The 901,641-nt window shown below is 75.1% G+C and carries 872 protein-coding genes, 12 tRNA genes, 14 pseudogenes and 2 riboswitches (2 of these 900 cut by a window edge); of the genes and pseudogenes, 366 read left to right on the forward strand and 532 right to left on the reverse strand.

Going from position 1 to position 901,641, the window contains the following annotated elements; all coding sequences use genetic code 11:
- A protein-coding gene (locus tag ACWIZO_RS01350; RefSeq protein WP_448640767.1) for an IS30 family transposase crosses the window boundary here: on the reverse strand, window positions 1–527 show its beginning. The gene continues 730 nt to the left of window position 1, outside the view; 527 of the gene's 1,257 nt are visible here — the first part of the coding sequence; its start codon is at window positions 525–527; the stop codon falls past the left edge of the window.
- Between the two features lie 128 nt (window positions 528–655).
- Between ACWIZO_RS01350 and ACWIZO_RS01355 the strand changes: the two genes are divergently transcribed.
- The gene (locus ACWIZO_RS01355; RefSeq protein WP_448640768.1) at window positions 656–1,459 is read left to right on the forward strand and encodes a transposase family protein; all 804 of its coding nucleotides are present in this window, start codon (window positions 656–658) and stop codon (window positions 1,457–1,459) included.
- Between the two features lie 375 nt (window positions 1,460–1,834).
- On the opposite strand, the gene ACWIZO_RS01360 is transcribed toward ACWIZO_RS01355, so the two are convergent.
- Together ACWIZO_RS01360 and ACWIZO_RS01365 are read right to left on the reverse strand one after the other, a co-directional pair.
- Window positions 1,835–2,029: a hypothetical protein gene (locus tag ACWIZO_RS01360; RefSeq protein WP_448640769.1), complete on the reverse strand. Its 195-nt coding sequence runs from the start codon at window positions 2,027–2,029 to the stop codon at window positions 1,835–1,837.
- A 115-nt stretch (window positions 2,030–2,144) separates the two neighbouring features.
- On the reverse strand, window positions 2,145–2,999 hold the full coding sequence (locus ACWIZO_RS01365; protein ID WP_448640770.1) for a toll/interleukin-1 receptor domain-containing protein: 855 nt from the start codon (window positions 2,997–2,999) through the stop codon (window positions 2,145–2,147).
- Between the two features lie 660 nt (window positions 3,000–3,659).
- Here ACWIZO_RS01365 and ACWIZO_RS01370 point away from each other — a divergent pair.
- Window positions 3,660–3,809 carry a hypothetical protein gene (locus tag ACWIZO_RS01370; protein ID WP_448640771.1) on the forward strand — a complete coding sequence of 50 codons (150 nt, stop codon included), beginning with the start codon at window positions 3,660–3,662 and terminating at the stop codon, window positions 3,807–3,809.
- A 34-nt stretch (window positions 3,810–3,843) separates the two neighbouring features.
- On the opposite strand, the gene ACWIZO_RS01375 is transcribed toward ACWIZO_RS01370, so the two are convergent.
- Complete coding sequence (locus tag ACWIZO_RS01375; protein WP_448640772.1) at window positions 3,844–5,082, reverse strand: IS110 family transposase; 1,239 nt, start codon at window positions 5,080–5,082, stop codon at window positions 3,844–3,846.
- 467 nt (window positions 5,083–5,549) lie between these two features.
- Here ACWIZO_RS01375 and ACWIZO_RS01380 point away from each other — a divergent pair, with 467 nt between their 5' ends.
- Window positions 5,550–6,365, forward strand: coding sequence for a transposase family protein (locus ACWIZO_RS01380; RefSeq protein ID WP_448638242.1), 816 nt, complete (start codon window positions 5,550–5,552; stop codon window positions 6,363–6,365).
- Between the two features lie 103 nt (window positions 6,366–6,468).
- Window positions 6,469–7,597, forward strand: a pseudogene (locus ACWIZO_RS01385) (IS30 family transposase).
- Here the strand turns inward: ACWIZO_RS01385 and ACWIZO_RS01390 are convergent.
- A complete protein-coding gene (locus ACWIZO_RS01390) occupies window positions 7,495–7,791 on the reverse strand; it encodes a transposase (RefSeq protein WP_448640773.1) in 297 nt (98 codons plus the stop codon). The pseudogene ACWIZO_RS01385 and the gene ACWIZO_RS01390 overlap by 103 nt on opposite strands.
- A gap of 60 nt (window positions 7,792–7,851) precedes the next feature.
- On the opposite strand from ACWIZO_RS01390, the pseudogene ACWIZO_RS01395 reads away from it, so the two are divergent.
- A pseudogene (locus ACWIZO_RS01395) lies at window positions 7,852–8,334 on the forward strand (integrase core domain-containing protein); the annotation flags it as partial.
- Here ACWIZO_RS01395 and ACWIZO_RS01400 read toward each other — a convergent pair.
- From ACWIZO_RS01400 to ACWIZO_RS01415, 4 genes and pseudogenes are all read right to left on the reverse strand, one after another.
- A complete protein-coding gene (locus ACWIZO_RS01400) occupies window positions 8,331–8,714 on the reverse strand; it encodes a RipA family octameric membrane protein (protein ID WP_448642913.1) in 384 nt (127 codons plus the stop codon). The pseudogene ACWIZO_RS01395 and the gene ACWIZO_RS01400 sit on opposite strands and share 4 nt — an antisense overlap.
- Window positions 8,710–8,844: a hypothetical protein gene (locus tag ACWIZO_RS01405; protein WP_448643019.1), complete on the reverse strand. Its 135-nt coding sequence runs from the start codon at window positions 8,842–8,844 to the stop codon at window positions 8,710–8,712. Before ACWIZO_RS01405 ends, ACWIZO_RS01400 begins: the two co-directional genes overlap by 5 nt.
- A 105-nt stretch (window positions 8,845–8,949) precedes the next feature.
- Window positions 8,950–11,277, reverse strand: a complete 2,328-nt coding sequence (gene fxsT / locus ACWIZO_RS01410) for an FxSxx-COOH system tetratricopeptide repeat protein (protein ID WP_448640774.1) — start codon at window positions 11,275–11,277, stop codon at window positions 8,950–8,952.
- 239 nt (window positions 11,278–11,516) lie between these two features.
- Window positions 11,517–12,759: pseudogene (locus ACWIZO_RS01415) on the reverse strand (IS256 family transposase).
- A gap of 1,321 nt (window positions 12,760–14,080) precedes the next feature.
- On the opposite strand from ACWIZO_RS01415, the gene ACWIZO_RS01420 reads away from it, so the two are divergent.
- Window positions 14,081–14,416, forward strand: coding sequence for a histone-like nucleoid-structuring protein Lsr2 (locus ACWIZO_RS01420; protein WP_448640775.1), 336 nt, complete (start codon window positions 14,081–14,083; stop codon window positions 14,414–14,416).
- Window positions 14,417–15,182: 766 nt separating this feature from the next.
- Here the strand turns inward: ACWIZO_RS01420 and ubiG are convergent.
- A complete protein-coding gene (gene ubiG, locus ACWIZO_RS01425) occupies window positions 15,183–15,968 on the reverse strand; it encodes a bifunctional 2-polyprenyl-6-hydroxyphenol methylase/3-demethylubiquinol 3-O-methyltransferase UbiG (protein WP_448640776.1) in 786 nt (261 codons plus the stop codon).
- 401 nt (window positions 15,969–16,369) lie between these two features.
- Between ubiG and ACWIZO_RS01430 the strand changes: the two genes are divergently transcribed.
- From ACWIZO_RS01430 to ACWIZO_RS01445, 4 genes are all read left to right on the forward strand, one after another.
- Complete coding sequence (locus ACWIZO_RS01430; RefSeq protein ID WP_448640777.1) at window positions 16,370–17,140, forward strand: TIGR04222 domain-containing membrane protein; 771 nt, start codon at window positions 16,370–16,372, stop codon at window positions 17,138–17,140.
- Window positions 17,141–17,300: 160 nt separating this feature from the next.
- Entirely contained in the window at window positions 17,301–18,395 is a 1,095-nt protein-coding gene (locus ACWIZO_RS01435; protein ID WP_448640778.1) for a serine hydrolase domain-containing protein, read from the forward strand.
- 319 nt (window positions 18,396–18,714) lie between these two features.
- Window positions 18,715–18,786 (forward strand) — tRNA-Arg (locus tag ACWIZO_RS01440).
- 278 nt (window positions 18,787–19,064) lie between these two features.
- Window positions 19,065–19,295: a hypothetical protein gene (locus ACWIZO_RS01445; RefSeq protein ID WP_448640779.1), complete on the forward strand. Its 231-nt coding sequence runs from the start codon at window positions 19,065–19,067 to the stop codon at window positions 19,293–19,295.
- A 40-nt stretch (window positions 19,296–19,335) separates the two neighbouring features.
- Here the strand turns inward: ACWIZO_RS01445 and ACWIZO_RS01450 are convergent, their stop codons facing one another.
- Window positions 19,336–20,019: a TIGR04222 domain-containing membrane protein gene (locus ACWIZO_RS01450; protein ID WP_448640780.1), complete on the reverse strand. Its 684-nt coding sequence runs from the start codon at window positions 20,017–20,019 to the stop codon at window positions 19,336–19,338.
- Between the two features lie 114 nt (window positions 20,020–20,133).
- Here ACWIZO_RS01450 and ACWIZO_RS01455 point away from each other — a divergent pair, with 114 nt between their 5' ends.
- Window positions 20,134–20,802, forward strand: coding sequence for a class I SAM-dependent methyltransferase (locus ACWIZO_RS01455; RefSeq protein WP_448640781.1), 669 nt, complete (start codon window positions 20,134–20,136; stop codon window positions 20,800–20,802).
- Between the two features lie 85 nt (window positions 20,803–20,887).
- Here the strand turns inward: ACWIZO_RS01455 and ACWIZO_RS01460 are convergent, their stop codons facing one another.
- Window positions 20,888–22,762 (reverse strand): FAD/NAD(P)-binding protein, encoded by a 1,875-nt coding sequence (locus ACWIZO_RS01460; RefSeq protein ID WP_448640782.1) that lies wholly within the window; start codon window positions 22,760–22,762, stop codon window positions 20,888–20,890.
- A gap of 43 nt (window positions 22,763–22,805) precedes the next feature.
- Window positions 22,806–23,072, reverse strand: a complete 267-nt coding sequence (locus ACWIZO_RS01465; protein WP_448640783.1) for a putative leader peptide — start codon at window positions 23,070–23,072, stop codon at window positions 22,806–22,808.
- Window positions 23,073–23,113: 41 nt separating this feature from the next.
- Between ACWIZO_RS01465 and ACWIZO_RS01470 the strand changes: the two genes are divergently transcribed.
- Complete coding sequence (locus tag ACWIZO_RS01470) at window positions 23,114–23,605, forward strand: NADPH-dependent FMN reductase (RefSeq protein WP_448640784.1); 492 nt, start codon at window positions 23,114–23,116, stop codon at window positions 23,603–23,605.
- Between the two features lie 11 nt (window positions 23,606–23,616).
- Here ACWIZO_RS01470 and ACWIZO_RS01475 read toward each other — a convergent pair whose 3' ends face one another.
- The 5 genes and pseudogenes from ACWIZO_RS01475 to ACWIZO_RS01495 form a co-directional block, all read right to left on the reverse strand.
- Window positions 23,617–24,078: a hypothetical protein gene (locus ACWIZO_RS01475; RefSeq protein ID WP_448640785.1), complete on the reverse strand. Its 462-nt coding sequence runs from the start codon at window positions 24,076–24,078 to the stop codon at window positions 23,617–23,619.
- An 82-nt stretch (window positions 24,079–24,160) separates the two neighbouring features.
- Window positions 24,161–24,970, reverse strand: a pseudogene (locus ACWIZO_RS01480) (LLM class flavin-dependent oxidoreductase); the annotation flags it as partial.
- Window positions 24,967–26,205 (reverse strand): LLM class flavin-dependent oxidoreductase, encoded by a 1,239-nt coding sequence (locus tag ACWIZO_RS01485; RefSeq protein ID WP_448640786.1) that lies wholly within the window; start codon window positions 26,203–26,205, stop codon window positions 24,967–24,969. The pseudogene ACWIZO_RS01480 and the gene ACWIZO_RS01485, both read right to left, overlap by 4 nt.
- Entirely contained in the window at window positions 26,198–27,025 is an 828-nt protein-coding gene (locus tag ACWIZO_RS01490; RefSeq protein WP_448640787.1) for a DUF1684 domain-containing protein, read from the reverse strand. Before ACWIZO_RS01490 ends, ACWIZO_RS01485 begins: the two co-directional genes overlap by 8 nt.
- A gap of 191 nt (window positions 27,026–27,216) precedes the next feature.
- A complete protein-coding gene (locus tag ACWIZO_RS01495) occupies window positions 27,217–29,607 on the reverse strand; it encodes a serine hydrolase (protein WP_448640788.1) in 2,391 nt (796 codons plus the stop codon).
- A 203-nt stretch (window positions 29,608–29,810) separates the two neighbouring features.
- Here ACWIZO_RS01495 and ACWIZO_RS01500 point away from each other — a divergent pair, with 203 nt between their 5' ends.
- From ACWIZO_RS01500 to ACWIZO_RS01515, 4 genes are all read left to right on the forward strand, one after another.
- Complete coding sequence (locus ACWIZO_RS01500) at window positions 29,811–31,136, forward strand: sensor histidine kinase (RefSeq protein ID WP_448640789.1); 1,326 nt, start codon at window positions 29,811–29,813, stop codon at window positions 31,134–31,136.
- A complete protein-coding gene (locus ACWIZO_RS01505; RefSeq protein ID WP_448640790.1) occupies window positions 31,133–31,816 on the forward strand; it encodes a response regulator in 684 nt (227 codons plus the stop codon). Before ACWIZO_RS01500 ends, ACWIZO_RS01505 begins: the two co-directional genes overlap by 4 nt.
- Window positions 31,817–31,916: 100 nt before the next feature.
- Window positions 31,917–32,525, forward strand: a complete 609-nt coding sequence (locus ACWIZO_RS01510) for a TetR/AcrR family transcriptional regulator (protein WP_448640791.1) — start codon at window positions 31,917–31,919, stop codon at window positions 32,523–32,525.
- Window positions 32,526–32,530: 5 nt separating this feature from the next.
- On the forward strand, window positions 32,531–34,714 hold the full coding sequence (locus tag ACWIZO_RS01515) for an MMPL family transporter (protein ID WP_448640792.1): 2,184 nt from the start codon (window positions 32,531–32,533) through the stop codon (window positions 34,712–34,714).
- 46 nt (window positions 34,715–34,760) lie between these two features.
- Here ACWIZO_RS01515 and ACWIZO_RS01520 read toward each other — a convergent pair whose 3' ends face one another.
- Window positions 34,761–35,531, reverse strand: coding sequence for an SDR family NAD(P)-dependent oxidoreductase (locus tag ACWIZO_RS01520; protein WP_448640793.1), 771 nt, complete (start codon window positions 35,529–35,531; stop codon window positions 34,761–34,763).
- A 136-nt stretch (window positions 35,532–35,667) separates the two neighbouring features.
- On the opposite strand from ACWIZO_RS01520, the gene ACWIZO_RS01525 reads away from it, so the two are divergent.
- The 3 genes from ACWIZO_RS01525 to ACWIZO_RS01535 are packed head-to-tail and all read left to right on the forward strand — an operon-like array spanning window position 35,668 to window position 37,671.
- The gene (locus ACWIZO_RS01525) at window positions 35,668–36,084 is read left to right on the forward strand and encodes a hypothetical protein (RefSeq protein ID WP_448640794.1); all 417 of its coding nucleotides are present in this window, start codon (window positions 35,668–35,670) and stop codon (window positions 36,082–36,084) included.
- On the forward strand, window positions 36,005–37,120 hold the full coding sequence (locus tag ACWIZO_RS01530; protein ID WP_448640795.1) for an alpha/beta fold hydrolase: 1,116 nt from the start codon (window positions 36,005–36,007) through the stop codon (window positions 37,118–37,120). Before ACWIZO_RS01525 ends, ACWIZO_RS01530 begins: the two co-directional genes overlap by 80 nt.
- Before the next feature lie 2 nt (window positions 37,121–37,122).
- Complete coding sequence (locus tag ACWIZO_RS01535; protein ID WP_448640796.1) at window positions 37,123–37,671, forward strand: N-acetyltransferase family protein; 549 nt, start codon at window positions 37,123–37,125, stop codon at window positions 37,669–37,671.
- A 27-nt stretch (window positions 37,672–37,698) separates the two neighbouring features.
- Here ACWIZO_RS01535 and ACWIZO_RS01540 read toward each other — a convergent pair whose 3' ends face one another.
- The 3 genes from ACWIZO_RS01540 to ACWIZO_RS01550 form a co-directional block, all read right to left on the reverse strand.
- A complete protein-coding gene (locus ACWIZO_RS01540; RefSeq protein WP_448640797.1) occupies window positions 37,699–39,336 on the reverse strand; it encodes an ABC-F family ATP-binding cassette domain-containing protein in 1,638 nt (545 codons plus the stop codon).
- An 84-nt stretch (window positions 39,337–39,420) separates the two neighbouring features.
- A complete protein-coding gene (locus tag ACWIZO_RS01545; protein ID WP_448640798.1) occupies window positions 39,421–40,542 on the reverse strand; it encodes an adenylate/guanylate cyclase domain-containing protein in 1,122 nt (373 codons plus the stop codon).
- Window positions 40,543–40,559: 17 nt separating this feature from the next.
- Window positions 40,560–40,685: a hypothetical protein gene (locus ACWIZO_RS01550; RefSeq protein ID WP_448640799.1), complete on the reverse strand. Its 126-nt coding sequence runs from the start codon at window positions 40,683–40,685 to the stop codon at window positions 40,560–40,562.
- A gap of 215 nt (window positions 40,686–40,900) precedes the next feature.
- On the opposite strand from ACWIZO_RS01550, the gene ACWIZO_RS01555 reads away from it, so the two are divergent.
- The 6 genes from ACWIZO_RS01555 (at window position 40,901) to ACWIZO_RS01580 (ending at window position 48,569) form a co-directional block, all read left to right on the forward strand.
- The gene (locus tag ACWIZO_RS01555) at window positions 40,901–41,842 is read left to right on the forward strand and encodes an ATP-binding cassette domain-containing protein (RefSeq protein ID WP_448640800.1); all 942 of its coding nucleotides are present in this window, start codon (window positions 40,901–40,903) and stop codon (window positions 41,840–41,842) included.
- Entirely contained in the window at window positions 41,839–42,594 is a 756-nt protein-coding gene (locus ACWIZO_RS01560; RefSeq protein WP_448640801.1) for an ABC transporter permease, read from the forward strand. The genes ACWIZO_RS01555 and ACWIZO_RS01560 overlap by 4 nt, the downstream gene beginning before the upstream one ends.
- Window positions 42,595–42,640: 46 nt before the next feature.
- Window positions 42,641–43,438, forward strand: coding sequence for an ankyrin repeat domain-containing protein (locus ACWIZO_RS01565; RefSeq protein WP_448640802.1), 798 nt, complete (start codon window positions 42,641–42,643; stop codon window positions 43,436–43,438).
- Window positions 43,439–43,569: 131 nt separating this feature from the next.
- Complete coding sequence (locus ACWIZO_RS01570; RefSeq protein ID WP_448640803.1) at window positions 43,570–47,517, forward strand: multifunctional oxoglutarate decarboxylase/oxoglutarate dehydrogenase thiamine pyrophosphate-binding subunit/dihydrolipoyllysine-residue succinyltransferase subunit; 3,948 nt, start codon at window positions 43,570–43,572, stop codon at window positions 47,515–47,517.
- Window positions 47,518–47,531: 14 nt separating this feature from the next.
- Window positions 47,532–47,714: a DUF6104 family protein gene (locus ACWIZO_RS01575; protein WP_448640804.1), complete on the forward strand. Its 183-nt coding sequence runs from the start codon at window positions 47,532–47,534 to the stop codon at window positions 47,712–47,714.
- A 141-nt stretch (window positions 47,715–47,855) separates the two neighbouring features.
- Window positions 47,856–48,569, forward strand: coding sequence for a metal-dependent hydrolase (locus ACWIZO_RS01580; protein ID WP_448640805.1), 714 nt, complete (start codon window positions 47,856–47,858; stop codon window positions 48,567–48,569).
- A 33-nt stretch (window positions 48,570–48,602) separates the two neighbouring features.
- Here the strand turns inward: ACWIZO_RS01580 and ACWIZO_RS01585 are convergent, their stop codons facing one another.
- Window positions 48,603–49,823 (reverse strand): NAD(P)-dependent malic enzyme, encoded by a 1,221-nt coding sequence (locus ACWIZO_RS01585; RefSeq protein WP_448640806.1) that lies wholly within the window; start codon window positions 49,821–49,823, stop codon window positions 48,603–48,605.
- 73 nt (window positions 49,824–49,896) lie between these two features.
- Between ACWIZO_RS01585 and ACWIZO_RS01590 the strand changes: the two genes are divergently transcribed.
- Window positions 49,897–50,502 carry a dTDP-4-dehydrorhamnose 3,5-epimerase family protein gene (locus ACWIZO_RS01590; RefSeq protein WP_448640807.1) on the forward strand — a complete coding sequence of 202 codons (606 nt, stop codon included), beginning with the start codon at window positions 49,897–49,899 and terminating at the stop codon, window positions 50,500–50,502.
- Here the strand turns inward: ACWIZO_RS01590 and ACWIZO_RS01595 are convergent.
- Window positions 50,499–50,876 carry a S24/S26 family peptidase gene (locus ACWIZO_RS01595; RefSeq protein ID WP_448642914.1) on the reverse strand — a complete coding sequence of 126 codons (378 nt, stop codon included), beginning with the start codon at window positions 50,874–50,876 and terminating at the stop codon, window positions 50,499–50,501. The genes ACWIZO_RS01590 and ACWIZO_RS01595 overlap by 4 nt on opposite strands.
- 54 nt (window positions 50,877–50,930) lie before the next feature.
- Here ACWIZO_RS01595 and sodN point away from each other — a divergent pair, with 54 nt between their 5' ends.
- From sodN to ACWIZO_RS01625, 6 genes are all read left to right on the forward strand, one after another.
- The gene (sodN, locus tag ACWIZO_RS01600; RefSeq protein WP_448640808.1) at window positions 50,931–51,335 is read left to right on the forward strand and encodes a superoxide dismutase, Ni; all 405 of its coding nucleotides are present in this window, start codon (window positions 50,931–50,933) and stop codon (window positions 51,333–51,335) included.
- Window positions 51,336–51,534: 199 nt separating this feature from the next.
- Complete coding sequence (locus ACWIZO_RS01605) at window positions 51,535–51,924, forward strand: VOC family protein (RefSeq protein WP_448640809.1); 390 nt, start codon at window positions 51,535–51,537, stop codon at window positions 51,922–51,924.
- A gap of 85 nt (window positions 51,925–52,009) precedes the next feature.
- Window positions 52,010–52,699, forward strand: coding sequence for a phosphatidylserine decarboxylase (locus ACWIZO_RS01610; RefSeq protein WP_448640810.1), 690 nt, complete (start codon window positions 52,010–52,012; stop codon window positions 52,697–52,699).
- Between the two features lie 9 nt (window positions 52,700–52,708).
- On the forward strand, window positions 52,709–53,536 hold the full coding sequence (gene pssA / locus ACWIZO_RS01615) for a CDP-diacylglycerol--serine O-phosphatidyltransferase (protein ID WP_448640811.1): 828 nt from the start codon (window positions 52,709–52,711) through the stop codon (window positions 53,534–53,536).
- The gene (locus ACWIZO_RS01620; protein ID WP_448640812.1) at window positions 53,533–54,018 is read left to right on the forward strand and encodes an N-acetyltransferase family protein; all 486 of its coding nucleotides are present in this window, start codon (window positions 53,533–53,535) and stop codon (window positions 54,016–54,018) included. The genes pssA and ACWIZO_RS01620 overlap by 4 nt, the downstream gene beginning before the upstream one ends.
- A 45-nt stretch (window positions 54,019–54,063) precedes the next feature.
- Window positions 54,064–54,846, forward strand: coding sequence for an HAD-IIA family hydrolase (locus ACWIZO_RS01625; protein ID WP_448640813.1), 783 nt, complete (start codon window positions 54,064–54,066; stop codon window positions 54,844–54,846).
- Window position 54,847: 1 nt separating this feature from the next.
- Here ACWIZO_RS01625 and ACWIZO_RS01630 read toward each other — a convergent pair whose 3' ends face one another.
- On the reverse strand, window positions 54,848–55,321 hold the full coding sequence (locus ACWIZO_RS01630; RefSeq protein WP_448640814.1) for a hypothetical protein: 474 nt from the start codon (window positions 55,319–55,321) through the stop codon (window positions 54,848–54,850).
- A gap of 82 nt (window positions 55,322–55,403) precedes the next feature.
- On the opposite strand from ACWIZO_RS01630, the gene ACWIZO_RS01635 reads away from it, so the two are divergent.
- Both ACWIZO_RS01635 and ACWIZO_RS01640 read left to right on the forward strand, forming a co-directional pair.
- Window positions 55,404–56,438 carry a diacylglycerol/lipid kinase family protein gene (locus ACWIZO_RS01635; RefSeq protein ID WP_448640815.1) on the forward strand — a complete coding sequence of 345 codons (1,035 nt, stop codon included), beginning with the start codon at window positions 55,404–55,406 and terminating at the stop codon, window positions 56,436–56,438.
- Window positions 56,439–56,759: 321 nt separating this feature from the next.
- Window positions 56,760–57,008, forward strand: a complete 249-nt coding sequence (locus tag ACWIZO_RS01640; protein ID WP_446757051.1) for a WhiB family transcriptional regulator — start codon at window positions 56,760–56,762, stop codon at window positions 57,006–57,008.
- A gap of 76 nt (window positions 57,009–57,084) precedes the next feature.
- Here ACWIZO_RS01640 and ACWIZO_RS01645 read toward each other — a convergent pair whose 3' ends face one another.
- Window positions 57,085–58,584: a sensor histidine kinase gene (locus ACWIZO_RS01645; protein WP_448640816.1), complete on the reverse strand. Its 1,500-nt coding sequence runs from the start codon at window positions 58,582–58,584 to the stop codon at window positions 57,085–57,087.
- Window positions 58,585–58,855: 271 nt separating this feature from the next.
- Between ACWIZO_RS01645 and ACWIZO_RS01650 the strand changes: the two genes are divergently transcribed.
- Entirely contained in the window at window positions 58,856–59,185 is a 330-nt protein-coding gene (locus ACWIZO_RS01650) for a GNAT family N-acetyltransferase (protein WP_448640817.1), read from the forward strand.
- 9 nt (window positions 59,186–59,194) lie between these two features.
- Here the strand turns inward: ACWIZO_RS01650 and ACWIZO_RS01655 are convergent, their stop codons facing one another.
- Window positions 59,195–60,769 carry a WS/DGAT/MGAT family O-acyltransferase gene (locus ACWIZO_RS01655; protein ID WP_448640818.1) on the reverse strand — a complete coding sequence of 525 codons (1,575 nt, stop codon included), beginning with the start codon at window positions 60,767–60,769 and terminating at the stop codon, window positions 59,195–59,197.
- Between the two features lie 187 nt (window positions 60,770–60,956).
- Here ACWIZO_RS01655 and ACWIZO_RS01660 point away from each other — a divergent pair, with 187 nt between their 5' ends.
- Window positions 60,957–61,772 (forward strand): esterase/lipase family protein, encoded by an 816-nt coding sequence (locus ACWIZO_RS01660; protein ID WP_448640819.1) that lies wholly within the window; start codon window positions 60,957–60,959, stop codon window positions 61,770–61,772.
- A 65-nt stretch (window positions 61,773–61,837) separates the two neighbouring features.
- On the opposite strand, the gene ACWIZO_RS01665 is transcribed toward ACWIZO_RS01660, so the two are convergent.
- A complete protein-coding gene (locus tag ACWIZO_RS01665; protein WP_446757056.1) occupies window positions 61,838–62,062 on the reverse strand; it encodes a biotin/lipoyl-binding carrier protein in 225 nt (74 codons plus the stop codon).
- A gap of 130 nt (window positions 62,063–62,192) precedes the next feature.
- Window positions 62,193–63,242 (reverse strand): biotin carboxylase N-terminal domain-containing protein, encoded by a 1,050-nt coding sequence (locus ACWIZO_RS01670; protein ID WP_448640820.1) that lies wholly within the window; start codon window positions 63,240–63,242, stop codon window positions 62,193–62,195.
- Window positions 63,243–63,418: 176 nt separating this feature from the next.
- On the opposite strand from ACWIZO_RS01670, the gene ACWIZO_RS01675 reads away from it, so the two are divergent.
- Window positions 63,419–63,493 (forward strand): 50S ribosomal protein bL37, encoded by a 75-nt coding sequence (locus ACWIZO_RS01675; RefSeq protein ID WP_014377707.1) that lies wholly within the window; start codon window positions 63,419–63,421, stop codon window positions 63,491–63,493.
- A 150-nt stretch (window positions 63,494–63,643) separates the two neighbouring features.
- Here ACWIZO_RS01675 and rsrA read toward each other — a convergent pair whose 3' ends face one another.
- A complete protein-coding gene (rsrA, locus tag ACWIZO_RS01680) occupies window positions 63,644–63,979 on the reverse strand; it encodes a mycothiol system anti-sigma-R factor (protein WP_446757058.1) in 336 nt (111 codons plus the stop codon).
- The gene (locus ACWIZO_RS01685; RefSeq protein ID WP_448640821.1) at window positions 63,976–64,692 is read right to left on the reverse strand and encodes a sigma-70 family RNA polymerase sigma factor; all 717 of its coding nucleotides are present in this window, start codon (window positions 64,690–64,692) and stop codon (window positions 63,976–63,978) included. Before ACWIZO_RS01685 ends, rsrA begins: the two co-directional genes overlap by 4 nt.
- A 228-nt stretch (window positions 64,693–64,920) precedes the next feature.
- Between ACWIZO_RS01685 and ybaK the strand changes: the two genes are divergently transcribed.
- The gene (gene ybaK, locus ACWIZO_RS01690; protein ID WP_448640822.1) at window positions 64,921–65,475 is read left to right on the forward strand and encodes a Cys-tRNA(Pro) deacylase; all 555 of its coding nucleotides are present in this window, start codon (window positions 64,921–64,923) and stop codon (window positions 65,473–65,475) included.
- Here the strand turns inward: ybaK and ACWIZO_RS01695 are convergent.
- Both ACWIZO_RS01695 and ACWIZO_RS01700 read right to left on the reverse strand, forming a co-directional pair.
- Entirely contained in the window at window positions 65,447–66,928 is a 1,482-nt protein-coding gene (locus ACWIZO_RS01695; protein WP_448640823.1) for a fused MFS/spermidine synthase, read from the reverse strand. The two genes, ybaK and ACWIZO_RS01695, sit on opposite strands and share 29 nt — an antisense overlap.
- Before the next feature lie 76 nt (window positions 66,929–67,004).
- Window positions 67,005–67,751, reverse strand: a complete 747-nt coding sequence (locus tag ACWIZO_RS01700) for an SOS response-associated peptidase (RefSeq protein ID WP_448640824.1) — start codon at window positions 67,749–67,751, stop codon at window positions 67,005–67,007.
- Between the two features lie 184 nt (window positions 67,752–67,935).
- On the opposite strand from ACWIZO_RS01700, the gene ACWIZO_RS01705 reads away from it, so the two are divergent.
- From ACWIZO_RS01705 to ACWIZO_RS01720, 4 genes are all read left to right on the forward strand, one after another.
- Window positions 67,936–69,399 (forward strand): NAD-dependent succinate-semialdehyde dehydrogenase, encoded by a 1,464-nt coding sequence (locus tag ACWIZO_RS01705; RefSeq protein WP_448640825.1) that lies wholly within the window; start codon window positions 67,936–67,938, stop codon window positions 69,397–69,399.
- 42 nt (window positions 69,400–69,441) lie between these two features.
- Window positions 69,442–70,722, forward strand: coding sequence for a 3-phosphoshikimate 1-carboxyvinyltransferase (gene aroA, locus ACWIZO_RS01710; protein WP_448640826.1), 1,281 nt, complete (start codon window positions 69,442–69,444; stop codon window positions 70,720–70,722).
- A 116-nt stretch (window positions 70,723–70,838) separates the two neighbouring features.
- Window positions 70,839–71,735, forward strand: a complete 897-nt coding sequence (rsgA, locus tag ACWIZO_RS01715) for a ribosome small subunit-dependent GTPase A (RefSeq protein WP_448640827.1) — start codon at window positions 70,839–70,841, stop codon at window positions 71,733–71,735.
- A 14-nt stretch (window positions 71,736–71,749) separates the two neighbouring features.
- The gene (locus tag ACWIZO_RS01720) at window positions 71,750–72,181 is read left to right on the forward strand and encodes a VOC family protein (RefSeq protein ID WP_448640828.1); all 432 of its coding nucleotides are present in this window, start codon (window positions 71,750–71,752) and stop codon (window positions 72,179–72,181) included.
- Here the strand turns inward: ACWIZO_RS01720 and ACWIZO_RS01725 are convergent.
- Together ACWIZO_RS01725 and ACWIZO_RS01730 are read right to left on the reverse strand one after the other, a co-directional pair.
- Complete coding sequence (locus tag ACWIZO_RS01725; protein ID WP_448640829.1) at window positions 72,178–72,468, reverse strand: hypothetical protein; 291 nt, start codon at window positions 72,466–72,468, stop codon at window positions 72,178–72,180. The genes ACWIZO_RS01720 and ACWIZO_RS01725 overlap by 4 nt on opposite strands.
- Window positions 72,469–73,802: 1,334 nt before the next feature.
- Window positions 73,803–74,339, reverse strand: coding sequence for a DUF2087 domain-containing protein (locus ACWIZO_RS01730; RefSeq protein ID WP_448640830.1), 537 nt, complete (start codon window positions 74,337–74,339; stop codon window positions 73,803–73,805).
- 54 nt (window positions 74,340–74,393) lie between these two features.
- Between ACWIZO_RS01730 and ACWIZO_RS01735 the strand changes: the two genes are divergently transcribed.
- Both ACWIZO_RS01735 and hisN read left to right on the forward strand, forming a co-directional pair.
- Window positions 74,394–74,570 carry a DUF2795 domain-containing protein gene (locus ACWIZO_RS01735; RefSeq protein ID WP_448640831.1) on the forward strand — a complete coding sequence of 59 codons (177 nt, stop codon included), beginning with the start codon at window positions 74,394–74,396 and terminating at the stop codon, window positions 74,568–74,570.
- 22 nt (window positions 74,571–74,592) lie between these two features.
- Window positions 74,593–75,444, forward strand: a complete 852-nt coding sequence (hisN, locus tag ACWIZO_RS01740; protein WP_448640832.1) for a histidinol-phosphatase — start codon at window positions 74,593–74,595, stop codon at window positions 75,442–75,444.
- Window positions 75,445–75,517: 73 nt separating this feature from the next.
- Here the strand turns inward: hisN and ACWIZO_RS01745 are convergent, their stop codons facing one another.
- The gene (locus tag ACWIZO_RS01745; protein ID WP_446757070.1) at window positions 75,518–75,712 is read right to left on the reverse strand and encodes a hypothetical protein; all 195 of its coding nucleotides are present in this window, start codon (window positions 75,710–75,712) and stop codon (window positions 75,518–75,520) included.
- Between the two features lie 345 nt (window positions 75,713–76,057).
- Here ACWIZO_RS01745 and ACWIZO_RS01750 point away from each other — a divergent pair, with 345 nt between their 5' ends.
- Window positions 76,058–76,351 (forward strand): hypothetical protein, encoded by a 294-nt coding sequence (locus ACWIZO_RS01750; RefSeq protein ID WP_448640833.1) that lies wholly within the window; start codon window positions 76,058–76,060, stop codon window positions 76,349–76,351.
- Window positions 76,352–76,369: 18 nt separating this feature from the next.
- Here the strand turns inward: ACWIZO_RS01750 and ACWIZO_RS01755 are convergent, their stop codons facing one another.
- The 4 genes from ACWIZO_RS01755 to ACWIZO_RS01770 are packed head-to-tail and all read right to left on the reverse strand — an operon-like array spanning window position 76,370 to window position 80,103.
- Window positions 76,370–77,764, reverse strand: coding sequence for an FGGY family carbohydrate kinase (locus ACWIZO_RS01755; protein ID WP_448640834.1), 1,395 nt, complete (start codon window positions 77,762–77,764; stop codon window positions 76,370–76,372).
- A complete protein-coding gene (locus tag ACWIZO_RS01760; RefSeq protein ID WP_448640835.1) occupies window positions 77,761–78,264 on the reverse strand; it encodes an XdhC family protein in 504 nt (167 codons plus the stop codon). Before ACWIZO_RS01760 ends, ACWIZO_RS01755 begins: the two co-directional genes overlap by 4 nt.
- Before the next feature lie 43 nt (window positions 78,265–78,307).
- On the reverse strand, window positions 78,308–79,096 hold the full coding sequence (locus tag ACWIZO_RS01765) for an alpha/beta fold hydrolase (RefSeq protein ID WP_448640836.1): 789 nt from the start codon (window positions 79,094–79,096) through the stop codon (window positions 78,308–78,310).
- Entirely contained in the window at window positions 79,093–80,103 is a 1,011-nt protein-coding gene (locus ACWIZO_RS01770) for an aldo/keto reductase (protein ID WP_448640837.1), read from the reverse strand. Before ACWIZO_RS01770 ends, ACWIZO_RS01765 begins: the two co-directional genes overlap by 4 nt.
- A gap of 99 nt (window positions 80,104–80,202) precedes the next feature.
- Here ACWIZO_RS01770 and ACWIZO_RS01775 point away from each other — a divergent pair, with 99 nt between their 5' ends.
- Window positions 80,203–80,727, forward strand: coding sequence for a hypothetical protein (locus tag ACWIZO_RS01775; protein WP_448640838.1), 525 nt, complete (start codon window positions 80,203–80,205; stop codon window positions 80,725–80,727).
- Between the two features lie 16 nt (window positions 80,728–80,743).
- Here ACWIZO_RS01775 and ACWIZO_RS01780 read toward each other — a convergent pair whose 3' ends face one another.
- Together ACWIZO_RS01780 and ACWIZO_RS01785 are read right to left on the reverse strand one after the other, a co-directional pair.
- The gene (locus ACWIZO_RS01780) at window positions 80,744–81,523 is read right to left on the reverse strand and encodes an aldo/keto reductase (RefSeq protein WP_448640839.1); all 780 of its coding nucleotides are present in this window, start codon (window positions 81,521–81,523) and stop codon (window positions 80,744–80,746) included.
- Between the two features lie 41 nt (window positions 81,524–81,564).
- Window positions 81,565–82,386: an alpha/beta fold hydrolase gene (locus ACWIZO_RS01785; protein ID WP_448640840.1), complete on the reverse strand. Its 822-nt coding sequence runs from the start codon at window positions 82,384–82,386 to the stop codon at window positions 81,565–81,567.
- A gap of 94 nt (window positions 82,387–82,480) precedes the next feature.
- On the opposite strand from ACWIZO_RS01785, the gene ACWIZO_RS01790 reads away from it, so the two are divergent.
- Both ACWIZO_RS01790 and ACWIZO_RS01795 read left to right on the forward strand, forming a co-directional pair.
- Window positions 82,481–83,890 (forward strand): cystathionine beta-synthase, encoded by a 1,410-nt coding sequence (locus ACWIZO_RS01790; RefSeq protein ID WP_448640841.1) that lies wholly within the window; start codon window positions 82,481–82,483, stop codon window positions 83,888–83,890.
- Window positions 83,887–85,044 carry a cystathionine gamma-synthase gene (locus ACWIZO_RS01795; protein ID WP_448640842.1) on the forward strand — a complete coding sequence of 386 codons (1,158 nt, stop codon included), beginning with the start codon at window positions 83,887–83,889 and terminating at the stop codon, window positions 85,042–85,044. The genes ACWIZO_RS01790 and ACWIZO_RS01795 overlap by 4 nt, the downstream gene beginning before the upstream one ends.
- Window positions 85,045–85,105: 61 nt before the next feature.
- Here ACWIZO_RS01795 and map (ACWIZO_RS01800) read toward each other — a convergent pair whose 3' ends face one another.
- The 12 genes from map (ACWIZO_RS01800) to ACWIZO_RS01855 form a co-directional block, all read right to left on the reverse strand.
- Window positions 85,106–85,876: a type I methionyl aminopeptidase gene (gene map, locus ACWIZO_RS01800; protein WP_448640843.1), complete on the reverse strand. Its 771-nt coding sequence runs from the start codon at window positions 85,874–85,876 to the stop codon at window positions 85,106–85,108.
- Window positions 85,877–85,889: 13 nt separating this feature from the next.
- Window positions 85,890–86,078 (reverse strand): ferredoxin, encoded by a 189-nt coding sequence (locus ACWIZO_RS01805; protein WP_448640844.1) that lies wholly within the window; start codon window positions 86,076–86,078, stop codon window positions 85,890–85,892.
- Window positions 86,078–87,355, reverse strand: a complete 1,278-nt coding sequence (locus tag ACWIZO_RS01810; RefSeq protein WP_448640845.1) for a cytochrome P450 — start codon at window positions 87,353–87,355, stop codon at window positions 86,078–86,080. Before ACWIZO_RS01810 ends, ACWIZO_RS01805 begins: the two co-directional genes overlap by 1 nt.
- Window positions 87,356–87,473: 118 nt before the next feature.
- Window positions 87,474–87,761: a GNAT family N-acetyltransferase gene (locus ACWIZO_RS01815; RefSeq protein WP_448640846.1), complete on the reverse strand. Its 288-nt coding sequence runs from the start codon at window positions 87,759–87,761 to the stop codon at window positions 87,474–87,476.
- 86 nt (window positions 87,762–87,847) lie between these two features.
- Window positions 87,848–87,921: transfer RNA gene (locus ACWIZO_RS01820), tRNA-Met, on the reverse strand.
- 100 nt (window positions 87,922–88,021) lie between these two features.
- A complete protein-coding gene (locus ACWIZO_RS01825) occupies window positions 88,022–88,960 on the reverse strand; it encodes an ABC transporter permease (RefSeq protein ID WP_448640847.1) in 939 nt (312 codons plus the stop codon).
- Window positions 88,960–90,165 carry a quaternary amine ABC transporter ATP-binding protein gene (locus ACWIZO_RS01830; protein ID WP_448640848.1) on the reverse strand — a complete coding sequence of 402 codons (1,206 nt, stop codon included), beginning with the start codon at window positions 90,163–90,165 and terminating at the stop codon, window positions 88,960–88,962. Before ACWIZO_RS01830 ends, ACWIZO_RS01825 begins: the two co-directional genes overlap by 1 nt.
- Before the next feature lies 1 nt (window position 90,166).
- Window positions 90,167–91,117, reverse strand: coding sequence for a glycine betaine ABC transporter substrate-binding protein (locus ACWIZO_RS01835; protein WP_448640849.1), 951 nt, complete (start codon window positions 91,115–91,117; stop codon window positions 90,167–90,169).
- A gap of 138 nt (window positions 91,118–91,255) precedes the next feature.
- Window positions 91,256–92,164 carry a TauD/TfdA dioxygenase family protein gene (locus ACWIZO_RS01840; RefSeq protein ID WP_448640850.1) on the reverse strand — a complete coding sequence of 303 codons (909 nt, stop codon included), beginning with the start codon at window positions 92,162–92,164 and terminating at the stop codon, window positions 91,256–91,258.
- Window positions 92,165–92,205: 41 nt separating this feature from the next.
- Entirely contained in the window at window positions 92,206–92,295 is a 90-nt protein-coding gene (locus ACWIZO_RS01845) for a putative leader peptide (RefSeq protein ID WP_448640851.1), read from the reverse strand.
- A gap of 113 nt (window positions 92,296–92,408) precedes the next feature.
- Window positions 92,409–93,389, reverse strand: a complete 981-nt coding sequence (locus ACWIZO_RS01850; RefSeq protein ID WP_448640852.1) for a Gfo/Idh/MocA family protein — start codon at window positions 93,387–93,389, stop codon at window positions 92,409–92,411.
- Window positions 93,386–94,507 (reverse strand): glycosyltransferase family 4 protein, encoded by a 1,122-nt coding sequence (locus ACWIZO_RS01855; RefSeq protein ID WP_448640853.1) that lies wholly within the window; start codon window positions 94,505–94,507, stop codon window positions 93,386–93,388. The genes ACWIZO_RS01850 and ACWIZO_RS01855 overlap by 4 nt, the downstream gene beginning before the upstream one ends.
- A 276-nt stretch (window positions 94,508–94,783) precedes the next feature.
- On the opposite strand from ACWIZO_RS01855, the gene ACWIZO_RS01860 reads away from it, so the two are divergent.
- The 7 genes from ACWIZO_RS01860 (at window position 94,784) to ACWIZO_RS01890 (ending at window position 101,021) form a co-directional block, all read left to right on the forward strand.
- Window positions 94,784–96,862 carry a GAF domain-containing protein gene (locus ACWIZO_RS01860; RefSeq protein WP_448640854.1) on the forward strand — a complete coding sequence of 693 codons (2,079 nt, stop codon included), beginning with the start codon at window positions 94,784–94,786 and terminating at the stop codon, window positions 96,860–96,862.
- Window positions 96,859–97,545 carry a response regulator gene (locus ACWIZO_RS01865; protein WP_448640855.1) on the forward strand — a complete coding sequence of 229 codons (687 nt, stop codon included), beginning with the start codon at window positions 96,859–96,861 and terminating at the stop codon, window positions 97,543–97,545. Before ACWIZO_RS01860 ends, ACWIZO_RS01865 begins: the two co-directional genes overlap by 4 nt.
- Before the next feature lie 105 nt (window positions 97,546–97,650).
- Window positions 97,651–98,025 (forward strand): hypothetical protein, encoded by a 375-nt coding sequence (locus ACWIZO_RS01870; protein ID WP_448640856.1) that lies wholly within the window; start codon window positions 97,651–97,653, stop codon window positions 98,023–98,025.
- 164 nt (window positions 98,026–98,189) lie between these two features.
- The gene (locus ACWIZO_RS01875; RefSeq protein ID WP_448640857.1) at window positions 98,190–99,323 is read left to right on the forward strand and encodes a flavin-containing monooxygenase; all 1,134 of its coding nucleotides are present in this window, start codon (window positions 98,190–98,192) and stop codon (window positions 99,321–99,323) included.
- A gap of 11 nt (window positions 99,324–99,334) precedes the next feature.
- On the forward strand, window positions 99,335–99,748 hold the full coding sequence (locus tag ACWIZO_RS01880) for a four-helix bundle copper-binding protein (protein ID WP_448640858.1): 414 nt from the start codon (window positions 99,335–99,337) through the stop codon (window positions 99,746–99,748).
- A gap of 45 nt (window positions 99,749–99,793) precedes the next feature.
- Window positions 99,794–100,597 (forward strand): DUF4389 domain-containing protein, encoded by an 804-nt coding sequence (locus ACWIZO_RS01885; RefSeq protein ID WP_448640859.1) that lies wholly within the window; start codon window positions 99,794–99,796, stop codon window positions 100,595–100,597.
- Window positions 100,598–100,607: 10 nt separating this feature from the next.
- Window positions 100,608–101,021 (forward strand): hypothetical protein, encoded by a 414-nt coding sequence (locus tag ACWIZO_RS01890; protein ID WP_448640860.1) that lies wholly within the window; start codon window positions 100,608–100,610, stop codon window positions 101,019–101,021.
- Between the two features lie 319 nt (window positions 101,022–101,340).
- Here ACWIZO_RS01890 and ACWIZO_RS01895 read toward each other — a convergent pair whose 3' ends face one another.
- The gene (locus ACWIZO_RS01895) at window positions 101,341–102,078 is read right to left on the reverse strand and encodes a GAF and ANTAR domain-containing protein (RefSeq protein WP_448640861.1); all 738 of its coding nucleotides are present in this window, start codon (window positions 102,076–102,078) and stop codon (window positions 101,341–101,343) included.
- A gap of 443 nt (window positions 102,079–102,521) precedes the next feature.
- On the opposite strand from ACWIZO_RS01895, the gene ACWIZO_RS01900 reads away from it, so the two are divergent.
- Window positions 102,522–102,824, forward strand: a complete 303-nt coding sequence (locus ACWIZO_RS01900; protein ID WP_448640862.1) for a hypothetical protein — start codon at window positions 102,522–102,524, stop codon at window positions 102,822–102,824.
- 539 nt (window positions 102,825–103,363) lie between these two features.
- Entirely contained in the window at window positions 103,364–103,753 is a 390-nt protein-coding gene (locus ACWIZO_RS01905) for an ATP-binding protein (RefSeq protein ID WP_448640863.1), read from the forward strand.
- 189 nt (window positions 103,754–103,942) lie between these two features.
- On the opposite strand, the pseudogene ACWIZO_RS01910 reads toward ACWIZO_RS01905, so the two are convergent.
- The 4 genes and pseudogenes from ACWIZO_RS01910 to ACWIZO_RS01925 form a co-directional block, all read right to left on the reverse strand.
- Window positions 103,943–104,236 (reverse strand): annotated as a pseudogene (locus ACWIZO_RS01910) (ANTAR domain-containing protein); the annotation flags it as partial.
- Complete coding sequence (locus tag ACWIZO_RS01915; protein ID WP_448640864.1) at window positions 104,169–104,582, reverse strand: GAF domain-containing protein; 414 nt, start codon at window positions 104,580–104,582, stop codon at window positions 104,169–104,171. The gene ACWIZO_RS01915 and the pseudogene ACWIZO_RS01910, both read right to left, overlap by 68 nt.
- 183 nt (window positions 104,583–104,765) lie before the next feature.
- Entirely contained in the window at window positions 104,766–105,389 is a 624-nt protein-coding gene (locus ACWIZO_RS01920) for a response regulator transcription factor (protein WP_448640865.1), read from the reverse strand.
- Entirely contained in the window at window positions 105,386–106,513 is a 1,128-nt protein-coding gene (locus ACWIZO_RS01925; protein WP_448640866.1) for a sensor histidine kinase, read from the reverse strand. The genes ACWIZO_RS01920 and ACWIZO_RS01925 overlap by 4 nt, the downstream gene beginning before the upstream one ends.
- A gap of 86 nt (window positions 106,514–106,599) precedes the next feature.
- Between ACWIZO_RS01925 and ACWIZO_RS01930 the strand changes: the two genes are divergently transcribed.
- From ACWIZO_RS01930 to ACWIZO_RS01940, 3 genes are read left to right on the forward strand one after another with little or no spacing between them, the layout of a single operon-like run.
- Window positions 106,600–106,890, forward strand: a complete 291-nt coding sequence (locus ACWIZO_RS01930) for a hypothetical protein (protein ID WP_448640867.1) — start codon at window positions 106,600–106,602, stop codon at window positions 106,888–106,890.
- Between the two features lie 24 nt (window positions 106,891–106,914).
- The gene (locus tag ACWIZO_RS01935) at window positions 106,915–107,598 is read left to right on the forward strand and encodes a hypothetical protein (RefSeq protein WP_448640868.1); all 684 of its coding nucleotides are present in this window, start codon (window positions 106,915–106,917) and stop codon (window positions 107,596–107,598) included.
- Between the two features lie 26 nt (window positions 107,599–107,624).
- Window positions 107,625–107,948 carry an antibiotic biosynthesis monooxygenase family protein gene (locus tag ACWIZO_RS01940; RefSeq protein WP_448640869.1) on the forward strand — a complete coding sequence of 108 codons (324 nt, stop codon included), beginning with the start codon at window positions 107,625–107,627 and terminating at the stop codon, window positions 107,946–107,948.
- Window positions 107,949–108,210: 262 nt separating this feature from the next.
- Here ACWIZO_RS01940 and ACWIZO_RS01945 read toward each other — a convergent pair whose 3' ends face one another.
- Window positions 108,211–111,117: an AfsR/SARP family transcriptional regulator gene (locus ACWIZO_RS01945; RefSeq protein WP_448640870.1), complete on the reverse strand. Its 2,907-nt coding sequence runs from the start codon at window positions 111,115–111,117 to the stop codon at window positions 108,211–108,213.
- Window positions 111,118–111,184: 67 nt separating this feature from the next.
- Between ACWIZO_RS01945 and ACWIZO_RS01950 the strand changes: the two genes are divergently transcribed.
- From ACWIZO_RS01950 to ACWIZO_RS01970, 5 genes are read left to right on the forward strand one after another with little or no spacing between them, the layout of a single operon-like run.
- Window positions 111,185–111,514: a hypothetical protein gene (locus ACWIZO_RS01950; protein WP_448640871.1), complete on the forward strand. Its 330-nt coding sequence runs from the start codon at window positions 111,185–111,187 to the stop codon at window positions 111,512–111,514.
- A 37-nt stretch (window positions 111,515–111,551) separates the two neighbouring features.
- Window positions 111,552–112,262 carry a hypothetical protein gene (locus ACWIZO_RS01955; RefSeq protein WP_448640872.1) on the forward strand — a complete coding sequence of 237 codons (711 nt, stop codon included), beginning with the start codon at window positions 111,552–111,554 and terminating at the stop codon, window positions 112,260–112,262.
- A 5-nt stretch (window positions 112,263–112,267) separates the two neighbouring features.
- Window positions 112,268–112,873 (forward strand): hypothetical protein, encoded by a 606-nt coding sequence (locus ACWIZO_RS01960; RefSeq protein ID WP_448640873.1) that lies wholly within the window; start codon window positions 112,268–112,270, stop codon window positions 112,871–112,873.
- Window positions 112,870–113,814: an NAD-dependent epimerase/dehydratase family protein gene (locus tag ACWIZO_RS01965; RefSeq protein ID WP_448640874.1), complete on the forward strand. Its 945-nt coding sequence runs from the start codon at window positions 112,870–112,872 to the stop codon at window positions 113,812–113,814. The genes ACWIZO_RS01960 and ACWIZO_RS01965 overlap by 4 nt, the downstream gene beginning before the upstream one ends.
- The gene (locus tag ACWIZO_RS01970; RefSeq protein WP_448640875.1) at window positions 113,807–114,259 is read left to right on the forward strand and encodes a hypothetical protein; all 453 of its coding nucleotides are present in this window, start codon (window positions 113,807–113,809) and stop codon (window positions 114,257–114,259) included. The genes ACWIZO_RS01965 and ACWIZO_RS01970 overlap by 8 nt, the downstream gene beginning before the upstream one ends.
- A gap of 134 nt (window positions 114,260–114,393) precedes the next feature.
- Here the strand turns inward: ACWIZO_RS01970 and ACWIZO_RS01975 are convergent, their stop codons facing one another.
- Entirely contained in the window at window positions 114,394–114,975 is a 582-nt protein-coding gene (locus ACWIZO_RS01975; protein ID WP_448640876.1) for a helix-turn-helix domain-containing protein, read from the reverse strand.
- 76 nt (window positions 114,976–115,051) lie between these two features.
- Here ACWIZO_RS01975 and ACWIZO_RS01980 point away from each other — a divergent pair, with 76 nt between their 5' ends.
- The 13 genes and pseudogenes from ACWIZO_RS01980 to ACWIZO_RS02040 all read left to right on the forward strand — a co-directional run bounded on the left by ACWIZO_RS01980 (window position 115,052) and on the right by ACWIZO_RS02040 (window position 125,508).
- On the forward strand, window positions 115,052–115,987 hold the full coding sequence (locus tag ACWIZO_RS01980) for an NAD(P)/FAD-dependent oxidoreductase (RefSeq protein ID WP_448640877.1): 936 nt from the start codon (window positions 115,052–115,054) through the stop codon (window positions 115,985–115,987).
- A gap of 49 nt (window positions 115,988–116,036) precedes the next feature.
- Entirely contained in the window at window positions 116,037–116,312 is a 276-nt protein-coding gene (locus ACWIZO_RS01985) for a hypothetical protein (protein ID WP_448640878.1), read from the forward strand.
- 175 nt (window positions 116,313–116,487) lie between these two features.
- Complete coding sequence (locus ACWIZO_RS01990) at window positions 116,488–117,240, forward strand: DUF4389 domain-containing protein (RefSeq protein ID WP_448640879.1); 753 nt, start codon at window positions 116,488–116,490, stop codon at window positions 117,238–117,240.
- A gap of 220 nt (window positions 117,241–117,460) precedes the next feature.
- Window positions 117,461–118,543: an NAD(P)-dependent alcohol dehydrogenase gene (locus ACWIZO_RS01995; protein WP_448640880.1), complete on the forward strand. Its 1,083-nt coding sequence runs from the start codon at window positions 117,461–117,463 to the stop codon at window positions 118,541–118,543.
- Window positions 118,540–119,412: an SDR family NAD(P)-dependent oxidoreductase gene (locus ACWIZO_RS02000; RefSeq protein ID WP_448640881.1), complete on the forward strand. Its 873-nt coding sequence runs from the start codon at window positions 118,540–118,542 to the stop codon at window positions 119,410–119,412. The genes ACWIZO_RS01995 and ACWIZO_RS02000 overlap by 4 nt, the downstream gene beginning before the upstream one ends.
- 64 nt (window positions 119,413–119,476) lie before the next feature.
- Window positions 119,477–120,376 (forward strand): ABC transporter ATP-binding protein, encoded by a 900-nt coding sequence (locus ACWIZO_RS02005; RefSeq protein ID WP_448640882.1) that lies wholly within the window; start codon window positions 119,477–119,479, stop codon window positions 120,374–120,376.
- A complete protein-coding gene (locus tag ACWIZO_RS02010) occupies window positions 120,373–121,176 on the forward strand; it encodes an ABC transporter permease (RefSeq protein WP_448640883.1) in 804 nt (267 codons plus the stop codon). Before ACWIZO_RS02005 ends, ACWIZO_RS02010 begins: the two co-directional genes overlap by 4 nt.
- Before the next feature lie 124 nt (window positions 121,177–121,300).
- The gene (locus ACWIZO_RS02015) at window positions 121,301–122,107 is read left to right on the forward strand and encodes a DUF4386 domain-containing protein (protein WP_448640884.1); all 807 of its coding nucleotides are present in this window, start codon (window positions 121,301–121,303) and stop codon (window positions 122,105–122,107) included.
- Between the two features lie 228 nt (window positions 122,108–122,335).
- Complete coding sequence (locus ACWIZO_RS02020) at window positions 122,336–122,704, forward strand: SRPBCC family protein (RefSeq protein WP_448640885.1); 369 nt, start codon at window positions 122,336–122,338, stop codon at window positions 122,702–122,704.
- A 53-nt stretch (window positions 122,705–122,757) separates the two neighbouring features.
- Window positions 122,758–123,054: pseudogene (locus ACWIZO_RS02025) on the forward strand (SidA/IucD/PvdA family monooxygenase); the annotation flags it as partial.
- A gap of 984 nt (window positions 123,055–124,038) precedes the next feature.
- The gene (locus ACWIZO_RS02030) at window positions 124,039–124,173 is read left to right on the forward strand and encodes a hypothetical protein (RefSeq protein WP_448640886.1); all 135 of its coding nucleotides are present in this window, start codon (window positions 124,039–124,041) and stop codon (window positions 124,171–124,173) included.
- A gap of 296 nt (window positions 124,174–124,469) precedes the next feature.
- Complete coding sequence (locus ACWIZO_RS02035) at window positions 124,470–125,087, forward strand: hypothetical protein (RefSeq protein WP_448640887.1); 618 nt, start codon at window positions 124,470–124,472, stop codon at window positions 125,085–125,087.
- Window positions 125,053–125,508, forward strand: a complete 456-nt coding sequence (locus ACWIZO_RS02040) for a hypothetical protein (RefSeq protein ID WP_448640888.1) — start codon at window positions 125,053–125,055, stop codon at window positions 125,506–125,508. Before ACWIZO_RS02035 ends, ACWIZO_RS02040 begins: the two co-directional genes overlap by 35 nt.
- A 319-nt stretch (window positions 125,509–125,827) precedes the next feature.
- Here ACWIZO_RS02040 and ACWIZO_RS02045 read toward each other — a convergent pair whose 3' ends face one another.
- Window positions 125,828–126,235 carry a four-helix bundle copper-binding protein gene (locus ACWIZO_RS02045; RefSeq protein WP_448640889.1) on the reverse strand — a complete coding sequence of 136 codons (408 nt, stop codon included), beginning with the start codon at window positions 126,233–126,235 and terminating at the stop codon, window positions 125,828–125,830.
- Window positions 126,236–126,347: 112 nt separating this feature from the next.
- Here ACWIZO_RS02045 and ACWIZO_RS02050 point away from each other — a divergent pair, with 112 nt between their 5' ends.
- Window positions 126,348–126,731 (forward strand): ArsR/SmtB family transcription factor, encoded by a 384-nt coding sequence (locus ACWIZO_RS02050; RefSeq protein WP_448640890.1) that lies wholly within the window; start codon window positions 126,348–126,350, stop codon window positions 126,729–126,731.
- Between the two features lie 290 nt (window positions 126,732–127,021).
- Here the strand turns inward: ACWIZO_RS02050 and ACWIZO_RS02055 are convergent, their stop codons facing one another.
- The 6 genes from ACWIZO_RS02055 to ACWIZO_RS02080 all read right to left on the reverse strand — a co-directional run bounded on the left by ACWIZO_RS02055 (window position 127,022) and on the right by ACWIZO_RS02080 (window position 133,681).
- A complete protein-coding gene (locus ACWIZO_RS02055; RefSeq protein ID WP_448640891.1) occupies window positions 127,022–127,630 on the reverse strand; it encodes a GNAT family N-acetyltransferase in 609 nt (202 codons plus the stop codon).
- A 103-nt stretch (window positions 127,631–127,733) separates the two neighbouring features.
- The gene (locus tag ACWIZO_RS02060; protein WP_448640892.1) at window positions 127,734–130,988 is read right to left on the reverse strand and encodes a heavy metal translocating P-type ATPase; all 3,255 of its coding nucleotides are present in this window, start codon (window positions 130,986–130,988) and stop codon (window positions 127,734–127,736) included.
- Window positions 130,989–131,088: 100 nt separating this feature from the next.
- Complete coding sequence (locus ACWIZO_RS02065) at window positions 131,089–131,586, reverse strand: N-acetyltransferase family protein (protein WP_448640893.1); 498 nt, start codon at window positions 131,584–131,586, stop codon at window positions 131,089–131,091.
- A 33-nt stretch (window positions 131,587–131,619) separates the two neighbouring features.
- Window positions 131,620–131,742: a hypothetical protein gene (locus ACWIZO_RS02070; RefSeq protein ID WP_448640894.1), complete on the reverse strand. Its 123-nt coding sequence runs from the start codon at window positions 131,740–131,742 to the stop codon at window positions 131,620–131,622.
- A gap of 115 nt (window positions 131,743–131,857) precedes the next feature.
- Window positions 131,858–132,091, reverse strand: a complete 234-nt coding sequence (locus ACWIZO_RS02075) for a heavy-metal-associated domain-containing protein (protein ID WP_448640895.1) — start codon at window positions 132,089–132,091, stop codon at window positions 131,858–131,860.
- Between the two features lie 105 nt (window positions 132,092–132,196).
- On the reverse strand, window positions 132,197–133,681 hold the full coding sequence (locus tag ACWIZO_RS02080; RefSeq protein ID WP_448640896.1) for an MFS transporter: 1,485 nt from the start codon (window positions 133,679–133,681) through the stop codon (window positions 132,197–132,199).
- A gap of 178 nt (window positions 133,682–133,859) precedes the next feature.
- On the opposite strand from ACWIZO_RS02080, the gene ACWIZO_RS02085 reads away from it, so the two are divergent.
- From ACWIZO_RS02085 to ACWIZO_RS02110, 6 genes are all read left to right on the forward strand, one after another.
- Window positions 133,860–136,583 carry an ATP-binding protein gene (locus ACWIZO_RS02085; protein WP_448640897.1) on the forward strand — a complete coding sequence of 908 codons (2,724 nt, stop codon included), beginning with the start codon at window positions 133,860–133,862 and terminating at the stop codon, window positions 136,581–136,583.
- A gap of 78 nt (window positions 136,584–136,661) precedes the next feature.
- Window positions 136,662–137,093 carry a hypothetical protein gene (locus ACWIZO_RS02090; RefSeq protein ID WP_448640898.1) on the forward strand — a complete coding sequence of 144 codons (432 nt, stop codon included), beginning with the start codon at window positions 136,662–136,664 and terminating at the stop codon, window positions 137,091–137,093.
- A gap of 29 nt (window positions 137,094–137,122) precedes the next feature.
- Window positions 137,123–139,843: an AAA family ATPase gene (locus ACWIZO_RS02095; protein ID WP_448640899.1), complete on the forward strand. Its 2,721-nt coding sequence runs from the start codon at window positions 137,123–137,125 to the stop codon at window positions 139,841–139,843.
- Between the two features lie 114 nt (window positions 139,844–139,957).
- Window positions 139,958–140,428 (forward strand): hypothetical protein, encoded by a 471-nt coding sequence (locus tag ACWIZO_RS02100; RefSeq protein WP_448640900.1) that lies wholly within the window; start codon window positions 139,958–139,960, stop codon window positions 140,426–140,428.
- A gap of 56 nt (window positions 140,429–140,484) precedes the next feature.
- Window positions 140,485–141,783, forward strand: a complete 1,299-nt coding sequence (locus tag ACWIZO_RS02105) for a flavin-containing monooxygenase (protein ID WP_448640901.1) — start codon at window positions 140,485–140,487, stop codon at window positions 141,781–141,783.
- Between the two features lie 322 nt (window positions 141,784–142,105).
- Window positions 142,106–143,707, forward strand: a complete 1,602-nt coding sequence (locus ACWIZO_RS02110; RefSeq protein WP_448640902.1) for a molybdopterin-dependent oxidoreductase — start codon at window positions 142,106–142,108, stop codon at window positions 143,705–143,707.
- 162 nt (window positions 143,708–143,869) lie between these two features.
- On the opposite strand, the gene ACWIZO_RS02115 is transcribed toward ACWIZO_RS02110, so the two are convergent.
- The 3 genes from ACWIZO_RS02115 to ACWIZO_RS02125 are packed head-to-tail and all read right to left on the reverse strand — an operon-like array spanning window position 143,870 to window position 148,373.
- Window positions 143,870–145,237: a DJ-1/PfpI family protein gene (locus tag ACWIZO_RS02115; RefSeq protein ID WP_448640903.1), complete on the reverse strand. Its 1,368-nt coding sequence runs from the start codon at window positions 145,235–145,237 to the stop codon at window positions 143,870–143,872.
- Between the two features lie 26 nt (window positions 145,238–145,263).
- Window positions 145,264–146,379, reverse strand: a complete 1,116-nt coding sequence (locus ACWIZO_RS02120) for a flavin-containing monooxygenase (RefSeq protein ID WP_448640904.1) — start codon at window positions 146,377–146,379, stop codon at window positions 145,264–145,266.
- Window positions 146,376–148,373, reverse strand: coding sequence for a multicopper oxidase domain-containing protein (locus ACWIZO_RS02125; protein ID WP_448640905.1), 1,998 nt, complete (start codon window positions 148,371–148,373; stop codon window positions 146,376–146,378). The genes ACWIZO_RS02120 and ACWIZO_RS02125 overlap by 4 nt, the downstream gene beginning before the upstream one ends.
- Window positions 148,374–148,552: 179 nt before the next feature.
- On the opposite strand from ACWIZO_RS02125, the gene ACWIZO_RS02130 reads away from it, so the two are divergent.
- Entirely contained in the window at window positions 148,553–151,780 is a 3,228-nt protein-coding gene (locus ACWIZO_RS02130; RefSeq protein ID WP_448640906.1) for an AfsR/SARP family transcriptional regulator, read from the forward strand.
- Between the two features lie 82 nt (window positions 151,781–151,862).
- On the opposite strand, the gene ACWIZO_RS02135 is transcribed toward ACWIZO_RS02130, so the two are convergent.
- The 6 genes and pseudogenes from ACWIZO_RS02135 to ACWIZO_RS02160 all read right to left on the reverse strand — a co-directional run.
- A complete protein-coding gene (locus ACWIZO_RS02135; protein ID WP_448640907.1) occupies window positions 151,863–152,675 on the reverse strand; it encodes a hypothetical protein in 813 nt (270 codons plus the stop codon).
- Window positions 152,676–152,719: 44 nt separating this feature from the next.
- Complete coding sequence (locus tag ACWIZO_RS02140) at window positions 152,720–153,604, reverse strand: ABC transporter ATP-binding protein (protein WP_448640908.1); 885 nt, start codon at window positions 153,602–153,604, stop codon at window positions 152,720–152,722.
- Between the two features lie 33 nt (window positions 153,605–153,637).
- Window positions 153,638–154,639, reverse strand: coding sequence for an alpha/beta fold hydrolase (locus ACWIZO_RS02145; RefSeq protein WP_448640909.1), 1,002 nt, complete (start codon window positions 154,637–154,639; stop codon window positions 153,638–153,640).
- Window positions 154,640–155,175: 536 nt separating this feature from the next.
- On the reverse strand, window positions 155,176–156,000 hold the full coding sequence (locus tag ACWIZO_RS02150) for an HD domain-containing protein (protein WP_448640910.1): 825 nt from the start codon (window positions 155,998–156,000) through the stop codon (window positions 155,176–155,178).
- A gap of 274 nt (window positions 156,001–156,274) precedes the next feature.
- Window positions 156,275–156,712 (reverse strand): hypothetical protein, encoded by a 438-nt coding sequence (locus ACWIZO_RS02155; protein ID WP_448643020.1) that lies wholly within the window; start codon window positions 156,710–156,712, stop codon window positions 156,275–156,277.
- Between the two features lie 225 nt (window positions 156,713–156,937).
- A pseudogene (locus tag ACWIZO_RS02160) lies at window positions 156,938–157,243 on the reverse strand (hypothetical protein); the annotation flags it as partial.
- Between ACWIZO_RS02160 and ACWIZO_RS02165 the strand changes: the two are divergent.
- A complete protein-coding gene (locus ACWIZO_RS02165; RefSeq protein WP_448640911.1) occupies window positions 157,193–159,919 on the forward strand; it encodes a helix-turn-helix transcriptional regulator in 2,727 nt (908 codons plus the stop codon). The pseudogene ACWIZO_RS02160 and the gene ACWIZO_RS02165 overlap by 51 nt on opposite strands.
- Before the next feature lie 187 nt (window positions 159,920–160,106).
- Here the strand turns inward: ACWIZO_RS02165 and ACWIZO_RS02170 are convergent, their stop codons facing one another.
- The 5 genes from ACWIZO_RS02170 to ACWIZO_RS02190 form a co-directional block, all read right to left on the reverse strand.
- Window positions 160,107–162,335 (reverse strand): hypothetical protein, encoded by a 2,229-nt coding sequence (locus ACWIZO_RS02170; RefSeq protein WP_448640912.1) that lies wholly within the window; start codon window positions 162,333–162,335, stop codon window positions 160,107–160,109.
- The gene (locus tag ACWIZO_RS02175) at window positions 162,335–162,730 is read right to left on the reverse strand and encodes a helix-turn-helix domain-containing protein (protein WP_448640913.1); all 396 of its coding nucleotides are present in this window, start codon (window positions 162,728–162,730) and stop codon (window positions 162,335–162,337) included. The genes ACWIZO_RS02170 and ACWIZO_RS02175 overlap by 1 nt, the downstream gene beginning before the upstream one ends.
- A gap of 333 nt (window positions 162,731–163,063) precedes the next feature.
- Window positions 163,064–163,137 (reverse strand) — tRNA-Met (locus tag ACWIZO_RS02180).
- An 84-nt stretch (window positions 163,138–163,221) separates the two neighbouring features.
- Window positions 163,222–166,161 carry a UPF0182 family membrane protein gene (locus ACWIZO_RS02185; RefSeq protein ID WP_448640914.1) on the reverse strand — a complete coding sequence of 980 codons (2,940 nt, stop codon included), beginning with the start codon at window positions 166,159–166,161 and terminating at the stop codon, window positions 163,222–163,224.
- A gap of 337 nt (window positions 166,162–166,498) precedes the next feature.
- Window positions 166,499–167,524, reverse strand: coding sequence for a YlbL family protein (locus ACWIZO_RS02190; RefSeq protein WP_448640915.1), 1,026 nt, complete (start codon window positions 167,522–167,524; stop codon window positions 166,499–166,501).
- A 192-nt stretch (window positions 167,525–167,716) separates the two neighbouring features.
- Between ACWIZO_RS02190 and ACWIZO_RS02195 the strand changes: the two genes are divergently transcribed.
- Complete coding sequence (locus ACWIZO_RS02195) at window positions 167,717–169,111, forward strand: zinc-dependent metalloprotease (RefSeq protein WP_448640916.1); 1,395 nt, start codon at window positions 167,717–167,719, stop codon at window positions 169,109–169,111.
- Between the two features lie 64 nt (window positions 169,112–169,175).
- Here ACWIZO_RS02195 and ACWIZO_RS02200 read toward each other — a convergent pair whose 3' ends face one another.
- Window positions 169,176–169,769 (reverse strand): M48 metallopeptidase family protein, encoded by a 594-nt coding sequence (locus ACWIZO_RS02200; protein WP_448640917.1) that lies wholly within the window; start codon window positions 169,767–169,769, stop codon window positions 169,176–169,178.
- 376 nt (window positions 169,770–170,145) lie between these two features.
- On the opposite strand from ACWIZO_RS02200, the gene ACWIZO_RS02205 reads away from it, so the two are divergent.
- The 3 genes from ACWIZO_RS02205 to ACWIZO_RS02215 all read left to right on the forward strand — a co-directional run bounded on the left by ACWIZO_RS02205 (window position 170,146) and on the right by ACWIZO_RS02215 (window position 172,891).
- Complete coding sequence (locus ACWIZO_RS02205; RefSeq protein WP_012950213.1) at window positions 170,146–170,298, forward strand: DUF5679 domain-containing protein; 153 nt, start codon at window positions 170,146–170,148, stop codon at window positions 170,296–170,298.
- A 155-nt stretch (window positions 170,299–170,453) separates the two neighbouring features.
- Window positions 170,454–171,572, forward strand: coding sequence for a ThiF family adenylyltransferase (locus ACWIZO_RS02210; RefSeq protein ID WP_448640918.1), 1,119 nt, complete (start codon window positions 170,454–170,456; stop codon window positions 171,570–171,572).
- Window positions 171,569–172,891: an ABC1 kinase family protein gene (locus tag ACWIZO_RS02215; protein WP_448640919.1), complete on the forward strand. Its 1,323-nt coding sequence runs from the start codon at window positions 171,569–171,571 to the stop codon at window positions 172,889–172,891. Before ACWIZO_RS02210 ends, ACWIZO_RS02215 begins: the two co-directional genes overlap by 4 nt.
- A gap of 166 nt (window positions 172,892–173,057) precedes the next feature.
- Here the strand turns inward: ACWIZO_RS02215 and ACWIZO_RS02220 are convergent, their stop codons facing one another.
- The 4 genes from ACWIZO_RS02220 to ACWIZO_RS02235 form a co-directional block, all read right to left on the reverse strand.
- Window positions 173,058–173,222, reverse strand: coding sequence for a hypothetical protein (locus ACWIZO_RS02220; RefSeq protein ID WP_446757140.1), 165 nt, complete (start codon window positions 173,220–173,222; stop codon window positions 173,058–173,060).
- Window positions 173,223–173,289: 67 nt separating this feature from the next.
- On the reverse strand, window positions 173,290–173,637 hold the full coding sequence (locus ACWIZO_RS02225) for a WhiB family transcriptional regulator (RefSeq protein ID WP_448640920.1): 348 nt from the start codon (window positions 173,635–173,637) through the stop codon (window positions 173,290–173,292).
- A 142-nt stretch (window positions 173,638–173,779) separates the two neighbouring features.
- On the reverse strand, window positions 173,780–174,163 hold the full coding sequence (locus ACWIZO_RS02230) for a hypothetical protein (protein ID WP_448640921.1): 384 nt from the start codon (window positions 174,161–174,163) through the stop codon (window positions 173,780–173,782).
- Window positions 174,164–174,355: 192 nt separating this feature from the next.
- On the reverse strand, window positions 174,356–176,398 hold the full coding sequence (locus tag ACWIZO_RS02235; protein WP_448640922.1) for an ATP-dependent helicase: 2,043 nt from the start codon (window positions 176,396–176,398) through the stop codon (window positions 174,356–174,358).
- Window positions 176,399–176,602: 204 nt separating this feature from the next.
- On the opposite strand from ACWIZO_RS02235, the gene ACWIZO_RS02240 reads away from it, so the two are divergent.
- From ACWIZO_RS02240 to ACWIZO_RS02250, 3 genes are all read left to right on the forward strand, one after another.
- A complete protein-coding gene (locus ACWIZO_RS02240) occupies window positions 176,603–176,866 on the forward strand; it encodes a mycoredoxin (RefSeq protein WP_446757144.1) in 264 nt (87 codons plus the stop codon).
- A 122-nt stretch (window positions 176,867–176,988) separates the two neighbouring features.
- Complete coding sequence (locus tag ACWIZO_RS02245) at window positions 176,989–177,672, forward strand: ANTAR domain-containing protein (RefSeq protein ID WP_448640923.1); 684 nt, start codon at window positions 176,989–176,991, stop codon at window positions 177,670–177,672.
- A gap of 116 nt (window positions 177,673–177,788) precedes the next feature.
- The gene (locus tag ACWIZO_RS02250; RefSeq protein ID WP_448640924.1) at window positions 177,789–178,331 is read left to right on the forward strand and encodes a uridine kinase; all 543 of its coding nucleotides are present in this window, start codon (window positions 177,789–177,791) and stop codon (window positions 178,329–178,331) included.
- 83 nt (window positions 178,332–178,414) lie between these two features.
- Here the strand turns inward: ACWIZO_RS02250 and nudC are convergent, their stop codons facing one another.
- The 5 genes from nudC to ACWIZO_RS02275 form a co-directional block, all read right to left on the reverse strand.
- Window positions 178,415–179,374: an NAD(+) diphosphatase gene (nudC, locus tag ACWIZO_RS02255; protein WP_448640925.1), complete on the reverse strand. Its 960-nt coding sequence runs from the start codon at window positions 179,372–179,374 to the stop codon at window positions 178,415–178,417.
- Complete coding sequence (locus ACWIZO_RS02260; protein WP_448640926.1) at window positions 179,371–180,753, reverse strand: M16 family metallopeptidase; 1,383 nt, start codon at window positions 180,751–180,753, stop codon at window positions 179,371–179,373. Before ACWIZO_RS02260 ends, nudC begins: the two co-directional genes overlap by 4 nt.
- A complete protein-coding gene (locus ACWIZO_RS02265) occupies window positions 180,750–182,060 on the reverse strand; it encodes a M16 family metallopeptidase (protein WP_448640927.1) in 1,311 nt (436 codons plus the stop codon). Before ACWIZO_RS02265 ends, ACWIZO_RS02260 begins: the two co-directional genes overlap by 4 nt.
- A 402-nt stretch (window positions 182,061–182,462) precedes the next feature.
- Window positions 182,463–183,350 (reverse strand): DUF2510 domain-containing protein, encoded by an 888-nt coding sequence (locus ACWIZO_RS02270; protein WP_448640928.1) that lies wholly within the window; start codon window positions 183,348–183,350, stop codon window positions 182,463–182,465.
- A gap of 67 nt (window positions 183,351–183,417) precedes the next feature.
- On the reverse strand, window positions 183,418–184,821 hold the full coding sequence (locus tag ACWIZO_RS02275) for a M20/M25/M40 family metallo-hydrolase (protein WP_448640929.1): 1,404 nt from the start codon (window positions 184,819–184,821) through the stop codon (window positions 183,418–183,420).
- 46 nt (window positions 184,822–184,867) lie between these two features.
- On the opposite strand from ACWIZO_RS02275, the gene ACWIZO_RS02280 reads away from it, so the two are divergent.
- Window positions 184,868–185,704, forward strand: coding sequence for an alpha/beta fold hydrolase (locus ACWIZO_RS02280; RefSeq protein ID WP_448640930.1), 837 nt, complete (start codon window positions 184,868–184,870; stop codon window positions 185,702–185,704).
- Window positions 185,701–186,201 (forward strand): GNAT family N-acetyltransferase, encoded by a 501-nt coding sequence (locus ACWIZO_RS02285; RefSeq protein ID WP_448640931.1) that lies wholly within the window; start codon window positions 185,701–185,703, stop codon window positions 186,199–186,201. The genes ACWIZO_RS02280 and ACWIZO_RS02285 overlap by 4 nt, the downstream gene beginning before the upstream one ends.
- A 9-nt stretch (window positions 186,202–186,210) precedes the next feature.
- Here ACWIZO_RS02285 and ACWIZO_RS02290 read toward each other — a convergent pair whose 3' ends face one another.
- The 12 genes from ACWIZO_RS02290 to ACWIZO_RS02345 form a co-directional block, all read right to left on the reverse strand.
- Complete coding sequence (locus tag ACWIZO_RS02290; protein ID WP_448642915.1) at window positions 186,211–186,804, reverse strand: IS630 family transposase; 594 nt, start codon at window positions 186,802–186,804, stop codon at window positions 186,211–186,213.
- Window positions 186,801–187,208: an IS630 transposase-related protein gene (locus ACWIZO_RS02295; RefSeq protein WP_448640932.1), complete on the reverse strand. Its 408-nt coding sequence runs from the start codon at window positions 187,206–187,208 to the stop codon at window positions 186,801–186,803. The genes ACWIZO_RS02290 and ACWIZO_RS02295 overlap by 4 nt, the downstream gene beginning before the upstream one ends.
- Before the next feature lie 81 nt (window positions 187,209–187,289).
- Window positions 187,290–190,601: a UvrD-helicase domain-containing protein gene (locus ACWIZO_RS02300; protein ID WP_448640933.1), complete on the reverse strand. Its 3,312-nt coding sequence runs from the start codon at window positions 190,599–190,601 to the stop codon at window positions 187,290–187,292.
- 119 nt (window positions 190,602–190,720) lie between these two features.
- Window positions 190,721–193,909 (reverse strand): ATP-dependent helicase, encoded by a 3,189-nt coding sequence (locus ACWIZO_RS02305; protein ID WP_448640934.1) that lies wholly within the window; start codon window positions 193,907–193,909, stop codon window positions 190,721–190,723.
- A gap of 139 nt (window positions 193,910–194,048) precedes the next feature.
- Window positions 194,049–194,576, reverse strand: coding sequence for a dihydrofolate reductase family protein (locus ACWIZO_RS02310; protein WP_448640935.1), 528 nt, complete (start codon window positions 194,574–194,576; stop codon window positions 194,049–194,051).
- A gap of 60 nt (window positions 194,577–194,636) precedes the next feature.
- Entirely contained in the window at window positions 194,637–194,933 is a 297-nt protein-coding gene (locus ACWIZO_RS02315; protein WP_448640936.1) for an MGMT family protein, read from the reverse strand.
- Window positions 194,926–195,513 carry a TIGR03086 family metal-binding protein gene (locus ACWIZO_RS02320; RefSeq protein WP_448640937.1) on the reverse strand — a complete coding sequence of 196 codons (588 nt, stop codon included), beginning with the start codon at window positions 195,511–195,513 and terminating at the stop codon, window positions 194,926–194,928. The genes ACWIZO_RS02315 and ACWIZO_RS02320 overlap by 8 nt, the downstream gene beginning before the upstream one ends.
- A gap of 131 nt (window positions 195,514–195,644) precedes the next feature.
- Window positions 195,645–196,805 (reverse strand): adenylyltransferase/sulfurtransferase MoeZ, encoded by a 1,161-nt coding sequence (gene moeZ, locus ACWIZO_RS02325; protein ID WP_448640938.1) that lies wholly within the window; start codon window positions 196,803–196,805, stop codon window positions 195,645–195,647.
- Between the two features lie 83 nt (window positions 196,806–196,888).
- A complete protein-coding gene (locus ACWIZO_RS02330; RefSeq protein WP_448640939.1) occupies window positions 196,889–198,529 on the reverse strand; it encodes a hypothetical protein in 1,641 nt (546 codons plus the stop codon).
- Window positions 198,526–199,440 (reverse strand): ABC transporter ATP-binding protein, encoded by a 915-nt coding sequence (locus ACWIZO_RS02335; protein WP_448640940.1) that lies wholly within the window; start codon window positions 199,438–199,440, stop codon window positions 198,526–198,528. The genes ACWIZO_RS02330 and ACWIZO_RS02335 overlap by 4 nt, the downstream gene beginning before the upstream one ends.
- A 147-nt stretch (window positions 199,441–199,587) precedes the next feature.
- A complete protein-coding gene (locus ACWIZO_RS02340; protein WP_448640941.1) occupies window positions 199,588–200,523 on the reverse strand; it encodes a DUF3152 domain-containing protein in 936 nt (311 codons plus the stop codon).
- Between the two features lie 365 nt (window positions 200,524–200,888).
- Window positions 200,889–201,998, reverse strand: a complete 1,110-nt coding sequence (locus ACWIZO_RS02345) for an alpha/beta fold hydrolase (protein WP_448640942.1) — start codon at window positions 201,996–201,998, stop codon at window positions 200,889–200,891.
- Between the two features lie 68 nt (window positions 201,999–202,066).
- Between ACWIZO_RS02345 and ACWIZO_RS02350 the strand changes: the two genes are divergently transcribed.
- Both ACWIZO_RS02350 and ACWIZO_RS02355 read left to right on the forward strand, forming a co-directional pair.
- The gene (locus tag ACWIZO_RS02350; RefSeq protein WP_448640943.1) at window positions 202,067–202,708 is read left to right on the forward strand and encodes a TetR/AcrR family transcriptional regulator; all 642 of its coding nucleotides are present in this window, start codon (window positions 202,067–202,069) and stop codon (window positions 202,706–202,708) included.
- A 116-nt stretch (window positions 202,709–202,824) separates the two neighbouring features.
- Window positions 202,825–203,061 carry a DUF3107 domain-containing protein gene (locus ACWIZO_RS02355; RefSeq protein ID WP_446757165.1) on the forward strand — a complete coding sequence of 79 codons (237 nt, stop codon included), beginning with the start codon at window positions 202,825–202,827 and terminating at the stop codon, window positions 203,059–203,061.
- A gap of 84 nt (window positions 203,062–203,145) precedes the next feature.
- Here ACWIZO_RS02355 and ACWIZO_RS02360 read toward each other — a convergent pair whose 3' ends face one another.
- Window positions 203,146–203,796: a ferritin-like fold-containing protein gene (locus ACWIZO_RS02360; RefSeq protein ID WP_448640944.1), complete on the reverse strand. Its 651-nt coding sequence runs from the start codon at window positions 203,794–203,796 to the stop codon at window positions 203,146–203,148.
- Window positions 203,797–203,857: 61 nt separating this feature from the next.
- Here ACWIZO_RS02360 and ACWIZO_RS02365 point away from each other — a divergent pair, with 61 nt between their 5' ends.
- Genes ACWIZO_RS02365 through ACWIZO_RS02380 form a run of 4 tightly spaced genes read left to right on the forward strand, consistent with a single transcriptional unit; the run spans window position 203,858 to window position 208,966 of the window.
- A complete protein-coding gene (locus tag ACWIZO_RS02365) occupies window positions 203,858–205,954 on the forward strand; it encodes a DEAD/DEAH box helicase (RefSeq protein WP_448640945.1) in 2,097 nt (698 codons plus the stop codon).
- 15 nt (window positions 205,955–205,969) lie between these two features.
- Window positions 205,970–207,145, forward strand: a complete 1,176-nt coding sequence (locus ACWIZO_RS02370; RefSeq protein ID WP_448640946.1) for an outer membrane protein assembly factor BamB family protein — start codon at window positions 205,970–205,972, stop codon at window positions 207,143–207,145.
- A 43-nt stretch (window positions 207,146–207,188) separates the two neighbouring features.
- A complete protein-coding gene (locus tag ACWIZO_RS02375) occupies window positions 207,189–208,103 on the forward strand; it encodes an alpha/beta fold hydrolase (RefSeq protein WP_448640947.1) in 915 nt (304 codons plus the stop codon).
- Complete coding sequence (locus tag ACWIZO_RS02380) at window positions 208,100–208,966, forward strand: oxygenase MpaB family protein (RefSeq protein ID WP_448640948.1); 867 nt, start codon at window positions 208,100–208,102, stop codon at window positions 208,964–208,966. The genes ACWIZO_RS02375 and ACWIZO_RS02380 overlap by 4 nt, the downstream gene beginning before the upstream one ends.
- On the opposite strand, the gene ACWIZO_RS02385 is transcribed toward ACWIZO_RS02380, so the two are convergent.
- From ACWIZO_RS02385 to ACWIZO_RS02405, 5 genes are all read right to left on the reverse strand, one after another.
- Complete coding sequence (locus ACWIZO_RS02385; protein ID WP_448640949.1) at window positions 208,963–209,826, reverse strand: RecB family exonuclease; 864 nt, start codon at window positions 209,824–209,826, stop codon at window positions 208,963–208,965. The two genes, ACWIZO_RS02380 and ACWIZO_RS02385, sit on opposite strands and share 4 nt — an antisense overlap.
- Before the next feature lie 36 nt (window positions 209,827–209,862).
- Window positions 209,863–210,720, reverse strand: coding sequence for a PHP domain-containing protein (locus tag ACWIZO_RS02390; protein ID WP_448640950.1), 858 nt, complete (start codon window positions 210,718–210,720; stop codon window positions 209,863–209,865).
- 35 nt (window positions 210,721–210,755) lie between these two features.
- The gene (locus ACWIZO_RS02395) at window positions 210,756–211,409 is read right to left on the reverse strand and encodes a PH domain-containing protein (RefSeq protein ID WP_448640951.1); all 654 of its coding nucleotides are present in this window, start codon (window positions 211,407–211,409) and stop codon (window positions 210,756–210,758) included.
- A 6-nt stretch (window positions 211,410–211,415) separates the two neighbouring features.
- Entirely contained in the window at window positions 211,416–211,571 is a 156-nt protein-coding gene (locus tag ACWIZO_RS02400) for a hypothetical protein (protein ID WP_448640952.1), read from the reverse strand.
- A gap of 127 nt (window positions 211,572–211,698) precedes the next feature.
- Entirely contained in the window at window positions 211,699–212,322 is a 624-nt protein-coding gene (locus tag ACWIZO_RS02405) for a DUF6758 family protein (protein ID WP_448640953.1), read from the reverse strand.
- Between the two features lie 80 nt (window positions 212,323–212,402).
- On the opposite strand from ACWIZO_RS02405, the gene ACWIZO_RS02410 reads away from it, so the two are divergent.
- Window positions 212,403–212,855 (forward strand): NUDIX hydrolase, encoded by a 453-nt coding sequence (locus ACWIZO_RS02410; protein ID WP_448640954.1) that lies wholly within the window; start codon window positions 212,403–212,405, stop codon window positions 212,853–212,855.
- Window positions 212,856–212,894: 39 nt separating this feature from the next.
- On the opposite strand, the gene ACWIZO_RS02415 is transcribed toward ACWIZO_RS02410, so the two are convergent.
- Window positions 212,895–213,401 (reverse strand): MaoC family dehydratase, encoded by a 507-nt coding sequence (locus ACWIZO_RS02415; protein WP_448640955.1) that lies wholly within the window; start codon window positions 213,399–213,401, stop codon window positions 212,895–212,897.
- Between the two features lie 132 nt (window positions 213,402–213,533).
- Here ACWIZO_RS02415 and ACWIZO_RS02420 point away from each other — a divergent pair, with 132 nt between their 5' ends.
- Both ACWIZO_RS02420 and ACWIZO_RS02425 read left to right on the forward strand, forming a co-directional pair.
- Window positions 213,534–214,022 (forward strand): hypothetical protein, encoded by a 489-nt coding sequence (locus ACWIZO_RS02420; protein WP_448640956.1) that lies wholly within the window; start codon window positions 213,534–213,536, stop codon window positions 214,020–214,022.
- Window positions 214,019–214,972, forward strand: coding sequence for an MFS transporter permease (locus ACWIZO_RS02425; protein WP_448640957.1), 954 nt, complete (start codon window positions 214,019–214,021; stop codon window positions 214,970–214,972). The genes ACWIZO_RS02420 and ACWIZO_RS02425 overlap by 4 nt, the downstream gene beginning before the upstream one ends.
- Before the next feature lie 13 nt (window positions 214,973–214,985).
- Here the strand turns inward: ACWIZO_RS02425 and ACWIZO_RS02430 are convergent, their stop codons facing one another.
- On the reverse strand, window positions 214,986–215,279 hold the full coding sequence (locus tag ACWIZO_RS02430) for a WXG100 family type VII secretion target (RefSeq protein ID WP_448640958.1): 294 nt from the start codon (window positions 215,277–215,279) through the stop codon (window positions 214,986–214,988).
- A 453-nt stretch (window positions 215,280–215,732) separates the two neighbouring features.
- Here ACWIZO_RS02430 and ACWIZO_RS02435 point away from each other — a divergent pair.
- Together ACWIZO_RS02435 and ACWIZO_RS02440 are read left to right on the forward strand one after the other, a co-directional pair.
- Window positions 215,733–217,613: pseudogene (locus ACWIZO_RS02435) on the forward strand (FtsK/SpoIIIE domain-containing protein); the annotation flags it as partial.
- 758 nt (window positions 217,614–218,371) lie between these two features.
- Window positions 218,372–219,709, forward strand: a complete 1,338-nt coding sequence (locus tag ACWIZO_RS02440) for an FtsK/SpoIIIE domain-containing protein (RefSeq protein ID WP_448640959.1) — start codon at window positions 218,372–218,374, stop codon at window positions 219,707–219,709.
- Between the two features lie 8 nt (window positions 219,710–219,717).
- On the opposite strand, the gene ACWIZO_RS02445 is transcribed toward ACWIZO_RS02440, so the two are convergent.
- From ACWIZO_RS02445 to ACWIZO_RS02460, 4 genes are all read right to left on the reverse strand, one after another.
- The gene (locus ACWIZO_RS02445; RefSeq protein WP_448640960.1) at window positions 219,718–220,230 is read right to left on the reverse strand and encodes a DUF6912 family protein; all 513 of its coding nucleotides are present in this window, start codon (window positions 220,228–220,230) and stop codon (window positions 219,718–219,720) included.
- Window positions 220,231–220,326: 96 nt separating this feature from the next.
- A complete protein-coding gene (locus ACWIZO_RS02450; protein ID WP_448640961.1) occupies window positions 220,327–221,760 on the reverse strand; it encodes a WS/DGAT/MGAT family O-acyltransferase in 1,434 nt (477 codons plus the stop codon).
- 75 nt (window positions 221,761–221,835) lie between these two features.
- Window positions 221,836–223,128: an AAA family ATPase gene (locus ACWIZO_RS02455; RefSeq protein WP_448640962.1), complete on the reverse strand. Its 1,293-nt coding sequence runs from the start codon at window positions 223,126–223,128 to the stop codon at window positions 221,836–221,838.
- Window positions 223,128–223,976: an SAF domain-containing protein gene (locus ACWIZO_RS02460; protein WP_448640963.1), complete on the reverse strand. Its 849-nt coding sequence runs from the start codon at window positions 223,974–223,976 to the stop codon at window positions 223,128–223,130. Before ACWIZO_RS02460 ends, ACWIZO_RS02455 begins: the two co-directional genes overlap by 1 nt.
- 240 nt (window positions 223,977–224,216) lie before the next feature.
- Between ACWIZO_RS02460 and ACWIZO_RS02465 the strand changes: the two genes are divergently transcribed.
- Complete coding sequence (locus tag ACWIZO_RS02465; RefSeq protein ID WP_448640964.1) at window positions 224,217–224,543, forward strand: helix-turn-helix domain-containing protein; 327 nt, start codon at window positions 224,217–224,219, stop codon at window positions 224,541–224,543.
- A 2-nt stretch (window positions 224,544–224,545) separates the two neighbouring features.
- Here the strand turns inward: ACWIZO_RS02465 and ACWIZO_RS02470 are convergent, their stop codons facing one another.
- Window positions 224,546–225,115, reverse strand: a complete 570-nt coding sequence (locus ACWIZO_RS02470) for a hypothetical protein (protein ID WP_448640965.1) — start codon at window positions 225,113–225,115, stop codon at window positions 224,546–224,548.
- Window positions 225,116–225,201: 86 nt separating this feature from the next.
- On the opposite strand from ACWIZO_RS02470, the gene ACWIZO_RS02475 reads away from it, so the two are divergent.
- Both ACWIZO_RS02475 and ACWIZO_RS02480 read left to right on the forward strand, forming a co-directional pair.
- Window positions 225,202–225,897 (forward strand): hypothetical protein, encoded by a 696-nt coding sequence (locus tag ACWIZO_RS02475; protein ID WP_448640966.1) that lies wholly within the window; start codon window positions 225,202–225,204, stop codon window positions 225,895–225,897.
- A 138-nt stretch (window positions 225,898–226,035) separates the two neighbouring features.
- Window positions 226,036–226,620, forward strand: coding sequence for an Rv3235 family protein (locus ACWIZO_RS02480; protein WP_448640967.1), 585 nt, complete (start codon window positions 226,036–226,038; stop codon window positions 226,618–226,620).
- An 87-nt stretch (window positions 226,621–226,707) separates the two neighbouring features.
- Here the strand turns inward: ACWIZO_RS02480 and secA are convergent, their stop codons facing one another.
- Together secA and ACWIZO_RS02490 are read right to left on the reverse strand one after the other, a co-directional pair.
- Window positions 226,708–229,857, reverse strand: coding sequence for a preprotein translocase subunit SecA (gene secA / locus ACWIZO_RS02485; RefSeq protein ID WP_448640968.1), 3,150 nt, complete (start codon window positions 229,855–229,857; stop codon window positions 226,708–226,710).
- Between the two features lie 78 nt (window positions 229,858–229,935).
- Window positions 229,936–230,637, reverse strand: a complete 702-nt coding sequence (locus ACWIZO_RS02490) for an SDR family NAD(P)-dependent oxidoreductase (protein WP_448640969.1) — start codon at window positions 230,635–230,637, stop codon at window positions 229,936–229,938.
- A gap of 43 nt (window positions 230,638–230,680) precedes the next feature.
- Between ACWIZO_RS02490 and ACWIZO_RS02495 the strand changes: the two genes are divergently transcribed.
- On the forward strand, window positions 230,681–231,076 hold the full coding sequence (locus ACWIZO_RS02495; protein WP_448640970.1) for a pyridoxamine 5'-phosphate oxidase family protein: 396 nt from the start codon (window positions 230,681–230,683) through the stop codon (window positions 231,074–231,076).
- Window positions 231,077–231,086: 10 nt separating this feature from the next.
- Entirely contained in the window at window positions 231,087–231,710 is a 624-nt protein-coding gene (locus ACWIZO_RS02500) for a GNAT family N-acetyltransferase (RefSeq protein ID WP_448640971.1), read from the forward strand.
- Between the two features lie 44 nt (window positions 231,711–231,754).
- On the opposite strand, the gene hpf is transcribed toward ACWIZO_RS02500, so the two are convergent.
- The 13 genes from hpf to ACWIZO_RS02565 form a co-directional block, all read right to left on the reverse strand.
- Entirely contained in the window at window positions 231,755–232,441 is a 687-nt protein-coding gene (hpf, locus tag ACWIZO_RS02505) for a ribosome hibernation-promoting factor, HPF/YfiA family (RefSeq protein WP_448640972.1), read from the reverse strand.
- A 79-nt stretch (window positions 232,442–232,520) separates the two neighbouring features.
- Window positions 232,521–233,303: a ComF family protein gene (locus ACWIZO_RS02510; protein ID WP_448640973.1), complete on the reverse strand. Its 783-nt coding sequence runs from the start codon at window positions 233,301–233,303 to the stop codon at window positions 232,521–232,523.
- A gap of 132 nt (window positions 233,304–233,435) precedes the next feature.
- Complete coding sequence (locus ACWIZO_RS02515) at window positions 233,436–235,148, reverse strand: LpqB family beta-propeller domain-containing protein (RefSeq protein WP_448640974.1); 1,713 nt, start codon at window positions 235,146–235,148, stop codon at window positions 233,436–233,438.
- Complete coding sequence (gene mtrB / locus ACWIZO_RS02520) at window positions 235,145–236,893, reverse strand: MtrAB system histidine kinase MtrB (RefSeq protein WP_448640975.1); 1,749 nt, start codon at window positions 236,891–236,893, stop codon at window positions 235,145–235,147. The genes ACWIZO_RS02515 and mtrB overlap by 4 nt, the downstream gene beginning before the upstream one ends.
- Window positions 236,894–236,900: 7 nt before the next feature.
- Window positions 236,901–237,608: an MtrAB system response regulator MtrA gene (mtrA, locus tag ACWIZO_RS02525; protein ID WP_448640976.1), complete on the reverse strand. Its 708-nt coding sequence runs from the start codon at window positions 237,606–237,608 to the stop codon at window positions 236,901–236,903.
- Window positions 237,609–237,739: 131 nt separating this feature from the next.
- On the reverse strand, window positions 237,740–239,236 hold the full coding sequence (gene ahcY / locus ACWIZO_RS02530) for an adenosylhomocysteinase (protein ID WP_448640977.1): 1,497 nt from the start codon (window positions 239,234–239,236) through the stop codon (window positions 237,740–237,742).
- Between the two features lie 452 nt (window positions 239,237–239,688).
- Entirely contained in the window at window positions 239,689–240,564 is an 876-nt protein-coding gene (locus tag ACWIZO_RS02535) for a GmrSD restriction endonuclease domain-containing protein (protein WP_448640978.1), read from the reverse strand.
- An 85-nt stretch (window positions 240,565–240,649) separates the two neighbouring features.
- Entirely contained in the window at window positions 240,650–241,825 is a 1,176-nt protein-coding gene (manA, locus tag ACWIZO_RS02540) for a mannose-6-phosphate isomerase, class I (protein WP_448640979.1), read from the reverse strand.
- A 97-nt stretch (window positions 241,826–241,922) separates the two neighbouring features.
- A complete protein-coding gene (locus ACWIZO_RS02545) occupies window positions 241,923–242,975 on the reverse strand; it encodes a cation diffusion facilitator family transporter (protein WP_448640980.1) in 1,053 nt (350 codons plus the stop codon).
- Entirely contained in the window at window positions 242,972–244,114 is a 1,143-nt protein-coding gene (locus ACWIZO_RS02550; protein ID WP_448640981.1) for an SIS domain-containing protein, read from the reverse strand. Before ACWIZO_RS02550 ends, ACWIZO_RS02545 begins: the two co-directional genes overlap by 4 nt.
- Window positions 244,111–244,341 (reverse strand): Trm112 family protein, encoded by a 231-nt coding sequence (locus tag ACWIZO_RS02555; protein ID WP_448640982.1) that lies wholly within the window; start codon window positions 244,339–244,341, stop codon window positions 244,111–244,113. The genes ACWIZO_RS02550 and ACWIZO_RS02555 overlap by 4 nt, the downstream gene beginning before the upstream one ends.
- The gene (locus ACWIZO_RS02560) at window positions 244,338–245,699 is read right to left on the reverse strand and encodes a phosphomannomutase/phosphoglucomutase (protein ID WP_448640983.1); all 1,362 of its coding nucleotides are present in this window, start codon (window positions 245,697–245,699) and stop codon (window positions 244,338–244,340) included. Before ACWIZO_RS02560 ends, ACWIZO_RS02555 begins: the two co-directional genes overlap by 4 nt.
- A gap of 136 nt (window positions 245,700–245,835) precedes the next feature.
- Window positions 245,836–246,186 (reverse strand): DUF3499 domain-containing protein, encoded by a 351-nt coding sequence (locus tag ACWIZO_RS02565; protein ID WP_446757219.1) that lies wholly within the window; start codon window positions 246,184–246,186, stop codon window positions 245,836–245,838.
- A 197-nt stretch (window positions 246,187–246,383) separates the two neighbouring features.
- Here ACWIZO_RS02565 and ACWIZO_RS02570 point away from each other — a divergent pair, with 197 nt between their 5' ends.
- Complete coding sequence (locus ACWIZO_RS02570) at window positions 246,384–246,851, forward strand: metallopeptidase family protein (RefSeq protein ID WP_448640984.1); 468 nt, start codon at window positions 246,384–246,386, stop codon at window positions 246,849–246,851.
- A 58-nt stretch (window positions 246,852–246,909) separates the two neighbouring features.
- On the opposite strand, the gene ACWIZO_RS02575 is transcribed toward ACWIZO_RS02570, so the two are convergent.
- The gene (locus tag ACWIZO_RS02575) at window positions 246,910–247,842 is read right to left on the reverse strand and encodes a hypothetical protein (RefSeq protein ID WP_448640985.1); all 933 of its coding nucleotides are present in this window, start codon (window positions 247,840–247,842) and stop codon (window positions 246,910–246,912) included.
- Between the two features lie 87 nt (window positions 247,843–247,929).
- Here ACWIZO_RS02575 and ACWIZO_RS02580 point away from each other — a divergent pair, with 87 nt between their 5' ends.
- A complete protein-coding gene (locus ACWIZO_RS02580) occupies window positions 247,930–248,958 on the forward strand; it encodes a hypothetical protein (protein WP_448640986.1) in 1,029 nt (342 codons plus the stop codon).
- Here the strand turns inward: ACWIZO_RS02580 and ACWIZO_RS02585 are convergent.
- Both ACWIZO_RS02585 and ACWIZO_RS02590 read right to left on the reverse strand, forming a co-directional pair.
- Window positions 248,933–249,841, reverse strand: coding sequence for a hypothetical protein (locus tag ACWIZO_RS02585; protein WP_448640987.1), 909 nt, complete (start codon window positions 249,839–249,841; stop codon window positions 248,933–248,935). The two genes, ACWIZO_RS02580 and ACWIZO_RS02585, sit on opposite strands and share 26 nt — an antisense overlap.
- A gap of 201 nt (window positions 249,842–250,042) precedes the next feature.
- On the reverse strand, window positions 250,043–250,312 hold the full coding sequence (locus ACWIZO_RS02590; RefSeq protein ID WP_448642916.1) for a WhiB family transcriptional regulator: 270 nt from the start codon (window positions 250,310–250,312) through the stop codon (window positions 250,043–250,045).
- A 305-nt stretch (window positions 250,313–250,617) separates the two neighbouring features.
- On the opposite strand from ACWIZO_RS02590, the gene cofD reads away from it, so the two are divergent.
- Genes cofD through rfbA form a run of 3 tightly spaced genes read left to right on the forward strand, consistent with a single transcriptional unit; the run spans window position 250,618 to window position 253,514 of the window.
- On the forward strand, window positions 250,618–251,571 hold the full coding sequence (gene cofD, locus ACWIZO_RS02595) for a 2-phospho-L-lactate transferase (RefSeq protein WP_448640988.1): 954 nt from the start codon (window positions 250,618–250,620) through the stop codon (window positions 251,569–251,571).
- Window positions 251,561–252,619, forward strand: a complete 1,059-nt coding sequence (locus ACWIZO_RS02600) for a coenzyme F420-0:L-glutamate ligase (RefSeq protein WP_448640989.1) — start codon at window positions 251,561–251,563, stop codon at window positions 252,617–252,619. Before cofD ends, ACWIZO_RS02600 begins: the two co-directional genes overlap by 11 nt.
- A gap of 28 nt (window positions 252,620–252,647) precedes the next feature.
- On the forward strand, window positions 252,648–253,514 hold the full coding sequence (rfbA, locus tag ACWIZO_RS02605) for a glucose-1-phosphate thymidylyltransferase RfbA (RefSeq protein WP_448640990.1): 867 nt from the start codon (window positions 252,648–252,650) through the stop codon (window positions 253,512–253,514).
- A 101-nt stretch (window positions 253,515–253,615) separates the two neighbouring features.
- Here the strand turns inward: rfbA and ACWIZO_RS02610 are convergent, their stop codons facing one another.
- From ACWIZO_RS02610 to ACWIZO_RS02635, 6 genes are all read right to left on the reverse strand, one after another.
- Window positions 253,616–254,578, reverse strand: a complete 963-nt coding sequence (locus tag ACWIZO_RS02610; RefSeq protein WP_448640991.1) for a DNA-3-methyladenine glycosylase family protein — start codon at window positions 254,576–254,578, stop codon at window positions 253,616–253,618.
- Between the two features lie 25 nt (window positions 254,579–254,603).
- On the reverse strand, window positions 254,604–255,374 hold the full coding sequence (locus ACWIZO_RS02615; protein WP_448640992.1) for an SDR family NAD(P)-dependent oxidoreductase: 771 nt from the start codon (window positions 255,372–255,374) through the stop codon (window positions 254,604–254,606).
- Window positions 255,375–255,397: 23 nt separating this feature from the next.
- On the reverse strand, window positions 255,398–255,862 hold the full coding sequence (locus ACWIZO_RS02620; protein WP_448640993.1) for a DUF2304 family protein: 465 nt from the start codon (window positions 255,860–255,862) through the stop codon (window positions 255,398–255,400).
- Window positions 255,859–256,659 carry a glycosyltransferase family 2 protein gene (locus tag ACWIZO_RS02625; RefSeq protein WP_448640994.1) on the reverse strand — a complete coding sequence of 267 codons (801 nt, stop codon included), beginning with the start codon at window positions 256,657–256,659 and terminating at the stop codon, window positions 255,859–255,861. Before ACWIZO_RS02625 ends, ACWIZO_RS02620 begins: the two co-directional genes overlap by 4 nt.
- A gap of 332 nt (window positions 256,660–256,991) precedes the next feature.
- A complete protein-coding gene (locus ACWIZO_RS02630; protein ID WP_448640995.1) occupies window positions 256,992–258,092 on the reverse strand; it encodes a mannose-1-phosphate guanylyltransferase in 1,101 nt (366 codons plus the stop codon).
- Window positions 258,089–259,117 carry a glycosyltransferase family 2 protein gene (locus tag ACWIZO_RS02635; protein ID WP_448640996.1) on the reverse strand — a complete coding sequence of 343 codons (1,029 nt, stop codon included), beginning with the start codon at window positions 259,115–259,117 and terminating at the stop codon, window positions 258,089–258,091. Before ACWIZO_RS02635 ends, ACWIZO_RS02630 begins: the two co-directional genes overlap by 4 nt.
- Before the next feature lie 187 nt (window positions 259,118–259,304).
- Between ACWIZO_RS02635 and glf the strand changes: the two genes are divergently transcribed.
- Both glf and ACWIZO_RS02645 read left to right on the forward strand, forming a co-directional pair.
- Complete coding sequence (glf, locus tag ACWIZO_RS02640) at window positions 259,305–260,492, forward strand: UDP-galactopyranose mutase (RefSeq protein WP_448640997.1); 1,188 nt, start codon at window positions 259,305–259,307, stop codon at window positions 260,490–260,492.
- Window positions 260,493–260,560: 68 nt separating this feature from the next.
- The gene (locus tag ACWIZO_RS02645; protein ID WP_448640998.1) at window positions 260,561–262,528 is read left to right on the forward strand and encodes a glycosyltransferase; all 1,968 of its coding nucleotides are present in this window, start codon (window positions 260,561–260,563) and stop codon (window positions 262,526–262,528) included.
- A 120-nt stretch (window positions 262,529–262,648) separates the two neighbouring features.
- On the opposite strand, the gene glfT1 is transcribed toward ACWIZO_RS02645, so the two are convergent.
- The 10 genes from glfT1 to rfbB all read right to left on the reverse strand — a co-directional run bounded on the left by glfT1 (window position 262,649) and on the right by rfbB (window position 276,351).
- A complete protein-coding gene (gene glfT1, locus ACWIZO_RS02650; RefSeq protein WP_448640999.1) occupies window positions 262,649–263,590 on the reverse strand; it encodes a galactofuranosyltransferase GlfT1 in 942 nt (313 codons plus the stop codon).
- Window positions 263,587–264,357, reverse strand: coding sequence for a galactan export ABC transporter ATP-binding subunit Wzt/RfbE (gene wzt, locus ACWIZO_RS02655; RefSeq protein ID WP_448641000.1), 771 nt, complete (start codon window positions 264,355–264,357; stop codon window positions 263,587–263,589). The genes glfT1 and wzt overlap by 4 nt, the downstream gene beginning before the upstream one ends.
- On the reverse strand, window positions 264,354–265,187 hold the full coding sequence (gene wzm / locus ACWIZO_RS02660; RefSeq protein ID WP_448641001.1) for a galactan export ABC transporter permease subunit Wzm/RfbD: 834 nt from the start codon (window positions 265,185–265,187) through the stop codon (window positions 264,354–264,356). Before wzm ends, wzt begins: the two co-directional genes overlap by 4 nt.
- A 98-nt stretch (window positions 265,188–265,285) precedes the next feature.
- Window positions 265,286–266,227 (reverse strand): glycosyltransferase family 2 protein, encoded by a 942-nt coding sequence (locus ACWIZO_RS02665; RefSeq protein WP_448641002.1) that lies wholly within the window; start codon window positions 266,225–266,227, stop codon window positions 265,286–265,288.
- Entirely contained in the window at window positions 266,224–267,549 is a 1,326-nt protein-coding gene (locus ACWIZO_RS02670) for a lipopolysaccharide biosynthesis protein (protein ID WP_448641003.1), read from the reverse strand. The genes ACWIZO_RS02665 and ACWIZO_RS02670 overlap by 4 nt, the downstream gene beginning before the upstream one ends.
- Window positions 267,550–267,858: 309 nt before the next feature.
- The gene (locus ACWIZO_RS02675; RefSeq protein ID WP_448641004.1) at window positions 267,859–271,041 is read right to left on the reverse strand and encodes an LGFP repeat-containing protein; all 3,183 of its coding nucleotides are present in this window, start codon (window positions 271,039–271,041) and stop codon (window positions 267,859–267,861) included.
- On the reverse strand, window positions 271,038–271,580 hold the full coding sequence (locus ACWIZO_RS02680; RefSeq protein ID WP_448641005.1) for a hypothetical protein: 543 nt from the start codon (window positions 271,578–271,580) through the stop codon (window positions 271,038–271,040). The genes ACWIZO_RS02675 and ACWIZO_RS02680 overlap by 4 nt, the downstream gene beginning before the upstream one ends.
- Before the next feature lie 41 nt (window positions 271,581–271,621).
- Window positions 271,622–274,246: an N-acetylmuramoyl-L-alanine amidase gene (locus ACWIZO_RS02685; protein WP_448641006.1), complete on the reverse strand. Its 2,625-nt coding sequence runs from the start codon at window positions 274,244–274,246 to the stop codon at window positions 271,622–271,624.
- Between the two features lie 225 nt (window positions 274,247–274,471).
- Window positions 274,472–275,359, reverse strand: a complete 888-nt coding sequence (gene rfbD / locus ACWIZO_RS02690; protein WP_448641007.1) for a dTDP-4-dehydrorhamnose reductase — start codon at window positions 275,357–275,359, stop codon at window positions 274,472–274,474.
- Window positions 275,356–276,351 (reverse strand): dTDP-glucose 4,6-dehydratase, encoded by a 996-nt coding sequence (rfbB, locus tag ACWIZO_RS02695; protein ID WP_448641008.1) that lies wholly within the window; start codon window positions 276,349–276,351, stop codon window positions 275,356–275,358. The genes rfbD and rfbB overlap by 4 nt, the downstream gene beginning before the upstream one ends.
- A 183-nt stretch (window positions 276,352–276,534) precedes the next feature.
- On the opposite strand from rfbB, the gene ACWIZO_RS02700 reads away from it, so the two are divergent.
- The 5 genes from ACWIZO_RS02700 (at window position 276,535) to ACWIZO_RS02720 (ending at window position 281,432) form a co-directional block, all read left to right on the forward strand.
- Window positions 276,535–278,106, forward strand: coding sequence for an LCP family protein (locus ACWIZO_RS02700; protein WP_448641009.1), 1,572 nt, complete (start codon window positions 276,535–276,537; stop codon window positions 278,104–278,106).
- A gap of 140 nt (window positions 278,107–278,246) precedes the next feature.
- Window positions 278,247–279,047: a TIGR03089 family protein gene (locus ACWIZO_RS02705; protein WP_448641010.1), complete on the forward strand. Its 801-nt coding sequence runs from the start codon at window positions 278,247–278,249 to the stop codon at window positions 279,045–279,047.
- A 42-nt stretch (window positions 279,048–279,089) separates the two neighbouring features.
- Window positions 279,090–279,899, forward strand: a complete 810-nt coding sequence (locus tag ACWIZO_RS02710; RefSeq protein ID WP_448641011.1) for a CoA transferase subunit A — start codon at window positions 279,090–279,092, stop codon at window positions 279,897–279,899.
- Window positions 279,896–280,564 carry a CoA transferase subunit B gene (locus ACWIZO_RS02715; RefSeq protein ID WP_448641012.1) on the forward strand — a complete coding sequence of 223 codons (669 nt, stop codon included), beginning with the start codon at window positions 279,896–279,898 and terminating at the stop codon, window positions 280,562–280,564. Before ACWIZO_RS02710 ends, ACWIZO_RS02715 begins: the two co-directional genes overlap by 4 nt.
- Window positions 280,565–280,610: 46 nt before the next feature.
- Window positions 280,611–281,432, forward strand: coding sequence for a DUF1028 domain-containing protein (locus ACWIZO_RS02720; RefSeq protein ID WP_448641013.1), 822 nt, complete (start codon window positions 280,611–280,613; stop codon window positions 281,430–281,432).
- A gap of 393 nt (window positions 281,433–281,825) precedes the next feature.
- Here the strand turns inward: ACWIZO_RS02720 and ACWIZO_RS02725 are convergent, their stop codons facing one another.
- The 3 genes from ACWIZO_RS02725 to purE form a co-directional block, all read right to left on the reverse strand.
- Complete coding sequence (locus ACWIZO_RS02725; RefSeq protein WP_448641014.1) at window positions 281,826–283,952, reverse strand: DUF6541 family protein; 2,127 nt, start codon at window positions 283,950–283,952, stop codon at window positions 281,826–281,828.
- 320 nt (window positions 283,953–284,272) lie between these two features.
- Window positions 284,273–285,445 carry an acyl-CoA dehydrogenase family protein gene (locus ACWIZO_RS02730; protein ID WP_448641015.1) on the reverse strand — a complete coding sequence of 391 codons (1,173 nt, stop codon included), beginning with the start codon at window positions 285,443–285,445 and terminating at the stop codon, window positions 284,273–284,275.
- A 9-nt stretch (window positions 285,446–285,454) separates the two neighbouring features.
- A complete protein-coding gene (purE, locus tag ACWIZO_RS02735) occupies window positions 285,455–285,979 on the reverse strand; it encodes a 5-(carboxyamino)imidazole ribonucleotide mutase (protein ID WP_448641016.1) in 525 nt (174 codons plus the stop codon).
- A 206-nt stretch (window positions 285,980–286,185) separates the two neighbouring features.
- Between purE and ACWIZO_RS02740 the strand changes: the two genes are divergently transcribed.
- From ACWIZO_RS02740 to pseI, 3 genes are all read left to right on the forward strand, one after another.
- Entirely contained in the window at window positions 286,186–286,851 is a 666-nt protein-coding gene (locus ACWIZO_RS02740; RefSeq protein ID WP_448641017.1) for a hypothetical protein, read from the forward strand.
- A 75-nt stretch (window positions 286,852–286,926) separates the two neighbouring features.
- Window positions 286,927–287,394, forward strand: a complete 468-nt coding sequence (locus tag ACWIZO_RS02745) for a hypothetical protein (protein WP_448641018.1) — start codon at window positions 286,927–286,929, stop codon at window positions 287,392–287,394.
- The gene (gene pseI, locus ACWIZO_RS02750) at window positions 287,391–288,446 is read left to right on the forward strand and encodes a pseudaminic acid synthase (RefSeq protein WP_448641019.1); all 1,056 of its coding nucleotides are present in this window, start codon (window positions 287,391–287,393) and stop codon (window positions 288,444–288,446) included. The genes ACWIZO_RS02745 and pseI overlap by 4 nt, the downstream gene beginning before the upstream one ends.
- A 35-nt stretch (window positions 288,447–288,481) precedes the next feature.
- Here the strand turns inward: pseI and ACWIZO_RS02755 are convergent, their stop codons facing one another.
- Together ACWIZO_RS02755 and pseB are read right to left on the reverse strand one after the other, a co-directional pair.
- On the reverse strand, window positions 288,482–289,609 hold the full coding sequence (locus ACWIZO_RS02755; RefSeq protein ID WP_448641020.1) for a DegT/DnrJ/EryC1/StrS family aminotransferase: 1,128 nt from the start codon (window positions 289,607–289,609) through the stop codon (window positions 288,482–288,484).
- 4 nt (window positions 289,610–289,613) lie between these two features.
- Window positions 289,614–290,627: a UDP-N-acetylglucosamine 4,6-dehydratase (inverting) gene (pseB, locus tag ACWIZO_RS02760; RefSeq protein ID WP_448641021.1), complete on the reverse strand. Its 1,014-nt coding sequence runs from the start codon at window positions 290,625–290,627 to the stop codon at window positions 289,614–289,616.
- A 67-nt stretch (window positions 290,628–290,694) separates the two neighbouring features.
- Here pseB and ACWIZO_RS02765 point away from each other — a divergent pair, with 67 nt between their 5' ends.
- Complete coding sequence (locus tag ACWIZO_RS02765) at window positions 290,695–291,426, forward strand: cytidylyltransferase domain-containing protein (RefSeq protein ID WP_448641022.1); 732 nt, start codon at window positions 290,695–290,697, stop codon at window positions 291,424–291,426.
- A 1-nt stretch (window position 291,427) separates the two neighbouring features.
- Entirely contained in the window at window positions 291,428–292,936 is a 1,509-nt protein-coding gene (locus ACWIZO_RS02770; RefSeq protein WP_448641023.1) for a GNAT family N-acetyltransferase, read from the forward strand.
- Window positions 292,937–293,009: 73 nt separating this feature from the next.
- Here ACWIZO_RS02770 and ACWIZO_RS02775 read toward each other — a convergent pair whose 3' ends face one another.
- Window positions 293,010–294,221: a 5-(carboxyamino)imidazole ribonucleotide synthase gene (locus tag ACWIZO_RS02775; protein WP_448641024.1), complete on the reverse strand. Its 1,212-nt coding sequence runs from the start codon at window positions 294,219–294,221 to the stop codon at window positions 293,010–293,012.
- Between the two features lie 283 nt (window positions 294,222–294,504).
- Window positions 294,505–295,203 (reverse strand): SGNH/GDSL hydrolase family protein, encoded by a 699-nt coding sequence (locus tag ACWIZO_RS02780; RefSeq protein ID WP_448641025.1) that lies wholly within the window; start codon window positions 295,201–295,203, stop codon window positions 294,505–294,507.
- Between the two features lie 138 nt (window positions 295,204–295,341).
- On the opposite strand from ACWIZO_RS02780, the gene ACWIZO_RS02785 reads away from it, so the two are divergent.
- Complete coding sequence (locus ACWIZO_RS02785; protein WP_448641026.1) at window positions 295,342–295,902, forward strand: GtrA family protein; 561 nt, start codon at window positions 295,342–295,344, stop codon at window positions 295,900–295,902.
- A 12-nt stretch (window positions 295,903–295,914) separates the two neighbouring features.
- Here the strand turns inward: ACWIZO_RS02785 and ACWIZO_RS02790 are convergent, their stop codons facing one another.
- The 4 genes from ACWIZO_RS02790 to ACWIZO_RS02805 form a co-directional block, all read right to left on the reverse strand.
- A complete protein-coding gene (locus ACWIZO_RS02790; protein ID WP_448641027.1) occupies window positions 295,915–298,875 on the reverse strand; it encodes an AAA family ATPase in 2,961 nt (986 codons plus the stop codon).
- Complete coding sequence (locus tag ACWIZO_RS02795) at window positions 298,872–300,038, reverse strand: exonuclease SbcCD subunit D (RefSeq protein ID WP_448641028.1); 1,167 nt, start codon at window positions 300,036–300,038, stop codon at window positions 298,872–298,874. Before ACWIZO_RS02795 ends, ACWIZO_RS02790 begins: the two co-directional genes overlap by 4 nt.
- 84 nt (window positions 300,039–300,122) lie before the next feature.
- Complete coding sequence (locus ACWIZO_RS02800) at window positions 300,123–300,752, reverse strand: PH domain-containing protein (RefSeq protein ID WP_448641029.1); 630 nt, start codon at window positions 300,750–300,752, stop codon at window positions 300,123–300,125.
- A 31-nt stretch (window positions 300,753–300,783) separates the two neighbouring features.
- Window positions 300,784–301,626, reverse strand: coding sequence for a biotin--[acetyl-CoA-carboxylase] ligase (locus tag ACWIZO_RS02805; protein ID WP_448641030.1), 843 nt, complete (start codon window positions 301,624–301,626; stop codon window positions 300,784–300,786).
- Window positions 301,627–301,723: 97 nt separating this feature from the next.
- Here ACWIZO_RS02805 and ACWIZO_RS02810 point away from each other — a divergent pair, with 97 nt between their 5' ends.
- From ACWIZO_RS02810 to ACWIZO_RS02830, 5 genes are all read left to right on the forward strand, one after another.
- On the forward strand, window positions 301,724–303,349 hold the full coding sequence (locus ACWIZO_RS02810) for an acyl-CoA carboxylase subunit beta (protein WP_448641031.1): 1,626 nt from the start codon (window positions 301,724–301,726) through the stop codon (window positions 303,347–303,349).
- Window positions 303,350–303,351: 2 nt separating this feature from the next.
- Window positions 303,352–303,681: an acyl-CoA carboxylase subunit epsilon gene (locus ACWIZO_RS02815; protein WP_448642917.1), complete on the forward strand. Its 330-nt coding sequence runs from the start codon at window positions 303,352–303,354 to the stop codon at window positions 303,679–303,681.
- Window positions 303,678–304,286: a Maf family protein gene (locus tag ACWIZO_RS02820; protein ID WP_448641032.1), complete on the forward strand. Its 609-nt coding sequence runs from the start codon at window positions 303,678–303,680 to the stop codon at window positions 304,284–304,286. The genes ACWIZO_RS02815 and ACWIZO_RS02820 overlap by 4 nt, the downstream gene beginning before the upstream one ends.
- 195 nt (window positions 304,287–304,481) lie before the next feature.
- The gene (locus ACWIZO_RS02825; protein ID WP_448641033.1) at window positions 304,482–305,822 is read left to right on the forward strand and encodes an acyltransferase family protein; all 1,341 of its coding nucleotides are present in this window, start codon (window positions 304,482–304,484) and stop codon (window positions 305,820–305,822) included.
- A 111-nt stretch (window positions 305,823–305,933) separates the two neighbouring features.
- Window positions 305,934–307,694, forward strand: coding sequence for an acetyl/propionyl/methylcrotonyl-CoA carboxylase subunit alpha (locus tag ACWIZO_RS02830; protein ID WP_448641034.1), 1,761 nt, complete (start codon window positions 305,934–305,936; stop codon window positions 307,692–307,694).
- A 109-nt stretch (window positions 307,695–307,803) separates the two neighbouring features.
- On the opposite strand, the gene ACWIZO_RS02835 is transcribed toward ACWIZO_RS02830, so the two are convergent.
- The 3 genes from ACWIZO_RS02835 to ACWIZO_RS02845 form a co-directional block, all read right to left on the reverse strand.
- Window positions 307,804–310,170 carry a reprolysin-like metallopeptidase gene (locus ACWIZO_RS02835; protein WP_448641035.1) on the reverse strand — a complete coding sequence of 789 codons (2,367 nt, stop codon included), beginning with the start codon at window positions 310,168–310,170 and terminating at the stop codon, window positions 307,804–307,806.
- Between the two features lie 92 nt (window positions 310,171–310,262).
- Entirely contained in the window at window positions 310,263–311,990 is a 1,728-nt protein-coding gene (locus ACWIZO_RS02840) for a reprolysin-like metallopeptidase (RefSeq protein ID WP_448641036.1), read from the reverse strand.
- A 95-nt stretch (window positions 311,991–312,085) separates the two neighbouring features.
- Complete coding sequence (locus ACWIZO_RS02845; protein WP_448641037.1) at window positions 312,086–313,492, reverse strand: NAD(P)H-quinone dehydrogenase; 1,407 nt, start codon at window positions 313,490–313,492, stop codon at window positions 312,086–312,088.
- A 116-nt stretch (window positions 313,493–313,608) separates the two neighbouring features.
- Here ACWIZO_RS02845 and ACWIZO_RS02850 point away from each other — a divergent pair, with 116 nt between their 5' ends.
- Both ACWIZO_RS02850 and ACWIZO_RS02855 read left to right on the forward strand, forming a co-directional pair.
- Complete coding sequence (locus tag ACWIZO_RS02850; protein ID WP_448641038.1) at window positions 313,609–314,067, forward strand: gamma-glutamylcyclotransferase family protein; 459 nt, start codon at window positions 313,609–313,611, stop codon at window positions 314,065–314,067.
- A 180-nt stretch (window positions 314,068–314,247) separates the two neighbouring features.
- Window positions 314,248–314,892, forward strand: a complete 645-nt coding sequence (locus tag ACWIZO_RS02855; RefSeq protein ID WP_448641039.1) for a class I SAM-dependent methyltransferase — start codon at window positions 314,248–314,250, stop codon at window positions 314,890–314,892.
- On the opposite strand, the gene meaB is transcribed toward ACWIZO_RS02855, so the two are convergent.
- The 6 genes from meaB to ACWIZO_RS02885 are packed head-to-tail and all read right to left on the reverse strand — an operon-like array spanning window position 314,889 to window position 324,120.
- Complete coding sequence (gene meaB / locus ACWIZO_RS02860; RefSeq protein ID WP_448641040.1) at window positions 314,889–315,908, reverse strand: methylmalonyl Co-A mutase-associated GTPase MeaB; 1,020 nt, start codon at window positions 315,906–315,908, stop codon at window positions 314,889–314,891. The genes ACWIZO_RS02855 and meaB overlap by 4 nt on opposite strands.
- A 47-nt stretch (window positions 315,909–315,955) precedes the next feature.
- Window positions 315,956–318,163: a methylmalonyl-CoA mutase gene (gene scpA / locus ACWIZO_RS02865; protein WP_448641041.1), complete on the reverse strand. Its 2,208-nt coding sequence runs from the start codon at window positions 318,161–318,163 to the stop codon at window positions 315,956–315,958.
- A complete protein-coding gene (locus ACWIZO_RS02870; protein ID WP_448641042.1) occupies window positions 318,160–320,079 on the reverse strand; it encodes a methylmalonyl-CoA mutase subunit beta in 1,920 nt (639 codons plus the stop codon). The genes scpA and ACWIZO_RS02870 overlap by 4 nt, the downstream gene beginning before the upstream one ends.
- Before the next feature lie 39 nt (window positions 320,080–320,118).
- Complete coding sequence (locus ACWIZO_RS02875; RefSeq protein ID WP_448641043.1) at window positions 320,119–321,381, reverse strand: amidohydrolase; 1,263 nt, start codon at window positions 321,379–321,381, stop codon at window positions 320,119–320,121.
- Window positions 321,378–322,583, reverse strand: a complete 1,206-nt coding sequence (locus ACWIZO_RS02880) for a glutamate--cysteine ligase (RefSeq protein ID WP_448641044.1) — start codon at window positions 322,581–322,583, stop codon at window positions 321,378–321,380. The genes ACWIZO_RS02875 and ACWIZO_RS02880 overlap by 4 nt, the downstream gene beginning before the upstream one ends.
- Before the next feature lie 55 nt (window positions 322,584–322,638).
- A complete protein-coding gene (locus ACWIZO_RS02885) occupies window positions 322,639–324,120 on the reverse strand; it encodes a hypothetical protein (protein WP_448641045.1) in 1,482 nt (493 codons plus the stop codon).
- 119 nt (window positions 324,121–324,239) lie between these two features.
- Here ACWIZO_RS02885 and ACWIZO_RS02890 point away from each other — a divergent pair, with 119 nt between their 5' ends.
- The 5 genes from ACWIZO_RS02890 (at window position 324,240) to ACWIZO_RS02910 (ending at window position 329,649) form a co-directional block, all read left to right on the forward strand.
- Window positions 324,240–325,052, forward strand: coding sequence for a purine-nucleoside phosphorylase (locus tag ACWIZO_RS02890; protein WP_448641046.1), 813 nt, complete (start codon window positions 324,240–324,242; stop codon window positions 325,050–325,052).
- Window positions 325,049–325,864 (forward strand): NAD-dependent epimerase/dehydratase family protein, encoded by an 816-nt coding sequence (locus tag ACWIZO_RS02895; RefSeq protein WP_448641047.1) that lies wholly within the window; start codon window positions 325,049–325,051, stop codon window positions 325,862–325,864. Before ACWIZO_RS02890 ends, ACWIZO_RS02895 begins: the two co-directional genes overlap by 4 nt.
- On the forward strand, window positions 325,861–327,486 hold the full coding sequence (locus tag ACWIZO_RS02900; protein ID WP_448641048.1) for a phospho-sugar mutase: 1,626 nt from the start codon (window positions 325,861–325,863) through the stop codon (window positions 327,484–327,486). The genes ACWIZO_RS02895 and ACWIZO_RS02900 overlap by 4 nt, the downstream gene beginning before the upstream one ends.
- Window positions 327,483–328,181 (forward strand): haloacid dehalogenase type II, encoded by a 699-nt coding sequence (locus tag ACWIZO_RS02905; RefSeq protein WP_448641049.1) that lies wholly within the window; start codon window positions 327,483–327,485, stop codon window positions 328,179–328,181. The genes ACWIZO_RS02900 and ACWIZO_RS02905 overlap by 4 nt, the downstream gene beginning before the upstream one ends.
- Window positions 328,182–328,368: 187 nt before the next feature.
- A complete protein-coding gene (locus ACWIZO_RS02910; protein WP_448641050.1) occupies window positions 328,369–329,649 on the forward strand; it encodes an IS110 family transposase in 1,281 nt (426 codons plus the stop codon).
- Between the two features lie 301 nt (window positions 329,650–329,950).
- On the opposite strand, the gene ACWIZO_RS02915 is transcribed toward ACWIZO_RS02910, so the two are convergent.
- The 3 genes from ACWIZO_RS02915 to ACWIZO_RS02925 are packed head-to-tail and all read right to left on the reverse strand — an operon-like array spanning window position 329,951 to window position 331,660.
- A complete protein-coding gene (locus ACWIZO_RS02915; RefSeq protein WP_448641051.1) occupies window positions 329,951–330,844 on the reverse strand; it encodes a Gfo/Idh/MocA family protein in 894 nt (297 codons plus the stop codon).
- Between the two features lie 2 nt (window positions 330,845–330,846).
- On the reverse strand, window positions 330,847–331,470 hold the full coding sequence (upp, locus tag ACWIZO_RS02920; RefSeq protein WP_448641052.1) for a uracil phosphoribosyltransferase: 624 nt from the start codon (window positions 331,468–331,470) through the stop codon (window positions 330,847–330,849).
- A 22-nt stretch (window positions 331,471–331,492) separates the two neighbouring features.
- Entirely contained in the window at window positions 331,493–331,660 is a 168-nt protein-coding gene (locus ACWIZO_RS02925) for a hypothetical protein (protein ID WP_448641053.1), read from the reverse strand.
- An 81-nt stretch (window positions 331,661–331,741) separates the two neighbouring features.
- Here ACWIZO_RS02925 and deoC point away from each other — a divergent pair, with 81 nt between their 5' ends.
- From deoC to ACWIZO_RS02945, 4 genes are all read left to right on the forward strand, one after another.
- Complete coding sequence (gene deoC, locus ACWIZO_RS02930; RefSeq protein ID WP_448641054.1) at window positions 331,742–332,752, forward strand: deoxyribose-phosphate aldolase; 1,011 nt, start codon at window positions 331,742–331,744, stop codon at window positions 332,750–332,752.
- Window position 332,753: 1 nt separating this feature from the next.
- A complete protein-coding gene (locus tag ACWIZO_RS02935; protein WP_448641055.1) occupies window positions 332,754–334,199 on the forward strand; it encodes an aldehyde dehydrogenase family protein in 1,446 nt (481 codons plus the stop codon).
- Window positions 334,199–335,065, forward strand: coding sequence for an aldehyde dehydrogenase family protein (locus ACWIZO_RS02940; RefSeq protein ID WP_448641056.1), 867 nt, complete (start codon window positions 334,199–334,201; stop codon window positions 335,063–335,065). Before ACWIZO_RS02935 ends, ACWIZO_RS02940 begins: the two co-directional genes overlap by 1 nt.
- A gap of 228 nt (window positions 335,066–335,293) precedes the next feature.
- Window positions 335,294–336,799, forward strand: a complete 1,506-nt coding sequence (locus ACWIZO_RS02945; RefSeq protein WP_448641057.1) for a hypothetical protein — start codon at window positions 335,294–335,296, stop codon at window positions 336,797–336,799.
- 258 nt (window positions 336,800–337,057) lie between these two features.
- Here the strand turns inward: ACWIZO_RS02945 and ACWIZO_RS02950 are convergent, their stop codons facing one another.
- The 10 genes from ACWIZO_RS02950 to ACWIZO_RS02995 all read right to left on the reverse strand — a co-directional run bounded on the left by ACWIZO_RS02950 (window position 337,058) and on the right by ACWIZO_RS02995 (window position 349,021).
- On the reverse strand, window positions 337,058–338,566 hold the full coding sequence (locus tag ACWIZO_RS02950) for a DEAD/DEAH box helicase (protein WP_448641058.1): 1,509 nt from the start codon (window positions 338,564–338,566) through the stop codon (window positions 337,058–337,060).
- A 274-nt stretch (window positions 338,567–338,840) separates the two neighbouring features.
- Entirely contained in the window at window positions 338,841–339,917 is a 1,077-nt protein-coding gene (locus tag ACWIZO_RS02955; RefSeq protein ID WP_448641059.1) for an adenosine deaminase, read from the reverse strand.
- 112 nt (window positions 339,918–340,029) lie between these two features.
- On the reverse strand, window positions 340,030–340,833 hold the full coding sequence (locus ACWIZO_RS02960) for an ABC transporter permease (protein WP_448641060.1): 804 nt from the start codon (window positions 340,831–340,833) through the stop codon (window positions 340,030–340,032).
- Window positions 340,830–341,735, reverse strand: coding sequence for an ABC transporter ATP-binding protein (locus tag ACWIZO_RS02965; protein ID WP_448641061.1), 906 nt, complete (start codon window positions 341,733–341,735; stop codon window positions 340,830–340,832). Before ACWIZO_RS02965 ends, ACWIZO_RS02960 begins: the two co-directional genes overlap by 4 nt.
- 139 nt (window positions 341,736–341,874) lie before the next feature.
- Window positions 341,875–343,161, reverse strand: a complete 1,287-nt coding sequence (locus tag ACWIZO_RS02970) for a thymidine phosphorylase (protein ID WP_448641062.1) — start codon at window positions 343,159–343,161, stop codon at window positions 341,875–341,877.
- Window positions 343,158–343,562, reverse strand: a complete 405-nt coding sequence (locus ACWIZO_RS02975) for a cytidine deaminase (RefSeq protein ID WP_448641063.1) — start codon at window positions 343,560–343,562, stop codon at window positions 343,158–343,160. Before ACWIZO_RS02975 ends, ACWIZO_RS02970 begins: the two co-directional genes overlap by 4 nt.
- A complete protein-coding gene (locus tag ACWIZO_RS02980) occupies window positions 343,562–344,848 on the reverse strand; it encodes an ABC transporter permease (protein WP_448641064.1) in 1,287 nt (428 codons plus the stop codon). The genes ACWIZO_RS02975 and ACWIZO_RS02980 overlap by 1 nt, the downstream gene beginning before the upstream one ends.
- Window positions 344,845–346,086: an ABC transporter permease gene (locus ACWIZO_RS02985; RefSeq protein WP_448641065.1), complete on the reverse strand. Its 1,242-nt coding sequence runs from the start codon at window positions 346,084–346,086 to the stop codon at window positions 344,845–344,847. Before ACWIZO_RS02985 ends, ACWIZO_RS02980 begins: the two co-directional genes overlap by 4 nt.
- On the reverse strand, window positions 346,083–347,720 hold the full coding sequence (locus ACWIZO_RS02990) for an ABC transporter ATP-binding protein (RefSeq protein ID WP_448641066.1): 1,638 nt from the start codon (window positions 347,718–347,720) through the stop codon (window positions 346,083–346,085). Before ACWIZO_RS02990 ends, ACWIZO_RS02985 begins: the two co-directional genes overlap by 4 nt.
- Window positions 347,721–347,962: 242 nt before the next feature.
- The gene (locus ACWIZO_RS02995) at window positions 347,963–349,021 is read right to left on the reverse strand and encodes a BMP family lipoprotein (RefSeq protein ID WP_448641067.1); all 1,059 of its coding nucleotides are present in this window, start codon (window positions 349,019–349,021) and stop codon (window positions 347,963–347,965) included.
- A gap of 189 nt (window positions 349,022–349,210) precedes the next feature.
- Here ACWIZO_RS02995 and ACWIZO_RS03000 point away from each other — a divergent pair, with 189 nt between their 5' ends.
- Window positions 349,211–350,668 carry a D-alanyl-D-alanine carboxypeptidase family protein gene (locus ACWIZO_RS03000; protein WP_448641068.1) on the forward strand — a complete coding sequence of 486 codons (1,458 nt, stop codon included), beginning with the start codon at window positions 349,211–349,213 and terminating at the stop codon, window positions 350,666–350,668.
- 31 nt (window positions 350,669–350,699) lie between these two features.
- Here the strand turns inward: ACWIZO_RS03000 and ACWIZO_RS03005 are convergent.
- The 4 genes and pseudogenes from ACWIZO_RS03005 to hisC all read right to left on the reverse strand — a co-directional run.
- Window positions 350,700–351,674: pseudogene (locus tag ACWIZO_RS03005) on the reverse strand (YihY/virulence factor BrkB family protein); the annotation flags it as partial.
- Between the two features lie 92 nt (window positions 351,675–351,766).
- Window positions 351,767–352,339, reverse strand: a complete 573-nt coding sequence (locus tag ACWIZO_RS03010; RefSeq protein ID WP_448641069.1) for a 2'-5' RNA ligase family protein — start codon at window positions 352,337–352,339, stop codon at window positions 351,767–351,769.
- Window positions 352,336–353,358 (reverse strand): tryptophan--tRNA ligase, encoded by a 1,023-nt coding sequence (gene trpS / locus ACWIZO_RS03015; protein WP_448641070.1) that lies wholly within the window; start codon window positions 353,356–353,358, stop codon window positions 352,336–352,338. The genes ACWIZO_RS03010 and trpS overlap by 4 nt, the downstream gene beginning before the upstream one ends.
- Window positions 353,359–353,373: 15 nt before the next feature.
- Complete coding sequence (hisC, locus tag ACWIZO_RS03020; protein WP_448641071.1) at window positions 353,374–354,552, reverse strand: histidinol-phosphate transaminase; 1,179 nt, start codon at window positions 354,550–354,552, stop codon at window positions 353,374–353,376.
- Here hisC and galE point away from each other — a divergent pair.
- On the forward strand, window positions 354,551–355,507 hold the full coding sequence (gene galE / locus ACWIZO_RS03025) for a UDP-glucose 4-epimerase GalE (RefSeq protein ID WP_448641072.1): 957 nt from the start codon (window positions 354,551–354,553) through the stop codon (window positions 355,505–355,507). The genes hisC and galE overlap by 2 nt on opposite strands.
- Before the next feature lie 62 nt (window positions 355,508–355,569).
- Here galE and ACWIZO_RS03030 read toward each other — a convergent pair whose 3' ends face one another.
- Window positions 355,570–356,886, reverse strand: a complete 1,317-nt coding sequence (locus ACWIZO_RS03030; protein WP_448641073.1) for a hemolysin family protein — start codon at window positions 356,884–356,886, stop codon at window positions 355,570–355,572.
- Between the two features lie 440 nt (window positions 356,887–357,326).
- Complete coding sequence (locus ACWIZO_RS03035) at window positions 357,327–357,908, reverse strand: hypothetical protein (RefSeq protein WP_448641074.1); 582 nt, start codon at window positions 357,906–357,908, stop codon at window positions 357,327–357,329.
- A 1-nt stretch (window position 357,909) separates the two neighbouring features.
- On the opposite strand from ACWIZO_RS03035, the gene ACWIZO_RS03040 reads away from it, so the two are divergent.
- Window positions 357,910–358,266: a CAP domain-containing protein gene (locus tag ACWIZO_RS03040; RefSeq protein WP_448641075.1), complete on the forward strand. Its 357-nt coding sequence runs from the start codon at window positions 357,910–357,912 to the stop codon at window positions 358,264–358,266.
- Window positions 358,267–358,327: 61 nt separating this feature from the next.
- On the opposite strand, the gene ACWIZO_RS03045 is transcribed toward ACWIZO_RS03040, so the two are convergent.
- The 5 genes from ACWIZO_RS03045 to ACWIZO_RS03065 all read right to left on the reverse strand — a co-directional run bounded on the left by ACWIZO_RS03045 (window position 358,328) and on the right by ACWIZO_RS03065 (window position 362,822).
- Entirely contained in the window at window positions 358,328–358,843 is a 516-nt protein-coding gene (locus ACWIZO_RS03045) for an endonuclease domain-containing protein (RefSeq protein WP_448641076.1), read from the reverse strand.
- A 526-nt stretch (window positions 358,844–359,369) separates the two neighbouring features.
- Window positions 359,370–360,593, reverse strand: coding sequence for an NADP-dependent isocitrate dehydrogenase (locus ACWIZO_RS03050; RefSeq protein WP_448641077.1), 1,224 nt, complete (start codon window positions 360,591–360,593; stop codon window positions 359,370–359,372).
- A 53-nt stretch (window positions 360,594–360,646) separates the two neighbouring features.
- Window positions 360,647–361,600: a malate dehydrogenase gene (gene mdh, locus ACWIZO_RS03055; RefSeq protein ID WP_448641078.1), complete on the reverse strand. Its 954-nt coding sequence runs from the start codon at window positions 361,598–361,600 to the stop codon at window positions 360,647–360,649.
- A 53-nt stretch (window positions 361,601–361,653) separates the two neighbouring features.
- Window positions 361,654–361,953, reverse strand: a complete 300-nt coding sequence (locus tag ACWIZO_RS03060; protein WP_448641079.1) for a DUF3017 domain-containing protein — start codon at window positions 361,951–361,953, stop codon at window positions 361,654–361,656.
- Entirely contained in the window at window positions 361,953–362,822 is an 870-nt protein-coding gene (locus tag ACWIZO_RS03065) for a bifunctional methylenetetrahydrofolate dehydrogenase/methenyltetrahydrofolate cyclohydrolase (RefSeq protein ID WP_448641080.1), read from the reverse strand. Before ACWIZO_RS03065 ends, ACWIZO_RS03060 begins: the two co-directional genes overlap by 1 nt.
- Window positions 362,823–362,970: 148 nt before the next feature.
- Here ACWIZO_RS03065 and ACWIZO_RS03070 point away from each other — a divergent pair, with 148 nt between their 5' ends.
- The gene (locus tag ACWIZO_RS03070; protein WP_448641081.1) at window positions 362,971–363,600 is read left to right on the forward strand and encodes a hypothetical protein; all 630 of its coding nucleotides are present in this window, start codon (window positions 362,971–362,973) and stop codon (window positions 363,598–363,600) included.
- Window positions 363,601–363,659: 59 nt separating this feature from the next.
- Here ACWIZO_RS03070 and ACWIZO_RS03075 read toward each other — a convergent pair whose 3' ends face one another.
- The 9 genes from ACWIZO_RS03075 to ACWIZO_RS03115 all read right to left on the reverse strand — a co-directional run bounded on the left by ACWIZO_RS03075 (window position 363,660) and on the right by ACWIZO_RS03115 (window position 373,292).
- Window positions 363,660–364,295 carry a pentapeptide repeat-containing protein gene (locus tag ACWIZO_RS03075; protein ID WP_448641082.1) on the reverse strand — a complete coding sequence of 212 codons (636 nt, stop codon included), beginning with the start codon at window positions 364,293–364,295 and terminating at the stop codon, window positions 363,660–363,662.
- Complete coding sequence (gene purH, locus ACWIZO_RS03080) at window positions 364,295–365,869, reverse strand: bifunctional phosphoribosylaminoimidazolecarboxamide formyltransferase/IMP cyclohydrolase (protein WP_448641083.1); 1,575 nt, start codon at window positions 365,867–365,869, stop codon at window positions 364,295–364,297. The genes ACWIZO_RS03075 and purH overlap by 1 nt, the downstream gene beginning before the upstream one ends.
- Window positions 365,866–366,474: a phosphoribosylglycinamide formyltransferase gene (purN, locus tag ACWIZO_RS03085; protein ID WP_448641084.1), complete on the reverse strand. Its 609-nt coding sequence runs from the start codon at window positions 366,472–366,474 to the stop codon at window positions 365,866–365,868. The genes purH and purN overlap by 4 nt, the downstream gene beginning before the upstream one ends.
- A gap of 137 nt (window positions 366,475–366,611) precedes the next feature.
- Window positions 366,612–367,808 carry a cell division protein PerM gene (locus tag ACWIZO_RS03090; protein WP_448641085.1) on the reverse strand — a complete coding sequence of 399 codons (1,197 nt, stop codon included), beginning with the start codon at window positions 367,806–367,808 and terminating at the stop codon, window positions 366,612–366,614.
- 128 nt (window positions 367,809–367,936) lie between these two features.
- Window positions 367,937–369,277 carry a hypothetical protein gene (locus ACWIZO_RS03095; protein ID WP_448641086.1) on the reverse strand — a complete coding sequence of 447 codons (1,341 nt, stop codon included), beginning with the start codon at window positions 369,275–369,277 and terminating at the stop codon, window positions 367,937–367,939.
- A gap of 315 nt (window positions 369,278–369,592) precedes the next feature.
- Window positions 369,593–370,471: a succinate--CoA ligase subunit alpha gene (sucD, locus tag ACWIZO_RS03100; RefSeq protein WP_448641087.1), complete on the reverse strand. Its 879-nt coding sequence runs from the start codon at window positions 370,469–370,471 to the stop codon at window positions 369,593–369,595.
- A gap of 34 nt (window positions 370,472–370,505) precedes the next feature.
- A complete protein-coding gene (gene sucC, locus ACWIZO_RS03105; RefSeq protein WP_448641088.1) occupies window positions 370,506–371,666 on the reverse strand; it encodes an ADP-forming succinate--CoA ligase subunit beta in 1,161 nt (386 codons plus the stop codon).
- Window positions 371,667–371,838: 172 nt separating this feature from the next.
- Window positions 371,839–372,201 (reverse strand): cobalamin B12-binding domain-containing protein, encoded by a 363-nt coding sequence (locus tag ACWIZO_RS03110; protein ID WP_448641089.1) that lies wholly within the window; start codon window positions 372,199–372,201, stop codon window positions 371,839–371,841.
- Window positions 372,198–373,292 (reverse strand): hypothetical protein, encoded by a 1,095-nt coding sequence (locus ACWIZO_RS03115; RefSeq protein ID WP_448641090.1) that lies wholly within the window; start codon window positions 373,290–373,292, stop codon window positions 372,198–372,200. Before ACWIZO_RS03115 ends, ACWIZO_RS03110 begins: the two co-directional genes overlap by 4 nt.
- Before the next feature lie 163 nt (window positions 373,293–373,455).
- Here ACWIZO_RS03115 and ACWIZO_RS03120 point away from each other — a divergent pair, with 163 nt between their 5' ends.
- A complete protein-coding gene (locus ACWIZO_RS03120; RefSeq protein ID WP_448641091.1) occupies window positions 373,456–374,379 on the forward strand; it encodes an esterase/lipase family protein in 924 nt (307 codons plus the stop codon).
- A 66-nt stretch (window positions 374,380–374,445) separates the two neighbouring features.
- Here the strand turns inward: ACWIZO_RS03120 and ACWIZO_RS03125 are convergent, their stop codons facing one another.
- On the reverse strand, window positions 374,446–375,030 hold the full coding sequence (locus ACWIZO_RS03125) for a cysteine hydrolase family protein (RefSeq protein WP_448641092.1): 585 nt from the start codon (window positions 375,028–375,030) through the stop codon (window positions 374,446–374,448).
- A gap of 273 nt (window positions 375,031–375,303) precedes the next feature.
- Between ACWIZO_RS03125 and ACWIZO_RS03130 the strand changes: the two genes are divergently transcribed.
- Complete coding sequence (locus tag ACWIZO_RS03130) at window positions 375,304–376,143, forward strand: M23 family metallopeptidase (protein ID WP_448641093.1); 840 nt, start codon at window positions 375,304–375,306, stop codon at window positions 376,141–376,143.
- Window positions 376,144–376,323: 180 nt separating this feature from the next.
- On the opposite strand, the gene pcrA is transcribed toward ACWIZO_RS03130, so the two are convergent.
- The gene (gene pcrA / locus ACWIZO_RS03135) at window positions 376,324–378,621 is read right to left on the reverse strand and encodes a DNA helicase PcrA (RefSeq protein ID WP_448641094.1); all 2,298 of its coding nucleotides are present in this window, start codon (window positions 378,619–378,621) and stop codon (window positions 376,324–376,326) included.
- Between the two features lie 275 nt (window positions 378,622–378,896).
- Between pcrA and ACWIZO_RS03140 the strand changes: the two genes are divergently transcribed.
- Complete coding sequence (locus ACWIZO_RS03140) at window positions 378,897–379,205, forward strand: chorismate mutase (protein ID WP_448641095.1); 309 nt, start codon at window positions 378,897–378,899, stop codon at window positions 379,203–379,205.
- Between the two features lie 74 nt (window positions 379,206–379,279).
- On the opposite strand, the gene ACWIZO_RS03145 is transcribed toward ACWIZO_RS03140, so the two are convergent.
- Window positions 379,280–379,687: a YybH family protein gene (locus ACWIZO_RS03145; RefSeq protein WP_448641096.1), complete on the reverse strand. Its 408-nt coding sequence runs from the start codon at window positions 379,685–379,687 to the stop codon at window positions 379,280–379,282.
- A 155-nt stretch (window positions 379,688–379,842) separates the two neighbouring features.
- Between ACWIZO_RS03145 and ACWIZO_RS03150 the strand changes: the two genes are divergently transcribed.
- From ACWIZO_RS03150 to ACWIZO_RS03160, 3 genes are read left to right on the forward strand one after another with little or no spacing between them, the layout of a single operon-like run.
- Window positions 379,843–380,412 (forward strand): carboxymuconolactone decarboxylase family protein, encoded by a 570-nt coding sequence (locus tag ACWIZO_RS03150; protein ID WP_448641097.1) that lies wholly within the window; start codon window positions 379,843–379,845, stop codon window positions 380,410–380,412.
- The gene (locus ACWIZO_RS03155) at window positions 380,409–381,281 is read left to right on the forward strand and encodes an RNA polymerase sigma-70 factor (protein WP_448641098.1); all 873 of its coding nucleotides are present in this window, start codon (window positions 380,409–380,411) and stop codon (window positions 381,279–381,281) included. The genes ACWIZO_RS03150 and ACWIZO_RS03155 overlap by 4 nt, the downstream gene beginning before the upstream one ends.
- 29 nt (window positions 381,282–381,310) lie before the next feature.
- Complete coding sequence (locus ACWIZO_RS03160; RefSeq protein WP_448641099.1) at window positions 381,311–382,045, forward strand: PIG-L deacetylase family protein; 735 nt, start codon at window positions 381,311–381,313, stop codon at window positions 382,043–382,045.
- Window positions 382,046–382,187: 142 nt separating this feature from the next.
- Here the strand turns inward: ACWIZO_RS03160 and ACWIZO_RS03165 are convergent, their stop codons facing one another.
- Together ACWIZO_RS03165 and ACWIZO_RS03170 are read right to left on the reverse strand one after the other, a co-directional pair.
- Window positions 382,188–382,850: a response regulator gene (locus tag ACWIZO_RS03165; RefSeq protein ID WP_446757330.1), complete on the reverse strand. Its 663-nt coding sequence runs from the start codon at window positions 382,848–382,850 to the stop codon at window positions 382,188–382,190.
- Window positions 382,847–384,097, reverse strand: a complete 1,251-nt coding sequence (locus ACWIZO_RS03170) for an ATP-binding protein (RefSeq protein ID WP_448641100.1) — start codon at window positions 384,095–384,097, stop codon at window positions 382,847–382,849. Before ACWIZO_RS03170 ends, ACWIZO_RS03165 begins: the two co-directional genes overlap by 4 nt.
- Before the next feature lie 169 nt (window positions 384,098–384,266).
- On the opposite strand from ACWIZO_RS03170, the gene ACWIZO_RS03175 reads away from it, so the two are divergent.
- Window positions 384,267–385,139 carry a PspC domain-containing protein gene (locus tag ACWIZO_RS03175; protein ID WP_448641101.1) on the forward strand — a complete coding sequence of 291 codons (873 nt, stop codon included), beginning with the start codon at window positions 384,267–384,269 and terminating at the stop codon, window positions 385,137–385,139.
- The gene (locus ACWIZO_RS03180; RefSeq protein ID WP_448641102.1) at window positions 385,132–385,431 is read left to right on the forward strand and encodes a hypothetical protein; all 300 of its coding nucleotides are present in this window, start codon (window positions 385,132–385,134) and stop codon (window positions 385,429–385,431) included. The genes ACWIZO_RS03175 and ACWIZO_RS03180 overlap by 8 nt, the downstream gene beginning before the upstream one ends.
- 63 nt (window positions 385,432–385,494) lie before the next feature.
- Here the strand turns inward: ACWIZO_RS03180 and ACWIZO_RS03185 are convergent, their stop codons facing one another.
- The gene (locus ACWIZO_RS03185) at window positions 385,495–386,079 is read right to left on the reverse strand and encodes a dienelactone hydrolase family protein (RefSeq protein ID WP_448641103.1); all 585 of its coding nucleotides are present in this window, start codon (window positions 386,077–386,079) and stop codon (window positions 385,495–385,497) included.
- Window positions 386,080–386,142: 63 nt separating this feature from the next.
- Here ACWIZO_RS03185 and ACWIZO_RS03190 point away from each other — a divergent pair, with 63 nt between their 5' ends.
- Window positions 386,143–386,874: a helix-turn-helix transcriptional regulator gene (locus ACWIZO_RS03190; RefSeq protein WP_448641104.1), complete on the forward strand. Its 732-nt coding sequence runs from the start codon at window positions 386,143–386,145 to the stop codon at window positions 386,872–386,874.
- On the opposite strand, the gene ACWIZO_RS03195 is transcribed toward ACWIZO_RS03190, so the two are convergent.
- The 5 genes from ACWIZO_RS03195 to guaB all read right to left on the reverse strand — a co-directional run bounded on the left by ACWIZO_RS03195 (window position 386,843) and on the right by guaB (window position 391,880).
- Window positions 386,843–387,292 carry a type II toxin-antitoxin system VapC family toxin gene (locus tag ACWIZO_RS03195; protein ID WP_448641105.1) on the reverse strand — a complete coding sequence of 150 codons (450 nt, stop codon included), beginning with the start codon at window positions 387,290–387,292 and terminating at the stop codon, window positions 386,843–386,845. The two genes, ACWIZO_RS03190 and ACWIZO_RS03195, sit on opposite strands and share 32 nt — an antisense overlap.
- Entirely contained in the window at window positions 387,289–387,585 is a 297-nt protein-coding gene (locus ACWIZO_RS03200; protein ID WP_448641106.1) for a hypothetical protein, read from the reverse strand. Before ACWIZO_RS03200 ends, ACWIZO_RS03195 begins: the two co-directional genes overlap by 4 nt.
- A gap of 70 nt (window positions 387,586–387,655) precedes the next feature.
- Window positions 387,656–389,218 carry a glutamine-hydrolyzing GMP synthase gene (guaA, locus tag ACWIZO_RS03205; RefSeq protein ID WP_448641107.1) on the reverse strand — a complete coding sequence of 521 codons (1,563 nt, stop codon included), beginning with the start codon at window positions 389,216–389,218 and terminating at the stop codon, window positions 387,656–387,658.
- Window positions 389,218–390,369: a GuaB3 family IMP dehydrogenase-related protein gene (locus ACWIZO_RS03210; protein ID WP_448641108.1), complete on the reverse strand. Its 1,152-nt coding sequence runs from the start codon at window positions 390,367–390,369 to the stop codon at window positions 389,218–389,220. The genes guaA and ACWIZO_RS03210 overlap by 1 nt, the downstream gene beginning before the upstream one ends.
- A gap of 2 nt (window positions 390,370–390,371) precedes the next feature.
- Window positions 390,372–391,880 carry an IMP dehydrogenase gene (gene guaB / locus ACWIZO_RS03215; protein ID WP_448641109.1) on the reverse strand — a complete coding sequence of 503 codons (1,509 nt, stop codon included), beginning with the start codon at window positions 391,878–391,880 and terminating at the stop codon, window positions 390,372–390,374.
- A 232-nt stretch (window positions 391,881–392,112) separates the two neighbouring features.
- Here guaB and ACWIZO_RS03220 point away from each other — a divergent pair, with 232 nt between their 5' ends.
- Window positions 392,113–392,511 (forward strand): DUF5319 family protein, encoded by a 399-nt coding sequence (locus ACWIZO_RS03220; protein WP_446757338.1) that lies wholly within the window; start codon window positions 392,113–392,115, stop codon window positions 392,509–392,511.
- Window positions 392,512–392,707: 196 nt separating this feature from the next.
- Here the strand turns inward: ACWIZO_RS03220 and ACWIZO_RS03225 are convergent, their stop codons facing one another.
- Window positions 392,708–393,439 carry a LuxR C-terminal-related transcriptional regulator gene (locus tag ACWIZO_RS03225; RefSeq protein WP_448641110.1) on the reverse strand — a complete coding sequence of 244 codons (732 nt, stop codon included), beginning with the start codon at window positions 393,437–393,439 and terminating at the stop codon, window positions 392,708–392,710.
- 243 nt (window positions 393,440–393,682) lie between these two features.
- Between ACWIZO_RS03225 and ACWIZO_RS03230 the strand changes: the two genes are divergently transcribed.
- Window positions 393,683–393,982 carry a WhiB family transcriptional regulator gene (locus ACWIZO_RS03230; protein ID WP_075013352.1) on the forward strand — a complete coding sequence of 100 codons (300 nt, stop codon included), beginning with the start codon at window positions 393,683–393,685 and terminating at the stop codon, window positions 393,980–393,982.
- Between the two features lie 247 nt (window positions 393,983–394,229).
- Here the strand turns inward: ACWIZO_RS03230 and groL are convergent, their stop codons facing one another.
- Window positions 394,230–395,870: a chaperonin GroEL gene (groL, locus tag ACWIZO_RS03235; protein WP_448641111.1), complete on the reverse strand. Its 1,641-nt coding sequence runs from the start codon at window positions 395,868–395,870 to the stop codon at window positions 394,230–394,232.
- A gap of 150 nt (window positions 395,871–396,020) precedes the next feature.
- Window positions 396,021–396,329, reverse strand: coding sequence for a co-chaperone GroES (gene groES / locus ACWIZO_RS03240; protein WP_089402145.1), 309 nt, complete (start codon window positions 396,327–396,329; stop codon window positions 396,021–396,023).
- Window positions 396,330–396,511: 182 nt separating this feature from the next.
- On the opposite strand from groES, the gene ACWIZO_RS03245 reads away from it, so the two are divergent.
- Window positions 396,512–397,720 carry a THUMP-like domain-containing protein gene (locus tag ACWIZO_RS03245; RefSeq protein WP_448641112.1) on the forward strand — a complete coding sequence of 403 codons (1,209 nt, stop codon included), beginning with the start codon at window positions 396,512–396,514 and terminating at the stop codon, window positions 397,718–397,720.
- Here ACWIZO_RS03245 and tsaD read toward each other — a convergent pair.
- Genes tsaD through ACWIZO_RS03275 form a run of 6 tightly spaced genes read right to left on the reverse strand, consistent with a single transcriptional unit; the run spans window position 397,710 to window position 401,331 of the window.
- Window positions 397,710–398,744, reverse strand: coding sequence for a tRNA (adenosine(37)-N6)-threonylcarbamoyltransferase complex transferase subunit TsaD (gene tsaD / locus ACWIZO_RS03250; protein WP_448641113.1), 1,035 nt, complete (start codon window positions 398,742–398,744; stop codon window positions 397,710–397,712). The genes ACWIZO_RS03245 and tsaD overlap by 11 nt on opposite strands.
- Window positions 398,741–399,190, reverse strand: a complete 450-nt coding sequence (rimI, locus tag ACWIZO_RS03255; protein WP_448641114.1) for a ribosomal protein S18-alanine N-acetyltransferase — start codon at window positions 399,188–399,190, stop codon at window positions 398,741–398,743. The genes tsaD and rimI overlap by 4 nt, the downstream gene beginning before the upstream one ends.
- Window positions 399,187–399,825, reverse strand: coding sequence for a tRNA (adenosine(37)-N6)-threonylcarbamoyltransferase complex dimerization subunit type 1 TsaB (tsaB, locus tag ACWIZO_RS03260; RefSeq protein ID WP_448641115.1), 639 nt, complete (start codon window positions 399,823–399,825; stop codon window positions 399,187–399,189). Before tsaB ends, rimI begins: the two co-directional genes overlap by 4 nt.
- A gap of 11 nt (window positions 399,826–399,836) precedes the next feature.
- Window positions 399,837–400,247 carry an NUDIX domain-containing protein gene (locus tag ACWIZO_RS03265; protein ID WP_448641116.1) on the reverse strand — a complete coding sequence of 137 codons (411 nt, stop codon included), beginning with the start codon at window positions 400,245–400,247 and terminating at the stop codon, window positions 399,837–399,839.
- Window positions 400,244–400,693 carry a tRNA (adenosine(37)-N6)-threonylcarbamoyltransferase complex ATPase subunit type 1 TsaE gene (tsaE, locus tag ACWIZO_RS03270; RefSeq protein ID WP_448641117.1) on the reverse strand — a complete coding sequence of 150 codons (450 nt, stop codon included), beginning with the start codon at window positions 400,691–400,693 and terminating at the stop codon, window positions 400,244–400,246. The genes ACWIZO_RS03265 and tsaE overlap by 4 nt, the downstream gene beginning before the upstream one ends.
- Window positions 400,690–401,331 (reverse strand): uracil-DNA glycosylase, encoded by a 642-nt coding sequence (locus tag ACWIZO_RS03275; RefSeq protein WP_448641118.1) that lies wholly within the window; start codon window positions 401,329–401,331, stop codon window positions 400,690–400,692. Before ACWIZO_RS03275 ends, tsaE begins: the two co-directional genes overlap by 4 nt.
- Before the next feature lie 60 nt (window positions 401,332–401,391).
- On the opposite strand from ACWIZO_RS03275, the gene ACWIZO_RS03280 reads away from it, so the two are divergent.
- Entirely contained in the window at window positions 401,392–401,991 is a 600-nt protein-coding gene (locus ACWIZO_RS03280) for a TIGR04222 domain-containing membrane protein (protein ID WP_448641119.1), read from the forward strand.
- 3 nt (window positions 401,992–401,994) lie between these two features.
- On the opposite strand, the gene ACWIZO_RS03285 is transcribed toward ACWIZO_RS03280, so the two are convergent.
- The 9 genes from ACWIZO_RS03285 to ACWIZO_RS03325 form a co-directional block, all read right to left on the reverse strand.
- The gene (locus tag ACWIZO_RS03285; protein ID WP_448641120.1) at window positions 401,995–403,215 is read right to left on the reverse strand and encodes an alpha/beta fold hydrolase; all 1,221 of its coding nucleotides are present in this window, start codon (window positions 403,213–403,215) and stop codon (window positions 401,995–401,997) included.
- The gene (gene alr / locus ACWIZO_RS03290) at window positions 403,215–404,354 is read right to left on the reverse strand and encodes an alanine racemase (RefSeq protein WP_448641121.1); all 1,140 of its coding nucleotides are present in this window, start codon (window positions 404,352–404,354) and stop codon (window positions 403,215–403,217) included. Before alr ends, ACWIZO_RS03285 begins: the two co-directional genes overlap by 1 nt.
- Window positions 404,351–405,805 (reverse strand): NAD(P)H-hydrate dehydratase, encoded by a 1,455-nt coding sequence (locus tag ACWIZO_RS03295; RefSeq protein ID WP_448641122.1) that lies wholly within the window; start codon window positions 405,803–405,805, stop codon window positions 404,351–404,353. The genes alr and ACWIZO_RS03295 overlap by 4 nt, the downstream gene beginning before the upstream one ends.
- Entirely contained in the window at window positions 405,802–406,197 is a 396-nt protein-coding gene (locus ACWIZO_RS03300; RefSeq protein WP_448641123.1) for a holo-ACP synthase, read from the reverse strand. The genes ACWIZO_RS03295 and ACWIZO_RS03300 overlap by 4 nt, the downstream gene beginning before the upstream one ends.
- 141 nt (window positions 406,198–406,338) lie before the next feature.
- Window positions 406,339–408,213 (reverse strand): glutamine--fructose-6-phosphate transaminase (isomerizing), encoded by a 1,875-nt coding sequence (gene glmS / locus ACWIZO_RS03305; RefSeq protein WP_448641124.1) that lies wholly within the window; start codon window positions 408,211–408,213, stop codon window positions 406,339–406,341.
- Window positions 408,214–408,390: 177 nt separating this feature from the next.
- Window positions 408,391–409,734: a phosphoglucosamine mutase gene (gene glmM / locus ACWIZO_RS03310; protein ID WP_448641125.1), complete on the reverse strand. Its 1,344-nt coding sequence runs from the start codon at window positions 409,732–409,734 to the stop codon at window positions 408,391–408,393.
- A gap of 11 nt (window positions 409,735–409,745) precedes the next feature.
- Window positions 409,746–410,165 carry a 30S ribosomal protein S9 gene (gene rpsI, locus ACWIZO_RS03315; RefSeq protein WP_448641126.1) on the reverse strand — a complete coding sequence of 140 codons (420 nt, stop codon included), beginning with the start codon at window positions 410,163–410,165 and terminating at the stop codon, window positions 409,746–409,748.
- On the reverse strand, window positions 410,162–410,605 hold the full coding sequence (gene rplM, locus ACWIZO_RS03320; RefSeq protein WP_446757356.1) for a 50S ribosomal protein L13: 444 nt from the start codon (window positions 410,603–410,605) through the stop codon (window positions 410,162–410,164). The genes rpsI and rplM overlap by 4 nt, the downstream gene beginning before the upstream one ends.
- Window positions 410,606–410,827: 222 nt before the next feature.
- Window positions 410,828–411,328 carry a beta-class carbonic anhydrase gene (locus ACWIZO_RS03325; RefSeq protein ID WP_448641127.1) on the reverse strand — a complete coding sequence of 167 codons (501 nt, stop codon included), beginning with the start codon at window positions 411,326–411,328 and terminating at the stop codon, window positions 410,828–410,830.
- A 163-nt stretch (window positions 411,329–411,491) separates the two neighbouring features.
- On the opposite strand from ACWIZO_RS03325, the gene moeA reads away from it, so the two are divergent.
- From moeA to ACWIZO_RS03340, 3 genes are read left to right on the forward strand one after another with little or no spacing between them, the layout of a single operon-like run.
- Entirely contained in the window at window positions 411,492–412,685 is a 1,194-nt protein-coding gene (gene moeA / locus ACWIZO_RS03330) for a molybdopterin molybdotransferase MoeA (protein WP_448641128.1), read from the forward strand.
- Window positions 412,682–413,152: a cyclic pyranopterin monophosphate synthase MoaC gene (moaC, locus tag ACWIZO_RS03335; RefSeq protein ID WP_448641129.1), complete on the forward strand. Its 471-nt coding sequence runs from the start codon at window positions 412,682–412,684 to the stop codon at window positions 413,150–413,152. Before moeA ends, moaC begins: the two co-directional genes overlap by 4 nt.
- Entirely contained in the window at window positions 413,149–413,643 is a 495-nt protein-coding gene (locus tag ACWIZO_RS03340) for a MogA/MoaB family molybdenum cofactor biosynthesis protein (protein ID WP_448641130.1), read from the forward strand. The genes moaC and ACWIZO_RS03340 overlap by 4 nt, the downstream gene beginning before the upstream one ends.
- A 140-nt stretch (window positions 413,644–413,783) precedes the next feature.
- Here ACWIZO_RS03340 and fdhD read toward each other — a convergent pair whose 3' ends face one another.
- Window positions 413,784–414,611 (reverse strand): formate dehydrogenase accessory sulfurtransferase FdhD, encoded by an 828-nt coding sequence (fdhD, locus tag ACWIZO_RS03345; RefSeq protein ID WP_448641131.1) that lies wholly within the window; start codon window positions 414,609–414,611, stop codon window positions 413,784–413,786.
- A gap of 41 nt (window positions 414,612–414,652) precedes the next feature.
- Between fdhD and mobA the strand changes: the two genes are divergently transcribed.
- Together mobA and ACWIZO_RS03355 are read left to right on the forward strand one after the other, a co-directional pair.
- Window positions 414,653–415,255, forward strand: coding sequence for a molybdenum cofactor guanylyltransferase (gene mobA / locus ACWIZO_RS03350; RefSeq protein ID WP_448641132.1), 603 nt, complete (start codon window positions 414,653–414,655; stop codon window positions 415,253–415,255).
- A 29-nt stretch (window positions 415,256–415,284) separates the two neighbouring features.
- Window positions 415,285–415,947, forward strand: coding sequence for an NAD(P)-binding oxidoreductase (locus tag ACWIZO_RS03355; RefSeq protein WP_448641133.1), 663 nt, complete (start codon window positions 415,285–415,287; stop codon window positions 415,945–415,947).
- Between the two features lie 7 nt (window positions 415,948–415,954).
- Here ACWIZO_RS03355 and truA read toward each other — a convergent pair whose 3' ends face one another.
- The 37 genes from truA to rpsL all read right to left on the reverse strand — a co-directional run bounded on the left by truA (window position 415,955) and on the right by rpsL (window position 439,175).
- Entirely contained in the window at window positions 415,955–416,749 is a 795-nt protein-coding gene (truA, locus tag ACWIZO_RS03360; RefSeq protein ID WP_448641134.1) for a tRNA pseudouridine(38-40) synthase TruA, read from the reverse strand.
- A gap of 61 nt (window positions 416,750–416,810) precedes the next feature.
- Window positions 416,811–417,191 (reverse strand): hypothetical protein, encoded by a 381-nt coding sequence (locus tag ACWIZO_RS03365; protein ID WP_448641135.1) that lies wholly within the window; start codon window positions 417,189–417,191, stop codon window positions 416,811–416,813.
- A complete protein-coding gene (rplQ, locus tag ACWIZO_RS03370) occupies window positions 417,188–417,883 on the reverse strand; it encodes a 50S ribosomal protein L17 (protein ID WP_448641136.1) in 696 nt (231 codons plus the stop codon). The genes ACWIZO_RS03365 and rplQ overlap by 4 nt, the downstream gene beginning before the upstream one ends.
- A gap of 149 nt (window positions 417,884–418,032) precedes the next feature.
- The gene (locus ACWIZO_RS03375; protein WP_106275278.1) at window positions 418,033–419,109 is read right to left on the reverse strand and encodes a DNA-directed RNA polymerase subunit alpha; all 1,077 of its coding nucleotides are present in this window, start codon (window positions 419,107–419,109) and stop codon (window positions 418,033–418,035) included.
- Between the two features lie 162 nt (window positions 419,110–419,271).
- Window positions 419,272–419,898, reverse strand: coding sequence for a 30S ribosomal protein S4 (gene rpsD / locus ACWIZO_RS03380; RefSeq protein ID WP_091108653.1), 627 nt, complete (start codon window positions 419,896–419,898; stop codon window positions 419,272–419,274).
- A 35-nt stretch (window positions 419,899–419,933) separates the two neighbouring features.
- Window positions 419,934–420,341 carry a 30S ribosomal protein S11 gene (rpsK, locus tag ACWIZO_RS03385; RefSeq protein WP_012950456.1) on the reverse strand — a complete coding sequence of 136 codons (408 nt, stop codon included), beginning with the start codon at window positions 420,339–420,341 and terminating at the stop codon, window positions 419,934–419,936.
- A gap of 99 nt (window positions 420,342–420,440) precedes the next feature.
- On the reverse strand, window positions 420,441–420,821 hold the full coding sequence (gene rpsM / locus ACWIZO_RS03390) for a 30S ribosomal protein S13 (RefSeq protein ID WP_012950457.1): 381 nt from the start codon (window positions 420,819–420,821) through the stop codon (window positions 420,441–420,443).
- Window positions 420,822–420,835: 14 nt separating this feature from the next.
- Window positions 420,836–420,949: a 50S ribosomal protein L36 gene (rpmJ, locus tag ACWIZO_RS03395; protein WP_012950458.1), complete on the reverse strand. Its 114-nt coding sequence runs from the start codon at window positions 420,947–420,949 to the stop codon at window positions 420,836–420,838.
- 73 nt (window positions 420,950–421,022) lie between these two features.
- Window positions 421,023–421,244, reverse strand: a complete 222-nt coding sequence (gene infA, locus ACWIZO_RS03400; protein WP_012950459.1) for a translation initiation factor IF-1 — start codon at window positions 421,242–421,244, stop codon at window positions 421,023–421,025.
- A gap of 254 nt (window positions 421,245–421,498) precedes the next feature.
- Entirely contained in the window at window positions 421,499–422,302 is an 804-nt protein-coding gene (gene map / locus ACWIZO_RS03405; protein ID WP_448641137.1) for a type I methionyl aminopeptidase, read from the reverse strand.
- A 70-nt stretch (window positions 422,303–422,372) separates the two neighbouring features.
- On the reverse strand, window positions 422,373–422,963 hold the full coding sequence (locus ACWIZO_RS03410; RefSeq protein ID WP_448641138.1) for an adenylate kinase: 591 nt from the start codon (window positions 422,961–422,963) through the stop codon (window positions 422,373–422,375).
- Window positions 422,964–422,971: 8 nt separating this feature from the next.
- Complete coding sequence (gene secY, locus ACWIZO_RS03415; RefSeq protein ID WP_448641139.1) at window positions 422,972–424,282, reverse strand: preprotein translocase subunit SecY; 1,311 nt, start codon at window positions 424,280–424,282, stop codon at window positions 422,972–422,974.
- Window positions 424,283–424,462: 180 nt separating this feature from the next.
- Complete coding sequence (gene rplO / locus ACWIZO_RS03420) at window positions 424,463–424,906, reverse strand: 50S ribosomal protein L15 (RefSeq protein WP_448641140.1); 444 nt, start codon at window positions 424,904–424,906, stop codon at window positions 424,463–424,465.
- 13 nt (window positions 424,907–424,919) lie between these two features.
- Window positions 424,920–425,099, reverse strand: a complete 180-nt coding sequence (gene rpmD / locus ACWIZO_RS03425; protein WP_089402117.1) for a 50S ribosomal protein L30 — start codon at window positions 425,097–425,099, stop codon at window positions 424,920–424,922.
- 1 nt (window position 425,100) lies between these two features.
- Entirely contained in the window at window positions 425,101–425,715 is a 615-nt protein-coding gene (gene rpsE / locus ACWIZO_RS03430) for a 30S ribosomal protein S5 (protein WP_072919083.1), read from the reverse strand.
- A gap of 40 nt (window positions 425,716–425,755) precedes the next feature.
- Window positions 425,756–426,163 carry a 50S ribosomal protein L18 gene (gene rplR / locus ACWIZO_RS03435; protein ID WP_446757372.1) on the reverse strand — a complete coding sequence of 136 codons (408 nt, stop codon included), beginning with the start codon at window positions 426,161–426,163 and terminating at the stop codon, window positions 425,756–425,758.
- On the reverse strand, window positions 426,163–426,702 hold the full coding sequence (rplF, locus tag ACWIZO_RS03440; protein ID WP_448641141.1) for a 50S ribosomal protein L6: 540 nt from the start codon (window positions 426,700–426,702) through the stop codon (window positions 426,163–426,165). The genes rplR and rplF overlap by 1 nt, the downstream gene beginning before the upstream one ends.
- A gap of 14 nt (window positions 426,703–426,716) precedes the next feature.
- Window positions 426,717–427,121, reverse strand: a complete 405-nt coding sequence (rpsH, locus tag ACWIZO_RS03445) for a 30S ribosomal protein S8 (RefSeq protein ID WP_446757374.1) — start codon at window positions 427,119–427,121, stop codon at window positions 426,717–426,719.
- A 143-nt stretch (window positions 427,122–427,264) separates the two neighbouring features.
- A complete protein-coding gene (locus ACWIZO_RS03450) occupies window positions 427,265–427,450 on the reverse strand; it encodes a type Z 30S ribosomal protein S14 (protein ID WP_446757375.1) in 186 nt (61 codons plus the stop codon).
- A gap of 19 nt (window positions 427,451–427,469) precedes the next feature.
- Complete coding sequence (gene rplE / locus ACWIZO_RS03455; RefSeq protein ID WP_448641142.1) at window positions 427,470–428,054, reverse strand: 50S ribosomal protein L5; 585 nt, start codon at window positions 428,052–428,054, stop codon at window positions 427,470–427,472.
- 2 nt (window positions 428,055–428,056) lie between these two features.
- Window positions 428,057–428,398, reverse strand: coding sequence for a 50S ribosomal protein L24 (rplX, locus tag ACWIZO_RS03460; protein WP_446757377.1), 342 nt, complete (start codon window positions 428,396–428,398; stop codon window positions 428,057–428,059).
- 2 nt (window positions 428,399–428,400) lie between these two features.
- Window positions 428,401–428,769 (reverse strand): 50S ribosomal protein L14, encoded by a 369-nt coding sequence (gene rplN / locus ACWIZO_RS03465; RefSeq protein ID WP_073421359.1) that lies wholly within the window; start codon window positions 428,767–428,769, stop codon window positions 428,401–428,403.
- 220 nt (window positions 428,770–428,989) lie between these two features.
- On the reverse strand, window positions 428,990–429,289 hold the full coding sequence (gene rpsQ / locus ACWIZO_RS03470) for a 30S ribosomal protein S17 (protein WP_446757378.1): 300 nt from the start codon (window positions 429,287–429,289) through the stop codon (window positions 428,990–428,992).
- Window positions 429,286–429,519 (reverse strand): 50S ribosomal protein L29, encoded by a 234-nt coding sequence (gene rpmC, locus ACWIZO_RS03475; protein WP_446757379.1) that lies wholly within the window; start codon window positions 429,517–429,519, stop codon window positions 429,286–429,288. Before rpmC ends, rpsQ begins: the two co-directional genes overlap by 4 nt.
- Window positions 429,519–429,935: a 50S ribosomal protein L16 gene (rplP, locus tag ACWIZO_RS03480; protein WP_014377986.1), complete on the reverse strand. Its 417-nt coding sequence runs from the start codon at window positions 429,933–429,935 to the stop codon at window positions 429,519–429,521. The genes rpmC and rplP overlap by 1 nt, the downstream gene beginning before the upstream one ends.
- Window positions 429,936–429,938: 3 nt before the next feature.
- Window positions 429,939–430,856, reverse strand: a complete 918-nt coding sequence (gene rpsC, locus ACWIZO_RS03485; RefSeq protein ID WP_448641143.1) for a 30S ribosomal protein S3 — start codon at window positions 430,854–430,856, stop codon at window positions 429,939–429,941.
- Window positions 430,856–431,335, reverse strand: coding sequence for a 50S ribosomal protein L22 (rplV, locus tag ACWIZO_RS03490; protein WP_448641144.1), 480 nt, complete (start codon window positions 431,333–431,335; stop codon window positions 430,856–430,858). The genes rpsC and rplV overlap by 1 nt, the downstream gene beginning before the upstream one ends.
- A gap of 28 nt (window positions 431,336–431,363) precedes the next feature.
- Window positions 431,364–431,645 (reverse strand): 30S ribosomal protein S19, encoded by a 282-nt coding sequence (gene rpsS / locus ACWIZO_RS03495; RefSeq protein WP_448641145.1) that lies wholly within the window; start codon window positions 431,643–431,645, stop codon window positions 431,364–431,366.
- Between the two features lie 23 nt (window positions 431,646–431,668).
- Window positions 431,669–432,502, reverse strand: coding sequence for a 50S ribosomal protein L2 (gene rplB, locus ACWIZO_RS03500; protein ID WP_204691742.1), 834 nt, complete (start codon window positions 432,500–432,502; stop codon window positions 431,669–431,671).
- Between the two features lie 71 nt (window positions 432,503–432,573).
- Window positions 432,574–432,876, reverse strand: coding sequence for a 50S ribosomal protein L23 (gene rplW / locus ACWIZO_RS03505; RefSeq protein WP_446757384.1), 303 nt, complete (start codon window positions 432,874–432,876; stop codon window positions 432,574–432,576).
- A complete protein-coding gene (gene rplD / locus ACWIZO_RS03510; RefSeq protein ID WP_448641146.1) occupies window positions 432,873–433,691 on the reverse strand; it encodes a 50S ribosomal protein L4 in 819 nt (272 codons plus the stop codon). The genes rplW and rplD overlap by 4 nt, the downstream gene beginning before the upstream one ends.
- Window positions 433,688–434,353, reverse strand: coding sequence for a 50S ribosomal protein L3 (rplC, locus tag ACWIZO_RS03515; protein WP_448641147.1), 666 nt, complete (start codon window positions 434,351–434,353; stop codon window positions 433,688–433,690). Before rplC ends, rplD begins: the two co-directional genes overlap by 4 nt.
- Window positions 434,354–434,369: 16 nt before the next feature.
- Window positions 434,370–434,675: a 30S ribosomal protein S10 gene (rpsJ, locus tag ACWIZO_RS03520; RefSeq protein WP_014742859.1), complete on the reverse strand. Its 306-nt coding sequence runs from the start codon at window positions 434,673–434,675 to the stop codon at window positions 434,370–434,372.
- 169 nt (window positions 434,676–434,844) lie between these two features.
- Entirely contained in the window at window positions 434,845–436,038 is a 1,194-nt protein-coding gene (gene tuf / locus ACWIZO_RS03525; RefSeq protein WP_446757387.1) for an elongation factor Tu, read from the reverse strand.
- A gap of 91 nt (window positions 436,039–436,129) precedes the next feature.
- Window positions 436,130–438,229, reverse strand: coding sequence for an elongation factor G (fusA, locus tag ACWIZO_RS03530; protein WP_448641148.1), 2,100 nt, complete (start codon window positions 438,227–438,229; stop codon window positions 436,130–436,132).
- Between the two features lie 99 nt (window positions 438,230–438,328).
- Window positions 438,329–438,799, reverse strand: a complete 471-nt coding sequence (rpsG, locus tag ACWIZO_RS03535) for a 30S ribosomal protein S7 (protein WP_073421335.1) — start codon at window positions 438,797–438,799, stop codon at window positions 438,329–438,331.
- 1 nt (window position 438,800) lies between these two features.
- Window positions 438,801–439,175: a 30S ribosomal protein S12 gene (gene rpsL / locus ACWIZO_RS03540; RefSeq protein WP_012950487.1), complete on the reverse strand. Its 375-nt coding sequence runs from the start codon at window positions 439,173–439,175 to the stop codon at window positions 438,801–438,803.
- Window positions 439,176–439,820: 645 nt separating this feature from the next.
- Here rpsL and ACWIZO_RS03545 point away from each other — a divergent pair.
- The 3 genes from ACWIZO_RS03545 (at window position 439,821) to ACWIZO_RS03555 (ending at window position 442,302) form a co-directional block, all read left to right on the forward strand.
- On the forward strand, window positions 439,821–440,786 hold the full coding sequence (locus ACWIZO_RS03545) for a hypothetical protein (RefSeq protein WP_448641149.1): 966 nt from the start codon (window positions 439,821–439,823) through the stop codon (window positions 440,784–440,786).
- A gap of 178 nt (window positions 440,787–440,964) precedes the next feature.
- Window positions 440,965–441,195, forward strand: coding sequence for a hypothetical protein (locus ACWIZO_RS03550; protein ID WP_446757390.1), 231 nt, complete (start codon window positions 440,965–440,967; stop codon window positions 441,193–441,195).
- A 63-nt stretch (window positions 441,196–441,258) separates the two neighbouring features.
- Complete coding sequence (locus ACWIZO_RS03555) at window positions 441,259–442,302, forward strand: LLM class F420-dependent oxidoreductase (protein ID WP_448641150.1); 1,044 nt, start codon at window positions 441,259–441,261, stop codon at window positions 442,300–442,302.
- A 223-nt stretch (window positions 442,303–442,525) separates the two neighbouring features.
- Here ACWIZO_RS03555 and ACWIZO_RS03560 read toward each other — a convergent pair whose 3' ends face one another.
- From ACWIZO_RS03560 to ACWIZO_RS03600, 9 genes are all read right to left on the reverse strand, one after another.
- On the reverse strand, window positions 442,526–446,431 hold the full coding sequence (locus ACWIZO_RS03560) for a DNA-directed RNA polymerase subunit beta' (RefSeq protein WP_448641151.1): 3,906 nt from the start codon (window positions 446,429–446,431) through the stop codon (window positions 442,526–442,528).
- Window positions 446,432–446,526: 95 nt separating this feature from the next.
- Complete coding sequence (gene rpoB, locus ACWIZO_RS03565; protein WP_446757393.1) at window positions 446,527–450,036, reverse strand: DNA-directed RNA polymerase subunit beta; 3,510 nt, start codon at window positions 450,034–450,036, stop codon at window positions 446,527–446,529.
- A gap of 655 nt (window positions 450,037–450,691) precedes the next feature.
- Window positions 450,692–451,087 (reverse strand): 50S ribosomal protein L7/L12, encoded by a 396-nt coding sequence (rplL, locus tag ACWIZO_RS03570; RefSeq protein WP_448641152.1) that lies wholly within the window; start codon window positions 451,085–451,087, stop codon window positions 450,692–450,694.
- A 16-nt stretch (window positions 451,088–451,103) separates the two neighbouring features.
- Window positions 451,104–452,504 carry a 50S ribosomal protein L10 gene (gene rplJ, locus ACWIZO_RS03575; RefSeq protein ID WP_448641153.1) on the reverse strand — a complete coding sequence of 467 codons (1,401 nt, stop codon included), beginning with the start codon at window positions 452,502–452,504 and terminating at the stop codon, window positions 451,104–451,106.
- A gap of 275 nt (window positions 452,505–452,779) precedes the next feature.
- Window positions 452,780–453,499, reverse strand: coding sequence for a 50S ribosomal protein L1 (gene rplA, locus ACWIZO_RS03580; RefSeq protein ID WP_448641154.1), 720 nt, complete (start codon window positions 453,497–453,499; stop codon window positions 452,780–452,782).
- Window positions 453,500–453,632: 133 nt separating this feature from the next.
- A complete protein-coding gene (gene rplK, locus ACWIZO_RS03585; RefSeq protein WP_446757398.1) occupies window positions 453,633–454,064 on the reverse strand; it encodes a 50S ribosomal protein L11 in 432 nt (143 codons plus the stop codon).
- Between the two features lie 102 nt (window positions 454,065–454,166).
- Window positions 454,167–455,072, reverse strand: a complete 906-nt coding sequence (gene nusG, locus ACWIZO_RS03590) for a transcription termination/antitermination protein NusG (RefSeq protein ID WP_448641155.1) — start codon at window positions 455,070–455,072, stop codon at window positions 454,167–454,169.
- A 44-nt stretch (window positions 455,073–455,116) separates the two neighbouring features.
- Window positions 455,117–455,668 carry a preprotein translocase subunit SecE gene (gene secE / locus ACWIZO_RS03595; protein ID WP_448641156.1) on the reverse strand — a complete coding sequence of 184 codons (552 nt, stop codon included), beginning with the start codon at window positions 455,666–455,668 and terminating at the stop codon, window positions 455,117–455,119.
- Between the two features lie 150 nt (window positions 455,669–455,818).
- A tRNA-Trp gene (locus ACWIZO_RS03600) sits at window positions 455,819–455,891 on the reverse strand.
- Window positions 455,892–456,237: 346 nt separating this feature from the next.
- On the opposite strand from ACWIZO_RS03600, the gene ACWIZO_RS03605 reads away from it, so the two are divergent.
- On the forward strand, window positions 456,238–457,482 hold the full coding sequence (locus tag ACWIZO_RS03605; RefSeq protein ID WP_448641157.1) for a pyridoxal phosphate-dependent aminotransferase: 1,245 nt from the start codon (window positions 456,238–456,240) through the stop codon (window positions 457,480–457,482).
- Window positions 457,483–457,587: 105 nt separating this feature from the next.
- Here the strand turns inward: ACWIZO_RS03605 and ACWIZO_RS03610 are convergent, their stop codons facing one another.
- From ACWIZO_RS03610 to ACWIZO_RS03640, 7 genes are all read right to left on the reverse strand, one after another.
- Complete coding sequence (locus tag ACWIZO_RS03610; protein WP_448641158.1) at window positions 457,588–459,009, reverse strand: M1 family aminopeptidase; 1,422 nt, start codon at window positions 459,007–459,009, stop codon at window positions 457,588–457,590.
- Window positions 459,006–459,434 carry a MaoC family dehydratase gene (locus tag ACWIZO_RS03615; protein WP_448641159.1) on the reverse strand — a complete coding sequence of 143 codons (429 nt, stop codon included), beginning with the start codon at window positions 459,432–459,434 and terminating at the stop codon, window positions 459,006–459,008. Before ACWIZO_RS03615 ends, ACWIZO_RS03610 begins: the two co-directional genes overlap by 4 nt.
- A complete protein-coding gene (locus tag ACWIZO_RS03620) occupies window positions 459,431–459,877 on the reverse strand; it encodes an FAS1-like dehydratase domain-containing protein (protein WP_448641160.1) in 447 nt (148 codons plus the stop codon). Before ACWIZO_RS03620 ends, ACWIZO_RS03615 begins: the two co-directional genes overlap by 4 nt.
- Window positions 459,878–459,909: 32 nt before the next feature.
- Window positions 459,910–460,074 carry a 50S ribosomal protein L33 gene (rpmG, locus tag ACWIZO_RS03625; protein ID WP_369202751.1) on the reverse strand — a complete coding sequence of 55 codons (165 nt, stop codon included), beginning with the start codon at window positions 460,072–460,074 and terminating at the stop codon, window positions 459,910–459,912.
- A gap of 106 nt (window positions 460,075–460,180) precedes the next feature.
- Window positions 460,181–460,254, reverse strand: a tRNA-Met gene (locus ACWIZO_RS03630).
- Window positions 460,255–460,298: 44 nt separating this feature from the next.
- A tRNA-Thr gene (locus ACWIZO_RS03635) sits at window positions 460,299–460,371 on the reverse strand.
- A 95-nt stretch (window positions 460,372–460,466) separates the two neighbouring features.
- The gene (locus tag ACWIZO_RS03640; protein ID WP_448641161.1) at window positions 460,467–462,953 is read right to left on the reverse strand and encodes a putative bifunctional diguanylate cyclase/phosphodiesterase; all 2,487 of its coding nucleotides are present in this window, start codon (window positions 462,951–462,953) and stop codon (window positions 460,467–460,469) included.
- Window positions 462,954–463,550: 597 nt separating this feature from the next.
- Between ACWIZO_RS03640 and ACWIZO_RS03645 the strand changes: the two genes are divergently transcribed.
- Complete coding sequence (locus tag ACWIZO_RS03645; RefSeq protein ID WP_448641162.1) at window positions 463,551–463,994, forward strand: pilus assembly protein TadG-related protein; 444 nt, start codon at window positions 463,551–463,553, stop codon at window positions 463,992–463,994.
- Window positions 463,995–464,051: 57 nt separating this feature from the next.
- On the opposite strand, the gene ACWIZO_RS03650 is transcribed toward ACWIZO_RS03645, so the two are convergent.
- Window positions 464,052–464,133: transfer RNA gene (locus tag ACWIZO_RS03650), tRNA-Tyr, on the reverse strand.
- A gap of 91 nt (window positions 464,134–464,224) precedes the next feature.
- On the opposite strand from ACWIZO_RS03650, the gene ACWIZO_RS03655 reads away from it, so the two are divergent.
- The 3 genes from ACWIZO_RS03655 (at window position 464,225) to ACWIZO_RS03665 (ending at window position 467,074) form a co-directional block, all read left to right on the forward strand.
- Window positions 464,225–464,716 (forward strand): YajQ family cyclic di-GMP-binding protein, encoded by a 492-nt coding sequence (locus ACWIZO_RS03655; protein ID WP_446757408.1) that lies wholly within the window; start codon window positions 464,225–464,227, stop codon window positions 464,714–464,716.
- Window positions 464,717–464,807: 91 nt separating this feature from the next.
- On the forward strand, window positions 464,808–465,506 hold the full coding sequence (locus ACWIZO_RS03660; protein ID WP_448641163.1) for an ABC transporter ATP-binding protein: 699 nt from the start codon (window positions 464,808–464,810) through the stop codon (window positions 465,504–465,506).
- Entirely contained in the window at window positions 465,503–467,074 is a 1,572-nt protein-coding gene (locus tag ACWIZO_RS03665; RefSeq protein WP_448641164.1) for a DUF6297 family protein, read from the forward strand. Before ACWIZO_RS03660 ends, ACWIZO_RS03665 begins: the two co-directional genes overlap by 4 nt.
- 49 nt (window positions 467,075–467,123) lie before the next feature.
- On the opposite strand, the gene ACWIZO_RS03670 is transcribed toward ACWIZO_RS03665, so the two are convergent.
- Window positions 467,124–468,479 carry an aminotransferase class V-fold PLP-dependent enzyme gene (locus ACWIZO_RS03670; protein WP_448641165.1) on the reverse strand — a complete coding sequence of 452 codons (1,356 nt, stop codon included), beginning with the start codon at window positions 468,477–468,479 and terminating at the stop codon, window positions 467,124–467,126.
- A gap of 122 nt (window positions 468,480–468,601) precedes the next feature.
- Here ACWIZO_RS03670 and ACWIZO_RS03675 point away from each other — a divergent pair, with 122 nt between their 5' ends.
- Window positions 468,602–470,383: a putative bifunctional diguanylate cyclase/phosphodiesterase gene (locus ACWIZO_RS03675; protein ID WP_448641166.1), complete on the forward strand. Its 1,782-nt coding sequence runs from the start codon at window positions 468,602–468,604 to the stop codon at window positions 470,381–470,383.
- A 67-nt stretch (window positions 470,384–470,450) separates the two neighbouring features.
- Here ACWIZO_RS03675 and htpX read toward each other — a convergent pair whose 3' ends face one another.
- The gene (htpX, locus tag ACWIZO_RS03680; RefSeq protein WP_448641167.1) at window positions 470,451–471,326 is read right to left on the reverse strand and encodes a zinc metalloprotease HtpX; all 876 of its coding nucleotides are present in this window, start codon (window positions 471,324–471,326) and stop codon (window positions 470,451–470,453) included.
- A gap of 202 nt (window positions 471,327–471,528) precedes the next feature.
- On the opposite strand from htpX, the gene ACWIZO_RS03685 reads away from it, so the two are divergent.
- Window positions 471,529–473,472 (forward strand): 2-oxoacid:acceptor oxidoreductase subunit alpha, encoded by a 1,944-nt coding sequence (locus ACWIZO_RS03685; protein ID WP_448641168.1) that lies wholly within the window; start codon window positions 471,529–471,531, stop codon window positions 473,470–473,472.
- The gene (locus ACWIZO_RS03690) at window positions 473,469–474,581 is read left to right on the forward strand and encodes a 2-oxoacid:ferredoxin oxidoreductase subunit beta (RefSeq protein ID WP_448641169.1); all 1,113 of its coding nucleotides are present in this window, start codon (window positions 473,469–473,471) and stop codon (window positions 474,579–474,581) included. The genes ACWIZO_RS03685 and ACWIZO_RS03690 overlap by 4 nt, the downstream gene beginning before the upstream one ends.
- 58 nt (window positions 474,582–474,639) lie before the next feature.
- Here ACWIZO_RS03690 and pdxR read toward each other — a convergent pair whose 3' ends face one another.
- Window positions 474,640–476,034: a MocR-like pyridoxine biosynthesis transcription factor PdxR gene (gene pdxR, locus ACWIZO_RS03695; protein ID WP_448641170.1), complete on the reverse strand. Its 1,395-nt coding sequence runs from the start codon at window positions 476,032–476,034 to the stop codon at window positions 474,640–474,642.
- An 84-nt stretch (window positions 476,035–476,118) separates the two neighbouring features.
- Between pdxR and ACWIZO_RS03700 the strand changes: the two genes are divergently transcribed.
- Complete coding sequence (locus ACWIZO_RS03700; protein WP_448641171.1) at window positions 476,119–476,778, forward strand: pyridoxamine 5'-phosphate oxidase family protein; 660 nt, start codon at window positions 476,119–476,121, stop codon at window positions 476,776–476,778.
- A 174-nt stretch (window positions 476,779–476,952) separates the two neighbouring features.
- Here the strand turns inward: ACWIZO_RS03700 and ACWIZO_RS03705 are convergent, their stop codons facing one another.
- The 19 genes from ACWIZO_RS03705 to ACWIZO_RS03795 all read right to left on the reverse strand — a co-directional run bounded on the left by ACWIZO_RS03705 (window position 476,953) and on the right by ACWIZO_RS03795 (window position 499,026).
- Window positions 476,953–478,131 (reverse strand): PQQ-dependent sugar dehydrogenase, encoded by a 1,179-nt coding sequence (locus ACWIZO_RS03705; RefSeq protein WP_448641172.1) that lies wholly within the window; start codon window positions 478,129–478,131, stop codon window positions 476,953–476,955.
- A gap of 56 nt (window positions 478,132–478,187) precedes the next feature.
- Window positions 478,188–479,246 carry a polyprenyl synthetase family protein gene (locus ACWIZO_RS03710; RefSeq protein WP_448641173.1) on the reverse strand — a complete coding sequence of 353 codons (1,059 nt, stop codon included), beginning with the start codon at window positions 479,244–479,246 and terminating at the stop codon, window positions 478,188–478,190.
- A complete protein-coding gene (nuoN, locus tag ACWIZO_RS03715) occupies window positions 479,246–480,790 on the reverse strand; it encodes an NADH-quinone oxidoreductase subunit NuoN (RefSeq protein ID WP_448641174.1) in 1,545 nt (514 codons plus the stop codon). The genes ACWIZO_RS03710 and nuoN overlap by 1 nt, the downstream gene beginning before the upstream one ends.
- Window positions 480,790–482,481 carry an NADH-quinone oxidoreductase subunit M gene (locus ACWIZO_RS03720; protein ID WP_448641175.1) on the reverse strand — a complete coding sequence of 564 codons (1,692 nt, stop codon included), beginning with the start codon at window positions 482,479–482,481 and terminating at the stop codon, window positions 480,790–480,792. The genes nuoN and ACWIZO_RS03720 overlap by 1 nt, the downstream gene beginning before the upstream one ends.
- 61 nt (window positions 482,482–482,542) lie before the next feature.
- Entirely contained in the window at window positions 482,543–484,447 is a 1,905-nt protein-coding gene (gene nuoL, locus ACWIZO_RS03725) for an NADH-quinone oxidoreductase subunit L (protein ID WP_448641176.1), read from the reverse strand.
- Between the two features lie 15 nt (window positions 484,448–484,462).
- The gene (gene nuoK, locus ACWIZO_RS03730; protein WP_073421291.1) at window positions 484,463–484,762 is read right to left on the reverse strand and encodes an NADH-quinone oxidoreductase subunit NuoK; all 300 of its coding nucleotides are present in this window, start codon (window positions 484,760–484,762) and stop codon (window positions 484,463–484,465) included.
- Window positions 484,759–485,586, reverse strand: coding sequence for an NADH-quinone oxidoreductase subunit J (locus tag ACWIZO_RS03735; RefSeq protein ID WP_448641177.1), 828 nt, complete (start codon window positions 485,584–485,586; stop codon window positions 484,759–484,761). The genes nuoK and ACWIZO_RS03735 overlap by 4 nt, the downstream gene beginning before the upstream one ends.
- Window positions 485,583–486,257: an NADH-quinone oxidoreductase subunit NuoI gene (nuoI, locus tag ACWIZO_RS03740; RefSeq protein ID WP_448641178.1), complete on the reverse strand. Its 675-nt coding sequence runs from the start codon at window positions 486,255–486,257 to the stop codon at window positions 485,583–485,585. Before nuoI ends, ACWIZO_RS03735 begins: the two co-directional genes overlap by 4 nt.
- Window positions 486,250–487,761, reverse strand: a complete 1,512-nt coding sequence (nuoH, locus tag ACWIZO_RS03745) for an NADH-quinone oxidoreductase subunit NuoH (protein ID WP_448641179.1) — start codon at window positions 487,759–487,761, stop codon at window positions 486,250–486,252. Before nuoH ends, nuoI begins: the two co-directional genes overlap by 8 nt.
- The gene (locus ACWIZO_RS03750; protein WP_448641180.1) at window positions 487,758–490,265 is read right to left on the reverse strand and encodes an NADH-quinone oxidoreductase subunit G; all 2,508 of its coding nucleotides are present in this window, start codon (window positions 490,263–490,265) and stop codon (window positions 487,758–487,760) included. Before ACWIZO_RS03750 ends, nuoH begins: the two co-directional genes overlap by 4 nt.
- On the reverse strand, window positions 490,262–491,590 hold the full coding sequence (gene nuoF, locus ACWIZO_RS03755; RefSeq protein WP_448641181.1) for an NADH-quinone oxidoreductase subunit NuoF: 1,329 nt from the start codon (window positions 491,588–491,590) through the stop codon (window positions 490,262–490,264). Before nuoF ends, ACWIZO_RS03750 begins: the two co-directional genes overlap by 4 nt.
- Before the next feature lies 1 nt (window position 491,591).
- Window positions 491,592–492,692: an NADH-quinone oxidoreductase subunit NuoE gene (gene nuoE / locus ACWIZO_RS03760; RefSeq protein ID WP_448641182.1), complete on the reverse strand. Its 1,101-nt coding sequence runs from the start codon at window positions 492,690–492,692 to the stop codon at window positions 491,592–491,594.
- A 73-nt stretch (window positions 492,693–492,765) separates the two neighbouring features.
- Window positions 492,766–494,088, reverse strand: coding sequence for an NADH-quinone oxidoreductase subunit D (locus ACWIZO_RS03765; protein ID WP_448641183.1), 1,323 nt, complete (start codon window positions 494,086–494,088; stop codon window positions 492,766–492,768).
- A 10-nt stretch (window positions 494,089–494,098) separates the two neighbouring features.
- On the reverse strand, window positions 494,099–494,836 hold the full coding sequence (locus tag ACWIZO_RS03770) for an NADH-quinone oxidoreductase subunit C (protein WP_448641184.1): 738 nt from the start codon (window positions 494,834–494,836) through the stop codon (window positions 494,099–494,101).
- Window positions 494,833–495,513 (reverse strand): NuoB/complex I 20 kDa subunit family protein, encoded by a 681-nt coding sequence (locus tag ACWIZO_RS03775; protein WP_448641185.1) that lies wholly within the window; start codon window positions 495,511–495,513, stop codon window positions 494,833–494,835. Before ACWIZO_RS03775 ends, ACWIZO_RS03770 begins: the two co-directional genes overlap by 4 nt.
- Window positions 495,514–495,528: 15 nt before the next feature.
- Window positions 495,529–495,891 carry an NADH-quinone oxidoreductase subunit A gene (locus tag ACWIZO_RS03780; protein WP_106275325.1) on the reverse strand — a complete coding sequence of 121 codons (363 nt, stop codon included), beginning with the start codon at window positions 495,889–495,891 and terminating at the stop codon, window positions 495,529–495,531.
- Window positions 495,892–496,055: 164 nt separating this feature from the next.
- Entirely contained in the window at window positions 496,056–497,330 is a 1,275-nt protein-coding gene (locus ACWIZO_RS03785) for a geranylgeranyl reductase family protein (RefSeq protein ID WP_448641186.1), read from the reverse strand.
- Window positions 497,331–497,382: 52 nt separating this feature from the next.
- On the reverse strand, window positions 497,383–498,057 hold the full coding sequence (locus ACWIZO_RS03790) for a phosphoribosyltransferase (RefSeq protein ID WP_448641187.1): 675 nt from the start codon (window positions 498,055–498,057) through the stop codon (window positions 497,383–497,385).
- A gap of 249 nt (window positions 498,058–498,306) precedes the next feature.
- The gene (locus ACWIZO_RS03795) at window positions 498,307–499,026 is read right to left on the reverse strand and encodes a demethylmenaquinone methyltransferase (RefSeq protein ID WP_448641188.1); all 720 of its coding nucleotides are present in this window, start codon (window positions 499,024–499,026) and stop codon (window positions 498,307–498,309) included.
- A gap of 35 nt (window positions 499,027–499,061) precedes the next feature.
- Here ACWIZO_RS03795 and ACWIZO_RS03800 point away from each other — a divergent pair, with 35 nt between their 5' ends.
- The 3 genes from ACWIZO_RS03800 to ACWIZO_RS03810 are packed head-to-tail and all read left to right on the forward strand — an operon-like array spanning window position 499,062 to window position 501,879.
- Entirely contained in the window at window positions 499,062–500,333 is a 1,272-nt protein-coding gene (locus tag ACWIZO_RS03800; RefSeq protein WP_448641189.1) for an isochorismate synthase, read from the forward strand.
- Entirely contained in the window at window positions 500,333–500,953 is a 621-nt protein-coding gene (locus ACWIZO_RS03805; RefSeq protein WP_448641190.1) for a class I SAM-dependent methyltransferase, read from the forward strand. Before ACWIZO_RS03800 ends, ACWIZO_RS03805 begins: the two co-directional genes overlap by 1 nt.
- Window positions 500,954–500,994: 41 nt before the next feature.
- Window positions 500,995–501,879 (forward strand): DNA polymerase beta superfamily protein, encoded by an 885-nt coding sequence (locus ACWIZO_RS03810; protein WP_448641191.1) that lies wholly within the window; start codon window positions 500,995–500,997, stop codon window positions 501,877–501,879.
- Between the two features lie 8 nt (window positions 501,880–501,887).
- Here ACWIZO_RS03810 and menD read toward each other — a convergent pair whose 3' ends face one another.
- Both menD and ACWIZO_RS03820 read right to left on the reverse strand, forming a co-directional pair.
- Window positions 501,888–503,564, reverse strand: a complete 1,677-nt coding sequence (gene menD / locus ACWIZO_RS03815; protein WP_448641192.1) for a 2-succinyl-5-enolpyruvyl-6-hydroxy-3-cyclohexene-1-carboxylic-acid synthase — start codon at window positions 503,562–503,564, stop codon at window positions 501,888–501,890.
- Entirely contained in the window at window positions 503,561–504,520 is a 960-nt protein-coding gene (locus ACWIZO_RS03820) for an o-succinylbenzoate synthase (RefSeq protein ID WP_448641193.1), read from the reverse strand. The genes menD and ACWIZO_RS03820 overlap by 4 nt, the downstream gene beginning before the upstream one ends.
- 41 nt (window positions 504,521–504,561) lie before the next feature.
- Here ACWIZO_RS03820 and ACWIZO_RS03825 point away from each other — a divergent pair, with 41 nt between their 5' ends.
- Complete coding sequence (locus ACWIZO_RS03825; protein ID WP_448641194.1) at window positions 504,562–505,725, forward strand: AMP-binding protein; 1,164 nt, start codon at window positions 504,562–504,564, stop codon at window positions 505,723–505,725.
- Window positions 505,725–506,597 carry a 1,4-dihydroxy-2-naphthoate polyprenyltransferase gene (locus tag ACWIZO_RS03830; protein WP_448641195.1) on the forward strand — a complete coding sequence of 291 codons (873 nt, stop codon included), beginning with the start codon at window positions 505,725–505,727 and terminating at the stop codon, window positions 506,595–506,597. Before ACWIZO_RS03825 ends, ACWIZO_RS03830 begins: the two co-directional genes overlap by 1 nt.
- Window positions 506,598–506,604: 7 nt before the next feature.
- On the opposite strand, the gene ACWIZO_RS03835 is transcribed toward ACWIZO_RS03830, so the two are convergent.
- Together ACWIZO_RS03835 and ACWIZO_RS03840 are read right to left on the reverse strand one after the other, a co-directional pair.
- Window positions 506,605–506,916 carry a DUF4229 domain-containing protein gene (locus ACWIZO_RS03835; protein ID WP_448641196.1) on the reverse strand — a complete coding sequence of 104 codons (312 nt, stop codon included), beginning with the start codon at window positions 506,914–506,916 and terminating at the stop codon, window positions 506,605–506,607.
- A gap of 29 nt (window positions 506,917–506,945) precedes the next feature.
- Window positions 506,946–507,350 carry an Lrp/AsnC family transcriptional regulator gene (locus ACWIZO_RS03840; protein ID WP_448641197.1) on the reverse strand — a complete coding sequence of 135 codons (405 nt, stop codon included), beginning with the start codon at window positions 507,348–507,350 and terminating at the stop codon, window positions 506,946–506,948.
- Between the two features lie 136 nt (window positions 507,351–507,486).
- Here ACWIZO_RS03840 and ACWIZO_RS03845 point away from each other — a divergent pair, with 136 nt between their 5' ends.
- Complete coding sequence (locus ACWIZO_RS03845) at window positions 507,487–507,699, forward strand: hypothetical protein (RefSeq protein ID WP_448641198.1); 213 nt, start codon at window positions 507,487–507,489, stop codon at window positions 507,697–507,699.
- Window positions 507,700–507,853: 154 nt separating this feature from the next.
- On the opposite strand, the gene ACWIZO_RS03850 is transcribed toward ACWIZO_RS03845, so the two are convergent.
- From ACWIZO_RS03850 to ACWIZO_RS03915, 14 genes are all read right to left on the reverse strand, one after another.
- Complete coding sequence (locus tag ACWIZO_RS03850) at window positions 507,854–508,183, reverse strand: hypothetical protein (protein WP_448641199.1); 330 nt, start codon at window positions 508,181–508,183, stop codon at window positions 507,854–507,856.
- A gap of 126 nt (window positions 508,184–508,309) precedes the next feature.
- On the reverse strand, window positions 508,310–509,254 hold the full coding sequence (ccsB, locus tag ACWIZO_RS03855; protein WP_448641200.1) for a c-type cytochrome biogenesis protein CcsB: 945 nt from the start codon (window positions 509,252–509,254) through the stop codon (window positions 508,310–508,312).
- Window positions 509,244–510,890: a cytochrome c biogenesis protein ResB gene (gene resB / locus ACWIZO_RS03860; protein WP_448641201.1), complete on the reverse strand. Its 1,647-nt coding sequence runs from the start codon at window positions 510,888–510,890 to the stop codon at window positions 509,244–509,246. The genes ccsB and resB overlap by 11 nt, the downstream gene beginning before the upstream one ends.
- The gene (locus ACWIZO_RS03865) at window positions 510,887–511,702 is read right to left on the reverse strand and encodes a cytochrome c biogenesis CcdA family protein (RefSeq protein ID WP_448641202.1); all 816 of its coding nucleotides are present in this window, start codon (window positions 511,700–511,702) and stop codon (window positions 510,887–510,889) included. Before ACWIZO_RS03865 ends, resB begins: the two co-directional genes overlap by 4 nt.
- Window position 511,703: 1 nt before the next feature.
- Complete coding sequence (locus tag ACWIZO_RS03870) at window positions 511,704–512,294, reverse strand: TlpA family protein disulfide reductase (RefSeq protein WP_448641203.1); 591 nt, start codon at window positions 512,292–512,294, stop codon at window positions 511,704–511,706.
- On the reverse strand, window positions 512,291–512,923 hold the full coding sequence (locus tag ACWIZO_RS03875) for a histidine phosphatase family protein (RefSeq protein ID WP_448641204.1): 633 nt from the start codon (window positions 512,921–512,923) through the stop codon (window positions 512,291–512,293). Before ACWIZO_RS03875 ends, ACWIZO_RS03870 begins: the two co-directional genes overlap by 4 nt.
- Window positions 512,923–514,305 (reverse strand): glutamate-1-semialdehyde 2,1-aminomutase, encoded by a 1,383-nt coding sequence (gene hemL / locus ACWIZO_RS03880; protein WP_448641205.1) that lies wholly within the window; start codon window positions 514,303–514,305, stop codon window positions 512,923–512,925. The genes ACWIZO_RS03875 and hemL overlap by 1 nt, the downstream gene beginning before the upstream one ends.
- Entirely contained in the window at window positions 514,302–514,832 is a 531-nt protein-coding gene (locus tag ACWIZO_RS03885; protein WP_448641206.1) for a hypothetical protein, read from the reverse strand. The genes hemL and ACWIZO_RS03885 overlap by 4 nt, the downstream gene beginning before the upstream one ends.
- Window positions 514,833–514,842: 10 nt before the next feature.
- On the reverse strand, window positions 514,843–515,844 hold the full coding sequence (gene hemB / locus ACWIZO_RS03890) for a porphobilinogen synthase (RefSeq protein WP_448641207.1): 1,002 nt from the start codon (window positions 515,842–515,844) through the stop codon (window positions 514,843–514,845).
- Window positions 515,841–517,370 (reverse strand): uroporphyrinogen-III synthase, encoded by a 1,530-nt coding sequence (locus ACWIZO_RS03895; RefSeq protein ID WP_448641208.1) that lies wholly within the window; start codon window positions 517,368–517,370, stop codon window positions 515,841–515,843. Before ACWIZO_RS03895 ends, hemB begins: the two co-directional genes overlap by 4 nt.
- Before the next feature lie 91 nt (window positions 517,371–517,461).
- Window positions 517,462–518,400 carry a hydroxymethylbilane synthase gene (gene hemC / locus ACWIZO_RS03900; RefSeq protein WP_448641209.1) on the reverse strand — a complete coding sequence of 313 codons (939 nt, stop codon included), beginning with the start codon at window positions 518,398–518,400 and terminating at the stop codon, window positions 517,462–517,464.
- Complete coding sequence (locus ACWIZO_RS03905) at window positions 518,397–519,761, reverse strand: glutamyl-tRNA reductase (RefSeq protein ID WP_448641210.1); 1,365 nt, start codon at window positions 519,759–519,761, stop codon at window positions 518,397–518,399. Before ACWIZO_RS03905 ends, hemC begins: the two co-directional genes overlap by 4 nt.
- A complete protein-coding gene (locus ACWIZO_RS03910) occupies window positions 519,758–520,432 on the reverse strand; it encodes a redox-sensing transcriptional repressor Rex (protein WP_448641211.1) in 675 nt (224 codons plus the stop codon). Before ACWIZO_RS03910 ends, ACWIZO_RS03905 begins: the two co-directional genes overlap by 4 nt.
- Before the next feature lie 253 nt (window positions 520,433–520,685).
- Entirely contained in the window at window positions 520,686–520,940 is a 255-nt protein-coding gene (locus tag ACWIZO_RS03915; RefSeq protein WP_448641212.1) for a glutaredoxin family protein, read from the reverse strand.
- Between the two features lie 333 nt (window positions 520,941–521,273).
- On the opposite strand from ACWIZO_RS03915, the gene ACWIZO_RS03920 reads away from it, so the two are divergent.
- From ACWIZO_RS03920 to ACWIZO_RS03930, 3 genes are all read left to right on the forward strand, one after another.
- Window positions 521,274–522,101 carry a sigma-70 family RNA polymerase sigma factor gene (locus ACWIZO_RS03920; protein ID WP_448641213.1) on the forward strand — a complete coding sequence of 276 codons (828 nt, stop codon included), beginning with the start codon at window positions 521,274–521,276 and terminating at the stop codon, window positions 522,099–522,101.
- A gap of 130 nt (window positions 522,102–522,231) precedes the next feature.
- A complete protein-coding gene (locus ACWIZO_RS03925) occupies window positions 522,232–523,395 on the forward strand; it encodes a DUF5667 domain-containing protein (protein ID WP_448641214.1) in 1,164 nt (387 codons plus the stop codon).
- Window positions 523,396–523,482: 87 nt separating this feature from the next.
- A complete protein-coding gene (locus ACWIZO_RS03930) occupies window positions 523,483–524,391 on the forward strand; it encodes an HAD family hydrolase (RefSeq protein ID WP_448641215.1) in 909 nt (302 codons plus the stop codon).
- A 142-nt stretch (window positions 524,392–524,533) separates the two neighbouring features.
- Here the strand turns inward: ACWIZO_RS03930 and ACWIZO_RS03935 are convergent, their stop codons facing one another.
- From ACWIZO_RS03935 to proC, 5 genes are all read right to left on the reverse strand, one after another.
- On the reverse strand, window positions 524,534–525,442 hold the full coding sequence (locus tag ACWIZO_RS03935) for a lysophospholipid acyltransferase family protein (protein ID WP_448641216.1): 909 nt from the start codon (window positions 525,440–525,442) through the stop codon (window positions 524,534–524,536).
- Window positions 525,435–526,553, reverse strand: a complete 1,119-nt coding sequence (locus ACWIZO_RS03940; RefSeq protein ID WP_448641217.1) for an NAD-dependent epimerase/dehydratase family protein — start codon at window positions 526,551–526,553, stop codon at window positions 525,435–525,437. Before ACWIZO_RS03940 ends, ACWIZO_RS03935 begins: the two co-directional genes overlap by 8 nt.
- Window positions 526,554–526,563: 10 nt before the next feature.
- Window positions 526,564–526,662 (reverse strand): 30S ribosomal protein bS22, encoded by a 99-nt coding sequence (locus tag ACWIZO_RS03945; RefSeq protein ID WP_012854759.1) that lies wholly within the window; start codon window positions 526,660–526,662, stop codon window positions 526,564–526,566.
- 261 nt (window positions 526,663–526,923) lie between these two features.
- Entirely contained in the window at window positions 526,924–527,265 is a 342-nt protein-coding gene (locus tag ACWIZO_RS03950) for a helix-turn-helix domain-containing protein (protein WP_448641218.1), read from the reverse strand.
- Between the two features lie 251 nt (window positions 527,266–527,516).
- A complete protein-coding gene (gene proC, locus ACWIZO_RS03955) occupies window positions 527,517–528,335 on the reverse strand; it encodes a pyrroline-5-carboxylate reductase (protein WP_448641219.1) in 819 nt (272 codons plus the stop codon).
- Window positions 528,336–528,421: 86 nt separating this feature from the next.
- Here proC and ACWIZO_RS03960 point away from each other — a divergent pair, with 86 nt between their 5' ends.
- Complete coding sequence (locus tag ACWIZO_RS03960) at window positions 528,422–528,991, forward strand: type 1 glutamine amidotransferase domain-containing protein (protein WP_448641220.1); 570 nt, start codon at window positions 528,422–528,424, stop codon at window positions 528,989–528,991.
- Window positions 528,992–529,009: 18 nt separating this feature from the next.
- Here ACWIZO_RS03960 and ACWIZO_RS03965 read toward each other — a convergent pair whose 3' ends face one another.
- The gene (locus tag ACWIZO_RS03965; protein ID WP_448641221.1) at window positions 529,010–529,837 is read right to left on the reverse strand and encodes a hypothetical protein; all 828 of its coding nucleotides are present in this window, start codon (window positions 529,835–529,837) and stop codon (window positions 529,010–529,012) included.
- Window positions 529,834–530,796 (reverse strand): Ppx/GppA phosphatase family protein, encoded by a 963-nt coding sequence (locus tag ACWIZO_RS03970; RefSeq protein ID WP_448641222.1) that lies wholly within the window; start codon window positions 530,794–530,796, stop codon window positions 529,834–529,836. Before ACWIZO_RS03970 ends, ACWIZO_RS03965 begins: the two co-directional genes overlap by 4 nt.
- A gap of 74 nt (window positions 530,797–530,870) precedes the next feature.
- Here ACWIZO_RS03970 and ACWIZO_RS03975 point away from each other — a divergent pair, with 74 nt between their 5' ends.
- The 4 genes from ACWIZO_RS03975 to ACWIZO_RS03990 all read left to right on the forward strand — a co-directional run bounded on the left by ACWIZO_RS03975 (window position 530,871) and on the right by ACWIZO_RS03990 (window position 535,784).
- Window positions 530,871–531,692, forward strand: a complete 822-nt coding sequence (locus tag ACWIZO_RS03975; RefSeq protein ID WP_448641223.1) for a hypothetical protein — start codon at window positions 530,871–530,873, stop codon at window positions 531,690–531,692.
- A gap of 93 nt (window positions 531,693–531,785) precedes the next feature.
- A complete protein-coding gene (locus tag ACWIZO_RS03980) occupies window positions 531,786–533,975 on the forward strand; it encodes a bifunctional MFS transporter/dTMP kinase (RefSeq protein WP_448641224.1) in 2,190 nt (729 codons plus the stop codon).
- Window positions 533,976–533,979: 4 nt separating this feature from the next.
- Window positions 533,980–534,804 carry a class I SAM-dependent methyltransferase gene (locus ACWIZO_RS03985; RefSeq protein WP_448641225.1) on the forward strand — a complete coding sequence of 275 codons (825 nt, stop codon included), beginning with the start codon at window positions 533,980–533,982 and terminating at the stop codon, window positions 534,802–534,804.
- A 44-nt stretch (window positions 534,805–534,848) separates the two neighbouring features.
- Window positions 534,849–535,784: an alpha/beta hydrolase gene (locus tag ACWIZO_RS03990; protein ID WP_448641226.1), complete on the forward strand. Its 936-nt coding sequence runs from the start codon at window positions 534,849–534,851 to the stop codon at window positions 535,782–535,784.
- Window positions 535,785–535,822: 38 nt separating this feature from the next.
- On the opposite strand, the gene ACWIZO_RS03995 is transcribed toward ACWIZO_RS03990, so the two are convergent.
- Window positions 535,823–536,824, reverse strand: coding sequence for a helix-turn-helix domain-containing protein (locus ACWIZO_RS03995; RefSeq protein ID WP_448641227.1), 1,002 nt, complete (start codon window positions 536,822–536,824; stop codon window positions 535,823–535,825).
- An 81-nt stretch (window positions 536,825–536,905) separates the two neighbouring features.
- On the opposite strand from ACWIZO_RS03995, the gene ACWIZO_RS04000 reads away from it, so the two are divergent.
- Both ACWIZO_RS04000 and ACWIZO_RS04005 read left to right on the forward strand, forming a co-directional pair.
- Window positions 536,906–537,118 carry a hypothetical protein gene (locus tag ACWIZO_RS04000; RefSeq protein WP_448641228.1) on the forward strand — a complete coding sequence of 71 codons (213 nt, stop codon included), beginning with the start codon at window positions 536,906–536,908 and terminating at the stop codon, window positions 537,116–537,118.
- A 10-nt stretch (window positions 537,119–537,128) separates the two neighbouring features.
- On the forward strand, window positions 537,129–537,350 hold the full coding sequence (locus ACWIZO_RS04005) for a DUF3072 domain-containing protein (RefSeq protein WP_073421249.1): 222 nt from the start codon (window positions 537,129–537,131) through the stop codon (window positions 537,348–537,350).
- Window positions 537,351–537,534: 184 nt separating this feature from the next.
- Here the strand turns inward: ACWIZO_RS04005 and ACWIZO_RS04010 are convergent, their stop codons facing one another.
- Together ACWIZO_RS04010 and ACWIZO_RS04015 are read right to left on the reverse strand one after the other, a co-directional pair.
- Window positions 537,535–538,215, reverse strand: a complete 681-nt coding sequence (locus ACWIZO_RS04010; RefSeq protein WP_448641229.1) for a winged helix-turn-helix domain-containing protein — start codon at window positions 538,213–538,215, stop codon at window positions 537,535–537,537.
- Window positions 538,212–539,420, reverse strand: coding sequence for a sensor histidine kinase (locus ACWIZO_RS04015; protein WP_448641230.1), 1,209 nt, complete (start codon window positions 539,418–539,420; stop codon window positions 538,212–538,214). The genes ACWIZO_RS04010 and ACWIZO_RS04015 overlap by 4 nt, the downstream gene beginning before the upstream one ends.
- 222 nt (window positions 539,421–539,642) lie before the next feature.
- Between ACWIZO_RS04015 and phoU the strand changes: the two genes are divergently transcribed.
- Entirely contained in the window at window positions 539,643–540,302 is a 660-nt protein-coding gene (gene phoU / locus ACWIZO_RS04020) for a phosphate signaling complex protein PhoU (protein WP_446757490.1), read from the forward strand.
- Here the strand turns inward: phoU and ACWIZO_RS04025 are convergent.
- From ACWIZO_RS04025 to mshA, 6 genes are read right to left on the reverse strand one after another with little or no spacing between them, the layout of a single operon-like run.
- Entirely contained in the window at window positions 540,299–540,877 is a 579-nt protein-coding gene (locus tag ACWIZO_RS04025; RefSeq protein ID WP_448641231.1) for a mycothiol transferase, read from the reverse strand. The two genes, phoU and ACWIZO_RS04025, sit on opposite strands and share 4 nt — an antisense overlap.
- A complete protein-coding gene (locus ACWIZO_RS04030; protein WP_448641232.1) occupies window positions 540,874–541,644 on the reverse strand; it encodes a phosphoglyceromutase in 771 nt (256 codons plus the stop codon). Before ACWIZO_RS04030 ends, ACWIZO_RS04025 begins: the two co-directional genes overlap by 4 nt.
- Window positions 541,645–541,668: 24 nt before the next feature.
- Window positions 541,669–541,971 (reverse strand): hypothetical protein, encoded by a 303-nt coding sequence (locus ACWIZO_RS04035; protein WP_448641233.1) that lies wholly within the window; start codon window positions 541,969–541,971, stop codon window positions 541,669–541,671.
- 42 nt (window positions 541,972–542,013) lie between these two features.
- Window positions 542,014–543,645, reverse strand: a complete 1,632-nt coding sequence (locus ACWIZO_RS04040; RefSeq protein WP_448641234.1) for an MFS transporter — start codon at window positions 543,643–543,645, stop codon at window positions 542,014–542,016.
- Window positions 543,642–544,247 (reverse strand): YbjN domain-containing protein, encoded by a 606-nt coding sequence (locus ACWIZO_RS04045; RefSeq protein WP_448641235.1) that lies wholly within the window; start codon window positions 544,245–544,247, stop codon window positions 543,642–543,644. Before ACWIZO_RS04045 ends, ACWIZO_RS04040 begins: the two co-directional genes overlap by 4 nt.
- Window positions 544,248–544,277: 30 nt before the next feature.
- Window positions 544,278–545,615: a D-inositol-3-phosphate glycosyltransferase gene (mshA, locus tag ACWIZO_RS04050; protein WP_448641236.1), complete on the reverse strand. Its 1,338-nt coding sequence runs from the start codon at window positions 545,613–545,615 to the stop codon at window positions 544,278–544,280.
- 86 nt (window positions 545,616–545,701) lie between these two features.
- Here mshA and ACWIZO_RS04055 point away from each other — a divergent pair, with 86 nt between their 5' ends.
- Entirely contained in the window at window positions 545,702–546,469 is a 768-nt protein-coding gene (locus ACWIZO_RS04055) for an SDR family oxidoreductase (protein WP_448641237.1), read from the forward strand.
- A 198-nt stretch (window positions 546,470–546,667) separates the two neighbouring features.
- Window positions 546,668–546,967, forward strand: a complete 300-nt coding sequence (locus ACWIZO_RS04060) for a GNAT family N-acetyltransferase (protein ID WP_448641238.1) — start codon at window positions 546,668–546,670, stop codon at window positions 546,965–546,967.
- An 87-nt stretch (window positions 546,968–547,054) separates the two neighbouring features.
- Here the strand turns inward: ACWIZO_RS04060 and ACWIZO_RS04065 are convergent, their stop codons facing one another.
- On the reverse strand, window positions 547,055–548,056 hold the full coding sequence (locus ACWIZO_RS04065) for a UDP-N-acetylmuramate dehydrogenase (protein ID WP_448641239.1): 1,002 nt from the start codon (window positions 548,054–548,056) through the stop codon (window positions 547,055–547,057).
- 59 nt (window positions 548,057–548,115) lie between these two features.
- On the opposite strand from ACWIZO_RS04065, the gene ACWIZO_RS04070 reads away from it, so the two are divergent.
- Genes ACWIZO_RS04070 through ACWIZO_RS04080 form a run of 3 tightly spaced genes read left to right on the forward strand, consistent with a single transcriptional unit; the run spans window position 548,116 to window position 550,085 of the window.
- Window positions 548,116–548,973 (forward strand): class I SAM-dependent methyltransferase, encoded by an 858-nt coding sequence (locus tag ACWIZO_RS04070; RefSeq protein ID WP_448641240.1) that lies wholly within the window; start codon window positions 548,116–548,118, stop codon window positions 548,971–548,973.
- A 20-nt stretch (window positions 548,974–548,993) separates the two neighbouring features.
- Window positions 548,994–549,830 carry a spermidine synthase gene (locus tag ACWIZO_RS04075; protein WP_448641241.1) on the forward strand — a complete coding sequence of 279 codons (837 nt, stop codon included), beginning with the start codon at window positions 548,994–548,996 and terminating at the stop codon, window positions 549,828–549,830.
- Between the two features lie 51 nt (window positions 549,831–549,881).
- The gene (locus ACWIZO_RS04080) at window positions 549,882–550,085 is read left to right on the forward strand and encodes a PspC domain-containing protein (RefSeq protein ID WP_448641242.1); all 204 of its coding nucleotides are present in this window, start codon (window positions 549,882–549,884) and stop codon (window positions 550,083–550,085) included.
- 16 nt (window positions 550,086–550,101) lie between these two features.
- On the opposite strand, the gene ACWIZO_RS04085 is transcribed toward ACWIZO_RS04080, so the two are convergent.
- From ACWIZO_RS04085 to murD, 9 genes are all read right to left on the reverse strand, one after another.
- The gene (locus tag ACWIZO_RS04085; protein ID WP_448641243.1) at window positions 550,102–550,386 is read right to left on the reverse strand and encodes a DUF2516 family protein; all 285 of its coding nucleotides are present in this window, start codon (window positions 550,384–550,386) and stop codon (window positions 550,102–550,104) included.
- 167 nt (window positions 550,387–550,553) lie between these two features.
- Window positions 550,554–551,282 (reverse strand): hypothetical protein, encoded by a 729-nt coding sequence (locus ACWIZO_RS04090; RefSeq protein WP_448641244.1) that lies wholly within the window; start codon window positions 551,280–551,282, stop codon window positions 550,554–550,556.
- Window positions 551,279–551,845, reverse strand: a complete 567-nt coding sequence (locus ACWIZO_RS04095; RefSeq protein ID WP_448641245.1) for a helix-turn-helix domain-containing protein — start codon at window positions 551,843–551,845, stop codon at window positions 551,279–551,281. Before ACWIZO_RS04095 ends, ACWIZO_RS04090 begins: the two co-directional genes overlap by 4 nt.
- A gap of 68 nt (window positions 551,846–551,913) precedes the next feature.
- A complete protein-coding gene (locus tag ACWIZO_RS04100; RefSeq protein ID WP_448641246.1) occupies window positions 551,914–552,879 on the reverse strand; it encodes an asparaginase in 966 nt (321 codons plus the stop codon).
- Window positions 552,880–552,974: 95 nt separating this feature from the next.
- Complete coding sequence (locus ACWIZO_RS04105; protein ID WP_448641247.1) at window positions 552,975–553,541, reverse strand: RsiG family protein; 567 nt, start codon at window positions 553,539–553,541, stop codon at window positions 552,975–552,977.
- Window positions 553,538–554,671 carry a CAF17-like 4Fe-4S cluster assembly/insertion protein YgfZ gene (ygfZ, locus tag ACWIZO_RS04110; RefSeq protein WP_448641248.1) on the reverse strand — a complete coding sequence of 378 codons (1,134 nt, stop codon included), beginning with the start codon at window positions 554,669–554,671 and terminating at the stop codon, window positions 553,538–553,540. The genes ACWIZO_RS04105 and ygfZ overlap by 4 nt, the downstream gene beginning before the upstream one ends.
- The gene (locus ACWIZO_RS04115; protein ID WP_448641249.1) at window positions 554,668–555,123 is read right to left on the reverse strand and encodes a Fur family transcriptional regulator; all 456 of its coding nucleotides are present in this window, start codon (window positions 555,121–555,123) and stop codon (window positions 554,668–554,670) included. The genes ygfZ and ACWIZO_RS04115 overlap by 4 nt, the downstream gene beginning before the upstream one ends.
- A 76-nt stretch (window positions 555,124–555,199) precedes the next feature.
- Window positions 555,200–556,528 (reverse strand): hypothetical protein, encoded by a 1,329-nt coding sequence (locus ACWIZO_RS04120; protein ID WP_448641250.1) that lies wholly within the window; start codon window positions 556,526–556,528, stop codon window positions 555,200–555,202.
- Window positions 556,512–557,876 carry a UDP-N-acetylmuramoyl-L-alanine--D-glutamate ligase gene (murD, locus tag ACWIZO_RS04125; RefSeq protein WP_448641251.1) on the reverse strand — a complete coding sequence of 455 codons (1,365 nt, stop codon included), beginning with the start codon at window positions 557,874–557,876 and terminating at the stop codon, window positions 556,512–556,514. Before murD ends, ACWIZO_RS04120 begins: the two co-directional genes overlap by 17 nt.
- A gap of 130 nt (window positions 557,877–558,006) precedes the next feature.
- Between murD and nhaA the strand changes: the two genes are divergently transcribed.
- A complete protein-coding gene (gene nhaA, locus ACWIZO_RS04130) occupies window positions 558,007–559,356 on the forward strand; it encodes a Na+/H+ antiporter NhaA (protein ID WP_448641252.1) in 1,350 nt (449 codons plus the stop codon).
- A 345-nt stretch (window positions 559,357–559,701) separates the two neighbouring features.
- Window positions 559,702–560,397 carry a hypothetical protein gene (locus ACWIZO_RS04135; RefSeq protein WP_448641253.1) on the forward strand — a complete coding sequence of 232 codons (696 nt, stop codon included), beginning with the start codon at window positions 559,702–559,704 and terminating at the stop codon, window positions 560,395–560,397.
- A gap of 4 nt (window positions 560,398–560,401) precedes the next feature.
- Here ACWIZO_RS04135 and ACWIZO_RS04140 read toward each other — a convergent pair whose 3' ends face one another.
- Window positions 560,402–561,325 carry an NAD-dependent epimerase/dehydratase family protein gene (locus tag ACWIZO_RS04140; protein WP_448641254.1) on the reverse strand — a complete coding sequence of 308 codons (924 nt, stop codon included), beginning with the start codon at window positions 561,323–561,325 and terminating at the stop codon, window positions 560,402–560,404.
- A gap of 129 nt (window positions 561,326–561,454) precedes the next feature.
- On the opposite strand from ACWIZO_RS04140, the gene ACWIZO_RS04145 reads away from it, so the two are divergent.
- A complete protein-coding gene (locus tag ACWIZO_RS04145; RefSeq protein ID WP_448641255.1) occupies window positions 561,455–562,144 on the forward strand; it encodes a TetR/AcrR family transcriptional regulator in 690 nt (229 codons plus the stop codon).
- Here ACWIZO_RS04145 and ACWIZO_RS04150 read toward each other — a convergent pair.
- The 3 genes from ACWIZO_RS04150 to ACWIZO_RS04160 form a co-directional block, all read right to left on the reverse strand.
- The gene (locus ACWIZO_RS04150) at window positions 562,141–563,841 is read right to left on the reverse strand and encodes a DUF885 domain-containing protein (protein ID WP_448641256.1); all 1,701 of its coding nucleotides are present in this window, start codon (window positions 563,839–563,841) and stop codon (window positions 562,141–562,143) included. The two genes, ACWIZO_RS04145 and ACWIZO_RS04150, sit on opposite strands and share 4 nt — an antisense overlap.
- Complete coding sequence (locus tag ACWIZO_RS04155; RefSeq protein ID WP_448641257.1) at window positions 563,838–564,374, reverse strand: FABP family protein; 537 nt, start codon at window positions 564,372–564,374, stop codon at window positions 563,838–563,840. Before ACWIZO_RS04155 ends, ACWIZO_RS04150 begins: the two co-directional genes overlap by 4 nt.
- 74 nt (window positions 564,375–564,448) lie before the next feature.
- Window positions 564,449–564,673 (reverse strand): hypothetical protein, encoded by a 225-nt coding sequence (locus ACWIZO_RS04160; RefSeq protein ID WP_448641258.1) that lies wholly within the window; start codon window positions 564,671–564,673, stop codon window positions 564,449–564,451.
- On the opposite strand from ACWIZO_RS04160, the gene ACWIZO_RS04165 reads away from it, so the two are divergent.
- Window positions 564,663–565,406 carry a DUF4184 family protein gene (locus ACWIZO_RS04165; RefSeq protein ID WP_448641259.1) on the forward strand — a complete coding sequence of 248 codons (744 nt, stop codon included), beginning with the start codon at window positions 564,663–564,665 and terminating at the stop codon, window positions 565,404–565,406. The two genes, ACWIZO_RS04160 and ACWIZO_RS04165, sit on opposite strands and share 11 nt — an antisense overlap.
- 103 nt (window positions 565,407–565,509) lie before the next feature.
- On the forward strand, window positions 565,510–566,769 hold the full coding sequence (locus ACWIZO_RS04170; RefSeq protein WP_448641260.1) for a PP2C family protein-serine/threonine phosphatase: 1,260 nt from the start codon (window positions 565,510–565,512) through the stop codon (window positions 566,767–566,769).
- A 134-nt stretch (window positions 566,770–566,903) separates the two neighbouring features.
- Here the strand turns inward: ACWIZO_RS04170 and ACWIZO_RS04175 are convergent, their stop codons facing one another.
- The 7 genes from ACWIZO_RS04175 to ACWIZO_RS04205 all read right to left on the reverse strand — a co-directional run bounded on the left by ACWIZO_RS04175 (window position 566,904) and on the right by ACWIZO_RS04205 (window position 572,020).
- Window positions 566,904–567,965 (reverse strand): IS110 family transposase, encoded by a 1,062-nt coding sequence (locus ACWIZO_RS04175; RefSeq protein WP_448641261.1) that lies wholly within the window; start codon window positions 567,963–567,965, stop codon window positions 566,904–566,906.
- A 254-nt stretch (window positions 567,966–568,219) separates the two neighbouring features.
- Complete coding sequence (locus ACWIZO_RS04180; RefSeq protein ID WP_448641262.1) at window positions 568,220–568,513, reverse strand: DUF1416 domain-containing protein; 294 nt, start codon at window positions 568,511–568,513, stop codon at window positions 568,220–568,222.
- Between the two features lie 2 nt (window positions 568,514–568,515).
- The gene (locus ACWIZO_RS04185; protein ID WP_448641263.1) at window positions 568,516–569,349 is read right to left on the reverse strand and encodes a sulfurtransferase; all 834 of its coding nucleotides are present in this window, start codon (window positions 569,347–569,349) and stop codon (window positions 568,516–568,518) included.
- 36 nt (window positions 569,350–569,385) lie between these two features.
- On the reverse strand, window positions 569,386–569,820 hold the full coding sequence (locus ACWIZO_RS04190; protein WP_448641264.1) for a DUF4395 domain-containing protein: 435 nt from the start codon (window positions 569,818–569,820) through the stop codon (window positions 569,386–569,388).
- Between the two features lie 147 nt (window positions 569,821–569,967).
- Window positions 569,968–570,417, reverse strand: coding sequence for a thioredoxin family protein (locus tag ACWIZO_RS04195; protein WP_448641265.1), 450 nt, complete (start codon window positions 570,415–570,417; stop codon window positions 569,968–569,970).
- A gap of 49 nt (window positions 570,418–570,466) precedes the next feature.
- Window positions 570,467–571,156, reverse strand: a complete 690-nt coding sequence (locus tag ACWIZO_RS04200) for an LmeA family phospholipid-binding protein (RefSeq protein WP_448641266.1) — start codon at window positions 571,154–571,156, stop codon at window positions 570,467–570,469.
- A gap of 3 nt (window positions 571,157–571,159) precedes the next feature.
- The gene (locus ACWIZO_RS04205; protein WP_448641267.1) at window positions 571,160–572,020 is read right to left on the reverse strand and encodes a hypothetical protein; all 861 of its coding nucleotides are present in this window, start codon (window positions 572,018–572,020) and stop codon (window positions 571,160–571,162) included.
- Between the two features lie 258 nt (window positions 572,021–572,278).
- Between ACWIZO_RS04205 and ACWIZO_RS04210 the strand changes: the two genes are divergently transcribed.
- The 6 genes from ACWIZO_RS04210 (at window position 572,279) to pstB (ending at window position 578,297) form a co-directional block, all read left to right on the forward strand.
- Window positions 572,279–573,046 carry a winged helix-turn-helix transcriptional regulator gene (locus tag ACWIZO_RS04210; protein WP_448641268.1) on the forward strand — a complete coding sequence of 256 codons (768 nt, stop codon included), beginning with the start codon at window positions 572,279–572,281 and terminating at the stop codon, window positions 573,044–573,046.
- Window positions 573,043–573,993: a mycothiol synthase gene (gene mshD / locus ACWIZO_RS04215; protein WP_448642918.1), complete on the forward strand. Its 951-nt coding sequence runs from the start codon at window positions 573,043–573,045 to the stop codon at window positions 573,991–573,993. Before ACWIZO_RS04210 ends, mshD begins: the two co-directional genes overlap by 4 nt.
- A gap of 238 nt (window positions 573,994–574,231) precedes the next feature.
- The gene (pstS, locus tag ACWIZO_RS04220) at window positions 574,232–575,356 is read left to right on the forward strand and encodes a phosphate ABC transporter substrate-binding protein PstS (RefSeq protein WP_448641269.1); all 1,125 of its coding nucleotides are present in this window, start codon (window positions 574,232–574,234) and stop codon (window positions 575,354–575,356) included.
- 118 nt (window positions 575,357–575,474) lie between these two features.
- Window positions 575,475–576,413 carry a phosphate ABC transporter permease subunit PstC gene (pstC, locus tag ACWIZO_RS04225; protein WP_448641270.1) on the forward strand — a complete coding sequence of 313 codons (939 nt, stop codon included), beginning with the start codon at window positions 575,475–575,477 and terminating at the stop codon, window positions 576,411–576,413.
- Complete coding sequence (gene pstA / locus ACWIZO_RS04230) at window positions 576,413–577,492, forward strand: phosphate ABC transporter permease PstA (protein WP_448641271.1); 1,080 nt, start codon at window positions 576,413–576,415, stop codon at window positions 577,490–577,492. The genes pstC and pstA overlap by 1 nt, the downstream gene beginning before the upstream one ends.
- Window positions 577,493–577,517: 25 nt before the next feature.
- Window positions 577,518–578,297: a phosphate ABC transporter ATP-binding protein PstB gene (gene pstB / locus ACWIZO_RS04235; protein ID WP_448641272.1), complete on the forward strand. Its 780-nt coding sequence runs from the start codon at window positions 577,518–577,520 to the stop codon at window positions 578,295–578,297.
- Window positions 578,298–578,441: 144 nt separating this feature from the next.
- Here pstB and ACWIZO_RS04240 read toward each other — a convergent pair whose 3' ends face one another.
- A complete protein-coding gene (locus ACWIZO_RS04240; RefSeq protein ID WP_448641273.1) occupies window positions 578,442–580,691 on the reverse strand; it encodes an LCP family glycopolymer transferase in 2,250 nt (749 codons plus the stop codon).
- Between the two features lie 188 nt (window positions 580,692–580,879).
- Between ACWIZO_RS04240 and ACWIZO_RS04245 the strand changes: the two genes are divergently transcribed.
- A complete protein-coding gene (locus ACWIZO_RS04245) occupies window positions 580,880–582,127 on the forward strand; it encodes a hypothetical protein (RefSeq protein WP_448641274.1) in 1,248 nt (415 codons plus the stop codon).
- Between the two features lie 21 nt (window positions 582,128–582,148).
- On the opposite strand, the gene ACWIZO_RS04250 is transcribed toward ACWIZO_RS04245, so the two are convergent.
- Both ACWIZO_RS04250 and ACWIZO_RS04255 read right to left on the reverse strand, forming a co-directional pair.
- A complete protein-coding gene (locus ACWIZO_RS04250; protein ID WP_448641275.1) occupies window positions 582,149–582,580 on the reverse strand; it encodes a DUF2795 domain-containing protein in 432 nt (143 codons plus the stop codon).
- Between the two features lie 44 nt (window positions 582,581–582,624).
- Complete coding sequence (locus tag ACWIZO_RS04255) at window positions 582,625–582,834, reverse strand: DUF2945 domain-containing protein (RefSeq protein ID WP_448641276.1); 210 nt, start codon at window positions 582,832–582,834, stop codon at window positions 582,625–582,627.
- A 327-nt stretch (window positions 582,835–583,161) separates the two neighbouring features.
- On the opposite strand from ACWIZO_RS04255, the gene ACWIZO_RS04260 reads away from it, so the two are divergent.
- From ACWIZO_RS04260 to ACWIZO_RS04290, 7 genes are all read left to right on the forward strand, one after another.
- Window positions 583,162–583,956 (forward strand): siderophore-interacting protein, encoded by a 795-nt coding sequence (locus ACWIZO_RS04260; protein WP_448641277.1) that lies wholly within the window; start codon window positions 583,162–583,164, stop codon window positions 583,954–583,956.
- 148 nt (window positions 583,957–584,104) lie between these two features.
- Window positions 584,105–584,833: a response regulator transcription factor gene (locus ACWIZO_RS04265; protein ID WP_448641278.1), complete on the forward strand. Its 729-nt coding sequence runs from the start codon at window positions 584,105–584,107 to the stop codon at window positions 584,831–584,833.
- The gene (locus ACWIZO_RS04270; protein ID WP_448641279.1) at window positions 584,830–586,440 is read left to right on the forward strand and encodes a sensor histidine kinase; all 1,611 of its coding nucleotides are present in this window, start codon (window positions 584,830–584,832) and stop codon (window positions 586,438–586,440) included. The genes ACWIZO_RS04265 and ACWIZO_RS04270 overlap by 4 nt, the downstream gene beginning before the upstream one ends.
- Window positions 586,430–587,161, forward strand: coding sequence for a PaaI family thioesterase (locus ACWIZO_RS04275; protein ID WP_448641280.1), 732 nt, complete (start codon window positions 586,430–586,432; stop codon window positions 587,159–587,161). Before ACWIZO_RS04270 ends, ACWIZO_RS04275 begins: the two co-directional genes overlap by 11 nt.
- Window positions 587,158–587,883, forward strand: coding sequence for an inositol monophosphatase family protein (locus ACWIZO_RS04280; RefSeq protein ID WP_448641281.1), 726 nt, complete (start codon window positions 587,158–587,160; stop codon window positions 587,881–587,883). The genes ACWIZO_RS04275 and ACWIZO_RS04280 overlap by 4 nt, the downstream gene beginning before the upstream one ends.
- 46 nt (window positions 587,884–587,929) lie before the next feature.
- Window positions 587,930–588,838, forward strand: coding sequence for a sulfate adenylyltransferase subunit CysD (cysD, locus tag ACWIZO_RS04285; protein ID WP_446757541.1), 909 nt, complete (start codon window positions 587,930–587,932; stop codon window positions 588,836–588,838).
- A gap of 187 nt (window positions 588,839–589,025) precedes the next feature.
- Entirely contained in the window at window positions 589,026–591,008 is a 1,983-nt protein-coding gene (locus ACWIZO_RS04290) for a hypothetical protein (RefSeq protein ID WP_448641282.1), read from the forward strand.
- A 39-nt stretch (window positions 591,009–591,047) separates the two neighbouring features.
- Here ACWIZO_RS04290 and ACWIZO_RS04295 read toward each other — a convergent pair whose 3' ends face one another.
- Window positions 591,048–591,296, reverse strand: a complete 249-nt coding sequence (locus ACWIZO_RS04295; protein ID WP_448641283.1) for a hypothetical protein — start codon at window positions 591,294–591,296, stop codon at window positions 591,048–591,050.
- A 100-nt stretch (window positions 591,297–591,396) separates the two neighbouring features.
- Between ACWIZO_RS04295 and ACWIZO_RS04300 the strand changes: the two genes are divergently transcribed.
- Window positions 591,397–592,707, forward strand: coding sequence for a sulfate adenylyltransferase subunit 1 (locus ACWIZO_RS04300; protein ID WP_448641284.1), 1,311 nt, complete (start codon window positions 591,397–591,399; stop codon window positions 592,705–592,707).
- Window positions 592,708–592,732: 25 nt separating this feature from the next.
- Here the strand turns inward: ACWIZO_RS04300 and ACWIZO_RS04305 are convergent, their stop codons facing one another.
- The 5 genes from ACWIZO_RS04305 to ACWIZO_RS04325 form a co-directional block, all read right to left on the reverse strand.
- On the reverse strand, window positions 592,733–593,563 hold the full coding sequence (locus ACWIZO_RS04305; RefSeq protein WP_448641285.1) for an FAD binding domain-containing protein: 831 nt from the start codon (window positions 593,561–593,563) through the stop codon (window positions 592,733–592,735).
- A gap of 73 nt (window positions 593,564–593,636) precedes the next feature.
- Window positions 593,637–594,140 (reverse strand): (2Fe-2S)-binding protein, encoded by a 504-nt coding sequence (locus tag ACWIZO_RS04310; RefSeq protein WP_448641286.1) that lies wholly within the window; start codon window positions 594,138–594,140, stop codon window positions 593,637–593,639.
- A complete protein-coding gene (locus tag ACWIZO_RS04315) occupies window positions 594,140–596,416 on the reverse strand; it encodes a xanthine dehydrogenase family protein molybdopterin-binding subunit (RefSeq protein WP_448641287.1) in 2,277 nt (758 codons plus the stop codon). Before ACWIZO_RS04315 ends, ACWIZO_RS04310 begins: the two co-directional genes overlap by 1 nt.
- A 441-nt stretch (window positions 596,417–596,857) precedes the next feature.
- Window positions 596,858–597,031 carry a hypothetical protein gene (locus ACWIZO_RS04320; protein WP_448641288.1) on the reverse strand — a complete coding sequence of 58 codons (174 nt, stop codon included), beginning with the start codon at window positions 597,029–597,031 and terminating at the stop codon, window positions 596,858–596,860.
- A gap of 90 nt (window positions 597,032–597,121) precedes the next feature.
- A complete protein-coding gene (locus ACWIZO_RS04325) occupies window positions 597,122–597,541 on the reverse strand; it encodes an ATP-binding protein (RefSeq protein ID WP_448641289.1) in 420 nt (139 codons plus the stop codon).
- Window positions 597,542–597,744: 203 nt separating this feature from the next.
- Here ACWIZO_RS04325 and ACWIZO_RS04330 point away from each other — a divergent pair, with 203 nt between their 5' ends.
- Window positions 597,745–598,164 carry a hypothetical protein gene (locus tag ACWIZO_RS04330; protein ID WP_448641290.1) on the forward strand — a complete coding sequence of 140 codons (420 nt, stop codon included), beginning with the start codon at window positions 597,745–597,747 and terminating at the stop codon, window positions 598,162–598,164.
- Between the two features lie 18 nt (window positions 598,165–598,182).
- Here the strand turns inward: ACWIZO_RS04330 and hrpA are convergent, their stop codons facing one another.
- Window positions 598,183–602,157: an ATP-dependent RNA helicase HrpA gene (hrpA, locus tag ACWIZO_RS04335; RefSeq protein WP_448641291.1), complete on the reverse strand. Its 3,975-nt coding sequence runs from the start codon at window positions 602,155–602,157 to the stop codon at window positions 598,183–598,185.
- A 248-nt stretch (window positions 602,158–602,405) separates the two neighbouring features.
- On the opposite strand from hrpA, the gene ACWIZO_RS04340 reads away from it, so the two are divergent.
- Entirely contained in the window at window positions 602,406–602,927 is a 522-nt protein-coding gene (locus ACWIZO_RS04340; RefSeq protein ID WP_448641292.1) for a MarR family winged helix-turn-helix transcriptional regulator, read from the forward strand.
- A complete protein-coding gene (locus ACWIZO_RS04345; protein WP_448641293.1) occupies window positions 602,924–604,831 on the forward strand; it encodes an MDR family MFS transporter in 1,908 nt (635 codons plus the stop codon). The genes ACWIZO_RS04340 and ACWIZO_RS04345 overlap by 4 nt, the downstream gene beginning before the upstream one ends.
- A 103-nt stretch (window positions 604,832–604,934) precedes the next feature.
- Here ACWIZO_RS04345 and ACWIZO_RS04350 read toward each other — a convergent pair whose 3' ends face one another.
- The 3 genes from ACWIZO_RS04350 to ACWIZO_RS04360 all read right to left on the reverse strand — a co-directional run bounded on the left by ACWIZO_RS04350 (window position 604,935) and on the right by ACWIZO_RS04360 (window position 608,945).
- Entirely contained in the window at window positions 604,935–606,104 is a 1,170-nt protein-coding gene (locus tag ACWIZO_RS04350) for a zinc-dependent alcohol dehydrogenase (RefSeq protein WP_448641294.1), read from the reverse strand.
- Complete coding sequence (locus ACWIZO_RS04355; protein WP_448641295.1) at window positions 606,101–606,571, reverse strand: hypothetical protein; 471 nt, start codon at window positions 606,569–606,571, stop codon at window positions 606,101–606,103. The genes ACWIZO_RS04350 and ACWIZO_RS04355 overlap by 4 nt, the downstream gene beginning before the upstream one ends.
- 76 nt (window positions 606,572–606,647) lie before the next feature.
- Complete coding sequence (locus ACWIZO_RS04360) at window positions 606,648–608,945, reverse strand: putative bifunctional diguanylate cyclase/phosphodiesterase (protein WP_448641296.1); 2,298 nt, start codon at window positions 608,943–608,945, stop codon at window positions 606,648–606,650.
- A 125-nt stretch (window positions 608,946–609,070) separates the two neighbouring features.
- Here ACWIZO_RS04360 and ACWIZO_RS04365 point away from each other — a divergent pair, with 125 nt between their 5' ends.
- On the forward strand, window positions 609,071–610,864 hold the full coding sequence (locus tag ACWIZO_RS04365; RefSeq protein ID WP_448641297.1) for an acyl-CoA dehydrogenase: 1,794 nt from the start codon (window positions 609,071–609,073) through the stop codon (window positions 610,862–610,864).
- 51 nt (window positions 610,865–610,915) lie between these two features.
- On the opposite strand, the gene ACWIZO_RS04370 is transcribed toward ACWIZO_RS04365, so the two are convergent.
- From ACWIZO_RS04370 to ACWIZO_RS04380, 3 genes are read right to left on the reverse strand one after another with little or no spacing between them, the layout of a single operon-like run.
- Window positions 610,916–611,329, reverse strand: a complete 414-nt coding sequence (locus tag ACWIZO_RS04370; protein WP_448641298.1) for a Rid family detoxifying hydrolase — start codon at window positions 611,327–611,329, stop codon at window positions 610,916–610,918.
- On the reverse strand, window positions 611,326–612,099 hold the full coding sequence (locus ACWIZO_RS04375) for an IclR family transcriptional regulator (RefSeq protein WP_448641299.1): 774 nt from the start codon (window positions 612,097–612,099) through the stop codon (window positions 611,326–611,328). Before ACWIZO_RS04375 ends, ACWIZO_RS04370 begins: the two co-directional genes overlap by 4 nt.
- Window positions 612,096–612,755: a PfkB family carbohydrate kinase gene (locus ACWIZO_RS04380; protein WP_448641300.1), complete on the reverse strand. Its 660-nt coding sequence runs from the start codon at window positions 612,753–612,755 to the stop codon at window positions 612,096–612,098. The genes ACWIZO_RS04375 and ACWIZO_RS04380 overlap by 4 nt, the downstream gene beginning before the upstream one ends.
- Here ACWIZO_RS04380 and ACWIZO_RS04385 point away from each other — a divergent pair.
- Complete coding sequence (locus tag ACWIZO_RS04385) at window positions 612,730–613,071, forward strand: GntT/GntP/DsdX family permease (RefSeq protein WP_448641301.1); 342 nt, start codon at window positions 612,730–612,732, stop codon at window positions 613,069–613,071. The genes ACWIZO_RS04380 and ACWIZO_RS04385 overlap by 26 nt on opposite strands.
- 74 nt (window positions 613,072–613,145) lie before the next feature.
- On the opposite strand, the gene ACWIZO_RS04390 is transcribed toward ACWIZO_RS04385, so the two are convergent.
- Window positions 613,146–613,307, reverse strand: a complete 162-nt coding sequence (locus tag ACWIZO_RS04390; RefSeq protein WP_448643021.1) for a hypothetical protein — start codon at window positions 613,305–613,307, stop codon at window positions 613,146–613,148.
- A 237-nt stretch (window positions 613,308–613,544) separates the two neighbouring features.
- Between ACWIZO_RS04390 and ACWIZO_RS04395 the strand changes: the two genes are divergently transcribed.
- Together ACWIZO_RS04395 and ACWIZO_RS04400 are read left to right on the forward strand one after the other, a co-directional pair.
- On the forward strand, window positions 613,545–615,023 hold the full coding sequence (locus ACWIZO_RS04395) for an MFS transporter (RefSeq protein ID WP_448641302.1): 1,479 nt from the start codon (window positions 613,545–613,547) through the stop codon (window positions 615,021–615,023).
- Window positions 615,024–615,125: 102 nt separating this feature from the next.
- A complete protein-coding gene (locus ACWIZO_RS04400; protein ID WP_448641303.1) occupies window positions 615,126–616,172 on the forward strand; it encodes a YihY/virulence factor BrkB family protein in 1,047 nt (348 codons plus the stop codon).
- A 108-nt stretch (window positions 616,173–616,280) separates the two neighbouring features.
- Here the strand turns inward: ACWIZO_RS04400 and ACWIZO_RS04405 are convergent, their stop codons facing one another.
- Complete coding sequence (locus ACWIZO_RS04405) at window positions 616,281–616,988, reverse strand: hemerythrin domain-containing protein (protein ID WP_448641304.1); 708 nt, start codon at window positions 616,986–616,988, stop codon at window positions 616,281–616,283.
- A 147-nt stretch (window positions 616,989–617,135) separates the two neighbouring features.
- On the opposite strand from ACWIZO_RS04405, the gene ACWIZO_RS04410 reads away from it, so the two are divergent.
- Window positions 617,136–618,317: an acyl-CoA dehydrogenase family protein gene (locus tag ACWIZO_RS04410; RefSeq protein WP_448641305.1), complete on the forward strand. Its 1,182-nt coding sequence runs from the start codon at window positions 617,136–617,138 to the stop codon at window positions 618,315–618,317.
- 58 nt (window positions 618,318–618,375) lie between these two features.
- Here ACWIZO_RS04410 and ACWIZO_RS04415 read toward each other — a convergent pair whose 3' ends face one another.
- Window positions 618,376–619,275, reverse strand: a complete 900-nt coding sequence (locus tag ACWIZO_RS04415; protein WP_448641306.1) for an ABC transporter substrate-binding protein — start codon at window positions 619,273–619,275, stop codon at window positions 618,376–618,378.
- A gap of 121 nt (window positions 619,276–619,396) precedes the next feature.
- On the opposite strand from ACWIZO_RS04415, the gene ACWIZO_RS04420 reads away from it, so the two are divergent.
- The 7 genes from ACWIZO_RS04420 to phaZ all read left to right on the forward strand — a co-directional run bounded on the left by ACWIZO_RS04420 (window position 619,397) and on the right by phaZ (window position 626,903).
- On the forward strand, window positions 619,397–621,151 hold the full coding sequence (locus ACWIZO_RS04420) for a phosphatase PAP2 family protein (protein ID WP_448641307.1): 1,755 nt from the start codon (window positions 619,397–619,399) through the stop codon (window positions 621,149–621,151).
- Window positions 621,148–621,753, forward strand: a complete 606-nt coding sequence (locus ACWIZO_RS04425) for a hypothetical protein (protein ID WP_448641308.1) — start codon at window positions 621,148–621,150, stop codon at window positions 621,751–621,753. The genes ACWIZO_RS04420 and ACWIZO_RS04425 overlap by 4 nt, the downstream gene beginning before the upstream one ends.
- Window positions 621,750–622,853, forward strand: coding sequence for a lysylphosphatidylglycerol synthase transmembrane domain-containing protein (locus ACWIZO_RS04430; protein ID WP_448641309.1), 1,104 nt, complete (start codon window positions 621,750–621,752; stop codon window positions 622,851–622,853). Before ACWIZO_RS04425 ends, ACWIZO_RS04430 begins: the two co-directional genes overlap by 4 nt.
- Complete coding sequence (locus ACWIZO_RS04435) at window positions 622,850–623,470, forward strand: phosphatase PAP2 family protein (protein WP_448641310.1); 621 nt, start codon at window positions 622,850–622,852, stop codon at window positions 623,468–623,470. Before ACWIZO_RS04430 ends, ACWIZO_RS04435 begins: the two co-directional genes overlap by 4 nt.
- The gene (locus tag ACWIZO_RS04440) at window positions 623,470–624,120 is read left to right on the forward strand and encodes a phosphatase PAP2 family protein (RefSeq protein ID WP_448641311.1); all 651 of its coding nucleotides are present in this window, start codon (window positions 623,470–623,472) and stop codon (window positions 624,118–624,120) included. Before ACWIZO_RS04435 ends, ACWIZO_RS04440 begins: the two co-directional genes overlap by 1 nt.
- Before the next feature lie 160 nt (window positions 624,121–624,280).
- Window positions 624,281–626,038 (forward strand): PHA/PHB synthase family protein, encoded by a 1,758-nt coding sequence (locus ACWIZO_RS04445; protein WP_448641312.1) that lies wholly within the window; start codon window positions 624,281–624,283, stop codon window positions 626,036–626,038.
- Between the two features lie 25 nt (window positions 626,039–626,063).
- A complete protein-coding gene (phaZ, locus tag ACWIZO_RS04450) occupies window positions 626,064–626,903 on the forward strand; it encodes a poly(3-hydroxyalkanoate) depolymerase (RefSeq protein ID WP_448641313.1) in 840 nt (279 codons plus the stop codon).
- 15 nt (window positions 626,904–626,918) lie between these two features.
- On the opposite strand, the gene ACWIZO_RS04455 is transcribed toward phaZ, so the two are convergent.
- The 5 genes from ACWIZO_RS04455 to ACWIZO_RS04475 form a co-directional block, all read right to left on the reverse strand.
- Window positions 626,919–628,295 carry a neutral zinc metallopeptidase gene (locus tag ACWIZO_RS04455; protein ID WP_448641314.1) on the reverse strand — a complete coding sequence of 459 codons (1,377 nt, stop codon included), beginning with the start codon at window positions 628,293–628,295 and terminating at the stop codon, window positions 626,919–626,921.
- Window positions 628,296–628,398: 103 nt separating this feature from the next.
- Window positions 628,399–631,062, reverse strand: a complete 2,664-nt coding sequence (locus ACWIZO_RS04460) for a putative bifunctional diguanylate cyclase/phosphodiesterase (protein ID WP_448641315.1) — start codon at window positions 631,060–631,062, stop codon at window positions 628,399–628,401.
- A gap of 121 nt (window positions 631,063–631,183) precedes the next feature.
- Window positions 631,184–632,140, reverse strand: coding sequence for a hypothetical protein (locus ACWIZO_RS04465; RefSeq protein ID WP_448641316.1), 957 nt, complete (start codon window positions 632,138–632,140; stop codon window positions 631,184–631,186).
- Complete coding sequence (locus ACWIZO_RS04470) at window positions 632,137–632,430, reverse strand: hypothetical protein (RefSeq protein WP_448641317.1); 294 nt, start codon at window positions 632,428–632,430, stop codon at window positions 632,137–632,139. The genes ACWIZO_RS04465 and ACWIZO_RS04470 overlap by 4 nt, the downstream gene beginning before the upstream one ends.
- Window positions 632,431–632,435: 5 nt before the next feature.
- Window positions 632,436–633,056, reverse strand: coding sequence for a hypothetical protein (locus tag ACWIZO_RS04475; RefSeq protein ID WP_448641318.1), 621 nt, complete (start codon window positions 633,054–633,056; stop codon window positions 632,436–632,438).
- 391 nt (window positions 633,057–633,447) lie between these two features.
- On the opposite strand from ACWIZO_RS04475, the gene ACWIZO_RS04480 reads away from it, so the two are divergent.
- From ACWIZO_RS04480 to ACWIZO_RS04515, 8 genes are all read left to right on the forward strand, one after another.
- Window positions 633,448–633,900 carry a nuclear transport factor 2 family protein gene (locus ACWIZO_RS04480; protein ID WP_448641319.1) on the forward strand — a complete coding sequence of 151 codons (453 nt, stop codon included), beginning with the start codon at window positions 633,448–633,450 and terminating at the stop codon, window positions 633,898–633,900.
- A gap of 58 nt (window positions 633,901–633,958) precedes the next feature.
- On the forward strand, window positions 633,959–634,606 hold the full coding sequence (locus ACWIZO_RS04485) for a sugar O-acetyltransferase (protein WP_448641320.1): 648 nt from the start codon (window positions 633,959–633,961) through the stop codon (window positions 634,604–634,606).
- Window positions 634,603–635,208 carry a TetR/AcrR family transcriptional regulator gene (locus ACWIZO_RS04490; protein ID WP_448641321.1) on the forward strand — a complete coding sequence of 202 codons (606 nt, stop codon included), beginning with the start codon at window positions 634,603–634,605 and terminating at the stop codon, window positions 635,206–635,208. Before ACWIZO_RS04485 ends, ACWIZO_RS04490 begins: the two co-directional genes overlap by 4 nt.
- Before the next feature lie 57 nt (window positions 635,209–635,265).
- Window positions 635,266–635,736: a hypothetical protein gene (locus tag ACWIZO_RS04495; protein WP_448641322.1), complete on the forward strand. Its 471-nt coding sequence runs from the start codon at window positions 635,266–635,268 to the stop codon at window positions 635,734–635,736.
- A gap of 90 nt (window positions 635,737–635,826) precedes the next feature.
- Window positions 635,827–636,597: an MFS transporter gene (locus tag ACWIZO_RS04500; protein ID WP_448641323.1), complete on the forward strand. Its 771-nt coding sequence runs from the start codon at window positions 635,827–635,829 to the stop codon at window positions 636,595–636,597.
- A complete protein-coding gene (locus ACWIZO_RS04505) occupies window positions 636,594–637,043 on the forward strand; it encodes a helix-turn-helix transcriptional regulator (RefSeq protein ID WP_448641324.1) in 450 nt (149 codons plus the stop codon). Before ACWIZO_RS04500 ends, ACWIZO_RS04505 begins: the two co-directional genes overlap by 4 nt.
- Window positions 637,044–637,048: 5 nt before the next feature.
- On the forward strand, window positions 637,049–637,459 hold the full coding sequence (locus ACWIZO_RS04510) for a VOC family protein (RefSeq protein ID WP_448641325.1): 411 nt from the start codon (window positions 637,049–637,051) through the stop codon (window positions 637,457–637,459).
- A 112-nt stretch (window positions 637,460–637,571) separates the two neighbouring features.
- A complete protein-coding gene (locus tag ACWIZO_RS04515; RefSeq protein ID WP_448641326.1) occupies window positions 637,572–639,965 on the forward strand; it encodes an ATP-binding cassette domain-containing protein in 2,394 nt (797 codons plus the stop codon).
- A 67-nt stretch (window positions 639,966–640,032) separates the two neighbouring features.
- Here ACWIZO_RS04515 and ACWIZO_RS04520 read toward each other — a convergent pair whose 3' ends face one another.
- From ACWIZO_RS04520 to ACWIZO_RS04545, 6 genes and pseudogenes are all read right to left on the reverse strand, one after another.
- A complete protein-coding gene (locus ACWIZO_RS04520) occupies window positions 640,033–641,583 on the reverse strand; it encodes a hypothetical protein (RefSeq protein WP_448641327.1) in 1,551 nt (516 codons plus the stop codon).
- 209 nt (window positions 641,584–641,792) lie between these two features.
- Entirely contained in the window at window positions 641,793–641,921 is a 129-nt protein-coding gene (locus ACWIZO_RS04525) for an ANTAR domain-containing protein (protein WP_448641328.1), read from the reverse strand.
- Between the two features lie 162 nt (window positions 641,922–642,083).
- Window positions 642,084–642,302, reverse strand: a pseudogene (locus ACWIZO_RS04530) (GAF domain-containing protein); the annotation flags it as partial.
- A complete protein-coding gene (locus ACWIZO_RS04535; protein ID WP_448641329.1) occupies window positions 642,236–642,517 on the reverse strand; it encodes a hypothetical protein in 282 nt (93 codons plus the stop codon). The pseudogene ACWIZO_RS04530 and the gene ACWIZO_RS04535, both read right to left, overlap by 67 nt.
- Window positions 642,518–642,731: 214 nt before the next feature.
- Window positions 642,732–643,145 (reverse strand): VOC family protein, encoded by a 414-nt coding sequence (locus tag ACWIZO_RS04540; RefSeq protein ID WP_448641330.1) that lies wholly within the window; start codon window positions 643,143–643,145, stop codon window positions 642,732–642,734.
- On the reverse strand, window positions 643,142–643,768 hold the full coding sequence (locus ACWIZO_RS04545; RefSeq protein WP_448641331.1) for a dihydrofolate reductase family protein: 627 nt from the start codon (window positions 643,766–643,768) through the stop codon (window positions 643,142–643,144). Before ACWIZO_RS04545 ends, ACWIZO_RS04540 begins: the two co-directional genes overlap by 4 nt.
- Window positions 643,769–643,884: 116 nt before the next feature.
- On the opposite strand from ACWIZO_RS04545, the gene ACWIZO_RS04550 reads away from it, so the two are divergent.
- From ACWIZO_RS04550 to ACWIZO_RS04565, 4 genes are all read left to right on the forward strand, one after another.
- The gene (locus ACWIZO_RS04550; RefSeq protein ID WP_448641332.1) at window positions 643,885–644,982 is read left to right on the forward strand and encodes a FecCD family ABC transporter permease; all 1,098 of its coding nucleotides are present in this window, start codon (window positions 643,885–643,887) and stop codon (window positions 644,980–644,982) included.
- A gap of 50 nt (window positions 644,983–645,032) precedes the next feature.
- Window positions 645,033–646,064 carry a FecCD family ABC transporter permease gene (locus ACWIZO_RS04555; protein WP_448641333.1) on the forward strand — a complete coding sequence of 344 codons (1,032 nt, stop codon included), beginning with the start codon at window positions 645,033–645,035 and terminating at the stop codon, window positions 646,062–646,064.
- Window positions 646,061–646,888: an ABC transporter ATP-binding protein gene (locus tag ACWIZO_RS04560; protein ID WP_448641334.1), complete on the forward strand. Its 828-nt coding sequence runs from the start codon at window positions 646,061–646,063 to the stop codon at window positions 646,886–646,888. The genes ACWIZO_RS04555 and ACWIZO_RS04560 overlap by 4 nt, the downstream gene beginning before the upstream one ends.
- Window positions 646,889–647,002: 114 nt before the next feature.
- Window positions 647,003–647,986, forward strand: a complete 984-nt coding sequence (locus tag ACWIZO_RS04565) for an iron-siderophore ABC transporter substrate-binding protein (protein ID WP_448641335.1) — start codon at window positions 647,003–647,005, stop codon at window positions 647,984–647,986.
- Window positions 647,987–648,116: 130 nt separating this feature from the next.
- Here the strand turns inward: ACWIZO_RS04565 and ACWIZO_RS04570 are convergent, their stop codons facing one another.
- Window positions 648,117–649,085: an ABC transporter substrate-binding protein gene (locus tag ACWIZO_RS04570; RefSeq protein WP_448641336.1), complete on the reverse strand. Its 969-nt coding sequence runs from the start codon at window positions 649,083–649,085 to the stop codon at window positions 648,117–648,119.
- A gap of 239 nt (window positions 649,086–649,324) precedes the next feature.
- On the opposite strand from ACWIZO_RS04570, the gene ACWIZO_RS04575 reads away from it, so the two are divergent.
- Window positions 649,325–650,254 (forward strand): siderophore-interacting protein, encoded by a 930-nt coding sequence (locus tag ACWIZO_RS04575; RefSeq protein ID WP_448641337.1) that lies wholly within the window; start codon window positions 649,325–649,327, stop codon window positions 650,252–650,254.
- A 608-nt stretch (window positions 650,255–650,862) separates the two neighbouring features.
- Here ACWIZO_RS04575 and ACWIZO_RS04580 read toward each other — a convergent pair.
- Complete coding sequence (locus ACWIZO_RS04580) at window positions 650,863–651,288, reverse strand: hypothetical protein (RefSeq protein ID WP_448641338.1); 426 nt, start codon at window positions 651,286–651,288, stop codon at window positions 650,863–650,865.
- A gap of 31 nt (window positions 651,289–651,319) precedes the next feature.
- Here ACWIZO_RS04580 and ACWIZO_RS04585 point away from each other — a divergent pair, with 31 nt between their 5' ends.
- The 3 genes and pseudogenes from ACWIZO_RS04585 to ACWIZO_RS04595 all read left to right on the forward strand — a co-directional run bounded on the left by ACWIZO_RS04585 (window position 651,320) and on the right by ACWIZO_RS04595 (window position 652,254).
- On the forward strand, window positions 651,320–651,769 hold the full coding sequence (locus ACWIZO_RS04585) for a PGPGW domain-containing protein (RefSeq protein ID WP_448641339.1): 450 nt from the start codon (window positions 651,320–651,322) through the stop codon (window positions 651,767–651,769).
- Between the two features lie 151 nt (window positions 651,770–651,920).
- Window positions 651,921–652,022 (forward strand): annotated as a pseudogene (locus ACWIZO_RS04590) (YnfA family protein); the annotation flags it as partial.
- Window positions 652,023–652,038: 16 nt separating this feature from the next.
- Window positions 652,039–652,254 carry a YnfA family protein gene (locus tag ACWIZO_RS04595; protein ID WP_448641340.1) on the forward strand — a complete coding sequence of 72 codons (216 nt, stop codon included), beginning with the start codon at window positions 652,039–652,041 and terminating at the stop codon, window positions 652,252–652,254.
- A 50-nt stretch (window positions 652,255–652,304) separates the two neighbouring features.
- Here the strand turns inward: ACWIZO_RS04595 and ACWIZO_RS04600 are convergent, their stop codons facing one another.
- On the reverse strand, window positions 652,305–652,739 hold the full coding sequence (locus ACWIZO_RS04600; protein ID WP_448641341.1) for an ester cyclase: 435 nt from the start codon (window positions 652,737–652,739) through the stop codon (window positions 652,305–652,307).
- Window positions 652,740–652,922: 183 nt separating this feature from the next.
- Here ACWIZO_RS04600 and ACWIZO_RS04605 point away from each other — a divergent pair, with 183 nt between their 5' ends.
- The 3 genes from ACWIZO_RS04605 (at window position 652,923) to ACWIZO_RS04615 (ending at window position 654,500) form a co-directional block, all read left to right on the forward strand.
- Entirely contained in the window at window positions 652,923–653,348 is a 426-nt protein-coding gene (locus tag ACWIZO_RS04605; RefSeq protein ID WP_448641342.1) for an ArsR/SmtB family transcription factor, read from the forward strand.
- Window positions 653,345–654,106, forward strand: coding sequence for a cation diffusion facilitator family transporter (locus tag ACWIZO_RS04610; RefSeq protein WP_448641343.1), 762 nt, complete (start codon window positions 653,345–653,347; stop codon window positions 654,104–654,106). Before ACWIZO_RS04605 ends, ACWIZO_RS04610 begins: the two co-directional genes overlap by 4 nt.
- A gap of 142 nt (window positions 654,107–654,248) precedes the next feature.
- Complete coding sequence (locus ACWIZO_RS04615; protein ID WP_448642919.1) at window positions 654,249–654,500, forward strand: tyrosine-type recombinase/integrase; 252 nt, start codon at window positions 654,249–654,251, stop codon at window positions 654,498–654,500.
- 15 nt (window positions 654,501–654,515) lie between these two features.
- On the opposite strand, the gene ACWIZO_RS04620 is transcribed toward ACWIZO_RS04615, so the two are convergent.
- The 6 genes from ACWIZO_RS04620 to ACWIZO_RS04645 form a co-directional block, all read right to left on the reverse strand.
- Window positions 654,516–654,588: transfer RNA gene (locus ACWIZO_RS04620), tRNA-Lys, on the reverse strand.
- Between the two features lie 602 nt (window positions 654,589–655,190).
- Window positions 655,191–655,703 (reverse strand): hypothetical protein, encoded by a 513-nt coding sequence (locus ACWIZO_RS04625; RefSeq protein ID WP_448641344.1) that lies wholly within the window; start codon window positions 655,701–655,703, stop codon window positions 655,191–655,193.
- 524 nt (window positions 655,704–656,227) lie between these two features.
- Window positions 656,228–658,174, reverse strand: coding sequence for a glycosyltransferase family 2 protein (locus tag ACWIZO_RS04630; RefSeq protein ID WP_448641345.1), 1,947 nt, complete (start codon window positions 658,172–658,174; stop codon window positions 656,228–656,230).
- A 337-nt stretch (window positions 658,175–658,511) separates the two neighbouring features.
- Window positions 658,512–658,634, reverse strand: coding sequence for a hypothetical protein (locus tag ACWIZO_RS04635; protein ID WP_448641346.1), 123 nt, complete (start codon window positions 658,632–658,634; stop codon window positions 658,512–658,514).
- A 186-nt stretch (window positions 658,635–658,820) separates the two neighbouring features.
- Window positions 658,821–659,684, reverse strand: a complete 864-nt coding sequence (locus tag ACWIZO_RS04640) for a hypothetical protein (protein WP_448641347.1) — start codon at window positions 659,682–659,684, stop codon at window positions 658,821–658,823.
- Between the two features lie 28 nt (window positions 659,685–659,712).
- Window positions 659,713–660,555: a DUF2231 domain-containing protein gene (locus ACWIZO_RS04645; protein WP_448641348.1), complete on the reverse strand. Its 843-nt coding sequence runs from the start codon at window positions 660,553–660,555 to the stop codon at window positions 659,713–659,715.
- Window positions 660,556–660,791: 236 nt separating this feature from the next.
- Between ACWIZO_RS04645 and ACWIZO_RS04650 the strand changes: the two genes are divergently transcribed.
- The 4 genes from ACWIZO_RS04650 to ACWIZO_RS04665 all read left to right on the forward strand — a co-directional run bounded on the left by ACWIZO_RS04650 (window position 660,792) and on the right by ACWIZO_RS04665 (window position 663,946).
- The gene (locus tag ACWIZO_RS04650) at window positions 660,792–661,259 is read left to right on the forward strand and encodes a GtrA family protein (RefSeq protein ID WP_448641349.1); all 468 of its coding nucleotides are present in this window, start codon (window positions 660,792–660,794) and stop codon (window positions 661,257–661,259) included.
- Between the two features lie 95 nt (window positions 661,260–661,354).
- The gene (gene wrbA, locus ACWIZO_RS04655) at window positions 661,355–661,957 is read left to right on the forward strand and encodes an NAD(P)H:quinone oxidoreductase (protein WP_448641350.1); all 603 of its coding nucleotides are present in this window, start codon (window positions 661,355–661,357) and stop codon (window positions 661,955–661,957) included.
- Window positions 661,958–662,110: 153 nt separating this feature from the next.
- Window positions 662,111–663,589 carry a metallophosphoesterase family protein gene (locus tag ACWIZO_RS04660; RefSeq protein WP_448641351.1) on the forward strand — a complete coding sequence of 493 codons (1,479 nt, stop codon included), beginning with the start codon at window positions 662,111–662,113 and terminating at the stop codon, window positions 663,587–663,589.
- A 24-nt stretch (window positions 663,590–663,613) separates the two neighbouring features.
- Window positions 663,614–663,946, forward strand: a complete 333-nt coding sequence (locus ACWIZO_RS04665; RefSeq protein ID WP_448641352.1) for a hypothetical protein — start codon at window positions 663,614–663,616, stop codon at window positions 663,944–663,946.
- A 126-nt stretch (window positions 663,947–664,072) separates the two neighbouring features.
- Here the strand turns inward: ACWIZO_RS04665 and ACWIZO_RS04670 are convergent, their stop codons facing one another.
- A complete protein-coding gene (locus tag ACWIZO_RS04670) occupies window positions 664,073–664,738 on the reverse strand; it encodes an AMIN-like domain-containing (lipo)protein (RefSeq protein WP_448641353.1) in 666 nt (221 codons plus the stop codon).
- Window positions 664,739–664,929: 191 nt separating this feature from the next.
- Between ACWIZO_RS04670 and ACWIZO_RS04675 the strand changes: the two genes are divergently transcribed.
- The 11 genes from ACWIZO_RS04675 to ACWIZO_RS04725 all read left to right on the forward strand — a co-directional run bounded on the left by ACWIZO_RS04675 (window position 664,930) and on the right by ACWIZO_RS04725 (window position 671,229).
- Window positions 664,930–665,002: transfer RNA gene (locus ACWIZO_RS04675), tRNA-Glu, on the forward strand.
- A gap of 17 nt (window positions 665,003–665,019) precedes the next feature.
- A tRNA-Asp gene (locus tag ACWIZO_RS04680) sits at window positions 665,020–665,093 on the forward strand.
- Window positions 665,094–665,119: 26 nt separating this feature from the next.
- A tRNA-Phe gene (locus ACWIZO_RS04685) sits at window positions 665,120–665,193 on the forward strand.
- Between the two features lie 214 nt (window positions 665,194–665,407).
- Entirely contained in the window at window positions 665,408–665,659 is a 252-nt protein-coding gene (locus tag ACWIZO_RS04690) for a helix-turn-helix domain-containing protein (RefSeq protein WP_448641354.1), read from the forward strand.
- Between the two features lie 369 nt (window positions 665,660–666,028).
- A complete protein-coding gene (gene rpmD, locus ACWIZO_RS04695; protein ID WP_448641355.1) occupies window positions 666,029–666,889 on the forward strand; it encodes a 50S ribosomal protein L30 in 861 nt (286 codons plus the stop codon).
- A gap of 37 nt (window positions 666,890–666,926) precedes the next feature.
- Window positions 666,927–667,310 carry a hypothetical protein gene (locus ACWIZO_RS04700; protein WP_448641356.1) on the forward strand — a complete coding sequence of 128 codons (384 nt, stop codon included), beginning with the start codon at window positions 666,927–666,929 and terminating at the stop codon, window positions 667,308–667,310.
- A gap of 4 nt (window positions 667,311–667,314) precedes the next feature.
- A complete protein-coding gene (locus tag ACWIZO_RS04705; RefSeq protein ID WP_448641357.1) occupies window positions 667,315–667,842 on the forward strand; it encodes a hypothetical protein in 528 nt (175 codons plus the stop codon).
- 162 nt (window positions 667,843–668,004) lie between these two features.
- Window positions 668,005–669,117 (forward strand): IS630 family transposase, encoded by a 1,113-nt coding sequence (locus ACWIZO_RS04710; protein WP_448641358.1) that lies wholly within the window; start codon window positions 668,005–668,007, stop codon window positions 669,115–669,117.
- Window positions 669,118–669,517: 400 nt separating this feature from the next.
- Window positions 669,518–669,844 carry a hypothetical protein gene (locus tag ACWIZO_RS04715; RefSeq protein ID WP_448642920.1) on the forward strand — a complete coding sequence of 109 codons (327 nt, stop codon included), beginning with the start codon at window positions 669,518–669,520 and terminating at the stop codon, window positions 669,842–669,844.
- Between the two features lie 201 nt (window positions 669,845–670,045).
- Window positions 670,046–670,273 (forward strand): hypothetical protein, encoded by a 228-nt coding sequence (locus ACWIZO_RS04720; RefSeq protein ID WP_448641359.1) that lies wholly within the window; start codon window positions 670,046–670,048, stop codon window positions 670,271–670,273.
- 476 nt (window positions 670,274–670,749) lie between these two features.
- Window positions 670,750–671,229, forward strand: coding sequence for a GNAT family N-acetyltransferase (locus tag ACWIZO_RS04725; protein ID WP_448641360.1), 480 nt, complete (start codon window positions 670,750–670,752; stop codon window positions 671,227–671,229).
- A gap of 1 nt (window position 671,230) precedes the next feature.
- Here ACWIZO_RS04725 and ACWIZO_RS04730 read toward each other — a convergent pair whose 3' ends face one another.
- Both ACWIZO_RS04730 and ACWIZO_RS04735 read right to left on the reverse strand, forming a co-directional pair.
- Complete coding sequence (locus ACWIZO_RS04730; RefSeq protein WP_448641361.1) at window positions 671,231–672,247, reverse strand: glycosyltransferase; 1,017 nt, start codon at window positions 672,245–672,247, stop codon at window positions 671,231–671,233.
- A gap of 110 nt (window positions 672,248–672,357) precedes the next feature.
- A complete protein-coding gene (locus ACWIZO_RS04735; protein WP_448641362.1) occupies window positions 672,358–673,080 on the reverse strand; it encodes a phosphodiesterase in 723 nt (240 codons plus the stop codon).
- Window positions 673,081–673,295: 215 nt separating this feature from the next.
- Here ACWIZO_RS04735 and ACWIZO_RS04740 point away from each other — a divergent pair, with 215 nt between their 5' ends.
- Window positions 673,296–673,496 carry a hypothetical protein gene (locus tag ACWIZO_RS04740; RefSeq protein ID WP_448641363.1) on the forward strand — a complete coding sequence of 67 codons (201 nt, stop codon included), beginning with the start codon at window positions 673,296–673,298 and terminating at the stop codon, window positions 673,494–673,496.
- Window positions 673,497–673,588: 92 nt separating this feature from the next.
- Here ACWIZO_RS04740 and ACWIZO_RS04745 read toward each other — a convergent pair whose 3' ends face one another.
- The 5 genes from ACWIZO_RS04745 to ACWIZO_RS04765 all read right to left on the reverse strand — a co-directional run bounded on the left by ACWIZO_RS04745 (window position 673,589) and on the right by ACWIZO_RS04765 (window position 679,910).
- Window positions 673,589–675,097: a class I adenylate-forming enzyme family protein gene (locus ACWIZO_RS04745; RefSeq protein WP_448641364.1), complete on the reverse strand. Its 1,509-nt coding sequence runs from the start codon at window positions 675,095–675,097 to the stop codon at window positions 673,589–673,591.
- Window positions 675,097–676,074, reverse strand: a complete 978-nt coding sequence (locus tag ACWIZO_RS04750) for a phosphotriesterase family protein (RefSeq protein ID WP_448641365.1) — start codon at window positions 676,072–676,074, stop codon at window positions 675,097–675,099. The genes ACWIZO_RS04745 and ACWIZO_RS04750 overlap by 1 nt, the downstream gene beginning before the upstream one ends.
- Window positions 676,075–676,174: 100 nt before the next feature.
- On the reverse strand, window positions 676,175–677,746 hold the full coding sequence (mftG, locus tag ACWIZO_RS04755) for a mycofactocin dehydrogenase MftG (RefSeq protein WP_448641366.1): 1,572 nt from the start codon (window positions 677,744–677,746) through the stop codon (window positions 676,175–676,177).
- The gene (locus ACWIZO_RS04760) at window positions 677,743–679,047 is read right to left on the reverse strand and encodes a class I adenylate-forming enzyme family protein (protein WP_448641367.1); all 1,305 of its coding nucleotides are present in this window, start codon (window positions 679,045–679,047) and stop codon (window positions 677,743–677,745) included. Before ACWIZO_RS04760 ends, mftG begins: the two co-directional genes overlap by 4 nt.
- On the reverse strand, window positions 679,044–679,910 hold the full coding sequence (locus tag ACWIZO_RS04765) for an MBL fold metallo-hydrolase (RefSeq protein WP_448641368.1): 867 nt from the start codon (window positions 679,908–679,910) through the stop codon (window positions 679,044–679,046). Before ACWIZO_RS04765 ends, ACWIZO_RS04760 begins: the two co-directional genes overlap by 4 nt.
- Window positions 679,911–679,969: 59 nt before the next feature.
- Between ACWIZO_RS04765 and ACWIZO_RS04770 the strand changes: the two genes are divergently transcribed.
- Window positions 679,970–680,512 (forward strand): hypothetical protein, encoded by a 543-nt coding sequence (locus tag ACWIZO_RS04770; protein ID WP_448641369.1) that lies wholly within the window; start codon window positions 679,970–679,972, stop codon window positions 680,510–680,512.
- A 62-nt stretch (window positions 680,513–680,574) separates the two neighbouring features.
- On the opposite strand, the gene ACWIZO_RS04775 is transcribed toward ACWIZO_RS04770, so the two are convergent.
- A complete protein-coding gene (locus ACWIZO_RS04775; protein WP_448641370.1) occupies window positions 680,575–681,966 on the reverse strand; it encodes a M23 family metallopeptidase in 1,392 nt (463 codons plus the stop codon).
- Between the two features lie 231 nt (window positions 681,967–682,197).
- On the opposite strand from ACWIZO_RS04775, the gene ACWIZO_RS04780 reads away from it, so the two are divergent.
- Together ACWIZO_RS04780 and ACWIZO_RS04785 are read left to right on the forward strand one after the other, a co-directional pair.
- Window positions 682,198–683,262, forward strand: a complete 1,065-nt coding sequence (locus ACWIZO_RS04780) for a Glu/Leu/Phe/Val family dehydrogenase (RefSeq protein ID WP_448641371.1) — start codon at window positions 682,198–682,200, stop codon at window positions 683,260–683,262.
- 186 nt (window positions 683,263–683,448) lie between these two features.
- Window positions 683,449–683,670 (forward strand): DUF3073 domain-containing protein, encoded by a 222-nt coding sequence (locus tag ACWIZO_RS04785; RefSeq protein ID WP_446757602.1) that lies wholly within the window; start codon window positions 683,449–683,451, stop codon window positions 683,668–683,670.
- Window positions 683,671–683,729: 59 nt separating this feature from the next.
- Here the strand turns inward: ACWIZO_RS04785 and purM are convergent, their stop codons facing one another.
- Both purM and purF read right to left on the reverse strand, forming a co-directional pair.
- A complete protein-coding gene (purM, locus tag ACWIZO_RS04790; protein ID WP_448641372.1) occupies window positions 683,730–684,791 on the reverse strand; it encodes a phosphoribosylformylglycinamidine cyclo-ligase in 1,062 nt (353 codons plus the stop codon).
- An 11-nt stretch (window positions 684,792–684,802) separates the two neighbouring features.
- On the reverse strand, window positions 684,803–686,356 hold the full coding sequence (purF, locus tag ACWIZO_RS04795) for an amidophosphoribosyltransferase (RefSeq protein ID WP_448641373.1): 1,554 nt from the start codon (window positions 686,354–686,356) through the stop codon (window positions 684,803–684,805).
- Between the two features lie 130 nt (window positions 686,357–686,486).
- Between purF and ACWIZO_RS04800 the strand changes: the two genes are divergently transcribed.
- Window positions 686,487–686,825 carry a hypothetical protein gene (locus ACWIZO_RS04800; RefSeq protein ID WP_448641374.1) on the forward strand — a complete coding sequence of 113 codons (339 nt, stop codon included), beginning with the start codon at window positions 686,487–686,489 and terminating at the stop codon, window positions 686,823–686,825.
- 33 nt (window positions 686,826–686,858) lie between these two features.
- Here ACWIZO_RS04800 and ACWIZO_RS04805 read toward each other — a convergent pair whose 3' ends face one another.
- On the reverse strand, window positions 686,859–687,494 hold the full coding sequence (locus ACWIZO_RS04805) for an MBL fold metallo-hydrolase (RefSeq protein ID WP_448641375.1): 636 nt from the start codon (window positions 687,492–687,494) through the stop codon (window positions 686,859–686,861).
- Complete coding sequence (locus ACWIZO_RS04810) at window positions 687,494–688,579, reverse strand: S-(hydroxymethyl)mycothiol dehydrogenase (RefSeq protein WP_448641376.1); 1,086 nt, start codon at window positions 688,577–688,579, stop codon at window positions 687,494–687,496. The genes ACWIZO_RS04805 and ACWIZO_RS04810 overlap by 1 nt, the downstream gene beginning before the upstream one ends.
- Before the next feature lie 217 nt (window positions 688,580–688,796).
- Here ACWIZO_RS04810 and ACWIZO_RS04815 point away from each other — a divergent pair, with 217 nt between their 5' ends.
- Complete coding sequence (locus ACWIZO_RS04815; protein WP_448641377.1) at window positions 688,797–690,227, forward strand: OFA family MFS transporter; 1,431 nt, start codon at window positions 688,797–688,799, stop codon at window positions 690,225–690,227.
- Window positions 690,224–690,367, forward strand: a complete 144-nt coding sequence (locus tag ACWIZO_RS04820; protein WP_448641378.1) for an MFS transporter small subunit — start codon at window positions 690,224–690,226, stop codon at window positions 690,365–690,367. The genes ACWIZO_RS04815 and ACWIZO_RS04820 overlap by 4 nt, the downstream gene beginning before the upstream one ends.
- 185 nt (window positions 690,368–690,552) lie before the next feature.
- Here the strand turns inward: ACWIZO_RS04820 and ACWIZO_RS04825 are convergent, their stop codons facing one another.
- The 8 genes from ACWIZO_RS04825 to purB all read right to left on the reverse strand — a co-directional run bounded on the left by ACWIZO_RS04825 (window position 690,553) and on the right by purB (window position 698,267).
- Window positions 690,553–690,942 carry a sterol carrier family protein gene (locus tag ACWIZO_RS04825; protein ID WP_446757609.1) on the reverse strand — a complete coding sequence of 130 codons (390 nt, stop codon included), beginning with the start codon at window positions 690,940–690,942 and terminating at the stop codon, window positions 690,553–690,555.
- Window positions 690,943–690,944: 2 nt separating this feature from the next.
- A complete protein-coding gene (gene purL / locus ACWIZO_RS04830) occupies window positions 690,945–693,290 on the reverse strand; it encodes a phosphoribosylformylglycinamidine synthase subunit PurL (protein ID WP_448641379.1) in 2,346 nt (781 codons plus the stop codon).
- Window positions 693,287–693,958 (reverse strand): phosphoribosylformylglycinamidine synthase subunit PurQ, encoded by a 672-nt coding sequence (gene purQ / locus ACWIZO_RS04835; protein ID WP_448641380.1) that lies wholly within the window; start codon window positions 693,956–693,958, stop codon window positions 693,287–693,289. The genes purL and purQ overlap by 4 nt, the downstream gene beginning before the upstream one ends.
- Before the next feature lie 11 nt (window positions 693,959–693,969).
- A complete protein-coding gene (purS, locus tag ACWIZO_RS04840) occupies window positions 693,970–694,209 on the reverse strand; it encodes a phosphoribosylformylglycinamidine synthase subunit PurS (protein ID WP_446757612.1) in 240 nt (79 codons plus the stop codon).
- 135 nt (window positions 694,210–694,344) lie between these two features.
- Complete coding sequence (locus ACWIZO_RS04845) at window positions 694,345–695,220, reverse strand: DUF559 domain-containing protein (RefSeq protein ID WP_448641381.1); 876 nt, start codon at window positions 695,218–695,220, stop codon at window positions 694,345–694,347.
- A 127-nt stretch (window positions 695,221–695,347) separates the two neighbouring features.
- The gene (locus ACWIZO_RS04850) at window positions 695,348–696,100 is read right to left on the reverse strand and encodes an alpha/beta fold hydrolase (RefSeq protein ID WP_448641382.1); all 753 of its coding nucleotides are present in this window, start codon (window positions 696,098–696,100) and stop codon (window positions 695,348–695,350) included.
- Window positions 696,100–696,960, reverse strand: coding sequence for a phosphoribosylaminoimidazolesuccinocarboxamide synthase (locus ACWIZO_RS04855; RefSeq protein ID WP_448641383.1), 861 nt, complete (start codon window positions 696,958–696,960; stop codon window positions 696,100–696,102). The genes ACWIZO_RS04850 and ACWIZO_RS04855 overlap by 1 nt, the downstream gene beginning before the upstream one ends.
- The gene (gene purB, locus ACWIZO_RS04860) at window positions 696,960–698,267 is read right to left on the reverse strand and encodes an adenylosuccinate lyase (RefSeq protein WP_448641384.1); all 1,308 of its coding nucleotides are present in this window, start codon (window positions 698,265–698,267) and stop codon (window positions 696,960–696,962) included. The genes ACWIZO_RS04855 and purB overlap by 1 nt, the downstream gene beginning before the upstream one ends.
- Window positions 698,268–698,374: 107 nt before the next feature.
- On the opposite strand from purB, the gene ACWIZO_RS04865 reads away from it, so the two are divergent.
- Window positions 698,375–699,835, forward strand: a complete 1,461-nt coding sequence (locus ACWIZO_RS04865) for an AI-2E family transporter (RefSeq protein WP_448641385.1) — start codon at window positions 698,375–698,377, stop codon at window positions 699,833–699,835.
- A 110-nt stretch (window positions 699,836–699,945) separates the two neighbouring features.
- On the opposite strand, the gene purD is transcribed toward ACWIZO_RS04865, so the two are convergent.
- Together purD and rsgA (ACWIZO_RS04875) are read right to left on the reverse strand one after the other, a co-directional pair.
- Complete coding sequence (gene purD, locus ACWIZO_RS04870; RefSeq protein ID WP_448641386.1) at window positions 699,946–701,208, reverse strand: phosphoribosylamine--glycine ligase; 1,263 nt, start codon at window positions 701,206–701,208, stop codon at window positions 699,946–699,948.
- A gap of 52 nt (window positions 701,209–701,260) precedes the next feature.
- A complete protein-coding gene (gene rsgA, locus ACWIZO_RS04875) occupies window positions 701,261–702,217 on the reverse strand; it encodes a ribosome small subunit-dependent GTPase A (protein ID WP_448641387.1) in 957 nt (318 codons plus the stop codon).
- 180 nt (window positions 702,218–702,397) lie between these two features.
- Between rsgA (ACWIZO_RS04875) and ACWIZO_RS04880 the strand changes: the two genes are divergently transcribed.
- Complete coding sequence (locus ACWIZO_RS04880) at window positions 702,398–703,438, forward strand: glycerophosphodiester phosphodiesterase family protein (RefSeq protein WP_448641388.1); 1,041 nt, start codon at window positions 702,398–702,400, stop codon at window positions 703,436–703,438.
- Window positions 703,439–703,544: 106 nt separating this feature from the next.
- Here ACWIZO_RS04880 and ACWIZO_RS04885 read toward each other — a convergent pair whose 3' ends face one another.
- On the reverse strand, window positions 703,545–704,834 hold the full coding sequence (locus ACWIZO_RS04885; protein ID WP_448641389.1) for an adenylosuccinate synthase: 1,290 nt from the start codon (window positions 704,832–704,834) through the stop codon (window positions 703,545–703,547).
- Between the two features lie 67 nt (window positions 704,835–704,901).
- Here ACWIZO_RS04885 and ACWIZO_RS04890 point away from each other — a divergent pair, with 67 nt between their 5' ends.
- The 3 genes from ACWIZO_RS04890 to ACWIZO_RS04900 all read left to right on the forward strand — a co-directional run bounded on the left by ACWIZO_RS04890 (window position 704,902) and on the right by ACWIZO_RS04900 (window position 707,490).
- Window positions 704,902–705,516 carry a hypothetical protein gene (locus ACWIZO_RS04890; protein ID WP_448641390.1) on the forward strand — a complete coding sequence of 205 codons (615 nt, stop codon included), beginning with the start codon at window positions 704,902–704,904 and terminating at the stop codon, window positions 705,514–705,516.
- Window positions 705,517–705,634: 118 nt separating this feature from the next.
- Window positions 705,635–706,684 (forward strand): ABC transporter permease, encoded by a 1,050-nt coding sequence (locus ACWIZO_RS04895; RefSeq protein ID WP_448641391.1) that lies wholly within the window; start codon window positions 705,635–705,637, stop codon window positions 706,682–706,684.
- Entirely contained in the window at window positions 706,681–707,490 is an 810-nt protein-coding gene (locus ACWIZO_RS04900; RefSeq protein WP_448641392.1) for an ATP-binding cassette domain-containing protein, read from the forward strand. The genes ACWIZO_RS04895 and ACWIZO_RS04900 overlap by 4 nt, the downstream gene beginning before the upstream one ends.
- Before the next feature lie 75 nt (window positions 707,491–707,565).
- Here the strand turns inward: ACWIZO_RS04900 and ACWIZO_RS04905 are convergent, their stop codons facing one another.
- The 9 genes from ACWIZO_RS04905 to clpB all read right to left on the reverse strand — a co-directional run bounded on the left by ACWIZO_RS04905 (window position 707,566) and on the right by clpB (window position 717,715).
- Window positions 707,566–707,712, reverse strand: coding sequence for a GPGG-motif small membrane protein (locus ACWIZO_RS04905; protein WP_446757625.1), 147 nt, complete (start codon window positions 707,710–707,712; stop codon window positions 707,566–707,568).
- A 106-nt stretch (window positions 707,713–707,818) separates the two neighbouring features.
- Window positions 707,819–708,223 (reverse strand): DUF3151 domain-containing protein, encoded by a 405-nt coding sequence (locus tag ACWIZO_RS04910; RefSeq protein WP_448641393.1) that lies wholly within the window; start codon window positions 708,221–708,223, stop codon window positions 707,819–707,821.
- A 3-nt stretch (window positions 708,224–708,226) separates the two neighbouring features.
- Window positions 708,227–709,261 (reverse strand): class II fructose-bisphosphate aldolase, encoded by a 1,035-nt coding sequence (gene fbaA, locus ACWIZO_RS04915; protein ID WP_448641394.1) that lies wholly within the window; start codon window positions 709,259–709,261, stop codon window positions 708,227–708,229.
- Window positions 709,262–709,352: 91 nt separating this feature from the next.
- The gene (locus ACWIZO_RS04920; RefSeq protein ID WP_448641395.1) at window positions 709,353–710,750 is read right to left on the reverse strand and encodes an FAD-binding oxidoreductase; all 1,398 of its coding nucleotides are present in this window, start codon (window positions 710,748–710,750) and stop codon (window positions 709,353–709,355) included.
- A gap of 175 nt (window positions 710,751–710,925) precedes the next feature.
- Complete coding sequence (gene pyrE, locus ACWIZO_RS04925) at window positions 710,926–711,528, reverse strand: orotate phosphoribosyltransferase (RefSeq protein WP_448641396.1); 603 nt, start codon at window positions 711,526–711,528, stop codon at window positions 710,926–710,928.
- 132 nt (window positions 711,529–711,660) lie between these two features.
- A complete protein-coding gene (locus ACWIZO_RS04930) occupies window positions 711,661–712,344 on the reverse strand; it encodes a fasciclin domain-containing protein (protein ID WP_448641397.1) in 684 nt (227 codons plus the stop codon).
- A gap of 131 nt (window positions 712,345–712,475) precedes the next feature.
- On the reverse strand, window positions 712,476–714,152 hold the full coding sequence (locus ACWIZO_RS04935; RefSeq protein ID WP_448641398.1) for a molybdopterin-dependent oxidoreductase: 1,677 nt from the start codon (window positions 714,150–714,152) through the stop codon (window positions 712,476–712,478).
- 66 nt (window positions 714,153–714,218) lie between these two features.
- Window positions 714,219–714,920 (reverse strand): hypothetical protein, encoded by a 702-nt coding sequence (locus ACWIZO_RS04940; RefSeq protein WP_448641399.1) that lies wholly within the window; start codon window positions 714,918–714,920, stop codon window positions 714,219–714,221.
- A 209-nt stretch (window positions 714,921–715,129) separates the two neighbouring features.
- Window positions 715,130–717,715, reverse strand: a complete 2,586-nt coding sequence (gene clpB, locus ACWIZO_RS04945; protein ID WP_448641400.1) for an ATP-dependent chaperone ClpB — start codon at window positions 717,713–717,715, stop codon at window positions 715,130–715,132.
- A 202-nt stretch (window positions 717,716–717,917) separates the two neighbouring features.
- On the opposite strand from clpB, the gene ACWIZO_RS04950 reads away from it, so the two are divergent.
- A complete protein-coding gene (locus ACWIZO_RS04950) occupies window positions 717,918–718,391 on the forward strand; it encodes a MarR family winged helix-turn-helix transcriptional regulator (protein ID WP_448641401.1) in 474 nt (157 codons plus the stop codon).
- A 126-nt stretch (window positions 718,392–718,517) separates the two neighbouring features.
- Window positions 718,518–718,955 (forward strand): OsmC family peroxiredoxin, encoded by a 438-nt coding sequence (locus ACWIZO_RS04955; protein WP_448641402.1) that lies wholly within the window; start codon window positions 718,518–718,520, stop codon window positions 718,953–718,955.
- 136 nt (window positions 718,956–719,091) lie between these two features.
- On the opposite strand, the gene ACWIZO_RS04960 is transcribed toward ACWIZO_RS04955, so the two are convergent.
- From ACWIZO_RS04960 to ACWIZO_RS04970, 3 genes are all read right to left on the reverse strand, one after another.
- Window positions 719,092–720,762: an MFS transporter gene (locus ACWIZO_RS04960; RefSeq protein ID WP_448641403.1), complete on the reverse strand. Its 1,671-nt coding sequence runs from the start codon at window positions 720,760–720,762 to the stop codon at window positions 719,092–719,094.
- A gap of 119 nt (window positions 720,763–720,881) precedes the next feature.
- Window positions 720,882–721,361, reverse strand: a complete 480-nt coding sequence (locus ACWIZO_RS04965; protein WP_448641404.1) for a MarR family winged helix-turn-helix transcriptional regulator — start codon at window positions 721,359–721,361, stop codon at window positions 720,882–720,884.
- Between the two features lie 144 nt (window positions 721,362–721,505).
- A complete protein-coding gene (locus ACWIZO_RS04970; protein WP_448641405.1) occupies window positions 721,506–722,291 on the reverse strand; it encodes an IclR family transcriptional regulator in 786 nt (261 codons plus the stop codon).
- 210 nt (window positions 722,292–722,501) lie between these two features.
- On the opposite strand from ACWIZO_RS04970, the gene ACWIZO_RS04975 reads away from it, so the two are divergent.
- The 5 genes from ACWIZO_RS04975 (at window position 722,502) to ACWIZO_RS04995 (ending at window position 728,872) form a co-directional block, all read left to right on the forward strand.
- Complete coding sequence (locus ACWIZO_RS04975) at window positions 722,502–722,711, forward strand: hypothetical protein (RefSeq protein ID WP_448641406.1); 210 nt, start codon at window positions 722,502–722,504, stop codon at window positions 722,709–722,711.
- A gap of 99 nt (window positions 722,712–722,810) precedes the next feature.
- Window positions 722,811–724,361, forward strand: coding sequence for an FAD-linked oxidase C-terminal domain-containing protein (locus ACWIZO_RS04980; protein WP_448642921.1), 1,551 nt, complete (start codon window positions 722,811–722,813; stop codon window positions 724,359–724,361).
- Complete coding sequence (locus tag ACWIZO_RS04985) at window positions 724,361–725,632, forward strand: FAD-binding oxidoreductase (RefSeq protein ID WP_448641407.1); 1,272 nt, start codon at window positions 724,361–724,363, stop codon at window positions 725,630–725,632. The genes ACWIZO_RS04980 and ACWIZO_RS04985 overlap by 1 nt, the downstream gene beginning before the upstream one ends.
- Complete coding sequence (gene glcF / locus ACWIZO_RS04990; RefSeq protein WP_448641408.1) at window positions 725,632–726,978, forward strand: glycolate oxidase subunit GlcF; 1,347 nt, start codon at window positions 725,632–725,634, stop codon at window positions 726,976–726,978. The genes ACWIZO_RS04985 and glcF overlap by 1 nt, the downstream gene beginning before the upstream one ends.
- An 88-nt stretch (window positions 726,979–727,066) precedes the next feature.
- Window positions 727,067–728,872 (forward strand): L-lactate permease, encoded by a 1,806-nt coding sequence (locus tag ACWIZO_RS04995; protein ID WP_448641409.1) that lies wholly within the window; start codon window positions 727,067–727,069, stop codon window positions 728,870–728,872.
- A 135-nt stretch (window positions 728,873–729,007) separates the two neighbouring features.
- Here ACWIZO_RS04995 and ACWIZO_RS05000 read toward each other — a convergent pair whose 3' ends face one another.
- Genes ACWIZO_RS05000 through dnaK form a run of 5 tightly spaced genes read right to left on the reverse strand, consistent with a single transcriptional unit; the run spans window position 729,008 to window position 733,829 of the window.
- Complete coding sequence (locus ACWIZO_RS05000) at window positions 729,008–729,505, reverse strand: MarR family winged helix-turn-helix transcriptional regulator (RefSeq protein ID WP_448641410.1); 498 nt, start codon at window positions 729,503–729,505, stop codon at window positions 729,008–729,010.
- A complete protein-coding gene (locus tag ACWIZO_RS05005) occupies window positions 729,502–729,975 on the reverse strand; it encodes a heat shock protein transcriptional repressor HspR (RefSeq protein WP_448641411.1) in 474 nt (157 codons plus the stop codon). The genes ACWIZO_RS05000 and ACWIZO_RS05005 overlap by 4 nt, the downstream gene beginning before the upstream one ends.
- The gene (gene dnaJ / locus ACWIZO_RS05010) at window positions 729,972–731,195 is read right to left on the reverse strand and encodes a molecular chaperone DnaJ (RefSeq protein ID WP_448641412.1); all 1,224 of its coding nucleotides are present in this window, start codon (window positions 731,193–731,195) and stop codon (window positions 729,972–729,974) included. The genes ACWIZO_RS05005 and dnaJ overlap by 4 nt, the downstream gene beginning before the upstream one ends.
- Before the next feature lie 43 nt (window positions 731,196–731,238).
- Window positions 731,239–731,961 (reverse strand): nucleotide exchange factor GrpE, encoded by a 723-nt coding sequence (gene grpE, locus ACWIZO_RS05015; protein ID WP_448641413.1) that lies wholly within the window; start codon window positions 731,959–731,961, stop codon window positions 731,239–731,241.
- On the reverse strand, window positions 731,958–733,829 hold the full coding sequence (gene dnaK / locus ACWIZO_RS05020) for a molecular chaperone DnaK (RefSeq protein ID WP_446757648.1): 1,872 nt from the start codon (window positions 733,827–733,829) through the stop codon (window positions 731,958–731,960). The genes grpE and dnaK overlap by 4 nt, the downstream gene beginning before the upstream one ends.
- A gap of 590 nt (window positions 733,830–734,419) precedes the next feature.
- Between dnaK and ACWIZO_RS05025 the strand changes: the two genes are divergently transcribed.
- The 3 genes from ACWIZO_RS05025 to ACWIZO_RS05035 all read left to right on the forward strand — a co-directional run bounded on the left by ACWIZO_RS05025 (window position 734,420) and on the right by ACWIZO_RS05035 (window position 739,228).
- Window positions 734,420–736,714 (forward strand): heterodisulfide reductase-related iron-sulfur binding cluster, encoded by a 2,295-nt coding sequence (locus ACWIZO_RS05025; RefSeq protein WP_448641414.1) that lies wholly within the window; start codon window positions 734,420–734,422, stop codon window positions 736,712–736,714.
- A 207-nt stretch (window positions 736,715–736,921) separates the two neighbouring features.
- Window positions 736,922–737,893 (forward strand): DUF389 domain-containing protein, encoded by a 972-nt coding sequence (locus tag ACWIZO_RS05030; protein WP_448641415.1) that lies wholly within the window; start codon window positions 736,922–736,924, stop codon window positions 737,891–737,893.
- Between the two features lie 45 nt (window positions 737,894–737,938).
- Window positions 737,939–739,228: an MFS transporter gene (locus ACWIZO_RS05035; RefSeq protein ID WP_448641416.1), complete on the forward strand. Its 1,290-nt coding sequence runs from the start codon at window positions 737,939–737,941 to the stop codon at window positions 739,226–739,228.
- On the opposite strand, the gene dcd is transcribed toward ACWIZO_RS05035, so the two are convergent.
- Window positions 739,194–740,837 (reverse strand): dCTP deaminase, encoded by a 1,644-nt coding sequence (gene dcd / locus ACWIZO_RS05040; RefSeq protein ID WP_448641417.1) that lies wholly within the window; start codon window positions 740,835–740,837, stop codon window positions 739,194–739,196. The two genes, ACWIZO_RS05035 and dcd, sit on opposite strands and share 35 nt — an antisense overlap.
- A gap of 150 nt (window positions 740,838–740,987) precedes the next feature.
- On the opposite strand from dcd, the gene ACWIZO_RS05045 reads away from it, so the two are divergent.
- The 5 genes and pseudogenes from ACWIZO_RS05045 to ACWIZO_RS05065 all read left to right on the forward strand — a co-directional run bounded on the left by ACWIZO_RS05045 (window position 740,988) and on the right by ACWIZO_RS05065 (window position 748,433).
- Entirely contained in the window at window positions 740,988–743,834 is a 2,847-nt protein-coding gene (locus ACWIZO_RS05045; protein WP_448641418.1) for a S8 family serine peptidase, read from the forward strand.
- Window positions 743,835–743,968: 134 nt separating this feature from the next.
- On the forward strand, window positions 743,969–744,547 hold the full coding sequence (locus ACWIZO_RS05050) for a PAS domain-containing protein (protein WP_448641419.1): 579 nt from the start codon (window positions 743,969–743,971) through the stop codon (window positions 744,545–744,547).
- A gap of 1 nt (window position 744,548) precedes the next feature.
- A complete protein-coding gene (locus tag ACWIZO_RS05055) occupies window positions 744,549–745,499 on the forward strand; it encodes a methyl-accepting chemotaxis protein (protein ID WP_448641420.1) in 951 nt (316 codons plus the stop codon).
- A 1,202-nt stretch (window positions 745,500–746,701) separates the two neighbouring features.
- Window positions 746,702–748,307 (forward strand): annotated as a pseudogene (locus tag ACWIZO_RS05060) (sensor histidine kinase); the annotation flags it as partial.
- 52 nt (window positions 748,308–748,359) lie between these two features.
- A tRNA-Gly gene (locus ACWIZO_RS05065) sits at window positions 748,360–748,433 on the forward strand.
- Window positions 748,434–749,269: 836 nt separating this feature from the next.
- Here the strand turns inward: ACWIZO_RS05065 and ACWIZO_RS05070 are convergent.
- Together ACWIZO_RS05070 and ACWIZO_RS05075 are read right to left on the reverse strand one after the other, a co-directional pair.
- Complete coding sequence (locus ACWIZO_RS05070; protein ID WP_448641421.1) at window positions 749,270–751,603, reverse strand: M20/M25/M40 family metallo-hydrolase; 2,334 nt, start codon at window positions 751,601–751,603, stop codon at window positions 749,270–749,272.
- Complete coding sequence (locus ACWIZO_RS05075) at window positions 751,600–752,553, reverse strand: CPBP family intramembrane glutamic endopeptidase (RefSeq protein ID WP_448641422.1); 954 nt, start codon at window positions 752,551–752,553, stop codon at window positions 751,600–751,602. Before ACWIZO_RS05075 ends, ACWIZO_RS05070 begins: the two co-directional genes overlap by 4 nt.
- Window positions 752,554–752,857: 304 nt before the next feature.
- On the opposite strand from ACWIZO_RS05075, the gene ACWIZO_RS05080 reads away from it, so the two are divergent.
- From ACWIZO_RS05080 to ACWIZO_RS05100, 5 genes and pseudogenes are all read left to right on the forward strand, one after another.
- Window positions 752,858–754,033: a sensor histidine kinase gene (locus tag ACWIZO_RS05080; protein ID WP_448641423.1), complete on the forward strand. Its 1,176-nt coding sequence runs from the start codon at window positions 752,858–752,860 to the stop codon at window positions 754,031–754,033.
- Window positions 754,030–754,683: a response regulator gene (locus ACWIZO_RS05085; RefSeq protein ID WP_448641424.1), complete on the forward strand. Its 654-nt coding sequence runs from the start codon at window positions 754,030–754,032 to the stop codon at window positions 754,681–754,683. The genes ACWIZO_RS05080 and ACWIZO_RS05085 overlap by 4 nt, the downstream gene beginning before the upstream one ends.
- A gap of 41 nt (window positions 754,684–754,724) precedes the next feature.
- Window positions 754,725–755,537 (forward strand): annotated as a pseudogene (locus ACWIZO_RS05090) (transposase family protein); the annotation flags it as partial.
- Between the two features lie 348 nt (window positions 755,538–755,885).
- Window positions 755,886–756,539 carry a TOPRIM nucleotidyl transferase/hydrolase domain-containing protein gene (locus ACWIZO_RS05095; RefSeq protein WP_448641425.1) on the forward strand — a complete coding sequence of 218 codons (654 nt, stop codon included), beginning with the start codon at window positions 755,886–755,888 and terminating at the stop codon, window positions 756,537–756,539.
- A gap of 63 nt (window positions 756,540–756,602) precedes the next feature.
- Window positions 756,603–756,974 carry an SDR family NAD(P)-dependent oxidoreductase gene (locus tag ACWIZO_RS05100; protein ID WP_448641426.1) on the forward strand — a complete coding sequence of 124 codons (372 nt, stop codon included), beginning with the start codon at window positions 756,603–756,605 and terminating at the stop codon, window positions 756,972–756,974.
- 29 nt (window positions 756,975–757,003) lie between these two features.
- On the opposite strand, the gene argG is transcribed toward ACWIZO_RS05100, so the two are convergent.
- Window positions 757,004–758,452: an argininosuccinate synthase gene (argG, locus tag ACWIZO_RS05105; protein ID WP_448641427.1), complete on the reverse strand. Its 1,449-nt coding sequence runs from the start codon at window positions 758,450–758,452 to the stop codon at window positions 757,004–757,006.
- Between argG and ACWIZO_RS05110 the strand changes: the two genes are divergently transcribed.
- Entirely contained in the window at window positions 758,445–759,050 is a 606-nt protein-coding gene (locus ACWIZO_RS05110; RefSeq protein WP_448641428.1) for a pyridoxamine 5'-phosphate oxidase family protein, read from the forward strand. The two genes, argG and ACWIZO_RS05110, sit on opposite strands and share 8 nt — an antisense overlap.
- Before the next feature lie 52 nt (window positions 759,051–759,102).
- On the opposite strand, the gene ACWIZO_RS05115 is transcribed toward ACWIZO_RS05110, so the two are convergent.
- Complete coding sequence (locus ACWIZO_RS05115; RefSeq protein ID WP_448641429.1) at window positions 759,103–759,915, reverse strand: sulfurtransferase; 813 nt, start codon at window positions 759,913–759,915, stop codon at window positions 759,103–759,105.
- Window positions 759,916–759,962: 47 nt separating this feature from the next.
- Here ACWIZO_RS05115 and ACWIZO_RS05120 point away from each other — a divergent pair, with 47 nt between their 5' ends.
- From ACWIZO_RS05120 to ACWIZO_RS05130, 3 genes are all read left to right on the forward strand, one after another.
- Window positions 759,963–760,781, forward strand: a complete 819-nt coding sequence (locus ACWIZO_RS05120; protein WP_448641430.1) for a putative protein N(5)-glutamine methyltransferase — start codon at window positions 759,963–759,965, stop codon at window positions 760,779–760,781.
- Window positions 760,782–760,842: 61 nt separating this feature from the next.
- Window positions 760,843–761,289: a universal stress protein gene (locus ACWIZO_RS05125; protein ID WP_446757671.1), complete on the forward strand. Its 447-nt coding sequence runs from the start codon at window positions 760,843–760,845 to the stop codon at window positions 761,287–761,289.
- A complete protein-coding gene (locus ACWIZO_RS05130) occupies window positions 761,286–762,995 on the forward strand; it encodes a GAF domain-containing protein (protein ID WP_448641431.1) in 1,710 nt (569 codons plus the stop codon). The genes ACWIZO_RS05125 and ACWIZO_RS05130 overlap by 4 nt, the downstream gene beginning before the upstream one ends.
- A 74-nt stretch (window positions 762,996–763,069) precedes the next feature.
- Here ACWIZO_RS05130 and ACWIZO_RS05135 read toward each other — a convergent pair whose 3' ends face one another.
- The 4 genes from ACWIZO_RS05135 to ACWIZO_RS05150 all read right to left on the reverse strand — a co-directional run bounded on the left by ACWIZO_RS05135 (window position 763,070) and on the right by ACWIZO_RS05150 (window position 765,990).
- Window positions 763,070–763,690 carry a response regulator gene (locus ACWIZO_RS05135; RefSeq protein ID WP_448641432.1) on the reverse strand — a complete coding sequence of 207 codons (621 nt, stop codon included), beginning with the start codon at window positions 763,688–763,690 and terminating at the stop codon, window positions 763,070–763,072.
- A gap of 96 nt (window positions 763,691–763,786) precedes the next feature.
- Complete coding sequence (locus tag ACWIZO_RS05140) at window positions 763,787–764,815, reverse strand: type III polyketide synthase (RefSeq protein WP_448641433.1); 1,029 nt, start codon at window positions 764,813–764,815, stop codon at window positions 763,787–763,789.
- Window positions 764,816–764,855: 40 nt separating this feature from the next.
- Window positions 764,856–765,638: a class I SAM-dependent methyltransferase gene (locus ACWIZO_RS05145; RefSeq protein ID WP_448641434.1), complete on the reverse strand. Its 783-nt coding sequence runs from the start codon at window positions 765,636–765,638 to the stop codon at window positions 764,856–764,858.
- 10 nt (window positions 765,639–765,648) lie between these two features.
- On the reverse strand, window positions 765,649–765,990 hold the full coding sequence (locus tag ACWIZO_RS05150; protein ID WP_448641435.1) for a DUF3140 domain-containing protein: 342 nt from the start codon (window positions 765,988–765,990) through the stop codon (window positions 765,649–765,651).
- Between the two features lie 93 nt (window positions 765,991–766,083).
- Between ACWIZO_RS05150 and ACWIZO_RS05155 the strand changes: the two genes are divergently transcribed.
- The 10 genes from ACWIZO_RS05155 (at window position 766,084) to ACWIZO_RS05200 (ending at window position 772,780) form a co-directional block, all read left to right on the forward strand.
- Window positions 766,084–766,683, forward strand: coding sequence for a DUF6328 family protein (locus tag ACWIZO_RS05155; RefSeq protein WP_448641436.1), 600 nt, complete (start codon window positions 766,084–766,086; stop codon window positions 766,681–766,683).
- Between the two features lie 33 nt (window positions 766,684–766,716).
- Window positions 766,717–767,898 carry a PfkB family carbohydrate kinase gene (locus tag ACWIZO_RS05160; protein ID WP_448641437.1) on the forward strand — a complete coding sequence of 394 codons (1,182 nt, stop codon included), beginning with the start codon at window positions 766,717–766,719 and terminating at the stop codon, window positions 767,896–767,898.
- A 127-nt stretch (window positions 767,899–768,025) separates the two neighbouring features.
- Window positions 768,026–768,166 (forward strand): hypothetical protein, encoded by a 141-nt coding sequence (locus tag ACWIZO_RS05165; protein WP_448641438.1) that lies wholly within the window; start codon window positions 768,026–768,028, stop codon window positions 768,164–768,166.
- A gap of 178 nt (window positions 768,167–768,344) precedes the next feature.
- Window positions 768,345–768,983: a TetR/AcrR family transcriptional regulator gene (locus ACWIZO_RS05170; protein ID WP_448641439.1), complete on the forward strand. Its 639-nt coding sequence runs from the start codon at window positions 768,345–768,347 to the stop codon at window positions 768,981–768,983.
- Between the two features lie 71 nt (window positions 768,984–769,054).
- Window positions 769,055–769,480, forward strand: a complete 426-nt coding sequence (locus ACWIZO_RS05175; protein ID WP_448641440.1) for a hypothetical protein — start codon at window positions 769,055–769,057, stop codon at window positions 769,478–769,480.
- Between the two features lie 102 nt (window positions 769,481–769,582).
- Window positions 769,583–769,768, forward strand: coding sequence for a hypothetical protein (locus ACWIZO_RS05180; protein WP_446757682.1), 186 nt, complete (start codon window positions 769,583–769,585; stop codon window positions 769,766–769,768).
- Between the two features lie 46 nt (window positions 769,769–769,814).
- Window positions 769,815–770,189 carry a LapA family protein gene (locus ACWIZO_RS05185; RefSeq protein ID WP_448641441.1) on the forward strand — a complete coding sequence of 125 codons (375 nt, stop codon included), beginning with the start codon at window positions 769,815–769,817 and terminating at the stop codon, window positions 770,187–770,189.
- 170 nt (window positions 770,190–770,359) lie between these two features.
- Window positions 770,360–772,204 carry an acyl-CoA dehydrogenase gene (locus ACWIZO_RS05190; protein ID WP_448641442.1) on the forward strand — a complete coding sequence of 615 codons (1,845 nt, stop codon included), beginning with the start codon at window positions 770,360–770,362 and terminating at the stop codon, window positions 772,202–772,204.
- A 127-nt stretch (window positions 772,205–772,331) separates the two neighbouring features.
- Window positions 772,332–772,589: a hypothetical protein gene (locus ACWIZO_RS05195; protein WP_448641443.1), complete on the forward strand. Its 258-nt coding sequence runs from the start codon at window positions 772,332–772,334 to the stop codon at window positions 772,587–772,589.
- Window positions 772,589–772,780, forward strand: a complete 192-nt coding sequence (locus ACWIZO_RS05200; protein WP_448641444.1) for a hypothetical protein — start codon at window positions 772,589–772,591, stop codon at window positions 772,778–772,780. The genes ACWIZO_RS05195 and ACWIZO_RS05200 overlap by 1 nt, the downstream gene beginning before the upstream one ends.
- 64 nt (window positions 772,781–772,844) lie before the next feature.
- On the opposite strand, the gene ACWIZO_RS05205 is transcribed toward ACWIZO_RS05200, so the two are convergent.
- From ACWIZO_RS05205 to ACWIZO_RS05230, 6 genes are all read right to left on the reverse strand, one after another.
- Window positions 772,845–773,450, reverse strand: a complete 606-nt coding sequence (locus ACWIZO_RS05205) for a response regulator (RefSeq protein WP_448641445.1) — start codon at window positions 773,448–773,450, stop codon at window positions 772,845–772,847.
- Window positions 773,447–774,640 (reverse strand): sensor histidine kinase, encoded by a 1,194-nt coding sequence (locus ACWIZO_RS05210; protein ID WP_448641446.1) that lies wholly within the window; start codon window positions 774,638–774,640, stop codon window positions 773,447–773,449. Before ACWIZO_RS05210 ends, ACWIZO_RS05205 begins: the two co-directional genes overlap by 4 nt.
- Window positions 774,641–774,696: 56 nt before the next feature.
- The gene (locus ACWIZO_RS05215; protein WP_448641447.1) at window positions 774,697–775,509 is read right to left on the reverse strand and encodes an ABC transporter permease; all 813 of its coding nucleotides are present in this window, start codon (window positions 775,507–775,509) and stop codon (window positions 774,697–774,699) included.
- Window positions 775,510–775,534: 25 nt separating this feature from the next.
- Window positions 775,535–776,485, reverse strand: a complete 951-nt coding sequence (locus tag ACWIZO_RS05220) for an ABC transporter ATP-binding protein (RefSeq protein ID WP_448641448.1) — start codon at window positions 776,483–776,485, stop codon at window positions 775,535–775,537.
- Window positions 776,486–776,655: 170 nt separating this feature from the next.
- Window positions 776,656–777,510 carry an MFS transporter gene (locus tag ACWIZO_RS05225; protein WP_448641449.1) on the reverse strand — a complete coding sequence of 285 codons (855 nt, stop codon included), beginning with the start codon at window positions 777,508–777,510 and terminating at the stop codon, window positions 776,656–776,658.
- A gap of 11 nt (window positions 777,511–777,521) precedes the next feature.
- A complete protein-coding gene (locus ACWIZO_RS05230) occupies window positions 777,522–778,028 on the reverse strand; it encodes an MFS transporter (protein WP_448641450.1) in 507 nt (168 codons plus the stop codon).
- Between the two features lie 254 nt (window positions 778,029–778,282).
- Here ACWIZO_RS05230 and ACWIZO_RS05235 point away from each other — a divergent pair, with 254 nt between their 5' ends.
- The 3 genes from ACWIZO_RS05235 to ACWIZO_RS05245 are packed head-to-tail and all read left to right on the forward strand — an operon-like array spanning window position 778,283 to window position 781,946.
- Entirely contained in the window at window positions 778,283–779,035 is a 753-nt protein-coding gene (locus ACWIZO_RS05235) for a 3-hydroxybutyrate dehydrogenase (protein WP_448641451.1), read from the forward strand.
- Window positions 779,035–781,050, forward strand: coding sequence for a helix-turn-helix domain-containing protein (locus tag ACWIZO_RS05240; RefSeq protein ID WP_448641452.1), 2,016 nt, complete (start codon window positions 779,035–779,037; stop codon window positions 781,048–781,050). Before ACWIZO_RS05235 ends, ACWIZO_RS05240 begins: the two co-directional genes overlap by 1 nt.
- A gap of 20 nt (window positions 781,051–781,070) precedes the next feature.
- Window positions 781,071–781,946, forward strand: coding sequence for a 3-methyladenine DNA glycosylase (locus tag ACWIZO_RS05245; protein ID WP_448641453.1), 876 nt, complete (start codon window positions 781,071–781,073; stop codon window positions 781,944–781,946).
- A 112-nt stretch (window positions 781,947–782,058) separates the two neighbouring features.
- On the opposite strand, the gene ACWIZO_RS05250 is transcribed toward ACWIZO_RS05245, so the two are convergent.
- The 5 genes from ACWIZO_RS05250 to ACWIZO_RS05270 are packed head-to-tail and all read right to left on the reverse strand — an operon-like array spanning window position 782,059 to window position 786,959.
- Window positions 782,059–783,204, reverse strand: coding sequence for a branched-chain amino acid ABC transporter permease (locus tag ACWIZO_RS05250; protein WP_448641454.1), 1,146 nt, complete (start codon window positions 783,202–783,204; stop codon window positions 782,059–782,061).
- Window positions 783,201–784,085, reverse strand: coding sequence for a branched-chain amino acid ABC transporter permease (locus ACWIZO_RS05255; RefSeq protein ID WP_448641455.1), 885 nt, complete (start codon window positions 784,083–784,085; stop codon window positions 783,201–783,203). Before ACWIZO_RS05255 ends, ACWIZO_RS05250 begins: the two co-directional genes overlap by 4 nt.
- The gene (locus ACWIZO_RS05260) at window positions 784,082–784,903 is read right to left on the reverse strand and encodes an ABC transporter ATP-binding protein (RefSeq protein ID WP_448641456.1); all 822 of its coding nucleotides are present in this window, start codon (window positions 784,901–784,903) and stop codon (window positions 784,082–784,084) included. Before ACWIZO_RS05260 ends, ACWIZO_RS05255 begins: the two co-directional genes overlap by 4 nt.
- The gene (locus tag ACWIZO_RS05265) at window positions 784,900–785,700 is read right to left on the reverse strand and encodes an ABC transporter ATP-binding protein (protein ID WP_448641457.1); all 801 of its coding nucleotides are present in this window, start codon (window positions 785,698–785,700) and stop codon (window positions 784,900–784,902) included. The genes ACWIZO_RS05260 and ACWIZO_RS05265 overlap by 4 nt, the downstream gene beginning before the upstream one ends.
- 47 nt (window positions 785,701–785,747) lie before the next feature.
- Entirely contained in the window at window positions 785,748–786,959 is a 1,212-nt protein-coding gene (locus ACWIZO_RS05270) for a substrate-binding domain-containing protein (protein ID WP_448641458.1), read from the reverse strand.
- Between the two features lie 177 nt (window positions 786,960–787,136).
- On the opposite strand from ACWIZO_RS05270, the gene ACWIZO_RS05275 reads away from it, so the two are divergent.
- A complete protein-coding gene (locus ACWIZO_RS05275) occupies window positions 787,137–787,967 on the forward strand; it encodes a tyrosine-protein phosphatase (RefSeq protein WP_448641459.1) in 831 nt (276 codons plus the stop codon).
- A 79-nt stretch (window positions 787,968–788,046) separates the two neighbouring features.
- Here the strand turns inward: ACWIZO_RS05275 and ACWIZO_RS05280 are convergent, their stop codons facing one another.
- The 3 genes from ACWIZO_RS05280 to ACWIZO_RS05290 all read right to left on the reverse strand — a co-directional run bounded on the left by ACWIZO_RS05280 (window position 788,047) and on the right by ACWIZO_RS05290 (window position 792,600).
- On the reverse strand, window positions 788,047–790,122 hold the full coding sequence (locus ACWIZO_RS05280) for a diguanylate cyclase domain-containing protein (RefSeq protein ID WP_448641460.1): 2,076 nt from the start codon (window positions 790,120–790,122) through the stop codon (window positions 788,047–788,049).
- Window positions 790,123–790,614: 492 nt separating this feature from the next.
- Window positions 790,615–790,749 carry a hypothetical protein gene (locus tag ACWIZO_RS05285; RefSeq protein ID WP_448641461.1) on the reverse strand — a complete coding sequence of 45 codons (135 nt, stop codon included), beginning with the start codon at window positions 790,747–790,749 and terminating at the stop codon, window positions 790,615–790,617.
- 141 nt (window positions 790,750–790,890) lie between these two features.
- Window positions 790,891–792,600 carry a putative PEP-binding protein gene (locus ACWIZO_RS05290; RefSeq protein WP_448641462.1) on the reverse strand — a complete coding sequence of 570 codons (1,710 nt, stop codon included), beginning with the start codon at window positions 792,598–792,600 and terminating at the stop codon, window positions 790,891–790,893.
- A 191-nt stretch (window positions 792,601–792,791) separates the two neighbouring features.
- Between ACWIZO_RS05290 and ACWIZO_RS05295 the strand changes: the two genes are divergently transcribed.
- From ACWIZO_RS05295 to ACWIZO_RS05310, 4 genes are read left to right on the forward strand one after another with little or no spacing between them, the layout of a single operon-like run.
- Entirely contained in the window at window positions 792,792–793,559 is a 768-nt protein-coding gene (locus tag ACWIZO_RS05295; protein WP_448641463.1) for a DeoR/GlpR family DNA-binding transcription regulator, read from the forward strand.
- Entirely contained in the window at window positions 793,556–794,581 is a 1,026-nt protein-coding gene (locus ACWIZO_RS05300; protein ID WP_448641464.1) for a 1-phosphofructokinase family hexose kinase, read from the forward strand. The genes ACWIZO_RS05295 and ACWIZO_RS05300 overlap by 4 nt, the downstream gene beginning before the upstream one ends.
- Before the next feature lie 18 nt (window positions 794,582–794,599).
- On the forward strand, window positions 794,600–796,732 hold the full coding sequence (locus ACWIZO_RS05305; RefSeq protein WP_448641465.1) for a PTS fructose transporter subunit IIABC: 2,133 nt from the start codon (window positions 794,600–794,602) through the stop codon (window positions 796,730–796,732).
- A gap of 55 nt (window positions 796,733–796,787) precedes the next feature.
- Entirely contained in the window at window positions 796,788–797,048 is a 261-nt protein-coding gene (locus ACWIZO_RS05310; protein WP_204692040.1) for an HPr family phosphocarrier protein, read from the forward strand.
- Window positions 797,049–797,178: 130 nt separating this feature from the next.
- Here ACWIZO_RS05310 and ACWIZO_RS05315 read toward each other — a convergent pair whose 3' ends face one another.
- The gene (locus ACWIZO_RS05315) at window positions 797,179–797,646 is read right to left on the reverse strand and encodes an SRPBCC family protein (protein ID WP_448641466.1); all 468 of its coding nucleotides are present in this window, start codon (window positions 797,644–797,646) and stop codon (window positions 797,179–797,181) included.
- Window positions 797,647–797,773: 127 nt separating this feature from the next.
- Between ACWIZO_RS05315 and ACWIZO_RS05320 the strand changes: the two genes are divergently transcribed.
- Entirely contained in the window at window positions 797,774–798,973 is a 1,200-nt protein-coding gene (locus ACWIZO_RS05320; protein WP_448641467.1) for an FAD-dependent monooxygenase, read from the forward strand.
- Window positions 798,974–798,994: 21 nt separating this feature from the next.
- Here the strand turns inward: ACWIZO_RS05320 and ACWIZO_RS05325 are convergent, their stop codons facing one another.
- Genes ACWIZO_RS05325 through pdhA form a run of 3 tightly spaced genes read right to left on the reverse strand, consistent with a single transcriptional unit; the run spans window position 798,995 to window position 802,603 of the window.
- On the reverse strand, window positions 798,995–800,482 hold the full coding sequence (locus ACWIZO_RS05325; protein ID WP_448641468.1) for a dihydrolipoamide acetyltransferase family protein: 1,488 nt from the start codon (window positions 800,480–800,482) through the stop codon (window positions 798,995–798,997).
- 4 nt (window positions 800,483–800,486) lie between these two features.
- Entirely contained in the window at window positions 800,487–801,467 is a 981-nt protein-coding gene (locus ACWIZO_RS05330) for an alpha-ketoacid dehydrogenase subunit beta (protein ID WP_448641469.1), read from the reverse strand.
- On the reverse strand, window positions 801,464–802,603 hold the full coding sequence (gene pdhA, locus ACWIZO_RS05335; RefSeq protein WP_448641470.1) for a pyruvate dehydrogenase (acetyl-transferring) E1 component subunit alpha: 1,140 nt from the start codon (window positions 802,601–802,603) through the stop codon (window positions 801,464–801,466). Before pdhA ends, ACWIZO_RS05330 begins: the two co-directional genes overlap by 4 nt.
- Before the next feature lie 218 nt (window positions 802,604–802,821).
- Between pdhA and ACWIZO_RS05340 the strand changes: the two genes are divergently transcribed.
- Together ACWIZO_RS05340 and ACWIZO_RS05345 are read left to right on the forward strand one after the other, a co-directional pair.
- Window positions 802,822–803,319: an Lrp/AsnC family transcriptional regulator gene (locus ACWIZO_RS05340; protein WP_448641471.1), complete on the forward strand. Its 498-nt coding sequence runs from the start codon at window positions 802,822–802,824 to the stop codon at window positions 803,317–803,319.
- Window positions 803,320–803,419: 100 nt separating this feature from the next.
- Window positions 803,420–804,424 carry a M42 family metallopeptidase gene (locus tag ACWIZO_RS05345; RefSeq protein WP_448641472.1) on the forward strand — a complete coding sequence of 335 codons (1,005 nt, stop codon included), beginning with the start codon at window positions 803,420–803,422 and terminating at the stop codon, window positions 804,422–804,424.
- On the opposite strand, the gene ACWIZO_RS05350 is transcribed toward ACWIZO_RS05345, so the two are convergent.
- Window positions 804,414–804,668, reverse strand: coding sequence for a DUF3253 domain-containing protein (locus ACWIZO_RS05350; protein ID WP_448641473.1), 255 nt, complete (start codon window positions 804,666–804,668; stop codon window positions 804,414–804,416). The two genes, ACWIZO_RS05345 and ACWIZO_RS05350, sit on opposite strands and share 11 nt — an antisense overlap.
- A 54-nt stretch (window positions 804,669–804,722) precedes the next feature.
- Here ACWIZO_RS05350 and ACWIZO_RS05355 point away from each other — a divergent pair, with 54 nt between their 5' ends.
- Complete coding sequence (locus ACWIZO_RS05355; RefSeq protein WP_448641474.1) at window positions 804,723–805,241, forward strand: hypothetical protein; 519 nt, start codon at window positions 804,723–804,725, stop codon at window positions 805,239–805,241.
- 125 nt (window positions 805,242–805,366) lie between these two features.
- Here the strand turns inward: ACWIZO_RS05355 and ACWIZO_RS05360 are convergent, their stop codons facing one another.
- The 3 genes from ACWIZO_RS05360 to ACWIZO_RS05370 form a co-directional block, all read right to left on the reverse strand.
- On the reverse strand, window positions 805,367–805,828 hold the full coding sequence (locus tag ACWIZO_RS05360) for a hypothetical protein (RefSeq protein ID WP_448641475.1): 462 nt from the start codon (window positions 805,826–805,828) through the stop codon (window positions 805,367–805,369).
- A gap of 85 nt (window positions 805,829–805,913) precedes the next feature.
- Window positions 805,914–807,245: a serine hydrolase domain-containing protein gene (locus ACWIZO_RS05365; RefSeq protein WP_448641476.1), complete on the reverse strand. Its 1,332-nt coding sequence runs from the start codon at window positions 807,243–807,245 to the stop codon at window positions 805,914–805,916.
- A gap of 14 nt (window positions 807,246–807,259) precedes the next feature.
- A complete protein-coding gene (locus tag ACWIZO_RS05370) occupies window positions 807,260–807,577 on the reverse strand; it encodes a DUF3817 domain-containing protein (protein WP_448641477.1) in 318 nt (105 codons plus the stop codon).
- A gap of 105 nt (window positions 807,578–807,682) precedes the next feature.
- Between ACWIZO_RS05370 and ACWIZO_RS05375 the strand changes: the two genes are divergently transcribed.
- A complete protein-coding gene (locus tag ACWIZO_RS05375) occupies window positions 807,683–808,237 on the forward strand; it encodes a hypothetical protein (protein ID WP_448641478.1) in 555 nt (184 codons plus the stop codon).
- On the opposite strand, the gene ACWIZO_RS05380 is transcribed toward ACWIZO_RS05375, so the two are convergent.
- Both ACWIZO_RS05380 and ACWIZO_RS05385 read right to left on the reverse strand, forming a co-directional pair.
- Complete coding sequence (locus ACWIZO_RS05380; RefSeq protein ID WP_448641479.1) at window positions 808,206–808,583, reverse strand: DUF2568 domain-containing protein; 378 nt, start codon at window positions 808,581–808,583, stop codon at window positions 808,206–808,208. The two genes, ACWIZO_RS05375 and ACWIZO_RS05380, sit on opposite strands and share 32 nt — an antisense overlap.
- A 126-nt stretch (window positions 808,584–808,709) precedes the next feature.
- Window positions 808,710–809,876, reverse strand: a complete 1,167-nt coding sequence (locus tag ACWIZO_RS05385) for a C40 family peptidase (protein ID WP_448641480.1) — start codon at window positions 809,874–809,876, stop codon at window positions 808,710–808,712.
- Between the two features lie 35 nt (window positions 809,877–809,911).
- Window positions 809,912–810,000, reverse strand: a riboswitch (cyclic di-AMP (ydaO/yuaA leader).
- A 215-nt stretch (window positions 810,001–810,215) separates the two neighbouring features.
- Here ACWIZO_RS05385 and ACWIZO_RS05390 point away from each other — a divergent pair.
- Together ACWIZO_RS05390 and ACWIZO_RS05395 are read left to right on the forward strand one after the other, a co-directional pair.
- Window positions 810,216–810,440, forward strand: coding sequence for a hypothetical protein (locus ACWIZO_RS05390; RefSeq protein WP_446757722.1), 225 nt, complete (start codon window positions 810,216–810,218; stop codon window positions 810,438–810,440).
- Between the two features lie 50 nt (window positions 810,441–810,490).
- Window positions 810,491–811,309, forward strand: a pseudogene (locus tag ACWIZO_RS05395) (YhjD/YihY/BrkB family envelope integrity protein); the annotation flags it as partial.
- A gap of 41 nt (window positions 811,310–811,350) precedes the next feature.
- Here ACWIZO_RS05395 and ACWIZO_RS05400 read toward each other — a convergent pair.
- Window positions 811,351–813,873, reverse strand: a complete 2,523-nt coding sequence (locus ACWIZO_RS05400) for a transglycosylase domain-containing protein (protein WP_448641481.1) — start codon at window positions 813,871–813,873, stop codon at window positions 811,351–811,353.
- 103 nt (window positions 813,874–813,976) lie between these two features.
- The gene (locus tag ACWIZO_RS05405; protein WP_448641482.1) at window positions 813,977–816,028 is read right to left on the reverse strand and encodes a HelD family protein; all 2,052 of its coding nucleotides are present in this window, start codon (window positions 816,026–816,028) and stop codon (window positions 813,977–813,979) included.
- Window positions 816,029–816,143: 115 nt separating this feature from the next.
- Between ACWIZO_RS05405 and ACWIZO_RS05410 the strand changes: the two genes are divergently transcribed.
- Entirely contained in the window at window positions 816,144–817,160 is a 1,017-nt protein-coding gene (locus ACWIZO_RS05410) for a zinc-binding dehydrogenase (RefSeq protein ID WP_448641483.1), read from the forward strand.
- A 3-nt stretch (window positions 817,161–817,163) separates the two neighbouring features.
- Here the strand turns inward: ACWIZO_RS05410 and ACWIZO_RS05415 are convergent, their stop codons facing one another.
- The 5 genes from ACWIZO_RS05415 to ACWIZO_RS05435 form a co-directional block, all read right to left on the reverse strand.
- On the reverse strand, window positions 817,164–817,829 hold the full coding sequence (locus tag ACWIZO_RS05415) for an acVLRF1 family peptidyl-tRNA hydrolase (RefSeq protein ID WP_448641484.1): 666 nt from the start codon (window positions 817,827–817,829) through the stop codon (window positions 817,164–817,166).
- Window positions 817,830–817,839: 10 nt separating this feature from the next.
- Complete coding sequence (locus ACWIZO_RS05420; protein ID WP_448641485.1) at window positions 817,840–819,054, reverse strand: MFS transporter; 1,215 nt, start codon at window positions 819,052–819,054, stop codon at window positions 817,840–817,842.
- Between the two features lie 180 nt (window positions 819,055–819,234).
- Entirely contained in the window at window positions 819,235–821,049 is a 1,815-nt protein-coding gene (locus ACWIZO_RS05425) for a phosphoenolpyruvate carboxykinase (GTP) (RefSeq protein ID WP_448641486.1), read from the reverse strand.
- A gap of 360 nt (window positions 821,050–821,409) precedes the next feature.
- Window positions 821,410–821,937, reverse strand: a complete 528-nt coding sequence (locus tag ACWIZO_RS05430) for an SRPBCC domain-containing protein (protein WP_448641487.1) — start codon at window positions 821,935–821,937, stop codon at window positions 821,410–821,412.
- The gene (locus tag ACWIZO_RS05435) at window positions 821,934–822,275 is read right to left on the reverse strand and encodes an ArsR/SmtB family transcription factor (RefSeq protein ID WP_448641488.1); all 342 of its coding nucleotides are present in this window, start codon (window positions 822,273–822,275) and stop codon (window positions 821,934–821,936) included. Before ACWIZO_RS05435 ends, ACWIZO_RS05430 begins: the two co-directional genes overlap by 4 nt.
- Before the next feature lie 73 nt (window positions 822,276–822,348).
- Between ACWIZO_RS05435 and ACWIZO_RS05440 the strand changes: the two genes are divergently transcribed.
- Both ACWIZO_RS05440 and ACWIZO_RS05445 read left to right on the forward strand, forming a co-directional pair.
- Window positions 822,349–822,600 carry a hypothetical protein gene (locus ACWIZO_RS05440; RefSeq protein WP_448641489.1) on the forward strand — a complete coding sequence of 84 codons (252 nt, stop codon included), beginning with the start codon at window positions 822,349–822,351 and terminating at the stop codon, window positions 822,598–822,600.
- 78 nt (window positions 822,601–822,678) lie between these two features.
- Entirely contained in the window at window positions 822,679–822,921 is a 243-nt protein-coding gene (locus ACWIZO_RS05445; protein ID WP_106281135.1) for an acyl carrier protein, read from the forward strand.
- A 129-nt stretch (window positions 822,922–823,050) separates the two neighbouring features.
- On the opposite strand, the gene ACWIZO_RS05450 is transcribed toward ACWIZO_RS05445, so the two are convergent.
- The 5 genes from ACWIZO_RS05450 to ACWIZO_RS05470 all read right to left on the reverse strand — a co-directional run bounded on the left by ACWIZO_RS05450 (window position 823,051) and on the right by ACWIZO_RS05470 (window position 827,067).
- Window positions 823,051–823,932: an IS5 family transposase gene (locus tag ACWIZO_RS05450; protein ID WP_448641490.1), complete on the reverse strand. Its 882-nt coding sequence runs from the start codon at window positions 823,930–823,932 to the stop codon at window positions 823,051–823,053.
- 93 nt (window positions 823,933–824,025) lie between these two features.
- Window positions 824,026–824,679, reverse strand: a complete 654-nt coding sequence (locus ACWIZO_RS05455) for a DsbA family oxidoreductase (RefSeq protein ID WP_448641491.1) — start codon at window positions 824,677–824,679, stop codon at window positions 824,026–824,028.
- A gap of 28 nt (window positions 824,680–824,707) precedes the next feature.
- A complete protein-coding gene (locus ACWIZO_RS05460; protein WP_448641492.1) occupies window positions 824,708–825,724 on the reverse strand; it encodes a cation diffusion facilitator family transporter in 1,017 nt (338 codons plus the stop codon).
- 145 nt (window positions 825,725–825,869) lie between these two features.
- On the reverse strand, window positions 825,870–826,247 hold the full coding sequence (locus ACWIZO_RS05465) for an FKBP-type peptidyl-prolyl cis-trans isomerase (RefSeq protein ID WP_448641493.1): 378 nt from the start codon (window positions 826,245–826,247) through the stop codon (window positions 825,870–825,872).
- 73 nt (window positions 826,248–826,320) lie between these two features.
- Entirely contained in the window at window positions 826,321–827,067 is a 747-nt protein-coding gene (locus ACWIZO_RS05470) for an SDR family oxidoreductase (RefSeq protein WP_448641494.1), read from the reverse strand.
- 69 nt (window positions 827,068–827,136) lie between these two features.
- On the opposite strand from ACWIZO_RS05470, the gene ACWIZO_RS05475 reads away from it, so the two are divergent.
- Window positions 827,137–828,846 carry a glycoside hydrolase family 13 protein gene (locus ACWIZO_RS05475; protein ID WP_448641495.1) on the forward strand — a complete coding sequence of 570 codons (1,710 nt, stop codon included), beginning with the start codon at window positions 827,137–827,139 and terminating at the stop codon, window positions 828,844–828,846.
- On the opposite strand, the gene ACWIZO_RS05480 is transcribed toward ACWIZO_RS05475, so the two are convergent.
- Entirely contained in the window at window positions 828,830–830,110 is a 1,281-nt protein-coding gene (locus tag ACWIZO_RS05480; protein WP_448641496.1) for an MFS transporter, read from the reverse strand. The two genes, ACWIZO_RS05475 and ACWIZO_RS05480, sit on opposite strands and share 17 nt — an antisense overlap.
- A 124-nt stretch (window positions 830,111–830,234) precedes the next feature.
- Here ACWIZO_RS05480 and ACWIZO_RS05485 point away from each other — a divergent pair, with 124 nt between their 5' ends.
- Window positions 830,235–831,464: an MFS transporter gene (locus ACWIZO_RS05485; protein ID WP_448641497.1), complete on the forward strand. Its 1,230-nt coding sequence runs from the start codon at window positions 830,235–830,237 to the stop codon at window positions 831,462–831,464.
- Between the two features lie 66 nt (window positions 831,465–831,530).
- Here the strand turns inward: ACWIZO_RS05485 and ACWIZO_RS05490 are convergent, their stop codons facing one another.
- On the reverse strand, window positions 831,531–832,790 hold the full coding sequence (locus tag ACWIZO_RS05490) for an acyl-CoA dehydrogenase family protein (protein ID WP_448641498.1): 1,260 nt from the start codon (window positions 832,788–832,790) through the stop codon (window positions 831,531–831,533).
- Window positions 832,791–832,925: 135 nt separating this feature from the next.
- Between ACWIZO_RS05490 and ACWIZO_RS05495 the strand changes: the two genes are divergently transcribed.
- Genes ACWIZO_RS05495 through ACWIZO_RS05505 form a run of 3 tightly spaced genes read left to right on the forward strand, consistent with a single transcriptional unit; the run spans window position 832,926 to window position 834,768 of the window.
- Window positions 832,926–833,720 (forward strand): DeoR/GlpR family DNA-binding transcription regulator, encoded by a 795-nt coding sequence (locus ACWIZO_RS05495; protein ID WP_448641499.1) that lies wholly within the window; start codon window positions 832,926–832,928, stop codon window positions 833,718–833,720.
- The gene (locus ACWIZO_RS05500) at window positions 833,717–834,088 is read left to right on the forward strand and encodes a DUF4406 domain-containing protein (protein WP_448641500.1); all 372 of its coding nucleotides are present in this window, start codon (window positions 833,717–833,719) and stop codon (window positions 834,086–834,088) included. The genes ACWIZO_RS05495 and ACWIZO_RS05500 overlap by 4 nt, the downstream gene beginning before the upstream one ends.
- Window positions 834,085–834,768, forward strand: a complete 684-nt coding sequence (locus tag ACWIZO_RS05505; RefSeq protein WP_448641501.1) for an NUDIX domain-containing protein — start codon at window positions 834,085–834,087, stop codon at window positions 834,766–834,768. The genes ACWIZO_RS05500 and ACWIZO_RS05505 overlap by 4 nt, the downstream gene beginning before the upstream one ends.
- On the opposite strand, the gene ACWIZO_RS05510 is transcribed toward ACWIZO_RS05505, so the two are convergent.
- Window positions 834,747–835,760, reverse strand: a complete 1,014-nt coding sequence (locus tag ACWIZO_RS05510) for an extracellular catalytic domain type 1 short-chain-length polyhydroxyalkanoate depolymerase (protein ID WP_448641502.1) — start codon at window positions 835,758–835,760, stop codon at window positions 834,747–834,749. The genes ACWIZO_RS05505 and ACWIZO_RS05510 overlap by 22 nt on opposite strands.
- Window positions 835,761–835,833: 73 nt before the next feature.
- On the reverse strand, window positions 835,834–837,813 hold the full coding sequence (locus tag ACWIZO_RS05515) for an acetoacetate--CoA ligase (RefSeq protein ID WP_448641503.1): 1,980 nt from the start codon (window positions 837,811–837,813) through the stop codon (window positions 835,834–835,836).
- An 86-nt stretch (window positions 837,814–837,899) separates the two neighbouring features.
- Between ACWIZO_RS05515 and ACWIZO_RS05520 the strand changes: the two genes are divergently transcribed.
- From ACWIZO_RS05520 to ACWIZO_RS05530, 3 genes are all read left to right on the forward strand, one after another.
- The gene (locus ACWIZO_RS05520) at window positions 837,900–838,295 is read left to right on the forward strand and encodes a DUF2237 family protein (RefSeq protein WP_448641504.1); all 396 of its coding nucleotides are present in this window, start codon (window positions 837,900–837,902) and stop codon (window positions 838,293–838,295) included.
- A 9-nt stretch (window positions 838,296–838,304) separates the two neighbouring features.
- Window positions 838,305–838,844, forward strand: a complete 540-nt coding sequence (locus ACWIZO_RS05525; RefSeq protein ID WP_448641505.1) for a glutathione peroxidase — start codon at window positions 838,305–838,307, stop codon at window positions 838,842–838,844.
- Between the two features lie 148 nt (window positions 838,845–838,992).
- Window positions 838,993–839,706 (forward strand): mycothiol-dependent nitroreductase Rv2466c family protein, encoded by a 714-nt coding sequence (locus ACWIZO_RS05530; RefSeq protein ID WP_448641506.1) that lies wholly within the window; start codon window positions 838,993–838,995, stop codon window positions 839,704–839,706.
- Between the two features lie 15 nt (window positions 839,707–839,721).
- Here the strand turns inward: ACWIZO_RS05530 and ACWIZO_RS05535 are convergent, their stop codons facing one another.
- On the reverse strand, window positions 839,722–840,714 hold the full coding sequence (locus tag ACWIZO_RS05535) for an EamA family transporter (RefSeq protein WP_448641507.1): 993 nt from the start codon (window positions 840,712–840,714) through the stop codon (window positions 839,722–839,724).
- 136 nt (window positions 840,715–840,850) lie between these two features.
- Here ACWIZO_RS05535 and ACWIZO_RS05540 point away from each other — a divergent pair, with 136 nt between their 5' ends.
- The 9 genes from ACWIZO_RS05540 to ACWIZO_RS05580 all read left to right on the forward strand — a co-directional run bounded on the left by ACWIZO_RS05540 (window position 840,851) and on the right by ACWIZO_RS05580 (window position 851,202).
- Entirely contained in the window at window positions 840,851–841,219 is a 369-nt protein-coding gene (locus tag ACWIZO_RS05540; RefSeq protein ID WP_448641508.1) for a hypothetical protein, read from the forward strand.
- Between the two features lie 43 nt (window positions 841,220–841,262).
- Window positions 841,263–842,042 (forward strand): thioesterase family protein, encoded by a 780-nt coding sequence (locus tag ACWIZO_RS05545; RefSeq protein WP_448641509.1) that lies wholly within the window; start codon window positions 841,263–841,265, stop codon window positions 842,040–842,042.
- Between the two features lie 67 nt (window positions 842,043–842,109).
- Window positions 842,110–843,006, forward strand: coding sequence for a mechanosensitive ion channel family protein (locus ACWIZO_RS05550; protein WP_448641510.1), 897 nt, complete (start codon window positions 842,110–842,112; stop codon window positions 843,004–843,006).
- Window positions 843,003–843,554: a hypothetical protein gene (locus ACWIZO_RS05555; RefSeq protein ID WP_448641511.1), complete on the forward strand. Its 552-nt coding sequence runs from the start codon at window positions 843,003–843,005 to the stop codon at window positions 843,552–843,554. Before ACWIZO_RS05550 ends, ACWIZO_RS05555 begins: the two co-directional genes overlap by 4 nt.
- Window positions 843,555–843,629: 75 nt before the next feature.
- Window positions 843,630–845,240 (forward strand): carboxyl transferase domain-containing protein, encoded by a 1,611-nt coding sequence (locus ACWIZO_RS05560; RefSeq protein ID WP_448641512.1) that lies wholly within the window; start codon window positions 843,630–843,632, stop codon window positions 845,238–845,240.
- A 73-nt stretch (window positions 845,241–845,313) separates the two neighbouring features.
- On the forward strand, window positions 845,314–847,302 hold the full coding sequence (locus tag ACWIZO_RS05565; RefSeq protein WP_448641513.1) for an acetyl/propionyl/methylcrotonyl-CoA carboxylase subunit alpha: 1,989 nt from the start codon (window positions 845,314–845,316) through the stop codon (window positions 847,300–847,302).
- Between the two features lie 31 nt (window positions 847,303–847,333).
- A riboswitch (SAM riboswitch) is annotated at window positions 847,334–847,448 on the forward strand.
- A 42-nt stretch (window positions 847,449–847,490) separates the two neighbouring features.
- Window positions 847,491–848,783: a bifunctional o-acetylhomoserine/o-acetylserine sulfhydrylase gene (locus ACWIZO_RS05570; protein WP_448641514.1), complete on the forward strand. Its 1,293-nt coding sequence runs from the start codon at window positions 847,491–847,493 to the stop codon at window positions 848,781–848,783.
- Window positions 848,783–849,865 (forward strand): homoserine O-acetyltransferase MetX, encoded by a 1,083-nt coding sequence (gene metX / locus ACWIZO_RS05575; protein ID WP_448641515.1) that lies wholly within the window; start codon window positions 848,783–848,785, stop codon window positions 849,863–849,865. Before ACWIZO_RS05570 ends, metX begins: the two co-directional genes overlap by 1 nt.
- 83 nt (window positions 849,866–849,948) lie before the next feature.
- Window positions 849,949–851,202, forward strand: coding sequence for a threonine aldolase family protein (locus tag ACWIZO_RS05580; RefSeq protein ID WP_448641516.1), 1,254 nt, complete (start codon window positions 849,949–849,951; stop codon window positions 851,200–851,202).
- Here ACWIZO_RS05580 and ACWIZO_RS05585 read toward each other — a convergent pair.
- The gene (locus tag ACWIZO_RS05585) at window positions 851,093–851,680 is read right to left on the reverse strand and encodes a gamma carbonic anhydrase family protein (RefSeq protein ID WP_448641517.1); all 588 of its coding nucleotides are present in this window, start codon (window positions 851,678–851,680) and stop codon (window positions 851,093–851,095) included. The two genes, ACWIZO_RS05580 and ACWIZO_RS05585, sit on opposite strands and share 110 nt — an antisense overlap.
- Window positions 851,681–851,718: 38 nt before the next feature.
- Between ACWIZO_RS05585 and ACWIZO_RS05590 the strand changes: the two genes are divergently transcribed.
- Window positions 851,719–852,753 carry a uroporphyrinogen decarboxylase family protein gene (locus ACWIZO_RS05590; RefSeq protein ID WP_448641518.1) on the forward strand — a complete coding sequence of 345 codons (1,035 nt, stop codon included), beginning with the start codon at window positions 851,719–851,721 and terminating at the stop codon, window positions 852,751–852,753.
- Window positions 852,754–852,798: 45 nt separating this feature from the next.
- Window positions 852,799–853,425: a YdeI/OmpD-associated family protein gene (locus ACWIZO_RS05595; protein ID WP_448641519.1), complete on the forward strand. Its 627-nt coding sequence runs from the start codon at window positions 852,799–852,801 to the stop codon at window positions 853,423–853,425.
- On the opposite strand, the gene ACWIZO_RS05600 is transcribed toward ACWIZO_RS05595, so the two are convergent.
- The 12 genes from ACWIZO_RS05600 to ACWIZO_RS05655 form a co-directional block, all read right to left on the reverse strand.
- Window positions 853,343–854,821 (reverse strand): APC family permease, encoded by a 1,479-nt coding sequence (locus tag ACWIZO_RS05600; RefSeq protein ID WP_448641520.1) that lies wholly within the window; start codon window positions 854,819–854,821, stop codon window positions 853,343–853,345. The two genes, ACWIZO_RS05595 and ACWIZO_RS05600, sit on opposite strands and share 83 nt — an antisense overlap.
- 25 nt (window positions 854,822–854,846) lie before the next feature.
- Window positions 854,847–855,875, reverse strand: a complete 1,029-nt coding sequence (locus ACWIZO_RS05605) for a C40 family peptidase (RefSeq protein ID WP_448641521.1) — start codon at window positions 855,873–855,875, stop codon at window positions 854,847–854,849.
- 167 nt (window positions 855,876–856,042) lie between these two features.
- Window positions 856,043–856,516, reverse strand: a complete 474-nt coding sequence (locus ACWIZO_RS05610; RefSeq protein WP_448641522.1) for a hypothetical protein — start codon at window positions 856,514–856,516, stop codon at window positions 856,043–856,045.
- Between the two features lie 126 nt (window positions 856,517–856,642).
- Window positions 856,643–856,945, reverse strand: a complete 303-nt coding sequence (locus tag ACWIZO_RS05615) for a hypothetical protein (RefSeq protein ID WP_448641523.1) — start codon at window positions 856,943–856,945, stop codon at window positions 856,643–856,645.
- Between the two features lie 147 nt (window positions 856,946–857,092).
- On the reverse strand, window positions 857,093–857,806 hold the full coding sequence (gene npdG, locus ACWIZO_RS05620) for an NADPH-dependent F420 reductase (protein WP_448641524.1): 714 nt from the start codon (window positions 857,804–857,806) through the stop codon (window positions 857,093–857,095).
- Between the two features lie 63 nt (window positions 857,807–857,869).
- The gene (locus tag ACWIZO_RS05625) at window positions 857,870–858,556 is read right to left on the reverse strand and encodes a TetR/AcrR family transcriptional regulator (protein WP_448641525.1); all 687 of its coding nucleotides are present in this window, start codon (window positions 858,554–858,556) and stop codon (window positions 857,870–857,872) included.
- Complete coding sequence (locus ACWIZO_RS05630; RefSeq protein ID WP_448641526.1) at window positions 858,553–859,368, reverse strand: enoyl-CoA hydratase; 816 nt, start codon at window positions 859,366–859,368, stop codon at window positions 858,553–858,555. The genes ACWIZO_RS05625 and ACWIZO_RS05630 overlap by 4 nt, the downstream gene beginning before the upstream one ends.
- A 5-nt stretch (window positions 859,369–859,373) precedes the next feature.
- Window positions 859,374–860,486, reverse strand: coding sequence for an acyl-CoA dehydrogenase family protein (locus ACWIZO_RS05635; protein WP_448641527.1), 1,113 nt, complete (start codon window positions 860,484–860,486; stop codon window positions 859,374–859,376).
- 111 nt (window positions 860,487–860,597) lie between these two features.
- Window positions 860,598–861,809 carry an acyl-CoA dehydrogenase family protein gene (locus tag ACWIZO_RS05640; RefSeq protein ID WP_448641528.1) on the reverse strand — a complete coding sequence of 404 codons (1,212 nt, stop codon included), beginning with the start codon at window positions 861,807–861,809 and terminating at the stop codon, window positions 860,598–860,600.
- A gap of 45 nt (window positions 861,810–861,854) precedes the next feature.
- Complete coding sequence (locus ACWIZO_RS05645; RefSeq protein ID WP_446757767.1) at window positions 861,855–862,667, reverse strand: enoyl-CoA hydratase/isomerase family protein; 813 nt, start codon at window positions 862,665–862,667, stop codon at window positions 861,855–861,857.
- Between the two features lie 28 nt (window positions 862,668–862,695).
- Complete coding sequence (locus ACWIZO_RS05650) at window positions 862,696–863,490, reverse strand: enoyl-CoA hydratase/isomerase family protein (protein WP_448641529.1); 795 nt, start codon at window positions 863,488–863,490, stop codon at window positions 862,696–862,698.
- Window positions 863,487–864,533, reverse strand: a complete 1,047-nt coding sequence (locus ACWIZO_RS05655) for an LLM class F420-dependent oxidoreductase (RefSeq protein ID WP_448641530.1) — start codon at window positions 864,531–864,533, stop codon at window positions 863,487–863,489. The genes ACWIZO_RS05650 and ACWIZO_RS05655 overlap by 4 nt, the downstream gene beginning before the upstream one ends.
- A gap of 278 nt (window positions 864,534–864,811) precedes the next feature.
- On the opposite strand from ACWIZO_RS05655, the gene ACWIZO_RS05660 reads away from it, so the two are divergent.
- Together ACWIZO_RS05660 and ACWIZO_RS05665 are read left to right on the forward strand one after the other, a co-directional pair.
- Window positions 864,812–866,107, forward strand: coding sequence for an acyl-CoA dehydrogenase family protein (locus ACWIZO_RS05660; RefSeq protein WP_448641531.1), 1,296 nt, complete (start codon window positions 864,812–864,814; stop codon window positions 866,105–866,107).
- Entirely contained in the window at window positions 866,104–867,462 is a 1,359-nt protein-coding gene (locus ACWIZO_RS05665) for a phosphotransferase family protein (protein ID WP_448641532.1), read from the forward strand. Before ACWIZO_RS05660 ends, ACWIZO_RS05665 begins: the two co-directional genes overlap by 4 nt.
- Before the next feature lie 330 nt (window positions 867,463–867,792).
- Here the strand turns inward: ACWIZO_RS05665 and ACWIZO_RS05670 are convergent, their stop codons facing one another.
- Window positions 867,793–869,181 (reverse strand): metallopeptidase TldD-related protein, encoded by a 1,389-nt coding sequence (locus tag ACWIZO_RS05670; protein WP_448641533.1) that lies wholly within the window; start codon window positions 869,179–869,181, stop codon window positions 867,793–867,795.
- A complete protein-coding gene (locus ACWIZO_RS05675) occupies window positions 869,178–870,692 on the reverse strand; it encodes a TldD/PmbA family protein (RefSeq protein ID WP_448641534.1) in 1,515 nt (504 codons plus the stop codon). The genes ACWIZO_RS05670 and ACWIZO_RS05675 overlap by 4 nt, the downstream gene beginning before the upstream one ends.
- 80 nt (window positions 870,693–870,772) lie before the next feature.
- Between ACWIZO_RS05675 and ACWIZO_RS05680 the strand changes: the two genes are divergently transcribed.
- Window positions 870,773–871,162, forward strand: a complete 390-nt coding sequence (locus ACWIZO_RS05680; protein ID WP_448641535.1) for a hypothetical protein — start codon at window positions 870,773–870,775, stop codon at window positions 871,160–871,162.
- A gap of 29 nt (window positions 871,163–871,191) precedes the next feature.
- Entirely contained in the window at window positions 871,192–872,001 is an 810-nt protein-coding gene (locus tag ACWIZO_RS05685; protein ID WP_448641536.1) for an MBL fold metallo-hydrolase, read from the forward strand.
- 4 nt (window positions 872,002–872,005) lie between these two features.
- Here the strand turns inward: ACWIZO_RS05685 and ACWIZO_RS05690 are convergent, their stop codons facing one another.
- The 3 genes from ACWIZO_RS05690 to ACWIZO_RS05700 all read right to left on the reverse strand — a co-directional run bounded on the left by ACWIZO_RS05690 (window position 872,006) and on the right by ACWIZO_RS05700 (window position 874,345).
- A complete protein-coding gene (locus tag ACWIZO_RS05690) occupies window positions 872,006–872,485 on the reverse strand; it encodes an SRPBCC family protein (RefSeq protein ID WP_448641537.1) in 480 nt (159 codons plus the stop codon).
- On the reverse strand, window positions 872,482–872,838 hold the full coding sequence (locus tag ACWIZO_RS05695) for an ArsR/SmtB family transcription factor (RefSeq protein ID WP_448641538.1): 357 nt from the start codon (window positions 872,836–872,838) through the stop codon (window positions 872,482–872,484). The genes ACWIZO_RS05690 and ACWIZO_RS05695 overlap by 4 nt, the downstream gene beginning before the upstream one ends.
- Before the next feature lie 211 nt (window positions 872,839–873,049).
- A complete protein-coding gene (locus ACWIZO_RS05700) occupies window positions 873,050–874,345 on the reverse strand; it encodes an amidohydrolase family protein (RefSeq protein WP_448641539.1) in 1,296 nt (431 codons plus the stop codon).
- Between the two features lie 81 nt (window positions 874,346–874,426).
- Here ACWIZO_RS05700 and ACWIZO_RS05705 point away from each other — a divergent pair, with 81 nt between their 5' ends.
- The 3 genes from ACWIZO_RS05705 to ACWIZO_RS05715 all read left to right on the forward strand — a co-directional run bounded on the left by ACWIZO_RS05705 (window position 874,427) and on the right by ACWIZO_RS05715 (window position 876,564).
- Window positions 874,427–875,119 (forward strand): DedA family protein, encoded by a 693-nt coding sequence (locus ACWIZO_RS05705; RefSeq protein ID WP_448641540.1) that lies wholly within the window; start codon window positions 874,427–874,429, stop codon window positions 875,117–875,119.
- 150 nt (window positions 875,120–875,269) lie between these two features.
- Window positions 875,270–875,938 (forward strand): HAD family hydrolase, encoded by a 669-nt coding sequence (locus ACWIZO_RS05710; RefSeq protein ID WP_448641541.1) that lies wholly within the window; start codon window positions 875,270–875,272, stop codon window positions 875,936–875,938.
- Window positions 875,935–876,564: an alpha/beta hydrolase family protein gene (locus tag ACWIZO_RS05715; RefSeq protein WP_448641542.1), complete on the forward strand. Its 630-nt coding sequence runs from the start codon at window positions 875,935–875,937 to the stop codon at window positions 876,562–876,564. Before ACWIZO_RS05710 ends, ACWIZO_RS05715 begins: the two co-directional genes overlap by 4 nt.
- Before the next feature lie 73 nt (window positions 876,565–876,637).
- On the opposite strand, the gene ACWIZO_RS05720 is transcribed toward ACWIZO_RS05715, so the two are convergent.
- The 9 genes from ACWIZO_RS05720 to ACWIZO_RS05760 form a co-directional block, all read right to left on the reverse strand.
- Window positions 876,638–877,663, reverse strand: coding sequence for an SRPBCC family protein (locus ACWIZO_RS05720; RefSeq protein ID WP_448641543.1), 1,026 nt, complete (start codon window positions 877,661–877,663; stop codon window positions 876,638–876,640).
- Window positions 877,664–877,760: 97 nt separating this feature from the next.
- Window positions 877,761–878,618, reverse strand: coding sequence for an FAD binding domain-containing protein (locus tag ACWIZO_RS05725; RefSeq protein WP_448641544.1), 858 nt, complete (start codon window positions 878,616–878,618; stop codon window positions 877,761–877,763).
- Between the two features lie 28 nt (window positions 878,619–878,646).
- Window positions 878,647–881,145 (reverse strand): xanthine dehydrogenase family protein molybdopterin-binding subunit, encoded by a 2,499-nt coding sequence (locus tag ACWIZO_RS05730; protein ID WP_448641545.1) that lies wholly within the window; start codon window positions 881,143–881,145, stop codon window positions 878,647–878,649.
- On the reverse strand, window positions 881,142–881,645 hold the full coding sequence (locus tag ACWIZO_RS05735) for a (2Fe-2S)-binding protein (RefSeq protein WP_446757785.1): 504 nt from the start codon (window positions 881,643–881,645) through the stop codon (window positions 881,142–881,144). The genes ACWIZO_RS05730 and ACWIZO_RS05735 overlap by 4 nt, the downstream gene beginning before the upstream one ends.
- A 228-nt stretch (window positions 881,646–881,873) precedes the next feature.
- Window positions 881,874–883,100: an MFS transporter gene (locus ACWIZO_RS05740; protein WP_448641546.1), complete on the reverse strand. Its 1,227-nt coding sequence runs from the start codon at window positions 883,098–883,100 to the stop codon at window positions 881,874–881,876.
- 52 nt (window positions 883,101–883,152) lie between these two features.
- Entirely contained in the window at window positions 883,153–884,466 is a 1,314-nt protein-coding gene (locus tag ACWIZO_RS05745; RefSeq protein WP_448641547.1) for a GAF domain-containing protein, read from the reverse strand.
- A 184-nt stretch (window positions 884,467–884,650) separates the two neighbouring features.
- The gene (mftF, locus tag ACWIZO_RS05750) at window positions 884,651–886,099 is read right to left on the reverse strand and encodes a mycofactocin biosynthesis glycosyltransferase MftF (RefSeq protein ID WP_448641548.1); all 1,449 of its coding nucleotides are present in this window, start codon (window positions 886,097–886,099) and stop codon (window positions 884,651–884,653) included.
- The gene (locus ACWIZO_RS05755) at window positions 886,096–886,635 is read right to left on the reverse strand and encodes a cysteine hydrolase family protein (RefSeq protein WP_448641549.1); all 540 of its coding nucleotides are present in this window, start codon (window positions 886,633–886,635) and stop codon (window positions 886,096–886,098) included. The genes mftF and ACWIZO_RS05755 overlap by 4 nt, the downstream gene beginning before the upstream one ends.
- A 58-nt stretch (window positions 886,636–886,693) precedes the next feature.
- Entirely contained in the window at window positions 886,694–888,205 is a 1,512-nt protein-coding gene (locus ACWIZO_RS05760) for a purine-cytosine permease family protein (protein WP_448641550.1), read from the reverse strand.
- Between the two features lie 58 nt (window positions 888,206–888,263).
- Between ACWIZO_RS05760 and ACWIZO_RS05765 the strand changes: the two genes are divergently transcribed.
- The gene (locus ACWIZO_RS05765; protein ID WP_448641551.1) at window positions 888,264–889,028 is read left to right on the forward strand and encodes a DUF427 domain-containing protein; all 765 of its coding nucleotides are present in this window, start codon (window positions 888,264–888,266) and stop codon (window positions 889,026–889,028) included.
- A gap of 31 nt (window positions 889,029–889,059) precedes the next feature.
- On the opposite strand, the gene mftE is transcribed toward ACWIZO_RS05765, so the two are convergent.
- Window positions 889,060–889,743 carry a mycofactocin biosynthesis peptidyl-dipeptidase MftE gene (gene mftE, locus ACWIZO_RS05770; protein ID WP_448641552.1) on the reverse strand — a complete coding sequence of 228 codons (684 nt, stop codon included), beginning with the start codon at window positions 889,741–889,743 and terminating at the stop codon, window positions 889,060–889,062.
- Window positions 889,744–889,752: 9 nt separating this feature from the next.
- Window positions 889,753–891,003, reverse strand: a complete 1,251-nt coding sequence (locus ACWIZO_RS05775) for a multidrug effflux MFS transporter (RefSeq protein WP_448641553.1) — start codon at window positions 891,001–891,003, stop codon at window positions 889,753–889,755.
- 79 nt (window positions 891,004–891,082) lie between these two features.
- On the opposite strand from ACWIZO_RS05775, the gene ACWIZO_RS05780 reads away from it, so the two are divergent.
- Window positions 891,083–891,571, forward strand: coding sequence for a pyridoxamine 5'-phosphate oxidase family protein (locus tag ACWIZO_RS05780; RefSeq protein ID WP_448641554.1), 489 nt, complete (start codon window positions 891,083–891,085; stop codon window positions 891,569–891,571).
- A gap of 94 nt (window positions 891,572–891,665) precedes the next feature.
- Here the strand turns inward: ACWIZO_RS05780 and ACWIZO_RS05785 are convergent, their stop codons facing one another.
- The 6 genes from ACWIZO_RS05785 to mftA form a co-directional block, all read right to left on the reverse strand.
- Window positions 891,666–892,499, reverse strand: a complete 834-nt coding sequence (locus ACWIZO_RS05785; protein WP_448641555.1) for a mycofactocin-coupled SDR family oxidoreductase — start codon at window positions 892,497–892,499, stop codon at window positions 891,666–891,668.
- Between the two features lie 24 nt (window positions 892,500–892,523).
- Window positions 892,524–893,351, reverse strand: coding sequence for a mycofactocin-coupled SDR family oxidoreductase (locus ACWIZO_RS05790; protein ID WP_448641556.1), 828 nt, complete (start codon window positions 893,349–893,351; stop codon window positions 892,524–892,526).
- An 11-nt stretch (window positions 893,352–893,362) separates the two neighbouring features.
- The gene (locus ACWIZO_RS05795) at window positions 893,363–894,199 is read right to left on the reverse strand and encodes a mycofactocin-coupled SDR family oxidoreductase (protein ID WP_448641557.1); all 837 of its coding nucleotides are present in this window, start codon (window positions 894,197–894,199) and stop codon (window positions 893,363–893,365) included.
- Between the two features lie 362 nt (window positions 894,200–894,561).
- Entirely contained in the window at window positions 894,562–895,794 is a 1,233-nt protein-coding gene (mftC, locus tag ACWIZO_RS05800) for a mycofactocin radical SAM maturase (protein WP_448641558.1), read from the reverse strand.
- Entirely contained in the window at window positions 895,791–896,114 is a 324-nt protein-coding gene (gene mftB / locus ACWIZO_RS05805) for a mycofactocin biosynthesis chaperone MftB (RefSeq protein ID WP_448641559.1), read from the reverse strand. Before mftB ends, mftC begins: the two co-directional genes overlap by 4 nt.
- A 10-nt stretch (window positions 896,115–896,124) precedes the next feature.
- Entirely contained in the window at window positions 896,125–896,265 is a 141-nt protein-coding gene (gene mftA, locus ACWIZO_RS05810) for a mycofactocin precursor MftA (RefSeq protein ID WP_448641560.1), read from the reverse strand.
- Window positions 896,266–896,399: 134 nt separating this feature from the next.
- Here mftA and mftR point away from each other — a divergent pair, with 134 nt between their 5' ends.
- Window positions 896,400–897,071 carry a mycofactocin system transcriptional regulator gene (mftR, locus tag ACWIZO_RS05815; protein ID WP_448641561.1) on the forward strand — a complete coding sequence of 224 codons (672 nt, stop codon included), beginning with the start codon at window positions 896,400–896,402 and terminating at the stop codon, window positions 897,069–897,071.
- 28 nt (window positions 897,072–897,099) lie between these two features.
- Here the strand turns inward: mftR and ACWIZO_RS05820 are convergent, their stop codons facing one another.
- Entirely contained in the window at window positions 897,100–898,317 is a 1,218-nt protein-coding gene (locus ACWIZO_RS05820; RefSeq protein WP_448641562.1) for a cysteine desulfurase-like protein, read from the reverse strand.
- 168 nt (window positions 898,318–898,485) lie between these two features.
- On the opposite strand from ACWIZO_RS05820, the gene ACWIZO_RS05825 reads away from it, so the two are divergent.
- Entirely contained in the window at window positions 898,486–900,012 is a 1,527-nt protein-coding gene (locus ACWIZO_RS05825; RefSeq protein WP_448641563.1) for a VWA domain-containing protein, read from the forward strand.
- An 18-nt stretch (window positions 900,013–900,030) separates the two neighbouring features.
- On the opposite strand, the gene ACWIZO_RS05830 is transcribed toward ACWIZO_RS05825, so the two are convergent.
- Entirely contained in the window at window positions 900,031–900,966 is a 936-nt protein-coding gene (locus ACWIZO_RS05830) for an oxidoreductase (RefSeq protein ID WP_448641564.1), read from the reverse strand.
- Between the two features lie 229 nt (window positions 900,967–901,195).
- Between ACWIZO_RS05830 and ACWIZO_RS05835 the strand changes: the two genes are divergently transcribed.
- Window positions 901,196–901,641 carry the 5' portion of an SRPBCC family protein gene (locus ACWIZO_RS05835; protein ID WP_448641565.1) on the forward strand. It continues 16 nt past the right edge of the window, so the window shows 446 of its 462 coding nt (coding positions 1–446); it begins with the start codon at window positions 901,196–901,198; its stop codon lies beyond the right edge, outside the window.

The following is a 901,641-nucleotide window of genomic DNA, read 5'->3' on the forward strand; positions in this document are numbered from 1 at the left end:
TGGCTGATCCGCATGGACTCATCGTCGGAGAACTCCACCCGCAGCCGGCGGGCGATCTGCTCAGGACTCCACTGCAGCCGCTCGAGCTTGTCGGCCACCCAATCGCGTAACCGCGGATGCACGACCAGCTTGGCCGGCTTGGGCCGGCGGGCCCGGGCATCGGCGCGGGCCTGGGCCAGGGAGGCCCGATAGCGACCCCGCGGCCTGCGGTTGAGGCAGCCACGGGCCAGTTCCCGGCTGATCGTCGAGGGACTTCGGCCCAGTCGTCGGGCGATCTCCCGAACGCCCAGACCGGCCGCTCGGTGCAGCGAGATCTCCTCCCGCTCCCCCAACGACAGAGAGCGGCCAGTCGGCTCGGCCACGGTCATCGGCGGCATGCCGCCAGCCTCAATGAACCAGCGCATCCCGGTTCTGCGGTCGATGTCGACCGCCGCGGTCGCCGCTTCGGTCGAGGACCCGGCGACGATCAGCCGCCAGAACCGCCGACGCAGCTCCATCGGCAGTGGAACAGCCCCGGTCACGCCCATCGACAGCACCTCCTCCCACCGAGGTGTTGCGACGACTCCTAGAACTCACGGTTGTAGAAAAGGGCGCGGGCTCTCGGGGTGAAGATCGTCTCGCCAAAGGCCGATCTCCACTTCCCCGGGAGCCCGCTGTGCCTCATCGTGCCAGCCTGGACGTGTCCGCCGCGGTGTTGAAGGCGGTGACCAGCTGGATCGCCCGGCACCGCCGGCGGCCCGGAACCCGTCCCGCGCAGCGGGCCGGCACGGTGCACGCCCAGGTCGCCCTCGCCCTGCGCTGGCTGCGCCACCGCCTGGATCTGCGCACGCTCGCCGGCGACTCCGGCCTGAGCATCGCCACCGCCTACCGCTATCTGCACGAAGCACTCGACGTGATCGCCGCGCGCCTACCCGAACTGCACGACGTCCTGGACCGCGCGCACGCCGCCGGGCTGCCCTACGTGAGCCTGGACGGCACGCTCATCGCGACCGACCGGGTCGCCGCCCGCGCCGACCGAGGACATCACCTCTGGTACTCCGGCAAGCACCACGCCTTCGGCGGCAACGTGCAGGTCATCTTCGACCCGACCGGCTTTCCGCTGTGGGTCTCCGCCGTCTGTCCCGGCTCGACCCACGACCTGACCGCCGCCCGCGAACTAGTGTTGCCCGCGCTGTACCCGCACGCTGCCCGTGGACTGCCGGGGCTGGCCGACAAGGGCTATACCGGCGCCGGTGTCGGCATCCACGTTCCGACCCGCCGCCAGCCCGAGGGCCCGCTGCACACCGACAACCGCTGCTACAACCAGCTGCTCACCGCGCTGCGCGCACCGACCGAACGCGGCAACGCCCTGCTCGGCCGCTCGCGCGCCCTAGACCGCGTCACCGTCTGCCCGCAACGCATCAGCGTCATCGCCGCTGCTGCACTTGTCCTGACCTCACTTGACTGCGGAAGCAAGTGAGAAAACCTCAGTGTCGGCGGCCGCTACGTCACTTGGCCGGCAGCGCCGCTCTCTGGATGGGTGAGGGCGACATACCTGGCGTACTGGGTCGCCGCCGCGGCGTGCCGATCCATCTCTTGATAGCTCTAGCCGAGCATCTCGGCCATGAGCGGAGCAGGTACCTCGGCGACGAGTCCGCGGAGGGCGGCGTTCCGAGCGCCCAGGAGGCTGATTCTGAGGCTGCGGAGTCGATCCATGAGGGTTTGCGGGTGCACGTGCCGACCCGCCCGGGTGCTAGGGAACAGCCACGGCTGTCGCCGTGGTTGCCGGTGCTTAGGTTGGGACGGTGAGCTGAGGTTTGAATCCCGGAACCGCTGCTGGGATACCGGGCCGGTGTCAGGCGGCGGGTCCGAGGGTGACGGTCTGTCCGAGCTTCTCCAGTTCGTGGAGGACTTTGCGGATGCGGTGCTCGCGCGAGCGTCGGCGGTGGGCCCAGTCCGGTCCTACGTTGGCGTAGTCGACGCCGTCGTGGACGACGTGCCAGTACGCGATGAGCAGTTCGTGGCGGGTGGCCGCGATCGCCTTGGCCACCCCCCGGGTAGCCTGGTTTCACCGACCATCACGCGATGGCCCCTCTGACCGCTGTGTTGGCGGCCGTTGCGCTATGCAAGTCCTCACCTACCGACATGCATACTCAATAGTGCAGTCAGGGGACAATGATTCCCTCTGAGTATACATTTCGCTCGTTGACTTTCACTTCGAATGCGCGGATTATCAACAACTCGGTCATATACCTGACGCCTATCTGCACGGAGGTGAGTCGATTTCCATCTATGAGCTGGAATCTATACCACACACTGCGGTGCAAAAGTCGCTGACCAGAGCTCCGAACCTCCACTTCGGATCCGGTAAGCCTGTGGCCATCCACTGACAAGAAGTGGGCACCCGTGTGCAGAGTTCGATAATGAACCAGGTACTGGTCATGGCGGAGAGATATCATTAAGGCCCGAGTGCGCCGGTCGCTATGCTTGATCTGCACTCTAGCCGATTGCCCTAGTTGCCCGCTCAGGATCAGCTCTGCCCCAGTGATGACCTTCTTGATGTCGCTTGGGTAATCTTCGTGTCGCAGCCGTACCGCGGGTTGAAGATGGAGCTCGGCGAGCGTTTCAGGAAGTTCATCTGGGGCGGGCATCCCCGTATCCTCGAGCAGAACTGGCATTATCGGTATGTTGCGACTGAGGGCAGTTTCTAGTTCATGCCGAACATAATCTCGCTCGTTCTTCAGACGCGTCCGTCCGGACGCACGGTCGACGGGGTTCCACTTGCCCCCAATCACCGCAAGGACGAGGATTCCGCGATCGATGGGACGGTTGACGCCGGCTATAAAGTCCTCGATCTGCTTTACAAAGTTTACTCCCGGTTCCACGGCTTCAGTGTCGAAGAATATGGTCCAGTCGTGACAGCGAGCAGAAAGAGTTGCATGCAGCCTCCCCGCCTGGTCCTTTTCCGCTCGCCGATAGCTGATGAATACGTCTTTGCCCGCCGCTGAGGAGTTGCTCATCGCTCTGGAGATAGGGGCACGCGTGAAGCATCACCTACTGCATCACTGTTATCCGTTGCAATTGTCTGATGCTTCGCAATATCCACCAGCCCCCACGCCAGCGCCACCTAAGCCTGTCCCAGGGTGGTCTCGAAGAACACCGTCCCCGTTGTGAATCACGGTGGTGCCGTGCTCTACCACCCGGCTGGCCGCGCCACCACAGCTAGGAGCAGCAATCAGAGGGGATGCCAGGGCAATAAGCACAACTATTGCCCTGGTGTGACCAGGCTGCTTCATCGGTTCACCAACCTCTCGGTCATGGCAGCAGCGGGAGCCTACCCCCGCGTGGATAGAGTCACTACCCCTTATTGCGCCGCCTGGATCGTGGACGACGGTTGTATTCATCACCCAGTTAGCACATGGCCCCACCGGCGGCCACGAGCCTTCCGCGCCTCAGTTCCAGCACTTGCTGGCGGAGATGATGGGCCCCAAGCGTCACGGCGCCGTCACGTCCACGCCGCGATCGTCAGGACGCGCCTGGGGGAGGCGGTGTGTGACGCGGCCGAGCGGTACCGAGTTCAGCGGAGGCTCGGAACTGACGGGGCGACGGTAGTCGCCGCGGAGTTGTGCCGGTGAAAGTTGTCCTCGTGCTCGGGCCGGTGGGACCAGTTCGATTTCGCTGTGCAGACGTCGGTGGTTGAACCAGTCGATTTACCCGGCCACGGCGATCTCGAGGTCGTCGATGCTCTTCCAGGGGCCGAGGCTGCGGACCAGTTCGTCCTTGAGCAGCGAGTTGAAGGCCTCGGCCAGAGCGTTGAAGCTGAGGTGTGAATGCCGGAACCGCTGCTGGGATGTCGGGCCGGTGTCAGGCGGCGGGTCCGAGGGTGACGGTCTGTCCGAGTTTCTCCAGTTCGTGGACGAGCTTGCGGATGCGGTGTTCGGGTGAGCGTCGGCGGTGGGCCCAGTCCGGTCCCAGCTCGGCGTAGTCCACGCCGTCGTGGACGACGTGCCAGTAGGCGATGAGCAGGTCGTGGCGGGTGGCCCCGATCGCCTTGGCCACGCCGCGGCGGCTGCGGATGTGGGCGTGGTGGGCAGCTAGATAGGTGCCCTTGGTGCGGGCGGCGGCGTGTGCGGCCTCGGTCAGCGCGGTGCGCAGGGCGACCGAGCCATGCCGAGTGCGCCCGGATCTGGGCCGGCCGCCGGAGCTGTTGTTGCCCGGGCAGATGCCGGCCCAGCTGGCCAGGTGCGCGGCGGTGGGAAAGACGCTCATGTCGGCTCCGCACTCGGCCAGCAGCATGAGCGCGGTGCGCTCGGAGACGCCGGGGATCGTGGTCAGCCGCCCGAGGATGGGACGAAAGGGCTCCGCGGCGGTGGCCAGGAGGGCGTCGAGGTCGGCGATCGCAGCGTCGAGGAAGTCGATGTGGGCCAGCATCTGGGCGGCCAGCAGCCCGTGGTGCCCGGTCCGGAACCGCCCGGCCAGCGCCTGCTGCAGGGCGGGGATCTTGGCCCGCAGCCGGCCGCGGGCCAGCTCGGCCAGCACGGCCGGATCGGACTGGCCAGCCACCAGCGCCTCCAGCATCGCCCGCCCGGACTTGGTCAGCAGTCCCGAGGCGACACTGGTCAGCTTGATCCCGGCGTCCTGGCACACCTTCTCCAGCCGCTGGATGACCCGGGTGCGCTCCTCGACCAGCGTGCGCCGGTGCCGGGTCAGGTCCCGCAGTTCCCGGATCGGCGGGGGTGGGACGAAGCTGGGGCGCACCAGCCCGTGCTCGATCATCTGCGCGATCCACGCCGAGTCGGCCACGTCGGTCTTGCGGCCGGGGACGTGGTGCAGATGTTCGGCGTTGATCAGCCACACCTCGAGCTGGTCTTCGAGCAGGTAGTAGACCGGTTTCCAGTACACCCCGGTCGATTCCATCCCGGCCCGGCTGATGCGGTGCTCGGCCAGCCAGTCACCCAGCGCGCAGATCCCCGCCGTCGTGGTCGCGAACGTGCGGGTGGCTTGCTCCTGCCCCCGCCTGCCGCGGGCGGGCACCCGGACCGTGGCCACCACCGTGTCCCGGTGCACGTCCAACCCCGCGCAGCGCTCCACCAAAACGTCCATGCCGGCCTCCTCCCCGACGGGCACGTCGCCCCGGGGAGGCCTGCCATCGAAGAGTCTGAGGTTCGCGCTCGCAGCAGCAGGACAGGGTGCCTCAAGCCTCCACGCCACACTCCTATGCGGGTTCGCGGCACCAAGCAATCACGGCGTCTGACCGAGGCGACGGCCCACCGATTCTCATCCGGCAGGGTGGGCCACGGCCACAACCACTCCTATCAAGCCACGCGGCCACCGGGCGGAAACCCGGCGGGGCCGCACATCGCTGGACAAGCCACCGGCCGCAGCCGGGGCAGCGAAGAAACGAGCGAACCCCGCCGGGCGCCTCTCATGCTGGCATTGAGGTTTTCTCACCAGCTTTGACGGCTTGACTTGTGTCGTCGCTCGTGGCGGCCGGGTCTCAGGAAGAGGGCGCGGACTCTCGGGGCGAAGATCGTCTCGCCAAAGGTTCTCCTCTTCCCCGGGAGCCCGCTGTGTCTCATCGTGCCAGCCGCCATGCCCACTTGGACGTGTCCGCGCCGATCCTCCAGGCCGTCACCGGGTGGATCGCCCGCCACCGTCGCCGCCCCGGAACTCGACCGGCGCAGCGGGCCGGCACGGTGCACACCCACGTCGCCCTCGTGCTGCGCTGGCTGCGCCACCGCCTAGACGTGCGCACCCTCGCCGGTGACGCGGGCCTGAGCGTCGCCACCGCCTACCGCTACCTGCACGAAGGCCTCGACGTGATCGCCGGACACTCGCCCGACCTCCAGGCCGTGCTCGCCGAGGCCCGAACTGTCGGGCTGCCCTTCCTCTGCCTGGACGGCACGCTGATCCCGACCGACCGGGTGGCCGCCCGCGCCGAGCGTGGCCATCACCTGTGGTACTCCGGCAAGCACCACGCCTTCGGCGGCAGCGTGCAGGTCCTCTGCGACCCCGGTGGCTTTCCGCTGTGGGTCTCTGACGTCCGGCCCGGCTCGACCCATGATCTGACCGCCGCCCGCGAGCTGGTCCTGCCGGCGCTGTACCCGCACGCCGCCCGCGGGCTGCCGGTGCTGGCCGACAAGGGCTACACCGGTGCCGGCATCGGAGTGCACGTCCCGATCAAGCACCACCCCGACGGGCCGCTGCACACCGACAACCGCTGCTACAACCGGCTGATCACCGCACTACGCGCACCCGCCGAACGAGGCCATGCCCTGCTCGGCCGCTGGCGCGCCCTCGACCGGGTCACCGTCAGCCCGCACCGCATCGGCGCCATTGTCGCCGCCGCATTGGTGCTCATCTCACTCGACCGCGGAACCAGGTGAGAAAACCTCATTGACGCGAAGAAAGCCGAGGTGGACTCAACCGGTCAGCGCAACACCTTCTCGATCATGGAGGTGTGCGGTGGCGAAGCTGGGCCGGCCGGGCATGAGCGACGAGTCTCGCGCGCAGTTATGGGGGATGTGGGCTGCAGGAAAGTCGTTCAGCGAGATCTCGAGGGCCATCGGCTATCCGCCCGGCTCCATCTTCACGGTGATCAAACAAACCGGGGGCTACGTTCCGGCGCCGCGTAAGCGCCGGTCGGATGCGTTGACGTTGGTCGAGCGCGAGGAGATCTCCCGCGGGCTGGCCCGGAAGGAGTCGGTGCGCCAGATCGCCCGCACGCTCGGCCGGGCTGCCTCAACGGTCAGCCGGGAGATCGCCGGTAACCGCGGCCGGCGCACGTACCGGGCGGTGGATGCCGATGACCGGGCCTGGCGGCGGGCCCGCCGGCCCAAGGCCTGCCTGCCGGCGCGCAATCCGGCGCTGCGGGCCTACGTCGCTGCCAGACTCGGCGAGGACTGGTCGCCCGAGCAGATCGCCGGTGTGCTTGCCAGAGACGCCCCGATCGGGACCGGAGTCCGGGTGTCGCACGAGACGATCTACAAGTCGCTGTTCGTGCAGTCCCGCGGCGTGCTGGCCAAAGAGCTGCAGAAACACCTGCGCAGCGGGCGTCCGACCCGCCGCAACATCCACCACACCGTGACTGGCCAGTGGCGCTCCCAGATCAAGGACGCGGTGTCGATCCGCGAGCGCCCCGCCGAGGTCGCCGACCGGGCCATCCCCGGGCACTGGGAAGGCGACCTGCTGCTGGGCCGGCACTGGAGCCAGGTGGCGACCGTGGTCGAGCGGGCGACCCGCTTCACGGTGCTGGTTGCCCTTGACGGCCGGGACATGACCACGGTGAGCGCCGGCCTGGCCCGGGAGATGACCCGGCTGCCCGAGCAGGTCCGCAAGTCACTCACCTGGGACCGCGGCATGGAGCTGGCCGACCGACAGGACCGTCACGGTCACTACCGGCCTGGCCGTCTACTTCGCCGATCCCCGCAGCCCCTGGCAGCGCGGCACGAACGAGAGCACCAATCGGCTGCTGCGCCAATACCTGCCCAAGGGACAAAGCATGGCGCACTTGACTCAGAACGATCTGGACGCCATTGCCGCGAAGCTGAACTCCCGGCCCCGTAAGACCCTCGACTTCGACACTCCCGCCGATAGGCCCGCCGCACTGTTGCGCTGACCGGTTGACTTCACCGCCGCGCTCTTCAAGATGGCATTTGCCCGGCGCAGCTCGCGGACCTCACGTTCGAGCTCGGCCAGCCGAGCGGCGTCACCGGTTGTCTTGCCCGGCCGGTGGCCCTCGTCGATCTCGGCCTGGATGACCCAGTTGCGCAGCGTCTCGGAATTGATACCCAACTTCTCACCGATCCGCATAAACGCCCCCGACCGGGTGGCCGGGTCACGCCGTTCTGGGGAATGAGAGCCTCCATCAGACCCGGTACGGGACACAACGCCCACCGCAACCCCAAGCTCGGTACCGCGTTCGTGCACACCGTGCTCGACGACCACAGCCGGGTCGCCTACGCCGAGATTCACGACGACGAGACCGCTGCCACCGCCGTCAGGGTGCTGCGTCGAGCGGTGGCCTGGTTCGCCGCCCGGGGCGTCACCGTGCAGCGGGTGCTTTCTGACGACGGGTCGGCCTACGCTCCCGCGCCGTGCGGGACGCCAGCCTCGAGCTGTGCATCAGGCCCAGCGGACCCGGCCCTACCGGCCGCGGACCAACTGCAAGATCGAGCGCTCTCACCGCACACTGGCCGACGGCTGGGCCTTCGCCCGGATTTTCCTCAGCGAGTCAGCCCGCCGCGAAGCCTTGCCGGCCCGGCTTCACGAGTACAACCATCACCGGCCCCACACCGCGATCGGGAACCGACCCCCAATCACGCGCTGACCAACCTCTTTGGGCAGTACAGCTAGACAAGCATGACGATGATGAAGCCGACCAGGTAGGTGGCGGCGAATAAGACTGGGATCCACTTTTCGATGTGGCTGAGCGGCCAGTACTTCGTGCGGTCCTTGCCCTCGCCGAGTGCCGTCCATTCCGCGCGCCAGTACGGCGAAGCGGGAAGTCGTTCCTCTAGCTGTCCGATCACCTGGTACTTTGCCGTGTTAAGTTGCCGATAGGAGCGGAGCAAATAAAACCAGGCGCCGCACTCGCCGAGCAGTGCGATTACCGGGAAAACCAGCAGCCCGGTGGCCGCCTGCTGCTGGATCTGCAGGAAGACACCGATGAGCGTGAACACGGCGGTGTTGAGAGTCAGGAAGAAAGTGTTGGTCAGCGCGCGCCGGGCGCTAATTCGGTCGGGCCATTTCCACGTACGTCTTGTATTGCTCGAGGATGGCCGCCCGGTACTTGTCGGCGGGCTCATTGTAGCTGTCGGCTGAGATGGCCGCGTTCCAAAGGTCCTTGCCGTCGGGGTCAGTCACGTCGTCTCCGTCGATCCCTCGCTACTCTCCTGTCCTGATGGCCTCAAGGAGTCCGAGGATCCGTGCGCATCGATCCATCTCTGTAGCTCGTCGGCCGCGGCGTAATTACCCAACGCGCGGAGGTCGATGGCGAGGTTGTTCGCCGAGGTCAAGGTGTGGGGGGTGATTGTCGCCGAGCACCCGCCGATACCGCTCAAGGGTGTTCTGGTTCAGGTCCTGGGCGGCGGCGTACTCCCCGAGATTGCGCAGGTCAAGGGCGAGGTTATTCGCCGAGATCAGGGTGTAGGGGTGATTGTCGCCAAGCACGCGCCGGTAACGTTCATAGGTATCCTGGTGCATGTCCCGGGCGGCGGCATGCTCACCCAGCGCGGCCAGGTCGAGGGCGAGGTTGTTCGCCGAGGTCAAGGTGTCGGGGTGGTCGTCGCCGAGCACCCGCCGGCACCGCTCAAAGGTGTCTCGGTCCAGGTCCCGGGCGGCGGCGTACTCCCCGAGGGCGCGCAGGTCGCCACCGAGGCTGTTCGCCGAGGTCAAGGTGTCGGGGTGATTGTCGCCGTGCACCTGCCGTTTCCGCTTGAGGGTGTCCTGGTTTAGGTCCCGGGCGGCGGCGTACTCCCCGAGGGCGCGCAGGTCGTTGGCGAGGTTGTTCGCCGAAGCCAGGGTGTCGGGGTGGTCGGGCCCGTGGCGTTGTCTCTTGAGCTGGTAGGCGCGCTCGAACAGAGGGCGGGCGGTGCGGGGTTCGCCGCGGGTCTGCAGATAGCTCGCGGCGCTGACGAGCAGCCACCAAGCGTCGTCCTCGATGCCTTCCATTGGCCGGGTGGCGCCGGTGAGGGCCAATACGTGGGGCAGAAGTTGCCGCCAGGCTGGCCAGACGGCCGGGTTGTTCCACACCTCGCCTGAAAGCGCTACGACGAGCAATTGGGCGGCTGCGTATCGCGGCTTGGGCAGTTCAGGGTCGGCGCCGGGGCGAGAGCCAAGTAGCGTGGTCACCAGCCGGTGGATCACCTGGATGCTGTCGGGGCCCAGACGAATTAATGCGCTACGGCGCAGCAACCCGATTAGATCGGCCATACCAAGCGGATCGGCCGCGGCCTGGGCCAGCGGCTTGGGCAGCAGGTCAGCGTGGGCGGTGAAAAGGGTCAACGGAATCGGCTCGGGCGCCAGCTGAGCGACCAGGGTGAGCAGCTGGAGTCCGGCGGGAGTGTCGGCGGCGAGCCGGTCAAAGGCCAGGGTGAGCGACGTCGCCAGCGGCATCGGATAGCCGGGCGGGAGGCCGCGGGCGAGCACCTCATTGGCGCGCTCGGCCAGCAAGCACAGGTAGTCCTCACCCCCGGTGCCGGTCTGGTTCATGAAGGCCGCCGCCTGGGCCAGGGCCAAGGGCAGATCATCGAGGGCGTTGGCGATCCGCTCGATCAGGTCCGGTGTCAGCTCGGGCGCCTGAGAGCGCAGAAAGCTCACCGACTCGCCGCGGTGGAATGCCTCGATCGACTGCGGTTGGGCCAGCGCCTGCCAGCCTGGGTTTCGGGAGGTGATCAGCATGTGGCCGGCGCCACCAGGAAGGAACGGGGCCAGCGCGGTGGGGTCCTCGGCATTGTCGAAAATCAACAGCCAGCGCTCCCGCTGCCGCAGGTCGCCGAGCAGACGCGCCAGCGCCATCGGGACCGGGTCGGTGGCGGCGGCCAGGCCGAGGCCGCGGGCGAGCTCGGTCAGCCGCTCGGCGATCAACGCCGGATCCTCAGCTGACACCCACCAGACGGTGTCGTAGTCCCCACTGAAGCGATGGGCGTACTCCACCGCCAGCGTGGTCTTGCCGACCCCGCCCGCGCCGTGCAGCGCCTGGACCCCACCGGAGCCCCTTACGCGCAGAGCCTCCCGCAGGTCGGTCAGCAGCTCCTCGCGGCCGGTGAAGGCGCCGTTACGGGCCGGCACGTTCCAAACCCGACCGGCCGCACCGCTGCTGTGAGACGACTGCACCTGCATTAACGCCTGATAGAGCTTCTCGCTCAGCTCCGGCGGGCTGGTGACCGTCGCCGTAGTCAGCCCACTCTCCAGCAGCCGGGCCCGGAAGGCCGCCTGTCGCTCGGGATACTTGGGTTCAAAGAACAGCTCCGCATCGCCAGGCGTCTTCGCATCGAGCAGGAACACCAGCCGGGGCATCCCCGCCGCACTGGCCTCCTCAAACTCCAGCTCGGTGTAGCAGACCTCGGGCATGTCCCGGACCGGCGTGCCGTAGCGGAAGCCGACGATCGCGACGTAAACATCGGTGGCGCGCACGGCCTCCCGGGACACCTGCGCCGGGCTCTTCTCCTGGGCGGTGAAGTAGTCCATGTCGGCAACCACGTCCCCGGCTCGTAACACCGCCTGCTCGGCCGCCCGGATGAAGGAACGGTCGGTCGGCAGGCGGCGCAACTCCGAGGTGTGGCTCAGGAACACCATCCGCCGCCTCGACACGGCGTACAGCATCGCAGTCGTTACGTCGCGTCGCCCACGCCCGCCGCACGGTGTCCGCAGGCGCATCCGATCACCACGCCCGGTGCCGATCCGCTGGCTAGGGTGGACGCCCGGTGTTCTGGGGGGACGCGGTCAGCGAGGGCACGGCGAAGGACCTCTTCATCAGCTATAGGTCAAGTCCCGGGCGGGGTGTTTGGCGGCTACCGCGGGATCGTTCTGGTCGGTCAGGCGCTGAGCACCCGAATGGTCACCTCCTCAGTGGTCTCGTCGGTGTCCTCGACCGGCCGCAACCGGCAGCGGGCGAGGACGTCGAGATCCAGGTAGCGGCGGCATTCGGTCCATTCGTCGTGCTGCTCGGCCAGCACCGCTCCGATCAGGCGGATGAGGGCGTCGCGGTCGGGAAAGATGCCGACCAAGTCGGTGCGCCGGCGGATTTCCCGGTTGGGCCGCTCGCTGGGGTTGTTGCTCCAGATTTGCCGCCACACCTCCTTCGGGAAGGCCGTGAAGGCCAGCACCTCGGCCCGCGCCTGCTCGAGGTGCTCGGCCACCCGCGGCAGCTTGTCGGCCAGCGCGGCCAGCACGTGGTCGAACCTGGCGTGCACGGAGGCGGCGTCGGGCTGTTCGTAGACCGAGTGCAACAGCGCCCGCACCCAGGTCCAGGCCTTCTTCGGGCAGACCGGCATCAGGTTGGCCGCGTAGTGGGTGCGGCAGCGCTGCCAGGCCGCACCCCGCAGGGCGGCGCCGATCGTCTCGACCAGCCCGCGATGCGCGTCGCTGGTCACCAGCTGGACCCCGGTGAGGCCGCGGGCGGTCAGGTCGCGGAAGAACCCGAGCCAGCCGGCGCCGTCCTCGGCGGAAGTGACCTGCAGCCCGAGGATCTCCCGGTGCCCGTCGTCGTTGACGCCGGGGGCGACCAGGGCATGCACGTTGACCACCCGGCCGCCCTTGCGGACCTTGAGCACCAGAGCGTCAGCGGCGACGAATGTGTACGGCCCGGCATCCAGCGGTCGGTGCGGAAGGCCGCGACCTGCTCGTCGAAGTCCTTCGCCATCTCGCTGACCTGCGACTTGCTCAGCCGGGTAATCCCCAGCGACTCGGCCAGGCGCTCCATCCGCCGGGTGCTCACCCCGAGCAGGTAGCAGGTCGCCACCACGGTGGTCAGCGCCCGCTCGGCCCGGCGGCGGCGCTCGAGCAGCCAGTCGGGCAAGTAGGCCCGGCCCACAGCTCGGGAATCGCCACGTCAAGGGTGCCGGCGCGGGTATCGAACTCCCGAGGCCGGTAGCCGTTGCGGACGTTGGTGCGCGCCTCGCTGCGCTCGCCGAAGACGGCGCCGCAGACCGCGTCGGCCTCAGCGGACATAAGCGTGTGGATGAACGTGGTCAGCATCTGACACAGCCGATCGGGGTTGGCCTGGGCCAGTTGCTCGTGAATTAACTGGGCAGGATCGATACTGCTCGGAGCGGGCATCGCGTCGAACTCCTGAAGGACTGTGAGAGGTCATTCAGAAGATCACGCGGTGGCCGCCTTGACGTCCCTCGGCCCGCTGCTCACAGGGCCGTCGCACACCACCCTGGTGGACGACACTCCTGAGGCTCTGACGCGCGTCCTGTGACCGGCTGAGCAACACGTGGATGAGCGCCAGACATGGCCGGTGCGGCCGCGTCAACTTCTGCTCGATCCGCCATGCCAAGGCGGCCGGCGGCCCGGTCGACCTGGAGCGGCCAGTGGCTGCGGAAGGCGTGTAGCAGGCCGGGGCGCGCGGCGCCTGTTTGGAGCACGCCGGTTTGGTGCCTGACCGGATGCTCGTGTCCCCTGCCCGCCGCGCGGTACAGAATTGGGAACAGACCGGCGCCGCACTGTCATCAAGAGCTCCCCCGCCGGCCGGGAAGCATCCGTAGCATAGCTCTCGCGTGCAACATCCGTGCAACATGCAGCGGCACAATGGGGTCTCCAGGGGCCTCCTGCGGGTAGTGCCGGTCGCATGGCGAAACGGTAAAGATACAGGTTAGTCGGCGAATCGCCCGCTGGGAGGGCTCGCATAGCGGCCTAGTGCGGCGGTCTTGAGATCCTCTGCCTCTAACGACCTTCGATCGATTCGCTCGCGGCCGAGATGTCGCGAGCGCGGTCATGAATACCGTCTAAATCGGGCTTGAGGCCGGAGCCGCGGATCGCCTGTTCCAGGGCTGCGACGACCTCCTGCTCTGCCCGAACGCACGCTCGACCTCCTTAGTACTGCAGCGGCAGTTACGGCGGGGCCTGTCCGCGGGCGCGGTAGTGGGCGGCGCGGGCCTGGGCCTGGCGTCGTCGGCGCCACCAGGACCAGTCCGCGGCATGGTCCAGATCGGGTCGCGGTCTGCGGATGAGCGTGTTGAGCAGGCGTCGGAGCTGGGGCACGGTCAGCGCGATGAGTTGCTCGGTTCCGGCTGCAGACCCCCTTTTTCCGCGGTGGCGCGAGCGGCGGATAGATAGGCGTGGACCAGCATCGCCATGGTGATTTGCCCAGGCGGTGTAGTCACGCACCTAGTAGGAGGTGGGCGTGGATGTGCGCATCGAGCCACTGGCATCTCGCGGACAGGTTTATGTCAAGGGCCTAGTTCATCACGGAGGCCTCCCGGAGGAGGCAGCGGGAGATTTCCGAGTGGTCTCTCCTATTCACAGCGTGAGCTGTGAGGACGATGCGTATAGTCGTCGCCACCCTGAGCACTTTCCTCACCGCATGGAGTGATACAGGTCGCACGACGGATTTATGGCCTTGACTGATCAGCGGATACGCGGATGATCGCGGCTTATGGCTACCAAGACTTCCGTCGTCCTCATCGACGACCTGGACGGCGAGAGCCCCGCCGACACCACCGTCAGTTTCGCCCTAGACGGTAAGAGCTATGAGATCGACCTCTCGGACGACAACGCCGCCGAATTCCGCGACGCTCTGTCCAAGTACGTCTCGGCGGGTCGCAAGTCCGGCTCGACGAGCAAGGACCGGATTGCTGTTCGTCACACGACCACCGACTCGATCGACCCCGCGGCCGTCCGAGCATGGGCCAAGAGCCAGGGCATCGACGTCTCTCCGCGCGGTCGCATAAAGAGCGAGGTGATCGAGCAATTCCGGGCCGCCGGCAACTGATGGTGGGGCGAGCCGCCTCTGAGTGCTTGCTCACCATCTGACGCCTTTCTCAGGAGCAGGCGACCTTTCAGAGGGCTGAAGGTGGTTACCCGCAGCCCCGTGTCGACGTCAGCTCAAGTGACCTGGTGCCCCCTCTCTGTGCCGTCGCCACAGGCCACCGACGCGAGGCGTGGTCCCGTCCGAGCGGAGGATGCCGGGAGGCGATGCTGCCCGGCCACATGACGTCCGGGCCACTCGAGTCACATTCCTGTCGGCTCCCCGTAACCGGCCCCATCCGGCTGCCGCGGGTTGGGGGAAGGGTGGGCCGCAGGCCCATCCCGTAGGGACGCGACAGCGCCCTTCCGGCGACCCGCGGCAGCCGGCACGCTAATGGCCGGGGAGCGGTCGCCCGCCGCCGCGAAGGACGGCGGGACGTGTCCAGCGAGTCGACGCGCACCGCGGTGCTCAGGGTCTCATGGCCGGCGGCCGGCATGCCTCTGCTTTTGATGGCCTCGGGGATGGCCGCCGCCCGACCCGGCCTCCAGTCCGCACAGAGTCCGCAAGAGGTCCGTTTCTGGCCGATGGTGATCAACTACCGCCGACGCTATTCGCGCAGTTCAGCGCCGGAGTCCCAGAAGTCCGCACAGGTCAGCGAGGCGTTTCGAATCATGTCGGGGATGACGCTAAGTGCTCCCCATCAAGGCCGCGGATGCCCTGTGTCCGTGCGTCTCCCTCAACGGCCCATCAGGGACAGCCCGGCGGGATGGGCGGGTAGGGCGTCTTGCCGTTACGTCTTCCCATCCCGGGTCGCGTGGCCCATGTAGGAGACCCACCGAGTCCTCGTCTGCCCGAAGTCGAGTCGTCGGCTCAGCTCCCCGTAGGAGATCCGTCCCCGTGCGGCTCGCCTGAAGTTGAGGACCACGCCGACCGGGTTCTTGGCCCGTGGCCCCAGTCCGACCGTCTCGTGCAAGCGCAGTCCATGGCGTGTCAGCGTGGCGGCGAGTTCTCTGGGCTTGATGAACATGTCCCACGTATGCAGGGGCGTGTCGAGGATGCGGGTCGCGCGCCAGTCCTGCATGACCTTGATTCCCAGTAGCTTGCTGACTGGTGTGCGGTTGACCGTGTCGAACAGGTAAAGCCCACCCGGCTTCAAGGCGCGAGCGGTCTCACTGATCACCTGATCGAGGTCGTTGACGTGCTCGAGGACGTCGCAGCAGTAGGCGAGGTCAAACTCCGCGTCCTGCACCGGGAGGTCCTCTCCGGCGCCGACGCGGTACTCGATGTCCCATCGGCGGTCGGCGGCGTGGCGGCGGGCGGTTTCCAGCGACGGAGCCGAGGGGTCGACGCCCACGACCCGGCAGCCCAGACGGGCGAACTCCTCGGCGAGGAAGCCACCGCCGCAGCCGATGTCCAGAACACGCAGTCCCGTGGGGTCACGTTCGAGCTTCGCCAAGACGGCGATGAAGTAGCGCAGGCGTGCCGGCGTGACGCTGCCGTGCAGCATGTTCAGCGGGTCGTTCTCGTCCCACCATCGGTCCGCGTGCCGGTTATAGATGTCGTTGTCGATGGTCATCGCAGCTCCTGTCGTGCACCGAGTGCCGCGCTAGACGATGTCGACGTCTGGCACCTCCGTGCACGCGCCGTGGGTGTCGAGAGGAAGGGCCGGTGCGACCGGCTTCCGTCCACGGGCGTCATCTGTACGCGTGAGGCGTCACTGGCGCGTCACGGTCACGTCACCAGGGGTCTGCAGGGGTCGGCGCACCAGCCTCCGGGCTTGCAACCGAAGGAGCGCGCCGACCGGCATGAGGCCAGCGAGCGCCGGCGGGAACGGGTGCATTGCCGGGCTCCGATCGCTGGCCTGGGCGACCGCCGGCAGCAGGCGGTCGCCAGCACCACAAAGAACGCGGCCACGGCGATTCATGCAGCAGAGTTCTGTGGGCGATGCACGCCTAAAGCGTCGTCCGCGTTCAAAAGGTGGTCGTCGACGCCACGACGCGGGAGGTCACGCCTGCGAACGTCGTCTTTCGACCACGGGCAGCGCATGACATGGTTCCTCCACCCGCGTGGCTCCATCCGCTCCTCGACCCAGGGACGACGGACATGACCGGAACGCGCCCTTTGGATGTGTACGAGCTGGCCTACCTCGCCGCCGGGCCGCGCCGGGCCGCAGAGGTCGCCGTGATCGCCCTGATCGAGGCCGGTGTCTTGCGGGCCAACCGCACGACCGGGGAGCTCATCCTCCTGCAGCGCCGCCCGTGCTCGGACTTGGAGGCGGCGGTGGTGGACGCCGTGGGATCCCGCGGGCACCGCCTGTTGGGCGCGGTGTGCTGGCGGCTGCGCGACGACGTGCGTCTCACCGGCATCGGTCAGTGCCTGAAGGAGGAGGGGTTGCTCGTCCGCAGGGCCGCTCCCGAGTCGCTGCGGCGCCGGTGGTGGACGGCGGTGTGCCTGAGCGGCGCCGGTCGGCGCGTGCTGCGGCAGCAGCGCCGCCAGCTCGACGCCGCCCCGACCGATGCGCTGCGGGTCGCCCTGTCCGGCCCGGCCGCGATGCATGACCGTGGCCTGTACGTCGTCCTGTTCGACCCTCCGCACCTCACCTTGGCGCGGCGGCTGCGGTGGGGCACGCCCGCGGCGCTCCCCGCCGGAGGCTACCGCCACGGCGATGCGGCGTATCTCGCCGGTGGTGCGTTCAGCGGCGGTGGGGGCTTCGACTGCGGCGGCGGCGGTGGGGACGGCGGCTGCTGAACCGGTCAACACTGGCCGATCCACCGCCGTAAGGAGTGCTGTGGGGATGCTGCGGGCCGCCCGCCCGGCGAGGTGCCGTCCTCGCCGAGTCCGGGCAGCCATGAGCGGCGGATGTCGGCAGCGTGGTCGTGCGCTTCTCGGCGCCCTCGTCCTGGTCACGGTGCTCGCTGCCTGCACGCCCACGGCCGGATCCCCTCCTCCGGTCGCCACCGGTGCGGATGACCTGCCTAGTGATCTGGCCAGTCGTGTCGTGCGCAGTGAGGACCTGCTCGAGCGCACGCTGTCCCCGGACGAGCCGGGCTGTTCGGCGGCGGTGGGCGTCGAAGGAGAGGTCGTGTGGGCCGCCGCCCGCGGAACAGCTGACCTGGCGACGGGACGGTCCTTGACACCGTCCACGACGTTCGACATCGCCTCGGTGTCCAAGCAGTTCACCGCCACCGCGGTGCTGCTACTCGTTCAGGAGGGCCGCCTGAGCCTGGATGATCCGCTGTCCCGCTGGATGCCGGACCTGCCTGCATGGTCGAACGAGACCACCATCGACCAGCTGCTGCACCACACCAGCGCGATCCCGGACTACACCTCCCGGCTGGCCGCCGGCCACGAGTTCACCGAGCGGACCAGCCAGGAGCAGGCGATCGCCGTGGTCGCCCGGATCCAGTCCCTCGACGACCGGGTCCGCGGGAGGTTCGAGTACTCCAACTCCAACTACCTCCTGCTGGCCGAGGTCGTTCAGCATGCGGCGCAGCTGCCCCTGGCGGAGTTCGTGCGCACGCGGATCTTTGAGCCCCTGGCCTTGGACATGGTTCTCGACCCCTATGGCGCCAGCCCCGACAACACCGACCAGTCCTCGGCGCGCAGCTACCAGACCGCCCCTCCCAGCGGAGCCTGGGAGCCGGCCGGGTCCCGCTGGGAGCAGGTCGGCGACGGCTCGATCCAGACGACACCCACGGAGCTGGTGCGCTGGGCCGACAACTACCGCACCGGCCGCCTTGGCGGCGGCCAACTCCTCGACGCCCAGCTGAACACCACCACCGCGGCTGGCTCTGACGGGGACCGGTACGCGGCCGGCATCGTCATCACCCGAGACGGCGCGTTGACGCACAACGGTTTCTGGGCCGGGTTCACCACGGCGTTCGACGTCTCCGCCGACCGCCGCACAGCAGTCACCGTCTCCTGCAACGGCATAGACCCTCGATCAGGCCCCGACATCGAGGCGATGATCGAAGAGCTACGAGTCGATTGGTTCACGGCCTGAACCGCGGACGCGCACCCGGTGCCTCGTGGGGACCGGCGCCGGTGGCGGGCGCCGGTGCCCACAAGGCACCGGTGCGGACAACATCCGGGCTGGGTAGGCCCGTCGTCGACGGCACGGGCTCGGCGTCGCATTGCCGGACCGCTGCGTCCCCCGGCGTTCAGTCGCACAGCGATCATGAGTCGACTGGCGTCGCGCCATGGGTCTGCCCTCTCGGGCAACACTGGGGCAACACGAGGTCCGTCTAGCGCCATCGATGGCCATCGGCAGTCAAGAGCCGCTCAGGCCGCTGACCTGCGAGAACAGCTAGCAATTGGCATCTGCCAACGACGGTCATTCCTCGTCCTCCCGCTCTCCGGAGGCGGGTGCGCAGGTTCGAATCCTGCCGGGGGCACTTCGTGGAACGCCCGGTCGGGGCGGTGGGACGCCGTCCCGCTGGGCGTCGCCTCGGTCGACGATCTCGGCCTCGGGCAACAGCAGCGGCGCGCGCGGCCGCTATCGCCTCGGCCACCTCGTCCAGCCGGTCGCCGAACAGGTGCCCGTACCGGTCCAGCGTCATCGCCGCGGGGACGGCACCGACCTCGCTCCCTCGGGTGAGGCGGGCCGTCCGTGCATGGCCCGCCGGCTCCCCTGCCCGGATCGTTCCCTCCCCACGGGCGGAGGAGGACGGCGATGTGGCTGTGGAACGACTGGACCGATGCGCTGCAGCTGTGGCTGGCGGTGACCGCGGTGGCGGTCCTCCTGCTGGCCCTGGTCGCTGCCGTGGACCGGTGTGCGCCTCACCGGGCCGCAGCGGATGACGACGACGCGGGCCTGACCGCCGAACTGCAGCGTGGGTGCGCCACCAGCCACGTCCGGCCAGCAGCGTCCCTCGGCTCCGAGGTCGAGGGCACACGCAGCTGAGCCGGCAGCCACTGCCGACCTGGAGGAACTCGCGTCCGTCTCAGCACCCGCCGCCGGCACCGCCACCGCCGGCGCCGCAGTCACCGCCATAACCGCCCCCGAGGCCGCCCCAGTCGGCCGCGGCCCACCCTGCTCCGGCGCCGTGAACCCACGTTGCGGAGCGGCTCCGGCGGCCCTCGCGCCCGCTCGACTCCGGGTCCGCCGGTGGATGCGGCCGAGGAGCTGCGAGGACGACCGCCCGCAGCAGCTCGCCGTCCGCCCACGTCCGAGGCCCACCCAGTGCCACCGCGTGGGCCTCGGAGCGCCCGACGAGCGTCGAGTCGGACCGGAGGCGGCGGAGGGCGCGCCGTCCGGCCCGGGTCAGTCCGACGGCCGTCCAGGGCCACTCCCCTGTGGCGTCGACGCCGCCGCGCCGGGAGACCAGACCGGCCTGCCGGAGGCCATCGGCGAGAGCGACCAGCCGGGCGTCGGTGCGCACCCGCCGGACGACCCCGTCGAGCGACCGGCGGGCGTGCGGCTCTGCTGCGTCGAGCACGGCGGCCTCGACGGGGTGTCGGGGGTGGGGGTCGACCACGTGCACCTCGGCGATGGACCGGAAGACCCGCAGGCGCCCGGCCTCGATCAGGGCCACCACCGCGGCGTCGACCACCCGGCGCGGCCCGCCGGCCAGGAGGGCGACCTCGTACAGGTCGGAACCGAGGAGGGGGACGTGCGCTCCGGTCATGCCGTCGTCCTTGCTCGAGGATCGGATGCCGCGTTCGGGCACACGATCTCAGGAACCACCGCGTCCCGGAGCGACGTACACGCCGGCTCTGATCGGCCTCTAGCCTCGGTCCTCGTGTCCGACCCGGTCGAGCAGCCCGCGGACCTGCACCGCGTTCGGGCGTCCTACGACCGGGTGGCTGACAACTACGTCGCGATGGGGATCGGTGACCTGGCGCCGTCCCCGTGGCTGCGCGCCGCTCTCGGTGCGTTCGCCGAGGACGTCCGCGCCCTCGGTCCGGTGCTCGACGTCGGCTGTGGCCCGGGAACGGTCACCGCCCACCTGGCGGGGCTGGGCGTCGACGTCTCCGGTGTCGACCTGTCGCCGCGGATGATCGCGCACGCCCGCCGGCTGCACCCCGGACTGCGGTTCGCCGTCGCCTCCGCCACTGAGCTCGACCTGGCCGAGGCATCCCTCGGTGGCGTGCTGGGCTGGTGGTCGCTGTTCAACCTGCCTCGCCACGTGCTGCCCGACGTGCTCGCCTCGTTCGCCCGGGCGCTGCTCCCGGGTGGGCAGCTCCTGCTGGGGATGCACGTGGGCGACGGCGACTTCGATCGCACCGAGGTCTACGGCGAGCCCGTCACCTGGACGACCCACCTCTGGCGGCCCCGGCAGCTGGCCGCCCTGCTCGCCGGGGCCGGCCTGCAGCCGGTCGCCGAGCTGCGGCTGCCGCCGCCTGCTGCGGATCCGTCGGCCCTTGCTCTCCCGGGTCAGGTGGTCCTCGCCGCGCGGCGGCCGGGCTGACCCCGGTCCGACCGGTTCGACCCCCGATCCGGCTCAGCGGTCGGTCGAGCGCGGTGACGACCTCACAGGAGCGTCGGCGGGTCCGTCACGAGGCCACCTCCACCGCGGCCTGCGCCGGGGCGAGCTCCTGCCAGAGCGCGCGGGCGAGCGCGTCGTTCTGCCGGAAGAACGGGGCGTTGGTGCCCGGTCGGGCGAAGGCCGCGACCTGCGCGCCGGAGGTCCAGTAGCCGGCGGCGAACAGCCGGGGGTGCGGGACGCCCGCGGCGTCGACCACGCGCTGGGCGGCATCGACGTGCAGCCGGCCCCCACGGCCCCTGCCGGCCGCCTCGTCGCGCTGCAGCAGGCCGCTGACCAGCGGGTCCGGAGAGACGGCGACGTCGGGGGCGGGCAGCCGCGCCTCGACCAGGGCGCGGGCCTCGGTGACGCCGTCGACACTGGCCGACGTCGCCCGGAACAGGCCGGTGGAGGCGTCGAGGTCGATCTGCACGTCGCCGCCGAGGAAGCGGACGACGCCGGCCTCGGAGAGCGCGACCAGCTCCTCCAGCCGCGGTGCCGGCGGACCGCTGGCCAGGTAGCTGAACAGGTTCATCCACCAGCCGGCGACGTCCTCGGCCTCCGAGCGCGGGGTGAGCCGGCCGGTGGCGGCGAGGGTGGCCACCGTGCCGTGGCAGAACAGCAGCGCGGTGAAGACCGCGGCGTCCGGGCTGTGGGCCGGGTCCGCGGCGCGGGCGAGGTCGGCGCGGACGTGGGCCCGCAGCCACTCCTGCAGCTCGGCGGCGTCGCCGAACCGCCGGCCGGCCAGCGGGCGGTTCCGGGCGGGCAGGTCGAAGCGGTCGGCGGGGTCGGGGACGGCCTGCTCGACCAGCGCGTCCACGCCGTCCGGGTCGGTGGCGAAGCGCTCGGCGAACTCGTCCCAGGCCATCCGCGTCCGCTCCGGGTGGGCGCGGAACAGCTCGGTGTGGTGCGCCCACGCGAGCTCCCGCTCGATGACCGGCGCGAGGTCCACGCGCAGGTCCAGCTGTCCCGGGCCGAACGCCTCGTCGATCGCCGCGGGGGTGAAGAAGCGCAGCGGGACGGGCGGGCCCGGCCAGACGTAGCCGAGCTTCGCCCGGTAGGGCACCCCGCGGCGGGACCCGACGTGCAGCACCGGCTCGCGCCCGGAGGCGAGGTAGCGCAGCCGGCCGTCGTCGCCGCGCTCGAACTCCCCGCCCCGGCCGCTGGTGAGCAGGACGACGAGGTCGACGAACGCCAGCCCGGCGCCGCGCACGAGGACGTCCTCACCGGGCCGGAGCACCGAGAGGTCCAGGTCGGCGGTGTAGCCCGGCGGCACGTAGGTGAGCCCGCGGGCGGCGGCCCAGCGCTGCGTGGCCCGCTCGGTGGTGGTGGGCCGGGCGTCGAGGTGGCCCTGGGCCAGCAGGACGACGTCGGCCGCGAGCACCCGGCCGTCGGCCAGCACGACGTCGGCGCCGTCCGGCCGGGGCCGCACGTCGACCGCCTGCTGCCGGTGGCGGTGCACCCGCACCTCCGGCTCGCCGGCAGCCACCACCTGCTCGAGGACCCAGCCGAGATAGGCGTTGACCAGCGGCCGGGACGGGAACGACGTCGGGGTCAGCCGCCGTGCCTCGGCGCCGACCGGGTCGGCCTCGGGCAGCATGCGGCCGACGCGCTCGACCCACTGCCACAGCGTGGTCCCCTCCCCCACCGGCCCGTCGACGACGACGGAGCGGTCGGGCAGCACGGTGACGTCGGCGACGAGCGAGTTGGCCCACAGCAGCCGCGGCTGCTCGGCCCGCCAGACGCGGCCGCCGCCCGGCGGGTGCGGGTCGACCAGGTGGACCTCGAGCGGCCGGCCGTCGCGCAGCTCGACGGCGTTGGCGACCAGGCGCTCGAGCACGCCGACGGCGGTCGGGCCGGCGCCGACCACGCACAGGACGGCGGGACGGGGAGACGGGAGGGTCATGAGAGGGGGACTCCAGGCCGGGACGTCGCGGGAGGGACGGCGGTCAGCAGGCCGGGCACAGGGCGCTGCTGGTGCGGAGCAGGTCGATGTGCCGGCGTCGCGACAGGACCGGTCGGCGCACGCGTCCCCTCCTCTCCTCACCCGGGACCAACAGCGGGCCCGCGCCCGGCCTTCCCGGGGTCACCGGGGATCTCCGCCCGCCGCGCCCAGGGCCGGCGAGGGGACACGGGTCGTCGACCGGCTGCCAGCGGCCCTGCCGGCGCGCGGAGCCGACGCGTGACCGGTCCCGACCCTGCCGAGTGAGGGGCATACCCGTCGAATCCGATCGGGATGGGTAGTCCACTGTGTGGCATGGGCACGATCGCCGTCGTCGGCAACCCCAAGCCCCGTTCCCGCACCCGCGCGGCGGCCGAACTCGTGGTCGAGCGGCTCACCGGCGCCCCGCCGGACGTCGTGGTCGACGTGGTCGACCTCGGTCCGGGCCTGCTCGGCTGGGGCGACCCCGCGGTCGGCGCGGCGGTCGAGGCGCTGACGGCCGCCGACGTCGCCGTCGTCGCCAGCCCCACGTACAAGGCCACCTACACCGGGCTGCTCAAGCTGTTCCTCGACCAGGTCGGCACCGGCGACCTGGCCGGCGTGGTCGCCGTCCCGCTCATGCTCGGCGGCGGGCCGACCCACCACCTGGCGCCGGAGCTGCTGCTCAAGCCGGTGCTGGTCGAGCTGGGCGCGACCGCGCCCACCCGCGGGCTCTACCTGGTGGAGAAGAGCTGGGACGACCCGGCGGCGCTGGACCCGTGGCTGGCCACCGCCGCGCCGCAGGTGGCCGCGGCGCGGCGGCGCTGAGGGGACAGCCGTCAGGGCAGGGGCGCCAGGCCCAGGTGGTCGCGCAGCGTCGTCCCCTCGTAGTCGGCGCGGAAGACACCGCGCTCCTGCAGCAGCGGGACGACGGAGTCGACGAAGGGGTCCAGCCCGCCGGGCACCAGGTGCGGCACGAGGATGAAGCCGTCGCTGGCGTCGGACTGCACGAGGTCGTCGATCTCCGCGGCCACCGTCTGCGGGCTGCCGACGAACGACTGCCGGCTCTGCACCTCGATCATCAGCTCGCGGATGGAGCAGCCCTTCTCCGCGGCGAGCTCGCGCCACTGCCGCGCGGTGGCCAGCGGGTCGCGGTACATGCGCACCTGCGCCCGGCCCTGGGCCACGTGGGTCTCCCCCACCAGCGGGTCGACGTCGGGCAGCGGGCCGTCGGGGTCGTAGGCGGACAGGTCGCGGTTCCACACCTGCTCGAGGAACCGCAGCGCCGTCTGCCCGGACACCTGCTGGCGGCGGATCTCGTGGGCGAAGCTCCGCGGCCTCGGCGTCGGTGGCGCCGACGACGAACGTGGCCGCCGGCAGGATGAGCAGCTGGTCGGGCGTGCGCCCGTACTTCTCCAGCCGGCCCTTGACGTCGCGGTAGAAGGCCTGGCCGGCCTCCTTGGTGGCGTGCCGGCTGAAGATGGCGTCGGCGGACGACGCGGCGAACTCGCGGCCCTCCTCCGAGTCGCCGGCCTGGAAGACGACCGGCCGGCCCTGCGGGCTGCGCGGCACGGAGAACTGCCCGGCGATGTCGAAGTGCGCGTCGGAGTGCGCGAACGCGCCCGGGTGCGGGTCGCGCAGGAAGACCCCGGACTCCCTGTCGGCCAGGACCTCGTCGCCGCGCCAGGAGTCGAACAGCTCCCACGTGGTCTGCAGGAACGTGCGGGCGCGCTCGTAGCGCTGGTCCTGCGGCAGGAAGCCGCCCCGGCGGAAGTTCTCGCCGGTGAAGGCGTCCCACGAGGTGACGACGTTCCAGGCGGCTCGCCCGGCGGTGAGGTGGTCGAGGCTGGCGAACTGGCGGGCCACCTCGAACGGCTCGTTGAACGTCGAGTTGATCGTCCCGGTCAGGCCCAGCCGGTCGGTGACCGCGCCGAGGGCGGCCAGCACGGTGAAGGTGTCCGGCCTGCCGACGACGTCGAGGTCGTAGATGGCCCCGTTCTGCTCGCGCAGCCGCAGCCCCTCGGCGAGGAACAGGAAGTCGAGCCTCCCCCGCTCGGCGGTCTGCGCGAAGTGCACGAACGAGCTGAAGTCGATCTGGCTGCCCGAGGCGGGGTCGCTCCAGACGGTGGTGTTGTTGACGCCCGGGAAGTGCGCGGCGAGGTGCACCTGCTTGGTCACGGTCTCTCCTGTCACGCGACGGTGGCGTCGTCGCGGGCGTAGCGGTTGGCCGGGCGCGGCAGGCCGAGCAGCCCGCGCAGCGTCCCGGCCCCTGCCCCGGCCTCGTACCCGGTGCGGAACGCGCCGCGGCGCTGCAGCTCGGGCACCAGGCCACGGGTGATGGCGGTCAGGTCGTGCGGCAGCGCGCCGGGGCGCAGCCGGAACCCGGTGAGCCCGGCGGCGGCCCACTCCTGCAGCAGGTCGGCCAGGTCCGCCGGCGTGCCGGTGAGGACGACCGCGTCGCTGCGGTACTCCGCACCCGCCCGCTCGTCGAGGCGCTCCCTGCGCGCGCGGGCCGCGGCCGCGTCGTCGTCGACGAAGACGACGACGTCGCCGAAGAGGTGCACCCGCTCGCCGGCACGGCCCACGGCCTCCTGCGCCTGCCGCACCTCGGCGACGATCGCGCGGGCGTCGTCGGCATGCCGCGGGGTGACGAAGCCGAGGTCGGCGGACGAGGCGACCAGCTCGTACGGGATGCGCTGGTGCGCCAGCGCCGCGACCAGCGGCTGGCCCTGCGGCGGGCGCGGGGTGATCGAGGGGCCCTTGACCGAGAAGGAGCGGCCCGCGAAGTCGACGTAGTGCAGCTTCTCGCGGTCGACGAACCGGCCGGTGGCGACGTCGCGGATCTCCGCGTCGTCCTCCCAGCTGTCCCAGAGCCGGCGGACCACCTCGACCCAGTCGGCGGCCTCGTCGAACGCGTCGCGCAGCACCTGCTGCACGGCCGGGTCGTCGCGGTCGACGCGGGTCAGCTCGGGGAACTCGCGCCGGCCGAACAGCCGGGCCTCGTGCTGCGCCAGCGACACGCGCACCTGCACGCCGGCGCGCCCGCCGCTCACGAAGTCGAGGGTGGCGATCGCCTTGGACAGGTGGAACGGCTCGGTGTGGGTGACCAGGGCGGTCGGCACCAGGCCGATGTTCCGCGTGAGCGGGGCGACGCGGGCGGCGACGAGGACGGCGTCGAGCCGGCCGCGCACCCGGTCGGTGCGGTCGTCGGGCCGGAACCGGTCGTCGGACTGCAGCGCGAAGGAGTCCTCGAGGGTGACCAGGTCGAGCAGGCCGGCCTCGGCCTCGCGCACCAGGTCGGCCCAGTACCCGGCGGTGAACAGCTCCGCCGGGCGGGCGTCCGGCTCGCGCCAGGCAGCGGGGTGCCAGCCGGCGCCGTCCAGGGCGACGGCCAGGTGTAGGTGGCCGGTGTGCAGGGGGTCAGGCACGGGAGGCCTCCAGCCGCTCGTACGGGATCCGCTCGCCGGCCTCCACGGCCACGGGCAGCCGGTTCTCCGCGGGCGGCAGCGGACAGGTGGCCAGGTCGGTGTAGGCGCACGGCAGGTTGGTCGCCCGGGTGAAGTCCAGGGTGACCGAGCCGTCGGGGCCCGGCACGCCCAGGGACAGCGACCGGTTGGCCGCGTAGGTGGTGACGCCGCTGGTGGCGTCGGTGAACAGCACCATGAGGCTGCCGGGCTCCTTGCCGGGGAACGCGGTGAGCGCCAGCGGCTGCCCGCCGAGCTCGAACTCGACGCGGCCGGGGGCGTCGTAGACGTGCAGCAGCCCGTCGACCGCGGCGCCCACCGTGGTCGGCCGCGGCTCGTCGAACGGGACGTAGCGGCCGGGGACGACCCAGCGCGGGTCCGGCTCGTAGGCCGGCGTGCCGCGGAAGCGGGCACGCAGCGGGTTGTCCGGGTGCCGCGGGCGCAGGATGTCGTGCCCGCCGCGCTTGGCGATCTCCAGCACGGTGTCGCCGCAGGTGGCCAGCACGCCGCCCCGCTCGGGGACGACGCCGAAGGAGTGCCGGCCGGCCAGCGGGACGCCGTCGAGGGCGATCTCCTCGCCGGGGTCGAGGACGACCTCGACGCCGTCCGGCCCGGTGGACCAGGCGCCAGGCACGCCGTCGAAGCGCCGGGGGTCGCCGGTGAGCCAGTGCAGGGCGGTGACGGCGAGGAAGCCGTGCGGGTCGGCCAGCCGGGCCTCGTGCTGCCGGTGCCAGTCGGCCCAGGCGCGGGCGAAGACGTCCCGGTCGGGAAGGGTGGTGGTCATGACGCTCCTCGGACGGTGACGGCGGGGGCGCGGCGCGGGCTGCCCACGGGCATCACGATCCCACCGGCGGGACGACCACCGGCGCGTCGACCGCTCGTCGGGCAGCTCCCACCGGCGGCCCGGGCGCCGTGTCGGGACGGGCGAGCTCGTGCACGGTCGCTCCGGCTGTCGCCGCCTCCGCGGGACGGGCGTCACGAGCCGCTCCGCCGGGCCGCAGCGGCGGTCGGGACCGGTCGCGCGCGCCGGCCGGCCGGGCGCCCCAGCGCGCGGAGCCCGAGCAGCAGGTCGAGGACGGCCTTGACCAGCGAGAAGGCGATCCCGGCGAGCACCAGGCACAGGAGGTCGGGGGTGGAGCCGAGCAGCAGGGGGACGGTGAACGGGGAGCCGAGCAGCAGGGTGCCCAGTCCCACGAACACCCCGAGGTACAGGGCTCCGGCGAGGAGGACGTCGAGCACGACGGTCGGCGCGAGGGCGCCCCACCGGCCGCGGCGGGCGGCCCGACCGGGCAGGGACGCCGCCCACCTCCGCCGGCGCCACAGCGACCACCCCATCGCCGCGAGGGCCAGGACCGTGGCGGCGTCCACGACGGCGTAGGTCCACCCGAATGCCCGGCTCGGGTCCGCCGCGGGCAGGCCGGCCAGCGCGTGCAGGCCGGCGCGGTAGGCAGCGGCCGGGTCGGTGAGGAACCCATTGCGGGCGGTCAGGACGACGAGGGCCTGCCCGGTGTCGGGCAGCAGCCCCACGTCGGCGTGGAACCCGACCTCGTCCCCGCCGTGGGCGACCACCCGGTGCCCGCCGACGCTGCCGATCCCCCACCCGAGGCCGTAGGACGCCGTGTCCTCGGCCGCGGCGCCGGGCGGCGTCGGCACGGCCGCGGTGTGCATGGCGCGCAGGCCGGCCGCGGAGACGACCCGGCGCCCCTGCCAGGTGCCGTCCCCGAGCTGGAACCGCAGGTAGGTCGCCAGGTCGTGCGCGGTGGAGACCAGCTGGCCGTCGGCCAGCGCGCCGTCGTACCACCGCGCGTCCTGGCCGACGCTCAGCCCGAACCAGACCGTCGACCCCTCGGGCAGGCCGTCGGCCGCCGCGTCGGCGAGCCGGACGGAGCTGTGCGCCATGCCGAGCGGCGCGAACACCTCGTCCTCGACGTAGTCGCCGAAGGACCGCCCGGACACCCGCTCCACCAGCAGGCCCAGCACGGCGTAGTTGAGGTTGCAGTAGTGGAACGCGTCGCCGGGCCGGCTGACCGGCTCGACGTCCGCGGCTCCGGCGACCCGCGCGCGCAGCGACAGCCGCGGGTCCGCGTAGACGTCCAGGCCCGCCTCGGTGGGCAGCCCGCTGGTCTGCTCCAGCAGGTGCCGCACCGTGACGACGGCGGCCGGGTCGGCGGTGCGGAAGCCGGGCAGGTAGCGGGCGGCGGGCGCGTCGAGGTCGACCAGCCCGCGGTCGGCCAGCTGCACGACCGCCAGCGCGGTGACGGTCTTGGTGACCGAGCCGATGACGAACGGGGTGTCGCCGTCGATGCCGGGACCCCAGCCCCCGGTCCGCACCCGCCCGCCGTCGACGACCGCGTAGGACGCCACGGGGACGGAGGACGCCGCCAGCTGGGCCCGCACCCGCTGCTCCACGCCGGTGGGGGCCACGCCGCCCGCCGGGGCGGCGGAGGCCGCCGCTCCCGGGAGGAGGACCAGCGCGCCCGCCACCCCGGCCACCACCCCAGCCGCCGTCGCGCGCGCCAGCCCGGGCAGCGTCCCGGCCCGCGGCGCGCGGCGGCGGGGCGCCGTGCCCGCCGCGGGCCGGCGGGGAGACCTCCGGTCGGCGAGGACCCACACGGCCGCGGCGAGCACCCACACCAGCGCGAACACCCAGCCGTCCGCGCCGTCGCCCACCCCGTCGTCCCGGAGGAGGAGCCCGCCGAGGTTGACCAGGGCGTGGAAGACCCCCGCGATCAGCAGGGAGGAGCCACGGCCGCGCTCCACGGCCACGCCCAGCACCACGGACATCGCCACGCCGGCGAGCACGAAGGCACCGGCCACGACCACCCCGCGCGCGAGGACCTGCACGTGCCAGGCGGTCCACAGCAGGCCGACGACCGTGCTGGCCCCCAGCACGGGGAAGCGGCGGCGCAGCAGCGGCTGGAGCAGGCACCGCCAGCCCAGCTCCTCGCCGCACGCGCCCAGCAGCGCCAGCGAGGCCACGACCGCGAGCGGAGCGGTCAGGTCGCGCAGCGGCAGCACCTCGACCGGCTCCCCCAGCACGGCGCGGACCCCCACGTACGCGAGGAGGACGAGGGCCACGGTGCCCGCGACCGGACCCAGCCGGCGCACCGTGGCGGCGCTGCTCCCGCGGACGGTGGCCGCCACCAGGCTCCGCAGGGGCGGGGAGACCGCGAGCACGGCGGCCACCGCGATCGAGGGCGCGAACTGCACGAGGCTCCAGGCCTGGGGGGAGGACCCGGTCGCGTCCGCCACGAGCTGCAGCGCGCCCGCGGCCGGCAGCGCGACCGCGCAGAACAGGACGACCGGCCGCCACGCCCACCGGTCGCCGTCCCGGCCGGTCGGTCCGGGCACCTCGCTGGCCGCCATCGCGCTCTCCCCTCGCCGGTGTCCCGCTCGGGACGGCCCCGGACGCTAGGAGCGGCGGAGCCGGGTGCGCGTCACCCGGCGGCGGGGTCCTCGACCTCCCCCGGGGAGGGCACGGCGAGGTCGTGCACCCGACCCGGGGAGGAGGCCGGGTGTCGTCCTGGAGGAGGACGCCACGGGCCCGGCCCGGCCCTACCGTGGCGGCCGTGGCGCACTCCCCCGCCCCCGCGCGACGGATCCCGCCCCGGCTCGCCGACGTCGCCCTGACCGGAGCCGTCACCGTGGTCACCGCGGCGCAGCTGCTGGCCGCACCGGCCGCGGTCGCGGGCCAGCGGCCCGTCGACGCCGGCGCCTGGGCACTGGCCGCGCTGGCCGCGCTGCCGGTCCTGCTGCTCCGGCGGCGGCCGTGGACGGCGATGGCGCTGACCTCCGCCGGGGTGGTCGGCTACAGCCTCCTGGGCTACCCCGAGTCGATCTCGGGCTACGGCGTCCTCGTCGCGCTCTACGGCGTGGCGGCGCGGTACCCGCGGCGGATCTCGCTGGGGGCGGTCCCGCTCGTGCTGGCGGGCATGGTCGTCTTCACGTTCTCGTGGCCGCAGGGGTACACCCTCAACGACGTGCTGGCCGACCTGCTGGTGACCGGCGCCATGTGGGCCCTGGGCGACGCGGCCCGGACGCAGCGGCGGCAGGCCCGCGCCCTGGCCGAGCGGGCCCGGGAGGCGGAGGCGAGCCGCGAGGCGCACAGCCGCGAGGCCGTCGTGCACGAGCGCCTGCGGATCGCCCGCGAGCTCCACGACGTGATGGCGCACAGCATGAGCGTCATCGCCGTCCAGGCCGGCGTCGGCCGCCACGTCATGGACCGCGACCCCGGGACCGCCCGCCGGGCGCTCACCGTCGTCGAGGACACCAGCCGCCGCACCCTGGCCGAGATGCGCCAGCTGCTCGGCGTCCTCCGCGTCGACGACGTGGCCGCCGACGACGTGGCCACCGACGGCAGGGCCACCGATGGCAGGGCCACCGATGGCAGGGCCACCGACGGCAGGGCCACCAGCGGCAGGGCCACCGGCGACGGCGCCGCACCGGCGGGCTCGGCGGCAGGAGCAGCGACCCGCACCCCCCAGCCGGGGCTCGACCGGCTCGAGGAGCTGCTGGCCACGGCCCGGGCAGCCGGGTCCGCGGTCACGCTGTCGACGTCGGGGACGCCCCGGCCGCTGACCGCCCAGCTGGACCTGGCCGCCTACCGCATCCTGCAGGAGGCGCTGACCAACGCCGCGAAGCACGCCGGCCCGGCGACGGTCGAGGTCGCGCTCACCTGGCGCGAGGACGGCCTGCTGATCGAGGTGGACGACGACGGGCCCGGGCCGGCGAGCGGTCGGCCCGGCGGCGGCTACGGGCTCGTCGGCCTGCGCGAGCGCGCCGCCTCGGTCGGCGGGCACCTCGAGACCGGGCCCGGACCGCGCGGCGGCTTCCTCCTCCGCGCGAGGCTGCCGCTGCACGTGCGGCCGGCACCGGCGCCGCAGGGCCTGCCGTGACCGTCCGCGTGCTCGTCGTCGACGACCAGGAGCTGGTCCGGGCCGGCTTCTGCGCCCTGCTGCGCGACGACGGCCTCGAGGTCGTGGGCGAGGCCGGCGACGGGCAGGAGGCCGTCGAGCTGGCCTGCGCCCACCGCCCCGACGTCGTCCTCATGGACGTCCGGATGCCGGTGATGGACGGCATCGAGGCCACCCGGACGATCCTGGAGCGCTGCCGGGCCGACGACGGGAGCCGGCCGCGGGTCCTGGTCCTCACCACCTTCGACCTCGACGACCACGTGTTCGCGGCCCTGCGCGCCGGCGCCTCCGGCTTCCTGCTCAAGGACACCCGGCCGGTCGAGCTCCTCGCCGCGGTCCGGGTCGTCGCCCAGGGCGACGCGCTGCTCTCCCCCGCCCTCACCCGCCGGCTCATCGCCGAGTTCGCCCGCGGCCCCGACCCCTCCTGGCGGCCGGCCACGGTGCGCCTCGACGGCCTGACCGACCGGGAGGTCGACGTCCTGCGGCTGGTGGGAACCGGCCGCAGCAACCAGGAGATCGCCCGCGAGCTGTTCGTCACCGAGGCGACGGTGAAGACCCACCTGGGCCGGGTCACGGCCAAGCTGCACCTGGGCAGCCGCGCGCAGGCCGTCGTGGTCGCCTACGAGAGCGGCCTGGTCAGACCCGGCGCGCCGCGCACCTAGCCCCGGCCGCAGGGCCGCCGGCCGCCGCTGTGGGCGACACCACCGACCGGTTCGGTCGGTAGACCGACCGATACGGTCGGCCCGCCGTACGGTGGACCCCGTGGGACGACCCTTCCGGCAGCAGGTCGACGAGGGCATCCTCGACCGCGCCGCCGCCCTCTTCGCCCGTCGCGGCTTCACCAAGACGTCCGTGCAGGACGTCGCGGCCGCCGTCGGCCTGTCCAAGGCCGGGTTGCTGCACCACTTCCCCTCCAAGGACGCGCTCCACGAGGCCGTCCTCGCCCAGGCCGACACGTTCGGCAAGCAGGTCCTCGACGAGGTGCGCGACCTCCCGGCCGGCGCGGAGCGCGACCGGCGCGCCGTGGAGGTGCTGGTCGACGTCGCCCTCGCCCACCCCGGCCTCGTCGCCCTGCTGCTCGCCCCGGTCACCCGGCTCGAGGGCACCCGTATCGATGGCGTCGACGACCCGGACACCTCGGTGCCCGAGCTGGTGCTGCAGGTCTTCGGCGTCGACCGCGAGGCCACCGAGCCGCAGCGACTCGTCCGGGTCCTCGGGGCGCTGGCCGCGCTCGCCGTCCTGACCCTCGCGGCCCACGCCGAGGACCGCACCACCGCGTGGCGGCCGCACGTCGTCGCCACCTGCACCGACGCGCTGGGCCACCGCCGCCCCGGCGCCGCCCTCCCCACCCCCGACCAGGCGGAGGCCTGATCAGCATGGCTGTGTTGTTGTCCCGGCTCGGCGCCTCCTCGCACCGGCACCGGCTGTCCGTCCTCCTCGTCTGGCTCGTCGTCCTCGTCGCCGGTGGCGTCGGCGCGGTCACCCTGGCCGGCGAGACCACCAACTCCTTCTCCATCCCCGGACAGGAGTCGACGACCGCGCTCGAGCGGATCGGCGAGGAGTTCGGCGTGGGCGGCGGCGCCAGCGCCCGGGTGGTCGTGCAGGCCCCCGACGGCGCCCCCCTGACCTCGCCGGAGAACGCCGCCGCGGTCACCGCGCTGGCCGGCGAGCTGGCGCAGCTGCCAGGCGTCGCGTCGGCGACGAACCCGCTGGACCCGGCGGCGCCCACGGTGAACGCCGACCAGACCACCGGCTACAGCACCGTCACCTACGACGCCGCGCCCGGCGAGGTCACGCCCGAGGAGCAGGACGCCCTGCTGACCGCCGTCGACGACGCCCGGGACACCGGGCTGACCGTCGAGGTCGGCGGCGAGGCCGTCCAGGAGCCGCCGCACGTCGGGGGTCCCGCCGAGGCGATCGGCGTCGTCGTCGCGCTCGTGGTCCTCGCCGTCACCTACGGCACGCTGGTGATGGCCGGGCTGAACCTGCTGACCGCGCTGGTCGGCGTGGGCATCGGGGTCCTGGGCATCACGATCGCCACCGGCTTCACCGACCTGTCCTCGACGACGCCGACGCTGGCCGCGATGCTCGGCCTGGCCGTCGGCATCGACTACACGCTGTTCATCGTCACCCGCTTCCGCCAGGAGCTGCGCCGGGGCGCCGACGTCGGCACCGCGGTCGCCGTCGCCACGGGCACCGCGGGCTCGGCCGTGGTCACCGCCGGTCTCACCGTGGTCATCGCGCTGGTCGGCCTGTCGGTCGTCGGCATCCCGTTCCTGACCCAGATGGGCGTGGCCGCGGCCGCCACGATCGTCGTCGCCGTCCTCATCGCCCTCACCCTCGTGCCGGCCGTCCTCGGGTTCCTCGGGCACCGCGCGCTGCCGAAGCGGCACCGGCCCACCGCGGTGCGGCACGGGCTGCACGAGGCCCCCCGACGCGGCTTCCTGGTCGGCTGGGTCGGCACGGTCACCCGCCACCGGGTGCCGTCGCTGTTGCTCGCGGTGGCCGCCCTGGCGATCGTCGCCGTCCCGTTCTTCTCGATGCAGACCACGCTGGTGCAGACCCCCGCCAGCGACAGCACCCAGGCCCGCGCCCAGCAGCTGCTCGCCGACGGCTTCGGCGAGGGCGTCAACGGCCCGATCACCGTCCTGTTCGAGGGCGACGGCGCGGCCGAGGCCGCGGCCGGGGTCAGCGGCGCGGTCACCGGCCTCGACGACGTTGCGCTGGTCACCCCGCCGGTGCCCGACGCCGACGACACCGCGGCGCTGCTCACGGTCGTCCCGCGGTCCGGTCCCACGGACCCGGCCACCGAGCAGCTCGTCGCCGACCTGCGCGACCTGCTCGCCGGCACCGACGGGGTCCAGGCGTCGGTGACCGGCCAGACCGCGGTCAGCGTGGACGTCGCGCGGAGCCTGGACGAGGCGATGCCGGTCTACCTGGCGCTCGTGATCGGCCTGGCGCTGGTCCTGCTCGTGCTGGTCTTCCGCTCGCTGCTGGTGCCGCTGGTCGGCGTCCTGGGCTTCGTGCTCACCATCGGCGCCTCGCTCGGGGCGACGGTCGCGGTGTTCCAGTGGGGCTGGCTGGCCGACGTGGTCAACCTCGACGCGACCGGGCCGCTGATCAGCCTCACGCCGATCCTGGTCATCGGCATCCTGTTCGGCCTGGCGATGGACTACCAGATCTTCCTGGTGTCGCGGATGCACGAGGCGCACGCGCACGGCGCCTCGCCGCTGGAGGCGATCCGCACCGGCTTCCGGCAGGCGGCGCCGGTCGTCGTCGCGGCCGCGCTGATCATGTTCAGCGTCTTCGCCGGGTTCGTCCCCGCCGGCGAGGCGACCATCAAGTCGATCGCCTTCGCGCTGGCCGCCGGCATCCTCTTCGACGCCTTCGTCGTCCGCATGGTGCTGGTGCCGGCGGCGCTGGCGCTGCTCGGCCACCGGGCGTGGTGGCTGCCCCGCTGGCTGCGCTGGCTGCCCGTCCTCGACGTGGAGGGCGCCGGCCTGCAGCGTCCGGTCGCCGCCGAGGACCGGCCCGAGATGGTCGGCGCCGCCCGGCGCTGACCCCGCTCCCCGGGGCCCCGCCGTGCGCGGGGCCCCCGGGGCGGCGTCAGCTGGTGAGCATGCCGCCCTCCACCGGGATCGTCGTCCCGGTGACGTAGCCGCCGGCGTCGCTGACGAGGAAGACGAGCGCGGCGGCCAGCTCCATCGGGTCACCGGGCCGGCCGGCGAGGACGCGGCCCATCTGCTGGTCGAGGTAGCCCTCCGGGTACTGGTCGGTCATCTCCGAGGCGAAGAAGCCCGGGGCCAGCGCGTTGACCCGGATGCCCTTGCGGCCGGTCCACTGCTGGGCCAGGTCGCGGGTCAGGCCGATCAGCCCCGCCTTGCTGGCCGCGTAGGCCGCCTGCGGCAGCCCGGCGGTGGTCAGCCCCAGCACGCTGGAGATGTTCACGATCGAGCTGCCCGGCTGCATGACCCGTCCGCAGGCCTGCGCCATCCAGTAGCAGCCGTTGAGGTTGACGTCGATGACCTGCCGGAACTCCTCGGGCTTCTCCCGGGTGGCCGGCGCCGCGGTGCCGATGCCGGCGTTGTTGACCAGGACGTCGACCCGGCCGAACTCGGCCATCGCGGCGTCGACCAGGGCCTGGCAGTCCTCCACCTGCGCGACGTCGGTGCGCACGGTGATCGCCCGGCGTCCGGCCGCCTCGACCGCCTCCTTGGTGGCGGTCATCCGATCCTCCCGCCGGGCGCCCAGGGCGACGTCGGCCCCCGCCTGCGCCAGCGCCCGGGCGAACACCACGCCCAGCCCCGAGGACGCTCCCGTCACGATCGCCACCCGGCCGTCGAGCCGGAACATGTCCAGGACAGTGCTGTCCGCCACGAGTGCACTCCTTCTGTCGGTCCCTCTGTCGGTCCCCCCGACTCCACCGGGACCGTAACCGTGGTGTGGGGTGTATCACCGGCCGGGCGGGTAGGGAGCCCCCGTCAGCCGGTCCGCACACGGAGGAGGTCCGTCCATGACGTCGGGGACACCGTCGGGGTCGCCGCAGTGGCGGCAGGCGTTCGACGCCGTCGAGCGCCGCGTCACCCCGCACGCGGACAACCTGGTCCGGACGCCGGGATTCGCCACCGGCGTCGCCCTCGCGCGCCGCGCGCAGAACCTCGCCCGCGACGGCGCCCGTGGGGTGTCGGCCCGCGCCTGGCACCTGCTCAACCTGCCGGCCGGCACCGACCTGGCCCGCCTGCGCGCCCAGATCGGCGCGCTCGACCGGGAGGTCCGGCGGCTGACCGTGCAACTGGAGAACGAGCGGCGCCGACCCCGCGCCGCTGCCGACGCGACCCCGGAGGAGCCCGATGCCGACGGCGCCCAGCCCGCAAGCAGTCCTCGACCGCGTCCGGCGCGACGTCGAGCGCAACGCCCTCAGGGCACGTAACGGCATCAAGCTCGTCGCCGGCGTCGACCGGCCCGGCGTCGGGCTCACGCCCAAGGACGTCGTCTGGGAGCGCGGCCGCACGCAGCTGTGGCACTACCGCAGCGACAGGGTGCGGTACTCCCCGCCGCTGCTCGTCGTGTTCAGCCTGGTCAGCCGCAGCTACATCCTCGACCTGACGCCGGGCAACAGCTTCATCGAGCAGCTGCTCGACGCGGGCTTCGACGTGTACATGGTCGACTGGGGCGAGCCGGACGCCCGCGACGCGCAGAACCGGCTCGAGGACTACGTCGACGACTACATCCCCGCCGCCGTCGAGCGGGTGCGGGAGATCTCCGGCGCCGACGAGGTCAACCTCTTCGGCTACTGCTTCGGCGGCGACCTCTCCCTGCTCTACGCCGCCCACCACCCCGACGCACCGGTGCGCAGCCTCACCGTCCTCGCCACCCCGGTCGACTTCACGCAGATGGGCCCGATGGCCGACGTCTTCCGCGGCGGTCTCGAGGTCGACGACGTCGTGGACGAGGACGGCAACGTGCCGCCGCGGGTGGTGGTGCAGGGCTTCAAGACCCTCACGCCCACGGCCGAGGTCACCCGCTACGTGACGCTGTGGGAGAAGCTCTGGAGCGACGAGTACGTCTCGGCCTACCAGGCGATGACCGGCTGGTCGGACGACCACATCCCCTTCCCCGGGGCGGCCGCGCGCGAGACGGTGCAGATGCTCGTGCGGGACAACGGGATGGTCACCGACCGGCTGACCGTCGGCGGTGACCGGGTGCACCTGTCCGACATCCGGTGGCCGTTCCTGACCGTGCGGGCCGACCGGGACCACATCGTGCCGCCGGACGCGACCGCGCCGCTGATCGACCTGGTCGGGTCGGAGGACAAGCACGAGCTGCGCCTCAAGGCCGGCCACATGGGCCTGGTCGTCGGCCGGACGGCGGCGAAGACGACGGTGCCGGAGATCATCGACTTCCTCCGGCGACGCAGCGACGAGAGCGCGCCCGGCCCGGCGGCCGGGCAGGAGGAGGACCAGTGACGGTGGAGGTCCTCCAGCTGCAGGAGGCGCACGGCGACGCCCTGCTGCGCTTCTTCGGCGGGCTGCCCGAGGGCGACCTGACGTTCATCGAGGAGGAGGTCACCGACCCCGACGTCGTCCGGTCGTGGGCGACCGGGAAGGCCGGCGGCCGGCGGTGGGTGGCCGTGGACGGCGACTCCGGCGAGGTGGCCGGCTACGTCGCCGTCCGCCCGCTGACCGGCTGGTCGTCGCACGTGGGCGAGGTGCGGCTGGTCGTCTCCCCGACCCGGCGCGGCTCGGGGCTGGGCCGGCAGCTGGCCCGCCTCGCCCTGGTGTCGGCGGTCGGCGACGGGCTGGCCAAGCTGGTGGTCGAGGTGGTCGCCGAGCAGGGCGCGGCGCTGGCGCTGTTCACCGACCTCGGCTTCACCGGCGAGGCGCTGCTGCGCGACCACGTCCGCGACCGCGAGGGGCAGCTGCGCGACCTGATGGTGCTGGCCCACCACGTCGACGAGACCTGGGCCGGCATGGCCACCGTCGGCCTGGACGAGGCGCTCGGCCAGGACCTGAGCTGACCTGCGCAGGCGCCCCCGCAGGTCGGCTCACCCTCCCGTGACCCGGCCGCCGTCGACGGCGATGCGGCGGGTGGTCGCGACCGCCTCGAGCATCCGGCGGTCGTGGGTCACCAGCAGCAGCGTGCCGGGATAGGCGGCCAGCGCCGACTCGAGCTGCTCGATGGCCGGCAGGTCCAGGTGGTTGGTCGGCTCGTCGAGCACCAGCACGTTGACCCCGCGGGCCTGCAGCAGCGCCAGCGCCGCGCGGGTGCGCTCGCCCGGGGAGAGCGAGGTGGCCGGGCGCAGCACGTGCTCGGCGGTGAGGCCGAACTTGGCCAGCAGGGTGCGCACCTCGGCGGTCGGCCAGTCGGGCACCTCCGCGGCGAACGCGTCGAGCAGCCGGCGCTCGCCGACGAACAGCCCGCGCGCCTGGTCGACCTCGCCCAGCCGCACCGCCGGGCCGAGCGAGGCGCTGCCCGAGTCCAGCGGGACCCGCCCCAGCAGCGCACCCAGCAGCGTCGTCTTGCCCGACCCGTTGGGCCCGGTGATGGCCACCCGGTCGCCCCAGTCGACCTGCAGGCTCACCGGCCCGAGCGTGAACCCGCCCCGCCGGACCACGGCGTCGCGCAGGGTGGCGACGACGGCCCCGGCGCGCGGCGCGGCGGCGATGGTCATCCGCAGCTCCCACTCCTTGCGGGGCTCCTCGACCACCTCCAGCCGCTCGATCCGCCGCTCGGTCTGCTTGGCCTTCGCGCCCTGCTTCTCCGCCGTCGCCCGGTTGTGCGCCGTGATGAACTTGTCGGGGTCCCGTCGCTTCTTGACCGCGTCCCGCACGCCCTTGGCCAGCCAGTTGCGCTGCATCCGCGCCCGGGCCTCGAGGTCGGCCCTCGTCTCGGCGTACTCCTCGTACTCCTCACGCGCGTGCCGGCGGGCCACCTCCCGCTCGGCCAGGTAGGCCTCGTACCCGCCGTCGACCACCCGGACCAGCTGCTGGGCCAGGTCGAGCTCGACGACGCGGGTGACCGTGCGCGACAGGAACTCCCGGTCGTGGCTGACCAGCACGATGCCCGCGCGGTTGCCGGCGACGAAGGCCTCCAGCTGCTCGAGGCCGGCCAGGTCGAGGTCGTTGGTCGGCTCGTCGAGCAGCAGGACGTCGTGGCGCGACAGCAGCAGCGCGGCCAGCCCGACCCGCGCCGCCTGGCCACCCGACAGCGAGGGCATCGGCGCGTCCGGGTCGACGCCGGGAGCGACGTCGACCAGCACCTGACCGAGCCGCTCGTCGAGGTCGGCGCCGCCGAGGGCCAGCCACCGCTCCAGCGCCTCGCCGTAGGCGTCGTCGGCACCGGGCCGGCCGGCGGTGAGGTCCTCGGTGGCGGCGTCCAGGGCGGCCTGCGCGGCGGTGACGCCGGTGCGGCGGGCCAGCGCCGCGGCGACGGTCTCGCCCTCGCGCCGCTCGCGCTCCTGCGGCAGGTGGCCGACGGTCGCCGTCGGCGGGCTCAACGCGATCGAGCCGGACTCGGCCGGCAGCTCGCCGGCCAGCGTGCGCAGCAGGGTGGACTTGCCGGCGCCGTTGACGCCGACCAGCCCGACGACGTCACCGGGGGCGACGACGAGGTCGAGGTCGGAGAAGAGGACGCGGGCTCCGTGGCCGGCGGCCAGGCCGCGCGCGACGAGGGTGGCGCTCATGAGGTGCTCCCGGGAGGACGGTCGGATCCAGACGACGTCGGTCTCGGGGCTCACAGCACGGGGCCACCATAGCGCGCGAGCGGCTCAGCCGTCCTCGTCGTATCCGGGGTCCGCGCCCTCGAACAGGCCGCCCACGTCGTCCTCCGGCCCAGTGGCCAGCACGTCGTCGGTCAGCTCGTCGAGCATCTCCTCCAGGGCGTTGTCGTCCTCCCGCGGCGGCCGGCGCTGCACCAGCCACGGCTGCAGCTGCTCGTAGCCGCGCACCGAGACCCGGCGCAGCGGCCGCACGCGGTAGCCGTGCAGGCCGCGCAGGTGACCGGCGAGCACGCGGTCGACCAGCACCGTCCCGGGCCGGGCCACCGAGGTCAGCCGGCTGGCCAGGTTGACCACCGGCGAGTAGACGTCGCCCAGCCGCGTGAGCACCGTGCCGTGGGCGGCACCCACCCGCAGCGGCGGGCGGTCCTCGGTCTCCCACGCGTCGGGCAGGGTCAGCCCGATCTCGACGGCGTCGACGGCCGAGGCGGCGGTGTAGAGGACGCCGTCGCCGACGGTCTTGACGACCCGGCCGTGCGAGCGGGCGATCACCTCGGTGGCCGTCGCCTCGAACGCCTCGACCATCGCGCCGAGCTCGCGGCCGTCCATGCCGCGCGAGCGGGCGGTGTAGTCGACCAGGTCGGCGAAGCCGACGGCCAGCTCCCGCCGGTCCCCCGGCGCGTCGGCCGACAGCAGCCGGTCGACGTTGGCCGCCAGGTGCCGGCGCCACACGTAGTCCTGGGTGCGGGTCAGCAGCGGCAGCAGCACCTCGGCGGCGGCCACGGCGTCGGCCCTCCCGTGCTCCCGGGCCTGCCGGGTGAGGACCTCGGCGAGCATGTCGGTCTGCCAGTCGGCCAGCCGCGACAGCGCCTGCGCGGTGGCCCGGGCGATCGAGGCCTCGGTGTCGGCGTCGACGAAGCCGGAGTCGATGAGCGCCGTGAGGGTCCCCAGTGCCCCGACGTCGGCGAGGGTGAAGGCGGGGTCGTCGTCGGCGACGTCGGGGAACCCGAGCGCCCGCCACAGCCGCTGGGTGCGCTCGGGCGGCATGCCGGCGGCCTCGGCGACCTGCAGCCGGGTCAGCCGGCGCGGCCCGCCGAGCAGCAGGCGCTCGAGCGCGTCCCGGATCGCGGAGTCCGGGTCCCGTCCGGGAGGGTCCGTGCCGGGAGCGTCCATGGCGGCCGGACCGGCGGTCAGTCGGTGGCGTGCACGACGGGCTCGCCACCGACTGACCGCCGGCCCGGCCGCCGGGGACCGCCCGCGCGGAGGGAGGGGACGGAGCCGTCCGTGCCGACCACGATCGTCCGGTAGGCGCTCACGGCGCGACTCTAGTGACCGGCGGACGGCACCGTGCCGCCGGTCATGCCGTCTCGGGGACGTCGCGGGAACCGCCCGGGGAGGGCGTGTCGCGGCTGCCGGAGCTGCCGTCCGCGGGGCCGCGTGGGCCAGGATGGCCGGTGCACGGGGGTGGACGACGAGGGGAGACAGGGCAATCGCGACCACGGCCAGCGACGCGGCCGGTCACCGCGGACCCGTGCGGGTCGAGGTGTCGGGCCTGACCAAGAGCTTCGGTCCCGTGCGGGCGGTCGCCGACCTCGGCTTCACCGTGGAGCCGGGCGCGGTCACCGGTTTCCTCGGCCCGAACGGAGCAGGCAAGACCACGACGCTGCGCATGGTGCTCGGCCTGATCACGCCCGACGCCGGCACCGCGACCTTCGACGGCGCCCCCTACGCGGCGCTGCCCGACCCGGTGCGCACCGTCGGCGCGGTCCTCGAGACCGCCTTCCACCCCGCCCGCTCCGGGCGCGACCACCTGCGGGTCTACTGCCGCGCCGCGGGGCTGCCCCTCGCTCGCGCCGACGAGGTCCTCACCACCGTCGGCCTGGCCGCGGCCGGCCGGCGCCGCGCCGGGGGCTACTCCCTGGGCATGCGGCAGCGGCTGGCCCTGGCCACCGCCCTGCTGGGCGACCCGCCGGTGCTGGTGCTCGACGAACCGGCCAACGGCCTCGACCCCGAGGGCATCCTGTGGCTGCGCGGCTTCCTGCGGCACCTGGCCCACGGCGAGGGCCGGACGGTCCTGGTCTCCAGCCACCTGCTGGCGGAGATGGAGCAGACCGCCGACCGCGTGGTCATCGTGGGCGCCGGCCGGCTGGTGCGGCAGGGCTCGATCGCCGAGCTGCGCTCCGGCGCGCACGGCGCCGGCACCGTGCTCGTGCGCAGCCCGGAGGCCGGCCGGCTCGCCGCCGTGCTCGCCGACGCCGGCCTCGACCCCTCCCGCGGCGAGGACGGCGTGGTGACCGTGACCGGGTCGACGCCGGCCGAGGTCGGCGCCCGCGCCTTCGCCGCGGGGGTGGAGCTGCACGAGCTGCGGGCCGAGACCACCGGCCTGGAGGACCTCTACTTCCGGCTCACCGCCGGGCAGGAGCAGTTCGCCGCCGGCTCCCCCACCCCGACCCCCGAGGGAGCCGCGCGATGACCGGGCTCGTCCGCGCCGAGTGGACCAAGCTGTTCACCACGCGCGTCTGGATCGGCCTGCTGGTCGGCGCCTGCGTGCTCGTCGCCGGGTTCAGCATCCTGTTGACCGCCTTCGCCGGGAACGCCCGGAGCCCGGTCCCCTCCGTCGGCAGCGACGTCTACGAGCAGCTGGCCTTCGCCACCAGCACGAACGTCGTCGTCCTGTTCCTCATCCTCGGCGTCATCGGGACGACCCAGGAGTACCGGCACCGGACGGCGACACCGACGTTCCTCACCACACCTCGCCGGGGCCGCGTGGTGACGGCCAAGCTGCTGGCCTACGCGCTGGCCGCCGTCCCGCTGGCGCTGGTGGTGCTGGCCGTCAACGTGCTGGTCGTCTACGTCGCCGCCGGCGCGCGCGGCGCCGTGCCCGACCTCGACGGGGACGACCTCCGCGTCCTGCTCAGCAGCGGGCTCGCGCTGGTGGTCTACGCGGTCATCGGGGTGGGCATCGGCGCCCTGCTGCGCAACCAGGTCGGGGCCATCGTCGGCGCGCTGGTCTACCTCTACGTGGTCGAGCCGATCATCCGGCAGATCCCGGCCACCGCCGCCGCATACAAGTGGATGCCGGGCGGCGGGCTCGAGGCGCTGACCGCCACCCTGCAGGCCCCGGACCTGCTCGGGCCCGCCGCTGGCGGCCTGTTGTTGCTCGGCTACGGTCTGCTCACCGCCCTGCTCGGCACGGTCCTCGCCGTCCGCCGCGACGTGGTCTGAGCCCGGGCGCCGCACGGAGGACGGGGGACCCCGGATGACGACCCGCATGACCGCGCCGCGCCTCGCGCGGCTGGTGGCCGCCGGCGACGTCGCCGGGGTGCGGACGGCGGTCGCGGACGCTCCTCGACTCCTGACCGGCACGGTGGAGCACGCCGGCGAGACCGGCTGGACGCCGCTGCACCTGGCCGCGGCAGCCGGCCGGGAGGACGTCGTGCGGGTCCTGGTCGGCGCCGGTGCCGACCTCACGACCCGCACGGAGTCCGGGCGCACGCCGCTGCACGTGGCCGTCGAGCACGCCCCCGGGCTGGTGGACGTGCTCGGCGAGCTGGGCGCCGTGCCGGACGCACCGGCCGCGGCCTCCCTCGACGACGCCCGCCGGCTGGCCCGCGAGCTCGACGCCGGCGCCCCGCTCACCGACCCGGCCAGCGGCCTGGACCTGCTCACCCTCGCCGCGGCCGGCGGCGCCGCGCAGACCCTGCGGCTGCTGCTCGACCGCGGCGCCGACCCCGACGGCGGCGCGCTGGCGGCCGCGGCCACCGTCCGGCGGGCCGACCTGGTGCGCGTGCTGCTGGCGGCCGGCGCGTCGGTCGACCGGCGCGACCCCGACACCGGGCGCACGCCACTGCACGAGGCCGTGTCGGCCGGCGCGGGCGGCGACGCGCCCGAGGTGGTGCGCGTGCTGCTGGCCGCCGGGGCCGACGTCAACGCCACCACCAGCGACGGCGCCAGCGCCCTGGACATCAGCCGGGTCGCCGCAGCCCGCTCCCGGCGCGACGACGCAGGTCGGGCGCGGGCCGTGGACGGCCTGGTCGACCTCCTGGTCGCCTCCGGCGCCACGGATTGACCCACTGCACCGACGGGCCGCGGACCCCCTCCTGGCGCCCGCGTTCCGCCGTTCGGCCCCCACCGACGGGCGTAGACTCCGGCCCCGGCTCAGAGACGTCCACCGACGACGACGAAGAAGGCACCCGACCCGTGTCACGCGACAACTCACCCCGGCCGTCCACCACCTCCTCCTCCTCCGCGGTGGCGGGATTCGGCACCAACGAGTGGCTGGTCGAGGAGATGTACCAGCAGTTCCTCGCCGACCCCTCCAGCGTGGACCAGGCCTGGCACGAGTTCTTCGCCGACTACCGGCCGGGCAGCCCCGTCGCCGCCAGTGACGACCGCGAACGCGGCTCCGCCACGCCGACCGACGACACCACCCCCGCCCCTGCCCCGGCCGCTCCGGCCTCCGGCAACGGGTCGGCGAACGGCGCGGCCCCCGCCGCCCGCCCGCAGCAGCCCGCCCCCGCGGCCGCCGCCACCTCCCCCGAGCGCCCCGCCGTCGCCGACGCCGCCGGCTCGGCCACCCGGCCCAGCAGCCCCGCCGTCGCCCCGGGCGCGCCGGAGCCCGCCCCGCGGTCCACCCCCGTCGCCGAGCGGACCGAGGCCACCGTGGTCGGCCGCGCCGCCGACCGCGCCGACCAGCAGCGCGCGGCCTCCCCCGCGGCCGCGCCGGCGCCTGCGCCGAAGGCCGCCCCGAAGGCAGGCCCGAAGGCCCCCGAGACCCCGGCCGCCGACGGGCCGAAGCGGACGCCGCTGCGCGGTGCCGCCGCCAGCGTCGTGAAGAACATGAACGCCTCGCTGACCGTGCCGACGGCGACCAGCGTGCGCTCGGTGCCGGCCAAGCTCCTGGCCGACAACCGCATCGTCATCAACAACCACCTCAAGCGGGCCCGCGGCGGCAAGGTCTCCTTCACGCACCTGATCGGCTACGCGCTGGTCCGGGCGCTCGACGACTTCCCGGAGATGAACGCCTCCTTCACCGAGGTCGACGGCAAGCCGACCCTGGTGCAGCCCGAGCACGTCAACTTCGGCCTGGCCATCGACCTGCCCAAGTCCGACGGCACCCGCTCGCTCGTCGTCGCCTCCATCAAGGCCGCCGAGACGATGGACTTCGCCCGGTTCTGGGCCGCCTACGAGGACGTCATCCGCCGCGCCCGCGCCGGCAAGCTGACGCTGGAGGACTTCTCCGGCACCACGATCAGCCTGACCAACCCGGGCACCGTCGGCACGAACCACTCGGTGCCGCGGCTGACCGCCGGCCAGGGCGCGATCATCGGCGTCGGCGCCATGGAGTACCCGGCGGAGTTCCAGGGGATGAGCCCCCAGTCGCTCACCGAGATGGCGGTCAGCAAGATCATCACGCTGACCTCCACCTACGACCACCGGATCATCCAGGGCGCGCAGTCCGGTGACTTCCTGCGCCGGCTGCACCAGCTGCTGCTCGGCGAGGACGGCTTCTACGACGAGGTCTTCCGCTCGCTGCGCCTGCCCTACGAGCCGGTGCGCTGGATGCCGGACGTGCGGATCAGCCGCGAGGGGCAGATCGACAAGGAAGCCCGGGTCATCGAGGTCATCGAGGCCTACCGGCGCAACGGCCACCTCATGGCCGACACCGACCCGCTCGAGTTCAAGGTCCGCAGCCACCCCGACCTGGACATCCTCCAGCACGGCCTGACCCTGTGGGACCTCGACCGCGAGTTCCCGGTCGGCGGGTTCGCCGGCGAGCGGACCATGCCGCTGCGCGACATCCTCGGCGTCCTGCGCGAGTCCTACTGCCGCACCGTCGGCGTGGAGTACATGCACATCACCGACCCCGAGGAGCGCCAGTGGCTCCAGGAGCGCATCGAGGTCAAGCACGCCCAGCCCGACCGTGAGAAGCAGAAGCACGTGCTCGGCCGGCTCAACGTCGCCGAGGCGTTCGAGACCTTCCTGCAGACGAAGTACGTCGGCCAGAAGCGGTTCAGCCTCGAGGGCGGTGAGTCGCTGATCCCGGTGCTGGACGAGGTGCTCATCGCCTCCACCGACCACGGCCTCGACGAGGTCGCGATCGGCATGCCGCACCGCGGTCGGCTCAACGTGCTGGCCAACGTCCTCGGCAAGAGCTATGCGAAGATCTTCGGCGAGTTCGAGGGCAACATCGACCCCGGCACGGTCCAGGGCTCCGGCGACGTCAAGTACCACCTGGGCACCGAGGGCACCTTCCGCAACCCCTTCCGCGCGGACGCCGAGATCGGCGTATCGCTGGCGTGCAACCCCTCGCACCTGGAGACGGTCAACCCCGTCCTCGAGGGCATGGTCCGCGCCAAGCAGGACATGATCGACAAGGGCGAGGGCGGCTTCACCGTCCTGCCGGTCCTGCTGCACGGTGATTCGGCGTTCGCCGGTCAGGGCGTCGTCCAGGAGACGCTGAACCTCTCGCAGCTGCGCGGCTACCGCACCGGCGGCACCGTGCACGTCGTCGTCAACAACCAGGTCGGGTTCACCACCAGCCCGGCCGCGGCCCGCTCGAGCCTGTACTCGACCGACGTCGCCCGGATGATCGGCGCCCCGGTCTTCCACGTGAACGGCGACGACCCCGAGGCCTGCATCCGCGTGGCCCGGCTGGCGGTGGAGTACCGGCAGGCGTTCCGGAAGGACGTCGTCATCGACCTCGTCTGTTACCGCCGCCGCGGGCACAACGAGGGCGACGACCCGTCGATGACCCAGCCGCTGATGTACGACATCATCGACCGCAAGCGCTCGGTCCGGAAGCTCTACACCGAGGCGCTGGTCGGCCGCGGCGACATCACGCTGGCCGAGGCCGAGGAGGCGCTCAAGGACTTCCGCGACCAGCTGGAGCGGGCCTTCGCCGAGACCCACGACGCGCGCGACTCCTCCAAGCCCCAGCCGGTCATGGACCCGCGCACGGCCGAGCAGTCGACCGTCGAGACGGCGATCACCACCGAGGTCCTCAAGACCATCGGCGACGCCCACGTCTCCTTCCCGCAGGACTTCACCGCGCACCCGAAGCTCAAGCGCATGCTCGAGCGCCGCGCCGCGATGACCAGCGAGGGCGGGATCGACTGGGCGATGGGTGAGCTGCTGGCCTTCGGGTCGCTGCTGGTGCAGGGCGTCCCGGTGCGGCTGGCCGGCCAGGACTCCCGCCGCGGCACCTTCGTGCAGCGGCACGCCGTGCTCATCGACCGCGACTCGGCCGCCGAGTACACGCCGCTGGCCCACCTCGCCGAGCAGCAGGCCAAGTTCTTCGTCTACGACTCGCTGCTCAGCGAGTACGCCGCGCTCGGCTTCGAGTACGGCTACTCGGTGGCCAACCCCCAGGCGCTGGTGCTGTGGGAGGCGCAGTTCGGCGACTTCGTCGACGGCGCGCAGATGGTGATCGACGAGTTCATCAGCTCCGGCGAGGCCAAGTGGGGGCAGCGCTCCGGCGTCGTCCTGCTGCTGCCGCACGGGCTGGAGGGCCAGGGCCCCGACCACTCCAGCGGTCGCATCGAGCGGTTCCTGCAGCTGTCGGCGGAGAACAACATGACCGTCGCCAACTGCACGACCCCGGGCAACTACTTCCACCTGCTGCGCCGCCAGGCGCTGTCGGACGTGCACCGGCCGCTGGTCGTGTTCACGCCGAAGTCGCTGCTGCGGGCCAAGGCGGCGGTCAGCCCGGTCTCCGCGTTCACCGACGAGGGCTTCCAGCCGGTGCTGGGCGACCCGGGCGTGGGCGGCGAGCCGCTCGACGACGGCGCGGTCCGCCGGGTGCTGCTGTGCAGCGGCAAGGTCGCCTACGACCTGCTGGCGCAGCGGGAGACCGCGGGCACCACCGACACCGCCGTCGTCCGGGTCGAGCAGCTGTACCCGCTGCCGGCCGAGCAGATCCGCCAGGCGGTCGGGCGCTACCCGAACGCCACGGACCTGGTGTGGGTGCAGGAGGAGCCGGCCAACATGGGCGCCTGGTCGTTCATGGCCCTCAACCTGCCCGAGCACCTCGACGGGCGGACGCTGCGCCGGGTCAGCCGCCGCGCGTCGGCGAGCCCGGCCGTGGGCTCGGCGAAGGTGCACGAGGCGGAGCAGAAGGAGCTCGTCGCGCAGGCCTTCGCCGGCTGACGGGGGCACCGACCGTGTACTCCACCGACCGCGGGCTGGAGGAGCTGGCCGACCGGCGGGGCGAGGAGCAGGTGAGCCTCGCCTGGCTGGCCGACCAGCTCCAGGCCTTCGTCGACGAGCACCCCGACTTCGAGGTGCCGGTCGAGCGGCTGGCCACCTGGCTGGCACGCGGCGGCACCGACGACGTCGACGAGTGACGGCGATGATCAGGTGACCTGATCGTGGAGCGTCCTACCCGACCGTGGAACGTGAGGGAGGACGCTCGATGATCAGGTCCCCTGATCGTGGCGCCGGTGCGCCTCCCCCGCGGGCCCGGTGCGGGGAGAGACGCTGCGTGGGTGCTCGGTCACTCGCACGCCCTGTCCGGTCTGGCCGCCGGCGCGGCGACCCTCCCCTGGGCGCCGGTCGAGGGCGCCGTCGGCCAGGTCGCCTGGGTGGCCGCCGTCGGCGGGTTCTCGATGCTGCCCGACCTCGACCACAGCGGCTCGACGGTCTCCGACATGTGGGGCCCGGTGACCGACGTCCCGTCCGGGGCGGTCGGCCGGCTGGCCGGCGGCCACCGCTGGGGCACCCACGACGCCCTGCTCGCGCCGATCGCCTGCGGTGCGCTCGCGCTGGCCGCGGCGAACCTGTTCTGGTCGAGCCTGCTGGTGATGGCGCTGGCCATCGGGCTGGGGCTGCGGGCGCTGCACTTCGTCATCCCGGGCCGGGCGGAGAACACCGTCGTCGGCAACCTGGTGCTGTCCTGGGGCGGCGCCTGGCTGCTGCTGGCCGACACGCCCCAGCCGACGTGGCTGCCGTGGGCGGTCGCGCTCGGCGTCCTCACGCACATCGCCGGGGACCTGATCACCACGCAGGGGGTGCCCGTCCCGCTGCTGTGGCTGCTGCGCCGCAGGCGGCTGGCGCTGACCCCCATGCGCACCGGGACGACGCTGGAGAAGGCGGTGCTGGCGCCGCTGTTCCTCGGCGTCGCCGTGTGGTTCGTCTACGCCAACACCGGCGCCCACACGCTCCTGGACCCCTACCTGCAGGCGCTGCGGGACCTCGGCTGAGCCCGGCCGCGCCGGGCGGGTGAGGGGCCGTCCTCACACGGTGACCTGCTCCTCGCGGGCGCAGCCGGCCACGGCCTCGGCGACCGCGGTGGCCACCCGCCGGTCCAGGGGGCTCGGGACGATGTACCCCGCCGCCAGGTCCTCGCCCACGACCCCGGCGATCGCCTCGGCCGCCGCGATCTTCATCCGCTCGGTGATCGCCGTGGCGCGGGCGTCGATCGCGCCGCGGAACACGCCGGGGAAGGCCAGCACGTTGTTGATCTGGTTGGGCAGGTCGCTGCGGCCGGTGGCCACCACCGCCGCGTACCGGGCCGCCATCTCCGGGTCGACCTCGGGCGTGGGGTTGGCCAGCGAGAACACGATGCAGTCCGGCGCCATCGCGGCGATCGCCGCCTCGGGCACCGAGCCCCCGGACAGGCCCAGGTACACGTCGGCGCCCTCCAGCGCGCCGACCATCGTGCCCGCGTAGCCGCTCCGGTTGGTGTTCTCCGCGACCCAGCGCTTGATCGGCGTCAGGTCCTCGCGGCCGGTGTGGATGACGCCCTTGGAGTCGGCGACGGCGAGGTCGCCGACCCCGGCTCCCAGCAGGATCTTGGTGCAGGCCACGCCGGCCGCCCCGGCGCCGGAGACGACGACGCGCAGGTCGCCCATCTGCCGGCCGGTGACCCGTGCGGCGTTGCGCAGCGCGGCCAGGACGACGATCGCCGTCCCGTGCTGGTCGTCGTGCATGACCGGGATGTCGAGCCGCTCGCGCAGCCGGTCCTCGATCTCGAAGCAGCGCGGTGCGCTGATGTCCTCGAGGTTGATGCCGCCGAAGGACGGCGCGATCGCCGCGACGGTCTCGACGATCTGGTCGACGTCGGTGGTCGAGAGCACCACGGGCACCGACGACAGCCCGGCGAACTCGCTGAACAGGCAGGCCTTGCCCTCCATGACCGGCAGCGCCGCGGCCGGGCCGATGTCGCCCAGCCCGAGGACGGCGGTGCCGTCGGAGACCACCGCCACCACGCGCGGCGCCCAGGTGAACCGGCGGGCGAGCTCCGGCTCGGCGGCGATGGCGCTCGACACGCGGGCGACACCCGGGGTGTAGGTCAGCGCGAGGTCCTCCCGCGACTCGATCCCGCGGGTGGGCCGGACGGCGAGCTTGCCGCCCTCGTGGACGCCGAAGGCCGGGTCCTGCGCGAAGCGATCGACCGCAACGGCCTGCGGGACGCGGTCGGCACTGTCCCCGGCGGTGTCCGTCTGTGCACCCATGGGTCGGGAAGGTAGTCCTGTCCACCGGGTCGCCGCCCGGCACCGCCGCGGCCCGCTCGCTACCGTGCCGCCCGTGGAGATCCGCGAGCTCGCCGTGCCGGACGGCTACGTGCTCGACCTGGTGCCGCACGGGGACGACCGCGGTCGCTTCACCGAGTGGTACCGGGCCGACGTCCTCGCCGCCGCCACCGGGTGGGCGCTGCCGCTCGCGCAGGCCAACCACAGCGTGTCCGCCCGCGGGGTGCTCCGCGGCGTGCACTTCGCGCTCGTCCCGCCCGGGCAGGCCAAGTACGTCTACTGCCCGGCGGGCCGGGTGCTCGACGTCGTCGTCGACGTCCGGGTCGGCTCCCCGACGTTCGGCGCGTCCGACGCCGTCGTGCTCGACGCCGAGCGTCCCCGCGCGGTGTTCCTGGCCGAGGGCCTGGGCCACGCCTTCCTGGCCCTGGAGGACCGCTCCTCGGTCACCTACCTGGTCTCCTCGGGGTACTCCCCCGGCCGGGAGTTCGGGATCTCGCCGCTGGACCCCGACCTCGGGTTGTCGTGGCCGGCCGACGTCGAGGTGCGGCTCTCGGACAAGGACCGGGCCGCACCGACGCTGGCGCAGGCCCGCGAGCAGGGCCTGCTGCCGACCATGGAGCAGTGCGCCGCCCGCTACGCGCAGCTGCGCGCGGGCGGCTAGGAGAGCCCGCCGGGGTCCGGCGGCGGGGGTCCGACCCGGCCGGGGCGGGGACGCAGCCGGACGACGACGCGGCCGACGGCGACCGCGGGCCCGTAGGCGCGGCTGTCGTCGGTGACCAGCGGGTTGTCGCCGACCACCCAGACGCCGCCGTCGTCGAGGACCCGCTGCACCCGCTTGACCACGAGCAGGTCGGGGCGGGACGGGAAGCGGGCCAGGACGACGTCGCCCGGCCGCGCAGTCCCGGGGCGCGACCGGCGCACCAGCAGCCGGTCGCCGTGCCGCACGGTCGGCGTCATGGACGGGCCGCTGACCCGGGCCAGCACCCAGGCCGAGGGCAGCCCGGGGACCCCGCGCTCGGACGTGTCGGGTCCCATCACCGCGAGTAGGGTCGCAGACGACCAGATCCCGTGACACCGAGAGGCAGGGACATGCTGTTCAGCCGCCTGTTCTCCGCCGTGGAGGCCACCGCGCACTGCGACCTCCCGTGCGGCGTGTACGACCCGGCCCAGGCCCGCATCGAGGCGGAGTCCGTCAAGGCCATCCAGGAGAAGTACCAGGGCAACGAGGACCCGGTCTTCCGGATGCGCTGCGTGCTCATCAAGGAGCAGCGCGCCGACCTCGCCAAGCACCACCTGTGGGTGCTGTGGACCGACTACTTCAAGCCCCCGCACTTCGAGAAGTACCCGCAGCTGCACGAGCTGTTCAACAAGGCCACCAAGCAGGCCGGCGCGGCCGGTGGCAAGGGCAGCATGGACCCCGCGGAGGGCCAGAAGCTGCTCGACTACATCGCCGAGATCGACAAGATCTTCTGGGAGACCAAGGCCGCGGCCTGACGAAGGACCCCCGTGCCCCCCACCGCTCGCAGGCTCGCGGCGGGGCCCTGCACGGGGCCGTTCCAGGACGTCACAGACGGCAGCGGCCGGCGGGCACCTCGGTGCCCGCCGGCCGCTGCCGTGCACGGGCCCGGCGACGAGTTCCGGCGGCCCGTCCGGTCTGCACCCCGACCGACCCCCCGCACCCCCAGGAGACCCGATGGCCGTCCGGCTCAACCCCTACCTGCACTTCGCCGGCAACGCGCGCGAGGCGATGGAGTCCTACCGCTCGCTGTTCGGCGGGCAGCTCGACGTCATGACCTTCGGTGACGTCGGCGGGGGCGGCGACGAGTACCCGGCCGACGGCGTCATGCGCGCCTTCCTGCGCACCGGGCACGGCCTCGAGCTCATGGCCTCCGACGGCCACGACCCGGACGCCGGCGGACCGGACACGGTGTCCCTGTCGCTGTCCGGGGACGACGCCGAGACCCTCACCCGCTGGTCCGAGGCGCTCGCCGAGGGCGGGCAGGTCGACGTCCCCCTGGAGGAGCAGGTGTGGGCGACACCTTCGGTCAGGTCACCGACCGCTTCGGCCTGCGCTGGCTGGTGAACATCGCCACCCCCGCCGGCTGAGGGACCCCGCGGCCCGCCGGCGGCGGTTCGCGCTGACTGCGGCCCGGTACCGTCTGACCTCGATGCGTATCGACCCGGCCGGGTGGCCGTTCATCACCGGGCCCCTGGCGCCCGCCGCCGTCCTCGCCGCCGCCGGACGGGCCGCCGGACACCGCCCCGGACACCGCGCCCTCCGGCTGGCCGCCTGGCCGTTCCTGGCCCTGTCGGCCTACATGGCCCTGTTCTTCCGCGACCCCGAGCGGGACTGCGACCGCGTCGAGCCGCCGTCCGACGTCGTCCTCTCCCCTGCCGACGGGATGGTCATGGTCGCCGGGGAGCCCCAGGAGGGCGTCGCCCCGGAACCGGCCCCCGCGGGTGGCTGGCAGCAGGTCAGCGTCTTCCTCTCCGTGGTCGACGTGCACGTCAACCGCTCCCCCTACCGGGGCGAGGTGGTGGAGAGCTCCTACCGCAGGGGCAGCTTCCTCGCGGCCTACCGGGCGGAGTCGGCGCACCGCAACGAGCGCAGCGAGCTGTGGCTGCGCGACGGCGACCGGACGCTCGTCGTCCGCCAGCTGGTCGGCGCGCTGGCCCGCCGCATCGTCACCCGCACCGGCGTCGGGCAGCACCTGGCCACCGGGGAGCGGTTCGGCCTGATGAAGTTCGGGTCGCGGATGGACGTCTTCCTGCCGGCCGAGTGCACCCTGACCGTGCGCAAGGGGCAGCGCGTGCGCGGCGGCGAGACCGTCATCGCCCGCTGGCCCGCCGCCGGCTGAGGGGTCCCGGTGCCCAGTTCTGCCTCCGGCTCCGGCCGGCCCCAGACGCGGCGCACGGCCACCGTCGAGTTCGTGCGCGGCTCCGTGCGCGGCTCCCGCCGCCGCGCGCTGGCGACCCTGCCCAGCCTGTTCACGCTGGGCAACATGATGTGCGGCTTCGCCGCCATCCTCGTGTCCATCCGCGGCCAGTACACCCTCGCGGCGGTCCTCATCGGCCTGTCGGTGCTCTTCGACATCACCGACGGCGCGGTGGCCCGGCTGGTGGGCGCGGTGAGCTCCTTCGGCCTGCAGTTCGACTCCCTGGCCGACCTCGTCTCCTTCGGCCTGGCCCCGGCCCTGCTCGCGTTCACGCTGTTCTCCCAGGGCCGCGACGAGTGGGACCCGCTGGGCTGGGTGATCTGCTTCCTCTGGGTGGCCTGCGCGGCGATCCGGCTGGCCCGGTTCAACACGACCATCGACCCGACGGCGGACAAGCGGTACTTCACCGGGATGCCGAGCCCCGGCGCGGCCGGGGTCGTCCTGGCCTCGGTCTTCGCCTTCGGCGACCAGATGCAGGGCCGCGACCGGCTGTGGGTGCTGCTCATCGTCGCCGTGCCGGCGCTGCTCATGGTCAGCACCATCCGGTTCCGCTCGTTCCGCTCGCTGGTGAGCCCGAGGAGCGGGCGCCCCTACGGCCTGGTCGCCGCGGCGCTGGCCCTGGTGATCGGCTTCGCCACCGTCCCGGTGGTCACCGGCTGCCTGCTGGCCTACGGCTACCTGCTCGCGCCGGTGCTGGTGCCCCTGGTCTCGCCGCTGGGCCGGCTGGTGCCCGAGCGGGTCCGAGAGGCGCTCACGTGACGGTCCGCCCGGTCGAGCCCGACGACGTCGCCGCCGTGGTGGACCTGGTGCGCGAGCTGGCCGAGTACGAGCAGGCCGCGCACGAGGTGCGGCTCACCGAGGAGCAGCTGCACACCGCGCTGTTCGGCGGCTCCCCGGCCCTGTTCGGGCACGTCGCCCTCGGGCCGGACGGCGCCGTCGTCGGGGTGGCGCTGTGGTTCCTCAACTTCTCCACCTGGCGCGGCACCCACGGCGTGTACCTCGAGGACCTCTACGTCCAGCCGCGGCACCGCGGCGCGGGACTGGGCCGGGAGCTGCTGCGCACGCTGGCGGCCACCTGCGTCGAGCGCGGCTACGACCGGCTGGAGTGGTCGGTGCTCGACTGGAACGAGCCCGCCGTCGGGTTCTACCGGGCCGCGGGCGCCGTCCCGATGGACGAGTGGACCGTCTTCCGGCTCACCGACCAGGCACTCTGCGACGTCGCCGCCGACCGCCGTCCCTGAACCTCCCGCCCGACGCGCACCGGGCCGGTACGGCAGGCTGGCGGCGTGAGCACCGAGCGTGCGCCGGCCGAGTGCTGGCTGACCGACATGGACGGCGTCCTCGTGCACGAGGGGCTGGCCCTCCCGGGGGCCGCCGACTTCCTGGCCCGCCTGGTCGACACCGAGCGCCGCTTCCTCGTCCTCACCAACAACTCGATCTTCACGCCGCGCGACCTGGCCGCCCGGCTGGCGCGCTCCGGGCTGCAGGTACCCGAGGCGTCGATCTGGACCTCGGCCCTGGCGACGGCGGACTTCCTGTCCGGCCAGTTGCCCGGCGGCTCGGCCTACGTGATCGGCGAGGCCGGCCTGACCACCGCGCTGTACGAGGCCGGCTACACCCTCACCGACACCGACCCCGACTACGTGGTCCTGGGCGAGACCCGCACCTACTCCTTCGAGGCGATCACCCGCGCCATCCGGCTCATCGGCACCGGCGCGCGGTTCATCGCCACCAACCCCGACGTCACCGGCCCCTCGCCGGAGGGGCCGCTGCCGGCCACCGGGTCGGTCGCCGCGCTGATCACCGAGGCCACCGGCGCGAAGCCCTACTTCGTCGGCAAGCCCAACCCGATGATGTTCCGCAGCGCCATGAACCGCATCGAGGCGCACTCGGAGAGCACCGTGATGATCGGGGACCGCATGGACACCGACGTCGTCGCCGGCATCGAGGCGGGCCTGGACACGATCCTGGTGCTCACCGGGTCGACGACCGCGGCCGACGTCGCCCGGTTCCCGTTCCGCCCGGGCCGGGTGCTCGACTCGATCGCCGACGTCGTCGGCCTGGTGTAGCTCAGCGGTCGGAGAACGCCAGCCGCGCCTCGGGCGTCATCAGCAGGTACAGCTCGGCGACGGCGAGGGCGATCAGCGGGATGCCCAGCAGCGGCTGCTGGCCGGGGAAGGCGGTGCTGTAGCCGAAGAGCCCGAGCAGGATCTGCAGGGCGACGACCGGCCCGCGCGACCACGACGCCACCCGCCGCAGCCCCGCGGCGGCCACGGCGAGCGCTCCGCCGAACAGCCCGACGTAGACGACCTCGGCCAGGGCCCGGCCGACGCTGTCGGGCGAGCCGGTGAGGGTCAGCCACAGGACCACCAGCGCCGCGCCGAGCAGCAGCGCGGCCTCCACCGCGGCGACCAGCGCGGCCCGGCGGACCGCGGCCGGCGCCTCCCGTCCGGGCCGGCGGGCAGGGCGGGACGAGGGTGCGGCGGCTCCGCCGAGGAGCCGCTCGGCGCGGCTGGGGCGCCGCGCCCGGTCCTCGTCCGTCACACCGGTGAGGCTACGCGTCACCGGCCACGCCACGGCCGTCCGCGCCGGTCAGCGGCCATCCGCGCTGGTTAGCCTGACCGTCATGCGTGCGCTCGTGGTGGCCAACCCCGCGGCGACGACGACGACCGGGCGGGTGCGTGACGTCCTCCTGGGCGCCCTGGCCGGCGAGCTCAAGGTCGACCTCGCGGAGACGACCCACCGCGGTCACGCGCGCGAGCTGGGCCGGCAGGCGCTGGCCGAGGGCGTCGACGTCGTCGTCGCTCTCGGTGGCGACGGCACCGTCAACGAGGTGGTCAACGGGCTGCTGTCCGACGGGCCGGGCGCGCACGTCCCCACGCTGGCCGTCGTCCCCGGCGGCTCGACCAACGTCTTCTCCCGCGCGCTGGGACGCTCGCGCGACCCGGTCGAGGCCACCGGCGAGATCCTCGCCTCGCTGCGGTCCGGCCGGACGCGGCGGGTCTCGCTGGGCACTGCCAGCGCCACCGGCACGAGCGGCGCGACGCTCGGCGGCGGGGACCCCGCGGTCGCGTCGGCCCGCGCCGCGACCGACGCCGCGACCGACGCCGCGGCCGGCGGGGGGTGGACCGAGCCGCGTTGGTTCGTCTTCGCCGCGGGCATGGGCTTCGACGCCGACGTCATCGCCCGCGTGGAGGCGCAGCGGGCCCGCGGCCGCCGGTCCACCGGGTCCCTCTACGTGCGGGAGGCCGCGCGCACCTTCGTGCTCGGTCGCGAGCGGCGGCGCCCCGCCATGACCCTGTCCCTGCCCGGCGAGCCCGACCTCGACGGGCTGTTCCTCTGCCTGGTGTCCAACGTCAGCCCCTGGACCTACCTGGGGTCCCGGCCGGTCAACCCGAGCCCCGAGGCGTCCTTCGACGCCGACCTCGACGTCTTCGCCCTCGGCCGCACGGGCGTGCTGCGGATGCTGCACCGCGCGCGACAGGTCCTGGCCCGCCGGCCCGACGCCCGCGGCCGGGGGGTGCACCGCCGACACTCCGTCGCCGGGCTGACCCTGACCGCCTCGCGCCCGCAGGGCTGGCAGCTCGACGGCGACCACCTGGGCACGGCGACCGGTCTGCACGTGCGATCGGTGCCCGCCGCCCTCTCCGTCGTCGCCTGAACGACGGACCTCCCCACCCCCACCGCTCGCCGCGGGGCTTCTAAGCACGCCGCCCCGACCGTGTCAACCACCCAGGGGGTGTCGAGTGGCGGCCCTAGCACGCGCGTGGTGAGGTTGCTCACGAGGGGTCGAGACAGGACCTCCGTGCGCTTGACACGCGTCCCTCAGGTGAAAACATCGCGGGAGGAACGCAACCTGCCGGTAACAAGCGGCGGGTGGTCGCTGGAACGAGGCGCTGGGGAACCGGTGTCGCCTGCGCGAGCGGCCCGACGTCAGCGATCTGCAGCACCGACCGTAGCCGACACCGAGGAGTACACCGACATGGACTGGCGCCACCGCGCGCTCTGCCGGGACGAGGACCCCGAGCTGTTCTTCCCCATCGGGACGACCGGCCCCGCCCTCGTGCAGATCGAGCAGGCCAAGGCGGTGTGTGGCCGCTGTCCGGTCGTCCAGTCCTGCTTGGACTGGGCGCTGAGCGCAGGCCAGGACTCCGGCGTCTGGGGCGGGCTCTCCGAGGACGAACGGCGCGCGCTCAAGCGCCGTCAGTCCCGCGCCCGCATCCGCGCCTGAGCCCCACCACACAGCACGCGCCGACGACACGAGGCCGGTCCCCCGACGGGGGACCGGCCTCGTGTCGTCGGCGAACCTACCGCCGGGGTCTCGCGGCGCCGGGGACGTCGAGGACCACCTCCGTGCCGGGCCGCCCCGGGCCCGGCGGCTGCGCCGGCGTCGTCATGCGCAGCGAGCCCCCGAGCTCGCTGGTGACCAGCGTCCGCACGATCTGCAGGCCCAGACCGTCGCTGGCCGCCGGGTCGAAGTCCCCCGGCAGCCCCTGCCCGTCGTCGCGCACGCGCACCACCAGGTCGTCGCCGTCCCGCTCGGCCACCAGCTCGATCGAGCCGGGCTGGCCGTCGGCGGGGAAGGCGTGCTCGGCGGCGTTGTGCAGCAGCTCGGTCACCGCCATCACCAGCGGCGTGGCGGTCGCCGCCGGCAGCTCGCCGAAGGCGCCCACCCGCCGCGTGCGCGCCGCCGGGCCGATCGAGGTGAGGTCGCCGAGCATTGGCAGCACCCGGTCGAGCACGTCGTCGACGTCGACGACGTCCTCCCGGCTGCCGGCCAGCGTCTCGTGCACGACGGCGATCGAGGCCACCCGGCGCACCGACTCCTCGAGCGCCGCGCGCGCCGCCGGCTCGGTCATCCGCCGCGCCTGCAGCCGCAGCAGCGCGGCCACGGTCTGCAGGTTGTTCTTCACCCGGTGGTGGATCTCCCGGATGGTGGCGTCCTTGGTCAGCAGGGCCCGGTCGCGGCTGCGCAGGTCGGTGACGTCGCGGACGAGCACCAGGGCGCCCTCCTCGGCCCCGGGTGCCTGCAGCGGCAGCGCCCGCACCAGCAGCGTGGCCGTGTCGCCCTCGACGTCCACCGGGTCGGGGAACCGGCCGCCCACCGCCGCGGCGATGCCCGCCGCGGCCGCCTCGCCGGCCACCCGGTCGGCGGCCGCCGTGCGCGTCAGGTGCGCCAGGTCGGCGCCGACGAGGTCGCCGGTCACCCCCAGCCGCCGGTAGGCCGACAGGGCGTTGGGGCTGGCGTACACGGCGCGGCCGGCGGCGTCCAGGCGCACGAGTCCGTCGCCGACGCGTGGGCTCATCTCGCCGCCGAGCAGCTTCTCGGGCGGGAAGGTGCCGGCCGAGACCATCAGGCAGAGATCCGCGGCGATGTCGAGGTAGGTCAGCTCCAGCGTCGACGGCGAGCGCGTGACGGCCAGGTTGGTGTCCTTGGCCAGCACGGCGACGACGACGCCGTCGTGCCGCACCGGGATGACCTCCCGGCGGCGGGGGTTGGCGCCCGACCAGTCCGGGTCGCCCTCGGTCACCGGCCGGCCCTCACGGTGCGCCACGCGGAACGGGTCGGCCTCGGGGCCCTCGACCTCGCTGCCGACGAGGTCCTCGGGCTGGCTGGTGGGAGCGGTGAGCGGGCGCACCTGGGCCACGCACCACCAGGCGCCGGTGCGCAGCGGGACCCAGAGCGTGAGGTCGGCGAAGGCCAGGTCGGCCAGCAGCTGCCAGTCGGCCACCAGCCGCCGGGCGTGGTCGACCTGCGAGGGGGCGGTCGCCGAGCCGCGGTGCAGGCGTTCGGAGAGGGTGCTCATCGTGCCCCGAGGGTAGGTTCCTGCCCGCAGGGTCCCGCCGCGAGCCTGCGAGCGGCGGGGGGCGCGGAGGTCCTCTCTCCAGGCTGGCCACCCCTGGCTCTCCCCTCCCCCGCTCCGCCTCCCGTGACCGTCGAGGACGCCGCGCCCGCCGACTTCCCGGCCGTCGCGGCACTCACCGTCGGCGTGTACCGCGACGAGGGGCTGGCCTCGGACGCCTACCTGCCGCAGCTGGCCGACGTCGAGGGCCGCGCCCGGGCGGGCGCAGCTGATCGTGGCCCGGGCGGGCCGTCGCGTGGTCGGCGCGGTGGCCCTGGTCCTCGAGGGCGACTTCGGCGAGATCACCGAGTCCGAGGACGAGGCGGCGTTCCGGATGCTCGTCGTCGACCCCGGCGTGCGCGGGCGCGGCGTCGGGGAGCTGCTGGTCACCGAGTGCCTGGCGCGGGCGCGGGCGGCCGGCAAGCGGCGGGTGGTGCTCTCCACCGACCCGGTGATGACCGCGGCGCACCGGCTCTACGCCCGGCTCGGCTCCACCCGGCTGCCCGGGCGCGACTGGGCGCCGCGGCCGGGCATCGACCTGCTGGTGGACGCGCTCGACCTCTGAGCGGCCCGCTCAGCTGCGGGCGCGGGCCGCTCCGCTGCGGGGCCGGGCCGGACGGCGGGGCGCGGGGGCGGCCGGCGGGGCGGCCGGCGGGGCCTCCGGCGGCGCCACGCCCGCCGCGGCGGCGAGGGCGTCCAGGTCGTCGAGGACGTCGCCGAGCAGCACGTCGACGTCCGGCAGCAGCTCGGCGCACGAGACCAGGCCCCAGTCGAGGCGGTCGAGGTAGCTCTGCACCGTGATGTTGAGGCCCTGGCCCTCGATGATCGTCGAGACCGGGTAGTAGTGCTCCAGCCGCGCGCCGGCGGCGTAGAGCGGAGTGCGCGGGCCGGGCACGTTGGAGATGACGAGGTTGCCCGGCGTCAGCCGCGAGCCCAGGCGCAGCCGGGCGGCGAGCCGCATCGCCCGCGCGAAGACCGCCGGCGGCGGGAACTCGGCGAAGTCGGTGAGCCGCTCGGCGGGGAGCGCGGAGAACAGCTCCTTGCTCGTGGACATCGCCTCGTGCACGCGCCGGACCCGCTGGACCGGATCGGGCTCGTCGGTGGGCAGGACGGCCGAGAGCATCGACACCCGGTTGGTCCAGCGGTCGGTCTCCTCCCCGGTGCGCACCGAGACCGGGACGAGCGCCACGAGCGGGTCGGTGGGCAGCGCCCCGCGGCGGTCGAGGAAGATGCGCAGACCGCCGGCGCACGCGGCCATGACGACGTCGTTGACGGTGACGCCGAGGGCCGACTTCACCTGCTTGACCACGTCGAGCGACGTCGACCGGATGGCGAGCTTCCGGTGCGGGGTCACGGGCCCGTTGAACGGCGTGCGCGGCGGCCGGACGCTGGGCAGCGGTGGCGGCTGGTCGGGCTCCTCGGGGCGGGAGCGGCCGAGGTTGAGCACCGTGCCCAGCGGGCCGCGCAGACTCCGGCGGACGTCGTTGGCGGCCCGCACCAGCACCGGGTTGCGCGTCGCCCGGCCGATCTCCCGGGCGCTCCACGCGGCGAGCAGCACCCCGCGCGCGGGCTTGCGGGCCAGGCCGAGCGCGCCGCGGGCCAGCATCTCCAGGTCACCGGGCGGCCGCTCGGGCGTCCACGGCTCGGTCTCCGGCGGCACGGTGCCGCCCTCGGGACGGTCGTCGAGCATCAGCGTCATCAGCTCCACGCCGGATGCCCCGTCGATCGTGGCGTGGTGGACGATCGTCAGGACCGCGAACCGGCGGTCGGCCAGGCCCTCGATGACGTAGGACAGCCACAGCGGCTTGCGCCGGTCCAGCGGCCGCGACACCAGGCGGGCGGCCAGCGCCGCGAGCTGGTCGTCGGTGCCCGGCGGCGGGACGGCCGTGTGCCGCACGTGGAAGTCGAGGTCGAAGGCGGGGTCGGCCACCCAGTACGGGTGGTCCAGGCCCAGGGGCACCTCGGCCAGGCGCCGGCGCAGCGGCTCGAGCAGGTGCAGCCGCTGCTGCAGCTGGGCCCGCCACGCGTCATAGGGCCGGTAGTCCGGGTCGTCCGGGCGGGAGTAGACCGACAGGCTCGAGACGTGGCCGAACTGCGCGGAGGTCTCGAGGTGCAGGAACGTCGCATCGAGCCCCGACAGCTGCTTCATCGTCCCTGCCCCCTCGCGTCGGCGGCGGGGACCACGGACCGCGCCCCACCGGCGACACGCCCCGGGTGGCCCCCGGAGTGTGCAGGAGTGTGCCAGGAGTCACACTCCTCCGTGCGAGACGGGCGCCCGGGCACCTGGAGGTGGGTGCCGCGCCGTCCCGGCACACGGACGGAGACGAGGACACGACATGGGCACAGCGCCACCGCTCCACCGGGCACCGGCCGGGGACGCTCCCCCGTGGACCGGCGCCTCCCCGGTCGCCGCGCTGCTGGCGGCGCAGCGGCCGTGGCGGGAGATGGCCGCCCTCCTGCGCTCCCCCGTGTGGCGCGGACGGGACGTCCCGGACGGCGGCGGCCTGCCGGTGCTGCTCGTGCCCGGCTTCCTGGCCGGCGACCCGTCGCTGTCCGTGCTGGAGCGCTGGCTGCGCGCCCGGGGCTACCGGACGTGCGCCTCGCAGATCCGCGTCAACGTCGACTGCACCCGCGCGGCGGTCGAGCGCCTGGAGCGCCGCCTGCTGGAGTTCACCGACCGGACGGGGCGGCCCGCGGCGATCGTCGGCCAGAGCCGGGGCGGGCTGTTCGCCAAGCTCATGGCCGTGCGCCGGCCCGACCGCGTCAGCGGGATCGTGACGCTGGGGAGCCCGAACGTCGACCACATGGCGATCAACCCGCTCGTCGCCACTCAGGTGCGACTGGTCGCCGCGCTGGGCACCGCGGGTGTCCCGGGCCTGTTCCACGACGACTGCCTGCAGGGCGGGTGCGCCGGCGAGCTCGCCGAGGAGCTGGACCGGCCCTTCCCCGCCGGCGTCCCGTACGTCTCGGTCCACTCGCGCAGCGACTGGGTGGTCGACTGGCACGCCTGCGTCGACCCGGCCGCCGACAACGTCGAGGTCGACTCCAGCCACATCGGCATGAGCGTCCACCCGGGGGTCTACGGGATCCTCGGGCAGCGGCTGGCCGAGCTGGCCGGGCGGACCCCTGCGCGGCTCGGCGGAGCCGGCTGACGGAGCCGGCTGACGGAGCCGGCTGACGGAGCCGAGCGGCCTGGGCGTGCCCTGAGCCGCGCGGCTCAGCCGTCGACGACGGTGGCGATGAGGTCGCCCTCCTGGAGCACCTCACCCTCGACCACGTGCAGCTCCTGCACGACGCCGGCGAGCTCGGTGAGGACGGGGATCTCCATCTTCATCGACTCGAGGATCACCAGCGTGTCCCCCGCGGAGACCTCGGCACCCGGCGCGACCAGGACCTTCCAGACGCTGGAGACCATCTCGGCGTGGATCTCCTCGACGGCCACGGACCACTCCTCTCCGACCGGGAGCCCCATCCAAGCAGGCGGCCCCACCCGGCTCCTGTCCTGAGCAGGTGGCTCCCGTGCCGGGTTTCGCCGCGGGCCGCGTCCTCTCCGGTGGGGGTAGAGCCCTCCGTCAGCTCCCGGGTGCGCAGTCCCCGTCGGCCAGCCGGTCGAGCACCGCGCAGACCTGCGCGCCGTCGTGCGGGACACCCGTCTCCGGGAGCCCGGCGAGGGCGGCGCCGGCGGCCCGGGCGGCGGTGGCGGTGTCGGCGGCCCCGGCGCTCACGGTGGCCAGCAGCGCGTCGTACCAGCCGTCGAGGCGGTCGCCGGGGTCGTAGCCGCTGACCGCCACGACCTCGGTCTGACCGGTGGCGCCGCGCAGCCGGCCGGAGTCCGGCAGCGGGCCGGTCACCCGGCCGGCCCGTCCGGGCGGCAGCGTGGCGCGCAGCTGGACGGCGACGGCGGCGCGGGGAGGGTGGTCGTCACGGACCCGCTGGCGCGGCGCGCGCTCCCCGGCGGCGGCGGCCAGCGCCAGGTCGACGGCGTCGACCCGGTGCGCCCGCTCCAGGACCGACACGTCGAGGGAGAAGCCGGCCGCGACCTCGCCGAGCTCGCCGTCCTCGGAGACCCCCACGGTCACCAGCCCCCGCCAGCCCACCTCGGCCAGCCGCTTGGCCCCCGGCGGGACCTCCCCGCCCGGATCGGGCGTCCAGGAGACCCGGGCGATGCCCGCGGCGCGGTCGCGGGCCACCGGCGTGGTGAACTGCAGGCCGTCCTCGGTGACCAGGGCGAGCAGTCCGTGCTCGCTGGCCGGCTCCACGCCGTCGCCCCCGAGCCGCTCCAGCACCTCGGCCGGCGGCCCGACCCAGGTCAGCCCGGCGGCGGTCACCTCGCCGGCCAGGGCGGCGTTGCCGGCCAGCGCCGGTGGCACGGGCAGGACGGCGGCCACGCCGCTGCGGCGGGCGGCCTCGACGATCCGGTCGACGGCCAGGTAGGACTCGGTGGCCGAGGCCGGCCCGAGCAGCACCGCGTCGTCGGCGAGCCGCACGTGGCGGGCCGACCGCTCGGCCTCGGAGTAGACGGCCACCGCCTTGACCCCGAGACGGGTGCAGGCAGCGACCACCGCGCAGGCGGCGGGCCCCCGCCCCGCCACGAGCACGCTCTCGATCCCGTGCTGGCCCACGTCCGTGCGTCCTCCCGTCCGGTGCCGGGGTCGCCTCTCCCGGCCTCCCTGCATGGTGCTCCTCGGGACTGACACCCGCCGCACCGGCCGGGGGCGACTCCCCCGGCTGTGGGACCCTGGAGGCAGACCCGGCGGTCCCCGCCGACCCACCCGACGACGAGGAGAGGAGGGCAGCGATGTCCAAGCGTGGACGCAAGCGGCGCTCCCGCAAGGGGAACAAGGCCAACCACGGCAAGCGCCCCAACGCCTGAACCCACGAGCGCCTGAACCCACGAGCGCCTGAACCCACGAGCGCCTGAACCCACGAGCGCCTGAACCCACGAGCGCCTGAACCCACGAGCGCCTGAACCCACGAGGCCCCGCTCCGGAGATCCGGAGCGGGGCCTCGTCGTGGGGCTCCCTCAGTCCTCGGACCAGTCGGTCCGCACGACCTCGGTGCTCACCTGCTCGACGCTGACGTGCGTGCCGTCCTCCTCGAACGAGACGGTGGTCAGCTGCATCTTGATGCGGTCCTTGAGGCCGATCGGCGGCTTGTCCCCGCCGCAGCGGCGCCGGACGAGGGCCTTGAACTCCTGCTCGATGCCGAACTCCCGCAGGCACCCCGAGCAGTCCTCGAGGTGCTCGGCGATGACCGCGCGGCGGGCGTCGTCGGTCTCGTGGTCGAGGAACTCGAAGACGTGGGACAGGACGTCGTCGCACGAGGAGATCTCGGCCGGGTGCTCCTGCTCGGCGCTCACGACCCGGCCCCGTCTCCGGCGCCCGCGCGGACGAAGCCGCGCTCGCGGGCGTAGTCGGCCAGCAGCTTCTGCAGCCCCCGCCGGCCGCGGTGCAGCCGGGACATCACCGTGCCGATGGGCGTGCCCATGATCTCGGCGATCTCCTTGTAGGCGAAGCCCTCGACGTCGGCGAGGTACACCGCCAGCCGGAAGTCCTCCGGCAGCTGCTGCAGGGCGTCCTTGATGTCGGAGTCCGGCAGGTGGTCCAGCGCCTCGATCTCGGCCGAGCGCAGGCCGCTGGAGCTGTGCTCCTCGGCGGCGTAGAGCTGCCAGTCCTGCACCTGGTCGGTGGGGTACTGCTGCGGCTGCCGCTGCTTCTTGCGGTAGCTGTTGATGTAGGTGTTGGTCAGGATCCGGTACAGCCAGGCCTTGAGGTTGGTCCCCTCGGCGAACTGGTGGAACGCGGAGTAGGCCTTGACGAACGTCTCCTGGACCAGGTCCTCGGCGTCGGCGGGGTTGCGGGTCATCCGCAGCGCCGCCGGGTAGAGCTGGTCGAGGTAGGGCAGCGCGTCGCGCTCGAACCGGGCGTCGCGTTCGGCGCGGGTCTCGGCGACCTCCGTGCGGCTGCCGCCCTCGCGGGCCTCGGGCACGTCCACCGGAGCCCCGACGGCCCGTCCCTGCGGGGTCTCGACGGGCTCGACGGCGGGGCTCCCGCCCGCGGACTCCTCAGGCACCGACCGTCCTCTCTGCGGCGCCCGGAGGCGGGCGACCACGTCGGACGATCCTAGTCGCGCGGCGTCGGGACGGCCCGGGGGCCGCCGGTGCGGAGCGCGCGTCCGCGCGCTCGAGACGGTGCTGCTCACGGTCCCTGCAACCGCGCCGGCGACGGCGCGCATTCCCGGGCCGGCCGCTCGGCGGAACTCGACGGCGACCGCCCGGCGACGTCGCTACGCTCCCGGCCCGTGGCGGCGACCCCCGCGGTGCGGGCCCTGGAGCGGGCGCGGGTGGCACACACCCTGCACCCCTACGACCCCGAGCACCCGAGCGACCAGGGGCACGGCGAGGCGGCGGTGGCCGCGCTCGGCGCCGATCCGCGGCGGGTGTTCAAGACCCTGGTCACCCGGGTCGACGGTGCGCTGACCGTGGCCGTCGTCCCGGTCAGCGGGAACCTGGACCTCAAGGCGCTGGCGGCGGCAGCGGGCGGGCGGAGGGCGGCCATGGCCGACCCGGCCGACGCCGAGCGCACGACCGGCTACGTCGTCGGCGGGATCAGCCCGCTCGGCCAGCGCAAGGCGCTGCCGACGGTGGTCGACGAGTCGGCGCTGGCGTTCCCCACGGTCATGGTCAGCGCCGGCCGCCGCGGGCTGCAGGTGGAGCTGCCGCCGGCCGACCTGGTCCGCCTGACCCGCGCCCGCACCGCCCCCATCGCCAGAGGACCCCTCGCCCCCACCACTCGCGAGCTCGCGGCGGGTCCCCGCGAGGGGCCGACTACGACCCGGGGGCGGCGTAGGGGGTGAGCAGTTGGTCGACGGGGGCGGCGTCGTCGGTGAGCACCTGCGCGTCGCCGGCGAAGGCGGCCACCTCCTCCTCCGGGGCGACCTGCCAGGTCGAGCCCTGCGCCCGCAGGGCCGCGGCGAGGGCGTCGGTGTCCAGCGGCCGGGCCGAGGCGACGGCGACCAGGTTGCCGCCGTCCTCCCCGGCCAGCACCGGCGCGCGGGCCAGCAGCAGCACGTGCGGCCACACCTGGCGCATCGTGGCCAGCTCCGCGCGGACGAAGGCCAGCGGCGGGTGGTCGATGAGGTTGGCGACGTAGACGCCGTCGTCGGTGAGCGCGCGGTCGACCAGCTCCAGCGCCTCCACCGTGGTGAGCTGCCACGGCACCGACAGCCCACCGAAGGCGTCACCGACGACGAGGTCGCGCTCCCCCGCCGGCTCGGCGGCCAGCCCGACCCGCGCGTCGCCGACCCGCACCTGCAGGTCCGGCGAGGTCTGCAGGCCCAGCTGCGCGCGGTCGATCCCGACCACGCCGGGGTCGACCTCCAGCACCCGGCTCTGCGTGCCGGGCCGGACCGCGGCGAGGTAGCGCGGCACGGTGAGCCCGCCCCCGCCCAGGTGCAGCGCCGACAGCGGCTCCCCGGCCGGGGCCGTCGCGTCGGTGACGGCGGCGACGGCCTGCACGTACTCGAACTCCAGGTGCGTGGGGTCGGCGAGGTCGACGTAGCTGTGCCGCAGCGTGTCGAGCAGCAGCACCCGTCCGGTCGCGCGCTCGGGATCGGCCACGACGCGGGCGCAGTGGTAGGCCGTCTCCTCCTCGCACGGCGTCGGGGCCACCGCCGCCAGCAGCGTCCCGCCCACGGCGAGCAGCAGCAGCGCCGCCGGCAGTCGGCCGGCCGACCCCGACGCCCGGCGGCGCAGCAGGACGAAGACGGCGACCCCCGCGACGGCGGTGACCAGCCCGGTGCCCACGAGGATGCCGCTGCTCGGGAAGACGGCGATGAGCAGGAACCCGGTGACGAAGGTGGCCGCGATCCCGCCGAGGGTCCCGATGCCCGACAGCCGCCCGACCACCGAGCCGGTCTCGGCCAGGCTGGCCAGCTGCAGCTTGACCACCATCGGCGGCACCGCCGAGAGCAGCGACGCCGGCACCACGATCGCGACGGCGGCCAGCAGCAGCACGCTGCCGGCGTCGGCGCCGGTGAGCAGCGACCCGGCGAAGCGCACCAGCGGCAGGACGGCGACCACCAGCGCGCCGCCGGCCACCAGCAGCGGCGCGATCAGCTGCCGCGGGTCGCGGCGGTCGGCGGTAGCGCCGCCGGCCCACGCGCCGGTGGCGATGGCGGCCAGCGTCAACCCGATGACGGCGGTGTTGGTCTGCAGGGTGATGCCGACGTAGGGCGCGATCAGCCGCAGCCCGACGATCTCGAGCACCAGCACCGCACCGGAGGCCAGGAACGTGACGCCGGCGGCCACCCAGCCGGGCAGCGCGGCCCCGGTGGCGGGCCCGGTGGTCTCCGCGGCCCTCGCGCGTTCGCTCAGGGGACGCTCCTCAGAAGAGCGCCGGCTGGTCGGCGGGGGCGCTGGTGCCCTCCACGCGGGTCAGCAGCTCGGCGCCGTTGTTGCGGACGTTGTTGACCGCGGTGCCCACCGGGCGCAGCTCGAGGGACTCGACCAGCTCCGGCGGGGTCGGCTCGGCCAGCGTCTCGACGTCGTCGCGGGCCGGGTCGAGCCAGTCGGCCCACCGCTCGCGCGGCAGCACCAGCGGCATCCGGTCGTGGATCTCGGTGAGCGCACCGGTGGCCGGGGCGGTGACCACGGTGCAGGTGTAGAGCCGGTCCTCCCCCTTGCCCCAGACCTCGTAGAGGCCGGCCATGGCCAGCACCGACCCGTCGGCGGGGGTGATGAAGAACGGCTGCTTGTCCGGCGCGTCGAGCCTCTTCTGCCACTCGTACCAGCCGTCGGCCGGGACCAGGCAGCGCCGCGACCGGGCGGCCGAGCGGAAGGCGGGCTTCTCGGTGAGCGACTCGACGCGGGCGTTGAGCAGCCGGTTGCCCACCGAGACGTCCTTCGCCCACGAGGGCACCAGCCCCCAGCGGACGCTGCGCAGCTCGCGGTGCCCGGCGCCGGTGGGGCTGCCCTCGGGGTCGCGCTCCCGCTTGGTCCGCACCACGTAGACGTCCTTGGTGGGGGCGACGTTGTAGTCGGCCGGCAGCGGCGACTGCCCCTCGGCGGGCACCGCCTCGAACTCGACCACGAGGTCCTCGGGACGGCGGGTGGCGGCGTAGCGACCGCACATGGCTGGTCCTCCCGGCTGGTCGGCGTCGACGGGGTCGGTCCGGACGGGGCGCCCGGTACGGCCCCCGTCCGACTCTAGGGGCGCCCACCGACACGCGACCGGGGAAGGGCCCCCGCGCCCCCCACTCCTCGCAGGCTCGCGGCGGGACCCTGCACGGGGGCCGTCCAGGAGCGAGGATCGACCCGTGACCGCTACCCAGAACCCCCCGCACGAGCAGCCGAAGACCGCCAGCGACTCGGCCGAGCGCCGCTACGCGACGGTCAACCCCTTCACCGGCGAGACGGAGGAGGAGTTCGACTTCACTCCGACCGAGGAGATCGACGGGATCGTCGGCCGGGCGCACGCGGCCTACCAGGAGTGGCGGCAGCGGTCGGTCGAGGACCGCGCCGCCGTCGTCCGCCGGGCCGCCGAGCTCATGGACGAGCGCCGCGACGACCTCGCCCGGCTCATCACCACCGAGATGGGCAAGCGGCACGAGGAGGCCACCGGCGAGCTCTTCCTGTGCTCGATGATCCTCAAGTACTACGCCGACAACGGCCCCGGCTTCCTCCGGCCCACGCAGATCACGCCGCTGATGGGCAAGGGCGAGGCGGTCGTGGAGACCCAGCCGATCGGCGTCCTGCTGGCCATCGAGCCGTGGAACTACCCCTTCTACCAGGTGGTCCGCGTGGCCGGCCCGAACCTGGTGCTGGGCAACACCGTCATCCTCAAGCACGCCGAGATCACCCCGCAGTGCGCGGTGGCCATCGAGCAGCTGTTCACCGACGCCGGCGCCCCCGAGGGCGTCTTCACCAACACCTTCCTGCGCATCGCCGACGTCGAGCAGGTCATCGCCGACCCCCGCATCCAGGGCGTGACACTCACCGGCAGCGAGCGGGCCGGCAGCGCCGTCGGGGCGCTGGCGGGCAAGTACCTGAAGAAGTCGGTGCTCGAGCTCGGCGGCAGCGACCCGTTCATCGTGCTCGACGCCGACGACCTCGGCGCCACGGTCAAGGCCGCGACCATGGGCCGGATGCAGAACACCGGCCAGGCCTGCACCGCCTCCAAGCGGCTGATCGTCACCGAGGAGCTCTACGAGCCCTTCGTCGAGGGCCTCAAGCAGGCCTTCGGCACCTTCTCCCCCGGTGACCCGGCCGACCCCTCGACGTCGCTGGCCCCGCTGTCCAGCGAGCGCGCCGCGCAGGACCTGCACGCGCAGATCCAGGACGCGATCGACAAGGGCGCCACCGTGGTCGCCGGCGGGAAGCGGCCCGAGCACCCGGGCGCGTTCGTCGAGGCCACCATCCTCACCGACGTCACCCCGGAGATGCGGGCCTTCCGCGAGGAGCTGTTCGGCCCCGCGGCCGTCGTCTACAAGGTGAAGGACGCCGACGAGGCGGTCGCGCTGGCCAACGACAGCGACTTCGGCCTGGGCGCCACCGTCATGAGCAGCGACCTCGACCGCGCGCGGGCGGTGGCCGAGCGGCTCGAGGCCGGCATGGTGTGGATCAACCAGCCGACCGGCTCCTCCCCCGAGCTGCCCTTCGGCGGCGTCAAGCGGTCGGGCTACGGCCGCGAGCTCTCCGAGCTGGCGATGTTCGAGTTCGCCAACCGCCGCCTGGTGCGCACGGTCCCGGTGAAGAAGGCCGACCGCCCGCTCGGCGGCTGAGCGGTGGGCGGTGCGGTGTCGCGGGCCGGGCAGGATGGACCCGTGACCCAGGTCTGGACGACGCCGCACCGCCCGGCGCCCGTCGACGCCGTCGTCCCCCTGCCCGGGTCGAAGTCGATCACCGCCCGGGCGCTGGTGCTGGCCGCGCTGGCCGACGGGCCCGGCCGGGTCGTGCGGCCGCTGCGGGCCCGCGACACCGACCTGATGGCCGCCGGTCTGCGGGCGCTCGGCGTCGGCATCGCCGACGACGGGGACGACTGGCTGGTCACCCCCGCGGAGCTGCGCGGGCCGGCCGAGGTCGACGCCGGGCTGGCCGGCACCGTGCTGCGGTTCCTGCCGCCGGTCGCCGCGCTGGCCGACGGCCCGGTCCGGTTCGATGGCGACCCGCGGCTGCGCGAGCGGCCCAACGCGGGGCTGATCGCGGCGCTGCGCGACCTCGGCGTCCGGGTCGACGACGGCGGGCGCGGCCGGGCGCCGTTCACCGTGCACGGCACCGGCGCCGTCCGCGGCGGGGCGGTGACCGTCGACGCGAGCGAGTCCTCGCAGATCGTCTCCGGGCTGCTGCTGGCCGCCGCCCGCTTCGGCGACGGGATCGACCTCGCCCTGGCCGGCGGGGTGCCGTCGATGCCGCACGTGGAGATGACCGTCGTCGCGCTGCGCGAGCACGGGGTGGACGTGGACGCCACCGAGCGCGGGTGGCGGGTCGCGCCCGGACGCGTCGCACCACTGAACCGGGTGGTCGAGCCCGACCTGTCCAACGCCGCGCCGTTCCTCGCCGCCGCGCTGGTCACCGGCGGGCGGGTCACCGTCCCCGACTGGCCGCGGCTCACCACCCAACCCGGGGCACAGCTGGAGCGGCTGCTGCCGCTGATGGGCGCCGAGGTCGAGCGGACGCCGGACGGGCTGCGGGTCACCGGCACCGGCCGGATCGCCCCGCTGGTCGCCGACCTCGGCGAGGTGGGTGAGCTGACGCCGGTGCTCGCGGCGCTGTGCGCGCTGGCCGACGGCCCGTCCCGGCTGACCGGCATCGGTCACCTGCGCGGGCACGAGACCGACCGGCTGCAGGCCCTCGACGAGGTGCTCAGCGCCGTCGGCGCGCGGGTCGAGCAGCTGCCCGACGGTCTGGTGGTCACCCCCGGGCCGGGGCGTCCGGCGCTGGTGGACTCCTACGGCGACCACCGCATGGTGCACGCCGCCGCCGTCCTCGGCCTGGCCGTCGACGGCGTCCGGGTGTCGGGGCCGGAGGCGGTGACCAAGACGCTGCCGGACTTCCGCGAGCGCTGGGCCGGGATGCTCGGCGCGACCGCCGGGGTGGGCTCCTGAGCCGCCGGCACGACAGCCGGTCGGACGAGGACGACGTCCGGGTCCGGCCCAACCGGCGCGGGTCGCGGCCGCGCACCCGCACCCGCCCCGCGCACGCCGACGCCGTCCCGGGGCTGGTGGTCGCGGTCGACCGCGGGCGGATGACCGTGCGCGTCGAGGCGCCCGACGGCGGCCCGCACGAGGTCACCGCGATGCGCGCCCGCGAGCTCGGCCGGCACGGCGTCGTCGTCGGCGACCGGGTGCGGCTGGTCGGCGACACCACCGGCCGGCCCGACACCCTGGCCCGCATCGTCGTCATCGAGGACCGGACGACGTCGCTGCGCCGCACCGCCGACGACACCGACCCCACCGAGCGGGTGGTCGTGGCCAACGCCGAGCAGCTCGTCGTCGTCACGTCGGTGGCCGACCCCGACCCGGCGCTGGGCTTCCTGGACCGCTGCCTGGTCGCGGCCTACGCCGGTGGGCTCGAGCCGCTGTTCTGCCTGACCAAGACGGACCTGGCCAGCGCCCAGCCGCTGCTCGACCGCTACGCCGGCCTCGGGGTCGACGCGGTCCCGATGTCGCGCGAGACGCCGCTGGACCCGCTGCTCGAGCGCCTCGCCGGGCGCACCAGCGTCTTCGTCGGGCAGTCCGGGGTGGGCAAGTCGACGCTGGTCAACCGGCTGGTGCCCGAGGCCGACCGGGCCATCGGCGACGTGAGCAAGGTGGGCAAGGGCCGGCACACGTCGTCGTCGGCGGTGCTGTTCGACCTGCCCGGCGGCGGCACGATCGTCGACACCCCGGGCATCCGCTCGCTCGGGCTGGCGCACGTGACCGCCGACGACGTCGTCGGCGCCTTCGAGGACCTCGCCGAGGCCGCCGTCGACTGCCCGCCCGGCTGCGGGCACTCCGCGCAGGACCCCGACTGCGCGCTCGACGCCTGGGCGGCAGCCGGGCCGCCGGGTCGAGCCGAGCGGCTGGCCAGCGTGCGGCGGCTGCTCGACGCCGTCGGCCAGCTCGGCCCCGGCTATTGAACGAGGAGGTCTCCGTGGAACAGCAGGTGCACGTCGTGACGCTCGCGACGGCCGACCTCGACGCGGCGCGGCGGTTCTACGTCGAGGGGCTGGGCTGGACGCCGCTGCTCGACGTCCCCGGCGAGATCGTCTTCTTCCAGATCGCGCCCGGCACGGTGCTCGCCTTCTTCGAGGCGGGCAAGTTCGCGCAGGACCTCGGCAGCGGCCCGGCGCGGCCGGCGGTCTCCGGCGTGACGCTGGCCCACGACGTCGGTGACCGCGACGCCGTCCGGACGCTGGTCGACGCGATGACCGCCGCCGGCGGCACGGTCCTCACCGCGCCCGAGGAGGGTGCCTTCGGCGGGGTGTTCCACGCGCTGGTGCGCGACCCGAACGGCGTCGTCTGGGAGGTCGCGCACAACCCCGGCTGGTCGGTCGACGCCGACGGGACCGTGCGGCTCGGTTAGCGCGGCCGGTCCCGGAACAGGACGTCGGCGATCGGCTCGTCCGCCGCCTCGATCCGCACGTCCGGGCCAGGTCCGAGCGACTCCGGGTCGTCGACCCCCACGCAGACGCCCGTCGCCCCGTCCAGCCGGACCCGGTGGACGTCGGGGCAGGGCCCTCGGGCCGCTCCGGACTCGCGCTCGTCGACCTCCGGGGAGCGCAGCAGCGGGCAGCACCCGCAGCGCGGCTCGTCGGACGGGGTCGGGCGGACGAGCGCCTCCCAGGCCGGCCGCCCACCGGCGTCGGACACGTCCGGAGTGTGACCCCGCAGGCCGGCGCGTGTCCCGCGAGGAGTCGTGCTCTGCCCACAGGTGTGGGCAGAGCACGACTGCCCACGCAGGGGGGTGCGCCGTCGAGTCGGCATGGCACGGGAGGCCGCGGGGACACGGGGACCCGCCCCTCGACCTCAGCCGTCGCGGCCGGCGTTCTCCACCGTGAGGTCCACGAGGCGGACCGTGTCCAGGAGGACCAGCCCCCGACGAGGACCGCCACGACGGCCAACGCCACCGCCGGACCGCGGAGGGCTCGGGCCACGGCCCGGACCACGGACCTGCTGCCGGCACCTCGCCGGCCGGTGGCGGACCACCCGTCCTGCGGTAGCTGCCGTGCGGCGTACGGCGCGAGGCGGTCGAGGTGGCGGACCGGCGACTCGTGCGCGTGGGTCACCACGTCCTCCGTCGTGAGCTCCGGCAGGTCCGCAGGGGGCGGCGCCGGGACCCGGGCCGCCTCCGGGGCCGACCGCCGGCGCCGGTCGGCGACCACCGCCACGCCCGCGGGGACGGCGACCAGCGCGCCGAGGAGGAGCACCGAACCCACGGTCCGGTCCGGGTCCACCGCCTGTCCGCCGAACGGGGGCCCGAGCGCCCAGACGAACCGGGGAGTCGCCGACCTCTGGGTCCCCGCAGTCGACCTCCGCGTGGTGGCGGTGCCCGTCGTGACCCACCCAGGTCACCCCGCAGCCGCCCTCCCGGTCGTTCGACACAACGGTCGCCTCGGCGGTGTACCCGGTCAGCACCAGCCAGGCCCAGCCGGCCACCCAGAGCGCGGCCAGCCCCAGGCCGAGCCTCGGCCACACGCGGACCCGGCGAGGGGACCGCGGCGGAACCGCGGCGTCGGGGGCCTGCCGCGCGACACCCCGCTGCAGCAGCTGCACCACCAGTCCGGCGTCGTCGTGGTGCAGCAGGAGCCGGGCACGGCTGTCCGACGGGAGCAGCAGCTGCAGGGCGGCGTCGTCCGCCCGGGCCTGGCGCTGCCTCGGCTCCACGACGGCGGACAGCACCCGGGCGCCGGCGAGGTCGACCGGCCCGGAGCCCCGGCCGTGCCAGACGAGCACGTGCGGTGACATCGTCAACCGGCCGCGTGCGAGCGGGCCGCCGTCGACCTCCAGCCGCGCCCGGCACCGGGTCGCCGCACCCACCTGCACGCTCGCCCGGCGGCGCCGCGCCGCCCGCGCCCGCCAGGTGGCGGCGAGCACGCCGACGACGACCCCTGCCAGCGGGATGAGGAGTTCCACCACGACCCCTCATCGGCAGGTCGCGTGCCCGACCGGAGCCGTGTGGCCCGAGCCGCCCCCGGACGGGGTCCTCAGACGTCGACCCAGCCGCCGGAGCGCCAGTACAGCCCGGCCGCGCGGGAGAGCAGGCCCTCGTCGACCAGGTAGCGGCGCAGCGCCGCGGTGTCGGGGTGCCAGACGGCCAGCAGCGCGTTGACCTCGCGCTCGGGGTAGCGGACGCCGACGTCGAAGACCCGCACCAGGTGCTCGAGCACGACCCGGCGCTTGCTCTGCTGGGCCGGGATGGACACCAGCCGGCCGTCGCGGACGAACGCGGCCAGGACGCTGGACTCCGCGGGGTCCTCCGACAGCGGCTCGGGCGCCGGCGCGGCCTCGGCGGCGGCCCGCGCCGCGGCGCCGAAGCGGTCGGTCAGCAGCTCGAGGGTGTGCCCGTCGCGGCGCACCAGCCCGCCGCGGGCGAGCCGGCGGGCGGCCAGTGCGACGTCCTTGAGCGCCAGCCCGGAGGCGTCGGCGACCTCCTCGATCGTCCCGGCGCCGAGCGCCAGGGCCGCCACCACCCTCAGCCGGGCGGGGTCGGCCAGCAGCCCCGCGATCCTCGCCGCCTCCACGCCCGCGACGGTATCCGCGCATCGAGCCACGTGGGCGGGGGTAGGCCGACCGGCATGGTGAGCCCCATCGACATCCAGAAGGCCCTCAAGGGCATGGACTACCCGGCCAGCAAGCAGCAGATCCTCGAGCACGCCAAGGGCGGCGGCAAGGACGTGCTGGACGCGCTGGAGAAGATCGACGACCGGGAGTACGAGGGTCCCAGCGGGGTCAGTGCGGCGGTCTTCGACTGACCGCCCGCTAGGTTCGGTGCCCATGACACCGGGCCGGGACTTCACGGGGGACATGCACCTGGCGCACGTCCTCGCCGACCAGGCGGACTCGATCAGCATGGAGCGGTTCCGGGCGCTCGACCTCACGGTCGAGACCAAGCCGGACCTCACGCCGGTCACCGACGCCGACCGCGCCGTCGAGGAACAGCTGCGCACCACCCTCGCGCGGGCCCGCACCCGCGACGCCGTCCTGGGCGAGGAGTTCGGCGTCACCGGGCACGGCCCGCGGCGCTGGGTCCTCGACCCCATCGACGGGACGAAGAACTTCGTCCGCGGGGTGCCCGTGTGGGCGACGCTCATCGCGCTGTTCGACGGCGACGAGGCGGTCGTCGGGCTGGTCTCGGCGCCCGCCCTCAACCGCCGCTGGTGGGCGGCCAAGGACGTCGGTGCGTGGACCGGCCGGCGGCTGGAGTCGGCCACCCGCTGCCGGGTGTCGGGCGTCTCCGACCTCGGCGACGCGAGCCTGTCGTTCTCCAGCCTCTCCGGCTGGGAGGAGCGCGACCTGCTCGACGGCTTCCTCGACCTCACCCGGTCGGTGTGGCGGACGCGCGGCTACGGCGACTTCTGGAGCTACGTGCTGCTGGCCGAGGGCGCGGTCGACGTCGCCTGCGAGCCCGAGGTGTCCCTGTGGGACCTCGCCGCGCTCGACGTCATCGTCCGCGAGGCCGGCGGCCGGTTCACCGACCTGTCCGGTGCGGCCGGGCCGGCCGGCGGCAGCGCGCTGGCCACCAACGGCCTGCTGCACGACGCCGCGCTGGCCCACCTGCGGCCGTCCCAGCCGGTGGCCCGGGCGGCTGACGACACCCAGGCGGCGGACGGCGACGGAAGCGCCTGACGCCGACGGCCCCTGACGACGACGGCCCCTCCCCGGGATCCCGGGGAGGGGCCGCCGTCGTGTGCGGGTGGGTTCAGACCGTCGGGGTCGTGCCCCCGGTGCCGCCCGTGCCGCGCCCACCGGAGAACCGGCGGCGCGCGTCGTCGATCCGCGCCCTCGTCTTCGGGTCCTTCGCCAGCTGCTGGGCCCGGGTGGTCACCTGGCGGAGCGCCTGCTGGCCCTTGGGACTGCGGGCGAACTGGGCCACCTTGTCGAACACCGACGCCATGTCGCGTTCCTCCTCTCGCCGGAGCCCTCGCCGGGCCCCGCTGCTGGGTCAACGGTCCCCGGACCACCGCCGTTCCACACGCTCGGCGGCACGGGCGGCCGACCGGTGTCACCACGGCGTCACCACGGCGTCACGGGCCCTGGGAGGACGCCCCTCCCGAGGTCATGCTGAACGCGATCCGCGGGGACGGCCGCGGTGCAGGCCGGTCGCCCTGGTCACGGGTGTGGCGGGCGGTCTCGTGGCGGTGCCAGCGAGCCTGGTGCTCGTCGCGGATCCCCTGCCCGAGTACCTCGGGGATCCGGGCTACCTCGGCGGCCCGACCCACCCACCGACCTGGCCCCGCTCATGGACGTCCAACTGGTGGCCCTCGCCCTGCTCGCCGCAGGACTCCTGGCGGTGGGGACACCAACCGCCGTGGGGCGGACGCTCCTGGCGGCGGCGGCCGGGCTGGCCACCGCGCTCGTCACCGGACTGGGCAGTTCGTGGCTGTACGGCTCCACCGTGCCGTCCGCGCCTCGGGGGGTGGCGGTCCGGGTCCTGGCCCTGGTGGTCGTCGGGGGCCTGGCCGCCACGCCGGTCCGGTACCGGCTGCGGCAGTGGCTGGTCGGCGTCGTCCGCCGCAGGCCCCGCCCCACCTAAACCCACCGCCTGGCGGGTTCAGGCCTCGCGCCAGCGGCTGGCCGCCTCCTGCAGCCCCGGGTCGGTGCGGGGCTCCACCACCCGGCCGGGCTCCTGCCGGACCGCCACGGCCGTCCCGGTGCCGCGCGCGGCGAGCAGGGCGGCGCCGACGGCCGAGGCGCTGCGCAGCGGCAGGTACCGCACCGGGACGCCGAGGACGTCGGCGAGGAGCTGCTGGACGACGGTCGAGCGCCCGCCCCCGCCGGTGAGGACGACGGGACCGCCGCCGCCGAGCAGGTCCGCCGCCGCGGCGACGGCGAACACGACACCCTCCACCGCGGCGCGGGCGAGGTCGGCGCGCGTGGTGCCCACGGTCAGCCCCGACCAGCTCCCCCGCGCGTCCGGGCCGGCCACCCCGCCACGCTCGCCGGTCAGGAACGGCCGGAAGACGACGCCCCCGGCCCCGGCCGGCACGCCCGCCGCGACCTCGAACAGCTCGGCGTCCCCGAGGCCCAGGACCCGGCCCACCCACGACCAGGCCAGGCCGGCGTTCTGCAGCGCGGCCATGCCGTACCAGCCCTGTCCGGTGTCGGCGTAGGAGTGCACGACCGGGTCCGTGGCCGGTGCGGGCCGCCACCCGGGCCGGAGCAGCTGCGCACCGGTGCCGAGGTTGACCTGGACGCCGGTCCGCGTGCCGGCCGCCAGCAGGGCCAGCGGGGTGTCCGCGCCGCCGACGACGACCGGCACCTCGGCGCCGGGCAGGTCGGCGGCGGGCAGGTCGGCGGCGCCGGCCACGGTCGTCCCGGGGACGACGGCGGGCAGCAGGCCCGGGTCGATCCCGGCGGCCGCCGTGGCCGCCGTCGACCAGCGGTCGCCGGGGACGTCCCAGAGCAGGGTCGCCGAGGCGTCGCTGCGGTCGGTGCGGCGCCAGTCGGCCCCGGGCAGGAGCATGGCGCGCAGCGCGTCCTTGGGGAGCAGCACGCCGCCGGCCCGCGCCAGCAGCTCGGGCCGGCGCGCGCCCAGCCAGGCCAGCAGCGGCCCGGTCATGCCGGGCACCAGCGGGTTGGCCAGCGCGGCGCAGTCGGCCGCGGGGAGCTCCCGCCACCGCTGCAGCTCGGCAGCGGCCCGCTGGTCGGGCCACAGCAGCGCCGGGGCGAGCGCCGTCCCGGCGTCGTCGACCAGCACGGCGCCGTGCATCTGCCCGGACAGCCCCAGCCCGCGGACGGTGGCGCCGCGCAGGGCCGGTGCCACCTGCTCGAGCGCGGCGTCCAGAGCCGCGCGCCACGTGCCGACGGCGGTCTCCGCCCAGCCGGGGTGCGGCCGGTCGACCGCGTAGCCGGCCTCCGCCTCCGCGACGGTCGCGCCGCCGGCGTCGAGCGCGACCAGCTTGAGCCCACTGGTCCCGAGGTCCGCGCCGAGCAGGACGTCGGTCACCGGGGGTGGTGGGCGAAGCCGCCGCTGCGGCCGTTGCGGTCGGCGAGGAGCCCGGCCAGGGTGCTCAGCGCGATCTCGGCCGGCGCGCGGGAACCGATGTCCAGCCCGATCGGCCGGTGCACCCGCGCGACCTCCTCGGGCGGGACGCCGAGCGCGGCCAGTGCGGCCACGTGCGGGCCCTCGTGCCGGGGGTTGCCCATCACGCCCACCCAGCGCACCCGGCGGGCCAGCGCGTCGCGCAGCACCTCGCCGAGCTCGGGGCGGTGGTGGTCGGTGACGACGACGTCGGCGTCGGAGAGGTCCTCGGTCAGGTCGTCGAGAGCGACGACGCCGGCCCCGCGGGACGGATCGGGGTCGAGCAGCACCGTGCGGAAGCCGAGCTCCGGTGCCCAGCGCTGCAGCACCTCGGCCACCGGCGAGGCGAAGACGGCGACCAGCACCCGGCCGGTGGGCGCCTCCGCCGGCGCCCCGTGCGCGACGCCGCAGGTCGCGTCGGTCACGTGCCCGCCGGTGCCGTGCTCATGGGTGACCTCGCGAGCTCGGTCACGACGCCTCCCCCAGGAAGCCGACCAGCGCCGCGGCGAAGGCCGGCGCCCGCAGCGCGGTCGAGTGGTCGCCGGGGACGACGGTCACCCGGGCACCGGGGATGGCCGCGGCGAGCACCTCGGGACGGACGGCCAGCGGGTCGGCGTCGCCGGCGAGGACGAGCGTGGGGGCGGTGATGGCGGCCAGGTCCGCGCCGTGGACGTGCACCGCCCGGGCGTGCGCAGCCAGGGCGCGCCGGTCGGCGTTGAGGGCGTCGGCCAGCCGGCGGTGGAAGACGGTGGCGGGATCCCGCACGTCGGCGACGTCGGCGGCCTCCAGCGCGGCGGCCAGCCCGGCCATGAGGACCGAGCGGCGCTCGAGGCCACCGGGCTCGACGAACGCGGCGCCGGCACCGCAGACCACCAGCCGGCGCACCCTCGCGTCGGTGGCCGCGGTCAGCATGGCGACCGTCGCCCCCATCGAGTAGCCGGCCAGGTCGAAGGAGTCGTGGCCGAGCGCGTCGGCCACCCGCCGCAGGTCGTCGGACATCCTGGCCTCCCCGTAGGCGGCGGGGTCGTGCGGCTTGTCCGACCTGCCGTGCCCGCGGGCGTCGACGCCGACGACCTCCCGCCCGGCCGACAGCAGGGCCGCGACCGCCCCGGTGCCGACCCAGTTGAGCCGGGTGTCGGCGACGAAGCCGTGCTGGAGGTACACGGGCGGCAGGTCACCGGCGGCGCCCCACCGGTGCACGGCGACCTCGACGCCGTCCGCGCCGGGCACGCGCAGGGTGCCGGTGGAGACGGTCACGCGGCGCGCTCGGGGCTGTCGCCGTAGGCGTAGGACGCGTCGACGTACCGGCCGCCCTGCGCGACCCCCGGCGGGGCGATCTCGCCCAGGCGCGCCAGGTCGGCGTCGGAGAGCCGCACGGCCGCCGCGCCGACGTTCTCCTCCAGGTATGGGCGCCGCTTGGTGCCGGGGATCGGCACGACGTCGTCGCCCTGCGCGAGCACCCAGGCCAGCGCCAGCTGCCCGGGACTGACGCCCTTCTCCTCCGCCATCGCCCGGACGGCGTCGACCAGCCGCAGGTTGGCGGCGAACGCCTCGCCGGTGAAGCGCGGGTGGCCGCGGCGCCAGTCGTCCTCGCCGAAGTCCTCCGGGCTGCGGATCGCCCCGGTGAGGAAGCCGCGGCCCAGCGGGCTGAACGGCACGATGCCGATCCCGTGCTCGCGGGCCACGCCGAGCACCTCCGCCTCCAGGTCGCGGGTCCACAGCGACCACTCGCTCTGCAGCGCGGCGACCGGGTGGACGGCGACGGCGCGGCGGATCGAGGTGGCCGAGGCCTCCGACAGCCCGAGGTGGCGGACCTTGCCCTGCTGCACCAGCTCGGCCATCGCGCCGACGGTGTCCTCGATCGGCACCCTGGGGTCAACCCGGTGCTGGTAGTAGAGGTCGATCACGTCGACGCCGAGCCGGCGCAGGCTGGCCTCGGCGCGGGCGCGCACGTTCTCCGGGCGGCCGTCGATGTCCATGCCGCCGCGGTCGTTGCGCGACAGGGAGAACTTCGTCGCCAGCTGCACCTCGTCGCGGCGGCCGCGGATCGCCTCGCCGACCAGCTCCTCGTTGTGCCCGTCGCCGTAGACGTCGGAGGTGTCGAGGAAGGTGACGCCGAGGTCGAGCGCCCGGTGGATCGTCGCGACCGACTCGTCGCGGTCGGCCGTGCCGTACATCTGGCTCATCCCCATGCAGCCGAGGCCGAGCGCGGAGACGACGAGGCCGTTCCGGCCGAGGGTGCGGGTACCGACGGGAGAGGTCATGCCCGCATCCTCGTCGCCGCGCGCGACACCCCGCCACCGCCCGGTTGTGCCCCGGGCCGACCGGGTAGCCGCCCCGGACAGCGACCTCCGGGAGGACCCATGAGCTCGAGCCCGCCCCGCCGCCGTACCGCCCGCCTGCTCGGCCTGGCCAGCCTGGGCCTGGGCACCTCGATGCTCGTGGACCCGGCGGGCGTCGCCCGGTTCGCCGGCGTCGACGACTCCCCCGTGGCCCTGCCGGTGGTCACCGCCGTCGGGGCCCGGGAGCTGGCGCACGCCGCCGGCCTGCTCGCCGGCCGGCCCGGGTGGGCCTGGACCCGCGTCCTCGGCGACGCCGTCGACCTGACCGTCCTGGGCACGGCACTGCAGAACCGGCGCGGGGAGCGCGAGCGCCGGCTGCGCTCCGTCGTGGTCGGCGCCTCCGCCCTGGCCGTGCTGGACCTGCTGACCGCGCTCGCCTCGCGGCGCGCCCGCACCACCGCGCCCGACCTCACGCCGGTGACCCGGCCGAGGACCGGCCTGGTGGCACCGCTGGTCGACGTCCGGGCGGCGCTGGCCGGCGAGCCCCGGCGGCCGGTGGCCCCGCGGCCCGACGTCCCGGCCGAGCGGATGCCCGACGCCCCGTAGGCGCGCCCGCCCGCGGTCAGCGCCTGGCCAGGCCGTCGATCCGCGCCACCTCGTCGTCCGACAGGGAGAGGTCCCCGATCGCCAGGTTGGCCCGGATCCGCTCCGCGGTCGCCGACTTGGGGATGACGACGACGCCGTGCTCGACGTGCCAGCGCAGCACCACCTGCGCCGGGGTCACGCCGTGGGCCTCGGCGACCTCGCGCAGCACCGGGTCGGCGAGGTCGGTGTTCGTGAACGGGCTGTAGCCCTCCAGGACGACGCCGCGCTCCCGGTGCCCGGCCTCGACGGCGGCGTCGTAGCGCGACGGCGCCCAGCTGACCTGGTTGACCGCCGGCCGCACGCCGCTCGCCTCGGCGAGCCGGTCGACCTGGTCCAGCGAGTAGTTGCTGACGCCGACCGCCCGGGCCCGCCCGGCCTCGCGGGCCTCGACGAAGCGCTGCCACAGGTCCTCCCCGGCACCCCCGGGCGGCCAGTGCACCAGCCACAGGTCGACCGCGTCGACGCCGAGCGCGTCGAGGGACGCCGTCAGCGTCCGCTCGGCCCGGCCGGCCTCACGGGGCGGCAGCTTGGTGGTCACGAAGACCTCGTCGCGGTCGACCCCCGAGTCGCGCAGCGCCCGCCCGACCTCGGCCTCGTTGCGGTACATCGTCGCGGTGTCCAGGTGCCGGTACCCGGCGTCGAGGGCGGTCCGGACGGCGTCGTAGCACCCGGCGCCGGTCATCTGCCAGGTGCCGAAGCCGAGCAGGGGCATGGCGCCGCCGCCGTCGAGCGGCACGGTGGGGAGGCTCGCGGTCACCCCGCTGCCCTGCCCGTGCCCGCCGGCGGCGACACGTGCCCTCAGCGGACGGACCCGGTCAGGAACCCGTCGACCACCGTCGCCAGCTCCGGAGCGGTGGCGACGTCGTAGTGGGTGCGCCCCGGCAGGACCGCCAGCCGGGACGCCGGGCGCCCGGCGCCGTCCCAGCCGGGGTCGCGCAGCCCGCCGCCGAGCAGTCCGTAGAACTCCGCGGCGTGCGCCGGCGGGACGCTGTCGCAGTCGCCGTAGGCGAGGAGCACGGGGGCGGTGATCGCGCGCACCTCGTCGCTCCAGTCGTAGGGGGTGCGCAGCAGGTCGCCCGTCTTGTCCATGAGGGCCGGGAACGCGTCGACGTCGGGCGCCACGGCGGCGTAGGCGTCGTACACCGGCGACTGCCGCATCCACTCGAACCCGGCGCTGCTGACGCCGGCCATCCCCTCCAGGACGTCGGGCAGCCAGCCCTCGCGGCGGCACGGCGCCGCCACCACGACCAGGCGGCGCACCAGCTCCGGGTGCCGGATCGTGGCGCGCAGGCTCACCCCGCCGCCGAGGGAGTAGCCCATCAGGTCGACGGGCCCCAGGTCCAGGTGCCGCACGAGGGCGGCCACGTCGTCGGCCAGGACGTCCCAGGAGAAGGGCCGGTCGACGTCGGCGGTGCGGCCGTGCCCCTGCGGCTCGACGGCGACCACCCGCCGGTGCGCGGCCAGCCGCTCCAGGACCCCGCCCCACGCCTCGACCACCCCGAAGCCGCCGTGCACCGCCACCAGCGGGGTGCCGCCCTCCCCCAGGCTCCGCCAGTACGCCCGCACGCCGCCGGTCACCGGTGCGTACCCCTCGTCGACCCGCAGGCCCGTCGTCGTCATGCGGGGTGGGACGGCCGGACCCGCCGGAACTCATCGGAGGTGGTGGGATGGGAGAGGTCGAAGGCGCCCGTCCGGGCCCCGGCGAGGAGGTCGCGTGCAGTACGTCGAGAACGTCATCGAGCTGGTGGGGAACACCCCGCTGGTCCGGTTGACGTCCGTGACCCGTCACCTCGGGCCGGACGCGCCGCTGGTGCTGGCCAAGGTCGAGTACCTCAACCCCGGCGGCTCGGTGAAGGACCGCATCGCCGTGCGGATGGTCGACGCCGCGGAGGCCAGCGGCGCGCTGCGGCCCGGCGGGACGATCGTGGAGCCGACCAGCGGCAACACCGGCATCGGTCTGGCGCTGGTCGCCCAGCAGCGCGGCTACCGCTGCGTCTTCGTCTGCCCCGACAAGGTGGGCAAGGAGAAGATCGACGTGCTCAAGGCCTACGGCGCCGAGGTGCACGTCTGCCCGACCGCCGTCGACCCGGCCGACCCGCGCTCCTACTACTCGGTCTCCGACCGGCTGGCCCGCGAGACGCCCGGCGGGTGGAAGCCCGACCAGTACGCCAACCCGGCCAACCCGCGGTCGCACTACGAGAGCACCGGTCCGGAGATCTGGGCCCAGACCGAGGGGCGGGTGACCTGCTTCGTCACCGGCGTCGGCACCGGCGGCACGATCAGCGGCACCGGCCGCTACCTCAAGGAGGCCTCCGGCGGGCGGGTGCGCGTGGTCGGCGTCGACCCGCAGGGCTCGGTCTACTCCGGCGGCACCGGGCGGCCCTACCTGGTGGAGGGCGTGGGCGAGGACTTCTGGCCCGACGCCTACGACCGCAGCATCGCCGACGAGATCGTCGCCGTCAGCGACGGCGACTCCTTCGCGATGACCCGGCGGCTGGCCCGCGAGGAGGGGCTGCTGGTGGGTGGATCGTGCGGCATGGCGGTGGCCGGCGCGCTGCGCGCCGCCGAGCGCCTGACGCGGGACGACGTCGTCGTCGTCCTCCTCCCGGACGGCGGGCGCGGCTACCTCGGCAAGATCTACAACGACGACTGGATGGCCGACTACGGCTTCCTCGAGCAGGCCACGCAGGGCACCGTCGGCGAGCTGCTGGCCCAGAAGGGCGGGGCGACGCCGGAGCTCGTGCACACCCACCCGAACGAGACGGTGCGCGACGCCATCGACATCCTCCGCGAGTACGGCGTCAGCCAGCTGCCGGTGGTGCGCGCCGAGCCGCCGGTGACCGCCGGCGAGGTCGTCGGGTCGGTCGAGGAGAAGACGCTGCTCGACGCGCTGTTCGCCGGGCGGGCCAGCCTCGCCGACCGGGTGGAGCGGCACATGTCCCCGCCGCTGCCGATCATCGGCTCCGGCGAGCCGGTCAGCGCCGCGGTGGCGGCCCTGGGGACGGCGGACGCGCTGCTCGTGCACGAGGAGGGCAAGCCGGCCGGCGTGGTCACCCGGCAGGACGTGCTCGGGCACCTGGCCGGCACGTCCTCCGCGGCACCGGCCCCTACCGTCGGGGCATGACCTCCTCGGCCGGCTCCCCCGGCTTCAACACCCGCGCCATCCACGCCGGGCAGGACCCGGACCCGGCCACCGGCGACGTCGTCGTCCCCCTGCACCTGGCGACGACCTTCAAGCAGGACGGCGTCGGCGGCCTGCGCGGGGGCTACGAGTACGCGCGCAGCGGCAACCCCACCCGGACGGCGCTGCAGGAGGCGCTGGCCGCCCTCGAGGAGGGCCGGACCGGGCTGGCGTTCGCCTCCGGCCTGGCCGCCGAGGACACCCTGCTGCGCACGGTGTGCCAGCCGGGCAGCCACGTCGTCCTCGGCGGGGACGCCTACGGCGGCACGTTCCGGCTCATCTCCCGGGTGGCCTCGCGCTGGGGGGTGGAGCACACGCCGGCCGACCTCAACGACGTCGACGCGCTGCGGGCGGCGATCCGTCCGGAGACGCGGCTGGTCTGGTGCGAGACGCCGACCAACCCGCTGCTCAACGTCGCCGACATCGCGCTGGTCGCCGAGGTCGCGCACGACGCCGGTGCGCTGCTCGTGGTCGACAACACCTTCGCCTCGCCCTATCTGCAGCGGCCGCTGACCCTCGGGGCCGACGTCGTCGTGCACTCGACGACGAAGTACCTGGGCGGGCACTCCGACGTCGTCGGCGGCGCGCTGGTCGTCGGGGACGACGAGGAGCTCGCCGAGCAGCTGGCCTACCACCAGAACGCGATGGGCGCGGTCTCCGGTCCCCTGTCGGACTGGCTGGTGCTGCGCGGCATCAAGACCCTCGGCGTCCGCATGGACCGCCACCAGGACAACGCCGGGCGGATCGCCGAGCACCTGCTCGCCCACGACGCCGTGTCGCGCGTCCTCTACCCGGGCCTGCCCGACCACCCCGGGCACGACATCGCGGCGAAGCAGATGTCCGGCCCCGGCGGGATGCTGTCGTTCCGGCTGGCCGGCGGCGAGGAGGCGGCGCTGCGGGTGTGCGAGCGGGCCCGGCTGTTCACGCTGGCCGAGTCCCTGGGCGGGGTCGAGTCGCTGATCGAGCACCCGCACCGGATGACCCACGCCAGCGCGGCGGGCTCCCCGCTGGAGGTGCCGGCCGACCTGGTGCGGCTCTCGGTGGGCATCGAGGACGTCGAGGACCTGCTCGCCGACCTCGACCAGGCGCTGGGCTGACGGCCCCCGTGCAGGGGCCCGCCGCGAGCCTGCGAGCGGTGGGGGGCACGGGGGTCCTTCCTCACCTCCGTGCGGTGAGGATGCGGGGGCCGTCGTCGGTGACCGCCACGGTGTGCTCGACGTGCGCGGCCCGGCTGCCGTCGGCGCTGCGCAGCGTCCAGCCGTCGGCGTCCACCCGGTAGTCGTCGCTCCCGCCGGCGAGGAACCACGGCTCGATGGCGATGACCAGCCCCGGGCGCAGCGGCAGCCCGCGGCCGGGCCGGCCCTCGTTCGGCACGGACGGCGGCTCGTGCATGGACCGGCCCACGCCGTGCCCGCCCTGGTCGGTGTTGATGCCGCAGCCCCCGGCGCGGCCGACCGCGCCGATGGCGGCCGAGACGTCGCCGACCCGGTTGCCGACGACCGCCGCGGCGATCCCGGCCGCCAGCGCGCGCTCGGTGGTCGCGACCAGCTCGAGGTCCTCCGGCCGCGGCGTGCCCACCGGGAAGGTGGTCGCGGAGTCGCCCACCCAGCCGTCGAGGGTGGCCCCCGCGTCGACGCTCAGCAGGTCGCCGTCCTCGAGCTCCTGGGTCGTCGGGATGCCGTGCAGCGCGACGTCGTTGACCGACAGGCAGACCACCCCGGGGAACGGCGGCGTGGTGGACAGCGGCGCGTAGCCGAGGAACGGCGAGCCGGCACCGGCGTCGGCGAGCACACCGCGCGCGACCTCGTCCAGCCGGGTCAGCCGGACACCCGGTGCGGCGGCGGCACGGACGGCGGCCAGCACGTCGGCCACGACCGCCCCGGCGGCGCGCATCGCGTCCAGCTCCCCCGGCGTGCGCAACTCGATCACCGGCGTCCTCCACCTACCCCTCGACGGACAGCGCTCCGGTCGGGCACTGCGCGATCGCGTCGCGGACGGCGGAGTCGTCGTCCGGCTCCTCCTGCAGCACCCGCACCGCGCCGTCGTCGTCGTCGACCTCGAACACCTCCGGCGCGAGCAGCTCGCACTGCCCCGAGCCCACGCAGATCTCGCGGTCGGCGGTGACCCGCATCAGCGCAGCCCGGTCAGCCGCGCCGGGAGGTGCTTGAGCCCGTTGACGAACGACGAGCGCAGCCGGTCGGGCGGGCCGGTCACCTCCAGGTCGGGCAGCTGGTCGAAGATCGCCCGGAAGGTCACCTGCAGCTCGCGGCGGGCCAGGTGGGCGCCCAGGCAGAAGTGCGGCCCCTTGGACCCGAAGCCCACGTGCGGGTTGGGGTCGCGGCCGACGTCGAAGCGCTGCGGGTCGGCGAAGACGGCCGGGTCGCGGTTGGCGGCGTTGTAGAACAGCAGGAACTTCTCCCCCGCCGTGAACCGGTGCCCGCCGACCTCGCCGTCCCGGGTGGCGGTGCGGCGCATCCAGGTGACCGGGCTGACCCAGCGCACCACCTCCTCGACGGCGGTGCGGTCCAGTGACGGGTCGGCGGCCCACCGCGCCCACTCCTGCGGCCACTCCGACAGCGCCAGCAGGCCCTGGGAGATCGCGTTGCGGGTGGTCTCGTTGCCGGCCACCAGCAGCAGGATGAAGAACGACGCGATCTCCTGGTGCGTGAGCCGCTCGCCGTCGACCTCGGACCGCACCAGCGCGGTGGTGAGGTCGTCGCGGGGGTCGGCGACCCGCTCGGCGGCCAGCCGCTCCATGAGCGCGGCCATCTCCATGCCGGCGGTGAGGAAGGCGGTCAGCGGGTCGTCGTCCTCGATGAGGTCCGGGTCGCCGCCGGAGAGGATGACGTTGGACCGCGCGAGCACGCCGGGCCGGTCCTCCTCGGGGACGCCCATCATGTCGCAGATGACCCGCAGCGGGATCGGCGCGGCAAGGTCGGTGACCACGTCGATCACCCCGCCGTCCGCCTCCGCCGTCGCCCGCGCACGGGCGAGGACGTCGTCGACCACGGCGCGGACGGAGTCCAGCGTCCGCTCGAGCATCCGCGGGGTGAACGTCTTGGACACGATGCGGCGGATCTTGGCGTGCCGAGGGTCGTCCATGCTGATCAGCGAGCCGTAGAACTCGTGCAGCTCGGCGGGGACGTCCTGCATGGACACCGCGCCCTGGCCCGAGCAGAACAGCGCCGGCTGCGAGCTGATCGCCTCCAGGTCGGCGTAGCGGGTGACCGCGTGGTACCCGGGCCCGGCCGGGATGCCGGGCAGGTCGGGCTCGGCGAAGAAGGCGAAGGGCTGCTCGGCGCGCAGCCGGTCGAGTGCCGCGTGCCGCTCCTGCGCCGGGCGGACCCACCAGTCCCGGTCGGAGAGGTCGACGGTGGAGAGGTCGACGTCCTCGGGTGCGACGGTCACGGGCGGGCCTCCAGGGTCGGGCGGGGGAACGGTCAGGCCACGCTAGAGACCACGCCCTGTGACCGGCAACACACCCCGTCGTCAGCGCCCCGAGCGGGCGACAGCCGCCCCCCGGGTGTCAGGAGCTGTGGTCGACCAGGTCGCCGTACTCCGGGTGGCGCTCGATCCAGCCGCGGACGAACGAGCAGCGCGCCACGACCCGGCCGCCCTTCTCCCGGACGTCGTCGAGGGCGGCCCGGACGAGCTTCCCGCCCAGGCCCGACCCCTCGGCGCCGGGGTCGATCTCGGTGTGGGTGAAGACCACCTGCTCGCCGTGGCGATGGTAGGCGGCCAGGCCCAGCAGGCGGTCGCCGTCGCGGATCTCGTAGCGCTCGGCGTCCGGGGCGTCGTGCACGGTCGGTTCCATGCCGTGCGCCAACCGCCGCGGCGCCCGGGCTGTTCCGGACACACGACGAGGGCCCCGGAGCGGGTGCTCCGGGGCCCTCATGCCAGTAGCGGGGACAGGATTCGAACCTGTGACCTCTGGGTTATGAGCCCAGCGAGCTACCGAGCTGCTCCACCCCGCGTCGGTGAGACCGACTGTACACGCTCCCGCGCGCCCCCTGGGCACCGGCCGGACACCGGCCGACCCCGGCCCTCGGGAGGGCCGGGATCCGCCGGTCGTCCTCAGGCGGCCGTGCGCGCGCCGGCCGCCGCCGGCTCCTCCGCCCGCCGGCCCGGCTGCTCGGCCGCGCCGCCGGAGGGGACCCGGCGGGTCCGGGCCCGCAGCAGCCGCGACAGAGCCGTCGGCTGGCCGAAGGCCGCGGTGAGCCGGTCGAGGAAGATCGCGAGCAGGACGACGGCGAGGCCGCCCTCGAACCCGGAGGCGACGTCGAGCTGGGTCACCGCCCGCACCACCACCGCGCCGAGGCCGGCGGCGCCGAGCAGCCCGGCCGTGACGACCATCGACAGTGCCAGCATGATCACCTGGTTGACGCCGGCCATGATCGACGGCAGCGCGAGCGGCAGCTGGACCTCCCGCAGGACCTGACCGGGCCGGGCGCCGAAGGCGTGCGCCGCCTCGACGACCTCCCGGTCGACCTGCCGGATGCCCAGCTCGGTCAGCCGGACGCCGGGCGGGATGGCGAACAGGATGGTCGCCACGACGCCGGGCACGACGCCCACGCCGAAGAAGAAGACGGCCGGGATGAGGTACACGAACACCGGCGTCGTCTGCATGAAGTCCAGGACCGGCCGGACGGCGACGCTGAGCGCGCGGTTGCGGGCCGCCAGGATCCCGATCGGCACCCCGATCGCCGTGGCGATCACCGCGGCCACGAGGACCAGCGCGAGGGTCTGCATCGTCTCGGTCCACAGCTCGAGGGAGATCACGAGCAGGAACGCCACCACCGTGTAGACCGCCAGCCCCCACCCGCGGACGACGAGCGCCACGAGCGTGAAGACGGTGAGCCACACGACGGGCGGTGGGGTGACCAGCAGGTCGGTCAGGCCGTCGACGAGGGCCGACATGACCGTCGAGACGGCGTCGAACAGCCACGGCACCGTGGCCAGCAGCCAGTCGATGAGGTCGGCTACCCACCGGCCCAGGGGGATGTGCGGGATCATCAGCCCTCCCGTCGTGCGGGGACGGCGGCGAGCGCGTCGAGCACCGCCGCCCGTGGCACCACGCCCAGCAGCCGCCCGTCGTCGTCCACGACACCCAGCGGCACCGGGTGCCGACCGACGAGGTGGACGAACTCGACCAGCGGGCGGTCCGGCGCGGTGGTGGTGTAGTCGCCGACCAGTTCGCGCGGGCCGACGGCCGTCCGGCCCTCCTGGCGCGCCCGGGCGAGCAGGTCGTCGCGCGCCACGCCCGCGATGCGCCGGTGGTCGTCGAGGACGTACACGCCGTTGGCCTCCGCGGCCCCGAGGGCGCGCAGCACCTCCCCCGGGGACTCGCCGAGCCGGGCGGTCATCCGCGGCTCGCGCAGCAGGTCCCCCGCGGTGAGCACGCGGGTGCGGTCGACGTCGGAGGTGAAGTCGGCGACGTAGGCGTCGGCGGGCGCGGAGATGATCTCCGGCCCGGTGCCCAGCTGGACCGTGCGCCCGTCCTTGAGCATGAGGATCCGGTCGCCGAGCCGCATGGCCTCGTTGAGGTCGTGGGTGATGAAGACGATGGTCTTCGACAGCTCCGACTGCAGCCGCTCCAGCAGGTCCTGCATGTCGCGGCGGATCAGCGGGTCCAGCGCGGAGAACGGCTCGTCCATGAGCAGCACCTCCGAGTCGGCGGCCAACGCGCGGGCCAGGCCCACGCGCTGGCGCATGCCGCCGGAGAGCTGGTCGGGCCGGGCGTCGGCCCGCTCGAGCAGCCCCACCGTCTCCAGCGCCCAGTCCGCCCGCTCGCGCTGCTGGGCGGCCGGGGCACCGCGCACCTTGAGCGCGTAGGCGGCGTTCTCCCGCACCGTGCGGTGCGGGAGCAGCGCGAAGTGCTGGAAGACCATGCTGATCTTCTCGTTGCGCACCGTGCGCAGCTGCGCGTCGTCGAGGGCACGCAGGTCGCGGCCCTCGACCTCGACGGTGCCGGCGCTGGGCTCGATCAGCCGGTTGAGCAGGCGGACGAGGGTGGACTTGCCCGACCCCGACAGGCCCATGACGACGAACAGCTCCCCGCGCAGGACGGAGAAGCTGACGTCGTGGACAGCGAGGGTCGCCCCGGTCCGCCGCTGGATCTCGTCACGCCCGAGACCCTCGCCGGCCAGCCGCAGCGCCTCCTGCTCGCGCGCCCCGAAGACCTTCGTCAGGCCCGAGACGCTCAGCACGGGCGGCGTCACGTCAGCCGACCCACTCGTCGATCTGGTCGCCGTGGTCGTCGACCCACTGCCGGGCGACGTCGGTGACCTCCTCGCCGTCGACGTCGACCTGCTTCTGCATCTGCTCCATCTCCTCGACGGAGATGCGCAGGTCGGTCAGCAGGCCGGCGAACTCGGGGGCCTGGTCCTGCAGCTCGGTGCTGGCGGCGATGTTGGCGCTGTACGACGGCATGGCGCAGGCGCCGTCGCCCTCGGGGGCCAGGCAGCCCTCGGTGTAGGGCGTGGGCTCCTCGAGCTGCACCATGTCGTACTGCGCGAAGACCGCGTGCGGGTGGTACAGGTACAGCACGATCGGCTCCTCACGGCTGTAGCTGTTCTCCAGCTGCGCCAGCTCGGCCGCCTCGCTCGCGACGACGTGCTCCAGGTCGATCCCGTAACCCTGCAGCCGCTTGGTGTTCTGCTCGGTGGTGATGTAGCCGGGGTCGGCGTCGTAGAACTTCCCGCCCAGCGCGTCGGCGTAGTCGTTGAGCTGGGTGACGCTGGTCAGCCCCTCCAGCGGGCCGCCCGGCGCGACGGCGTAGGCGGGCACGAACCAGCCCTGCGCGGCGTCGCCGTAGGTCTGCGACACGATCTCCACCTCGTCGCTCGCGCTGTCGGCGAGCTCCTGCTGGTTGGGCAGGGCGACCTCGGTCAGCAGGTCGATGTCACCGCGCTGGGCACCCGCCCAGGCCGCGGCCGGGTCCAGCTGCGTCGTCTGCAGCGACGCCACACCCAGCTCCGGGTGGTCGGAGGCGATCTCGCCGATGATGGAGTTGGTCAGGCCGGCGGCCGTCCAGCTGAACTGGGCGGTCTGGACGGTGATGCCGTCGGCACTGCCGGCGTCCTCCTCGGCGCTGCACCCGGTGACGGTCGCGGCGAGGAGGGCGGCCAGGGCCACCGCGGATGCGCGGGGACGGATCGTGGTGCGCAGCATGAGGTCTTCTCTCGGTGTGGCGCCGGGTGCGTGCTCACCCGGCGGGTGGTCGTGCGACGAGGCGCAGGCCCCCTCGGAGGGGACCTGCGCCTCGCCGTGCGGTCAGTTCTCGGGTACGAGCGTCGTGCAGGTGCCCGGTCAGGCGCCAGTCGGGCCGATCGGCCGGTCACCCCGGAGCGTGATGCGGTGCATGACCCGCCGCTGGTCGCCGTAGTCGCGGTTGGCGTAGTGCACGGTCGAGCGGTTGTCCCACATGACGACGTCGCCGACCGACCACCGGTGCCGCACGATGTGCTCCGGCTTGGTGATGTGCGCGTAGAACAGGTCGAGCAGGTGGCGGCTCTCGGCGTCGGAGACGTCCTTCAGGTGCGACACGAAGCCGGGGTTGACGAACAGGCCCTTGCGGCCGGTCTCCGGGTGCACCCGCACGACCGGGTGCTCGATCGGGACGAGGGCCTGGAACTGCTCCCCCTCCCACTTCGTCCGCTCCTCGCGCTGCGCGAGGTAGTAGCCGAACTCCCGCGTGCCGTCGTGCACCGCGACGAGCTGGTCGGCCAGGCGCCGCACCGGCTCGCTGAGCGACTCGTAGGCCAGCTCGAGGTCGGCCCACTGGGTGTCCCCACCGGTGGGCGGCAGGACGACCGCCCGCAGGACCGAGCCCAGCGGGGGGCGGCGCACGAAGGTGACGTCGGTGTGCCAGACGTCGGCGAAGCCGCCCGTGGAGCTGTCGAGCGCGTAGATCTCCGGGTGCTTCTCGTCGACGCCGGGGACGACGGGGTGCGACTCGGTGACCTCACCGAGGCGGCGGCCCAGCGCGATCTGGCCGTCGGGGTGCAGGTCGTGCTGGCCGGAGAAGAACAGCACCTTGTACTCGGCGAGGGCGGTCCGGATGGCGCGCACCTGGTCGTCGGTGGCCCGGCTGAGGTCGACGCCGTGGACGCGGGCGCCGATGGTCGGCTCGAGGCGCTCGAGGTCGAGACCGGCCGGTGCGGTGGCGTGCTGGACGAGGGGGGCGATGGTGGTCGTGGCGGCTGCGAGCAGGGTCATCTGAGGGCTCCGGGAACTGGGTGGCGGGTCTGGACGGACGTTCAGGCCGTACAGAGCGCGCTCGCGCACCGCAGCAGGTCGACGTGCCGGCGCTCGGCGAGCGCAATCCGCACAATCCCGACCAGGAACATGGGGATTACCGTAGCGTGCACCGGCGCCGCCGCGTCAGCGGGTCCGCGCGCGTCCTCGGCAACGGCACTCCGGGACTCCCCGGACCCCCCGCGCCTCCCTCCGGCCGACCTCTTCAGTCCCCGGCCGGCAGGTCCACCTGGACGCCGTCGCGCGCGGCCCGGTCGGCGGCGCAGGCGAGCGCGTGGCTGCGCAGCGCCTCCTCGTAGGGCACGCGGACCCGGGGCGCCCGGCCCGAGAGGACGTCGACGAACTCACGGTCCTCGGCGGCGATCGGGTCCTGGTCGGAGCGCACGACCTCCTCGCCGTCCGCCGTCACGATCCGCAGCTCGTGGTCGGTGAGCCCGCGCTCGGACACCTCCACGACCAGGCCGTCGGCCACGGCGTGCAAGGCGACCCGGTGCCGCCAGCCGAGCACGCGGGCGGAGGAGATGCTGCCCACGGCCCCGGAGCGGAAGCGCAGGAGGGCGCCGGCCGCGGCGGCGACGTCACCGGCTCCCCCGTCGGCCGCCTGCTCGGCCGCCACCACGGTTCCGACCTCGCCGACCAGGTGGCGGGCCAGGTCGAACAGGTGCGTCGTCTGCTCGACCACCTGACCGCCCGACCGCTCCCGCTGGGTCCACCACGGCACCCTCGGCGTCCGGTCCCACCAGTAGCCGGTGACCAGGTGCGCGGGGGCCGCGGCGAGCAGGTCGGCGGCCCGCTGCACGACGTCGAGGTGGCGCCAGTGGTACCCGGCCGCGGTGGCCAGGCCGCTGCCGGCCAGTCGCGCGGCCACCGCCTCGGCGGCCGGGAGGTCCGCCGCGAGCGGCTTCTCGACGAAGAACGGCAGCCGGCGGTCGATCGCCGCCGTCTCCAGCGGCCCGTGGGCGAACGGGGGGACGCACAGCCAGACGGCGTCGAGGTCCTCGGTCGCGAGCATGGCGAGCCCGTCGTCGTGGGCCCGCGCCCCGTAGCGGGCGGCGGTCTGCCCGGCCCGGTCCGGATCGACGTCGGCGACCGCCACGACCTCGACGTCGGGGAAGCCGGCCAGCGCCTGCAGGTGCAGCCCGGCGATGAAGCCGGTGCCGACGCAGCCGACCCGCAGCGCCCTCACTCCCGGCCCCCACCGGCCGGGCGCAGCGCCGACTCGTACACCGCGAGCGTCTCGGCGGCCATCCGCTCGCGGCCGAAGCAGGTCAGGTAGCGCTGCCGTCCGGCGGCGCCCTGACGGCGGCGCAGCCCCGGGTCGGCGAGCAGGTCCCCGATCGCGGCTCCGAGGGCGGCCGGGCGGGCCGGGGGCACGAGGACGCCGGTGACCCCGTCGTCGACGGCCTCCGAGCTGCCGATCACGCGGGTGGCGACGACGGGCAGCCCGGCCTCCATGGCCTCCAGCACGACCAGCGGCAGGCCCTCGTGCCGCGACGGCAGGACGAACACGTCGGCCGCCGCCAGCAGCAGCCGGGCATCGGGGCGGTGCCCGGCGAACCGGACGACGTCGGCGACACCCAGCCCGGAGGCCTGCTTGGCCAGGGCCTCGCGCAGCGGGCCGTCGCCCAGCACGACGACGGCCAGGTCGGGGAACCGCGCGACGAGGTCGGGGACGGCGTCGACGAGGTGGCACTGGCCCTTCATGTGGGTGAGCCGGCCGACGGTCATCACGACGGGCTGCCGCGGGTCCAGGCCCAGGACCTCCCGGGCCGACGGCCGCTGCGTCCGCACCCGGACGGGAGCGATCCCGTTGAGCACGGTGGTGAACCGCTCGGGCGGCACCCCGATCCGCTCGTAGGTCCGGCGCAGCGCCTCGGAGACCGCGATCAGCCGGTCGACCGGCTCGACGGCCACGTGGTAGGCCCGGCGCTTGCGCGGCGAGGACAGCAGGTAGGGCAGGTGCTGCGTCTGCACGACGGCGCGGCAGCCGGCGGCGCGGGCGAGGCGGACGCCGTCCCAGTTCTCGGCGCCGGTCCCGACGTGGCAGTGGAAGACGTCGGCCGGGTGTGCGGCGAGGAACCGCGACACCGTGGGGCCGAACGCCGGGTCGCGGGGGGACGGCAGGCCCAGCGTGCGGGCGCCCAGCGCGGTGGCCCGGTCGAGCAGCCACCGGGCCCGGGACGTCGCGCGGCCCATCAGCGACACGTCCATCGACCCGGCGAACGAGGCGACCAGGTCGAGGACGTGTGCGCCCATCCCCGAGGGGTCCGTCGACGGCGTGTACAGGCACAGGGAAGGCGACACCCACCCTCCTCGCGGTCCGGGTCCCGGCGTCTCCGGGAGCGGCCGAACCTACTGGCTCGGCGCGCGCACGGCACGGCGTGGAGCTGTGGGAACCGGTGCCCACCCGTCGGGCGCCCACCCCGCACCGCGACAGCACCCGCTCCCGGCCCCCGAGGGGCCGGGGGCACGGGCAGGTGCACACCCCGCTCCGGTCCCAGGCTGCAGCGCCGGCGCCGATCAGGAGACCGCGGCCCCGAGTACGGTCGGCTCAGCCGACCGTTGGGTGGTGGGGCCGTGGTGGGTGCTGCCGATGCCCGTGCCGATGCCCGTGCCGATGCCCGTGCCGATGCCCCTGCCGGTGACCGGCCGGGGACGCCCGGGTTCGACGCCCTGGTCGGGGCGGTCGACCTCCTCCCCTTCGGGGTCGCCCTGCTCACCGAGGACCTGCGCACGCTGCACGTCAACCCGGCGGGCTGCGCCCTCGCCGGCACCGGACCCGACCCGCCGGGAGGTGCGACGACGCCGCCGCCCGCGGAGCTCGCCCGCCCCGGCGGCGCGACGGCTCCCGACGGCGACGGACGACGGGGGGTGGACTCCTCCGACACGCCGGTCGACGTCGAGGGGCGACGCCTGCTCCTGCGGGTGTTCCGGGACGTCGCCGAGGAGCGGCGCGCGGTCCGCGAGCTGGCCTCGCTCAGCCACGTCGCGGCGCGGGTGGCGATGGCCGAGTCGCTGGAGGCCACCCTCGAGACGGTCGCCATCTGCTTGCTGGAGTCCACCGGGATGAGCGGCTGTGCCGCCATCGTCTTCGACGGTGAACCGACCCGCCTGCGGGTCGCCGGGACCGCGGGCCTGCCGGCGGACTACGCCGCGCGGTTCCAGCGAGCTCTGGCAGCCGGCAGCGAGGTCCTGCCGGCGGTGTCGGCCTGGCGCAGCCGGCGCACGATCGTGGTGGACCGCACCCGCGACGAACCCGTCCTCCGCACGATGGAGGACCTCGACGGCGACCTGCCGTGGCGCAGCATCGCCTCCGTCCCGATGATCGCCCGCGGCCACCCGGTCGGTGCCATCAAGACGTTCTGGCCGGGCCCGCCGCCGGACGGCGACGGACTCCGCTTCCTCGCCGCGGTCGCCGACCAGGCCGCCACGGCCGTGGACAACGCCCGGCTGCTCGCCGACGCCGCCGCGTCGTCCCGCCGCGACGAGGGGCTCATCGCCGCCGGGCTGACGCTGGCCTCCGAGTTGGCCCTGCCCGCGGTGCTGACCACGATCGTCGAACTGGCCTGCGACGTGGCCGACGCGCAGTACGGCGCCGTGGGGGTGCTCGGCTCCGACGGTCGCCTCGAGGACTTCATCACGCACGGCATCCCCGGGCAGCAGCGCGCCGCGATCGGACGCCTGCCCATCGGCCGGGGCATCCTCGGCGCCCTGATCTCCGACGCCCACCCCATGCGGCTGACCCGCATCCAGGACGACCCCCGCTCGGTCGGCTTCCCGCCGCACCATCCGCCGATGACCTCCTTCCTGGGCGTGCCGATCACCGTGCGCGGCCGGGTCTACGGCAACCTCTACCTCACGGAGAAGCGCGGGGAGTCCCCGTTCACCGACGACGACGAGCGCGCGGTGGTCACCCTCGCCGCACAGGCCGGTGTCGCGATCGAGAACGCCCGCCTGTTCGACGAGGCGCAGCAGCGACTCGCGCTCGAGGCCCGTCACCGCCTCGCCCGTGAACTGCACGACTCGGTGTCGCAGGCGCTGTTCTCCATGACGCTGGAGACCCGGGGGGCACAGCTGCTGCTCGAACGCGCCGGCCTGCCCGCCGACGGCCCGTTGGGCGAGCGGCTGGCCAACCTGCGGCAGCTGACGCAGGGCGCGCTCGCGGAGATGCGGGCGCTGATCTTCGAGCTGCGCCCGGAGGCACTGCGGGAGGAGGGTCTCGCCGCCGCCCTCCGCAAGCAGGCGGAGGGGATCAGCGCGCGCAGCGAGATCGCCGTCGAGGTCCGCCTGCCGGCGAGGCGCATCCCCCTGTCCGGCGACGTCGAGGAGCAGGTCTACCGGCTGGTGCAGGAGGCCCTCGCCAACGTCGCGAAGCACTCCGCGGCGCACCGTGCGGTCGTGCGGCTGCGTCGCCGGCGCAACGGGCACGAGCTGCTGGTGGAGGTGACCGACGACGGCGTCGGCTTCGACGCGTCCACCTCCCAACCCGGCCACCTCGGCCTGCGCACCATGGCGCAGCGGATGGAACAGCTGGGTGGCTCCCTCCTGGTGGACCCCCGTCCCGGACGAGGCACCCGGATCTCCGCCACCATCCCCCTGTCCCCCGTCAGGACCCGGATGGCGCCAGCTGCCGGGACGCCGGACGAGGGCCGGCGATGACCGCACCCGGAGCGGGCGCGGACCCCATCCGGGTCTGCCTCGTCGACGACCACGCGGTGGTGCGGCGCGGACTGCGCGGCTACCTCGAGCTCGTCGAGGACATCGAGGTCGTCGGTGAGGCCGCCGACGGACACGCAGCGCTGGAGATGGTGGCCGCGCTGCTCGCCGGCGGGAGGGCCCCGCACGTGGTGCTCATGGACCTGCTGATGCCGGGCACGGACGGGGTCACCGCCACGCGGCTGCTCACCCAGCGCTACGACGGGATCGCCGTCGTGGCCATGACGAGCTACAGCGAGGTCGACCGGATCCGCAGCGCCCTGGAGGCCGGCGCCTCGGGGTACCTGCTCAAGGACGCCGAGGCCGACCAGGTCGTCGACGCCATCCGCCAGGCCCAGCGCGGGGAGATGCCGCTGGGACCGGCGGTCGCCCGCCAGCTCGCCCGTGCCTTCCGGACACCCGGTCGAGCGGCACGCGACCCCCTCACCGCCCGCGAACACGAGGTCCTCGTCCTGCTCGCGGCTGGGCTGTCGAACCGGGAGATCGCCTCCCGTCTGTCGATCAGCGAGCGCACCGCCCGCACCCACGTCAGCAACATCCTGGACAAGCTGGGGTTGCGGTCCCGCACCCAGGCGGCGCTGTACGCGATCCAGCACGGCCTGACACCCGCACCCCCGTCCGCCTAGACCGGCCTCGGCCGTTCCGCCCTGCCGCGGCAGGACATCGCGCCGATGACGGCCGCCCCGGCGAGTGGTGGGCTCGTCTGCAGGCTCTCCGGTCCAGGGGGCAGCGTGAAGGTGCTGATCGCCGCTCGGGACGTCCGCGTCCGTCGGGCACTGTCCAGGCTGTTGGAGCTGGACGGCGGCCGGGTCGTCGGCGCCACCGCCGCGCTGGGCCTGCTGCCCGAGCTGGACGACCAGGTGGATCCCGACCTGGTCGTCCTGGAACTGGACCGGCGGGAGGACCCGCGGGACCTCCGGGTCGTCGGGGAACTCGTCCGTCGGGGACGGGCGGTGATCGCCGTGTCCAGCGGGTCGACCCGGAGTGCCGCCGTCCTCGCCGCGGGTGCACGGGCGTGTCTGGAGAAGGACTCCGACTTCCCCGACCGACTCGCCCAGGTGGTCCGGGCGGTGGCCGGACCCCTGCCGTCCCCTCCTCCCGCGTGACGGCCGGACGGGTCCGACGGCGGGACTACGTCAAAGATCCCCCTCCGGTCCGGTCATCCCGCCGATGCCCTGGCTGCCGACCGACCCCGAGACTGCCGCTGGACGCCGCGGCGGACCCCAGATCGCGAGGACCGCTCCCATGCACTGACCTGCGGAGGGCCGGCATGACGCAGCAGACCCGCGGTCCTCGGGACGACCCCTCCCCCGACCGGCTCGTGGACGTGGTCGTCGTCGGTGCGGGACAGGCCGGCCTCGCGATGGCGTGGCACCTTGCCCGCCAGGGTCTGCGGTTCGTCGTCCTGGAGGCCGCCGGGGACGTGGGCCGGTCCTGGCGCGACCGGTGGGAGTCGCTGCGCCTGTTCACCCCGGCACGGTTCGACGCCCTGCCCGGCATGGCCTTCCCCGCGCCCGCCGACACCTACCCGGGCAAGGACGCGGTCGCCGACTACCTCCGGGCCTACGTGGCCGCCTTCGACATCCCGGTCGCCCTGGACAGCCGCGTCCTCCGCCTGGACCGGACCGCGGAGGGGTTCGAGCTCCGGACCGCCGACACCGTGTGGCGGGCCCCGCAGGTGGTGGTCGCCACCGGACCGTTCCAGGTGCCCGCCGTGCCACCCCTCGCGGCAGGACTGGACCCCTCGGTGACCCAGGTCCACAGCGCGGCCTACCGCCACCCCGCGGGGCTGCCGGACGGACCGGTGCTGGTCGTCGGCGCGGGCAATTCCGGCCTGCAGATCGCCGAGGAACTGATCGGCGCGCGCCCGGTGGACGTCGCGGTGGGCACCAGCCTGCCGGCGCTGCCCCAGCGGATCCTGGGCCGGGACCTGTTCTGGTGGCTCACCCGCCTCGGCGCGATGCGGGTTCCCGCCACGTCCCGGCTCGGCCGGCGGATGCAGGCGCGCGGCGAGGTCGTGATCGGCACCGGCCGCGAGCGGCTGCACCAGGCCGGGGTCCGGTTCCGCCCGCGGCTGACCGGCGCCGAGGGGCGCACGGTGCGCTTCGCCGACGGCAGCACCCTCGACGTCGGCGTCGTCGTCTGGGCGACCGGCTACCGCAGCGACCACAGCTGGATCCAGGTGCCGGAGGCGTTCCGCGACGGACGGATCGTCCACCGGCGCGGCGTCACCGACGTCCCCGGCCTGTACGTCCTGGGCCTGCCCTGGCAGCACACCCGCGGCTCGGCCCTGCTCGGCTTCGTGCACGAGGACGCCGCCCACCTCGCCGAGCACATCCGCGACTCCGGCGGCAGCCGACGCACGGCGCCGGCGGACATCCGCAGCCGTCAGCCCTACCCCTGAGGAGAACCGCCATGACCACGACCATCACCGCCCAGATGCTCGACACCTACCCGAAGGACCTCGGCGGGGTCGACCGGGAGCGGATGCGGGCCTGCATCGACGCGTGCGCCGAGTGCGCCGAGGCGTGTACCGCCTGCGCCGACGCCTGCCTCAGCGAGGACATGGTGGCGGAGCTGACCAAGTGCATCCGCACCTGCACCGACTGCGCCGACGTCTGCACCACCACCGGCCGGGTGCTGTCCCGCCACACCGGCTACGACGCCGACCTGACCCGCGCCGTGCTCGAGGCCTGCGCGACCGCGTGCCGGGCCTGCGGTGACGAGTGCTCGCAGCACGCGTCCATGCACGACCACTGCCGCATCTGCGCCGACGCGTGCCGCCGCTGCGAGCAGGCCTGCCGCGACCTCATCGCCGCGCTGGGCTGACGGACGACGGCGGAACCCGTGGTGGAGCCGAGAGAGGAACGAGCCGTGACAGAGAACCGAACCACCTATCCGGTCCGCGTGGACGCGTCGGAGGACGCCGATGCCTCCCGGGGGCTGTGGCTGGTCAAGTGGCTGCTGCTCATCCCGCACTACGTCGTGCTGGCCTTCCTGTGGCTGGCCTTCTGCGTGGTCGGCGTGATCGCGTTCTTCGCGATCCTGATCACCGCGCGCTACCCGCGCGCCCTGTTCGACTTCAACGTCGGCGTGATGCGCTGGAGCTGGCGGGTGCACTACTACGGCTACGGCGCCAACGGCACCGACCGCTACCCGCCGTTCACCCTCGCCGACGTGCCGGACTACCCCGCCCACCTGGACGTGCCCCACCCGGAGCGGCTGTCGCGGGGCCTGGTCCTGGTGAAGTGGCTGCTGGCCATCCCGCACTACCTGGTCCTGTCGGTCTTCGTCGGGGGCGGCCTGTGGCTGACCACCCGCAGCGCGTCGGACAACGGCTGGGACGACTGGAGCGCCGGCGGCGGCCTGGTCGGCCTGCTCGTGTTCATCGCCGCGGTCGTGCTGCTGTTCACCGGCCGCTATCCGCGGCCGCTGTACGACTTCGTCCTCGGCATGGACCGGTGGGCGCTGCGGGTGGCGGCGTACGTCGGGCTGATGACCGACCGGTACCCGCCCTTCCGCCTCGACCTGGGCGGCCCGGACCCGGGCTCCGTCCCGGCGGTGCCGCCGCCCCCGCCGCCGTCACCGGCGGGAGCCCCGGCCGCACCCGGCGGCCCGCCGTCCCCCTCGGCGGCCACCCCGGGTGCGACCGGCCCCGCCGTCGGCATCCGCGGATAGCCCCTGGCGGGTGGTGCCGAGCGCTGGCCCCGGTAGCGGCGACCCGATCGACCGGGTCACCGCCGCCGGGGTCACCGTCGCGGTCCCGGTGTCCGGGGCCGGTGAACCCGACGGCCCGCCACCCCCGCCACCAGGTGAGCAGGCCCGAGACACCGAGGGCGAGCACTCACGTGGTGACCGTCCGGCCGGCCTCCTCGCCGAGGCCGACCAGCGCGGAGACGCCTACGCCCAGCAGGACCAGCCCACGACCGCAGCGGCAACTGCCGCCGTCGTCATCAGCGGGCGCCGCTCCACCGCCGCCGGTGCGCCCCACGGCAGCGGCAACGGTGTCCGCCACGCGCTCCTCCCCCCGCAGATCCTCCGGGAGCACTGCACTCCTCCTGTCATCGCCGAGCCGCGTCGGCACCCGGGCCGCACGGTGTGACCAGCCGCCGATGAGCGTGCTCTGCGGACGAGCGACAGGCGTCCTCCGCACGACCGAGATTCCGCGCCCCGCATGGCCTGCAGGTAGGCGCTGAGCTGCTGTGGCTGGCGGCCGACGCCGCCGGAGCGCGGCTGCGCGACGTCTTCCCGGACACCTGGGCCGAGCATCACGCCGACTGGGCGGCCACCGACGCAGCGCGCATCCACTCCGCCGACCAGCCGCGGCCGGACGGCTGTCGTCTCTGTCCGTCCAACCCGTCGGAGGGCATCGTCACGCCCGCCTCCTGACCTGCTGCACGGCTGCTGGGGCCGCTCCGACGTCAGTCCCTGTCGCCGCGCTGGACCTCGTCGACCAGGTCTGCGGCGATGTCGCGCAGCTTGCGGTTGTTCAGCTGGGACTCCTTCGACAGGAGATCGAAGGCCGCGTCGGCGGACATGCCGGGGTGGCGGGCCATGAGGATGCCCTTCGCCTGGTCGATGACCGCCCGCGAGTCCAGGGCGCGCTGCAGGTTGGCCGCCAGGGTCGCGGTGCTGGCGTAGACACCGGCGTTGGCCACGGCCACCGCCGCGTAGGAGGCGAACGCGGTGGCCAGCTCCTGCTTCGCCTCGTCGAACGGGGTGTCGTCGGCGCCGTAGACGTTGAGCGCCCCGATCGTCTGGCGCTGCACGGGCAGCCCGATCGACATGGTGTGCCGGACGCCCTTGCGGGCGGCGGCCCGGGCGAAGTCGGGATAGGTGGGGCTGTGGGCGGTGTCGTCGATGGTGATGGTCGTGCCGGAGGTCGCGGCGTCCATGCACGGGCCGAACCCGGCCTCGTACTGGCGCTCGTCGAGCTGGGCGGCCAGCGGTCCGGTGAAGGCCGCGCTGGCCACCTCTCCGTCTCGCAGGAGGGTGACCGACACATCGGCCGCACCGGGGATGGTCTGCTTGGCCAGCTCGGCCACCCGCTCGAGGGTCGCCGACAGCGGCTGCTCACCGAGCATGATCTTGCTCAGCTCGGCGAAGGCGGCACGGGGATCGCGCGGCGGTTCGATGTCGCCCGGATCAGGCGCGGACACGGCGGTCTCTGCTCTACGACGGACTGCGGGGTGACACCTCGCGACAGTCCAGGAATGGCGTCACCGGTCGTCCACGAGAGGACGACGGGGACGAAGAACCGGGCCGAGTCCTGCAGCGTCCGGGGTCCGGCCATCGGAACGGCGCCAACTCGCCGTGATCGTGTGACCGCCTGGTCGCTCCACCCTACGCGCACGCGGTGCATGAACGTCCGCACCGGCGCCGCCCGATCAGCCTGTCCGATGGAGACGTCGAACAACTGGTCCCAAGCCGCAGCAGAGCGCACCTGGCCACGAGAGCTGCTGCCCGGCCGGGCGGCCGGGCGGAGGACTCACAGCCCAACAGCAGGCCTCGGCTCACCCCCATCCGCCGGCGCAGCGCCCCTCGGTGCCTCGACGACCCGACGACCCGACGACCCGACGACCCGACGACCTCGAGGTTCCCGGTGCCTCCCTTCACTGCGCCCGCCTGCCCGCTGACCGTGATCGCCTGGCGGCTGGGGGCCCTCACCGTCACCGACCTGTGGTGGCGCTACGCCGAGCTGGGCGGGAACCGGCCTCGTGCCGCGCTCGTCGAGTACCTCGCCGGCATCGCCGCCTGGCCAGCCTCCGAGCACAACGCCCTCATCCACGCCCTCAACGAGTGCCTGTGGGACCTGGGTCACCCGAGCATGGCCCCCTACCGGGAGCTGCCGAACGCCCGGCCCTCGACGGCCTCGCAGACCGAGGGATCGGCTGAGACCCCGTAGCTCGTCCAGCGCCGCCACCGGTGTCGGCATCGGCACCGGTGCCCGCACTCATCTGGGCGGGTACCCGGCGGAGCGGCTGCCAGCCCGATCACGCCTGACCGGGCGGTCGAGTGTGCCCGGCCGCCGACGGGGGTACCTGACCGGGCGCAGGACCGGTCCTGTTCTCTCAGCGGGTTTGGCGTTGACCGTTGCGGCCGGCCACGGTGGCCGAGGCAGTCGCCCGCCGGTTCCCGTCCCGGCCCGCGCTCGCGCCCTGCCGGTGACGCCACTCACGTGGGCTGTCGCGAGGCACATCCAGCGGCCCATGCCGATCCCCGCGGGATCGAGGTAGGTCATGGAAACGTCCGGTAAGCAGCCCGCCGGCCGCTCCCCCGCCCGACGCGGCCTCCGCCGGTGAGCGCCGGAGGCGCCGACGCGGACGGGGCCCGAGCTCACGGCCGACAACGCCCGTACGCCGGATCCCGCTTCGGAGATCCGAAGGCACTGGCATGAGCCCGGCGTGGGGGCAGGAGCCGAGGCCGGAACCGGGGAGCGATCCCATGCTCGGGCACTGGGTGCCGGCCGGCCCGGCCGACCTGACCGCCGACCGGCGACGGCTGGCCGCCGCTCTGCACGACGGCGCCCGCCCGCCCGGCACCGAGGAGGGCGCCGTCGAACGCCTGCTGCTGGCCTACGAGGAGCTGGTCTCCAACGCGCTGCGACACGGCCGCAGCCCGGTCGAGGTCACCGTGACCGGCAGCGACACGTCCTGGCTGCTCGAGGTCAGCGACGCCGCGGCTGACCGGCCGCCCAGCCCTGCCATCGGCCGCGATCCGGCGAGGGGCGGCCTCGGGCTGTACCTGGTCGCCCGACTGTGCGACGCACACGGCTGGGCGATCGACGGGGACCGCAAGATCGTCTGGGCGCGTATCGACCACACCCCTCACTGAGACCCGGACGGCGGCGCGGATCCGGACGGCCCCGTCAGCTCCCCACCGCCGCCGCTGCGCTGGCCCCGGGGCGCCCCGGCGCCGGTGACACAGCCGCCTGGGCCTACCGGAGGGGAACTCGCCGGTGTGCACCAGGTGGTCGGCGATGTCCCGCAACTTCCGATTCGTCTTCATCGACGCCTGGGCAAGCAGCTGGAAAGCCTGGTCAGGCGTGATCTTGTACCGCTCGATGAGTACCTCTTCGGGCTGATCGATCACCGCACGGGACTCCAGTGCGGCCTGCAGGTTGTCGGCCAGGTCCCGCGCTCGCTGGTAGGCGTACAGGTTGCCGGCAGCGACCGCCGCGTACGGGCCGAACCGAGTGGCGACCGCCCGGCTGGCCTCGTCGAAGCCCTGGGGCTTCGGGCGTGGATGTTCAGCGCGCCCGTGACTGTTCGTCCTCGTCGATGATGAGCGGCATCGACAGGGGGCTGAGGTCGCCACGCTCGGCCGCGCGCCCGACGTAGTCCGGCCACCGGGTCTCGGTGCGGGTGTCGGCGATCTCAGTCAGCTCGCTGGTACGGGCGGTGTGCAGGCAGGGTCCGTGGCCGCATTCGTCCTGCGTCTCGTCGAGGTCAACAGCGCGCTGACCGGTGTGCACCACCGTGGTGGGCTGCTCCTCGACCAGCAGCAGGACCGACGTCTCCGGCTGGCCGGGCATCACCGACTTGCTCAGGTCGACCACCGTCTGCAGCAAGCTGTCATCGACAGCTCCCGCAGGGACAACCGGCTCAGGCGCTCCAGCGCCTGAGCGGCGTTCGCGGGCCGCGGGGTCTTGGCTGCTGGCCACGGCACGGCCTCCGGTCTTGACCCGCTCCGCAGACCCGCCCCACCGGGGGGCGGCGGAGCGGCTCCGCGGCGTGCCGTCCTCCCGGCCGGCCGGGAGAACGGTCCTCCCGCGGGCGCCGTCGAGTTCGAGGGCTCAGCGCTGCCCTTCGCGTCCGTGTATGGCGGCGGAACTCCGGGCCACCGGCTACGGCCGGGCGATCCCGTGCTGGTAGGCCCATCGGACCGCCTGGGCGCGGTCGCGCGCCGCGGTCTTGGCGAAGATCCGGTTGACGTGCGTCTTGACCGTCGCCTCGGCGACGACCAGCCGGGTGGCGATCTCGGCGTTGGACAGCCCGTCGGCGATGAGCGCGAGCACCTCGGTCTCCCGGTCGGTGAGCGGCGGCGGGCGGTCTCCGGCAAGGCCGTGCAGCACCTGGGCCTGCACCTGCGGGTCGAGCAGCACCTGCCCGGCGTCGGCGGCGGCGACGGCGCGGGCGATCTCGGCCATCCCGGCGTCCTTCGTCAGGTAGCCGCGGGCACCGGCGCGCAGGGCGGCCAGGACGGAGTCGTCGTCGGCGTAGGTGGTCAGCACCACGACCTCGACGTCGGGGTGGTCCCGGCGGATCCGGCGGGTGGCCTCGACGCCGTCCATCACCGGCATCCGCAGGTCCATCAGGACGACGTCGGGCCGCCGTTCGGCGACCTGGTCGAGCGCCTGTGCGCCGTCCCCGGCGACGCCGACGATTTCGACGTCGTCGACCAGCTCGAGCAGCGCCGTCAGCCCCTCGCGCACCAGGCGCTGGTCGTCGACGACCAGGACGCGGATCACGCCGGGACCTCGAGGCGGACGTGGAACCCGTCGTCGACCGGCCCGGCGTGCAACCGCCCGCCCAGCAGGGCCGCACGCTCGGCCAGGCCGGACAGGCCGTGCCCGCCGCCGGTCTCGTGCAGGGCGGCCCGCCCGTGACCGCCGCCGTCGTGGACCTCGACCACCGCGCCGTCGGGCCGCCAGTCCAGCTGGACGTGCACCGGAGCGCCGGCCGCGTGCTTGCGGGCGTTGGTCAGCGCCTCCTGCACGGTGCGGTAAACGGCCAGCGACGCCTCGGAGGCCAGTGGCACCGGCTCGCCGCGGACGTCGAGGGTGCACCGCGTCCCGGTGGCCGCCTCGTGCTGCGCCAGCAGCTCCGGCAGCGCGTCGGGTCCGGGCACGACGTCCCCCCGCAGCGTGGAGACCGCCTGCCGGGCCTCGACCAGCCCGCCGCGCGCCAACTGGTGCGCGCGGGCCAGCCCCCCCGCGAGGGGGTCGGCGGCGCGCTCGGCCCGGACAGCGAGGGCCTCCAGCTGCAGGACCAGCGCGGACAGCGTGTGCGCGAGGACGTCGTGCATCTCCCGGGAGATCCGGGCGCGCTCGGCGAGCGCGGCGGAGGCCTTCTCCGCCTCACGGCTGCGTTCCAGCTGTTCGACCAGGCGGTCGGCCCGCGCGCGCTGCTCCTGCTCACCGCGCAGCAGCAGGCCGAACAGGAAGAACAGCGCCGCGCCACCGGTCACCACGGTGATGAACACCGCCGCGTTGGGCGCCTCCAGCGCGAGTACGACGTCGAAGAGGAGGACGCTCACCGCGGCGACGGCCACGGCCGGGCGGCGCGGCAGCCGCAGCGGTGCGTAGGCCACGCCGAGGTAGAGCCCGATGCCGCCGGTGCCGGTCGGGTCGCCGTGCCGGGCGGCAGCCGAGGCCACGGCCATGACCAGCAGCAGCGCCACGGTGATCCGGACCGGCGCGTCGAACCACAGCAGGAAGACCAGCGCCGCCGCGGCGTAGACCGCCACCGACAACGTGACCACCAGGGCGTCGCCGGAGGTCCCGAGCCCGACGCTGCTGCCGGCGTTGGCGACCACCACCAGCGCGACGACGGCGAGCCCGACCGGCAGGACCCACCGCCGCTGCCCGTGCACGGGCGCCAGTCTCCACCCACGGGTGGACGCCGAAGACCCACCCACGCGCCGACGATCCGACCGCCCGGCGGCGGCACCGTCTGCGCATGCTCGCCGCAGCGCAGGACCTCAACCTCGCCGTCCGCTTCGGACTGGAGCTGGGCCTGCTGGCCGTCGTCGCCGTCGCCGCCCGGCGAGGCGCCCGGTCGCGCACCGGCCGGCTGGCCGCCGTCGTGCTGGTCCCGGGCGCCGTCGCGGTCGGCTGGGTGCTGCTCGTGCACGGCGCCTCCGTGCCGCAGCCGGTGCGGGTCGCCGCCCAGCTGGGCGCCCTCGCCCTCGGCCTCACCGCCGCGCTCGCCGTCGGCAACGCCGCGCTGCTCGCCGTCTGGAACCACTGACACCCCACCCCGAGGAGGACCGCCGTGCACACCACCGCCCCCAGCCCCGTCGCCGTGGCTCACCCGAACGCCCCCGCGGTCGCGGCCGCTGCCTACGTGCTGTCCTGGATCGCCGGGCTGCTGCTGGCGCCGGCCGCACCCGGGCACGACGCGCCGCCCGCGCAGATCGCCGGCTTCTACGCCGACTCCGGACCGGCCGTGGTCTCCTCCGCGCTGCTCGTGCACGGCACCGCCGGCCTCGCCCTCGCCGGGCTCGCGGTCGGGATCGCCCGGGTCACCGCGGTCCGCGGCGGGCTACGCCGGGCCGTGGTCGGGATCGGCCTCGCCGCTGCAGCGCTGTCCCTCCTGCAGTTCGCCCTCGCCGTGGCCGCGGTCCTCGGCGAGCACGCCGCCACGACCAGCCGCACGCTGCTGCTCGCCATCGACTCCGTCGACGTCCTGAAGATCGCCCTGCTCGCGGCCTTCGCCGCGGTCGCGACCACCGCCGCGGCGCGAGCCGGCGCCGCGCCCCGCTGGCTGCAGATCACCGCAGCCGTCCTCGTCCCCCTGCTGCTGGTCGGCAGCGCGGCGCTGGTCGACGTCGACGCCCTGATGCCGGTGCTCGAGGTCTCCCTGCTGCTCCTGCTCGCCTGGGCGGCCGCGACCGGCTACCTCGTCGCCCGCTCCGCCCGCCCGCACGCCGGGCCCCAGCCGGTTCCCACCGCCTGACCACGACCGCGCACGAGGAGGACTCCATGAGCTTCGCGACCCTGATCAACTGCTTCGAGGTCGCACCCGAGCAGGACCAGCGCTTCCTGCAGCTGTGGCGGCAGGCCGACGACCTGCTCCGCGGCAGGGGCGGCTACCGCAGCACGCGCCTGCACAGGGCGCTCGGCCCGCAGGCCCGCTTCCGCTACGTCAACGTCGCCGAGCTCGACTCGGTCGAGGCATGGCAGTCCGCCGTCAGCAGCCCCGAGTTCACCGCGATCGCCGCCCAGATGGCCGACTTCTCCCCCTCCCCCGGCCTCTACACCGTGGAAGTCACCCACAGCACCGCAGAGCAGGAGCAGGACCGGTGACCCCCGACGTCTGCCGCAGGCACCGGAGTCGGCCGTCCCCGCCGACCCGGGCAGCCCTCCCCGCGCAGCCCGGCGCTCCATCGACGCTGGTGGTCACCTGTTGGTCGAGCCCCGGGACTCCGGATCAGCGATCTGACGCGGGACATGGACACCCTGCGAGCAACGCGTCATCCGGGTCGATGACGTGGGTGCCGACGGCCGGTGGCCGTAGTCCCCCCTGACGACCGGCGTGGTGGCATCGACCACCTGGCGTCACAGGCGGTCAGCAGTTCGCCAGGTCCCCGAGCGCGGTGGCCGCCAGCGCGTGCACCTCGCGGTCACCGGCGGTCTCCGCGGCGTCGTGGATGGCTTGCAACTCCTCCCGGGCGCCGGGTTCGCCGTCCTCGGCGCGCACGGTGGCTCGCAGACAGGCGGCCAGCGCGGCCCCCTCGCCGGCGCCGGACTCGCTGTACCAACGGTGAGCAGCCTCCAGCAGGTCCCGGGCCTCCGCTCGCTCGCCGGCGCCGCGGAGGACCTCGGCCTGGGCCACCTGGGCCAGTGCGAGCAGCCGCCGGTCTCCGGCGAGCTGCGCGCCGGCCACCGCCCGTCGCAGTGTGTCCGCCGCGCCCGGGTCGCCGCCGTGGTGCTGGGCGCGCCCCAGCTGCACGCGGTGCAGCGCGGCCGCCCCGCCGAACCCGAGGCGGTCCGCGGCCTCCGCGGCGTGCCCGTGGTGCCGTGCAGCATCCGCACACCGCTTCTCGGCGTGCGCGATCCTGCCGAGCGCGCCTTCGGCGTGCAGCAGCGCCCAGGCGTCGCCGATCGGCCGCAGGATCCCGATCGCCTCCTCGCAGGCCGCACGGCCTCCGGCCGTGTCACCTAGCGCCAGCGAGGCGAACGCCGCCAGCAGACAGCTGCCTCCCTCCTCCCAGGTGGCGCCGGCGGCGGCGTAGGCGTCCCGGCAGCGCGCGAGGTCGGCCAGGGCCTCACCCGCCCGGCCCTCCTGGGGCAGGACGAAGCCGCCGTACCAGCGGGCCAGGACGGCCAGTGAGGTGTCGTCCTCAGCGAGGGCGGTGGCTCGGTCGAGGAGGGTGCGGGCGGCCGTGAGGTCTCCCGACATCGCCTCCGACCAGCTCTCGAGGAGCAGCGCCGTCACCTCGAGGCCGCGCGGCGGCTGGTCGACGGCGAGGCGGGCGGCGCGCAGCCGGGCGGCCGCGGCCGCGTCGTCGAGCACAACCCAGGCCCAGCCGAGGTCGACCGCGATCTGGAGTCCCGTGCAGGGCTCGGTGGTGCGGGTCCGGTCCAGGGCGGCGTCGATCGTGGCCCGCTCGGCCGCGGTGGCGGCGACCCGGGCGGCCTGGTCCGGACCGCGGACCGTTCCGGCGACGGTGCTCGCGAACTGAACCGTCCAGGCGACCAGTGCGTCGGCCGCGGCACCGGCCGCGCCTGCCTCGGCCGCGCGGTCGGCGGCGAACGCTCGGACGCTGTCCAGCAGGCGGTACCGCGTTCCTGCGGTCGCGTCGGGGTCCGCGGTGATCAGCGAACGGTCGACCAGGCGGTCGACGACGTCGATGGCGGATCCGGGGGGAACGCCGAGTCCGCTCAGGACATGCTCGAGCGCCGGCAGGGTGGCCCCGCCGGGGAACTGGGCGAGGGCCCACAGGCCGCGCTGGTCGTCGGGGAACAGCAGGTCGTAGCTCCAGGACAGGGCCGCGGTGAGGGTGCGCCGGCGCTCCGGGCGGGTCGACGTCGGGTCGGCCAGCAGCGTGAACCGGTCGTCGAGCCGCCGGGCGATCTCGGGCACCGTCATGATGCGGGTCCGCGCCGCGGCGAGCTCGATCGCCAACGGCAGGCAGTCCAGGGCGCGGCACAGCTGCGCCACGGCCGGCGCGGTCTCGCCGGTGAGCGCGAACGACGCCCGCCGCTCGGTGGCCCGCTGGGCGAACAACGCGACGGCGTCGGCCTCCGGCAGCGGGTCGAGCGGGTGGACCAGCTCGGCGTCGAGCCCGAGTGGCCGCTGGCTGGTGGCCAGCACCCGCATCCGCGGGGCGCTCTGGAGCACTGCGGCGACCAGCGACGCGACGTCCTCCGCCAGGTGCTCGCAGTTGTCCAGCAGCAGGAGCATGTCGGCTCCGCGCAGGGTCGTGGCGACGTCTCCGCGGGAGCCGTCCACTTGCGGGAGGGCGTCCGAGATCGCGTCGGGCAGTTCGTCGGCGGTGCGGACGCCCTCCAGCCGGACCAGCCAGGCACCGTGCGGGGCGGCCCCCCGGCCGGCGGCCTCCAGGGCCAGCCGGGTCTTGCCCACGCCTGCGGACCCCACGACGGTGACCAGCCGGTGGCCCTTCAGGGCCGTCAGCAGCGCAGCCAGCTCGTCGACGCGGCCGACGAGCGGGCCCGCAGGCACCGGGATGTTCCCGTGGCGGCGCCCGACGGGCTCAGACGTGACACCGGGCGAGAGCGCCGGGTCGTGCGCCAGCACCCGTCGCTCGAGGGCCGCCAGCTCCGGGCCCGGGTCCATGCCGAGTTCGTCGGCCAGGACCCGGGCCACCCGGCGGGAGGCCGCCAGCGCATCCGCCTGACGGCCGGCCCGGTAGAGCGCGGTGATCAGCAGCGCCCACAGCCGCTCGCGCAGCGGGTGGACGGCGACCAGGGACTCCAGTTCGCCCACGAGCTCCCCCGTGGCCCCGAGAGCGAGACGTGCGGCGAACTCGTCCTCGAGCAGCCGCAGCCGGGTCTCCCCCAGGCGGACCCGGTGCGGGAGGACCCAGTCCGCCGCACCCGCCGCGGGCAGCACCTCGGCGCCGAACAGGGCCAGCCCCTCCCGGCAGATGACCGCCGAGGCAGCGGGGTCCCCCGCCGCCAGCAGCGCGGCGCCCTCCTCCGCCAGCCGGAGCGCGCGCACCGCATCGACCCGGCCCGGGTCGATGGCGAGCGTGTAGCCCTCCGAGGCGCCGATCAGCGCGGCCGGGTCGCCGAGTGCCCGGCGCAGCTGCGACACCTTCGCCTGCAACGTGTTGAGCCGCGTTTCCGTCGTACCGGGCCACAACTCCTCCACCAGCCGCTCGGCGCGGACCGGACGGCCGGCATCCAGCGCCAGCCGCACCAGCAGCTCCGTGGTCAGGCCGCTGGGAACGGGAGCCGGCACCCCGTCGCGCCGCACCTCCACCCGGCCCAGCACCGCGACGGTGAGCACCCGGCGAGCCTAGAGCCGTCAGCCCGTCGTCAGCGGCTCGTCAGCGCTCTCGTCGACGCTTCCGTGCATGGCAGCTACCAGCAACCCGGAACAGCTCATCCGGGATCTCATCGCGGACAGCGCCGGCGCCACCGACGCGATCCTCGAGGCCGCCACGACTAGCCAGGACCCGGCCGTGCTCGTCGGAGCCGCCCTGGTCGCCCCCGGCCGGTCGGCGCTGCTCGCCCGAGCTGCCGCCTCGGCCAGCCGCCTTCGCGATCGGCAGTTGGTCGCCGTCGCGACCGCGCACCTACGCGGCGACGGCGACCGCGCTCTCCTGCTGGCCCGCGACCACTTGGCCGAGCACCCCGACTCCCTGCTCGTCGCGCACATCGCCGCGCTGGCCGCCCAACGCTGACCACCCGCTCCCTCCACCGGACAAGGAACCGCTCGCCATGACTCCTCGCCGCACCGCGGTGCTCATGATCACCGCAGCCGTGCTCCTCAACGTGGCCTTCACCGGCCTCGGGTCCGTCTTCGACTACCCCGACGTGCTCAAGCAGCCCGCCGGCGACGTGCTGGCTTCCTTCCGGAACTCCCAGACCACGGTCACCGCCTGGTTCCTGGCCCTCGGGTTTGGCGCCGCACTTCTGGCCCCCGTCGCCGTGGGCGTTGGCCGGCTGTCGACATCACGGCCCATGCGATGGGCGGTTCCCGTCGGTATCGCCGCCGCCCTCGTCCAGGTGATCGGCCTGCTCCGCTGGCCGTTGCTGGTTCCCGGCTGGGCCGCGACCGCTGCCGGCAACGACCCGGTGGCCGCCGCGAATGCCCGCGCCGCGTTCGGCACCGCCAACCGCGTGCTCGGCAACCTGATCGGCGAGACCGGCGGCTACCTCCTCACCGCGGCCTGGACGCTGCTCGTCCTCGCCGCGCTGGGCACCGCGTTCGCCGGCCGCTGGTTCGTCGCCCTCGGCTCGGTGTCGGCCGCCCTGGTCTTCGCCGGAGTTCTGTCCCCGCTGGACCTGCCCTTGATCGACACCGCCAACTTAGCCGGCTACGTGCTGTTGAGCGTGTGGCTGATCGCCTTCGCCGTCGTCCTCATCCAGCGGCACCGCCGCCGGTCCACCGTCCCCGTCCAGCCGGCCACTGCCGGTGTCAGGAGCTGACCACCATGACCACCAACCAAGCCTCCCGAGCCACCCGACCGTCACACCTGCGCAGCTGGCTGATCTGGACCGCCGGGTTCCTCGCCTTTCCGCTCGCCGGGCTGGCCGGAACCGGGGTTGCCGGCCGCGTCGACAGCCCCGTCGCGGCGCTGCTCGGCGGCACCGTCGCCGGCCTGGTCATCGGCGTCGGACAGACACTGGCCAGCCGGGGCCGACTCGACATCCGCCGGTGGGCACCGGCCACCGCGACCGGCATGGGTATGGGGCTCCTCCCGGGCGCCGTCACCGTCGGCTACGGCACCTCCCTGGCCGACCTGGCGCTGATGGGCGCACTCACCGGTCTCGTCCTCGGGCCCGCGCAGGCCCTGGCCCTGCCCCCCAAAACCCGCCACCGCTGGACATGGGCCGCCGCGATGCCCGCCCTGTGGGCGCTGGGCTGGACCACCACCACCCTCGGCGGGATCGCCGTCGACAACCAGTTCACCGTCTTCGGCGCCTACGGCGCGATCACCTTCTCCGCCCTCTCCGGGATGCTCCTCCTCCGGCTCCTGCCCGACCGCACCGCGGCCGACTCCCCCGTGACATCGACACCGAGCGAGGCACGCGCATGACCACCGCACCGCGACACGTCATCTTCGGCACCGGCGCGATCGGCCTGGCCACCCTGGACGCGCTGCGCCGTCGCGGCAAGACCGCTCGGCTGATCAACCGCTCCGGCGCCGCCCGCGTCCCTGACGACGTCGAGGTCCTCGCCGGCGACGCCCGCGACCCCGCCTTCACCACCGAGGTCGCCCGCGGAGCCGACGTCGTCTACCAGACGCTCAACCCGCCCTACCCGGAGTGGACCGCGCAGTTCCCCCTGCTGCAGGCCGGCGTGCTCGCGGCCGCCGAAGCCGCCGGCGCCCGGCTGGTCAGCATGGAGAACGTCTACATGTACGGGCGCCCCGCCGGGCGTCCGCTCACCGAGGACCGCGCCTACAACGCGCACACCAAGAAGGGACAGCTCCGCGGCGCGATGGCCCGCGAGCTACTCGCCGCCCACGACGCCGGACGCGTCCAAGTCGCGATCGGCCGCGCCTCGGACTACTTCGGCCCCCGCGGCGGCGCCCAGTCCAACCTCGGCGACCGCCTCTTCCCAGCCGCACTGGCCGGGAAGACCGCCGCCGTCCTCGGCGACCCCGACCAGCCGCACACCTACACCTACATCCCCGACATCGGCGAGGGCCTGGCCGTCCTCGGCGAACACCCCGACGCGCCAGGGCAGGTGTGGCACCTGCCCAACGACCCCGACACCCGCACCACCCGCGAACTGGTGGACATCGTCTACCGGCAGGCCGGGCGCTCCCGCGGCAAGGTCCACGCGATGCCCGCGCCACTGCTACGCGCCCTGGGCGTGGTCAACGCGACCATGCGCGAACTGGTCGAGATGCAGTACCAGTTCGACGAGCCCTTCATCGTCGACAGCAGCAAGATCTCCAACAAGCTCGGTGCCGAGGCCACCCCCGTCGAGCAGGCCCTCACCGACACCCTCGCGGAGTACCGCGATGCCTGAGAACGAGACCGGCTGGCCGATGGGCATGACCGACCGGAACCTCTCCGACCGGCCGATGATCTTCAACCCGCGGGGCTTCCTCGTCGCCATCCTCACCGACGCGGACGAGGCGGATCGGGCCGTCGACGCGCTGGGGTCGGCCGGGTTCGCCGACCGCAAGCTGCGTGTCTACACCAGCCAGGAGATCCTGGCCGACCACGACCTCTACAGCGCCCAGTGCAGCGTGCCCCGTCGCGTCGTCGGTGCCCTCACCGATGACCAAGGGACCATCGCCCTGTACTTCGGCTACGCCCGCGACGGCCGCTCGGCGCTATGGATCCAGGTCGACGATGACGCCGAGGCCAACCGCGCCATCCGTGGCCTGGCCGACTTCGACACGCTGCACATCCGGCACTACGGCCACCGCAGCCAGACCGACTTCCATCTCCGCCGCCCCATGTCGTGACCCGTGCGATGAGAAGCAGGCCGCCTTCGAGTCGTCGTTGAGAGCGCCGTCGCACCGCTTGGTCCGGCAACGCTGCACGGACCCAAGCGAGTGCTGAGCTCAGGGTGGATAAACGGAATGGCGTGTCAGTGTGGCTACGCATGCCCCGCCTTGGCCCGGACGTGCATCCGCTCGCCCTGTTCTCCGAACAGGCTCAAGACCTCCGCGGACTGGGCCCCGGTGCTGCCGAACCAGTGCGGCACGTGGGTGTCGAACTCGGCCACCTCACCGCGTCCGAGGACAAGGTCCTGCTCGCCGAGGAGGAGCCGCATGCGACCGGTCAGGACGAACAACCACTCGTGGCCCTCATGGGTGCGCAGTTCGGGCTCGGCGGTCGAGATGGGGATGAGGATCTTGCGGGCCTGGATGCCGCCGGGCTGCTGCGTGAGCGGGATGACGGTCCGCCCGCGGGCTCGGTGCGGCTTGAGGCGAAGGCGCGGGTCGGCGACCTCGGGCGCGCCCACGAGGTCGTCCAGGGGTACGCGGTAGGCCTGCGCGAGCGGGAGCAGCAGCTCCAGGCTCGGGCGTCGCTGGCCGGTCTCCAGCCGGGACAGGGTGCTCTTCGAGATGCCGGTCGTCGCCGCGAGACCGGTCAACGTCACCCCCCGCCCGGTGCGCAGCCGTTTCAGCCGCGGCCCCACCTGATCGAGCGCCGCCGCGATTGCCGTGGTGTCCACGCACCCATCCCACCGCGATTCCCGGAAACAGGGACGTTTGTTGTCGCGCCGGTGATGCCCCCGCCAGCCTTCCGGCATGAGCGATTACGACGTAGTGGTCATCGGCGGCGGCGCGGCCGGGCTGTCCGCAGCGCTGGTGCTGACCCGCGCCCGCCGCCGCGTTCTCGTGGTCGACGCCGGAGCGCCGCGCAACGCCCCCGCCACGCACATGCAGGGATTCCTGTCCCGCGACGGCCTGCCGCCCAGTGACCTCCTGGCCCTCGGACGGGCGGAGGTGACCGGCTACGGCGGGGAGATCCTGCCCGGCACCGTCAGCGAGCTCGTGCGGTGCGGCACCGCCGGGTTCTGGGCACTCCTCTCCGACGGCCGGCGGATCTCGACGCGCCGACTGCTCGTGATCACCGGCCTGCGAGACGAACTGCCCGACATCCCCGGATTGCGGGACCGGTGGGCGCGCGACGTGCTGCACTGCCCGTACTGCCACGGCTACGAGGTCCGGGACCAGCCCCTCGGCGTCCTCGGCGGTTCACCCGACGCGGTCCGCTACACCCACATCGTCCGCCAATGGGCCGACGACGTCGTCCTCTTCACGCAGACCGGCAGCCTCACCGCCGCCGAGCGAGCGCAACTGGTGGCCCGGGCCATCGGGATCGTCGAAGGCCCGGTGAAGCAGGTGCTGGTCGAGGACGACCGGCTGTGCGGCGTCGAACTCGACGACGGGCGCGTCGTCCCGCGGACGGCGCTGTTCGTCCCGCCGCGGTTCATCCCCAACAACGACCTGCTGGTCGGCCTGGGCTGTGCCCTCGACGAGAACGGCTGGGTCACCACCGGTCCCCACGGGTCGACCAGCGTCGGCGGCGTCTGGGTCGCCGGCAACGTCGCCAACCCGCGCGCCCAGGTCATCACCGCCGCCGGCGAAGGTTCCGCGGCCGCCATCGCCATCAACGGCGACCTCGTCGATGAGGACGTCCGCGCCGCCGTGCACGCCTTCACCACCGGCGCCGTGGTCTGAGACCCACCCCGCCGACCCGCACCCCAGCGTCTCGACCCCAGGAGCACCCATGTCCGACCGTTCCCCGATTCCCGCGTCCGCGCCGATCGCACCGCCGAGCAAGCACCAGCTGGCGCTGATGATCTGGCTGGCCGTCTTCCCCACCCTCACCGTGCTCAACCTGGCACTGGGCGACTGGCTGACGACGCTGCCACCCCTGCTCCGCACCTTCGTGCTCGCCACCGTCGCGGTGCCGATCGTTATCTACGGGCTGATGCCCCAGCTGCATCGGCTGCGGGTCCGCCTCACCAGCCGGCGGACCATCTCGCGCGGGAGGATCCGGTGACCGCCGTCCAGGCCGGGGATGCGGGGCCGCGGCTGCCCCCCTTGACACCCGTTCCGGCCGCGAGGAGCGTCCCCGACGCCACCTCACGTCGTGAGGTGCGCATGCAGCGGGGGCGCTCCACCGGCACTCCGGCGTTCGCCGGGATAGTCACGAGCCGATGGGCGGAGAGGTCGTCATGACCGAGTACCGCCCGTCCTACCCCGTGCGTGTGGACGGGGCCGCCGAGCCCGAAGCCGTCTCCCGCGGGCTGTGGCTGGTCAAATGGCTGCTGCTGGTGCCGCACCTGGTCGTGCTGCTGTTCCTGTGGCTGGCGTTCTACGTGGTCGGCATCATCGCGTTCTTCGCGATCCTCATCACCGGCCGCTACCCGCGGGCGCTGTTCGACTTCAACGTCGGCGTGCTGCGCTGGTCCTGGCGGGTGCACTACTACGGCTACGGGGCGCTGGCCACCGACCGGTACCCACCGTTCACGTTGCACGAGGTGGCGGACTACCCGGCGCACCTGGACGTCGCCTATCCCGAGCGGTTGTCCCGCGGACTGGTCCTGGTCAAGTGGTGGCTGCTGGCCATCCCGCAGTACGTGATCGTCGGCGTCTTCGTCGGCGGCGGCCTGTGGTTCGGCGCGCACGGGCAGCACAGCAGCGACGCGTGGGCGGCCGGCGGGCTGGTCGGGCTGCTCGTGCTCATCGCCGGCATCGTCGTCCTGTTCACCGGCCGCTACCCCCGCCCGCTGTACAACTTCATCCTCGGCATGGACCGCTGGGCGCTGCGGGTGGCCGCCTACGCCGCGCTGATGACCGACCGGTATCCGCCGTTCCGGCTCGACCAGGGCGGCACCGACCCCGGCTCCCCGGCGGTCCCCACGGCCCCGCCACCTTCCGGGGTGCCGGGCGGTCCCAGCCCGGTGGCTCCGGCGCCGGTCGCCTAGCCGACATTCCATCGGGCGCCAACCTTGTCGGCCGGCTAGGGACGGCCTTCCACCCCGGCACCAGACCAGGCGGGGCGCCCACTGATCCGTCCCTTCTTCCGGACCCGCAACCGTTCTGACGGTTCCAGCATCGTGGCTCGACCACAGCGGCACAGCGACTTCGCCCTCCAGCGCGCCACCTCCCGAACGACCCGGTCAACGACGAGAGAAGACGGTCCCGATGGCGACCACGCAGTCCAACCCGCTCACCGACCCGCCCGGCACAGCCGGTGGCCGCCTGACCATGACGTCGGTCGTCCAGGACCGCTACGGCCCCGCCCCCGAGGAACTTCTCCGCGTCGCACAGATCGAGCGGCCCACCATCACGGACGATGAGGTCCTCGTCCGGGTCCACGCCGCCAGCGTCGACCGCGGCACCTGGCACATCCTGGCCGGGCTGCCCTACCCCATCCGGCTGGCCGGCTTCGGGGTGCGCCGTCCCAAGTACGCCAACCCGGGACGGAGTCTGGCAGGAACGGTCGAGGCGATCGGGACCGCTGTGACCCGCCTCGCAGTGGGCGAGGCCGTGTTCGGTGTCGGCGACGCCACCTTCGCCGAGTACGCCCGCGCCCGACCGGACAAGCTGGCCGCCAAGCCGGTGAACCTCACCTTCGACCAGGCGGCCGCCGTACCCGTCTCCGGACTGACCGCGCTGCAGGCCGTCCGCGACCACGGACAGGTCCAGGCCGGCCACCAGGTGCTCGTCATCGGCGCCTCCGGTGGGGTCGGCAGCTTCGCCGTCCAGATCGCCAAGGCGTTCGGGGCCGAGGTCACCGGCGTGTGCAGCACGGCGAAGATCGACACGGTCCGGGCGTTGGGCGCCGACCACGTTCTCGACTACACCCGGGAGGACGCCACCGACGGCAGGCACCGCTACGACGTCGTCCTCGACACCGGCGGCAACGGCCGGCTGTCCCGGCTGCGCCGCGCGCTCACCCCGACCGGACGGCTGGTCATCGTCGGCGGCGAGACCGACGGACGGTGGCTGGGTGGCAGCGACCGCCAGATCCGGGCCACGCTGCTCTCGGCGTTCATCGGCCAGAAGCTCGGCACCTTCCTCGCGTCGGAGAACGCCGCTGACCTCGACGCCCTGTGCGAGCTTCTCGAGGCCGGCTCGATCACCCCCGCCGTCGACCGGACCTACCCGCTGACCGGCGTCGCCGCAGCCATCCGTCACCTGCTCGACGGGCGCGCCCGCGGCAAGCTCGTCGTCTCCATCGCCCCCACCACGACCCCCACTCCGGACGCGGGCAGCGCGGCATGACCGAGAACCGGTCACGGCGGATGATCGGGAAGACGGTGCTGATCACCGGCGGTACTGGAGGCATCGGCAAGGCGACGGCCCTCGGCCTGGCCGCGCTCGGCGCGCACGTCGCTGTCACCGGCCGCGACCCCCAGCGGACTGAGGACGCCGTCCGCGAGATCCGTGCCGCCGGCGGCGGACCGGTGGACGCGTTCATTGCCGACCTGTCCGCCCAGTCCGAGGTGCGGCGGGTGGCCGGCGAGGTGCTCGGGCGCCTGCCCCGCATCGACGCGCTGGTCAACAACGTCGGGGGCTACTGGAACACCCGACACCTCACCGCGGACGGGCTCGAGCGCACCTTCGCCCTCAACCATCTCGCGCCGTTCCTGCTCACCAACCTGCTCCTCGACCGGCTCAAGGACAGCGCCCCGGCCCGCGTGGTCAGCGTCGCCTCCAACGCCCACAAGCTGGGCCGCATCGACTTCGACGACCTGCAGGGCGAACGCAGCTACTCCGGCGCTCGGGCCTACAACCAGTCCAAGCTCGCCAACGTCCTGTTCAGCTACGAGCTGGCCAGGCGACTGGAGGGCTTCGCCGTCACCGCCAACGCCCTGCACCCGGGCATGGTGCGCACCGGCTTCGGCGCCGAAGACCCCGCAGGCACCCAACGCATCTTCGTCCCGCTGCTGCGGCCGTTCATGAAGTCGACGGCCCGAGGGGCGGTCACCTCCATTCATCTGACCTCGTCCCCTGAGCTGGCACAGGTGAGCGGCCGGTACTTCGTCAGCAGCACAGCCACGAGGTCCTCCCCGGGCAGCTACGACGAGGCCGTGGCTGCGCGGCTCTGGCAGGTCAGCGCCGAACCGGCCGGGCTCACCGCGACCGGCTGACCCACCCAGCGGCACTCGGCCGACCCCCACACCGCCCATCAACCCGACGTCAGCGAGTTGGCACATGATCACCATCGAAAAGCTCACCAAGCAGTACGGCAGCACCCTCGCCGTCGACGACGTCAGCTTCACCGCCTCCCCGGGCCGGGTCACCGGGTTTCTGGGACCGAACGGGGCCGGGAAGTCGACCACCCTGCGGATCATGGTCGGGCTCACCCGGCCCGACGCCGGGAGCGCCACCATCGCCGGGCGCCGCTACGCGGACCTGCCCAACCCGGGACTCGAGGTCGGCGTCCTGCTGGACGCCTCGGCCCAGCACGCCGGCCGCACCGGCCGGGAGATCCTCACCCTGGCCCAGCAGTTCCTCGGACTGCCCCGGGCCCGCGTCGAGGAGATGCTGGAGATCGTCAGTCTCACCCCGACCGAGGCGTCGCGTCGGGTCGGCGAGTACTCCCTCGGGATGCGTCAACGGCTTGGGATCGCGACCGCCTTGATCGGTGACCCCGAAGTGCTGATCCTCGACGAGCCCGCCAACGGCCTGGACCCGGCCGGGATCCGGTGGATGCGTGACCTGCTCCGCGGCTACGCCAACCGCGGCGGCACGGTCCTGCTGTCCTCGCACCTGCTCCACGAGATCGAGGTCATCGCCGACGACATCGTCATGATCGGGCTCGGCCGCATTGTCTCGATGGGCGCCAAGACCGACCTACTCCACCAGGCCGGCACCGTCGTCGGTGCCGCCGACCTCCTCGCGCTAGAGCTCGCCCTCACCCAGCGCGGGCTGACCGCCACCACCTCCGACGGCTCGACGCTGCACACCGATGCTGCCGCCGCCCTGGTCGGGCAGGTCGCCTTCGACGCCGGCATCCCGCTCACCGAGCTCCGGGCCGCCTCCAGCGCCGGTCTCGAAGACACGTTCCTTCAGCTCACCGCCGGCACCCAACGCGAAGGAGCCCCGGCATGACCGCCATCACAGCAGGCCGGGTCGGCATCCCTCGCGCGACCGTCAAACCGATCCCCCTGACCCGGATCATCGCGGTCGAGCTCCGCAAGATGTTCGACACCCGCTCGGGGTTCTGGCTGATCGCCAGCATCGCGATCACCTCACTGCTGGCCGCGGGCGGCGTCATCCTGTGGGCACCCGACGGGGGCCTCACCTACTCGACCTTCGCGACCGCCATCCGGTTCCCGGTCGTCATCATCCTGCCGCTGATCGCCATCCTGGCGGTCACCAGCGAGTGGAGCCAACGCACCGGACTCACCACGTTCACCCTGGTCCCACACCGCAGCCGCATCATCACCGCCAAGGCCATCTCCTCAGTCGGCATCGCCATCGCCGCCATGGTGCTGGCGTTCGCGGTCGGCGCCCTCGGGAACCTGGCCGGCGCCGCCATCAGAGGTACGGCCCTCGTCTGGGACGTGAATGTGACCCAGTGCCTGTACTACGTCCTGGGAATGGTGCTGAGCCTGCTCACCGGCTTCATGCTCGGAGTGCTCTTCCGGGCCTCGATCGGTGCGGTCGTGGCCTACTTCGTGCTGACCTTCCTCATCCCCACCGTGTTCGGACTGCTGGCCAACTCACAGCAGTGGTTCCACACCCTGCAGCCCTGGGTCGACATCCAGTTCGCCCAAGCCGGACTGTTCCTCTTCGCCCACGCCCTGACCGGCCAGGAATGGGCCCACATCGCCGTCACCGGCATCACGTGGCTGCTCATCCCCCTGCTGATCGGCCTCCGTCTGGTCATGAGGTCCGAAGTCAAGTAGAGGCAGGGCGAGGTCATCTCATCGGTCACGTCCGCATGACTCCCGACCTGACCCACCGCACGGCGTTCGCCAGCAGCGGCACGAGCCGCCTGCACACCGCGCACCACCACTTTCGAAGGTGACCATGACCGCCACCGCGCACACCCCGGCCGCCGCACCAGCCGCGAGGAACCCGATGAGGGGCCGAGCCCGCCTCGCCGGCGCGCTCTACCTGCTCACCTTCGTCTCGATCCCCACCCTCGGGCTCTACAACCCCATCCGCGATCACGCCGACTTCATCCTGGGAGCCGGAAGCCAAACCGGCGTGCTCTGGGGCGCCCTCACCGAGGTGATCGTCGGCGTTGCCGGCATCAGCACCGCGCTCGTGCTGTTCCCCGTGCTCAAGCGGCAGAACGAGTCCGCCGCCCTCGGCCTGGTCGCCGCCCGACTCGTGGAGACCACGCTCATCTTCGTCAGCGTCACGAGCCTGCTCACGATCATCACCCTGCGCACCGACGTCGCCGGAACCGCCGGCGCGGACAACGCCTCCCTGACCACAACCGGGCACACCCTGCTCGCGGCCTACGACCGGACGTTCCTGCTCTCGCAGAGCCTCATGCCCGTCTTCTGCGACCTTCTCCTGGGCTACCTGCTCTTCAGGTCCCGCCTGGTACCGCGCATCCTCCCGATCGTCGCGTTCGTCGGCGCCCCGCTGCTGCTCGCCTCCGACATCGCCATCTTCTTCGGGGTCTACGACCGGGTGGCGCTCCTCGCCGGGCTCGCCGTGATCCCGGTCGCTGCCTTCGAGCTCTCCGTCGGGATCTGGCTGCTCGTCAAGGGCTTCAACCCCGCCTCCCCTGTGTGGGCGCGACCGAACACCGAGGCCGGAATTCCCGCCCCCAGGACCGGTCACCCCCAACTCGACGAGCGGGGCTCGGAACTCGTCCGATAGCGAGCCGACCACGGCCGCTGCCGCACGGCACGCCCGCGCGGCTTCGGGCCGCGTCCCTCCCCCATCGACGCAGGGCCCGGTCGGCCCACCGGGGCCCCGCGTCGGTCTCGGGGAGCGGGGTGCCGGGACGGTCGGCCGCCACCCCGGACACCGAGCCGAGCTGGGATGCAGGACGCGCAACCACCGCCGTTCCAACCCGACCCACCGCATCCCCACCGGAGGCCCAGCATGCGCACCATCACCCGCAGCGTCGAACTCGACGCCACCCCACAGCAGGTGTGGGAGGTGCTGACCGACGGCCGCGCACACGCCGACTGGAACCCGTTCATCACCAAGATGGACGGCGCCCAGGAGGTCGGCCGGCGGATCGAGGTCCGCATCGCTCCGCCCGGCGGCAAGCCGATGACCTTCCGTCCCACAGTCACCCACGTCGACCCGGCACACCACCTGGCGTGGCTCGGCCACCTCCTCCTGCCCGGACTGTTCGACGGGGCGCACTCCTTCACCCTCGAGCCGCTGCCCGACAACCGCACCCTGCTGACCCAGAGCGAAACCTTCCGTGGCCTCCTGGTGCCCCTCGCGGGCGGTCTCATGTAGCGCACGGAAGCGGGTTCCGCCGCGATGAACGAAGCGCTGCGTCAGCGGCTGGCTCAACGGCATCCGTGGACGCCCGACAGGTAGTCGTGGCCACTGGACCGTTCCAGACGCCGGTCGTCCCTGCGCTGGCCCGCCAGCTGCCGCGGGACGTGTTCCACCTGCACAGCGCGGACTACCGCAATCCGACCCAGGTGCTCGGCGCCGGCCGCGTGCTCGTCGTCGGCGCCGGCAACTCCGGCCTGCAGATCGCGGCCGAGCTCGCCGCCACTCAGCCGGGCACCGTCGCGGTCGGCTCCGGCCGCTGGAGCTGCCTCAGCGGATCTTGGGCCGCGACCTGTTCCTGTGGCTGACCCGGTCGGGACTCTTGACCGTTCCGTCGCACAGCCGCATTGCCCGCCGGCTGCGCAGCCTCCTTCACCGACGGCGGCACCGCCGAAGTGTCCGCCGTCGTGTGGGCCACTGGCTACCGCAGCGACTACCACTGGCTGCACGTGCCCGGTGTCGTCGACGATGGACAGGTCCGGCACGAAGCGGGCGTCACTGACGTCCCCTGCCTGTACTTCCTCGGTCTGTCATTGCAGACCTGCCGGAGCTCAGGGCTCGGCTTCGTCCCGGTCGGGGACCGCGCCGGCGTCGGGCCGCAGGTGACCGACGTCTCCATGCGACTGCTCGCGGATCCTTGCGCATACGACAGGGGCCCTCACAGTCACTGTGAGGGCCCCTGTGCCTTAGTAGCGGGGGGACCGGCCGAACCACCGCTCTCGCTGTTGAACCTCGACCGTTTCCGCAGGTCGCAAGCCCCTGCCTACGCATCTGCACACCCCCGTGGTAGTTCGTTTCCAGGTCCACCGTCCGGGACCTCGGGATACGGGAACGATCATGCCGGTGACGCCGGACAGTGATCTCGACGCCGCGAGCCCTCGGACTGGGCCGGCCGACTGCCGACGGCCTGGACCCGGACACCCCGCAGGTGCACAGCGCCGCCTACCGCAACCCCGCTCAACTGCCCCGAGACGGCCGAGTGCTCCTCGTCGACGGCAACTCCTGCGACGGGTGTAGGGCTACGTGGCGTTAGCGCCCTCGGCGGCCGCCCCACACAGCGACTCCAACACCAGCCGAGCGGCCAGCACCAGCTCAGATCGAACCGGAGGTCACCCCCAGCAACACGCCGACGACCGCGACGTCGCTGCCGGGGCGGTGGCCGCCACGGTGCAGCAGGCGCAAGCCGGGAACGGAGCGCTGCCCAGGCGCATGAGCGGATGCGCGCCCACGGCGAACTGCTCGCAGCGCTGGCCGAGCAGGTGCTGGCGGTGACCGCCTAACGCGACCGCGACATGGTCGAGCTACTGCATGCCCGGCCGCGGCCGAGCAACCGGGCGCTCGCCGCGGAGCTGGGCATGAGCCGGCAGCGGGTCGACCAACTCGCCCGGCACGTCCAGCCCGGAGGCCGGGCCCGCCGCGACCGGTGACCGTCGCCGAGGCGGACCGGTCGGGCTCGCCTCCGCCCGCTCGGTGATTCCCAACGCGCTGTTGGTGGACCGTCGCCAGCCCAGCACCAGGACCGGCTGGCGGCGCACGGTCGTGCTGCAGCACCCTGCTGCACGACCGTCGGCAGGGTGTCGGCGCCGGCCAACGCGCGCGTGCCCCCTCCCGGGCCGGTCGGCGCCGGAACCCGCGGCCGGGCCGTCACGGCCCCGCCGCCGCCACCCCGGGTGCCCGGCGCACCGGCCGCTACTTGTCGCACCCCACCGCCAAGATCACCGGCATGGCCACCGTGGACCCGCCCGAGCCGCCTCCCGGCCCCTGGCGGTGGGAGCGCGTCACTCCCGGTGCCCTGGAGCGGCGACGTCATCCGGTCGCCGGGCGCGATGACGACCACGCCGCCCGCACCGACGCCGGACCGCGCGGCTGGGGCCTGATCGGCGCCGACGGCCGACCAGTCCTGCTGCACGACGCCGGCTGGGGCACCGTCGACCTGGGGGACGGCCTCGGCTTCCGCCCCGATCACCCGATCGCCGCACTGTTGGCCCGCGCCTGGGAGATCCCCCAACTGGAAGCCGCGCTCGCTCACGCCCGAGCCGGCGTCGACGACGTCGAGGAGCTGCGCGCCCTGGCCCGCCGGCAGGCCGCCGATCTGGCCGAGGCGCACGCCCGCCACGAGCAGCTCACAGCGGCGCTGCGCGAGGCACGCAGCTGGGCCTCGCTGTTGGCTGACACGTTCGGCGTTCCGCGCGCACCGGGCTCGGGCCACCACCGGACTGGCTGCTCCCCGCGACGGGACAGCCGTGACCGCGCCGCACCAGCTCCCGGCCGACCGCCTCCGCACGGTGCTGGGCCAACTGGCCGACATGACCACGGCAGACCGCGAGGACCTGCTCCATGACGGGCTGGCCGCGCTGCACGAGTTGGAACGTCGTCTGGGCGAGACGCGGGCATCGCTGCGAACCGCCGAGGAGGTCGTGGTCCGGCAGCGGGAGCTGCTGGAGACGGCGACGGAGCTGATTGAAGAGGCGCGGCGCTGGGCGCGGTCGCTGTGGGACGACGAGCCCGCCTCGGAGGAGCCGGTGATCCTCAACGAACCTGAGCTTGCGCCGGCCTGGCTGACTACCGACGGCCCCCGCCACACCCGGCCGCCGCAGAGGACGCAACACAAGCAGCCACACGGCGCCGGGCCGGGCGCGGCCGCGCGCGGGCTGCGGCTGGCCGCTCTGCGCCGCGCACTGGACGACATCCAGAACGCGTGGGGGCCACTCAGCGCCGAGGACCTGCACACCGCCGCGGAGCAGCTGCCGAACCGCGGGTAGCCCGGGAGCGCCAGCCTCGGCCCCGATGAGAGCGTCGCCCCCGGCTGCCGTGGCCACGCTCGCTGTCCGGCCGCCATCGGCTGGGCAGGCCGGGCTTCGGTGCCCCACACCTGGCAGCCAGGTACGCAGTTCGGATCCCCACCGCAAGCGGTGGCCGCGACGCCAACCGACCACAGGCTGCGGATCGCCGTGGTCACCGCCGGCGCCGTCCTCGAGTCGGACGACGGCGGGCAGACCTTCACCGATGTACTGAGCGGCTGATCCGCCGGGCGCCGCGGCCCCGCCTCGACGGATGTCGAGGCGGGGCCGCGGTGACCGGTCAGCCGAGGGAGCCGATCAGGTCCCGGCAGGCGGCCTCGCACCGGCGGCACGCCTCGGCGCAGACCCGGCAGTGCTCGTGCATCTCCGCGTGCTGGGCGCATTCGTCGCCGCACGCCTTGCACGCCGCCGCGCAGGCCTCGAGCACCGCCCGGGTGAGGTTGGCGTCGTAGCCGGTGTGCCGGGACAGCACCCGGCCGGTCGCGTCGCAGACGTCGGCGCAGTCGGCGTTGGTGCGGATGCACTTGGCCAGCTCGGCGACCATGTCCTCGCTCAAGCAGGCGTCGGCGCAGGCGGTGCAGGCCTGAGCGCATTCGAAGCACGCCTCGATGCAAGCAGTGAGCCTGCTCTTGTCGATCCCGCCGAGGTCCTTCGGGTACGTGTCGAGCATCTGAGCAGCGACGGTCATGTGAGCCTCCTCGGGTCGGCGGCCGGCGACCGGTGCCACCAGGGGAATCCCGCCGATAACTCCCGCATACCCGTACGGATGTCACCTCAATGTGCTGGGGTACGAAACCACCGTGCGCGAGTTGAACCACGACCACCCGGTCGACCCCGCCCGGGTGGCCGCAGCGCGTTCCCGGCTGCCGTCCGCGGCCGATGCCGAGCGGATGACCTCCCTGCTCGGCCTGCTCGCAGACCCCGTGCGCGCCCGGCTGCTCTACGCCCTCGACATCGCCGAGGAGCTCTGCGTCGGGGACCTGGCGATGGCGCTGGACGTGAGCGAGGACCAGGCCGGCTACGGGCTGCGGGTGCTACGCAGCGCCGGCCTCGTGAGCCGGCGGAAGGCCGGCCGCGTCGCCTATTACCGCCTGGCGGACGGCTTCCCGGCCGCCCTACGAGAGCACTGCCTTCGCCGACTCATCGAGCTGACCCGTACTCCGCTCGACGACGATGACGCCTGAAGCGGCGAGACATACACCGGCTGCGTACGCCGAGCTCAGCGGGCGGGCGCGCATCCAGCGAGGACGTCGCGTCCGCTCACCTGATGTCCCGCGGGAGTTGAGCCAGGCAGCGACAGTGACGAGGGCAGCGTGGATGGCCAGGGTGATGCCTCCGAGCATCGTTGGGTGGTGGAGGACAGGCCCATGAGGCGCCACAGGGGCGGTCACCGGCCGTAGGCGCCGTAGACGTCCGGCGACGTCTCCTGCGACAGGGTGGTGAACTCAACGGCATCCGTGCGCCCTGATGCGCGTCAGGTGTCCGTCCGGCAGGGTTCGCGGCGCATGAGCCAGGTGCGCGGACCATCGTCCGGTAGGTCGACGACGCAGGTCACCGTGAAGCCGAGGCGTCGGTAGAAGCGGACATTGGCCTCGGCACTGGTCTCCAGGCACACCGGCGAGCCGTTGCGGTCGGCGCGGTCCAGGCCGGGAGCCAGGGCCGCCGTCCCCAAGCCATGCCCCTGCTGGTGCCGCACGACGCCGACGCTGGCCAAGAGCACGTGCTCCTCGGTCGGCCGATGCGGCGCCAGCACCGCCTCGGCCGCGGCCGCAGCGGCCGCCCGGCTGCCGGCCAGCTGAGCGGTCGCAGAGCCGATCTCGGCCCAGACGTGCTCGGGGACCGCGGCGCCGGGCAGCCAGACGACGACGGTCGCCAGGCCCTCGGAGGTGGTGCCGATGTCCACGTGCCCATACGGCAGGGCGACGGAACCCAGGTCGAGCCGGAACAGCTGGCACAGTCGCCGGGCGTGGTCGTCGGCGTCGACCGTCCACCGGGTCCAGGGGTAGTCGGTGAAGGCATCGGCCAGTACTTCGGCGGCGGCCGGGACGTCGTCGGGCCCGGCCGGACGTACGTGCAGTGTCATCCGTTCCTCGGTCTGCGCTGGTGCCCTGTGGCCCGTCGGATCGGTCGTCGCGCGGCAACCCCCGCACGCCGATGTAGGCGTGCGGGGGTTGCCGGGCGGGGGCTCAGGTGGCCTGGACGGTGAACGGCACGGTGATCACCTCGCCGTCGGCGAGCCGGAACTGGGCCCACAGCCGGTACGTCCCGGCCGTGGGGAACTCGGCGTGCACGTCGAGCTCGGGTCCGAACGTCTGCCCGGGCAGGGCGAAGACCGGTCGGCCCGATGCGTCCTGGACCTCGGCGTGCTCGTGGGCGAACGTCTGCCCGTCGGCCCGCATGACCACGACGTGGCCGGCGGCGGCGAGGTAGGGCTGCAGGTCGTCGAGCGGCCGGCCCGTTTCGGCGTCGGTGAGCGAGAAGGCCAGGTCGCTGGCTCCTCCGACCTCAGTGTCCCCATCCAGCTCGACCCGGACGCCGTCGACGACCACGGTGCGCGTGCCGGCGGTCAGCACCACCGGCACCGGCGCGCTGCCGGCCACGGTGACCACCTGCCGCTGGTGGACGTCGCTCATGTCGCCCTGCCGCCGGAACTCGGTGTTGACGACGTACCGGCCCGGAGTGGGAAAGGTGACGTCGACGGCGAGCTGCCCAGGTCGGCCGGTCGGCTCCGGGTGGACGTGCGCGAACGTGCCCAGGTCCTCGCGGGTGGCGATGAGGTGCATCCACGCCTCATGGCTGCGCGTGAGGTCCTGGATCGGCTCGCCGGAGGAGGCATCGACGATGGTGGCGACGACCCGCGTGGGCTCGCCAGGCCGCACCCGCGCGGGCAGCTCGAGCCGGACCTCCACCCCCTCGTCGGCGGCCTCGGTGGGTGGCACCTCGGCGGTCATCATCTCGCTCATCACCGGGCGCATCGGCATGCCGGTGCCCTGCATCCAGGCCAGCGTGCCGTTCATGCCACGCTCGGCGAACTCCATCCGGCTCACCGCGGTCAGCCCGGTGCCCAGCGCCAGCGCGACGACCGCGATCCCGGCCAGGTAGGCGTACTGACCGATGCGGGCGCGCAGCGGCGGGTGCAGGATCTCGCCGGCGGTCGCCGGGCGCCGGAACCGGCGCAGCCGCAAGGCGTTGGTGACCACGCTGACCGAGCTCATCGCCATCGCCGCCGACGCCAGCACCGGGTCCAGCAGCAGGCCGTTCCACCAGTACAGGGCGCCGGCGGCGACCGGGACGAGCAGCAGGTTGTAGATCCCGGCCCAGGCGAGCCCGGACTTCATGGTGGTCACGGTGCGCCGGGACAGGGCGATCGCTGAGACGATGCCGCGCAGGTCGCCGCCGACGAGGGTGACGTCGGAGGCGGCGATCGCGACGTCGGCGCCGGTCCCGATGGCGATGCCCACGTCGGCCGCACTGAGGGCGGCAGCGTCGTTGATGCCGTCGCCGGCCATCGCCACGACGTGGCCCTGCTCCTGCAGCCGGCGCACCTGCGCCGCCTTGTCCGCCGGCAGCACCTCGGCGAGCACGTGGTCGATGCCGACCTGCCCGGCGATCGCCCGCGCCGTGGCGGCGTTGTCACCGGTCAGCATCCACACCTGGATGCCGAGCGCTTCCAGCTGCGCCACGGCCTCGCCCGACTCGGGCTTGATCGTGTCGGCGACCGTGAGCACCGCGGCCGCGGCACGGTCGACCGCGACGAACATCGGCGTGCGGCCGGCCGCGGCCTCGCCGTCGGCGGCGGCCTGCAGCGGGGTGACGTCGACGCCGCGGGCGGCCATCAGCGCGGCGTTGCCCACCAGGACGTGCCGGTCGCCGACGCCGGCGTCGATGCCGTGGCCGGGCACGGCGTCGAAGGAGCGCAGCGCCGGCAGGACCAGCCCGCGGTCGGTGGCGGCGGCGACGATCGCCTCGCCGACCGGGTGCTCGCTGCCGGTCTCGGCAGCGGCGACCAGCGCCAGGACGTCGTCCCCGGTCCACCCACCGGTGGGGGTGATGCCGGTGAGGGCCGGCCTGCCGCGCGTGATCGTGCCGGTCTTGTCGAGGACGACGGCGGTGACCCGGCGGGCGGTCTCCAGCGCGTCCCCGTTGCCGATGAGGATGCCGAGCTCCGCGGCGCGGCCGGTGCCGACCATGACCGCGGTCGGCGTGGCCAGGCCCAGCGCGCACGGGCAGGCGATGATCAGCACCGCGATCGTCGTGGTGATCGCCATCGTCAGCCGGCCGGGGTCCGGGCCGAGCAGCGCCCACGCGAGGAAGGTGGCCGCGGCCAGCCCGAGCACGATCGGGACGAACCAAGCCGAGGCCCGGTCGGCGAGGCGCTGCAGCGGGACCTTCGCGCCCTGCGCGTCCTCCACCAGTCGGACGATCTGCGCGAGCGCGGTGTCGGTCCCGACCGCGGTCGCCCGGAAGACCACGGTGCCGGTGCGGTTGATCGTGGCGCCGATGAGCTGGTCGCCGGCCGCCTTGTCCACCGGCAGGCTCTCCCCGGTCAGCATGCTCTCGTCGACCGCGGTGGCGCCGTCGGTGACGACGCCGTCGACCGGCACCTTCTCCCCCGGCCGGACCCGCACCAGGTCGCCCACGACGACCCGCTCGACCGGGACGTCGACCTCGGCGCCGTCGCGCAGCACGCGGGCCGTCTTCGGCGCGAGGCCGACCAGGGCGGTGATCGCCGCGGCGGTCTGCTTCTTCGCCCGGGCCTCCATCCACCGGCCAGCCAGGACCAGGGCGAGGATCACCAGCGAGGTCTCGAAGTACACGTGCAGCGGCAGGCCCCACCGCTCGGCGGCGGCCGGCCACAGGGTCACGAACGCGCTGTAGCCGTAGGCCACGCCGGTGCCCAGCGCCACCAGGGTGTTCATGTTCGTCGAGCGGTGCCGGGCGGCGGCCCAGGCCGCGCGGTAAACGTCCCGGCCGGCCCAGAACTGCACCACGGTGGCGATCACGAGGACGGCCGGCATCAGCCAGTCCATCGTGTCGAGGTACAGCGGCACGTACATCAGCACCATCAGCCCGAGGCCCACCGCGAGCGTGATCTGCCACCTGCGCCGGAGCGAGGTCAGCCGCGTCTCGTCGTCGCGACCTCCGGTCGCCGTCTCGGGGCCGGCGTCCTGGTCGGCGGGCCGGGTCTCCCGGCGCGGGGTGGCGGTGTAGCCGGCGCGGGTGACCGCGGCGGTCAACTCCTCCAGCCCGACCTGTGCTGGGTCGAAGCGGACGGTGGCGACCTCGGTGGCCAGGTTGACCTCAGCGGCGGCCACGCCGTCGACCCGGTTCAGCGCCTTCTCCACCCGGCCGACGCAGGAGGCACAGGTCATGCCGGCGATGTCGAGGGTGCAACTGGCGGTGGCCTCGGTCGCCGCAGGGGGCGGCGCGGTCGTCGTCATCGCGGATCTCCTGGTCGAACGAGGTTCTGCGAGGTGACCGATGGTCGGCCGCGGGTTCCCGGCTCGGACCGGGAAAACCGCCGGGTTCCCCGGACCGCGGTCAGCCCCGGGCGGCCGCGTCCGCGTAAGCCGCGGGGGTCCACGCGGCCAGGACCTTGTGCCGGAGGGTCGCGCCTAGGCGGCGGTAGAACCTCTGCGCGTCGACGTTGTCGACCTCCATGCCCCAACGGATGAGCAACTGCTCGGGCGCGGCCAGCCCCGCGAGCGCGGCCATCAGCTGACGGCCGACACCGGCGTCACGGTGGCCGGGGCGCACGTAGAGGTCGTCGAGGTTCAGGACGTCGCCACCGGTCCACAGGTGCAGCTGCCGGACAGCGGAGACGTAGCCGACGGCCGCGCCGCGGCGCTCGGCCAGCAGCACGATCACCTCGGGGCGCTCGAGCAGCGCCCGCCACTGGGCGTCCTGTACGTGCACGTGTGCGGTCTGGTCCTCGTGTGCGGCGATCTCGGCCACCATCGCGGCGACCTCGGGGGCGTCGGCCGGGGTGGCCCGGCGGATCGGAACGGCGGGTGCGGCGGTGGTCGGGGCGTCGGTCATCGGGGAGCTCCTCGCGGGGTGGGGCGGCGGACGTCAGCCGCTGCGGCGGCGGCGCGGACGGCGGCGCGCGGCCGGCCGGGCGAACCGGTGGGTGCGGGCGTCGTGGAGCAGTTCGGCCTGGCGGGCCCGGAAGAGCTCCTCGTAGAGCAGGTTCACGGCGGTGCGTCCCTTCCGTGGGGCGGGCTCGGTGGTGGAGGACGGAGGGCCGGGCGTCAGGACCGGCCCGGGCGGCGGCGGGACGGGCCGGTCGCCTCCCGCCACCGCAGGGCCATCACGGGACGAGGGAGTAGCCGGCCTCGTCGACCGCGGCGGCGATGTCGGCGCGGTCCAGCGGTGCGGAGGCGGTCACCGTCACCGTGCCGGTGGCCAGGTCGACGGTGACCGACTCGACGCCGGCCACGCCGGAGATCTCCTCGGTGACCGCCCGCTGGCAGTGCGCGCAGGTCATGCCGGTGACGGTGAAGGTGGTCGAGCCGACGAATGTGCGGGGCGTGTTGGACAGCACAGGAACTCCTCGGGGTGGTGGTGTCGGTGACGAGAGTCGGCGTGGAGGTGGATCGCTCTCACCGGGAAGATCGCCGGGATCTCCACCGGGATCGCCGGGGAGTGCTCAGTGGCCGTGGCCGTGGCCGTGGCCCGCGGCCCCGGCAGTCGGCCGGCCACCGGGCACGGCGAGTGCGGTGAGGACGAACAGCGCGACCAGGACGCCGGCGGTGGCGGCGAAGGCGCGGCCGTAGCCGTTGATCAGGCCGGCGGAGGTGGCGAGGTCCCCGGCGACGGCGGTGAGCCCGGCGACGCCGAGGGCGGCGCCGATCTCGTGTCCGGTCATCATCAGCCCGCTCGCGACACCAGAGCTCTCGCCCGGCACGTCGCTCATCGCGGCGACCGCGATCGCCACGAACATCGGCCCGACGCCCGCACCGACCAGCAGGAACCCGGGCAGCACGTCGGCGGCGTAGGAGGTGCCGCCGGCGTTCACGGCCAGCAGGAGCACGCCGCCGGCCATGACGACCAGGCCGCCGAGGATCAGCGTGCGGGCGCCGACCCGGCCGATGACCTTCGACGCAACGGCGGCGGCGAGGGTGATCGCGGCGGCCAGCGGCAGGAACTGCAGGCCGGCCACGACCGGCGAGGCGCCGACGATGTCCTGCAGGTACAGCGAGGTCAGGAAGATGGCGCCGACCACCACACCGGTCACGCCGGCCATGACCGCCGAGGCGGAGACCAGCGACCGGATGCGCCACGTCGCCGGAGGCACGAGGGGATCCGCGGCCCGGCGCTCGAGCCGGGCGAACAGGGTCAGCAGCACCGTGGCGGCGGCCAGCGCGGCCCAGGTGCGGGGCGCCGCCCAGCCGGCCGAGCGGGTGGCCTCGATGCCGAACACCAGGGCCAGCAGCCCGCCCACCAGAGTGAGCGCGCCCGGCACGTCCAGGCGGCGCAGCGCACCCGTCTGGGAGGCGCCTCGCGCCACGGCGCGCAGGGTGCCGAGGACGACGGCGACGCCGATCGGCACGTTGATGAAGAACACGGCCCGCCAGCCCAGCGCGCTGGTCAGCGCCCCGCCGAAGAGCACGCCGGCGGCGATGCCCAAGCTGCCCACGGTGCCCCACACGCCCAGGGCCGTCTGCCGCTGCTTGCCGGCGTAGACGGTCATGATGATCGACAGCGCCGCGGGGGTGAGCAGCGCAGCGCCGGCTCCTTGTGCGGCGCGGGAGACGATCAGCATCCACGGGGCCTGGGCGAGCGCGCTGGCCAGGGAGGCGGCGGTGAACAGACCGACGCCACTGAGGAACGCCCCCCGGCGGTTGAGCAGGTCCGCGATCCGGCCGCCGAGCAGCAACAGACCACCGGAGAGCAGCACGTAGGCGCTGACGGTCCACTGGTAGTCCGCGGCCGAGAGGTGCAGGCCGCGGCTGATCGACGGCAGAGCGACGTTCACCACGGAGACGTCGAGGATCACCATCACCTGCGCGGCGATCATCAGACCGAAGACGGTCCACGGCCGGCGCGGCTCGTCGAGGGGAGGCGCGGTCGGGTGGGCTGACGGGTGCGGAGAAGCGGGCGCCACCGGTCCGGCGGCGGAGTGGGTCGACATGGGTCTCTCCTGGGTGAGCAGGTCCGGATGTGCCTGCTCACCGTCTTGCGTGGACGGGATCGGTCGCGCCGGTGATCCCGCCGGGATGGGCTGCTCGCGCGGGCGACGACGTCGTCCGGCCGGACACCGCGCGGGGAAAGCGGCACGGTTCCGTCCCCGAGCGCACTAGGGTCTCGGCGTGCTCTCCGGCCGGGACCCCGAGCGCGCAGCCATCGCCGCACTGGTGGACGAGGCGTGGGCCGGCCGGGGCGGGGCGCTGGTGCTGGTCGGACACCCAGGCGTGGGCAAGTCGGCGTTGCTGGCCGACGCGGTCGCGCGGGCCGACGGCATGACGGTGCTGCGCACGCAGGGTGTGGAGTCGGAGTCCCCGCTGGCGTTCGCCGCGCTGCAACGCCTGCTGCGCCCGGTCATGGCCGCCGGCGCGCACCACCTGCCGCAGCCGCAGGCCCGGGCGCTGCGGGCGGCCTTCGGCGAGATCGACGACGGCCCCGGCGACCGCTTCCTGGTCTTCCTGGCCGCGTTGAGCATCCTCGCCGACGCCGGACAGCAGCGCCCGGTGCTCGCCGTCGTCGACGACGCCCACTGGCTCGACGACGCCTCCGCCGCGGCGCTGCTGTTCGTGGCCCGCCGGCTGCAGGTCGAGCGGGTCGCCCTCCTGTTCACCGCCCGCGACGCCGACGTGCGCACCTTCGACAGCGGCGACCTGCCCCGCCTCTGCCTCGGCGGCATCGACGCCGACGCCGCCGGTGAGCTGCTCTCCGCCCGCACCGGGGTCCCCGTCCCCCCGGACGTGCGTGACGCGCTGCTCGCGAACACCGGGGGCAACCCGCTGGCGCTCGTGGAGCTCGCCGAGGTCCTGACCCCCGAGCAGTTGTCCGGCCGGGTGCGGTTGCCGGCCCGGCTGCCGCTCACCGAGGGCGTGGAACGCGCCTTCCTCGACCGCTACCGGCGGCTGCCCGAGCCGGCGCGGACGATGCTGCTCGTCACGGCCGCCGACGACTCCGGCCGGGCGCGGGTCGTGCGGCGGGCGGCTGCCTCCCTGGGAGCCGGAGAGGACGCCCTGCAAGTGGCCGAGCGCTCGGGGCTGCTGCAGTTCCGCGACGCCGCCGTCGACCTCCGGCATCCGCTGGTGCGCTCGGCTGTGTACGGCGCCGCCACCAGCACCGAGCGCCGCCGGGCCCACCGGGCCCTGGCGGCCGTACTGACCGGTCCCGACGAGGCCGACCGGCGCGCCTGGCACCTCGCCGCCGCCGTCGAGGAGCCGGACGAGGCCGTCGTCGCCGAGCTCGACGCCGCCGCCGAGCGGGCCCTCGCGCGAGGGGGTCTGGAGGCGGCCGCGTCCGCCTGGGAACGCGCCGCCGAGCTCTCACCGGCCGGGGACGACCGGGCCGGGCGGCTCTACGCCGCGGCCCGCTCGGCCTGGCTGGCCGCCCAACCCGCCCGGGCCCGGGCGCTGGTCGACGCCGCCGCGACGCAGGCCCGCGACGCGCTGCGGCTCGCCGACGTCCTCCGGCTCCGGGCTCGCATCGAGTGGAACACCGGCTCGTTGCACGCCGGGCAGCGGATGGTGCTCCAAGCGGCCGCCGAGGTCGCCCCGCACGATGCCCAGCGGGCGCGGGAGATGGCCATGTTCGGCGCGGCGCTCGCCGCGTTCGGCGCACGCTCCGGCAGCGCCGTCGTCCCCACCGCCCTCGTTCCCCGGCCCGGGCCCGACGCACCGGTGCGCGCCCGGTGCTTCTCCGACCTGCTGCACGGTCTCGACGCCGCCGTCCACGGCGACTGGCAGCTGGCGATGCCGCCGCTGGAGGAGGCCTTCGCCCTCGCCGAGCGCCTGGCGGAGGAGGACCTGGACCTGCTGCCCAACCTGGGCATCGCGGCGATGTACCTGGGTGACGATGCGCTGACCCGGCGCTACCACGAGCAGCTGCTGACCCGCGCCCGCAGCACCGGCGCGGTCCTGATGATCCTCTACTCGCTGGCCCGGCTCGGCTTCGCGGAGGTGTCCACCGGCCGGTGGACCGCGGCTCGCGCCGCGGCCGCCGAGGCGCTGCCGCTGGCCGACCAGTCCGGACACCGGGGGCTGGCCGCCCTGCCGACCGCGTGGCTGGCGTTGGTGGCCGCGCTGCGGAGCGATGAGGCCGTGCACCGCTACCTCGCCGACGCGGAGCGGATCTGCGCCGACCATCCGCTCGGCATCCTGGCCGAGGTGGTGCCCGACGTGCTGCGCTGGGTGCGCGGCGTCCGCGACGCGGCCACTCCCGCCGCCGCGCTGCACCAGCTGGAGCAGATCCGCCATCCGATGACCCGCCGGCTGGCCGCCACGGACCGCATCGAGGCCGCCGTGCGAGCCGGCCGGCCGGAACAGGCCCGCGCCTGGGTGGATGAGCTGGCCGGCTTCGCCGAGGCCACCGGTTCCGCCTGGGCCTCCGCCGTGGCCGAGCACGGTCGAGCGCTGCTCACCGACGGCCCCGAGGCCGAGCGTCACTTCGAGCAGGCCCTCGCCGCGCACGCCAAGACCGAACGGCCGCCCGACCGGGCCCGCACCCAGCTGGCGTACGGCGCCTTCCTACGCCGCTCCCGCCGCCGGATCGACGCCCGGCCCCACCTGCGCGCCGCCCTGGAGACGTTCGAGGACCTCGGTGCGCAGCCGTGGGCCGAGCGCACCCGGCAGGAGCTGCGGGCCTCCGGCGAGACCGCCCGCCGTCGCGACGCCTCCACCGTCGTCGACCTCACCCCGCAGGAACTGCAGGTGGCCCGGCTGGTGCGGCAGGGGCTGGCCAACCGCGACGTCGCCGCGCAGCTGTACGTCAGCCCGCGCACCGTCGACTTCCACCTGCGCAACGTGTTCGCCAAGCTCGGCGTCAGCAGTCGCACCGAGCTGGCCGCCCACCCACTGGACTGACGCCCGCGCAGGCGGCCGGAACCCACCCGGTGGTCTCGCCGGTGTGGCGGGAGGCGGGGAGTTCGTAGCGTCCGGAGGATGCGGAGCAGCCCGTGGACGCCGGTCCGAACGGCGATCGACCCCTCCGCCGTCGTGACGCTGGTCGCGGTGCAGCTGCGGCTGCGGGCCGGCGCGGATCCCGGCGCCTTCCCGACCTGGATCGACCGGATCCGCCCGGAGCTCGCCCGCACCCCGGACCTCGTCGGCTACGCGTTCCGGCTCACCGGCGGTGCCCTGCGGGTGGTGTCGGCCTGGAGCCGCCGGGCGTCCCTCACCGCCTTCGAGCGCGGCCCCTTGCACGCCGCCGCCAAGAACGAACTCGCGGCGCTGCTCCACCCCCCGGCGGTCGCGGTGTGGAGAGCCGCGGGAGGCGACCTGCCACCGGCCTGGGGCGACGTCCGCCTGCGCCTGGCCGCCGCCGACCGACGGACGCGCACGCGGCTGGCGGGCAGCCAGCACCTCGGCCCGTGAGGCCCGCGGCGCTCGGTACGGTCGGCGCCGTGCTGGCCGGACGGGACGCCGAACGTGGGCGGATCACCGCCCTGCTCGACGGGGCGCGCGCCGGCACCGGAGGTGCCCTGGTGGTCCGCGGCGTCGCCGGAGCCGGCAAGTCGACGCTGCTGACCGAAGCGGTGGACGCCGCGGCGGACATGCGGGTGCTGCGCACGTCGGGTGTGGAGTCGGAGTCGCCGCTGGCCTTCGCCGCGCTGCAGCGGCTGCTGTGGCCCCTGCGGTCCCTCCTCGCCGGGTTGCCCGCGCCGCAGCAGGCCGCGCTCGGTGCCGCCCTCGGCGAGGCCGCCGGGGAGGGAGAGCGCTTCCTGGCCTTCCTCGGCACGCTGAGCCTGCTCGCCGACGCCGCCGAGGACTCCCCCGTGCTGGCCGTCGTCGACGACGCCCACTGGCTCGACGACGCCTCGGCCGCAGCGCTGCTGTTCGTCGCGCGCCGACTGCAGTCCGAGCGGGTGGCCCTGCTGTTCGCCGCCCGCGACGGCGACGCCCGCCGCTTCGACGCGCCCGACCTGCCCGCCGTCGTCCTCGGCGGCATGGCCGGGGCGGACGCGGACGCGGTGCTCTGTGCCCGGGCCGGTACCGCGGTGGACCCGGCGGTGCGCGACCGACTCGTGGCCACCACCGGCGGCAACCCACTGGCACTGGTCGAGCTGGCCGGGGTGCTCACCCCCGAGCAGCTGGTCGGGCGGGCGCCGCTGCCCATCCAGCTGCCGCTGACCGGAGGGGTGGAGCGGGGCTTCCTGGACCGCCACCGCCGGCTGACCGACCCGGCGCAGCGGCTGCTGCTGCTGGCCGCGGCCGACGACACCGCCAGGCTGACGGTGGTTCGGGCCGCCGCCGAGGACCTCGGGGCCGGCGACGACGCCCTCGACGAGGTGGAGCGCGCCGGGCTGCTGCGCGTCGACGGCGACGTGCTGACCCTCTACCACCCGCTGGTGCGCTCGGCGGTCTACCGGGCCGCGACCAGCGCGCAGCGCCGCGCGGCACACCGCGCGCTCGCGGCGGCGGTCAGCCCCGACGCCGACCGCCGGGCCTGGCACCTGGCCGCGGCCGCCGACCGGCCGGACGACACCGTCGTCGCCGCCCTCGACGGCGTCGCCGAGCGCGCCGCCGCCCGCGGTGGTCACGAGGCCGCGGCCGCCGCGTGGGCCCGCGCCGCCGAGCTGACCGCCGGCGGCGCGGCCCGCGGCCGGCGGCTGTACGCGGCCGCGTCGTCGGCCTGGCTGGGGGCGCACCCCTCCCAGGCCACGGCGCTGGCCGCCGCCGCCGCGGCCGAGCCGCTCGAGCCCTGCCTGCGGGCGCAGCTGCTCCTCCTGCAGGGGCAGCTCGAGTGGAACACCCGCTCGCTCGACGACGGCTACGACCTCGTCCTGCAGGCCGCCCAGGTCGCCGCGGGCGGCCTGCAGGACGAGGTGATGGCACAGCGGCTGGCCATGCTGGGCGCGTCGCTGTCGGCGTTCGGCGCCCGGTCGGCCCGGCAGTTCGACTTCACCACGCTGGTCCCCGAGCCCCCGGGGGATGCTCCGGCACCGGTGTGGGCCGCCTTCCACCTGCTGCATGGTTTCCGGGCGCTCGCAGGTCAGGACCACGCCGCCGCGGCCGGGTCCTTCCGCCGCGCGTTCGCGCTCACCGACGCCGACCCGCTCGACGACGACCACGTGCTGCAGCCCAACCTCGCCATCGCGGCGTGGTTGATCGACGACGACGAGCGCGACCTCCGGCTGCACCAGCAGCAGCTCACCGCCGCTCGCCGCGCCGGGGCGCTCAACATGGTCGAACACGCCCTCACGCGCGGCTTCTTCGCGCAGATCGCGACCGGGGCGTGGGCGAGGGCGGCCGCCGCCGCGGCCGAGGCGCTGCCCCTGACCACGGCCACCGGTCACCCCGGCCTGACCGCACTGCCGACCGCCGAGCTCGCCCTGGTCGAGGCCCTGCGCGGGGACGCCGCCGCGGATCGCCACCTCGCCGAAGCCGCTGCGACCCGGAACGAGCACCCGGTCGGGATCACCGACAGCCTGGTGGTCGACGTGTCGCACTGGGCCCGAGGGCTGCGTGCGGCTGCACAGCCGGCCGGCGCCGTGCACCACCTCGAGCAGATCGGCGGCCCCGGCCTGCGGCGGATGGCCGCTCTGGACCTGTTCGACGCCGCCACCCGCGGCGGCCGCCCCGACGTCGCCCGCGCCTGGCTGGGAGAGTTGGAGCGGTTCGCCGCCGGGACCGGCTCGCCGGCGGCCACCGCGGTCGTCGAGCACGGCCGGGCCCTGCTCGCCGACGACGGGGAGGCCGAGGCCCACTTCCTGCGTGCGCTCGCCGCGCACGCCGGGTCCCCGCGCCTGCCGGACCGGGCCCGCACCGAGCTGGCGTTCGGCGAGCACCTGCGTCGCGCGCGGCGCCGCGTCGACGCCCGGGAGCACCTGCGCACCGCGCTGTCGCTGTTCGAGGAGCTGGGCGCGACCCCGTGGGCCGAGCGGGCCGCGCAGGAGCTGCGCGCGTCCGGGGAGACCGCCCGGCGCCGCGACGTCTCCACGGCCACCGAGCTGACCGCCCAGGAACGGCAGGTCACCGCCCTGGTGCGGCAGGGCCTGTCCAACCGGGACGTCGCCGCGCAGTTGTTCGTCAGCCCACGCACCGTCGACTTCCACCTGCGCAACGTCTTCAGCAAGCTCGGGGTGGCCTCCCGCGCCGAGCTCACCGCCCTCCCCCGGGACTGACGCCGCTCCTGCCGGGCCGCTCGGGGACCCCTGAACCCGGCGGTTTCACCGGCGTGACGCCTCCGCCCCGCTCCTAGCGTCCGGCGCAGACCCACCCCGGACGGAGGAGCCCTCATGACCAGCAGCGCCGCGACCGCGTCACCCGTCACCCGCCGCGCCCTCGGCCTGAGCGGCGCGCTCTCTCGCCGCTGGCCGACCGCGCTCGGCGCGGTCGGCGCCGCCAACAGCTTCGTGCTCGTCGCGCAGCTGCCCCAGCCCGCGCAGGCCTGGTTCAGCGGCTGGAGCGTGCTGCTCGCCGCGGTCGTCTACCTCACCTGGGGTACGGCTCGCGGCGACCTGGGGAACCGGCGGCTGCTGACCGCGCAGACCGCGGCCGTGCTCGGGTTCGGGGCCGTCGCGATCGCCGCGGTCGCGGTCGACTTCGACGTCGCGCGCTTCGTGCTGGCCGCCGGCTGGCTCGCCCACGCCGCCTGGGACGTCGCCCACCACCGCCTCGGCCGGGTCGTGCCCCGCTGGTACGCCGAGACCTGCCTGGTCGCCGACCTCACCATCGCCGCCGCGTTGCTCACCGTCGGCCTCGGCTGACCGCCCCGCCCGTCCGCCTCCCCCACCGTCCTCCCTCACGCCTGCCAGGAGTCGTCATGCCCACCCCTGTCCCCACCGACCGGTCCCTCGACGTGCTCGTGATCGGCGCCGGCCAGGCCGGTCTCGCCGTCGGCCACCACCTCGCCCGCCGTGACGCGGACTTCCTCCTGCTCGACGCCGGGCCCGAAGTCGGCTCCTCGTGGCGCTCGCGGTGGGACTCGCTGCGGCTGTTCAGCCCCGCCCAGTACGACTCGCTGCCCGGCCTGCCGTTCCCCGCACCGGCCGGCACCCATCCGAGCAAGGACGACGTCGCCGACTACCTGGCCGGCTATGCGCGGCACTTCGCCTTGCCGGTGCAGCAGAACTCCCCGGTGCTGCGGCTGCACCGCAACGGCGACGGCGGCTTCACCGCCACCACGCCGAGCGGGACGGTGCGCGCGCAGCAGGTCGTCGTCGCCACCGGGCCGTTCCAGACCCCGCACATCCCCACCCTGGCCCAGCAGTTGGACCCGGCGGTACCGCAGCTGCACAGCGCCGAGTACCGCAACTCGACCCAGGTGCCCGGCGCCGGCCGGGTGCTCGTCGTCGGGGGCGCCAACTCCGGCCTGCAGATCGCCGCCGAGCTCGCCACCACCCAGCCGGTCACCGTCGCCGTTGGCACCCGGCCGACTGAGCTGCCCCAGCGCATCGCCGGCCGCGACCTGTTCACCTGGCTGGACTCGGTCGGGTTCTTCACCGTGCCCACGCACACCCGCATCGCCCGCCGGCTGCGCGCCCGCGGTGACCTGGTCATCGGCACCCGCACCCGCGACCTGCGCCGCCGCGGCATCGAACTCCGGCCCCGGCTCACCGGGATCACCGGACGCACCGCCCGTTTCGCCGACGGCACCACCCTCGACGTCGACGCAGTCGTGTGGGCCACCGGCTACCGGGCCGACTACTCCTGGCTGCACGTGCCCGGCGTGGTCGTCGACGGGCAGGTCCGCCACACCGCCGGCGTCACCGACGTGCCTGGGCTGTACTTCCTCGGGCTGCCCTGGCAGACCTGCCGCGGATCGGCGCTGCTCGGCTTCGTCGGCGCCGACGCCGCCACCCTCTCCGACCGCATGACCGCCGACGCGCGCCGGCCGGGGCTGCAGGGCCAGTCCGCGATCCGGCGGTTTCACCGGCGTGACACCTCCCCCGCGTTCCTAGCGTCGACCCCGACCTGCCGAAGGAGGCACCGATGCCCACCGCGACCCTCGCACCCGCAGTCGACCCGCGCACCGGCGCGCCGCCGACCCCGCCGGCCGGCGTCTCCCCGCTGGTCCGGACGTTCCTCCTCCGCTACACCGCCACGCTGCTGCCGCTGCTGACCGCTGTGCTCGCGCTCGAGTTCGGCTGGGGACTGTTCGGCGGCAGTTCCTGGCCGACCACCGCGGCCGCCGTGACCGGCTGGGCGCTGGCCGTCGCCGCCTGGCTCCGCCACTGCAACTGGTCGGCCGGCGCCGTCCTCGCGACCAGCGCAGCGCCGGCCGCCGTGCTCGCCCTACCGGCCACGGTGGGCTGGCTGTCACCCGCCGGGCTCGTGCTGTGGGGACCGGTGAGCACGCTGCTGGCCGCGGCGCTGGCGATGGCCACGCAGATGCCCGCCTCGGCCGGCCCCTCCGCCTGACCATCCCGACCGAGGAATCCACGATGACCGCACACCGAACCTCCCGTCCGCGGATCGGCCTGCTCGCCGGGCTCCTGGCAGCCGCTGCCGGCGAAGTCACCGCCTCCGCCACCCGCCGCGGCCGCTCGCCGTCGTCGGGGCTGGCCCGCGGCCTGGTCGATGCCTCTCCCGCGATGCTCGTCGACGGCGGCGTCGCCCTCGTCGGCCGTGCCGACAAACCCGGGCTGGCCGTGCTCGCGGCCGGCGCCAGCGGGCTGGCCGCGGCCGCCGGGGGACGCCTGGCCGGCCGCCGGCCGTTGCTGGGCGCCGCGGCGGCGGGCATGCCGCACGCCCTCGGCGGCTTTCTCGCGCTCCGCCGCGGCGACGCCTCCCGGCAGGACACCGCCGTCGCGGTCGCCGCCGGTGTCCTGGTGTCCGCGACCGCGGTCGCCCCGATCCGGGCGCGCCCCCGCGCGGCGCTGACCGTCACCGCGATGGCCACCGGCGCGGCCGTCACCGCGGACCGGCGTGCCCGTCGCCGCGCTGCCACCGCCCTGCGTGGCCGCGTGCAACTGCCCGCGCCCGCGCGGCCGCTGCCGCCGGTGCCCGCCGCCGACACAGCACCGCGGCCCGGCGTCGCCTCGCTGCTCTCGGCGCCCGGGGAGATGGTCGTCATCGACATCACCGTGCCCGAGCCACGGATCGACCCGGACACCTGGCGGCTCGAGGTGGACGGCGAGGTGGAGAAGGCCCTGTCCGTCGATCTCGACCAGTTGCTGGCGTGGCCGCTGGAGGAACGCGACCTGCTGATGGTCTGCGTGCACAACCCGGTCGGCGGCGCTCGGATGGGCTGCGCCCGCTGGACCGGCATCGGCCTGGCCGACCTGCTGGATCGAGCCGGGGTCACCGACAACGACGGATGGCTGATCGCCGAGGCCGTCGACGGCTACACCAACGTGCTGCCCCTCGAGGCCGCCCGCACCCACGGCTTCCTCGCCGTCGGCATGGCCGGACAGCCACTTCCCCGCGAGCACGGCAGCCCCGCCCGACTGCTGGTGTCCGGCCGGCACGGCCAGGACGGCAACCTCAAGTGGCTCCGGCGGATCACCGTCACCGCGGAGCCACCGTTGTCGTACTGGGGCTCCCGCGGTTGGGTCGATGGCACCTACCCGGTGCACCCGGCGTCCCGCATCGACAGCCCCGGGACCCGCTCCCGGGTCGAACCCGGCGAGGTCACCGTGCGCGGCTACGCGTGGGCGCCGCCGGTCGGCATCGACCTCGTCCAGGTGCAGATCGACGACGGCCCGTGGATCGACGCCACGCTCGGCATCGACCTCGGCCCGGACGCCTGGCGTCCCTGGACGGCCGGCTGGACAGCGACGCCGGGCCGGCACCGGCTGCGCGTGCGCTGCCGGACCGCGGAAGGTCAGTGGCAGGAGGAGACCGTCACGACACCGTTCCCCCACGGGGTCCGCGGTATCCACGCCGTTCCCGTCTACGTCGGCGGCAGTGCGCTCCGGTCGTTGACCCGGCGGCTGACCACCGAGGCCACGACCCGTCTGAGCTGGGCTGCGCGTAGCACGGCCGCGTGGCGGAGCCAGAGCGCAGCGGGCCGGACGGTCGACCTGTGTGGCAAGCGCCCTTGATCGTGGCCGTCCCGTGAGCAAGGTCGAGGCGGGGGTGACCTCGCCGGACACGTTGCCGGCCTGTGCCGGCTCCGGTTGCGTCCGACCGCCTCGCGGCTCGGAGGCTCGGTGAGGACGGCCCGCGGCCAGCGGGGCCGGGCTCGCCGCAGCGAGGCGACGAGCTCAGCGCCCGGCCCGGGTGAGCCGTTTGGGCCGGGCGGTGACGACCGGGCCGGTCAGCCCGAACGCTCCCCGCACTGCTCGCGGCAAGCGTGGGATGTGGTCGTAGTCGATGCCGCCCCAGGGCGGTCGCGGGTCGTAGTCGATGGCCCGTTGCACCCGGCGGGCGGTGGCCTCGTCGGTCAGGCGGGCCGCGAGGTGCAAGGCCATGTCGATGCCGGCCGACACCCCGGCGGACATGATCAGGTTGCCGTCCTCGACCCATCGGCGCTGGTGGTAGGTGGCGCCCAGGTCCTCGAGGATCCCGGAGTAGAACCAGTTGGTCGTGGCCTGGCGCCCCTCCAGCAGCCCGACCGCGCCGAGGATCAGTGAGCCGGTGCACACCGAGGTGACCAGCTCGGCCGAGGCGGCGGCGGACCGCACGTAGTCGCGGACCAGCGGGTCGCTCATCGCACGGATCGTGGGGATCGCGCCGCCGGGCACGAGCACGATCGCCGGGTGCGGGACCTCCTCGAACGTCCGGTCGGGCACCACCGACACACCGGCGTCGGTGGGCACCGGCTCGCGGCGCGCCCACACGGTCACGGGGCGGTAGCCCGGGACGAGTCTCTGCAGCATGGTGAGCACCTGCAGCGGGCCGACCATGTCGAGCACGGTGAGCCCCGGGTAGAGCATTAAGGCGATGAGCCGCTCGTCCCGCGCGGGTCCGCCGGTGGGGGCGCCGTCGGGGTCGCGCAGCGTCCGAGCGAGTTCGTCGTCGGCCGGATCCGGTCCCACCCGGCCGAACGGAGGCTGCGGGTCGTACTCCGCGGACAGCTGCCCCAGCCGGGCGACGGCCCTTCCGCGCAGCCGGGCCAGCAGGGTCAGCGCCAGGTCGATGCCGGCCGTGCCGCCGGCCGCGGTGTGCAGCCGGCCGTCGACCCGCCACCGCTCGGAAGAGCCGAGCGCACCCCCCAGCTCCTCCAGCGGCTCCCGGTAGGCCCAGTGGACGGCCGCCCGCTCGCCGCGCAGCAGGCCTGCCGCGGCCAGCACGAGAGCCCCGTTGCCGGTGGAGCCGACCACGTCCGCCCCGGCGGCGGCCGAGCGGACGTAGGACAGCAGCGCCTCGTCCCCCGCCGCGGCGAGGGTGCTCGCGCCTCCGCCGGGCACGATCACCGCCCACGGGTCGGGGACGTCGGCGAAGGTGGCGGCCGGCACGAGCTGCAGCGGCGTGTCGGTGGCCAGGGGCTCGGCGCGCTCACCGACCACGACGGTGCGGTAGCGCGCCCCCCCGATGCCGGGCGTCTTCAGCACCGTGAGCGGACCGATCAGGTCCAGCGGCGTCATGCCGGGGTGGACCGGGAACGCGAGGACCTTCTCGTTGCCGGGCATGGCGGTCTCCTTCCGGTGCTCGGCGGTCAGTTCCGGACAGGCGGCGCCGCCTGGGCATCAGGCGCATCCCGCGGCCCGGGCACGTGCACGCTGTTCCTCGCGGCGGCGTCGACCACGTGGGCGGCGTCGTCGGCGACGAAGCCCAGCAGTGCCGAGCCGCGGGTGTGCTGCCAGGGCAGGCCGAGGAAGTACAGCCCGGGGACCTCGGTGATGCCGCGGGAGTGGACGACGCGGCCGTCGTCCAGCACGCCGAGGACGTCGATCCACGAGTAGTCGGGCCGGTAGCCGGTCGCCCAGACGACGACGCCCACCTCCCGGCTGGTGCCGTCGGCGAACCGCACGGTGCGGCCGGTGGCGTCGACCAGCCGCGGCCGGAGCCGCACGCCGGCCCGCTGCAGGCCGCGCCGGCTGGTGCCGATGAGGAGGAACTCGCCGCGGCTCTGCATGCGCCGCCCGAGCCGCGAGCCGACGGTCACCCGCATCAGGCCCAGCCTCGTCAGCCACCAGAACAGGTCCCGACCGAGCAGCCGCTGCGGCAGCGCCGGGTAGGTCGAGCCGACCGACAGCTCTACCGGCCGGGTCCGGGCCAGCTCCTCGGCGATCTGGAAACCGGAGTTGCCGCCGCCGACGACGAGTACGGGCCCGTCGGGCAGCGTCTCGGGGCTGCGGTAGGCGAAGCTGTGCAGCTGGGTCACCGAGGCGTCCAGGCCGGCGGCCAGCGGCGGGACGAACGGGGCCTGGAACGGTCCGGTGGCCACGATGACCTGCCGGGCGGTGTACGTCCGGTCGTCGGTGCCGAGCCGGAACCCGGTGTCGGTGCCCTGCAGCCGGGTGACCCGCGCGTCCAGCTGCACCGGCAGGTCGAAGGCTGCGGCGTAGTCGCGCAGGTAGTCGGCGACCGCCTCCTTGTTCGGATAGGTGCCGGCCGGCGCCGGGAAAGGCAGGCCGGGCAGCGCGTCGTGCTCGGCCGGGGTGAACAGTCGCAGTGACTCCCACCGGGTGCGCCAGGTGTACCCGAGTTCTGCCGCGGCCTCCAGGACCAGGAAGCGCAGCCCCCGCTCGCGCAGGTGCCAGGCGGCGGCCAGGCCGGCCTGCCCGCCGCCCACGACGACGATGTCGTACGGCCGGTCCGGGGCGGTCACGACGTCGCCGCCCGGTCCACGGTGAAGCTGAACATCATCCCGGCGTGCATATGCTCGGCGATGTGGCAGTGCGCCATCCACAGGCCGGGGTTGGTGACGTCGAGGAGGAGGTCGACGGTCTGCCCGGTCGGGATGAGCACGGTGTCCTTCCACACCAGGTTGGGCTCGGGCGCCCCGTCTCGGGCGAGGACGAGGAAGCGGCCCGCGCCGTGGATGTGGAACGGGTGGTGCATGGGGTGGTCGGAGTCCATCTCGTTGACCAACCGGATCTTGACCCGCTGCCCGGCGGTGAAGTGCCAGTCCACGGGGAGCCCGTCGCGGCCGGCGGTGCGGTCCAGCAGCTTCCAGCGCACCGTCTCGGTGGTGGTGGCCCGGTTCATCTCGGCCATCCCGTCCTCCCACTCGATCCCGTCGGCGGTGGCGGAACCGTGGTGGTGGGCGTGCCCGTGCGCGGCATCGTGGTCGCTCGCCGACACCTCCTGGGCGGCGGGATCGTGGCCCACGTCGTGGCCCATGTCGTGGCCCACGTCGTGGCCCATGTCGTGGCCGACGGCGGCGCCGGTCGGGGCGGTCGGGGCGGTCGGGGCGGTCGGGGCGGTCGGGGCGGTCGGGGCGGTCGGGGCGGTTGCCATCAGCTTCATGCCGCACTTCGGGCAGCGCCCCGGCTCGTCGCCGACCACCTCCGGGTGCATCGGGCAGGCGTAGGTCGCCGGGCCGGCCGCCGCGGGCGCGTTCGGGTCGTCCATCTCCGCGACGATGGCGAGGGTCTCGTCCGGCGGCGCGGCCAGCCACGGGGCGAGCTGTTCCCGCTCGGCGGCCAGCTCGGGTGCGGTTCGCAGCACCCCGAACTGCTCCCCAAGCGGCGGCTCGGCGACCGCACCGGAGACGGTGATCACCGCCAGCCGGTAGGTGCGGTCCGGGGTGCGGTGCTCCAGCGCGAACTCCCCCGCCCGGTCGAACAGCAGGTCGACGACGGCCCGCTCCGACGGAGCCAGCACCACGTCGTCGATGAACTCCTCGTGCTCCACCCGGCCGCTGTCCCCGCCGACCAGCTTCATCCGCGCCCCCGGCACCCCGACCCGGAAGACGCGGCTGTTCGCGGTGTCGACCAGCCACAACCGGACCACCTCGCCGGTCTTCGCCGTCAGCGCCGGGGCGGTCTCCCCGCCGGTCAGCATCAGGTTGCCGTAGCGACCCATCGCCGCGTAGTTCGTCTCCGTACCGCTGAACGGGGCGATCACGCCGTCCTCGAGCAGCAGGTCGTCGAGGGTCAGCACGACGTCGCGGTGCGCCGGTGGCCAGTAGTCCGGGTCGGCCGGGTCGACCAGGATGCAGCCGTAGAGGCCCAGTTCCTGGGTGACGTCCTCGCGGATGTGCGGGTGGTACCAGTACAGCCCCGGGTCGGGGAACTGGATGCGGTAGGTGAACTCCCCACCCGGCGGGATCGGCGCCTGGGTCTCATGCGGCACCCCGTCGAAGCGGTTCTCCAGCCGCAGCCCGTGCCAGTGCACGGTGGTGTCGAGATCGGTGCCGTTGGTGACGTGCACGACGACCTCCGAGCCTTGTCGCACCTTCAGCGTGGGGCCGGGGATCGAGCCGTTGTAGCCGAGCATCCGCACCGTGCTGTCGCCCAGCCGCTTGGCGACCGGGCCGGGTCGCAGGTACAGCTGGTCGCCGTCGGCGAGCTCGAGCACTCCGGGCCGGGTGGCCTCGGGCAGGTCGGTGAGATCGGTGGAGAAGACGGTGGTGTCCACGGGAGGACCCCCCATGCGGGTCGGGTAGGGATGCGGGGTGCCGTCGACCGGGTCGGCGGCGTAGCCGGCGGCGGAAAGGGCGGCGGTGAGCGCGGCGGGGGCGGCCGAGCCGCTCACCCGAACTGTCTGCGTGGCCAGGTCCGCCTGGAGGGTCCGCACGCCGGGGACGTCGCTGATCCGGGCGCTGACCGCCCGCACGTCCCGCCGGGAGCGCATGCTCGGCACGCGGACCACGATCACGGCGCCTCCTCGTGCGGGTCGGTCGGTGCCCACCGTGCCGCTGGGCGCTGTCCGTCCGCTGTCCGGTCGCTGACCACCGCGCTGCGGCGGCCGGTACGCGGGTCCGTTGTGCCGGCGTCGCAGCACGGCCGAGAATCGGCGGACGTCGGCGAGACGACCTCGTCCCGGGAGGGCGGTCCATGCAGATCCGCGTCCTCGGGCCGGTCGAGGTCCTCGTCGACGGGCACGCCCGCCCCCCGCCTGCAGCCGGGGAGCGGGAGTTGCTCGCGTTGCTGGCCCTCGCCGCCGGCCGCGTGGTCCCCGTGCCGTCCCTGGTCGACGCGCTGTGGGGCGAGCAGCTGCCGGCGAATCCGGGCAACGCGTTGCAGGTGCGGGTGTCCAAGCTGCGCCGCGCCCTGACCGCCGTCGGCCTCGGGAACTCGCTCCTCACCCGCCCGCCCGGGTACCTGCTCGACGTCGACCCGCTGTCCGTGGACGCACTGCGCTTCACCGATCTGGTCGCCGCAGCCCGCGCGGTCGCCAGCAGCGATCCGGACGCGGCCGCCAGGCGCTACCGGGAGGCGCTGGCGCTGTGGCGGGGGGCCCCGCTGGCGGAGTTCGCGGAGACGAGATGGGCCGGGCCGGAGGCGGCCCGGCTGACCCGGCTGCAGCTGGCGGCCCGGGTGGAGCTCGTCGACGTGGAGCTGGCCGCCGGCCGGCACACCGAGGTGCTCGGCGAGCTCCAGGCACTCACCGCCGTCCATCCGCTCCACGAGCCGCTGCACGCCCGCCTGGTGCTGGCGCTCTACCGCGCCGGCCGGCAGGCCGACGCGCTGGCGGCCTACCGCCGCGTCCGCGCGGTGCTCGACGCGGAACTCGGCCTTCACCCCGGCGCGGAGTTGCGCGGTCTGCAGGAGGCGATCCTGCGCCAGGACCCCGACCTGCTGCCCCCCGCCCGGGTCACTGCGACGCCGCTCGGGCCCCCGCCGTCGACGCGCTCCCCGGCGCCACCGGGGCGGCGGCTGCCGCCCCGGCTGACGTCGTTCCTCGGGCGGGACGCCGACCTGCACCGGGTCGGCGAGCTGCTGGGCAGCGCGCGGCTGGTCACCGTCACCGGCCCGGGCGGCGTCGGTAAGACCAGCCTCGCGCTGGAGGCGGCACGGGCCGCCGCGGGCCGCTTCCGTGACGGGATCGGGTTCGTGCGGCTCGGCGGCGTCGCCGATCCCGTCCAGGTCCCGCGGGCGGTGCTGGCCGCCCTGGACATCCGGGACGTGGCCACGGCGACCGCGGAGGACCAGCTGCTCGGCCACCTGCGGGACCGCGCCGTCCTGCTCGTGCTGGACAACTGCGAGCACCTCGTCGACGCCTGCGCGCTGCTCGCCGAGCAGCTGCTCGAGTCCTGCCCGCGCGTGCGGCTGCTGGCCACCAGCCGCGAGCCGCTCGCCGCCCGCGGCGAGGTGCAGTGCGCGGTCGACCCGCTGCCCGTCCCACCCCCGACGGCCGACGGGGCGGAGCTGGCCGGCAGCGCCTCCGTCCGGCTGTTCCTCGACCGGGCGAGCGGCGTCCTGCCGGGCTTCGAGCTCGACGAGGAGAACTCCTCCGCGGTCGCCGGCATCTGCCGGCACCTCGACGGCATGCCCCTGGCCATCGAGCTCGCCGCCGCCCGCGTCGCGGCCCTGCCGCTCGACGAGCTCGCCCGGCGGATGGGCGACCGCTTCGCCCTGCTGACCACCGGCCCGCGTACCGCGGAGGTCCGGCAGCGCACGCTGCGCGCCACCGTCGACTGGAGCTACCAGCTGCTCACCGAGCCCGAGCAGGTGCTGCTGCAGCGGCTGTCGGTGTTCCGGGGCAGCTGGACGCTCGACGCCGTGCAGGCCGTCGCCGGCGGCGAGCCGTTGACGCCGGCGGCCGTCGTGGACCTGCTCGGCCGGCTGGTCGACCGGTCGCTGGTCGTGGTCGACCGCACCGGCGCCCGCTACCACCTGCTGGAGACCATCCGGGAGTACGCCGCCGAGCGCCTGGCCGAAGCAGGCGAGACCGACCGGCTGGCCCGGGCGCACGTCGCCTACCTCACCGACCTGGCCGAGCGGGCCGAGACGGAGCTGCGCGGCGACGGGCAGGCCCGGTGGCTGCCGCGGCTCGCGCTCGAGCGGAACGACATCGACGCCGCGCTGGCCTGGTGCACCGCGCACGCGGACACCGAGCCGGACGCCGGACTGCGGCTGGTCGCGCCGCTGGGCTGGTACTGGTACTTCGCCACGCGTCCGGACGGCGGCCGGCGGGTCGCCGCCGTGCTCGCCGCCGCACCCGGCGGCACACCGGAGGCGCGGGCGCGGGCGCTGCAGGCGCTGGCCGTCGCCGCCCGCCCCGGGGCGTGCATCGTGCACCCCGACGCCGCGTGCGCCGCCGCCGCCGGGCAGAGCCGGGGACTGTTCGTCGAGCTCGGCGACGCGTTCCGCGCCGCGCTGTCGGACACGCTGCTCGCCGTCGAGGCCATCGGCAGCGACGATCCGGCCGAGGCCTTGAGCGTCCTGGCCGCGGCCGAGCGGGAGTTCACCCGGGACGGCGACGCCTGGTGCGCGGCGCTCGCCGACTTCGTCCGGCTGGAGCTGCACGCCGGCACCGGCGACCTGGACGCGGCCACCGCGGTCGGTTCCCGGGCGCTGCTGGCGTTCCGGGTGCTGGGCGACCAGTGGGGTGTGTCGGCCATCCAGTTCCACCTCGGCATGGCCCTGTACCGCGCCGGCCGCCTCGAGCAGGCCCTGGAGATGTACGACGGGGCACTCGCCAGCGTCCGCGACGTCGGGCCGGCCAACACCGTCCAGTACGCCCTCGCCGGCGCCGGGCACGTCACCCTGCTGCTCGGCGACGCCGACCGGGCCGGGCAGCTGTTCGCCGAGTCCCACGAAGTCGCCCGCCAGCTCGGCGCCGCGGGCAACCCGCGGGCCGCGGTCGGCGAGGGACTGCTGGCCCGCGAGCGCGGCGACGCTGCCGCCGCCTGGGAGCGGCTGACCTTCGCGCAGCAGCTGCTGGCCGGGTTGACCGAGCCGGAGTGGACCGCCGCCGCCCTGGTCGGCCTCGGCCACGTCGCCGAGGCCGACGGTGATCTCCCCAGCGCCGAGTTCTCCCACCGCCGGGCGTGGCAGACCGCACCCGGGTACGCCGCCGCGCTGGACGGGCTCGCCTGCGTGGCCGCCGCGCGCAACGACGCCGAGGCAGCGGCCCGGCTGCTCGGCGCGGCCGCGGCCTGGCGGCAGCGTCGGCACCGGCCCGCCGGCCGGCTCGAGCGGGCCGACGCCGGCCGGGCCGAGAAGGACGCCCGCGCGGCCCTGGGCGACAGCGGGTTCGACGCGGCATACCGAGCCGGCCGGGCCGAGCCCGACACCGTCCTCGACGACGACGCCGACGGCGTGCCCGCGCGGCGCTGAACCGGCTCCGACGACGGGCAGTTCCCTCCGTCGGCCGGACGGCTCGACCCCCGGAGGGAACCGCCTGGTCGCGCGGTGGGCGCTACGCATCGCGCCGGCGCAGCAACACCGCCGCGGCGACGAGCACGGCCGCGGTGTAGGTGGTGAACAGTCCCCATCCCAGCCACGGCGACACAGGACCGGTCGCGGGGCCGGTCTGGAGGATCGCCATGCCGGCATTGCTGGGCACGTACGGCGTGATCGAGGGAGCGAGCAACCCCACCAGCGGCAGCACGAACAGGAACCCGAACACCGCCGCCAGCGCCCCGGCGGTGCTGCGCACCAGCCACCCGAACGCCGTGCCGAGCACGGCCGAGACGGCGAGCACCAGCGCCGACCCGACGATCGCGCGCGGTACACCGGGCTCGGACAAGGAGATGGACACGTCCACGCCGGCGAGCACCGCCTTCGCGGCGATGAAGGCCGCGAGCACGGCGGCGAGCGTCGCGGCGAACGTCGCGACCGCGGCCACGGCGGCCTTGCCGGCCAGCACCGGCAACCGGGACGGCACGGCGGTGAACGTCGACCGGATCAGGTCGCTGCCGTACTCGCTGCTGACCAGCACGACGCCGAGGGCGGCGATGAGCAGCTGGGTGAAGCTGACGCCGCTGAGCGCGCCGCCGGTGGCATCCGCGGTCGCGCCGCCGGAGCGGTCGCCGGCCAGGGCGAACGTCAGCGCAGGTGACACGCCGGCCACGGTGAGGCTCGCGACGGCGGCGGCCAGCAGCCACCAGGTCGAGCGCGCGCTGCGGGCCTTGATCCACTCGGCGGCCAGGACGCGGCGGCCGGTGACGCGGACGCCGTCGCGCGCCCGCACGGGGGAGGACGCCGGGGAGGTCCTCGCAATGGTGGTCATGCTGCGCTCCGGAGGTCGGGGCGGTCGTCGGCGGCCGCCCGGTACTAGGTGTCGTGCTCGGTCATCGCGAGGTAGGCCTCCTCGAGGGAGGCGTGCCGCGGGGTGAGCTCGGTCAGCAGCAGCCCCGCCGCCAGGGCGGTCTCCGCGATGTGCGTGCTCGTGGTGCCGGTGACCGACAGGATGTCGGGGCCGTCGGGGCGCACGAACGCCCCGCCCGCGGTCAGCAGCCGGGCCAGCTCGGCGGCGTGCGGGCTGCGCACGTGGACCTGCCCAGAGGCCGACGCGGTCATCTCCTGCATCGACACGTCGGCGAGCAGCCGGCCGCGGCCGAGGATGACCAGCTGGTCGGCGGTCTGCTCCATCTCGCTCATCAGGTGCGAGGAGACGAACACGGTCCGCCCTTCGCCGGCGAGGTCCCGCAGCAGCTGCCGGATCCACCGGACGCCGTCGGGGTCCAGGCCGTTGACCGGCTCGTCGAGCAGGATCACGGCCGGGTCGCCGAGCAGTGCGGCGGCGATGCCGAGGCGCTGCGCCATGCCGAGGGAGAACCCGCCGACCCGCCGGCCGGCCACCTCGGTCAGCCCGACCAGGTCCAGCACCTCCTCCACCCTGCCGCGGGGCAGGCCGTGGGTGGCGGCCAACGCCCGGAGATGGGCGACGGCGCTGCGGCCGGGATGGGCGGCGCGGGCGTCCAGCAGCGCCCCGACCTCCCGCAGCGGTGCGGGGTGCTCGGCGTAGCGCCGGCCGGCGACCAGCACCTCCCCGGCGGTGGGCCGGTCCAGCCCGAGGACGGTGCGCATCGTGGTGGACTTGCCGGCCCCGTTGGGGCCGAGGAAGCCGGTGACGCGGCCCGGGTGCACGGACACGGTCAGGTGGTCCACGGCGGTGGTCCGGCCGTAGCTCTTGGTGAGGTCGCGGATCTCGATCATCACTGCTCCTCCGGGGCGGCGGATGGCGGTCGGTCAGTTCGGCGGGAGCGTCGTGCCGGTGCGGGCGGCCCGGACGACGTCGTCGATGGCCTGCGCCGACTGCTGGGCGCCGGATGCCTCGTCCAGCAGGCCGGCGTGCGCGGCGTCCGCCTGGCGGTGACTGCTGTTCGTCGACAGCGCGGCCATCCGGTCCTGCGCGTCCGCCCAGTCCGGATCGGCGTCGTGTCCGGCAGCGGTGAGCACCACCGGCGGCGTGTTGCCGAGAGTGATGAGCTCCTGGGCCTGGTTGAACAGCGCCGGCATGGTGGCGGCTTCGTCCACGGTGTTCCCCCAGCGGCGGGGGCTGCCGGCGAACGCCGCGTACTGGCTCGCCGCCGGCTCGGGCAGCGCGGACCAGAAGGATTTCGGGAGCAGGCGGCCGACGCCGAGGCGGGCGAGGCTGGGCACCAGGGCGACCGGGCCGGGCGGGCCGGCGTGGGTGGTGCCCGTGGCGGTCCGGTAGGGGCTGGTGGCGTCGAGCAGGACCATCCCGGCGACCTGCTCGGGGTAGCGGGTGGCGTAGACCATCGCGTAGTCGCCCCCGATGGAGTGCCCGACCAGCACGTACGGGCCGTCCTCGCCGGCGCGACCCAGCAGGGTGTGCAGATCGCTGGCGGCGGCACCCCCGTCCTGCGGTGCGGAGGCGTCCTCGCTCCATCCCTGCCCGGCGCGGTCGTAGGCGCAGACGCGGGTGCTGCCGGCGACGGGCGGCGCGATCCGGGCCCAGCCCGCGGAGAACCCACCCAACCCGCTGATCAGCACCACGGTCGGACTGCCGGAGCCGGTGCAGTCCAGGTGCAGCCGGTGGCCGCCGACGTCGTAGAGACGGCCGGGCATCGCGTAGGTGCGCTGATCGGAGGCCAAGCCGACGGTCTCGACGGCGCCGCCGACGGCTGCCACGGCCATCACGACCACGACCGGGTGGAGCAGCCACCGGCCGCTGCCGGCGGCGAGGGAGCGGCGCACCCGGATCCCCATCCACACGGCGAGCGCCACCAGCAGCGGCGGCCACCCAACTGGCGGCGGTCAGCGCCGCGTCATCCGGAGTCGTCACCAGCAGCGCCAGCCCGGTGGCCCCGAACGCGGCGGCCGGGATCCAAGCCCACCGCTGGGGCTGGGACGTCATGCGGGCCGACAGCACCGCCAGCATCACCCAGCCGACCGCGGAGCCGAGCAGCGCCGACCCGGTGATCACGGCCTCGGAGCGGCCGCCGAACACGAGCAGGGGAAGGACGGCGGCCAGCACCGTCCCGGTGAGCAGCGATCCGGCAATGACCCGGCGGATGGGGCCGGTGCACGGCCGCGGGTCGGTGGCGGCCGGCCCGCCGGCGGGGGCCGGGGGTCGTGGGGTCGCCTGGGTGGCGGTGGCCATGAGGGTTCCTCTTCAGCGAGGTATGTGGGTGGTGCAGGTGTCGAACCTGTCGGCGACCCCGGGCGGTCACCCCGGTGGATCCGCCGGGATCGCACGCACGGTGGGACCGGCGGTACTCCCCGGCCGTGGGCGGCTGACGCGATCGCGGCGGAGCGGCAGGTCAGCCACGGAAGGGCGCGAGCCTGATCGCGAGGTCGAAGGCGCCGTAGCGGCGCAGGAACTGCACCCGCCCGCGAGGCACCCGGGCGGCCTCGGTGCGGCACGCGGTGGTGAACTCGCCCTTGAACCCGAGCCGGGGATGCTGGTCCACCACTGCGGCGAGCAGGTCCGGGGGCAGCTGCCAGGAGCGCAGGCCGACGACGTCGAGACCCGCGCCGGCGGCCAGCAGGTAGGCCTCGGGGCCACGCGCCGGCGGGACGCCCGGACTGAGGTGCAACGTGATCGCGGTGCGCATCGTCTCGGTGGCGGCCGCGGGCAGGCCGACCTCCTCGGCGACATCCCGCGCGATGCGGGCGCTGTTGCGGGTGAAGTCGACGTCCTGGTCGCTGGTGGGCAGGCCGGTGTCGTGCAGCAGCGCTGCGGCGAACAGCAGCTCCGCGTCGACGGTGAGCCCCTCCAGCGCGCCGAGGGCGGCACCGAACGCGAAGGTCCGGTAGGAGTGGTTGAGCAGGGCGGGACTGAGTCGGTGCCGCGCCTGCTCGACGGCGGCCCGGGTGAGCGCCGAGCTCGGCGGAACCAGCAGTGAGGGTGCGACCCGGGCGCGGCGGCCGGAGTTCAGCCGGACCAGCATCGACAGGCGACCGGCCGCGTTGGCGGCGTGGGTCCGGGCCACCGGAACCAGCAGCGCACGGCGCTCGGCGCCAGACAGCTGGCCACCGGTGCGCTCGACCCAGTCGAGGGTCCCGAGGTCTGCGACGGCGGCTTTGCCGCCGGGCCGGACGGGCGTCGGACTGGAGCAGGACCGGTCGTACGTGGTGTTGTACATGACGGCTCCTTCGCGGCGAGGGACCGGCTCGAACGCTGTCGACGACCGGTGGTGCGGCGTCGAGGACGCTGCTGGAGCCCGCTGTCGCGGCGCTGTCGAAGCGCTGACCACGGCAGACAGCCGCCGCGGGGTTCGCGCCGACGGTGGAAACGGCCGCCGCGGCGGTGGGTGCGGTGGTGGGCATCATGCGGCCCTCCTGGTCGGCTGGGGTTGACGGCTGGCGTCGAGCGTCGACGGCGATGGCGCGGCTCGACCCGGTGGTTTCGCCAGGAGCTCAAGAGGAGGGGAGGACGCCGACCGCGACCGCGACGGCGACGAGGCCGGCGGCAACGAAGTCGACGGCGGCGCAGAACGGCGGCCACCAGCGGGTGCCGGCCACGAAACCGGTGCGGTGCTGCCACGTGTCCTTCACGCCGTGGCCGGCCAGCCCGGCGACGATCAGCCAGGCCGATCCAGGCACCGCGGCCGTGGCGACGACCACGAATGCTGCAGCGACGACCGTCTCGACGGCCAGGACATGCCGGCGTCCGTCGGCGACGGCGAAGCCGACGTAGACCGCGGCGATCAGGGTGAGCCCGAGGGCGTAGACGGTCGCGGGGGCGATCCAGAAGAAGGCGAACGGGGAGGCGGCCTGGATGACACCGACGACGACGCCCCAGGCCAGCGGGCCACGCAGGCTGCGGCGGGTGGGGGTGGTCGGGATGCCGGTCATCGGGTCTCCTGCTGGGCGGTAGGGGTCGGCCTGGGATGGATCGAGGATCGCCGCCATGCGCAGGACTCGGACCGGTGATCTCACCGGGTTCGGCAGCCCGTGGCAGCCCGTGGCGGCCCCTGAGCGCCCCGGCCCGCGCCCTCGACGGCGATGCTCAGGGCGGAAGGTGTAGCCGGCCTTCTCGACGGCCGCGGCGATGTCCGCGCGGTCGACCGGCCGGGAGGCGGTGACCGTGACGGTGCCGCTGACCGGGTCGACGGTGATCGACGCGACGCCGTCGAGGTCGGCGATCGCCGCGGTGAGCCGATGAGGGTGCGCGGCGTGCCGGAGAACACGAGCGCTCCAGGGACAGCTGGGGTGGTGCGACGGTCGGTGAGCAGACCCGGCGCACCAGGGCCCGTGCTCACCACGCGATGCGTCGGGCTCACCGCGGGGTCGAATCCCCGGAGCCCGGCTCGTGAGATCGGTACCGTCCGGGCCGTGCTGGCCGGGCGGGACGCCGAGCGCGCCGAGATCGCCGCGCTGCTCGATGCCGCCCGCGCCGGAACCGGGGGCACCCTCGTCGTGCGCGGCGTGGCCGGGTCGGGCAAGTCGGCCCTGCTCGCCGACACCGTCGCCGCAGCGGCGGGGTCTGCACCGTCGGGGCTGCGCGTGCTGCGCACGTCGGGTGTGGAGTCGGAGTCGCCGCTGGCCTTCGCCGCGCTGCAGCGGCTGCTGTGGCCGCTGCGCGGGAAGATCGGCGCGCTCCCGGCGCCGCAACAGGCGGCGCTGCGGGCGGCGCTCGGCGAGGCCGAGGGCAACGGCGACCGGTTCCTGACCTTCCTCGGCACGCTCAGCCTGCTCGCCGACGCCGCCGACGACGCCCCCGTGCTCGCCGTCGTCGACGACGCGCACTGGCTCGACGACGCCTCCGCCGCGGCGCTGCTGTTCTGCGCCCGCCGGCTGCAGGCCGAACGGGTCGTCCTGCTGTTCGCCGCCCGCGACGGCGAGGCGCACGCCTTCGACGCGCCCGACCTGCCCAACCTCGCCCTCGCCGGCGTGACCGGTGAGGACGCCGCCGCGCTGTTGGCCGCCCGCGCCGGCCACACGGTGGACCCGGCGGTCCGCGACTACCTGGTCGCCGCCACCGCCGGCAATCCGCTCGCGCTCGTCGAGCTCGCCGACGCCCTCACCGGCGACCAGCTGGCCGGCCGGCTGCCACTGCCAGCGGAGCTGCCACTCACCGGCGGAGTCGAACGCGGGTTCCTCGACCGCTACCGGCGACTCGGCGGGCCGGCGCAGCGGCTGCTGCTGCTCGCCGCGGCCGACGACACCGGTCGGCTGACCGTGGTCCGGGACGCCGCGGACCACCTTGAGGTCGGCGACGACGCCTTCGACGAGGCCGAGCGCGCCGGGCTGCTCCGGCCGGACGGGGACGCGGTCACCCTGTTCCACCCGCTGGTGCGCTCCGCGGTCTACCGGGCGGCGAGCAGCACGCAACGGCGGGCCGCCCACCGGGCGCTGGCCGAGGTGCTGGCCGCCGACCCGGACCGGCGGGCGTGGCACCTGGCCGCGGCCGCTGGCCGTCCCGACGAGCAGGTCGTGGCCGCGCTGGACGACGTCGCCGTACGTGCCACCGGTCGCGGTGGCCACGAGGCCGCCGGCGCCGCCTGGGCCCGCGCCGCCGAACTGACCGCCGCCGGGCCGGCCCACGGCCGCCGGTTGTACCGGGCCGCGGCTGCAGCGTGGCTGGGCGCGCACCCGTCCCGGGCGGCGGCGCTCGCGGCCGCCGCCGCGGCCGAGGTGACCGAGCCGCTGCTGCACGCCCAGTTGCTGGCGCTCCAGGGGCAGATCGCCTGGACGACCGGGTCGCTGAACGACGGCTACGACCTCGTGGCGCAGGCCGCGCGGGTCGCCGGCGACGTCGACCCGGCGCTGGCGCAGCAGCTGGCGGTGATCGCCGCGGCCCTGGCCGTGTACGGCGCCCGCTCCCCGCGCGCAGTGGACCCGGCCGGGCTGGTGGCCGCCCCCGCACCGGACGCCCCGCCCCGGGTGCGGGCCGCCGCGGCCCTGCTGCACGGGTTCACGGCCGCGGCCCGCCGCGACTGGACAGCCGCGGCGGACTCCTTCGGCGACGCCTTCGCACTGACCGACGCCGACGTCCGGGACGACCACGTGCAGCGCAACCTCGGCATCGCCGCCCTGGTCATCGGCGACGACGAGCGCGGACTGCGGCTGCACGAGCAGCTGCTGACCATCGCCCGCCGCACCGGAGCGCTCGCCACCGTCGAGTACGCACTGACGCGCGGCGTGCAGATCCAGCTCGCCGTGGGCGCCTGGGCGCAAGCGGCCAGCGCAGCGACAGAGGCGGTGCGGCTGGCGACCAGCACCGGCCACCCCGGGATGATTGCGCTCCCGACCGCGCAGCTCGCCCTGCTGGCGGCCCGCCGCGGCGACGACGACGCCGAGCGTCTCATCGACGAGGCGGCCGGCATCCGGGCCGCGCACTCCGGCGGGGTCACCGACGTCGTCGTGGTCGACCTGCTGCACTGGGCGCGGGGCCTGCGCGCCGCCCGGCAGCCCGCGACCGCCCTGCACCACCTGGAGCAGATCACCGAGACCGGGGTGAGCAGTCTGGCGGCGCTCGACCGCCTGGAGACCGCCGTCCGGGTCGGTCGGGACGAACTCGCCCGCGCGTGGCTGAGCGAGCTGGCGGCGTTCGCCGCCGGCACCGGCGCCCCGGCCGCGGTTGCCGTCGTCGAGCACGGCCGCGCCCTGCTGGCCGAGGGCCCCGACGCCGAGGAGCACTTCCGGCGCGCCCTGACCGCGCACGCCGACTCCCCGCGCCGGCCCGACCGGGCACGCACCGAGCTGGCCTTCGGTGAGCTGCTGCGCCGCATCCGACGCCGGATGGACGCCCGCGAGCACCTGCGCGCCGCGCTATCGCTGTTCGAGGACCTCGGCGCCACTCCGTGGGCCGACCGCGCCGCCGCCGAGCTGCGAGCCTCCGGGGAGACCGCCCGCCGCCGCGACGTGTCCACCGCCACCGACCTGACCCCGCAGGAACGCCAGGTGGCCGCGCTGGTCCGGCAGGGGCTGTCCAACCGGGACGTCGCCGCGCAGCTGTTCATCAGCCCACGGACCGTCGACTTCCACCTGCGCGGCTGCTTCGCGAAACTCGGCGTCACGTCGCGCGTCGAACTGACCGCCCTGCCGCTCGACGCCTAGCTTCCGCTTCGATCCACAGCCGGGCTCGCCAGGCACCGGCCCGGAGCCGTGCCTGATGCTGCTCGTGGCCCGCGGGTGGGCGTCGTCCGCCTCCTCGCGCCAGCTGTGGCGTCGGCGTGCCGCGGTTCGCGGTCGAGGAGGGGCATCAACGGGGTCGTGACCGCGACAGCATCGCACCGCCCGTGGCTCATGCACCGAGAACGACGCCTCGCCGCTCCGCGTACCGCGCCAGGGACTGACGGCAGACCACGCGCGGGCCCCCGGCCAACCCCGCGACCTCCTCGAGATGACCCTTCTGCACCAGGTCCTCAACGACGAGCAGCGGCACGTCCAGCCGCGCGGCGGCGACATCGACCGGAACCGTCCGGGCCTGCAGCTGGCGGCGGCGCCGGTGCTCGTCGCGCAGACGGCTGACGTCGCCGGGGGTGAGCCGGATGTCGCCGCCTCTCACCTTCTGCAGGCCGGTGACGCGCACCTCGCGCATCAGCGCGTAGAGCTGGTGGTAGCTCAGTTCGAGGTCGCCGGCGAGCTCCTCGATGGTGGGGTTGTCGGCCGTCCACTGCCGGTAGATCTCGACGTCCGCGGCCGGGCACATCCACACGTCGCGGCGTCCTCGGCGGACCAGCCGACCGCCGGGGATGACGCCCTCGGCCAGCCGGCGGCGGGCGGTGGTGACGCCGATGTCCAGGGCACGGGCGACCTCCTCGGTGGTCAGCAGCGCCTGCCCGCTGTCGGTGCGGGGCTCGACGAACCAGCCGCGGGCCGCCAGGGTGGCGTAGATGTAGCGCTGCCGGTCGCGCAGCGGGTTGCCGCGGCCGAACGTCTCCCGCCGGCCCGTGGACACGAGCAGGCAGCCCCCGAGCTGGTCGTCGATGAGGGCCTCGATCGCGTGGGTGACCGGCAGCCAGGCCCGCAGGTCCTCCTCGGCTCGGGCCGGGCGCCGCAGGTAGGCGGTGGCGTGCACGTCCTCGCCGGCGGCGTGGCCGATGTAGCGGCGGGCGAGCACCGGGTCGACGCCGGCGTCCTTGAGGTCAGTGGCGAGGTAGGCGCGCAGCTCGTGCGGCGTGATGGTGCCGTACAGCTCGGTGTCGATCTCCGCGGCGACGATGGCGGTCTTGAGGGCCGCGCGGTGCGCGGACTGGCCGCTACGGTCGGCGGTGCGCAGGCCGGGGATCAACCGTGCCCCCAGGTCGACCTCGCCGGTGACCGGGTCGGTGTGGAACGCCTCGATCACCGCCCGGATCACGTCCATGACCTGGCGGGGCAGCCGGATGACGCGGTTGGAGACCTCGTTCTTCATCCGGTCCTTCTCGTCGGCGACGACGATCTGGCCGCCGACGCGGACGAGGAACGGCTCGCCGCCCTGCCGGTCGAGCACGATGGCGCCACCCAGGTCCGGGCCGAAGTCGAGGACGTCACCCACGTGGGGGCCGAAGCCCTCGCTGATCCGCACCCCGAGCAGCCGCTCCAGCCACATGGTCAGCTGGTGGACGACCGGCAGGTGGGCGGCGATGCGGCCGAACAGCGCCAGCGGCGCGTGCGGGTTCTTGCTGCGCCGGGGCGGCGCACCCTCCGGGTGGACCGCGGCGATGCCCTGCATCGGCTTGCCGGTGAGCTCGATGCCGTTGGCCTCGGCGAGGTTGAGGATCATCTTCAGCACGTTGAGCTCGTTGCGGGCGGTGGTGGCCTGGTTGCCCTTGCGCGCCCCGACGGCCCTCCGAGCCCGCCCGTGGGCGGCCCGCAGCTCGTCGACCCGGATCCGGACCTGGCCGTCGAGCGGGTCGCAGTGCCAGCTGGGCAGCAGTCCGCCGGTGTACCACCGCTTCACGGTCGACCGGGAGGTGCCCGGCAGTGCGGCGGCCTCGGTGAGGGTGATCTCGGTATGCCCGTTCAGCTCCGGCCACGGCTCCAGCTGAGGTATGTCGACGGCGTCCAGGGCGGCCAGGTGGGCGGCGAGCTTGCCGACGAGCTCGTGGGTGAGGGCCTCGATCACCGACACCTGGTGCCGGGCGAGGAAGGGCTTCAGGTCGTTGTCGATCACCGCGACGACCGCCGCGCGCCGCTCGGGCTGCCCGGAGCGCTGCCGGTCGTGGTGGTGCACCAGGAACGCCTCGGCGACCTCGTCGAACCGGTGCCCGTAGGCGGCGGTCGGTCCGGCCCACCAGTGCGCCGGGGTCCGGTCGCCGAGGGCGAGGGCGGTCAGCGCCGGCGGGGGTCGGCTGGTGCGGTAGCCGGCCGGGTCGGGCAGCGGGTGTCCGGCGGCCAGTGCCCACTCGCCGTCGGCGTACCAGCGGCGGACCGCGGTCTCGTGGGGGTCGGTGAACTGGCGCGTCTGCTTGCTCCCCACCGCGATCGGCAGGCTGACGGTCCACTGGCCGTCCGGGCGCTGGACGACGCCCTTGCGGGGGCGGCCCATCAGGCGGCCCGCCCGTTGCCCAGAGAGGCCACCAGGCCGGCGTTGACCTTGCGCAGGTGAGCGACGTCCTCGCGGAGCAGCTCGATCTCCCGGTGCAGCGCGGCCTCCTCCGCGCGCAGGGTGAGAAGCTCGTCGTGGTCGGCGTCGCGCTCACGCTCGGCGCGGCGGCGGGCGATCACCGCCTCCGGCTCCCCGTCGGCGACCTGCTCGGCGGTGAGGAGCCCGGCGGCGAACAGCGCCGAGGCCGGGATGTAGATGGTGCCGGTCGGGTCGCCGGGGTCCTTGCCCGCGCCGGGCAGCCTCCCGTCCTCGACCCAGCGGCGCAGCGTGTCGACGGACTCGTTGATCAGGTCGGCGGCCTCGCGCAGCGTGTAGCGCTGGTCGTCGGCGGTCATCGCTGGTGGTCCTCCCACCGGCGCATGGGCATCGCCGGCCGAGCGGACCGTCAGCAGGCGGGCGCGGTCGGCAATCGAGCTGGAGAAGGGGTGGACCACCCGGTGCCCTGGGCTGCGCAGGGATGCCCACCCCGGGTGGGCAGGCGGGGCCGTGGAGAGCGTGGTCAGCGGTGGGTGGGCAGGGCTGGGCAGCGTCGGCCTGCGTAGGCAGGGGTGGTCCAGCCGATCGGGAGAGTCCGGAAATCCGTCCGGAAACCGGCCCGCAACGCAGCGAAGGCCGGCGCGATTGCGCCGGCCTTCGCTGTCAGGAACCGATTTCCGGACCCTGGTGAGTAGCGGGGGCAGGATTCGAACCTGCGACCTCTGGGTTATGAGCCCAGCGAGCTACCGAGCTGCTCCACCCCGCGTCGGTGGGACCACCATACACCAACCGAGCGCCTCCCTGCCGGGCCCCACCGCTCGCCGGCGGCGGGACCCGGCAGGGGCCGGGCTCAGCCCGTCGGCTGCGCCGCCTGCGCGGCCCGGTAGGCCTCGACGGCGGCCTGCAGCCGGGTCAGCGCCTCTCCCTGGGCCGCGAAGTCGCCGCTGCGCTGCGCGTCGGAGAGCGCCTGCAGCGCCGCGTCGAGCTCGGCCACCGCGGCGTCGAGCCCCGGCGCCGGTGTCCCGCTGTCCGCCGGTGGCGTCGTCGGTTCGGCCGGGGTCGTCGGCTCGGCGGGCGGCGTCGTCGGGGTCGTCGGCTCCTGGGTGTCCGGCGTGCTGCCGGCGTCCCCGCTGTCGACGGCCGTGTCCCCCGCACCGGGGCCGAACACCTGGTCGAGCGCGTCGGACAGGGTGTCGGCGTAGCCGACGCTCCCCCCGTAGTTGACCAGCACCTTGCGCAGCAGCGGGAAGGAGTTCTCCCCCGTCCCCTCCACGTACAGCGGTTGGACGTAGAGCAGCCCGTTGCCGCCGATGGGCAGGGTCAGCAGGTTGCCGAACACCGCCTGGGAGTTGCGGCTGTTGAACAGCGTCAGGTCCTGCGCGACCTCGTCGTCGGTGTTGAACGACTGCTGCACCTGCTGCGGTCCGCGGAAGGGCGTGTTGCCCGGCAGCCGCAGCACCTGGATCTGGCCGTAGGTGCTCGGGTCGCTGGACGCCGAGATGAACGCCGACAGGTTCTGCCGGCGGAAGGCGTTCAGCGCGCTCGTGATCTGGAAGGTGGCGTTCGGCTCGTTCGGGCGGGCGGCCAGGATGTAGTACGGCGGCTGCGCCTCCTCGGTGTCCACGGTCGGGTCGGCCGGCACCGCCCACCGGTCGTTCTGGTTGTAGAAGTCCGTCGGGTTGCTCACGTGGTAGCGGGTCAGGACGTCGCGCTGCAGCTTGAACAGGTCCTCCGGGTACCGGACGTGGCTGACCAGCTCGTCGCTCATGGACCCGCGCGGCTCGATGACGCCGGGGAAGGCCGCCCGGTAGGCCTTGAGCACCGGGTCCTCCTCGTCCCACTCGTACAGCGTCACCTCGCCGCTCTGGGCGTCGACGGTGGCCTTGACCGAGTTGCGGATGTAGTTGAACTGCTCGTTGGGGAGCGCGGTGGTCCCGGTGCCGGTGAGCGCGTCGGAGGCGGCCTCACCGAGCTCCATGCGCTCGGAGTACGGGTAGGCGTCCGACGTCGTGTAGCCGTCGAGGATCCAGGTGACCCGGCCGTCGATCACCGCCGGGTACGGGTCGCCGTCGACCTCCAGGAAGGGCGCGGCCTTCTCCACCCGCTCGCGCGGGTCACGGACGTAGAGCACCTTCGAGGCGTCGTTGACCGCGCCGGAGAGCAGGAAGTTGCGCTCCCGGTAGTAGATCGCGAACGTCAGCTGCCGGAAGAAGCTGCCGATCGCGACGCCGCCCGCGCCGTCGTAGGTGTTGTTCACCTGGCCGTCCGAGCCGTCCTCGGGCCGGTCGAACTCCCGCGGCGCGGCACCCTCGGGGGCGCCGACGACGGAGTAGTCGTCGATGAGCTCGCCGTAGTAGATGCGGCCCTGCTCGACCGGGATGTCCCCGACGGTGGGCAGGTCGCGGCTGGTGAAGTTCGGCTCGCCGCCCTCCTGGCCGGTGACCACCTGGTTGGCCGGCGCGGCCACGAAGCCGTTGCCGTGCGTGTAGACCGTGTGCCGGTTGATCCAGGTGTCCTGGTTCTCCGACAGGCTGCCGCTGTCGAGCTCGCGGACGGCGACGACGTAGTCGCGGGTCTGCCCGTTGATCGTGTAGCGGTCGATGTCGAGCTTCTGGGGGAAGCCGTAGACGTTGCGGATCTGCTGGCGCGCGGTGAACGTGCCGGAGAGCACGTTGGGGTCGAGCAGCCGCGCGTTGGGGATCGTGGCGTCGTCGGCCCGCAGCTGGGCCAGCGCGGCGGCGGTGTCGACGTCGTCCCCGGTGGTCTGCTGGGCGAAGTCGACGTAGTCGACGTCCGAGAGCCCGTAGGCCGCGCGGGTCGAGGCGATCGCCCGCTCGATGTAGGCGGCCTCGCGCTGGTCGGCGCTGGGCCGGACGACGAACTGCTGCACGATCGCGGGGTAGGCCACGCCGATCACCAGGCTGGACAGCAGCAGCAGCACCAGGGCCGCGGCGGGCAGCCGGAAGTTCCGGACGACGACGTTGGCGAAGAAGGCCACCGCGCAGAAGGCCGCCGCGAACACGAGGATCGTCTTGGCCGGCAGCAGCGCGTTGACGTCGGTGTAGCTGGCGCCGCTGAACAGCTCCCCCCGGTCGGAGTAGACCAGGCTGTAGCGGTCGAACCAGTAGGCGATCGCCTTGAGCGCCACGAACAGGCCCAGCAGCACCGAGAGCTGCACCATGGCCGCGCCGGTGAGCTTCTGCCCCGGCGTCTGCAGCCGCAGGCCCCCGAACACGTAGTGGGTGAGCAGCGAGCCGATCAGCGCCAGCAGCACGATGGCGAAGCCGAAGCTGATCAGCAGCCGGTAGAAGGGGTACTCGAAGACGAAGAACGACAGGTCCAGGCCGAACTGCGGGTCGGTCTGGCCGAAGGGCCGCGCGTTGCGGAAGGTCAGCCAGGTCTCCCAGCTGCCCTGCGCGGTGAAGCCGGCGAACAGACCGACGACGACGGCGACGGCGGTGAGCACCAGGGTGCGCCGGGGCTCGAGCGACTGGCGGTAGCGCTCGAGGTTCTGCTGCTCCAGCGACATCGGCCGGAACGCGGGGCGGAACCGGTAGGCGAGGTGGATCGCCAGCGCGGTGAGTCCACCGGTGGCGACGCCGGCCACCGCGAACAGCAGGGCGCGGGTCTGGAGCTCGGTCCAGAAGACCTCGGTGTACCCGGTCTCGTCGAACCAGAGGTAGTCGACGTAGACGTTGGTCAACGTCCCGATGGCCGTGAACAGCACGAGCAGCACGGCGATGGACCCGATGACCACCTTCGCGCGCCGCGACAGGGTCGGCACGGACACGGGGGGCCGCATGGCCACGAGCGGTCTCCTTCAGTGACGGGTGCGGCGGTGCACCGGGGTGCACCGCCGCGGTGGGGCGACCGCGGTCCTGGCGGTGCGGTCTCGCTGAGCGGTCGTGCGGTGTCGGACGTCCGGTCGGCACGGGCTCCGGTCCGGCCCGGCTCCGGCGGTGTCGCCCCGACCAACGTCCGGCGCGGCACCGGGTTCCCCGGGAGTCCCCTGCCGGCCGACAGCTTCCCCCAAGCCGCCGGGTGCACGTCGGGCGGCCGTCGTCGCGGGTGCCGTCGGGGGTGCCGTCGCGGGCCGGGCGGCGGCCGGACGCCGCGGGCCCGCGGTCTCAGCAGCCGGGGGGCGTGCGCCCCTCGCGGAGGTCGCCCAGGGCGGTGAGGGCGTCGTCGAGGGTGCTGACGCGGGCGAGGGTCAGCCCGGGCTGGGGCGCGGCGAGGGCGTCGGCGCAGTTGTCGGCCGGCACGAGGAACAGCTCGGCGCCGATCCCGGCCGCCGCGACCATCTTGAGCTGGATGCCGCCGATCGGGCCCACCGTGCCGTCGGCGTCGATGGTGCCGCTGCCGGCGACCACCGCGCCCTCGGTCAGGTCGGTGTCGCCCACCAGGTCGAGGATGCCGAGGGTGAGCATCAGGCCCGCCGAGGGGCCGCCGACGTCGGCCACGTCGATGTCGACGTCGAAGGGCGCCGAGGGCTGCTCGACGACCGTCACGCCCAGCACCGAGCCGTCGCGGTCGGGGGCCTGGGCGGTGGTCACCGTCGCCGTCGCGGGCTCGCCGAGCCGGGTGTAGGCCACCTCGACGGGGGTGCCGCCCGGGATGGCGGTGAGCACGGCGGTCAGGGTGGCGTTGTCCGGCGTCGGCCGGCCGGCGACCGACTCGATGGCGTCGCCCTCCTCGAGCACGCCGTCCGAGGGCGAGTCCTCGCCGGAGACCCCGCGGACGACGATCTTCTCCGGGTAGCCCAGCTCCCCCAGCGCGGCGGCCTCGGCCGACTCCTCGGAGGTGAGGAACGCCTGGCGGTTGGCCTGCTCGATCTCCTCCTGGGTCTGGTCGGGCGGGTACACCGACTCCTCGGGGACGACGCTGACCTCGTCGTCGAACCAGCCGCGGACCGCCTCGACCAGGCTCAGCCCCGCGCGACCGACGCCGACGGTGGTCAGGTTGAGGTTGCCGCTGGTGTCGTTGCGCTCGCGCCCGCGCACGGAGATGACCGGGTCGCCGTCGATGTCCCCGAGGGTGTTGAACGTCGGTCCGGGCACCTGGGCGACGTAGGGCACCGGCAGGGCGGCGCCGAGGACGCCGGCCACCAGCAGCAGCACCACACCGACGGCGAGGACGGCGATCCGACGGGTCACGACCGGCCAGCTTAGGAGAAGGACCTCCCTGCCCCCCACCGCTCGCACGCTCGCGGCGGGCCCCTGCACGCAGGCCGCCCTGCCACCCACCGCTCGCGCCGGGCTCTGCAGCGGGTCGGCCGTCCGCCGAGAGCGGACGGCGGGGCCGCCGATCCGGCCGCGACGGGGTGATCACGCGTCTACCGTGGGGGCATGAGCGACCTGCCGTTCGGCTTCGGGATGCCCGACCGCGACCCCGAGCGCCGCGACCAGCCGGGCTCGAACCCCGCCGACCCGTTCGGCTTCGGCGCGCTGTTCGGCGCCGGCGGCGCCGGGAGCGGCACCCCCGAGGACCTGCTGGGCAAGATGCCGCTGTTCGCCGAGCTCCAGAAGCTCATGAACTGGTCGGGCGGCCCGGTCAACTGGGACCTCGCCCGCCAGGGCGCGATCAGCACGCTGGCCACCGGCACCCAGCCCACGTCGGAGGCCGAGCGGGCCGCCGTCGCCGAGGCGCTGCGGCTGGCCGACCTGTGGCTGGACCAGGCCACCGACCTGCCCTCCGGCGTCGAGCGCACGCTGGCCTGGTCGCGCGTGGAGTGGGTCGAGCAGACGCTGCCGGCCTGGAGCGCACTCATCGACCCGCTGGCGGAGAAGGTCGTCGCCGCGATGACCAGCGCCCTCCCGCAGGAGGCCATGGCGATGGCCGGGCCGCTGGCCGGGATCATGGGCCGGATGGGCGGGCTGATGTTCGGCGCCCAGGTCGGCCAGGCCTTCGGCCGGCTCGCCGGCGAGGTCCTCACCGGCACCGAGGTCGGCCTGCCGCTGGCCCCGGCCGGCGCCGGCGCGCTGGTGCCGCAGAACGTCGCCGCCTTCGCCGAGGGGCTGGACCGGCCGGCCGACGAGGTGCGCCTGTTCCTGGCGCTGCGCGAGGCGGCCTCGCTGCGGCTGTTCGCGCACGTGCCGTGGCTGCGCCAGCAGCTGCACGACGCCGTCCACGCCTACGCCCGCGGCATCACCATCGACCGGGAGGCGATCGAGCGCGGGCTCAACGACGCGATGGGCTCGATGGGCGGCGGCTTCGACCCGTCGAACCCGGAGAGCATCCAGGAGCTCCTCGGCAGCGGGCTGCTCGAGCCGGAGGAGACGCCGGAGCAGCAGATGGCGCTGCGCCGGCTGGAGACGCTGCTGGCGCTGGTCGAGGGCTGGGTCGACGCCGTCGTCGCCGCCGCGGCCGGCGAGCGGCTGCCGGGTCACGACGCCCTGGCCGAGACGATGCGCCGCCGTCGGGCCTCCGGCGGCCCGGCCGAGCAGACCTTCGCCACGCTCGTCGGCCTGCAGCTGCGCCCGCGCCGGCTGCGCGACGCCGCCACGGTCTGGGGCGCGATGGCGCAGCGCCACGGCGCCGCCGAGCGCGACCGGCTGTGGTCGCACCCCGACCTGCTGCCCACCTCCGACGACCTCGACGAGCCGCTGGACTTCGTGGCCCGGCAGGGCGTCGACGACGAGCTGCGCCAGCTGACCGCCGACGACGCCGGGGAGGCCCGCGACGCGGGCCCGGCCGACGGCTCGGACGAGCCGTCCGGCGACGGGGACGACGCCGCCCGCTGAGCCCGGCGCACGCGCTCGGATCGGCCCTCCGTGAGGCGGGCGGCACCGGGCCCGGCCGTCGCCCTCAGTCGACGAGGTCGCCGGCTGCGTTCCCGCCGTCGGCGTCCGCCCCGTCGGCGCGGGCGGACTCCACGCCCTCGAGGAAGCCGCGGGCCCGCTCGGCGCGCGGGTAGCGGGCCACCAGGGCCCAGAACCGGGCGTCGTGGCCGGGCTCCAGCAGGTGGGCCAGCTCGTGCACCAGGACGTAGTCGACGACGTACTCGGGCATGGTGCGCAGCCGGCTCGACAGCCGGATGCTGCCGTCGGCGGGCGTGCAGGAGCCCCACCGCCGCTGCTGGTTGCCGACCCACCGGACGCTGGTCGGCCGGGCGACGCCGTCGAGGTGCGCCGCCGACAGCGCCCGCGCCCGCGTCATCAGCTCGTCGTCCCCGCCCATCGAGCGCCGGCGGCGCTCCTCGCGGGTCTGCAGCTTGGCCACCATCTGGGCCACCCACCGCCGCTCCTCGGCCGGGGTGAAGGCCGCCGGGATGAGCACGATCGTCCGGCCGGACTCCCGGTAGGCGGTCACCGTCCGGCGCCGGCGCGCGCTGCGGCGCACCTCGACCGGCCCCGGTGCGGAGAGGGGGCCGGACGGGGAGTCGGAGGTCGCGCCGCGCACGACTGGACCGTAGTTGCCGCCACCGGCCGGTGCGGCGGCGGGAGCCACCCGCACGGGTACGAGTCGCACGGACGGTGGACAGCCGCGGTCCGCCTCCCATGACCCCGTCCACAGTGCGGCGGGCCGATCGGTGCAGGTGGCGGGCGCGCGCCGGGCGGGGACGGCGCGGCGTCCCCGGCCCGTCCCCTGGGAGCGCACAGCGACACGCCGCCGCGTCCCCACGTGTTCCCCAGGGCCGTCCACAGGCTGTGGGCACACGGCCGGGGCCCGACCGCCCGTCGTACCGGGGCCCGTCGGACCACCCGGGTAGCGTTCCCCGACGACGGCGGCGGCCGGGGACGGACGCCGAGCGGCCCGACGACGAGGAGGAGGCACCGTGGCGGAGAGCTACAACGGCTACTGCGTGAAGTGCAAGGAGAAGCGGGACTTCGACGGCGAGGTCAAGGTCAGCGAGTCCGGTCGCCGGATGGCACAGGGCACCTGCCCGGTCTGCGGCACGAAGATGAACCGGATCCTCGGCAAGGCCTGAGGGAGGACCCTCCTGCCCGCCCGCTCGCAGGCCGCGGCGGGCCCCTGCAGGAGGGCGACACGGCGGCGTCCCGCACTGCAGGACGCCGCCGTCGTCGTCTCCGGACCTGTGGACAGCGCCGGCACGCCGGCCCCCTCCCCTGCCACCCTGCCCCGGTGTCCGACGCCCACCCCCTCCTGCCACCCGGCACGCCGCTGCTGCAGCGCGAACCCGACGCCCTCCAGGTGGGCGGTGTCGACGGCGCCGACGGCCTGCTGGTCGGCGCCGACCCGGCCACGGTCGCCGGCCTGCTGCGCGGCCTGGACGGCCGGCGCGCCCAGCGGGTGGTCCTCGCCGACGCCGGCGCGGCGGGTCTGGACCCCGGCTCGGTCGGCGAGCTGCTCGACCGGCTGCGGGCCACCGGCACGCTGGTCGACCTCGAGGCCGCCGACCTGCTCGCCGCCGACGCGGGGCCGGCTGCCACCGCCCGCGCAGCCACGGAGCTGCCCGCCGCCCGCGACCGCGCCGGCTCCTCCCGCTGGCACGCCCGCCGTGCGGCGTCGGTGGTGGTCGAGGGCGCCACGCGGGTCGGCGTCCCGGTGGCGGCACTGCTCGCGGCCAGCGGGGTGGGGCGCGTCGCCGTCCGCGACGAGGGCGCCGTGGCCGCCGGGGACGCCGTCGTCGGTGGGCTCACCGCCGCTGACGAGGGCCGCCCGCGACGCCAGGCCGCCGCGGACGCCGTCCGCCGTGCCAGTCCGCTCACCGACCTGCTGCCCCTGCCGCCGGGCGCCGTCCCCGACCTCGTCGTGCTCTCCCGGCCCTGGTCGGCCTCCGACCCGCTCGTGGCCGGGCTGCACGACGCCGGGGTGGCGCACCTGGTCGCGACCGTGCGCGGCGAGACCGGCGTCGTCGGGCCGCTGGTGGTGCCAGGGGTGACCAGCTGCCTGCGCTGCGCCGACCTGCACCGCCGCGACGCCGACCCGCGGTGGCCCGTGCTGGCCGCACAGCTCACCGCCGCCGCGGTCGTGCCGAGCGGCGCCACGCTCACCTGCTGGGCCACCGCGCTGGCCGCCGCGCAGCAGGCACTGGCCTACCTCGACGGCAGTGGCAGCCCGGCGGCGCTGTCCGCCGTCGTCGAGCTCCGCCCGCCCGACCTGGCGCCCCGGCTGCGCCGGTGGCCGCCCCACCCCGGCTGCGGGTGCACCGGCCCCGACCCGTCACCGGCTGCCCGGGCGCACGGGACACCCGGTCCCGCCAGCGGCCCGAGCGCTGCGCAGGGGACAATGGCACGGTGAGCGACGACGCACGGGGGATCCCCAGGGGCTCGATCTCGCGCACCGCGCGACTGGCCTCGCTGCCCCTCGGTGCGGCCGGGCGCGCCACGCTGGGCATCGGCAAGCGCCTGTCGGGTCAGCCACAGGAGGCCGTGACCGCCGAGCTGCAGCAGCGCACCGCCGAGCAGCTGTTCGCCGTGCTCGGGCAGCTCAAGGGCGGCGCGATGAAGCTCGGGCAGACGCTGTCGGTCTTCGAGGCCGCGGTGCCCGACGAGGTGGCCGCGCCCTACCGCGAGGCGCTGGTCAAGCTCCAGGAGGAGGCGCCGCCGATGCCGGTGCGCACCGTGCACGCGGTGCTCGCCCAGCAGCTCGGCGGTACCTGGCGCACCCGGTTCCGGGAGTTCGACGACGCCCCGGCCGCGGCCGCCAGCATCGGTCAGGTGCACCGCGCCACCTGGCGCGACGGCCGTGAGGTGGCCGTCAAGATCCAGTACCCGGGGGCGGCCACCGCGCTCATGGCGGACCTCAACCAGCTGGCCCGCTTCGCCCGGTTGTTCGCCGTCCTCTTCCCCGGTCTGGACGTCAAGCCGCTGATCGCCGAGCTCAAGGCGCGGGTGGTGGAGGAGCTCGACTACGGGCTCGAGGCCGACGCGCAGCGGCAGTTCGCCGCGGCCTACGCCGGCGACCCGCTGATCGTCGTCCCGCGGGTGGTCGCCAGCGCGCCCAAGGTCATCGTCTCCGAGTGGCTGGAGGGCCTGCCGCTGTCGCGGGTGATCGCCGAGGGCACCCCGGAGCAGCGCGACCGCGCCGGGCACCTGATGGCGGTCCTGCACTTCTCCGCGCCGCAGCGGGCCGGCCTCCTGCACGCCGACCCGCACCCGGGCAACTTCCGGCTGGTCGACGGCGACCGGCTGGGCGTGATCGACTTCGGCGCCACCGCCCGGCTGCCCGACGGACTGCCCGAGCCCATCGGCCGGCTGGTGCGCTGGGCGCTGGAGGGACGCGCCGAGGACGTCCTGGCCGACCTGCGCACCGAGGGCTTCGTCCGCCCGGGCGTCCAGGTCGACGCCCAGGGCGTGCTCGACTACCTGCGGCCGATGCTCGAGCCGATCGAGCGACACGGCTTCCGCTTCACGCGCGCGTGGATGCAGGACCAGGCCGCCCGCCTCGCCGATCCGCGCAGCGAGGCCAACCGGCTGGGCCGCCTGCTCAACCTGCCGCCGGCCTACCTGCTCATCCACCGCGTGACGATCGGCTCGATCGGCGTGCTCTGCCAGCTCGACGCCGCCGCCGACTACCGCAGCGTCTGCGAGGAGTGGTTGCCCGGCTTCGTCGCCTGACCGCGACGCCGAGGAGGCCGGGTCCCGGACGCACCGGGAGCGTCCGGGACCCGGCCTCGGCCGGTGCGGGGGTCGGCCCCCGCGGATCGGGTCCGCAGGGACGGCCCCTGCGGACGGCGGCGCTGCCTCCACCGGGCGCGTGCGCGCGGTGGGGGCAGCGGGTCCGCTACCGGACGGCGGCGCTGGCGCGCGCGGCACGCCGGGTGGCGTACTCCGCGCGCCGGGTCCACCGCCGGGCGGCGAGCAGCCGGCGCGCGCGGGCGGCGGCGTCGGCCTCGGCCCGCAGCTCGCGCAGCCGGGTGGTGGCGAGCTCGTACTCGTAGGTGCTCATCTCGGTTCCTCGGTGCTCGGCGGGTGGAGAGCCCGCGCGGTGTCAGGATGTCGGATGCCGGCCGCGGCTACGCCGCGACGACCTTGCGGGGCCGGCCCCGCGGGCGCTTGCGCGGGATGACGACACCCCGCTCGAAGATCTCGCCGCCCCAGACGCCCCAGGGCTCGCCGCGGTCGAGCGCGCCGGCCAGGCAGGCGTCGCGGACCGGGCAGTCGCCGCACAGGACCTTGGCCTGCTCGAGCAGCGCCGGGCTCTCGGCGAACCAGAGGTCCGGGTCGTCGGACCCGCGGCACGGCAGGGTCCGCCGCACCGGTGCCGGGGCCAGCGGTGGGCGCGGGGCCCTCGGGGTGGCGCCGCCGGTCCGGGGGAGCCCGGGTCGGCGGTGGGACGTCGGGCGGGCGATCGTCTGCTGCACTGCCGCTCCTCCTCGTACTCGTCGTGTGCGCGGCCGGCGGGGGCCCGCCGACCGGGTGGTCGGGGCCGGGTGCCGCGAGAGACGAAGAGGCCGCGGATCCCGGGTTCGGGTTCCGCGGCCTCGAGGAGGACCGGACGAGCGGCTAGCTCTGCGGTCTCCTCGGGGGAGGGATCCCGAGGGTGGTGCTCGTGGTGGGCTTCGGGTCGGTGGTGGTACGGAGGACGCCGGTGCGGTCACCGATACCGAAGACGTCGGTTCCGATGACGGCGGTGCCGAGGACGTCGGTGGCGGTGAGGCCGGCGGTGGTGAGGCCGGCGGTGGGCAGACCGGTTCCGTGCACAGCGACGCCGGCGGCCGCGAGGCCGGTCCCGGTGAGGGCGAACGGCGTCATGGACCGGACGACGGTGTGGCGCGGGCGAGCGGACGGCCTGACGCCACCCAGCGCACCTGCCTGCGGCGCACGCACGGTGAGGGCACCCGGGCCGGAGACCCCGGCGGGGGTGCAGATCCACGAGGTGTCGATCATGGGTACCCCTCCTCCCGGGGTCGGAGCCGGCGGTCGGGCCGGGCTCGGTCTGGCGCGCCCGAGGGGTTCCGCCAGGCGCAGATCGGACAGTAGGGGCGGTCACGGATCCGGCGCAACGCAATTAACGGCGCCGTCCTCCACCCGCGGGACTGGTCCACCCAGCCCCGCCCCGCCGGCACTCGATGTGAGCGGTCAACTGCTGACGGTCGCGAGCACGTCCTCGCCGTAGAGCTCGAGCTTGCGGGCCCCCACACCCGGCAGCCCCGACAGCTCGCGCAGGCTGGCCGGCCTGGCCTCGGCGATGGCCTGCAGCGTTGCGTCGGTGAAGACGACGTAGGCCGGCACCGACGCCGCCTGCGCGGCGCTGCTGCGCCAGGCGCGCAGCCGCTCGAACAGCTCCCCCGCCTCACCGTCGAGGACGACCTTGACCTTCTTGGCCTTCCGCGGCACCGGCGCCGCCGACGGCGTGGACCCGGGCACCAGGCCCTCGAGGAAGCGGCTCCGGGGACGCGGGCGCCGGGCACCGGGGTTGCGGACCAGCGACCAGGACAGCGTCAGCTGCTCGCGGGCCCGGGTGACCGCGACGTAGAGCAGCCGGCGCTCCTCCTCCACCGCCTCGGGCCGCGACAGCGACTGGGCGATCGGCAGCACGCCGTCGACCAGGCCGACGACGAACACCGCGTCCCACTCCAGGCCCTTGGCCGCGTGCATCGAGGCCAGGGTGACCCCCTGGACGGTGGGCGCGTGCTGGGCGTCGGCCCGCTCCGCGAGGTGCGCGACGAAGCGCGGCAGGTCGACGGTCGGGTCCTCGGCGACCAGGTCGACGGCGAGGTCGACCAGCGCGGCCAGCGACTGCCACCGGTCGCGTGCCGCACCGCCGGCCGGCGGCCGGTGCTCGACCCAGCCGGTCGAGGCCAGCACGTCGCGCACGGTGGGCACCAGCGCGCCCGGCTCGCTGCCGCCGGCCGCCGCCCCGCGCAGCAGCACGACGGCCTCGCGCACCTCGGGCCGCTCGAAGAACCGCTCGCCGCCCTTCAGGACGTAGGGCACCCCGGCGTCGGCGAGCGCCGACTCGTAGACCTGGGACTGGGCGTTGATCCGGAACAGGACGGCGATCTCGGCGGCCGGCGTCCCCGCCTCGACCAGGGCGCGGCAGGCCTGCGCGACCGCGGCGGCCTCGGTGGGCTCGTCGGGGTGCTCGAAGAAGCGCGGAGCGGGCCCCTCGGCGCGCTGACCGAGCAGTCGCAGACCCGGCAGCCCCTTCCGCGGCGGCGCCTGGCCGATCAGCTTGTTGGCCAGCGCGACCACCTGCGGGGTGGACCGGTAGTCGCGCTCGAGCTTGACCACCTCCGCGTCGGGATAGCGGTCGGCGAAGCCGAGCAGGTGGTCGGGGTCGGCGCCGGTGAAGGAGTAGATGGTCTGGTTGGGGTCACCGACCACGCACACGTCGGCACGCCCGCCGAGCCAGGCGTCGAGCAGCCGCTGCTGCAGCGGGTTGACGTCCTGGTACTCGTCGACGACGAAGTACCGGTACTGCGCCCGCACCTGCCGGGCGACGTCGGGGTGCTCCTCCAGCGCGAACGCGGTGACCAGCAGCAGGTCCTCGAAGTCCAGCGACCCGTCGCGCTGCTTGGCCGACTCGTAGGAGGCGTACACCCGCGCCACGGCGTCCGCCTCGAACGGCGGCTCCCGCCCCGCCGCCTGCGCCCGCTTGGCGTAGTCCTCGGGCGTGGCCAGCGTGGTCTTGGCCCACTCGATCTCGCTGGCGAGGTCGCGCAGGCTGGTGCGGTCGGTGGTCAGCCGGTTGCGGGTCGCCGCCGAGGCCACCACGCGCAGCTTGTTCTCGATCAGCGGCGGCAGCGGCCCGCCGAGCACGCGCGGGGCGAAGTAGCGCAGCTGGCGCATCGCCGCGGCGTGGAACGTGCGGGCCTGCACGCCGCCGACACCGAGGCCGGCCAGCCGGGTGCGCAGCTCCCCGGCCGCCCGGGCGGTGAAGGTCACCGCCAGCACCTGCTCGGGCACGAAGGCGCCGGTGTGCACGCCGTAGGCGATCCGGTGGGTGATGGTGCGGGTCTTCCCCGTCCCGGCGCCGGCGAGGATGCAGAGCGGACCCGTGACCACCTGCGCCGCCGTCCGCTGCTCCTCGTCGAGACCGGCCAGCACCGCCTCGGCGCCGGCGGCGGAGGGCGCCGGAGACCCGGCGGCACGTCCGGGTGCGTCGGCTGTCCGCGGCATGCGGGGTCCCTCCAAGTGGTGTGCGGGCGGGCGGTCGCGCGACCGTCCCCCGAGTCTCCCAGCCGGGGACGACACCCGGCGGGGACACCCCGGGCCTGGGGACGGCGGGGTGCGTGGGGACGGGGAAGGTCCGCCGCGGTCGGGGTGTTGCCCTGCCCGGGACGCCGTGCGCCCCGCACCCACCGACTGCCTGGAGGACCCCGAGTGACTGCCGCACCCGCCGCCGTGACGATGTACACCACCACCTGGTGCGGGTACTGCGTGCGGCTGAAGAAGCTCATGCAGATGGAGGGCATCACCTACTCCGAGGTCGACATCGAGCGCGACGAGGCCGCCGCCGACGTCGTGATGAACGCCAACGGGGGCAACCGCACGGTGCCGACCCTCGTGTTCGCCGACGGCAGCGCCCTGACCAACCCCAGCATCGACCAGGTGAAGGCCCAGCTGGCGCAGCAGCCCGGCGCCTGAGACGGCGGGTGGTGCACGGTCACCGACCCCCGACGGTGCATCATCGACCCTCGGCGGGTCGAGACCGTGCCCCCCGACCGTCCCCGGCCCGCCCGGCCGGACCAGCCCCGGGAGCCGCTGCCGTGACCTCGGACGCCGCGCACCTCACCGCCGTCGACACGCCCGGTTCCTCCCCCGGTGACCCGGCGGACCGGCCGGCCGTCCTCGTCGCCCGGACCGGTCGCGGCTGGAGCGTGTTCGCGCCCGGCCGCGCCGAGGACGTCGGGGACCTGCTGGAGGGCATGTCCCTGGCCGACCTCGTCGCCGAGGAGCTGGGCGCCCCCGCCGAACCCGACCGCACCGCCCGCCGGGCGGCCCGCGGCCCGGCGGCCGACGAGATGGCGGCCGACCCGCACGAGGCCCGGATCGCGGCGCTGGAGCGCACCGTCGCCCAGCTCGAGCACGCGCTGGCCTCGCGCGTGTTCACCGAGCGGGCCATCGGCGTGCTCGCCGAGCGGCACACCACCACGCCGCGCGCGGCGTTCGAGGCGCTGCGGGCCCAGGCCCGGTCCTTCGGCCGCCCGGTGCACGAACTCGCCCGCGAGGTGCTGGCGACGCTGGAGCGGCTGCCGGGCGACCCGCCGCCAGCCGCACCCGTCGCGCCGGCCGGTCCCGCAGCGGCCGCTCCCGCACCGGCCGCTCCCGCACCGGCCGCCGAGACGGCGACGACCGCGGTACCGCCCGCACCGCGACGGACCGCCGGCCGGCGGGTCGAGCGCGGCAGCAGCCGGCCGGGCCCGGCGTCGCCCGCGGACGGCCGCCGCTGAGCGGTCCGCAGCCGCTGACCCCGGGCGCGCTGGCCCAGCGGCTGGCCGCCCTCCTCGCCGACGTCGAGCCCCTGCCCGGGGCCGCTGCGCTGCGGGTCGCCGTCGACGGCCCCGACGTGGCCGCGCCGGTCGACATCGCCGCCGCCGTCGCCGGGCGGCTGCCCGTCCTCGGCCGGCCCGCGGTCGTCGTCCCCGCTGCCGGGTTCCTCCGGCCGGCCTCGCTGCGCCTGGAGCACGGCCGCACCGACCCCGACGCGCGCTACACCGACTGGCTCGACACCCGGGCGCTGGCCCGCGAGGTGCTCGACCGGGTGGGGCCGGGTGGTCCGGGCGAGTACCTGCCCGTGCTGTGGGACGTCGAGCGCGACCGCGCCGCCCGCGCCGGTTACCGGCCGGTGCCGCCCGGCGGGGTGCTGCTCGTGCCGGGGGCGCTGCTGCAGGGCGTGGGGCTGGCCTTCGACGTCGTGGTGCACCTGCGGGTGGCGCCGGCCGCGCGCCGCCGGCGGTTCCCCGCGGAGCAGGCGTGGGAGCTGCCCGCCTTCGACCGCTACGACGACGAGGTCGACCCCGCCGCGCTGGCCGACGCGGTGGTGCTGGCCGACCGGCCCGAGCACCCGGCGCTGGTGCTGCAGAACCGGTGGGCCGCGCCGCCGCGGTGATCAGGTGACCTGATCCTGGCGCGTCCTCCCTCACGGTGGGCGGTGAGGGAGGACGCTCGACGATCAGGTGGGCTGATCGTGGCTCAGCCCAGGTCGCCGGCGATCCAGCGGTCGATGATGTGCCGGGCGATCGACACCGGCGGCGGCAGCGCCTCGGGACCGCGGCCGGCGGCGAGCTCCTCACGGGTCCACCAGCGGGCTTCCTCGATCTCCGTGGGGTCCAGCCGCAGCTCCAGGTCACCCTCGGCCCGCGCGACGAACCCGAGCATCAGCGACTGCGGGAACGGCCACGGCTGGCTGCTCACGTAGCGGATGTCGGTGACGGCCAGGCCGACCTCCTCGGCCACCTCCCGGGCCACCGCGCCCTCGGCGGACTCACCGGGCTCGACGAACCCCGCGAGGATCGAGAACCGCCCGGGCGGCCACACCGCCTGGCGGCCGAGCACGCAGCGGTCGCCGCCGTCGTGCACGAGCATGATCACCGCCGGGTCGGTGCGCGGGAACAGCTCGGTGCCGGTGACCGGGTCGCGCTGCACCCAGCCGGCCCGCTCGATCGTCGTGGGGGCACCGGACACGGGGCTGAACCGGGCGCGCTCGTGCCACTCCAGGATGCCGATGGCCTCGGCGAGCAGACCGGCGTCGAGGTCCCCGAGGTCGGCGCCCACCTCGCGCAGCCCGGTCCACAGGTCCACCGCCCGGCCGTTGACCGTCAGCGCCCGCTCCCCCCGGACTGCCGCGTACGGGACGCCGTCGGCCTCGCCGAGGTACACCGCCCCGACCGGCAGTTCCGGCTGCTCGTCCCACACCAGCGCCGGGCCGCCGTCGGTCTCGACGACGGGCACGGCGCGCCGCTCGTCGACGGTGAGCACCCGCACCGGGCGGCCCCCCGTCGGGTCGGGCAGCGACCGCGCCAGGTGCGCGCGGTCGTGCGCCGAGCGCGACAGCACCGGCACCGCACCGGTGGTCGTCCGGGTGCCGGCGGGCCAGCTCTCCCGGGTGGGCGTCACGTCGTCCGGCGTGCTCCCGCCGGGCGGGACGCTCATGCCGGCTCCGGTGCCGTCGCGGCGGCGCTGGCGGTGACGTCGACCGGGCCGAGGGCGCGCAGGGAGTCGGTGACCCGCTCGGCATCACCCACGATGACGCCGGTGAGCGCGGCCGGGGCCAGGTAGCGCCGCGCGGCCTCCTGCACCTGCTCGACGGTGACCTCGGCCAGCGCGCGCTGGTGCTCGGCCAGCCACTCGGCGGACAGACCCGACCCGGCCAGCGCCGAGAGCGTGCTGGCCAGACCGGCGTGCGTCGCGGTGGACAGCGCCATGCTCCCCAGCACGTAGCGCCGCGCGGCGTCCAGCTCGGCCTCGGTGACCGGCGCCAGCGCCATCCGGCCCAGCTCGGCCCAGGTCTCCAGGAACGCCGGGCCGGTCACCTCGGTGGCGACGTCGGCCTCGACGAGGAACGAGGACGCGGCGGCGAGGTGGTCGACGGTGCTGCGCGGGCTGTAGGAGTAGCCGCGCCGCTCGCGGATGTTTTCGACCAGCCGCGAGGAGAAGTAGCCGCCGAAGACCATGCCGGCCAGCCGGACGGCGGGCAGGTCGGGGTCGGTGCGGCCCGGGGCCGGTCCGCCGAGGCGGATGTTGGACTGCACCGCGCCGGGCCGGTCGACGACCTCCAGGTGCCCGGGCGCCAGCGTGGGAGCCGGTGGCGCGCCGGCCGCGGCGCCCTCGCCGGCCCACTTCCCCAGCGCGTCGGCGACGGCGTCGGTGGCCCGGCCGGCGTCGAGGTCGCCGACCAGTACCAGGGTGCTGCCGGTGGGCAGCACCCGCTCGCGGTGCAGCCGGCGCAGCGCGGCCGCTCCGACCCTGCCGACCAGCTCCGGCGTCGGCAGCTGGGCGGCGTAGGGGTGGGTGCCGTAGCGGCGGGCGGCCAGCGCCGTCCGCGCGATGACGCCGGGCTGGGAACGGGCGATGGCGATCCGCTCGGCCACGCGGTCGCGCTCGGCGTCCACCCGGTCGGTCGGGTAGGCCGCCTGTGTGAGCACCTCGGCGAGCACGCCGAGGACCGGCGCGAGCCCCTCGGACAGCAGCGTCGTGGAGAGGAGCAGCCGGTCGGGGTCGGCGGCCACCGACAGCTCGGCGCCGTGGCCCTGCAGCAGCTCGGCGATCCCGGTGGCGTCGTGCTGCGCCGTCCCGAGGAGGACGGCGCCGGAGAGCACCGACGCACGGGCGGCGTGTTGGGCGGCGCCGCGCGGGGAGGTGGCGGCGAAGGGCACCCGCAGCCGCAGCTCGACCAGCGGGACGCCGGGCCGCGGGACGACGACGACGGTGAGCCCGCTGGGCAGCGTCGTCGTCGCCACCTCCGGCACCGGCTGCGGGCGGGGTTCGCCCAGCGGCGGGACGAGGTCGAGGTCCAGGACCGGCGCGCTCACCGGGTACCCCCGGTGGCCCGCAGCTCCAGCACCGCGGCGGTGCCGGGATCGAGCCCCTTCGCCGCCGCCTGCACCTCGTCGGGGGTGACCGCGGCCAGCCGGGCGGCGATCTCCCCGGCCAGCTCGGCGCGGCCGTGCACCAGCTCCGCGGCGGCGAAGCCCAGGGTGCGGCCGAGCACCGAGTCGGCCTCGCGCAGCAGCTGGGCGCTGGTCCGGGCCTGCACCCGGGCCAGCTCCTCGGCGGTGACGCCCTCGGTGACCACCCGGGCGATCTCCTCGTGCACCGCGCCGAGGACGTCCTCCACCGGCACGGCGGCGGGGTGGTGCACCTGGGTGGTCAGCAGGGTGGCGTCGCGGACGTCGAACGGGTCGCCGAAGAGGCCCACGTAGCTGCTCTGCGCCACCGCCAGCCGGTCGTCGTGCACCAGCCGGCGCTCCAGCCGAGAGGCGTCGCCCTCGCTGAGCAGCTCGGCCAACAGCACGGTGCCGAGGTAGGTGTCGAGGTCGCCGACCGGGTCGGGCACCCGCCAGCCGAGGGCGACGGCCGGTGCGGGGGCCAGCCGGTCCTCGACGACGCCCGAGCGCACCGTCGTCGGCGAGGGCTCGCCGGTGACCGGCGTCGGCGGCACGTCGCGCGCCTCGACCGCGCCGAACCAGCGGCGCACCGACCGTTCGGTCTCGCCGACGTCGAGGTCGCCGCCGATGCACAGGACGGCGTTGCCCGGGGCGTAGTAGCGGGAGAAGAAGTCGGTGGCGTCGGCGACGGTGGAGCTCTCCAGGTCGACGAAGGAGCCGTAGCCGTCGTGGGTGTTGGCGAAGCTCTCGAAGGCCAGCTGCGGCAGCTGCAACCAGGGGAAGGCGCCGTAGGGCCGGTTGAGCACGTTGACCCGGATCTCCTCCTTGACCACGTCGATCTGGTTGCGGAGGTTCTCCTCGGTGATCGCCGGCGCGGCCATGCGGTCGGCCTCGAGGAACAGCGCGCGCTCGAGCGCCTCGGCCGGCAGCGCCTCGTAGTAGTTCGTGTAGTCCTGGTGCGTCGAGCCGTTGAACGTGCCGCCGGCGGCCTGCACCAGGCGGGCGTGCTCCATCTTCGGCACGTGCGCCGAGCCCTGGAACATCACGTGCTCGAAGAGGTGGGCGAAGCCGGTGCGGCCCTCCGGCTCGTTGCGCATGCCCACGTCGTAGAAGACGGTCACGGCGACGACCGGCACGCTGCGGTCGGGCGCGAGGACGACCCGCAGCCCGTTGTCCAGCGAGAAGCGCTCCACCGGGTGCCGCAGGATCAGGTCGGCCCCAGCTGATGTCACGGACCGACCCTAACCGCGCCGGACGACGCCCCGCCGGGCGGTCGGGGGACGGAGCCGGGATCAGGTGACCTGATCGTGGCGCGTCCTCCCCCACGGTGGGCGGTGAGGGAGGACGCGCTGCGGTGAGGGAGGACGCGCTGCCGTGAGGGAGGACGGGCGGCCGGGGCCGGGTGGCCGGAGTCGGGCTCAGCGCGTCGATCGAGCTCGGTGCCGGGGCCCGTCCGCCTGAGCGAGCGAGACGTGGGCGCGCCGAGGGCCTCCGGAGCACGGGGCCGCGTCCGGAGGCGAGGCGCCCTGCGGGGCCGTGCCCGGGGACGGACCCGCGGGGTCCTCGCCGGGTGCGGCGGCACGGCTCAGCGCAGGCCGGGACGGCACGTGGGCGCGGGGCGGAGGACCGCAGTGTCACAGCACGTCGATGTCGCCGACGACCCGGTCGATGACCCCGTAGAGCTCCGCGTGGGTGTTGGGGATCGAGAGGTAGAGCAGCGCGGGGTCGGGACGGCCGACGTCGACCACGACCAGCGCCGCCCGCTCCCCGGTGGAGTCGTAGCCCTCGACGTCCCAGCCGAGCTGGAACTCGATCAGGTGCGCGGCGTGGCCGTCGACGGTGAGCGCCTCGTCGCGGAGCACCTCGCGCTCGTTCGGTTGGGGGTAGTAGGACGCACGGACGGTGTCGGCCAGCGCAGTGACGGTGGCCTGCTCGCTGCCGGGGCCGGTCCAGCCGAAGCCGTCGGACACCGGACCCGAGGTGCACTGGGCGATGAAGATGCCGGCCGGGGTCTGCTCCTGGGTGGTGAAGTACTGCCCGGCGATCGTGCGGGTCTCGGTCATCGGGCCGAGGTCGTACTCGTACCAGCCGGTGCCGAGGAACGGGTAGGAGATCCCGGAGTCCTCGTCGACGATCCGCACCGTGCCCGGCGGGAACGTCGTCCCGGCCGACGGGGAGCTCGCCACCGTGGGGTCGGTCGTCGTCGCCGTGCCGCTGCGCCCCGACAGGCCCACCACCAGGGCGAGGACGACCACGGCCACCACGGCGAGCACGCCACCGCCGACCCACCAGGCGGCGCGGCGGCGCGGCGGGGCGGCGACGGGCGGCCAGGGCGCCGCGGACGACGGCGGCTGCGGCGGCTGCGGCGGCGCGGCCACCGGCGTGTGCACCGCGACGCCCGGGCCGGCCGGCGTCGTGACGTCCGACCAGCCCGCCCCGTCCCACCAGCGCACCATCCCGGCGGCGCCGTCGGGATCGGGGTACCACCCCGCGGGGGCGCTCGGCTGTCCGGGTCCGGTCACGCGGTCAGGCTAGGTCCCGGCCGGCCCGTTCCCCGGCACCCGCGTCGCCGCGGTCCCCCGTCGTGGGTCAGCGAGCCGCCAGCTCCCGCCACAGGTGCGCCGCGGCCTCCGCCCCGCGGTACAGCATCGGCAGCAGCACCCGCTCGTTCGGCGAGTGGATCCGGTCGGTGGGCAGCCCGGCGCCGAGGAACACCAGCGGGGCACCGAGCACCTCGACCAGGTCGGCCTCGGGGCCGCTGCCGCCCTCACGGGTGAACAGCACGTCGTCCGGGGCGGTGTCGAAGGCCTGCCCGATCGCGCGGAGCAGGGCCGCCGTGTGCGGCGAGTCGAGGTCGCTGGCGCACGGGGCGACGCCGCCGGGCGGGGTGTGCACCTCGGCCTCGATGCCCTCGGGCAGGTGCTGCTCGACCCACTCGCGCAGGACCGGGCCGACGTCGCCGGGCCGCTGGTCGGCCACCAGCCGGAAGGTGAGCTTGGCGTGCGCCTCGGCCGGGATGATCGTCTTGTGGCCGGGGCCGGTGTAGCCACCCCACACGCCGTTGACCTCGGCGGTCGGGCGGGCGCCGATGCGCTCCAGCGTGCTGAAGCCCTCCTCGCCGGCGGTGGCGCGGGAGGCGGCCGGCCCGGCGAGCCACGCGGCCTCGTCGAAGGGCACGCGGCCCATCAGCTCGCGCTCGCGGTCGGTCAGCGCGCGCACCTCCTCGTAGAAGCCGGGCAGGGTGACCCGGCCGTGCTCGTCGTGCAGCGCGGCGAGCAGGGACGCCATGGCGTGCAGCGGGTTGGGGACGGCGCCGCCGAACGAGCCCGAGTGCAGGTCGACCGCGGGGCCGCGCAGGGTGATCTCGGCGTCGGCCAGGCCGCGCATGGCGACGACGGCGCTCGGGACGTCCGGCGCGGCCATGCCGGTGTCGCTCACGACGACGACGTCGCAGGCCAGCCGGCCGGCGCGCTCGCGCAGCAGGTCGGCGAAGTGCGGGGAGCCGGACTCCTCCTCGCCCTCCACCAGCAGCTTGACCGTGACGGCGGGGGTGTCGCGGCCGGTGGCCGCCAGGTGCGCGCGGATGCCGAGCAGGTGCATCGCGACGTTGCCCTTGTCGTCGATGGCGCCGCGGGCGTGCAGCTCCGGGCCGTCGGGACCGTCGACGCGCACGGGCTCGAACGGCGCGTGCTCCCACAGCTCGAGCGGGTCGACCGGCTGCACGTCGTGGTGGCCGTAGACCAGGGCCACCGGGGCGCCGTCGTCGGCCGCCGGCCACTCGGCGTAGACGGCCGGGGCCCCGGCGGTCTCCCACACCTCGACGACGGGGAAGCCGGTGCGCCGCAGCGCGGCGGCCAGCCACCCGGCGCTGGCGGCGACGTCGGCGGCGTGCGCGGGGTCGGCGGAGATCGACGGGATGCGCAGCCAGGCGTCGAGGTCGGCGTGCAGGTCGTCGAGGTGGGCCTGCACGAAGGCGCGTTCCGGGCTCGTCACGGTCGCCGACGGTAATCGTGGACTTCCACCGGCTAGGTTCCGGCCCATGGCCGGAGAGCTGTTGAGAGTGGACGTCGGCGACCTCAGCTTCGACGTGCGGGCCGACGGACCCGAGGACGGGCGGCCGGTGCTCCTGCTGCACGGCTTCCCCGAGACGTCGCTGTCGTGGGCGGCGGTGACGCCGCGGCTGACCGGGGCGGGGCTGCGCACCTACGCGGTCGACCAGCTCGGCTACTCCCCCGGCGCGCGGCCGCTCGACGTCGACGCGTACGCGCTGACGAACCTCGCGCAGGTCACCGCCGACCTCATGACGGCCATGGCCGTCCCGGTGGCCGACGTGGTCGGGCACGACTGGGGCGCCAACGTCGCCTGGGCGCTGGCCGCCTGGCACGAGGACCGGGTGCGCTCGCTGACCGCCGTCTCGGTGCCGCACCCCACCGCGTTCACCGCGGCCTGGCGCAGCGACCCCGAGCAGAAGGAGCGCTCCGCCTACATCCGGCTGTTCTGGCAGGAGGGCAAGGCCGAGGAGGTGCTGCTGGCCGACGACGCCCGCCGGCTGCGGCGCATGTTCGGCGACGCCGTGGACCGCGAGGCCGTCGACGAGTACGTGGCGGTGCTGTCGGCGCCGGGCGCGCTGACCGCGGCGCTGAACTGGTACCGGGCGATGAGCTCGGCGACGCCGGTCGACGACGTTCCGGTGCCGACCACCTACGTGTGGAGCGACGGCGACATCGCGATCGGCCGGATCGCCGCCGAGGGCTGCGCCGAGTACGTCAGCGGCGACTACCGCTTCGTCGAGCTGGCCGGCGTCAGCCACTGGATCCCCGAGCAGGCCCCGGACGAGCTGGCCGCCGCGATCCTGGACCGCGTCGCGTCGACGTGACCGTGCGGCTCCGCGTCCCGATCCCGGAGGACGCCGGGACCTGGGCGGACCTGTTCGACGACGCGGAGGTCATGCGGTACGTCGGTACCGGCGAGCTGCGGGACCGGGCGTGGTACCGGGCGTTCGTGCAGCGGCAGCGCGAGCTGGCGGAGAGCACCGGCCTGTGCCTGTTCACGGTCCTCGTCGGCGAGCAGGTCGCCGGGTTCACCGGCGTCCAGCCCTGGACCCAGCCGTGGGGACCCACCGGGGTGCCGGAGATCGGCTGGCGGCTCGGCCGCCGGTTCTGGGGGCAGGGCACCGCGACGACGGCGGCGCGCACGGTGCTCGACCGGGCGCGGGCCCTCGCGGTGCCCCGGGTGGTCGCGCTGGTGCACGCGGACAACGCCGCCTCGCGGGCGGTCGCGCGCAGGCTCGGCCTGACCGAGGAGACGTCCCTCCGGACGCCGTCCGGCGCACCCGTCGTGCAGTACGGCACGGCGCTGACCGCGCCGTCCTGACAGCGGTCTTCAGGTGGTTTGGTGGGTGGAGTAGCCGGCATGGGCGAACCAGCCAGCGGCGTCGGTGGCGGTGACCGCGGCCAGCGCCACGGCGATGGCCGCATCCAGGGCCGCGCGGGTGCGCGCGCCGGCGGCTTTCACCAGGGCCTTGATCTTGCTGAACGCCTCCTCCACCGGAGAGAAGTCCGGCGAGTAGGCGGGCAGGAACACCAGCCGGCAGCCCGCGGCCTCGACCAGCGCGCGCATCCGCTCAGGCTTGTGCGCGCCGACGTTGTCGACCACCACCACCTGCCCGGGCCGCAGCGCCGGCAGCAGCACCCGCTGCAGATAGGCGGCGAACACCGCCGCGGTCGTACCGCCCTCCACCGTCATCGCCGGGCTCATGCCCGACAACGCCAGCCCGGTGATCAACGTGGTCACCGCACCGCGATTACGCGGCACCGCGCCGCGCGCCCGAACCCCGCGCACCGCCCGCGCGCGGCGGCGGGTCATCGAGGTGTGAGTGCCGCACTCATCGACGAACACCAGCCGGGCCGGATCGGTGGTGGCCACCTCGCGGTGCCACCGAGCGCGCGCGGTCTCGTCGCGCTCGGTGGCGCTCAGGCTTTTGACTTCAGCGGCCGACCCGGCCGCCGCCGCCGCCCGGTCGGCGTCAGCGCCTGATCCGGCTCGTCGGGCGGCAGCGCGGCGATCGCCCGGGACATCGTCGCCGCCGACACCACCACGCCCCGCTGGCTGGCGAAGGCGCTGACATGCTCGGCCAGGGTGGCATCGGCCGCCGCACCCAGCCGATCCGGCAGCCAGGCCTGCAGCTGCTGCTTCTTCGCCGGCACCGGCCCGTGCCGCTGCGCGGTCGGGGCCAAGCTGCCGGTGTTCCGCCGCCGAGCCAGATATCGGCCCACGGTGTTGACCGACACCCGGAAGGTCACTGCCGCCCGCTCTTGGGTCATCCCGCCATCGACTGCGGCAACAACCCGCTCACGCAGATCCATCGAGTACGCCCGCATGCCTCAGGCCTACTCCACCAAGCAACCAGCACACCGCTGTGAGGCCCGCGCCCGCACCACGCCGTCGGGCAGCGGGCCGCGTCACCCGAGTTCCGGGTCCTCCTCCGGCGGCGGGGGCAGCACGTCGTCCGGGGGCTCCTCGGGCAGGTCCTCGCCGGTGACGAGCGCGAGCAGGCCGGCCTCGTCGAGCAGGTCGACCGGGCGCACGGTGACGCCGGCGGCGACGTGGTGGAACCCGGCGCTGACCCGCTCGACCGGGACCCCGGCCAGCCGCGACCAGCCCAGCCGGTAGGCGGCCAGCTGCACCGCCGCGGCGGCCAGCTCCGCCCCGGACGGCGGCGGGCCGGTCTTCCAGTCGACGACCTCGAAGCCGCCGTCGCCGTCGTCGAAGACCGCGTCGATGCGGCCGCGCAGGGTCAGCGGGCCCAGCGGCGTCTCGAACGGCACCTCGACCTCGACCGGCTGCCGGTCGGCCCACGGACCGGCGAGGAACGCCTCCTGCAGGGCGCCCAGCGCGCCGTCGGGCGGGGCGCCCTCGTCGCCGGAGCCGGGCAGCTCGTCGAGGTCGAGCAGCCGCGCGGCGCCGAAGCGCTCCTCCAGCCAGGCGTGGAAGGCGGTGCCGCGGCGGGCCAGGGGCGCGGGCGCGGCCGGCAGCGGCCGGCGCAGCCGCCGCGCCAGCCCGGCGGGGTCACGGCGCAGCGCGACCAGCTCCGACACCGACAGGTGGCTGGGCAGCGGCACCTCGACCGTCGGCCGGGCGGAGCGCCGGCGCTCGCGCAGCAGCAGGTCGGCGTCGCGGACCCAGTCGGCCACCGCCGGGTCGCCGGTGCCGAGGACGGCGGCGGCGTCCAGCGGGTGTGGTGGGGTCGCGGCCACCAGCTCGGCGGCGGCGGTGAGCGCGCGGCGGCGGGGCGGGGACAGCGGGTCGGCCGGCCACACCCCGACCGGCCACTCGTCCAGCGCCGGGTTGGTCGCCCCCTCCTCCGGCCGCTCGGCCCAGGCGACGACGACGCCGGCGCCGGCGGCGCACGCCCGGCGGACGGTGTCGAGCAGCACCGAGGGGCCGTTGGGCCGGACGCCCTCGCGCCACCAGCTGCCCGAGCAGACCAGCAGGTGCTTGGCGCGGGTGACCGCCACGTAGCCCAGGCGGATCTCCTCGGCCGTGCCGAAGTCCTTCCACGCCTCGACGTAGTCCTCGAGCGCGGCCCGCACCGCGGCCTGGTCGCCGGAGCCGGGCACCGGCAGGCGCAGCTGCGGCAGCTCGGCGCGGTCGGTGGTGCGCAGGTCGACCGGGACCGCGCCGGGGTCCTTGACCCACGAGTCGGCGGTGTCGGTGCGCGCCGGGAACTGGTCGGCGGTCATGCCGGGGACGGCGACGACGTCCCACTCCAGGCCCTTGGCCGAGTGACCGGTGAGCAGCTGGATCGACTCGGGGTCGACGGCGACCTCGCCGGGTTCGAGCCCCCGCTCGCGCTCCTCGGCGTCCTTCAGGTAGCCCAGGAACGCCGGCAGCGAGGGCAGCTCGGCCAGCTCGGTGAACTCGGCGGCCACGCCGTGCAGGGCGTCGAGGTGCGCCCGCGCCGCGCCGGGGCTGACGCCGGGCGCGCTGGCCAGCTCGGTCTCCAGGCCCAGCGTGCGTGCGACCTCGTCGACCAGGTCCGGCAGCGGGTCGCCCAGCCGCCCGCGCAGGTGCGCCAGCTCCGCGCCCAGGCGCCGCAGCCGCCGGTGGGCCACGGCGGAGTAGGCCGACGGGTCGCCGAGGTCGTCGAGCGCCTCGACGATGCTGCCGCGCTCGGACGGCCGGGCGGCGGGGTCGTCGTCCTCCCGGGCGGCCCGGCGCGAGCGCACGAGCACCCGGGCGCGGGCCTCGAGCGCGGCGAGGTCGCGGGGGCCGATCCGCCACCGGGCGCCGGTGAGCAGCCGGCCCAGGGCATCGCCGGCGGTCGGGTCGACGAGCACGGTGAGGGTGGCGACGACGTCGGAGACCTCGGGCACCTCGAGCAGCCCGCCGAGGCCGACCACGGTGACCGGCAGCCCGCGGGCGCGCAGCGCGGCGGCGATGCCCGGCAGCTGCTTGCGGGTGCGGACGAGCACGGCCGTGGTGGGCGGGCGGCCGTCGGGCCGCGGCGGCAGCGCCGGGTCCTCGCCGCGCCAGCAGGCGGCCAGCCGGTCGGCCAGCGCCTCGGTCTCCTCGGCGACCGTCGGGTACAGCCCGGCGGCGACCAGTCCCGGGCCGGCCCCCGGTGCCGGGGTGAGGTCGGGCAGCGGCACCTCCGGGGCGGGCAGCAGCCCGGCGACGGCGTTGGCGACGGCGAGGACGGCGCCGTCGTTGCGCCAGCTGGTGGCCAGGGTGAGCCGCTCGGACCGCCGCCCGCGGACGCCGGGGAAGGTGCGGTCGAAGCGCTCGATCGTGCCGGCCGAGGCGCCGCGCCAGCCGTAGATCGACTGGCGCGGGTCGCCGACGGCGAGCACCGCGTGCCCGCTCGGACCCCCGAACAGCGCCTCCAGCATCCGCAGCTGCCCGACGCTGGTGTCCTGGTACTCGTCGAGCAGCACCACCGGCCAGCGGGCCCGCTCGCGGCGCCCCACCTCGGGCGCGGTGACCGCGACCCGGGCGGCCAGCGCCACCTGGTCGGAGTGGTCGATCGCGCCGGCGGCCCGCTTGCGCGCCTCGAAGGCCTCGACCAGCGGCAGCAGCGCCACGCGGGCGCGCTGGCGGGCGAGCATCTCCCGCACCGGCGCGTACGGGCCGCGCTTGCCCTTGGCGTCGGGGTAGCCGGCGATCCGCCGCTCCAGCTGCGCGGTCCACGCCCGCAGCCGGTCGGCGGTGACGTCGTGCTCGCCGAGCTCGCCGGCCAGCGCCAGCACGTCCTCGACGGTGGTCAGCGGGCTGAGCGGGACGTCGTCCATGTCGCCGGTCCAGCCCGAGACGACGGAGGACGCCTGCCCCCAGCACATGGCCGGGCCGAGGACGCCGGCGCCGGGCTCGACCCCGATCCGCAGGCCGTGCTCGGAGACCAGCGACGCGGCGTAGCCGTGGTAGGTCGACACCGTCGGCGCCGCCACGGCCAGCTGCTCGCACAGCGCCGGGTCGGTCTCCGGGTGCCGGGCGAGGGCCGCCAGCCGGATCCGGATGCGCTCGCCCAGCTCGCTGGCGGCCTTGCGGGTGAAGGTCAGGCCCAGGATCGCGTCGGGCGCGACCAGCTCGTTGGCCACCAGCCAGCAGACGCGGGCCGCCATCGTCTCGGTCTTGCCCGACCCGGCGCCGGCGACGACGACCAGCGGCCGGTCGGCCGGCGCGGACACCACCCCGGCCTGCTCGGGCGAGGGCGCGTAGGACAGCCCGCAGCGGGCGGCGACCTCGGCCGGCGTGAGCAGCCGCCGCTCGCGCACCGGCTCGGGTGCGGTCCCGAAGAGCTCGTCGTCGAAGGACAGCTGTTGGAGGACCCCGTTCCCCCCTCCGCTCGCGCGCTCGCGAGGGAACCCTGAACGGGGCCTCGTGCCTCGAGGACTCACGAGGTGACCTGCCGGCCGCGCTCGTGCAGCGGGCAGCTGCGCCGCGCGGGGCAGCGGGAGCAGTGGCTGCCGGTGCGCACCTCGAAGGTGGCCGCGCCCATGCCGTCGCCGACGCCGGCCACCAGCTCCCCGGCCCACGTGTCGTGCACCGGCACGCCCCCCGGCAGCGGCTCCTGCGCCTGCTCCTTGGCCTTCGAGCCCGACCCGACCTGCAGCAGTGACGCCCCGCCCGGCGCGTCGCCGTGCTCGCCGAACCCGCCGGCCGCGACGGCGACCTGGTAGGCGGCCAGCTGCCCGTGGCCGTCGACGTCCTTGGCCGGCGACCGGCCGGTCTTGAGGTCGACGACGACCAGCCGCCCCTGCCCGTCGCGCTCGAGCCGGTCGACCTGGCCGCGGATGCGCGCCCGGCCGACGGTGACGTCGAAGTCGGCCTCGGCGGCGACCAGCTCGCGGCGGTTGGCCGCGTGCCACCGCAGGAAGCGGTCGAGCATGTCGCGCGCGGCCACGCGCTGCCGCTGGTCGGCCCAGCCGGGGCCGAGGGCGAGGACGTCGAGCTCGGCGGCCAGCGCGGCCGGCGCCTCGGCCGGCGGCAGCCCCTCGGCCACCCGCTGGGCGACGGCGTGCACCGCGGTGCCGACCGTGCGGGTGGCGTCGGGCGAGGCCTCGGCACCGACCGCGCCGAGCACCCACTTCAGCGGGCAGCGCTGGAAGGTCTCGATCGCCGACGGGCGCACCCGCACCGGCTCGCCGTCGGGCACCAGCGGGGCGTCGTCGGACACCGGCGCGAGCCCCCACCAGTCGGCCGGGGACGCACCGGGGACGCCCTCGTCGGCCAGCCGGCGCAGCACCGCGGCGGCCGCCGAGCGGCGCGCCGGCTCGGTCTGCGGGTCGCTGACCGCCCGGCGCAGGTCGGCCACCAGCGCAGGCAGCCGCAGGGAGCGCGGCAGCGGGGTCAGTGGCCGGCCCTCGTCCGGCGGGGGGACGACGAGGTCGAGGAAGCGGGAGGCCGTGGCCCCGGAGTCCGGGCCGTCGAGGGCACCCTCGACGGCGGTGACGACCAGCCGGCGGCGGGCGCGGGTGGCCGCGACGTAGAACAGCCGCCGCTCCTCGGCCAGCAGCTGGGTGCGCCGGTCGACCACGGTGCCGTCGATGCCGGCGACCCGCTCGACCAGCAGCTCGGTGCCCAGCAGCGTGCCGCGGTCGCGCAGGTCGGGCCAGACGCCCTCCTGCACGCCGGCGACGCAGACGACGTCCCACTCCAGGCCCTTGGACGCGTGCGCGGTGAGCAGCCGCACCGCGTCGGGCAGGCCGTCGCGCGCCGCGCCGGCGACGCCGGGCAGCTCCTGGGCCGCCAGGTGCTCGACGAAGGCCCCGACGGTGGCCGAGGGCAACCGGTCGACGAAGCCCGCGGCGGCGTCGAACAGCGCCACGACGGCGTCGAGGTCGCGGTCGCCCACCGCTCCGGCGGCCCCGCCGGCGGCGCTGGCGCGGGCCCACTTCGCGGCCAGGCCGCTGCGCTGCCACATCGCCCACAGCACGTCCTCGGCCGAGCCGTCGCGCGCCAGCGCCACCCGGCCGGCGGCCAGGACCGCCGCGACCCGCCGGGCCGGCCGGGACACCGGCTCGGGCAGCTCCTCGAGCAGCAGCTCGTCGGCCAGCGCGGTGGCCAGCGGTTCCCCGCGCTCGTCGGCGTCCACCCCCCGCTGGGCCTGGGCGACGCGCACCGCCCGGCGCAGCCGGCGCAGGTCGAGGACGGTGGCCCCGCCCAGCGGGGAGGCCAGCAGCGCCTCGGCGCCGGGCTCGTCCAGCGACAGCGCGCCGGGCTCGGCACCCCGCGGGGGCAGCAGCGCGGAGAGCGCGGCGAGCAGCGGGGCGACGGCCGGCTGCGCGGCCAGCGGGACGTCGTCGGCGGAGACCTCGACCGGCACGCCGGCCGACGTCAGCGCGCGGCGCAGCGGACCGATCGCCAGTGCGGTGCGCACCACGACGGCCATCTGCGACCACGGGACGTCGTCGACGAGGTGCGCGCGACGCAGCACGTCGGCGACGTAGGCGGCCTCGATGCTGGCCGAGCCGAACACGTGCACCTCCGCGGCGCCCTCCTCGGCTCCGGGGACGGCCTGCAGACGGCGGTGCTCCCACGGCCCCGGCAGCGCCTCGGCCACCCGCCGGCTGACCGCGAGCAGCCCCGGCCCGGAACGCCGGCACACACCCAGCGACAGCCGCGGCGCCGGCCGGCCGTCGACCCTGCGGAAGCGGTCGGGGAACTCGACGATGCCGCGGGGCTCGGCGCCCCGGAAGGCATAAACCGCCTGGTCGGGGTCGCCGACGACGACCAGGTCACCCCCGCCGCCGGCGAGCAGCTCGAGCAGCTCGACCTGGGCGGGGTCGGTGTCCTGGTACTCGTCGACGAACAGCCAGCGGGCCCGCTCGCGCTCGTGGCGCAGCAGGTCGGGGTCGTCCTCGAGCTCGGCGATGGCGGCGCGGACCAGCTCGGCGGGGTCGTAGCCCGAGGCGTCTCCCCCGCCGGCGGTGGAGAAGGCGGTGACCGCCTCGTACTGCTCCAGGAACGCCGCCACGTGCGGCCACGCCTCGGTGCCGGTCTCCCGGCCCCAGGCGGCCAGCAGCTCCGGGTCGACACCCCGCTCGGTGGCGCGCAGCAGCAGGTCGCGCAGCTCCCCGCGGAACCCGGCGGTGGCCAGCGCCGGCAGCAGCGACGCCGGCCAGTGCACCGCGCCCTCCCCCGCGAGGTCACCCCGGAGCAGCTCGGCGACGACGGCGTCCTGCTCGGCGGCGGTGAGCAGCCGGGGCGGCGCCTCGCCGCGCAGCAGCGCCGCCCGCCGCAGCAGACCGTAGGCGTAGGAGTGGAAGGTGCGGGCCAGCGGCTCGCGGATGGTGCGGTCGACGCGCGCGGTGATGCGCGTGCGCAGCTCGGCGGCGGCCTTGCGGCTGAAGGTCAGGACCAGGATCTGCTCGGGGTCGACGCCGCGGTCGATGCGCGCGGCCACGGCCTCGACGATCGTCGTCGTCTTGCCGGTGCCGGGGCCGGCGAGCACCAGCAGCGGGCCGCCGGCGTGGTCGGCGACGGCCTGCTGCGTGGGGTCGAGCCGAGGACGCCGCACCGGCGCCGGCGCCGTCTGCACGAGCCGGTACACCGGCGCTGCCTCGTCCCCCCGCAGTGCCACCCCTCGATGAGACCACGCGGGCCCGACAGCTCGGGGAGCTGCTGGTCACGCCCGCGCGCACGGACCGCGGTGTGTGCACACAGCGCGGGCGGGGGACGCCGCCGGCAGCGGCACGTGCACACGGCGCCGTCCGGCCGGCTCAGTACCGGACGCGGTACCAGTGCTCGCTCTCACCGGGGAGGCGGTCGAGCAGCACCGGCGTCCCGCCGGGGTGGTCGAACACCCGGACGCCGTCGCCGAGCAGGACCGGCGCGAGGAACAGCAGCACCTCGTCGAGCAGCCGGGCGTCGACCAGTTGCCGGGCGACGTCGGCCCCGAGGACGTTGACGACGCCGTCCCCGGCCGCCTCCCGGGCGAGGTCGACGGCGCGGTGCAGGTCGTCGGTGGCGGTGACCCCCTCGAGCGGCTGCGCGGCCGGCCGGTGGGTGAGCAGGACGACCGGGCCGGACCACTGCCCGCCGAAGGCGCCCTCCTGCTCGGTGCCGCGGTTCGGGTCGTCGCCGCCGAAGGTCCGGGCACCGACGAGCAGTGCGCCGACCCGGGCCAGCAGCCGGTCGGCGGTGGGGTTCGGCGCCGCCAGGTGCGGCGTCAGCCAGGACATGTCACCGCCGGGACCGGCGATGAAGCCGTCCAGCGACGCGGTGGCGGAGTAGAGCAGGGTGGCCACGGTTCCTCCCGGTCAGGCGGTCACGACGACAGACCGCCGCGGGTCCGCCGACTCATCGGCTCAGGGCCAGCCGACGGCGGCGAGGTCCACCCGGCCGTCGCGGACCGGCACGCCCTCGCCGGCCAGCAGTTCCAGCTGGCGGACCCGCACCGGCTCGGCGCAGGTGCCGTCGGCGCGCAGCACGCGGTACCAGGGCACCGCTCCCCCGCCGGTCGACAGCGCCCGGGCCACCCGCCGCGGGCCGACGCCGACCAGCCGACCGATGGCGCCGTAGGTGCTCACCCGGCCCGGCGGGATCGTCTCGACGACGTCGAACACGGCCTCGTCCACGTCGGCCGGGTCGGCCGGTTCACGCACGGCGGCCGAAGCGCGCCAGCAGACGGACCTGCGGCGGGGCGCCCTCGGGGACCTCGACCGGCGGGTCGAACAGGCCGGGGACGCCGTCGGCAGGCAGCCGGTCGGCGAGGGACCCGGCGGCGCGCACCAGCGCCGGGTCGAGCTCCTCGTCCCCGCCGGTGGCGCGGGCGAGGTCCCAGGAGTGCACGCTGAGGTCGGCGGTCAGCTCCTCGACGTACTCGTGCGCCGGCGTCGGTCCCCGGGAGAGGTGCACCGTGCCGGTGAGGTCCCCGGCCGCGGCGACGGCGGCCAGCGCCTCGTCGGCCACGGCCTCCCACGCGGTCAGCGGATCGGGGGCCAGCAGCGCGTCGGTCCCCGCGGGCACCTGCGCGGCGACGTCGTCGAGCGGCTCGCCGGCGAGCAGGCCGGGCACCCAGTGCGCCTCGCCGACGAGGTGGGCGACGAGGTCGGCCACGGTCCAGCCGGGCAGCGCCTCGAGGTCCCACTGACCCGGCTCGACGGCGTCGACGCGGTCGGTGAAGGCGGCCTGGGCGCGCTGGAAGAGCTCGAGCAGCTCGGTGGCATCGGGAGGTGCGGTCACCCGGACAGTCAACACAGCCGCCGGGGGCCCGGCACCCGCGAACGGGTGCCGGGCCCTCGGTGAGCGCCTGGAACGGCCCCCCGCAGGGCCCCGCCGCGAGCGTGCGAGCGGTGGGGCGAGGGGCTCCTTCGTCAGTAGGTGGGCAGCGTCTTGTCGATGCGCGTCGCCCACGCCGTCACGCCGCCCTGCACGTGCACGGCGTCCTTGAACCCGGCGTTCTTGACCGCGGCGAGCACCTCGGCCGAGCGGACGCCGGTCTTGCAGTGCAGCACGATCGGCTTGTCGTTCGGCAGCTCGGACAGCGCCCGGCCGGAGAGGATCTCGTCCTTCGGGATGAGCTTGGCGCCCGGGATCGAGACGATCTCGTACTCGTTGGGCTCGCGGACGTCGATGAGCTCGAAGTCCTTGCCCGCGTCCATCATGTCCTTGAGCTCGTCGACGGTGATCGTCGAGCCCGCCGCCGCCTCCTGGGCCTCGGCCGAGACGACGCCGCAGAAGGCCTCGTAGTCGATGAGCCCGGTGATCGGCTCGCCCTCAGGGTCCTTGCGCACCTTGATCGTGCGGAAGGTCATCTCCAGGGCGTCGTAGACCATCAGCCGGCCGAGCAGCGTCTCGCCGATGCCGGTGATGAGCTTGACCGCCTCGGTGGCCTGGATGGCGCCGATGGTGGCGCACAGGACGCCGAGCACGCCGCCCTCGGCGCAGCTCGGGACCATGCCGGGCGGCGGGGGCACCGGGTAGAGGTCGCGATAGTTCGGGCCGTGCTCGTTCCAGAAGACCGACACCTGGCCGTCGAAGCGGTAGATCGAGCCCCAGACGTAGGGCTTGTCCAGCAGCACGCACGCGTCGTTGACCAGGTAGCGCGTGGCGAAGTTGTCGGTGCCGTCGACGATGAGGTCGTACTCACCGAAGATGTCCAGCACGTTGTCGCTGTCCAGCCGCGTCTCGTGCAGCCGGACGTTCACCAGCGGGTTGATCTCCTTGATGGAGTCGCGCGCGCTCTCGGCCTTGGACCGGCCGACGTCGGACTGGCCGTGGATGATCTGCCGCTGCAGGTTGGACTCGTCGACGACGTCGAACTCGACGATGCCCAGGGTGCCCACGCCGGCCGCGGCCAGGTACATGAGCACCGGCGAGCCCAGACCGCCGGCGCCGACGGCGAGCACCTTGGCGTTCTTCAGCCGCTTCTGCCCGTCCATCCCGACGTCCGGGATGATCAGGTGGCGGCTGTAGCGGCGGACCTCGTCGATCGACAGGTCGGCGGCGGGCTCCACCAGGGGTGGCAGGGACACGCTTGACTCCTCGGGTCGCGACCAGCGGCCCCAGCAGGGCCGGCGTTCGTGCGGGTAACAGCGTCCCAGGCCGGCCTGTTCCCTCAGCCGCGGAGGTCCCGGCGGGCGTAGCTGGCGATCCCCACCACACCCAGGACGGCGGCGACGAGCAGCATCCCGACCGCGCCGGCGACGTCCACCGGCTCGGCCGGCACGGCCGCCAGGTGGGCGAACGGGGAGACGCCCCGCACCCAGGACGGCCAGCCGAAGGTGTCGGCGAACACCAGGAGCAGGTAGCCGCCCGCGGCCGGCAGCACCCCGACGGCCAGCACCGCCGAGGGCAGCCACCCCAGCGCCAGCAGGGCCGCACCGAGACACAGCAGCGCCACGGGCACGACGTCCAGCGCGCCGCGCAGCGCGTCCCCGAACCCGAGCCCGGCGCCCACCCAGGTGGCACCGGCCCAGGTGGCCGCGCCCGCGGCCGCGGCCACCACCACGGTGCCGACGGCGACGGCCGCGGCCTCCGCGCCGGCCCACCGCACCCGGGACACCGGCCGGGAGTACAGCAGCGTCAGCCGGGAGGCCGCCTCGTCGGCCGCGAGCCCGGCGACCCGCCCCGCGGCGTAGGCGCCCACCGGCACGGCCAGCAGCGAGAACAGCGACGCGGCGTAGCCCTCCACCGACGCCAGCCGGGCGAAGCCGGCCGCGGCGGCCATCTGCGCGAAGACGGGGTTGTCCCGCAGGAAGTCCAGCATCGCCGTGGCGAGCAGCCCGATGAGCAGGAAGTAGGCGCCCACGCCGAGTGACCAGGTCACCGTCGCGCGGCGGGTGCGGTGCACGGCCAGACCGGGCAGGGACCGCAGCAGCCGGCTCGGTGACCGCACCCGGTCGCGCCCGCGCCACCGCCCGGTGCCGACGTCGCGCGACCGGGCCGCCGCCAGGGCCAGCACGGCCGGGACGGCGACCTGCGCGGCCAGCACGAGCAGCGGCGCCGCGCGGTCCCCGGCGTACGGCGCCACCCGCGCCACCAGGCCGAAGGGGCTCAGCCACTGCAGCCAGGACAGGGCCGCCACGCCGTCGCCGACCATGCGGGCGAGCAGCGCCGCGAGGAGCAGGGCGACGCCGAGCCCCGAGGCGGCGCGGCGCTCGGACAGCAGCTGCCCGGTCAGCACACCGAGGGCGCCCCCGGCCATCGCCGTCCCGCCGACCAGCGCCCCGAACAGGACCGTGCCCGCCGGCGCGGCCCCCGCGAGCAGCAGGCCGACGACCAGGGCCACGCCCACGACCGCGCCGGCCCCGAGGACGACGGCCAGCGCCCGCCCCACCAGGGAGGTCAGGCGGACCCGCCCGGCGAGCAGCAGGTCGGCCCGCCCGGCGTCCTCCTCGCCGCGGGTGACGCGGGTGCCGGCGAGCACGGCCCACACGCCGGCCAGGACGGCGAGCACCGTGCCGGTGCGCCAGACGGTGAAGCCGCCGGGGTCGTCGAGGGCCACCGGCGGGCCGAACAGCGTGCGGATGGCCGGGTTCTCCGCGAGCGCGGTGAGGGAGTCGGCGCCGACCGCGCCGCTGAAGGTGCTCTCGTACTCCGCGGCGACGAAGGCGGCCAGCCCGCCGCAGACCACGGCGACGACGACCGTGCCGCGGCGCAGCTCCCGGACCAGCCCTGCGGTGACGGCGGCACCGGCCCGCGGGAGCGCGGGCCGCGACGGGGCCGGCGCGGTGCGCGGCGGGGTCCGGGTGGTCACGCCGCGGCCTGGCCGTAGTAGTCGAGGAAGATCTCCTCGAGGGTCGGCTCCCGCACGTCGAGGCGCACGACGTCGGCCTCGCCCAGGGCCCGCAGCACCGGACCGGGCGGGCCGGTCAGCGCCAGGGTGAGCTGCAGCGGCGACGTCCACCGGACGTCGGACACCCCCGGCAGCCCGGCCAGGGCGGCCAGCCCGGGCGCCGGGCCGGCCAGCTCGACGGTGACCTCCGAGCGGCGCAGCCGGCGCAGCTCCTCGAGTCCGGCGACCTCGACGAGGTGCCCGTGGCGCAGGATCCCGACCCGCGTGCACACGGCCTCGACCTCGGCCAGCTGGTGGGAGCTGAGGAAGACGGTCTGCCCGCGCTCGGCGGCCTCGGCGATGCACCGGCGGAACTCCCGCTCCATGAGCGGGTCGAGGCCGCTGGTGGGCTCGTCGAGCACCAGCAGCGGCGCGCGTGTGGCGAAGGCGGCCACCAGCGCGACCTTCTGCCGGTTGCCCGTGGAGTACGTCCGCGCCCGCTTCCCGACGTCCAGGGCGAAGCGCTGCACGAGCTCCTCGCGGTAGGCGAGGTCGGTGCCCGGGCCCACGCCGGCGAGCAGGTCGAGGCACTCCTGGCCGCTGAGGGCCGGCCACAGGGCGACGTCGGCCGGGACGTGGGCCAGGTGCCGGTGGGCGCGCTCCACGTCGCCCGCCGGGTCGCCGAAGACCTCGGCACGGCCGGCGGTCGGCCGCAGGAGGCCCAGCAGCAGGCGGATGGTGGTGGACTTGCCCGCGCCGTTGGGGCCGAGGAAGCCGAACACCTCACCGGCGGGGACCCGCAGGGACAGGTCCACGACCGCCTCGGTGTGCCCGAAGCGCTTGCCGAGGCCGTCGAGGAGCACGGCGGGCGTGGTCGCGGCTGCAGTGGCCATGGCGCTCCCATCGGGCCGCCGGGAGCACCACTGCCGGGCGGACGTCCCGGCGCACCGGCAGCGCAGCGTAGTCCGGTGCGCCGGCGCCGGGGAGTCCCCGCGGCGCCGGAACCGGTCCGCCCCGGAACCGCCCTCGGCGCCGGGCCGCTACGGGAAGGGCCAGGCGTTCCTGGTGCAGCCCTCGAGACCGAGCGTCTGCTGCTGCATGACCGGCGCGGGCCGCCCCGGGCCCGGGCAGGACCGGTGGCCGTTGCCGAGCGCGTGGCCCACCTCGTGGTTCACCACGTACTGCCGGTAGGTCGCGACGTCGCCCTCGTAGTCGGGGACGGCGGTCTCCCAGCGGGCCAGGTTGATGACGGCGCGCTCGCCGTAGCGGCAGGAGGTGTACCCGCCGGTCCCCACGCCCGGGCACCACCGCTCCATGCTCCCGGGGCTGACCAGGCTGACCCGGAACTCGTACTCGCCGGCCGCGGCCTCCTGCTCGCCCACCCGCTGGAAGGACATGCGCCCGCCGCTGCCCCACGAGCGGGGGTCGCCGAGCGTGGCCTCGACCGCGGCGGCGAAGGTCGCCCCGTCGACGCCGATGCCGTCCTCCACCTCGACGACGAAGCGCTGGAGCGGGCCGCTGCCCTGGACGGCGGAGGTGCCGGGGACGACCGTCATGGAGCCGGCGCCCCGCTGCACGTACGTCGCCGCGGCGGGGCCCGCCGGGATCTCGGTCGGGCCGGCGTCGCCCTCGGCCGGTGCGGTCGGCGAAGCCGAGGTCGGCGTCGTGCCGCCGGCGGCATCCTCGTCCGCGGGGACCTGGCCGCCGTCGGCCGTGGCCGCGGGGGCCGGCTCGCTGCCCCGGGCGGGGAGGACCAGGTCGACCAGCGTCAGCACCGTGGCGACGGTGAGCAGCGGGATGGCGTAGGCGCGCCACCCGTGCCGGGCGACGAACCGGCGCAGCCACCCGGCGCGCCGGCGCGGCGGCGGCGGGTGGGGGCCGGTGGACCGCGGCCCGACGTCCGGGCGGACGGCGACCGGGTCGCGGCGGGCGACCAGCGGCCCGGCCGGGCGGGACCGCGCCGGCGGGCGGCGCACGAACGGCCGGTCGGGCAGGTCCCGGGAGACCGGACGCCGTCCCGGCGGGGGCGGGACGCGGGGCAGGCCACCGACGGGCTCGGGACCGGGCCACGGCTCCGGACCCGGCCTGGGACCCGGCCTGGGACCCGGCCTGGGACCCGGCCTGGGACCAGGCCTGGGCCGGGGACCGGGCTCCGTGCGGAGCGGCCGGCCGGGGTGCGGTCCTGCCACGCGCGGCCTCCTCACCGGTGCGGCCGGGGCTCGGGGCCGCGTCTCGTCCTGCCGGTTACGCAGGCGGCCGGGGCCGTCACCGCGCGTCCACCGGTCAGGTTCTCACGGCTCACCGGGCCGGGCCGGCACCCGGGTCGGAGGCACGCCGTCGGTCAGCCGGCCCACTCCTCGACGGCCGGCGCGCCCCACGGGGTGACCGCCGCCGTGTTCCCCGCCGTGTCCCCCGCGGTGTCCCCCGCGGTGTCCTCGAGCAGGCCGAGCACCGCCCGCGCCGTCTGCTCGGGCGCCTCCAGCATCGCGACGTGCCCGACCCCCTCGAGGACGAGCAGCCGCGCGTCCGGGACGGCGGCCGCCAGGCGCGGCGCCAGGCGGGGGTCGACCAGGCGGTCGCGGTCGCCCCACACCACCAGCGTCGGCACGCGCAGCGCGCGGGCCAGGCGCCAGGCGTTGGCCCGGCCGATCCGCAGGTAGGAGGTGATCAGCCCCCGCATGCTGCGGACCAGCGCGCGGTTCGCCCACGCCTGCGCCGTCCGCTCGCGCATCTCCTCGACGGCGGCGTCGAGCCGCTCGGGCGGGACCCGCCGGGGGTCGCCGAAGCACACCTGCAGCATCCCGCGCACCGACTGCTCCGGCGTCACCCCGGCCAGCCGCCGCTCGGCCAGCGACGGGACGCCGGGCAGCAGGACCAGCAGCAGCGCCCGCCCGAAGGCCTGCGGCACGCGGTGGACCGGCATCGCCGGGGAGATCAGCGTCAGGGAGGCGACGAGGTCGGGCCGCCGGGCGGCGACGAGCAGGGCGACCAGCCCGCCGAGGCTGTTGCCGAGCAGGTGAACCGGCCGGCCGGCGGCCTCCCCGGGCCGGGCCCGGACGTGCTCGAGGACCTCGACCACGGCCCGCACGTGCCCGCGGACGGAGTACGAGCCGTCCGGCGGCGGCGAGGAACGCCCGAAGCCGGGCAGGTCGATCGCCCAGCCCTCGCAGCGGACGGCCAGCAGCGCGGCGAGGTCGGTCCAGTTGGTGGACGCCCCGCCCAGGCCGTGCACGTACAGCGCGCGTTCCCGCGGCCCCCCGGGCGGACCGACCCACGGGGTGCCGCGCACGTACACCGAACCCCCCTGGACGGCGACGTCCTCCCCCGGCCAGGCCGGGGGAGGGGGGTCGGTCGAGGGCAGCGCCGCCGCCGACAGCCGCGCGGTGGACGACGGCGCGACGGTCGGGGGCGCCAGGGCTCGGCGGGTGCGCGTGCGGGAGGCCTCGGGCACCCGGCGACCGTAAGCCAGGCCGTCGACGTGCGTGCACGCGGTGACCCGCCGGTAACATCCCCGGCGCCATGCAGCCCTCACGCCCGGTCCCCGTCCGCCGCACCTCACGGCTGCCCCGGGGTGCCCGGCGACTGCAGCTGCTCCAGGCCGCGCAGGAGGTGTTCGTCGCCCACGGCTTCCACGCCGCGGCCATGGACGACATCGCCGACCGCGCCGGCGTCAGCAAGCCGGTGCTCTACCAGCACTTCCCCGGCAAGCGGGAGCTGTACCTGGCGCTGCTCGAGCAGCAGGTGACCGAGCTGACCGACCGGGTGCGCGAGGCGATGGCCGGCACCGAGGACAACCGGCAGCGGGTGCACGGCGCGGTGGGCGCGTACTTCGACTTCGTCGACGCCGAGGGCGGGGCCTTCCGGCTGGTCTTCGAGTCCGACCTGCGCAACGACGACGACGTCCGCGCGCTCGTCGACCGCGGCAACCGGGCGTGCGTGGAGGCGATCGCCGAGGTGATCGCCGGGGACACCGGCAGCTCGCCGGAGCAGGCGCACCTGCTCGCCTCCGGGCTGACCGGGCTGGCCGAGACGAGCGCCCGCTGGTGGCTGGCGCACAAGGGCACGCTGCCGCGCGAGGAGGCGGTGTCGCTCATGTCGTCGCTGGCCTGGCGCGGCATCTCCCGGTTCCCTCGGGTCGAGGGTGAGCCCTCCGCCGGCTGAGCGCCGCCGTCGGTCCTGCCGGGCCGTTCGCTGTCGGCGCACCTGCGCGGCGGGGCCGCCCGGCCGGCCCTGGACTAGCGTGGTCGGCAGCCGTGCAACCCGAGGAGGCATCCCGCGTGGAAGTCAAGATCGGTGTCCAGCACTCCCCCCGGGAGCTGGTCGTCGACAGCCCGAAGACCCCTGAAGAGATCGCCGCCGACGTCGCCGCTGCCATGGGCGGCGCCACCAAGGACGGGTTGTTGACCCTGGAGGACGAGCGCGGGCGCCGCGTCCTCGTCCCGGTCGACCGCATCGCCTACGTGGAGATCGCCCAGGCCGACCAGCGCCGGGTGGGCTTCGTCGCCGGGGCCTGACCGCCGAGCACACGTCAGGCGCCCCCTCCGTCCGGCGGAGAGGGCGCCTGACGCGTGTCCGGGGACCGCTCGCGCGGCCCTCCCTCAGGGGTTGAGACCCAGGGTGCGCATGCGCTCGGTGTGCGCGGCGGTGATCCGCTCGACCAGCCGGCCCAGGCCCGACAGGTCACCGGTGCCGCTGACGATGAGCCGGGCCAGCTCGTCGCGCTCGGCGACGACCGCCTGCGACCGGGAGATCGCCTCCCCCACCAGCCGCCGCCCCCACAGCGCCAGCCGGCCGGCCAGCGCCGGCTGGGCGGCGATCGCGGCGCGCACCTCCCGGACGGCGAAGTCGGCGTGGCCGGTGTCGGCGAGCACCTCGAGGATCAGCGACCGGTCCGGCTCGGGCAGGAACCCGGCGATCTCGCGGTGGAAGTCGGCGGCCAGCCCGTCGCCGACGTAGGCCTTGACCAGGCCCTCGAGCCACGTCCGCGGGCGGGTGCCCTCGTGGAAGCCGTCGAGCGCCCGCACGAACGGCGCCATCGCCCTCGCGGGGTCGGCGCCCAGCTCGGTCAGCCGCCGGGTCAGCCGGTCGTGGTGGCCGATCTCGGCGGCGGCCATGCGGGCCAGGGCGGCGTGACCGGCCGGGGTCGGCGCCATCCGGGCGTCCTCGGCGAGCCGGTCGAACGCCGTCAGCTCGGCGTAGGCCAGCACGCCGAGCAGGTCGACGACGGCTCGGGTCTCGACCGTGGTCACGGGACACCTCCGGGGAGCGGCTCGGCCGCGCCCGCCTCCCCCGGGCGGGACGGGTCGCGGGGTGTCCCCGCGCGCGGCGACCGAGGCTAGCCGCTGCGCGCGCTACCATGGGAACAAGCGGGCCGCCAGGCTCGCTGGTATCTGTGCGCTGACGACCGCCCCGCGACGCCCCGAGGAGTCATCCCGGGCGAGGGGCCGTCCCCGGGAGCCCACCCGCTCCGCTGGCCGCGTCGGCGCTGGAACGCACTCCCGCGACACCCGACCGCGGAGCGCCCGGCGACGTGGACGTCGCCCCGGCCGCTCCCCCAGCCGACCAGAGGCGAGACCACTGACCTCCACCGAGAGCACCCCCACCGAGAGCACCTCCGCTCAGGGCACCTCCGCTCAGGGCACCTCCGCTCAGAGCACCCCCGCTCAGGGCACCCCCGCTCAGAGCACCCCCACCGAGAGCGCTCCCACCACCCCCGAGCTCGACCACGCCGAGACCGGCGCGCCGGCCCCCGAGCAGCTCGAGCAGGCCGTCGAGGCGCTCGGCGGCGCGCCCGTCGAGGAGACCGCGCCGCTGTTCAGCGACTTCGACGTCCACCCCGACGTCGTCGCGGCGCTGGCCGAGGCGGGCATCACCCGCACCTTCGCCATCCAGGAGCTCACCCTCCCCCTGGCGCTGGCCGGCCACGACCTCATCGGGCAGGCCCGCACCGGCACCGGCAAGACCCTCGGCTTCGGCGTCCCGATGCTGCAGCGCGTCGTCCCGCCGGCCGAGGGCGGCGACGGCGTCCCGCAGGCCCTGGTCGTCGTCCCCACCCGCGAGCTGTGCGTGCAGGTCGCCCGCGACCTGGCCACCGCCGGCAAGAAGCGCGGCACCCGCGTGCAGGCCATCTACGGCGGGCGCGCCTTCGAGCCGCAGGTCGCCGCGCTGCAGGCCGGCGTCGAGGTCGTCGTCGGCACCCCGGGGCGGCTGCTCGACCTGGCCCAGCAGGGCCACCTGATCCTCGGCAAGGTCCGCGTGCTGGTCCTCGACGAGGCCGACGAGATGCTCGACCTGGGCTTCCTGCCCGACATCGAGCGGATCCTCGCGATGGTCCCGACGCAGCGGCAGACCATGCTGTTCTCGGCCACCATGCCCGGCCCGATCGTGACCCTGTCGCGGTCGTTCATGACCCAGCCGACGCACATCCGCGCCCACGGCAACGACGAGGGCTCGACCGTCCCGCAGACGACGCAGTTCGTCTACCGGGCGCACAACCTGGACAAGCCCGAGCTGCTCGCCCGCGTGCTGCAGGCCCGCGGCCGCGGCCTGGCGATGGTCTTCTGCCGCACCAAGCGGACCGCGCAGAAGGTCGCCGACGAGCTGGTCGACCGCGGGTTCGCCGCGGCCGCCGTGCACGGCGACCTCGGGCAGGGCGCCCGCGAGCAGGCGCTGCGCGCCTTCCGCAGCGGCAAGGTCGACGTCCTGGTCGCCACCGACGTCGCCGCGCGCGGCATCGACGTCACCGGCGTCAGCCACGTCGTCAACTACCAGTGCCCCGAGGACGAGAAGACCTACGTGCACCGGATCGGCCGCACCGGCCGCGCCGGCCGCGAGGGCGTCGCCGTCACGCTGGTCGACTGGGACGACATCCCGCGCTGGCAGCTGATCAACAAGGCGCTGGACCTGGAGTTCACCGACCCGCCGGAGACCTACTCGACCTCGCCGTGGGTCTACGCCGACCTGGACGTGCCCGAGGGCGCGACCGGCCGGCTGCCCCGCGCCCAGCGCACCCGCGAGGGCCTCGACGCCGAGGTGCTCGAGGACCTCGGCGAGACCGGCAAGCGCACGAAGGGCGCCGGCCACGGTGCCGGCCACGGTGCCGGCCACGGTGCCGGCCGTGGCCCCGCCCGCGAGGAGCCGCGCGAGGGCGGCGACCGCCCCGCCCGCTCCCGCCGTCGCACCCGCGGCGGGGCCGGCAGCCAGGCCGGTGAGGTCGGCAGCCCCGCGACCGACGCGGACGCCCCCGTCGCCGACGGCCCCGCGGCGGACGGCGCGGACCCGGCCAAGCCGCGCCGGCGCCGTCGTCGCCGCGGCGGCGCCAAGCGCAGCGGCGGCACGGGCGAGACCGGCGGCTCCGACACCGGCTCCGACACCGGCTCCGGCGGCGACTCCGAGTCCGCCGCCTAGCGTCGTCGTCCGCCGGTGGCGCCGCGCTCCCCGTCGCTGCGTCCTCCGGCGCTGCGTCCCCCGCCGCTGCGGGTGTGGGTCTGGACCGCGGCCACGCTCGCGCTGGTCGTCGTCGCCACGCTGCTGTGGCGGGGGTCGAGCGTCGCCGCCACCGACAGCACGACGGCGCCCGTGCCGAGCGTCCCCGACACCGCCCCGGCCGCGCAGCTGACCCAGGCCTGGTCGGCCGACGCCGGCGCTCCCCTGCCCCGGCGGGTGGTCGACGGCGGCCGCGTCCTGGTGCCCGATGCCCACGGGTTCCGCGCGCTCGACGCCAGCACCGGCGAGGAGGCCTGGCACTACCGTCGGGCCGACGCGCGGCTGTGCGACGCCACCGCGGTCGACGGGCTGGTCGTCGCCGTCTTCCGCACCCACGACCGCTGCGACGAGGCGCTGGCCCTGACCGCGGCCACCGGCGTGCGGGCCTGGACGCGCAACCTCAGCCTGCGCGGCGACGCGACGCTGGCCGGCACCGACCAGGTGGTGCTCGCGTCCAGCCCGACCGGGATCGTCGTGCTGGATCCGGTGGGCGACAACGTCCGCTGGCGCTACGCCGCGCCGGAGGGCTGCCGGCTCACCGGCTCCGACGTCGGCAGCGCCGGGGTGGCCGTGCTGCAGCGCTGCGCCGGCTCGGCCGCGGTGCAGCTGCGGCTCTTCGACGGGTTCTCCGGCCAGGCCCGGTGGAGCCGCGACCTCGCCGTCCCCGAGGGCGGCACCGTCGCGCTGGCCGGCGCCGACCGGCTGGTCGACGCCGTCGTCGGCGACACCCTGCTCGTCCACCGCCCGGACGACGGCGCCCTGCTGCAGGAGCTCCCCCTCCCCGCGGCCACCGGGGACCCGGCCGGGGAGGTGCTGCACCAGACCGGGGCCGGCGACCTCGCGCTGGTGTGGGCCCGCGGCACCGTCCGGGCGCTGGACCCCGCCACCGGCGCACCGGTGTGGCAGCTGCCCGCCCTCGGCCTGCCGTCGGCGACCGACCAGTCGCGGACCTGGGTGCCCGAGGAGGACGGCTTCGTGCTGCGCGACGTGGCCACCGGCGCCGAGCTGGGCCGCTCGGCCGTCGACGGCGGCCTGACCCCGGGCGGGCGGACCTCGGTGGTCGGCCCGGTGCTCGTGTACCGCCTGCCCGACCGGGTGGTCGGGTACTCGTGACCGGAGGCGGCGCGGCCGGCCGTCGCGCGGTTCACTGGGGACCATGGTCCTGCCCGGGAGCCCCGACACGCCCGCTCTCCTCGTCGCCGTCGCCCCCGACGACCTGCGCCAGCTCGCCGACCACGACGCGACGCCGCGGACGCTGCCGGGCCGGACCGGTCCGCTGGCCGCCCTGGACACCGGCGGGGAGGGGCCGCGCGGCACGGTGCTGATGGTGCCCGGGTACACCGGCAGCAAGGAGGACTTCGCCCCGCTGCTCGCCCCGCTGTCCGCATCGGGCCACCGCGTCGTCGCGATCGACCAGCGCGGGCAGTTCGAGTCGCCCGGCCCCGACGACCCGGCCGCCTACTCCGTCGCCGAGCTCGCCGCCGACGTGGTCGCCGTCGCGCACCTGCTGCGGGGGGAGACCGGGCCGGTGCACCTGCTCGGGCACAGCTTCGGCGGCCTGGTGGCGCGCGCCGCCGTGCTCGCCGATCCGGGAGCCTTCCGGTCGCTGACCCTGCTGGGCTCCGGGCCCTCGCGGCTGACGGGCCCGCGCGCGGACCTGCTCGAGCACCTCGGCCCGCTGCTGGACTCCGGCGGTGTCCCGCTGGTGCACGCCACGCTCGAGGAGCTGGCCATGACCGACCCGCGCGCGCAGGCGGTGCCCGAGCCGACCCGCGCGTTCTACGCCCGCCGGTTCCTCGCCACCGGCGCCGCCGGGCTGCGCGGCATGGCCGACGCGATGACCACCGAGCCCGACCGGGTCGCCGAGCTGGCCGCGACCGGGGTGCCGGTGCTGGTCGTCCACGGCGAGGCCGACGACGCCTGGACGCCGGCCGCGCAGGCGGAGATGGCCGCCCGGCTCGGCGCCCGTCACGAGGTGGTCCCGGCGGCCGTCCACTCCCCCGCCATCGAGAACCCGCCGCGCACGCTCAAGGTGCTCGAGTCGTTCTGGTCCTCCGTGGGCGCCCGGTGAGCGGGGGGCGCCCGTCGGCCCGCGACTGGACCGACGAGGAGGACCGGCTGGGGTTCTTCGGGCCCGACAGCGTCACCTGGCGGGTGCACGCCGACCCCGTCTACAGCGTCGGCGGGCTGCGCGCGCTGCTGCTGCAGGCCCTGCACCCGGTCGCGATGGACGGCGTCGCGCGGAACTCGGTGTTCCGCGAGTCGCCGTGGCAGCGGCTCACCCGCACCGCCGAGTACGTCGACACGCTGACCTTCGGCACCCGCCGCGAGGCGATGCGCGCCGTCCGGCGGGTGCGCGGACTGCACCGCCGGCTGGGCGGCACCGAGGAGACGACCGGCCGCGCCTACCGGGTCGACGACCCCGACCTGCTGCTGTGGGTGCACTGCTGCGAGGTCGACTCGCTGCTCGACGTCGCCCGCCGCGCCGGCGTGGTCACCGACGCGGAGGCCGACCGCTACGTCGCCGAGCAGGTGGTGGCCGCCGAGCTCATCGGCATCGACGCCGCCGACGTGCCCGACTCGGTCGCCGCGCTGGCCGCCTACTTCGACCGGGTCCGCCCCCAGCTCACGGTGACGCCGGCGGCGCGGGACGCCTGGCGGTTCGTCGTCGTCCCGCCGATGCCGGGGTGGGTGCAGCTCCTGACGCCGGCCCGGCCGGCCTGGGGGACGCTCGCCTCCCTGGCGGTGGCGACCCTGCCGGCGTGGGCGCGCAGGCTCGGCTCGCTGCCGGGGCTCGCGGTCACCGACACCGCGGCGACGGCGGCGCTGTGGGCCTTCCGCACCGGGGTGCTGGCGCTGCCGACGCGGGCCCGGCTCTCGCCGATCGTGCGCGCCGGGTTCGACCGGACCGCGGCCGGCGCCGAGAGCGCCTAGGAAGGGGTCGACGCCTCGTCGTCGTCGGCCGCCAGGAAGCTCCACGGCTCGCGGGCCGGCGTCGCCGCCCGGCCGGGCGGGCAGCTGGCCCGGAAGTCGCACCAGCCGCACTGCCGGCCGGGCACGGCGGGGAACGCCTCGTCGGCGGGGACGCCGTCCTCGAGGGCCGTCGTGGCGACGGTGATGTCGGCGGCGACGTCCTCGGCCCGCCGGACGTGGTTGGCCAGCGATCGCTCGGTGTGCTCGAAGGCGGCCACCGTGCCGCTGGGCAGGTGGTGCAGCTCGACCCGGCGGCACGGCCGGCGCAGCGTGCGCTGGACCCCGAGGACGTAGACGGCCAGCGCCGGTGACCCGCGCGCCTCGTCGTCGGTGCTGGGCACCCGGCCGGTCTTGTAGTCGACGACGACGAGCTCGTCGCCGCGCTGGTCGATGCGGTCGACCCGCCCCGACAGCGCCAGCCGCTGTGTGGTGGCCGCGACCTGCCGCTCGGTGCCGACCGGCTCGGCGTCGGGGTCGAGGCCGGCCACGTAGTCGGTGAGCCAGCCGGCCGCGCGGGCCCGCCAGCGCCCGGCCTGCTCGCCGTCGCGGAAGCCGGTGGCCGACCAGACGCCGTACAGCAGCTGCCGGGCGGCGCCGGCGGTGCGGCGCTCGCGGGTCAGCTCCCACCACGACCGCAGCGCCGCGTGCACCGCCGAGCCGACGGTGTTGTGCGCCCACGGCGGGCCCTTGGGCGGCGTCGGGCGGTCGACGTAGGCGTAGCGGTAGCGGCGCGGGCAGTCGGCGAAGGTGGCCAGCTTGCTCGGCGTCGCGGGGAAGAGTCGCTGCGGCATGCCCGGCATCTCCAGCTGCGCGCCTCCCATGTCCGTCACGCTAACCGGCGGGGCCGACCCCCGGCGTCAGCCGGTGAGCGGCGCGCTGCCCGTGCCGGCGGCCAGCAGCGCCTCGTACTGCGCCGGGTGGGTGGTGCAGACGGCGATCGGCGTCGTCTTGTTGGTGCCGTGGTAGTCGCTGGAGCCGGTGGTGAGCAGCCCGAGCTCGCCGGCCAGGCCGCGCAGGTGGTCGCGCTCGGCGGGGCCGTGGTCGGGGTGGTCGACCTCCAGGCCGAGCAGCCCGGCGCCGGCCATGGCGGCGATCGCGGCGTCGTCGACCACGCGGCCCCGCCGGGTGGCCAGGCCGTGGGCGAACACCGGCACGCCCCCGGCGGCGCGGACCAGCCGGATCCCGTCGAGGACGTCGGTGTCGGCCTTGGCGACGTGGAAGGGGCTGCGGTGGTGCAGCAGGTCGGCGAAGGCCTGGTCGACCGACCCGACGACGCCGGCCTCGACCAGTGCGCGGGCGACGTGCGGCCGGCCGACCACCCCGCCGCCGCTGGCCGCGACGACCCGCTCCCAGGCGACCGGGTAGCCGGCGGCCGCGAGCGCGTCGACGATCCGCTCGCCGCGGCTGAGCCGCTCGGCGCGCAGCCGGGTCAGCTCGGCGCCCAGGCCGGGGTGCGCGGGGTCGAACAGGTAGGCCAGCAGGTGCACGCTGACCGGCGGCCGGTCAGCCGCGAACCACCGGCAGGACAGCTCGAGGCCAGGGACGACGGTCAGGCCGGCGGGCCGGGCGGCCTGGGCCTGCGCCCACCCGGCGGTGGTGTCGTGGTCGGTGAGGGCGACGACGTCGAGGCCGGCGGCGGAGGCGGTGGCCAGCAGCTGCGCGGGCCCCTCGGTGCCGTCGGACACCGACGAGTGGGTGTGCAGGTCGATGCGCATCGGCGTCCAGCGTCCCCCAGCTCCCGCCGGGGCGCTCAGCCCGGCGCGGGGCCGTCCTCGCCGAGGGTGCCGGCACCGGGGATGGGCTGGGTGTCGTACCGGCCGCTCCGGCCGCCGCCGGGCGGCTCGGCGTCGCCCTCGTCGTCGCCGGACACCGCGCTCCCCCGGTCGTGGCCGAACAGCAGCGCGCTGACCTGGTGGTAGAGCCGGTCGGCCCGCGGCAGGAAGGTGATTTGCGAGAGCGCCTGCTGCTGGCCGGCCGACTCGAAGCGGAAGGTGCCGTAGCCGAGCAGCTGCCCGAGCAGCGTCTCCTTCCAGGTCAGGTCGGTGATCCTGCGCAGTGGCAGCAGGGTGACGGTGCGGGCGACGATCCCCGAGGTCAGCAGCACGCGGCGGCGGGTGACGATGAAGTGCCGCATCCACCACTCACCGGCCCGCAGGGCGAAGGACCCGAGTGCCCAGGCGACGACGAGCACCCCGACGGTGGCACCGACCCGGTTGTCCGGGTCGAGGGTGAGCACCCACAGGCCTCCGAGGAGCACCGGGAGGCGCTTGGCCGCCGGCTCCAGCAGCACCGCCCAGTGCCGGCGGGTGGCCACGACGGCCTCCTCGCCGGGGAGGAGGTACTTGGCGGCGTCCTTGGCCCACCGCGGCGGGTGGCCGTCGGCCGCGCGCGCCGGCCCGGTCACGGTCGCCTAGCCGAGGGAGCCGATGAACGAGGCCAGCGAGGAGGCGGCGTCGCCCAGGAACTGGCCGGCGTTGCGCACCACGTCGGCCGAGGCCTCCGGCTGCTTGATGACGTAGAAGACGACGAAGGCGATGGCCAGCCAGACGAGCACCTTCTTCAGCACCGCCACCTCCGGGGATCGGCTCGGACCCGCGGACGCAGCGCCCACGCGGGTCGGCCCGGAGGCCGCCGCATGCGTAACACAGGCCCCAGCGGCCCCCGACCGGACACGCCGGGGCGGACCGGTCCGTTCACTCCCCCGGCAGCAGGTGCTCGCTGGGCGGCCCCAGCGGCAGGTCGGGGTAGAGCCGCTCGCGCAGGTCGAGCAGCTCCATCTCCTCGGCCAGGAGCCAGCCCGCCGACATCGGCCACATGACCAGCCACAGCCACACGCCGTAGGCCTCGCCGACGAAGGCGGCCCGGTCGTCGGCGGTGGGCACGGCCCACAGCGGCGCGTGCTGGCCGGCGGCCTCGACCGACGCCGAGGAGGGCCCGGTGATGACGTCGCCGGGGTCGAGGCCGGGCAGGCCGGCGTAGCCGCAGCCGACCCCCATCCCCGGCTCCTCGGCGACGAGCACCAGCTCGGCCGACCCGCCCAGCGGTGCGGGGCCGGCGCACCCGACGACGATGGCCCGGGCGCCGGGCTCGCCGCCCCAGGCCAGGCCGGTGACCGACCAGCCCGAGGGCACCGGGTCGGGCACCCACGCGGGCACGCGGGCGTCGGCGGTGACCGCGGCGATGGCGTCGTGCGCGATCAGGGCCGTGTGGTGCAGGGGCGTGACGGCGCCGTGGACGTGGCACCAGGCCTGCGCGGAGTCCCCGGGACGCACCACCAGCGGCTCGCCGCAGCGGGGGCAGACCGGGGAGGCGCTCATCGGGTCACACCGTCCTGTCACCGCGGGCCTACGTCAAGCGCAGGACGGCGCCCTCCGGCGCGCCGCCGTACCCTGCGCGCGTGCCCGCCTCCCCCGCCGGCGACGCCTGCCGCGCGCCCGCCGTCCCCGCGCTGCCGGTGCAGGCCTGCGTGGGGGCCGTGGTGCTCGACGACGCCGGCCGGCTGCTGCTCGTGCGCCGGCGCAACGCCCCCGGCCGCGGGCTCTGGTCGGTGCCCGGTGGGCGGGTGGAGCCGGGCGAGTCGCTGGCCGAGGCCGTGGAGCGGGAGGTGCAGGAGGAGACCGGACTGGCCGTCCGCGCCGGCGAGCCGGTCGGGCGCATCACGATCCCGGGCGACGGCGTCGTCTACGACGTCGTCGACCTCGTCTGCACGCTGACCGGGGCCCCCGCCGAGCCGGTGCCCGGCGACGACGCCGACGCGGTCACCTTCGCCGACGCCGCCGACCTCGACCGCCTGGCCTGCACGCCGGGCCTGGTGGCGACACTGCGCGGCTGGGGCGTCCTGCCCGGCTGAGCCGGCGTCCGCAGCCCGGTCGGGGCCCCACCGGGGCGGTCAACGGGCGGCCGGCTCCGGACGACCCGGCTGCTCGCCGCCGCGGGCCTCGCCGTAGGAGCGCTTGGGCACCATCACCTTGCGCCGGAAGACGCAGACGACCGTGCCGTCCTGCTTGTAGCCGATGGTCTCGACGTGGACGACGCCGCGGTCGTCCTTCGACCTCGACTCGGTCTTGTCCAGCACCGTCGTCTCGCCGTAGATCGTGTCGCCGTGGAAGGTCGGCGCCACGTGCCGCAGCGACTCGATCTCCAGGTTGGCGATGGCCTTGCCCGACACGTCCGGGACGCTCATGCCGAGCAGCAGCGAGTAGACGTAGTTGCCGACGACGACGTTCCTGCCGAAGTCGGTGGTCTCCGCCGCGTAGTGGCTGTCCAGGTGCAGCGGGTGGTGGTTCATCGTGATCAGGCAGAACAGGTGGTCGTCGTACTCGGTGACGGTCTTCCCGGGCCAGTGCTTGTAGACCGCCCCGACCTCGAACTCCTCGTAGTACCGACCGAACTGCATCTGCGCGCTCCCGACGTCGTCGTGGGGTGGTCGGCCACGGCAGCGCGCACGGGCCGCCCCGGCACCGGAGGCCAGTTGCCACGACGCGCGCCGGTGACCCAACCGGACGGCCGCCGATCCTACGATGCCCCGGTGGTCCAGTCCTCCCGCGCCGCAGACCCCGCGGAGACGGAGGTCGTTCCGCTGTCCCCGGCCGGCCGCCGCGCCCGCCTGGCCGCCTCGGCGGTGGTCCTCGCCCTCCTGCTGGCCGGCACGGTGTGGGGCACCGACGACTCGTTCCCGTTCGGCCCGTTCAAGATGTACTCGACCCGCGCCTCGACCGACGCACCGGTGGTCTCCACGCGCGTCGTCGGCCTCACCGGCGACGGGGAGGAGGTGCGCCTCTCCGGCGGCGAGGTCGGCCTGCGTCGGGCCGAGTTCGAGGGTCAGCTGCCCCGCCTGGTCGACGACCCGTCGCTGCTGGCGCTGGTCGCCGACGCCTACGCCGAGCACCACCCCGGCGCCGAGCCACTGGTGGCGGTGCAGGTGGTGCAGCGCCGCTTCGAGCTGACCGACGGCGAACCCACCGGCGAGTGGACCGACCGGGTCCTCGTCGACCAGGACCTGGAGGTCGGCCCGTGAACACCCACCCGCCCTCGGCGCCCGAGCCCGCCGCCCCGGTCCCGGCTCCCGCCGGCACGGCCGGCCAGGGTCTGCCCGGCGCGGTCTCCCGGTGGTGGACCCGGCCGGTCCCGCTGGCGCGGATCGCGGTGTTCCGCACCATCGCCTACCTGTTCGTCCCGGTCGACGTCTTCCTCACCACCGCCTGGGTGAGCGCCCACGCGGCCGTCCCGACCGCCTACTACCAGCCGCTGCTCATCGGCCGGCTGCTGCCGCTGCCCACCCCGACCCCCACCGTCGTCCACGTCGTGCAGTGGGCGCTGGTGGCCGCCGCGCTGGCCGCGGCCACCGGTCGGGCACCCCGCCTGCTCGGCACCGCGGTGTTCGTCCTCTACCTCGAGTGGATGGTCATCGCGATGAGCTACGGCAAGGTCGACCACGACCGCATCGCCTACCTCGTCGCCCTCGCGGTGCTGCCCACGATCGGCGTGGCCCGCTGGCGCGACCGCCGGTCCTCCGAGGCCGCCGGGTGGGCGATGGCCGCCGTGCTGGTGACCGTGGTGCTCACCTACTTCCTGGCCGCCTGGGCCAAGATGCGCTTCGGCGGCTGGGACTGGGCGACCGGGGCCACGCTGACCCGCGCCGTCGTCCGCCGCGGCACGTTCCTCTCCGACTGGACCCTGGAGGTCCCCGGCCTGCTCATGGCGCTGCAGTTCGCCATGCTCGTGCTGGAGTTCGCCGCGCCGCTGGTGCTGCTCGTGTGGTCCGACCGGGCCCGGGTGGCGCTCGTCGTCTTCCTGCTCGGCTTCCACGTGGTGGTCTACGCCGGCGTGACGATCGTCTTCCTGCCGCACTGCGTCGCGATCCTGTCGATCCTGCCGTGGGAGAGGGCACCGGAGGCGCTCGCGGCCCTGCGCCGGCGGCTGGACGCCGGGCGGGCCACGGTCGGCACCGCGGCCCCGCCCGGCTGACCGCCGCGGGCGCTCAGAGCAGGGCGCCGATCCGGGCGGCCACGTCGGCCTCGTGCTGCTGGTAGGAGCCGGCCACCTGCGTGAGCAGGCCGCCCATGCCGGTCAGCGCGTCGGTCACCCCCTGCGCCGACAGCCGCCACTGCTCGTACAGCGAGCTGAACTGCACCGCCGCCTGGCTGTCGGTCCACCCGTCGAGCACCGAGGTGTTGACGTTGCTGGAGAGGGTCGCGTGCCGGGACGCCGCCTCCGCGGCCTCCGCCTGGCACTGACCGGCCATCGACTGCAGGGTGGCGATGTCGACCTTCATGGTTCCTCCTGTCCGTCCCGGGACCTCCCCGGTGGCGACGCAGGTTAGGCCGCGCGGAGGCCGGAGCCGCCCGGTCGTCCACAGCCGGTCCGGTGGTCCACAGGACCCGCCCGGCCCGCACCCGGGACCGCTCCCGCCCGCCACCGTCGGCGGGTGCCCGACGCCTCCTCCACCGCCCCTCCCCCCGCCGAGCTGCGCTGCTGGACCGTCGTCGGCCCCGGGGGCGCCGTCGACGTCGAGGTCGAGGCCGCGGACGACACGCGACTGGGTGTGGTGCTCCCCCTGCTGACCGCGACGCTCGGCGTGCCGTCGGCGGCACTCTGGTCGGGCACCACCCGGCTGGCCGAGGAGTCGTCCCTGGCCGATCCCGCGCTGGCCCACGGCGCCGTCCTCGGCCTCGGCCGGCCGGTCCCCCGCTCCGGCGGGCCGGCGCAGAGCCCCCTGGAACTGCACGTGGTCGGCGGCCCTGCGGCCGGCACCACCGTCCCGCTCGTCACCGGGCGGCACGTGCTCGGCCGCGGCGCCGGTGCCACGCTGTCCCTCCCCGACCCCGGCGTCTCCCGGCGGCACGCGCAGCTCGACGTGGGCGCCGGCGGGATCACCGTCACCGACCTGGGCTCCACCAACGGCAGCAGGCTCGACGACACCGACCTCGACGCCGGTGCGCACGACTGGCCCTCCGGAGCCGTGCTCCGGCTGGGCGCCAGCTCCGTGGCGGTGGCCGGTCCGCGGGACGGCCCGGTCGGTCTGCGCCCGGGGCCGGGAGGACGGTGGCTGGTCTCCTCGGCCCCACGGCCGGACACGGGACGTCCCGACGTGGAGGTGCAGCTGCCCGGTGCACCCGCGGAGGTCCCCCGGCGCCGGCTGGCCTGGATCGCCGTCCTGCTCCCCGCGGTCGCCGGCGCCTCGCTGGCGTGGCTGCTGTCGGCACCGTCGTTCCTCGCCGTCGCGCTGCTCAGCCCGGTCGTCGCCGTCGGCACCTGGGCCTCGGACCGGTGGAGCGGATCCCGCAACGGGCGGCGGGCGGCGCGCGTCCACGCCGAGGAACTGCAGGCGGCGCGGAGCTCCCTGGCCGAGGCCGTGCGCGCCGACGTGCGGCTGGCCCGGCGGGCCTGCCCCGACCTCGCCGCGCTGACCGCGGCCGCCCGCCGCAGGACCAGCCTGCTGTGGCACCGCGGTGCGGCGGACCCCGGCGCCCTGGTGGTCCGCGTCGGCACCGGGCCCGGGCCCTCCCGGGTGTCCCGTGTCGAGGACGGCCGTCGCGTGGCCGAGCCGGCCGCCGACCTGCCGGTGACGGTCGACCTGGGGAGCACCGGCGGCCTGGGGGTGACCGGGCCGCGCGGGCCGGCGCTGGGCGTGGTGGCCGGGGTGCTCGCCCAGCTGGTGACCCTGTCCCCGCCCGGGGACGTCGACGTCGCGGTGCTGACGACGGCCGACCGGCTCGGCGACTGGTCCTGGACGCGCTGGCTGCCGCACGTGGTGCCGGGGTCGGTGCACGTGCGGCCGGTGGAGGAGGCGGCCGCCGCCGCGGCGGACGCCGCCCTGCTGTCCTGGCTCGGCGGACTGGCCGGACAGCCCGGCCGGCCGGTCCCGGCGGCGCCACACCCCCGCGCCCGGAGCCGGCTCGTCCTGGTCGTCGACCGGCCCGTGGACCCCGTGCTGCGGGCGGCCCTGCGCGGCACCCGGGACGCCGGCGTGGTCACCGTGGGCCTCGCCGGGGCGGTGGAGCAGCTCGCCGGGAACGCCGACGCCGTCCTCCGGGTCGGCGGGGAGACCGGCGACACCGGGCTGCTGGACCTGGGTGCGGCCCGCCGGGCGGAGCTGCTCGTCGACCGCCTGCCGCCCGGGGTCGCCGGACGCCTGGCGCGCGACCTGGCCGCGCTCGCACCGGTCCGGCCGGCGGCGGCGCTGCCGGCTGCGGTCCGGCTGCTCGACCTCGCCGACGGGGAGCCCGCCGGCGCGGGCGTCCGGGTGGACTGGTCGCGGAGCCGCTCGTCGCTGCGCGCCCGGCTGGGGATGACCGCGGACGGCGTCGCGGAGGTCGACCTGTGCCGCGACGGGCCGCACGCCCTCGTGGCCGGGACCACGGGCTCGGGCAAGTCCGAGCTCCTGCGGACGCTGGTCGCCGGTCTGGCGCTGGCCCACCCGCCCGACCGCTGCTCCTTCCTCCTCGTCGACTACAAGGGGGGCGCCGCCTTCGCCGAGGCGGTGTCGCTGCCGCACACCGTCGGCGTGGTGACCGACCTCGACGCGGCGGCCACCGCCCGCGCCCTGCGGTCCCTCACCGCCGAGCTCACCCGCCGTGAGGCGCTGCTCGCCGCTGCCGGCGTCCCCGACGTCGCGGCGCTGCCCCCGGAGGTGGAGCTGGCGCGGCTGGTGATCGTCGTGGACGAGTTCGCCGGCCTGGCCGAGGAGCTCCCCGACTTCGTCTCCGGCCTGGTCGGCATCGCCCAGCGCGGCCGCTCGCTCGGGGTCCACCTGGTGCTGGCGACGCAGCGGCCCGGTGGCGTCGTCTCGCCGGAGATCCGGGCCAACTGCTCACTGCGGCTGTGCCTGCGCACCACCGACGAGGCCGACTCCCGCGACGTCCTCGGCACCCCGGAGGCCGCGATCCTGCCCGTGGACCGCCCCGGTCGCGGCTTCCTGCGCCTGGGCGGCGCGCGACCCGTGGCCTTCCAGGCGGCCTGCGTGGCCCTCGGCACGGCCGAGCGGGGAACCGGCCCGGGCGTCCGCCGCTGGACGTGGCCCGTGCCGCCGGCGGCACCGGTCGTGCGGTCGGCGACGGGTGGCGGCCCCGGCGACCTCGCCCGGATCGCCGCCGTCACCACCGAGCTCGCCGAGCGCACCGGCCTGCACCGCCCGCACCGGCCGTGGCGCCCGGCGCTGCCCCGCCGGCTCGAGGCCGCCGACCTCGCGCCCGCCGCGCCACTCCCCGGTGACCTCTCCCTCGGCGACCTCTCCCCCGGCGACCTCTCCCCCGGCGGCACGGGCGCTGCGGCACGGCCGCCCACGCACCTGGTCGTCGGGCTCGTCGACCACCCCGAGCGGCAGTCGCAGGAGCCGCTCGTCCTCGACCTGGCCCGCGGCGGTGGGTGGCTGGCCGTGGGCGGCCCCGCAGCGGGCGCACCACGCTGCTGCGGACGCTCCTGGCCGAGGCGGTCGGGCAGCTGGCGCCGGACCGGCTGCACGTGCACGTCCTCGACCACGGTGGCGGCGCGCTCGGGGCGGTGGCCGCGCAGCTCCCGCACACCGGGACGGTGGCCGGCGCCTCCGCCGCCCTCCGCACCGTGCGGCTGCTGGCCCGGCTCGCCGAGCAGACCGCCGCGCGCCGGGCCGACCCCGCTGCTCCCGGCCCGGCGGTCCTCCTCCTGGTCGACGGCGTGGAGTCGCTGACCGCCCAGCTCGACGAGGCGGTCCCCGGCACCGGGTCGGCCGAGTTCCTCCGGCTGGTCCGCGACGGCGCGGCGGCCGGGCTCACCTGCGTCATGACCGCCGACCGCGCGGTGCCAGGAGGGCGGCTGGCCGCGGCCGCGGGGACCCGGCTGGTCCTCCCGCTGCCCGACCGCGCCGACTACGCCGTCGCCGGCATCCCGGTGCGGTCCGTCCCCGGCAGCCGGCCCCCCGGGCGGGCCCTGCTCGGCGAGGAGGCGCGGGAGTGCCAGCTGGCCCTCCCCCGGCCGCTGCGGCCGGCCGCGTCGACCGGGACGGACGCACCTCCCCCGCTGCGCATCCCGGAGCTGCCGGCCGACCCGGAGCTCCCGACGACCCCACCGGCGCCGGCCGGGGCCCCGGCTCGCCTCCCCGAGGCCCTGCCGGTCGGCCCCGGCGGCGACGAGGGAACGGTGCTGACCGTCGACCTGCGCCGCACCGGCGGGCTGCTCGTCGTCGGCCCGCCGGGCAGCGGCCGGACCGCCACGCTGCAGGCCCTCGCCACGAGCGCGGCCGCGGCCGGCACGGCCGTCCTGCGCGTCACCCGCGGCCGGCGCGCCGTCCGCGGTCCGGCCGGCGCGCGGACGCTCACCGCCGACGACGTCGGGGGCTGGCGGGCGTGGCTCGAGGAGCTGGACGGCCGGCCGGGTGCCGTCCTGCTCGACGACGTCGGCACGCTCGCCGACTCGGCCGTGCTCGCGTCGATGGCGTCGGCCGACCTGGGTGACCGGGACGTCGTGGTCCTCGCGGCCGGCACCGCCGCGGAGCTGTCGGGCGTCTTCCGCGGTCCGGTGGCCGACCTGCGCCGGGGCCGCAGCGGGCTGCTGCTGTGTCCCGGCCCCGGGGACGCCGACCTGCTGGGCGTGCGGCTGCCCCGTACACCGGTGCCCGTCCGTCCCGGGTCGGGTTGGCTGGTCACCGCGGGCGCCGCCCAGCGGGTGCAGGTCGCCCGCCACCGCGAGCCCCTCCTCGTCGCCGGCCGGGACGAGGAGGCCGCGTGAGCTCCCGCTCAGAGCAGCTCGAGCGCCGGGCCGATCTCCTGGTTGGCGTACCAGGCCAGCTCGTGCCCCTCGGCCTGGTCGACGGCGAACTGGGCGTCGTCGCTGCCGAGGTCGGCCTCCAGGACGACGGCCACGGCCGCGCGCACGTCCTCCTCGGCCTCGGCGCCGTCGACGTGCGCGCTGGCCACGTCGCCGAGCGCGACGTCACCGGTGACCCGGACCGCGCCCGGGTCGGTGTCCGCGTCGTCGATCGGCTCGACCGCGGCGTCGGGCACGTCGACGGCGAGCACGACCCGCCGGCGCGCCGCGGTGGGGTCGACGTCGATGAGCCGGAGGCTGGCCCGGGCCGCGGCCAGCAGCGCCGCGTACTCCAGCTCCTCGACGTCGGCCCCGGCATCGCTGAGCGCGTAGTACTCCCGCAGCCGCGGGGTGACCGCGAACCCGGTGTGCGGCCCGGGGAGCCGGCCCTCGTCCACGAGGGTCCGCAGGACGCTCGTCGTCGCCGGCAGGTAGATCCGCACCCGGCCGCTCCCTTCCTCGATGAGGGGACGACGGTAGTCCGCCGCCGCCCCGCGGCCCGGAGCGCCTCGGCTGTGGCCCCGGACGAGGACGCGCCGTCAGCGCACGGACTCGGTCAGCGCGCCGACCTCCTGCTCGAACAGGTCGGCGAGCACGTCGACGTCCCCGACGCCGTCCCGGTCGGCGTTGAACCCGACGTGGACCCGGCCGTCGTAACTGGTCATCCCGACCGCCAGCCCCTGGCCGCCCACCAGGGGCACCACCGGGAAGACCTCGAGCATCCGGCTGCCGGCCGCGTAGAGGGGCACCTGCGGTCCGGGGACGTTGGTGACGACGAGGTTGAACACCCGCCGCGACAGGCCGCGGGCCGCGCGGGCACCGAGGGCGTGCAGCGTCGGCGGGGCGAAGCCGGTGAGCGCGACGAGGCTGTCGGCCCGCACCGACCGGCCCGAGTCGGTGAGGCTGCGCATCGCGTAGCCCAGGCGCGCCAGCCGCACCCAGGGGTTGGGCTCGCCCACCGGCAGGTCCACCAGGTGGGCCGCCACGCTGCTGCCCGGTTGCTCCCGCTCCGTGCCCGACACCGACACCGACACCGGCACCAGCGCCCGGACGGCGGTCGAGCCCAGCACCGGCTCGCCACGGGAGAGCAGCCAGTCGCGCAGCGCCCCGGTCAGCACGGTGAGCAGGACGTCGTTGAGGGTGCCGCCGTGCGCGCGGCGGATCGCCTTGAGGTCGTCGAGGTCGGCGCGCGCGACGGCGACCCGCCGCTGCGTCCCGGCCCTCCGGTTGAGCGGGCTGTGCGGAGCGGGGACGACGGCCGAGCGCGCGGCGCGCACGAGGCCCCCGGTGGTGTTGCGCAACCGGGCCGCGGTCGAGCGCAGGTCGCCGACCGCCGACCAGGCCGTCTCGACCACCGCCGTCGGCCGCTGCACGTACTCGGCGACGGCGTCCGCGACCAGCTCGACGCGGCCGGGCACGCGGCGAGGCGCCCACTGGTCACCGGCCGGTACGCGGGCGGCGCGCCGGAGGTCGCCGCCCGCCGGGTCGTCACGGGTGGGGTCCTCGCGGGTGGGGTCGAGCAGCACCTGGGCGATGTCCACCGCTCCCAGGCCGTCGACGAGCGCCGGATGGGTCTTGGTGACCACCGCGACCCGCCCCTCGGCGAGCCCCTCGACCAGGTAGACCTCCCACAGCGGGCGGGTGCGGTCCAGCGGGCGCGAGGTCACCCGGGAGACGAGGTCGAGCAACTGCGCCTCGGTGCCCGGACGCGGCACCGCCGAGCGCCGGACGTGGTAGGCCACGTCGAAGTCCGGGTCGTCGGCCCAGACGGGGTTGGCGAGGTGCCCGGGCACCGGCACGACGCGCTGTCGGTAGCGCGGCACCAGGGGCAGCCGGGCCGCGATGAGGGCCGCGAGCGCGTCGAGCCCACCGTCGACCGGCTCGAGGACCAGGACACCGGCGACGTGCACCGGGGCCCCGGCGTCCTCGAGGTACAGGAACGACGCGTCCAGGGTGCTCAGCCGCTCGGTCATCGTCCTCCTCCGGCTCGGGGCCCACGCTACGTGGGGCGCCGGGCCGGGGGCGGCCGTCGGGTCCGGCGCCCGGGGTCACCCGGCGCGCCGCCGGGGCCGCCGACGGCCGGCTGCGGGTTCGGGGACCTGCGCCAGGGCGGCGGCCAGCGACCGCAGCCCGGTCCGCAGCGGCGATGCGGGCGCCACCTCGGCGAGGGTCCGGCCCGAGGCGAGGGCGGCGTCGGTGGCACGGCGGTCGGCCGGCAGGAACGCGCGGACCTCCCGGCCGGCGAAGCGCCCGAGCGCCTCGCCGATCTCCCGCCGCGGATCGCCGGGTACCGGGCCGCGGCGGACCTGGTTGACCACCACGGCCGGCTCCACCTCCGGCAGGAGGTCGCGCAGCTGACCGAGCGCCCGGATGGTCCGCTGCAGCGCCACCGGGTCGGCGCCGCTCACGCAGAGGACGACGTCGGCCGACTCGAGCACCGTCACGGTCGCGCCGTTGCGGCGGGGCGCGGCGGTGTCGAAGGACAGCTCCTCGTCCTCCTCGAGGTTGAAGGCGCAGTCGACCACCGTGAGGTCGGCCGACCGGCGCGCCTCGTCGAGGACCGCGGCGACCGCCCGGGGGCGCAGCTCCGGCCAGCGGTCGGCCCGCGCCAGGCCGGTCAACACACCCAGGTGCGGCCGCACCGACCAGGCCAGCCGGCCCAGCGCGGACCCGTCCAGGGTGCCCGCGGCCGCCTGGCGTGCCGCTCCGGCGAGCCCCGGGGACTCGTCGAGCAACCCGAGCACCTGCGCCACGACGCCGCCGTAGACGTCGGCGTCGACCAGCAGCGTCGGGACGCCCAGCCGGGCGGCCTCGTCGGCCAGGCCGACCGCGACCGTCGTCCGGCCGGGGGCGCCGGTCGGGCCCCACACGGCGACCACCCGGCCGCCCGGGGGACGCCGGTCGTCCGGCCTGGTCCCACCCACGTGCGGGGCGGGTAGGGCGGCGCGCGGGTCGGCAACGTCCCGACCGGCCGGCGCGCCACCCGCCACGGCCTCGCGCAGCGCGCGGACGATCTCCTCGGGAGCGGCGTCGGCGGGCAGGACCGTGGGGACGCCCAGTGCCCGCAGCCGCTCGCCCGCACGCTCGTCGTCGGGGTCGACCAGCCCGACCACCGCCACCCCGGCGGCGGCGAGCCGGGCGACCGCGTCGGCATCGAGCCGGCGGAGGTCAGCCGACAGCAGGGCGGCCTGTGCGGTGCCCGTGGCGGCGGTGGCCAGGAGGTCGGAGGCGTCGACGCAGCGGCGGACGACGGTCACGCCGTGGTCGACGCGGTCGAGGGCGCCGACGAGCGCGGACTCCCACGCGGCGCCGGTGACGGCGGTGACGACCTGCAGCGCCATCAGGCCGTGGGTCCGGCCGGCGTGCCCGGCACCGGCGGGGCGGCCTGTGCGGACGGGGTCGCCACGGACGGGGTGGTAGCGGACGGGGTGGTAGCGGACGGGGTGGTAGCGGACGGGGTGGTAGCGGACGGGGTCGCTGCCGACGGTCGGGGCGAGGCCGGCGCCGACGGACCGGCGCCGCTCGCCGCAGCGCCGGCCTCGCCGTCGACCGACCCGTGCACGACGACGACCAGCGGCCGGCCGCCGATCGCGCCCAGCACCCCCGGCGCCTGTGCGGCCGGCACGGCGACGACCACCTGGACGGTGGTGGTCGCCGTCGACAGCACACCCTCCGTCCGGCCGCTCACCGCCTGCACCGGTGCCGCCGCGACCACCGGGACCACGCCCTCCCCGGTCGTGGTACCGGCCGGGTCGGTGACGCCGTAGACGTCGACCACCTGCCCACGCACCAGGCCGGGCGGCACGTACCCGGCCTGGACCGGCAGGGCGACCTGCACGAGCTCCTCGGGCTCCTCCAGCGCCGTGCGGGGCAGCAGCTCCCCCGCGCGCACCGCTCGCGCCAGCGTCCGCCCGGCCGGGTCGGTGCCGGTGGAGAGGTAGGAGCCCGCGGCGTCGCCGAGCCGCACGTCGACGGCGACGAGGTCCCCGGGGTCGAGCTGGGTGCCCGCCGCCAGGTCGCCGGCCACGGACCACACCGGCACGGTCGCGTCGGCCGCCGTCACCACCCGGGCGCCCAGGAGCACCGAGCCTAGGACGAGCAGCACGCCGAGCACCAGTCGCAGGTCCAGCCAGCGCGGCGGACGCACCCGCCGCGGCACCGGGCCGGCGACCCCCTCAGCGCCCGTCACGGGGGCAGGGGCCGTGCGTGTGGCAGCGCTCACCCGGCGCTCCTCCCTGCGTGTCCGGGGCTCCCCGGACGCCCACCGTCCCGGCGGGCGCGCGTCCGACCGGCGGGTGTGCGCGGTCGGATGCAGATGATGCGGTACGGACGCGGTCGCGTGCACCGACCGTCCACACGTTCGGGTGTGGACAGGATGCGCCCGGGTGAGCGTCGTCCTGACAGACTGGCGGCAACGGACGGAGACCCCATGCCCTCACCGCGCTTCCTGACCCTCGACGACGTGGCCGAGGTCCTCAACGTCTCGTGGTCGCAGGCGTACGCGCTCGTGCGGCGGCGGGAGCTGATCGCCATCCAGATCGGTGGCCGCGGCCAGTGGCGGGTGGAGGTCGACGAGCTCGAGCGGTTCATCCAGCAGAAGTACGCCGAGGCCCGCGCCGGCGCGGTGCCCGCGCCCGACGAGCTGGCACCCGAGGGCGACGGTCCCGACGGCGGCGGCCCGGGCGGGCAGCCCGACGGCGAGCCGGCCGCAGCGTCGCCGGGCCGGGCCCCGGCGCGGGGACGTCGCCGCAGCTGACGTCAGGCGGCGCCGGGCGCCAGCGTCCGCACGACCGTCACCGCCCCCAGCACCACCGCCCGCACCCGGCGGACGGCGGCCGGCCGGCGGAAGTCGTCGGCCGCGTGCTCGGCCAGCTCGACGAAGTCCGCGCCGACGCGGTCGAGGGTCCCGGTCAGCACACCGCCGTCGTCGAGCACCAGCGCCACCGCACTGCGGTCCCGCACCAGCCCGCGCAGCGCCCGCCGCAGGTCCACCGCCGCCCGCACCCGCGACGCCGGCTCCGGCGCCGCTGTCGTCCGCACCAGCCCGGTCACTGCGAGCAGGGCCGGCAGCGACACCAGCACCTCCCGCCCGGCGTCGTCCTCCAGCAGCAGCCAGTCCGGGCCGCACCCGGTCAGCCGTCCGGCCACCTCCCCCGCACCCCGACAGCGCAGCGACACCCGCGCTCCCAGCGCGCCGGCGAGCCGCTCGGCCAACCGGACCGCGCCGGTCTCCGCCCGCGCCCGTGAGGGCAGTTGGGCCCACTCCTCGGCCGCCTCGGCCTCCTCGAACTCCGCCTGCAGGTCGGCGAACAGCTGCTGCCAGCGCATGCCCGAGAGCCTAGATCCACATCGTTCCTTGCGTTTGCACGCGTTTGCTTGCTTCAGTATGCCGTCCGCTTCGACGAGGAGGTTCCGTGTCGGTACGTCGACTGGTCGGCACGACGGTGGTGATGACCGCGGTGGCCGTGGTCCTGCGCCTGCTCAGCCCCGACCTGGCGTGGGTGACCGCGGGCAGCGGTGGCCTGCAGCGGGCCGTCGACGCCGCCGCGCCGGAGACCCTGCTGCTGAGCGCGGTCGCGGCCGTCGCCTGGCTGGTGTGGGCCTGGGGCGCCCTCGGGCTCGTCCTCACCGCGCTGTCCGCGTTGCCCGGACTGGCCGGCACGGTCGCCCGCGCCGTCCTGCGCGGCGTGCTGCCGGCCTCCGCCCGTCACGCCGCCGCCCTGGCCCTCGGCGTGGGACTGGCCACCGCCCCGGTGCTGACCGCCTGCACGACGGCGTCCCCGCCGACGGTCGCCGTCCGGACCGTCGCGGTCACGAGCGCCGTCCCCGACTGGCCGGCCGCGCCCGCGACGGCGCAGCCGGGTCCGTCCACGACGGCCGGGCCGATCCCGCCCGACTGGCCGGCCCCGCAGCCGGGTGACCACGTCGTGCTGCGGGGCGAGTGCCTGTGGTCGATCGCCGAGGCCGACCTGCGAGCCCGGACCGGTCTGGACCCGCGTGACCGCGACGTGGCCGCGGCCGTGGCCCGGTGGTGGGCGGCCAACGCCGACGTCATCGGCCCCGACCCCGACCTCCTGCTGCCCGGCCAGGTGCTGCGCCCGCCGTCCTGACGCCCCGCGCACAGCCCGCCCGCACAGCCCCGCCCACCGCACAGCCCACGCCCACCGCACAGCCCGCGACCCGCCACCGTGCGGCCGCTCCCCCGGCCCGCGTCGTCCCGTCCTCCGACCCGACCCCGGGAAGCTCCCGTGACCGCACCGGCACAGCCCGCCGCCCGTCCCTCCGCCGTTTCCGCCGCACCGGCCGCACCCGCCGTCCCGGCTCCGCTCCGGACGCTGCGGCTGGCGGTCGTCCCCGCCCTGCACCCGGCCCTCGACGGTCCGGCCGTGGCGCTGGTCGACCCGTCCACGCCGCCACCGCGCCCGCCGCACCGACCCGGTCCCCGCCCGACACCGCCGGGGCAGCGCCGGGTGCCCGTGGACCCCTTCGGGCCGGCCTGGTCCGTGCGGGCCGACCTCCCCGACCCGCGCGCCGCCGGCCGCCTGCTGCTCACCACCACGCTGGAGGCCCTGGCCGGCCGGCGGCCGCTGTCCCAGGTGCAGCGGCTGACCTCCCCCGGCGTGCACGCGGCGCTCGTGCAGGGCCGGCGGCCGACCTGGTGCCGGGAGGGGACGGCGCCGCTGGTCCTGGGGCCGGTGCACGTGTGCGAGCCGGTCGACGGCGTGGCCGAGGTCAGCGCGGTGGCACGGCGGGCCGGGCGGGCGCACGCGGTGGCCGCCCGCCTGGAGGGCGTCGACGGGCGGTGGCGCTGCACCGCCCTGTCGATCGGGTGAGGGACCTGGTCGCGCCCATGCCCCGCGGACAGCCGCGCCCCGACGACCCGGTCGGGTCGGCGGGGCGCGGTCGCCGGAGCGAGGGCCTCAGCGGCCGGCGACTCCGTGGCACACCTTGTACTTCTTGCCCGATCCGCAGGGGCACGGCGCGTTGCGGGCCGGCTCCTTGGTGCCGGTGACCGTCGCCGTCTTCGCCGCCTTGGCCCGGCCGCTCTCGCCGGGTGAGGCGTCCAGGCTGGGCGCCGAGTAGCTGAGGCCCTCGGTGCGGTGCGGCTCGTCGAGTCCCTTGACCGCCAGCTGCGGGCCGGTGCCCGATGGCGCCGGCGCCTCCTCGGCCGGAGCGGCGGGCGCAGCCGGGGCGGTGTTCCGAGCGGCGTGCCGACCACCCGGCCGGTTCGCCGGAGCACCGGTCGAGCGCCGGGCAGCGGGCTTGCCCGCCGGCTTGGTCACCGACACCGCAGCCGCGGACGGTGCGGCGCCGTCCCCGTCGACAGCAGCGGCGCGCTCGGCGGCAACCGGCTCAGCAGCAGGCTGGGCAGCAGCAGGTCCGGCGGTCGGCACGGCAGGAGCCGGCGCGGCCTCGGGCGCGGACGTCGCGGCCTCGGCCGCCGCGCTCTCGGCCGCTGCCCTCGCCGCCGCGGCCTGGCGGGCGAGCACGCGAGCGGTGCCCTCCTGCGCGGCGGCCAGCGCCTTGGCCTCGGCCTCGGCCTGCCGGGCCTGCGCCTCGGCGTCCTGCTGCTCCTTGGTCTTGACCTCCAGGTTGAACAGGAAGCCGACCGACTCCTCCTTGATGCCGTCGAGCATCGCGTTGAACATGTCGTAGCCCTCGCGCTGGTACTCCACGACCGGGTCGCGGTTGGCCATCGCGCGCAGGTGGATGCCGGCCCGCAGGTAGTCCATCTCGTAGAGGTGCTCGCGCCACTTGCGGTCCAGCACGCTCAGCAGCACCCGCCGCTCGAGCTCCCGCATGACCTCCGAGCCCAGCGCCGACTCGCGCTCCTCGTAGGCGTGGTGGGCGTCGTCGAGCAGCTCCCGCTTGAGCACGTCGGCGCCCAGCGAGGCCTGCTCGCCGTCGGCGACCCGGTCGAGCAGCTCCGGCACGCCGAACCCGACCGGGTAGAGCGCCTTGAGGCCGGTCCACAGCTGGTCGAGGTCCCAGTCCTCGGCGTAGCCGGTCTCGGTGGCGCCGTCGACGTAGGCGGAGACGACGTCGTCGAGCATGTGCTGCACCTGCTCGTGCAGGTCCTCGCCGTCGAGGACCTTGCGGCGCTCGTCGTAGATGACGGTGCGCTGCCGGTTGAGGACCTCGTCGTACTTGAGGACGTCCTTGCGGACCTCGAAGTTCTGCTGCTCGACCTGGGTCTGGGCGGAGCGGATGGCGCGGGTGACCATCTTCGACTCGATCGGCTGGTCGTCGGGGACGCGCAGCGTGGTCATCATCGACTCGAGCATCGGGCCGTTGAAGCGGCGCATGAGGTCGTCGCCGAGGGAGAGGTAGAACCGCGACTCCCCCGGGTCGCCCTGCCGGCCCGAGCGGCCGCGCAGCTGGTTGTCGATCCGGCGGCTCTCGTGCCGCTCGGTGCCCAGCACGTAGAGGCCGCCGGCCTCGGTGACCTCCTCGTGCTCGGCCCGGACCTGGTCCTTCGCCGTCGCCAGCGCCTCGTCCCAGGCGGCCTCGTACTCCTCGGGCGTCTCCGACGGCGAGAGCCCCCGGGCCCGCAGCGCCTCGTCGGCGATGAACTCGGGGTTGCCGCCGAGCTGGATGTCGGTGCCGCGGCCGGCCATGTTGGTGGCCACGGTGACCGCGCCGAGCCGGCCGGCCTGCGCCACGATGTGCGCCTCGCGCGCGTGGTTCTTGGCGTTGAGCACCTCGTGCGGGATGCCCTTGCGGACCAGGAACGTCGACAGGACCTCGGACTTCTCGACGCTGGCGGTGCCCACGAGCACCGGCTGGCCGGCCTCGTGCCGCTCGGCGATGTCGTCGATGACGGCGTCGAACTTGGCCTTCTCCGTCTTGTAGATGACGTCGGAGCGGTCCTCGCGGACCATCGGCCGGTTCGTCGGGATCGGGACGACGCCCAGCTTGTAGGTCTGGGAGAGCTCGGCCGCCTCGGTCTGGGCGGTGCCGGTCATCCCGGAGAGCTTCTCGTAGAGCCGGAAGTAGTTCTGGAGGGTGATCGTGGCGAGCGTCTGGTTCTCGTCCTTGATCTTCACCCCCTCCTTGGCCTCGATGGCCTGGTGCATGCCCTCGTTGTAGCGGCGCCCGGCCAGCACGCGGCCGGTGAACTCGTCGACGATGAGCACCTCGCCGTTGCTGACGATGTACTGCTGGTCGCGGTGGAAGAGCTCCTTGGCCTTCAGCGCGTTGTTGAGGTAGCCGATCAGCGGGGTGTTGACCGCCTCGTAGAGGTTGTCGATGCCGAGCTGGTCCTCGACGAACTCCACGCCCTCCTCGGTGACGGCGACCGTGCGCTTGGCCTCCTCCACCTCGTAGTGCACGTCCCGCTCCATCAGCGGCACGATCCGCGCGAACTCCACGTACCACTTGCCGGCGGTCTCGGCCGGCCCGCTGATGATCAGCGGGGTGCGGGCCTCGTCGATGAGGATCGAGTCGACCTCGTCGACGATCGCGAAGTGGTGACCGCGCTGGACCAGGTCGGCCTTGCTCCAGGCCATGTTGTCGCGCAGGTAGTCGAAGCCGAACTCGTTGTTCGTGCCGTAGGTGATGTCGGCGGCGTACTGCTCGCGGCGGTGCGCCGGCTTCTCCCCGGAGAGGATCGTGCCCACCGACAGGCCGAGGAAGCGGTGCACCCGGCCCATCCACTCGGCGTCGCGCTTGGCCAGGTAGTCGTTGACCGTGACCACGTGCACGCCCTCGCCGCTCAGGGCGTTGAGGTAGGCCGGCAGCACGCCGGTCAGGGTCTTGCCCTCACCGGTGCGCATCTCGGCGATGTTGCCCAGGTGCAGGGCGGCGCCGCCCATGAGCTGCACGCGGAAGTGCCGCTGGCCGAGCGTGCGGGTGGCGGCCTCCCGGACGACGGCGAAGGCCTCGGGCAGCAGCTGGTCGAGGGTCTCGCCGTCGTCGATGCGCGCCTTGAACTCGTCGGTCCTCGCCCGGAGCTCGGCGTCGGTGAGGTCGGAGACGTCGTCCTCCAGGGACTCGATCGCGTCGGCGATCCGGTCCAGTCGTCGGAGGATCTTGCCCTCACCGGCTCGGAGGATTCTCGAGAACACCACGCCACCAGCGTAGGCGGGGCACGCACACCTCAGCGGTCCCGCGCCGCCGGACGGCGGTGCGGGCTGCGGGCCGGGGCCTCAGCGGCGCACGAGTCGCCGCTCCCGGGGGTCGAGGACGACCTCGCGGGCTCCCTCGCGCAGGCCGTCGAGCACCGCCGCCACGACCTCCTCCTGGTCGTGCCCCGCGGGCAGCCGGGGCGGGGTGCCGGCGAGCGCGCGGTCGACCAGCCCGGTGTCGACGTGCGGCGGCCGGACGTCGAGCACGGTGATCGAGCGGCCGCGCAGCTCCCGGCGCAGCACCGAGGCCCACGCCGAGAGGGCCGCCTTGCTCGCCGAGTACTCGGCCATGCCCAGCGTGGGCGCATCGGCGACGATCGCCGACAGCAGCACGACCGCCCCGCCGTCGGTCAGGTGCGGCAGCGCGGCCCGGACGAGGCTCATCGGCGCCAGCGTGTTGACGGCGAAGAGCTCCTCGGTGACGGCGTCGTCGGCGACGGCGGCCGGGCCGAAGGCCACCACGCCCCACGCGACGACGACGGCGTCCAGACCGCCGAGGGCCTCCGCGGCGGCGTCCACCGCGTGGCGGACGGAGTCGACGTCGACCGCGTCGGCGGGGAGTGCCGGAGCGCCGCCGAGCTCTCCGGCCAGCGCCTGCAGCCGGCCGTCGTCCCGACCGGTCAGCGCCGGCCGGGCGCCGGCCCCGGCCAGCGCCCGCGCGAGCGCACCGCCCAGCACGCCCGTCGCCCCGGCCACCAGCACGCGCGCACCCGCCAGATCCACGTCGCGCCGGTGCCCGCGACGCCGTCGACCTAACCTCGTCGGCGTGGCCCACGACCTGCACGATCTCGGTCCGGAACTGCTCGCCTTCCTCCTCGCCGAGCGGCACCTGGCCACGCTGACCACGCTGCGCGCCGACGGCAGTCCGCACGTCGTGCCGGTCGGCGTCACCTACGACCCCGACACGCGCACCGCCCGGGTGATCACCTCCGGGAGCTCGGCCAAGGCCCGGCACGTGCGGGCCGGGCAGGCGCGGGTGGCGGTCTGCCAGGTCGACGGCCGCCGCTGGCTGACCCTCGAGGGGACGGCGGTGGTACGCGACGACCGGGCCGCCGTGGCCGACGCCGAGGCCCGCTACGCGCAGCGCTATCGCACCCCGCGGGAGAACCCGGCGCGGGTGGTCATCGAGATATCGGTCGACCGAGTGCTGGGCAGCGCGTGACCATCAGGGCATGACCGCTTCTCGGCCCCGTCCGGAGGCTCGTCGCGAGCGTGCGAGCGATGAGAGGGACGGGGTCCTCTCTCTGACCGGCGTCGACCTGACCACCGAGGTGGTGCGCACCCACCGGCTCGTGCTGCGGCCCTACCGGTCCGACGACGCCGACGCCGTGTTCCGCGCCTGCCGGGATGCAGAGACCCGGCGGTGGCTGCTGGCCCTGCCCGAGCCGTACACCCACCAGGCGGCCGAGGACTTCGTCACGAGGACCTCGCCCCGCGGGCGCGCGGAGGGCCGCGACCTGTCGTGTGCGATCGAGGCCGACGGCGGGCTGGTCGGCTCCTGCGGCCTGCACCACCTGGACGACGGGCGCCGGCTCGGCCCGGAGGTCGGCTACTGGGTGGCGCCGTGGGCCCGCCGTCGGGGCTACGCCACCGAGGCGGCGCGGGCCCTGGCCGACTGGGCGCTGGAGCGGGGCGCCCCGCGGGTCCACCTGCTGGCCGACGTCCGCAACGGCACCTCCCAGGCGGTCGCCGAGCGGGCCGGCTTCGTCCGCGAGGGCGTCGTCCGCTCCTGCCTGTCCTACCGCGACGGCACCCGGGCCGACGCCGTCCTGTTCGGCCGGCTGCCCGGTGACTGACGGGCACGGGCCCGGCCCGGTCGGGCCGGGCCCCTGCCGCGGTGTCAGCGCGGGACGGCCGCGGGCTCGGCCGCTTCGGCGGAGGTGCTGTGCTGCTCCCCCAGCGGGGGCTCGACCAGACGGATGAGCCCGTAGTCGAAGGCGTGCCGCCGGTAGACGACGGTCGGCCGGCCGGTGTCGGCGCACTGGAAGAGGAAGAAGTCGTGGCCCACGAGCTCCATCTCGAGGAGGGCCTGGTCGACGGTCATGGGGACGGCGGGGTGGTGCTTCTCGCGCACCACCCGGCCGGGCAGGTGCTCGTCGAGGTCGCTGACCAACGGCTCGCCGTCGACCTGCTGCTCGAGCGCGGGGTCCGGCGCGGCGGCCACGGGCTCGGGCTCGGCGGAGGGGCCGGTCACCCGGACGCTGGGTGGGGTGCGCCGGCCGTGGTGCACGCGCCGGCGGTCGTTGGCGCGGCGCAGCCGGTTGTCGAGCTTGCCGGCGCTCAGGTCGAGGGCGGCGTAGAAGTCCGGCGCACAGGCCTCGGCCCGGACCACGGGGCCCTTGCCCCGCAGGGTGATCTCGACGCGCTGGCAGTTGGCCGCCTGCCGGGGGTTCTTCTCGTGGAACAGCTCCACGTCGATGCGCGACAGCTTGCCGTCGAACCGCTCGAGCTGGCCGACCTTGTCCTCCACGTGCTGGCGGAAGTGCTCGGGGACCTCCACGTTGCGGCCACGGACCACGATCTCCATCAGACCTCCCGGTCGTCGGCGGGTGTGACCAACACCACGCTAGTCGCTGCCGGATGACTGCGACAGTCGATCAGGTCGCTCACGGAGGGTGATCGGCGCGCGTCTCCGCGTCCGTCCGGGGAGTTCCCGCCGACTGCGCTCCCCGACCCTCCCGGGGAGTGGCCGCCACCACCGCGGCGAGCACCGGCGCACCGCCGGCCGGTGGTCCGGTGGCCAGCGCGGCAGCCGCCTCGGTGAGCGTCGCGCCACTGGTGAGGACGTCGTCGACCAGGACCAGCAGCGCCCCCGGCGGCGGCTCCGGCCCCGGCCGGCGCAGGAACGTGCCGGCAAGGTTGGCCCGGCGCTCGGCCACCGAGAGCCCGGCGGAGTCGCGGACGCGGCCGGTGCGGGCCAGCAGCGGGGCCAGCCGGGCGGGGACCCCGACGGCGCGCAGCTCGCCGACGGCGACCGTGGCCAGCTCGCGGACGTGGTCGCGGCCGCGGGCCCGCAGCGACGCCCGGCTCGGCGGCACCGGGACCAGCAGGACCGGCCGTGCGGGCACGACCGCGGCGCCGGCCGCGGCGGCCAGCGCGAGGGCGGCGCCGAGCGGACCGGCCAGCTCGGACCGCCCCCGCTCCTTGAAGGCGATGACCGCGGCGCGCACCGGTCCGGCGTAGTCGCCGGCGGCCACGGTCGGCGGCAGGCCGCGGGGCACCCGGCGGGGCGTGGCCACCCGCGGGGAGCCCAGCAGGCGGGCGCACCGCCGGCACAGCACCGATCCCGGCACCCCGCAACCGGCGCAGGTGCGCGGGAGCACGACGTCGGCCAGGGCGGCGGCCAGTGCGGCGCCGTGGGCGCGCACCTGCGGCTGCCCGGCTCCCACCCGCCCAGCCTGCGGTCCGTGCCGGCCCGGGCGGCGGCTCACCGCGGATCTGTGGACACCGGGCTCCGCCGTCGACCGCGGCCCCTGGGTTCCACCCTGCCCCTGCGGAGGTGGGGCAGCGGGGTCCTCGGATCAGACCGGGTAGAACGGCTGGTCGCCGGGCACCGGCTGCTGGCCGCGGATGAGCGTCGCCCAGGTGCCGCCCGACAGCTGCCACACCGTGCCGCCGGCGCTGACCAGCGGCAGCTGACTGGGTGCGGCGGCCAGCGCCGTCGGCGGGCTGGGCAGCCCGGAGGTGGGCACCTCCGACAGCCCCCACCCGTCGACCCCGACGACGTAGGGCACCACGCCCTCCTCGGCGTCCCCGGCCAGCACCATCAGGCTGCCCGCCGTCGGCCAGGCGACGTCGACGACGGAGCCCAGCGACGGCGCCACCTCGCGCAGGTCGCGCAGGGCCACCGGACCCTCGTCGGAGCGGACGACGGTGCCGACGAGCAGCGCCGAGCGGTCCGCCCGGCTCACGAGCACGGCGGCGCGCACCCCGTCGGGCGAGAGCTCCAGCGCCGTCGCCCGACCCTGGCCCTGCAGGGTCGGGACGTTCACCGGCTGCGGGGAGCCGCTCGCCGGGACGCGGACCACCGCGCTCTCGTCGCGCACGACCCAGAACTCCGGCCGGGTGGCCGCGACCGTCGGCGCGGAGAGCCGGGCACCGGCGAGGATCGGCGTGAGCTCCCCGCCGTACGGGCCCGACAGCAGCGTCGTCGTCGCGCCGGTGACCGCCGTGCCGACCATCGAGGTCAGCGCGCTGGTGCGCGGATCGGCCGACACCGCCGCCGCGCTCAGCCCGTAGGCGCCGGCTCCGGCCGGGCCGGGCGCCGGTGACCTGTCGCCGGTCATGAGCCGGCCGGCGTCGAGGTAGTGCCCCTCGGCGTCGGCGGGCGCCGCGTCGGGGTCGAACCCCGCCCAGTCGTCGGTGCGCTGCACGGCGGGGACCCCGTCGGCCGCCAGCGGCTCGCCGTTGGCCCGGATCTCCACCGAGCTGACGCCCTCGAGCTGGTCGAGCGTCCACACCAGCTGGGCGCACAGCAGCGGCAACTGCGCCGCCGGCACGTCGCGGAGCCCGGCGAGGTCGACGGTGACCATGGCGCCGGCGATGGTGACGGCACGGGTGAGGGTGACGCCGTCGAGGGCGTTGCGGACGCCGGCCGCGAGGGCAGGGGACGGGCCCTCCAGCAGCCGCTGCACCAGCGCGGTCGGCTGCGCCTCACCGGTGAGCAGGTAGTGCGGGTCGGGCACCACCCGCTGCCCGGTCGGGTCGACGAAGTAGGCGGCGCGCTCGTCGTAGAGCCGCTCGAAGTCGGGCACGAGCATGAGCAGGCCGTCGGGCGGGTTGGTGATCCGCCACTCGCCGTCGACCTCGACCAGGGTGAAGTCGCGGGTGTAGAGGTCCCCCGCCGAGCCGGTGAAGACGCCGCGGGTGTCGACGCTGCCGACCAGGTCGCCGGTCACCACGATGGTGCCGGCGTCCGCGTTCACCGTGGCGTAGTCGGGACCGATGAGGGTGATGCCGGCCTCGTCGGACCAGGTGTCGGCGGCCTCGGGGGTCAGGTACTCCTGGGCCACCGGGTGCCCGCCCACCGTGCTGGCCGCGGCGTCGATGAAGCCGCGCACGACCTCCTCGGGCAGGGCGCCGCTGAGCGGCTCCTGCGGCTCGATGCCCACCTGGCCGGCGGGCCGGGTCGGCGCCTCGGTGATCTGCACCGGGGCCGACCCGGTGGGCACCGTCGAGCAGCCGCTGAGCAGGACGAGCAGCAGCGCGGCCAGCACGGGCGTTCCGCGGCTCACGGGCGGACCCTCGGCCGGCGCACGATCGTCGGCCGCAGCGGCAGCGGCGAGCCGGTGAGGTCGGCTCCGGCGGTGAGCGGCAGGGTGAGCCGGAACTGCGCACCCAGCCCCGGCTGGCCCCAGACCTGCAGCCAGCCGCCGTGCAGCCGGGCGTCCTCGAGGCTGATGGACAGGCCCAGGCCGCTGCCGCCGACCGTGCGGACCCGCGAGGGGTCGGCCCGCCAGAACCGGTCGAAGACGTGCTCGGCCTCGGCCGGGGACAGGCCGACGCCGTGGTCGCGCACCGTCACCGCCGCCGCCGACCGGTTGGCCACCAGGGTCACCTCGATGGGTTCGCCCGCACCGTGCTCGACGGCGTTGCCGATCAGGTTGCGCAGGATCCGCTCCACCCGGCGGGCGTCGACCTCGGCGACGACCGGGCCCGGCGGGCAGGTCACCGTGAGCTCGCAGCCGTGCCGCGTGGCCAGCGAGGTCATGCCGTCGACCACGCGGCCCACGATCGCCCCGAGGTCGGCGGGCTCCCAGTCGAGGACGGCGGCACCGGCGTCGTACCGGCTGATCTCCAGCAGGTCCGACAGCAGCCGCTCGAAGCGGTCGAGCTCCTCGTGCAGCAGCTCGGCCGAGCGGGCGACGTGCGGGGGGAAGTCGCCGCGGGACTCGTGCAGGACGTCGGCGGCCATCTGCACCGTGGTCAGCGGCGTGCGCAGCTCGTGCGAGACGTCGGAGGTGAACCGCTGCTGCAGCTGGGAGAGCCCCTCGAGCTGGGTGATCTGGCGCTGCAGGCTGTCGGCCATCGCGTTGAAGCTGGTGGCCAGCCGGGCCAGGTCGTCCTCGCCGCGCACGGCCATGCGCTCCTCGAGCTGCCCCTCGGCCAGCCGCTGTGCCGTGCCGGCGGCGCGCCGCACCGGGTCGACGACCAGCCGGGTGACCAGCACGCCGATCCCCGCCACGAACAGGGTCAGGGCGATGCCGCTGATCGCCACGGTGCTGCGGATGAGGGAGAGCGTCTCCTGCTCCTGGTCGAGCGGGAACGCGTAGTACAGCTCGAGCCGGCCGACCGAGGAGGCCCCGCCGGGCACCGGGGACCCGACCAGCAGGGTCGGGTGGGGCTGTCCGGCGTCGTTCGGCACCATCGCGTACTGGCTGTACTGGGCGCCGCCGGCGACCCCGGCGCGCAGCCCCTCGGGCAGCGCCGGGTAGATGCCCGGCCGGCTGACCGCGGGCGGCCGCTCGGTGTCCCCCGTGCGGTAGACCATGACGACGTCGAAGTCGCCCGCCGACCCGCCGCGGGTGAGCAGCTGCTGCACCGTGCGGTCGAGGGTGGCGCGCACGCTGGCGGCGTCCCCCGCGGCGATGCCCACCACCTCGGTCTGGGCGTAGACCACCCCGGCCTGGGCCTGGTCGACCGCGGCCTGCTCCTTGACCGACAGCAGCTGGGTGCGGATCTGGCTGAAGAGCACCAGGCTGACGATCACCACGACCGTGCCGGCGACGACCATCGTGATCGCACCGATGCGCACGTGCAGCGACGACCGCCAGGCCGAGACGGCGCCGGCCACCGCCTGGCGGGCGCCGCGGCGGGCGTGGGCCACGCTGCGACGCAGGCCGCGCCGCAGCGGGCGCGGGTCCTGCGGCCGGCCGGAGCGCGGCGGGACCGTCGTCGGGCCCCCCGCGGGCGCGGCGACCGTGGAGCCGCCGGCGCCGCCGACACCACCGGTCGGCCGCGCCTGGTCGGTGGCACTCACGGGCGGCTCACGGCGGTCCCGCCTTGTACCCCACGCCGCGCACCGTCAGCACGATCTCCGGCTTCTCCGGGTCGCGCTCGATCTTGGCGCGCAGCCGCTGCACGTGGACGTTGACCAGCCGCGTGTCGGCGGCGTGCCGGTAGCCCCACACCTGCTCGAGCAGCAGCTCGCGGGTGAACACCTGGCGCGGCTTGCGGGCGAGGGCCACCAGCAGGTCGAACTCGAGCGGGGTCAGCGCGATCGGCGTCCCGTCACGGGTGACCTGGTGGGCCGGGACGTCGATCTGGACGTCGCCGATGGACAGCGACTCGGCCTGCCCGGTCTCCCCGCGGCGCAGCTGGGCGCGCACCCGGGCGACCAGCTCCACCGGCTTGAACGGCTTGGTGACGTAGTCGTCGGCGCCGGCCTCCAGCCCCTGGACGACGTCGATCGTGTCGCCCTTGGCGGTGAGCATGACGATGGGGACGCTGGACTGGGTGCGGATGTCCTGGCAGATCTGCAGGCCGTTGCGGCCGGGCAGCATCAGGTCGAGCAGGACGATGTCCGGCCGGGTCTGCTGGAAGACCCCGAGCGCCCGGTTCCCGTCGGACACGAAGGCCGGGTCGTACCCCTCCCGCCGCAGCACGATGCCGAGCATCTCGGCGAGGGCGGCGTCGTCGTCGACGACCAGGACACGGCCGCGGCTGGGCCCGTTGTGCGGTGCGGTCGGTGGCACGGGCCCATTCTGCGCGACGCGCGCCCGGAAACGCTCCGCCCCGCCCGAGGAATGCCCCGGGCGGGGCGGAACGCGGGTTCAGGCCCCCTGCAGGTCCGCCGCATGTGTGCCAGGCGTGGGGGGTGGTCCTCTCAGTAGCGGTAGTGCTCGCTCTTGAAGGGCCCCTCGACGGGCACGCCGATGTAGTCGGCCTGCACCTTGGTCAGCTCGGTGAGCTTCACGCCGAGCGCGTCGAGGTGCAGCCGGGCCACGTGCTCGTCGAGCTTCTTCGGCAGGACGGTCACGCCGGGCGTCTGGCCCTCGTAGGCGGCCCGGTTGGTCCACAGCTCGATCTGGGCCAGCACCTGGTTGGAGAACGAGGCGCTCATGACGAAGCTCGGGTGCCCGGTGGCGTTGCCGAGGTTCAGCAGCCGGCCCTCCGACAGCAGGATGATCGTGTGGCCGTCGGCGAACCGCCACTCGTCGACCTGCGGCTTGATCTGCGTCCGCTCGATGCCCGGGGTGCGGGCGAGGCCGGCCACGTCGATCTCGTTGTCGAAGTGGCCGATGTTGCCGACGATCGCCTGGTGCTTGGTCTGCCCGAGCTGCTCGGCGGAGATGATGTCGCGGTTGCCGGTGGCCGTGATGATGATGTCGGCCTTGCCGATGACCTCGTCGAGGGTGGTCACCTCGTACCCGTGCATCGCCGCCTGCAGGGCGTTGATCGGGTCGATCTCGGTGACGATCACGCGGGCGCCCTGGCCGCGCAGCGACTCCGCGCAGCCCTTGCCGACGTCGCCGTAGCCGCAGACGACGGCGACCTTGCCGCCGATCATCACGTCGGTGGCGCGGTTGATGCCGTCGATGAGGGAGTGCCGGCAGCCGTAGAGGTTGTCGAACTTGCTCTTGGTGACCGAGTCGTTGACGTTGATCGCCGGGAAGAGCAGCCGGCCGTCGCGGGCCAGCTCGTAGAGGCGCATGACGCCGGTGGTGGTCTCCTCGGTGACACCGGCGATGCCCTGCCCGATCCGGGTCCAGTAGCCGGCGTCGGCGGCCAGCGAGCCGCGCAGGACGTCGAGGATGACGCCGTACTCCTCGGAGTCGGCCTCGGTGGTGTCGGGGACGGCGCCGTCGGCCTCGAAGCGGGTGCCCAGGTGCACCAGCAGGGTGGCGTCACCGCCGTCGTCGAGCAGCATGTTCGGGCCCACGACGTCGCCGGACTCGTCGCGGAACTCGAACAGCCGCTGCGTGCACCACCAGTAGTCCTCGAGCGACTCGCCCTTCCAGGCGTAGACCGGGACACCGGCGGGCGCCTCGGCGGTGCCACCACTCGACTCGGGGCCGACGACGATCGCGGCGGCCGCGTGGTCCTGGGTGGAGAAGATGTTGCAGCTCACCCAGCGGACGTCGGCGCCGAGCGCGACGAGGGTCTCGATGAGCACGGCGGTCTGCACGGTCATGTGCAGCGAGCCGGCGATGCGGGCGCCGGCGAGCGGCTGCGCGTCGCCGTACTCGGCGCGCAGCGCCATGAGGCCGGGCATCTCGTGCTCGGCGAGGCGGATCTCCTTGCGGCCGAAGCCGGCGAGGGAGAGGTCGGCGACGCGGAAGTCGCCGTCGGTCAGGACGCGGGTGCCGGTAGAGGCGGTCATGTCGCTCCAGGGTCGATGCCCGTGCTCGGTGCCCCGCCGGGGCCGGCGGGCGTACGGGTCACTGAGGTGAGCGAGCATGCCGAGGCTTCGGCGGGGCTCGTGCCGTCGTCCAGGATACGCGGGGTCCGGCCCGGACCCTCCCCGGCGGTGGTCGACCCGCGGTCAGGACCGGGCGCCGGGGCCCGGGGCGACCACCCGCACGCCCACCTGCTCGTGCGTCGAGGGGTGGGCCAGGTACGCCACGGTCGTGCGGTCCGGTCCAGCCACTCCTGCCGGGCGCGGTACTCGTGCTCCTCCCAGCCGGCGTGGTCGAGGAACTCGTCGACGAGCAGGACCGAGCCGGCGGCCAGCCGGGGCCCGACGTGGCGGGGCACCGCCGCGGCCGAGGAGTACCGGTCCGAGTCGACGTGCACGGAGTCCACCGGGCCGGCCCGCCCGCGTGGCGCCCCCGGCTACTCGCAGCCGACGCCGTCCCCGTCGCGGTCGAGGGCCGCGTTCCAGCCGGGGTCGCCCTCCCGGATCGGGGCGGCACCGGCGGCGCGCACCGCGGCGCAGTCGGCGTACGGATCGGCCGGCGCGGCCGGCGGGACGCCCGGCGGCTCCTGCTGGGCCGGCGACGGGTCCCGGGCGGGGAGCGGCTCACCCGGGCAGGTGGTGAGCACCGCGGACGCCGCGTCGCGCTCGGCGGCGGTCATCCACAGGCCGTAGGTGAGCTTGACGGCGACCTGGCGGGCGACGTAGGCGCAGCGGTAGGAGCGGTTCGGCGGCAGCCAGGTCGCCGCGTCGCCGTCCCCCTTGCCCTGGTTGAGCGGGCCGTCGACGGCGAGCAGGTTGAGCGGGTCGTTGGCGAAGGCGACGCGGCGGTCCGCGTCCCACCGCCGGGCGCCCTTCTGCCAGGCGTCGGACAGCGCCACCACGTGGTCGATCTGCACCGCCTCGCTGGTGCCCTCACCGCGACGGAAGGCGATGGTGCGCCCGGAGTAGGGGTCGGCGAGGGTGCCGGTGCGCACGACGCAGTCGCGGGTGCCCGGTTCGAACGTCTCGCCGGTGAGGTCGCGGGCCAGGACGTCGTTGCGGGTGTCGCAGCCGTTGCGGTCGGTGTCGGCCCACCCGTCGCCGAACCGGTCGCGCGCGTAGCCGGTGCGCGGCGCCCGGCCGTGGACCTCGACCGAGGCCAGCGCCTCCAGCGCGCTGCCGCTGACCGCGACGGGAGGGACGGCGTCCCCCGCCGCGCCGGCCGAGGAGCCGTCGAGGTCCGTGCAGCCGGCGCCCAGCACGGCGACCAGGCCGAGGGCCAGCGTACTCGTCAGCGCCGTGCGGAGGGACACGGTCGACGCTACGTCCGGCGCCGCGGGCGACCGGGCCGCGACACGCGCCCCGGCGCCGGGTGTCAGCGGCGGCCGGTCGCCGTCGTCAGCGGATGTTGGTGGTGGCCCGGTACAGGACGGCGGGGCCGCGGGCGGCGACCGGGACCCCGGCCGGGACGAACGCCGACTGTCCCCGCTCCAGGACCACCTCGTCGTCGGCGCCGGCCAGGACCGCGCGCCCCTCGGCGCACAGGACCACCTGCGGGCCCCGGGTGGTGAACGGGCCGGCCTGCTCGTCGAGCTGGGCGCGGGTGAGGTCGAAGTCCTCCACCGGGACCGGGTAGCGCAGCCCGCCCGGGCCGAGCACGGGGTGGATGACCGGGATCCGGCCGTCGGAGAAGTCGAGCACCTCGATGAGCGCGGCGAGGTCGACGTGCTTGGTGGTCAGCCCACCGCGGAGCACGTTGTCCGAGCTGGCCATGACCTCCACGCCCGCCCCCGAGAGGTAGGCGTGCAGGTTGCCCGCGGGGAGGAAGACCGCCTCACCGGGCGCGAGCTTGAGGTGGTTGCACATCAGCGAGATGACCACGCCCGGGTCGCCCGGGTAGGTCTCGGCCAGCGTCGCGGCCCACCGGTAGGTGTTGATGAACTCGGGGTCGTGCGCGGCGACGAAGTCGGCGGCCCTCCGCGCGACGACGTCGACCAGGTGCGTGCGCCGCTGGCCCGACAGCGCCAGCAGCTGCGGGATGGCCGCCTGCAACCCGCCACGGGCCAGCGCGGCGATCGTCGGCTTGAGCTCGGGCAGCTGCAGCTTGGCCAGGCAGTGCAGCGACTCCTCCACCGGCCGGAAGCCGCAGAGGGCCTCGAAGGTGCTCAGGGCCAGGAGCAGCTCGGGCTTGTGCCACGGGTCCTTGAAGGTGCGGGCCGGGTCGTCGTGCCGCACGCCGGCGGCCTCCTCGGCGGCGAAGCCGGCCTGGGCCTGCTCCATCGTCGGGTGTGCCTGCAGCGACAGGGGCGTGTCGGCGGCGAGCACCTTCATGAGGAAGGGCAGCCGGTCGCCGAACCGCTCGACGACGGCCCGGCCGAGCAGCCGCTCGGGCTCCTCGGCGATCGCCTTGTCCAGCGGCCGCCCGTCGGCCAGCACGCTGGGCTCGTCGGGGTGCGCCCCCATCCAGAGCTCGGCGTGCGGCCGCTCGGCGGGACTGGGCTGGCCGAGCAGCTCGGGGATCACGGTCCTGCTGCCCCACGGGTAGAACCGGACCGAGCTGGTGAGCTGCCACATCAGGGCGAGGCTACTGGCGAGGTGGGCACAGGAGAACTGTCGTCCTCCTCACCGGCCCAGGGGATCCCCCGAGTGGGTCCACCTCGCGTGATCCTCGCTACTCGACGACGGCGGTCGTGGCTCCCGAGCGCGCGGGGTCCGGCGGGCGCCGCAGGTCCGGCTCGAGGTAGATGACCCGGGCGATCGGCACGGCCTCCCGGATGCGCGCCTCCGCGGCGTCGATGGCGCGGGCCACCGCGCCGGCGGACTCGTCGTGCCGGACGGCGAACTTGGCCGCGACCAGCAGCTCCTCCGGGCCCAGGTGCAGGGTGCGCATGTGGATCACCGATGTGGCGCCGTCGGCCTCGAGCGCCGCGACGATCCGCCGCTGGTGCTCCGGGGTCGCCGACTCCCCGATCAGCAGGCTCTTGGTCTCGACCGCCAGGATCGCCGCGACCACGACCAGCAGCAGGCCGATGGCGATCGTGCCCAGCCCGTCGAAGACCGGCTCGCCGGTGAGCGCGGTGAGCCCGACGCCGAGCAACGCGAACAGCAGGCCGAGCAGCGCGGCGGTGTCCTCGAGCAGGACGACGGGCAGCTCGGGGGCGCGGGCGCGGCGGATGAACGTCCAGTAGCTGACGCCCGGCGCCTTGACCGCGCCGGTCTCCTTGACCGCCGTCCGCAGCGAGAAGCTCTCCAGCGCGATCGCGACGAGCAGCACGCCGATGGCCCAGACCGGCGACTCGAGCTCCTCCGGGTGCTGCAGCTTGTGCACGCCCTCGTAGACGGCGAACAGGCCGCCGACGCTGAACAGCACGACCGCGACGAGGAAGCCGTAGACGTAGCGGTCGCGGCCGAAGCCGAACGGGTGCTGCGGCGTGGCCTCGCGCCGCGCCGTCCGGCCGCCGATCAGCAGCAGCACCTGGTTGCCGGAGTCGGCCACCGAGTGGATGGCCTCGGCCAGCATCGACGAGGCGCCGGTCACCAGGAAGGCGATGAACTTCGCCGCCGCGATGCCGAGGTTGGCGCCGAGCGCGGCGATGATCGCCTTGCCGCCGCCGTGTCCCCCGCCGTGACCCCCGCCGTGACCCCCGCCGTGGTCCGCCCCGTGCCCGTCGGGGGCGGCCGGGGACGTCGTGGCGGGTCCCGCGTCCGCCCGGTCGGCGCTCATCTGTTCAGGGCCCTCTCCTGGTCGAGTGCCAGCGCCAGGTAGACGGCGCCGAAGTCGGCCACGGCCAGCTGGCGCGCCAGGCGCGGCAGCCGTCCGTGGCGCTCGGGGTCCCCGTGCTCGGCCAGCCCGCTGACCGGGACGTTGCCCGCCGCGGCGGTGCGCAGGACCTCGGCCATCGCCTCGGCGGCCGACCGGGGCTCGCGCTCACCCCCGCCGTCGTGGTGCGCGGCGTCGGTGTCGCGGATGGTGATCAGCCGCAGCCGGCGCCCCGCGTCGTCGGTGCGGTCGCGGAAGAAGTCGTCCTCGTCGTGCGGGGCCAGCGGTCCGCCGAGCACGGCGCGGGCGGCCACCCGCTGGTCGGGGAGCCGGAAGCCGCTGGTGGGCAGGCCCGCCAGGGTGGCCAGCTGGTCGGCGAACCGGGTGGCCGCGGTGTCGGCCAGCGGCCCCTCCGCCACGACGACGGGGAGGGAGTCGAGCAGCTCCAGCGCCAGGGTCTTGGCGGGGTTGACGAACGACTCCCGCGCGGGCCCGCACTCGGCGGCCACCTCGTCGAGCGCCGCGGCGACCGCCTCGCAGTCGGCGGCGCTGTGTCCGACCAGGCCGAGGTCGGTGGCCAGGCGCAGCAGCGGGGTCAGCAGCGACCACAGCGTGGTCTGCCGGACCCGCGAGCGCGGCAGCGGGACGTAGGGCATCCGCGCCGTCGAGCAGGCTGCCCGCAGCGGGGCGTCGTCGGCGCCGATGCCCAGCAGCGACACGCCGCGGCGGGCCGCCTCGTAGGCGGGTGTCACCGCGTACCGGCCCGCGCCGGTCCGGGTGGCGACGACGGCGATGTCGGTCGGGCCGGTCCACACGGGCAGGTCCGGGCCGGGGACGACGTCGACGGTGACCGGGCTGGACGGGCCGAGCAGCGCGCGCAGCACCGAGGCGGCCACCGCGCCCTCGCGCCGGGCCACGATGACCAGCCCGCGCGGACGCCCCGCGGAGGTGATCCGGTCCAGCCCGGCCTCGTCGGTGAGCCGCGCGGTCTCGCGCACCTGGGCACCCGCCCCGGCGACGGCCGGCAGCAGGCCGCGCGGGTCGCGGGTGCGCAGCGCGTCGAGGTCGTCGAGGACCTCCTCGGCCAGCTCGGGCGAGGTCACGGCGCCGCCGTCCCCCCGCCGTCGCGGTGCCGCGCCTCGTCCAGCAGCAGCACCGGGATGCCGTCGCGGACCGGGAAGGCCCGGTCGCACGTCGTGCACAGCAGCTCGCTCGCCGCCTCGTCGACGGTCAGCGGGCTGTGGTGGGTGTCGGGGCAGGCGAGGATCTCCAGCAGCGCCGGGTCCAGGCCCAGCGGCCCCCGGGTCGTCGGCTCCTGCGGCGTGCTCATGCGCGCACCATCTCCAGCACCTGGTCCCTCAGCCGTTCCATCCGCGCCCGGTCGGGCGCCTCCACGTTGAGCCGCAGCAGCGGCTCGGTGTTGCTGGCCCGCAGGTTGAACCACGAGCCGTCGGGCAGATCGACGGTCAGCCCGTCCAGCTCGTCGACGGTCGCGTCCTCGGCCTCGAACGCCTCCCGGACGGCGGCGGTGCGGCCGGCGGCGTCGTCGACGGTCGAGTTGATCTCCCCGGAGGCGGCGTAGCGGCCGTAGGCGGCGGTCAGCTCCGACAGCGGGGCGCTCTGCTCACCGAGCGCGGCGAGCACGTGCATCGCGGCGAGCATGCCGGTGTCGGCGCGCCAGAAGTCGCGGAAGTAGTAGTGCGCCGAGTGCTCGCCGCCGAAGACGGCGTCGGTGCGGGCCATCTCCGCCTTGATGAAGGAGTGCCCGACCCGCGTGCGCACCGGCGTGCCGCCGTGCTCGCGGACGATCTCGGGCACCGCGCGGGAGGTGATCAGGTTGTGGATGACCGTCGTCCCGCGACCCTTGGCCAGCTCGCGGACGGCGACCAGCGCGGTGATCGCCGAGGGGCTCACCGGCTCGCCGCGCTCGTCGACGACGAACACCCGGTCGGCGTCGCCGTCGAAGGCCAGGCCGATGTCGGCGCGCTCGCGCACGACGGCCTCCTGCAGGTCGACCAGGTTGGCCGGGTCGAGCGGGTTGGCCTCGTGGTTGGGGAAGGTGCCGTCCAGCTCGAAGTACAGCGGGACGACGTCGAGCGGCAGGCCGGCCAGCACCACCGGCACGGTGTGCCCGCCCATGCCGTTGCCCGCGTCGACGACGACCCGCAGCGGCCGGCTGCGCGAGAGGTCGACCAGGGAGCGCAGGTGCTCGGCGTAGGCCGGCAGCAGGTCGCGCTGGGTGATCTCGGCGGTGCGCGCGGGCACCCGGTCGTAGGAGTCGCGCTCGGCCCACTCGCGGACGGTGACCAGGCCCGACTCCTGGCCGACCGGGGCGGCGCCGGCGCGGCAGAGCTTGATGCCGTTGTACTGCGCCGGGTTGTGGCTGGCGGTGAACATCGCGCCGGGCACGTCGAGGCGGCCCGCGGCGAAGTAGAGCAGGTCGGTGGACCCCAGCCCCGCCTCGACGACGTCGACCCCGCGGGAGAGGACGCCCTCGGCGAAGGCGCGCGACAGCGGGACGGACGAGGGGCGCATGTCGTGGGCGGTGACGACGGCGGTGGCGCCGCTCTCGGTGGCCACCAGCTCGGCGAACGCGGCGCCGATGCGCCGCGCGTCGTCCTCGTCCCACTGGTCGGGGACCACACCCCGCACGTCGTAGGCCTTGATGATCGCCGACAGGTCCGCCACTGCCCACCCTCGTCCCGACTGACCGGGCGCTCGGCTGCGCGCGGTGCCGGTCGACCCTAACGGCGGGCCGGGGAGGGTGGCACGGCGGCGCGGACCGGATCCGTCCGCCGGGGGACGGTGCCGCGCGGCGCGCGGCTCAGGTGATGTCGGGCAGGACGCGCAGGTGGCCGCGGCGGGTGCCGCGGCCGTCGTCGGCCGGCGGCCGCGGGGGCTCGGGACGGGCGGCCTCGCGGACGGCGTCGGCCAGCGCGAGCAGGTCGTCCCCGGTCGGGCCGGAGTCCTCGACGTCGATCTCGTGCCGGACGACCTCCCAGCCGCGCGGCACGGTCAGCCGCCCGGCGTGGAACTCGCAGAGGTCGTAGCTGTGCGGCTCCGAGAAGGTCGCGAGCGGGCCGACGACGGCGGTCGACTCCGCGTAGACGTAGGTCAGTGTCGCCGCCGCCGGTTGCGCGCAGCCGCTGCGCGAGCAGCGACGTGACTGCCTCACCACCGGTTCCTCACGCAGGGCACAGTAGCCGCGTCCCCCGGCTGTCGGCGACAGGCGCACCGGCCGGTCGTCCCTCCGATCCCATCCTCACCACCCATCCAACCCGACGCCCCCGGGCACTCCGGCACCGGGTGCGCGGCCGGCCGGGCGGCGGACCGGCTGCCCTCGCCGCCGGTGGGCCGTACGCTCGCCCCGCCATGAGCCGACCCGACCGCCGCTCCTCCCGCTTCCGCCGCGACCGGCACGGCCGGGGCCTGCGCGGACGCCTCGTGCCCGGTGACGTCCCGCTCTCGCGCAGCCGCGCCGAGCAGTTCGACGACCTCGTGCTCGACGCCGTCGAGGACCTCGAGCGCCGCTGGGAGCGGGAGCTGGCCGGCGTCGAGTTCGCCGTCGAGGACGTGCCGTGGGTCGACCACACCGACCCCGACGAGGTGGTGCTCGACCCCGACGTCCTCGACGACGGCACGGTGCCGCTGGCCCGGGTGCTGCCGGCGCACCGCGAGGACGGCCGGGAGGTGCCGGCGCGGATCGTCGTCTACCGGCGGCCGCTGGAGATCCGGGCGCACGACCGCGACGACCTCGCCGACCTGGTCCGCGACGTCGTCGTCGACCAGGTCGCGGTGCTGCTGGGCCGCGACCCGGAGGAGATCGACCCCACCGCCTGACGAAGGACCCCCTCGCCCCCCACCGCTCGCGGCGGGCCCCTGCGAGCAGGCCGTTCCCTCACCTCGCCACCGGGCTGCCGAGCTCGGCGGCCATCGCGCGCGCCTCCTCCAGGCGGGCGCGGGCGAAGGCGGCGTCGAGGCCGTCGCCGCGGTCGGACCGGGTCAGCCGGGCGACGAGCTGCTCGAGGGCCACGGCGTGCCAGAGCAGCCCGACGTCGGGCTCCTCCCACCCGGCGGTGCGGGCGAGCACGACCTCGCCGACCTGGGCGCGGTCCTGCGCGTCGGGGGTGGTGGCCCACAAGGTCAGCAGGTCGCGGTGCCGGGGCGCGGGGCGCACGCCGGACCACTCGAGGACCACCAGCCGGTCCTCCCCCTCGGTGCCGGCCGGGTCGTGCGGGGGGACGTCGATCACGGCGTTGGCCGCGCGGAGGTCGCCGTGGCCGGCCTCCGACAGCGGCAGCTGCGCCGCGGCGGCGCGCACCGCCCGCAGCTCACCCAGGCGCACGCCGCCGCGCAGCAGCCGGCCGGTGCCGCCCACCGTGGCCCGCGCCCGGCGCAGCGCCGGGCCGGCGGGCGGCGCCCACGGCTGCCCGGGCGGGACCGGCAGCGGCGCGATCCGCACCGCCGCCTCGACCGCGGCGGCGGTCCACCGCGGCCCGCCCGAGGGAGCCGGGTGCACCCGCCGGGACAGCAGCCAGCGGCCGTCGTCGGCGGCGGCCAGCACCTCGGGGACACCGACCTGCCGCTCCTCGGCCCAGCGCCGGCCGCGCAGCTCGGCGCGCAGCCGCCGGCGGCCGCTCTCGGTGACGGCGAGGTCGAGGACCCGGTCGGCGAGCACCCCGTGGACGACGCCGAGCCGCGCGGTGTGGTCGGCGACGGCGACCACCGGCTGGTCGACGCCGAGCTCGGCCAGCAGCGAGGTCACCCGCTCGCGCATCCCCGCCGCCGGGCCCGACGGCCCCGGTGCTCCTCCCGCTGCGCTGCCGGCCACCCCGGGATGGTGGCAGGAGCCCCGGGCGCCCGCACGCACCTCCCGCCTCCGGCGGGCCGGGGCGCCGCTCCTGGGATGCTGGCGGGGATGGACTCCCCCGCGCCGGTCGCCGCCTGGGTCGTGCTCGGCGTGGCGCTCCTGGCGCTGGCCGCCGTGGCCGCCGGACTGCTGCTGACCCGCCCCCGGCGGCCGGCGGGCGAGGCGGTCGGCGACCGCCCGGAACCGCCGCCCCGGCCGCCCGCCCGCGCGCACTGGGCGCACTGGGCGCACGACGACCTGCCGGCGTTCGCCGCGGCACCGCCGGGCACCCCGGCCGTCCCGGAGGCGGAGGCGCCCGGCCCGCCGGAGCCGCCGGTGCCGGCCGGGCCGGCGACGCCGGACCCCGCGGGCCGGGCGGTGGCCGGGCTGACCGCCGCGGCGCTGGCTCTGGTGGCCGGGCTCGCCGGGCTCGCCCTCGCCGCCGGGGACGACCCGGCGGGGCGGGCCGCACCGGCCGCGACGGCGTCCGCACCGGCACCGCGCCCGTCCCCACCGGCGCCCGCGCCGCCGACCGCACCCCCCGACCTGCCCGCCGTCCCGGCCGAGCCGCTGCCCGGCGAGCAGGGCGCCGGAGCGCTCGCGGCGCGCTCGGTGCCGCTGGGCGACGACGGCGTCACCGCCCGGCTGGCCCTGGGCGGTCTGGTGCTCGAGCACCGGGCGGTCGGCGTGACGGTCACCCGCCCGTCGGTGAGCGTCACCGTGGGCCCGGACGGGACGGCGCTGGCGCACCTGCGGCTGCCCACCTGGAACTGCCTGGGCACGACCGCGCCGCCCGACCCGCCGGCGGCCGGCTGCACCCCGACCGGGGTGGAGTACGCCGACCTGCCCACGCCGGCGCTGGGCGTGACCCGGGACGGCGGCGCGCTGCGGCTGACCGGGCGCTTCCCCACCTACACCCGCCCGGCCGGGACGCCGGCGGCCTACACCGGGCAGGTCTACCCGCTGACCGTGACCGTGGCCCCCGCGACGGCACCGGAGGACGGCGAGGCACCGGCCGAGGGCGCGCTGTTCCTGGGGACCGAGCGGGCGCAGGCCCTGCCCGACCGCACCCTCAGCCGGATCCGCGACGCCGGCTGACCGGCAGCTCCGGCAGGAGGCCGGCCGCGCGGTCGACGACCCCGCGCAGGACCCGGCCGCGGCCCTCGACCGCCAGCCCGACCGACGGCGCGCCCGGCTCGGTCCCCAGCCCGCCGACCGCCGACCAGCCCCACCACGGCAGCCGGTCGTCCCCGTCGAGCAGCGTCAGCAGCCCCGCGCGCAGCCGGCCGTCCTCGTGGACGGTCGCCACCTCGACCCGGCCCAGCGCGGCGTGCAGGCGGGCGGCGGCGCGGACGAGGTCCCGTGCCCGGCGGTCGCGCTCGCCGGCCAGCAGCGCGGGCAGCACCCGGTCGACGTCGCGGGCGTCGCGGCTGCGCACGACCCGCCCGCCGTCCAGCGCGCCGTCGTCCAGGCCGTCGACCAGGCGGGTGCTGCGGGCGGTCGCCAGCCGCGCGTCGGGCCGCAGCCGCACCAGCGCCCGCACGGTCGGGTCGCCCATGGGCAGGCCGGCCAGCCGCAGCCGCCAGGGCCGGCGCAGCGCGGTGAGCACGCCGAGGACCCCGGCGGCGAGCCGCTGGGCGGCGTCCTCGTCGCGGGCCAGCAACCGCGCGGGGGGCCGCCCACCGGGCACGGGCAGGCCGTCGCCGGGCAGGGTGGCGGTCACCACCGGGCCGGCCGTGGCCAGCGCCAGCAGGGCGAGCGCGTCGGGCCGCCCGGACCCGCGCGGCTCCACGACCACGGCCACCGGCAGCAGGCGCGGCCGGCGGTGCGCCGACTGCACCGACAGCACGGTGGTGAGCCACGGGGCGGTGGCGGTGACCGGGGCGGCGAGGGTGCGCGCGAGCGGCACGGCGGCCCGGACCTCGGCGGCGACGCGCGCCCGGCCCACCGCGACCCGCGTGTGCCTGTCCCCGTCGGTCACCGGGTCATCCGACCACACGCTCCCCCGTCGTCCGGGTGGTGCCGGAGGACGCCGCAGCCCCCGACGGCGGGGCCGTCGGGGGCTGCGGGGGGGGGTGGACTCGTGGGTGCGGTCGCACGTCGGTGTGTCGAGGTGCCCGTCAGGCCCCGTCCCGGGCCCCGCCCCGAGCTCGCGAGGGGTGGGGAGGACGGGGTCCTTGCCTCAGATGGCGCGGCGGCGCAGGCGGCGGCGCTCCCGCTCGGAGAGCCCGCCCCAGATGCCGAACCGCTCGTCGTTGGCGAGCGCGTACTCGAGGCACTCGGCCTTGACCTCGCAGCCGGTGCAGATCTTCTTGGCCTCGCGGGTCGAGCCGCCCTTCTCGGGGAAGAACGCCTCGGGGTCGGTCTCGGCGCACAGCGCCTGCTCCTGCCACGCCTGCGCATCGTCGGCCAGGACCGCACCGAGCATCCCCATCAGCCCCTGGTCGGGCATCCCGGCACTCCGGGGAGCCCGATCCGTCGCGCTGACGTAGTCGCTCAGCCACGAGACCTCTGCCATGACGATGCGTCCCCTCTCGCTGTCGTCCCCGGCGCGGGTCCCCGGGTCCGCCCCGGGCGCTCCCGCGCCTCACACCGGTCGGAATTACACGCGTGTCGTTGCCCGAGCGTCAACTCAGCCCGGTGTAGGCGCCAGGCCACACCAGCCCCACCCGTCACGGCTCCTTCGTCACATCTCGTGCCCCCGCCCGACACGCCCGGGGAACAGTGGACAACTGCCCATCGGGCACGATGACTTTCGTGGAGATCGTCGTCCTCGCCGGAGGTGTCGGGGGCGCCCGTTTCCTCACCGGCCTGCGGGCCGTCGCCCCGCCGTCGTCGATCACCGCGGTGGTCAACACCGGCGACGACGTGACCCTGCACGGCCTGCGCATCTGCCCCGACCTGGACACGGTCGTCTACACCCTCGGCGGCGGCATCGACCCGGTCCGCGGGTGGGGCCGGGCCGGGGAGTCTTGGACGGTCAAGGAGGAGCTGGCCGCCTACGGCGCCGACCCGGCCTGGTTCGGCCTGGGCGACCGCGACCTGGCCACCCACCTGATCCGCACGCGGATGCTCGACGCCGGCTACCCGCTCTCCGACGTCACCGCCGCGCTGGCCGACCGCTGGCAGCCGGGGGTGAGCGTGCTGCCGATGAGCGACCAGCGGGTGGAGACCCACGTCGTGGTCGACGACCCCGACACCGGCCGCCGCGGCGCCATCCACTTCCAGGAGTGGTGGGTGCGCCACCGCGCCGAGCCGCAGCCGCACGCCTTCGTGCAGGTGGGTGCCGAGCGCGCCCGCCCGGCGCCCGGCGTGGCGGAGGCGTTGGCCCGCGCCGACGCCGTCGTGTTCGCGCCGTCGAACCCGGTCGTGTCGATCGGCACGATCCTCGGCGTGCCCGGCCTGCGCGACGCGCTGCGCGCCACCCCCGGGCGGGTCGTCGGCGTCTCGCCGATCGTCGGCGGCGAGGTCGTGCGCGGCATGGCCGACCGCTGCCTGCCGGTGCTCGGCGTCGAGGTCAGCGCCGAGGGCGTCGGCCGCCACTACGGCGCCCGGTCCGACGGCGGGCTGCTCGACGCCTGGCTCGTCCACACCGGCGACCGCGCGCAGGTGCCCGGGGTCGACGTCCGCGCCGTGCCGCTGCTCATGAGCTCGCCCGAGGCCACCGCGGAGATGGCCCGCGCCGCACTGGACGCCGCTCGTGTCCGCTGACCCCGGGGGCGGGCTGCGGGTCCTGCCCGTCCGTGGGCTGCCGGAGTTCTCCCCCGGCGACGACCTCGCCGCCGCGATCGCCGCCGCCGCCCCCTGGCTGGCCGACGGCGACGTCGTCGTGGTGACGTCCAAGGTGGTATCCAAGGTCGAGGGCCGCCTGGTGCCGGTGCCGCCGGGCGCCGACCGGGAGACGGTGCGGCAGCGGGCCATCGACGAGGAGACGGTGCGGGTGGTGGCCCGCCGCGGCCCGCTGAAGATCGTCGAGACGCGGCACGGGTGGGTCGTGGCCGCCGCCGGGATCGACGCCTCCAACGTGGCCGGCGACGCGCTGGTGCTGCTGCCCGAGGACGCCGACGCCTCGGCCCGCGCCCTGTGCGCGCGGCTGCTCGACCTCCTGGGCGTCGAGGTGGCCGTCGTCGTCAGCGACACCTTCGGCCGGACCTGGCGCGAGGGGCTCACCGACGTCGCGGTCGGCTCGGCCGGCATCCCCGCGCTGGTCGACCACCGCGGCGCCGTCGACGCGCACGGCAACCGGCTGGAGACCACGCAGGTCGCCGTCGTCGACGAGCTCGCCTCGGCCGCCGACCTGGTGAAGGGCAAGCTCGACGGCGTGCCGGTGGCCGTCGTCCGCGGGCTGGTCCTGCCCCGGCCGGACGACGACACCGGCACCCGCCCGCTGGTGCGCCTGGGCTCCGGCGACCTGTTCCCCTACGGCAGCCGCGACCTGCTGCCCAGCCGGGCCCCGGCCGCCGACCTGGTGCCGCGGCCCGGGGACCGCGAGGCGGTGGCCGAGGCCTTCCGGGTGGCCAGCGCCGCGCTGCCGGAGTTCCCCGTCGTGCTGCGGCACGGCGGGGAGGGCGACGGCGCCGTCGACGTGCACCTGCCCGAGCGGGCCACCACGACCGCGGCACTCAACCTCGGCGCGCTGATCGGCGCGGTCGTCGTCCAGCTGCACGCGGAGGGCTGGGCGACGCGCTGGGAGCCGGTGGGCACGCCCGGTGGCTCCTCACTCGTCGGGAGGTTGTGGCTCGGCTCGCCCCGGGCCTGACACCCGCGACTGGGTAGCGTCCGCCGGCATGCGGGGGATCATCCTGGCCGGGGGGACGGGCAGTCGGCTGTTCCCGATCACCCAGGCGGTCAGCAAGCAGCTGATGCCGGTCTACGACAAGCCGATGGTGTACTACCCGCTCTCGACGCTGATGATGGCCGGCGTCCGCGAGGTGCTGGTGATCACCACGCCCGCCGACCAGGCCGCCTTCCGCGCGCTGCTGGGCGACGGAGGCCGGCTCGGCATGCGCATCGAGTACGCGGCGCAGGAGCGGCCCGAGGGTCTGGCGCAGGCGTTCCTCATCGGCGCGGACTTCGTCGGGGACCAGGCGGTGGCCCTGGTGCTCGGCGACAACATCTTCTACGGCGCCGGCCTCGGGACGGCGCTGGGCCGGCTGCCCGACCCCGACGGCGGGCACGTCTTCGCCTACCACGTGGCCAACCCGGCCGACTACGGCGTCGTCGAGTTCGACCGCGACGGCCGGGTGCTCTCCATCGAGGAGAAGCCGGCGCGGCCCAAGAGCTCCTACGCCGTCCCGGGGCTGTACTTCTACGAGTCCTCGGTGGTCGAGGTGGCCCGCGCGATCACGCCCAGCGCGCGCGGCGAGCTGGAGATCACCGCGGTCAACGAGCACTACCTGCACCGGGGCCGGCTGACCGTCACCGTCCTCGACCGCGGCACCGCGTGGCTGGACACGGGGACCTTCGCCTCGCTGCGCCAGGCCACGGAGTTCGTCTCGGTGGTCGAGGAGCGGCAGGGCCTCAAGATCGGCTGCATCGAGGAGGTCGCCTGGCGGCAGGGCTGGCTCGACGACGCCGGCCTGCGCCGCGCCGCCGAGCCGCTGGCCAAGAGCGGCTACGGCGACTACCTGCTGGGCCTGCTGGACGGCCGCTGAGGGGCGGCCACGATCAGGTGACCTGATCGTGGCGCGTCCTCCCGCACGGTGCACGGTGAGGGAGGACGCGCTGCGGTGAGGGAGGACGGGGTCCGGGGCCCTCAGAAGCGGCGGTAGTTGGTGGGCGCCGTCCGCGGGCCGCGCCGGGGCGGCATGCTCCCGCCGACGTGCAGCAGCCGGACCACCCGCTGCCGGTGCCCGCGCCAGGGCTCGAGCAACTCCATCATCCCGTCGTCGTCGGTCTTCCGGCCGGCCAGCGACCAGCCCACCAGGTTCTTGAGGTGGTAGTCGCCGTAGCTGACGGTGTCGGGGCAGCCGTGGGTGCGCTGGACGACCTCGGCCGCCGTCCACACCCCGATGCCGGGCACCGTGCGCAGCTTGCGCTGCAGCGTCGGCGAGTCGCAGCCGCCGTCCGGCTCGAGCGCGTGCGCCACCGAGGCGACGTGCAGCAGCGCCCGCCGGCGGGCGCCGTCGAGGCCGCAGCGGTGCCACTCCCAGTCCGTGATCTCCCGCAGCCGGCGCGGCGAGGGCAGCACCCGCATGCCCGCGGGCGCGGGGCCGGGCGCCGGGTCGCCGGCCAGCCGCAGCAGCGCCCGCCACACCCGGTGCGCCTCGACGACGGTCACCTTCTGCTCGAGCACCGCCGGCACCAGGGCGTCCCAGGTGCGCCCGGTGCGGCCCAGCCGCAGGTCGGGCGTGCGGCGGGCGATCTCGCGGACCAGCCGGTGGCAGTCGGGGTCGAAGCCGTCCGGGCAGTCGTCCGCGCCGAGCCAGCCGGGCACCGCCGTCCCGGCCCACTCCGCGCCCGGCCCCCACGCCTGCACGTGCACCTCGCCGCCGCGGCACGTGATGCGCACCGTGGCCGGCCCGCACGGCGTGGTGGTCGTGCGCCACACGGCGTCGCCGTCCCACTGCATCGCCGGGTCGCCGGCGCTGCGCTGGTGCGGACGCAGGACCGCCCTCAGGTCGAAGCGCCAGTCCGGCCGCCAGCAGTCGGTGAAGTCCGCGCCGTCGAGGGGAGGCGCGGGTGCCGGCGGGGTCGGGGCCGGCGGTGCAGCGGTCACGCGGGTCTCCGGGGACGAGCCAGGGTCAGCGGGGGGCCATGCGCAGTGCGCCGTCCATCCGGATGACCTCGCCGTTGAGGTAGCCGTGCTCGACGATGGCGAGCGCGAGCCGGGCGAAGTCGTCGGGGCGGCCCAGCCGCTTGGGGAACGGGATGCCGGCGGCCAGGGCCTGGCGGGCCTCCTCGGGCAAGCTGCCCAGCAGCGGGGTGTCGACCAGGCCCGGGGCGATGGTGCAGACCCGCACGCCGACGCTGGACAGGTCGCGCGCCGCCGGCAGCGTCATGCCGACGATGCCGCCCTTGGACGCGGAGTAGGCGACCTGGCCGATCTGCCCGTCGTAGGCGGCGATCGAGGCGGTGTTGACGACGACGCCGCGCTCGCCGTCCTCCTCCGGCTCGGTGGCGGCCATGGCGGCGGCGGCCAGGCGCAGCACGTTGAAGGTGCCGACCAGGTTGACCATGACGGTGCGCAGGAACGGGTCGAGGTCGTGGGGCGTGTTGCCCTTGCCCACCGTGCGCTGCGCCCAGCCGATGCCCGCGCAGTTGACCGCGACACGCAGCGGCCGGTCCTTCGTCGTCGCGTCGGCGACCGCGGCGGCGACCTGGCCCTCGTCGGTGACGTCGGTGCGGACGAACGTGGTGTGCCCGCCCAGCTCGGCGGCCAGCGCCTTCCCGCGCTCCTCATTGAGGTCGACGATGGTCACCGCGGCGCCGCGCGCGGCCAGCGCGCGCGTGGTGGCCTCCCCGAGGCCCGAGGCCCCGCCGGACACGACAGCTGCGACGTCGAAGCTCTGCATGGCGGTGTTTCTACGGCACGGGCTCAGGACACCCGGTGACCGGCCTCACCCGAGGGCACGACGACGTCGGCGACCGCGGGGACGGCGGCGGCCGCGGTCGCCCCGGCGGCGTGCCGGTGCTGCGCGGGCCCGCGAAACCCCGGCGCCACGCCCAGCCCGATGCGCGCCTCGGCCTCGGCGAGCGCGACCTGCCGGGCGAGCCGGACCAGCCGGGCCTCCTGCTCGCGGAACCGGACGCCGGTGCTGCCGACCAGGTAGATGAGCACCAGCGCCAGGACGTAGAGGAGCAGGTCGGTGCCGCGAGTGACCCCCACCGCGTCGGCCGCCCACTGGGTGGCGTCCGGGAAGATCACCGCCAGCACGCCGGCGACGAGGGTCGCGCCGGCGAAGAGCTTGCGCCGCGCCTGCCCACGCAGCGACGCCCGCGAGCGCAGCGACAGGTACACCGCCAGCACGAGGGCCGGCACGAGCAGCCACTTGATGATCACGACCGGCCTCCGTGGCTGATCCGGTGGGCGATCGTGTCGGCCAGGATGTTGACGCTGTTGAGCAGCGGCTGGCCCTTCGCCCGCGAGTAGTCGGTGTAGAGGATGTGCACCGGGTGCTCGACGACGCGCAGGCCGGGGCCGGTCAGCTGCTCCTCGAGCTCCGAGGCGTAGGCCATCCCGGTGTGCGAGAGCCGGATCCGCGCGGCGACGTCCCGGGTGATCAGCCGCAGGCCGTTGTGCGCGTCGGTGAGCTGGGTGCCGGAGCGGCGGTTCATGACCTTGGTGGCCAGCCGCAGGATGAGCTTGCGCAGCGGGCTCATGGTGGTCTTGGAGTCCAGGAACCGCGACCCCATGACGACGTCGTAGCCCCCGCGGATCCGCTCGATCATCGACAGCAGGTCCTCGAGCTGGTGCTGGCCGTCGGCGTCGAAGCAGGCGATGTAGCGCGCGTCGGTGAAGCGCAGCGCCGCCTCGTAGCCGGTCTGCAGCGCACCGCCGGCGCCCAGGTTGACCGGGTGGCTGATCCGCAGCGCCCCGGCGGCGTCGATCTCCTGGGCGGAGGTGTCGGTGCTCGCGTCGTCGACGGCGATGACCGCCAGGCCGGCCTGCACGAGCTGCTCGATGACGCCGCGGACGACGGGCGCCTCGTTGTAGACGCGGACCACCACGACCGTGTCGTCCCACGGGCCCGCGGGCTGCCCCTCGGGCCGGCCGGCCTGGGCGAGGTGCAACTGGGGCGCGGTGCCCAGGGGCTGCGCCTGGTCCCCGTGCCCTCGCTCACCGTGCCCGTGCGTCATCGCCCGGGATGCTAGCTCCCCCGCCGTCGCGGGTCCGCGGGACGGGAGTGACCGGGTGGCTGCCAACTGCTGCTCCTCGGAACGGGTGGCGCTCGGCGCCCGGTCCTCGGCGAGGAGCGGCGCGAGCGTGTGGCCGGACGGGGGCGGCGACGGGCACGTGTGGCTCACGCGCACGAGGGTCTCCGTCCGGGTGCGCCCCGCCGTCCGGTGGACGCGGCGACGCGGCTGCGGCCACGGTAACGGCCCGACCGGCGCGCGCGGGGACGTGCGCGGGGTGGGTGTGACGGAAGGGTCACCCGCGCCGGGTGCACCCGGACGGACGGCGGGCGCCCTCAGCTGTAGCGGGCGCCGAACCGCTCCTCGACGGCGGCCAGCAGCTGCTTGACGCGCTCGGCGACGCCCACCGGGCAGACCATCGTCACGTCGGCGGTGGCGACGACGACGCTGTCGCGGACCCCGACCAGGGCCACCACGTGCCCCGGGTCGTCGCTGAAGACGATGTTGCCCGCGCTGTCGAGCGTCACCGCGAGCCCGGCGACGGCGTTGCCGTCCTGCCCGGCCAGGGTCTGCGCCAGCGCCGGCCACGAGCCCACGTCGAGCCACTCGGCGTCGAGGTCGGCGACGAGCACCCGGCCGGGCTCGGTGGCGGCCGGCTCGAGGACGGCGTAGTCGACGCTGGTCTTCGGCAGGGTCGGGAACACCTCGGCGAGGACGGCGTCGCGCGCCGGCCCGGCGGGCGCGGCGAGGACCTGCGCCAGCCCCCCGGCGGTGGCCGGCAGGTGCTCGGCCAGCGCCTCGAGGACGGTGCGGGCCCGCCACACGAACATGCCGGAGTTCCACAGGTACTCCCCCGACGCGAGGTAGGCCTCGGCGGTGGCGCGGTCGGGCTTCTCCTTGAAGGCGGCGGCCTCGGCGACGCCGGGCACGCCGGCCGGGGCGCCGCGGCGCACGTAGCCGAAGCCGGTGGCCGGCGCGGTGGGCCGGATGCCGAGGGTGACCAGCGCCCGCGGGCGCCCGGCCAGCGCGTCGTAGGCCGTGCCCAGCGCGGCGGCGAAGCGCTCGACGGGGCGGATGACGTGGTCGGCGCTGACGACGGCGAGCTCGGCGTCGGGGTCGGCCTCGGCCACGAGCGCGGCGGCCAGCCCGACGGCGTTGGCGGTGTCCCGGGCCACCGGCTCGAGCACCAGCCGGTCCGGCCGCAGCCGCGGGAGGGCGGCCTGCACCTGCGCGCCGTACCGGGCGGCGGTGCACACCCAGATCCGCTCGGCGGGCAGCACGGTCTCCAGCCGGGCGAAGGCCTCGGCCAGCAGGCTGTGCGCTCCGCCGCCGTCGGCGTCCCCGACGACGTCCAGGAGCTGCTTGGGCCGCGCGGCGCGCGACAGCGGCCACAGCCGGGTGCCCGAGCCGCCGGCCATGATCACGGCGTGCCTCATGCGCCGGCCCTCCGGCGCACCCGGGCGGCGCGGCCGACGTCGTCGGCACCCCGTCGGCCGCGGCCGACGTCGTCGGCACCCCGTCGGCCGCGGCCGACGTCGTCGGCACCCCGTCGGCCGTGGCCGACGTCGTCGGCACGGCGCTGGAAGCGGGCACCGGCGGCGACGCGGCCGCTGACGTAGGAGACCAGCATCCGGGCACCGAGCCCAGCCCGGAGCGCACCGCGCAGCGGCGCGTGCCACCGGCCGGGGTACTGACCGGCCAGGTAGCGCAGGGCGCTGGTGTGGTGCACCCGCTGCATGCGGTGCGGCTCGCGCCGGGTGGCGTGGCCGCCCTCGTGCACGACGACCGCCGACGGCGCGTAGACGTGCAGGTAGCCGGCCCGGCCCAGCCGCTCGGCGAGGTCGACGTCCTCGAAGTACATGAAGTAGCCGGGGTCGAAGCCGCCGACGGACCAGAACGCCGCGAGGTCGACGAGGAAGCAGGAGCCCGACAGCCAGCCGGCGGTGCGCTCGCGCGGGGCCTCCCGCTCGCGGCGGTAGCGCGCCGTCCAGGGGTTGGCCGGCCACGCCCAGCCCAGCAGCGCGTGCCCCGCGCCGGTCGACAGCCGCGGCAGGTCGCGCGCCGACGGGTACAGCTCGCCCTCGGGGGTGCGGATGGCCGGGCCGACGGTCGCCGCGCGGGGCCAGCGGGCGGCGACGGCGAGCAGCTCGTCGACGGCGCCGGGCTCGAAGCGGACGTCGGGGTTGGCCACCAGGGCGTACCCCTCCGCCGCCCCGGCCAGGCCCGCGTTGACCGCCGCGCCGTACCCGACGTTGCCGCCGGTGCGCAGCAGCCGCACCTGCTCGTACCGGGCCGCGACGTCCTCCGGGACGCCGTCGGTGGAGCCGTTGTCGGCGAGCACGACCTCGACCGGTGACGTCGTCGCGTGCGCCAGGGAGGTCACGAACCCCTCGAGCGCCTCCCCCGGCGAGTACGTCACCGCCACCACGCGCAGTGGTCGGGCAGCAGCGGAGGGGGGCACGGGGTGACTGTAGAGGCGGCGCTCCCCTGGCCTGCGTGGGCGCCACCCGTCGGGGTGAGCCGCCGGAGGCGTGCCCGACGGGCCCGGTGGGACCGGTGGGACGAGGGGGACGGGCCCGTCACGAAAGGCGCCGGACACCCCCGCTCGGACCGGAGCGGGAGGAGCCGCGCCGGTACAGTCGCGAGGCGTGACCTCAGCCCGTCCTGACCTCGTCGTCGTCGGTTCCGGCTTCTTCGGCCTGACCGTCGCCGAACGGGTGGCCAGCCAGCTGGACAAGCGCGTGCTCGTCCTCGACCGTCGCGACCACATCGGGGGCAACGCCTACTCCGAGCCGGAGCCCGAGACCGGGATCGAGATCCACCGGTACGGCGCCCACCTGTTCCACACGTCCAACGAGCGGGTCTGGCAGTACGTCAACCAGTTCACCGAGTTCACGAAGTACCAGCACAAGGTGTACTCGATCTACGCGGGCAAGACGTACTCGCTGCCGATCAACCTGGCCACCATCTGCCAGTACTTCGACAAGAGCTTCTCCCCGTCCGAGGCCCGGGCGCTGGTGGCCGAGCAGGCCGGCGAGATCGACACCGCCGAGGCGCAGAACCTCGAGGAGAAGGCGATCTCGCTGATCGGCCGACCCCTGTACGAGGCGTTCATCCGCGGCTACACCAAGAAGCAGTGGCAGACCGACCCCACCGAGCTGCCCGCCGCCGTCATCGCCCGCCTGCCCGTGCGCTACACGTTCGACAACCGGTACTTCAACGACACCTACGAGGGCCTGCCGGTCGGCGGCTACACCGCGTGGCTGCAGAAGATGGCCGACCACCCCAACATCGAGGTGCGCCTCTCGACGGACTGGTTCGACGTCCGCGACGAGCTGCCCGCCGACGTGCCGACGGTGTTCACCGGGCCGATCGACAAGTACTTCGACTACGAGGCCGGGGAGCTCGGCTGGCGCACGCTGGACTTCGAGACCGAGGTCCTGCCGATCGGCGACTTCCAGGGCACCTCGGTGATGAACTACGCCGACGAGGACGTCCCCTTCACCCGCATCCACGAGTTCCGGCACTTCCACCCGGAGCGGGACTACCCGGCCGACAAGACGGTCGTGGTCCGCGAGTACTCGCGCTTCGCCGAGACCGGCGACGAGCCCTACTACCCGATCAACACGCCCGAGGACCGCGCGAAGCTCGAGCGCTACCGCGAGCTGGCCAAGAAGGAGGCCGCGGAGCGGCGGGTGCTCTTCGGCGGCCGCCTGGGCACCTACAAGTACCTGGACATGCACATGGCCATCGGCTCGGCCCTGTCCATGTTCGACAACCGCATCCGCCCGTTCTTCGACGAGGGCGGCGCGCTCGACGGCCGCCTCGACGACTGACCGCCTCGACGACTGACCGCTTCGACGACTGACCGCCTCGACCTCGACGCAGAGGACTGATCTCCCCCATGACGACGACCGCACCCCAGGTCTCCGACGCCCCGGTCAAGCCCGACACCGTCAGCGAGCCGGCGGACACGGACCTCACCCCGGACAAGGCGGTCACGCTCGTCCAGCGCGTCCTGATGCCGCGGCCGGCCGACCCGCTGAAGGTCCGCAGTCTCTACCTCGACGAGGAGAACGCCTCGGCCCGCGTCCGGCAGGACGGGCGCCACTCCGGTGCCATCGCCGCCGGCGACGAGGTCTCCTTCGCGACCTACTTCAACGCCTTCCCGGCCAGCTACTGGCGCCGGTGGAGCGTGCTGGGCTCGATCGTCCTGCGCGTGACGGTCTCGGGCACCTGCCGGATCGACGTCCACCGGTCCAAGGCCGACGGCGAGTCGATGCACGTCACCGGCGTCTCGCACGAGGGCGACGAGGAGCGCACCGTCGAGTTCGAGCTGGACCTGGCGCCGTTCATCGACGGCGGCTGGTACTGGTTCGACGTCACCGCCGAGAGCGACACCGTCGTCCGCGAGGCCGGCTGGTACGCCCCGCAGGCGCCGACCGAGGAGCCCCGGCTGGCCGTCGGCATCTGCACCTACAACCGCCCGGTCGACGCGCTGGCCGCCGCCCGCGCGCTGGTCGAGGACCCCGCGGTGCTCGACATCCTGTCGCTGGTCACCATCGCCGACCAGGGCAACAACCACGTCAAGGACGCCGTGGGCTACGCTGAGGTCAGGGCGGCGCTGGGTGACCGGCTGCACGTGGTCGAGCAGCCCAACCTCGGCGGCAGCGGCGGCTTCGCGCGCACCATGCACGAGGCGTTCACGCGCAGCGACGCCACCCACGTGGTGCTGCTCGACGACGACATCATGATCGAGCCGGACAGCCTGCTGCGCGCGCGGGCGTTCGCCGCCTACGCGAAGAGCCCGATGCTCGTGGGCGGGCAGATGCTGGCGCTGCAGAACCGCTCGGTGCTGCACAGCATGGGTGAGATCGTCGACCGCGAGACCTTCTTCTGGACCAACGCGCCCAACACCGAGTACCACCACGACTTCGGCAAGAAGACGCTGCGCGAGTCGCCGGACCTGCACCGGCGCATCGACGTCGACTACAACGGCTGGTGGATGTGTCTCATCCCCAGGACCGTCGTCGACTCGATCGGCATGCCGCTGCCGGTGTTCATCAAGTGGGACGACGCCGAGTACGGCCTGCGTGCGTTCGCCGCCGGCTTCCCGACCGCGTCGTTGCCGGGCACGGCCATCTGGCACCTGTCCTGGGGCGACAAGGACGACGCCAGCGACTGGCAGGCCTACTTCCACATCCGCAACCGGCTCATCGCCGCGGCGTTGCACTCGCCGCACAAGCACGGCGGCAAGTTGTTCCGCGAGATGCTCCGGGCCGACCTGCGGTTCCTCATCAACCTGCAGTACTCGACGGTCGAGCTGCACCACCTGGCCTACCGTGACTTCCTCGCCGGCCCGGAGCCGCTGTTCAGCGGGATGCCGCGATCCGTGGTGAAGGCGCGCGAGGTGCGGACCACGCACGCCGACGGTCAGGTGCTGCCCTCCTCGGCCGACCTGCCCCTGCCCTCGATGCCGACGGCGAAGGCGGTGCGCTTCCGCCGCATCCCGGTCAAGCCTCTGCAGATCGGCAAGACCCTGGTCAAGGCGCTGGCGCACAACGCCCGGCCGGTCGACCCGGAGAACCTGGAGACGCCGCAGCTGAACCTGGCGTTCCAGGACGCCCGCTGGTTCCTGCTCTCCCGGCTCGACAGCGCCACCGTGGGCACCGCCGACGGCCGCGGCGTCACGTTCCGCCGTCGTGACCCGGCGACCTTCCGCCGGCTCGCGGCCACCTCGGCGCAACTGCTGCGCCGGATGTCGGCGGAGTTCCCGTCGCTGCAGCGCCGCTACCAAGCGGCGGCCGGCGAGCTGACCTCGATGGACCGCTGGAGCGAGGCGTTCGAGGAGTGGGGCTACACCCGCGTCTGAGGAAGGACCCCCTGCGCGGCCCCGCCACCCGCAGGCTCGCGGCGGGGCCGCGCAGGGGGCCGGAAGTGGAGAGGGCCCCGCACCGGTCTCCGGTGCGGGGCCCTGTCGTTCCTCCCGGCGTCAGGGCCGGGTCAGCCGCTCCCGTCGGCCGGCGCGGGTCAGCCGGCGCCACTCGCGCCAGCCCGCGGGGTCGCGTCGGGAGACGAGGAAGAACCAGCCGAAGCGGACCGTCTCCAGAGGCCGCAGCCAGCGCATGCCGGGCTGGGCCATCAGGTAGCCGCGGTTGCGGTACGTGAAGTACCGCTTGACCTCGTTGGCCGGGTACTGCGCCGACAGACGGCCACCGAGGATCGGCGCGAACTCCGTCGTCCCCTCGGGGTGCAGGTAGGTCGCCTGCGGGCAGGTGCCGAACCGGAGGCCGGCGCGCAGGAGCCGCCGGTGGATCTCGGTCTCGTCCCCGCGGAAGAACAGCCGGTGGTCCGGGACGCCGACGACGTCGAGGGTCTCGGCGCGGAACAGCGCGCCGTTGAACAGCGAGGCGTAGCCCGGCAGCAGGTCGAGGCCGGCGAAGTCGCTGCGGCGGCGGCGCCAGGTCAAGCCGCGGCGCAGCGGGAAGGCCAGCCGTTCGGGGTCGGCCATGTCGGTGACCAGCGGGCTGACCTCCGCCAGCCCGTGCCGCTGCGCGGCGTCGAGGAGGGTGGCCAGCACCGTGCCGTCGGCCGGCCGCCCGTCGTCGTCGGCGCACCAGACCCACTCCGCGCCGATCGCCAGGGCGTGCAGCATGCCGTAGGCGAACCCGCCGGCTCCGCCCAGGTTGCGCCGGCTGGGCAGGTGGGTGGCCGGCAGCCCGCTGGCCGCGACGACGTCGACAGCCGACTGGTCGGGGCCGTTGTCGACGACGACCACGAGGTCGACCGGCCGGGTCTGCGCGGCGATCGCGGCGAGACTCTCGGCCAGCAGCTCCCGCCGGTGGCGGGTGACGACGACAGCGACGACGCGCTGCCCCGCGGCGGGGTCGGCCGGAGGGACGGACTGCGGCGAGGTGCGGGCCGCCGCCGTCACGCCGGCAGGCCCTTGTAGGCGCGCAGCACCTCGTTGAGCTCGCCCTGCTGCTTGATCTGGCCGTGCTCCATCCAGATCGCGGTGTCACACAGTTCGCGGAGGAACTCGTCGGAGTGCGAAGCGAAGACCAGCAGCCCCGAACGCTCGACGAGCTGCACCAGCCGCTGCTTGGACTTCTCCAGGAAGGCCGCGTCGACCGCGCCGATGCCCTCGTCGAGCAGCAGGATCTCGGGGTCGATGCTGGTCACCACTCCGAGGGCCAGGCGCACCCGCATCCCGGTGGAGTACGTGCGCAGCGGCATGCGCAGGAAGTCGCCCAGCTCGGTGAAGTCGGCGATGTCGTCGACCCGCTGCTCCATCTGCTTGCGGCTCATCCCGAGGAACAGGCCGCGGATCATGATGTTCTCGAGGCCGGAGATCTCGGGGTCCATGCCGACACCGAGGTCGAACACCGGCGCGACGCGGCCGCGGATCTCGGCGACGCCGCGGGTGGGCTCGTAGATGCCCGACAGGAGGCGCAACAGGGTGGACTTACCGGCGCCGTTGTGGCCGACCAGGCCGACCCGAGCGCCGTGCTGGAGGTCGACGGTGACGTTTCGCAGGGCCTCGATGACCGGCACCTTGCTGCCGCTGTCGATGTTGCCGCCGACCAGACCCATGACGGTCTTCTTCAGCGAGCGGCTCTTGGCGTCGAAGATCGGGAAGTCGACGCAGGCGTCCTTGGTCGAGATGCCGATCGAATCGGGGATGCTGTCGGACACGCTCACACCCAGTAGGAGACGCGGGACCGGTAGCGGCGCAGGACGAGCATCGTCAGCGCCCAGCCGGCCACGGTGATGGCGAGGACGACCACCCAGTACCGCAGCTGCTGGTCCTGGCCCAGCAGCGGGCGTCGGATGATCTCCACGAAGTGCAGGAACGGGTTGAACTCGGCCAGCCGCGCGCGTTCGGCGATGGCGGGGTTCGGGCTGTCGATCAGCTCGTCGTAGACCCAGACGATCGGTGTCAGGAAGAAGGCCAGCTGCACGACGCTCTGCGTGATCGGCAGGATGTCGCGGAACCGTGCGGTGATGACACCGACGGCCAGCGCCACCCACGCGCCGTTGACGGCCAGCAGGAGGAAGGCCGGAACGGCGTAGACCACCGTCCACTTCAGCGGCTGCGGGAAGACCAGCAGCATGACCAGGTAGACGATCAGGTTGTGGGCGAAGAACAGGGTCTGGCGCCACACCAGCCGGTAGACGTGCACCGACAGCGGGGACGGGAGGTGCTTGATCAGCCCCTCGTTGGCGATGAACACCTCGGAGCCCTCGGAGATGCAGCCGCTGATGAAGGCCCAGACGATGAAGCCCACGAGCACGTGCGGCAGCAGCCGCTCGAGCGGGATGTCGAACAGTCCCGAGTAGAGGATGCCCAGCGCGATGGCGGTGACCGCCATGCTGATGGTGATCCACACCGGGCCGAGGACCGAGCGCCGGTAGCGCTGCCGGATGTCCTGCCAGCCCAGGTGCCCCCACAGCGACCGCTGCTCCCAGCCGCGCCGCAGGTCGACCACGGCCGCGGTGAACGTGCGTCCGGCCGGTTGTGCGAGTGCCACGCTGGTCCACGCTACCTGCGCGCCCGGGACCGGCCCGCCACCGCTGGGGTCGGCGGGACCGGTGGGACGGCCGTGACGGCGGAGCCGGCTCACCCCCGTCAGGAGGGCGTCCGGCCCCCGGCTGACAGGCGCAGCCGGCGGACCTCCTGGCCGATGCCACGGAGGCCGTGGCCGAGCAGGGTCCGGACGGCGTCCGGGCGACGCCTGCGGACGGCGGCCGGCAGGTAGGTGAGCGCGTGCAGCCGCGAGGAGGTGTGCAGGCGGGCCGCGCGGGCGGCGCGGTGCCAGCCCAGGCGGTCGAGCTCCTCAGCGGCGGTGAGGAAGAACCGACGCTCCTCGTCGAAGCGGGTGCCGTCCAGGGCGCGCCAGGAGGAGTCGCTGCCCGAGTGCCGGCGGTAGGCGAAGCAGATCGTGGGGTCGTACACGAGCGTCTCGCCGCGCATGAGCAGGTCGAGCACCAGCTGCAGGTCCTGGACCACGTGCAGCCCCGGCCGGAAGCCGACCTCGCGGATCTTGGCGACGTCGAAGCACAGCGCCGGGAAGTAGAGCCAGTTGCCGCGCAGCAGGCTGCGGGCCAGGTCCTCGCCGCCCATGACCGTGCGCTGGGCGAGCTTGGGCTGGTACAGCCGCTTCTTGGTCTCGTCGACCAGCGTGCGGACCTCGGTGCCGTGCTCGTCGATGACCTTCACACCGGGCTGGATGACCGCCGCCGTGGGGTGCGCCGCCCGGGCCGCGGAGACGACGGCGACGTACTCGGGCAGCATCAGGTCGTCGGCGCCGAGGATGACCACGTCGCGCTGGCGCGCCAGGTCGATGCACTTCTCGTAGTTCTTGTTGGCGCCCAGGTTGACCTCGTTGCGCAGGTAGGTCACCCGGTCGTCGCCGAGGGCGCCGAACCACTCGGCCACGGTGGGGTCGGGGTAGCCGTCGTCGACGACGGTCAGCGTCCAGTCCGGGCTGGTCTGGGCCTGGACGCTCCGGACGGTGGCCCGGAGCATGTCCGGGTCGCCGTAGAACGGGATCATGATGTCGAGCGTCAACGGGGCTCCTCGTGCGGGGTGCGGTCGGGGACGGGGGCGGCCGGCTCGCGGAGCGCGAGCCGCACCAGCCCGTACGGCGAGGTCAGCTCGTGGACGGCCAGCGTCGTCGCGGCCACCACGGTGGTCACCAGGACGATGCGTCCGGGCGAGTCGCCCAGCAGGAGCAGGCCGGTGGCCTGCGCGACGGCGGCCAGCGCCACCAGGACGATGAGCACCCGGTCACGCCGGGCCAGGCTCATCATGATGTGGACGTGCACCAGGGCCAGCAGCGTCATGGCCACGGCCAGCGGCGCGGCCAGCGAGTAGGCGCCGGCGTAGGCGGCGCCGAAGACGCCGGTCACCAGCGACGCCGGGGCCAGTGCGATGGCCACCGCCACGACGCCACCGGTGACCACGGTCGCGGCCATCACCAGCAGCGCGGGCCGGCGGACGCTCAGGCCCGCCTCCAGCCGCGCGGTGACCTTGGGCAGCAGCACCAGCGCCAGCGCGGACGGGCCGTAGAGCGCGATCTTGCCCAGCAGCGCGGCCGACGCGTACAGGCCGGCCTCGGTGGCGCCGAGCGTCACCTTGCCCACCAGCAGGTCGACGTTCGTGAGGGAGGCGAAGGCGGCCAGCGCCACCAGCGCCGTCCGCACGTCGGGCAGCGGCGGGGTGTCGCCGTTGGCGGTGCGCTCGCGCCGGCGACCGGCGAGGAGCACCAGGCCGGCGACCGTCGCGACGACCATGGCGCCGAGCGCGCCGACGACGCCACCCAGCAGCGCCAGCGGTACGAGGAGGAGCGGCCGGAAGACGCCCATGGGGCCACCGAGGACGGCGGCGACGACGCCGAACTGTTCGCGCCCCTGCCGGGCGCCGAGGCCCACGTAGAGGCCCATGCCCAGCACCAGCCAGGCTGCCCCCACCAGCCACACCCACGCCGAGGTCAGGTCGAGGACGGCGACCGCGGCGGGGGTGCCCAGGACCAGCAGCGCCAGGATGCCGGCCTGGACCACCGCCATGCGCCGGGCGACGGCGCGGGCGAGCGCACGCGCCCGGTGGCCCTGCCCGCGTGCCTCGAGGGCGGCGGTGTCGCGGGCGAGCGCGGCCTGGACCCCGGTGGCGGGCATGAAGGCGATGGTGGCCAGCCCGGTGATCGCGCTGACCTCCGCGAACTCCGCCGGCGTCAGGAGCCGGGCGGCCAGCACGTAGTACAGGTAGTTGCCGACGTGCCCGGCGAGCGAGCAGACCAGCAGGACCAGCCCCGAGCGTGCACCCGCCGACGTCAGCACGGCAGGCAGCCGGGAGCGGGAGCTCACCGGGGCGCCGCCGTGGGTCTCGCTCACCGCGTGGAGCACCCCATCTCGCACCTTCCCTCTCTCCCCGGCCCGTCGCCGAGACCGGCCACCACGACCTCGAGTGGTCGGTGACCGCGGCGTCCACCCGGACGCAGGAGTCCTCCGGGTTCCGGGCTCGGTGCCGGTCTCGGGACAGCGAGGAGCCGGCACGGTCGCAGACCGCCCGCGGAGCGCCTGCGACTCTAACGGCCGACGGGCTCCCCCGCCCGGTCCCCCGGTACCTCGGGACCCCGTCAGCCCCACGCGCCGCGCCCGTCCCACCCGGCCGGACGCCCGGCGTCCCACCGGGTGGGACCGTCAGCCCGGCTGGACCTCGACGGCGCCGTCCCGGACGACGATCCGTCCGCGCTGGAAGTCGACCTGCCCCGTTCCGTCCCTCACGTACTGGTCCCCCACGGGTTCGCCCAGGCTGCCGGTGGGGCCGCCGGCCGAGACCCAGGCGTCGAGCACGTCGTTGCCCATCCGCCGCGCCACGCCGGTCGAGGTCCAGTACAGCGCACCTCCGGTGAAGCGCTGGACCACGCCGCCTCCGAGTGCTCGCTCGTCCGACGTCGGCGCACCCAGCGCACCGGACAGCCCACCGGCCGCCGACCAGGCCGCTCCGATGCCGCCGCGCACCGGGTGCGCGCCACCGGCCGCCGTCCAGTAGATCGACCCGCTCTGGAACCGCTGCACCTGCGCTCCGCTGACGGTCGACTCCTCGGCCATCGGGAAGCCCAGCGGCCCACCGGGACCACCCGCGGCCACATACGCGTCGCGCAGCCGGGCGCTCACCGCCCGCCCCCCGGTGGCCTCCGACCAGTACACGGTGCCGCCCACGAACGCCTGCGACCGCCCCGGGCCGGCGCCGACCTCGTCCGACGTCGGCGCACCCAGCGCACCGGACAGCCCACCGGCCGCCGACCAGGCCGCTCCGATGCCGCCGCGCACCGGGTGCGCGCCACCGGCCGCCGTCCAGTAGATCGACCCGCTCTGGAACCGCTGCACCTGCGCTCCGCTGACGGTCGACTCCTCGGCCATCGGGAAGCCCAGCGGCCCACCGGGACCACCCGCGGCCACATACGCGTCGCGCAGCCGGGCGCTCACCGCCCGCCCCCCGGTGGCCTCCGACCAGTACACGGTGCCGCCCACGAACGCCTGCGACCGCCCCGGGCCGGCGCCGACCTCGTCCGACGTCGGCGCACCCAGCGCACCGGACAGCCCACCGGCCGCCGACCAGGCCGCTCCGATGCCGCCGCGCACCGGGTGCGCGCCACCGGCCGCCGTCCAGTAGATCGACCCGCTCTGGAACCGCTGCACCTGCGCTCCGCTGACGGTCGACTCCTCGGCCATCGGGAAGCCCAGCGGCCCACCGGGACCACCCGCGGCCACATACGCGTCGCGCAGCCGGGCGCTCACCGCCCGCCCCCCGGTGGCCTCCGACCAGTACACGGTGCCGCCCACGAACGCCTGCGACCGCCCCGGGCCGGCGCCGACCTCGTCCGACGTCGGCGCACCCAGCGCACCGGACAGCCCACCGGCCGCCGACCAGGCCGCTCCGATGCCGCCGCGCACCGGGTGCGCGCCACCGGCCGCCGTCCAGTAGATCGACCCGCTCTGGAACCGCTGCACCTGCGCCCCGCTGACGGTCTCCTCGTCGGTGACCGGGAGCAGCAGGGGCCCGGACTCGCCGCCGGACCGCACGTAGGCAGCCAGCACCCCGCCGTGGACGGCGACGGTCTGGGAGCTGGTCAGGCGGTAGAGGACACCGCCCTGGAAGTCCTGGCCGATCTCCCCTCCGGGCAGCCGGCGCTGGTCTGCGATGGGCAGTCCGAGGAAGCCGGTCGGACCTCCCCGCGCTGCGAACCCGCCCTCGAGCGCGTCCAGCACAGCATGACCCTCGGTGGCCGGTGACCAGTGGATCGTCCCTCGCTGGAACTCCTGGACGACGCTGGTGCCGCCGGGGACCAGCCCCTCAGGTCCGACCGGGTACCCGAGGTCACCGCCGGCAGCCCCCAGCCGCCGGTAGGTGGCGAGCACGCCGCCACGGACCGGCTGGGCACCGGTGGAACCAGACCAGTAGAGGGATCCACCCTGGAAGTCCTGGACCCGTCCGACGCCGTCGCCCGCCGGCAGTTCCCCGCTGACCGGGAACCCGAAGACGCCGGCGTCAGCCCCGAGCGCCGTCCACGTGGCGAACATGCCACCTCGGATCGGCTGGGCACCGGTGGCCGGCGACCAGAGGATGCTGCCGCCCTGGAACCGCTGCACCCGGCCGACGCCGTCCGCCGTGGACAACTCACCGGTGGTCGGGAACCCGAAGACGCCCGTGTCGGCGCCGAGGCCCGCCCAGGTGGCGAGGACGGCCCCGCGGACGACCTGGGCACCGGTGGCCGGGGCCCAGTAGATGGTGCCCCCCTGGAACTGCTGGAACCGGCCGACGCCGTCAGCGGTCACGACCTCCTCGCCGACGGGGTAGCCGAGGAGGCCCGTCTCCCAGCCGGACTCGGCCCACTTGCCGCCGATGCCGCCGCGCAGGACGTGCGCACCAGAGGCCGGCGACCAGTAGATGGAGGCCTGCTCGAAGTGCTGCAGGCAGCCTCCCGCCACCAGGCCGCAGACGGGCTCCGCCAGCGGGGCACCGATCGACGCCGGGCCCATCCGGTAGTAGGCCGCGGAGATCTCGGCCGTCCCGGCGTCGTGGGTGGAGCCGAACCAGTCGGTGTAGTAGTTGTAGAAGTTCCGGTTGCCGTAGGCGGAGCACCCGTCACCGGTGCCGTAGCCGGCCCGCAGCGCTGCCGTGTTGGGCTGGTAGGGCGTGTAGGTGTAGAGGCCGGCCGTGGCCTGGTTGAGGATGAAGACCGACGAGCTGCCACAGGCGGAGTTCGGGTTGTAGAGGATGGTGTTCCACCGGCCGGGGAAGTAGTTCCGTGGCCTGGCCGCGTACTCCTTGAACCGGTGGGCCGCGCTGTACACCTGGTTGGAGAAGCCGAAGTAGAGGCTGTCGCAGGGCGCGGTGTCCGGGCAGGCGTAGCCCGTCGCCTTCTGGTACTTCGTCGCGTTCGGTGACGTGGTGGTGACCAGCCCCTGCTCCTTCTGCACCAGCACCAGCAGCACACGCGGGTTGATCCCACAGGCCTGGCCGACCTCGGCGATGATCGCGGCAGCCGTCTCACCGGCCTGCCCGTCGTAGAACCCGCAGTGGGCGTCGGCGGCTCGGTCGGGAGTGTTCTGGGTGTAGGCCCGCAGGCACGGGCTCCCGTCCGAGCCGGTGCGGCAGTTGGCGCCCTTGAGGTCCAGGAAGCGCTGCACGTCGGCGGTCGACATGGACCAGCCGTCGAAGAACACGGCGTCGCTGATGATGTCGCCGGGCTGGAAGCGTGAGAGGTCGGCCGTCTCCTCGAGGCGGTCCCGGTCGCCGGACAGCGTCACCGTGAGCAGGAGGGCCAGGACGGCGAGAACACCTGCCGAGGTCAGCAGGCGGGTCCGGGCCCTGCTCACGGGATGACGACCTGCACGTCGGCACTGGAGCCGGAGGACCCCTCCGAGCGGTAGTCCAGCCGAGCGACCCACGTGCCCGGGGCGAGCCGGTCGACCGGCACCGACAGGAGGGCGCAGGCCGTCGACTGGGCGTCCGCGAAGGCCTCACCCTCGACGCTGACGTCGGGCCGGCCGGCGTGGCTGAGCACGAGCACGCAGCGCCCACCGTCCTCCACCAGAGCGGGGACGAAGCCCGACACCTCGACGGCGGCGCTCGCCGGCGTGACGGCGGCGTAGGTCACGAAGACCTCCCGGTCCGGACCGGGCCGGACTCCGGCGGGCGAGTCCGTGGCCACGTCGGTCGGCTCCGCGTCGTCGGTCGGGCCGGCGCTCGGGGACGACGCCGTCCCCGTCGCCCCCGTCGGCGCGGCCGCCGGGGAGGTCGACGCCGGGGAGGTCGACGCCGGGGAGGTCGACGACGGGGACGGCGCGGCGGAGGAGTCGTCCGGTGCGGAGCCCGAGGAGGAAGAGGAGCAGCCGGTCAGCACGAGGGCGGCCACGACCGCCCACCCGCCCCCAGCGAGCGAGGTCCTCCGCGTGGTCACCCGTACACCACCGTGGTGCGCCCGGTGGCCGCCGTCCAGGTCACCGTGCCGCCCTGGAAGCGCTGCAGCACGCCGCCGGTCGTGGCGGTCTCCCCGCTGGTCGGGTAGCCCAGCCGGCCCGAGAGCCCGCCGGCGGCCGACCACGCCGCCCCGATCCCACCGCGCACCACGTGCGCCCCGGTCCCGGCCGACCACCAGATCGAGCCGCTCTGGAAGGTCTGCACCCGCCCTGCACCGTCGGCCGTGGCCACCGCCTCGCCGGTCGGCAGACCCAGCACGCTCCCCGGACCGCCGGCAGCGGCGTAGGCAGCGGCGAGGTCGCCGGGCACCACGTGGGCCCGCGTGCCCGCCCAGTACACCGACCCGCCCTGGAAGCGCTGCACCCGCCCGGCGTAGCCAGGGGTGTCCTCCTCGCCGCTGGTCGGGTAGCCCAGCGGGCCCAACAGCCCGCCGGCGGTCCGCCAGGCGGCACCGATCCCACCGCGCACCAGGTGCGCCCCGGTCCCGGCCGACCAGTACACCGAGCCGCTCTGGAAGGTCTGCACCACGCCTCCCCGCTCGGTCGGCGTCTCCCCCGACGTGGGGAACCCGGCCGGCCCGGCGGCACCCCCGGAGGCCGTCCACGCGGCCAGGACCCCGCCGTGGAGCGGATGGCCCCCGGTGGCGGCCGACCAGTACACCGACCCGCCCTCGAAGTGCTGGACCCGGCCGGCGACGCCCCTCGTGTCCTGCTCGTCGGTGACGGGGTAGCCGAGCACTCCCCCGGTGGCACCGACGGAGTGCCACGCTCCGGCGACACCCCCGCGGACGACGTGCCCGCCGGTGGCGGCCGTCCAGTAGATCGCGCCGCTCTGGAACTCCTGGACCCTGCCCCGTCCGCCCGGGGCGTCGGTCTCCTCACCGATCGGGAAGAGGAGCGGCCCGCTCGGTCCGCCGGCTGCGTCGAAGGCACCCAGCACCCCGCCCCGGACCACGTGCGGACCGGTGCTGGCCGACCAGTAGACGGCGCCCCGTTCGAAACGCGACACCGCGCCGTCGGAGGCGGCCTGCTCGTCGACGACCGGGTACCCCAGGGTCCCGGCCTCGGCGCCCAGGGAGAACCAGTGCCCGGCGATGGCACCGCGGACGACGTGCGCGCCGGTCTCGGCGGTCCAGTAGACGAAGCCCCGCTGGAACTCCGCCCGCACACCCCGGCCGTCGGGCAGCACCCTCTCCTCGACGGTCGGCGCCCCGAGCGACGCGGGGCCGCCGGCACGCTGGTAGGCACTGAGCACCCCGGCGCGGACGAGCTTCACCCCTGTCGCGGGGGTGTAGTAGAGGTTGCCGCCCTGGTAGGTCTGCCAGATGACACCGGCCGACTGCTGCTCCGGGCCGGTCTTGGCGCCCAGCAGCGCACGCAGTGCGGGGTCGGAGTCGTAGCGCTGGGTGATCTGCGGTGTGGTCGCGGCCAGCGCCGCGGCGACCTTGGTGCGGATCTCGGGCAGCCGGGAGTAGCCGTACCGCCCCGGGCAGGCGGTGTTGCCGACGTCGCGGTGACCGAAGACGGTCGGGAGCGTGATCGTCGTCCCGGCGGGATACCGGGAGGTCCCGGACCCGCCACCGGTCAGCTGGGTGGTGCCGGTCGGGTTCACGCCGTACAGCGAGAACTTCCACGCGATGACGGCGGCGACCGAGTCGACCATCGCCTGGGGGGTGTCGACGACGTCGTAGTTGCCGATCATGGAGACGCCGAAGGTGCCGGTGTTCCACCCGCCGGCGTGCGCGCCCACGACCGTGCTCGCCAGGCCGCCCTTGCGGCCCTCCCACAACCGGCCGAACCGGTCGACCAGGACGTTGTAGCCGATGTCGCCCCAGTCGTTGGTGACGGCGTGCGTGTAGTAGATGCCGCGCAGGATGGCCGGCACCTCGTCGGCGCCGTAACCGTTGCCCGAGGCCGTGTGATGCAGGGTCGCGGCCTTGATCGTCGACGCGTACTGCGGCGCCCACGTCATCAGCTTCTCGTCGGCGCCCCACTGGGCGCGTGAGTACACCGGCGGCATGGCCAGCGCGGCCTCGGCCGTGTCGGTGATCTCCGGGTCCTGCGGGCCCGAGTCGGCCGCGCTCTCCCCCGGGTCCACCAGGCTGAGCTGGACGTCGGTGGGCTGGGCTCCGGAGCGGGTCACCAGCTCGGCCTCCACACCGTGGCTCGGGCCGGTCCACAGCGGGGAGGTGCCGCCGCGCCACCCGGACCGGTCGCTGCCGGGATCGGGCGTGGCGTCCTCGGTCCCGGTCTCGGTCCACTCGCCCCAGTCGCCGTCCTCGTCCTGGACGCGGACGTTGACCACCGTGTCCGTCACCGCGGGGTCGTAGGCCCAGTTGACGCTGACCATCGAGAACTCGTCGAGGTCGGTCTGCCGGACGGTCAGGGTCGGCGTGGTGTCGCCGACGCCCACGACGGGGTCGGTCGTCCCCTGCTGGACGTCGGCCTCGGGCGCCGGCGCGTCGACCGAGCCGAGCGTGACCTCCTCGGCGGTGACCTCCACCGGGACGGGCTCGGGCGCCGGCTGGGCGTAGACGGGCAGCACGAGGAAGGTCCCGGTGAACGCGACGAAGGCGGTGGATCCCGTGATCAGGCGGCGCAAGGGGTGAGTCCTCCGGGGTACCGGCGCCCGGCCGCCCCGCGGGGACGACCGGCTTTCCCCCGGAGGATCGACGTCCCGGCTGCGGGGCCCGGTGCTCCGACACGGGTTCGCGCCTGTGAGCACGTCCCACCCGTCACACCCACCGCAGCCACCCCGGCGGAGGCGAACCGGTCGGTCACGGCCGGGCGGGCGCGGCCGCGACGGCCGGGTGGGACCGGACGGGGCTCAGCCGAGGCCGGGCACCGCCAGGGACAGGGCGGCGCGCCACGGCCGGGGCGCCGGGAGGCCGGCGGCGAGCCAGGCGCTGCCGTCGAGGACGGAGTACGCCGGCCGCGGCGCCGGCCGCGGGAAGTGCTCGGTCGTCGTCGGGGACACCAGCGCGGGATCCGCGCCGAGCTCCTCGTAGACGGCGCGGGCCAGGCCGAACCAGCTGACCGCGCCGGCGTCGGTCCGGTGCAGCACCGCCGGGGCCGGCTCCTCCCGCTCCCCCACCGCGACCAGCCCGGCGGCGAGGCCGGCCGCCCAGGTGGGCGAGCCGACCTGGTCGTCGACGACCGACACCGGGGCGCCGGCGGCGGCGCGGCCGGCCATGGTGCGCACGAAGTTGGCCCCGTGCCGGCCGTAGACCCAGGCGGTGCGGACGACGGTGGCCTCCCCGCCGGCCGCGGCGACCGCGCGCTCGCCGACCGCCTTGCTGCGCCCGTACGCCGAGCGCGGCGCCAGCGGGGCGTCGACGGGGTAGGGCTCGGTGGCGGAGCCGTCGAAGACGTAGTCGGTGGAGACGTGCACCAGCCGCCCGGCACCGGCCAGCTCCTGCGCCAGCCAGCCGGGCGCGTGCCCGTTGACCACGGTGGCGGTGTGCTCGTCGCTCTCGGCGGCGTCGACGGCGGTGTAGGCGGCGGCGTTGACCAGGACCGCCCGCCGCCCCGCCGCCCGCGCACCGCCCAGCCAGTCGCGGACGACCCGGCGGACGCCGGCCTCGTCGGTGAGGTCGAGCCGGTCGCGGCCCAGCGCGGTGAGCGCGTCGTCCGGCCGGCCGGCCAGCAGCGCCGTCAGCTCCCGGCCGAGCTGGCCGTGCGCGCCGGTGACCAGCCAGGCGGTGGGGACGCTCACGCGCGGGCCGTGGCCGCGGCGGCCTTGAGCGGCTCCCACCAGGCGCGGTTGTCGCGGTACCACTGCACGGTGAGGGCCAGCCCCTCCTCGAAGGGCATCCGGGGCGCGTAGCCGAGCGCGGCGGTCCTGGAGTAGTCGACCGAGTAGCGCAGGTCGTGCCCGCCGCCGCGCGGGTCGACGATCGGCTCGACGTAGCTCCAGTCCCGGCCGGTGGCCTCCAGCAGCTTCGCGGTGAGCTCGCGGTTGGACAGCTCCCGGCCGCCGCCGATGTTGTAGAACTCGCCGGCCTCCCCCCGCTCGAGCACGAGCTGGATGCCGCGGCAGTGGTCGTCGACGTAGAGCCAGTCGCGGACGTTGGCCCCCTCGCCGTAGAGCGGGACGGGGAGCCCGTCGAGCAGGTTGGTGACGAACAGCGGGATGACCTTCTCGGGGAAGTGGTAGGGCCCGTAGTTGTTGCTGCACCGGGTCACCGAGACGTCCAGGCCGTAGGTCCGCGCGTACGCGCGGGCGAGCAGGTCGCCGCCGGCCTTGGCCGCCGAGTAGGGCGAGTTCGGCTCGAGCAGGGTGTCCTCGGTCCAGGAGCCCTCGTCGATCGAGCCGTAGACCTCGTCGGTGGACACGTGCAGCACCCGGCGCACGCCGTGGCGCACCGCGGCCTCGAACACCTGCTGGGCGCCGAGCACGTTGGTGAGGACGAACGCCGAGGCGCCGGTGATCGACCGGTCGACGTGGGACTCGGCGGCGAAGTTGACGACGACGTCGTGGCCGGGCAGGGCGGCGTCGAGATCGGCCGGGTTGCAGATGTCGCCGCGGACGAAGCGGTAGCGCGGGCTGCCGGCCACGGGCGCGAGGTTGGCCGGGTTGCCGGCGTAGGTGAGCTTGTCGAAGACGGTCACCTCGACGTCCTCGTAGCCGGCGTAGCCTCCGGTGAGCATCGTCCGGACGTAGTGGGAGCCGATGAAACCCGCTCCTCCGGTCACGAGCACGCGCATGGCCGCATCCTGCCGCCGGCCGGCACGCCGGGCATCCTCCGCCGGTGTGACGTCTGTGCCGGGTGGGGTCGGGCGCGACTGGGCGGGCGGCCGGTGCCAGACGGGCACCGACGCCGGCGAGACGGAGCGTTCCGCCGTGTCGCGGGCCCGGCGCGCCCCCCGCTCGCCCCTAACCTCGGTCCCGTGAGCCGAGACCGCAACGAGCACGGCGGCGCCCCGGGCCGGCCGCTCCCGGCCCGGCTCGACCCGCGCGCCGGCCGCGCCCCCCGCTCCGACCGCAGCCAGGACGCCCCGGCCGACGGGGCCGGGCGCCGCGCCCCCCGGGAGCACGCCGACCGCGCGCCGGGCCGCCGCCCCGTCGTCGTCGCGCGGGCCGCGGCCGCCGTCCTGTCGGTCGTGCTGCTGGCCGGCAGCGGCTGGGGCTGGTACCTCGGGCGGGTCGCCGAGGCCACGGTCAACCGCACCGACGCCATCCCGACGGCGGGCAACTCCGACGCCGGGGACGCCCCCGAGGCGATGAACATGCTGCTGGTCGGCAACGACAGCCGCGCCGAGCTCACCCCCGAGCAGCTCGCCGAGCTCGACGCCGGCGAGGACTCCGGGATCAACACCGACACGATGATCCTGGTGCACGTCCCGGCCGACGGGTCGCGCGCGTCCTTCGTCTCGTTCCCGCGGGACTCCTACGTGGAGATCCCCGGCTACGGCATGGACAAGCTCAACGCCGCCTACGCGCACGGCTACGCCGAGGTCGACGACTCGGCGACCGAGGAGCAGCGCCAGGCCGGCGGCGCGCAGCTGCTGGTGCAGACGATCAGCCGGCTCACCGGCCTGCAGATCGACCACTACGCTGAGGTCGACCTGCTCGGCTTCTTCCAGCTCAGCAGCGTCGTCGGCGGCGTGGAGGTCAACCTCTGCGAGGCCGTCGACGACTCCGCCTACTCCGGCGCGGTCTTCCCGGCAGGCGAGCAGGTCATCGAGGGCGCCGACGCGCTGCGCTTCGTGCGGCAGCGCCACGGCCTGCCCCGCGGCGACCTCGACCGGATCGTCCGCCAGCAGGTGTTCCTCGCCGGCGTGCTGCGCAAGATGCTCTCCGACGACGTGCTGCTCGACCTGGGCACGCAGCGGGAGCTGGTCGAGGCCGCCTCGCAGTCGCTGACCATCGACCGCGACCTCGTGCTGCTCGACCTGGCCCAGCAGATGCAGGCGGTGACGGCGGGCAGCATCGAGTTCCAGACCGTGCCGATCGTCGGCGACGACCGCGACGAGCAGGGCCGCTCCATCCTCCGGCTGGCCGACGAGGACACCCTGCAGGCATTCTTCGCCGAGCTGTCGGCCGAGCCCGAGGCGGCCGCGCCCAGCACGACGGAGGCACCCGCGGCCGTGGCGCCCTCGGACGTGTCGGTCGAGGTCTACAACGGCTCGGGGGTCTCCGGCCTGGCCGCCGAGGCCGCGGCGTCCCTGGAGGACGCCGGCTTCACCGTGACCAGCACCGGCAACGCCGACAGCAACGACTACGCGCGGACGACGGTCCGCTACGCCTCCGGTGACGACGCGCTGGCCGCCACCGTGGCCGCCGCCATCCCCGGCGCGGCCACCGAGGAGAGCAGCGACGCGAGCTCGGGGACCGTGCAGCTGGTGCTGGGCGAGGACTTCAACGGCGTCGGCCAGCAGACCACCGAGCAGGCTCCCGCCCCCAGCAGCGCGGCCGAGGAGACCCCGCGGACGGCGGCCGACACCTCCTGCATCAACTGACGAAGGACCTCCCTGCCCCCCGCCACTCGCAGGCTCGCGGCGGGGCTCTGCAGGGAGGCCGTTCCAGCACGTCACCACGCTCGGCGCGGGCCCCTGCGAGGGGGCCGTTCCAGCCGGTCACCTGCTGGGAGGCTGGGGGCATGCCTGCCTCCCCGCGGACGCCCGCGGACCTGCTGGCCGCGGCGCTGCGCCGCGAGCCGGCCGCGCCCCTGATCACCTCCTACGACGACGCGACCGGTGAGCGGGTCGAGCTGTCGGGCACGACGCTGGCCAACTGGGTGGCGAAGACCGCCAACCTGCTGCAGGACGAGTTCGACGTCGGCACCGGCAGCACCGTCGCCGTCGCGCTGCCCGTGCACTGGCAGACCGCCGCGGTGCTGCTCGGGGTGTGGAGCTGCGGGGCCGCCGTCCTCGACACCGCGGCCGAGGACGACGGGCGACTGGACGCAGCCGACGTCGTCCTCGCCGCGCAGGACCGCCTCGCCCCGCTCGACGACCAGGACGTGCCCGAGCTGCTGGGCCTGTCGCTGCACCCCCTGGGGCTCGGCATGACCAGCTACTCCGGCCCGGCCCGCGACTTCGCCCTCGAGGTCCGCGCGCACGGCGACGTCTTCACGCCCCACGTCCCCCCGGACCCAGCCGCGCCCGGCCTGCTCGCCGGCGGACTGGAGCTCACCCTCGGCGGGCTGGCCGCCGCAGCCGCCGAGCTGGCCGGGCGGCTGGGCATCACCGCCGGCGACCGGCTGCTGGTCGACGGGCGGACGGCGGCCGAGGCCGGTCCGGTCGCCTGGCTGCTGGCCCCGCTGGCGGCCGGCGCCTCCCTGGTGCTGTGCCGCGACGCCGATCCGACCGCGCTGGGGAGCCGGGCGGCGTCGGAGCGGGTCACCGCTACGCTCGGCCTCCGGATCGAGGGCTTCCGCGAGCTCGGCCGTCCCGCCTGAGGGACCGGCCGGGCCGCCTCAGGGACGGACGGTGGTCAGCTGATGGACAAGGTCGTCGCGAGCGCGCGGGAGGCGGTGGCCGACATCGGGGACGGCGTCACCCTCGCCGTCGGGGGGTTCGGGTTGTGCGGTGTGCCGATCAAGCTGATCGACGCGCTGCTCGAGCAGGGCGCCTCGGAGCTGACCACGATCAGCAACAACTGCGGCGTCGACGACCAGGCCCTGGGCGTGCTGCTCTACGCCGGGCGGATCACCCGGACGATCAGCTCGTTCGTCGGGGGCAACAAGGAGCTGGCCCGCCTCTACCTGTCCGGCCAGCTGTCCGTCGAGCTGACCCCGCAGGGCACGCTCGCCGAGCGGCTGCGCGCCGGTGGCACCGGCATCCCGGCGTTCTACACCCCCACCGGGGTGGGCACCATGGTCGCCGACGGCGGCATCCCGGTGCGCTACGACGCCGACGGCAACGTCGTGGAGACCTCCCGGCCCAAGGAGATCCGCGAGTTCGACGGCCGGCAGTACGTGCTGGAGACCGCGCTGACCGCCGACTTCGGCCTGGTCCGCGCCGCGAGGGGCGACCGGCACGGCAACCTGGTGTTCGCCGAGTCGGCGCGCAACTTCAACCCGCTGGCCGGCATGGCCGCGCGGATCACCGTCGCCGAGGTCGAGGAGCTCGTCGAGCCCGGCGAGATCACCCCCGAGGACGTGCACCTGCCCGGGGTCTTCGTCGACCGGGTGGTCGTCGTCGGCACCGAGGGCAAGGGGATCGAGAACCGCACCACCCGACCGCGCACCGACCGCTCCGCCGCACCGGCCGCCGCCGGCGACGAGGCCACCGAGGGGGACGCCCGATGAGCCTGACCCGCGACCAGCTCGCCGCCCGCGTGGCCCTGGAGCTCGAGGACGGCCAGTACGTCAACCTCGGCATCGGGATGCCGACCCTGGTGCCCAACTTCGTGCCCGACGACGTGCACGTGGTGCTGCACTCGGAGAACGGCATCCTCGGCGTGGGCCCCTACCCCTTCGAGGGCGAGGAGGACCCCGACCTGATCAACGCCGGCAAGGAGACCGTGACGATCCTGCCCGGGGCCAGCTTCTTCGACTCCTCGCTGAGCTTCGGCATGATCCGCGGCCAGCACCTCGACGTGGCCGTGCTCGGCGCGATGCAGGTCAACCCCCGCGGCGACCTGGCCAACTGGCTCATCCCCGGCAAGATGGTCAACGGCATGGGCGGCGCGATGGACCTCGTCCACGGCGCCCGCACGGTGATCATCATGATGGAGCACGTGGCCCGCGACGGGTCGCCCAAGCTGGTCGAGGAGTGCACCCTGCCGCTGACCGGCAAGGCCTGCGTGGACCGGGTGGTCACCGACCTGGCCGTCGTCGACGTCACCGGCGAGGGGTTCGTGCTGCGCGAGGTGGCACCCGGCGTCACGCCCGACGAGGTGGTCGAGAAGACCGGCGCCCCGCTGTCCGTGCCCGGCGACGTCCCGACGATGGCGCTGCCGGCCACCGTCTGACCGCGGCCACCCTGACCGCGGCACTGGCCACGGCACCGCTCCCCCGGTGACGTTCTCGGTCGTCGCCCGCGACCCGCTGACCGGCGAGATGGGCATCGCGGTCTCCTCCTGCATCCTGGCCGTCGGCCGTGCGGTGCCCAGCGCCCGGCCCGGGGTGGGTGTCGTGGCGGTGCAGGCGCGCAGCCCGCGCGGCCTCGGCAACGTGCTGCTGGGCGGGCTGGCCGAGGGCACCGCGCCGGCGGTCCTGGTGCGGCGGGCCGCGCACGCGGCCGAGGACGCCGACCGGCAGCTCGCCGTCCTCGGCGCCTCCGGCGAGGTGGCCGCCGACACCGGGCCGGGCTCGTTCCCGGTCAGCGGCCACCTCGTGGGCGCGGACTGGAGCGTGCAGGGCAACATGCTCGCCTCCCCCGGCGTGCTCCCGGCGATGGCGCGGGCGGCCGAGGCCACGTGCGGCCCGCTGCCCGACCGGCTGCTGACCGCGCTCGCCGCCGGCCAGGACGCCGGCGGCGACCTGCGGGGACGGCAGTCGGCCGCGCTGCTGGTGGTCAGCGGCGAGCCGGCCTCCGAGGAGGACGACGGCGTGCGGGTGGACCTGCGCGTCGACGACTCCGGCGACCCGGTCGCCCAGCTGCGGGTGCTGCGCACCCTGCAGCGCGCCTACGACGAGCGCGACTACGAGACCCTCGCGCTGTTCGCGCCGGAGGGCGCGCGCGACCTCTACGCCGCGCTGGCCGCGTCCCGCCGCGGCGACCGGGTGGCCGCGCGCGCGGCCCTCGAGGCCGTGCGGGCCCGCCCCGGCTGGTCGGCGTGGCTGGCCGCCATGGCCGGGGACGCCCGCCTGTCGGCGGTCTCCCGGCTGCTCGGCTGAGGTGGCCGCCGCTGCGCGCGCTGACGTCTCGACCGCGGACCTCCCGACGTGCAGGACCGTCGTGCGCCGTCGGCGGGCGCCCGTCCCCACCGCCGTCCGGGTGGTGGCCTCTCCACGGCACGGCGGCAGCGCCGCCGTGCCGTGCGGCTCCGCTCGGGGAGACACCGTCGGGTCCCGGTCCCCGAGCCACCTCGGCGTCCCCGGGGACTGCCGCTCCCGACTCGACGACGCCAGGCTGCCTGGTCGGCCGGCTCCGGTGGGCGATGCCCCTCCGCACGGAGCCGAGGAGTGACCTGCCCGCCAGGAGAGCGGGATGCCGCCGTTCCCGCAGGCGTCGCAGGAGGACGGCTTCGTCCCCGGGACCGCGACCGCACCGCTCGACCGGCAGTCCGATCAGTCGACGTCGCCCGGATCGGCGCAGGCCTCGTCATCGGACGGGGGGACGGCGTCGTGCAGCTCCACCTCGTAGATGGTGGCTCCCTCGTTCGTGAAGACCGGCCGCAGGGACCGGGAGTCCGCGAGGTCCTCCAGGCCCGGCACCCGGTGCATGGTCGGGAAGATGAAGCCCTCAGCGACGTAGACGTAGCGGATCCGGTAGTCCTCGACGATCCTCCGGACCTCGGGGTCGGAGTCGATGCAGTCGAACCTGAACAGCACGGTCCGCTGGGGGGCTCTCAACGGAGGGTCGTCGGGGTTGACGATCGCCTGGCCGAACATGGGCCGGATCCCGTGGAGGGCCCACATCCACGCGGAGCCGTCGCCCGGGTCGTTCATGACCGTCTGTCCTGGCTCCGCCAGACCAGCCAGCACGTCCATGGCCTCCAGTTCACCAGGAGTCACGGAATCACCTGATCCGAGCGCGAACTTCTGCTGCAGGCGGTCGTGGTTGTACGCGGCGTAGAAGCCGCCCGTGAGCAACCCGAAGGAGGCCAGCACCACGGCGAGCGCCACGGCGGGACGTCCGACGGAGCGCGGGACACGCACACGACGCAGGACCGTCGTCAGTCCCTCGGCGACGACGATGAGTCCGTTCGTGCAGATGACCGCGAGCCCGAGGACCGCGAGCGCGGAGAAGCGGAACCGATCGTTCCACCACGGCCCGGTGAGCACCGCGACCAGAGGGCCCTCGTAGGCAGCCGCGAGCACCAGGAGCACGACGAAGACGGCACTGGCCAGGAGCCACCAGGCAGCGCTCGCGAGTCGACGCACGCCGGCCAGCCCGACGACGAGCAGGACCACCAGCCAGACCTGCGGATAGGCCGCGAAGTAGTTGAACGTCAGCAGCTCACCCACCGCAGCGCCGGGAGACTGCACGGCCGGCCAGTCGTAGGCGACACCGGACCCACTCACCGCGAGGGTGGACGCGATGGCCGGGAGCGACAGGAGCACGGTCGTGCCGGCCACCACGCCCAGGGGCACCAGGTCGGTGCGCAGTCGGTGGGGCTCACCGATCCACCGTTGGACCAGGTAGGCAGCGGCGAAGACGGCGGCAGCCAGTGCTGCACTCGGGTGGACCGCCAGCAGTCCGGTGGCACCCAGAGCAGCGAGCAGGCCCGCAGCCGGGGAGTGCTCCCGCACCACGGCCGTCCAGAGAGCGAGGAAGGCGGGCACCAGCGCCACCCCCAGTGCGAACGGCCAGATCGGTCCTCGCCACATCAGGTCCGTCGGGAAGGCGGCGATGCTGATGGCGACGAACGGGACCACGACGGCATGGGTCGGCAGGCGCAGCTGCCACAGCACGGCTGTCAGACCGAGTACGAGCACGGCGGGGATGAGGGCGACCAGTGCGTTGGTCGCGACCACGGTGCCCACTCCGAGGTCGACCGGCAGTGCGGCGAGAGCGTGGAAGGCGATGGGGTAGTACGTGTCACCGCGTTCGAAGTGGTTGACCGCGCCGATGGCGGCAGGATCGGCGTCGAGGGTCTCACTGATCCACTGCACGGCGTTGACGTGGAACAGCACGTCGAACTCCTGGTTGATGCCCGTCAGGCCCCCCATGCCCCAGACGGCGACCCCGGCGGCCACGACGCCCGCGACCAGGGGGGACGCGACGGCGAGCACGGCCGCCCGTGGCGGTGTGTGGACCTCCTCGGTCCGCGCCCATGGCAGACGCTCACCGATCGCCGAACGGGTCACCGCCCACCGGATCCCGTAGACGACAGCGGCCGACACGGCGACCAGGACCCAGAACGAGACGGCCGTCCAGGCCAGTCCCGTGGCCGTCGTCAGGCGGCTGAGCACGGCGACGAGACCGAAGGTGATCGCCGGGCCGGCCGTGACCGCCAGTACCCGGCTGGTGCCGGCGGCCAGGCCGACGACCAGCCCGGGAAGGACCAGGTGGACGAGCGTGACGAACAGCGGCGTCAAGCTAGAGAGGAACAGGACAACCCTCCAGGGTCTCGGGCGAGCGGCCCCACAGCCCACCGCGCAGAGGCCCAGCGCCATGGCATCCCCGGCCGGTCCACGGCACGAGCCGACCATGACGGCGCGGAGACGGCGCGGGATCTCGGCCGTGTGCACGTGCGCACACGGTGGGGATCGGCCACCAGGTTAGCTCCGAGATGGGTGGTCGGAACGCGACCGTACGGCGATGTGCACACCCGGTCACACGCGCCACACGCGCTCGCTCCGTGAGGACCCCGACCGCCGGACCCGCGCGGCGCCGGCCCGGGCCGGTCCCGGGCCGGTCATGTCCCGCCTGCGCTCACCTCTCCGTCCCGGGTGCTCCTGCGTCGCGACGGGACGGCGAGGTCCCCGAGGTCCCGGACCGCTCACGGACGGTGGGGGTCCGACAGCGACCGTCCGCTCGACGCTGGTCGGGATGGCCGGACACCACGGTCTCAGCGCAACAGCGAGCGGGCGATGACCATGCGCTGGATCTGGTTGGTGCCCTCGTAGATCTGGGTGATCTTGGCGTCGCGCATCATCCGCTCGACCGGGAAGTCCTGCGTGTAGCCGGCCCCGCCGAAGAGCTGGACGGCGTCGGTGGTCACCTTCATGGCGACGTCGGAGGCGAAGGCCTTGGCCGCGGCGCACAGCCGGCCGAGGTCGGGGTCCACCTTGCCGCCGTCGTGGGCAGCCTCGCCGCGGGCGGCGGCGACGTAGACCAGGTGCCGGGCGGCCTCGATCTGCATGGCCATGTCGGCGAGCATGAACTGCACGCCCTGGAAGTCGCTCACGGCCTTGCCGAACTGCTTCCGCTCGCGGGTGTACTCGACGGCGGCGTCCAGCGCGCCCTGCGCGACGCCGACGGCCTGCGCGCCGATGGTCGGGCGGGTGAAGTCCAGCGTGCGGAGCGCGGTCTTGAAGCCGGTGCCGGGCTCGCCGATGATCCGGTCGGCCGGGACGGTGCAGTCGGTGAAGTACAGCTCGCAGGTGGGCGAGCCCTTGATGCCCATCTTCCGCTCCTTGGGGCCCACGGCGAACCCGGGGTCGTCGCGGTGCACGACGAAGGCGGAGATGCCGCCGGCCCGCTCCTCCGGGTCGGTGACGGCCATGACCGTGTACCACTCCGACACCCCGGAGTTGGTGATCCAGGCCTTGGTGCCGTTGAGCACCCAGGTGTCGCCCTCCAGCCGGGCGCGGGTCCTCATGGCGGCGGCGTCGGAGCCGGCCTCGCGCTCGGACAGCCCGTAGCTGATCATCGCGTCGCCCGCGGCGATCGAGGGCAGCACCTGCTGCTTGAGGTCCTCCGACGCCGACAGGATGATCGGCATCGACCCGAGCTTGTTGACCGCCGGGATGAGCGAGGCGGAGACGTCGACCCGGGCGACCTCCTCGATGACGATGCAGGTGGCGATCGCGTCGGCCCCCTCACCGCCGTAGGCCTCGGGGATGTGCGTGGCGTGGAACCCGGCCGCCGTCAGCGCCTTCTGCGCCTCGATCGGGAAGCGGGAGTCGGCGTCGACCTCGGCCGCGTACGGCGCGATCTCCCGCTCGGCGATGTCCCGGACCGCGGCCCGGACCGCGTCGTGCTCCTCGGTCAGCTGGTAGAGCCCACTCGTCGTACTCACGAGTGGATGCTAGGACGTCCCAACACCGCCGGGGCCACCGGCGAGCCGATCGCGCAGCGCGGCGTCGCGGGCGACGACGGACCCGGCGAGGTCGGCCTGGAACCGCTCGACGGCCGCCCGCAGCTCCGGGTCGGCCGCGGCCAGGATGCGCACCGCCAGCAGGCCGGCGTTGCGCCCGCCGCCGATCGACACCGTCGCCACCGGCACGCCGGCGGGCATCTGCACGATCGACAGCAGGCTGTCCAGTCCGTCGAGCCGGTCCAGCGGCCGCGGGACGCCGATGACCGGCAGCGGTGTCGCCGCGGCGAGCATGCCGGGCAGGTGGGCCGCCCCGCCGGCGCCGGCCACGAGGACGCGCAGGCCGCGCCCGGCCGCGGTCGCGGCGTAGTCGAGCATCCGGTGCGGGGTGCGGTGCGCGGAGAGGACGTGCACCTCGTACGGGACGCCGAACTCCGCCAGCGCCTGCGCGGCCGGCTCCATCGTGGGCCAGTCGGAGTCGCTGCCCATCACGACGCCGACCAGTGGCTCGCTCACCTCGGTGCTCCTCGGGGAAGGCGGACGCCGGGCCGGTCGCGGCGGGCAGCGCAGCGGGCCACCTGGCGCCACCGTATCGAGCGGGTGCCGGCAGCTCCATCGCGGTGGCCGGGGCGGGTGGGATCCGTGTGACCGGTGGTGCGGGCGCGCCGTCGACCGCCACACAACGAGCGCGATGTCTCTGCGTGGTCATTACGCTGCGATCTGTGAGCAACGCCGTCGCCGAACGACGGAGGGACGACCTCCGTGAGCTGGCCCGGACCTACGCCGCCGACGCGCGGGTCCGCACGGTCGCCGTCGTCGGCAACAAGCCGATGACGCCGGACGCGGAGCGCGTGGCGGCCGTCGACGGATCCGACCTGGTCATCCGGGTGAACGGATTCCGGCTGGACGACTCCGCTGGCGAGGTCACCTACGGCCAGCAGGCGCACGTCGTCTTCTTCAACCGGGCGCTGCGCGCCACCCCGTGGTTCTTCGCCGGCTACCAGGACCGGCTGCACCTCATGGTCGAGCCCGGACGGTTGCACTGGGAGCCGGAGCAGGTGCCGTCGTGGTGGCCGGCCGACCTGGGGCACCTGCACGTCGCCAATGACGACCTCACCATCCCGCTGTCCGAGGACCTGGGCCTCGACTCCCGGGCCGAGGGGCTGTGGTCGACCACCGGGACCATGGCGGCCTGGTGGGCACGCACGACCTTCCCCGCCGCCCACGTCCACCTCGCCGGGTACTCCTTCGTCGACGATCCCGGCCAGACCCGCTGGGCACACGCCTCCGGCGACGACTGCATCGTCGGTCCCGAGCACCGCATCGCCCTGGAGTCCCGGCTGATGCACCGCTGGGCGGCCACGGGCTCCGTCACCATCTGGCCGTAGGGCGGCCGCGTTCGACCTGCCCGCGGTGACCGCCGCGGGCTCCGCAGGACCTGAGGGAGACAGACCATGAGGGCCATGCGAACGAGGCTCACCCACCGCATCAGCCGCTCCATGGCCTGGCGGATCGAGGAGCAGACCTCCGCGACCTTCGCCGGCCTGCGGGGGCACGTCGATGCGCTGGCGGACACCGTCCACCGGCTCGAGGACACCGTCCGCGGGCTCGCTGACTCCGGGGAGCACCTCGACAAGCGCCTGGCGGAGCTCGAGCGCCGGGTCGACGACGTCGCCCGTGAGAGCTCGTGGTCGGCCAACGAGCTGGCCCGGCTGGCTCCGCAGGCCGCGTCGTTCGAGGTCCGCCTGGAGCAGAAGGCCCGGCCGGTGGTGCTGACCGGCGCCCTCGAGGACCTGCCCGAGAGCCGCCTGCTGGTCGACGTCGTCCGGGAGGAGCACGCACGGGTGCGGGCCCGGCTGTCGCTGGTGTCCGCCTACGAGGAGCGGCTGCGGCGACTCGAGGCCCAGGCGGCCGCCCGGGCCTCCGCATGAGCCACTTCGGCGCGCTGCTCGGCGGCACCTCCCCCTGGGTGGTCGCCGAGCTGTCGGGGAACCACGACGGCAGCCTCGACCGGGCACTGGCGACCATCGACGCCATCGCCGCCACCGGCGCCCAGTCGGTCAAGTTCCAGACGTACCGCGCCGAGTCGATGACCCTGGACTCCGACGCCCCGCCCTTCCGCATCCGCGCGGGCCACGAGCTGTGGGGCGGGCGGGGGTTGTTCGACCTCTACCGCCAGGCCGGGACGCCCTACGAGTGGCACGAGCAGCTGTTCGCGCACGCCCGCGCCCGCGGCCTGGTGCCGTTCTCCAGCCCCTTCGACGGGACCGCGCTCGAGCTGCTGGAGTCGCTGGACTGCGGCATCTACAAGATCGCCTCGGCCGAGCTGGTGGACCTGCCGCTGATCCGCGCGGCCGCAGCGACCGGCAAGCCCCTGGTGCTGTCCACGGGCATGGCCACGCTGGCCGAGGTGGAGGCGGCACTGTCGGCGGCGCGGAGCGCGGGCTCGGGCGACCTGCTGCTGCTCAGCTGCACCGCCGCCTACCCCGCGGACCCCGCCAGCAGCCACCTGGCCAACATCGCCGTCCTCCGCCAGGCATTCGGCCTCCCCGTGGGGATCTCCGACCACACGCCCGGCATCGGCGTGCCGGTCGCCGCGGTGGCGCTCGGCGCGGTCGCCGTCGAGAAGCACGTGACCCTCGACCGCAGCGGTGGTGTGGACGCCGCCTTCTCACTCCTGCCGGAGGAGCTGGCGGCCCTGGTCCGCGAGTGCACGGCGGCGCGGGCGGCCACCGCGTCCGGCCCCCGCTTCGGCGTGCGGCCGGGCGAGGAGGACACCGCCCGGCTGCGGCGCTCGCTGTGGGTGGTCGAGGACGTGCGCCCCGGGGACCTCGTCGGCCCCCGCACCGTGCGCGCGCTGCGCCCCGGCGGCGGACTGGCCCCCGCGCACTGGGACGACGTCGTGGGCCGGCCCTTCGCCCGCTCCGTCCGATGCGGGCAGCCGCTGGCGTGGGACCTGCTGGGGGCTCCCGCCGAGGACTGAGCCGCGCCGGGCCGCGCCGGCCCCCACCGAGCTCCTCAGGCGCCGAAGAACCCGCGCACGAGGTCGCAGACGCGGTCGACCTCGCCGTCGGAGAGGCCCACGTACAGCGGCAGGGAGATCTCCTCCCGGTACCACCGCTCGGCCACCGGGCACTCGCCGCGGCGGTGACCGAGGTCGGCGAACACGGGGTGCCAGTACGCCGGCACATAGTTGACCTGCACCCCGATGCCGTGGGCCCGCAGGTGCTCGAACAGCGCACGGCGGTCCTGCTCGGGCACGCGCGCCGGGTACAGGTGCCAGGCCACGTCGGCGTCGGCCGGGCGGTGCGGGATCCGGACCTCGGGGAGGTCGGCCAGCGCCGCGTCGTAGCGAGCCGACAGCTCCGCGCGGCGGGCGACGAAGCCCCGCAGCCGCCGCAGCTGGCTCGAGCCCAGGGCACACAGCACGTCGGGCAGCCGGTAGTTCAGGCCGAAGGCGTGCACCTCCTGGTGCCACGGCCCCTCGTCGGGCCGGCGCTGGTCGGCCGGGTCCCGGACCAGCCCGTGGTTGCGGAAGGCGGCCGCCCGGGCGAGCAGCTGCGGCGAGGGACTGAGGACGGCGCCGCCCTCGGCGGTCGTGAGGTTCTTGGTGGCGAAGAAGCTCAGCGTCGTCAGGTCGGCGAGCTCTCCCACGTGGCGGCCACGCCAGGAGGTGCCGACGGAGTGGGCGGCGTCCTCGAGCAGCAGCGCCCCGGCGTCCCCGGCCACCCGCCGCAGGGCGTCCATGTCACCGGGCAGGCCGGCGTAGTCGACCGACGTCACCACGGTGGTCCGCGGTGTGACGGCGCTCGTCGCGGAGGCGGGGTCGAGGCAGCCGGTCACCTCGTCGACGTCGGCGAAGACCACCCGCGCGCCGAGCAGGGCCGCGGTGGCCGCGGTGGCCACGAACGTCAGCGGCGGGACGACGACCTCCGAGCCCGGTCCCACGCCGGCAGCCGCGTAGGCGGTGTGCAGCGCCGCCGTCCCGGAGGTCACCGCGACCGCTGGCACGCCCCCGCAGGCCGCGGCCACGTCGGCCTCGAAGGCCGTCACCGCCGGGCCGGTGGTCAGGTAGGGCGCGGTGACCGCCGCGGCGACGGCGGCCACGTCGGACTCGTCGACCGACTGGCGGGCGTAGGGGAGCACGGGATCAGTCGAGCTCGTCGAGGACCGTCTTCAGCTCCTCGACGGTGAGCAGCAGGTCGTTGGTGTCCGAGCGGTAGGCGAACCCGTCGGGCATCTGCGCACCCGCCGGTGGCTCGTAGCCCCAGCCGGCGAGGTACGGCGTGATGACGTACCGGTCCTCGGTGCGGATCGTCCGGCGGGAGTCGTCGGCCGCGATCATCTCCTCGTGCAGCTTCTCGCCGGGGCGGATGCCCACCTCCACGGTCTCCGACCCGGGAGCGATGGCCTCGACGAGGTCGACCAGCCGAGTGCTGGGGATGCGCGGCACGTAGAGCTCCCCGCCGCGCATGATCCGCAGCGAACCCACGACGAACTCCACCGCCTGGGGCAGGGTGATCCAGAAGCGGGTCATCCGCCGGTCGGTGACCGGTAGCGGCCGGCCCTCCGCGGCCAGCCGGCGGAACAGCGGGATGACGCTGCCCCGGCTGCCCATCACGTTGCCGTACCGCACGACGCTGAAGCGCGTCTCGTGGTGTGCGGCGTAGTGGTTGGCCGAGATGAACAGCCGGTCGGCGCACAGCTTGGTGGCGCCGTAGAGGTTGATCGGGCTGGACGCCTTGTCCGTCGACAGCGCCACGACCTTCCGCACGCCCGCGTCGATGGCCGCCTCCATGACGTTCTCGGAGCCGTTGACGTTGGTCCGGACGTACTCGACGGGGTTGTACTCCGCCGTGTCGACCTGCTTGAGCGCAGCAGCGTGCACGACCACGTCCACCCCGTGCATCGCCCGCCGCAGCCGCTCGCGGTCGCGGATGTCCCCGATGAACCACCGCAGCCTCGGGTCGTCGTGGAACTGCGCCCGCATGTCCGACTGCTTGAGCTCGTCCCGGCTGAACACCACGATCCGCTGGGCGCCCAGGTCCAGCGCCCGCTGGACGAAGGCCTTGCCGAAGGAACCGGTACCGCCCGTGACGAGGACGGACGTGCCCTCGAGGGGGTTGCTGAAGGCGTCCCGCAGGGAGACGTCGCTCTCGCTCATCGATCCGGAGGGTACGCGCTACGTGACCGGTCGGAGTCGCCCGGGGCGGGGCGGGCAGGATGGTGCCGTGCGTGTCACCGCCGTCGTCCAGGCCCGCACGGGCTCCACCCGCCTGCCCGGCAAGGTCCTGCGCCCGCTGGCCGGCCGGCCCGTGTTGAGCTGGGTCCTGCGTGCCGCCGCCGCGTGTCCCGGCATCGACGAGGTGGTCGTGGCGACGACGACGCTGCCCGGGGACGATCCCGTCGCGGAGCTGGCCCGCGCCGCAGGGGCATCCGTCGTCCGCGGGCCGGTCGACGACGTGCTCGAGCGCTACCTGCGCGCCCTGGACGCCTCGCCCGCCGACGCGGTGGTGCGGCTGACCGCGGACTGCCCCCTCCTGGACCCCGACCTGCTCGGCGCGGTGGTCGCCGCGTGGCGGGCGGCCCCGGACGCCGCCGACTACGTGGCGACGACCCTGGTCCGCACACTCCCCCGCGGGCTCGACGTCGAGCTGGTCACGGCAGCGGCGCTCCGCCGGGCCGGCATGGAGGCCCGGGACCACCACCGCACGCACGTCACCTCCTACGTGTGGAGCCACCCCGACCGCTTCCGGCTCACGGGGCTGGTCGTCGCCCCGGCCGCGGACGACCTGCGGATCACCCTCGACACCCCGGAGGACGCCGCCCTGATCGAGGCCCTCGTCGAGGTGGTCGGCGACCGCGCACCGTCGTGGCGGGAGCTGGTCGCGGTCCTGCGCGAGCGGCCCGAGCTCGCGGCGCTCAACGCCGCCGTCGTCCAGAAGACCCTCGCGGAGGGTTGAGGTGACGCGGCTGGCGCTGCTCCGGTGCGACGCGGTGGTCACCGGAGGGGTCGGCCACCTGGTGCGCTGTCTCGCCGTGGCCGAGGCGGCGCGGGAGGCCGGGTGGGACGTGGGGCTCGTGGGCTCGTTCGAGGTCCCGCTGGCGGCGGCGCTCGTGACCGGGACGGGTCTGCCGGTCCTCGCCGACGGGAGTGAGCCGCTCGAGACGACCGCCCGCCGGACCGGGGCGCAGGTCGTGCACGTCGACCACTACACCGCCGCCTGCCCACCGCCCGGACACGGCCACCCCGGCGAGGTGGGGTTCCTGGTCAGCTCGGTGCAGGACGGGCGGTGGGGCCGGCGCGGCGCGGACGTGGTGCTGGACGCCTCCCCCTCCGGCCGGGTCACCGCCTCGGTCGTCGGCGCCCGCGTCCGCCTCACCGGCCCCCGCCAGGCACTGGTGCGCGCGGACGTGCGCACCCGGCCGGGCACCCGCGAGCCCACCCGACGGGTGCTCGTCGTCGCCGGCGGGACGGACGCCGCCCGGATCCTGCCCGCGCTCACCGCCGTGGCCACTGCGGCGGTGGACGGATCCCCGGACGACCAGCCGTACGAGGTCCTCGTCATCGACCCGGCTGCTGCCCCAGCGGGGTGCCGGGACAGGCTCGGCGTCGTCTCCCGGCCACCCGGGCCCGACCTCCTCGACCTGGCCGCCGGCTCGGTGCTGGTGGTGACCGCCGCCGGCACCACCACCTCCGAGCTGGCCGTGATGGGCGTGCCGATGGCCGTCGTCCAGGCGGTGGACAACCAGGCGGAGACCTACCGGGACCTGGTCGCCTCCGGCGCGGCCCTGCCGCTCGGGACGGCCACCGGGCTGTCCCGCGACCGCGACCGGCTCGCCGCCGACCTGCGGGGGGTCCTCGGGGACACCGACCGGCTGGCCGGGCTGTCCGCGGCGGCCGCCGCCCGGGTCGACGGACGCGGCGCGGCACGGTTGGTCACGGCGTGGGACGCGGTCTGGGAGGGCCGGGCGAGCGACGCCGACCGCGGGTGGTGGGTGACCCCCGCCCGCCCGGCGGACAGCGGCCTCCTGCTCTCCTGGCGCAACGACCCCGTGACCCGCGCCCGGTCGATCACCACTGCCCCGGTGCGCCCGTCCGACCACGCGGCGTGGTTCTCCGCCGTCCTGGCCGACCCGGACCGCCACCTGCTCCTCGTCGGCTCCGGTGGGCAGCGCGTGGGTACGGTGCGCTTCGACCGGGTCGACGCCGGCACGTGGGAGGTGTCGCTCACCCTCGCGCCGGAGTCCCGGGGCCGCGGGCTCTCCGGCACCGTCCTGGCGTGCGGAGAGGAGCACCTGCTGGCCCACGGCGGCGGAGGTGCCCGTCTCGCCGCCCGGGTACGGCAGGACAACGCGGCCTCGCTGGCGCTCTTCCGCCGGGCGGGGTACGGCCCGGCCGACGCCCGGACGCGCGCCTCCGGTGGCGGTGACCACCACGGTCTCCACGTGCTGACGAAGGACCTCGCCTGAGGAGGCGGTCGGGACACCGGTCGACGGCCGGTCCGCGTCCCCGCTGTCCCCGGGCGGGTCGGTCCGGCGCTCCTCAGTGCTCCTGGGCGAAGGCGAACGCCGGGTCCACGACGCCGTCGGCCAGGTAGCGGGCCGCGGCGACCGCCCGCGCGCGGACCTCCTCGAGGTCCTCCCCCAGCGCGGTGACGTGCCCGAGCTTGCGGCCGGGGCGCTGGCCCTTGCCGTACCAGTGCAGCTTGACGTCGGGCCAGTGCGCCATCAGGTGGTGCACCCGCTCGTCGGTGCCCGGGCCGTCCCAGCCGGCGGCCGCGGCCCGGCCCCCGAGCACGTTGGCCATGACCACGACCGGAGCGACCATCGCCGTCGAGCCCAGCGGGTAGTCCAGGACGGCGCGCAGGTGCTGCTCGAACTGGCTGGTGCGCGCGCCCTCGATGGTCCAGTGCCCGGAGTTGTGCGGGCGCATGGCCAGCTCGTTGACCAGCACGCCGTCGCCGACCTGGAACAGCTCGACGGCCATGACCCCCACGACGCCGACGCGGTCGGCGATCCGCACGGCCAGCTCCTGGGCGGCCAGCGCGCCGTCCTCGTCCAGCCCCGGAGCGGGCGCGAGCACCTCGGTGTTGATGCCGTCGCGCTGCACCGTCTCCACCACCGGCCAGACGGCGACCTGGCCGAACGGGGAGCGGGCCACCAGCACGGCCAGCTCGCGCACCAGCTCCACCCGCTGCTCGGCGAGCAGGCTGCCGTGCGCGGCGAGCAGGTCGGCGGCCTCCTCGGCGGCGTCGAGGACGAACACGCCCCTGCCGTCGTAGCCGCCCCGCGGGGTCTTGACGACGACCGGCCAGCCGGTGGTCGCGGCGAAGCGCGCCAGCTCCTCCTGCGACCGCACCTCGGCCCAGACCGGCTGGGGCTCGCCGGCCGCGGTCAGCGCCCGGCGCAGGACGAGCTTGTCCTGGGCGTGCACGAGCGCGTCGGGGCCCGGGGCCACCCGCACGCCGTCGGCGGCCAGCGCCCGCAGGTGCTCGGTCGGCACGTGCTCGTGGTCGAAGGTGACCACGGTGGCGCCCTCGGCCAGGGCGCGCAGCGCGTCGAGGTCGCGGTGGTCACCGAGGCGGACGTCGGCGGCGACCAGCGCGGCGGACTCGGCGGGGTCGGTGGCCAGCACTCGCAGCGACTGGCCGAGCGCGATCGCAGCCTGGTGGGTCATCCGGGCGAGCTGCCCACCCCCGACCATGGCGACCACGGGCAGGCCGGTCCGCGGGTCAGTCGGTGCGGGCGCCAACACACCGAGAGGTTATCCGGGCCGTCGTGCAGCACCATCGGCGACTCCGACTGCCGGCACCGGTCCTGCACCTCTTCGTGCACGACGACTCGATCACGCCGACCCGAGGACGGGCGTCATCAGGAGGGCCTCGGTCACTCGCGTGTCCGGACCGGGCCGCACCGCAGCGCCGAGCGATCTCGGCGGTGCCCCGCGGCTGGTTGCTCGGTTCGCCTCCAGCGGTCAGCGTCCGTGTTCCGCACCGGCTCCGGCGGCGTTCCGCGTCGACCAGGTCCGACCCCCGCGCTCAGCGCATGCCGACCAGTTCCGCGCGCAGGCGCCGGCCGACGACGTCGGCGACCTCCTGGGTCGGGTGGACCCCGTCCGCCGAGGTGCCGGGCGCGTAGGCGCCGTCGACCGAGATCCCCTGCCACGGGTCGACGTGACGCCACCCCTGCGCCGCGGCCAAGTCCTCGAGCTGGCGGTTGAGTGCCAGCGCCTGGGCCGGGTCCGCGTCGAGGGGCGGGATCGCCGAGAGCAGGACCCGCGCGACGCCCACCGTGGCCACGATCGCCCGCAGGTCGTCGGCGGTGACCTCCCAGGGCAGGCGGAAGAGGTCGTTGGTGCCGGCCAGGACGACCACGACGTCCGCGGACGAGGGGACGACGCCGGCGCGCATGTCCTGGGTCGTGGCGCCCGGGACCGCCCAGCCGCCCTGGAACTCCAGCGGCGGACCGAGCGCGGCGGGCAGCCACGAGCGGGTCCCCGGGACCGCCGTCCCCTCGATCGGCAGCGAGCCGGCAGTGATCGAGTCGCCGACGACCGTGAAGGTGAGGGGCGTGTCGACGGTGGCGGGAGCCTCCGCCGGGCCGGGGTCGGCCGTCGCGCCGGTCGACGGGCTCGGGGTCGCCGAGGAGGACGCGCTGCCGGCCGGGCCGGTGCCGTCGTCGGCGTGGGACCGGGTGCAGCCGGCCGACAGGGCCACCGCGAGGACCACCGCCGTCACCAGGGCCGCCCTCCCCCGACGGCCCGCTCCCCCCATGCGCCCAGTATCACCGCCGCCGGCCCCGGACCACGGCCGACCCGGGGACCGCCCGCCGCGTCTCGCGGGAGGACCGGCCGCGGGTCCGTACAGTCGTCGGGCGTGCCCCTCCTGCCGGCCGTCCGCCGTCGCGCCGGGACCACCTGGCGACTGCTGCTCAAGGAGCTCTCCGCCTTCGGCGTCGTCGGGAGCGCGTGCTTCGTCCTCGACCTCGGGCTGTTCCAGCTGCTCTACGCCCACCTGGGCGTCGGCGCGGTCACCGCCAAGTTCTCCTCGACGGTCGTGTCGATGACCGTCGCCTACTTCGCGCACCGGCACTGGTCGTTCTCCCACCGGGCGCGGACCGGCCTGCGCCGGGAGTACTCCCTCTTCGTCGTGGTCAACGGCCTGACGCTGGCGCTCGGGCTGGCCCTGGTGGCCCTGGTGCGCTACCCGCTGGGCCAGGAGAGCGCGCTGGTCCTGCAGGTCACCAACGTCGCCTCGACGGGGCTCGGGACGCTGATCCGCTTCCTGTCCTACCGGCGGTGGGTCTTCGTCGCCGCGGACCACCCGGCGGCCCTGTCCGCCACCCCGTCCCCAGCCCCGGCGGACGCCGCGGCCGGGCCGGCCGAGCGGGCGGGGCACCAGGCCGGCGTCCCCGGTCGGGCGCTGCCCGGGCTCTGAGCCGCCGCCGGCTCAGCCGGCCAGGCGCGAGCCCGACCGCCCGGCGACCACCTCCAGGCGGGTCGGGACGCGGGTGCGCAGCTCCTCGAGGTGGCTGATGACGCCGACCGTCCGGCCGCCGCGGCGCAGCTCGTCGAGCACGGTCATCACCGCGTCGAGCGCCTGGGCGTCGAGCGTGCCGAAGCCCTCGTCGACGAAGAGCGTGTCCATCTGCACCCCGCCGGCCTCGGCGGTGACGACGTCGGCGAGCCCGAGGGCCAGCGCGAGGGAGGCCATGAAGCTCTCCCCGCCGGAGAGGGTCTTGGTGGGCCGGCGGGTGCCGGTGTACTCGTCGAGGACGTCGAGGCCGAGCCCGCCGCGGGCGCCGTGGCGGCCCATCGCGTCGCTGTGCAGGAACGTGTAGCGCCCCCGCGACATCTCCTGCAGTCGCCGGCTGGCCACCTCGGCCACCTGCTCCAGGCGGGCGGCGAGGACGAAGGACTGCAGCCGCATGCGCAGCGTGTTGGCGCCGCGGCCGCCCACGAGGTCGGCGAGCCCGCCCACCTGCTCGGCGCGGGCGCGGCGCTCGGCGAGCTCGACCTCGGCGGCGACCACGTCGCCGGCGAGCCCGTCGAGGGCGTCGGCGCAGCGGCGGGCCTGGTCCAGGGCGGTCACCGCCTCCTCGCGGCGGGCGGTCAGCTCGGCGCAGCGCGCCTGCAGCGCCGCGACGTCGGGCCGGTCGCCGAGGTCGGCGAGGTCGGGGTCGGCGAGGGTGGCGGCCAGCACCGAGCGGGCCTCGTCGTGCTCGCGCAGACGCCGGTCGAGCCCGGCCAGCTCGCCGTCGGCCAGCAGGGCACCGGCCGCGTCCAGGACGTCGTGGAAGCCGGCCGCCGCGGCGCGCGCCTGCGCGGCGGTCCGGGCCTCGGTGGCGGCGGCCAGCGCGCGGTGCTCCTCGTCGGCCGCGGCGACGGCGGCCTCGCACCGCTCGGCCTGCCCGGCCAGCCGGTCGACCCGGGCGCGCAGGTCGGCGTCCTCCCCGCGGGCGGCGTCGAGCCGGGCGGAGAGCTCCGACAGCGCGTCGGCGCGGGCCGCGCGCTCGGCGGTGCACCGCTGCAGGGCCTCGCGGTCGGTGGCCAGCGCGGCGACGGCGGCGTCGCGCCGGCCCTCGGCGGCGGCCAGCGCCCGGCGCGCCTCCTCGGCACCCCCGGCCAGCCCGGCGACCGCCGCCCGCTCCGCGCGGGCGCGGGCCGCGTGCTCGGCGAGCTCCGCGGCCGGCCGGTCCCCGGAGCGCTCCCGCAGGACGGCGAGCTCCCGCTCGAGCTCCTCGACGGCACGGCCGGCCGCGGTGCGCCGCTCGTCGGCGGTGTCGACGGCGGCGCGGGCGCGCTCCTCGTGCTCGGCGGTGACCGACGCGCCAGCGGGCACCGCGGGGCGCGGGTGCTCGGTCGAGCCGCAGACCGGGCAGTCGGCGCCCGCGCGGAGCCCGGCGGCCAGCTCGGCGGCCATCCCCTCGAGCCGGGCGGTGCGGACCTCGACCAGCCGCTCGCGCGCCGCCAGCCAGGTCAGCCGCGCGGCGTCGGCGTCGGCGCGCCCCCGCTCGAGCCGGCCGGCAACCGCGGCGGCGCGGGTCGCGGCGTCCAGCGCGGCGCGGACGGCCTCCTCGGCCGCGGCCAGGGCGGGCAGCCGCGCCACGGCGGCCTGCGCGGTGTCCAGCGCGGCCTGCGCGGCGGCCACGCGGGCCGGCTGCTCCTCGACGGCCCGGACGCCGTCGGCGCAGCGGGCGGCGAGCCGTTCGGCGGCACCGGCCAGCCGGGCGACCTCGGTGGTGAGCTCCGCGGCCCGGCCGGCCTCGGGCAGCAGGACCCCGGCCGCCGCGGCGGCGTCGCGCAGCTCCCGGGCGACCGCGGCGTCGGCGTCGCGGCCGCCGGAGACCGCCGCCCAGGCGGCCGCGGCGGCTCCCCGGCGCGCGGTGGCCCGCTCCGCGGCCAGGGCGGTGCGGCCCGCCGCCTCCAGCACGTCGCGCAGCGCCTCGGCGCGGCGGCCGGCGTCGGCGCGGGCCCGCAGCGGCGCCAGCTCGGGCTCGCGGGCGGAGAGCCGCTCCCGCTCGGCCCGGGCGCGGTCGCGGCGGGTGTGCCGGTCGGCCAGCGCCCGCGCCGCGGCCAGCTCGGCGTCGACGCGGGCGTTCGCGGCGGCGGCGTCGTCGGCCCGGGCCGCGGCGTCGGCCTGCCGCTCGGCCGCCCGGGCGCGCACGCCGCGCACCCAGGCCTGCACCGAGGCGCCGGGGTGGGCACCGACCAGCTCCGGCGCGAGCTCCTCGGGCACCTCGACGTCGGCGATCTGGGCGACCCGGTGCAGCAGCGTGCTCACCCGGTGCCGGTCGGCCCGCAGCGCCTCCTCGGCGGCCCGCCGCTCGCCGGCCAGCCAGTCCTCCGCGCGGGCGAACCGGTCGACGTCGAACAGCGTGCGCAGCAGCCTCCCGCGGTCCTCGGGCTCGGCGCGGAGGAACCGGGCGAAGTCGCCCTGGGGCAGCAGCACCACCTGGCAGAACTGCTCGGCCGACAGGCCCAGCCGCACGCGCAGGTACTCCGAGCCCTCGTCGATGCGGGTGCTGACCGGCTCCCAGGTGCCCTCGCGCCACCGCTGCACGACCAGCCGCGCCTGCTCGGTGGTCTCGCCGGCGCCGCGCTTCTTGGGGCGGGTCTGCTCGGGCCGGCGGGCGACCAGCAGCCGCTCGCCGGCGAGGGTGAGCTCGCAGGAGACCTCGGTGCGGGTGCCGGCGTCGGCGTGGTCGCTGCGCAGCCGCCGGGCCTCGCCGCGGGCGCCGGGCACGGTGCCGTAGAGGGCGAAGACCACCGCGTCGAGCAGCGTCGTCTTGCCCGCCCCGGTGGGGCCCCACAGCAGGAACAGCCCGTCACGGGCGACCTCGTCGACGTCGACGGTCTCGGTGCCGGCGAACGGGCCGAACGCGGTGATGGACAGGGAGTGCAGCCTCACCGGGTCAGCTCCTCGCGGGCGGCCGCGCCCAGCGCCCGGACCAGCAGGTCGCGCTCGGCCGCGGTGGCGCCCACCCCGCCGCGCACGTGCGCGACGAACTCCCCGGCCACGTCGAGGTCGTCGCGGCCGCGCAGGCGTTCCTGGTAGCTGCGGCCGTCGCCGGCGCCCCCGCCACCGGTCCACTCCAGGTGGACGCAGTGCGCGAAGCGGGCGCGCAGCTTGCGCATCGGGTCGGCCGGGCGGACGTCGTCGGTGAGCCGCACGGACACGAAGGCGTCCTCGGCGGGGGCGTGCGCGGGGTCGGCGAGCAGGTCGTCGAGGGTGCCGGTGAGGACGGCGAGCGGCCGGGGCGCCGGCAGGGGCACCGGGCGGACGCCGGCCAGCCCGGCGGCGTCGAGGTCGACCAGCCACACCTGCTTGCCCTGCCCGGCCTCGCCGAAGGAGTAGGCCATCGGCGAGCCGCTGTAGCGCAGCCGGTCGGTGAGCGACTGCGGCCGGTGCAGGTGTCCCAGTGCCACGTAGTCGACGCCGTCGAACACCGACGCCGGCACCACCTCGACCCCGCCGACGCAGATGTCGCGCTCGCTGTCGCTGGCCACGCCCCCGCCGACGAAGGCGTGCGCGAGCACCACCGAGCGCGCGCCGGGGCGCAGGAACAGGTCGGCCCGCACCCGGTCCATCGCCGCCCGCAGCACCGCCTCGTGGCTGCGCGCCGCGTCGTCGCCCCGCCCCCCGAGGCCCAGTTCGTGGCGGGCGATCTCCGGCTCCAGGTAGGGCAGCCCGTAGACGGCGACCTCGCCGTGCGCGTCGGCGAGCAGCACGGGCTCGTCGAGCCGGGAGGTGGCGGCGCGCACGTGCAGGCCGGCCTTGGTCAGCAGCCCGGAGAAGGTGCCCAGCCGGCGGGCGGAGTCGTGGTTGCCCGGGGTGAGGACGACAGTGGCCCCGGCGCCGAGCAGCCGCTCGACGACGCGGTCGAGGACTGCCTGGGCGTCGGCCGACGGGACCGCCCGGTCGTAGACGTCACCGGCGACGACGACGGCGTCCACGCCCTCGGCGGTGACGACGCCGGCCAGCCCCGACAGCACCGCCTCCTGCTCGGCGAGCAGGTCGGCACCGTGCAGCGACCGCCCGATGTGCCAGTCGGAGGTGTGCAGCAGCCGCATGGGTGCGCAAGGTAGGTCGGGGGGCCGACAGAACCGGCCAGGCTCGCCGTGACCGATCGGTCACACCCTGCCTCACCGGCCCGGTCAGTACGGGGAGGTGGAGTGCCCCGGCGCCCGGTGCCAGCCGGAGGCCCAGCCGTCGTGCGGGTCGGCGTCGTACGGGTCGGCGTCGTACGGGTCGGCCTCGTACGGGTCGGCGGACCGGCCGGCCTCGTGCGCCCGCCGCTCGTCGTCCTCCTCGATCAGGTGGTGCAGCAGCGCCGCGGTCCCCTCGACGTCGGGCACCCGCTCGAGGACGAGGGCACCGCCGTCGCCGACCGACTCGACGGTCAGCGTCCCGGAGCGGGTGAGCCGCTGCCGCAGCGTCTGCCGGAAGGAGACGTCGGTGACGCGCGACAGCGCGACGTCGCGCCCGCGGCGAGAGCGGACCCCCTCGCGGGAGAGCAGCCGGCGCGTGGTGAGCACGTGGTGGGTCGTGCGCCAGCGCAGCAGCGGCCCGGCGACGAGGACCGCCAGGGCGCCCAGCGCGACGGCGAGCAGCGTGAGGCGCAGTGCGCCCTGTTGGGGGCCGGGCGGGACCAGCGCGGCCAGGTAGGAGCCCGCGCCGACGACGACGAGGGACCGGACGACCGGCCAGAACAGCGTCGTCCAGTGCGGGTGCAGGTGGACGACGACCTCCTCGTCGTCGACGAGGAGCTTGTCGGGGTAGGGCACCCCGCCAGGATGACCGAGGGCGGGCCGCCGGTCAGGCTCCGCGCGGGCGTGTTCGCACGTGCTGGACGTCGCCGCTGGCGAGCTCGACGGTGCCGGCGCCGGTGCGGACGACCAGCCGGCCGTCCCAGTCGACGGAGGTGGCCGTGCCCGACAGCGTCGAGCCGTCGGGCAGGCTGACGGCGACCTCCGCGCCGACGGTGGAGCACCAGGCGAGGTAGTCGCCGGCCAGGCCCGTGGCCACGGGGTCGCCGAGCGCGGCGGTCCAGGCGAGGTAGCGCCGCTCGAGCGCCCGCAGGTAGGCCAGCAGCACCGGCGCCCGGTCGACCTCCGCGCCGGTCACCTGCGCCAGCGAGGTCCCGGTCGGCGGGAGCTCCCCGGCGCGGGTGGACACGTTGAGCCCGGTGCCGACGACGACCGCGGTGCCGCTCACCTCGGCCAGGATGCCGGCGAGCTTGGCGCCGTCGGCGGCCAGCAGGTCGTTGGGCCACTTGAGCGAGGTGCGCACGCCCGTGACCTCCCCCACGGCCTCGCCCAGCGCGATGCCGGCGAGCAGGGGCAGCCAGCCGCGGCGGGCGGCGGGGACGTCCGGGCGCAGCAGCACCGACACGGTCAGCCCCGCCCGCGGCGGGGAGGTCCAGGTGCGGGCCAGCCGGCCGCGCCCGGCGGCCTGGTGCTCGGCGACGAGGACGACGCCCTCGGTCCCCTCCTCGTCGGCGGCCCGCTCGGCGAGGACGGCGTTGGTGGAGCCGACCTCCTCGACGACCTCGAGCGCGCGCCACAGCCGGCTGTCGCGGGTGAGCGCCGCCTGCAGCGCGGGGCCGTCCAGCGGCGGGCGGTCGAGCTCCGACCAGCGGGCGGAGGACGCGTCGGTCACTCCCCTACGCTACGGCCGGTGACCGGGCCCGCGAGGGCACGGGCAGCAGAGCAGTGCCCGCACGAGCCGGGCCGACGAGCGCCAGCGAGGAGAACCCGTGAGTGCGGCTGAACTGGAGAGCGCCGGGGAGACCCCGTCCGGCGACGTCGACGTCCACACGACCGCCGGCAAGCTGGCGGACTTCGAGCGGCGGGTCCAGGAGGCCACGCACGCGGGCTCCGAGCGGGCGGTGGACAAGCAGCACGCCGCCGGGAAGATGACCGCCCGCGAGCGGATCGAGGCGCTGCTGGACCCGGGCTCGTTCACCGAGCTCGACGAGTTCGCCCGCCACCGCTCCAGCAACTTCGGCATGGAGTCCAAGCGGCCCTTCGGCGACGGCGTGGTCACCGGGTACGGCACCGTCGACGGGCGCCCGGTGTGCGTCTTCTCCCAGGACGTCACGGTCTTCGGCGGCAGCCTCGGCGAGGTCTACGGCGAGAAGATCGTCAAGGTCCTGGACCTGGCCGTGCGCAACGGCTGCCCGATCATCGGCATCAACGAGGGCGGCGGCGCGCGGATCCAGGAGGGCGTGGTCTCCCTCGGCCTCTACGGCGAGATCTTCCGCCGCAACGTGCACGCCTCGGGCGTGATCCCGCAGATCTCGCTGGTCATGGGCGCCGCGGCCGGCGGCCACGTCTACTCCCCCGCGCTCACCGACTTCGTCGTGATGGTCGACCGGACCAGCCAGATGTTCATCACCGGCCCCGACGTCGTGAAGACCGTGACCGGCGAGGACGTCAGCCTGGAGGAGCTCGGCGGCGCCCGCACGCACAACACCAAGTCCGGCGTCGCGCACTACCTGGCCGAGGACGAGGCCGACGCGCTCGACTACGTCAAGGCGCTGCTGTCCTACCTGCCGAGCAACAACCTCGACCCGCTGCCGGCTCTCGAGGTCGCCCCGGCCGACACCACGACCGACGGCGTCACCGACGACGACCGCGAGCTCGACACGTTCGTCCCGGACTCGGCCAACACCCCCTACGACATGCACACCGTCATCGAGCACGTGCTCGACGACGGCGAGTTCCTCGAGGTGCAGCCGCTGTTCGCGCCCAACATCGTCGTCGGCTTCGGCCGGGTCGAGGGGCGGCCGGTCGGCGTCGTGGCCAACCAGCCCACCCAGTTCGCCGGCACACTCGACATCGACGCCAGCGAGAAGGCGGCCCGCTTCGTGCGCACCTGCGACGCCTTCAACGTCCCGGTGCTGACCTTCGTCGACGTCCCCGGCTTCCTGCCCGGCACCTCCCAGGAGTGGGAGGGGATCATCCGCCGCGGCGCGAAGCTGATCTACGCCTACGCCGAGGCGACCGTCCCGAAGATCACCGTGATCACCCGCAAGGCCTACGGCGGCGCCTACGACGTCATGGGGTCCAAGCACCTCGGCGCCGACCTCAACCTCGCCTGGCCGACGGCGCAGATCGCCGTCATGGGCGCCCAGGGCGCGGTGAACATCCTCTACCGGCGCGAGCTCGCCGACGCCGACGACGCCGAGGCCCGCCGCGCCGAGCTGATCACCGAGTACGAGGACGCGCTCCTGTCGCCCTACATCGCCGCCGACCGCGGCTACGTCGACCAGGTGATCCGCCCGTCGGAGACCCGCGTCGAGATCACCAAGGGGTTGCGCCTGCTGGCCAACAAGCGCCAGACGCTGCCGCCCAAGAAGCACGGGAACATCCCGCTGTGACGATGACACCGTCGTCCTCCGGACGACACCGCGGCCACGAGGAGTCCCCGGCCCGCGCGGAGCCCACTCGGCCGCTCGTCGGCGACCCTCCGGGCCCCGCTCCTCGCGGCCAGGAGCCGTCACCTGGGACGCCACCGCTGCTGCGGGTCGTCACGGGCGAGCCGACCGACGAGGAGCTCGCCGCGCTGACCGTCGTCGTGGCCGCGCTGTCGCGGCGCCGGCCGCGTCGCCGTCCGGTGCCGGTCGGCGCGTGGGCCTCGCACGCCGACGCCCACCGCCGGCCGCTGCAGCCAGGGCCCGGCGGCTGGCGCGCCTCCGGGAGGCCGGCGTGAGCGTCGACCGCCGGCTCGTGCTGGCGTCGGCCTCGCCGGCCCGGCTGGCGCTGCTGCGCCAGGCCGGCCTGACCCCAGAGGTCGTGGTGAGCGACGTGGACGAGTCGGCGGTGCGGGCACCGCGGGTGGCCGAGCGCGTGGCGCTGCTGGCCGCGGCCAAGGCGAGCGCCGTGGCCGGCCGCGAGACCGACGCCCTGGTCGTCGGCGCCGACTCGCTGCTGGAGTTCCGCGGGCAGGCCATGGGCAAGCCGGCCGACGCCGCCGAGGCGCGCGAGCGCTGGCGGCGGATGTCGGGCCGCGCCGGGGTGCTGCACACCGGTCAGGCGCTGTTCGACGTGCGCGACGGCGCCGTCCAGGCGCGCGACGTCGTCGTGACCTCGACCGTGGTGCACTTCGCCAGCCCGAGCGCCGCCGAGGTCGAGGCCTACGTCTCCACGGGCGAGCCGCTGGCGGTGGCCGGCGCCTTCACCCTCGACGGCCTCGGCGCCCCCTTCGTGCGCCGGGTCGAGGGCGACCCGGCGGCCGTCGTCGGGCTGTCCCTGGCGGCGCTGCGCGAGCAGTTGGGCCGGCGCGGCCTCGCGGTCACCGACCTCTGGCGGCGCTGAGCGGGCCGAGCGCCGCCCGCGCGTCCACAACGCCTCCCACGGAGTTGGTCACAAGCCGCCAACAGGTCGCCGCCGAACACGCCGCGCACCGTCATTGCTCAACGTAACGGTGTCATTACTGTTCCGGCCGTGGAGTCAAGGACTGCTCACCAGGAGCTGAAGGCGGGTCCCCGCCGTCTCGAGAGCATCCGGGTGATGCGTGGGGTGGCAGCGCTCGCGGTGGTGTGCGCCCACGGCGTGGACCTCGTCGAGTCGCAGCCGCACCTGGGGCCGTCCCGGATCGCCGGCCTGGGCCACCTGGGCAACTCCGGGGCCATCGGCGTGGACCTCTTCTTCGTCATCAGCGGGTTCGTCATGGCCCTCTCGGTGGCTCGGATGTCGGGGGCCCGGGACGCACGCCGCTTCCTCGTCCTGCGGTGGCTGCGCGTCGCGCCGCCCTTCCTCGTGGCCTGCGCGCTGCTCATCTGCCTGCACACCTTCGTCGGCCAGCCGTACCCGCTGCCCTGGCAGGCGGCGGCCAACGCGACGCTGTTCGTGCCCGTCGTGGACCAGGTCGCCTACACCCTCCCCGTGCTCGACGTGGGCTGGACGCTGTCCTTCGAGTTCACCTTCTACCTGGGCGTCGCGGCGCTGGTCCTCGGCGGCCAGGCGCGACGGGCGTGGCTGCTCGTCCCGGCCCTCACCGGGCTGGTCGCCGTGGGCGCGGTGCTCGCCCCCTCGGCCTTCCTGCTCCGCTGGGTGACCAACCCGATCATGATCGAGTTCGCCTTCGGGATCCTCGCCTACTGGCTCTGGGACCGCGGCCTGCTCGAGCGGGTCCGCCCGGTCTGGTGGGCCCTGGGCGCCATCGCCGGCGGCGTCCTCGTCGCGGAGGTCGTGGTCGGCTACGGGGGCGCGTCTGAGGCAGGGACGGTGCTCGACGGCTCCGGCAGCACGCTGCGCGTGCTCGTCTGGGGGATCCCGGTCCTGTTCGTCTTCCTCGCTCTCCTGCCGTTGGGACGGTCGGAGGGGATCTCCCGCGCCGGACGGCTCGCCCGGCACCTGGGCGACAGCTCCTACTCGCTGTACCTGGTGCACATGTCGGTGTTCGGCTTCCTCGGCGCGCTGCTGAGCCGGCTGCCGGCCCTGCCGGTGGCCGACGTGCTGCTGCCCCTGAGCGTGGCCGTCGCCGCGGTCGCGGGCTCGCTCTTCCACCGCTGGGTCGAGGTCCCGATCAACGCGTGGGTCCGCGACCGGACGTCCCGCCGGACCGGGCCCGCCCCGGCTCGCCAGCACGCGGTCGGGCAGCCGGCCGTGCCGGCCCCCGTGCCGCTCGCCACCCAGCGGCTCGTGCTGACGGCGCAGCGGGAGGGCGCGTGGCCGCCGCCCGCGCGCCCGGCCGTGCCCGCCCAGCCGCAGGTCCCGTCCGCGCGGGCGAGGTCCGGTGGCGCACACCGGGCCGCCGAGGCCGCGCAGCGCCGGCCCCGCGTGGAGGCCCACCCGGTGCACGGGTCCCGGCCGGCGGCATCGCTCCCGCTGGGCGCGCCGAGCCGGTGACGCGCCGGCGCGGACGCCTCCTCCCGGGCGTTCCGGGGACCGGACCTGCCGGGAGCGGTCGGCCCTCCGCTGGCTAGAGTCCGACCGGTTCGTCTTCGAGGGAGAGCGCCGGTGCAGAAGGTCCTGATCGCCAACCGCGGGGAGATCGCGGTCCGCGTGGCGCGCGCGTGCAAGGACGCCGGGCTCACCAGCGTCGCGGTCTACGCCGAGCCCGACCGCGACGCCCTGCACGTGCGGGTGGCCGACGAGGCCTTCGCCCTCGGCGGGACGACGCCGGGGAACTCCTACCTGGTGATCGACAAGGTCATCGACGCCGCGCGGCGTTCCGGCGCCGACGCGGTCCACCCCGGCTACGGGTTCCTGTCGGAGAACGCCGGCTTCGCCCAGGCCGTCATCGACGCCGGGCTCACCTGGATCGGCCCCTCACCGCAGGCGATCCTCGACCTCGGCGACAAGGTGGCCGCGCGGCACATCGCCACCCGCGCCGGCGCTCCCCTCGTGCCCGGCACCAAGGACCCGGTGGGCGGCGCCGACGAGGTGGTCGCCTTCGCCGAGGAGCACGGCCTGCCGGTGGCCATCAAGGCCGCGTTCGGCGGTGGTGGGCGCGGCCTGAAGGTGGCCCGCACCATCGAGGAGATCCCCGAGCTGTTCGACTCCGCCGTCCGGGAGGCCGTGTCCGCCTTCGGCCGCGGCGAGTGCTTCGTCGAGCGGTTCCTCGACAAGCCGCGCCACGTCGAGGCGCAGGTCCTGGCCGACACCCACGGCAACGTCATCGTCGTCGGCACCCGCGACTGCTCGTTGCAGCGGCGCAACCAGAAGCTGGTCGAGGAGGCCCCCGCACCCTTCCTCACCGACGAGCAGCGGGCGCGCATCCACGAGTCGGCCAAGGCCATCTGCCGGGAGGCCGGCTACCACGGTGCCGGCACCGTCGAGTACCTCGTCGGCACCGACGGGTCGATCTCCTTCCTGGAGGTCAACACCCGCCTGCAGGTCGAGCACCCGGTCAGCGAGGAGACCAGTGGCCTGGACCTGGTCCGCCAGCAGTTCCGCATCGCCGACGGCCTGCCGCTGGAGGTCACCGAGGACCCGACCCCGCGCGGGCACAGCATCGAGTTCCGCATCAACGCCGAGGACGCCGGCCGCAACTTCATGCCCGCCCCCGGCCCGGTGACCCGCCTGGAGATCCCGCAGGGCCCCGGCGTGCGGTGGGACTCCGGCGTCGAGACCGGCGGCGAGGTGGCCGGCGCGTTCGACTCGATGCTGGCCAAGCTCATCGTCACCGGCGCCAGCCGCACCGAGGCCCTGCAGCGGGCCCGCCGCGCGCTCGACGAGCTCGTGGTCGAGGGGATGCCGACGGTGATCCCGTTCCACCGCGCCGTGGTGCGCGACGAGGCGTTCACCACCGAGCCGTTCACGGTGCACACCCGCTGGATCGAGACCGAGTGGGACAACCAGGTGCCGCCGTACGCCGCGGCCCCGGTCGAGCAGGGCGAGGACGAGCCGCGGCAGACCGTCGTCGTCGAGGTGGGCGGCCGCCGGCTCGAGGTGTCCCTGCCCGCCGGCCTGGCCGCCGGCGGGGGTGCGCCGGCCGCCGCCGGGGGCGCCAGGCCGCGCAAGCGGGGCTCCGGGCACGGCGGGTCGGGCGCCTCCGGCGACTCCCTCACCTCGCCCATGCAGGGCACGATCGTCAAGGTCGCCGTCGAGGAGGGCGCACTGGTCGAGGCCGGCGACCTCGTCGTCGTCCTCGAGGCGATGAAGATGGAGCAGCCGATCGCGGCGCACAAGGCGGGCACCGTGACCGGCCTGTCGGCCGGGGTGGGCGCGAGCGTCACCAGCGGCGCGGTCATCTGCACCATCACCGACGCCGAGTAGACAGCCGCCGACGCCGAGTAGACAGCCGCCGACGCCGGGCGGACAGCGGCAGGCGTCGGGGCCCGTCACCGCGTGGTGACGGGCCCCGCGTGCCATCCGGGCGGTGCGGTCAGGAGCCGCGGACCTGCCCGGTCCTCGCCGACCAGTACAGGCCGCCGCCCTGGAAGCGCTGGGAGACGTCGCCGTTCGACAGCGTGACCGGCTCGGCCACCGGGTAGCCGAGATAGCCGTTCTCCCAGCCCAGCTGCCCCCACCGGGCCCGGATGGCCCCGTTCACCGGCTGCGCGCCGGTGGCCGGCGACCAGTACACCGAGCCGTTCTGGAAGTGCTGGTAGCACCCACCGCTGCGCAGCCCGCACACCTCCCCCGTCACCGGATAACCCAGCCAGCCGTTCTCCCAGCCCAGCTGCCCCCACCGGGCCCGGATGGCCCCGTTCACCGGCTGCGCGCCCGTCCCCGGCGACCAGTACACCGAGCCGTTCTGGAAGTGCTGGTAGCACCCACCGCTGCGCAGCCCGCACACCTCCCCCGTCACCGGATAACCCAGCCAGCCGTTCTCCCAGCCCAGCTGCCCCCACCGGGCCCGGATGGCCCCGTTCACCGGCTGCGCGCCGGTGGCCGGCGACCAGTACACCGAGCCGTTCTGGAAGTGCTGGTAGCACCCACCGCTGCGCAGCCCGCACACCTCCCCCGTCACCGGATAACCCAGCCAGCCGTTCTCCCAGCCCAGCTGCCCCCACCGGGCCCGGATGGCCCCGTTCACCGGCTGCGCGCCGGTGGCCGGCGACCAGTACACCGAGCCGTTCTGGAAGTGCTGGTAGCACCCACCGCTGCGCAGCCCACACACCTCCCCCGTCACCGGATAACCCAGCCAGCCGTTCTCCCAGCCCAGCTGTCCCCACCGGGCCCGGATGGCCCCGTTCACCGGCTGCGCGCCCGTCCCCGGCGACCAGTACAGGGAGCCGTTCTGGAAGTGCTGCCGACAGCCGCCGTCGCGCAGGCCGCACTGTTCGCCGATGACCGGGGACCCGAGCCAGCTGCTCGATCCACCCAGCCGCCGGTAGGCCGCAGCGATCGCGGACTCGGCGACCGGACCGCCCGGCGACGTCTGCACCGTGACCGTCGCCCCTGACGCGGACGTGCTCGTGACGCTGAGGGAGAAGACGCCGCCGAGCGGGACGGGGCTCCCGGCCGGCAGCACGGACCGCTCGTCGGACTCCCAGTCCGCCTGGATCGTCGGGGTGCCGTCGAGCAACAGCGACGTGCTGCTCGTGGGCCCCGGCCCGTCGACGCGCACGAGCACCCCGGCCTCCAGCCCGGCGCTGAGGACGGGATCGGACAGCCAGCCGTCACGGCCCACCGCGGCCCGGTACTCGACCCAGTACCGGGTGCTGCCGGCCGTCAGCGCCAGGACCCGCACCCCGCTGCGGGCGCCGAGGGGAGCGAGGGTGTAGGTACCGCCGCTCCCCGAGGCGGGGACCACCTGCTGCGCCGACGGCGGCAGGGAGCCCAGCCGGGCGGCCTGCGGGGCGTTGAGCGAGCCCACCTGGTCCCAGGAGACGCCCATGACGTCGTACGGGTCCCGGTACTCCACCGTCCGACACGGCGTCGCCTCCGGCGAGCCGTCGCACTGCAGGGACGACGAGTGGCCGAGCCCGAAGTTGTGCCCGAGCTCGTGGGCGATGACCGAGGCCCTGGTGTCCTGCACGTAGAGCAGGCCGCCGGCACCCGTCCCCGAGCCGATCGTGCCCAGACCGTAGGCGCAGGAGGGCGTGTGGGCCGGGACGTAGAGCAGCAGGTGCTCGCCCGGGCCGCCGGCCCAGCCCACGGCCGCGGCCACCTCGTCCCAGAGGGCGAAGGGGGTGCGGCAGTCGGCGGTCGTGGGGATCCAGTCGCGCCGGCCGGTCACCGCGACGGTGACCGCGCCGTCGGTCTGCTCGTTCCAGAACCGGCGGACCGGCCCGTCCACCGCGGCCACGACGTCGGCGAGCGTGGTGCCGTCCCGTGGCGCACCACCGGGCTGGACCATCACCACGGTGACGGCGTCGGTCGTCGGGGCGGTGGCCTGCGCCGTCCCGGCGGGGGCGACCACCTGGGCGTCGAGGACGTCGCGGGCGGGGGCCAGCCCCTGCTCGACGACCCCCTCGTCGCGCACCGCGGCACCCACGGTGACCTCGACGGTGGCCCCCACCTCGAGATCGGCGACGTCCTCGGTGGGGACGCGCACCGACGCGCCGTCCTCGGGGTCGATCCAGCTCAGGAGGGTGTCCTCGGCGCCCGCGCCGGCAGTCGGTCCGGCGTGCTCGGGGTCGGCGAAGGCCTGGACCAGCTCGCCGACGACGACGTCGCCGGCGACCCCCTCCGGCGCCGGGTCCTCCGCCGCGGCCGGACCGGCGAGCAGCACCGGGGTCAGGACCGCGGTGGCGGCCGCGAGGGCGAGCAGCCGCGGGGACCGCGGACGGACGGCGAGGGGCACGGGTCTCTCCAGGTCGGGGGGTACCGATCTCCTCATCGGCGGGCCCGGCGCCGGACTGGACCCCGGAGGCCGCGGCTGCACCCGTCCGGGCGTCAGGGGCGGCGGCGCAGCAGGGGCAACCGGCGGGCGGCCAGCGCCGTCCCGCCGACGCCGAGCAGGCCGCCCGCGGCCAGCGCCGGGGTGGTCCAACCGGGGCTCGCGGGGGCCGTGGCGGCGGCCGCGACCGGCGCGGCGACGGGAGCGGGGACCTCGGTCGCGACCGTGACGGACGGCGCCGCGGGCGCGGGCGCCGGCGGCTGCGCGGTGTCCGCGGCCGGCGACGGGGCGGCCGCCGGCACCGGGGCCGAGGCCGTGGGGACGCCGGCGCGGGCCGGCGCGCCCGGGAGCACCGAGGGCGCCGGGCCGGCCGGCGTCGGGGCGGTGCCGGCGACCGCGGCGCCGCTGACCACGGTGACCGTCGCGCCCTCGGGGGTGACGGCGTCGACCGTGACGGTCAGCTCCCCGCCGGCGACCGTCACCGGGACGCCGGGCCGCAGGGCGGCCTGCAGGTCGCCGTCCCAGCCGGCCGCGGGCGACGGCGTGCCGTCGAGCAGCAGCGAGGTGTCGGGCAGCGCACCGCCGCGGTGCAGCAGGACGCCGCTGTCGAGCCCGTAGCGGTTGTCCGAGGCCAGCCAGGCGTCCCGGCCGACGGCGGCGCGGTACTCGAGCCAGTAGTCGGTGCCCTCGGCGTCGGTCAGCCGCGCCGCGCGGGTGCCGCTGCTGCTGCCGAGCGGGGTGAGGGTGACCGTCTGGGTGCCGGTGCCCGCGGGCACGGTCCGTGTCGCGGCGGCCGGCAGGACCCCGAGGCGCGCGGCCTGGGCGGCGGTCAGGCTGCCGACGCGGTCCCACGAGACGCCCATGACGTCGTAGAAGTCGCGGTAGGCGGCGGTGCGGCAGTCGGCGTCCCCGCTCGTGTCCTCGGTCGTGCCGTCGCACTGCAGCCCGCTGGAGTGGCCGAGCCCGAAGTTGTGGCCCAGCTCGTGGGCGATGACGGCGGGCAGGTCGTCGCGGACGTAGAGGCGGCCGCCGGCCGTCGTCCCGGAGCCGACCTGGCCGAGGGCGTAGGAGCAGCCGGGCAGGTCCTGCGGCTGGCTGCTGACGTAGAGCATCAGGTGCCGGCCGGGGCCGGGCCGGAAGCCGACGCGGGCGGCGGCCTCGTCCCACAGCGCGGTGGGGTCGGTGCAGCCGGCGGTGGTGCGGATCCAGTCGTGGGCCTCGGTGACCCCGACGGTGACCGCGCCGCCGGTCTGCTCGGACCAGAACCGCGCGACGGGGTCGTTGACGGCCGAGACGACCGACGACAGCGCCGTGCCGTCGGGCGTGCCGCCCTGCGGGACCACCATGACGACGGTGACCTGGTTGGTGACCGAGCCGGCCGGCACGGGGGCGGCCGTCGGGGCGGGCTGGACGACCTCGGTGCCGAGCACCTCGCGGGCCGGCTCGTAGCCGTCCTCGACGGCGGCCTGGTCGGTCTGGGTGCCGCCGACGGTCACCGCGACGGTCGCGCCGGGCTCGATGCCCTCGACGTCGTCGGCGGGGACGCGCACCGAGGTGCCGTCCTCTCCCTCGACGAGGGTCAGCGGCTCCTCGTGCGACTCACCGGCGTGCTGGCCCTCGATCGAGGTCTCCGGCCACACCTGGACGAGCTGGCCGGTGAACGTCTCGCCGGTGGTCTCGTCGGCCAGCGCCGACGACGCGAGCGGGCCGGCGCAGAGCGCGAGCACGGCACCGGCGACGGCCAGGGACCGCGACAGGCGGGCGGGGACTCGGGGCGCTGACATCTCCCCCGACATCGGCGGGCCGGCGTCCCGTGCGCACCATCGGGGACCCGTCCGTCACACCGGACCCGCCCGCCCCGTCCCGGGCGTCCCACCCGTCACGCGAGCGCGTCGGCCCCCATCAGTCGCCGGCCGGCCTCGGTGATCGAGCCCGACAGCGACGGGTAGATCGCGAAGGTCTGCGCCAGGTCGCTGACGGTCAGGCCCTTGGTCACCGCCAGCGCGATCGGCAGGATCAGCTCGCTGGCCCCCGGCGCCACGACCACCCCGCCGACGACGACGCCGGTGGCCTTGCGGGCGAACAGCTTGACGAACCCGGCGTGCAGGTCGCTCATCTTGGCCCGCGCGTTGGTGGCCAGCGGCAGCCGGACGACGTCGAGGTCGTGGCCCTCGGGCAGCGTCTTCTCCTGCACGCCGACGGTCGCGATCTCCGGGTGGGTGAAGACGTTGGCCGCCACGGTCTTCAGGCGGATCGGCTGCACGGCCTCGCCGAGGGCGTGCCACATGGCGATGCGGCCCTGCATGGCCGCCACGCTCGCGAGCTGGAAGACGCCGGTGACGTCGCCGGCGGCGTAGACGCCCGGCACGTTGGTGCGCGAGACCCGGTCGACGACGACGTGGCCGGACTCGCGCAGCTCGACCCCGCAGGCCTCGAGGTTGAGCCCGGCGGTGTTGGGCACGGTGCCCACGGTCATCAGCGCGTGCGAGCCCTCGACCGTGCGCCCGTCGGTGAGCTCGACGAGCACGCCCTTCTCGGTGCGGGTGACGGCCGCCGCACGGCCCCGCTCGGCGATCCGCCCGCCGCGGGCCTGGAAGACCTCCTCGAGCACCTCGGCGGCGTCGGCGTCCTCCCCGGGCAGCACCTGGTCGCGGGAGGAGACCAGGGTGACCGGCACGCCGGCCTCGAGGTAGCCGGAGGCGAACTCCGCGCCGGTGACGCCCGAGCCGACGACGACGAGGTGCTCGGGCATCTCCTCGAGGTCGTACACGTCGCGCCAGTCGAGGATCCGCTCGCCGTCGGGCTCGGCCCCGGGCAGCACGCGCGGGTCGGCGCCGGTGGCGATGAGGACGACGTCGCACTCGAGGGTCTCGGCGACCCCACCGTCGGCGTCGAGCACCTCGACGCGGTGCTGGACCAGGCCGCGGACGTCGTCGGCGAGCCGGCCCTGACCGGCGACGAGGCGCACGCCCTCGGCGGTCAGCCGGGCGTGGATGTCGGCGGACTGGGCGACCGCGAGGCCCTTGACCCGGTGGTTGACGGTGGCCAGGTCCAGCCCGACCGTGCGCAGGTCGGTGCCGCGCAGCCCCAGGACGCTGGAGTCGCGGACCGAGGTCATCGTCCCGGCGGCGGCGATGAGGGTCTTCGACGGGACGCAGTCGGTGAGGACGCTGGCCCCGCCGAGTCCGTCGCGTTCGACGACGGTGACCTCCGCACCGAGCGAGGCGGCCACCAGCGCGGCCTCGTAGCCGGCCGGGCCGCCACCGATGATGACGATGCGGGTCATGGCGCTCTCCTGCGTCAGGGGGTCGTGCTGTGCCCCTCATCCTCCCAGCCGTCGGCGCCGGAGTCGGGCAACTCACGGGTCGCGCGGGCCACACCGGCCCGTAGGCTCGGTCGGCGATGGGTCTCTACGCCGCCTACGGGTCCAACATGGACCCCGACCAGATGCAGCGCCGCTGCCCGTCCTCCCCGCACGTGGGCACCGGCTGGGTGCGCGGCTGGCGGCTGACCTTCGGCGCGGAGGAGTACGGCTGGGAGGGCGCGCTGGCCACCCTGGTCCCCACCGACGACGACTCCCCCGGCGTGTTCGTCGCGCTCTACGACCTCACGCCCGCCGACGAGCAGGCCCTCGACGCCTGGGAGGGCGCCGACTCCGGCCTGTACCGCAAGCTCAACCTGGGGGTGCACACCCTCGGCGGCGACGTCGTCGCCTACGTCTACGCGCTGGACGCCTTCGAGGGCGGGCTGCCCTCGGCCCGCCACCTGGGCGCGATCGCCGACGCCGCGGAGGCCGCCGGCGCCCCGGCCGACTACCTCGCGGAGCTGCGCGCCCGCGAGTGCCGCTCCACGGGGGCCTAGCGTCTGGCTCACCGCTGCCCACGGCAGGACCCGGGGACGCCACCCGGGGAGACCGGGCGGTGTCGGCCGGATACGTTCCTGGCCATGAACACCGAGGCCCGGAACGCCGGAGTCGCACCACCTCGGCAGGTGCCGTCCGCGTCCCTGGCGACACGACTGCGCGCGCGTGTCCCGCCGTCCGTGCGACAGGCGGTCCTGAAGGTGCTCAACCAGCCCTGGGACCTGGAGCGGGCAGCCGGTCGGCACGCGTTCCGCACCAGCGCCGAACTCGTGGCCACGTCGATGCCGCTGGCGCGCGTGTTCCGGACCCCGTTCGCGGTCCTCGACCACGCGCTGGCGGCCGCTCCGCCGACCGGCCTGGTGGCCGAGTTCGGCGTGCACTCGGGATCGACGTTGCGGCGGATCGCCCGCGCCCGCTCCGGCGCTCACGGCTTCGACTCGTTCCAGGGGCTGCCCGAGGACTGGCGTCCCAGTCACCCCCGGGGGACCTTCGCCCTGAGCACGTTGCCCTCCGTCGGCGACGCCGAGCTGCACGTCGGCTGGTTCGAGGAGACGCTGCCTCCCTTCCTCGAGGGCAACGACCAGCCAGCGGCGCTCCTGCACCTCGACGCCGACCTGTACTCCTCCACCGCGACGGTCCTGACCGCCTTGGCGAACCGCATCCGGCCGGGCACGGTGCTGCTGTTCGACGAGTACCTGAACTATCCCGGGTGGGAACAGCACGAGCACCGGGCGTTCACGGAGTACGTCGAGCACACCGGTGTCCGGTTCGACTACATCGCCTACAACAGCCGGGGCCAGCAGGTAGCGGTGCAGATCCGCTAGCCGCCGGGACGGCGACCCGTGCTGTCCCGGGGGTCGGCGAGGAAGGTCTCGAGCAGCCGGCGGGCGGCCAGCGCGGGGGTCAGCTCCCCGGCCAGGACGGCCTCCTCCAGCTCCGGCGCCGACGACCGGACGCCGGGGTGGGCGCGCAGCCGGTGCTCGAGCCCGTCGCGCACCAGCTGCCAGGTCCAGCGCACCTGCTGCCCGCGGCGCCGCTCGTCGAACGCCCCCGAGGCGCGGGACCGGTCCTGGTGCTCGACCAGCTTGGCCCACACCTCGGCCAGCCCGTCGCCGGTCAGCCCGGCGCAGGTCAGCACCGGCACGTCCCAGCCGCCGGGGGTGGGGCCGCGCAGCATCCGGATCGCGCCGGCCAGCTCGCGGGCGGCCTTGCGCGCGTCGCCGGCGGCCGGCCCGTCGGCCTTGTTGACGGCGATGACGTCGGCGATCTCGAGGATCCCGCGCTTGATCCCCTGCAGCTGGTCGCCGGTGCGCGCGAGCGTGAGGAACAGGAAGGAGTCGACCATCTCCGCGACGGTCACCTCCGACTGCCCGACGCCGACGGTCTCGACCAGCACGACGTCGTGCCCGGCCGCCTCCACGACGACCATCGACTCGCGCGTCGCCTGCGCCACCCCGCCCAGCGTCCCGGCGGTCGGCGCCGGCCGGATGAAGGCGTTGCGGTCGACCGCCAGCCGCGCCATGCGGGTCTTGTCGCCGAGGATCGACCCGCCCGAGCGCGCCGACGACGGGTCGACGGCGAGGACGGCGACGCGGTGCCCGGCCGCGGTGAGGTCGACGCCGAGTTGGTCGATGAACGTCGACTTGCCCACGCCGGGCACGCCGGAGATGCCGACCCGGCGGGCGTTCCCGGCGTGCGGCAGCAGCTCGACCAGCAGCTCCTGGGCGCGCTCGCGGTGGTCGGCGCGGCGCGACTCGACCAGCGTGATCGCGCGGGCCAGCGCCCGGCGATCGCCGCCCAGGACCCCCTCGACGAGCGCCGGGACGTCCGGACCCGGCATCAGTGGCCCATGCCGTCAGTGACCCATGCCGTCAGTGACCCATGCCGTCAGTGACCCAGGCGCGAGGACAGCGTCGTCAGCAGCTCCTGCGCCGCCTCGGCGATGACCGTGCCGGGCGGGAACACCGCGGCGGCGCCCATCTCCCTCAGCGTCGGCACGTCGTCGGGCGGGATCACGCCGCCCACCACGACGAGCACGTCGTCGGCGCCGAGCTCGGCAAGCGCGTCCCGCAGCGCCGGCACCAGCGTCAGGTGGCCCGCCGCCAGCGACGAGACCCCGACGACGTGCACGTCGGCCTCCACCGCCTGCCGGGCGACCTCCTCCGGCGTCTGGAACAGCGGGCCGACGTCGACGTCGAAGCCGAGGTCGGCGAACGCGGTGGCGATGACCTTCTGCCCGCGGTCGTGGCCGTCCTGACCCATCTTGGCGACCAGGATGCGCGGCCGGCGTCCCTCGGCCTCCTCGAAGGCCTCGGTCATGCGGCGGGTCTCCTCCAGCGGGCCCGAGCGGCCGGCCTCCTCGCGGTACACCCCGGAGATGGTGCGCACCTGCCCCGAGTGCCGCCCGTAGACCTGCTCGAGCGCGTCGGAGATCTCCCCGACGGTGGCCTTGGCCCGCGCCGCGTCGACGGCGAGCTTGAGCAGGTTCGCGTCCAGCGAGGAGTCGCGGCGTCCCTCGGCCGCCGCGCGGGCGGCGTCGGTGAGCCGGCGCAGCGCCTCCTGCAGCGTCGAGGCGTCCCGCGACGCGCGCAGCTCCTCCAGCTTGGCCTTCTGCTGCGCGAGCACGTCGGCGTTGTCGACGCGCAGCACCTCGATCGCCTCGTCGGCCTCGACCCGGTACTTGTTGATGCCGATCACCGGCTGGCGGCCGGAGTCGATGCGCGCCTGGGTGCGGGCGGCGGCCTCCTCGATGCGCAGCTTCGGGATGCCGTCGTCGATGGCCTGTGCCATCCCGCCGTGCTCGGCGACCTCCTCGATGTGCGCCCAGGCGCGGCGGGCCAGGTCGTAGGTCAGCTTCTCCACGTACGCCGACCCGCCCCACGGGTCGATGACCCGCGTCGTCCCCGACTCCTGCTGCAGCAGCAGCTGGGTGTTGCGGGCGATGCGCGCGGAGAAGTCGCTGGGCAGCGCGAGCGCCTCGTCGAGGGCGTTGGTGTGCAGCGACTGGGTGTGCCCCTGGGTGGCGGCCATGGCCTCCAGGCAGGTGCGGACGACGTTGTTGTAGACGTCCTGCGCGGTCAGCGACCAGCCCGAGGTCTGCGAGTGGGTGCGCAGCGACAGCGACTTGTCCTGCTGGGCACCGGCCTCCCGCATCAGCCGGGCCCACAGCAGCCGCGCCGCCCGCAGCTTCGCGACCTCCATGAAGAAGTTCATGCCGATCGCCCAGAAGAAGCTCAGCCGCGGCGCGAACACGTCGACGTCGAGCCCGGCGTCCTTGCCCGCCGTCACGTACTCCACCCCGTCGGCCAGCGTGTACGCCAGCTCCAGGTCGGCCGTCGCCCCGGCCTCCTGCATGTGGTAGCCGGAGATGGAGATCGAGTTGAACCGCGGCATCTCCTGCGAGGTGAAGGCGAAGATGTCGCTGACGATCTGCATCGACGGCTTCGGCGGGTAGATGTAGGTGTTGCGGACCATGAACTCCTTGAGGATGTCGTTCTGGATGGTCCCGGCCAGCTGCTTCGGGGCGACCCCCTGCTCCTCCGCGGCGAGGACGTAGAGCGCCAGCACCGGCAGCACCGCGCCGTTCATGGTCATCGACACCGTCATCCGGTCCAGCGGGATGCCGTCGAAGAGCTGCCGCATGTCCAGGATCGAGTCGATCGCCACCCCGGCCATGCCGACGTCGCCGACGACGCGCGGGTGGTCGGAGTCGTAGCCGCGGTGGGTGGCCAGGTCGAACGCGACCGACAGGCCCTTCTGCCCGGCGGCGAGGTTGCGCCGGTAGAACGCGTTGGACTCCGCGGCGGTGGAGAAGCCCGCGTACTGGCGGACCGTCCACGGCTGGGTCGTGTACATCGTCGGGTAGGGGCCGCGCAGGAACGGCGGCAGGCCCGGGTAGGTGTGCAGGAAGTCCAGGCCGGCGAGGTCGGCCGGGGTGGCCAGCGGCGGGACGGCGATGCCCTCCGGCGTCTCCCAGGTCGCCTCCTCGACGCCGTGGCCGGTGACCTCCTCGAACCGCTTGGCCCAGTCGGCCACGCCGCCGCCGGCCGCGGGGCGGCCCAGCTCGACGCTGCCGAAGTCGGGGATCCCGCTCATGCCCGCACCTCCACCTGCTGGTCGTCGCCCTCTGCGCGATCGAGGCCCACCTGGTCGTGCACCGTCCGGAGGACGTCGAGTGCGTCGCACCCGGCGTACACGTACCCGTCGACGCCGTCCACACCCAGCGACGGCCGGCCAGCGAGCCAGACGGAGGTGGCCCCGGCGGCGCGCAGCTCCGCGGCCAGGGCCGCCGCGGACTCCGCGTAGTCGCCGTCGGTGCCGCAGATGCAGGCCACGGTCGTCCCCGCCCCGGCGAGGCCGGAGGCGCCGTCACCGGCCGGGGTCTCCAGGCCGCCGGCCTGGAACAGGTTGCCGGCGAAGGTGGCCCGCGCGGTGTGCCGGGCCACCGGGCCGATCGTGGCGAGGTACACGCGCGGCCGGGTGGGGGCGGCGTCGGCGCGGTCGCGCAGCTGCTCGTACTCCTGCGCCGCCCGCACGCGGGGCAGGCCACCGGTCGGGTGCAGGTCGGCGGCCGGCTGCCGCTCGGGAAGCTTCTCGGCCAGGTGGGGGAACTCGCTGACGCCGGTGATCGCCTCGGAGCGCTTCGCCAGCCGGCGCGACCGCTCGTCCCACGCGGACGCCAGGCGGTCGCGGACCAGCCCGGACGACAGCGCCGCCGCCAGCCCGCCGGCCCGCTCGATCTCGGTGAACCACGCCCACGCCGCCTGGGCCAGCGACTCGGTGAGCGACTCGACGTACCAGGAGCCGCCGGCCGGGTCGAGCACGCGGGCCAGCGACGCCTCCTCGACCAGCAGGCTCTGGGTGTTGCGGGCGATCCGGCGGGAGAACGCGTCGGGCAGGCCGAGGGCGGCGTCGAAGGGCTGCACGGTGACGACGTCGGCGCCGCCCACGCCGGCGGCGAAGCAGGCCACCGTCGTCCGCAGCATGTTGACCCAGGGGTCGCGCCGCGTCGTCATCACCGACGACGTCACCGCGTGCTGGCGCATGGCCCGGGCGTCGGCGGAGGCGCCGCTGACCTCGCCGACGCGGTCCCACAGCCGGCGGGCGGCGCGCAGCCCGGCGATGGTCGTGAACTGGTCGGCCGAGGCCGACCAGCGGAACTCGAGCGCGGCGCACGCCTCGTCGACCGACAGCCCGCCGTCGGTCAGCGCGCGCAGGTAGGCGACCCCGGCCGCCAGCGCGCAGCCCAGCTCCTCGACCGCGGTGGCCCCGGCGTCGGCGTAGACGGTGGCGTCGACGACGACGGTGCGCCAGCCCGCGGGGGTGCGCCGGACGAGGTCGGCCAGCCCGGCCAGGTCCTGCTCCTCGCCACCGGCGGCGTGCACGCCGAGCGGGTCGAGGCCCAGCGAGCCGCCGGGCGCGAGGTCGGTGCGGTCCCCGACCAGCGACAGCAGCGCCTCCGCGGCGGGCAGCCCTCCGGAGACCGACACCGGCGCGAGGTCGAGGTAGACGTCGGAGAGCACGTCGCCGAGCGCGTCCACGGGGACGGCGCCCTCCCCCAGCACCAGCCACAGCGAGGTGACGCCGTTCTCCAGGTCGGCGGCGATCGCCTCCCGGGTCACCGCGACGTCGGGGTGGGCGTGCCGCTGCCGCACGTCCCAGCCGGCCGGGACGTCACCGGCCGCCGTGCCACCACCCGAACCCGCCCGCGACCCGCGGACGAACGGCGCCAGCCCCGGCACGCCGACCGCCGTCGGCAGGTCGCCGGCGTCCTCGGCGGTGTAGAGCGGGGCCACGCTCACCCCGGTGGCCACGGTGCGGCGCAGCGCGTCCTCGACGGGGTCGGGCAGCTCCTCGCGGCCGGCCTTCCGCAGCACCCCGGTGACCAGTTCGCGCCATCGCTCGCGGCCGGCCGGCGGGAACCCGGCGGCCAGGGACAGCTCGTCGGGCACCTCGTGCTCGGCGGGCACCTCGTCGTCACCCGGTGTCGCTGGCTGCGGAGTGGCGTTCATCGTCGAACTCCCGGCGTCGGCTCTGGGTCCAGGGACGTTCTACCGCCGTTCGCCCGGCCGTGGGCGGGCGGGGTGTCCCGGGGACGGCGGTCCGGCGGCCGGGCCGGTGCTCCCGGCGTCGGCGGCCAGCGCCTGCAGCGCGGCGCGCACCATCAGCCGGACGCCCACGCCGATGGCGCGCTCGTCGACGTCGAAGGTGCCGCGGTGCAGGTCGAGCGGCTCCCCGCCGCCGTGCGTGCCGAGCCGGGCCAGGGCGATCGGGACGACGTCGGCGAACCAGCCGAAGTCCTCCCCGCCCATGCTCTGCGGCGCCGGCCGCACGCCCTCGGGGCCCACGGTGCCCAGTGCCGCGGCGCGCAGCAGGGCCACCGTGCGCGGGTCGTTGACCACCGGCGGGACGCCGCGCACGTAGTCGACCGCCACCTGCGCGCCGGTCGGGGAGGTGACCCGCTCGACCAGCCGCCGCACCCGGCTCTCCGCGCCGGCCCACTCCTCGCGGTCGAGGACGCGCACGGTGCCGCGCAGGGTGCCGCGCTGGGGGATGGCGTTGGCCGCGACCCCGGCGTTGACCGCGCCCCACACCAGCGACATCCCCGCCCGCGGGTCCACCTGCCGCGACAGCAGCCCGGGCAGGTCGGTGATCAGCCGGCCGAGGGCGTCGACCAGGTCGACGGTCAGCTGCGGGCGGGCGGTGTGCCCGCCGGGCCCGGTGAGGACGACGTCGACCCGGTCGCAGGCCGCGGTGATCGAGCCGGTGCGCAGCCCCACCGCCCCGACGGGCGTGGCCGGGTCACAGTGCAGCGCGAACGCCCGCGACGCGCCCTCGAGGACGCCGGCCTCCACCACGTGCGCGGCCCCGCCGGGCACGGTCTCCTCGGCGGGCTGGAAGACGCAGCGCACGGTGCCGGGCAGGCCGTCCAGCTCCGCCAGCGCGAGCGCGGCGCCGAGGACGACGGTGGTGTGGACGTCGTGGCCGCAGGCGTGGCACATGCCCTCGCGCGTGGAGGCGTAGGGGACGTCCTTGAGGTCGGCCAGCGGCAGCGCGTCGATGTCGGCCCGCAGGACGACGGTGGGGCCGGGCCCGCCGCCGACATCGACGACCAGCCCGGTGCCGCCGGGCAGCCGCCGCGGGGCGAGCCCGGCCTCGGTGAGCCGCTCCTCCAGGTGGGCGGTGGTCTCCACCTCGGCGTAGGCGATCTCGGGGTGGGCGTGCAGGTGCCGGCGGACGCCGACGAGCTCGTCGGACCGGTCGGCCACCCACGCGTCGAGGCCGGCGGCCAGCTCCTCGGGGGTGCGGGTCATGCGGCGTGCCCGCCGGCGCAGGCCGCCGGGCCGGGGACGGGGCCGTCCGGAGAGGTGGCCGGGCCGTCGTCGGGCAGACCGTCGCGCAGCTCGCTCAGCAGGCCGTCGACGACGGTGCGCAGGTCGCCGCCCGCCGCGAGCGCGGCGGCGCGCTGGCGCTGGTAGGACGCGCCGACGGCGAGGACCCGCTCGACGCCGGCCAGCTCGGCCTCGCAGCCCAGCCGCCGCGCGGTGGGCGTGAGGTCCTCGGCGAGGTCGAGCAGCGCCTGGCGCACCGGGCGCACGGTGGCCTTCTCGTCGACGATGACGTCGGCGTCGAGGCCGTAGCGGGCCGCCCGCCACTTGTTCTCCCGCAGGATCCAGCTCGGCGGGGTGGGCAGGGTGTAGCCGCGGTCGAGCTGGGTGTCGAACTGCTCGACCAGGCACTGCGACAGCGCCGCCACCACGCCGATCTCCTCGAGCGTGGGCAGACCGTCGCAGATGCGCAGCTCCACGGTGCCGAAGCCGGGGTGCGGGCGGATGTCCCACCACACCTCGCGCACGCTCTGGACGGAGCCGGTGGCGATCAGCGTCTCCATGTAGGTCTCGAAGGCGGCCCAGTCGCGCAGCTGGTGCGGCAGCCCCGCGGTCGGCATGGCCTCGAAGACCTTGCTGCGCGCCGACGCCAGGCCGGTGTCGCAGCCGACCCAGAACGGCGAGGAGGCCGACAGGGCGAGGAAGTGGGGCACGTACTGGGTGAGCGCGTTGACGATCGGCATCGCCTTCTCCGGCGCGCGGACGCCGACGTGCACGTGGACGCCGAAGATCTGCAGCCGCCGGGCCAGCCACTGCATGCGCTCGACCAGCTGCAGGTAGCGCTCCTTGGGCGAGATCAGCTGGGTCTGCCAGTCGGTGAACGGGTGCGTGCCGGCGCACAGCAGGCCCAGCCCGCGGCGGTCGGCGGCGGCGGCGACCTCGGCCACCGTGCCGGCGAGGTCGGCGGTGGCCTCCTCGACGGTGGTGCACACGCCGGTGATGACCTCGACGGTCGACTGGAGCAGCTCGTGCTTGGCCTTGGGGTGCTCCTCGGCGCCCTCGGGGCGGATCTCCTCGAGGATCTCGACGGCCCCCGGCGACAGCTCCCGGCTCTCCCGGTCGACCAGCTGCAGCTCCCACTCCACACCCAGGCTGGCGCGCTCGGAGGAGGCGAAGGGGATCTGCACGCCACGAGGATAGGGACGACCGCGCCCCACCACCGCCCGGAACGGCGCGGACGGGTCAGACGGCGGCCAGCTGCGGTTCGGCGTCCGCCGGCCGGGCGAGCTGCACGGCCGCCGGCACCCGCCCGATCACCGCCGCGACCGCCCGGCGGCCGTAGCGGTCGGGGTGGACCCGCACGCAGCACAGGTCGCGGCTGACCACCGAGACGCCGGCGCCGTCGTCGGTGGGCAGCACCGCCTCGACCCGCGACCAGGGGATGCCGTGCACGTCGCCATCGGCGTCGCGGTGGGCCAGGCCGTCGTCGGAGACGACGAGCGCCACGCGGGCCGCCGGGTCGAGCAGCCGCCGGTGCAGGGGCGGCCGGAACAGCGTCCCGGCCGGGAGGTCCGGCAGCGTGCCGCACAGCGGACGGCGGACCACCCGGGGGTCCGGCCCGTCCCAGGCCGCGGTGTCGGGCACGGCCAGGACGGCGGTCGGCTCCGCGCGGCGCAGCGCCGCGGTGACCTGCGCGGGCGTGGTCGCCCGCCAGGCGGCCAGCGTGGCGGCCGGGGACCGGGAGGGCAGCCCGACCGCGGCGCAGTAGGCGGCATCGGCCAGCTCGGCGCCGGCGGCGTCCTCCTCGTCGAGCTCGGCCTCCAGCCCCGCGACGGCGTGGGCGACCTCCTGCGGCGTCGGGCCGTCGGCGCACAGCTCGGCGAACGTGTGCCACAGCAGGTCGGCGACCTCGGCGTCACGGCCGGAGCGGGCGTCGACGACGACGGCCACCTCGCGCCGGTCGGCGGCGAGGTCGAGGGTCAGCGAGTCGACGGCGTAGGAGAGCCCGCGGGTGTGCCGGGCCCGCTCGCGCAGCCGCTCCTTGGCGACGTCGATCCCGACGGCCAGCGCGACGTCGCCCGGCCGGTCGGTGGCCAGCAGCAGCCCGACGCCCGGTGCGTCGGTGCGGGTCCACACCGGGCCGTCCTGCGGCCGCGGGGCCGGCACCCGCCGCAGCGGCCGGGGACCGTCCGGCAGCGGCAGCCGCAGGCCCTCGGGCAGCGGGCCGTGGCACCACAGCGCCGCGTTGCCGCGGACGAACCAGCGGGCGGCGTGCGCCCGCACGGTCTCCTCGGTCAGGTGCTCCGGGCCGGGCCCGGCCGACACGGTCAGCCCCGGCCCGGTCAGGCCGTAGCGGGCGGCCCAGAGCGCGCTGACCGTCGAGGAGCCGGTGCCGCACCCCTCGGCCTGCAGGACGCCGGCCTCGGCGGCCAGCCGCTGCGTCGGCAGGTCGGCCAGCGCGCGGCAGATGCCCTCCAGGAACGCCCGGACGGCGGCCGGGCGGCCGGTGGCGAAGAACGCGGTGCTGTCGACGTCGGTGACGGCGTTGCAGCGCAGGTGCGTGCGGGGCAGCGCGGCCATGGCGAGGTGCTCGACCAGGTGCGTGACCTCGATCGTCGCGAACGTCTCGTCGCGCAGCCCGACCCCGAAGACGAGCGCAGCGGTCGTGCGCTGCGGTCCGGCGGCGGTGAAGACGGGGACGCCGTCGATCTGCGTTCGCTGCACGGCGGTCATGGTCGCGGCCGGCCGGCCCGCTCCCCCGGGCCGACACGCCACCCGGGGCGACTGGGGCGGGTGAGCCCGGTCGCCGTCCCGGGCCCGGGGTCCTGCGTTAGCGTCGCCCGGTGAGCGCACCCCCCGCCGGGACCGACCCCGACGCCCTCGCCCGCATCGCCGCGGCCGAGCTGACCTCGGCCCTGGGCGGGGGCCACGACGTGGCCGTCGTGATGGGCTCGGGCTGGGCCCCCGCCGCCGACGCCTTCGGCGAGCCCGCGGCCTCGGTCGGTATCGGCGACCTGCCCGGCTTCGCCGCCCCCACCGCCGTCGGCCACGGCGGGCAGGTGCGGTCGGTGCGCGTCGGCGACCGGCGGGTGCTGCTCTTCCTCGGCCGCACCCACCTCTACGAGGGCCGCGGCGTCGAGCCGGTCGTGCACGGCGTCCGCACCGCCGCCGCGGCCGGCGTGCGCACCGTCGTCCTGACCAACGCCGCCGGCGGCCTGGACCCGGGGCACCGGGTGGGCCAGGCGGTACTGATCGGCGACCACCTCAACCTGACCGCCCGCTCCCCGCTGGTGGGGGCGACCTTCGTCGACCTCACCGACCTCTACACCGCGCGGCTGCGCGCGCTGGCCCGGTCGATCGAGCCGGACCTGACCGAGGGCGTCTACGCGGCGCTGCCCGGGCCGCACTACGAGACGCCGGCCGAGATCCGCATGCTGCGCACCCTCGGCGCCGACCTGGTGGGCATGTCCACCGCGCTCGAGGCGATCGCCGCCCGCGCCGCCGGGATGGACGTGCTGGGCCTGTCGATGGTCACCAACGCCGCGGCCGGCATCACCGGGGAGGAGCTCGACCACGCGGAGGTGCTCGCCGCGGGCAGGGCGGCGGCCGGCGGGCTGGGCCGCTTCCTCGTCGAGTTCGTCGGCCGGCTGCCGTGAGCGGCCCGGTCCTGGTCACGGGCGCGGCCGGGCGCATCGGCACGGTGCTGCGCGAGGGGCTGCCCGAGCGGGGCTGGCCGGTCCGCAGCCTCGACGTCGTCGTGATCGCCGAGCCGCGGCCGGGTGAGGAGACCGTCGTCGCCGACGTCACCGACCTCGGTGCGCTGACCGCCGCCACGCAGGGCGCGGCCGCCGTCGTGCACCTCGGCGGCCTCTCCGGCGAGTCCACCTGGTCCGCGATCGCCCACGCCAACATCGAGGGCACGTACTGCGCGCTCGAGGCCGCCCGCCGCGCCGGCGTGCGCCGGGTCGTGCTGGCCAGCAGCAACCACGCCACCGGGTTCACCGGGCGCCCGGCGTCCGGCCCGCTCGGGGAGCACGACGGCCCGTCGCGGCCCGACACGTACTACGGCGTGTCCAAGGTGACCATGGAGGCGCTCGGCTCGCTGTACGCCGACCGCTACGGCCTCGACGTCGTCTGCCTGCGCATCGGCACCCAGGCCCCCGAGCCGCCGACGACGCGGGCGCTGGCCACCTGGCTCTCCCCGCGCGACGCCGTCGCGCTGGTCGACGCCGCACTGCGCGCCCCCTCGCCGGGCTTCCGCGTGGTGTGGGGCGTCTCGGCCAACACCCGCGGCTGGTGGGACCTCACCGGGGCCCGGTCGCTCGGCTACGAGCCGCAGGACGACGCCGAGACCCATGCCGCGGCGCTCACCGCGGCGCACGGCGAGCCCGACCCGGCCGATCCGGTGCACGCGCGGGTGGGCGGGGAGTTCACGCTGCCCGACCACGACGCCGAGGAGCAGGCGTGAGCGTGCTGGACGCCGCCCGCGCCTGGGCCGCCGCCGACCCCCACCCCGGTGACCGCGCCGAGGTCGAGGCGCTGGTCGCGGCCGGTGACACCGCCGAGCTCGGGCGCCGCTTCTCCGGGCCGCTGACGTTCGGCACCGCCGGGCTGCGCGGCCCGCTGCGCGCCGGGCCGGCCGGCATGAACGCCGCCGTCGTGACCCGGGCCGCCGCCGGGCTCGCCGCCTGGCTCACCCGCGCCGGGCACGCCGGCGGCGGCGTGGTGGTCGGCTTCGACGCCCGGCACCGCTCCGACGAGTTCGCGCACGTCTCCGCGGCGGTGCTGGCCGGCGCCGGGTTCGCCGTCCAGGTGCTGCCGCGGCCGCTGCCGACGCCGGTGCTGTCCTTCGCCGTCCGGCACCTCGGCTGCGCCGCCGGGGTGATGGTGACCGCGAGCCACAACCCGCCGCAGGACAACGGCTACAAGGTCTACCTCGCCGACGGCGCGCAGCTCGTCCCGCCGGCCGACCGCGAGATCGAGGCCGCGATCGCCGCCGTCGGCCCGGCGCGGGAGGTGCCGACGTCCGACGACTGGGTCACCCTCGGCGACGACGTCGAGGCCGACTACGTGGCGGCGGTGGTCCGGGCGCTGGACCCCGCGCAGGTGCCGGCGATCGTGCGGCAGGGGGTGACCGTGGCCTACACCGCGATGCACGGCGTCGGCGCGGCCACCACCCGGGCGGTGTTCGCCGCCGCCGGGTTCGCGCCGCCGGTCAGCGTGGCCGAGCAGGACGTCCCCGACCCGGCGTTCCCGACCGTCGCCTTCCCCAACCCGGAGGAGCCCGGCGCGGTGGACCTGCTGCAGGAGCTGTCCTCCCGCGTCGGGGCCACCGTCGCGATCGCCGAGGACCCCGACGCCGACCGCTGCTCGGTGGTGGTCGACGGCCGGCAGCTCACCGGCGACGAGGTGGGCGGCCTGCTCGCCGACTGGCTGCTGCGCCGCGGCGTGCGGGGCACGTACGCTTCGTCGCTGGTCAGCGGCTCGCTGCTGCACGCGCTGACCCAGGCGCACGGCGTCCGGTTCGCCGAGACCCCGACCGGCTTCAAGTGGATCATCCGCGCCGGCAGCGACGACGAGCCGCTGGTCTTCGGGTACGAGGAGGCGCTGGGCTACGCGGTGACGCCCGCGGTCGCGCGGGACAAGGACGGCATCTCCGCCGCCCTCGCCGTCGCGCTGCTGGCCGCCGAGCTGAAGGCGACCGGCCGCACCCTGGTCGACCGGCTCGACGAGCTCGCCGTCGAGCACGGGCTGTTCGCCACCGGCCAGCTGTCGGTGCGGGTCGAGGACCTCTCGGTCATCTCCGGCGCGATGGCCCGGCTGCGCGCCGCCCCGCCGACGCGGCTGCTCGGCCGGGAGGTCACCGCGACCGACCTGCTGCACGAGGACCCGCCGGTCGACGCCGTCCGGCTGCTCGGCGACGGCGTCCGCGTGGTCGTGCGCCCCAGCGGCACCGAGCCCAAGCTCAAGGCGTACCTGGAGACCGTCGTCCCCGTGCACGACGACGCCGGCGTCATCGCCGCGCGCGGCCGCGGCGAGGACGAGCTCGACCAGCTGCGCGCCGAGATGGCCGCCGCCCTGGGGGTGTGACCGTGGAGGTGCAGGCACTCGTCTTCGACGTCTTCGGCACCGTCGTCGACTGGCGCGGCGGGGTCGCCCGGGAGGCGGCCCGGCTGCTCGGCCCGGACGTCGACGCCGCCGCGTTCGCCGACGCGTGGCGGGCGCGCTACCAGCCGGCGCTGGACCGGGTGCGCTCCGGCGAGCGGCCGTGGACGGTGCTCGGCGCGCTGCACCGCGAGTCGCTGCCCGAGGCGCTGGCCTCCGTCGGGGTCGACGGGGTGACCGGCGACGTCGCCGGCGAGCTGGTCCTGGCCTGGCACCGCCTCGACCCGTGGCCCGACGCCGTCGCGGGGCTGACCCGGCTGCGCCGCTCCCACGTCCTCGCACCGCTGTCCAACGGCGGGGTGCGGCTGTCGGTCGACCTGGCCCGCCGCGCCGGCCTGCCGTGGGACCTGGTGCTCGGCGCGGAGGTCGCCGGCCACTACAAGCCCGACCCGGAGGTCTACGACTCCGCGCCGCGACTGCTCGACGTCCCGCCGTCGGCGGTGTGCATGGTCGCCGCGCACACCGACGACCTCGCCGCCGCCCGCGCGCGGGGCCTGCGGACCGCGTACGTGCACCGCCCCGACGAGTTCGGCGGGGACCCGGTCCCGCCGGCCGCCGACCCCGACGCCGACCTGTCGGTCGCCTCGTTCGAGGAGCTGGCCACCACCCTCGGCTGCTGAGCGCGTAGTAACGACTTGAGCGGTGGAGGTCTGAGACATCCCCCTGATGGGGTCGACGGGCTTGGTGTCCCAACCGCATCAGGAGGATGTCGTGTCCAACGGTAGTGTCCGTCGGCTGTCGCGTGGTGACCGTCGGCGCAACGAGAGGCTGGCCCAACTGAGGGCGGTGGTCTCCCGGGAGTCGGCGGTGTTGGCCTTCGATCTGGCCGCAGACAAACAGGTCTGCGCGCTGTGCGACTCCGACTCGGCGGTGATCGCTCGGCGCACGATCCGCGCGAAGGCCTGGCAGCTGTCCGAGGCGGTGGCCTGGGGGCTGGCCCAGGCGGCCGCGGCGGGTTTCTCCTCGGTCGTGGTGGCCTGTGAGCCGACCGGTCACCGATGGCGGGTGCTGGACCAGATCGCCGATCAGGCCGGTGTGCGGCTGGTGTGCGTGCAGCCGCTGCTGGTCGGCCGGGCCCGGGAGGCGGAGGACTTCACCCGGAACAAGAACGACGACTCCGACGCGGTGATCATCGCCCGGCTGGTCACCGAGCTGCGCTGTTACCTGCCCGAGCGGGCCGAGCCGGCCTGGGCCCGGCTGCGGCACCTGGGCGCTCGCCGCGCCGGCCTGGTGCTGGCCGCCGGCGCGGCCGGCGCGCAGGTCCGTGACCTGCTCGAGTGCGCCTGGCCGGTGGTGTTGGGCGCGGCGGTCGAGCCGCTGGAGTCGGCCAGCTGGCGGGCCGCGGTGACCGTCGTGCTCGACCGGGTGGGCGACACCGGCGATCTGGGTGTGATCCGTCGGTCGGGTTGGTCTCGGTTCGCTGCCGCGGTCCGCCGCGAACTGCCGCGGCAGGGCACCGCGCGCTGGCACTCGCCGATCGTGCGGGCGGTGTTCGCCGCCGCCACCGACCCGGCCCAGGCCGGTCTGGGGGTGGCTGAGCAGCGCGCCGGGGCGCTGGAGCGGGTCCGCTTCGCGTTGGAGGACTTGGCTCATGCCCGCGCCGAGCTCGCCGTCGTCGAGGCCCGGATGCGCGCCGTCCTCGACGCCTTGGGGCTGACCGAGCTGGTCACCAGCATTGTCGGGCTCTCCGCGGTCGGCGCGGCGGCGATCCTGGCCGAGACCGGCGACCCGCGCCGGTTTCCCAGTGCCCGCGCGCTGGTCAAGCACGCCGGGCTCTGCCCGCGGGACAACGCCTCCGGCGGCTACCAGGGCAAGACCGCCATCAGTGGCCGCGGTCGGGCCCGGCTACGGCTGGCCGCCTGGCGGGCGATCTTTCCCGCGCTGCACCACAACCCGGTGCTGGCCGCCCGCTACGCCCACCTGGTCGGCCGCCCCGACCGGCCGCTGACCGACGCCCAGGCCCGGGTCGCGGTCGCCGGCAGCCTGCTGCGCCAGCTGCACGCGGTGATCACCACCGGCACCCCGTGGGATCCGGCGATCGCCGCCGGCACCACCCGCGCCGCAGGGGAGGCCGTCCCGGCAGCTTGAGCGCCTGCTGGTCACGGGCGGGGCGAGCCCGCATGCGCGTCGGGATCACATCCCGCAAGGGACCCTGGGCAGCCCCGCCCGTCTCCTATCAAGCCCGGATGAAGGCTGTCGGGAACAACCCGCTTGACGCTACGTAGGGCCGGAGACGGGCACCGGGCACCGCCCGCAGCAGCGCACACCTACCACCGAGATCAGCTCGATCGGGACACCGGCCGAGCCACCCCACCCTGCCCGCACCACCCCAACCCCGGACTTGACCTCGACCTCATAGGTTGGTCCCTGCCGGTCGAGGCCCGCGGGGTCAGGCGGGCACGGTCTCCCGGCAGCCGGAGGCCAGCGCGCGGGAGGCGGCGGCGAGCACGACGACGACGTCGCGGGCGAAGCCGACGTCGAGGGCGGAGGTGCCGCCGGTGAGCGCCGCCTGGGTGAGCTCGGTGACCGCCGCGCGGTGCGCCTCGACGACGGCCGCGTCGTCCCGTTCGGGCAGCAGCACCAGCCGGCCCGCGTCGCCGTGCACGGTCACCTCGACGCCGCCGGCCATGGGCGCCACCGTCGACGACAGCGTCACCGTGCTCGACGCCCCGGAGGCGTGCCGCAGCACCAGGTGCACGGTGTCCCCGCGGCCGGCGCCGGCCTGCACCGAGACGACGGGGCCCAGCGCCGGCACGAGCAGCCCGAGCGCGTGCGGGCCGACGTCCCACAGCGCGCCGTGCTCGCGCCGCCAGGCCGTGTCGAACGGGCTCCCGGCCAGGGACCCCAGCCAGCTGACGGCGCCGCCGGCCAGCGGGGCGCGGGCGGCCTGCTCCAGCCAGGTGGCGGTGTCCGGGCGGAACCGGTCGGTGAAGAACACGACCGAGGCGACCCCGGCCGCGCGGACGGCGTCGACCACCCGCTCGGCGTCGGCGACGGTGAGCCCGATCGGCTTCTCCAGCAGCAGGTGCCGGCCCGCCGCGGCGGCGCGGACGGCGAGCCCGACCTGCACGTCGGGCGGGACGGCCACCGACACCGCGTCGACGTCGGCGAGCAGCGCGTCGAGGTCGTCGGTGCCCGGGACGTCGAACTCCGCCCCGGCGGCGGCGGCCTTGGCGGCGTCGCGGCCCCAGAACGCCACGAGCTCGGCGTCGTCGGCCCCGGCGAGGGACGTCGCGTGCACCCGAGTGGCCCAGAACCCGGTACCGAGGACGGCGAAGCGCACGGTCAGACCGCGCCGAACTGGCGGTCGCCGGCGTCACCGAGGCCGGGGACGATGTAGGCCTTGTCGTCGAGCCCCTCGTCGACGCTGGCGGTGAACACCCGCAGCGGCAGACCGCTCTCCTCCAGCCGGGCCAGCCCCTCGGGCGCGGCCAGCGCGCACAGCACGGTGATCTCGGTGGCGCCCCGGTCGGTGAGCAGCGTGCAGCAGTGCACCAGCGAGCCGCCGGTGGCCAGCATCGGGTCGAGGACGAAGACGTGGCGGCCGACCAGCGACTGCGGCAGCGAGGCCATGTAGGCCTCGGGCTGGAAGGTCACCTCGTTGCGGGCCAGCCCGACGAAGCCCATCTGCGACTCCGGCAGCATCCCGTGCGCGGTGTCGGCCATGCCCAGCCCCGCCCGCAGCACCGGGACGATCAGCGGCGGCGCGGCCAGCCGGTAGCCCGTCGTCGCGGTGACCGGCGTGCTGATCGGCTCCTCGGCCACCGCCAGGTCGCGGGTGGCCTCGTAGACCAGCATCTGGGTCAGCTCGCGCAGCGCCGCCCGGAAGGCGGCGTTGTCGGTCCGCTCGTCGCGCATCCGCGACAGCCGGGCGCGGGCCAGCGGGTGGTCGACGACGGTCAGCTGCACGCGCGCCACCGTATCGGTCGGCTCACGGGGCCACGGCCAGGAAGAGGAACCCGGCCAGCAGGACCAGGTGGACGACACCCTGCAGGCCCGTGGCCCGGCCCGGCACCACGGTGAGCACCGCGACGGCCAGCGCCGCGACCGGCGCGACCGTGGTCCAGGCCAGCAGGGCCGGGCGGGTCGTCGTCGCCATGCCCCCACGCTTCCACGCGCGGGGGTGAGCCCCGGGTGACCGCGGTCCCGGAGGAGCCGGTCGCCCAGGGAGAATGGCCGCATGACCCACGTGCTCGACCCCGGGACGCTGGCGGCCGGGACCCGGCCCGGCCCGGGGTCCGGGACGGCGTTCGACGACGTGACCCGCTCGGACGCCACCCTCCGCGCCTTCCTGCACGGCCTGCCCGGCGTCGACCAGGTCGGTGCCGAGCAGCGCGCCGCCACCCTCGGCACCCGCTCGATCAAGACCACGGCCAAGGCCTGGGCGATCGACACCGCCATCTCGATGGTCGACCTGACCACCCTCGAGGGCGCCGACACCCCCGGGCGGGTCCGCTCGCTGGCCGCCAAGGCACGCCGCCCGGACCCCACCGACGCCTCCTGCCCGCCCGTGGCCGCCGTCTGCGTGTACGGCGACCTCGCCGGCGTCGCGGAGGAGGCCCTGGCCGGCACCGGCATCAAGGTCGCCGCCGTGGCCACGGCGTTCCCGAGCGGCCGGGCGAGCCGGGCGGTCAAGCTCGCCGACGTCCGCGACGCCGTGGCCAACGGCGCCGACGAGATCGACATGGTCATCGACCGCGGCGCCTTCCTGGCCGGCCGCTACCTCGACGTGTTCGAGGAGATCGTGGCCGTGAAGGAGGAGTGCGCGCGCGTGGACGAGGACCCGGCGCACCTCAAGGTCATCCTCGAGACCGGCGAGCTGGTCACCTACGACAACGCCCGCCGCGCCTCCTGGCTGGCGATGCTCGCCGGCGCCGACTTCGTCAAGACCTCGACCGGCAAGATCTCCCCCGCCGCCACCCTGCCCGTGTGCCTGGTGATGCTCGAGGCGGTCCGCGACTTCCGCGCCGCCACCGGCCGCCAGGTCGGCGTCAAGCCCGCCGGTGGCATCCGCACCACCAAGGACGCCGTCAAGCACCTGGTGCTGGTCAACGAGACCGTCGGCGCCGACTGGCTCTCCCCCGACTGGTTCCGCCTCGGCGCCTCCAGCCTCCTCAACGACCTGCTCCTGCAGCGGCAGAAGCTGCGCACCGGCCACTACTCCGGCCCCGACCACGTGAGCGTCGACTGACATGAGCCAGCTCTTCGAGTACGCCCCCGCCCCCGAGTCCCGCTCGATCGTCGACGTCGCGCCGTCCTACGGCCTGTTCGTCGACGGCGAGTTCGTCGACGGCTCCGGCGAGACCATGAAGACGGTCAACCCGGCCACCGAGGAGGTGCTCAGCGAGATCGCGGTGGGCACCGAGGCCGACGTCGACCGCGCCGTCAAGGCCGCCCGCCGCGCGTTCACCCGCGTCTGGGGGCCGATGCGCCCCGCCGACCGCGGCAAGTACCTGTTCCGCATCGCCCGGCTCCTGCAGGAGCGCGCCCGCGAGTTCGCCGTCCTGGAGTCGCTGGACAACGGCAAGCCGATCCGGGAGTCCCGCGACGTCGACGTGCCGCTGGCCGCGGCGCACTTCTTCCACCACGCGGGGTGGGCCGACAAGCTCGCCCACGCGGGCCTGGGCCCCGACCCGCGGCCGCACGGGGTGGCCGGCCAGGTCATCCCGTGGAACTTCCCGCTGCTGATGCTGGCCTGGAAGGTCGCCCCGGCGCTGGCCACCGGCAACACCGTCGTCCTCAAGCCGGCCGAGACCACCCCGCTGACGGCGCTGCTGTTCGCCGAGGTGTGCCGGCAGGCCGACCTGCCCCCGGGCGTGGTCAACATCGTGACCGGCGCCGGCGACACCGGGCGGGCCGTCGTCGAGCACGAGGACGTCGACAAGGTCGCCTTCACCGGCTCGACCGAGGTGGGCCGCTCGATCGCCCGCGCCGTCGCCGGCACCCGCAAGGCGCTGACCCTGGAGCTCGGCGGCAAGGCGGCCAACATCGTCTTCGACGACGCCCCGGTCGACCAGGCCGTCGAGGGCATCGTGCGCGGCATCTTCTTCAACCAGGGCCACGTGTGCTGCGCGGGCTCGCGGCTGCTGGTCCAGGAGAACGTGCACGACGAGGTGGTCGCCTCGCTGCAGCGGCGGATCGGCACGCTGCGGGTGGGCGACCCGCTGGACAAGAACACCGACGTCGGCGCGATCAACTCCGCCGAGCAGCTCGCCCGCATCCGGGAGCTCTCCGACGTCGGCGAGGCCGAGGGCGCGCACCGCTGGCAGCCCGCCTGCGAGCTGCCCGACCGCGGCTGGTGGTTCCCGCCGACGGTGTTCACCGGGGTCTCCCCCGCCCACCGCATCGCCCGCGACGAGGTGTTCGGGCCGGTGCTGTCGGTGCTCACCTTCCGCACGCCCGACGAGGCGGTGGCCAAGGCCAACAACACCACCTACGGGCTGTCGGCGGGCATCTGGACGGAGAAGGGCTCGCGGATCCTGGCGGTCGCCGACCGGCTGCGCGCCGGCGTGGTGTGGGCCAACACGTTCAACCAGTTCGACCCGACGTCGCCCTTCGGCGGCTACAAGCAGTCCGGCTATGGCCGCGAGGGCGGCCGGCAGGGCCTGGCCGCCTACCTGAAGGGGGCGTCCTCCTGATGACCGACCGCCTGGCCGTCCGCAAGACGTCCAAGCTCTACCTGGGCGGGGCCTTCCCGCGCTCGGAGTCCGGCCGCACCTACCCGGTCACCGACGCGCGTGGGGCGTTCCTCGCCAACGCCGCGCAGGCCTCCCGCAAGGACGCCCGCGACGCCGTCGTCGCCGCCCGGGCGGCGTTCGGGAAGTGGTCGGGGGCCACCGCCTACAACCGCGGCCAGGTGCTCTACCGGGTGGCCGAGGTGATGGAGGGCCGGCACGCGCAGTTCTGCGAGGAGGTGGCCGCCGGCGAGGGGGTCTCGGCCGGTCGCGCCCGCGCCGTCGTGGACGCCGCCGTCGACCGGTGGGTCTGGTACGCCGGGTGGACCGACAAGCTCGCGTCGGTCCTGGGCAGCGCCAACCCGGTCGCCGGGCCGTTCTTCGACTTCTCCCTGCCCGAGCCGACCGGCGTGGTCGCGGTCCTCGCGCCGCAGCGCTCGTCGCTGCTGGGCCTGGTCAGCGTGCTCGCACCGGTGCTCGCCGCCGGCAACACCGCCGTGGTCGTCACCTCGCGGGACCGGCCGCTGCCGGCCGTCACCCTCGGCGAGGTGCTGGCCACCAGCGACGTGCCCGGCGGCGTGGTCAACCTGCTCACCGGCGACGCCGCCGAGCTGGGCCCGTGGCTGGCCGAGCACGACGACGTCGACGCCGTCGACCTGACCGGCGCGCCGCCGACCCATGCGATGGAGCTCGAGCGGCTGGCCGCCGGGAGCATCAAGCGGGTGCTGCGCCCGCCGGCCGAGGAGGCGGACTGGGCCGCCGACCCGGGCCTCACCCGGATGACGGCCTTCCTGGAGACCAAGACGGTCTGGCACCCGATCGGGCTCTGACGGCCCTCCTGCAGGGACCCGCCGCGAGCTCGCGAGTGGCGGGGGGCAGGAGGGTCCTTCCGCTGGGACCCGATCGACTGGTGACCGGCCCCGTGCCGCGGCTCACCGCGACCGACGCGTGGCTCACCGGCCACCACGCCGACCGTGACGCGCCCGTCCCGGCGTGACCGGCGGCGTGGCAGCGGCTCCCCGGGTCGCGGTCACCGGTGGACCCGGCAGGATGGGCGCGTGGCCAGGCCCAGCATCGTCCCGATCGCCCTCACCGTCGACGACCGCACCGGCTACACGCTGTGGGCTCCGCCGTGGGAGGAGGACGGCGAGGAGTGGCAGGCCTTCCTCGGCACCTCCGAGGGCGAGACGGCGACGGTCCACCTCTTCCCCACCCCGGCCGCGCTGGCCGCGTTCTGCCGCACCAGCACCGACCACGACCTCGCCGACCACCCGGTGTGGCCGGTCGTCACCGGGCTGGGCGCCGCGGACCTGACCCCGGACGACGACCACCGCTACGACCTCGACGGCGTCTACGACATCGCCGCCGAGAACCCCGACCGCTGGGCGGTGGAGGAGCTCGCGGCCACCATCGACATCGTGAGCCGGCTGGCCGAGTGCCTGGACAGCGCCGGCCCCGACGAGGACGACGCCGCGCCGGTCACCCGCGACACCGACACCGCGGACGACGACACCGCGGACGACGACACCGCGGACGACGACGAGGAGACCGAGTTCCCGGCGCTGGCCGAGCTGGTGGCCCGCCCCGAGATCGGCTCGTTGGGCCTGGGCGTGGACGCGTTCGTCGGCCGCTCCGGCGAGGACGCCTGGGTCGGTGTGGGCGGCGCCCTCGACGACCTGTGGGAGGACGTCCTCGAGGAGCTCGCGGCGCACCTGGACTGGACCGGCGCCGGCACCACGACCCTCGAGGCCTACCCCTCGGTGGCCGAGGACGAGGACGACCTCGACGACGAGGACGACACCGCGGACGACACCGAGGACTCCGAGGACTCCGAGGAGGACACCGGCCCGACCGCCGGTCCGCAGCGGACGGTCGCGCTGGGCTCGGACGGCTCGGGCAACCGGCCGGCCGCGGGCTCGACCGCGGCCGCCCCGGCGGAGGCCGCGACCGCGGGCGTGAGCACCATCCGCGGCGGCAGCCGGATCACCGCGACGCCGGCCGCGGTGGCCGCAGCGGCGGAGTTCTGGGAGGCCGTCGGCATCCTGCCGGTGGAGATCGTCGTCCCCGAGGGGGCCGGGGTCACCCTGCGCTGCTACGTCGAGGACGTCGCCCGCTTCCTCGGCCGCGACGGCGAGGTCTTCCTGTTCGACACCCCCACGGACCTGGCCCGCTTCTGCGCCGGCGACGAGCGGCACGACCTCACCGAGATCGCCTCCTGGCCGGAGGTGGCCGACACCGACACCCTTCCGCTGCCGGCCGAGCAGGACCGCTACGACCTCACCGAGCTGTCGGAGGTGCTGGGCGAGGTGGCCGGCGGCGCCGGCGGCCTGGTCGACCACCGGGTGTTCGCCCAGCCCGTCGAGGGTGTCCGGGACGTCGCCGAGTACGCCGGGCTGCGGCGGGTCGACGAGCTGCTCGCGCCCGGCGCGCCGCTCGGCCGCGCGGTCGCCCGCGCCGAGGCCGACCCCGGCGCGCCGCTGGCCGCCGAGGACGCCGCCGCACTGCGCACCGCGTGGGACGAGGTCGTGACCCAGGTCGAGAGCGCGCTGGTCTTCCGCCACTGAGGTCCGGCCCTCCACCCACGCGCCGGGGTCGGCGCTCGGGGTGGAGCGGGACGCCCGGACCCCTGTCCCCGGCATCGTCGTGCTCTGCCCACCGTGGTGGGCAGAGCACGACGATGCCGGGGGGTCCTGCCGGCTGGGGACGCACAGCGGCCGGCCCCGGGGACCCCGGGACCGGCCGCTGGTGCCGTGCTGGAACGGCCCCTCCTCAGGGTCCCGCGCCGAGCGTCAGCCAGGTGCGGGGGCGGAGGGGTCCTTCGTTCAGTCGCGCGCCGGCGTCGGGCGGTCGGGCCGCCCGCCGCGGGAGCCCTCGCCGGGGCCCCGGGACCGGTCGCCGTGGGGACGGCGCGGGCGGTCACCCTCGCCAAGGGGACGCCGCGGGCGGTCGCCGTCCCGGCGGGGACGGTCGCCCTCACCGTACGAGCGACGCGGCCGCTCGCCGTCCCGGCGCGGACGCCGGCCGCCGGGACCGCCGTGCGGGCGGCGCGACTCGCGCGCCGGCCGCTCGACCGGCTCCACCGGCACGCCGCTGGCCACGAGCTCGGCGATCGAGGCGTCGCCGGGCCGGACGCGGTCGACCCGCGGGTCCACCTTGGCCTGCCGGAACCGGCGCTTGGCCTGCCCCACCTGGTCGGGCAGCAGCAGCGAGACGACGACACCGGCCGCCCCGGCGCGGGCGGTGCGGCCCGAGCGGTGCAGGTAGGTCTTGTGGTCGGCCGGCGGGTCGTAGTGCAGCACCAGCGAGACGTCGTCGACGTGGATGCCGCGGGCGGCGACGTCGGTGGCGACCAGCACGGGGCTGCGGGCGTCGGTGAACGCCTCCAGCGCCCGGCGGCGCGCCGACTGCGGCAGGCCGCCGTGGATGGCCTCGGCCTTGATGCCGACCGCCTGCAGGTTCTCGGTCAGCCGGTCGACGCCGAGCTGGGTGCGCGCGAAGACGATGGTGCGGCCCGGACGGGCGGCCAGCTCCTGGGTCAGCGGCACCTTGTCGCGGAAGGCGATGCTGTAGGCGAGGTGCTCGGCCGGCGGCGCCTCGCCACCCGGGCGCTTCACCTCGTGCCGCGCCGGGTCCGTGAGGTAGCGGCGGACCAGGGTGTCGACCTCGCCGTCCAGGGTGGCCGAGAACAGCAGCCGCTGGGCGTCGGGGCGGGTCTGGTCGAGCAGCTCCTGCACGACGGGCAGGAACCCGAGGTCGGACATGAAGTCCGCCTCGTCGACGACGCTGACCTCCACCTCGGCGAGGGTGGCCTCGCCCTGGGCGATGAGGTCCTGCAGCCGGCCGGGGGTGGCGACGACGACGTCGACGCCGCGGCGCAGCTGGGTGATCTGGCGGTACATCGAGGCGCCGCCGTAGACGGTGGCGAACTGGACGCCGGTGGCCTGGCCGAGAGGGGCCAGGTTGTCCGAGACCTGCTGCGCCAGCTCGCGGGTGGGCACGAGGACCAGCGCCCGCGGGGCACGCGGTCCGCGGCGGGCGGTGAGGCCCATGCGGGCGAGCACCGGCAGGCCGAAGGCCAGGGTCTTGCCCGAGCCGGTGGCCGCCTTGCCCAGCACGTCGCGCCCGGCGAGCGCGTCGGGCAGCACGGTGGCCTGGATCGCGAACGGGGAGCGGATGCCGCGCCGCTCGAGCGCGGTGACCAGCTGCTGGGGCAGACCCAGCGCGGCGAAGGAGGGCCCGGTCGGCTCGTCGGCCGGCTCGGGGGTGGTCGGGATGTCGATCGAGGGGTCGATCCGGGTGTCGATGGCGTCGACGGGGTCGAACGAGGACATGCGGGTGTGGGACTCCGATACAGCTCGGGCGCGTCCCGTGGCGGTGCGCGGGCGCCACCCCATCGAGAGGGTCGGCGTCCTCACTGGCGATCCCGGGCGTCGGGGACGCGACGGATCTGCACGGATGCGCTCGTGCCCGGACGGACCGTCCGGGAGGATGACCGGCGAGTGCCGGTACGTCAAGGGTAGCAGCGGTGATCAGCTCGTGATTCCGGCGAGCGCGGTGTCCGTGGTCACCGCAGCTCAGGAGGCTCGGGAGCGGCTCGGGAGCGGCTCAGGAGCGCAGCGCCGCGAAGCCGGGCCGCACCACGTCGTCGAGCAGCCGCGCGCGCTCGGCGTCGTCGGCGAACGCCGCCGCGAGCGCCCGCTCGGTCACCGTCTGCACGTCGCCCCACCCCCAGCCGCAGGTGGCGGCGACGGCGGCCAGTTCGCTGGTCACCGAGACCCCGCTCATCAGCCGGTTGTCGGTGTTGACGGTGACCGCGAACCCCGCGCGGTGCAGCCGGCCGACCGGGTGGGCGGCCAGGGAGGGGTAGGCGCCGGTCTGCACGTTCGACGACGGCGCGACCTCCAGCGGCACCTGCGCGTCGAGGACCCGCTGCGCGAGCGGCCCGAGCGGGCCCTCGCCGGGCACCTCGTCGGCGATCCGCACGCCGTGACCCAGCCGCTCGGCGGAGGCGCCGTCGAGGGCGGCCCGGATGCTGTCGACGCCGGCGGCCTCCCCGGCGTGGATGGTGCGGTGCGCCCCCGCCCGGTCGAGCAGCGCGATGGCCCCGGGGTGCCGGTCGGGCGGGAAGCCGATCTCCGGGCCGGCGAGGTCGAAGCCGACGACGCCGGCGTCGCGGTACCGGACGACGAGGCCGGCGACCTCCTCCCAGCGGTCGGCCTGCCGCATGGCGCACAGCAGCGTGCCGACGCGGATCGGGGTGCCTGCGGTCGCGGCCTCGGCGCTGCCGGCGGCGAACCCGTCGAGGATCGCCTCCACGGCCTCCTCGATCGGCGTCCCGCCCGCGGTCAGCAACTCGGGGGCCATGCGGACCTCGGCGTACACGACGCCGTCGGCGGCCAGGTCGAGCGCGCACTCGCGGGCCACCCGCCGGACCGCCTCCGGCCGCTGCATCACCCCGACGGTGTGCGTGAACGTCTCCAGGTAGCGCACCAGCGAGCCCGAGTCGGCGGCCTGCCGGAACCAGCGGCCCAGCTCCGCCGCGTCGCCGGCGGGCAGGTCGCGGTAGCCGGTCTCGTCGGCGAGCTCGAGCACCGTCTGCGGCCGCAGCCCGCCGTCGAGGTGGTCGTGCAGCAGGACCTTGGGGGCGCGGCGGATCGAGTCGGCGTCGAGCGGTGCGGGCACCCGGCCATTGTCGCCGTCGCCGCCCGCAGCCACGCCGAGTGGTCGGTCGTGGCCGACCGTCACGGCGTGTCCGCCTGGGTCAGGCGCCTCCGCGGGCGGTCGCGGCGCGACCTCACCCCTCGCGGTCCTGCCAGCGGAAGGTCAGGACGCACAGGACCAGGCCGGCGACGCACCAGGCGCCGAGGACCAGCGCCACCCGCCCGAGCTCCCACGAGCCGGCCGCCTCCTGCGCGGCCAGCGCGTCGGGGAGGAACACCGACCGCAGGCCCTGGGCCAGCCACTTGACCGGGAAGACCGAGGCGACGTCGCGCAGCCAGCCGGGCACCTGGTCCAAGGGCACGAAGACGCCGGAGACGAACTCCAGCACCAGCGCGATCGGGGTGACCGTCGCCGACGCCGACCGGCCGTTGCGGGCCAGCGTCGAGACGGCGATGCCGAGCAGCGTGCACCCCGCGGCGCCGAGCACCGACACCCAGGCGAAGGTCACCCAGTCCGCCCCGGAGGGCAGGTCGACCCGGTACACGAGCACGCCGACCAGGAGCAGCAGCGCGATGGTCGCCACCGCCACGGCGAGGACCTGCACGACCTTGCCGGCGAAGTAGGCGCTGGCCGGCAAGGGCGTGCCGCGCAGGCTCTTCAGCGTCCCGTCGGAGCGCTCGCCGGCGATGTGGATCGCCATGTTCTGCAGGCTCGCCCCGACGATCCCCGCGGTGATCACGCCGGCCATGAAGTACTGCGGGAAGTCGACGCCCGAGCCGAGGTCGTAGTCGAGCGCCGCGCCCAGGGCCAGCAGCAGGATCACCGGGAAGGCGAGGGTGAACACGACCGACTCGCGCTGGCGGAAGAACTCCTTGAGCTCCACCCGCGCCCGGGTGCCGTAGACCCGCGGCAGCGACGGCAGCGGCGGGGCGCTCACGAGCGGTCGCCGATCATCTTCAGGTACACGTCCTCGAGGGTGGGCCGGGCGACGGCCAGGTCGGGCACCTCGCCCGGGAAGCGCGCGGCGAGGTCGCGGACGAACGCCGTCGGCGTCGCCGTCTCGGCGGTGCGCCGGACGCCGTCCTCGGTCCAGCTGACGACGGCGGGCGCGGAGCCGCGTCCGCCGAGCGCCGTCGGGACGGCGACCTCCGCCAGTTGGCCGTGCGCGAGGACGCCGACCCGGTCGGCCAGCGTCTCGGCCTCGTCGAGGTAGTGGGTGGTGAGCAGCATCGTGGTGCCCAGGTCGCGCAGGGAGCGGATCAGCGCCCAGAACTGCCGGCGGGCCTCGGGGTCGAAACCGGTGGTGGGCTCGTCGAGGAACAGCAGCCGCGGCCGGCCGACGATGCCCAGCGCCACGTCGAGCCGCCGCCGCTGGCCGCCGGACAGGGTGCGCCCTCGCGCGCCGGCCTTCTCCGTCAGGCCGACCAGCTCGAGCACCTCGGCCGGGTCGCGCGGGTCGGCGTAGTACGACGCCCGCGCCTCCAGCAGCTCGCGCACCGACAGCTGGCTGTCCCCCGCGCCGTTCTGCAGCACGATGCCGAGCTCGGCCTTCCACCGGCGCCCGCCCCGGGCCGGGTCGACGCCGAGCACCCGCACCGCGCCGCCGTCGCGCCGGCGGTAGCCCTCGAGCACCTCGACCGTCGTCGTCTTGCCGGCGCCGTTGGGGCCGAGCAGCGCGAAGATCTCCCCGCGGCGGATGTCGAGGTCCAGCCCGTCGACGGCGGCGCGGTCGCCGTAGCGCTTGACCAGCCCGCGCACGGAGACGGCGGCGTCGGGGTCCAGCGGGTCGCCCGGTCGCGGCCGGCTGTCGGCCGCCACGGGCACGGGCGCGCTGCTCACGGGGACACAGTGTCCCCCTGCCCGCGCCGGGAGGGGTCCGCACCCCCGGCGCCCGCTCGTCGCGGCGAGATCTGCACAGTGGCGGCCATCAGGAGCCGGGAGTCCACCACTGTGCAGATCTCGCGGGACGGGTCCGGGCTCAGACGGTGATGCGGTCCAGGACCAGGGGCAGCGGCTCGTCGCCGGTGTCGACGCCGATCGCGCCCTCCAGCGCCTCCAGCGCCCGCGGGATGCGGGCGGCGTCGTCGGTGTGCAGCTCCAGCAGCGGCCGGCCCGCGGTGACCTGCTCCCCCACCGTCGCCGTCCAGGTCACCCCGGCCGCGGCCGAGACCGGGTCCTCCTTGCGGGCGCGGCCGGCGCCCAGCCGCCACGCGGCGACCCCGAGCGCGTAGGCGTCGAGCCGGGTGAGCGTGCCGGTGGCGGGGGCGGTCACCACGTGCCGCTCGGCCGGCTGCGGGAGCGCGGCGTCCGGGTCGCCGCCCTGCGCGGCGATCATCCGGCGCCACACGTCCATGGCCCGGCCGTCGCGGAGGGTGTCGGCCGGGTCGACGTCGTCACGTCCGACGCCGGCGAGCATCTCCCCCGCCAGCGCCAGGGTCAGCTCGACGACGTCGGCCGGGCCGCCGCCGGCGAGCACCTCCACCGACTCGGCGACCTCGACGGCGTTGCCCGCGGCGCGGCCCAGCGGCCGGTCCATCGCCGTCACCAGGGCCACGGTGTGCACGCCGGCCGCCTCGCCCAGGCCGACCATCGTGCGGGCCAGCTCGCGGGAGGACGCGGGGTCCTTCATGAACGCGCCCGACCCGGTCTTGACGTCGAGCACCAGCGCGTCGGCGCCCTCGGCGATCTTCTTGCTCATGATCGAGCTGGCGATCAGCGGGATCGACTCCACGGTGCCGGTGACATCGCGCAGTGCGTAGAGCTTCTTGTCCGCCGGCGCCAGGTCCGCACCGGCCGCGCAGATGACCGCGCCGACGTCGCGCAGCTGCGCCAGGTAGGCCTCCTCGTGCACGTCCGCGCGCCAGCCGGGGATCGACTCTAGCTTGTCCAGCGTGCCGCCGGTGTGCCCGAGGCCGCGGCCGGACAGCTGCGGCACCGCCACCCCGCACGCGGCGACCAGCGGTGCCAGCGGCAGCGTGGTCTTGTCGCCGACGCCACCGGTGGAGTGCTTGTCGGCGGTCGGCCGGCCCAGCACGGAGAGGTCCTTGCGCTCGCCGGAGTCGATCATCGCCTGTGTCCAGGCGGCGAGCTCGCCCGGCGACATGCCGCGGAAGAACACCGCCATGAGCAGTGCGCTGACCTGCTCGTCGGCCACCACGCCGCGGGTGTAGGCGTCGACCACCCAGCGGATCTGCTCCTCGGTGAGCGTCCCGCCGTCGCGCTTGGCGCGGATGACGTCGATGGCGTCGATGACGTCGAGGGTCACCGGGCGGCCCGCACCAGGTCGTCGGGGCCGAACGCGTCGGGCAGCACCTCGCGCATCGGCACGATGCCCAGCGACACGGTCTCGAGGAGCATGTCGGCGCCGCCGTGCTCCCACAGCAGCTGCCGGCAGCGTCCGCAGGGCATGAGCGGCTGCCCGTCCCCGCCGACGCAGGCCACGGCCACCAGCCGGCCGCCGCCGGTGCGGGCCAGGTCGCTGACCATCCCGCACTCGGCGCACAGGCCCAGGCCGTAGCTGGCGTTCTCGACGTTGCAGCCGGTGACCACCCGGCCGTCGTCGACCAGCCCGGCCACGCCGACGGGGAAGCGCGAGTACGGCGCGTAGGCGTGCGTCATCGCCTCCCGGGCGGCGCTCCTCAGCGCCGCCCAGTCCACGTCCTGCACTAGTGCTCCCCTCGTCGGTAGACCAGCCCGTCGGCCTTGGGCATCCGCAGCCGCTGGGAGGCCAGCGACAGCACCAGCAACGTGGTCAGGTGCGGGGTGAACGACACCAGGCCCGGCGGCAGCTCGTCGACGGTGAGGAACCCGACCAGCGAGGCCGCCGCGACGACCGCGGCGATGCCCGCGGGCAGCAGCCGGCCGCGCAGCGCCTGCACCACCGCGATGACCGCGAGCAGGATCGCCACCAGCAGGAACAGCGCGACGACGGCGGAGCGGCTGCGCAGCTGCAGGGCGTCGGTGAACCCGAACAGGGCGGCTCCGGCGGCGAGCCCGCCGGGCCGCCAGTTGCCGAAGATCAGCGCCGCGAGGCCGATGAACCCGCGCCCGTTGACCTGCCCCTCGCGGTAGATGCCGGCGATGAACACCAGGAAGACCCCGCCCAGGCCGGCCAGCGCGCCGGAGACGAGGACCGCGACGTACTTCAGCCGGTAGACCGGCACGCCCAGCGAGTCGGCGGCGGCCGGGTTCTCACCGCACGAGCGCAGCCGCAGGCCGAACGCCGTCCGCCACAGCAGCAGGTAGGACGCCGGCACCAGCAGCACGGCGACGAGGGTGAGCAGGCCGACGCCGCTGGTCAGTCCGCGCAGGATGCCGGCGAGGTCGCTGACCAGGAACCAGTGCCGGCTCTCCAGCGACCCGAGCAGGTCCGGCCCGGACGAGAGCACCGGGACGGAGAACGTGGGCGGGTCGCCCTTCACCGGCGGGGACTGGGTGACGCCGCCACCGGCCGCGTTGTCGGTGTAGAGCAGCTCGGAGAGGAACCGCACGATGCCGCCGGCGAGGATGTTGATCGCCACACCGGAGACGACGTGGTCGACGCCGAAGGTCACCGTGGCCACCGCGTGCAGCAGCCCGCCGACCGCGCCGAACACCAATCCGCCGAGGACGGCGGCGCCCCAGCCCCACTGGTAGCCGGCGAACCCGGCCCCCCAGGTGCCCAGCACCATCATCCCGTCGAGGCCGATGTTGACCACGCCCGCGCGCTCGGCGAACAGCCCGCCGAGCGCGGCCAGGCCGATGGGCACCGCGAGCAGCAGCGCCGCGGCGATGGTCGAGGAGCTGGTCAGCGCGTCCTGGCCGCTGACCATGCGCACCACCGAGACCAGCAGCAGGATGCCCAGCAGCAGCCAGGTCAGCCGCCGGGCCCGGCCGCCGCCGGTGAGCAGGTCGGTCAGCGGGCCGCGGCCGGAGCGGGTCCCGCTGCCGGGAGGGGCTGCGACGGCGCTCATGCCCCGGTCTCCTGCCGCTCGTCGGTGCGCTGTCCGGCACCGGTGGACGTGCTGACGCCCGCGCCGGTGCCCTCGCCGGTCGGCGCCCCGACGCCGCCGGTGCTCTGCCCCGGCCCGGTGCTGCCGTCGCCGGCGACCGCGGCGGCCGGGGCCGACCCGCGTTCGGCCGAGCGGCGGGCCACCCGGCGGGCGACCTCGTTGGCGACGACGACGGCGAGCACGATCGTGCCCTGGATGATCGTCACGACCGAGGCCGGGAAGTCCTGGATCTGCAGCGGGACCAGCGCCCGGTCGAGGAAGGCGAACAGCAGCGCGCCGAACGCGATGCCGATCGGTTTGTTGCGGCCGAGCAGGGCGACGGCGATGCCGAGGAAGCCCAGCCCGGCGGTGAAGTCGGTGGTGTAGGCGTGCGTCGAGCCGAGCAGGTCGGGCATGCCGATCAGCCCCGCGACCGCGCCCGAGAGCAGCATCGTCTTGACCACCATGCCGCGGGAGTCGACGCCGCTGGCGCTGGCCGCCGACGGCGACAGTCCCGCCGCCCGCAGGTCGAAGCCGAAGCGGGTGCGGTTGAGCAGCACCGCGACGGCGACACCGACGACGACCGCCACCAGCAGGAAGCCGTAGAGCTGCCGCGGCGGGTTCGCCAGGCCCAGGGCGCCGAAGACGCCGTTGAGGCTGGGCATCCACCCCGACTCGGGGATCTCGGCGGTGCTGATGATCGAGGCGCCCTCGGCACTGCCCCGCAGCGGGCCGGTGAGCAGGAACGACGCGATGCCCAGCGCGATGACGTTGAGCATGATCGAGCTGATCACCTCGCTGACCCCGCGGGTCACCTTGAGGACGGCGACGACGGCCGCCCAGATCGCGGCCACGGCCATCGCCACGACGATGATCAGCAGCACGTGCAGCGGCCCGGGCAGGGCGACGGCGGCGCCGACGCCGGCGGCGAGGACGGTGGCCAGCCGGTACTGGCCCTCGACGCCGATGTTGAACAGGCCCATGCGGAACGCGATCGCCACGGCGAGGCCGGCGAGGAACAGCGGCACCGCCCGGTTGAGGACGACGACCACGGCGGTCATCTGCTGGCTCGGGGTGTCGCCGAAGTCGACCATCACCGCGAACACCCGGACCGGGTCGACCTGCAGCGCGGCCATGACCGCCGAGGAGAGGACGACCGCGACGACGACGGCGAGGACCGGCGCGAACAGCGCGAGGCCGACCCGGCGGAGGACGATCACGCCGCACCCGCCGTCGTCCGGGCGCCGGTCATGTGGCCGCCGAGCTCCTCGGGGGTCACCGCCGACGGGTCAAGGGTGGCCACCAGCCGGCCGCGCAGCATGACATGCAGGGTGTCCGACAGGCCGATGAGCTCGTCGAGGTCGGCCGAGACCAGCAGGATCCCCATCCCCTCCGCGCGGGCGTCCTCGAGCAGCCGCCAGATGGCCCCCTGCGCGCCGACGTCGACGCCGCGGGTGGGGTGCGCGGCCAGCAGCAGCCGCGGCCGCGCGCTCATCTCCCGGCCGACGATCAGCTTCTGCTGGTTGCCGCCGGACAGCGCGACGGCGAGCGTGTCCGGCCCGGGGGCGCGGACGTCGTACTCGCGCATGATCCGCTCGGTGTCGGCGCGGGCGCCGCGGCGGTCGATGAAGGGTCCCTTGACCGCCGGGGGGCGGGTCTGGTGGCCGAGGATGCGGTTCTCCCACAGCGGGGCGTCGAGCAGCATGCCCTGGCGGTGCCGGTCCTCGGGGATGAAGCCCAGGCCGGCCTCGCGGCGGGCCCGGGTGCTCCACGCGGTGATGTCGTCGTCGCCGAGCAGCACGGTGCCGGCGGCCAGCGGGCGCAGCCCCATGACGGCGTCGACGAGCTCGGCCTGGCCGTTGCCCTCGACGCCGGCGATGCCGACGACCTCGCCCTCGCGGACGGTGAGGCTGACGTCGTCGACCGGCGGGCGGCCGGTGGGTGCGGCGACGGTGACCTCGCGCAGCTGCAGCACCGGCGTCTCCCGGACCGTCGAGGTGCGGATCTCCGGCGAGGGCAGCTCGCTGCCGACCATCATCTCGGCGAGCTGACGGGCGGTCGTCGTCCTCGGGTCGGCGGTGCCGACGGTGGTGCCGCGGCGGATGACGGTGATCGCGTCGGCGACCTTCCGCACCTCGTCGAGCTTGTGGGAGATGAACACGACCGTCAGGCCCTCGCGCTTGAGCTCGGCGAGGTTGCCGAACAGCTCGTCGACCTCCTGCGGGACGAGGACGGCGGTCGGCTCGTCGAGGATGAGGATGCGGGCGTCGCGGTAGAGCACCTTGGCGATCTCGACCCGCTGCCGGTCGCCGACGCCGAGGTCCTCCACCAGGTCGTCGGGGCGCAGGCCCAGGCCGTAGCGCTCGGAGATCTCGGTGATCCGGCGGCGGGCGGTGGCGCGGTCGAGCCGGCCGCCCCGGGTCGGCTCGCTGCCCAGGACGACGTTCTCCAGGACGGTGAAGTTGTCGGCCAGCATGAAGTGCTGGTGCACCATGCCGATGCCGGCGGCGATCGCGTCGGCCGGGCTGCGGAAGGACACCTCGCGGCCGTCGAGCAGGATCTGACCCTCGTCGGGGCGGTGCTCGCCGTAGAGGGTCTTCATCAGCGTCGACTTGCCGGCGCCGTTCTCGCCCACGATGGCGTGCACCTCGCCGCGGCGGACGCGCAGCTCGATGTCGCGGTTGGCGACCACGCCGGGGAAGCGCTTGGTGATGCCGCGCAGCTCGACGGCCAGGGGCGCGGTCCTGCCCCCGGCGCCGTCCGCGCCGCCGTCCGCGGCCGGCCCGGGCGGCGCGCCGCCGGCCGGGCTGCCGGGTGCGGGCGTCCCCGCCGTGGGCGTCCCTGGTGTGGCCATGGTGGGCCCTTCCCTGTCCTCGCGTCCCGCGGGTGCGCGGGCTCGCGTCCACTGTGGTGCACCGGGTTCGCGGGATCGACCGCACCCGGTGCCGTGCGCCGGTGCCGGACGGCGCGTCGGCATCCTCCCCGACGGCGAGGACGCGCGAGGACCCGCCCGGTGACGGCAGCGGGCCCGGGGGTGCTGCTGCTCCCCCGGGCCCGTGGTGGTGCCCGATCAGCCGGCCGGGTGGCCGGCGGGTGTCACGGGGTGGTCGGGACCTCGATCTCGCCGTCGATGATCCGCTGGCGGTAGTCGTCGAGCTGGTCCTGGATGTCGTCGATCTGCCCGCCGGAGGTGGCCAGGCCGACGCCGTCGGCCGCCAGGTCGTAGCGGATGTCGGTGCCACCCTCGACGCTGTCGTCGACGTAGGAGTCGATGAACGACGACACCGCGGTGTCGACCCGCTTGAGCATCGAGGTCATGATCACGGCCTGCAGCCGCGGGTCGTCGACGGTCTGGTACTGGTCGGAGTCGACGCCGATGGCGCGCCCGCCGGCGTCGGCGGCCGCCTCGAACACGCCCTGACCCGAGCCGCCCGCCGCGTGGTAGACGATGTCGGCGCCGGCCTCGTACATGCCCTGGGCGACCAGCTTGCCGCGGGCCGGGTCGCTGAAGCCGGAGAAGTCCCCGGCCGGCGAGATGTACTGCCGGTCGATGACGATCTGCGGGTTCACCGCCTGGGCACCGGCCACGTAGCCGGCCTCGAACTTCTGGATCAGCGGGCTCTCCACGCCGCCGACGAAGCCGATGTGGCCGGTCTCGGACTTCAGCGCCGCGGCGACGCCGGCGAGGAAGGACCCCTGCTCCTCGGCGAAGACCAGGCCGGTCAGGTTGTCGGCGCCGACGTCCTCCGCGGAGGAGTCGATGATCGCGAAGGTGGTGTCGGGGTACTGCTCGACGACGTCGCCGATGACCTCGCCGTAGGCGAAGCCGACCGCGATGATCGGGTCGTAGCCGTCGTCGGCCAGCTGGGTCAGCAGGTCGGCGCGGTTGGAGGCGTCGGCGTTCGGGGTGAGGTCCTGGTACTCGCCGCCGTGCTCGTCGACGGCGGCCTCGAGGCCGACGATCGCGGCGTCGTTGAAGGAGCGGTCACCGCGGCCGCCGGTGTCGAAGGCCAGGCCGATGCGCGGCCCGCCGCTCTCGTCCCCGCTGCCGCCGCTCCCGCTGCCGCTGCCGGACTCGTCGCTGGCACAGGCGGCCAGGGCCATGCTGCCGGCCAGCAGCAGCGCCGCGACCTTTCTCTTCCGCGCTCGGCGCAAGACGCTCTCCTCTCTGGGGGGAGCCACCCGCGCCAACGGTGGGGGTGCCTCCCGTGGGGTCCTGGTCCGTCGCGTCCGGGTTGCACCCGGCGCGGCCGGGGGCGCCGGACGCGCCGACTCGGGCACGCTAACCGCGGACGGCGTCCGCGCCGCCACCCGTGCGGTGGACCGAGATGGGATCGTTGCGAAGTGGCTGCCCGCCGTGCCCCGGGCCACCGTCGACGCCTCCGGGCGGCCGGGCCGGTGCCCTGCCCGGCCGGCGTCCGGCCCGCGCGGCGGGGACCGGGGACGCGGTGGTCGCTGCTGCCCGCCGTCCTCCTGGCCGTGCTGCTCGCCCTGGCGCCCTGGCCCGCCGCGGCCGCGCCCCGGTCTCCGGTCGCACCCCCGCCGACGGCCGCACCCCGGCCGGCGGAAGCCCCGTCGGCGCCTGACACGCGCCCCACCGTCGACCCCGCCGCGCCGACGCCCACCGCGCCCCTGCCGGGCGGACCGCCGCAGGGCCACGGCCCGGGCGGGGTCACCGTCGGCGGGGAGGGGCTCGACACCCGCGGCACGGTCGTCGTCGACGGCGCACCGCCGCTGCCCGACGGCGTCGTCGCCCCCGGCTGGCTGGTCGCCGACGTCACCGGCGGGGAGGTCCTCGCCGCCCACGACCCGCACGGCCGCTACTACCCGGCCAGCACGCTCAAGACGCTGACGCTGCTCACGCTGGTGCACCGGCTCGACCCCGCGCTGGTCGTGGAGGGCACCGTCGAGGACGAGGCGATGGAGGGCACCCGGGTCGGGATCGTCGCCGGTGGCCGCTACCCCGTGGCGCTGCTGTTCGAGGCGCTGATCCTGCAGTCGGGCAACGACGCGGCCAACGCGCTGGCCCGGGCGGCGGGCGGGGCGGCGGCGACGGTGCAGGCGATGAACGCGACGGCGCTGGGGCTCGGCGCCTTCGACACGGTGGCGGGGACGCCGTCGGGGCTCGACGTCGCCGGGCAGTCCTCCTCGCCCTACGACCTGGCGCTGGTGTTCCGCGAGCTGGTCGCCGACCCGGTCACCGCCGCCGTCCTCACCACGCCCACCGCGCGGATGCCCGCCGTCGAGGGGCGCTCGGCCGGCTTCGAGATCCAGAACGAGAACCCGCTGGCCGGCTATCCCGGCGGGCTGGGCGGCAAGACCGGTTTCACCGACGCCGCGCGGCACACCTACGTCACCGCCGCCGAGCGGGGCGGGCGGCGGCTGGTGGTCAGCGTCATGGGTACCGAGAAGCGGCCGCTGCGCGCCGCGGACCAGGCCGCGCGGCTGCTCGACTGGGGCTTCGCCGTCCCCGCCGGGCTGGGCGGGGTGGGCACGCTGGTGCACTCGGCGTCCGACGTCCCCGCGCCGGAGCCGGCCGTCTCCGCGACGCCGGTGCCCGCCGGCCCCGCGCCGGTGGCCGCCGGCGCGCCCTCTCCGGCCGCCGACGACCGCCCCCACCGGCTCCCGGCGGTCGGGCTCGGGGCGGCCGCCGTCGCGGTCGTCGTCGCGGCGCTCATCGGCCGCCGGCGGGCGGTGCGCCGGACGGCACCGGCTCCTCCTCGTCCTCCTCGACGGCGTCCTCCTCGACGGCGGGGACCGCCGGCGCCAGGGACGGGAGGGTCGCCGTCCACGCGGCCGTGAAGAAGGCGAAGCGGACCACCAGGTTGATCCACACCAGGGTGCCGACCGCCCCGCCGAACGCGGAGGACGTGACGTTGCCCGAGATCAGCGACAGGTAGAGGCTGCCCAGCAGCTTCATGACCTCGAACCCGGCGGCCCCGAGCAGCGCTCCGGGGAGCAGCAGCCGCAGCGGGTGCGACGTCGAGGGCACCACGCGCAGCAGCCACAGGAAGCCCACGACGTCGCCGGCGAACGCCAGCCCGAGGCCCAGCGTGCCGGTCAGCAGCGCGAGGCCGGGGGCGTCCTGGATGCCGAGCAGCGAGAGCACCCACGACGTGGCCCGGGTCGCGAAGCCGGTCAGCCCGATGCTCGCCAGGCCCACCGCACCGAACGCCACCAGCGCGACGAGGTCGGCCAGGTTGTCCCGCCAGAACTCCGGCTCGTCGACCTGCCCCTTCCAGGTCTGCTCCATGCCGATGCGCAGCTTGTCCATGGCCCGCAGCCCGGCGTAGAGGAACCCCGCCGCGCCGAGCAGGGTGGTGATCCCGGCCGCGCCCACCGCCGAGCGCAGCTCCCCGACGATGGTGCGGCCGGTGGAGCCGGGGAACGCCTCCCGGACGGCGGAGAACAGCTCCTGCTGCAGCAGCGCGTCGCTCGACAACACCAGCGCCAGGACCGAGGCGACCAGCAGCAGGACGGGGAACAGGCCCAGGAAGACGAAGTAGGTGACGCCGGCGGCCAGGAGGTCGCCCTGCGTCCGGGTGTAGCGGCCGCCGGCCCGGGCCAGGTGGTCGAACCACCGGCGACGCCGGCGCTGCGACTCGACGACGGCCGTGATCCGGCCGCCCACCACGGCGACCCGCTCCCACGGCCGGCGCAGGGCGGTGCCGCCACGGGCGGCGGTGCGGACGGCGGCGGTGCGGACGGCGGCGCCGCCCACGGTCGCGGTGCGGACCGCCGCGGTGCGCACGCTGCCGCCCCGGGAGGTGCCGTCCGTCCGCGGGCCGCCGTCCCGAGGTGCACCCATCCCGGCCAGTCTGGGCCCTGGGGCGCCCCGCCGCTGCGCGGCCCCGTCCCGGGCGCCGCCGGGAGCCCGCGAGGCGTCCGTCCGGGGGTCCCTCAGCGGTGCGGGGGGCCGGTGAGCGGGTACTCGCGCGCGACGGTCCAGACGCCGGCCGGCGTCTGCTCGTACTCGGTGAAGGACGAGACGCGGAACTCGGCGGCGAGGTCGCCCAGGCCGGTGTAGGCCAGCTCGAGCATGTCGCGCGGGACGTCGTGGGCGACGGTCACGTGCGGGTGGTAGGGGAAGGACAGGGTGCGGGCCAGCGGTCCGGACCGGACGTCGGAGGCCAGCAGCTCGCAGTTGCCGATGCCCTTGGCGACGGCGACGAAGACGACGTCGGAGACCGGGGCGAACGTGCCGGTGCCCGACAGGTGCATCTCGAAGGGCGGGTGCCCGGCGGCGACGCGGGCGAGGTGCTCGCCGATGGCCGCGCGCTCGCTGCGGGGCACCTCGGTGGGCGGCAGCAGGGTGACGTGCGGGGGGACGAGCGTCGCCTGGGCGTCGCCCACCTTGGCCCGCCAGTCGACCAGCAGCTGCGCCCACGGCTCCGGGACCGGCACCAGCACGCCGACGACGCAGGTCTCCGGCAGCGCCGTGCGGCTGCGCCCGACGAAGGTGTCGTCGTTCACGCGCCCGCTCCCGCCGGGGGCAGGAACCCGGCCCGCTCGTAGGCCACGCGGACGGTGGGGGCGGCCACCTCGCGGGCGCGGGCCGCGCCGGCGGCCAGCAGCCGCTCGAGCTCGGCGCGGTCGTCGAGCAGCTCCTGCGTGCGGGCGCGCACCGGCGTCACGAAGTCGGTCACCACCTCGGCGAGCTCCTTCTTCAGGTCGCCGTAGCCGCGACCGGCGAAGTGCTCCTCGAGCTCCGGCACCGACCGCCCCGACAGCGCGCTGTGGATGGCCAGCAGGTTGGTGACCCCCGGCTTGCCCTCCGGGTCGGCGACGACCTCCCGGCCGGTGTCGGTGACCGCCGAGCGGATCTTCTTCGCCGTCACCTTCGGGTCGTCGAGCAGGAACACGCAGCCGGCCGGCGGCAGGCTCTTGCTCATCTTCTTCTCGGGCGACTGCAGGTCCATGACCCGCGACCCGCCCTGCGGGATGAACCCCTCGGGGACCGGGAAGGTGTCGCCGAAGCGGCCGTTGAAGCGGATGGCGAGGTCGCGGGTGAGCTCCAGGTGCTGGCGCTGGTCGTCACCGACCGGCACCTGGGTGGCCTGGTAGACGAGGATGTCGGCGGCCATCAGCACCGGGTAGGTGAACAGCCCGACCGAGGAGCCGGCGGTGCCCTCGCGCTGGCTCTTGTCCTTGAACTGCGTCATCCGGCTGGCCTCGCCGAAGCGGGCCAGGCACTCCAGGACCCAGGACAGCTGGACGTGCTCGGGGACGTGGCTCTGCACGAACAGCGTGCTGCGCCCGGGGTCGACGCCGAGGGCGAGCAGCTGGGCGGCGGCGGTGAGGGTGTTGCGCCGCAGCTCCTCGGGGTCCCAGTCCATCGTGATCGCGTGCAGGTCGACGACGCAGTAGAACGCCTCAGCCGTCTCCTGCAGCGCGACCCACTGCCGCAGCGCACCGAGGTAGTTGCCGAGGTGGAAGGAACCCGCCGTCGGCTGGATGCCGGAGAGGACACGGGGAGGAGCCACGACGGCCATCAAACCAGCCGCGGCTCAGGCGACCGGCGCACCGGTGCCGACGGTGTCGAGGACGGTGTCGAGGACGGTGTCGAGGGCGGCCAGGAACAGGTCGTCCTCCTCGGGGGTCCCGACCGTCACCCGGATCCCCTCACCGGCGAAGGGCCGGGTGATGATCCCGCGCGACTCCAGCGCCGCGGCCACCCTGGCGGTCGGCTCCCCCAGCGGCAGCCACACGAAGTTCGCCTGGCTGTCGGGCACCTCCAGGCCGCGCCCGCGCAGGGCGGCGGTCAGCCGGTCGCGCTCGGCGACGACAGCGGCCACCCGGCGGGCGACCTCGTCGGCGCTGCCGAGCGCGGCGACCGCGGCGGCCTGGGCGAGGCTCGAGACGCTGAACGGCACGTGCGTGCGGCGGACGGCGTCGGCGACGGCGGGGTCCTCCGCGACCAGGTAGCCGACCCGCAGCCCGGCCAGCCCCCACGCCTTGGAGAACGTGCGCAACACCACGACGTTGGACCGGCCGCGCACGAGCCCGAGGCCGTCGGGGACGTCGGGGTCGGTGACGAACTCCCGGTAGGCCTCGTCGAGGACGACGAGCGCGGTCTCGGGCACCCGGTCGAGGAAGCGCTCGAGCGCGGCCCGGCGCACCGCCGTCCCGGTGGGGTTGTTCGGGTTGCAGACGAAGACCAGCCGCGTGCTCTCGTCGACCGCGTCGGCCAGCGCGTCGAGGTCGTGCGTGTCGGGCGAGCCGCCGGGGGTGCCGGGCACCAGCGGGACCTGGGTGCTGCGGGCCCCGGCGACCTGGGCCAGCAGGGGGTACATCTCGAAGGAGCGCCAGGCGAAGGCGATCGTCGTCCCCGGGTCGTTGAACGCCTGGGCGAGCTGCTGGCAGAGCATCACCGCGCCGCAGCCGGGCACCACCTGTTCCGGCGCCACGCCGTAGTGCGCGGCCAGTGCGGCGGTCAGCACGGCCGCGCCGTTGTCGGGGTAGCGGTGGGTCTCCCCCGCCGTGGCCGACAGCGCCTGCACGACCGCCGGCAGCGGCGGGAAGGCCACCTCGTTGCTGGCCAGCTTGACCGCGCGCTCGACGCCGAGCTCGCGCGCCAGGTCGGCGGGGTTGCGCCCCGGCTTGTAGGCCGGCAGCGCCTGCACGGCCGGACGTGCGCTGACCACGGACAGGTCCTCCCGGACGACGGCTCCTAGGGTGGCCCCCATGCGAGTTCTCGTCGCCGGTGGGGCCGGCTACATCGGCAGCGTAGTCACCGCCGCCCTCCTCGAGGGCGGCCACGAGGTCACCGTGCTCGACGACCTGTCGACCGGGCACGCCGACGCGGTCCCGGAGGGGGCCCGGTTCGTGCAGGCCACGCTGCAGGAGTCGGCGCCGGTGCTGGCTGACGTCCGGCCCGAGGCGGTGCTGCACTTCGCGGCCAAGAGCCTGGTCGGCGAGTCGCAGGGAAAGCCGGAGATCTACTGGGAGCACAACGTCGGCGGGTCGCTGGCGCTGCTCGAGGCGATGCGGGCGGTCGACTGCCGGCGGATCGTCTTCTCCTCCACCGCGGCCACGTACGGCGAGCCGGAGCAGGTGCCGATCCGCGAGGACGCGCCGACGCGGCCGACCAACACCTACGGCGCCACCAAGCTCGCCGTCGACGCGATGCTGACCAGCTACGCCACCGCCTACGACTTCGCCGCCGTGAGCCTGCGGTACTTCAACGTCGCGGGCGCCGCGCACGGCCTGGGCGAGCGGCACACGACCGAGACCCACCTCATCCCGATCGCGCTGCAGGTCGCCGCCGGCACGCGCGAGGCGATGACCGTCTACGGCGAGGACTACCCGACCCCCGACGGCACCTGCATCCGCGACTACATCCACGTCTCCGACCTCGCCGACGCGCACCTGCTGGCGCTGACCGCCCCGGAGCCCGGCGAGCACCGCATCTACAACCTGGGCAACGGCACCGGCTTCTCGGTGCAGCAGGTCGTCGACGCCGTCCGCGAGGTGACCGGGCACCCGGTGCCGGTGGAGGTCGGCGCCCGGCGGGCCGGCGACCCGGCGCAGCTGGTGGCCGCCAGCGACCGGATCCGGGCCGACCTGGGCTGGACGCCGCGGCACACCGACCTCGCCGGGATCGTGCGCGACGCCTGGGAGGTCGCCCAGAAGCGCACCTGAGACGGCCCAGGCATGGGAAGCTCTCCCCACGTCCGCGGCACCTCGGACGTAGGGAGAGCTTCCTATGCCTCGGGGTCGGCGGCGGCGGGCTCGGGGTCGGGGGCGCGGGTGACCGACAGGCGGGCGATCCGCCGTCCGTCCAGCTCGAGCACGGTGAGCGTGCGCCCCTCGGCCTGCACCGCGTCGCCGACGTCGGGCAGCCGGCCGAGCTCGGCGAGCACGTACCCGGCGACGGTCTCGTAGGGCCCCTCGGGCAGCCGCAGGCCGGTGACCTCGGCGAAGTCGTCGAGGTTGAGCAGCCCGTCGACCTCCTGCGGCCCGCCGGGCTCCTCCGCCCCCTCGGGGACGACCTCCGCGTCGTACTCGTCGTAGATCTCCCCGATGACCTCCTCGATGAGGTCCTCGAGGGTGACGATGCCGTCGGTGCCGCCGTACTCGTCGACGACGACGGCGAGGTGCTGGTTCTCGCGGCGCATCTCCGACAGGGCGGTGAGCACGCCGGCGGTGCCGGGCAGCCGCTTGACCTCGCGGGCCAGGTCGCCGACCGTCGCCGCGCGGCCGGCCGGGTGGCCGGGCAGCAGCAGGTCGCGCACGTGCACGAAGCCGACGACGTCGTCCTGGTCGCGGCCGGTGACCGGGTAGCGCGACCGGCCCGACTCCGCGACCTGCCGCGCCGCGCGGCTGACCGTCGTCGAGGCGTCGAGGAACTCCACCTCGGTGCGCGGCGTCATGACCTCGCGCACCTCGTGGTCGCCGGCGCGGAAGACCTCGTCGATGAGCCGGCGCTCGTCGCTGCTTAGCGACTCGTGCGCGGCGACGAGGTCGCGCAGCTCCTCCTGGCTGATCGCCTCGCCGCTGGCCCGGGGATCGCCGCCGAGGAGCCGGACCAGGACGTTGGTCGACGCCGACAGCAGCCAGATCACCGGCCGGGACAGCGCGGCGATGGCGTCGAGCGGGCGGGCCACCAGCAGCGAGAAGCCCTCGGCGCGCTGCAGGGCCAGCCGCTTGGGTGTCAGCTCCCCCACGACCAGCGACACGTAGCTGATCGCGACCGTGACCAGGACGAGCGCCAGCGGGTCGGCGACGCCCTCCCCCACGCCCCGCCGCACCAGCCAGTCGCTCAGCGGTTCGGCCAGCGTGCTGGCACCGAACGCGGCCGACAGGAAGCCGGCGAGGGTCACGCCCACCTGGACGGCGGCGAGGAAGCGGTTGGGGTCGCCGAGCAGGCGGGCCAGCGCCCGGCCGCGGCGGCCGCGCTCCGACAGCGCCCGGACCTGCGCCTCCCGCAGCGAGACCAGCGCGATCTCCGCTCCGGCGAAGACGCCGCCGACCAGCACGAAGACGACGACCATGACGATGTCCAGCCAGACGTCGCTCACCGGCGGGGCGCTCCTCGGTGCTCGGGGGGATGGCGTCTCGGGGTGGTGGCCGGTGTCCATGCTGCCGGGACGGCCGGCCGGAGCTCACACCGGCATCCGCGCCACGTCCGTCCGTGACCTCGGTCACACCACCCTGCCGAGGAGCGGCTGGCTACGGTTAGTCTTCACTAAATCACACGTAGTGACATGTCGACTCCCGTGAGGTCTCCCGTGCACCACCGCCGGCCTTCCCCGCCGTCCGCCCGTACCCGCGGCGTCCTCGCCCGGCTGATCAGCCTGCCGCGGTTCCTCCTCGCGCGGCGTGGCGCCCTGCCGGCGCTGCTCGTGGCGCTCGTCGTGGCCGGGATCGCCCTGCTCGCCCCGCTGCTCGCCGCGGGCCGTGGCGGCCTGACGACGGCCGAGTCCGCGGCGACGGGGTCCACGCGCACCGCGGACGGCGGTCACGCCCGGCGCACCGGCGTGGTGGAGATGGGCGTGGACGGCGAGCGGTCCGCGCCGGGGACGACGGCCGGGTCCGGTCCTCGGAGGACGTCGTCGGGGTCGGCGTCCGCCCGGGCGTCCTCGGCCGGGACGTCCCGCGCCGGCGGGTCCTCCGCCGGCCCGGGAACGTCGACCGCGGGGTCGTCCTCGGGGGATCCGTCCGCGGCGGGTCCGCCGGCGACCGGGACCTCCGTCGCCGACGGATCGCCCGACGCGTCGTCCACGGCGGGGACCTCGACGGGCGGCGCCTCGTCATCCGGGACTTCGTCGTCCGGGGGCTCGTCGTCCGGGGGCTCGTCGTCCGGGGGCTCGTCCGAGGACGCGGCGCCCGGCACCTCCTCCACCGGGGACTCGGCGGCGGGCACCTCGTCGGCGGGCAACGCGGCTGCCGGGCCGCAGACGTCGTCCAGCCAGACGCCGTCCGGCACTGCGACCTCACCGTCCGCCACCTCACCGTCGGCCACGTCGGCGTCCGCCACCCCACCGTCCGCGACGAGCAGGTCCCTCCCGGCGGCCGCGGCTCCGGCCGGTGCGGAGGCCACGGTGTTGACGCTGGTCAACCAGGCCCGCGCCGACGCCGGGTGCGGGGCGCTGACCGCCGATCCGGCCCTCGCCGCGGTGGCGCGTGCCCACAGCGCCGACATGCGCGACCGCGGGTACTTCTCGCACACCACCCCGGAGGGCCTGTCGCCGTTCGACCGGGCCCGGGCCGCCGGGGTCGGCTACGCACGGGCCGAGAACATCGCCCAGGGGCAGCCCGACGCCGCCGCCGTCATGCGGGCCTGGATGGACAGCCCCGGCCACCGGGCCAACATCCTCGACTGCTCGCTCACGAAGCTCGGCGTCGGCGTCGCGGAGGGGTCCGGCGGCCCCTGGTGGACCCAGCTCTTCGGGGCCTGACCGACGTCCACGCCGCGCCGAACACGTGCTGAGGGCCCTCTCGCGACCGTCGAGGGGGCCCTCAGCGTGTGTTCGTCTCTACCAGCCGGCGCGCATGCAGGGCCCGGATGCGTGCCGCCAGCTCCCTCGGGTTCCGGAGGTCCTCGACCGTCACGTGCAGGACGACCCATCCCGCGGCGACCAGCCGGTTCAGGCGCCGCCGGTCGCTGAGGAAGGCTCGCCGCCCGCCGTGCCAGAGCCCGTCGTACTCGATCGCGATCTTCAGGTCGGGGTAGGCGAGGTCGACCCGGGCCACGAAGCCCTCGTCGTCGAACACCCGGACCTGTGCCGTGGGTGCTGGGAGCCCGTCGCGGGGCAGGAGCAGGCGCAACCGGGTCTCCTGGGGCGAGCCGGCCAGGCCGTCGGCGAGCGCGGCGGCTCGTCGTGCCCGTCCACTGCCCCGGCAAGGCCGGAGCGCCCGGACGGCGGTCCGCACGTCGTCCAGCCGCACCATGCCCTCGTCACAGAGGCGATCGAGAAGGATGACCGCGTCCTCCTCCGTGGCGGCCCACCGGATGAGGTCCACTGCCGTGTCCACCCGGCTCGAGCACGGCCACCGCCCTCGGCGGACCAGTTCCCGCCCATCCGGTGACGACCGGACCTGGACTCCGGGGCCCGCGTTCCACCGGGAGCCGGTTTCCAGGATCACCTCGACCGGATCGTCGGGAGTCGCGATGCCGGGAACGCCCCACAGGGTCGCGGCGCTCCGGCCGGTGAACCCGGCGCCCGCGGGCAGCACGAGCCCGACCGCGCTGACCAGTAGCCGGTGCGTCACAGGGAGCGCCGAGTCGGCGTACACGTCCTGCCGCAGCCGTCGCCAGGCGGAGCTGCGCAACTGCTTCCGCGTCAAGAGGCCCTGCCGGACGACCGCGCTCCCTCGGAACACCCGTCCTCGGAGGGCCGGCGGGCGCGCAGGTGGAACCGGCACGCCTGCCACCCTGCCGCGCCGGGCGGTCCGCAGCGGCGCCGTCCACAAGCCGCAGACACGGCAGTGGCCCCCTCGCACTCGTCGAGAGGGCCACTGCCGTGTGTTCGTCACCCGCGCAGGGTGACGGCCTCAGGTCTCAGGCCATGGCCTTCTGCAGGTTGCTGTCGATGGCCGCCAGGAAGTCCTGGGTGGTCAGCCACGGCTGGTCCTTGCTGATCAGCAGCGCGAGGTCCTTGGTCATCTGGCCGCTCTCGACGGTGTCGATGCAGACCTTCTCCAGGGTCTCGGCGAACCGGGTGACCTCGGGCGTGTCGTCCAGCTTGCCGCGGTGGGCCAGGCCCCGGGTCCAGGCGAAGATCGACGCGATCGGGTTGGTCGAGGTCTCCTTGCCCTGCTGGTGCTGCCGGAAGTGGCGGGTCACCGTGCCGTGGGCGGCCTCGGCCTCGACCGTGCGGCCGTCGGGGCTCATGAGCACCGAGGTCATCAGGCCCAGCGAGCCGAAGCCCTGCGCCACGGTGTCGGACTGCACGTCGCCGTCGTAGTTCTTGCAGGCCCAGACGTAGCCGCCCTCCCACTTGAGGGACGCGGCGACCATGTCGTCGATGAGGCGGTGCTCGTAGGTGATCCCGGCCTTCTCGAACTGGTCGGAGAACTCGGCCTCGAAGACCTCGGCGAACAGGTCCTTGAACCGGCCGTCGTAGGCCTTGAGGATCGTGTTCTTCGTCGAGAGGTAGACCGGGTATCCGCGCTGCAGGCCGTAGTTCATCGAGGCGCGGGCGAAGTCGCGGATCGAGTCGTCGAGGTTGTACATCGCCATCGCGACGCCACCGCCGGGCGACTGGAACACCTCGTGCTCGATCGGCGCGGAGCCGTCGGCCGGCTGGAAGCTGATCGTCAGCGTCCCCTCACCGGGGAACTTGAAGTCGGTGGCGCGGTACTGGTCACCGAAGGCGTGACGGCCGACGACGATCGGCTTGGTCCAGCCGGGCACCAACCGCGGCACGTTCTGCATGATGATCGGCTCGCGGAAGATGACGCCGCCGAGGATGTTGCGGATCGTCCCGTTCGGGGAGCGCCACATCTTCTTCAGGCCGAACTCCTCGACCCGCGCCTCGTCGGGCGTGATCGTCGCGCACTTGACGCCGACGCCGTGCTGCTTGATGGCGTTGGCGGAGTCGATCGTGACCTGGTCGTCGGTGGCGTCGCGGTGCTCGATGCCCAGATCGTAGTACTCCAGGTTGACGTCGAGGTACGGCAGGATCAACTGGTCCTTGATGAACTGCCAGATGATCCGGGTCATCTCGTCGCCGTCGAGTTCGACGACGGTGCCCTCGACCTTGATCTTGCTCACGTCAGACATTCCCTCTCCACAGCTCCGGCCCCTCGGGCCGGAAGTCGGTCACAGGTCGGCCGTCACAGGTCGGCCACGTCGGCCTGCTTGGCCCGCACGGCCTCGGCCGCCTCGCGCAGGCCGGACAGCTCGCTCTCGGACAGGTCCCCCTCGACCACGCGGCGCACCCCCTCGCGCCCGATCTCGGCCTCCACGCCGAGGTAGACGCCGGAGATGCCGTACTCGCCGTCGACCCACGCGCACACGGGCATGACGGCCCCGGAGTCCTCGATGACGGCCCGGGCCATGCGGGCCGCGGCCGCCGACGGCGCGTAGTACGCCGACCCGGTCTTGAGCAGCGCGACCACCTCCGCGCCGCCGTTGCGCGTGCGGTCCACGAGGTGCTCGATGCGGTCGGCGGCGAGCACGTCGGCCAGCGGCTTGCCGTCGACGGTGCAGCGCGAGGGCACCGGCACCATCGTGTCGCCGTGCGAGCCCAGCGTGAGGGTCTGCACCGAGGACACCGGGACGCCGAGCTCCTCGGCGACGTTGTTGGTGAAGCGCGCGGTGTCGAGCATGCCGGCCTGGCCCATCACCCGGTTCTTGGGGAAGCCGGTGGCCAGCTGCGCCAGCGCGGTCATCTCGTCGAGCGGGTTGGACACGACGATGACGACGGCGTCCGGCGAGCTCTGCGCGACGTTCTCGGCGACCTGGCGGACGATCTTGGCGTTGGTCTCGATGAGGTCCATGCGGCTCATGCCGGGCTTGCGGGGCAGGCCGGCCGTGATCACCACGACGTCGGACCCCTCGGTGCCCTCGTAGGAGCCGCCGCCGACCCCGAGGACGCGCGTCTCGAAGCCCTCGATCGGCCGGGACTGGTTCATGTCGAGGGCCAGGCCCTCGGGCTTGCCCTCGACGATGTCGGTGAGCACGACGGTCTCGAAGACGTCGTACTCCGCGAGGCGGAGGGCGGTGGTCGAGCCGTAGAAGCCGGCACCGACGACGGTGACCTTTCCGTTCCGGGTCTGCTCTGCCATGGGCGTCAACCTAGCGCCGTGGGCCGGGCGCCGCGCTCCGCGGTCCGTGGCACTCAGTCCCCCGGCACGGCGAGGGTCAGGGCCGACAGCAGGACCCCCGTCCCGGCCAGCAGGACGACGTCGACCGGGCGGCTGCGGACGGCGAGGAAGCCCACCCGCCGCACCGGCAGCACCAGCCGCAGCACCCCGGCTCCGACGAGGGCGAGGCCCACCACGAGCAGCCCGCGCCGCCAGTGCTCCAGCGCGACCATCGCCAGGCCCACCGCGACGGCCACGAGCACCGCCAACAGCGGCAGCTGGCGCAGCAGCCCGGCCAGGAACGGCCGGCGGGTGTAGAGCGGCGGTCGACTCATCAGGCCGTGAGCGCCTCGACCCCGGCGGCCCGCTCGGCGGCCAGGACGACGTTCTGCAGCAGCATCGCCCGGGTCATCGGGCCGACCCCGCCCGGGTTGGGCGCCACGTACCCGGCCACCCCGACGACGTCCTTCGCGACGTCCCCGGCGATCTTCCCGTCCACCCGGCTGACGCCGACGTCGAGCACCGCCGCGCCCGGCTTGACCACGTCGGCGCCGATCAGGCCGGGCACCCCGGCCGCGGCGACGACGACGTCGGCGGTGCGGACGTGCGCGGCCAGGTCGCGGGTGCCGGTGTGGCACAGCGTCACGGTGGCGTTCTCGGAGCGCCGGGTGAGCAGCAGCCCGAGCGGCCGGCCGACGGTGATCCCCCGGCCGACGACGACCACCTCGGCGCCGGCCACCGGGACGCCGTAGCGGCGCAGCAGCTCGACGATGCCCACCGGCGTGCACGGCAGCGGCCCGTCGACGCCGAGGACCAGCCGGCCGAGGTTGACCGGGTGCAGGCCGTCGGCGTCCTTGGCCGGGTCCATCGCCTCGAGGACGGCGTACTCGTCGACCTGCCGCGGCAGCGGGAGCTGGACGATGTAGCCGGTGCACGCGGGGTCGGCGTTGAGCTCCTCGACGACGGCGAGGACGTCGGCGAGCGTGGCCGTCTCCGGCAGCTCGCGCTGGATGCTGGCGATGCCGACCTGCGCGCAGTCGGAGTGCTTGGCGTTGACGTACCAGCGGCTGCCCGGGTCGTCACCGACGAGCAGCGTGCCCAGGCCGGGCCGGTGCCCGGCCGCGGTCAGGGCCGAGACCCGTGCGGTCAGCTCCTGGCGGATGGTCGCTGCGGTCGCCTTGCCGTCGAGGATCGTCGCGGGCACCCGGACAGTGTGCCGGAGGCGTCCCCGGGGCAGGTCCGACGGTCCTACCCTCGCAGGCGGGAGCCGCAGATCCCGCACCGCGACCTGCACTGCCGACCTGCACTGCCGACCTGCACTGCCGACCTGCACTGCCGACCCAGGAGAGCAGATGACCGAGCGCGACCCGTCCACCCGCCAGGTCGGTCCCGTGCAGCCGGGCGACGACTGGCGGGAGCAGACCACGCCGGGCATCCCCGCCGTCGGTGGCGCTCCGGCGGTGACCCCCGGCGCGCACGGCCCCACCCCGCCGTGGAGCGGCGCCCCCACGGCACCGGACTACTCCACGAGGCCGGTGCCCGTCCGCCGTCCCGCCTCGCTGGCCGGGCTGCTGCTGATCCTGGCCGGGATCGCCGCCGCGGTCAGCCTGGCGCTCCGCTGGCTGCGGGAGCCCGGCGACATCGGCTGGGACCTGGTCACCCGCGGTTTCGACGAGCTCGGCGGCGGGTTCGTCAGTCTGGTCGACTCCGGGTTCTGGCAGCCGCTCGCCGTGGTGCTCGGCGGCGGTGTGCTCCTCGTGCTCGGCCTGCTGCTGTGGCTGCCGGCGCGCACCCACCGGTTCCTCGGCGTGCTCGCGCTGTTCATCAGCCTGCTGGCACTGGCCGCCGTGCTCGTGCCGTTCGCCTCGGCGGACTGGGACCCGCGCGCGTTCTCGCTCGGCTTCTGGTTCGCCTGCGCCGTCGGCGTCCTCGGGCTGCTCGGCGCCCTCACGGCCATGCTCGCCGGCCCCCGGTACCGCTGACGCGACGACGTCATCGGCCTACCGGCCGACACCGCGACGACCCCCGCGGGGCGGCTCACCTATCCCTCGACCAGGGCTCCGTACGACGTGGCGACCTGGACGGCCTGGACGAGGTCGAGGCGGACGCCGGTGAGCTCGAGGGCGCGCCACGGCAGCGCCTCGGTGGCGGCGCCGCGCAGGTCGCTGCCGCGCAGCTTCGTGCCGACCTGCATCCGCGCACGGTCGAGGTCGGCGCCGGTGAGGTCGCACTCGCGCAGGTCGGCGTCGGTGAGGTCGGCCTCGCGGAACCGCTGACCGGACAGGTCGCTGCCCGAGAGGTCCACGCCGCGCAGGGAGGTCCAGCTCCAGTCCGAGTCCCTCGTCGTTAGCGGCCGCAGCACCGCGCCGGGGAACTGCGAGCCGGTCAGCTTGCAGCCCTCCCAGACGGCGTCGATCAGCCGCGCGCGGTCGAAGCGGCAGGACAGGAACGCCGTCCCCCGGTGCCGCGAGCCGCTCATCCGCACGCCGGTGAGGACGCAGGAGTCGAAGACGCAGCGCCGGGTGACCAGCTCGGTGAGGTCGGCGTCGTCGAAGCGGCAGCGGGTGAACGTGACGCTCTCGAGCTCCGCGCCCCACCAGTCGACGCGGGCGAGGTCGGCGCCGGTGACCTCCGCGCCGGCCTCGGGCGGCCGGACGTGCGGTTTCGATCCCGGCATCAGTGGGCGAAGTGGCGGGTCCCGGTGAGGTAGAGCGGGACGCCGGCCGCCCGCGCCGCCTCGACGACCTCCTCGTCGCGCACCGACCCACCGGGCTGCACCACCGCGCGGACTCCGGCGTCGAGCAGCACCTGCAGGCCGTCGGCGAAGGGGAAGAACGCGTCCGAGGCGGCCACCGACCCCGCGGCCCGCTCCCCTGCCCGCGTGACCGCCAGCCGGGCGGCGTCCACGCGGTTGACCTGGCCCATGCCGACGCCGACGGTCGCCTTGTCGTGCGCCAGCAGGATCGCGTTGCTGCGCACCGCGCGGACGCTGCGCCAGGCGAACACCAGGTCGTCGAGGCCGGCGGCGTCCAGCGGCTCCGCGCACGCCAGGGTCCAGGTGGTGGGGTCGTCGCCGGGGGCGTCGATGCGGTCGGCGCGCTGCAGCAGCAGCCCGCCGCCGACCGGGCGCAGCTCGACCGCGGGCCGGTCGGCCTCGGGCAGCCGCAGCAGCCGGATGTTCTTCTTCGCCGTCAGCACCTCGACGGCGTCCTGGGTGAACGACGGCGCGACGACGACCTCGGTGAACACGCCGGCCACCTGCTCGGCCATGGCGAGGTCGACCTCGCGGTTGGCCGCGATCACGCCCCCGAAGGCCGAGACGGGGTCGCAGGCGTGGGCCTTGCGGTGCGCGGCGGCGATGTCGGTGCCGACGGCGATCCCGCACGGGTTGGCGTGCTTGATGATCGCCACGCACGGGTCGGTGTGGTCGTGCGCGGCCCGCCAGGCGGCGTCGGTGTCGACGTAGTTGTTGTAGGACATCTGCTTGCCGTGCAGCTGCTCGGCGTGCGCCAGCCCGGGCTGCCCGCTGCGGTAGAGCGCCGCCTGCTGGTGCGGGTTCTCGCCGTAGCGCAGCACGTCGGCGCGCTCCCAGGAGGCACCCACCCAGGCCGGGAAGCCGGTCTCGTCATCGGGCGCGAGGACGCTGCCCATCCAGGAGGCGACGGCGATGTCGTAACTGGCGGTGTGCCGGAACGCGGCCACGGCCAGCCGCTGCCGCTGGGCCGGGGTGAAGCCCCCGCCGGCGACCGCGGCGAGCACGTCGCCGTAGCGGGCGGGGTCGACGACGACGGCCACCGACGGGTGGTTCTTCGCCGCTGCGCGCACCATCGCCGGGCCGCCGATGTCGATCTGCTCGACGCACTCGTCCGGAGTCGCGCCCGAGGCCACCGTCTCGGTGAACGGGTAGAGGTTGACCACCACCAGGTCGAAGGCGGCGACGCCCAGCTCCTCGAGCTGCTGCACGTGCTCGGGCCGGCGGCGGTCGGCGAGGATGCCGGCGTGCACCGCCGGGTGCAGCGTCTTCACCCGGCCGTCGAGGCACTCGGGGAAGCCGGTGACCTGCTCGACGGGCGTCACCGGCACGCCGGCGTCGGCGATCCGGCGGGCCGTGGCCCCGGTGCTGACCAGCTCGACGCCGGCGTCGGCCAGGCCACGGGCGAGCTCCTCGACACCGGTCTTGTCGTAGACGCCGAGCAGCGCGCGGCGGACGGGCGTGCGGACCTCGGCCCCGGCGGGCGTGGTCTCGGTCATCGGGGGGTCTCCTCCGTCGTCCCGGTGACGAGTCGCGCCACCGTCTCCACCAGGAGCGTGCGCTCCACGGCCTTGATCCGTTCGTGCAGGCGGTCCTCGTCGTCGCCGGGGAGGACGGGGACCTCGCGCTGGGCCAGCACCGGGCCGGTGTCGACGCCGGCGTCGACCAGGTGCACCGTGCTGCCGGTGACCTCGGCGCCCGCGGCGAGCGCGTCGCGGACGGCATGCGCGCCGGGGAAGGCCGGCAGCAGCGCGGGGTGGGTGTTGACCAGCCGGCCCTCGTAGCGGTCGAGCACGGCCGGCCCGACGATCCGCATGAACCCCGCCGAGACGACGAGGTCGGGGCGGTGCTCGGCGATGGCGTCGGCCAGCGCGCGGTCCCAGGCGGCCCGGTCGGGGAAGTCGCGCAGGCGGCGCGTGGCGGTGGGCAGGCCGCGGCGGCGGGCGTGCTCGAGACCCGGGGCGTCGCGGTCGCTGAGGACGGCCACGACGTCGGCCGGGTAGCCGGGGTCGTCGGTGGCCTCCAGCAGCGCGGCGCACAGCGACCCGGTGCCCGACAGCAGGACGACGACCCGTGCCCGCGGGGATCGTCCGGGGTCGGGCACGCCGCCGACCCTATAAGGACCCCCTTGCCCCCCACCGTTGAAGGACCCCGTCCCCCTCACCGTTCGCAGGCTCACGGCGAGCCTCTGGACGGGGCCGGCGGCGGGACCCTGCAAGGGGCCGGGAGGCCGGAACTCTCTCAGCTGAGGGAGCGCCAGCGCGCGACGGCACCGCCGACCGCGGCGGCGACACCGGCCTGGGCGGCGATGAACAGCGCGGTGGCCACCGGCGGCGCCCCGACGTCGGCGAGGGCGCCGTCGCCGAGCGAGCCGCCGGCCACGGCGACGACCACACCGGCCGCCAGGCCGAGCAGTCCCCCGGTGAGGACGCCCCACAGGCCGGCGACCACGGACCCGCCGTCGTCGTCGGTCAGGCGCCGGCCCAGCGTGGTGCCGGCGACCAGGCCCGCGAGCGCGGGCACCGCCTGGGAGACGAAGGCCAGCAGCGGCACCGCCCGGGTGTCGGGCAGCGCGGCCAGCAGCGGCAGGGCCGGCACCGGGCCGAGGCTGATCCCGTGCACCGACACGACGGTCGCGGTGCCCACGGAGAACCCCGGGCCGGCGGCGACGCCGAGCGCCGCGGCGGCGGCGTTGGGCAGGAGCAGCGCGCCGAGGGCGAGCAGGCCGACCGCGCCGGCGCCCGAGCCGCCGAGGGAGCGCGCGACGGCGGCGTAGCCCGCGGCGTCGGCGGCCAGCGCGACGGCGACCACCGCGGCACCGAGCCCGAGCGCGGTCAGCAGCCCGGCGAGCACGGCGGGCAGCACCGCCCGGACCGCGCCGGGCAGCCGGTCGAGGACGGCGTCGAGCAGGCCGCTCTCGCGCAGCACGCCCCACCCGGTGGCGACCGCGGCGAGGACGGCCGGACCCGCCGCGCAGCGCAGCAGGTCGGTGCGGGCACCCGGCCCGTCGACGGCGAGTGCGAGCAGCACGGCGAGGAGGGTGTGGACGGCGACGACGGTCCCGGCCACGCCGGCAGCCGCGCGACCGCCCACCGGGTCGACCGCCCGGACCACGCCCCGGGCGGCGCGGCACAGCCCCCACGCGACGGCGACGGTGAGCAGCAGCGGGGCGAGCACCAGCGGCCCCGACGGCAGCACCAGCGCCCCGCCCTGGGCGAGCAGCCACAGCTGCCCGGCCACCCGGGCCGAGCCGCCGACCGGCAGTCCGCCCGACGGGTCGAGGGTCTGCACCACGAGGACCGCCAGACCGAGACCGACCAGCCCCAGCAGCGACACCGCGAGCGTGGCGGCGGCGGCGAGGGCGACCGGGTACCAGGGCCGCCGGGCGTCCGGGTCGCGCTGCCCGGGGAAGGGCAGGCGGGTGAGCAGGGAGACCACGTCCCCACTCTCGCAAGACCCGTCGCCGGACGGGCGCCGCACGCGCCGAGCAGCCCCCGGCGCCCGCTCCGACGGCGCTCCGGACGACGGCGAGGACCGGGCTCAGCCGGACGTGGGTGCGATCCCGGTCAGGACCCGCCCTGCCCGGAGGCGCTGGAGCCACCGTGCTGACCGGGCGCGTGCTGACCGGGCGCGTGCTGACCGGGCGCGTGCTGACCGGGCGCGTGCTGACCGGGCGCGGGCTCACCGGACGCGTGCTCACCGGACGCGTGCTGACCGGACGGGAGCTGCGCCCCCGGGTCGGCCGCCGGCGACGGCGTGGCGGGCTGGGTCGGCTCGCCGTTCGCCTCCGGCTCCCCCCACGACGGGCCGGGCTGAGCGAACTGCCCGGGCTCGGTCGACTGCCCGGGCGACGACGGGCCCGGGTGGGTTCCGGCGCCGGCCACCGGCTGGGCCGCCCAGGGCGCCGCGCCGGCGGGACCACCCGGCGACGTCGGCCGGCCGCGCAGCTCGGACAGCAGCCGCAGGACCGCGAACACCGTGGCGGCGGCGACGACCAGCAGCGCCAACAGCCCGGAGACCGGGAAGTCGACGTCGGTCAGCGTGGCCACCTGGAGGAAGGCGACGAGCGTGAGGAGCAGGGCCAGGCCGGTGAGACCCACCGTGACCCAGCTGCGCGGGAACCCCAGCTGCAGGTCCACGAGGGCCGGGAGCAGCGCCCACACCGCGGCCACGAGCAGCAGGACGAAGGCGACGGTGACCAGGCCGCTGGAGGTGAAGCCGGAGAAGCTGTAACTGACCGCCGGGACGTCGAAGCCGGGGATGTCGAAGCTGTCGCTGGAGTAGCTGACCCAGGGCAGGAGCGCCAGCACCAGGTAGGCCAGTGCGCTCACGGCGACGACGTGGTCGGCGAGCCTCAGCCGCTCGAGGTCGAAGCCGACGGCCGGGCGGCCGGGGCCCGCACCGTGGAGCGCCGCGCCGTAGGGGGACGGCTGCCCGAGGGGCTGGTACTGCCCGTAGGGCGCACCGGGGACCGACGGCTGCCCGTACGGCTGGTACTGGCCGTACACCTGCTGCCCGTGGGGCTGGTACTGCCCGTACGCCTGCTGGCCGTACGGCTGCTGGCCGTACGCCTGCTGCTCGTACGGCACGCCGTAGGCCGGCTGCCCGTACGGCTGCTGGCCGTACGCCTGTTGTCCGTACGGCTGCTGGCCGTACGCCTGCTGCCCGTACGCCTGCTGCCCGTAGGCAGGCGGCTGCCAGTAGGGCTGGTCGTAGGACGACGGGGCGTGGGACGACGGGGCATGGGACGACGGGGCATGGGACGACGGGGCGCCGTACGGCTGTCCCAGCGGCGGCTGGCCGGAGGGCGGCGGAGCGACGGGAGGCTGCTGCCCGGAGCCCGGCTGACCCTCGGGGCCCGGCTGCCCGGACTCCTCGGGCCGCTCGGAGGGCTGGCTGGACGTCATGGATCGACTACCTCTCGTCACATCGGTCGGAGCGACGCGGATGCTCTCCCCCGCCACGTCCTCGTGCAACCACGCCACGCTCCCCGCTCGGCACCGCCGGCGCGATCGTGACCGGGTCGCGACCGCGGTGCCGCCGGCGTCCGGTAGGCCGGCCCGCGGTCAGGACCGGCCAGCACCCGGCGGCAGCACCCCCGTACGCGCAGGAGGCGTCCGCCCGGTCCGTGGACGGACCGGGCGGACGCCTCCTGCGGCGCTCGTGCCCCGTCCGGGTCCCGCCGCGTCCTGCGCGAGCGGTGGGGAGGACGGGGTCCCCGCTCAGGCGCCGACGATCTCCCGCATGAGCCGGGCGGTCTCCGACGGCGTCTTGCCGACCTTGACGCCCGCGGCCTCGAGGGCCTCCTTCTTGGCCTGCGCGGTGCCGGCCGAGCCGGAGACGATCGCGCCGGCGTGGCCCATCGTCTTGCCCTCGGGAGCGGTGAACCCGGCGACGTAGCCGACGACGGGCTTGGTCACGCTCGCCTGGATGAAGTCGGCGGCGCGCTCCTCGGCGTCGCCACCGATCTCGCCGATCATCACGATGGCCTCGGTCTCCGGGTCGTCCTGGAAGGCCTGCAGGGCGTCGATGTGCGTGGTGCCGATGACCGGGTCGCCGCCGATGCCGATGGCGGTGGAGAAACCGATGTCCCGCAGCTCGTACATCATCTGGTAGGTCAGCGTGCCGGACTTGCTGACCAGGCCGATCCGGCCCTGCTGGGTGATGTTGGCCGGGATGATGCCGGCGTTCGAGCGCCCGGGGCTGATCAGGCCCGGGCAGTTCGGGCCGATGATCCGGGTCGAGCCGCCCTGGGCGTGCGCCCAGAAGGCGGTCGAGTCGTGCACCGGGATGCCCTCGGTGATGACGACGGCCAGACCGATCTGGGCGTCGACGGCCTCGATGACCGCGCCCTTGGCGCCGGCCGGCGGCACGAAGATGACGCTGACGTCGGCTCCGGTCTCCTTCATCGCCTCGGAGACGCTGCCGAACACCGGCACGCTGGCGCCGTCGAAGTCGACGCTCTCGCCGGCCTTCTTCGGGTTGACGCCGCCGACGATGGCCGTGCCGGAGGCGAGCATGCGCTGGGTGTGCTTGCGCCCCTCCGAGCCGGTCATGCCCTGGACGATGACCTTGCTGTTCTCGTTGAGGAAGATCGACATCTCTGTGGTGTCCTGTCGGGAGTCGGGGCGGCGATCAGGCGGCGAGCTCGGCGGCCCGGCGCGCGGCGCCGTCCATCGTGTCCACCACGGTCACCAGCGGGTGGTTCGCCTCGGCGAGGATGCGGCGCCCCTCCTCGACGTTGTTGCCGTCGAGCCGCACCACCAGCGGCTTGGCGGCCTCGTCGCCGAGGATGCCGAGGGCGGAGACGATGCCGTTGGCGACGGCGTCGCAGGCGGTGATGCCACCGAAGACGTTGACGAAGACGCTCTTCACGGCCGGGTCGGAGAGGATGATCTCCAGGCCGTTGGCCATGACCTCGGCCGAGGCGCCGCCGCCGATGTCGAGGAAGTTGGCCGGCTTGACCCCGCCGAACTCCTCACCGGCGTAGGCGACGACGTCGAGCGTGCTCATCACCAGGCCGGCGCCGTTGCCGATGATGCCCACCTCGCCGTCGAGCTTGACGTAGTTGAGGTCCTTCTCCTTGGCCCGCGCCTCGAGCGGGTCGGCGGCGGCGGAGTCCTCGAGCTGCGCGTGCTGCGGGTGCCGGAAGGCGGCGTTCTCGTCGAGGGTCACCTTCGCGTCGAGCGCGAGCACGGTGCCGTCGGGCGCCTTGGCCAGCGGGTTGACCTCGACCAGGGTGGCGTCCTCCTTGGCGAAGGTGTCCCACAGCTGGACGGCGATGGCGATCACCTGGTCGCGCACCTCGGCGGGGAAGCCCGCGGCGTCGACGATCTCGGTGGCCTTGGCGGTGTCGACGCCGACCGTGGCGTCGACGGGGACGCGAGCCAGGGCCTCGGGGCGCTCGACGGCGAGCTGCTCGATCTCCATGCCGCCCTCGACGCTGGCCATGGCCAGGAAGGTGCGGTTGGCGCGGTCGAGGAGGTAGGAGAAGTAGTACTCCTCGGCGATGTCGCTGGCCTGGGCCACCATCACGCGGTGGGTGGTGTGCCCCTTGATGTCCAGGCCGAGGATGTCCTGGGCCCGGGCGCGCGCCTCGTCGGCGTCGTCGGCGAGCTTGACGCCACCGGCCTTGCCACGGCCACCGGTCTTGACCTGCGCCTTGACGACGACGCGCGAGCCGATCTCCCGCGCGATCGCCTCGGCCTGGTCGGGTGTCTCGGCCACGCCGCCGGGGAGCACGGGCACGCCGTGCGAGGCCAGCAGGTCACGCGCCTGGTACTCGAAGAGGTCCACGAGCGAGCACCGTAGCTCCCGCGGATCCGGCTCCTCGCACCGGCGTGGGCAGGGTGCGCAGCGTCACAGGGCGCGGCGGGCGGGGCCGTCCCGCGGGCGGCCCGGCCGACCAGGGGCGCCGGATCGCTCCCGCCCAGCTCGCGGCGAGGACGGCGCCAGGCGACCGCGCCGGTCAGCGGCCGAGCGCGGCGACGACGTCGACGGGCGGGGTGCCGTCGGCGAACCGGCGCACGCCCGCGGGCAGCTCCCCGCCGTCCGGGCCGCCGAGCACGAAGGCGGTGACGTCGTCCACGCCGGCGGCGGCCAGCTGCTCGAGCACCGCGGCGAGCAGATCCGGCGGCGCGCCGGCCACGCCCACGGCGTCGGCGTCCTCCTGCACCACGGTGGCGGCCAGCGCGGCGGCCGACCGCGGGACGCCGGTCAGGACCACCTCGGCGCCGGCGTCGCGCAGGGCGCGGGCCAGGGAGACGGCGCGGGGGTCCTCCGGGGCGTCGGGCCCGGCGACGACCACCCGGAGGCGCTCGGCCGTGGTCACGGCGCCGGCGTCCGGCGCAGGCGCCAGGCCAGCACGGTGAGCAGCGCGTAGGCCAGGCCGGCGGCGAGCAGCCCGGCGCCGGGCACGGTCCACTCCAGGTCCGGGGAGGCGACGGCGTCACGCAGGCCGGTCAGCCCGGCCGACAGCACGGTCACGGCGAGGGCGAGCAGGCCCCCGACCGCGGCCAGCCGCGGCCGCAGCGAGGGTGCGAGCACCGCGCCCAGCAGCACGGCGCCGGCCAGCAGCAGCCCGCCGAGCAGCGCCAGCCCCGGCCGCTCCAGCAGCGCCTGCGGCCCCTGCTGCTCGACGACGACCTCGAGACCGGTGGCCGGGTCGTCGACGAGCCGGTCGGGGACGTCGGCCGCGGGGAGGGCCAGGCACAGCACGGTGAGGACGCCGAGGAGCACCGCGCTCCCCGCCAGCGCCGGGCGGACCGGGTCGAGGGCACCACGGTCCTCCATGAGCGTGCGGCCCCACGCCGCGGCGGCGCACCCTCCGGCGAGGACGGCCAGGCCCAGCGCGGCCACCTGCAGCCACCAGCCGGCACCGGTCGCCACCGAGCTGGTGAGCACCCGCTCACCGGCCAGCACCTCGATGCCGGGGCGCACCGTCGAGCTGCTGCCCCGGTAGACCTCGATGAGCAGCGAGCCGAGCGCGAGCACCCCGCCCACGCCGGCGTAGGCCAGTCCGAAGCGCGGGACCCGCCCCGCCGCCAGCCCGGCCCCGACCGCCACCGACGCCAGCGGGAGGACGAGGCCGACCAGCACCGCGCCGACACCCCGGCCGAGGGTGAGCGCCTGGCTGCCGACGACGAGGTAGGTCGGGAACAGGGCGACCGCCCCGGCGAGCCCGGCCAGGACGAGCAGGACGCCGGCGAGGCGGGCGGTGCGCGGCGGCTCGCCGACGACGAGGCCCTCGGTGCGGCGGCCCGGACCGGTGCCGGGAGCCTCCGGCCGACCCGTCGACGACGGGCGCCGGTTCGCGGCCGGCCGGCCGGCCTCGGCTCCCCGGACGTGCGCAGGAGAGCCGGTGCGCCGGGCGGTCCCGCTGGGGGCGCGGTCGTCGCGGGCAGAGCGGTCCCGGGCGGCCACGGGTCCTCCTTCGTCGAGAAGTGTCACGAAGCGGCCTCGATGTCGTCGAGACTCGGCATCGCTCGTGTGACCGTCGCCACACGAGGGCATTACCGTCATGTGAACGGAGCACGAGCTCGGTGCTCCGGCCACAGGTGGGCTCCCGGGTCCCGGGACCCGGCCGGTGGCCGACGAACGGGAGGACCAGCTCATGCGCGCGACCGGCGATCCCGGGTGCAGTCCAGAGTCGCACACCGCGACGCTCCCTCCGGGGACGCCACGGGGCCTGCTCCGCTCGCTCGTCACACCGGCCGCCGTCGCCGGAGGGCTGACCGAGCTGGCCTGGGTCGGCGCCCACGCCCTCATGTACCCGCTGGGCACGAGCGAGGAGGTACTGCGGCTGGACCCCCGCTGCCGGCCCGGTGAGCAGCCACCCGGCGTCCGCGCGCTGTTCGCCCCCGACCCGCTGGCCGCGCGCGTCCCGGTTCTGCTGGTGCACGGGCTGATCGACAACCGCTCCATCTTCACGGTCATGCGCCGCGGCCTGCGCCGGCGCGGGTTCGCGCAGGTCTGCACCTGGAACTACAGCCCGCTGCTGCGCGACGTCGCGGCGGGCGCCGCCGACCTCGGCGACCAGGTCGAGCGGATCTGCGCCCAGACCGGGCACGACCGGGTGCACCTCGTCGGCCACAGCCTGGGCGGCCTGATCGCCCGCCACTACGTGCAGCGCCAGGGCGGCGGACGCCGGGTGGAGTCCCTGGTGACCCTGGGGACGCCGCACGGCGGGTCGGTGCTCGCCCACCTGCTGCCCACGCCGCTGGTCCGCCAGCTGCGCCCCGGCTCCCCCGTGCTGCGCGAGCTCGCCGAGCCCGCGCCGGACTGGTCGACCCCGATGACCGCCGTCTACAGCGACCTCGACCAGCTCGTCGTCCCCACCCGCGCCGGGCGCTGCGACCACCCGGACCTGAAGGCGCGCAACGTGCTCGTCCGCGGCGTGGGGCACATGACGCTGCCGTTCCACCGCGGCGTCGTCGACGAGGTCGCCGTCACCCTGGCCGGGCGGCGGCCGGCCACCCCGGCGCAGCCGGTCGCGGCGGCGGTCGCCTGAGCGTCCTCACCGCCGGCCCCCTCACGGAGGAGGTGAGAGGCCTGCGCGCCGGGCCGCTACCCGGGCTCAGCGCTCCTGCGGGGAGCGACGATCCCCCGTCTCGTGACTGGCGGCGGTGACGCGGGCGCCACCGTCGGCCAGGAGGCGCAGTGCCCGGTCGCGGCTGCGGTCCGAGGAGCACGCGACCGCGTCCCCCAGGATCTCCACGGTCAGACCCCGGCGGAGGGCGGCCTCGGCGGTGGCCCGGACACACCCCTTGGCGAACAGCCCGGCGATCACCAGGTGCCTGATGCCGCGATCGTCCAGTGCGGCGCCCAGAGCTGGGTTGCTGAACCCGCTCCCGGCGGATTTCGGCACGTAGAGCGCCTCTTCGACGTCGATGCGGTCGTCCCAGGCAGTCCCAGCCGAGCCCGAGACAGCCGCTCGGCGGCGCAGGAGGTTGCCGATGACGTCCCTGCGGCGGAACTCGTTGCCGACCTTGACGATGAGGTCGCCACGGAGCCGCGCCTCGTCCACGGCGCAGCGGGTGGCGGCGAGAACCGGGGCGACGTGGTGGCGGGCGACGGGCATCCGCCCGTCGTCGGCGAGGAAATCGCGCTGGAAGTCCAGCAGGACGAGTGCCCGCCGGTCAGGCTCCGCGGCCGTGGTCATGTCTCACTCCGAATCGTCGAGGAGCGGCTCCCGCCGCGCTGCCGTCGCAGACGGTGCCGGGCCGCTCGTTCCTCACTCTGACCGTTGAGAGGCCCGCCGGGTGACATGACGACACGCACCGTCGCCTACCCGCGGCTCTGGTGACTGCACGTTACGGTCCGATCACGGCGCCGGTACCCACCGGCGGGTGTCCCTCGGGCGCCTCCACCGCCGTCGCTCCGCCGACGGACCGCTGCGCACAGGGGTCCCGGGAGCGTGGACGAAGGGTGTCCCGTGACCCGGCAGAGTGCTCCCGCGCTCCTCGAGCGCCCGACGGGCGCCCTCCCGCGCGTCACCGCCCGCCCGGCGCTCGTGCCCATCCCCGCCCCGCGCGCCGCCGGGGACGCCGTCCCTGCCGACGCCACCACCCCGCAGGCCGCAGAGGAGGTCGCCCCGGAGGAGGCCGCGCCCGCGACGCGCCGCGCCGTGCGCCGCCCGCCCGGCCGGCGCGGCCCGCTGTGGCTGGCCGCGCTCGTCGTCGGAGCCGTGCTCGCGGCGGTCCCCGCGTTCACCGGCGGGACGCCCGCGACCACCTCGGTCAGCGCGGCCGACTACGGGCTCGGCGCGGCCGACCTGGGCCTGACCGGGGACGTGGAGGACGCCGAGGCCCGCCGCGGCATCAGCGAGGCCGAGGCCCAGCAGCGCCTCAGTGAACTCGCCGCCTCGCGCGCCGCCCGCGAGCCACGGACCGTCCTGCCTGCGCAGGGCCGCATGACCACCTGCTTCTGCATGCGCTGGGGCTCGATGCACTACGGCATCGACCTCGCCGGCCCGCTGGGCACCCCGATCTACTCGGCCACCGACGGCGTCGTGCTGCGCGCCGGCCCGGCCACCGGGTTCGGCAACGCCGTGTACATCCAGGACGCCGACGGCAACGTGCACGTCTACGGCCACATGCGCTACTACGACGTCGAGGCGGGCCAGATCGTGCACGCCGGCGACCAGATCGCGAAGATCGGCAACGAGGGCCAGTCGACCGGCCCGCACCTGCACTACCAGATCAACCGCGGCAGCATGGCCGGCCGGCCGATCGACCCCGAGGAGTGGCTCGCCGAGCACGGCGTCACCGTGTGAGCGAGCGCCGCTCCACGGGTGTTCCTCGTGCTCTGCGGGTGCTGCAGCACCCCCGGAGCACCCTCCGGAGCACGAGGAACACCCGCAGAGCGGACCGACGGCCGTGCACCTGGACCGGCGGGACGAGGGTCCGCACGACCAGTGCCGCACCAGGACGCTGCGTGACCTCGGCGCCGGCGTTCAGAGCTTGACGAGCGGGGCGTAGCGCAGCACCAGGCGCTTGGTGCCGCCGGAGCCGAAGTCGACCGTCGCCTGCGCCTTGTCTCCGGCGCCGTTGACCTCGACCACGGTGCCCAGGCCGAACGCGTCGTGGCTGACCCGGTCGCCGACCTCGACGGAGATCACCGCCCGGTTGCCCGCGCCGCCGCGCAGGCCGCCGGTGGACAGCCCGGTCGCGGCCACCCGCGACTGCGCGGAGCCGTAGCCGGTGCTCGGCGCCGGCGTCGGGTCGACCCGGGCCCAGTGCACGGCCTCGCCGGGCAGCTCGTCGAGGAAGCGCGAGGGCGGGTTGTAGGCCGGCTGGCCCCAGCTGGTGCGCACCGTGGCGCGGGAGAGGAACAGCCGCCGCTGGGCGCGGGTGATGCCGACGTAGGCCAGCCGCCGCTCCTCCTCCAGCTCCCGGGGGTCGCCCAGCGCGCGCAGGTGCGGGAAGACGCCGTCCTCCAGGCCGGTGAGGAACACGACCGGGAACTCCAGGCCCTTGGCGGTGTGCAGCGTCATCAGCGTGACGACGCCGGCCTCGTCGCCGGAGACGGGGATCTGGTCGGCGTCGGCCACCAGCGAGACCTGCTCGAGGAAGTCGGTGACGGTGCCGCCGGGGTTGGCCGCCTCGAACTCGGCGGCCACCGAGACGAGCTCGTTGAGGTTGTCGACGCGGCCCTCGTCCTGCGGGTCGGTGCTCGCCTCCAGCTCGGCGAGGTAACCGGTGCGGTCGAGGATGCTCTCCAGCAGCGCCGCGGGGCCCGAGCCGGTCTCGACCAGCTGCTCGAACTCCTCCAGCAGCGCGACGAAGTCCTGCAGCGCCTTGAGCGAGCGCGGGGCCAGCGTGGTGATCTCCGGGCAGCGGCGCAGCGCGGTGGCGAACGCGATCCGCTCCCGGTCGGCGAACTGCTCCACGCACGCCTCGGCCTTGTCGCCGATGCCGCGCTTGGGCGTGTTGATCACCCGGCGCAGGCTGACGACGTCGGCCGGGTTCGACACGACCTTGAGGTAGGCCAGCGCGTCGCGGACCTCCTTGCGCTCGTAGAAGCGCACCCCGCCGACGACCTTGTAGGGCATGCCGACGCGGATGAACACCTCCTCGAACACGCGGGAGGCGTTGTTGGTCCGGTAGAAGACGGCGATGTCGGCCGGGCGGGCCTGCCCCTCGTCGACCAGCGCGTCGATCTGCTCGGCGACCCAGGCCGCCTCGTCGTGCTCGTTCTCGGCGACGTAGCCCTCGATCAGCTCGCCGTCGCCGGCGTCGGTCCACAGGTTCTTGGGGCGGCGGCCGGTGTTCTTGGCGATGACGGTGTTGGCCGCCTTGAGGATGCGCTGCGTGGAGCGGTAGTTCTGCTCCAGCAGGATCGTCGTCGCCTGCGGGTAGTCGCGCTCGAACTCGTCGATGTTGCGGATCGTCGCGCCGCGGAAGGCGTAGATCGACTGGTCGGCGTCGCCGACGACGCACAGCTCGGCCGGCGGCACCGGACCCTGGCCGGTGCCGACCAGCTCGCGGACCAGCACGTACTGCGCGTGGTTGGTGTCCTGGTACTCGTCGACCAGCACGTGGCGGAAGCGGCGGCGGTAGTGCTCGGCGACGTCGGGGAAGGCCTGCAGCAGGTTGACCGTCGTCATGATCAGGTCGTCGAAGTCCAGCGCGTGCGCCTCGCGCAGCCGCCGCTGGTAGAGCGTGTAGGCCTCCTTGAGCACCTTCTCCGGCGCCGTCTGGGGGCTGAAGCCCTCCTCGTCGACCAACTCGTTCTTCAGGTTGGACACCTGGGCGGCGAGGCTGCGGCCGGGGTAGCGCTTGGCGTCGAGGTCGAGGTCGCGGGCGACCATCGTCATCAGCCGCACCGAGTCGCCCTGGTCGTAGATGGTGAACGACGACTTCAGGCCCAGCTTCGAGGCCTCGGCGCGCAGGATGCGCACGCACATCGAGTGGAACGTCGAGACCCACATCGCCCGGGCGCGCGGGCCGACCAGCGCGGCGACCCGCTCCTTCATCTCACCGGCGGCCTTGTTGGTGAAGGTGATCGCCAGGACCTCGCCGGGCTGCACACCACGGGCGCCCAGCAGGTAGGCGATGCGGTGGGCGAGCACGCGGGTCTTGCCCGAGCCGGCGCCGGCGACGATGAGCAGCGGACCGCCCTCGTGGACGACGGCCTGGCGCTGGGGACCGTTGAGGCCGGCCAGCATGCGGTCCAGTTCCCGGCCCACCGAGCCGGGGGCGGAGCGCTGGAGCGCGGCGGTTCCGGGGAGGGCCTGCTGCACGCTGCTCATAGCCACACCACTGTAGTTCGGTCGGCGGCCGCTCCCCCGGCCGCCGACCGGCCCTGGGGACGGCGGCCGCCGGACACCGTGGCGCCCGTCACCGGCGCTGTGGCACACTCCCCTCGTGCTGCTCGCCACCGTCGAGTTTTCCTACGGGCACCGGGTTCCGGTGTCCGTCGCCGCTGGCTGAGCAGCCGCCGCAACGAACGCCCCGGGCCCGAGGAGCCCGGGGCGTTTCTCGTTCCCGGGGTCCGACGGCCACCGACCCGCCCCGGAGGACCCCGATGACCGCGACCGTCCCCACCCCGCTCGCCACCCCGCTCGCCACCCCGCTCGCCACCGTGCCGGACGCCGACACCCGCATCGCCGAGCTGCGGGAGGAGATCGACGCCTGCGACGCGGAGATCATCCGGGTGGTGCAGCGCCGGCTCGCCGTGTCGCAGGAGATCGGCCGGCTGCGCCGCGCCGCCGGCGGCACCCGGCTGTCGCTGGCCCGCGAGAAGCAGGTGATCGACCGCTTCCAGGACGCGCTCGGCCCGGACGGCGCGACGCTCGGGATGATGCTGCTGCGCCAGGGCCGCGGGCGCCTCTGAAGGAGGTCCACCCCTCCCCCCACGCCTCGCAGGCTCAGGCGGAGGGGACCCTGAGGGGTGGCCGTTCCGCCATCTCACCTGTGGCGCGGGTCGGCCGGCGGGAGGTCGGCGTGCCGGTGGACCAGCCACCAGTCGCCCTCGACCCGCCGGTACACGTGCGTCACCCGGAGCGTCATCTCCTGCGGCTCCCCGCCGTCGACGCGGACGGTCCCCTGCTCGGAGCCGACGGTGTAGGCGAGGTCCCCGCTGACGGCGACGACGTCGTAGCGCGGGACGAGCCGGCCGTCGCTGAAGCGGCTGCCCACCCACTCGAAGGTCCGCGTGACGGCGTGGTGGCCCCGCTCGACCGGCCCCCAGGCGCCGAACAGGGTCACGTCGGGCGAGTCCGCCCAGCAGCCCACGTAGGGACCGGGGTTGCCGGCCCCCATCGCGGCGAGGCCGTCCGCGACCCGGTCCATCGCCCGGGACAGTGCTGGGTCCACCTCGGCTCCTCCCCCGGCGGACCGTGGCGGCCCGCCGTGCCCCACTGGCGAGTCAGGGTCCGCGCGCCTCGTCCGCGGCGGAACCCCCGGCCGCGTGTCACACCGCGGGCCGCTGCGTCGTCTGCATGGACACGCCCCGACGGAGAGGACACGCCATGACCGGCAGCACCACCGCCCGCATCCCGCTCGACCCGCCGCGCACCCTGCTCACCCGCGCCGTCGACCGGTACTCCCGCCGCGCCTACGGCGCGACGCTCACCCCCGCCGCCGCGATGGGGCACCACCCGCGGCTCCTGCTCACCCAGCTCCGCCACGAGAGGTCGCTGGCCAGGTGGGACCGGCTCGACCCCACCCTCAAGTCGCTCGCCGTCATGTCGGCGGCGGTGACCGTCGGCTGCTCCTGGTGCGTCGACTTCGGCTGGTGGGTCACCAGCCAAGAGGGCGTGGACCCGGCCAAGCTGCGCGCCGTCCCCACCTGGCGGGACAGCGACGCGCTCACCGACCTCGAGCGGCGGGTCGTGGAGTACGCCGAGGCGATGAGCACCACGCCGATGGGCGTCACCGACGAGATGGTCGCCGGGCTGCGGCGCGACCTCGACGACGCCGCCCTGCTCGAGCTGACGACGATGGTCGCCGTGGAGAACAGCCGGGCCCGGGCCAACAGCGCCCTCGGCCTGCACAGCCAGGGCTTCCGGGACCGCTGCGAGCTCCCGGCCCGCGCGTGACCGACCTGCTGCCGGCCTTCGACGCGCACCGGCGGCTGCTGTTCACCGTCGCCTACCAGGTGCTGGGCAGCGTCGCCGACGCCGAGGACGTCGTCCAGGACGCCTGGCTGCGCTGGTCGGCCGCGGACCGCGACGACGTCACCGACCCGCGGGCGTGGCTGGTGCGGACGACGACCCGGCTGGCGCTGGACCGGCTGACCTCCGCCCGCGCCCGGCGCGAGACCTACGTCGGCCCGTGGCTGCCCGAGCCGCTGCTCACCGCCCAGGCCGGCGACCCGGCCGACGAGGCGGTGCTCGGCGACGAGGTGTCGCTCGCGCTGCTCGTCGTCCTCGAGACCCTCTCCCCCGTCGAGCGCGCCGTGTTCGTGCTGCGCGAGGTGTTCGGCCTACCCGTCGCGGAGGTGGCCGCCGCGCTGGGCCGCTCGGAGGCCGCCGTCCGGCAGGCGGGGCACCGCGCCCGGGAGCACGTGGCCGCTCGCCGTCCCCGGTTCGACACCGACCGGCAGGCGCACCGGGAGGTCACCGAGCGCTTCCTGGCCGCGTGCCTGGGCGGCGACGTCGACGCGCTGCTGACCGCGCTGGCACCCGGCGCGGTGCTCGTCACCGACGGCGGCGGCCGGACGAGGGCGGCGCTGCGGCCGATCACGGGCGCGGAGAAGGTGGCCCGCTTCCTGGCCGCGGTCGTGCAGGGCGGCGCGTCGCTGCCGGGCCTGCGGATGGACCTGACGGAGGTCAACGGCCTGCCCGGGGTGGCGGCGTGGACCGACGCCGGGCCCTACGTGGCGGTGTCGCTGGTCGTCACCGACGGGCTGGTGCAGCAGGTCCTCGTGGTGCTCAACCCCGACAAGCTGGCCGGCCTGCGGAGGTGAGGGCCCGACCCCGCGCATAGGCTCCGCCGGTGACCGCGCCGCTGCCGTCGAAGCCCGCCGAGTTCGTCGAGCGCGCCCTGTGCGTGCTCGCCCACCCCGACGATGTCGACTTCGGCAGTGCGGGCACCGTCGCCACCTGGACGGCGGCCGGCACCGAGGTCACCTACTGCATCGTCACCGACGGCGACGCCGGCGGCTTCGACGAGACGCCGCGCGAGCAGATGCCGCTGCTGCGCCGGGAGGAGCAGCGGGCCGCCGCCAAGGCCGTCGGCGTGAGCGACGTCCGCTTCCTCGGCCACCCCGACGGCCGGCTGGAGCTGACCCTCGACCTGCGCCGCGACATCGCCCGCGTGATCCGGCAGGTGCGCCCGCAGCGGGTGCTCACCAGCTCGCCGGAGCGCTGGTACGAGCGGGTGGGCGCCAGCCACCCCGACCACATGACGGTCGGGGAGTCCACGCTGCGCGCGGTCTACCCCGACGCCCGCAACCCGTTCGCCTTCCCCGAGCTGCTGGCCGACGAGGGCCTCGGGGCGTGGACGGTGTCGGAGGTCTGGCTGGGCGCCAGCCCGCGGGCCGACCACGCCGTCGATGTGACCGACGTCGTCGAGCAGAAGTTCGCCGCGCTGCGCAGCCACGTGACGCAGGTCAGCCACGTCGACGACCTGGAGGGCTTCGTCACCGGCTGGATGGCGCAGACCGCCCGGCGGTTCGACCTGCCGCCCGGCCGCCTCGCCGAGGCCTTCCACGTCGTACACACGGGGTGAGGTCCCCACGGTCAGAGCGGTCGGTGACCCCGCCCTGCGAGGCGTCGCGAGGAGTGGGGCCGGAGTTCCCGCGATCGAGTGACGGGAAGGGCTCAGCGCCGCTGGGGAACGGCACCTGGCCGCGGTGACGTCCGGCAGGACGTCAGAGCAACCGGTTGGTGGCGGCCCAGCGGGTGAGCTCGTTGCGGTTGGACAGCTGCAGCTTGCGCAGCACGTTGGAGGCGTGCGACTCCACCGTCTTCACCGAGATGAACAGCCGCCCGCCGATCTCCCGGTAGGTGTAGCCGCGGGCGAGCAGCTGCATGACCTCGCGCTCGCGGGCGCTGAGCAGGTCCAGGCCGGGGTCGGTCGCGGGGTCCTCCGGCTGGGGAGCCGACGGCGACGTGGCGGCGAAGGCGTCGAGCACGAAGCCGGCCAGCCGGGGGCTGAAGACGACGTCGCCCTCGGCCACGCGCTGCACGGCCGCGACCAGGTCGGGCCCGGAGATGGTCTTGGTGACGTAGCCGCGGGCGCCGGCGCGGATGACGGCGATGACGTCCTCGGCGGCGTCGGACACCGACAGCGCCAGCCAGCGCACCTGCGGCAGCTCCGCGCGCAGCGCCTCCAGCACCGCCCGCCCGCCGCCGCCGGGCAGGTGCACGTCGAGCAGCACGACGTCGGGGACGGCGGCCCGGATGCCGGCGATCGCGGAGTCGGCGTCAGCGGCCTCCCCCACCACCGTCACGGCGTCGCCCAGCTCGGACCGCACGCCGGCGCGCACCATCGCGTGGTCGTCGACCAGGAAGACGCGGGGGCGGTCGCTCACGCCGCGGCCTCGCGGGGCAGGCAGAGCTCCACCTCGGTGCCCTCCCCCGGCGTGGACCGGACGCTCGCCGTCCCGCCGAGGCGGGTCAGCCGCCCGGTCACCGAGTCGCGCAGGCCACGCCGGTCGGCCGGCACCGCGGCCGGCTCGAAGCCGGCGCCGCGGTCGCGGACGAACACCAGCACCCGGGCCGCCGTCACCTCCGTGTAGAGGTCGGCCGACGCGACCCCGGCGTGCTTGGCCGCGTTGACCAGCGCCTCCCGGGCGGCCGCGCCGAGGGCGGCCAGCGCGTCGTCGACCGGCGCGTCCCCGACGACCACCGGGTCGACGGTGAGCTCGTGGTCGGCCTCGACCTCGGCCACGATCTGCGACACCAGCGCCGTCCACGTGCCGCCGGCGGCCGCCGCCGGCTCGTAGAGCCAGCTGCGCAGCTCGCGCTCCTGGCCGCGGGCCAGCCGGGCCACGGCCTGCTGGTCGTCGGAGTGCCGCTGGATGAGGGCGAGGGTCTGCAGCACCGAGTCGTGCAGGTGGGCGGCGACGGCGGCCCGCTCCTCCGACCGGATGCGGGCGGTCCGCTCGGCGGCCCGGGAGTCGAGCAGCCGGCGCCAGAACGGCGCGGTGGCCAGCACCACGCCGGCGAGGATGACCAGGGTGGCGGCGAACCCGTTGCGGGCGTTGGCGAGCTGACCGGTGGTGGCCAGCAGCAGCACCACCCCGCCGGCGGCCAGCACCGCTCCGCCGGCCAGCACCCAGCGGACGCCGGGGCGGGCGAGCGTGTAGTCGCTGTCGAGCTGGCGCCAGATGACGGCGAGCCCACCGCCGAGCAGCAGCAGCGGGGCGAGCAGGTCGCTGCCGCCCCAGGTCGCGAGGTTGCCCAGCACCACCATCGCACCGAGCCCGGTCAGCACCAGCCCCAGGGTCTGCCGGCGGCTGGGCCGCGCGTCGGCCGGAGCCGGGACGGCGTCACCCTGCGGGACGAAGAACCACAGCAGCGCGTAGACCACGATGCCGATGCCGGCGACGGTGCTGAGCGCGACCAGGACCACCCGGACGACGAGCGGGTCGACGCGCAGGTGCGCCGCCGTCCCCGCCGCGACCCCCGCCAGCAGCCGGCCCGACCGGGGCCGGACCAGCGGCGGCCGCTCACCCGCAGTCGCAGCCGCAGGAGCAGCCGCAGCCGGGGCGACGGGCGCGGGAGCCAGGCCGCCCGACAGGGGTGCGCCCGCGGGCGCGGGGACAGCCGCCGGCACGGCTGCCGGGGGTCCGCCCGCGGGGGTCGGCGCCGTCCTCGTCACGCGACGATCGTCGCACCGCACGTCCTCCTCCCGGTACCGGGAAGCCCCCGGAGGAGGAGGACCAGGGTCGGATGGGGGCGTTCCCCGATACCGGCGCGGCGCCCGGCTGGGCACGCTCTGCGCCATGACCGCCGCACCCCCTCCCGCTCCACCCACCGAACCCCCGCCGGTCGCCCGTCCCGCGCTCCGCCGCAGCCGCACCGACAAGGTCGTCGGCGGCGTCGCCGGCGGGCTGGCCGAGTACAGCGGCATCGACGCGCTGCTGTGGCGGGTCGGCTTCGTCGCCCTGACCGTCGCCGGCGGCTCGGGCGTCCTGGTCTACCTGCTGCTGTGGCTGCTCATGCCGGCCGGGCCCCGCCGCCCGGTCGACGGAGCCCCGGCCGCACCTCCCGGCCCCCGTTCCCCCGTCGCCGGGATCACCGTCGCGGGGCTGCTGATCGCCGTCGGGCTGCTGGTCCTGGTCACCCGCTACACCGACGTCGACCTCGGCCCCCGGGGTTTCCTCGCCACCGCCCTGCTCGTCGTGGGCGTGGGGCTCGTCGCCTCCAGCTTCGCCCGCGGCCGCTCGCCCCGCGGCGGGCTGATCGCCGTCGGCGCCGTGCTGTCGCTGGCGGTGCTGTTCACCTCCTCCGTCGACGAGAACGACCTCAGCGGCGAGCTCGGCGACCGCTCCTACCAGCCGGAGAGCGTCGCGCAGGTGCAATCCGTCTACCGGCTCGACGCCGGCGACCTCGACGTCGACCTCTCGGAGATCGACGTCGAGGAGATCGACACGCCGCTCCGGGTGCGCATCGACCACGGCCTCGGCGACCTCGAGGTCACCGTGCCCGAGGACGCCGACGTCCGCATCGAGGTGGAGAACGGCGTCGGCGAGGTCGACCTGTTCGACGGGGGCTCCGACGGCGGGCTGTTCCGTGCCGAGGACGGCGACGGCCGTGTCGACCTCGTCCTGACCATCGACCACAGCCTCGGTGACGTGGAGGTGTCCCGTGCCTGACTACAGCGAGTTCCCCACCACCCCCACCGGCTGGCAGGAGCGTGCGCTGGCCGAGCAGTGGCAGTACCCGACCGCGCTGGAGACGCAGGACGCCCCGCCGCAGCGGCGCCGGCCCGACCTGGTCACCTTCGTCCCGGGCGTCGTCTACGTCGTCCTGGCCCTGCTGGTCCTCGCCGGGATCACCGTCCCGCTGGGCTTCCTCGCCGACGGTGGCCTGCTGTGGCTGCTGCTGGTCGGCGCCGGCGTCGGGCTCCTGGTGAGCGAGCTGCGCAAGGCCCGCCGCAGGCGCTGAGCACGGAGAGCGGTCGGGACGGAGGGCCCGGGGAGCTGGTGCTCCCCGGGCCCTCCGGCGTGGTCAGCCGGCCACCCGGGCGCAGAAGGCCAGGGCGTCCCGCCAGAGGGCCTCGGTGGCGCGCGGGTCGTACTCGGCGGGCAGGCTCGGGTCGGTGAACAGGTGGCCGCTCCCCTCGTGGTCGACGACCTCCAGCCGGCCGCCGCCGCGAGCCACGTCCGCAGCCAGCGCGGTCACCCACTCCTGACGCCGGAACGGGTCACCCACGGTGTGGTGCAGCTGGGCCGGCACCCCGGCCGGCCACCGCGCGTCCCCGAGCAGCTCCAGCGGGAGCGCCCCGGAGAACAGCAGGACCCCGGCGCAGCGGCGCTGCGTGGCGACGTGCTCGGCCATGCCCGCGCCGTTGGAGAAGCCGGCGGCGACGAACCCGTCGGGCAGGTCCCGCACGCCGTCGACGGCGGACCGCAGCAGCGCCGGGATCCCCACCTCCTCGAAGTACGCGCCGGCCTCCGCGTAGTCGTCGAACACGCGGCCGTCGTGCTGGTCGACGACGCGCACCTCGTGGCCGGCGGCCCCCAGGCGGGTGGCGGCGTCGGTGATGCCGGGACGGACGCCGAGGACGGAGTGGAAGAGCGCGATGGAGGTCATGCGGTCACCCTGGGACGCCCCCGGTGACACCGTCCTGTCACCGTCTCCTGGGAACCTCCGGCCGTGAACCGCACCGACCGGCTGCACGCGCTGACCGAGGAGCTGCGCCGGGCCGGCCCGCGCGGGCGGACCGCGCAGCGGCTGGCCGCCTGGCTGGAGGTGTCCACCCGTACGGTGAAGCGCGACGTCAGCGCCCTGCAGCAGGCCGGGGTGCCCGTCTGGGCGAGCGCCGGGCCCGGTGGCGGGTACGTGCTCGACGCCGCGGCCACGCTGCCGCCGGTCACCCTCACCCCCGCCCAGGCCGTGGCCGTCGCCGTCGCGCTGGCCGGCGCGCCCGACGCGCCCTTCGCCGCCGACGGCCGGGCGGCCCTGGAGAAGGTGCTCGACGTCCTCGGCGGCGAGGCGCGGGCGGAGGTCGAGCAGCTCGGCAGCCGGGTGTGGGTCCGCGGCCGGCCGGGTGGACGCCGCGACCCCGCCTCCGTCGTCGAGGACGCGCTGGCCCGGCGTCGCGTCGTCGCGATCTCCTACCGCGACGGCGCGGGCACCCCGTCCCGCCGGCGGGTGGAACCGCACCTGCTCGCCCGCGACGGCGGCTGCTGGTACCTGCTCGGCTGGTGCCGGGAGCGGGATGCGCCGCGCTGGTTCCGCCGCGACCGCATCGAGGCGGCCGACCTCACCCCGGAGACGGTGCCGGCCCGCGATCCCGCCGTCTTCGGCACCCCACCCGAGGACGCCCGCAGCGTCCGCTCCGGACAGGCGCCGCTCACGCCGCCGGGGAGGGCGGCACCAGGGTGAACCCCTCGGCTGCGGCGGCCGCCCGCAGCTGCCGGTCGAACGCCGCCAGCGTGGCGCACTCCGGCAGAGCGTCCCGGGCGGCGAGGGCGCAGGCCAGCTGCACGGCGTCGTGGGCGCGCAGCCCGTGCACCGCGCACAGGTCGGCCGCACCGTCCAGGACCCTCACCGTCGCGGCAACGGCGGAGAACCTCGGGGGCTCGGCCACGGTGCCGGACCAGTCGGCCTCGAAGGCCGAGGTCAGCAGACGCGCGGCGCTCCCGTCCAGTTCCCCTAGGCGCTGCTCGCGCCGGATCGCGGAGGGCACCTCGACACGGGCCAGCTGCGAGACGACCAGCCGGTCCAGTGCCCGCACGAGCTCGTGCCCGGGCTCGTCGGCGTAGAGCGTGACCAGCGCGCTCGAGTCGGCGAAGACGCTCACGCCCGATCGGACGTGATGATGTCCGACAGCGGTGTACCGCGCCCGGCCGCCGCACGGGCCGCTGCCAGGCTGTCGGCGTCCGGGCGCCGGCGAGGTGTCCCGGTCGGGGCCAGCAGACCCGCCCGCGCCAGCCGCTCACGGATCCGCTCGACGTCGTCCCCGGCCAGGTCCGGATCGGTGGCCGCACCGAGCACCGCGACGACGTACTCGTTCATGCTGCGCCCCAGCCGTCCGGCGGCAGCACGCACTCGCTCGACCAGCTCGTCGGTGGTGCGCACGGTCAGCTGGGCCATGCCTGCACACCAGCAGGCATGCCTGCACACCCCCCGCGCGTCGCACGGGGACCGAGGGACGCGGGGTCCCCTACTCCCACTCGATGGTGCCCGGCGGCTTGCTCGTGACATCGAGCACCACGCGGTTGACCTCTGCCACCTCGTTGGTGATCCGGGTGGAGATCCGGGCCAGGACGTCGTAGGGCAGCCGCGTCCAGTCGGCGGTCATGGCGTCCTCGCTGGACACCGGCCGCAGCACGACCGGGTGGCCGTAGGTGCGCCCGTCGCCCTGGACGCCGACCGAGCGGACGTCGGCCAGCAGCACCACCGGGCACTGCCAGATCTCGCGGTCCAGGCCGGCGGCGGTGAGCTCGGCGCGGGCGATCGCGTCAGCCCGCCGCAGCACGTCGAGCCGCTCCTGGGTGACCTCGCCGATGATCCGGATGCCCAGCCCGGGGCCGGGGAACGGCTGCCGCCACACCAGTGACTCGGGCAGGCCCAGCTGCAGGCCGACCTCGCGCACCTCGTCCTTGAACAGGGTCCGCAGCGGCTCGACGAGGGTGAAGGTGAGGTCCTCGGGCAGCCCGCCGACGTTGTGGTGGCTCTTGATGTTCGCCGTCCCCGTGCCACCGCCGGACTCGACGACGTCGGGGTAGAGCGTCCCCTGCACCAGGAAGTCGACGGTCTCGCCGTGCGCCTGGGCGTCGGTGACGACGTCGAGCGCGGCCTGCTCGAAGACCCGGATGAACTCCCGGCCGATCGTCTTGCGCTTCTGCTCCGGGTCGCTGACCCCGGCCAGCGCGCCGAGGAACTGCTCGCGGGCGTCGACCACCCGCAGGTCGGCGCCGGTGACGGCGACGAAGTCCCGCTCGATCTGCTCGGTCTCGCCCTCGCGCATGAGCCCGTGGTCGACGTAGACGCAGGTCAGCCGGTCGCCGACGGCCCGCTGCACCAGCGCCGCGGCGACCGCGGAGTCGACCCCGCCGGACAGCGCGCACAGCGCCCGCCGGTCGCCGACCTGTGCCCGGATCTGCTCCACCTGTTCCTCGACGACGTTGGCCATCGTCCAGGTCGGCTCCAGGCCGGCGATGTCGAACAGGAAGTGCTCGAGCACCGTCTGCCCGTGCGCGGTGTGCCGCACCTCGGGGTGGAACTGCACGCCGGCGAGCTTGCGGTCGACGTCCTCGAAGGCGGCGACCGGCGCCCCGGTGGAGGTGGCGGTGACGGTGAACCCGGGCGGGGCGGCGCTGACGGCGTCGCCGTGGCTCATCCACACCGACTGCTCGACCGGCAGCGAGCCGAACAGCCGGCCGCCCGTGGTGACCGTCAGCGGTGTGCCGCCGTACTCGCGGTCGCCGGTGCGGGCGACGGTGCCGCCGAGCGAGGCGGCCATCGCCTGGAAGCCGTAGCAGATGCCGAACGCCGGGACGCCGCCCTCGAACAGGGTGGGGTCGACCTGAGGGGCGTCTTCGGCGTAGACGCTCGACGGGCCGCCGGACAGGACGATCGCCGCCGGCTTGCGCGCGACGATCTCCTCCGCCGGGACCTCGGAGGGGACGATCTCGGAGTAGACGCCGGCCTCGCGGATCCGCCGCGCGATGAGCTGGGCGTACTGCGCGCCGAAGTCGACGACGAGGACGGTCGGGAAGTCCATCAGCCGATCTCGGGGCCGGTCGGGCTGCCGCCGATCACCAGGTCCACGCGCTGGAACTCCTTGAGGTCGCGGTAGCCGGTCTTGGCCATCGTGCGGCGCAGCGCGCCGAAGAGGTTGGTCCGGCCGTCGGCGGTCTCGGCCGGGCCGAGCAGCACCTGCTCGAGCGACCCGGCGGCCGGCACCGGCGCCGACGTCCCGCCGCGGGGCAGCCGCGGGTGGGCGGCCACCGAGTCCCACCAGACGCCGCCGGCCGGGGCCTCCTTCGCCGCCCGCAGCGGCTCGCCGATCTGGACGGCGTCGGCGCCGCAGGCCAGCGCCCGGGCGATCGACCCGCTGGTCTCGATCCGGCCGTTGGCGATGACGTGCACGTACCGGCCGCCGGTCTCGTCGAGGTAGTCGCGGCGGGCGGCGGCGGCGTCGGCGATCGCGCTGGCCAGCGGCACGCGGACGCCCATGACGGCGTCACCGGTGGAGAAGCTGTCGGCCCCCACGCCGACGATCACGCCGGCCGCGCCGGTGCGCATGAGGTGCAGCGCGGTCTGGTAGTTCGCCGCGCCGCCGACGATCACCGGGACGTCGAGGTCGGCGATGAACTCCTTGAGGTTCAGGGCGTCGCCCTGGGTGGTGACGTGCTCGGCGGAGACGATCGTGCCCTGGATGACCAGCAGGTCGACCCCGGCGGCGAGCACCGCGGGCGCGAGCTGCTGCGTGTGCTGCGGCGAGACGCGCACCGCCGTCGTCACCCCGGCGTCGCGCATCTCCTTGATCCGGGCGCCGATCAGGTCGGGCTCCACCGGCTGGGCGTAGACCTCCTGCAGCAGCGACACCGGCGGCGGCGACTCGGCGGCGGCGTCGCGCAGCCGGCGGTACACCGGCAGCGGGTCGTCGTAGCGGGTCCACAGCCCCTCGGCGTTGAGCACGCCGAGCCCGCCGGCCTGGCCGACGGCGATCGCCGTCGCCGGGCTGACGACGGCGTCGCTCGGGCTGGTCACCAGGGGGATGTCGAAGCGGAAGGCGTCGATCTGCCAGGCCGTGGAGACGTCGTCGACGTCGCGGGTCCGGCGGGACGGGACGATCGACACCTCGTCGAGGTCGTAGCCGCGGCGGGCGAAGCGGTTGAGGCCGATCTCGACGGTGTCGCGCGCGGGCACGGTCACCGCCCCCGGTAGTTCGGGGCCTCGACGGTCATCTGGATGTCGTGCGGGTGGCTCTCGGTCAGGCCCGCCGCGGTGATCCGCGTGAGCTGCCCGCGCTCCTGCAGGTCGGCCACGGTGGCCGCGCCCGCGTAGCCCATCGACGCCCGCAGGCCGCCGACCAGCTGGTGGGCCACGGTGGCCAGCGCGCCGCGGTAGGGCACCTGGCCCTCGATGCCCTCGGGGACGAGCTTGTCGTCGGAGAGGACGTCGTCGGCGAAGTAGCGGTCGCGGCTGTAGGACTGGTTGCCGCGCTTCTGCATCGCGCCCAGCGAGCCCATGCCGCGGTAGGTCTTGAACTGCTTGCCGTTCATGAACACCAGCTCGCCCGGGGCCTCCTCGACCCCGGCGAACAGCCCACCGATCATGACGGTGTCTGCACCGGCGACCAGCGCCTTGGCGATGTCGCCGGAGTACTGCAGGCCGCCGTCGGCGATCACCGGGACGCCGGCCGGCCTGCACGCGAGGCTCGCCTCGTAGACGGCGGTGATCTGCGGGACGCCGACGCCGGCGACCACCCGGGTGGTGCAGATCGAGCCCGGGCCCACGCCCACCTTGACCGCGTCGACGCCGGCGTCGACCAGCGCCTGGGCACCGGCGCGGGTGGCCACGTTGCCGCCGACCACCTGGACGCCGCCGTCGCCGCCGAAGTCGGCCCGCACGCGGGCGACCATGTCGAGCACCGCCCGCTGGTGGCCGTGCGCGGTGTCGACGACGAGCACGTCGACACCGGCGTCGACCAGCAGCCCGGCCCGCTTGTAGGCGTCCTCGCCCACGCCGAGCGCGGCGCCGACGACCAGCCGGCCGTCGACGTCCTTGGTCGAGTTCGGGTACTGGTCGCGCTTGACGAAGTCCTTGACCGTGATCAGGCCGCGCAGCCGCCCGGCGTCGTCGATGATCGGCAGCTTCTCGATCTTGCGCTGCGACAGCAGCTGCAGCGCGGTGTCGGGGTCGACGCCGACCGGCGCGGTGACCAGCGGCATCGGCGTCATGACGTCGCGCACGAGCCGGTTCTGGTCGGTCTCGAAGCGCATGTCGCGGTTGGTGACGATGCCGAGCAGCACGCCCTCGTCGTCGACCACCGGGGCCCCGGAGATGCGGTACCGGGCCGACAGCGCGTCGACCTCGGCGAGGGTGTTGTCCGGCGAGCAGGTGACCGGGTTGGTGACCATCCCGGCCTCGGAGCGCTTCACCAGGTCGACCTGGCCGGCCTGCTCCTCGGCGGCGAGGTTGCGGTGCAGGATGCCCACGCCCCCGATGCGGGCCATCGCGATGGCCATGCGGGCCTCGGTGACGGTGTCCATGGCGCTGGAGAGCAGCGGCACGGCCAGCCGGATGCCGCGGGTGAGCCGGCTGCTGGTGTCGACCTCGGCCGGGACGACGTCGGACTCACCGGGGACGAGCAGGACGTCGTCGTAGGTCAGGCCGAGCGGGGCGAACTTCGCCGGGAAGCTCGGGCCGGTGCTCATCGGGGCCGTGGTCGTCGGGCTGCATGGGATGCCGCCACCCTCTCCGTCGGGCGTGCCCCGGCCGGGCGCACGGGAACCCCCCGATCGTAGGCCGCCGCCGCACGCGGCCGGGACGCCGCCGACCGGCGCTGGGCGTGAGATCCGTCGGCGGGGGCGACTACCGTGGGCCCCCGGACGCGCGAGCCCGCGCGCCCTCCAGGAGCGACAGCGCCGCCGGCGCGTGGGAGGCACCGTGAGTCCCTTCGACGACTCCCCGGGGCCCGACTTCGGCTCCTCGCCGGCGGACCCGCCACCGCTGTCGATGGAGGAGCGGGCCGGCGTCCTCGACGACCTGGCCGAGCTCGAGGTCTTCCGCACCCTGCTCGAGCCCACCGGCATCAAGGGGATCGTGGTCGACTGCCCCGACTGCGACGAGGAGCACCACGTCGACTGGGCGCTGATGCAGGCCAACCTGCGCCAGCTGCTCGAGGAGGGCCAGACCGGCCGGCACGAGCCGCCGTTCGACCCCGACCCCGCCGACTACGTCAGCTGGGACTACGCCAGCGGCTACGCCGACGGGATCGCGGCGATGGCCGAGCGCGACGAGCCGACCGGCTCGCAGCGGGGTGGCCGGCACGCCCGCGACGACTGAAGAAGGACCTCCACCCCTCGCGGGCTCGGGACGGGCCCCTGCAGCGGGGCCACCGCCGCGGCCAGGGCCGTCCCGACCGGGAGCCTCCGGACCCGCGGCGGTCCGCCGTCGGTCCGCCTCGGCACCACGGCGCGAGAACGCGCTGAGGGCCCCCTCCCGGGATCGGGAGGGGGCCCTCAGCGCGTGGTCGTCCTGCTCAGGTCATCATGCCGCGGCGGAAGCCGGTGGCCACCGCCTCGGCGCGGTCCTTGGCGCCGAGCTTGCGGAACAGCCGGCGGGCGTGGGTCTTGATCGTGTCCTCGGACAGGTAGAGCTCGCGGCCGATCTGGGCGTTGCTCTTGCCCTGGCTCATCCCGGTGAGGACCTGCATCTCGCGCACGGACAGCGTGACCGGCGGCGCGGCCTCGCGGACCGTCGTGCTCACCGCCCGGGGCCCCGCGCCGCTGAGCGGCGTGGCCCAGTTGGGAGCCGGCGCCCCGACCGAGGCCAGCGGCACCGGCGCGGCCGGCTGCGGCGGACGGCCGTCGGCGCGCAGACCCACGCGGGACAGCCCCAGGCCCATCTCCAGGGCGCTGGCGTCCCACCGCAGGTACCCGCGGGCCCCGACGGCGACCGCGGCGCGCACCGTCTCGGCGTCGTCCGGCGCGCCGAGCAGCAGCACCGGGACACCGGGGTGGGCGCGCAGCACCTGGGTGGCCACGGTCAGGCCGGTGTCGACCGCCCGCTGCGTGCCCACCAGCAGCACGTCGGGCTGGCGGGTGGCCAGCCGCTGCACCAGCACGGCCGCGTCACCGACGACCTCCACGCGGCCCACGAAGGGCAGCGCCACGAGGCGGGCGGCGACGTCGTCGCGGACCCGGCGGCGCTCGTCGTACACCCACACGGTCGTGGCCCCGTGGCCGGGCCCACGCATCCTGTCGTCGATCACGCGTACTCCTCGTCTTCCCCCGGCCGTGCAGGGCGTTCGGGTCCTCGACCCGGGGAACGGCACGGCCTGCAGTCACCATGAGCGACCACCCGGACCGGCAACAGCCGTGCTCACCCTGCGGAGGGAGACGAGGACCGGCAAAATGTCGGATCCCGTTGTGTTTGGCGCCACTGGCCCTCGGGCACCGGCCCCCATGCAGCCGGACCGCCCCCTCCGGCTCGCATCGAGCCGAGGAGGACCCAGATGGCCGACATCCGCCGCCTGCCCACGCCCGTTGCCGAGGTCTGGGACTGGCAGCTCCACGGCGCCTGCCGTGGAGAGAGCACGGCCCTGTTCTTCCACCCCGACGGTGAGCGCGGCCCCGCCCGCGCCCGTCGGCAGGCCGCGGCCAAGGCCGTGTGCGGCAAGTGCCCGGTCGTCGAGGCCTGCCTCAAGCACGCGCTCAGCGTCCGAGAGCCCTACGGCGTGTGGGGCGGCATGAGCGAGGAGGAGCGGGCCCGGCTCATCGCCGCGGAGCCCGCCGCCGTCGCCGCCGGGGTCTGACGGCGGGCCCCGTCCCCCGGGGCCACCGCACGGACGACGAGAGGGCCGGTCCAGCAGTTGCTGGACCGGCCCTCTCGTGTCTGCGGGGGGAGCGTGCGACGGCGTCCTCCCCCACCGGAGCGCGTCCTCCCCCACGGTGGGCGGTGAGGGAGGACGCGCGGCGATCAGTGGAAGGACCTCCCCGCCCCCCGCCACTCGCACGCTCGCGGCGGGACCCTACGGGGAGGCCAGAAGTGCCCGGCGGTCTCTAGTGGGCGTGGCCGTGACCGTGCGAGTGGCCGTGGGTGTGGTGACCGGCCCCCGCGTGGTCCTCCTCCTCCGGCGCCTCGACGACGGCGGAGTCGGTGGTCAGCACCATCGCGGCGATCGACGTGGCGTTGCCCAGCGCGGCCTTGGTGACCTTGACCGGGTCGATGACGCCCTGGGCGGCCAGGTCGCCGTACTCGCCGGTGGCGGCGTTGAAGCCCTGCCCGACGCCGAGGTCGCGGACCTTGGCGACGACGACGCGGCCCTCGAAGCCGGCGTTGTCGGCGATGCGGACCAGCGGGGCCTCCAGTGCGCGCTGCACGGCGCGGGCGCCGGTCAGCTCGTCGCCTGCGAGGCCCAGCCCGTCGACCGCGGCGGCGGCGTGCACCAGCGCCGAGCCACCACCGGGGACGACGCCCTCCTCGACCGCCGCACGGGTGGCGGCGATGGCGTCCTCGATGCGGTGCTTGCGCTCCTTGAGCTCGACCTCGGTGGCCGCGCCGACGCGGATGACGCCGATGCCGCCGGCCAGCTTGGCCAGCCGCTCCTGCAGCTTCTCGCGGTCCCAGTCGGAGTCGGTCGACTCGATCTCGCGGCGGATCTGGGCGACCCGGTCGCCGATCGCCTCACCGGTGCCGCCGCCGTCGACGATCGTGGTGGTGTCCTTGTCGACCGTGACGCGCCGGGCGGTGCCGAGCACCTCGAGGCCGACCTGGTCGAGCTTGAGGCCGACGTCCTCGCTGACCACCTGGCCACCGGTGACGATCGCCAGGTCGGTCATGAACGCCTTGCGACGGTCGCCGAAGTAGGGCGACTTCACCGCGACGACCTTGATCGTCTTGCGGATGGAGTTGACGACGAGGGTGGACAGCGCCTCGCCCTCGACGTCCTCGGCGACGATCAGCAGCGGGCGGGCGCCGGTGCCGAGCACCTTCTCCAGCAGCGGCAGCAGGTCGGCCAGCGCGCCGATCTTGCCCTGCACCAGAAGCACGAGGGCGTCGTCGAGGACGGCCTCCATCGCCTCGGGGTCGGTGACGAAGTAGGGCGAGAGGTAGCCCTTGTCGAACTGCACGCCCTCGGTGACGTCGAGGTCGGTGGAGAGGGTGTTGCTCTCCTCGACGGTGATGACGCCGTCCTTGCCGACCTTCTCCATCGCCTGGCCGATCAGCTCGCCGACCTCGGCGTCCTGCGCGGAGATGGTGGCGACGCCGGCGATGGCCTGCTGGTCGTCGACGGGGATGGCGACCCCGTCGAGGGCGGCGGAGACCGCGTCGACGGCGGCGCGCATGCCGCGGCCGAGCGCCATGGGGTTGGCGCCGGCGGCGACGTTGCGCATGCCCTCCTTGACCAGCGCCTGGGCCAGCACGGTCGCGGTGGTGGTGCCGTCACCGGCGACGTCGTTGGTCTTGGTGGCGACGTTCTTGGCCAGCTGGGCGCCGAGGTTCTCGTAGGGGTCCTCGAGCTCGACCTCGCGGGCGATGGTGACGCCGTCGTTGGTGATGGTCGGGGCGCCGAACTTCTTGTCGAGGACGACGTTGCGGCCGCGCGGGCCGAGGGTCACCTTGACCGCGTCGGCGAGCTTGTCCACGCCGCGCTCGAGCGCCCGGCGGGCGTCCTCGTTGAACTTGATGATCTTGGCCATGGGGCCCTTCCGATCAGGGGACGGGGTGGGACGACGACCGCCCCGGGACCCGGTCTGTCGGGTCGCCGGGGCGGACGTGACGTGCTGGAACGGCCCCGTCGCAGGGGCCCGCTCGCGAGCGTGCGAGCGAGTGGGGGGCGACGGGGTCCTTTACTTCTCGACGACGGCGAGCAGGTCGCGGGCGGAGAGCACCAGGTACTCCTCGCCGGCGTACTTGACCTCGGTGCCGCCGTACTTCGAGTAGATGACGACGTCGCCGACGTTGACGTCGAGCGGGACGCGGTTGCCGTTGTCGTCGATGCGGCCGGGGCCCACGGCGATGACCGTGCCCTCCTGCGGCTTCTCCTTGGCGGTGTCCGGGATGACCAGGCCGGAGGCGGTGGTGGTCTCGGCCTCGTTGGCCTGGACCACGACGCGGTCCTCGAGCGGCTTGATGGTGACCTTGGTAGCGGTCGTCACGAGGTGACGCCCCCTTCGGGATCGGACGGCTGGGTGGCTTGCACGTTGTGGCACGAGGCCTGGGCCTGCCGTCGCGGGGGTCAGGCGCCGACCTGTGTCGATTGGCACTCTACCCACGAGAGTGCCAGCCCCTCAACCGGGTCCACCACCCGGGCGACCGGGCCCTGCGGGAGGCTGGCGCGGTGCCCGAGGAGAGCCCCGTCGCCCTGCTGCGGACCGCCGAGGGGACGGCGGCCACCGCCCGCGCCGCGGCCCTGCTCGCCGAGGGCGCCGACGTGCTGGCCGGCGTGGCCCGGCTGCGCGCGGAGGTCGGCCCGGAGCTGGCCGGCCCGGCGTGGGAGCTGGCGCGGCTGCGGGCGCGGGCGCGGCCGGTGTTCGGCGCCGACGCCGATCGGTTGTTCCTCACCGCCGACACCCTCGAGCAGGCCGGCCGCCCGGAGCTCGCCGCCCGCCGCGCCGCCCGGCTGCTCGCCGATGGCACCGACTCCGCCGCCGACCTGGGCTGCGCCGCCGGCACCGACACCGTGGCCCTGGCGCGGGCCGGTGCGCGGGTGCTCGCGGTCGACCGCGACCCGGTGGCCCGGGAGCTGACCGCCGCCAACGCGGCCGCCCTGGGTGTCGACGACGACGTCTGGGTGGTCGCCGGGGACGTCGTCGAGCTGGTGGACGCCGCCCGCGGTGGCGAGGTGGCCGGGTGCGGCGCCGCCGTCCTCGACCCCGCCCGGCGGGCCGGTGGGCGCCGGCAGCTCGACCCCGACCGGTGGTCACCGCCCTGGTCGACGGTGGCCGCCCTGCTCGACCGGGTGCCGCGCGCGGTGGTCAAGGTGGCACCCGGTCTCGACCACGAGCGGGTGCCGACGGGCGTGGAGGCCGAGTGGGTGTCGGTGCGCGGCTCGATCGTCGAGGCGCTGCTGTGGGGCACCGGCATCGCGGCGGTGTGGCGGCGGGCGACCGTCGTCCGCGGCGACGAAGTGCACGAGCTCACCGCCGACGCCGACCCCGGTCCCGCCGACGCCGGGCCGGTGCGGGGCTGGCTGCACGAGCCCGACCCCGCCGTCATCCGGTCGGGGCTGGTGTCGCCGGTGGCCGCGGAGCTGGGCGCCACGCTGGTCGACCCGACGATCGCCTACCTGACCTCCGGGGCGGCTGCGGACTCCCCCTGGGTCACCTCCCACCGCGTCGACGAGGTGCTGCCGTTCGGCCTCAAGCGGCTGCGGGCGCTGTTGCGGTCACGCGGCGTCGGGCGGGTGGTGGTGAAGAAGCGCGGGTCGGCGATCGAGCCGGAGACCCTCGCCCGGCAGCTGCGCGGCCCGGGCCCGCGGACGGCGACCGTCGTCGTCACCCGGGTCGCGGGCGCCCCCACCGCCCTCGTCTGCGACGTCAGCGGGTGACGACGTCGACCGGCAGCGAGCTGTCCGCGCCCAGGTCCGGCGCCGACGGAGCGACGCCGGCGGCGACCAGCCGGGAGCCGAGCGCGGCCACCATCGCGCCGTTGTCCGTGCACAGCCTCGGGCTGGGCACCCGCAGCACGATCCCGGCCGCGGCACAGCGCTCCTCGGCCAGCGCCCGCAGCCGCGAGTTGGCCGCCACTCCCCCGCCGAGCACCAGGTGGTCGACGCCGTGCTCGCGGCAGGCGCGCACCGCCTTGGCGGTCAGCACGTCGGCCACCGCCTCCTGGAACGACGCCGCGACGTCGGCCACCGGCACCGGCTCCCCGGCCCTCCGGCGGGCCTCGACCCAGCGGGCGACGGCGGTCTTCAACCCGGAGAACGAGAAGTCGAGGGGCGCGTCGTGGGGGCCGGTCAGCCCGCGCGGGAAGTCGATCGCGGCCGGGTCGCCCTCGCGGGCGGCGCGGTCGATCGGCGGACCGCCTGGGAACGGCATGCCCAGCACGCGGGCCACCTTGTCGAACGCCTCGCCGGCGGCGTCGTCGATCGTCCGCCCCAGCGGGGTGACCTCCCGGGCCAGGTCGGGCACCAGCAGCAGCGAGCTGTGCCCGCCGGAGACCAGCAGCGCCAGGGACGGCTCGGTCAGCCGGCCGTGCTGCAGCTCGTCGACGGCGACGTGTGCGGCCAGGTGGTTGACGCCGTACAGCGGCTTGTCCAGCGCCAGCGCGTAGGCCTTGGCCGCGGCCAGCCCGACCAGCAGCGCGCCGGTCAGCCCCGGGCCGGCGGTGACGGCGACGGCGTCCACGTCGGACGCCGCCACCCCGGCCTCGGCGAGCGCCCGGTGCACGGTCGGCACCATGGCCTCCAGGTGGGCCCGGGAGGCGATCTCCGGGACGACGCCGCCGAAGCGCTCGTGCTCCGCCATCGAGGTGGCCAGCGCGTCGGCGAGCAGCGTGTGCCCGCGGACGACGCCGACCCCGGTCTCGTCGCACGAGGTCTCGAACCCCAGCACCAGCGGCTCGGTCATCGCAGCTCCTCCCGCCTCATCACGACCGCGTCGGTGTTGCTCGGCTGGTAGTAGCGCGGCCGGCGGCCGATCTCGGTGAACCCCCGCCGCCGGTAGAGGCCCTGCGCCAGCTCGTTGTCGGCGCGGACCTCCAGCAGCACGACCGGGCTGCGCCGGTCGGCCTCGGCCAGCAGCGCGTCGAGCAGCAGCGCGCCGATCCCCTCGCCCTGCCGGGCCCGGGCGACGCCGATGGTGGCCACGTGCGCCTCGTCGTCGTAGGCGATCAGCCCGGCGTACCCGACGACGGCGCCCTCGTCCTCGGCCACCAGGTAGTGCCGGGTGTCGGTGCGGGCGAGCTCGTCGCGGTACATCGCGCGGGTCCAGGTGTCGGGCGCGAAGAGCTCCTCCTCCAGCGCCATCACGGCGTCGAGGTCGGCCAGCCGCATCGGCCGCAGCCGCACCGTCACGACGTGGTCACCGGCTTGAAGGACGTCGGCGGGACGGCGTCGGGCCGGCGCAGGTACAGCGGCACCAGCGGGCCGGCCGGCGACGGGTCGTCGAGCAGGGGCGCCGCCGCGCGCAGCAGACCCGCCGTCGTCACCTCGGCCGGGGTGACCTCCGCGCCCAGCCGCCCGGCGAAGCGCGGGTCGCCGACCAGCGGGCCGGCGAGTCCGGCCTCCTCGGGGCGGGCGACGCCGGGGCCGCCGACCCGCGTGCCGGCGGCGTCGTAGGCGGCCCAGTAGACCTCCTTGCGGCGGGCGTCGGTGACCACGGTCCGCGCCCCCTCGCCGATCGCGTCGAGCGTGCAGACACCGACCGCCGGGACGCCGCGGGCGTCGGCGAGCGCCGCGGCGGTGACCACGCCGACGCGCAGCCCGGTGAAGGGCCCGGGTCCGAGGCCGGCGACGACGGCGTCGACGTCCGCGAGCGCCACCCCGGCCTCGGCCAGCGCCTCGCGCACCGCGGGCACCAGCAGCTCGGCGTGCCGGTTGCCCGAGGGCACCGCGCGCTCCGCGAGCACCTCGGCGTCCCCTCCGGCGGAGCGGCGGGCGACGCCGGCGACCAGCGTGGGGGTCGCGGTGTCGAGGGCGAGGACGAGCACGAGAGGCCAGGCTAGTCCGCCGGCGCGCCCGCCCGGGTCACCCGCTCGACCAGGCCGGCGTAGGACGGGTGCGCCAGCGCCAGTCCGCGCACCCCGGTCGCGGACACCCAGCGCAGCTCGTCGTGCTCGTCGAACTGCCGGTTGCGCGGCTCGCCGTCCCACGCGCGGACGGCGTACACCGCGAGGTCCAGGTCGCCCTCGGCCACCCGCAGCACCGGCTCGGCGTCCACCCCGGTCGCCTCGACGCCGATCTCCTCGCGCAGCTCGCGCAGCAGGGCGGCGCGCTCGTCCTCCCCCGGCTCGACGTGCCCGCCGATGACGTCCCACACGTCGGGGTACCAGTGGCGGGCCGGCGACCGGTGGCCCAGCAGGACCCGGTCGCCCCGGACCAGCACCCCCGCGACGACGCGGTGGACGGTCACCCGGTCAGCCGCCGTTCCCAGCCGGGGCCGTGCGGCACGAGGACGGCGGTGCGGACGTCGTCCTCGCGCCGGTCCAGCCGCACCTCGAGGTGCTCGTCGGCGAGCTGCTCGACCAGCCCGGACCCCCACTCGACGACGGTGACCGACTCCTCCGTCGAGGCGTCGAGGTCCAGGTCGTCGACGTCGGCGACCCCGCCCAGCCGGTAGGCGTCGACGTGCACCAGCGGCACCCGCCCGCCGCGGTGCACGCGGGCGATGACGAAGGTCGGCGAGGTGACCGGCTCGGTCACCCCGAGGGCGGCACCGAGGCCCTGGGTGAGCGCGGTCTTGCCCGCACCCAGCGGGCCGGTGAGCACGAGCAGGTCACCGGGCGCGACGACCGCGGCCAGCGCGGCGCCCAGGGCCCGGGTGTCCTCGGGCGCGGGCAGGACGTGTTCCCGCCTCACGACAGGCTCGCCGCCACCGCGGTGAGGTCCGCCAGCAACCCGGCGCGCGGCGCCCCGGCCGGGCCGAACCGGATGGCCGCCGAGGGGTGGTAGGTGGCCCAGACGGCGCGGCCGCCGACGTCGTGCGGCCGGCCGCGGGCCTCGGCGAGCACCGTCCTCGGCCCGAGGAACCACTTGGCCGACGAGAGCCCCAGGGCGACGACCACCGGCGGGTCGAGCAGCTCGAGCTGACGGCGCAGCCAGCCGCTGCAGCGGGCCACCTCCGGTGTCCTCGGCGTCCGGTTGCCCGGCGGCCGGCACTTCACGATGTTCAGGACGGCGGCCTCGGCGCGGTCCAGCCCGGCCTCGGCAAGCAGCTGGTCGAGCAGCTGCCCCGACTTCCCGACGAAGGGCCGGCCGGTCTCGTCCTCGTTCGCGCCCGGCGCCTCGCCGATCAGCGCGAAGCGGGCCCGGCCGCGCACCGGCGGGTCGCCGACGACGACGTGCTGCCGGGTGGCGGCCAGCTCGGGACAGGCGACGCAGGGGGTGGCGGCCGCGGCCAGGGCCGGCCAGTCGGCGGCCGCGGCGGCGGTGCGGGCGACCTCCTCCGCCTCCTCCCGGGTCGCGGCGTCGATCCGGGGCGGACGGGGAGCGGCCACGCGCCGACCCTACGGCGGCCGCCTCGGCAGGACCTCGGGCCTTCCGTCGGCGGCCACGTCGTGTCACCGTGCCCTCACCACCCCGCGCCCGAGGGAGACGCCATGTCGCAGCCGGACGTGTACGACGTCGCCACGCTCGCCGGCGGCCCGCACCGGGTGGTCGACACCGCTCTCGTCGCGCTCGCCTCGACCGGACGGGTCCGCGCGGTCGCGCCGGGCGAGCTGCAGGTGGTCGACCCGCGCCGCCGCCACCCCGTGGAGGCCGCCGTCCTCGATGCCGTCGGCGCCCGCGGTCGGCGCTCGGTGGACACCGTGCACTGGCGGGCGCTGGGCGACGAGCGGGTCACCGCCATCGGGCGGCGGCTGCACGACGCGGGCCTGCTCGGCCGGGTCCTCGGCCCGACCGCGGCCGGCCGCCGGCTGCTGCGCGAGCTGCGCGCCGCCGTCGGCCCCGGCGACCTCGTCCGCCGGGTGGCGCTGGACGGGCGGGAGCAGGTGACCGACCCCGCCCTGCACGCCGCGGTGTTCGAGCCGCCGCGCCACCCCGTGCTCCCCGGGGGCGGGACCGCGCCGTGGGAGCTGTCCTTCGCCGACGGCTGGCAGGTCGCCCACCGGACGCGGGACACCCTCGTCGCCCGCGGCCACGGGTCCCGGGGCTGAGCGTCAGTCCCGCGGCCGGCCGGCGGTCTCGGCGGCCACCCGGCGGATCAGCCGCGACAGGGCCGCGGTGACCTCCTCGGGCTTCTCCAGCGGCACGAGGTGACCGGCGTCCGGCACGACCACCAGCTCCGCGTCGGGCAGGTGCTCCACGAGCAGCTCGCTGTGCGCCATGGGGATCATCCGGTCCCGGTCGCCGGTGAGGACGAGGACGGGCACCCGCGCCAGCGGCGCGAGCGCGCCGGTCTCGTCCAGGCCGGCCAGCGCCGGGTAGAACTCCGCGATCACGTCGACCGGCGTGCCGGCGATCATCGCGTCGACGTAGCGGCCCAGCCGCGGGTCGACGTCGGTGGAGGCGAACGACAGCGCGCGGGTGGCGGCCGAGACGACGTCGGCGGCCAGCCGGCGGGTGCGCTCGGCGAAGACCGGCCGGTGGCGCATCGTGTAGGCCGCGATCGGCAGCACGGCGGTCCGCACCCGCGTCAGGAACTCCGGCAGCCCGAAGTCGAGGTCGGCGAGGTTGCCGCTCGACGTCGACACCAGCGCGACCCCGACCACCTCCGGGCCGAACAGCTCCGGGTGGACGTCGGCCAGGCCCATGACCGTCATGCCGCCCATGGAGTGCCCGACCAGCACGACCGGCCCCGAGGGCACCCGCGTCTCCAGCACGGCGGCCAGGTCACGGGCCAGCTGCTCGATGGTCGAGTGCTCGGCCGGCCCGCGCGAGGAGGAGCCGTGCCCCCGCTGGTCGTAGAAGACCAGCCGGACGTCGGGGCGGTGGCCGTTGGCGGTGGCCAGCGCCGCGGCCAGGGACCGCCGCTGGTAGGTCCAGGAGGCCATCGACAGCGAGTAGCCGTGCACGAAGACGACGGTCAGCGGCGCGTCGAGCGGGCCGATCTCCTCCACCGCCAGCAGCACGCCGTCGTCGGCCTGCACCAGCGCCGTGCGGTCGGCCCGCCGGGACGCCGGCCCGAGCGGGTCGTCCTCGCGCAGGTCGGCGTCGCTGGCGCCCTCGGGCAGGGCGCCGGCCGGGGTGAGCCGGTCGGCCCGCACCCGCCGCGTGGCGATGCGCGCGACGGTGACGCCGACCGCCGCCGTCGCCGCCGCGAGGCCGATCACGGTGCCGGCGACGCCGGCCACCGGGTGGCGCGACAGCGCGCCGGCGACCGCCGACCGGGCCGGGTGCGCCGGCTTCCCGGGCGACGCGGACCTCTGCGCCCGTGCCATCAGACCGCCCCCGCGGTCCCGACGTGGCGGCGGGTGAAGCGCCCGCCGACCCGCGTGACCAGCTCGTAGTGGATGGTGTCGACCGCGTCGGCCCACTGCTGCGCGGTGGGCTCGCCGCGGTCCCCGGGCCCCCAGAGCACGACCTCGTCGCCGGGCCGCACCTCCGCGTCGCCGACGTCGAGCACGAACTGGTCCATGCACACGCGCCCGGCGATCCTCCGCTGGGCGCCACCGGCCAGCACCGGCGCGCGGTTGCCCGCGGCCCGCGGCACGCCGTCGGCGTAGCCGACCGGCACCAGCAGCAGGGTGGTCTCGCGCTCGGGTGAGTAGGTGTGGCCGTAGGAGACGCCGACGCCGGCCGGCACCCGCTTGGTCAGCGCCGCCGTGGCGCGCACGGTCATCGCCGGCCGCAGCCCGTGGGCCGCGGGGTCGCCGCCCAGCGGGTCCAGGCCGTAGAGGGCGATGCCGGGGCGGACCATGTCGTACCAGGTCTCCGGCAGGGCGACGGTCGCCGCGGAGTTGGCCAGGTGCAGCCGGGCGTCGGTCAGCCCCGCCGCCCGGGCGATGGCCACGGCCTCCTCGAACACGCGCACCTGCGCACCGATCGTGGGGTGGGTCGGGGCGTCGGCGTAGGCCATGTGGCTCCACAGCCCGACGACGGTGACGTCGCCGTCGGCCGCGGCCCGCGCGGCGGCGGCGACCAGGCCGGGCCAGTCGCTGCCGGTGGCGCCCTCGCGGGACAGCCCGGTGTCGGCGCACAGGTGCAGCCGGGCGGGGCGACCGGTGGCGCGGGCCGCCGCGACCACCTCGGCCAGTCCCCACTCGGCGTTGACCGACACCTCGACGTCGGCGGTGAGCGCGGCGGCGTGGTCGGTGCCAGGAGCGTGCAGCCAGGCGAGCACCGGGGCGGTGACACCCGCCGCCCGCAGCGCCAGCGCCTCCTCGAGGACGGCGACGCCGAGCGCGTCGGCTCCCCCGGCCAGCGCCGCCCGGGCGGCGGGCACCAGGCCGTGCCCGTAGCCGTCGGCCTTGACCACCGCCATCAGCGGCCGGCCGACCCGCTCGCGCAGTGCGGCGGTGTTGGCCGCGATCGCGTCGAGGTCGACGACCACCTCGGCCCGGGTTGCTCGCTCGCTCACGCCCCCGAGTCTCGCAGGCGGCCCTCACGCACCCGGCCCACCGTCTCGGGGAGTCGCCGCACCAGGTCCCCGGCGATGAGCGGCCCGCGCTCGCCGGCCAGCTGCCCGGCGCGGCCGTGCAGGTGGGCGGCGGCCGCGGCGGTCTCCGCGGCGGGCGTGCCGGTGGCCAGCAGCGCGCCGAGGATCCCCGACAGCACGTCGCCGGTGCCCGCGGTGGCCAGCGCTGAGGTGCCGGTGGCGTTGACGTACGCCGTCCCGTCGGGCGCGGCGACGACGGTGGCGTCGCCCTTGAGCAGCACGACGGCGCCGAGGTCGGCGGCCAGCCGGCGGGCGCTGCCGATCCGGTCGGCGCCCACCGGGACGCCGAAGCGCTCGAACTCGCGGTCGTGCGGGGTGAGCACCGTGGGCGCGCTCCGCCCCCGCACCAGGTCCGGCTCGCGGGCGGCGATCGTCAGCGCGTCGGCGTCGACGACCACCGGCAGGTCGGTGGCCAGCACCTCGGCGAGCACGCTGCGGGCGGCGTCGTCGGTGCCCATCCCGGGGCCGGCCACCCAGGCCTGCACGCGGCCGGCGTCGGCGGGCCGGCCGTCGGTGACGATCGCCTCGGGCCAGGCCGCGCGGACGCCGTCGGCGGCCGTGCCGGCGTAGCGGACCAGCCCGGCCCGGGTGCGCAGCGCCGCGCCCGTGCACAGCACCGCGGCACCCGGGTAGACCGACGAGCCGGCGACGACGCCGACCACCCCGCGGGAGTACTTGTCGTCGCCCGGCTCCGGGGGCTGCAGGTGCGCGGCGACGTCGGCGTCGGTGAGCTGGTGCGCCCGCGGCCGGGTGAGGTGCGGGCCGAGGCCGATGTCGACCAGGTGGACGGTGCCGGCGCACCCGCGGCCCTCGCCGACGACCAGTCCGGGCTTGACCGCGCCGAAGGTGACCGTGTGCAGGGCGGCGAACGCCTCCCCCTGGACCGCACCGGTGTCGGCGTCGACCCCGCTGGGGACGTCGACGGCGACGGTCAGCCCCGGACCGGTGGCCGCCCGCCGGGCCAGCGCGGCCGCGGCCGGTCGCAGGCCACCGCGGCCGCCGATGCCGACGATGCCGTCGAGCACCAGGTCGGCGCGGTCGAGCCCGTCGGGGTCCCCGGTGCCGCTCACCCGGCCGCCGGCGCGCCGGAGCGCGGCCAGCCCGGCGGGGTGCGCCCGGTCCGGGTCGAGCAGGACGGCGGTCACCCGGGCGCCCCGGGCCGCCAGGGAGGCGCCGGCGAACAGCGCGTCGCCGCCGTTGTTGCCGCCGCCCACCAGCGCGGTGACGCGGGAGCCGTGGGCCCGGCCGAGCAGCCGCAGGCAGATCGTGGCCAGGCCGGTGGCCGCCCGCTGCATGAGCGCGCCCTCGCGGGTGCGGGCCAGCAGCACGTCCTCGGCGGCGTGGACCTCGGCCACGGTGGACAGGCCGATCACCGGTCCTGCCGCCCCTGCGCGAGGCCGCCCTCGGCGACGACCACGGCGGAGGCGATCCCGCCGTCGTGGCTGAGGGAGAGGTGCCACGTGCTGATCCCCAGCGCCGCGGCCCGCTCGGCGACGGTGCCGCGCACGTCGAGGTGGGGCCGGCCGCGGTCACCGACGACGACCTCGGCGTCGTGCCAGCGCAGCGAGGCCGGTGCACCCAGCGCCTTGGCCAGGGCCTCCTTGGCGGCGAACCGCGCGGCCAGCGACTCCGGCGTGCGGTTCCCCCCCGAGGGGGTCCGCTGCTCGGCCTCGGTGAACAACCGGTCGCGCAGACCCGGGGTGCGGACCAGTGACTCGGCGAACCGGGCCACGGGGACCACGTCGATCCCCACCCCGATGATCACCCGCCCAGTCTGCCGTGTGGGTGCGCCGTCCGCCGTCCCGGGACGTCCTCCCTCACCGCAGCGCGTCCTCCCTCCCCGTGGGCGGTCGGGGAGGACGCGCCACGATCAGGTTCCCTGATCGTGGCGCGCCCCCACCCGGGCCTACTCGACGGTGACGCTCTTGGCCAGGTTGCGCGGCTGGTCGACGTCGTACCCGCGGGCGGCGGCGATCTCGCAGGCCAGCACCTGCAGCGGCACGGTGGTGACCACCGGCGCGAGCAGGGTCGGCGTGCGCGGCACCCGGATCAGGTGGTCGGCGTAGGGGACGACGTCCTCGTCGCCCTCCTCGGCTATCACGATGGTGCGCGCCCCGCGGGCCCGGACCTCCTGGATGTTGGAGACCACCTTGCCGTGCACCGACTCCCGCGACCGCGGCGACGGGACGACGACCACCACGGGCGTGCCCTGGTCGATCAGCGCGATCGGCCCGTGCTTGAGCTCACCGGCGGCGAACCCCTCGGCGTGGATGTAGGCGAGCTCCTTGAGCTTCAGCGCGCCCTCCAGGGCCACCGGGAACCCGACGTGCCGGCCGAGGAAGAGGATCGTGTCGGCGTCGGCGAGGGAGCGGCCCAGCTCGCGGACGGGCTCCATCCGGTCGAGCACGCTGCTCACCGCGTCGGGCAGCCCGCGGATGTCCTCGACGATCGCGCCCACCTCGTCGGCGTACTTGATGCCGCGGATCTGGGCGAGGAAGAGGCCGACCAGGTAGCAGGCGACGATCTGGGCGAGGAACGCCTTGGTCGAGGCGACGGCGATCTCCGGCCCGGCGTGGGTGTAGAGGACGGCGTCGGACTCCCGCGGGATGGTCGAGCCGTTGACGTTGCAGATGGCCAGGGTGCGGGCCTTCTGGTCGCGCGCGTGGCGCAGCGCCATGAGGGTGTCCATCGTCTCGCCGGACTGGCTGATGACGACGACCAGCGTGGAGCGGTCGAGCACCGGGTCGCGGTAGCGGAACTCGCTGGCCACCTCGACCTCGACCGGGATGCGGGTCCAGTGCTCGATGGCGTACTTGGCGATCAGGCCGGCGTGGTAGCTCGTGCCGCAGGAGACGACGAAGACCTTGTCGACGTCGCGCAGCTCCTGGTCGGACAGCCGCACCTCGTCGAGGACGAGCTCGCCCTCGTCGCCGAGGCGGCCCAGCAGGGTGTCGGCGACCGCCTGCGGCTGCTCGGCGATCTCCTTGAGCATGAACCAGTCGTGGCCGCCCTTCTCGGCGGCGGCGGCGTCCCAGTCGACGGTGTAGGCGACCGGTTCGACGACGGTGCCGTGGAAGTCGGTGACCGTGAGCCCGCGGCTGCGGTCGATCTCGACGACCTGGTCCTGGCCGAGCTCACGGGCCTCGCGGGTGTGCGAGATGAACGCCGCGACGTCGGAGCCGAGGAAGTACTCGCCGTCGCCGACGCCGACCACGAGGGGGCTGTTGCGCCGGGAGGCCACGAGGGTGTCGGGCTCGTCGGCGTGCGCGGCGACGAGGGTGAAGGCGCCCTCCAGCCGGCGGCTGACCGCCCGCAGCGCCCCGGCCAGCCGGTCGGGACCCGCCGGCAGCTCGTCGTAGGCGCGGGCCAGCAGGTGCGCGGCGACCTCGGTGTCGGTGTCGGAGAGGAACTCGACGCCGGCGTCCTCGCACTCGGCGCGCAGCGCGGCGAAGTTCTCGATGATCCCGTTGTGGATCACCGCGACCCGCCCGTCCGCGGACAGGTGTGGGTGGGCGTTGCGGTCGGTCGGCCCGCCGTGCGTGGCCCACCGCGTGTGCCCGATCCCCAGCGTCGCCGCCGGCAGCGGCTGGTCGGCCAGCACCTTCTCCAGGTTGGCCAGCTTGCCGGCCTTCTTGGCCGCGCTCAGCTCACCCGACCCCGGTCCGTCGACCCGGACCGCCACACCCGCGGAGTCGTACCCGCGGTACTCCAGTCGGCGCAGACCCTCCAGGACGACGTCCAGAGCGTTCTGCGGACCGACGTAACCCACGATGCCGCACATCTGTCCGAGGTTACCGGCAGTGGCGGACCGCTCCGTCCTGCCCGGGCCGTGTCACCGCCGTCCGGCACCGTGACCCCCAGCCGTCCCAGCCGTCCCACGGCGACGCGTCCCCGGGCCGGCTCCTCCGCAGGGTCCCTCCGCTGAGCCTGCGAGGCGTGGGGGCAGAGGGGTCCTCCCTCAGTCGACGGCGGCGACGACGGCGGCCAGGCGCTGGGCGATCTCGTCGGCCTGCTCCTGCGTGGGCGCCTCGACCATCACGCGCACCAGCTGCTCGGTGCCCGAGGGGCGCAGCAGCACGCGGCCGTGGTCGCCGAGCTCCTCCTCCACGGCGTTGACCGCGCCGGCCACCGCGTCGCTCTCGACGACGGCGATCCGGTCGCGCACCGGGACGTTGACCAGTGTCTGGGGCAGCCGCTGCACCACCGAGGCCAGCTCGGCCAGCGACGCGCCGGTGCCGCTCATGCGGGAGAGCAGCGACAGGCCGGTGAGCAGGCCGTCGCCGGTAGTGGCGTGGTCGAGGAAGACCAGGTGGCCGCTCTGCTCGCCGCCCAGGCTCAGCCCGCGGGCGCGCAGCGCCTCGAGCACGTAGCGGTCGCCGACGGCGGTGGTGTGCACCGCGATGCCGGCGTCGCGCATCGTGTGGTGGAAGCCGAGGTTGCTCATCACCGTGGCGACGACGGTGTCCTGGGCGAGCTCGCCGCGCTCCTTGAGGCCGAGCGCGCACACCGCGAGGATCGCGTCGCCGTCGACGACCTCGCCGTCGGCGGTCACCGCCAGGCAGCGGTCGGCGTCGCCGTCGTGGGCGATGCCGAGGTCGGCGCCCAGGCTGCGCACGGCCTCGGTGAGCGGCCCCAGGTGGGTGGAGCCGATCCCGTCGTTGATGTTCCAGCCGTCGGGCTCGCCGCCGATGACGGTGACGTCGGCGCCGGCACGGCGGTACACGTCGGGCGCGCAGGCGGCCGCCGACCCGTGCGCGCAGTCGACGACCAGGCGCAGCCCCGAGACGGGGGCCGGCAGCGTCGCGAGCAGGTGCGCGGCGTAGTCCTCGGCGCCGCCGGCGAGGTCGCGGACCCGGCCGACGCCGTCCCCGGTGGGGCGCACGCCGGCGCCGTCGCCGGCGAGGACGGTCCGCTCGATGGCGGCCTCGACCGCGTCGGGCAGCTTGTGCCCGCCGCGGCTGAACAGCTTGATGCCGTTGTCGGGCATCGGGTTGTGGCTCGCCGAGATCATGACGCCGAGATCGGCGCCGCTGGAGGCGGTGAGGAAGGCGACGGCGGGGGTGGGCAGCACGCCCACGCGGAGGACCTCGGCGCCCGCGCTGGCCAGACCCGCCACGACGGCGGCCTCGAGCATCTCCCCGCTGGCGCGGGGGTCCCGGCCGACGACCGCGACGGGACGCGTGGTCCCGTCGCGGTCGGCGAGCACACCGGCGGCCGCGCGGGCCACCGAGAGAGCCAACTCCGGCGTGAGGTCGGCGTTGGCCCGACCCCGGACGCCGTCGGTCCCGAAGAGGCGACCCACGGCCGTACCGGTCAGCGCTTCGAGTACTGAGGCGCCTTGCGGGCCTTCTTCAGGCCGTACTTCTTGCGCTCCTTGACCCGCGCGTCGCGGGTGAGGAAGCCGGCCTTCTTCAGGGCGGGGCGGTCGTCGGCCTCGACCTCGATGAGGGCGCGGGCGATGGCCAGGCGCAGCGCGCCGGCCTGGCCGGTGACGCCGCCGCCCTTGAGGAGGCCGACGACGTCGTACTGCTCGGCCTTCTCGAGGGTGACGAACGGCTCGCGGATGAGCTGCTGGTGCACCTTGTTCGGGAAGTACTGCTCGAGGGTCCGGCCGTTGAGGCGGAACTGGCCGGTGCCCGGCACGAGCCGCACGCGGACGACGGCCTCCTTGCGCCGGCCGACGGTCTGGACGGGACGCCCCTCGGCGTCGGTCACGGTCATGGGCGTGGTCACTGGGCCACCTGCTTGATCTCGAAGGTCTGGGGCTGCTGGGCGGCGTGCGGGTGCTCCGGCCCCGCGTACACCTTCAGCTTCTTGATCATCTGCCGGCCGAGGCTGTTGTGCGGCAGCATGCCCTTGACGGCGCGCTCCACCACCCGGTCGGGGTGGGTGCGCAGCTGGTCGCCGACGTTGATCGCCCTCAGGCCGCCCGGGTAGCCCGAGTGCCGGTAGGCGGTCTTCTGGTCGCGCTTGGAGCCGGTGAGGGCGATCTTGCCGGCGTTCACGACGACGACGAAGTCGCCGGCGTCCAGGTGGGGCGCGAACTGGGGCTTGTGCTTGCCGCGCAGCAGGGTCGCGACCTGGCTGGCGAGTCGACCGAGCACCACGTCGGTGGCGTCGATGACGTGCCACGCCCGGGTGATCTCGCCGGGCTTGGGTGAGTACGTGCGCACGGCGCTCGTGTCCTCCGTCGTCGTCGGGGCGGCTGGTGGGATCGCCTCACCGAGCACGGGAGGCGGAACGGCGCGCGCGCACCAGCCGGCGGCTGCGCACCAGCCGACGACGATACCAGCCGGTCAGCAGCGGCCCGGCAGGCGGCGACCGGCGCAGCGACGCCGTGCACCCGGCCCGCGTCGCCGCCACGGGCGGCGGGCCGGGTGCGGCGTCGGGGCAGCTCAGGCGCCCGGCGCCGGCTCCACCTGGTGCAGCCGGCCGGTGGTGACGTCGTAGACGGTGCCGCAGACGTCCTTGGACAGCAGGAACGGGCTCTCCTGCAGCAGCCGGATGGACTCGCGCACGTCGTCGTCGGCGTCGGTGAAGGCACGCGCCGGCCACGGTGGGCGGACACCGGTGGCCTGCTCGACGAGGTCGGCGAAGGAGGCGTCGTCGGTCTTCTGCAGCCCGCAGTCGGTGTGGTGCACCAGCACGATCTCCCGGGTGCCCAGCAGGTGCTGGGAGATCGTCAGCGAGCGGATGGTGTCGTCGGTGATGACGCCCCCCGCGTTGCGGATGACGTGCGCGTCCCCGACGTCGAGACCCAGCAGCGGGAACAGCGGCATGCGCGAGTCCATGCACGCGACGACGGCGACCTTCCGCTTCGGCGCCACCGGCAACTCGCCGCGGAAGTCCCGCGCCCACTCCTCGTTGGCGGCCAGCATCCGCTCGTACTCGGCCACGCGTGGCTCCTCTCGCGCTCGGGGGCATAGGAGGCTCTCCGCACGTCTGCCGACGTGCGGACGTGGGGAGAGCTTCCTATGCCCGCGACCCGGGGGCGACCCGCACGGTGCTGCGACCCGGGCGGCCGCGGCCGGTCGCTGCCGCATCCGCCAGGATGGCCGGGTGCGCACGGTCGAGGAACACCAGGCGGCGGTGGCCGCCCTGCTCGCGCCGCTCGGCGAGGAGGAGGTGCCCCTCGTCGCGGCACACGGGCGCGTCCTGGCACGTGACGTGTCCTCGACGGTGCCGCTGCCGGGCTTCGACAACTCCGCGATGGACGGCTACGCGGCCCGCTCCGCCGAGCTGACCGGGCTGCCGGTGCGGCTCCCGGTCGCCGACGACGTCCCCGCGGGCCGCACCGACGTCGTCCCGCTCGTCCCGGGCACGGTGCAGCGGATCATGACCGGCGCGCTGCTGCCGCCGGGCACCGACGTCGTCGTCCCGGTGGAGCTCACCGACGCCGCCACCGACGTGGTCGAGATCCGCGACGCGCCCGCTCCCGGCACCCACCTGCGCCACGCCGGGGAGGACATCGCCGCGGGCACCGTCGCGCTGACCGCCGGCAGCCCGCTGGGCGCCGCGCAGCTCGGACTGGCCGCGGCGGTCGGCGTCCGCACGCTGTGGGTGCGCCGCCGCCCGCGGGTGCTGGTGCTCTCCACCGGCAGCGAGCTGGTCGAGCCGGGCGAGCCGCTGCTGCCCGGGCAGGTGTACGAGTCCAACTCGCTGCTGCTGTGCGCCGCGGTCGAGGACGCCGGCGGCGGAGCCCGGCGGCTGCACTTCGTGCCCGACGACGTCGACCAGTTCCTCACCACGGTGCGCAGCGAGCTGGCCGACGCCGATCTGCTGGTCACGAGCGGCGGGGTGAGCGCCGGCGCCTACGAGGTGGTCAAGGACGCCTTCCGGACGCTAGGCACCGTCGAGTTCGGCAAGGTCGCCATGCAGCCCGGCGGCCCGCAGGGGGCCGGCACGGTCGACGGCGTCCCGGTGGTGACCCTGCCCGGCAACCCCGTGAGCTCGTTCGTGTCCTTCGAGGTGTTCGTCCGGCCGGCGCTGCGGCGGGCGCTGGGCCACGCGGCGCCCGACCGGCTGCGCGCCCCCGCGGTGCTCACCGCGCCGCTGCGCTCCCCCGCCGGCCGCCGGCAGTTCCTGCGCGGCCGCTACGACGCCGGGCGGGTGTCGCAGGTCGGCGGGCCCGGCTCCCACCTGGTCGCCCACCTCGCCCGCGCCAACTGCCTGGTCGTCGTGCCCGAGGACGTCACCGAGCTGCCCGCCGGCGCCACGGTCGACGTCGTCCTGATCGAGGGAGCCCTCCAGTGAGCGATCGCCTCACCCACGTCGACGAGACGGGCGCGGCCCGGATGGTCGACGTCTCCGCCAAGCCCGTCACCGCCCGCGAGGCCACCGCCGCCGGGCGGGTGCTGGTCAGCCCCGAGGTGGTCGCGCTGCTGCGCGGCCGGGGCGTGCCCAAGGGCGACGCGGTCGCCGTCGCTCGGATCGCCGGCATCGCCGGGGCCAAGCGGACGCCGGACCTGGTGCCGCTGTGCCACCCGATCGCGTTGCACGGGGTCACCGTCGACGTCGAGGTCACCGACGACGCCGTGGAGATCACCGCGACGGCGCGCACCGCCGACCGCACCGGCGTGGAGATGGAGGCGCTGACCTCGGTCGCCGTCGCGGGGCTGACCGTCATCGACATGGTCAAGGCCGTCGACCCGCGGGCGTCGGTCACTGACGTGCGGCTGCTGGCCAAGTCCGGCGGCAAGAGCGGGGAGTGGCGGCGGTGAGCGAACTGCCCCCGGACGCGCGGGCGGTCGTCGTCACCGCGTCCAACCGCGCCTCGGCCGGCGTCTACGAGGACCGCAGCGGGCAGGCGCTGGCCGAGGGGCTGCGCGCGCTGGGGTTCGCCGTCGAGGGGCCGCACGTGCGCCCGGACGACGTCGAGACGCTGGCCGCGGTGATCCGCGAGGCGGTGGCATCAGGCGCGGACGTCGTCCTCACCACCGGCGGCACCGGGCTGTCCCCCACCGACGTCACGCCCGAGGCCACCCGCGCCGTCGTCGAGCGGGAGGCGCCGGGCATCGCCGACGCCGTCCGCCGGGCCGGGGAGGAGCAGGTGCCGACGTCGGTGCTCTCCCGCGGGATCGCCGGCACCGCGGGGCGGACCCTGGTCGTCAACCTGCCGGGGTCGACCGGCGGGGTGCGGGACGGCCTCGCCGTCCTCGGCCCGCTGCTCCCCCACGTGGTGTCCCAGCTCCGCGGCGGCGACCATGCCTGACGTCGGCCTACCGGCCTCCACCGCGGCCACGTGCCGTCCCGGCCTGCGCTGAGCCCCCTCCGGCGACCCGCCGGGGACCCTCCGGGCCCGCCGACGGGCCACCGCCTCGCGGGGCGGCTCCGGTCGAGGGCACGGCGGCCTCAGTCGAGGAGGATGCGTTCCTGGCGGGTGTAGACGTTGCAGCCGTCGCCGCGCAGGAAACCGACCAGGGTGATGCCGACGTCGGCGGCCAGCTCCACCGCCAGCGACGAGGGCGCCGACACCGCCGCCAGCACCGGGATGCCGGCCATCGCCGCCTTCTGGGTCAGCTCGAAGCTGGCCCGCCCGCTCACCACGAGCACGTGCCCGGACAAAGGCACCCGGCCCTCGCGCACCGCATCACCGATGACCTTGTCCACCGCGTTGTGCCGGCCGACGTCCTCGCGCAGCACCACGAGCTCGCCGTCGGCGGTGAACAGCCCGGCCGCGTGCAGCCCACCGGTGCGGTCGAACACCTCCTGCTCCGCGCGCAGCCGGTCGGGCAGCGCCAGCAGGGTGGCCAGCTCCAGCCGGGTGGCGTCGGCGGCGACGTCGTGCCGCGTGCGCGTGCGGATCGCGTCGATGCTGGCCTTGCCGCACACCCCGCACGAGCTCGAGGTCAGGAAGTTGCGGTCCAGCGCGGTGTCGGGCGGGTCGACGCCGGGCGCCAGGTCGACGTCGACGACGTTGTAGGTGTTGCGGCCCTGGTCGTCGACGGAGTTGCAGTAGCGCAGGCCGGCGACGTCCTCGATGCCCGTGATGACGCCCTCGGTGGCCAGGAAGCCGTGCACCAGGTCGAAGTCCGCGCCGGGGGTGCGCATGGTGACCGCCAGCGGCGACCCGCCCAGGCGGATCTCCAGGGGTTCCTCCGCGGCCACGGTGTCGGGCCGGGTGGTGCGCAGGGGACCCCGGATGCGCAGGACCGGGGTGCGGCTGGTGACTCGTCCCACGGGGGGCGACGGTACCCACGCCCGGCCCCTACGGTCGCCTCGTGACCCCGGCCGCCCCGCTCCCGCCCTACGCGGCGGTGGTGCTCGCCGGCGGCCGCGCGGCGCGCCTGGGCGGGCGCGCCAAGCCCCAGCTGGAGGTGGGCGGCCGGACCCTGCTCGCCGCCGTGCTCGCGGCCGTCCCCGACGCCGAGCCGCGCGTGGTCGTCGGCCCGCCGCAGCCGGTGCCCGCAGGCGTCGCCGTCGTCCGCGAGCAGCCCCCCGGTGGCGGCCCGGTCGCCGCACTGCGCGCCGGCCTGGCCGCCGTCGACACCGACGTGGTCGCCGTCCTCGCCGGCGACCTGCCGTTCGTGCCCCCGGAGCTGGTCCGCGACCTGCGCGGGCGGCTGGTCGACGACGGCGTGCTCGTCGTCGATGACACCGGCCGCGACCAGCTGCTGCTCGGGCTCTGGCGGGCCGCGGCCCTGCGGAGGGCGCTGGGTGCCACCGGCGGGCCCACCTCGGTCCGCCGGCTCGTCGCGCCCCTGTCGGTGACCCGCTGGCACCCGCCCCGCGAGCCGGGGCGGCCACCGCCGTGGACCGACTGCGACACCCCGGCCGACCTCGCCCGCGCCCGCGCCGCCGCCGGGGAGCCCGACCGGGGGTGACCGGGCCGGCCGGCGGGTAGGCACCGGCCATGCGCGTCGCCATCGCCGGTGCCCACGGACAGGTCGCCCGCCGCCTCGGCCGGCTGCTGGCCGGGCGCGGCGACACCGTCCTCGGCATCGTCCGCAACCCCGACCACGCCGCCGACCTCGAGGCCGACGGCGTCACGCCCATCGTGCTCGACCTGGAGTCCGCGTCGGTCGACGAGGTGGCCGACGCCGTCCGGGGCGCCGACGCCGTCGTCTTCGCGGCCGGCGCCGGCCCGGGCAGCGGCGGGGCCCGCAAGCACACCGTCGACCGGGGCGCCGCGGTGCTGCTCGCCGACGCCGCCGAGCGGGCCGGCGTCCGCCCGTACCTGCTGGTGTCCTCGATGGGCGTCGAGCAGGCCCGGCAGGGGACGCCGCGGGGCATGGACCCGGTGTTCGCCGTCTACCTGCAGGCCAAGCTGGCCGCCGAGGACACGATCCTGCCCCGCCCCGCCCTCGACACGGTGATCCTGCGGCCCGGCCGGCTCACCGACGACCCCGGCACCGGGCAGGTCACGCTCAGGCACGGCGTCGAGTACGGCGAGGTCCCCCGGGACGACGTCGCCGCGGTCCTCCTCGCCCTGCTCGACGCGGGCAAGACCGACGAGGTCGTCGAGCTGGTGAGCGGCCCCACGCCCATCGCCGAGGCGGTCGCCGCCCTGCCGTGAGCGGCGCTCAGGCCCGCCGGGCCCGGGTGACCAGCGCGCGGGCGGCGAGGTCGGCGTCGGCCGGGTAGTCGACCCGCACCAGCGTCAGCCCGCCGGGTGGGGCGACGCCGACGTCCCCGGCGCGCTCGGCGCGGCCGAGCAGGCCGGCCGGCCACTCCGGTGGCCGCCGCCCCTCCCCCACCGCGAGCAGCGCGCCGACGAGGCTGCGCACCATCGAGTGGCAGAAGGCGTCGGCCGACGCGGAGACGGTCACCAGGTCGTCCTCGCGGGCCACCACGAGCGCGAGCAGCGTCCGGATGGTGGTGGCGCCCTCCCGGCGGCGGCAGAAGGCGGCGAAGTCGTGCTCCCCGGGCAGGAGGCGTGCCGCGCGGCCCATGGCCGCGGCGTCGAGCCGGCGCGGCCAGCCGACGGTGTCGGCGCGGCGCAGCGGCGGCGGTCCGCCGTCGGCGTCGCTGAGCCGGTAGACGTAGTGCCGGGCCAGCGCGCCGAACCGGGCGTCGAAGTCCGGCGGCGCCTCGTCCACCGCGGGGACGGCGACGTCGGGCGGCAGGACGCCGCGCAGCCGCCGGACCAGCCGCCCGCGCTGCTCCTCCCAGACGGCGCGGGGGACGTCGGCGTGCGCCACCTGCCCGGTGGCGTGCACGCCGGCGTCGGTGCGCCCGGCGACGGTCAGCTCGACCGGGCAGCGCAGCACCCGCGCCAGCGCCTCCTCGAGCTCGCCCTGCACCGTGCGGCGGGCCGGCTGGCGAGCCCACCCGGACAGCGCCGTGCCGTCGTAGGCGACCTGCAGCCGGAGACGCACGAGCCCGCCCCCGGGGTCGGGGGCGGGCTCGTCGTGGGGTGCTGGAGTGCTCAGCGACCGCTCACTCGGGGTCGGGCGCGGACTCGCCGCCCGGCGCCAGGGTGCCGGAGGTGGCCGCGTCGCCCAGCTCGGCGGCCTCGATCTCAGCGGCGGCCGCGCGGGCCACGTCCGGGGACAGCGCCGGGTCCTCGACGACGGCCGCGTTCTCGCGCTGCGGCTCCGGCCGGACGTCGTTCTCGTCCTGGCGGTCGCCGTCGGGGTTGTAGAGGTCGCGGACGATCTCCTGCGCCTCGGGGTCGACGTCGCCACCGGTGACGGCCGGCGAGGTGTCGCCACCGGGCCCGGTCGTCTCGCCGACGGAGGTGGCCGACTGGTCACCGCCGCTGGCGGGGACCCCGACCGCGCCGGCGTTGCCGCCCTCGCCGGCCTCGCGGTCGCTCACCGTGTGCCGCCGGTGTCCCCGGGGGACTCGGCGTCGGCGGCGACGGCGTCGGTGGCCTCGTCGGTGGCCACGGCCTCGTCGGCAGCGGCCTCGTCGGCAGCGGCCTCGTCGGCAGCGGCCTCGTCGGCAGCGACGGCGTCCGCCGCGGTGGCCTCGTCGGCGTCCTCGTCGACGGCGACGGGAGCGGCGTCGTCCGCAGCGGTGTCGGTGTCGGTGTCGGCGGCCTCCACCGCGTCGGCGGTGACCTCACCGGCGGCGGAGGCGGCACCGGCGCCCGCGGCGAAGCGGGTGCCCCGGGCGCGCTCGGCCTCGCCCACGGCCGCCTGGGCCACGGTCAGACCCTCGACCAGTTCGATGACCGCCATGGGCGCGTTGTCACCCTTGCGCGGGCCGACCTTGGTGATGCGCGTGTAGCCGCCCGACCGGTTCTCGTAGCGCGGGCCGATCTCGGCGAACAGGTGGTGGACGACGTCCTTGTCGCGGATGACCGTCATCACCTGGCGCCGCGCGTGCAGGTCGCCGCGCTTGGCGAAGGTGACCAGCTTCTCGGCGTACGGGCGCAGCCGCTTCGCCTTGGCCTCGGTGGTGGTGATCCGCCCGTGCTCGAACAGCGACGTGGCCAGGTTGGCCAGCATCAGCCGCTCGTGCGAGGGGGATCCGCCGAGACGGGGGCCCTTGGTGGGGGTGGGCATGTCGGTCCTTCCTCACGCGGCCGGGCGGGCGGCTGCCGGTCGCATCCAGGTGGTGCTGTCGTCGCTGATCAGTGTGGCGGGCCGCCGGATCCGGGGCCCACGCGGCCCGGCCGGGCGGCGGGTCGCCCCGCCGCTCGGCCGGTGCAGCCTCAGAGCTGCTCGGTCTCCTGGTAGGAGCCGTCGTCGTACTGGACCTGGCCGTACTCGGCGCCGTACTCGCCGGTGCCGTGGTAGGCGTCGGTCTCGTAGCCCTCGTCGTAGCTCTCGACCGAGGTCGGGATGAACCCGGGCGGGCTGTCCTTGAGCGCCAGGCCCATGGCCGCCAGCTTCATCTTGACCTCGTCGATGGACTTGGCCCCGAAGTTGCGGATGTCGAGGAGGTCGGCCTCCGAGCGGGTGACCAGCTCCCCGACGGTGTGCACGCCCTCGCGCTTGAGGCAGTTGTAGGACCGGACGGTGAGGTCCATGTCCTCGATCGGCATCGAGAAGTTCGCGATGTCGGCTGCCTCGGCGGGGCTGGGGCCGACCTCGATGCCCTCGGCGTCGACGTTGAGCTCGCGCAGCAGACCGAACAGCTCGACCAGCGTGGACCCGGCCGAGGCGATCGCGTCGCGCGGGGCGATCGACGGCTTGGTCTCGACGTCGACGACCAGGCGGTCGAAGTCGGTGCGCTGCTCGACGCGGGTCGCCTCGACGGCGTAGGTGACCTTGAGGACCGGCGAGTAGATGGAGTCGACCGGGATGCGGCCGATCTCCTGGCCGGGCTGCTTGTTCTGCGGCGCCGGCACGTAGCCGCGGCCCCGCTCGACCACCAGCTCGACCTCGAGGCGGCCCTTGCCGTTGAGGGTGGCGATGTGCAGGTCGGGGTTGTGCACCTCGACACCGGCCGGCGGCGCGATGTCGGCGGCGGTGACCTCACCGGGACCCTGCTTGCGCAGGTACATGGTGACCGGCTCGTCGGAGTCGGAGCTGACCACCAGGCCCTTGAGGTTCAAGATGATCTCGGTGACGTCCTCCTTGACCCCGGGCACGGTCGTGAACTCGTGCAGGGTCCCCTCGATCCGGATGCTGGTCACGGCCGCACCGGGGATCGAGGACAGGAGCGTCCGGCGCAGGGAGTTGCCGAGGGTGTAGCCGAAGCCGGGCTCCAGCGGCTCGATGACGAACCGCGAGCGCTGCTCGGAGATGGTCTCCTCGGTCAGCGTGGGGCGCTGTGCGATGAGCATGGGTGTTCTCCTCAGGGTCCTCCGGCGCCCGCCATATGACGCCGTGAGGGGGGTGGTGCAGGCCCCGGCGGACATCCGTCCGCCCGCCGGGGCCGTCGTTCGGCCCCCTTGCAGGGACCCGCGCCGCACGGAGCGTGGCGTGGGGGCAAGGGGGTCCTCCTGCTACTTGGAGTAGAGCTCCACAATCAGCTGCTCCTGGACCGGGGTGTCGATCACCTGGCGGGCCGGGACGCTGTGCACGACGGCGCGCAGCTGGCCGCTGATGACCTCCAGCCACGGCGGCACGGGCCGCTCGCCGGCGCGGGCCTGGGCGATCTCGAAGGGCACCATCCGCCGCGACTTCTCGGCGACCTCGACGATGTCGTTCGCGCTCACCCGGTAGGACGGGATGTCGACCTTGCGGCCGTTCACGCGGATGTGGCCGTGCTTGACCAGCTGGCGGGCCATGTCGCGGCTCTCGCCCCAGCCGGCCCGGTACACGACGTTGTCCAGCCGCGACTCGAGGATCTGCAGCAGGACCTCACCGGTCTTGCCGGTCTTGCGGTTGGCCTCCTCGTAGTAGCCGCGGAACTGCTTCTCGAGGACGCCGTAGATGCGGCGGGCCTTCTGCTTCTCGCGCAGCTGCAGGAGGTACTCGCTGTCCTTGCTGCGGCCCCGGCCGTGCTCGCCCGGCGGGTAGGGCCGGATCTCGATCGGGCACTTCGGGGACTCACACTTGCTGCCCTTGAGGAACAGCTTCATCTTCTCGCGCCGGCACATGCGGCAGTCGGCTCCGGCGTAACGGGCCACGTCAGGTACTCCTCGTTCTTCTCGTCAGTGGCCGGTCAGACCCGGCGGCGCTTCTTGGGGCGGCAGCCGTTGTGCGGCTGCGGGGTGACGTCCTGGATCTGCCCGACCTCGAGGCCGGTGGCCTGCAGCGAGCGGATCGCGGTCTCGCGGCCGGAGCCGGGGCCCTTGACGAAGACGTCGACCTTGCGCATGCCGTGCTCCTGCGCCTTGCGCGCGGCGTTCTCGGCAGCCATCTGGGCGGCGAACGGCGTCGACTTGCGGGAGCCCTTGAAGCCGACGTGGCCGGCGGACGCCCAGCTGATCACGTTGCCGGTGGGGTCGGTGATCGACACGATCGTGTTGTTGAACGTGCTCTTGATGTGCGCGGCGCCGTGGGCGACGTTCTTCTTCTCCTTGCGGCGGACCTTCTTGGCACCAGCCGCGGCGCGAGCCCTGGGAGGCATGTCTCTCCGGTTTCCTTCTGACGATCAGTGGCCAGGTGAGCACGAGCGGCGCGCCGTCGCTCCCGCCCTCACGGGTCGTGCGACGACGCGCCTCACGGCTTACTTCTTGCCGGCCTTCTTCTTGCCGGCGATGGTCTTGCGCGGGCCCTTGCTCGAGCGCGCGTTGGTGCGGGTGCGCTGACCGTGGACGGGCAGCCCGCGGCGGTGGCGCAGGCCCTGGTAACAACCGATCTCCACCTTGCGGCGGATGTCGGCGGCCACCTCGCGGCGCAGGTCACCCTCGACGCGGAAGTGCTCGTCGATGTAGTCGCGCAGCCTCAGCAGGTCCTCGTCGCCGAGGTCCCGGACGCGCAGGTCGGGGCTGACGCCCGTCGCGGCCAGGGTCTCCTTGGCGTGGGTCTTGCCGATGCCGTAGATGTAGGTGAGCGCGATCTCCATCCGCTTGTCGCGGGGCAGGTCGACGCCGGCCAGTCGTGCCATGTCCAGGTACTCCCTCAGCCCTGCCGCTGCTTGTGGCGGGCGTTGTCGCAGATGACCATGACCCGGCCGTGCCGGCGGATCACCTTGCACTTGTCGCAGATCTTCTTCACCGACGGCTGGACCTTCACCGGTGCCGCCCCTCATTCCTGTCGATCGATGGCCGCCCGCACGGCACCCGGAGGCACCCCGCGCCGGCGGCGGTCACTTGTAGCGGTAGACGATGCGACCGCGGGTCAGGTCGTAGGGCGAGAGCTCCACGACGACGCGGTCCTCCGGCAGGATGCGGATGTAGTGCTGGCGCATCTTGCCGCTGATGTGGGCGAGCACCCGGTGTCCGTTCTGCAGCTCGACCCGGAACATCGCATTGGGCAGCGGCTCGACGACGCGACCCTCGACCTCGATGGCCCCGTCCTTCTTCGCCATGCCCGACACGGCCTCCCTGACTCGGTGGTGCATTCCGGTGTGGTGCTGGATCGCGTGCGACCATGCCGGGGCCCGGCGGGGTCGTACACGGTGGTTTGCGGGACAACTGGTGCAGGCGCTCCCGCGAGGGCGTCCCGCGCCGCGCGGCCACAGCACGACGACAGGACGGCGCGAACGCCGTTGTTCACTGTACCCCGCTGTCGCGGGCCCCTCCAACCCGCCCTCCGTCACACCGGAAGGCCCCCGCAGAGAGGTCAGGTGCGGGGGGTGATCCCGAAGGGGGCGAGCCCCGCGACGCCGCCGTCCACCGCCGTCAGGACCCAGGGCCCCTCGGGCGTGATGGCGACGGTGTGCTCGAAGTGGGCGGCCCGCGAGCCGTCCTTGGTGACCACGGTCCAGCCGTCGTCGAGCTCGGCGGTGGCCGGGTCGCCGACGGTCACCATCGGCTCGATGGCCAGCGCCAGGCCCGGCACCAGCCGCGGCCCGCGCCCCGGCCGCCCGTAGTTGAGGACGTGCGGGTCCTGGTGCATCTCGGTGCCGATCCCGTGGCCGCCGTAGTGGTCGACGATGCCGTAGGGGTGCGCCTCGGCGGTGACGACGGACTCGACGGCGGCGCTGATGTCGGTGAGCCGGCCGCCCGCGACGGCCCGGGCCAGCCCCGCCCACATCGAGCGCTCGGTGACCTCCAGCAGCGCGGCGTCCTCTGCCGACGGCTCCCCCACCGTGACGGTCACCGCCGAGTCGCTGTGCCAGCCCTCGAGGATCGCACCGCAGTCGATGGAGATGTTGTCGCCCTCGGCCAGCCGCCGGTCGGGGTCGGGGATCCCGTGCACGATCTCGTCGTTGATCGACGCGCAGATCGTGCCGGTGAAGCCGTGGTAGCCGAGGAAGTTCGGCACCGCGCCGTGGGACCGGATGTGGTCCTCGGCGACGGCGTCGAGCTCCTTCGTGCTGACACCGGGGCGGACGGCCGCCGTGACGGCGGCGATCGCCCCGGCCGTCACCAGGCCGGAGGCGCGCATCAGCTCGATCTCGTGCGGCGTCTTGATCTGGATCATGCGTCCACTCCACTTCGCCAGCAGCGGGAGGCGGGTCAGGATCCCGGCCGACATCGGCGCCGCCGTCCCCTCAGCTGTCGTTCGACTGCCCGGACCGCCCCAGCGCGGACATCGCCCGGTCGGTGACCTCCTCGACGGTCCCGATCGCGTCGATCTGCGCGAGCAGCCCCTCGGAGTCGTAGAAGCCGGAGAGGGGGGCGGTCTGTTCCCGGTACACCTCGAGGCGGTGCCGGACGGTCTCGGGCTTGTCGTCGTCGCGCTGCACCCACTCGCCGTCGACGAGCATGCGGCGACCGGACAGCCGGCGCACCAGCTCGTCCTCGTCGACCACGAGCTCGAGGACGCAGTCGAGGTGCTGCCCCAGCTCGTCGAGGGAGCCGCGCAGCTGCTCGGCCTGGGCGATGGTCCGCGGGAAGCCGTCGAGGAGGAACCCGGCCTTGGCGTCGGGCTCGGCGAGCCGGTCACGGACCATTGCGACGGTGATCTCGTCGGGCACCAGGTCACCGGCGTCCATGTAGGCCTTGGCCTGCTTGCCGAGGTCGGTCTGGCCGCTGACGTTGGCGCGGAAGATGTCGCCGGTGGAGATGGCCGGCACCCCGAGCCGGCCGGCGATGACCTGGGCCTGGGTCCCCTTGCCCGCCCCCGGGGGGCCGAGCAGCACGACGCGCACTACTTCAGGAACCCTTCGTAGTTGCGCTGGTTGAGCTGCGTCTCGATCTGCTTCACGGTCTCCAAGCCCACTCCCACCATGATGAGCACTGCTGTCCCGCCGAACGGGAAGTTCTGGTTCGCTCCCTGCTGCGTGATGGACAGGAAGAAGTTGGGCAGCACGGCCACGATCCCGAGGTAGATCGACCCGGGCAGGGTGATCCGGGAGAGCACGTACTGCAGGTACTCCGCCGTCGGCCGTCCGGGGCGGATGCCGGGGATGAAGCCGCCGTAGCGCTTCATGTCGTCGGCCCGCTCCTCCGGGTTGAAGGTGATCGACACGTAGAAGTACGTGAAGAACACGATCAGACCGAAGTACAGGGCCACGTGCACCGGGCTGGCCTGGTCGATGACGTAGTTCTCGAAGAACTGGCGCATCGGGCCGGTCTCGTCGCCCTGGAGCTGGGTGATCAGCTGCGGCAGGTAGAGCAGCGAGGAGGCGAAGATGACCGGGATGACGCCGGCCTGGTTGACCTTCAGCGGCAGGTAGGTCGACGTCCCGCCGTACATGCGGCGGCCGACCATGCGCTTGGCGTACTGCACCGGGATGCGTCGTTGCGCCTGCTCGACGTAGATGACCGCGCCGATGATCAGCAGCGCGAAGGCGCAGACGACGGCGAAGACGACGCCGCCGCGGGTCTGCAGGATGGAGCCGCCCTCGGCCGGGATGCGCGCGGCGATCGAGGTGAAGATCAGCACGGACATCCCGTTGCCGATCCCCTTCTCGGTCAGCAGCTCGCCCAGCCACATGATCACGGCCGTGCCGGCGGTGAGCGTGATGACCAGGACGATCGTCGACCAGATGCTGTCCGACGGGATGATCTCCTGCTGGCAGCCGGGGAACAGCTGGCCGCTGCGGGCCAACGCGATGATGCCGGTGCTCTGCAGGATCGCCAGGGCGATCGTCAGGTAGCGCGTGTACTGGGTCAGCTTCTGCTGGCCCGACTGGCCTTCCTTCTTCAGCTGCTCGAACCGCGGGATGACCACGACCAGCAGCTGCACGATGATGCTGGCCGTGATGTAGGGCATGATCCCGAGCGCGAAGACCGACAGTCGCAGCAGCGCCCCGCCGGAGAACAGGTTGACCAGCGAGTAGACGTCGCGCTGCGACCCCGACTGGGCCTGCTCGAGACAGTTGTTGATGGCCTCGATCGACACCCCGGGCCCCGGCACCGAGGCGCCCAGCCGGTAGACGGCGATCATCGCCAGGGAGAACAGCAACTTGCGCCGGAGGTCTGGCGTCCGGAACGCCGCGGCGAACGCCTGCAGCACGTGCCCTCCCCTGCTCGGTCGGATGAGGTTAGCAACGACGGAGGACCTCCCCGCCGCCCGCCACTCGTGCGCTCGTGGCGGGCCTCTGCGGGCAGGCCGCCGGTCCCGCACTCGGGAGGGCGGGCCGGGCAGCGCACGACCCCCGGGGCGCCGATGGCGCGCCCCGGGGGTCGTCGTCGCTCAGATGCGGGTGGTGCTGCCCCCGGCCGCGGCGATCTTCTCGGCGGCCGAGCCCGAGAAGGCGTGCGCGTGCACGGTGACCCGGACGTCGCCGAGGTCCCCGGAGCCGAGGACCTTCACCGGCTGACCGCGGCGGACGGCGCCGGCCGCGGCCAGGGAGTCGGGGTCGACGTGCCCGCCCTGGGGGAACAGCGCCGCGATCCGGTCGAGGTTGACGACCTGGAACACGACCTTGTTCCGGTTCTTGAAGCCCGACAGCTTGGGCAGCCGCATGTGCAGCGGCGTCTGACCGCCCTCGAAGCGCGGGGAGGTGTTGCCGCGCGCTCCGGTGCCCTTGGTGCCGCGACCGGCGCTCTTGCCCTTGGAGCCCTCACCCCGGCCGACGCGCGTCTTGGCGGTGTGGGCGCCCGGAGCCGGGCGCAGGTGGTGGACCTTGAGAGTCATGGTGAGTCCCTGCTCAGATCTCTTCGACGGCGACGAGGTGCGTCACCGCGGCGACCATCCCGCGGATCTCGGGACGGTCCTCCTGCACGACCGTGTCGTTGATCCGCTTGAGGCCCAGCGAGCGCAGCGTCTGCCGCTGGTTGGGCTTCGTGCCGATCGCCGACCGGACCTGGGTGACCTTCAGCTGCGCCACGTCAGACCCCCTGGCCCGCACGCGCCCGCAGCATGGCGGCCGGGGCGACGTCCTCGAGGGGCAGCCCGCGACGGGCGGCGATCTCCTCGGGGCGGACGAGGTCCTTCAGCGCCTGCATGGTGGCGTGCACGATGTTGATGGGGTTGGACGAGCCGAGGCTCTTCGAGAGCACGTCGTGGATGCCCGCGCACTCGAGGACGGCACGGACCGGGCCACCGGCGATGACACCCGTACCGGGGCTGGCCGGCTTGAGCAGCACGACGCCGGCCGCGGCCTCACCCTGCACCGGGTGCGGGATGGTGCTGGCGATGCGCGGCACCTTGTAGAAGTGCTTCTTGGCCTCCTCGACGCCCTTGGCGATGGCCGCGGGCACCTCCTTGGCCTTGCCGTAGCCGACGCCCACGGTGCCGTCACCGTCGCCGACGATCACCAGGGCGGTGAAGCTGAAGCGCCGACCACCCTTGACGACCTTCGACACGCGGTTGATCGCCACCACGCGCTCGATGAAGTTGCTCTTCTCGGCAGGCGCGCCGCCGGGCCCCCGCCCGCCGTCACGACGGTCGCGGCGGTCGTTGCCGCCGCCGGCGCCGCCGCCGCGTCGCTGTGGTCCTGGCATCAGACGTCCCTCTCGATCTGCTGGTTCGCGGTGCTGCTCATCAGAAGTCCAGCCCGCCCTCGCGTGCGCCGTCGGCGAGCGCGGCGATGCGGCCCTGGTAGCGGTTGCCACCCCGGTCGAACACGACCCGGCTGATGCCCGCGGCCTGGGCACGCTCGGCGACCAGGGCCCCCACCCGGCGGGCCAGGGCGGACTTGTCGCCCTCGGCGCTGCGCAGGCTGGCGTCCAGCGTCGAGGCGCTCACCAGCGTACGGCCGACGGTGTCGTCGACCACCTGCACGTGGATGTGCCGCGAGCTGCGGTTGACCACCAGGCGCGGGCGCTCGGCGGTGCCCGCCACGCGCTTGCGGAGCCGGTTGTGGCGGCGCAGCCGCGAGACGCGGCGCGCGGTGCTGATGTCGGTGCCGACGGGCGTGTGCACCCGAGCGGCCTTCTCGGTCTGTGCCATCACTTACCCGTCTTCCCGACCTTGCGCTTCACGACCTCGCCCTGGTACCGGACGCCCTTGCCCTTGTAGGGGTCCGGCCGGCGCAGCCCGCGGATGTTGGCGGCCACCTGACCGACCTGCTGCTTGTCGATGCCGGTGACGCGCAGGCGCGTCGGCGACTCGACGGTGAAGGTGATGCCCTCCGGGGCCCGGACGGGCACCGGGTGGCTGAAGCCGAGGGCGAACTCGAGGTCCGACCCCCGCGCCTGGACGCGGTAACCGACACCCACGATCTCGAGGGTCTTGGTGTAGCCCTCGGTGACGCCGGTGATCATGTTGGCGATCAGGGTGCGGGACAGGCCGTGCAGGGCCCGGCTCTCGCGCTCGTCGTCGGGACGCTGCACCGACAGGACGCCGTCCTCGCCCCTGGCGACGGTGATGGGCGCCGCGACGGTGTGCGCCAGCTGACCCTTGGGGCCCTTCACGCTGACCGTCTGGCCGTCGACGGACACATCCACGCCGCTCGGCACGGGAATCGGGAGTCGTCCGATCCGTGACATCTCGCTCGCTCCTCTTACCAGACGTAGGCGAGGACTTCCCCGCCCACGCCCTTCTTGGTCGCCTGCCGGTCGGTCAGCAGCCCGGTGGAGGTGGAGATGATCGCCACCCCGAGGCCGCCGAGCACCTTCGGCAGGGCGTTCGACTTCGCGTAGACCCGCAGGCCCGGCTTGGACACCCGGCGCACCCCGGCGATGCTGCGCTCGCGGTTGGGGCCGTACTTCAGGTCGATCACCAGCTCCTTGCGGGTGGCGCCGTCCTTCTCGACCTCGTCGACGCGCCAGCCGGCGATGTAGCCCTCCTGCTGGAGGATCTCGGCGATGTGCGTCTTCAGCTTCGACGACGGCATCGCCGCCTGGTCGTGGTAGGCCGTGTTCGCGTTGCGCAGCCGCGTGAGCATGTCCGCGATCGGGTCGGTCATCGTCATGGGTGTCGTGCCTCTCTCGCCGCGGTTCCGCACGCGTCCTTCGCGTGGGCCTCTCGGCGGTAAGGACCCCCCTGCCCCCCGTCACTCGCACGCTCGTGACGGGACCCTGCAGGGCGGCCGTGTGCCAGGTGCCTCCGTTACCAGGAGGACTTGCTGACGCCGGGCAGCTCGCCGGCGTGCGCCATCTCCCGCAGGCAGATCCGGCACAGGCCGAACTTGCGGAAGACCGAGTGCGGGCGACCGCACCGCTGGCAGCGGGTGTAGCCGCGGACCGCGAACTTGGGCGTGCGGGCCGCCTTGTTGATCAGCGCCTTCTTGGCCATCTGTCTCTCCTGCCCCGGCTCAGCGGGTCGTGGTCACGACGGTCAGGCCGGCGAAGGGGAAGCCCAGCAGGCGGAGCAGCTCGCGACCCTCCTCGTCGGTCGTGGCGGTGGTGACGAGGGTGATGTCCATGCCGCGGGGACGGTCGATCCTGTCGACGTCGATCTCGCGGAACATCGACTGCTCGGTCAACCCGAAGGTGTAGTTGCCGTGCCCGTCGAACTGCTTGGCCGACAGGCCGCGGAAGTCGCGGATGCGGGGCAGGGCCAGCGCCAGGAGCCGGTCGAGGAACTCCCACATCCGGTCGCCGCGGAGGGTGACCTTGGCGCCGATCGGCATGCCCTCGCGCAGCTTGAACTGGGCGATGGACTTGCGCGCGCGGACGACGGCCGGACGCTGACCGGTGATGGCGGTCAGGTCGCGGACCGCGCCGTCCATCAGCTTGGCGTCACGCGTGGCCTCGCCGACACCCATGTTGACCACGATCTTGGTCAGCCGCGGGATCTGCATGACGTTGGCGTAGCCGAACTCGTCCTGGAGGGCCGGCACGATCGACTCGCGGTAGTGCTCCAGGAGGCGCGGGAGCTCGCGGGTGGGGGCAGTCATCGTCACAGGTCCTTACCGGTCCGCCGCGACACCCGGATGTTGCGGCCCTCCTCGTCCTTGCGGTGGCCGACCCGGGTCGGCTTGCCCTCGGAGTCGATCACCATCACGTTGCTGACGTGGATGGGAGCCTCCTGGGTGACGATCCCGCCCTGCTGCGCGCCCCGCTGGTTCGAGCTGATGCGGGTGTGCTTCTTGACGCGGCCGACGCCCTCGACGAGGACCTTCTGCAGCTTGGGGTAGGCGGCGATGACGCGGCCCCGGGCGCCCTTGTCCTTGCCGGACAGCACCACGACGGTGTCGCCCTTCTTGACCTTCATGGACGGGGTCTTCTTCGTCTCTGCCATGGTCAGAGCACCTCCGGAGCGAGCGAGATGATCCGCATGAAGCGCTTGTCGCGCAGCTCGCGGCCGACGGGACCGAAGATGCGGGTCCCCCGCGGGTCGCCGCTGTCGCGGATGATCACCGCGGCGTTCTCGTCGAAGCGGATGTAGGAGCCGTCGGGACGACGCCGCTCCTTCGCCGTGCGGACGACGACGGCCTTGACGACGTCGCCCTTCTTGACGCCGGCGCCGGGGATGGCGTCCTTCACGGTGCCGACGATGACGTCGCCGATGCCCGCGTAGCGCCGCCCGGAGCCACCGAGCACCCGGATGCAGAGGATCTCCTTCGCACCGGTGTTGTCGGCGACCCGGAGCCGCGACTCCTGCTGGATCACGTCCTACTCCCAATCTCAGTGGTGACAGCCGGGCCGGATCGGTGAACCGGCTGTCCGGCATCCACGTGCGGACGCACCGGTAGCGGATGCCACCGGTGCGTCCGACACGGGTACCGGGATGTGGCGCACTCCCGGAGGGGCGCCAGTCGTCCAGGGTACCCGGTCCCGTGACGCTGCCCGGAGGGCGTGGGTCACAGGGTCCGGTGGACCCCGAACGGTGCTACTTGGCCTTCTCGAGGACCTCGACCAGCCGCCACCGCTTGGTGGCCGACAGCGGCCGGGTCTCCATGATCTGCACGCGGTCGCCGATCCCGGCGACCCCCTGCTCGTCGTGGGCCTTCAGCTTGCTGGTGCGCCGGAGGACCTTGCCGTAGAGGCCGTGCTTCACGCGGTCCTCGACCTCGACGACGATGGTCTTCTCCATCTTGTCGCTGACGACCAGACCCTCGCGGACCTTGCGGTAGCCACGACCGGCCAGGCCGGGGCCGCTGGCGACAGCGGTGTTCTCGGGCTCGCTCATGCCACACCCTCGCTCGGGGCGACCGAGAGACCCAGCTCGCGCTCGCGCATGATCGTGTAGATCCGGGCGATGTCGCGGCGGACGGTCTGCAGCCGCCGGTTGTTGTCCAGCTGGCCGGTGGCCACCTGGAACCTCAGGTTGAACAGCTCTTCCTTGGACTCACGCAGCCGCGTGGCGAGCTCGTCGGCCGAGAGCTCGCGCAGCTCCGGGGCGGTCAGGCCGGCGGCCATCACACCTCTCCTTCACGCGTGATGAAGCGGCACTTCATGGGCAGCTTGTGGATGGCGCGGCGCATGGCCTCGCGGGCCACCGGCTCGGCCACACCGGAGAGCTCGAAGAGCACCCGGCCCGGCTTGACGTTGGCCACCCACCACTCCGGCGAGCCCTTGCCGGAACCCATGCGGGTCTCGGCCGGCTTCTTGGTGAGCGGACGGTCCGGGTAGATGGAGATCCAGACCTTGCCACCACGCCGGATGTGGCGGGTCATGGCGATACGGGCGGACTCGATCTGCCGGTTGGTCACGTAGGCCGGCTCCAGGGCCTGGATGGCGTACTCACCGAAGTTGATCTCGGTGCCGCCCTTGGCCCGGCCGGAGCGGCTCGGGTGGTGCTGCTTGCGGTGCTTGACGCGCCGGGGGATCAGCACGTGTCAGCCCTCCGTCGTGGTCTCGGCCGCGGTCGTCTCGGCCGCGGCGGTCGCCTCGGGCCCGGCGGCCTGGGCGACGGTCTGCTCGGGCGCGACCTCGCCGGAGGTCACCGCCAGGGTGCTGTCGGCGGTGTCCGGGCCGGTCGGGGTCCCGGTCGACTCGGCCGCGGCGCGGCCGGCCTCGGTGCCGCCGGCGGTCGTGCCGCTGGAGCCCGACCGGCGGGGGCGCTGCGGCCGCTCACGGCGCTGCTGCCGGGCGGCGAGGGCCTCGAGGGCCTCCCGCTCGGCGCGGGAGCCGCTGACGTCGCCCTTGTAGATCCACACCTTCACGCCGATCCGGCCGAAGGTGGTGCGGGCCTCGTAGAGGCCGTAGTCGATGTTGGCCCGGAGGGTGTGCAGGGGCACGCGTCCCTCGCGGTAGAACTCCGACCGGCTCATCTCGGTGCCGCCCAGGCGCCCCGAGCACTGCACCCGGATGCCCTTGACCTGCGGGCTGCGCTGGGCGGACTGCATCGCCTTGCGCATGGCACGCCGGAAGCTGACGCGGCTGGACAGCTGCTCGGCCACGGCCTGCGCGACCAGCTGGGCGTCGGCCTCGGGGTTCTTCACCTCGAGGATGTTGAGCTGCACCTGCTTGCCGGTCAGCTTCTCCAGCTCGCCGCGGATGCGGTCGGCCTCCGCGCCGCGGCGGCCGATGACGATGCCCGGCCGGGCGGTGTGGATGTCGACGCGGACCCGGTCACGGGTGCGCTCGATCTCCACCTTGGAGATGCCGGCGCGCTCCATGCCCTTGGACATGAGCTTGCGGATGGCCACGTCTTCCTTGACGTAGTCCTTGTACAGCTTGTCGGCGTACCACCGGGACTTGTAGTCGGTGGTGATGCCCAGGCGGAACCCGTGCGGGTTGACCTTCTGACCCACTAGCGGGTCCCTCCCCTCGTGTTGGAGCGCTGCTGCGTGCCCTGCTGCTGCGCCGCGGGGCCGGACTGGCCGGTACGGCGACGGGCGGTGCGGGACTTGCCGGCGAGGTCGGCGCTGGCGCTGACCTCGGTCACCTCGACGGTGATGTGACTGGTCCGCTTGTTGATGCGGTAGGCGCGACCCTGGGCGCGCGGACGGATCCGCTTGAGCGTCGGGCCCTCGTCGACGTACGCGGCGCTGACGACGAGCGCGGCCGGGTCCAGCCGCAGGTTGTGCTCGGCGTTGGCGACGGCGCTGGCGACGACCTTGGCCACCGGCTCGCTGGCCGCCTGCGGGGCGAACCGCAGCAGGGCCAGGGCCTCGTCGGTGGGCAGGTAGCGGATGAGGTCCACCACCCGGCGTGCCTTCATGGGGGCCACGCGGACGAACCGGGCGGTGGCCCGGGCGACCTGCGTGTCCTCTCCCAGCTGGGAAGTCATCTCGTGTCTCTCTCTCCCGGGACCGTGCTCAGCCCCGCCGGGACCGGCGGTCGTCCTTGACGTGGCCCCGGAAGGTCCGGGTGGGGGCGAACTCGCCCAGCTTGTGCCCGACCATCGCCTCGGTCACGAAGACCGGGACGTGCTTGCGCCCGTCGTGCACGGCGATGGTGTGGCCGAGCATGTCGGGGATGATCGTCGAGCGCCGGGACCAGGTCCGGATGACGGTCTTGGTACCCCTGTCCTTCTGCGCGTCCACCTTGGCGAGCAGGTGGTCGTCGACGAACGGGCCCTTCTTCAGGCTGCGTGGCATGTCTGTCGGACTCCTCTACCCGCTCAGCGCTTCTTGTTGGTGCGGCGACGGCGCACGATCAGGGCGTCGCTGGCCTTGCGCTTGCGCGTGCGGCCCTCCGGCTTGCCCTTCGGGTTGACCGGGTGGCGGCCACCGGAGGTCTTGCCCTCACCACCACCGTGCGGGTGGTCGACGGGGTTCATGGCGACACCGCGGACGGTCGGGCGCTTGCCCTTCCAGCGCATGCGGCCGGCCTTGCCCCAGTTGATGTTGGACTGCTCGGCGTTGCCCACCTCGCCGACCGTGGCGCGGCAGCGGACGTCGACGTTGCGGATCTCGCCCGAGGGCATGCGCAGCTGCGCGAATCGGCCCTCACGGGCGACCAGCTGGACGCTGGTGCCCGCCGACCGGGCGATCTTCGCCCCGCCACCGGGACGCAGCTCGATGGCGTGGACCACCGTGCCGACCGGGATGTTGCGCAGTGGCAGGTTGTTGCCCGGCTTGATGTCGGCTGCGGGGCCGCACTCCACCGTGTCGCCCTGCTTGAGCCGCGCCGGCGCGAGGATGTAGCGCTTCTCCCCGTCGGCGAAGTGCAGCAGCGCGATGCGCGAGGTGCGGTTCGGGTCGTACTCGATGTGCGCGACCTTCGCCGGCACGCCGTCCTTGTCCGCCCGGCGGAAGTCGATCAGGCGGTAGGCGCGCTTGTGGCCACCGCCCTGGTGGCGGGCGGTGACCTTCCCGTGCACGTTGCGTCCGCCGCGACCGTGCAGCGGCCGGACCAGCGACTTCTCGGGATGGTCGCGGGTGACCTCGGCGAAGTCGGCGACGCTGGAGCCGCGGCGGCCCGGCGTCGTCGGCTTGTACTTGCGGATGGCCATGGGTCTGGAGTCCCTGTCTGTTCTCTCTGGTCCGGATCAGTGGTTGCGGGTGCGGGTCGGCGTGGGCCGGCTCAGGCGCCCGGACCGCCGAAGATCTCGATGCGGTCGCCGGGGGCCAGCGAGACGATGGCGCGCTTGGTGTCCTTGCGCTTGCCCATCCGGGTCCCGCGGCTGCGCTTGCGCTTGCCCTGGCGGTTGGCGGTGTTCACCGACAGGACCTTCACGTTGAAGACCTGCTCGACGGCGATCTTGATCTGCGTCTTGTTCGCCTCGGGCAGGACCACGAACGTGTACTGGTTGTCGTCCAGCAGCCCGTAGCTCTTCTCCGAGATGACCGGGGACAGCAGGACGTCCCGGGGGTCGCGGACGCTCACTTGCTCTCCTCCGTGGGGTGGGCGGCCTCGGTCGGGGCGAGGTCGAGGTCGGTGGTGCCCTCGGCCGGCTGGATCGACGGGATCGCACCCGGGATGTCCGGCGTCGTCAGGTCGGGCTTGGCCAGCGAGACCGCGCCACCGTGCGGGCCGGCGACGAACTCGGCGAGGGCGGTCTCGGTGAAGACCACCTCGTCGCTGAGCAGCACGTCGTAGGTGTTGAGCTGGCCGGCCTCGAGCAGGTGCACCCGCGGCTCGTTGCGCAGGCTCACCCAGTTGAGGACGTCGTCGCGGTCGAGGACCACGAGCACCCGCTTGGCCGAGGTGAGCGCGTCGAGGGTGGCCAGGGCCGCCTTGGTCTTCGGGGCGTCGCCCTCGACGAAGGTGGTGACCACGTGCACGCGGCCCTCGCGGGCCCGGTCGGAGAGGGCACCGCGCAGGGCGGCGGCCTTCATCTTCTTGGGCGTGCGCTGGGAGTAGTCGCGCGGCTGGGGGCCGTGCACCGTGCCACCGCCGGTGAACTGCGGCGCGCGGATCGAACCCTGCCGGGCGCGGCCGGTGCCCTTCTGGCGGTAGGGCTTGACGCCACCACCGCTGACGGCGCCGCGCGTCTTCGTCGCGTGCGTGCCCTGGCGGGCGGCGGCCAGCTGGGCCACGACCACCTGGTGCATGAGCGAGACGTTGGCCGACGTGTCGAACAGGGCGCCGGGCAGCGTCACGCTGCCGGCCGTCTCCCCCGCCGGCGTGCGGACGTCGACCTGGCGGTCGGTGCGCGCGGCCTCGCTGACGGGCGACTGGGTCGTGGTCGACTGGGTCACTGGTTCTCACTCCCCACGGGGCCGCCCTTGACGGCCGAACGGACGAGCACGAGGCCGCCCTTGGGGCCCGGGATGGCGCCCTTGATCAGCAGCAGCCCGCGCTCGGTGTCCACCTTGTGGACGTTGAGCGAGAGGGTCGTGGTCTTGACCGCGCCCATGCGGCCGGCCATCCGCAGGCCCTTGAACACGCGGCCGGGCGTGGACGCGCCACCGATGGAGCCGGGTGAGCGGTGCTTGCGCTGGGTGCCGTGCGCGGCGCCGAGGCCCTTGAACCCGTGCCGCTTCATGACACCGGCGGTGCCCTTGCCCTTGCTGGTGCCGATGACGTCGACCTTCGCGATGCCGTCGAACACCTCAGCGGTCAGCTCCTGGCCGACCGTGTAGTTCGCGGCATCCTCGGTGCGCAGCTCCACGAGGTGGCGCCGCGGCGTCACGCCGGCCTTCGCGAAGTGGCCGCCCTCGGGCTTGTTCACCTTGCGGGGGTCGATCTCGCCGAAGCCGAGCTGGAGGGCCGAGTAGCCGTCCACCTCGGGGGTGCGCACCTGCGTCACCACGCACGGACCCGCCTTGACGACGGTCACCGGCACAATGCGGTTGTTCTCGTCGAATACCTGGGTCATCCCCAGCTTCTCGCCGAGGAGCCCGCGGAACGTACTCGCCATGACTGGTCTCGGTCCCTTACTGGATGTTCACGTCGACCGAGGCCGGCAGGTCGATGCGCATGAGCGCGTCGACCGTCTTCGGCGTCGGGTCGAGGATGTCGATGAGGCGCTTGTGCGTGCGCATCTCGAAGTGCTCGCGCGAGTCCTTGTACTTGTGCGGCGAGCGGATGACGCAGTACACGTTCTTCTCCGTCGGCAGCGGCACCGGGCCGACGACGCGCGCACCGGTCTTGGTCACCGTGTCGACGATGCGCCGCGCCGAGGCGTCGATCGCCTCGTGGTCGTAGGCCTTCAGCCGGATGCGGATCTTCTGTCCCGCCATCGCTGTCTTCTGCTCCTGCCGATCGGTGTTCGTTCGTAGCTGGGGAACGCCGGGTGGTCGCGACCGTCATCCGGTCAGCCCCAGCGGTTCGGGTGGCACTGCCCACACGGGACGCTGCCACCCGGGGACGGGCGGCGGTGCAGGGGTGCACCGCCGCCCGTCAGGGGTGTTACTTGATGATCTTGGTGACGCGACCGGCGCCGACGGTGCGGCCACCCTCACGGATGGCGAACCGCAGGCCCTCCTCCATGGCGATCGGCTGGATCAGCTCGACCGTCATCTCGGTGTTGTCGCCCGGCATGACCATCTCGGTGCCGGCCGGCAGGGTCACGACGCCCGTGACGTCCGTGGTCCGGAAGTAGAACTGCGGACGGTAGTTGTTGAAGAAGGGCGTGTGACGACCACCCTCGTCCTTCGAGAGGATGTATACCGACCCCTCGAAGTTCGTGTGGGGGGTGATCGAGCCCGGCTTCACGACGACCTGGCCGCGCTCGACGTCCTCGCGCTTGATGCCGCGCAGCAGCAGGCCCACGTTGTCACCGGCCTGGCCCTGGTCGAGCAGCTTGCGGAACATCTCGACGCCGGTGACGGTGGTCGAGGTCGAGTTCGGGCGGATGCCGACGATCTCGACGGTCTCCGACACCTTGACGATGCCGCGCTCCACGCGACCGGTCACCACGGTGCCGCGGCCGGTGATGGTGAAGACGTCCTCGACGGGCATGAGGAACGGCTTGTCGATCTCGCGCTGCGGCTCCGGGATCGCCGTGTCGACGGCGGTCATGAGCTCCATGAGCTTGTCGCCCCACTCGGCGTCGCCCTCGAGGGCCTTGAGCGCCGAGACGCGGACCACGGGGACGTCGTCGCCCGGGAACTCGTACTCGCTGAGCAGCTCGCGGACCTCCAGCTCGACGAGCTCGAGGATCTCCTCGTCGTCGACCATGTCGGCCTTGTTCAGCGCCACGACGATGTAGGGGACGCCGACCTGGCGGGCCAGGAGGACGTGCTCCTTGGTCTGCGGCATCGGGCCGTCGGTCGCGGCGACCACCAGGATGGCGCCGTCCATCTGCGCCGCACCGGTGATCATGTTCTTGATGTAGTCGGCGTGCCCGGGGCAGTCGACGTGCGCGTAGTGACGGTTCTCCGTCTGGTACTCGACGTGGGCGATCGAGATCGTGATGCCGCGGGCCTTCTCCTCGGGCGCCTTGTCGATCTGGTCGAAGGCCGACGCCTCGTTGAGGTCGGGGTACTTGTCGTGCAGCACCTTGGTGATCGCCGCGGTCAGCGTGGTCTTGCCGTGGTCGATGTGCCCGATGGTGCCGATGTTGACGTGCGGCTTGGTCCGCTCGAACTTGGCCTTGGCCACTGGGTTCCTCTCCTCGTGGTGTCGCAGTCGTGCGCGAACTCTGGGGTGGGCTTGCTGGGGAGCCGGGCGGGGACGCACCCCGCCCGGCGGGTCACTCGCCGGTGGCCTTGGCGATGATCTCCTTGGCCACGTTCTGCGGGACCTCGGCGTACGAGTCGAACACCATGGTGTAGCTCGCCCGCCCCTGGGTGCGGCTGCGCAGGTCGCCCACGTAGCCGAACATCTCCGAGAGCGGGACCAGGGCCCGGACGACGCGGGCGCCGGAGCGCTCCTCCATCGCCTGGATCATCCCGCGCCGGGAGTTCAGGTCGCCGATCACGTCACCCATGTAGTCCTCGGGCGTGACGACCTCGACGGCCATCATCGGCTCGAGCAGGGCCGGGCTGGCCTTGCGGGCGGCCTCCTTGAAGACCATCGAGCCGGCGATCTTGAAGGCCATCTCCGAGGAGTCGACCTCGTGGTACTGGCCGTCGACGAGGGTCGCCTTGACGCCCACCATCGGGTAGCCGGCGAGGATGCCGTACTGCATGGCGTCCTGCATGCCCTGGTCGACCGAGGGGATGTACTCCTTCGGGATGCGACCACCGGTGACGGCGTTGACGAACTCGTAGGTCGGGCCGTCGGCGGCGACCTCCAGCGGCTCGATGCTGACCTGCACCTTGGCGAACTGGCCGGACCCACCCGTCTGCTTCTTGTGGGTGTAGTCGACCTTCTCGACCAGCTTGCGGATGGTCTCGCGGTAGGCGACCTGCGGCTTGCCGACGTTGGCCTCGACCTTGAACTCGCGCCGCATGCGGTCGACGAGGATCTCCAGGTGCAGCTCGCCCATGCCGGAGATGACCGTCTGGCCGGTCTCCTCGTCGAGCTTGACCTGGAAGGTCGGGTCCTCCTCGGCGAGCTTCTGGATCGCCGTGCCCAGCTTCTCCTGGTCGCCCTTGGTCTTGGGCTCGATGGCGACGGAGATGACCGGGGCCGGGAAGGTCATCGACTCGAGGATCACCGGGTTCTGCGGGTCGCAGAGGGTGTCACCCGTGGTCGTCTGCTTCAGGCCGACGACGGCGACGATCTGACCGGCACCCACGCCCTGGCGCTCCTCGCGCTTGTTGGCGTGCATCTGGTAGATCTTGCCGATCCGCTCCTTGCGGTCCTTGGTGCTGTTGAGCACCGGGGACCCGGAGGACAGCCGGCCGGAGTAGACCCGGACGTAGGTCAGCTTGCCGAGGTGCTGGTCGGTCTGGATCTTGAAGGCGAGCGCGGAGAACGGCTCGTCCTCGTCGGCGTGCCGCAGGACCTCGGTCTCGCCGTCCATGGCGGTGCCGACGATCGCCTCGACGTCCAGCGGGCTGGGCAGGTAGTCGGTCACGGCGTCGAGCAGGGGCTGCACGCCCTTGTTCTTGAACGCCGTCCCGGTGAGCACCGGGTTGATCTGCGCGGCGATGGTGGCCTTGCGGATGGCGGCCTTCAGCGTCTCGACGGAGATCTCCTCGCCAGCGAGGTAGGCCTCCATGAGCGCGTCGTCGGTCTCGGCGATGGTCTCGAGCAGCTTCTCGCGGTACTCCGCGGCCTGGTCGGCGAGCTCGGCGGGGATCTCCTCGACGGCGTAGTCCTCACCCATCGCGGTCTCACCGCGCCAGGTGAGCGCCCGCATCTGCACCAGGTCGACGACGCCGACGAAGTCGGCCTCGGCACCGATCGGCAGCTGCAGCACCGCCGGGTTGGCAGCCAGCCGCTCAACCATCATGTCGACGCAGCGGAAGAAGTCCGCGCCGGTGCGGTCGAGCTTGTTGACGAAGCACATGCGCGGGACGCCGTACTTCTCCGCCTGCCGCCAGACCTGCTCGGTCTGCGGCTCGACACCGGCGACACCGTCGTAGACGGCCACGGCACCGTCGAGCACGCGCAGGGACCGCTCCACCTCGACGGTGAAGTCGACGTGCCCCGGGGTGTCGATGATGTTGATGTCGTAGCCGTTCCAGGAGCACTTCGTCGCGGCGGACGTGATGGTGATGCCGCGCTCCTGCTCCTGCTCCATCCAGTCCATCGTGGCCGCGCCGTCGTGGACCTCACCGATCTTGTAGTTGATGCCGGTGTAGAAGAGGATGCGCTCGGTCGTCGTGGTCTTGCCGGCGTCGATGTGCGCCATGATCCCGATGTTGCGGGTCTTGGCGAGCTGGGCCTCGTTGCTGGCCATTCCTCACTCCTCTGTGCTCAGGGTCCGCGTGCGGACGTCCGGGGGTGGCCCGGACTCCTCCGCCGGCCGCGGGTGCTGGCTCAGGCCAGCGTGGTGCGACTACCAGCGGTAGTGCGCGAAGGCCTTGTTCGACTCGGCCATCTTGTGGGTGTCCTCGCGGCGCTTGACCGCGGCACCGAGGCCGTTGCTGGCGTCGAGCAGTTCGTTCATGAGGCGCTCGGTCATGGTCTTCTCCCGGCGGGCGCGGCTGTACTGGATCAGCCAGCGCAGGCCGAGGGTGGTGCTCCGGGAGGCGCGGACCTCCACCGGGACCTGGTAGGTCGCTCCACCGACGCGGCGGCTGCGGACCTCGAGGGCCGGCTTGACGTTGTCCAGCGCGCGCTTGAGCGTGACCACCGGGTCGGTGTCGGTCTTGGCGCGGGCGCCCTCGAGGGCGCCGTAGACGATCGCCTCGGCGACCGAGCGCTTGCCGTCGACGAGCACCTTGTTGACCAGCTGGGTCACCAGCGGCGACTGGTAGACGGGGTCGGCGACCAGCGGACGGCGCGGTGCGGGGCCCTTGCGCGGCATGTCAGCTCTTCTCCTTCTTCGCGCCGTAGCGGCTGCGGGCCTGCTTGCGGTTGCGGACGCCCTGGGTGTCCAGCGAGCCACGGATGATCTTGTAGCGCACGCCGGGGAGGTCCTTCACGCGGCCGCCGCGCACGAGCACCATGGAGTGCTCCTGCAGGTTGTGGCCGACGCCCGGGATGTAGGCGGTCACCTCGATGCCACTGGTGAGGCGGACGCGAGCGACCTTGCGCAGCGCCGAGTTCGGCTTCTTCGGCGTCGTCGTGTACACGCGGGTGCACACGCCGCGGCGCTGAGGGGAGCCCTTCAGTGCCGGGGTCTTGGTCTTCTCGACCTTGTCCTCGCGGCCCTTGCGGACCAGCTGGTTGATCGTGGGCATGGGTGGCCTGGATCTCCTACCTGCGCTGCGGTGGTGCTGTGGACGGTGCTGCTGTCGTGTCGCCGGTGCCGGTCCTGCCGGGGTCGGCCGCTGCCGGCCGCCACCCACCCTCCGGTCCCCGGGGTCGGGCGTGTCGCCCTTCCCGGAACCGGCCGGTGAGTCGAACCGGATCGGTCGCCCCCCGCGACTCGGCGCCGCCACCTCCGGCGACCGTCCTCGGGACGGTCCGGCCGGTGGGGACCCGCGGCCTGGAGGACGGACCTCCGGACACTCAGGCACACCGCGAACGGGAGCAGGCCCAGGGCACCCTGGGCACGGCTCACCACGATACCCGCGTGCTCGGAGCCGGTCAAAGCCGGGTCCCGGGCCTCGGGGCGGGCAGGACGACCTGCCTCGCGAGGCGACACCCGGGGCAACGACGCGAGGCCCCGGGGCATTCCGGGCGCCGGCGGTCGGACGCGGCGGCGGGTGGCGAGGACTGTACCGCGGCACGGCCCGGATGCCAGGGCTCCGACACCGTCCCGTGACGCCCGACCCGGGCCGTGGGCCTCACGTGTCGTCCCGACGGGTGGTCCGCGCGCGGATTGTCAGCACCTCCCCCTACCGTCGGTCGCAGTAGAGATACACACCGCAACGGAGGTCACCGTGCAGATCGACTCGGCGCGCGAGCTCAAGGCGCGTCTGTCCGCCCGGCTGGCGGAGGGCTTCTCCCCGGTCCGGGCCAGCGACCTGGGTGGCCGGCTGTGGACCCGCCCCGCGCTCGGCCTGGCCCCGGTCGCCCCCGGCCGGTTCCGCCTCGCCATCCGGGTGGCCGCGGCCGCCGACGCCCGGCTGCTCCTCGGCGACCTCGACGACGTGGTGCGCGCGGAGGTCGACGTCCGGGTGACCGGACCGATCGTGCCCCAGTCCTCCCCCGCCCCCGAGGCGCTGCAGCGGCGCACCCGCCCGCTGTTCCCCGGCCTGTCCGTGGCGCACCCGGCGGTCAGCGCGGGCACCCTGGGCGGCTTCGTCCGGCTCGGCGGCCGGCTGGCCGTCCTCTCCAACAACCACGTGCTGGCGGCCGGCGACGCGGCCGAGGTCGGCGACGCGGTCCTGCAGCCGGGGCCGGCCGACGGCGGGACCGTCGCCGACCGGGTGGCCACCCTGACCGCGTTCCAGCGCCTGTCCGGCGGCCCGAACCGCGTCGACGCCGCGGTCGCCGTGCTCGACGAGGGTGTCGACGCCCAGCCCGGCCGGGTCCCCGGCGGCCCGCTGGCCGCCACCGTGCCCGACGGGGTGGAGGTCGAACCCGACGAGGAGGTCGAGAAGATCGGCAGGACCACCGGGCACACCCGGGGCCGGATCACCGCGGTCGAGGTCGACGGCGTCGCCGTGCAGTACGACGACGGTGTGCACGTGTTCGACGACCAGATCGAGATCGAGGGCCTGTCGGGCCCCTTCTCCAGCGGTGGGGACAGCGGCTCGGTCATCTGGCGGTCCAGCGACCGCGCGCCGCTGGCGCTGCTGTTCGCCGGCAGCACCGAGGGCGGGGGCAACGGCGCCGGGCTCACCTTCGCCAACCCGCTGTCGACCGTGCTGGCCACGCTCGGGGTGGAGTGGGTCGCCTCCTGAGTGGGACTCCTGGGACGGGACGCGTCACCCCCTGAGGTGAAGGGGTCACCTCCTGGGCCGGGGGTATGTCGCTCCAGGCGGGGACGGGGCACCATGGGGAGGTGACCGAGCCCGCACGGCCGTCCGGGGACCCCCCACCTCCGGGCGACAGGCCTCCGGGCGTCAGCGAGGAGATCTCGTGACCGACCGTGCCGCCGCCCGTGCCGCTAAGAAGACCCTCACCGACCGGTTGTCCGCCCAGTCGGGCGTGGTCGGCATCGGCCTGGCCCGACGGGACACCGGCTACGTCGTCAAGGTCGACGTGGCCGACGTGGACGCGGCCGGCCGGGTCCCCGGTGACGTGGACGGCGTGCGGGTGGTCACCGAGGTCGTGGGGGCCATCCGCCCCCTGCGCAGCCGCACGGCCTGACCCGGGGCACCCGATACGGTCCCGGTGGCGCCGACGTGGGCGCCGCCGACCAGAGGAGTGCAGGTGCGCATCGGCATCCAGGCCAGTTACGCGGGGGGTTTCCAGGAGACGGCGGCCGAGATCGTCGACCTGGAGGCCGCAGGGCTCGACCTGGCCATGTGCGCAGAGGTCTACACCTTCGACGCCGTGAGCCAGCTCGGCTACCTGGCCGCCGTCACCCGACGGGTCGAGCTGATGAGCGCCATCCTGCCGATCTACAGCCGGACCCCCGCGCTGACGGCGATGACCGCGGCCGGGCTGGACTTCGTGTCCGGTGGCCGGTTCACCCTGGGCCTGGGCGCCTCGGGTCCGCAGGTCATCGAGGGCTGGCACGGCGTCCCCTACGACGCCCCCCTGCAGCGCACCCGCGAGGTGGTCGAGATCTGCCGGCAGGTCTGGCGGCGCGAGCGGCTCGTGCACGAGGGACCCAAGTACACGGTGCCTCTGCCGGCCGACCAGGGCACCGGCCTGGGCAAGCCGCTCAAGCTGATCAACACCCCGGTCCGTGAGCGGATCCCGGTCATGCTCGCCGCCCTGGGGCCGAAGAACGTCGAGCTCGCCGCCGAGATCGCCGAGGTGTGGGAGCCGATCTGGTTCATGCCGGAGAAGGCCGACGTCGTCTGGGGCGACTCGCTGCGCGCCGGGAAGGCCAAGCGCGACCCCGAGCTCGGTGACCTGCAGGTCATCTGCGGTGTCCCGGTGGCCATCGGGGATGACGTCGACCACCTGCACGAGCGGGTGCGCCCGCACCTGGCGCTCTACGTCGGCGGCATGGGCGCCAAGGGCAAGAACTTCTACAACGACCTCGCCCGGCGCTACGGGTTCGAGGAGGCGGCCGACACCGTGCAGGACCTGTACCTGTCCGGGAAGAAGGACGAGGCCGCCGCCGCGCTGCCCGAGGACTTCGTCCGCCGGGTCTCGCTCATCGGGCCCGAGGGCCACGTCGCCGAGCGCGTCGCCGCCTACGCCGAGGCGGGCATCACCACCCTGGCGCTGCAGCCGCTCGACGACAGCCGCGAGGGCCGACTGCGCACCGTGGAGACCATGCGTCGGCTGGCCGACCGCTAGCCGGCGGTCGCCCGCGTCCCGTCACGTGACGGGACGCGGGCGGAGGTGGGCCGGCCACCGGGTGCCGCCGTCCTCCCTCACCGCAGCGCGTCCTCCCTCACCGTCCACCGTGAGGGAGGACGCGCCATGATCAGGTCACCTGATCATCGCCACCGACACCCCAGGACGCGAGAGGGCCCCCGGACCGATCGGTCCGGGGGCCCTCGTCACGTGCTACGGAGCATCAGCCCCGCCAGTCGTACTCCTCGAGGCGCACGGCCTCGCCGGAACCCGACCCGAAGACGTCCGGGCTGTAGTACTGCCCGTCGTCGTACCCGGCCATCGTGTAGACGGCGGCGCGGGCCTCCTCGGTCGGCTCGACCGTGATGTTGCGGTAGCGGCTGATGCCCGTACCCGCCGGGATCAGCTTGCCGATGATCACGTTCTCCTTGAGGCCGAGCAGGCTGTCGCTCTTGCCCTGGATCGCGGCGTCGGTGAGCACCTTGGTCGTCTCCTGGAAGGAGGCGGCCGACAGCCACGACTCGGTAGCGAGCGAGGCCTTGGTGATGCCCATGAGCACCGGACGGGCCGAGGCCGGCTCGCCGCCCTCGGCGACGACGCGGCGGTTCTCCGTCTCGAACAGCGTCCGCTCGACCAGCGCACCGGGCAGGAACTCCGTGGCGCCCGAGTCGATGATGGTCACCCGCTTGAGCATCTGGCGGATGATCACCTCGATGTGCTTGTCGTGGATCGACACGCCCTGGCTGCGGTAGACCTCCTGGACCTCGCGGACCAGGTGCAGCTGCACCTCGCGCGGGCCCATGATCCGCAGCACCTCGTGCGGGTCCACCGCACCCTCGGTCAGCTGCTCGCCGACCTCGACGTGGGCGCCGTCCTCGACCCGCAGCCGCGACCGGCGCGACAGCTTGTCGTAGACGACCTCGTCGGAGCCGTCGTCCGGGGTGATGGTCAGCTTGCGGAACTGCTCGCCGTCCTCGATCCGGACGGTGCCGGCCAGCTCGGCGATCGGGGCCTTGCCCTTGGGGACGCGGGCCTCGAAGAGCTCCACCACACGCGGCAGACCGTGGGTGATGTCCTCACCCGCGACACCACCGGTGTGGAAGGTGCGCATCGTCAGCTGGGTGCCGGGCTCACCGATGGACTGGGCGGCGATGATGCCGACCGCCTCACCGACGTCGACCAGCTTGCCGGTCGCCAGCGACCGGCCGTAGCAGGTGGCGCAGGTGCCCAGCAGCGACTCGCAGGTCAGGACGCAGCGGACCTTGACCTCGCTCACGCCGGCGTCGACGAGGGCGCCGATGAGCACGTCACCGAGGTCGGAGCCGGCCTGGGCGATCAGCGTGCCGTCCTCGGCCGTCACGTCGGCGGCCAGGGAGCGGGCGTAGACGCCGGTCTCGACGTGCGGGTCGCGGGTCAGCTGACCGTCGACCACCGTCGCGATCGGCATGATGACGCCGCGCTCGGTGCCGCAGTCCTCCTCGCGGATGATGACGTCCTGGGAGACGTCGACCAGCCGGCGGGTGAGGTACCCGGAGTCCGCGGTCCGCAGGGCGGTGTCGGCCAGGCCCTTGCGCGCGCCGTGCGTGGAGATGAAGTACTCCAGCACGGACAGACCCTCCCGGAAGTTGGCCTTGATCGGCCGCGGGATGATCTCGCCCTTCGGGTTGGCGACCAGACCACGCATGCCGGCGATCTGGCTGATCTGCATCATGTTGCCTCGGGCGCCCGAGTTGACCATGACCCAGACCGGGTTGGTGGTCGGGAAGTTGTCCACCATCGCCTGGCTGACCTCGGCCCGCGCGCGGGTCCAGATCTCGATGAGCTCGCCACGACGCTCGGCGTCGGTGATGACACCGCGCTCGTACTGCCGCTCGATCTGCCGGGCCTCGGCCTCGTGCCGGTCGAGGATCTCCTGCTTGGCCGGCGGGGTGACGACGTCGTCGATGGCGATCGTGACACCCGAGCGGGTGGCCCAGCGGAAACCGGCCGACTTGAGGGCGTCCAGCGTCGCCGCGACCTGCACCTTGGGATAGCGCTCGGCGAGGTCGTTGACGATCGCCCCGAGCTCCTTCTTCGGCACCTGGTAGTTGACGAAGCGGTAGTCCTCGGGCAGGGCCTCGTTGAACAGCACGCGGCCCAGGCTGGTCCGGACCAGCGCGGGCTGACCGGGGGTCCAGTCCTCCGGCTGCTCCCAGGCCTCGTTGACCTTGCCGTTGTCGACGCCGAACACCTCGTCGAGACGGATCAACGCCCGCTCCTGCAGACCCAGCGCACCCTTGTCGAACGCCATGATCGCCTCGGCGGTCGAGCCGTAGGCCGCCGGCTGGCCACCGTCGGCCTCGTACCGGCTGGCCACCAGGGTGGTCAGGTGGTACAGGCCCAGCACCATGTCCTGGGTCGGCGCGGTGATCGGGCGACCGTCGGCCGGGCTCAGGATGTTGTTGCTCGACAGCATGAGGATGCGGGCCTCGGCCTGCGCCTCGGCCGACAGCGGCAGGTGCACCGCCATCTGGTCACCGTCGAAGTCCGCGTTGAATGCGGTGCAGACGAGCGGGTGGATCTGGATGGCCTTGCCCTCGACCAGCTGCGGCTCGAAGGCCTGGATGCCCAGGCGGTGCAGCGTCGGCGCCCGGTTCAGCAGGACCGGGTGCTCGGTGATGACCTCCTCGAGCACGTCCCAGACGACGGGACGGGCACGCTCGACCATGCGCTTGGCGCTCTTGATGTTCTGCGCGTGGTTGAGGTCGACCAACCGCTTCATGACGAAGGGCTTGAACAGCTCCAGCGCCATCTGCTTGGGCAGGCCGCACTGGTGCAGCTTCAGCTGCGGGCCGACGACGATGACCGACCGGCCGGAGTAGTCGACGCGCTTGCCGAGCAGGTTCTGGCGGAACCGGCCCTGCTTGCCCTTGAGCAGGTCGCTCAGCGACTTCAGCGGGCGGTTGCCCGGGCCGGTGACCGGCCGGCCGCGGCGGCCGTTGTCGAACAGCGCGTCCACGGACTCCTGCAGCATCCGCTTCTCGTTGTTGACGATGATCTCGGGTGCGCCGAGGTCGAGCAGCCGCTTGAGCCGGTTGTTGCGGTTGATGACCCGGCGGTACAGGTCGTTCATGTCGCTGGTGGCGAAGCGGCCACCGTCGAGCTGCACCATCGGGCGCAGGTCCGGCGGGATGACCGGGACACAGTCGAGCACCATGCCCATGGGCGAGTTGCGCGTCTGCTGGAACGCCGCGACGACCTTCAGGCGCTTGAGGGCCCGCAGCTTGCGCTGGCCCTTGCCGTTGCGGATGGTGTCGCGCAGCGAGGCGGCCTCGGCGTCGAGGTCGAAGTCGGCCAGCAGCTTCTGCAGGGCCGCGGCACCCATGCCGCCCTCGAAGTACTCACCGAAGCGGTCGCGCAGCTCGCGGTAGAGGCCCTCGTCGGCGATGAGCTGCTTGACCTCCAGCTTGCGGAAGGTGTCGAGCACCTCCTCGAGGCGGTCGATCTCCCGCTGGGCGCGGTCGCGCAGCTGGCGCATCTCGCGCTCGCCGCCCTCGCGCACCTTGCGGCGGACGTCGGACTTGGCGCCCTCGGCCTCCAGCTCGGCCAGGTCGGCCTCCAGCTTCTGCTGGCGGGCCTCGACGTCGGCGTCGCGGCGGTTCTCGAGGTTGGACTTCTCCGCGCTGATCTCGGCCTCGATGGTCGGGAGGTCGCGGTGGCGCGTCTCGTCGTCGACCGAGGTGATCAGGTACGCGGCGAAGTAGATGATCTTCTCGAGGTCCTTGGGCGCCAGGTCGAGCAGGTACCCCAGGCGCGAGGGGACGCCCTTGAAGAACCAGATGTGGGTGACCGGCGCGGCCAGCTCGATGTGGCCCATCCGCTCGCGGCGGACCTTGGCCCGGGTCACCTCGACGCCGCAGCGCTCACAGATGATGCCCTTGAAGCGGACGCGCTTGTACTTGCCGCAGTAGCACTCCCAGTCCCGCGTGGGACCGAAGATCTTCTCGCAGAACAGACCGTCCTTCTCCGGGCGGAGGGTGCGGTAGTTGATGGTCTCGGGCTTCTTCACCTCACCGTGCGACCACTGGCGGATGTCGTCGCCGGTGGCCAGACCGATGCGGAGCTCGTCGAAGAAGTTGACGTCGAGCACTGAGTGGACCCCTTCCCGGGGGCTCGTTACTGCACTTCTAGCTGTTTGTCAGGGGCGCCGGCCGGCCCCGCTGCTCGGGGCCGGCCGGCAGCCGATCACACGTCCTCGACGCTGGAGGGCTCGCGGCGGGACAGGTCGATGCCCAGCTCCTCCGCGGCCCGGAACACCTCGTCGTCGGTGTCGCGCAGCTCGATCGCCTGCCCGTCGCCGGAGAGCACCTCGACGTTGAGGCACAACGACTGCAGCTCCTTGAGCAACACCTTGAACGACTCGGGGATGCCCGGCTCGGGGATGTTCTCGCCCTTGACGATGGCCTCGTAGACCTTGACCCGGCCGAGGATGTCGTCGGACTTGATGGTCAGCAGCTCCTGCAGCGCGTAGGCCGCGCCGTAGGCCTGCATCGCCCAGCACTCCATCTCACCGAAGCGCTGGCCACCGAACTGCGCCTTACCACCCAGCGGCTGCTGCGTGATCATCGAGTAGGGGCCGGTCGAGCGGGCGTGGATCTTGTCGTCGACCAGGTGCAGCAGCTTGAGGATGTAGACGTAGCCCACCGAGATCGCCTCGGGGAAGGGCTCCCCGGAGCGGCCGTCGAACAGCCGCGCCTTGCCGGTCTCCTGCACCATCCGGTTGCCGTCGCGGTTCGGGGTCGTCGAGCCCAGCAGCCCGATGATCTCCTCCTCGCGCGCACCGTCGAAGACCGGCGTCGCGGTCCGCGTCCCCGGGGCGGCCGACTTCGCGGCCTCCGGCAGGTTGGCGGCCCACCCGGGCGTGCCCTCGACGTCCCAGCCCTGCTTGGCGATCCACCCGAGGTGGGTCTCCAGGACCTGGCCGACGTTCATCCGGCCGGGCACGCCCAGCGGGTTGAGCACGATGTCGACCGGGGTGCCGTCCTCGAGGAACGGCATGTCCTCCTGGGGCAGGATCTTCGCGATGACGCCCTTGTTGCCGTGGCGGCCGGCGAGCTTGTCGCCGTCGGAGATCTTGCGCATCTGGGCGACGTAGACCCGGATCAGCTCGTTGACGCCGGCGGGCAGCTCGTCGCCGTCCTCGCGGGAGAACACGCGGACGCCGATGACCTTGCCGGACTCACCGTGCTTGACCTTCAACGACGTGTCGCGGACCTCGCGGGCCTTCTCGCCGAAGATCGCGCGCAGCAGCCGCTCCTCGGGGGTCAGCTCGGTCTCGCCCTTGGGCGTGACCTTGCCGACGAGGATGTCGCCGGGGACGACCTCGGCGCCGATGCGGATGATGCCGCGCTCGTCGAGGTCGGCGAGGACCTCCTCGGAGACGTTCGGGATGTCCCGGGTGATCTCCTCGGCACCGAGCTTGGTGTCGCGCGCGTCGACCTCGAACTCCTCGATGTGGATCGAGGACAGGACGTCGTCCTGCACGAGGCGCTGCGACAGGATGATCGCGTCCTCGTAGTTGTGGCCCTCCCACGGCATGAACGCGACGAGCAGGTTCTTGCCCAGCGCCATCTCGCCCTGGTCGGTGCACGGACCGTCGGCGATGACCTGGCCGACCTCGACCCGCTGGCCCTCGTCGACGACGGGGGTCTGGTTGATCGAGGTGCCCTGGTTCGAGCGGCGGAACTTCAGCAGCCGGTAGGTCTGCCGGGTGCCGTCGTCGGCCATGACGGTGACGTAGTCGGCCGTGGAGTCCTCGACCACACCGGCCTTCTCCGCCACGACGACGTCACCGGCGTCGACGGCGGCCCGCAGCTCCATGCCGGTGCCGACCAGCGGCGCCTCGCTGCGCAGCAGCGGGACGGCCTGGCGCTGCATGTTCGCGCCCATGAGCGCGCGGTTGGCGTCGTCGTGCTCGAGGAACGGGATCATCGCCGTCGCGACCGAGGTCATCTGCCGCGGCGAGACGTCCATGTAGTCGACCTCGGCCGGCGGCAGGTAGTCGACCTCGCTGCCCTTGCGCCGGACCAGCACGCGCTCCTCGGCGAAGCGGCCCTGCGCGTCCAGCGGCGAGTTGGCCTGGGCGACGACGAAGCGGTCCTCCTCGTCGGCGGTCAGGTAGTCGATCTGGTCGGTGACCGTGCCGTTCTCGACCCGCCGGTAGGGGGTCTCGATGAAGCCGAAGGCGTTGACCCGGCCGTAGGCCGACAGCGAGCCGATCAGGCCGATGTTCGGACCCTCGGGGGTCTCGATCGGGCACATCCGGCCGTAGTGGCTCGGGTGCACGTCGCGGACCTCCATGCCGGCCCGCTCACGGGACAGGCCGCCGGGACCCAGCGCCGACAGGCGGCGCTTGTGGGTCAGGCCCGCGAGGGGGTTGGTCTGGTCCATGAACTGCGAGAGCTGGCTGGTGCCGAAGAACTCCTTGATGGAGGCGACGACCGGCCGGATGTTGATCAGGGTCTGCGGCGTGATCGCCTCGACGTCCTGGGTCGTCATCCGCTCGCGGACGACGCGCTCCATGCGGGAGAGGCCGACCCGGATCTGGTTCTGGATCAGCTCACCGACGGTGCGCAGGCGGCGGTTGCCGAAGTGGTCGATGTCGTCGACACCGTGGTCGGGCTCGCCGGCGTGCAGTCGCACGACGTACTCGATGGTGGCGACGATGTCGTCCTCGGTCAGCGTCGAGGTGCCCTGCGGGACGTCGACGCCGAGCTTCTTGTTGACCTTGTAGCGGCCGACCTTGGCCAGGTCGTAGCGCTTCGGGTTGAAGAAGAGGTTCTCCAGCAGCGCCTGCGCGCTCTCCCGCGTCGGCGGCTCGCCCGGCCGCAGCTTGCGGTAGATGTCGAGCAGGGCCTCGTCCTGCCCGGCGACGTGGTCCTTCTCCAGGGTGGCCAGCACCGTGGGCGACCACTGGAAGTGCTCGCGGATGCGGTCCTCGGTCCAGCCCAGCGCCTTGAGCAGCACGGTGACCGGCTGGCGGCGCTTGCGGTCGATGCGGACGCCGACGGTGTCGCGCTTGTCGACGTCGAACTCCAGCCACGCACCGCGGCTGGGGATCACCTTGGCGCTGAAGACGTCCTTGTCCGACGTCTTGTCCAGGGTCTTGTCGAAGTAGACGCCGGGGCTGCGGACCAGCTGCGAGACGACGACGCGCTCGGTCCCGTTGATGACGAACGTGCCCTTGTTCGTCATGATCGGGAAGTCGCCCATGAACACCGTCTGGCTCTTGATCTCGCCGGTGGTGTTGTTCATGAACTCGGCGGTGACGAACAGCGGCGCCGCGTAGGTCATGTCCTTGTCCTTGCACTCCTCGAGGGACGCCTTGACGTCCTCGAAGCGCGGGTTGGAGAAGGACAGCGACATCGAGCCGCTGAAGTCCTCGATCGGGGAGATCTCCTCGAGGATCTCGGCCAGCCCGCCGATGGCGGAAGCCTGGTCCTCGGGTGCCAGGGTGGCCTTCCACTCGGGGCTGCCGACCAGCCAGTCGAAGGAGGCGGTCTGCAGCGCCAGCAGGTCCGGCACCTCGAGGGGCTCGGAGATCTTGGCGAAGGAGACGCGCAGCGGCGCGCCGGGGATCTTCTGCTGGTCGGCCTCACCGGTGCGGGGGCCGGTCTGGGGAGCCTGTGACTGCTGGCCGTAGGGGCCGGCGTCGGTGGTGCGGGGGTTGATGCTGGTGGGGCGAGAGCCTGCCAAGATGCGTCCTTCCAAGGACCTCACGACGTGCGGGCGGTCGGTGCGGGTTCGTCCTGGGTCGTCGTCGGTGATGGCGGCGCCGTCCGCGGCGTCCGGCCCACTGTGTCGACGGGGAGGTCGACGGGGAGGTCCACGGGGGACCGGGCGATCCCGGGCACCCCAGGTGACCCGTCTCGGCGGGCAGGCAGTCGGAGGGCAGCGCAACAGGGAACCTTACCCCTGCTGACGCACGCTGTCCACGTCGGGGAGGTGGGGGCGACCCACGCCACACCCCCGGGAAGGACAGCGACTCGCGTCCGGGCGGTTCCGCGCGGCAATGATGCCAGTCCCCGGTGCCCGTTGTCTCCGCCACGCCGTCCGGCGGGCAGTCCCTGGCCGCACCGAGTCCCGCGCGGCGCTCCCCTCGGCGTCCTGCGCGACGGCCCCCCAGCGGGGCGCGGGGAGGCCCGGCCGGCGTCCGCGCGAGGGGTCGGCGGCCCCTCGACCGGGCCGGGCGCGGCAGGCGCACCTCGCGGCCCGGGACGCCACAGGGGCCGCCCTCCCGGAGGAGGACGGCCCCTGTGGCGTGCCCGGTGCTGCGGCCCCGGCCTGGTGCGGCCGGGCGGGGGTCACCCGAGGGTGACCGACCCGGCCGTGGGAACGGCCGGGCGGGGGGTCACTTGACGGTGACGGTGGCGCCGGCGCCCTCGAGAGCGGCCTTGGCCTTCTCGGCGGCGTCCTTGGCGACCTTCTCCAGGACCGGCTTCGGCGCGCCGTCGACGAGGTCCTTGGCCTCCTTGAGGCCGAGCGAGGTCAGGCCGCGCACCTCCTTGATGACCTGGATCTTCTTGTCGCCGGCAGCCTCGAGGATGACGTCGAACTCGTCCTGCTCCTCGGCGGCGGGGGCACCGCCGTCGCCGGCACCGCCGGCGGTCGGGGCGGCCGCGACGGCGACGGGGGCAGCCGCGGTGACCTCGAAGGTCTCCTCGAACTGCTTCACGAAGTCGGACAGCTCGAGCAGCGTCATCTCCTTGAACGCGTCGAGCAGCTCCGTGGTGGACAGCTTGGCCATGATCTCTCCTTGGGGGTCAGTCGGTGCTGGCCGCGGTGTCCGCGGCGTCAGCGGTGTCGGGGGTGGTGTCGGCAGCAGCGGTGTCGGCGGCGGGAGCGGCGGAGCCCTCGGCGGACTCCTTCTTCTCCTGCAGCGCGGCGGCCAGGCGGGCGACCTGCGACAGCGGGGCCTGGAACAGGCCGGCGGCCTTGGTCAGGTTGCCCTTCATCGCGCCGGCCAGCTTGGCCAGCAGCACCTCGCGCGGCTCGACGTCGGCCAGGGCGGTGACCTCGGCGGGGCTGACGGTGCGGCCCTCGACGACGCCGCCCTTGACGACGAGCAGCGGGTTGGCGCGCGCGAAGTCGCGGATCGCCTTGGCGGCCTCGACGACGTCGCCCTCGATGAAGGCGATCGCGGTCGGGCCGTTGAGCAGCGGGGCCAGGTCGGTGTGGCCGACCGAGTCCGCCGCCCGCTTCGTCAGGGTGTTCTTGACGACGGCGTAGCTGCTGCCCGCACCGAGGGAACGGCGCAGCTGGGTCAGCTGCGCCACGGTCAGCCCGCGGTACTCGGTGAGCACGGCCGCGCTGGACTTCTGGAACCGCTCGGTGATCTCGTCGATCACCGCGGCCTTCGCCTGCGTGGGCATGGGCCTCCTCTCGTCTGACGGGCGACCGCTCGTACGCCGTACGAGGGCGGGCGATCCCGGGCCCGGAGACGAGGAACGCCCCGGCGCAGGGCGCACGGGGCGAGGGACGCGGGCACGGGGCGCCGCGTCGATCGATCCGTCCTCCTGCGCGGGTCGCCCGGGGATCCGGGACCTTCGATCACACGCGGACGTGCGACGACCAGCGGTCGTGGGGGAACGCCGACGAGCGTACACGGGGTGAGCGTCCGGTCGTCCGGCCCCCGGGTCAGCGCTCCCAGCTCCGCCGGGTGCGTCCATCCGGTGCCAGCCGAACCGGGCGGACCAGGGCTCCAGGTCGAGGTGGTCCTGGCCCAGGGCGACCAGGAACCGCCGTGTCCCGCCCAGCCGGAGCCACTCGGCCACGTGCGCCACCAACCAGGTGCCGATCCCGGCACCGCGGGCGTGCTCGGCGACGTGCAGCTCGGCCAGGTCGGCCCAGCCGTGCAGGCGGGAGAGGCTGCCGCCGCGGGTGTGGTCGTCCTGGGCCTCCGCGAAGCCGACGACCTCGCCGGCGAGGACCGCGTCGAACCGGGCGCCGAACGTCCCGACGATCCGGCGGACCGTCAGACCCGGCAGCGGCGCCGGACCGGGATCGGGGACGTCGCCCAGGCCGCCGGCGAGGTGGATCTCCTCGCGTGCCGTCCCCGCGTCGAAGCCTGCGGCGGTGAGGACGCCGGCCACGTGGGGCCAGGCGTCGGGGATGCCGTAGGTGGCCGGCGTGGGGAGGTCGCCGTCGGCGAAGCACCGCCGCACTCCCCAGCCGGCCAGCGACCGCAGGCAGGTCGCCGCCAGCGCCTCGCCGGCGGGCTGGTGCGCCGGCCAGCAGACGAGCCAGGCGATCTCGCCGGCGCCTCGCCAGTCCGGTGCGACGTCGGCATCCGCGCGGTAGCGGCGCAGGTGCGCGGCGGCGACATCTGCACACTCGCCGCCTCGAGGAGGCTGGTGCGCCCGGGTGTGCAGATCTCGCCGCAGAGACGACGGAGGCCCCGCAGCAGACGCTGCGGGGCCTCCGGGTGTCGCTGCCCGGTTCAGGCGGTGGGCTCGTCCACCAGCATGTTGCGGGTGCGGTTCGGGTCGACCGGGATGCCCGGGCCCATGGTCGTGGAGATGGTGACCTTCCTCAGGTACCGACCCTTGGCCGCGGCGGGCTTGGCCCGCAGGACCTCGTCGAGGGCGGCGGCGTAGTTCTCGACCAGCTTCTCCTGGTCGAAGGAGGTCTTGCCGATCACCAGGTGCAGGTTGGCCTGCTTGTCGACGCGGAAGTTGATCTTCCCGCCCTTGATGTCGTTGACCGCCTTGGTGACGTCGGGTGTCACCGTGCCGGTCTTCGGGTTGGGCATCAGGCCACGCGGGCCGAGGATGCGGGCGATCCGGCCGACCTTGGCCATCTGGTCGGGCGTGGCGATCGCCGCGTCGAAGTCCAGGAAGCCGCCCTGGATGCGCTCGATGAGGTCGTCGCTGCCGACGACGTCGGCGCCGGCGGCCTCGGCCTCGGCGGCGCGGTCACCGGTCGCGAAGACGATCACGCGGGCGGTCTTGCCGGTGCCGTGGGGCAGGTTGACCGTGCCGCGGACCATCTGGTCGGCCTTGCGCGGGTCGACGCCCAGGCGCATGGCCACCTCGACGGTGGCGTCGTAGGTGGTCGGCGAGGTCTCCTTCGCCAGACCGGCCGCCTGCAGCGGGCTGTAGAGCGACTCCCGGTCGACCTTGGCCGCGACCTCGCGGTACTTCTTGCCGTGCTTCGCCATGGTGGTGTCCTCTCCCCCGGGACGAGCCGGGGATCGTGTGGTGCGCGGGCCTGGCGCGGCCCTCCCACGAGTGCGCAGACGGGTCCGTGCGGACCCGGTGGTGCAACGCCGCCGTCGTCCGGCGGCTTCCGTCTCAACCCTGGACGGTGATGCCCATCGACCGGGCGGTGCCGGCGATGATCTTCTCGGCCTCGTCGAGGGAGTTGGCGTTGAGGTCGGCCATCTTGGTCTGGGCGATCTCGCGGACCTGGTCGCGCGTGACGGTGGCGACCTTGGTCTTGTGCGGCTCGCCCGACCCCTTCTCGACACCGGCGGCCTTGAGCAGCATGCGCGCGGCCGGCGGGGTCTTGGTGACGAAGGTGAACGAGCGGTCCTCGAAGACCGAGATCTCGACCGGGACCACGTTGCCGCGCTGCGACTCCGTGGCGGCGTTGTAGGCCTTGCAGAACTCCATGATGTTGACGCCGTGCTGGCCCAGCGCCGGACCCACGGGCGGGGCGGGGGTGGCCGCGCCGGCGTTGATCTGGAGCTTGATGACCGCGGTCAACCGCTTCCTGGGGGGCATGACTTCTTCCTTCTGTCCGACTGGGACGTCGTGGTCCGGGCTGGAAGGCCTCGGTGCAGGGACCCGCCCTGCGCGGAGCGTGGGGTGGGGGGCACCGAGGTCCTACAACTTGGCGACCTGGGTGAACGAGAGCTCGACCGGCGTCTCCCGGCCGAAGATGGAGACCAGCACCTGCAGCTTCTGCTGCTCGGCGTTGATCTCGTTGATCGTCGCCGGGAGGGTGGCGAAGGGGCCGTCCATGACGGTCACCGACTCGCCGATCTCGAAGTCGACGACGGTCGTCGGCGCCGCGGCGGCGGCCGGCGAGGCGGTCTCGGCGACCTTGGCCGCCTGCGGCGGGGTCGCCGGGACCAGCAGGTTGACGACCTCGTCGATCGACAGCGGCGAGGGCCGGGAGGTGGCGCCGACGAAGCCGGTGACGCCGGGGGTGTTGCGGACCGCGCCCCAGGACTCGTCGTTGAGGTCCATGCGGACGAGCAGGTAACCGGGCAGCTTCTTCCGGTTGACCTGGGTGCGCTTGCCGTTCTTGATCTCGGTGACCTCCTCGGTGGGCACCTCGATCTGGAAGATGTAGTCCTCCATGTCCAGCGACTGGATGCGGGACTCGAGGTTGGTCTTCACCTTGTTCTCGTAGCCCGCGTAGGAGTGGATGACGTACCAGTCGCCGAACTGGGTGCGCAGGGTGCGCTTGAGCGTCTCGCGCGGGTCCTCGTCCTCGGCCGCAGCCTCGGCCAGCGCCCCGGTGACGATCGGGTCGTGGTCGGGGGCGGGCGCGGCGAGCGGGTCGCCGACGAGGCTGTCGCGGCCGCCGCTCTCGACCACCGGGGTCACGTCGGCGACGCCGGTGGCGGTGTCCTGGCCGGTGGTGTCGACCGAGCCCTCGGCGGAGCCGACCTCGCCGGCGCCGGTCTCGAGGTCGACGCTGCCGCGCACGTCCATCCGCTGGTCGTCGAGGTCGATGGCCTCGACGTCGCTGTCGGTGTCGAAGGGCTCGCGGGGGTCGGTCACGGGGTTCTCTTCCTTGTCGGGGTGCGTGCAGGCGCGGGGGCGGGTCAGCCGAAGACGGCGAGCACGCCCTGCGCGAAGAGGACGTCCAGGCCGGCGACCAGCGCGACGATGAAGGCCACGAAGAGGATCACGACGGTGGTGTAGGTGACCAGCTCGCGGCGGCCCGGCCAGATGACCTTGCGCAGCTCGGCGACCACCTCGCGGAGGAAGCGGCGCAGACTGCGGCGCTGACGGACCTCGGTGGCCCGGGCGCGCTGGGCGGCGGCCCGCGAGCGCGTGCCGCCGTCCTCGGTCGCGCGGCCGGCGGGACGGCTGCCGGCCGCGCTGCTGCCGCGGGCGGCACGGCGGGTGCGCGGTGCGGCGGCCCCGTCCTCGTCGTCGTCGCCGGCGGTGATGCGGCCACCGCGCCGGCGGCTGGGCGCGGGCACGACCTTCTCCTCGTCGGCCTCGGCCTCGGCGGCGATCTCGGCCTCGGCGGCCTCGAGCTCGGCGGCGTCCTCGACGCCGGGGGCCTCCCGGTCGAGCTGCTCGTCGGTCAGCTCGGCGTCGGAGGCGGTGCGGGGGTCCTCCCCGCGGCCCGGCTTCTCGTCGCTCACTGCGCCTCGCTCGCGTCGTGGTGGTGGCCGCTGGTGTCGGGCCCTGGGGTCTGGTGCGTCACGGGCTGGTGCGTCCCGTGCGGCGCCGTCCGTGCCGGCGCACGGTCGGTGCCGGGTCGTGCTGCCCACCGGCACGGCCGGCGGCACGGGCAGGGGTGACAGGACTTGAACCTGCAGCCTGCGGTTTTGGAGACCGCTGCTCTGCCAATTGAGCTACACCCCTAGTGCCCGGGAGCGCGCCGCGCGGGCGGCGGCTCCGAGCTGCCCCGGGGCGGCCGGGCCCGCCGTCCGGCGCGGTCCCCCGGGATCGGGGGCACGCCGGTGGCGGGGTCGATCACCCCAGGGCCGCCAGTGTACGGGACCGCGCCCGGTGCCCGTGACCGCGCTCCGGCCGGCGCCCCCCGGACAGGTCCGGCGTGGGCGGCGAGCGCCTCCTCGACGGCACGGCACTCCCCCGCGGCGCGCGGCGGACGGTCGGGTGGCGGCGGCGACGTCGGTCCCGCACGTGCGGCCGCGCCGGACCGGGAACTGACGGGGCCCACCCGGGCGCCCTCCGACATGATGGGGACATGACCGCCGTCTCCCCGCCGGAGTCCGCCACCCTCTCCCCCGCCGAGCGTCGCGTGTCGCGGCGCATCGGGTCCATCGCCGAGTCCGCGACCCTCGCGGTCGACGCCAGGGCGAAGGCGCTCAAGGCGGCGGGCAAGCCGGTCATCGGCTTCGGGGCCGGCGAGCCGGACTTCCCGACGCCGGACTACGTCGTCGAGGCCGCCGTCGCCGCCTGCCGCCAGCCGGCGATGCACCGCTACACCCCGGCCGGGGGGCTGCCGGCGCTCAAGGAGGCGATCGTCGCCAAGACCGCCCGCGACTCGGGCCTGTCGGTCACCCCGGCCCAGGTGCTGGTCACCAACGGCGGCAAGCAGGCGGTGTACGAGGCCTTCGCCACGATGCTCGACCCCGGCGACGAGGTGCTCGTCCCGGCGCCGTACTGGACCACCTACCCCGAGGCCATCGCGCTGGCCGGCGGCGTGCCGGTGCCCGTGGTGGCCGACGAGCAGAGCGGCTACCTGGTCTCGGTGGCGCAGCTGGAGGCCGCCCGCACCGAGCGGACCAAGGTCCTGCTGTTCGTCTCGCCGTCCAACCCGACCGGCGCCGTGTACCCGCCCGACCAGGTGGAGACCATCGGCCGCTGGGCGCTCGAGGCCGGGCTGTGGGTGCTCACCGACGAGATCTACGAGCACCTCACCTACGACGGCGTGACCGCGCCGTCGATGCCGGTCCTCGTCCCCGAGCTGGCCGACCGCTGCGTCGTCGTCAACGGCGTGGCCAAGACCTACGCGATGACCGGCTGGCGGGTGGGCTGGATGGTCGGCCCGGCCGACGTCGTCAAGGCCGCCACCAACCTGCAGTCGCACGCCACCTCCAACGTCGCCAACGTGTCGCAGGCCGCCGCGGTGGCCGCGCTCACCGGTGACCTGTCGGCGGTGGCGGAGATGCGGACGGCGTTCGACCGTCGGCGGAGGACGATCGTGTCGATGCTGCGGGAGATCCCCGGCGTGGCCTGCCCCGAGCCGCAGGGCGCCTTCTACGTCTACCCGTCGGTCAAGGCGCTGCTCGGCCGTCCGATCGGGGGCCGGACGGCGTCGGACACCGTGGAGCTCGCCGAGATCGTCCTGGAGCAGGCGGAGGTCGCCGTCGTCCCCGGGGAGGCGTTCGGGACCCCCGGCTACCTGCGGATGTCCTACGCACTCGGCGACGACGACCTGGTGGAGGGCGTCAGCCGCATGCAGCGGCTGCTCGGCGGAGTCGGCTGACGGAACCGGCTGACGGCGCCGGACTCCCGGGCGCTCGGTCGGAGAGCGGGAGGACCCCGTCCTCCTCCCGCCTCGCACGCTCGGCGCGAGCCTCGGGACGGAGCCTCAGTCCAGGGCGCCGGCGCGCACCAGCACGTCGAGGGCGGCCGGGAGGTCGGCCAGTGCCGCGGCCAGGTCCTCGGGTGTGGCGATCGTCCACGCGCTGGTCTGCACGTAGCAGCGCAGCGCCGCGTCGAAGGCCTCCGGACCGGCGGCCTGGCGGGCGGCCAGCAGGGCGGCGCCGCCCTTGCCGTAGACGACGTCGAAGTAGGTGCCGGTGTCGTCGAACTCGTCCATCGACGCGCCGACGTCGCCCGGGACGGCCAGCGCCCTGTCCTGCGCCGCCTGCGGCGCCTGGTCGTCGAGGGACTCGGCGTAGGTGGCGAACGCCTCGTCCAGCCACGGATCGCGGAACTGCGAGTCGCCGACCATCCCGTAGAACCACATGTGCGCGACCTCGTGCTCGAGCACCACCCGGCTGGCGCCGGCGAGCAGGATCGAGCTCGGGTACTCGATGCCGCCGCCCTCGTCGGGCAGCAGCGGCACGGTGAGGGTGGCGTAGGGGAACGCGCCGAAGCGGTCGGCCAGGGCGGTGACGTCCTCGCCGGCCCAGTCGGCGAGCTCGCCGGGGCCGATCCCGGCGTCCGGCAGCACCCCGGTGGTGATCTCCACGCCCGCCGGGGTGGTGAGCGTGGCGGTGCGGAACTCCCCGGCGGCCACGCTGACGTCGCGGGCCACCGGCTCGTGCGAGGTCCAGGTGCGCCGCCCGTCCTCGGGCGCGGTGGGCTCGTCCTGGTCACCGGTCATCAGCACGGTGAGCTCCTCGGGCACCGAGACGCTGACCGTGGTATCGGCGACCGGGCTGGTGGCGGTCTCGCCGAGGATGCCGACGAACGGGTCGTGGGCCCAGCCGACGCCGGGCTCCCACGCGAGCAGCGGGAAGCCGCTGGCCCACCAGGAGGCGCCCTCGACCGCGCCGAGCCGCTCGAAGCCGCCCCCGCCGAGGGCGACGGTGAAGTCCAGCTCCACCTCGGTGGACTCCCCCGCCCCGAGCTCGTCGTCGAGGGTCACCACGTAGAGGCCGCCGGGCTCCTCGGCGCCGGCGTCCTCGTAGCCGGACCGCTCGACGTCGTCGCCGCGGACGTCGTCGACGGTGAGCCGGTTGCCGAGCCCGGCCGCGCCGGGGCCGTTGGGCACCAGCCGGAAGACCATCTCCCCGGTGGCGACGTCCGGGGTGAAGACGACGGTCTCGGTGCCGGTGACCGTGCGCAGGTCGTCGGAGAGCCGGAAGTCGAGGTCGACGACGGGGCGGTCGGGGTCGGGCTCGGCCCGCCCGCCCGGGCAGCCCTCCTCGTCACCGGCCGGGGACGACGGGGCGGCGCCCCGGCCGGCCGCATCCCGCTCGGCGGCGAGGGTCTGGGCGAAGGACGTGCAGCCGGTCAGCAGGAGCAGCGCGGCGGCGGCGGGCACCACCCGCCGGGCGGTCATGCCAGGGCGACGGTGGCGCGGGCCAGCGAGAGGACCTTCTCGCCGCCACTGGTGACCGTGAGGTCGACGCGCACCCGGCCGCCGTCGAGGACGGCCCCGACCCTCCCGCGGACGGTGACCTCGGCGCCGGTCTCGTCGTCGGGGACGACGACGGGGCGGCTGAAGCGGACCTGGTACTCGACCACCGCGCCCGGGTCGCCGGCCCAGTCGGTGACCGCCCGGGCGGCCAGGCCCATCGTGAGCATGCCGTGGGCGATGACCCCGGGCAGGCCGACGGAGGCGGCGACCCGGTCGCTCCAGTGGATCGGGTTGAGGTCCCCCGAGGCGCCGGCGTAGCGGACCAGGTCGGCGCGGGTCACCCGGTGGGTCTGCTCGGGCAGCTCGGTGCCGACGGCGACCTCGGCGGCGCGCGGCCGGGCGGTCACGCCGTCCCCCGCGCCACGAGCAGGGAGGTGGCGGTGCAGACGGCCTCGCCGTCCTCGGTGGCGACGTCGACCCGGGTGGTGAGCATGTCGTTGCCGGCCACGCTGCGGACCGCCTCGATGGTCGTCGTGCTCACCAGCCGGTCGCCGGCCCGGATCGGGCGGTGGTGGGTGAAGCGCTGCTCGCCGTGCACGACCCGGCTGTAGTCGAGGGCCACCTCCGGGTCGGCCAGCACGACGTCGGCCGCGCCGAGGGTGACCACGATGGCGAAGGTGGGCGGCGCGACGACGTCGGGGTGGCCCAGCGCGCGGGCCGCCGCGGGGTCGGTGTGCGCGGGGTCGGCCGCGCCGACGGCGGCGGCGAACTCGGCGATCTTCGCGCGGCCCACCTCGTAGACGGCGGAGGGCGGGTAGCCGCGCCCGACCAGTCCTGCGTCCAGCGCCACTCCCGCCCTCCCTCGTCCCTCGCGAGCCGGCGTCAGCGGGTCTCGCGGTGGACCGTGTGCCTCTTGTCCGTGGGGCAGTACTTCTTCAGCTCGAGCCGGTCGGGGTCGTTCCGACGGTTCTTGCGGGTGATGTAGTTGCGGTTCTTGCACTCCTGGCAGGCCAGGGTGATCTTCGGACGGACGTCGGTGGCTGCCATGGAGGCTCTCCTCGCCTTGTCGGTACCGACCCGCGGCGGGCCGGGGATCCGTGGCGGCGGGAGCCGACACGGCGACGGACCCCGGGGAGCCGGGGTCCGTCTGGGGTAGCGGTGACCGGATTTGAACCGGTGACACAGCGATTATGAGCCGCTTGCTCTGCCTGGCTGAGCTACACCGCCGGGAGGACCGCGCGGCCCGGTCTCGCGACTGGACCGGTGGTCGGAGCCCCTTTACGGAATCGAACCGTAGACCTTCTCCTTACCATGGAGACGCTCTGCCGACTGAGCTAAAGGGGCGTGCTCGAAGAGCCGTCGAGGACTATACCCGACTCCTTCCGGCTGCCCTGCAGGCCCCTTCCGCGAGCCCGGTGAGGCGCCGGGACGGCCGCTCGTCAGGTGCGGACGAACAGCCGGCGGTGCTGGGCACCGGCAGCGACGGACCGGACGCCGGTGCGGGCGAGCAGCCAGCTCTCCAGCCGCTCGTCGGGCAGCGGTCGGCTGACCAGGAAGCCCTGGAGCTTGTCGCAGCCCATCTCGGTGAGCAGCTTGCGGGTCAGCTCGTCCTCGACGCCCTCGGCCACGACCAGGAGGCCCAGGTTGTGGGCCAGCTCGATGATCGAGCGGGCGATGAACGTCGCGTCCTGGCTGGTGGACATCCCCAGCACGAAGGACTTGTCGATCTTCACCTCGTCGATCGGCAGTTGTCGCAGCTGGGACAGCGACGAGTAACCCGTGCCGAAGTCGTCCATGGACAGTCGCAGGCCCAGGGCGTGCAGCTCGGCCAGGACGTTGCTGGAGCGCACCGAGTCGTCGATGACGCTGCCCTCGGTGAGCTCGAGGATGAGCAGCTCGCCGGGGACGCCGTGGCGGCGCAGCGCCCGCTGCACCCGCTCGACCAGGTCCGGCTCGGTGAGGCACCGGGCGGAGAGGTTCACCGCGACCGACAGGGCGATGTCCTGGTCCAGCCAGCGGCGGCAGCGGGCCAGCGCCAGGTCGAGGACGTGGTCGGTGAGCGGGCCGATCCGGCCGATCTGCTCGGCGAGGTGGATGAAGTCGTCCGGCGGGATGGCGCCGAAACGCGGGTGGGCCCAGCGGACCAGCGTCTCGACCGAGACGATGTCGGAGGTCCGGGCGTCGATGATCGGTTGGAAGACCACGCTGATCTGCCCGTCGGCCATGGCCTGCTCGAGCTCGGTGCCCAGCTGCAGGCGGCGCAGGCTCTGCTGGTCGAGCACCTGGTGGTAGCTGGCCACGCGGCCACCGCCCCCGTCGCCAGCGGCCAGGAGCGCGACGTCGGCTCGCTGCATGAGCGTGCCGGAGTCGGTGCCGTGCACCGGCGCCGCGGCGACGCCGACGGTGAGCGTGACCTCCAGGTCCAGCCCGGCCACCCGGGCCCGGGTGGAGGTGGCCTCGCGCAGCCGGCGGGCAGCCCGCTCGGCCGCGGCCAGCGACAGCCCCGGCAGCAGGACGGCGAACTGCTCGCCCTCCATCCGGGCCACCAGGGCGTCGGGCGGCGCGTGCTCGCGCAGCAGGCCGGCGGTGACCAGTAGCAGCTCGTCGGCAGCTGCGTGCCCGAGGGTGTCGACGATCTCGGTGTGGTTGTCCAGGGCGGCCAGCACCAGGCCCAACCGGGCGCCGACGGGGTCGGCGGTGAGCACCTGGTCGATCTCGGTGGCCAGCCGCTGCCGGTTGGGCAGGCCGGTGAGCCGGTCGTGGTCGGCGTCGTAGCGGATCTGGGTCAGCAGCTGCTGCTGGCGGATGGCCGCGTTGACGTGGGTGAGCATCGAGTCCAGCGCGGAGCGGTCGCCCTCGGAGAAGGAGACGACGTCGCTGCGCCGGTCGCACACCTCGAGGTAGCCCGGCTCACCGGCCGCCGTGGCGATGGGCGCGCCGAGGACCTCCTCGGCACCGCGGCGGGCGAGGGCGGCCGCCTCCGCCGGGGTGGCCCGACCGACAGCGACCAGAACGGGGCCCGAGTTCCCGGGTTCCAGCGCGCGGCGCCGCAGGACGTCGTCGGGGTCACCGGGTCCGTCGTAGTACGCCATCTCCTCGTCCCCGACCACGACCAGCTGCGGGGCCTCGTCGAGGTACGGAGGCAGCCAGAGCGCGACCTTGTCGGCGTTGAGCAGCTCCCGTACCGCAGCCACCATCTGGCGCGTTCCCGCGTCGTCGGGACTGACGCTCTCCACCTGCCGGGCGAAGTCGTAGACCCGTTGGATGCTGCGCCGCTCGCGGGAGGCGGAGGCGGTCAGCCGGAAAGCAGCCACGATGGCGACGAGGACGGGCAGCACGAGCAGCCAGGCCCACGGGTTGGTACGCATGAGCAACAGCGACGCCACAGCGGCGGCGACGCTGAGCGGGCCGATGACGACCTGGGGACCGAGGGCGCTGAGCCAGAAGGACCAGTCAGGACGGCCGCCGGTCAGTGAGATCGCCGTCGCCACGCACAGCAGGGAGACGAGGTCGGCGACGGCGATCGCCACGACCAGCCCCAGCCATGTGACCGGCGAGGCGAGGTCCAGCGACGGGAAGGCGGAGAGCACGACGACGGCGGCGGCCGTGGTGAGGATCGCCGAGGCGACGTTGAAGACCGACTTGGCGAGCGGATACCGCTGGTGGGCCTGGATGAGGACCAGCGCGCAGCTGTGCATCAGCGTGGTCCAGAAGCCGCCGACCTCCACGAGACCGATGACGAGGACCAGTTCGGTCGTCGTGAGGATGTAGGTCTGCCGGCGCAGGTCGAGGTTGAACTGCACCGACTCAGTGAGCAGGAACGCGGCCAGGATCGTCAGGAGCACCAGCGGGGCGGCCGATCGGTAGGCCCCGGGCAGGACCAGGGCACCGACGAGACAGGCAAGCGGGGCCGCGGCGAGGGCCACGACCTCAGGGCGCCGCAGTGCCGGGTTTGGTCGTCCGGCGGATGCGGCCAGCGGCACGGGGGGCTCTGCAGGGGGAGCCGGTTGCTCGGCCAACGGGACCCTAGTCTCTTCGGGGGGCGGCGTCGGCAGAGGTTAACAGCGGACACGCTTCGCGAGACTCCTGCGCGGAGGTCCTCACCCGTCAGGGGCAGCCGTCCGATCGCGCGACGGCCCCGCGCGGCGGAGGGTCCGCGTCGGCCCGGGCAGGATCAGCCCCAGCGGGAGATGCGGCCCCAGCGGGAGATGCGCTCGGCGGTCGGGACGGTGGTGTTCATGACGCCTCCTGAGGCACGCAAGACAGCTCTTCTGGTGCGGGCTGTCACCCAGGCGCGGGGGCAGAGCGTCGTTCGTGTACGGACCGCAACCAAGACACTGCTGCCCTCACACGCGCGTGGCAACCACAGAAAATGACCAACAGGTGACACGCCGTTATACTTTTACAGTCTGTGTCGCAGACTCTTCCGTGTGTCACCGGATCGGGTGAAGGGCGGACACGGGGGACGGACCGTCCTGTGGAGGCGCGACTCTCTATAGGACGGCGGCCCTACGCTGCGCGCCGTGCCAGCGGGGACAGGGGCGGCCGACGCCGGCCGGGAGCGGGGCTCGGCTCTGCCGTTCGTGTTGGTCTGCTGGCTCGTGGCGGCGTTCACGGCCCTCGGGGCGATCGCGGCGTCCGACGCCTTCCTCGAGCGGCAGGACGTGCAGGCGGTCTGCGACGGCGCCGCGCTGGCCGCGGCCAACCGCACCGACGAGGGGCGGGTCTACGCGACTGGGGTCGGCGACTCGCTGCCGCTGACCACCGAGACCGCCCGGGGCGCGGTCGCCGACCACCTGGCCTACGGCGGCACGGGCCTGGACGCCTGGTCGGCGGAGTCCGACGGCGCGGAGGTCACCGTCCGCTGCAGGCGCTCGGTCGAGATCGCCTTCGGCTGGTTGTTCCTCGACGGTCGGCCCCTGGAGGTCACCGCCGTCGCCAGCGCCCGGGCTCCCACGCTCCCCTGAGCCACCCGGACGCGACAGCGGCCCCCGACCTGCCGGTCGGGGGCCGCTGCACGGGGGTGGCGGGTGAAGGATTCGAACCTTCGTAGGCTAAGCCGACGGATTTACAGTCCGCTCCCATTGGCCACTCGGGCAACCCGCCGTGGTCCCACGGGGAGAGAGTACAAGACGGGCCGGCGACGGCCCGACGGGTCCCGCACCGGGTCGCTCCGGCGCGGGGGGATGGAGCAGAGATGGCCGACGCGTCCTTCGACGTCGTGAGCAAGGTCGATCGCCAGGAGGTCGACAACGCGCTCAACCAGGCCGGCAAGGAGCTGTCCCAGCGCTTCGACTTCCGCGGCACGAACGCGGCCATCGCGTGGGCCGGCGAGGAGGGCGTCACCGTCACCGCCGACACCGAGGAGCGGGTGGTCGCCGCCCTCGACGTCTTCAAGGAGAAGCTCGTCAAGCGCGGCATCTCGCTGAAGTCCCTGGACGCCGGCGACCCGCAGTCCTCGGGGCGGACCTACAAGATCTCCGCGCGGATCAAGCAGGGCATCGAGTCCGACACCGCCAAGAAGATCGCGAAGATCATCCGCGACGAGGGCCCGAAGGGCGTGCAGGCACAGGTCCAGGGCGACCAGCTGCGCGTGAGCGGCAAGAAGCGCGACGACCTGCAGACGGTGCAGCAGCTGCTGCGCGGCAAGGACCTCGACGTCGCCCTGCAGTTCGACAACTACCGCTGAGCCGGCTGCCGCCCGCGGTGCCACGGCCCCCGTCCCGGACCCGGCGCGCGGCCGGCGGCGGGGCACGGCGGCGGCCCGGCGTGGTGGGACGGTGACCGCGGGGAGCGCGGGGACGGCCCTGCTGCGGGCCGAGGGCCTGCGGGTCGGCTACGCCACCGAGCCGGTGTGCGCGCCGGTCGACGTCGTCCTAGAGCCTGGGCGGGCCCTGGGCCTCGTCGGCGCCAACGGCGCGGGCAAGTCCACGCTGCTGCAGACCCTCGTCGGGCTCCTCGCCCCTCTGGGCGGGACGGTCGCCTTCGACGGCCGGGAGGTCGACGAGCGGCGGGCCGACTTCCGCCGGGACGTGGCCTGCGTGCTCGACGACGACGCGTTCTTCCCGTCGCTGACCGGCCGCGAGCACCTGCTGCTGACCGCGCGGGGCCACGGGGTGCGCGACGCCGAGGCGGTGGTGGAGGCCGAGGTGGCGGCGTTCGGGCTGGCCGACCGGGTCGACGCGCTGCCGTCGCAGCTGTCGTCCGGGCAGCGCCGCCGGCTGGCGCTGGCGGCGGCCCTCGTCCGGCCGGCCCGGCTCGTCGTGCTCGACGAGCCCGAGCGGCGTCTCGACGCCGGGATGCGCGCCCGGCTGGCCGGACGGCTGGCCCGGCACCGGGACGAGGGCGCCGCGCTCGTCTTCGCCTGCCACGACGCCGACTTCCTCCGCGCCGTGGCCGACGAGGTGCTCCTGCTCGGCGAGGCCGCCTGCCACCGGCTCGACCCGGCCGCGGCCGCCGACGTCCTCCCGACCCTGTGACCGGCTCGTCCCCTGTCGTCGCCGTCCGCGCGGCCGAGCTCTCCGGCGCCGCCGTCCGGCGGCTCACCCGGCGGGCCACGGCCGCCCGGGCCGACACCACGCTGACCGCCCGGCTCGGCGAGGTCCACGGCCACCTGGTCTCGGTGGCGATCGGCGTCGCGGTGCTCGCCGGGGCGGTCGCCTCGCTGCGCGAGCGGATCTCGCTGGCCGGGGCGCCGGTCACCGTGCCCGTGCTGCCGGCCGGGGTCACCGCCGCGGTCGCCGCCTCGCTGGCGGTCGCCGGTCTCGTCGTCTGCCTGGACCGGCTGGGACCGGTGAGCAGCACCCCCGCCGCGGCTGCCTGGTGGCTGCCGCTGCCGGCCGGCCGCCGCGAACTCCTGCGCGGGGAGCTGGTCCGGGTCGCCACGGCCGTCACCGGCACCGCCGTCGTGCTGGCCCTGCCGCCGGCGCTGACCCTGACCGACACCCCCTCCCCCGCCGGCGTCGCCGCCGTCCTCACCGGGACGGCGGGGTGCGCGGCCGCCGTGGTGGGGGCCGTGGCCCTCAACCAGACGCGGGGGCGACCGGGCCGGCTGGCACCCGTCGCCGGCGCCGTGGCCGTGGCGACCGCCGTGGCGGTGGTCGCCGTGGGCACCGCGTCCGCGCTGACCGGCGGCGGGGTCGTCCCCTCCCTGCCCGTGGCACCGACCGGCGGTGCAGTCGTGCTGGCGGCCGCGGCCGTCCCCCTGCTCGGCGGCGCCGTCGCCGGGCTCGACCGGCTGGGCGCCGCGCAGCTGCGCGCGCTCGGCGCGACGTCGCAGCACGCGGCCGCCTCGGCGGTCTCGCTCGACACCCGGGAACTGGGCCGGGCGCTGGCCGCCCGCCGTCCGCGCGCGCCCCGGCGCGGCCGCCGCTTCGCCCGCGTCTCCGGAGCCTGGCAGGCGGTGGTCGCCGCCGACGGCACCGCGCTGGTCCGCTCCCCGTGGCACCTCGGCCAGGCGCTGGTCGCGATCGCGGTCCCCGTCGTGGTCGCCCGCACCGAGGGGCTCGGGTCCCTCCCCCTGGCCGTGTGGACCGCGTGCGTGGCCGGCTGGGCGCTCGCGGCCGTCGCGGCCGGTCACCCGGCGCGTCAGGCCCAGGCGGCCCCGGCGCTCGACCGCCTGCTGCCGCTCTCGGCCGCCGGGGTCACGGTCGCGCGTGCCGTCGTGCCGTTCGCCCTGCTCGCGGCGGTGACCGCGCTGACCGGGCTGCTGATCGGCGTGGCGAGCGACGCGCCGGCCCTCGTGACCGGCCTGTGCGCCGCCACGGCTCCGGCCTGGGCCGCCGCGTCGCTGCGTGGCGCGTTCCGTGCCGAGATCGACTGGTCCGGCCCGGTCGTCGCCACCCCGATGGGCGTGGTCCCCACCGGGGTGGGGGCGACGCTCGTGCAGGGGGTCGACGTCGGGCTGGTGGGCAGCCTGCCGCTCGCCGTGGCCCTCGTCTCCGGTGGGCCGACGCCGTTCCTGCTGGCCGTCCAGCTCGCGTGGTCGGCGCTGCTGTGCGCCGGCGCGCTCGCCCTCGTGGCCCGCCGCGGCAGCCGGGCCCGGTGACGGCACCGCCCCGTGCCGCGCGGTCCTCGCCCGGACGGCGCCGGCGCGGTCAGACGGGAGCCGGCGTCAGCGACCGCCGCCGCGGGACGAACTCCCCGCGCGCGTCGAGCACGTACTCCTCGGCGCCCTGCGGGGTGGCGGCGATCTCCCGCAGCGCCTGCCCCAGCAGCGGGATGTCGGTGAGGTAGGTCTGCCGGTTCGCGCTGACCCGGACCGCACCCGGCAGCCGGTGCCGGGCCCCGCTGCGGACGTCGGCGTGGAACCGGGCCACGTCGGCCTCGGAGAGACCGAGCAGCCGGCCCATGTAGGGGTGGGCGCAGAAGCAGCCGCTGCGGGTGCCGATCGCCCACTCGTTGGCCAGGCGGGCGGCGAGCAGCCCGTGCGGCACGCCCTCGAGGTTGAAGGCGGCGACCGGCAGCCGGTCCCCGGTGACCGGGCCCAGCCGGCGCAGGCCGGGGACGGAGCGCAGCTCGGAGTCCAGGGCACGGACCAGGTGGTCCTCGTGCGCCCGCACCGACGACCACCCGTCGCTGCGCAGCTCGTCCGCGGCGGCGGTGAGGGCCACGACGCCGACGACGTTCGGCGAGCCGGCGTCGTCGCGGTCGGGACCGTCGGCCCACACGACGTCGTCGAACGAGACGGCCTTCACCGCGCCGCCGCCGACCAGGAACGGCTCTCCCGCGGCGAGCAGCGCGTGCGGGACGACGAGGGCGCCGGCGCCGAACGGCGCGTACATCTTGTGGCCGGAGAAGGCGATCACGTCGATGCCCAGGGCGGTGATGTCGACGGGGCGGTGCGGCACGAGCTGGGCGCCGTCGACCACCACCAGGACGCCGCGCTGGCGGGCCGCGGCGGCGATGGCCCGCAGGTCGGGCAGCCAGCCGGTGACGTTGGAGCCGCCGGTGACGGCCAGCACGCGCGGCCGCGGGTGCTGGTCCAGCGCGGCCTCGACCGCGGCGACGTCGAAGGTGCCGCTCTCGTCGACGTCCACGACGCGCAGCCGGGCGTGCCGCTGCCAGGGCAGCAGGTTGGCGTGGTGCTCGACGGCCGTGGTGACGACGACGTCGTCCCGGGTGAGCCCCAGCCGGAAGGTCAGCAGGTTGATCGCCTCGGTGGTGTTCCGGGGGAACAGCGCGGTGTGCGTGGCCGGGTCGCCGCCGACGAAGCGCACGACGATCTCGCGCGCCTCCTCGTAGCGCCGGCTGGTGAGCTGGGACCGGATGCCGGCCCCGCGGTGCACGCTCGCGTACCAGGGGAGGAACTCCTGGACCGCGCGGGCGACGACGACCGACGCCGAGCTCGTGGCGGCCGTGTCCAGGTCGACGTACTGGCGGGGCTGCCCGTCGAGCACCGACACCCACAGGTCGTCACCCACGTACTGGCCGGCCGTGAAGGACAGCGTCATCTCCATGGCAGCCTGATCGACGTCCGGGCGCCGAACTTGAGCGACTCCCCCGATCTCACCCGGAGGGGGAACCTCCCGTGAGGTCGCTCAAGTCACGTCCGACCGGGTCCGATCTGCCCGGCATGACGATGCACGAGACCGGCGCCGGGGCGCAGCCGCGTCCCCGCCGGGCCTTCCGCCTGACCTCCCGGGTCTTCTGGGACATGGCGATCTACATGGTCGGCCTGGGCCTGGCCGTCGGTTTCGTGTTCCCGCCGTTCGCGGTGCTGCTCGGCGTGCCCGAGACCATCGCCGACCGCCCGCTGTTCGCCTCGGCCTGCCTGGTGGCCGGCTTCCTCGTGGGCGCGATGAACTACGCGCTGTGCCGCGGGGTCGTCGGCGGCCGGATGGAGGTGCTCGGCAGCCACCTGCGGTCGGCGACCGGTGTCATCACCTCCGCCACCAGCTCCGGCGACTGGTCGGCGGCGGTCTTCGAGCGGATCACCGTCGACTCCGACGACCAGATCGGCGAGGCCGGCCGCGCCTTCAACAGCCTGCTCGGCGCCGTCGAGGGCCGCAAGGAGCTGGAGGACCGGCTGCGCTACCAGGCCTTCCACGACGCGCTCACCGGCCTGCCGAACCGCGCCCTGTTCATGGAGCGGATGGCCGAGGCCGACCTCGCCCGCCGGGAGTCCGGCACGCCGTCGGCCGTGCTGTTCCTCGACGTCGACAACCTCAAGGCGGCCAACGACAGCCTCGGGCACGAGGGCGGCGACGCCCTGATCAGGCTCCTCGCCGAGCGCATGGTCGGCAGCGTCCGCGACACCGACACGGTGGCCCGCCTCTCCGGTGACGAGTTCGCCATCCTGCTCACCGGTCCCGGCAGCGCACACCAGGCCGAGCGGGTGGCGCACCGCATCCTCGACTCGCTGCGGGCGCCCACGCGCGTCGGTGACCACGTGGTGCGCACCGGGCTGAGCATCGGTCTGGCCACCTCGGACGCCTGCGCGGCCAGCGCCATCAGCATGCTGCGCGCCGCCGACCTGGCGATGTACGCGGCCAAGACGGGCGGCAAGGGCCGGCTGGAGGTCTTCCAGCCCAGCCACCACACGGCCCAGGTGCAGCGCGACGCCGTCCGGGCGGACCTGTCCGGCGCGCTCGACGCCGAGCATCTGGAGCTGCACTACCAGCCAATCGTCGACGTCTGCACGCAGGTCGTCGTCGGGTTCGAGGCGCTGGTCCGGTGGCGGCACCCCGAGCGGGGACTGGTGTCCCCGCTGGAGTTCATCCCGCTGGCCGAGGAGACCGGCCTGATCGTGCCGATCGGCCGCTGGGTGGTGCAGGAGGCGACGCGGCAGGCCGCCGTCTGGCAGCACCGCTCGCCGCTGGGCCGGCTGCGGATGAGCGTCAACGTCTCCGTCCGGCAGTTCCACCACCCCGACCTGGTCGGGGACGTCGCCGAGGCGCTGCGGCAGTCGGGCCTGGCCCCGTCGCTGCTCACCCTGGAGATCACCGAGTCGCTGTTCGCGCACGACATCGAGGAGACGACCCGCAAGATCGACCAGCTCAAGGCCCTGGGTGTCCGGCTGGCCCTCGACGACTTCGGCACGGGCTACTCGTCGCTGGGCTACCTGCGGCGCTTCCCGATCGACACGCTGAAGATCGACAAGTCCTTCATCGACGGGGTGACGACCGGCGCCGAGGGGCACGCCGTGGTCGCGGCCATCACCCGGCTCGCCCAGGACCTGCACCTGGAGGTGGTGGCCGAGGGGCTCGAGACCGGCGACCAGGTCGAGACCCTGCGCGCCCTGCACTGCCCGCTCGGCCAGGGCTACCACTTCTCCCGCCCGCTGGTGCCCGGCGACGCGGTGAAGCTGCTGCTGACCGGGCGCCGGTCCGAGCCGGCGATGCTCGTCCCCGCGTGACACCGAGGCGCCACGCCACCGAGGTCCCCGCGCCACCCGGCGCGGGGACCTCGATCGGCATCGGGACTCAGCCGCCGCGGGGCCCGCGCGCCATCCGCTCCAGCCGGGCGATCCGCTCGGCCATCGGCGGGTGGGTGGCGAACAGCGCCGCCAGCCCGGCCGACGGGAAGGGCGCGGCGATCATCAGGTGGCTCTGGGTCACCAGGCGGTCGTCGGCCCGCAGCGGGCGGGCCGCCGCCCCGCGGGAGATACGGCGCAGCGCGTCGGCGAGGGCCAGTGGGTCACCGGACAGGCGCGCCCCGTCGGCGTCGGCCTGGTACTCGCGGCCGCGGCCGACCGCCAGCTGCACCAGGACGGCGGCCAGCGGCCCGAGCAGGACGAGCAGCAGCGTGCCGAGCACGTTGCCGCCGCCCCGGTCCTCGGAGCGGCCGCCGGTGAGCGCGCCGAACGCGGCCAGGTGGGCGAGGTACGTGACGACGGTGGCCAGCGCGCCGGCGACCGAGCCGAGGAGGATGTCGCGGTTGTAGACGTGGGAGAGCTCGTGGGCCAGCACCGCGCGCAGCTCCCGGCGGTCGAGCAGCTCGAGGACGCCCTGCGTGCAGCAGACCGCCGCGCGCCGCGGCGTCCGGCCGGTGGCGAACGCGTTGGGCTGGTCGGTGGGGCTGACGTAGAGGCGCGGCATCGGCTGGCGGGCCTCGGTGGCCAGCTCGCGCACCATCGCGTACAGGCCCGGTGCCTGCGTCTCGGTCACCGGGAAGGCGCGCATGGCGCGCAGCGCCAGCCGATCGGAGCGCCACCACGCCCAGCCGTTGACCCCCAGGGCGACGACGAGGGCGACCAGCAACCCCCCGCGGCCGCCGACGAGGGCCCCCGCGGCGAGGACGAGACCGGCCATCACCCCCAGCAGGAGCGCGGTCCGCACCTCGTTGCCCCAGCGCCGCACCCCCCGTGAACGGAGTGCCCCCGACCACCGTTCCCGGGTCCGACGGGTGACGCCGCTTACGGACGGCAGCGTCCGGAATCCTCGGCGGCCACGCTCGGTTGTCGCCTCCGAACGCCACACGTGCCAACCGCTGACGTGATCCGCGTCCCGCGACCAGCCGGGACACACGCCCGTAACCTGGGGCCTCTGGAGGTAGCACACGATGACTGCTCTCGAACCGTCCACCACGCCCGGCAGCTCGGCCCCCGGTGGCCTCGTCAAGAGCGTCGTCGAGCTCGACCGCGTCGTCATCCGGCTCGCCGGCGACTCCGGCGACGGCATGCAGCTGACCGGCAACCGCTTCACCAGCGAGACCGCGTCCTTCGGCAACGACCTCTCGACGCTGCCCAACTTCCCGGCCGAGATCCGCGCGCCGACGGGGACCCTGCCCGGCGTCAGCTCCTTCCAGCTGCACTTCGCCGACCACGACATCATGACCCCGGGCGACGCCCCCGACGTCCTGGTGGCCATGAACCCGGCGGCGCTCAAGGCCAACCTCGCCGACCTGCCCGGCGGCGGGCTGGTGATCGTCGACAGCGACGAGTTCACCCCCCGCAACCTGGCCAAGGTCGGCTACGCGACCAACCCGCTCGAGGACGGCTCCCTCGACGGCTGGCAGGTCGTCAGCGTGGCGCTCACGAGCATGACGCTGGAGGCGCTCAAGGACACCGGCCTCGGCAAGAAGGAGGCCGAGCGGAGCAAGAACATGTTCACGCTCGGCCTGCTCAGCTGGATGTACCACCGGCCGACCGAGGGCACCGTCCGCTTCCTCGAGCGCCAGTTCCGCCGCAAGCCGGAGATCGCCGCGGCGAACATCGCCGCCTTCCGCGCCGGCTACAACTACGGCGAGACGACGGAGGCCTTCGCGGTCTCCTACGAGATCAAGCCGGCCCCGATGGCCCCGGGCCGCTACCGCAACATCTCCGGCAACCAGGCGCTCGCCCTCGGGCTGGTCGCGGCCGGCCAGCGGTCGGGCCTGCCGGTCTTCCTCGGCGCCTACCCGATCACCCCGGCGTCGGACATCCTGCACGAGCTGTCCCGGCACAAGTCCTTCGGCGTGCGCACCTTCCAGGCCGAGGACGAGATCGCCGGCATCGGCTCGGCCATCGGCGCCTCCTTCGGCGGTGCCCTGGGCATCACGACGACGTCCGGCCCCGGCGTCTCGCTGAAGTCCGAGGCCCTGGGCCTGGCGGTGATGACCGAGCTGCCGCTCGTCGTCGTCGACGTCCAGCGTGGTGGCCCCTCGACCGGGCTGCCGACCAAGACCGAGCAGTCGGACCTGCTGCAGGCGATGTTCGGCCGCAACGGCGAGGCGCCGCTGCCGGTCATCGCGCCCCGCTCCCCCGGCGACTGCTTCGACGCGGCGCTGGAGGCGGCGCGGATCGCGCTGAAGTACCGGACGCCGGTGATGCTGCTGTCCGACGGCTACCTGGCCAACGGCGCCGAGCCGTGGTCGGTCCCGTCGGTGGAGGACCTGCCCGACCTGGCGGTGGACTTCGCCACCGAGCCCAACGGCGCGGCCGCCGACGGGACGCCGGAGTTCCTGCCCTACCTGCGCGACCCCGAGACGCTGGCCCGCCCGTGGGCCGTCCCGGGCACCGCGGGCATGCAGCACCGCATCGGCGGGCTGGAGAAGGCCGACAAGACCGGCAACATCTCCTACGACCCGGCCAACCACGACCTGATGACCCGGCTGCGGCAGGCCAAGGTCGACGGCATCGCCGCCGACATCCCGCCCACCGACGTCGACGACCCCGACGGCGACGCCCGCGTGGCGGTCATCGGCTGGGGCTCGACCTACGGGCCGATCGGCGCGGCGTGCCGGCGGATCCGCCACTCGGGCCGCTCGGTGGCCCAGATCCACCTGCGGCACGTCAACCCGATGCCGGCCGACCTCGGTGAGGTCCTGAGCCGCTACGACCGGGTGGTCTGCCCCGAGATGAACCTCGGGCAGCTGTCGCTACTGCTGCGCGCGAAGTACCTCGTCGACGTCCAGAGCCACACCCAGGTGCGCGGGCTGCCCTTCCGGGCGGCCGAGCTCGCCGCGGTGGTCCAGGACGTCATCGACTCCACCGCTCCCACCACCGCCACCGGAGGCACGAAGTGACCACCTCCCCGCACGTGCACGACCTCGGCATGCCGGGGACGCCGATCGACGCCAACATCCAGCAGGCGATCGCCGACTCGGTCGACAGCCAGGGCGAGAAGCAGACCTCGCTCAAGGCGAAGGACATGAAGACCGACCAGGAGGTCCGCTGGTGCCCCGGCTGCGGTGACTACGTCATCCTCAACGCCGTCCAGAGCTTCCTGCCCAGCCTCGGCATCGCCCGCGAGGACATGGTCATCGTCTCGGGCATCGGCTGCTCCTCGCGCTTCCCGTACTACATGAACACCTACGGGATGCACTCGATCCACGGCCGCGCCCCGGCCATCGCCACCGGCCTGGCCGCCTCCCGGCCGGACCTGTCGGTGTGGGTCGTCACCGGCGACGGCGACGCGCTGTCGATCGGCGGCAACCACCTGATCCACGCGCTGCGCCGCAACGTGAACATGACGATCCTGCTGTTCAACAACCGGATCTACGGGCTGACCAAGGGGCAGTACTCCCCCACCTCCGAGGTCGGCAAGGTCACCAAGTCCACCCCCATGGGCTCGCTGGACCACCCGTTCAACCCGGTGTCGCTGGCGATCGGCGCCGACGCGACCTTCGTCGGCCGGGCGATGGACTCCGACCGCAAGGGCCTCACCGACGTGCTGCGGCAGGCGGCCGAGCACGAGGGCACCTCGCTGGTCGAGATCTACCAGAACTGCAACATCTTCAACGACGGTGCGTTCGACCTGCTCAAGGACCCGACCACCGGCCCGATGTGGACCATCCCGCTGGTGCACGGGCAGCCGCTGGTGTTCGGCCCGGACGGCGCCGCCTGCGTGGTCCGCGACGAGTTCGGCGGGCTGCGGATCGCCGAGACCAACCAGGTCGACGCCGGCGAGATCGTCGTCCACGACTCCACCCGCCAGGACCCGTCCTACGCGTTCGCCCTGTCGCGGCTGTCGAGCCAGGACCTGCGCTACACGCCGATGGGCGTGTTCCGCTCGGTGCAGAAGCCGACGTACGACCGGATGATGGCCGACCAGCTCGAGGAGGCCCGCACGCAGGCGCCGGGCGACCTCGAGGCGCTGCTGTCCGGCGGCGACACCTGGACCGTCTCCGCCTAGTCCTCCTCGGTCCCGACCGGGCCCGTCCCCGCACCGCGGGGACGGGCCCGGTCGGCGTTCACGACCGCTCGGGCGTCGCGCGCAGCACCGTGGCCAGCAGCGTGGCCAGCACCGGCAGGGCCCGGGTGAGCTCGGCGCGCGGCGGCGCGGCGAACCCGAGCACCAGGCCGGCCGCCGGCCGGTGCGGGTCCGGGCCGGCCCAGTGGCGTCCGAGCCCGTCGACGACGATCCCCCGCGCCGCCGCGTCGGCGACCGCGGCCTCCTCGGCGTCCCGGCCGGGCAGCGGGACCAGGACGTGCGCACCTGCCGGGTCGCCCTCCACGGGCACCCCGGCGCCGGCCAGCGCGCCGACCACCAGGACCCGCCGCTCGGCGAGCTCGCGGCGCAGCCGGCGCAGGTGCCGGGCGAGGTCGCCGGAGGCGGCCAGCGCGGCGAACACCCGCTGCCCCGCCCGCGCGGGACGGGTACCGGTCGCCGTCCGGGCGGCCAGCAGGCCCGCGCGCAGGGACGGGGGCGCCACCAGCCAGCCGACGCCGAGGGTCGGGCTGACGACCTTGCTGCTGGTCCCGAGGTGCGCGACGACGTCGGGGCCGAGCGCGGCCAGCAGCGGCAGCGGGGCGACGTCGTAGCGCAGCTCCCCGTCGTAGTCGTCCTCCAGCACCCACCAGCCCTCGGCCCGTGCCCGGGCGACGAGGGCCACCCGCCGCGCCGCGGACAGCCGCCGGCCCAGGGGGAACTGGTGTGCCGGCGTGCAGTAGACCGCGGCCAGGCCCGCCGGCAGCGCATCGACGACCAGCCCGTCGCCGTCCACCGGACAGGGGACCACCTGCACGCCGGCGGCCCGCAGCGCCCCGGCCGCCCGCTGGTAGCCGGGGTCCTCGAGCCCGACGCGGCTGCCCGGGGGCAGGAGGCGGACGACCTCGGCGACCGCCGCGGACGTGCCCGCGGTGGCCAGCACGTCGGACGGGGCCGCCGACAGCCCGCGGTGCCGCAGCAGGTGCTCGGTGACGGCGAGCCGGAAGCCCGGGTCCCCGGCCGCCTCCGGGTCGCCGTCGGGTGCGAGGTCGCCCGCGGCCCGCCAGGCGCGTCGCCAGGCGGCCCGGTCGAGCACCTCCAGGCAGGGCGTCCCGGCGCGCAGGTCGACGGCGGCCGGGGTCCGGGACGGCGCCGGCGGCCGCGGCACGGACACGGCAGGACCGGCGGGAGCCGCCCCGACCACGAAGGTGCCCGAACCGCGCCGCCCGGCCGCCCACCCCTCGGCCAGCAGCTGGTCGTAGGCGGCGGAGGTCACGGTGCGGCTCACCCGCAGCGCCGCGGCCAGCTCGCGGGTCGAGGGCAGCCGGTCACCGGCGCGCAGGACCCCGCCCGCGGCGGCCGCGCGCAGCGCGTCGGCGAGCTGCACCGACAGCGACCGCCCCGACGTGCGGTCGAGCACCACGGGAGGCACGTCCACGCCCACCTCCGCGCTCGAGTGGCCTGCCGGACTGGCAGCCTACTGGCCCTGGGAAGAGGCCAGTCGCTGCCCCAGGGTGGAGGCGTGACCGCTACGACCCCGCTCTCCCCCACCGCCCGCAGCACCGTCCGCCGCGGCGCGGCGCGCGCCCGGACCGACCGTGCCGAGCTCCACGCCGTCCTCGACGCCGGGTTGGTCGGGCACCTCGGGATCGTGCTCGACGGCGCGCCGGTCGTGCTGCCCACCGGCTACGGCCGGCGGGGCGACACCCTCTACCTGCACGGGTCCACCGGCGCGGCGACCCTGCGCGCCGCGGCCGCCGGCGGTCCGGTGTGCTTTACCGTCACCCACCTCGACGGCGTCGTCTACGCCCGCTCGGCGTTCCACCACTCGATGAACTACCGCTGCGCCGTCGTCCACGGGGCCGCCCGGCAGGTCACCGACCCCGCCGAGCGGCTGCTCGGGCTCGAGGCCCTCACCGAGCACCTGGCGCCGGGGTCGTGGACGGCGACCCGGCAGCCGGACCGCAAGGAGCTGGCCGCGACGGCGCTGCTGGCCCTGGACCTCGCCGAGGCCAGCGTCAAGGTGCGCACCGGCCCGCCCGGCGACGACGAGGACGACCTCGGCCTGCCGGTGTGGGCCGGGGTGCTGCCGGTGCGCACCGTCGTCGGGGAGCCCGAACCGTGCCCGCTCCTGCCGGCCGGGACGCCGGTGCCCGACCGGGTGCTCAGCCGGCGGGTGTGACCACGACACGGTCGGCCTCCCGGCCGACACCGCGGCCAGGTGCCCGGAAGGACCTCGGTGCCCCCTACACCTCGCACGCTCGGCGCAGGCCCCTGCACCGAGGCCGATGGCGGCGCTGAGCCCGACCCGCCACGCCTGCGCGGACCCTCCGGGGCCCACTCGGCGCGACGACCGCTACGCGGGGACGACGCGCAGGAGGCGGTCGTCGCCGTCGCCGTTGTCGGTGGTCAGGTAGAGCGCACCGTCGGCGCCGAGCAGCGGCGTGCGCACCCGGCCGTAGGCGTCCTCCAGCTCCGGTACGCGGAACTGCTCGACCAGCTCGCCCTCCTCGTCCAGGCGCAGCGCGAGCACCCCCGTGCCCTTCTGCACCCCGAGCAGCAGGACGCCGTCGTAGCCGCCCCACTGCGGGCCGCTGAGGAAGTCGCCGCCGCTGGTGGCGATGGTCGGGGCGCCGGAGGACCACACGGCAGTGACGGCGCCGGGGATGCCGGGGTCGGTCATCGGGACGCTCTCGTCGTATGCGCCGGCCGGTCCGTCGGGAGCGCCGTCGGGGTCGTAGCCGTAGTTCGCGCCGGGGACCGACCGGTTGACCTCGTCGTCGCGGCGGGTGCCCTGCTCGACGGTGTAGACCTCGCCGGTCCCGGGCCGGACGGCGATGCCCTGCACGTTGCGGTGGCCGTAGCTGAGCACCAGCCGGGTCCGCGGGTCGGCCGAGCCGGCGAACGGGTTCCCGGGAGCCGGGCCGCCGGTGGCCGGGTCGATCCGCAGCACCTTGCCGGCGAGGGTCGAGAGGTCCTGCGCGTTGCTGCCGACGGCGTTGTCCCCGGTGCCCACGAGCAGTGCGCCCGAGGGGTCGAAGCGTACGCGGCAGCCGCCGTGCCGGCCGGTGCGCTCGTTGACCGGGATGTCGCCGAGCAGCGGGTCGTCCACGCGGGTCGCCGTCGTCCAGCCGGCGTCGACGGTCCAGGCCATGACCTGGATCTCCGCTCCGCCGTCCTCCTCGACGCCCTGGCAGGTGTAGAACCGCCGGTTCCCGGCGAAGGCCGGGTCGAGCACCAGGCCCATCAGGCCGGTCTCGCCGTCGGCGAAGAGGTCGGAGGAGTCGGCGTGGAGCGCGCGGATCGTCCCGCCGGGCAGCACCGCGGTGAACCCGCCGCCGCGCTCGTCGACGAGCAGGGTGCCGTCCGGGGCGAGAGCGACGTCCCAGGGGTGGTCGAGCCCGTCGAGGACGGTCTCCACCTGCAGCGCCGGGACGGGCACCGAGGGACTCGCGACGACGCCGGGGATGTCGGGCGCCCCCTCGTCGACCTGCGCGGCACTGCAGCCGGCGAGCAGCACCAGGGCCACCAGCACGGCCCCCGCGCAGGGACCCGCCGCGGGCCGGCGAGCGGTGGGCGGCACGGGGGTCGTCAGCTGGTGCGGGTCACCACGTAGTCGCACAGCGCCGCGAGGGCGTCGCGGACGTCGCCGGCCGGCACGTCGGACAGGGAGGCCCTCGCGCGGTCGGCGTAGTCGCGCAGCACCTCGGCGGCCCGGGCCAGCGCCGCGGACCCGCGCAGCAGGGCCAGCGCCTCGGCGTGCTCGGCCGCGTCGGACAGCGGGCGGGCGACCAGCTCGCGCAGCCGGGCCTCGGCGGGATCGGCGCCGGCCAGCGCGATCAGCGCGGGCAGCGTCGCGATGCCCTCGCGCAGGTCGGTGCCCGGCGACTTCCCGGAGGCGCCGTCCTCGCTGACGATGTCGATCAGGTCGTCGGAGAGCTGGAAGGCCACGCCCACGAGCTCGCCGAAGCGGGTGAGCGCCTCGACGAGCGCGGGGTCGACGCCGGCGAAGGAGGCGCCGAAGCGGGCCGAGGTGGCCACCAGGGAACCGGTCTTGTCGGCGAGCACCTCGAGGTAGTGCGCCACCCGGTCCTCGCCGGGGCGGGCCCCCACGGTCTCGCGGATCTGCCCGGTGACCAGCCGCTCGAACGTGCGTGCCTGGATGCGCACCGCCTCGGGCCCGAGGTCGGCGAGGATGTCGGAGGCGCGCGCGAAGAGGAAGTCGCCGGTGAGGATCGCGACGCTGTTGGTCCAGCGGCTGTTCGCGCTGGGCGCTCCGCGGCGGACAGCGGCCTCGTCCATGACGTCGTCGTGGTAGAGCGTCGCCAGGTGGGTGAGCTCGCAGACGACGGCCGCCCGCACGACCTCCGGCGCCTGCGCATCGCCCAGCTGGGCGGCCAGCAGCGCCAGCATCGGCCGGAACCGCTTGCCGCCCGCGGCCATCAGGTGCCCGGCCGCCTCGGAGACGAACGAGTGGTCGCTGGCCACCGCAGCCGCCAGCGCCGCCTCCACCCGGCCCAGGCCGTCGGTCAGGGACGCGCCGAGCGGGCCGCCGGGCAGCCAGGCGCCGACGGTCGAGGCGGGGGTCGAGATGCGGTGCCAGACCTCGGCCGGGGCGTCCCCGTCGACGGCGGCACGGGGTCCGGTCATCAACCGACGAAGATAGCCGCCTGGTCCGCCAGGCCCAGCACCGACCCGGGGACGATCCCGAGGACGAGGGTGGCCGCCGCGGTCACCGCGAGCACGATCGTGGTGGGCAGGCCGGGCACGCCGACGGTCGGGCCGTCGACCGCGGGCTCGGAGAAGTACATCAGCACGATGACCCGCAGGTAGAAGAAGGCCGCCACCGCGCTGGCCAGCAGCGCCACCACCGCCAGCGGCCAGGCGCCGTCCTCGATCGCGGCCCGGAAGACGGCGAACTTGCCGGTGAACCCGCTGGTCAGCGGGATCCCGGCCAGTGCCAGCAGGAACAGGCTCATCACCGCGGCGGTCAGCGGGGAGCGCTGCGCCAGGCCCGCCCACTGCGACAGGTGGGTTGCCTCGCCGTCGCCGCTGCGCACCAGGGTGAGGACGGCGAAGGCGCCCAGCGTGGTCAGGCCGTAGGCCAGCAGGTAGAACATCGTGGCCGACAGCCCGGAGCCGGCGGCCTCCCCGGCGACGGAGAACCCGAGGACGCCGGTGAGCAGGAAGCCGGCGTGCGCCACCGACGAGTAGGCGAGCATCCGCTTGAGGTCGGTCTGGGTGAGCCCCAGGACGGCGCCCACGACCATCGAGACGATCGCGACGCCGTAGACCAGCGGCCGCCAGGTCCACTCGTCGGTGCCGAAGGCGACGTAGAGCAGCCGCAGGATGGCGCCGAAGGCCGCGACCTTGGTGCAGGCGGCCATGAAGGCGGTCACGGGGGTCGGCGCGCCCTGGTAGACGTCGGGCGTCCAGGTGTGGAACGGCGCCACGCTGGCCTTGAACAGCAGGCCGACGACGAGCAGCGCCAGCCCGAGGACGAGCAGCACGCCGCCGCCGCCGGTGCCCACGGCGTCGCGGACGTCGGCGAGCCGCACGCTGCCCGTGGCGCCGTAGACCAGCGCCAGGCCGTAGAGGAAGAACGCCGAGGCGAACGCCCCCAGCAGGAAGTACTTGACCGCCGCCTCCTGCGAGAGCAGCCGGCGCCGGCGGGCGAGGCCGCTGATCAGGTAGAGCGGCAGGCTGAGCACCTCGAGGGCGACGAACATGACCAGCAGGTCGTTGGCCGCGACGAAGAGCATCATGCCGCCGATGGCGAAGGCCGCCAGCGGGTAGACCTCGGTCTGCACCCGCTGGACGGTGAGCAGCTCCCGGTCGCGGACGCTGCCGGCCGGCACGGCCGCGGAGACGACGAACGCCGAGCGGGCGGGGTCGAGGTTGCGCTCGGCGAACAGCAGGATCGACAGCGCACCCAGGCCGGCGATGGTGGCCTGGAGGAACAGCCCGGCGCCGTCGACGGCGAGCGCCCCGCCGGCCGTGATCTCGTGGGCGCCGGCCAGCAGCAGGGTGCTGACCAGCGCGCCGATGGTCCCCAGCAGGGCGATGGCGACCTGCACCGCGTGCCGGTCGCGCGGGCCGAAGGCCTCCACCAGCACCCCGACGCAGGCGGCGGCGAACACGAACAGCAGCGGCGTGAGCGCGGCCAGCGACAGGTCGGGGGCCTCGATCGGCATCAGTCGGTCCCCTCGGGAGCGCCGGCGGGAGTGGTGCCGGCCGGGTCGGCGCCGACGTCGCCCATCGTGGCGGCGACGGCCGGTTCGATCAGCCGGACCAGCGGCTGCGGGTACACGCCGAGCACGACGATCAGCGCGACCAGCGGGGCGACGACCGCGACCTCCCGGCGGGACAGGTCGCGCACCCGCAGGACCGCGCGGGCCGGTGCCGGTGCGGTGAGCGTGGCCGTCGCCGTGGCCGACGCGGCGCTCGCGCCGTGCCCGCCGGCGGGGGCTGCCGGGACGCCGTCGGTGTCGGTGTGGGCGTCGGTGTGAGCGTCGGGGTGGGCGTCGGCGTCGGCGGGCCCGGCGAGGACCCCGCGCGGCGGGCCGTGCATCGTCCGTTGGTAGAGCAGCAGCACGTAGAGCGCGGCGAGCACGATGCCGACGGTGGCGAGGACGGTGAACACCGGACGGGTCGGGAACGAGCCGATGAGCACGAGGAACTCGCTGACGAAGCTGTTGGTGCCCGGCAGCGCCAGCGAGGCGAGCCCCGCGACGAGGAACACGCCGGCCAGCTTGGGCGCCGCGCCGGCCACACCTCCGTAGTCGCCGACCAGCCGCGAGCCGCCGCGGGCGATGAGCATGCCGACGACGAGGAACAGCAGACCGGTCGCGATGCCGTGGTTGACCATGTAGAGCACCGCGCCGGTGCCCGCCTCGGTGGTGAACGCGAAGACGCCCAGCGCGATGAAGCCGAAGTGGGCGATCGAGGTGTAGCTGACCAGCCGCTTCATGTCGCTCTGCCCCATCGCCAGCAGCGCCGCGTAGAGGACCCCGGCGACGGCGAGCACGAGGACGTAGGGCGCGAACTCGCGCGAGGCGTCGGGGAACAGCGGGAGGCAGTAGCGCAGGAAGCCGAAGGTGCCGACCTTGTCGAGGACGCCGACGAGCAGCACCGCCCCGCCGATCGGGGCCTCGGCACCGGCGTCGGGCAGCCAGGTGTGGAAGGGCACCAGCGGTGCCTTGATGGCGAAGGCGACGAAGAAGCCGAGGAACAGCAGCCGCTGCACGCCCGGGTCGATGTCGATCTCGTTGAGCGCGGTGAAGGAGAAGGTGCCCTCCCCCGCGGCCTCGCTGACGACGTAGAGCCCGATGACGGCGGCGAGCATGACCAGCCCGCCGACCAGGCTGTAGAGGAAGAACTTCACCGCGGCGTACTGCCGGCGCGGGCCGCCGAAGCTGCCCACGATGAAGTACATCGGGACGAGCATCGCCTCGAAGAAGACGTAGAAGAGGAAGACGTCGGTGGCGGCGAAGACGCCGACCATGCAGGCCTCGAGCAGCAGCAGCCAGGCCCAGAAGGCGCGCATCGAGCGGTGGCCGGGCGCGACGTCGCGCCAGGAGGCGAGCACCACGACGGGGACGAGGACGCCGACCAGCAGCAGCATCACCAGTGCGATGCCGTCGACGCCGAGGGCGAAGTCGACGCCGAAGCCGGGGATCCACGGGACCGAGCTGGTCAGCTGGAACCGGTCGCCGCCGGGGTCGAAGGCGACGGCGGCCAGCACGGCCAGCAGCAGGACGACCAGGCTCACGCCCAGGGTGACCTGACGGGCCAGAGCCGCGTTCGCGCGGGGCAGCGCCGCGACACCGGCGGCGCCGAGCGCGGGCACCACCAGCATCGCGAGCAGGAGCAGGGAGTCGCTCACGCCAGGCTCCTCGGTGTCGTGGTCCGCACGTCGTCGTCTCCTCCGGGCACAGGGGACCCGCTCACCCGGCCGTCACCGCCAGCAGTGCACCGGCGACGACGACCGCGCCGCCGAGCATGCCGAGGGCGTAGGACCGGACGAAGCCGGTCTGCGCGCGGCCCAGCCGGGAGGAGGAGCCGCCGAGGGTGGCGGCGAGGCCGTTGACCGCGCCGTCGACCCCGCGGTTGTCGACCCACACCAGCGCGCGGGTCAGCCACTGCCCGGGCCGCATGAACAGCGACTCGTTGACCGCGTCGGCGTACAGGGCGCGGCGGGCGGCGCGGGTGACCGGCGAGACGCGCGCCGGCGCCACCTCCGGGATCTCGCGGCGGCCGACGAACAGCCACGCGGCGAGGACGCCGACCAGCATCACCGCGGTCACCACGATCCCGACGGCGGCGGGGGCCACCACGTGCTCGGCCTCCTCGGGGGCGCCGAACACCGGGGCCAGCCACTCGTCGAGCGGGAACACGTTGACCAGCAGGAACCCGGCGGCCACCGAGCCGACGGCGAGCAGGACCATCGGCGCGGTCATCACCGACGGCGACTCGTGCGGGTGCACGTCGGGTGTCCAGCGCGGCCGGCCGAGGAAGGTCATCAGCATCAGCCGGGTCATGTAGAAGGCGGTGAGCCCGGCGCCGACGACCGCCACCGTGCCCAGCAGCCAGCCCGACGTCCCGCCCCGGTCCAGGGCGGCCTCGATGATCGCGTCCTTGGTCCAGTAGCCGGACAGGAACGGGAACCCGATGAGGGCCAGGTAGCCCAGGCCGAAGGTGACGAAGGTGACCGGCAGCCGCTTCGCCAGCCCGCCGAAGCGGCGCATGTCGACCTGGTCGCCCATGGCGTGCATGACCGACCCGGCGCCGAGGAAGAGCCCGGCCTTGAAGAAGCCGTGGGTGAGCAGGTGGGCGATGCCGGCCGCGTAGCCGACCGGGCCCAGGCCCACGGCCAGGAACATGTAGCCGATCTGGCTGACCGTCGAGTACGCCAGCACCTTCTTGATGTCGTCGAAGGCGCAGCCGCTGATGGCTCCGATGAGCAGGGTGACCGCGCCGACGGCGAGGACGACGGCGCGGGCGGTGGGCGTCAGGTCGTAGACCGGCGCCGACCGGGCGATGAGGTAGACGCCGGCGGTGACCATCGTCGCGGCGTGGATGAGCGCCGAGACCGGCGTCGGGCCCTCCATGGCGTCGGGCAGCCAGGCCTGCAGCGGGAACTGCCCGGACTTGCCGCACGCGCCGAGCAGCAGGAGCAGGCCGATGGCGGTGACCGTCCCGCCGGCGAGGGCCCCGATGCCGCCGAAGACGCCCTCGTAGCTGACCGTGCCGAGCTGGGCGAACATCGTGAAGATCGCCAGCGCCAGGCCGACGTCGCCGACGCGGTTCATGATGAACGCCTTCTTGGCGGCGGTGGCCGCCGCGGGGCGCTCGTGCCAGAAGGCGATGAGCAGGTAGGACGCCAGGCCCACGCCCTCCCACCCGACGTAGAGGGCCACGTAGTTGTCGCCGAGGACGAGCAGCAGCATCGCCGCGACGAACAGGTTGAGGTAGGCGAAGAACCGGCGCCGGCGCGGGTCGTGCGCCATGTAGCCGATCGAGTAGACGTGGATGAGCGCGCCCACGCCGGTGATCAGCAGCACGAAGGTCGCCGACAGCGGGTCGACGAGCAGGCCGGCCTGCACGTCGAGCGAGCCGGCCGAGACGAAGGTGAACAGGTCGACGTCGACCGAGCGGCCCTCGGTGCCGGCCAGCTGCACGGTGCACAGCAGCCCGACGAGGAAGGCCGCGACGACGGTCGCCGTCCCCAGCAGGTGGCCCCAGCGGTCGGTGCGCCGGCCGCCCAGCAGCAGGGCGGCGGCGCCGGCCAGGGGCAGTGCGATGACCAGCCAGGATGCGCCGAGCAGTCCCTCGGCCGCGACGGTGTCCATGTGCGCCGGCTCCCGTCAGTACTTGAGCAGGTTGGCGTCGTCGACCGACGCCGACCGGCGGGTCCGGTAGATCGACATGATGATCGCGAGGCCGACGACGACCTCGGCGGCGGCCACGACCATGACGAAGAAGGCCATGATCTGGCCGTCGACGGTGCCGGTGGCCCGGGCGAAGGTGACCAGCGTGAGGTTCACCGAGTTGAGCATCAGCTCGACGCACATGAACACGACGATCGCGTTGCGCCGCACGAGCACGCCGACCGCGCCGATGGTGAACAGGATCGCGGCGAGCACCAGGTAGTGCGTGAGGGTCATCGGTGCCCGTCCACCACGCCGTCGGGGGTGCCGAGCGCCGCGTCGGGGCTGCCGAGCTGGGCCCGGCCGGTGGGACGGGGCATCTGCTCGACCTCCTGGGCCTCGATCCCGGTGGCGACGGTCTCCTCGGCGGCGCGCCCGTCGGGCAGCAGCGCGGGGGCGGCGACGGAGTTGGCCCGCGCGTACACCCCGGGACCGGGCAGCGTCTGCGGCCGGTCGGTGAGGAAGCGCGCCCGCGACAGCTCCTTCTGCGTCCGCCGCGTACCGGGCTCGCGCTCGATGTGGGCCAGCACCATCGCGCCGACGGCGGCGGTGATCAGCAGGGCGCTGGTGACCTCGAAGGCCAGCAGGTAGCGGGTGAACAGCAGCTCGGCGATCGCCTCGATGTTGCTCCGGTCGCCCTGCGCGTCGGCCAGGCCGGTGGCCGCGGTGTCCTGGGTGGCGCGCGCGATGCCGGCGCCGACGAGACCGGCGAAGCCGACCCCCAGCACGATCGCCGCCACCCGCTGGCCGCGCAGCGTCTCGACGACGGAGTCGGAGGAGTCCCGGCCGACCAGCATGAGGACGAACAGGAACAGGATCATGATCGCGCCGGTGTAGACGATGATCTGCACCGCGCCGAGGAACGGCGCCTCCTGGACGACGTAGAAGACGCCGAACGTGAGCATCGTGTTGACCAGCCAGAGCGCCGAGTGGACGGCGTTGCGGCTGAACACCATGCCCAGCGCCCCGGCCAGCGCGATCGGCCCCAGGGTCCAGAAGACGACGGCCTCGCCGGTGCCCAGCTGCACGGACGTGTCGGCGGCCGCCGCGACGACGCTCACGCCCGCTCCGCCGTCACCGGCTCGGCCGCGGACCCGGGCTGCGGCTCGCGCACGTAGTAGTCCTTCTCGTCCTCGCCCAGCCGCATGGCGTGCGGCGGGGCCTCCATGCCGGGCAGGAGCGGGGCCATGAGCTGCTCCTTGGTGTAGATCAGGTCCTGCCGGTTGTCGTCGGCGAGCTCGAAGTCGTTGCTCATGGTCAGCGACCGGGTCGGGCAGGCCTCGATGCACAGCCCGCAGAAGATGCAGCGCAGGTAGTTGATCTGGTAGACGCGCCCGTACCGCTCACCGGGGCTGTAGCGCGCGTCCTCGGTGTTGTCGCCGCCCTCGACGTAGATGGCGTCGGCCGGGCAGGCCCAGGCGCACAGCTCGCAGCCGACGCACTTCTCCAGCCCGTCGGGGTGCCGGTTGAGCACGTGCCGGCCGTGGTAGCGCGGCTTGGTCACCTTGGGCGTCTCGGGGTACTGCTCGGTGGTCACCTTCTTGAACATCTGGCCGAAGGTGACGCCGAAGCCCTGGCCGGGCGCCGGGAGCAGGCTGCGGCGGGCCGGCGCGGCGCCGCCGTCGCGGCCGGCCCGCTCGACCGCCCCGCGCGACGCCTGCGCGAGGCCCTTCTCCCCGCCGGTGGTCGTCGGGTCCTGCTGGGTCACGGGAGCCGGGTCCTGCTCAGCCATCGAGGTCCTCCTGTGCGCGGGTGGCGGTGCTGCCGCGGCGGCCGCTGCTGACGACACCACCGGGGCTGCCACCGGGGGTGCCACCGGCGGGGGCACCGACCGGCTCGGCACGGCGCAGCCGGGGCGAGGGCGGCACGGTCAGGTCCATGGGCGGCACCGGGTAGCCGCCCTCGGCGCGGGCCGGACCGGCGCCCTGCGCGGGCCGGTGGCGCGGCCCGGCCGGCGGCAGCACGTCGGGCTCGGGGTCGGTGGCGTGGATGCCGCCGGCGGCGGCGTCCTCGGCCATGAGCCGGGTGTCGCGGTTGGCCGTCCGGCTGGCGATCAGCAGCCCGGCGAGCACGACCAGCGCGATCGGCACACCGACGAAGACCGCCACCTCACCGGTGGACAGCTCCGCCTCGCGGGAGACGGTGCGCATCGTGGCCACGACGAGGATCCACACCAGCGCCGTCGGGACGAGCACCTTCCAGCCGAAGCGCATGAACTGGTCGTAGCGCAGCCGGGGCAGCGTGCCGCGCAGCCAGATGAAGACGAACAGCGCGGCGGTGACCTTGAGGAAGAACCACAGCAGCGGCCACCACCCGGAGTTGGCGCCGTCCCAGATCGACAGCGGCCACGGGGCCCGCCAGCCGCCGAGGAACAGCGTCGCGGCCAGCGCCGAGACGGTGACCATGTTGATGTACTCGGCGAGGAAGAACAGCGCGAACTTCAGCGACGTGTACTCGGTGTGGAACCCGCCGACCAGCTCGCTCTCGGCCTCGGGCAGGTCGAACGGCGCGCGGTTGGTCTCCCCGACGACGGCGACCACGTAGATGACGAAGCTGACCGGCAGCAGGATCGCGAACCAGCTCGGCCCGGTGACCTCCAGCCCGAAGAAGGACAGCCGGTTGCCGTCGGCCTGCGCCGCGACGATCTCCGAGGTCGACATCGACCCGGCGTAGAGGAACACCGCGACGATCGACAGGCCCATCGCGATCTCGTAGCTGACCATCTGCGCGGCGCTGCGCAGGCCGCCCAGTAGCGGGTAGGTCGAGCCGGAGGCCCACCCCGCGAGCACGATGCCGTAGACGCCCATCGCCGAGCAGGCCAGCACGACGAGCACGCCGATGGGGGCGTCGGTCAGCTGCAGCGGCGTGCGCTGGCCGAAGATGCTGACGACCGGGCCGAGCGGGATGACCGAGAAGGCCAGGAACGCCGGGACCGCGGCGATGACCGGCGCGAGGAAGTACACCGGCCGGTCGGCCAGCGCCGGCATGATGTCCTCCTTGAACGCCAGCTTCAGCCCGTCGGCGAGGCTCTGCAGCGAGCCGCGCGGGCCGACCCGGTTGGGGCCGGAGCGCTGCTGCATGCGGGCGACGACCTTGCGCTCGAAGACGATCGCGAACAGCGTCATCAGCACCAGCACCGCGAAGACGCCGACGATCTTGAGCAGCACGATCCACCAGACGTCGTGCCCGAAGTCGGCCAGCGTGGGCTGGTCGGCCGCGACGGCGAGGACCCTCACGCGGCACCCCCCGCACGGGCGGCGGTGGCGCCGGTGCGGACCGCACCGAGCCGGACGACGCCGCCCGGCGCGGTGCCCAGCGAGCTGCGCAGCTCGCTGCCGGGTGAGCGCATCGGCAGCCACACGACGCCGTCGGGCATGTCGGTGACGCAGACGGGCAGGGTCACCGACCCGGCGGCGCCGGTGACGGTGAGCAGCTCGCCGTCGGCCAGGCCCAGCCGCGCGGCGGCCTCGGCGCCGATGCGCGCGACCGGCGGGCGGGCCGTGCCGGCCAGCTCGGGCTCGTCGCGCTGGAGCGTGCCGACGTCGAGCAGCTGCCGCCAGGAGGCCAGCACCGCCTCGCCGTCGCCGGGCCGGGGAGCTGCCGCGGGCGGGACGTCGAGCCCGGTGGCCTCGGCCCGCTCGGGAGCGGCGCCCAGCGCGGCGAGCTCGGCGCGGGCCGCCTCGGGCCCGGGCAGCCGCAGGTCGACGTCGAGGTACTCGGCCAGGCCGTGCAGCACCCGGCCGTCGGGCAGCTGCCCGGTGCCGTGCAGGGTGGCGTCGAAGGAGCGCACCCGTCCCTCCCAGTCGAGGTAGCTGCCGGCCTTCTCCGGCGCCGCGGCGACGGGCAGCACGACGTCGGCGTGCTCGGTGACGGCGCTCGGCCGCTGCTCGAGGCTGACGACGAAGGACGCCGCGGAGAGGGCCTGCGCGGCCAGCCGCGGGTCGGGCAGGTCCGCGGGGTCGACGCCGCCGACGAGCAGGCCGGCCAGCCGGCCGTCGCGGACGGCGGTGAGGATGCCGGTGGTGTCGCGGCCCGGCGCGGCCGGCAGGCCGGTGGGCTCCAGCCCCCACAGGGTGGCGACCTCGGCGCGCGCGACCGGGTCGGCGACCGGGCGCCCGCCGGGCAGCAGTCCCGGCAGCGCGCCGGCCTCGACCGCGCCGCGCTCCCCGGCCCGCCGCGGCACCCAGGCGACGCGGGCGCCGGTGGCGCGGGCGAGCGCGGCCAGCGCGGTGAACGCCCCGGGGACCTCGGCCAGCCGCTCGCCGGCGAGCACGACCGCGCCCGGCTGCCGCAGCGCCTCGACGGCGGGGCCGCCCCAGCTGCCCTCACCGAGCGCGGTGAGGGCGCGGGCCTCGTCGCCGGGCCGGGTGACCAGCACGGTGGCCTGCAGCTTCTGCGCCGCGCGGGTGGCGAAGGGCGCGAGGTCGTAGACGGCCAGCGAGCCCTTCCGGACCGCCCGGCGCAGCCGCAGGAAGACGATCGGCGACTCCTCCTCCGGCTCCAGCCCGGCCAGCAGCACGACCGGGGCGGTGGTGACCTCGTCGTAGGTGACCGCGCCGCTGCCGGGGGAGGTGCCGGCGACGTGCGCGGTGAGGAAGGCCTGCTCCTCGGCCGAGTGCGCCCGGGCGCGGGCGTCGACGTCGTGCGTGCCCAGCGCGACCCGCGCGAACTTGGCGTAGGCGTAGGCGTCCTCGACGGTCAGCCGGCCGCCGGGCAGCACGCCCACCCCGCCGGCCGCCCGGGCCGCGCGCAGCCCCTCGGCCGCGGCGGCCCAGGCGTCGGGCCAGGACGCCGGCGCCAGCACGCCGTCCGCGCCGCGGACCAGCGGGGTGGGCAGCCGGTCGTTGGTGGCCGCGTAGCGGAACGCGTACCGGCCCTTGTCGCAGGTCCACTCCTCGTTGACCGCCGGGTCCTCGCCGGCCAGCCGGCGCATGACCTTCCCGCGCCGGTAGTCGGTGCGCATGGCGCAGCCCGAGGCGCAGTGCTCGCACACCGAGGGCTCGCTGCGCAGGTCGAAGGGGCGCGACCGGAACCGGTACTGCGCACTGGTCAGGGCCCCGACCGGGCAGATCTGGGTGGTGTTGCCGGAGAAGTAGGAGGAGAACGGCTCGTCCTCGTAGACGGCGACCTGTTCCAGCGCGCCCCGCTCGAACAGCTCGATGAACGGGTCGCCGGCCACCTGCTGGGAGAAGCGGGTGCAGCGGGCGCACAGCACGCAGCGCTCGCGGTCGAGCAGGATCTCGCTGCTGATCGGCAGCGGCTTGGGATAGGTCCGCTTGACGTCGACGAAGCGGGTCTCGGTGCGCCCGTTGCTCATGGCCTGGTTCTGCAGCGGGCACTCCCCGCCCTTGTCGCAGACCGGGCAGTCCAGCGGGTGGTTGATCAGCAGCAGCTCCATCGTGCCCTGCTGCGCCTTGTCGGCGACCGCGCTGGTCAGCTGCGTCTTGACCGCCATGCCGTCGGTGACCGGCATGGTGCAGGAGGCCACCGGCTTGCGCTGGCCCTCGACCTCGACCAGGCACTGCCGGCAGGCGCCGACCGGGTCGAGCAGCGGGTGGTCGCAGAACCGCGGGATCTGGATGCCGACCATCTCGGCGGCCCGGATGATCAGCGTCCCCTTGGGCACCGCGACGTCGAAGCCGTCGATGGTGCAGTGGACGGCGTCGGGCGGGGTGTGCGGGCCCGGGACGCCGGGCGGCACCGCCGCAGCGGGCTCGGGGCTGGTGGGGGTCAGGGTCACGAGGCCACTCCGACGGGCTCGAGGCGCAGGGAGCGGCCCAGGCGGGCCTGCTCCTCGGGGGGCAGCAGGGCGACGTAGTCGTCGCGGAAGTACTTCAGGGAGCTGGTGATGCAGCTGGTCGCGCCGTCACCGAGCGCGCAGAACGACCGGCCGAGGATGTTGTCGCAGGTGTCGGTGAGCAGGTCGAGGTCGGCCGCGGTGCCCCGGCCGTCGACGAGGCGCTGCAGCACCTGCACCAGCCAGTAGGTCCCCTCGCGGCACGGGGTGCACTTGCCGCAGCTCTCGTGCGCGTAGAACTGGGTGAACCGCAGGGTCGCCTCGACGATCGAGTCGGTCTCGTCGAACACCATGAGCGCCGTGGTGCCGAGCATCGAGCCCGCGGCGCCGACGGAGTCGAAGTCGAGCGGGACGTCGAGGTGCTCGGCGGTGAAGTACGGCGTCGACGAGCCACCCGGCGTCCAGAACCTCAGCTCGTGCCCGGGGCGGACGCCGCCGGCCATCGCCAGCAGCTCGCGCATCGTCGTGCCCATCGGGGCCTCGTACTGGCCGGGGCGCACCACCCGGCCCGACAGCGAGTAGATCTTCGGTCCCGGCGACTTCTCCGGACCGAACCGCTTGAACCACTCCGCCCCGCCGCGGACGACGAAGGGCACGGTGGCCAGCGTCTCGACGTTGTTGATGACCGTCGGGGCGCCGTAGAGGCCGGCGACAGCGGGGAACGGCGGCTTGAGGCGCGGCTGGCCGCGGTAGCCCTCGAGCGAGTCGAGCAGCGCCGTCTCCTCGCCGCAGATGTAGGCCCCGGCGCCGGCGTGCACGACCAGCTCGAGGTCGTAGCCCGAGCCGAGGACGTCGGTGCCGAGGTAGCCGGCCGCGTAGGCCTCCTCGACGGCGTTGACCAGCCGGCGGTGGGCGTGCACGGCCTCGCCGCGGACGTAGATGACGGCGAACCGGCAGCGGATCGCGTACGCCGAGATGATGACGCCCTCCACCAGGGCGTGCGGGTCGGTCATCATCAGCGGGAGGTCCTTGCAGGTGCCCGGCTCGCCCTCGTCGGCGTTGACCACGAGGTACTTGGGCATGGCGGCCGGCCCGGTGGGCGTCTCCCCCGGCCTGGGCTGCGGGATGAAGCTCCACTTCATGCCGGTGGGGAACCCGGCGCCGCCGCGGCCGCGCAGGCCGGAGTCCTTGACCAGCGAGACCAGCTCGTCGGGGGCCATCGACAGCGCGGTGCGCAGCGCGGTGTAGCCGTCGAGCGACTCGTAGGTGGACAGCCGCCAGGGCTGGTCGGCGCCCCAGCGCGAGGTGAGGACGGGGGTGAGCGGCATCTCAGACCTTCCCTGGACCCTGGCCGGAGGTGCCCGGCTCGGTCCCTGCGGGGGTGTCGGGGGTGGGACGCGGACCGGACGGCGTCTTGCGGCCGTACTCGGTGCCGCGGTCGGGGTGGGTCTGCGCCGCACCGGCGCGCTCGGCGGGGTTGTCGGCCGCGGCGACGCGCGCGTCGGCGGCCTCCTCCTCCGGCGTCTGGCCGGCGTCGCCGGACAGGGTGTCTGCCGCTTCGGCGTCCGACGTCTCGTCGGCCCCGTCCCGGGTCCCACCCTGAGCCTGCGAAGGGTGGGGAGGACGGGGTCCTTCCGCCGTGTCGGCGGGCTCGCCGTCGTCGGCGGCCTGCGGCTCGGGGCCGTCCATCGGCGGGGCGGCCTCGCCGCGCTCGGCGGCCAGCCGGACGCCGGCCAGGGTGGGGCCCCACTCCCCCGGGGCGTCGACGGCGGCCCGGGCGGCCGCGGCGTCGGCGTGCTGGGAGAAGCCGGCCAGCTGGCGGGAGACGCCGCGGAAGTCGGTGAGCGGCGCGCCGCGGGTGGGGTGCGGCTTCTCGCCCCGGCGCAGCGCGGCCACCAGCGCGCGGGCGCTGTCGACGTCCTGCTGGTCGTAGAACTCGTAGTCGACGGTGACCACCGGCGCGTAGTCGCAGGCGGCCAGGCACTCGGCGTGCTCGAGGGTGACCGAGCCGTCGGCCGCCGTCTCGTCGTGGTGGACGCCGAGGTCCGCGGACAGGGCGTCCATGATCCGCTGCCCGCCGAGGACGGCGCACAGCGTGTTGGTGCAGACGCTGACGATGTGCCGGCCGGTCGGGCGGCGCTTGTACATCGTGTAGAAGGTCGCCACCGCGCCGACCTCGGCCTTGGTCAGCCCCAGCTCCTCGGCGCACAGCGTGACGCCCTCGGGTGAGACGTAGCCCTGGTAGCTCTGCACCAGGTGCAGCATCGGCAGCAGGGCCGAGCGCGGCTGCGGGTAGCGGGCCATGATCTCCCGCGCCTCGAGCCGGGCCTGCGCGGGGATCGGCGGCAGGTCGGCCGGGGCCGGCTCGACCGGGCTGTCGACCAGCCCCGTCGTGGCCGCCCCCTCCGACGACCCGGGCAGCGAGCTCACGACGTCTCCTCGCTGGCGCTCGTCGACGCCGCTCGTGGCACTGCTGTGCTCCTGGGTGAGCTCGCGAGCTCGCTCACCTGTCCACACCTCCCATGACGGGGTCGATGGAGGCGATGGCCGCGATGACGTCGGCGATCATGCCGCCCTCGCTCATCGCCGCGGTCGCCTGCAGGTTGACGAAGCTGGGGTCGCGCACGTGGACGCGGAACGGGCGGGTGCCGCCGTCGCTGACCACGTGGTAACCGAGCTCGCCGCGCGGCGACTCGACCGGCACGTACACCTGCCCGGCCGGCACCCGGAAGCCCTCGGTGACCAGCTTGAAGTGGTGGATCAGGGCCTCCATCGAGGTGCCCATGATGTGCTTGACGTGCTCGAGGGAGTTGCCCATGCCGTCAGCACCCAGGGACAGCTGCGCCGGCCAGGCGATCTTGCGGTCCTCGACCATGACCGGGCCGGGCTCGAGCCGGTCGAGCGCCTGTTCGACGATCTTGAGCGACTCGAACATCTCGGCCATGCGCACCAGGTAGCGGCCCCACGCGTCGGACGTGTCGGCCGTCGGCACCTCGAAGTCGTAGGACTCGTAGCCGAGGTAGGGGTCGACCTTGCGCAGGTCCCACGGCAGGCCGGCCGCGCGCAGGATCGGCCCGGTGACGCCCAGCGCCAGGCAGCCGGTGACGTCGAGGTAGCCGACGTCCTTGAGCCGGCGCTGCCAGATCGGCTGGCCGGTGAGCAGCTTGTGGTAGCCGGCCAGCTGTCCGGGCATGACCGCGAGCCACTCGCGGATCGACTCCACCGCGCCGGGCGGGAGGTCCTGCGCGACGCCGCCGGGGCGGATGTAGGCGTGGTTCATCCGCAGGCCGGTGATCTCCTCGAGCAGGTCGAGGCACAGCTCCCGCTCGCGGAAGCCGTTGGTCATGCCGGTGAGCGCGCCGAGCTCCATGCCGCCGGTGGCCAGCCCGACCAGGTGGGAGGCGATCCGGTTGATCTCCATGACCAGCACCCGGATGGTCCGCGCGCGCTGCGGCACCTCGATGCCGAGCAGCTTCTCCACGGCCATGCAGTAGCCGGCCTCGTTGAACAGCGGGGCCAGGTAGTCCATCCGCGTGACGAACGTCGTCCCCTGCGTCCAGTTGCGGTACTCGACGTTCTTCTCGATGCCGGTGTGCAGGTAGCCGATGACGACCCGCGCCTTGGTCACCGTCTCGCCCTCGAGGTCGAGCACCAGCCGCAGGACCCCGTGCGTGGACGGGTGCTGGGGCCCCATGTTGACGACGAGGCGTTCCTCGCCGCTGAGGTCGCTGCCGAGGGTCTGGTCCCAGTCGCCGCCGGTGACGGTGTAGACGCGGCCCTCGGTGGTCTGCCGCGACCCGGCGTACGGGTCGTACGTGGTGCTCATCGCAGGCCCCTCACCGGTAGGTGCGCCGGGTGTCGGGCGGCGGGATCGTCGCGTCGTGGTACTCGACCGGGACGCCGCCGAGCGGGTAGTCCTTGCGCTGCGGGTGCCCGTCCCAGTCGTCCGGCATGAGGATCCGGGTGAGCGCCGGGTGGCCGTCGAAGACGACGCCGAACATGTCGTAGGTCTCCCGCTCGTGCCAGTCCGCCGTGGGGTACACCGACGACACCGACGGCACGTGCGGGTCCTCGGCGGTGACCGCGACCTCGAGGCGGATCCGCCGCCGGTAGGTCATCGAGGTCAGGTGGTAGACGACGTGCAGCCGCGGCCGGCCGGGGGTGGCGGCGGGGCCGCCGCTGCCCTCGTAGTCGACGCCGGAGACGCTGCTGCACAGCTCGAAGCGCAGCGCGTCGTCGTCGCGGAGGGCCTGCACCAGGGTGAGCAGGTGCTCGCGGGCGACGAAGTAGGTGATCTCGCCGCGGTCGACCAGCACCCGCCGGACGGCGGCGGCGTAGGTGGCCGCGCCGACGGCGTCGACGAGGGCGTCGGTGACCTCGTCGAACCAGCCGCCGTAGGGCCGGTCGGTGGAGTGCAGCGCCACCGCGCCGCCGGGCTCGACGCGGACCAGGCCGCCGAAGCCGGAGGTGTCGCCGCTGCCGCTGACGCCGAAGGCCCCCTTGCGGAACCCGCCGCTCGGCGCGGTCACGCCCTGGCCGGCGTCGGCGCCGCTGCGGTCGCCGGGGCCGGTCACCGCTCGCTCCGCACGTACGGCTCGGGCAGCAGGACGGCCTTGCCGCCGCGCTGGTCGATGGCGAACTGGCCGGTCCGCCCCTCGGCCGCGGCCTGCTCGTAGGCGCGCCGGGCGGCCTTGTCGACCCGCACGCTGGAGGGCATCTCCACCAGCAGGTCGCGGGCGCGCCCCTCGGCCCGGTCCCGCTCGAGCTGGCGGGCCCGCCGCTCCCCCAGCGGCTCGTTCTGGATCTTGTGGTGGAGCTTGAGGATGGCGTCCATCAGCATCTCCGGGCGCGGCGGGCAGCCGGGCAGGTACATGTCCACCGGGACGACGTGGTCGACGCCCTGCACCACCGCGTAGTTGTTGAACATGCCGCCGGAGCTCGCGCACACGCCCATGGCGAGCACCCAGCGGGGCTCGGGCATCTGGTCGTAGATCTGCCGCAGGACCGGCGCCATCTTCTGGCTCACCCGGCCGGCGACGATCATCAGGTCGGCCTGGCGCGGCGAGGCGCGGAAGACCTCCATGCCGAAGCGCGCGAGGTCGTAGCGGCCGGCGCCGGTGGCCATCATCTCGATGGCGCAGCAGGCCAGGCCGAAGGTGGCCGGCCACAGCGAGGACTTGCGCGTCCAGTTGACCAGCTTCTCCACGCTGGTCAGCAGGAAACCGCTGGGCAGCTTCTCCTCGAGACCCATGTCAGCTCCTCACCGTCAGTCCCACTCGAGGCCGCCGCGGCGCCACACGTAGGCGTAGGCGAGGAAGACGGTCGCGATGAACACGACCATCTCGACCAGGCCGAAGACACCCAGCGCGTCGTTGGCGACAGCCCACGGGTAGAGGAAGACGATCTCGATGTCGAAGACGATGAACAGCATCGCCGTCAGGTAGTACTTCACCGGGAAGCGGCCGCCGTGCAGCGGCTGGTCGACCGGCTCAATGCCGCACTCGTAGGCCTCGAGCTTGGCCCGGTTGTAGCGACGCGGACCCACGAACGGGGCGACCGCGACGGAGAACAGGGCGAAGGCCGCGGCCAGCGCGAACAGACCCACGATGGGCACGTAGGTCGAGAGCACCAGCGCCTCCCCTCGGCGTCACACGACGTGCACGGAGCTTGTGAACAAATTCACAAACGGACGGTTCCGAGCCTATGCCTCGGGTCTGCCGATCGGAAGCGCGGGGGGTCGTCGAGTTCACACCCGCCGGTCACGGTCCGGTCACGGACTGCCTCACCCCGACGTCAGACCGACGGGGTGAGCCGGGTGAGCAGCGCGATCACCCGGTCGAAGCGGTCGCCGTCGCGGCCGTCGGAGAGGTTGCCCATCAGCCGCAGGGCGGCGGCCACCACCGCCGGGCGCTTGAGCCCGTGCGCGGTGGCGAAGCGGACCAGAGCCGGCCGGTCGAGCAGGGCGAGGAAGGCCGTGCCGAGGCGGTGGTGGCGGCCGTACTCCTCGCGCAGCCACTGCGGGTAGCGCCGCAGGACGGCCTCGCGGGCCGGCCCCTCCGCCGCCGCCAGTGCCGCCGCCGCCGTCTCGCCGGCCATCCGGCCGGTCTCGAGCGCGTAGCTGATGCCCTCGCCGTTGAACGGGTTGACCACGCCCGCGGTGTCCCCGGCCAGCAGCAGGCCGCGGGTGTAGGCCGGCCCGCGGCCCAGCGCCATGGGCAGGCCCGCGCCGCGCAGCGGGGTGACCGCGTGCTCCTCGCCGAGCTGCCACTCCGGCGGCAGGGTGGCCAGCCACCGGCGCAGCACGGTGCGGGGGTCGGTGTCGCCGCCGCGCCGTGTGTCGAGCAGGCCGAAGCCGACGTTGGCGGTGCCGTCGCCCATGCCGAAGGACCAGCCGTAGCCGGGCATGGAGTCGGCGGTCGGACCCTCGGCGGAGAGGTCGAAGGAGATGTCGAGCCAGGGGTCCTCACCGCGCGGCGTCGCGACGTACCGGCGGACGGCGACGCCGAGCGGCCGGTCCTCGCGGCGGGTGAGCCCGATCGCCTTGGCCAGCCGGCCGGACAGCCCCTCGGCGGAGACGACCAGCGGCGCCCGCCAGGTCACCGGCTCCCTGCCGGGACCGGCCTGGGCGTGCACCCCGGCGACCCGGCCCGCGTCGTCGAGCAGCGGGTCGGTGACGGTGACCTCCTGCTCGAGCCGGGCACCGGCAGCGACGGCGTGCTCGGCCAGCATCGGGTCGAGGTCCCTCCGCGCCCGGATGAGGCCGTAGGAGGGCCAGGAGTCCAGCCGCGGCCAGTCGACCTCGACCACCTGGCCGCCGCCGAACACGCGCAGCCCCCGGTGCCGCACCCAGCCGGCGGCCGGCGAGGTGTCGACGCCCATGTCGTCGAGCGCCTTCACCGCACGCGGCGTGAGGCCGTCGCCGCAGACCTTCTCGCGGGGGAAGCGGGCCTTCTCCAGCACGACGACGTCGAGTCCGGCGGTGGCCAGCGTCCAGGCGGCGGCCGACCCCGCGGGGCCGGCACCGACCACCACGACGTCGGCGGTGCCCCCGGCGGTCGGACTCGTCACGCGCTGGCCCCCTCGGTGCTCGGCTGCAGCCCCTCCGGACCGCCGTCCGAGCCTAGGCGGGGGACCCGGCCAGGGCCGCCGCGACCTCGTCGTCGGTGGTCTGGCCGAAGTCGTCGTAGTACCGGCCGACCGCGCCGAACGGCGAGGGGGTGAGCAGGCAGACGACCTGGTCGGCGTCGAGCCCGGCGCAGACGTCGGGCGCGCCGACGGGGACGGCCACGACGACGGCGGCGGCGGGACCGGCACCGCGCACGGCGCCCAGCGCCGCGCGGGCGGTGGAGCCGGTGGCCAGGCCGTCGTCGACGAGGACGACGGTACGGCCGGCGACGTCGGGCGGCGGCCGGTCGCCGCGGTAGGCGCGCTGACGGCGGCGCAGCTCGGCGAGCTCGGCGCGGTAGACCTCGTCGGCGGCCGCGGCGTCGACGGTCACGCGGGCGAGGACGGCCTCGCTGCGGACGCTCTCGACGGTGTCCCCCACGGCGGCGAGGGCGCCCATGGCCAGCTCGGGGTGGCCGGGCAGCCCGAGCTTGCGGACGGCGACGACGTCGAGCTCGGCTCCGAGCGCCGCGGCGACCTCGGCGGCGACGACGACCCCGCCGCGGGGCAGGCCGAGGACCAGCGCGTCGGGCCCGAGCGGGACGGCGCCGGTCGGGCCCGGGTCGGCGAGGCGCGCGGCGAGCTGCCGGCCGGCGTCGCGCCGGTCGGCGAACGGGCGACGGTGGCCCACCGCGCCGCCGCCGCGTCAGACGGGCTGCGGTCCCGAGGGCGGTGGGGCGGTGGGGTCGGTCGGGCTGGGCTGCGGGAGCGGGGCCGGCGACGGCGGCGAGATCGGGTCGACCGGCGACGGGGAGGGCCCGGGCGGCTCGGGCATCGGGGTCGGTGTCGTCATGGACCGACGCTACAAGGACCACGTCGCCCCCCACACCACGCTCCGCGCGGTGCGGGCCCCTGCGACGCGGCCGTTCCAGCAGGTCGCCTACGGACGGCGGGCGCGGTGCAGCGCGACGATGCCGCCGGTGAGGTCGCGCCACTCGACGTCGGCCCACCCGGCCGCCTGGATGCGCGCGGCCAGCGCCGGCTGGTCGGGCCAGGCGCGGATCGACTCGGCCAGGTAGACGTAGGCGTCGGGGTTGCTGCTCACCGCGCGGGCGATCCGCGGCAGCGCCCGCATCAGGTACTCGGTGTAGACGGTGCGGAAGGGCGCCCAGACGGGGCTGGAGAACTCGCAGACGACGAGCGTCCCGCCCGGCCGCACCACCCGCGCGAACTCGCGGAGCGCCGCGTCGGGGTCGGCCACGTTGCGCAGGCCGAAGGAGATGACCAGCCCGTCGACGCTGGCGTCGGCCAGCGGCAGCGCCATCGCGTCACCGGCCACCTTGGGCACCGGCCGCGCCGCGCCCGCTCGCAGCATCCCCAGGGAGAAGTCGCAGGCGACCGCGTGCACGCCGGCCGCCGCCAGCTCGACGGTCGACACCGCCGTCCCGGCCGCGACGTCGAGCACCGTCGCCCCCGGCCGCGCCCCGAGCGCCGCCCGCGTGGCCCGCCGCCACCCGGCGTCCAGACCGCCCGACAGCACGGTGTTGGTGACGTCGTAGCGGCGGGCGACCCGGTCGAACATCGCGGCGACGTCGGCCGGCTGCTTGTCCAGCCCGGCCCGCACCCCGGCGGTGTGTGCGCTCTCTCGCCGGTGTCCCACGGCGGCCGACGCTACCGGCTGCCTACATTGGAGCCGTGACCGCGGCGGCCGTGACCTCGACGGACGCCGCCGCGCCCGCCGTCACGACCGTCGCGCTCGAGGACTCCCCCGACCTGTTGGGGCTGCTGCCGCGCACCGGCGCCCTGTCGTGGGTGCGCCGCGGCGAGGGCCTGGTGGGCTGGGGCGAGGCCGACCGGCTCGAGGTCCGCGGCCCCGGCGCGCTCGCCGAGGCCGCGGCCTGGTGGGCCGCCCGCACCGCCGACCTGGTGGTCGACGACGAGGTCGGCGTCCCCGGCTCCGGGCCGGTCGTCTTCGCCAGCATCGCCTTCGACCCGGCCGCGGAGACGTCGGTGTTCGTCGTCCCCGAGGTCGTCGTCGGCCGGCGCGCCGGCGTCGCCTGGCTGACCTCCGCCGGCGACGCCGACCCGCGCGACCTGCTCGCCGCCGGCCCGCCGCTGCCCCCGGCACCGGCCCGGCTGCGCTACGCCGACGGCGCGCTCGACCCCGCCTCCTGGTGCTCGGCGGTCGCCGCCGCGGTGCAGCGCATCGGCGCCGGCGAGCTGGCCAAGGTGGTCCTCGCCCGCGACCTGCTGGTCACCGCCGACGTCCCGCTCGACCCGCGCCGGCTGCTCGACCGCCTGGCCGCCCGCTTCCCCGACTGCTGGACCTTCGCCGTCGACGGCCTGCTCGGCGCCACCCCGGAGCTGCTGCTGCGGCGCACGGGCCGGGAGCTGTCCGCGCGCGTGCTGGCCGGCACCGCACCCCGGGGCGCCGGGGCCGACGACGACCGGCTGGCCGCCGGGCTGCTGTCCTCGGCCAAGGACCGCGCCGAGCACGCCCTCGCGGTCGACTCCCTGGTGCAGGCCCTCGAGCCCTACTGCACCGCGCTGTCGGTGCCCGCGGAGCCCGCGCTGCTCACGCTGGCCAACGTGCGGCACCTGGCCACCGACGTCACCGGCACCCACCGCCGGTCCGGCGCCGGCGGCCGCGCCGGGCTGCTGGAACTGGTCGACGCCGTGCACCCGACCGCCGCCGTCTGCGGCACCCCGCCCGACGTCGCCGCCTCGGTCATCGCCGAGCTCGAGGGCACCGGCCGCGGCCGCTACGCCGGGCCGGTCGGCTGGCTCGACGGCCGCGGCGACGGCGAGTTCGGCCTGGCCCTGCGCTGCGCCCAGCTCTCCGACACCGACCCGGCCACCGCCCGGCTGTTCGCCGGCTGCGGCATCGTGGCCGGCTCCGACCCGGCCGCCGAGCTGGCCGAGACCCAGTCGAAGTTCGCCGCCGTCCAGGCCGCGCTGGAGAGCTGATGCGACCGGTCCCGGACCTGTCCTGGGACCACGACGCGCACTACCGGCCGGTGCTGCTCGGCGCGCTGCCGTCCCGCTGCGAGCGGGTGCTCGAGGTCGGGTGCGGGGGCGGCGACCTGGCCGTCCTGCTCGCGGAGCGGGTCACACGGGTGGACGCCGTCGACCGGTCGCCGGAGATGGTGGCGCTGGCCCGGGCGCGGGTGCCCGCGGCGGTCCGCGTCGTCGCGGCCGACGTGCTGGACCTCGACCTGCCGGCGGGGGGCTACGACGCCGTCGTGAGCACGAGCGTGCTCCACCACCTGCCGCTGGAGGAGGCGCTCCGGTCGTGGGCTGCGGCGGTGCGGCCCGGCGGCGTCGTGGCCGCCGTCGCCCTGCCGCGGGTCGACCTGCCCCGGGAGCTGCCGGTCGAGGCGGTCGCCGCCGTCGCGCACCGCGTCGTCGGGGCGGAGCGGCTGCTGCGCGGGGCGCCGCGCGCGGAGCGGACGCCGGGGATGCCGCTGCGGGAGCCGGGGCTCACCGTCCGGGAGGTGCGGCGGCGGGCGCGGGCGGTGCTGCCCGGCGTCCGGGTGCGGCGGCTGCTGTTCTGGCGCTACGTGCTGGTGTGGCACCGCCCCGGGTGAAACCGGTCGGCAGGCCGCGTGCGGACTGGTTGGGTGTGCCGGTGCCCGCCGTCCCCCTCGTCCTCGGCGACCGGTCGCTGCCACCGCCGTTCGACTCCCACCCGCACGCCTCGGCCGAGGCCCGCGCCATCGCCGAACGCGGCACCGTGCTGCGCGCGCAGGTGGGCTCCGGCGTCCACGGCACGGCGGTGGCCGGCCAGGACGACCGCGACGAGATGGGCCTGTGCCTGCTGCCGCCGGAGCACGTCACCGGCGTGGCCCGGGTGCCGGCCGGCACCTCGACGACGGCGACGGTGCCCTTCGAGCAGTACCACCGGCACACCGCGTGGGACCGGCCGGGCGGGCTGGCCAACCGCTCGGGCGCCGGCGACCTCGACGTCGTCGTCTACTCCGCGCGCAAGTGGGCGCGGCTGGCGCTGGCCGGCAACCCCACGGTGCTGCTCCTGCTGTTCGTGCCCGACGAGGAGGTCGTGTACCGGGACGCCGCAGGCGCCGAGCTGGTCGCGCACGCCGACCGCTTCGTCTCGCGCGTGGCCGCCAGGCGCTTCCTCGGCTACCTGCGCTCCCAGCGGGCGGCGATGACCGGCGAGGTCGGTGCGCACACCAACCGGCCCGAACTGGTCGCCGAGCACGGCTACGACGTCACGTTCGCGATGCACGCGCTCCGCCTGGGCGTGCAGGGCGTGGAACTGCTCAGCACCGGCCGCATCACCCTGCCGGTGCCCGAGCCCGACCGCGCGCACCTGCGGGCGGTCCGCCGCGGCGAGGTGCCGCTGGCCGAGGCGGTCGCCGCGGTCGAGGACGCCGAGGCGCGGTTGGTCGCGCTGTCCGACAGCGCCGCCGTGCCACCCGAGCCCGATCGGGCGTGGGTCGACGGGTGGCTGCACCGCTCCCACCTGGCGTACTGGGGACCGTCCGGCGGCTGAGGGCCGGGTCAGGCGAGGGCCCGGGATACCGCGTCGCGCAGGCTGACGGCGAGGTCGGCCTCGGCCCGCTGGTCGGTGCGGACGACGACCACGCGGGGCCCGCCCGACGCCAGCGCCGCCGGGAGCTCGCCGGCGTCGCGCACCGCCGTCGCCGGCCAGCCGAGGGCCTCGGCGACCGCGACCAGGTCGCGGCCGTGCGGTGTCCCGAACACCCGCCGGTAGTCGCGGGCGTGCGCCGGCCGGCCCGGCTCGAGCTGGGCGAAGATGCCGCCGCCGTCGTTGTCGGGCACGACGACCGTGAGGTCCGGCCGCGCCTCCCCGTCGCCGGTGAGCAGGCCCTGCAGGTCGTGCAGGAACGTCAGGTCGCCCATCAGCGCCACGGCCGGCCCGCCGTGCACCAGCGCCGCCCCGACCGCGGTGGAGACCGTCCCGTCGATCCCGGCGACGCCGCGGTTGGCCAGCACGGTCACGTCCCCGCGGGGGACGGCGAGCCGGTCGACGTCGCGCACCGGCGTCGACGAGCCGAGCACCAGCAGCGCCCCGGCCGGCAGCCCGGCGACGACGTCGCGGGCCAGCCGGGCGGCGGTCAGCCCGCGCGCGGCGCCGAGCAGCGCGTCGACCGCCGCCCCGACCCGGCCGGCGGCGTCCCGCCAGGCGGCGGCCCAGCCGTCGTCGGACGCCGGCGCGGTCGGCGGGGCGGCCCGGGTGACCAGTGCACTCGACCGGCCGGCGTCGGGCCAGCGCGGCGTCGCGACGACCGTCTCCACGCGCACCCGCGGGTCGGCCAGCAGCGCCGACACCGGCCGCGACAGGGTCGGCCGGCCCACGACGACGACCCGCTCGGGCCGGTGCGCGGGCAGCCACGCGGGCACGCCGAGCAGCAGCGCCCCGCCGCGGACGGCGTCGCCGGTCCACGCGCCACCGCTGGGCTCGGCCACCACCGGCCAGCCGGCCGCCGCGGCCCCGGCGGCCCAGGCCCGGCCGAGCGTGGTCGGCCCGTCACCGGCGACGACGAGCGTGCGGGGCCCGCCCGGCAGCGGGTCGGCCCCGGGCGCCGGGGCGGAGCCCGCCGTCCAGGGCGCGCCGCCGTCCCGCCCCGCCCACGCGCCGGCGAGCGGCGGCTCCCCGTCGGGCAGCAGCGGCTCGCGGAACGCCAGGTTCAGCTGCACCGGCCCGGGGTCGCCCGACAGCCCGCCGGTGGCCGCCAGCAGCGCCCGCGACACCACCGAGCGCCAGTAGCGGTTCTGCGCCTCCTCGCGGCCGGACTCGGGGACGCCGACGTCGGCCGCCCAGCGCACCGCGCCGCCGTAGAGGCCGGGCTGCTCGATGGTCTGGTTGGCCCCGGTGGACCGCAGCTCCGGCGGCCGGTCGGCGGTGAGCGCCACCAGCGGGACGCCGCTCGCGTCGGCCTCGAGGACGGCGGCGTGCAGGTGCGCCGTCGCCGTCCCCGAGGTGGTGAGCACCGGGACCGGCCGGCCCGACGCGCGCGCCAGACCGAGGGCGAGGAAGGACGCCGTCCGCTCGTCGATGCGCACGTGCAGCCGCAGGACGCCGGCCCGCTCGGCGGCGGCCAGCGCCAGCGCGACCGGCGCCGAGCGCGAGCCGGGCGCCACGACGGCGTCGGTGACCCCGCCGCGGACCAGCTCGTCGACCAGCACGCGGGCCAGTGCCGTGGAGGGGTTCACGCGGCCAGCACCGCGGTCAGCCGCCCGGTCCACCGGCCGGTCACCTCCGGGTCGGCAGCGACGCCGGCGAGCCCGTCGGGCGTCACGGCCCGCACCGGCAGGGCGCCGTCGACCGGCAGCAGCGGTGCGTCGGTGACGTCGCCGGAGAGCAGCGCGACCGTGGCCAGACCGCAGGCGAAGGGCAGCTCCGGCAGCGCCGCGGCCAGCGCGACCCCGGCCGCGATGCCGACCGAGGACTCCAGCGCCGAGGAGACGACGCACGGCAGCCCGTGCGCCTCGGCCACGCGCAGCGCCGCCCGCACCCCGCCCAGCGGCTGCACCTTGAGGACGACGACGTCGCAGGCCTCGCGCAGGTCGACCGCGAGCGGGTCGTCGGCCCGCCGCACCACCTCGTCGGCGGCCACCCGGACGTCGACCCGCCGGCGCAGCGCGGCGAGCTCGTCGAGGGTGGCGCAGGGCTGCTCGACGTACTCCAGGCCCACCCGGTCGAGCTCCCGGACGCGGGCGACGGCGGTGTCGACGTCCCACGCGGCGTTGGCGTCGACCCGCACCGCGCCGTCCGGACCCAGGGCGTCGCGGACGGCCTCCACGCGGGCGAGGTCGTCGGCCGGCGTCTGCCCGGGCTCGGCGACCTTCACCTTCGCCGTCCGGCAGCCCGACGCCGCCACGATCGCGTGCGCGCGCCCGGCGTCCACCGCCGGCACCGTCACGTTCACCGGCACGCGGTCGCGCACCGGGGTCGGCCAGCCGGTCAGCGCCGACTCCGCGGCGGCGGCCCACCAGCGCCGGCTCTCGACGGTGCCGTAGTCCCAGAACGGGGAGAACTCGCCCCAGCCGGCCGGGCCGCGCACGAGGACGCCGTCGCGGACGTCGATGCCGCGGAAGCGGGTCCGCATCGGCACCGACCACACCGCCACCTGCTCGATCCCCTCGGGGAGGCCGGCGGGGGTGATCACGCCGACCAGCGTATGTCGGGCTCGCCGTAGTCTCGTTCGACGTGCCCCGGCAGCTGACCGTCCTCCCCGCGCCGGACTCCCCCGACGCCGTCCTCGGCACCGTGCTGCCCGCCGTCCGCGCCTGCCTCGACGGCGGCGCGCCGCTCGCCGTCCTGCCCGCCGGGCCGGCGGCGGCCGCGGCCCGCGCGGCGCTCGCCGCCGACGAGCCGCTCGAGGACGGCGCCGACCTCGTCGTCGTCACGTCCGGGTCGACCGGGCGCAGCCGCGGGGTGCTGCTGCCGGCCCCGGCGCTGCGGGCATCGGGCACCGCCACGCTCGACCGCCTCGGCGGGCCGGGCACCTGGCTGCTGGCGCTGCCGGTGTCGGCGATCGCGGGGCTGCAGGTGCTGTGCCGCTCGGTGCTGGCCGGAACGCTGCCCGCGGTCCTGGGACCGGGCGAGGACCTGGCCGCCGCGGCGGCGCGCACGGAGGGCGACCGGCGCTACACCGCCCTGGTCCCCACCCAGCTGCGCCGGTACCTCGACCGCGAACCGGACGCGCTGCGCGCCTTCCACGCCGTGCTCGTCGGGGGCGCGGCCACCGACCCCGCCCTGCTGACGCGGGCCCGCGCCGAGGGCGTCGCCGTCGTGACCACCTACGGCATGACCGAGACCGCCGGGGGCTGCGTGTACGACGGCGTCCCCCTCGACGGCGTGCGGGTGCGGGTGGACGACGACGGCAGTGGCGCAGGACCCGGCGGAGGAGCCGTCGCGATCTCCGGGCCGGTGCTCGCCCTCGGCTACCGGCGCGACCCGGAGGGCACCGCGGCCGCGTTCGCCGGCGGGGAGTTCCGCACCCGCGACGCCGGCACGATCGAGTCCGACGGCCGGCTCACCGTCATCGGCCGGCTCGACGACGTCGTCGTCACCGGCGGGGTCAACGTCGCGCCGCAGGCGGTCGAGGGCGTCCTGCGCGAGCACCCCTCGGTGGCCGACGCGGTGGTGTTCGGCCGGCCCGACGAGGAGTGGGGGCAGCGGGTGGTGGCCGCCGTCGTGCCCGCACCCGGCGCGGTGCCCGACCTGGGTGCCCTGCGGCCGTGGGTGGTCGAGCGGCTCGGCGTGCCGTCGGCCCCCCGGGAGCTGCACGTGCTCGACGCGGTGCCCACCCTGCACACCGGCAAGCCCGACCGCCGCGGCGTCGCCGCGCGCCTGCAGGGCCGGTCGTGATGGCCACCCCGGCGCAGTGGGTGGCCGGTGCCCGGCCCCGCACGCTGCCCGCCGCCCTCGCCCCGGTGCTCGTGGGCACCGGCGCGGCCGCCGCGCTCGACGGGTTCCGGCTCGTCCCGGCGCTGCTGGCCCTGCTCGTGGCGCTGGCGCTGCAGGTGGCGGTCAACTACGCCAACGACTACTCCGACGGGCGGCGTGGCACCGACGCCGACCGGGTCGGGCCGATGCGGCTGGTCGGGTCGGGCGCGGCCTCGGCCCGCGCGGTGCTGGTCGCGGCGCTGCTGGCCTTCGCCGTCGCGGGGGTGGCGGGGCTGGCGCTGGCCGCCCTGTCGAGCTGGTGGCTGGTCGCCGTCGGCGCGGTGTGCCTGGTCGCCGCCTGGACCTACACCGGCGGCCCGCTGCCCTACGGCTACCGGGCGCTGGGCGAGGTCTTCGTCTTCGTCTTCTTCGGCCTGGTCGCCGTCACCGGGACGACGTTCGCGCAGACCGGCCGGGTCGAGGGCCTGGCGCTGGCCGCGGCGGTGCCGGTCGGGCTGCTGTCGGTGGCGCTGCTGGTGGTCAACAACCTGCGCGACGTCGACGGGGACGCCCTGGTGGGCAAGCGGACCCTGGCGGTCCTGCTCGGCGAGCACGCCACCCGGCTGCTCTACGTCGGCCTGCTGGCGGTCGCGTTCGCCGTGGTCGTCGCGATCGGCGTCGTCCGGCCGTGGGCGCTGCTGGGCGTGCTGGCCGCACCGCTGGCGCTGCCGCCGTCGCGGGTGGTGCTCTCCGGCGGGCGCGGGCCGGCGCTGATCGCGGCCCTGCAGTCCACCGGCCTGCTCACCCTGGTCACCGGCGTGCTGCTGGCCGCCGGGCTCGCGCTGTCGGGCTGACCGCCGATCAGGCGGAGGCGTCCCCGCTGAGCCGTGCGCGCAGCTGCTCCTTGCGGGTGCGCCGCGCGACGTTGCGCGCGGCCAGCGCCTCGGTGAGCCGGTCGCGCACCGGGCGCAGCAGCAGGTAGGCCACCGGCATCGACAGCAGCAGGCCGAACAGCAGCGCCGGGAAGCCGGGCAGGCCGACCAGCCAGATCAGCGAGATGAGCACGACGGCGACGACCAGCCGGCCGAGCGTGTAGAGCAGCAGCCACGGGGCGATCCGCGGCGGCGTCGCCGGGCCTCCGGACGGGGCGCTGGGGGTGGGGCTCTCGGCCATCGTGGGGTCCTCCTGACTGCGGTCGGGCGTCACGCCGTCCGCCCCTCCCACTTGGTGGAGAGGACGACGGTGGTGCGGGTGCGGGCGACGCCCCTGATCCTGTTCAACGCGCTGATGGCCGCCTCCAGTGCCGGGATGTCGGTCACCCGGACCTTGAGCACGTAGCCCTCGCTGCCGGCCACGCGCCAGCAGTCCTCGACCTCGGGCATCTCCCACAGGGCGGCCTCGACGCCGGTGTCGTCGACCGAGTCGCTCTCGATGACGCCGATCAGCGCGGTCACGTCGAGGCCGAGGGCGGCGGGGTCGACGACGGCGCGGTAGCCGGTGACGACCCCCGCGGCCTCCAGCTTGCCCACCCGCTCGTGCACCGCCGGTGCGGACAGGCCCACCTGGCGCGCCAGCTCGGCGTAGCTGGCCCGGCCGTTGGCGCGCAACAGGTCGATCAGCTGCCGGTCGACGGCGTCGATGAGGCCCTCCGTGTCGGTGCCTGGCGGGGCGGGTCGCGCCCCACCCCCGAGTATCCCAGCGGACGTACATTGGCGGTGAGGCCGAGTCGAGGAGGTGCGCCCGGTGGCGTTCGTGGTGCTGCTGGCGATCGCGGTGGCCGTGGTCGTGCTCGTCGTGCGAGCGACCGCCGTGGCCGGGAGGGGGCTGCGTCAGCAGCGCCCGGCCCGCCGTCCGCGCCCGCCGCGCGCCACCCGTCCGGTGGCTCCCGACGACGACCCGGAGTTCCTCCGCGAGCTGGGCCGCCGCGTCCGCCGCGACGACGGCTCCCCCGCCTAGCGCGCCCACCCGTGGCCCCCGCGGGGGGCCGCCCCGAGCCCGGTGAGGTGCCGGCACGGCCTCCCTGCAGGGGCCTGGTGACGTGCTGGAACGGCCTCCCTGCAGGGGCCTGGTGACGTGCGGAGCGAGGCGTGGGGGCAGGGAGGTCCTTACATCAGGCCGCGCGGCCGCCGAAGAGCCGGCGCCAGCCGCCGCGCGGACCCGGCGGCCCGGGCTCGTCCCCGGGTGCGGGCACGGGCGGGACGGCGTCCATGCGGGCGGTCTCGTCGGGGCCGCCCGGTGCCGTGTCGCCGGCGGTGTCGGTCGACCCGGGCCAGCCGAGCCCGCCACCGGTCGTGGTGTCCCCCGGCCAGCCGAGGCCGCTCTCCGTGCCCTCGGCGCGGGGTGCGTGCCGGGTGACGGGTGCGCCGGCCGGCTGCTGCGCGAGCGCGGCGGCGACGAGCGGGTCGGTGCCGGCGTCGTCGGGCGCCGCGTGCCTACCCACGGCGTCCTCCGCGGCGCTCCCCCGTGCATGCAGTCATGGAGGAATGGAAGCACGCAACCGAGCCCACGCGCCCACGCCCTCGCGCAGGGGCGACGGGTGTGACCGGGTGGGGCGGATGAGGTGGGGTCAGCTCAGCCCGCCGTAGCTGTGCAGCCCGGTCGACACCATGTTCACGTAGAGCAGGTTGAAGACCATGACCGCCAGGCCCACCACGTTCACCCATGCCGCGGGCCGGCCGCGCCAGCCCGCCGTCGTGCGGGCGTGCAGGTAGGCGGCGTAGACGACCCAGGCGATGAAGGCCCAGGTCTCCTTGGGGTCCCAGCCCCAGAACCGGCCCCAGGCGCTCTCGGCCCAGATGGCGCCGGCGATGACGGCGAAGGTCCAGACGGGGAACCCGAAGACGGCGGTGCGGTGGGCGACCCGGTCGAGGGCGGCCGCGGTGGGGAGGCGGGCGGCCAGCCCCGATGCGTCGCCGCCGCGGGCCTCGTGCCGCGACCGGACCAGGTACAGGACGCTGGCGATGCCGCTGACGAAGAAGACGCCGAAGCCGAGGATCGCCGTGGTCACGTGCACGGCCAGCCAGCTCGAGCGCAGCGCGGCCACCAGCGGGCCGGCCTCGGCGTAGAGGAACAGCCCGATCGCCACGAGGCTGACCACGACCGGCGCGAGCACGAACACGGCGGCGTGGCGCAGGCCCGGCGAGCGCAGCGCCAGCACCAGGAAGGCCACGACGGCGACGAGCACGACAGCCGTCGCGAACTCGTACATGTTGCCCCAGGGCAGCCGGCCGGTGGCCATCCCGCGGGTCACCAGGACGCCGGCGTGGGTCAGCGCCCCGAGTCCGGTGAGCGCCATGGCCGCCTGTCCCCAGCGGCGCACCGGCGCGGGGTCGGCGTCCGGCGCGGGGGCGGCCGGCGCGGCCGGGGCGCCGGCGCCCACCAGCTCCTGCGCGCGGGCCGGGCGCCGGCCGAAGGCCAGCTGCGCGCAGGAGGCCACGACGGCCAGGGAGTAGAGACCGACGCTGATCGTGAACAGCGTGTCGGACAGGGCGGCCAGCTGGTCAGCGGTCACGCGGGGAGGCCTCCGGTCGCGGTGCGCCGCCGTCGGGGGACGGGGCGCGGGTGGTGGCGCGGGCGGCCAGGGCCGCCCGCAGGTCGTCGGTGAGCGCCGTGAAGCGGAGTGCGCCGTCGCCGCTGCCGCGCGTCAGGACCCCGACGCCGAGCACGGTACCGCCGTCGCCGGGAGCCGTGTCGGCGCGGGCGAAGACGCGCTCCCGGCGCAGCAGGAGCATGCCGAGCAGGCCGGCCAGGACGGCGATCGCGGCGGCGAGCACCCAGACCTGGCCCGGGTCGTGCGAGAACTGCAGGGAGGCGAACTCCTTGGCGCCGGTGAAGGTCACCGTCGTCCCGTCGGGCAGGGTGAGGGACTCCCCGACCGACAGGTTGCCCCGGCCGACCTCGCTGAGCCGGCCGCGCTCGATCTGCGAGGCGTCGAGCGAGTAGACCGACTGCGGCAGGCCGGAGTCCAGGCCGAGGTAGCCCTGGTAGGCCACGATCGCGACCTGCGGCGCCAGCGGCCGCGGGTCGATCGAGGTGAGGATGCCGCCCTGCACGAGGCCGGTGGGGGCGAAGAAGCCCTGCAGGGCCAGCTGGTCCTCCGCGCCGGCGCCGAGGTCGGGGAGCTTGAGCGCGCCCTCGCTGGCCATCGTGGACTGCTCGGTGGGCAGGAACGGCGCGGAGACGTCGTCGAAGGTGGTCCCGTCGGGCAGCGTCACGGTGAACGTCGGGCTGAACCCGTGGCCGGTGACGTAGACCCGGTCGCCGTCGACGCGCAGCGGGTCGTTGACGCCGATCGTCGTCGGCCGGCCGGCCTCCCCCGGGGCGCCGTAGGTGACGTCGGCGGTGAACGAGGCCGCGGTCAGGTCCTCCTCGTACTCGGCGCGGAAGTCGTCGAGGCCGACGCAGATCGGCGTCAGGTCGCTGCCCTCGACGAGCGCGCCGGCGGAGTAGGTGTCGTACTGCTGGAAGGAGTTGCAGAACCGCTGGCCCTCGGTGACCAGGATGCTGCCCTCGTAGCCCCACAGTTTGCCGCCGGCCAGCGCCAGCAGCAGGGCGACCAGGGCCAGGTGGAAGACCAGGTTGCCGGCCTCCTTGAGCAGCCCCTTCTCCGCCGAGAGCTCCGGCACGCCCCCGCGCTCGCGGCGGACGACGCGGTAGCGGCGGACCCGCAGCTCCTCCTCGATCACGTCGAGCGCGGCCGCCGCGGGCAGCGGGGTGGCCAGTTCCGCGGCGTCGGGCAGTCGGGAGAGCCGGCGCGGGGCGGGCGGCGGCGGGGTGCGCAGGGCGCGGGCGTGCTCGAGCGCGCGGGGCAGCACGCAGCCGATCAGCGAGACGAACAGCAGCAGGTAGACCGCGGCGAACCACGGCGAGCTGAAGACGTCGAAGAGGTAGAGCCGGTCGAGCAGCGGCGCGAGCGTGGGGTGGTCGGCGGCGTACTGGCTGACCTTGCTCTGCGACAGGGAGCGCTGCGGCAGCAGCGAGCCCGGGATGGCGGCGAGCGCGAGCAGGAACAGCAGCACGATCGCCGTGCGCATCGCGGTGAGCCGGCGCCACTGGCGCAGCAGGAACCCGGCCAGCCGGCGGACGGCGGAGGGGCGGGCCGGCGGCGGAGGGGCGGCCGCCGGCCGGGGCGGAGCGGTGACCGTCACAGCAGCGACTCCCCCAGGCCGGTGGCGGCGAGCCACGCGCGCAGCCACGCCATCATCTCGCTCCAGGCGCCGGTGACGAGCAGCAGCCCGACCAGCACGAGGACGGCGCCGCCGAAGCGGGTCACGGCGCGGGCGTGCCGGCGCAGGAACGTCGTCGCCCCGACCGCCCAGCGGGCGCCGAGCGCGACGAGCACGAACGGGACGCCCAGCCCCAGGCAGTAGGCGACCGACAGCAGCGCCCCGCGGCCCGCGGTGGCCTCGGTGTAGGCCAGCGAGTACACCGCCGACAGCGTCGGGCCCAGGCACGGCGTCCAGCCCAGCCCGAAGACCACGCCGAGCAGCGGCGCCCCGGCCAGCCCGGCCACCGGCCGGACCGACAGCCGCCGGGTGCGCTGCAGGAACGGCAGCCGGCCGAGGAAGGCCAGGCCCACGACGATGACGACGACGCCCATCACCCGGGTGATGACGTCGTCGTACTGCACCAGCAGGCGGCCCAGCCCGCCCAGGGCGGTGCCGACGGTCACGAACACCGCGGTGAAGCCGAGGACGAACAGCACCGCGCCGAGCACCATGCGCCCGCGCGGGGAGCGCTCGTCGGTGCGGACGGCGGTGGCGGTGGCGCCCTCCCCGGCGGGCACGGGAGCGGCGGTGCGCACACCGCTGCCGACCAGGCCGGTGACGTAGGAGAGGTAGCCCGGCACCAGCGGCAGCACGCAGGGCGAGGCGAAGCTGACCAGCCCGACGAGGGCGGCGACGGCGGCGGCGACGAGCAGCGGGCCGTCGGTGACGAGCGCGGCGAACTCCTGCCCCACCTCAGGCCTCCTCGCCGAGCAGCCGGTCGATCACCGCGCGCAGGTCGTCCTGGGCGACCTCGCCGGTGTAGACGGCGGCCACCCGGCCGTCACGGTCCAGCACGATGGTGGACGGGATCGCGGTGGCCGGGTAGTCCCGGAACGCCAGGGCCACCTCGCCGGCGGGGTCGTAGAGCGAGGGGAACTCGATGCCCTGGCTGTCGACGAACGCCTGGGCGAACTGCTCGTCGGCCTCCTTGACGTCGAGCCCGAGGAAGGACACGCCCCGGTCGCGGACGTCGGCGTAGACCTCCTGGAACCGCGGCGTCTCCACCCGGCAGGGCGGGCACCAGGAGCCCCAGAAGTTGAGGACGGCGACCTCTCCCGCCAGCGCGTCGGAGGTCCAGTCCCCGCCGCCGAGCAGGGTGCCGCCGAAGTCCGGCGCCGCGGCCCGCTCGGCCGCCGGGATGACCTCCCCGGCGGGCGTGCCCGCGACGAAGCGGAACTCCCCGCCGTTGGTGACGTCGACCTGGCCCTCCCCGGTGGAGCAGCCGGTGAGGACGGCGAGCGTCGCGGTCGCGGCGAGCAGGGCACGTCTCCGCGGGGTGGTCATGCGCCCGGTACCGCGTCGGGGTCGGTGGCCCCGGCGGGCTCGGCGTAGCTGACGCCGGCGACCCGGTCGCCGTCGTAGGTCACCGAGGTGACGCTGGCCAGCCCGCACTGCCGGCGGCGCGGGTCGTGGGCGTAGCGGCGGCCCTCCAGGTGCAGCCGCAGCGTCCAGATGGGCAGCTGGTGGCTGACGCAGACGGCGGCGCTGCCGCGTGCGGCGTCGCGGGCGGCCTCGACGGCGGCCAGCATCCGCGCGGCGATCTCGACGTAGGGCTCGCCCCACGACGGCCGCAGCGGGTTGCGCAGCTTCCACCAGTGCTGTGGCGAGCGCAGCGCGCCGTCGCCGACACCGACCCGCAGCCCCTCGAAGGCGTTGCCGGCCTCGATCAGCCGCTCGTCGACCGCCACCGGCAGGTCCAGGCGCTCGGCGAGGGGCGCCGCGGTCTGCTGGGCGCGCTCGAGCGGGCTGGACACCAGGTGCGTGACGCCGCGGCCGGTGAACCACTCCGCCGCCGTCCGGGCCATCTCCTCGCCTGCCGCGGACAGCCGGTAGCCGGGCAGCCGCCCGTAGAGGACACCCCGGGGGTTGTGCACCTCCCCGTGCCGGAGCAGGTGGACGACGGTCGTCTCCATCAGGGCTGCAGCTCCTGGGCGTCCTTGGCGACCTCGGCGGGCGGCGCGTCGGCCGGGTCGGCGGCCGCGGCCGCGCGGGCGGCGGCCGGCAGCGCCGCGAGCACCCGCTCCACGGCCTCGTCGTCGAGCGCGGCGCTGACGAACCAGGACTCGAAGGCCGAGGGCGGCAGGTACACCCCGCGGGCGAGCATCTCGTGGAAGAAGGCGCGGTGCGCGGCGGTGTCCTGGGTGCGGGCGTCCTCGTAGTCGCGCACCTGGCGCTCGTCGGGCACGAAGAACACCGAGAACATGGAGCCGGCCTGCTGCACCCGGTGGGGGACGCCGGCGGCGAACAGCGCCGCGCTGGTCGCGCCGCGCAGGACGACGGCCGCCTCGTCGCAGCGGGCGTAGACCTCCTCGGTGCAGTGCCGCAGCGTGGTCAGGCCGGCGGCGACGGCGACCGGGTTCCCCGACAGCGTGCCGGCCTGGTACACCGGCCCGGTCGGGGCGAGGTGGTCCATGAGGTCGGCCCGGCCGCCGAAGGCCGCGGCCGGCAGCCCGCCGCCCATGACCTTGCCGAAGGTGAACAGGTCGGCGTCGACGGGGTCGAGGCCGTACCAGCCCGAGCGCGACACCCGGAAGCCGGTCATGACCTCGTCGAGCAGCAGCAGCGCGCCGTGCGCGGCGGTGATCCGCCGCAGGTGGCCGTTGAAGCCGTCCAGCGGCGGGACGACGCCCATGTTGCCCGGCGCGGCCTCGCTCACCACGACGGCGATGTCGGCGCCGCGCTCGGCGAAGACCTGCTCGACCGCGGCGACGTCGTTGTAGGGCAGCACGATGGTGTCGGCGGCCGCGCCGGTGGTGACGCCCGGGGTGTCGGGCAGGCCGAGCGTGGCGACGCCGGAGCCGGCCGAGGCCAGCAGCGCGTCGACGTGGCCGTGGTAGCAGCCGGCGAACTTGACCACCAGGGGCCGGCCGGTGGCGCCGCGGGCCAGCCGCACCGCGGAGAGCACCGCCTCGGTGCCGGAGTTGACCAGCCGGACCCGCTCCACCGGGCGCATCCGGGCGATGATCTCCTCGGCCAGCTCCAGCTCGCCCTCGGTGGGCGCGCCGAAGGACAGCCCGCGGCGGGCGGCCGCGGTCACCGCCTCGACGACGGCCGGGTGGGCGTGGCCGAGGATCATCGGCCCCCACGAGGCGACGAGGTCCACGTAGCGGCGCCCGTCGGCGTCGGTGAGGTAGGGGCCCTGAGCCTGCGCCATGAAGCGCGGGGTGCCGCCCACGGCCCGGAAGGCGCGGACCGGGGAGTTCACGCCGCCGGGGATGACCTGCTGCCCGCGGGCGAACAGGTCGGCCGAGACGGGCGCCGAGTAGTCGTACCGAGCGGTGTCCAGCGAGGTCACGGCCCCAGTGTCCCCCTCGGCCCGGAGCGGCTGCCGGGGGTGTCGGGGTCGGCGACCTGTGACGTCGGGCTCCCCGGCACCGACCCGAGCAGGGCCGCGCCCAGCGCGGCGGGGTCGCGGGTGGGCACGAGCACGGTGCGCCCGTCGGTCAGCCGCAGCGGCAGCCCGGTGCGGCCGCGCGGCACCGACCAGCCGCCGCCGAGCACGGGGGCGCCGGCGTCCACGCCCGCCGTCCCGTCGCGGACGGCGCGCAGGTGCGCGGCGTCGACGTCGGCCAGCGGCACCCGCTCGCGGCCCACCGAGAGCGCGCCGTCGGGGCCCCGCGGGTCGACCCGCACGGTCCAGACGCGGCGGGCGGCCGAGCAGACCGAGGCGGCGACGCCGAGCACGGCGACCGCGGCGAGCAGCCACACCAGCGGCGGCACGCCGGGCCCGGGGAGGACGGCGTCCAGGACGGCGAGGAGCCCGAGGACCCCGGCGGCCAGCAGGAACGGCCGCCAGGAGCCCCCGGGCTCGACGTAGGACATCAGCTGCTGGTCACCGGCGCAGCAGGCGCGCGGCCTCGACCGCCCAGTAGGTGAGCACCTGGCCGGCACCGGCCCGCCGGATGGCGGTCAGCGTCTCCAGGATGGCCCGCTCGCGGTCGATCCAGCCGTTGCGGGCGGCCGCCTCGACCATCGCGTACTCGCCGCTGACCTGGTAGGCGCTGACCGGGACGTCGACGGCGTCGGCGACCCGGGCGACGATGTCGAGGTAGGGCAGCGCGGGCTTGACCATGACCGCGTCGGCGCCCTCGGCGAGGTCCTGGGCCACCTCGCGCAGCGCCTCGTCGGCGTTGGGCGGGTCCATCTGGTAGGTCGAGCGGTCGCCGAACTGCGGCGCGCCCTCGGCCGCCTCGCGGAAGGGCCCGTAGAAGCCCGAGGCGTACTTGGCGGCGTAGGCGAGGATCGGCGTCTCGGGAAAGGCGCTCGAGTCCAGCGCGCGGCGGATGGCCGCCACCTGCCCGTCCATCATCCCGCTGGGGGCGATGACGTGGGCACCGGCCCGCGCCTGCGCGATCGCCACGGCGGCGTAGCGGTCCAGCGTCGGGTCGTTGTCGACGACGCCGGACGGGGTGATCAGGCCGCAGTGCCCGTGCGAGGTGTACTCGCACAGGCACAGGTCGGCCATCAGCACCAGCTCGTCGCCGAGGTCGGCCCGCAGCTCGCGCAGCGCGACGTTGACGATGCCGTCGGCGGCGTCGGCCTGCGAGCCGACCTCGTCCTTCTCCGCCGGGATGCCGAAGAGGACCAGCCCGCCGATGCCGGCCTCGGCGGCCTCGTGCGCGGCCTTGCGCAGCGAGTCGACCGTGTGCTGGACGACGCCGGGCATCGAGCCGATGGCGACCGGCTCGTCGATGCCCTCCTTGACGAAGACCGGCAGCACGAGGTCGGCCGGGGCCACCCGGGTCTGCGCGGTGAGCCGGCGCAGCGCGGGGGTCGACCGCAGGCGGCGCCCGCGTGCGAAGCCCGGGTTCGCCCCACCCTGCGCGGCGGTCACTCCCCGGCCTCCGCCCGCCGGGCCTCGGCGAACTCGGCCAGCGCGTCGACCAGCGGGCCGACCGCGGCGGTCTCGGGCTGCACGTCCACGCGCAGGCCGAACTCCTGCGCGGTGGCGGCGGTGGCGGGGCCGATCACCGCGACGACGGTCTTGGCGTGCGGCTTGCCGGCGATGCCGACCAGGTTGCGCACGGTGCTCGACGAGGTGAAGCACACCGCGTCGAAGCCGCCGCCCTTGATGGCCTCGCGCACCGGCGCCGGCGGCGGGGCGGCCCGCACGGTGCGGTAGGCGGTCACGTCGTCGATCTCCCAGCCGCGCTCCTGCAGGCCCGCGGCGAGGGTCTCGGTGGCGATGTCGGCGCGCGGCAGCAGCACCCGGTTGATCGGGTCGAGGACGTCGTCGTAGTCGGGGAAGTCGGCCAGCAGGCCCTCGCTGGACTGCTGCCCGGTGGGCACCAGCTCCGGCACGATGCCGAACGCGCGCACCGACTCGGCGGTCTGCTCGCCCACGCAGGCGACCTTGACGCCGGCGAACGCGCGGGCGTCGAGGCCCAGCTCGGCGAACTTCTCGCGGACGGCCTTCACCGCGTTGGCCGAGGTGAACACGATCCACCCGTAGCGGCCGGTGACCAGGCCCTTGACGGCGCGGTCCATCTGGGCGGCGCTGCGCGGCGGCTCCACGGCGATCGTCGGCACCTCGACCGGCACCGCGCCGTAGGCCCGCAGCCGGTCGCTCATCTCGCCGGCCTGGTCCTTGGTGCGCGGCACGAGGACGCGCCAGCCGAACAGCGGCCGGCTCTCCCACCAGGAGAGCTTGCCGCGCTTGTCGACGGCCGAGCCCACGGTGGCCACGACCGGGCCGGTGAACGGGTCGAGCCCGGCGGTCTTCTCGGCGACGGCCGACAGCTTGGCCACGACGCTGCGCTGGCCGGTGCCCGAGCCGCCGCTGGTGACGACCACCGGGGTGCTGCCGGACAGGCCGCCCTCGACCAGCCGCGCGGCGGCGTCGGGCAGCTCCTCGACCGCGCCCTGCAGCACGATCGGGGCGCCGAGCGCGCCGGCCGCACCGGCCAGCGCCGGCAGGTCGACGTCGCCGGCGCGCAGGTCGGCGGTCAGCGAGGTGCCGCCCAGGGCGACGCCGGCGAAGGCCGGGACGGCGGTCGCCGGCGCGACGCCGGGGACGACGTCGAAGGGCACCGAGGTGCGGCCGACGGCGAGCACCTCCCTAACCGCGGCGTCGGAGGTGAACGGGTCGCCGGCGACGAGCCGGACGACGACCTCGCCGCCCTTGGCCGCGGCGACGGCGGCCTTGGCGACCTCGGCCGGCTCGCCGCTGACCGCGGTGAGCTCGAGGCCGGGGCGGCCGTCGCGGACGGCGTCCTGCACGGCGGCGGGGACGTCGGGGTCGACCTGCACCACCGTGGCCTCGGCCAGTGCGGCCGTGGCCCGGGCGGTCAGCATGCCGGGGTCGCCGGGGCCGGCGCCGACGAAGACGACGCGGCCTGGGGTCTTGCGGAAGCGCGTCATCGCGAGCTCCTGGTCCTTGTGTGTGTCGTGGCCCCCGGGAGGGCGTGTGCGGGGGTCGTGGGCGCCGGGGCGGGCTGCCCGGCGGAGGGGGTCACCGGGACGCCGCCACGAGCTCGGCGGCGCCGCGGTCGAGCAGCTCGGCGGCCAGGGCACGGCCCAGCCGATCGGCGTCGGCGACCGGGCCGGTGACGGAGTCGCGGACGCCGTCGCTGCCGTCGATCGCGGTGACCGAGGCGCGCAGCCACAGCTCCAAGCCGTCGTCGCCCTCGGCGAGCTCGGCGTACGCCGCGACGGGAGCGCTGCAGCCGGCCTCGAGGGCGGTCAGCGTGGCCCGCTCGGCCACCACGCAGGCGCGGGTGCCGGCGTCGTCGAGCGGAGCGAGCAGCTCGCGCGTGCGCGCGTCGTCGGCCCGGCACTCGACGGCCAGCGCGCCCTGCGCCGGCGCGGGCAGCACCTGCAGCGGGTCGAGGGTCTCGGTGACCGCGTCGAGCCGGCCGAGGCGGGCCAGGCCCGCGCGGGCCAGCACGACGGCGTCGAGGTCGCCGGGGACGACGCGCGCCATCCGGGTGTCGACGTTGCCGCGGATCGGCACGACCTCCAGGCCCAGGCCGAGGGCGCGCAGCTGGGCGACCCGGCGCGGGGCGCCGGTGCCGACGCGGGCGCCGACGGGCAGCCCGCCCAGGGTCAGCCCGTCGCGGGCGACGAGGGCGTCGCGCGGGTCCTCCCGCGGGGGGACGGCGGCCAGCGCCAGGCCCGGCTCGGGCGCGGTCGGGAGGTCCTTGTAGCTGTGCACGGCGACGTCGACGGTGCCCTCGAGCAGCGCGCGGCGGATCGCGGTGACGAAGACACCGGTGCCGCCGAGCTGGGCGATGGCCGCGGCCGAGCGGTCGCCCTCGGTGCTGATGTGCACCAGCTCGACCGGCACGCCGCTGGCCGCGGTGATGGCGTCGGCGACCGTCTGCGACTGGGTGCGGGCCAGCTGGCTGGCGCGGGTGCCCAGCCGCAGCGTGCCCGTGGCGGTGAGGGTCATGCCGCACCGCCGGGGCGCAGCTCGTCGGGGTCGACGGTGACCGCCTCGGCCAGCCGCGTGCCGTCGGTGGGGACCTCGGCGTCGATGCCCAGCCCGAACAGGGCGCGTAGCGCGTCGGCGTAGTCGACACCGCCCGGGGTGCTGGCCAGCTCCTTGACCCGCACCGTCGGCTCGTGCAGCAGCTTGTCGACGACGCGGCGCACGGTGCGGGCGATCTCGTTGCGGGCGCGGGCGTCGAGGTCGGGCAGGCGGGTGGACAGCCGCAGCAGCTCGGCGTCGACGACCTCGGCGGCCTGGCTGCGCAGCGCCGACACGGTGGGCGCGACGGCGGCGGCCTGCCGCTCGGCGCGCAGCAGCGCGGTCTCGGCCTCGATCAGCACGTGCGCGGCGGAGACGTCGTCGGCACCCACGGGCCCGGCGACCGGGTCACCGCCGGCGGCCGAGCGCTCCCCCTGCAGCAGGGCCAGGTCGACGACGTGGACGCCGGGCAGCGCGGCGACGCCGGGGTCGACGTCGCGGGGCAGCGCCAGGTCGACGACGGCCAGCGGCCGGCCGGTCCGCCCGGCCATCGCGGTGGCGACGGCGTCGGTGCTCACGACCAGGCCGGTGGCGCCGGTGCAGGTGACCAGCACGTCGGCGGCGGCGATCGCCCGCGGCAGGTCGGCCAGCTCGGCGGTGTCGCCGTCCACGGCGGCGGCCAGCCGCGCGGCCGACTCCGGCGACCGGCTGGCGACCGTGACCAGCGCGCCGCGGCGGGACAGCGTGGTGGCCGCCAGCGCGCCCATCGACCCGGCGCCGACCACGAGCGTCGGCCGGCCGGCCAGCGGGCCGACGCGGGCCTCGGCGTGGTCGAGCGAGACGGTCACCAGGTTGGCGCCGGCGCGGTCGATGCCGGTCTCGGCGTGCACGCGCTTGCCCACGCGCAGGGCGTGCTGGGCGACCGGGTGCAGCTCACGGCCGACCGTGCCCTCCTCCTGGGCGAGGGCGTAGGCGGCGCGCAGCTGGCCGAGCACCTGGGTCTCGCCGACCACCATCGAGTCCAGGCCCGCGGCGACGGTGAACAGGTGGGCGACGGCCTGGTCCTCGTAGTGGACGGTGACGTAGGGCGAGAGCTCCTCGACCGTGGCGCCGGCCTGGCGGGCCAGCACGCGGCTGACCTCGGCGACGCCGCCGTGGAAGCGGTCGACCTCGGCGAAGACCTCGACCCGGTTGCAGGTGGCCAGCACGAGCGACTCGCTGACGTGGTCGCTCTCGACCAGCTCGTGCAGCGCCTTGACCTGGTCGTCGCGCGACATCGCGAACTGCTCGAGCAGGGCGACCGGCGCGGTCTGGTGGCTGATGCCGACGGCGAGCAGGCTCATGCCATCCCCCCGGCGAGGACCGCGGAGGAGGCAGCCGCGGGCCCGCGCTGCTTGTCGAGGAAGGCGAGGACCTGCAGCTCCACGGAGAGGTCGACCTGGCGCACGTCGACCTCCGCGGGGGCGGTGAGCGCCACGGGCGCGAAGTTCAAGATGCTCCTCACCCCGGCCGCGGTCAGCCGGTCGCAGACCTGCTGGGCCACCTCGGCCGGTGTCGCGATGACCCCGATCGTCGCCCGGGTGGCGGCGACGACCTCGTCGAGCTCCTCGATGGGCCGGACCGGCCGGCCGCCGACCTGCTGGCCCACCCGGGCCGGCGAGGCGTCGAACAGGCCGACGAACTCGAAGCCGCGGCTGCCGAAGCCGCCGTAGCCGGCCAGCGCCGAGCCGAGGTTGCCCAGACCGACGAGGACGCAGGCGTGCGCCGTCTCCATCCCGAGCACACCGGCGATCCGGTCGCGCAGGGTGGCCACCTCGTAGCCGACGCCGCGGGTGCCGCAGGGGCCGAGGTGCGAGAGGTCCTTGCGCAGCCCCGCCGGGTTGACGCCGGCCGCCGAGGCGAGCTCACCGGAGGAGACGGTGCCGCGACCGCCGTCGGCGAGCCCGGTGAGCACCCGCAGGTACACGGCCAGGCGGGCGACGGTGGCCTCCGGGATCCGGGGCCGCGGCTGCATCACGGGCCTACTCCACAGTGGTCGCACCCGGGCGACGGCGGGAGCCGAGGGGGGTGGACGGCATCGGGGATCCGGACGGAGCGCCGCCCGGTGTCTGCCACGGTAGCCGCTTGTGAACGCAGGAACAAAGTCCCGGTGACCTCACCGGGTCCCGGGCCAGCACGGACGGGTCCTGCCTGTGTCCGACACCATAACAAGGACCCCCTCGCCCCCCCATCTCGCGAACTCGCGGCGAGCCCCTGCACGGGGGCGTCTAGCGGAGTCCCAGGTCCCGGCGCAGGCGGGGCACGTCCACGGTGAAGTACGAGTGCTCGCGGCCGTCGAGCAGCACCACCGGCACCCGGTCGCCGTACTCGGCCCGGAGCTCCGGGTCGGTGTCGACGTCGACCTCGCGACTGGTCACGCCGGCCTCGGCGGCGACCCGGGTGACCGTCTCCCGGGCGGTCGCGCACAGGTGGCACCCGGCGCGGGTGAGCAGCTCCAGCCGCACGGGGGGATCGGTGGTCACGGTGCGCTCCCGTCGGTGACGGCGTCCTCGGGCGGGGCCGGTCCACGCGGCCGGCTCGCTCGGCCGACCTCGCCGGTGGGCGAGTGTGGCAGGGCCGGCGGGAGGCCGTCGACGTCGCCACCCCCGCAGCGGGTGGGGAGGGCGACGGCGTCGGACCCCCGACCTCGGGCACGGGGACGTGGAGGTGGTCTCCACCGGCCGATGTGGACGCGGAGCGACGATGGCGTCACCATGGGAGAAGACACGCAGCGCCGCAGGCACCCGTCGGGCTGCGAGACCCCCGTCGGGCGAGCCGCCGCGGCTCGGCGGGCCGACGAGGAGGACGACGCCCGCATGCCGCAGTCGCGCCCGGTGGACGCGCGGTCGCCCGCCGTCCCGGCCCGGCGGCCCAGCCCGCGCCCCGCACCGCTCCCCCACCACGACGTGGAGAGCACCGCCGCACCGGACGGCGCTCCCGAGGAGGACGTCGACGCCGACCCCCTGGTCACGCGGCCGGGTGCCGGTCCGGGCACCCGCGAGCCGAACGTGGTCGCCGAGCTGCCCCGGGAGGGCGCGGACCAGGACGGCGCGGCCGCCGGGGAGGCGGCCGCCCACGGGGAGGAGCGACCCGCCGACCGGGTCGACGTCTGGGAGCTCGTCCGCAGCACCCAGGCCGGCGACGCCGAGGCCTTCGGCCGGCTCTACGACCACTACGTGACCCTGGTCCACCGCTACGTGCTGCACCGGGTGGGCGACCGCGCGCAGGCCGAGGACTTCACCAGCGAGACCTTCGTGCGGGCGCTGCGCGGCATCGACTCGCTGTCGTTCCAGGGCCGCGACGTCGGGGCGTGGCTGGTGACGATCGCGCGCAACCTCATCCGCGACCACGTGAAGAGCGGCCGCTTCCGGCTCGAGGTCACCACCGCGGACATGCGCGACGCCGACCGCGCCACCGACGGCCCCGAGGACGCCGTGATCGCGCGCCTGACCAACGAGCAGCTGCTGGCCTGCATCCGCCAGCTGGGCGGCGAGCAGCAGGAGTGCATCTCGCTGCGCTTCCTGCAGGGACTGTCGGTGTCCGAGACGGCCGCCGTCATGGGCAAGAAGGACGGCGCGGTCAAGGCGCTGCAGCACCGGGCGGTGCGGCGGCTGGCCGGCCTGCTGCCGGAGGGGCTGTGGTGACGTGCGCCACCCACTCCGGCAGCCGCCGCGTTGTCACCTCCCGCGTTGTTACCTCCCGGTACGCCGTAACGGGCCCTGAGCGGCCTCGTTGCTCCGGTCGACCGCACACCCGACCGACCGGAGGACCACGGTGAGCCCCAAGCACGGCGGCGCGGGCGGCTCGCACCGCGCGCCCGTGCCCGACCGGGAGGCGGCTCTGGAGGCCCGCCTGCGCGCGCTCGCCGCCGACCTCGACGACGAGCCGGCCTCCGGGTTCCGCGCGGCCACCCGCGCCCGGCTGGTCGCGATGGCCGCCGTCCGGTCCCCGGAGCCGGCGCCGCGGCGCCTGCGGTGGCTCACCCCGCGCGGTCCGGCGCGGCTCTGGCGGGCACGGCTGACCGCCGGCCTGGCCGGTGCCGCCCTGACCGTCACCGCGCTGGGCGCGCTCGTCGCGCTGGCGACCGACGCCCAGCCCGGCGACGCGCTCTACGGGCTCAAGCGCGGCACCGAGCAGACCCGGCTGGCCCTGGCCGGCGACGAGCGCGGGCTGACCCTGCTGGGGTTCGCGAGCACCCGGCTGCAGGAGCTCGACGAGCTGGTCGACGGCCCTCCCGGGACGCCACCGGCGGACCTGGTGCGCGACACGCTGGCGACCATGGACGCGCAGACCGAGGAGGGCGCCGCCCTCGTGTTCTCCCGCGCGGTCGACGCCGGTGACGCCGCGACGCTGACGGTGCTCAGCGGCTGGGCGCAGGAGCAGCGCTCGGGCCTGTCCGAGCTGCAGCCGGCGCTGCCCGGCGACACCGGCACCGCGGCCGGCCACTCGCTCGGCCTGGTCACCGAGGTCGGTGCCCGCGCCGGCGACCTGCAGGCGGTGCTCGAGTGCCCCACGGGCCCGGCGACGGCGGGCAACGACGAGCTCGGCCCGCGACCGGCCCCCTCCTGCGGGACCGCCGGGACACCGCCGCCGAGCCCGGCTCCCCCCTCCGCCGGCACTCCCGACCCGGCTCCCCCGACGACCGACCAGCCCTCGGGTGCGGCCGGCCCGACGCCGGGTTCCGACGCCTCGGCGCCCACCTCGGCCGCCCCCTCCGGCGACGGTGGTGCGGACTCCTCCGCGGCGCCCACGGGCGGGAGCACGCCCGCGCAGACGTCGTCCCCTGCCGTGCCCGGGGGCGAGCAGCCCGACCCGTCGGGGCCGCCGGCCGACGGGACCGGCAGCTCCCCGAGCTCGCCGACACCGGCTCCCGGCGGACCGTCCGGGCCGGTCCTGGACACGCCGCTGCCCGTCTGCCTCCCACCGCTGGTGTGCTGAGCACCTAGCCGGGCCCGGCCACCCGGGCCCGGCTAGGGTCGCGGGGTGCCGCCTCCGGGCGGCCGGGGGAGAGCAGGGAGGTGCCCGGTGCCGGGACTGCCGTTCCGGAGCCGCCGCGGGCGGGCTGCCGAGGTCGTGCCGGACGAGGAGACCCGGGCGCACGTCGCCGGTGCGGCGTCCGCGGCCGCTGCGGAGGTCGAGCCCGTCCCGGCCGTCGTCGTCGACCGGACCGCGGCCGCGTTCTTCGACGTCGACAACACGATGATGATGGGCGCCTCGCTGTTCTGGTTCGCCCGCGGCCTGGCCTCGCGCAAGTACCTGACCTCGCGCGACCTGAAGCGCTTCGTGTGGCAGCAGGCCAAGTTCCGCGTCGCCGGCAACGAGAGCGCCGGCGACATGCACACCATCCGCGAGAGCGCGCTGGCCTTCGTCACCGGCCGCGAGGTCGCCGGGATCGTGCAGGCCGGCGAGGAGATCTACGACGAGCTCATGGCCGACCGGATCTGGTCGGGCACGCGCAACCTCGCCCAGCAGCACCTCGACGCCGGGCAGCGGGTGTGGCTGGTGACCGCCACACCGGTCGAGCTGGCGCGGATCATCGCCCACCGGCTCGGCCTCACGGGAGCCCTCGGCACGGTGTCCGAGGTGGTCGACGGCTGCTACACCGGCCGGCTCGTCGGCGAGCTCATGCACGGTGAGGCCAAGGCCGAGGCGGTGCGGGCACTGGCCGAGCGGGAGGGCCTGGACCTCTCCCGGTGCACCGCCTACAGCGACTCGGCCAACGACCTGCCGATGCTCACCCTCACCGGGACCGCCGTGGCGGTGAACCCCGACAGCGAACTGCGCGCCGTCGCCCGCTCGCGGGGGTGGACGATCCGTGATTTCCGCACCGGCCGCAAGGCGGCGCGGATCGGCGTCCCCACCGTCGCGGCCGCGGCGCTCACCGGCGGCGTCGTCGGCGGCACGATCGCCTACCGCCGCCGCCGGCTGATCTGATCCGTCGGCCGGCCGGTCGCGCCCCGGTGTGTGCACACACTGCGGTGCGCGGACGCACCGGACCGCGCTGTGTGCACACACCGGCGTCTCGACGCCCCTGAGGGCCCGGCTGGGTGCACGACCGTCAGGAGGTGACCGGCCGTCAGGAGAACACGGAGGTGCGCTGCAGGAGCAGCTGGTAGATCGACTGCTGGATGGTCTCGCGCACCTGGTCGGTGAGGTTGAAGACCAGCATCGGGTCCTCGGCGGCGGCGGGCCCGTAGGACGCCGTCTCGATCGGGCGGCCGAAGGCGATCAGCCACTTCGACGGCAGCGGCACGAGCCCGAGCGGGCCGAGCGCCGGGAACGTCGGCGTGATCGGGAAGTAGGGCAGGCCGAAGAGCCGGGCGACGGTCTTGGCGTTGCCGACCATCGGGTAGATCTCCTCGGCGCCCACGATGGCGCAGGGGACGATCGGCTTGCCGGTGCGCAGGGCGGCTGTGACGAAACCCCCGCGGCCGAAGCGCTGCAGGGTGTACCGGTCGCGGAACGGCTTGCCGATCCCCTTGAACCCCTCGGGGAACACGCCGACCAGCTCCCCGCCGGTCAGCAGCCGCTCGGCGTCCTCGGTGCAGGCCAGCGTGGCGCCGAACTTGCGGGCCAGGGAGCCGACCGCGGGCAGGTCGAAGACCAGGTCGGCGCCGAGCAGCCGGAACCGCCGCTGCGCGGGGTGGTCGTCGTGCAGCGCCACGGTGGCCATGAGGGCGTCGACCGGGATCGTGCCGGAGTGGTTGGCCACGACCAGCGCCCCGCCGTCCGCGGGCACGTTCTCGACGCCGTGGGTCTCCACCCGGAACCAGCGGCGGAACAGCGGCCGCAGCAGCGGCAGCAGCACGTGGTCGGTGAGGTCGGGGTCGAAGCCGAACTCATCGGTCCCGTACTCGCCGGTCATCCGGCGGCGGAGGAACTCCAGGCCGCCGACCACCTGCTCGTCCCAGGTCGGGTCCGACGCCGACGGGACGTGCGACTGCTCGTCGTCGGGCCGCAGCGGGATGACGCGCGCCTCAGGCATCGCGCACCGCCCGCAGGCCGGGGGACGCCGGCGCCGGCCGCAGCCGGCCGTGCACCGCGCTGCCGACCGACGAGGAGAGCGCGCCGGCGCGCGCCACCAGCGCTTCGGCCTGCGTCGTGACCTCACCGACCAGGTCCTTGGGGACGACGGGCGGCACGGTGCGTGCGTAGTCGTCCAGCGCGGCCTCCGTGCTGTACCGGGGGGTGTAGCCGAACTCGGTGCGCAGCACGGTCGTGTCGACGACGCGGCCGAAGTTGAGGAAGCGCATCTGCTCCGGGGAGTAGTCGACGAAGCCGAACCGGCGGGTGAGCCGGCCCAGCGAGCCCAGCGCGGGCGAGGGCACCGGCAGCTGCAGCCGGCCGAGCCGGCGGATGACCTGCGACAGCAGCAACGTGCCCTCTCCCCCGACGTTGACCGTGCCCGCGAACTCGCCGGTGGTGGCCCGGGTGAGCACGCCCAGCGCGTCGTCCTCGTGCAGCAGCTGCACGCGGGCGTCGTAGCCGAGGGCGGTCGGGACGACCGGCATGCGCAGGAAGCCGGTGAGCACCGAGTCGATCCGCGGGCCGATGAAGTTGGTGAACCGCAGGACGGCGACCCCGACGTCGGGACGGCGGCGCGAGAACGACCGCGCGTAGCCCTCGATGTCGAGGCTGTCCTTGGCGAACCCGCCCGCCGGCACCCGGCGGGCCTGCATGGCCTCGGTGAAGACGGCGGGGTCGCGCGGTGAGGCGCCGTAGACGGCGCTGGTCGACTTGAGCACCAGCCGGCGCACCGACGGCGCGCGCTGGCAGGCGGCGAGGAGCTGCATCGTCCCGATGACGTTGAGCTCCTTCATCGGCCCCCGCCCGCCGGACCCGGCCGGGGTGGAGCTGATGTTCATGTGCACGACGGTGTCGACACCCGCCGTGCTGATGACCTTGCCGATCAGCGGGTTGCGGATGTCGGCGCGGACGAACTCGGTGCGACCGAGGCGGCGGAGCAGCTCGGCCGACGGGGGGACGGTGTCCACCCCGATGACCCGCCCGATGGCGGGGTCGCGAGCCAGCTCGGCCGCCAGCGCACCGCCGAGCCACCGGCTCACACCGGTGACCAGGACGACGGCAGGCGGCACGAGCGTCAGCTCACTTCTTGTTGCGACGCTGCACGCGGGTCTTCTTGAGCAGCTTGCGGTGCTTCTTCTTCGCCATCCGCTTGCGCCGCTTCTTGATGACCGAACCCATGTCCTGCTCCCGACGTCGTGGCCGCGTGGCACGGACCGCAGGGGCGGAACCGGGCGCCACGCGAGTGTGGATCAGCTCGTGTGCGACGGCTCCGGCCGGGGCCGGGGTGTCGCTCGGGGCCCGAGCCTACCCGGCGCCCCCGCGGCGACGCTGCCGCGGGAACCCGGCCGGGGTCGATCCCACCACCGGAGGGGATCAGGTGGCTCCCTGCAGGGGCCCGCGCCGAGCGGAGCGAGGCGTGGGGGCAGGGAGGTCCTCACCTCAGGCGATGTCGGTGTAGGCGTCGCGCAGGTAGTCCTGGACGGCGCGCTCGGGGACGCGGAAGGAGCGACCGACGCGGACGGCGGCGAGCTCGCCGGCGTGCACGAGGCGGTACACGGTCATCTTGGAGACGCGCATCATGCTGGCGACCTCGGCGACGGTCAGGAAGGTGACCGTGGCGCGCTGCTGCGGGACGACCGGGCGGCCGACCGGGACGGCGGCCGGGTGCTGCGGGCCGACGGGGCGGGCCATGGTGGCGGCCGGGATCGGGCGGCCCATCGGGCGCGGGCCGGGGACGGCCGGGCGGACGTAGGCGGCGTGGGTGCGCTGGGGCATGGTCATGATCAGTCTCCAGACCTAGCACGCGTCGGGCGTCGGCTTCCCCACCGACTACGGGACACGCACGTGCTGATACAGAGAGTAGGGGGACCGACGTGACAGATGCGATGGAAGAAACGGACAGGCGGAACGGTCCGTCCTGGGCAGAACTACACGTAGGCAACACGCTGCACAGCCGTATCGGCGCGTCGTCAAGGCGCTGTGTCGACTCGGTGACGCAGCGTCCCCCTTCGGCCGCGTCGTAGCGGTTACGGTCAGCGGCTCCCGTCGGCCCGGCCGAGCTCGACCGAGCGCTGCGCGGCCGCCTCGATGGCCGAGATGAGCGCCGACCGGACGGAGTGGCGCTCCAGCTCGCGGATGCCGGCCATCGTCGTCCCGCCGGGGCTGCTCACCGCGTCGCGCAACTGGGCCGGGTGCTGGCCGGACTCGCGCAGCATCACCGCTGACCCCAGCGCGGTCTGCACCACCAGCTCGGTGGTCAGCGCCCGCGGCAGGCCCAGCAGCACGCCGGCGTCGACCATCGCCTCGACCAGGTAGAAGAAGTAGGCCGGGCCGCTGCCCGACAGCGCCGTCACCGCGTCCTGCTGGTGCTCGGGCACGCGGGCCACCCGGCCGACCGTCGACAGCAGCGCCTCGGCCTCGTCGAGCTCGGCCTCCCCGGCCGAGGCCCCGGCCGACAGCACGCTCATGCCCTCGTCGACCAGCGCGGGGGTGTTCGGCATGACCCGCACCACCGGCACCCCGGCCGGCAGGGCCGCCTCGAGGGTGGCGGTGGACGCGCCCGCGGCGATGCTGACCACCAGGTGCCCGGGGGTGACCGAGGGAGCGAGCAGGCGCAGCAGCGCCGGCAGGTCCTGAGGCTTGACCGCCAGCAGCAGCACGCGCGAGCGGGCGGCGGCCTCCTCGAGGCCGACGACCTCGACGCCGTACCGCTGCGCGAGCTCCTGCCCGCGCTCCGGGTGCTTCTCGCAGACGACGACGCCCTCGGGCCCGGACCGCCGGACCAGCCCGGCCAGCAGCGCCTCGCCCATCTTCCCGCCGCCCAGGACCGCCAGGCCCCGCCGCTCGCTCATGTCCCTGCTCCCGCCTGTCGAGGTCCCGGTCGGACCGTAGTGCGCCGGGCGTGTGCCACCCCGCGGGCCCGGGTAGCCGCCGCCGCATGGCAGGAGAACTGGACGGGATGAAGGTGGCCGTGCTCGCGACCGACGGCGTCGAGCAGGTGGAGCTCGAACGGCCGTGGCAGGCGCTGGAGGAGGCCGGAGCGGAGCCCGAGCTGGTGTCGCTGGACAGCGGGACCATCACCATGTACCAGCACATCGACAAGGGCGACCAGAAGCAGGTCGACACGACCGTCGCCTCGGCCGACCCCGAGGACTACGCCGCGCTGGTCCTGCCCGGCGGCGTCATCAACGGCGACTTCGTGCGGGCCGACGCCGACGCGGTCGCCTTCGTGAAGGCGTTCTTCGACGCCGACAAGCCGGTGGCGGCGATCTGCCACGCGCCGTGGGTGCTCGCCGAGGCCGACGTCGTACGCGGCCGGCGGATGACGTCGTGGCCCTCGCTGCAGACCGACCTGCGCAACGCCGGTGCGAAGTGGGTCGACGAGGAGGTCGTCGTCGACGGCAACCTGGTCACCAGCCGCAACCCCGACGACCTCGACGCCTTCGGCGCGGCGATCGTCGAGCAGTTCGCGCAGGCCGCCACCGACGGGGACGACGAGGACGAGTGAGGAACCGCCGCCGACGCCTCAGCCGGCGGCGGCGAGCAGCCCGGCGGCCGGGGCGATGGTGAGCAGCGTGCCGGCGAAGACGAGGACGGCGACCAGCCGCGGGCCCATGGGCTCCCGGCCGGCGCGCTGCCGCCACGCGGCCACCCCGGCGACCAGCGCGGTCACCGCCAGCGGCGCGAGGACGACCGCGACCTGGGGCAGCTGCTCCCAGACCACGGTGGACAGGAAGTAGATGCCCACCCCGGCGGCCAGGGCCAGGACCAGCTCGCCGGCGAAGCGCAGCCAGGCGACCACGCCCTCGCGGGTGCCGAGCGGCTCGTCCTCGAGCACCTCGGGCTGGTCGGCCCGGGTCACCGGGATGGGGCCGGTGGCCGGCGCGGCGTCTCCGGCGGCACCCGGGACGCCGGGCTTGCCGCCGGTGGGCCGCAGCCCCGGGATGGCCGCGGTGGACGGCTCGGCCGGCCCCTTCACGGCCGCGGCGGGCGGGGGGACGCCCCGGGACGAGCGCCCGGCGCCGGCCACCCGTCCGGTGTCGCGGGACACCCGTCCGGTGTCGCGGGACACCCGCCCGGCACCGGGGACCCCTCCGGTGTCGTGGGAGAGGCGTCCGGTGTCGGCGACCCGGCCGGTGTCGCTGGCACGCCGGCCGGGGTTGGGCCGGCCGGCGTCGGTGTCGGGGTCGCGCCGGCGCTGCCGGATGGGGGTCTCGCCGGTGTCCTCGCCGCGGCCCCGGCGCCGGACGCTGCGCGGCGCCTCGATGCCGGCCTCGCGGAGGATGTCGGCCAGCGGGCGACCGCCGGTCTCCGGGTCCCGGCGGGGCCCGGGGTCCCTGGGCGGCTGGCTCATCCCACGTCCCCCAACGAGTCGAGTCGCCGGAGGATGACCCCCTCCCGCAGCGCCCACGGACAGATCCGCACGGAGGGTAGATCCAGCGCCTGCATGGCGGACCGCGCCACGACCGCGCCGGCGGGGATCTGGTGCGCGCGGTCGGGCGACACGCCGCGCAGCTCGGCCAGGGCGCGCGACTCGATCCGCGACACGAAGCCGATCAGCTGCCCCAGGCCGTCGCCGGTGAGCTCCCGGTGCACCCGGAGCCCGGCCGAGTAGGGCGCGGCGCCGGTCAGCCGCGCCAGCGTGCGGAACGTCTTGCTCGTGGCGGCCACCAGGTCCGGCGGCCCGGCTCCCCGGAGCTTCCTGGCCGCGGGCCGGAGCACGTCGGCGGCGTACTCCCCCAGGGCGGTGAGGGCGGCGAGGTCGGGCCGGCCGCCGGTGGCCGCCTCGGGCAGGAAGCGGCGGGTCATGCGGCCGGCGCCCAGCGGCACGGACAGGGCGACGTCGGGGTCCTCGTCCGTGCCGCCGGCCAGCTCGAGCGAACCGCCGCCGATGTCGAGCACCAGCAGCCGGCCGGCGCTCCAGCCGTACCACCGGCGCACGGCGAGGAAGGTCAGCCGGGCCTCCTCCTCCCCGCTGGTCACCTGCAGCTCGACGCCGGTCTGCCGGCGGACCCGCTCGAGCACCTCCATGCCGTTGCGCGCCTCGCGGATGGCGGAGGTGACCAGCGCGAGCACCTCCTCGCACCCCATCTCCTCGGCCTTCTCGCACGCCTTGCGCACGGCCTTGACCAGCGCCTTCTCGCCCTCCTTGGACAGCACGTCGTCGTCCCCGACGTGCTCGGCGAGGCGCAGCAGCCAGCGGTCGTCGTGCTGCGGGGTCGGTTGGCCACCGCGGTGGGCGTCGACCACCAGCAGGTGGACGGTGTTCGAGCCGACGTCCAGCACCCCGAGCCGCATGCGGTCAGTCTGCACGGCCCCCCTCCGGAGGCTCGCGCCGAGCGGAGCGAGGCGTGAGGGGGAGGGCCTCCCCTCTCTAGGCTGGGGCCGTGGACGACACGCCTCCCGAGGTCGATCCCGACTTCGCCCGCGAGTGGGTCGAGTTCCCCGACCCGGCCGACCCGCGGCACCGGGTGCGGGCCGACCTCACCTGGCTCTCCTCGGCCTGGACCTGCGTGTTCGGCCGCGGCTGCGCGGGTGTCGTCCCCGGCCGGGCCGACGACGGCTGCTGCAGCCACGGCGCATTCTTCAGCGACGAGGACGACCTGATGCGGGTGACCGCCGCGGTCGCCGACCTCGACGACGAGGACTGGCAGCTGGCCCCCGTCGGGCGCGGCGCCTGGACCGAGGAGGACTCCGCCGACGACGAGGGCCCCAAGGAGGGCGGCGTCCGCTCCCTGCGCACGCGCCTGGTCGACGGCGCCTGCGTCTTCCTCAACCGGCCCGGCTTCCCCGGCGGCACCGGCTGCGCGCTGCACCGCATGGCCCTGCGCGAGGACCTCCACCCCCTGACCACCAAGCCCGACGTCTGCTGGCAGCTGCCCGTGCGCCGCGAGCAGGAGGAGGTCGAGCGACCCGACGGCAGCACCGTGCTGGTGAGCACCATCGGCGAGTTCGACCGGCGCGGCTGGGGCCCGGGCGGCGCGGACCTGCACTGGTGGTGCACCGGCTCCCCCGCCGCGCACGTCTCCCCCGAGCCGCTGGTGCTCACCTACGGCCCCGAGCTGACCGCGCTGCTCGGCCCGGCGGCGTACGCCGAGCTGCGCCGGCTGACCGAGGCCCGGCTCGACCAGGGCCTGGTCGCGCCGCACCCGGCCAGCCCCGCCCCGGTGTCCCTGACCCTGCAGCGGCGGGGTCACCCGGCCGGCTGACCCGACGCCCCGCCCGGGCCGCGGGAGCGCCCGGAGCGCACCGTCCGCCAGTACCCTGCTCGCCACCACCGCGACGACCGGACGGCGAGGACTGTGAGCGACCGACAGGCGGCGAGCCCCGGGGCGGGCGCGTCGAGGTCGTCGGCCGGCGGGCAGGTGCACGAGAACGCGTTGCTGGCGCTGCTGCGCATCCCGGTGTTCCGCCGCATGTGGGCGGCCATCGCCGTCTCCAGCCTGGGCGACTGGCTGGGTCTGCTGGCCACCACCGCGATGGCCCAGCAGCTGACCAGCCAGGAGTCGACCGCCGTGCAGGGCGCGGCCATCTCCGGCGTCATCCTGACCCGGCTGCTGCCCGACCTCGTCCTCGGCCCGCTCGCCGGCGCCCTGGCCGACCGGCTCGACCGGCGCACCACCGTCGTCGTCGGGGACCTGCTGGCGCTGGGCCTGTACCTGTCGATCGGCCTGACCTACGAGCTCACCTGGCTCTACGTCGCGCAGTTCCTCGTCGAGGCCGTCGGGCTGTTCACCAACCCGGCCAAGCAGGCGATCTGGGTCGCGATCGTGCCGCGGGAGCGGCTGGCCGTCGCCAACCAGGTCTCGCTGTTCAGCGTCTACGGCGCGGTCCCGGTCGCCGCGCTGCTGTTCGCGCTGCTGTCCACGGTCAGCCGGGTCTTCCCCGGCAGCGGCGGCACCTCGGACGCGCGGACGGCGATCGTCGTCGCGCTGCTGTTCAACGCGGCGAGCTTCGGGGTCTCGGCCACCACCGTGCTGCTCTCGCGGGCGCTCATCCCGCCCACGGCGGTCGACCGCGAGGCGCCGACCAACGTCTTCTCCCTCGTCGTCGAGGGCGTGTCCTTCCTGCGCAACCAGCCGCTCATGCGGGCGCTCTACGTCGGCGTCATCGGCGCCTTCGGGGCCGGCGGGCTGATCATCGGGGTGGCCCAGCTCTACATCGCCACGCTGGACGCCGGCACGGCCGGGTACGGCGTCGTCTTCGGCGTCGTGTTCACCGGCCTGGCCCTGGGCATGCTGGTCGGGCCGCGCATCCTGCCCACCGTGCCGCGGCGGTCGCTGTTCGCCCGCTCGATCGGCCTGGCCGGGGTCGCCCTGCTGGCGATGTCGGTGCTGCAGGACTTCGTCCTGGCCACCGGCGCGGCCTTCCTGGTCGGCCTGTTCGCCGGGGTCTCGTGGATCATCGGCTACACGCTGATCGGCTTCGAGGTCGAGGACCGGCTGCGCGGGCGGGTGTTCGCCTTCGTCATCTCCTCGGTGCGGATCGTGCTGCTGCTCGCCGTCGCCGTCGGGCCCGGCCTGGCCGGCCTCCTCGGCACGCACGACCTGCGCTTCGGCGAGCTGCTGCTGACCCTGAGCGGTCCCGGCCTGACCCTGCTCATCGGCGGCGTCATCGCCCTGCTGGTCAGCGCCTACGCCGTGCGGCAGGTGGCCCCGCGCGGCCGGTCGCGCACCCGCCCGCGGGACACGCTGCGCCTCCTGTGGGGCAGCTCGGACATCCTCTCGGCCTCCTCCAGCGGGATCGGGCTGTTCGTCGTCGTCGAGGGCGCCGACCGCGACCTCACCCGCCGCTACACCGCCGACCTCGCCCGGGTGCTCCGCGAGGCCGGCCGCCCGGTGGTGGCCACCCACGAGCCGAGCGACACCGCGCTGGGCCGGCAGGTGCGCCGGCTGCTGTACCCGCCGGCGCCCGAGCCGGCCGACGACCGCTCGGTGACCGACGGCGAGGGCCGGTCGGTGGCCGCCTACACCGCGGCGCTGCTGGCCGCGGCCGACCGCGCCGAGCACGTGGCCACGGTGATCCGTCCGGCGCTCGGCCGCCGCGAGGTCGTGGTGTGCAACCACTACGTGGACACCTCGATCGCCTTCCACGGCGCCGGGCAGGGCCTGGACGCCGACCGCATCTTCCGCACCTCGCTGTGGGCCACCCGAGGCCTGCTGCCCGACCTCACCGTGGTGGTCGACTCCCCCGTCACCGCCGGCCCGGCCGACGCCGACGCCGGCGCGGTCCGCGCGGCGTTCCTCGCCCAGGCCGAGGCCGCGCCCGACCGCTACGTCGTCGTCCCGGGCGAGCTGCTGGGCGCCGACGGCACCCCCGACGGGGGCGGCCTGGTGTCCCACGCCGTCCGCCGGCGGATCAGCACGCTGCTGGCCCAGCGCTACCCCGAGCACGGCGAGGGCCGGACCGAGGACGCCGTCGGCGTGGCCGGAGCGCCGGTCGGCGCGGCGCGGACGGGTCCCGGGCGCGGCACCGGCGGCTCCGTAGGCTGACCGCGTGACTGCCCCGGTGACCTGGACGACCGAGGACACCGAGGAGGTCGACTGCTGCCTGTGCGGTGTGCGCGGCCGGCTCGTGCACGACCTCGCCCCCTTCGGCGTCGTGCGCTGCCCCCGGTGCGGCCTGGTCTTCATCAGCCCGCGGCTGGCGCCGGCAGCCCTGCAGCGGCTCTACGACGACGTCGGCTACTTCGAGGGCGGCGTCTACGGGGACGCCGCCCAGGAGCCCCGGCGGTTCGACGCCGCGATGCTGCTGCAACGCACCTGGACCGCCGGTCGGCTCGCGCTGCTCGACCGGGTGCGCGGCCGCGGCCCCGGCGGCCGGCTGCTGGAGGTCGGCGCCGGCTACGGGCTGTTCCTGGACGCCGCCCGGCGGGCCGGCTGGGAGACCAGCGGGGTGGAGCTGTCGCGCACCGGCGCCCGGCACGCCCGCGAGACGCTCGGGCTCGACGTCTTCTGCGGCCAGCTCGCCGAGGCCCCGCTGCGGCCCGGCGTCGACGTCGTCTGCGCGTGGGACACCGTCGAGCACGTCCCCGACCCGCTCGACCTCTGGCGCACGGTGCGGTCCCTGGTGGCCGACGACGGCGTCGTCCTGTTCTCCACGCCCTACGTCTCGTCGCTGCCCGCCCGCCTGCTGGGCACCCGCTGGTGGACGCTCAAGCCGGCCGAGCACATCTGGCACTTCACCCCGCGCACCCACGCGGTGCTGCTGGCCCGCGCCGGGCTCGCGCTGACCCAGGTCGTGCGCAGCCCGCTGGCCGCGGCCAACGCCGGCCGGCTGGACTCCCTGGTCGGGGTGGCCCGGCCCGTTCCCCTGGACTGACGCGCAGGTCCGGGCACCGGTGTCCCGGCGGACGAGGAGATCCCGTGCAGGTCGGTCTGGACGGGCTGGTGCCCTCAGGACTCCTGCGGCACGTCCCGGAGAGCCGGGCGTTCTACGCCGCGCGCGGGGAGCGGCGAGGCCCCGCGTCCCTGGAGGAACTGCGGGAGGCCCGGGCCGCGCTCGTCCCCGCTCCGCAGCGCGAGGGCGTCACCGTCGAGCGGGTCGCGGGTGCACCCGGCCGGGAGGTGCCCGTGCGGATCACGGTGCCGGAGGTCGCGGAGGTGCGCGGCGTGTACCTCGACATCCCGGGTGGGGGCTTCTCGCTCGGGCCGACGGCCGGCGCCGACGCCCGCAACGCGGCACTCGCCGGGTCGCTCGGGATCGTCGTCGTCAGCGTCGGCTACCGGCTCGCCCCCGAGGACCCCTGGCCGGCCGCGCCGGACGACTGCGAGGCCGCCGCGCTCTGGCTCGTCGAGCACGCCGGGGCCCGGTTCGGCACCACCGACCTGGCGATCGGCGGGAGCTCGGCCGGGGCCACCCTCGCCGTGACGACGCTGCTGCGGCTCCGGGACCGGGGCCGTGCGGACCGCTTCTCCGGTGCCGACCTGCAGTTCGGCACCTACGACCTCAGCGGCCGGACCCCAGCGGGTCGGCGGATCGCCGACGAGTGGTTCCTCGAGGCCTACGCCGGCCACCTGGCCGATCGCAGCGTCCCTGACGTGTCGCCGGTCTTCGGCGACCTGCGCGGCCTGCCGCCGGCGCTCGTGACCGTCGGGGCGTCGGACGTCCTGCTCGAGGACAACCTGGTCATGGCGGCACGGCTCTCCGCCGCAGGGGTGGACGTCGACGTCCGCGTGTACCCGGAGTCGCCCCACGGGTTCACCGGTCACCCCACCGGCATGGCACGAGCCGCGCTGACCGGCCGGGACGCCTGGCTGGCCGAGCGCCTCGCCGCACGGACGACGTCCCGCCGTCCCTGACTGCGAGCGCGTGCAGCGCAGGGCCGACGGGTGGAGTCCTACGCGGCCGAGCCCTCACCGGCCGGCACCGCGGCGGCCGTGCGGAAGGTCTGCCGGTAGGCCCGCGGGGACACCCCGCGGCGGCGGGCGAACTGCTCGCGGAACCCGGCAGCGGTGCCGAAGCCGACCAGCCGCGCGATCTCCTCGACGGGCGCCTCGGTCTCCTCCAGCAGCGCCTCGGCGGCGGCCAGCCGCTGCGCGAGCAGCCAGGCGTGCGGCGTCGTCCCGGTGGTGGCCTTGAACCGGCGGGCGAAGCTGCGCGGGCTCATCAGCGCCCGCCGCGCGAGCGCCTCGACGCTGATGTCCTCGGCCAGGTGCGCGCGCGCCCAGTCGAGCACGATGCCCAGCAGGTCGTCCTCGCAGCGGGCGACCGGGGTGTCGATGTACTGCGCCTGCCCGCCGTCGCGGTGCGGCGGGACCACCATCTCGCGGGCCAGCGCGTTGGCCGCCGTCGCACCCCACTCCCGCCGGACGAAGTGCAGCAGGGCATCGACGCCGCTCGCCGTGCCGGCGCCGGTGATGACCGTGCCCTCGTCGACGTAGAGGACCCGCGGGTCGACGTCGACGCGCGGGTAGCGGGCGGCCAGCTCACCGGCGTACCGCCAGTGCGTGGTGGCCCGCCGGCCGTCGAGCAGGCCGGCCTCCGCGACGACGAAGGCGCCGGTGCAGTGGCTGATGATCTGCGCACCGCGGGCGTGCACGGCCCGCAGCACCTCGAGGACCGCCGGCGGGACGGGCGCGGACAGCTTCTCCCACGCGGTCACCAGGACGACGTCGGAGGTGTCCAGCCGCTCGAGACCGTGCTCGACGTACAGCGCCAGGCCGGTGTCGGTGCGCACGATGCCCGGGCGGTCGGTGACCACGGCGAAGTCGAACCGCGGCATGCCCAGGCGGCGGTAGTCGTAGCCGAAGACCTCGGCGGCGACGCCGAGGCCGAAGGCGCCCAGGACGCCGTCGCCGGCGAGCAGGCTGACGACGAGCGGGCGGTCGGTTCCGGTCACGCCGACATCATGGCAGGAAAGACGCGATCCGTGTCACATCTGCCACTCGTCGCGCCCCGCGGGCCGGAGCACGCTCGTCCCATGTTGCTGATCACCTGCCCCGTGACCCGGACCGACGAGCTGGTCGCCGACCGGCGGATCCGATCGGTCGCCAACCACCCGACGCACGTCGCGCTGTCGGTCGAGTGCCCCGCCTGCGGGAGCGTGCACGTGTACCGGACCGGCCGGCGCTGGGAGCAGGCCCGCGCCGCGGTGGCGGCTGCTCGACCTGCGGCGGAGCTCACCCACGCCTAGACTCGAACACATGAGCGAATCGAACGTCAACACCGGACAGGCCGGCGACCCGACCGCGGAGAAGGACCCGTCGGACTGGGTGACCGGCGACGAGCCCGCCACCGGGGCGCAGAAGAGCTACCTGCACACCCTGGCGCGCCAGGCCGGGGAGGACGTCCCGGAGGACATCACCAAGGCCGACGCCTCGAAGAAGATCGACGAGCTCCAGGAGGAGACCGGCCGGGGCCAGTGACCCCGCGGGCTCCCAGCCGGACGGCTTCGTCATGCGGGCGGCTCGAACGTGAGCCGCCCTGCGGAGGACGGCGGACCGGTCGCGGGGCCGGAGGCTCCCGCCCGGGACGCCGTGGCAGGGCTCAGCGCCAGGTGACGAGGCACCTGGCCGCGGTGTCGGCCGGTAGGCCGACAGTGTCATCGTGTCATTGCTCGAACTTGTAGCCCAGGCCGCGGACGGTCACCAGGTGCTTGGGGTTGGCGGGGTCGGGCTCGATCTTGGCGCGCAGCCGCTTGACGTGGACGTCGAGGGTCTTGGTGTCGCCGACGTAGTCCGAGCCCCAGACCCGGTCGATGAGCTGCCCGCGGGTGAGCACCCGTCCGGCGTTGCGGAGCAGCAGCTCGAGCAGGTCGAACTCCTTGAGCGGCAGCGCGACCGCCTCGCCGTCCACGGCGACGACGTGCCGCTCGACGTCCATGCGCACCGGGCCGGCCTCCAGCGCGCCGTCGGCGGGCGCCTCGACGTCCCCCCGGCGGCGCAGGACGGCGCGGATGCGGGCGACCAGCTCGCGTGCCGAGTACGGCTTGGTGACGTAGTCGTCGGCGCCCAGCTCGAGGCCGACCACCTTGTCGACCTCGGAGTCCTTGGCCGTCAGCATGATGATCGGGACGTTGCTGCGGGAGCGCAGCGCCCGGCAGACCTCCGTGCCGGGCAGCCCGGGCAGCATGAGGTCGAGCAGGACGATGTCCGCCCCGGCGCGGTCGAACTCGGCCAGGGCCTCGGGGCCGCTGGGGGCGACGACCGCCTCGAACCCCTCGCGGCCGAGCATGTAGGACAGCGCGTCGGAGAAGGACTCCTCGTCCTCCACCACCAGCACTCGGGTCATGACCGTCCTTCCTGGAGGACCTGCGCGGCGTCGGCCGCCGCGGCGGGGGTGTCCGGGCGGCCCTCGACCGCCAGGGGGATGCGCAGGGTGAACGTGGAGCCGAGGCCCTCCTCGCTCCACACGCTGATCGAGCCGCCGTGGTTGCTGGCCACGTGCTTGACGATCGCCAGGCCCAGCCCCGTGCCCCCGGTCCTGCTGGCCCGCGACTGGTCCACGCGGTAGAACCGCTCGAAGACCCGTCCCCGGTCCTGGCGCGGGATGCCGATGCCGCTGTCGGTCACGGCGATCTCGGCGAAGCCCGAGCGCGCCCGGGCGCCGACGGCGATGCGGGTGTCGGCCGGGCTGTAGGCCACGGCGTTGGCCAGCAGGTTGGTCACGGCCGTCGAGAGCTGGGCCTCCACACCGCGCACGACGAGCCCCCGGCGACCGCCGACGGCGATGGTGATGCCCTTGGCGGCGGCGGCGAGGCCGGTGCGGTCGACGGCCTCGGCGAGCACGGTGTCGACGTCGACCGGCGCGAGCTCGGGCAGTGGCTCGGCGCCCTGCAGGCGGGAGAGGTCGATGAGCTCGCGGACCAGGCGGGCCAGCCGGTCGGCCTCGTGCGCCATGCGGGTGGCGAAGCGCTGCACCGTCTCGGGGTCGTCGGCGGCGCCCTGCATCGCCTCGGCCAGCAGCCCGAGCGCGCCGACCGGCGTCTTGAGCTCGTGCCCCACGTTGGCGACGAAGTCGCGGCGGACGGCCTCCACCCGGCGGGCCTCGGTGACGTCCTGCAGCACCAGGGCGACCGGGCCGGGCACCGGCGCCGGGCCGCTCTCCAGCCGCACACCGTGGACGCCGACCGTGCGCGGGCCGCCACCGACGAGGTCGCCGGGCAGCGTCACGTCCGCCCGGCGGCTGCCCCCGCCGCGGACGTCGCGCACCAGGCGCAGCAGCTCGGGGACCAGCAGCCGGTGGTCGCGGACGATGCCGAGCCCGCGGGCGGCGGGGTTGGCCAGCACCACGGCGTCGTCGACGTCGAGGACGAGCACCGCCGGGTCCATGAGGTCGAGCAGCCGCCGGGCCAGCTGCGCCTCCCGCGCCGCGCCGTCGGGCTCGCCGGCGGTCCGCTCGGGGTGGGCGGCCGGGCGGCGGACGAGCAGGACGACGGCGGCCGCGACCACCGCGCCGACGACGAGGCCGGTCACGAGGGCGACCAGCGGGCTCACGAGGCAGATGCTAGGCCGCAGGGCGGCCCGGTCGTCCCCCGTCGGGGTGACCGCGCGGCGCCGGGCGGGGACTGTTCACGCGGGCGTGTCCGCCCGTTCACCGGGCGGGGATCCGCACCACGCCCAGGGCTCCTACCCTCGGGATCCAGACGACGGCGCACCGGATCAGACGGTGGCCGCACCCGCCGCCGGCCTCCGTGCGGCCGGCCACGAGGAGGACCCGTGCGCGAGCACTACCGCGGAGAGCTCGAGGACATCAACGCCTGCCTGGTGGAGATGGCGAACTCGGTGGGCTCGGCGATGAGCACCGCCACGACCGCCCTGCTCGACGCCGACGTGTCCCTCGCCGACCTGGTCATCGCCGGGGACGAGCACGTCGACGCGGTGCGCGAGAGCATCGAGGAGCGCTGCTTCACCCTGCTGGCCCGCCAGCAGCCGGTCGCCACCGACCTGCGCACGATCACCACCGCGATGCGCATCGTCGCCGACCTCGAGCGCATGGGCGACCTCGCCGTCCACGTGGCCAAGCTGGCCCGGATGCGCTTCCCGGAGTCGGCCGTCCCCGCCGAGGTGCGGCCGATCCTCCTCGAGGCCGGCCACGTCGCGCAGAGCCTGGTCGCCAAGACCGGCGCGGTGATCGCCCGCCTCGACGTCCGGGCCGCCGCCGAGCTCGAGAGCGACGACGACCTCATGGACGCGCTGCACCGTCAGCTGTTCGGCGTGCTGCTGAGCCCCGGCTGGCCGCACGGCATGGAGGCGGCCATCGACATCACGCTGCTCGGCCGCTACTACGAGCGCTTCGCCGACCACGCCGTCAGCGTCGCCCGCCGCGTCGTCTACCTGGTCACCGGCGAGCGGCAGATGCAGGAGACCGCGAGCTAGGGCCGGTACCGGCCGCTCACGGGACGCCAGTCCTCCGGCGGGTCCTCGCCGACCCGGCCGTCGACGGCCTCGCGCAGCAGGTCGGCGTGCCCGGTGTGCCGCCCGTACTCCTCGAGCAGGTCGCACACCAGCCGGCGCAGGCCCACCGGCTGCCCGTCGGGGCCCGAGAGGTGCACCGTCCGGTCGAGCCCGCCGTCGGCCACCGCCTCGGCCAGCCGCACCCGGGACCGTGCCACGGCGTCGTCCCAGGTCGCGTAGAGGTCCGCGGGGGCGTCCTCGGCCGCCGAGGTGAACGGCCACTCGAAGTCACCGGCCCGGGCGACCGCCTCCCAGCGCTCCCCGGGTGAGGCTCCCGGCAGCTTCCACGTCGTGGTGAGGTCCTCCACCAGCGCGAGGTGCTTGAGCAGCCCGCCGAGGGTCAGCGAGGAGACCCCGACCCGCGCCCGCAGGCCGTCGGCGTCGAGGCCGTCGGCCTTCCAGCGGAACGTGGTGCGGAGCCGGTCGAGGGCACCGAGCAGGTGCTCGGTCTCGGTGCCGGTGAACGGGGGCTCCCAGGGCGGGAGCCCACCGGTCACTTCTTGCCCTGGTTCTTGACCGCCTCGATGGCGGCCGCGGCGGCCTCCGGGTCGAGATACTCACCCCCGGGCTTGACCGGCGTGAGGTCGGCGTCGAGGTCGTAGCGCAGCGGGACGCCGGTGGGGATGTTGAGGCCCACGACCTCGTCCTCCCCCATGCCGTCGAGGTGCTTGACCAGCGCCCGCAGGCTGTTGCCGTGCGCGGCCACGAGCACGGTGGCGCCGCTGCGCAGGTCGGGCACGATCGCGTCGTACCAGTACGGCAGCATCCGGACGACGACGTCGGCCAGGCACTCGGTGGCCGGGCGCACCTCGGGCGGCAGGAACGCGTAGCGCGGGTCGCCGTCCTGGGAGTACTCGCTGCCGGCCTCGATCGGCGGCGGCGGGGTGCTGTAGGAGCGGCGCCACACCATGAACTGCTCCTCGCCGTACTCGGCGAGGGTGGCGGCCTTGTCCTTGCCCTGCAGCGCGCCGTAGTGCCGCTCGTTGAGCCGCCACGACCGGCGCACCGGGATCCACTGCCGGTCGGCGGTGGCCAGCGCGAGCTCGGCGGTGGTGATCGCCCGCTTGAGCAGCGAGGTGTGCAGCACGTCGGGCAGCAGGCCGTGCTCGGCGAGCAGCTGCCCCCCGCGGGCGGCCTCGGCGCGGCCCTTCTCCGACAGCTCGACGTCGACCCACCCGGTGAACAGGTTGGCCTTGTTCCACTCGCTCTCGCCGTGGCGGAGCAGCACGAGGGTGCCCGGGGCGTTCACCGCTGACGTCGTCACGGGCCCATCCTGCCCGAACCGAGCTCAGCCGGTCACCAGCGGCCAGAGCACCCAGACCTCGTAGAGGACCGGCGGCGCCAGCCCGGCCAGCAGCCACGGACTGCGCACCCGGCGGGCCGCGCCCCACCGCACCGCGGCCACCAGCGCCACGCAGCAGGTGACGGCGACGCCCAGCCACAGCACGGTCGCAGCCACGTCGACGACGAACAGCTGGGCGAACACCAGCTGCACGGCGCACAGCAGCAGCGGGTAGACCAGCCCGGAGGCGGCGACGACGCCGATCAGCGCGCGGGCCAGGCGCTCCTGCTGCGCGGGCGGGTCGGTCACCGGCCCCACGCTAGGCGTCGGGGCACGCCCACGCGCGGGTGTTCAGGACGGCGTCGACCGCGGACGACGCCGTCCCGGGAGCCAGACCAGGACGACGACCGCGGCGACCGCCGAGGCGGTGGCCGTCCCGACGGCGGTGACGTGCATGGCGGAGACGAACGCCTCGCGGGCGGCCCCGACCAGCGCCTCGGCCGCGGCGGCCCGCTCCTCGTCGCCGGCCGCGCGGGCCGCGACGGCGGTGACCCGCGCGGCCTCGAGGGTGGCCGCGATCGAGGTGCTCGCCTCGTCGCGCACCGCGGCCGGCAGCACGTCGACGACCCGGCCGACGTTCGCCGCGTAGGCGGTGGCGAGCAGCGAGCCGAGGATGGCCACGCCCAGGGCGCCGCCGACCTGGCGGACGGTATTGTTCACCGCGGCGCCCGCGCCGGCCTTCTCCCGCGGCACCACCGACATGATCGACTCGGTGGCCGGCGCCATCACCGCGCCCATGCCCAGACCCTGCACGCTGAGCGCGGTGACCAGGAGCCACAGCGGGGCGTCCTGGTCGAGCAGCTGGAACCCCAGGAACGACAGCGTGATGAGCACGAACCCGCCCGCGCAGACGGCCTTGGCGCCCAGGCGCTCGGCCAGCCGGGAGCTGCGGGTCGCCATCAGGGCCATCCCCAGTGCCACCGAGATGAGCGTCGCGCCCGACTGCAGCGGGTCGTAGCCGCGCGCCCCCTGCAGGTAGTACACGAGGTAGAAGGTCGCGCCCATCAGGGCGAAGAAGTTCAGGCCCAGCGCCGCGGCCGCCGCGGAGAAGGCCGGCAGGCGGAACAGCGAGACGTCGAGCGCCGGGTGCGTCGACCGCCGCTGCAACCAGACGAACAGCGCCATGAGCACCACGCCGCCGACCAGCGGCAGGAGCACGCCCGGCGTCGCCCAGCCCACCCCCGAGCCGCCGTGGATGATGCCGTAGACTAGGCCGGCCAGGGCGGCGATCGACAGCAGCACCCCCGGGACGTCGAGCCGGCCCGGCTCGGGGTCGCGCGACTCCGGCACGAACGCGACCGTGCCCAGCACGCCGAGGACGGCCACCGGGACGCCGATGAGGAAGATCGCGCCCCACCAGAAGTGGGTGAGCACCGCGCCGCTGGCCAGCGGCCCACCGGCCACGGCCAGGCCCGCGGTGGCCGCCCAGATGCCGATCGCCCGGCCGCGCTCGCTCGCCGGGAAGACGTTGGTGATGACGGCGAGGGTGGTCGGCTGCACGGCCGCGCCGCCGACGCCCATCACCGCCCGGTACGCGATGAGCTCCAGCGGGCTGTCGGCGGTGGCGGCCAGCACCGAGCCCGTCGCGAAGACGGTCAGGCCGATGAGCAGGACCGTGCGCCGGCCGATCCGGTCGCCGATGACGCCCCAGGAGAACAGCAGCCCGGCGAAGACGACGATGTAGGCGTCCACGGCCCACTGCAGCTCGCCCTGGGTCGCGCCGAGCTCGCGCTGCAGCGTCGGGATGGCCACGTTGAGCGTCGTGTTGCCCATGATCACCACGAGCAGGCAGACCGTCATGGTGGCCAGCACCCACCACCGCCGGGGGTAGCCGGGACGCTCCCCGGCCGGTGCCGCGGCCGGTGCGGCGGGCGCGGCCGGTGCGGCGGGCGCGGCCGCGCGGTCCCGCCCGGTCGCGGTCACGCCCCGCCGTCCGGGGCGGTCCCTCCCCCGTCGCCCCGGGCCGGGCCGGGCGCGCCGCCCGGCGTCTCCGAGCGGCTCCCGGCCTGCGCGAAGGCGGCGAAGGCCTCCAGGTTGCGCAGCGACTCCCCGCGCTTGACCCGCCACTCCCACTCCCGGCGGATCGAGCTGCCGAAGCCGATCTCGAGCATCGTGTTGAAGTGGTCGTCGGCGTAGCTGAGGACGGCGCCGAGCAGCCGGTCGAGCTCGTCGGGCGTCACCGCGGCGTGCGGGACCCGGCCGGTCAGGTAGACGTCCCCGACCCGGTCGACCGAGTACGCGACGCCGTACATGCGGGCGTTGTGCTGCAGCAGGTAGGTCCACAGCTGCTCGCGGTTCTCGTCGGGCTGGCGGCAGACGAAGGCCTCCACCCGCAGCGCGTGCTCGCCGACGATGAGCCCGCACACCGTCTTGAGCTTCTGGGTGCCGGGCAGGTCGACCAGCCACCGGCCCGGCGCCGGGTGCTCGTGCGCCAGCTCGGCATCCCGCAGCGTCCGGTCGATGACCGCGTCCAGCGCGGCGACGACGTCCGTGCGCGCCGGCCGCTCGCCGCCGTCGGTGCTCACCGCGTTCCCCGGCTCACCGTGCCACCCGCATCACCAGGCCACCTGGGTCCCGGGCACCGGCCACAGCGCGCCGACGGCCCGCTCGCGCCGCACGGCGGCCGCCGCCGCGGCCATCTCGGCGGCCGCGGAGCCGTAGGCCGCCACCAGCGCGTCGGCGGTGCGGTCCCAGGAGAAGTCCCCGGCGTGCCGACGCGCGCCGGCGGCCAGCAGGGGGCGCCGGGTGAGCACCGCGCGGATGGCGGCGGCGTAGGCGGCGGGGTCGCGGCCCTCGACCAGCACCCCGGAGACGCCGTCGCGCACGGCGGTCCGCAGTCCGCCCACCGCGGCGGCCACGACGGGCGTGCCGCAGGCCTGCGCCTCGAGCGCGACCAGGCCGAAGGACTCGTTGTGGCTCGGGACGACGGCGACGTCGGCGGCCCGGTAGTGCAGCGCCAGCCGGTCGGGCGCCTGCGGCGGCAGGAAGCGCACCCGGTCGGCGATGCCCAGCCGCCCGGCCAGCTCCTCCAGCCGGCGCGGCGCCTCCAGGCCCGACCCGCTGGGCGCGCCGACCACGTGCACCCGCAGCCGGTCGCGCAGGTCGGGGTCGTCCTCGAGCATCCGCGCGGCTGCCTCGAGCAGCAGGTCGGGGGCCTTGAGCGGCTGGATCCGGCCGACGAAGGTCAGCACGACGGCGTCGGCGGGCACGCCCAGCGCGCGGCGGGCGGCGGCGCGGTCGCCGGGGCGGAAGCGGTCGAGGTCGACGCCCGGGGGGACGACGAGGGTGCGCCGGGGGTCGGCCCCGTAGTGCTCGACGAGCTGGCGGGCCTCCTCCTCGGTGTTGGCCACCAGCCGGTCGGCCTCGGCGACCACCTGCTCCTCGCCGATGACACGGGCGCGCGGCTCGGGCCGGTCGCCGGCGGCCAGCGCGGCGTTCTTCACCTTGGCGAGGGTGTGGGCGGTGTGGATGAGCGGGACGCTCCACCGGTCGCGGGCCAGCCAGCCGACCTGCCCGGACAGCCAGTAGTGCGAGTGGACGACGTCGTAGTGGCCCGGCTCGTGCTGCGCCTCCTCGCGCAGGACACCGGCGGTGAAGGCGCACAGCTGGGCGGGCAGCTCCTCCTTGCCCAGACCCTCGAACGGGCCGGCGCTGACGTGCCGCACGGTGACCCCGGGGCTCATCTCGACCACGGGGGGCAGGTCGCTGGAGGTGGCCCGGGTGAACACGTCGACGGCGATGCCCCGCGCGGCCAGCCGGCGGGAGACCTCGACGATGTAGACGTTCATCCCCCCGGCGTCGCCCGCGCCGGGCTGGTCGAGCGGGCTGGTGTGCACCGAGACCGTGGCCACCCGCCGGGGCGCGCGCGGGGTGAGCAGGCGGCGAGCAGGCACACCGAACCTCCCGCCAGCACCCGTCCCGGGCGCCGTGAGAGCACCCCTGTCGACTCTCCATCCTGCAACAGGGTCAGGATGACCACATGTCCGCCCCCGCCTCCTCCACGCTCCCCGGGACCGGGCGCACCGCCGTCGTCACCGGTGCCACCAGCGGCATCGGGGCCGCCACGGCCACCCGGCTGGCGGCCGAGGGCTTCGACGTCGTCCTCGGTGCGCGCCGGATGGACCGGCTGACCGAGCTGGCCGGCACCATCGGCGCCCGGGCGCTGCCGCTCGACGTCACCGACGCCGCCTCGGTCGACGCCTTCGTCGCCGAGCTGCCGCGCGTGGACGTGCTGGTGAACAACGCCGGCGGCGCGTTCGACGCCAACCCGGTGGCGCGGGCCGACCTGGACTCCTGGGCACGGACCTTCGAGGTCAACGTGCTCGGCACCGTGCGGCTGACCAAGGCGCTGCTGCCCGCGCTGATCGCCTCCGGCGCCGGCGACGTGCTGTTCGTCGGCTCGACCGCGGGGCTGGTCAGCTACGAGGGCGGGGCGTCCTACACCGCGGCCAAGCACGGCGTGCACACGCTGGCCGAGACGCTGCGCCTGGAGGTGTTCGACCAGCCGGTGCGGGTGATCGAGATCGCGCCCGGGATGGTGCGCACCGAGGAGTTCGCGGTCAACCGGGTCGGCGACCAGGAGCTGGCCGACGCCGTCTACCGCGGGGTGCGCGAGCCGCTGGTGGCCGACGACGTCGCCGACTGCATCGCCTGGGCGCTCACCCGACCGCACCACGTCAACGTCGACCTGCTCGTCGTCCGCCCGCGCGCGCAGGCCGCCCAGCACAAGGTGCACCGCGAGGCGTGAGCGTGTACGTCCGCGAGGCCACCGACGACGACTGGCCGCGCATCCACCCGTTCTTCCGGACGGTGGTCGACGCCGGCCGCACGGATGCCTACCCGGAGGGGCTCTCGCTCGAGGACGCCCGGCCCCTCCGGATGGAGGAGCCGCCGGGACGCACGGTCGTCGCCGTCGACGGGGAGGCCGTCGGTCGGCAGCGCCGAGATGGGCCCCAACCGACCGGGCCGCGGGTCACACGTCGCGACGGCGAGCTTCCTCGTCGCCCCGGCCGCGCAGGGCCGCGGCGTGGGACGCGTGCTCGGCGGGCACGTCCTCGCGTGGGCGCGCGCCGCCGGGTACCGCGGCATCCAGTTCAACGCCGTCGTCGAGACCAACACGCCTGCCGTGACCCTGTGGCGCTCGCTCGGCTCCGGGGTGGTGGGCACCGTGCCGGGCGCCTTCCGCCACCCCGAGCACGGGTACGTCGGCCTGCACGTCGTGTACCTGGACCCCACCGGGGGCTGAGGCGCCCCGACCTCACCGCACCGTGCCCGTCCTCGCGCTGCGGGGTGAGCTTGGGCACCATGAGCCGGGGGCGGACCCGGCCGTCGGTCACAGCCGGGTGGGCTCCGGGACCAGCGTGACGCCGAAGCGCTCCCGGACGGTGGCGACGACGCGGTCGGCGAAGGCCAGCAGCTCGGCCGCCGTCGCCCCGGGCTCGGTGGTCAGCGCCAGGCTGTGCCGCGACGACGTCCCGACCCGGCCCTCCCGCGTGCCGCGCCCGAAGCCGGCCGACTGCACCAGCCAGGCGGCGCTGAGCTTGACCCGCCCGTCGCCGGCCGGCCAGCTCGGGCAGCCGGGCACCGCCTGCTCGGCGGGGACGACGGGGTTGGTGAAGAACGACCCGGCGCTGCGGGTGTCGGGGTCGGCCGGGTCGACGACCATCCCCTTGCCGCGGCGCAGGTCGAGCACGGCGGCGCGGACGTCGGCCAGCGGCGCCCGCCCGCCGAGGTCCACGCCCAGCCGCTTGGCCAGCTCGGCGTAGCCGACGGGGCGCGACAGCGGGCCGGGGTCGAGCGTGAAGTCCACGGTGAGGACGACGAAGCGGCCGGGCTCGCGCTTGAGCCGGCTGTCGCGGTAGCCGAAGGCGCACTCGTCGGTCGAGAGCGTCCGCTCGTTCTTCTCGGCGCGGTCGTAGACGCGCACCGCGGTGATCGTCTGGGCGACCTCCTGGCCGTAGGCGCCGACGTTCTGCACGGGCGTCGCGCCGGTGGAGCCGGGGATGCCCGAGAGGGCCTCCATGCCGGCCAGCTCCTGCTCGACGGTCAGCGCGACCAGCTCGTCCCAGTCCTCACCGGCCTGCACCTCAAGGGTGTCGCCGCGCCGCTCGACCCCGCGGCTGCGGACGGCGACGACGTCACCGTCCCACCCCTCGTCGGGGGCGACGAGGTTGGACCCGCCGCCGAGCACCAGCAGCGGCCGGCCGGCCTCGTCGGCCTCCCGCACGGCGGCGACGAGCTCGGCGGCGTCGGAGACCTCGACCAGCCGGCCGACGGGTCCCCCGATCCCGAGGGTGGTCAGGTCGGCGAGACGGGCGTCGGAACGGACGAGCACCGCCCCACGGTAGCCGCGGCGCGCCAGCCGGCCCGGGAGGCGGACTACGCTCGGGACCGGTGAGCGAGGGGGGCAGCGAGCACAAGCGCCGGGCGAGCCTCACCTCGCGCACGGCCCACCCCCGCCTGGCGGCCGGCCGGGCGCGGGCCCTCGGCCTCCCGACCCGCGGGACGACGAACGCCAACCGGCTGCGCCGCGTCGACCGCTGGATCCTCGCCACCCAGGTGCCCCGGCTGCGCGACGCCGCCCGGCCGCTGGTGGTCGACCTCGGCTACGGCTCCTCGGCGGTCACCACCCTCGAGCTGGCCGAGCGGCTGACCCCGGAGGTACCCGGCCTCGAGGTGGTCGGCCTGGAGATCGACCCGGCCCGGGTCGCCGCCGTCGCCGAGGACCGCGACCCGCCGCGCATCGACTTCCGCACCGGCGGTTTCGAGCTGGCCGGGCTGCAGCCGGTGCTGGTGCGGGCGTTCAACGTGCTGCGCCAGTACGACGAGGCCTCGGCGGCGCGGGCGTGGGAGACCATGCGCGCCGCGCTGGGGCCGGGGGGGCTGCTGGTGGAGGGCACCTGCGACGAGTGGGGACGCCGCGCCACGTGGGTGGCGCTGGACGCCGACGGGCCGCTCATGCTCACCCTGGCCGCCCGGGTCGCCGACCTCGACCGCCCGTCCGACCTCGCCGAGCGGCTGCCCAAGGCGCTGGTCCACCACAACGTGCCGGGCCGGCCGGTGCACGGGTTCCTGCGCGCCCTCGACGCCGCGTGGGCGGCCGCGGCGGGGCTGGCGACCTTCGGCCCGCGGCAGCGCTGGGCGGCGGCGGTGCAGACGCTCGCCGACGAGGGCTGGCCGCTGGTGGGCTCCACCCGGCGCTGGCGGCACGGGGAGCTGACCGTGCGCTGGTCGGCGGTCGCGCCGACGTGAGACGGCCCGACCGTGCACCGGTGGTCCCGCCCGGCCCCACGGCGGTCGACGGCGGCACCGCCGAACTCCTCGGCGACGCCGACCGCGACGGCTCGTGGGTGCTGGTCGTCGACGGCACCCCGCAGTCGCACGTCGACCTCGACGATCCCGCGCACCTGGAGTTCGAGTACGTGCGGCGGATGGGCCACGTGCTCGACCTGGCCGCACCGGAGGGCGAGCCGGTGGACGCGGTCCACCTCGGGGGCGGCGCGCTGACGCTGCCGCGCTACCTGGCGGTGACCCGGCCCGCCTCGCGCCAGCGGGTGGTGGAGCTCGACGGGCGGCTCACCGACCTGGTGCGCGCCCACCTGCCGCTGCCGCGGGGGGCGCGCGTGCGGGTGCGGGCCGCCGACGCCCGCGCCGGGCTGGCGGCCCTCCCCACCGGCAGCGCCGACGTCGTGGTCAGCGACGTCTTCGCCGGCGCCCGCACGCCGGCCCACCTGACCACCGTCGAGTTCGCCGCCGAGGCGCGGCGGGTGCTGCGGCCCGGCGGCGTCCTCACGGCCAACGTGGCCGACGGCCCGCCGCTGCGCTTCGCCCGCGGGCAGGTCGCCACGCTGCGGGCGGTGTTCGGGCACGTGTGCCTGCTCGCCGAGCCCGGGACGCTGCGCGGGCGCCGCTTCGGCAACCTGGTCGCGGTCGCCTCCGACGCGCCGCTGCCGGTCGCGGCCCTGACCCGGCGCTGCGCCGCCGACCCGATGCCGGCCCGGGTGGTGGCCGGGGACGACCTGGACCGGTTCACCGGGACGGCGCAGCCGGTGCACGACGCCGACGCCACGCCCTCCCCCGAGCCGCCTCCGGGTGTGTTCAGCCGTTGACCAGGGTCTTCCCCGATGTCGCGACCCGACCGGCGCGCCTAGGGTCGGGTCATGACCTACCCCGCCCCGCGCCGTCTCGCCCGCGACACCCAGCACGCGATGATCGCCGGCGTCTGCGCCGGCCTCGCCCGCAGCTTGGGTGTCTCGACGGGCGCCCTGCGGCTGGCCTTCGTGATCTCCTGCGTCCTGCCCGGGCCGCAGTTCGTCGCCTACCTGGTGCTGTGGCTGATCATGCCGCGCGACGACCGGTTCTGACCGGCCGCCGCGGCACTCACCAGGAGCTGTTGCCCCGCTGGACGCCGCGCACCGCGGGACGCACGTCGACGAGGTAGACGACGCCGGCGATGACCGCCGGCAGGCCGAGGAAGCTCATCGGCCCCTGCAGGAACAGGACGACGGCCGAGAGGGCCGTGATCGCGACCCACGCCGGTTTGGTGAGCTTGCCCGCCGCGACGTAGCCGGTGGCCGGGCGGACCACCGCGTCGACGAGCGCCCAGGCCACCAGCGCCAGGGTGAGCCAGTACAGGCCCTCAAGCAGGACCCCGTCGAAGGACATGCCCGGAGGGTACCCGCCGGGTCGGCTCCGGCACCCCCTCCGACGGGGCAGTCCCGGGACGGCACAGGGCCCCGGAGCGCGGGTGCAGCTCCGGGGCCCTGGGCCCTCGGCCCTCCTGCAGGGCCCCGCCGCGAGCTCGCGAGCGGTGGGGGCAGGAGGGTCCTTGCTCAGTTGGTGCCGGTGGCCTTGCGGGTGCGGCTCACGCGGACCGAGGTGCCCTTGGCGCCGGTCTTGGCGGCCGGGCTGGTGCGCGTGGCCGGCTTGCGGGCGGCCTCGGCCACGGTCTCGTCCACGGTCTCGGCGGTCTCGGCGGTCTCGTCGATCGCCGCCTTCGCGGAGTCGGCGGCCTCGTCGACGACGGCCTCGGCCTTGGCGGCGGCCTTGGCGGTCTTCGAGGCGGCCTTCTGGACCAGCGAGGTGACCTCGTCGGAGGCCTCGCTCACGGCCTCGGCGGTCTCCTCGATGGCCTCCTCGACGACGTCCTCGACGCGGTCGACGACCTGCTCGGCGCGGCCGGCGAACCGACGGAAGGCCGGCTGGCGGCGCAGCTCCTCGAGGACGTCGGCGCCACGGTCGGCCAGCGTCTCGATGGTGCTCACGGCCTGGGTGCGAGCGGTCTCGAGCAGCTCGGCGACGTTGTTCGCGACCGTGTCGGGACGGACGGCGACGGCCAGCTGACGGGCGCGGTCGGCGGCCTGCTCGGCGCGGGTCCGGGCCTCCTTGGCGGCCAGGTCGACCTGGACCTGGGCCTCACCGGGGAGGGCCTCGGCGCGGGAGCGCAGCGTGGCGAGCACGGTGCGGGCCTGCTCGACGGCCAGGTCGCCGGCGCCGACGGCGGCCAGCAGCGGGGTGCGGCCGCGCTCGGCGACCTGCTTGACGGTGTCGGTGGTGCTCATGCGGACTCCTTGGAGGGGGCGGGGGCCGGTCCGGCCCCGGGGGTGCGGTCCTGGACGGCGTCCTCCGGGGTGCCGGAGGGAGCGCCGGTGGTGTCGGGCGCCGTCCGCTCGCCGACGGCGGCGTGCTCGCGGACGTAGGTCTCGTACAGCTCCAGCAGCACGGCCTTGTGCCGCTCGGAGAGCTGGTCGTCGGACCGGATCGCCGCGAGGGTGTCGGGGTTGCCGGCCCGCCGGTCGAGGATGCCCGCCTGCTCGTAGAGCGACTCAGCGGAGATCTTCAGACCCCGGGCGATGGCGGCCAGGATCTCCGCCGACGGCTTGCGCAGCCCTCGTTCCACCTGCGAGAGGTAGGGGTTGCTCACCCCCGCGGTGCGGGCGAGCTCGCGCAGGGACACCCGGGCCGCGCTGCGCTGCTCCCGGATGTACTCCCCCACCTGCGAGCGCACCGCCGAGACCGACTGGGCCTCGGCCGCGACGGTCTCCGCGACGCTGCCGGCGAGCTGGTCCACCTTCTCGCGGACCGACCTCACCTGACCGCTCACGAACTCGCCGGGGGTCTGCACGAACTCGACGGTAATCAGCAGTGCTAGCTGTTGCAAGCGCAGGAGCTAGCGCTCCCCCGTGAGTCCCCTCACACCGCGGCGGGTCGGCTGGATCCGGCCAGGACGGCCGACGGCCGGACCTCGCCGACGACCCCGTCGCCGCCGCTCACGGGGGTGACCGCCCAGCGCGCCAGCGCGCCGGCGTCGACGCCGAGACGGCGCAGCGCGGCGGCGAGCACCGAGGTCCGCCCGCGGTCACCGCCGTCGTCGAGCTTGACCGCCACCGCACCCTGCCCGGGCAGCGCGGCGACGTGCACGCCGTCGGCGCCGCCCTTGACCAGCAGCCCGGGGACGGCGGTCATGAGGTCGGTGTCCTCCCGGCCGGTGCCGGCCACGTACCAGGGGTGCGCGCGCATCGCGTCGGCCACCGCGCGCTCCGGGCTCCCGGACGGCGCGGCCACCAGCGAGCCGACGCCGCGGGCGAGCCCGGTCAGCGAGAGCCCGTGCTGGGGCGCACCGCACCCGTCGACGACGACCGCGGCCACCGGCTCGCCGGCCGCTGCAGCCAGCCGGGCCTCGATCGCCTGCTGCAGCGGGTGCTCCCGGTCGAGGTAGCCCGCGGTCGGCCAGCCGGCGGCGACGCAGGCGGCCAGCATGGCGGCGTGCTTGCCGGAGCAGTTCATGGCCAGCCGCTCGGGCTCGCGGCCGGCGACCAGCCAGGCGGCGCGGGTCGGCTCGTGCCCGGGCAGCGCCGCAGGGCAGCCGAGCGCCTCCGGGCCCAGTCCGGCGGCGGCCAGCACGCCCGCCGCGAGGTCGCGGTGCCCGTCCTCCCCGGAGTGCGAGCCCGCGGCGATCGCCAGCTCCTCCTCCGAGCGGGGGCGCCAGCCGGCGGTCAGGTAGGTCGTGGCCTGGACCGGCTTGTTGGCCGAGCGCGGCAGCACCGGCCGCTCGACGTCGCCGGCCGACCAGCGGACCTCGCCGTCCGGGCCCAGGACGACCACGGCGCCGCGGTGCACCGACTCGAGGAACCCCGAGCGCCACACCTCCACGAGCACCGGCGCCTCCGGCCACCCCGGTGGTGACGTGCTGGAAGGGCCACGCTCCAGGGCCCCGCGCCGAGCCTGCGACGCGTGAGGGGGAGCGTGGTCCTTCATCGGCCCTCGTCGGCGAGCAGGGCGGCGACGTCGGCCTCGCCGTTGCGGTAGCGCCGGGCCAGCTCGCCGGCGAGTGCGTCCATGACCTGCTGGACGCCGCGGCGCCGCTCGGACAGCTGCCCCTCCGCGGCGGCGAGCGCGCGGGCGGCCTGCTCGAGGTCGGTGTCGGGCAGCTCGGGGACCGCGGAGAGGTCAACGTCCGGCGTCAGGCCGTTCACCCACGACTCGGCCTCGCCGGGGGCCGCCGGCTGCACCGTCTGGTGCCGGCCCAGGCCGTGCGCCGGGCCGCGGCCCTTCTCGGCGAGGATCTCCGGCAGGAGGTCGACCAGCGAGCGGCCGTCGTGCTCGGCGCGCCGCTGCAGCTCGCGGCGAACGATGTCGAGCCGCCCCTGCAGCAGCCGCCGGGTGTAGGAGAGGTCGACCTCCGCCTGCTCGGCCCGGCGGCGCAGCGCCCGCACCTCGGACATGGGGCGCGCGTCCACGCCCTCCAGGAAGCCGGGGTGCAGCAGCGCGTCGACGGCCTGCCCACCGGCGGGGGTCGGGGAGGAGCTTCCGGAGGTCACCGCCCGATGGTGGCAGACCGGACGGCCCGGACCCGGTCGCGGGCCGCGGCCCGGGTGTCGTCGCGCGCGTCGCGGTCACCGGCGACGTCGTCGGGGTCGAGCGCGGCGCGCGAGCCGCCGACGGTCAGCGCGGCGTCCGGGGCCACCGACCGCTTGACCAGAGCCAGGGCGACGACGCCGAGCTCGTGGTGGCGGACGGCGGTGCCGACCCGGCCGACGTCGCGGGTGCCGGCCAGCACCGGCGTCCCCGGGACGGGCAGGTCCTCGCTGACCCCGTCGAGGTGCAGCAGGACCAGCCGCCGCGGCGGGCGGCCGAGGTTGTGCACCCGCGCGACGGTCTCCTGCCCGCGGTAGCAGCCCTTCTCGAGGTGGACGGCGGTCGAGAGCCACGCCAGCTCGTTGGGGATGGTGCGGTGGTCGGTGTCGACGCCGTGCCGCGGGCGGCGGGCCTCCACCCGCAGCGCCTCGTAGGCGTCCAGGCCCGCGACCCCGGCGCCGGCGGCGGTCAGGGCGTCGGCCCGGGCGGCCAGCTCGGCGCGCGGCACGAGCAGGTCGAACGCCGTCGCCCCGCCGTCGCCGAGGGCCGGCACGCGCCGGACGAAGCCGCCGCCGGGCAGCGCCACGACGGCGGACGGCGCGTCGGGGGCGGGCAGCCCCGCGGCGGCCAGGACCTCCGGCGAGCGGGGGCCGACCAGCGAGAGCAGCGCCCAGGCGTCGGTGACCAGCGCCGGCTCGACGCGGAGCATGAACACCATCCGCTGCAGGAAGGCGAGCAGCTCCGCGCCCGTGCCCGGCTCGACGTCGGCCCAGGTGGTGCCGCCGAGCTCGGCGAGGACGAGGTGGTGCTCGACGTGGCCGTGCGGCGAGAGGACCAGCGCCTCGGTGCCGCTGCCGTCGGCGAGCCGCTCGAGGTGCTGGCTGGTCAGGCTGTGCAGCCAGGTCAGCCGGTCGGCGCCCGGCACGGCGAGCACGTCGCGGTCGCTGCGGTCGACGAGGCCGGCGCCCTCGGCGAGCAGCCGCTGCTCGCGCAGCGGGTCGCCGTAGTGGACGGCGACCTGGTGGGCGGCGGCGGTCGCACCCTCGGCGACGACGGCCCCCGGCCGCGCGGCCAGCGGTGAGGTGGTGGTCATGACTGCTCCGTCCCGGACTCTCGGCAGCGGCGGCACGTCCCCGACAGCGCGACGTGCCCCACGTCCACGGTGAAACCCAGGTCGGCCGCCAGACGTTCCGCCGCCTGGTCGAGCAGCGCGGGGTCGGCCGAGGCGATGTCGCCGCAGGAGGCGCAGACCACGTGCAGGTGCGGGTGCTCGGAGGAGTGGTAGACCGGCGCCCCCTTGCCCAGGTGGGTGTGCCAGACCAGGCCGAGCCGCTCGAGCAGCTCGAGGGTCCGGTAGACCGTGGACGTGTCGGGTGCCGCGCCGCCGGGCCCGGCCTGCTCGCGCAGCCGCGCGCCGATGGCCTCGGGCGTGGCGTGGTCGAGCTCGGAGACGGCCGCGAGCACCTGCTGGCGCTGGGGCGTCAGCCGCAGGCCCTGGGCCCGCAGCCGCTCCGCCAGCGGCGCACCTCCGCCCTCGGTCGTCACCCCACTGAGCCTAGTGAGAGGACCCCTCTGCCCCCCACGCCTCGCAGGCTCGGCGCGGGGCCCTGCAGAGGGGCCGCTAGGCGACGGCGCTGCGGGCGCCGGCCAGCACCCGGGACAGCGCCTCCAGGTAGCGGGCGGGGACGGCGTGCTCGCCGCGCGGGGCGAGGAACCGGGCCACGGTCGCGCCGGTGACCTCGGCGGCCGCCGCGGCCTCCGCGCCGACCGCCCGCACGACCGGGGCGTTCCCCCAGGAGGCACTGGCCGCCAGGTGTGCCATCGCCGCTGCGCTCTCGGCCCGCTCCCCCACGCAGTCGAACGGCTTCTCGGTGGCCCACAGCGCGCGGAAGCCGTCGGCCAGCGACACGTCGTCCAGGGGGTTGCCGCCGAACATCTCCACCGCCTCGGCGGGGCGGAGGAAGACCGCGAAGCAGAGGAAGGTGAACAGGCACTTGTCGCAGTGCAGGCACCAGCGCTGCTCGGCCTGTCCGCCCGTGTGCCGCTGGGTGTAGGAGCGGTTGCAGCTGAGGATGTCCGCGCGCAGCGGCAGCGCGGCGACGGCGGCGACGGTGGCCAGCTCCGACAGCTGCCGGGTGAGGCTGAAGTAGCCGACGCCGAGCTCCGCGGCGGCCGCGGTGAACAGCTGCTCGAAGGCGAAGGACTTCGAGTACTGGTGGTTGACGCTCGCGCCGCCGATCGTGAGCGTCTCCTCATCGGCCGAGCGCTCGTTGGCGAACACCACCGGGTCGTAGCCGCCGAGGACGGCCGCCAGCGTCGAGATCGCCGAGTTGATCGCGGTCACCGGCACGTGCCCGTTCAGGCCCCCCTGCGCCGTCCGCTCGGCCAGCAGCGGGTCCAGCCGCCGGCGGACCTCGACCAGCGGCGCCCCGGCCGCCCGGGCGACGTCGCGCTGCGCGCCGGTGGGGTTGACGGCCAGCGCGGTCCCGTCGGGGATGACGACGAGGGCCAGCGCGGAGTCCTTGCCGCCGCCCACCGGCAGCAGCGCCCCGCGGGTGCCGCCGGCCGGCGCCGGGCCCGGCTCGCGGATCTCGACGTCGAACTCGACGCGGTGCGGCACCGCCAGCCCGTTGACCGCGGCGAACTCGCCGAGCCCGTGCGTGTAGGCAGCCGCGGCGACGGCGGCCTGGGCGGCGGTGACCGGCCGCTCGACGGTCACCCGGCCGGGCGCCACCAGCTTGTAGTAGCTGGTGCCCATCACGAGGTGGACGAGGTCGAGCGCCGCCTCCACCTGCTCCGGGGCGCTCCCGGTCAGCAGCGAGGGGTCGAGGGTCAGCCGCTCGGTGAACTCGTCGTCGCCGAGCCGGTAGGTGAAGGCGGCCTCGCCGGTCGCCGGGTCGAACGAGCGGCCGGCGACGACGAAGGCGCCGGTCTCAGAGCGCGCGGACACGCTCGGCGCCGGCGTCGACGAGGATCTGCTCATAGGTGGCTGCCAACTCCTCGAAGTCGCGGAAGCGGTTGTAGCTGGGGGCGCCGGGCGAGAGCAGCACGACGCCGCCGGGCGGGGTGGTCGCGACCGCCGTCGCCACCGCCTCCTCCAGCGACGCCGTCTCGGCCAGGCGCATCGGGACGCCGGCGGCCTCCCGGCGGACGTCGGCGGCCAGCCGGGCCCCGGTGTCGGGGATGGTGACCAGCGCGACGGCGTCCCGCCGGGTCACCAACGCGCGGGCCAGGTCGGTGTAGTCCAGGCCGCGGTCCTGGCCCCCGGCGACCAGCGTGACCGGGCGCCCGGCCAGCGCGTCGAGGGCGGCCAGCACCGAGACCGGCGTGGTGGACAGCGTGTCGTCGACGAAGGTGACCCCGCCGAGCGCGGCCACCGGGGAGAGCCGGTGCGGCAGCGCGCGGAAGCCGGCCACGGCGGCGGCGACGGCGTCGGCGCGGCCGGCCAGGTCGGCGCCCATGAGCGCGCAGGCGCCCAGCGCGACCCCGACGTTGCTGCGGTTGTGCGCGCCGGGCAGGTGCACCGGGACGACGCGGTCGGCCAGCCCGGCGGGGACGACCTCGGCGGGGTCGACGAGCTGCGCCGGGTCGAGGAACCGCCCGGCGAGCGTTCGGGCCTGCGCGCTCACGACCACCGAGCGCTCGGGGCAGGCGCCGAAGACCCGCAGCTTGTCGCGGTAGTAGGTGTCGACCGAGCCGTGCCAGTCGAGGTGCTCGGGCGCCAGCGAGGTGAGCGCGCCGCGGCCGGTGAAGTCCGGGACGGCGGCGGCCTGGTAGCTGGAGACCTCGACGACGAGCGTGCGGTCGCCGACGTCGGCCAGGACGTCGAGCAGCGGGGTGCCGATGTTGCCGGCGTGCACCGCCGGGCGGCCCGCGGCGGTGAGGACGGCGGCGGCCAGGGCGCTGGTGGTGCTCTTGCCCTTCGTGCCGGTGACGCACAGCACCGGCACCCCGCGGTCGGCGGCCTCGGCCAGCGCGACCCCCGTCCCGGTGGTCACCACGGTGCGGTCGGCCAGCGCCCGGGCGTCCTCCCGGTAGGGGCTGATGCCCGGCGACCGGAAGACGACGTCGCAGCCGGCGAGGTCGGCGACGTCGGCGGTCGCGACGCCGGCGGGCAGCGACGCGGGGTCTACCCGGCGGCTGTCGGCGACCAGGACGGCGGCGGCCCCGGCGTCCAGCGCGGCCCGGACGGCGGCCCGCCCCTCGCGGCCGTGCCCCCACACCCCGACCCGCCGGCCGGCCAGCTCGGCCAGGCGGAGGGAGCGCTCCCGCGGGGGCGGCGCGGGGCGGGGGTCCACGGCGACCACTCTACGGACGTGCTCCGGCCACGGACGGCGACGACCGGACCCCGCCGGTAGGCTGCCCCACGGCGTGCCGGGAAGTCTGGTCGGCGGTGTCCGACCCGACCCCTCCCCCTGGAGCCGCCCCGTGACCACTCCCGCCGGATCGACCCGGGTCTTCGCCCGCGGCTCCTGGTCCGAGGCCCGCCGCATCGCCGACGTCCTGCGCAAGGAGACCGTGGGCGGTGTCCTGCTGCTGGTCGGCACCGTCGTCGCGCTCGTCTGGGCCAACTCGCCGTGGGCGGACTCGTACGAGGCGCTGCGGGACACCCGCGTCGGCCCGGCGTCGTTGCACCTGGACCTCACCCTCGGGACCTGGGCCGCCGACGGGCTGCTCGCGATCTTCTTCTTCGTCGCCGGGCTGGAGCTCAAGCGCGAGTTCGTGGCCGGCGACCTGCGCGACCCGCGCCGGGCCGTGCTGCCGGTCGCGGCCGCCGTGGGCGGGATGGCCGCGCCGGCACTGCTCTACGTCCTGGTCAACCTCGGCGGGGACGGGGCGCTGCGGGGCTGGGCGATCCCCACGGCCACCGACATCGCCTTCGCCCTGGCCGTCCTGGCGGTGATCAGCACCCACCTGCCCAGCGCGCTGCGGACCTTCCTGCTCACCCTCGCCGTCGTCGACGACCTGCTGGCCATCACGATCATCGCGGTCTTCTACACGTCCTCGCTGGCCGCGGGGTGGCTGGCGCTGGCGCTCGTGCCGCTGGCGGTCTTCGGGTTCCTGGTGCAGAAGCGGGTCCGCTCCTGGTGGCTGCTGCTGCCCCTGGCGGTGCTCACCTGGGTGTTCGTGCACGAGTCCGGGGTGCACGCCACGGTGGCCGGGGTGCTGCTCGCGTTCACCGTGCCCGTCGTGCGCAGCGAGGCGGCCGGCGGTCCGGAGGCGGGGCCGGGCCTGGCCGAGCACCTCGAGCACCGGTTCCGGCCGCTGTCGGCCGGCGTCGCGGTGCCGCTGTTCGCCTTCTCCGCCGCCGGGGTCACCGTCGGCGGGCTCTCGGGCCTGGTGGAGTCCCTCGGCGACCGGGTGGCCCTGGGCATCGTCGCGGGCCTGGTCGTCGGCAAGGTCGTCGGCATCGTCGGCGCCACCTGGCTGGTCACCCGGTTCACCCGGGCGGAGTTCGCCGACGAGCTGGGCTGGCCGGACCTGGTGGGCATGGCCCTGCTCGGCGGGATCGGGTTCACCGTCTCGCTGCTCATCGGCGAGCTGGCCTTCGGCGTCGGCAGCGAGCGCGACGACCACGTCAAGGTCGGCGTCCTGCTGGGCACCCTGCTCTCGGCGCTGCTGGCCACGGTCGTGCTGCGGCTGCGCAACCGGCGCTACCGGCGGATCGAGGAGCTCGAGCGGGTCGACGCCGACGCCGACGGCATCCCTGACGTGTACCAGCGCGGCCCCGACACGCCCGGGGCGCCGAGGACGCGCCGCGGTTCCGCTGACGGCTGAAGAACGTCGTTGCCGACCTCCGGACCGCGTCGTACCGTCGAGGTACACGAGAGAGGAGGTGGTCCGTACTTTGCATGCTTATCGGACTCGTGAGGTGGCTGTCCGCTAGCCGCCGTCCAGATGGGCCGCCCGTTCGGAGTGGAACCCGAACGCCGGCATCCTGATCGCCCGTCCGTCGCACGGCGGCGAGCGAGAACCGGACAGTCACCCGACCCCCGGGCCGCCGACACTCGTCCAGTCGGCCCACGCGCAGCCGCCTCGCGGTGGCGCCGTGGAGCAGCCCGGGGGTCGTCCGTCCCTGGGGACAGGTCCCCAGTCGCACCCGCCGGGGAGGGCCGAGCGGCCGTGGACACCGCCACGCGCAGTGCACCGGCCGGACGCTGGATCGCCGAGGCGGTCCGCGCCGCCACCCCCGACACCGTGGCCGCGCTCGTGCCGGCCCGCTTCCCCGCCTACGCCCGCGTGTTCCACCCCGCCGTCCGCTACGCCGGCGACGACGACGTCCACGTCCGCTGGGACGAGGTGGCCGCGGCCAACGGCGCCACCCCGCACCGCCTCATGCAGTGGCCGGGCGTCACCGGCTCCTGGGACTTCGTCAGCGAGCTCGACCAGCCCGGGGTGTGGAACGACGCCCCCGCCGAGGGCCACCTGGTCGAGCACGTCGCCCGGGAGGTGGCCGCCGTCCTGGCCACCGAGACCGCCACGCCCGGCGAGTGCTGGTTCGGCTGGGACGACGGCGGTGCGGCCGACCTGCCGCGGCTGCGGCTCCCCCGCACCGACCTGCTGCTCGTCCGCGGCCCCGTGGACCGGGCCACCGCCAACTTCGCCCCCGAGCCGCAGGAGCAGAGCGCGGCGCTGTGGTGGCCGGCCGACCGGGCGTGGTGCGTGGTCACCGACCCAGCGCTGATGAGCACCTACGTCGGGGGCAGCGTCGACGCCGTCGACGCCCTGCTCGCCACCCGGCTGGAGGTGGCCCCCGCACAGCCGGGCGACCCGGTGACCCCCGACAGCGACCCGGTCAACCCGGTCGAGCCCCGCTAGCGCCTCAGTCCGCGGTCGTGGCCGCGGTCGCCGCGAGCACCTGCTCCCACGGGGTGGCCGCCAGCCCGAACGCCCGCGTCGTGGCCGTGGCGTCGAGGACGAACTCCTGGTCGAACTGGTGCCGGATGTCGACCAGCTCGCGCACCGTCGGCGAGAACCGGCCGACCGCCCGCAGCACGGGCCACGGGATGCCGCTGACCGCGACCGGCTCGCGTCCCATCGCCCGGGCCAGGTCGGCCAGGGCCTGCCGCTGCGAGCGCGGCGGGTTCGTGGGCACGTGCCAGGCCCGCCCGAGGGCCCGCTCGTCGGTGCCGAGTACCGCCAGCGTCGCGGCGACGTCGGGCAGGTACGTCCAGCTGCGGAGCGCGTCCGGGTCCCCGACCACCCAGGCCCGGCGGCCGCGGCGCAGCGCGGGGAGCTGGCGGACCAGGTGGGAGTGGTCGGCCGGCACCTGCGGCCCGACGAAGTCCCCCGCCCGCGCCTCGGTCACCCGGACGCGGCCGGCCTCGTGCGCGGCGAGCGCCTCGCGCCACATGGCGACCCGGACCCGACCCTTGGTGTCGGTGGCGGCCAGTGGGCTCTCCGGCGTCATCGGCCCGGTGGGGCGGCCGTAGACGTAGAGGTTCGACATCGTCACCAGGACGGCGCCGGTGCGCTCGGCGGCGCCCAGCAACGCGGCGGCCACCGGCGGCCAGTCGGTGGTCCAGCGGTGGTACGCGGGGTTGACCGCGTTGTAGAGCGCGGCGGCGCCGGCGGCCGCGTCGGTCAGCGCGGCGGTGTCGGCGGCCTCGACCCGGCGGTGCTCGACCCGCTCGGTCGAGGGGCCGCCGCTGCGCGACAGCACCCGCACGCGGTGGCCCTGGTCGGCCAGCAGCTCCGCCGTCGTCAGACCGACCGGCCCCTTGCCCACGATCACGTGCAGTGCCACGTCCCCTCCTCGGGAGGTCCGGCGAGAGCGGTGCTCTCGCTCATGCCTCACCGTCCCGCCCCCACCGCCGTCCGTCAAGAGCACCGCTCACGGTTGCGCACACCGCTCTCGTCACGTCACGATGACCTGGTGCCGTCCGCCCGCGACCGTGTCCGCGCCGAGATCACCGCCGAGATCACCGCGGCGGCCCGCCACCAGCTCGCCGAGGTGGGCGCGGCCGCCCTGTCGCTGCGCGCGGTGGCGCGGGAGCTGGGGATGGCCTCCTCGGCGGTCTACCGCTACTTCCCCAGCCGGGACGACCTGCTGACCCGGCTGATCATCGACGGCTACGACGACCTGGGGGCCGCGGTCGAGGCCGCCGACGACCCGGCGACGCCGCCCGCGGAGCGGTGGCGGGCCGTCTGCGCCGCCGTCCGCGGCTGGGCGCGGGCCCACCCGCACGAGTACGCGCTGCTCTACGGCTCCCCCGTGCCCGGCTACACCGCGCCGCGCGACACCGTCCTCCCGGCCTCACGGGTCGGGGTCGTGTTCGGCCGTGTCCTCGGCGACGCCGCCCGCGCGGGCCTGCTGACCGGGGACGGCGGGGGCCGGGAGCCCGGCCTGCTCGGCGACGCCGCCGTCGAGGTCCTCGGCCAGGACCACCCCGCCCTCGACGACGCCGTCCGGGTGCGCGCCCTGCTGGCCTACAGCGCGCTGTTCGGCACGGTGGGCTTCGAGCTGTTCGGCCAGCTGGTCGGCTCCGTCGAGGACGCCGACCGGTACTTCGACCTGGTGACGGCCGAGCTGGCCCGCCTGGTCGGCCTCGGGGCCGCCGACTAGAGCTGCGCGAGCTCCGCCTCGAGGTCGTCGAGCCCGAGCGAGCCCTGCGACAGCGCGGCCATGTGCCACGCCTTGAGGTCGAAGTCCGCGCCCCGCGCCCGTCGCGCGGCGTCCCGGCCGGCCCGCCAGGCGCGCTCGCCGAGCTTGTAGCTGATCGCCTGCCCCGGCAGCCCGAGGTAGCGGACCAGCTCGCTGTCGAGGAACGCCGGGTCGCTGCCGAGGTGCTCGCCGGCGAAGGCACGCGCCAACTCGGGCGTCCACGGCCGGCCCCGGTGCTCGGCGAGCACGCCCGCGGCGTCGTCGGGGACCGGCAGCCGCAGGTGCATGCCGATGTCGATGACCACGCGGATCGAGCGGAGCTGCTGGGCGTCGAGGTAGCCCATGCGGGCGCCGGGCTCGGTGAGGTGGCCGAGTTCGTCCATGAGCCGCTCGGCGTAGAGCGCCCAGCCCTCGACGTTGGCACTCACCGAGCCCAGCGACGTCTGGTAGGTGGACAGGTCGCGCGAGACGTACGCCCACTGCGCCAGCTGCAGGTGGTGGCCCGGGACGCCCTCGTGGTACCAGATCGAGACCAGGTCCCAGAGCGGGAAGCGCTCGCGGCCCAGGGTGGGGAGCCAGGTGCGGCCGGGGCGGGAGAAGTCCTGCGCCGGGCGGGTGTAGTACGGCGCCGCGGCGCTGCCGGGCGGGGCGATCATCGCCTCCACGCGGCGGACCGGCTCGGCCAGGTCGAAGTGCGTGCCGTCCAGCGCCGTGATCGCCTCGTCCATCATCGCCTGCAGTCGCTGCCGGATCGCCTCGACGCCGTCGACCGCGGGGCCGTGCTCGCCGAGCCAGCGCATGGCCTCGACCGGCGTGGCGCCGGGTCGCAGCGCCTGCGCCTCGGCCCGCTGCTCGCCGAGGATGCGCCGGTACTCCGACCAGCCCCAGGCGTAGGCCTCCTCCAGCCGGTCCCCGGCGCCGAGGTCGGACCCGTTCCAGCGGCGCGCGGCGACCGCGTACCGGTCCCGGCCGACGGCGTCCGGAGTCCCCTCGGCCCGCGGCAGGTAGATGTCGCGCAGGAAGTCGCGCACCTCGGCCACCGCGGCGTCCGCCGACCGCGCCGCGGCCTCCAGCTCGCCGCGCAGCGCGTCGGGACCCGAGGAGGCCAGGCCGGCGAAGAACGGCCCGGACAGCCACTCGCCGAGCTGGCCGACGACGGTGGACACCTGCCGGGGCGCCACGAGCAGCCCGCGCCGGGCGCCCTCGGCCAGGGTCTCGAGGTAGCCGCGGTAGGCCTCGGGCACCCGGGCCATCCGGCGGGCGACGACGGCCCAGTCCTCCTCGGTCGCCGTCGGCATGAGCAGGAAGACCTGGCGGATCGAGTGCACCGGGCTGAACAGGTTCGACAGGGAGCGCAGGCCCTCGCCCGAGTCGTGCACGAGCAGCTCGGCGCCCAGCCGCTCCCGCAGCAGGCGGGCGCAGCGGCGCTCGACCGCGTCGTCGTCCAGGGCGGGGTCGGCGGCGAGGACGGCGTCGAGCTCGGCGAGCGTGCGCCGGGTCAGCTCCGCCTCGGCCTCCAGGCCGGCCGGGCTGGGGTCGGGCAGCCGGTCGTCGCCGGGCCGGGTGCCCAGCGACGTGGCCACGATCGGGTCGAGGTCGCACACCGCGTCGACGTAGCGGTCGGCGACCTGGCGGGGCGTGGCGGCCGGGCCGGTCACCGGAGGCGCTCCAGCCGGGCCGACATGGTCGGGCGCAGCGGGGTGTCGGCCCCGGCCCGGTCAACGGCGTACATGAGCGCTCCTTCGACGATGCCGTACAGCCGCACGGCGCGGGTGGTGTCCGGGGCGTCGGGGGTGCGGGCCACGACGTCGCTGGTGAGCTCCCAGCTGGTGGTCGTGCGCGCCGTCCCGACGTAGAGCTCGACGATGCCCTCGGGGCTGGTCACCAGCAGCTCGACGTCGTCCTGGCCGCGCGGCCGCCAGAACCCGGACTCCCGGACGCCGGGCCCCTCGACCCGGCCGTCGTCGCCGATCAGCCAGGTGCGCGACTCGTAGGCGAGGAAGTCGCGGCCGTCGTGCGCGAAGCGGACCCACTGGCCGAAGCGGCGGTCGCCGGCGTCCCCACCGGCGGCGACGCCCTCGCCGTGCCACTCGCCGAGCAGGGGCAGCACCGACAGCAGGGCGGGCGCCACCTCCGGGCCGGAGCGGACGTCGACGGTGTCGGCGACGGGCAGGTCGGTCGGGCCGGTCACCGGCCGGCGTCCCGGGGAGGCATGACCGCCACCGTAGTCGGCGGGCCCGCCCGCCTCTCCCCGCGGACGGCGGCTCAGCGGCCGCGCGGAGCGCGCCCGGGGGGTGCCGCCGCCGGCTGCCGGCGCGCCGCGCGCCCGGGGCGGGCCAGGCGCCGGGCGGCGAGCAGGCAGGCGAGGGCCGCCACCGCGTACAGCGCGACCAGGACCCAGGCGGCGACCATGGCGCCACGGTAGGCGCGCACCCCGGCCGGCGGCGCCGGACCCGCCGCGCCGGGCAGGATGCGTCGCGTGCCGTTCACCGGGAGCCACCCCGCGGCGGTGCTGCCGCTGCTGCGCACTGGACTCCCGGCCTCGGCGCTCGTGGCCGGGAGCCTGGCCCCGAACCTGCCCTTCTACCTGCCCGGCCGCCCGGACTGGCCGACGCACGGCCTCCTGGGGATCGTCACCGTCGACGTCCTCCTCGGCGCCGCGGCGTGGGCGCTGTGGCACGGCCTGCTCGCCGCCCCGGCACACGCCGCTGCCCCGACCGGGCTGCGCCGCCGGGTGCCGCGGCCGCCCGGGCTGCGGACCCGGCTGTCGTCGGCGCGGGCGGTCGCGGCCGTCCTCGCCGCCCTGTCCGTGGGCGCGGCCACGCACGTCGGCTGGGACGAGTTCACCCACGAGGGCCGGTGGGGCGAGCAGCACGTGCCCGTCCTCGCCGCCCGGTTCGGCACCTGGCTCGGCCACCCGTGGACCGGCGCCGACGTCGCCCAGCACCTGAGCTCGCTGGCCGGCGCGGCGGTGCTCGCCGGCTGGCTGGTGCGGTGGTGGCGCCGGTCCCCGACCCGGCCCGGCGACCTGCGCGGCGCGGCCTGGGCGGTGTGGGCCGGGCTGCTCGCCCTGGGCGCCGTCGCCGGGACCACCGCCGCGATCCGGGCCTCCGGGGTGCTGGAGGCCGGGTTCGACGGCGCGACCGCGGGCGGCGCGGCCATGGCGCTCGCCGCCGCGGTCGCCGCCGCGGCCTGGCGCGCCCGCCGCCGTCCGGCCGCCTGACCTGCGACCGCCCGGGACGCGACCGGACCGGTGGTGCACGCTGGAGGGCCGGGGACCTCCCCGGCGGAGCGGAGAGGACGGCGCCATCGACAGCCGACGGACCGTGCCGGACGGCGACCCGCTGCACGCGGTGGAGGCCGAGCTCGCCCGCACGGCGGCCCGCTACGAGCGCGTCCTGGCCAACGTGGCCGACGGCATCTACGGCCTCGACCACGCCGGGCGGGTGGAGTTCGTCAACCCGGCCGCCGAGCGGATCACCGGCCGGCCCGCTCCCGAGCAGCTCGGCCACGACCAGCACGAGCTCATGCACGGCGTCCGGCTCGACGGCTCGCCGTACCCGCGCGAGGAGTGCCCGGTCTGGCAGGCGCTGACCACCGGGCAGCCGGCGGCCGCCGATGACGAGGTCTTCTGGCACGCCGACGGCTTCCCGGTCCCGGTGGAGCTGATCGCCGTCCCCATGGTCGAGGACGGCGAGGTGACCGGCGTCGTCGTCTCCTTCCGCGACCTCACCGACCGGCTGGCCGCCCGCCGCCAGGCCGCGGAGCTGCAGCGGCTGGCCGCGGAGAACGCCGCCGAGCGCGCGCTGTCCGACCGGCTGCAGCAGGCCCTGCTGACCCCGCCGCCCGAGCCCGACCACCTGCACGTGGTCGTGCGGTACCGGCCGGCCGCGCACGGTGCCCAGGTCGGCGGCGACTGGTACGACGCGTTCCTGCAGCCCGACGGCGCGACGGTGCTGGCGATCGGGGACGTCGTGGGCCACGACAGCGACGCCGCGGCCGCGATGGGGCAGCTGCGCGGGCTGCTGCGGGCGCTGGCCTACGACGTCGACGAGCCGCCGTCGGCGACGCTGGCCCGCGCCGAGCGGGTCGCCCGCGGACTGGCCGTGAGCACGCTGGCCACCGTGCTGCTGGCACGCATCGAGCAGCTGCCGGACGTGCCCGTGACCGGCACCCGCCTCCTGCGGTGGAGCAACGCCGGCCACCTGCCGCCGCTGCTGCTCGACCCCGACGGGACGACGACCCTGCTCACCACCCGCCCAGAGGTGATGCTCGGCGTCGATCCCGGCGCCCGCCGCACCGACCACACCGCCGGGATCGGCGTCGGGCAGACCCTGCTGCTGGTCACAGACGGCCTGGTCGAGCGGCCCGGCCTCGACCTGGACGAGGGCACGGCCGCGCTGCGGGAGGCTCTGCGCGACCTGGGCGAGGAGCCGCGCGACGGTCTCTGCGACACGCTGCTGGCCCGTCTGGTCCCGGGACACGGCCGTGACGACGTGGCGCTGGTCGCCGTCCGCACCTGTCCCGAGGACCGTCCGCGGCCGCCCGAGGCCGGCCCCAACCGGCTCCCGCCCGGCATCGAGTAGTCCCGGACACACACGACAGCGCCCCTCCCGGCCGGGCCGGGAGGGGCGCTGGTGACGCGAGGGAACGGCCACCCCTCAGAGGCCCTCCGCCTGCGCCGGCGAGCCGCGGGGGGCGAGGGGGTCCTTCGACGCTCCTATGACGCGTCAAGCCGCGGCCGGTGGTGATTCGAGGCGGCGGTAGAGCTCGCGGGCGATGTAGCGCTTGAGGCAGCGTTGATCTCGCGGTCGGTCTTGCCCTCGGTGCGGCGACGGTCGGCGTAGGCACGGGTGCGTGCGTCGCGTTGCAATCGGCTGAGGACGACGGTGTGCAGGGCGCGGTTGAGCTGGCGGTCGCCGGAGCGGTTGAGCCGGTAGCGGACGGTTCTGCCCGAGGACGCCGGGATGGGGGCGGCGCCGGCGAGCATGGCGAAGGCGGCGTCGTTGCGGCAGCGGCCGGGATGGGACCAGGCAGTCAGCACGGTGGCGGCCACGATCGGACCGACTCCGGTCAGCTCGAGCAGGTCCGGCCGCCAGGTGCGCACGATGGCGCGGATGGCCTGCTCGTGGCCGAGGGCTTCGGCCTCCAGGAAGCGGATGCGGCCGGCCAGGTCGTGCAGCACGGTCAGCGCGGTGACGGTCTCGACGTCTCCGCTGCTGGCGCCCGGTCGGAGTCGGGCGGCGGTGGTGATCATGGCGCGGGTGGTCTGTCCGCGGAACCGGGCGCGCACCGGCTCCGGTGCGGTGATGACCATCGCCAGCAGCTGCCGCTGGGCGGTGCTGGCGGCCTCCACGGCGGCGCGGCGGGCGGTCAGCCGCATCTGCAGCGCGGCGCGCTCGGCGCCGGACTTGGGCTGGGCCAGCCGGGTGCGGGCCAGTGCGTCGCGGGCGGCCCGCTCGGCGTCGATCGGATCGGACTTGGCCCCGGCCCGCCGGGCGGGGCGCTTGGGCCGGTCGAGTTCGACGACCATCTCCTCGGCGGCGGCCAGGTGCCGGGCCAGGCCGGCGCCGTAGCCGCCGGTGCCCTCCATCGCCCAGGCGCGCAGGCCGGAGTGCTGTTCGGCCAGTTCGACCAGTGCGGCGTAGCCGTCGGGGTCGGCGGGCACCGTCGCGCGGGCCAGCACGCCGCCGGTGCGGGCGTCGAGGACCGCGGCGGTGTGGGTTTGGCTGTGGGTGTCGACGCCGATGACGACCTCGACGGTGTCTGCCAGCATGGACATGCGTTCTTCTCCTTGACCGGGGGGTACGCGGCAGGTCCCGGTCCGGTGCGGAGATGGCAGGACTGTGATGAGACACGCCAGCGGCTACTGGCGGTCAAGCTCCTGATCAGGCCAACGTCTCCGGCCGGGCCGGTGCCGGCAGCAGCGGGCGGACAAGTCGCTCGAAGGGCACGAAGCCAGTCAGACGAAGGGTCACGTCCACTGCTGCCGACCGTCAGCCCATCACCGAAGGACCGACCCGGCCAGCCTCACAGTCAGCCGAGGGCGATGGTCGTCTCGTTCAGCCCGACCTCTGCGGAGAGCGCGCGCTCCCCCCTGCCGACCGGGGCCAGCGACCGGACCTTCCACTCCCCCGGGGCGGCGAAGAAGCGGAACTCACCCTCCGGGCTGGTGACCACCTCGGCGGTGAACTCGTCGGTCGAGTCCAGCAGCCGGACGTACGCGCCGGCGACGGGCGCGCCGTCGTGCCAGACCTGGCCCTGGATCACCGTCTGGGTGGAGAGGTCGATGCCGGCCAGGGCGCCGCCCTGCTTCGGTGCGCTGCACATGCTCAGGCCCCCTTCTCGATCGGGACGCCGACCAGCGAGCCGTACTCGGTCCACGAGCCGTCGTAGTTCTTGACGTTCTGGTGACCGAGCAGCTCGCGCAGCACGAACCAGGTGTGGCTGGAGCGCTCGCCGATGCGGCAGTAGGCGATGGTGTCCTTGCCGGTGTCGAGGCCGGCCTCGGCGTAGAGCTTGGCCAGCTCCTCGTCGCTCTTGAACGTGCCGTCCTCGTTGGCCGCCTTGCTCCACGGCACGTTCACCGCGGTGGGGATGTGGCCCGGTCGCTGCGCACCCTCCTGCGGCAGGTGTGCGGGGGCCACGAGCTTGCCGGCGAACTCGTCGGGCGAGCGGACGTCGACCAGGTTCTTCTCGCCGATCGCGGCGACGACCTCGTCGCGGAAGGCGCGGATCGAGGTGTCGGGCTCAGCGGCCTTGTACTGCGTCGCGGGGCGGGAGACGGCGTCGGTGGACAGCGAGCGGCTGTCGAGCTCCCACTTCTTGCGGCCGCCGTCGAGGAGCTTGACGTCGGAGTGGCCGTAGAGCTTGAAGTACCAGTAGGCGTAGGCGGCGAACCAGTTGTTGTTGCCGCCGTAGAGGACGACGGTGTCGTCGTTGCCGATGCCGCGCTCGGAGAGCAGCTGCTCGAACTGCTCGCGGCTGACGAAGTCGCGGCGCAGCGGGTCCTGCAGGTCGGTCTTCCAGTCCAGCTTGACCGCGCCCTCGATGTGGCCCTTGTCGTAGGCGCTGGTGTCCTCGTCGACCTCGACGAAGACGATGCCGGGGGCGCCGATGTGCTCCTGGGCCCAGTCGGCGGTGACGAGCACGTCGTTGCGGCTCATGGGGGGTGTTCCTCCCTGTGGTGGGTGTGCGGACGATCAGGCGGTGCGGGCGCGGGCCCGCCGGACGGTCAGGTACAGCTCGCAGCCCAGGCAGAAGCCGGCGGCCGCGTTGAGCAGGGCGGCCACGAGGGCCAGCCCGGTGGCGACGGCGCCGAGCACCGGGGCGCCGGCCAGGTACCCGCCCGCGCCGACGGCGGCGAAGACGAACCCGACGAGCTGGGCGAAGCGCACCGGGGGCTCGGGCTCGCGCTCGCGCACCGGGCCCAGCCGCGGCGCGACGAGCGCGCGGAAGAGGACGCCGTAGGGCGCGTACCGCAGGCCGGCGGCGGCGCCGACGGCGAACACGACCGCCTGCGCGGCGGCCAGCCAGCCGCTCGCGGTCAGCAGGACGGCGGCGAGCACGGCGCTGGTCACCCAGGCGGCGAAGCGCGGACCGCGCACGTCGACCGTGCGCGCGGGACTGTCGGGCATCAGATGGGCTCTCCGGACGGCGGTGGGGGCACGTCTGGGCGGAGCGGGGCCGCCCTCAGGAGGCGCGACACAGGCAGCTGCCGACGCGGCACAGGTCGACTGTGCGGCGCGATGTCAGCAGGGTGCCCACGTGGCGAGGGTAACCGATCACGACCGGGCTCCCGTGTGGGCGTCGACGAGGGCGGTGAGGTCCTCCGGCCGCGGCGCGCCGCTGCTGCGGCCCAGCAGCCGCCCCTGGCGGTCGAGCCAGAACAGCGTCGGCGTGCGCCGGACGTCGAGCTCGCGGACGGCGTCGAGGTGGCTCTCGGCGTCGACGTGGACGTAGGCCAGACCCGGCCGGGTGCCCCGCAGGTGCTCCAGGCGGGCGCGGGTGGTGCGGCACGGCCCGCAGAAGGCGGTGGAGAACTGGACCACGGTCAGGTCCGCGTCGCCGGGCCGGACCCCGAGCCCCTCGAGCACCGCGGTGGACCCCACGCCGTCCTCCTCCGTCGCGTCGGTCGCGGCACGCAGCCGCCCGTCGCGGGTGCGCAACCACCAGGCCGCCACCGCGGTGAGCACGAGCGCGGCGGCGAGCACCAGCAGTCCGGTCCCACTCATCCCCGGCGCCAACCCGGCCGGGACACCGGGCATTCCCCGGGTCACCCGGTCAGGTGGCGCGGAAGACCGTGTCCGTGGCCGCGACCGTGACGACGACACCGTCGTCGGCCGGCGTGACCCCGGTCAGCCGCAGCCCGAACGGCAGGCGGACCGGGTACCGCAGGTCCAGCGTCGCGGCCGCGCGGTCGACGACGAGGTCGGGCACGTCCACGCCGGCGGCCTCGGCGTCGTCGACCTCGACGACGAGCTCGTCGCCCTCCAGCACGACGTCGCCGACCGCGGTGAGCGGCACCGTGTAGCCGAGCACCTCGACGGTTCGGGTGACCTGCAGCCCGTCGCCGGCCCGCTCGAGGGTGGTGTCGGCGCCGAGCTCCCGCGACAGCAGCGCGTAGGACAGCGTCGCGGTCCCGTCGACGCGGTCGACCGGCACCTCCCGCACCGAGCCGGACAGCACGTCCGACAGCGGCACGTGCACGCCGTGCAGCGTGACGTCGGCGCGGGTGCCCTCGGGCCGGCCGAGGTCGGCGGCGGTCAGCGTGATGCGCACCTCGTCGTAGGTGCCGGCGACCGCCTGGGTGAGGAACGGCCAGCCCGTGACGTCGACCTGCGGGGCGCCGGCGAGGTCCCCGGCACTCTGCAGCTGCGCGGCCACCCGGTCCTCCGCGATCCCCTCGGCGACCGGGTCGGCCACCAGGGCGGCCACGACCAGGACGACGAGCAGGGCGAGCAGTGCGCGCACGGGTCAGGCGACCGAGAGTGCGAGCAGGACCGGGGCGCAGACGGCCAGCGGCAGGACCGCCGCCACCAGCACGCCGGCGCCGGGCCGGGCACCGTCCGCGTCGGCGTCCGGGCCGCTGCGCGCGTCGGTCAGGGCGTCGGTCAGGGCGTCGGTCAGGGCGAAGGAGGTGGCCAGACCGGCCAGCGCGGCGGCCAGCCCGAGCACGAGCCCGGTGGTGACCCCGGAGAGGACGTCGACCAGCTCCCCGGTGCCGCTCTCCGCCAGCGCGACGGCGACACCGGCGAGCAGGGCCAGCAGCAGCCCCGGCACCCCGCGGGCGACCCCGGCCGCGACGACGGGCCGGGGCAGCGCGGCGTCGGCCAGGTGACCGGCGGCCAGGGCCGCGCCCACCACCAGCACCGGCGAGCCGACCGGCTCCCCCTCCTCGCCGGTCACCTCGGGGAGCAGGAGCAGCGCGAGGGCGCACACGGCCGCCACCAGCAGCGCCGTGCTGCCGAGGGAGCCCACCACGTCGCGCCGCGGGGGCCGGCGCAGCATCTGGTGCAGCACGGCGGCGAGCAGGGCCGGGCCGGCGACGGCGAGCAGCACCCCCGGGCCCGGCCGGTCGGCCAGACCGACGAGCAGGTCGGCGCCGCCGGCGGCCGCGAGGGCCAGGACGAGGACGCCGAGGGCCCCGGGCGGGACGGTGGCCAGGACCCAGCCCGCGGCCAGCGCGACCTGCAGGACGACCACCGCGGCCGACCGGCCGGCCGTGCCGAGCAGGTCCGGCGCGAGGACCAGCAGCGCCGTGGCGACCGCGACGGCGGCGGCGGAGCCGAGGTGCCCAGCCCGGGCGCCGGGCCGGCTCTCCAGCGCGGTGGTCACGCACCCTCCTCGCCGGGACCGGCCGGCCCGCGCGGCGGCGCCGCGGGGTCCCGCTCGCTCCCGATCGTCGCAGACGCCGCCGGGCCGGGGCGCCCGACGGGCGCAGCCGGTGCGGGCCGGCGTGTCCGCGGGCCTCTCCGCGCCCGGCCACACCGTTCCGCAGTCGTGACCGTCGGTGCACAGGTCGCCTGGAGCCGGTCGGCTATCCTGCTGTCCCGCGTTCGACAGCGCCGTCGATGCCCTCCCCGAGGAGACGACATGCGACTCGTGCTCATGACCGCGGCGCGTCAGGCGACCACCGAGGTGCTGCCCGCGCTGGGGCTGCTCGGCCACCAGGTGCGCGTGGTCGCCCCCGAGCTGTCCAGCCTGCTCGACGGCGACTCCGGGGACGTCGTCCTCGTCGACGCCCGTCACGACCTCGTCCAGGCGCGCACGCTGTGCGGCCTGCTGTCCTCGACCGGGGTGGCCTCGGCGCTGGTCGCCGTCCTCTCCGAGGGCGGGCTGGTCGCGCTGTCGGCAGACTGGGGGGTCGACGACGTCCTGCTCGACACCGCCGGTCCCGCCGAGGTCGACGCGCGCCTGCGGTGGGCCACCGCCCGCCGGCTCGCGGCCGCGACCCCGACCGACGGCGCCGACAGCGGCCTCACCCAGGCCGGCGAGCTGGTCATCGACGAGCACAGCTACTCGGCCAAGCTGCGCGGACGGCCGCTGGACCTGACCTACAAGGAGTTCGAGCTCCTCAAGTACCTCGCCCAGCACCCGGGCCGGGTCTTCTCGCGCGCGCAGCTGCTGCAGGAGATCTGGGGCTACGACTACTTCGGCGGCACCCGCACCGTCGACGTCCACGTCCGCCGGCTGCGCGCCAAGCTCGGCACCGAGCACGAGGCGCTGATCGGCACCGTCCGCAACGTCGGCTACAAGCTCGACCAGCAGGTCGCCGACGCCACCGCCGCCGCGGCTCGCGCCGAGCCCGAGCCCGGCGACGTCGTCCCCGGCCCGGCGCGCAGCACCGCGCCCCTGCTCTGAGCGCGCCCACCGTCCGCGACCCCGGGCGGCTCGACCCGGCCGACACCGCGGCGGTCCTCGCCCTGCTGCGGGCCACGGCCGAGGCCGACGGCGTCCGCCCGCTGTCGGAGGAGGCCGAGCTGCGCCTGCAGCACGGCGGCCCGCCGGGTGGCCACGACCTCGTCGCGACGGCCGACGACGGCGTGCTCACCGGCTACGCGCGCCTCGAGCTGGGCGCCCCGGGGTCCGCCGACGACGCCGAGGTCGAGCTCGTCGTCGCCCCGGGTGCCCGCGGCCGCGGGGTGGGCACGGCGCTGCTGGCCCGGGTGGAGGAGCTGGCCGCCGGCCGCCCGCTGCGCGGGTGGGCCCACGGCGACCTGCCGGCGGCGACCGCGCTGGCCACCGCCCGCGGCTACACCCGCGCGCGGGTCCTGCTGCAGATGCGCCGGCCCCTCACCGACGACGACCTCGACCCCCGCCCGGCGCTGCCGGCCGGCGTGCGCGTGGCCGCCTTCCGGCCCGGCCGCGACGACGAGGCGTGGCTGCGGGTCAACGCCCGCGCCTTCGCCACCCACCCCGAGCAGGGCTCCTGGACGCCGGAGGACCTGCACCTGCGCGAGGCCGAGCCCTGGTTCGACCCCGCCGGGTTCCTGCTGGCCTGGCGCGGCGACCCCGACGCCGGCGGCACGCTGCTCGGCTCGCACTGGACGAAGGTGCACCCGCCCGGGGACGCCGGTCCGGACGCCGCCGGCGAGGTGTACGTCCTCGGCGTCGACCCCGGCGCGCAGGGCCTGGGCCTGGGCCGCGCGCTCACCGACCTCGGCCTGGCGCACCTGCGCGGCCGCGGCCTCGACGAGGTGCTCCTCTACGTGGAGGAGGACAACGCCGCGGCGGTGCACCTCTACGAGGGCCGCGGCTTCTCCCGGTACGCCGTCGACGTCTCCTGGCGGCGCGTCCCCTCGAGCTGAGCCGGGCGGCGCCGACCGTCCGCCGCTGCCGCACCCGCGGGGACCGGCGCCACCCGACGCGCCTGCGTTCACCGACCCGTCGTGACGGCGCCCTCACCCCGTCGGCAAGGGCTCCTCGGCCGTTCACCCGTCGTTCACCGATCGACCCGGGACCGGCCACCTGCGCTGCCTACCGTCCTCTCTCGACGGTCCCCGCCTGCCCGGCAACGACGTCCGGGCCCCCTCGAGAGGCATCGGCTTGAAGCTCAGCACCCGGTCGCGCGCCGCCGTCCTCGGCACGGCGCTCGCCAGCACCCTCGCGCTCGCCGCGTGTGGCGCCGCCAACGAGTCGGACAGCTCCTCGGGGGGTGGCGGCGGCAACGGCAGCGACGCGAGCGCCGCGTCACTCAGCGGCAGCCTCGTCGGCGCCGGCTCCAGCGCCCAGCAGGCGGCGATGGAGGCCTGGCAGGCCGGGTTCTCGGGCGAGTACCCCGACGTGCAGTTCAGCTACGACCCGGTCGGGTCCGGCGGTGGCCGCGAGCAGTTCACCGCCGGCTCCGTCGACTTCGCCGGCTCCGACGCCGCCCTCGACGACGACGAGCTGACCGCCGCGCAGGAGCGCTGCGGGGGCGGCGACGTCTTCGAGCTGCCGAACTACATCTCCCCGATCGCGGTCGTCTACAACCTCGAGGGCGTCGACGACCTGAACCTGGCGCCGGCCACCATCGCCGGGATCTTCGCCGGCCAGATCACCACCTGGAACGACCCGGCGATCGCCGCGGACAACCCGGACGCGACGCTGCCGGACACCGCGATCACCCCGGTCCACCGCGGCGACGACTCGGGCACCACCAACAACTTCACCGACTACCTGTCGAAGGCCGCCGGCGACGTGTGGACCTCCGAGCCCGACGGCGAGTGGCCGCTGCCCGGTGGCGAGGCCGCCAACGGCACCTCCGGCGTCGTGTCGGCCGTGCAGGCGGGCAACGGCACCATTGGCTACGCCGACGCCAGCCAGGCCGGCGACCTCGGCGTGGCCGACGTCGGCGTCGGCGGCGACTACGTCGCCCCGTCGGCCGAGGCCGCCGCGGCCGTCGTCGAGAACTCCCCGAACGTCGAGGGCCGCGGGCAGTACGACTTCGCCATCGAGGTCAACCGCACCACCGAGAGCGCCGACGAGTACCCGATCGTCCTGGTCAGCTACCACATCGGCTGCATCCAGTACGACGACCAGGCCAAGGCGGACAACGTCGGGGCCTTCATGTCCTACGTGATCAGCGAGGACGGCCAGCAGGCCGCCGCCGACAACGCCGGCAGCGCGCCGATCTCCGACACCCTCCGCCAGGAGGGCCAGTCCGCGGTGGACGCCATCACCGCCGGCTGACGACCAGCGCCCTCCCCGTGGCCCGGGGTGTCTCCGGACACCCCGGGCCACGGGGCCGCCCAGACCGGGCGACCCTCCCCGCACCCCCGACCGGAACCGGAGCCACGCGGTGACAGCCATGAAGGCGCAGCCCCGACCCACGGACGCGGCGAGGCGACGGCCCGGCGACCGGGTCTTCGCCGCCAGCGCGACCGGATCCGGCATCCTCATCCTGGTCGTCCTCGCCGGCGTCGCCGTGTTCCTGATCAGCGAGGCGATCCCCGCGCTGACCGCCCCCGCCGGTGACATCCCCGGCGGCGAGGGCCTCGGGCACTACGTCGCGCCGCTCGTCTTCGGCACCCTGGTCGCCGCGGTCATCGCGCTGGTCGTCGCCACGCCGCTCGCCGTCGCGATCGCCCTGTACACCACCTACTACGCGCCGCGGCGCCTGGCCGCGGGCACGGGCTACGTCATCGACCTGCTGGCCGCGATCCCCAGCGTCGTCTACGGGTTCTGGGGCCTGGCCGCCCTCGCGCCGGCACTGGTGCCCTTCTACGCGTGGGCCGAGCGCAACCTCGGCTTCATCCCGCTGTTCGCCGGTCCCGCCTCGGCCACCGGCCGCACGATGCTCACCGCCGGCCTGGTGCTGGCCATCATGATCCTGCCGATCATCGCGGCCATCTCCCGCGAGGTCTTCAGCCAGGCCCCGGCCCTGCACCGCGAGGCCGCGCTCGCCCTGGGCGCCACCCGCTGGGAGATGATCCGGATGGCCGTCCTCCCCTACGGCAAGTCCGGCGTCATCGGCGGCGCCATGCTGGGCCTGGGCCGCGCGCTCGGCGAGACCCTCGCCGTCGCGATCGTGCTGTCGGGCTCCGGCAGCATCACGGTCAACCTGATCAGCAGCAGCAACCCGTCGACGATCGCGGCGAACATCGCGCTGCAGTTCCCCGAGGCCACCGGCATCGGCATCAACACGCTCATCGCCAGCGGCCTGGTGCTGTTCGCGATCACCCTGGCGGTCAACATGCTCGCCCGCTGGGTCGTCGAGCGGCGCGCCGACTTCTCCGGAGCCAACTGATGAGCACCTCCACGCGGTCCGCGCTGCAGGTCGCCCCGGAGCCGGACGGTTCCGTTCCCCGGCACAGGTCCCTGCCCCGCTGGGCGCCGCTGGGCCTCTACCTCGCCGGCGTGGCCCTGGGCGCCCTGGTCTCGCTGCTGACCGGCTTCAGCATCGCCCTCACCGTCCTCTACGGCGCCATCCTGGGGACGATCGCCGTCCACGTCGGCTCGCGCGTCGTCGAGGGCCGCCGCAAGGCCACCGACCGCCTGGTCACCGCCCTGGTGACGACGGCGTTCGCGATCGCGGTGCTGCCGCTGGTCTCGCTGATCTGGACCGTGCTCGACAACGGCCTCGCCCGGCTGGACGGCACCTTCTTCAGCAACTCGATGTTCCGGGTGGTCGGCGAGGGCGGCGGCGCCTACCACGCCATCCTCGGCACGCTGGTCATCACCGCGCTCGCCACGGTCATCTCGGTCCCGGTCGGCCTGCTCACGGCGATCTACCTGGTCGAGTACGGCCGCGGCCGGCTCAAGCGGGCGATCACCTTCTTCGTCGACGTGATGACCGGCATCCCGTCGATCGTCGCGGGCCTGTTCGCCTTCGCGCTGTTCACGCTGCTGTTCGGCAACGACGTGCGGCTGGGCGTCATGGGCGCCGTGGCGCTCTCGGTGCTGATGATCCCGGTCGTCGTGCGGTCCTCCGAGGAGGTCCTCAAGCTCGTCCCCAACGAGCTGCGCGAGGCCAGCTACGCCCTGGGCGTGCCCAAGTGGCGGACGGTCGTCAAGGTGGTCGTCCCGACCGCCATCGCGGGCCTCGGCACCGGCGTGACGCTGGCCGTCGCCCGCGTCGTCGGTGAGACCGCGCCGCTGCTGGTGACCGTCGGCCTGATCACCGGCACCAACCTCAACCCGTTCGACGGACGCATGGCGACGCTGCCGGTGTTCGCCTTCTACCAGCTGACCCAGCCGGGGGCGCGGCCGCAGCCGTCCCTGGACCGGGCCTGGACCGCAGCTCTGGTCCTCATCGTCCTGGTGATGGCCCTCAACGTCGTGGCCCGTCTGATCAGCCGCCTGTTCGCCCCCAAGACCGGTCGCTGACCGGCCCGATCCGGAGGACACCCACGTGGCCAAGCGCATCGAGGTCTCCGACCTCGACATCTACTACGGCGACTTCCTGGCCGTGCAGGACGTCAACGTCTCCATCGAGCCGCGCAGCATCACGGCGCTGATCGGGCCCTCGGGCTGCGGGAAGTCGACCTTCCTGCGCTCGCTCAACCGCATGCACGAGGTCATCCCGGGCGCGCGCGTGGAGGGCAAGGTCGTGATGGACGGCCAGGACCTCTACGGCGCCGACACCGACCCGGTCGACGTCCGCCGGCAGATCGGCATGGTCTTCCAGCGCCCCAACCCGTTCCCGACGATGTCGATCTACGAGAACGTGCTCGCCGGCAACCGGCTGAACAACAGGCGGATGAAGAAGGCCGAGGCCGACGACGTCGTCGAGCGGTCGCTGCGCGGTGCCAACCTGTGGAACGAGGTCAAGGACCGCCTCGACCGCCCCGGGTCGGGCCTGTCCGGCGGGCAGCAGCAGCGGCTGTGCATCGCCCGCGCGATCGCCGTCGAGCCCGACGTGCTGCTCATGGACGAGCCGTGCTCCGCCCTGGACCCGATCTCCACCCTGGCGATCGAGGACCTCATGACCGAGCTCAAGGACCGCTTCACCATCGTGATCGTCACGCACAACATGCAGCAGGCGGCGCGGGTCAGCGAGTCCACCGGCTTCTTCAACCTCAACGGCGTGGGCCAGCCCGGCCGGCTGATCGAGTTCAACCCGACCGAGAAGATCTTCAGCAACCCCGACCAGAAGGCCACCGAGGACTACATCTCCGGCCGCTTCGGCTGAGGGAGGCTCCCTCACCCACCTCTCGCGAGATCGCGGCAGGCCGCTGCGAGGGGCCTGGCCGGGCCGCGCCGTTCGTGTCGTGTGCACACAGCGCGGACGTCGGGCCGGGCGCTCGGCGTCGTGTGCACACGGCGCGGACCGCGCTCAGCTGCAGCTGACGGGCTCCGTACCGGCCGCGGGAGCGCTGGCCGCGGGGGTGGTGTCCGCGGCCGGGGTCGCCGCGGCGGCCGGCGCCGGTGCGGCGACCTGGACCGGCACGACACCGGAGAAGCCCGGCCCCAGGACCAGCTGGACGGTGTCGCCAATGGCGTCGCTGGGCTGCAGCACCGCACCGGGGACAGCGGCGGCCACCGTGCGCGCCTGCTCGAGGACCCCCGGGCCGTGGCGGACGACGGTCCGGTCCACCACGCCGCGCTCGTTGCCGACCTCGCCGACCGTGAACCCCTGCTGGCGCAGCTGGTCGCCCACGGTCCCCGCCAGGCCGGCGGTGGCGGTGCCGTTGAGGACGTCGACCGTGACGGCGGACGGGGCGGCGGTGAGCGGCTGGGCGGCGGGGCCGGCGGCCGGCTGCTCGGCTCCGGTCGTCGCCGCCGCGGGCTCGACGGCCGCCGGGGTCGCCGGGGCGGTGGCCGCCGCGACGGCGGGGGTGGCCAGCTCAGCGGGGACCTCGCCGTCCTCGATCACCGTGTCGAACAGCGACCGGACACCGTCGCCGTCGAGCAGGACGTAGGCCTGGTCGGAGCCGGCGGGCACGTAGCCGACCTGGGCGACCGGCAGTGTCGCCCGCTGGACGGCGTCACCCTCGAGGTCACCGAGGGCGACGCCGAGCGTGCGGAGGTCGCCGAGGGTGGTCTGCTCGTCGAGGGTGAGCGCGTCGGCGGCGCGGGTGAGGAAGCGGGTCAGCTCCCACGGGTTGCCCAGCGTCTCAGCGGCGAGGGCCGAGCGCAGCGTCGCCGAGAGCAGGAGCTCGGTCCGCTCGGCCGCGGCCGCGCCGGTGACGTCGGATCCGGCGTCACCGGGCGTCAGGTACTCGCCGGCCTGCGCCCCGGTCAGCTCCGAGGTGCCCGCCGGCAGGGGGCGGGCGGACGCGGCGACGGCGGCCGTGGTGGTGGGCAGGCAGATGCTGACCCCACCGATCGCGTCGACCACCGAGGGCAGCCGGCCGAGGTCGACGGCCAGGTAGTGGTCGACTCGCAGGCCCGACAGCTGCTGCACCGCGCGGACCGTGCACGCCGGCCCCCCGGCCAGCAGCGAGGCGGCGAAGGCCTCCGACACCGGGTCGCGGACGGTGCCCTCGTCGGTGCGGCAGCCGGGGGTGTCGACCAGCGCCGTCGGCGGCACGCTGACCAGCACCGCCCGGTCGCCGCCGGAGTCGACGTGCACGAGGAGGGTGGTCACCGACGCCGGGCCGGTGGCGCCCGGCAACCCGGTACCCACGACGAGGTAGGTGGTCGACCCGCCCTGCAGCTGCGGGGCGATGACCTCGGGCCCCTCCGGGGCCAGGGCGGCCACCCGGTCGATGCCGCGGTCGACGTAGACGTAGAGCCCCAGGTGGTAGGTGACGACGAGGCCGACGAGCGCGGCGAGGACGAGCCCCGCGCGGATCAGCCGACGCCGGGCGGGGCTGCGCGCCGCCCGCCGGGCGGCGCGGCGGTCGAGGGCCGGGCGGCGGGTGCTCCCGGCGCCGGACATCGCAGGAGCGTCCAGGCCGGGGATCGGCGGGACGGGCACCGACCGGTGCGGGGACAGCACCGCGGACGGCCTGTCCACCGACGGGAGTCCCGCACGCGCGGCTGCCGCGTGCGTGCCGGGGAGCGGTGGCACCGGCGCGGAGAGGCGGACGCCGCCGGCGGGTGCGCCCGACAGGCCCGGCAGCGGCGGGACCGGCGCGGAGTACCGGACGCCGGCGGCTCGCGGGAGCGGTGGCACCGGCGCCGAGTACTGCACCCCCTGCGCACCGGGCGGGGGCGGCACCGGCTGCGGGCGGTGCGCCGAGCCGGCGGCGGGCGCGCGGGCCGGCACGGCGGGCGGCACGGCGGGCGGCACGGCGGGCGGCACGGCGGGCGGCACGCCGGGGACCGGCGGGAGGCCACGGCGCGGGCCGGGGTCACCGTGGGGGGTCGCGTCTCCGTGCGGGACGGCGTCGGGCCGCGGGGTGGAGGGTGCGGACCGTTCACCCGGGACGGGCGGGAGGGGACCGCGGTGGGCGGGCAGGGACTCACCGGGGCCGAGCGGGATGGGCACCTCGCCGGTGCGGCGGGCCGCACGACGGCCGGTGGCGTTGCCGGAGCGGGCGATCAACTGCTCGACGGTGATGGGCCCGGGGTCGACCGAACCGCCGTGGCCGTCGGCCCGGCCGTCGCGCCCACGCTCGTCCCCCACCGGTGTCGGCATCCCATCGTCGTGTCCGTATCGTTGCGCCCCGCACGCGCGGCAGCACACAACGATACGGCTGGCGGGCTGCAGGAGCGGGAACCCGACACCGGACCCGCCGTGACGACCGCGCACCGGGGCTCCGCGCCCCGGGGTCCCACCGGTCGCTGACGAGGCGGCCGGTGGAGTGCGGCCGTAGCGTGCGGCTCGTGAGGCTGCCGTCCATCCCCGGTCCGTCCGACGTCGTCTCCGCCGTCGAGGGCCTGCGTGACGGGGTGGCGGAGGCCCTCGCGCTGGTGCCCCGGCTGGCGGCGGCGGTCACCCGACTGGAGGGCCTGCTCGACCGGGTCGACGGCGTGGTCGACCGGGTCGACGGCGCGATGGTGCGCGTCGACGGCGTGGTCGACCGCGCCGACGGCCTGGTGACCCGCGCGGCCGGCACCATCGAGGCGGCCGAGCAGGCGATCGACACCGTCGGCGGGACGCGGCAGCGGGCCGACACCGCGATCGGGGACGTGCAGCGGACCCGCGAGCGGGCCGACACTGCGATCGGCGACGTGCAACAGACCCGTCAGCGGGCCGACGCCGCGATCAGCGCGGTCGAGCAGACCCAGCAACGCGCCGACGCCGCGATCGGCAACGTCGAGCAGACCCAGCAACGCGCCGACGCCGCCATCGGCAACGTCGAGCAGACCCAGCAACGCGCCGACGCCGCCATCGGCAACGTCGAAGGCACCCAGCAACGCGCCGACGCCGCCATCGGCAACGTCGAAGGCACCCAGCAACGCGCCGACGCCGCCATCGGCAACGTCGAGCAGACCCAGCAACGCGCCGACGCCGCCATCGGCAACGTCGAAGGCACCCAGCAACGGGCCGACGCGGCCATCGGCAACGTCGAGCAGACCCAGCAACGGGCCGATGCGGCCATCGGCAACGTCGAAGCCATCCAGCAGCGCGCCGACGCCGCCATCAAGGCGGTCGGCACCACGATCGACCGGTCCCGAGGTGCCGTGGAGCGGGCCGAGGGCGCCGTGGTGCAGGCGGAGGGCACGCTGGGGCGCGCCGGGGAGGCAGTCGGGGACGCCGAGAGGCTGGTCGGGCGGATCGACCCGATGGTGACCCGCTACGAGGAGCCGCTGACCCGGCTGGCGCCGTCGGTGCACCGCCTGGCCGAGACGCTGGAACCGCACGAGGTCGAGGCGCTGGTCACGCTGGTGGACCGGCTGCCCACCCTCGTCGACGGGCTGGACCAGACGGTCATCCCCGTCCTGTCCTCGCTGGAGGGTGTCGGCACCGACGTGCACGACCTGGTCGACACCATGCAGGACCTGCGCCAGGTGGTGAAGGGGTTCCCGGGCTCCAAGCTCTTCCGGCGGCGCGGGGCCGAGGAGATCGCCGAGAACGAGGGCGGCGACGGGGAGGACGAGGAGGAGGCCCAGGAGCGCACCGGCTCCTGAGCCTCCCCCGGGCCCTGCCGGTCAGGTCTCGGTCGGGTACCCCAGCGCGCGGACGACGTCGCCGATCCGCTCGTAGGTCTCCCCCTCGGGCAGCCGCCGCAGCTCGTCGACCACCGCGTCGGGTGCACGGTGGTCGAGCGCGGCCTCGACGAGGTCGGGACCGCTGCTCGGGAAGTCGGCGCGGTCGAGCCAGCGTGCGAGCTCGGCACGGGCGACGACGGCGTCCTCGGTCATCCCGACCGGAACGCCCCCGACCAGCGTGCCCTCCGGGTTGGCGGAGATGTCCGGCTCGCCCTCGGCGACCGGCTCCACCTCACGCCACTCGTGCGCGCGCGTGGCCCGCTCGGCCTTGAGCATCCCCTGGATCTCGTGCTCGAGCTCCTCGTCGAGCCGCGGGTTGTGCTTGTTGCTGCGCGATGACGCCCCGGCGAACTGGTCGTCGGTCTCGCTCACGGTCGCCTCCTGGTTGCTGTGCCGCGCCTGTACAGGTGCCGCGCCTACTTCTCGTGCAGCGCCGAGGGCTTGTGCACCGCCGACTTGCCGCTCTTGTCGCTCTCGACCTCGTACTGCGGGTCGTCGGGGCTGGCCTTGACCGTGCGGCCGGCCGCCTCGGTCTCCTTGGTGATCTTCTTCTTCACCGTGCCCTCGGCCTCGCCACCGTGGCTCTTCCAGGTGACGTGGTCACCCTTCTCGAACTCGTCGGCCATCCCCGTCCTCCTCGTCTCGGTCCTGCCCCTCCCGGTGCCCGCGCCGCCGGGGGGGCACACATGGCGCGCTGTGGACACGTCACAGGAGCGCGAGAGACCCAGATCACACAGCTGGAGTGCATGATCACCCGGTTGGGTCCTGGCACTCTGCCAGCAGTCACGTAGCGTGCACGGTGACGGGGGCCGGTCGAGTGAACCTCCTGCTGAGAGTCGAGCAGAGGTCACACTTAGTAACGGAGCCCGTCCTCGATCGCCGGCCCGGTCGACCCCATTCCCCCGGGGTCGGCCGGGTCGGCCCCCGTCGGCGCCGGTTCTACGCTCGCCCGCGTGACCGCTCCCGCCGGCGACCTCCTCCCCGGGGACCCGCACCCCGTCGACGTCCTCACCGTCGTCTCGGTCGCCGACGCCACCCCGTCGGTGCGCCGGGTCGTGCTGTCGGGCAGCCCGGACGCCGTGGGCGCGGCCGGCCCCACGGTCAACCTGCTGGTGCCGCGGGTGGGCGACACGGCCCCCCGCTGGCCGGCCGTGGCCCGCGACGGCCGGATCGTCTGGCCGTCCGGCGCGCACGGGGTCAGCCTGCGCAGCTACACCGCCCGCCGGCAGGAACCCGGACGTGGCGAGGTGGAGATCGACTTCGTGCTGCACGGCGACGGGCCGGCCGCCGCCTGGGCCGCCGCCGCCGCTCCCGGCGCGCTGCTCGCGGTGGCCGGCAGCGGGCCGCTGGGTGACCGGCCCGCCGGCACGCTGCTGCTGGCCGGCGACGAGACGGCGCTGCCGGCCATCAGTCGCATCCTCGCCGCGGCCGACCCCGCCGCCCGCGGCCTCGCCCTCGTCGAGGTGGCCGGGCCGCGGGAGGAGCAGCCCCTGGCCGCACCGGAGGGGGTCGCGGTGCGGTGGCTGCACCGCGGCGGCACCCCGCCCGGCGGGAGCACGCTGCTGGCCGACGCCGTCGCTGCGCTCGACCGCCCCGACGGCGACGACCTCTTCGCCTGGGTCGCCGCGGAGTCGGCCGCCGTCCGGGCCGTGCGCGCCGACCTGCGCGGCCGGTGGGGACTGTCCCGCGCCCAGCACCACGCGATCGGGTACTGGCGGCGCGGCCGCGCGATGGCGCCCGCCGGCTGAGAGGGGCCCGCCCGCCCCTCGACCGGTCTCGGCGCGCACGGGGACCGTGACGTCCAGTGAGCTCACAGGTAGCGTCCAGCACGGGCGCAGCCCCGCGCGCGACGCTCGGGACATGACGACGGCAGCCAGGCGTCCCACGGGAGAGGTCGTGACGGGGACCCGCACCTCACGAGGCACCACCCCGGAGGCACGCCTCCTGGTGGTCGACGACGAGCCGAACATCCGCGAACTGCTCTCGGCCAGCCTCCGCTACGCCGGGTTCGAGGTCGCGACGGCGTCCGACGGGCAGCAGGCGCTGCTGTTGGCGTCGTCCTTCCGCCCCGACCTGCTCGTGCTCGACGTGATGATGCCGGGCCTGGACGGCTTCGGCGTCGTCCGGCGGCTGCGCGAGAGCGGCCGGCACACGCCGGTGCTGTTCCTCACCGCGCGGGACGCGGCCGAGGACAAGGTCTCCGGCCTCACCCTCGGCGGCGACGACTACGTGACCAAGCCGTTCAGCCTCGACGAGGTGCTGGCGCGGATCCGGGCGGTGCTCCGGCGCAGCACGGGTCAGCAGCGCGCCGTCGAGAGCTCCCGGCTGACCTTCGCCGACATCGAGCTCGACGAGGAGTCGCACGAGGTGGTCAAGGCGGGCACCGTCGTCAGCCTGTCCCCCACGGAGTTCAAGCTGCTGCGCTACCTGATGGCCAACGCCGGTCGGGTGCTGTCCAAGGCGCAGATCCTCGACCACGTGTGGAACTACGACTTCAACGGCGAGGCGAACGTCGTGGAGTCCTACATCTCCTACCTGCGGCGCAAGGTCGACACCACCGAGCCGCGCCTGCTGCACACCATCCGCGGGGTGGGCTACACCCTGCGGCTGCCACGCGGCGCGTGAGCACGGCGACCAGCTCGCGGCGCAACCGCCTGTCGCGGGTCCCCCTGCGCGTCACGCTGGTCGCCCTGCTGCTCGTGCTGGTCGCCGTCGCGCTCAGCGCCACCGGCATCACCGCCGCTTCGCTCCTGCAGCGCTACCTCGGGCAGCAGCAGGACGCGGAGCTGAGGAACACGCTGCGGGACTTCAGCGACGACCGCGGGATCCTGGCCGCCTGCTGGACGCGGGAGGAGCAGGAGCGCTTCACCGGGCCCGGGACCTACTTCGCGTGTCTCGCCCCCGGGAGCGACGAGCCGCTGGTGCTCGCCGGGCCACTCTCGGACGACGAGCTGCCGGACCTCGACGCCGCCGCCCTCGACGCCCTGGTCGACCGCGGCCCCGGTCCGCGTGGCCCCGATGACGTGCCGGCGATCACGGCGACCACGGTGGCCTCCGCCGACGGCGACCGGGCCTGGCGGGTCACGGCCACCCGGCTGCCACAGGGACTGATCCTGGTGGCGGGCGGCGACGTCGACCGCGACGACCGGGTGATCGGCCAGCTGGTCGCGATCGAGGTCGTCGTCGGGCTGATCGTGCTGGCGCTGCTCGGGCTGGTCGGCTACTGGCTGGTGCACAGCAGCCTGCGCCCGCTGGCCGCTGTCGAGCGCACGGCGCAGGCGATCGCGGCCGGCGACCTGTCGCAGCGCGTGCCCGCCGGGGACGGCCGCACCGAGGTCGGCCGGCTGTCGCAGGCCCTCAACGGCATGCTGGCCCGCATCGAGAGCTCCTTCCGCTCCCAGCAGGCCTCCGAGGAGCAGGCCCGCGCCTCGGAGGAGCGGATGCGGCGGTTCGTCGCCGACGCCAGCCACGAGCTGCGCACCCCGCTCACCTCCATCCGCGGCTTCGCCGAGCTCTACCGGCAGGGTGCGGTCGCCAGCCCCGAGGAGACCGCCCGGCTCATGCAGCGGATCGAGAGCGAGGGGTCGCGGATGGGCGTACTGGTCGAGGACCTCCTGCAGCTCGCGCGCCTGGACCAGCAGCGGCCGCTGACGATCACCCCCGTCGACCTGGCCGAGGTCGCCGCCGATGCCGTCCACGACGCCCGGGTGCTGCAGCCCGACCGGCCGGTCGACCTGCGCCTGGACGAGTCGCTGACCGAGGTGCCGGTGGTGCTCGGTGACGAGGCCCGGCTGCGGCAGGTGGTGGGCAACCTGGTGACCAACGCGCTGGTGCACACCCCGCCCACGGCCGCGGTCACCGTCTCCCTCGGCGAGGACACCAGCGACGGCGGCGACCGGGTGGTGCTGCAGGTGGCCGACGAGGGCCCCGGCATGCCCCCCGAGGACGCCGCCCGGGTGTTCGAGCGGTTCTACCGCGCCGACGCCTCGCGCAGCCGCGTCGGCGGGGGCACCGGCCTGGGCCTGTCGATCGTGGCGGCGCTGGTGGCCGCGCACGGCGGCGACGTCGCGCTGGACACCGCCCCGGGCCGGGGCGCGGTCTTCACCGTCCGGCTGCCGCGCTCGGGCCCGGCCGTGCCGGACGCCGCGGTCCCGGCCGCACCGCAGGAGCCGCCCGGGCCCGGCCGGCCGTCGTCCGGACGCCCCGGGCTACCGTCCGCGGGTGACTCCTGACCTCGAGGGCGCTCCCTACGACCCCGAGCTGATGGCCGCCGTCGCCGACCTCGGCGAGGCCCTGCGCGGCCTGGTCGACGCCTCGGTGCGCACCACCGTGCCGCCGTCCGAGCTGCGGGACGTGGCCGCCGTCGTCCGCGCGGCCCGGGAGCGGCTGGCCGTCCGCAGCCGCCCGGCGACCCGGCTGTCCGAGCTCGACGACCCGGTGACCTTCCGCCGCGTCTACAACCCGGTGAACGGCGTGGGCAGCGCGCTGGCGCCGCCGGTGCACTTCCGCTCGGCGTCCGACGACGGGGAGGACGGCGCCGTGGTGGCCGAGACCTCCTTCGGGCTGGCCTACGAGGGGCCGCCCGGGTTCCTGCACGGCGGGATGAGCGGCCTGGTGATGGACCAGGCCCTCGGTGCCGCCGCCATCCGCGCCGGGCTGTGGGGCATGACGGCCCGGCTCGAGCTGGACTACCGCCGTCCGGTGCCGCTGGACACGCCGGTCGTCCTGCGCGCCGCGGTCGCCGAGAGCGCGGGCCGCAAGGCCGTCGTCACCGGCACCATCGCGCTGGCCTCGGCGCCGGGCACCCCGCTGGTGGAGGCCCGCGGCCTGTTCGTGCTGCCCCGGGAGGAGCTGCGCGCGGCCTACTTCGCGGAGATCACCGACGCCTCCGGCCGGCACGCCCCGCCGTCGCGCCCCACCGACGCGACCGCGCCGTCGGGAGCCCGGACGTGAGGGACGTCGAGGTGGCCGCCGCCGCGGCGCGGGCGGCCGCCGACGTGCTGGTGGAGCTGCGCGCCGGCGGTCTGAGCGGCCGCGCGCTCGGCGACGCCGGCGACGCCGCCGCCCAGACCGCGATCGCCCGGGTGCTGGCCGCGCACCGGCCCGACGACGTCGTCTTCAGCGAGGAGGCCGCCGACGACCGCAGCCGGCTGACCGCGGGGCGGGTGTGGATCGTCGACCCGCTCGACGGCACCCGCGAGTACGGCGAGACGGACCGGTCCGACTTCGCCGTGCACGTCGCCCTGTGGGCCGGCGGAGGACTGTCCGCGGCCGCGGTGGCGCTGCCCGCCGTCGGCGAGGTCCTGGTCACCGACCCCGCCCCGGTGCTGCCCCCGGCGGACGCGCGGCCCCCGCGGATCGCGGTCAGCCGCACCCGCCCACCGGCGCAGGCCGACCGGGCCGCCGAGGCGGTCGGCGGGGAGCTCGTACCCCTCGGCTCGGCCGGCTGGAAGGTCACGGCCGTGGTGCGCGGCGAGGTCGACGCCTACGTGCACGCCGGCGGCATGTACCAGTGGGACTCCGCCGCCCCGGTCGCCGTCGCCCGGGCGGCGGGGCTGACCGCGCTGCGGCTGGACGGGACGCCGCTGCGCTACAACGACCCCGACCCCTCGCTGCCGGACCTGCTCGTGTGCCGTCCGGAGCTGGCCGGGGACCTGCTCGCCGCCGTCCGCTGAGGGGGTCGGGCCGGGTCGCCCGGTCCGCGTGGCGGACACTGGAGCCGTGACGACCCCCGACTACCGGCTCACCCAGCTGGAGACGCTGGAGGCGGAGTCCATTCACGTGATCCGCGAGGTGGCCGCCGAGCTCGAGCGTCCCGTGCTGCTGTTCTCCGGCGGCAAGGACTCCATCGTCATGCTGGAGCTGGCCCGCAAGGCCTTCGCCCCGGCGCGCATCCCGTTCCCGGTGATGCACGTCGACACCGGGCTGAACTTCCCCGACGTGCTGGAGTTCCGCGACAAGCGGGTCGCCGAGCTCGGCGTGCAGCTGGTGGTCGCCTCGGTGCCCGACGCGATGGCTCAGGGGCTGGTCAAGGAGGAGCCCAACGGCTCGCGCAACCGGATCCAGACCCCGGTGCTGCTCGACGCGGTCGAGGAGCACGGCTTCACCGCGCTGTTCGGCGGAGCCCGGCGCGACGAGGACAAGGCGCGCGCCAAGGAGCGGGTGTTCTCCTTCCGCGACGAGTTCGGCCAGTGGGACCCCAAGAACCAGCGCCCCGAGCTCTGGGACCTCTACAACGGCCGGATCCACCTCGGCGAGTCGATCCGGGTGTTCCCGCTGTCGAACTGGACCGAGCTCGACATCTGGCAGTACATCGCCCGCGAGGGCATCGCGATCCCGCCGCTCTACCTCGCCCAGGAGCGGGAGGTCGTCGAGCGCCAGGGGATGCTCTACGCGGTCAACGAGTTCATCCGCCCCCGGGACGGCGAGCACGTGTTCCGGGAGACGGTGCGCTACCGGACCGTCGGCGACGCCAACCTCACCGCCGCGGTGCGCTCCCGGGCGCGGACGGTCGAGGAGGTCATCGCCGAGATCGCGGTGACCCGGCTGACCGAGCGCGGCGCGACCCGCGGCGACGACAAGGTCAGCGACGCGGCGATGGAGGACCGGAAGAAGGAGGGCTACTTCTAGAAGGACCTCGGTGCCCCCACGCCTCGCTCCGCTCGGCGCGGGCCCCTGCACCGAGGCCGTTCCAGCACGTCACGAGCTCGCGGCGGGGCCCTGCAGGGAGGCCATCCGCCCGCCCGCGACGCCGTCGTACGGTCTCGTGACCGGGACGTGCTCCGAGCGCGGACCGGGGACCGACCAGGAGGCGTCGATGAGCAAGGTGCGCAGGATCGTCGTGGCGGCCGTCCTGGGCGCCCTCGTGCTGGCCGGAGCGGTCGCCGTCCCCTCCTCCGCCGCGGCGGCCCCGGGTGACGTCGGGTACGAGGACCAGTCGTTCACCGGCGCCCCCAACCCGCCGACGGCCGACAAGCCGCAGAGCAAGCTGTGGTTCCACGACGGCTCCTGGTGGGGCGTCCTGTTCGACTCGGTGTCCCGGACGTGGCACATCCACCGCCTCGACCGCTCGACGCAGACCTGGGTGGACACCGGCGTGCGCGTCGACGACCGCCGGGAGACCTCCTCCGACGTCCTGTGGGACGGCACGAAGCTGTACGTGGCCACCAACTGGGTGGCGGTGTCGAACACGACGGCGCCCCAGGCCTCGGTCGGCGGCCGGCCGGCCCGGCTGTACCGCTACAGCTGGTCGCCGGCGACCAGGACCTACACCCTGGACGCCGGGTTCCCCACGGCGATCAACGACAACTCCAGCGAGTCGCTCACGATCGCGGAGGACACCACCGGGACCCTCTGGGCGACCTGGACGCAGGTGCGCGGCTCGTCGGCCACCGGCTGGTCGTCGTCGGTGTACGTCAACTCGGCTGCCGACGGCGGCGCCACCTGGGGGACGCCGGCCGTCCTGCAGGCGACCAACGCCAACAGCGCCGTCTCCCCCGACGACATCTCGGCCGTGGTGGCCTTCGGCGGCAACCGGGTGGGCGTCCTGTGGGGCAACCAGGCCGACGACACCGTGTACTGGGCCGTCCACGTCGACGGGACCGCCCCCGGTCAGTGGCAGGGGTCGGTGGCCGTCCGCGGCCGGGGCCAGGCCGACGACCACGTCAACGTCCGCTCGCTGCAGTCCGACCAGGCCGGGCGCGTCTATGCGGCGGTGAAGACCAGCCTCGAGGAGCTGCCGACCTCGGCGCCGACCGACCCGATGATCCAGCTGCTGCAGTTCAAGCCCGGCACCGGCGCGTGGACGGTGACGACGATCGGCACGCTGGCCGACTGCCACACCCGCCCGCAGGTGCTCCTCGACGACCAGCAGCAGATGGTGCACGTGGTCGCCACCGCGCCGAGCAGCGGCGGCTGCCCCGCCTCGGGGACCCCCGGGACCATCTACACCAAGTCGGCGCCGATGGCCGACCCGGTGTTCCCCGCCGGCCGCGGGACGCCGATCATCCGGGACGCCGACTCGGCCGAGATCAACAACGCGACGACGACCAAGCAGGCCGTCAACGCCGGCACGGGCATGGTCGTGCTGGCGAGCAACACCGTGACGAAACGGTACTGGCACGCCGACCTGCCGCTCGGCACCGCGCCGGCGCCGCAGCCGGGCACGGTGACCGCCGGGGCCGCGAGCACCGCCACGAGCACCGCTGCGGTCACCGACGTCACCGTCGGCCGGCCGGTGGGCGTGGTCACCGGCGACGTCCTGGTCGCCGAGGTCAACGCCGACAAGGCACCCGCGATGGCGGGCGTGCCGTCCGGCTGGCAGCCGGTCGTCGCGCCGCTGGCCGTCAACGGCCTGGCGACGACGTTCGTCTACGTCCACGTGGTGGCCGACGCCGCCGCCGAGCCGGCGAGCTACACGTGGCGGCTGTCGACCGCCCAGAAGTGGAACGCCGGGATCACCGGCTTCCACGGCGTGGACACCGCCACCCCGTTCGACACCCCGGCGACCACCGCCGTCGACCCGTCGGCCTCCTCGACCGGCCTGACCGTGCCGGGTCCGACCACGGTGACCCCCGGCGCGATGGTGGTCGGCGGGGTGGGCCCGAACAGCACCTCGGCCACCGTCGCGCCACCGGCCGGGTGGACGGAGTCCTTCGAGGCCACCACCGCGCAGGTGGCCGAGATGGCGTACCGGTCGCAGCCGACCGCCGGCGCCACCGGCGACCTGCGCTGGACGTTCGACAAGGGCGCGGACTCCGTCGGCTGGGCCCGCGCCCTGCGCCCGGCCGCCCGGGCCTGAGCGGGGACCCGGGGAGGCCGCGCGCCGTCCGCGACGAGGTCAGAGCCGGGGCGCCGGACCCGGCTGCCCGCTGCTCCTGGGCGCACGCCCCCTGGCGGCCCGGCGCCGGGCGGCCCGGCGCCGCCGGCGCAGCAGCGCCCACACGGTGACGGCGAGCAGCAGCAGCCCGGCAGGCCAGGCCACCGCCTCGGGGGCGGGGACGCCCAGCGCCTCGGCGACCGCGTAGGCGAGGGCGTAGCCGAGCGAGACCACCAGCAGCGCCGGGACCAGGACCACGAACCCGCCCACGCCGTCCCCTCCCCGCCGGCCAGCGTGGCCGTGCGCACACCAGCGTCCCCCGATCCGGCCCCGGACGCTGCCGTCCGCTCCCGGCTGGGACGATGAGGGCATGTCCGAGCCAGTCGTCGACGTCCACTCCCCCGCCGCCGAGCAGGCGGCCGAGCTCGCGACGGCGCGCAAGGACATCCTCCGCATCGCGACCGCCGGCTCGGTCGACGACGGCAAGAGCACCCTGATCGGGCGGCTGCTCTACGACAGCAAGGCCGTGTTCGAGGACCAGTACGAGGCGATCGAGCGGGCCAGCAAGGGCGACTTCGTCGACCTGGCGCTGCTCACCGACGGCCTGCGCGCCGAGCGGGAGCAGGGCATCACCATCGACGTCGCCTACCGGTACTTCAGCACACCGCGGCGCACGTTCATCCTGGCCGACACCCCCGGCCACGTGCAGTACACGCGCAACATGGTCACCGGCGCCTCCACCGCCGACCTCGCCATCGTGCTGGTCGACGCCCGCAAGGGGATGCTCGAGCAGAGCCGCCGGCACGCCTTCCTCGCCTCGCTGCTGCGGGTGCCGCACCTGGTGGTCGCGGTCAACAAGATGGACCTCGTCGACTGGTCACAGGACACCTACGAGTCGATCGCCGACGAGTTCAGCGCGTTCGCGGCCAAGCTCGACGTCCCCGACCTGACCGTCGTCCCGATCTCCGCGCTGCACGGCGACAACGTCGTCACCCGGTCCGACCGGGCGCCGTGGTACCAGGGGCCCTCGTTGCTGCACCACCTCGAGCACGTGCACGTGGCCAGCGACCGCAACCTCGTCGACGTCCGGTTCCCGGTGCAGTACGTCGTCCGGCCGCAGTCCGACGCCCACCACGACTACCGCGGGTACGCCGGCACGGTGGCCAGCGGCGTCCTGCGCCCCGGCGACGAGGTGCAGGTGCTGCCCAGCGGCCTGACGACGACGATCGCGGCGATCGACGGCCCGCGGGGCCCGGTCGAGGAGGCGTTCGCGCCCATGGCGGTCACCGTGCGGCTCACCGACGACCTCGACGTCTCCCGCGGCGACCTGCTGTCCCGGCCGGGCAACGTGCCGCAGGCGACGCAGGACCTCGACGCCCTGGTCTGCTGGATGGCCGACGAGCCGCTGCGGCCGCGCCAGCGCCTGGCGGTCAAGCACACCACCCGCACGGTGCGGGCGGTGGTCAAGGAGCTGACCTACCGGCTCGACGTCAACACGCTGCACCGCGACCTCGAGGCCACCGGGCTGGGCCTCAACGACATCGGCCGGGTGAAGCTGCGGACCACGCAGCCGCTGTTCGTCGACGACTACAACCGCAACCGGGTCACCGGGCGGTTCATCCTCGTCGACGAGGCGACCAACGCCACCGTCGGCGCCGGGATGCTCCCGCCGCACCGCTAGGCGGCGCGGCGGGAGCGGCCCGGGTTCAGGCGGCGGCCGCCACTCCCCCCGACGCCTTCTCCAGCGCCCGGCGGGTGAGCAGCCGGGCCAGGTGCCGGCGGTACTCCTGGTCGGCGTGCATGTCCGCGCCCGGGCTGGTGCCCTGATCGGCCAGCGCCGCGGCCTCCTCGATGGAGGCGCCGCGGGCCAGGGCCTCCTCGGTGGCGGTGGCCCGCACGACCGAGCCGGCCATGTTGGCCAGCGCCACCCGGCCGTCGACCGCGGCCGCGGAGACGATCGGCCAGTCGTTGGCCCGGCGGGTGAACTTCTCGTAGGCCCAGCCGACCGAGCCGGTCCGCGGCACCCGGATCTCGACGATCAGCTCGTCGGGCTGCAGGGCGGTCTCGAAGAAGCCCAGCCAGAACTCGGTGATCGGGATCTCGCGGCGCCCGCCCGGGCCCTGCGTGACGACGGTGCCGCCGAGGGCGAGCAGCGCCGTGGGCAGGTCCGACGCCGGGTCGCTGTGCGCGACCGTGCCGCCGAGGGTGCCGCGGTGGCGCACCTGCGGGTCGCCGACCTGGGCGGCCACGTAGGGCAGGATCGGCACCTCCGCGGCGGCGACGGCGTCCCTCTCCAGCTCGTGGTGGCGGGTGCCCGCACCGATGGCGACCTCGTCCCCCTCCACCCGCACGTAGGACAGGTCGGGGATGCCGCTGATGTCGATCAGCACGGACGGGATGGCCAGCCGCAGCTTCATGATCGGCAGCAGCGAGTGGCCGCCGGCGAGCAGCTTGGCGTCCTCGCCGTGCTCGGTGAGCGCGGCCACGGCCTCGTCCACCGACCGCACCCGCACGTACTCGAACTGCGACGGGATCACTCGTCCTCCTCGCTGGCGCTCGTCGGGCTCGTGACCCGGGATGCTCTGTTCCTCCACGACCTCGCGAGCTCGGTCATGCGTCCACCCCCTGCGCCTGCGGCACCTGGCCGGCGGCCGGGCCGGCCTGGGCGGCGGACCGCACCGCCCGGACGATGTTGTGGTAGCCGGTGCACCGGCAGAGGTTGCCCTCCAGCCCCTCGCGGACCTCGCGGTCGGTGGGGTCGGGGTTGTCGGCCAGCAGGCCGACCGCCGCCATGACCATGCCCGGGGTGCAGAACCCGCACTGCAGGCCGTGCTCCTCGCGGAAGGCCCGCTGCACGGGGTGCAGCTCGCCGTCCGGTCCGGCCAGGCCCTCGAGCGTGGTGACCTGCGCACCGTCGGCCTGGACCGCCAGCACGGTGCACGACTTCACCGACAGCCCGTCGACGATGACCGTGCACGCGCCGCAGGAGGTGGTGTCGCACCCGATGTTGGTGGCCTTGAGCCCGCGCACCTCCCGCAGGTAGTGCGCCAGCAGCAGCCTCGGTTCGACCTCGTCGGTCCGCTGCTGCCCGTTGACGGTGATCGAGACCTGCATCAGTTGCCTCCCCGTGCCTGCTGGATGGCCCGGAACACCCGCATCGGGGTGGTGGGCATGTCGATGTGCCGGACGCCGAGGTGGGCCACCGCGTCGATGACCGCGTTCTGCACGGCCGGTGTGGCGCCGATCGTCCCCGCCTCGCCGATGCCCTTCGCGCCCAGGGCGTTCATCGGGGTCGGCGTGGCCATCTCGACCAGCTCGAAGCTGGGCAGCTCGGTGGCCGAGACGAACGGGTAGTCGGCCAGGGTCGACGTCGTCGGGTTGCCGTCCTCGTCGTAGAGGACCTCCTCCAGCAGCGCCTGCGCGACGCCCTGGGCGTAGCCGCCGTGCCGCTGCCCCTCGGCCAGCAGCGGGTTGAGGATGGTGCCGGCGTCGTCGACCGCGACCAGCCGGCTCACCTCGGCCTTGCCCGACTCGACGTCGACCTCGGCGACCACCACGTGGGCGCCGAAGGGGAACGTCGGGGCCGCGGCGGTGAACCGGGTCTGCACGAGCAGCGGCTCGTCGCCGGCCAGCTCGGCGAAGCTGACCCCCGTCCCCGGCGTCCCGCGGACGGCGAGCCCGGCGACGCCCAGGTCGACCACGAGGTCGCCCGGGGCGACCTCCAGACGTTCCGCGGCGCGTTCCCTGGCCAGCTCGACGAGCTCGACGGCCGCCTGGTGCACCGCCGCGCCGCCCTGCTGCAGACTGCGCGAGCCCATCGTGCCGCCGCCCTGCGGGATCAGGTCGGTGTCGCCGTGGATGACGGTGATCTTCTCGATCGGGATGCCGAGCTGGTCGCTGGCGATCATCGCCCACGCCGTGGCGTGCCCCTGGCCGTGCGGGGAGGTGCCGGTGAGCACGGTCGCCGTCCCGTCCGGGTGCACCTCCAGGGAGGCGGCCTCGCCGGTGCCCGCGCCGTTGTCGGCGCCGGTGATCTCGACGTAGACCGACATCCCGACGCCGAGCTGCCGGACGTCCCCGCGCTCCCGGCGCCGGGCCTGCTCGGCCCGCAGGTCGGCGTAGCCGGCGACCTCGAGGGCCTTGTCCAGGGCGGCGGTGTAGTCGCCGGTGTCGTAGGTGGCGCCCATCGGGGTGGTGTGCGGCTCGTCGAACGCCGGCAGCAGGTTCTTCCGGCGGACGTCGGCCGGGTCCATGCCGATCTCGGCGGCGAAGCGGTCGATCGCCCGCTCGAGTGCCGCGGTCGCCTCCGGCCGTCCGGCGCCGCGGTAGGCGCCGATCGGCGTCGTCGTGGTGGCCAGGGCACGGGCCTGGGCGTGCACCTTCGGGAAGCCGTAGACGCCGGGGGCCATGAGCATGGTCAGGGTGGGCAGCACCGCGCCGATCCGCGGATAGGCGCCGCAGTCCTGGTCGAACACGATGCTGTACGCCTCGACCGTGCCGTCCCGGCGTCCGCCGATGGTGACCACCTGGTCCTGGCCCCGGCCGTGGAGCATGCCGATCATGTTCTCCGAGCGGCTCTCCGCCCACCGCACGGGCCGGCCGACGTGCTTGGCCAGCCACGCGACGAAGGCGTACTCGGGGTCGGCGCCGATCTTCGCGCCGAAGCCGCCGCCGACGTCTGGGGTGATCAGGTGGATCAGGTCGGGGTCCATCCCCAGCCAGTCGCCGAACTGCCCGCGGGCCTGCTGGGCGCCCTGGTTGGTGCACCAGGCGGTGAGCCGGCCGTCCTCGCTCCAGGCGGCGGCCGCGGCCCGGCCCTCCAGCGGCACCGGCGCCACCCGCTGGTTGACCATCGGCTGGGTGACGACGACCTCGCAGCCGTCGAAGAAGTCCGCCGGCGCCGGCTCGCCGAACGCAGCCATCACGTTGGTGCCCGCCTCGGGGAAGAGCAGCACCTCGTCGGAGGCCGCCGCGGCGGTGCCGACGACCGCCGGCAGCGGGTCGATGTCGACCGCGACCATCTCGGCGGCGTCCTCGCCCTGGTAGCGCTCCTCGGTGAGGACGACGGCGATCGGGTCGCCGACGAAGCGGACGCGGTCCGACGCCAGCCAGGGCCGGGTCATCGCGGCGTTGATGAACGGGAAGGGCGGTGGGATCGGGACGAGGTCGGCGAGGTCCTCGGCGGTGACGACGGCGACCACGCCCGGCGCCTCGCGGGCGTCGGAGGTGTCGACCGACAGCAGCCGGCCGTGGGCGACGGTGGACCGCACGAAGGTCGCGTGCAGCGCCCCGGCGAGCCGCTCGTCGGCCAGGTCGTCGGTGTAGGTGGCCCCGCGGGTGAGGAACAGCGGGTCTTCGGTGCGGACGACGCGGGTGCCGAGGATGCTCATGCGCTGACCTTCCGTGGGACGGCGGGAGACTCCGGTCACTATTTCGGACGTCATCCCGCTCCGCCAGCCACGCGCGGACGGGCGCGCCGCCGGCGGCAGCGCGCTGCGGCCTCCCACCCGTCGCGCGCCGGGCGGGAGGCCGCCCGCCGACCCCCGCCGGGTCCTGCCGCGGTCCCGCCGCGGTCCCGTCCGGAGGCTCACCCCGAGCTCGCGAGGGGTGAGGGGGACGGGCGGCCCCCCTGCAGGGTCCCGCTGCGAGCCTGCGAGTGGCGGGGGGCAGGTGGCCCCGTCCGGAGGCTCACCCCGAGCTCGCGAGGGGTGAGGGGGACGGGCGGCCCCCCTGCAGGGTCCCGCTGCGAGCCTGCGAGTGGCGGGGGGCAGGTGGCCCCGTCCGGAGGCTCACCCCGAGCTCGCGAGGGGTGAGGGGGACGGGGTCCTTCCTCAGGCCGGGTCGTCCGGCGGCGCGGGGGTCTCGCTCGCGTCGCCGTCCCAGTCCTTGCCGGCCTTGTAGGCGTGGCCCGAGGCGCTGTCGGTCTGGCCGGCGACGGTCTCGATCATCTCCTCGTCGCTCAGGCCCTCGCCGGCGGCCTCGGTGTGGCTGGTGGGCTCGCTCATCGCGTCTCCTCCGTCGGGTGTGTGGGGTCCTCCCAGCCCTCCCCGGCGGCCTCCTGCCCCAAACGCCGACCCCGGACGGCGGTCCCGGTGTCAGGCGATCTCGGACGGTGGCCCCGGGTGTCGGTCGGTCCCGGAGCCGATGACGAACCAGACCCGCTTGCCGCCGTCGGCGTCCTCGACACCCCAGCGGTCGGCGATCGCCTCCACGATCTGCATGCCGCGGCCCCGCGGCTGGTCGCCGCGCAGCGCGCCGACGACGGGGCGCACGGCCGACCCGTCGGCCACGGCGATGCGCAGCCAGCCGTCGGAGAACTCCAGCTCGAGGGACAGGACGCTCTCGCCCCCGACGTGGTCGACGACGTTGGCGACCAGCTCGGTGACCAGCAGGGCGACGTCCCCGTCGTCCTGGGGAGCTCCCCAGGCCCGCAGCACCTCGTGCACCAGGTGACGGGCCGCCGGGACACTGCCCGCTGTCGGGAGGAGGTCGACGCGGGTGGTGAGTGTCGACACGAGGCTCGTCTCCCAGCGACCGCCGGGGCAGTCGGTTGCGCATGACCGGATCGGCGGCGACCCTCCCAGTTCCGCACAAGCCTGGCAACCCGCCTTGCGTGCAAGTCGCCTTGCATGCCACAGGCCTTGCATGCAATGGGCATTGCGGTCGGTAGGGTGCAGCCGTCCGGCGGGTCGGCCGCCGACGGCGCGGAGGGGGTCCGGTGGAGGCGAGTGCGGAGACGCCGGCGGCGGACGAGCGCGGGCCCCGGAAGGCCGCGGTCGGCGAGGACACCGCGGTCAGGGCGCTCGAGCAGCTGCTCCACGAGATCGACCGCTGCGCCGTCGAGCTGCAGGGCGCCCGGGAGCGCGCGGAACTGCTGCTCGCCGAGCGGCGGGCCGGGCACAGCTGGCTGGAGATCGTGAGCGCGGAGGCCCGCCCGCTGGTCGTCGAGCGGATCTCGACCGTGCTGTCCTCCCTCTCCGGCGCCGGGTCGTCCTGGCGGCGCGCCCAGGCCCGGGCCCTCCAGCAGGAGCGGGTGAGCATCAACCGCATCGCCACGCTGTTCGGTGTCACCCGCCAGCGGATCTCCGCCCTGCTGCGCGAGGGCGCGCCCCGCACCCCCGACGACGCCGTCGGCTGAGCCCCGGGGACCGGCCCCTCAGGGCGTCAGCGCGTCGATCGCCTTGTGGACCCGCTGCTCCGACACCGGCCGCGGGGTGCCGACGACCTGCGCGAACAGGCTGACCCGCAGCTCCTCGACCATCCACCGGACGCGGGTGACCGGGTCGTCCGGAGCCCCGGTGGAGGGCACCTGCCGGCGCAGCTGCTCGTACTCGGCGGTCACCGCGGCGACCTGCTGCGTCCACAGCTCGTCGCGGACCGCGTTGGCCGGCAGCTTCTCCAGCCGGTGCGCCATCCCCTGCAGGTAGCGCACCAGGTCCGGCAGCCGCCGGCGGCCGGCGTCGGCCACGAAGCCGCGGTGCAGCAGCCCGCCCATCTGCCGGCGCAGGTCGGCGATCGCCGCGTCGGGCACCCGGCGGCCCGGCGCGGCACCGATGGCGACGGCGACCTCGCGGGCCTGGGTGAGCACCGCCTCGACCCGGCGCACGGTGTCCTGCGTCAGCGGCAGCAGCTGGTGCTTCGCCGTCGTCACCAGCGCGGCGAAGCCGGCCTCGTCGCGCGGCGGCCCGCCGGCGGCGGCCAGCAGCTCGTCGGCGACGGCGTCCACGCAGTCGTCGACCAGCGCGGGGATCTCGCCGTCGGGGTTGAACTGCAGGGCGAGCCGGGTCCTCGGCGACAGGCCCTTGACCACCTGCCGCGCCGGTGAGCCGGCGACCAGCACCAGCAGGCGCCGCGCCCCGCGCCAGGTCAGCCGGGTCGCCTCGACCTCGGTCGACACCACCCGGACGCCGACCGTCGCGCCCTCGTCGACCAGCGTCGGGTACGCGGTGACCACGTGCCCGCCGCGGCGGACCTCGACGGTGCGCGGCAGCTCCCCGATCGTCCAGGCGGTCAGCCCGGTGCGCTCGACGTCGGACGCCGCCGCGGCCAGGCTGGCCCGGGCCTGCGGCGCCACCGCGGCACGCAGCGCGGCCAGCTCCTTGCCCTGGGCCAGGGTGCGGTTGCGCTCGTCGACCACGCGGAAGGTGGCCCGCAGGTGGTCGGGCACCTGCGCCGGCGCCCAGGCGTCCGGCGGGACGACGACGCCGGCCGACCGGCGCAGCTCCCGCTCGAGCGCCGGCAGCAGCGGCTCGGCCGGGTCGATGCGCGGCAGCACCTCCCGGACCCGGTCGGGGATCGGCACCAGCGCGCGGCGCAGCTGCTTGGGCAGCGTCCGCAGCAGCGCCGTCACCAGCTCCTCGCGCAGGCCGGGCACGGTGAACGCCAGCGACTCCCCCGACGTCCGCTCGGCGACGGTGTCGAGGACGGCCAGCGGGACGTCGACGGTGACGCCGTCCTGCGGCGTGCCCGGCGCGAACGCGTAGGACAGCGGGAGGGTCAGCCCCTGGGTGAGCGGCACCTCGTCGGGGAAGTCCTCGACGCGTACCTGCCCCGCCGCGGCCGCGTTGGTGAGCACCTGCGGGGTGAGGGTGAGCAGGTCGGGGGTCTCCCGTCGCGCCTGCTTCCACCACCGGTCGAAGTGCCGGGTGGAGACGACGTCGGCCGGGATGCGGGCGTCGTAGAGCTCGAAGACGGTCTCGTCGTCGACCCGGATGTCGCGGCGGCGGGCCCGCTCCTCCAGCTCGGCCACCCGCTGCAGGGCCCGCTGGTTGTCGGCCCAGAAGCGGTGGTGCGTCGTCCACTCGCCCTGCACGAGGGCGTGCCGGATGAACAGCTCGCGGGACACCACCGGGTCGATCGAGCCGTACTGCACGCGCCGGCCGACGACGAGCGGGATGCCGTGCAGGGTGACCCGCTCGGTGGCGACGACGGAGCCGCGCTTGGCGTCCCACCGGGGCTCGGAGTACTCGCGCTCGACCAGGTGCCCGGCGAGCCGCTCGACCTCCTCGGGGTCGATCCGGGCGACCGTGCGCGCGAACAGCCGGCTGGTCTCCACCAGCTCGGCGGCCACCACCCAGCGCGGCGGCTTCTTGGCCAGCGGCGTGCCGGGGGCGATGACGAACCGGGCGCCGCGGGCGCCGAGGTACTCCCGGCCGCCACGCCGCCGGTCGCCGTCCCGCTGCTGCGCCCCCTGCCCACCCCGCCGCCCCGACGGTCCCTCCAGCTGGAGGCCGACCTGGGAGAGCAGGCCGGACAGCAGCGCGGTGGTGATGCCGCGCTCGTCGGGCTCGGCGGCCGGCGAGCCGGGGGTCATGCCGAGGCGGCGGGCGGTGCCGCGCAGCTGGCCGTGCAGGTCCTGCCACTCGCGGATGCGCAGGTAGTGCAGGAACTCCCGCTTGATCGTTCGGCGGAACGCGCTGCCCGACAGCGCCTCCTGCTGCTCGGTGAGGTACCGCCACAGGTTGAGCAGGGTGAGGAAGTCCGAGTGCTCGTCGGCGAAGCGGGCGTGCGCCTGGTCGGCGGCCTGCTGGTGCTCGGCGGGCCGCTCGCGGGGGTCCTGGATGGTCAGCCCCGCAGCGATCACCAGCACCTCCTCCAGCACACCGCGCCGGTCGGCCTCGACCACCATGCGGCCCAGCCGGGGGTCGAGCGGGAGCTGCGCCAGCGCGCGGCCGGTGTCGGTGAGCCGGCCGCGGTCGTCGAAGGCCCCCAGCTCCTCGAGCAGCGCGCGGCCGTCGGCGACGGCACGCCGGTCCGGGGGGTCGACGAACGGGAAGTCCTCGACCGCACCGAGGTCGAGCGCGGCCATCTGCAGCAGCACCGAGGCCAGGCTGGTGCGCAGGATCTCCGGGTCGGTGTACTCCGGCCGGCCGTCGAAGTCCTCCTCGGTGTACAGCCGGATCGCGATGCCCTCGGCGACGCGGCCGCAGCGGCCGGAGCGCTGCCGCGCCGAGGCCTGGCTGATCGGCTCGATGGGCAGTCGCTGCACCTTGGTGCGCGCGCTGTACCGGGAGACGCGGGCGGTGCCGGGGTCGACGACGTAGCGGATGCCCGGCACGGTCAGCGACGTCTCGGCGACGTTGGTGGCCAGCACGACGCGCCGTCCGGTGTGCGGCTGGAACACCCGGTGCTGGTCGGCGGCCGACAACCGCGAGTAGAGCGGCACCACCTCGACGCCGGGGAACCGCTCGGTGAGGACGTCGGCGGTGTCGCGGATCTCGCGCTCGCCGGCGAGGAAGACCAGCACGTCGCCGGACCCCTCGGCGGCCAGCTCCTCGACGGCGTCGCCGATCGCGGTGACCTGGTCGCGGTCGGGGTCGGCGTCCGGGTCGTCGGGGTCCACCACGGGGCGGTAGCGGACCTCGACCGGGTACGTGCGGCCACTGACCTCGACGACGGGCACGTCGGCACCGTCCGCGGAGAAGTGCTTGGCGATCCGGTCGACGTCGATGGTGGCCGAGGTGATGACGACCTTGAGGTCGGGGCGGCGGGGCAGCAGCTGGGCGAGGTAGCCCAGCAGGAAGTCGATGGTGAGGCTCCGCTCGTGCGCCTCGTCGACGATGATCGTGTCGTACTGGCGCAGCAGCCGGTCGCGGGCGATCTCGGCCAGCAGGACGCCGTCGGTCATCAGCTTGACCAGCGTGCCGTCGCCGACCTGGTCGGTGAACCGGACCTTCCAGCCCACCGCCCCGCCGAGGGGGGTGTCGAGTTCCTCGGCGATGCGCTCGGCCACCGTGCGCGCGGCGATCCGCCGCGGCTGGGTGTGCCCGATCCGCCCGCGCACGCCGCGGCCGAGCTCCAGGGCGATCTTGGGCAGCTGGGTGGTCTTGCCCGAGCCGGTCTCGCCGGCGACGACGACCACCTGGTGCTCGCGGAGGGCGGCGGCGATGTCGTCGCGGCGCGCGCTGACCGGCAGCGCCTCGGGGTAGGTGACCGCGGGGACGGCGGCGCGGCGGCGGGCGATCCGCTCCTCGGCGGCGGCGACGTCGGCGGCGACGTTCCCGAGCGCCCGCTCGCGCGCGGCCTCGTCACGGGTCCGGCGCAGCGCCTCCAGCCGGCGGCCGAGCCGGTGCTCGTCGTCGAGGGTGAGCCCGGTCAGCCGCGCGCGCAGGTCGTCGGGCGGGGTGCTCACGCAGGTCTCCTCATCGTGGTGGCGGGCCGGTGCGGGGGCGCCCCGGTGGTGCGCACGCGGCGGCGGGGAGGCCGCAGACCTCGCGGGTGACCCGTCCACCGACGGGTATCCCCTCCCCAGGATCCCACCGCACCCGACGGGTGGGACGTGTCCCGCCTCACTTGCATGCGCCGTACAACTGGTTGCTTGTCCCGGACAACGGGTTGTACGGTGCACATGTTCCCACCCCCTCGTCTCCCGGAGGTCCCGTGCCCTCCTCCCCCGCCGCGCCCGGGTCGACGACGCTCCCGGACGACCGGCTCGCCGAGCTGCGCACCCTGGGCGAGCAGCTCCCCCGCTTCATCCGGGTGATCCACGCGCTCAAGGCGCAGGCCACCGAGGGACGCGACCGCGCCGCGCTGGTGCTGCTCTTCCCGCTGGTCCGGCTCGGGCCGCTGCGGCAGGGTGCCCTGGCCGAGCTGGTGCACGCCGATCCGTCCACCGTCAGCCGTCACGTCGCGGTCCTCATCGAGCACGGGCTGGTGCAGCGCGTCGCCGACCCGACGGACGGCCGGGCCAGCCTCCTCGTCGTCACCGAGGCCGGACGGGACGCCCTCGAGCAGCTCCGCACCGAGCGCGAGACCCACCTGGCCCGGGTGACGGCCGAGTGGTCCGCGGCGGACCTGCACGCCCTCACCTCCCTGTTCGGCCGCCTCGTCGACGACCTCGCCGGGTCCCTGCCCACCGAGTCCGCCGCGCCGACCGCCCCGTCCCCGAGAGAGAGCTCATGACCCAGACCACCCGCACCAGCGCGGCCGAGCGCCAGGACGCCCGCGCGGCGGCCGCCGCCCCCGCGGACGACGGCGCCTTCACCCACCGGCAGATCCTCACGATCATCGCCGGCCTGATGGTCGCGATGTTCCTCGCGGCCCTCGACCAGACCGTCGTCGCCACGGCCATCCGCACCATCGCCGACGACCTGGACGGCTACGACCTCCAGGCGTGGGCGACGACGGCGTTCCTCATCACCTCGACGATCTCCACGCCGCTCTACGGCAAGCTCTCCGACATCTACGGCCGGCGGCCCTTCTACCTGTTCGCCATCGCCGTCTTCGTCCTCGGCTCGGTGCTCTGCGGCATCGCGAGCTCGATGTACGAGCTGGCCGCCTTCCGGGCGGTCCAGGGCATCGGCGCCGGCGGGCTCATGTCGCTGGCCCTGGCGATCATCGGCGACATCGTGCCGCCGCGGGAGCGCTCCCGGTACCAGGGCTACTTCATGGCCGTCTTCGGCACCTCGAGCGTCCTGGGCCCGGTCATCGGCGGGTTCTTCGCCGGTCAGACGTCCCTGCTGGCCCTCGACGGCTGGCGCTGGATCTTCTTCATCAACGTGCCGCTCGGCATCGTGGCCTTCGCCGCCGTCTTCCGGGTGCTGCACCTGCCGCACGAGCGCCGGGACCACCGCATCGACTGGCCCGGCGCCCTGGCGCTGATCACCTTCATCGTGCCGCTGCTGGTCGTCGCCGAGCAGGGCCGCATCTGGGGCTGGACGTCGACCCGCGCCCTGGTCTGCTACGCCGTCGGCGCGGTCGGCCTGGTGCTCTTCCTGCTGGCCGAGCGGGCCTACGGCCGTGAGGCGCTGCTCCCGCTGCGGCTGTTCGGCAACCGCAGCTTCAGCATCGCCACCGCGGGCAGCGTGGTGGTGGGCGCGGCCATGTTCGGCGGCCTGCTGCTGCTGCCGCAGTACCTGCAGATCGTGCACGGGTCCAGCGCCACCGTCGCCGGCCTGCAGATGATCCCACTGGTCCTCGGCATCATGATCGGCGCGATGAGCTCCGGCGTCGCGATCTCCAAGACCGGCAAGTACAAGGTCTTCCCGCTGGCCGGCACCGTGCTGATGGCCGCGGCGCTGGTGTCGCTGTCCTTCGTCGTCGGCGCCGAGACGTCGATCTGGACGCTGGTGCCGTTCATGATCATGCTCGGCATCGGGCTGGGCTTCAACTTCCAGCCGGCCGTCCTCGCCGTGCAGAACGCCGTCCCGCCGAGCGAGATGGGGGTGGCCACCTCGTCGGTCACCTTCTTCCGCCAGATGGGCGCCACGGTCGGCACCGCCGCGTTCCTCTCCGTGCTGTTCAGCCGACTGCCGGTGGAGATCGAGTCGGCGCTGACCTCGGCCGCGGCCAGCGACCCGCGGGTGGGTCAGGCGCTGCAGAGCGGTCGGCTGCAGGGTGGCAGCGGCGACCTGTCGGACACGTCGTTCATCCAGGACCTGCCGTCGTTCCTCGCGCTGCCGTTCAAGACCGGGTTCTCGAACGCGATCGACCTGGTCTTCCTCATCGCCGCGTGCGCAGCGGCGGTCGGGTTCATCGTGTTCCTGTTCCTGCCGCAGCTGGCGCTGAGCAACAAGTCGGGCATCCAGGCCCGTCAGGCGGCCGCCCAGACCGCCGGCGAGCCGGAGGCCGACGCCGCCGGTGAGCAGGCGGCCCAGGCGGCGGGCGCCGCGGCCCCCACCTCCACCCCGCCGCCGGCCGGCCGGCCGGGAGACGCCGTCGCGGACGGCGGCGCACCGGAGGACGAGGGTGCCGCCCACCGCCGGCGGCAGGCCGGCCGGCACGAGGCGGCCGGCCACGTGCCCACCGGCCTGGCCTCCGTCCCCGCTGACCAGCTGGGGGACGGCGCCGGCCGACCGCGCGACTGAGCACCCACCCACGACGCAGGCCCCTCCCCGCACCCGCGGGGAGGGGCCTGCGTCGTCCTCGGCGGTGCACCGTGACGGCCACCGGTGGGCGGCCGCAGGTGGGTCAGGGCGTGAACACGGCCCGGACGCAGCCGTCCTCCTTGTCCTTGAACATGCGGTAGCCGCGCGCCGCGTCCTCCAGCGGCATGACGTGCGTGGCCAGGTGCTCGGTGACCAGCTCGCCGCGGCGCATGTGCTCGAGGATGCGCGGCGTGTAGCGCTGGCCGTGCACCTGCGCGCCGCGCAGGGTGAGCCCCTTGTTCATCGCCGCACCGAGCGGGAACTTGTCCACCGGGCCGGCGAAGACGCCGAGGACGAAGACAGTGCCGCCCTTGCGGCAGGCCGTGATCGCCTCGCGGACGGCGCTCGGCCGGTCGGTCTGCAGCCGCAGCTGCTGCTTGGCCTGGTCGTAGAGGCCGTGGACGCCGGGGCTGTGCGCCTCCATGCCGACCGCCTCGATGCAGACGTCGGGCCCGCGGCCGCCGGTGCGCTCGCGCAGCTCGGCCAGCACGTCGGTGGCCGAGTAGTCGATGACCTCGGCACCGACGTGCTGCTGCACCTGCGCCAGCCGCTCGGGGAACCGGTCGATCACGTACACCTGCTCGGCGCCGAGCAGCATCGCCGCCCGCGCGGCCATCTGCCCGACCCCGCCGGCGCCCCAGACGGCCACCGTGTCACCGGGCTTCGTCCCGGCCATGTCCGCGCCCATCCACCCGGTGGAGACCGCGTCGGAGGCGAACAGCGCCCGCTCGTCGCTGACCTCGTCGGGGATCACGAAGCTGCCGACGTCGGCGTAGGGCACCCGGACGTACTCCGCGTGCGACCCGGCGTACCCGCCCATCGCGTGCGAGTAGCCGAAGCAGCCGCCGGGGCTCTGGCCCCACAGCCCCTCGGTGATCCCCGGGTTCGGGTTGCCGTTGTCGCACAGCGAGTACAGCTCCTGCCGGCAGTACCAGCACGAGCCGCAGGCGATGAAGGAGTTGACGACGACGCGGTCGCCGACGCGGCGGTCCCGGACGCCGGGGCCGATCTCCACGACCTCGCCCATGAACTCGTGGCCCAGCACGTCGCCCGCCCGCATCGCGGGGATGTAGCCGCCGAGCAGGTGCAGGTCCGAGCCGCAGGTCGTCGTCCGGCGCACCCGCAGGATTACGTCGTGGTCGTTGAGGATCTGCGGGTCTGGGACGGTCTCGACCGACACCTCGTTCACGCCGGTCCAGGTCGCGGCCCTCACAGCACACCCTCCCGCGGAGCCGCCTGTGCGGCGCCCTCCAGTGCAGCACCCTGCGGGGTGGCCGCGCGCCTCCCGTGCGGCTGCGGGTCCACCCGCAGCACCTCGCCGACCTCGAGCAGCGCCTTGGCCTCGCGCAGCGCGGCGCGCAGGTCGCCCACTTCGTCCTCGGAGGGCGTGCCGCGGTACCGGGCGGCCAGCTCGGCGCCGCGGTCGCCCGGAGCCGCGGTCACGCGCACCTCGATGCGGTCGCCGAGCGCGGCCAGCGGCGGCAGGGCCGTGGCCTCGACGTCGGCGGGGTCGCGCAGCACGGTCACCGCCCGCCAGCGGCGGGCGGCGCGCTCCGGGTCGTCGGTCACCGACGCCTGGCCGACCCCGGGGAGACGGACGTGCTGCACGCGGCTGAGAGCTGCCGCGCCGAACTCCGAGGCGAGTCCGGTCAGCCGGCTGAGGATGGGAGGTGGAGGCACGACACGCCCTTTCGACGGGTCCCCTGCGGTACCCCTGCCCGCACCCGGGCCAACCGCGCCCGCGGCGCCCCGCCGCTCAGGCCGGCGACAGGGTCGCACTCACCTCGCCGCTCCCGTGCCGCGTCCTGAGCCACTCGGTGAGCTCGGCGCCGGCCATGGGGCGCGCCCAGTGGAAACCCTGGACGACGTCGCAGCCGAGACGGGCCAGCGCCTGGTGGGTGTCGAGGTCCTCGACGCCCTCCGCGACGACGGTGAGCCCGAGGTTGTGGCCGAGGTCGATCGAGGACCGCACCAGCACCGCGTCGTTGTCGTTGTCCTGCATGTCCATGACGAACGAACGGTCGATCTTGAGCTCGTCGACGGGGAGCCGCCGGAGGTAGGACATCGACGAGTACCCAGTGCCGAAGTCGTCGATGGAGATCGACACGCCCAGCTGCCGGAGCTCGGTCAACGCGGCGAGCGCCCGGGACGGGTCGGCCATGATGGTGCTCTTGGTGAGCTCCAGTCGCAGCAGCCGGGCGGGCACGTCGCGGCGTCGGAGCATCTCCGCCACCAGACGGGGCAACTCGAGCTCCACCAGACACCGCGGTGACAGGTTGACCGCGACCTGGAGCTCGTAGCCGGCCTGCGCCCACCGACCTCCCTGGGCCAGCGCCAGCTCCAGGGTGTGCAGGGTGAGCGGCACGATCAGGCCGGTGCCCTCGGCCAGCGGGATGAACTCCGCCGGCGGGACCAGGCCGCGCTCCGGGTGCTCCCACCGGACCAGCGCCTCGACCCCGTGGACAGCGGACCCGTCCATGTCGACCTTGGGCTGGAAGTGCAGCACGAACTCGTCCTGCTGCAAGGCGCGGCGCAGGTCCCCGAGCAGCGCCAGCCGGCCGAGGCTGTTGACGTCGAGTGCGGGGTCGTAGACCGCGACCTCGCGCTTGTTCTCCTTGGCCTCGTACATCGCCACGTCCGCCGCCCGCAGCAGCTCGTTGGCGTCGGACCCGTGCTGGGGGGCGAGTGCCACCCCGACGCTCGCGTCGACCGAGAGGCTGACCCCGTCGACGACCAGTGGCTCGTGGAGCGCGCGCAGGCTCTTCTCGGCCAGCGTGCGGGCCGCGGTGGCGCCCGCGACGTCGGGCAGCACGACGGCGAACTCGTCACCGCCCAGCCGGGCCACGGTGTCCGAGGCCCGGAACGACCGCCGGAGGCGCTCGGCGACGGCGGTCAGCAACCGGTCGCCGTAGTGGTGGCCGAGGGTGTCGTTGACCTCCTTGAAGCGGTCCAGGTCGATCAGGAGGACCCCGACGGTCGTCCCGCGCCGCATGCCCATCAGCAGCGCCTGCTCCAGCCTGTCGGTCAACAGCCTCCGGTTGGGCAACCCGGTCAGCTCGTCGGAGAGGCCGGCCTCCCGGATCCTGCGGTTGCCGACCCGCTGGCTGAGCCCCGCGACGGCGAGCAGGCCGACGGCGGCGAGCGCTACCGCGACGGGAGCCGGGCCGACGGACTGCCACCACGCCACCGAGCCCAGCGGGGCCGTGACGACGACGGCCCACGAGTTGAGGTTGTCCACGGAGACGGGGACCGGGGCGACGACGACCCGCTGGTCGTCCACCGTGACCCCCTCGCCCGCGGCACCCCCGGCGGTGAGGGCGCGCAGCCGCGCCGGGCCCAGCGCGGCCGGGCGCTCACCGCCGAGGACCTCCTGGCCGGTGGTCGTGTCCACGATCAGCACCCGGGAGCCGCCGACGGCCGGCTGCGGCCGGAAGCTCGCCAGCGTGACCTCGAAGTGCAGCAGTCCCCACACGTCACCGGTCGACGACACCATCGGGGTGCTGTTGGCGATGACCTGCCGCCCGGTGTCCGGGGACTGGTACGGAGCGGACTGGTACACCCTCCCGGCCGGCAGGCGCAGCGTGGGGGCGAAGAACGGGGTAGCGGCCTCCTCCGTCGAGAGGTCCTCGGCCGGGGCGACCCCGCCGTCCACGACGCGGGCCAGCTCGGTCCCCGTGTCGTCGATCAGGCACGCCTCGCTGATCCGTCCCGGGTACAGCGCCTCCAGGTGCGCCAGGGACCCACTGGCCTCGATGGAGGCGAGCCGTCCGGCGCGCGGCGCACCGGGGTGCCCGGGCTCGAACTGGCGGAGCGACGAGTCGTGGGCGAGCAGGAGCTCCACGCTCCGCGCCCGGTCGAAGTACTCGGTGAGGTCGCTGGCCGTGCTCGACGCCGACGACCGCAGCGCCGCGTCGAGGTCGTCGAGGGCCGCGTCCTGGCCCACGGTCACGGCGCTCGCCACCGCGACCCCCAGGAGCACCGTGCCCAGGAGCCCCGTGGCCGCGCGGAGTCCCCGCCCACCGTGGCGGGCGGGGATCCGACGTCGGGTGTCCATGACAGGAGGGTCGACCGGAGGGACGGCGGTCTTGAGGGCACGCCGGCGACGGCCGGAGGGTCTCACCCCGTCGGGTCTGGCGGAGCCTAGTGTGGCGACGTCCCCGTGCACCCTGGAGGCCCCTCGTGTCCCCCTCGCTCATCCTGTCCCGGCGCGACCTGGACTTCCTGCTCCACGAGTGGCTGGAGGTCGAGACGCTGACCAAGCGGGCCCGCTTCGCCGAGCACTCGCGGGAGACCTTCGACGCGGTGATGGACCTCGCCCAGGAGATCGCCACCGAGCACTTCGCGCCGCACAACCGCACGGCCGACGAGAACGAGCCGCGGTTCGTCGACGGCCGGGTGGAGATGATCCCCGAGGTCGCGCAGGCACTCGCGGTGTTCCGCGAGTCGGGGATCATGGCCGGCACCTTCGACGAGGAGTACGGCGGCATGCAGCTGCCGCAGACCGTCGGGCAGGCGGCCTTCGCCTGGTTCAAGGCGGCCAACGTCGGGACGTCGAGCTACCCGTTCCTGACCATGGGCAACGCGCGGCTGCTGCTCGCGCACGGCTCGCAGGAGCAGAAGGACACCTGGGTGCGGCCGATGCTCGAGGGCCGCTGGTTCGGCACGATGGCGCTCTCGGAGCCGCAGGCGGGGTCCTCGCTGGCCGACATCACCACCCGTGCCGAGCCGCAGGACGACGGCACGTACCGGCTGACCGGCAACAAGATGTGGATCTCGGCCGGCGACCACGAGCTGACCGAGAACATCGTCCACCTGGTGCTCGCCAAGATCCCCGGCGGCCCGCCCGGGGTGAAGGGCATCTCGCTGTTCGTCGTGCCCAAGGTGCTGGTGCGCGAGGACGGCTCGCTCGGCGAGCGCAACGACGTCGTCCTGGCCGGGCTCAACCACAAGATGGGCTACCGCGGGACGACGAACACCCTGCTCAACTTCGGCGAGGGCGTGCACACCCCCGGCGGGCGGGCCGGCGCCGTCGGCCACCTGGTGGGCGAGCCGCACAAGGGGCTCTCCTACATGTTCCACATGATGAACGAGGCCCGCATCGGCGTCGGGATGGGCGCGACCGTGCTCGGCTACACCGGCTGGCTGCACGCGCTGGAGTACGCCCGCACCCGCACCCAGGGCCGCTCGGCGAGCAGCAAGGACCCGTCCTCGCCGATGGTGCGGCTGGTCGACCACGCCGACGTGCGCCGCATGCTGCTGGCCGCCAAGAGCTACGCCCAGGGGGGCCTGGCGCTGGGCCTGTACTGCGCCCGCCTGGTCGACGAGGAGAAGACCGCCGAGACGCAGGAGGATCGCGAGCGGGCCCACCTGCTGCTCGACACGCTGACGCCGATCGCCAAGGCGTGGCCCTCGCAGTGGGGTCCGGTGGCCGACGACCTGGCCATCCAGGTGCACGGTGGCGCCGGCTACACCCGCGACTACCCGGTCGAGCAGTTCTACCGCGACAACCGGCTCAACCCGATCCACGAGGGCACCAACGGCATCCAGGCCCTCGACCTGCTCGGCCGCAAGGTCACCGTGCACGGCGGGGCCGGGCTGCGGCTGCTCGCCGAGACGATCGGCGCGACGACGCGGCGGGCGGCCGGCACGCCGTTCGCCGACCTGGCCGCCGACGTCGACGCCGCGCTCGCCCGGCTGGTCGCGGTGACCGGCACGCTGTGGGGCGCCGGCGACCCGGCGCTGGCCCTGGCCAACGCCAGCGCCTACCTCGACGCCGCCGGCCACACCGTCGTCGCCTGGCTGTGGCTGGAGCAGGCGCTGGCCACCCGGGACGAGACCAGCGACTTCCACGAGGGCAAGCGCGCGGCGGCGCGGTTCTTCCAGCGCTGGGAGCTGCCGAAGGTGCACACCTGGCTGGACCTGCTGGAGTCCCTGGACCGGACGGTTCTCGACACCTCCGACGCCCACCTCTGACCACCTCCGGACCGGCCGGGCCCCGAACCGACGCGGGGCCCGGCCGGCCGCTCAGCCGGTCACGGCGAGGGCGTCGATCTCGACGAGCATGACCTCGTGCGGCAGGTCGACGAACACCGTGGTCCGGGCGGGCAGCGCCCCGCTCGGCACGTGCTGGGCCACGAAGTCGGCGTAGACCTCGTTCATCTCCGCGAAGTGCTCGCGGCGGGTGAGGTAGACGCGCAGCATGACGACGTCCTCCAGCCCGGCCCCACCGGCCTCCAGGACGGCACGGACGTTCTCCAGCGTGCGGCGGGTCTGCGCCCGGACGTCGCCGGCGCCGACGTACTCCCCGGTGGCGGGGTCGACCGCCCCCTGGCCGGACACCTGCAGCAGACCGCCCCTGCGCACGCCCTGGCTGAACGTGTGGGCCGGGGCCGGCGCGCGGTCGGTGCGGACGACGGTCTTCGGGGCCGTGTCGGTCATGCGGTGCGTCCTCTCGTCGTGTCGGACCGGGGCTGCCAGCCGCAGTCCCGGGAGATGCGCTCGGTGACGGTCAGCAGCGAGGGCACGAGCTCGACCAGCCGGTCGTAGGGCAGCACGATGTCCGGCACGGAGACCGACACCGCCGCCACGGCGCGACCCGACGCGTCCCGGACGGGTGCGCCGATGCAGTTGATCGAGGGCTCGTTCTCCTCGCGGTCGTGGGCCCAGCCCTGCTCGCGCACCCGCGCCAGTTCCGCGAGGTAGCCCTCCCGCGTGGTGATGGTGTGCGGCGTCGCCCGGGCGAAGGTCACCGCCGCGAGCACCGCCTCGAGCTCCGCGGGCGGGAGGTCGGCGACCAGCACCTTCCCGGCCGCGGTGGAGTGGACCGGGCCGCGCAGCCCGATCCGGGAGGCCATCCGGACGTGGTCGTGCGACTCCAGCTTGTCGATGTAGACGATCTCGGCGCCGGAGAGCTCGGAGAGGTGGGTCGTACGGCCGTGCTGCCGGTTGAAGGCCGCCAGGTGCGGCGCGGCGATGCTCCGGACCTCCCGCTGCTCCAGCCCGCGGCTGGCGAGCTCGAACACCTGCGAGCCGAGGTGGTAGCGGTGCTGCCCGTCGCGGAACACGAAGTGCTCCTCGGCCAGCGTGCGGAGCAACCGGAGCACGGTCGTCTTGTGCACCCCGACGGCGGTCGCCAGCTGGTCGAGCGTGGCGGGACCCTCACCGAGGTGCTCGAGCACCTGCAGCGCCCTGCCCAGGCTCTGGCTCATCGCGCTCCTTGCGCTCGGAGCGGCGTCCCGAGGCCCGCCGCGCTGACCCTGATCCTCGCCCAGTCGTCGTCCGAGGCGTCGAGCAGCGGGTCGAGGACGGCGTCCGGCGGAGGCTGCGCCGAGTCGCCGGGCACGGTCAGCACGGCGGCGGCGCCCAGGTGACCGCGGCGCAGGCACCGGACCACCGGCTCCCCGCGGACGACGCCGGTGAGCAGGCCGGCGGCGAAGGCGTCGCCCGCACCCACGGGCTCGACCACCTCCACCTGCAGCGCGGGCTGGTCGACCACGGCCCCGTCCCGGCGCACCGCCACCGCCCGGCGGGCGCCGTCCTTGACGACGATCCAGTGCGGGTGCGGGAGCAGGCGGCGCAGGGTGGCGGGGTCGTCGGTGCCGAAGACCCGCTCGGCCTCGTCCCCGCCGACCAGCACCACGTCGGCCCGGCCGGCCAGCTCGGCCACCGCGGCGGTGTCCCCGGTGGGCCACATCTGTTCCCTCCAGTTGACGTCGACGCTGAGCAGCCCGGTCCGGGGCCGCTGCGCGAGCTCGCGCACCAGCGCGGCGCAGGAGTCCGGGGCGTTCTTCGGCGCGGTGCTGCGCGCCACCGGGGTGGGCGAGGCGCTGGCGGGGTCGATGACCGCCGGGGGGCTCCCCGTCATCCTGGCCGCCTACCTGATCAGCTCCGCGCTGCGCCTGGCCCAGGGGTCGGCGACGGTCGCGATCGTCACGACGGCCGGGATCATCCAGCCGCTGGTCGCCGCGGGCGGCTACTCGCAGGCCCAGATCGCGCTCATCGTCATCGCCGTCTCGGCCGGGTCCATCATCGCGAGCCACGTCAACGACGGCGGGTTCTGGATCGTGGCGAAGTACTTCAACATGTCGGTGAAGGACACCCTGAAGACGTGGACCGTGCTCGAGACCATCCTCTCGGTGGTGGGCTTCCTCATGGCGAGTCTCGTCTGGCTGGTCGTCTAGCGGTCCGCCCTCCCCCGGACAGCACGGCGCCCCGCGACTCCGGACAGGAGGCGCGGGGCGCAGGAGGTCCTTCCTCAGGCGGCGCGGGCCCCCACCGGCTCGGCGGCCCGGGCGGGAGCCGGCGAGGCCGCGGCCCGCTGCTCGCGCTCGTAGCGCGCGGTCGTCGAGGTGCCCATCGCGATCACCAGTCCGGTCAGGACGAGGAACCCGACCAGGGCGACAGCTGGCCACAACACCATCTCGAACGTCCCCTTGCTCTCCGTCTCGCAGCCGCGGATCCGGAACCCGCCGGCATCGTCAGAGTCTCCAATCCCCCGTCCGACACCGTCTCAACCATCATCGGTGCTGTTCACCTGCCGTTCGGTGACCGTTCTCACTCGCCGGGGTGGGGCCGACCCGGCCGGGCTGCCGCCGCGGGCACGTGGTGTCATCGGACCGTGCCCGCCGGTCCCGGAACCCCCCGTACCGGCGCCGTGTCCACCCCGACGCCGACGCGCCCCGCCCTGCTCGTCCTCGCCCTGTCGCTGGCCGTGACGACGCTGTCGCTGCTGCAGAGCCTCGTGGTCCCCGTCCTCGGCCCCATCGGCGAGCAGCTCGGCGTCTCCTCCGCGGCTGCCGGGTGGGTGCTGACCGCCAACCTGCTGGCCGCCGCCGTCCTCACGCCGGTGCTCGGCCGGCTCGGCGACACCCGCGGCGAGCGGCCGGTGATCCTCGGCATCCTGGCCGCCGTCGCGCTGGGCACCCTGCTGGCCATCGTCACCCGGTCGCTGCCGCTGCTGATCGTGGCCCGCGTGCTGCAGGGCTCCTCCTACGGGCTGTTCCCGCTGTCGATCAGCGTGCTGCGGCGGGAGCTGCCGCCGGAACGGCTGAGCGTGGCGATGTCCGTCGTGAGCAGCACGCTCGGCGTCGGCGGCGTCGTCGGGCTGGTGGCGGCCGGGCTGCTCACCGGCGACGGCGGCGACTACCACCGGCCCTTCTGGATCGGCCTGGGCGTGGCGCTGGTGTCGCTGGCGCTGGCCGCCGTCCTGCTGCCCCGCCGCCCGGCGACGGCCACCGGCGGGGTCGACTGGGGCGGGGCCGTCGTGCTGGGCATCGGGTTGGTCCTGCTGCTCCTGCCGGTCTCTCAGGGCAACGGCTGGGGCTGGACCTCCCCCACCACGCTCGGCTGCGCGGCCGCGGCGGTCGCCGTCCTGGGCGGGTGGGTGCTGCTGCAGCGCAGGCGCGCGCAGCCCCTGGTGCGCCCGGCGCTGCTGACCGACCCGCGGATGCTGGTGCCCAACCTGGCCGGGCTGCTGACCGGTGTCGGGCTGTTCGTCTCCTTCCTCGCCGTCATGCAGTACGTGCAGACGCCGCCCTCGGCCGGCTACGGCTTCGGCGCCGCGGTGCTCGAGGCCGCCGTCGTCTACCTCCTGCCCGGCGGCGTGGTGGGCATCCTGCTGGCGCCGGTGGCGGGCACGGTCGTGGACCGGCTCGGTCCCCTGCCGACGCTGCTCAGCGGGGCGGCCGCCGGTGTCGCCGGCTTCGCCGTGTTCGCGCTGGGCCGGTCGCAGCCCTGGCTGGTCGTCACCGCGGGGCTGCTCAGCCAGGTCTGGGTCACCGTGGTCTACGCGGCGCTGCCGACCCTGGTCGTCCGGGCGGTCCGGCGCAGCGAGACCGGGGTGGCCAACGCGGTCAACTCCATCGCGCGCTCGCTGGGCCAGGCGGTCGGCAGCACGCTCACCGTCGCGCTGCTGGGCGCCGCGCTGGACCCGACCACCGGCTTCCCCCGCGCGTCGGCGTTCACCGAGGTGGCGGTGCTCGGCACGGCGGCCGCCGCCGGCGTCGCGCTGGTCAGCCTCGCGGGGATGGTGCAGGCCCGTCGCCGCGGCCCGGGCGACCCCGACGACCTGGCCGACGTCGAGCACGCGACCGCGCGCGCCGGCGAGTGGTCGCCGGTCTCGGGCATCCGCTGAGGTCCCCGGGCGCGACGCGCCCGGTGATCACGGGGCTGCATGGAAGCGGTCCGTCCGGGGAACCGATCACCCGATCCGCACCCCCTGCACCGGAGGACGACGATGGCCCGTTCCCACGGCTCCCGCGCCGCGAGCACCGAGGAGTCGAAGCAGGCACGGTTCTCCGGCAACAGCGCCGGCGACCCCGCGCCGCACGACGACAAGATCAACTCGACCCGCTTCGACAACGCGCCGCGCGGGACCGACACCAAGCCCACCTTCTTCGGCACGGTCAAGCGGACGGTGAAGGAGTTCAGCGAGGACAACCTCACCGACTGGGCGGCGTCGCTCACCTACTACGGCGTCCTCGCGCTCTTCCCGGCGCTGATCGCGCTGACCTCGATCGTGGGCCTGCTGACGACCCCGCAGCAGCTCACCGACGCGCTGACCACCGTCGTCCCCGCGAGCGCCGCGGACACCCTGGGCCCGGTCATCGAGCAGGTCGCCGGCAGCCAGAGCACCGCCGGCCTCGGCCTGGTCATCGGTCTGGTCGGTGCGATCTGGTCGGCGTCGGGCTACGTGGGCGCCTTCACCCGCGCCTCGAACGTCGTCTACGAGACGCCCGAGGGCCGCAAGATCTGGAAGCTCAAGCCGCTGCAGCTGCTGGTCACCCTGATCGGCATCCTGTTCGCCGCCGTCATCGTGGCGATGCTGGTGCTCAGCGGCCCGGTGGTGGAGGCCATCGGCTCGGCCATCGGCCTGGGCAGCACCGCGCTGACGGTGTGGAACGTCGCCAAGTGGCCGGTGATCCTCGTGATCCTCGCGTTGATGATCGCCGTCCTCTACTACTCGACGCCGAACGTCAAGCTGCGCGGGTTCCGCTTCATCAGCCCCGGCGCCGGCGTGGCGATCCTGGTCGCGGTCGTGGCCTCGGCCGCCTTCGCGTTCTACGTCGCCAACTTCGGCAGCTACAACAAGACCTACGGCGCGCTGGCCGGCGTGGTCGTGTTCCTGATCTGGTTCTGGCTGATCAACCTGGCGCTGCTGTTCGGCATCGAATTCGACGCCGAGAAGGAGCGGACCAAGGAGCTGCAGGAGGGCGTCCCGGGGGCGGAGAAGGAGATCCAGCTCGACGCCCGTGCCGAGCCCAAGCCCCGCAACACCAACTGAGGACGGACCTCCCTGCCCCCCGCCGCACGCTCCGCGCGCCACGGGCCCCTGCAGGGAGGCCGGGCGAGGGCGTCCTCCTGAGCACGGGAGGGCGCCCTCGCCGTGCGTTCAGCGGGCGGTGGGCGGGCCGTCGCCGCGGCGGGCCGGCGGGGTCCGCTCGACGACGGCGGCCACCGCGGCCAGCCCGCGGCTGACCACCGTCCCGGCCGGCGCCAGCGGGCCCGGCACCCGGCGGACGACGGCGTCGACGAGGTCGCGGCTGCGGTCGAGCAGCGACAGCGGCAGGCCCGACAGGGCGTTGCCGGGCGGCCGGCGGGACACCGTGGGGTGCGGGCGGGTCGGTGCGACCCGCCGGACCAGCGCCCACTGCCGGCCCAGGCGGCGCAGCTCGGCTGCCTCGAGGCGCTCCTGCAGCCGCGGGAGCAGCAGGTCCTCCTCGTCGCGGACGTCCTCCTGCAGCACCTCGACGAGCCGGGCCAGCCGCTGCGCGCGCCGGGGGTCGTCGTGCGCCAGCGACTCGAGCTCCGCCCCCAGCTCGTTGACCTCCTGGTGCTCGGTCTCGATGCGGCGGGTGAGCTCGTCGCCGTCGGTCAGCACCCGACGGATGACCGGCCACAGGACGGTCTCCTCGGCGAAGGCGTGGCTGAACACCAGCCGGTCGATGCGGGTGAGCACCTCCTCCTGGGCGCGGCCGGTGCTGCCGTCGAGCTCGCGCAGGAGCCCGTCGAGCCGCTCGTGGTCGTCGCGCTGGCGCACCAGCACGCTGCCGGAGCCGCCCAGCTCCTCGTCGGTCTGGTCGGCGATCGATCGGGGCACGAGGCCCTCCTCCGGGTCGTGCGGACGGAACCCGGGGTTCCTGCCCGGATCCGTCCGCCCACATGCCCGGGCGCCGGTTGTGCCGCCGGTCACCGGGTAGGGCGGGCGGACGGGACGCCGTCGTCCCCGCCGTGAGGAGGCAGACCCGTGGGTGACCGGACCGCCGTGACGTCGGACTTCTACGAGCTCGAGGCGCTGCTCGACGACCAGGACCGCGAGACCCTGCACCGTGTCCGCGCGTTCATGGACGAGCAGGTCGAGCCGATCATCAACGAGTACTGGACCCGCGCCCAGTTCCCGCGCCAGCTGATCCCCGGGATCGCCGAGCTGGGCATCGCCGGCGCCCAGTACTCCGGGTACGGCTGCCCCGGCCGCTCGTCGCTGTTCGACGGCATGGTCTCGATGGAACTGGGCCGCGGCGACCCCTCGGTGGCCACCTTCATGGGCGTCCACGGCGGCCTGGCCATGGGCACGCTGCAGCTGTGCGCCTCCGACGAGCAGAAGGAGCGCTGGCTCCCGGCGATGGCGCGCATGGAGCTGATCGGCGCCTTCGGCCTCACCGAGCCCGAGCACGGCTCCGACGTCGCCCGCGGCATTCAGACCACGGCCCGCCGGGACGGTGACGAGTGGGTGCTCGACGGGCAGAAGAAGTGGATCGGCAACGGCAGCTTCGCCGACCTGGTGGTCATCTGGGCGCGCGACGTCGACACCGACCGGGTGCTCGGCTTCGTCCTCGAGCAGCCCACCCCCGGGTTCAGCGCGGTCGACCTCGAGGACAAGATCGCGCTGCGCGCGGTGCAGAACGCGCTGATCACCCTCGACGGCGTCCGGGTGCCCGAGGAGAACCGGCTGCAGAACGCCAACAGCTTCCGCGACACCGCCAACGTGCTGCGGGCGACCCGGGTCAGCGTGGCGTGGTCGGCGGTGGGCTGCTCGCGCGGCGCCTACGAGCACGCGCTGCGCTACGCCCTGGAGCGCGACCAGTTCGGCCGGTCGATCACCTCCTTCCAGCTCGTGCAGGACCTGCTGTTCCGGATGCTGGGCAACATCACCGCCTCGGCCGCGCTGTGCGCCCGGGCCTCCCAGCTGCAGGACTGCGGGATGCTGCGCGACGAGCACGCCTCGATGGCGAAGGGCTACTCCACGATGCGCATGCGCGAGACCGTCGGCTGGGCGCGCGAGCTGATGGGCGGCAACGGCATCCTGCTGGAGAACCACGTGGGCCGGTTCGTGGCCGACGCCGAGGCGATCTACTCCTACGAGGGCACCCGCGAGGTCAACAGCCTCATCGTCGGCCGCGCGATCACCGGCACCAGCGCCATCACCTGATCGAGGACCCCCGCGCCCCCCACCACTCGCGAGCTCGCGGCGGGGGGCGCGGGGGCCGTCAGCGGCCGTCCCACCACTGGGCGGCGGCCTCGGCCGGGGTGCGGCCGTCGATGGCCACGGCCCGGTTGAGCCGGATCAGGTCGAACGTCGTGAGCTGGGCGCTGACCGCGTCGAGCGCCGTGCGCAGCCGCTCGCCGGCCCGCTCGAGCACCGCCGTCCGCACGACGGGCACCACGTTCTCGCGCGGCTGCAGCGACCGGTCGTCGCGCAGCAGCAGCAGCGAGGCGTCGAGGAGGTGGGCGTCGGTCGTCTCCAGCATGCCGACGTCGACCTGCCCGGTGAGCAGCGCCTCGACCGTGGCCGCGCGCGACGGCATGCTGCGGACGGCGGCGAACTCCAGGCCGTAGACCTCGCGCAGGCCGGGCAGGCAGAAGCGCCGCTCGGCGCACTCGGGCGGTCCGCCGAACACCAGCCCGGGAGCCACCGCGGCCAGCTGCGAGAGCGTGGTCATCCCGTGCTGCTCGGCGAGGTCGGTGAGGACGACGAAGCCGTTCTGGTCCTCGGCCGCCGCGGCGGCGGTCACGGTCATCCCCCGCGGCGCGAGGTCGCGCGCCAGCTCGTCCCGCAGGACGGCCGGGTCGGTGCTGCTCGACCCGGCGCCGGGCTCCAGGAACTCCGACGCGGTGCCGAGGTAGTCGACGACGACGTCGACCACGCCCTGCTCCACCGCCGGGAGGACCACCTCCCGGGTGCCGATGCCGTGCTCGACCGACACCGCCAGCCCGGCCCGGCGCAGCCCCTCGGCGTACACCTCCGCCAGCGTCTGGTTCTCGGGGAAGTCGTAGGAGGCGACGCGGACGACGTCCTCCGCCGCCGGGGCGGGGTCGGCGGGCGTGTCGCCGCACCCGCACACGGCCAGCGTCAGGAGCAGCACGGCGGCGAGCACTCGGCCCCGCATCGCAGACCCCCTCCAGGAGGCGGCGCCCCGCGGTGGAGCTGCCCGGGGAGGGCCACGCTAGCCCGCGCACGGGACCAAGGTCGATGGTCTCGCGGACGCATCGGGTGCAGCATCGGCGGGCATGGCGGCTACGACAGGGACGCCGGCGGCGCAGGTGCCCGCACCGCGGGCCCCCGCGGCGCCGGCCTCGGCGGTGGCAGGCGTCCGTCGCCCCGACCCACCGCCGATCCAGCGCGTCCACCGCCGCCGCCGGCCCTCCGGTGAGCCGCCGCCGCTGCCGCGGCACCTCAACGCCTCCGGCAAGTGGTGGCTGGGCCTCAGCGCCGTCGTGCTCGTCAGCTGGGTCGTCGTGCTCGCCACCGGCAGCGTGGCGTTCTTCGACCTGGTCGACACCCGGGTCCTGCAGGCGATCGGCACGATCCGCTCCCCCGGGCTCACCGAGGTCGCCGAGGTGGCCGGTGTCCTCGCCACCGGCCGGGCGATCCACGTGCTGTGGGTGGTCGACCTGGTCGTCCTGGCCGTCTTCCGGCGCTGGCGGCACCTGTTCGTGTGGCTCGGCGTCGGCATCGTCGTCATCCACACCGCCGCCACCGTGGCCTCGGCGCTGCAGCGGCCGCGGCCCTACGAGGTGGCGGTGCTGGGCCCCTGGTCGGGGTTCTCCATGCCGTCGGTGCCGATGACCGTCCTGGCCACCCTGCTGGTCAGCACCCTGTACTCGCTGGTCCCCGCGGGGCGCCCGCGCAGCACCGGCAAGTGGGTGGTCTGCGGCCTGCTGGTGGTGACCGCCGCCTCGCGGCTCTACCTGGCCCAGGACCACCCGACCGACGTCCTCGCCGGCGTCGTCCTGGGGGTGGCGGCCCCGCTGGCCGCGTTCCGGATGCTGACGCCGAACGAGGTGTACCCGGTCGTCTACCGGCGCGGCAGCCCGGCGCACCTGGACGTCTCGGGGGCGCGCGGGGAGGCGATCGTCCGGGCGCTGCAGGACCAGCTGGGGCTGGTGGTCACGGCGGTCGCGCCCTTCGGCCTGGCCGGGTCGGGCGGCTCCACCCCGCTGAAGATCACCGTCAAGGCCCCCGACGCCGCGGAGCAGGACGAGAGCTGTGTCTTCGGCAAGCTCTACGCCGCCACGCACGTCCGCTCCGACCGCTGGTTCAAGCTCGGCCGCACGCTGCTCTACGGCCGGCTGGAGGACGAGAAGCCCTACCACAGCGTCCGCCGGCTGGTGCAGTACGAGGACTACGTGCTGCGGCTGCTCTCCGACGCCGGGCTCCCCGTCCCGCACCCGCTGGGGATCGTGGAGATCACCCCGGAGCGCGAGTACCTGCTGGTCGCCGAGTTCCTCCAGGGCGCCCGCGAGATCGGCGACCCCGAGACGGTCGTGGACGACGGCGTCATCGACCAGGGCCTGGCCGTCGTCCGGCGGCTGTGGGAGGTCGGCGTGGCCCACCGCGACATCAAGCCGGCCAACGTGATGGTGCGCGACGGCACGCTGTTCCTCATCGACTCGGCCTTCGCCGAGGTGCGGCCCAGCCCGTGGCGGGAGGCCGTGGACCTGGCCAACATGATGCTGGTCCTGGCGCTGGCCACCGACGCCGAGCGGGTGTACGCCCGGGCCCGGGTGTACTTCTCCGACGAGGAGATCGCCGAGGCGTTCGCGGCCACCCGCGGGCTGACCATGCCCTCGCAGCTGCGCCGGATGCTGCGGGCGCAGGGCCGCGACCTGCACGCGGAGTTCCTCCGGCTGCTGCCCTACCGGCTGCCGCCCGTGCGCATCCAGCGGTGGACCTGGCGCCGCGTCGGGCTGAGCCTGGTCACCGGGCTGGCGCTGCTGCTCGCCGTCGCCGTCGGGGTCGGCCTGCTCGGGTCGCCGCTGTGAGCCGGTCCCGGCGCACCGCCGCGGCGGTCGTCCTGCTCACCGCGGCGCTGTCGGCCGCCGCCTGCGGCGGCGGCAGCACCAGCGTCAGCGACGAGCTGCCGGCGTGCGCGAGCGGGGACGACGCGACCGCGGCCCACGGCGTCGTCCTCATGGCGCAGGCGGTGCCGACGGCGGCCTGGGTGCCGTGCGTGGAGAGCGTGCCCGTGGGCTGGACCTTCGCCGGCCTCGACGCGCACTCCGGCGGCGCGCGGTTCTGGCTGGACTCCGACCGCGACGGCGCGCACGCCATCGAGGTGGCCCTGGACGCCGGCTGCGACACCGGCGGGGCGACCGAGATCCCCAGCGAGCGGGAGGACCTGCGCCGCTTCGAGCGGGTGACCCAGGTGACCCCGCAGTACCACGGCCGGCGCTACTACGTCTTCGACGGCGGCTGCACCACGATCACCTTCCGGCTCACCGGGGAGAACCGGGGCGAGCCCCTCGCGCTGGCCACGCAGAGCCTCGGCGTCGTCAGCCGCGAGGAGCTCGCCGGGCAGGTCCACCAGGAGAGCGGCGGCCGGCTGCAGCTCGACCCGCCCGCCGACCAGGGAGGCCCGGCATGACCGCCGTCACACCGCAGGCCGCGCCCACCCGGCCGCCGAGGGGGAGGCCCCTGTGGCGGCGCGTCGTGCCCCCGCTGCTCTCCCTCGTCCTGGTCGCCGCCGTCTTCTTCTGGTTCCTGCCGCAATTCACCAGCCTGTCCGACGTCTGGTCCGCCGTGGCGGCCATGACCTGGGCCGAGCTGGCGCTGCTGGGGATCGCCACGCTGTGGAACCTGGCCACCTACCAGTTCGTGATGGTCGTGACCATGCCCGGCCTGCGGCTGCGGGAGGCCACGGTCTCGACGCTGACCACGACCGCCGTGTCGAACACCGTGATCGGCGGCGCGGCCATCTCCCTCGGGCTGACCTACGGCATGAACTCCTCGTGGGGCTTCTCCCGCTCCCGGACGTCGGTGATGCTGCTGCTGTCGGGGCTGTGGAACAACTTCGCCAAGCTGGCGCTGCCGGTGCTCGCCCTGTCTCTGCTGGCCCTCACCTCCACGCCGACCACCGGCCGGCTCCTCGCCGGTCTGGCCGGGGTGGCCGGGCTGGTCGCCGCCGTGGTCCTGCTGGGCCTGCTGCTGCGCAGCCGGGAGAGCGCGGCCCGGATCGGCAGGGGCGCGGGCCGGGTGGCCTCGGCCGTCCTGCGGCCGCTCGGCCGGCCGCCCGTGCACGGCTGGGACCTCGCGACGACGAAGTTCCGCGACCGGACGGCGCTGCTGCTGCGCGCCCGCTGGCACTGGCTGACCCTCGCGACCGTGGTCAGCCAGCTCTCGCTGTTCCTCGTCCTGGTGGTCGCGCTGCGCGCCGTGGGCGTCACCGCCGCGCAGGTCGGCGTCGTGGAGGCGCTGGCGGTCTTCGCCTTCGCCCGGCTGCTGACCGCCGTCCCCTTCACCCCGGGCGGGCTGGGCGTCATCGAGCTGGCGCTCATCACCGGTCTCTCCGCGGCCGGCGGCGACCGGGCCCTGGTGGCGGCGGCGGTGCTGGTCTTCCGGGCGCTCACCTACGTGCTGCCCATCCCGCTGGGACTGGGCACCTACGTGTTCTGGCGGCAGAACCGCTCGTGGCGGCGGGAGCCCAACACGGCACCGCGCACGGAGCTGGTGCCGGAGACGGTGTGAGCGGACCAGCGGTCAGGCCGCGCACGATCACGCGGCGGGGCCACGACGCCGTCCTGGCCGCGGTCGGCGCCGCCGTGCTCGTCCTGGCCGCGCTCCCGGTCGAGCGGACGTCGGTACCCGCGGCCGAGACGGCGGTGTTCCGGGCGGTCAACGGCGTCGACGTGCTCCCGTTCGTGCTCGTCTGGCCGGTGATGCAGCTGGGCAACGTCCTGGTGGTGCCCGCCAGCGCGCTGGTCGCCGCCGCGCTGCGCCGCTGGCGGCTCGCGGCGGGGCTGCTGCTGGCCGGGATCGGCACCTACCTCGCGGCCAAGGTGGTCAAGGACGTGGTGGTGCGGGGCCGGCCCGCCGGCCTGCTCGACGACGTCGTCGTCCGCGGGGCCGCCGCGCAGGGCCGCGGCTTCCTCTCCGGTCACGCCGCCGTCGTCGCCACCGTGCTGACCGTGGCCTGGCCGTGGCTGGGGCGCCGAGGGCGGATCGCCGGGGTCCTGCTCGCCGCGGCGGTGTGCCTGGCGCGCGTGCACGTGGCGGCGCACCTGCCGCTCGACGTCGTCGGCGGCGTGGGGCTCGGCCTGCTCGTGGGGGGACTGGTCCGTCTCCTGCTCGGGCGCCCGGGCTGATGCTGGTCGACTCCCGTCGCGGGTTGTGGGTCAGCGCGGCGCTGCTGGCCGGGGCCGGGGCCGTCGGCGTGCTGGTGGCCCTGCCGGCCACCCGCCCGGCGGTGCAGGCGGTGGACGACGCGGTGTGGGAGTGGGTCGGCGCGCACCGCAGCGGGCCGGCCACCGCGGTGGCGGTCGCGTTCTCCTGGCTGGGCAGCGCGTGGGTGAACTGGCCGCTGCGGGCCGCGGCGGTCCTGCTGCTGGCCTGGCGGCGGCACTGGGCCCGCGTGCTCGCGTTCACCCTCGCGGTGGTCAGCAGCGAGGCCGCGATCGGGCCGGTCAAGGCCGCCTTCGACCGCCCCCGTCCCCCGGGGTCGCTGATCGCGACGTCGGCGGCCTCGTTCCCCTCCGGGCACGCCATCGCCGGCGCGGTGACCGCGGTCGGGCTGGTGCTGGTGCTCGCGCCGCCGGGACCGGCCCGGTGGCGCTGGGAGGTGTGGGCGGTGGTGTTCTCCACCGTCATGGCGCTGTCGCGGGTGTACCTGCGCGCGCACTGGCTCTCCGACACCGTCGCCGGGGCGCTGCTGGGCGCCGGACTGGCCCTGGGGTGGCCCGCGCTCGTGACGGCCGTGCGCGACCGGCACGCCCGCGGGGCCCGGGCGTCCCCCTGAGCGGGACGCCCGGCCACCGGGCACCGGCACCGGAACGCACGTGTGCCCGGTCCCACCCGGCGGGTAGGGGCCCCTGCGGGGCGTCCGCCCCCCGCCGCAGGGAACCCCTGTGGTTGAGTGAACCGGCTCAGAGGCCTGCAGCGACACCAGGAGAACCGGGATGACCACCACTGCTCCCCGCCCCTCCGACGACTCACCGCGCCCGCGTCCCGCGCCCGTCCGCGACACCGGCTCGGCGGAGGCGCCGGAGGCGTCGGATGCGGTCATGGGGCTGGACATGGTGCTCGTCGACGGTGCGCGCGGCCCGCTGCGGCGGATGATCCCGCCGGCGCGGACCGTGGGCCGGCTCGGGGCCGCGCTGGTGCGCAAGCCCGACGTCGTGGCCCGCCGCTCCGGTGAGCTGGTCCGCGAGCTGGGCGGGATCCTCACCGGCCGCTCCGAGATCGCGCCCAACCCCAAGGACCGCCGCTTCGCCGACCCCGCGTGGGCGGGCAACCCGCTGCTCAAGCGGGTCATGCAGGCGCACATCGCGGCGGCGCAGACCGCGGCGGGGCTCGTCGAGGACGCCGACCTCGAGTGGCAGGACGACGAGCGCATCCGCTTCACCCTCACCAACGTCGTCGACGCGCTGGCGCCCAGCAACAGCCTGCTCAACCCGCTGCTGTGGAAGGCGGTCATCGACACCGGCGGCCGCAACGCCGTCAGCGGCGCGCGCCGGCTGGTCGGCGACCTGGCGTCCGCGCCGCGGGTGCCCTCGATGGTGGAGCCCGACGCCTTCACCGTCGGCGAGGACCTCGCCGTCACCCCGGGCGCGGTGGTCCTGCGCACGCCGGTGTTCGAGCTGATCCAGTACCGGCCGACGACCGAGACCGTGCGCAGCGTGCCGCTGGTGATCGTGCCCCCGACGATCAACAAGTACTACGTCACCGACCTCGCGCCCGGCCGCAGCATCGTCGAGCACTACGTGTCCGCCGGCCAGCAGGTCTTCATGATCAGCTGGCGCAACCCCGACGAGCGGCACGCCGACTGGGGCCTGGACGCCTACGGGCAGGCCGTCCTCGACGCGATGGACGCCGCGGAGAAGATCACCGGCAGCGACCGGGTGGCCCTGCAGGGCTTCTGCTCCGGCGGCATCATCCAGGCGATGGTGCTCGCCCACCTGGCGGCCACCGGCGCGCTGCAGCGGGTGGCCGCCTCCAGCTACGCCGTCACCGTCCTCGACTGGTCGCACGCCGGCACGATCGGCGCGCTCATGGACGAGGAGGCGGTGCGGGACGCCACCGAGAAGTCGCGGAAGAGGGGCTACCTCGACGGCGCCACGCTGGCCGAGGTGTTCGCCTGGCTGCGGCCCAACGACCTGGTGTGGAACTACTGGATCAACAACTACCTGCAGGGCAAGCCGCCGCCGGCCTTCGACATCCTCTACTGGAACGCCGACACCACCCGGATGACCGCGGCCCTGCACCGCGACTTCATCGACGTGTCGGTCGGCAACCTGCTGACGAAGCCGGGCGGGGCGACCATGCTCGGCTCGCCGGTCGACCTGTCCGCCGTCGACGTCGACGCCTACGTCACCGCCGGCATCGCCGACCACCTGTGCCCCTGGCAGTCCTGCTACCGCACGACGCAGCTGCTCGGCGGCCGCAGCCGGTTCGTCCTGTCCACCGCCGGCCACATCGCCTCGCTGGTCAACCCGCCGACCAACCCGAAGGCGTCGTTCCAGGCGGCCCCGCAGACCCCGGCCGACCCCGAGCAGTGGCTGGCCGCGGCGACGAAGGAGAAGGGCTCGTGGTGGCCCGACTTCATGACGTGGCTGGGCGAGCGGGCCGGCGACGAGGTACCCGCCCCGACCTCCCTGGGCAACGAGGAGCTGCCGCCGCTCACCGACGCGCCGGGGACGTATGTCTTCGACAAGTGAGGAGCCGGAGCCGCGGGGCCGCCTGGTGAACCCGGCCCTCGCGGCCCGGGCGGGCACCGGTGAGCTCGTCCGGTCGGTCACCGTCTCCGGCCGCACCCTGCGGGTCTCGGTGCGCCGGGGGGACGGGTCGGCGCCGCCGCTGCTGCTGATGAACGGCATCGGGGCGAGCCTGGAGGTCCTGCAGCCCTTCGTCGACGAGCTCGACCCGCGGCGGACGGTGGTCCGGTTCGACGTCCCCGGCGTCGGCGGCTCCCCGCGGCCCGTCGTCCCCTACGTGCTGGCCACGTTCACCCCGGTGCTGGCCGGAGTGCTCTGCGAGCTGGGGTACGACGAGCCGGTCGACGTCCTGGGGCTGTCCTGGGGCGGCGCGCTGGCGCAGCACTTCGCCGTCCAGCACCGCCGGCGCTGCCGCCGGCTGGTGCTGGCGGCCACCGGCACCGGCAGCCTGATGGTGCCCGCGCACCCGCGCGTGCTGGCCCGGATGCTGACCCCGCAGCGGCACCGCGACGCCCGCTACGCCGAGGAGGTCGCCGCGACGCTCTACGGCGGCACGGTCCGCACCGACCCGGCGATGGCGGCCCGCGTGCTGCACTCGGCCAGCCGGCTGGGGCCGCGGCGCGGCTACTACTACCAGCTGGCAGCCAGCGCCGGGTGGAGCAGCCTGCCGTTCCTGTCGCTCATCCGGCAGCGCACGCTGGTGGTCGCCGGCGACGACGACCCGATCATCCCGGTGGTCAACGCCAGGATCCTGGCCCGGGGCATCCCCCGCGCGCAGCTGCACCTCTACTCCGGCGGGCACCTGGCGCTGGTCACCGAGGCCGCGGAGCTGGCCCCGGTGGTCGAGCGCTTCCTCGACGCGGACTGAGACGCGGACCGACGGTCAGAGGCCGCAGGCGCTCCCGCCGTCGACGAACCCCTGCCGGAAGGAGTCGACGAGCTCGAACCCGGACAGCCCCGACCCCGGGACGACGGTCGGCTCGGTGGCGTACCGCAGCAGCACCACCGCGGCCTCGTCGACGTCCCCCGGGGAGATGGCCGGCACCGGCCCGTCGACGTGCCCGAGGCGCAGCTCGCGGGCCAGCCAGCCCACGGCGCACACCGAGGCGGTGACCGCGGCCGCGTCGTCGACCGGCAGTCCGCGCTGCCCGCGCACCGCCGTGGCGTAGGGCAGCCCCAGCAGCGTCGTCACGGCGAAGTCGCCGACGTCCTCGTAGGCCGGCTGCAGCAGGCCGGCGGCGTCGTAGCGGACCGAGTCGTCCTCGCTGCACCACTGCAGGTCCCGCTCGACGCCGGCGCCGCCGCAGACCGGCCCCGGCCCGTCGGCGGCCCGGACGTCGGGGACGTCGAGCCGCCCGCCCAGCGGCGCGGTGCTGGGGAAGCCGCGGGTGAGCGCCTGGTCCCAGAACGCGGCCAGCAGGTCGCCGCTGCCGGAGACGACGTCGCCGTAGGGCAGGTCACCGCCGTCGGCCGCCTCCCCCGGGCCGAACTCCTCCTCGGTGAAGACGCGCGAGGCGTCGAAGGCGGCGCAGGTCCGCGGGCCCTCGGCGTAGCCCTCCTGGAAGGCGGAGAGCTGGTCGAACAACAACCCGTGCGCGTCCTCGGCGTCCGGTGAGGTACCGACGGCGTCGCCGAAGTAGAGGTAGCCGAGCAGGTAGGGGTCGAGCTCCTCCGGCCGGACGGAGGAGTGGGCGGCCCTGCCGTCGACCACCCACCGGGTCCAGCCGCCGGCGAAGCACTCGGCCTGCGTCTCGGCGACGATCGACGGGTCGGCCAGCCCGGCCTGCTCCTGCACGGCGTGGCCGATCTCGTGCGCCATGACCTCGGCGACGACGAAGGGCCCGTAGTCGTCGGCCAGCCGGGCCAGCCACGCGCGGTCGTAGACGACGACGTCGTCCTCGCTGCAGTAGGAGGCGTTCTCGGCCAGGTCGTCGACGTCGTCGGAGAAGCACGGGCCGCCGGGCAGGTCGCCGGGGTCGGTCTCGTCGGGGTCGATCGACCAGAACCCCCCGTCGACCGCCCCGAACTCCCCGCCGTAGAGCCGCGGGTAGGTCCGGTCCCAGTACGCGAGGACGTCGGCGATGGCGTCGCGCGCGACCCGGTCGGTCCCGTCGCCCGTCTCGGCGAGGTGCACGCGCAGGCCGGCGTCGGTGCGCGCGCCACCGACCGGGGACGCCGTCCCGGCGACCGCGGTGGTGCACCCGCCGAGGGCCAGGGTCGCGGCGAGGAGCGCCCCGGCGGCGGGGCGGCGGACGCGCACGCGGGCTCCTCCGGGTCGGACGGCGGGCTCGGACGGCGTCCGGCTCGGGGACAGCAGGCTGCCGCGCGCAACCGGCCCGGTCAACGGGAGGGCTCCCCGCAGGTCAGGACGCCGGGGTGGCCTCCGGCAGCGCGCCCATCAGCGCGCCGGCGACGTCGGCCGGGAGCGGGCGGTGCAGCAGGTAGCCCTGCGCGAGGTCGCACGCCTGGGTGCGCAGCCGCTCGAGCTGGGCCGGCTCCTCCACGCCCTCGGCGACGACGTCGAGGCCGAAGGTGTGCGCCGCGCTGATGATCAGGCCCACGAGCTCCCGCTGGCCGGGGTCGGGCGAGGCCACGAAGCTGCGGTCGATCTTGAGCGTGTCGACCGGCATGTGCCGCAGCTGCCCGATCGAGGTGTAGCCGGTGCCGAAGTCGTCGATGGCGATGGACACGCCCGTGGCCCGCAGCTCGGCCAGGTGCGTCATGGCGACCGGGTCGTCGACCAGGACCGTCTCGGTGACCTCGAGGACCAGCAGGCGCGGCGGCAGCCCGGAGGCGGCCAGCGCGTCGGCGACGTCGGCCACGACGCGCCGGTCGGTCAGGTGCCGGCCGGAGACGTTGACCGCCATGGTCGGCTCGGCGGCACCCGGGACGGCCGGCGTCGCGGCCCGCCAGGCGGCGAGCTGCCGGGTGGCCTCGTGCAGCACCCAGCGGTCGAGGTCGCAGATGAGGCTCGAGCTCTCGGCGACGGGGATGAACTCGTCCGGCGGGACGACGGTGCCGTCGGCGCGCACCCAGCGCACCAGCGCCTCGTAGCCGCGCAGGTGCTGGTCGGTGACGTCGAGCACGGGCTGGTAGACCAGCCGCATCCCGCCGTCGGTGAGCGCCGCGGCGATCGCCGTCTCGGTCGCGGCGCGCGTGGCGAGCTGCCGGCGCAGGGCGTCGTCGAAGATCTCCGCCCGGCCGCGGCCGTGCTGCTTGGCGCGGTAGGCGGCGGTGTCGGCCTCGGCGAACAGCGCGTCGGCGTCGGCGCCGCCGTCCCGGCTGACCGCGACGCCGACGCTGGCGCCGATCTGCACCAGCCCGCCCACCTCGATCGGCTCGCTGAGCCCGGCGATGAGGCGCTCGGCGAGGTCCATGAGGTCCCGCTCGGTCTCGACCGGCTCCACCAGGACGACGAACTCGTCCCCGCCGAGGCGGCAGACGACGTCGCCCTGGCGGACCATCGCGCGCATCCGGGCGGCGACCTCGCGCAGCACGGTGTCGCCGGCGGCGTGGCCGTGGCCGTCGTTGACCGCCTTGAACCCGTCGAGGTCGACGAAGAGCAGACCGGTCATGTCCCCCGAGCGGCGGGCCCGGTGCAGCGCGGAGGTGACCAGGGTCAGCGCCTGGGCGCGGTTGGGCAGCTCGGTCAGCGGGTCGTGCGTGGCCCGGTGGGCCAGCGCGAACTGCAGCTCCTCGCGCTGGCGGACCGAGGTGACGATCTGGCGGATCGAGGCGTGCACGACCTCGCCCAGCGGGCCGGGCAGCGGCTGGTCGAGCAGGGCGTCGTCGAGGTCCCCGCGGGCGACCGCCTGGGCCTGGTCCTGGATCCGGCGCAGGCCGGCGACGGCCGCGCCGAGGGCGGCCGACACGGTGCGCACCTCGCGCGGCCCGTGCACCTCGACCTCGACCAGCTCGCCCTCGCTGATCCGGGTGGCCTGGCCGGCGAGCAGCCCGAGTGAGCGCGACACGGTCCGGCCGAGCCACACGGCGCCGAGCGCCGCCACCAGCAGCAGGCCGAGGCCGAGCTCGACCGTCCGCCGCAGGACCGCGGCGGCGTCCTCGCGGTCGGCCGCGGCCAGCGCGCGCACGTTGTCGACGGCGGTCCCGACCAGCCCGGCCAGCGCGGCGTCGCGGTCGGCGGTGCGGAACAGCAGGTCGGTCAGGCGGCCGACGTCGGCGGTCAGCTCGCCGGCCGTGGTCGCGGGCGTGACCAGCGCGTCGAGCTGGGTCACGAGCTCGGAGTCCCGCAGCTGCACCCACGCGGCGTGCAGCGACTCCTGGGACAGCTCCTCCATCTGCCGCTGCGCGTCGGTGTAGGAGAGCCAGCCGGTCTCCCACGCCAGGCGCGAGCCGATGAGGGCGCCGTCGGGGGCGAACAGCGAGCCGAGGTACAGGGGCGTCTGCCGGGTGGCGTCCTGCGCCAGGGTGGCGATGGTCAGCACGTCCTGGACGGCCCGCGCCGTCCGGGCCGGCACGCCCTCGGAGACGGCGGCGGCGGCCGCGGCGCGCTCGGCGGTCATCACGTCGTTGGAGACGTCGAGGTAACCGAGGTACAGCTGCTCGAGGCGCACCTGACCGGCGTCGCTGTCGGCCCGCAGGGCGGCCAGGTCCGCGGCCACGTGCTCGGCGACGGGGGCGCCGAGCGAGCCGGCGGGCACGGCGGCCAGCGCGGCGTCGGTGGCCGTGCGCGCCTCGACGGCGCCGTCGACCGCCATGCCGCGCGCGGCCGTCAGCATCCACGGCGTGACCCGCAGCGCGGTGGCGGCGGCCGGGTCGTCGATCACGGCCAGCGCGAGCGTCGGCAGGATCTCCTGCTCCGCCGCGGTCCGGACCGCGTCGAGGGAGGCGATGGCCCGCACGGCCGCCTCGGCGCGCCGGGCGCTGTCCACGTCCCCGCTGGTGTGCACGGCGATGAGCGACGTCAGGACGCCGACGCCGGCCAGCGGGACGGCCACCAGTGCGGTGAGGTGACACCAGAGGGCGGTCCCCCGGTGCCGGGTGCGGCGGGTCCGCGTGCGTGCCATGGCTCGTCCTTCGACAGGGTTGCGGACGGACTTGACCCGCCCTCCCGCCGGAGGGTGAGGCCGGTCCGTCCTCGATCGTGACCTCGTGGGCCCGCGGGCGGTCGCCCGCGGGCGGGCCGGGTCAGCCGGCGCCGCGGACGAGGCAGCCGCTGGCCGCGCCGCCGAGAGGCTCGGCGTCGAAGCCGCGGACGGCGAGGACGTCGGCCAGCGCGGCGTTCAGGACCTGCTGGACGTCGACGTCCACGTCGGCGCCGTACACCTGGTCGACGCTCATCCGGTCGTGCTGGCGCCAGGCGACGACGATGCCGTCCAGGGCCGGCTCGGCGCTCAGGCAGACGCCGCCCAGCGCGCCGTCGGGGCCGGTGGCGTCCCACAGCGGGAGGCCGGCCTCGGTCAGCGCGGCGGCGACCTCGACCACCAGGCCGGCCAGCGGGTCCTCCTCGGCGAGGCCGGTGTCCCAGTCCTCCGGCAGCCGGTCGAGCTGGTCCCCGAGGTGGGCCAGCCAGGCGGAGTCCTGCGCCGAGATCCGCCGGACCACCGTGCCGTCTGCGCGCAGGACGCCGTGCACCGCGCGGACGGACCCGTCGAGCCCGGTGGCCAGGGCCGTGCAGAGGGCGTCGGCCCGGGCGGCGAAGGGCCCGGCCACCGCGTGCTGCCCGGGCCGGTCCTCCGCGGAGTCGACCAGCCACCACGCCGTCGCCCCGCTCCCCGCCCCCAGCTGCCGTCCGGCGGGGTGGGTGGCCGGGTGGGGAGCCGGGTGCGTCGCCAGGCCCACCGCGGTCCGGGCCGCCGGGCGGCCCGGCGCCACGGCGCCCGAGGGCGCCGCCGCGGCGCCGGGGCCCGCGGGCACGGCCGGCACGCGGATCCCGGTCGCGGTGCCGGGCCCGGTGGCCGGCCCGGTCCGGCCGTCGGCGTCGTGCGGCCGCTGCTGCCGGACGGCGTTGCGCTCGAACTCGTAGCGGGCCGTCGAGCTGCGGCCCAGCACCACCACCAGCCCGGCCAGCGCGAGGAACCCCACGACGGCGACGACCGGCCACACGAGCAGCTCGGCGCCGCCGGCGGGGACCGGCGGGGTCACCAGGCGCACCAGGAGCGCTGTGGGCCGGCACCCCAGTCGGCCGCCCGGTGCAGCGCGGCGCGCGTCCGTGCGAGCAGGTCGGCGGGGCGGAGGGCAGCCGCGCCGCCGGAGGGCGCGACGCCGGCGGGGAGCTCTGCGCCGTCGGAGAGCTCTGCGCCGTCGGGGAGCTCGGTGTCGGCGGGGTCGATGCCGAGCAGGTCGAGCAGGCCGGCCAGACCGAGGCCGTCCTCGGCGGTGGAGGACGGGACGCGGAACGGCCGGCGCGCGAGGGAGAGGGTGGACGTGCTCATCGCGGTCAGGCGGCGCAGCGGACGACGGAGCCGCTCGCCCCGCCGCCGAGGGCGTCGACCTCGAACCCGCGCAGCCAGAGCACGTCGGCCAGGGCCACGTTCATCACCTGCTGCACGGCGCTGTCGGTGTCGGTGCCGTGCAGCTGCTCGACGCTCATCCGGTCGTGCTGGCGCCAGCCGACGACGACGCCGTCCAGGGCCGGCTCGGCGCTCAGGCAGACGCCGCCCAGCGCGCCGTCGGCGCCGGTGGCGTCCCACAGCGGCAGGCCGACCTCGGCCAGCACCGCGGTGACCTCGACCAGCAGGGTGGCCAGCGGGTCGTCGTCGGCGAGGCCGGCGTCCCAGTCCTCGGGCAGCCGGTCGAGCTGGTCGCCGAGGTGGCCGAGCCACGCCAGCTCCTGCGGCGAGGGCCGGCGGTGCAGCCCGCCGTCGGGGCGCCGGACGCCGTACACCGGTCGCACCGGCTCGTCGTCCTCGTCCCGCGCCGCGGCGGCCCAGCCGGCCCCGGCGCGGTCCTCGAAGGGGCCGGCGACGAGCCGGTCGGGGCCGTCCTGGCCCTCGACGACCAGCCACCAACCCAGGCGTGCCTCGCTGTCGAGGCGCAGTCCAGTACTGCGGAGGTCCACGTGATCCACCGTTCATCCCGTCCATGGGGCCACCGCAGGGGAAGTGCGACGGCATCCGCGAGCCGCCGGTGAGGGCGGCGCGGACGAGGGAAGTGTGGGGTCCGGGCCACCCCGCCACGCGCCCCGCGGCACGTGGTGGGACGCGGCATTACCGGATCGTTGTGCAGGCGTCCGGCCAGGCCGGTGACCCGCTGCTGCCGGCACCCACAAGTCGACCGGTCCGGCTCCCGCCGTGCGTGCGGACCTGCTGGGGAGCCGCGGTGACCCCCGACGGCGCCGCCGGCGCGGCGTGTCCGCGCGGCCACCCCGCGAGCCCGGGCTCCTCGTGCGCGGGGCGCCCGGCGGGCCGACACTGCACGGACTCCCCCCGCCACCCCCGCCTGGAGGCCACGTGTCCCGTCCACCCCTGCCGCCGTTCACCCGGGCGACCGCCGAGGAGAAGGTCCAGGCCGCCGAGGACGCATGGAACACCCGGGACCCGGAGCGGGTCGCGCAGGCCTACACACCCGACACGCAGTGGCGCAACCGCAGCGAGTTCCTCACGGGACGCGAGGCGGTGGTCGGGTTCCTGACGCGCAAGTGGCGGACCGAGCTGGACTACGCCCTGCGCAAGGAGCTGTGGGCCTTCACCGACGACCGCATCGCCGTGCGCTTCCAGTACGAGTGGCACGACGCGGGCGGCCAGTGGTGGCGCTCGTACGGCAACGAGCAGTGGGAGTTCACCGCCGAGGGCCTCATGCGGCGCCGGGAGGCCAGCATCGACGACGTCGCCATCACCGCCGCCGAGCGCCGGATCCACGGCCCCCGGCCGGCGGGTGACCGCACCGGCCTGCCCCTGCGCTGACCCGGACCGTCCGGCCGACCGCTCGCGGGCCGACCCGCCGGTGTGGACGCTCGTCCACATGGCGCCCCAGCAGGTTCCGGACCAGCGGACCATGCGCGAGCGGATGCTCGCCGGGGACCTGTACCTCTTCGACGACCCCGAGCTGGCCGAGACCAGCGCCGCGGCGTCGGACCTCGCGGCGGTCTACAACGCGACGACCGCGCGGCAGGAGCCGCTGCGCCGGGTGCTCCTGGTGCGGCTGCTCGGCGCCGTCGGGGACGGCACGGTGATCCGGCCGCCGCTGTACGTCGACCACGGGTCGCAGATCAGCGTGGGGGCCCGGTGCTTCGTCAACGTGGGGCTCGTCGCCCTGGACGTCGCCCCCGTCACCATCGGCGACGACGTGCAGATCGGGCGGAACGTGCAGCTGCTCACCCCGCTGCGCCCGGTGGAGCCCGGCCCCCGTCGCGACGAGTGGGAGGCGGCCGGGCCGATCGGCATCGGCGACAACGTGTGGCTCGGCGGCGGCGTCGTCGTGCTGCCCGGCGTGACGATCGGGGAGAACTCCGTCGTCGGAGCCGGGGCGGTCGTCACGAGGGACCTGCCGGCGAACGTCGTGGCCGTCGGCAACCCGGCCCGTGTGGTGCGCACGATCGACGAGCCCCCCGGCCGCGACCGGGCCGACCGGGAAGCCGACCGGGAGGCCGACCGGGAGGCCGGACCGTGACCTCCGGGGCGGGTCCGGTCGCGAGCGCCGGGGCGGCGACGGAGGCGCCCGGCGAACCGGTCCGCCGGGCACGTCGTCACGACCCCGACCGGCGCGCGCGGCTCGTCGCCACGGCGCTCGACGTCATCGCCGAGCACGGCGTCGCCGGTGCCACCCACCGCGCGATCGCGCGGGCCGCCGACGTGCCGCTGGGATCGACGTCGTACCACTTCTCCTCCATCGACGAGCTGCTGGCCGCCGCGTTCACCGTCCACGCCGAGCAGGTCGCCGGAGCGCTGGAGGAGTGGATGCGCGCCGCGCCGGACCGGCAGGCGGCGTTGGACGCGCTCGCCGCGCACCTGACCGAGGACCTCCTGGGGGACGAGCGCACGCTGGTGCTGGCGGTGGAGCTCTACGTCGCTGCCGCCCGGCGCCCGCAGCTGCGCGCGGTGACCCAGGAGTGGATGGTGCGCAGCCGCCGAGCGCTGGAGCTGCACTTCGACCCGGTGACCGCCCGGGAGCTCGACGCCCTCGTCGAGGGGCTCGTCCTGCACCAGTTCCTCTCCACGGACCCCATGACACCCGAGCAGGTCCGCCACGCGCTGCTCCGCATCACCCGCTGACCCGACGGCCGCCGCCTCGCGGCGCCCCTCTGCCCGACCGCTCCGGAGCCCTCCGCCATGTCGTCCGCCACGCCCTCCGCCACGCCCTCCGCCACGCCCTCCGCCCCTGTCGTCGAGCACCGCCTGCGCCAGGCGCGCGCCGCGGTGTCGGCGCTCTTCTTCCTCAACGCGGTCCTCTACGCGAACCTCGTGCCGCGACTGCCGGACATCAAGGACCGGCTGGACCTGAGCAACGCCGCACTGGGCAGCGCGATCGCCGCCATGCCGGTCGGCGCGCTGCTGGCCGGGCTGCTGGCCCCGCTGCTCATCCAGCGGCTGGGGTCGGCCACGGTGGGCGCGCTCGGGCTGGTCGTGCTCGCCGTGGCCGTGGCCGGCGTGCCGCTGGCCGGGTCGTGGGCCGCGTTCGCGGCCCTGATGCTCGTCGTCGGGGCGCTGGACGCGGTCGTCGACGTCGCCCAGAACGCACACGGGTTCCGGGTGCAGCGTGCCTACGGCCGCTCGATCGTCAACGCCCTCCACGGCCTGTGAAGCATCGGCGCCGTCGTCGGCGGGCTGCTCGGGTCCGTCGCCGCCGGGCTGTCGGTGCCGTTGACCGTGCACCTGGCGGCGTCCGCGGCCGTGTTCAGCAGCGTCGCACTGGTGGCGCACCGGTTCCTCCTCGCCGGTCCGGAGGACGCCGAGCGCACCGGCCCCGGTGACGGGGAGGCGATCCCGGCCGCCGGCCGCTCCCTGATGGGGCACGTCGCCGGCCGCACGGTCCTGCTGCTCGGCGTGCTGGGTGTGCTGGCGTCGTGCGAGGCGTTCGTCCAGGACGCCGGCTCGACGTGGGGCGCGCTCTACCTGCGTGGTGAGGTCGGGGCCGGCGCGGCCGTCGGCGGGCTCGCCTTCGTCGCGCTGCAGGTCGCCATGACCGCCGGCCGGCTCGTCGGCGACCGCGTCGTGGACCGCTTCGGGCAGCGCCGCGTCGTCCGCGTCGGCGGAGCGCTCACCGCCGCCGGCACGGGCCTCGCCCTCGCCGTGCCGTCCGTCGGCACGGTGATCACCGGCTTCGCGCTGGCCGGCCTCGGCGTCGCGACGCTCGTCCCCGCGGTCATGCACACCGCCGACGAGCTGCCCGGCCTGCCGCACGGCGTCGGCCTGACCGTCGTCAGCTGGCTGCTGCGCGTGGGTTTCCTGCTCTCCCCGTCGGTCATCGGCGTGGTCGCCGACGCGATCAGCCTGCGCGTCGCCCTGCTCGGCGTCGTGCTCGCCGGCCTCGTCGTCCTGCTCGGCGGACGCGTCCTGGCCGCGACCGCCCGGACCGGCGCCGACGAGACCGTGGACGTCGCGTCCCCGCCGGCTGCAGGCGGCGCACCGGCCACGGACGCCGTGGCACGATCCCGGGAGTGACCAGCAGGCCCGCCGCCGCGCAGCGCCTGGAGGACCTCGCGCGGCTCCGCCGCGTCCGCGACCGGATCGACCGGGAGTACGCGCAGCCGCTGGACGTCGAGGCCCTCGCCCGCGGCGTGCACGTGTCGGCCGGGCACCTCAGCCGCGCGTTCCGGCAGGCCTACGGCGAGTCGCCCTACGCCTACCTGATGACCCGGCGCGTCGAGCGGGCGATGGCACTGCTGCGGCGGGGGGACCTCAGCGTCACCGAGGTCTGCTTCGCCGTCGGCTGCTCCTCGCTGGGGACCTTCAGCACCCGCTTCACCGAGCTGGTGGGGATGCCACCGAGCACCTACCGGCGCCTGGCCGCCCAGGGCACCGAGGGCCTGCCCGCCTGCGTCGCCAAGCAGGTCACCCGACCGGTCAGGAATCGAGAAGCACCGGCGCGCGAGCCGCTCCTAGCGTGAGCGCCATGGACCTCACCATCCACACCACCGTCCTCCCGCACACCGACCCGGACGCCTCGCTGGCCTTCTGGCGCGACACCCTCGGCTTCGAGGTGCGCACCGACGTCGGCACGGGCCCGATGCGCTGGATCACCGTCGGCCCCGCCGACCAGCCCGGCACGTCCGTCCTGCTGGCACCCCCGGCCGCCGATCCGGGCATCACCGACGACGAGCGCCGCACCGTCGCCGAGATGATGGCCAAGGGGACCTACGGGTGGATCCTCCTGGCGACGAAGGACCTCGACGGCACCTTCGAGCGGCTGCAGGCCGGCGACGCCGACGTCGTCCAGGAGCCCACCCGGCAGCCGTACGGGGTGCGCGACTGCGCCTTCCGGGACCCCGCGGGCAACCTGGTCCGCATCCAGGAGCTGAGCTGAGCGCTCCGCCGTCAGCCGGACGGGTGTTCCGACCCGCGGGCGCCCCCGCCGATCAGGTAGACAGCGGACCGTCGCGGCGCCCGCGCCGGCCCTGCCGATGGACGGAGACACGATGAGCACGGTCACGAGCACCGATCCGCGGTCCCCCGCGGAGCACGCCGCCGACAGCCACGACCTGATCCGCGTGGTCGGCGCGCGCGAGAACAACCTCCGGGACGTCAGCCTCGAGATCCCGAAGCGCCGGCTGACGGTGTTCACCGGCGTCTCCGGCTCGGGCAAGAGCTCGCTGGTGTTCGACACGATCGCCGCGGAGTCGCAACGGCTGATCAACGAGACCTACAGCGCCTTCGTGCAGGGCTTCATGCCGTCGCTGGCGCGGCCGGAGGTGGACCTGCTCGAGGGCCTGACGACGGCGATCATCGTCGACCAGGAGCGGATGGGCGCCAACCCGCGCTCCACCGTCGGCACCGCCACCGACGCCAACGCGATGCTCCGCATCCTGTTCAGCCGGCTCGGCACGCCGCACATCGGTCCGCCCACCGCCTTCTCGTTCAACGTGCCGACGCGCAGGGCGAGCGGGGTGATGAGCACCGAGAAGGCCGGGGGCCGGGTCGAGAAGGCCGTGGTGCGCGACGTCGTCTACCTGGGCGGCATGTGCCCGCGCTGCGAGGGCATGGGGTCGGTCTCCGACTTCGACCTCACCGCGCTCTACGACGGGACCAAGTCGCTCAACGAGGGCGGCCTGATGGTCCCCGGCTACAGCATGGAGGGCTGGTACGGCCGCCTCTTCCAGGGCATCGGCCTCGACCTGGACAAGCCGATCGGGCGGTACACGAAGAAGGAGATGCACTCCCTCCTCTACGAGGCGCCGACCAAGATCAAGGTCGAGGGCGTCAACCTGACCTACGAGGGCGTGATCCCGCGGGTGCAGAAGTCGATGCTGTCCAAGGACGTCGACTCGCTGCAGCCGCACGTCCGGCGCTTCGTCGAGCGCGTGATCACCTTCCAGACCTGCCCCGAGTGCGACGGCACGCGGCTGACCCCGGAGGCCCGGTCCTCGACGATCGGCGGCAGGAACATCGCCGACCTCTGCGCCCTGCAGATCAGCGACCTGGCCGACTGGGTCCGCACGCTGCACGAGCCGTCGGTGGCCCCGCTGCTGACCGGGCTGCAGCACCTGCTCGACTCGTTCACCGAGATCGGGCTGGGCTACCTCTCCCTGGACCGGCCCGCGGGCACGCTGTCCGGCGGGGAGGCGCAGCGCACCAAGATGATCCGCCACCTCGGGTCGTCGCTCACCGACGTCACCTACGTCTTCGACGAGCCCACCATCGGCCTGCACCCGCACGACATCGAGCGGATGAACGGCCTGCTCCTGCAGCTGCGGGACAAGGGCAACACGGTGCTCGTCGTCGAGCACAAGCCCGAGACGATCGCGATCGCCGACCACGTCGTCGACCTCGGTCCGCTCGCCGGCACGGGCGGCGGCGAGGTCGTCTACCAGGGCGGCCTCGAGGGGCTCCGGGCCAGCGGCACCCTCACCGGCCGCCACCTCGGCTACCGCGCGGCGCTCAAGCCGGAGGTGCGGACGCCGACCGGGCGGCTCGAGGTGCGCGGCGCGCGCACCCACAACCTCCGCGACGTCGACGTCGACGTCCCGCTCGGCGTCCTCTGCGTGGTCACCGGAGTCGCGGGCTCCGGCAAGAGCTCGTTGATCCACGGCTCCGTCGCACCGAGGGACGGCGTCGTGGTCGTCGACCAGGGCGCAATCCGCGGCTCGCGCCGCAGCAACCCGGCCACCTACACCGGCCTGCTCGAGCCGATCCGCAAGGCGTTCGCCAAGGCCAACGGCGTCAAGCCGGCCCTGTTCAGCTCCAACTCCGAGGGCGCCTGCCCGACCTGCAACGGCGCCGGCGTCATCTACACCGAGCTCGGGGTGATGGCGACGGTGGAGTCCCCGTGCGAGGAGTGCGAGGGCCGGCGCTTCCAGGCGTCGGTGCTCGAGTACACGCTGGGCGGCCGCGACATCGCCGAGGTGCTCGCGATGTCGGTCACGCAAGCCGAGGAGTTCTTCGGCACGGGCGAGGCGCGCACGCCGGCCGCGCACACGGTCCTCGACCGGCTCGCCGACGTCGGGCTGGGCTACCTCACGCTCGGCCAGCCGCTCACCACCCTCTCCGGCGGCGAGCGGCAGCGGCTGAAGCTGGCCACCCAGATGGCCGAGAAGGGCGACGTCTACGTCCTCGACGAGCCCACCACCGGGCTGCACCTCGCCGACGTGGCCAACCTGCTCGCGCTGCTCGACCGGCTCGTCGACGCCGGCCGGTCGGTGATCGTCATCGAGCACCACCAGGCGGTCATGGCCCATGCCGACTGGATCGTCGACCTCGGTCCGGGCGCCGGCCACGACGGCGGCCGGGTCGTCTTCGAGGGCACCCCGGCCGACCTGGTCGCCGCCCGGTCCACCCTCACCGGCGAGCACCTGGCGGCCTACGTCGGCGCCTGACCGGAGGTCCTGCCCGGCGGCTGGGGACGGCGTCGGCCGCCGGCGGGTCGCCGGTGACCGGCTGCCGTCAGGGAGCCGCGGTCGCGGCGGTGGCCGCCTGGTCGACGACGTCGGCGGCCACGACCTCCGAGGCCGCGGTCGCGTCCCCGCCGTCCCCGCCGCCTCCGCCGTTCCCGCCGCCCGCACCGGCGCCGCCGTTCCCACCGTCGCCCCCGGCACCGCCGGTGGCGGTCGCGGCACCGGAGGTCGCGTCACCGGTGGTGGCGGTGTTGTCGGCGGTGGCGGTGTTGTCGGCGGTGGCGGTGTTGTCGGCGGTGGCGCTGCCGTCGACGGCGACGGCGGCGGCGGTCTGGGTGACCGTGGGTGCGTTCGCCGCCGTCGAGGCCGCGGTGGCGTCCCCGCCGTCCCCGCCGTCGCCACCGTTGCCCGCGCTCGCGTCGACGACGGCGGCCTGGTCGCTCCCGCTGCCGGGGGACGCGGACTGCTGGACGGTCGGGCCGGTGGTGACGGTGCCGCCGGTGCTGTTCGCGCCGCCGTTCCCACCGTCGCCCCCGGCACCACCGGTGGCGGTCGCGGTACCAGCCGTGGCGTCACCGGTGGTGGCGCTGTTGTCGGCGGTGGCGCTGTCGTCGGCGGTGGCGCTGCCGTCGACGGCGACGGCGGTGGCGGTCTGGGTGACCGTGGGTGCGTTCACCGCGACCGAGACGGCGGTGGCGTCCCCGCCGTCGCCGCCGTCCCCGCCGTTGCCGGCGCTGGCGTCGAACAGGAGGCTCTGGTCCCCCTCACCGCTGTGCGGCCGGTCCTGCTGGACGGTCGGGCCCGTGGTGATCGTGCCGCCGGTGCTGTTCGCGCCGCCGTCGCCACCGTCGCCCCCGGCGCCTCCGACGGCGGTCGCGGTACCAGCCGTGGCGTCACCGGTGGTGGCGCTGTTCTCGGCGGTGGCGCTGCCGTCGACGGCGACGGTCGTGGCGGTCTGGGTGACCGTGGGTGCGTTCACCGCGACCGAGACGGCGGTGGCGTCCCCGCCGGCACCGCCGTCCCCGCCGTTGCCGGCGCTGGCGTCGAAGACGATGCTCTGGTCGCCGTTGCCGCTGTGCGGCAGGTCCTGCTGGACGGTCGGGCCGGTCGTGATCGTGCCGCCCGTGCTCCCCGTCCCCCCGGCTCCGCCCGCGCCTCCGGCACCTCCGCTGGCCGTCGTGGCACCGGAGGTCGCGGCGCCCGTCGTGGCGGTGTCGCCCGCGGTGGCGGTGCCGCCGTCAGCAGCTGCCGTGGCGGTCTGGGTGACCGTGGGTGCGTTCACCGCGAGGGAGGCCGCCGTGGCGCTACCGCCTGCCCCGCCCGCTCCGCCCTTCCCGGCGCTCGCGTCGAAGACGACGACCTGGTCCCCGTCGCCGCTGTGCGGCAGGTCGAGCTGGACGACCGGCCTGCGGCTGATGGTGCCGCCGGTGCTGCCTGCCCCGGCAGTCGTGTCGTAGACGACGGTCTGGACGCCCTCGCCGCTGTGCGGCAGGTCCTTCTGGATGACGCGGGGCGTCGTGGACGCGCCGGGAGGGGCCGCGAGCGCCTGCGTCGAGCCGGCGAAGACCAGAGCGCTGGCGAGCACCGTCGCGGCCGTCATCCGGGTGACCGTGCGGGATCCCACGATCCGTCCCCCTCCGTCGGAACGTCCTGCGACGAGGACCGGATCCGCGCGGCAGGCAGACCCGACCCCTCGCCCGAGCGCACCGGGGAGCGCCCGGCGGGAACCGTAGGGGGGACGGCGACGAGCCGGACAGGGACCAAAGACCCTGGACTCCTCGCTCCGCGGGGCTCACGGTGCCGGCCGGCTCAGGCCCGGGGCAGCTGCCCGGTGTGGACCAGGTCGGCGGCGACCGCGCGCAGCTTCCGGTTCGACCTCACCGACATCCGTGCCAGGACCTGGAACGCCTGGTCCGCGGTGAGCCGGTGGCGCGCCATGAGGATGCCCTTGGCCTGGTCGATGACCGCTCGCGACTCCAGGGCGGTGCGCAGGCCGGCGGCGGCGTCGCGGGCGCTCCGGTAGGCGTGCAGGTTGCCGGCGGCGACCGCCGCGTAGGGGGCGAACTCCGTGGCCGCCGAGCGGCTGTCCTCGTCGAAGGCGTGCGGCTCGCGGGCGTAGATGTCGAGCGCGCCGGTGACCTGCTCGTCGTCGACCGCCAGCGGGACGGACAGGGAGCTCAGGGCGCCGCGCTCGACCGCACGCGGTGTGTAGTCCGGCCAGCGGCTGTCGGTGCGGGTGTCGGTGATCTCGGTCAGCTCGCCGGTGCGGGCGCTGTGCAGGCAGGGGCCGTGGCCGCGGTCGTACTGCGTCTCGTCCAGCTCGGTGCCAGTCGGCCGGTGGAGGCCACCGTGCTCGGCCTGCCCTCCACGAGCAGCGTCACCGACGTCTCCGTGCGGCCCCGCACCACCGTCCCGGTGAGGTCGGCGACGGTCTGCAGCAGGCCCTCCATCGACAGGTCGCGCAGGGACAACCGGCCCAGGCGCTCCAGCGCCTCGGTGGTGCTGGGGGAAGGGGGGTTGCGGTTGCTGGCCACGCCGCGGCCTCCGGTTCGGTCACCCGGGGATGACCTCGGCTGCGGGCCCCGACGTGGGGACCGTCTGCAGGAACGCCGACTGTGTGACGCGCCGTCGATGCCGGATCGCCCCGGCGTCCCGCCCGACGCTACTCGCGTCGGGCGTCTCCCGGGCCCGGATCGTCGTCGGCCGCGGGTGGGCGCCCGCGGGCAGGCGACGGCAGCTGCGGTGCCGTCACGACCAGTCGGCCGCGGTGAGACCGTCGGGATGGCCGGCGGGCCACTGGACCAGCTCGATCCGGTTGCCGTCGGGGTCGGTGACCCAGGTGGTCAGGAAGTCCGCGGAACCGTCGGGCGACCCGGGCTCGGCGACCTCGATGCCTTTCGTCCTGAGGTCGGTGACCGTCGCGTCCATCGACTCCACCGAGACGACGAGGTGGCTGAGGCCGGAGCCCGCCTCCCTGCCGGCCTCGCCGGGGTCGAAGACGAGCTCGACGCTGACCACGTCGTCGTCGGGCAGCTTCAGCATCGTCAGCTGCCCGGCCGGGGACTCCGGCACCCGTCCGACCACCTCGTAGCCGACGGCCGTGTAGAAAGCGACCGCCCGCTCGGGATCGGCGACCCGGAGGCCGACGTGCAGGGTCCTCATCCGTTCCCTCCTGCGTCCGGGGTGGGCGACGACCGCTGGACGCGGTAGCGGAGGTGCAGGACCCGGTGGGCGGGGTCGGTCCCTGCGGCGTCCAGCTCGCGGATCAGCTCGAGTTCGATCCGCTCGGCGGGCAGGTGGTCGAACAGCCGCCGTCCCTGCCCGAGGAGGACGGGTACGACGTGCAGTTCCATCTCGTCGAGCTCGCCGGCCCGGAGCAGCGCCTGGGCGGCCCCGGCGCCCAGGACCAGCACGTCGGCGTCTCCGGCGGCGGCGCGGGCCTGCGCGGCGCAGGCGTGGACGTCGGTCACGTAGCGGACGCTGCCCGGCGGAGGCTCCTCCGGCACGTGGTGGGTGAGCACGAGGACCGGGACGCCGTCGTGGTGGTCCCCGTTCCAGCGGTTCGCGTGCTCGTAGGTGCGGCGGCCCGAGATGACCGCCCGGGTCGCGGCCGACTCGGCGACCACCTGGCCGTTCGGTCCCGGGTCGGAGCGGGAGTCCAGCCAGTTGAACAGCCGGAACCCGCCGACGCCCATCGGCTCCTCCGTGCTGTCCCGCGGCCCGACGACGAAGCCGTCGAGGGACACGGTCATGTCCAGCCGGATCGCCGGGGTCGCGACGCTCATGCAGTCCTGACCGACAGCGGACGCCGAACTCATCGGGCCGCCGCCCGATCCCCAGCACGTCGGCGAAGTAAGGTGAGGCTCACCAAGCCCCGCCAGCCGTCCCCAGGAGCCGCCGCATGGCGCACCCGACCGATGCGCCGTCGCGCACCGCCGGGCCTGCGGGACCCCCGGCAGGCGCTCCGGCGACCCGGCGGCCCCCGCGGGGCGGCCTGCTGCGCAGCCGCACTGCCCGCTGGCTGGGGCTGGCGGTCCTGCTGGCCGTCGTCGTCGCGACCGCCGCGCTGAGCCTCACCGTCGGTACGCGCTCCATCGGCATCGGCACGGTCTGGCAGGCGCTCACCGCCTCGCTGCAGACCGAGGAGACGATCATCGTCCGGGAGCTGCGGCTGCCACGGACGGTCCTCGGCGTGATGGTGGGCCTCGCACTCGGCGTCGCCGGCGCGCTGACCCAGGGCCACACCCGGAACCCGCTGGGCGACCCGGGCCTCCTCGGCGTCACCGCCGGCGCCTCGCTCGCCGTCGTCCTGGCCATCTGGCTGCTCGGCGTCGGCAGTCCGGCCGGCTACGTCTGGTTCGCCTTCACCGGTGCCCTCGTGGGCACCGTCCTGGTGTTCCTGCTCGGCTCCGTCGGTCGTGGCGGCGCCGGCCCGGTCACGCTGGCCCTCGCCGGCGCCGCCCTCAGCGCGCTGTTCTACGCGCTGGTCAGGGCGATCCTGGTCAGCGACGCCCAGAGCCTGGACAGCTTCCGTTTCTGGGTGGTCGGCGCGCTCGCCGGCCGCGGGGCCGACGTCGCCTGGCAGGTCGCCCCGTTCATCGCCGCCGGCCTGGTGCTCGCCCTGCTCAACGCCCCCGCCCTGGACCTGCTCGGACTGGGCGAGGACGTCGCCCGCGGTCTGGGTCAGCGGGTGTGGCTGGCCCGCCTGACCGGTCTCGCCGCGGTCACCCTCCTCTGCGGGGCCGCGACCGCCGCCTGCGGGCCGATCGCGTTCGTCGGGCTGGTCGTGCCGCACGCCGTCCGCGCGGTCACCGGCCCCGACCACCGCTGGCTCGTCCCCTGCTCGGGCCTGGTCGGGGCGAGCCTGCTGCTGGTGGCCGACGTCGTCGGCCGGGTGGTCGCCCGCCCCGGTGAGGTGCAGGTCGGCATCGTCCTGGCCCTGCTGGGCGCGCCGTTCTTCATCGCCCTCGTCCGCCGACGGGAGCTGGCCGCCCCGTGACGACCGCGGCTGCGCAACGTCCGGCCCCCGCCGCCCGTGACGCGACGGGCGTGCGCGTCGGCCCGGTGTCCGGCCGGGTCCGCAGGCGCCAGCTGCTGGTGCCGGTCGCCGCCGCGGCCGTCGTGGTCCTGGTCGGCGCGGTCGGCCTCGGCCGGGGCGACTACCCCATCGGCGTCGGGGACGTCCTGCGCACGCTGGCCGGCCTGGGGGAGCGCAGCCAGCAGCTCGTCATCCTGGACCTCCGGGCGCCCCGGATCGTCGTCGGCCTGCTCGTGGGGCTGGCGCTCGGGATCGCCGGGGCCCTGTTCCAGACCTTCGCCCGCAACCCGCTGGCCTCACCTGACGTCCTCGGCATCACCCAGGGCGCCTCGGCCGGTGCGGTCGCCGCGATCGTGCTCAGCGGGACCTCCTCGACCGGCGTGTTCCTCAGCGGCGTGGGCGTCCCGCTCGCCGCGCTCGCCGGGGCGCTCCTCACCGGCGCGCTGCTGTTCGCGCTCACCTGGCGGGCGGGCATCGACGGCTACCGGCTGGTGCTCATCGGCATCGCGCTGTGGGCGGTGGCGGCCGCGCTCACCGACTGGCTGCTCACCCGTGCCGAGATCCACGACGCCGCGGCGGCGTACGTGTGGATCACCGGCTCGCTCAACGCCCGCACCTGGGACCACGCCGTCCCGCTGGCCCTCTCGCTGCTCGTCCTGGTGCCCCTGGCGCTGGCGACCAGCCGCGTGCTCGGCGTGCTGCAGTTCGGCGACGACACCGCCCGGGGGCTCGGCGTGCGGCTGGCCAGGGCGCAGGCGGCCGTCGTCCTCGTCGCCGTCGGGCTCACCGCCACGACGGTGGCCGCTGCCGGACCGATCGCGTTCGTCGCCCTGGTCGTGCCGCAGATCGCCGTCCGGCTCACCGGCGGGTCGCGGCCGCCGCTGCTGGCCTCCGGCCTGCTCGGCGCCGCCCTGGTGCTCACCGCCGACCTGCTCACCCGCACCGTCCTGCCGCAGGCCCTGCCCGTCGGCATCCTCACGGCGGTCGTGGGCGCTCCCTACCTGCTCTGGCTCCTCGTCCGCGGAAGGCGATCCACGCTGTGACAGCGCACCTCGCGACGACCTCCCCCTCCCGGACCGGAGCGGTCCGCCTCGCCGCCGAGCGGGTACGGCTCGCCTACGGCGGGCACGTGGTCGTCGACGGGCTGGACCTGGAGCTCACCGAGGGGTCGTTCACCGCGATCGTCGGTCCCAACGGCTGCGGCAAGTCCACCCTGCTGCGTGCGCTCGGCCGGCTGCTGCGTCCCACCTCCGGCCGAGTGCTGCTGGACGGGCGCGCGATCGCTCGCATCCCCACCCGCGAGGTCGCCCAGGTGCTCGGCCTGCTCCCGCAGACGCCGATGGCTCCCGAGGGACTCACCGTCACCGACCTGGTCGCCCGCGGCCGTCACCCGCACCAGACCTGGCTGCGGCAGTGGTCGCGGGGCGACGAGGCCGCCGTGACCGAGGCGCTGGCGTGGACGGACATGACCGCACTCGCCCACCGGCCGGTCGACCAGCTCTCCGGCGGCCAGCGGCAGCGGGCGTGGATCTCCATGGCGCTGGCCCAGGGCACCGACCTGCTGCTGCTGGACGAACCGACGACCTACCTGGACCTGTCCCACCAGATCGACGTGCTCGAGCTGGTCGCCCGGCTGCACACCGAGCGGAGGCGCACCGTCGTCGTCGTGCTGCACGACCTCAACCTCGCCGCGCGCTACGCGCAGCGGCTGGTCGCGATGAAGGACGGCGTGCTGGTCGCCTCGGGAACGCCGGCGGAGGTCCTCACCGAGCCCCTGCTGGCCGAGGTGTTCGACCTGGAGGCCCGGGTCGTCCCCGACCCGGTGGCCGGGACGCCGATGGTGGTGCCGGTCCGCAGGCTGCGCTGAGCCGAGGGGCGCCGGGAGCCCCTCGGGCGCCGGCGGGCTCACCCGCCCACGCGGAGGACCACAGGACGGCACGTGGTTAGGTGAGCCTTTCCTAACCTTACGCCGGGAGGCTCCGTGTCCCGAACCACCACCTGTGCTGCGCTGCTGACCACCGCACTCGTCCTCGCCGGTTGCGGCGCGGACGAGGACGAGGACACCGCTCCCGAGGCCGGCGGCGTCTCCGACGCCTTCCCGGTGACCGTGGCGACCGCCTTCGAGGAGGTGACGATCGAGGAGGAACCCGCTCGCGTCGTCGCCCTGGGCTGGGGCGACGCCGAGACCGCGCTGGCCCTGGGGGTGCAGCCGGTCGCGGCCAGCGACTGGCTGGGGTTCGGCGGCGAGGGGGTGGGCCCGTGGGCCGCGGGGTCGTACGACGAGGCGCCGGAGATCATCGAGACGCTCGAGCCCAGCCTCGAGGCGATCGCCGCCCTGGAACCGGACCTCATCCTCGACACCCGCTCCGACGCGAGCCAGGAGCGCTACGACTCCCTGAGCCAGATCGCGCCCACCATCGGCCAGCCCGACGGCGTGGGGCCGTACCAGACCACGTGGCAGCAGCAGCTGGAGATGGTCGGTGAGGCGCTGGGCCGCGACGAGGAGGCCGCGCAGGTGCGCGCGGACGTCGAGCAGGAGTTCGCCGACACCGCCGCCGCACACCCGGAGTTCGACGGCACCGAGGTCGCTGTCGGCGCCTACACGTCGGAGGGCTTCGGCGCGTACGTGCGCGGGGATGCGCGCGTCGACCTCATGGAGCAACTGGGCTTCGTCAACAAGCCGGCCGTCCAGGATTTGGCCGGGGAGAACTTCTTCGTGCCCCTGAGCGACGAGCAGGTGGGCCTCCTCGACGCTCCGCTCACCGTGGTCTTCCCGATCTTCGTCGACGCCGCCGAGATCACCGGCCATCCGCTGTGGCCGACACTGGGCTCCGTGCAGCAGGGCCACGCCGTGGTCCTGGACGACGAGACGCTGGTCAGCGCCTTCTCCAGCGGCTCGGCACCGGGCATCCGGTACGCCCTGGACAACGCCGACTCGCTGTTCGCCACGGCCCTCGCCGGTTGACCACACCGACCCGGAGCGGGACCCGGAGGCCTGGAGGTCGAACGCGACGACGCCGGCACCGACCGGATCCCCCGCGGCCGCGTGGGTCCTCCCGGTCCGGGCCGGACGACCCGGCCCGGACCGGAGGGACTCAGCCCTGCCGCTCGGCGATGTCCTCGAGGTCGTCGAGGACCAGCTGGGCGCCGAGCGGGCCGATCGCGAGGAACCAGCGGTCGTCGCTGACCTCGTGGGCGCGGCCCTGCTGGACGGCGGACATGCCCTGCCAGAGCTGGCCGGAGGTGATCTGGTCGGCCGCGGTCACGCCGTCCTGTCCGTACGCGGCGTAGAAGACCACGTCGGCGTCGGCCTGGCTGATCTGCTCGGGGCTGACCTCGACGAAGGTCTCGCTGGTCTGCTGGGCCGCCGGTCGGGCGAATCCGACGTCAGCGAGGACGGAGCCGATGAACGAGCCCTCGCCGTAGAGGCGCACCGCGCTCCCGTCGAGGAAGCGGGCGATGCTCACCTGGGTCGCGGCGGGGTCCCCGAACGGTTCCCCCACCTCGGCGGCCCGCTCCTCGTACTCCGCGAGCAGCTCCTCGGCCCGTTCGGCGCGACCGAGCGCCTCCGCCGCCAGCTGCAGGTTCTCCTTCCACGTCTCGCCGACGGCCTCGGCGTACACGGTGGGGGCGATGGCCGAGAGCTGGTCGTGGATGTCCTCGTGGCGGACCCTGTTGGTGAGGATGACGTCGGGCTCCAGTACCGCGATGGCCTCGAGGTCGGGCTCCTGGATGGTGCCCACGTTGTCGATGTCGGCGGGGTCGACCCCGGCGTCCTCGATGTAGGCCGGCAGCGCGTCGCTGACGTCGGTCCGGACGGCACCCACCGGCGTCACGCCGAGAGCCAGCACCGCGTCGAGCTCTCCGGTGTCCAGGACGACGACCCGCTCGGGCGTGCCCTTGATCTCGGTCTCCCCGAGTGCGTGGACGACCGTCCGGCCCTCCTCCGGCGTCGCGCCGTCCTCCGCCTCGGTCTCGCCCGCTCCGCCACAGCCGGCCAGCACCACGGCCAGACCCAGCCCGAGAGCCGCACCGCGCGACCTCGGACGACCGCTCCGGTCCATGCCCGTCCCTCCCTCCGCCGGCATCACCGGCACGACGGCGCTCCGGCACGGTCGCCCGAGCGCTCGGTCCCGCGGAGCCCGACGCCGCACCTGCGGGCAGCAGACCGGCCTCCGTTGCCGGGGCGGTCCCACCGGCATGTCGAGGTGAGGTTAGCCTCACCTATATGGCGGGCCGACGAGTGGTGCCCCTCCGGCCTGGAGGGAACGGGGAGACCTCCGACCCGGCCACCGTGGCCGAGGTGACGGTGCGGTCGTCGGCCGTGCCGCAGTGGCGGTTCTTCAGGGCCCGTGTCGCCGGCGTCCGCCGCGTCGGAGCCGATGTCGTCCGACTGACCCTCACCGGTGAGGAGCTGACCGGTTTCGGGTTCGCCGGGGACGACCAGCGGATCAAACTCCTCCTGCCGCACGAGGACGACGCAACCGGCTCCGGTCTCGAGCAGCTCCTGCGCTCGACCGGACACTGGCTCACCCGTCACGGGGCACTCCCGGCCGGCCGGCGTCCGTACCTGCGCACGTACACGGTCCGGACGGCTCGCCCCGAACGAGCCGAACTGGACCTCGACGTGGTCCTGCACGGGCTGGCTGACGGGCAGGCCGGCCCTGGCTGCCGGTGGGCCGCCGGCGCCGTGCCCGGCGACCCGGTCGTGCTGCTCGGCCCGGATCGCCCGGGTAGCGGGCGGGCCTGGGGCTGCGAGTGGGCTCCTCCGTCGACCGCGCGCTCGTTGCTCCTCGCCGGGGACGAGACGGCGGTCCCGGCCGTGTCCGCCATCCTGGAGGCGTTGGATCCGGCGTCCCGCACCGTGACGGCACTGCTGGAGGTGCCCACCGCCGCCGACGTCCAGGCGCTCGCGTCGACGGGTGCGGTGACCGTCCGGTGGCTACCCCGCGACGGACGTGCGCACGGCGATCGACTCGTACCGGCGGTGCGGAAGGCGCTCGCCGAGATGCGGATCGGCTCTGCGACGCCGGGTCAGGAACCAGGGGACGTCGACGGGGCGGTGCTGTGGGACGTCCCCGATCAGGTCGGGGACTCCAGCGGGTACGTCTGGCTGGCCGGTGAGGCCGGCATGGTGGCGCAGCTGCGCAGGTCGCTGGTCCGCGACCTCGGCGTCCCCCGCGACGCGGTGGCGTTCATGGGGTATTGGCGCCGGGGCTGCGCCGACCGCTGAAGGCCGGCGGCGGAGCGGTTCTGCCCCGGCGCCCCCGCCGACGGTCCGGGGCCGGGACCTCGAGCGTCACGCCCTCCGCACGTCGCGTGGACGCCGCCATCATCCGACGACCCGAACACGGTCGGGGTGCCGGGTCAGCGCGGTGGGCCCCGTGGGGATCGAACCCACAACCCGCGGATCGAGAGTCCCGACCAGGGCGTGACGGGCGGTACCGCATGATGCCGTCCCTGCAGGTGAGGGCCGCACACGTTGCCGCACGGTGCCGCTCCTGCGGCCCCGCTGACGGGCAGTGCACGACCACACCGCGACCACATCGGGGGCCCTTCGCACCCTCCGCCCTCACGGGAGGGGCCCCGCCGTCATGGCCCACGACGACTGGATCATCGACCTGGGCCGGGCGCGCCGGGCACGACGGCGGGCGCCTCGTGTTCGAGTGGACGCCGGCCGAGCTGGTGGCGGACCGCTCCACGCTGACCGGGCAGCACCTCGCGGAGTACGTCGGCACCTGACCTCGGACCGCCCTGCCCTCCGGCCCTGCCGCCACCCTGCGCTCGGTCGCGCGACGGCTGCTCGCCCATCTGTCCCAGCTCAGCCGTCGTGCGGTCGCGTCAAGGGGCAGCCGTCAGGGCCGCGAGGTCCCGGAAGACCTCGGCCGCGTGCGGCCGCGGGCCGAGCACCTGGAAGGCGACGTGGTCGGCGCCGGCGTCGCGGTGCTCCTGCACCCGGCGACCGATCTCCTCGACGTCGCCGATGGCGACGAGGGCGTCGATCAGCCGGTCGCTGCCGCCGTCGGCCAGATCATCCTCGGTGAACCCGGAGCGCAGCCAGTTGTTGGTGTAATTGGGCAGTCCGAGATACGGCGCAAGGGCCGTGCGGGCCATGTCACGCCCCGCCACCCGGTCGTTGCTGAGCACTACCCCGAGTTCCGGAACGACGACGGCGTCGGGACCGATCCCCTCGCGGACGGCCGCGGTGTTCTCGACCGTCACCAGGTAGGGGTGGCTGCCGGCGGTGCGCTCGGCGGCCAGCCGCATGACGACGTAATGGATTGGGCACAACCCAGCGGTGAAAACCACGGTGATCGCTATTCTCGGCGGCCTGCTGACGCTGGCCGGCATCGCGCTACTCGTCCTGCCAGGTCCGGGGTTCGTGCTCGTCGCGGCCGGCCTGGCCGTGCTGGCGACACGCTTCACCTGGGCCAAGAAGCCGCTGGACTATGCCAAGGACAAGGCACAGGAGGGCGTCGAGGAGGTCGCCAAGAGCCCCCTGCGTGCCGCCGGGGCGGCGCTGGCCGCCTCGGTGCTGATCGTGCTCGGCGTGCTCGCCCTGGTGGGGGTGGACCTGCCCTTCGTGAACGCGTTCACCGCCGTCGTGCTCATCCTCTCCGGGCTCTTCCTCGTCGGGACGGTTCTGTTCGCCCGTCGTCAGGAGAAGCTCGAGCAGGCCCGTGCGCACCGCCCGGCGGGCGAGCGCGGCGTGGCCGGCGCCTACCGGGCCGCACCCTCCCGCGACTGATCATGGCCGCGTAGGGCGCTTCGCGAATGCAGGCGAGACGCCGCGTCCCAGCCCGTCCCGCCACTGGTGACCCAACGCTCCCCGGCCCGATCCGAGGCGTGGCACAGACATCGATCACCGGCGCCGCGTTGGCCACTGAGACGCTGCCGACATGACGGTCGTCCGGTCGATCCTGCTGTTGGTGGTGGCCGCGGTCGCCGAGATCGGCGGCGCCTGGCTGGTCTGGCACGGTGTGCGCGAGCACCGGGGATGGCTGTGGATCGGGCTGGGTGTGGTCGCTCTCGGCGCGTACGGGTTCGTCGCGACCCTGCAGCCGTGCCGACTTCGGGCGGATCCTCGCCGCCTACGGCGGCGTCTTCGTCGCCGGCAGCCTGGCCTGGGGGATGGTCGCCGACGGGTTTCGGCCGGACCGCCATGACGTCATCGGCGCGCTCATCTGCCTCGTCGGCGTCGCCGTGATCATGTATGCGCCGCGCTCGGCGTAGCCCGCCGCGGCCCCGTGCCGGGCAGCACACCGGAGACCGATGGAGCCCGGTCAGGACGATGCGGGCCGCCGGCCCAGCTGCCGGCGGCGGTCGTCGTCGTCCTCCAGGCCCCACCAGTCGACGATGCGGCCGCCGCGGACGGTGAACCAGTACACCTCGCGTACGTCGCGGAAGGCGCGGCCAGTGGGCGGACGGCCCATCCAGGGCCCGGTGTGGGTGCCCGAGCAGCGGAACTGACCGACGACGGTGTCGCCCTCGCCGACCAACGCGACGGTCTCCATCCGCACGTCGGGGAAGGCCGCCCGGAACGGCGTGACCCACTCTCGGGCCGCGGCGGCGATCGACGGCGCGTACAGCTCGTCGACCGCATCCAGGTTCCCGCCGTTGATGACCTCGGTGATCGCGCGGGCGACCAGCCGCTTGTTGTCCTCGACGCTCACCGCCACCGCCCGCCGCGCCATCGGGGCCCCGTCATGGTCCGGCATGATTGGTCCACGGCGGACGCCGTCGTCGTGGCCCGGGCCGAGCGCCACCTCGGATGACCGGGATCCCCGCCTCCGCCGGCGCCGGGTGACGCCGCCTCGAGCGGTCCGGCCGTCGCCATCTCAGCTCGATCACCCCTCATCCGCACGTGCCTCTCCTCCGGACCTCATCACTATCATCGGCGCATGACGATGATGGAGGTCGACGCTGAGTCCATCCCCAGCGTCGGAGGTGGCGACGCGGTCGAGGTCGCCGCGGGAGACGCGGCGCCCGTCGACGAGGCCGCGGCGCTGTCGGCGGCCGCCTGCCTGTTCCGCAGCCTCGGGGACCCGACGCGGCTGTCGATCATCCGTCACCTGCTGCTCGGCGAGCACCGGGTGGTCGACCTCACCGCCCACCTCGGACTGGCCCAGTCGTCGGTGAGCGCGGCGCTCGCCTGCCTGAGGGACTGCGGCGTCGCGACGTCCCGTCCCCAGGGGCGGGCATCGCTGTGGTCGCTGACCGCACCCGCGCAGGTGCTCGAGGTCCTCGCCGCGGCCGAGCGGCTGCTCGCCGCGACCGGCGACGCGGTCGTCCTCTGCCCGACCTACGGCTCGGCGGCGCAGCGGTGAGCGCCACTCACACCCACCCTGCACCCACTGCCGCCGAGCGGGCGCGCCTCGGCCGCCGCGCGCAGCTGCTCGCCGGCGCCAGCGTCACCTACAACGTCATCGAGGCCGTCATCGCCATCTCCGCGGGCGTGGTGGCCGGCTCCGTGGCCCTCGTCGGCTTCGGCCTGGACTCCGTCGTGGAGGTCTCCAGCGGCCTGATCATCCTCTGGCAGTTCCGCCACCGGCTGCCCGAGAGCCGGGAGCAGCAGGCGTTGCGACTGATGGCGTTCTCCTTCTTCGCCCTGGCCGCCTACGTCACCGTCGAGTCGGCTCGCGCCCTGCTCACCGGCAGCGACCCGGACTCCTCCCCGGTCGGAATCGGACTGGCGGTCGCCTCGCTGATCGTCATGCCGTTCCTGTCCTGGGCCCAGCGCCGCACCGGCCGAGCCCTGGGCAGCAACGCCGTGGTCGCCGACTCCACTCAGACCCTGCTGTGCACCTACCTCAGCGCCGTCCTGCTGCTGGGCCTGGTGCTCAACGCCACTCTCGGCTGGAGCTGGGCCGATCCGGTCGCCGGACTGGTGATTGCCGCCGTCGCGGTCCGGGAGGGCGTCCAGGCTTGGCGTGGCGAGGGCTGCTGCGCTCCAGGCCCGGGCGCCGACGGGCACGAGGCGGCCGACGGCTGCGGGTGCGGCAACGGCTGCACCGACGCCTGCTGCTCACCGGCGCCGGCCGCGCCGCAGACCCTGGCCATTACGCCTCGGGAGCAGCTTCGGTGACTACCGTCGCCCTGGTCCTGTACGGCATCGCCTTGGTCGTGCTGAGCTGCTCTTCACTTCGCCCGGAGGAGCCGTCCTCCGGATCGGCAACTTCCGGAAGCTCGTCTTCGACGAGGCTGCCCGACGGGCCGGACTCGACGGCCTGACCCCTCACGAACTCCGCCACACGGCTGCCAGCCTGGCGGTCTCTGCCGGCGCGAACGTCAAGGCGGTCCAGCGGCTCCTCGGACACGCCTCGGCGGCGATGACCCTGGACGTGTACTCGGGCTCGTTCGATGACGACCTGAACGCCGTCGCCGACCGCCTCGACGAGGCGGTGACTCGCGCTCGTGCGGACTCACTGCGGACCGTGCGGCAGACGGACGAGGTCGACTCACTCGATGCTCGGCACTGACCTGCGCATTCACGGTGGGCCCCGTGGGGATCGAACCCACAACCCGCGGATTAAAAGTCCGCTGCTCTGCCAGTTGAGCTAGAGGCCCGGCAGGTGCAGAAAACCCTCCAGACGCAAGAGACAACGCGTGATGGAACTGGGAGCGTCTGCAGCCCGGTCCGAGGCTAGCGCGCCGACCCCGGGCGCCGGCCCCCTCGCCCGCAGGGGCCGGCGCTACTCGACCACGTCGGCGGCCTCGAGCGGCTCGACGCCGAGGCCGACCCCGCCCGTATCCCAACGCCTGGATGCACGTCGAAGGCCCGGCCCGCCGGGTCCTGCGCCTGCAATTGATGCACCGCCGCGACCACCTGCCACCGCCGCCGAGCACACCGCCCACAACCAGATCGGCGCCGACCTGCTGTGGCTGGCCGTCGAGGCCACCGAGGCCCGTCTGCGCACTCTGTTCCCGGACACCTGGGTCGAGCAGCACGCCGCCTGGGCGGCCATCGACGCCGCGCGGGTTCACACCGCCACCGACCCCCGGACCTCCGGGTGCCGCCTGTGGCGCCCTCAACCCGCCGGCACACCGGCTCCTCTGCGGCGGCGTGACCGCTGCGACCGTGTGGCCCCGCCTGAACACGGCGGGGCCACACCGCACCGGTGCCCCAGCCGGTGTGCCGGCCGCGTCACAGGCGCCCAGTCGCGCCTGCGTCACTGGCCGGTGACGTCCCCCGGGAACCACTCCTCCGCGCGCACCCCCCCGGCGAACACCCAGTCCCCGCCGAGGTGAGTGGTGACCGCGCCGGTCGAGTCGACCCGGAACCGGCCGCCACTCGGCCGCACCGCCAACAACCGCTCAAGCACCACTCGCGCCGGGGCGCTGTCGATCTGCCTGTCCAGATAGGCGCTGTCGGCGAGCCGCAGAATGCCCAACGTGCTGACCGAGTAACGCTCGCCGGCAGGCGAGTAGGGGGTCCCGATCGGCGGATCGTCGGCCCCCGCTTGGGCCGAGTCGTCAGTCAGCCGCCCCAGGTAGGTGAGCACTCCGTCGACGTACGTCGTCGCATCGCCGTCCTCGTCCACCCACACGCGGCCGCCCTGCGGTCGGATCTCGAGGAACGAGTCGATCAGACGAGCAGCGACGGGGGCCGGCAACACCTCGTCCAGCGACAGGTGACCGTCGTAGGTGACCAGCGACTCGCGGGCGCGGGACAGGGTCCACACGTCTCCGCCGCGCGCGTAGGGCCATTCCTTGCCCGGCGGAGGAAGGGTGGTTCATCCGCCGGGCTGTCAGCTCCAGCGGCCCCGTGCATGTCGGTGAGGTCCGCAAGCAGGGTCTGCAGCTGCTCGAGGAGGTCCGCCAGGGACTCCTGGTCCGGGTCGGCGAGTGCTTCCCCGAAGGCGACGGTTCCGGCGAGATTCTCCCGGTCCGTCTCCGCCTCACCGGACTGCCGTTCCGCCTCCGCGATGGTCCGGTTGTGTGCCTCCAACTGCTCTTGCAGGGCCGCCCGCTGCCTGTCGGACTCGGCCAGGCGCTCGGCCTGATCCGCCGCCCGCGGCCCGGCGGGTGCAGGACCGATCGGACGCCCCACGGGACGACGCGTGGGTCGTCCGTGGCGCCTGCCGCCCGCTGCGAGGCCAGCGCGCCGTCGCCGTGCCGGCGGGCGCCCCGAGCGGTGACGACGGGGGCCGGGCCGCCTGGCGCCGCAGCTCCCCCGGCCTGACCAGCCGACCGGGTCGGCTCCCGGTCAGGCCGGTTGCAGGTCGGTGACCGGGAGACGGCTCGGCACGCCCAGGGCTGCCTCGAGTTGCGCCGAGGTGATGTGGCCCTCGGCGACGGCCAGGTCACCGAGCCGCATCCAGGCGGCGTCGCTGGTCGCCTGCAGGTCGAGCAGGTCCCGGAGCTGGGCGTTGCTGAGCGCGCCCTGCGCGACGAGGACCTCGCCGATCCGGCGGTGGCGGAGGACCGGGCGGATCCGGACCAGGCGCACCGCCTGCCCGACGCGGCCGGACCCGACGTGCAGCAGGGGGAGCGCGCAGAGGAGGGCCGTGAGGCCGGCCCACACGTAGAGCGCCGGGTAGTCGTGGTGCAGCAGCGGGCCGGCGAGCAGTGCGACCGCCGCCACCGCCAGCCACAGCAGGTGCGGGCGGAAGGTCCGCCACGTGTCCCCGGTGGCGGCGCTGCCCTTCGCGGTCACCACGTACACCAGCGGTCGTCCGGCCAGCTGGGCGGCGGCCGCGGCGACGTAGACCGGTGCGGTGACCAGGTCGAGCAGCATCCCCGCCAGGCCCCAGGAGGTGCGTTCGTGCTCCACCAGGTTGAAGCGCCGCATGCAGAAGGAGAAGAGCAGCCCGGCCAGGAGGTTGGCGCCGAACAGCACCGACCACTGCAGCACCGGCAGGTGGGTCACCGTCACACCGCCCACCAGGTACAGGACCGAGAGCGCGATGCCGCCCACCCAGACGACGGCCGTCGTCGGGTAGTGCGTCTGCAGGGCGAAGAAGGACAGCCGCTGCTGCCCGGTCCGCATCCGCGGGAAGACGTGCGGGGAGTGCTGGCGGGCGATCTCCCAGACGCCGTAGGCCCAGCGCTTCTGCTGGCTGAAGAAGTCCGAGTAGGTGGCCGGCCCCTCCCCGACCGCCACGATGTCGGGCGTGTAGACGCCCTTCCAGTTGCGTCCGGTCGCCTCGTTCACCGCCGTGTAGACGATCATCGACGTGAGGTGGTCCTCGATGATGCAGTCCTGGTACCCGCCGATCTGCGCGAAGGCGGCCGGCCGGTAGAGGTGGTTGGTCCCGATCAGCAGCGGGGCGTCGTGACCGTTGCCGCCGCGCTGGATGATGCCGTGGAAGAGGTAGGCGAGCTCCGCCGCGCCACGGGCGACGAAGGACTCGGTCAGGTTGCCGTAGACCTGCGGTGCGACCACGAAGGCCACGTCCGGGTCGGAGAAGTAGCCCAGGGTGCGCTCGAGGAAGTTCGGGAACGGCACGTGGTCGGGGTCCATCTGGGCCACGACGTCGTACAGGTGCTCGTGCCGGCTGCGCCAGGCGTTGTGGTTGCCGTGCTTGGTCCTCGCCCGGAACGGCCCGCTCGGCTGGTTCCACTCCGGCCGCCCCTTCCGGCTGAAGTGCCGCACGCCGAGCTCGGCGCAGCGTCGGCGGACCTCCGGGTCGTCCCCCTCGTCGAGCAGCCACACGTCCAGGAGTCCGTCGTGGCGGATCCGGGTCATCGCACGCAGGGTGGCCATGACCAGCTCCAGCGGTTCCTTCCCGGGCACGATGGTGGTCAGGACGGCGACGCGCAGCCCCGGCCGTGGCCGCATGGGGATCGGGTCGCGTGCCTGCCCCGCGTGGTAGGTGACCGTCCAGGTGCGCAGCCCGGCGATCAGCTGCAGCACCACCATCACGACCAGACCGGCCACGGACAGGGCGTCGACCAGGACCCCGCCGCCGAGTCGGGGGAGGTTGGCCGGGAGCAGCAGGTAGCCGGCCAGCGCGAGGGCGAGGACGACGTGGAACCAGCCCAGCCCCAGGACACCGCGCCGTTGCCGGGCGGTGAGGGCGTCGCGGTAGCGGACCCGGTCCTCCCCGCCCTGGACCGCTCCGGTGACCTCCGTCGCGGTCCGGCCGTAGAGCCGTCCGCTCTGCCGCCGTTCCTGGACGCCTGCGCGCGGCCCCGGGCCCGTGTCACTCACGCCATCTCTTCGGGAGTCGGGGCCCACGGACGCAGCGGTTCCCCGCGAGACCACCCGAAGGGATGAACGGGTCCCTGGCGAGCCGCGTGCGCACCACGGCGCGCGGCCCGACCAGTCGCCCACGTGCACGGTGAGCCCCGACGCGGCGATCCCCTCGTCGCCCGCGCCCGCTCACCGGAGGGTGTCCGCTCCGGGTGGACCACGCGGCCGGCGTCGACCGGCGGATCGAGAGCGGACCCGACGCCGCTGACGTCCGGCGCGTGCGGTCACCGCACCCCGGCCGTTCCCCAGGAGGTACGGCCGGCCCGGTCGTGGGGACCCGCGCCGCGCGGGCGGCTCAGAGCACGTCGAAGGCGATCAGCAGGACCAGCGTCAGCAGGGCGGAGACCAGCAGGCTGCCGAGGCAGCCGAGGCGGCTGGAGAAGAGGAAGAACACCGACGGGGGGTGCCCTCGGACCATTGGGCACAACCCTGCGTGACGGCCGCCACCCTCCCCGGACGGGTACTACCCGTTCAGGGGATCGCGGCAGCGGAAGCCCGCTACGTAGCGTCATCGCCGGCGCGGAGGACGACCGCCCGCGCCGCCCGACTCCGGTCCGGCCGTCCCGATCCCCCCGGGACGGTCGGACCGGTCCTCGTAGGGGGCTCAGTCGCAGACGCGGTCGACCAGCGCGGCGAGCACGTCCCGCTGCGCCTGGTCCAGCGGCAGGTCCACCGGCACCTGGTCGTCGTCGCCCACGCGCACCGCCATCGGGAAGACGTAGGGCTGCTTGGTCTCGGCCAGCACGTGCGGGTCGCAGGACGCCGACGTGAACTCCACCGGCACCTCCAGGCGGCGCTCCCCCGCCGCGAGCGTCGCCGGCAGGTCCACGCCCACGCCGTAGACCACGTTGCGGCCCAGGCGCACCACCTCCACCGCCCGGTCGTCGTCCCCGGCGCGGGTGAGGACGACCGACCCGGTCGCCGCCTCGCCGTCGAGCGCCAACCCGCTCACGGCGACGTCCGCGACGGCCAGCACGGCCCGCACCGCGCACTCCTCGGTGTGGATCCGGCCGAGCACCTCGGCGGCGAGTGGGACCCGCAGCTGCTCGCTCCCGCCGTCGGGGCGGACGACGGTCAGCCGCGCGGCCGCCGGCTCCGCGGCGCGGTCGCAGACCACCTCGCCGTACTGCGTGGGCAGGTCGAAGCGGCGTCCGGGCGGGAACTCGACCTGCACCGGCCGGTCCGGCACGGGGGCGAAGCCGGCCGACTCGATCGCCACGGAGGTGACCGTGAACGGCTGGGCCCCGGTGTCGGTGACCGTCACCTGCACCTGCCCACCGACCGCCTCGTCGGTGCGCCACTGCCGCACCTCTGCCTCGATGCCGGGGACGGCGGGCACGGACGGGCCGGCGGGCAGCGGGACGGACGAGGACGACGCAGACGACGGCACCGCGGACGACGGGGCGCTGCCGTCCCCCGAGCACGCGGCGCACAGGAGGACGGCCAACCCCACCACCGTCCGCCGCATGCCGCGGCAGCGTAGGCGGGCGGCGCCCCTACTGGTGCCGGCTGGGCAGCCGCGCCATGACCCGCCCGGCCTCCATGCGGACCTCGAGCTTCTCCTGCGGGTTGGCCGCCGGACCGCGCCGCGGCTCCCCGTTCTCCAGGTCGAACGCCGAGTCGTGCCACGGGCAGACCAGGCAGGTGTGCCCGCGCACCTCCTCGACGCTGCCCTCGTACAGCGGGCCGGCCAGGTGCGAGCAGGCCCCGACGAAGACGTCGACCCGGGCGCCCCGGCGGACCGCGGCCAGCGGCGCCGCCACGCCGCTGCCGCTCCCGGTGCGGAGCGCCGGCCGCCCCTCGGGGAGGTCGTCGAGCGGGCCGAGGTCGATCCAGTCCGACGTCAGCGCGCGGGCCGCCGTCGCGGCGTGCGAGGCGCCCGAGGACTGCGCGTAGGACATGTGCCCGCCGATCGCGGCCGAGCCGGTCGCGATGCCCAGCCCGGAGTAGGACAGGACGCGACCGAGCGTGTCCCGCCCCCGGGCCCGGGCGACCAGCGAGCCGACGTAGAGCCCGAGCGCGGCCACGTTGGACACCGCGTGCAGCGCCCCCAGCCGGCGGACGCCGATCTCCTGCTCCGACCAGTCGGCCGCGCCGGCCATGGCGGCGGGCACCGAGACGGCGACGCCGGTGCCGATGAGCACCGTGGCGGCCGGCCGCAGCGGGGGGATGGCGTCGAGCAGGCCGGCCGAGGCCCAACTGCCGACGGGGATCTGCACCAGCACCGGGTGCAGCGGATGGCCGAGCCAGGTGCCGTGCAGGGCGTCCTTGACCGATCCCCTGAGCACCGCGAGCACGGCCTTGCGGGCCGGCTCGATGGCCTTGTCGAAGCTGCTCACGTCCGCGAGTCGGTCGAGGATCCCCATCAGGCTCATGCGCGGGCCACTACCCCGCCGCGGCCCGTCGATACCGGGCAGTCGGCGGCGCGCACGGGACACCGTCGCCGACGGTCACGCCGCCTCGCTCGTGGGCGATCACACACCGCCACCGCAGTCCCCGGCGCGTATTGCGCTCGTCCACCGGGAACTGTCAGTGGCAAGGTCGACAACAACACCGTGCACACCGAGGAGAAGACGTGACCTGCCCGTCGCTGCACCGCCCCGTGGCGGTCGCCGACCTGGTCGGCGACCTCGCCGCCCTGCTGCGGTCCGACGGCGGTGTGGGCCAGTTCGCGCGGTTCGTCCTCGTCGGCGGGTTCTCCAGCGCGGTCTACGGCCTGCTGTTCGTGCTGCTGCGGGGGCTGGGCGAGGTCCCGGCCAACCTGGTCGGCGCGGCGCTGTCCTCGGTGCTGGCCAACGAGTTGCACCGGCGGCTGACCTTCCGCGCCGGCGAGCGGGTCGGCTGGTTCGCCGCGCAGTGGGAGGGTGGCGCCCTGTGCGTCGCCGGCATGGTCGCCACCAGCCTGGCGCTGCGCTGGCTCAACGAGGTCGTCGCCGAGCCCGCCGTCGTCACCGAGATCCTGCTGATCGCCGCCGTCACGGCCACGATCGGCACCCTGCGGTTCCTGGCGCTGCGCTGGGTGTTCCGCCCCCACCACGCCTGACTCGCCGTGTGCGCCTCCGGGAAGAGCGTCGCACTGGTCCCTGTTGGTTGAACGCAAAACCACTTGACCACCCACGAACAGGGAGCCGATCGACTATGACCAAGATCGCCGTCATCTACTACTCGTCCACCGGCAACGTGCACCAGCTGGCCGCCGCCCTCGCCGAGGGCGCCGCGGAGGCCGGCGCCGAGGTGCGCCTGCGCCGGGTCGAGGAGCTCGCCCCGCAGGAGGCCATCGACTCCAACCCGCTGTGGCGTGCCCACGTCGACGCCACCGCCGACGAGGTCCAGGAGGCCACCCCGGCCGACATGGAGTGGGCCGACGGCTACGCCCTGGGGACACCGACCCGCTTCGGCACACCCGCCGCGCAGATGAAGCAGTTCATCGACACCCTCGGCGGGCTGTGGTTCACCGGCAAGCTCGCGAACAAGGGCGCCACCGCCTTCACCAGCGCGCAGAACGCCCACGGCGGCAACGAGTCGACGATCCTCACGCTGTTCAACGTCTTCTCACACTTCGGCGCCGTCATCGTGCCGCCCGGCTACACCGACCCGCTGCTGTTCGAGGCCGGCGGCAACCCCTACGGCGTCTCCAACGCCTCCGGCGGCAAGTCCGCCACCGCGACCGAGGCGGAGCTCGCCGCCGCCCGCTACCAGGGCCGCCGCCTGGCCGAGGTGACGGCGAAGCTCGTCGCCTGACCAGCACCTCCCGCCACGATCAGGTGACCTGATCCGAGCGCGTCCTCCCTGCCCGTGCACCGTCGGGGAGGACGCGCGGCGGTGAGGGAGGACGCCGGCGCCCGCCCTCTGGCAGCCCCGCGCGCCCCCTCGGCCGCCGCTAGCCTCGGCGGGATGGACGAGCCGACGCCGCCACCGGCCGCCGGCCATCGGCGCAGGTGGGCGCGGACCACCGCCCGGTGGTCCGCGCGGCTGCTCGTCGCGGTCGCCGGCGCGGTCCTCGGCATCCTGCTGCTCGGCCGCGTCGAGGCGCCGATCGGCCCCTTCGACGCATCCCTCGCCCTCACGCCCACCGGCGGCGGCGCCACCGTGGAGGTGCCGCCGCTGGGCGCCCTCGCCGTCGACGCCTACGACGGCCCGCTGGGTCTCGACGTCCAGCTGCGCCGCGTCGACGAGGCGCGCGTCCAGGCGCTGGTGGCCGACCCCGCCCAGCTCGACGGCCTGGTCGACCGGGTGAGCGACGACCTGCAGGCCGCCGTCGTCCGGCTGGCGTGGACGACGGCCGCGGCCGGCCTCGGTGGCGCCGTCCTCACCTCGCTGGTCGTCTTCCGGCGCTGGCCCGAGCCGCTGCTCGCGGCCGGCGTCTCCGTCGTCCTGCTCGCCGGCACCGCCGGGCTGGGCGCGGCCACCTGGCGGCCCGAGGCGCTCTCGCAGCCGACCTACACCGGCCTGCTGGTCAACGCGACCAGCCTCATCGGCAGCGCCGAGGACATCGTGGCCCGGTTCGACGCCTACCGGGCCTCGCTCGAGGAGCTCGTCACCAACGTCGGCACGCTCTACTCGGCGCTCTCGGCGCTCCCGGCCCCGGGCGGCCCCACCGACACCGTCGCCCTCCTGCACGTGTCCGACCTGCACCTCAACCCGGCCGGCTTCGACCTGGTGGCGCAGGTGGTCGACCAGTTCGCCGTCGACGGCGTGCTCGACACCGGGGACATCACCGACTGGGGCAGCGAGCCGGAGAACCAGCTGATCAGCCGCGTGGGGCAGCTCGGCGTCCCCTACGTCTACATCCGCGGCAACCACGACTCCGCGGTCACCGCGGGGCTGGTCGCCTCCCAGCCCAACGCCACGGTGCTCGACGACACGGCGACGACGGTCGCCGGCATCACCGTCGTCGGGGCGCCGGACCCGCGCTTCACGCCCGACAAGGACGCCACCGGCGACACCGAGCCGCTGGCGCAGACCGGCGAGGACCTCGCCGACGCCGCCGAGGCGTTGCCCGAGCCCCCGGCGATCGCGATCGTGCACGACCCGAAGCAGGCACCCCCGCTGGACGGCGTCGTGCCGCTGGTGCTGGCCGGGCACACCCACGAGCGCGCGGTCGAGACCCTCGACGACGGGACGCTGCTCATGGTGCAGGGCTCCACCGGCGGCGCCGGCCTGCGCGGCCTGCAGGGTGAGTACCCCGAACCGCTGACCTGCACGGTGCTCTACCTCGACCCGGACACCGGGACGCTGGTCGCCTACGACGACATCACGCTGGGCGGGCTCGGCGAGACCGAGGCGATGATCGCGCGCACCGTCGTGCCGGAGGCCGCCAGTGGCGCGGCCGACCCGGGCGACGGCGGGGCGCCCGCCTCCCCGACGGGCTGACCGCTGCCGCCTACGCTCGCCGGCATGGTCCCGACGACGCGCACCGCCCGCCTGGCCGCCGGACTGCTCGCCGGAGGGCTCACCCTCGCGCCCTTGACCGGCTGCTCGTTCACCTCGGACAACCTGTCGTGCAGCGCGTCGTCGTGCACCGTGACGCTGGACGGGCAGGGCTCCGAGGTCGAGGTCCTGGGCACCACGTTGACCCTGGGCAGCGTGCAGGACGGCCGGGCCCAGATCAGCGTCGGAGGCGCGAGCGTGTCCTGCGGGCAGGGGGAGAGCGTCACCGCCGGGCCGCTGGCACTGGAGTGCACCAGCGTCACCAGCGACGCGGTCGAGCTCACCGCCACGCTGAACTGAGGAAGGACCCCTCTGCCCCCCACCGCTCGCACGCTCGCGGCGGGGACCCTGCAGAGGGGCCGTTCCGGCACGTCACCGGGCGCGCGGCGGGACCTGCAGGGAGCCGTTGCAGCACCCGCGCCGGGCTCAGGCGGGGTCGGCGACCTCCACGACGATCCGCGACGGGTCCTCCAGTGCGTAGACGCGGAACGGCGCCCGCCCGCTGGTGCCGACGAAGGCGACCGTCGTCCCCTCGAACGTCGCGTCGTAGGCGACCTCGGTGACCGTCTCCGTGCCCTGCCCCGGCAGCGGATCGGGGCCCGCGTACTCCTCGACGCCGGTGTCGTACGGGTAACCGACGCCCGTGACGGTCACCTGGAGGACGGCGTCCCCGGCGACGTCGACCGGATCGCCGCTGCCCTGGGAGGTGGCGGCGTCGACGTAGCGGACGTCCCAGCCGGGCGTCCCGGTGCCGTCGACCTCGAACACCACGCGGTCGAAACCGTCGTGGCGGCCGGTGCGGACGTCGGTGACCGTGACCAGGGCGTCCGCCGACGCCTCGGCGGTGTCGGGCTCGGTGTCCGCCGTGAAGGACGGGGCGGGCGTGCCGCCGTCGTCCCCGGCCGCGTCCGTCGCGCCGCTCTCCTCACCGCTGTCTACGGCCGGGTCACCCTCGTCGGCGCCGGACGCCGTACCCGACGCCGGGACGGTGCCGGACGCCGAGGCGGTGGCCGGCTGCTCCCTGGCGCACCCGGTGAGCAGGACCGCCGCGGCGAGGAGGGTGCAGGCGGGGACGAGGGAGCGGCGGGTCACCCCCCGAGCGTCGCAGCCCGCGCGCCCCGGCCGTGGCACCGCCGCGTCCGTGTCGCGGCGGAGGGTCGGGACACCCGCCGGCAGCAGGCGAGGACCGGGCCGCGGACGGCGACCGCCACGCCCCCGCGGAGGGGGGTCCGAGGGCACGTCCGACGACCATGTAGAGTTCTCGCTGCCCCCGGCGAACACGAGCCCCCATCGTCTAGCGGTCCAGGACGCCGCCCTTTCAAGGCGGTAGCACGGGTTCGAACCCCGTTGGGGGCACGCACGACACACAGCAAGGCCCTGTAGCGCAGTTGGTTAGCGCGCCGCCCTGTCACGGCGGAGGTCGCGGGTTCGAGTCCCGTCAGGGTCGCTTCCCCGGTGGAACGTCACCGGGAGGGGCAGGTAGCTCAGTCGGTACGAGCGCTCGCCTGAAAAGCGAGAGGTCGGCGGTTCGACCCCGCCCCTGCCCACACCGAGTGGTTCGCGTAGTCCGAGTGAATCGCTCAGAGATGCCGGCTGACCGCCTGACCTGCACAAACAGGTAGAGCTGGGGGCGCGCCCGGACCGTGGCGGGCGGACGGCGAAGGGCGAAGGGCGAAGGGCGACGATACGAACCCGCCCACTCTCATCTGCGGACGTCACGACGCCCAGAGAACTGTCGCTACCGCGCGGCACAGTGGATGCGTGACCACGGTGACCGATCCGGTCAAGGACACCGCGGCGGATAGCGCCCGCGCGCAGGAACTTGATCGGTTTGGTGTGCGGGTTCGGCAGCTTCGAGAGGCGGCCGGGCTTCGACAGGCGGACCTGGCTGGCCTCGACCACATAGCGATCAGCAACATCGAACGCGGGCTACGAGACGTGGGGCTGGTTCGAGCCGCTGCGATCGCCTGCGCGCTCGGGGTTCACCCTGAAGTCCTCCTCTCCGACGACTGAGACGTCATGCGCGCGGTTGGATGGACGGATGCGACAGGTTCCCACGCCGGAGGCGACGGTCAGGTGTCCACCGTTGGACCCACCGTGTCCGACAACCGCATGGAACCGCCTGCACTCGGCCTGTCGCGACACAACGGGGAGTCCCTGAGGCCGCGAGCCGCTAGGGTCCGCGCAACCGCCGCGAGGGGGTTCGGTCAAGAGCTGGCGGGGAACGGCAAGAGGATTCACTCCGTTGGGCGGATTGACCCGAAAGATTTACATCGCCGTTGCCTGCAGCACCTCTATCATGACACGCCCGAAGTTGCGGCCGAGGATGAGGTGAGCAAGTGTTGATCGTCACAGGCCGCGACGGGATGGGGCACGCACTACATGACCAAGGCGACCGGCAACGCGCGGAAGGGTCGATCCGCCACCCGGAGCGCCGCCACCCCGCCCCCCAGTTCGGACTCGCTCACCTACTTGGTCGTTCGGCAGGTGAAGTCCGAGATCGGGTTGAAGCCAACGCGTCGAAAGACGCTTGCGTCCGGGCTCGGACTGCGGGGGATCGGCCAGACTCGCGTCCATCGCCAGACTCGCTCCGTACTGAAGATGATCGAGCAGGTGAGCAACCTCGTAGAGGTTCACGAGGTCGAACAGGAGGGGACCCTCGGGTCGCCCGTGACCGAGCCGTCTCTCGACGTCCACAACGGGGGGCCCGTCTTGACTGAGGCCTTGTACGAGACTGACGGCGGACCGGCGATCTATTTCGGGTTGGAGGCGGACGCCGGCATCGAATCTGCGCCTGCCTCTTACGTGGCTGCCGAGCGCCACAAGGACTTCTTTAGTCTTGTTTGGTCAACACCCCTCTCTCTGGCCGCCGCAGTGGAGGAGCTCCTCGGCTCCTTCCCAAGGAACGGACCCCACCCTCATCGCACCGCACAGGCCGTCTTCATCGATCAGGATGGAGTGCACAAGACCGGCCTGAAGGAAGCGTTGGCGCAAGCGCGATCCAGCACCCGCCCTATCAGTCTGCTACGCCTTGAGTTTCCCGCGTATACCTTCGTGTGGCGCGGGCCATCCAAGCGCGGACAGGGGCGGCTCGCCGAGATCGGCATGATGTGCACGGTTCCCGATGATGCGTTTTTGGTCGAGTTGGTGGAGCGCACAGGCACCGAGATGCTTAAGAAGCAGTCGTGGAAGTACGTGCATCGTGCCCTGCAGGTTGTCGCCGCAGACGTCGCGTCTGGCTGACACCACGAACCGGCGCTGTCTAGGGCAGACTGTCCCGGTGCGCGTGAACATGGGGGACGAGTCGGTCCACGTCGAAGTTCATCTTGTCGACAGCATCCCGCCAGGGCAGTCCGGGGCGCAGACGGTCACGATCCGCAACTATCTAGCCATAGCGGCGTCGGTCCAGGTGTCGTCCAAGTCCGACACCGCTGACCTCACCTACCAGTCTGGACAGCAGGAGTGGACTGAAGTAGTGCAGGTCCAGCCCAACCGGAGGGGCGTCGCGGGAGTCAAGAAGAAGCCCAACAACCTGAAGCATGCCAACCCAGGAACCTGCACGGGCGCAGGATCGCATGAGGTTGAATTGGCCGCCAGCTACCGAGCGCCGGCCGCCGGGCCGCAGGAAGACCTTGACCCAAGCAGCCTGACCGTCACCTGCTAACGCGATGAATGCAGGGGTTGAGGAAGTTCCACATCTCGCCGTAGCCGCCCCATTCATCGTAGGGGCTGCCCTTATCCTGCTTCTGCAACCCCTCGGCCGATTTGTCAGCGCCTTCTTCGAGAAGGAGGTCGACCGGGTCTTTCAAGTCGCAGACGCCAGGAGTCTTGGCGTTCTCGGGAGCATTACTCCAGCACTGCTCTACCCCGCGAGCCTGCGACAACGCTTCGAACACTCCGCCGACACGCTCGCCAGTGCGACCGCAATCATCGCTCCGGTTGGCTCGGTCCTTGCCCTGAAGATTTCTGGCGTGGTCGATAATGTATCGACCATTCTCATACTGGTGATGGGAGCATGCTTTTTCTTGGTCTTTTCACTACTCCTCGTAAACCCGGGTAAATATGCCACCTTCTCCTTCCCGAAAGGGAAGTTTGCATTGTCGCTAGTAACATGGGTGAGCCTAGTTCTCAACATCAGTGCAGCCGTAATCGCTTACACCTTGGCAGACCCGGTATTGACACAAAGCATGCCATAGGGCTGCCTCAGCGCGAGGCGCGCGTATGCCACCAGGACGGCCACGTCTGGCGCGGGGCCATCCGGGCGTCCTGCGATCAATCATGGACGCCTCGGGGATGCATCCTAGTGCTCCGTCGCGGTGCTCCTTGATGTGATCTCACGGCCAGGGTGACCATTTCTCATGGCCGCGCACGTGCGGGTGGTACAGGTACCGGAGGGCGATCGGCGGGAGCTCACGCGGCGGGTTCGGGACAAGGGCGCACCGGCACGGGTGGTCGAGCGGGCCCGGATCGTGCTGCTGGCCGCCGACGAGGTGCCGGGCAAGCAGATCGCGACGACCGTGGGCTGCGCCGAGGGCACGGTGGTGACCTGGCGTGGTCGCTATGCCGAGTCGGGCCTGGCCGGGCTGGAGGATCTGCCCCGTCCCGGCAAGCCGGCCCAGCTGCCCGAGGCACTGCGGGATCGGGTGCTGGAGCTGACGCTGACCGAGCCGCCGGATCAATTCGGGGCGACGCACTGGTCCTCCCGGCTACTGGCCACCGCACTGGCCGGCGAGGGCACGCCGATCTCGCACGCCACCGTCGCCCGGATCTGGCACCGCTTCGGCGTGCAGCCCTGGCGGGCGCACACGTTCACGTTCTCCACCGACCCGCAGCTTGAGGCCAAGGTCCGTGACGTCGTCGGGCTGTATCTGCATCCGCCGGAGCAGGCGGTGGTGCTGTGTGTCGATGAGAAGCCGCAGATCCAGGCGCTGCAGCGGACCGCCCCGACGCTGCCGGTGCGGCCCGGACACCCGGCGGCGGCCAGCTTCGACTACGTCCGGCACGGCACCACCACGCTGTTCGCCGCGCTGGAGGTGGCCACCGGCAAGGTGACCGAGGCGTGCACCGAGCGGCACCGCCATCAGGAGTTCCTGGCGTTCCTCAAGCAGGTCGCGGCCGCCTATCCCCGCCGCGAGCTGCACGTCGTGGTCGACAACCTGGCCACCCACAAGCATCCGGCGGTGCGTTCCTGGCTGGAGCGCCATCCCCGGGTGACCCTGCACTTCACCCCGACCTCGGGGTCCTGGCTCAACCTGGTCGAGGCGTTCTTCTCGATCATCACCCGGCAGGCCCTGCGCCGCGGCAACTTCCCGACCGTCGCCGACCTGATCGCCGCCATCGAGCGCTTCATCGCCGCCTGGAACGACCGGTGCGCTCCCTTCACCTGGACCAAGGACCCCGACACCGTCATCGCCAAGGCCACCGATCCGCGGCGCCGCAAAACATCAAGCGCGTCCGTTACGGAGCACTAGAGGTCGATGCCGCAGCTTATCCCGGTTCGGCAAGCCTTAGGGTCCTGCCCACCCTCGGCCTGAGGTCGATGCCGACGGCGCGACACGCGCCGCGATGAGCCAATATGTGGGCACGTCGGATCAGCCATGAGGCGCAGTAACGTCATCCCCTTCCCGACCCCTGGAGCCGACCATCCCGTACGGCCTCAACAACCGGCTGGTCATCGCCATCTCGTCAAGCGCCTCTTCGACCTCAAGCAATCGACGCTGCATTCCGTAGCGAGAGCGGGGCCACCTACCGCGAATACCAGGACGAGCACATCAACGACCCGCTGGCTCCGGGAGTCGCCTTCATCCAGCGACTGCCTCACTAAACCATCTCGGCGAGGTCGCATGCGAGCCGCTGATTGTGGTCATCGTGATGTCCCGCAACGATTCATTCACCGGAGTCCGCGCCATGCGCTCAGCCCGGCATCACCGCCTCGCAATGACTCGGGCCATCTTATGCAGGACAGGTCGCCGCTCAGGTTCGTCTAGGGGTTGTCGATGTTCCTCTTGCTCCCGGCTAATAAGGGGACGACCGCGAGGCGGTCAGCCAGGAATTCCCACGGGGCAGGTGCTCCATTCGTCGGCCGTCACAGACGATGACGATGACCTGCGGATGGTCTTGACTTCGACGGTGTGTTCGCAGACGACCAGTCCGAGCGCGTCATGCAGGAGAGCGGCTCAACGCCTTCCACAAGCATGAGGCGACCAACGACGTCACGCCGCATAACCCTGGCCACCCCCGCGACCTCCTCGTTGAGATGAACATGAACCAGTACCGGGAAGAGGAACGGCGCTAGAACGACCCGGAGTCTGAGATCCGCATTCACGTCTCCATCGTGACCACCCAAAGCGCCCCTAATACGAGCGCGCCCTACGCAGCCTCATAGAGTGGGGCGTCACCGTGAACGACGCCTTCCTACTGGGCGGCATCGACACGGGCGAGGTCCTGGAGACCCTGCGACCGCACATCTTCTTCTGGCCAGATCGGCCACCTTCGCTCGGCGTCCCGAGTGGCGCCGAGCGTTTACATCCCCTACGGCGTCACAAACGCCACGCAGTTGCCGGAACCTGCATTAGAATCCCGACTTCATCGGCTGTAGCCGTGACGGACCCGCCGCACGGCCTCTGAGTCAGCTTGGAGAAGCCCCCGTGGATACGGGCCGCGACGCCCGAAATGTCTGCGGAGTTCACGGGATGCCCCGACATCTGGTCCAGTACGGGAAGGCAGCGATCCTTTTGTCACAGGCACCAATCCTCGACGACGCAAACCGATGCCACCTAAGGGATTGTGCACCGAAAGGTATCTCCGACAGCTGTCGGAGATACCGCTCTTTGTCACTATGATGCTGAGGATATACATCACCTATCCCGTGGGCTTGCGCTTGAACACTGCCTTTCCCGGCCCTAACGGCAAAGGGTATCCTTAAAAGGTCCGGTGCCGTCCGCGGCCTTCTGGGGGCGCGGACGGGTCTCCGCTAGGGACCGGCGCGACGCCCGGAGAAACCCCAAAAGTCGGGCACCTGAATATTCGACAGGCCGGAAAAACTTTCAGGCTGGTCACGGTGGTTCTACCACTCACATACTCTCGCCCCTGGACGGAGCCCGGTGGTCGTCGAGCCCCGCGACCCGGCCACCGACCCGGTCCTCGCCGCCCGCCTGCTCGACCTGCAACGCGCCGCCTACGCCGTCGAGGCGCGGCTGATCGGCGACGACCGCATCCCCGCCCTGCACGAGGACCTCCCCGCGCTCCGGGACGCCGGCCTGCACTGGCTGGTGGCCGAGGAGGACGGCGTCGTCGCCGCCGTCGCCTGGCGGGTCACCGACGGCTGCCTCGACCTCGACCGGCTCGTCGTCGACCCGGCGCACGCCCGCCGCGGGCTGGGCCGGGCGCTGGTCGGCGCCGTCCTGACCGAGGCCGCCGGGCGGCGGGTCACCGTCTCCACGGGCCGGGACAACACCCCGGCGCGCCGGCTCTACGCAGCGCTGGGCTTCCGCGAGGTCGGCGAGCGCGAGGTCCTGCCGGGCCTGTGGCTGGTCGACGCCGTCCACCGGGCCGACGCCGCCCACCGGACCGACGGCGGCTGAGTCACACCCCGACCGGCCGGTCGGCCAGCACCTGCCCGTAGACCTGCTCGTGCACCGCCCGCACCGCCGCCTGCTGCCCGGCCCGCCACGCGCGGTCGGCCGGCCGGGGCATCGGCCGGGTCAGCGCCGCCGCCACCGCGGCGCCCAACGAGACCGGGTCCAGGCCGCGCTCCTCGTCGTTGCCGTAGACGACGACGTCGGACCACTGGTCGGCGAACCAGCCGCAGCTCGGCGCCACCACGCGGGTGCCGACGTCCCGGCACACCTCGAGATCGCGCGAGTGGGTGCCGCAGCGCTCCGGCAGCACGGCGACGTGCAGCTCCTGCAGCTGCTGCGCCCAGCGGGCCGGCTCCCGGGTCACCACCTCGAGCCCCTCCACGACGGCGAGGCCGGAGTCGGCGGGCAGCGCCCGTCCCGGCTCGACGAACAGCCGCAACCGCCCGCCGCCGGACACCGCGCCGGAGAGCGCGGCGCGCACCAGCGCGGCCGGCTCGGGAACCGCGGTCCGCCCCGTACCCAGCGCCAGCCCGACGAGGCCCCGCTCGGCGCCGGTGTCCGGGTCGGCCGCGGCGAGCGACGGGTGGGCCACCACGATCGCCGTCCGCCCGAAGCGCTCGGCGATCTCGTCGGCCGCACCCGGCGTCAGCGTGAAGACGACCTCGGCCGTGGCCAGCAGGGCGGCGAGGTGCGCGTCGTGGCGGGAGCGGGCCGGCTGGTCGGGATCGCGCAGCTGGTGCACGGTCACGACCAGCGGGACGCCGGTGCGCCGCAGCGCCTCGGTCCAGCTGACCACCTCGTCCTCGGGCAGGTGGCCGTAACCGGTGTGCACGTGGACGACGTCGACCCGCCCGGCGTGCGCGGTGAGGTAGGCGGGGTCGAGCCACGGGCTGGGGTCGTGCCCGGGGCCCACGCGGACCGCGGTCGCCGGCAGCACGGCGTCGACGTAGGCGTCACCGTGCGGGACCGCGGCGACGCGGACCGGCACGGGGGACACGGACGAGGTCAGGGCGTGGACCACGCGAGCGGGCACTCCTCCTGCGGTCGAGCACGCGACGGCAGGGCGGTGCTCCTCGACGATCTACGGCAGTTCCGGTACCCGAGCCCAGTGCCGCACAACCGTCTGCGGTGCTACCGGATGACGCTGCTCACCCGTCCGGGCCGGCCCTGGGCGAGGGCGCGGCCCTCGCGCGCGGCGGCGTACGCCGGCGCCCGGAAGCGGGCCATCGGCCCGTCGGCGAGCAGCCCCGGCGGCGGGTTGCGGACGGCGTCGAAGCGCAGGTCCGGGTCGAGCTCGGCCACCGGTGCGGTCAGCGTCAGGCGGCCGAAGGACACCCAGTCCTCCGCACCGCGGGCGACCAGCAGCCGGAACACCAGCCCGCGCTCGGCGACCGCGGCGGCGACCGGACGGGGGTCGGACGCCACGCCGTCGGGACCGTCCGGGACGGCGGCCAGCCGCAGCGTCCCCGCCGGCGAGCGGTAGCCCATGAAGGAGGAGTAGCTCGACGCCGCGTCGACCCGCGGGACCGGCAGGAACCGCGTCCAGCGGCCGCGGCCGCCGGTCGACAGCAGCAGGTCGACCGGCCGCTCCCCACCGGGCAGGCGGACGGCGAGGCCGAGCAGGTCGGGCAGCGGGGTGGGCAGTCCCGCCCCGCGGGAGAGCCGGACGACGGCGGGCTCGCGGCCCGGCTCCTCCAGCCAGCGCACGCCCCAGCCCCGCGCGCCCCCGGTGCGCTCGAGGACGGCGTCGAGGACCACCCCGCGGGGGTGCATGGGCTTGCCGGCCCGCCACCGGGCCAGGGTGCCCAGCGGCACCGCCGCGAGCCGGCCGGCCAGCCTCGCCAGGTCCTGCACGACGTCCCCCTCCCCGGCGCGCCGACCTCCGGGCACCAGGGGCGGCCCTACCCGCGGCGGCCGGGCTCTCCCCCGTTCGGCGTGTTCCGTTCGCCACCGGCGACCGGACACGGCCGGCACGCGCCGTCCACCGGCGACACCTGCCCGTGTCGGAGCCGGATGTCCGTCGTCTTTCGCCCTGTGACACGGACCGGTTCACTACCTACCGTGAGTGCGTGCTCACGACGCTCTTGGTCATCGGCGGGGTCCTCGTCGGGCTCCTCCTGCTCCTCGCGCTGATCGTCACCCTGAGCGCCCGGCCCGCGACCCGCCCGGCCGGCCGGCCCGCCGGCTGGGTGGCCGACGCCGGCCGGCCGCACCCCGACGCGTGGGCGCCGCCGAGCGGCACCACCGAGGAGATGCGCACGGTCCGGTGACCGTCCCCTGACCCGGCGTCCCGGCGGCTGCGGACAGCGCGCCGCCGGGACAGCCCGGAGTCCCCGTCCTCCGCGGCGACTCCCCGCGGCCCTCAGCGCAGCGGCCGGCCCCACTCCGTCTCCTGCCGCAGCACCGGCTTGAGCACCTTGCCGCCGGGGTTGCGCGGCAGCACGGCCGGGCGCACGGACACGAACTGCGGCACCTTGAAGTCGGCCAGGTGCGCGCGGGCGTGCGCGAGCACGGCCTCGACGTCGAGCTCGGTGCCCGGCAGCGGCACGAGGACGGCGCCCACCTTCTCCCCCATCATCGTGTCGGGCACCCCGACCACCGCGACCTCGAAGACGCCCGGGGCCGCGGCGAGGACGTTCTCCACCTCGACGCAGTACACGTTCTCGCCGCCGCGGTTGATCATGTCCTTGGCCCGGTCGACGACGTAGGTGAAGCCCTCGTCGTCGATGCGCGCCAGGTCGCCGGTGTGCAGCCAGCCGTTGACGAAGGTCTCCGCCGTCGCCTCGGGCTTGTTCCAGTACCCCTGGACGACGTTCGCCCCGCGGATGAGCAGCTCGCCGACGCCGGTCCCGGGGTCGGGATCGACCACCTGCAGGTCGACCACCGGCGCGGGGAAGCCCACCGAGGAGGCGTGCGTGCCGGCGTAGTCGTGCGGCAGGAACGTGGAGATCGACGAGGTCTCCGACAGCCCGAACCCGTTGCCCACCCGCGCGGCGGGGAACGCCTGCTTGATCCGCTGCACCAGGTCCGGGGCGATCGGCGCACCGCCGTAGGTGGCGAACCGCACGCCGCTCACGTCGACGTCGGCGAAGCCCTCCTGGCTGATGGCCAGCCAGAAGATCGCCGGCACCGAGGTGACGACGGCGACCCGCTCCTCCGGGATCAGCCGCAGGAAGCGGCCCACCTCGAACGCCGGCATGACCACGGCCGCCGACCCGCCCTGCAGCGCGACCAGCAGCTGGCTGTTGCAGCCGGTGACGTGGAACAGCGGCACGCTGATCAGGTTGCGCAGCGACGGGTCGTGCCCCGACAGCCCGACCACCCGGCGGGCGGTCTCGGTTTTGCTGAGGAAGTTCTCGTGGCTGGTCATCGCGCCCTTGGGGAAGCCGGTGGTCCCCGAGGTGTAGAAGATCGCGGCCAGGTCCGAGCGCTGCAGGTCCTCGGCGACGTGCGGGTCGCCGTCGGGGAGCGGGGTGCCGGGCTCGAGCACCACCCGGGCCCCGCTGTCCTCGACGACGTAGCGGGCCTCGGACTCGGTGAACCGGGTGTTCACCGGCACCGCGACCGCGCCGGTCATCAGGGTGCTGAAGAAGCCGAGCACCCAGTCGACGCCGTTGCCCAGCCGGATCGCCACCCGGTCGCCGCGCTGCACGCCGGCCGCGCGCAGGCCACCGGAGACGCGGGCGGCGGCGTCCCACAGCTCCTGGAAGGTCAGCCGCGGCCCGTCGACCTCCACGACGGCCTCGCCGCCGGGATCGCGCTCGACCGACGTCCGCAGCATGGCGACGACCGAGTCGGGCAGGTCGGTGTAGTGCTTGACGCCGGCCGCGTCGCGCTCGACGCCGGTCTCGTCGAAGGGGTGCAGGGTCATCAGTACCTCCCGACGTTCTCGAAGTACCGGCGCGGGTTGTCCACCAGCATCGTGGTGATCTGCTCCTCGGTCACGCCGTGCTCGCGCAGGTAGGGCAGCACGTCCTCGTGGATGTGCGTGTAGTGCCACTGCGGCAGCAGGTCCATGACGCCCGGGGCCAGCCAGTCGATGTAGCAGGAGGCGTCCTGCGAGAGCACCATCTGCCCGGCGAAGCCCCGGCGGCACATCTCCACGACGATGTCGGCGCGCGCCTCGAACGTGGTGTCGAGGTTGATGCCGAAGCGGTCCATGCCGAGCACGAAGCCGGCCTCGGCCAGCTCGGTGAGGTGGTCGGCGTCGGTGCTGTCGCCGCTGTGGCCGAGGACGACACGGCGCGGGTCGACGCCCTCGTCGCCGAGCACCTTCTGCACCTGCAGCCCGGTGTGGCTGCCCGGGTGGGTGTGCACGGTGATCGGCACGCCGGTGGCGCGGTGCGCCTTGGCCACGGCCCGCATCACCCGCTCGACGCCGGCGGTCAGGCCCTGGTGGTCGATGGCGCACTTGAGGACGCCGGCCCGCACGCCGGTGCCCGCGATGCCGTTCTCGATGTCGCCGACGAACATGTCGACCATCGGGTCGGGGACCTCCGCGCCGACCGCCTCGTCGAGCGCCGGGCCGCGGTAGTGGAAGAAGAACGGGACGTCGTCGTAGGTGTAGCAGCCGGTGGCGACGACGATGGTGAGGTCGACCTGCTCGGCGATGCGCTGGATGCGCGGGATGTAGCGGCCCAGGCCGATCACGGTGGGGTCGACGATGGTCCGGACGCCGGTCGCGGCCAGCTTCGTCAGCTTCTCGACGGCGTCGGCGACGCGGTCGTCCTCGCTCCCCCACTCCTCGGGGTAGTTCTGCTGGACGTCGGCGTTGAGCACGAACACGTGCTCGTGCATCAGCGTCGGGCCGAGCTCGGCGGTGTCGACGGGGCCTCGGACGGTCTGCACCTGCGGCACGGGATGGGTCCTCTCGACGGGGGGCTGCACCACGGGGGCTGCAACACGGGGGCCCGACGTTAACCGAGGTGTGATCCGGACCACGAGGGGGTCAGCCGGCGCCCATCAGGTCGGCGGCGCGCTCGCCCACCAGGACGGCGGTCGCGGCCGGCCCGCGGGTGGGCACCTCGGGCAGCACGGACAGGTCCGCCACCCGCAGGCCCTCGACCCCGCGCACCCGCAGGTGCTGGTCGACGACGGCGCCCGGGTCGCCGTCGGGTCCCATCCGGGCGCTGCCGGCCAGGTGCTGGGCGGTGGCCAGGTGCGCGGCGACCCAGTGATCGAGGGCGGTGTCGTCGGCGAGGACGTCGTCGGTGGGGTCGGAGCGGGCGGCCACCAGCGGGGCCAGCGCGCGGGTGCGCAGCAGCGCGGCGGCCAGCCGCACGGCCTCGCGCAGCCGCCGCCGGTCGGCCGCGGTCGCCAGGTAGCCGTGCGCGATGCGCGGCACGGCGGCGGGGTCGGCGCCGGCCAGGGTCAGCTGCCCGCGGCTCTCCTCCCGGTAGAGGCCGGCGGCCAGCGACAGCGTGCGGTGGTCCCCGCCGCCGCCGGGGACCACCCGCCCCCACGGCCGCAGCCACGGCAGCACCTCCAGGTCGCCGGGCACCGGCGAGCCCTCGGACGTGGCGTTCAGGCAGCTGTGCAGCGGCAGTGGCCAGTCGCCGTCGGGCAGCCCGGCGACCGGCGTCCACGGCAGGTAGACCAGCGGGTGGTCGCTGAGTCCGGCGCCCACGCCCGGGGCGTCGGCGACCACGCCGATCCCGTGCTCGCGCAGGTGCGCGGCCGGGCCGACACCCGACAGCAGCAGCAGCTGCGCGGAGCCGACGGCGCCGGCGGCCAGCACGACCTCGGCGGCGCGCACCGGGCCGGCGTCGGTGTCCACGCCCACCGCCCGGCCGCGCTCGACGAGCACCCGCCGCACCCGCACCCCGCCGCGCACGGTCAGCCCGGGCAGGCCGCGCCGCGGCGAGAGGTAGGCCATCGCGGTGTTGACCCGGACGCCGTCGCGCACGGTGAACGGCACCGGCCCCCACCCGGGCGGGCCGCCGGCGTTCTTGTCCGGCTCCTCCGCGACGCCGAGCTCGGCCGCCGCGGCCGCGAGGCCGTCGGTCAGCGGGGAGCCGCCGGTCGGGCGGCCCACCGGCAGCGGCCCGCCGGCGCCGTGGCCGGGCCGGTCGCCGTAGTCCCGGTCGGCCTCCAGGCGGCACCAGGCCGGCAGGGTGGCCGCGAGGCTCCACAGGTCGTTGCCCGCGGCGGCCCAGCCGGCGTGGTCGGCCGGGGTGGCGCGCACGAAGTAGCCGCCGTTGACCGCGCTGGACCCGCCGGCGCCGCGCCCCCGGGGCAGCGGCACCCGGACGCCCGGGGTGAGCTCGGTGGTGAGCGACCAGTTCGCCGGGTGCCCCGGGACGGTGGCGCCCAGGGTGGCGGCATCGCGCAGGTCGGCCGGGAAGTCGCCGGGCCGGGCGCGGTCGGCGCCGGCCTCCAGCAGCAGCACGCGCCGCCCGGCGTCGGCCAGGCGCGCGGCCAGCGCGCAGCCCGACGAGCCGGCGCCCACGACGACGACCTCCGCCTCGGGGGTCACGGCCTCGGGGGTCACCGCCTCGGGGGTCACGGCCTCGGGGGTCACAGCCCGAGGACCGCCGGCAGGTCCAGCCGGCGCACCTTGCCGGTGGAGGTGCGCGGCAGCTCGCCGACGGGGTGCAGGCTCTTGGGCCGCTTGGCCGGGGACAGCCGCTCGCGCGCCCAGGCGGCGAGCTCCGCGGGGTCGGCGTCGCCCACGTAGGCGGCCACCACCCGCTGGCCCCACTCGCCGTCGGGGACGCCGACCACCGCGCTCTCCACCACGCCCGGGTGCGCGTCGAGGACCGCCTCGACCTCGGCCGGGTAGACGTTCACCCCGCCGGAGATGACCAGGTCCTCGCGGCGGCCGTCGAGCCAGACGGTGCCGTCGTCGTCGACCCGGCCGAGGTCGCCGACGGTCACGCGGTCGCCGCGCCAGGCGGCCGCGGTCTTGTCCGGCGCGCGCCAGTACTCGAACCGGGCCCACCGCGGGACGGCGCACCACAGCTGGCCGCGCTCGTCGGTCTCCAGCCGCCGGCCCGGGCGGGCGCGGCCGACGCTGCCCGGGTGCGCGCGCCAGTCCTCCGGCGAGCAGACGGTGAACTGTGCCTCCGTGGAGCCGTAGAACTCCCAGACGCTGCCCTCGGGCGCCGCGCCGAGCACGGCCCGCTTGAGCGGCTCGGGGCAGGGCGCGCCGGCGTGCACCAGGCGGCGGAAGGAGCTCCAGTCGACGGCGCCGTGCGCGAGCAGCCGCTGCAGGTGGGTGGGCACGCAGAAGGCGGTGGTGGGCCGCAGCGCGCCGATGGCCTGCGCCGCCCGGGTCGCGTCGAACGGGCCGGGCAGCAGCACCTCCCCGCCGGCCAGCAGGGTGTGGACGGCGAAGCGCAGCGGCGCCGAGTGGTGCAGCGGCGAGAGCACCAGGTGCCGGTCGCCCGGGCCGAAGCCCCAGAGGTCGATCTCCTCGGCGGCCAGCGCCCGGGCGTCGTCCTCGGCCAGGACGCCGGACCACACGCCCTTGCGGCGGCCGGTGGTGCCCGACGTGTAGTGCATCGGCCGGGCCAGCGGGACGTCGGCCAGGTCGGCCTCGGCGGTGCCCTCGAGCAGCCGGTCGGGCGCGGCGCCGGCGTCCAGGGCGGGGTCGGCGTCCTCGGCCAGCGCCGCGCGCTCCGCCGCGGGCAGCGCGGGGTCGAGCACCACGGGGACGACGCCGGTGCGCAGCGCCCCGAGGACGACGGCCAGCAGCGCCGGCGAGGACGCCGCCGAGACGAGCAGCCGGTCGCCGGGCCGCAGGCCGCCCGCCCGCAGCGCCGCCGCGGCCCGCCGTTGGTCGTGCTCGCTGTCGGCGGCCCGGACGACGGGGACCGTCACGGCAGCCGCACCCGGTCGCCGTCGACCTGCACGTGCCCCTCGGCGGCGAGCTTGGCCAGCGTGGCCCGGGTGGACTGCGCCGCGGCCGGCCACAGCGCCTGCGGCACCTCGGCGTAGACGTCGGCCACCAGCGCGTCGACCGTCCCCGCGCCCCGGACCAGCGCCGCCAGCAGCTGGGCCTCGCGGAACGCGCGGTGGGCCAGGTAGTAGTCGAGGACGGCGGTGGGGTCCTCGGTCAGCTCGGGGCCGTGGCCGCAGTAGAGCGCGCTCGGGCCGAGGTCGTGCACCCGGCGCAGGGACTCCAGGTAGGCGACGACGTCGCCCTCGGGGTGGGTGACCACGGAGGTGCCCCGACCCAGGACGTGGTCGCCGACGAGCACCGCGCCCGACTCCAGCCGGAACGCGACGTGGTCGGCGGTGTGCCCGGGCGTGGGGACGACGTCCAGCACGGTGCCGGCCAGCCGCAACCGCTTGCCCGCCTCGAGCACCCGCCCGCGCGGGCCGGCGACGGCGGCGTCGGCGGCGGCCACCGGGGCGCCGAAGCGGGCTCCCCAGGGCTGCGCGGCCTCGGCGTGGTCGCCGTGGTGGTGGGTGACCAGGACGGCCACGCAGCGCGCGTCGCGGGCGGCCAGCGCCTGCTCCACCGCGGCGAGGTGGGCCGGGTCGTCGGGCCCGGGGTCGACGACGACCACCTGGCCGCTGCCCGGCTCGCCGACGAGGTAGGTGTTGGTGCCGTCGAGCGTCATCCCCGACGGGTTGGGCGCCAGCACCCGCGTCACGAGCGGCTCGAGCGCCGCCGTCCGCGGCAGCGCGCCGGGCGCCGGGAGGTCCCAGGAGGTCCGCGGGTCGGCCGGGGCGTGCACACCCGGCACGGTAGCCGCGCGCCGGGGCGGGCCGCCTGCCCGGCGGCTAGCCTCCCCCCATGCGCTCCCTGTGGTCGAGGTCCCGTCCCGTGCTGGTCACCGCGGCCGCCGCCGTCCTGCTCACCGCCTGCGGCGGCGGGGGCGAGGGGTCCGACAACGCCGAGGAGTCCGCGGAGGTCACCAGCGCCGAGACCAGCTCCAGCGCGGCGTCGTCGACCGGCGCCAGCAGCTCGGCGGCGAATTCCACCAGCGACGACCCCGCCGTCGCCCAGTTCTGCGCCCAGGCCGCCCAGTTCGACGAGCTGGGCAACCAGCTGACCGCGGCCACGCCCGAGCAGCTGCCCGGCCTGCTGCAGCAGGCGGCGGCCGCGTTCGACAGCGTCCAGCCGCCCGCCGAGATCGCCAGCTCGTGGCAGGTCGTCGGCGACGCCGTCCAGGCCTTCTCCGACACCGCCAACTCGGTGGACGCCACCACCCCCGAGGGCCAGCAGCAGCTGCAGACCGCGGCGCAGGACTTCGTCGGGGTCGCCGGCGGCCCCGACGGCACCGCCGTCCAGCAGTTCGGCCAGGCCAACTGCGCCTCGGCGGCACCCACCAGCTGAGTTCGGCCCCCTGCAGGGGCCCGCTGCGAGCCTGCGAGTGGCGGGGGGCAGGGGGTCCTTCCTCAGCAGCCGCTGATGCTCACCCCGCGGGCGCGCAGCCACGGCACCGGGTCGACCTGACCGCCGTACATCGCGCCGGACGGGTGGACCTCGAAGTGCAGGTGCGGGCCGGTGGACTGGCCGCGGTTGCCGACCTCGGCGATGAGCTCCCCGGCGACCACGCGCTCACCGGTGCTGACGTACTCGGCGTTGACGTGGCCGTAGACGGTCACCGCGCCGTCGGTGCCCCGGATGTAGACCGCCACGCCGAAGCCGGTGGCCGGCCCGGTGCGGACGACGGTGCCGGAGGTGGCCGCGTAGATCGGCGTCCCGATCGGGGCGGCGATGTCGACGCCGCCGTGCAGGGCGCCCCAGCGGAAGCCGTAGCAGCTCGACGTCCGGCCGGAGGTGGGCTTGACGTAGTTGCCCCCGCCGGCCGACGCGGCCGCGGTCGCCGACCCGGACGACGAACCCGAGCCCGACCCCGACCCCGACCCCGACCCGGAGGAGGCGGCCGACGAGGCGGCGGCCCGGGCGGCGGCCGCGGCCGCGGCGGCCTCCTCGGCGGCGCGGGCGGCGGCCGCGGCGGCGGCGGCCTCCTCGGCGGCCTTCTGCCGCTGCCACTCCTGGTAGGCGTCGCGGGCGCCCTGCAACTCCAGCAGCTGGATCTGGGCGGCCTGCAGCTGACCGTCGAGGTCGGCCTTGTGCGCGGTGGCCGCCTCGACGGCGCCCTGCTGCTGGGCGACCTGCGCGTCGGCGGCGGCCTTGGCGGCGGCCGCCGCGTCCTCGGCGGCGGCCATCTCGTCACGCGTCTGCCGCGCCGTCGACTCGGCGTTGGCCTGCTGCACGCGGGCGACCTCGAGCTGGTCGAGCACGTCGACCTGCGTGTCGCCGACGTACTCGAGCATCGCAGCCCGCTGCACCAGCTCGCCGGGGCCGGCGGAGTCCAGCAGCGCGGCGGCGGTGGTGAGGGTGGCGCCGTTGACGTAGCTGTCGTGGGCGAAGCCGGCGATGCGGCCGAGGGCGGCGTCGACGGCCCCCGTGGCCGCCTCCAGGTCCGCGGCGGCCTGCTCGGCGGCCGCCTGGGCCACCCCGAGTGCCTCCTCGGCGGCCAGGTAGGCGGTGCCGGCGGCCTCGGCCTGCACGGCGAGGCGCTCGAGCTCGGTCTCGGCGGCGGCGACCTCGGCGGCCAGCCGGCCCACCTCCGCGGCGGCGGCCTCCTGCGTGGCCTCGGCGTCGGCGAGCTGCCCGTCGGTCGGGTTCGGCGGCGGCGCGGGGACGGCCGACGCCGGCCCGGCCACGCCCAGCAGGACCGCCCCGGTGAGCAGACCGACCAGTGCGCCGCGGGCGCCCCGACGACCCCGTGCTCCTCCGGCGGGACCGGACGGGCGCCGGCCGGGACGGCACTGCAGCATCGATCGCTCCCTGGGGAAGAGGGTGGCGCGGGGGCCGGTCCAGCGTCGCACCGGTGACGTCCCGTCACGTGCACAGCACGCGGCACGGGTGTCACCCGGGTCCCACGGGACGCCGTCTCCCACATCCGTCCCTCCTGTTGTCGTCACCCGGACGGGGGACCTTGAGGCCGGCGGGCGATCGGGTTTCCCGGATCCCAGGGGGCCGTGACGCCCGCGTCTAGGGTCGGGACCGTGGACGTCTTCGGATCCGGCGCTGAACAGGTCGTCTTCTGCTCCGACCCCGCGTCGGGGCTCCGGGCGGTCATCGCCGTCCACTCGACGGCGCTGGGTCCCGCGCTCGGCGGCACCCGCTTCCACCCCTACGCCAGCGAGGACGACGCGGTCGCCGACGCCCTGCGCCTGGCCCGCGCCATGGCCTACAAGAACAGCCTCGCCGGGCTCGACCTCGGTGGCGGCAAGGCCGTCGTCATCGGCGACCCGCGCACCGACAAGACCGAGGCGCTGCTGCGGGCCTACGGCCGGTTCGTCGAGGCGCTGGGCGGCCGCTACCTGACCGCCTGCGACGTCGGCACCACCAACGCCGACCTCGACGTCGTCGCGCGCGAGACCCGCTTCGCCCACGGCCGCTCCGAGGTGTACGGCGGGTGCGGGGACTCCTCGGTGCTCACCGCCTTCGGCGTCTTCCAGGGGATGCGCGCCGCCGCCCTGCACCGCTGGGGGTCACCCACGCTGGCCGGGCGGACCGTCGCCGTCGCCGGGGTCGGCAAGGTCGGCTCCTGGCTGGTCGACCGGCTGGTCGCCGACGGCGCCGACGTCGTGGTCAGCGACGTCGACACCGCCGCGGTGGAGCGGGTGCTCGCCCGGCACACCGGCGTCGACGCCGTCGACGACACCGCCGCGCTGGTGCGCACCCCCGCCGACGTCTACGCCCCCTGCGCCCTCGGCGGCGCCCTCGACGACGAGACCGTGGCGGTGCTGCACGCCGAGGTCGTCTGCGGCGGGGCCAACAACCAGCTCGCGCACGACGGCATCCCCGACCAGCTCACCCGGCGCGGCATCCTGTACGCCCCCGACTACCTGGTGAACGCCGGCGGGGTGATCCAGGTGGAGGACGAGCGGCACGGCTTCTCCTTCCCCCGCGCCGAGGCCAAGGCCGCGCGCATCTTCGACACCGCGCTGCGCGTCTTCGAGACCGCGGCCGCCGAGGGGGTCTCCCCCGCCGTGGCCGCCGACCGGCTCGCCGAGCAGCGCATCGCCGCGGTGGGCCGGCTGGCCACCATCCGCCTGCCCCGCTGAGCCCCGGCCGGCGCCTCGCCGGTGTGCCGCCGGCCACGGTCGGGGGACGCCGGGGGGAGGACCCGTGCCCCCGTTCCATCGGTGTCGTAAGCTCGGTCCAGACACAGTCACTCAGTCGGGGTCGCCACGCGGGCCGTCCAGCCCGTGAGCTGGGCTCCCGTTCTCCGTTATGAGGGGGTCGAGCCGATGGGGCGCGGCCGAGCGAAGGCCAAGCAGACACGCGTGGCCCGTGAGCTCAAGTACAGCTCACCCAACACCGACCTCTCCGCGCTCCAGCGCGAGCTGGCCGGGTCTCCGTCGTCCTACACCGCCCCGGCGGGCAAGGACGACGACGATGACGACGGCGACGAGTACGCCGACCGTTGGGCGGACGACGACGCGGACGACGACTGGGCAGCCAGTCGCTGACGGGCCCGGTCCGGGGGCTCACCCCGACTCGTGAGGGGTGAGCCCCCGGACCGGGGTCCTCAGCAGCGGTAGCTGCCCGTCAGCCGTGCGCCGGTCCCCCCGGCGGTGACCACGCCGGCCACCCACGACGGCACCCCGCGCCCGGTCAGCAGCCGCACCGTCCGGTCGGCGGCCTCGGCAGCGACGACGGCGACCATGCCGACGCCGCAGTTGAACGCCCGCTCGGACTCCTCGCGCGGCACGCCGTGCTCCTCGAGCAGCGAGACGGCCGCGGGCAGCGCCCAGGTGCCGCGGTCGAGCACGGCCTGCAGCCCGTCGGGGACCACCCGGGCGGTGTTGCCGGCCAGCCCGCCGCCGGTGACGTGCGCGAACGCGTGCACGCCCTCGACGCCGAGCTCGCCGACCAGCGCCAGGCAGTCGAGCGCGTAGACGCGGGTCGGCTCGAGCAGCACCTCGCCCAGCGGGCGGTCCAGCCCGGCCGGCGTGGTCGTCAGGTCCAGCCCCGCGGCGGACACCACGCGGCGCACCAGCGAGTAGCCGTTGGAGTGGAAGCCCGACGAGGCCATCGCCACAACGACGTCGCCGTCGCGGACCCGCTCGGGGCCCAGCACCGCGTCGGCCTCCACGACCCCGACCGCGGTGGCGGCCAGGTCGTAGTCGTCGGGGGCCATCAGGTCGCCGTGCTCGGCGGTCTCCCCGCCGACCAGCGCGGCACCGGCCTGCTCGCAGCCGGCCGCGATGCCGGTGACGATCGCGGCGACCCGCTCGGGCACGACCGTCCCGACGGCCACGTAGTCCTGCAGGAACAGCGGCTCGGCGCCGCAGGCCACCAGGTCGTCGACGACCATGGCGACCAGGTCGATGCCGACCGTGTCGTGCCGGTCCAGCTGCCGGGCCAGCGCGAGCTTGGTGCCCACACCGTCGGTGGAGGAGGCGATCAGCGGCCGGCGGTAGCGGGTCGTGTCCAGCGCGAACAGCCCGGCGAACCCGCCCAGGCCGCCGACCACCTCGGGGCGGCGGGTCCGCTCGACCGCGGTCCGCATGAGGGCGACGGCGCGCTCGCCGGCGTCGATGTCGACGCCGGACGCGGCGTAGGTGAACTCCCCCGCGCGCCCGCTCACGGACGGCTGGTTCACGGGCGACGCAGCGCGTCGTCGGCGCCGCCGGGCACCGCGGGGCTGCCGGCCTGCCGGCCGGTCCAGCCGCTGCCCGAGCGGACGTCGTCCACCCGGCGCTCGATGCCCTCGAGGACGTGCTTGCCCAGCACGCCGGCCTCGCCGAGCGGGATCGGGTACTCGCCGGTGAAGCAGGCGGTGCACAGCCGGCTGGCCGGCTGCTCGGTGGCGGCGATGAGGCCCTGCTCGGAGACGTAGCCCAGCGAGTCGGCGTTGATCGAGGCGCGCACGCCGTCGACGTCGAGGCCGTTGGCGATCAGCTCGGCGCGGCTGGCGAAGTCGATGCCGTAGAAGCACGGCCACTTCACCGGCGGCGAGGAGATGCGCACGTGCACCTCGAGGGCGCCGGCCTCCCGCAGCATCCGGATCAGCGCGCGCTGGGTGTTGCCGCGCACGATCGAGTCGTCGACGACGACCAGCCGCTTGCCGCGGATGACGTCGCGCAGCGGGTTGAGCTTGAGCCGGATGCCCAGCTGCCGGATGGTCTGACTGGGCTGGATGAACGTGCGGCCGACGTAGGAGTTCTTGACCAGGCCCAGGCCGTAGGGGATGCCGGAGGCCTCGGCGTAACCGACCGCGGCTGGGGTGCCCGACTCCGGCACGGGGATGACCAGGTCGGCGTCGGCGGGGTGCTCCTTCGCCAGCCGGCGGCCGATCTCGACGCGGGCGGCGTGCACGCCGCGGCCGCCGATCGTGGTGTCGGGCCGGGCGAGGTAGACGTACTCGAAGACGCAGCCCTTGGGCTCGGCCGGGGCGAAGTGCTGGCTGCGCAGGCCGTTCTCGTCGACGGCCAGCAGCTCGCCGGGCTCGACCTCGCGGACGACGGAGGCGCCGACGATGTCCAGCGCCGCCGTCTCGCTGGCGACGACCCAGCCGCGCTCCAGGCGGCCGAGGACCAGCGGGCGCACGCCCTGCGGGTCGCGGGCGGCGTAGAGGGTGTCCTCGTCCATGAACGTGAAGCTGAAGGCGCCGCGCAGCTGCGGCAGCACCTCCATCGCGGCGGCCTCGACCGACAGGTCCGGCCGCGCGGCGATCAGCGCCGTGACCAGATCGGAGTCGGTGCTGGAGGTGAAGGCCCCGCGGACACCGGCATCGGCGGCCCTGCTCGCCAGCTCGGCGGTGTTGACCAGGTTGCCGTTGTGGCACAGCGCCAGCCCGGTCCCGGCGTCGGTGGTGCGGAACGTCGGCTGCGCGTTCTCCCAGGTGGAGGAGCCCGTCGTCGAGTAGCGGGTGTGGCCGACGGCGAGGTGGCCGCGCAGGCTGCCCAGGGTCGACTCGTCGAAGACCTGGCTGACCAGCCCGAGGTCCTTGTAGACGACGACCGAGGCGCCGTCGGAGACGGCGATGCCGGCCGCCTCCTGACCACGGTGCTGCAGGGCGTACAGGCCGAAGTAGGTCAGCTTCGCGACCTCCTCCCCCGGCGCCCAGACACCGAAGACGCCGCAGGCGTCCTGGGGGCCGGGAGCGGAGGGGTCGAGGGCGTGCGTCAGCCGTCCGTCACCGCGAGGCACCTCTCGAGGGTACCGGCCGCCGGCCGTCCCGCCCGGTGGTGCGCACCACGCGCGGCCCGCGGCGCCGGCCGGGGGAACCCCGGCCGCCTCCGGCCCGTTGACGGTCGGCACGCGTGGAAGAGGAGCGGACATGAGCAACGACCGGCCCGACCCGAACGACTTCCTTGAGATGGCCCAGCGGGCGCTGCGCAGCCTGTTCGACCCGTCGCGCGGCGACGACGACCCCTGGGCGCGAGCGACCGACCGGGGTCCGGCCCCGCGGGAGCGGCACCGGGAGCCGAGCGCCGAGGAGCGGCGCGAGAACCTCACGTTCGCCCTGGCCACCCGCGCCGTCGAGGCGCTCGAGGACCTCGCGCTGAACGTCGCGGCGATCCGCCAGCGCCTGGAGCGCACGACGACGCCGGAGGGCGGCCCCGGCGACGGGAGCAACGACGGCAGCGCGGCCGGGGACGACGCCGACCGGGCGTGAAGCCCGGCGTGGTCGGCCCCGGCCGGCCGCGTCTCAGTGCACGGTGCTGATCTCGGCGGAGATCCTGGTGTCCTCGCCGTGCCCGGTGTGCACCACGGTGTCGCCGTGCAGGGTCAGCAGCCGGCTGCGGATCGAGTTCAGGATCGTCGGCTTGTCGCTGAACGAGCGGCCGGTGGCCCCGGGCCCGCCGTGGAACAGCGTGTCCCCGGTGAAGACGGCGGCCAGGTCGGGGGCGTGCAGGCAGGTGCTGCCCGGGGAGTGACCGGGGGTGTGCAGCGCGGTCAGCGTCGTGCCGGCGACGCGGAACGTCGTCCCCTCGCCCAGCGCCTCGTCGGGGTCGACGCCCTCGTGGACCTCGCCGTAGACCATGTTCCAGAGCATCCGGTCGGCGGGGTGGAACCAGATCGGCGCGCCGGTGGCCTCACGCAGGTCGACCGCGGCGGTGATGTGGTCGTTGTGCCCGTGGGTGAGCACGATCGCGGTCACCCGCCGGCCGCCGATGGCCTCGACGATCGGCTCGACGCGGTGCGGGGCGTCGATCACGAGCACCTCGTCGTCGTCCCCGACGAGCCAGACGTTGTTGTCGACGTCGAAGTCCTGCCCGTCGAGGCTGAACACACCGCTGACGACGGCCTTCTCGATGCGGACGCCCTGGGTCGACCCGGCCATCAGAGGACGACCACCGAGCGCAGCACCTCGCCGGCGTGCATCTTCTCGAAGGCCTTCTCCACGTCGTCCAGCCCGATGGTCTCGGAGACGAAGTCCGCCAGCGGGAAGCGGCCCTGCCGGGACAGGTCGGCCAGCAGCGGGAAGTCCCGGCTGGGCAGGCAGTCGCCGTACCAGGAGGACTTGATCGCTCCACCCCGGCCGAACAGCTCGATCATCGGCAGGGTCAGCTGCATCTCCGGGGTCGGCACCCCGACCAGCACCACCCGCCCGGCCAGGTCACGGGCGTAGAAGGCCTGGGTGAACACCTCCGGACGGCCCACCGCGTCGATCGCCACGTCCACCCCGAACCCGCCCGTGTAGCCGCGGATCGCCTCCACCGCGTCGGTGTCGCGGGAGTTGACGGTGTGCGTGGCGCCGAACTGCTCGGCCCACGCCAGCTTGCGGTCATCGACGTCGACGGCCACGATCGTCGTCGCCCCGGCCAGCGCCGCCCCGGCGATCGCGGCGTCGCCCACCCCGCCGCAGCCGAACACCGCCACGCTCTCCCCGCGCTGCACCCCGCCGGTGTGGATCGCCGCCCCCACCCCGGCCATCACCCCACAGCCCAGCAGCCCCGCGGCGGTCGCGGGGGTGGCCGGGTCGACCTTCGTGCACTGCCCGGAGTGCACCAGCGTCTTGTCGGCGAACGCGCCGATGCCCAGTGCCGGGCTCAGCGCGGTGCCGTCGGCCAGGGTCATCGGCTGCGCGGCGTTGTGGGTGTTGAAGCAGTACTGCAGCTGCCCCTTGGCACACGCCCGGCACTGCCCGCACACCGCCCGCCAGTTGAGCACCACGAAGTCCCCGACCGCGACGTCGGTGACGCCCGCGCCGACCGCGGCGACGGTGCCGGCGGCCTCGTGGCCGAGCAGGAAGGGGAACTCGTCGTTGATCCCGCCCTCCCGGTAGTGCAGGTCGGTGTGGCACACCCCGCACGCGGCCACGTCCACCACCGCCTCCCCCGGGCCCGGGTCGGGCACCACGATCGTCTCCACGCCGACCGGTGCTCCCTTGCCGCGGGCGACGACGCCCCTCACCTCGTAGGCCATGGCGCGAGCCTAGGGGTGACGCCGCCGGGACGCCCCGGGGCCGCCCGAGGGTCGTGCGGCATCGCATGCCGCGCAACGATCCGGTCTCGGCGTCCCCCGATCGGGTCCGCTGGCCGCGCGACACGTCTGAGCGCGACATACCGTCCTCGCGGGTCCGTGACCTCGCGCACAGGCCCGTCCATGGGGGAACCCGAACGTCGCGACCGGAGGTCCGTCTGTGGCAGTACCGAGTTTCCTGGCCCGGGAACGCATCGTGGCCCGGCCCGGGTTCAACCGCTGGCTGATCCCGCCGGCCGCGCTGGCGGTCCACCTGTGCATCGGTCAGGCGTACGCGACCAGCGTCTACAAGGCATCCCTGGTCTCGCACTTCGAGACCAGCCTGACCGCGATCGGCATCATCTTCTCGATCGCGATCGTCATGCTCGGCCTCTCCGCCGCGCTGTTCGGCACCTGGGTCGACCGCAACGGCCCGCGCGCGGCGATGTTCACCTCCGCCGTCTTCTGGGTCACCGGCTTCCTGGTGGGTGGGCTGGGCATCGAGACCCGCCAGCTGTGGCTGGTGTACCTGGGGTACGGCGTCATCGGTGGCATCGGCCTGGGCATCGGCTACATCTCGCCGGTGTCCACGCTGATCAAGTGGTTCCCCGACCGTCCGGGCCTGGCCACCGGCATGGCGATCATGGGGTTCGGTGGCGGTGCGCTCATCGCCTCGCCGCTGTCCCGCCAGCTGATGAGCTGGTACGACCCGACCTACGTCCCCAGCGACAGCACCTCGGTGCCCGATGGCGACGCCGTGGCGGCGCTGTTCTTCACACTGGCCGCGATCTACCTGGTCTTCATGATGTTCGGCGCCTTCATCGTCCGGGTGCCGGCCGACGACTGGCGGCCTGCGGGCTTCGACCCGTCGTCGGTCAAGAAGAAGGCGCTGGTCACCACCGAGAGCGTCTCGGCGGCCAACGCCATCAGGACGCCGCAGTTCTGGCTGCTGTGGACGGTCCTCTTCTGCAACGTCACCGCGGGCATCGGCATCCTCGAGCAGGCCTCGCCGATGATCCAGGACTTCTTCCGCACCGGAGAGACGTCCACGGTCCTGCCGGCCACCGCAGCCGGCTTCGTCGGCGTGCTGTCGCTGTTCAACATGGGTGGCCGGTTCGCGTGGTCGACGACGTCGGACTTCATCGGCCGCAAGCCGATCTACATGGTCTACCTGGGCGTCGGGATCGTGCTCTACGTCATCCTGGCCCTCGTCGGCAGCTCGGCCACCTGGGTCTTCGTGCTCACCGCCGCGATCATCATCAGCTTCTACGGCGGTGGCTTCGCCACGGTCCCGGCCTACCTGCGCGACCTGTTCGGCACCTACCAGGTGGGCGCCATCCACGGCCGGCTGCTGACCGCGTGGGCGGCCGCCGGTGTGGCCGGCCCGCTGATCGTCAACGGCGTCCTCGACACCCAGGGCACCCCCGGCCAGCTGGTCGCGGCGAATTACCGCCCGGCGCTGTTCATCATGGTCGGCCTCCTGGCGGTCGGCTTCGTCGCCAACCTGCTGATCCGCCCGGTGGCCAGCAAGTGGCACGAGCCCCACGCCACCACCCACGCCACCACCCACGCCACCGCCCGCGCAGACACCGAACGGAGCGCCGTCCGATGAGCACCCCCGTCACCGACGACCGCACGCCCACGCACACCCCGGTGGGGCTGATCGCCGTCGCCTGGGCCCTGGTGGGCGTCCCCCTGCTCTACGGGCTGTACAACACGGTCAAGGCAGCCAGCGCCCTGTTCGGCGGCTGACCCGCACCACACGCCACCGCGCCCCCGCCCGGTCCTCCGGGCGGGGGCGCTGTGCTGTCCGTCGTCCTACCGGACGACACCGCGGCCAGGTGCCGTCCCCCTGCTGTACGGAGCCCACCCCGTGTCCCCGCCGGGGACCCTCCGGGCCCCGCGCCGGGTCCACCCGCGACGCACGCCGGGCCCCGTCACGTGCCGCGGCCCAGAGGCCGCAGGGGGAGGTGCGCGGACAGGTCGGCGCGGTTGCCGCTGGCGCTGACCCTCCCCTCGGCGACGGCCTCGGCCCAGCCGAGCTCGCCGGTGGCCAGCCGCAGCCAGGTCGCCGCATCGGTCTCGACGACGTTGGGCGGCGTGCCGCGGGTGTGCCGGGGCCCGGGCACCAGCTGGACGGCGACGTGCGGCGGCACCCGCAGCTCCACCGACCGTCCGGGCACCTGCTGGGCCAGCCAGCGGGTGCTGGTCTTCACCGCGGCGCCGAGCACCGACCGGGGCGGCTGCTCGGCCTCCCCCGCCAGCCACGGGCGGACGGCGTCGACGGCGGCCCGCAGCTCCCCGGCGGGGATCGGTGCGGCCGGCACGGTCAGCTGGTCGGGACCGCGCCCGAGGGGACCGTGCCCACCGCGGCCTCCGGCGTCCCGAACAGAGCCGGCAGCGTCGCCGTCCACGCGGCGCGCAGCTCCGCCAGCGGGATGTCGGCCACGCCCTCGACGGCGAGCGCGTCCCCGCCCGTCGTCCCCAGCTCGGTGACGGCGACGCCGGCCCACTCGGCCGTGGTGCGCACCCCCTCGGGGTCGGTGGTCGTGACGACGGCGCGGGCGGCGGACTCGCTGAACAGCGCGGTGAACGCGTCGTCGCCGAGTCGCAGCCGCGCCCCGGTGCCGTGGCGCAGCGCCGACTCGGCCAGCGCCTGCGCCAGGCCGCCGTCGGCGAGGTCGTGGGCGGAGGTGACCAGGCCCTCGCGGCCCAGCGCCCCCAGCAGCTCGGCGAGCGACCGCTCCGCCTCGAGGTCGACCGCCGGCGGGCGGCCGCCGAGGTGGCCGTGCACGACGCTCGCCCAGGCCGAGCCGCCGAACTCCGGCCGCGTCTCGCCCAGCAGCAGCACCGTCTCGCCGTCGCCTCGCCAACCGGTGGACACCCGCGTGCGGACGTCGTCGTGCACGCCCAGCACGCCGATGACCGGGGTGGGGTTGATCGCGACGTCGCCGGTCTGGTTGTAGAGGCTCACGTTGCCGCCGGTGACCGGCAGGCCCAGGTCGCGGCAGGCGTCGGCCAGGCCCCGGACGGCCTCGGAGAACTGCCACATGACCTCCGGCTCCTCCGGGGAGCCGAAGTTGAGGCAGTTGGTGACCGCCAGCGGGCGTGCGCCGCTGACCGCCACGTTGCGGTAGGCCTCGGCGAGGTTGAGCTGCGCGCCGGTGTAGGGGTCGAGCCGGGCGAAGCGGGCGTTGCCGTCGAGGGCCAGCGCGATGCCGCGGTGCGAGTCCTCGTCGATGCGGACCAGGCCGGCGTCGTCGGGCTGGGCGAGCACGGTGTTTCCGCGCACGTAGCGGTCGTACTGCTCGGTGACCCACGTCTTGTCCGCGCCGTCGGGGCTGGCGACGACGGCCAGCCAGTGCGCGGTGAGCTCCTCCGGCGTCGCCGGGCGGGGCAGCGCGGCTGGGTCGTCGGCCCGCAGGTCGTCGAGGTCGGCGGGGCGCTGCATCGGCCGCTCGTACACCGGGCCCTCGTGCGCGACCGTACGCGGCGGGACGTCGACGATCCGCTCGCCGTGCCAGTCGACGGTCAGCCGGTCGCCGTCGGTGACCTCGCCGATGACGGTGGCCAGCACGTCCCACTTCCGGCACACGGCGAGGAACTGCTCCACCTTGCCCGGCTCGACGATCGCGCACATGCGCTCCTGCGACTCGCTCATCAGGATCTCGGCCGGCGTCAGCGTGGAGTCGCGCAGCGGGACGGCGTCGAGGTCGACGTGCATGCCGCCGGTGCCGGCGCTGGCCAGCTCGCTCGTCGCGCAGGACAGGCCGGCGCCGCCGAGGTCCTGGATCCCGGTGACCAGGTCGGCGGCGAAGATCTCCAGGCACGCCTCGATGAGCAGCTTCTCGGTGAACGGGTCGCCGACCTGCACGCTCGGGCGCTTGGCCGGGCCCTCCTGGTCGAAGGTCTCGCTGGCCAGCACGCTCACACCGCCGATGCCGTCACCGCCGGTGCGGGCGCCGAAGAGCACGACCTTGTTGCCGGCGCCCTCGGCCTTGGCCAGCCGCACGTCCTCGTGCCGCATGACACCGACGCACAGCGCGTTGACCAGCGGGTTGCCGGCGTAGCACTCGTCGAAGAGCAGCTCGCCGCCGACGTTGGGCAGCCCCAGGCAGTTGCCGTAGCCGCCGACCCCGGCGACGACGCCGGGCAGCACGCGGGCGGTGTCGGGGGCGTCGGCGCGGCCGAAGCGCAGCGAGTCCATGACCGCCACCGGGCGGGCGCCCATGGTGAGGATGTCGCGGACGATGCCGCCCACCCCGGTGGCCGCGCCCTGGTAGGGCTCGACGTAGCTCGGGTGGTTGTGCGACTCGACCTTGAAGGTGACCGCGTAGCCGTCGCCGACGTCGACCACGCCGGCGTTCTCGCCGATGCCCACCAGCAGCGCCTCGCTGCGCGGCAGGTCCCCGAAGCGGCGCAGGTGCACCTTCGAGCTCTTGTAGGAGCAGTGCTCGCTCCACATCACCGAGTACATGGCCAGTTCGGCGGTGGTGGGCCGGCGGCCGAGGATGTCGCGGATGCGGGCGTACTCGTCGCTCTTGAGGCCCAGCTCGGCGTAGGGCTGTTCGACGTCGGAGGTGCTCGCGGCGAGGTCGACGGTGTCGAGCCGGTGCGACAGCGGGCCGGGCCCGGTGTCGAGGTCGGAGAGCCCCGCGGTGGCCGACTCGGTCACGCTGCCACGACCGCCTTCAGGACGCTGGTGAAGAACCCGAGCCCGTCGGTGCCCGGGCCGGTGAGGTCCTCGACGGCGTGCTCGGGGTGCGGCATCAGCCCGACCACCCGGCCGTCCGCGCTGGTGACGCCGGCGATGTCGCGCAGGCTGCCGTTGGGGTTGCCGCCGACGTAGCGGACGGCGACCCGGCCCTCGCCCTCGAGCCGGTCCAGATCGGCCGGGGCGGCGACGTAGCGGCCCTCGCCGTTCTTCACCGGGACGACGACCTCCTGGCCCTGCGCGTAGTCCGACGTCCAGGCGGTGTCGGCCCGCTCGATGCGCAGGCGCTGGTCGCGGTTGCGGAAGTGCAGGTGGCTGTTGCGGGTGAGCGCGCCCGGCAGCAGGCCCGCCTCGCACAGCACCTGGAAGCCGTTGCAGATGCCGAGGACGGGCATGCCCTGGCGCGCCCGGTCGACGACGTCGCGCATCATCGGCGCCCGGGCGGCGATGGCGCCGGCGCGCAGGTAGTCGCCGTAGGAGAAGCCGCCGGGCAGGACGACGGCGTCGACGTCGCGCAGGTCGTGCTCGGCGTGCCAGAGGGCGACCGGCTCGGCCCCGGCCAGGCGCACGGCACGGGCGGCGTCGACGTCGTCCAGGGAGCCCGGGAAGGTGATGACACCGATGCGCACGGTGGTCCCTCTCAGTCGGTGGTGAGGTGCAGCTCGACGTCCTCGATGACCGGGTTCGCGAGCAGCGTCTCGGCGATCTGCCGCAGCTCGGCCTCGTCGGGGGTGCCGTCGACGTCGAGGACGAAGTGCTTGCCCTGGCGGACGCCGGTCACCTGGGTGTGCCCCAGCCGGCCGAGCGCGCCGAGCACCGCCTGCCCCTGCGGGTCGGAGATCTCCGGCTTGAGGACGACGTCGACGACCACCTGCGGCACGCCGCCGAGGGTACCGGGGTGGCGCGGGCCACTGACCGGCCCGCGGGTCGCCGGGTCCCGCCCTCTCCCGTCGGTCGAGATCCCGTGATCTCGCATGCTCGACGCGGGCCGGGTGTGCGAGATCACGGGATCTCGTCACCGGAGGGCGCGGCGGATCTCCGCCGCCACCTCGTCCGGACGTCCGAGCACGTCAGCCGAGGTGAAGCGCAGCACGGTCCAGCCGGCCGCGACCAGCCGGTTCTGACGACGCAGGTCCTCGACGAAGACGTCCCGCTCGCGATGGACGTCGCCGTCGAACTCGACGAGGACCCGCCGATCCGGCCAGGCGAGATCCGCTCTGCCGAGGAACCCGCCGGCTCCGTCCCGGACGACGTGCTGCAGCTCGGGCGCGGGCAGGCGCGCCTCGTGCACCACCCAGCGCAGCACGGACTCCATCGGTGACTCGGCGCGGGAGTCCGCGATCGGCAGCACCTCCCGCGCCCGTGCGCAGCCGCGACCGGCCGGTCGGCGGGCCAGCTGCCGTTCCAGGGCTGCCCGTGGGACGGAGCGGCGGAGCATCTGGTCGGTGACGGCGAGCAGGGCCGCGGGCTGGAGGACGCCCGCGAGGTCCCGCCATGTACGCGCCGGCGTGGTGACGGGCATCCCCTCGTGCCGGAGGACCTCATCGTCCTCCAGCGCGAGGCGGTGGATGCGACGGTCGCGCCGGCTCTCCGCCCGCCCGGTGGCCGGCACGGTGACGTCCACCCGGTGGTCGCCGCGGTCCTGCAGCGGGATCTCGACACCCCACAGGGCGGCTGCGGTGCGGTGGCTGGCGACCGCCCCGGGCGGCGCGGTCAACAGCACGGCAGCCAGTCGGGCGCGCGCGTCACCGGCCATCGACACCGGCAGGTAGGTGTCCCGCGAGAGGTGGAGCACGCCCGGCTGCTGCAGGTGCCGGTCGTTGAGCCCTGCGGCGCGCGCTGCGGTCCGGGTGAGGGGGCCAGTGATGTGGATCCGGGGTCGGCGCTGCATGCGGGCACCGTGCCGGGCTCGGCGGGTCGCTCGCTCCCGCTGTCCACAGCCCCGTCGAGATCGCGTGATCTCGCAGCCCAGAGCGGCCTGGACGATGCGAGATCACGCGATCTCGGCGAACCGGGGGTCAGGCGCGCAGCAGGGACCAGACGGCGTCCGGGGCCTCCCAGTGGGCGTTGTGCCCGGCGCCCTCGACCAGCACCGCGTCGGGGTCGACCCGGCGCATCGCAGCGAGGCCCACCATCGGGTCCGCTGCACCCGCCGCCAGCCGCAGCGGTGCGGCGGCCCGCCGCAGCACCTCCTCCACCGACGGGCCGACGGCACCGAACGCCCGCGGGTCCAGCGCCGGGGTGAAGCCACCGGACGTCTCCCGGACGCCGGCGAGCGCCACCCCGGAGGACGGGTCCACGAGCCCCGTCAGGCCGGCCAGCCGGAGGTGCCGCTCGGCGGCCTCGGCGGCGGTGGGGAACACCTGCGGCGGGCGGGCGGCCATCCGGCGGGCACCCGCCTCCTCCTCGGGCGTCCAGTCGATCTTCACGCCGAGCGCGACGACCCGGGCCACCTCGACGCCGTACCAGCCACCGGCGAGGACCGCGCCGACCACACCGCCGAAGGAGTGGCCCAGCACGGTCACCCGGGAGGCACCGGCGGCCAGGGACGCCACGTCCGCGGCGTGCACCGCGTAGCCGTAGGGCGGCTCGGCCACCGACCGGCCGTGCCCGCGCAGGTCGGGCACCGCCCAGGAGCCGGGCCAGTCGCGCTCGACCAGCGGCAGCAGCCGGTCCCACACCGCTCCGGTGGCGCCCAGCCCGTGCAGCAGCAGGAGCAGGTCCCCGCCCGACCCGCCGGAGCGGTGGGAGATCCCGGCCCGCGTGCGCATCACCGGAAGGTCGCGCCGGTCAGCTGCTCGTAGGCGGCGACGTAGCGCGCGCGGGTGGCCTCGACGACGTCGTCCGGCAGCTCCGGCGGCGGGGAGACACGGTCCCACCCCGACGACGTCAGCCAGTCGCGGACGTACTGCTTGTCGAACGAGGGCTGCGCCGCGCCCGGGGACCACGACGACGCCGGCCAGAAGCGGGAGGAGTCCGGCGTGAGCACCTCGTCGCCGAGCACCAGGCCGCCGTCCGCGGTGAGTCCGAACTCGACCTTCGTGTCGGCCAGCACGATGCCCGCGTCAGCCGCGATCTCGGCCCCCCGCCGGTACAGGGCGAGTGTCAGCTCGCGCAGCTCCTCGGCCCGCGCGGCACCCACCAGGTCGACCACGCGCGCGAAGGGGATCGCCTCGTCGTGGTCCCCGACGGCGGCCTTGGTCGAGGGCGTGAACACCGGCTCCGGCAGCCGCGAGCCCTCGACGAGGCCCGCCGGCAGGACGACGTCGACGATCGACCCGGTGCGCCGGTACTCCGCCGTCCCCGAGCCCGACAGGTAGCCGCGGGCCACGCACTCCACCGGCAGCATCTCCAGCCGCCGCACCAGCATCGCCCGGCCCGCCACGTCGGCCGGCACGTCGGTCGCCGACAGCAGGTGGTGCGAGGCCCCGAACGACGACAGCACCGGCGTCAGCTGCGCGAACCACCACACCGACAGCTGGGTGAGCACCCGCCCCTTGTCCGGGATCGGCGTGGGCAGCACGTGGTCGTAGGCCGAGATGCGGTCCGAGGCGACCAGCAGGAGGCGGTCGGCGCCGGCGTCGTAGACCTCGCGGACCTTGCCGCGCGCGACGAGGGGCAGGTCGGGCATCAGGTCAGCGCCGCGAGCCGGTCGAACAGCGGGCCCAGCCGGCGCACGTACCCCTCGGGCCGGCAGATCTCGTCGAGCCGGGCCTCGTCCAGCGTCACCCCGGAGGCGTCCGCGCGGGCCCGCAGCGTCGACCGGAACGGCGTCCCGGTGTTCCACGTCTCCATCGCCGCCGACTGCACCAGCGCGTAGGCGTCCTCGCGCGACAGGCCGCCCTCGACGAGCTCCAGCAGCACGGCGGAGGTGTAGATCAGCCCGCCGGTCGACTCGAGGTTGGCCCGCATCCGCTCGGCGTCCACGACCAGGCCGGAGACCAGCCCGGTGGTCAGGTGCAGCAGGTAGTCGGTGGTGATCGCGGCGTCGGGCAGGAAGACCCGCTCGGTGGACGAGTGCGAGATGTCGCGCTCGTGCCACAGCGGGATGCCCTCCATCACCGGGACGACGGCGGCGCGCACCACCCGCGCGAGCCCGGCGATGCGCTCCGAGCGGATCGGGTTCTTCTTGTGCGGCATCGCGCTGGAGCCCTTCTGGCCGGAGCCGAAGGCCTCCGACAGCTCCCGCACCTCGGTGCGCTGCCCGTGCCGCACCTCCAGCGCCACGGCCTCGCAGACGGTCGCGATCACCGCGAGGGCCGCGACCCACTCGCTGATCGAGTCGCGGATGACCACCTGGGTGGACGCGTCGGCGGGCGCGAGGTCCAGCGCCTGTGCGACGGCGACCTCCACCGAGGGGTCGATCAGCGAGTACGTGCCGACGGCGCCGGAGATGGCGACGACGCCGACCCGCTCCCGGGCCGCCTTCAGCCGGTCGCGGGAGCGCGCCATCGCGAAGGCCAGGTCGGCGACCCGGTGGCCCCACACGTCGGGCTCGGCGTGCACGCCGTGGGTGCGGCCGACCTTGATGGTGTCGCGGTGGGCCAGCCCGTGGTCGCGCAGCACGGCGACCAGCCGGTCGGCCTTGGCCAGCAGCACGTCGGTGGCCTCGGTGAGCTGGACGGCCAGCGCGGTGTCGAGCAGGTCCGACGACGTCATGCCGTGGTGCACGTACGCGGCGGCCGAGCGGGGCTCGGTGTTGTCGGCCCACGCGGTGAGGAAGGCGATGACGTCGTGCTGCGTCGTCTCCTCGATCTCGGCCACCCGCGCGGCGGTCGGTGGCGGGGCGTTGCGCACCGGCTCGACGACGTCGGCCGGCACCCGCCCGGCCGCCGCGTGCGCCTCCAGCACGAGGGTCTCCACCCGGCACCAGAGCTCGTACTTGTGCTCGTCGCTCCAGACCCGGCCCATCTCGGGGAGCGTGTAGCGGTCGATCACGCGGGTACCGCCCGCACCCGGTCAGCTCGTCGAAGCACGTGCGCATCCTCCCGCAGGGCTAGCGTGATCGAGAACGGGCCCCACCTCACCCCGCGGAAGGACCGGCGATGCTGCGACGGGCCACCCACCTGGTCGCCCGGGCGCGCGAGCAGATCCGCACCGCGGCCGAGCGGGACCCGCACGCCTGGCCGGAGCGCGACGACGACCGGGCGATCCTCGTCCGCGACGACGAGCCGTGGACGACGGCCGACGACGGCGGCGGCGCCGGCAACGGCGACAGCGGCGGCAACGGCGGTGACAGCGGCGGTGACGACGACGCGCCCCTGGGCAGCCCCGCGCCCGACGCCCCCGACCTCGACGGCCCGCTCGGGCCCGGCGGGGTCAGCGGCCCGCCCGAGGGCGGCCGGCCGCACCGCCCCGCCGAGCGCGGCCGCCGGCTGCTCGGCCCCGGCCGGGACGTGCCGCACGGCGACGCCGCGGTGCCCAGCGGGCTGCGGACGGCGGCGTCCTGGTCGTGGCGCATGATCGCCGTCCTCGCCGGCCTGTACGTGCTGCTCTACGTGGCGGCCTACGTGGCCGTGGTCCTCGTCCCGGTCATGGTGGCGCTGCTGCTGGCCGCGCTGCTGCAGCCGGGCGCGGCGGCGCTGATCCGGCACGGCTGGCCGCGCTCGCTGGCGGCGCTGGTGATGCTGCTCGTGGGGCTCGGGGTGGTCGCCGGGATCATCACGCTCGTCGTGCAGCAGGTCACCGCCGGCTTCACCGACCTCGCCGACCAGGTCACCCAGGGCCTCGACCAGATCCGCGACTTCGTCGTCGAGACCTTCCCGGTCAGCCAGCGGCAGATCGACGAGGCCCTGACCTCCTTCCAGGACTTCGTCGCCGGCAACCAGGAGGAGCTGGCCTCCGGCGCGATCACCACGGCCGCGACCGTCGGCGAGGTCTTCACCGGCGTGGCCCTGGCGCTGTTCACGCTGTTCTTCTTCCTCAAGGACGGCCGGTCCATCTGGCTGTGGCTGGTCGGCCTCTTCCCCCGGGACTCCCGCGCCTACCTCGACGAGGCCGCCCGCCGCTCGTGGCGCACGCTCATCTCCTACGTCCGCGCGACCGTCGCCGTCGCCCTCGTCGACGCCGTCGGCATCGGCATCGGGCTGGCCGTCCTCGGTGTGCCGCTGGTGGTCCCGCTCGCCGCACTGGTGTTCCTCGGCGCGTTCATCCCGATCATCGGGTCGTTCCTCGCCGGGTCGGTGGCCGTGCTGGTCGCGCTCGTGGCGGTCGGCCCGATCAAGGCGCTGATCGCCCTGGCGATCGTCGTGCTGGTCATGCAGCTGGAGGGGCACGTGCTGCAGCCGCTCCTGCTCGGCAAGGCGGTGCACGTGCACCCGCTGGCCGTCGTCCTCGCCATCGCGGCCGGCCTGCTGGTCGCCGGCATCTTCGGCGCGCTGATCGCGGTGCCGGTGGTGGCCTGCGCCAACGTGGCCGGCACGTACCTGTCCCGCCGGCACGACGGCCCGCGGCCGCCCGAGCCGCGGCCCGAGCGCGCCCGCCCGGCCGTCGGGGTCCGCACCTGAGGGACGGCCACGATCAGGTGACCTGATCGTGGCGCGTCCTCCCTCACCGCCCACCGTGAGGGAGGACGCGCTGCGGTGCGGGAGGACGCGCTGGCGTGCGGGAGGAGCCGCTAGGTGCCGGGGACGGCGATCCGGCCCTCGACGGCAGCCAGCGCGATGTCGCTGCGCCAGTGCGCCCCGGCCAGCCGGACGGCGGCCACCCGCTCGTAGGCGGCCTGCCGGGCGGCGGCGAGGTCGGCGCCGGTGGCGGTCACCGCGAGCACCCGCCCGCCGGCCGAGCGGACCGTCCCCTCGGCGTCCACCACGGTGCCAGCGTGCAGCACACCCTCGCCGTCGGCGCCGGTGACCGGGTCGCCGGTGCGCGGCCGCTCCGGGTAGCCGGCCGCGGCCACCACGACCGTGACGGCGGCACCGGACCGCCAGCGCAGCGGCGGGTGGTCGGCGAGCGTGCCGGTGGCCGCGGCGTGCAGCAGGCCGGCCAGCGGCGTCTCCAGCAGCGGCAGCACCACCTCGGTCTCGGGGTCGCCGAAGCGCGCGTTGAACTCGACCACCCGCACGCCGCCCGCGGTCAGCGCCAGCCCGGCGTACAGCAGCCCGGAGAACGGCTCGCCGCGACGGCGCATCTCGTCGACGGCCGGCTGCAGCACCGTGGCCAGCACCTCGTCGACCAGCCCGGACGGCGCCCACGGCAGCGGCGCGTAGGCCCCCATCCCGCCGGTGTTCGGGCCGGCGTCGCCGTCGTCGCGGCGCTTGGCGTCCTGCGCGGGCAGCAGCGGCAGCACCGTCGTCCCGTCGGTGACGGCGAACAGCGACACCTCCGGCCCGTCGAGGTACTCCTCCACCAGCACCGCGCCCCCGGCCTCGAGCACGCGGTGCCCGTGGGCCACCGCGGCGTCCCGGTCGGGGGTGACGACGACGCCCTTGCCGGCGGCCAGCCCGTCGTCCTTGACCACGTACGGCGGGCCGGCCTCGTCGAGCGCGGTCTCCAGCTCGGCGGGGCCGCCGACCGGCCACGACCGCGCGGTCGGGACGCCGGCGGCGGCCATCACGTGCTTGGCGAAGGACTTGCTGCCCTCGATCTGCGCGGCCTGCTCCGACGGCCCGAAGCAGGCGATCCCGGCGTCGCGGACCGCGTCGGCGGCCCCGGCCACCAGCGGGACCTCCGGCCCGACGACGACCAGGTCGGCACCCCAGCCGGTGGCCAGCGCCGCGACCGCGACCGGGTCGGCGACGTCGACCGCTGCGGGCTCGGCGAGCGCGCGCGTGCCGGCGTTGCCCGGCGCGCAGGCCAGCGCGGTGACCGCGGGGTCGGAGGACAGAGCGACGCACAGGGCGTGCTCCCGGGCACCGGAGCCGATCACGAGCACGCGCACGGGGCGACGCTACCCAGGCGGCGGCGCGGCGGCCGGCAGAGCGGGGAGAGGGCTACCGCAGCCGGTTCGGTTGCGCCCGCTGCGCGCGGTGCAGCGCCTTGACCCGGGCGTGCTCGGCGGCCCGGGCGCGGGCGTCGGCGCGCAGGAGCTGGCGGTGCGCCTCGGCCTGCAGCTTGCGCCAGCCGAGCAGGCGGCCGGGGTCGAGCCGGCCGTCGTCGATCGCCGCGGCGACGGCGCAGCCGGGCTCGGTGCGGTGGGCGCAGTCGCGGAACCGGCAGCCGGCGGCCAGCGCGGCGACGTCGGCGTAGGCGGTGTCGACGCCCTCGTCGTCGTAGAGGCCGAGCTCGCGCATGCCGGGGGTGTCGACCAGCAGGCCGCCGCCGGGCAGCACGTGCAGCTCGCGCGCCGTGGTGGTGTGCCGGCCGCGCCCGTCGGCCTCCCGCACCTCCCGGGTGGGCGCCACGATCCGGCCGGCGAGCGCATTGGCCAGGGAGGACTTCCCGACGCCGGACGGGCCGACCATCGCCGCCGTCTGCCCGGGCCCGACCAGCGCCCGCACCGCGTCCACGCCCTCACCGGTGCGCACGCTGACCGCCAGCACCTCGACGCCGATCGCCTCCTCGGCGACCTCCGCCACCGCGGCCGGGACGTCGTCGCACAGGTCGGCCTTGGTGAGGACGACGACCGGCGTGGCCCCGCTCGACCACGCCACCGCCAGGTAGCGCTCGACCCGGCGGGCTCGCGTCGGGCCGGCGAGCGCGTCGACGACGAGCACGGTGTCGATGTTGGCGGCCACGACCTGGGCGGCCGACGTGCGCCCCGCGACGGTGCGGGTGAACGCCGAGCGGCGGGGCAGCAGCGCGACGGCGAGCTCGCCCCGCAGGGCCACCCAGTCCCCCACCGCGGGCGCGTCGACGCCGTCGGGGTCGTGCAGCGCGGCCGCGGGGTGCACCCGCCGTTCCCCGTCGGCGGTCAGGACGGTCAGCCGGCCGCGGTCGACCCGGGTCACCCGGGCGAGTCGGGTCCCCGTCGGCAGGGACTCCTGTGACGGGGGTGACCCGCCGATGTGTGAGACATGCGCCACACCCCGGATGATGGCCCGCAGGTCAGCGGCACGTCGCCTCGTTTTGGCACGACTCGCCCCGCGTCGTTCGCCTCCGCGCAACCTGGCTGGGGTGTCCTGGATGTCATGCACGCGATCGAGTCGCTCGCGACTCCCGCAGTGGCCCGCCTCCCCCGCGCCGTCGTCGTCGGGCACCGTGGTGCCTGCGCGTACCGCCCCGAGCACACGACCGCCAGCTACGAGCTGGCCATCGACATGGGCGCCGACCTGATCGAGCCCGACCTCGTCGTCAGCAGGGACGGCGTCCTGATCGCGCGGCACGAGAACGAGCTCTCGCGCAGCACCGACGTCGCCGAGCGGCCCGAGTTCGCCGACCGCCGCACCACCCGCCGGGTGGGCCGCAAGCGCAAGACCGGCTGGTTCGCCGAGGACTTCACGCTCGCGGAGCTGCGCTCCCTGCGCGCCGTCGAGCGGATGCCGGAGCTGCGACCGCTCAACACCGCCTACGACGGCCAGTTCGGGGTCCTCACGCTCGAGGAGGTCGTGGAGCTGGCCCGCCGCCGGTCCACCCCCCAGCGGCGGGTCCGGGTGCTGGCCGAGCTGAAGAAGCCGAGCTGGTCGGCCCAGCGCGGCCAGCCGATGACCGAGCTGGTCGCCGCCGAGCTGCGCCGTCTCGACGCCGCCACGTCCGACGGCACCGTCGTCCTGCAGTCCTTCGACGCCGGCGCCCTGCGCCGGCTGCGCGCCGACCTCGGCGACGGCGGCCCGCGGATGCTGCAGCTGGTCGACGTCGCCCCGACCGACGACGCGCTGCTCACCAACGCCGGCCTGCGGGCGGTGTCCACCTACGCGCAGGGCATCGCGCCCAGCCGCGACCGGATCCTGCTGCGCGACGACGACGGGGCGCTGACCGGCGTCTCCGACCTCGTGACCCGCGCCCACCACGCCGGCCTGTTCGTCGTCCCGTGGACGCTCGCGGCGGAGAACGCCTTCCTGCCGCGGCACCTGCGGATCGGCACCGACCCGGCCGCGACCGGCGACGCCCGCGGCGAGGCCCGGCTGCTGCTGGCGCTCGGCGTCGACGGCGTCATCACCGACAACCCCGACGTGGTCGTCGCCGCCCGCGCCGAGCTCGAGCAGCCGGCCACCACCAGCCGCGCCGCCTGAGGTGTGGACGCCGCGCGGTGATCAGGTGACCTGATCGTCGAGCGTCCTACCTGACGGTGGGACGTGAGGGAGGACGCTGCACGATCAGGTCACCTGATCGTCGCGCTCAGCCGAGCAGGTCGTGGACGACGACGTTCTCCTGGCGCCCGGGGCCCACGCCGACCACGCTGACCCGCGCGCCGGAGAGCTCCTCGACCCGGCGCACGTAGGCCTGGGCGTTGGGCGGCAGCTCGTCGAAGGACCGGCAGTGCCGGATGTCCTCGAACCAGCCCGGCAGCTCCTCGTACACCGGCGTCGCGTGGTGGAAGTCCGTCTGCGTCATCGGCATCTCCTCGTGCCGGACGCCGTCGACGTCGTAGGCCACGCAGATCGGCACCGTCTCCAGGCCGGAGAGCACGTCGAGCTTGGTGAGGAAGTAGTCGGTGATCCCGTTGACCCGGCTGGCGTAGCGGGCGACGACGGCGTCGAACCAGCCGCAGCGCCGGTCGCGGCCGGTCGTCACGCCGACCTCGCCGCCCTGCTTGCGCAGGTACTCGCCCCACTGGTCGTGCAGCTCGGTCGGGAACGGGCCCGAGCCGACCCGGGTCGTGTAGGCCTTGAGGATCCCCACGACCCGGGAGATGCGGGTGGGACCGATCCCGCTGCCGGTCGCGGCGCCGCCGGCGGTCGGGTTGGACGACGTGACGAACGGATAGGTGCCGTGGTCGACGTCGAGCAGGGTGCCCTGCGAGCCCTCCAGCAGCACCCACTCGCCGGCGTCGAGGGCGCGGCCCAGCAGCAGGCGCGTGTCGGCGATGCGACCCCGGAGCTGCTCGGCGTAGCCGGCATACTCCTCGACCACCTCGTCGACGTCGATGGCCTTGCGGTTGTAGACCTTGACCAGGACCTGGTTCTTCTCCTGGAGCGTGCCCTCGAGCTTCTGGCGCAGGATCGACAGGTCGAGCAGGTCGGCCACCCGGATGCCGGTGCGCGCGACCTTGTCGCCGTAGGCCGGGCCGATGCCGCGGCCGGTGGTGCCGATGCGGCGCTTGCCGAGGAACCGCTCGGTGACCCGGTCCAGCGCCCGGTGGTGCGGCATGATCAGGTGCGCGTCGGCCGAGAGCACCAGCCGCGAGGTGTCGACGCCGCGCTCCTCCAGCCCGGCCAGCTCACCGATGAGCACCTGCGGGTCGACGACGACGCCGTTGCCGATGACCGGCGTGCAGCCCGGCGTGAGGATCCCCGAGGGGATCAGGTGCAGGGCGTAGCGCTCCCCGTCGGGCGTGATCACCGTGTGCCCGGCGTTGTTGCCGCCCTGGTAGCGGACCACGTAGGGCACCCGGCCCCCGAGGAGGTCGGTGGCCTTGCCCTTGCCCTCGTCGCCCCACTGGGCGCCGATCAGCACGACTGCCGGCATCTCGCTGTCGTCCCCCTCAGGACTCGTCACCGGCGGTCGACCGGCTGGCAGGTGGCAGGGTATCGGCATGTCCCTCGTCGAGTTCGACCTGCGCGGTCTCGAGCCGGGTCAGGCACCCGAGCGGGCAGCGGTCGCGGAGGCGGCCGGAGCCGGGGCGCTGCTGGTGCGCGGGCCGGTGCCGGCGCTCGCGGCGGTGCTCGCCGCCCTGCACCGCGCCGGTCGGACCGCCGAGGTGCCCGTGTCGTGGGAGCCCGCCGACGACAGCTCGTCCCGGGGGCTGGCCCGCGACCTCGGCGTCGGCACTGGCAGCGAGCGGGAGCTGACGCTGGTCCGCGACGACCACGGCGGGGTGCTGCTGCAGCACGGGCGCTACGAGGCGGCCGAGCAGGGCCGGCTGGGGCTGGCCGCGCGGCTCGGCGTCCAGGCCCACCACGACGACGCCCGCGTGGCCGACGGCCTCGTCGCGCGGATCGACGTCCGGCCCGACTGGCGGGCGGTCGACACCATCCGCGTCGCCGTCTCCCCGCAGCTCCTGCGGCCACCGCGGCGCAGCACCGGCCGGGCGCTGCAGCTGGCCAGCGACCCGGCCCGGGTCACCTGTGACGGCGTCCCGCACCCCCGGCCGGTCACGCGCTGGACCTGGTACGCCGACGACCGGGTGCGCTGGCGGCTGGCCCCCTGAGCCACGGCCCGGCAGCGTGCCGCGTCCGGGGGCGCGCGCGGGCGTCGTGGAGACTGGGGTCCCGAGCCGAGGAGGTCCCCCTGCGCCCGTTCCCGCCCGCGCCCGGGGTGCCGTGCCGGTGAGCGCCGACCGCCTGCCCCTCTCCCGTCGTCCGGCGCCGCCGCGGCGCCGGCTGCCCGACCGGGTGCTGGCCCGGCCCAGCCTGGCCGCGGCGCTGGGACTGGCGGTCGTGGTCGTCCTCTTCGGACTGCGGGTGCCCGACCTGCTCACCGTGGGCGGCCTGGCCGCGGTCCTGGACACCGCCGCACTGCTGGGCATCGGCGGGGTGGCCGTGGGGCTGCTGCTGGTGGGTGGGCACTTCGACGTCTCGATCGGCACGCTCACCGTGTCCAGCGCCGTCCTCACCGGGGTGCTGGTCGGGCCGGCCGAGTGGGGCGTGTGGCCGGCGCTCACCGCGTCGCTGGCCGCCGCGCTCGCGGTCGGCCTGCTCAACGGGTGGCTCGTCGTCCGCACCGGCCTGCCCAGCTTCCTGGTCACCCTCGCCACGGCACTGGTCCTGCAGGGCGTCACCGTGGCCGGGCTGCCGCTGGTGGCCGGCGCGCCGCGGATCAGCGGGCTGGACGAGGCGCGCGGCTGGTCCTCGGCCTCGGCGCTGTTCGGGTCGACGGCGGAGGTCGGCGACGGCGTCTTCTCCGTCTCGCTGCTGTGGTGGGTCGCGCTGACCGCGGTCGCCGGCTGGCTGCTGTGGCGGACCCGCTTCGGCAACGAGGTCCTGTCGATGGGCGGGTCCCGCCGGGCCGCTCGCGAGCTGGGCGTGCCCGTGCACCGGACGACGCTGGTGCTGTACGCGCTGACCGCCTTCGCCGCGTGGCTGCTCGGCACGCTGACCCTGGTGTCGACGGCGAGCGTGGCAGCCACACCCGCGCTCGTGACGGCGATCGACTTCGTGGTGGTCGCCGTCCTCGGCGGGTGCCTGCTGACCGGCGGCTACGGCTCGATGGCCGGCGCCGCGATCGGTGCGCTGCTGTACGCGGTGGCGCGCCGGGGCGTGGAGCTCGCCGGCTGGGACCCGCGCTGGTCGCAGGCGCTGCTCGGCGTCTTCCTGCTCGTCGCGCTGCTGGTCGGAGGGGTGGTGCGCGGCCGGCTGCGGGCCGCACCGCGCTCGTGAGCGCGGCCGGGGTGCCGCCGGTGCTGGAGCTGCGCGGGCTGACCGTCCGCTTCGGCAGCGTGGCCGCGCTCGACCGGGTCGGCGTCGCGCTGCACGGGGGCCGGATCACCTGCGTGCTCGGGGAGAACGGCTCGGGCAAGTCGACGCTGGTGTCGGTGCTGTCCGGGCTGGCGCGGCACGACGAGGGTGAGCTGCTGCTCGACGGCGTCCCGGTGCGCTTCGGCAGCCCCCGCGCCGCCCGGGCCGCGGGGATCGCCACGGTGTGGCAGGACCTCGCCGTGGCACCGCTGCTGTCGGTGTGGCGCAACTTCTGCCTGGGCGCGGAGCCGACCCGCGGGCGGTGGCCGCTGCGCCGGCTCGACGTCGACGCCGCCCGCGAGACCGCCGTGCGGGCGCTGGAGCGGGTCGGCGTCACCGGCGTCGACCCCGACCGGCCGGCCAACGCGATGCGCGCCGGCGAGCGGCAGAGCCTGGCGATCGCGCGGGCCCTGCACTTCGGCGCCCGCGCGCTGGTGCTCGACGAGCCGACCGCGCCCCTGACGATCGCGCAGCAGACGCTCGTGGGCCAGGCCGTGCTGCGCGCGCGGGCCGCGGGCCTCGCCGTCGTCCTGGTGACGCACAACCCGCGCTACGCGCACCTGGTGGGCGACCGCTTCCTGCTGCTGGCACGCGGCCAGGTGGCCGGCGACCTCACCCGCGCCGACGTCCACGCCGACGACCTCACCCGGCTCATGGCCGGCGGCGAGGAACTCACCGCCCTGACCGCCCGCCTGCGCGAGCTGCACCCCGAGCTCGGCGACCGCTGAGGACGGCACCCCCCGATCCACAGGTGGGGTTCCGGCCGGCGCCGGGTCCGTGCGGGCACCCAGCGCCGGCCGGGGTCACCTGGTGAACAGGCTGACGCCGCCGGGACCGACGAGCAGCCCGACGATGATCAGCACGATCCCCCAGAGCAGTTGCCGACGCACGATCGCGAGGATCCCGGCGACGACCAGGACGACGGCGAGGATCCAGAGCAGTGTTGCCACGTGCCACCTCCGGTGAGAGCCGGGCGGACGCCCGGGAACACGGAGTGTGGCCCTGACCAGGCACGGTCCACCACCCGTGCACCACGTGGGAGTGCACGGGCCCGTGTCAGGCCGCGAGGCTCGGGTCGCAGTCGCGGAGCAGCTGGGTGCAGCGCTCCTGCTCGTCCACCTCGCCGATCGCCTCCGCGGCGCGGGCCAGGACGGTGACGCAGCGCAGGAAGCCGCGGTTGGGCTCGTGCGACCACGGCACCGGGCCGTAGCCCTTCCAGCCGTTCCTGCGCAGCGCGTCGAGACCGCGGTGGTAGCCCGTGCGGGCGTAGGCGTAGGCCTCGATGGTGCGCCCGCCCTCGACGGCCGCCTCGGCCAGCGCCGCCCAGGCGGCGCTGGCCCGCGGGTGGGCGGCGGCGACCTCGGCGGGGTCGGTGCCGGCGGCCAGCGCGGCCTCCGCCTCCGGGTCGCCGGGCAGCAGCGTGGCCGGCGGCTCGCCGAGCAGGTTGTGCGAGTGCGTCACGGGTCAGGCGCCCTGCGACTGGCCGGCCGACAGCAGGTCCTCGCAGGCCTCGACGACGCGCGCGGCCATGCCGGTCTCGGCGAGCTTCATGTAGGTGCGCGGGTCGTAGGTCTTCTTGTTGCCGACGTCGCCGTCGACCTTCAGGACGCCGTCGTAGTTGGAGAACATGTGCCCGGCGATGGGCCGGGTGAAGGCGTACTGGGTGTCGGTGTCGACGTTCATCTTCACGACGCCGTAGGACAGCGCCTCGCGGATCTCCTCCTGCGCGGAGCCCGAGCCGCCGTGGAAGACGAAGTTGAACGGCTTGGCGCCCTCCCCCAGCCCGAGCTCGGAGGCGACGACCTCCTGGCCCTGCTGCAGGATCTCCGGGCGCAGCTTGACGTTGCCCGGCTTGTAGACGCCGTGCACGTTGCCGAAGGTCGCGGCGAGCAGGTAGACGCCCTTCTCACCCAGGCCGAGGGTCTTCGCCGTGGCCACGAAGTCGCCGGGCGCGGTGTAGAGCTTGTCGTTGATGTCGTGGCTGACGCCGTCCTCCTCACCGCCGACGACCCCGATCTCCAGCTCGAGGACGATCTTGGCGGCCGCGCACTTCCCGATCAGCTCCTCGGCGATCTGCAGGTTCTCGTCGAGGTCGATGGCCGAGCCGTCCCACATGTGCGACTGGAACAGCGGTGCCTGGCCGGCGTCGACCCGGTCCTTCGACAGGGCGATCAGCGGGCGGACGTAGGCGTCGAGCTTGTCCTTGGGGCAGTGGTCGGTGTGCAGCGCCACGTTGACCGGGTACTTCTCGGCGACGACGTGGGCGAACTCGGCCAGCGCGACGGCGCCGGTGACCATGTCCTTGACCCGGGTGCCCGAGCCGAACTCGGCGCCGCCGGTGGAGAACTGGATGATCCCGTCGCTGCCGGCATCGGCGAACCCGCGCAGCGCCGCGTTGACCGTCTCCGACGAGGTGCAGTTGATGGCCGGGTAGGCGAAGCCGCTCTCCTTCGCCCGGCTGATCATGTCGGCGTAGACCTCGGGGGTCGCGATGGGCATGCGGGCTCTCCTCGTCGATCGGCGCTGGTCGCCGGTCAGCATCCCACCTGCCGGGGTGGCGCCGACAGCGGGCGCTGCCCCGGACGGAGCCTCAGCCGCGGCGGCGGAGCACCTTCCCGGGGTTGAGCAGGCCGGCGGGGTCGAGGGCCTGTTTGATCGAGCGCTGCACGTCCAGGGACACCGGCCCGGCCTCGCGCTCCAGCCACTCGGCCTTGAGCGTGCCGACGCCGTGCTCGCCGGTGATCGTGCCGCCGAGGGAGAGCCCCAGCTCGAGGATCGCGTCGAACGCGGCCACCGCCCGCGCGCGCTGCTCGTCGTCACCCGCGTCGAAGACGATCGTCGGGTGCATGTTGCCGTCGCCGGCGTGCCCCATGACGCCGATGACCAGGTCGGACTGCGTCGAGATCGCGTCGCAGCCGTCAATGAAGGTGGCCACCCGGGAGCGGGGCACGGCGACGTCGTCGAGCAGCACGTTGCCCAGCCGCTCGAGCGCCGGCAGCGCCATCCGCCGGGCGGTGAGCAGCAGGTCGCCCTCGGCGGGATCGGGGGTGGAGTGCACGAGGTCGGCCCCGGCCGCCTCGCACAGCCGGGTCAGCTCGGCGATCTCGGCCAGGCCCGCCGCTCCCCCGGCGTCGGAGCGGGCGACCAACAGGGCCTGCGCGTCGCGGTCGAGGTCGGCGCGGAGCAGGTCGTCGACCGCGCGGATGCAGGTGCGGTCCATCACCTCGAGCATGCTGGGCACCACGCCGCTGGTGACCACCGACTCGACCACCTGGCCGGTCTGCGCGCTGGTGGCGAAGGTGGCGACGAGGGTGACCGGGTCGTCGGCCGGGGCCGGCCGCAGCGCCAGGGTCGCCTCGGTGATGACGCCGAGGGTGCCCTCCGAGCCGACGAACAGCCGGGTGAGGTCGTAGCCGGCGACGCCCTTGACGGTGCGGCGTCCGGTGCGCAGCACCCGCCCGTCGGCGAGCACGACCTCCAGGCCGAGCACGTAGTCGGTGGTGACGCCGTACTTCACGCAGCACAGGCCGCCGGAGTTCATGGCCAGGTTGCCGCCGAGGGTGCACCAGTCGTAGCTGGCCGGGTCCGGTGGGTAGAACAGCCCCTCCGCGGCGACGGCGTCGCGCAGCGTCTTGTTGACCACGCCGGGCTGGACGACGGCGAGCCGGTCGGCCGCCGACACCTCCAGGACGGCGTCCATGCGGGTCATCACCATGGTGATCCCGCCGTCGACGGCGTTGCTCGCGCCCACCAGTCCCGACCCGGCGCCGCGCGGCACGACCGGGATCCCGTGCCGGCCGGCCAGCTCCACGACCGCGACGACGTCGGCGGTGTCGCGGGGGAAGACCACCGCGGCCGGGGTGCCGGCGTCGGCCAGGACGGCCTGGTCGCGGGCGTAGGCGGCGGTGACGTCGGGGTCGGTGCGGACGCTGTCCGCGCCGAGCGCGGCGGTGAGCTCGTCGACCCAGGCGGTGGTGAGTGCGGTCACCGTCCCACGGTAGGCCCGGCCGCGATGATCAGGTGACCTGATCACCGAGCGTCCTACCCGACGGTGGAACGTGAGGGAGGACGCTGCACGATCAGGTCACCTGATCATCGCCGGGGATCACCGCCCGGGGGGTCATCGCCGGGGGGTCATCGCCGAGGGACGACCACCGACGGGGTCAGGCCAGGCCGAGGTCGGCGAGGTCGTAGGCGGCGCGGTACTCCAGGCCCGCGGCCTCGACGGCGGCCCGCCCACCGCGGTCGACGATCACGGCGACCCCGAGCACCTCCGCGCCGGCCTCCTGCAGGGCCTCCACGGCGGCCAGGGGGCTGCTGCCGGTGGTGGAGACGTCGTCGACGACGAGCACCGCCCGCCCGGCGACGTCGGGGCCCTCGATGCGGCGCTGCAGGCCGTGCGCCTTGCCGGCCTTGCGGACGACGCAGGCGTCGAGGAAGCCCTCACCGTCGGCCGCGGCGTGCAGCATCGCCGCCGCGACGGGGTCGGCGCCCAGGGTGAGCCCGCCGACGACGTCGTAGCGCAGGTCGCCGGTGAGCTGGCGCATCACCCGGCCGACCAGCGGCGCGCCCTCGTGGTGCAGCGTCAGCCGGCGCATGTCGATGTACCAGTCGGCCTCCTGCCCGGAGGACAGCGTCACCCTCCCGTGCACGACGGCGAGGTCGACGATCAGCTCGAGCAGGCGGTCGCGGTCGGGCCGGGCGGTCCCGTTCCAGGGGCCCGCCCCGGGCGACGGGGAGCGGGCGGGAACGGGTTCCGTCGGCATGCGGCCGACCCTACGCAGGCCACCGGCCCGGCTCCCCCCGTGGGAGCCGGGCCGGTGCTGGTGCCGCCCTGCGGCCCCCTTGCAGGGCCCCGCTGCGAGCTCGCGAGCAGTGGGGGGCAAGGGGGTCCTTCGTCAGGCGGTGGCGGGGGCCAGGACCTGGTCGACGATGTAGACGGTGGCGTTCGCCGTCTGGACGTTGCCGCAGACGACCGAGGCCGGGGTGCCGGTCACGGTCCGGGCCACGGTGAAGTCCTCCCCCGAGCCCTCGATGGTCACCTGGTCGCCGGCGAGGGTGGTGTGGGTGCCGGCGAGCTGGTCGGGGCTCAGGCGGCCCTCGATGACGTGGTGGGTGAGGATCGCGGTCAGCTGGGCGTTGTCCGCGAGCACCGCCTGCAGCTGGTCGGCCGGGATCGCCTCGAAGGCGGGGTTGGCCGGGGCGATGACCGTGATGTCCTGGGTGCTGTTCAGGGCGTCGACCAGGTTGGCCTGCATGACGGCCTGGACCAGCGTGGACAGCACCGGGTTGTTGCTGGCGGCGGTGGCGACCGGGTCGTCGGTCATGCCGGTGAAGGAGCCCTCACCGTCGGCCGGGACGTCGGCGCAGCCTGCACCGAAGGGCTCGTCGCTGGCCGGCGTGGCGCTGCTGCTGCTCGATGCCATGCTGTCGTCGGCCGAGCTGCTGGCCGCCGAGCTGCTGGTGTCCGACGAGGCCGAGCTGTCGGTCGAGCCGCTGTCGGTCGAGCCGCAGGCGCTCAGGGTGACCGCGAGGGTCGAGGCGGAGGCCAGCAGGATGCCGCGGGTCAGGGTGTTCTTCACGGGGTGCTCCTCGGTCGTCGTTGCGGGGTCTCCCCCGGCCCGGGGAGGGTCGGGAGAGGCGTCTGCGGCCAGGGGCCGAGACGGGTCTGGAGGGGTCCGGGCGGTCGCCCGGCCGGAGCCGGGCGTGACCGCTACGTCGCGATCACCCGGATGGACTGCAGGCCGCTGGCCCCGTCGGGGAAGGGGGCGGCGCGCTCCGCGGTCTGCACCTCGCCGTCGGCCGCGGTGGCGCGGACGGTGAGCTGGTAGGAGCCGGGGGCGAAGTCGAAGGGCAGCACCCACTGGCGCCAGAGGTCGGCGTCGACCTGGGGGGACAGCTGCGCCTCCTGCCACTCCCCCGCGTCGACGCGGACCTCGACCCGGGCGATCCCGCGGGTCTGCGCCCAGGCCACGCCGGCGATCGGCCGGCGGCCGGCCGGGAAGCGGCGCAGCGGGGCCGGGGTGTCGATCCGGGAGAAGAGCTTGACCGGCGCCTGCCGCGCCCAGTCGCGCGCGGTCCAGTAGACGTCGAAGGCGTCGTAGGTCGAGGCCTCGATCTCGGTCATCCACTTGCAGGCCGAGACGTAGCCGTAGAGGCCCGGGATGAGCATCCGCACCGGGAAGCCGTGCTCGACGGGCAGCGGCTCGCCGTTCTGGCCGAAAGCGACCATCGCGTCCTCGACCTCGAGGGCCGCGCGGGTGGAGGCGCCGATCGTCATGCCGTCCTGCGATCGGCACACCAGCTGGTCGGAGCGGGACTGGATGCCGTTCTCCCGGAGGAGGGCGCCCAGTGGGATGCCGGTCCAGCGGGCGGTGCTGGCCAGGGTGCCGCCGACCTCGTTGGAGACGCAGGTGAGCGTGATGTCGCGCTCGACGACGTCGTCGCGGTCGAAGAGGTCGGCCAGCGTGTAGGTGCGGGGCGAGTTGAACATCCCGCGCAGGGTCAGCGTGTACTCCGACGGCCGGATCTGCGGGACGGTGATCGCGGTGTCGACCCGGTAGAAGTCGCGGTTCGGGGTGAACAGCGGGGTCAGGCCCTCGACCTGCTCGGCGAGGTCGGCGCCGGGCGGCAGGGCCGCCGCCGGTGACGCCGGGGCCGGCAGGGTGAGGTCCCCGCGGGCGCCGCTGACGTCGAAGCGCCGCTGGAGCAGCCGGCCACCGCCGCCGGTCACCGCCGCCGCGCCGAGGGCGATCCCGCCGGTCAGGAAGAAGCGGCGGCGGTCCATGCCGCTGCCCTTGCGGTCGGCCATGGCCAGGGCGCCGCGCAGGCGGTCGAGGACCGCCTCGTCGGCGTGCCGGCCGGCGTCGTCCACGGCCGGGGGTGCGCCGGCCGGAGCGGGGGCGGGCAGCGTGAGGGGCCGCACCAGCGGCAGCAGGGCCAGGGTGCCGGCGAGCGCGCCGACGACCGACGGCAGCGCGTCGGGCAGGCCGCCCGCGGGCCGCGTGACCGCGGCGAGGGCGCCGATCAGGCCGAACAGCGCGGTGCCGGCGACGCCGAGGCGGCGGGAGCGCAGCGCGACCAGGCCGACGAGCACCGCGTACAGGGCGACGAGGACCAGGGTCCCGACGATGAGGGCGATCTTGTCGTTCGCGCCGAACGTCGCGATGGCGAACTGCTCGACCGGCTCGGGGACCAGCGTGATGACCGTGTCGCCCACCGCCACGACCGGCGAGGACGCCGGGCCGACCAGACCGGCCGCGAGTTCGGCGACACCCAGCGCGACGCCGGCCGACAGCAGCCCGGCCGCGGCGGCGAGCGGACGGCGCCCGCGGGGGGCCGCGACGTCCGGCCCGGTCGCCGAGGCCGGGGCCTGCTCGGTGGTGGTCACGACGGGTCTTCGGGACCAGCCGCCCTCCGGGTTCAGATCTCGCGGTAACGGTTGGATGACGAGGTGTCAGCGCAGCCCGGCCTGCCGGCGTGCGGTCATCGCGCGGTACCACTCGCTCGAGGGCCGCAGCGCCAGCGCGACGACCCCCACGAGCGTGATGAGGGTGGAGAAGACCGACAGCGAGTCGAGGAACCCCGAGCCGGCGACGCCGCTGCCGGCACCGCTCAGGGCGCTGAGGCCGAACAGCACGCTGAGCCCGCCGAGCACCAGCAGCACGGTGCGGGCCCAGTTGCGCCCCTTCCAGGCGAACCAGATGAACAGCGCCTGGAGGACGACCAGCAGCAGCCCGATCACCGCACCGACGACGACCCCGGCACGGACGACGTCCTCGGTGAGGGCCGGGTCGTCGGCGAGCGCCACGGCCTGCGCGACCAGGCCGTCGACGTCCGAGAACTGCACGAGGGAGGAGATGACGCCCAGGATCAGCGTGGCGAGGAAGGCCCCGATCCCCACGCGCACCGTCGTCGGCCGCTCGGGGGCCTCCGGCGCGAGGCCCGGGCCGGGCGCCGGCGGAGCGGCGGCCCAGCCGTACGGCGGCGGGCCCTGCCAGCCCTGCGGCGGCGGGTCCTGGCGGCCCGGCTGGTCCTGCCAGCCCTGCGGCGGCGGAGGGCCCTGCCAGCCCTGCGGCGGCGGGTCGTGGCGGCCCGGCTGGTCCTGCGGCGGCTGCCACCCCTGCTGGGGGTCCGGACCACCGTGGCCTGACGTCATCGCTCGCTCCTCGCTCGCCGGTCGGGTACCTGGCGCGATGGTGACCCGGCCGGTGAGGCCCCGACCAGGACCGGGAGCGGATCGAGACCGGATCGATGGCGACGCGCACGGGCCCCGCCGTCCCGGGTGGGACGGCGGGGCCCGGTGAGCGACCGGAACGGCCCTCCTGCAGGGCCCCGTCCCGAGCGGCGCGGGAGTGGGGAGCCCGATCAGCCGCGGCGGACGGTCAGGCCCTCCTCGGCGAGGTCCTCGGGCGCGTCGACGACGACCTCGTCGCCGTCCCGGATCTCCCCGGCCAGCAGCGCGCGGGCCAGCGGGTCACCGATCGCCGACTGCACCAGCCGGCGCAGCGGACGGGCGCCGTAGACCGGGTCGAAGCCGTTGATCGCCAGCCACTCGCGCGCGGCGTCGGTGACCGTCAGCGTCAGCCGGCGGGCGGCCAGCCGGCGGGCGAGCACGCCGACCTGGATGTCGACGATCCCGGTCAGCTCCTCGCTGCCCAGCGCCCGGAACACCACGACGTCGTCGAGGCGGTTGAGGAACTCCGGCTTGAAGTGCGACCGGACGACGTCCATCACCGCGGCGCGCCGCGCCTCCTCGGGCAGCGACTGGTCGGCGATCAGCTGCGAGCCGAGGTTCGACGTCAGGATCAGGATCGTGTTCCGGAAGTCGACCGTGCGCCCCTGCCCGTCGGTGAGCCGGCCGTCGTCGAGGACCTGCAGCAGCACGTCGAAGACGTCGGGGTGGGCCTTCTCCACCTCGTCGAGCAGGACGACGGTGTAGGGCCGCCGCCGGACCGCCTCGGTGAGCTGGCCGCCGGCCTCGTAGCCGACGTAGCCCGGAGGGGCACCGACCAGGCGGGCCACCGAGTGCTTCTCGGAGTACTCGCTCATGTCGATGCGGACCATCGCCCGCTCGTCGTCGAAGAGGAACTCCGCCAGCGCCTTGGCCAGCTCGGTCTTGCCGACGCCGGTCGGGCCGAGGAAGAGGAACGACCCGGTGGGCCGGTCGGGATCGGAGATGCCCGACCGTGCCCGGCGGACGGCGTCGGCGACGGCGCGGACGGCGTCGGGCTGGCCGACGACCCGCCGGGCGAGCTCGTCCTCCATCCGCAGCAGCTTCGCCGTCTCGCCCTCGAGGAGCCGGCCGGCGGGGATGCCGGTCCAGGCCTGGACGACCTCGGCGATGTCGTCGGGGCCGACCTCCTCCTTGAGCATCGACTCACCGGTCTGCACCGAGTCCTCGGCCGCGGCCAGGGAGCGCTGCAGCTCGGGCAGCCGGCCGTAGCGCAGCTCCGCGGCCCGGGCGAGGTCGCCGTCGCGCTCGGCGCGCTCGGCCTCGGTGCGCGCCGACTCGAGCTCCTCCTTGATCCGCTGGATCCGCTCGATCGCCGACTTGTCCTGCTGCCAGCGCGCGGTCAGCTCGTCGAGCTCCTGGCGCCGATCGGCGAGGTCGCTGCGCAGCGCCGCCAGCCGCTCCATCGAGGACGGGTCGTCCTCCTTGGCCAGGGCCATCTCCTCGATCTCCATGCGGCGGACGGCGCGCTCGACCTCGTCGACCTCGACCGGCCGGCTGTCGATCTCCATCCGCAGCCGGCTGGCGGCCTCGTCGACCAGGTCGATCGCCTTGTCCGGCAGGAACCGGGCCGTGACGTAGCGGTCGGACAGGGTGGCGGCGGCGACGATCGCGGCGTCGGTGATCCGCACACCGTGGTGGACCTCGTAGCGCTCCTTGAGGCCGCGCAGGATGCCAATGGTGTCCTCGACCGAGGGCTCGCCGACGAAGACCTGCTGGAAGCGGCGCTCCAGCGCGGGGTCCTTCTCGATGTGCTCGCGGTACTCGTCGAGCGTCGTGGCGCCGACCATCCGCAGCTCACCGCGGGCGAGCATCGGCTTGATCATGTTGCCGGCGTCCATGGCCGAGTCGCCGGTGGCACCGGCGCCCACGATCGTGTGCAGCTCGTCGATGAAGGTGATCACCTGGCCCTCGGCCTCGGTGATCTCCTGGAGGACGGCCTTGAGCCGCTCCTCGAACTCACCGCGGTACTTCGCGCCGGCCACCATGGCGGAGAGGTCCAGGGCCATGAGCCGCTTGCCCTTGAGGCTCTCGGGGACGTCGCCGGCCACGATCCGCTGGGCCAGGCCCTCGACGATCGCCGTCTTGCCGACGCCGGGCTCCCCGATGAGCACGGGGTTGTTCTTCGTGCGCCGGGAGAGCACCTGCACGACCCGCCGGATCTCGGTGTCCCGGCCGATGACCGGGTCGATCTTCCCCTCGCGGGCGCGCCCGGTGAGGTCGACGGCGTACTTCTCCAGCGCCTGGAAGGTGCTCTCCGGGTCGGCGGTGGTGACCTTGCGGTTGCCGCGGACGGTGCGGAAGGCGGCGAGCAGCGCGTCGCGGGTGGCGCCGGCACTGGTGAGCACCGCACCGGCCTCGCCCTCGGAGCCGGCCAGGCCGACCAGCAGGTGCTCGGTCGAGACGTACTCGTCGCCGAGCGCACTGGCCTGCTCGCCGGCGGCGTTGACCACGCGCAGCAGTTCGCGCGACGGCGACGGCGCGGCGACGGTGGCGCCGCTCACGCTGGGCATGCGCCGCAGCGCCGCCTCGGCCTTGGCGCGGACCTCGGCCGGGTCGGCCCCGGTGGCGGTCAGCAGGGGGCCGGCGATCCCGTCGGTCTGCTGCAGCAGCGAGACCAGCAGGTGCAGGGGCTCGAGCGCCGCCTGCCCTCGCTCGACGGCCAGGCGCTGGGCGGCGGCGAACGCCTCCTGGGAACGGGTGGTGAGCTTGCTCTCCATGGTCGGTGTGGCTGGTCCTCTCGTCGCACGGGTGGCCGGGTGTCCCCGGCCGTGGTCGCTGTCGTGGGCTGCAACGACCCAGGAGTTGAGTCTGTTCCGCTCAACCCGGTCTCACACAGGGGGCAGTAGGGGGTTGCCCCGGAGGGATTGACACACTCACAACTGCATGCCGCACCACAGGGTTGCTCCTACACTCGCGGGCATGACGACGACACGCGAGGAGTCACAGCTCCCCGCCCCGAGCGTGGCGCTCGACGACCAGCTCTGCTTCGCCCTGTACGCGGCCTCGCGTGCGATGACCGCGCGCTACCGGCCGATGCTCGAGGAGCTGGGCCTCACCTATCCGCAGTACCTCGTGATGATGCTGCTCTGGGAGGAGGACCAGCAGACCGTCGGCCAGCTCGGCCAGCGGCTCGCGCTGGACAGCGGGACCCTGTCCCCCCTGCTCAAGCGCCTGACCACCGCGGGCCTGGTGACCCGGCACCGCCGGGTGGAGGACGAGCGCTCGGTCGCCATCGCCCTGACCGACGAGGGGCGCGCGCTGCGCGACCGGGCCTTCGCCATCTCGCAGGACATGATCTGCGCCCTGCAGCTCGGCATCGAGGACTTCGCCGACCTCAAGCAGACCCTGCACGTGCTGACGCAGCGGGTCAGCGAGGCGCCGCGCCACGGCTGACCCGCTCAGCGCCGGACGGCGCGCGGCGGGGGCGGGATGGATGGGTTGCGTACAACCCATCCGGGTACGGGCGCGGGGTCCTGCCGGTGAGACACGCCGGCACCCCGACCGGAAGGCAGCAGTCCCATGCCCACCCGCACCGCACGCACCGCCTGGAACGGCACCCTCGAGCAGGGGTCGGGCCAGGTCGAGCTGAGCAGCTCCGAGGTCGGCACCTACGAGGTCAGCTTCCCGAAGCGCGCCGCTGACGACGCCGGCGGCACGACCAGCCCCGAGGAGCTCGTCGCCGCGGCCCACTCCGCGTGCTACGCCATGCAGCTGTCGGCCAACATCGCCCAGGCCGGCGGCACTCCGCAGTCCCTCGAGGTCAAGGCCGACGTCTCGCTGGGCCCCGACCCCGCCGGCGGCTTCCGGCTCACCGGCATCCAGCTGACGGTGCGCGGCGAGGTCGAGGGCCTCGACGCCGCGGGCTTCGAGAAGGCCGCGCAGGAGGCCAAGGCCGGCTGCCCGGTGAGCAAGGCGCTGACCGGCGTCGACATCTCCCTGGACGCCGCGCTCGACTGAAGGACCACCCTGCCCCCCGCCACTCGCACGCTCGCGGCGGGCCCCTGCAGGGCGGCCACCACGACGACGGCCCGCTCCCCTCAGGGGGAGCGGGCCGTCGTGCGTTCTCGGGCCCTCGCGGGGCGAGGGTCCTCGCTCAGCGCCGGGTGCCGACCGCCGCGTCGTCGGCCAGGGCCGGCTCGGACTCCCGCTGCAGCCGCTCCTCGCCGCTCTCGGTCCGCAGTGCGATCTCGCGGATGAGCAGGATGGCGAGGACGGCGACCACGGCGATCACCGCGGAGACCAGGAAGATCCGCCCGGTCGCGTCGCCGTAGGAGACGCGGATGAGCTCCTGGATGGGCGCCGGGGCGTCGGCGAGGTCGGCCAGGCCGACGCTGCCCCCGCCGGTCGCGGCCGCGGCCTCCGGCGGCAGGCCGGCGGTGATGAGGGTGCCGACCCGGGCGCTGAGCACCGCGCCGAGCACCGAGACGCCGATCGTGCCGCCGAGGCTGCGGAAGAAGGCGACCGCCGAGCTGGCCGCGCCCAGGTCGGTGGCCGCGACCGTGTTCTGCACCGCGAGCACGAGGTTCTGCATGGTCATGCCGATGCCCACGCCCAGCACGAACAGGAAGACGCCGAGCAGGACCATGTCGGTCTCGTGGTCGATGGTCGACAGCAGCCCGAAGCCCGCGACGACCAGGACCGAGCCGGCCACGAGGAAGCGCTTCCACCGGCCGTACCGGGTGATGAGGATGCCGGAGACGGTCGAGGAGACCAGCAGCCCGCCGACCATCGGGATGGTGAGCAGGCCGGCCGCCGTCGGCGAGTAGCCGCGCGAGATCTGCAGGTACTGGCCGAGGAAGACCGTCGAGCCGAACATCGCGACACCGATCGCGACGCTGGCGACGATGGCCAGCGTCGTCGTCCGGTCGCGGAACAGCCGCAGCGGGACGATCGGCTCGGCCGCGCGCAGCTCGGTGACGACGAACGCGGCGATCGCCAGCGCGCCGCCGGTCAGGAACAGCGCCGTCTCCAGCGAGGCCCAGGCGAACTGGTCGCCGGCCAGGGTGACCCAGATGAGCAGCGCGGAGACGCCGGTGGTCAGGAAGGCCGCGCCGAGGTAGTCGATGCGGACCCGCCGCTTGGTGACCGGCAGGTGCAGGGTGCGCTGCAGCAGGACCAGCGCCACGGCGGCGAAGGGCACGCCGACGTAGAAGCACCAGCGCCAGCCCAGCCAGCTGGTGTCGACCAGCAGGCCGCCGAGCAGCGGGCCGCCGACCGTGGCCACGGCCATGACGCTGCCGAGCAGGCCGGAGTACCGGCCGCGCTCGCGCGGGCTGATCATCGCCGCCATCGCGATCTGCACCAGCGCCTGCAGGCCACCGAGGCCCAGGCCCTGCAGGACGCGCCAGCCGATCAGCGTGCCGACCGACTGGGACAGGCCGGCCAGCATCGAGCCGACGATGAAGACGACGATCGCCAGCTGGATGAGCAGCTTCTTGCTGAACAGGTCGGCCAGCTTGCCCCAGATGGGCGTCGACGCCGTCGAGGCCAGCAGGGTGGCGGTGACCACCCAGGTGTACTGGCTCTGGCTGCCGCGCAGGTCGGTGATGATCGTCGGCAGGGCGTTGGAGACGACGGTCGAGGACAGGAACGCCACGAACATCGCCAGCAACATCCCCGAGAGCGCCTCGAGGATCTGGCGGTGGCTCATGCGGCCCTGCTGCTCCACCGGCGCCTGGGGCTCGACCGAGGGCCGGGGCTCGACCGAGAGCTGCGGAGCCGGGGCGGCGCCGGCTCGGGCGTCGGGTTCACGGGTGGTGGTCACGGTGCTCCTGGGTGGTTCGCGGTGGGTCGTGGACGACAGCGACGGCGGCAGCGGCGACGACGGCGCGGACGGGGGCGCGGACGGGGGCGCGGACGGGGGCGCGGACGGGTGGGGCCGGCTCACGAGACGGCTCCGAGGGGCTGGCGGGCCGGCGGTGCGGCGCGGTCGAGGTCGGCGGCCAGCCGCTCCAGCAGGTCGCCGAGCCGCCGGCCGTCCTCCTCGTCCCAGTCGGCGAGGGCGGCGGCGGCCCACTCGGAGCGCACGGCGCGCGTGCGGGCGAGGGCGGCGGCACCGGCCTCGGAGAGCTGGATGAGGCTGGCCCGCCCGTCGTGCGGGTCCGGGCGCCGCTCGAGGTACCCCTGCCGCTCCAGAGCGGACACCTGCCGGCTGACGACGGAGACGTCGACGCCGGTCTGCGCGGCCAGCGCGCTGCACCGCTGCTCCCCCTCGCGCTCCAGCGGGAGGAGCAGCGCCCAGCCGGAGGGGGGCAGCCCGCCGTAGCCGGACTCGGCGGCCCGCGTGGAGACGTGCCGGCCGGTGCGGATCACATGGGCGATGCCGGCGACGAGACGGTCGCGCGTGCCGGGAGAGAGAGGCATGGGGTCCTCACGGGACGAGGAGGTGTTTGCAGACTGCAACCATACATCCAGTTGGTTGCCGCAGACAACTTCCTGTGTGTGTCCCGTGGCTCACGTCCCAGGCACCTCAGGCGCCCCGGGGGTCCCGGGCGGCACCCCGGCTACTCAGACCGGGCCGCCGTCCTCCCGGAGCTCGGCGGCCAGCGCGGCAGCGGCCGACTGCAGGAGCGGCACGACCCGTGACACCGCGTCCATGCTCAGCCGGCCCGCGGGACCCGACACCGACATGGCCCCGGCCGAGGAGCCGCCCGGCACCGGGACCGCGACACAGCGGACCCCGGCCTCCTGCTCGCCGTCGTCGACGGCGTAGCCCCGCTCGGCGATGGCCGGCAGCGCGGCGAGGAGCTCGTCGGGGTCGGTCACCGTGCGCTCGGTGCGCACCGGCATGCCGGCCTGCACCAGCAGCTGTCGCGCCTGCTCGGCGGGCAGCTGGGCCAGGAGGACCTTGCCGACGCCGGTGCAGTGCAGGTGGACCCGACGGCCCACCTCGGTGAACATCCGCATCGAGTGGCGCGAGGGGACCTGGGCGACGTAGACGACCCGGTCGCCGTCGAGCATGGCCAGGTTGGCCGTCTCGCCGATGTCATCGACCAGCCGGGACAGGTGCGGCTGGGCCCAGGTGGCCAGCATCCGCGAGGAGCTCTCCCCCAGGCGGATCAGCCGCGGACCGAGGACGTAGCGCCGGGACGGCACCTGCCGCACGTAGCCCCGGGCCACGAGCGTGCGGACCAACCGGTGGATGGTCGACAGCGCCAGACCGCTGTCGGCGGCCAGCCGGCTGATGGCGACCTCGCCCCCGGCGTCGGCCATCAGCTCGAGGAGCACGAACGCGCGCTCCAGGGACTGCACACCCTCCGCCGCGCCGCCCGCGCCCGTCCTGTCGGTCGCCACCGCCCCTCCTCCCCGAGGCCGTCCGCCGTCCGGGATCCCTCCCGACCACCCCGCCTTGACCCCCGGCGACCGGGCGCACTACCTTCCGGACCGATTTCCGGACTGTAGACAGCACCTTCCACGATGCGGAACGCCTGTCGGCGGTCGATCTCGATTCGCTGAGCGGGCCCGACAGCGGCACGATGACCGACCACGACGACGGGGAGGACGATGACCAGCAGCGCGGACGTCGCAGGTCCCGAGGTCCCCGGCCCCACGGGCGGCCGGTACGGGGAGGTCCCGGCGCCGGACGCGCTCGAGCCGGTCGCGCTGCTGCACCGCGAGCCGGGCGGGCACCGGCCGGAGCCGGTCACCGAGCCGGCGCCTGCCGACGATCGCCCGGGCTCCCCCGTCCTGCCCGCGCACGAGCGGATGCCCTGACCGGCGCGGCGGACGGCACGCGCCCGGTACCGACCTGACGGACACTGACCCCACTGACACCGACGCAGCGACGCGGACGGAGGCCGGCACGTGAGCGGCATGCACGGCACGGAGACGACGGCGGGACCGGTCGAGGGGCCGGTCCCACCGGAGGCGACCAGCGCCACCGGTGAGGCCGGCAGCAACCCCGAGGCCATGGCCGCGGTGACCCGCGCGGTCGAGGCGGCGCTGCCGCCGGACACGGTGATCAGCGACCACATCCGGTTGCGCACCTACGAGTGCGACGGGCTGGCGCACTACCGCGTGACCCCGGCGCTGGTGGTCCTGCCCGAGACCACCGAGCAGATGGCCGCCGTCGTGCGGGCCTGCTCCGAGCACGGCGTGCCGTTCGTCGCCCGGGGATCGGGCACCGGCCTGTCCGGCGGCGCCCTCCCCCGAGCCGACGGCGTCCTCGTCGTCACCTCGCGGATGCGGACCATCCACGAGATCCGCCCGGCCGACCAGCGGGCGGTCGTCGACCCCGGCGTCATCAACCTCGACGTCACGCACGCCGCGACCCCGAAGGGCTACTACTACGCGCCCGACCCGAGCAGCCAGCAGATCTGCTCGATCGGCGGCAACCTGGCCGAGAACTCCGGCGGGGCGCACTGCCTCAAGTACGGCTTCACCACCAACCACGTGCTCGGCGCGGAGTTCGTGACGCCGCAGGGCGAGGTCGTCGAGCTCGGCGGGATGGCACCCGACGCCCCCGGCTACGACCTGCTCGGCGCGGTCGTCGGGTCCGAGGGCACCCTCGGCATCGCCACGAAGACCATCGTCAAGCTCACCCGCCTCCCGCAGGAGGTGCGCACGGTGCTCGCCGGCTTCGCCTCCACCGACGATGCCGGCGCGGCCACCTCGGCGATCATCAGCGCCGGCATCGTCCCGGCGGCCATCGAGATGATGGACGCCCTGGCCATCGAGGCCGCCGAGGCCGCCACGCACTGCGACTACCCGGCCGGCGCCGGCGCGGTGCTGGTCATCGAGCTCGACGGCGCCGCGGTCGAGGTCGAGCACGAGTTCGCCGAGGTCGAGCGCATCTGCCAGGACAGCGGGGCCTTCGCGATGCGGGTGGCCACCGACCCCGCGGACCGGGCGCTGATCTGGAAGGGCCGCAAGTCCGCGTTCGCCGCGGTGGGCCGGATCAGCCCGGACTACATCGTCCAGGACGGCGTCATCCCGCGGACGGCGCTGCCCGGGGTGCTGCGGTCGATCGCCGAGCTCTCGGAGTCCTCCGGCGTCCGGGTGGCCAACGTCTTCCATGCCGGCGACGGCAACCTGCACCCGCTGGTGCTCTTCGACGACGCGATCGAGGGCGCCGCCGAGGCGGCCGAGGAGGTCAGCGGCGCGATCCTGGACCTCTGCATCTCCCACGGCGGGTCCATCACCGGCGAGCACGGCGTCGGCATCGACAAGGCCGCCTACATGCCCAAGATGTTCAGCGACGACGACCTCGACACCATGCAGCTGGTCCGTTGCGCCTTCGACCCCGACGGCGTCGCCAACCCGGGCAAGGTCTTCCCCACCCCGCGGCTGTGCGGCGAGGTGCCCGGGAGGAAGAAGGGCGCCCCGCACCCGCTGGTGGCCGCCGGCAAGGCGACGGCGTTCTGATGACCACCCTCGACGTCGACCTGGCCGCCGCGCGCACCGCGCTGTCCTCGGCCTGCGGGGAGGTCGCCGACGCCGGCCCCGCCGACGCCGTCGACGGCGTGGCGCCCGCCCTGGTGGCCCGGCCGGGCTCCACCCCGGAGGTCGCCGAGGTGCTGCGGGCCGCCGCGGCGCACCGGCTGGCGGTCGTCCCCCGCGGCCGCGGCACCAAGCTGACCTGGGGCCGGCCGCCGGAGCGCGCCGACCTCGTCGTCGACCTGGGCCGGATGGACGCCGTCCTCGACCACGCCGCCGGCGACCTCATCGTCGAGACGCAGGCCGGGACGCTGCTGGCCGAGGTGCAGCGGACCGTCGGCGGGGCCGGCCAGCGCCTGGCGCTAGACGAGACCGTCCCCGGCGCCAGCGTCGGCGGCACGCTGGCGGCCAACACCAGCGGCCCCGGCCGGGTGGCCTTCGGCACCGCGCGCGACCTGCTGATCGGCGTCACCGTCGTCCGGGCCGACGGCGTCGTGGCCAAGGCCGGCGGCCGCGTGGTGAAGAACGTGGCCGGCTACGACCTGGGCAAGCTGGTCATCGGCTCGTTCGGCACGCTCGCCGTCGTCACGGAGGCGGTCTTCCGGCTGCACCCCCTCCCGGCCGCCCGCCGTGTCGTGTCCGCGCCGTTCGAGCGGCCGGAGGAGGCCCAGCGCCTCGTCCAGGCCGTGCTGCAGGCCCAGGTCGTGCCCTCCGCGGTCGAGGTCGCGTGGCGCTCGGGCGGTACCGGAACCGTCTCGGTGCTGCTCGAGGGCATCGAGGCCGGCGTCGAGGGCCGCACGGCGACGACCCGGCAGCTGCTCGGCGACGCCGCCACCGACACCACCGAGGTGCCCGGGGACTGGGCCGCCCACCCCTGGCAGGGGGTCGAGGGGCGGCCCACGGCGCTCAAGGCGACTTTCGCCCTCTCCGGGCTGGCCCGCGTGCTCGACACCGCCCGCTCGGCCGCCGCCGACGCCGGACTGGCGCTGGACCTGCGCGGGTCCGGCGGAGCCGGGGTGCTCCACGGCGCCCTGCCGGCCGGCGCCGATCCGGCCGCGGTCGCCACGGTGGTCGAGCGGCTGCGCGCGGAGTGCACCGCGGCGGGCGGGGCGCTCGTCGTCCTCGATGCCGCACCCGAGGTGGCCGCCGCGGTGGACACCTGGGGCCCGATCCCGGCGCTGGACCTCATGCGCCGGGTGAAGGAACGGTTCGACCCGGAGCGCCGCCTGGCACCCGGCCGGTTCGTGGGAGGGATCTGATGACGACGACGCCGGAACGGCCGGTGCAGCTGGGCATGCCGGGACGCGGTGCCTTCGACGAGCACCACCCGCCGTCGTCGGAGCTGATCAGCGACTGCGTGCACTGCGGGTTCTGCCTGACCACCTGCCCCACGTACACGCTGTGGGGCGAGGAGATGGACTCCCCGCGCGGGCGCATCTACCTGATGAAGTCCGGGCTCGAGGGCGAGCCGATGACCGACTCGATGGTGCAGCACTTCGACGCGTGCCTGGGCTGCATGGCCTGCGTGACCGCGTGCCCGTCGGGCGTGCAGTACGACAAGCTCATCGAGGCCACGCGGGCGCAGGTCGAGCGCAACCACGACCGCTCGCCGGGGGACCGCGCGCTGCGCAACGCCATCTTCGCGCTGTTCCCCTACAAGCGGCGACTGCGCGCGCTGCGCGGCCCGCTGCGGCTCTACCAGCGCAGCGGCCTGCCGAAGGTGATCCGCCGCAGCGGCCTGCTCGAGCGGCTGGCGCCGAAGCTGGCGGTGATGGAGAGCCTGGCCCCGCCGCTGGAGAAGCGGGAGCCGATCCCCGCCCGGACGCCGGCCACCGGCACCCGGCGCGCCGTCGTCGGGCTGCTCACCGGCTGCGTGCAGGGGGAGTTCTTCCCCGGTGTCAACGCCGCCACCGTGCGGGTGCTGGCCGCCGAGGGCTGCGACGTCATCGTGCCCCGGTCGCAGGGCTGCTGCGGGGCGCTGTCGGTGCACAACGGCCGCGACGACGAGGCCAAGCGCTTCGCCCGCCGCACGGTCGAGGCCTTCGAGAGCGCCGGCGTGGACTGGGTCGTGGTCAACGCGGCCGGCTGCGGCTCGAGCATGAAGGAGTACGCCGACCTGCTCGCCGACGACCCGGCCTACGCCGAGCGGGCGCGGGCGTTCACCGACAAGGTGCGCGACGTCTCGGAGATCCTCGCCGAGCTCGGCACGGTCGCCGAGCGGCACCCGCTGGAGGTGACCGTCGCCTACCACGACGCCTGCCACCTGGCGCACGCCCAGGGCGTGCGGGCCCAGCCGCGGGCGCTGCTGCAGGAGATCCCGGGCCTGCAGCTGCGGGAGATCCCCGAGGCGGCGATCTGCTGCGGCTCGGCCGGCATCTGGAACGTGCTCAACCCCGAGCCGGCCCGCGAGCTCGGTGACCGCAAGGCCGCCAACATCGTCTCGACCGGCGCGTCCCTGCTGGTGACGGCGAACCCCGGCTGCCTCATGCAGGTGGCCTCCTCGCTGCAGCGCCGCGGCGCCGACATCGGGATGGCGCACACCGTCGAGGTCCTCGACGCCTCGATCCGCGGCCTGCCCGTGTCCTCCCTCGGCGTCGGGACCTGAGCGCCTCCCTCACTTCCCCTGCCCCACCTGCACCGCCGCACCACTCCCACACAGCCACACCCCCTCACCGTCGAGGGAAGGAGCCCCGTTGTTCGAGCAGGTCGTCGACCCCGTCGGTGGGTCACTCGCACTGAGCGCCCTGGTGGCAGCGGTACCGCTGCTGACCCTGTTCGTGCTCCTCGGTGCGCTCAAGGTCAAGGCCTGGCTGGCGGGCCTCATCTCGCTGGCCGTCGCGCTGGTCCTGGCCATCCTCGCATTCCGCATGCCGGTCGGGCAGGCCGCCCTGTCCGCGACCGAGGGCGCGGCGTTCGGGTTCTTCCCGATCCTGTGGGTCGTCATCAACGCGATCTGGGTCTACAACCTCACCGTCGCCACCGGGCACTTCGACGTGCTGCGGCGCTCGTTCGGGAACGTCAGCCCCGACCTGCGGATCCAGGCGATCATCGTCGCCTTCTGCTTCGGTGCGCTGCTGGAGGCCCTCGCCGGCTTCGGGACCCCGGTCGCGATCACCGTCTCCATGCTGATGGCCCTCGGCTTCCAGCCGATGAAGGCGGCGGCCGTGGCGTTGATCGCGAACACCGCCCCGGTCGCCTTCGGCGCCCTGGCCACCCCCATCGTCACCCTCGCCACCGTGACCTCCGGCGTGAGTGACGACGCGCGGCTGACCGTCGACACCCTGGGCGCCATGGCCGGCCGGCAGACACCCATCCTGGCCGCGATCGTGCCGCTGGTGCTGGTGCTGGTCGTCGACGGCAGGCGGGGCATCAAGGACACCTGGCTGGAGGCCCTGGTCGCGGGCGTCGCCTTCGGCGTCGCCCAGTTCCTCGCCGCCAACTACATCTCGGTGCCGCTCACCGACATCATCGCCGCGCTGGTGTCCGCGGCCGCCGTGGTCGCCGTGGTGCGCATGCGCAAGGCCAGCTACGAGCCGGTCACCGCGGCCTCCCTGTCCCGCGCCGGGACCGGGGCCGACGCGGCCGGCGGTGCGGGCACCGTCGCCGCAGGGTCCGGTCGCCGTGGGCGTGCCGGGGTCGGCGCCACCGCCGGCGAGGAGCTCGGCGACGCCCCGGGGCGCCAGACCGCGCGCGACCCGCACGCCCCGGCGTCCGGTGCCGAGGACGCTCCGCTCCTGCCCGACACCCCGGCGGAGGTCGCCAAGGCCTACGCCCCGTACGGGATCGTCATCGTGATCTTCGCCCTGGCCAACCTCGGCCCGGTGAAGTCGGCGCTGGCCCAGGCCCCGTGGACGACGACCTTCCCCTGGCCCGGGCTGAACGTGTTCGCGGCCGGCTCGACCGAGGAGCTGGCGTCGACGACGTTCACCTTCAACTGGCTGCCCGCCGCCGGCACGCTGATGATCATCGCCGGGCTGCTCACCATGCTGGTCCTGCGGATCTCTCCTGGGCGCGGACTGAAGGCCTACGTCGACACCTACCGGGAGCTCAAGTGGGCCATCGTCACCGTCATGGCGGTGCTCGCCCTGGCCTACGTCCTCAACCAGTCGGGGATGACCGGCCACCTCGGCCGCGCCCTGGCCGAGACCGGGGGCTTCTTCGCCTTCCTCTCGCCCATCCTGGGCTGGATCGGGGTGGCGGTCACCGGGTCGGACACCTCCGCCAACGCGCTCTTCGGCGCACTGCAGGTGCAGACCGCCACGGGTGCCGGCCTGGACCCGGTGCTGCTGGCCGCGGCCAACTCCTCCGGTGGCGTCATGGGCAAGATGGTCAGCCCGCAGAACCTGGCGATCGCGGCGGCCGCCGTCGGCATGGCCGGCAAGGAAGGCGAGCTGTTCCGGAAGGTCTTCGGCTGGAGCATGCTGCTCCTGCTGCTGATGTGCCTCATCGTGGTGCTGCAGGCCTCACCGGTGCTCGGCTGGATGGTCCCGGGGCAATGAGGGACCCCTCTGCCCCCCACCCGCGAGCTCGCGGCGGGACCCTGCAGAGGGGCCGGTGACGACGGCGCCCCCGTACCGATCCGGTACGGGGGCGCCGTCGTCTGTCTCGTGCGTCAGCGGGAGGAACGTGAGCCCTCAGCTGCTCTCGGCCTCCCGGGCCTCGCCGAGCCGGTTGAGTCGGGCCAGCAGCTCGCCCAGCGTGGCGACGTCGTCGGCCGGCCAGCCGGAGAGGTCGGCCTCCCAGCGGGCGCGCCGCGCCTCGCGGATGCGGGCCAGCCGCGCCGCCCCCTCGGCCGAGGTGGTGAGCACCTGCGCCCGCCCGTCGGCGGGGTCGGGCGCGCGGGTCACCATCCCGAGGTCGACCAGCGAGGCCACCTGGCGGCTGACGGTGCTCTTGTCCAGGCCCAGGCGGGCGACCAGGTCGCTGGCGCGCAGCGGGCCGGCGTCCTGCAGCAGGGCCAGCAGCCCGTAGGCCGCGCCGTCGAGATCGGGGTGCAGCTCGCGGGCCAGCCGGGCCGAGATCGCCCGGGAGCGGCGCAGCAGCAGGCCGATCTCGCGCTCCAGCCGCACGAAGGACCCGTGCGGGTCGGACCCGGGGGCGCCGGGGCGCTGCGGGTCGGTCACGGCGCTCACCGGCTCTCCCGCGGGCGCCACACGACCAGCGCCGAGCTGGGCGGGCGCACCGGCACGAGGTCGGCCCGGCGCAACGGGGACCCGAAGCCGCTGCGCAGGGCCGACTCCGCCGCGATCCGCCGGTGCTCGGAGTCCTCGAGCTCTCCGAGCAGCTCGTGCACGCGCTGCTGCAGGGCCTCGACCCGCGACTCCAGGTCGATGATCCGCTTGATGCCGGCCAGGTTGACGCCGTCCTCCTGCGAGAGGCGCTGCACCTCCCGGAGCAGGGCGACGTCGCGCGGGCTGTAGCGCCGTCCGCCGCCGGGGGTGCGGCCCGGGGTCACCAGGCCGAGTCGGTCGTACTGCCGCAGCGTCTGGGCGTGCATGCCGGCGAGCTCGGCGGCCACGGAGATGACGAAGACGGGGGCGTCGTCGGCGACGGCGCGGGTGGCGTCCCGCCGCTCCCGGCCGTCGGCGCCCGGCGCGCTCACCGGGTGCTCCCCTTCTCGACGGCCGCGGTGATCTGCGGCCGCGGGTCGCCGAGCTCGGCGTCGAGCGTCTTCACCGCCCGCTCGGCCTCCGCGGAGAGCCGCTGTGGCACGGAGACCTCGACGGTCACCAGCAGGTCCCCGGAGCGGCCGCGGCCCGGGACGCCCCGGCCGCGGACCCGCAGCGTGCGCCCGCTGGCGGTGCCGGCGGGCACCTTGAGCGTCACCGGCGCCTCCAGCGTGGGCACGGTCAGCGTCGTCCCGAGGACGGCCTCGGGGAAGGTGATCGGCACGGTGAGGGTGAGGTCGTCGCCCCGGCGGCCGAACAGCTCGTGGTCGCTGACGTGCACGACGACGAACAGGTCACCGGCCGGGCCGCCCCGCCGTCCGGGCGCGCCCTTGCCGGCCAGCCGGATGCGCTGGCCATCCTTGACGCCGGCGGGGATCCGCACGGTGATGGTGCGGGTCTGGGTGGTCACGCCGTTGCCCGCGCAGGTCGGGCACGGGTCGTCGACCACCGAGCCGCTGCCCCGGCAGTTGCGGCAGGGCTCGGAGAAGGCGAACGCGCCCTGGCTGCGGCTGGTGACGCCGGCGCCGCCGCAGACCTCGCAGGTGTGCGGCGAGGTACCGGGGCGCGCGCCGCTGCCGGCACAGGTCGGGCAGGTGCCCGGGCTCTGCATGCGCAGCGGCACGGTCACGCCGAGGACGGCCTCCTCGAAGGAGAGCGTCGCCTCGGTCTCGACGTCCTGGCCGCGGGCCGGGCCGGACGCCGCCTGCTGCCGCGCGCGGGTCGAGCCGGGCGCCGCGCCCCCGGCGCCGCCGCCGCCGCCGCCGAAGAGGTTGCCGAAGATGTCTCCCAGCCCGCCGCCGGCGCCGCCCCGGCCGCCCGCGGCGCCGAAGAGGTCACCGAGGTCGAAGGGCTGGCCACCGCCGCCGGTGCCGGGGAAGCCGCCGGGGAACCCCGCCCGCGCACCCGCGCCGCCGCTGCCGAACAGCCGCCGGGCCTCGTCGTACTCGCTGCGCCGCTTGGGGTCGGCGAGGACGTCGTAGGCCTCGGAGACCTCCTTGAAGCGGGCCTCGGCGTCGGCGTTGCCCGGGTTCTTGTCCGGGTGCAGGTCGCGGGCCAGCTTGCGGTAGGCCTTCTTGATCTCCGCGGCGTCCGCGCTCTGGGAGACGCCCAGTGCGGCGTAGTAGTCCTTCTCGATGAAGTCCCGAGTGCTCATCGGGCGCCTCCTCTCTTCGCGTCCGTGGTGCGTGCGCGGCCGGTCAGCCGGCGGCCGGGGTCTCCCCCGGCGCACCGCTGCCGGTCGCGTCCTCGACGGTCTGCCCGGTCACCGGCTCGCCGGCGACGACGGCGCCACCGGCGGGCTCGCTGACGGCGACCATCGCCGTGCGCAGGACGCGGTCGCCGCGGCGGAAACCCTGCCGCAGGACCGTCGTCGCCGTCGGCACGCTCACCTGGTCGGACGTGTCGTGGAGGACGGCCTCGTGCAGCGCCGGGTCGAACGGGTCCCCCGCGACGCCGAAGGCCTCGACGCCGAGGCCGTCGAGCAGCCCCAGGACGCGGTCGGCCACGACCTTGAAGGCGCCGGTGAGGTCACCGTGGTCCCGGGCCCGCTCGATGTCGTCGACGATCGGGAACAGCTGCGTGGCGAACCGCTCGGCCGCCTGGTCGACGACGACGGTGCGGTCGCGGTCGACCCGCCGGCGGTAGTTCGCGTACTCGGCGGTGACCCGCTGCAGGTCCTCGGTGCGCTCGGCCAGCTGGCGGGACAGGTCCTCGCCCGCTGCCACCGGCAGGACGACCTCCGGGCCGGCGACGGTCTCGTTCTCGCTCATCTGCTCCCCTGGCGACGGGTCGGCTGTGGACGGGCCCGGCGGGGCGCCGGTCGGCTGCTGGCCGGCCGGCGCCCGCACCGCGCCGCTGACGGGGTCGATCCGCCGCTTGTCACGGATCACGACCCGCGGCTGCTCGTCCCCCTGGCTCATCGGCGGTCGCTGTCCTCGTCGACGATCTCGGCGTCGACGACGTCCTCGTCGGCCGAGGACGCCGACGCGCCCGCCCCACCCGGCGCACCCGTCGCGCCGTCACCGGTGCCGGCCGCGCCGGCCTCGGCCTGCTGGGCGTAGAGCGCCCCGCCGACCTCCTGCGAGACGCGGGCGACCTTCTCCTGCGCCGACTTGATCGCGGCGATGTCGGAGCCGCCGAGGGCCGAGCGCAGCTCGGTGAGGGCCTCGCCGAGCTCCTCCTTCTTGTCGGCCGGGATCCGCTCGCCGTTCTCCGCGAGGAACTTCTCGGTCTGGTACTGCAGCGACTCGGCCAGGTTGCGGGTCTCGGCCTCCTCGCGGCGGCGCTTGTCCTCCTCCGCGTGGGCCTCGGCGTCCTTCATCATCCGCTCGATGTCGTCCTTCGGGAGCGCGGAGCCGCCGGTGATGGTCATCGACTGCTCCTTGCCCGTGCCGAGGTCCTTGGCGGTGACGTGCACGATGCCGTTGGCGTCGATGTCGAAGCCGACCTCGATCTGCGGCACGCCGCGCGGGGCCGGCGGCAGCCCGGTCAGCTCGAACATGCCGAGCTTCTTGTTGTAGGCCGCCATCTCGCGCTCGCCCTGGAAGACCTGGATCTGCACGGAGGGCTGGTTGTCGTCGGCCGTCGTGAAGATCTCGCTGCGCTTGGTCGGGATCGTGGTGTTGCGCTCGATGAGCTTGGTCATGATCCCGCCCTTGGTCTCGATGCCCAGGGACAGCGGGGTGACGTCGAGCAGCAGGACGTCCTTGACCTCACCGCGGAGCACACCGGCCTGCAGCGCGGCACCCACGGCGACGACCTCGTCGGGGTTGACGCCCTTGTTGGGCTCCTTGCCGCCGGTCAGCTCGCGGACCAGGTCGGTCACGGCCGGCATGCGGGTGGAACCACCCACCAGGACGACGTGGTCGATCTGGCCGATGGAGATGCCGGCGTCCCGGACGACCTGGTTGAACGGCGCGCGGGTGCGCTCGAGCAGGTCCTGGGTCAGCCGCTGGAACTCCGCACGGGTGATCGTGACGTCGAGGTGCAGCGGGCCCTCGGCACCGGCGGTGATGTAGGGCAGGTTGACGTTGGTCGACTGCGCGCCCGACAGCTCGATCTTGGCCTTCTCGGCGGCCTCGCGGAGCCGCTGCATGGCCAGCTTGTCCTTCGACAGGTCGATGCCGGTCTGCGCGTTGAACGTCTGCACCAGGTGCTTGACGACGCGCTCGTCCCAGTCGTCACCACCGAGGTGGTTGTCACCGGCGGTGGCCTTCACCTCGATGACGCCCTCGCCGATCTCGAGCAGGGAGACGTCGAAGGTGCCACCACCGAGGTCGAAGACGAGGATCGTCTGCTCGGTCTCGCCCTTGTCCAGGCCGTAGGCCAGGGCGGCGGCGGTGGGCTCGTTGACGATGCGCAGGACGTTGAGGCCGGCGATCTCACCGGCCTCCTTGGTGGCCTGGCGCTGCGCGTCCTCGAAGTAGGCGGGGACGGTGATGACCGCGTCGGTCACCGGCTCGCCCAGGTAGGTCTCGGCGTCCCGCTTGAGCTTCTGCAGGATGCGGGCGCTGATCTCCTGCGGCGTGTAGCGCTTGCCGTCGATCTCGCCGGTCCGCCAGTCGGTGCCCATGTGGCGCTTCACCGAGCGGATGGTGCGGTCGACGTTGGTGACCGCCTGGTTCTTGGCCGACTGGCCGACCAGGACCTCGCCGTTCTTGGCGAAGGCGACGACCGAGGGCGTGGTGCGCGAGCCCTCGGAGTTGGCGATGACCGTCGGCTCGCCGCCCTCGAGGACGGTGACGACGGAGTTGGTGGTGCCGAGGTCGATACCGACCGCTCGAGCCATGAGCTGGCCTCTCTTCCGTGTGCGGGTGCGTGCTGTGGGTGCTGTGCTGGTCTGCAGGTCGTCGCGCGGCCGCGCTGCCCGGTCGTGCACCGGCTTGCGTCGGGTCCGCTCAACTTTCCTGCCCAGCCTAACGGCACACGCACCGACCGTGTTCCCCGCCCCGCCGTCCTCCTCCCCCGTGAGGTGGACCACGGTCGGAGGGAGTGCGGACGGAGCCGGCTCCCGACGCGACGACGGCCGGGGCGCCCGACCGGGGTATGAGCCCGGTCACCTCGTCCCCCGCCGGCCCGGACCGGCCCGCACGCCGGCCTCCTGCCACGGTCCGCACGCGCTCCCCGAACGCCCCGGTCAGGCCGCGGACGGCGGGGCGGCGAGCACCGTGGGGCGGTTACAGGTCGGGGCGCGGCGCCCGGGGTTACCGTTGAGTAACCTGTGCTCCGGCCAGCTATCGTGCGGGCTGCACGGGCACAGGCGCCCGCGCGCGATCCGCCGCCGGCCCACGGGCCGGTGGGGACGGCGGTGAGGCCCCTCTCGCGCCGTCCGGGCGGACCGGAGACAACCGACGCCGCGAGGCGTGGGGAGAGGGAATCATGACGGGCCCCCTGCAGATCGTGCTGGGCACGATCAGCGTGCTGTTCCTCATCGTGGCGGTCGTCTTCGCCTACCGCGCCGTCCGGGCGATGGTGCGGATCATCCGCACCGGCCAGCCGGACTCCACCCGCAACGGGCCGGTCGGCCAACGGCTCAAGACGCTCGCCGTCGAGTCGCTCGGCCACACCCGGATGCTCAAGTGGTCGGCCATCGGCGCCGCCCACTGGTTCGTCTTCGTCGGCTTCTACGGGCTGTTCCTCACCCTCGTCGAGGCCTTCGGCGAGGTCTGGAACCCGGCCTTCCACCTGCCGCTGATCGGCGAGTGGAGCCTGTGGAACCTCTTCGCCGACGTCATCGGCGCCGGCACGGTCATCGGGATCCTGTACCTGATCTACCGGCGCCAGAAGGACCACCCGCGCCGCCAGGGCCGGACCAGCCGCTTCGCCGGCTCCAACGAGGGCCGCGGCTACTTCGTCGAGGCCGTCGTCCTGACCGTCGGCATCTGCATCCTGCTGATCCGCGCGCTCAAGGTCTCCTCCGGGCTCACCGAGGCGCCCACCTGGTCGCACCCGTTCGCCAGCCTGCTGGCCACCGTGCTGCCCGACAGCCCCGACCTGCTCAGCGTCGTCGCCTTCGTCAAGATCGTGGTCTCGTTGACCTGGCTCGTGGTGGTCAGCCGGATCCTCAACATGGGCGTCGCCTGGCACCGGTTCAGCGCGTTCTTCAACATCTACTGGAAGCGCAACGACGACGGCAGCGTCGCGCTCGGCCCGCTGCAGCCCATGACCTCGAACGGCAAGCCGATCGACTTCGAGGACCCGGGCGAGGACGACGTCTTCGGTCGCGGCAAGATCGAGGACTTCACCTGGAAGGGGATGCTCGACTTCACCACCTGCACCGAGTGCGGGCGGTGCCAGAGCCAGTGCCCTGCCTGGAACACGGGCAAGCCGCTGTCCCCCAAGATGGTGATCATGGACCTGCGGGACCACCTGTACGCCAAGGCCCCGTACCTGCTGGGTGAGAAGACGGCGTCGGAGACCGCGCCGGACTACGACGTCCTCAAGCCCAGCGACGAGCAGGTCTGGGCGTCGGGCTACGCCCGCATCGAGGGCACCAACGACGCCCAGGCGCACCGCCCGCTGGTCGGCACGCTGGAGGAGGGCGGGGTCATCGACCCCGACGTCCTGTGGAGCTGCACCAACTGCGGCGCCTGCGTCGAGCAGTGCCCGGTCGACATCGAGCACGTCGACCACATCGAGGACATGCGCCGCTACCAGGTGCTGATCGAGTCCAACTTCCCGTCCGAGGCCGGCGTGATGCTGCGCAACCTCGAGAACCGCGGCAACCCCTGGGGTGTCAGCCCCAGCACCCGCGAGGACTGGATCAAGGACATGGACTTCGAGGTGCGGATGGCCGACGGGCCGCTGCCCCAGGAGGTCGAGTACCTGTTCTGGGTCGGCTGCGCCGGTGCCATCGACGACCGCGCCAAGAAGGTCACCAAGGCCGTCGCCGAGCTGCTCCACACCGCCGGCGTCGAGTTCGCCGTCCTGGGCTCCGGGGAGACCTGCTCGGGCGACCCGGCCCGCCGCATGGGCAACGAGTTCGTGTTCCAGATGATGGCCCAGGAGAACGTCGAGACCCTCAACGGCGTCTTCGAGGGCCGTGTGCCGGGCACCCGCAAGATCGTCACGACCTGCCCGCACTGCTTCAACTCCCTCGGCCGGGAGTACCCGCAGGTGGGCGGCGAGTACGAGGTCGTGCACCACACGCAGCTGCTCAGCCAGCTGGTGGAGGAGGGCCGGCTGACCCCGGTCACCCCGGTCGACCGCAAGGTCACCTACCACGACCCGTGCTTCCTCGGCCGGCACAACAAGGTCTACACGCCGCCGCGGGAGATCCTCGACAGCGTGCAGGGCCTCTCCACCCAGGAGATGCACCGCTGCAAGGACCGCGGCTTCTGCTGCGGCGCCGGCGGCGCGCGCATGTGGATGGAGGAGAAGATCGGCAAGCGGATCAACGTGGAGCGCACCGAGGAGGCCCTCGGCCTCGACCCGGACGTCATCTCCACCGCCTGCCCGTTCTGCATCACGATGCTCTCCGACGCCCTGACGTCGAAGAAGCAGAACGGCGAGGCCGCCGAGCACGTCGAGGTCCTCGACGTCAGCCAGATCCTGCTCCGCTCGATGGCCACCGTCGGCACGCCGGGCACCGAGCACGGCACCGAGGTCGGCACCGCCGACGACGATGTCGCCGGCACCGGCTCGGCCGCCACGGGACACGGCCCGCAGGCCTGAAGAAAGGACCCCCTCGCCCCCACCACTCGCACGCTCGCGGCGGGCCCCTGCGAGGGGGCCGTTCGCGCACCACAGCACTCCACGGACGCCGTCGGCGACGGAAGGACCCCCTGCCCCCCACCACTCGCGAGCTCGCGGCGGGGCCCTGCAGGGGGCCGTTACCGGCGGCGTCCGTCGTTCCGCACCGGCGTGCGGTAGGACGGCCCGGTGCTGCTGCAGCTGAGGGTGACCGTGCCGCCCGACCGCACCGGGGCCGTCCGCGACCTGTTCGACCGCTGCCCGGGGACGGCGCACCTGGCCGTGCTCCCCGGCGCGTCGGTCTCCCCGCCCGGCGACCTCATCCTCGCCGACGTCGCGCGCGAGTCCGCCGACGCCCTGGTGGCCGGCCTGCGGGAGCTGGCCGTCGACCGCGACGGCGGGATCGCGGTGGTCACCGTCGACACCGCCGTCTCGGCCCGGGCACAGCGGGCCGAGGAGGCCGCGCCCGGCGACGGGTCCGACGCCGTGGTGTGGGAGCAGGTGGTCCGGACGACGGCCGCCGACTCGGCGCTGTCGGTGTCCTACCTGTCCTTCCTCCTCATCGCGACGCTGCTGGCGGCGGTCGCGGTCGTCAACGACTCCGCCGTGCTGGTGATCGGCGCGATGGTCCTCGGCCCGGAGTTCGCCCCGCTGGCCGCGCTGGCCGTCGCCGTCGTGCACCGCCGGCGCGGCATCGCCACCGCGGCGGTCCGCGCGCTGGTGGTCGGCTTCGGCGTCGCGATCGCGGTGACCGCGCTGGCCACCCTCGCCGCTCGCGGGCTGGGCTGGTTCGGCACCGAGGTGCTGACGGCCGAGCGCCCGCAGACCGGCTTCATCACCGCGCCGGACCGCTGGTCGGTGGTGGTGGCCGTGCTGGCCGGCATCGCCGGGGTCCTCTCGGTCACCTCGGCGAGGAGCGGCGCGCTGGTCGGCGTCTTCATCTCGGTGACCACCGTGCCGGCCGCCGCCGACATGGCGGTGTCCCTGGCCCTGGGCGGCGGCACCGAGTTCGGCCGCGCGGCCCTGCAGCTGGGCCTCAACCTGGCCGGGATCCTGGTGGCCGCCCTCGTCACGCTGGCCCTGCAGCGGGTGCTCCGGCAGCGCGTGCCCCGGGTCGTGCCCCGCATCGAGGCGGTCAGCCGCACCCGCCTGCGCGCCTGACCAGCGGATTGATTGCAGCGCGCACCCACCAGGCACCATCGGGGGGTGACCCGTACCGCCGCCGCCCCCACCACCGCCCCGGCCGCCGCGGACCGGCGCCGCGGTCTGGTCCTCGTGGCGGTGGCCATCGTGCTCACCGCCGCCAACCTGCGGACGGCGGTCAGCTCCGTGGGCCCGGTGCTCGAGGAGCTCGAGGCGGGGCTCGGCGTCTCCAGCGCGGCGGCCGGCGTGGTGACGACGATGCCGGTGGTCTGCTTCGCCGCCATCGGCTTCGCCGGCCCGCCGCTGGCCGCCCGCTTCCGGGACGCGCACGTGCTGGCCGGCGCGCTGCTCACCATGGCCGCGGGGCTGGTGCTGCGCGCGGTCGTCGACTCCTTCGCCCTGTTCCTCGTCGGCACGGCGCTGGCCATGGTCGGCGGGGCCCTGGGCAACGTGCTGCTGCCCGGCCTGGTCAAGCGCTGGTTCCCGGAGCGCACGGGCCTGCTGGTGGGCGCCTACAGCGCCGCCATGGCCATCGGCGGCGCTGTGGCGGCGACGGCCACCGCTCCGATCGCGGCGGCGGTCGGTCCGGGCGGCTGGCGCTGGGCGCTCGGCGTCTGGGCGGTCCTGGCGCTGCTGGCGGCGCTGCCCTGGGCCGTCACGCCGCGGCAGCCCGGCGCCTCCCGGGGCGAGCACCGCTCGGTGCGGATGGCCCCGCTGCGCCGCAGCCCCACGGCGCTGGTCCTCGCGGCGTTCTTCGGCCTGCAGGCCACGCAGGCCTACGTGGTCATGGGCTGGTCGGCGCAGTACCTGCGCGACACCGGCCTGAGCGCGGCGACGGCCGGGCTGCTGCTCGGCGTCAACTCGATCGTCGTCATCCCGGTCAACGCCGTCGCCCCGGCGCTCACCGTGCGGCAGCGGCTGCAGCGGCCGCTGCTGCTGGGCTTCATGGCCTGCTACGTCGTCGGCTGGGGCGGGCTGTGGCTGGCCCCCCTGACGCTGCCGTGGCTGTGGATGTCGGTGCTGGCCGTCGGCATGGGGACGTTCAGCATGGTGCTCGCGCTCATCGGGGTGCGGGCCCGCACCCCGGAGACGACGGCGGCGCTGTCGACGGTCACCCAGGGCTGGGGCTACCTCCTGGCCGCCGCCGGCCCGCTGCTGGTGGGCGTGCTGCGCGACGTGACCGGGGGCTACACCGGCATGTTCGTGCTGGTCGCGGTGACCACCGCCGGGCTGACGGCCACCGGGTGGCTGGCCACCCGCGAGCGGTACGTCGACGACGAGCTGCCCGGCTGGTCCCCGGCGGGACCGGCCGCGCCGGTCAGTCCGGCACGCGCCGCGTCTCCGCGCGGGTGAAGTTGCGGTAGGACCGCGACGGCGTGGGGCCGCGCTGGTCCTGGTAGCGGGAGCCGTACACCGCCGAGCCGTACGGGTGCTCGGCGGCCGAGGTGAGCCGGAACAGGCACAGCTGGCCGATCTTCATGCCCGGCCACAGGGTGATCGGCAGGTTGGCCACGTTGGAGAGCTCCAGCGTGATGTGCCCGGAGAAGCCGGGGTCGACGAAGCCCGCCGTCGAGTGGGTGAGCAGTCCGAGACGGCCCAGCGATGAGTTGTGCGTGGGCACGTAGGAGTCCCCGATGAGGAACATCCCGCTCGGTGAGGAGACCTGGATGCACCGAACGGGGACGGTCGGTACCTCGCGCACTGCGCGAACGGCGCGGAACTCGTGGCCGCAGTCATCGGTCCTCAACCGGGCGGCCTTGCGTGCCAGCCGGAAGACCGGCAGCCGGCGCGGCGTGAACTTCACCTGGAAGGCCGGGCCGCAGTCGACACCGTCGAGCATCGCTCGCTGCTTCCGGTGGGTCGGCCGTAGCCCGAGGCTGGCGGCCAGTTCGTGCACGGCCCAGGCGATGTCCTCGCGCGTGTTGACGAACTCACAGCGGCCGTGCTCGTCGATGTAGCCGTCGGAGTCCATCAGCCCCTGCAGCAGCGCCAACCGCTGGTCGACGTCGGCGGTGAGGTAGACAGCCGGCACCCGCTTGTCCCCCAACAGGCCGAGCGCACGGAGGTGGCTGCTCAGGGAGCCGTTGCCACCGAACCGCCCACCCTCGCGGCGCCGGTGCTCGTGGTCCACGTGGCGCGCGGCGCCGCCGAGGCGGTACGCATGCGGGCTCGTCGCCGACCAGACGGTGTAACCGGCGGCCTCGAACGAGGCGAGGACCTCCTCGTCCCCACGGCCAACCGTGATCTCGCCCTCGTTGCTCGTGCCGTCGCCGAGCCAGTAGCCGAGGACGTAAGGGTCCATCGGCAGCTCGGCGGTGGGGTACTGCGCGGGTCCGGCCAGCGCGATCCGGTGACTGAACTCCTTGCCGTACCGGAGGGTCGCGGCGATCTCGTCCGTGGTCTTCGCCGATGTGGTCCGCGGACGACCCGGGCGACGCTCCTGCTTGCTCGTGGTGACCCACAGGTGTGAGGCGTCGGCGGTGAACAGCGCCCCGTCGCTGAGTTCCACCTCCCGGCAGGGACGCCCGAGCATGACCTCGGTCGCCGCCACCACTCGGCACGGGATGCCGTTCTCGTCGAAGACCTCGTCGCCGACGACAAGCTCGCCCATCGTGCTCCAGCCGGTCGGCGTGGGCACGGACGTCTCCAGCGCCAGCGCCTTCCCCTCCAGGCGGGCGGCGAGGTCGTCGGGGATGGACACGACCTCCAGCGTGGAGCCGAGCACGAACTCGCCGGGGTGCAGCACGAACGGCTCGTCACCCTCGGTCTCGACCGCGGTGGTCAGGTCGTCCTGCTGCTGGGCGGGGTCGATGTGGGTGTACCGGGCGTTGTTGAACACCCGGAAGTAGCGGTCGAGCCGGACGTCGATGCTCGAGGGCTGCACCAGCCCCGCGTCGTGCGGCTCGATGCCGAGACGCCCCTCGGCGATCGCGGCGCGGATGTCGCGGTCGGACAGCAGCATGGCGCGGAGTCTAGGGAGGCGACCTCATCCTCCCGGGTCAGACCCGGGGCCGTCCCCCTCCGCGCGGCCGGCCGGCGTGCCGATGCCGTCCTGCTGGCCCCCGCCGGGAGCCGGTGGCGCCCGGGCGGACCGGGCTGGGAGGAGGGGCACGTGTCCACCCTGAGGAGGCGCACCCAGGCGGGTGTGCTCGTGACGGCCCTGGTGGCCGGCTACGCGGGAGCGGCGGCCTACACGGCCCTGGCCGCACCCGCCGTGGCCGTCGCCGGGGACTTCGGTGCCGGTGACGGCCTGACCCGCTACGTGGTCACCGCGGCGTCCGGGGACGCCGCCGGGCTGCTCGAGCCGCTGGGCACCCTGGACGGCGTCGCCAACGTCCAGCGGCTCAGCGACGGGCGCGCCCTGGTGGCCACCGGCTCCCTGGACGAGGGCGACCTCGCCGCGGTGGACGGCGTCGCGGCCGTCGAGCCCTCGCCCACCGTCGAGGTCTTCGGCACCGTCAGCGACCCCTACGTGCCCACGTACGGCTGGAATCTGGACAACACCGGCAGCAACGCCCCGCAGCAGACGGCGGTGGCCGACGCCGACACCGACGCCCCCGACGGCTGGGCCGGCGGGCGCGGCTCCGGGGTGGTGGTCGCCGTCGTCGACACCGGCTACGACTCCGACCACGAGGACCTCGCCGGCGCGCTGTGGACCAACCCGGCCGAGCCCTGCGGCACGGTCGACACCGACCGCAACGGCAAGGCCGGCGACTGCCACGGCTGGAACTTCACCACCAACTCGCCGGCGGTCGACAACGGCGCCAACGGCACCCACGGCACGAGCGTGGCCGGAGCCGTCGGCGCCCGCGCCGACAACGGCCGCGGCACCGCCGGCATCGCGCCGGAGGTGACGATCATGCCGCTCGCCGCCGGCAGTGGCAGCGGCGTCGACGTCGCGCTCGCCGCCGAGGCGATCCGCTACGCCGCCGACCACGGGGCCGACGTCGTCAACGCGTCGTGGGGCGGCCCGATGTCCGGCTGGGCGCTGGAGACCGTGCGCTCCGCGGTGGCCTACGCCGGGTCCAAGGGCGTGGTGGTCGTCGCCGCGGCCGGCAACGACGCCGCCGACCGCGACCGCAGCCCGGTGTACCCGGCCAACCTGACCGAGTCCAACGTCATCACCGTCGGCGCGAGCACCGCCGCGGACACGATGAGCTCGTTCTCCGCCTACGGCGCCACCTCGGTGGACCTCTTCGCGCCCGGCAGCCGCGTCTTCTCCACCTGGAACGACGGCGGTTACCGCCTGGTCGACGGCACCTCCTTCTCCGCGCCGCAGGTCGCGGGCGCGGCGGCCCTCTACCGGGCCGCGCTGCCCGACGCCACGGCCGAGCAGGTGCGCCAGGCGCTGCTCGCCGACGTCGACCCGGTGGCCGCCTTCCGCGGCCGGTCGGTCACCGGCGGGCGGCTCTCGGTCGCCGGCCTGGCCGACGCGGGTCTCGGTGCCGTCGACTACTCCTTCAGCGGCATGACCGCCCCCGCCGGCACGGTCGGCCCGCGCATCGCGGTGAGCGGCACGTCGGCGCCGGGCACCTTCGGCGTCACGCTCGGGCTGGGCATGCAGTACGAGGGCAGCACCTGGGCCGTCGCCGACGTCCCGATCGCCCTCGGCGGGGCCACGGTGACCACCGACGACGAAGGCCAGGCGACCTTCACCCTGGGCGCGCGCACCTCGCCGGCCGGGCTGGCGTTCGCGCCGACGATGACGCTCGGCGACGGCCGGTACGTGCTCACCGTCCAGCTCACCCGCGACGGCGCACCGGTCGGTCTCACGCGGGCGGCTCCCCTGCTGGTCGGCGCAGCCGCCGCGGCCGGCCCCGACGCCGGGAGCGGCACGGGCAGCGGCTCCGGTGACGCCGGGAGCGGCACCCCGGGCACCGGCTCGGGCGGGACCGGCACGGGCTCCGGCTCCGGCGGCTCCGGCACCGGCGCGGGGACCCCCGACACCGACACCGGCACCGGCACCGGCACCGGCTCCGGCGGCACCGGCTCCGGCGGCACGGGCTCCGGTGGCACGGGCTCCGGTGGCACGGGCTCGGGTGGCACGGGCTCCGGCTCCGGCGGCTCCGGCACCGGCACGGGGACCCCCGACACCGGCACCGGCATCGGCTCCGGCGGCACCGGCTCCGGCGGCACGGGCTCCGGTGGCACGGGCTCGGGTGGCACGGGCTCGGGTGGCACGGGCTCCGGCTCCGGCGGCTCCGGCACCGGCACGGGGATCCCCGACACCGGCACCGGCACCGGCGCGGGGACCCCCGATACCGGTACCGGCACCGGCACCGGCACCGGCTCCGGTGGCACGGGCACGGGCTCGGGCGGCAGCGGCGGCTCGGGCAGCACCCCGCCGCCGGACGGCTCGGACACGGTCAGCTTCCCCGCCCGCGGGCAGTTCCAGATCACCTCGATCAGCCCGGTGCGGGTCGGCGTCACCGGCGGCACCCAGGTCCGGATCACCGGCCTGGCCCTGCCGCTCGGCGCCCGGGTGCTCGTGGGGACGACGGGCGCCGCCCAGGTGGTCAGCAGCACGAGCACCGCCCTGGTGTTCCGCACCCCGGCCCGCGTGGCCGGCCGGTACGACGTGACGGTCTTCGCCCCCGACGGGCGCCTCCAGGTGCTGGGCACGGTGCTGGAGTACGTCGCGTCCGGCTCCGGCGGGAGCACGGCACCGACCGCTCCCGACGGCAGCGGGACCGGCGGGACGTCGCCGGGCACGACGCCGGGCACCACGCCGGGCACCACGCCGGGCACGACGCCCGCGCCGGGCACCACGCCGACGCCGGCCCCCGCGCCCGCACCGGCCACCCCGCCGGCGGACGGCGCGGCTCCCTCGACGCCGGACGAGCGGACCGGTCCCGGCGGCCTGCGACTGGTGCGCTCGGCCCGCCTGGCCGCGGTCCCCGCGTCGCTGTGGACGCTGGACTGCTCGGCCTCGTGCCGGGGGGTGGTCCTCGACGTCTGAGCGGACCGGCCGCGCCGCGCCGGGGACCTCCTCGGCGCGGCGCGGCCGGATCGCCCGTCGCCGTTTCGGCTGACGTCCGGGGACCCGGCTGCCGATACCCGCGGGGACACCCCGGTCCGGAGCCAGGAGGACGCGTGCTGGAGACCATCCCGCGGACGGCGGCCCGCCGCGGCGCACGGACGCCCGTCCGGCCCACCGGCGAGGAGCGCACCTTCTCCGCCGAGGAGCTCATCGTCTCCAAGACCGACCTGCGCGGCGTGATCACCTACGCCAACGACGTCTTCCTGCGCGTGGGCGCCTACGAGCTCGACGAGGTCATCGGGCAGCCGCACAACCTCATCCGGCACCCCGACATGCCGCGCGCTGTGTTCAAGCTGCTGTGGGACACCCTGGCCGCCCGCCAGGAGCTGTTCGCCTACATCGACAACCTCGCCGCCGACGGCGCCCACTACTGGGTGCTCGCGCACGTGACGCCGTCCTACGGCGCCGACGGCTCGGTCGTGGGCTACCACTCCAACCGCCGGCGACCCTCGAGGCGGGCGCTGGACCGGGTCCGCCCGCTCTACGAGACCCTGCTCGCCGAGGAGCGCCGCCACCCGAACGCGCGCGCCGCCGTCGCCGCCTCCTCCGCGCTGCTCGACCGCCTGATCGCCGAGCACGCCGCCTCCTACGAGGACTTCGTGTGGACGGTCGTCACCGAGGAGGAGAACTGACGTGGGCCGCAACCAGGGGCGCTCGGCAGCCGCGGAGCTCGAGGTCTACCGCGCCTTCGTCCGGCGTCTCACCGAGACCTGCGAGGCGGCCGCCCGCGGCGACCTCGAGGCCCGCGCCGTCCCGGTCGCCGGCTCCGACGCCGTGCCGGAGCTGGCGGCGCTGCAGCACGGGGTCAACCGCACCCTCGACGTCAGCGACGCCTTCGTCCGCGAGTCGCGGGCCGCGCTGGCCTCGGCCGCCGAGGGCCGGTTCCACCGCAAGGTCCTCCGCACCGGCCTCCACGGCGCCCACCGCCAGGCGGCCACCGACATCAACGCCGCCCGCGACGCCATGCGCGACACCGCGGGCCGGGTCACCGAGGCGCAGACCTCCCGGCTGCGGCTGGCCGACGACTTCGAGTCCGTCGTCCTGGCCATGAGCGAGCAGGTGGCGACGGCGGCGACGGAGATGAGCGCCTCGGCGGCCGGACTGACCACGGCGGCCGAGGCCGCGGCGTCCGAGGTCGGCAACGCCTCGGCCACCCTCGCCTCCCTCACCCGCACCTCCACCGAGATCCGCCAGGTGATCGCGCTCATCGAGTCGGTGGCCGCGCAGACCCGGCTGCTGGCGCTCAACGCGACGATCGAGGCCGCCCGCGCCGGGGAGGCCGGCAAGGGCTTCGCCGTCGTGGCCTCCGAGGTCAAGGACCTCGCCGACCAGACCTCCCAGGCCACCGAGCGGGTGACCGCGCAGGTCGAGGCGATCCGCGTGGCCTGCGACGACGTCACGGCCGTCATCGGCTCCGTGGGCAGCACCGTCGCGGACATGAACGGCCTGGTCGACGGGATCGCGGCGGCGGTCGACGGTTCGGCGTCCCTGGGCGCGACGGCCACCGACGTCACCGGCCTGTCGCAGATGGCCGAGCGGCTGCGGTCGGAGGCGACCGGCTTCCTGGCGGAGATGCGCCGCTGACGGGTCCCGCCCGGGCAGGTCCGGCGACCTCGCAGCCGGCGCATGTACGGTGGCCGACAGTCAGGTGGCCGGTCCGGCCACCGAGGTCCTGACGCCGAGCGGGAAGCTCGCTGCGGCGTGCTCGCGGGAGGGTCGTCCTGGAGGTGCGCGTGGCCCCGGACGCCGTCGGTGGTCCGGACTCCGAGGACGTCTTCGCCGGCGGCAGCGAGAACGGCCGGCTGATGGCCGCCTTCGACTGGTCGACGACGCCGGTCGGCCCCGTGAGCAGCTGGCCGGCGGGCCTGCGCCACGCCGTCCGCACCGTGCTGGCCTCGCGGTTCCCCATGATCCTCACCTGGGGCCCGCAGTACACGCAGTTCTACAACGACGCCTACGCGACCCTCATCGGCGGCAAGCACCCCGGCGCCATCGGCGAGGACCTGCGGGTCACGCTGGCCGAGGGCTGGGCGGCCCTGGAGGAGCCCGTCGAGCGGGCCATGGCGGTCCGCGAGGCGTCGTGGATCCCGCAGCTGCTCCTGCTGCTGGAGCGCGCGGGCTACCGCGAGGAGACCTACTTCACCGTCTCGCACGCCCCCGCGTTCGGCGACGCCGGCGAGGTCGCCGGCATGCACGCGGTGTGCACCGAGGTCACCCGCCAGGTCATCGCCGAGCGGCGGCAGCGGCTGCTGCACGAGGTGTCCACCGCCGCGTGCCGGCGCGAGGACGAGCACGACCTGGCCGAGCAGGTGTGCCGGGCCCTGGCCGGCGACCCGCTCGACGTCCCCCTGGCCGCCGTCTACCTCACCGCGGAGGACGACGGGCGGCTGCGGCGGGCCGCCACCGTGGGCGTGCCGGCCGAGCGGCTGCCCGGGACCGCGGACACCGCCGAGGAGCTCCGCGCCGTCCCGGTGGCCGGCCTCGGCGTCGCCGGCGGCCCGTTCGACGACGCGGTCACCGAGGCGGTGGTGCTGCCGCTGTCGGGCGGGGCCGGCCGGGAGCCGGTGGGGGCGCTGGTGGTCGGCGTCAGCCCCAACCGCGCGCTGGACGAGGAGCACCGGACCTTCCACGAGCTGCTGGCCGGGCAGGTGGCCGGCGCCGTCGTCGACGCGCGGGCCTACGCCGCCGAGCGCGCCCGCGCCGAGGCGCTCGCGGAGCTGGACCGGGCCAAGACGACGTTCTTCTCCGACGTCAGCCACGAGCTGCGGACGCCGCTGACCCTGCTGCTGGCCCCCATCGCCGACGCGCTCGCCGACCCGGGCGGGCAGCTGCCGCCGGCGGTGCGCGACCAGCTGACCCTCGCCCTGCGCAACGGCACGCGGCTCAAGCGCCTGGTCGACGACCTGCTGGAGTTCGTCAGCATCGAGTCCGGCCGGACGTCGGCCGTGCGGGTGGAGACCGACCTGGCCGCCGCCACCGCCGAGCTCGCCGGCGTGCTGCGCGCCGCGGCCGAGCGGGCCGGTCTCACGCTCGCCGTCGACTGCCCGCCGCTGCCCCGCCCGGCCGCCGTCGACCCGCGGATGTGGGAGAAGGTCGTCCTCAACCTGGTCGCCAACGCCGTCAAGTACACCTTCGTCGGCGGGATCACCGTCTCGCTGCGCGCCGAGGACGACGCGGTGGTGCTGCGCGTGTCCGACACCGGGGTGGGGATCCCCGCCGGTGAGCTTCCCGGCGCTGTTCGAGCGCTTCCACCGGGTCACCGACTCCCCCGCCCGCAGCCGCGAGGGCACCGGGCTGGGCTTGGCGCTGGTCCGCGAGCTGGTCGGCCTGCACGGCGGCACGGTGGAGGTCGACAGCGAGCCGGGCGTGGGCAGCACGTTCACGGTGCGGGTGCCGTTCGGGACGCCGGACGCCGCCGCTCCCCCGCCGTCGGCCCCTCCCGCGGTCCGCGGCGCGGCGCTGACCCCCTGGGACGACGACCTGGGCTGGAGCGCCCGCCCGGTGCAGCCGGCCGGCCCGCTGGGCACCGTGCTCGTCGTCGACGACAACGCCGACATGCGGGCCTACCTCGTCCGGCTGCTGTCCCCGTCGTGGACCGTGCGGACGGCGGCCGACGGCGAGGCGGCGCTGCTCGACGCGGCGCGCTCCCGGCCCGACGTCGTGCTGACCGACGTCATGATGCCCCGCCTCGACGGCTTCGGGCTGCTGCGGGCGCTGCGCGCCGACCCGGTCACGCGCGGCGTACCGGTGGTCATGCTCACCGCACGCGCCGGGCAGGAGGCCGCCGTCGAGGGCTTCGACGCCGGCGTCGACGACTACCTGGCCAAGCCGTTCGAGTCCGCCGAGCTGCTCGGCCGGCTGCGCTCGGTGCTCGAGCGCTCCCGCGGCGGTCGCGGGTCCACCCGGCCGGTACCGGCGCGCGCCTCCGCCCCGCTGCCCGACCCGCTGCCCCCGCGTCCGCGCGGTGCGGACGCGCCCGCACCGGTCACCCGGCCGGCCCCGGCCGCCTGCGGGCCGGTCACCGCCGCGTGGCGGTTCCCGTCGTCCGCCGCCTCCATCCCGCCGCTGCGGCGCCGGCTGCGCGCGCTGCTCACCGGCGCCGGCCTGCCCGAGGAGCGGGTCTACGACCTCCTGCTGGCCACCTGCGAGGCGGCGACCAACGCCGTCGAGCACGCCCAGGACCCGGCCGAGCCGGTCGTCGACGTCCGCGTGACCGTCGACGACGGCGCGGTCGAGATCGCGGTGCACGACCACGGGCAGTGGCGGGAACGGACGTCGAGCATGGACCGCGGCCGCGGCTCGATGCTCATGAGCGCGTTCGCCGACGTCGTCGCCACACCGAGCCCGTCGGGCACCACGGTGGTCATCCGCAGCCCGCGCCCCGACGGCGGCTGACCGCCGACCTCTGCGGCTTGCTACGCTGACGGCCGGCCCCCGGGCCACCGCGGGTGTAGTTCAATGGCAGAACATCAGCTTCCCAAGCTGACAGTGCGAGTTCGATTCTCGTCACCCGCTCCACGTAAAACCGCAGGTCGGGGCGGCTGTTGGGTCCTCCGGAGGAGTACCGGAGGATCGTCTGAACGGCCCCTTACAGCCCGCTGTGACCCTCTGTTCTCCGCCGCGTAGGTCATGGACAGGTCACGCCAAGAGTCCCTATGCGCAGGTGAGGCGCCCGTCCCGAGATGCGTGCCGCTCGCTGTGACCAACATCGGTCATGCGTTCTCGCCGGGCGGATACTCACGGGGCGTCGCCCTTCCCGGCCTGCTCGAGACCATAGCGTCGAGGCATGACGACCCTCCACGGTGACCTCGGTCGACGGCCGCGCGGCAGCGCCATGGAGTACCACGACCGTGCCCTCGAGGAGGGCGAGCATGCGTTCGCCCGGTCGGGGCAGAGCAGGAGGTCGTCGCAGCCCTGGATCAGATCCGCAGCTCTGGCCTTCAGCCTGATCCCACCCGCGTCCGTGAGCGCGCTCGCGGCATCTCGGCCGCGAGCGAAGCGATCGAGGATCGTTGAAGGCGAAAGTTCTCGAGCCTGATACAGGGACTTCCGAATCAACACCGATCAACCGTTCTCGCAGGTCAACGCCTGAATCGCTGAGACCGCCGGCTATCGCCGACAGCCCCTATGTGCCCGTGGCACGGGCACATGGGGGGCACGGGCGCTGGGCCCCGGGCCGGCTCCTCACGAATGACCCCGCGGTACGCGGGCGGGGAGCTACGGAGCGGACGCGGCTGGACACGCCGAGGAGGCCAGCCTCGGCGGTGCTGTGGCTGGCCTCCCCGGGTGCCCGGTTCTCTATGGGCGCGATGCTCGCGATGGCAACGGTGTCAGCTACTTGCGCAGCTGCTCCTTCAGTCCAGTCGCTGGCGGGTCGCCACCACCAGCAGGTCCGAGGTGGTGCCGCCTGCGACTCCGATGCCAGCCGGGCGGGGGGTGAAGCCGGGCACGTCGGCCAGCCCGTCGCTGACGTCCAGCGCTCGCACGGTGAGCGGCCCGTCGCCGTCCACGACGAACGTGGCCCGGACCCCCTCGGCCGGCGGCGCGGAGAAGGTCACGGTCAGCCGGTCCTGCTGCAGCGCCTGGGCGGGAACGGCCCGGTCGGCGACGGTCGCATCGGTGACCGTGGCCCCGGCGACGTCGAACATCACCTGCCGGGCCGGACGCCGGGACTGCACCGCGACGGTCACCTCCCGTCGCCCGCCGGCCAGCTCGCGGACGGAGGTCGTCAGCGCCGGTGCCGGCAGGTCGGCGGGCTCGGCCTCCCCGGTGGCGACGTCGCCGCCCAACACGGGCACCGCGTCGGCCAGCTCACCGGGAGGGGCGTCTGCCCCCGCGAGGTACTGCGCGGTCCAGTCGACCGGGTCGTCCTCGAGGCTGACCCACCAGGCCTGCCCGCGGTCGGCCTCCATCCAGTACATCAGCTCGGTGGGCACCGGGTGCGCGGCGTCGAAGGTGTCGACGTGCAGGCCGGTGGCGAACAGCGCGACGGCACCGACGACGGCCGTGGCCGGCACCAGCGCACTGCCCAGCCGGCGCGGCCGCTCCCCGGTCGGGAAGAGGAACTCCAGCACCGGCAGCAGGGCCAGTCCGAGCAGGACGGTGAGCAGCGCCGGGAACGCACCGACAGCCAGCCCCAGTAGGGGGAAGAGCAGCGCGATCGTCGGCGCCAGCACCACCACGGCGACCGCGCCGCCGACGACGGCGGCCACAAGCCGCACCACCGGCCCGCCGGCGAGTCCAGCCAGACCCGTGAGCGCACCTACCGACGCGGGGAGCGCGGTCAGGTAGGAGCCACCCGGCACGAGCGCGGCCAGGACGACCCCGATCACCGCGAGCCAGGCCAGCCCCCCGATCGCCAGCGCACGAGGCCCGACCCGGCGCCGTAGCAAGGCGTACCAGACCAACAGCACGGCCAGGGTCAGGAGCACCACACCGAGCCGGTACCAGCCAGGGCGCCAGGGGTCGATCATCTCGCCGTAGCCCGGCCGGACGGCGAGTAGCAGCGCCCAGGCCGCCTGGGCGGCCAGCGGGGCCAGCACCACCGGCACCACGGCCAGCCCGAACCCCGCGAGCGACCGGCGCAGCGACGTCCCGGTCCGCCGCCGGGCGACGGCGGCCAGCGCACCGACGGCGACCACCGCCAGCCCGGCGACCGGCCACACCAGCCAGCCCGGGTACCGCACCAGCCCGCCCAGCACGGGGAAGTACACCGCGTCGCTGGAGGAGGGCTCGGCGAGGTCGTGGAGGTCGTCTGCACCCAGCGCCCGGGCCAGCGCCAGGGTGTTGTCCCCCATCGCCTGCAGGCTGCCGCGGTCCATCCGGTCCGGGGTGTCCTGCGGGGTGTGGTAGGCGGCGTTGCCGTCGATGAAGGCGGTGTTGAGGCCGGTGAAGCCGCGGGCGAGCAGCACGCTGAAGTCGGTGTCGTTGGTCAGTGCCCGGTAGACCTCGACGGCGAAGCTGGTGGCCGCCGGGTGCGGAGCGGCTCCGGCGTAGACCCCGACGAGGTCGGCGTTGCCCGACGCCGTCTCGAACATCAGCGGCGGGCCGCCGGTGCCGCGGGCCTCCAGGTTGAGCACCACGCCTCCTTCGGCGCCCAGCGGGTCTGAGTCGACGAACGCCTGGGCACCGAGCAGGCCCGCCTCCTCGGCGTCGGTGAACACCACCACCACGTCGTTGCGCAGGCGGGGCCCAGCGGCCAGCGCCCGCACCGTCTCCAGCACGGTGGATACCCCGGCGGCGTCGTCGCTGCCGCCCGGCCCGGTCGCCACCGAGTCGTGGTGGGCGAGGAGGAACAACCGGCCGGTCGGGTCGGATCCGGGCAGGACGGCGACGACGTTGCGCACCGGGGCCACCGCCACCGAGCCCGGGCCGTCGGCGTGAGCGCCGACCGCCTCCTGCACCCGGGTCTGCAGCCCCATGCCGGTCAGGACGTCGACCAGGTGGGCGCGGACCCGGTCGTCGGCCGCACTGCCGGTCACGTGCGTCGTGGCCGCGATCTGCTGGACCTCGGCGAACGCACGGTCGGCGCTGAACGCATCGGCAGGTGCGTCCGCCGGTGCCGGTGCCGGAGGCTGGAGCACCAGCACGCTGAGCGCCGCCAGGGCGGTGAGCAGCAGCAGCGCCGCGACCCCGAGGACGCGACCGGCACGCACGGTGTGGGCGGCGTCGGCCCGACTGGTGCTCACCGTCCGGCGCTGCCGGTGGCGGCGACCGGGACTGCCTGCGGGCGGGTGGTCGCGGGGCGGCGCACCAGCAGCAGGCAGAACACGACCGCGGCGAGCACCTGGGTGACCAGGTCGTAGCCCGGGTCCAGCGGGGTGCTCCAGATCGCCGGGCTCGGCAGGGCCGAGTGGGGGTGGTTGACGATCAGCACGACGAACGCGTTGTTCGCGGCGTGGACGCCGATCGCCAGCTCGAGCCGGTTGTCGCGCAGGGTGACCACCGCGAGCAGGGCCCCGGCGAGGAGGTAGGTGCCCGCCGTCGGCAGGGGGTTCGCGAGCAGCTCGGGGTTGAGCGCATGCGGGGCGGCGAACAGGAGGGCCGAGATGGTCACGAGGACCCACGTCCTGCGGGTCAGCAGCCCCAGCGCCTGCAGGGCGTAGCCGCGGAAGAACAGCTCCTCGGCGGCGGCCTGCAGCGGCGTGAGGAGCAGGACCACGGGGGCCCACACCAGCCACCGGCCCGGGCCGGTCAGCAGGTCGGTGGTCAGGGCGAACTGGTCCGGGTGCCACAGGGCCTGCAGGGCGCGGGTGGCGCCGAGCAGCGCGGTGAAGACGGCGAAGCCCTGCAGGACCCGGCGGACGTCGATGCGCCGGCGCGGGGTGACCAGGGAGCGCACCGGACGGTGGTGCACGTACCGCACGGCCACGGCCACGCCCACCAGAAGGCACAGCAGGCTGGCGTTGACGATCAGGTACCCACCGAGGGACCTTCCGGTCCAGCCCGCGGGGTCGTCGCCTGCGGCCGCTCGCATGGCGAGCACGGTCACCACGCCGCCCAGGACCACCCAGAACCCGAGAATGGTGGCCACGGCCGCCAGGTGGCGCCGCCAGGAGGTGCGGCCCAGCCTGCCCAGCTGGGTGAAGTCGGTCTCGCCGGGCGCCGTGGCCACGCCCGGGCTCACCGCCGCGCTCATCGCCGGGCGCCTGGCGGACGGCACTGATCGGGTCGGTGGGTCGGGGGAGACGTGGTCGGTGATCACGAGAGATCCTCCTGGTTCAGCCGGTCGGCGGGACGTCGCAGGAGCTCGGCCCGGGCTTCAGCTTCCTGGCAGGTGGACGCCGTCCACGAGCCTCGGGCGGGTCGGTGTGCGCCCTCGCGGAGGTGGTCTTCTGGCAGCCGTTGCCCCTCCGGCCCGTGGGGCGGCTCCCTCGGGCGAGGGAGGGCGGCCGCCTCTGACGGGTGTCGCGGTCCGGCGGGGTGCAGAGGCACGATGGGAGGTGTCGTCCTCCGCTGCCATCACCCACCGCCGTGCCGGCGGGCGCCGGTGGGCACCGACCCGGCCCGATGCGCAGCTCACCGCGGCGATGGCGGTGGTGTCGGTCGGCGCGGCTGTCGCCTTCCCGGCCGAGGCTGCCTACCGGCCGGTGGACGTCCTCGGGCTCTGCCTTGCCGCGATCGCCCCGATCGGGCTGTTCTGGCGTTCGACGGCACCCTCAGCCGCACTGGCCGTGTCGGGTCTCGTCGTCGTCGGCACCGCGGCGGCCGGGTACAGCGCCGGGCCGGTCGTCCTGGCCCCCTGGATCGCCCTGTTCACCTGCTTCGCCGTCGGCGGACCCCGGCTGCGGACCGTGGCTACCGGGATCGTCGTCCTGGCTGTCGCCGGTTACGAGGCGTTCGACCTCGGCGCCACGCTCGGGAGTGACGTGCTCGTCCTCGGCACCGACTTTCTCCTCGCCTCCGTCGCCGGTGAGCTCAGCAGCCGCCGGGCCCGCGCCACCGCGGCGGAGGTGCGGCGAGCGGACGAGAGCCGCCTCCAGGCACTGGCCGCCGAACGGCTGCTCATGCAGGAACGCACCCGGCTGGCCCGCGAGCTGCACGACTCGCTCGGGCACACGGTCAACGTGATGGTCCTGCAGGCCGGGGTGGGGCGGCGGGTGTTCGCCGACAACCCCGGCTTCGCCCACGAGGCCTTGGCGCGCATCGAGACGGTGGGGCGCGGCGCGCTGGAGGAGCTGGACCGGCTGCTGAGAGTGCTCCAGCCCGATGAGGGCAACCGGCAGGCCGTCCCCTTCGCACCGACCCTCGCCGACCTGGAGGAGATGGCCGACCGCATCCGGGCCACCGGGCGCCCGGTGGACCTGCGGGTGGACGGCGTCGAGCTGCCCGACAACACCGCGCGGGCGCTGCATCGGATCGTGCAGGAGGCGCTGACCAACGCCGTCCGGCACACCGCGGCCGGCCGCATCCGCGTGGAGGTCGCGCGGGACGGTGACCGGGTCGTGGCCGACGTCCTCAACGAGGGCACCCGGTGCGACGAGCCGGTGCAGGGCCGGGGGATGGTCAACATGCGCGAGCGGGCCCGGCTGGAAGGTGGCTTCCTCGAGGCCGGCCCGGTCGAGGGCGGGTTCCGGGTGCGGGCGGTACTGCCGGCAACCTCGGCGGTGACGGCGTGATCCGGGTCCTGCTCGCCGACGACGATGCGCTGGTGCGCAGCGGGCTGCGGGCGCTGCTCAGCGTGGAGGACGACATCGACGTCGTCGGGGAGGCCGCCGACGGCCGCGAGGCGATCAGCCGGGCGCGGGAGCTGCAGCCCGCCGTGGTCCTGATGGACGTCCGGATGCCCTCGGTGGACGGGGTGAGCGCGACGCGGGAGATCGTGTCCTGGCCGCGACGCCCACGGGTGCTGGTGCTCACCACCTTCGACCTCGACGAGGTCGTCGACGACGCCCTGAGCGCCGGGGCCGACGGGTTCCTGCTCAAACGCGCCACCCCCGAGCAGCTCATCGATGGCATCCGCACCGTCCACGCCGGTGACGCCCTCGTCGCCCCCGCGGTCACCCGCCGCCTGCTGGCCGCCCACGCCGGCCGGCGGCCACCGGACCGCGACCGGCTGGTGCGGGCCGCGCAGCTGACCGAACGCGAGACCGAGATCCTGCGCGACCTGGCCGAGGGCCTGTCCAACGCCGAGATCGCCCGCCGCATCTGGCTCTCACCCGAAACGGTCAAGACCCACGTCAAGAGCATCTTGGCCAAGCTGCAGGTGCGCGACCGCACCCAGGCGGTGGTGTGGGCCTACCGCACCGGCTTCATCGACACACCCTGACCGGCGCAGCCGGGTCGATGACCATCGGCCTCGTGTAGAGGCCGGTTCGGGTCTCTGGGGAGACCGTGCTGTTCGTGTCGTGCCTGCCGGCCGCCGAGCGACGCCGACGAGGCACCCGATCCGGCGGCGGGCACTGGGCTGCTACCGACAGGCGGTGCTGGTACTGCGCTGGTTTCTCAACGGCACCCGACCGGCCCAGCTGGCCGCCGACGACCGGATCGGCCGCTGGACGGCCTACCGCTTCCTGCACGAGGGCATCGACATGCTCGCCGCGGCCGCCCCCGGGTTACCTGGCGCGCTGCTGGCCGCTCGCGCCGCCGGCCATCCGCACGTGACGGTGGATGGCACGCTGATCCGCCCCGACCGCTGCCGCGCCCCGGGTCCGGCCGCCTGGGCCGACCGCCCGGATCGCCGGGGGCACCTGTGGTGGTCGGGCGAGCACGCCGCCCACGGCGGCAAAGTGCAGGTCATCGCCACCCGGACGCTGGCCCATCTGGACCTCCCCGGTCCGGCCGCGAACACGACACCACCGCGCTACGCGCCAACGCCCGAGGCGCTGCCGCTGCCGGCGCAGTGGACCGACACCCACCACGCCGCCCTCGCCGACTGGGCTACGCGGGCGAACAGGACACGCTCACCCTCCCGATCAAGCGCACCGCCGACCGATCCCTGACTGACAATCAGCGCACCGTCAATGCTCTGCACGTGGCCACCCGAGCGCTCGCCGAACGCGGCAACTCGCTGCTCAAGACGACCTTCAAGGCCCTGCACCGGGTCAGCCTTTGCCCTTGGCGCATCGGCGCGATCACCGCCGCCCTGGTCCTGCTCCACACGAACATGACCGCACTACGTGATCAACAAGTGGCCCAGATCATCACTGGGAATGACTCAATGCACACCAGGGCGACCGGCAAGTCGTAGCCAACGATGTTCAACGGCTCGATCGCCACCGCTTGAGAAGCGTTGATTCCTACACCGCACCATCGACAATCAAGCCTTCACTCAGATGCATGTACGCTACCGACTCGAATAGAACGGCGCCGCTCTTTCGACAGATCGCGAACGCTGAGAATGATTTGATCGGCGAGTCGTCGAGGACGGACTGCTCGTGAGCGCTCCACTGGAGCAGAGGTCGCCCTGCCCCGTACGCCGCTGAATCCGTCCGGTTGTCCCCGGCGCCGGACGACTGACAGGGTCGCCCCGTGTCCGCATCGGCGCAGCTCGCCTCCGCCCTGCGGACCTGGGCCGCGCGCGGCGACGACGCCTCGGCCACCCTCGCCCGCCGCCTCTCCGGCGAGGCCGGGCTCCGGACCGTCGTGCTGGTCGAGGGGGTCAGCGACCGCGAGGCGGTGGAGGCGGTCGCGCGGTCCCGGGGCCGGGACCTCGCCGCCGAAGGCGTGTGCGTCCTGCCGATGGGCGGCGCCACGAACGTCCGCCGCTACTCCGCGCTCCTCGGACCGCACGGGCTCGACGTCCGCGTCACCGGGCTGTACGACGCCGCGGAGGAGCCGTTCTTCCGACGCGCGGTGGAGGGGACCGGGTACGCGGCCGGCGGAACCGGGGGTGCCCTGTCGGCAGCCGGGTTCTTCGCCTGCGTGGCCGACCTCGAGGAGGAGCTCATCCGGTCGGTGGGGATCGCGGGCGTCGAGGACGTCGTCCGAGCACAGCGCGAGGCCCGCGCGCTGACGACCTTCCGCCGCCAGCCGGCGCACCGCGGTCGCCCGCCCGAGCAGCAGCTGCACCGCTTCCTGGGCACCACCAGCGGCCGCAAGGCCCGGTACGCGCGGGCGCTGGCCGAGCGGCTCGACCCGTCGTCGGTGCCCACACCGCTGCTCCGGCTGCTGGCCGCCACCTGAGCCGCACCGGCACCGAGGCATGCCGCAGGTATCGGACACCGACCCCGGCGACAGGATGGCCACGTGCCCGAGCAGCTCTCCTACGTCGTCACCGGCGGCGCCCAGGGCGTCGGCCGGGGCATCGCCGAGCGGCTGGCCGCGGACGGCGAGGTCGTCGTCGTGGACGTCGCTCCCGCACTGACCTGGGTGCACGACCGCGTACGGCTGGTCAGCGGGGACGCCCGCGACCCCGGAGTGGCGGCGCGGGCCGCGGATGCGGCCGAGGCCCGGGGCGCACTGACCGGCTGGGTGAACAACGCCGCCGTCTTCCGGGACGCGTCGCTGACCAGCGCCTCCGCCGGCGAGGTGCTGGACCTGGTCACCACCAACCTCGCGCTCGCCCTGACCGGCTGCCACGCGGCGGTCGGCCACTTCGTGACGCACGGCCGGGCCTGACCCGCGCCCCGCTGACCCGGCGCGAGCGATCAGTCGGTGCCGGACTCCATCGCCGCGCGGTCGAGCAGCTCCTCGTCGCCGCCCCGTGCGCCGCGCGCCGCGATCGCCTCGGCGCCGCCCTCGGGCATGGCACCGATCAGCCCGGTCGCGGCGGCCTGCGCGGCGCCGACCAGCGCCGGCCGCTCATTGCCGACCATGCCCAGCGAGGCGTACTGCTCGAGCTTGGCCCGCGAGTCGGCGATGTCGAGGTTGCGCATGGTCAGCTGCCCGATGCGGTCGCCCGGCCCGAAGGCGGGGGCCTCGGTCCGCTCCATCGACAGCTTGTCCGGGTGGTAGCTGAAGGCCGGTCCGGTGGTGTCGAGGACCGACCAGTCCTCGCCGCGGCGCAGCCGCAGGGTGACCTCGCCGGTCACCGCCATGCCGACCCAGCGCTGCAGCGACTCCCGCAGCATCAGCGCCTGCGGGTCCAGCCAGCGACCCTCGTACATCAGCCGGCCCAGCCGGCGGCCCTGCAGGTGATAGGTCTCGAGGGTGTCCTCGTTGTGGATGGCGTTGACCAGCCGCTCGTAGGCCGCGTGCAGCAGCGCCATGCCCGGTGCCTCGTAGATGCCGCGGCTCTTGGCCTCGATGACCCGGTTCTCGATCTGGTCGGACATGCCCAGGCCGTGCCGGCCGCCGATGGCGTTGGCCTCCAGCACCAGGTCGACGGCGGAGTCGAACTCCTTGCCGTCGATCGACACCGGCCGGCCGTTGGCGAAGCCGATCGTCACGTCCTCGGTCTCGATCGCGACGTCGGGGTCCCAGAACCGCACGCCCATGATCGGCTCCACGATCTCCATGCTCGCGTCCAGGTGCTCGAGCCGCTTGGCCTCGTGGGTGGCCCCCCAGATGTTGGCGTCGGTGGAGTAGGCCTTCTCCGCGCTGTCCCGGTAGGGCAGCCCGTGCGCGGTCAGCCACTCCGACATCTCCTTGCGGCCGCCGAGCTCGGTGACGAACGCGGCGTCCAGCCACGGTTTGTAGATCCGCAGTGATGGGTTGGCCAGCAGGCCGTACCGGTAGAAGCGCTCGATGTCGTTGCCCTTGAACGTCGAGCCGTCGCCCCAGATCTGGACGTCGTCCTCGAGCATCGCCCGGACCAGCAGGGTCCCGGTCACCGCCCGGCCGAGCGGGGTCGTGTTGAAGTAGCTGCGCCCGCCGGAGCGGATGTGGAAGGCCCCGCAGGTCAGCGCCGCGAGCCCCTCCTCGACCAGCGCCGCGCGGCAGTCGACCAACCGGGCGATCTCCGCGCCGTAGCTGCCGGCCCGCCCGGGCACCGAGGCGATGTCGGGCTCGTCGTACTGGCCGATGTCGGCGGTGTAGGTGCAGGGGACGGCGCCCCTGTCGCGCATCCAGGCGACCGCCACGGAGGTGTCGAGACCACCGGAGAAGGCGATCCCGACGCGTTCGCCGACGGGGAGACTGCTCAGCACCTTGGACACAGCATCAGTATGCACGACTCTGCATGACGACTCATGGGCGGGCGTCGAGGACCACCGCGACTTCATCGCCTCGCGCGACTTCTTCTTCCTCGCCACCGTCGACGCGACCGGCATGCCGACCATGTCCCACAAGGGCGGCGCCCTTGGCCTGGTGCGGGTCCTCGACCCCGGCACGCTGGCCTTCCCCGACTACGACGGCAACGGCATGTACCTGTCGATGGGCAACATCAGCGACTCCGCGAAGATCGGCATGCTGTTCATCGACCTGGAGACGCCGAACCGGGTCCGCGTCCAGGCGACGGCGAGCGTCATCGCCGACGACGAACTGCTGGGCGAGTGGCCCGGCGCCTGCCTCGTCGTCCGTGCGCGGGTCGAGCGGGTGTTCCACAACTGCGGCCGCTACATCCACCGGCACACCCGGGTGAGCGACTCCCCGTACGTGCCGGACGCCGAGGGCAACGCCCCCCACCCGGCGTGGAAGCGCATCGACGCCGTGCAGGACGTGCTCCCGCCCTCCGACCGCGACCGGACCGCGCAGGCCGGTGGCGCGATCGGGTTCGGCGACTACCTGGACAGGCTCGCCACCGGGGACTCCTGACGCTCCCGGGACGGCCGGCCGGACCGCCGCGGCCGGCTCCTCCGGAGGTCCCTCAGTCGCCGACGGCGACCGGGCGGTCGAGGGCGTGGCTGTACTGCGACCAGGACCCGGGGTAGAGCCGGCCCGCGGGCAGCCCGGCCAGCTCCAGGGCGAGCAGGTTGTGGCAGGCGGTCACACCGGAGCCGCAGTAGGACACCACCGTGCTGTCCCCGGTGACCCCGGCGGCGGTGAAGCGGGCCCGCAGCTCGTCGGCGGGCAGGAACCGCCCGGACGCGTCCAGGTTGCCCCGGCACGGGACGTTGACCGCGCCGGGCACGTGCCCGGGCCGCGGGTCCAGGGGCTCCTGCTCGCCGCGGAAGCGCTGCGTGTCGCGGGCGTCGACCACCACGTTCGCCGGGTCGGCGGCGTCGTCGATGCCGGCCAGCTGCCCGGCCGGCCACGGCCGGGCGGTGAACGAGGCCCGCGGCGGGTCGGGCGCCGTCTGCTCCAGCGGGCCGTCCCACGCCGCCATCCCGCCGTCGAGCAGGGCGGCCTGGTGCCCGGTCGCGCGCAGCATCCACACCAGGCGGGCGGCGATCACCCCCCCGGCGTCGTCGTAGGCCACCACCGTGTCGCCGTCGCCGATGCCGAGCCCGGCCATGCCCTCGGCGAAGACCTCCGGCTCGGGCAGGGGGTGGCGGCCCTCGGCGGGGCTGCCGTGCGCAGCCAGCCAGCGGTCGAGGTCGACGAAGACGGCGCCGGGCAGGTGGCCGGCGTCGTAGGCCGCCCGGCCGGACCGGCCGTCGAGGTACCAGCGGACGTCGGCCAGCCGGACGTCGCCGCGGGAGGCGTCCAGCCAGGTCACGTCGACGACGGGAGGGATCACGGCCCGACCGTACGACCCCGGCGAACCGGGAGGAGGAGCCTGGGGCCGTGCTCCTCTCCCCCGCGGCCATGGCGGACCTCGTCGCCCGGCTGCGTGCGGCCGGCTGCGTGTTCGCCGAGGACGAGGCCCGGCTGCTCGCCGGCGCCGCGGCCTCCCGCGCCGGGCTCGACGACCTCGCCGCCCGCCGGGCCGCGGGGACGCCGCTGGAGCACCTGCTCGGCGCCGTCGAGTTCTGCGGCCTGCGGGTCGCCGTCGGCCCCGGCGTGTTCGTCCCCCGGCAGCGCACGGCGGCCCTGGTGGCGCGCGCGGTGCAGGAGGCCGTCGGCGTCCGGGACCGCACGGGGCGGCGGCCGGTGGCCGTCGACCTGTGCTGCGGCTGCGGCGCGGTCGGGCTGGCCCTGGCCACCGCCGTCGGGCTGGCCGAACTGCACGCCGCTGACGTCGACCCGGCGGCACTGCCCTACGCGCGGCGCAACCTGGCTCGGGTGGGCGGGTGGGTGCACGGCGGCGACCTGTACGACGCGCTGCCCGGGCGGCTGCGCGGCCGGGTCGACGTCCTGGTGGTCAACGCGCCCTACGTGCCCACCGGCGCGCTGGCCCTGCTGCCGCCGGAGGCCCGGCTGCACGAGCCGCGCACGGCCCTCGACGGCGGCGGTGACGGACTGCAGGTGCACCGGCGCGTGGCCGCCGGGGCGCCGGTCTGGCTGGCACCGGGGGGCAGCCTGCTGGTCGAGGTCGGCGAGGACCAGGCCCCCGCCCTGGTCGAGGTCGCGACCCGGGCCGGACTGTGCGCCCGGGCCGACGTGTCCCCGGACGACGGGACGGCGGTGGTCACCGGCACGCTCCCCGCCCTACCGGTCGGTTGAGTTCCGAGTCCCGGGTCCTTGGTCCCTGTCCGATCGGAGAGGGGCACGCCACGATCGGCTCATGGCCGACACGCCCGTGGAACCGCTCCGGCTGGCGCCGCTGCTGCCGCGCCGTCCCCGGCCCCGGCTCGTGGTGCACGTGGACGGCTCCTCCGCCACCTACGGCGCGCTGGTGTGGGCCCTGCGCGAGGCGGCCCGCCGGGACGGCACCGTGCTCGCCGCCGGTGTGGTGGCCGACGCGCCCGACGGCCTGGTGCCCGCCCCCCGCTCGGCCGGTGAGCGCACGCGGGAGGCGGTGCGCGCGCAGGTGGAGGCCCAGGTCGTGCGGGCGATCGCCGAGACCGGTGTGACCGGGCGGGTGCGCACGGCCACGGTCGAGCAGTCGGTGTTCGACGCGCTCGAGGCGGCGGGCCGCGGCGGGGACCTGGTCCTCGTCGGGGGTGCCGGACGCACGCTGCTGCGGCCGGTGGTGCCCCGCCCGGGACGTCGCCTGGTCCGCGGCGCGTGACGGTCCCGGTCGACCAGCCGGCGCGAGATGCCTCCGAACGGGCCCTGACCCCGCCCGGCCCGGAGGTCGCGCCATCGGCCGCCGAGCCCGCGCTCGCCGCCGCGGTGCGCGCGGCCGCCGCCGGCGGGCGCCTGGAAGCCACGCTGCACGACCTCGTCGAGGCCGCGGTGGCCCACGCCGACGCCACCTACGGCGCGCTCGGCGTCCTCACGCCGGACGGACGGCGGCTGGACCGCTTCGTCATCGTGGGCATGGACGCCTCCGACGAGGCCCGCATCGGCAGCCTGCCGGGGGGCGCCGGCATCCTGGGCCTGCTGGTCGACCACCCGGTGCCGCTGCGGCTCGACGACCTCGGCACCCACCCGCGGTCGGTCGGGTTCCCCGACGGGCACCCGCCGATGCACTCCTTCCTCGGCGTGCCGGTGTGCGTGCGCAACGCCGTGTTCGGCCACCTCTACCTCACCGAGAAGCGCACCGGCGGGCCGTTCACCCCGGCCGACGAGGAGGCCGTGCTCGCCCTGGCCGCCGCCGCCGGCCTGGCCATCGAGAACGCCCGGCTGGCCGAGGCGGCCGAGCGCCGCCGGGCGTGGGTGCAGGCGGCCACCGAGGTCTCCACCGCGCTGCTGTCGGGAGCCGAGCCCGAGGCCGTGCTCGCCACCGTGGTGGCCCGGACGGCCGCCCTCAGCGGCGCCGACCGCGCCGGGGTGCTCGTCGCCCAGGAGGGCGACGCCGGGGCGCTGACCATCGTCGCCGCGGCCGGGCCCGGCGCGCGCGACCTCGAGGGCGTGCGGATACCGCTCGCGGACACCCACGTCGGCCGGGTGCACAGCTCCGGCGTCGGGGAACTCGTCGAGGACATCCGCGTCGACCCGGTGCGGGGCCGGCACGCCGCGGTCGCCGTCGAGCTCGTCCGCGACTACCGGTCGGCGGTCATCGTGCCGCTCGGGCCGGCGCTGGGCACGATCGTCTGCATGCGCGCGGAGGACCGCGAGCCCTTCGACACCGAGGACCTCGACGCGCTCTCGGCCTTCGCGGCGCAGGCCGCCGTGGCCCTGGAGCTGGCCCGCAGCCAGCGGCGCGAGCGGCGCCTGCAGGTGCAGGCCGACCGGGACCGGATCGCCCGCGACCTGCACGACCACGTCGTCCAGCGGCTCTACGCCACCGCGCTGGCACTCGACCGGGTCGCCCGCTCGCTGGAGGACGTCGACCCCTACACCGCGCAGCGGGTGGGGCGCAGCGTCGACGAGCTCGACGCCACGATCACCCAGATCCGCTCGTCGATCTCCGGCCTGCACGACGGTGTGAGCACCCCGGCCGGCCTCGGCCGTGAACTGGCCGAGATGGTGCGGCTGGCCACCGAGGGCTCCGGCGTCCGGCCCGACCTGCGGGTCCACGGCGACCTCGACGGCCTGCCGCCGACCCTCACCGCCGACCTGCTCGCGGTGGTGCGGGAGCTGGTGAGCAACGTCGTCCGGCACGCCGGCGCGACCCGGGTGGCGGTCACGGTGAGCGCCGGTGAGGACCCCGGCGCCGGGGTGCGCGTGGTGGTCGCCGACGACGGCCGGGGCCTGCCGGCGGTCACCGTGCGCAGCGGGCTGGCCAACCTCGCCGAGCGGGCCGCGTGGCACGGCGGGCGGCTGACCACGGCCGGCGGGCCGGCGGGCACCGAGGTGACCTGGACGGTGCCGCGACCGAGCCGGGTCTGAACCGGGGCCGGGTCTGGACCAGGGCCGGGTCTCGGCCCGGGCCGCGACCCGGCCGGGACCGCGCCCGCCGGCGGTCAGCCGCCGGGCCGCCGTTCCCGCAGCTCGGTGGCCAGGATCGCCGCCTGGGTGCGCCGCTCGAGCCCCAGCTTGGCCAGCAGGTGGCTGGTGTAGTTCTTGACCGTCTTCTCGGCCAGACCCATCCGGTCGCCGATCTGCCGGTTGGTCAGCCCCTCGCCGATCAGCGCCAGGACGGTGCGCTCCTGCTCGGTCAGCGCCGCCAGCCGCCGGTGGACGTCGCCGTCGGACCGCGGCCGGGGGCCGGGCGCGCCGCCCAGCGTGCCCCCGGCCGCGACGGTCCGCACCGCCGAGACCAGGTCCGCGCCGCGCACCTGCTTGACCAGGTAGCCGGCCGCCCCGGCGGCGAAGGCGGCGGCGATCGCCTCGTCGTCGGCGTAGCTGGACAGCACGAGGAAGCGCACGTCCGGCAGCCGCGCCCGCAGGTGCCGGACGACGTCGGCGCCGTCGCCGTCGGGCAGGCGCATGTCGACCACCGCGACGTCGGGCCGGACCGCCGGGACGCGGGCCAGCGCCTCGGCCACCGTGCCGGCCTCTCCCACCACCACCAGCCCCGGGTCGTCCTCCAGCACCTCGGCCACGCCGCGGCGGACCACCTCGTGGTCGTCGACCAGGAACACGCGGACGGACGATCCGGACGGGGCCACGACCATCCTCCCTGCCGCAGAGTGACGATGGTCACACAGCGTAGCGCCGAGGAGGGCGCACCTGCGCGTTCAGGTGGGCAGCAGCAGGCTGGCGTAGAGCGTGAGCCCCGGACCGAAGGCCATGGCCACGACCGGGCCGTCGACGTCGGCGAGCTCCTGCAGCACGAGCAGCACGGTCGCCGACGAGCAGTTGCCGTGCTCGGCCAGCACCCGGCGCGAGGCGCCCATCTGCGGCTCGGTCAGCCCGAGCTCGTCGCGGACCACGTCGAGGATGCGCGGCCCGCCGGGGTGCACGGCCCAGCCGGCGACGTCCTCCACCCGCAGGCCGGCGTCGCCGAGCAGCTCGGTGACGACGTCGCCCACGTGCCGGGACAGGACGTCGGGCACCCGCGGGGACAGGCCCATCCGGAAGCCGAGGTCGGTGACGTCCCAGGTCATGTGGTCGGCGGTGGAGGGGTCGGTGCGGGCCACCACGCCCGCCAGCCGCCGCCCCCGGCCGGCGCCGGGCTCGACGACGACGGCCGCCGCCGCGTCGGAGAACAGCGCGTGCGCCACCACCTGGTCGAGCTCGCGGCGCGCCGGCTGCACGTGCAGGCTGGTCAGCTCGCAGCACAGCAGCACCGCCGGGCGGGATCGGGCGGTGACGTAGTCGCCGACGGCGGCGAGCCCCGGGATGGCGGCGTAGCAGCCCATGTGCCCGACCAGCAGCCGCTGCAGCCCCGGCGGCATGCCCAGGTCGCTGGCCAGCCGGATGTCCAGGCCCGGGGTCGCGTACCCGGTGCAGGTGGCCACCGCGAACAGGCCGACGTCGCCCGGCGCGAGCCCGGCGGCGTCCAGCGCCCCGGCCACGGCCTGCTTGCCCAGCGGCAGCGCCTCCTGGACGTAGCGGGCCATGCGGGCGCCGGTGCCCCACCGGCTGAGGTCCTCGTCGACGGGGTTGGCCACCGCGTGCCGGGTGCGCACGCCGGCGCCGTCCCAGATGCGGCGGGCGGCGCGCACGCCCTCGTAGTGCCGGGCGAAGAAGCCCTCCCACGCGGCGTCCTGGTCGAGGGTCGCCGGCAGTGCCGTGCCGGCGCCGGTCAGCACCGCGGCGCTCACCCGCGCGGCCCCCGGGACGACGTGCTGCTCAGCAGGGCGGTCATGTCCCGACCGTACGTGCGGGCGCGGCGGGCCGCCGCTGTGGTGTCCCGGCGTCACCGGGCGGTCGCGACGGGTCGCGCTTGCGGCCGTAGCCCGCGAACAGCACCGCCGTCGTCGGCACCGGGCGCATGCGGACGACGTCGCGCCGCCCGCGCCGCCACGCCAGCACGTCCCGGACGGACGGCCGCAGGCCGACCAGCCGCAGGTCCAGGCCCAGCCGGTCGGCCGCGGCGAGCAGCCGGCGCCGGTCGACGAACAGGTCCGGGTCGTGGATGCCCGGCGGCGGGCCACCCGGCACGCGCTCGCCGATCCGGACGGCGACCAGCGCGGCCAGCCGGGTCGCGGCGATCGCGTCGACGACCAGCGTCCCGCCCGGCCGCAGCAGCCGGGCGGCCTCGGCGAGCACCGCGACGTCGTCGGCGACGTGCTCGAGGACCTCGCCGGCCACCACGACGTCGGCGCACCCGTCGCGCAGCGGCACGGCGAGCACCGACCCGCGGACGGCGAGCACGCCGTGCCGGGCGGCCACCGCCAGCCCCGCCGCGTTGAGGTCGACGCCGACGTGCCGGTAGCCCAGCCGGGCGGCGTGCGGCGCCATCAGCCCCCCGCCGCAGGCCAGGTCGACGAGGACGGCGCCCGGCCCCGCGGCCGGCGGGACGTGCTCGGCGCGCGAGGCGGCCAGCCAGTGCAGCATCGCGAACCCGCCCGAGGCCTCCCACCACTGGTCGGCCAGCTCGTCGTACTGCGCGTTGTCGTTGCGCCGCGGGTCGTCGATGCGCACGCCGGGGCCGCTACTTCTTCAACGGGTCGTGACCCCAGTTCATCAGCGAGTACCGCCACCGGGAGTCCTCGACGTCCTCCTTGGCCGGCTCCTGGGCCAGGTGCCGCTGGACGTAGCCGTGGACCTTCCTCATGTGGGCGTAGTCCTCGTCGGTGAGATCGCCCTTCTTCTTGTGCAGGAGCTCGACGATCCGGCGGCCGGACTCGTGCCCGGTCGACTCGCCCGACCCGCCGCTCTTCTGCCCCACCGACTGCGACTCGTCGGTCCCCAACCACCTCTCCAGCTCCGAGGCGCTCATGTTGACCGCCTCGTCGAAGTCCTTCCTGATGGTGTCCCGGTCGTCGTCGGCCACGGCTCCTCCTCGGTCGGTCCCCTCCCGCGGTACCGCGCGGCCCACCCCGGGAAACGGGTGTCGCCGACCGGCGCCCCCGGGTACCCGGGGGCCGTGGCCGCGAACGGGTCGGGGACGGACGCCGGACCGCGGTCGCGCGGCCGGTTCGACCCGGCGGCCGCCGTCCGCAGCGCCCGGGCGCGCGGCGAGACCCTCGACCAGCTGCTCGACCGCAACCTCGCCGAGCTGCTGCAGGAGCTGCGGGTGGCGATCACCGGCGTGCAGGTCCTGTTCGCCTTCCTGCTCGGGCTCGCCTTCACCGCCCGCTTCGACGGGCTCGACGCCTTCGCGCTCACCGTCTACACCGTCACGCTGCTGGCGACCGCGCTGGCCACGGTGGTGCTCATCGCGCCGGTCTCCTTCCACCGGCTGGTGTTCCGGCGGCGGCAGAAGGCGGTGCTCATCGCGGTGGCCGACCGGATGCTCGTGGCCGGCCTGGCGCTGCTGGTGCTGGCCATCAGCAGCGGCGTCCTGCTCGTGCTCGACGTCGTGCTGGGCCGGGGTCCGGGCGTCGTCGGCGGGGTCGGCGTGCTGCTGGTCGCGACGGTGCTCTGGTACGGGCTGCCGGTCTGGGCGCGGCGCACCGCCGCGGGCGTCCACCCCGACGAGCCGCCCGGGTCCGACCCGCCCGGAGAGCAGGACCCCGCAGGATGAGGTGCTGATCCCCCACGTCCCGGAGGCCGCCCCGTGTCCGTCACCGTCGTCGGCAGCCTGAACGAGGACGTGCTCGTCGCCGTCGGGCGGCTGCCCGGCCGCGGGGAGACCGTCGTCGGCCGCGACGCGGTGCTCGCCCCGGGCGGCAAGGGCGCCAACCAGGCCGCGGCCGCCGCCCGGCTGGCCGACGACCGCCGCGTCGTCCGCCGCGTCGTCCGCCGCGTCGTCATGGTGGGCCGGGTGGGCGAGGACCCGGCCGGGGAGCGGCAGGTCGCCGCCCTGGCCCGCGACGGCGTGGACACCGCGCTCGTGCTGCGCACCCCGGGCACCCCCACGGGGTCGGCGACGATCCCGGTGGAGGACGGCAGCGGGGAGAACCTGATCGTCGTCGTCCCCGGGGCCAACGGCGCCCTGACGCCGGCCGACGTCGACGTCCCCGCCGTCCGGGAGGCGGCGGTGGTCCTGCTGCAGCTCGAGGTCCCGCTGGAGACGGTCCGGGCGGCGGCCGGCGCGGCGTCGGGCACCGTCGTCCTCACCCCGGCACCGCCGCGGCCGCTGCCCCCGGAGCTGCTGCGGCGGGTGTCGGTCCTGGTGCCCAACGAGCACGAGCTGGTGCAGCTCGCCGGCGCCGACCCCGGGCCGCGCTCGCCCGCGGAGCTGGCCGGGCTCGCAGGCGGCCTCGGCGTGCCCGCCACCGTGGTGACGCTGGGCGCCCGCGGCGCGCTGGTGGTGCCCTCGGACGGGCCGGTCGTGCTGCAGGCCCCGCCGCCGGTCGAGGCCGTGGACACCACCGGCGCCGGCGACTGCTTCACGGGGGCGCTCGGCGCCGCGCTCGCCCGGGGGACCGACCTCGCCGCTGCGGTGCGGGAGGCGGTCGCTGCCGCGGCGCTGTCCACGACCGGGCCCGGCGCCCGCGGGGCGCTGCCCGGCGCGGCCGCCGTCGCGGAGCTGCTGCCCCGCGTGCCCGCCGCCGTCCCGGTCGGCCGGTCCGGGGGGTTGCGCGGGGCGGGTGCGGGGCAAGCCCCCCGTGACCGCACGCACGCCGCACCCGAGGAGGATGCCGTGACCGAGTCCGAACGGCCGCCGCGCAGCCCCGAGCGGGCGGAGGGCGACCCGGCGGGCGAGGAGCCCGACGCCGGCCGCACCCCGCACCCCGACGACCCCGCGGAGGGGCAACCCCTCGGCGACGGCCCCGCCGACACCCCCGGCAGCTGAGCCCGGACGGACCGGTCCGCCCCGCCGCCGGCCGCGTGCCTGGGCGTGAGGCAGATCTCCCACCCGGACGGGTCGTCCCTGCTCAGCGGGCCGTTTCCCGGCGCGACCCGTCGGGCAGCCTGGAGCCGTGGACGACACCCGACGCGACCGGCAGACCCACGACAGCACCGCCGAGCAGGGCGGCGACGCCCGCACCCCCGAGGCCGCCGGGGCCGCCGGGGCCGTCGTGCGCCTGCTCGCCAACCCCCGCCGGGTCCGCCGCTCCTGACGGTGCCCCGCGGCGGCCCCGGCCGGCGCGGGACCGCCGCGGACCCGACGGGCGCCGTCCCAGCGGTCCCACCGCTCACCGGTGTCCCGACCTGCGCGTTCGCCCCTCGTCGCGCAGCCGTGGCCCGTACCCGGCGTGCCGTGGACTGCTCCGTCACGGGACCCGGCACCATCGCCGTGTGACCGCTGCCGCCCTCCCCCTCGCCGACGTCGACCCCTCGGCCCCGGTCCGCCGCAGCCGCGCGGAGCGGGAGGCGATCGTGCTCGACACCGCCGAGCGCCTGTTCGCCGGCCGCAGCTCGCGCAGCGTGGGCATGGACGAGCTGGTCCGCGAGACCGGCCTGGGCAAGATGACGGTCTACCGGCTGTTCAAGAGCAAGGACGACCTGGTGGGCGCCTACCTCGCCCGCAAGGCCGCCTCGGTGCTGGCCGGCATCGACGCCGAGCTGGTGCGGCTCGAGGGCGACCCGCGCGCCGCGCTGCTGTCGGTGGTCGACGCCGTCGAGCGCGACGTCACGCGCGCGGGCTTCCGCGGCTGCCCCTTCACCAACGTGAGCAGCGAGTACGACGACCCGCAGCACCCGGCGCGCAACGCGGCGGCCGACTACAAGTTCGAGCTGCACGCCCGCCTGGAGCGGCTCGCCGGCCTGGTGGCCCCCGGCGCCGGCGACGACCTCGCCGCCCAGGTGCACCTGATCATCGACGGCATGTACCTCTCCGGCGGCCTGCTCGGCCCCGACGGCCCGGCCGCGCACGGCCGCGAGCTGGCCGAGCGGCTGGTCGACCTGGCCGCCGCCGGCCCGGCCCGCACGGTCTGAGCCGTCCGCGGGAGGGCCCCTCGTCCCGCGGTCGGCGGGCGGGGGCGGGGAGCAGCCCGCAGGATGGGCCGGTGACCGTCGACCGCAGCCGGCCCGACCTCGACGACACCACGGTCGAGGGGCTGGGCAAGCTCTCCGAGGCCCTGGAGACCATCGAGCAGGCCCGCGGCCAGCTCTACGGCTTCCACCAGCACTCGGGCAAGGCCGACCTGCTGCTGCAGGACGCCGTCGAGCTGCTCCGCAAGGCCGGGCACACCCAGCTCGCCGACGACCTCGACCGCGACCTGGTCGGCCGCAACGTCATCGCCGACCGCTGGACCTTCCAGATCGTCGAGGACTACGACGCGAACTACTGGTCGGTGTTCCGCGCCTTCGACGAGCGCGCCCGCACCGAGCTCGCCGACGGCGACCGCCACGTGTTCGAGGCGCGGATGAAGCAGCGCGAGCGCAGCGCCGGGCACACCGCGCACGAGGCCGGCCCCTCGCTCGCGGACTGATGGAGGACCTCCCTGCCCCCGCCACTCGCGAGCTCGCGTCGGGACCCTGCAGGGAGGCCGAACCGGGTCGCCGTCCGGCCGCCGGGAACGCAGACTCGGCGGGTGAGCACCCGCGAGCAGAAGATGCCCGAGCCGGAGACCCCGCGCTCCGTCGGCCCCCTGGGCAGCGCCACGTCCGGCCCGCCCGCGCCCGACTCCGACGGCCCGGAGGACACCGGGCCGGCCGACGGCGCCGCCGGCCCGTCCTACCCGCCCGCGGGGACCGAGCCCGCCGCGCACCGCGACTGAGCCCCGGGCCCGTTTGGCGCGGGGTCCGCGCGGACAGTCCTCCTGCGTGACCGCTCCCGGAACGCCTGCCGAGCCCCGGCCCTCAGCGCCGGGCACCGACCCGTTCGAGGCCGGCGCCGCCCCCTACGGGACGGACGCGCCGGCCTCGACCCCGCCCGCTCCCGCCCGCTCCGGGACGCCGTCCCGGGCGCGGTCGGCCGGCCGCACGGCCGGCCGGGGCCTGGCGCTGGCCCTGCTGATCGCCGTCACGGTGATCCTGGTGCTGTTCGTCGTCTTCAATGGGCAGACCGTGCAGATCAGTCTCGTCTTCACCGACGTCCAGGCCCCCCTGGTGCTGGCGCTGGTCATCGCCGCGGTGCTCGGGGCGCTGGTCGCCTCGCTCGCCGGCGCGGTGCTGCGCGCCCGCCGCCGCCACCGCTGACCGCGCTCCCCCGGCGGATCGCCGCCGACATCCCCCGCCCGCTCCGACCTGACCCCTGCGGGCGGGTCCCGCACGCGCTTCCTTGCTCCTGGTTACCCGCCGGTAATACCGTTGGTTACCGGCGAGTAGGCCTCGCCGTCCACCGGCACGGAGCAACGGAGCGCGACCCCATGAGCCACTACACGGCGAACCTGCGGGACCTGGAGTTCAACCTGTTCGAGTTCCTCGACACCAAGGACCGCTTCGGCACCGGGCCGTTCGAGCAGATGGACGCCGAGACCGCCCGCGGCGTGCTGGCCGAGGTCCGCCGGCTGGCCGAGGGCCCGATCGCCGCGTCCTTCGCCGACGCCGACCGCAACCCGCCGGTGTTCGACCCGGCCACGCACTCGGTGACGCTGCCCGACAGCTTCAAGCGGTCCGTGCGTGCCATCGAGGACGGCGAGTGGTTCCGCCTCGACCTGCCCGAGCACCTCGGTGGCTTCGGCGCCCCGCACGCCCTGACCTGGGCGGCGTTCGAGATGGTGCTCGGCGCCAACCCGGCGGTGTTCATGTACGGCTCGTGGTCCGCCTTCGCCGCCGTGCTGCACGAGCTGGGCACGCCCGAGCAGAAGCGCCTGGCCGAGCTGGTGCTCGAGCACAAGTGGGGCGCCACCATGGTGCTCACCGAGCCCGACGCGGGCTCCGACGTCGGGGCCGGCCGCACGAAGGCCGTCCGGCAGGACGACGGCTCCTGGCACATCACCGGCGTCAAGCGGTTCATCACCTCGGCCGAGCACGACCTGTCCGACAACATCGTCCACCTGGTCCTGGCCCGCCCCGAGGGCGCGGGGGCCGGCACGAAGGGGCTGTCGCTGTTCGTCGTCCCCAAGTTCCACGTCGACCTCGGGACCGGCGCGCTCGGCGAGCGCAACGGCGTCTACGTCACCAACGTCGAGGAGAAGATGGGGCTGAAGGTCTCCACGACCTGCGAGCTGACCTTCGGCGACGGCCCGGTGCCGGCGACGGGCTGGCTGGTCGGCGACGTGCACGACGGCATCGCGCAGATGTTCCGGGTCATCGAGCACGCGCGGATGTTCGTGGGCACCAAGGCGATCGCCACCCTGTCGGCCGGCTACCAGCAGGCGCTGGCCTACGCCAAGGAGCGCGTGCAGGGCGCCGACCTCACCGCCACCAGCAAGGACGCCCCGCGGGTGACGATCACCCACCACCCCGATGTCCGCCGCTCGCTGATGCTGCAGAAGGCCTACGCCGAGGGCATGCGCGCGCTGTACCTCTACGCCGCGACCTTCCGCGACCAGGTCACCGCGGCCGAGGCGGCCGGCACCGCCGACAGCGAGCAGGCCCGGCTCGCCGCCCGCGTCAACGACCTACTGCTGCCGGTGGTCAAGGGCTTCGGCTCCGAGCGCGCCACCCAGCTGCTCACCGGCGAGTCGCTGCAGTGCCTCGGCGGCTCGGGCTACCTGCGGGACTACCCGATCGAGCAGTACGTCCGGGACTCCAAGATCGACACCCTCTACGAGGGGACGACGGCCATCCAGGGCCAGGACTTCCTCTTCCGCAAGGTGGTCAAGGACGGCAGCGTCGCGCTGACCTGGCTGGCCGGCCAGATCCAGGCCACGATCGACGCCGAGGCCGGCAACGGCCGGCTCAAGGAGGAGCGGGCACACCTGGCCACCGCGCTCGGTGAGGTCCAGGCCATGCTCACCGCGCTGTTCGGCCGGCTCACCGCCGCCCAGCAGGACACGGCGAAGCTCTACGAGGTCGGCCAGAACACCACTCGGCTGCTGCTGGCGGTCGGCGACCTGGTGACAGCGTGGCTGCTGGTCCGCCAGTCGGAGGTGGCGCTGGCCGCGCTGGCCGGCGAGGTGAGCGAGGGCGACCGGCTGTTCTACGAGGGCAAGCTCGCCGCCACCCGCTTCTTCGCCACCCAGGTGCTGCCGCGCCTGGCCGGCGAGCGGGCGATCGTCGAGGCCACCGACAACGCGCTCATGGAGGTCCCCGAGGCGGCCTTCTGATCGAAGGCCCTCCGACAGCACCCCACCGCGGCCGTCGTCCCACCACGGGACGGCGGCCGCCGGTCGTTTTCGGGCCCGGGACGGCGGGCATGGCTCCCCGGACAGCGCCGTCGGACAGGAGGCTCCCGTGAGCGACCCCCAGGGCAGCGACCGCATCCAGCAGGGCATCCCGACCGCGTCGGGCAGCGGCGACAACAGCAGCACCGGGTCCGGGTCCAGCTTCGACGACGTCCCCCTCACCGCCGACGAGGCGATCGAGCGGGACGCCGCCTCGGGTGACGACCTGCCGGCCCGTGCCGACAGCGACGTCGCCCGGGCCCGCACCGACGGCCCGTCCGGCGAGGTGTCCGGCCCCACCCCCCGATCCGGAGGCGGAACAGACTGATGAGCGAGTCCGACAGCAGCGGTTACCGCGAGTCCCCCGACACCACCGACGGGCCGAGCGAGAGCAACCTGGTCGACGGCGTCCCGGGCGAGGACCGCCGGGACGGCGGGGAGGACGACGTCACCCTGACCACCGACGACGACGCCCAGCGCGACGACTCCGTCGTCCGCGGCGGCAACGAGGCCAGCTAGCGCAGGCCCCCGTGCAGGGGCCCGCCGCGAGCCTGCGAGCGGTGGGGGGCACGGGGGTCCTTCGTCAGATCCAGCCGTGGCGGCGGGCGACCTCCACGGCGGCGTGCCGGTTGGCCGCGCCGAGCTTGCCCGCGGCCGAGGACAGGTGGTTGCGCACCGTCCCCGGCGACAGGTGCGCGCGGGCGGCGATCTCCTCGACCGGCGCCCCGCCGGCCGCCAGCTCCAGGACGTCGGCCTCCCGGGGCGTGAGCGGGCTGTCCCCCGAGCTGATCGCCTCGGCGGCCAGCTCGGGGTCGACGTAGCGCCCGCCGCGGTGCACCGTGCGGACGACGTCGGTGAGCACCGGCGCGCTGACCGTCTTCGGCAGGAAGCCGCGCACCCCCGCCGCCAGGGCACGCTTGAGGTGTCCGGGCCGCCCGTGCCCGGTGACGATGACCACCGCGCAGCCGGGGAGGACGGCGGCCAGCTCGCCGGCGACGGAGATGCCGTCCCGGTCGGGCATCTGCAGGTCGAGGACGGCGACGTCGGGGGTATGGGCCCGCGCCATGGCCAGCGCCTCGCCGCCGGAGGCCGCCTGGGCCACGACCTCGAGGTCGTCCTCCAGCGCCAGCAGCGCGGCCAGCGCGGAGCGGATGAGGTTCTCGTCGTCGGCGAGCAGCACCCTGATCACGCCGGGACCCGCACGGGCACGGTCGCGGCGAGGACGAACCGGTCGCCGTCCGGACCGGCCGAGAGCCGGCCGCCGCCGGCCGCCAGCCGCTCCGCCAGGCCGGTCAGGCCGTTGCCCCAGCCCGGCGCCCCCGCCGGGACCCCGTCGTTGACCACCCGGAGCTCCGCCGCGCCGCGGGTCGCCGACAGCTCCACCGTGCACGAGGTCGCGCGGCTGTGCCGCAGCACGTTGGTCACCGACTCGCGCACCGCCCAGCCCAGCGCCGTCTGCACCTGCTCCGGCAGGGTCACGGCCTCCTCCTCGCCCCGCACGGTGACCTCGACGCCGGCGGCCCGCAGCACCGAGCGCGCACCGGCCAGCTCACCGGGCAGGTCGCTGCCCCGGTAGCCGCGGACGACGTCGCGCACCTCGCGCAGCGACTCCTCGGCCACCCGGCTGATGTCGGCGAGCTCCTCGACCGCGCCGGCCCTGCCGCGGCGCACCAGCTCGGCGGCCAGCTGGCTCTTCACCGCGATCGCCGAGAGGTTGCGACCCATGACGTCGTGCAGGTCGCGGGCGAAGCGCAGCCGCTCCTCGGCGACGGCGAGCTGGGCCTGCACACCGCGGGTGCGTTCCATCTCCAGCACGACGTCGAGGATCCACACGGTGAACCGGAAGGCCGCGGCGGTGACGGCCACCACCACGGCGATCGAGAGCCCCAGGGTCACGACCGCCGGCGCCGGGCTCCCGTCGGCGAGCGAGAGGGCCGCCGTGAGCACCCCCACGGCGGCGGCCCCGGCCACCAGGCCGCGGGTGCGGACGGTGACCGAGGACGCCACGAGCACGACCGCGCCCACCATGCCCGCGGCCCACGGCACGGCGGGCGAGGGCCCGTCGGTCACGACCAGGGTCGTGCCGACGGTGAGCAGGCCGGCGACCGCGGCGGCCGCCAGCGCCCTGCGGTCGGGTCCGGCGGTGCGGTGGGTGAACCCCTGGCGGGCCACCAGCAGGCAGGCAGCCGTCGTGGCCAGCGTGGCGACCACCAGCAGCAGCACCGCCGGCCCCGGGGAGTCGTCGGCCCAGGCCGGTGACACCGCCCCCAGCAGCAGCAGGGGCAGCAGCGCCAGCGTCAGGTAGTACGACCAGCGGGTGTAGAGCTCGATGCGCTGCGGGTCGGTGCGGCTGCTCCACCAGCGCGCGACGGTCGGCACGGCGACCATGCTGCCGTACCGACCGTCGTCCGCAGGCCGCGTCGGGGTGTCCGGCCTCAGCGCTTCGGCGCCCAGCGGAACCACCGCCGGCCGGCCACCCCGGCGAGCAGGACCCAGGCGGCCGCGACGGTGAGCGGGACGAGCGCGGCTCCCCACAGGCCGGCGCCGGCCACGACCTCGCCGTCCCACGTCCGGCCGGTCAGGCCCAGCTGCACGAGCTCCACGACCGGGGTGAGGGGCAGCAGCCGGGCGCCGGCGGCCAGCGCCTCGGGCAGCACGGACAGCGGGAAGAACAGCCCGGACAGCGCCGTCGCCCCCAGCACGACCGGCAGGGTGGTGATCTGCGCGGACTCCGGCGTCCGGGTGTAGACGCTGCTCAGGGTGGCCAGCACGACCATCAGCACCGCCCCGAGCAGCACCGCGAGCACCGGCAGGACGGGGTCGACCGGGGCCCGCCACTCGCCGAGGACGACGACGCCGGCCGTGACCAGGACGAGCTGGACGGCGGTGACCAGCAGCGTCGGGACGGCGGTGCCGGCCAGCACCTCGCCGTCGCCCAGCTCGCCGGTGCGCATCCGCTGCAGCACCAGCGCCTCGCGCCGGGCGACGTAGGTGGTGACCAGGTTGTAGTAGGTGAGGAACACCAGCGTGAAGGCGGCCGCGGAGACCAGCAGGGTCGGGCCGAGCGGCGCGTCCCCGGCCCCGAACAGCGGGACCAGCGCCACGAGCAGCAGCGGGGAGAGGACCGAGTTCACGACGGCGGTGCGGTTGCGCAGCAGCAGCCGGGTCTCGGCGGCGGCGAGGGCGCCCACCCGGCGCAGGCGGGAGGGGCCGGCGGGGGCCGGGAGGACTGCGGTGGCGGTGGTCATCCAGGAACTCCTCGGGGAGGGACGGTCAGGAGGGGTCGGCGCCGTCGGCGACGGCGAGGAAGGCCTGCTCGAGGGAGGCCGCGCGGGCCTCGAGGCCGTGCAGCAGCACGCCGGAGCGCTCGGCCCAGGCCAGCAGCCCGGCGAGCACCGGCTGCAGGGCGCGGGTGTGCCACTCGACCCGCGGGGCGGCGGAGACGACCTCGACGCCCGCGGGCACCGGCGGCCGCGGCGCGGCGGGGTCGAGGACGAACCGGACGGTGGCCGGCTGGGTGGCGGCGATCTCCTCGCGGGTGCCGTCGAGCACGATCGTCCCGGCGCGCATGATCGCGATGCGGTCGGCGAGCTGCTCGGCCTCCTCGAGGTGGTGGGTGGTGAGCAGCACCGCGGCGCCGTCGTCGACCAGGCGCCGGACCAGCTCCCACACGGTGCGGCGGCTCTCCGGGTCCAGCCCGGTGGTCGGCTCGTCGAGGACGAGCACGCGCGGCCGGCCGAGCAGCGCCGTCGCGAGGTCCAGGCGGCGGCGCTCGCCGCCGGAGAGGCTGCGCACCCGCACGTCGGCGCGTCCGGTCAGGCCGACCTGGGCCAGCGCCTCCCCGGCCGGGCGGGGCGCGGTGAGCGTGCCCGCCCACGTCCGGACGGTCTCCGCGACGGTCAGGTCACCGGGCAGGCCGCTGGCCTGCAGCACCACACCCAGGTGCGGGCGGACGGCGGACCTCTCCCGGCGCGGGTCGGAACCGAGGACGCGGACCGTCCCGCCGGACGCGGCGGCCAGGCCCTCGACCACCTCCAGCGCGGAGGTCTTGCCGGCCCCGTTGACGCCGAGCAGCGCGAAGACCTCCCCGGGCCGGACCTCGAAGGAGACGCCCCGGACGGCCTCGAACGAGCCGTAGCGGCGGCGCAGGTCGGCCACCTCGACGGCGGGCGCGTCCGCCGGGGCCGGCGCCGGGGACGGCGCGAGGGTGGGGGTCGGGTGCACGGCGGGACCTCCTCGGCGTGCCCGCCGGCCGGGGGTCGGCCGCTGTCGTCGGGGCACGGGACCACGCTCCCGCCGGCCCCGGCCCGGCACAGGTGCCGTCCCTCACGACTTCCCCCCGCACGCGCACGGGCCCCCCGTGACACGTGTCACGGGGGGCCTGTGAGCCGGCCTCACACCGACGTGTGCGACCGGCCCTCCCGGACGGCGACCGCCTGGTCCGCGGCCAGGTCGCGGGTGCGGGTCTCCCCGTAGGACAGGACGGCGACCAGCGTGATGACGGCGCAGACGGCGAGGTACACCGCCACCGCCGTCGCGTTGGGGTCGGTGAAGCTGCCGAGCAGCGCCACCGCGATCAGCGGCGCGGGGGCGCCGGCGACCACCGAGGCGAGCTGGTACCCGACCGAGACGCCCGAGTAGCGGGCCTTGGTGCCGAACAGCTCGGAGAGGAACGCCGCCTGCGGGCCGTACATGGCGCCGTGGAAGAGCAGTCCCACGGTGATCGCCACGACCACGAGGGCGAAGCTCCCGGTGTCGAGCAGGGTGAAGAACACGAAACCCCAGACCCCGACGCCGACCGCACCGAACAGGTAGACCGGCCGGCGTCCGATGCGGTCCGACAGCGCCCCCCACAGCGGGATGGTCACCAGGTGGACGGCGGCGGGGATGAGCACCGCGTTGAGCGCGAACGAGGTCTCCAGGCCGAGCACCTGCGTCAGATAGGTGAGGCTGAACGCGGTGACGACGTAGTAGGCGACGTTCTCGGCGATGCGGGCACCCATGGCCACCAGCACCTCCCGCTTATAGCGGGTGAGCACCGTGACGATGGGGGCCTTCTCGACCGCGTCGGTCTGCCGAGCCTTCTCCTCGGCGAGACGCTGCGCCTCGAGGAGGACCGGGGACTCCGAGACGGCCAGCCGGACCCACAGCCCGACGAGGATGAGCACCGCAGACAGCAGGAACGGGATCCGCCAGCCCCAGGCGGCGAACGCCTCGTCGGACTGGAACACGGCCAGGACCGCCAGCACACCGGTCGAGATCAGCTGGCCGGCGGGCGCGCCGGCCTGCGGCCAGGACGCTCAGAAGCCGCGGTGCTCCGGCCTGCCGTGCTCGACACGATGAGCACCGCGCCACCCCACTCGCCGCCGAGGGCGAACCCCTGGATCAGCCGGAGGGCGATCAGCAGGATCGGGGCGAGCACGCCGACCGTGGCGTAGGTGGGGAGCAGGCCGATGGCGAACGTGGCGCCGCCCATCATGAGCAGCGAGATGACCAGCAGCTTCTTGCGGCCGATCCGGTCACCGAAGTGGCCGAAGACCAGGCCGCCGATCGGGCGCGCGGCGAACCCGATGGCGTAGGTGGCGAAGGCGGCGAGGACGCCGACGAAGTCGTCCTGCTCCGGGAAGAACAGTGGTCCGAAGACCAGCGCGGCGGCCGAGCCGTAGAGGAAGAAGTCGTACCACTCGACGGTGGTGCCGATGATGCTGGCGCCGACGACGCGGCCGAAGTGACCTCGCTGGCGGGGCACCGGAGAGGGTGCGGTCATGCGGGTCTCCTGAGGGACGAGGGAGTCCGGGCGCTGCCTGACGTCAGGGACGATCCGGAGCCGATCCCATGTGCGCCAGGCCAGACCTCTCACCCGGTCCATGTGTGCCCACGCCATGTCATCGACGCGGTGAGACAGGTCGGCCACAGGGTGTGACCGGCGCGGCGTCATGTGGCAGCACGCCATCCACCGGCCCGGAGCTGTGTGGTCCGGCGCCGTGGGAGTGGCGCACACCACGGCCTACCGTCACGGCCATGAGCGCGAAGGACCTCGAGGGTCGGCGGGCGATGGTGACCGGTGGCGGCTCCGGCATCGGCCGGGCGGTGGCCGCACGGCTGGCGGAGGCCGGCGCGGAGGTGGTCGTCGTCGACCGGGACGGCGCGGCCGCCGAGGACGTGGCGCGCAGCGTCGGGGGCACGCCGCTGACGGTCGACCTCTCCGACCTCGCCGCCGTCGACGCGATCGACGTCGACGTCGACGTGCTGGTCAACAACGCCGGCTTCCAGCACGTCGCGCCGGTGCACGAGTTCCCCGTCGAGGTGTTCACGGCCATCCAGCGGCTGATGGTCGAGGCGCCGTTCCGCCTGGTCCGCCGGGCGCTCCCGCACATGTACGGCCGGGGCTGGGGCCGCGTGGTCAACGTCAGCTCGGTGCACGGGCTGCGGGCGTCGGCCTACAAGGTCGCCTACGTCACCGCCAAGCACGGGCTCGAGGGCCTGTCCAAGGTGGTCGCGCTGGAGGGCGCCCCCCACGGGGTCACCTCCAACTGCGTCAACCCCGCGTACGTGCGCACGCCGCTGGTCGAGGGGCAGATCGCCGACCAGGCCCGCACCCACGGCATCTCCGAGGAGGAGGTCGTCGAGCAGGTCATGCTCGCGCCGGCGGCGCTCAAGCGGCTGATCGAGCCGGCCGAGGTCGCCGACGCCGTCGCCTGGCTGTGCTCGCCGGCGGCCACCTCGGTCACGGGCACCTCGCTGGTCATGGACGGCGGCTGGACCGCCCACTGATGGCGGACCACCTGCCCCTGACCACCCGCGGGCCGGCGGCAGAGCCCTCCGGGGGGCCGGCACCGGGCAGGGTGCCGGCCCTGGTACGGACCGCGGCGCTCACCGCCGACGGGTCCGGCCGTGCGCCGCGGGTGACGTCAGCGGCCGCGGAGTACCTGCGGCTGGTCCTCGACGACGCCGCGGCCATCGAGTACGAGGGGCCGCTGGTGCGCGCCCGGGCCGCGGGCGCCGACGCCGGCACACTGGCCGGGCTGGAGGACGTCCGGCTGCTGGCGCTGCAGGTGCGCGCCGCGTTCGCCGCCCGCCGCCGTCGCGAGTCCGAGCTCTCGGCGCTGTTCGACACCGCCAGCGACCTGGCGACGCTGCGCGGCGTCGACTCGGTGCTCACCGCGATCGTCCGGCGCGCCCGGCAGCTGCTGGGCACCGACGTCTCCTACCTGACCCTCAACGACGACGCCCGCGGCGACACCTACATGCGGGTCACCGACGGCTCGGTGTCGGCGCGGTTCCAGGCGCTGCGGCTGCCCATGGGGGCGGGCCTGGGCGGCCTGGTGGCGCAGACGGCGGCGCCCTACGCGACGGCGAGCTACTTCACCGACCCGCGGTTCCGGCACACCGACGACATCAACGGCGGCGTCCACGAGGAGGGCCTGGTCGCCATCCTCGGCGTCCCGCTGATCCGCGGGTCGCAGGTGATCGGCGTCCTCTACGCCGCCGACCGCACCGAGCGGACCTTCGACCGCTCCGAGGTGGCCCTGCTGGGCTCGCTGGCCGCGCACGCGGCGATCGCCATCGACAACGCGCGGCTGCTGGAGGAGACGCGCACCGCGCTGGAGGAGCTCTCGGCGGCGACGCGGGCGATGCGGGCGCACACCGAGTCGGTGGAGCGGGCGGCGGGGGCGCACGACCGGTTCATCGACGTCGTCCTGCGCGGCGGCGGCGTCGAGGACGTCGCCACGGCCGTGACCGAGGCGCTGGGCGGCCGGATCACCGTGCTCGACGAGGAGGGCCGGCCCACCGGTGGGGACGACGACGGCGCCGCCCTCCCGCCCGACCCGGCCGGGGCCCTGGCGCTGGCCCGCGCCACCGGCCGGACCGTGCGCGACGGCGAGTGGTGGACGGCTGCGGTCACGGTGGGCAGCGACCTGCTCGGCGGCCTGGTGCTGCAGCGGGCCGACGAGCTGGCCGACTCCGACCAGCGGATCCTCGAGCGTGCCGCGCTGGTGACCGCCCTGCTCCTGCTCATCCGGCGCACCGCCGGCGAGGCGGAGGGCCGGGTGCGCGGCGAGCTGCTCGACGAGCTGCTCACCGCGCCGCTGCGCGACCCCGACGGGTTGCGCGAGCGGGCCCGCCGGCTTGGTGCCGACCTCGACCGGCCGCTGTCGGTCGTCGTCGTCCGCGTCGAGGAGCGCTCCCGCGGCCGGGCGCTGGCCGCCGCGGCGCACCTGGCCGCCACGCGCGCCGGCCTGGCCGGTCAGCGCGACGGCCGCGTCGTCCTCTGCCTGCCCGACCTGGCCGCGGGGGAGGCGGCCGCGCTGGCGTGCCGGGAGCTCACCGCCGCGGCCGGGCGGCCGGTGACCGCCGGGGGCGCCGGTCCGGTGCACGGCCCGGCCGCGGTGGCCGACGCCTGCGCGGAGGCGGGGCGGTGCGCCTCGACGCTGGAGGCGCTGGGGCGCGCGGGGCAGTCGGCCAGCGCCGACGAGCTCGGCTTCGTCGGCCTGCTGGTGGGCGAGGGCCGCGACGTGCCGGGGTTCGTCACCGCGACGCTCGCGCCGGTGCTCGAGTACGACGCGCGCCGCGGCACCGACCTGGTGGCCACCCTGCGCGCCTGGTTCGACACCGGCGGCTCCCCCGCCCGGGCCGCCGAGGTGCTCGGCGTGCACGTCAACACCGTCACGCAGCGGCTCGACCGGGTGGGCCGGCTGCTCGGGCGCGACTGGTCGGCTCCCGAGCGCGCGCTGGAGGTGCAGCTGGCGCTGCGGCTGCACCGGCTCACCACCGCCGACGGGGTGTGAGCGGCTCCTACGCTGGTGCGGTGACCGCCGTCCTGCCCCGCCTGTCCGCGGCGGAGTGGTCGGCCCGGGCCGCGGCGCACGAGGCGCGGGTCGAGCGGTGGACGGCGCCGCACCGGGAGCGCCGGCGCCGCGGCGAGACGCACCCGGTGCTCGACTTCCTGTTCACCTACTACTCGCACGCCCCCGGCCGGCTGCGCCGCTGGCAGCCCGGCGTCGGCGTCGCCCTGGCGCCGTCGCCGGAGGGTCCGGCGCCGCACGCGGGGTGGCGCTGGTACGCGACCGGGGACGACGGGACGGTGCGGCTCGACGTCGCGGCCCTCCTCGCCGACCGGGGGGACACGGTGCGGTTCGTCCGCGACCTGCTGGCGGCGACCGCGTCGCGGCCGGCGGCCACCGGGTGCTTCGGCCTGCACGAGTGGGCGATGGTCTACCGGGCCGGGGAGCGCCGGCACGCCGTCCCGCTGCGGCTCGGGCAGGCGGGCACCGACGCCGTCGTCGAGGCCGCGCAGATCCGGTGCACCCACCACGACGCGTTCCGCTTCTTCACCCCGGACGCCGTCGGCCTCAACCGGCTGCAGCCGACTCGCGAGACGCAGGTAGCCATGGAGCAGCCGGGGTGCCTGCACGCCACGATGGACCTGTACAAGTGGGCCTACAAGCTCGGCCCCGCCGTCCCCGGCGAGCTGGTCGCCGACTGCTTCGCCCTCGCCGCGCAGGTGCGCGAGCTGGACATGCGGGCCTCCCCGTACGACCTGGGCGACCGCGGCTACGCGCCGGTGCCGGTCGAGACGGCGGAGGGCAGGGCCGAGTACGTGGCCGCCCAGCGGGGGTTCGCCCGGCGCGGCGCGGAGCTGCGCTCCCGGCTGCTCGAGGTCTGCGACGCCCTGCTGGGCTGACGCGGCCGCTGCGGGAACGTCCTCCCTCACCGCAGCGCGTCCTCCCTCACGGTGGGCGGTCGGGGAGGACGCGCGATGATCAGGTTCCCTGATCGTGGCGCGCCCCCCGCCGTCAGACGCCGTCGCGGGGGCCGGCGCCGGCGCCCACCCCCCGGGCGGCCGTCTCGCGCAGCTGCTCGACCACCCGGCCCGGCGCCGGGGTCCCCCCACCCGTGGGGGTCGCGGGACGCCGTCCGGCCCGCCGCTCGCGGAGCCGCGCGACCACCCCGGCGATGCCGCCCGGGACGAAGAAGACGACCAGCACGAACAGCGAGCCGAGCAGGAACAGCGGCTCGGAGAGCGGCACCCGCAGCCACGCGGGCAGGTCCTGCACGGCCGGCGAGGAGGCCAGGTCGGTGAGGCGGCTGTCGAGGTAGGTGTAGAGCACCCCGCCCACGACGGCGCCCCACCGGCTGCCGGCGCCGCCGAGCACCACCATGACCAGCAGGCCGAGGGTGAAGTCGGCGGTGGTGGTGCGCGGCGTGGAGCCGCCCAGCAGCAGCAGGTGCACCACCCCGCCGAGGGCGGCCAGCAGCCCGGCCAGGACGAAGACGACCAGCTTGAAGTCGTAGGGCCGCAGGCCGAGCACCTCGACGCGGCGCTCGTTCTCCCGGATCGCCTGCCACACCCGACCCGCGCGCGAACCGGTCACCCACGCCACGACGGCGTAGACGACGGCGAGGTAGGTCAGCGCCAGCCAGTACAGGTTCACCGTGTTGAGCACGCCGACGAAGGCGTCGGGGACGTTGCCGCGGTCGAGCGCCAGGCCCTCCTCGCCGCCGGTCAGGCCGCCGGGGTCGCGCAGGACGACGATCGACCCGACCTGCGCGACGGCCAGCGTGACCATCGAGAAGGCGATGCCCGACACCCGAAGCGCCACGGCGCCCACCAGCAGCGGCAGCACGACGCCCACGGCGGTGGTCAGCGCCAGCGCCGCGCCCAGGCCCCAGCCGAGCTCGGTGAGCGCCAGGTTGGCCACGTAGGTGCCGGCGGCGAAGTAGAGGGCGTGGCCGAACGAGAGCAGCCCGGTGAACCCGAACAGCAGGTCGTAGGAGAGCGCGACCCCGCCGAGGACCAGGCACAGCGCGAGCAGCTGCAGGGTGCCGGGGCCGTTGAGCACGCCGTCGAACAGGCCCGGGACCTGCAGGGTGGAGAACGGCAGGACCGCCAGGACGACGAGCACCACCAGCGGCGCCAGCCGCGTCAGCTTCCGGCTCATGCCACCCTCGCAGTCAGCCCACCGGGGCGGGTCAGCAGGACGACGGCGAGCAGCAGGACGACCGACAGGTCACCCACCCCGCTGGCCGCGTAGTAGTTGGCGAACTGCTGCACGAGCCCGACCAGGACGGCGGCGACGGCCGCGCCGGTGATCGAGCTCATCCCGCCGATGACGACGACGATGAAGGCGAAGATCAGCAGGGACGTGCCCTGCCCCGGGGAGATCGAGCCCAGGTAGACCCCGCCGAGCGCGCCGGCCAGGGCGGCGAACGCCCCGCCGAGCGCGAAGACCAGCGTGAACGCCCGCCGGACGTCGATGCCCAGCGCGGTGACCATCGACCGGTTCTCCACGCCGGCCCGGATGACCAACCCGAAGCGGGTGAACCGGAGGAAGGCCAGCACCGCCAGCAGCACGACGACGGCGCTGCCGACCAGCAGGAAGCGGTCGTTGGGCACGCTGGCGCCCAGGATCGACGTGGTGTCCTTCGCCCACGCCGGCGCGGGGAAGGGCCGCGGGTCGGCGCCCCAGACGGCCCGGACGAGCGCCACCAGCGCCAGGCTGAGCCCGACGGTGACCAGCACCTGCTCGATGTGCCGCTCGTAGAGCGGGCGGATGAGCGCCAGCTCCACCAGCGCGGCGACCAGCGTGCCCACCGCGACGCCGAAGGCGACGGCGAGGACGAACCCCCAGCCGCTCCCGCCGGCGCCGGGCAGGTTCCCCGCGGCCCACCAGGTGCCGTAGGCGCCGATGGTGAGGAAGGCGCCGTGGGCGAAGTTCAGCACGCCCATCAGCCCGAAGATCAGCGAGAGGCCGGAGGCGACGAGGAAGTACAGCGCCGCGAGGCCCAGGCCCGTCACCGCCAGCAGCACGACGGTGCTCATGCGCCGGCCTCGCCGGCGCTCGTCCGGTGCACGCGCACCCGTGGCTCCGTCCCCGGTGGGCCCACCGGCTCGCCCGCCGCGTGCGTCGTCCCGCTCGTGGCGACGCCGAGCAGCTCGCGGGCGCGGTCGGCGTCGGCGAGCAGGTCGGGGGCCGGCCCGGACCAGGCCACCCGGCCCTGGTCGACGACGACGGCGTCGGTGGCCATCCGGCGCACCACGGACAGGTTCTGCTCGACGAGCAGCACCGTCACCTCCTCGGCGGCGCGGGCGAGCACCTCGGCGACCTCGGCCACCAGCAGCGGCGCCAGGCCCTTGGTCGGCTCGTCGACCAGCAGCAGCTGGTTGTCGTTGAGCAGCAGCCGGGCGATGGCGACCATCTGCTGCTGGCCGCCCGAGAGCGTCCCGGCCAGCTGCCTGCTGCGCTGCGCGAGCTCGGGGAACAACTCGTACACCCGGTCGTGGTGGTGGGCGGAGTCGCGCCGCTCGGCCAGCGTGAGGTTCTCCGCCACGGTGAGCCCGCCGAAGACCTCCCGGTCCTCGGGGGCGTAGCCGATGCCCAGCCGGACGACGTCGTGGGTGCGCCGGCCCGAGAGCCGGTGCACGCGGCCACCGACGTCGGTGAGCTCGATCGTGCCGGTGGAGGGCACCAGGCCGAGCACCGACCGGACCGTCGTCGTCTTGCCGGCGCCGTTGCGGCCCAGCAGGGCGGTGACCCCGCCGCGGCGGACGGTGAGGTCGACCCCCTGCAGGACGTGGCTGCCCGAGAGGCGGACGTGCACGTCCTGCATGCGCAGCAGCACCGGGCGCCCGGCGGTCACAGCTGGTCCCCCAGGTAGGCCTCCTGGACGGCGGGGTCGGCGGTCACCCTCGCCGGGGTGTCCAGCGCGAGCAGCGAGCCGTGGTGCATGACCGCGACCCGGTCGGCCAGGCCCAGCAGCACGTCCATGTGGTGCTCGACCATGAGGACCGTGCGGCCCTCCTCGCGGTGCACGTCGGCGATGACCTCGGTCAGGCCGGCGACGTCCTCGATGCTCACCCCGGCCATCGGCTCGTCGAGCAGCACGACCACCGGGTCGGTGGCCAGCAGGATCGCCAGCTCCAGCTTGCGCTTGTCGCCGTGGGAGAGGGCACCGGCCAGGGCGTCGCCGCGCCGGGCCAGGCCCACGCGGGTCAGCGCCCGCTCGGCCACCTCGTACGCCCGGTCGCCGGCCCGCACCCGCTGCCACGGCCGCAGGCTGCCGCCCAGGCGGGCCTGCGCGGCCAGCCGCACGTTCTCCCGGACGCCGAGTCCCGCGAACACCGACGAGGCCTGGAAGGTGCGGCCCAGGCCCCGGCGGGCCCGGGCCGCCGGGCTCGCCGAGGTGATGTCGGTGCCGTCGAGGGTGACCGTCCCGCCCGTCGCCGGGAGCAGCCCCGACAGCAGGTTGAACAGCGAGGTCTTGCCCGCCCCGTTGGGACCGATGACGGCGACGAACTCGCCGGGGGCCACGTCGAAGCCGACGTCGGACACGATCACCGCGCCGCCGATGGCGCAGGTCAGGCCGGCCACCTGGAGCACCGGCGCGCCCGCGGGGCGGGCGGCCGGCGCGGCGCCGGCGGCGAGGGTGCTGCCCACGGCTGGTCCTCCGGGATCCTGCGTCGTCGGGGTGGTCGTGGCGGTCGTCAGGAGGTGGCGACCGGCGGGGCGACGGACTCCGGGTCGAGCGTGTCGACCAGGACCGGCACGAGCTCGCCGTCCCGCTCCTCCAGCCGCGCCTGGAACATCGGCTGCAGCAGGGCGTGGTCCTCCTCGCGGATGGTCAGCTCGCCCTTGACGCCGTCGAAGGTCCAGCCCTCGAGGGAGTCGACCATCGCGCCGACGTCGTCCCCGCCCTCCTGGAGCGCGTGCACGACCATCTGCGCGGCGGTGAAGCCGTCGGGGGTGAACAGGTCGACCTGGCCGCCGTCGGCCTCCACCCGCTCGGTCATCGCCTGGCTGACCTCGTTGTCGACGGCCTCGGCGAAGTAGTGCGACAGGTAGTCGATCTGGGTCGCCTGGGCGCCGTAGGTGGCGTAGCTGGCGCGGATGTCGAGACCGGTGACGACCGTCGTGGAGTCGAGGACGCCCTGCTGGCCCATGGCCTGCCACATCGCCGGGGCGGTCTCGCCGGCCCAGGCGACGAAGACCAGGTCGGCGCCCGCGTCACGGGCCTGCGAGGCGAAGGGGGTGAGGTCGGTGGCGCTCGCCGGGACCAGCAGCGGGGTGACGGTCGCCCCACCGCCGCCGAGGACGGCGGTGACGGCGGCGACGTTGGCCTGCCCGAAGGCGCTGTCCTGGGCGAAGACCAGCACGTCCTTGCCCTGGGCGTCGCCGATGAACGACTGCGCGGTGAGGATGTCCTGGTAGGTCTGCCGGCCCGACCGGAAGGTGTTGTCGTTGACGCCGGTGATCGCGTCGGTGGCGGCGGACCCGGAGATGAACAGGACGTCGTTCTGCTCGGCCAGCGGCGCCACCTGGGTGGCCACGCCGGAGGCGGTCGACCCGGCGAGCACCTGTACGCCCTGGCCGATGAGGTCGGTGGCCTCGGCGACGGCCTTGGCCGGGTCGCCGGCGTCGTCGCGCTCGACCACCTCGACGCGCCGCCCGTCGACCTCGCCGCTGCCGTCGGTGGCGTAGTCGAGGCCGGCCTGGAAGCCCTGCAGGTACTGCTCGCCGTAGGTGGCCAGCGGCCCGGAGGCCGAGTAGACCAGCCCCACCTGGACCGGGGACTCCTCCCCGCCGCCGCCGTCGCCGCCCCCCGAGCTCGTGGCGGTGGGGCTGCCGCAGGCGGCCACCGACAGGGCCAGCACGGCCCCCGTGGCGAGGACGGCGGTCCGGGGACGGGGACGCGACATGGCGGGCTCCTCGGGTGTGCGGCGGTGCACGGGCACTCCGGACGACGTCGTCCGGAGTGGTCTGCACCACACGCTAGAGATACCGCTCGGTACTGCCCATGGCGGTGATCACCACAGCCGTAGCGGGAGGTGTGGGTGGCGACCACACTCCGACGGCGCCCGCCGTAACGTCGGGGGGTGACCTCCGTGCGCTCCGAGCGCTGGCTGCGCCTCGACGGGACCACCAACACCCGCGACCTGGGCGGCCTGCCGACCACCGACGGCGGCACGACGGCGTTCGGCCGGGTGCTGCGCAGCGACAACCTGCAGACGCTCAGCGACGACGACGTCCGCCGGCTGGCCGAGGAGGTGCGGCTGACCGACGTCGTCGACCTGCGCACGACCGCGGAGGTGCTGCTCGAGGGGCGCGGCCCGCTGCGGGCGGTGGAGGGCGTCACCCACCGGCACTTCACCCTGCTGCCCGAGCGCGGGCACCACACCGACGTGTTCGCCGTCGAGGAGGACGAGGTCCCGGAGCTGCCCGCCGACTGGGCCGAGACGGTCCTCCCCCGGCAGACGACGGAGGCCGACGAGGTCGAGCCGCCCGCGGTGCGGGCCTACCTCGGCTACCTGCACCACCGGCCGGAGAACGTCGTGGCGGCGGTGCGGGCGCTGGCGGCCGGGAGCGACGGCGCAGCGGTCGTGCACTGCGCGGCGGGCAAGGACCGCACGGGCGTCGTGGTGATGTTCGCCCTCGCCGTGGCCGGGGTGCCCGACGAGGAGATCGTCGCCGACTACGCGATGACCGCCGAGGTCATCGACGCGCTGGTGGCCAAGCTCCGGAGCTTCCCCACCTACGCCGAGGACATGACCCGCCGCGACGTCGCGAGCCACACCCCGCGCGCGGAGACGATGCGGCGGGTGCTCCAGCTGCTGCACGAGCGCCACGGCGGCCCGCTCGGCTGGCTGGCGGAGCACGGCTTCGGCGCCGACGAGCAGGCGCGGTTGCGCGCCCGCCTGCGGGACTGAGGAAGGACCCCGTCCTCCCCACCCTCCGCACGCTCAGGGTGGGAGCCGGGACGGGGCCGGGCGGGGCCGGAGGGGCCGGTCAGGTGGCCCGGCGCGGTTCGGGGGCCGGCGGGCGGTCGCGGTGCTTGTGCAGGTACATGGCGGCGTCGGCGTCGCGCAGCAGCTGCTCGGCCACCGCGGAGGAGTCGCCGGCCTCGCCGGTGTGGACCGCGACGCCGGTGCTGGTGCCGACGTCGACGGGGATCCCGTCCAGCCGGAACGGCTCGGCGAAGGCCGCGTCCACGCGGGCGACCACGCCGTCGGCGTCGACCGGGTCGGCCAGCCGGGGCAGCAGCACCGCGAACTCGTCGCCGCTGAGCCGTCCGACCGTGTCGCCGGGCCGGATCGCCGCCCGCAGGCGCGCCGACACCTGGCGCAGGAGCTCGTCGCCGGCCGCGTGGCCGAAGGTGTCGTTGACCGCCTTGAACCGGTTGAGGTCGCAGAAGAGGACACCGACCGAGCCGGTCGCCGGGTTCGTGGCGATCGCGGCGGCCAGCCGCTCCCGGAACAGCGCCCGGTTGGGCAGCCCGGTGAGCGAGTCGTGGGTGGCCTGGTGGCGGACGGTCTCCAGCAGCCGCGCCTTCTGCAGCGCGGTGGAGGCCTGGTCGCCGACACCGCTCAGGCGGGCCAGGACGTCGGCGTCCGCGACGCCGCTGACCTCCCCCCGCGACCAGCCGGCCGTCACGACCCCGAGGAAGGTGGCGCCGGCCAGCAGCGGGACGGCGACCGCGTCGGTCAGCCCGAGGGTCGACAGCAGGTCGCGCAGGGGGCCGCTGCTGCCGGTGGCGCTGAGCGCGCGCGGCTCGCGGTCGGTGAGCATGCCGAACAGCTCGGGCACGTCCTCGGCGCGCAGTGCGGTGGCGTACATGACCGCCTCCTGCTCCCGGGGCAGCCCGGTCGAGGCGGCCGTGGCGAGGGTCGCGGCGGCCGGGTCCCACAGCATGACGGAGGCGTTGCTGCAGCCGACGACGCTCGGCAGGGCCTCGGCCACGGTCCGGCAGATCCCGTTGGCGTCGGTCGCCCGGGCCAGCCCGTGGGCCAGCTCGAGCAGCGCGCCCGCCCGGCGGGCCTCCATGCGGCTGCTCTCGAGGACCATCACCAGGTCGAGCGCGGCCGCGGCGTGGCCGGCGTAGGCGGCCAGCATGGCCCGCTCGTCGCCGAGCCCCCCGTCGCCGGCCCGCCCCAGGGCGGCCAGCCGGCCGTGGGTCCGCCGCGCCGACCGGACGTCGACCACGACGGCACCCGGACCCAGGTCGTCCCCGGCGAGCAGCCGGGCGGCCAGGGCCGGGACCTCACCGGCCGGCAGGCCGGAGCTGTGCACGAGGGGCGCGCCGCCCTGCGGCGCCGAGACGGCGAGCAGGTAGGCCGGAGCCAGGACGGCCGCGGCGGCCCGCTCGACGATGCGCGGGAGCACCGTCTGCAGGTCCCCGCCCTCGACGAGGTCGGTGGCGGCGGACTGCAGGCTGCGGACCTGGCTGCGCAGGGCGGTGATCTCCGGGTCGGCCGCCGGCGCGCCCCGGCGGCGCCACGGCCGCAGCCGGCGGTCCCAGGACAGGTGGTAGAGGCAGGCCTCGGCGCCGGAGGACTCGCACTCCTCGTGCACGACCCGCGCCGGCGCCAGCCCGAAGATCGTGGGGACCATGCTGATGAGGCCGCGGGCGTAGTCGCAGTCCAGCCGCGAGTGGACGTACCCGTCGTGCAGCTCGTAGCGGATCGTCGCCGAGGTGGCGTCGGACGAGAGCACCGTCATGGTGGACGTGGTGCTGAAGTTGGTCACCGCGCGCGGCAGCCGGGCGTAGACCTGCCGGGGCGAGCCCATGGCGCGCACGAGCAGCACCACGGTGGCGTTCATGCCGTTGCGCAGCGACTCCGCGCCCATGCGGAACATGGCGTCGGGGTCGCCGAGCACCTCGGTGGCCGCGGCGAACAGCCGGACGCGCGTGTCGTAGCCGGTCCAGGTGGCCGGGTCGGACAGCTCGGCGGCTGTGAACGGCACACCGGCCCGGCGCAGGGTCTCGGCGACGGCGGCGTCCCCGCCGTGCTCCCTGAGGTAGCTCATGAGCAGCGCCGTGGTGACCCCGGAGGTCTCCCGCGGCTCCGCGGCTGCCGCGGTCACCGGGATCCCCCGTCGGCGTCGGGACGGGGGTCGACCCCCGGGCGCACTCCACTCACGGCGGGGTCATCGGCACACTCCGGTGCCGGGTTGAGCCGCCTGCCCCGAACGGGGGACCGGGGGCGGGGCGACGATCAGGGGACCTGATCGTCGCGTGTCCTCCCTGACCGCCCACGGTGAGGGAGGACACGCTGCGGTGAGGGAGGACGGCCCGGCGAGGGCCGGCACCCCGGAGAGCGATCGGGCCCGCAGTCGGCCCCGTCAGCGCTCGGCCCCGTCAGCGCTCGGCCCCGTCAGCGCTCGGCCCCGTCAGCGGTCGGCCCCGTCAGCGGTCGGCCCCGGCGAGAGCCCGTACCCCGGACAGCGGTCGGCCCCGGTCAGCGGGGTGCGGACCGGGGCCGTGCGAGTGCGCCCAGCGAGGCGACCCCCTGGAGAGGGGCCGCCGCGGGCCTGCGTGCGGTGGCGGACGGGGAGGTCCGCCCTCCGACGCGTGGTTCAGAAGCCGCGATTGGCCATCGTGAGCAGCTCGTCGCGCATCGCCGGGCTGCTGGTGCGCGCGAGGGCCCGGTCGAGGGCCCGCCGCGTCCGAGCCGCCTGCCGCCGCTGCCGCCAGGTGGTCCCGCTGTTCATGTCCGTCGTCTCCTCTGCGGTGCTGCTGATCCGTGCACCAGTGGCAATGCAGGTGGAGACGCCGGTGTTCCGACGATGCGCAGGAGGAGACGGGTCTCACCCGACGATCCTTCGGTCCACGGGGTGAGGCCGGCCCGTCCCTCAGCCGCGGACGAGGACGGCGCGCGCCGCAGCGCGGCCGGCCCGCGGGTCGTCGGCGGCCAGTGCCGCCGCCGCGGCCTCCTGGCAGGCGGCGAGGTCCACCGTGGCCAGCCGGGCCCCGACACCGGCGACGGCCGGGGCGGCGCAGGACAGCGAGGTCACCCCGAGCCCCACGAGGACGCAGGCCAGCAGCGGGTCGGCGGCGGCCTCGCCGCAGACGCCCACCGGCTTGCCCGCACGCCGGCCGGCGCTCGCCGCGGCCTCCACGAGCGCGAGCAGGGCCGGCTGCCACGGGTCGGTGAGGTCGGCCAGGTCGGCCGACAGCCGGTCGGCGGCCAAGGCGTACTGGGAGAGGTCGTTGGTGCCGATCGACAGGAAGTCGACGTGCTGCAGCACCCGGTCGGCCAGGAGGGCGGCCGAGGGCACCTCGACCATGACGCCGGGCACCATCCCGCGGGCGCGCACCCGGGCGGCGAAGTCGGCGGCCTCCCCCACCGTGGCCACCATCGGCGCCATCACCCAGGGCGAGGCGCCGGTGCGGCGGGCCGCTTCGGCGACGGCGTCGAGCTGCCGGTCGAGCAGCCCCGGGTCTCGCCGGGCCACGCGCAGCCCGCGGACGCCGAGGGCCGGGTTGGCCTCCTCCGGCGGGGTGGCGAACTCCAGCGGCTTGTCCGAGCCCGCGTCGAGGGTCCGCAGGACGACGCGGCGGCTGCCGACGGCCTCGAACACGTCGGCGTAGCCGCGGGCCTGTTCCTCGACCGTCGGCTCGGCGGCCCGGCCGAGGAAGGCCAGCTCGGTGCGGAAGAGCCCGACGCCCTCGGCGTGCGCCGCGATCGCCAGGCGCGTGCCCTCGCCGTCCTGGACGTTGGCCAGGACGGGCACGGGGACGCCGTCACGGGTGGCGGCCGGCCCCTGGTAGCCGGCCAGGGCCGCCGCCGCGCGCCGCGCTGCCTCGAGCTGGCCGGCGGCGGCCTGGGGGTCGGGGTCGACGGTGAGCGCGCCCTCCTCGGCGTCGAGGAGCACGGTCACGCCGGCCGGGACCGCGTCGAGCCCCTCCACCGCGACGACCAGGGGCAGGTTCAGCTGGCGGGCGATGATCGCCGTGTGGCTGGTCGTGCCGCCCAGCCGGGTGGCCAGGCCGACGATCCGCGCCGGGTCGAGCCCCGCGGTGTCGGCGGGGGCCAGGTCGTCGGCCAGCAGGATGGAGGGCACCTCGGGGGTGGGGACGCCGGGCTCGCCCTGGCCGGTCAGCTCGGCGACCACCCGGTCGCGGACGTCGCGGACGTCGGTCACCCGCTCGGCCATGACCCCGCCCAGCGAGCTGAAGACGTCGACGAACTGCTGCGCCGCCTGGACGGCGGCCACCGCGGCAGGGACGCCGGAGGCGATCCGCTGCTCGACCGCGCCGAGCAGCCCGCGGTCGCGGGCGAGGCCGGCGGTGGCCGAGAGCACCTCGGCGGTCATCCCGGTGGCGGCGGCCGCGCGCTGGGCGAGCCGGTCGGCGACGGCGTCCGCGGCGGCCGTGAAGCGCGCCTTCTCCTCTGCACGTACAGACTCGGGCAGCGGGTCGAACGCCTCGCCGGGCAGCGCGACCGCGCCGGCCGGGCGCACGACCGGGCCGAGGACGACGCCGGGGACGACGGGCGTGCCCGTGAGGACACCCGCTGCCGGGCGGTCCGCGGTCGGGACGGTCGGGGTGGTGGTGGACATGGGCACCTCATCGGGTCGGCAGGCGGGCAGGGGCGGGACACCGTCGTCCGTCGGTGACCAGACTCACGAACCGGTGTTGACTTGTCAACGGATCCCACGTAGAACAACAGAGACACAAGCCCGGTCCCACACATTCGGACACGAATGTGATCCGGATCAGGGACACCGACGGGATGACGAGGAGGTGGCCGGTGTACGCGGAGGAACGTCAACAGGCGATCGCCACGCTGGTCGTCGAGCAGGGCCGGATCGCGGTGACCGCCGTGGCCGAGCAGTTCGGGGTCACCACCGAGACGGTCCGCCGTGATCTCGCCGTCCTGGAGCGGGGCGGGGTGCTGCGCCGGGTGCACGGCGGGGCCGTCCCCTCCGGCGCGCTCACCCTCATGGAGACCGCGCTCGCCGAGCGCCACGCCACCCGCGCGGAGGCCAAGCGCAAGATCGCTGCCGCGGCGGCCGACCTGCTGCCCGGCCCCGGCGGGAGCGTGCTGCTCGACGGCGGCAGCACCACCGCGGCCCTGGCCGAGACGCTGCCCACCGACCGGAACCTGTTCGTCGCCACCAACTCGGTCCCGATCGCCGCCCGGCTGGCCACCGCCCCCGGGCTGACACTGCACGTGCTCGGCGGCCGGGTCCGCGGGCTGACCCAGTGCGCGGTCGGCGAGACGCCGGTGCGCGCGCTGGCCGACCTGCGGATCGACGTCGCCTTCCTCGGCGCCAACGGCATCACCCCCGGCCACGGGCTGACCACCCCCGACGAGGCGGAGGCCTCGGTCAAGCGGGCCATGGTCCGCGCCGGCCAGCGCGTGGTCGTCCTCGCCGACGGCAGCAAGCTGGGCCGGGAGCACCTGGTGCGCTTCGCGGCCGTCGACGACGTCGACGTCGTGGTCACCGACAGCAGCGCCGACGAGGCCGTCGTCGGGCGCCTCGAGGACGCCGGCGTCGAGGTCGTGGTCGCGTGAGCGGCGACCGCGTCGTCACGCTGACGGCCAACCCGAGCCTCGACCGCACGCTCGTCCTGCCCGGCCCGCTGGCCCGCGGCGAGGTCGCCCGGCTGGGCACCAGCTCCACCGAGCCCGGCGGCAAGGGGGTCAACGTCGCCCGCGTGCTGGCCGCGGCCGGCACCGACGTCCTCGCCGTCGTCCCGGCCGACGAGACCGACCCGCTCGTCACGGCCCTGGCGGCGCTGTCGCTGCCGCTGCGCACCGTGCCGACCGGCGCGCCGGTGCGCACCAACTACACGCTCACCGAGCCCGACGGCACCACCACCAAGCTCAACGAGCCGGGGACGGCACTGGACGCCGACACCCGGGCCGCCCTGCGCGCGGCGCTGCACGACGCGGCGCGGGACGCCGGCTGGGTGGTGCTCTCCGGCTCGCTGCCCCCGGGCACGCCGGCGGACTGGTACGCCGAGCTGGTCCGGGCCGTCCGCGACACCGGCGCCCGCGTCGCCGTCGACACCTCCGAGGCGCCGCTGCTGGCGCTGCTGGCCGCCGGTCCCGCGTCGGCGCCGGACCTGGTCAAGCCCAACAGCGAGGAGCTGGCCCAGGTGGCCGGCACCACCGAGGCCGAGCTGCTGGCCGACTTCGCCGCCCTGCGCGCCGCCGTCGACGCGCTGCACGCCGGCGGCATCGCCGAGGTGCTGCTGACCCTCGGCGGGGACGGCGCGGTCCTGTCCACCGCCGACGGCGAGGTGTGGTCGGCCCGCCCGCCGCGGATCACCGTGCGCAGCACCGTCGGCGCCGGCGACTCGAGCCTGGCCGGCCACGTGCTGGGCGCCCTGGCCGGGGCGCCCGCGGCCGAGCGCCTGCGCCGGGCGGTGGCCACCGGCGCGGCCGCCGCGGCGCTGCCCGGCTCGGCCCTCCCCACGCCCGCCCAGGTCGACCTGGCCGGCGTCTCCGTACAACCCGGCCCGCCCGGGTCCGCCCCACCCGCACCGCCCGCTGCCCGACCCGTCCCGGCCGCCGGCCGGGACGTCTCCTGACGCCCCGGAAGGTCCGTCATGTCCGCACTCATCACCCCCGAGCTGGTCGTCCTCGACAGCGACCTCGGCTCAGACAAGGCCGCGGTGGTCCGCCGGCTGGCCGGCCTGGTGGCCGACGCCGGCCGGGCGACGGGCGCCGAGGCGCTCGCCGGTGACGCTCTCGCCCGGGAGGCCCAGGCGGCCACCGGGCTGCCCGGCGGCATCGCCATCCCGCACTGCCGCTCGGCGGCGGTGACCCAGGCGTCGCTGGCCTTCGCCCGGCTCGCGCCCGCGGTCGACTTCGGCGCCGCCGACGGCCCGGCCGACCTGGTCTTCCTCATCGCCGCCCCGTCGGCCGGGGACGCCGACCACCTCACGCTGCTCAGCGCGCTGGCCCGCGCTCTCGTGCGGCCGGACTTCGTGGCCTCGCTGCGCGCCGCCGGCTCGGCCGCGGACATCGTCGGTCTGGTCGAGGAGGTCGTCTCCCCCACTCCGGCCAGCGGCGCGAGCGCCGCCGCCTCGGTGCCGGCCCCGGCCACCTCCGCGGCCGCCGCGGCGCCGGCCTCCGCCGACGGGGCCCGGGGCCGCCGCCGCATCGTGGCCGTCAGCGCCTGCCCGACCGGCATCGCGCACACCTACATGGCCGCCGACAAGCTCACCGCCGCCGCGCAGGCCGAGGGCGTCGACCTCGTCGTCGAGACCCAGGGCTCCTCGGGCTCCACGCCGCTGGACCCGGCGGTCATCCGCGAGGCCGACGCAGTGATCTTCGCCGTCGACGTGGGCGTCAAGGACCGGGACCGCTTCGCCGGCAAGCCGGTCGTCCAGTCGGGCACCAAGCGGGCGATCAACGAGCCCGAGGTCATGATCCGCGAGGCGCTCGCGGCCGCCGACGACCCGAACTCGCGGAAGGTGCCCGGCTCCGGCACCGCCGCGGAGGCCGCCACGGCCGGCTCGGGCGCCCGCCCGAGCACCGGGGCGGAGATCCGCCGCTGGCTGCTCACCGGCGTCAGTTACATGATCCCGTTCGTCGCGGCCGGCGGCCTGCTCATCGCGCTGGGTTTCCTCTTCGGCGGCTACCAGATCGTCAACGGCAACCCCGCCACCGACGGCCAGAGCTACGCGCTCAGCTGGGTCCTCAACAACACGTTCCTCAACCTGCCGAGCGCCCCGGGCATCGAGGGCCTCAACGACGGCTTCTGGGGCTACCTCGGCGCGGTGTGCACCGTGCTCGGCCAGGCCGCCTTCGGCTTCCTCGTGCCGGCGCTGGCCGGCTACATCGCCTACGCCATCGCCGACCGCCCGGGCATCGCGCCCGGCTTCGTCATCGGCGCGGTCTCGGTCAGCGTCGGCGCCGGCTTCCTCGGCGGCCTGGTGGGCGGCATCCTCGCCGGCCTGGTGGCGCGGTGGATCGCCTCGTGGAAGCTGCCCACCGGCGTCCGCGGGCTGCAGCCGGTCGTGATCATCCCGCTGCTCGCCACGCTGATCTCCAGCGGGATCATGGTCGCGGTGCTCGGCCGGCCACTGGCCGCCGCGCTCGAGGGCCTGGGCAACTGGCTCAACGGCCTCAGCGGCACCTCGGCGGTCCTGCTCGGGATCATCCTCGGCCTGATGATGTGCTTCGACCTCGGCGGCCCGATCAACAAGGCGGCCTACCTGTTCGCCACCGCCGGCCTGGCCTCGCAGACCAGCGGCTCGCTGGTGATCATGGCCACCGTCATGGCGGCCGGCATGGTCCCGCCGCTGGCGATGGCGCTGTCCACCGCGATCCGGCCGAAGCTCTACACCCCGGCCGAGCGGGACAACGGCAAGGCGGCGTGGCTGCTGGGCCTGTCCTTCATCTCCGAGGGCGCGATCCCGTTCGCCGCGGCCGACCCGCTGCGGGTCATCCCGTCGATGATGCTCGGCGGCGCGACCACCGGCGCGATCGTCGCCTCCAGCGGCGTCGAGCTGCGGGCACCCCACGGCGGCATCTTCGTGTTCTTCGCGATGAACAACGTGCTGGTCTTCGTGCTGGCCCTCATCGCCGGCACCGTCGTCGGCGGACTGGCGGTGACGATCGCCAAGAGCATCGGCCGCACGAAGGCCGAGGCGGTCCCGGAGGACGCGGTCGACCTGGCCCACGCCCACACCGCGACCCCGGCCTCGACCGTCAGCGCGCCCGCGCGCGCCTGACAGGGCAGGCTCGACCCCGACAACCCAGCCCCATCACCTGAAGCGAGGACGACGAATGCCCAGTCAGACCGTCACCGTCGGCTCCCGGGTCGGCCTGCACGCCCGCCCCGCCGCACTCATCGCCGAGGCCGTGGGCAAGGCCGGTGTCCCGGTCACCCTGGCCACCCCGGGCGGCGCGCCCGTCGACGCTGGATCGCCACTTATGATCATGACCCTGGGTGCCCAGAAGGGCGCCGAGGTCACCGTCAGCAGCGACGACGCCGGCGTGGTCGAGCAGATCGCGGGCCTGGTCGCCCAGGACCTCGACGCCGAGTAGCACCCCCACCCCACGCACGCCTGGGGGTGGGCCTCCGGACACGGCAAGAACGACGACGGCGCCCGTCCCCTCCACGAGGGGGCGGGCGCCGTCGTCGGTGCCGGGCGCGGATGGGGGCCCGGTGCCCGGCTCAGGGCTGGTCGGGGCGGGAGACGTCGCCGCGCCAGGCGCCGGTCTCGCTGCCGCGGCTCTCGATGAACTCCTTGAACCGCTTGGCGTCGGCCTTGACCTGACGGTCGTCGAACCCGAGCGCGGCGCCGGCCTTCTCGACGACGCCCGAGGGCTCCCAGTCGATCTGGATCATGACGCGGGTCTTGGTGTCGTCGAGGCGGTGGAAGGTGACCACCCCGGCGTGCTTGGAGTCGCCGGTCGTGCTGGTCCAGGCGACCCGCTCCTCGGGGTGCTGCTCGGTGATCTCGGCGTCGAACTCGCGCTTGACGCCGTCGATGTTGGTGACCCAGTGGGTGTGCGTGTCGTCGAGCTGGGTGATCCGCTCCACCCCGCCCATGAACTGCGGGAAGGACTCGAACTGCGTCCACTGGTCGTAGGCGACCCGGATCGGGACGTCGACGTCGACGGACTCCTGCACGCTGGCCATGGGGAACGCTCCTCGTGTCTCGAGCTGTCGTTGCGGTCGATCGCGCCCTACCCCCGCCGTCGCGCGGGGACACGTCCGCCCCGCGCCGGCGCGATGATGGGGTCGCGACGGCGGGAGGGGTGCGGGGATGACGGGACGGCGGACGGCGACGGTGGTCGGCGGCGGCATCGCCGGGCTGGCGGCCGCGGCGTCGCTGCTGCGCGCCGGCTGGCAGGTGACGGTCCTGGAGCGGGCCGCGGCCTTCGGCGAGGTCGGTGCGGGCGTGGCCGTCACCCGCAACGGCATGGCCGCGCTGGACGACGTCGGGGTGGGCGCGCGGGTCCGTGCGGCCGGGCGCGCGACCTCCACCGCCGGCACCCAGGACCGGCACGGGCGCTGGCTGCTGCACCTCCCGGCCCCGGGCGACGACCCGGACCCGGTCAACCGTCTCTGGGGCGTGCACCGGCAGCGGCTGCACGCCGCCCTGCTGGACGCCGCCGGGGACGCCGACCTGCTCACCGGCGCCGCCGCCGTCCGCGTGACCGCCGGCGACCCGGACGGGGAGCCGGCGTCGGTGACCTGGCGCTCCGGCGGCACGGAGCACACGCGGACGTCGGACCTGCTCGTGGCCGCCGACGGGATCCGCAGCGCCGTGCGGGGGCAGCTGTTCCCCCGTGCCCGGCTGCGCTACAGCGGGTGGAGCAGCTGGCGGGCGGTCGTCGACGTCCCCGGGACGACCCACGACCGGTTCGTCGCGGTCTGGGGACCGCAGGCCGAGTTCGGCACCGTGCCCATCGGCCCGGTCCAGGTCTACTGGTACGGCTACGTCCGCTCCCCCGAGGGCGTCCGGCACGACGACGAGCACGCCGCGGCCGTCGCGCACTTCGCCGGCTGGGCGCCGCACGTGCGCGCCACGGTGGACGGCACCCCGCCCGAGCGGCTGGTGCGCCACGACGTCCACCACCTGCCCGGCGGGCTGGGCTCCTACGTGCGCGGGCGGACCGTCCTGGTCGGCGACGCGGCGCACGCCATGCTCCCGACGATGGGACAGGGCGCCAACACCTCGCTCGAGGACGGCGTGTGCGTGGGCCGGCTGGTGGGCGGGCCGGTCGCCGCGGGCACGCCGCTGGCCGACGCGCTGGCCGCCTACGACGCCGCCCGTCGCCCGCGCTGCCGCCGGATCGCCCGCGGGTCGCTGGTGACGGCGCGCATCGGCGCCCACGTGCCCGGCGGCTGGCCCCAGGCGGCGCGCAACGCCGCCTTCCGGCTGCTGCCGGCCGGCCTCCTCGTGGACGCCGGCGCGCGCGTCGTGCGCTGGACCCCGCCGGCGGCCGTGCCCGGCGGCTGACCGGGCACGGCGCCGGGCGGGTCAGAAGGCCAGCGCCGTCCCGGGGTCGAACAGCAGCGCGCCGACGTCGGCGAGGAACCGGGAGCCCAGTTCGCCGTCGACGATCCGGTGGTCGAAGGAGAGCGCCAGCTGCGTCACCTGCCGCGGCCGGACCCTCCCCTTGTGCACCCACGGCATCTCGCGCACCGCGCCGAAGGCGAGGATCGCCGACTCGCCCGGGTTGAGGATGGGCGTCCCGGTGTCGACGCCGAACACCCCGACGTTGGTGATGGTGATCGTCCCGCCGGTCATGTCGCCCGGCGCCGTCCGCCCGGCCCGCGCGGTCTCGGTGAGCTCGGCCAGCGCCCGCGCCAGCTCGGTCAGCGACAGCCGGCCGGCGTCCTTGACGTTGGGCACGACCAGCCCCCGCGGGGTGGCCGCGGCGATGCCGAGGTTGACCTGCCCGTGGACGACGATCTCCTGCGCCGCCTCGTCCCAGGAGCTGTTGACCATCGGGTGCCGCTGGGCGGCCAGCAGCAGCGCCTTGGCGACGAACAGCAGCGGGCTGACCTTGACGCCGGCGAACTCCGGGCGCGCGGCGATCCGCGACCGCAGCTTCATCGTCCGGGTGACGTCGACGGTCAGGAACTCCGTGACGTGCGGCGCGGTGAAGGCGCTGGCCACCATCGCCGCCGCGGTGTGCTTGCGGACGCCGCGGACGGGGATGCGCTGCTCACCGCCGGTGGGGACGGGGGCCGGCACCGCGGCCAGCGCGGGGACGGGCGCGGGGCCGGCGGCCGCGGCGGTGACGTCCTCGCGGGTGATGACCCCGCCGTCGCCGCTGCCGGTCAGCGCGGTGAGGTCGACGCCGAGGTCCTTGGCCAGCTTGCGCACCGGCGGCTTGGCCAGCGGCCGGGGCCGGCGGTGTCCGTGCTCGGCGCTGCGGGAGGGCGCGGCGTCCCCGGACAGGGCGTGGGCCTCGGCCTGCCGCCCCACCTCCAGGCCGCCGTGGCGCACCGGCTTGGCCGTCATGTCCGGCGCGGTGGCGAGCAGCGGCGGCCGCTCCTGCCCGCCGGAGCCGTAGTCGGCGCCGACCGGCGCGGGGGCGGCAGGGGTCGCGTGCTCCGCCCGGCGGGGACGGCGGCGGGCCTCGGTGGTGCGCGGGCCGTAGCCGACCAGCACCGCCGTCCGGCCTCCGGGTGCCGCACCGCCGATGAGTCCCGCGGCCGGCTCGACGCCGTCCCCGCCGGGCTGCGGTGCGGGCGCCGGGGCAGGGGTCGGGGCGGGGGCGCCGTCGTCGATGGTGATGATCGGCGTGCCGACGTCGACCGTCGTCCCGGCCTCCGACAGCAGCTCGGTGACCGTGCCGGCGTACGGCGAGGGCAGCTCGACGGCGGCCTTGGCCGTCTCCACCTCGCACAGCGGCTGGTTGACCGTCACCGTGTCGCCGACGGCGACCAGCCACTGGAGGATCTCGCCCTCGGTGAGCCCCTCCCCGACGTCGGGCAGCTTGAACTGACGCAGTGCCATGTCCTCAGAACCCCATCGCGCGGTCGACGGCGTCGAGCACCCGGTCGAGGTCGGGGAGGTACTCCTCCTCGAGCTTCGACGGCGGGTAGGGCGTGTCGTAGCCGCCCACCCGCAGCACCGGCGCCTCCAGGGAGTGGAAGCACGCCTCGGTGACCCGGGCGGCGATCTCCGCGCCCAGGCCGAGGGTCACCGGCGCCTCGTGGACGACGACGCAGCGCCCGGTGCGCCGCACCGAGTCGAACACCGGGTCGAGGTCGAGCGGGCTGACCGTGCGCAGGTCGACCACCTCCAGCGAGCGGCCCTCCTCCGCGGCGGCCTCGGCGGCCTGCAGCGCCGTCTTCACCATCGGGCCGTAGGCCAGCACGGTGACGTCGTCGCCGCCCCGCAGCACCCGCGAGGCGAACAGCGGGTCGGGGGTGGCGTCGGGGTCGACCTCGGCCTTCTCCCAGTACCGCCGCTTGGGCTCGAGGAAGACGATCGGGTCGGGGTGCGCGATCGCCTGCTGGATGCCCCAGTAGGCGTCGACCGGGTTGCTCACCGCCACGACCTTGAGCCCGGGGGTGTGCGCGAAGTAGGCCTCGGGGCTCTCGCTGTGGTGCTCGACCGCGCCGATGCCGCCGCCGAAGGGGATGCGGATGACGATCGGCATCGCCAGCCTCCCCCGCGAGCGGGCGTGGATCTTGGCGACCTGGGTGACGATCTGGTTGTAGGCGGGGAAGACGAACCCGTCGAACTGGATCTCGCACACCGGCCGGTAGCCGCGCATGGCCAGGCCGACGGCGGTGCCGAGGATGCCTGCCTCGGCCAGCGGGGTGTCGACGACGCGGTCCTCGCCGAAGTCCTTCTGCAGCCCGTCGGTGATGCGGAAGACCCCGCCGAGGCGGCCGATGTCCTCGCCCATGAGCACGACCTTGGCGTCGTCCTCCATCGCCCGGCGCAGGCCGAGGTTGAGCGCCTTGCCGATGGTGAGGGTCTGGGTGCTCACTCGTGGCCTCCCTCGAAGCTCGCCTGGTAGGCCTCGAACTCGGCCTGCTGGGCGGCCAGCGGCGGGGTCTGCTCGGCGTAGACCTGGTCGAACATCGCCGTCCCCGGCGGGTCGGGCATCTGCAGCGTGCCGGTGCGGATCCGCGCGGCGAGCTCGTCGGCCTCGGCCTCGACGGCGTCGAAGAACGCCGGGTCGGCGGTGCCCGTGCGCGACAGGTACGCCTTGACCCGCGCGATCGGGTCGCGCAGCTTCCACTCCTCCAGCTCGCTGGCCAGCCGGTAGCGGGTGGGGTCGTCGGAGGTGGTGTGCGCGCCCATCCGGTAGGTGAACGCCTCGACGAAGGTGGGGCCCTGGCCCTCGCGGGCGGCGGCCAGCGCCGCCCGCGTGACCGCGAGGACGGCGAGGACGTCGTTGCCGTCGACCCGGACGCCCGGGAACCCGAAGCCGGCCGCGCGCCGGTGCAGCGGCACCCGCGACTGGCGCTCCAGCGGCACGCTGATCGCGTACTGGTTGTTCTGGCAGAAGAAGACGACGGGCGCGGAGAAGCTCGCCGCCCAGATCATCGCCTCGTTGACCTCGCCCTGGCTGGTGGCGCCGTCGCCGAGGAACGCGACGACGGCGTCCTCCGCGCCGTCGCGCTGCACGCCCATGGCGTAGCCGGTGGCGTGCAGGGTCTGCGCGCCGATGACGACGGTGTAGAGGTTGAACCCGGTGGCGACCGGGTCCCAGCCGCCGTTGTCGACGCCGCGGAACAGGCTCATGACGTGCAGCGGGTCGACCCCGCGGGCCCAGGCGACGCCGTGCTCGCGGTAGGTGGGGAAGGCGACGTCCCCGGGCGCCAGCGCGCGGCCCGCGCCGACCTGGGCGGCCTCCTGGCCCAGCAGCGAGGCCCAGATCCCCAGCTCCCCCTGGCGCTGCAGCGCGGTGGCCTCGGCGTCCCAGCGGCGTACGAGCACCAGGTCGCGGTAGAGGTCCCGCAGCTCCTCGGCGGAGACGTCGATGGCGTACTCGGGGTGCTCGACCCGCTCACCCTCGGGGGTCAGCAGCTGCACCAGGTCGGTGTCGCGGGGCAGGTGCGGCGCCTCCGCCCCCGGTACGGGATCGACCACCTCGGTCGTTCCGCTGGACACGCTCACGTGCTCCTCCTCGCCTCGGCCGCAGCCACCGGGGTCGCCGGTCGCGCTGGGGCGCTGGACGTCCGTTCGTGGCGCCGGGGTGTGGCGACACTCACACATCCTGACACGACCCCGCGCTCACCGGAGCACAGCACCACCCGGTCGAGGTGCGCAAGGGCCGGTTCGTGAACTGAGCAGGATGCCCGGACGGGCGCGTCCCGACGTGTCAGACTGCTCCGGTGCCCGCGCCGCAGGACCGCCTAGACGCCACCGACGCGCGCCTAGTGCAGGCGCTGACCGACGATCCGCGGGCCACGGTGATGGCGCTGTCCCAGCGGCTCGGGCTGGCCCGCAACACCGTGCAGGCCCGGCTGGCGCGGCTGGAGTCCGGCGGCCTGCTCGCGCCCTACGAGTCCCGGGTGCGCCCCGAGGCGCTGGGCTACCGGCTGGGCGCCTACGTCACCGTGCAGGTGGTGCAGCGCAGCCTGGAGGAGGTGGCCGCCGCCCTCGCCGCGCTGCCCGAGGTCCTGGAGGTGACCGCCCTGTCCGGCGCGGCCGACCTGCTGGTGCGGGTGGTCGCCGTCGACGCCGACGACCTGTGGCGGCTCACCGAGCAGGTGCTCGCACTGCCGGGCGTGCAGCGGACCGACACCGCCCTGGCGCTGCGGCGCTACGTCGACCACCGGGTCACCCCGCTGCTCGAGCGGGCGGCCGGCACCGGCCAGCGCCCCGACTAGCGACCCCGCCGCCGGGTAGGGGCGGCCGGTACCGACCCCGCTGACCGACCTGCTCGACGAGCTGCTGCGCACCTACGGCCCCTGCGGCGAGGAGGGCGCCGTGCGCGGCGTCGTCCGCCGGGAGCTCGAGCCGCTGGCCGACGAGGTGACCGTCGACGCCGCCGGCAACCTGGTGGCACTGCTGCACGGGACGGACCGGTCCCTCCCGCCGGTGCGGGTGATGGCGCACCTCGACGAGCTGTCGATGGTCGTCAAGCGGGTCGAGCCCGACGGCACGCTGCGGGTCAACTCGCTGGGGGTCATGTACCCGGGCAACTTCGGGCTCGGGCCGGTCGCGGTGCTCGGCCGCCGCGAGACGCTGACCGGCGTGCTCACCCTCGGCTCGGAGCACACCACCCCGGAGAGCCAGCGGATCTGGCAGACCAAGCCCGACGGCGGCGACCAGGCCATGGACTGGACGCACGTGTACGTCTTCACCGGCCGCGACGCCGACGACCTCGCTGCCGCCGGCGTGCACCCCGGGACGCGGGTCTGCGTCCACAGCGACAAGCGCGGGCTGACCGAGGTCGGCGACTTCCTGGGGTCGTACTTCCTCGACGACCGGGCGGCGCTGACCGCGCTGGTGGGGGCGGCCCGGCTGCTGCACGCGGACGGCGGGCGGCCGCCCGGCGACGTCTACCTGGTGGCCACCAGCAGCGAGGAGATGGGCGGGATCGGTGCCCTGCACGCCAGCCGCACGCTGCCCGGCGACCTGACCCTGGCCCTCGACGTCGGCCCGGCGGAGGCGGAGTACCAGGTGGCCGTGGACGGCGGGCCGGTGGTCGCCTACGCCGACGACGCCGTCGTCTACGACCGGGAGGTCGCCGACGCGCTCGTCGACGTCGGCCGGGAGCTGGGCCTGGAGCCGCAGACGGCGGTGTGGCAGTCCTTCGACTCCGACGCCTCGCAGTCGAAGGCCGCCGGCCAGACCCCGCGCGCGGCCCTGCTGAGCCTGCCCACGCTGAGCACCCACGGCTACGAGGTGCTGCACAGCGGGACGGTGGAGCGGACCGCGCGGCTGCTGGCCGCCTTCCTCGCCCGTCCGGTGCCGGCGGTCAGCGGCTGACCCGCCGGACCCGGACGGGACCGCGGGCGGTGGCCACGTCGACCACCGTGCCCCGCTGGGTGACCTCGACCGCGCCCGCCGCGGCCAGCCGGCCGGCCGCCGCCCGCGCCGCCGGCATCAGGTCGCGCCAGCCCGCCGGGTCGACCGCGCGGGCCGCCTCCGACGGGCAGATCGTCGCGCCGGGCGCCCGGGTGGCCAGCAGCTCCTCGATCGCCCGCTCCAGGGCGGGGCCGGCGTCGTCCACTCCCCCAGGGTGCGCCCGTTTGTCCTGGTGAGCGCGACGGGTACGCCGTTGCGCATGGCGAAGCGCACCCCCGTGGGGACGATCGGCAAGGGCAAGCGCGGCATCAGCACGCTCGGCTGGGCGCTGCGCGGTGCGGCGGCCGGTGCGGCCGGCACCACCGCGCTCAACGCCGTCACCTACCTCGACATGACCGTCCGCGGCCGCGGCACCAGCTCCACCCCGGAGCAGACCGTGGAGAAGCTGGCCGAGAGGGCGCACGTACCCATCCCCGGCGACGAGGAGCACCGGCAGAACCGCATCCAGGGGCTCGGGCCGATCACCGGGCTGGTCGCCGGCGTCGGCGTCGGCGTGCTCATCGGGCTGACCCGGGCCTCGGGCCTCCGGTCGCAGCCGCTGGTGGGCACGGTGCTCACCACGCTCGGCGTCCTGGTCGCGGCCAACGGCCCGATGACCGCGCTCGGCATCACCGACCCCCGCACCTGGTCGGCCACGGACTGGGCCAGCGACATCGTGCCGCACCTGGCCTACGGCGCCGTCGTCAAGACCACGATGGACGCCTTCGACCGCCTGTGACCCCGGAGGCTCACCGACCAGCCCGCGCCGCCGCGGCGCACCTCAGGCGGCGGCGAGCCGCCCGGTGAGGTCGTCGACGCCGGGTCCCGTCAGCTGCGCCAGCCCCACGGGCCGGCCCGCGACGGTCAGCAGCAGGTCCGACACCCGTCCCCGGACCTGGAGCCCCTCCCCCGTCGACCACTCCGCGTCGGTCGCGACCGGCTGCAGCCCCGCCACCCGCCGGGTCCGCCCAGCAGCCGGTTCCCCGCGAGGTGCCCGAGCACCTGCACGGCGACGTCGGGCGGCGTCGCGTGGTGCCGGCCGAGCGGGCGGGCGATGTCCTGGGCGTGCACGACGACGTCCACCAGCGGGTCCATCGGGCCGCTGAGGGGCATCCGGCGCGCGGACTCCGCGCTCTCGCGCAGCTGCCGCACGAGCCCGGCGGGGGCGAAGGCCGCGGAGCGGCGGTGCGCCACGTCCGCCGTCGTGCGGTCGGAGCTGACCCGTGCCCGGATCGCGTCGCCGAGGACGGACCGGAGCGTGGCCCGGGTGGTGACCGCGAGGTGCGCGACCACCTCGCGGAACGTCTCCGGACGCGCGCCGGACACACCGCCGCCGCCCGCCCGACCGCGAGATGTGCACACTCGCCTCCATCGGCACCGGGAAGGGGACGAGTGTGCAGATCTCGCGGGGTCAGCGCGGCAGCCCCCAGCCGGCCTCGTCGACGCCGCCGGGGACGGGGGCGGCGGGGTCGTAGGGCGTGCGGGTGAACACGAACGTGCCGAGGTCGAGGTGGTCGGCGGCGATGCGCAGCGGCTCACCGGCGTAGTAGCCGTCCAGGCCCACCCACGTGCCGTCGTCGCGCCGCCGGAAGCGGCTGGCCCGCCCCGCGCGCCCGGGCAGCGGCCCCAGGTGCAGCAGCCCGCCGGGCAGCGCGCGCAGGGCCAGCGGCGCCGGGCCCCAGTACCAGATCCCCAGCTGCTCGAGCGGCACCGGCGCCGGCGAGGGCACCCAGGGGTCGACCACCCGCGGCTCGGCGGCGCGCAGGTCGGCCAGCAGGCCCGGGACCAGCGCGTCCAGGCCGCTGGTCGTGTTGGCCAGCGAGACCCCGCCGGTGCGCTCCTCGCGGTCGACGAACACCCCGGCGAGGAAGCCGGGCATCGAGCCGCCGTGGCCGGTGAGCGTGCGCCCGTCGACGCGCAGCACCTGCAGGCCCAGCCCGTAGGCCGACCACGCCGGCGAGGAGGGGTCGACGCCGGCCGGCACCGCCATCTCCTCCAGCGTCGCGGGCGACAGCACGTCGCCGGTGTCGCCGAGCAGGAAGACGGCGAAGCGGGCGAGGTCGGCCAGCGTCGCCCACAGCTGCCCGGCCGCGGCCATGACGCCGGCGTCGTGCTCCGGCTCGGGCAGCACGACGTCGGCCCACGGGTGCACCGCGTGGCCCTGGGCGGCCCGGCCGGAGGGGCGCGTCGTCGTCCGGGTCATCCCCAGGGGGCCGAGCACCTCGGCGGTGACGACGTCGGCCCACGACCGGCCGCGCACGCGGGCGAGCAGCTCGCCGAGCAGGCCGAACCCGAGGTTGGAGTAGTGGAAGCGGCGGGCCTCCCCGAGGACGACGTGCTCGCCGGCCAGCCCGAGGTCGGCCAGCGACCCGCCGGGGACGCGCTCCCACCACCCGCCGGGGCTCTCGGCCGCGGCGCCGGCGAGGTGCGACAGCAGCTGCCCGACGCTGCGGTCGCCGAACGGCGTGCCCGGCAGGTGCCGGTCGAGGAGGTCGTCGAGGCCGAGGCGGCCCTCGTCGCGCAGCCGCATCACCGCGACGGCGGTGACCGTCTTGCTGATCGAGCCGAGCCGGTACTGGACGTCGGTGTGCGGCTCGTCGACGTCACCGCGGCCGGTCGACCACGCCGGCCCGCCGTCCCGGACGACGCCGGCGACCAGGCTCGGCGCCCGGCCGTCGCGCTGCACCCGGGCGGTGCGGGCGAGCAGGGTGCGGGCGGTCGCGGGGAGGACGGGCTCCGGCATGCCCGCACGGTAGGTCAGGCGCGCGCGGGCTCCTGCAGGCGGCCGGTGCGCGCGGCCCAGCGCTCGAAGACGACCGTGGCCAGCGGGGGCACCGAGGCGGCCAGCGCGAGCAGCGCCGTCCACCGCGACCAGCCGAGCACGCGGGCGGCGACCAGGGCGACGAGGACGTAGGCGACGAACACCGCCCCGTGCACCGGGCCGAAGAACTGCACGCCCGCCTCCGTGGTCGCCGGCACGTACTTGACGTACATGCCGGCGAGCAGGCCGACCCAGGACAGCGCCTCGGCGACGGCGACGACGCGGAAGGCGAGGACGACGGTGCGGGGGTTCATCGCGGGGAGGTCCTCCGGTGGACGGTCGGGTCTCCCCTGTCCAACGGCGACCGGACGTCGAGGGTCCCGGCCGGCGGTGTGACCTCCGTGGCAGGGTCGGTGGGCGTGCGGGGTCTGGCGCGGCGGGAGTTCTGCCTCGTGCTGCTCCGCCGCATGGCCGACCTGCGTCCCGACCTGGTCGCCGGGGCGCTCCCCCGCCTCGGCGCCACCCGCGCCGAGGCCCACGCCGCCCACACCCGCTGGCAGGCGCTGCACCACGCGCCGCGGGCGCCGCGCGGGCTGGCGCTGCGCGCCGCCGTCCTGGGGCCGGCGGAGCAGGTCGAGGAGCGCCGGTTCGGCGACCTCGACCTCGAGGTGCGCCGCTGGCCGCTGCCGCTGTGGCCGCACCTGCGCTGGGAGGTCGTCGCGGGCCCGGGCGCGACGGTGCTGCACGAGCACCTCGTCCGGGCGCCCGGCTCACCCGTGCCGCCGGCGACCGCGGGGCGGCTGCGGGTGTGGGAGCACGTCGTCGGCGACGTCAGCGGGCTGCCCGGCGCCGTGGACGTCGACCCCGGCGTCGTGACCCGCTGGGAGGTCCGCCTGCCCTCGGGCGCCACGGCGGCCTTCGTCTGGGGCCTGCTGCAGCGGGTCAGCGCGCCCGGGCAGCCGCCGCGTCCCTGACCGGCGGCTGCAGGGCCGCCGGGTCGGACAGCAGCGCGCCGGCGGCCGCGACCACCGCCAGGACGGCGGCCGGCACGGGCCCGGCGAGGTCGGCCAGGGCGGCGACCGCGCCCCCGAGCACGGCCAGCTTCGTGAGGACGAGCAGCGCCCGCGCCCGGACGGCGGCGCGGGGCGCGGCGAACAGACCCCACAGCACCGCCGCAGCCGCCGGCAGGCCCGCTCCGAGGAGCACCCGGAGGGCGACCGCCTCCGGCACGGTGGCCCCCCACCAGGCCAGCACGCCCAGCGCCGCCGTCTCCGAGAGGAGGGCGGCGGCCGCCCACGTCCATGCCCCTGTACGGCGCATCCCGGCCTCCTGCTGTGAGCACTGCTCTTTTATGCGAGCAGCGTTCCACACCGATCGGCCGGCGTCCAGACGCAGCGGAGCCCCGGCTCCCGAGGGAGGGCCGGGGCTCCGCGAGCGGTCGCCGCGTCAGGTGAGGCGGCGGGCGCCGGCGTAGCCGCCCATCGCGTCGATGCTGGCCACCTTGACCACGTCGCCGGAGGTGGGGGCGTGCACCATCTGGCCGTTGCCGACGTAGATGCCGACGTGGCTGACCGGGCTGTAGAAGAAGACCAGGTCACCGGGCTGCAGGTCGGCCCGGGAGACCGCGGTGCCCATGCGCGACTGCATGCCGCTGGAGTGCGGGAGGCTGATGCCCGCGGCGCGGAAGGCGTACTGGGTCAGGCCGGAGCAGTCGAAGGAGCCCGGGCCGGCCGCCGCCCACACGTAGGGCTTGCCGCGCTGGGCCATGGCCGTGGCCACCACCGTCGCGGCGGCGCCGCTGCCCCCACCCGACGGCACGGCGGCCGGGGCGCTCGAGGTCGGGGACGACGACGAGGACGGGGACGAGGAGCCCGGGGACGACGCGGGCGCGCTCCCGGAGGTCGCGGCGGCGCGCTCCTCGTCGCGGCTGGCCCGCTGGGCCTCCTCGGCGGCGTGCGCGGCGGCGGCGGCCTCGAGGGCGGCGCGCTTCTCCTCGGCGCTCAGCCGGGCGAAGTCGGCCTGGTACTCGGCGATCTGCGCCTCGAGGCCGGCCTGCTGGCTGGCGACGTCGTCGTACCGGCGCTGGGCCTCGGCGGCGGCCTCGGCGGCCGCCGTCTGTGCCGCGGTCGCGGTCTCGGTGGCCGTGACGGCCTCGCCGAGCAGGCCGTTCTGGTACCCGGCGACGCCCTGGAGCAGGGTCACCCGGTTGACGAACTCGTCGGCGTCCTGGCTGGTCATGAGGGCCTGCAGCGGGCCCATCGCGTCGCCGGTGTAGGCCGACCGGGCGATCCCGACCACCTGGTCGCGGGCGGTGTCCACCGATGCCTGGGCCTGGGTCAGCGTCGCGGCCGCGGCGTCGGCGGCGGCCTGCTGGGCGGCCAGCCCCTCGCGCGCCTCGTTGAACCGCTCCGTGACGACCTCGAGGTCGTGCCCGCGGGCGGCGACGAGCTCGGCGGCCTCGGCCGCGGTGGTGGGCTCCTCGGCGGCGGCCGGCGCGGGGACGCTCCCGAGACCGAGGCCGATGCCCAGGGCGCCGACGAGGGCGAGGACGACGCGGCGGCGCGACCGGGTGGTCGCGGTCAGGCAGGCGACGGACGTGCTCAGGGGCGCCACGGGTCGGCGTCTCTCCTTCTCCTCCCAGGCCGCCTACCGGGTTAGCTGACGGGTTCGGGCGTGGAGTCGCCCGGCGCGCGCGGACCGCGCACGCTTCACCCCGGGACTGCGTTGGGTCCCCGGCCCGGCCCCCCTCGCGGGAGGACCGGCTCGACGGCGTCCACGGGGTGTCACCCAGGTAGGTGACGGAACGCCCCGTTGGACGTACACAGCGTAAGGGCGTAACCGGCTCGTGACAATGAGTACTTTCCCGTCATCCCGCTCACACCCGACCGGTGGGTCGCCGCCCGGTTCCGGCACACCCGTTTGGGAGGGCGCCGGGACGAGCACGAGTCGGGCATGTCCTCCTCCACGCGCTCGCGCCTCGCCCGGCCGCTCGTCGTGCTCGCCCTCCTCGGCTCACTGGTCGCCTGCGGCGACAACACCGACTTCTCCCGGGGGCCCACCAACTGCGACTCCAGCGGAGAGGACGCGAGCAACCCCAACGACGCCAGCTGCCAGGAGACCGGCGAGAACCCGGGCAACGACGCGCCGACCACCGACGACGCGAACCCCGGCGGCTGAGCGCTGCCCCGGACCGTCGGCGGGCGCGCGACCGCCCGGGTCGTGAGCCGGTGAGCCGGGGACGGAGGTGGACGGCGGCCGGGCTGGGCGCCGCGACGCGCGCGCTCCTGGTCGGCGCCCGGCGCCTGCTGCGCGGCCGCGACCTCGCCCTCATCGCCGCCGGGCTGACCTTCTACGCGGGCATCGCGGTCGTGCCACTGCTGCTGGTGGCCGTGCGGCTCACCGCGCTGGCCACCTCACCCGCCGAGGTGCGGGCACTCGTCGGCCGGCTGACCGAGCTCCTGCCGGCCGAGCTGGGCGCGCCCGGCGCGGTCGAGCGGCTGGCCTCCGCCGGGGTCCGGCTGGACCTGCTCGGCTTCGTCCTGGCGCTGGTGCCCCTCTCCTTCTACGGCGAGGGCCTGCGCCGCGCCCTGCTGCGCTTCAGCCGGCACCGGGACACCGACACCCTCACCGGCTGGCGCGGACGGCTGCTCACGCTGCCGCTGGTCGTCGTGACCCCCGTGCTGCTGTACCCGCTGCTGCTGGCCGCCCGCTTCATGGCCGACCTGGCCCAGCAGGACGGCGTGGGCCCGGCGGTCGGCCGCTTCTTCGTCGGCTACTACTCCGTGCTGTTCGTCCTCACCGTGCCCCTCGCCTGGGGCTTCGGCGTGGTCGCCGCCGGCCGGCACCGCCGGCGCGCGGTGGCGTGCGGCGCCCTGTTCACCGCGGCGTGCCTGTCGGGGTTCCTGCAGGGGTTCGTGGTGTTCCTGTCGCTGCCCCTGGACCTCGGGGCGCCCTTCGGCGGCCTCGTCGCCGTGGGCGCGGTGGTGGCCGTCGGCCTGTGGATGTTCATGCTGCACCTGGTGCTGCTCGCCGGGTGGCTGCTCACCCAGTCCCTCGACGAACTCCTGGGCCAGCGGCAGCAGGAGGACTACCCCGGCGGGAACCCCGGCGAGAACCCCGGCGGCAGTCCGGGTACGGGCAGCTCCGGCCCCGGCAGCGCCGGGGCCACCGGCGGCTCGGGAGCCGGCTCCGGTTCCGGTGCCGGCTCGGGGGCCGGTTCCGGTGCCGGTGGCGGCGGCTCGGGTGCCGGCGCGGGCTCCGGGGCCGGCGCCTCGGGCGCGGGGGCGGGCGGGGGCGGCTCGGGCGCCGAGGACGTCTCCGGTGCGGGCCGGGGGTCCGGCGCCGGGGCGGCCGGGGGCTCGGGAGCCGGCTCGACGTAGTCGCTGCCGTTGCTCACCAGGATCGACACCTGCTGGCCGGGGACGGCGCGGCCGCCGCGCGGGGGGCTGGTGCCCAGCAGCGTGCCCTCCGCCTCGTCGCTGTCGACGCGCACGGCCCGGGAGGTGAACCCGGCATCGGCGAGCGCGCGCTCGCAGGCCCGCACGCTGGAGCACCCGGGCACCGGCCGGGTGTTGCCGTCCTGCACGGTGGGGTCGGCGGGCGGGAACTCGCCGCTGCCGCGCGCCTGCAGCACCGGCGCCATCGCGTCGTGCCAGATCGTGGCGCCCTTCCCGCCGCCGAAGCCGCCGACGTCCTCGTTGCGCTTGGGGTTGAGCACCATGACGCTCGCGGTGATCTCGGGCGTGTAGCCCACGAAGGCCACCGAGTAGTTGTCCTGCGAGGTGCCCGTCTTGCCGGCGATCTGGTGCCCCGGCACGTAGGCGCGTGACCCGGTCTGCCCGGGGTTGCCCGGCTCGACGTCCTTGCGCAGCATCTGGGTGAGGGTGTCGGCCACGCCCGGCGGGACCGCCTCCGGCGTGCAGCGGTCGCCGACGTCCAGCGGCTCGCCGTCGGCACCGACGGCGGGCCGGCCGTGGGCGTCGAGGACGGAGGTGACCGGGACGACGTCGCACCGGGTGCCGCTGGCGGCGAAGGTGGAGTACGCGCTGGCGAGCGCCAGCGGGCTGGTGGCCTCGGCACCGAAGGTGAACGAGCCGCGGTTCTCGTCGACGATCTGCTGGGCCAGGCCCGGCGGGCTGAACTGGAACAGCCCCGCCGCCTCGGCCATCCGCACCGGCTCCTCGACGCTGCCCAGGGCATCCTCGAGTGCGAGGAAGTACGTGTTCGACGACTGGTAGAGCGCCGTGGTCAGGTCGAGGGTCGGCCGGTAGCCCGACCCGGCGTTGCGCACGCAGTACCGGCCGTCGGTGGCGCGGCCCTCGCAGGGGCCGCCGTAGACCCGCGACACGTAGGGGTCGGGCGCCGTGAGCGTGTAGTGCGAGGAGAAGCCGCGGGCCAGCGCGGCGGCGGCCACGAACACCTTGTAGGTGGAGCCCGAGCCCTGGCTGGGCCAGGTGTTGAGGTTGAACGACTCCTGCGTCGGGTCGGCCCGGTCGTAGCCGAAGGTCCGGTTGACGCTCATGGCCAGCAGGTGGCCGGTTCCGGGCTCGACGGCGGTGAACATGCCGGCCAGCGAGTCCTGCGGCGCCAGCGTCTGCAGCACGGCGGCGTCGGCGGAGCGCTGCAGCTCCGGGTCCAGCGTCGTCTGGACGACGTAGCCGCCGTTGTCGAGCTGCTCCTGGGTCAGGCCGAGGTCCTCGATCAGGTGCCGCTGCACGAAGTCGCAGACGAACGGGCCGACGCCGGCCTGCACGCAGCCGCGGGGCGGGGCCGGTCCGGGCGCCAGCCCCAGCGGCTCGGCCTGCGCGGCGGCGGCCTCGTCGGCGGTGACGAGGCCCTGCTCGGCCATCCGCGACAGCACCTCGTCGCGGCGCGCCGTGGCCGCCTCCGGGGCGGTGAACGGGTCGTCGGAGGTGGGACTCTGCACCAGCCCGGCCAGGAGCGCCGCCTGCGGCAGGGTCAGCGCGGCGGCGTCGACGCCGAAGAAGGCACGGGCGGCGGGCTGGACGCCGTAGGCGTTCTGGCCGAAGTAGACCAGGTTGAGGTAGCGGGTGAGGATCTCGTCCTTGCTGTAGGCGTCCTCGACCGCCAACGCCAGGCGGGCCTCGCGCACCTTGCGGCCGAGCGTCTGCTCCGTGGCCGCCGCGCGCTCCTCGGCGGTGTCGGCGGTCTGCAGCAGGGTCTGCTTGACCAGCTGCTGGGTGAGCGTCGACCCGCCCTCCTCCACGCCGCCGGCGGCGATGTTCATGGCCAGCGCGCGCGCCGTCCCCTGCACGTCGAGGCCGTGGTGCTCGTAGAAGCGGGCGTCCTCGATGGCCACCATCGCCTGCTTCATCACCTCGGCGATCTCGCCGGGCTCCACCGGGTCGCGGTTCTCGTCGTAGAAGTACGTGATCGGCTCGCCGTTCGCCGCGAGCAGGACGGTGTTGCCCGCCGGCGGGTCGACGGTCAGCTCGGTGGGGAGGTCGCCGAGCAGGCCGGTCGACTGCTGGGCGGCCAGCGAGGGCACGCCGACCCACGGCAGGAGCAGCCCGGCCAGCAGGGCACCGGCGACCAGGATCACGGCGGCCAGCCGCACCATCGTGCCCAGCCGGCTCGGCAGCGGGTCCATGGGCCTCCCTCCTCGGGCCGCGCACACTGCAACAGGAATCGGTGCGGGTCACAACCACCCGCGCCGTACGTCCTCCGGACGGGGACGGACGGGCCGGTGGCGCTCAGCCGCTCAGCACGGCCGGCAGGTCGTCGCGGTGCAGCACGACCAGCGTGCTGACCGCGCGGGTGAGCACCACGTAGAGCCGGTGGAGCCCGCGCGGCTCGGCGGCCACGATCGCCGCCGGGTCGGCGACGACGACGGCGTCGAACTCCAGCCCCTTGGCCAGCGTCGCGGGCACGACGGCGACCCGCGCGGCGGCCGCGCCGTCGTCGGCGAGCACCGCGGCCGGCAGGCCGGCGTCCTGCAGCAGCCGCGCCACGTCGGGCACCGCGGCGTCGGCGCAGACGACGCCCACCGACCCCGGCCCCGCGGCGAGCCCGGCCACCACGCCGGCCAGCGCCCCGGCCAGGTCGGGGACCGGCCGCACGCGCAGGGAGCCGGGGTCGCGGCGCACGGCCGTCGCCGCCGGCAGTCCGGGCGCGATCGCCGGCAACAGCCGGTTGGCGTAGTCGAGGACCTCCCCCGGCACCCGGTAGCCGCGCGTCAGCGGGTGGACGGCGGTGTCAGGGCGGCCCAGGCCGGCCAGCGTGGGGGACCAGTCGGCCGCCGACCAGGGGCTGGTCGCCTGCGCGAGGTCACCGAGCACGGTGAGCGACCCGGCGGCCAGCCGGCGCGCCACCGCCCGGCACTGCATGGGCGAGAGGTCCTGCGCCTCGTCGACGACGACGTGCCCGTAGCCGCCGGTGCGCTCCAGCAGCCCGGCGGCCTCGTCGACCAGGACGGCGTCGGCCGCGGTCCACGGCGCGCTGCGCACCGACCGCGCGGGCGGGCGGCGCAGCAGGGCCTGCTCGTCGTCGGTGAGCACGCCGCGGGCCGCGCGGGCGAGGACGGCCGGGTCGGACAGCAGCGCGGCGACCAGCCCGGCAGCGTCCCGGGCCGGCCAGACGGCGTCGCAGAACGCCCGCACCTCGGCGCTGCGGGCGGCCCGGCGGGTCTCGGCGTCGGTCGGGCTGCCGCCGGCCTCCTCCGTCTGCCGCCGCGCGTCCTCGGCCAGCAGCATCGCCAGCCGCTCCCGGCCGGCGGCGTGGTGCAGGCGCTGCTGGTCGTCGGGGACCCGCCCGCGGCGGCGCAGGTCGTCGACGTGGCGCTTGAGCCGCTCCACCGGCACCCGCCAGCGGCGGCCGGCGAGCGGGACCAGCACGTCCTCGGTGGGCTTGGCGATCGACCCCCACAGCGCGCGCGAGAGCACCTCGGCCATGCGGGCGTCCCCCTTGAGGACGGCGACCTCCGGCGGGTCCTGCGCCCGCACCGGCACCCGGCCGGTGAGCTCGGCGACCGTCGTCTGGTCGACGTCGACCTCGCCGAGGGTGGGCAGCACCTGCTCGATGTAGCGGAGGAACGCCCGGTTGGGCCCGACGACGAGGACGCCGGTGCGCGCGAGCTGCCCGCCGTGCGTGTAGAGCAGGTAGGCGGCGCGGTGCAGGCCCACCGCCGTCTTGCCGGTCCCCGGGGCGCCCTGGACGCAGACCGACTCGGCCAGCGGCGCCCGCACGATCTCGTCCTGCTCGGGCTGGATGGTGGCGACGATGTCGCGCATGGGGCCGCTGCGCGGGCGCTCGATCTCCTGCCGCAGCAGCGTCCCGTCGCCCTCCTGACCGGCTCCGAGCAGCTCGTCCTCGTAGCTGGTCAGCTCGCCGCCGGAGAAGCCGAAGCGGCGGCGGCGCACGAGGCCCTGCGGGTCGGCGGCGCTGGCCCGGTAGAACGGCCGGCTCATCGGGGCGCGCCAGTCGATGACCACCGGGCGGCCGGCGGCGTCGCGGACGTGCCGGCGGCCGACGTGGAAGGTCTCGTCGGCGGCGTCGGTGCGGCCGAAGAAGGCGGGGACGCCGGGGTCGGCGGCCAGGGAGCGCAGCCGCTCGGCACGGGCGGCGCCCAGCCGCTCGGAGGCCCAGGCGTCCACCCCGGCGTCGACGACGGCGGAGGCGGCGCTGCGCATCTGGCTCAGGCAGTCCCCGGCGAGGGCCAGGTGGGCGCGCTCGGCGGCGAGGACCGGGTCGGCGGCGGGGTCGGCGGCGGGGTCGGTCGGGGTCGTGTCGGTCGGGGTCGCGGACACGGTCGGTGGACGTTACGCCGGACCGTGCTCCCCGTCACCCGAGTACGGGCAGTTCCGCGTCACCGCACGCCGGGCGCCACGTGTGGCGCCGCGGGCCCCGGGGGAGGACCGGGGCATGCCCGACTCGATGCTCGCCGGCCGGTTGAACGTGCGCACCAGGGAGTTCGCGGTCACGGAGGTGCCGCGGCCCACGCCCGGCCCCGGCCAGGTCCTCGTCGAGGTGCGGGCGGCGGGGATCTGCCTGTCCGACGTCCACCTCGTCGACGGCACGCTCAGCCCGCTGTTCCTCCGGGGCGAGGAGGTGACGCTCGGACACGAGGTGGCCGGCGTCGTCGCCGGGATCGGCGAGGGGGTGACCGGCTGGACGGAGGGCGCTCGCGTCACGCTGCAGGCCGGCGAGGAGGTCGACGGCTGGATCCACACCCGCGGCGTCGACTACGACGGCGGCTGGGCGCAGTACGCGCTGGCCACGGCCGGCACGCTGGTGCCCATCCCCGACGACCTGCTCTTCGAGCAGGCCTGCATCGTCCCCGACGCCGTGTCGACGCCGTGGGCCTCGATCGTGGAGACCGCCGGCGTCCGGGCCGGGGAGCCGGTGGGCGTGTGGGGCATCGGCGGGCTGGGCGCGCACGCCGTCCAGCTGCTGCGGCTGGCCGGGGCGGCACCGATCGTCGCCGTCGACCCGGTGGAGTCGGCGCGGGACCGCGCGCTGGCCTTCGGCGCGGACCTGGCGCTGGACCCGGCGGAGGACGTCGCGACGCGGGTGCGCGAGCTCACCGGCGGCCCCGGGCTGTCCCACGCCTTCGACTTCGCCGGGGTGCCGCCCGTGCGCGAGCAGGCGGTGCGCTGCCTCGAACGCGACGGCGGACTGGTGCTCGTCGGCCTGACCGACCAGCCGCTGACCCTGCGCAACGGCACCCAGTTCAGCTACTTCGGCCAGCGCCTGCTGGGCCACTACGGCTCCGCGCCCCAGCACGTGGAGCAACTGGTGCGGCTGATCCGGCACGGCCGGCTGGACCTGTCCCGCTCGATCTCGGGCACCCTGCCGCTGGCCGAGGCCGCGCGCGGCGTCGAGATGCTGGAGCACAAGGAGGGCAACCCGATCCGCCTGGTCCTGCTCCCGCACGGCTGATCGCTAGCGGCGGTCCGCGGGCTCGGTGATGTGCACCCGCACCGCCCGGAACTGCGTGGGCGTCGTCTCCAGCACCGCCCTCGTCGGCTCCCCGACCTGCAGCGCGGGCTCCCGGCGCAGCGCCGCCAGGCGCCGCAGCCGGGGGTCGGCGAGCACGTCGTCGACCATCGGCCGGTCGCCGCCGGTGAACAGTCCCGCCACCTCCCCGGCGTGGGGCAGCAGCACCCGGGCGGCGGTGTCGGCGGCGGCTCCCACGACGGCGTCGGCCTGGGAGGCGCGGCGGCGGGCGAAGCGCTGCTGACTCCAGCCGCCGGCGGCGGTGCGGCCCTGCACCAGGCGGGTGTCGACCTTGGAGACGACGAGGCCGGTCCCGTCGAACACGCCGGCGGCCCAGCGGCCCCGCCGCACCAGCAGCACCGCCGCCCGCCGGGGCTGCCGGGCCGCGGCGGTGAACGAGGTCAGCAGCGGCCGGGCCGGCGTCCACCCGAAGGGCGCCCGCAGGGTCACCGCGGTGCCGTCGGCGCAGGTGAGGTGCAGCGCGCCGGCGTCGTCGACGGCCGTCTCCGGCGCCCCGTGCCGGGCGACGACGCCGTCGAGCCACCGGCCCAGCCGCTCGGGGGCGACGCCGAGGACGCGGCCGCCGCCGGCCGCCGGCCGGGGGCGCGTCACGGGCCCGGGCTCAGCCGGCCATCGCGGGCTCGGCGGCGTGCTCGGCGGGCACGTGCAGCAGCCGCTGGAACGCCAGGACGACGAGGGCGGCGAGGCCCGCGGAGACCGTGGCGACGAGGAACGACGCGTTGGCGCCGTAGGTGTCGACGATCTTGCCCGCGACCGAGGTGCCGACGGCGACGCCGAGCCCCAGCGCGGTGCCGATCCAGGTGAAGGCCTCGGTCACCGCCGAGCGCGGCACGATCAGCTCGGCGAGGGTGAAGGAGCTGATCAGCGACGGCGACACGGCGACACCGGCGATCACGACCAGCGGGATCATCACCCAGACGTTGCCGACCAGCGACAGCGGCACGGTGAGCACGGTCAGCGCCGCGAGCACCACCAGCAGCCGGTGCCGCAGCGGGTGCCGCCAGTGCACCGCGCCCCAGCCGATGCCGCTGGCCATCGACCCGACCGCGAGGCCGGCGATCAGCACGCCCGACAGCGCCATCGCGTCGACCGCGTCGGCGAAGGCGACCAGGGCGATCTCCAGCGTGCCGAGGATCGAGCCGACCGCGGCGCCGACGACGAAGAGCACCTTCAGGCCCGGCGTCCGGATCGCCGCGGGCCCCTTGCGGGCCTCGTGCCCGTGCGGCGGCGGCTGGGTGCGGCCCTGCGCGGCGAACAGCAGCGCGCCGACGACGGCCAGCGCGAACGCGGTGACCACGCCGGAGGTCGAGTGCCCGGTGGTGGAGAGGAAGGTGACCAGCACCGGCCCGACGATGAATACGAACTCGTCGACGACGGACTCCATCGCCAGCGCGGCCGGCAACCGGGTGGTGCCGCGCAGCAGGTGCGTCCAGCGGACCCGGATCATCGAGGCCACCGGTGGGATGCAGGCCCCGGCGAGGCCGGCGGTGACGAAGAACGTCCAGCGCGGCCAGTCCTCCTTGACCGCGGTCAGGAACAGCGTGCCGGCCGCGGCGAAGACCACGACCACCGGCAGGAGCGTCCGGCGCTGACCGTGGGTGTCGGCCCACCGGCCCAGCAGCGGCCCGGCGATCGCGGTGGTGACCGCGCCGGCGGCGGCGACGGCGCCACCCAGGCCGTAGGACCCGGTCTCGGAGGCGACGAGCAGGACGCAGCCCAGGCCCACCATCGACAGCGGCAGCCGGCCGATGAAGGCGGCGAGCACCATGGGCAGCGCGTGCGGGGTGCGCAGCACGTGCAGGTAGGGATTGGGCACCGAGGGGAACCTGTCGTCAGGGGGATGCCGTTCACCCCACGCTAACCGACACCCGGCCGCGGGGCCCGGAGACGGCCGTGCCCCCGTGTCGGAACGGGCGCGGGCCCCGCCCCGGACGACGCTGTCCGGTGCGGGGCCCGCGTGGCTCCCCTGGCCCCCCTGCCGGGGCAGGGGCTTCTCTCAGGCGAGCCGGCTCTTGAGGATCTCCAGCTCGTCCCACATGGTGCTGGGCAGCTTGTCCCCGAACTTCTCGAACCACTCGGTGATCTGCGGGATCTCCTCGCGCCACTCGTCCTTGTCGACGGCGAGCACCTTGCGCACCCGGTCCTCGGTCATGCCCAGGCCCGAGACGTCGAGGGAGTCGGCCGCCGGGACGTGGCCCACCGGGGTCTCCTCCGCGGCGGCGGTGCCCTCGAGGCGCTCGACGACCCACTTGAGCACCCGGCTGTTCTCGCCGAAGCCCGGCCACAGGAAGCCGCCGTCCTCGTCGCGGCGGAACCAGTTGACGTAGAAGATCTTCGGCAGCTTGGTCGCGTCGTGCGCCTTGCCGGTCTCGACCCAGTGCCGGAAGTAGTCACCGGCGTTGTAGCCGATGAACGGCAGCATGGCGAACGGGTCGCGGCGGACGACGCCGACGGCGCCGGTGGCCGCGGCCGTCGTCTCCGAGGACAGCGTGGCGCCCATGAACACGCCGTGGTTCCAGTCCCGCGCCTCGGTGACCAGCGGGATCGTGGTCTTGCGGCGGCCGCCGAAGAGGATCGCCGAGATCGGCACGCCCTTCGGGTCGGTGTACTCCGGCGCCAGGATCGGGCACTGGGTGATCGGGGTGCAGAACCGCGAGTTCGGGTGCGACGAGGGCTCGTCGGACTCCGGCGTCCAGTCCTGCTTCTTCCAGCTGGTGAGGTGCGCCGGCGGCTCGTCGGTCATGCCCTCCCACCAGACGTCGCCGTCGTCGGTGAGGGCCACGTTGGTGAAGACCGAGTTGCCGTTGTCGATGGTGCGCATCGCGTTGGGGTTGGTGTCCCAGCCGGTGCCCGGGGCGACGCCGAACAGCCCGTACTCCGGGTTCACGGCGTAGAGCCGGCCGTCCTCACCGAACCGCATCCAGGCGATGTCGTCGCCGATGGTCTCGACCTTCCACCCGGGGATGGTTGGCTCGAGCATCGCCAGGTTGGTCTTGCCGCAGGCGCTGGGGAAGGCCCCGGCGACGTAGTACGTCTTCTGCTGCGGGCTGGTCAGCTTGAGGATCAGCATGTGCTCGGCGAGCCAGCCCTCGTCGCGGGCCATCGCCGAGGCGATCCGCAGGGAGTAGCACTTCTTGCCCAGCAGGGCGTTGCCGCCGTAGCCCGAGCCGTAGGACCAGATGGCCCGCTCCTCGGGGAAGTGCACGATGTACTTGGTCTGGCTGCAGGGCCACGGCACGTCCTCCTGGCCCTCCTCCAACGGGGCGCCCAGGGAGTGCATGGCCGGCACGAACGGCCGGTCGGTGCCCATCGCCTCGAGGATCCGGCTGCCGATGCGCGCCATGACCCGCATGGAGACGACGACGTACTCCGAGTCGGTGAGCTCGACGCCGAACATCGGGTTCTCGGCCTCGACCGGGCCCATGCAGAACGGGATGACGTACATCGTCCGGCCCCGCATCGAGCCGCGGTACAGCTCGGTCATGATCGACTTCATCTCGTCGGGGGCCATCCAGTTGTTGGTGGGCCCCGCGTCGGCCTCGTCGACCGAGCAGATGAAGGTGCGGTCCTCGACGCGCGCGACGTCACTGGGGTCGGAGGCGCACCAGAAGGAGTTGGGCTTCTTCTCCAGGCGGGTGAAGGTGCCGGCGTCGATCAGCTTCTGGGTGAGCCGCTCCCACTCCTCGTCGGTGCCGTCGACCCACACCACCTGGTCCGGCTGTGTCAGCTCCGCCATCTCGCGCACCCACGCGAGCAGGCGGGCGTGGGTGGTCGGGGCGTTGTCGAGACCGGGGGTGGCCAACTGAGTCACGGCGTCTCCATCCTCTGGGGCACGCCGGGTGCGGAGGACGCCGGCGCCGGTACGTGCTGTGTGCGGGACGGCGGAACGAGTCCGGCCGTCCGGTCGGGTCAGCGTACAAGCGGGGACACCCGTCTGTAACGGTGAGAGATGTTACGTATAGGACGTCTTGTCGTGCGGGGTCCCGTCCCTCGGAAGAGGGCCGATCCGCGCGGTTCCGGGCTCCGGGCGTGACCGGTTCCACACCCCGACACCCGCCGCGTCCCGGCGGCCGCTCGCCCCGGCGGGCCCCGCGCTCCACCGGCCGGTTCCGTCCTCCACGTGCCGGATCGGGCCGGCGCGGCACCGATCCGGCCGGTGGAGCAGAGCGCCTCAGCCCTCCGGCGTCCGCCCGTAGTCGGGACCGGTGGCGGCCAGGAAGGAGTCCCAGTCGGCGGGGGCAGGGCGTCCGCCGACCTCGGCGTCCAACCCGTCAAGGTACCAGTGCCAGCCCAGGGCGTAGTCGACGACGTCGGTGCCGGCCGCGAAGACCTGGACGAAGTGCAGCGTGGTGCGGCCGCTCGCCACGGCGAGGACCAGCTCGACCCGCCAGTCGGCCTGGTCGACCCACTCGACGACCAGCCGGCGCGGCGGGTCGCACTCGGCGATCCGCACCGCCTCGCCGACCGGCTGCGCCTCGTGCGTCATCGTCAGCGTCCCGCGACCGCCGAGCGCCCGCTCGCCGTCGTAGGTGCCGAACCAGCGGGCCAGCCGGTCGGGCTCGGTGAGCGCGGCCCAGACGTCGTCGGGCCCGTCGGGCCAGGAGCGGCGGAACTCCAGTCGCCGGCGCCCGTCGGGGAGCTCGGTGACCACGCCGCTGCGGTGCGTCGGCGGGTCGGCGGGGGTCGTCCGGTCGGTCACGGTGCGGCTCCGTCCGTCGGGGGGTGGACCCGGGCCCGGCGGCCGCGGGCGATCTCGGTGTCCAGCGCGTCGAGCCGCTGCGTCCACAGGCCGCGGTAGGACTCCAGCCACTCGTCGAGCTCCCGCAGCGGCCGCGGGTCGAGCGCGTAGAGCCGCCGGCGTCCCTCGACCCGGCTGCTGACCAGCCCGGCCTCACGCAGCACGCGCAGGTGGCGGCTGACCGCCGGCCGGCTCACCGGGAACCGGCCGGCGAGCTCGCCGGCGGCCAGCTCACCCCGCGCGAGCAGGGCGAGCAGCTCCCGCCGGATCGGGTCGGCGAGGGCCGCGAGCGCCTGCACGGCAACTGCGTAACACATCGGTTACGGGTCCACCAGGGGTTCGCCGGCATCGCCGGCGGGCACCCGACGCTCCATGACCGTCACCGACCCCGACGTCCCGGACCCGCTCAACGACCCCCGGACGGCACAGGCCGACCCCGGCGCCTACGGCCAGGGCGCGGACCTGGCCTCGACCGGCGACGACCCGGCGTCCAGCGGCGAGGACGAGCTGGCCGCCGACGACGCGGAGACGACCGCCGGGCAGACCCTGGCCGACGACGCCGGCGGGGGCGACGTCACCGGCGGGGCGTTCTCCGAGGCGCCGACGGACGCCGGCCGCTCCTGAGGCGGACCGGTCCGTTTTCACCGGGCGGTGACGGGGAACCTGCTCGGTCGCCCATCCCCATCGACGAGGAGGTCCCCCATGGCCACCGGTGAGACCGGCTTCGAGGACGTCACGTACGACCTCATCTCCGTGCAGTACCACTCGCTGAAGGCCGGGCACGACTACGGCCAGTACGTCCGGGACGCCGAGAACGCCGGCCTGGACGACATCGCCGCCTTCTTCCGCGAGGTCATGGAGCAGGACTCGGCGCGCGCCCGGCGCTGCCACGAGTTCCTGCGCACCCTCTCCGGCACGGAGCAGGGCGGCCCGGCCACCCAGTAGCGGGCGGATCCTCTGCCCCACCGCTCGCGGCGGGATCCTGCAGAGGTGCCGGTCCAGCACGTCCCGAGGGCCCCTCACCCGGCGGTGAGGGGCCCTCGGCACGTCTCAGAGCGTGTCCGAGAACTGCGGTCAGCGGGCCAGTCTGCGGGACATGGTCATGATCATGGCGATGGTGACCATGGCCTCGCTGGTGTCGATGCGTCGCTCGTAGTCGCGGACGCAGCGGCGGTGTTTGCTGATCCAGGCCAAGGTGCGCTCGATCACCCAGCGCCGGTGGAGCACGCGGAAGCCGACCTGGTCATCGGCGCGGCGCACGACCGCCACGGTCAGCGCCCAGACCTGGGCGGCGTAGGTGACCAGGCGCCCGGCGTAGCCGGCATCGGCCCACACCCACGAGATGGTCGAGTACTTCTCGCGCAGTCGGGCCAGCAGGTGCACCCCACCGTCGCGGTCCTGGATGCCGGCGACGGTGACCAGCACCGCCAGCAGCCAGCCGTTGGAATCCACCGCAATGTGCCGTTTGCGGCCGTTGACGCGCTTACCGGCGTCATACCCGCGGCTGGCCGCGGCGACGGTGTCAGCGGCGCGCACCGACTGGGAGTCGATGATCGCCGCGGTCGGCAGCGGCTTTCTGCCCTGGCGCACCCGCAGCAGGTCCACCAACACGTCGTGGATGCGCTGCCAGACCCCGGTGCGCACCCACCGGGTGAAGATCGTCCACACCGTCGACGGCGGCGGGAACTCCCGGGGCAGCTCCCGCCACGGGATGCCGCCGTGCACCAGGTAGAAGATCGCGTCGCACACCAGGCGGCGGTCGTGCTTCTCCGGGCGCCCGCCGCGTCCGGAGGTGTTGCCCGCCGGTGGCAGCAGAGGTGCGATCACCGCCCACTGGGCGTCGGTGGTCGCCGAGGCGGGATAGATCTCACCGCGGCTGAGCTGACCGCGACGACCACGGTCGTTGCCGCGGTGAGCCGGGCAGGACGAGCAGACGCAAGCCAGGGAAGATGGCACGCGGACTCCTGGTAGGGCAGTGGCCTAGACACCTACCGGCCTACCAGGAGTTCCTCACATCAGCCGCTCAAGCCCGAGTTCTCGGACACGCTCTCAGGCGCTCGCGACGGGCGCGCGCTCGGCCCAGGCGCGCTCGATCAGCTGGAGGAGCACGTCGGCCGGCTGGGCTCCGGCGGCGCCGTAGCGGCGGTCGACGACGAAGAACGGGACGCCGGTGGCGCCGAGCTGCTGCGCGGTCGCGGCGTCGGCCAGGACGGCGGGGCGGTACCGGTGGTCGGCCAGCGTCGCGCGCACCTCGGCCTCGTCCAACCCGACCTCGACGGCGAGGGCGGCGAGGGAGTCGACGTCGAAGACCGGATGCCCCTCCTCGAAGTAGGCGTGCAGCAGCCGCTCCTTCGTCTGCGCCTGCAGCCCGCGCTCGGCGGCGAGGTGGACCAGCTCGTGGGCCAGCAGCGTGTTGCCGCTGACGCCGTCGGCGAGGGAGTACTCGAGCCCCTCACCGGCGGCGGTCTCCTCGACGTGCCGCATCATCGCCCGCATCTCCTCGACGGGGCGGCCGTACGTGGCGGCGAGCGCCGGCAGGGTCGGGTGCGTCTGCCCCTCGGGGATTGAGGGGTCGAGCTGGAAGGACCGCCAGACCACCTCGACCTCGTCGCGGTGCGGGAACCGCGCCAGTGCGGTCTCCAGCCGGCGCTTGCCGATGTAGCACCACGGACAGACGACGTCGGACCACACCTCGATGCGCACCGCCGGCCCAACCGTGGCCGGCCGTCCGTCATTCCGGCCGGTGCACCTCCGCCCGCGCCCGGCCGTCGCCGGGGGTGGGGTCGAGGAAGACGTAGCGGACGCCCTCGTGCCGGGAGACCAGCCGCCGCTCGGCCTCGTCGGAGGCGTGCTCGATGTCGGCGACGGTCGCGGTGTCGGCGAAGTCGACCTTGGCCATGACGACGAGCTGCCCGGGCCCGATGACCGTGGTCAGGAGGACCGGGACGCCGTCGACCTGCGGGAGCCCGGCGATCTCCGCACGCAGCTCCTCCTGGAGCCGCGGGGCCACCGACCGGCCGATGAGCAGCGAGACGTTGGCCCGCGCCAGCGAGCCGGCCACCAGGAGCAGCAGGACGCCGATGAGGATCGCGGCGACGCCGTCCCACACCGGCTCGCCGGTGATCTGCTCGAGGAAGAGCCCCAGCGCGGCGAGGACCAGGCCGACCAGCGCGGCGCTGTCCTCGAACGTGACGGCCTTGACCGTGGTGTCGGTGGTCTCGGCCAGGTAGCGCCGGGGCGTCGTCCCCCACTTCCGCGCCGCCCCCCGGACCTGCCGGACGGCCTTGAGCAGGGACGAGCCCTCGAGGACGAAGGAGACCGCCAGGACGACGTAGGCGATGAGCGGGTCGCCCTGCTCCTCACCCACGAGGATCGTCTGCACGCCCTGGTAGAAGGAGAAGCCGGCGCCGAGGGTGAAGGTGGCCAGGCAGGCGAGCAGCGCCCAGAAGTAGGTCTCCCGGCCGTAGCCGATCGGGTGCCGGGCGTCGGGGGCCTTGTTCCCGCGCTTGAGCGCGACGAACAGCAGCACCTCGGTGATCGTGTCGGCCAGCGAGTGCGCCGCCTCCGACAGCATCGCCGAGGAGTGGCTGATCAGGCCGCCGACCAGCTTGGCGATCGCGATGCCGAGGTTGGCCAGCCCGGCGACGACGACGGTGCCGGTGGACTCGCCGCCGGACTCGCCACCCGACTCGCCGTGGGTGCCCTCGGTGGCGAGGGCGTGGTCACGGGTGGGAACCGGCTCGCTCATGGCCGCACCGGTGCCCCGCCGTTGCCCCGGACAACCACCGGGCTCCGCGACGATCAGGGGACCTGATCATCGAGCGTCCTCCCTTCCGTCCCACGGTGAGGGAGGACGCTGCACGATCAGGTCACCTGATCGTCGACCGACCCGGTCAGCGGATGCCGACGAGGTCGACGACGAAGACCAGCGTCGCGCCGGGCTTGATGACGCCGCCGGCCCCGCGCTCCCCGTACGCCTTGTGCGCCGGGATCGTCAGCCGGCGCCGGCCGCCGACGCGCATGCCCTGGATGCCCTCGTCCCAGCCCTGGATGACCATGCCCACGCCGAGCCGGAACTCCAGCGGGTCGCCGCGGTCCCAGGAGGCGTCGAACTGCTCGCCGCCGTCGTGGGTGACGCCGACGTAGTGGGCGCTCACCAGGTCGCCGGCCTTGGCCTCGGGGCCGTCGCCGACGGTGATGTCCTCGATCACCAGGTCGTCGGGCGCGGGGCCGGTCGGCGGCTCGACGTCGGGGCGGGTGGGCTGGGACATCGGTGCTCCTCGGGTCGGTGCCGGGTGGTCCCGACGGGTCCCGCCCATCCAAACAGCGGCCCGGCCGCGGCGCTCAGCGGCCCCCGGAGACGTCGAGCAGGCTGCCGGTGCAGTAGCCGGAGCCCTCGCCGAGCAGCCACAGCACCGCCGCGGCCACCTCCCCGGGCAGGCCCGCCCGGCCCATCGGCACCGACGGCCCGATCCGCGCGACCCGGTCGGGCTGGCCGCCGCTGGCGTGGATGTCGGTCTCGATGATCCCGGGGCGGACGACGTTGACCCGGACGCCCTCGCCGGCCACCTCGCGGGCCAGGCCGAGACCGAGGGTGTCGACGGCGCCCTTGCTCGCGGCGTAGTCGACGTACTCCCCCGGCGAGCCCAGCCGGCTGGCCGCCGAGGAGACCAGCACGATCGAGCCGCCGGGCCCGCCGTGGCGCGTCGACATCCGCAGCACGGCCTCCCGGCAGCACAGGACGGCGCCGAGCACGTTGACCGCCAGCATCCGCTGCACCCGCTCGGCGCTCATCTCGTCGACCCGCGCCCGCGCGCCGACGATCCCGGCGTTGGCGACCAGCCCGGTCACCGGCCCGAGGGCGTCGGCCGCGGCGAACGCGGCGAGGACGTCGTCCTCCACCGAGACGTCGGCGCGCACGGCCGTGGCGGTCCCGCCGGCGGCCTCGACGTCGGCCACCACGGCCGCGGCCGCCGCGTCGTCCTCCCGGTAGGTCAGGGCCACCGACCACCCGGCGGCCGCGGCGGCGCGCGCCGTCGCGGCGCCGATGCCGCGGCTCCCGCCGGTCACGAGCAGCACTCCAGGGGGCACGGTCGGCGACCGTAGCGGGTGGGGGCGCAGCGGGTGCGGGGCGCTGCGCGCCGTGCTGGGCTGGGAGCCGTGCCCGAGCAACCCCCGTGGTGGACCCGCGCCGTCGTGTACCAGGTCTACCCGCGCTCGTTCCAGGACTCCGACGGCGACGGGATCGGCGACCTCGGCGGCATCCTGCAGCGCCTGGACCACCTGGCCGACCTCGGCGTCGACGTCGTGTGGCTCTCCCCGGTGTACCCGTCGCCGCAGGCCGACAACGGGTACGACATCAGCGACTACGAGGACGTCGACCCGCTGTTCGGCACGCTCGGGCAGTTCGACGAGCTGATCGCCGGCCTGCACGCGCGCGGGATCCGGCTGGTGATGGACCTGGTGGTCAACCACACCAGCGACGAGCACCCGTGGTTCGTCGAGTCGCGCTCGTCCCCGGACTCCCCCAAGCGGGACTGGTACTGGTGGCGGCCGCCGCGCCCCGGGATGGCCCCCGGCGCGCCGGGCGCCGAGCCGACCAACTGGCACTCGTTCTTCTCCGGGCCGACGTGGGAGCTCGACCCGGCCAGCGGCGAGTACTTCCTGCACCTGTTCGCCGCGAAGCAGCCGGACCTCAACTGGGAGAACCCGGAGGTCCGGCAGGCGGTGTACGCGATGATGCGGCGCTGGCTCGACCGCGGCGTCGACGGCTTCCGCATGGACGTCATCAACATGATCAGCAAGGACGTCGCCCCGGACGGCTCGCTGCACGACGGGCCGCCGCTGCCGGGTGTCCCCTACGGCGACGGGTCGGCGTCCTTCCTCTGCGGGCCGCGGATCCACGAGTTCCTGCAGGAGATGCACCGCGAGGTGTTCGCCGGGCGGCCGGACCGGCTGCTGACCGTCGGCGAGATGCCCGGCGTGACCGTGGAGGAGGCGCGGCTGTTCACCGATCCGGCGCGGGGCGAGGTGGACATGGTCTTCCAGTTCGAGCACGTCGGCCTGGACTTCGACGACTCCAAGTGGCGCCCGCGACCGCTGCGGATGCGCGACCTCAAGGCCTCCTTCGGCCGCTGGCAGGCCGGGCTGGCCGAGGTCGGCTGGAACTCCCTCTACTGGGACAACCACGACCAGCCGCGGGCGGTCTCCCGCTTCGGCGACGACTCACCGCGGTACCGGCGCGACTCGGCGACCTGCCTGGCCACGCTGCTGCACCTGCACCGCGGGACGCCCTACGTCTACCAGGGCGAGGAGATCGGGATGGCCAACTTCCCGTTCACCGCGCTCGAGCAGTTCCGCGACGTCGAGTCGCTCAACCACCACGTGCAGGCCGTCGCGCACGGCGCCGACGCGGGCGACGTGCTCGCCGCGATGCGCCGGATGAGCCGGGACAACGCGCGGACGCCGGTGCAGTGGGACGCCTCGCCCCACGCGGGCTTCACCACCGGGACGCCGTGGATCGCGGTCAACCCCGACCACGCCGAGTGGAACGCGCAGGCCCAGCGCGCCGACCCGGGCTCGGTGTTCGCCCACCACCGGCGGCTGATCGCGCTGCGGCACGAGGACCCGGTGGTGGCGCTGGGCGACTTCACCATGCTGCTGCCCGAGCACGACGAGGTGTACGCGTTCACCCGCTCCCTGGACGGCGACACGCTGCTGGTCGTCTGCAACCTCGGCGGGTCGGTCCAGGACCTCGCCGGGCTGCTCCCGGAGGCCGTGGGCGCCGGGGTCGTCCTCGGGAACCTGCCCGAGGACGACCCCGCCGTCCTGCGGCCGTGGGAGGCCCGGGTGCTCAGGCCGGCTCGGTGACCCGCTCGGCGGGCCGGTCCGCGGGCTCGTCGAGCGGGTGGGCCAGCTCGTCGTCGGGCAGCCGCCAGGCCAGGACGGCGGCGACGGCGAGCACCGGCGGCACGAGCCCGGCCAGCAGGAACGTGCCGGTCAGGCCGACCGTCTGGCTGACCGGGCCGGCCAGCGCCATCGACAGCGGCATGAACGCCATCGAGACGAAGAAGTCGAGGCTGGACACCCGCCCCAGCAGCGCCGGGGGCACCCGCCGCTGCAGCAGCGTGCCCCAGATGACCGTGCCGGCCTCGAACGCCGCCCCGAGCAGCCCGGCCGCCGCGATCATCACCCACAGCTGCGACGTCGCGCCGAACACCACCAGCGGCACGCAGCCGGCGCCCCACAGCAGGTTCATCACCGTGAGGTAGCGGCGCGGCAGCCGGAACGAGGCGACGACGGCCGACCCGAGCGCGCCGCCGATGCCGAACGCGGCCAGCACCCAGGCGTGCTCGGCCGGGCCACCGCCGGCCCGGTCCCGGACCGCGAAGGGCACCAGGACCTCGAACGGACCCATGATCAGCAGCACCATCAGCGAGGCGAACAGCAGCGTGGCCAGCAGCCACGGCGTGCCGACCATGTAGGCCACGCCCTCGCGGACGTCGGTGAGCAGCCCCGGGTGCTCGCCCTCCCGCCGGACCGGCAGCGTCGGCAGCGCCGCCACGCAACCGGCCGCGGCGGCCGAGGTCAGCGCCGTCGCGGCCAGCGCCGCGCCGGGTGAGAGGACCGCCACCAGCAGTCCGCCGACCGCGGGGCCGGCGGCCATCGCCAGCGCCGGCCGGACGACGCCCTCCAGGCCGTTGGCGGCGAGCAGCTCCCCCGGCGGGACGACGCCGGGCACGAGCGCCGAGTAGGCCGGGTAGTACAGACCCGTCGCGACCCCGCCGACCAGCGCCGCGGCGGCCAGCGGCCCGAGCGCCAGGACGCCGGCCAGCGACATCAGCGCGACCGTCCCGACCGCCGCCGTCTGCAGCAGCGCGACGCCGAGCAGGATGCGCCGCTGCGGCACCCGGTCGGCCAGCGCGCCGCCGACCAGGGTGCTGGCCAGCATGCCGGCGGCCTGCAGCGAGGTGGCCAGGGAGAGCGCGCCCGGCCCGCCGCCGAGGTCGACGACCTGCCAGACGAGCGCCACGGTCCACAGGCCTTGCGCGAACAGCGACAGGCCCATGGACGACGCCAGCAGCCGGTAGTCCCGGGAGCGCAGGGGCGCGAGCGCGCGCGGCAGCCTGGCCATCTCCCCCTCCGTCGTCGGCGGGCGCACCGTCGCGCCCGGAGCCCCATGCTCGCGGAGGGCACCGACAGCGGGCACCCGGTTTCTCGGACGACGGCCCGCATCCGGACGGCTACGGTCCGGGCTCGTGGGGGGACTGGTCGAGGCGGTGCTGCCGGCCCGGATGGGCCCGTCGTTCCGCTGGCTGGTGGCGTCGTCGTGGGCCGGCAACCTCGGCGACGGCATCGCGGTCGCCGCCGGGCCGCTGCTCGTGGCGGGCCTGACCAGCGATCCGCTGCTCGTCGCGCTGGCCGCCCTGCTCCAGAAGCTGCCGTGGCTGCTGTTCGGCCTGCACGCCGGCGTCCTCGCCGACCGGGTCGACCGCCGCGTGCTGGTGGTCTGCGTCGACCTCGCTCGGGCCGGCGTGCTCGCCGTCCTGGTGCTCGCGCTGGCCACGGGCGCCGTCGGGATCGCCACCGTCCTCGCGGTGCTGTTCGTGCTGGGCACCGCGGAGGTGTTCGCCGACACCGCGTCGGGGACCCTGCTGCCGATGGTGGTGCCCCGCGCCGACCTCGGCATCGGCAACGCCCGCCTCATCACGGGCACGCTGACGATGAACCAGCTGACCGGCCCGGCCGTCGGCGGCGTGCTGTTCGTGGCCGGCGCCGCCTGGCCGTTCCTCGCCCAGGCGGTGCTGGTGGCGCTCGGGGCGGTGCTGGTGGCGCGGATGCGGCTGCCGGCGGTGGCGCGGCCGGCGGAGCGCGCGTCGGTGCGGCACGACGTCGTCGAGGGGCTGCGCTGGACGTGGCACGCCCCCGCCGTCCGCACGCTGACGCTCACCATCGTCCTGTTCAACGTCACCTACGGCGCCGCCTGGTCGGTGCTGGTGCTCTACGCCGGCCAGCGGCTCGGTCTGGGCGCCGCCGGCTTCGGGCTGCTCACCACGATGGTCGCCGTCGGCGGGATCGCGGGGACGGCGTCCTACGACTGGCTCGAGCGGCACGTCGGCCTGGCCTCCCTGATGCGCGTGGGGCTGGTCATCGAGACGCTCACCCACCTCGGGCTGGCGCTGACCCGCACCCCGTGGGTGGCGATGGCGGTGCTGGCCGTCTTCGGGGCGCACGCGTTCGTGTGGGGGACGACGTCGCGCACGGTGCGGATGCGCGCGGTGCCGGCCGGGCTGCAGGGGCGGGTCGGGAGCCTGTACGCGATGGGCGTGTTCGGCGGCATCCTGGTCGGGCAGGCCCTCGGTGGGGTCCTCGCGCGGATCTGGGGGGTGACCGGCCCGTTCTGGTTCGCCTTCGCCGGGTCCGCGGTGCTGCTCGCGCTCCTGTGGCGCGAGCTCGGCCACCTGGCGCACGCCGACGCAGCCGCCTGAACCGCTCCTGCCGACGGTCGTGCTCTGCCCACAGGTGTGGGCAGAGCACGACCGTCGGCAGGGGCACTAGGTGAGCGGGCTGCGCGGCAGCAGGCGGTCGCTGATGATCCGCTTCTGGATCTCGCTGGTGCCCTCGAAGATCGTGGTCAGGCGGGCGTCGCGCCAGTGCCGCTCGACCTGGCGCTCGGTGGTGTAGCCGTTGCCGCCGTGCAGCTGCATGGCCTGGTTGGTCACCCGCACGGCCATCTCGGTGGCCTCCAGCTTGGCCATCGACGCCTCCCGCTCGCAGCGCACGCCCACGTCGATCAGGTGGGCGACCTGCCGGTAGAAGGCGCGCGACTGCTCGACCTGGGCGGCCATCTCGGCGACGGCGAAGCGCAGCGCCTGGAAGTCGCCGATCGGGTGGCCGAACTGCTCGCGTTCCTGCAGGTAGACGATCGAGTCCTCGAGCGCGGCGCGCGCCAGACCGACGGCGCGGGCGGCGGTGTGCACACGGGCGGTGTTGAGGAAGCGCTGGGCCTCGGCGAACCCGGCGCGCGCGCTCTCCGGGCCGTCGCCGCCGCCGGCGCTGCCGGGGTCGGCGAGCTCGTTGCCCGCGGGGATGCGGACGCCGTCGAAGACGAGGTCCCAGGTGAGGAAGCCGTGGTAGCCGACCTTGTCGATCGGTGTCCCGGTCAGCCCCTCGGGGAACGAGCCGCGCTCCTTCTCCAGCAGCAGGTTGGTCAGCCCGCGGGACCGGGACTCCCCGGGCTCGGGGTCGCGCACGCGCACCAGCACCTGGATGAAGTCGGCGGCCTCGGCGTTGCCGCACCAGCGCTTGTGGCCGGTGACCACCCACTCGTCGCCCTCGCGGACGGCGCGGGTGCGCACCCCGGCGAGGTCGGAGCCGGCGTCGGGCTCGGACAGCGCGATCGCGCCGATCCACTCGCCGCGGGCGCTGCGACGCAGCAGGTCGGCGCGGCGTCCGGCGTCGGGCACCGCGGCGCCCAGCCCCTGGGAGCGGGCCAGGATGCTCGCGCTGCTCATCCACGCGCGGGCCAGCTCCTCGGACACCATGCAGTACTCGAAGACGCCCAGCCCCAGGCCGCCGTGCTCGGCCGGGACGGTGATGCCGAAGTACCCGAGCTCGGCCAGGCGCCCGAGCAGCGACTCCGGGAGCAGCCCCTTCTTCGGATCGAGCTCGTCGGCCACCGGCAGCACCTCGTCGTAGGCCAGACGGCGGGCCTGCTGCTGCAGGGCCTCGCGCTCGGGCGTGTGCCAGGGCGGCAGCAGGGCCGGCGGCTCCGGCTCGAGCAGCTCGGTGGGGCGGTCCTGGGTCGACGTCATCGTCGCGGGCCTCTCCTCGGCGGTGCGGTCGCTTCCACCCTGCGGGCCGCCGTCGCGGTCCGCTCGACGGCTGTGCCGGCGCCACCATCTCACGAGCACTTCACAGACCTCACACACAGATGGTAGGAAAGCACCGTGGCCGACCGACTCGACGTGACGCTGCGGCTGGTGCGCAACGCCGGGCGGGCGTCGCTGGCCGACCTCGCCGCCCGGCTGGGCGTCTCGGAGATGACCGTCCGCCGCGACCTCGACGCCCTGCAGGCGCGCGGCCTGGTCGAGCGCGTGCGCGGCGGCGCGGTCGCCGTCGCCGAGCCGGAGAGCGCCGCCGGGTTCGCCGCCCGCGCCGGCTGGCAGGCCGGCCTCAAGGACCGCATCGGCCGGGCCGCCGCCGCGCTGGTCGCGCCGGGCGCCACCGTCCTGCTCGACGCCGGGACGACGACCGTGCACGTCGCCCGGGCACTGGCCGACCGCGCCGCCGCCGGCGAGGGCCCCTTCACCGCCGCCGTGCTGAGCCTGCCCGTGGCCGAGGCGCTGGCCGACCGGCCCGGCGTCCGGCTGCTGGTCGTGGGCGGGGAGTCCCGGCCGGGCGAGCGCAGCCTGGCCGGGCCGCTCACCGCCGCGGTGCTGCGGCAGCTCACCTTCGACCTGTTCGTCATGTCGATCGGGGCGGTCAGCGCCGAGGCCGGCTGGTCGGAGTTCACGCTGGAGGACGCCGCCGTCAAGCAGGTCGCCCTGCAGCAGGCCCGCAGCAGCCTGGTCGTCGCCGACGCCTCCAAGCTCGGCGTCCGCGCCTTCGCCGCGGTCGCGCCGCTGGGCGCCGTCGGCCGCCTGGTCACCGACGCCAGCGCCGGCGACCCCCGGCTCACCCCCGCGGCGCAGGACACCCTCGCCGCCCTCGAGAACGCCGACGTGGAGGTCCTGCTCGCGTGAACCAGCCCCTGATGATCCTGGTCGCCGGCCCCTACCGCGGGGGCACCGGCGACGACCCCGACCGCATCGCGGCCAACCACCGCGCCATCCGGGAGGCCTGCCTGGCGCTGTTCCGCGCGGGACACCTCGCCGTCAACGGGGAGGACCTGGCCCTGCCGCTGGCGGAGCTCGCCGGGTCCACCCGGGTCGGCGACGCCGCCTTCGACGAGGTGTTCCACCCGATGGGCCGCCGGCTGGTGGAGCGGGTCGACGCCGTCCTGCGGCTGCCCGGCGCCTCGGCCGGGTCCGACGAGATGGTCGCGCTCGCCCGGGCCCGGGGTGCCGCGGTCTACACCGGCCTCGACCAGGTGCCGGCGGTGGCGCGGTGACCGGCGTCGTGGGGGTCGACGTCCCCGACGCGCGCGGCCGCACCGGGCTGGACCGGGCCGGCCGCGACCTGACCGGCAACCCCGACGTCGTCGTCCGCGACGTCGAGGTGCTCTCCAGCTCCTGGTACGTCAACCGGCGGACGACGTTCGACCGGCGCGGGCGCGACGGCGCCTGGCACACCGAACAGCGCGAGACCCACGACCGCGGCAACGGCGCCACCCTGCTGCCCTACGACACCGCGCGGCGGACGGTGCTGCTCACCCGGCAGTTCCGCCTCCCCGCCTACGTCAACGGCTCCCTCGACGGGGTGCTGGTCGAGGCCGCGGCCGGGCTGCTCGACGAGGACGACCCCGAGACCGCCGTCCGCCGGGAGGCCGCCGAGGAGCTCGGGGTGGCGGTGGGCGCGCTGACCCGGCTGCCCGACGTGTGGATGAGCCCGGGGTCGGTGACCGAGCGGCTGGCGTTCTTCGCCGCGCCCTACACCCCGGCCGACCGGGTGAGCGCCGGCGGCGGACTCGCCGAGGAGGGCGAGGACATCGAGGTGCTCGAGCTCGACGTCGACGAGGCGCTGGCCATGGTCGACGACGGCCGGATCGCCGACGCCAAGACCATCCTGCTGCTGCAGTGGGCGGTGCTGCACGGGCCGTTCCGGGACCGTCAGAGCCGGGGCGGGCGGTAGGGGGTGCCGCCGGGCTGGTCGAGGCCCCAGCTCACGCCGTCGTACCAGCTCGAGCAGACGGTGTCGGCGAAGTACTGGCCGGGCCGCCCGCACTGCCGCGGGCCGGTGCCGGGGTCGTTCGGCGTGGCGTGGCCCATCCCGGCGACGGTGTAAGTGGTCACCCGCGCGGTGCCGTCCGCGTCGGCGTAGCGGGCGCGGATGGTGCCGGCCGGCAGGGCGGTGGTCGACGACGGCACCTGCGGGAGGCCGTGCACCGCCGTCCACTGGTCGCGCAGGTCGAGCGCGTTGGCCGGGTTCACGGTGCGGTCGTCGGTCCCCTGCCAGAGGGAGACCTCCGGCCACTCCGTCGTCCCCGCCGGCGCTGCCGCGCGGACCGCGTCCGCCCACTGCCCCGGCGTCCGCTGCCCGGACACGGTCATGCACGCGAGCGCGGTGAGCAGGTCGTCGGCGCAGCCGACGGGGACGCCGGCGATGACCGCGCCGGCCGCGAAGACGTCGGGGTAGGCGGCGAGCAGGGCCGCGCTCATCGCGCCCCCGGCCGACAGCCCGGTGACGAAGACCCGCCCCGGGTCGGCGCCAGACGCGGTGACCGCGTGCGCCACCATGCTGCGGATCGAGGCCACCTCGCCCTGGCCGCGGGTGACGTCGCCGGGCTGGAACCAGTTGAAGCACCGGTTGGCGTTGTTGGCGGCGACCTGCTGCGGGAGGACGACGGTGAAGCCCCACCGGTCGGCCAGCTCCGGCCAGCCCGAGCCGAGGGCGTAGCCGGCGGCGTCCTGGGTGCAGCCGTGCAGGGCGACGACGACCGGCGCGCCCGCGGGCAGCCCGGCCGGTCGGTGGGCGTACATCTGCAGCGCGCCGGGGTTGGCGCCGAAGTCGGCGACCCGGACCGGGGGCCCGGCCGCGGCCGCCGGGATCGCCCCCGTGCTCAGCAGGCCGGCGGCCACGAGGGCGGGGACCAGCAACGTTCGGAGCAGGGGACGGCGTCGCACGGGGCCTCCTCGGTCTCGGGTCACCGACGGTAGGACGCCGGTGACGGGCCGCGCTGCAGGGCCCCGTCCTCCCTCAGCGGGCGCCGCGCTCCCGGGCCAGCGCCACGTAGTGCTCGACGAGTGACGCGTCGTCCACGGCCCCCGGGTTGACCGCCTTCTCGGGCGGCACGCCCTGGAACAGCCGCTTGAGCGGCACCTCCAGCCGCTTGCCGGTGCGGGTGTGCGGCACGCCGGGCGCGACGAGGATCTCGTCGGGCACGTGCCGCGGGCTGGCGGAGCTGCGGATGGCGGCGCGGATGCGGTCGCGGAGGTCGTCGGTCAGCTCGGCGCCGGGGGTGAGCTGGACGAACAGCGGCATCCAGTAGCCGCCGTCGCGCTGCTCGACGCCGAGGACGACGCAGTCGGCGACCTCCGGGAAGCCCTCGACGGCGGCGTAGATGTCGGCGGTGCCCATGCGCACGCCGCCCCGGTTGAGCGTGGAGTCCGACCGGCCGGTGATGACGCAGGTGCCGCGGTCGGTGACCTCCATCCAGTCGCCGTGCCGCCACACGCCCGGCCACGGCTCGAAGTAGGACTCGCGGTAGCGGGTGCCCTCGGGGTCGTTCCAGAAGTACAGCGGCATGGAGGGCATCGGCTCGGTGATGACCAGCTCGCCCAGCTCGCCGACGACCGGCTCGCCGCTCTCGTTCCACGCGGCGGCCGCGACACCGAGCATCGGCCGCTGCAGCTCGCCGGCGGTCACCGGGAGGAGCAGCGTGCTGCCGATGAAGCCGGTGGCGACGTCGGTGCCGCCGGACGCCGAGCTGAGGAAGACGTCGCCGCCCACCGCGTCGTAGACCCAGTGGAACGCCGACGCGGGCAGCGGGGAGCCGGTGGACCCGATGACCCGCAGCGCCGACAGGTCGTGCGTCTCCCCCGGCCGGATGCCCGCCTTCTCGCAGGCGATGAGGTACCCGGCGCTGGTGCCCAGGTAGGTGATGCCGGTGCGCGCGGCGAGGGCGAACTGCGCGTCGACCGAGGGGTACGCCGGTGCGCCGTCGTGGACGACCACGGTCGCGCCGCGCAGCAGCGCCGAGGTGGCGATGTTCCACATGATCCAGGCGGTGGAGGCGTACCAGTAGAAGCGGTCGCCGGGGCCGACGTCGCCGTGCAGGCCCAGCTGCTTGTGCTCCTCGAGGACCACGCCGCCGTGCCCGTGCACGATCCCCTTGGGCAGCCCGGTGGTGCCCGAGGAGTAGACGATCCACAGCGGGTGCTCGAACGGCAGTGCCTCGAACACCGGGTCCTGCCGGTCGGCGACGGCGTCGGCCCAGCTCAGCGCCCCGTCGGGCACCTCGTCGGGGAACAGCCGGGGCACGGCGACCGTCGCCGTCACGGTCGGCAGGGCAGCGCGCAGCTCCGCGACGACGTCGCGGCGGTCGAACTCCCTGCCGTTGAACCGGTAGCCGTCGACGGCGACCAGGACGGTGGGCTCGATCTGGGCGAACCGGTCGAGGACGGCGCGGGTGCCGAAGTCGGGTGCGCAGGAGGACCACACCGCGCCGATCGCCGCGGCGCCGAGGAAGGCCACGACCGCCTCGGGGACGTTGGGCAGGTAGCCCGCGACCCGGTCGCCGCGCCGCACGCCCAGCCGGCGCAGGGTGGTGGCGAACGCGCCGACCTGCCCGCGCAGCTGCGCCCACGACACCTCGGTGGGCTCAGCGTCCTCGGCGACGGCGATCAGCGCCGGGTGCTCGTCGGTGGCGTGCCGCAGCGCCTGCTCGGCGTAGTTCACCGTCGTGCCGGGGAACCACTCGGCGCCGGGCATCTCGCGGCGGGTGAGCACCTGGTCGTCGGGGACCCGCGGCAGCACGCCGGACCACACGGCCACGTCGGCCCAGAACTGGTCGAGGTGCTCGACCGACCAGCGCCAGATCGCGTCGTAGTCGGTCGGGTCGAGGTCCAGCCCGCGGCGGGCGGCCGCGTCGCGGGCGAAGGCCGCGAGGCGGGTCGCCTCCCTCGTCTGCGGGGTGGGCTGCCAGAGCACCGGGGCGGCGGAGGTGTCAGCGGTCACAGCAGCACCCTGCCACCGGCCTGCGCGCGCCGGGTGGCCGGGCGGGCGGGGGGCGGCGGCACCCTCTCCTCTGCGACGATCTCACCGTGACCGAGCCGGAGCGCAACGTGCTGGGCGGCGAGCTGCAGCCGTGCGGCACCCAGCCCCTCACCGGGTTCTACCGCGACGGCTCGTGCCGCACGGGCCCGCAGGACGTGGGCAGCCACACGGTGTGCGCCGTCGTCTCCCAGGAGTTCCTGGAGCTCCAGCGCGAGCTCGGCAACGACCTCGTCACCCCACGGCCGGAGTACGGCTTCCCGGGGCTGCGGCCGGGCGACCGGTGGTGCGTGGTGGCCGCGCGGTGGCTGCAGGCCTACCGGGCGGGCGTGGCGGCCGGCGTCGTCCTGGCGGCGACCAACGCCCGCGCGCTGGAGATCGTGCCGCTCAGCGCCCTGCGCCAGCACGCCGTCGACGTGCCCGACGACATCAGCAGCCTGGACTGAGAGGACCCCGTGACCCCCACGACCCGCGAGCTCGGGGAGGGACCCCGCGAGGGGGCCGCCGACCTGCTCTCCGTGCCCGTCTCGACCCTGCAGGGCGAGGAGACCACGCTCGGCGCGCTCACCGGGGGCCGGCCCGCGCTGGTGGTCAACGTGGCCAGCCGCTGCGGGCTCACCCCGCAGTACACCCAGCTCGAGCAGCTGCAGCAGGAGTACGGCCCGCGCGGCTTCACCGTCGTCGGCGTGCCGTGCAACCAGTTCGCCGGACAGGAGCCGGGCACCGCCGAGGAGATCGCCGGGTTCTGCTCGGCCACCTACGGCGTCTCCTTCCCGTTGACCGCGAAGGTCGAGGTCAACGGCGAGGGCGCGCACCCGGTGTACCGGCAGCTGACCGCCGTCCCCGACGGCTCGGGCGAGGCCGGGCCGGTGCAGTGGAACTTCGAGAAGTTCCTGCTGACCGGGGACGGCGAGGTGGTCGCCCGGTTCCGCCCGACGACCGACCCGGCCGCCCCGGAGGTCCGGACGGCGATCGAGGCCCTCCTCCCCCGCTGACCGCGGCGCGCTCCACCGGCTCGTCCCGTCCTCCGCGGGCCGGATCGGACCCGTGGCGCGCGGAACCGGCCCGTGCAGCGGCCTCACCGCCGCCCGGGCGCGCGGTGCTCGGGCGGCCGGACGGCGACCGCGGGGCCAGCATGGGGGCATGGCCGACCTGCGCTTCTACTTCGACCCCGTCTGCCCGTTCGCGTGGATGACCAGCAAGTGGGTCCGCACGGTGGCCGCGCAGCGCGCGTACGACGTCGACTGGCGGTTCATCTCGCTGCGGCTGCTCAACGCCCACGTCGACTACGACAGCCACTTCCCGCCCGAGTACGAGGCGGGCCACACCTCCGGGCTGCACCTGCTCCGCGTCGCCGCCCGGACCCGGGCCGAGCACGGCGCGGCCGCGGTCGGCCCGCTCTACGAGGCCCTCGGCCGGCACGTCTTCGAGGACCCCGCCGGCCAGCCGCCGCCCGAGCGCGCGACCAGCCGCGAGTTCCTCGACACGGTGCTGGGCGAGGCCGGTCTGCCCGCCGACCTGGCCTCGGCCGTGGACGACGACTCGTGGGACGACGGCATCCGGGCCGAGACCGACGAGGCGCTGGGCCTGACCGGCCGCGACGTCGGCACCCCGATCCTGCACTTCGAGCCGCCGGAGGGCGTGGCCTTCTTCGGCCCGGTCATCAGCCGGCTGCCGAGCGAGGAGGAGGCCGTCGCGCTGTGGGAGTCGGTGGTGCACCTGGCCCGCTTCCCGGGCTTCGCCGAGCTCAAGCGCAGCCTCCGCGAGCGCCCGCAGCTGCCCGCCTTCGGCGTCACGGAGGACGAGGTCGGGGTGCAGGAGGACTGGCACGGGGGCAGCCGTCGGCTCAAGCGCTGACCGGCGGCGCGGGGGTCACACGGCGGAGCGGGTCCCCGGCGCGAGCGGCGCGGGCGTCTCCGGGAGGGGCGCCGGCGCCGGCCGCGCGGCGGTGCGGGCGGTCTGCGCGAGCGCGATGCCGCCGAGCACCACCAGGCCGCCGGCCACCTGCCAGCCGGTGAGCACCTGCTCCACCCACAGCCAGGCGACGACCGAGGCGAACACCGGCTCGACGGTGGCCACCAGGCCGGCGGTCGTGGGCGGCAGGTGCCGCAGCGCGGCGATCGAGAGCCAGAACGGCACGATCGCCCCGAGGACGGCGATCCACAGCACCAGCAGCCACAGCGGCAGGGTCGCCTCGCCCAGCGACACCGGCACCTGCTCGCCGAGCACCGCCGGGTCGAGCGGCGCGGTGAACGGCGCGACGACCGCCCAGAACAGGCCCGCGGCCACGAACGTCCAGGTGGTGAGCGCGACCGGGTCGCGGGTCGCCGTACCCCGCTCGCCCATCAGGTAGTAGGTGGCCAGGCACACCGCCGCCGCCAGGCCGGCAGCGACGCCGAGCGGGTCGAGCGAGCCGCCGCCCTGCCACACCTGCGCCACCAGGACCAGCCCGGACAGCGACAGCGCCAGCGCCGCCCAGATGCGGGGCCGCACCGGCTCCCGGCGCACCAGGCGCACCCACAGCGCGATGCCGACCGGCGCGGTCATCTCGAAGACGAGCGCGATGCCCACCGGCAGCCGGCCGATGGCCACGAAGTAGAGGAACTGGGTGAGCGCGACACCGACCACGCCGAACACGGCGAGGAAGGGCACCTCGCGCCAGGTGACCCGCAGCCGCCGCGGGGCGACGACGGCCAGCGCGACCAGTAGTCCTCCCGCCGCGCCGGCGCACCGCATCGCCGTCAGCCAGGTCGGCGGGACCCCCGCCTGCAGCGCGAGCGTGGACACGGTGCCGTTGACGGCGAACAGCCCGCCCGCCGCCACGGTGAGCAGGTAGCCGGCGGCGGGACGGCGGGTGTGCGGCACCCGTCCGACTGTAGCGGGCGTCGCGCTCGACGCCCCCTACCGGCCCCGGCCGCTCCACCGGTCGGCGCCCCAGGGCGTCGGGGACACCACACCGCGCTCCCGGGTGTCCCACAGCCGCAGCGGGCACCCTCGGGGCGTGACCGAACTGCGCCCCCCGTGGTCCCCGCGCCGCCGCCGGACGCTGGGCGGCCTGGCGGTGGGCGCGGTCGTCTGCGGCATCGGGGCCCTCCTGCTGCCCGCGGAGATCGGGGTGACCGCGGCCCTGCTCGCCGCGCTGTGCGGCTTCCTGTTCCTGGTGGCGCTGGTGCTGTTCTTCGCCGTCCCGGGCCCGGACACGGTCGGCACGCTGCTGCGCTCGCCGTCCCTGGGCGGGGCGGTGACCGTCGTCGCCGTCCTGCTGTGGTTCTCGACCGCCGGCCAGCCGCTGCGCTGGCTGTGGGCGCTGGCGGCGGCGGCCGGCCTGGCCTGGCTGGGGACGGCGCTGTGGCTGGTCCGCCGCGGCTGACCCCCGCCCGGGGCGCCGGCCGGGCGGCGGCAGACTGCCGGGCGTGGACCTGCCCCCCGCCTTCTACGTCCCGGACGGCGACGGCCTCGTCGCCACCGCGCTGACCATCGGGCCCTGGGACCCCGGTCTCCAGCACGCCGGCCCGCCCGCCGCGCTGCTGGCGCGCGAGGCCGAGCGCGCCAGCGGCATCCCCGGCGGCCAGACCGTGCGGCTGGCCTACGACGTCCTCGGGCCGGTCCCGGTCGGGCCGGTGCGGGTGGCGGCGCGGGTGCTGCGGCCGGGCCGGCGGATCGAGCTGGTCGAGTCCACGCTCACCGCGGGCGGGCGGGCGGCCATGCGGCTCACCGCCTGGCGGATGCGCTCCGGCGCGGCGACGGCGGTCTCCCCAGCACGGCGCCACCCGGTGGGCCCGGAGGACGCCGCGCCCGCCGAGTTCAGCGTCTTCTCCGAGCCGGTCGCCTACCACCGGTCGCTGGAGTGGCGGCTGGCCGCGGGCTCGATCACCGCACCCGGGCCCGCGGCCGCCTGGACCCGCCCGCTGTGCGCGCTGGTCGAGGGCGAGCCGATCACGCCGTTGCAGCACCTGCTGGCCATGACCGACGCCGCCAGCGGCATCTCCGCAGAGCTCGACTGGACCGAGGCCACGTTCGCCAACGTCGACCTCGTCGTCGCCCTGTTCCGGCAGCCGGCGGGCGAGTGGCTGGCCATGGACGCGACGACGACGCTGGGGCCGGCCGGCGCGGGCCAGTGCGGCGCCGACCTCTACGACGTCGAGGGGCGGATCGGCCGCTCGGTCGCGTCGCTGTTCGTGGAACCGCGCTGAGCGTCCTGCCAGGGAGAGCCGGTTGGATGGGACGACGCCGTCGACCGCCCGGAGGACGTGACCTGTCATGGGCCCACTGACCGACCTGCTCGAGTGGCTCGCCGGCCGCGGCCTGGAGATCGTGCTGATCATCCTGGGCTCGGTGCTGCTGGCCCGCTTCATCACGTGGGTGGGCACCCGGATCACCGACCGCATCGACGCCCGCTCCACCGGCGGCGACGTGCTCGTCCGCTCCGAGGCGGCCAAGCACCGCCACTCGCTGACCCAGGTCGTCACCTGGACGCTCATCGTGCTCGTCTACACGGTGGCCGCCTTCTACGTGCTCGACCGCCTCGGCGTCCCGGTCACCGGGCTGGTCGCGCCGGCCACGGTGCTCGGCGTCGGCCTCGGCTTCGGCGCGCAGCGGATCGTCGGCGACGTGCTCGCCGGGTTCTTCCTCATCACCGAGCGGCAGTACGGCTTCGGCGACGTCGTCTCGATCAACGTCGTCGGCGGCGGCGACCCGGCCGAGGGCACCGTGGAGGACGTCACCCTGCGGGTGACCCGGCTGCGCTCGGCCGACGGCGAGGTGGTCACCGTCCCCAACGGGCAGATCGTCAAGGTCGTCAACCTCTCCCGCGACTGGGCGCGCGCGGTGGTCGACGTCCCGGTGCCGACGACGGCCGACGTCACCCGGGTCAACGAGATCCTCCGCGACGTCGGCAAGCAGGCCTTCGCCGACCCGGGGCTGCGCCGGCTGCTGCTCGACGAGCCCAGCGTCATGGGCGTGGAGAGCATCGACCTCGAGCAGGTCAACGTGCGCGTGGTGGCCCGGACCCTGCCCGGCCGGCAGTTCGAGGTCGGCCGCGACCTGCGGGCGCGCATCGTGCTGGCCTTCCGGCGCGCCGGGCTCACGCTCACCCCGGCACCGCCGCCGGACCCGGCCACGCCGGCCGGCCCCTCCCGGCAGGGGGCGCAGCAGTGACCGTCCCGGGCACGCCCCGGGCCGAGGAGGAGCGCGCCGGCGGCGACCCCGCGGCGCGCGGGCGCTTCGGGCTCTCCCGCCGCCCCCGGGTGCCCGGGCACGTCGGCCGCGCCCGCACGTCGACGGTGGTGCTGGTCGTGCTGTTCCTCGGCCTGGGCCTGCTCTACCTCTACGTCCGCCCGGAGACCGTCGTCCCGGCCGGGGAGACCGGTACGCCGGGGGTCACCACGCCGGCCCCGGCCCCGGCGACGACCCCGGCGCCCGCGACGACCGCGCCGACCACCACCGGCGAGGCCCCCGCGACGACGACCGGGCCCACGACCAGCGAGCCGACGCCGACCCGCGACGAGCCGGCGGACGGGACGGCGCCCGGGGAGACGGCGCCCGGCGAGACCGCGCCCGGCGAGACCGCGCCCGGGGAGACGGCGCCCGGGGAGACGACCCAGGAGTCGGCGCCGGGGACGACGAGCGCGCCGACCACCACCGGCGAGGCGCCGCGGACCACCGTCGGACCGGCGCCGACCTCGGGGACCACGCCGACCGGCTGACCGGCACGTGGACAGCTGACGTGAACGGCCGTTAACGTCCGGGGTGACCACCCCGCCCACCTCCCGGAGGACGACATGGCAGCCGACGTCGACGCCGCAGCGGAGGTGACCGCGGCTGCGCCGGCCCCACCCCGCGCCCGGCACGAGGCCCTGGTCGCCGACCTGCGCGAGCGGCTGCGGCAGCGCGCGCTCGGCGGCTCCGGGTCGGCGCGGGCCCGGCACGTCGAGCGCGGCAAGCTGCTCCCCCGCGACCGCGTCGCCCACCTGCTCGACCCCGGCAGCCCCTTCCTCGAGCTCTCGCCGCTGGCCGCCGAGGACATGTACGACGGCGACTCCCCCGGCGCCGGGATCATCACCGGCATCGGCCGGGTCGCCGGGCGGCCGTGCGTCCTCGTCGTCAACGACGCCACGGTCAAGGGCGGCACCTACTACCCGATGACGGTCAAGAAGCACCTGCGAGCGCAGGAGGTGGCGCTGCAGAACCGGCTGCCGTGCGTCTACCTGGTCGACTCCGGCGGGGCGTTCCTGCCGATGCAGGACGAGGTCTTCCCCGACCGCGAGCACTTCGGCCGGATCTTCTACAACCAGGCCACGATGAGCGCCCGGGGCATCCCGCAGGTCGCCGCCGTCCTGGGCTCGTGCACCGCCGGCGGGGCGTACGTCCCCGCGATGGCCGACGAGTCGGTGATCGTCCGCGAGCAGGGCACGATCTTCCTGGGCGGCCCGCCGCTGGTGAAGGCCGCCACCGGCGAGGTGGTCAGCGCCGAGGACCTCGGCGGCGGCGACCTGCACAGCCGCGTCTCCGGGGTCACCGACCACCTGGCCGACGACGACGAGCACGCCCTGGAGATCGTCCGCCGCATCGTCGCGACGCTGGCCCCGCCCGCGGCGCCGGCCTGGGAGGTCGCCCCGCCGCGCGACGCCGTCCGTCCGCAGACCGACCTCTACGACCTCGTGCCGGTCGACCCCCGCACGCCCTACGACGTCCGCGACGTGATCACCACGCTCGTCGACGGCGGCGAGCACCAGGAGTTCAAGGCGCTCTACGGGCCGACGCTGGTGACCAGCTTCGCCCGGCTGCACGGGCACCCCGTGGGCATCGTGGCCAACAACGGCGTGCTGTTCGGCGAGTCGGCGCAGAAGGGCGCGCACTTCGTCCAGCTCTGCGACCGGCGGCGCATCCCGCTGCTGTTCCTGCAGAACATCACCGGGTTCATGGTCGGCCGCGACTACGAGGCCGGCGGCATCGCCAAGCACGGCGCCAAGATGGTCACCGCCGTCGCCTGCGCCCGGGTGCCCAGGCTGACCGTCGTCATCGGCGGGTCCTACGGCGCCGGCAACTACTCGATGTGCGGCCGGGCCTACTCCCCCCGCTTCCTGTGGATGTGGCCCAACGCCCGCATCTCGGTGATGGGCGGCGAGCAGGCCGCCTCGGTGCTGGCCACCGTCCGCCGCGACGGGCTGGCCGCCCGCGGCACCGACTGGCCCGCCGACGAGGAGGAGGCGTTCAAGGCGCCGGTCCGCGCGCAGTACGAGGCCCAGGGCAACCCCTACTACTCCACGGCGCGGCTCTGGGACGACGGCGTCCTCGACCCCGCCGACACCCGCACCGTCCTCGGCCTGGCGCTGTCCGCGTGCGCCCAGGCCCCCCTCGACGACGTCGCCTACGGCGTCTTCCGGATGTGAGCGCCGTGCCGAAGACGACGCACCTGCCGGAACCGCCGGCCACCGACGATCCGAACGAGTGCGGAGTCGAGCGATGAGCACCTTCGACACCGTCCTCGTCGCCAACCGGGGCGAGATCGCCGTCCGGGTGATCCGCACGCTGCGCCGGCTCGGCATCCGCTCGGTCGCCGTGTACAGCGACGCCGACGCCGACGCGCCGCACGTCCGCGCCGCCGACGTCGCCTACCGCCTGGGCCCCGCCCCGGCCGCGCAGAGCTACCTGTCGGTGCCGCGGGTGGTCGAGGCCTGCCGGGCCACCGGCGCGCAGGCCGTGCACCCCGGCTACGGCTTCCTGTCGGAGAACCCGGCCCTCGCCGGCGCGCTCGCCGACGCCGGCGTGGTCTTCGTCGGCCCGCCGGCCGAGGCGATCCGGGTGATGGGCGACAAGATCACCGCCAAGCGGACCGTCGTCGCCTCCGGTGTGCCCGTCGTCCCCGGCACCGCCGAGCCCGGCCTCACCGACGACGACCTCGTGGCCGCGGCCCCCGGCATCGGCTTCCCCGTGCTGGTCAAGCCCTCGGCCGGCGGCGGCGGCAAGGGCATGCGGGTGGTCGAGGACGCCGCGGACCTGCCGGCCGCGCTGGTCAGCGCCCGCCGGGAGGCCGCCGCCGCGTTCGGCGACGACACCCTGTTCCTCGAGCGGTTCGTGCAGCGGCCGCGGCACGTCGAGGTGCAGGTGCTCGCCGACGCCCACGGCGCCGTCGTCCACCTCGGCGAGCGCGAGTGCAGCCTGCAGCGCCGCCACCAAAAGGTGGTCGAGGAGGCGCCCTCGCCGCTGCTCGACGCCGCCACCCGCGCCCGCATCGGCGACGCCGCCTGCGCCACGGCCCGCAGCGTCGGCTACACCGGCGCCGGCACGGTGGAGTTCATCGTCTCGGCCGACCGGCCCGAGGAGTTCTTCTTCATGGAGATGAACACCCGCCTGCAGGTCGAGCACCCGGTCACCGAGCTGGTCACCGGCCTGGACCTGGTCGAGCAGCAGCTGCGCGTGGCCGCCGGCGAGCCCCTGGCGTTCGGCCAGGACGACGTCGCGCTGACCGGCTGGGCGGTCGAGGCGCGGGTCTACGCCGAGGACCCCGGCCGCGGCTTCCTGCCCACCGGCGGGCGGGTGCTCGCCTTGGCCGAGCCCGCCGGCGCCCGCGTCGACTCCGGCGTCGCGGCCGGCACCGTCGTCGGCTCGGACTACGACCCGATGCTGGCCAAGGTGGTCGCGCACGGCCCGGACCGGGCCACCGCGCTCGCCGCGCTCGACCGCGCGCTGGGCGACACCGCGGTGCTCGGCGTGACCACCAACGTCGGGTTCGTCCGCGCGCTGCTGGCCGAGTCCGACGTGCGCGCCGGGCACCTGGACACCGCGCTGCTCGACCGGGTGGCCGCCTCCTACGCGGCCCCGCCGGTGCCCGACCTCGCCGTCCTCGCCGCCGCCGCGCACCTGTGGCTCACCGCCTGGGCCGCGGCCGACCCGGCCGACCCGTGGAGCGCGCCGACCGGCTTCCGGCTGGGGGACGCCGCGCCGTTCACCGTCCGGCTCGAGGCCGGCGGCCGGCCACGCACGGTGGCGCTGACCGGCACGCCGGCCGCGGCCCGCGCCACCCTCGACGGCGCCGACGCCGGGACGCTGTCCTGCGCGGCCGAGGACGGCGGCCTGGCGCTGGTCCGCGACGGCGTGCGGTCCCGCTGCCTGGTCGCCGCCGACGGCGACGGGCACGGCGACGGGCACGGCCTGTTCGTGCACGCCGATGGCGCGGACTGGCCGCTGCGCCGGGCCCGCCGCGTGGTGCTGCGGCCCGACAGCGCCGCGGCGCACCCCCCGGAGCTGACCAGCCCGATGCCCGGCTCGGTGATCGCGGTGCCGGTGACCGACGGGCAGGCCGTCGCCGCCGGGGAGCCGGTGGTCGTCGTCGAGGCGATGAAGATGGAGCACACGCTGCGCGCCCCGGCCGACGGCGTCGTCGAGCTGCTCGTCGCGGCCGGCGACCAGGTGCGGCTCGACCAGGTGCTCGCCCGGCTCACCCCCGCCTGAGCCGGAGCCCGCTCCGCTAGGGTCGGCGCAGGCTCACGAGAGGCAGCGTCAAGCACCTGGCTGGCTGCCCGGCAACCTCTCTCCGTCCGAGGTGCTCCAGGGGAAGAGCCGGCCGCGCGGCACCCGCCGCCCGGCAGGACGGAGTCCTCCGTGCGCCGCGGGGTCTCCCGAACGAGAGGAGACGGCGCGTGACCGACCCGCAGAGCTGGAGCTTCGAGACCCGGCAGGTCCACGCCGGCACCAGCCCCGACCCCACCACCGGGGCCCGCGCCCTGCCGATCTACGCCACGACCGCCTACCAGTTCCGCGACAGCAAGCACGCCGCGGACCTCTTCGCGCTGGCCGAGATGGGCAACATCTACACGCGGATCATGAACCCGACGCAGGACGCGCTCGAGCAGCGCGTGGCCTCGCTGGAGGGCGGCGTCGCGGCGCTCGCGGTGGCCAGCGGCATGGCGGCGGAGACGCTGGCGCTGCTCAACGTCGCCGAGGCCGGCAGCCACGTCGTCGCCTCGGCCTCGCTGTACGGCGGCACCTACAACCTGCTGCACCACTCGCTGCCCAAGCTCGGCGTCGAGGTGTCCTTCGTCGAGGACCCCGACGACCCGCAGAGCTGGCAGTCGCTGGTGCGCGAGAACACCAAGGCGCTCTACGGGGAGTCGATCGGCAACCCGAAGGGCGACGTCCTCGACATCGCCGCCGTCGCCGAGGTGGCCCACCGCAACGGCGTCCCGCTGATCGTGGACAACACCATCGCCACGCCGTTCCTGGTGCGCCCGCTGGAGCACGGCGCCGACGTCGTCGTCCACTCGGCCACCAAGTACCTGGGCGGGCACGGCACCGCGATCGCCGGGGTCATCGTCGACGGCGGCACGTTCGACTGGACGTCGGGGAGGTTCCCCGGGTTCACGACGCCGGACCCGACCTACCACGGCGTGGTCTACGCCGACCTCGGCGCCCCGGCCTACGCACTCAAGGCCCGCGTGCAGCTGCTGCGCGACCTCGGCCCGGCGATCAGCCCGTTCAACGCCTGGCTGGTCGTGCAGGGGATCGAGACGCTGTCGCTGCGGATGGAGCGGCACGTGGCCAACGCCCAGCGGGTGGCGGAGTTCCTCGAGGCGCACGACGAGGTCGAGTCGGTGCACTACGCCGGCCTGCCGTCCTCGCCGTGGCACGCCGCCCAGCAGCGCTACGCCCCGCGCGGCGCCGGCGCGGTGCTGGCCTTCGAGATCCGCGGCGGCGTCGAGGCCGGCCGGCGCTTCGTGGAGGCGCTGGAGCTGCACAGCCACGTGGCCAACATCGGCGACGTCCGCAGCCTGGTCATCCACCCGGCCTCGACCACGCACTCGCAGCTCACGCCCGAGGAGCAGCAGACCACCGGGGTCACGCCCGGGCTGGTGCGCCTGGCCGCCGGGCTGGAGGGGATCGACGACATCCTCGCCGACCTCGAGGCGGGGTTCCGCGCCGCCAAGGGGGCGTGATGACGGGGGTGCGGGACGTCCCGGCGTCCCGCACCCCGCCGCGCACCGGTGGGTGGCGCGACGGCGACCCCGCCGGGGACCGGCTGTTCCTCGACCTGGACGGACCGGTCCGCCTCGAGCGCGGCGGGGTGCTGCCCGGCGTCCGGGTCGCCTACGAGACCTGGGGGACGCTCGCGCCCGACGGCGGCAACGCGGTGCTCGTCGAGCACGCGCTGACCGGCGACAGCCACGTCACCGGGCCGGCCGGGCCCGGGCACCCGACCCCGGGCTGGTGGGCGCCGCTGGTCGGGCCGGGGGCGCCGTTGGACACCGGGCGGCTCTTCGTCGTCTGCGCCAACGTGCTGGGCGGCTGCCAGGGGACGACGGGGCCGTCCTCGACCGCGCCCGACGGCGCCCCGTGGGGCGCGCGCTTCCCCGAGGTGACCGTCGGCGACCAGGTGCTCGTGGAGGCCGCGCTCGCCGACGCGCTCGGCGTCCGCCGGTGGGCGGCCGTCGTCGGCGGGTCGATGGGCGGGATGCGCGCGCTGGAGTGGGCGGTGGCGCTGCCCGAGCGGGTCGCCGGGCTGCTCTTCCTCGCCTCCGGCGCGGCCGCGACCGCCGACCAGATCGGCACGCAGACCACCCAGCAGGCCGCGATCCGCGCCGACCCCGTCGCCGGGCTCGGCGTCGCCCGGCGGATCGCGCACCTCACCTACCGCAGCCCGGTCGAGCTGGAGGAGCGGTTCGGGACGACCGTGCAGGACGACGGCCGCTTCGCCGTCGCCTCCTACCTCGACCACCACGCCGACAAGCTCGCCCGCCGCTTCGACGCCGGCAGCTACGTGGTGCTCACCGAGGCGATGAACACCTGGGACGTCGGCCGCGGCCGGGGCGGGATCGAGGCCGCGCTGTCGCGGGTGACCGCGCGGGCCGTCGTCGCCGGGGTGGACAGCGACCGGCTCTACCCGCTGGAGCTGCAGCAGCGGGTGGCCGACGCGCTCGGCGTCCCGCTGCGGGTGGTGTCCTCGCCGCACGGGCACGACGGCTTCCTCGTCGAGGCCGGTGCCGTCGGCGCGCTGGTGCGCGAGCTGCTCGGCACCTGAGCCTCCCCGCCGAGATCGCGCGATCCCGCACGTCCTGGTGGCCCCGCGCGTGCGAGATCGCGCGATCTCGACAGACTGGCGGGGTGAGCGACGACGACCTCGACGCCCTGCGCCTGGCCTGCGACCGCGCGCTGAGCGGCCACGGACCGGTGCGCGCCGCGGACCTGCTGGCCACGATCCCCGCGGACACGGCGGTCGACCGGTACGGCACGGGCGGGGTGGTCGCCGAGCTGGAGACCGAGGTCGCGCAGGTGCTGGGCAAGCCGGCCGCGGTCTACCTGCCCAGCGGGACCATGGCCCAGCAGTCGGTGCTGCGCGTGCACGCCGGGCGCAGCCGCCGGGAGACGGTGGTGGGCCACCCCGAGTGCCACCTGTTCCGCCACGAGGGAGGCGCGCTGGCGCGGCTGCAGGGCCTGGTCGAGCGCCCGGTCGGCGACCGGCACCGGGTGCTGCTGCGCGCCGAGCTCGACGACGTGGCCGAGCCGCCGGCCGCGCTGGTGGTGGAGCTGCCGCAGCGCGACCTCGGCGGGCCGCTGCCGCCCTGGGACGACGTGGTCGCGCAGGCCGCGTGGGCGCACGACCGGGGCACGGTCGCGCACCTCGACGGCGCGCGGCTGTGGGAGGCCGCGACCGGGTACGGCCTGCCGCCGTCCGACGTCGCGGCGCCCTTCGACACCGTCTACGTGAGCTTCTACAAGGGCGTCGGCGCGCTGGCCGGGTGCGCGGTGGCCGGGCCGGCCGACGTCGTCGCCGAGGTCCGGGAGTGGCGCCGGCGGATGGGCGGCACGCTGTTCGGCCTGTGGCCCGGCGCCGCCTCGGCGCTGACCTGCCTGCGCCGCCGGCTGCCGCTGTTCCCCGGCTACCTCGAGCGTGCGCGGGAGGTGGCCGACGCCGTGCGCGGCCTGCCCGGCGTGCGGGTGGTCCCCGACCCCCCCGGAGACGCCGATGCTCCACCTGCTGCTGTCGGCCACGCCGGACGCCTTCCGCGCCGCCGCCCGCGCGCTGGCCGAGGAGGGGCTGTGGACCTGGGCGGAGCCGGGGATCACCAGCGACCCCACCGTGGTGCGCGTGGAGCTGTCCGTGGGCGACGCGACCCTGGCCCTGTCTCCGGAGGAGGTCCGCGCCGCCGTCGCCCGCCTGGCCGGCGGCGTGTGAACCCGCGAGATCTGCACACTGGCGGCCTTCGCGGCCCGGGAGACCGCGAGTGTGCAGATCTCGCGGACGGGCCTAGTCGGCCGCGTCGCCCGGGATGTACCCGGCCGGGGGCAGCGGACGCCGCACCACCGGCCGCACCTTCCGCGCCGCGGGCAGCCGCTCGGTGTAGCTCTGCGCGTTGAGCCGGATGTGGGTGAGGTCGTCCTCGGTGGCCTGCCGGATCACCTTCGCCGGGATCCCGGCCACCAGCGACCCCGGCGGCACCTGCGTGCCCTGCGTGACGACGGCGCCGGCGGCCACGATCGAGCCCGAGCCGATGTGCGCGCCGTTCATCACCACGCTCCCCATGCCGACCAGCACGTCGTCGTCGACCCGCGCGCCGTGCAGCACGACCCGGTGCCCGACGGTGACCCCCCGGCCGACGACGAGCGGGAACCCCGGGTCGGCGTGCAGGGTGCTGCCGTCCTGCACGTTCGAGCCCTCGCCGATCTCGATGACCTCGGCGTCGGCCCGGGCGACCGCGCCGTACCAGATGCTCGAGCGCGGCCCCATGGTCACCGCACCGACCACCACCGCCGTCGGTGCGACGAAGGCCTCGTCGTCGATGGCCGGGGCGCCGAACGGCAGTTCCGCGATGTAGTTGTCCGCCACGGCGTCCACCCCAGCACATCTCGGCTCCCCGCGGGCAGACTCCACCCGTGCCCGCCCCGCTGCCGCCGCTGCCCACCACCGTCGTCGGGAGCCTCCCCCAGCCCGGGTGGCTCATCGACCGCGACCGCCTGGCGCACCGGTTCCCGCCCCGGGTGCGCGCCCGGAAGCTGTGGCGGCCGGCCCCCGAGCTGCTCGAGGAGGCGCAGGACGACGCGACGCTGCTGGTCCTGCGCGCCCAGGAGGCGGCCGGCCTCGACGTCGTGGTCGACGGCGAGCAGCGCCGGGAGTCCTACTCCAACCACTTCGCCACGGCGCTCGAGGGCGTCGACGTCGACACCCCCGGCACGGTGGTCAACCGGTCGGGGAAGCCGATCCCGGTGCCGCGGGTGGTCGGCGAGCTCCGCCGGCGCGGCCCGATCCAGGCGCGCGACGTGCGCTTCCTGCGCGCGCACACCGACCGGCCGGTGAAGACCACGCTGCCCGGCCCGTTCACGATGGCGCAGCAGGCGGCCGACGAGCACTACGGCGACGACCGGGCGCTCGCGCTGGCCTACGCCGACGTCGTCCGCGAGGAGATCGCCGACCTGTTCGCCGCCGGCGCCGACGTCGTCCAGATCGACGAGCCGTGGCTGCAGGCGCGGCCCGAGGTGGCCCGCCGCTACGGCGCGGAGGCGGTGACCCGGGCGGTGGAGGGCGCGCCCGGCCCGGTGCACCTGCACCTGTGCTTCGGCTACGCGGCGATGGTCGCCGAGCGCCCGGAGGGCTACTCGTTCCTGCCCGAGCTCGCCGACACCCCGGTGGACACCGTGTCGGTGGAGACCGCCCAGTCGCACCTGGACCCCGCGTCGCTGCGGCCGCTGCGCGGCAAGGGGATCGCGCTGGGCGTGCTGGACCTGTCCACGCCGGAGGTGGAGACCCCGGAGGTGGTCGCCGACCGCGTCCGGCGCGCGCTCGACGACGTCGACGTCTCGCGGCTGGTGCTCTCCAGCGACTGCGGCCTGAAGTACCTGCCCCGGGCCTCCGCCGAGGGCAAGATGCGCGCCCTCGCCGAGGCGGCCCGCGTGCTGCGCGCGGAGCTGTGAGCACGGAGCTGCCGTGAGGGACCGGCAGGGGCCAGGATCGCCGTCGTGACCGTGCCGACCGACCTGCCCGTGCTCGCCTTCCCCGACCAGACCGCCCTCGAGGCGTGGCTGGAGGCCGAGCACGCCACCGCCCCCGGCTGCTACGTGCGCCTGGCGAAGAAGGGCGCCGGGGTGCCCTCGGTGACCCAGGCGGAGCTGGTCGAGTCGCTGCTGTGCTTCGGCTGGATCGACGGCCGCATCAACCGGCTCGACGAGCGCTCCTACCTGGTGCGGGTCACCCCGCGGCGTCCGCGCAGCGTGTGGTCGCAGAAGAACGTCGCCGCCGTCGCCGAGCTCACCGCGGCCGGCCGGATGCGCCCGGCCGGCCTCGTCCAGGTCGAGGCGGCGCGGGCCGACGGCCGCTGGGACCGCGCCTACGCCGGCGCGGCCACCATCACCGTGCCCGACGACCTCGCCGCCGCCCTGGCCGCCGAGCCGGCCGCGCAGGAGGCGTTCGCGGAGCTCGACGCCACCAACCGCTACGCGGTGCTCCACCGGGTGCACACCGCGGCCACCCCGGCCACGCGGGCGAAGCGGGTCGCCGCGGTCGTCACGATGCTGGCGGAGGGTCGCCGGCCGCACCCGGCCGCTCCCGCCAGAAGCGGCCGTCGCGCCACCGCCACAGGAGCATGAGCAGCACGCCGGCGACCAGGACCCCGACGCCGATGACCAGCGGCGGGCCCAGCCCGAACCACGCCTGCCCGCCGTAGCTGTTCGCCGGGTCGGCGAGGTCGCGCGCCGAGAGGACGAGCAGCCACAGCAGCACCGCCGCGCCGGCCACCGGCCCGACCCCGAGCAGCAGCAGGTCGCGCGCGCTGCGGGTCAGCCGCCGGCGGAACCACCAGGCGCAGGCCAGCCCGGTGAGCGCGTAGTACAGCGCGATGAGCAGCGACAGCGCGGTGATGGAGTCCAGCAGCGCGTTCTCGCTGACCAGGTGCACGCCGACGTACCAGGCCACCGCCACGCCGGCGACCCACCAGGTCGACACGTCCGGCGTCCGGTACCGCTCGGACACCGAGCCGAACGGGACCGGCAGCGCCGCCCGCCGGGCCATGGACAGGGCCGTGCGCGACGCCGGGATGATCGTCGTCTGCGTGGAGGCGATCGCCGAGGTGGCGACGGCGAGCAGCACCACCCAGTCCCAGCCGCCGAGCACGTCGGTGGACAGCAGCGCGAACACCGCCTCCTCCTGGTCGGCGTTGCCGGCCAGGAAGCCGGTGCCGGCGAAGGAGACGACGGCGACCGCGACGCCGAGGTACGTCAGCAGCAGGACGACGGTGGCGAGCACCCCGGCCCGCCCGGGCGCCCGCAGCGGGTCGCGGGTCTCCTCGGTGAGGTTGACCGCCGACTCCCAGCCCCAGAACGCGAAGACGCCGAGCAGCAGCCCGCCGGTCAGCGCCGCGCCACCCGCGCCGGAGGGGTCCAGCCAGCTCCAGGACGGCACCAGCCCTCCGGAGGGCGTGTCGCCGCGCACCCCGCGGACGACGGCGACGACGGCGAACACCGCCAGCGCCAGCGTCTGGGCCAGGATCAGCCCGTTCTGCAGCCGGGCCGAGATCTCGGTGCCCAGCACGCACAGCGCGGACATCCCCACGACGAGCGCCACGCTCAGCGCCACCACCAGCGGCGTCGAGGCCTCCCAGGCGTCCAGCCCGAGGGCCAGCAGGGTGAAGCGGACGCCGACCTCGGCCAGCGACCCGACCACCAGGACGCCGGTCATCGTGATCGCCCAGCCGCCGATCCAGCCGGTGGTCGGGCCGAAGGCGCGGGTGACCCAGGAGAACGTCGTCCCGCAGTCTGGGTCGGCCCGGTTGAGCGCGGCAAACGCCCCGGCGATGAGCAGCATCGGGACGAAGGAGGCCAGCACGACCCCGGGGGCGTGCACGCCGACCAGCGCCACGACCGGCCCGATCACCGCCGCCAGCGAGTACGCCGGCGAGGTCGCGGCCAGGCCGATGACCAGCGCGTCGAGGAAGCCGATCGCCTCCGGGCGCAGGGCCGGCTGCGGTCGCTGCGCTGCCCGGGTCACCGGCGGCACGTTACGTCGCCGGCGTTCAGGCGATGCGGACGGCGCCCCGGTAGCCGGACTGGTCGACGCTGGTCACCGCGACCGGCGAGCCGAAGGTGCGGGCGTGCACCATCTTGCCGTCGCCGACGTAGATCCCCACGTGGCTGACCGGTGAGTAGAAGTAGACGACGTCGCCGGGCTCGAGGTCGGCCCGGGCGACCGGCGTCCCCAGCTCGGCCTGCGCGCCGCTGGAGTGCGGCAGCGAGATCCCCGCCGCGGCGTAGGCGTACTGGGTCAGCCCCGAGCAGTCGAACCCGTCCGGGCCGGAGGATCCCCAGACGTAGGGGTCGCCGAGCTGGGCCAGGGCGGTCTGCACCGCGACGGCGGCGGCCGGCCCGGGGGCCGCGGCGACCGCGTCCACGGTGGACGGCGCGGTGAGCGCCGGCCCGGCCAGCGCGGAGGTGACCGCGGCCTGCTCGGCGGCCGAGAGCCGGGTGAAGTCGGCCTCGTAGGCGTCGACCTGCTGCTGTACCTGGGCCTGCTGGTCGTGCAGCGCGGCCAGCGCCGCGGCGGCTTCGTCACCGGCGGCGTCGGCCGCCGAGCGGGCCTGCTCGGCGGCGGCCTGGGCGGCGGCCACCTCCGCGAGCACCCCCTCGGTGTGGTCGGCGATGAGGTCCAGCGTGGTCATCTGGGCGATCAGGTCGTCGGCGGAGTCGCTGGCGAGGAAGGCGGCCACCCGCGACCGCGTGCCACCCGTGTAGCCGGTCTGCGCGATCGCCCGGATGCGCGGTCCGTACTCCGTCAGCGTGGTCTCGGCCTGCGCGGCGGCCCGCTCGGCGTCGGTGGCGGCCTGCTGACGGGCCTGCACGGTCAGCTCGGCCTGGTGCACCTGCTCGTCGAGCGCGGTGAGCCGGCGGCCGGTCTCCTCGACCAGCCGGGCGGCCTGATCGGCGGTCGCAGGTGCGGTCGTGGGTGCGGCCGAGGCGGGGGCGGGGGCGAGCACGAGGGCCAGCAGGCCGGTGGCGGCGACGACCGCACCCGACCAGCGGCGGCCCGTCGTCCGGTTGCGCTGCACGTCCGCCGTCCCCCCTGCCGCCGGTGGCGGCCCCCGTTGATCCACACGGACCGTAGGGAGGTGGTGACCAGAGGGTGAGGGCGGCGCGCGGGCTCCCCCGCGGGGGAGGGCGCACCCGTCACACCCGTCCCGGGAGGCGCCGGCCGTCCCGCGGCCGGCCGGTGCGGTCAGGACCGGGTGCTGCGGCGGCGGTCGGGGGCCATGGGTACCAGCAGGTCGGCGACCGCGCCGGTGACGAAGGAGTAGAGGGCCTTGCCGGCGACGTCGACGACCCGGTCGCGGCGCGACCAGGTCCACGGCGGGTCACCGACCCCGGTGGCGTTCTCCAGGGTCTGGTCGGTGGCCAGCCGGACGGAGGTGTGCCAGGCCGAGGCGCGCCAGCCCCGCAGCCCGCTGGCCGACCAGACGCCGCGCAGCGCGCCGACGGTGGCACCGGTGCCCCAGTGCATGACGTGGTTGACCACCGGGGGGCGGGCCGACTCGGGCAGCCGCCGGCCGGTGGTGAGGGCGATCAGGGTGCGGCCGGGCACGTAGCTGTCCGGCCGCCCGGTCACCTGCTGCTCGACCTTCTCGGCCAGGGTCATCGCCGCGGTGCCGGCCAGTCCGGCCAGGGCGCCGCGCAGCGCCGCTCGTCCCAACACGGGGCACTCCTACCCCGGGACGGACGTCCCCCGAACCCCTCTCCCGCGAGAGGCGGAGGAGCAGGCGGCCCTCCTGCAGGGCCCCGCCGCGAGCCTGCGAGTGGTGGGGGCAGGAGGGTCCTTCGATCAGCCGGCGAGGGGCTCCTCGGCATCGAGCCCGGACAGCCGCTCCAGGTCGCGGAGGACCGCGGAGAGCTCGTCGGCGGTCCAGGGCTCGCAGCAGTCGCAGCCGTCCTCGCGGAAGCTGCGCAGGCCCAGCGTGCCGCCGGACTGGTCCTCGTCGATGGCCAGGCGGCCGGCGACCGGGGACCGGTGGCAGGGGCACGAGGAGGCACACAGGCCGATGCCCCACCCGGAGACGACGACGGTGTTGCCGTCGTCCCAGATCTGGCCCACCTGGAAGACGGAGGGCTTCTGGCTGCGGGTCATGAGGCGCTCCCCTCGACGCCCCCGTCCCTGGGGGGCCTGCTGCGGTCGCCCGAAAGTTAATCGGGAGACGGCGTTTGAGGACAGCAGCCGTGCGGTATCGAGCGAGGTTTCGGCGCCCGTCGTCACACCCGCCCCAGGCGCCGCGACTCAGACGTCGGTCACGCGGAGACCGGCGTGGGCCTTGTAGCGGCGGTTGACGCTGATCAGGTTGGCGGTCAGGGCCTCGACCTGGTGGGCGTTGCGCAGCCGCCCGGCGTAGACGCCGCGCATGCCCGGCACCAGGCCGGCGAGCGCCTGCACCAGGTCGGTGGCCTCCCGGTCCCCGCCCAGCACGAGCACGTCGGTGTCGACGGAGGCCACCTCGGGGTCGTCGAGCAGGACGGCGCTGACGTGGTGGAAGGCGGCCACCACGCGGCTGTCGGGCAGCAGCGCCGCGGCCTGCTCCGCCGCCGACCCCTCGGGGACGGCCAGCGCGTACGCGCCCTGCCCGTCGAACCCCAGCGGGTTGACGCAGTCGACGACGACCTTCCCGGCGAGGTCCGCGCGCAGGCCGGTCAGCAGGTCGGCGTGCCCGTCCCAGGGCACCGCGACCACGACCACGTCGCCGGCGCGGGCGGCGCCGCCGTTGTCCTCTCCCGTGACGTCCCCGCCGGTGGCCGCGGCCAGGTCGGCGGCGGCGGCCTGCGCACGCCCGGCGTCGCGGCTGCCCAGCACGACGCGCACGCCGGCCGCGGCGAACCGCCGCGCCAGGCCCCGCCCCTGCGGGCCGGTGCCGCCGAGCACCGCCACGGTCAGGCCCTCGGGCAGGGTGGTGCCACGCGCCTCGGTCGTCCGTGCCTCGGTCGTCCGTGCCTCGGTCATCCGTGCCTCCTCGCCGCGCTCCCCGGTGGAGCACCCGGGCGGACGCTAGCGGGCGCCTCCGCGCTATCGGTGCGCAGGGTTCGTCGGGGCCGGTGCCTCGGCCCCGATCGCCCGCACCCAGACGGTGGTCAGCGTCCGCAGCAGTGCGTCGCGGTCGAACTCGCGGCCGAGGGTGAGCCACACGTAGCAGGTGTGGTCGACCATCGCGCCGAGCACCTCGGCGGCCAGCACCGGGTCCAGCGACCGGTCGGCGACGCCGGCTTCCTGCTGGTGGGCGATGCCGCGGGCTGCGCGCTCGACGAACGCCTCGCGGACCTGCAGCCGCAGGTGCCTGAGCTCGGGGGTGGACGTCCCGACCTGCTCGACGAGCGCGATGATCCGGGCCCGCGGACGGTAGGCGTCGACGAACCGCTCCATCGCCGCGTACGCCCGCTCGTACGGGGTCCCGCCGTGCGCGTCGGCCCGCAGCGCGACCAGCATCTCGCCGACGACGCCGGTGGCGACGGCCTGGAAGACGGCGTCCTTGGAGTCGAAGTACGTGTAGAAGGTGCCCTGGGCCACGCGCGCCTCGGCGACGATGTCGGCCACCCGGGTGTCGAGGAATCCGCGCCGCTCGAACACGCGCCGGGCGGCGTCGAGCAGGGCGGCCTTGCGCGCCTGGCCCTTGCCGGTCAGCGGCCCGGCCTCGCGGCGCTCCTGCTGCCCGGCGCCGCCCGCCGCGCCCACGGCCGGTCCCCGGGGTGCGCTCACCGGCCGCCCTCCCCCGGCCCGGGGTCGTCGCGGGCCAGCTGCGCGCGGCCGCGCTCGAGCAGGCCGGCGCGCCGGCGCTCCACCTCGGCGGGGTCGTGGCGCGCCGCCCACTCCGCGGCGGTGGCCGCCTCGACGGCGAACCCCTCACCGACGGCGGCGGCCTCGACGTCGCGGTAGGAGCGCAGCAGCCGGCGGACGGCGGCGCGGTCGTTGCCGGCGATCGTCGCGGCCAGCCGGTGCGCGGCGGGCAGCAGCTCGGCGTGCGGCACCACCTCGGTGACCAGGCCCGCGCGCAGCGCCCCGGCGGCGTCGAGGTGGTCACCGGTGAGGCTCATCCGGCGGGCCAGGCCGCGGCCGACGGCGAGCGGCAGGAGCACCGTCAGCCCCCAGCCGGGCAGGATCCCGACCCGGGCGTGGGTGTCGGCGAAGCGCGCCCGCTCGGAGGCGACCAGGACGTCGCAGTGCAGCGCCAGTTCCAGGCCGCCGGTGACCGCCGGGCCGTTGACCGCGCCGACCACCGGCGTGGACAGCCGCGCCCAGGGCTGCCAGGACGGCCGGCCGTCGTCGCCGCCGGCGGAGGGGTCGATCGCGCCGCCGCCCAGCTGCCGCAGGTCCAGCCCGGCGCAGAACGCGGGGTCGGCGCCGGTGAGGACGACGGCGCCGACGTCCTCGTCGGCGTCCAGGGCCGCCATCGCCTCCCGCAGCCGGGCCAGCAGCCCGGGTGAGAGCGCGTTGCGGACCCCGGGCCGGTGCAGCGTGACGGTGGCGACCGGGCCGTCCCGCTCGACGAGGACGACGTCGGGCTCGGTCATCGCGGTCAGGCCGGCTCGAGGACGGCGTCGGCCAGCCGCCCGGCGGCCGCCGCCCGCCCGCCGAGCAGCGCCGCGTCGCTGACCGCGCGCTTGTAGTGCAGGTGCGTGGGGTGCTCCCAGGTGAAGCCGATGCCGCCGTGCACCTGGACGGTGCCCTTGGCCACCCGCAGGTGGGCCTCGGTGGTGACGACGGTGGCCAGGTCGGCGGCCAGCCCGGGGTCGTCGGTGCCCTCGTCGGCGGCCCACGCCGCGTGGTAGGCCGCCGAGCGGGCGTGCTCGACGTCGACGAGCATGTCCGCGCAGCGGTGCTTGACCGCCTGGAACGAGCCGATCGGCCGCCCGAACTGCAGCCGGGTGCGGGCGTGCTCGACCGCGGAGTCCAGCAGCCGCTGGGCACTGCCGACGGCGGCCGCGGCGAGCACGACGGCGGCGGTGCGGCGGGCGGTGGCGACGGCCTCCGCGGCGTCGGCCGCGGACCCGACGGGGCGGGCCGCGACGCCGTCGAACCGCAGCCGGGCCTGCCGGCGGGAGAGGTCGAGGCCGGACTGCACCTCGCGGGTCAGCCCGGGCGCGCCGCCGTCGACCAGGTACAGCGCCGGGCCGTGTTCGCCGGCCGCCAGCACGAGCAGCGCGTCCGCGGCCGCGCCGTCGAGGACGTGCGCCTGCTCGCCGGTCAGCGTGCCCCCGTCGGCGATCACCGAGGGCTGCGCCGGGGCCCAGCCGCCGCGGTCGTCGGTGGCCGCCAGCGCCAGCACCGTCGAGCCGTCGAGGACGCCGGGCAGCAGCTCGGCGGCGAGGGCGGCGTCGCCGGCGGCCAGCAGCGCCGGGACGGCGAGGGCGACGGTGCCTAGCAGCGGCCCGCCCAGCAGGGTGCGGCCGGTCTCCTCGGCGAGCAGCGCCAGCTCGACCAGCCCGGCGCCGGCGCCGCCGTGCTCCCCGGGGACGGCGAGGCCCAGCAGTCCGACGTCGGAGCCCAGCCGCCGCCAGACGGCGCGGTCGAAGCCCTCCGGCGTCCCCATGAGGCGGCGCACCTCCGCCTCCGGGGAGGAGCGGGTGCAGACGTCGCGGGCCACCTCGCGCAGGGCCCGCTGCTCGGCGGTGAACTCGAACTCGACCACGGGTCGGTCCTCTCGGGTCAGGACGTGCCGCCGTCGACGACGACGCGCTGGTCGGTGAGGGAGGCGCAGGCGGGGTCGACCAGCGTGCGGACGACGGCGAGCGGACCCGGCTCAGCCACGGGGGACCTCGCGCCACGGTCGGTTCGTGTCGGCCCGGGGCTCGCCGGGCAGGCCCAGCAGCCGCTCGCCGAGGATGTTCCGCAGCACCTCGGAGGTGCCGCCCTCGATGGTGTTGGCGCGCGAGCGGAGGAACGCCCGCTGCACGTCCCCGACGCCGGCGAGCTCGTCGGTGGCGTCGTCGACGCCGTCGGGCGGGTCGTAGGAGCCGTAGAGGGTGGCCTCGATGCCGAGCAGGTCCATGCAGAAGTCGTGGACGGCCTGGTTGAGCTCGGCGCCGACCAGCTTCCCGATGCTGCCCTCGGGCCCGACCGGCCGGTCGCCGCTCTCCACCCGCTGCCGCTCGCCGGTGAGCCGGGCGGCGTCGGCCTGCGCGAACAGCGCGGTGAGCCGCTCACGCAGCGCCGGGGTGCGCAGGTCGGGCCGCTCGCGCCACAGCCGCAGCGCCGTGCCGATGCTGCCGCTCCCCCGCCGGCTGCTGCCGCCGCCGATGGCGCGCCGCTCGTTCATCAGCGTGGTCATCGCGACCCGCCAGCCCTCGCCGACGCCGCCGAGCCGGTGGGCGTCGGGGATGCGGGCGCCGTCGAGGTGCACCTCGTTGAACTCCGCGGCGCCGGTCATCTGGCGCAGCGGGCGGACCTCGACGCCGGGGTCGGTCATGTCCAGCACGAAGTAGGTCAGCCCGCGGTGCTTGGGGACGTCGGGGTCGGTGCGGGCGAGCAGCAGCGCGCGGCGGGCCCGGTGGGCGAGGCTGGTCCACACCTTCTGCCCCTCGACCACCCAGGTGTCGCCGTCGAGGACCGCGCGGGTGGCCAGCCCGGCGAGGTCGGAGCCGGCGCCCGGCTCGCTGAACAGCTGGCACCACAGCTCCTCGCAGGTGGCCAACGGGCGCAGCAGCTGCGCGGCGACCTCGGGCCGGGCGTGCTCGACGACGGTGGGCGCGGCCATGCCGTAGCCGATGGGGTTGAGCGCGAAGGGCACCGGCCCCCCGGCGCCCTGCAGGATCGAGTCGGCGAGGTCCTGCAGGCCGGCCTCGACGCCGAGCCCGCCCGAACCGCGGGGGAAGTGCACCCACGCCAGACCGGCGTCGAAGCAGGCGCCGAGGAACTCCGCCCACGGGGTGGACGCCGGCGGGTGCTCGGCGACGACGCGGCGGGCGGTCTCGGCCACCAGCTCGCGGTGGGTGGCGGGAGCGGTGGTGGTCACGGTGACCTCCGGGGGTCTCTCAGGCAGCTCGGTCAGGCAGCTCGGTCAGGCATCGCGGAAGACGGGGTCGCGGCGGCCGCGGAAGGCGAGGGCGGCCTCGTCGGCGTCGCGGGTGTAGGTGGTGAGGATCTGCGTGCGGTTCTCCAGGTCGATACCCGCCTGCAGGCTGCCCACCTCGAGCTGGCTCCACATGACCTCCTTGGTCATGCGCACGCCCATCGGCGAGTTGGCCAGCACCGCCCGGGCGGTCTCCAGCGCGGCGTCGAGCACCTCGCCGTCGGGGACGACGCGGCTGACCAGGCCGGTGCGGTCGGCCTCGGCGGCGTCGACGACCCGGCCGGTCAGCAGCATCTCGAAGGCCCGGGACGCCCCGACCAGCCGCGGCAGCAGCCAGCTGACGCCGATGTCGCAGCCGGAGAGGCCGATGCGGACGAAGGCGACGCCGAACCGGGCGCCGGCCGCCGCGATCCGGACGTCGGAGGCCAGCGCCAGCGCCAGTCCCCCGCCGGCCGCCGGGCCGTTGACCGCGGCGACCACCACCTGCGGCAGCGCCCGCAGCTTGGGCACCAGCGCGGCGATGTGCTTCTGCAGCGCCAGCCGGCGCTGCGGGCTGTCGGCCTCGCCCCGGCGGTCGGTGCCGCCCATGTCGTAGGCGGTGAGGTCGAGCCCCGCGCAGAAGCCGCGGCCGGCGCCGGTGAGCACCAGCACCCGCACCGACGGGTCGCCGGCCAGTCGGTCGAGGGTGGCGTGCAGCTCCAGCAGCAGGTCCGGGGAGAGGGCGTTGAGCCGCTCGGGCCGGTCGAGGGTGAGCACCGCGATCCCGGGCTCCGGGTGCTCCAGGCGCAGGGGGGTGGTCACGGGCGTCTCCGTCGGCGGGTGGGGTGTCTCAGCGGCCGGTGAAGCGCGGCTCGCGCTTGCCGCGGAAGGCGGCGACGGCCTCGGCGAAGTCGTCGGTGCCGACGTTGACCTGCTGGCTGCGCGCCTCGTCCTCGAGCGCGCGCTCCAGCCCGACCTCGAAGGAGTCGGTGAGCATCCGCTTGGACTGCCGCACCGCCACCGGTGGGCCGGCGGCCAGCCGGGCGGCCAGGGCCGCGACCGTGGCGTCGAGCCCGTCCGGTGGCACGACCGCGCGCAGCAGCCCGGCCTCCAGCGCCTCGGCGGCGTCGACGACCTCGCCGAGCAGCACCAGCTCCATGGCCCGCCGCAGGCCGACCAGCCGGGGCAGCAGCCACGAGCCGCCGAAGTCCACCGACAGGCCGCGGCGCACGAAGATCTCGGAGAACCGGGCCCGGTCGCTCGCGATGACGAAGTCGCAGCCCAGCGCCAGGTTCATGCCCGCGCCCACCGCCACGCCGTCGACCCGGGCGATCGTCGGTACCGGCAGGCGGTGCAGCGCCAGGCAGGCGGCGTTCACCACGGCCATGCCGGCCATCGGGGCCCGCGGCCGGTCGCTGTCGGCGGAGAGGTCGGCGGAGAGGTCGGCGCCGGCGCAGAAGTCGGTGCCCGCACCGGTCACCACCAGCACCCGGGCGTCGGAGCGGGCCACCTCGACGAGGACCTCGCCCAGCAGGCGCCAGGCCTCGGGCGTCATCGCGTTCTTCCGCCGCGGGTTGGCCAGGGTCAGCGTCGCGACGTCGCCGTCCCGGGTGAGCGCGACCGGCGGGGCGCCGTCGGGGCTCACAGGTCGGCCGCCAGCTGCTTGAGCTGCTCGACGGTGCGCAGCCGGTCGGCCGGGTCGGGCTGCACCAGGGAGGTCATCAGCGTGGTGACGCCGGCGTCCCGCAGCGCCGCCAGCCGCTCGGCCACCCAGCCGCGGGGACCGACCAGCGAGGTGGCCTCGACCATCTCGGCCGGCACGGCCGCGGCGGCCTCCTCCTTGCGCCCGGACAGGTAGAGGTCCTGGACGGTGGCGGCGGCCTCGGCGAAGCCGTAGCGGACGGTCAGCTCGTTGTAGAAGTTCTTGCCGCGGGCACCCATGCCGCCGATGTAGAGCGCCAGGTCGGCCCGGGACCGCTCCCGGACGTGCTCGAGGCCCTCCCCGATCGCACACGGGACGCCGACGCGGACGTCGAGCGGCCCCAGCGCCGGGTCCCGCTTCGCCCGCCCGGCCTCCAGGGACGGGCCCCAGATCTCGGCCGCCCGCTCGGGGACGAAGAAGATCGGCTCCCAGCCCTCGGCGATCTCCGCGGTCATCTCGACGTTCCTGGGGCCGATCGAGGCGAGCGTGATCGGGATCCGCTCCCGCACCGGGGTGTTGATCAGCTTGAGCGGCTTGCCCAGGCCGGTGCCCTGGTCGGCGGGGAGCGGGATCGCGTAGTGCTTCCCCTCGTACACCACGCGCTCGCGGCGCCAGACCATCCGGCAGACCTCGACGATCTCCCGCAGCCGCCCCAGCGGCGCGTCGTAGCGGACGCCGTGGAAGCCCTCGACCACCTGCGGGCCGCTGGCGCCGAGGCCCAGGGTGAACCGGCCGTCGGAGACGAAGTCCAGGCCCGCCGCCGTCATCGCGGTCAGCGTGGGGGTGCGGGTGAGGGCCTGGAGGATGCCGCTGGTCAGCTCCATGCGCTCGGTGACCGCCGCGAGGTACCCGAGCTGGCTGACGGCGTCGAAGCTGTAGGCCTCGGCGATGGACACCACGTCCAGGCCGGCCTTCTCCAGCTCGCCGATCTCCCGGGCCGCCTCGCGGAAGCCGCCGCTGTACTGCACCCGCATGCCGATGCGCATCGGTCGCCGTCCCCTCGGAGGTGCTCCGGGCGCGGACCGGTCGTCCGCCGCGGTGCGGTCGTGACGCTGACGTCAACGTCGGGCAGTCAACGGGCGGAGCCGGTCCGCTGTCAACGCCGCCGGGCGCGTCGTCCGGCGGCCCGGCACCGACACGGCCGAGGGCTCCGCCGAGAGGCGGACCGGTCCGTCCCGTCCTCCGCACCCGGTCGACGTTGACGTCAAGTGCCGGCGCTGCCATGGTCGAGCCCACCCGGCACCGCGGTCGGACAGGAGGTCGCATGACCACGCTCGACCAGCCCGCCTCCGGCGCCGAGGTCACCGGCTCGGCGCTGCCCGCCCGGCTGACCGCGCTGCTCGACGAGCTCGACGCCTTCGTCGCGGCCGAGATCGACCCGCTCGAGCAGCAGGACGACAACGTCAGGTTCTTCGACCACCGCCGCGAGTTCGCCCGCACCGACGTCGAGGCCGGCGGCGTGCCGCGCGCGGAGTGGGAGGAGCTGCTGGCCGAGGTGCGCCGCCGCGCCGACGCCGCCGGCTGGCTGCGCTACTCGCTGCCGGCCGAGCTCGGCGGCCGGGACGGCGGCAACGTGGACATGGCCGTGATCCGCGAGCACCTCGCCCACCGCGGGCTGGGCCTGCACAACGACCTGCAGAACGAGCACAGCGTCGTCGGCAACCTCGTCGTGCCGCACCTGCTGCACCTGTTCGGCAGCGCCGAGCAGCGCGAGGAGTTCGTCGAGGCGCTGGTGACCGGCGAGCGGCGGATGTCCTTCGCGCTCACCGAGCCCGACCACGGCAGCGACGCCACCTGGATGGACACCCGCGCGGAGCGCGACGGCGGCGACTGGGTGATCACCGGCCGCAAGCGCTGGATCACCGGCGTGCACACCGGCACCCACCTGCTGGTCTTCGCCCGCACCTCGGGCCGCCCGGGCGAGGCCCGCGGGATCAGCGCCCTGCTGGTGCCGATCGACGCGCCGGGCCTGTCGGTGCCGCACTTCTGGTGGACGCTCAACATGCCCACCGACCACGGCGAGGTCGTGCTCGACGGCGTCCGGGTGCCGCGCTCGGCGGTGCTCGGCGCGGAGGGCGAGGGGCTGGCCGTCGCGCAGACCTTCGTGCACGAGAACCGGATCCGCCAGGCGGCCTCCGGCGTCGGCGCCGCCCAGTTCTGCATCGACCGCTCGGTCGAGTACGCCCGGCAGCGGTCCACCTTCGGCCGGCCGCTGGCCGAGCGGCAGGCGATCCAGTGGCCGCTGGTCGAGCTGCACACCGAGGCCGAGCTGGTGCGCACGCTCATCCGCGCCACCGCGGCCGACCTCGACGAGCTGACCGCCCGCGGCGAGCCGGCGGTGACCATCGGCCACCGCGTCTCCATGTGCAACTACCGCGGCAACCGGCTGGTCTGCGACGCCGCCGACCGCGCGATGCAGGTGCACGGCGGCATGGGCTACTCCCGCCACCTGCCCTTCGAGCACATCTACCGCCACCACCGCCGCTACCGGATCACCGAGGGCAGCGAGGAGATCCAGATGCGGCGGGTGGCCGGGCAGCTGTTCGGCTTCCTGCGGTGACCGAGGGGCCGGCGAGCGCCCTCGCCCGGCGGCTGACCCGGCTCACCGGCCGGCCGGTGACCGTCGAGGGCCTGACCCGGCTCACCGGCGGGGCCAACCGCGAGACCTGGGCCCTCACCGCGGTGGACCCCTCGGGGCGCCGTGACCTGGTGCTGCGCGGCGGCGCCGGCACCGGCGGCGCCCCGCTGGCGGTGGAGGCCGAGGCGATCGCCGCGGCCGCGCGGGCGGGGGTGCCGGTGCCCGAGCTGGTCGACGTCGGCACCGGGGAGGACGGCCTGCCGGCGGAGCACCTGCTCATGGGCCGGGTGGACGGCGAGACGATCCCGCGCCGCCTGCTGCGGGACGAGGCCTACGCGGGCGCGCGGGCGGGGCTGGCCCGGGAGCTGGGCGCCGTCCTCGCCCGGCTGCACGCCGCCCCCCTCGACACCCTGGCCGTGGTCCCGGCCATCGGCGACCCGCTCGAGCGGCTGACCGCGACCTTCCTCACCGGCGGGCCGCCCCCGCCCGGGCTGGCGCTGGGCCTGCGCCGGCTGCGCGAGCACCGCCCGCCGCCGCGGGGACCAGCGCTGGTGCACGGCGACTTCCGGCTGGGCAACCTCATGGTCGGCCCCGACGGGCTGCGCGCCGTCCTCGACTGGGAGCTGGTGCACCGCGGCGACCCGCTGGAGGACCTCGGCTGGTGCTGCGCCAAGGTCTGGCGCTTCGGCTCCCGGCTGCCCGCCGCCGGGGTCGGCACCCGGGAGGACCTGCTCGACAGCTACGCCGCGGTCGCCGGCTGGCGGCCGACGGCGGCCGAGCTGCACTGGTGGGAGCTCTACGGCACCGTCCAGTGGGGCCTGATGTGCCGGGCGATGACCGAGCGGCACCTCTCGGGCGCCGAGCCGTCGGTGGAGCTGGCCGCGATCGGCCGCCGCGCCGCCGAGCAGGAGTTCGACGTCCTGCTCTCCCTCGGCCTCGACACCCCTGACGCCGGCGCGCCCGAGGACCCGGCCGACCCGGACGACGACCTGCTCTTCGGCCGGCCCACCGCGGCCGAGCTCGCCGCCGCCGTCGGGGACTTCCTGGCCGGCGAGGTGCGGGCGGCCACCGAGGGGCGGACGTCGTTCCACGCGCAGGTGGCGGCCAACGTGGTCGCCACGGTGCGCCGCGAGCTGCTGCTCGGCGACGGCGCGCGGGCGCGGCGGCGGGCCCGGCTGGCCGGCCTGGAGCTCGCCGACGACGCCGCGCTGTCCGGGGCGATCGCCGACGGCACGCGCGACGACCGCTGGGACGCCGTGGTCGACGCCGTCCGCGAGGGCGTGCGCGACCGGCTGCGGGTGGCCAACCCCCACCACCTCGCCGTCCCCGACGCCTGACCGCCGGCACGGGGTGGGCGAACACCGGTCCTGGAACCAGAACCAGACGATCCACACGAGCACGAACGCGCCGAGCCCGACCAGGAGCTCGTCCAGCGGCGGCAACGGGTGGTTGAGCGGAGGGGCCCCGTCAGCGACCACCTGCACCATCGCCCTCCGATCGAGCCGCCCGCAGGTCCACCGTCTGCATCGGCCACGACCGAGGGTCCTGTAGACCCGATCGGCCGCCGATCCGGCGCCTTGCCGGAGTTCCTCGCGCGGTGCGGGCACTACAGCGCCGGCACTGCGCGAGGAACGGCCGCACTGGCTCGTCCCGAGCGGCCGCCGTCCTCAGCTGGCGGGCGACACCGAGCTCATGTTGAAGTCCGGCACCCGCACCGGCGGCATCGCGGCGCGGGTGAACCAGTCGTTCCACTCGCGCGGCAGCGTCCGCTCGGTCCGGCCGACCTCGGTGATCCGCGCCAGCAGGTCCACCGGCGACTCGTTCCACCGGAAGTTGTTCACCGCGCCGGTCACCTCCCCGCCCTCGACGAGGAACACGCCGTCGCGGGTCAGGCCGGTGAGCAGCAGCGTCTGCGGGTCGACCTCGCGGATGTACCAGAGCGTGGTGAGCAGCAGCCCGCGGTCGGTGGCGGCGACCATCTCGTCCTGCGTGGCCGTCGCCTCCGGCGCCTCCAGGACGAGGTTGTCGACGGCGGCCACGGCCGGCGCGGTGGTCTTGAGCGCCCACGCCCGCGGCCGGATCAGGTTGGTGAGGACGCCGCCGGAGATCCAGTCGACCGCCGGGGTCGCCATGCCGTTGTCGAACACGCTCGCCGACCCCGACGAGGCACCCACGACCTGGAACGGCGCGGTCTCCAGGCCCGGGGCGGCCGGGTCGCTGCGCAGCGTGAGCGGCAGTGCGGCCAGCCGGTCGCCGATGCGGTTGCCGCCGCCGGCGCGCGCGTAGACGTTGCGGCCCTCGTCGGCGTCGCGGGCCTCCATGGTCCAGTAGGCGTAGAGCATCAGGTCGCTGACCGCCGAGGGCGGCAGCAGCGTCTCGTGGCGGCCCGCCGGCAGGTCGACCCGCCGCCGCGACCAGCCCAGCTTGCGCTCGACCTCGGCGGCGAGGCCGGCCACCGAGACGTCGCGGAAGTCGCGGGTGCCCACCCCGGCCCACACCGAGCGGGAGAAGTCGGTGCTCTTGCCGTTGAGCTCCACCCGGCCGGTCGGCTGGTCGTGCCGCAGCCGCAGCCCGGTCGAGGTGCCCAGGTAGGTCGTGGTCAGCGAGTGCTCGGCGTAGCCGAACAGCAGGTCACCCCGGTCGCGCGCGGCGCCGAACGCCTCCCCCAACGCCGGCGCGAACTCGGCGAACACCTCGATGGAGGTCTCGGCCGGGTCGGCGTCCCAGTCCCCCACCCCCGGCGGCGCCTCGCCCAGCAGCGGGACGGCGTCCTCGGCCGGCCCGGCGTCGCGGGCGGCCCGCTCACTGGCGGCCACCAGCGCGGCGACGTCCGGCGTCCCCGTCCGCGCGACCGTGCCGGCCGCCGTCCCGGCGCCGCCGTCGACGAAGGAGACGACGACGACCTGCCGCGAGCGCATCGCCCCGTTGGTGGTCAGGCTGTTCGACGCCCACCGCAGGTTGGCCTCGGTGCTCTCGACGACGTAGGCGACGCAGCCGTCAGCGGTCGAGGCCGCCAGGACCTGCTCGACCAGCTGCTGTGCCGTCAGCCGGCTCATCGCCCGCCCTCCTGGACCGTGTTGAGGATGCTCACGCCCTCGAACAGCGCCGCCGGGCAGCCGTGGCTCACCGGCGCGACCTGCCCGGGCTGGGCCTTGCCGCAGTTGAACGCCCCGCCGAGGCGGTGGGTGGAGGGGCCGCCGATCGCGCGCATCGAGCCCCAGAAGTCCGTCGTCGTCGCCTGGTAGGCGACGTCGCGCAGCTGCCCGGCCAGCCGGCCGCCCTCGATGCGGTAGAAGCGCTGGCCGGTGAACTGGAAGTTGTAGCGCTGCATGTCGATCGACCAGCTCTTGTCGCCGACGACGTAGATGCCGCGCTCCACCCCGCCGATCAGCCCGGCCAGGTCGGGGCCGTCGGGTGCCGGCTGCAGCGACACGTTGGCCATCCGCTGCACCGGCACGTGCCGCGGCGAGTCGGCGAACGCGCAGCCGTTGGAGCGCGCCATGCCGCCGAGCCGGGCGGTGTTGCGGTCGACCTGGTAGCCCACCAGCACGCCGTCGCGCACGATGTCCCACCGCTGGGCGGCGACGCCCTCGTCGTCCCAGCCGACGGTCGACAGGCCGTGCTCGTCCACCCGGTCGCCGGTCACGTGCATGAGCTCCGAGCCGTACCGCAGGCTGCCGAGCTTGTCCACGGTGGCGAACGACGTCCCGGCGTAGGCGGCCTCGTAGCCGAGCGCCCGGTCGAGCTCGGTGGCGTGGCCGACCGACTCGTGGATGACCAGCCACAGGTTCGACGGGTCGACGACGAGGTCGTAGCGGCCGGGCTCCACCGAGGGCGCCTTGGTCTTCTCCCGCAGCAGCTCCGGCACCTGCGCCAGCTCGCCGTCCCAGTCCCAGTGCCCGCCGGTGAGGTACTCCCAGCCGCGGCCGACCGGCGGGGCGAGGGTGCGCATGCTCTCGAACGCGCCGCTGGTGCGGTCGACGGTGAGCGCGGTGAACTCCGGGTGGATGCGCACCCGCTGCTGGCGGGTGCGGGTGCCGGCGGTGTCGGCGTAGTACTTCTGCTCCTTGACGTGCACGCACCCGGACTGCACGTGCTCGACGCCGTCGGCGGCCAGCAGCCGCTCCGACCACTCGGTGAGCAGCGCGGTCTTCTCCGCGTCGGGCACGTCGAAGGGGTCGACGTCGTAGGCCGACACCCAGGTGCCGTCGGGGTACGCGGGCTCGGGCGCCAGCTCCACCCGGTCGCTCGCGACGGCCGCCGACACCTTCGCCACGGCGACCGCCTGCTCGGCCAGCCGCACCGCCTCGGCCGCGGTGAGGACGACGCCCGCGGCGAAGCCCCACGTGCCCTCGTGCACCACGCGGACGGCCAGGCCGAGGTCCTCGCCGTCGGTGAGCGCCTCGAGGCGGGCGTCGCGCAGACTGATCGACTGGGTGCGGATCCGCTCCACCCGCAGGTCGGCGTGCTCGCAGCCGAGGTCGACCGCGCGGGTCAGCGCCGCCTCGGTGAGCGCGGACAGGGGGAGCGAGAGGAAGGAGTCGTCCACGTCGCGGGATCCGGACACCGGCCCTGTCTACCAGCCACCGCTTCTCCGCCCGCGTGCACTTCCGCGGCGGCGCACGGCGGCCGTGCCAGCATCGCGGCGTGTCCCCGACCCGGGCCTGCGCCGACCTCGCCGTCGCGCTGGTCCTGCTCGCCCTGTCGACGGCGGTCGCCGTCCTGGCGCTGGTCACCGCGCGCGGCGTCGTGCACCTGGGCGGGGACTCCTACCGGACCGAGTTCGTCAGCGGCTGGTGGTGGCTGGCGTTCGCCCTGGCGCCGGTGCCCGCGCTCACCGCCCGCCGGCGGCCCGCGGCGGCGCGCGCGCCGACCCTCGCGCTGGTGGGGCCGCAGGTCGTCGCGGCGGCGGTCTGTGTGGCGCGGTACCGCTCCTCCGGGTGGGGCGACGGCCTGGAGGTGCTCGCGTTCCTCCACCCGCTGCTGCTCACCGCCGTCACGGTCGCGCTGGTGGCCGTCGTCCGCCGCCGCGCCTGACCGCGCGGACCGCGGGGTAGGGGGCGCGCATGACCGGCCCGGACAGCACCGACGACGTCACGCTCACCTTCGGCGGCAACGCGACGACGCTGTTGCGGCTGGGCGGGTTCACCCTGCTCACCGACCCGAACTTCGTGCGCCGGGGGCAGCGGGTCTACCTGGGCAAGGGGCTGTTCGCCAAGCGCCTGACCGACCCGGCGATCCTGCCCGCCGACCTGCCCGACCTCGACGCCGTCCTGCTCTCGCACCTGCACGGCGACCACTGGGACCGGATCGCCTACGCCACGATCGACGAGGCCACGCCGATCGTCACCACGCAGGCCGCGGCCCGGACGCTGTCGTCCCGCGGCTTCTCCGCGACGGCGGACCTGCGGCCGTGGCAGGTGCACGAGGTGGCCCGCGGTGAGGAGACGCTGCGGATCACCTCGGTGCCCGGCGAGCACGGGCCCGGGCTGCTGGCGCGGGTGCTGCCCCCGGTCATGGGCAGCGTGCTGGAGCTCGAGCGGGCCGGCCAGGTGACCTGGCGCGGGTACGTCACCGGCGACACGCTGTTCCGCCCCTACCTCGCCGAGGTGCTGCAGCGCTGCGGCCCGCTCGACGTCCTCGTGCCGCACCTGGGCGGGACGAAGGCGCTCGGCGTCACCGTGACGATGGACGGCCGGCAGGGCGCCGACCTGGTGGAGCTGCTGAAGCCGCCGGTCACCGTGCCCGTGCACTTCGACGACTACGACCGGTTCGCCTCGCCGCTGGGCGACTTCGTGCGGGAGGTCGCCCAGCGGCGGGCGCCCGGGGAGGTGCGGGTGGTGCAGCGCGGGGAGACGATCTCGCTGCGCGCCTGACCCCTCAGCGGGCCAGGACCTCGTCGAGGCGCTCGTAGCCCTCGACGACGCCGACCTCCATGCCGCTGGCCAGCATCGCGTCCCGCTGGGCGAAGGAGTCGCACAGCGAGGTGGCGGTGAGCCGGGTGCGGCCGTCGCCGAGGTCGGTGAGCACGAGCTTCTCCAGGGCGACGCCGTCGGGCATCCCCTCGAAGGTGAACGTCTGCACGATGAGCTCGTCGGGGCGGACCTCGTGGAAGCAGCCGCGGAAGGCGTACTCGCCGTTCGCGTCGCTGTGCACGTACCGGTAGGAGCCGCCGGTGCGGCAGTCGTAGGAGTCGATGCGCATCTCCACCCCGCGCGGGCCGAGCCACTGCACGAGCAGGTCGGGGTCGGTGTGCGCGCGGAAGACCTTGGACCGCGGGGCGTCGAACTCCCGGGTGATGCGGATGAGCGGGACCTCGGGATCGGCGGCGATCTGCGTCCGACGCGTGCTGGTGGTCATGACGGGTTCCCTCCCTGCGGTGGTGGGTCGTCGTCCGGCACGGACCGGAGGACGTCGTCGAGGCGGCGGTAGCGCTCCTCGGCCTGGCGCCGGTAGCGCTCGATCCAGGCGGTCATGAGGTCGAACACCTCCGCCTCCAGGTGCACCGGGCGGCGCTGGGCCTCCCGGCTGCGGCTGACCAGGCCGGCGTCCTCGAGCACCCGCAGGTGCTTGGACACCGCCTGCACGGTCACGTCGTAGGGGGCGGCGAGCTCCCCGACCGTCGCGTCCCCGACGGCCAGCCGGGCGACGATGTCGCGCCGGGTCGGGTCGGCCAGCGCCGAGAACACCCGCGAGAGCGGATCCGCCACCACCTGCGGCCTCCTCGTTCAACCACCTGGTTGATGAAGAGGATAGGGCGGTGCGTCGGTCCTCGTCAACCACCTGGTTGAGGACGCCGGGGTCCCGGCTCGGCGTCCTCCCGCACCGCGGCGCGTCCTCCCTCACCGCAGCGCGTCCTCCCTCACCGCCCACCGTGCGGGAGGACACGCGACGATCAGGTCACCTGATCGTCGCCGGCGCCGCTCAGTGGGCCAGGCGGGCGGCGCGCTGCGCCACCTCGGTCCGCAGTGCCCCGACGTCGACCGTGGTGACCGCGCCGTCGGCGACCACCTGCCGGCCGCCCACCCACACGTCGCGGACCAGCCGGGAGACGCCGGACCAGACCAGGTGGGTCAGCCAGTCGGCGGCGTCGCCGACCGGCTCGAAGCCGAGGTCGCGGGTGTCGACGTGCACCAGGTCGGCCCGCCGCCCCGCCTCGACCTGGCCGAGGTCCGGGCGGCCGATCGCGTCGGCCGCGCCGCCGGTGGCCAGCCAGAACGCCTCGGCGGCGGTCAGCGCTGTCGCCGACGACCCGCGCAGCCGGGCGAGCTGGGCGGCCAGGCGGACGTCGGCCAGCAGGTCCAGCCCGTCGTTGGACGCCGGCCCGTCGGTGCCCAGGCCGACCCGGATGCGCCGGTCGAGCATGTCCCGCACCGGCGCGACCCCGCTGGCGAGCTTGGCGTTGCTGGCCGGGCAGTGCGCGACGGCGACGTCGTACTCGGCGAACAGCTCCAGGTCGCCGTCGTCCACGTGCACGCAGTGCGCGGCCAGCACCCGCCCGCCCAGGACGTCGTGCGCGGCCAGCAGCGCCGGCACCGACAGCCCGTGCGCGGCCAGCAGGTCGGCGCCCTCGCTGGCGGTCTCGGCCACGTGCAGGTGCAGCAGCAGGCCGTGCTCGCGCGCGAGCTCGGCGGCCCGGCGCAGCAGGGGCAGCGGCACGGTGTAGGCCGCGTGCGGGCCCAGGCCGTACTCGACGGTGCCGTCGCCGGGGACGCCGGCGGCCAGGTCGACGGCCGCGGCCATCTGCTCCTCCAGCGGCGGCATGCCCGGCAGCGGCACCATGGGCGCCGCGATCAGCGCGCGGGCGCCGGTGGCGCCGACCGCGGCGGCGATCCGCTCCGGGGAGAAGTACATCTCCACGCTCGTGGTGACCCCGCCGCGCAGCAGCTCCGCCGACGCCGCGGTCATGGCGACCTCGACGTCGTCGGGCGCCAGCCGCGCCTCCCGCGGCCACATGACCTCGCGCAGCCAGCGGTCCAGCGGCAGGCCCTCGCCCTGGCCGCGGAACAGCACCATCGGCGCGTGCGAGTGGGCGTCGACCAGCCCCGGCGCGAGCAGCCCCGGCAGCGCCACGACCTCGGCGTCCCCGGCCGGCGGGGCGTCGGCGGCCGCCCCCACCCAGGCGACCCGCCCGTCGTCGACGTCGACGACGGCGTCGGGGACCACGGTGCCCGCCCGGTCCCCCACCACGACGGCCCGGGCGGTGAGTCGCTGGCGCATGGCGGCACGCTAGCCCCAGCGGCCCCGCGCGTCCGGTCGACGTCCAGGCGGCCTCCAGGAGCCCCCCTTACCGTGGAGGCCATGTCGTTCCTCGCCGCCGCGGCCGCTTCCGACCAGGGCGGGATCACCGGCTTCCTGCTCGACCTCGTCGAGAAGCTGGGGCCCGTCGGCGTGGGGTTCAGCATCCTGCTCGAGACGGTCATCCCGCCGATCCCCAGCGAGGCCGTCCTCGGCCTGGCCGGGATCCTCATCAACGACGGCCAGCTCAACGTGGTCGCGGTCATCGCCTGCGCCACCGTCGGCTCGATCCTGGGCGCGCTGTTCTTCTACTACGTCGGCCGCGCGCTCGGCCCGCGCCGCTCGCACGCCTTCCTCGACCGGCTGCCGCTGGTGGAGACCGCCGACGTCGACCGGACCTTCGCCTGGTTCGAGCGGCACGGCCGCTCGGCGGTGTTCTTCGGCCGCATGGTGCCGATCGTGCGCAGCTTCATCTCCGTGCCCGCAGGCGTCGTACGGATGCCGATCCTGCAGTTCGTCGTCTACTCCGCCGCCGGCAGCCTGATCTGGAACAGCGTCCTGGTCACCCTCGGCGTCCTGGCCGGCGACTTCCTGCAGGACAACCTGCACTACCTCGACTACGTCGTGGTCGCGGCCTTCGCCCTCGGCATCGGCTACCTGGTCTACAAGCGGGCCAAGGACGTGCGCCACCACCGCCGCCGGCGCACCACCGCGGGGCGCGCCGAGGACGCCGGCAGCGACCGGCCGGCCGCGTGAGCGAGCTCGCGAGCTCACCGATGCACACGGCAGCGCCGCGAACGCGGCTGACGAGCGCCAGCGAGGAGGCCGCGTGAGCGAGCTCGCGAGCTCACCGATGCACACGGCAGCGCCGCGAACGCGGCTGACGAGCGCCAGCGAGGAGGCCGCGTGAGCGCCCGCCGTCCCGACGTCGTCGCCTTCGACGTCAACGAGACGCTGCTCGACCTCGCGCCCGTGCAGGCGGCGATGGTCGAGCTCGGCCTGCCGTCGCACCTGCTGCCCACCGTCTTCGGGCGCACCCTGCAGACCGGGTTCGCCGCCACGGTGGCCGGCACCTGGCTGCCCTTCCGCGCCGCGTTCGAGACCGCGCTCGCCCAGCTCACCGACCTCGCCGACGACGACCGGGGCCGGGTGGCCGACGCCTTCCTCGAGCTCTCGCCGCACCCCGACGTCGAGCCCGCGCTGCGCCGGCTGGTCTCGGCCGGGGTCCGCGTGGTGACGCTCACGCACGGCTCGCCCGGGGTGGCCGAGGCGGGGCTGGAGCGCGGCGGGATCACGCCGCTGGTCGAGCGCACGCTGACCAGCGAGACCGTGCGGACGTGGAAGCCCTCCCGCGCGGCCTACCTGTGGGCCGCCGGCGCCTGCGGGGTCGCCCCGGACCGGATGGCGCTGGTCGCCGCGCACGGCTGGGACGTCCTGGGCGCGGAGCAGGCCGGCCTCACCGGCGCCTGGTTCCCCCGCGCCGAGCGCGTCTACCCGCCGGCCTACCCGGCGCCGGCCGTCGTCGCCGGTGACCTGGCCGGGGCGGTGGAGGCGCTGCTCGCGCTCCCGGAGTGAGGCTCGTCCCGACCCCGCTCGGGCCGGCCGGCGTCCACCGCGACGACCCGGACGGCGACCCCCGCGGCACGCTCGTGCTCGGCCACGGCGCCGGCGGGGGCGTCACCTCGGCCGACCTGACCGCCGTGACCGCCGCCGCGGCCGCGGCCGGCTGGCGGGTGCTGCGCGTCGAGCAGCCGTGGCGGGTGGCCGGGAGGCGGATCGCCCCGGCGCCGCCGCGCCTGGACACCGCCTGGACGGCGGTGCTCGCGGCGCTGCGCCCCGAGCTGTCCGGCCCGCTGGTGCTCGGCGGCCGCAGCGCCGGCGCCCGGGTGGCCTGCCGGACGGCGGCCGGTCAGGGTGCCGACGGCGTCCTCGCGCTGGCCTTCCCGCTGCACCCGCCGGGCCGCCCCGAGCGCAGCCGCGCGCACGAGCTGGCCGCGGCCGGGGTGCCGCTGGCCGTCGTCCAGGGCGGGACCGACGCGCACGGCCGCCCGGCGGAGGTCGAGGCGGCCCTCACCGGGGTGCCCGGCGCCTCGGTGGTGGCCGTCCCGGGCGACCACGCGCTGTCGAGGGCCCCCGCAGCGGTGGCCGCGGCGGCGGTGACCTGGCTGGACGAGCTGGCCGCGGCCTCGCTCCCGCGGTGACCACGGCGATCCCGCACCGCCGGCGGCGAGGACTCAGCGCCGGCGGCGAGGACTCAGCGCCGGCGGCGAGGACTCAGCGCCGGCGGCGGCGCCGGACCACGAGGGTGATCAGCAGCAGCACCGCGGCCACCCCGGCGGCCGGGGCGGCGAAGCGGGCCATGGCCGCGCCGCCGGCGACCTCGAGCAGGTCGATCGGCTCCGGCTCCTCCGCCGGCTGCCGCACGGTGGACGGCGTGCTGCGCGGCGGCGCGCCCGTGGCCGGGCGGGTGGGCGGCGCGGTGGGACCGGACGGCGGGGGGCTGGGTGCGCCGCCGACCGGGCTGAGGGCCGGCGTGGTGTCGGTCGCCCCCGCGGCCGCGTCGCCCACGGCGGGGACGGGCGCGGTGTCGGTGGCGCCCACCGCGGAGATCGAGACGGTGTCGGTCGCGCCGGTGCCCGCGGCCGCCGGGGCCGTGCCGGCTCCGTCGGTGGCGGACGCCGCGGCCTCCCGGGCCGCCGTCCCGGCCTTGCGCACCGCCTCGGCGACGGCGTTGTCGCCGGGGGTCTGCTCGACGGAGGCGGCGACCTCCTCGGCGACGCCGGTGGCGGTCGCGGCGGTCGAGGACGCGGCGGTCGAGGACGCGGCGTCGGCCCGCGCCGCGTCGCCCTGCGGGTCGCCCTCACCCAGCTGGGCGGCGAGCTTGTCGGCGAACTGGCCGAGCAGCTTGTTGCCGACGTCGGTCATCACGCCGCGGCCGAACTGGGCCGGCCGGCCGGTGATGTTGAGGTCGGTGAGGACGTCGACCCGGGTCGAGTCCCCCTCGCCCTTGAGTTTGGCGGTGATGAGCGCGGCCGCGGTGCCGTTGCCGCGCTGGTCCTTGCCGCGGCCGTCGATGACGGCGCGGTGCGTGGCCTCGTCCTTCTCCACGAAGGACGCCTTGCCCTGGTAGGTCAGGTTGATCGGTCCGAGCTTGACCTTGACCCGGCCGGTGAACGAGTCGCCCTCGACGGAGTCCAGGGCCGCGCCGGGCATGCACGGGGCGATGCGCTCGATGTCGAGGAGCACCCGCCAGGCCTCGTCGACGGGCACGGGGACGGTGAACGAGTTCTCCAGCTGCACGGTGCGACCTCCGGGGTGGGATGACGCCTCGGCCGGTCCGCCCCGAGGGGCGGGCCGGCCGAGGGAGGAACGGGCGGTGCCGGGCGGTGGACCGAAACTACAGCCCCGCGGCCGCCGTGACCGCCCGGCGGGTGAGCACCTGTGCGAGGTGCTCGCGGTAGTCGGCCTGGGCGTTGAGATCGCTGCTCGGGCTGGTGCCCTCCGCGGCCGACCGCGCCGCGGCCGCGACCGCGTCGGCCGTCGCCGGGGCCCCGGCGAGGGCGGCCTCGGTGGCCGACGCGCGCAGCGGCGTCGGGCCCATGTTGGTCAGCCCGATGCGCGCCTCGGCGATGTGTCCGTCCTCCCGCCGGACGGCGGCCGCGACCGCGACGATCGACCAGGCCTGCGCCACGCGGTTGAGCTTCTCGTAGCGCACCCCCCAGTCGCCGACCAGCTTGGGCACCCGGATCTCGACGAGGATCTCCCCCTCGTCGAGAGCGGTCGTGAGGTAGTCGACGAAGAACTCCGACGCAGGCACCGTCCGCCGGCCGGACGGGCCGGCGACGACCATCTCGGCGTCCAGCGCCAGGGCCACCGCCGCCAGGTCACCGGCCGGGTCGGCGTGCGCCAGCGCCCCGCCGAAGGTGCCCCGGCGGCGGGTCTGCCGGTCGGCCACCGTCTCGGTCGCCTCCGCGATCAGCTTCGCGTACCGGGCGATCAGCGGGTCGGCGATCACCTCGGCGTGCGTGGTCATCGCGCCGATGACCAGGTGGTCGCCCTCCTCCCGCACGCCGCGGAGCTCGGCGACGCGGCCGAGGTCGACCACCGTCTCCGGCGCCGCCAGCCGCAGCCGCATGACCGGGATCAGCGACTGGCCACCGGCCATGATCTTGACGTCCTCGCCGCCCTCGGCGACCGCCTGGACGGCCTCCTCGACCGTCGTCGGCCGGACGTACTGGAACGCAGAGGGGATCACGGCTTCACTCCAAGGTCGTTGCGGCGGATCACCGGTCACCTCCGAGGGACGACTGCGGGGTCGAGACACCGGCGGTGGTCTCGGTCTGGGCGCCGCCGTAGGCATTGGTCCCGGCCGTGGCCCGGTCCCCGCCGTCGCCGCCCTGGTGGATCGCCCGCCAGACCCGCTCGGGGGTCAGCGGCATGCGGATGTCGCTGACGCCCAGGTGCCGGACGGCGTCGAGCGCGGCGTTGACCACCGCCGGGGTGCTGGCGATGCAGCCGGCCTCGCCCACGCCCTTGGCGCCGATCGGGTTGCCCGGGGCCACGTGCACGGTGTTGCCCGTGTCGAAGTGCGGCAGGTCGGCGGCCGAGGGCACCAGGTAGTCGACGAAGGTGCCGGTGGTGAGGTTGCCGTCGGCGTCGTAGACGGCCTCCTCGTACAGCGCCTGCGCGATGCCCTGGGCCAGGCCGCCGTGGACCTGCCCCTCGACGATCAGCGGGTTGACGATGGTGCCGACGTCGTCCACGCAGGCGTACTTGCGGATCTTGACGAACCCGGTGTCGGTGTCGACCTCCATGGCGCACACGTGCGTGCCGTGGGGGAAGGAGAAGTTGACCGGGTCGAAGGTCGCGTCGGCGTCGATCGAGGGCTCGACGTCGTCGGGGTAGTCGTGCGCGGCGAAGACGGCGAGCGCGATCTCCTGGATGGACAGACCCGACCCCGGCGTCCCGCGGACGGAGAACTTCCCGCCGGAGAAGTCGAGGTCGTCCTCGCTGGCCTCGAGCAGGTGCGCGGCGACCTTGCGGGCCTTGGCGATCACCTTGTCGGCCGCCTTGACCACCGCGGTGCCGCCGACGACCAGCGAGCGCGAGCCGTAGGTGTCCATGCCCCGGGGGGAGACGGCGGTGTCGCCGTGCAGGACCTCGACGTCCTCGAACGGCACGCCCAGCTGGTCGGCGACCAGCTGGCTCCACGCCGTCTCGTGGCCCTGGCCGTGCGGCGTCGAGCCGGTGACGACCTCGACCTTGCCGGTGGGCAGCATCCGGATGGAGGCCGCCTCCCAGCCACCGGCGCCGTAGGACAGCGAGCCGAGCACCCGGGACGGGGCCAGGCCGCACATCTCGGTGAACGTGGAGAAGCCGATGCCCAGCTGCACCGGGTCGTTCGACTCCCGCCGGCGCCGCTGCTCCTCGCGCAGCTCGGCGTAGCCCAGCAGGTCCAGCGCCTGCTCGGTGGCCGAGTCGTAGTCGCCGCTGTCGTACTCCAGGCCGGCCACCGTGGTGAACGGGAACTCCTGCGCCTGGATCCAGTTCTTCCGGCGCAGCTCCAGCGGGTCCATGCCGAGCTCGACGGCGAGCTCGTCCATGATCCGCTCGACGGCGAAGGTCGCCTCGGGCCGCCCGGCGCCGCGGTAGGCGTCGGTGGGCACCTTGTTGGTGAAGACGCCGTCGCACTCGAAGCGGTAGGCCGGGAACTTGTAGATGCCCGGGAACATGAACGCGCCCAGCGCCGGGACGCCCGGGGTGATCAGCCGCAGGTAGGCGCCCATGTCGGCGAGCAGCCGCACCCGCAGGCCCTTGACCTCGCCCTCCCGGGTGGAGGCGATGTCGATGTACTGGATCTGGTCGCGGCCGTGGTGGGCGGTCATGAGCGACTCGCTGCGGGTCTCGGTCCACTTGACCGGCTTGCCGAGGCGGCGCGCCACCAGCAGCGCGAGGACCTCCTCGGGGTTGACCTGCAGCTTCCCGCCGAAGCCGCCGCCGACGTCGGGGGCCACCACGCGCAGCTTGTGCTCGGGGATGCCGGTCACCATCGCCAGCATCACGCGCAGCACGTGCGGGATCTGGGTGGCCGACCACATCGTGAAGTTGTCGCCCTGCGGCTGGACGACGACCGAGCGCGGCTCCATGAACGCCGGGATGAGCCGCTGGTTGACGAACCGCCGGCTGACGACGACCTCGGCGTCGGCGAAGGCCTGCTCGGTGTCGCCGCCGGTGCCGGCCTCGCCGGCGTCGAAGACGAAGTGGTAGCTGGTGTTGGTGCCGGCCGAGTCGTGCACGAGGTCGGCGCCCTCGCGGACGGCCTCCTCCATGTCGAGCACCGGCGGCAGCAGGTCGTAGTCGACGTCGACGAGCTCGACGGCGTCGGCCGCGGCGGTGCGCGAGCGGGCGACGATGACCGCCACCGCCTCACCGACGTGGTTGACCTGGTCGACGGCGATCGAGGGGTGCCCGGGGTTGACCATGTCCGGCGTCACCGGCCAGGCGCAGGGGATGGAGCCCTGCTCCTCGGCGAGGTCGCGGCCGGTGAGGACGGTGACGACGCCCGGGGCCTCCTTCGCCGCGGACACGTCGACGCCGGTGATGCGGGCGTGGGCGACCGGGCTGCGCACGACCGACAGGTGCAGCATCCCGGGCAGCACCATGTTGTCGGTCCAGGTGGTGCGCCCGGTGATCAGGCGGGCGTCCTCCTTGCGGCGGCGCGCCTTGCCGACCTCCTTCTGCGGTGCGTCGGCCTGGGTGGCCGGGTCCTCGGTGACGGTCATGCCTGCGCTCCGGTGGTCTCAGGGGCGGCGGTGGACGACATCTCGCCGGCGGCCTGCTGCACCGCGCGGACGATGTTCTGGTAGCCGGTGCAGCGGCACAGGTTGCCCTCGATGCCCTCGCGGACTTCGGTGTCGCTGGGGTTCGGGTTCTCCTTCAGCAGGTCGATCGAGGCCATGATCATCCCCGGGGTGCAGTAGCCGCACTGCAGGCCGTGCATCTCGTGGAAGGCCTTCTGGACCGGGTGCAGGGTGCCGTCGTCGGCGGCGACGCCCTCGATGGTGGTGACCTCGGCGCCGTCGGCCTGGACGGCCAGGACGGTGCAGGACTTCACGGCCTGCCCGTCGAGGTGGACGGTGCAGGCGCCGCAGTTGCTGGTGTCGCAGCCGACGACGGTGCCCACCTTGCCCAGCGCCTCGCGCAGGTGGTGGACCAGCAGCGTCCGGGGTTCGACGTCGTCGGTGTAGGTGACGCCGTCGACCCGCATGCTGACCTGTGTCATGGATCCTCCGCTGTCGTTGCAGGGGCCGGACGCGCCCGTGCTGCGGGCGCTCTCGGGCGGAGTCTGACAACGGCGGAGTGACTTAGGCCACGCTTACCTCGGTGCGGACGGCGGTGGGTTCCGCGCATGCGGAGGGCGAACCCGCCGGACACCCGTCGTCGCGGACCGTTGGCGCGCGAGGAACCGCAGGCGAGAGGTTGCAGGGTCGTTGCAGCGGTGCCAGGCGGCTCAGGCGGCCGGGACGGCGCGCAGCTCGCGCCGGCGCAGCGCCGCGGAGGCGGCCAGCGCGACCAGGCCGGCGGCCGCGAGCGCGGCGCCGACCAGGCTCGGCGCGGTGTAGCCGTGGCCGGCCGCGATCACCACCCCGCCCAGCCAGGCGCCGAGCGCGTTGGCCGCGTTGAGCGCGGAGTGGTTGAGCGCGGCGCCGAGCATCTGCGCCTCGCCGGCGACCTCCATGAGCCGCAGCTGCAGGCAGACGACCAGCGTCGAGGCGCTCATCGCGAGCAGGAAGACGACGGCGAACAAGGTGCGGCCGGTGGCCGCCGCGGGGCCCACGACCAGCAGCAGCGCCAGGACGGTGACCATCGCGCCCACCAGCGAGCGGAACAGCGCCAGGTCGGCCAGCCGCCCGCCCAGCGCGGTGCCGATGAAGCCGCCGACGCCGAAGGCCAGCAGCACCCACGGGACGGCGCCCCGGGCGAGCCCGGCCACGTCGGTGGTGATCGGGGCGATGTAGCTGTAGACGGCGAACATGCCACCGAACCCGACCGTGGCCACGACGAGCGTGAGCAGCACCTGCGGCCGGCGCAGGGCGCCCAGCTCGGTGCGGATGCCGGCGTCGCCGTCCTGCGGTGTCGGCGGGACGACGGCGAGCACCGCGGCGACGCTCAGTGCGGCCAGCACGACCACGGCCCAGTACGCCGCGCGCCAGCCCAGCGTCTGCCCGAGCCAGGTGGCCGCGGGGACCCCGGCGAGGGTGGCCGCGGCCAGGCCGAGCATGACCGTGCTGACCGCCCGCCCGCGCAGCTCCGCCGGCACCAGCGCGGCGGCCACCAGCGAGGCGACGCCGAAGTAGGCGCCGTGCGGCAGGCCGCTGACGAAGCGGGCCAGCAGCAGCGCCGTCGACCCGGGCGCCAGCGCACTGAGCACGTTGCCGGCCAGGAACGCCGTCATCAGCCCGACCAGCAGCCCGCGGCGCGCCAGCCGCGACCCCAGCGCGGCGATGACCGGCGCACCCACGACGACGCCGAGGGCGTAGGCGGAGATGACGTGCCCGGCCGTGGGGATGTCGACGCCGATCCCGGTGGCGATGTCGGGGAGCAGCCCCATGGTCACGAACTCGGTGGTGCCGATGGCGAAACCGCCCAGTGCCAGCGCGACCAGGGCCACCGCCACGCGCGGGGTGCCGAGCGAGGTCGGCGCGGGGGCGGGCGGGGCGGCGGCGCGGACGGTCACGTGACCGTGCCAAGGCCCCCGGTGCGGGGGGCATTCCCGGCCCGGCGTGTCCTCAGCCCCGTGGGCCCCGGCGCAGGGCGAGCAGGTGGGCGGCGGCCGCGGGCCGGCGCGGTGAGCCGGGCGGCAGCACCTCGAGGAGGGCCTGCCACGCGGCGGCGTCGTCCCGGGCCTCGGGCAGGGCGGTGAAGCGCAGCAGCAGCTCGGGCCGGCGGGCGCCCAGCACGGCGGCGCGCACGGCGGCGGCGGTCCGGCGGCGGGCGGCGGCCACGCCCGGCGCGCCCGAGCGGGGCAGCACCGGGCCGGTGTAGCGGTCGAGGGCCGCGGCGACGGCGCCGCGGTCGACCAGCCGGCGCACGCGGTCGAGGTCGGTCTCCAGCGGGCCGAGCAGCCGGTAGGGCCGCGAGCCGACCAGCTCGGGGCCCACCAGCCGGCGCAGCCGGGACAGCTCGGCGCGCACGGTGACGGCTGCGGCGCCACCGTGGCACTCGGCGGCCAACCGCTCGGCGCTGCGGCCCTCGCCGGTGACCGCGGCCTCGGCGAGCAGCAGGAGCAGCTCGGAGTGGCGCAGCGAGAGCTCGACCGGGCCGCCGGCGCGGGTGAGGCGGGCGCGGTCGCGGCCGAGCACCTCGAGCAGCGGTGCGGTCTCGCGCGCCGGGGCGGCCGGCACGGCCCGCGACCCGCCGCGCTCCTCCCGGTGCAGCCACCGCAGCTCCGACTCGACGGCGGCCACGGTCGCGCGGACGAGGGTGAGCACGTGCGGGCTGGCCACGTGGTCGCCGCCGGTGACGTCGATGGCGCCGAGCAGCACCCCGGTGACCGGGTGGTGCACCGGGGCGGCCGAGCAGCTCCACGGCTGCACCGGCCGGCGGTAGTGCTCGCTGCCGTAGAACTGCACCGGGTGGTCGAGCGCCAGCGCCGTCCCCGGCGCGTTGGTGCCGGCGACGTCCTCCGACCACCGGGCGCCGGGCACGAAGTGCATGCCCTCGGCCAGCGAGCGCAGCCGGCGGTCGCCCTCGACCCACAGCATCCGGCCGTCGGCGTCGGTGACCGCCACGATCATCCGGTCGGCCTCGGCGTCCTCGACCAGCAGCCGCCGGATCACCGGCAGCACCGGCGCCAGCGGGTGCGCGGCGCGGTAGGCGGCCAGGTCGTCGTCGAGAAGGTCGACCGGCGGGCCCTGGCCGTCGGGGTCGACGCCGCTGCCGAGGCTGCGCCGCCAGGAGTCCCAGACGACGGCGCGCACACCCGGGCGCTGCGGCGGGGAGCCACGGGTCACGAACGTCTCGTGGGCGGCTCGGAGCTGGCGGGTCAGCTCGGGCGTCGGGCGGCCACCGGGCAGCGCGAGCCACGGGCTGACGCCGGTCACGGCGTGGTCCGGGGGCTGGGACTCATGACCCGCCCATGGTGACGCCGATCCCACGACCGCGCCAGGCTGCCGGGCCGCTGGTCAGCCGGGTGGTGGACGGGGCCACGATCAGGGGACCTGATCGTCGCGCGTCCTCCCTCACGTCCCACGGTGAGGGAGGACGCACGATGATCAGGTCAGCTGATCATCGCGCGGGCCCGCCGGGCGGCGGGCGGGCGGGCAGCAGCGCTCGGGGGTCGCCCGCGCGCAGCGCCCCCGCCCACAGCCCGGCGCCGTAGGCGAGGTCCTCGAGCCGGCGGGCGGCCGCGAAGCGCACGGGGCCGACGTCGGCCCGGTGCGGCCACCAGGCGAGGGCGGCGTCGGCGACCGCGACCGCGGCGGCCGCCCGCCGGGCGCGGCGGGAGACGACGGCGGCCGCGGCGGTGAGCGGCCAGTGGTGCCGGGTGGCCGCGCGGGCCAGCGTGCGGGCGGCCGCGACGGTGCCGCGCAGGACCAGCGCGGCCGCCAGCCCGTGGGGCGCCGGCCGGCCCGGACCGGCCAGCCGGGCAGCCAGGCGGGCCGCGGCGAACACGAGGGTGCCGGCGGCCAGCACCCGGCCGGGTCGGCCGCCTCCTGCGGCGAGCGCCAGCGCGGCGGCCGACCACGGGGAGACGACGACCGGGGCGACCGCGCTGCCGTGCCGGGCGGCCAGCGGCGCGGCGCCGGTGCCGTAGAGCGCGCGGCGGCGCAGCCAGGCGGCCGTCGAGGTCGGGTGGTCGTGCGCCACGCGCGCGGCCGGGTCGTAGCGCACCCGCCACCCGGCCCCGGCCAGCCGCCAGATCAGGTCGACGTCCTCGGCCACCCGCATGCCGGCGTCGAAGCCGTCCCCCAGGGCCGCCCGCCGGGCCAGCAGCGCGGCGCTCGGGACGTAGGACAGGCCGGTCAGCGGCACCACCGGCGCCGGGGACGGGCCCATGTCGAGCGCGCTGACGGCCGTCTCGTAGGCCGTCACCCAGCCCCGCCGGGCGGCCGGCAGGGCGGTGACCCGCGGGGCGACGACGGCCAGCCGCGGGTCGGCCAGGTGCGGCAGGAGCACCTCCAGCCAGCCCGGCTCCGGCACGCAGTCGGAGTCGAGGAAGGCCACCGCGGCCGTCGTCGCCGCGCGCAGGCCGGTGTTGCGCGCGGCGGCCGGGCCCCGGGAGCGGTCGTGCCGCAGCACCTCGACGCCGGCACCGGAGGCGGCCGCGGCCAGGGCGGCGGGGTCGGCCGAGCCGTCGTCGACCACCAGCACCCGCACGCCGGCGGTGGCCGGGTCGGCGCGCAGGGCGCCCAGCAGCCGCGCGACGCCGGCGGCGCGGTCGCGCACCGGCACGACGACGGTGACGCCGTCCGGCCCGGGGGCGGGACCGGCCGGTTCGGGGACGGCGACCCCGGTGTCGAGCAGCCGCGCCGCGAGGGCCGCCGTCGCCGGGCCGGTGACGGCGAGCCGGTCGCCGGCGAACAGGTCGCGGGCGCGCGGGGCCAGGCGCAGCAGCCGCAGCGGCGAGCCGCCGAGCAGTGCCGCGCCGTCCTCCCGCCGGCGGGTGCCGGGGGCCAGCCGGACGGCGTACCCGTCGGGCAGCCGCTCCTGCGGCGGGGCGGGGACCGCGGTCACCCGCGCAGGACCGCGGCGGTCGTGGTTAGCTCCACCAGCGGCGCGTAGAGGCCCATGAGTCGCAGCGCGCCGTCGTGGTCCTCGTCGCCGGAGCCGGCGCAGGCGTCGGTGACCACCCGCACCGGGACGCCGGCGTCGGCCGCCGGCAGCACGGTGGAGACGACGCAGCAGTCGGTGGCCACCCCGGCCACGGTCAGCGGGCCGTCACCGACGAGCCCGGCCAGCTCCGGTCCCCACTTGCCGAACGTGGGAGCGTCCAGCACCGGCGCGGTGCCGGGGTCCTCGACCAGCGCGTAGAGCGGCGCGTCGGGCGGCTGGAGGGCGAAGGGCCACTGCTCGTAGTAGTCCACCCAGGCACCGGCCGGCTCGCGCGGGGCGACGAACCGGGTGAAGACGACGCGCTCGCCGAAGGCGGCGACCAGCGCGCGGATCCGGGGGCGGACCTCCGCGAAGCGGGGCGCCGCCCAGGGTGAGCCGGGGTCCCCGAACACGTGCTGGAGGTCGACGACGACCAGCCAGCCGGGGGGACCGCTCACGGCCGGAGGCTAGCCGGGGGCCGTGTACGCCTCGGGACCGCCGTCCCGGCAGGCGGGGTCAGCGGACGACGGGAGGCCGTCCCGCCGGCAGCGGGGCGGCCTCCTGCGCCCGCACCGCCGCGCGGCGCAGCAGCAGCGTGCCGAGCAGCCCGACCAGGAACGCGGCGAGGACGCCGAGGTTGGCGTAGGCCCACGCGCCGTCGCGGCCGCCGAGGCCCAGCGGGCCGAGCAGGTAGCCCTGCCAGTCCAGCCAGCCGGCGGAGGTGTTGGTGACCAGCCCCCAGCCGAGCACGGTGCCGAGGGCCAGCAGCAGCAGCGGCACCGGCGGGACGGCGCCGTAGCGGCCACGGGGGTCGTAGAGGTCGGCCTCGGCGTGGTCGCGGCGGCGCAGCGCGAGGTCGGCCAGGAAGATCCCGCACCACGCGGCGATCGGCACGCCCAGGGTGATGAGGAAGCCCTGGAACTGCACGAAGAACCCGCCTGTGGCGAGGAAGACGACCCAGACCGCGCCGAGCACCATGAGCGTGCCGTCGATCCCCGCGGCGACCGGGCGCGGCACCCGGAGGCCCGCGGCGAGCAGCGACAGGCCCGAGGAGTAGATGTCCAGCAGCGCGCCGCCGACCAGGCCCAGGACCGCGACGACGACGAAGGGCACGAGGAACCAGGTCGGCAGGATCGACCCCAGCGCCCCGATCGGGTCGGCGCCGATCGCGGCCGACAGCTCGGCGTCCGACGCCGCGAGCAGCAGCCCGGTGGCCAGCAGAAGCACCGGGGCCAGCGCGCCGCCGACCGTCGTCCAGCCGACGACGCCCGCGGTGGACGCCGTCCGCGGCAGGTAGCGGGAGTAGTCGGCCGCGGCGTTGACCCAGCCGAAGCCGTAGCCGGTCATCGCCAGCACCAGCGCGCCCACGACGGCCGCCGCGGGCCCACCGGGGACGGCCGTGACCGCCGACCACTCGACCTCCCCGGCCACCAGGGCCACGTAGACGACGGTGAGGACGCCGCTGACCACGGTGATCCAGCGCTGCATGCGCATGATCGCGTCGAAGCCGAGGACGCCGCCGCCGACGACGAGCACGGCCACGACGAGCAGCGCGACCACCTGGGTCGTCGTCCCGCCGCTCCACCCGAGTTGGGTGAAGACCGTGGCCGTCGCCAGCGTGGCCAGCGAGACCAGGACGGTCTCCCAGCCGACCGTGAGCACCCAGGACAGCACCGCGGGCACGCGGTTGCCGGTGACGCCGAAGGCCGCGCGGCTGAGCACCAGCGTCGGCGCCGAGCCGCGCTTGCCGGCGATGGCGACCAGCCCGCAGAGCAGGAAGGAGACGACGATCCCGACGACGCCGGCGACCAGCGCCTGCCCGGCCGAGATGCCGAAGCCCAGCAGGAACGAGCCGTAGGCCAGGCCGAGGACGCTGACGTTGGCGCCGAACCACGGCCAGAACAGCTGGGCGGGCCGCCCGCGGCGCTCCTCCTCGGCGATGACGTTGATGCCGTTGGTCTCGACGGCGACCCGCCCGGCCGCCGCCGGGCTCCCCTGTGTCCGGTCCACGGCCGGCTGGTGCGCCATGTGCGTCCCCTCTCGCTGGGTGCTCGGACATCCTGGTGCCCCGAACCGAGGAGGGCCCGTGCACGAGTACCCGCAGATGATCGTCCCCGTCGGGCACGTCGAGCCCGTTCCCCGGCGCGTGCGCGCGCTGCTCGGCGGGGTGGTCGTCGTCGACACCACCCGGGCGCGCTACGTCTGGGAGTGGCCGCCCTATCCGCAGTACGCGATCCCGGTGGACGACGTCGCTCCCGGCGTGCTCGCCGACGAGGGGGAGGCGGTGGAGACGCCGGTCGGCACCGCGGCCCGGCACGGCCTGCGCGCCGGCGACCTCGAGCGGCCGGGCGCGGCGCTCGTGCACGGCGGCGACCGCGTCCCGGAGCTGGCCGGGCACGTCCGGTTCGACTGGGCCGCGCTCGACGCCTGGTTCGAGGAGGACGAGGAGGTCTTCGTCCACCCCCGCAACCCCTACGCCCGGGTCGACGCCGTCCGCTCGTCGCGGCGGGTGCGGGTGGAGCGCGACGGCGTGGTGCTGGCCGAGTCCGCCTCGCCGGTGCTCGTCTTCGAGACCGGGCTGCCCACGCGGTCCTACCTGCCGCGCACCGACGTCCGCTGGGAGCACCTGACGCCCAGCGGCACGGTGACCCAGTGCCCGTACAAGGGGCGCACCAGCGGGTACTGGTCGGCGCACGTGGGCGGTGGGGTGGTCGAGGACGTCGCCTGGTCCTACGACTTCCCGACACGGGAGGTGTCGCCCGTCGCCGGGCTGGTCGCCTTCTACGACGAGGAGGTCGACGTGTTCGTCGACGGTGTCCGCCGGGAGCGGCCGCGCACCGACATGCGCTGACCGTGAGGCTGGCCGGGTCCCGGCCGACGGCTCAGCGCAGCCGGCCGTCCGCGCCGACGTCCCAGCGCCCGACGGCCGCCGTCAGCCGGGCGGCGATGCCGGCCAGCAGGCGCGCGCCCTCCTCCGCCGAGGCGCCGGCCGGGTCGCCGAGCACGCCGGTGGGGCTGACCCCGCGCACGCCCTCGGCCCGGAGCCGGGGCAGCAGCTCGGCGATCGGCGCCGTCTCGCCCGGGACGGACCGGTCGGTCCGCACCGCGCGTGGTTCCACGTGCAACAGCAGCGAGGTCTCGGTGCGGCCGGCGTGCGCGTCGCCGCCGGGGATCCCGCACGGGAACCAGGCGGCGTCGCGGCCCTCGGCCCGCAGCAGGGGGACCGCGCGGCGCAGCGCCTCGAGGTTGCCGCCGTGGCCGTTGACGACCAGCAGCCGGCCGGCCCACCGGCAGGCGGAGCGGCCGTACTCGACGAGCACCGCGGCCAGCGCCTCCGTGCCGATCGAGACGGTGCCGGGGAAACCCTCGTGCTCGCCGGAGGCCCCGTAGGCGAGGGCGGGGGCCACCACGGCGTCCAGGCGTGCGTGCTCCACCACCGCGGAGGCGACCGCGGTGTCGGTGGCCAGCGGCAGGTGGTGCCCGTGCTGCTCGACCGAGCCCAGCGGGACGACCAGCAGGGGCCGGTCGGGCAGCTCCGGCCACACGGCGCCGGCCAGGTCGGGCACGCGGGCAGCCTAGGCGGGGTCGGGCACCTCGTCGGGCAGCTGCCACGGGCGGACGACGAGCACCAGGACGGCGATCGCGGTGACCAGCGCCGCGACGACGACCGTCCCCATGGCGACCGCGTCGTTGCCGAGCACGCCGACCAGCGGGGCCACCGCCGCGCCGACGCCGAACTGCACCGCGCCGAGCAGCGCCGCCGCGGTGCCGGCCGCCTCACCGTGCCGCGACAGCGCCAGGGCCGGGGCGTTGGGCAGGGCCAGGCCGGAGGCGAACAGCACCGCCCACAGCGGCAGCGCCACCGCCCACAGCCCACCGGTGCCCGTGGCCGAGAGGACCACCAGCACCACGCCGGCCAGCGCGCCGACGACCACCCCGGCCACCAACACCTGGGCGGGCGAGAAGCGGCGCAGCGCCACCGGGTTGAGCTGGGTGGCGGCGATCAGCCACACCGCGCCGGCGCCGAACAGCAGACCGAACTGCTGCTCGTCGAGGCCGAACTGGCCCTGGAAGACGAACGACGAGCCCGACACGTAGCTGAACAGCCCGGCCATCGTCAGGCCGGCCACCAGCACCAGGCCGACGTAGACCCGGTCGCGGAACAGCGCCCGGTAGCCGCGCAGCGTCCCGGCGGGGCCGGCGGTGCTGCGCCGCTCGGGCGGCAGCGTCTCCCGGACGGCGAACCAGCCGACGGCGAGCAGCAGCGCCCCGTAGAGCGCGAGCAGCAGGAACACCCCGCGCCACGAGGTGAACCGCAGCACCTCCCCGCCGATCGTCGGCGCGAGCACCGGCGCCGCGCCGAGGACGAGGAACAGCCGCGAGAGCATGGTCGCGGCGGCGCGGCCCTCGAACAGGTCCCGGACGACGGCGAGGGCGATCACCGCGCCGGCCGCCGTCCCCACGCCCTGCACGAACCGCAGCGCGCCGAGCACGGCGATCGACGGCGCCACCAGCACCAGCAGCGAGGCGAGGACGTGCAGCGCGGTCCCGGCCAGCAGCGGGCGGCGGCGGCCGAACGCGTCGGACAGCGGGCCGAGGACCAGCTGGCCCAGCGCCAGCCCGACCAGCGTGCCGGTGAGCGTGAGCTGGACGGTGGCCGAGCTGGTCTGCAGGTCGTCGGCGATGGTGGGCAGCGCCGGCAGGTACATGTCGATGGTCAGCGGGCCGAGCGCCACGAACGCGCCGAGGGTGAGCGCGGTGCGCGCCGTCCCCGGACGGTCGGCGAGGGCGGGCGCCGCGGCCGGCCGTTCCTGGGTCGTCGTCACGACAGGGGGCAAGCCGCTCCGACGCCGGCGCATTCCGCCGGGGTCGTGTCAACCGGCCGGATCGGGGAACGAGGGACCCATGACGACTCACTCCCCGGACGCCACCCGCAAGGTCGCCGAGCTCATGAAGGGACAGAGGTTCGGCTTCCTCACGACGACGATGCCCGACGGCCGCCTGACCAGCCGCCCGATGGCGCTGCAGGAGGTCGAGTTCGACGGCGACCTGTGGTTCTTCGCCGAGCACGACGCCCCCTGGCTCACGCACATCGCGGCCTCGCCGCAGGTCAACGTCGGGGTCGGCTCAGGCGGGACCTGGGTGTCCCTGACCGGGACCGCGCGCGTGGTCGGCGACGTCGCGAAGAAGAAGGAGCTGTGGAACAGCGGCGTCGAGGCCTGGCTTCCCCAGGGCCCCGAGGACCCGTCCGTGGTGCTGGTCAAGGTCGACGGCGACACCGCGGAGTACTGGGACAGCCCCGGCAACCGGCTGGCCACGGCGCTGAGCTTCGTCAAGGCCAAGGCCACCGGGTCGCAGCCCGACACCGGCGAGAAGGACGTCGTCGACCTCTGAGAGGACCCCTCGCCCCCCCGCCCCCCGCCCCTCGTTCCCGCTGCAGGGGCCCGCCCCGAGCCTCCGAGTGGCGGGGGGCAGCGGGGTCCTCCCGTCAGCGGATCGTGTAGCCGGCGTCGACCGGCAGGGTCACACCGGTGACGTAGCGCGCCTCGTCGGAGACGAGGAACAGGATCGCGTTGGAGATGTCGACCGGGTCGACGTAGGGCACCGGCAGCGCGTGCAGCGTCTCGAACAGCTCGGTGAACTCCTCCCTCGTGGGGTTCGGGTCGTCCGACGTGAACAGCCCCCAGGTCTTCTCGTTCTGGATCATCACGGTGTCCACGCCGGTCGGGTGCACGGTGTTGACCCGGATCGACTGCTTGCCGAACTCGTTGGCCAGGGTCCGCATGACGCCGATGACGCCGTGCTTGGCCGCGGTGTAGTGGATGGTGTTCGGCGTCCCCTTGAGCCCGGCGGTCGAGCTGGTGAGGACGATCGACCCGCCGCCGGAGGAGATCAGGTGCGGCAGCGCCACCTTGCAGGTGTTCCAGACGCCGGTCAGGTTGATGTCGAGCATCTCCTGCCAGGCGGCGTCGGAGAGCTCCAGCGACGGCGCCAGCTCGAAGACGCCGGCGTTGGCCAGCACGATGTCCAGGCGGCCCAGCTGCGCGACGCCGTCGTCGACCGCCGCCCTGAGCGCCGCGGGGTCGCGGACGTCGGCCTTCGTCGCGACGATCCGCCGGTCGAGCGCCTCGACCTGCCGCACGGTCTCGGTCAGGTCCTCCTCGGTGGCCGGCGGGTACATCCGGATCGACTCGACCGGGCCGCAGAGGTCGACGGCGATGACGTCGGCCCCCTCCTGGGCCAGCCGCAGCGCGTGGCTGCGGCCCTGGCTGCGGGCGGCTCCGGTGATGAAGGCGACCTTGCCCTCGACGCGTCCTGCCACGGGTTCCTCCTGTGCGGTGTCGGGCTACTTGGTGATCCAGCCGGCGTCGACCCGGTGGGTGGTCCCGGTGATCCACCGGCCGGAGTCGTCGGCGGCGAGGTAGAGCACGGCCTCGCTGACGTCCTCGGGCTGCACCCACGGGGTGGGCAGCAGGTTGAGGTCCTGGAAGACCCCGCTGACGTCGTCGCGGGTCGGGTGCTCGAGGTCGGGCCGGAAGAGCCGGTGGACGTTCTCGTTCTGGATCAGCGGGGTGTCGACGTTGGTCGGGTGGATGGAGTTGACCCGGATCCGCTCGGGCGCGAGCTCGAGGGCGAGGGAGCGCATGAGCCCGACGACGCCGTGCTTGGCGGCGACGTAGGACGCCACGTTGGGCATGCCGCGCAGCCCGAGCGCGGAGCTGACCAGGACCAGCGACCCGCCCTCGCCGTGCGCGCGGACGTGCGGGACGGCGGCCTTGGCGGTGAGGAAGACGCCGGTCAGGTTGACCTCGAGCATGTCCCGCCACTCCTGCGCGGGGGTGTCGGCGACCTCGTGCGGCGGGACGCCGATGCCGGCGTTGGCGATCGCGCAGTCCAGCCGGCCGAGCTGGGCGACGCCGTCGGCGAGCCCGCCGGCGAGGGCGTCCTCGTCGGTGACGTCGGCCTGGAAGGTCACCATCCGCCGGTCGAGCGCCTCGACCGCCGCGACCGTGCCGGCCAGGTCCTGCGGCGTGGTCACCGGGGCGGTGGCGCTCGGGATCGGCCCGCAGACGTCCATGCCGATCACGTCGGCGCCCTCGCGGGCCAGCCGGATGGCGTGGCTGCGGCCCATCCCGCGGCCGGCGCCGGTGACGAAGACGACCTTCCCGGCCATCCGGCCGGCCACTACTTGACCACCGACCCGGCGTCGACGGGCAGCTGGACGCCGGTGACGTAGCGGGCGTCGTCGCTGACCAGCCAGAGGATGGCGTTGCTGATGTCGGCCGCCTCGACCCACGGGACGGGCATCGCGTTGAGGCCCTGGAACAGCGGCGCCACGTCGTCCTGGGTGACCTCGTCCTCGGGCCTGTCCGGGACGAAGTTCCCGTAGGTCTTGCGGTTGTGGATCATGTCGGTGCTCACCGCGGTCGGGTGCACCGAGTTGACCCGGATCATGTGCGGCGCCAGCTCGTTGGCGAACGTCTTCACCAGCCCGACGACGCCGTGCTTGGCGGCCACGTAGTGCGCGAGGTTGCCCAGGCCCTTGATCCCGGCCGTGGAGCTGGTCAGCACGATGGCGCCGCCCTGGCCGTGCGCCTTGAGGTGCGGGACGGCGGCCCGGACGGTCTTGAAGACGCCGGTGAGGTTGATGCCGATCATGTCGTCCCACATGTCGTCGTCGAGGTCCTCCACCGGCGCGAAGCTGGCGATGCCGGCATTGGCCAGGACGATGTCGAGGCGGCCGAGCTCGGCCACGCCCTCGTCGACCGCCGTCCTGAGCGCCGCGGTGTCCCGGACGTCGGCGACGCGGGAGACCACCCGCCGGTCCAGGGCCTCGACCTGGCGGACGGTCTCGGCGAGGTCCTCCTCGGTGGCCATCGGGTAGCCCACCGTCGGGACGTCCGCGCAGCGGTCGACGGCGATGACGTCGGCGCCCTCCTGCGCCAGCCGCAGCGCGTGGCTGCGCCCCTGGCCGCGCGCGGCCCCGGTGATCAACGCGACCTTGCCGTCGAGCTTGCCCATGCCCACTCCTCCGCCTCGCTGGTGACCTGGGCCACAAACTATGCGGATGGTGTGCAGGGACACAAGGTGCGGGAGGCGGCCGCCGGACGGGAGGCGGGCTGGTCGGACCGCGAGTGCGTGCCAGCGGACTCCCAGCCGCCGTCCCGCCGGCGGTCAGCTGGGGGGACGACGCTCAGGGAGCTCTCCCCAGGGCGCCCCTCCGGCTCGCGAGGGGGCGCTCCGGGGGGAGTCCACCCACGACTCGGAGGTGCCCGGTGCTCGTCCTGACCGTGCTCGTCGTCCTGCTCGTCACCATGACGCTGGCCGACCTCGCGCCCGCCCTGCTGCCCGAGGGACCGACGCTGGTGGCCCTGCGCTGAGGGTCAGCCGGCGAAGCCCGCCAGGGGCGACTCGTCGCAGATCTTGGCCGGCGGGACCGCCGGCATGCCGAGGAGCGTCGGCTGACCGCGCACCGGGCCGGTGTGCGAGTGGTCGACGTGGCTCTTCGGCGTGACCAGCTCGAGGTCGCGCGCGGCCAGGGCGGACTCGCCGTACCCCTGCACGCACTCGGGGTCGGGCCCGTCCAGCGGCAGGCCGGTGAAGAACTTCGCCGCCATGCAGCCGCCACGGCAGGCATCGAAGTGCGCGCACTTCGTGCACGCGCCGCCGGTCTGCGGGCTGCGCAGCTCCTGGAACAGGTCGCTCTGCTGCCACACCCGCTGGAAGCCGCCCTCGCCGCGGACGTTGCCGGCGAGGAACTGCTCGTGGATGGCGAACGGGCAGGCGTAGACGTCACCGACCGGGTCGATGAGGCACACCACCCGCCCGGCGCCGCACAGGTTGAGGCCCGGCAGCGCCTCGCCGTAGGCCGACAGGTGGAAGAACGAGTCACCGGTGAGCACCCGGTCGCCGTTGGCCTGCAGCCACGCGTACAGCTCGCGCTGCTGGGCCTGGGTGGGGTGCAGCTGGTCCCAGACGTCGGCGCCGCGGCCCGAGGGGCGCAGCCGGGTGATCCGCAGCTGGGCGCCGTAGCGGTCGGTCAGCGCCCGGAACGCGTCGAGCTGGGAGACGTTCTCCCGGGTGACGACGACCGAGACCTTGAAGTCCTTCATCCCGGCCTCGGCGAGGTTCTCCAGCGCCCTCGTGGCGGTGGCGAACGAGCCGGTGCCGCGGACCCGGTCGTTGACCTCGGCGGTGGCGCCGTCCAGGGAGATCTGCACGTCGACGTAGTCGGTGGCCGCCAGCTGCCGCGCCCGGGTGCGGTCGAGCTTGACGCCGTTGGTGGAGAACTTGACGCCGACGTCGTGGCCGATGGCGTAGTCGAGGAGGTGCCAGAAGTCCGGTCGCACGGTGGGCTCGCCGCCGCCGACGTTGACGTAGAAGACCTGCATCCGCTGCAGTTCGTCGATGACGCCCTCGGCCTCGGCCGTCGTCAGCTCGCGCGGGTCGCGCCGTCCCGAGGAGGACAGGCAGTGCACGCACGCCAGGTTGCAGGCGTAGGTCAGCTCCCAGGTCAGGCAGATGGGGGCGTCGAGGCCGTACTCGAACTGGTCGACCAGCCGCCCGCCGGTCGGGCGCTCGGGCGCGGGGGGACGGGACGGCAGGACGGCGGTCACGTGCGCACCTCGATCATCTGGGAACGGGCGAGGTCGGCCAGCGCCTTGACGTAGGCGGGCCGCTGGGCCTCGGGGACACCGCACGCGAGCAGGGTCGCGTCGGCGCTGGGCTGGTCGGCGAGCGCCTCGACGACGGCGACCAGCGTCTTCGACTTGAGGAACGACAGCTTCCGGTTGCCGAAGTGGTAGACCAGCGCCCCGAACGGCTCCGGCCGCAGGGCCACCGACCGGGCGCGCCGCCAGGGCAGGGCCGGGTCGAACACAGCCGGGTCGAACGTGGCGGGGTCGGGGACGTCCGCGGCCGGAGCGGTCGAGGTCACGTCGGTCGGCTCAGTAGACGCCGCACATGCCGTCGATGGAGACCTCCTCGACGAGGGACTCCTCGACCAGCGCCTCCTCGGCTCCGGTCGCCTGGGTCTCGGCCTGGGTCTCGGTCTGGGTCTCGGTCTGGGTCTGGGTCGTCTCGGGCATGGGGACCTCCGGGTTCCGGGGGACGGGGATGGCGAGGACGTTAGAGACACCGGGTGCCACCGGCAAGCGCGTCCCCGCGACCCGCCCGGTCGACGGGGACCGCCCCGTCCGACCGGGTGGGCGAGGATGGGCCGGTGAGCACGTCGCCGGGTCCCGCCGTCCCCGGGCCGGTGCCGGACGCCCCCACGGCCCTCCCCCGCGCCGTCGGCGGCGTCCGTGCGGCGACGCGCGCGCGGATCGAGCAGGCGGCCCTGGAGCTGTTCACCGCGGAGGGCTTCGAGCAGGTGACGATCGAGGAGATCGCCGCGGCCGCGGGCACCAGCCGGCGCACGTTCTTCCGGCACGTGGGCAGCAAGGCCGACGCCGTGTGGGGCGACTTCGCCGGCCACGTGTCCCGGCTGGCCGGCCTGCTCGCCGCCGCCGGCGACGACGTCCCGGTCCTGCCGGCCGTCTTCGGCGCCTACGTCGAGGCCAACGCCTACGCCGGAGCCGACCTGCCGGTGCTGCGCCAGCGGATGCGGCTGATCCTCACCGAGCCGGCGCTGCTGGCCCACTCGCAGGTGCGCTACGCCGACGTCGACCGGGTGGTGGCGCGGTACGTGGCCCGGCGCCGCGGCGAGGACCCGGCGGGGCTGCTCCCCCGGCTGGTCGCCACGACCACCCGCGCGGCGGCCACCACGGCGTTCGAGGTGTGGCTCGACGACGACCGGGTCACGCTGGCCGACACCCTGCGCACCGCCTTCGGCCAGCTCGCGGCCGGCTTCCCCGAGCTCCGCGCCCCGGCACAGGAGGCTCTCCCCACGTGAGCGGCCCCGTCGACGTGGGGAGAGCCTCCTATGCCTCGACCAGGGCCGCGGACAGGCCCTCGAGCAGGCGGTCGACGTCGGCGTCGTCGCTGTAGGGCGCCAGCCCGATGCGCAGCCCGCCGGCGTCGCCGAGCCCGAGCCGGCGGGAGGCCTCGATCGCGTAGAAGGAGCCGGCCGGCGCGTTGACACCGCGCCCGGCCAGCGCGCGCGACACCTCGGCGGCCGGCCGGTCGGCCCAGGTGAGCAGCAGCGTCGGCGTCCGGGAGGCGGCGCGCGACCACAGCGTGACGCCGGGCAGCCCGGTGACGGCGTCCTCGACCCGCTGCCGCAGCCGGTCCTCGTGCGCCTCGACCGCGGCCATCCCGGCGACCAGGCGGGCCCGCCGGTCCCCCTCGGCCCCGCCCAGCGCCGCCAGGTAGTCCACCGCCGCGGTCGTGCCGGCCAGCAGCTCGTAGGGCAGCGTGCCCAGCTCGAACCGCTCGGGGACGGCGTCGGTGGAGGGCAGCAGCTTGTCCGGGTGGAGCGTCTCCAGCAGCGAGGGCGCGGCGACGACGCAGCCCAGGTGCGGGCCGAGGAACTTGTAGGGCGAGCAGGCGTAGAGGTCGGCGCCCAGCGCGGCGACGTCGACGGCCGCGTGCGCGGTCAGGTGCACGCCGTCGACGTAGGCCAGCGCGCCGGCCCGGTGCGCCAGCGCGGTGATCGCGGGCACGTCGGGCCGGGTGTCGATGAGGTTGGACGCGCCGGTGACGGCCACCAGCCGGGTCCGGTCGGTGAGCACCGCGGCGACCGCCTCGGGGGTCAGCTCGCCGGTGTCGGGGTCGAGGTCGGCCCAGCGGACGGTGGCCCCGCGCGCGGCGGCGGCCTGCACCCACGGGCGGACGTTGGCGTCGTGGTCGAGCCGGGTGACCACGACCTCGTCGCCCGAGCCCCAGCCGGCCGACAGCGCGAGGGACAGGTCGTAGGTCAGCTGGGTCATCGACCGGCCGAAGACGACGCCGCCCGGGTCGCCGGCCACCAGGTCGGCGACCGCGGCCCGCGCGGCCACGACGACCGCGTCGGCGGTGCGCTCGGCCTCGGTCACCTGCCCCCGGTTGGCGATCGGGGCCACCAGGGTGGCCGCGACCGCCTCGGCGACCTGCCGCGGCACCTGGGAGCCGCCGGGGCCGTCGAAGTGCGCGGCGCCGGCGCGCAGCGCGGGGAAGTCGGCACGGACGGCGGCGACGTCGTAGGTGGTGGCAGTGGTCACCCCCGCAGCATGCACGCCCCCCTCCGGTCGGGCAGGTGCACCTGGCCGGACGGGCCGACCTGCTCCTCCGGACGGCCGGTTCCTCCCGCCGCCCCCTGCCGCCGGGTGGAACCCGGCTCATACCGTCCGCGCCGACGGCTCCCGCAGGCAGACGGAAGGACCCCTCCCATGCAGGTCGAAGAACTCCTCAAGCCCTTCCCCATCAAGGAGTTCCACCCGTTCCCGCGGGCGCTCATGGGCCCCGGTGCGCACGAGATCATCGGCCCCGAGGCGCTCAAGCTGGGCTTCACGAAGTCGCTGATCATGACGTCGGGCCTGCGCGGCTCGAACATCGTGGAGAAGATCGCCGAGTCGATGCGCTACCACGGCCTGGAGGTCGTGGTCTTCACGCTGCGGCCGGTGGTCGAGGACGCCGAGGGGCACGGGCACGCCCACGACGACCTCGAGGACTCCGGCGAGCTGACCCGCATGACCTGGTCGCCGGACCCCGACGCCGAGGTGCAGGAGGGGCACAGCCACGGCAAGCCGGTGGACATCAAGGAGTTCTTCGATCCTGCGGACCTCGCCGCGCAGTACAACCTGCACCAGGAGGCGAACAGGGTCGACCTCGCCTCGCTGACCCAGCAGATCGTGCTGTCGTCGGAGAGCGCGAGCGGCCCGGCCGAGGACGCCCAGCAGGTGCAGCTGGAGGTCTCGCGGCTGCACGACCCCGGCCTGCCCGGCGACCTGGTGCGCGGCGGCGGCACCCGGCTCGACGTCGAGCTGACCGTGGCCCAGCAGCAGGCGCTGCGCGACTGGCTGGCCGACCCGGTCGGCGACCTCGACCCGGAGGTGGCCGAGGCGCTGCGCCGCCAGCTCGCCGGGGTCATCGAGGACCTGCCCGAGCTGCTCGCCGCCCACCTGCAGAAGCTCGCCGAGATGACCGACCTGGCCATCGAAGAGCGCGAGCTGGCCCGGGCGCCGGTGGAGAAGGTCACCGAGGCCGAGCGGGCGCGGATCGAGGAGTCGCTGCGCCGGCTGGCCACCTCGCTGCACGGCGGGCTGACGCACAAGAAGCGGCAGTACCCCCGCGGGCGGGTCGACGTCTCCCGGACGATGCGGCGCAACCTGCGCTACGACGGCGTCCCGTTCCGGCCGGTGACCACCCGGCTGGCCGAGGACAAGCCGCGGCTGGTCGTGGTCGCCGACGTGAGCCTGTCGGTGCGGACGACGGCGCGGTTCAGCCTGCACGTCGTGCACGCGCTGCAGGACCTGTTCGCGCAGGTGCGCACGTTCGCCTTCGTCGACGACGTCGTGGAGATCACCGACCTGTTCGACGAGCACCCGCTCGAGCACGCGCTCGGGCTCGTGTTCGGCGGGGACGTCGTCGACGTCGACGCCTCCAGCGACTACGGCACCGTGTTCGCGAAGCTCGCCGCCGACCACTCCGGCGCCTTCACCCGCCGCTCCACGCTGCTGGTGCTCGGCGACGGCCGCGGCAACGGCAACGCGCCGCGGCTGGACGTCTTCGGCGACCTCACCCGCCGCGTGCGCGAGACGATCTGGCTGACCCCCGAGCCGCGGTACTCCTGGGCGCTGGGCGGCTGCGACCTGCCGGCCTACGCCGAGTACTGCGACCGCGTGGAGGTCATCCGCGACCACAGCGGCCTGGAGACCTGGGCCACCGACGTCGTCACCCGCGCCTCGTCCCGCTGACCGCGGGAAGCGGCCCGGTCAGCGGCCGGCCCACGCGGGTCGGGAGGTGGGGGGCGGTCCCCCCGTGGTCGCGATGCGGTCCAGCTCCTCGGTGTCCGCAGGGCCGAGCACCAGCCCACCCGCCGCGAGGAGCTCCTCCAGCTGGACGAGCGAGGTGGCGCTCGGGGCGACCAGCACGTTCGGGGAGCGGGCCAGCAGCCACGCGATGGCCACCTGCACCGGGGTCGCCCCGACCCGGCGCGCGACGGTGTCCAGCACCGCCGTCTGCACCGGGCTCATCTCCCCCACCGGGAAGAACGACGTGTAGGAGACCCCCTCCAGCGCCGTGTAGGCCAGGCCGTCCCGGGCCAGCTCGTCGACCAGGGCGTCGTCGGTGCGGTGGATCAGGTTGTAGTGGTTCTGCACGCAGGCCAGCGGTGCGATGCCGCGCGCCTCGGCGACCTGGCGGCCGGTGCTGTGGCTGACCCCGAGCTGACGGACGAGCCCCTCCTGCCGCAGCCGGACCAGCGCCTCGAGCGGCTCCGCGAGGGAGCGCTCCGCAGGCTCGCCCAGGCCCGGCATCCGCAGGTTGGCGACGTGCAGCGCGTCGAGCCCCAGGTGCTCGAGGTCCTCCTCCACCGACCGGCGCAGCTCGTCCGGCGTCAGCGCCTCCTCCCAGCCGCCGTCCGGTGTCCGGCGGGCGCCGACCCGGGTGACGATGACCAGGTCCTCGGGATAGGGGTGCAGCGCCTCGCGGATCAGGTCGTTCACCACGTGCGGGCCGTAGAGGCCGCTGGTGTCGACGTGGTCGACGCCCAGCTCGACGGCCCGGCCCAGGACGGCGAGCGCGACGTCCCGGTCGGCCGGGGGCCCGGTGACCCGTGGCCCGGTGAGCTTCATGCCGCCGTACCCCAGGCGGTGCACGACCCGGTCGCCGAGGGGGACCGGTCCGGACCTCGCCACGGTGGTCGTCATGCCGCGCGAAGGTAGGGTCGGGCGGGCGCCGGACGACACGTCCGTTGGACACTGTCCGGCGCGGCCGTCACGGGTCGTGCGGCCGACTGCAGCACGTCGTGGGCCGCCTCCAGCGTGTCGTCGGTGTGTCACCGCGAGGCCGCCAGGACCCGGTCCCGGGCCGTCGGGGGCAGCCGCGGCGCGGCGGGACCGGCCCGGCACGTCGCTGCGCCGGTGCGAGACTCCCCGGGTGACCGACCTGATGTTCTCGGACTCGATCGTCGTCGCCGCCTCGCCGGAGGCGGTCTACGACCTGGTCAGCGACGTGACCCGCACCGGCGAGTGGAGCCCGGTGTGCGTGGCCTGCTGGTGGGACGAGGGCGCCACCGGCCGGGTCGGCGACTGGTTCACCGGCCGCAACGTGACCCCCGAACGCACCTGGGAGACCCGCAGCCGGGTGGCCGTCGCCGACCGCGGCCGGGAGTTCGCCTGGCTGGTCGGCGGCTCGCGGGCGCGGTGGGGCTACACCCTCGAGCCGGTCGAGGGCGGCACCCGGCTCACCGAGTCCTGGGCGTTCCTCCCCGACGGCCTGGCGCTGATGGCCGAGCGCTACGGCGCGGACGCGCAGGAGCAGGTCGCGCTGCGCACCCGCACGGCGCACGAGGGCATCCCGGCCACCCTGGCCGCGATCAAGCG

The organism is Geodermatophilus sp. URMC 63 (assembly GCF_053502565.1).

Excerpts from the sequence above, each read along its gene's own strand:
- ACWIZO_RS01365 (WP_448640770.1), bottom strand. The coding sequence starts at position 2,999 with ATGAGCAACTCCTCAGCGGCGGGCAAAGACGTATTCATCAGCTATCGG.
- ACWIZO_RS01375 (WP_448640772.1), bottom strand. The coding sequence starts at position 5,082 with ATGGACGTTTTGGTGGAGCGCTGCGCGGGGTTGGACGTGCACCGGGAC.
- ACWIZO_RS01390 (WP_448640773.1), bottom strand. The coding sequence starts at position 7,791 with ATGCGGATCGGTGAGAAGTTGGGTATCAATTCCGAGACGCTGCGCAAC.
- fxsT (WP_448640774.1), bottom strand. The coding sequence starts at position 11,277 with ATGGTGTTCCTGAGCCACACCTCGGAGTTGCGCCGCCTGCCGACCGAC.
- ACWIZO_RS01420 (WP_448640775.1), top strand. The coding sequence starts at position 14,081 with ATGGCTACCAAGACTTCCGTCGTCCTCATCGACGACCTGGACGGCGAG.
- ubiG (WP_448640776.1), bottom strand. The coding sequence starts at position 15,968 with ATGACCATCGACAACGACATCTATAACCGGCACGCGGACCGATGGTGG.
- ACWIZO_RS01445 (WP_448640779.1), top strand. The coding sequence starts at position 19,065 with ATGTGGCTGTGGAACGACTGGACCGATGCGCTGCAGCTGTGGCTGGCG.
- ACWIZO_RS01450 (WP_448640780.1), bottom strand. The coding sequence starts at position 20,019 with ATGACCGGAGCGCACGTCCCCCTCCTCGGTTCCGACCTGTACGAGGTC.
- ACWIZO_RS01460 (WP_448640782.1), bottom strand. The coding sequence starts at position 22,762 with ATGACCCTCCCGTCTCCCCGTCCCGCCGTCCTGTGCGTGGTCGGCGCC.
- ACWIZO_RS01465 (WP_448640783.1), bottom strand. The coding sequence starts at position 23,072 with ATGCCCCTCACTCGGCAGGGTCGGGACCGGTCACGCGTCGGCTCCGCG.
- ACWIZO_RS01470 (WP_448640784.1), top strand. The coding sequence starts at position 23,114 with ATGGGCACGATCGCCGTCGTCGGCAACCCCAAGCCCCGTTCCCGCACC.
- ACWIZO_RS01490 (WP_448640787.1), bottom strand. The coding sequence starts at position 27,025 with ATGACCACCACCCTTCCCGACCGGGACGTCTTCGCCCGCGCCTGGGCC.
- ACWIZO_RS01495 (WP_448640788.1), bottom strand. The coding sequence starts at position 29,607 with ATGGCGGCCAGCGAGGTGCCCGGACCGACCGGCCGGGACGGCGACCGG.
- ACWIZO_RS01515 (WP_448640792.1), top strand. The coding sequence starts at position 32,531 with ATGGCTGTGTTGTTGTCCCGGCTCGGCGCCTCCTCGCACCGGCACCGG.
- ACWIZO_RS01525 (WP_448640794.1), top strand. The coding sequence starts at position 35,668 with ATGACGTCGGGGACACCGTCGGGGTCGCCGCAGTGGCGGCAGGCGTTC.
- ACWIZO_RS01530 (WP_448640795.1), top strand. The coding sequence starts at position 36,005 with ATGCCGACGGCGCCCAGCCCGCAAGCAGTCCTCGACCGCGTCCGGCGC.
- ACWIZO_RS01540 (WP_448640797.1), bottom strand. The coding sequence starts at position 39,336 with ATGAGCGCCACCCTCGTCGCGCGCGGCCTGGCCGCCGGCCACGGAGCC.
- ACWIZO_RS01545 (WP_448640798.1), bottom strand. The coding sequence starts at position 40,542 with ATGGACGCTCCCGGCACGGACCCTCCCGGACGGGACCCGGACTCCGCG.
- ACWIZO_RS01560 (WP_448640801.1), top strand. The coding sequence starts at position 41,839 with ATGACCGGGCTCGTCCGCGCCGAGTGGACCAAGCTGTTCACCACGCGC.
- ACWIZO_RS01565 (WP_448640802.1), top strand. The coding sequence starts at position 42,641 with ATGACCGCGCCGCGCCTCGCGCGGCTGGTGGCCGCCGGCGACGTCGCC.
- ACWIZO_RS01585 (WP_448640806.1), bottom strand. The coding sequence starts at position 49,823 with ATGGGTGCACAGACGGACACCGCCGGGGACAGTGCCGACCGCGTCCCG.
- ACWIZO_RS01595 (WP_448642914.1), bottom strand. The coding sequence starts at position 50,876 with ATGGGACCCGACACGTCCGAGCGCGGGGTCCCCGGGCTGCCCTCGGCC.
- sodN (WP_448640808.1), top strand. The coding sequence starts at position 50,931 with ATGCTGTTCAGCCGCCTGTTCTCCGCCGTGGAGGCCACCGCGCACTGC.
- ACWIZO_RS01605 (WP_448640809.1), top strand. The coding sequence starts at position 51,535 with ATGGCCGTCCGGCTCAACCCCTACCTGCACTTCGCCGGCAACGCGCGC.
- ACWIZO_RS01610 (WP_448640810.1), top strand. The coding sequence starts at position 52,010 with ATGCGTATCGACCCGGCCGGGTGGCCGTTCATCACCGGGCCCCTGGCG.
- ACWIZO_RS01635 (WP_448640815.1), top strand. The coding sequence starts at position 55,404 with ATGCGTGCGCTCGTGGTGGCCAACCCCGCGGCGACGACGACGACCGGG.
- ACWIZO_RS01640 (WP_446757051.1), top strand. The coding sequence starts at position 56,760 with ATGGACTGGCGCCACCGCGCGCTCTGCCGGGACGAGGACCCCGAGCTG.
- ACWIZO_RS01645 (WP_448640816.1), bottom strand. The coding sequence starts at position 58,584 with ATGAGCACCCTCTCCGAACGCCTGCACCGCGGCTCGGCGACCGCCCCC.
- ACWIZO_RS01655 (WP_448640818.1), bottom strand. The coding sequence starts at position 60,769 with ATGAAGCAGCTGTCGGGGCTCGATGCGACGTTCCTGCACCTCGAGACC.
- ACWIZO_RS01660 (WP_448640819.1), top strand. The coding sequence starts at position 60,957 with ATGGGCACAGCGCCACCGCTCCACCGGGCACCGGCCGGGGACGCTCCC.
- ACWIZO_RS01700 (WP_448640824.1), bottom strand. The coding sequence starts at position 67,751 with ATGTGCGGTCGCTACGCCGCCACCCGCCGTCCCGAGGACCTCGTGGTC.
- ACWIZO_RS01735 (WP_448640831.1), top strand. The coding sequence starts at position 74,394 with ATGGTGAGCCCCATCGACATCCAGAAGGCCCTCAAGGGCATGGACTAC.
- hisN (WP_448640832.1), top strand. The coding sequence starts at position 74,593 with ATGACACCGGGCCGGGACTTCACGGGGGACATGCACCTGGCGCACGTC.
- ACWIZO_RS01745 (WP_446757070.1), bottom strand. The coding sequence starts at position 75,712 with ATGGCGTCGGTGTTCGACAAGGTGGCCCAGTTCGCCCGCAGTCCCAAG.
- ACWIZO_RS01750 (WP_448640833.1), top strand. The coding sequence starts at position 76,058 with ATGGACGTCCAACTGGTGGCCCTCGCCCTGCTCGCCGCAGGACTCCTG.
- ACWIZO_RS01770 (WP_448640837.1), bottom strand. The coding sequence starts at position 80,103 with ATGACCTCTCCCGTCGGTACCCGCACCCTCGGCCGGAACGGCCTCGTC.
- ACWIZO_RS01775 (WP_448640838.1), top strand. The coding sequence starts at position 80,203 with ATGAGCTCGAGCCCGCCCCGCCGCCGTACCGCCCGCCTGCTCGGCCTG.
- ACWIZO_RS01785 (WP_448640840.1), bottom strand. The coding sequence starts at position 82,386 with ATGACGACGACGGGCCTGCGGGTCGACGAGGGGTACGCACCGGTGACC.
- ACWIZO_RS01795 (WP_448640842.1), top strand. The coding sequence starts at position 83,887 with ATGACCTCCTCGGCCGGCTCCCCCGGCTTCAACACCCGCGCCATCCAC.
- ACWIZO_RS01805 (WP_448640844.1), bottom strand. The coding sequence starts at position 86,078 with ATGCGGGTCACCGCCGACCGCGAGATCTGCGTGGGCTCGGGGCAGTGC.
- ACWIZO_RS01815 (WP_448640846.1), bottom strand. The coding sequence starts at position 87,761 with ATGGAACCGACCGTGCACGACGCCCCGGACGCCGAGCGCTACGAGATC.
- ACWIZO_RS01825 (WP_448640847.1), bottom strand. The coding sequence starts at position 88,960 with ATGATCCCGCACATCCCCCTGGGCCGGTGGGTAGCCGACCTCATCGAC.
- ACWIZO_RS01835 (WP_448640849.1), bottom strand. The coding sequence starts at position 91,117 with ATGCTGCGCACCACGATCCGTCCCCGCGCATCCGCGGTGGCCCTGGCC.
- ACWIZO_RS01840 (WP_448640850.1), bottom strand. The coding sequence starts at position 92,164 with ATGACCCTGCTCGCAGCCGCCACGACCACCATCGCCCCCCTCGTCCAG.
- ACWIZO_RS01845 (WP_448640851.1), bottom strand. The coding sequence starts at position 92,295 with ATGTTCCTGGTCGGGATTGTGCGGATTGCGCTCGCCGAGCGCCGGCAC.
- ACWIZO_RS01865 (WP_448640855.1), top strand. The coding sequence starts at position 96,859 with ATGACCGCACCCGGAGCGGGCGCGGACCCCATCCGGGTCTGCCTCGTC.
- ACWIZO_RS01875 (WP_448640857.1), top strand. The coding sequence starts at position 98,190 with ATGACGCAGCAGACCCGCGGTCCTCGGGACGACCCCTCCCCCGACCGG.
- ACWIZO_RS01880 (WP_448640858.1), top strand. The coding sequence starts at position 99,335 with ATGACCACGACCATCACCGCCCAGATGCTCGACACCTACCCGAAGGAC.
- ACWIZO_RS01905 (WP_448640863.1), top strand. The coding sequence starts at position 103,364 with ATGCTCGGGCACTGGGTGCCGGCCGGCCCGGCCGACCTGACCGCCGAC.
- ACWIZO_RS01930 (WP_448640867.1), top strand. The coding sequence starts at position 106,600 with ATGCTCGCCGCAGCGCAGGACCTCAACCTCGCCGTCCGCTTCGGACTG.
- ACWIZO_RS01940 (WP_448640869.1), top strand. The coding sequence starts at position 107,625 with ATGAGCTTCGCGACCCTGATCAACTGCTTCGAGGTCGCACCCGAGCAG.
- ACWIZO_RS01950 (WP_448640871.1), top strand. The coding sequence starts at position 111,185 with ATGGCAGCTACCAGCAACCCGGAACAGCTCATCCGGGATCTCATCGCG.
- ACWIZO_RS01955 (WP_448640872.1), top strand. The coding sequence starts at position 111,552 with ATGACTCCTCGCCGCACCGCGGTGCTCATGATCACCGCAGCCGTGCTC.
- ACWIZO_RS01960 (WP_448640873.1), top strand. The coding sequence starts at position 112,268 with ATGACCACCAACCAAGCCTCCCGAGCCACCCGACCGTCACACCTGCGC.
- ACWIZO_RS01965 (WP_448640874.1), top strand. The coding sequence starts at position 112,870 with ATGACCACCGCACCGCGACACGTCATCTTCGGCACCGGCGCGATCGGC.
- ACWIZO_RS01970 (WP_448640875.1), top strand. The coding sequence starts at position 113,807 with ATGCCTGAGAACGAGACCGGCTGGCCGATGGGCATGACCGACCGGAAC.
- ACWIZO_RS01980 (WP_448640877.1), top strand. The coding sequence starts at position 115,052 with ATGAGCGATTACGACGTAGTGGTCATCGGCGGCGGCGCGGCCGGGCTG.
- ACWIZO_RS01985 (WP_448640878.1), top strand. The coding sequence starts at position 116,037 with ATGTCCGACCGTTCCCCGATTCCCGCGTCCGCGCCGATCGCACCGCCG.
- ACWIZO_RS01990 (WP_448640879.1), top strand. The coding sequence starts at position 116,488 with ATGACCGAGTACCGCCCGTCCTACCCCGTGCGTGTGGACGGGGCCGCC.
- ACWIZO_RS01995 (WP_448640880.1), top strand. The coding sequence starts at position 117,461 with ATGGCGACCACGCAGTCCAACCCGCTCACCGACCCGCCCGGCACAGCC.
- ACWIZO_RS02000 (WP_448640881.1), top strand. The coding sequence starts at position 118,540 with ATGACCGAGAACCGGTCACGGCGGATGATCGGGAAGACGGTGCTGATC.
- ACWIZO_RS02005 (WP_448640882.1), top strand. The coding sequence starts at position 119,477 with ATGATCACCATCGAAAAGCTCACCAAGCAGTACGGCAGCACCCTCGCC.
- ACWIZO_RS02010 (WP_448640883.1), top strand. The coding sequence starts at position 120,373 with ATGACCGCCATCACAGCAGGCCGGGTCGGCATCCCTCGCGCGACCGTC.
- ACWIZO_RS02015 (WP_448640884.1), top strand. The coding sequence starts at position 121,301 with ATGACCGCCACCGCGCACACCCCGGCCGCCGCACCAGCCGCGAGGAAC.
- ACWIZO_RS02020 (WP_448640885.1), top strand. The coding sequence starts at position 122,336 with ATGCGCACCATCACCCGCAGCGTCGAACTCGACGCCACCCCACAGCAG.
- ACWIZO_RS02030 (WP_448640886.1), top strand. The coding sequence starts at position 124,039 with ATGGTCGAGCTACTGCATGCCCGGCCGCGGCCGAGCAACCGGGCGCTC.
- ACWIZO_RS02035 (WP_448640887.1), top strand. The coding sequence starts at position 124,470 with ATGGCCACCGTGGACCCGCCCGAGCCGCCTCCCGGCCCCTGGCGGTGG.
- ACWIZO_RS02040 (WP_448640888.1), top strand. The coding sequence starts at position 125,053 with ATGACCACGGCAGACCGCGAGGACCTGCTCCATGACGGGCTGGCCGCG.
- ACWIZO_RS02045 (WP_448640889.1), bottom strand. The coding sequence starts at position 126,235 with ATGACCGTCGCTGCTCAGATGCTCGACACGTACCCGAAGGACCTCGGC.
- ACWIZO_RS02055 (WP_448640891.1), bottom strand. The coding sequence starts at position 127,630 with ATGACACTGCACGTACGTCCGGCCGGGCCCGACGACGTCCCGGCCGCC.
- ACWIZO_RS02060 (WP_448640892.1), bottom strand. The coding sequence starts at position 130,988 with ATGACGACGACCGCGCCGCCCCCTGCGGCGACCGAGGCCACCGCCAGT.
- ACWIZO_RS02065 (WP_448640893.1), bottom strand. The coding sequence starts at position 131,586 with ATGACCGACGCCCCGACCACCGCCGCACCCGCCGTTCCGATCCGCCGG.
- ACWIZO_RS02080 (WP_448640896.1), bottom strand. The coding sequence starts at position 133,681 with ATGTCGACCCACTCCGCCGCCGGACCGGTGGCGCCCGCTTCTCCGCAC.
- ACWIZO_RS02090 (WP_448640898.1), top strand. The coding sequence starts at position 136,662 with ATGCGGAGCAGCCCGTGGACGCCGGTCCGAACGGCGATCGACCCCTCC.
- ACWIZO_RS02100 (WP_448640900.1), top strand. The coding sequence starts at position 139,958 with ATGACCAGCAGCGCCGCGACCGCGTCACCCGTCACCCGCCGCGCCCTC.
- ACWIZO_RS02105 (WP_448640901.1), top strand. The coding sequence starts at position 140,485 with ATGCCCACCCCTGTCCCCACCGACCGGTCCCTCGACGTGCTCGTGATC.
- ACWIZO_RS02110 (WP_448640902.1), top strand. The coding sequence starts at position 142,106 with ATGACCGCACACCGAACCTCCCGTCCGCGGATCGGCCTGCTCGCCGGG.
- ACWIZO_RS02115 (WP_448640903.1), bottom strand. The coding sequence starts at position 145,237 with ATGCCCGGCAACGAGAAGGTCCTCGCGTTCCCGGTCCACCCCGGCATG.
- ACWIZO_RS02130 (WP_448640906.1), top strand. The coding sequence starts at position 148,553 with ATGCAGATCCGCGTCCTCGGGCCGGTCGAGGTCCTCGTCGACGGGCAC.
- ACWIZO_RS02135 (WP_448640907.1), bottom strand. The coding sequence starts at position 152,675 with ATGACCACCATTGCGAGGACCTCCCCGGCGTCCTCCCCCGTGCGGGCG.
- ACWIZO_RS02140 (WP_448640908.1), bottom strand. The coding sequence starts at position 153,604 with ATGATCGAGATCCGCGACCTCACCAAGAGCTACGGCCGGACCACCGCC.
- ACWIZO_RS02150 (WP_448640910.1), bottom strand. The coding sequence starts at position 156,000 with ATGTACAACACCACGTACGACCGGTCCTGCTCCAGTCCGACGCCCGTC.
- ACWIZO_RS02155 (WP_448643020.1), bottom strand. The coding sequence starts at position 156,712 with ATGACCGGCATCCCGACCACCCCCACCCGCCGCAGCCTGCGTGGCCCG.
- ACWIZO_RS02170 (WP_448640912.1), bottom strand. The coding sequence starts at position 162,335 with ATGGGCCGCCCCCGCAAGGGCGTCGTCCAGCGCCCGGACGGCCAGTGG.
- ACWIZO_RS02175 (WP_448640913.1), bottom strand. The coding sequence starts at position 162,730 with ATGACCGCCGACGACCAGCGCTACACGCTGCGCGAGGCCGCCGACCTG.
- ACWIZO_RS02195 (WP_448640916.1), top strand. The coding sequence starts at position 167,717 with ATGAGCGACCTGCCGTTCGGCTTCGGGATGCCCGACCGCGACCCCGAG.
- ACWIZO_RS02220 (WP_446757140.1), bottom strand. The coding sequence starts at position 173,222 with ATGAGCACCTACGAGTACGAGCTCGCCACCACCCGGCTGCGCGAGCTG.
- ACWIZO_RS02230 (WP_448640921.1), bottom strand. The coding sequence starts at position 174,163 with ATGATCGACACCTCGTGGATCTGCACCCCCGCCGGGGTCTCCGGCCCG.
- ACWIZO_RS02235 (WP_448640922.1), bottom strand. The coding sequence starts at position 176,398 with ATGCCGCGGACAGCCGACGCACCCGGACGTGCCGCCGGGTCTCCGGCG.
- nudC (WP_448640925.1), bottom strand. The coding sequence starts at position 179,374 with ATGAGCGTCCCGCCCGGCGGGAGCACGCCGGACGACGTGACGCCCACC.
- ACWIZO_RS02280 (WP_448640930.1), top strand. The coding sequence starts at position 184,868 with ATGGCCGGAGAGCTGTTGAGAGTGGACGTCGGCGACCTCAGCTTCGAC.
- ACWIZO_RS02295 (WP_448640932.1), bottom strand. The coding sequence starts at position 187,208 with ATGCGGGCGTACTCGATGGATCTGCGTGAGCGGGTTGTTGCCGCAGTC.
- ACWIZO_RS02335 (WP_448640940.1), bottom strand. The coding sequence starts at position 199,440 with ATGGCCACTGCAGCCGCGACCACGCCCGCCGTGCTCCTCGACGGCCTC.
- ACWIZO_RS02350 (WP_448640943.1), top strand. The coding sequence starts at position 202,067 with ATGCAGCCCTCACGCCCGGTCCCCGTCCGCCGCACCTCACGGCTGCCC.
- ACWIZO_RS02375 (WP_448640947.1), top strand. The coding sequence starts at position 207,189 with ATGGTCCTGCCCGGGAGCCCCGACACGCCCGCTCTCCTCGTCGCCGTC.
- ACWIZO_RS02385 (WP_448640949.1), bottom strand. The coding sequence starts at position 209,826 with ATGGGAGGCGCGCAGCTGGAGATGCCGGGCATGCCGCAGCGACTCTTC.
- ACWIZO_RS02390 (WP_448640950.1), bottom strand. The coding sequence starts at position 210,720 with ATGCGCATCGACCTGCACACCCACTCGTCGGTGTCCGACGGCACCGAG.
- ACWIZO_RS02405 (WP_448640953.1), bottom strand. The coding sequence starts at position 212,322 with ATGAGCGCCTCCCCGGTCTGCCCCCGCTGCGGCGAGCCGCTGGTGGTG.
- ACWIZO_RS02415 (WP_448640955.1), bottom strand. The coding sequence starts at position 213,401 with ATGCAGTTCGGTCGGTACTACGAGGAGTTCGAGGTCGGGGCGGTCTAC.
- ACWIZO_RS02430 (WP_448640958.1), bottom strand. The coding sequence starts at position 215,279 with ATGAAGGTCGACATCGCCACCCTGCAGTCGATGGCCGGTCAGTGCCAG.
- ACWIZO_RS02450 (WP_448640961.1), bottom strand. The coding sequence starts at position 221,760 with ATGACCGAGCGGCTGAGCACCCTGGACGCGTCGTTCCTGTACCTCGAG.
- ACWIZO_RS02455 (WP_448640962.1), bottom strand. The coding sequence starts at position 223,128 with ATGGCGCTGCAGGTCGTCACCGCCGTCACCGGCGCCGCGTGGGAGTCC.
- ACWIZO_RS02465 (WP_448640964.1), top strand. The coding sequence starts at position 224,217 with ATGCCCTCACCGCGCTTCCTGACCCTCGACGACGTGGCCGAGGTCCTC.
- ACWIZO_RS02470 (WP_448640965.1), bottom strand. The coding sequence starts at position 225,115 with ATGCGCTGGCAGCAGCTGTTCGCCGACCTGCAGGCGGAGTTCGAGGAG.
- ACWIZO_RS02500 (WP_448640971.1), top strand. The coding sequence starts at position 231,087 with ATGACCGCTTCTCGGCCCCGTCCGGAGGCTCGTCGCGAGCGTGCGAGC.
- hpf (WP_448640972.1), bottom strand. The coding sequence starts at position 232,441 with ATGGAGATCGTGGTCCGTGGCCGCAACGTGGAGGTCCCCGAGCACTTC.
- ahcY (WP_448640977.1), bottom strand. The coding sequence starts at position 239,236 with ATGACCGCCTCTACCGGCACCCGCGTCCTGACCGACGGCGACTTCCGC.
- manA (WP_448640979.1), bottom strand. The coding sequence starts at position 241,825 with ATGTGGCAGCTCACCAGCTCGGTCCGGTTCTACCCGTGGGGCAGCAGG.
- ACWIZO_RS02545 (WP_448640980.1), bottom strand. The coding sequence starts at position 242,975 with ATGAGCGCCGACCGGGCGGACGCGGGACCCGCCACGACGTCCCCGGCC.
- ACWIZO_RS02555 (WP_448640982.1), bottom strand. The coding sequence starts at position 244,341 with ATGAGCACGCCGCAGGAGCCGACGACCCGGGGGCCGCTGGGCCTGGAC.
- ACWIZO_RS02570 (WP_448640984.1), top strand. The coding sequence starts at position 246,384 with ATGAGCCGACCCGACCGCCGCTCCTCCCGCTTCCGCCGCGACCGGCAC.
- ACWIZO_RS02580 (WP_448640986.1), top strand. The coding sequence starts at position 247,930 with ATGGACTCCCCCGCGCCGGTCGCCGCCTGGGTCGTGCTCGGCGTGGCG.
- ACWIZO_RS02590 (WP_448642916.1), bottom strand. The coding sequence starts at position 250,312 with ATGCCCGACCAGGGGCTGATGGGGATGCTCGGTGCGGTCCTGGCCGAC.
- rfbA (WP_448640990.1), top strand. The coding sequence starts at position 252,648 with ATGCGGGGGATCATCCTGGCCGGGGGGACGGGCAGTCGGCTGTTCCCG.
- ACWIZO_RS02615 (WP_448640992.1), bottom strand. The coding sequence starts at position 255,374 with ATGCAGAGCTTCGACGTCGCAGCTGTCGTGTCCGGCGGGGCCTCGGGC.
- ACWIZO_RS02625 (WP_448640994.1), bottom strand. The coding sequence starts at position 256,659 with ATGACGCACGGGCACGGTGAGCGAGGGCACGGGGACCAGGCGCAGCCC.
- ACWIZO_RS02630 (WP_448640995.1), bottom strand. The coding sequence starts at position 258,092 with ATGAGGCACGCCGTGATCATGGCCGGCGGCTCGGGCACCCGGCTGTGG.
- ACWIZO_RS02645 (WP_448640998.1), top strand. The coding sequence starts at position 260,561 with ATGACGACGACCGCACCCCAGGTCTCCGACGCCCCGGTCAAGCCCGAC.
- rfbB (WP_448641008.1), bottom strand. The coding sequence starts at position 276,351 with ATGCGCGTGCTCGTGACCGGAGGAGCGGGTTTCATCGGCTCCCACTAC.
- ACWIZO_RS02705 (WP_448641010.1), top strand. The coding sequence starts at position 278,247 with ATGCCTGCCTCCCCGCGGACGCCCGCGGACCTGCTGGCCGCGGCGCTG.
- ACWIZO_RS02710 (WP_448641011.1), top strand. The coding sequence starts at position 279,090 with ATGGACAAGGTCGTCGCGAGCGCGCGGGAGGCGGTGGCCGACATCGGG.
- ACWIZO_RS02715 (WP_448641012.1), top strand. The coding sequence starts at position 279,896 with ATGAGCCTGACCCGCGACCAGCTCGCCGCCCGCGTGGCCCTGGAGCTC.
- ACWIZO_RS02745 (WP_448641018.1), top strand. The coding sequence starts at position 286,927 with ATGCGAACGAGGCTCACCCACCGCATCAGCCGCTCCATGGCCTGGCGG.
- pseI (WP_448641019.1), top strand. The coding sequence starts at position 287,391 with ATGAGCCACTTCGGCGCGCTGCTCGGCGGCACCTCCCCCTGGGTGGTC.
- pseB (WP_448641021.1), bottom strand. The coding sequence starts at position 290,627 with ATGAGCGAGAGCGACGTCTCCCTGCGGGACGCCTTCAGCAACCCCCTC.
- ACWIZO_RS02795 (WP_448641028.1), bottom strand. The coding sequence starts at position 300,038 with ATGCGGCTGCTGCACACCTCCGACTGGCACATCGGGCGGTCGCTGCAC.
- ACWIZO_RS02815 (WP_448642917.1), top strand. The coding sequence starts at position 303,352 with ATGACACCGTCGTCCTCCGGACGACACCGCGGCCACGAGGAGTCCCCG.
- ACWIZO_RS02825 (WP_448641033.1), top strand. The coding sequence starts at position 304,482 with ATGCGTGGGGTGGCAGCGCTCGCGGTGGTGTGCGCCCACGGCGTGGAC.
- ACWIZO_RS02840 (WP_448641036.1), bottom strand. The coding sequence starts at position 311,990 with ATGTCAGCGCCCCGAGTCCCCGCCCGCCTGTCGCGGTCCCTGGCCGTC.
- ACWIZO_RS02845 (WP_448641037.1), bottom strand. The coding sequence starts at position 313,492 with ATGACCCGCATCGTCATCATCGGTGGCGGCCCGGCCGGCTACGAGGCC.
- ACWIZO_RS02850 (WP_448641038.1), top strand. The coding sequence starts at position 313,609 with ATGGGTCTCTACGCCGCCTACGGGTCCAACATGGACCCCGACCAGATG.
- meaB (WP_448641040.1), bottom strand. The coding sequence starts at position 315,908 with ATGCCGGGTCCGGACGTCCCGGCGCTCGTCGAGGGGGTCCTGGGCGGC.
- scpA (WP_448641041.1), bottom strand. The coding sequence starts at position 318,163 with ATGAGCGGGATCCCCGACTTCGGCAGCGTCGAGCTGGGCCGCCCCGCG.
- ACWIZO_RS02870 (WP_448641042.1), bottom strand. The coding sequence starts at position 320,079 with ATGAACGCCACTCCGCAGCCAGCGACACCGGGTGACGACGAGGTGCCC.
- ACWIZO_RS02875 (WP_448641043.1), bottom strand. The coding sequence starts at position 321,381 with ATGACCCGCACCCCCGAGGAGCTGGCCGCCGGCCTCGACGCGTGGGTG.
- ACWIZO_RS02925 (WP_448641053.1), bottom strand. The coding sequence starts at position 331,660 with ATGGCGACGACGACCCGCCCGGCCCTGCTGGCCTGGACCACGGTCGCG.
- deoC (WP_448641054.1), top strand. The coding sequence starts at position 331,742 with ATGACCCACGTGCTCGACCCCGGGACGCTGGCGGCCGGGACCCGGCCC.
- ACWIZO_RS02935 (WP_448641055.1), top strand. The coding sequence starts at position 332,754 with ATGAGCCAGCTCTTCGAGTACGCCCCCGCCCCCGAGTCCCGCTCGATC.
- ACWIZO_RS02940 (WP_448641056.1), top strand. The coding sequence starts at position 334,199 with ATGACCGACCGCCTGGCCGTCCGCAAGACGTCCAAGCTCTACCTGGGC.
- ACWIZO_RS02950 (WP_448641058.1), bottom strand. The coding sequence starts at position 338,566 with ATGTCCTCGTTCGACCCCGTCGACGCCATCGACACCCGGATCGACCCC.
- ACWIZO_RS02980 (WP_448641064.1), bottom strand. The coding sequence starts at position 344,848 with ATGAGCGCCGTCGCAGCCCCTCCCGGCAGCGGGACCCGCTCCGGCCGC.
- ACWIZO_RS02990 (WP_448641066.1), bottom strand. The coding sequence starts at position 347,720 with ATGGCCACACCAGGGACGCCCACGGCGGGGACGCCCGCACCCGGCAGC.
- trpS (WP_448641070.1), bottom strand. The coding sequence starts at position 353,358 with ATGGCCGTCGTGGCTCCTCCCCGTGTCCTCTCCGGCATCCAGCCGACG.
- galE (WP_448641072.1), top strand. The coding sequence starts at position 354,551 with ATGCGAGTTCTCGTCGCCGGTGGGGCCGGCTACATCGGCAGCGTAGTC.
- hisC (WP_448641071.1), bottom strand. The coding sequence starts at position 354,552 with ATGGGGGCCACCCTAGGAGCCGTCGTCCGGGAGGACCTGTCCGTGGTC.
- ACWIZO_RS03050 (WP_448641077.1), bottom strand. The coding sequence starts at position 360,593 with ATGTCTGACGTGAGCAAGATCAAGGTCGAGGGCACCGTCGTCGAACTC.
- mdh (WP_448641078.1), bottom strand. The coding sequence starts at position 361,600 with ATGGCAGAGCAGACCCGGAACGGAAAGGTCACCGTCGTCGGTGCCGGC.
- ACWIZO_RS03060 (WP_448641079.1), bottom strand. The coding sequence starts at position 361,953 with ATGAGTCGACCGCCGCTCTACACCCGCCGGCCGTTCCTGGCCGGGCTG.
- ACWIZO_RS03070 (WP_448641081.1), top strand. The coding sequence starts at position 362,971 with ATGACCGAGCGCGACCCGTCCACCCGCCAGGTCGGTCCCGTGCAGCCG.
- ACWIZO_RS03075 (WP_448641082.1), bottom strand. The coding sequence starts at position 364,295 with ATGCCGGGATCGAAACCGCACGTCCGGCCGCCCGAGGCCGGCGCGGAG.
- purH (WP_448641083.1), bottom strand. The coding sequence starts at position 365,869 with ATGACCGAGACCACGCCCGCCGGGGCCGAGGTCCGCACGCCCGTCCGC.
- ACWIZO_RS03095 (WP_448641086.1), bottom strand. The coding sequence starts at position 369,277 with ATGACGTCCAGCCAGCCCTCCGAGCGGCCCGAGGAGTCCGGGCAGCCG.
- sucD (WP_448641087.1), bottom strand. The coding sequence starts at position 370,471 with ATGTCGATCTTCCTCAACGAGAACAGCAAGGTCATCGTCCAGGGCATG.
- ACWIZO_RS03125 (WP_448641092.1), bottom strand. The coding sequence starts at position 375,030 with ATGACCACGGCCGCGGAGCCTGACCGGCGGGCACTCGTCCTGCTGGAC.
- pcrA (WP_448641094.1), bottom strand. The coding sequence starts at position 378,621 with ATGAGCAGCGTGCAGCAGGCCCTCCCCGGAACCGCCGCGCTCCAGCGC.
- ACWIZO_RS03140 (WP_448641095.1), top strand. The coding sequence starts at position 378,897 with ATGACCGCGACCGTCCCCACCCCGCTCGCCACCCCGCTCGCCACCCCG.
- ACWIZO_RS03150 (WP_448641097.1), top strand. The coding sequence starts at position 379,843 with ATGACCGGCAGCACCACCGCCCGCATCCCGCTCGACCCGCCGCGCACC.
- ACWIZO_RS03175 (WP_448641101.1), top strand. The coding sequence starts at position 384,267 with ATGACCGCCGCACCCCCTCCCGCTCCACCCACCGAACCCCCGCCGGTC.
- ACWIZO_RS03185 (WP_448641103.1), bottom strand. The coding sequence starts at position 386,079 with ATGACCTCCATCGCGCTCTTCCACTCCGTCCTCGGCGTCCGTCCCGGC.
- ACWIZO_RS03200 (WP_448641106.1), bottom strand. The coding sequence starts at position 387,585 with ATGGCCCAGCTGACCGTGCGCACCACCGACGAGCTGGTCGAGCGAGTG.
- guaA (WP_448641107.1), bottom strand. The coding sequence starts at position 389,218 with ATGGACTTCCCGACCGTCCTCGTCGTCGACTTCGGCGCGCAGTACGCC.
- guaB (WP_448641109.1), bottom strand. The coding sequence starts at position 391,880 with ATGAGCACCGGCCCGAGCTTCCCGGCGAAGTTCGCCCCGCTCGGCCTG.
- ACWIZO_RS03230 (WP_075013352.1), top strand. The coding sequence starts at position 393,683 with ATGGCCGACATCCGCCGCCTGCCCACGCCCGTTGCCGAGGTCTGGGAC.
- groL (WP_448641111.1), bottom strand. The coding sequence starts at position 395,870 with ATGGCCAAGATCATCAAGTTCAACGAGGACGCCCGCCGGGCGCTCGAG.
- tsaD (WP_448641113.1), bottom strand. The coding sequence starts at position 398,744 with ATGACCGAGCCGCTGGTGCTGGGGTTCGAGACCTCGTGCGACGAGACC.
- ACWIZO_RS03285 (WP_448641120.1), bottom strand. The coding sequence starts at position 403,215 with ATGGCACGGGCGCAGAGGTCCGCGTCGCCCGGGAAGCCGGCGCACCCG.
- glmS (WP_448641124.1), bottom strand. The coding sequence starts at position 408,213 with ATGTGCGGCATCGTGGGTTACGTCGGTCCGCAGAACGCTCTGGACGTC.
- ACWIZO_RS03355 (WP_448641133.1), top strand. The coding sequence starts at position 415,285 with ATGCGCGTCGCCATCGCCGGTGCCCACGGACAGGTCGCCCGCCGCCTC.
- rplQ (WP_448641136.1), bottom strand. The coding sequence starts at position 417,883 with ATGCCCACCCCCACCAAGGGCCCCCGTCTCGGCGGATCCCCCTCGCAC.
- ACWIZO_RS03375 (WP_106275278.1), bottom strand. The coding sequence starts at position 419,109 with ATGCTCATCGCACAGCGCCCCACGCTGACCGAGGAGACCATCTCCGAG.
- rpsK (WP_012950456.1), bottom strand. The coding sequence starts at position 420,341 with ATGCCTCCCAGGGCTCGCGCCGCGGCTGGTGCCAAGAAGGTCCGCCGC.
- rpsM (WP_012950457.1), bottom strand. The coding sequence starts at position 420,821 with ATGGCACGACTGGCCGGCGTCGACCTGCCCCGCGACAAGCGGATGGAG.
- infA (WP_012950459.1), bottom strand. The coding sequence starts at position 421,244 with ATGGCGAAGAAGGACGGGGCCATCGAGGTCGAGGGTCGCGTCGTCGAG.
- map (WP_448641137.1), bottom strand. The coding sequence starts at position 422,302 with ATGATCCAGATCAAGACGCCGCACGAGATCGAGCTGATGCGCGCCTCC.
- rplO (WP_448641140.1), bottom strand. The coding sequence starts at position 424,906 with ATGACTCTCAAGGTCCACCACCTGCGCCCGGCTCCGGGCGCCCACACC.
- rpsE (WP_072919083.1), bottom strand. The coding sequence starts at position 425,715 with ATGCCAGGACCACAGCGACGCGGCGGCGGCGCCGGCGGCGGCAACGAC.
- rplR (WP_446757372.1), bottom strand. The coding sequence starts at position 426,163 with ATGGCACAGACCGAGAAGGCCGCTCGGGTGCACACGCCCGTCGGCACC.
- rplF (WP_448641141.1), bottom strand. The coding sequence starts at position 426,702 with ATGTCACGGATCGGACGACTCCCGATTCCCGTGCCGAGCGGCGTGGAT.
- rpsH (WP_446757374.1), bottom strand. The coding sequence starts at position 427,121 with ATGACCGACCCGATCGCGGACATGCTCACGCGGCTGCGCAACGCGAAC.
- ACWIZO_RS03450 (WP_446757375.1), bottom strand. The coding sequence starts at position 427,450 with ATGGCCAAGAAGGCGCTGATCAACAAGGCGGCCCGCACGCCCAAGTTC.
- rplE (WP_448641142.1), bottom strand. The coding sequence starts at position 428,054 with ATGACTGCCCCCACCCGCGAGCTCCCGCGCCTCCTGGAGCACTACCGC.
- rplX (WP_446757377.1), bottom strand. The coding sequence starts at position 428,398 with ATGGCAGAGACGAAGAAGACCCCGTCCATGAAGGTCAAGAAGGGCGAC.
- rpsQ (WP_446757378.1), bottom strand. The coding sequence starts at position 429,289 with ATGAGCGAGCCCGAGAACACCGCTGTCGCCAGCGGCCCCGGCCTGGCC.
- rpmC (WP_446757379.1), bottom strand. The coding sequence starts at position 429,519 with ATGGCCGCCGGCCTGACCGCCCCGGAGCTGCGCGAGCTCTCGGCCGAC.
- rplV (WP_448641144.1), bottom strand. The coding sequence starts at position 431,335 with ATGACTTCCCAGCTGGGAGAGGACACGCAGGTCGCCCGGGCCACCGCC.
- rpsS (WP_448641145.1), bottom strand. The coding sequence starts at position 431,645 with ATGCCACGCAGCCTGAAGAAGGGCCCGTTCGTCGACGACCACCTGCTC.
- rplB (WP_204691742.1), bottom strand. The coding sequence starts at position 432,502 with ATGGCCATCCGCAAGTACAAGCCGACGACGCCGGGCCGCCGCGGCTCC.
- rplC (WP_448641147.1), bottom strand. The coding sequence starts at position 434,353 with ATGGCGAGTACGTTCCGCGGGCTCCTCGGCGAGAAGCTGGGGATGACC.
- rpsJ (WP_014742859.1), bottom strand. The coding sequence starts at position 434,675 with ATGGCGGGACAGAAGATCCGCATCCGGCTGAAGGCCTACGACCACGAG.
- fusA (WP_448641148.1), bottom strand. The coding sequence starts at position 438,229 with ATGGCCAGCAACGAGGCCCAGCTCGCCAAGACCCGCAACATCGGGATC.
- rpsG (WP_073421335.1), bottom strand. The coding sequence starts at position 438,799 with ATGCCGCGCAAGGGCCCCGCACCGCGCCGTCCGCTGGTCGCCGACCCC.
- rpsL (WP_012950487.1), bottom strand. The coding sequence starts at position 439,175 with ATGCCCACGATCAACCAGCTGGTCCGCAAGGGCCGCGAGGACAAGGTC.
- rplL (WP_448641152.1), bottom strand. The coding sequence starts at position 451,087 with ATGGCCAAGCTGTCCACCACGGAGCTGCTCGACGCGTTCAAGGAGATG.
- rplA (WP_448641154.1), bottom strand. The coding sequence starts at position 453,499 with ATGGCGAAGCACGGCAAGAAGTACCGCGAGGTCGCGGCCAAGGTCGAC.
- rplK (WP_446757398.1), bottom strand. The coding sequence starts at position 454,064 with ATGCCCCCCAGGAAGCGGTTGACCGCGGTCATCAAGCTCCAGATCAAC.
- ACWIZO_RS03605 (WP_448641157.1), top strand. The coding sequence starts at position 456,238 with ATGACCGCCGTCTCCCCGCCGGAGTCCGCCACCCTCTCCCCCGCCGAG.
- ACWIZO_RS03610 (WP_448641158.1), bottom strand. The coding sequence starts at position 459,009 with ATGACCGCCCGGCGGGTGGTGCCCGCCGCCGCCGCGCTGCTCCTGCTG.
- rpmG (WP_369202751.1), bottom strand. The coding sequence starts at position 460,074 with ATGGCAGCCACCGACGTCCGTCCGAAGATCACCCTGGCCTGCCAGGAG.
- ACWIZO_RS03655 (WP_446757408.1), top strand. The coding sequence starts at position 464,225 with ATGGCCGACGCGTCCTTCGACGTCGTGAGCAAGGTCGATCGCCAGGAG.
- ACWIZO_RS03670 (WP_448641165.1), bottom strand. The coding sequence starts at position 468,479 with ATGACGCTGTCCTTCACGGCCGGCCAGTACGTGGGTGACGACCTGTGG.
- ACWIZO_RS03675 (WP_448641166.1), top strand. The coding sequence starts at position 468,602 with ATGACGATGCACGAGACCGGCGCCGGGGCGCAGCCGCGTCCCCGCCGG.
- ACWIZO_RS03685 (WP_448641168.1), top strand. The coding sequence starts at position 471,529 with ATGACTGCTCTCGAACCGTCCACCACGCCCGGCAGCTCGGCCCCCGGT.
- ACWIZO_RS03710 (WP_448641173.1), bottom strand. The coding sequence starts at position 479,246 with ATGACCGGACCCCGTGCCGCCGTCGACGGGGACGCCCCGGCCGAGGTC.
- nuoN (WP_448641174.1), bottom strand. The coding sequence starts at position 480,790 with ATGCCGATCGAGGCCCCCGACCTGTCGCTGGCCGCGCTCACGCCGCTG.
- nuoL (WP_448641176.1), bottom strand. The coding sequence starts at position 484,447 with ATGGACACCGTCGCGGCCGAGGGACTGCTCGGCGCATCCTGGCTGGTC.
- nuoK (WP_073421291.1), bottom strand. The coding sequence starts at position 484,762 with ATGACCCTCACGCACTACCTGGTGCTCGCCGCGATCCTGTTCACCATC.
- nuoI (WP_448641178.1), bottom strand. The coding sequence starts at position 486,257 with ATGGCTGAGCAGGACCCGGCTCCCGTGACCCAGCAGGACCCGACGACC.
- nuoF (WP_448641181.1), bottom strand. The coding sequence starts at position 491,590 with ATGCCGCTCACCCCCGTCCTCACCTCGCGCTGGGGCGCCGACCAGCCC.
- ACWIZO_RS03765 (WP_448641183.1), bottom strand. The coding sequence starts at position 494,088 with ATGAGCACCACGTACGACCCGTACGCCGGGTCGCGGCAGACCACCGAG.
- ACWIZO_RS03775 (WP_448641185.1), bottom strand. The coding sequence starts at position 495,513 with ATGGGTCTCGAGGAGAAGCTGCCCAGCGGTTTCCTGCTGACCAGCGTG.
- ACWIZO_RS03805 (WP_448641190.1), top strand. The coding sequence starts at position 500,333 with ATGCGACCGGTCCCGGACCTGTCCTGGGACCACGACGCGCACTACCGG.
- ACWIZO_RS03830 (WP_448641195.1), top strand. The coding sequence starts at position 505,725 with ATGGCCACCCCGGCGCAGTGGGTGGCCGGTGCCCGGCCCCGCACGCTG.
- ACWIZO_RS03835 (WP_448641196.1), bottom strand. The coding sequence starts at position 506,916 with ATGGCCGAGAGCCCCACCCCCAGCGCCCCGTCCGGAGGCCCGGCGACG.
- ACWIZO_RS03870 (WP_448641203.1), bottom strand. The coding sequence starts at position 512,294 with ATGACCACCCCGCGGAGACGTGCCCTGCTCGCCGCGACCGCGACGCTC.
- ACWIZO_RS03875 (WP_448641204.1), bottom strand. The coding sequence starts at position 512,923 with ATGGAGACGACCGTCGTCCACCTGCTCCGGCACGGGGAGGTGCACAAC.
- ACWIZO_RS03885 (WP_448641206.1), bottom strand. The coding sequence starts at position 514,832 with ATGTCCTACGTCGAGCCCGGGGGCTCCTGGCGGCCGTTCCTGCTGGCC.
- ACWIZO_RS03895 (WP_448641208.1), bottom strand. The coding sequence starts at position 517,370 with ATGACGCGCTTCCGCAAGACCCCAGGCCGCGTCGTCTTCGTCGGCGCC.
- hemC (WP_448641209.1), bottom strand. The coding sequence starts at position 518,400 with ATGACCCTCACCGCCACGGGCACGCTGCGGCTGGGCACCCGCGCCAGC.
- ACWIZO_RS03905 (WP_448641210.1), bottom strand. The coding sequence starts at position 519,761 with ATGAGCCTGCTCGCCGTCGGCATCAGCCACCAGACCGCGCCGGTCGCC.
- ACWIZO_RS03910 (WP_448641211.1), bottom strand. The coding sequence starts at position 520,432 with ATGCAGCCGCGGCCCCGGATCCCGGAGGCCACCGTCGCCCGCCTGGCC.
- ACWIZO_RS03920 (WP_448641213.1), top strand. The coding sequence starts at position 521,274 with ATGCCGCAGTCGCGCCCGGTGGACGCGCGGTCGCCCGCCGTCCCGGCC.
- ACWIZO_RS03935 (WP_448641216.1), bottom strand. The coding sequence starts at position 525,442 with ATGCCTGAGGCGCGCGTCATCCCGCTGCGGCCCGACGACGAGCAGTCG.
- ACWIZO_RS03945 (WP_012854759.1), bottom strand. The coding sequence starts at position 526,662 with ATGGGTTCGGTCATCAAGAAGCGGCGCAAGCGGATGGCGAAGAAGAAG.
- ACWIZO_RS03950 (WP_448641218.1), bottom strand. The coding sequence starts at position 527,265 with ATGACCATGCCCCAGCGCACCCACGCCGCCTACGTCCGCCCGGCCGTC.
- proC (WP_448641219.1), bottom strand. The coding sequence starts at position 528,335 with ATGAGCGAGCGGCGGGGCCTGGCGGTCCTGGGCGGCGGGAAGATGGGC.
- ACWIZO_RS03960 (WP_448641220.1), top strand. The coding sequence starts at position 528,422 with ATGGCAGGAGAACTGGACGGGATGAAGGTGGCCGTGCTCGCGACCGAC.
- ACWIZO_RS03965 (WP_448641221.1), bottom strand. The coding sequence starts at position 529,837 with ATGAGCCAGCCGCCCAGGGACCCCGGGCCCCGCCGGGACCCGGAGACC.
- ACWIZO_RS04000 (WP_448641228.1), top strand. The coding sequence starts at position 536,906 with ATGTTGCTGATCACCTGCCCCGTGACCCGGACCGACGAGCTGGTCGCC.
- ACWIZO_RS04005 (WP_073421249.1), top strand. The coding sequence starts at position 537,129 with ATGAGCGAATCGAACGTCAACACCGGACAGGCCGGCGACCCGACCGCG.
- ACWIZO_RS04010 (WP_448641229.1), bottom strand. The coding sequence starts at position 538,215 with ATGACCCGAGTGCTGGTGGTGGAGGACGAGGAGTCCTTCTCCGACGCG.
- ACWIZO_RS04055 (WP_448641237.1), top strand. The coding sequence starts at position 545,702 with ATGTCCGCCCCCGCCTCCTCCACGCTCCCCGGGACCGGGCGCACCGCC.
- ACWIZO_RS04060 (WP_448641238.1), top strand. The coding sequence starts at position 546,668 with ATGGGCCCCAACCGACCGGGCCGCGGGTCACACGTCGCGACGGCGAGC.
- ACWIZO_RS04080 (WP_448641242.1), top strand. The coding sequence starts at position 549,882 with ATGACCTACCCCGCCCCGCGCCGTCTCGCCCGCGACACCCAGCACGCG.
- ACWIZO_RS04085 (WP_448641243.1), bottom strand. The coding sequence starts at position 550,386 with ATGTCCTTCGACGGGGTCCTGCTTGAGGGCCTGTACTGGCTCACCCTG.
- ACWIZO_RS04090 (WP_448641244.1), bottom strand. The coding sequence starts at position 551,282 with ATGAGCACCACCGACACCGTCAAGCAGGTCGCCGAGCGCGGCCGCACC.
- ygfZ (WP_448641248.1), bottom strand. The coding sequence starts at position 554,671 with ATGACCACCACCTCACCGCTGGCCGCGCGGCCGGGGGCCGTCGTCGCC.
- ACWIZO_RS04175 (WP_448641261.1), bottom strand. The coding sequence starts at position 567,965 with ATGTCCATGCTGGCAGACACCGTCGAGGTCGTCATCGGCGTCGACACC.
- ACWIZO_RS04180 (WP_448641262.1), bottom strand. The coding sequence starts at position 568,513 with ATGTGCAGCGCACCGAAGCAGGGCGGCGCCCTGGCCGGCATCGACCTC.
- ACWIZO_RS04185 (WP_448641263.1), bottom strand. The coding sequence starts at position 569,349 with ATGAGCCGCAACGACGTGCTCGTCACCGCCGACTGGGCCCAGGAGCAC.
- ACWIZO_RS04190 (WP_448641264.1), bottom strand. The coding sequence starts at position 569,820 with ATGCCCGACAGTCCCGCGCGCACGGTCGACGTGCGCGGTCCGCGCTTC.
- ACWIZO_RS04195 (WP_448641265.1), bottom strand. The coding sequence starts at position 570,417 with ATGAGTGGGACCGGACTGCTGGTGCTCGCCGCCGCGCTCGTGCTCACC.
- ACWIZO_RS04210 (WP_448641268.1), top strand. The coding sequence starts at position 572,279 with ATGCGACTCGTGCTCATGACCGCGGCGCGTCAGGCGACCACCGAGGTG.
- pstC (WP_448641270.1), top strand. The coding sequence starts at position 575,475 with ATGAAGGCGCAGCCCCGACCCACGGACGCGGCGAGGCGACGGCCCGGC.
- pstA (WP_448641271.1), top strand. The coding sequence starts at position 576,413 with ATGAGCACCTCCACGCGGTCCGCGCTGCAGGTCGCCCCGGAGCCGGAC.
- ACWIZO_RS04240 (WP_448641273.1), bottom strand. The coding sequence starts at position 580,691 with ATGCCGACACCGGTGGGGGACGAGCGTGGGCGCGACGGCCGGGCCGAC.
- ACWIZO_RS04255 (WP_448641276.1), bottom strand. The coding sequence starts at position 582,834 with ATGGCCGACGAGTTCGAGAAGGGTGACCACGTCACCTGGAAGAGCCAC.
- ACWIZO_RS04290 (WP_448641282.1), top strand. The coding sequence starts at position 589,026 with ATGAGCAAGGTGCGCAGGATCGTCGTGGCGGCCGTCCTGGGCGCCCTC.
- ACWIZO_RS04300 (WP_448641284.1), top strand. The coding sequence starts at position 591,397 with ATGTCCGAGCCAGTCGTCGACGTCCACTCCCCCGCCGCCGAGCAGGCG.
- ACWIZO_RS04310 (WP_448641286.1), bottom strand. The coding sequence starts at position 594,140 with ATGCAGGTCTCGATCACCGTCAACGGGCAGCAGCGGACCGACGAGGTC.
- ACWIZO_RS04315 (WP_448641287.1), bottom strand. The coding sequence starts at position 596,416 with ATGAGCATCCTCGGCACCCGCGTCGTCCGCACCGAAGACCCGCTGTTC.
- ACWIZO_RS04320 (WP_448641288.1), bottom strand. The coding sequence starts at position 597,031 with ATGAGCGAGCCCACCAGCCACACCGAGGCCGCCGGCGAGGGCCTGAGC.
- ACWIZO_RS04345 (WP_448641293.1), top strand. The coding sequence starts at position 602,924 with ATGACCCAGACCACCCGCACCAGCGCGGCCGAGCGCCAGGACGCCCGC.
- ACWIZO_RS04360 (WP_448641296.1), bottom strand. The coding sequence starts at position 608,945 with ATGGACACCCGACGTCGGATCCCCGCCCGCCACGGTGGGCGGGGACTC.
- ACWIZO_RS04370 (WP_448641298.1), bottom strand. The coding sequence starts at position 611,329 with ATGACCGACACGGCCCCGAAGACCGTCGTCCGCACCGACCGCGCGCCG.
- ACWIZO_RS04375 (WP_448641299.1), bottom strand. The coding sequence starts at position 612,099 with ATGAGCCAGAGCCTGGGCAGGGCGCTGCAGGTGCTCGAGCACCTCGGT.
- ACWIZO_RS04385 (WP_448641301.1), top strand. The coding sequence starts at position 612,730 with ATGACCGCCGGGGGGCTCCCCGTCATCCTGGCCGCCTACCTGATCAGC.
- ACWIZO_RS04380 (WP_448641300.1), bottom strand. The coding sequence starts at position 612,755 with ATGACGGGGAGCCCCCCGGCGGTCATCGACCCCGCCAGCGCCTCGCCC.
- ACWIZO_RS04400 (WP_448641303.1), top strand. The coding sequence starts at position 615,126 with ATGGCCCGTTCCCACGGCTCCCGCGCCGCGAGCACCGAGGAGTCGAAG.
- ACWIZO_RS04415 (WP_448641306.1), bottom strand. The coding sequence starts at position 619,275 with ATGCGGGGCCGAGTGCTCGCCGCCGTGCTGCTCCTGACGCTGGCCGTG.
- ACWIZO_RS04420 (WP_448641307.1), top strand. The coding sequence starts at position 619,397 with ATGGCGGCTACGACAGGGACGCCGGCGGCGCAGGTGCCCGCACCGCGG.
- ACWIZO_RS04430 (WP_448641309.1), top strand. The coding sequence starts at position 621,750 with ATGACCGCCGTCACACCGCAGGCCGCGCCCACCCGGCCGCCGAGGGGG.
- ACWIZO_RS04440 (WP_448641311.1), top strand. The coding sequence starts at position 623,470 with ATGCTGGTCGACTCCCGTCGCGGGTTGTGGGTCAGCGCGGCGCTGCTG.
- ACWIZO_RS04445 (WP_448641312.1), top strand. The coding sequence starts at position 624,281 with ATGACCACCACTGCTCCCCGCCCCTCCGACGACTCACCGCGCCCGCGT.
- ACWIZO_RS04460 (WP_448641315.1), bottom strand. The coding sequence starts at position 631,062 with ATGGCACGCACGCGGACCCGCCGCACCCGGCACCGGGGGACCGCCCTC.
- ACWIZO_RS04470 (WP_448641317.1), bottom strand. The coding sequence starts at position 632,430 with ATGAGCACGTCCACCCTCTCCCTCGCGCGCCGGCCGTTCCGCGTCCCG.
- ACWIZO_RS04485 (WP_448641320.1), top strand. The coding sequence starts at position 633,959 with ATGGCGCCCCAGCAGGTTCCGGACCAGCGGACCATGCGCGAGCGGATG.
- ACWIZO_RS04495 (WP_448641322.1), top strand. The coding sequence starts at position 635,266 with ATGTCGTCCGCCACGCCCTCCGCCACGCCCTCCGCCACGCCCTCCGCC.
- ACWIZO_RS04510 (WP_448641325.1), top strand. The coding sequence starts at position 637,049 with ATGGACCTCACCATCCACACCACCGTCCTCCCGCACACCGACCCGGAC.
- ACWIZO_RS04515 (WP_448641326.1), top strand. The coding sequence starts at position 637,572 with ATGAGCACGGTCACGAGCACCGATCCGCGGTCCCCCGCGGAGCACGCC.
- ACWIZO_RS04520 (WP_448641327.1), bottom strand. The coding sequence starts at position 641,583 with ATGACGGCCGCGACGGTGCTCGCCAGCGCTCTGGTCTTCGCCGGCTCG.
- ACWIZO_RS04525 (WP_448641328.1), bottom strand. The coding sequence starts at position 641,921 with ATGGCGCGCCACCGGCTCACCGCGGACCAGGCGTTCCAGGTCCTGGCA.
- ACWIZO_RS04540 (WP_448641330.1), bottom strand. The coding sequence starts at position 643,145 with ATGAGGACCCTGCACGTCGGCCTCCGGGTCGCCGATCCCGAGCGGGCG.
- ACWIZO_RS04545 (WP_448641331.1), bottom strand. The coding sequence starts at position 643,768 with ATGAGCGTCGCGACCCCGGCGATCCGGCTGGACATGACCGTGTCCCTC.
- ACWIZO_RS04550 (WP_448641332.1), top strand. The coding sequence starts at position 643,885 with ATGGCGCACCCGACCGATGCGCCGTCGCGCACCGCCGGGCCTGCGGGA.
- ACWIZO_RS04570 (WP_448641336.1), bottom strand. The coding sequence starts at position 649,085 with ATGGACCGGAGCGGTCGTCCGAGGTCGCGCGGTGCGGCTCTCGGGCTG.
- ACWIZO_RS04580 (WP_448641338.1), bottom strand. The coding sequence starts at position 651,288 with ATGCGGCTGGCCGCCGAGCGCACCGCCGGCAGCCACCCCTACCTGGTG.
- ACWIZO_RS04600 (WP_448641341.1), bottom strand. The coding sequence starts at position 652,739 with ATGCCGGACCATGACGGGGCCCCGATGGCGCGGCGGGCGGTGGCGGTG.
- ACWIZO_RS04605 (WP_448641342.1), top strand. The coding sequence starts at position 652,923 with ATGACGATGATGGAGGTCGACGCTGAGTCCATCCCCAGCGTCGGAGGT.
- ACWIZO_RS04635 (WP_448641346.1), bottom strand. The coding sequence starts at position 658,634 with ATGGTCCGAGGGCACCCCCCGTCGGTGTTCTTCCTCTTCTCCAGCCGC.
- ACWIZO_RS04640 (WP_448641347.1), bottom strand. The coding sequence starts at position 659,684 with ATGCGGCGGACGGTGGTGGGGTTGGCCGTCCTCCTGTGCGCCGCGTGC.
- wrbA (WP_448641350.1), top strand. The coding sequence starts at position 661,355 with ATGACCAAGATCGCCGTCATCTACTACTCGTCCACCGGCAACGTGCAC.
- ACWIZO_RS04660 (WP_448641351.1), top strand. The coding sequence starts at position 662,111 with ATGGACGAGCCGACGCCGCCACCGGCCGCCGGCCATCGGCGCAGGTGG.
- ACWIZO_RS04665 (WP_448641352.1), top strand. The coding sequence starts at position 663,614 with ATGGTCCCGACGACGCGCACCGCCCGCCTGGCCGCCGGACTGCTCGCC.
- rpmD (WP_448641355.1), top strand. The coding sequence starts at position 666,029 with ATGACCAAGGCGACCGGCAACGCGCGGAAGGGTCGATCCGCCACCCGG.
- ACWIZO_RS04705 (WP_448641357.1), top strand. The coding sequence starts at position 667,315 with ATGAATGCAGGGGTTGAGGAAGTTCCACATCTCGCCGTAGCCGCCCCA.
- ACWIZO_RS04710 (WP_448641358.1), top strand. The coding sequence starts at position 668,005 with ATGGCCGCGCACGTGCGGGTGGTACAGGTACCGGAGGGCGATCGGCGG.
- ACWIZO_RS04715 (WP_448642920.1), top strand. The coding sequence starts at position 669,518 with ATGTCCCGCAACGATTCATTCACCGGAGTCCGCGCCATGCGCTCAGCC.
- ACWIZO_RS04745 (WP_448641364.1), bottom strand. The coding sequence starts at position 675,097 with ATGACCCTGCACCCCTTCGACGAGACCGGCGTCGAGCGCGACGCGGCC.
- ACWIZO_RS04770 (WP_448641369.1), top strand. The coding sequence starts at position 679,970 with ATGCGCTCCCTGTGGTCGAGGTCCCGTCCCGTGCTGGTCACCGCGGCC.
- ACWIZO_RS04775 (WP_448641370.1), bottom strand. The coding sequence starts at position 681,966 with ATGCTGCAGTGCCGTCCCGGCCGGCGCCCGTCCGGTCCCGCCGGAGGA.
- ACWIZO_RS04785 (WP_446757602.1), top strand. The coding sequence starts at position 683,449 with ATGGGGCGCGGCCGAGCGAAGGCCAAGCAGACACGCGTGGCCCGTGAG.
- ACWIZO_RS04800 (WP_448641374.1), top strand. The coding sequence starts at position 686,487 with ATGAGCAACGACCGGCCCGACCCGAACGACTTCCTTGAGATGGCCCAG.
- ACWIZO_RS04805 (WP_448641375.1), bottom strand. The coding sequence starts at position 687,494 with ATGGCCGGGTCGACCCAGGGCGTCCGCATCGAGAAGGCCGTCGTCAGC.
- ACWIZO_RS04810 (WP_448641376.1), bottom strand. The coding sequence starts at position 688,579 with ATGGCCTACGAGGTGAGGGGCGTCGTCGCCCGCGGCAAGGGAGCACCG.
- ACWIZO_RS04820 (WP_448641378.1), top strand. The coding sequence starts at position 690,224 with ATGAGCACCCCCGTCACCGACGACCGCACGCCCACGCACACCCCGGTG.
- ACWIZO_RS04845 (WP_448641381.1), bottom strand. The coding sequence starts at position 695,220 with ATGCAGCGCCGACCCCGGATCCACATCACTGGCCCCCTCACCCGGACC.
- ACWIZO_RS04850 (WP_448641382.1), bottom strand. The coding sequence starts at position 696,100 with ATGCGCACGCGGGCCGGGATCTCCCACCGCTCCGGCGGGTCGGGCGGG.
- ACWIZO_RS04855 (WP_448641383.1), bottom strand. The coding sequence starts at position 696,960 with ATGCCCGACCTGCCCCTCGTCGCGCGCGGCAAGGTCCGCGAGGTCTAC.
- ACWIZO_RS04865 (WP_448641385.1), top strand. The coding sequence starts at position 698,375 with ATGCTGCGACGGGCCACCCACCTGGTCGCCCGGGCGCGCGAGCAGATC.
- ACWIZO_RS04880 (WP_448641388.1), top strand. The coding sequence starts at position 702,398 with ATGCACGCGATCGAGTCGCTCGCGACTCCCGCAGTGGCCCGCCTCCCC.
- ACWIZO_RS04885 (WP_448641389.1), bottom strand. The coding sequence starts at position 704,834 with ATGCCGGCAGTCGTGCTGATCGGCGCCCAGTGGGGCGACGAGGGCAAG.
- ACWIZO_RS04890 (WP_448641390.1), top strand. The coding sequence starts at position 704,902 with ATGTCCCTCGTCGAGTTCGACCTGCGCGGTCTCGAGCCGGGTCAGGCA.
- fbaA (WP_448641394.1), bottom strand. The coding sequence starts at position 709,261 with ATGCCCATCGCGACCCCCGAGGTCTACGCCGACATGATCAGCCGGGCG.
- pyrE (WP_448641396.1), bottom strand. The coding sequence starts at position 711,528 with ATGCCGACGGAACCCGTTCCCGCCCGCTCCCCGTCGCCCGGGGCGGGC.
- ACWIZO_RS04940 (WP_448641399.1), bottom strand. The coding sequence starts at position 714,920 with ATGACGTCAGGCCACGGTGGTCCGGACCCCCAGCAGGGGTGGCAGCCG.
- clpB (WP_448641400.1), bottom strand. The coding sequence starts at position 717,715 with ATGGAGAGCAAGCTCACCACCCGTTCCCAGGAGGCGTTCGCCGCCGCC.
- ACWIZO_RS04950 (WP_448641401.1), top strand. The coding sequence starts at position 717,918 with ATGACGACGACACGCGAGGAGTCACAGCTCCCCGCCCCGAGCGTGGCG.
- ACWIZO_RS04955 (WP_448641402.1), top strand. The coding sequence starts at position 718,518 with ATGCCCACCCGCACCGCACGCACCGCCTGGAACGGCACCCTCGAGCAG.
- ACWIZO_RS04965 (WP_448641404.1), bottom strand. The coding sequence starts at position 721,361 with ATGCCTCTCTCTCCCGGCACGCGCGACCGTCTCGTCGCCGGCATCGCC.
- ACWIZO_RS04975 (WP_448641406.1), top strand. The coding sequence starts at position 722,502 with ATGACCAGCAGCGCGGACGTCGCAGGTCCCGAGGTCCCCGGCCCCACG.
- ACWIZO_RS04980 (WP_448642921.1), top strand. The coding sequence starts at position 722,811 with ATGCACGGCACGGAGACGACGGCGGGACCGGTCGAGGGGCCGGTCCCA.
- ACWIZO_RS04985 (WP_448641407.1), top strand. The coding sequence starts at position 724,361 with ATGACCACCCTCGACGTCGACCTGGCCGCCGCGCGCACCGCGCTGTCC.
- glcF (WP_448641408.1), top strand. The coding sequence starts at position 725,632 with ATGACGACGACGCCGGAACGGCCGGTGCAGCTGGGCATGCCGGGACGC.
- dnaJ (WP_448641412.1), bottom strand. The coding sequence starts at position 731,195 with ATGAGCACTCGGGACTTCATCGAGAAGGACTACTACGCCGCACTGGGC.
- grpE (WP_448641413.1), bottom strand. The coding sequence starts at position 731,961 with ATGAGCCAGGGGGACGAGCAGCCGCGGGTCGTGATCCGTGACAAGCGG.
- dnaK (WP_446757648.1), bottom strand. The coding sequence starts at position 733,829 with ATGGCTCGAGCGGTCGGTATCGACCTCGGCACCACCAACTCCGTCGTC.
- ACWIZO_RS05025 (WP_448641414.1), top strand. The coding sequence starts at position 734,420 with ATGACGGGCCCCCTGCAGATCGTGCTGGGCACGATCAGCGTGCTGTTC.
- dcd (WP_448641417.1), bottom strand. The coding sequence starts at position 740,837 with ATGCTGCTGTCCGACCGCGACATCCGCGCCGCGATCGCCGAGGGGCGT.
- ACWIZO_RS05075 (WP_448641422.1), bottom strand. The coding sequence starts at position 752,553 with ATGAGCGCGGCGGTGAGCCCGGGCGTGGCCACGGCGCCCGGCGAGACC.
- ACWIZO_RS05125 (WP_446757671.1), top strand. The coding sequence starts at position 760,843 with ATGGCCGACACGCCCGTGGAACCGCTCCGGCTGGCGCCGCTGCTGCCG.
- ACWIZO_RS05190 (WP_448641442.1), top strand. The coding sequence starts at position 770,360 with ATGAGCCACTACACGGCGAACCTGCGGGACCTGGAGTTCAACCTGTTC.
- ACWIZO_RS05200 (WP_448641444.1), top strand. The coding sequence starts at position 772,589 with ATGAGCGAGTCCGACAGCAGCGGTTACCGCGAGTCCCCCGACACCACC.
- ACWIZO_RS05215 (WP_448641447.1), bottom strand. The coding sequence starts at position 775,509 with ATGACCACCGCCACCGCAGTCCTCCCGGCCCCCGCCGGCCCCTCCCGC.
- ACWIZO_RS05230 (WP_448641450.1), bottom strand. The coding sequence starts at position 778,028 with ATGACCGCACCCTCTCCGGTGCCCCGCCAGCGAGGTCACTTCGGCCGC.
- ACWIZO_RS05235 (WP_448641451.1), top strand. The coding sequence starts at position 778,283 with ATGAGCGCGAAGGACCTCGAGGGTCGGCGGGCGATGGTGACCGGTGGC.
- ACWIZO_RS05240 (WP_448641452.1), top strand. The coding sequence starts at position 779,035 with ATGGCGGACCACCTGCCCCTGACCACCCGCGGGCCGGCGGCAGAGCCC.
- ACWIZO_RS05250 (WP_448641454.1), bottom strand. The coding sequence starts at position 783,204 with ATGAGCCGGAAGCTGACGCGGCTGGCGCCGCTGGTGGTGCTCGTCGTC.
- ACWIZO_RS05255 (WP_448641455.1), bottom strand. The coding sequence starts at position 784,085 with ATGAGCACCGTCGTGCTGCTGGCGGTGACGGGCCTGGGCCTCGCGGCG.
- ACWIZO_RS05270 (WP_448641458.1), bottom strand. The coding sequence starts at position 786,959 with ATGTCGCGTCCCCGTCCCCGGACCGCCGTCCTCGCCACGGGGGCCGTG.
- ACWIZO_RS05285 (WP_448641461.1), bottom strand. The coding sequence starts at position 790,749 with ATGAACAGCGGGACCACCTGGCGGCAGCGGCGGCAGGCGGCTCGGACG.
- ACWIZO_RS05290 (WP_448641462.1), bottom strand. The coding sequence starts at position 792,600 with ATGTCCACCACCACCCCGACCGTCCCGACCGCGGACCGCCCGGCAGCG.
- ACWIZO_RS05305 (WP_448641465.1), top strand. The coding sequence starts at position 794,600 with ATGTCCGCACTCATCACCCCCGAGCTGGTCGTCCTCGACAGCGACCTC.
- ACWIZO_RS05310 (WP_204692040.1), top strand. The coding sequence starts at position 796,788 with ATGCCCAGTCAGACCGTCACCGTCGGCTCCCGGGTCGGCCTGCACGCC.
- ACWIZO_RS05315 (WP_448641466.1), bottom strand. The coding sequence starts at position 797,646 with ATGGCCAGCGTGCAGGAGTCCGTCGACGTCGACGTCCCGATCCGGGTC.
- ACWIZO_RS05320 (WP_448641467.1), top strand. The coding sequence starts at position 797,774 with ATGACGGGACGGCGGACGGCGACGGTGGTCGGCGGCGGCATCGCCGGG.
- ACWIZO_RS05325 (WP_448641468.1), bottom strand. The coding sequence starts at position 800,482 with ATGGCACTGCGTCAGTTCAAGCTGCCCGACGTCGGGGAGGGGCTCACC.
- ACWIZO_RS05355 (WP_448641474.1), top strand. The coding sequence starts at position 804,723 with ATGGCGAAGCGCACCCCCGTGGGGACGATCGGCAAGGGCAAGCGCGGC.
- ACWIZO_RS05365 (WP_448641476.1), bottom strand. The coding sequence starts at position 807,245 with ATGCCGGAGCCCGTCCTCCCCGCGACCGCCCGCACCCTGCTCGCCCGC.
- ACWIZO_RS05370 (WP_448641477.1), bottom strand. The coding sequence starts at position 807,577 with ATGAACCCCCGCACCGTCGTCCTCGCCTTCCGCGTCGTCGCCGTCGCC.
- ACWIZO_RS05380 (WP_448641479.1), bottom strand. The coding sequence starts at position 808,583 with ATGCGCCGTACAGGGGCATGGACGTGGGCGGCCGCCGCCCTCCTCTCG.
- ACWIZO_RS05390 (WP_446757722.1), top strand. The coding sequence starts at position 810,216 with ATGTCCTCCTCCACGCGCTCGCGCCTCGCCCGGCCGCTCGTCGTGCTC.
- ACWIZO_RS05400 (WP_448641481.1), bottom strand. The coding sequence starts at position 813,873 with ATGGACCCGCTGCCGAGCCGGCTGGGCACGATGGTGCGGCTGGCCGCC.
- ACWIZO_RS05410 (WP_448641483.1), top strand. The coding sequence starts at position 816,144 with ATGCCCGACTCGATGCTCGCCGGCCGGTTGAACGTGCGCACCAGGGAG.
- ACWIZO_RS05440 (WP_448641489.1), top strand. The coding sequence starts at position 822,349 with ATGACCGTCACCGACCCCGACGTCCCGGACCCGCTCAACGACCCCCGG.
- ACWIZO_RS05445 (WP_106281135.1), top strand. The coding sequence starts at position 822,679 with ATGGCCACCGGTGAGACCGGCTTCGAGGACGTCACGTACGACCTCATC.
- ACWIZO_RS05460 (WP_448641492.1), bottom strand. The coding sequence starts at position 825,724 with ATGAGCGAGCCGGTTCCCACCCGTGACCACGCCCTCGCCACCGAGGGC.
- ACWIZO_RS05465 (WP_448641493.1), bottom strand. The coding sequence starts at position 826,247 with ATGTCCCAGCCCACCCGCCCCGACGTCGAGCCGCCGACCGGCCCCGCG.
- ACWIZO_RS05480 (WP_448641496.1), bottom strand. The coding sequence starts at position 830,110 with ATGGCCAGGCTGCCGCGCGCGCTCGCGCCCCTGCGCTCCCGGGACTAC.
- ACWIZO_RS05490 (WP_448641498.1), bottom strand. The coding sequence starts at position 832,790 with ATGACGTCGACCCAGGACCGCCCCACCGAGCTGCTCGAGCCGGAGCCG.
- ACWIZO_RS05530 (WP_448641506.1), top strand. The coding sequence starts at position 838,993 with ATGGCCGACCTGCGCTTCTACTTCGACCCCGTCTGCCCGTTCGCGTGG.
- ACWIZO_RS05550 (WP_448641510.1), top strand. The coding sequence starts at position 842,110 with ATGGGCCCACTGACCGACCTGCTCGAGTGGCTCGCCGGCCGCGGCCTG.
- ACWIZO_RS05560 (WP_448641512.1), top strand. The coding sequence starts at position 843,630 with ATGGCAGCCGACGTCGACGCCGCAGCGGAGGTGACCGCGGCTGCGCCG.
- ACWIZO_RS05565 (WP_448641513.1), top strand. The coding sequence starts at position 845,314 with ATGAGCACCTTCGACACCGTCCTCGTCGCCAACCGGGGCGAGATCGCC.
- metX (WP_448641515.1), top strand. The coding sequence starts at position 848,783 with ATGACGGGGGTGCGGGACGTCCCGGCGTCCCGCACCCCGCCGCGCACC.
- ACWIZO_RS05615 (WP_448641523.1), bottom strand. The coding sequence starts at position 856,945 with ATGACCCGCAGCCAGAAGCCCTCCGTCTTCCAGGTGGGCCAGATCTGG.
- npdG (WP_448641524.1), bottom strand. The coding sequence starts at position 857,806 with ATGACCGAGGCACGGACGACCGAGGCACGGACGACCGAGGCGCGTGGC.
- ACWIZO_RS05630 (WP_448641526.1), bottom strand. The coding sequence starts at position 859,368 with ATGACCGAGCCCGACGTCGTCCTCGTCGAGCGGGACGGCCCGGTCGCC.
- ACWIZO_RS05655 (WP_448641530.1), bottom strand. The coding sequence starts at position 864,533 with ATGCGCATCGGCATGCGGGTGCAGTACAGCGGCGGCTTCCGCGAGGCG.
- ACWIZO_RS05660 (WP_448641531.1), top strand. The coding sequence starts at position 864,812 with ATGACCACGCTCGACCAGCCCGCCTCCGGCGCCGAGGTCACCGGCTCG.
- ACWIZO_RS05670 (WP_448641533.1), bottom strand. The coding sequence starts at position 869,181 with ATGAGCCGGCTGACGGCACAGCAGCTGGTCGAGCAGGTCCTGGCGGCC.
- ACWIZO_RS05685 (WP_448641536.1), top strand. The coding sequence starts at position 871,192 with ATGACCGGCCCGGACAGCACCGACGACGTCACGCTCACCTTCGGCGGC.
- ACWIZO_RS05690 (WP_448641537.1), bottom strand. The coding sequence starts at position 872,485 with ATGACCACCAGCACGCGTCGGACGCAGATCGCCGCCGATCCCGAGGTC.
- ACWIZO_RS05700 (WP_448641539.1), bottom strand. The coding sequence starts at position 874,345 with ATGCGCCAGCGACTCACCGCCCGGGCCGTCGTGGTGGGGGACCGGGCG.
- ACWIZO_RS05705 (WP_448641540.1), top strand. The coding sequence starts at position 874,427 with ATGTCGTTCCTCGCCGCCGCGGCCGCTTCCGACCAGGGCGGGATCACC.
- ACWIZO_RS05730 (WP_448641545.1), bottom strand. The coding sequence starts at position 881,145 with ATGACCGTCACCGAGGACCCGGCCACCCAGGCCGACGCACCGCAGAAG.
- ACWIZO_RS05735 (WP_446757785.1), bottom strand. The coding sequence starts at position 881,645 with ATGACACAGGTCAGCATGCGGGTCGACGGCGTCACCTACACCGACGAC.
- ACWIZO_RS05760 (WP_448641550.1), bottom strand. The coding sequence starts at position 888,205 with ATGGCGCACCAGCCGGCCGTGGACCGGACACAGGGGAGCCCGGCGGCG.
- ACWIZO_RS05780 (WP_448641554.1), top strand. The coding sequence starts at position 891,083 with ATGACGACTCACTCCCCGGACGCCACCCGCAAGGTCGCCGAGCTCATG.
- ACWIZO_RS05790 (WP_448641556.1), bottom strand. The coding sequence starts at position 893,351 with ATGGCCGGGAAGGTCGTCTTCGTCACCGGCGCCGGCCGCGGGATGGGC.
- ACWIZO_RS05795 (WP_448641557.1), bottom strand. The coding sequence starts at position 894,199 with ATGGGCAAGCTCGACGGCAAGGTCGCGTTGATCACCGGGGCCGCGCGC.
- mftA (WP_448641560.1), bottom strand. The coding sequence starts at position 896,265 with ATGCCCGAGACGACCCAGACCCAGACCGAGACCCAGACCGAGACCCAG.
- ACWIZO_RS05825 (WP_448641563.1), top strand. The coding sequence starts at position 898,486 with ATGCAGGTCGAAGAACTCCTCAAGCCCTTCCCCATCAAGGAGTTCCAC.
- ACWIZO_RS05830 (WP_448641564.1), bottom strand. The coding sequence starts at position 900,966 with ATGACGACCACCGTGGCGAGGTCCGGACCGGTCCCCCTCGGCGACCGG.